General features: G+C 57.9%; 750 protein-coding genes, 19 tRNA genes, 3 rRNA genes, 1 other RNA gene, 7 pseudogenes and 1 riboswitch (2 of these 781 cut by a window edge). Of the genes and pseudogenes, 435 read left to right on the forward strand and 345 right to left on the reverse strand.

Annotation, left to right across the window (positions count from 1 at the left end; genetic code table 11):
• The 4 genes from G7Y41_RS03065 to G7Y41_RS03080 form a co-directional block, all read left to right on the forward strand.
• Nucleotides 1–950, forward strand: partial view of an acetolactate synthase large subunit gene (locus G7Y41_RS03065; protein WP_165218449.1) — the 3' portion only. 856 nt of this gene lie to the left of the window's left edge; only the last 950 of its 1,806 coding nucleotides appear in the window; its start codon lies beyond the left edge, outside the window; the stop codon is at nucleotides 948–950.
• Between the two features lie 3 nt (nucleotides 951–953).
• Complete coding sequence (ilvN, locus tag G7Y41_RS03070) at nucleotides 954–1,466, forward strand: acetolactate synthase small subunit (protein ID WP_165315240.1); 513 nt, start codon at nucleotides 954–956, stop codon at nucleotides 1,464–1,466.
• A 2-nt stretch (nucleotides 1,467–1,468) separates the two neighbouring features.
• Nucleotides 1,469–2,494, forward strand: a complete 1,026-nt coding sequence (gene ilvC / locus G7Y41_RS03075) for a ketol-acid reductoisomerase (protein WP_165218444.1) — start codon at nucleotides 1,469–1,471, stop codon at nucleotides 2,492–2,494.
• Nucleotides 2,495–2,721: 227 nt separating this feature from the next.
• A complete protein-coding gene (locus tag G7Y41_RS03080; RefSeq protein WP_165315239.1) occupies nucleotides 2,722–3,777 on the forward strand; it encodes a 3-isopropylmalate dehydrogenase in 1,056 nt (351 codons plus the stop codon).
• A 33-nt stretch (nucleotides 3,778–3,810) separates the two neighbouring features.
• Here G7Y41_RS03080 and G7Y41_RS03085 read toward each other — a convergent pair whose 3' ends face one another.
• Nucleotides 3,811–4,926, reverse strand: a complete 1,116-nt coding sequence (locus tag G7Y41_RS03085; RefSeq protein WP_165315238.1) for a hypothetical protein — start codon at nucleotides 4,924–4,926, stop codon at nucleotides 3,811–3,813.
• Between the two features lie 314 nt (nucleotides 4,927–5,240).
• Here G7Y41_RS03085 and rimP point away from each other — a divergent pair, with 314 nt between their 5' ends.
• The 24 genes from rimP (at nucleotide 5,241) to miaB (ending at nucleotide 33,114) form a co-directional block, all read left to right on the forward strand.
• On the forward strand, nucleotides 5,241–5,711 hold the full coding sequence (gene rimP, locus G7Y41_RS03090; RefSeq protein WP_165218435.1) for a ribosome maturation factor RimP: 471 nt from the start codon (nucleotides 5,241–5,243) through the stop codon (nucleotides 5,709–5,711).
• Nucleotides 5,712–5,718: 7 nt separating this feature from the next.
• Nucleotides 5,719–6,747: a transcription termination factor NusA gene (gene nusA, locus G7Y41_RS03095; protein ID WP_165315237.1), complete on the forward strand. Its 1,029-nt coding sequence runs from the start codon at nucleotides 5,719–5,721 to the stop codon at nucleotides 6,745–6,747.
• A gap of 98 nt (nucleotides 6,748–6,845) precedes the next feature.
• Entirely contained in the window at nucleotides 6,846–7,157 is a 312-nt protein-coding gene (locus G7Y41_RS10200; RefSeq protein ID WP_165218431.1) for a YlxR family protein, read from the forward strand.
• 84 nt (nucleotides 7,158–7,241) lie between these two features.
• Entirely contained in the window at nucleotides 7,242–10,124 is a 2,883-nt protein-coding gene (gene infB, locus G7Y41_RS03105) for a translation initiation factor IF-2 (protein ID WP_196819562.1), read from the forward strand.
• Nucleotides 10,125–10,225: 101 nt separating this feature from the next.
• The gene (rbfA, locus tag G7Y41_RS03110; RefSeq protein ID WP_165315234.1) at nucleotides 10,226–10,693 is read left to right on the forward strand and encodes a 30S ribosome-binding factor RbfA; all 468 of its coding nucleotides are present in this window, start codon (nucleotides 10,226–10,228) and stop codon (nucleotides 10,691–10,693) included.
• 127 nt (nucleotides 10,694–10,820) lie between these two features.
• On the forward strand, nucleotides 10,821–11,996 hold the full coding sequence (locus G7Y41_RS03115; RefSeq protein WP_165315233.1) for a tRNA pseudouridine synthase B: 1,176 nt from the start codon (nucleotides 10,821–10,823) through the stop codon (nucleotides 11,994–11,996).
• A gap of 23 nt (nucleotides 11,997–12,019) precedes the next feature.
• Entirely contained in the window at nucleotides 12,020–13,009 is a 990-nt protein-coding gene (locus G7Y41_RS03120; RefSeq protein WP_165315232.1) for a bifunctional riboflavin kinase/FAD synthetase, read from the forward strand.
• 162 nt (nucleotides 13,010–13,171) lie between these two features.
• On the forward strand, nucleotides 13,172–13,441 hold the full coding sequence (gene rpsO, locus G7Y41_RS03125; RefSeq protein ID WP_165218419.1) for a 30S ribosomal protein S15: 270 nt from the start codon (nucleotides 13,172–13,174) through the stop codon (nucleotides 13,439–13,441).
• Nucleotides 13,442–13,883: 442 nt separating this feature from the next.
• Nucleotides 13,884–16,286, forward strand: coding sequence for a polyribonucleotide nucleotidyltransferase (locus G7Y41_RS03130; protein WP_165315231.1), 2,403 nt, complete (start codon nucleotides 13,884–13,886; stop codon nucleotides 16,284–16,286).
• Nucleotides 16,287–16,651: 365 nt separating this feature from the next.
• A complete protein-coding gene (locus G7Y41_RS03135; protein WP_165315230.1) occupies nucleotides 16,652–17,323 on the forward strand; it encodes a hypothetical protein in 672 nt (223 codons plus the stop codon).
• A 96-nt stretch (nucleotides 17,324–17,419) separates the two neighbouring features.
• On the forward strand, nucleotides 17,420–18,733 hold the full coding sequence (locus G7Y41_RS03140) for a M16 family metallopeptidase (RefSeq protein ID WP_165315229.1): 1,314 nt from the start codon (nucleotides 17,420–17,422) through the stop codon (nucleotides 18,731–18,733).
• A gap of 136 nt (nucleotides 18,734–18,869) precedes the next feature.
• Complete coding sequence (gene dapB, locus G7Y41_RS03145; protein ID WP_165315228.1) at nucleotides 18,870–19,610, forward strand: 4-hydroxy-tetrahydrodipicolinate reductase; 741 nt, start codon at nucleotides 18,870–18,872, stop codon at nucleotides 19,608–19,610.
• Entirely contained in the window at nucleotides 19,607–20,326 is a 720-nt protein-coding gene (locus G7Y41_RS03150) for a GNAT family N-acetyltransferase (protein WP_165315227.1), read from the forward strand. The genes dapB and G7Y41_RS03150 overlap by 4 nt, the downstream gene beginning before the upstream one ends.
• A 61-nt stretch (nucleotides 20,327–20,387) precedes the next feature.
• Entirely contained in the window at nucleotides 20,388–21,284 is an 897-nt protein-coding gene (gene dapA, locus G7Y41_RS03155) for a 4-hydroxy-tetrahydrodipicolinate synthase (RefSeq protein WP_165315226.1), read from the forward strand.
• A 75-nt stretch (nucleotides 21,285–21,359) separates the two neighbouring features.
• Nucleotides 21,360–23,051, forward strand: a complete 1,692-nt coding sequence (locus tag G7Y41_RS03160; RefSeq protein WP_165218403.1) for a ribonuclease J — start codon at nucleotides 21,360–21,362, stop codon at nucleotides 23,049–23,051.
• Between the two features lie 28 nt (nucleotides 23,052–23,079).
• On the forward strand, nucleotides 23,080–24,024 hold the full coding sequence (locus G7Y41_RS03165; protein WP_196819540.1) for a PfkB family carbohydrate kinase: 945 nt from the start codon (nucleotides 23,080–23,082) through the stop codon (nucleotides 24,022–24,024).
• Between the two features lie 69 nt (nucleotides 24,025–24,093).
• Entirely contained in the window at nucleotides 24,094–27,069 is a 2,976-nt protein-coding gene (locus G7Y41_RS03170) for a DNA translocase FtsK (RefSeq protein ID WP_165315225.1), read from the forward strand.
• Nucleotides 27,070–27,081: 12 nt separating this feature from the next.
• Nucleotides 27,082–28,047, forward strand: a complete 966-nt coding sequence (gene pgsA, locus G7Y41_RS03175) for a CDP-diacylglycerol--glycerol-3-phosphate 3-phosphatidyltransferase (RefSeq protein ID WP_165315224.1) — start codon at nucleotides 27,082–27,084, stop codon at nucleotides 28,045–28,047.
• Nucleotides 28,048–28,267: 220 nt separating this feature from the next.
• Complete coding sequence (locus G7Y41_RS03180; protein ID WP_165218397.1) at nucleotides 28,268–28,582, forward strand: helix-turn-helix domain-containing protein; 315 nt, start codon at nucleotides 28,268–28,270, stop codon at nucleotides 28,580–28,582.
• A 2-nt stretch (nucleotides 28,583–28,584) separates the two neighbouring features.
• Entirely contained in the window at nucleotides 28,585–28,818 is a 234-nt protein-coding gene (locus G7Y41_RS03185; protein ID WP_165315223.1) for a DUF3046 domain-containing protein, read from the forward strand.
• Between the two features lie 297 nt (nucleotides 28,819–29,115).
• Nucleotides 29,116–30,237, forward strand: a complete 1,122-nt coding sequence (gene recA / locus G7Y41_RS03190) for a recombinase RecA (protein ID WP_165315222.1) — start codon at nucleotides 29,116–29,118, stop codon at nucleotides 30,235–30,237.
• Nucleotides 30,238–30,243: 6 nt separating this feature from the next.
• Nucleotides 30,244–30,882: a regulatory protein RecX gene (locus tag G7Y41_RS03195; protein ID WP_165315221.1), complete on the forward strand. Its 639-nt coding sequence runs from the start codon at nucleotides 30,244–30,246 to the stop codon at nucleotides 30,880–30,882.
• A gap of 4 nt (nucleotides 30,883–30,886) precedes the next feature.
• Nucleotides 30,887–31,369 (forward strand): CinA family protein, encoded by a 483-nt coding sequence (locus tag G7Y41_RS03200; protein WP_165315220.1) that lies wholly within the window; start codon nucleotides 30,887–30,889, stop codon nucleotides 31,367–31,369.
• A gap of 167 nt (nucleotides 31,370–31,536) precedes the next feature.
• Nucleotides 31,537–33,114 (forward strand): tRNA (N6-isopentenyl adenosine(37)-C2)-methylthiotransferase MiaB, encoded by a 1,578-nt coding sequence (miaB, locus tag G7Y41_RS03205; protein WP_165315219.1) that lies wholly within the window; start codon nucleotides 31,537–31,539, stop codon nucleotides 33,112–33,114.
• A gap of 8 nt (nucleotides 33,115–33,122) precedes the next feature.
• On the opposite strand, the gene G7Y41_RS03210 is transcribed toward miaB, so the two are convergent.
• Together G7Y41_RS03210 and G7Y41_RS03215 are read right to left on the reverse strand one after the other, a co-directional pair.
• Entirely contained in the window at nucleotides 33,123–33,722 is a 600-nt protein-coding gene (locus G7Y41_RS03210; protein ID WP_165315218.1) for a YbjN domain-containing protein, read from the reverse strand.
• Nucleotides 33,715–34,161 (reverse strand): YbjN domain-containing protein, encoded by a 447-nt coding sequence (locus G7Y41_RS03215; RefSeq protein WP_165218383.1) that lies wholly within the window; start codon nucleotides 34,159–34,161, stop codon nucleotides 33,715–33,717. Before G7Y41_RS03215 ends, G7Y41_RS03210 begins: the two co-directional genes overlap by 8 nt.
• 178 nt (nucleotides 34,162–34,339) lie before the next feature.
• Between G7Y41_RS03215 and miaA the strand changes: the two genes are divergently transcribed.
• Nucleotides 34,340–35,332 carry a tRNA (adenosine(37)-N6)-dimethylallyltransferase MiaA gene (gene miaA, locus G7Y41_RS03220; protein ID WP_442984254.1) on the forward strand — a complete coding sequence of 331 codons (993 nt, stop codon included), beginning with the start codon at nucleotides 34,340–34,342 and terminating at the stop codon, nucleotides 35,330–35,332.
• Between the two features lie 36 nt (nucleotides 35,333–35,368).
• Here miaA and G7Y41_RS03225 read toward each other — a convergent pair whose 3' ends face one another.
• On the reverse strand, nucleotides 35,369–35,992 hold the full coding sequence (locus G7Y41_RS03225) for a class I SAM-dependent methyltransferase (RefSeq protein ID WP_165315216.1): 624 nt from the start codon (nucleotides 35,990–35,992) through the stop codon (nucleotides 35,369–35,371).
• A gap of 153 nt (nucleotides 35,993–36,145) precedes the next feature.
• Here G7Y41_RS03225 and hflX point away from each other — a divergent pair, with 153 nt between their 5' ends.
• The 3 genes from hflX to G7Y41_RS03240 all read left to right on the forward strand — a co-directional run bounded on the left by hflX (nucleotide 36,146) and on the right by G7Y41_RS03240 (nucleotide 40,850).
• Nucleotides 36,146–37,708 carry a GTPase HflX gene (gene hflX / locus G7Y41_RS03230; protein ID WP_165315215.1) on the forward strand — a complete coding sequence of 521 codons (1,563 nt, stop codon included), beginning with the start codon at nucleotides 36,146–36,148 and terminating at the stop codon, nucleotides 37,706–37,708.
• A 94-nt stretch (nucleotides 37,709–37,802) separates the two neighbouring features.
• Nucleotides 37,803–39,710 (forward strand): ATP-dependent DNA helicase, encoded by a 1,908-nt coding sequence (locus tag G7Y41_RS03235; protein ID WP_231367396.1) that lies wholly within the window; start codon nucleotides 37,803–37,805, stop codon nucleotides 39,708–39,710.
• Between the two features lie 150 nt (nucleotides 39,711–39,860).
• Entirely contained in the window at nucleotides 39,861–40,850 is a 990-nt protein-coding gene (locus tag G7Y41_RS03240) for an L-lactate dehydrogenase (RefSeq protein WP_165218375.1), read from the forward strand.
• A gap of 146 nt (nucleotides 40,851–40,996) precedes the next feature.
• Here G7Y41_RS03240 and lexA read toward each other — a convergent pair whose 3' ends face one another.
• The gene (lexA, locus tag G7Y41_RS03245; RefSeq protein WP_165315269.1) at nucleotides 40,997–41,737 is read right to left on the reverse strand and encodes a transcriptional repressor LexA; all 741 of its coding nucleotides are present in this window, start codon (nucleotides 41,735–41,737) and stop codon (nucleotides 40,997–40,999) included.
• Between the two features lie 252 nt (nucleotides 41,738–41,989).
• Here lexA and G7Y41_RS03250 point away from each other — a divergent pair, with 252 nt between their 5' ends.
• Together G7Y41_RS03250 and nrdR are read left to right on the forward strand one after the other, a co-directional pair.
• Nucleotides 41,990–42,493 (forward strand): LysM peptidoglycan-binding domain-containing protein, encoded by a 504-nt coding sequence (locus G7Y41_RS03250; protein ID WP_442984255.1) that lies wholly within the window; start codon nucleotides 41,990–41,992, stop codon nucleotides 42,491–42,493.
• 57 nt (nucleotides 42,494–42,550) lie between these two features.
• Nucleotides 42,551–43,087 (forward strand): transcriptional regulator NrdR, encoded by a 537-nt coding sequence (gene nrdR, locus G7Y41_RS03255; RefSeq protein ID WP_165218373.1) that lies wholly within the window; start codon nucleotides 42,551–42,553, stop codon nucleotides 43,085–43,087.
• 7 nt (nucleotides 43,088–43,094) lie between these two features.
• On the opposite strand, the gene G7Y41_RS03260 is transcribed toward nrdR, so the two are convergent.
• From G7Y41_RS03260 to G7Y41_RS03270, 3 genes are all read right to left on the reverse strand, one after another.
• On the reverse strand, nucleotides 43,095–44,819 hold the full coding sequence (locus G7Y41_RS03260; RefSeq protein ID WP_165315213.1) for an AMP-binding protein: 1,725 nt from the start codon (nucleotides 44,817–44,819) through the stop codon (nucleotides 43,095–43,097).
• 254 nt (nucleotides 44,820–45,073) lie between these two features.
• Nucleotides 45,074–46,279: a phosphoglycerate dehydrogenase gene (gene serA, locus G7Y41_RS03265; RefSeq protein ID WP_165218369.1), complete on the reverse strand. Its 1,206-nt coding sequence runs from the start codon at nucleotides 46,277–46,279 to the stop codon at nucleotides 45,074–45,076.
• 112 nt (nucleotides 46,280–46,391) lie between these two features.
• The gene (locus tag G7Y41_RS03270; protein ID WP_165315212.1) at nucleotides 46,392–48,824 is read right to left on the reverse strand and encodes a HelD family protein; all 2,433 of its coding nucleotides are present in this window, start codon (nucleotides 48,822–48,824) and stop codon (nucleotides 46,392–46,394) included.
• Nucleotides 48,825–49,201: 377 nt separating this feature from the next.
• Here G7Y41_RS03270 and G7Y41_RS03275 point away from each other — a divergent pair, with 377 nt between their 5' ends.
• Nucleotides 49,202–50,368, forward strand: a complete 1,167-nt coding sequence (locus G7Y41_RS03275; RefSeq protein ID WP_165315267.1) for a proteasome assembly chaperone family protein — start codon at nucleotides 49,202–49,204, stop codon at nucleotides 50,366–50,368.
• An 82-nt stretch (nucleotides 50,369–50,450) separates the two neighbouring features.
• Here G7Y41_RS03275 and G7Y41_RS03280 read toward each other — a convergent pair whose 3' ends face one another.
• Nucleotides 50,451–51,314: a spermidine synthase gene (locus G7Y41_RS03280; protein WP_165315211.1), complete on the reverse strand. Its 864-nt coding sequence runs from the start codon at nucleotides 51,312–51,314 to the stop codon at nucleotides 50,451–50,453.
• Nucleotides 51,315–51,371: 57 nt separating this feature from the next.
• Here G7Y41_RS03280 and dinB point away from each other — a divergent pair, with 57 nt between their 5' ends.
• The 22 genes from dinB (at nucleotide 51,372) to dnaE (ending at nucleotide 76,549) form a co-directional block, all read left to right on the forward strand.
• Nucleotides 51,372–52,613, forward strand: a complete 1,242-nt coding sequence (gene dinB / locus G7Y41_RS03285; RefSeq protein ID WP_165315210.1) for a DNA polymerase IV — start codon at nucleotides 51,372–51,374, stop codon at nucleotides 52,611–52,613.
• 49 nt (nucleotides 52,614–52,662) lie between these two features.
• On the forward strand, nucleotides 52,663–53,133 hold the full coding sequence (locus G7Y41_RS03290) for a DUF3040 domain-containing protein (protein WP_165315209.1): 471 nt from the start codon (nucleotides 52,663–52,665) through the stop codon (nucleotides 53,131–53,133).
• 434 nt (nucleotides 53,134–53,567) lie between these two features.
• Nucleotides 53,568–53,999, forward strand: a complete 432-nt coding sequence (mraZ, locus tag G7Y41_RS03295) for a division/cell wall cluster transcriptional repressor MraZ (RefSeq protein ID WP_165218361.1) — start codon at nucleotides 53,568–53,570, stop codon at nucleotides 53,997–53,999.
• 147 nt (nucleotides 54,000–54,146) lie between these two features.
• On the forward strand, nucleotides 54,147–55,181 hold the full coding sequence (gene rsmH, locus G7Y41_RS03300) for a 16S rRNA (cytosine(1402)-N(4))-methyltransferase RsmH (RefSeq protein WP_165315208.1): 1,035 nt from the start codon (nucleotides 54,147–54,149) through the stop codon (nucleotides 55,179–55,181).
• Nucleotides 55,178–55,570 (forward strand): cell division protein FtsL, encoded by a 393-nt coding sequence (ftsL, locus tag G7Y41_RS03305; protein WP_165218357.1) that lies wholly within the window; start codon nucleotides 55,178–55,180, stop codon nucleotides 55,568–55,570. The genes rsmH and ftsL overlap by 4 nt, the downstream gene beginning before the upstream one ends.
• Before the next feature lie 64 nt (nucleotides 55,571–55,634).
• Nucleotides 55,635–57,317 (forward strand): peptidoglycan D,D-transpeptidase FtsI family protein, encoded by a 1,683-nt coding sequence (locus tag G7Y41_RS03310; RefSeq protein WP_165315266.1) that lies wholly within the window; start codon nucleotides 55,635–55,637, stop codon nucleotides 57,315–57,317.
• Nucleotides 57,318–57,403: 86 nt separating this feature from the next.
• A complete protein-coding gene (locus tag G7Y41_RS03315; protein ID WP_165315207.1) occupies nucleotides 57,404–58,882 on the forward strand; it encodes a UDP-N-acetylmuramoyl-tripeptide--D-alanyl-D-alanine ligase in 1,479 nt (492 codons plus the stop codon).
• Complete coding sequence (gene mraY, locus G7Y41_RS03320; RefSeq protein ID WP_165218353.1) at nucleotides 58,879–59,964, forward strand: phospho-N-acetylmuramoyl-pentapeptide-transferase; 1,086 nt, start codon at nucleotides 58,879–58,881, stop codon at nucleotides 59,962–59,964. The genes G7Y41_RS03315 and mraY overlap by 4 nt, the downstream gene beginning before the upstream one ends.
• Complete coding sequence (gene murD, locus G7Y41_RS03325; RefSeq protein ID WP_165315206.1) at nucleotides 59,961–61,409, forward strand: UDP-N-acetylmuramoyl-L-alanine--D-glutamate ligase; 1,449 nt, start codon at nucleotides 59,961–59,963, stop codon at nucleotides 61,407–61,409. The genes mraY and murD overlap by 4 nt, the downstream gene beginning before the upstream one ends.
• The gene (locus G7Y41_RS03330) at nucleotides 61,393–62,673 is read left to right on the forward strand and encodes an FtsW/RodA/SpoVE family cell cycle protein (protein WP_165218349.1); all 1,281 of its coding nucleotides are present in this window, start codon (nucleotides 61,393–61,395) and stop codon (nucleotides 62,671–62,673) included. The genes murD and G7Y41_RS03330 overlap by 17 nt, the downstream gene beginning before the upstream one ends.
• A gap of 84 nt (nucleotides 62,674–62,757) precedes the next feature.
• Nucleotides 62,758–63,885: an undecaprenyldiphospho-muramoylpentapeptide beta-N-acetylglucosaminyltransferase gene (murG, locus tag G7Y41_RS03335; RefSeq protein WP_165315205.1), complete on the forward strand. Its 1,128-nt coding sequence runs from the start codon at nucleotides 62,758–62,760 to the stop codon at nucleotides 63,883–63,885.
• Nucleotides 63,885–65,318 carry a UDP-N-acetylmuramate--L-alanine ligase gene (murC, locus tag G7Y41_RS03340; RefSeq protein ID WP_165315204.1) on the forward strand — a complete coding sequence of 478 codons (1,434 nt, stop codon included), beginning with the start codon at nucleotides 63,885–63,887 and terminating at the stop codon, nucleotides 65,316–65,318. The genes murG and murC overlap by 1 nt, the downstream gene beginning before the upstream one ends.
• Complete coding sequence (locus G7Y41_RS03345; RefSeq protein ID WP_165315203.1) at nucleotides 65,315–66,418, forward strand: cell division protein FtsQ/DivIB; 1,104 nt, start codon at nucleotides 65,315–65,317, stop codon at nucleotides 66,416–66,418. Before murC ends, G7Y41_RS03345 begins: the two co-directional genes overlap by 4 nt.
• A gap of 224 nt (nucleotides 66,419–66,642) precedes the next feature.
• Nucleotides 66,643–67,923 (forward strand): cell division protein FtsZ, encoded by a 1,281-nt coding sequence (ftsZ, locus tag G7Y41_RS03350; protein ID WP_165218341.1) that lies wholly within the window; start codon nucleotides 66,643–66,645, stop codon nucleotides 67,921–67,923.
• A 91-nt stretch (nucleotides 67,924–68,014) separates the two neighbouring features.
• Nucleotides 68,015–68,917, forward strand: coding sequence for a purine nucleoside phosphorylase YfiH/LACC1 family protein (locus tag G7Y41_RS03355; protein WP_165315202.1), 903 nt, complete (start codon nucleotides 68,015–68,017; stop codon nucleotides 68,915–68,917).
• A gap of 129 nt (nucleotides 68,918–69,046) precedes the next feature.
• The gene (locus G7Y41_RS03360; RefSeq protein WP_165315201.1) at nucleotides 69,047–69,511 is read left to right on the forward strand and encodes a cell division protein SepF; all 465 of its coding nucleotides are present in this window, start codon (nucleotides 69,047–69,049) and stop codon (nucleotides 69,509–69,511) included.
• A 4-nt stretch (nucleotides 69,512–69,515) separates the two neighbouring features.
• Nucleotides 69,516–69,833, forward strand: a complete 318-nt coding sequence (locus G7Y41_RS03365; RefSeq protein WP_331272611.1) for a YggT family protein — start codon at nucleotides 69,516–69,518, stop codon at nucleotides 69,831–69,833.
• Nucleotides 69,834–70,088: 255 nt separating this feature from the next.
• Complete coding sequence (locus G7Y41_RS03370) at nucleotides 70,089–70,709, forward strand: DivIVA domain-containing protein (protein WP_165315200.1); 621 nt, start codon at nucleotides 70,089–70,091, stop codon at nucleotides 70,707–70,709.
• Between the two features lie 80 nt (nucleotides 70,710–70,789).
• A complete protein-coding gene (gene lspA / locus G7Y41_RS03375) occupies nucleotides 70,790–71,416 on the forward strand; it encodes a signal peptidase II (RefSeq protein WP_165315199.1) in 627 nt (208 codons plus the stop codon).
• Complete coding sequence (locus G7Y41_RS03380) at nucleotides 71,413–72,351, forward strand: RluA family pseudouridine synthase (RefSeq protein WP_165218331.1); 939 nt, start codon at nucleotides 71,413–71,415, stop codon at nucleotides 72,349–72,351. The genes lspA and G7Y41_RS03380 overlap by 4 nt, the downstream gene beginning before the upstream one ends.
• The gene (locus G7Y41_RS03385; RefSeq protein WP_165315198.1) at nucleotides 72,351–72,992 is read left to right on the forward strand and encodes a GNAT family N-acetyltransferase; all 642 of its coding nucleotides are present in this window, start codon (nucleotides 72,351–72,353) and stop codon (nucleotides 72,990–72,992) included. The genes G7Y41_RS03380 and G7Y41_RS03385 overlap by 1 nt, the downstream gene beginning before the upstream one ends.
• 5 nt (nucleotides 72,993–72,997) lie before the next feature.
• Nucleotides 72,998–76,549: a DNA polymerase III subunit alpha gene (dnaE, locus tag G7Y41_RS03390; RefSeq protein WP_165218327.1), complete on the forward strand. Its 3,552-nt coding sequence runs from the start codon at nucleotides 72,998–73,000 to the stop codon at nucleotides 76,547–76,549.
• Nucleotides 76,550–76,577: 28 nt separating this feature from the next.
• Here dnaE and G7Y41_RS03395 read toward each other — a convergent pair whose 3' ends face one another.
• Entirely contained in the window at nucleotides 76,578–76,835 is a 258-nt protein-coding gene (locus G7Y41_RS03395) for an RNA-binding S4 domain-containing protein (RefSeq protein WP_165315197.1), read from the reverse strand.
• A 197-nt stretch (nucleotides 76,836–77,032) separates the two neighbouring features.
• On the opposite strand from G7Y41_RS03395, the gene hisD reads away from it, so the two are divergent.
• The 23 genes from hisD to G7Y41_RS03510 all read left to right on the forward strand — a co-directional run bounded on the left by hisD (nucleotide 77,033) and on the right by G7Y41_RS03510 (nucleotide 99,561).
• Nucleotides 77,033–78,445 (forward strand): histidinol dehydrogenase, encoded by a 1,413-nt coding sequence (gene hisD / locus G7Y41_RS03400; RefSeq protein ID WP_165315196.1) that lies wholly within the window; start codon nucleotides 77,033–77,035, stop codon nucleotides 78,443–78,445.
• Nucleotides 78,438–79,562, forward strand: a complete 1,125-nt coding sequence (locus tag G7Y41_RS03405) for a histidinol-phosphate transaminase (RefSeq protein ID WP_165315195.1) — start codon at nucleotides 78,438–78,440, stop codon at nucleotides 79,560–79,562. Before hisD ends, G7Y41_RS03405 begins: the two co-directional genes overlap by 8 nt.
• The gene (gene hisB / locus G7Y41_RS03410) at nucleotides 79,559–80,170 is read left to right on the forward strand and encodes an imidazoleglycerol-phosphate dehydratase HisB (protein WP_165218319.1); all 612 of its coding nucleotides are present in this window, start codon (nucleotides 79,559–79,561) and stop codon (nucleotides 80,168–80,170) included. The genes G7Y41_RS03405 and hisB overlap by 4 nt, the downstream gene beginning before the upstream one ends.
• Before the next feature lie 145 nt (nucleotides 80,171–80,315).
• Nucleotides 80,316–80,930 carry a hypothetical protein gene (locus tag G7Y41_RS03415; protein WP_442984260.1) on the forward strand — a complete coding sequence of 205 codons (615 nt, stop codon included), beginning with the start codon at nucleotides 80,316–80,318 and terminating at the stop codon, nucleotides 80,928–80,930.
• Nucleotides 80,931–80,952: 22 nt separating this feature from the next.
• Nucleotides 80,953–81,591: an imidazole glycerol phosphate synthase subunit HisH gene (gene hisH, locus G7Y41_RS03420; protein ID WP_165315193.1), complete on the forward strand. Its 639-nt coding sequence runs from the start codon at nucleotides 80,953–80,955 to the stop codon at nucleotides 81,589–81,591.
• Between the two features lie 106 nt (nucleotides 81,592–81,697).
• Nucleotides 81,698–82,459, forward strand: coding sequence for a bifunctional 1-(5-phosphoribosyl)-5-((5-phosphoribosylamino)methylideneamino)imidazole-4-carboxamide isomerase/phosphoribosylanthranilate isomerase PriA (priA, locus tag G7Y41_RS03425; protein WP_165218313.1), 762 nt, complete (start codon nucleotides 81,698–81,700; stop codon nucleotides 82,457–82,459).
• Nucleotides 82,456–83,352 (forward strand): SseB family protein, encoded by an 897-nt coding sequence (locus G7Y41_RS03430; protein WP_231367358.1) that lies wholly within the window; start codon nucleotides 82,456–82,458, stop codon nucleotides 83,350–83,352. The genes priA and G7Y41_RS03430 overlap by 4 nt, the downstream gene beginning before the upstream one ends.
• Before the next feature lie 320 nt (nucleotides 83,353–83,672).
• Nucleotides 83,673–84,359, forward strand: coding sequence for a translation initiation factor IF-3 (gene infC, locus G7Y41_RS03435; RefSeq protein ID WP_196819541.1), 687 nt, complete (start codon nucleotides 83,673–83,675; stop codon nucleotides 84,357–84,359).
• Between the two features lie 63 nt (nucleotides 84,360–84,422).
• The gene (rpmI, locus tag G7Y41_RS03440) at nucleotides 84,423–84,617 is read left to right on the forward strand and encodes a 50S ribosomal protein L35 (RefSeq protein WP_165218309.1); all 195 of its coding nucleotides are present in this window, start codon (nucleotides 84,423–84,425) and stop codon (nucleotides 84,615–84,617) included.
• 26 nt (nucleotides 84,618–84,643) lie between these two features.
• Nucleotides 84,644–85,024: a 50S ribosomal protein L20 gene (gene rplT, locus G7Y41_RS03445; RefSeq protein ID WP_165218307.1), complete on the forward strand. Its 381-nt coding sequence runs from the start codon at nucleotides 84,644–84,646 to the stop codon at nucleotides 85,022–85,024.
• Nucleotides 85,025–85,048: 24 nt separating this feature from the next.
• The gene (locus G7Y41_RS03450; RefSeq protein WP_165315192.1) at nucleotides 85,049–85,936 is read left to right on the forward strand and encodes a TrmH family RNA methyltransferase; all 888 of its coding nucleotides are present in this window, start codon (nucleotides 85,049–85,051) and stop codon (nucleotides 85,934–85,936) included.
• 4 nt (nucleotides 85,937–85,940) lie between these two features.
• The gene (gene thiL, locus G7Y41_RS03455; protein WP_165315191.1) at nucleotides 85,941–86,930 is read left to right on the forward strand and encodes a thiamine-phosphate kinase; all 990 of its coding nucleotides are present in this window, start codon (nucleotides 85,941–85,943) and stop codon (nucleotides 86,928–86,930) included.
• Between the two features lie 131 nt (nucleotides 86,931–87,061).
• Nucleotides 87,062–88,774 carry a hypothetical protein gene (locus G7Y41_RS03460; protein ID WP_165315190.1) on the forward strand — a complete coding sequence of 571 codons (1,713 nt, stop codon included), beginning with the start codon at nucleotides 87,062–87,064 and terminating at the stop codon, nucleotides 88,772–88,774.
• Between the two features lie 186 nt (nucleotides 88,775–88,960).
• Nucleotides 88,961–90,994 carry an ABC transporter permease gene (locus tag G7Y41_RS03465; RefSeq protein ID WP_196819542.1) on the forward strand — a complete coding sequence of 678 codons (2,034 nt, stop codon included), beginning with the start codon at nucleotides 88,961–88,963 and terminating at the stop codon, nucleotides 90,992–90,994.
• A 184-nt stretch (nucleotides 90,995–91,178) separates the two neighbouring features.
• The gene (rpmB, locus tag G7Y41_RS03470; RefSeq protein ID WP_165218301.1) at nucleotides 91,179–91,370 is read left to right on the forward strand and encodes a 50S ribosomal protein L28; all 192 of its coding nucleotides are present in this window, start codon (nucleotides 91,179–91,181) and stop codon (nucleotides 91,368–91,370) included.
• A 124-nt stretch (nucleotides 91,371–91,494) separates the two neighbouring features.
• Complete coding sequence (locus tag G7Y41_RS03475; RefSeq protein WP_165315189.1) at nucleotides 91,495–93,108, forward strand: DAK2 domain-containing protein; 1,614 nt, start codon at nucleotides 91,495–91,497, stop codon at nucleotides 93,106–93,108.
• A gap of 83 nt (nucleotides 93,109–93,191) precedes the next feature.
• Nucleotides 93,192–95,462, forward strand: coding sequence for an ATP-dependent DNA helicase RecG (locus tag G7Y41_RS03480; protein ID WP_165315263.1), 2,271 nt, complete (start codon nucleotides 93,192–93,194; stop codon nucleotides 95,460–95,462).
• A 181-nt stretch (nucleotides 95,463–95,643) separates the two neighbouring features.
• The gene (gene rsmD / locus G7Y41_RS03485; RefSeq protein WP_165315188.1) at nucleotides 95,644–96,216 is read left to right on the forward strand and encodes a 16S rRNA (guanine(966)-N(2))-methyltransferase RsmD; all 573 of its coding nucleotides are present in this window, start codon (nucleotides 95,644–95,646) and stop codon (nucleotides 96,214–96,216) included.
• A 9-nt stretch (nucleotides 96,217–96,225) separates the two neighbouring features.
• A complete protein-coding gene (gene coaD, locus G7Y41_RS03490; protein WP_165315187.1) occupies nucleotides 96,226–96,714 on the forward strand; it encodes a pantetheine-phosphate adenylyltransferase in 489 nt (162 codons plus the stop codon).
• Between the two features lie 13 nt (nucleotides 96,715–96,727).
• Nucleotides 96,728–97,453, forward strand: coding sequence for a hypothetical protein (locus G7Y41_RS03495; RefSeq protein WP_165315186.1), 726 nt, complete (start codon nucleotides 96,728–96,730; stop codon nucleotides 97,451–97,453).
• Nucleotides 97,446–98,084 (forward strand): YceD family protein, encoded by a 639-nt coding sequence (locus G7Y41_RS03500; protein WP_165315185.1) that lies wholly within the window; start codon nucleotides 97,446–97,448, stop codon nucleotides 98,082–98,084. Before G7Y41_RS03495 ends, G7Y41_RS03500 begins: the two co-directional genes overlap by 8 nt.
• Nucleotides 98,085–98,086: 2 nt before the next feature.
• Nucleotides 98,087–98,815, forward strand: a complete 729-nt coding sequence (gene rnc, locus G7Y41_RS03505; protein ID WP_165315184.1) for a ribonuclease III — start codon at nucleotides 98,087–98,089, stop codon at nucleotides 98,813–98,815.
• Nucleotides 98,816–98,946: 131 nt separating this feature from the next.
• Nucleotides 98,947–99,561, forward strand: coding sequence for a response regulator (locus G7Y41_RS03510; RefSeq protein WP_165218541.1), 615 nt, complete (start codon nucleotides 98,947–98,949; stop codon nucleotides 99,559–99,561).
• A gap of 27 nt (nucleotides 99,562–99,588) precedes the next feature.
• Here the strand turns inward: G7Y41_RS03510 and G7Y41_RS03515 are convergent, their stop codons facing one another.
• From G7Y41_RS03515 to G7Y41_RS03535, 5 genes are all read right to left on the reverse strand, one after another.
• Nucleotides 99,589–101,259, reverse strand: coding sequence for a sensor histidine kinase (locus G7Y41_RS03515; protein WP_165315183.1), 1,671 nt, complete (start codon nucleotides 101,257–101,259; stop codon nucleotides 99,589–99,591).
• A gap of 15 nt (nucleotides 101,260–101,274) precedes the next feature.
• Nucleotides 101,275–103,137, reverse strand: a complete 1,863-nt coding sequence (gene cydC, locus G7Y41_RS03520; RefSeq protein ID WP_165315182.1) for a thiol reductant ABC exporter subunit CydC — start codon at nucleotides 103,135–103,137, stop codon at nucleotides 101,275–101,277.
• Nucleotides 103,134–104,984 carry a thiol reductant ABC exporter subunit CydD gene (gene cydD / locus G7Y41_RS03525; protein ID WP_165315181.1) on the reverse strand — a complete coding sequence of 617 codons (1,851 nt, stop codon included), beginning with the start codon at nucleotides 104,982–104,984 and terminating at the stop codon, nucleotides 103,134–103,136. Before cydD ends, cydC begins: the two co-directional genes overlap by 4 nt.
• A gap of 267 nt (nucleotides 104,985–105,251) precedes the next feature.
• On the reverse strand, nucleotides 105,252–106,328 hold the full coding sequence (cydB, locus tag G7Y41_RS03530; RefSeq protein ID WP_165218281.1) for a cytochrome d ubiquinol oxidase subunit II: 1,077 nt from the start codon (nucleotides 106,326–106,328) through the stop codon (nucleotides 105,252–105,254).
• Between the two features lie 16 nt (nucleotides 106,329–106,344).
• Nucleotides 106,345–107,910 carry a cytochrome ubiquinol oxidase subunit I gene (locus tag G7Y41_RS03535; protein ID WP_165218279.1) on the reverse strand — a complete coding sequence of 522 codons (1,566 nt, stop codon included), beginning with the start codon at nucleotides 107,908–107,910 and terminating at the stop codon, nucleotides 106,345–106,347.
• 592 nt (nucleotides 107,911–108,502) lie between these two features.
• Here G7Y41_RS03535 and G7Y41_RS03540 point away from each other — a divergent pair.
• From G7Y41_RS03540 to G7Y41_RS03590, 11 genes are all read left to right on the forward strand, one after another.
• Complete coding sequence (locus tag G7Y41_RS03540) at nucleotides 108,503–111,358, forward strand: Rne/Rng family ribonuclease (protein ID WP_442984261.1); 2,856 nt, start codon at nucleotides 108,503–108,505, stop codon at nucleotides 111,356–111,358.
• Between the two features lie 212 nt (nucleotides 111,359–111,570).
• Entirely contained in the window at nucleotides 111,571–111,891 is a 321-nt protein-coding gene (gene rplU, locus G7Y41_RS03545) for a 50S ribosomal protein L21 (protein ID WP_165218540.1), read from the forward strand.
• Nucleotides 111,892–111,923: 32 nt separating this feature from the next.
• Entirely contained in the window at nucleotides 111,924–112,184 is a 261-nt protein-coding gene (gene rpmA, locus G7Y41_RS03550) for a 50S ribosomal protein L27 (protein WP_165218275.1), read from the forward strand.
• Between the two features lie 92 nt (nucleotides 112,185–112,276).
• On the forward strand, nucleotides 112,277–113,812 hold the full coding sequence (obgE, locus tag G7Y41_RS03555) for a GTPase ObgE (protein ID WP_165315179.1): 1,536 nt from the start codon (nucleotides 112,277–112,279) through the stop codon (nucleotides 113,810–113,812).
• Nucleotides 113,812–114,963: a glutamate 5-kinase gene (gene proB, locus G7Y41_RS03560; protein WP_231367398.1), complete on the forward strand. Its 1,152-nt coding sequence runs from the start codon at nucleotides 113,812–113,814 to the stop codon at nucleotides 114,961–114,963. Before obgE ends, proB begins: the two co-directional genes overlap by 1 nt.
• 60 nt (nucleotides 114,964–115,023) lie before the next feature.
• On the forward strand, nucleotides 115,024–116,307 hold the full coding sequence (locus G7Y41_RS03565) for a glutamate-5-semialdehyde dehydrogenase (RefSeq protein ID WP_165315178.1): 1,284 nt from the start codon (nucleotides 115,024–115,026) through the stop codon (nucleotides 116,305–116,307).
• 65 nt (nucleotides 116,308–116,372) lie between these two features.
• A complete protein-coding gene (gene nadD / locus G7Y41_RS03570) occupies nucleotides 116,373–117,002 on the forward strand; it encodes a nicotinate-nucleotide adenylyltransferase (protein ID WP_231367399.1) in 630 nt (209 codons plus the stop codon).
• A 164-nt stretch (nucleotides 117,003–117,166) separates the two neighbouring features.
• Nucleotides 117,167–117,649, forward strand: coding sequence for a ribosome silencing factor (gene rsfS / locus G7Y41_RS03575; RefSeq protein WP_231367359.1), 483 nt, complete (start codon nucleotides 117,167–117,169; stop codon nucleotides 117,647–117,649).
• Nucleotides 117,646–118,407 (forward strand): histidine phosphatase family protein, encoded by a 762-nt coding sequence (locus tag G7Y41_RS03580; RefSeq protein ID WP_231367360.1) that lies wholly within the window; start codon nucleotides 117,646–117,648, stop codon nucleotides 118,405–118,407. Before rsfS ends, G7Y41_RS03580 begins: the two co-directional genes overlap by 4 nt.
• 94 nt (nucleotides 118,408–118,501) lie before the next feature.
• Nucleotides 118,502–118,574 (forward strand) — tRNA-Ala (locus G7Y41_RS03585).
• Between the two features lie 513 nt (nucleotides 118,575–119,087).
• On the forward strand, nucleotides 119,088–123,683 hold the full coding sequence (locus G7Y41_RS03590) for a CLIPPER-2 domain-containing protein (RefSeq protein ID WP_165315176.1): 4,596 nt from the start codon (nucleotides 119,088–119,090) through the stop codon (nucleotides 123,681–123,683).
• 206 nt (nucleotides 123,684–123,889) lie between these two features.
• Here G7Y41_RS03590 and G7Y41_RS03595 read toward each other — a convergent pair whose 3' ends face one another.
• A complete protein-coding gene (locus G7Y41_RS03595; RefSeq protein ID WP_165315175.1) occupies nucleotides 123,890–124,831 on the reverse strand; it encodes an Abi family protein in 942 nt (313 codons plus the stop codon).
• 1,038 nt (nucleotides 124,832–125,869) lie between these two features.
• Nucleotides 125,870–126,130, reverse strand: a complete 261-nt coding sequence (locus G7Y41_RS03600) for a metal-sensitive transcriptional regulator (RefSeq protein ID WP_165315174.1) — start codon at nucleotides 126,128–126,130, stop codon at nucleotides 125,870–125,872.
• Nucleotides 126,131–126,255: 125 nt separating this feature from the next.
• On the opposite strand from G7Y41_RS03600, the gene G7Y41_RS03605 reads away from it, so the two are divergent.
• From G7Y41_RS03605 to G7Y41_RS03635, 8 genes and pseudogenes are all read left to right on the forward strand, one after another.
• Complete coding sequence (locus G7Y41_RS03605; RefSeq protein ID WP_165315173.1) at nucleotides 126,256–127,920, forward strand: FAD-dependent oxidoreductase; 1,665 nt, start codon at nucleotides 126,256–126,258, stop codon at nucleotides 127,918–127,920.
• A 21-nt stretch (nucleotides 127,921–127,941) separates the two neighbouring features.
• Entirely contained in the window at nucleotides 127,942–128,100 is a 159-nt protein-coding gene (locus G7Y41_RS10315; protein WP_503632091.1) for a DUF8730 family Cys-rich protein, read from the forward strand.
• A 784-nt stretch (nucleotides 128,101–128,884) separates the two neighbouring features.
• Nucleotides 128,885–129,025, forward strand: coding sequence for a lasso peptide biosynthesis protein (locus tag G7Y41_RS10205; protein WP_442984262.1), 141 nt, complete (start codon nucleotides 128,885–128,887; stop codon nucleotides 129,023–129,025).
• Nucleotides 129,022–129,726 carry an ATP-binding cassette domain-containing protein gene (locus tag G7Y41_RS03615; RefSeq protein WP_165315172.1) on the forward strand — a complete coding sequence of 235 codons (705 nt, stop codon included), beginning with the start codon at nucleotides 129,022–129,024 and terminating at the stop codon, nucleotides 129,724–129,726. The genes G7Y41_RS10205 and G7Y41_RS03615 overlap by 4 nt, the downstream gene beginning before the upstream one ends.
• A gap of 43 nt (nucleotides 129,727–129,769) precedes the next feature.
• A complete protein-coding gene (locus G7Y41_RS03620) occupies nucleotides 129,770–130,510 on the forward strand; it encodes a hypothetical protein (protein WP_165315171.1) in 741 nt (246 codons plus the stop codon).
• Nucleotides 130,511–130,512: 2 nt separating this feature from the next.
• The gene (locus tag G7Y41_RS03625) at nucleotides 130,513–131,214 is read left to right on the forward strand and encodes a hypothetical protein (protein WP_196819544.1); all 702 of its coding nucleotides are present in this window, start codon (nucleotides 130,513–130,515) and stop codon (nucleotides 131,212–131,214) included.
• A gap of 88 nt (nucleotides 131,215–131,302) precedes the next feature.
• A pseudogene (locus tag G7Y41_RS10030) lies at nucleotides 131,303–132,076 on the forward strand (ABC transporter transmembrane domain-containing protein); the annotation flags it as partial.
• 18 nt (nucleotides 132,077–132,094) lie between these two features.
• Complete coding sequence (locus tag G7Y41_RS03635) at nucleotides 132,095–132,973, forward strand: ATP-binding cassette domain-containing protein (RefSeq protein WP_231367400.1); 879 nt, start codon at nucleotides 132,095–132,097, stop codon at nucleotides 132,971–132,973.
• Between the two features lie 638 nt (nucleotides 132,974–133,611).
• Here the strand turns inward: G7Y41_RS03635 and G7Y41_RS03640 are convergent.
• Both G7Y41_RS03640 and G7Y41_RS03645 read right to left on the reverse strand, forming a co-directional pair.
• Nucleotides 133,612–135,099, reverse strand: a complete 1,488-nt coding sequence (locus G7Y41_RS03640; protein ID WP_165315167.1) for an ATP-binding cassette domain-containing protein — start codon at nucleotides 135,097–135,099, stop codon at nucleotides 133,612–133,614.
• Nucleotides 135,096–136,406, reverse strand: coding sequence for an ABC transporter permease (locus G7Y41_RS03645; protein ID WP_165315166.1), 1,311 nt, complete (start codon nucleotides 136,404–136,406; stop codon nucleotides 135,096–135,098). The genes G7Y41_RS03640 and G7Y41_RS03645 overlap by 4 nt, the downstream gene beginning before the upstream one ends.
• A 94-nt stretch (nucleotides 136,407–136,500) precedes the next feature.
• On the opposite strand from G7Y41_RS03645, the gene G7Y41_RS03650 reads away from it, so the two are divergent.
• From G7Y41_RS03650 to G7Y41_RS03670, 5 genes are all read left to right on the forward strand, one after another.
• Nucleotides 136,501–137,121 (forward strand): TetR/AcrR family transcriptional regulator, encoded by a 621-nt coding sequence (locus tag G7Y41_RS03650; protein WP_165315165.1) that lies wholly within the window; start codon nucleotides 136,501–136,503, stop codon nucleotides 137,119–137,121.
• Nucleotides 137,122–137,948: 827 nt separating this feature from the next.
• The gene (locus G7Y41_RS03655; RefSeq protein WP_165315164.1) at nucleotides 137,949–138,407 is read left to right on the forward strand and encodes a hypothetical protein; all 459 of its coding nucleotides are present in this window, start codon (nucleotides 137,949–137,951) and stop codon (nucleotides 138,405–138,407) included.
• A 428-nt stretch (nucleotides 138,408–138,835) separates the two neighbouring features.
• Nucleotides 138,836–139,633: a DsbA family protein gene (locus tag G7Y41_RS03660; RefSeq protein ID WP_165315163.1), complete on the forward strand. Its 798-nt coding sequence runs from the start codon at nucleotides 138,836–138,838 to the stop codon at nucleotides 139,631–139,633.
• Nucleotides 139,634–140,392: 759 nt separating this feature from the next.
• Nucleotides 140,393–140,569 (forward strand): hypothetical protein, encoded by a 177-nt coding sequence (locus G7Y41_RS03665; RefSeq protein ID WP_165315162.1) that lies wholly within the window; start codon nucleotides 140,393–140,395, stop codon nucleotides 140,567–140,569.
• A gap of 24 nt (nucleotides 140,570–140,593) precedes the next feature.
• Complete coding sequence (locus G7Y41_RS03670) at nucleotides 140,594–140,851, forward strand: hypothetical protein (RefSeq protein WP_165315161.1); 258 nt, start codon at nucleotides 140,594–140,596, stop codon at nucleotides 140,849–140,851.
• 318 nt (nucleotides 140,852–141,169) lie between these two features.
• Here the strand turns inward: G7Y41_RS03670 and G7Y41_RS03675 are convergent, their stop codons facing one another.
• The 3 genes from G7Y41_RS03675 to G7Y41_RS03685 all read right to left on the reverse strand — a co-directional run bounded on the left by G7Y41_RS03675 (nucleotide 141,170) and on the right by G7Y41_RS03685 (nucleotide 144,785).
• Nucleotides 141,170–142,204, reverse strand: coding sequence for an aldo/keto reductase (locus tag G7Y41_RS03675; protein WP_231367362.1), 1,035 nt, complete (start codon nucleotides 142,202–142,204; stop codon nucleotides 141,170–141,172).
• 229 nt (nucleotides 142,205–142,433) lie between these two features.
• Nucleotides 142,434–144,143: an MDR family MFS transporter gene (locus G7Y41_RS03680; RefSeq protein WP_165315160.1), complete on the reverse strand. Its 1,710-nt coding sequence runs from the start codon at nucleotides 144,141–144,143 to the stop codon at nucleotides 142,434–142,436.
• A 54-nt stretch (nucleotides 144,144–144,197) separates the two neighbouring features.
• Complete coding sequence (locus G7Y41_RS03685) at nucleotides 144,198–144,785, reverse strand: TetR/AcrR family transcriptional regulator (RefSeq protein ID WP_165315159.1); 588 nt, start codon at nucleotides 144,783–144,785, stop codon at nucleotides 144,198–144,200.
• Between the two features lie 189 nt (nucleotides 144,786–144,974).
• Between G7Y41_RS03685 and G7Y41_RS03690 the strand changes: the two genes are divergently transcribed.
• From G7Y41_RS03690 to G7Y41_RS03735, 10 genes are all read left to right on the forward strand, one after another.
• On the forward strand, nucleotides 144,975–146,387 hold the full coding sequence (locus G7Y41_RS03690; RefSeq protein WP_165315158.1) for an MFS transporter: 1,413 nt from the start codon (nucleotides 144,975–144,977) through the stop codon (nucleotides 146,385–146,387).
• A 7-nt stretch (nucleotides 146,388–146,394) separates the two neighbouring features.
• On the forward strand, nucleotides 146,395–147,216 hold the full coding sequence (locus G7Y41_RS03695) for an SIR2 family NAD-dependent protein deacylase (RefSeq protein ID WP_165315157.1): 822 nt from the start codon (nucleotides 146,395–146,397) through the stop codon (nucleotides 147,214–147,216).
• A gap of 56 nt (nucleotides 147,217–147,272) precedes the next feature.
• A complete protein-coding gene (locus tag G7Y41_RS03700; RefSeq protein ID WP_165315156.1) occupies nucleotides 147,273–148,040 on the forward strand; it encodes a TetR/AcrR family transcriptional regulator in 768 nt (255 codons plus the stop codon).
• A 127-nt stretch (nucleotides 148,041–148,167) separates the two neighbouring features.
• Complete coding sequence (locus G7Y41_RS03705; RefSeq protein WP_165315155.1) at nucleotides 148,168–149,001, forward strand: biotin--[acetyl-CoA-carboxylase] ligase; 834 nt, start codon at nucleotides 148,168–148,170, stop codon at nucleotides 148,999–149,001.
• Entirely contained in the window at nucleotides 148,982–150,844 is a 1,863-nt protein-coding gene (locus G7Y41_RS03710) for an ATP-binding protein (RefSeq protein WP_165315154.1), read from the forward strand. Before G7Y41_RS03705 ends, G7Y41_RS03710 begins: the two co-directional genes overlap by 20 nt.
• A gap of 56 nt (nucleotides 150,845–150,900) precedes the next feature.
• Entirely contained in the window at nucleotides 150,901–152,463 is a 1,563-nt protein-coding gene (locus G7Y41_RS03715; protein WP_442984263.1) for an acyl-CoA carboxylase subunit beta, read from the forward strand.
• Nucleotides 152,464–152,593: 130 nt separating this feature from the next.
• Nucleotides 152,594–161,830, forward strand: coding sequence for a type I polyketide synthase (locus G7Y41_RS03720; RefSeq protein WP_165315152.1), 9,237 nt, complete (start codon nucleotides 152,594–152,596; stop codon nucleotides 161,828–161,830).
• Entirely contained in the window at nucleotides 161,793–162,302 is a 510-nt protein-coding gene (locus G7Y41_RS03725) for a 4'-phosphopantetheinyl transferase superfamily protein (protein WP_231367363.1), read from the forward strand. Before G7Y41_RS03720 ends, G7Y41_RS03725 begins: the two co-directional genes overlap by 38 nt.
• Before the next feature lie 122 nt (nucleotides 162,303–162,424).
• Complete coding sequence (locus G7Y41_RS03730; RefSeq protein ID WP_231367364.1) at nucleotides 162,425–163,087, forward strand: biotin transporter BioY; 663 nt, start codon at nucleotides 162,425–162,427, stop codon at nucleotides 163,085–163,087.
• Between the two features lie 273 nt (nucleotides 163,088–163,360).
• Complete coding sequence (locus tag G7Y41_RS03735) at nucleotides 163,361–163,627, forward strand: hypothetical protein (protein ID WP_165315151.1); 267 nt, start codon at nucleotides 163,361–163,363, stop codon at nucleotides 163,625–163,627.
• A gap of 192 nt (nucleotides 163,628–163,819) precedes the next feature.
• Here the strand turns inward: G7Y41_RS03735 and pepN (G7Y41_RS03740) are convergent, their stop codons facing one another.
• Both pepN (G7Y41_RS03740) and G7Y41_RS03745 read right to left on the reverse strand, forming a co-directional pair.
• Nucleotides 163,820–166,393 carry an aminopeptidase N gene (gene pepN, locus G7Y41_RS03740; protein WP_165315140.1) on the reverse strand — a complete coding sequence of 858 codons (2,574 nt, stop codon included), beginning with the start codon at nucleotides 166,391–166,393 and terminating at the stop codon, nucleotides 163,820–163,822.
• An 89-nt stretch (nucleotides 166,394–166,482) separates the two neighbouring features.
• On the reverse strand, nucleotides 166,483–168,525 hold the full coding sequence (locus G7Y41_RS03745; protein ID WP_165315139.1) for a M13 family metallopeptidase: 2,043 nt from the start codon (nucleotides 168,523–168,525) through the stop codon (nucleotides 166,483–166,485).
• Nucleotides 168,526–168,861: 336 nt separating this feature from the next.
• Here G7Y41_RS03745 and glpA point away from each other — a divergent pair, with 336 nt between their 5' ends.
• The 4 genes from glpA to G7Y41_RS03765 all read left to right on the forward strand — a co-directional run bounded on the left by glpA (nucleotide 168,862) and on the right by G7Y41_RS03765 (nucleotide 173,799).
• The gene (gene glpA, locus G7Y41_RS03750) at nucleotides 168,862–170,445 is read left to right on the forward strand and encodes an anaerobic glycerol-3-phosphate dehydrogenase subunit GlpA (protein WP_165218111.1); all 1,584 of its coding nucleotides are present in this window, start codon (nucleotides 168,862–168,864) and stop codon (nucleotides 170,443–170,445) included.
• A complete protein-coding gene (gene glpB / locus G7Y41_RS03755) occupies nucleotides 170,445–171,680 on the forward strand; it encodes a glycerol-3-phosphate dehydrogenase subunit GlpB (RefSeq protein ID WP_165315138.1) in 1,236 nt (411 codons plus the stop codon). The genes glpA and glpB overlap by 1 nt, the downstream gene beginning before the upstream one ends.
• Nucleotides 171,677–172,927, forward strand: a complete 1,251-nt coding sequence (locus G7Y41_RS03760; RefSeq protein WP_165218107.1) for an anaerobic glycerol-3-phosphate dehydrogenase subunit C — start codon at nucleotides 171,677–171,679, stop codon at nucleotides 172,925–172,927. The genes glpB and G7Y41_RS03760 overlap by 4 nt, the downstream gene beginning before the upstream one ends.
• A gap of 125 nt (nucleotides 172,928–173,052) precedes the next feature.
• Nucleotides 173,053–173,799 (forward strand): SDR family oxidoreductase, encoded by a 747-nt coding sequence (locus G7Y41_RS03765; protein ID WP_165315137.1) that lies wholly within the window; start codon nucleotides 173,053–173,055, stop codon nucleotides 173,797–173,799.
• Between the two features lie 142 nt (nucleotides 173,800–173,941).
• Here the strand turns inward: G7Y41_RS03765 and G7Y41_RS03770 are convergent, their stop codons facing one another.
• Nucleotides 173,942–174,769, reverse strand: coding sequence for an aldo/keto reductase (locus G7Y41_RS03770; RefSeq protein ID WP_165315136.1), 828 nt, complete (start codon nucleotides 174,767–174,769; stop codon nucleotides 173,942–173,944).
• A 518-nt stretch (nucleotides 174,770–175,287) separates the two neighbouring features.
• On the opposite strand from G7Y41_RS03770, the gene ileS reads away from it, so the two are divergent.
• The 7 genes from ileS to G7Y41_RS03805 all read left to right on the forward strand — a co-directional run bounded on the left by ileS (nucleotide 175,288) and on the right by G7Y41_RS03805 (nucleotide 187,524).
• A complete protein-coding gene (gene ileS / locus G7Y41_RS03775) occupies nucleotides 175,288–178,593 on the forward strand; it encodes an isoleucine--tRNA ligase (protein WP_165315150.1) in 3,306 nt (1,101 codons plus the stop codon).
• A 305-nt stretch (nucleotides 178,594–178,898) separates the two neighbouring features.
• The gene (locus G7Y41_RS03780; protein WP_165315135.1) at nucleotides 178,899–180,224 is read left to right on the forward strand and encodes an MFS transporter; all 1,326 of its coding nucleotides are present in this window, start codon (nucleotides 178,899–178,901) and stop codon (nucleotides 180,222–180,224) included.
• A 54-nt stretch (nucleotides 180,225–180,278) separates the two neighbouring features.
• The gene (locus G7Y41_RS03785; protein WP_165315134.1) at nucleotides 180,279–180,770 is read left to right on the forward strand and encodes a hypothetical protein; all 492 of its coding nucleotides are present in this window, start codon (nucleotides 180,279–180,281) and stop codon (nucleotides 180,768–180,770) included.
• Nucleotides 180,771–180,772: 2 nt separating this feature from the next.
• Nucleotides 180,773–183,358, forward strand: a complete 2,586-nt coding sequence (locus tag G7Y41_RS03790; RefSeq protein ID WP_165315133.1) for a GDSL-type esterase/lipase family protein — start codon at nucleotides 180,773–180,775, stop codon at nucleotides 183,356–183,358.
• Nucleotides 183,359–183,833: 475 nt separating this feature from the next.
• Nucleotides 183,834–185,159, forward strand: a complete 1,326-nt coding sequence (locus tag G7Y41_RS03795) for a transaldolase family protein (protein WP_196819545.1) — start codon at nucleotides 183,834–183,836, stop codon at nucleotides 185,157–185,159.
• A gap of 139 nt (nucleotides 185,160–185,298) precedes the next feature.
• Nucleotides 185,299–185,991 carry a deoxyribose-phosphate aldolase gene (gene deoC / locus G7Y41_RS03800; protein ID WP_165315132.1) on the forward strand — a complete coding sequence of 231 codons (693 nt, stop codon included), beginning with the start codon at nucleotides 185,299–185,301 and terminating at the stop codon, nucleotides 185,989–185,991.
• Between the two features lie 15 nt (nucleotides 185,992–186,006).
• Nucleotides 186,007–187,524, forward strand: coding sequence for a xylulokinase (locus G7Y41_RS03805; RefSeq protein WP_165218090.1), 1,518 nt, complete (start codon nucleotides 186,007–186,009; stop codon nucleotides 187,522–187,524).
• A 68-nt stretch (nucleotides 187,525–187,592) separates the two neighbouring features.
• Here the strand turns inward: G7Y41_RS03805 and G7Y41_RS03810 are convergent, their stop codons facing one another.
• Both G7Y41_RS03810 and G7Y41_RS03815 read right to left on the reverse strand, forming a co-directional pair.
• Nucleotides 187,593–188,336: a GntR family transcriptional regulator gene (locus G7Y41_RS03810; protein ID WP_165218088.1), complete on the reverse strand. Its 744-nt coding sequence runs from the start codon at nucleotides 188,334–188,336 to the stop codon at nucleotides 187,593–187,595.
• 153 nt (nucleotides 188,337–188,489) lie between these two features.
• Nucleotides 188,490–189,503 (reverse strand): LacI family DNA-binding transcriptional regulator, encoded by a 1,014-nt coding sequence (locus G7Y41_RS03815; protein WP_165315131.1) that lies wholly within the window; start codon nucleotides 189,501–189,503, stop codon nucleotides 188,490–188,492.
• 140 nt (nucleotides 189,504–189,643) lie between these two features.
• Here G7Y41_RS03815 and G7Y41_RS03820 point away from each other — a divergent pair, with 140 nt between their 5' ends.
• The 5 genes from G7Y41_RS03820 (at nucleotide 189,644) to G7Y41_RS03840 (ending at nucleotide 195,819) form a co-directional block, all read left to right on the forward strand.
• Nucleotides 189,644–191,629: a glycoside hydrolase family 31 protein gene (locus G7Y41_RS03820; RefSeq protein ID WP_165315130.1), complete on the forward strand. Its 1,986-nt coding sequence runs from the start codon at nucleotides 189,644–189,646 to the stop codon at nucleotides 191,627–191,629.
• 57 nt (nucleotides 191,630–191,686) lie between these two features.
• The gene (locus tag G7Y41_RS03825; RefSeq protein WP_165315129.1) at nucleotides 191,687–192,946 is read left to right on the forward strand and encodes an ABC transporter substrate-binding protein; all 1,260 of its coding nucleotides are present in this window, start codon (nucleotides 191,687–191,689) and stop codon (nucleotides 192,944–192,946) included.
• A complete protein-coding gene (locus G7Y41_RS03830) occupies nucleotides 192,943–193,860 on the forward strand; it encodes a carbohydrate ABC transporter permease (RefSeq protein WP_165218080.1) in 918 nt (305 codons plus the stop codon). Before G7Y41_RS03825 ends, G7Y41_RS03830 begins: the two co-directional genes overlap by 4 nt.
• Nucleotides 193,857–194,738: a carbohydrate ABC transporter permease gene (locus G7Y41_RS03835; RefSeq protein ID WP_165315128.1), complete on the forward strand. Its 882-nt coding sequence runs from the start codon at nucleotides 193,857–193,859 to the stop codon at nucleotides 194,736–194,738. The genes G7Y41_RS03830 and G7Y41_RS03835 overlap by 4 nt, the downstream gene beginning before the upstream one ends.
• A 247-nt stretch (nucleotides 194,739–194,985) precedes the next feature.
• Nucleotides 194,986–195,819, forward strand: coding sequence for a hypothetical protein (locus G7Y41_RS03840; RefSeq protein ID WP_165315127.1), 834 nt, complete (start codon nucleotides 194,986–194,988; stop codon nucleotides 195,817–195,819).
• Here the strand turns inward: G7Y41_RS03840 and G7Y41_RS03845 are convergent.
• Together G7Y41_RS03845 and G7Y41_RS03850 are read right to left on the reverse strand one after the other, a co-directional pair.
• Nucleotides 195,799–195,972 carry a hypothetical protein gene (locus G7Y41_RS03845; protein WP_165315126.1) on the reverse strand — a complete coding sequence of 58 codons (174 nt, stop codon included), beginning with the start codon at nucleotides 195,970–195,972 and terminating at the stop codon, nucleotides 195,799–195,801. The genes G7Y41_RS03840 and G7Y41_RS03845 overlap by 21 nt on opposite strands.
• 29 nt (nucleotides 195,973–196,001) lie before the next feature.
• On the reverse strand, nucleotides 196,002–196,676 hold the full coding sequence (locus tag G7Y41_RS03850; RefSeq protein WP_165315125.1) for a GntR family transcriptional regulator: 675 nt from the start codon (nucleotides 196,674–196,676) through the stop codon (nucleotides 196,002–196,004).
• 99 nt (nucleotides 196,677–196,775) lie between these two features.
• Between G7Y41_RS03850 and G7Y41_RS03855 the strand changes: the two genes are divergently transcribed.
• The 7 genes from G7Y41_RS03855 to G7Y41_RS10210 all read left to right on the forward strand — a co-directional run bounded on the left by G7Y41_RS03855 (nucleotide 196,776) and on the right by G7Y41_RS10210 (nucleotide 203,866).
• Nucleotides 196,776–197,636, forward strand: a complete 861-nt coding sequence (locus G7Y41_RS03855) for a dihydrodipicolinate synthase family protein (RefSeq protein ID WP_165315124.1) — start codon at nucleotides 196,776–196,778, stop codon at nucleotides 197,634–197,636.
• A gap of 8 nt (nucleotides 197,637–197,644) precedes the next feature.
• Nucleotides 197,645–198,622: a Bug family tripartite tricarboxylate transporter substrate binding protein gene (locus G7Y41_RS03860; protein ID WP_165315123.1), complete on the forward strand. Its 978-nt coding sequence runs from the start codon at nucleotides 197,645–197,647 to the stop codon at nucleotides 198,620–198,622.
• Nucleotides 198,623–198,689: 67 nt separating this feature from the next.
• Nucleotides 198,690–199,199, forward strand: a complete 510-nt coding sequence (locus tag G7Y41_RS03865) for a tripartite tricarboxylate transporter TctB family protein (RefSeq protein ID WP_165315122.1) — start codon at nucleotides 198,690–198,692, stop codon at nucleotides 199,197–199,199.
• The gene (locus G7Y41_RS03870) at nucleotides 199,196–200,677 is read left to right on the forward strand and encodes a tripartite tricarboxylate transporter permease (protein WP_165315121.1); all 1,482 of its coding nucleotides are present in this window, start codon (nucleotides 199,196–199,198) and stop codon (nucleotides 200,675–200,677) included. The genes G7Y41_RS03865 and G7Y41_RS03870 overlap by 4 nt, the downstream gene beginning before the upstream one ends.
• The gene (locus tag G7Y41_RS03875; protein ID WP_165315120.1) at nucleotides 200,674–201,708 is read left to right on the forward strand and encodes an exo-alpha-sialidase; all 1,035 of its coding nucleotides are present in this window, start codon (nucleotides 200,674–200,676) and stop codon (nucleotides 201,706–201,708) included. The genes G7Y41_RS03870 and G7Y41_RS03875 overlap by 4 nt, the downstream gene beginning before the upstream one ends.
• 130 nt (nucleotides 201,709–201,838) lie before the next feature.
• Nucleotides 201,839–203,170, forward strand: a complete 1,332-nt coding sequence (locus tag G7Y41_RS03880) for an AAA family ATPase (RefSeq protein ID WP_165315119.1) — start codon at nucleotides 201,839–201,841, stop codon at nucleotides 203,168–203,170.
• Between the two features lie 9 nt (nucleotides 203,171–203,179).
• A complete protein-coding gene (locus tag G7Y41_RS10210; RefSeq protein WP_165315118.1) occupies nucleotides 203,180–203,866 on the forward strand; it encodes an RloB family protein in 687 nt (228 codons plus the stop codon).
• 417 nt (nucleotides 203,867–204,283) lie between these two features.
• Here the strand turns inward: G7Y41_RS10210 and G7Y41_RS10035 are convergent, their stop codons facing one another.
• The gene (locus tag G7Y41_RS10035) at nucleotides 204,284–204,772 is read right to left on the reverse strand and encodes a DUF4352 domain-containing protein (RefSeq protein WP_231367365.1); all 489 of its coding nucleotides are present in this window, start codon (nucleotides 204,770–204,772) and stop codon (nucleotides 204,284–204,286) included.
• Nucleotides 204,773–204,835: 63 nt separating this feature from the next.
• Here G7Y41_RS10035 and G7Y41_RS10040 point away from each other — a divergent pair, with 63 nt between their 5' ends.
• The 7 genes from G7Y41_RS10040 to smc all read left to right on the forward strand — a co-directional run bounded on the left by G7Y41_RS10040 (nucleotide 204,836) and on the right by smc (nucleotide 214,042).
• Nucleotides 204,836–205,090, forward strand: a complete 255-nt coding sequence (locus G7Y41_RS10040) for a hypothetical protein (protein ID WP_231367366.1) — start codon at nucleotides 204,836–204,838, stop codon at nucleotides 205,088–205,090.
• A gap of 402 nt (nucleotides 205,091–205,492) precedes the next feature.
• Nucleotides 205,493–207,376 (forward strand): bifunctional folylpolyglutamate synthase/dihydrofolate synthase, encoded by a 1,884-nt coding sequence (locus G7Y41_RS03895; RefSeq protein WP_165315117.1) that lies wholly within the window; start codon nucleotides 205,493–205,495, stop codon nucleotides 207,374–207,376.
• Between the two features lie 100 nt (nucleotides 207,377–207,476).
• Nucleotides 207,477–208,469: a dihydroxyacetone kinase subunit DhaK gene (gene dhaK, locus G7Y41_RS03900; protein ID WP_165218054.1), complete on the forward strand. Its 993-nt coding sequence runs from the start codon at nucleotides 207,477–207,479 to the stop codon at nucleotides 208,467–208,469.
• A gap of 7 nt (nucleotides 208,470–208,476) precedes the next feature.
• Nucleotides 208,477–209,109, forward strand: a complete 633-nt coding sequence (gene dhaL / locus G7Y41_RS03905) for a dihydroxyacetone kinase subunit DhaL (RefSeq protein ID WP_165315116.1) — start codon at nucleotides 208,477–208,479, stop codon at nucleotides 209,107–209,109.
• Nucleotides 209,106–209,843: a dihydroxyacetone kinase phosphoryl donor subunit DhaM gene (dhaM, locus tag G7Y41_RS03910; RefSeq protein ID WP_165218506.1), complete on the forward strand. Its 738-nt coding sequence runs from the start codon at nucleotides 209,106–209,108 to the stop codon at nucleotides 209,841–209,843. Before dhaL ends, dhaM begins: the two co-directional genes overlap by 4 nt.
• A 158-nt stretch (nucleotides 209,844–210,001) precedes the next feature.
• A complete protein-coding gene (ndk, locus tag G7Y41_RS03915) occupies nucleotides 210,002–210,448 on the forward strand; it encodes a nucleoside-diphosphate kinase (protein WP_165218050.1) in 447 nt (148 codons plus the stop codon).
• 30 nt (nucleotides 210,449–210,478) lie between these two features.
• On the forward strand, nucleotides 210,479–214,042 hold the full coding sequence (gene smc, locus G7Y41_RS03920; protein ID WP_165315115.1) for a chromosome segregation protein SMC: 3,564 nt from the start codon (nucleotides 210,479–210,481) through the stop codon (nucleotides 214,040–214,042).
• Nucleotides 214,043–214,132: 90 nt separating this feature from the next.
• Here the strand turns inward: smc and G7Y41_RS03925 are convergent, their stop codons facing one another.
• Nucleotides 214,133–214,363 carry a DUF7455 domain-containing protein gene (locus tag G7Y41_RS03925; protein ID WP_165218046.1) on the reverse strand — a complete coding sequence of 77 codons (231 nt, stop codon included), beginning with the start codon at nucleotides 214,361–214,363 and terminating at the stop codon, nucleotides 214,133–214,135.
• A gap of 137 nt (nucleotides 214,364–214,500) precedes the next feature.
• On the opposite strand from G7Y41_RS03925, the gene G7Y41_RS03930 reads away from it, so the two are divergent.
• The 3 genes from G7Y41_RS03930 (at nucleotide 214,501) to G7Y41_RS03940 (ending at nucleotide 218,771) form a co-directional block, all read left to right on the forward strand.
• Nucleotides 214,501–216,609, forward strand: coding sequence for a DNA gyrase/topoisomerase IV subunit B (locus tag G7Y41_RS03930; RefSeq protein WP_165315114.1), 2,109 nt, complete (start codon nucleotides 214,501–214,503; stop codon nucleotides 216,607–216,609).
• 101 nt (nucleotides 216,610–216,710) lie between these two features.
• The gene (locus G7Y41_RS03935; RefSeq protein ID WP_165218042.1) at nucleotides 216,711–217,754 is read left to right on the forward strand and encodes a GNAT family N-acetyltransferase; all 1,044 of its coding nucleotides are present in this window, start codon (nucleotides 216,711–216,713) and stop codon (nucleotides 217,752–217,754) included.
• A 12-nt stretch (nucleotides 217,755–217,766) separates the two neighbouring features.
• On the forward strand, nucleotides 217,767–218,771 hold the full coding sequence (locus G7Y41_RS03940; RefSeq protein ID WP_165218040.1) for an N-acetyltransferase: 1,005 nt from the start codon (nucleotides 217,767–217,769) through the stop codon (nucleotides 218,769–218,771).
• A gap of 1 nt (nucleotide 218,772) precedes the next feature.
• Here the strand turns inward: G7Y41_RS03940 and G7Y41_RS03945 are convergent, their stop codons facing one another.
• From G7Y41_RS03945 to G7Y41_RS03950, 3 genes are all read right to left on the reverse strand, one after another.
• Nucleotides 218,773–219,441, reverse strand: coding sequence for a hypothetical protein (locus tag G7Y41_RS03945; RefSeq protein WP_165315113.1), 669 nt, complete (start codon nucleotides 219,439–219,441; stop codon nucleotides 218,773–218,775).
• A 78-nt stretch (nucleotides 219,442–219,519) separates the two neighbouring features.
• On the reverse strand, nucleotides 219,520–219,645 hold the full coding sequence (locus G7Y41_RS10155; RefSeq protein ID WP_269207961.1) for a hypothetical protein: 126 nt from the start codon (nucleotides 219,643–219,645) through the stop codon (nucleotides 219,520–219,522).
• Between the two features lie 181 nt (nucleotides 219,646–219,826).
• Nucleotides 219,827–222,301 carry a DNA gyrase/topoisomerase IV subunit A gene (locus tag G7Y41_RS03950; RefSeq protein ID WP_165315112.1) on the reverse strand — a complete coding sequence of 825 codons (2,475 nt, stop codon included), beginning with the start codon at nucleotides 222,299–222,301 and terminating at the stop codon, nucleotides 219,827–219,829.
• 68 nt (nucleotides 222,302–222,369) lie between these two features.
• Here G7Y41_RS03950 and G7Y41_RS03955 point away from each other — a divergent pair, with 68 nt between their 5' ends.
• Complete coding sequence (locus G7Y41_RS03955) at nucleotides 222,370–222,918, forward strand: DUF5998 family protein (protein WP_165315111.1); 549 nt, start codon at nucleotides 222,370–222,372, stop codon at nucleotides 222,916–222,918.
• On the forward strand, nucleotides 222,908–224,086 hold the full coding sequence (locus G7Y41_RS03960) for an alkaline phosphatase family protein (protein ID WP_165315110.1): 1,179 nt from the start codon (nucleotides 222,908–222,910) through the stop codon (nucleotides 224,084–224,086). The genes G7Y41_RS03955 and G7Y41_RS03960 overlap by 11 nt, the downstream gene beginning before the upstream one ends.
• A 125-nt stretch (nucleotides 224,087–224,211) precedes the next feature.
• Here G7Y41_RS03960 and sepH read toward each other — a convergent pair whose 3' ends face one another.
• On the reverse strand, nucleotides 224,212–225,390 hold the full coding sequence (sepH, locus tag G7Y41_RS03965; RefSeq protein ID WP_165218030.1) for a septation protein SepH: 1,179 nt from the start codon (nucleotides 225,388–225,390) through the stop codon (nucleotides 224,212–224,214).
• Nucleotides 225,391–225,589: 199 nt separating this feature from the next.
• Between sepH and G7Y41_RS03970 the strand changes: the two genes are divergently transcribed.
• Genes G7Y41_RS03970 through G7Y41_RS03985 form a run of 4 tightly spaced genes read left to right on the forward strand, consistent with a single transcriptional unit; the run spans nucleotide 225,590 to nucleotide 227,740 of the window.
• On the forward strand, nucleotides 225,590–225,892 hold the full coding sequence (locus G7Y41_RS03970; RefSeq protein WP_165218028.1) for a DUF4193 domain-containing protein: 303 nt from the start codon (nucleotides 225,590–225,592) through the stop codon (nucleotides 225,890–225,892).
• Between the two features lie 9 nt (nucleotides 225,893–225,901).
• Nucleotides 225,902–226,549 (forward strand): DUF3710 domain-containing protein, encoded by a 648-nt coding sequence (locus G7Y41_RS03975; protein ID WP_165218026.1) that lies wholly within the window; start codon nucleotides 225,902–225,904, stop codon nucleotides 226,547–226,549.
• Nucleotides 226,550–226,606: 57 nt separating this feature from the next.
• On the forward strand, nucleotides 226,607–226,960 hold the full coding sequence (locus G7Y41_RS03980) for a DNA-binding protein (RefSeq protein WP_165218503.1): 354 nt from the start codon (nucleotides 226,607–226,609) through the stop codon (nucleotides 226,958–226,960).
• Nucleotides 226,961–226,996: 36 nt separating this feature from the next.
• The gene (locus G7Y41_RS03985; RefSeq protein WP_165315109.1) at nucleotides 226,997–227,740 is read left to right on the forward strand and encodes a DUF3159 domain-containing protein; all 744 of its coding nucleotides are present in this window, start codon (nucleotides 226,997–226,999) and stop codon (nucleotides 227,738–227,740) included.
• 17 nt (nucleotides 227,741–227,757) lie between these two features.
• Here the strand turns inward: G7Y41_RS03985 and G7Y41_RS03990 are convergent, their stop codons facing one another.
• Together G7Y41_RS03990 and G7Y41_RS03995 are read right to left on the reverse strand one after the other, a co-directional pair.
• Nucleotides 227,758–228,477, reverse strand: a complete 720-nt coding sequence (locus G7Y41_RS03990; RefSeq protein WP_165315108.1) for a potassium channel family protein — start codon at nucleotides 228,475–228,477, stop codon at nucleotides 227,758–227,760.
• Between the two features lies 1 nt (nucleotide 228,478).
• A complete protein-coding gene (locus G7Y41_RS03995; RefSeq protein ID WP_165218501.1) occupies nucleotides 228,479–229,129 on the reverse strand; it encodes a potassium channel family protein in 651 nt (216 codons plus the stop codon).
• A gap of 143 nt (nucleotides 229,130–229,272) precedes the next feature.
• On the opposite strand from G7Y41_RS03995, the gene G7Y41_RS04000 reads away from it, so the two are divergent.
• The 3 genes from G7Y41_RS04000 to acnA all read left to right on the forward strand — a co-directional run bounded on the left by G7Y41_RS04000 (nucleotide 229,273) and on the right by acnA (nucleotide 235,510).
• Nucleotides 229,273–231,276: an APC family permease gene (locus G7Y41_RS04000; protein ID WP_165315147.1), complete on the forward strand. Its 2,004-nt coding sequence runs from the start codon at nucleotides 229,273–229,275 to the stop codon at nucleotides 231,274–231,276.
• A complete protein-coding gene (locus tag G7Y41_RS04005) occupies nucleotides 231,276–232,583 on the forward strand; it encodes a class I SAM-dependent RNA methyltransferase (protein WP_231367369.1) in 1,308 nt (435 codons plus the stop codon). The genes G7Y41_RS04000 and G7Y41_RS04005 overlap by 1 nt, the downstream gene beginning before the upstream one ends.
• Before the next feature lie 227 nt (nucleotides 232,584–232,810).
• Nucleotides 232,811–235,510, forward strand: coding sequence for an aconitate hydratase AcnA (gene acnA, locus G7Y41_RS04010; RefSeq protein ID WP_165315145.1), 2,700 nt, complete (start codon nucleotides 232,811–232,813; stop codon nucleotides 235,508–235,510).
• 240 nt (nucleotides 235,511–235,750) lie between these two features.
• On the opposite strand, the gene pknB is transcribed toward acnA, so the two are convergent.
• Entirely contained in the window at nucleotides 235,751–237,640 is a 1,890-nt protein-coding gene (pknB, locus tag G7Y41_RS04015; protein ID WP_231367401.1) for a Stk1 family PASTA domain-containing Ser/Thr kinase, read from the reverse strand.
• Between the two features lie 371 nt (nucleotides 237,641–238,011).
• Here pknB and G7Y41_RS04020 point away from each other — a divergent pair, with 371 nt between their 5' ends.
• Nucleotides 238,012–238,362 (forward strand): Rv2175c family DNA-binding protein, encoded by a 351-nt coding sequence (locus tag G7Y41_RS04020; protein WP_165315107.1) that lies wholly within the window; start codon nucleotides 238,012–238,014, stop codon nucleotides 238,360–238,362.
• A 52-nt stretch (nucleotides 238,363–238,414) separates the two neighbouring features.
• Here G7Y41_RS04020 and G7Y41_RS04025 read toward each other — a convergent pair whose 3' ends face one another.
• Nucleotides 238,415–239,515: a polyprenyl synthetase family protein gene (locus G7Y41_RS04025; protein WP_165315106.1), complete on the reverse strand. Its 1,101-nt coding sequence runs from the start codon at nucleotides 239,513–239,515 to the stop codon at nucleotides 238,415–238,417.
• A 300-nt stretch (nucleotides 239,516–239,815) separates the two neighbouring features.
• On the opposite strand from G7Y41_RS04025, the gene G7Y41_RS04030 reads away from it, so the two are divergent.
• The 5 genes from G7Y41_RS04030 (at nucleotide 239,816) to G7Y41_RS04050 (ending at nucleotide 246,340) form a co-directional block, all read left to right on the forward strand.
• On the forward strand, nucleotides 239,816–241,654 hold the full coding sequence (locus tag G7Y41_RS04030) for an RNA polymerase sigma factor (RefSeq protein ID WP_165315105.1): 1,839 nt from the start codon (nucleotides 239,816–239,818) through the stop codon (nucleotides 241,652–241,654).
• A gap of 163 nt (nucleotides 241,655–241,817) precedes the next feature.
• Nucleotides 241,818–242,204 (forward strand): hypothetical protein, encoded by a 387-nt coding sequence (locus tag G7Y41_RS04035; RefSeq protein ID WP_165218011.1) that lies wholly within the window; start codon nucleotides 241,818–241,820, stop codon nucleotides 242,202–242,204.
• Between the two features lie 117 nt (nucleotides 242,205–242,321).
• Nucleotides 242,322–243,524: a signal recognition particle-docking protein FtsY gene (gene ftsY, locus G7Y41_RS04040; RefSeq protein ID WP_165315104.1), complete on the forward strand. Its 1,203-nt coding sequence runs from the start codon at nucleotides 242,322–242,324 to the stop codon at nucleotides 243,522–243,524.
• Between the two features lie 105 nt (nucleotides 243,525–243,629).
• Nucleotides 243,630–245,231 (forward strand): signal recognition particle protein, encoded by a 1,602-nt coding sequence (gene ffh / locus G7Y41_RS04045; protein ID WP_165315103.1) that lies wholly within the window; start codon nucleotides 243,630–243,632, stop codon nucleotides 245,229–245,231.
• Nucleotides 245,228–246,340: an amidohydrolase family protein gene (locus G7Y41_RS04050; protein WP_165315102.1), complete on the forward strand. Its 1,113-nt coding sequence runs from the start codon at nucleotides 245,228–245,230 to the stop codon at nucleotides 246,338–246,340. The genes ffh and G7Y41_RS04050 overlap by 4 nt, the downstream gene beginning before the upstream one ends.
• A 34-nt stretch (nucleotides 246,341–246,374) precedes the next feature.
• Here the strand turns inward: G7Y41_RS04050 and G7Y41_RS04055 are convergent, their stop codons facing one another.
• Complete coding sequence (locus G7Y41_RS04055; RefSeq protein WP_165315101.1) at nucleotides 246,375–247,400, reverse strand: inositol monophosphatase family protein; 1,026 nt, start codon at nucleotides 247,398–247,400, stop codon at nucleotides 246,375–246,377.
• 235 nt (nucleotides 247,401–247,635) lie between these two features.
• Here G7Y41_RS04055 and rpsP point away from each other — a divergent pair, with 235 nt between their 5' ends.
• The 12 genes from rpsP (at nucleotide 247,636) to G7Y41_RS04115 (ending at nucleotide 257,205) form a co-directional block, all read left to right on the forward strand.
• Nucleotides 247,636–248,127 (forward strand): 30S ribosomal protein S16, encoded by a 492-nt coding sequence (gene rpsP / locus G7Y41_RS04060; RefSeq protein ID WP_165218000.1) that lies wholly within the window; start codon nucleotides 247,636–247,638, stop codon nucleotides 248,125–248,127.
• A gap of 2 nt (nucleotides 248,128–248,129) precedes the next feature.
• On the forward strand, nucleotides 248,130–248,369 hold the full coding sequence (locus G7Y41_RS04065; protein WP_165217998.1) for an RNA-binding protein: 240 nt from the start codon (nucleotides 248,130–248,132) through the stop codon (nucleotides 248,367–248,369).
• A 92-nt stretch (nucleotides 248,370–248,461) separates the two neighbouring features.
• Nucleotides 248,462–249,073 carry a ribosome maturation factor RimM gene (gene rimM, locus G7Y41_RS04070; RefSeq protein WP_165315100.1) on the forward strand — a complete coding sequence of 204 codons (612 nt, stop codon included), beginning with the start codon at nucleotides 248,462–248,464 and terminating at the stop codon, nucleotides 249,071–249,073.
• The gene (gene trmD, locus G7Y41_RS04075; protein ID WP_165315099.1) at nucleotides 249,073–250,500 is read left to right on the forward strand and encodes a tRNA (guanosine(37)-N1)-methyltransferase TrmD; all 1,428 of its coding nucleotides are present in this window, start codon (nucleotides 249,073–249,075) and stop codon (nucleotides 250,498–250,500) included. Before rimM ends, trmD begins: the two co-directional genes overlap by 1 nt.
• A 176-nt stretch (nucleotides 250,501–250,676) precedes the next feature.
• A complete protein-coding gene (gene rplS / locus G7Y41_RS04080) occupies nucleotides 250,677–251,024 on the forward strand; it encodes a 50S ribosomal protein L19 (protein WP_165217992.1) in 348 nt (115 codons plus the stop codon).
• 107 nt (nucleotides 251,025–251,131) lie between these two features.
• Nucleotides 251,132–251,914 carry a signal peptidase I gene (gene lepB, locus G7Y41_RS04085; RefSeq protein ID WP_165217990.1) on the forward strand — a complete coding sequence of 261 codons (783 nt, stop codon included), beginning with the start codon at nucleotides 251,132–251,134 and terminating at the stop codon, nucleotides 251,912–251,914.
• The gene (gene rnhB / locus G7Y41_RS04090) at nucleotides 251,911–252,600 is read left to right on the forward strand and encodes a ribonuclease HII (RefSeq protein ID WP_165315098.1); all 690 of its coding nucleotides are present in this window, start codon (nucleotides 251,911–251,913) and stop codon (nucleotides 252,598–252,600) included. Before lepB ends, rnhB begins: the two co-directional genes overlap by 4 nt.
• Before the next feature lie 53 nt (nucleotides 252,601–252,653).
• On the forward strand, nucleotides 252,654–252,953 hold the full coding sequence (locus G7Y41_RS04095; protein WP_165217986.1) for a DUF2469 domain-containing protein: 300 nt from the start codon (nucleotides 252,654–252,656) through the stop codon (nucleotides 252,951–252,953).
• A 170-nt stretch (nucleotides 252,954–253,123) separates the two neighbouring features.
• Nucleotides 253,124–253,540, forward strand: a complete 417-nt coding sequence (locus G7Y41_RS04100; protein ID WP_165217984.1) for a YraN family protein — start codon at nucleotides 253,124–253,126, stop codon at nucleotides 253,538–253,540.
• 115 nt (nucleotides 253,541–253,655) lie between these two features.
• Nucleotides 253,656–255,107 carry a YifB family Mg chelatase-like AAA ATPase gene (locus G7Y41_RS04105; RefSeq protein WP_331272612.1) on the forward strand — a complete coding sequence of 484 codons (1,452 nt, stop codon included), beginning with the start codon at nucleotides 253,656–253,658 and terminating at the stop codon, nucleotides 255,105–255,107.
• Nucleotides 255,091–256,278 carry a DNA-processing protein DprA gene (gene dprA, locus G7Y41_RS04110; protein WP_165315097.1) on the forward strand — a complete coding sequence of 396 codons (1,188 nt, stop codon included), beginning with the start codon at nucleotides 255,091–255,093 and terminating at the stop codon, nucleotides 256,276–256,278. Before G7Y41_RS04105 ends, dprA begins: the two co-directional genes overlap by 17 nt.
• 15 nt (nucleotides 256,279–256,293) lie before the next feature.
• Complete coding sequence (locus G7Y41_RS04115) at nucleotides 256,294–257,205, forward strand: tyrosine recombinase XerC (RefSeq protein WP_165315096.1); 912 nt, start codon at nucleotides 256,294–256,296, stop codon at nucleotides 257,203–257,205.
• 289 nt (nucleotides 257,206–257,494) lie between these two features.
• Here the strand turns inward: G7Y41_RS04115 and G7Y41_RS04120 are convergent, their stop codons facing one another.
• Together G7Y41_RS04120 and G7Y41_RS10045 are read right to left on the reverse strand one after the other, a co-directional pair.
• A complete protein-coding gene (locus G7Y41_RS04120) occupies nucleotides 257,495–258,079 on the reverse strand; it encodes a hypothetical protein (RefSeq protein WP_165315095.1) in 585 nt (194 codons plus the stop codon).
• Nucleotides 258,076–258,717: a M23 family metallopeptidase gene (locus G7Y41_RS10045; RefSeq protein ID WP_231367370.1), complete on the reverse strand. Its 642-nt coding sequence runs from the start codon at nucleotides 258,715–258,717 to the stop codon at nucleotides 258,076–258,078. Before G7Y41_RS10045 ends, G7Y41_RS04120 begins: the two co-directional genes overlap by 4 nt.
• Before the next feature lie 399 nt (nucleotides 258,718–259,116).
• On the opposite strand from G7Y41_RS10045, the gene rpsB reads away from it, so the two are divergent.
• The 17 genes from rpsB to aspA all read left to right on the forward strand — a co-directional run bounded on the left by rpsB (nucleotide 259,117) and on the right by aspA (nucleotide 275,114).
• The gene (gene rpsB, locus G7Y41_RS04130; protein ID WP_165217970.1) at nucleotides 259,117–260,016 is read left to right on the forward strand and encodes a 30S ribosomal protein S2; all 900 of its coding nucleotides are present in this window, start codon (nucleotides 259,117–259,119) and stop codon (nucleotides 260,014–260,016) included.
• A 29-nt stretch (nucleotides 260,017–260,045) separates the two neighbouring features.
• Nucleotides 260,046–260,873, forward strand: a complete 828-nt coding sequence (gene tsf / locus G7Y41_RS04135) for a translation elongation factor Ts (protein ID WP_165217968.1) — start codon at nucleotides 260,046–260,048, stop codon at nucleotides 260,871–260,873.
• A 102-nt stretch (nucleotides 260,874–260,975) separates the two neighbouring features.
• Complete coding sequence (gene pyrH, locus G7Y41_RS04140) at nucleotides 260,976–261,689, forward strand: UMP kinase (protein WP_165217966.1); 714 nt, start codon at nucleotides 260,976–260,978, stop codon at nucleotides 261,687–261,689.
• 17 nt (nucleotides 261,690–261,706) lie between these two features.
• Nucleotides 261,707–262,264 (forward strand): ribosome recycling factor, encoded by a 558-nt coding sequence (gene frr / locus G7Y41_RS04145; protein WP_165315094.1) that lies wholly within the window; start codon nucleotides 261,707–261,709, stop codon nucleotides 262,262–262,264.
• Nucleotides 262,264–263,160, forward strand: coding sequence for a phosphatidate cytidylyltransferase (locus G7Y41_RS04150; protein WP_165315093.1), 897 nt, complete (start codon nucleotides 262,264–262,266; stop codon nucleotides 263,158–263,160). Before frr ends, G7Y41_RS04150 begins: the two co-directional genes overlap by 1 nt.
• Complete coding sequence (gene rlmN / locus G7Y41_RS04155) at nucleotides 263,157–264,407, forward strand: dual-specificity RNA methyltransferase RlmN (protein WP_165315092.1); 1,251 nt, start codon at nucleotides 263,157–263,159, stop codon at nucleotides 264,405–264,407. The genes G7Y41_RS04150 and rlmN overlap by 4 nt, the downstream gene beginning before the upstream one ends.
• Nucleotides 264,404–264,955, forward strand: a complete 552-nt coding sequence (locus G7Y41_RS04160) for a DivIVA domain-containing protein (RefSeq protein WP_165315091.1) — start codon at nucleotides 264,404–264,406, stop codon at nucleotides 264,953–264,955. The genes rlmN and G7Y41_RS04160 overlap by 4 nt, the downstream gene beginning before the upstream one ends.
• A 16-nt stretch (nucleotides 264,956–264,971) precedes the next feature.
• Nucleotides 264,972–266,189, forward strand: coding sequence for a 1-deoxy-D-xylulose-5-phosphate reductoisomerase (dxr, locus tag G7Y41_RS04165; RefSeq protein WP_165315090.1), 1,218 nt, complete (start codon nucleotides 264,972–264,974; stop codon nucleotides 266,187–266,189).
• A gap of 3 nt (nucleotides 266,190–266,192) precedes the next feature.
• On the forward strand, nucleotides 266,193–267,428 hold the full coding sequence (locus G7Y41_RS04170) for a M50 family metallopeptidase (protein WP_165315089.1): 1,236 nt from the start codon (nucleotides 266,193–266,195) through the stop codon (nucleotides 267,426–267,428).
• Between the two features lie 200 nt (nucleotides 267,429–267,628).
• A complete protein-coding gene (gene ispG, locus G7Y41_RS04175) occupies nucleotides 267,629–268,762 on the forward strand; it encodes a flavodoxin-dependent (E)-4-hydroxy-3-methylbut-2-enyl-diphosphate synthase (protein ID WP_165315142.1) in 1,134 nt (377 codons plus the stop codon).
• Nucleotides 268,763–268,777: 15 nt separating this feature from the next.
• Nucleotides 268,778–269,269 carry a hypothetical protein gene (locus G7Y41_RS04180; RefSeq protein WP_165217952.1) on the forward strand — a complete coding sequence of 164 codons (492 nt, stop codon included), beginning with the start codon at nucleotides 268,778–268,780 and terminating at the stop codon, nucleotides 269,267–269,269.
• 137 nt (nucleotides 269,270–269,406) lie between these two features.
• Entirely contained in the window at nucleotides 269,407–269,874 is a 468-nt protein-coding gene (locus G7Y41_RS04185) for a hypothetical protein (protein ID WP_196819547.1), read from the forward strand.
• 96 nt (nucleotides 269,875–269,970) lie between these two features.
• Nucleotides 269,971–271,782: a proline--tRNA ligase gene (locus tag G7Y41_RS04190; RefSeq protein WP_165315088.1), complete on the forward strand. Its 1,812-nt coding sequence runs from the start codon at nucleotides 269,971–269,973 to the stop codon at nucleotides 271,780–271,782.
• Between the two features lie 5 nt (nucleotides 271,783–271,787).
• Nucleotides 271,788–272,279, forward strand: coding sequence for a peptide deformylase (gene def / locus G7Y41_RS04195; protein WP_165217946.1), 492 nt, complete (start codon nucleotides 271,788–271,790; stop codon nucleotides 272,277–272,279).
• Nucleotides 272,280–272,521: 242 nt separating this feature from the next.
• Nucleotides 272,522–273,025: a DUF3145 domain-containing protein gene (locus G7Y41_RS04200; RefSeq protein ID WP_165218483.1), complete on the forward strand. Its 504-nt coding sequence runs from the start codon at nucleotides 272,522–272,524 to the stop codon at nucleotides 273,023–273,025.
• 19 nt (nucleotides 273,026–273,044) lie between these two features.
• A complete protein-coding gene (locus tag G7Y41_RS04205) occupies nucleotides 273,045–273,398 on the forward strand; it encodes a phosphopantetheine-binding protein (RefSeq protein ID WP_165315087.1) in 354 nt (117 codons plus the stop codon).
• 240 nt (nucleotides 273,399–273,638) lie between these two features.
• Nucleotides 273,639–275,114, forward strand: coding sequence for an aspartate ammonia-lyase (gene aspA, locus G7Y41_RS04210; RefSeq protein WP_165315086.1), 1,476 nt, complete (start codon nucleotides 273,639–273,641; stop codon nucleotides 275,112–275,114).
• Between the two features lie 395 nt (nucleotides 275,115–275,509).
• Here aspA and aceE read toward each other — a convergent pair whose 3' ends face one another.
• Together aceE and G7Y41_RS04220 are read right to left on the reverse strand one after the other, a co-directional pair.
• Nucleotides 275,510–278,263 carry a pyruvate dehydrogenase (acetyl-transferring), homodimeric type gene (gene aceE / locus G7Y41_RS04215; RefSeq protein ID WP_196819548.1) on the reverse strand — a complete coding sequence of 918 codons (2,754 nt, stop codon included), beginning with the start codon at nucleotides 278,261–278,263 and terminating at the stop codon, nucleotides 275,510–275,512.
• Between the two features lie 340 nt (nucleotides 278,264–278,603).
• Nucleotides 278,604–285,470, reverse strand: a complete 6,867-nt coding sequence (locus tag G7Y41_RS04220) for a Cna B-type domain-containing protein (protein WP_165315085.1) — start codon at nucleotides 285,468–285,470, stop codon at nucleotides 278,604–278,606.
• 272 nt (nucleotides 285,471–285,742) lie between these two features.
• Here G7Y41_RS04220 and G7Y41_RS04225 point away from each other — a divergent pair, with 272 nt between their 5' ends.
• The gene (locus G7Y41_RS04225) at nucleotides 285,743–286,141 is read left to right on the forward strand and encodes a DUF3052 domain-containing protein (RefSeq protein ID WP_165217936.1); all 399 of its coding nucleotides are present in this window, start codon (nucleotides 285,743–285,745) and stop codon (nucleotides 286,139–286,141) included.
• A 165-nt stretch (nucleotides 286,142–286,306) separates the two neighbouring features.
• Nucleotides 286,307–286,380: transfer RNA gene (locus G7Y41_RS04230), tRNA-Val, on the forward strand.
• Nucleotides 286,381–286,413: 33 nt separating this feature from the next.
• Here G7Y41_RS04230 and G7Y41_RS04235 read toward each other — a convergent pair.
• Genes G7Y41_RS04235 through lipB form a run of 3 tightly spaced genes read right to left on the reverse strand, consistent with a single transcriptional unit; the run spans nucleotide 286,414 to nucleotide 289,705 of the window.
• Entirely contained in the window at nucleotides 286,414–287,961 is a 1,548-nt protein-coding gene (locus G7Y41_RS04235) for a class I adenylate-forming enzyme family protein (RefSeq protein WP_231367371.1), read from the reverse strand.
• The gene (lipA, locus tag G7Y41_RS04240) at nucleotides 287,958–289,037 is read right to left on the reverse strand and encodes a lipoyl synthase (protein WP_165315084.1); all 1,080 of its coding nucleotides are present in this window, start codon (nucleotides 289,035–289,037) and stop codon (nucleotides 287,958–287,960) included. The genes G7Y41_RS04235 and lipA overlap by 4 nt, the downstream gene beginning before the upstream one ends.
• Complete coding sequence (gene lipB, locus G7Y41_RS04245; protein ID WP_165315083.1) at nucleotides 289,034–289,705, reverse strand: lipoyl(octanoyl) transferase LipB; 672 nt, start codon at nucleotides 289,703–289,705, stop codon at nucleotides 289,034–289,036. The genes lipA and lipB overlap by 4 nt, the downstream gene beginning before the upstream one ends.
• Before the next feature lie 137 nt (nucleotides 289,706–289,842).
• On the opposite strand from lipB, the gene G7Y41_RS04250 reads away from it, so the two are divergent.
• From G7Y41_RS04250 to rnpB, 3 genes are all read left to right on the forward strand, one after another.
• Nucleotides 289,843–290,724, forward strand: coding sequence for a Nif3-like dinuclear metal center hexameric protein (locus G7Y41_RS04250; protein WP_165217932.1), 882 nt, complete (start codon nucleotides 289,843–289,845; stop codon nucleotides 290,722–290,724).
• On the forward strand, nucleotides 290,721–291,464 hold the full coding sequence (locus tag G7Y41_RS04255) for a zinc ribbon domain-containing protein (protein ID WP_165217931.1): 744 nt from the start codon (nucleotides 290,721–290,723) through the stop codon (nucleotides 291,462–291,464). The genes G7Y41_RS04250 and G7Y41_RS04255 overlap by 4 nt, the downstream gene beginning before the upstream one ends.
• Nucleotides 291,465–291,570: 106 nt before the next feature.
• Nucleotides 291,571–291,932: RNase P RNA component class A (gene rnpB, locus G7Y41_RS04260), an RNA gene on the forward strand.
• Between the two features lie 582 nt (nucleotides 291,933–292,514).
• On the opposite strand, the gene G7Y41_RS04265 is transcribed toward rnpB, so the two are convergent.
• From G7Y41_RS04265 to panB, 4 genes are all read right to left on the reverse strand, one after another.
• A complete protein-coding gene (locus tag G7Y41_RS04265) occupies nucleotides 292,515–295,337 on the reverse strand; it encodes a CAP domain-containing protein (RefSeq protein ID WP_196819549.1) in 2,823 nt (940 codons plus the stop codon).
• Between the two features lie 496 nt (nucleotides 295,338–295,833).
• Nucleotides 295,834–296,598, reverse strand: a complete 765-nt coding sequence (ppgK, locus tag G7Y41_RS04270) for a polyphosphate--glucose phosphotransferase (protein ID WP_165316415.1) — start codon at nucleotides 296,596–296,598, stop codon at nucleotides 295,834–295,836.
• 88 nt (nucleotides 296,599–296,686) lie between these two features.
• Entirely contained in the window at nucleotides 296,687–297,574 is an 888-nt protein-coding gene (gene map, locus G7Y41_RS04275) for a type I methionyl aminopeptidase (RefSeq protein ID WP_165316416.1), read from the reverse strand.
• 135 nt (nucleotides 297,575–297,709) lie between these two features.
• Nucleotides 297,710–298,534: a 3-methyl-2-oxobutanoate hydroxymethyltransferase gene (gene panB / locus G7Y41_RS04280; protein WP_165316424.1), complete on the reverse strand. Its 825-nt coding sequence runs from the start codon at nucleotides 298,532–298,534 to the stop codon at nucleotides 297,710–297,712.
• A 357-nt stretch (nucleotides 298,535–298,891) separates the two neighbouring features.
• On the opposite strand from panB, the gene pheS reads away from it, so the two are divergent.
• From pheS to rrf, 14 genes are all read left to right on the forward strand, one after another.
• Nucleotides 298,892–299,977 (forward strand): phenylalanine--tRNA ligase subunit alpha, encoded by a 1,086-nt coding sequence (pheS, locus tag G7Y41_RS04285; RefSeq protein WP_165316417.1) that lies wholly within the window; start codon nucleotides 298,892–298,894, stop codon nucleotides 299,975–299,977.
• Between the two features lies 1 nt (nucleotide 299,978).
• Nucleotides 299,979–302,633, forward strand: coding sequence for a phenylalanine--tRNA ligase subunit beta (pheT, locus tag G7Y41_RS04290; protein WP_165316418.1), 2,655 nt, complete (start codon nucleotides 299,979–299,981; stop codon nucleotides 302,631–302,633).
• 83 nt (nucleotides 302,634–302,716) lie between these two features.
• Nucleotides 302,717–303,220 (forward strand): flavodoxin domain-containing protein, encoded by a 504-nt coding sequence (locus G7Y41_RS04295; protein ID WP_165217921.1) that lies wholly within the window; start codon nucleotides 302,717–302,719, stop codon nucleotides 303,218–303,220.
• 166 nt (nucleotides 303,221–303,386) lie between these two features.
• Nucleotides 303,387–304,448 carry an N-acetyl-gamma-glutamyl-phosphate reductase gene (gene argC / locus G7Y41_RS04300; protein WP_165316419.1) on the forward strand — a complete coding sequence of 354 codons (1,062 nt, stop codon included), beginning with the start codon at nucleotides 303,387–303,389 and terminating at the stop codon, nucleotides 304,446–304,448.
• Nucleotides 304,445–305,626: a bifunctional glutamate N-acetyltransferase/amino-acid acetyltransferase ArgJ gene (gene argJ, locus G7Y41_RS04305; RefSeq protein WP_231367372.1), complete on the forward strand. Its 1,182-nt coding sequence runs from the start codon at nucleotides 304,445–304,447 to the stop codon at nucleotides 305,624–305,626. Before argC ends, argJ begins: the two co-directional genes overlap by 4 nt.
• Complete coding sequence (locus G7Y41_RS04310) at nucleotides 305,623–306,936, forward strand: acetylornithine transaminase (protein ID WP_231367373.1); 1,314 nt, start codon at nucleotides 305,623–305,625, stop codon at nucleotides 306,934–306,936. The genes argJ and G7Y41_RS04310 overlap by 4 nt, the downstream gene beginning before the upstream one ends.
• Entirely contained in the window at nucleotides 306,933–307,454 is a 522-nt protein-coding gene (gene argR, locus G7Y41_RS04315) for an arginine repressor (RefSeq protein ID WP_165217915.1), read from the forward strand. The genes G7Y41_RS04310 and argR overlap by 4 nt, the downstream gene beginning before the upstream one ends.
• An 80-nt stretch (nucleotides 307,455–307,534) precedes the next feature.
• On the forward strand, nucleotides 307,535–308,758 hold the full coding sequence (locus G7Y41_RS04320; RefSeq protein WP_165217913.1) for an argininosuccinate synthase: 1,224 nt from the start codon (nucleotides 307,535–307,537) through the stop codon (nucleotides 308,756–308,758).
• A 104-nt stretch (nucleotides 308,759–308,862) separates the two neighbouring features.
• Nucleotides 308,863–310,281 (forward strand): O-antigen ligase family protein, encoded by a 1,419-nt coding sequence (locus G7Y41_RS04325; RefSeq protein ID WP_165316421.1) that lies wholly within the window; start codon nucleotides 308,863–308,865, stop codon nucleotides 310,279–310,281.
• A gap of 6 nt (nucleotides 310,282–310,287) precedes the next feature.
• Nucleotides 310,288–311,730 (forward strand): argininosuccinate lyase, encoded by a 1,443-nt coding sequence (gene argH / locus G7Y41_RS04330; protein ID WP_165316422.1) that lies wholly within the window; start codon nucleotides 310,288–310,290, stop codon nucleotides 311,728–311,730.
• A gap of 162 nt (nucleotides 311,731–311,892) precedes the next feature.
• Nucleotides 311,893–313,155, forward strand: a complete 1,263-nt coding sequence (gene tyrS, locus G7Y41_RS04335; protein WP_165316423.1) for a tyrosine--tRNA ligase — start codon at nucleotides 311,893–311,895, stop codon at nucleotides 313,153–313,155.
• 553 nt (nucleotides 313,156–313,708) lie between these two features.
• Nucleotides 313,709–315,246 (forward strand): 16S ribosomal RNA (locus tag G7Y41_RS04340).
• 284 nt (nucleotides 315,247–315,530) lie between these two features.
• Nucleotides 315,531–318,659, forward strand: a 23S ribosomal RNA gene (locus tag G7Y41_RS04345).
• Between the two features lie 135 nt (nucleotides 318,660–318,794).
• Nucleotides 318,795–318,914 (forward strand): 5S ribosomal RNA (gene rrf / locus G7Y41_RS04350).
• Together the 16S, 23S and 5S rRNA genes form the textbook arrangement of a ribosomal RNA operon.
• A gap of 277 nt (nucleotides 318,915–319,191) precedes the next feature.
• Here the strand turns inward: rrf and G7Y41_RS04355 are convergent.
• Together G7Y41_RS04355 and G7Y41_RS04360 are read right to left on the reverse strand one after the other, a co-directional pair.
• Complete coding sequence (locus G7Y41_RS04355) at nucleotides 319,192–319,668, reverse strand: SHOCT domain-containing protein (RefSeq protein WP_165315273.1); 477 nt, start codon at nucleotides 319,666–319,668, stop codon at nucleotides 319,192–319,194.
• 41 nt (nucleotides 319,669–319,709) lie between these two features.
• Nucleotides 319,710–319,856: a hypothetical protein gene (locus G7Y41_RS04360; RefSeq protein ID WP_196819550.1), complete on the reverse strand. Its 147-nt coding sequence runs from the start codon at nucleotides 319,854–319,856 to the stop codon at nucleotides 319,710–319,712.
• Nucleotides 319,857–320,298: 442 nt separating this feature from the next.
• Here G7Y41_RS04360 and G7Y41_RS04365 point away from each other — a divergent pair, with 442 nt between their 5' ends.
• The 17 genes from G7Y41_RS04365 to G7Y41_RS04445 all read left to right on the forward strand — a co-directional run bounded on the left by G7Y41_RS04365 (nucleotide 320,299) and on the right by G7Y41_RS04445 (nucleotide 338,853).
• On the forward strand, nucleotides 320,299–323,142 hold the full coding sequence (locus tag G7Y41_RS04365) for an HAD-IIA family hydrolase (RefSeq protein ID WP_231367374.1): 2,844 nt from the start codon (nucleotides 320,299–320,301) through the stop codon (nucleotides 323,140–323,142).
• 14 nt (nucleotides 323,143–323,156) lie between these two features.
• Nucleotides 323,157–323,357, forward strand: a complete 201-nt coding sequence (locus G7Y41_RS04370) for a hypothetical protein (RefSeq protein WP_165315274.1) — start codon at nucleotides 323,157–323,159, stop codon at nucleotides 323,355–323,357.
• Nucleotides 323,354–324,193 (forward strand): TlyA family RNA methyltransferase, encoded by an 840-nt coding sequence (locus G7Y41_RS04375; protein WP_165214429.1) that lies wholly within the window; start codon nucleotides 323,354–323,356, stop codon nucleotides 324,191–324,193. Before G7Y41_RS04370 ends, G7Y41_RS04375 begins: the two co-directional genes overlap by 4 nt.
• Nucleotides 324,190–325,032, forward strand: a complete 843-nt coding sequence (locus G7Y41_RS04380) for an NAD kinase (protein ID WP_269207962.1) — start codon at nucleotides 324,190–324,192, stop codon at nucleotides 325,030–325,032. Before G7Y41_RS04375 ends, G7Y41_RS04380 begins: the two co-directional genes overlap by 4 nt.
• Nucleotides 325,029–326,693 carry a DNA repair protein RecN gene (gene recN / locus G7Y41_RS04385; protein WP_165315275.1) on the forward strand — a complete coding sequence of 555 codons (1,665 nt, stop codon included), beginning with the start codon at nucleotides 325,029–325,031 and terminating at the stop codon, nucleotides 326,691–326,693. Before G7Y41_RS04380 ends, recN begins: the two co-directional genes overlap by 4 nt.
• A complete protein-coding gene (gene steA, locus G7Y41_RS04390; RefSeq protein ID WP_165315277.1) occupies nucleotides 326,693–327,874 on the forward strand; it encodes a putative cytokinetic ring protein SteA in 1,182 nt (393 codons plus the stop codon). Before recN ends, steA begins: the two co-directional genes overlap by 1 nt.
• A 10-nt stretch (nucleotides 327,875–327,884) precedes the next feature.
• On the forward strand, nucleotides 327,885–328,802 hold the full coding sequence (locus G7Y41_RS04395; RefSeq protein WP_165315278.1) for a copper transporter: 918 nt from the start codon (nucleotides 327,885–327,887) through the stop codon (nucleotides 328,800–328,802).
• Nucleotides 328,803–329,055: 253 nt separating this feature from the next.
• Complete coding sequence (locus G7Y41_RS04400) at nucleotides 329,056–329,778, forward strand: NUDIX domain-containing protein (protein WP_165315279.1); 723 nt, start codon at nucleotides 329,056–329,058, stop codon at nucleotides 329,776–329,778.
• Between the two features lie 105 nt (nucleotides 329,779–329,883).
• Nucleotides 329,884–330,579, forward strand: coding sequence for a helix-turn-helix transcriptional regulator (locus G7Y41_RS04405; protein WP_165217539.1), 696 nt, complete (start codon nucleotides 329,884–329,886; stop codon nucleotides 330,577–330,579).
• Between the two features lie 85 nt (nucleotides 330,580–330,664).
• A complete protein-coding gene (gene sufB / locus G7Y41_RS04410; RefSeq protein WP_442984256.1) occupies nucleotides 330,665–332,071 on the forward strand; it encodes a Fe-S cluster assembly protein SufB in 1,407 nt (468 codons plus the stop codon).
• A gap of 1 nt (nucleotide 332,072) precedes the next feature.
• The gene (gene sufD, locus G7Y41_RS04415) at nucleotides 332,073–333,248 is read left to right on the forward strand and encodes a Fe-S cluster assembly protein SufD (RefSeq protein ID WP_165315280.1); all 1,176 of its coding nucleotides are present in this window, start codon (nucleotides 332,073–332,075) and stop codon (nucleotides 333,246–333,248) included.
• 83 nt (nucleotides 333,249–333,331) lie between these two features.
• A complete protein-coding gene (sufC, locus tag G7Y41_RS04420) occupies nucleotides 333,332–334,084 on the forward strand; it encodes a Fe-S cluster assembly ATPase SufC (RefSeq protein ID WP_165315282.1) in 753 nt (250 codons plus the stop codon).
• A complete protein-coding gene (locus G7Y41_RS04425) occupies nucleotides 334,084–335,379 on the forward strand; it encodes a SufS family cysteine desulfurase (protein WP_442984264.1) in 1,296 nt (431 codons plus the stop codon). The genes sufC and G7Y41_RS04425 overlap by 1 nt, the downstream gene beginning before the upstream one ends.
• A complete protein-coding gene (gene sufU, locus G7Y41_RS04430; protein ID WP_165315284.1) occupies nucleotides 335,379–335,846 on the forward strand; it encodes a Fe-S cluster assembly sulfur transfer protein SufU in 468 nt (155 codons plus the stop codon). Before G7Y41_RS04425 ends, sufU begins: the two co-directional genes overlap by 1 nt.
• Nucleotides 335,843–336,286, forward strand: coding sequence for a metal-sulfur cluster assembly factor (locus G7Y41_RS04435; RefSeq protein ID WP_165214456.1), 444 nt, complete (start codon nucleotides 335,843–335,845; stop codon nucleotides 336,284–336,286). Before sufU ends, G7Y41_RS04435 begins: the two co-directional genes overlap by 4 nt.
• Nucleotides 336,287–336,385: 99 nt before the next feature.
• A complete protein-coding gene (locus G7Y41_RS04440; protein ID WP_165315286.1) occupies nucleotides 336,386–337,159 on the forward strand; it encodes an ABC transporter ATP-binding protein in 774 nt (257 codons plus the stop codon).
• Nucleotides 337,144–338,853: a hypothetical protein gene (locus G7Y41_RS04445; RefSeq protein WP_165315287.1), complete on the forward strand. Its 1,710-nt coding sequence runs from the start codon at nucleotides 337,144–337,146 to the stop codon at nucleotides 338,851–338,853. The genes G7Y41_RS04440 and G7Y41_RS04445 overlap by 16 nt, the downstream gene beginning before the upstream one ends.
• On the opposite strand, the gene tgt is transcribed toward G7Y41_RS04445, so the two are convergent.
• Both tgt and G7Y41_RS04455 read right to left on the reverse strand, forming a co-directional pair.
• Nucleotides 338,850–340,184: a tRNA guanosine(34) transglycosylase Tgt gene (gene tgt, locus G7Y41_RS04450; RefSeq protein ID WP_165315289.1), complete on the reverse strand. Its 1,335-nt coding sequence runs from the start codon at nucleotides 340,182–340,184 to the stop codon at nucleotides 338,850–338,852. The genes G7Y41_RS04445 and tgt overlap by 4 nt on opposite strands.
• Complete coding sequence (locus tag G7Y41_RS04455) at nucleotides 340,181–340,882, reverse strand: queuosine precursor transporter (protein ID WP_165315440.1); 702 nt, start codon at nucleotides 340,880–340,882, stop codon at nucleotides 340,181–340,183. The genes tgt and G7Y41_RS04455 overlap by 4 nt, the downstream gene beginning before the upstream one ends.
• 238 nt (nucleotides 340,883–341,120) lie before the next feature.
• On the opposite strand from G7Y41_RS04455, the gene G7Y41_RS04460 reads away from it, so the two are divergent.
• The gene (locus tag G7Y41_RS04460; RefSeq protein WP_165315290.1) at nucleotides 341,121–342,734 is read left to right on the forward strand and encodes an ABC-F family ATP-binding cassette domain-containing protein; all 1,614 of its coding nucleotides are present in this window, start codon (nucleotides 341,121–341,123) and stop codon (nucleotides 342,732–342,734) included.
• Between the two features lie 158 nt (nucleotides 342,735–342,892).
• Here G7Y41_RS04460 and G7Y41_RS04465 read toward each other — a convergent pair whose 3' ends face one another.
• The 4 genes from G7Y41_RS04465 to G7Y41_RS04480 form a co-directional block, all read right to left on the reverse strand.
• Nucleotides 342,893–343,684, reverse strand: a complete 792-nt coding sequence (locus G7Y41_RS04465; protein WP_269207963.1) for an amino acid ABC transporter ATP-binding protein — start codon at nucleotides 343,682–343,684, stop codon at nucleotides 342,893–342,895.
• Nucleotides 343,681–344,589 (reverse strand): amino acid ABC transporter permease, encoded by a 909-nt coding sequence (locus tag G7Y41_RS04470; protein WP_165214488.1) that lies wholly within the window; start codon nucleotides 344,587–344,589, stop codon nucleotides 343,681–343,683. Before G7Y41_RS04470 ends, G7Y41_RS04465 begins: the two co-directional genes overlap by 4 nt.
• 88 nt (nucleotides 344,590–344,677) lie before the next feature.
• On the reverse strand, nucleotides 344,678–345,649 hold the full coding sequence (locus G7Y41_RS04475) for an ABC transporter substrate-binding protein (RefSeq protein ID WP_165315291.1): 972 nt from the start codon (nucleotides 345,647–345,649) through the stop codon (nucleotides 344,678–344,680).
• 289 nt (nucleotides 345,650–345,938) lie between these two features.
• Entirely contained in the window at nucleotides 345,939–346,634 is a 696-nt protein-coding gene (locus G7Y41_RS04480) for a DUF4191 domain-containing protein (protein ID WP_165214499.1), read from the reverse strand.
• 112 nt (nucleotides 346,635–346,746) lie between these two features.
• On the opposite strand from G7Y41_RS04480, the gene G7Y41_RS04485 reads away from it, so the two are divergent.
• Nucleotides 346,747–348,186, forward strand: a complete 1,440-nt coding sequence (locus tag G7Y41_RS04485; protein ID WP_165315292.1) for a hypothetical protein — start codon at nucleotides 346,747–346,749, stop codon at nucleotides 348,184–348,186.
• Nucleotides 348,187–348,339: 153 nt separating this feature from the next.
• On the opposite strand, the gene sucB is transcribed toward G7Y41_RS04485, so the two are convergent.
• Together sucB and lpdA are read right to left on the reverse strand one after the other, a co-directional pair.
• Nucleotides 348,340–350,136, reverse strand: a complete 1,797-nt coding sequence (sucB, locus tag G7Y41_RS04490; protein ID WP_165315294.1) for a 2-oxoglutarate dehydrogenase, E2 component, dihydrolipoamide succinyltransferase — start codon at nucleotides 350,134–350,136, stop codon at nucleotides 348,340–348,342.
• 26 nt (nucleotides 350,137–350,162) lie between these two features.
• Nucleotides 350,163–351,536 (reverse strand): dihydrolipoyl dehydrogenase, encoded by a 1,374-nt coding sequence (lpdA, locus tag G7Y41_RS04495; RefSeq protein ID WP_165214529.1) that lies wholly within the window; start codon nucleotides 351,534–351,536, stop codon nucleotides 350,163–350,165.
• Nucleotides 351,537–351,785: 249 nt separating this feature from the next.
• On the opposite strand from lpdA, the gene G7Y41_RS04500 reads away from it, so the two are divergent.
• The gene (locus G7Y41_RS04500) at nucleotides 351,786–352,322 is read left to right on the forward strand and encodes a hypothetical protein (protein WP_231367375.1); all 537 of its coding nucleotides are present in this window, start codon (nucleotides 351,786–351,788) and stop codon (nucleotides 352,320–352,322) included.
• A 7-nt stretch (nucleotides 352,323–352,329) separates the two neighbouring features.
• Here G7Y41_RS04500 and G7Y41_RS04505 read toward each other — a convergent pair whose 3' ends face one another.
• Complete coding sequence (locus G7Y41_RS04505; RefSeq protein ID WP_165315295.1) at nucleotides 352,330–352,791, reverse strand: tRNA (cytidine(34)-2'-O)-methyltransferase; 462 nt, start codon at nucleotides 352,789–352,791, stop codon at nucleotides 352,330–352,332.
• 124 nt (nucleotides 352,792–352,915) lie between these two features.
• Entirely contained in the window at nucleotides 352,916–353,446 is a 531-nt protein-coding gene (locus G7Y41_RS04510; RefSeq protein WP_165315442.1) for a YbhB/YbcL family Raf kinase inhibitor-like protein, read from the reverse strand.
• A gap of 269 nt (nucleotides 353,447–353,715) precedes the next feature.
• Here G7Y41_RS04510 and imuA' point away from each other — a divergent pair, with 269 nt between their 5' ends.
• The 4 genes from imuA' (at nucleotide 353,716) to G7Y41_RS04530 (ending at nucleotide 362,620) form a co-directional block, all read left to right on the forward strand.
• Nucleotides 353,716–354,270 (forward strand): DnaE2-dependent mutagenesis accessory factor ImuA', encoded by a 555-nt coding sequence (imuA', locus tag G7Y41_RS04515; protein ID WP_165315297.1) that lies wholly within the window; start codon nucleotides 353,716–353,718, stop codon nucleotides 354,268–354,270.
• Nucleotides 354,270–355,967, forward strand: coding sequence for a DNA polymerase Y family protein (locus tag G7Y41_RS04520; protein ID WP_165315299.1), 1,698 nt, complete (start codon nucleotides 354,270–354,272; stop codon nucleotides 355,965–355,967). Before imuA' ends, G7Y41_RS04520 begins: the two co-directional genes overlap by 1 nt.
• 154 nt (nucleotides 355,968–356,121) lie before the next feature.
• Complete coding sequence (locus tag G7Y41_RS04525; RefSeq protein ID WP_165315301.1) at nucleotides 356,122–359,301, forward strand: DEAD/DEAH box helicase; 3,180 nt, start codon at nucleotides 356,122–356,124, stop codon at nucleotides 359,299–359,301.
• 106 nt (nucleotides 359,302–359,407) lie between these two features.
• Complete coding sequence (locus G7Y41_RS04530) at nucleotides 359,408–362,620, forward strand: error-prone DNA polymerase (protein ID WP_165315443.1); 3,213 nt, start codon at nucleotides 359,408–359,410, stop codon at nucleotides 362,618–362,620.
• Here the strand turns inward: G7Y41_RS04530 and G7Y41_RS04535 are convergent.
• Nucleotides 362,617–363,288 carry an HAD hydrolase-like protein gene (locus G7Y41_RS04535; RefSeq protein ID WP_196819551.1) on the reverse strand — a complete coding sequence of 224 codons (672 nt, stop codon included), beginning with the start codon at nucleotides 363,286–363,288 and terminating at the stop codon, nucleotides 362,617–362,619. The genes G7Y41_RS04530 and G7Y41_RS04535 overlap by 4 nt on opposite strands.
• A 60-nt stretch (nucleotides 363,289–363,348) precedes the next feature.
• On the opposite strand from G7Y41_RS04535, the gene G7Y41_RS04540 reads away from it, so the two are divergent.
• The 6 genes from G7Y41_RS04540 to G7Y41_RS04565 all read left to right on the forward strand — a co-directional run bounded on the left by G7Y41_RS04540 (nucleotide 363,349) and on the right by G7Y41_RS04565 (nucleotide 366,965).
• Entirely contained in the window at nucleotides 363,349–363,888 is a 540-nt protein-coding gene (locus G7Y41_RS04540; protein ID WP_231367376.1) for a MarR family winged helix-turn-helix transcriptional regulator, read from the forward strand.
• Between the two features lie 96 nt (nucleotides 363,889–363,984).
• Nucleotides 363,985–364,070 (forward strand) — tRNA-Leu (locus G7Y41_RS04545).
• Between the two features lie 87 nt (nucleotides 364,071–364,157).
• Entirely contained in the window at nucleotides 364,158–364,838 is a 681-nt protein-coding gene (locus G7Y41_RS04550) for a DsbA family oxidoreductase (RefSeq protein WP_165214545.1), read from the forward strand.
• The gene (locus G7Y41_RS04555; RefSeq protein ID WP_165214548.1) at nucleotides 364,838–365,317 is read left to right on the forward strand and encodes a pyrophosphohydrolase domain-containing protein; all 480 of its coding nucleotides are present in this window, start codon (nucleotides 364,838–364,840) and stop codon (nucleotides 365,315–365,317) included. Before G7Y41_RS04550 ends, G7Y41_RS04555 begins: the two co-directional genes overlap by 1 nt.
• A gap of 230 nt (nucleotides 365,318–365,547) precedes the next feature.
• Entirely contained in the window at nucleotides 365,548–366,645 is a 1,098-nt protein-coding gene (locus tag G7Y41_RS04560) for an FAD-dependent oxidoreductase (RefSeq protein WP_165214551.1), read from the forward strand.
• A 32-nt stretch (nucleotides 366,646–366,677) separates the two neighbouring features.
• Complete coding sequence (locus tag G7Y41_RS04565; RefSeq protein ID WP_165214554.1) at nucleotides 366,678–366,965, forward strand: DNA primase; 288 nt, start codon at nucleotides 366,678–366,680, stop codon at nucleotides 366,963–366,965.
• 59 nt (nucleotides 366,966–367,024) lie between these two features.
• Here the strand turns inward: G7Y41_RS04565 and G7Y41_RS04570 are convergent, their stop codons facing one another.
• A complete protein-coding gene (locus tag G7Y41_RS04570; RefSeq protein WP_165315305.1) occupies nucleotides 367,025–367,981 on the reverse strand; it encodes an aldo/keto reductase in 957 nt (318 codons plus the stop codon).
• A 96-nt stretch (nucleotides 367,982–368,077) separates the two neighbouring features.
• Between G7Y41_RS04570 and G7Y41_RS04575 the strand changes: the two genes are divergently transcribed.
• Nucleotides 368,078–368,932, forward strand: a complete 855-nt coding sequence (locus G7Y41_RS04575) for an undecaprenyl-diphosphate phosphatase (RefSeq protein ID WP_165315306.1) — start codon at nucleotides 368,078–368,080, stop codon at nucleotides 368,930–368,932.
• 71 nt (nucleotides 368,933–369,003) lie between these two features.
• Here G7Y41_RS04575 and G7Y41_RS04580 read toward each other — a convergent pair whose 3' ends face one another.
• Nucleotides 369,004–369,831, reverse strand: coding sequence for a RecB family exonuclease (locus tag G7Y41_RS04580; RefSeq protein ID WP_165315308.1), 828 nt, complete (start codon nucleotides 369,829–369,831; stop codon nucleotides 369,004–369,006).
• 79 nt (nucleotides 369,832–369,910) lie between these two features.
• On the opposite strand from G7Y41_RS04580, the gene G7Y41_RS04585 reads away from it, so the two are divergent.
• The 43 genes from G7Y41_RS04585 to lnt all read left to right on the forward strand — a co-directional run bounded on the left by G7Y41_RS04585 (nucleotide 369,911) and on the right by lnt (nucleotide 417,556).
• Nucleotides 369,911–370,996 carry a tRNA (adenine-N1)-methyltransferase gene (locus tag G7Y41_RS04585; protein ID WP_165315310.1) on the forward strand — a complete coding sequence of 362 codons (1,086 nt, stop codon included), beginning with the start codon at nucleotides 369,911–369,913 and terminating at the stop codon, nucleotides 370,994–370,996.
• A complete protein-coding gene (gene arc / locus G7Y41_RS04590; RefSeq protein WP_165315312.1) occupies nucleotides 370,993–372,549 on the forward strand; it encodes a proteasome ATPase in 1,557 nt (518 codons plus the stop codon). The genes G7Y41_RS04585 and arc overlap by 4 nt, the downstream gene beginning before the upstream one ends.
• Nucleotides 372,546–374,072, forward strand: coding sequence for a depupylase/deamidase Dop (gene dop / locus G7Y41_RS04595; protein WP_165315314.1), 1,527 nt, complete (start codon nucleotides 372,546–372,548; stop codon nucleotides 374,070–374,072). The genes arc and dop overlap by 4 nt, the downstream gene beginning before the upstream one ends.
• A 42-nt stretch (nucleotides 374,073–374,114) precedes the next feature.
• Complete coding sequence (locus G7Y41_RS04600; protein ID WP_165315316.1) at nucleotides 374,115–374,297, forward strand: ubiquitin-like protein Pup; 183 nt, start codon at nucleotides 374,115–374,117, stop codon at nucleotides 374,295–374,297.
• Between the two features lies 1 nt (nucleotide 374,298).
• The gene (pafA, locus tag G7Y41_RS04605; protein WP_165315318.1) at nucleotides 374,299–375,687 is read left to right on the forward strand and encodes a Pup--protein ligase; all 1,389 of its coding nucleotides are present in this window, start codon (nucleotides 374,299–374,301) and stop codon (nucleotides 375,685–375,687) included.
• Nucleotides 375,684–376,766, forward strand: coding sequence for an FKBP-type peptidyl-prolyl cis-trans isomerase (locus G7Y41_RS04610; RefSeq protein WP_165315320.1), 1,083 nt, complete (start codon nucleotides 375,684–375,686; stop codon nucleotides 376,764–376,766). Before pafA ends, G7Y41_RS04610 begins: the two co-directional genes overlap by 4 nt.
• 15 nt (nucleotides 376,767–376,781) lie before the next feature.
• Entirely contained in the window at nucleotides 376,782–377,564 is a 783-nt protein-coding gene (gene hisF / locus G7Y41_RS04615) for an imidazole glycerol phosphate synthase subunit HisF (RefSeq protein WP_165315321.1), read from the forward strand.
• 89 nt (nucleotides 377,565–377,653) lie between these two features.
• The gene (gene aroC, locus G7Y41_RS04620; protein WP_165214587.1) at nucleotides 377,654–378,868 is read left to right on the forward strand and encodes a chorismate synthase; all 1,215 of its coding nucleotides are present in this window, start codon (nucleotides 377,654–377,656) and stop codon (nucleotides 378,866–378,868) included.
• The gene (gene aroB / locus G7Y41_RS04625) at nucleotides 378,846–380,477 is read left to right on the forward strand and encodes a 3-dehydroquinate synthase (protein WP_196819552.1); all 1,632 of its coding nucleotides are present in this window, start codon (nucleotides 378,846–378,848) and stop codon (nucleotides 380,475–380,477) included. Before aroC ends, aroB begins: the two co-directional genes overlap by 23 nt.
• Complete coding sequence (locus G7Y41_RS04630; protein ID WP_165214590.1) at nucleotides 380,434–381,060, forward strand: shikimate kinase; 627 nt, start codon at nucleotides 380,434–380,436, stop codon at nucleotides 381,058–381,060. The genes aroB and G7Y41_RS04630 overlap by 44 nt, the downstream gene beginning before the upstream one ends.
• Nucleotides 381,044–381,607 (forward strand): elongation factor P, encoded by a 564-nt coding sequence (gene efp / locus G7Y41_RS04635; RefSeq protein ID WP_165214593.1) that lies wholly within the window; start codon nucleotides 381,044–381,046, stop codon nucleotides 381,605–381,607. Before G7Y41_RS04630 ends, efp begins: the two co-directional genes overlap by 17 nt.
• Complete coding sequence (gene nusB / locus G7Y41_RS04640) at nucleotides 381,607–382,524, forward strand: transcription antitermination factor NusB (protein ID WP_165315322.1); 918 nt, start codon at nucleotides 381,607–381,609, stop codon at nucleotides 382,522–382,524. Before efp ends, nusB begins: the two co-directional genes overlap by 1 nt.
• A gap of 211 nt (nucleotides 382,525–382,735) precedes the next feature.
• Nucleotides 382,736–383,377, forward strand: a complete 642-nt coding sequence (locus tag G7Y41_RS04645; protein WP_196819553.1) for a GntR family transcriptional regulator — start codon at nucleotides 382,736–382,738, stop codon at nucleotides 383,375–383,377.
• 521 nt (nucleotides 383,378–383,898) lie between these two features.
• On the forward strand, nucleotides 383,899–384,681 hold the full coding sequence (locus G7Y41_RS04650; RefSeq protein WP_231367377.1) for an SDR family NAD(P)-dependent oxidoreductase: 783 nt from the start codon (nucleotides 383,899–383,901) through the stop codon (nucleotides 384,679–384,681).
• 32 nt (nucleotides 384,682–384,713) lie between these two features.
• Nucleotides 384,714–385,751, forward strand: a complete 1,038-nt coding sequence (locus G7Y41_RS04655) for a TRAP transporter substrate-binding protein (protein WP_165214601.1) — start codon at nucleotides 384,714–384,716, stop codon at nucleotides 385,749–385,751.
• Nucleotides 385,748–386,383 carry a TRAP transporter small permease gene (locus tag G7Y41_RS04660; protein WP_165315324.1) on the forward strand — a complete coding sequence of 212 codons (636 nt, stop codon included), beginning with the start codon at nucleotides 385,748–385,750 and terminating at the stop codon, nucleotides 386,381–386,383. The genes G7Y41_RS04655 and G7Y41_RS04660 overlap by 4 nt, the downstream gene beginning before the upstream one ends.
• Nucleotides 386,380–387,657 carry a TRAP transporter large permease gene (locus tag G7Y41_RS04665; protein ID WP_165315325.1) on the forward strand — a complete coding sequence of 426 codons (1,278 nt, stop codon included), beginning with the start codon at nucleotides 386,380–386,382 and terminating at the stop codon, nucleotides 387,655–387,657. The genes G7Y41_RS04660 and G7Y41_RS04665 overlap by 4 nt, the downstream gene beginning before the upstream one ends.
• Nucleotides 387,658–387,738: 81 nt before the next feature.
• Nucleotides 387,739–388,578 carry a transketolase gene (locus tag G7Y41_RS04670; protein WP_165315326.1) on the forward strand — a complete coding sequence of 280 codons (840 nt, stop codon included), beginning with the start codon at nucleotides 387,739–387,741 and terminating at the stop codon, nucleotides 388,576–388,578.
• Nucleotides 388,575–389,522, forward strand: coding sequence for a transketolase family protein (locus G7Y41_RS04675; RefSeq protein ID WP_165315327.1), 948 nt, complete (start codon nucleotides 388,575–388,577; stop codon nucleotides 389,520–389,522). The genes G7Y41_RS04670 and G7Y41_RS04675 overlap by 4 nt, the downstream gene beginning before the upstream one ends.
• A 315-nt stretch (nucleotides 389,523–389,837) precedes the next feature.
• Nucleotides 389,838–390,404: a bifunctional pyr operon transcriptional regulator/uracil phosphoribosyltransferase PyrR gene (pyrR, locus tag G7Y41_RS04680; RefSeq protein WP_165315328.1), complete on the forward strand. Its 567-nt coding sequence runs from the start codon at nucleotides 389,838–389,840 to the stop codon at nucleotides 390,402–390,404.
• Nucleotide 390,405: 1 nt separating this feature from the next.
• Complete coding sequence (locus tag G7Y41_RS04685) at nucleotides 390,406–391,398, forward strand: aspartate carbamoyltransferase catalytic subunit (protein ID WP_165315329.1); 993 nt, start codon at nucleotides 390,406–390,408, stop codon at nucleotides 391,396–391,398.
• 4 nt (nucleotides 391,399–391,402) lie between these two features.
• Nucleotides 391,403–392,713, forward strand: a complete 1,311-nt coding sequence (locus G7Y41_RS04690) for a dihydroorotase (protein WP_165315445.1) — start codon at nucleotides 391,403–391,405, stop codon at nucleotides 392,711–392,713.
• Entirely contained in the window at nucleotides 392,710–393,918 is a 1,209-nt protein-coding gene (gene carA / locus G7Y41_RS04695) for a glutamine-hydrolyzing carbamoyl-phosphate synthase small subunit (protein WP_165214619.1), read from the forward strand. Before G7Y41_RS04690 ends, carA begins: the two co-directional genes overlap by 4 nt.
• Nucleotides 393,918–397,214 (forward strand): carbamoyl-phosphate synthase large subunit, encoded by a 3,297-nt coding sequence (gene carB / locus G7Y41_RS04700; RefSeq protein ID WP_165315330.1) that lies wholly within the window; start codon nucleotides 393,918–393,920, stop codon nucleotides 397,212–397,214. Before carA ends, carB begins: the two co-directional genes overlap by 1 nt.
• Before the next feature lies 1 nt (nucleotide 397,215).
• On the forward strand, nucleotides 397,216–398,073 hold the full coding sequence (gene pyrF / locus G7Y41_RS04705; protein ID WP_165315331.1) for an orotidine-5'-phosphate decarboxylase: 858 nt from the start codon (nucleotides 397,216–397,218) through the stop codon (nucleotides 398,071–398,073).
• A gap of 91 nt (nucleotides 398,074–398,164) precedes the next feature.
• Entirely contained in the window at nucleotides 398,165–398,479 is a 315-nt protein-coding gene (mihF, locus tag G7Y41_RS04710) for an integration host factor, actinobacterial type (protein ID WP_165214628.1), read from the forward strand.
• Nucleotides 398,480–398,505: 26 nt separating this feature from the next.
• Nucleotides 398,506–399,063 carry a guanylate kinase gene (gmk, locus tag G7Y41_RS04715; protein WP_165214631.1) on the forward strand — a complete coding sequence of 186 codons (558 nt, stop codon included), beginning with the start codon at nucleotides 398,506–398,508 and terminating at the stop codon, nucleotides 399,061–399,063.
• Nucleotides 399,064–399,108: 45 nt separating this feature from the next.
• Nucleotides 399,109–399,375: a DNA-directed RNA polymerase subunit omega gene (gene rpoZ / locus G7Y41_RS04720; RefSeq protein ID WP_165214634.1), complete on the forward strand. Its 267-nt coding sequence runs from the start codon at nucleotides 399,109–399,111 to the stop codon at nucleotides 399,373–399,375.
• A gap of 4 nt (nucleotides 399,376–399,379) precedes the next feature.
• Complete coding sequence (coaBC, locus tag G7Y41_RS04725) at nucleotides 399,380–400,645, forward strand: bifunctional phosphopantothenoylcysteine decarboxylase/phosphopantothenate--cysteine ligase CoaBC (protein WP_165315332.1); 1,266 nt, start codon at nucleotides 399,380–399,382, stop codon at nucleotides 400,643–400,645.
• The gene (gene metK, locus G7Y41_RS04730) at nucleotides 400,645–401,835 is read left to right on the forward strand and encodes a methionine adenosyltransferase (protein WP_165315446.1); all 1,191 of its coding nucleotides are present in this window, start codon (nucleotides 400,645–400,647) and stop codon (nucleotides 401,833–401,835) included. Before coaBC ends, metK begins: the two co-directional genes overlap by 1 nt.
• The gene (locus tag G7Y41_RS04735) at nucleotides 401,832–402,431 is read left to right on the forward strand and encodes a vitamin K epoxide reductase family protein (RefSeq protein ID WP_231367378.1); all 600 of its coding nucleotides are present in this window, start codon (nucleotides 401,832–401,834) and stop codon (nucleotides 402,429–402,431) included. The genes metK and G7Y41_RS04735 overlap by 4 nt, the downstream gene beginning before the upstream one ends.
• A gap of 77 nt (nucleotides 402,432–402,508) precedes the next feature.
• Complete coding sequence (locus G7Y41_RS04740) at nucleotides 402,509–404,524, forward strand: primosomal protein N' family DNA-binding protein (protein WP_165315333.1); 2,016 nt, start codon at nucleotides 402,509–402,511, stop codon at nucleotides 404,522–404,524.
• Nucleotides 404,525–404,699: 175 nt separating this feature from the next.
• Nucleotides 404,700–405,653, forward strand: a complete 954-nt coding sequence (fmt, locus tag G7Y41_RS04745; RefSeq protein WP_165315334.1) for a methionyl-tRNA formyltransferase — start codon at nucleotides 404,700–404,702, stop codon at nucleotides 405,651–405,653.
• Nucleotides 405,654–405,656: 3 nt separating this feature from the next.
• Complete coding sequence (locus tag G7Y41_RS04750) at nucleotides 405,657–407,129, forward strand: transcription antitermination factor NusB (RefSeq protein ID WP_165315335.1); 1,473 nt, start codon at nucleotides 405,657–405,659, stop codon at nucleotides 407,127–407,129.
• Between the two features lie 17 nt (nucleotides 407,130–407,146).
• A complete protein-coding gene (gene rpe / locus G7Y41_RS04755; RefSeq protein ID WP_165214649.1) occupies nucleotides 407,147–407,809 on the forward strand; it encodes a ribulose-phosphate 3-epimerase in 663 nt (220 codons plus the stop codon).
• A 40-nt stretch (nucleotides 407,810–407,849) separates the two neighbouring features.
• Nucleotides 407,850–407,972: riboswitch (FMN riboswitch) on the forward strand.
• Nucleotides 407,973–408,059: 87 nt separating this feature from the next.
• Complete coding sequence (locus G7Y41_RS04760; RefSeq protein WP_165315447.1) at nucleotides 408,060–408,803, forward strand: ABC transporter permease; 744 nt, start codon at nucleotides 408,060–408,062, stop codon at nucleotides 408,801–408,803.
• Between the two features lie 20 nt (nucleotides 408,804–408,823).
• Nucleotides 408,824–409,903, forward strand: a complete 1,080-nt coding sequence (locus G7Y41_RS04765) for an ABC transporter substrate-binding protein (RefSeq protein WP_165315336.1) — start codon at nucleotides 408,824–408,826, stop codon at nucleotides 409,901–409,903.
• A gap of 10 nt (nucleotides 409,904–409,913) precedes the next feature.
• On the forward strand, nucleotides 409,914–410,177 hold the full coding sequence (locus G7Y41_RS04770) for a phosphoribosyl-ATP diphosphatase (RefSeq protein WP_165214656.1): 264 nt from the start codon (nucleotides 409,914–409,916) through the stop codon (nucleotides 410,175–410,177).
• Between the two features lie 8 nt (nucleotides 410,178–410,185).
• Nucleotides 410,186–411,031, forward strand: coding sequence for an ATP phosphoribosyltransferase (gene hisG, locus G7Y41_RS04775; RefSeq protein ID WP_165315337.1), 846 nt, complete (start codon nucleotides 410,186–410,188; stop codon nucleotides 411,029–411,031).
• A 34-nt stretch (nucleotides 411,032–411,065) separates the two neighbouring features.
• Nucleotides 411,066–412,040: a helix-turn-helix transcriptional regulator gene (locus G7Y41_RS04780; RefSeq protein WP_165315338.1), complete on the forward strand. Its 975-nt coding sequence runs from the start codon at nucleotides 411,066–411,068 to the stop codon at nucleotides 412,038–412,040.
• Nucleotides 412,033–413,016 carry a helix-turn-helix transcriptional regulator gene (locus G7Y41_RS04785; protein ID WP_165315339.1) on the forward strand — a complete coding sequence of 328 codons (984 nt, stop codon included), beginning with the start codon at nucleotides 412,033–412,035 and terminating at the stop codon, nucleotides 413,014–413,016. Before G7Y41_RS04780 ends, G7Y41_RS04785 begins: the two co-directional genes overlap by 8 nt.
• Complete coding sequence (locus G7Y41_RS04790; protein ID WP_165315340.1) at nucleotides 413,013–415,874, forward strand: DEAD/DEAH box helicase; 2,862 nt, start codon at nucleotides 413,013–413,015, stop codon at nucleotides 415,872–415,874. The genes G7Y41_RS04785 and G7Y41_RS04790 overlap by 4 nt, the downstream gene beginning before the upstream one ends.
• On the forward strand, nucleotides 415,859–417,556 hold the full coding sequence (lnt, locus tag G7Y41_RS04795) for an apolipoprotein N-acyltransferase (protein WP_165315341.1): 1,698 nt from the start codon (nucleotides 415,859–415,861) through the stop codon (nucleotides 417,554–417,556). The genes G7Y41_RS04790 and lnt overlap by 16 nt, the downstream gene beginning before the upstream one ends.
• A 3-nt stretch (nucleotides 417,557–417,559) precedes the next feature.
• Here the strand turns inward: lnt and G7Y41_RS04800 are convergent, their stop codons facing one another.
• Nucleotides 417,560–417,925 (reverse strand): RNA polymerase-binding protein RbpA, encoded by a 366-nt coding sequence (locus G7Y41_RS04800; protein ID WP_165214669.1) that lies wholly within the window; start codon nucleotides 417,923–417,925, stop codon nucleotides 417,560–417,562.
• 374 nt (nucleotides 417,926–418,299) lie between these two features.
• Between G7Y41_RS04800 and G7Y41_RS04805 the strand changes: the two genes are divergently transcribed.
• The 6 genes from G7Y41_RS04805 to G7Y41_RS04830 all read left to right on the forward strand — a co-directional run bounded on the left by G7Y41_RS04805 (nucleotide 418,300) and on the right by G7Y41_RS04830 (nucleotide 427,087).
• Nucleotides 418,300–419,184, forward strand: a complete 885-nt coding sequence (locus G7Y41_RS04805; RefSeq protein ID WP_231367379.1) for a phosphatase PAP2 family protein — start codon at nucleotides 418,300–418,302, stop codon at nucleotides 419,182–419,184.
• A gap of 4 nt (nucleotides 419,185–419,188) precedes the next feature.
• Nucleotides 419,189–420,709 carry an Hsp70 family protein gene (locus G7Y41_RS04810; RefSeq protein ID WP_165315342.1) on the forward strand — a complete coding sequence of 507 codons (1,521 nt, stop codon included), beginning with the start codon at nucleotides 419,189–419,191 and terminating at the stop codon, nucleotides 420,707–420,709.
• Nucleotides 420,710–420,942: 233 nt separating this feature from the next.
• Nucleotides 420,943–424,857 (forward strand): alpha-L-fucosidase, encoded by a 3,915-nt coding sequence (locus G7Y41_RS04815; RefSeq protein ID WP_165315343.1) that lies wholly within the window; start codon nucleotides 420,943–420,945, stop codon nucleotides 424,855–424,857.
• A gap of 462 nt (nucleotides 424,858–425,319) precedes the next feature.
• Nucleotides 425,320–425,622 (forward strand): hypothetical protein, encoded by a 303-nt coding sequence (locus G7Y41_RS04820; protein WP_165315344.1) that lies wholly within the window; start codon nucleotides 425,320–425,322, stop codon nucleotides 425,620–425,622.
• A 79-nt stretch (nucleotides 425,623–425,701) separates the two neighbouring features.
• Nucleotides 425,702–426,370, forward strand: coding sequence for a hypothetical protein (locus G7Y41_RS04825; RefSeq protein ID WP_165315345.1), 669 nt, complete (start codon nucleotides 425,702–425,704; stop codon nucleotides 426,368–426,370).
• 45 nt (nucleotides 426,371–426,415) lie between these two features.
• Nucleotides 426,416–427,087, forward strand: a complete 672-nt coding sequence (locus G7Y41_RS04830) for a hypothetical protein (protein ID WP_165315346.1) — start codon at nucleotides 426,416–426,418, stop codon at nucleotides 427,085–427,087.
• Between the two features lie 286 nt (nucleotides 427,088–427,373).
• On the opposite strand, the gene G7Y41_RS04835 is transcribed toward G7Y41_RS04830, so the two are convergent.
• From G7Y41_RS04835 to pepN (G7Y41_RS04865), 7 genes are all read right to left on the reverse strand, one after another.
• Entirely contained in the window at nucleotides 427,374–427,928 is a 555-nt protein-coding gene (locus tag G7Y41_RS04835; RefSeq protein ID WP_269207937.1) for a MerR family transcriptional regulator, read from the reverse strand.
• Between the two features lie 113 nt (nucleotides 427,929–428,041).
• Nucleotides 428,042–428,800, reverse strand: coding sequence for a transcriptional regulator FtsR (ftsR, locus tag G7Y41_RS04840; RefSeq protein ID WP_165214700.1), 759 nt, complete (start codon nucleotides 428,798–428,800; stop codon nucleotides 428,042–428,044).
• Nucleotides 428,797–429,225, reverse strand: a complete 429-nt coding sequence (locus G7Y41_RS04845) for an FHA domain-containing protein (RefSeq protein ID WP_165214703.1) — start codon at nucleotides 429,223–429,225, stop codon at nucleotides 428,797–428,799. The genes ftsR and G7Y41_RS04845 overlap by 4 nt, the downstream gene beginning before the upstream one ends.
• Nucleotides 429,226–429,380: 155 nt before the next feature.
• The gene (locus tag G7Y41_RS04850) at nucleotides 429,381–430,223 is read right to left on the reverse strand and encodes a DUF881 domain-containing protein (protein ID WP_165315449.1); all 843 of its coding nucleotides are present in this window, start codon (nucleotides 430,221–430,223) and stop codon (nucleotides 429,381–429,383) included.
• Nucleotides 430,224–430,231: 8 nt separating this feature from the next.
• Complete coding sequence (locus G7Y41_RS04855) at nucleotides 430,232–430,564, reverse strand: small basic family protein (RefSeq protein WP_165214709.1); 333 nt, start codon at nucleotides 430,562–430,564, stop codon at nucleotides 430,232–430,234.
• 1 nt (nucleotide 430,565) lies between these two features.
• Complete coding sequence (locus G7Y41_RS04860; RefSeq protein ID WP_231367230.1) at nucleotides 430,566–431,456, reverse strand: DUF881 domain-containing protein; 891 nt, start codon at nucleotides 431,454–431,456, stop codon at nucleotides 430,566–430,568.
• Complete coding sequence (gene pepN, locus G7Y41_RS04865) at nucleotides 431,453–434,008, reverse strand: aminopeptidase N (RefSeq protein WP_165315347.1); 2,556 nt, start codon at nucleotides 434,006–434,008, stop codon at nucleotides 431,453–431,455. The genes G7Y41_RS04860 and pepN (G7Y41_RS04865) overlap by 4 nt, the downstream gene beginning before the upstream one ends.
• Nucleotides 434,009–434,087: 79 nt before the next feature.
• Between pepN (G7Y41_RS04865) and G7Y41_RS04870 the strand changes: the two genes are divergently transcribed.
• Nucleotides 434,088–435,671, forward strand: a complete 1,584-nt coding sequence (locus G7Y41_RS04870) for a UDP-N-acetylmuramoyl-L-alanyl-D-glutamate--2,6-diaminopimelate ligase (RefSeq protein WP_165315348.1) — start codon at nucleotides 434,088–434,090, stop codon at nucleotides 435,669–435,671.
• A gap of 107 nt (nucleotides 435,672–435,778) precedes the next feature.
• Nucleotides 435,779–437,266, forward strand: a complete 1,488-nt coding sequence (gene der, locus G7Y41_RS04875) for a ribosome biogenesis GTPase Der (RefSeq protein WP_269207966.1) — start codon at nucleotides 435,779–435,781, stop codon at nucleotides 437,264–437,266.
• A gap of 51 nt (nucleotides 437,267–437,317) precedes the next feature.
• On the opposite strand, the gene G7Y41_RS04880 is transcribed toward der, so the two are convergent.
• Together G7Y41_RS04880 and G7Y41_RS04885 are read right to left on the reverse strand one after the other, a co-directional pair.
• Entirely contained in the window at nucleotides 437,318–437,623 is a 306-nt protein-coding gene (locus G7Y41_RS04880) for a type II toxin-antitoxin system RelE/ParE family toxin (RefSeq protein WP_165315350.1), read from the reverse strand.
• A gap of 3 nt (nucleotides 437,624–437,626) precedes the next feature.
• Nucleotides 437,627–437,926: a type II toxin-antitoxin system RelB/DinJ family antitoxin gene (locus G7Y41_RS04885; protein ID WP_165315351.1), complete on the reverse strand. Its 300-nt coding sequence runs from the start codon at nucleotides 437,924–437,926 to the stop codon at nucleotides 437,627–437,629.
• A gap of 273 nt (nucleotides 437,927–438,199) precedes the next feature.
• Here G7Y41_RS04885 and G7Y41_RS04890 point away from each other — a divergent pair, with 273 nt between their 5' ends.
• Nucleotides 438,200–439,309 carry a WD40/YVTN/BNR-like repeat-containing protein gene (locus G7Y41_RS04890; RefSeq protein ID WP_165315352.1) on the forward strand — a complete coding sequence of 370 codons (1,110 nt, stop codon included), beginning with the start codon at nucleotides 438,200–438,202 and terminating at the stop codon, nucleotides 439,307–439,309.
• Between the two features lie 48 nt (nucleotides 439,310–439,357).
• On the opposite strand, the gene G7Y41_RS04895 is transcribed toward G7Y41_RS04890, so the two are convergent.
• From G7Y41_RS04895 to xerD, 12 genes are all read right to left on the reverse strand, one after another.
• Nucleotides 439,358–441,433 (reverse strand): glycoside hydrolase family 2 protein, encoded by a 2,076-nt coding sequence (locus G7Y41_RS04895; protein ID WP_165315353.1) that lies wholly within the window; start codon nucleotides 441,431–441,433, stop codon nucleotides 439,358–439,360.
• A gap of 88 nt (nucleotides 441,434–441,521) precedes the next feature.
• Nucleotides 441,522–442,376, reverse strand: a complete 855-nt coding sequence (gene hemQ, locus G7Y41_RS04900; protein ID WP_231367231.1) for a hydrogen peroxide-dependent heme synthase — start codon at nucleotides 442,374–442,376, stop codon at nucleotides 441,522–441,524.
• Nucleotides 442,377–442,393: 17 nt separating this feature from the next.
• Nucleotides 442,394–443,458: a ferrochelatase gene (locus G7Y41_RS04905; RefSeq protein WP_231367232.1), complete on the reverse strand. Its 1,065-nt coding sequence runs from the start codon at nucleotides 443,456–443,458 to the stop codon at nucleotides 442,394–442,396.
• Nucleotides 443,459–443,737: 279 nt separating this feature from the next.
• Nucleotides 443,738–447,346, reverse strand: coding sequence for a tetratricopeptide repeat protein (locus G7Y41_RS04910; RefSeq protein WP_196819455.1), 3,609 nt, complete (start codon nucleotides 447,344–447,346; stop codon nucleotides 443,738–443,740).
• A gap of 312 nt (nucleotides 447,347–447,658) precedes the next feature.
• Nucleotides 447,659–447,732, reverse strand: a tRNA-Pro gene (locus G7Y41_RS04915).
• 95 nt (nucleotides 447,733–447,827) lie between these two features.
• The gene (gene cmk / locus G7Y41_RS04920; protein ID WP_196819456.1) at nucleotides 447,828–448,595 is read right to left on the reverse strand and encodes a (d)CMP kinase; all 768 of its coding nucleotides are present in this window, start codon (nucleotides 448,593–448,595) and stop codon (nucleotides 447,828–447,830) included.
• A gap of 21 nt (nucleotides 448,596–448,616) precedes the next feature.
• A complete protein-coding gene (locus G7Y41_RS04925; RefSeq protein ID WP_165315453.1) occupies nucleotides 448,617–449,780 on the reverse strand; it encodes a prephenate dehydrogenase in 1,164 nt (387 codons plus the stop codon).
• Between the two features lie 97 nt (nucleotides 449,781–449,877).
• A complete protein-coding gene (locus tag G7Y41_RS04930) occupies nucleotides 449,878–450,627 on the reverse strand; it encodes a pseudouridine synthase (RefSeq protein WP_165214724.1) in 750 nt (249 codons plus the stop codon).
• Nucleotides 450,624–451,214, reverse strand: a complete 591-nt coding sequence (gene scpB, locus G7Y41_RS04935) for an SMC-Scp complex subunit ScpB (RefSeq protein ID WP_165214727.1) — start codon at nucleotides 451,212–451,214, stop codon at nucleotides 450,624–450,626. Before scpB ends, G7Y41_RS04930 begins: the two co-directional genes overlap by 4 nt.
• Nucleotides 451,207–452,079 carry a segregation and condensation protein A gene (locus G7Y41_RS04940; RefSeq protein ID WP_231367404.1) on the reverse strand — a complete coding sequence of 291 codons (873 nt, stop codon included), beginning with the start codon at nucleotides 452,077–452,079 and terminating at the stop codon, nucleotides 451,207–451,209. Before G7Y41_RS04940 ends, scpB begins: the two co-directional genes overlap by 8 nt.
• Before the next feature lie 124 nt (nucleotides 452,080–452,203).
• On the reverse strand, nucleotides 452,204–453,067 hold the full coding sequence (locus tag G7Y41_RS04945; protein WP_165214733.1) for a ParA family protein: 864 nt from the start codon (nucleotides 453,065–453,067) through the stop codon (nucleotides 452,204–452,206).
• 178 nt (nucleotides 453,068–453,245) lie between these two features.
• The gene (gene xerD / locus G7Y41_RS04950) at nucleotides 453,246–454,175 is read right to left on the reverse strand and encodes a site-specific tyrosine recombinase XerD (RefSeq protein WP_165315356.1); all 930 of its coding nucleotides are present in this window, start codon (nucleotides 454,173–454,175) and stop codon (nucleotides 453,246–453,248) included.
• 136 nt (nucleotides 454,176–454,311) lie between these two features.
• Here xerD and tkt point away from each other — a divergent pair, with 136 nt between their 5' ends.
• Nucleotides 454,312–456,396: a transketolase gene (tkt, locus tag G7Y41_RS04955; RefSeq protein ID WP_165315357.1), complete on the forward strand. Its 2,085-nt coding sequence runs from the start codon at nucleotides 454,312–454,314 to the stop codon at nucleotides 456,394–456,396.
• A gap of 158 nt (nucleotides 456,397–456,554) precedes the next feature.
• On the opposite strand, the gene G7Y41_RS04960 is transcribed toward tkt, so the two are convergent.
• From G7Y41_RS04960 to uvrC, 11 genes are all read right to left on the reverse strand, one after another.
• Complete coding sequence (locus tag G7Y41_RS04960) at nucleotides 456,555–458,984, reverse strand: GDSL-type esterase/lipase family protein (protein WP_165315358.1); 2,430 nt, start codon at nucleotides 458,982–458,984, stop codon at nucleotides 456,555–456,557.
• Between the two features lie 38 nt (nucleotides 458,985–459,022).
• The gene (locus G7Y41_RS04965) at nucleotides 459,023–460,453 is read right to left on the reverse strand and encodes a PASTA domain-containing protein (RefSeq protein ID WP_165315359.1); all 1,431 of its coding nucleotides are present in this window, start codon (nucleotides 460,451–460,453) and stop codon (nucleotides 459,023–459,025) included.
• Nucleotides 460,454–460,730: 277 nt separating this feature from the next.
• Nucleotides 460,731–460,979, reverse strand: coding sequence for a preprotein translocase subunit SecG (gene secG, locus G7Y41_RS04970; RefSeq protein ID WP_165214741.1), 249 nt, complete (start codon nucleotides 460,977–460,979; stop codon nucleotides 460,731–460,733).
• Nucleotides 460,980–461,102: 123 nt separating this feature from the next.
• Nucleotides 461,103–461,879 carry a triose-phosphate isomerase gene (tpiA, locus tag G7Y41_RS04975; RefSeq protein ID WP_165214744.1) on the reverse strand — a complete coding sequence of 259 codons (777 nt, stop codon included), beginning with the start codon at nucleotides 461,877–461,879 and terminating at the stop codon, nucleotides 461,103–461,105.
• A 3-nt stretch (nucleotides 461,880–461,882) separates the two neighbouring features.
• Complete coding sequence (locus tag G7Y41_RS04980; protein ID WP_165315360.1) at nucleotides 461,883–463,073, reverse strand: phosphoglycerate kinase; 1,191 nt, start codon at nucleotides 463,071–463,073, stop codon at nucleotides 461,883–461,885.
• A gap of 137 nt (nucleotides 463,074–463,210) precedes the next feature.
• Nucleotides 463,211–464,218, reverse strand: coding sequence for a type I glyceraldehyde-3-phosphate dehydrogenase (gene gap / locus G7Y41_RS04985; RefSeq protein ID WP_165315361.1), 1,008 nt, complete (start codon nucleotides 464,216–464,218; stop codon nucleotides 463,211–463,213).
• A 198-nt stretch (nucleotides 464,219–464,416) separates the two neighbouring features.
• Nucleotides 464,417–465,400, reverse strand: coding sequence for a DNA-binding protein WhiA (gene whiA / locus G7Y41_RS04990; RefSeq protein WP_165214753.1), 984 nt, complete (start codon nucleotides 465,398–465,400; stop codon nucleotides 464,417–464,419).
• Nucleotides 465,401–465,536: 136 nt separating this feature from the next.
• Nucleotides 465,537–466,541, reverse strand: coding sequence for a gluconeogenesis factor YvcK family protein (locus tag G7Y41_RS04995; RefSeq protein WP_165214756.1), 1,005 nt, complete (start codon nucleotides 466,539–466,541; stop codon nucleotides 465,537–465,539).
• The gene (gene rapZ, locus G7Y41_RS05000; protein WP_165214759.1) at nucleotides 466,541–467,491 is read right to left on the reverse strand and encodes an RNase adapter RapZ; all 951 of its coding nucleotides are present in this window, start codon (nucleotides 467,489–467,491) and stop codon (nucleotides 466,541–466,543) included. Before rapZ ends, G7Y41_RS04995 begins: the two co-directional genes overlap by 1 nt.
• Entirely contained in the window at nucleotides 467,484–468,734 is a 1,251-nt protein-coding gene (purT, locus tag G7Y41_RS05005; protein ID WP_165315362.1) for a formate-dependent phosphoribosylglycinamide formyltransferase, read from the reverse strand. The genes rapZ and purT overlap by 8 nt, the downstream gene beginning before the upstream one ends.
• 99 nt (nucleotides 468,735–468,833) lie before the next feature.
• Nucleotides 468,834–470,834 carry an excinuclease ABC subunit UvrC gene (gene uvrC, locus G7Y41_RS05010; RefSeq protein WP_165315363.1) on the reverse strand — a complete coding sequence of 667 codons (2,001 nt, stop codon included), beginning with the start codon at nucleotides 470,832–470,834 and terminating at the stop codon, nucleotides 468,834–468,836.
• A 398-nt stretch (nucleotides 470,835–471,232) separates the two neighbouring features.
• On the opposite strand from uvrC, the gene glnA reads away from it, so the two are divergent.
• The 3 genes from glnA (at nucleotide 471,233) to G7Y41_RS05025 (ending at nucleotide 476,798) form a co-directional block, all read left to right on the forward strand.
• Nucleotides 471,233–472,657 carry a type I glutamate--ammonia ligase gene (gene glnA / locus G7Y41_RS05015; protein WP_165214768.1) on the forward strand — a complete coding sequence of 475 codons (1,425 nt, stop codon included), beginning with the start codon at nucleotides 471,233–471,235 and terminating at the stop codon, nucleotides 472,655–472,657.
• Nucleotides 472,658–472,920: 263 nt separating this feature from the next.
• Complete coding sequence (locus G7Y41_RS05020; protein ID WP_165315364.1) at nucleotides 472,921–474,744, forward strand: AMP-dependent synthetase/ligase; 1,824 nt, start codon at nucleotides 472,921–472,923, stop codon at nucleotides 474,742–474,744.
• Between the two features lie 140 nt (nucleotides 474,745–474,884).
• Nucleotides 474,885–476,798, forward strand: coding sequence for an AMP-dependent synthetase/ligase (locus tag G7Y41_RS05025; RefSeq protein WP_165315365.1), 1,914 nt, complete (start codon nucleotides 474,885–474,887; stop codon nucleotides 476,796–476,798).
• 70 nt (nucleotides 476,799–476,868) lie between these two features.
• On the opposite strand, the gene uvrA is transcribed toward G7Y41_RS05025, so the two are convergent.
• Complete coding sequence (gene uvrA / locus G7Y41_RS05030) at nucleotides 476,869–479,766, reverse strand: excinuclease ABC subunit UvrA (protein WP_165315366.1); 2,898 nt, start codon at nucleotides 479,764–479,766, stop codon at nucleotides 476,869–476,871.
• 56 nt (nucleotides 479,767–479,822) lie between these two features.
• On the opposite strand from uvrA, the gene G7Y41_RS05035 reads away from it, so the two are divergent.
• Entirely contained in the window at nucleotides 479,823–480,104 is a 282-nt protein-coding gene (locus G7Y41_RS05035; RefSeq protein ID WP_165315367.1) for a YciI family protein, read from the forward strand.
• Between the two features lie 26 nt (nucleotides 480,105–480,130).
• Here G7Y41_RS05035 and G7Y41_RS05040 read toward each other — a convergent pair whose 3' ends face one another.
• From G7Y41_RS05040 to uvrB, 3 genes are all read right to left on the reverse strand, one after another.
• On the reverse strand, nucleotides 480,131–482,557 hold the full coding sequence (locus G7Y41_RS05040) for an HAD-IC family P-type ATPase (protein ID WP_165315368.1): 2,427 nt from the start codon (nucleotides 482,555–482,557) through the stop codon (nucleotides 480,131–480,133).
• Nucleotides 482,558–482,611: 54 nt separating this feature from the next.
• Nucleotides 482,612–483,667 (reverse strand): TerC family protein, encoded by a 1,056-nt coding sequence (locus G7Y41_RS05045; RefSeq protein WP_165214785.1) that lies wholly within the window; start codon nucleotides 483,665–483,667, stop codon nucleotides 482,612–482,614.
• A gap of 238 nt (nucleotides 483,668–483,905) precedes the next feature.
• Nucleotides 483,906–485,978 (reverse strand): excinuclease ABC subunit UvrB, encoded by a 2,073-nt coding sequence (uvrB, locus tag G7Y41_RS05050; RefSeq protein WP_442984265.1) that lies wholly within the window; start codon nucleotides 485,976–485,978, stop codon nucleotides 483,906–483,908.
• Nucleotides 485,979–486,087: 109 nt separating this feature from the next.
• Here uvrB and G7Y41_RS05055 point away from each other — a divergent pair, with 109 nt between their 5' ends.
• A complete protein-coding gene (locus G7Y41_RS05055; RefSeq protein WP_165315370.1) occupies nucleotides 486,088–487,770 on the forward strand; it encodes an alpha-glucosidase in 1,683 nt (560 codons plus the stop codon).
• Nucleotides 487,771–487,854: 84 nt separating this feature from the next.
• On the opposite strand, the gene coaE is transcribed toward G7Y41_RS05055, so the two are convergent.
• Nucleotides 487,855–488,562, reverse strand: a complete 708-nt coding sequence (gene coaE, locus G7Y41_RS05060; RefSeq protein WP_165315371.1) for a dephospho-CoA kinase — start codon at nucleotides 488,560–488,562, stop codon at nucleotides 487,855–487,857.
• A 212-nt stretch (nucleotides 488,563–488,774) separates the two neighbouring features.
• Between coaE and brnQ the strand changes: the two genes are divergently transcribed.
• Complete coding sequence (gene brnQ, locus G7Y41_RS05065; RefSeq protein WP_165315372.1) at nucleotides 488,775–490,070, forward strand: branched-chain amino acid transport system II carrier protein; 1,296 nt, start codon at nucleotides 488,775–488,777, stop codon at nucleotides 490,068–490,070.
• 251 nt (nucleotides 490,071–490,321) lie between these two features.
• Here brnQ and rpsA read toward each other — a convergent pair whose 3' ends face one another.
• Together rpsA and polA are read right to left on the reverse strand one after the other, a co-directional pair.
• Nucleotides 490,322–491,758 (reverse strand): 30S ribosomal protein S1, encoded by a 1,437-nt coding sequence (gene rpsA / locus G7Y41_RS05070; protein ID WP_165214800.1) that lies wholly within the window; start codon nucleotides 491,756–491,758, stop codon nucleotides 490,322–490,324.
• 312 nt (nucleotides 491,759–492,070) lie between these two features.
• Nucleotides 492,071–494,839, reverse strand: a complete 2,769-nt coding sequence (gene polA / locus G7Y41_RS05075; protein ID WP_196819457.1) for a DNA polymerase I — start codon at nucleotides 494,837–494,839, stop codon at nucleotides 492,071–492,073.
• On the opposite strand from polA, the gene G7Y41_RS10050 reads away from it, so the two are divergent.
• Nucleotides 494,838–495,428 carry a PaaI family thioesterase gene (locus G7Y41_RS10050; protein WP_231367233.1) on the forward strand — a complete coding sequence of 197 codons (591 nt, stop codon included), beginning with the start codon at nucleotides 494,838–494,840 and terminating at the stop codon, nucleotides 495,426–495,428. The genes polA and G7Y41_RS10050 overlap by 2 nt on opposite strands.
• 71 nt (nucleotides 495,429–495,499) lie before the next feature.
• Here the strand turns inward: G7Y41_RS10050 and G7Y41_RS05085 are convergent, their stop codons facing one another.
• A complete protein-coding gene (locus G7Y41_RS05085; protein ID WP_165315374.1) occupies nucleotides 495,500–496,093 on the reverse strand; it encodes an ANTAR domain-containing response regulator in 594 nt (197 codons plus the stop codon).
• A gap of 80 nt (nucleotides 496,094–496,173) precedes the next feature.
• Here G7Y41_RS05085 and G7Y41_RS05090 point away from each other — a divergent pair.
• Nucleotides 496,174–496,250, forward strand: a tRNA-Leu gene (locus G7Y41_RS05090).
• A gap of 278 nt (nucleotides 496,251–496,528) precedes the next feature.
• Here G7Y41_RS05090 and G7Y41_RS05095 read toward each other — a convergent pair.
• From G7Y41_RS05095 to aspS, 18 genes are all read right to left on the reverse strand, one after another.
• Nucleotides 496,529–496,744 carry a hypothetical protein gene (locus G7Y41_RS05095; RefSeq protein ID WP_165315375.1) on the reverse strand — a complete coding sequence of 72 codons (216 nt, stop codon included), beginning with the start codon at nucleotides 496,742–496,744 and terminating at the stop codon, nucleotides 496,529–496,531.
• A gap of 340 nt (nucleotides 496,745–497,084) precedes the next feature.
• Entirely contained in the window at nucleotides 497,085–498,536 is a 1,452-nt protein-coding gene (pyk, locus tag G7Y41_RS05100; protein WP_165214812.1) for a pyruvate kinase, read from the reverse strand.
• Nucleotides 498,537–498,818: 282 nt separating this feature from the next.
• Nucleotides 498,819–499,838: a prolipoprotein diacylglyceryl transferase gene (gene lgt / locus G7Y41_RS05105; protein ID WP_196819458.1), complete on the reverse strand. Its 1,020-nt coding sequence runs from the start codon at nucleotides 499,836–499,838 to the stop codon at nucleotides 498,819–498,821.
• The gene (gene trpA / locus G7Y41_RS05110) at nucleotides 499,835–500,656 is read right to left on the reverse strand and encodes a tryptophan synthase subunit alpha (protein ID WP_165315376.1); all 822 of its coding nucleotides are present in this window, start codon (nucleotides 500,654–500,656) and stop codon (nucleotides 499,835–499,837) included. Before trpA ends, lgt begins: the two co-directional genes overlap by 4 nt.
• Nucleotides 500,653–501,960 carry a tryptophan synthase subunit beta gene (gene trpB, locus G7Y41_RS05115; RefSeq protein ID WP_165315377.1) on the reverse strand — a complete coding sequence of 436 codons (1,308 nt, stop codon included), beginning with the start codon at nucleotides 501,958–501,960 and terminating at the stop codon, nucleotides 500,653–500,655. Before trpB ends, trpA begins: the two co-directional genes overlap by 4 nt.
• Nucleotides 501,961–502,809 carry an indole-3-glycerol phosphate synthase TrpC gene (trpC, locus tag G7Y41_RS05120; RefSeq protein WP_165214821.1) on the reverse strand — a complete coding sequence of 283 codons (849 nt, stop codon included), beginning with the start codon at nucleotides 502,807–502,809 and terminating at the stop codon, nucleotides 501,961–501,963.
• A 51-nt stretch (nucleotides 502,810–502,860) separates the two neighbouring features.
• Nucleotides 502,861–504,477, reverse strand: coding sequence for a chorismate-binding protein (locus G7Y41_RS05125; protein WP_165315455.1), 1,617 nt, complete (start codon nucleotides 504,475–504,477; stop codon nucleotides 502,861–502,863).
• A gap of 14 nt (nucleotides 504,478–504,491) precedes the next feature.
• Nucleotides 504,492–504,848, reverse strand: a complete 357-nt coding sequence (gene hisI / locus G7Y41_RS05130; protein WP_165315378.1) for a phosphoribosyl-AMP cyclohydrolase — start codon at nucleotides 504,846–504,848, stop codon at nucleotides 504,492–504,494.
• Between the two features lie 53 nt (nucleotides 504,849–504,901).
• Nucleotides 504,902–505,594, reverse strand: a complete 693-nt coding sequence (locus tag G7Y41_RS05135) for a prepilin peptidase (RefSeq protein WP_165315379.1) — start codon at nucleotides 505,592–505,594, stop codon at nucleotides 504,902–504,904.
• Nucleotides 505,591–506,445, reverse strand: coding sequence for a shikimate dehydrogenase (locus G7Y41_RS05140; RefSeq protein ID WP_165315380.1), 855 nt, complete (start codon nucleotides 506,443–506,445; stop codon nucleotides 505,591–505,593). The genes G7Y41_RS05135 and G7Y41_RS05140 overlap by 4 nt, the downstream gene beginning before the upstream one ends.
• A gap of 4 nt (nucleotides 506,446–506,449) precedes the next feature.
• Complete coding sequence (gene mltG / locus G7Y41_RS05145; protein ID WP_231367234.1) at nucleotides 506,450–507,727, reverse strand: endolytic transglycosylase MltG; 1,278 nt, start codon at nucleotides 507,725–507,727, stop codon at nucleotides 506,450–506,452.
• Complete coding sequence (gene ruvX / locus G7Y41_RS05150) at nucleotides 507,724–508,209, reverse strand: Holliday junction resolvase RuvX (RefSeq protein ID WP_165315381.1); 486 nt, start codon at nucleotides 508,207–508,209, stop codon at nucleotides 507,724–507,726. Before ruvX ends, mltG begins: the two co-directional genes overlap by 4 nt.
• On the reverse strand, nucleotides 508,206–510,905 hold the full coding sequence (gene alaS / locus G7Y41_RS05155) for an alanine--tRNA ligase (protein ID WP_165315382.1): 2,700 nt from the start codon (nucleotides 510,903–510,905) through the stop codon (nucleotides 508,206–508,208). Before alaS ends, ruvX begins: the two co-directional genes overlap by 4 nt.
• Nucleotides 510,906–511,045: 140 nt before the next feature.
• Entirely contained in the window at nucleotides 511,046–511,669 is a 624-nt protein-coding gene (gene rpsD, locus G7Y41_RS05160; protein ID WP_165315383.1) for a 30S ribosomal protein S4, read from the reverse strand.
• Nucleotides 511,670–511,821: 152 nt separating this feature from the next.
• Nucleotides 511,822–513,165 (reverse strand): replication-associated recombination protein A, encoded by a 1,344-nt coding sequence (locus G7Y41_RS05165; RefSeq protein ID WP_165315384.1) that lies wholly within the window; start codon nucleotides 513,163–513,165, stop codon nucleotides 511,822–511,824.
• A 43-nt stretch (nucleotides 513,166–513,208) separates the two neighbouring features.
• On the reverse strand, nucleotides 513,209–513,715 hold the full coding sequence (locus G7Y41_RS05170) for a hypothetical protein (RefSeq protein WP_165315385.1): 507 nt from the start codon (nucleotides 513,713–513,715) through the stop codon (nucleotides 513,209–513,211).
• Nucleotides 513,716–514,114: 399 nt separating this feature from the next.
• Nucleotides 514,115–514,732: an L-threonylcarbamoyladenylate synthase gene (locus G7Y41_RS05175; RefSeq protein WP_165214851.1), complete on the reverse strand. Its 618-nt coding sequence runs from the start codon at nucleotides 514,730–514,732 to the stop codon at nucleotides 514,115–514,117.
• A gap of 171 nt (nucleotides 514,733–514,903) precedes the next feature.
• Nucleotides 514,904–516,727 carry an aspartate--tRNA ligase gene (aspS, locus tag G7Y41_RS05180; protein WP_196819459.1) on the reverse strand — a complete coding sequence of 608 codons (1,824 nt, stop codon included), beginning with the start codon at nucleotides 516,725–516,727 and terminating at the stop codon, nucleotides 514,904–514,906.
• Nucleotides 516,728–516,831: 104 nt separating this feature from the next.
• Here aspS and G7Y41_RS05185 point away from each other — a divergent pair, with 104 nt between their 5' ends.
• Nucleotides 516,832–518,346, forward strand: a complete 1,515-nt coding sequence (locus G7Y41_RS05185; protein WP_231367235.1) for an MFS transporter — start codon at nucleotides 516,832–516,834, stop codon at nucleotides 518,344–518,346.
• 112 nt (nucleotides 518,347–518,458) lie between these two features.
• On the opposite strand, the gene G7Y41_RS05190 is transcribed toward G7Y41_RS05185, so the two are convergent.
• The 16 genes from G7Y41_RS05190 to G7Y41_RS05265 all read right to left on the reverse strand — a co-directional run bounded on the left by G7Y41_RS05190 (nucleotide 518,459) and on the right by G7Y41_RS05265 (nucleotide 537,122).
• Nucleotides 518,459–520,615 carry a DEAD/DEAH box helicase gene (locus tag G7Y41_RS05190; RefSeq protein WP_442984266.1) on the reverse strand — a complete coding sequence of 719 codons (2,157 nt, stop codon included), beginning with the start codon at nucleotides 520,613–520,615 and terminating at the stop codon, nucleotides 518,459–518,461.
• A 637-nt stretch (nucleotides 520,616–521,252) separates the two neighbouring features.
• Complete coding sequence (hisS, locus tag G7Y41_RS05195; protein ID WP_165214857.1) at nucleotides 521,253–522,599, reverse strand: histidine--tRNA ligase; 1,347 nt, start codon at nucleotides 522,597–522,599, stop codon at nucleotides 521,253–521,255.
• A 206-nt stretch (nucleotides 522,600–522,805) separates the two neighbouring features.
• The gene (locus G7Y41_RS05200) at nucleotides 522,806–523,579 is read right to left on the reverse strand and encodes an MBL fold metallo-hydrolase (protein WP_165315388.1); all 774 of its coding nucleotides are present in this window, start codon (nucleotides 523,577–523,579) and stop codon (nucleotides 522,806–522,808) included.
• 3 nt (nucleotides 523,580–523,582) lie between these two features.
• Entirely contained in the window at nucleotides 523,583–524,965 is a 1,383-nt protein-coding gene (locus G7Y41_RS05205) for a DUF349 domain-containing protein (protein WP_165315389.1), read from the reverse strand.
• Between the two features lie 147 nt (nucleotides 524,966–525,112).
• Nucleotides 525,113–527,449, reverse strand: a complete 2,337-nt coding sequence (locus G7Y41_RS05210; RefSeq protein ID WP_196819460.1) for a RelA/SpoT family protein — start codon at nucleotides 527,447–527,449, stop codon at nucleotides 525,113–525,115.
• Nucleotides 527,450–527,501: 52 nt separating this feature from the next.
• Nucleotides 527,502–528,041, reverse strand: coding sequence for an adenine phosphoribosyltransferase (locus tag G7Y41_RS05215; protein ID WP_165315390.1), 540 nt, complete (start codon nucleotides 528,039–528,041; stop codon nucleotides 527,502–527,504).
• On the reverse strand, nucleotides 528,038–529,126 hold the full coding sequence (gene secF / locus G7Y41_RS05220) for a protein translocase subunit SecF (RefSeq protein ID WP_165315391.1): 1,089 nt from the start codon (nucleotides 529,124–529,126) through the stop codon (nucleotides 528,038–528,040). The genes G7Y41_RS05215 and secF overlap by 4 nt, the downstream gene beginning before the upstream one ends.
• Nucleotides 529,123–531,120: a protein translocase subunit SecD gene (secD, locus tag G7Y41_RS05225; RefSeq protein WP_165315392.1), complete on the reverse strand. Its 1,998-nt coding sequence runs from the start codon at nucleotides 531,118–531,120 to the stop codon at nucleotides 529,123–529,125. The genes secF and secD overlap by 4 nt, the downstream gene beginning before the upstream one ends.
• A 33-nt stretch (nucleotides 531,121–531,153) precedes the next feature.
• Nucleotides 531,154–531,534 (reverse strand): preprotein translocase subunit YajC, encoded by a 381-nt coding sequence (locus G7Y41_RS05230; protein WP_165214876.1) that lies wholly within the window; start codon nucleotides 531,532–531,534, stop codon nucleotides 531,154–531,156.
• Nucleotides 531,535–531,845: 311 nt separating this feature from the next.
• Nucleotides 531,846–532,892, reverse strand: coding sequence for a Holliday junction branch migration DNA helicase RuvB (gene ruvB, locus G7Y41_RS05235; protein WP_165217592.1), 1,047 nt, complete (start codon nucleotides 532,890–532,892; stop codon nucleotides 531,846–531,848).
• Between the two features lies 1 nt (nucleotide 532,893).
• Complete coding sequence (gene ruvA, locus G7Y41_RS05240; RefSeq protein WP_165214879.1) at nucleotides 532,894–533,490, reverse strand: Holliday junction branch migration protein RuvA; 597 nt, start codon at nucleotides 533,488–533,490, stop codon at nucleotides 532,894–532,896.
• A 62-nt stretch (nucleotides 533,491–533,552) separates the two neighbouring features.
• A complete protein-coding gene (gene ruvC / locus G7Y41_RS05245) occupies nucleotides 533,553–534,179 on the reverse strand; it encodes a crossover junction endodeoxyribonuclease RuvC (RefSeq protein ID WP_165315393.1) in 627 nt (208 codons plus the stop codon).
• A 15-nt stretch (nucleotides 534,180–534,194) separates the two neighbouring features.
• Complete coding sequence (pdxT, locus tag G7Y41_RS05250; RefSeq protein WP_165315394.1) at nucleotides 534,195–534,845, reverse strand: pyridoxal 5'-phosphate synthase glutaminase subunit PdxT; 651 nt, start codon at nucleotides 534,843–534,845, stop codon at nucleotides 534,195–534,197.
• Nucleotides 534,839–535,741 (reverse strand): pyridoxal 5'-phosphate synthase lyase subunit PdxS, encoded by a 903-nt coding sequence (pdxS, locus tag G7Y41_RS05255; RefSeq protein WP_165214888.1) that lies wholly within the window; start codon nucleotides 535,739–535,741, stop codon nucleotides 534,839–534,841. Before pdxS ends, pdxT begins: the two co-directional genes overlap by 7 nt.
• A 2-nt stretch (nucleotides 535,742–535,743) precedes the next feature.
• Nucleotides 535,744–536,505 (reverse strand): YebC/PmpR family DNA-binding transcriptional regulator, encoded by a 762-nt coding sequence (locus G7Y41_RS05260; protein ID WP_165214891.1) that lies wholly within the window; start codon nucleotides 536,503–536,505, stop codon nucleotides 535,744–535,746.
• A 128-nt stretch (nucleotides 536,506–536,633) separates the two neighbouring features.
• Nucleotides 536,634–537,122, reverse strand: a complete 489-nt coding sequence (locus G7Y41_RS05265; RefSeq protein ID WP_165315395.1) for a SixA phosphatase family protein — start codon at nucleotides 537,120–537,122, stop codon at nucleotides 536,634–536,636.
• A gap of 37 nt (nucleotides 537,123–537,159) precedes the next feature.
• Here G7Y41_RS05265 and G7Y41_RS05270 point away from each other — a divergent pair, with 37 nt between their 5' ends.
• Together G7Y41_RS05270 and G7Y41_RS05275 are read left to right on the forward strand one after the other, a co-directional pair.
• Nucleotides 537,160–537,381: a hypothetical protein gene (locus G7Y41_RS05270; RefSeq protein WP_165214894.1), complete on the forward strand. Its 222-nt coding sequence runs from the start codon at nucleotides 537,160–537,162 to the stop codon at nucleotides 537,379–537,381.
• Between the two features lie 79 nt (nucleotides 537,382–537,460).
• On the forward strand, nucleotides 537,461–540,001 hold the full coding sequence (locus G7Y41_RS05275; RefSeq protein ID WP_165315396.1) for an FG-GAP repeat domain-containing protein: 2,541 nt from the start codon (nucleotides 537,461–537,463) through the stop codon (nucleotides 539,999–540,001).
• Nucleotides 540,002–540,296: 295 nt separating this feature from the next.
• Here the strand turns inward: G7Y41_RS05275 and G7Y41_RS05280 are convergent, their stop codons facing one another.
• From G7Y41_RS05280 to glgA, 7 genes are all read right to left on the reverse strand, one after another.
• Nucleotides 540,297–540,971 (reverse strand): histidine phosphatase family protein, encoded by a 675-nt coding sequence (locus tag G7Y41_RS05280; protein ID WP_331272599.1) that lies wholly within the window; start codon nucleotides 540,969–540,971, stop codon nucleotides 540,297–540,299.
• A gap of 76 nt (nucleotides 540,972–541,047) precedes the next feature.
• On the reverse strand, nucleotides 541,048–543,972 hold the full coding sequence (locus G7Y41_RS05285) for a bifunctional [glutamine synthetase] adenylyltransferase/[glutamine synthetase]-adenylyl-L-tyrosine phosphorylase (RefSeq protein WP_165315397.1): 2,925 nt from the start codon (nucleotides 543,970–543,972) through the stop codon (nucleotides 541,048–541,050).
• Nucleotides 543,972–545,306, reverse strand: a complete 1,335-nt coding sequence (locus tag G7Y41_RS05290; protein WP_165315398.1) for a glutamine synthetase family protein — start codon at nucleotides 545,304–545,306, stop codon at nucleotides 543,972–543,974. Before G7Y41_RS05290 ends, G7Y41_RS05285 begins: the two co-directional genes overlap by 1 nt.
• Nucleotides 545,307–545,378: 72 nt before the next feature.
• Entirely contained in the window at nucleotides 545,379–546,296 is a 918-nt protein-coding gene (locus G7Y41_RS05295) for an SPFH domain-containing protein (RefSeq protein ID WP_165315399.1), read from the reverse strand.
• A complete protein-coding gene (locus tag G7Y41_RS05300) occupies nucleotides 546,280–546,747 on the reverse strand; it encodes an NfeD family protein (RefSeq protein WP_165214971.1) in 468 nt (155 codons plus the stop codon). Before G7Y41_RS05300 ends, G7Y41_RS05295 begins: the two co-directional genes overlap by 17 nt.
• Nucleotides 546,748–546,777: 30 nt before the next feature.
• Nucleotides 546,778–547,578: an ABC transporter ATP-binding protein gene (locus G7Y41_RS05305; RefSeq protein ID WP_165315400.1), complete on the reverse strand. Its 801-nt coding sequence runs from the start codon at nucleotides 547,576–547,578 to the stop codon at nucleotides 546,778–546,780.
• A 102-nt stretch (nucleotides 547,579–547,680) separates the two neighbouring features.
• On the reverse strand, nucleotides 547,681–548,907 hold the full coding sequence (gene glgA / locus G7Y41_RS05310; RefSeq protein WP_165315401.1) for a glycogen synthase: 1,227 nt from the start codon (nucleotides 548,905–548,907) through the stop codon (nucleotides 547,681–547,683).
• Between the two features lie 153 nt (nucleotides 548,908–549,060).
• Between glgA and glgC the strand changes: the two genes are divergently transcribed.
• Nucleotides 549,061–550,299 carry a glucose-1-phosphate adenylyltransferase gene (glgC, locus tag G7Y41_RS05315; protein ID WP_165315402.1) on the forward strand — a complete coding sequence of 413 codons (1,239 nt, stop codon included), beginning with the start codon at nucleotides 549,061–549,063 and terminating at the stop codon, nucleotides 550,297–550,299.
• Nucleotides 550,296–550,970 carry a phosphoserine phosphatase SerB gene (gene serB, locus G7Y41_RS05320; RefSeq protein WP_165315403.1) on the forward strand — a complete coding sequence of 225 codons (675 nt, stop codon included), beginning with the start codon at nucleotides 550,296–550,298 and terminating at the stop codon, nucleotides 550,968–550,970. Before glgC ends, serB begins: the two co-directional genes overlap by 4 nt.
• A 122-nt stretch (nucleotides 550,971–551,092) precedes the next feature.
• Here the strand turns inward: serB and G7Y41_RS05325 are convergent, their stop codons facing one another.
• The 11 genes from G7Y41_RS05325 to G7Y41_RS05375 all read right to left on the reverse strand — a co-directional run bounded on the left by G7Y41_RS05325 (nucleotide 551,093) and on the right by G7Y41_RS05375 (nucleotide 565,168).
• Nucleotides 551,093–551,617 (reverse strand): NUDIX hydrolase, encoded by a 525-nt coding sequence (locus G7Y41_RS05325; protein WP_442984267.1) that lies wholly within the window; start codon nucleotides 551,615–551,617, stop codon nucleotides 551,093–551,095.
• A 62-nt stretch (nucleotides 551,618–551,679) separates the two neighbouring features.
• Nucleotides 551,680–552,309, reverse strand: coding sequence for a phosphatidylinositol phosphate synthase (gene pgsA / locus G7Y41_RS05330; RefSeq protein WP_165215044.1), 630 nt, complete (start codon nucleotides 552,307–552,309; stop codon nucleotides 551,680–551,682).
• A gap of 7 nt (nucleotides 552,310–552,316) precedes the next feature.
• On the reverse strand, nucleotides 552,317–552,895 hold the full coding sequence (locus G7Y41_RS05335) for an HIT family protein (protein ID WP_165215049.1): 579 nt from the start codon (nucleotides 552,893–552,895) through the stop codon (nucleotides 552,317–552,319).
• Between the two features lie 2 nt (nucleotides 552,896–552,897).
• Nucleotides 552,898–554,925 (reverse strand): threonine--tRNA ligase, encoded by a 2,028-nt coding sequence (thrS, locus tag G7Y41_RS05340; protein ID WP_165315405.1) that lies wholly within the window; start codon nucleotides 554,923–554,925, stop codon nucleotides 552,898–552,900.
• Between the two features lie 275 nt (nucleotides 554,926–555,200).
• On the reverse strand, nucleotides 555,201–561,695 hold the full coding sequence (locus G7Y41_RS05345; protein WP_165315406.1) for a GEVED domain-containing protein: 6,495 nt from the start codon (nucleotides 561,693–561,695) through the stop codon (nucleotides 555,201–555,203).
• A 274-nt stretch (nucleotides 561,696–561,969) separates the two neighbouring features.
• Nucleotides 561,970–564,435 (reverse strand): SHIRT domain-containing protein, encoded by a 2,466-nt coding sequence (locus G7Y41_RS05350; RefSeq protein ID WP_165315407.1) that lies wholly within the window; start codon nucleotides 564,433–564,435, stop codon nucleotides 561,970–561,972.
• A gap of 275 nt (nucleotides 564,436–564,710) precedes the next feature.
• A tRNA-Val gene (locus G7Y41_RS05355) sits at nucleotides 564,711–564,785 on the reverse strand.
• 1 nt (nucleotide 564,786) lies between these two features.
• Nucleotides 564,787–564,857, reverse strand: a tRNA-Cys gene (locus G7Y41_RS05360).
• Nucleotides 564,858–564,888: 31 nt separating this feature from the next.
• Nucleotides 564,889–564,961, reverse strand: a tRNA-Gly gene (locus tag G7Y41_RS05365).
• Between the two features lie 61 nt (nucleotides 564,962–565,022).
• Nucleotides 565,023–565,094, reverse strand: a tRNA-Val gene (locus G7Y41_RS05370).
• Nucleotide 565,095: 1 nt separating this feature from the next.
• Nucleotides 565,096–565,168 (reverse strand) — tRNA-Gly (locus G7Y41_RS05375).
• Nucleotides 565,169–565,334: 166 nt separating this feature from the next.
• Here G7Y41_RS05375 and glgX (G7Y41_RS05380) point away from each other — a divergent pair.
• The 5 genes from glgX (G7Y41_RS05380) to G7Y41_RS05400 are packed head-to-tail and all read left to right on the forward strand — an operon-like array spanning nucleotide 565,335 to nucleotide 573,865.
• Nucleotides 565,335–567,446: a glycogen debranching protein GlgX gene (gene glgX, locus G7Y41_RS05380; protein WP_165215069.1), complete on the forward strand. Its 2,112-nt coding sequence runs from the start codon at nucleotides 565,335–565,337 to the stop codon at nucleotides 567,444–567,446.
• A gap of 3 nt (nucleotides 567,447–567,449) precedes the next feature.
• Complete coding sequence (gene treY, locus G7Y41_RS05385) at nucleotides 567,450–570,008, forward strand: malto-oligosyltrehalose synthase (protein ID WP_165315408.1); 2,559 nt, start codon at nucleotides 567,450–567,452, stop codon at nucleotides 570,006–570,008.
• A 49-nt stretch (nucleotides 570,009–570,057) separates the two neighbouring features.
• A complete protein-coding gene (locus G7Y41_RS05390) occupies nucleotides 570,058–572,010 on the forward strand; it encodes an alpha-amylase family glycosyl hydrolase (protein WP_196819461.1) in 1,953 nt (650 codons plus the stop codon).
• A gap of 52 nt (nucleotides 572,011–572,062) precedes the next feature.
• Complete coding sequence (locus G7Y41_RS05395; protein WP_165215083.1) at nucleotides 572,063–572,614, forward strand: DUF3000 domain-containing protein; 552 nt, start codon at nucleotides 572,063–572,065, stop codon at nucleotides 572,612–572,614.
• A 3-nt stretch (nucleotides 572,615–572,617) separates the two neighbouring features.
• Complete coding sequence (locus tag G7Y41_RS05400; protein WP_165315409.1) at nucleotides 572,618–573,865, forward strand: HRDC domain-containing protein; 1,248 nt, start codon at nucleotides 572,618–572,620, stop codon at nucleotides 573,863–573,865.
• A gap of 143 nt (nucleotides 573,866–574,008) precedes the next feature.
• Here the strand turns inward: G7Y41_RS05400 and dxs are convergent, their stop codons facing one another.
• Complete coding sequence (dxs, locus tag G7Y41_RS05405; RefSeq protein WP_165315410.1) at nucleotides 574,009–575,955, reverse strand: 1-deoxy-D-xylulose-5-phosphate synthase; 1,947 nt, start codon at nucleotides 575,953–575,955, stop codon at nucleotides 574,009–574,011.
• A 284-nt stretch (nucleotides 575,956–576,239) separates the two neighbouring features.
• On the opposite strand from dxs, the gene G7Y41_RS05410 reads away from it, so the two are divergent.
• Nucleotides 576,240–578,240: an alpha/beta hydrolase family protein gene (locus G7Y41_RS05410; RefSeq protein WP_165315411.1), complete on the forward strand. Its 2,001-nt coding sequence runs from the start codon at nucleotides 576,240–576,242 to the stop codon at nucleotides 578,238–578,240.
• 122 nt (nucleotides 578,241–578,362) lie between these two features.
• Here the strand turns inward: G7Y41_RS05410 and G7Y41_RS05415 are convergent, their stop codons facing one another.
• The 3 genes from G7Y41_RS05415 to G7Y41_RS05425 form a co-directional block, all read right to left on the reverse strand.
• Nucleotides 578,363–579,778, reverse strand: coding sequence for a class II 3-deoxy-7-phosphoheptulonate synthase (locus G7Y41_RS05415; protein ID WP_165315412.1), 1,416 nt, complete (start codon nucleotides 579,776–579,778; stop codon nucleotides 578,363–578,365).
• Between the two features lie 8 nt (nucleotides 579,779–579,786).
• A complete protein-coding gene (locus G7Y41_RS05420; protein ID WP_165215107.1) occupies nucleotides 579,787–581,004 on the reverse strand; it encodes a pyrophosphate--fructose-6-phosphate 1-phosphotransferase in 1,218 nt (405 codons plus the stop codon).
• A 306-nt stretch (nucleotides 581,005–581,310) separates the two neighbouring features.
• Nucleotides 581,311–582,138: a lysophospholipid acyltransferase family protein gene (locus G7Y41_RS05425; protein ID WP_165315413.1), complete on the reverse strand. Its 828-nt coding sequence runs from the start codon at nucleotides 582,136–582,138 to the stop codon at nucleotides 581,311–581,313.
• Between the two features lie 48 nt (nucleotides 582,139–582,186).
• Between G7Y41_RS05425 and G7Y41_RS05430 the strand changes: the two genes are divergently transcribed.
• The gene (locus G7Y41_RS05430) at nucleotides 582,187–582,972 is read left to right on the forward strand and encodes an exonuclease domain-containing protein (protein WP_165315414.1); all 786 of its coding nucleotides are present in this window, start codon (nucleotides 582,187–582,189) and stop codon (nucleotides 582,970–582,972) included.
• Nucleotides 582,973–583,287: 315 nt separating this feature from the next.
• Here G7Y41_RS05430 and trpD read toward each other — a convergent pair whose 3' ends face one another.
• The 6 genes from trpD to G7Y41_RS05460 all read right to left on the reverse strand — a co-directional run bounded on the left by trpD (nucleotide 583,288) and on the right by G7Y41_RS05460 (nucleotide 588,776).
• A complete protein-coding gene (gene trpD / locus G7Y41_RS05435; RefSeq protein ID WP_165215120.1) occupies nucleotides 583,288–584,355 on the reverse strand; it encodes an anthranilate phosphoribosyltransferase in 1,068 nt (355 codons plus the stop codon).
• Nucleotides 584,355–584,747, reverse strand: a complete 393-nt coding sequence (locus tag G7Y41_RS05440; RefSeq protein ID WP_165315415.1) for a hypothetical protein — start codon at nucleotides 584,745–584,747, stop codon at nucleotides 584,355–584,357. The genes trpD and G7Y41_RS05440 overlap by 1 nt, the downstream gene beginning before the upstream one ends.
• Nucleotides 584,748–584,879: 132 nt before the next feature.
• A complete protein-coding gene (locus G7Y41_RS05445) occupies nucleotides 584,880–585,893 on the reverse strand; it encodes an FKBP-type peptidyl-prolyl cis-trans isomerase (protein ID WP_165315416.1) in 1,014 nt (337 codons plus the stop codon).
• Between the two features lie 4 nt (nucleotides 585,894–585,897).
• Nucleotides 585,898–586,245, reverse strand: a complete 348-nt coding sequence (gene erpA / locus G7Y41_RS05450; RefSeq protein WP_165215142.1) for an iron-sulfur cluster insertion protein ErpA — start codon at nucleotides 586,243–586,245, stop codon at nucleotides 585,898–585,900.
• Nucleotides 586,246–586,326: 81 nt separating this feature from the next.
• Nucleotides 586,327–587,400, reverse strand: a complete 1,074-nt coding sequence (locus G7Y41_RS05455) for a glycerate kinase (protein WP_165315417.1) — start codon at nucleotides 587,398–587,400, stop codon at nucleotides 586,327–586,329.
• A complete protein-coding gene (locus G7Y41_RS05460) occupies nucleotides 587,397–588,776 on the reverse strand; it encodes a dipeptidase (protein WP_165315418.1) in 1,380 nt (459 codons plus the stop codon). Before G7Y41_RS05460 ends, G7Y41_RS05455 begins: the two co-directional genes overlap by 4 nt.
• A gap of 75 nt (nucleotides 588,777–588,851) precedes the next feature.
• Here G7Y41_RS05460 and G7Y41_RS05465 point away from each other — a divergent pair, with 75 nt between their 5' ends.
• From G7Y41_RS05465 to G7Y41_RS05480, 4 genes are all read left to right on the forward strand, one after another.
• On the forward strand, nucleotides 588,852–589,484 hold the full coding sequence (locus G7Y41_RS05465) for a DUF3043 domain-containing protein (protein WP_165215156.1): 633 nt from the start codon (nucleotides 588,852–588,854) through the stop codon (nucleotides 589,482–589,484).
• A 288-nt stretch (nucleotides 589,485–589,772) separates the two neighbouring features.
• Nucleotides 589,773–590,303 (forward strand): hypothetical protein, encoded by a 531-nt coding sequence (locus G7Y41_RS05470; RefSeq protein WP_165315419.1) that lies wholly within the window; start codon nucleotides 589,773–589,775, stop codon nucleotides 590,301–590,303.
• Nucleotides 590,304–590,330: 27 nt separating this feature from the next.
• Entirely contained in the window at nucleotides 590,331–591,389 is a 1,059-nt protein-coding gene (locus G7Y41_RS05475; RefSeq protein WP_165315420.1) for a quinone-dependent dihydroorotate dehydrogenase, read from the forward strand.
• 20 nt (nucleotides 591,390–591,409) lie between these two features.
• Nucleotides 591,410–592,270 (forward strand): TrmH family RNA methyltransferase, encoded by an 861-nt coding sequence (locus G7Y41_RS05480; protein WP_196819462.1) that lies wholly within the window; start codon nucleotides 591,410–591,412, stop codon nucleotides 592,268–592,270.
• 675 nt (nucleotides 592,271–592,945) lie between these two features.
• Here G7Y41_RS05480 and G7Y41_RS05485 read toward each other — a convergent pair.
• The 4 genes from G7Y41_RS05485 to glf all read right to left on the reverse strand — a co-directional run bounded on the left by G7Y41_RS05485 (nucleotide 592,946) and on the right by glf (nucleotide 596,985).
• Complete coding sequence (locus G7Y41_RS05485; RefSeq protein ID WP_165215170.1) at nucleotides 592,946–593,107, reverse strand: methionine/alanine import family NSS transporter small subunit; 162 nt, start codon at nucleotides 593,105–593,107, stop codon at nucleotides 592,946–592,948.
• Nucleotides 593,104–594,738, reverse strand: coding sequence for a sodium-dependent transporter (locus G7Y41_RS05490; RefSeq protein ID WP_165315421.1), 1,635 nt, complete (start codon nucleotides 594,736–594,738; stop codon nucleotides 593,104–593,106). The genes G7Y41_RS05485 and G7Y41_RS05490 overlap by 4 nt, the downstream gene beginning before the upstream one ends.
• A gap of 125 nt (nucleotides 594,739–594,863) precedes the next feature.
• The gene (locus G7Y41_RS05495) at nucleotides 594,864–595,799 is read right to left on the reverse strand and encodes an AEC family transporter (protein WP_165315422.1); all 936 of its coding nucleotides are present in this window, start codon (nucleotides 595,797–595,799) and stop codon (nucleotides 594,864–594,866) included.
• A gap of 43 nt (nucleotides 595,800–595,842) precedes the next feature.
• A complete protein-coding gene (gene glf / locus G7Y41_RS05500) occupies nucleotides 595,843–596,985 on the reverse strand; it encodes a UDP-galactopyranose mutase (RefSeq protein ID WP_165315459.1) in 1,143 nt (380 codons plus the stop codon).
• Between the two features lie 413 nt (nucleotides 596,986–597,398).
• On the opposite strand from glf, the gene G7Y41_RS05505 reads away from it, so the two are divergent.
• Both G7Y41_RS05505 and G7Y41_RS05510 read left to right on the forward strand, forming a co-directional pair.
• Nucleotides 597,399–598,109, forward strand: coding sequence for a LytR/AlgR family response regulator transcription factor (locus tag G7Y41_RS05505; RefSeq protein ID WP_165315423.1), 711 nt, complete (start codon nucleotides 597,399–597,401; stop codon nucleotides 598,107–598,109).
• Complete coding sequence (locus tag G7Y41_RS05510) at nucleotides 598,109–599,455, forward strand: GHKL domain-containing protein (protein WP_165315424.1); 1,347 nt, start codon at nucleotides 598,109–598,111, stop codon at nucleotides 599,453–599,455. Before G7Y41_RS05505 ends, G7Y41_RS05510 begins: the two co-directional genes overlap by 1 nt.
• Before the next feature lie 87 nt (nucleotides 599,456–599,542).
• On the opposite strand, the gene G7Y41_RS05515 is transcribed toward G7Y41_RS05510, so the two are convergent.
• The 3 genes from G7Y41_RS05515 to G7Y41_RS05525 all read right to left on the reverse strand — a co-directional run bounded on the left by G7Y41_RS05515 (nucleotide 599,543) and on the right by G7Y41_RS05525 (nucleotide 604,076).
• Nucleotides 599,543–600,559 carry a glycosyltransferase family 2 protein gene (locus G7Y41_RS05515; RefSeq protein WP_165215193.1) on the reverse strand — a complete coding sequence of 339 codons (1,017 nt, stop codon included), beginning with the start codon at nucleotides 600,557–600,559 and terminating at the stop codon, nucleotides 599,543–599,545.
• A 380-nt stretch (nucleotides 600,560–600,939) separates the two neighbouring features.
• Nucleotides 600,940–601,578, reverse strand: a complete 639-nt coding sequence (locus tag G7Y41_RS05520; RefSeq protein ID WP_165315425.1) for a hypothetical protein — start codon at nucleotides 601,576–601,578, stop codon at nucleotides 600,940–600,942.
• Between the two features lie 62 nt (nucleotides 601,579–601,640).
• Complete coding sequence (locus tag G7Y41_RS05525; RefSeq protein WP_231367236.1) at nucleotides 601,641–604,076, reverse strand: glycoside hydrolase family 3 C-terminal domain-containing protein; 2,436 nt, start codon at nucleotides 604,074–604,076, stop codon at nucleotides 601,641–601,643.
• 275 nt (nucleotides 604,077–604,351) lie between these two features.
• Here G7Y41_RS05525 and G7Y41_RS05530 point away from each other — a divergent pair, with 275 nt between their 5' ends.
• From G7Y41_RS05530 to G7Y41_RS05540, 3 genes are all read left to right on the forward strand, one after another.
• Nucleotides 604,352–605,203, forward strand: a complete 852-nt coding sequence (locus G7Y41_RS05530) for an HAD hydrolase family protein (protein WP_165315427.1) — start codon at nucleotides 604,352–604,354, stop codon at nucleotides 605,201–605,203.
• Between the two features lie 132 nt (nucleotides 605,204–605,335).
• Nucleotides 605,336–605,566, forward strand: a complete 231-nt coding sequence (locus tag G7Y41_RS05535) for a PTS sugar transporter subunit IIB (RefSeq protein ID WP_165215211.1) — start codon at nucleotides 605,336–605,338, stop codon at nucleotides 605,564–605,566.
• Complete coding sequence (locus tag G7Y41_RS05540) at nucleotides 605,563–606,024, forward strand: PTS sugar transporter subunit IIA (protein WP_165315428.1); 462 nt, start codon at nucleotides 605,563–605,565, stop codon at nucleotides 606,022–606,024. Before G7Y41_RS05535 ends, G7Y41_RS05540 begins: the two co-directional genes overlap by 4 nt.
• Before the next feature lie 140 nt (nucleotides 606,025–606,164).
• On the opposite strand, the gene malQ is transcribed toward G7Y41_RS05540, so the two are convergent.
• Nucleotides 606,165–608,309, reverse strand: coding sequence for a 4-alpha-glucanotransferase (gene malQ / locus G7Y41_RS05545; protein ID WP_165315429.1), 2,145 nt, complete (start codon nucleotides 608,307–608,309; stop codon nucleotides 606,165–606,167).
• A gap of 141 nt (nucleotides 608,310–608,450) precedes the next feature.
• Nucleotides 608,451–608,699 (reverse strand): PTS sugar transporter subunit IIB, encoded by a 249-nt coding sequence (locus tag G7Y41_RS05550; RefSeq protein ID WP_165215223.1) that lies wholly within the window; start codon nucleotides 608,697–608,699, stop codon nucleotides 608,451–608,453.
• A gap of 339 nt (nucleotides 608,700–609,038) precedes the next feature.
• Here G7Y41_RS05550 and G7Y41_RS05555 point away from each other — a divergent pair, with 339 nt between their 5' ends.
• Nucleotides 609,039–610,007 (forward strand): acyl-CoA thioesterase, encoded by a 969-nt coding sequence (locus G7Y41_RS05555; RefSeq protein ID WP_165215227.1) that lies wholly within the window; start codon nucleotides 609,039–609,041, stop codon nucleotides 610,005–610,007.
• Nucleotides 610,008–610,130: 123 nt separating this feature from the next.
• Here G7Y41_RS05555 and ettA read toward each other — a convergent pair whose 3' ends face one another.
• From ettA to G7Y41_RS05575, 4 genes are all read right to left on the reverse strand, one after another.
• On the reverse strand, nucleotides 610,131–611,813 hold the full coding sequence (ettA, locus tag G7Y41_RS05560) for an energy-dependent translational throttle protein EttA (RefSeq protein ID WP_165315430.1): 1,683 nt from the start codon (nucleotides 611,811–611,813) through the stop codon (nucleotides 610,131–610,133).
• A gap of 203 nt (nucleotides 611,814–612,016) precedes the next feature.
• Complete coding sequence (locus G7Y41_RS05565) at nucleotides 612,017–612,679, reverse strand: single-stranded DNA-binding protein (RefSeq protein WP_165315431.1); 663 nt, start codon at nucleotides 612,677–612,679, stop codon at nucleotides 612,017–612,019.
• A 129-nt stretch (nucleotides 612,680–612,808) separates the two neighbouring features.
• Nucleotides 612,809–613,444 carry an oligoribonuclease gene (gene orn, locus G7Y41_RS05570; protein WP_269207938.1) on the reverse strand — a complete coding sequence of 212 codons (636 nt, stop codon included), beginning with the start codon at nucleotides 613,442–613,444 and terminating at the stop codon, nucleotides 612,809–612,811.
• Between the two features lie 9 nt (nucleotides 613,445–613,453).
• A complete protein-coding gene (locus G7Y41_RS05575; RefSeq protein ID WP_165315432.1) occupies nucleotides 613,454–613,609 on the reverse strand; it encodes a hypothetical protein in 156 nt (51 codons plus the stop codon).
• 201 nt (nucleotides 613,610–613,810) lie between these two features.
• On the opposite strand from G7Y41_RS05575, the gene ilvA reads away from it, so the two are divergent.
• Nucleotides 613,811–615,106: a threonine ammonia-lyase IlvA gene (ilvA, locus tag G7Y41_RS05580; RefSeq protein ID WP_165315460.1), complete on the forward strand. Its 1,296-nt coding sequence runs from the start codon at nucleotides 613,811–613,813 to the stop codon at nucleotides 615,104–615,106.
• 457 nt (nucleotides 615,107–615,563) lie between these two features.
• On the forward strand, nucleotides 615,564–615,998 hold the full coding sequence (locus G7Y41_RS05585; RefSeq protein ID WP_165215240.1) for a winged helix-turn-helix domain-containing protein: 435 nt from the start codon (nucleotides 615,564–615,566) through the stop codon (nucleotides 615,996–615,998).
• Nucleotides 615,999–616,182: 184 nt separating this feature from the next.
• Here the strand turns inward: G7Y41_RS05585 and G7Y41_RS05590 are convergent.
• Nucleotides 616,183–616,258, reverse strand: a tRNA-Arg gene (locus G7Y41_RS05590).
• A 1,112-nt stretch (nucleotides 616,259–617,370) separates the two neighbouring features.
• On the opposite strand from G7Y41_RS05590, the gene G7Y41_RS05595 reads away from it, so the two are divergent.
• Nucleotides 617,371–618,000 carry a hypothetical protein gene (locus tag G7Y41_RS05595; RefSeq protein ID WP_165315433.1) on the forward strand — a complete coding sequence of 210 codons (630 nt, stop codon included), beginning with the start codon at nucleotides 617,371–617,373 and terminating at the stop codon, nucleotides 617,998–618,000.
• A gap of 73 nt (nucleotides 618,001–618,073) precedes the next feature.
• Here the strand turns inward: G7Y41_RS05595 and G7Y41_RS05600 are convergent, their stop codons facing one another.
• Nucleotides 618,074–619,258 carry a cation:proton antiporter gene (locus G7Y41_RS05600; RefSeq protein ID WP_231367238.1) on the reverse strand — a complete coding sequence of 395 codons (1,185 nt, stop codon included), beginning with the start codon at nucleotides 619,256–619,258 and terminating at the stop codon, nucleotides 618,074–618,076.
• 218 nt (nucleotides 619,259–619,476) lie between these two features.
• Between G7Y41_RS05600 and G7Y41_RS05605 the strand changes: the two genes are divergently transcribed.
• The 5 genes from G7Y41_RS05605 to G7Y41_RS05625 all read left to right on the forward strand — a co-directional run bounded on the left by G7Y41_RS05605 (nucleotide 619,477) and on the right by G7Y41_RS05625 (nucleotide 622,654).
• On the forward strand, nucleotides 619,477–619,656 hold the full coding sequence (locus G7Y41_RS05605) for a hypothetical protein (RefSeq protein ID WP_231367239.1): 180 nt from the start codon (nucleotides 619,477–619,479) through the stop codon (nucleotides 619,654–619,656).
• A gap of 123 nt (nucleotides 619,657–619,779) precedes the next feature.
• Nucleotides 619,780–620,094 (forward strand): lactococcin 972 family bacteriocin, encoded by a 315-nt coding sequence (locus G7Y41_RS05610; RefSeq protein ID WP_165315434.1) that lies wholly within the window; start codon nucleotides 619,780–619,782, stop codon nucleotides 620,092–620,094.
• Between the two features lie 30 nt (nucleotides 620,095–620,124).
• Complete coding sequence (locus tag G7Y41_RS05615) at nucleotides 620,125–620,802, forward strand: bacteriocin-associated integral membrane family protein (RefSeq protein ID WP_165315435.1); 678 nt, start codon at nucleotides 620,125–620,127, stop codon at nucleotides 620,800–620,802.
• A 14-nt stretch (nucleotides 620,803–620,816) separates the two neighbouring features.
• A complete protein-coding gene (locus G7Y41_RS05620) occupies nucleotides 620,817–622,019 on the forward strand; it encodes a bacteriocin-associated integral membrane family protein (RefSeq protein ID WP_165315436.1) in 1,203 nt (400 codons plus the stop codon).
• A gap of 2 nt (nucleotides 622,020–622,021) precedes the next feature.
• Entirely contained in the window at nucleotides 622,022–622,654 is a 633-nt protein-coding gene (locus tag G7Y41_RS05625; protein WP_165315437.1) for an ATP-binding cassette domain-containing protein, read from the forward strand.
• 137 nt (nucleotides 622,655–622,791) lie between these two features.
• Here G7Y41_RS05625 and G7Y41_RS05630 read toward each other — a convergent pair whose 3' ends face one another.
• Together G7Y41_RS05630 and rpmF are read right to left on the reverse strand one after the other, a co-directional pair.
• A complete protein-coding gene (locus G7Y41_RS05630) occupies nucleotides 622,792–623,907 on the reverse strand; it encodes an IS1249 family transposase (protein ID WP_196819463.1) in 1,116 nt (371 codons plus the stop codon).
• A 261-nt stretch (nucleotides 623,908–624,168) separates the two neighbouring features.
• Nucleotides 624,169–624,339, reverse strand: a complete 171-nt coding sequence (gene rpmF, locus G7Y41_RS05635; RefSeq protein ID WP_165215380.1) for a 50S ribosomal protein L32 — start codon at nucleotides 624,337–624,339, stop codon at nucleotides 624,169–624,171.
• Nucleotides 624,340–624,619: 280 nt separating this feature from the next.
• Here rpmF and G7Y41_RS05640 point away from each other — a divergent pair, with 280 nt between their 5' ends.
• Both G7Y41_RS05640 and cysK read left to right on the forward strand, forming a co-directional pair.
• Nucleotides 624,620–625,279, forward strand: coding sequence for a YigZ family protein (locus G7Y41_RS05640; RefSeq protein WP_165316454.1), 660 nt, complete (start codon nucleotides 624,620–624,622; stop codon nucleotides 625,277–625,279).
• Between the two features lie 437 nt (nucleotides 625,280–625,716).
• Nucleotides 625,717–626,655 carry a cysteine synthase A gene (gene cysK / locus G7Y41_RS05645; protein WP_165215390.1) on the forward strand — a complete coding sequence of 313 codons (939 nt, stop codon included), beginning with the start codon at nucleotides 625,717–625,719 and terminating at the stop codon, nucleotides 626,653–626,655.
• A gap of 67 nt (nucleotides 626,656–626,722) precedes the next feature.
• On the opposite strand, the pseudogene G7Y41_RS05650 reads toward cysK, so the two are convergent.
• Nucleotides 626,723–628,019: pseudogene (locus G7Y41_RS05650) on the reverse strand (IS3 family transposase).
• Nucleotides 628,020–628,269: 250 nt separating this feature from the next.
• On the opposite strand from G7Y41_RS05650, the gene cysE reads away from it, so the two are divergent.
• A complete protein-coding gene (gene cysE / locus G7Y41_RS05655) occupies nucleotides 628,270–628,878 on the forward strand; it encodes a serine O-acetyltransferase (RefSeq protein ID WP_165215395.1) in 609 nt (202 codons plus the stop codon).
• A gap of 158 nt (nucleotides 628,879–629,036) precedes the next feature.
• A complete protein-coding gene (locus G7Y41_RS05660; protein ID WP_165215400.1) occupies nucleotides 629,037–629,528 on the forward strand; it encodes a GNAT family N-acetyltransferase in 492 nt (163 codons plus the stop codon).
• Between the two features lie 68 nt (nucleotides 629,529–629,596).
• Here the strand turns inward: G7Y41_RS05660 and G7Y41_RS05665 are convergent, their stop codons facing one another.
• A complete protein-coding gene (locus G7Y41_RS05665) occupies nucleotides 629,597–630,559 on the reverse strand; it encodes an Fpg/Nei family DNA glycosylase (RefSeq protein WP_165315973.1) in 963 nt (320 codons plus the stop codon).
• Nucleotides 630,560–630,711: 152 nt separating this feature from the next.
• Nucleotides 630,712–633,645: a leucine--tRNA ligase gene (locus tag G7Y41_RS05670; protein ID WP_165315972.1), complete on the reverse strand. Its 2,934-nt coding sequence runs from the start codon at nucleotides 633,643–633,645 to the stop codon at nucleotides 630,712–630,714.
• A gap of 116 nt (nucleotides 633,646–633,761) precedes the next feature.
• On the opposite strand from G7Y41_RS05670, the gene G7Y41_RS05675 reads away from it, so the two are divergent.
• The 5 genes from G7Y41_RS05675 (at nucleotide 633,762) to G7Y41_RS05695 (ending at nucleotide 641,072) form a co-directional block, all read left to right on the forward strand.
• On the forward strand, nucleotides 633,762–634,208 hold the full coding sequence (locus tag G7Y41_RS05675) for an HIT family protein (RefSeq protein WP_165315971.1): 447 nt from the start codon (nucleotides 633,762–633,764) through the stop codon (nucleotides 634,206–634,208).
• Between the two features lie 153 nt (nucleotides 634,209–634,361).
• Nucleotides 634,362–634,434, forward strand: a tRNA-Lys gene (locus tag G7Y41_RS05680).
• 36 nt (nucleotides 634,435–634,470) lie between these two features.
• A tRNA-Lys gene (locus G7Y41_RS05685) sits at nucleotides 634,471–634,546 on the forward strand.
• A gap of 326 nt (nucleotides 634,547–634,872) precedes the next feature.
• On the forward strand, nucleotides 634,873–639,969 hold the full coding sequence (locus tag G7Y41_RS05690) for a Cna B-type domain-containing protein (RefSeq protein WP_165315970.1): 5,097 nt from the start codon (nucleotides 634,873–634,875) through the stop codon (nucleotides 639,967–639,969).
• A gap of 239 nt (nucleotides 639,970–640,208) precedes the next feature.
• Nucleotides 640,209–641,072, forward strand: a complete 864-nt coding sequence (locus G7Y41_RS05695) for a hypothetical protein (RefSeq protein ID WP_165315916.1) — start codon at nucleotides 640,209–640,211, stop codon at nucleotides 641,070–641,072.
• A gap of 250 nt (nucleotides 641,073–641,322) precedes the next feature.
• On the opposite strand, the gene G7Y41_RS05700 is transcribed toward G7Y41_RS05695, so the two are convergent.
• Nucleotides 641,323–641,799 carry a peroxiredoxin gene (locus G7Y41_RS05700; protein WP_165215441.1) on the reverse strand — a complete coding sequence of 159 codons (477 nt, stop codon included), beginning with the start codon at nucleotides 641,797–641,799 and terminating at the stop codon, nucleotides 641,323–641,325.
• Between the two features lie 188 nt (nucleotides 641,800–641,987).
• On the opposite strand from G7Y41_RS05700, the gene G7Y41_RS05705 reads away from it, so the two are divergent.
• Nucleotides 641,988–643,562, forward strand: coding sequence for a Na+/H+ antiporter NhaC family protein (locus G7Y41_RS05705; protein WP_165315969.1), 1,575 nt, complete (start codon nucleotides 641,988–641,990; stop codon nucleotides 643,560–643,562).
• Between the two features lie 112 nt (nucleotides 643,563–643,674).
• Here the strand turns inward: G7Y41_RS05705 and G7Y41_RS05710 are convergent.
• The 5 genes from G7Y41_RS05710 to G7Y41_RS05730 all read right to left on the reverse strand — a co-directional run bounded on the left by G7Y41_RS05710 (nucleotide 643,675) and on the right by G7Y41_RS05730 (nucleotide 648,145).
• A tRNA-Leu gene (locus G7Y41_RS05710) sits at nucleotides 643,675–643,759 on the reverse strand.
• Nucleotides 643,760–643,932: 173 nt separating this feature from the next.
• On the reverse strand, nucleotides 643,933–645,045 hold the full coding sequence (gene mnmA, locus G7Y41_RS05715) for a tRNA 2-thiouridine(34) synthase MnmA (RefSeq protein WP_165215449.1): 1,113 nt from the start codon (nucleotides 645,043–645,045) through the stop codon (nucleotides 643,933–643,935).
• A gap of 102 nt (nucleotides 645,046–645,147) precedes the next feature.
• On the reverse strand, nucleotides 645,148–646,362 hold the full coding sequence (locus G7Y41_RS05720) for a cysteine desulfurase family protein (RefSeq protein WP_165315968.1): 1,215 nt from the start codon (nucleotides 646,360–646,362) through the stop codon (nucleotides 645,148–645,150).
• Nucleotides 646,359–647,351 (reverse strand): electron transfer flavoprotein subunit alpha/FixB family protein, encoded by a 993-nt coding sequence (locus G7Y41_RS05725; protein ID WP_165315967.1) that lies wholly within the window; start codon nucleotides 647,349–647,351, stop codon nucleotides 646,359–646,361. The genes G7Y41_RS05720 and G7Y41_RS05725 overlap by 4 nt, the downstream gene beginning before the upstream one ends.
• Before the next feature lie 2 nt (nucleotides 647,352–647,353).
• The gene (locus G7Y41_RS05730) at nucleotides 647,354–648,145 is read right to left on the reverse strand and encodes an electron transfer flavoprotein subunit beta/FixA family protein (protein ID WP_165315966.1); all 792 of its coding nucleotides are present in this window, start codon (nucleotides 648,143–648,145) and stop codon (nucleotides 647,354–647,356) included.
• A gap of 200 nt (nucleotides 648,146–648,345) precedes the next feature.
• On the opposite strand from G7Y41_RS05730, the gene glgX (G7Y41_RS05735) reads away from it, so the two are divergent.
• The 7 genes from glgX (G7Y41_RS05735) to glgB all read left to right on the forward strand — a co-directional run bounded on the left by glgX (G7Y41_RS05735) (nucleotide 648,346) and on the right by glgB (nucleotide 660,192).
• Nucleotides 648,346–650,634 (forward strand): glycogen debranching protein GlgX, encoded by a 2,289-nt coding sequence (gene glgX / locus G7Y41_RS05735; protein WP_165315965.1) that lies wholly within the window; start codon nucleotides 648,346–648,348, stop codon nucleotides 650,632–650,634.
• Between the two features lie 69 nt (nucleotides 650,635–650,703).
• A complete protein-coding gene (gene trpS / locus G7Y41_RS05740; RefSeq protein WP_165215473.1) occupies nucleotides 650,704–651,807 on the forward strand; it encodes a tryptophan--tRNA ligase in 1,104 nt (367 codons plus the stop codon).
• A 104-nt stretch (nucleotides 651,808–651,911) separates the two neighbouring features.
• Nucleotides 651,912–652,646, forward strand: a complete 735-nt coding sequence (locus G7Y41_RS05745) for a VIT1/CCC1 transporter family protein (protein ID WP_165315964.1) — start codon at nucleotides 651,912–651,914, stop codon at nucleotides 652,644–652,646.
• A gap of 60 nt (nucleotides 652,647–652,706) precedes the next feature.
• Nucleotides 652,707–654,767: an alpha-1,4-glucan--maltose-1-phosphate maltosyltransferase gene (locus G7Y41_RS05750; RefSeq protein WP_165215483.1), complete on the forward strand. Its 2,061-nt coding sequence runs from the start codon at nucleotides 652,707–652,709 to the stop codon at nucleotides 654,765–654,767.
• 8 nt (nucleotides 654,768–654,775) lie between these two features.
• A complete protein-coding gene (gene treS, locus G7Y41_RS05755; RefSeq protein ID WP_165315963.1) occupies nucleotides 654,776–656,494 on the forward strand; it encodes a maltose alpha-D-glucosyltransferase in 1,719 nt (572 codons plus the stop codon).
• Nucleotides 656,491–657,885: a maltokinase N-terminal cap-like domain-containing protein gene (locus G7Y41_RS05760; protein ID WP_165315962.1), complete on the forward strand. Its 1,395-nt coding sequence runs from the start codon at nucleotides 656,491–656,493 to the stop codon at nucleotides 657,883–657,885. The genes treS and G7Y41_RS05760 overlap by 4 nt, the downstream gene beginning before the upstream one ends.
• 114 nt (nucleotides 657,886–657,999) lie before the next feature.
• Nucleotides 658,000–660,192 (forward strand): 1,4-alpha-glucan branching protein GlgB, encoded by a 2,193-nt coding sequence (gene glgB, locus G7Y41_RS05765; protein ID WP_165215496.1) that lies wholly within the window; start codon nucleotides 658,000–658,002, stop codon nucleotides 660,190–660,192.
• 159 nt (nucleotides 660,193–660,351) lie between these two features.
• On the opposite strand, the gene G7Y41_RS05770 is transcribed toward glgB, so the two are convergent.
• The 25 genes from G7Y41_RS05770 to G7Y41_RS05890 form a co-directional block, all read right to left on the reverse strand.
• A complete protein-coding gene (locus G7Y41_RS05770) occupies nucleotides 660,352–661,290 on the reverse strand; it encodes a tetratricopeptide repeat protein (RefSeq protein WP_165215501.1) in 939 nt (312 codons plus the stop codon).
• A 30-nt stretch (nucleotides 661,291–661,320) separates the two neighbouring features.
• Nucleotides 661,321–662,322 (reverse strand): hypothetical protein, encoded by a 1,002-nt coding sequence (locus G7Y41_RS05775; protein WP_165315961.1) that lies wholly within the window; start codon nucleotides 662,320–662,322, stop codon nucleotides 661,321–661,323.
• Complete coding sequence (locus G7Y41_RS05780; RefSeq protein ID WP_165315960.1) at nucleotides 662,322–663,872, reverse strand: prolipoprotein diacylglyceryl transferase; 1,551 nt, start codon at nucleotides 663,870–663,872, stop codon at nucleotides 662,322–662,324. The genes G7Y41_RS05775 and G7Y41_RS05780 overlap by 1 nt, the downstream gene beginning before the upstream one ends.
• A gap of 109 nt (nucleotides 663,873–663,981) precedes the next feature.
• The gene (locus G7Y41_RS05785) at nucleotides 663,982–664,278 is read right to left on the reverse strand and encodes an Rv1322 family protein (RefSeq protein WP_165215516.1); all 297 of its coding nucleotides are present in this window, start codon (nucleotides 664,276–664,278) and stop codon (nucleotides 663,982–663,984) included.
• Between the two features lie 3 nt (nucleotides 664,279–664,281).
• The gene (locus G7Y41_RS05790; protein WP_165315959.1) at nucleotides 664,282–665,511 is read right to left on the reverse strand and encodes an N-acetylglucosamine-6-phosphate deacetylase; all 1,230 of its coding nucleotides are present in this window, start codon (nucleotides 665,509–665,511) and stop codon (nucleotides 664,282–664,284) included.
• A gap of 82 nt (nucleotides 665,512–665,593) precedes the next feature.
• Nucleotides 665,594–666,292 (reverse strand): endonuclease NucS, encoded by a 699-nt coding sequence (nucS, locus tag G7Y41_RS05795; RefSeq protein WP_165315980.1) that lies wholly within the window; start codon nucleotides 666,290–666,292, stop codon nucleotides 665,594–665,596.
• A gap of 222 nt (nucleotides 666,293–666,514) precedes the next feature.
• Entirely contained in the window at nucleotides 666,515–666,937 is a 423-nt protein-coding gene (locus G7Y41_RS05800; RefSeq protein ID WP_165215545.1) for a DUF2550 family protein, read from the reverse strand.
• Between the two features lie 71 nt (nucleotides 666,938–667,008).
• Nucleotides 667,009–667,275, reverse strand: coding sequence for a F0F1 ATP synthase subunit epsilon (locus tag G7Y41_RS05805; protein WP_165217613.1), 267 nt, complete (start codon nucleotides 667,273–667,275; stop codon nucleotides 667,009–667,011).
• On the reverse strand, nucleotides 667,272–668,720 hold the full coding sequence (atpD, locus tag G7Y41_RS05810; protein ID WP_165215549.1) for a F0F1 ATP synthase subunit beta: 1,449 nt from the start codon (nucleotides 668,718–668,720) through the stop codon (nucleotides 667,272–667,274). The genes G7Y41_RS05805 and atpD overlap by 4 nt, the downstream gene beginning before the upstream one ends.
• 27 nt (nucleotides 668,721–668,747) lie before the next feature.
• Nucleotides 668,748–669,677: a F0F1 ATP synthase subunit gamma gene (locus G7Y41_RS05815; RefSeq protein WP_165215554.1), complete on the reverse strand. Its 930-nt coding sequence runs from the start codon at nucleotides 669,675–669,677 to the stop codon at nucleotides 668,748–668,750.
• Between the two features lie 3 nt (nucleotides 669,678–669,680).
• The gene (gene atpA / locus G7Y41_RS05820) at nucleotides 669,681–671,318 is read right to left on the reverse strand and encodes a F0F1 ATP synthase subunit alpha (protein WP_165315958.1); all 1,638 of its coding nucleotides are present in this window, start codon (nucleotides 671,316–671,318) and stop codon (nucleotides 669,681–669,683) included.
• A 69-nt stretch (nucleotides 671,319–671,387) separates the two neighbouring features.
• On the reverse strand, nucleotides 671,388–672,206 hold the full coding sequence (locus G7Y41_RS05825) for a F0F1 ATP synthase subunit delta (protein WP_165315957.1): 819 nt from the start codon (nucleotides 672,204–672,206) through the stop codon (nucleotides 671,388–671,390).
• Nucleotides 672,203–672,769, reverse strand: a complete 567-nt coding sequence (locus G7Y41_RS05830; RefSeq protein ID WP_165215567.1) for a F0F1 ATP synthase subunit B — start codon at nucleotides 672,767–672,769, stop codon at nucleotides 672,203–672,205. Before G7Y41_RS05830 ends, G7Y41_RS05825 begins: the two co-directional genes overlap by 4 nt.
• Before the next feature lie 5 nt (nucleotides 672,770–672,774).
• Nucleotides 672,775–672,984 carry an ATP synthase F0 subunit C gene (atpE, locus tag G7Y41_RS05835; RefSeq protein ID WP_165215572.1) on the reverse strand — a complete coding sequence of 70 codons (210 nt, stop codon included), beginning with the start codon at nucleotides 672,982–672,984 and terminating at the stop codon, nucleotides 672,775–672,777.
• A gap of 54 nt (nucleotides 672,985–673,038) precedes the next feature.
• The gene (gene atpB / locus G7Y41_RS05840) at nucleotides 673,039–673,920 is read right to left on the reverse strand and encodes a F0F1 ATP synthase subunit A (RefSeq protein ID WP_165217615.1); all 882 of its coding nucleotides are present in this window, start codon (nucleotides 673,918–673,920) and stop codon (nucleotides 673,039–673,041) included.
• A gap of 203 nt (nucleotides 673,921–674,123) precedes the next feature.
• On the reverse strand, nucleotides 674,124–674,567 hold the full coding sequence (locus tag G7Y41_RS05845; protein ID WP_231367240.1) for a hypothetical protein: 444 nt from the start codon (nucleotides 674,565–674,567) through the stop codon (nucleotides 674,124–674,126).
• A gap of 5 nt (nucleotides 674,568–674,572) precedes the next feature.
• A complete protein-coding gene (locus G7Y41_RS05850) occupies nucleotides 674,573–675,709 on the reverse strand; it encodes a glycosyltransferase family 4 protein (RefSeq protein ID WP_165215577.1) in 1,137 nt (378 codons plus the stop codon).
• Between the two features lie 128 nt (nucleotides 675,710–675,837).
• On the reverse strand, nucleotides 675,838–676,494 hold the full coding sequence (locus G7Y41_RS05855; RefSeq protein WP_165315956.1) for an L-threonylcarbamoyladenylate synthase: 657 nt from the start codon (nucleotides 676,492–676,494) through the stop codon (nucleotides 675,838–675,840).
• Nucleotides 676,491–677,522, reverse strand: a complete 1,032-nt coding sequence (locus G7Y41_RS05860; RefSeq protein ID WP_165315955.1) for a N5-glutamine methyltransferase family protein — start codon at nucleotides 677,520–677,522, stop codon at nucleotides 676,491–676,493. Before G7Y41_RS05860 ends, G7Y41_RS05855 begins: the two co-directional genes overlap by 4 nt.
• On the reverse strand, nucleotides 677,515–678,621 hold the full coding sequence (gene prfA, locus G7Y41_RS05865; protein ID WP_165315954.1) for a peptide chain release factor 1: 1,107 nt from the start codon (nucleotides 678,619–678,621) through the stop codon (nucleotides 677,515–677,517). The genes G7Y41_RS05860 and prfA overlap by 8 nt, the downstream gene beginning before the upstream one ends.
• Before the next feature lie 108 nt (nucleotides 678,622–678,729).
• Nucleotides 678,730–679,851 (reverse strand): IS1249 family transposase, encoded by a 1,122-nt coding sequence (locus G7Y41_RS05870; RefSeq protein ID WP_165315953.1) that lies wholly within the window; start codon nucleotides 679,849–679,851, stop codon nucleotides 678,730–678,732.
• A gap of 253 nt (nucleotides 679,852–680,104) precedes the next feature.
• The gene (rpmE, locus tag G7Y41_RS05875; RefSeq protein ID WP_165215607.1) at nucleotides 680,105–680,326 is read right to left on the reverse strand and encodes a 50S ribosomal protein L31; all 222 of its coding nucleotides are present in this window, start codon (nucleotides 680,324–680,326) and stop codon (nucleotides 680,105–680,107) included.
• Between the two features lie 319 nt (nucleotides 680,327–680,645).
• On the reverse strand, nucleotides 680,646–682,499 hold the full coding sequence (gene rho, locus G7Y41_RS05880; RefSeq protein WP_165315952.1) for a transcription termination factor Rho: 1,854 nt from the start codon (nucleotides 682,497–682,499) through the stop codon (nucleotides 680,646–680,648).
• Between the two features lie 294 nt (nucleotides 682,500–682,793).
• Complete coding sequence (gene thrB / locus G7Y41_RS05885) at nucleotides 682,794–683,747, reverse strand: homoserine kinase (protein WP_165315951.1); 954 nt, start codon at nucleotides 683,745–683,747, stop codon at nucleotides 682,794–682,796.
• A 5-nt stretch (nucleotides 683,748–683,752) separates the two neighbouring features.
• The gene (locus G7Y41_RS05890; RefSeq protein ID WP_165215636.1) at nucleotides 683,753–685,060 is read right to left on the reverse strand and encodes a homoserine dehydrogenase; all 1,308 of its coding nucleotides are present in this window, start codon (nucleotides 685,058–685,060) and stop codon (nucleotides 683,753–683,755) included.
• A 368-nt stretch (nucleotides 685,061–685,428) separates the two neighbouring features.
• Here G7Y41_RS05890 and pflB point away from each other — a divergent pair, with 368 nt between their 5' ends.
• The 3 genes from pflB to pflA all read left to right on the forward strand — a co-directional run bounded on the left by pflB (nucleotide 685,429) and on the right by pflA (nucleotide 688,994).
• On the forward strand, nucleotides 685,429–687,555 hold the full coding sequence (gene pflB / locus G7Y41_RS05895) for a formate C-acetyltransferase (protein ID WP_165315950.1): 2,127 nt from the start codon (nucleotides 685,429–685,431) through the stop codon (nucleotides 687,553–687,555).
• Nucleotides 687,556–687,642: 87 nt separating this feature from the next.
• Nucleotides 687,643–687,894, forward strand: a complete 252-nt coding sequence (gene grcA2 / locus G7Y41_RS05900; RefSeq protein ID WP_165215641.1) for an autonomous glycyl radical cofactor GrcA2 — start codon at nucleotides 687,643–687,645, stop codon at nucleotides 687,892–687,894.
• Nucleotides 687,895–688,106: 212 nt separating this feature from the next.
• Nucleotides 688,107–688,994, forward strand: coding sequence for a pyruvate formate-lyase-activating protein (pflA, locus tag G7Y41_RS05905; protein WP_165315978.1), 888 nt, complete (start codon nucleotides 688,107–688,109; stop codon nucleotides 688,992–688,994).
• A gap of 116 nt (nucleotides 688,995–689,110) precedes the next feature.
• Here pflA and G7Y41_RS05910 read toward each other — a convergent pair whose 3' ends face one another.
• A complete protein-coding gene (locus G7Y41_RS05910; RefSeq protein ID WP_165315949.1) occupies nucleotides 689,111–689,887 on the reverse strand; it encodes a gamma-glutamyl-gamma-aminobutyrate hydrolase family protein in 777 nt (258 codons plus the stop codon).
• Between the two features lie 270 nt (nucleotides 689,888–690,157).
• On the opposite strand from G7Y41_RS05910, the gene G7Y41_RS05915 reads away from it, so the two are divergent.
• Entirely contained in the window at nucleotides 690,158–691,063 is a 906-nt protein-coding gene (locus G7Y41_RS05915; RefSeq protein ID WP_231367241.1) for an aldose-1-epimerase, read from the forward strand.
• Nucleotides 691,064–691,188: 125 nt separating this feature from the next.
• Here the strand turns inward: G7Y41_RS05915 and G7Y41_RS05920 are convergent, their stop codons facing one another.
• The 3 genes from G7Y41_RS05920 to hrcA form a co-directional block, all read right to left on the reverse strand.
• Complete coding sequence (locus tag G7Y41_RS05920) at nucleotides 691,189–692,019, reverse strand: 16S rRNA (uracil(1498)-N(3))-methyltransferase (RefSeq protein ID WP_165315948.1); 831 nt, start codon at nucleotides 692,017–692,019, stop codon at nucleotides 691,189–691,191.
• Nucleotides 692,016–693,152, reverse strand: coding sequence for a molecular chaperone DnaJ (gene dnaJ, locus G7Y41_RS05925; RefSeq protein ID WP_165315947.1), 1,137 nt, complete (start codon nucleotides 693,150–693,152; stop codon nucleotides 692,016–692,018). The genes G7Y41_RS05920 and dnaJ overlap by 4 nt, the downstream gene beginning before the upstream one ends.
• 94 nt (nucleotides 693,153–693,246) lie before the next feature.
• On the reverse strand, nucleotides 693,247–694,269 hold the full coding sequence (gene hrcA, locus G7Y41_RS05930; protein ID WP_165315946.1) for a heat-inducible transcriptional repressor HrcA: 1,023 nt from the start codon (nucleotides 694,267–694,269) through the stop codon (nucleotides 693,247–693,249).
• 264 nt (nucleotides 694,270–694,533) lie between these two features.
• Between hrcA and G7Y41_RS05935 the strand changes: the two genes are divergently transcribed.
• Entirely contained in the window at nucleotides 694,534–695,442 is a 909-nt protein-coding gene (locus G7Y41_RS05935; RefSeq protein WP_165315945.1) for a DUF3097 domain-containing protein, read from the forward strand.
• Nucleotides 695,443–695,458: 16 nt separating this feature from the next.
• On the opposite strand, the gene hemW is transcribed toward G7Y41_RS05935, so the two are convergent.
• The 5 genes from hemW to G7Y41_RS05960 all read right to left on the reverse strand — a co-directional run bounded on the left by hemW (nucleotide 695,459) and on the right by G7Y41_RS05960 (nucleotide 702,052).
• On the reverse strand, nucleotides 695,459–696,718 hold the full coding sequence (gene hemW / locus G7Y41_RS05940) for a radical SAM family heme chaperone HemW (RefSeq protein ID WP_165315944.1): 1,260 nt from the start codon (nucleotides 696,716–696,718) through the stop codon (nucleotides 695,459–695,461).
• Nucleotides 696,715–697,977, reverse strand: coding sequence for an MFS transporter (locus G7Y41_RS05945; protein ID WP_165315943.1), 1,263 nt, complete (start codon nucleotides 697,975–697,977; stop codon nucleotides 696,715–696,717). Before G7Y41_RS05945 ends, hemW begins: the two co-directional genes overlap by 4 nt.
• Nucleotides 697,974–698,762 carry a tRNA (guanosine(46)-N7)-methyltransferase TrmB gene (trmB, locus tag G7Y41_RS05950; protein ID WP_196819571.1) on the reverse strand — a complete coding sequence of 263 codons (789 nt, stop codon included), beginning with the start codon at nucleotides 698,760–698,762 and terminating at the stop codon, nucleotides 697,974–697,976. The genes G7Y41_RS05945 and trmB overlap by 4 nt, the downstream gene beginning before the upstream one ends.
• A 155-nt stretch (nucleotides 698,763–698,917) precedes the next feature.
• On the reverse strand, nucleotides 698,918–700,774 hold the full coding sequence (lepA, locus tag G7Y41_RS05955) for a translation elongation factor 4 (RefSeq protein WP_165315941.1): 1,857 nt from the start codon (nucleotides 700,772–700,774) through the stop codon (nucleotides 698,918–698,920).
• 225 nt (nucleotides 700,775–700,999) lie between these two features.
• The gene (locus G7Y41_RS05960; protein ID WP_165315940.1) at nucleotides 701,000–702,052 is read right to left on the reverse strand and encodes a tetratricopeptide repeat protein; all 1,053 of its coding nucleotides are present in this window, start codon (nucleotides 702,050–702,052) and stop codon (nucleotides 701,000–701,002) included.
• A 442-nt stretch (nucleotides 702,053–702,494) separates the two neighbouring features.
• Between G7Y41_RS05960 and rpsT the strand changes: the two genes are divergently transcribed.
• A complete protein-coding gene (rpsT, locus tag G7Y41_RS05965; RefSeq protein WP_165215691.1) occupies nucleotides 702,495–702,758 on the forward strand; it encodes a 30S ribosomal protein S20 in 264 nt (87 codons plus the stop codon).
• Nucleotides 702,759–702,897: 139 nt separating this feature from the next.
• Here rpsT and G7Y41_RS05970 read toward each other — a convergent pair whose 3' ends face one another.
• The 4 genes from G7Y41_RS05970 to G7Y41_RS05985 all read right to left on the reverse strand — a co-directional run bounded on the left by G7Y41_RS05970 (nucleotide 702,898) and on the right by G7Y41_RS05985 (nucleotide 706,924).
• Nucleotides 702,898–703,194, reverse strand: a complete 297-nt coding sequence (locus G7Y41_RS05970; protein WP_165315939.1) for a hypothetical protein — start codon at nucleotides 703,192–703,194, stop codon at nucleotides 702,898–702,900.
• Nucleotides 703,195–703,345: 151 nt separating this feature from the next.
• On the reverse strand, nucleotides 703,346–704,338 hold the full coding sequence (gene holA / locus G7Y41_RS05975) for a DNA polymerase III subunit delta (protein ID WP_165315938.1): 993 nt from the start codon (nucleotides 704,336–704,338) through the stop codon (nucleotides 703,346–703,348).
• Nucleotides 704,339–704,457: 119 nt separating this feature from the next.
• On the reverse strand, nucleotides 704,458–705,954 hold the full coding sequence (locus tag G7Y41_RS05980) for a ComEC/Rec2 family competence protein (protein WP_165315937.1): 1,497 nt from the start codon (nucleotides 705,952–705,954) through the stop codon (nucleotides 704,458–704,460).
• A 115-nt stretch (nucleotides 705,955–706,069) separates the two neighbouring features.
• Nucleotides 706,070–706,924, reverse strand: a complete 855-nt coding sequence (locus G7Y41_RS05985) for a ComEA family DNA-binding protein (protein WP_165315936.1) — start codon at nucleotides 706,922–706,924, stop codon at nucleotides 706,070–706,072.
• Between the two features lie 347 nt (nucleotides 706,925–707,271).
• Between G7Y41_RS05985 and proC the strand changes: the two genes are divergently transcribed.
• Nucleotides 707,272–708,096, forward strand: a complete 825-nt coding sequence (gene proC / locus G7Y41_RS05990) for a pyrroline-5-carboxylate reductase (RefSeq protein WP_165315935.1) — start codon at nucleotides 707,272–707,274, stop codon at nucleotides 708,094–708,096.
• Between the two features lie 23 nt (nucleotides 708,097–708,119).
• On the opposite strand, the gene G7Y41_RS10160 is transcribed toward proC, so the two are convergent.
• Nucleotides 708,120–708,248 carry a hypothetical protein gene (locus G7Y41_RS10160; protein WP_269207939.1) on the reverse strand — a complete coding sequence of 43 codons (129 nt, stop codon included), beginning with the start codon at nucleotides 708,246–708,248 and terminating at the stop codon, nucleotides 708,120–708,122.
• Between the two features lie 145 nt (nucleotides 708,249–708,393).
• Between G7Y41_RS10160 and G7Y41_RS05995 the strand changes: the two genes are divergently transcribed.
• On the forward strand, nucleotides 708,394–709,743 hold the full coding sequence (locus tag G7Y41_RS05995; RefSeq protein WP_165315934.1) for a Na+/H+ antiporter family protein: 1,350 nt from the start codon (nucleotides 708,394–708,396) through the stop codon (nucleotides 709,741–709,743).
• A 7-nt stretch (nucleotides 709,744–709,750) separates the two neighbouring features.
• Here the strand turns inward: G7Y41_RS05995 and G7Y41_RS06000 are convergent, their stop codons facing one another.
• From G7Y41_RS06000 to G7Y41_RS06030, 7 genes are all read right to left on the reverse strand, one after another.
• A complete protein-coding gene (locus tag G7Y41_RS06000; RefSeq protein WP_165315933.1) occupies nucleotides 709,751–711,064 on the reverse strand; it encodes a ClC family H(+)/Cl(-) exchange transporter in 1,314 nt (437 codons plus the stop codon).
• 141 nt (nucleotides 711,065–711,205) lie between these two features.
• Nucleotides 711,206–712,336, reverse strand: coding sequence for a peptidase C39 family protein (locus tag G7Y41_RS06005; RefSeq protein ID WP_165315932.1), 1,131 nt, complete (start codon nucleotides 712,334–712,336; stop codon nucleotides 711,206–711,208).
• Complete coding sequence (locus G7Y41_RS06010; RefSeq protein ID WP_165315931.1) at nucleotides 712,333–714,036, reverse strand: ATP-binding cassette domain-containing protein; 1,704 nt, start codon at nucleotides 714,034–714,036, stop codon at nucleotides 712,333–712,335. The genes G7Y41_RS06005 and G7Y41_RS06010 overlap by 4 nt, the downstream gene beginning before the upstream one ends.
• On the reverse strand, nucleotides 714,033–714,923 hold the full coding sequence (locus tag G7Y41_RS06015) for an ABC transporter permease (RefSeq protein ID WP_165315930.1): 891 nt from the start codon (nucleotides 714,921–714,923) through the stop codon (nucleotides 714,033–714,035). The genes G7Y41_RS06010 and G7Y41_RS06015 overlap by 4 nt, the downstream gene beginning before the upstream one ends.
• A complete protein-coding gene (locus G7Y41_RS06020; RefSeq protein ID WP_165315929.1) occupies nucleotides 714,920–715,882 on the reverse strand; it encodes an ABC transporter permease in 963 nt (320 codons plus the stop codon). The genes G7Y41_RS06015 and G7Y41_RS06020 overlap by 4 nt, the downstream gene beginning before the upstream one ends.
• 75 nt (nucleotides 715,883–715,957) lie before the next feature.
• Complete coding sequence (locus G7Y41_RS06025) at nucleotides 715,958–717,553, reverse strand: ABC transporter substrate-binding protein (RefSeq protein WP_231367242.1); 1,596 nt, start codon at nucleotides 717,551–717,553, stop codon at nucleotides 715,958–715,960.
• A 115-nt stretch (nucleotides 717,554–717,668) separates the two neighbouring features.
• Complete coding sequence (locus G7Y41_RS06030; RefSeq protein ID WP_196819464.1) at nucleotides 717,669–719,042, reverse strand: M20/M25/M40 family metallo-hydrolase; 1,374 nt, start codon at nucleotides 719,040–719,042, stop codon at nucleotides 717,669–717,671.
• A 276-nt stretch (nucleotides 719,043–719,318) separates the two neighbouring features.
• Here G7Y41_RS06030 and valS point away from each other — a divergent pair, with 276 nt between their 5' ends.
• From valS to G7Y41_RS06045, 3 genes are all read left to right on the forward strand, one after another.
• Entirely contained in the window at nucleotides 719,319–722,051 is a 2,733-nt protein-coding gene (valS, locus tag G7Y41_RS06035) for a valine--tRNA ligase (RefSeq protein WP_165315976.1), read from the forward strand.
• A gap of 291 nt (nucleotides 722,052–722,342) precedes the next feature.
• Nucleotides 722,343–724,385 (forward strand): AMP-dependent synthetase/ligase, encoded by a 2,043-nt coding sequence (locus tag G7Y41_RS06040; RefSeq protein ID WP_165315926.1) that lies wholly within the window; start codon nucleotides 722,343–722,345, stop codon nucleotides 724,383–724,385.
• Between the two features lie 69 nt (nucleotides 724,386–724,454).
• Complete coding sequence (locus G7Y41_RS06045; protein ID WP_165217628.1) at nucleotides 724,455–724,868, forward strand: chorismate mutase; 414 nt, start codon at nucleotides 724,455–724,457, stop codon at nucleotides 724,866–724,868.
• Nucleotides 724,869–724,985: 117 nt separating this feature from the next.
• On the opposite strand, the gene clpX is transcribed toward G7Y41_RS06045, so the two are convergent.
• From clpX to tig, 4 genes are all read right to left on the reverse strand, one after another.
• Nucleotides 724,986–726,242: an ATP-dependent Clp protease ATP-binding subunit ClpX gene (clpX, locus tag G7Y41_RS06050; protein WP_165215723.1), complete on the reverse strand. Its 1,257-nt coding sequence runs from the start codon at nucleotides 726,240–726,242 to the stop codon at nucleotides 724,986–724,988.
• Nucleotides 726,243–726,470: 228 nt separating this feature from the next.
• Entirely contained in the window at nucleotides 726,471–727,115 is a 645-nt protein-coding gene (locus G7Y41_RS06055) for an ATP-dependent Clp protease proteolytic subunit (protein WP_165215725.1), read from the reverse strand.
• The gene (locus G7Y41_RS06060) at nucleotides 727,115–727,738 is read right to left on the reverse strand and encodes an ATP-dependent Clp protease proteolytic subunit (RefSeq protein ID WP_442984197.1); all 624 of its coding nucleotides are present in this window, start codon (nucleotides 727,736–727,738) and stop codon (nucleotides 727,115–727,117) included. The genes G7Y41_RS06055 and G7Y41_RS06060 overlap by 1 nt, the downstream gene beginning before the upstream one ends.
• A 393-nt stretch (nucleotides 727,739–728,131) precedes the next feature.
• Nucleotides 728,132–729,466: a trigger factor gene (gene tig, locus G7Y41_RS06065; RefSeq protein WP_165315925.1), complete on the reverse strand. Its 1,335-nt coding sequence runs from the start codon at nucleotides 729,464–729,466 to the stop codon at nucleotides 728,132–728,134.
• Nucleotides 729,467–729,514: 48 nt separating this feature from the next.
• Between tig and G7Y41_RS06070 the strand changes: the two genes are divergently transcribed.
• The 3 genes from G7Y41_RS06070 (at nucleotide 729,515) to G7Y41_RS06080 (ending at nucleotide 732,290) form a co-directional block, all read left to right on the forward strand.
• Nucleotides 729,515–729,667, forward strand: a complete 153-nt coding sequence (locus G7Y41_RS06070; RefSeq protein ID WP_165315924.1) for a hypothetical protein — start codon at nucleotides 729,515–729,517, stop codon at nucleotides 729,665–729,667.
• A 90-nt stretch (nucleotides 729,668–729,757) separates the two neighbouring features.
• Nucleotides 729,758–730,354, forward strand: a complete 597-nt coding sequence (locus tag G7Y41_RS06075) for a DUF1349 domain-containing protein (protein ID WP_231367244.1) — start codon at nucleotides 729,758–729,760, stop codon at nucleotides 730,352–730,354.
• A gap of 361 nt (nucleotides 730,355–730,715) precedes the next feature.
• Nucleotides 730,716–732,290: an MFS transporter gene (locus G7Y41_RS06080; RefSeq protein ID WP_196819465.1), complete on the forward strand. Its 1,575-nt coding sequence runs from the start codon at nucleotides 730,716–730,718 to the stop codon at nucleotides 732,288–732,290.
• Nucleotides 732,291–732,574: 284 nt separating this feature from the next.
• Here G7Y41_RS06080 and G7Y41_RS06085 read toward each other — a convergent pair.
• Nucleotides 732,575–732,648 (reverse strand) — tRNA-Pro (locus tag G7Y41_RS06085).
• Between the two features lie 116 nt (nucleotides 732,649–732,764).
• On the opposite strand from G7Y41_RS06085, the gene G7Y41_RS06090 reads away from it, so the two are divergent.
• Nucleotides 732,765–732,838: transfer RNA gene (locus G7Y41_RS06090), tRNA-Gly, on the forward strand.
• Nucleotides 732,839–732,981: 143 nt separating this feature from the next.
• On the opposite strand, the gene G7Y41_RS10215 is transcribed toward G7Y41_RS06090, so the two are convergent.
• On the reverse strand, nucleotides 732,982–733,098 hold the full coding sequence (locus tag G7Y41_RS10215; protein ID WP_165315923.1) for an IS3 family transposase: 117 nt from the start codon (nucleotides 733,096–733,098) through the stop codon (nucleotides 732,982–732,984).
• A gap of 132 nt (nucleotides 733,099–733,230) precedes the next feature.
• Here G7Y41_RS10215 and G7Y41_RS06100 point away from each other — a divergent pair, with 132 nt between their 5' ends.
• From G7Y41_RS06100 to G7Y41_RS06125, 6 genes are all read left to right on the forward strand, one after another.
• Nucleotides 733,231–734,304 (forward strand): substrate-binding domain-containing protein, encoded by a 1,074-nt coding sequence (locus G7Y41_RS06100; RefSeq protein WP_165315922.1) that lies wholly within the window; start codon nucleotides 733,231–733,233, stop codon nucleotides 734,302–734,304.
• 75 nt (nucleotides 734,305–734,379) lie between these two features.
• Nucleotides 734,380–735,936 carry a sugar ABC transporter ATP-binding protein gene (locus tag G7Y41_RS06105; protein WP_165315921.1) on the forward strand — a complete coding sequence of 519 codons (1,557 nt, stop codon included), beginning with the start codon at nucleotides 734,380–734,382 and terminating at the stop codon, nucleotides 735,934–735,936.
• Nucleotides 735,929–736,924 carry an ABC transporter permease gene (locus tag G7Y41_RS06110; RefSeq protein WP_165315920.1) on the forward strand — a complete coding sequence of 332 codons (996 nt, stop codon included), beginning with the start codon at nucleotides 735,929–735,931 and terminating at the stop codon, nucleotides 736,922–736,924. Before G7Y41_RS06105 ends, G7Y41_RS06110 begins: the two co-directional genes overlap by 8 nt.
• Complete coding sequence (locus G7Y41_RS06115) at nucleotides 736,921–737,949, forward strand: ABC transporter permease (RefSeq protein WP_165315919.1); 1,029 nt, start codon at nucleotides 736,921–736,923, stop codon at nucleotides 737,947–737,949. Before G7Y41_RS06110 ends, G7Y41_RS06115 begins: the two co-directional genes overlap by 4 nt.
• A gap of 93 nt (nucleotides 737,950–738,042) precedes the next feature.
• Complete coding sequence (locus tag G7Y41_RS06120) at nucleotides 738,043–739,296, forward strand: Gfo/Idh/MocA family protein (RefSeq protein WP_165315918.1); 1,254 nt, start codon at nucleotides 738,043–738,045, stop codon at nucleotides 739,294–739,296.
• Between the two features lie 145 nt (nucleotides 739,297–739,441).
• Nucleotides 739,442–740,596, forward strand: a complete 1,155-nt coding sequence (locus G7Y41_RS06125; protein ID WP_165315917.1) for an ROK family transcriptional regulator — start codon at nucleotides 739,442–739,444, stop codon at nucleotides 740,594–740,596.
• 275 nt (nucleotides 740,597–740,871) lie between these two features.
• On the opposite strand, the gene G7Y41_RS10220 is transcribed toward G7Y41_RS06125, so the two are convergent.
• The 4 genes and pseudogenes from G7Y41_RS10220 to G7Y41_RS10235 form a co-directional block, all read right to left on the reverse strand.
• On the reverse strand, nucleotides 740,872–741,321 hold the full coding sequence (locus tag G7Y41_RS10220; RefSeq protein ID WP_165316474.1) for a transposase: 450 nt from the start codon (nucleotides 741,319–741,321) through the stop codon (nucleotides 740,872–740,874).
• Complete coding sequence (locus tag G7Y41_RS10225; protein ID WP_196819466.1) at nucleotides 741,243–741,467, reverse strand: transposase; 225 nt, start codon at nucleotides 741,465–741,467, stop codon at nucleotides 741,243–741,245. Before G7Y41_RS10225 ends, G7Y41_RS10220 begins: the two co-directional genes overlap by 79 nt.
• Nucleotides 741,379–741,619 (reverse strand): annotated as a pseudogene (locus G7Y41_RS10230) (transposase). Before G7Y41_RS10230 ends, G7Y41_RS10225 begins: the two are co-directional and overlap by 89 nt.
• Nucleotides 741,620–741,734: 115 nt before the next feature.
• On the reverse strand, nucleotides 741,735–741,938 hold the full coding sequence (locus G7Y41_RS10235; protein ID WP_165316471.1) for a transposase: 204 nt from the start codon (nucleotides 741,936–741,938) through the stop codon (nucleotides 741,735–741,737).
• 258 nt (nucleotides 741,939–742,196) lie between these two features.
• Here G7Y41_RS10235 and G7Y41_RS06150 point away from each other — a divergent pair.
• The 4 genes and pseudogenes from G7Y41_RS06150 to G7Y41_RS06165 form a co-directional block, all read left to right on the forward strand.
• A pseudogene (locus G7Y41_RS06150) lies at nucleotides 742,197–742,572 on the forward strand (integrase core domain-containing protein); the annotation flags it as partial.
• Nucleotides 742,573–742,589: 17 nt separating this feature from the next.
• Nucleotides 742,590–742,829 carry a DUF4268 domain-containing protein gene (locus G7Y41_RS06155; RefSeq protein ID WP_196819468.1) on the forward strand — a complete coding sequence of 80 codons (240 nt, stop codon included), beginning with the start codon at nucleotides 742,590–742,592 and terminating at the stop codon, nucleotides 742,827–742,829.
• Between the two features lie 29 nt (nucleotides 742,830–742,858).
• The gene (locus G7Y41_RS06160; RefSeq protein ID WP_165316319.1) at nucleotides 742,859–743,698 is read left to right on the forward strand and encodes a hypothetical protein; all 840 of its coding nucleotides are present in this window, start codon (nucleotides 742,859–742,861) and stop codon (nucleotides 743,696–743,698) included.
• Nucleotides 743,699–743,709: 11 nt separating this feature from the next.
• Nucleotides 743,710–744,387: a GNAT family N-acetyltransferase gene (locus G7Y41_RS06165; RefSeq protein ID WP_165316318.1), complete on the forward strand. Its 678-nt coding sequence runs from the start codon at nucleotides 743,710–743,712 to the stop codon at nucleotides 744,385–744,387.
• Nucleotides 744,388–744,861: 474 nt separating this feature from the next.
• Here the strand turns inward: G7Y41_RS06165 and G7Y41_RS06170 are convergent, their stop codons facing one another.
• The 5 genes from G7Y41_RS06170 to G7Y41_RS06190 are packed head-to-tail and all read right to left on the reverse strand — an operon-like array spanning nucleotide 744,862 to nucleotide 752,072.
• Nucleotides 744,862–747,993: a type I restriction endonuclease subunit R gene (locus tag G7Y41_RS06170; RefSeq protein WP_442984268.1), complete on the reverse strand. Its 3,132-nt coding sequence runs from the start codon at nucleotides 747,991–747,993 to the stop codon at nucleotides 744,862–744,864.
• Nucleotides 747,983–749,026, reverse strand: coding sequence for a virulence RhuM family protein (locus tag G7Y41_RS06175; protein WP_165316317.1), 1,044 nt, complete (start codon nucleotides 749,024–749,026; stop codon nucleotides 747,983–747,985). The genes G7Y41_RS06170 and G7Y41_RS06175 overlap by 11 nt, the downstream gene beginning before the upstream one ends.
• Nucleotides 749,019–750,236: a restriction endonuclease subunit S gene (locus G7Y41_RS06180; protein WP_165316316.1), complete on the reverse strand. Its 1,218-nt coding sequence runs from the start codon at nucleotides 750,234–750,236 to the stop codon at nucleotides 749,019–749,021. Before G7Y41_RS06180 ends, G7Y41_RS06175 begins: the two co-directional genes overlap by 8 nt.
• Nucleotides 750,233–751,804 carry a class I SAM-dependent DNA methyltransferase gene (locus G7Y41_RS06185; protein ID WP_165316315.1) on the reverse strand — a complete coding sequence of 524 codons (1,572 nt, stop codon included), beginning with the start codon at nucleotides 751,802–751,804 and terminating at the stop codon, nucleotides 750,233–750,235. Before G7Y41_RS06185 ends, G7Y41_RS06180 begins: the two co-directional genes overlap by 4 nt.
• A 19-nt stretch (nucleotides 751,805–751,823) precedes the next feature.
• Complete coding sequence (locus tag G7Y41_RS06190; protein ID WP_165316325.1) at nucleotides 751,824–752,072, reverse strand: helix-turn-helix domain-containing protein; 249 nt, start codon at nucleotides 752,070–752,072, stop codon at nucleotides 751,824–751,826.
• A 699-nt stretch (nucleotides 752,073–752,771) separates the two neighbouring features.
• On the opposite strand from G7Y41_RS06190, the gene G7Y41_RS06195 reads away from it, so the two are divergent.
• Entirely contained in the window at nucleotides 752,772–753,047 is a 276-nt protein-coding gene (locus tag G7Y41_RS06195; RefSeq protein ID WP_196819469.1) for a DNA polymerase family A protein, read from the forward strand.
• Here G7Y41_RS06195 and G7Y41_RS06200 read toward each other — a convergent pair.
• Complete coding sequence (locus G7Y41_RS06200; RefSeq protein WP_165316314.1) at nucleotides 753,032–754,021, reverse strand: Abi family protein; 990 nt, start codon at nucleotides 754,019–754,021, stop codon at nucleotides 753,032–753,034. The genes G7Y41_RS06195 and G7Y41_RS06200 overlap by 16 nt on opposite strands.
• A gap of 381 nt (nucleotides 754,022–754,402) precedes the next feature.
• The gene (locus tag G7Y41_RS10060) at nucleotides 754,403–754,579 is read right to left on the reverse strand and encodes a hypothetical protein (RefSeq protein ID WP_231367246.1); all 177 of its coding nucleotides are present in this window, start codon (nucleotides 754,577–754,579) and stop codon (nucleotides 754,403–754,405) included.
• Between G7Y41_RS10060 and G7Y41_RS10240 the strand changes: the two genes are divergently transcribed.
• On the forward strand, nucleotides 754,526–754,900 hold the full coding sequence (locus G7Y41_RS10240) for a hypothetical protein (protein WP_503632184.1): 375 nt from the start codon (nucleotides 754,526–754,528) through the stop codon (nucleotides 754,898–754,900). The genes G7Y41_RS10060 and G7Y41_RS10240 overlap by 54 nt on opposite strands.
• A gap of 895 nt (nucleotides 754,901–755,795) precedes the next feature.
• Entirely contained in the window at nucleotides 755,796–756,443 is a 648-nt protein-coding gene (locus tag G7Y41_RS06210; protein WP_165316312.1) for a hypothetical protein, read from the forward strand.
• Between the two features lie 229 nt (nucleotides 756,444–756,672).
• On the opposite strand, the gene G7Y41_RS06215 is transcribed toward G7Y41_RS06210, so the two are convergent.
• The 13 genes and pseudogenes from G7Y41_RS06215 to G7Y41_RS06270 form a co-directional block, all read right to left on the reverse strand.
• Nucleotides 756,673–757,179 carry an O-acetyl-ADP-ribose deacetylase gene (locus G7Y41_RS06215; RefSeq protein WP_165316311.1) on the reverse strand — a complete coding sequence of 169 codons (507 nt, stop codon included), beginning with the start codon at nucleotides 757,177–757,179 and terminating at the stop codon, nucleotides 756,673–756,675.
• A gap of 692 nt (nucleotides 757,180–757,871) precedes the next feature.
• Nucleotides 757,872–758,045: an IS3 family transposase gene (locus G7Y41_RS10065; RefSeq protein WP_231367409.1), complete on the reverse strand. Its 174-nt coding sequence runs from the start codon at nucleotides 758,043–758,045 to the stop codon at nucleotides 757,872–757,874.
• A pseudogene (locus G7Y41_RS10070) lies at nucleotides 758,025–758,273 on the reverse strand (hypothetical protein); the annotation flags it as partial. The gene G7Y41_RS10065 and the pseudogene G7Y41_RS10070, both read right to left, overlap by 21 nt.
• Before the next feature lie 568 nt (nucleotides 758,274–758,841).
• Nucleotides 758,842–759,912, reverse strand: a complete 1,071-nt coding sequence (locus tag G7Y41_RS06225) for a hypothetical protein (RefSeq protein ID WP_165316310.1) — start codon at nucleotides 759,910–759,912, stop codon at nucleotides 758,842–758,844.
• Nucleotides 759,913–760,069: 157 nt separating this feature from the next.
• The gene (locus tag G7Y41_RS06230) at nucleotides 760,070–761,869 is read right to left on the reverse strand and encodes an ABC transporter ATP-binding protein (RefSeq protein ID WP_165316309.1); all 1,800 of its coding nucleotides are present in this window, start codon (nucleotides 761,867–761,869) and stop codon (nucleotides 760,070–760,072) included.
• Nucleotides 761,869–763,473, reverse strand: coding sequence for an ABC transporter ATP-binding protein (locus G7Y41_RS06235; protein WP_165316308.1), 1,605 nt, complete (start codon nucleotides 763,471–763,473; stop codon nucleotides 761,869–761,871). The genes G7Y41_RS06230 and G7Y41_RS06235 overlap by 1 nt, the downstream gene beginning before the upstream one ends.
• Nucleotides 763,474–763,600: 127 nt before the next feature.
• A complete protein-coding gene (locus G7Y41_RS06240) occupies nucleotides 763,601–765,091 on the reverse strand; it encodes an ABC transporter ATP-binding protein (RefSeq protein ID WP_231367247.1) in 1,491 nt (496 codons plus the stop codon).
• A complete protein-coding gene (locus G7Y41_RS06245; RefSeq protein WP_165215823.1) occupies nucleotides 765,091–765,771 on the reverse strand; it encodes an energy-coupling factor transporter transmembrane component T family protein in 681 nt (226 codons plus the stop codon). The genes G7Y41_RS06240 and G7Y41_RS06245 overlap by 1 nt, the downstream gene beginning before the upstream one ends.
• 32 nt (nucleotides 765,772–765,803) lie before the next feature.
• Nucleotides 765,804–766,424: an MptD family putative ECF transporter S component gene (locus G7Y41_RS06250; protein WP_196819472.1), complete on the reverse strand. Its 621-nt coding sequence runs from the start codon at nucleotides 766,422–766,424 to the stop codon at nucleotides 765,804–765,806.
• A gap of 579 nt (nucleotides 766,425–767,003) precedes the next feature.
• Nucleotides 767,004–767,777, reverse strand: coding sequence for a DNA alkylation repair protein (locus G7Y41_RS06255; protein WP_165316307.1), 774 nt, complete (start codon nucleotides 767,775–767,777; stop codon nucleotides 767,004–767,006).
• Between the two features lie 59 nt (nucleotides 767,778–767,836).
• Nucleotides 767,837–768,124, reverse strand: coding sequence for a hypothetical protein (locus tag G7Y41_RS06260; RefSeq protein ID WP_231367248.1), 288 nt, complete (start codon nucleotides 768,122–768,124; stop codon nucleotides 767,837–767,839).
• 180 nt (nucleotides 768,125–768,304) lie between these two features.
• Nucleotides 768,305–768,730: a type II toxin-antitoxin system VapC family toxin gene (locus G7Y41_RS06265; protein WP_165215831.1), complete on the reverse strand. Its 426-nt coding sequence runs from the start codon at nucleotides 768,728–768,730 to the stop codon at nucleotides 768,305–768,307.
• Nucleotides 768,727–768,966 carry a FitA-like ribbon-helix-helix domain-containing protein gene (locus tag G7Y41_RS06270; protein WP_165215834.1) on the reverse strand — a complete coding sequence of 80 codons (240 nt, stop codon included), beginning with the start codon at nucleotides 768,964–768,966 and terminating at the stop codon, nucleotides 768,727–768,729. Before G7Y41_RS06270 ends, G7Y41_RS06265 begins: the two co-directional genes overlap by 4 nt.
• 561 nt (nucleotides 768,967–769,527) lie before the next feature.
• Between G7Y41_RS06270 and G7Y41_RS10075 the strand changes: the two genes are divergently transcribed.
• From G7Y41_RS10075 to G7Y41_RS06280, 3 genes are all read left to right on the forward strand, one after another.
• Nucleotides 769,528–769,791, forward strand: a complete 264-nt coding sequence (locus tag G7Y41_RS10075) for an exonuclease domain-containing protein (RefSeq protein WP_231367249.1) — start codon at nucleotides 769,528–769,530, stop codon at nucleotides 769,789–769,791.
• Nucleotides 769,792–769,949: 158 nt separating this feature from the next.
• Nucleotides 769,950–770,393 (forward strand): BRCT domain-containing protein, encoded by a 444-nt coding sequence (locus G7Y41_RS10080; RefSeq protein ID WP_231367250.1) that lies wholly within the window; start codon nucleotides 769,950–769,952, stop codon nucleotides 770,391–770,393.
• Between the two features lie 292 nt (nucleotides 770,394–770,685).
• On the forward strand, nucleotides 770,686–771,195 hold the full coding sequence (locus tag G7Y41_RS06280; RefSeq protein ID WP_165215839.1) for a ClbS/DfsB family four-helix bundle protein: 510 nt from the start codon (nucleotides 770,686–770,688) through the stop codon (nucleotides 771,193–771,195).
• Between the two features lie 136 nt (nucleotides 771,196–771,331).
• On the opposite strand, the gene G7Y41_RS06285 is transcribed toward G7Y41_RS06280, so the two are convergent.
• Complete coding sequence (locus tag G7Y41_RS06285; protein WP_165215841.1) at nucleotides 771,332–771,922, reverse strand: hypothetical protein; 591 nt, start codon at nucleotides 771,920–771,922, stop codon at nucleotides 771,332–771,334.
• 637 nt (nucleotides 771,923–772,559) lie between these two features.
• Between G7Y41_RS06285 and G7Y41_RS06290 the strand changes: the two genes are divergently transcribed.
• The 4 genes from G7Y41_RS06290 (at nucleotide 772,560) to G7Y41_RS06305 (ending at nucleotide 775,653) form a co-directional block, all read left to right on the forward strand.
• The gene (locus G7Y41_RS06290) at nucleotides 772,560–773,546 is read left to right on the forward strand and encodes a metal ABC transporter substrate-binding protein (protein WP_165316306.1); all 987 of its coding nucleotides are present in this window, start codon (nucleotides 772,560–772,562) and stop codon (nucleotides 773,544–773,546) included.
• Nucleotides 773,543–774,277, forward strand: coding sequence for a metal ABC transporter ATP-binding protein (locus tag G7Y41_RS06295; protein ID WP_165316305.1), 735 nt, complete (start codon nucleotides 773,543–773,545; stop codon nucleotides 774,275–774,277). Before G7Y41_RS06290 ends, G7Y41_RS06295 begins: the two co-directional genes overlap by 4 nt.
• The gene (locus G7Y41_RS06300; protein WP_231367251.1) at nucleotides 774,274–775,149 is read left to right on the forward strand and encodes a metal ABC transporter permease; all 876 of its coding nucleotides are present in this window, start codon (nucleotides 774,274–774,276) and stop codon (nucleotides 775,147–775,149) included. The genes G7Y41_RS06295 and G7Y41_RS06300 overlap by 4 nt, the downstream gene beginning before the upstream one ends.
• A gap of 126 nt (nucleotides 775,150–775,275) precedes the next feature.
• On the forward strand, nucleotides 775,276–775,653 hold the full coding sequence (locus G7Y41_RS06305) for an MmcQ/YjbR family DNA-binding protein (RefSeq protein ID WP_165316304.1): 378 nt from the start codon (nucleotides 775,276–775,278) through the stop codon (nucleotides 775,651–775,653).
• A gap of 2 nt (nucleotides 775,654–775,655) precedes the next feature.
• On the opposite strand, the gene G7Y41_RS06310 is transcribed toward G7Y41_RS06305, so the two are convergent.
• The 4 genes from G7Y41_RS06310 to G7Y41_RS06325 all read right to left on the reverse strand — a co-directional run bounded on the left by G7Y41_RS06310 (nucleotide 775,656) and on the right by G7Y41_RS06325 (nucleotide 782,454).
• Nucleotides 775,656–776,627: a class C sortase gene (locus G7Y41_RS06310; RefSeq protein WP_165316303.1), complete on the reverse strand. Its 972-nt coding sequence runs from the start codon at nucleotides 776,625–776,627 to the stop codon at nucleotides 775,656–775,658.
• Nucleotides 776,628–776,758: 131 nt separating this feature from the next.
• Nucleotides 776,759–778,378, reverse strand: coding sequence for a SpaH/EbpB family LPXTG-anchored major pilin (locus G7Y41_RS06315; RefSeq protein WP_165316302.1), 1,620 nt, complete (start codon nucleotides 778,376–778,378; stop codon nucleotides 776,759–776,761).
• Between the two features lie 74 nt (nucleotides 778,379–778,452).
• Nucleotides 778,453–781,452, reverse strand: coding sequence for an MSCRAMM family protein (locus G7Y41_RS06320; protein ID WP_165316301.1), 3,000 nt, complete (start codon nucleotides 781,450–781,452; stop codon nucleotides 778,453–778,455).
• A 534-nt stretch (nucleotides 781,453–781,986) separates the two neighbouring features.
• Nucleotides 781,987–782,454 carry a MerR family transcriptional regulator gene (locus tag G7Y41_RS06325; protein WP_165316300.1) on the reverse strand — a complete coding sequence of 156 codons (468 nt, stop codon included), beginning with the start codon at nucleotides 782,452–782,454 and terminating at the stop codon, nucleotides 781,987–781,989.
• Nucleotides 782,455–782,593: 139 nt separating this feature from the next.
• Between G7Y41_RS06325 and G7Y41_RS06330 the strand changes: the two genes are divergently transcribed.
• Nucleotides 782,594–783,643, forward strand: a complete 1,050-nt coding sequence (locus tag G7Y41_RS06330; RefSeq protein ID WP_231367252.1) for a zinc-binding dehydrogenase — start codon at nucleotides 782,594–782,596, stop codon at nucleotides 783,641–783,643.
• A 121-nt stretch (nucleotides 783,644–783,764) separates the two neighbouring features.
• A complete protein-coding gene (locus G7Y41_RS06335) occupies nucleotides 783,765–783,971 on the forward strand; it encodes a CsbD family protein (protein WP_165215856.1) in 207 nt (68 codons plus the stop codon).
• A gap of 305 nt (nucleotides 783,972–784,276) precedes the next feature.
• Here G7Y41_RS06335 and G7Y41_RS06340 read toward each other — a convergent pair whose 3' ends face one another.
• From G7Y41_RS06340 to G7Y41_RS06380, 9 genes are all read right to left on the reverse strand, one after another.
• Nucleotides 784,277–786,625, reverse strand: a complete 2,349-nt coding sequence (locus tag G7Y41_RS06340) for an ATP-binding cassette domain-containing protein (RefSeq protein ID WP_165316299.1) — start codon at nucleotides 786,623–786,625, stop codon at nucleotides 784,277–784,279.
• Between the two features lie 131 nt (nucleotides 786,626–786,756).
• On the reverse strand, nucleotides 786,757–787,638 hold the full coding sequence (locus G7Y41_RS06345) for a hypothetical protein (RefSeq protein WP_165316298.1): 882 nt from the start codon (nucleotides 787,636–787,638) through the stop codon (nucleotides 786,757–786,759).
• A 3-nt stretch (nucleotides 787,639–787,641) separates the two neighbouring features.
• Entirely contained in the window at nucleotides 787,642–788,841 is a 1,200-nt protein-coding gene (locus tag G7Y41_RS06350) for a site-specific DNA-methyltransferase (protein WP_165316297.1), read from the reverse strand.
• Nucleotides 788,842–788,930: 89 nt separating this feature from the next.
• Nucleotides 788,931–789,968 carry a lipid II:glycine glycyltransferase FemX gene (locus tag G7Y41_RS06355; protein ID WP_165316296.1) on the reverse strand — a complete coding sequence of 346 codons (1,038 nt, stop codon included), beginning with the start codon at nucleotides 789,966–789,968 and terminating at the stop codon, nucleotides 788,931–788,933.
• A 254-nt stretch (nucleotides 789,969–790,222) separates the two neighbouring features.
• Nucleotides 790,223–790,295: transfer RNA gene (locus G7Y41_RS06360), tRNA-His, on the reverse strand.
• 181 nt (nucleotides 790,296–790,476) lie between these two features.
• Complete coding sequence (locus G7Y41_RS06365) at nucleotides 790,477–790,830, reverse strand: metallopeptidase family protein (protein ID WP_231367253.1); 354 nt, start codon at nucleotides 790,828–790,830, stop codon at nucleotides 790,477–790,479.
• 85 nt (nucleotides 790,831–790,915) lie between these two features.
• Entirely contained in the window at nucleotides 790,916–791,833 is a 918-nt protein-coding gene (locus G7Y41_RS06370) for an ATP-grasp domain-containing protein (protein ID WP_165215869.1), read from the reverse strand.
• 106 nt (nucleotides 791,834–791,939) lie between these two features.
• Nucleotides 791,940–793,094 carry a D-alanine--D-alanine ligase family protein gene (locus tag G7Y41_RS06375; RefSeq protein WP_165316295.1) on the reverse strand — a complete coding sequence of 385 codons (1,155 nt, stop codon included), beginning with the start codon at nucleotides 793,092–793,094 and terminating at the stop codon, nucleotides 791,940–791,942.
• Between the two features lie 10 nt (nucleotides 793,095–793,104).
• The gene (locus G7Y41_RS06380; RefSeq protein WP_165316294.1) at nucleotides 793,105–794,136 is read right to left on the reverse strand and encodes an NAD(P)H-dependent glycerol-3-phosphate dehydrogenase; all 1,032 of its coding nucleotides are present in this window, start codon (nucleotides 794,134–794,136) and stop codon (nucleotides 793,105–793,107) included.
• A gap of 207 nt (nucleotides 794,137–794,343) precedes the next feature.
• Between G7Y41_RS06380 and G7Y41_RS06385 the strand changes: the two genes are divergently transcribed.
• The gene (locus G7Y41_RS06385; protein ID WP_165316293.1) at nucleotides 794,344–794,880 is read left to right on the forward strand and encodes an AMIN-like domain-containing (lipo)protein; all 537 of its coding nucleotides are present in this window, start codon (nucleotides 794,344–794,346) and stop codon (nucleotides 794,878–794,880) included.
• Nucleotides 794,881–794,971: 91 nt separating this feature from the next.
• Here the strand turns inward: G7Y41_RS06385 and G7Y41_RS06390 are convergent, their stop codons facing one another.
• The 5 genes from G7Y41_RS06390 to leuC form a co-directional block, all read right to left on the reverse strand.
• Nucleotides 794,972–795,757, reverse strand: coding sequence for a lysophospholipid acyltransferase family protein (locus tag G7Y41_RS06390; RefSeq protein WP_165316292.1), 786 nt, complete (start codon nucleotides 795,755–795,757; stop codon nucleotides 794,972–794,974).
• Nucleotides 795,758–795,913: 156 nt separating this feature from the next.
• Nucleotides 795,914–796,876: a diacylglycerol/lipid kinase family protein gene (locus tag G7Y41_RS06395; protein ID WP_231367254.1), complete on the reverse strand. Its 963-nt coding sequence runs from the start codon at nucleotides 796,874–796,876 to the stop codon at nucleotides 795,914–795,916.
• Nucleotides 796,873–798,198: a UDP-N-acetylglucosamine 1-carboxyvinyltransferase gene (murA, locus tag G7Y41_RS06400; protein ID WP_165215884.1), complete on the reverse strand. Its 1,326-nt coding sequence runs from the start codon at nucleotides 798,196–798,198 to the stop codon at nucleotides 796,873–796,875. The genes G7Y41_RS06395 and murA overlap by 4 nt, the downstream gene beginning before the upstream one ends.
• Nucleotides 798,199–798,324: 126 nt before the next feature.
• On the reverse strand, nucleotides 798,325–798,963 hold the full coding sequence (leuD, locus tag G7Y41_RS06405) for a 3-isopropylmalate dehydratase small subunit (RefSeq protein ID WP_165215887.1): 639 nt from the start codon (nucleotides 798,961–798,963) through the stop codon (nucleotides 798,325–798,327).
• Between the two features lie 132 nt (nucleotides 798,964–799,095).
• Entirely contained in the window at nucleotides 799,096–800,496 is a 1,401-nt protein-coding gene (leuC, locus tag G7Y41_RS06410) for a 3-isopropylmalate dehydratase large subunit (RefSeq protein ID WP_165215890.1), read from the reverse strand.
• A gap of 317 nt (nucleotides 800,497–800,813) precedes the next feature.
• On the opposite strand from leuC, the gene G7Y41_RS06415 reads away from it, so the two are divergent.
• Entirely contained in the window at nucleotides 800,814–801,548 is a 735-nt protein-coding gene (locus tag G7Y41_RS06415) for an IclR family transcriptional regulator (RefSeq protein ID WP_165215893.1), read from the forward strand.
• Nucleotides 801,549–801,601: 53 nt separating this feature from the next.
• Nucleotides 801,602–802,972, forward strand: a complete 1,371-nt coding sequence (locus G7Y41_RS06420) for a DUF418 domain-containing protein (RefSeq protein ID WP_165316291.1) — start codon at nucleotides 801,602–801,604, stop codon at nucleotides 802,970–802,972.
• A 207-nt stretch (nucleotides 802,973–803,179) separates the two neighbouring features.
• Here the strand turns inward: G7Y41_RS06420 and leuA are convergent, their stop codons facing one another.
• From leuA to G7Y41_RS06445, 5 genes are all read right to left on the reverse strand, one after another.
• Nucleotides 803,180–804,934, reverse strand: coding sequence for a 2-isopropylmalate synthase (gene leuA / locus G7Y41_RS06425; RefSeq protein ID WP_165215901.1), 1,755 nt, complete (start codon nucleotides 804,932–804,934; stop codon nucleotides 803,180–803,182).
• A 247-nt stretch (nucleotides 804,935–805,181) separates the two neighbouring features.
• Nucleotides 805,182–806,309, reverse strand: coding sequence for a GTPase Era (gene era / locus G7Y41_RS06430; protein ID WP_165316290.1), 1,128 nt, complete (start codon nucleotides 806,307–806,309; stop codon nucleotides 805,182–805,184).
• Between the two features lie 5 nt (nucleotides 806,310–806,314).
• Complete coding sequence (locus tag G7Y41_RS06435; protein WP_165316289.1) at nucleotides 806,315–807,652, reverse strand: hemolysin family protein; 1,338 nt, start codon at nucleotides 807,650–807,652, stop codon at nucleotides 806,315–806,317.
• Nucleotides 807,649–808,098, reverse strand: a complete 450-nt coding sequence (gene ybeY, locus G7Y41_RS06440) for an rRNA maturation RNase YbeY (RefSeq protein WP_165215909.1) — start codon at nucleotides 808,096–808,098, stop codon at nucleotides 807,649–807,651. Before ybeY ends, G7Y41_RS06435 begins: the two co-directional genes overlap by 4 nt.
• Entirely contained in the window at nucleotides 808,095–809,153 is a 1,059-nt protein-coding gene (locus tag G7Y41_RS06445) for a PhoH family protein (protein ID WP_165215911.1), read from the reverse strand. Before G7Y41_RS06445 ends, ybeY begins: the two co-directional genes overlap by 4 nt.
• Nucleotides 809,154–809,353: 200 nt before the next feature.
• On the opposite strand from G7Y41_RS06445, the gene G7Y41_RS06450 reads away from it, so the two are divergent.
• Entirely contained in the window at nucleotides 809,354–812,182 is a 2,829-nt protein-coding gene (locus G7Y41_RS06450; protein ID WP_165316288.1) for an ATP-dependent RNA helicase, read from the forward strand.
• Between the two features lie 37 nt (nucleotides 812,183–812,219).
• On the opposite strand, the pseudogene G7Y41_RS06455 reads toward G7Y41_RS06450, so the two are convergent.
• The 4 genes and pseudogenes from G7Y41_RS06455 to argS form a co-directional block, all read right to left on the reverse strand.
• Nucleotides 812,220–813,516 (reverse strand): annotated as a pseudogene (locus tag G7Y41_RS06455) (IS3 family transposase).
• Between the two features lie 171 nt (nucleotides 813,517–813,687).
• Nucleotides 813,688–816,180, reverse strand: coding sequence for a S8 family peptidase (locus G7Y41_RS06460; RefSeq protein ID WP_165316040.1), 2,493 nt, complete (start codon nucleotides 816,178–816,180; stop codon nucleotides 813,688–813,690).
• A gap of 119 nt (nucleotides 816,181–816,299) precedes the next feature.
• Nucleotides 816,300–817,826: a diaminopimelate decarboxylase gene (gene lysA, locus G7Y41_RS06465; RefSeq protein ID WP_231367255.1), complete on the reverse strand. Its 1,527-nt coding sequence runs from the start codon at nucleotides 817,824–817,826 to the stop codon at nucleotides 816,300–816,302.
• A 4-nt stretch (nucleotides 817,827–817,830) separates the two neighbouring features.
• The gene (gene argS, locus G7Y41_RS06470) at nucleotides 817,831–819,510 is read right to left on the reverse strand and encodes an arginine--tRNA ligase (protein WP_165316049.1); all 1,680 of its coding nucleotides are present in this window, start codon (nucleotides 819,508–819,510) and stop codon (nucleotides 817,831–817,833) included.
• A gap of 323 nt (nucleotides 819,511–819,833) precedes the next feature.
• Here argS and G7Y41_RS06475 point away from each other — a divergent pair, with 323 nt between their 5' ends.
• From G7Y41_RS06475 to G7Y41_RS06500, 6 genes are all read left to right on the forward strand, one after another.
• Nucleotides 819,834–821,075 (forward strand): Nramp family divalent metal transporter, encoded by a 1,242-nt coding sequence (locus G7Y41_RS06475; protein ID WP_165316039.1) that lies wholly within the window; start codon nucleotides 819,834–819,836, stop codon nucleotides 821,073–821,075.
• A 402-nt stretch (nucleotides 821,076–821,477) separates the two neighbouring features.
• Nucleotides 821,478–822,809: an ABC transporter substrate-binding protein gene (locus G7Y41_RS06480; RefSeq protein ID WP_165215925.1), complete on the forward strand. Its 1,332-nt coding sequence runs from the start codon at nucleotides 821,478–821,480 to the stop codon at nucleotides 822,807–822,809.
• A 313-nt stretch (nucleotides 822,810–823,122) separates the two neighbouring features.
• Complete coding sequence (locus G7Y41_RS06485) at nucleotides 823,123–823,968, forward strand: carbohydrate ABC transporter permease (RefSeq protein ID WP_165215928.1); 846 nt, start codon at nucleotides 823,123–823,125, stop codon at nucleotides 823,966–823,968.
• On the forward strand, nucleotides 823,965–824,894 hold the full coding sequence (locus G7Y41_RS06490) for a carbohydrate ABC transporter permease (protein WP_231367256.1): 930 nt from the start codon (nucleotides 823,965–823,967) through the stop codon (nucleotides 824,892–824,894). Before G7Y41_RS06485 ends, G7Y41_RS06490 begins: the two co-directional genes overlap by 4 nt.
• Before the next feature lie 194 nt (nucleotides 824,895–825,088).
• Nucleotides 825,089–826,144, forward strand: a complete 1,056-nt coding sequence (locus tag G7Y41_RS06495) for a LacI family DNA-binding transcriptional regulator (protein ID WP_165316038.1) — start codon at nucleotides 825,089–825,091, stop codon at nucleotides 826,142–826,144.
• The gene (locus tag G7Y41_RS06500) at nucleotides 826,141–826,806 is read left to right on the forward strand and encodes a YesL family protein (RefSeq protein ID WP_165316037.1); all 666 of its coding nucleotides are present in this window, start codon (nucleotides 826,141–826,143) and stop codon (nucleotides 826,804–826,806) included. The genes G7Y41_RS06495 and G7Y41_RS06500 overlap by 4 nt, the downstream gene beginning before the upstream one ends.
• 106 nt (nucleotides 826,807–826,912) lie before the next feature.
• Here G7Y41_RS06500 and G7Y41_RS06505 read toward each other — a convergent pair whose 3' ends face one another.
• On the reverse strand, nucleotides 826,913–827,368 hold the full coding sequence (locus G7Y41_RS06505; protein WP_165215937.1) for a ribose-5-phosphate isomerase: 456 nt from the start codon (nucleotides 827,366–827,368) through the stop codon (nucleotides 826,913–826,915).
• Between the two features lie 302 nt (nucleotides 827,369–827,670).
• Between G7Y41_RS06505 and G7Y41_RS06510 the strand changes: the two genes are divergently transcribed.
• Nucleotides 827,671–827,743, forward strand: a tRNA-Arg gene (locus G7Y41_RS06510).
• Nucleotides 827,744–827,944: 201 nt separating this feature from the next.
• A complete protein-coding gene (locus tag G7Y41_RS06515) occupies nucleotides 827,945–829,258 on the forward strand; it encodes a peptidoglycan bridge formation glycyltransferase FemA/FemB family protein (RefSeq protein ID WP_165316036.1) in 1,314 nt (437 codons plus the stop codon).
• A 98-nt stretch (nucleotides 829,259–829,356) separates the two neighbouring features.
• Here G7Y41_RS06515 and G7Y41_RS06520 read toward each other — a convergent pair whose 3' ends face one another.
• The 4 genes from G7Y41_RS06520 to G7Y41_RS06535 all read right to left on the reverse strand — a co-directional run bounded on the left by G7Y41_RS06520 (nucleotide 829,357) and on the right by G7Y41_RS06535 (nucleotide 833,587).
• The gene (locus G7Y41_RS06520) at nucleotides 829,357–830,169 is read right to left on the reverse strand and encodes a glycerophosphodiester phosphodiesterase family protein (protein WP_165215940.1); all 813 of its coding nucleotides are present in this window, start codon (nucleotides 830,167–830,169) and stop codon (nucleotides 829,357–829,359) included.
• Nucleotides 830,166–831,107: a M23 family metallopeptidase gene (locus G7Y41_RS06525; RefSeq protein WP_231367257.1), complete on the reverse strand. Its 942-nt coding sequence runs from the start codon at nucleotides 831,105–831,107 to the stop codon at nucleotides 830,166–830,168. Before G7Y41_RS06525 ends, G7Y41_RS06520 begins: the two co-directional genes overlap by 4 nt.
• A gap of 108 nt (nucleotides 831,108–831,215) precedes the next feature.
• Entirely contained in the window at nucleotides 831,216–832,259 is a 1,044-nt protein-coding gene (locus G7Y41_RS06530) for a hemolysin family protein (RefSeq protein ID WP_165316035.1), read from the reverse strand.
• Nucleotides 832,256–833,587 carry a hemolysin family protein gene (locus G7Y41_RS06535; protein ID WP_165316048.1) on the reverse strand — a complete coding sequence of 444 codons (1,332 nt, stop codon included), beginning with the start codon at nucleotides 833,585–833,587 and terminating at the stop codon, nucleotides 832,256–832,258. Before G7Y41_RS06535 ends, G7Y41_RS06530 begins: the two co-directional genes overlap by 4 nt.
• A 510-nt stretch (nucleotides 833,588–834,097) precedes the next feature.
• Here G7Y41_RS06535 and G7Y41_RS06540 point away from each other — a divergent pair.
• Together G7Y41_RS06540 and G7Y41_RS06545 are read left to right on the forward strand one after the other, a co-directional pair.
• The gene (locus G7Y41_RS06540) at nucleotides 834,098–838,033 is read left to right on the forward strand and encodes a multifunctional oxoglutarate decarboxylase/oxoglutarate dehydrogenase thiamine pyrophosphate-binding subunit/dihydrolipoyllysine-residue succinyltransferase subunit (protein ID WP_231367258.1); all 3,936 of its coding nucleotides are present in this window, start codon (nucleotides 834,098–834,100) and stop codon (nucleotides 838,031–838,033) included.
• 228 nt (nucleotides 838,034–838,261) lie between these two features.
• Entirely contained in the window at nucleotides 838,262–838,861 is a 600-nt protein-coding gene (locus G7Y41_RS06545) for a GDSL-type esterase/lipase family protein (protein WP_165316034.1), read from the forward strand.
• Between the two features lie 186 nt (nucleotides 838,862–839,047).
• On the opposite strand, the gene G7Y41_RS10245 is transcribed toward G7Y41_RS06545, so the two are convergent.
• The 3 genes from G7Y41_RS10245 to G7Y41_RS06555 all read right to left on the reverse strand — a co-directional run bounded on the left by G7Y41_RS10245 (nucleotide 839,048) and on the right by G7Y41_RS06555 (nucleotide 840,268).
• Nucleotides 839,048–839,122 carry a 50S ribosomal protein bL37 gene (locus tag G7Y41_RS10245; protein ID WP_370465157.1) on the reverse strand — a complete coding sequence of 25 codons (75 nt, stop codon included), beginning with the start codon at nucleotides 839,120–839,122 and terminating at the stop codon, nucleotides 839,048–839,050.
• A 176-nt stretch (nucleotides 839,123–839,298) separates the two neighbouring features.
• Nucleotides 839,299–839,601 carry an anti-sigma factor gene (locus G7Y41_RS06550; protein ID WP_231367259.1) on the reverse strand — a complete coding sequence of 101 codons (303 nt, stop codon included), beginning with the start codon at nucleotides 839,599–839,601 and terminating at the stop codon, nucleotides 839,299–839,301.
• Nucleotides 839,591–840,268 (reverse strand): sigma-70 family RNA polymerase sigma factor, encoded by a 678-nt coding sequence (locus G7Y41_RS06555; RefSeq protein ID WP_442984200.1) that lies wholly within the window; start codon nucleotides 840,266–840,268, stop codon nucleotides 839,591–839,593. Before G7Y41_RS06555 ends, G7Y41_RS06550 begins: the two co-directional genes overlap by 11 nt.
• A 349-nt stretch (nucleotides 840,269–840,617) precedes the next feature.
• Here G7Y41_RS06555 and G7Y41_RS06560 point away from each other — a divergent pair, with 349 nt between their 5' ends.
• From G7Y41_RS06560 to rsgA, 3 genes are read left to right on the forward strand one after another with little or no spacing between them, the layout of a single operon-like run.
• Nucleotides 840,618–841,133, forward strand: coding sequence for a DoxX family membrane protein (locus G7Y41_RS06560; RefSeq protein WP_165316033.1), 516 nt, complete (start codon nucleotides 840,618–840,620; stop codon nucleotides 841,131–841,133).
• The gene (aroA, locus tag G7Y41_RS06565; protein WP_231367260.1) at nucleotides 841,130–842,491 is read left to right on the forward strand and encodes a 3-phosphoshikimate 1-carboxyvinyltransferase; all 1,362 of its coding nucleotides are present in this window, start codon (nucleotides 841,130–841,132) and stop codon (nucleotides 842,489–842,491) included. Before G7Y41_RS06560 ends, aroA begins: the two co-directional genes overlap by 4 nt.
• On the forward strand, nucleotides 842,488–843,672 hold the full coding sequence (rsgA, locus tag G7Y41_RS06570; protein ID WP_165316032.1) for a ribosome small subunit-dependent GTPase A: 1,185 nt from the start codon (nucleotides 842,488–842,490) through the stop codon (nucleotides 843,670–843,672). The genes aroA and rsgA overlap by 4 nt, the downstream gene beginning before the upstream one ends.
• 136 nt (nucleotides 843,673–843,808) lie before the next feature.
• Here rsgA and G7Y41_RS06575 read toward each other — a convergent pair whose 3' ends face one another.
• On the reverse strand, nucleotides 843,809–845,632 hold the full coding sequence (locus G7Y41_RS06575) for a glycosyltransferase (RefSeq protein WP_165316031.1): 1,824 nt from the start codon (nucleotides 845,630–845,632) through the stop codon (nucleotides 843,809–843,811).
• Nucleotides 845,633–845,806: 174 nt separating this feature from the next.
• Here G7Y41_RS06575 and G7Y41_RS06580 point away from each other — a divergent pair, with 174 nt between their 5' ends.
• The 7 genes from G7Y41_RS06580 to G7Y41_RS06610 are packed head-to-tail and all read left to right on the forward strand — an operon-like array spanning nucleotide 845,807 to nucleotide 853,950.
• The gene (locus G7Y41_RS06580; RefSeq protein ID WP_165316030.1) at nucleotides 845,807–847,621 is read left to right on the forward strand and encodes a CDP-glycerol glycerophosphotransferase family protein; all 1,815 of its coding nucleotides are present in this window, start codon (nucleotides 845,807–845,809) and stop codon (nucleotides 847,619–847,621) included.
• 21 nt (nucleotides 847,622–847,642) lie between these two features.
• Nucleotides 847,643–848,374: an IspD/TarI family cytidylyltransferase gene (locus tag G7Y41_RS06585; RefSeq protein ID WP_165316029.1), complete on the forward strand. Its 732-nt coding sequence runs from the start codon at nucleotides 847,643–847,645 to the stop codon at nucleotides 848,372–848,374.
• Between the two features lie 9 nt (nucleotides 848,375–848,383).
• The gene (locus G7Y41_RS06590) at nucleotides 848,384–849,451 is read left to right on the forward strand and encodes an NAD-dependent epimerase/dehydratase family protein (protein ID WP_165316028.1); all 1,068 of its coding nucleotides are present in this window, start codon (nucleotides 848,384–848,386) and stop codon (nucleotides 849,449–849,451) included.
• On the forward strand, nucleotides 849,448–851,268 hold the full coding sequence (locus tag G7Y41_RS06595; RefSeq protein WP_165316027.1) for a glycosyltransferase: 1,821 nt from the start codon (nucleotides 849,448–849,450) through the stop codon (nucleotides 851,266–851,268). The genes G7Y41_RS06590 and G7Y41_RS06595 overlap by 4 nt, the downstream gene beginning before the upstream one ends.
• Complete coding sequence (locus tag G7Y41_RS06600; protein ID WP_165215964.1) at nucleotides 851,265–852,098, forward strand: ABC transporter permease; 834 nt, start codon at nucleotides 851,265–851,267, stop codon at nucleotides 852,096–852,098. The genes G7Y41_RS06595 and G7Y41_RS06600 overlap by 4 nt, the downstream gene beginning before the upstream one ends.
• Nucleotides 852,099–852,112: 14 nt before the next feature.
• Nucleotides 852,113–852,865 carry an ABC transporter ATP-binding protein gene (locus G7Y41_RS06605; RefSeq protein ID WP_196819475.1) on the forward strand — a complete coding sequence of 251 codons (753 nt, stop codon included), beginning with the start codon at nucleotides 852,113–852,115 and terminating at the stop codon, nucleotides 852,863–852,865.
• Nucleotides 852,866–852,870: 5 nt separating this feature from the next.
• Nucleotides 852,871–853,950: an acyltransferase family protein gene (locus G7Y41_RS06610; RefSeq protein WP_165316025.1), complete on the forward strand. Its 1,080-nt coding sequence runs from the start codon at nucleotides 852,871–852,873 to the stop codon at nucleotides 853,948–853,950.
• On the opposite strand, the gene G7Y41_RS06615 is transcribed toward G7Y41_RS06610, so the two are convergent.
• Nucleotides 853,919–854,653, reverse strand: a complete 735-nt coding sequence (locus G7Y41_RS06615; RefSeq protein ID WP_165316024.1) for a glutamine amidotransferase-related protein — start codon at nucleotides 854,651–854,653, stop codon at nucleotides 853,919–853,921. The two genes, G7Y41_RS06610 and G7Y41_RS06615, sit on opposite strands and share 32 nt — an antisense overlap.
• 40 nt (nucleotides 854,654–854,693) lie before the next feature.
• Between G7Y41_RS06615 and hisN the strand changes: the two genes are divergently transcribed.
• The 3 genes from hisN to G7Y41_RS06630 all read left to right on the forward strand — a co-directional run bounded on the left by hisN (nucleotide 854,694) and on the right by G7Y41_RS06630 (nucleotide 860,285).
• The gene (gene hisN, locus G7Y41_RS06620) at nucleotides 854,694–855,494 is read left to right on the forward strand and encodes a histidinol-phosphatase (protein WP_165316023.1); all 801 of its coding nucleotides are present in this window, start codon (nucleotides 854,694–854,696) and stop codon (nucleotides 855,492–855,494) included.
• Between the two features lie 79 nt (nucleotides 855,495–855,573).
• Complete coding sequence (locus G7Y41_RS06625; RefSeq protein ID WP_165316022.1) at nucleotides 855,574–857,037, forward strand: exonuclease SbcCD subunit D; 1,464 nt, start codon at nucleotides 855,574–855,576, stop codon at nucleotides 857,035–857,037.
• The gene (locus tag G7Y41_RS06630; RefSeq protein ID WP_165316021.1) at nucleotides 857,034–860,285 is read left to right on the forward strand and encodes an AAA family ATPase; all 3,252 of its coding nucleotides are present in this window, start codon (nucleotides 857,034–857,036) and stop codon (nucleotides 860,283–860,285) included. The genes G7Y41_RS06625 and G7Y41_RS06630 overlap by 4 nt, the downstream gene beginning before the upstream one ends.
• On the opposite strand, the gene G7Y41_RS06635 is transcribed toward G7Y41_RS06630, so the two are convergent.
• Genes G7Y41_RS06635 through G7Y41_RS06645 form a run of 3 tightly spaced genes read right to left on the reverse strand, consistent with a single transcriptional unit; the run spans nucleotide 860,233 to nucleotide 862,775 of the window.
• Nucleotides 860,233–860,730, reverse strand: a complete 498-nt coding sequence (locus tag G7Y41_RS06635; protein ID WP_165316020.1) for a DUF6912 family protein — start codon at nucleotides 860,728–860,730, stop codon at nucleotides 860,233–860,235. The two genes, G7Y41_RS06630 and G7Y41_RS06635, sit on opposite strands and share 53 nt — an antisense overlap.
• Nucleotides 860,731–860,742: 12 nt before the next feature.
• A complete protein-coding gene (locus tag G7Y41_RS06640) occupies nucleotides 860,743–862,137 on the reverse strand; it encodes a CpaE/TadZ family protein (RefSeq protein ID WP_165316019.1) in 1,395 nt (464 codons plus the stop codon).
• Nucleotides 862,134–862,775 (reverse strand): SAF domain-containing protein, encoded by a 642-nt coding sequence (locus G7Y41_RS06645; protein ID WP_165316018.1) that lies wholly within the window; start codon nucleotides 862,773–862,775, stop codon nucleotides 862,134–862,136. Before G7Y41_RS06645 ends, G7Y41_RS06640 begins: the two co-directional genes overlap by 4 nt.
• A 198-nt stretch (nucleotides 862,776–862,973) precedes the next feature.
• Between G7Y41_RS06645 and G7Y41_RS06650 the strand changes: the two genes are divergently transcribed.
• Complete coding sequence (locus tag G7Y41_RS06650) at nucleotides 862,974–863,174, forward strand: helix-turn-helix domain-containing protein (RefSeq protein WP_165215983.1); 201 nt, start codon at nucleotides 862,974–862,976, stop codon at nucleotides 863,172–863,174.
• An 83-nt stretch (nucleotides 863,175–863,257) separates the two neighbouring features.
• On the opposite strand, the gene G7Y41_RS06655 is transcribed toward G7Y41_RS06650, so the two are convergent.
• Together G7Y41_RS06655 and G7Y41_RS06660 are read right to left on the reverse strand one after the other, a co-directional pair.
• On the reverse strand, nucleotides 863,258–863,845 hold the full coding sequence (locus G7Y41_RS06655; RefSeq protein ID WP_165316017.1) for a hypothetical protein: 588 nt from the start codon (nucleotides 863,843–863,845) through the stop codon (nucleotides 863,258–863,260).
• A 41-nt stretch (nucleotides 863,846–863,886) separates the two neighbouring features.
• Nucleotides 863,887–864,195, reverse strand: a complete 309-nt coding sequence (locus tag G7Y41_RS06660; protein WP_165316016.1) for a hypothetical protein — start codon at nucleotides 864,193–864,195, stop codon at nucleotides 863,887–863,889.
• Between the two features lie 76 nt (nucleotides 864,196–864,271).
• Between G7Y41_RS06660 and G7Y41_RS10085 the strand changes: the two genes are divergently transcribed.
• Nucleotides 864,272–865,126 carry a LysM peptidoglycan-binding domain-containing protein gene (locus tag G7Y41_RS10085; RefSeq protein WP_442984202.1) on the forward strand — a complete coding sequence of 285 codons (855 nt, stop codon included), beginning with the start codon at nucleotides 864,272–864,274 and terminating at the stop codon, nucleotides 865,124–865,126.
• A 47-nt stretch (nucleotides 865,127–865,173) separates the two neighbouring features.
• A complete protein-coding gene (locus G7Y41_RS06670; RefSeq protein WP_165316015.1) occupies nucleotides 865,174–865,866 on the forward strand; it encodes an Rv3235 family protein in 693 nt (230 codons plus the stop codon).
• A gap of 333 nt (nucleotides 865,867–866,199) precedes the next feature.
• On the opposite strand, the gene G7Y41_RS06675 is transcribed toward G7Y41_RS06670, so the two are convergent.
• From G7Y41_RS06675 to G7Y41_RS06710, 8 genes are all read right to left on the reverse strand, one after another.
• Nucleotides 866,200–866,718: a hypothetical protein gene (locus G7Y41_RS06675; RefSeq protein ID WP_165316014.1), complete on the reverse strand. Its 519-nt coding sequence runs from the start codon at nucleotides 866,716–866,718 to the stop codon at nucleotides 866,200–866,202.
• 792 nt (nucleotides 866,719–867,510) lie between these two features.
• Nucleotides 867,511–868,440 (reverse strand): class C sortase, encoded by a 930-nt coding sequence (locus G7Y41_RS06680; RefSeq protein ID WP_165316013.1) that lies wholly within the window; start codon nucleotides 868,438–868,440, stop codon nucleotides 867,511–867,513.
• 73 nt (nucleotides 868,441–868,513) lie between these two features.
• A complete protein-coding gene (locus G7Y41_RS06685) occupies nucleotides 868,514–869,944 on the reverse strand; it encodes a SpaH/EbpB family LPXTG-anchored major pilin (protein ID WP_165316012.1) in 1,431 nt (476 codons plus the stop codon).
• Between the two features lie 42 nt (nucleotides 869,945–869,986).
• Entirely contained in the window at nucleotides 869,987–872,773 is a 2,787-nt protein-coding gene (locus tag G7Y41_RS06690) for an MSCRAMM family protein (RefSeq protein ID WP_165316011.1), read from the reverse strand.
• A gap of 1,160 nt (nucleotides 872,774–873,933) precedes the next feature.
• Nucleotides 873,934–874,029 (reverse strand): type II toxin-antitoxin system RelE family toxin, encoded by a 96-nt coding sequence (locus tag G7Y41_RS06695; protein WP_231367261.1) that lies wholly within the window; start codon nucleotides 874,027–874,029, stop codon nucleotides 873,934–873,936.
• Entirely contained in the window at nucleotides 874,026–874,286 is a 261-nt protein-coding gene (locus G7Y41_RS06700) for a type II toxin-antitoxin system Phd/YefM family antitoxin (RefSeq protein WP_231367262.1), read from the reverse strand. The genes G7Y41_RS06695 and G7Y41_RS06700 overlap by 4 nt, the downstream gene beginning before the upstream one ends.
• A 168-nt stretch (nucleotides 874,287–874,454) precedes the next feature.
• Nucleotides 874,455–874,528 (reverse strand) — tRNA-Met (locus G7Y41_RS06705).
• A 251-nt stretch (nucleotides 874,529–874,779) separates the two neighbouring features.
• Entirely contained in the window at nucleotides 874,780–877,845 is a 3,066-nt protein-coding gene (locus tag G7Y41_RS06710; RefSeq protein ID WP_165316045.1) for a UPF0182 family membrane protein, read from the reverse strand.
• A 178-nt stretch (nucleotides 877,846–878,023) separates the two neighbouring features.
• On the opposite strand from G7Y41_RS06710, the gene G7Y41_RS06715 reads away from it, so the two are divergent.
• Nucleotides 878,024–878,584 (forward strand): PPA1309 family protein, encoded by a 561-nt coding sequence (locus G7Y41_RS06715; RefSeq protein WP_165217680.1) that lies wholly within the window; start codon nucleotides 878,024–878,026, stop codon nucleotides 878,582–878,584.
• A 63-nt stretch (nucleotides 878,585–878,647) separates the two neighbouring features.
• Here G7Y41_RS06715 and G7Y41_RS06720 read toward each other — a convergent pair whose 3' ends face one another.
• Nucleotides 878,648–879,880 carry a YlbL family protein gene (locus G7Y41_RS06720; protein WP_231367263.1) on the reverse strand — a complete coding sequence of 411 codons (1,233 nt, stop codon included), beginning with the start codon at nucleotides 879,878–879,880 and terminating at the stop codon, nucleotides 878,648–878,650.
• A gap of 132 nt (nucleotides 879,881–880,012) precedes the next feature.
• On the opposite strand from G7Y41_RS06720, the gene G7Y41_RS06725 reads away from it, so the two are divergent.
• Together G7Y41_RS06725 and G7Y41_RS06730 are read left to right on the forward strand one after the other, a co-directional pair.
• Complete coding sequence (locus G7Y41_RS06725; RefSeq protein WP_165316009.1) at nucleotides 880,013–881,602, forward strand: zinc-dependent metalloprotease; 1,590 nt, start codon at nucleotides 880,013–880,015, stop codon at nucleotides 881,600–881,602.
• Nucleotides 881,603–881,706: 104 nt separating this feature from the next.
• Nucleotides 881,707–882,648 (forward strand): hypothetical protein, encoded by a 942-nt coding sequence (locus G7Y41_RS06730; RefSeq protein WP_165316008.1) that lies wholly within the window; start codon nucleotides 881,707–881,709, stop codon nucleotides 882,646–882,648.
• Nucleotides 882,649–882,743: 95 nt separating this feature from the next.
• Here G7Y41_RS06730 and G7Y41_RS06735 read toward each other — a convergent pair whose 3' ends face one another.
• Both G7Y41_RS06735 and nudC read right to left on the reverse strand, forming a co-directional pair.
• Nucleotides 882,744–884,885 (reverse strand): ATP-dependent DNA helicase UvrD2, encoded by a 2,142-nt coding sequence (locus G7Y41_RS06735; RefSeq protein WP_165316007.1) that lies wholly within the window; start codon nucleotides 884,883–884,885, stop codon nucleotides 882,744–882,746.
• A 114-nt stretch (nucleotides 884,886–884,999) separates the two neighbouring features.
• Complete coding sequence (gene nudC / locus G7Y41_RS06740; protein WP_231367264.1) at nucleotides 885,000–886,103, reverse strand: NAD(+) diphosphatase; 1,104 nt, start codon at nucleotides 886,101–886,103, stop codon at nucleotides 885,000–885,002.
• A gap of 34 nt (nucleotides 886,104–886,137) precedes the next feature.
• Here nudC and rph point away from each other — a divergent pair, with 34 nt between their 5' ends.
• Nucleotides 886,138–886,929: a ribonuclease PH gene (gene rph, locus G7Y41_RS06745; protein WP_165316006.1), complete on the forward strand. Its 792-nt coding sequence runs from the start codon at nucleotides 886,138–886,140 to the stop codon at nucleotides 886,927–886,929.
• Nucleotides 886,929–887,594 carry an RdgB/HAM1 family non-canonical purine NTP pyrophosphatase gene (gene rdgB, locus G7Y41_RS06750; protein ID WP_165316005.1) on the forward strand — a complete coding sequence of 222 codons (666 nt, stop codon included), beginning with the start codon at nucleotides 886,929–886,931 and terminating at the stop codon, nucleotides 887,592–887,594. The genes rph and rdgB overlap by 1 nt, the downstream gene beginning before the upstream one ends.
• On the opposite strand, the gene G7Y41_RS06755 is transcribed toward rdgB, so the two are convergent.
• Genes G7Y41_RS06755 through clpS form a run of 4 tightly spaced genes read right to left on the reverse strand, consistent with a single transcriptional unit; the run spans nucleotide 887,577 to nucleotide 890,209 of the window.
• The gene (locus G7Y41_RS06755; protein ID WP_165316004.1) at nucleotides 887,577–888,461 is read right to left on the reverse strand and encodes an MBL fold metallo-hydrolase; all 885 of its coding nucleotides are present in this window, start codon (nucleotides 888,459–888,461) and stop codon (nucleotides 887,577–887,579) included. The two genes, rdgB and G7Y41_RS06755, sit on opposite strands and share 18 nt — an antisense overlap.
• Nucleotides 888,458–889,294, reverse strand: a complete 837-nt coding sequence (gene murI, locus G7Y41_RS06760; RefSeq protein ID WP_165216032.1) for a glutamate racemase — start codon at nucleotides 889,292–889,294, stop codon at nucleotides 888,458–888,460. The genes G7Y41_RS06755 and murI overlap by 4 nt, the downstream gene beginning before the upstream one ends.
• A gap of 10 nt (nucleotides 889,295–889,304) precedes the next feature.
• Nucleotides 889,305–889,898, reverse strand: a complete 594-nt coding sequence (locus G7Y41_RS06765; protein ID WP_165216035.1) for a DUF2017 family protein — start codon at nucleotides 889,896–889,898, stop codon at nucleotides 889,305–889,307.
• A complete protein-coding gene (gene clpS / locus G7Y41_RS06770; RefSeq protein ID WP_165216038.1) occupies nucleotides 889,895–890,209 on the reverse strand; it encodes an ATP-dependent Clp protease adapter ClpS in 315 nt (104 codons plus the stop codon). The genes G7Y41_RS06765 and clpS overlap by 4 nt, the downstream gene beginning before the upstream one ends.
• A gap of 121 nt (nucleotides 890,210–890,330) precedes the next feature.
• Here clpS and G7Y41_RS06775 point away from each other — a divergent pair, with 121 nt between their 5' ends.
• From G7Y41_RS06775 to G7Y41_RS06790, 4 genes are all read left to right on the forward strand, one after another.
• Nucleotides 890,331–891,680, forward strand: coding sequence for a nicotinate phosphoribosyltransferase (locus G7Y41_RS06775; RefSeq protein WP_165216042.1), 1,350 nt, complete (start codon nucleotides 890,331–890,333; stop codon nucleotides 891,678–891,680).
• 58 nt (nucleotides 891,681–891,738) lie between these two features.
• On the forward strand, nucleotides 891,739–892,116 hold the full coding sequence (locus tag G7Y41_RS06780) for a DUF3039 domain-containing protein (RefSeq protein ID WP_165216044.1): 378 nt from the start codon (nucleotides 891,739–891,741) through the stop codon (nucleotides 892,114–892,116).
• The gene (locus G7Y41_RS06785; RefSeq protein WP_165316003.1) at nucleotides 892,113–893,924 is read left to right on the forward strand and encodes a DEAD/DEAH box helicase; all 1,812 of its coding nucleotides are present in this window, start codon (nucleotides 892,113–892,115) and stop codon (nucleotides 893,922–893,924) included. Before G7Y41_RS06780 ends, G7Y41_RS06785 begins: the two co-directional genes overlap by 4 nt.
• Nucleotides 893,925–894,115: 191 nt before the next feature.
• The gene (locus tag G7Y41_RS06790; RefSeq protein WP_165216046.1) at nucleotides 894,116–894,439 is read left to right on the forward strand and encodes a DMT family transporter; all 324 of its coding nucleotides are present in this window, start codon (nucleotides 894,116–894,118) and stop codon (nucleotides 894,437–894,439) included.
• A 60-nt stretch (nucleotides 894,440–894,499) separates the two neighbouring features.
• On the opposite strand, the gene nagB is transcribed toward G7Y41_RS06790, so the two are convergent.
• The 10 genes from nagB to G7Y41_RS06840 all read right to left on the reverse strand — a co-directional run bounded on the left by nagB (nucleotide 894,500) and on the right by G7Y41_RS06840 (nucleotide 908,773).
• Nucleotides 894,500–895,273 carry a glucosamine-6-phosphate deaminase gene (gene nagB / locus G7Y41_RS06795; protein ID WP_165316002.1) on the reverse strand — a complete coding sequence of 258 codons (774 nt, stop codon included), beginning with the start codon at nucleotides 895,271–895,273 and terminating at the stop codon, nucleotides 894,500–894,502.
• 298 nt (nucleotides 895,274–895,571) lie between these two features.
• Nucleotides 895,572–895,853, reverse strand: coding sequence for an HU family DNA-binding protein (locus G7Y41_RS06800; RefSeq protein WP_165216055.1), 282 nt, complete (start codon nucleotides 895,851–895,853; stop codon nucleotides 895,572–895,574).
• Between the two features lie 176 nt (nucleotides 895,854–896,029).
• A complete protein-coding gene (locus G7Y41_RS06805) occupies nucleotides 896,030–897,097 on the reverse strand; it encodes an ABC transporter permease (protein ID WP_165216058.1) in 1,068 nt (355 codons plus the stop codon).
• Nucleotides 897,094–898,182, reverse strand: coding sequence for an ABC transporter permease (locus G7Y41_RS06810; protein ID WP_165316001.1), 1,089 nt, complete (start codon nucleotides 898,180–898,182; stop codon nucleotides 897,094–897,096). Before G7Y41_RS06810 ends, G7Y41_RS06805 begins: the two co-directional genes overlap by 4 nt.
• On the reverse strand, nucleotides 898,179–899,720 hold the full coding sequence (locus tag G7Y41_RS06815; protein ID WP_196819476.1) for a sugar ABC transporter ATP-binding protein: 1,542 nt from the start codon (nucleotides 899,718–899,720) through the stop codon (nucleotides 898,179–898,181). Before G7Y41_RS06815 ends, G7Y41_RS06810 begins: the two co-directional genes overlap by 4 nt.
• A 199-nt stretch (nucleotides 899,721–899,919) precedes the next feature.
• Nucleotides 899,920–900,936 (reverse strand): ABC transporter substrate-binding protein, encoded by a 1,017-nt coding sequence (locus G7Y41_RS06820; RefSeq protein WP_196819477.1) that lies wholly within the window; start codon nucleotides 900,934–900,936, stop codon nucleotides 899,920–899,922.
• 183 nt (nucleotides 900,937–901,119) lie between these two features.
• Nucleotides 901,120–902,625, reverse strand: coding sequence for an L-arabinose isomerase (gene araA / locus G7Y41_RS06825; RefSeq protein WP_165316000.1), 1,506 nt, complete (start codon nucleotides 902,623–902,625; stop codon nucleotides 901,120–901,122).
• Nucleotides 902,625–903,371, reverse strand: a complete 747-nt coding sequence (locus tag G7Y41_RS06830; RefSeq protein ID WP_165315999.1) for an L-ribulose-5-phosphate 4-epimerase — start codon at nucleotides 903,369–903,371, stop codon at nucleotides 902,625–902,627. The genes araA and G7Y41_RS06830 overlap by 1 nt, the downstream gene beginning before the upstream one ends.
• Before the next feature lie 184 nt (nucleotides 903,372–903,555).
• A complete protein-coding gene (locus G7Y41_RS06835) occupies nucleotides 903,556–904,578 on the reverse strand; it encodes a LacI family DNA-binding transcriptional regulator (protein ID WP_231367265.1) in 1,023 nt (340 codons plus the stop codon).
• A 295-nt stretch (nucleotides 904,579–904,873) separates the two neighbouring features.
• Nucleotides 904,874–908,773, reverse strand: coding sequence for a ZmpA/ZmpB/ZmpC family metallo-endopeptidase (locus tag G7Y41_RS06840; protein ID WP_165315998.1), 3,900 nt, complete (start codon nucleotides 908,771–908,773; stop codon nucleotides 904,874–904,876).
• A 300-nt stretch (nucleotides 908,774–909,073) separates the two neighbouring features.
• Here G7Y41_RS06840 and G7Y41_RS10250 point away from each other — a divergent pair.
• The 3 genes and pseudogenes from G7Y41_RS10250 to G7Y41_RS06850 all read left to right on the forward strand — a co-directional run.
• A pseudogene (locus tag G7Y41_RS10250) lies at nucleotides 909,074–909,286 on the forward strand (IS3 family transposase); the annotation flags it as partial.
• Entirely contained in the window at nucleotides 909,211–909,498 is a 288-nt protein-coding gene (locus G7Y41_RS10255; protein ID WP_442984204.1) for a DDE-type integrase/transposase/recombinase, read from the forward strand. The pseudogene G7Y41_RS10250 and the gene G7Y41_RS10255, both read left to right, overlap by 76 nt.
• A 4-nt stretch (nucleotides 909,499–909,502) precedes the next feature.
• Entirely contained in the window at nucleotides 909,503–909,955 is a 453-nt protein-coding gene (locus G7Y41_RS06850) for a DDE-type integrase/transposase/recombinase (RefSeq protein WP_165315996.1), read from the forward strand.
• On the opposite strand, the gene G7Y41_RS06855 is transcribed toward G7Y41_RS06850, so the two are convergent.
• The 5 genes from G7Y41_RS06855 to G7Y41_RS06875 form a co-directional block, all read right to left on the reverse strand.
• Nucleotides 909,939–910,202: a CopG family transcriptional regulator gene (locus tag G7Y41_RS06855; protein ID WP_165315995.1), complete on the reverse strand. Its 264-nt coding sequence runs from the start codon at nucleotides 910,200–910,202 to the stop codon at nucleotides 909,939–909,941. The genes G7Y41_RS06850 and G7Y41_RS06855 overlap by 17 nt on opposite strands.
• Before the next feature lie 318 nt (nucleotides 910,203–910,520).
• Nucleotides 910,521–910,733: a hypothetical protein gene (locus G7Y41_RS06860; protein ID WP_165315994.1), complete on the reverse strand. Its 213-nt coding sequence runs from the start codon at nucleotides 910,731–910,733 to the stop codon at nucleotides 910,521–910,523.
• Nucleotides 910,734–911,141: 408 nt separating this feature from the next.
• A complete protein-coding gene (locus G7Y41_RS06865; protein WP_165315993.1) occupies nucleotides 911,142–911,522 on the reverse strand; it encodes an antitoxin HicB in 381 nt (126 codons plus the stop codon).
• Entirely contained in the window at nucleotides 911,519–911,719 is a 201-nt protein-coding gene (locus tag G7Y41_RS06870; protein ID WP_165315992.1) for a type II toxin-antitoxin system HicA family toxin, read from the reverse strand. Before G7Y41_RS06870 ends, G7Y41_RS06865 begins: the two co-directional genes overlap by 4 nt.
• A 527-nt stretch (nucleotides 911,720–912,246) precedes the next feature.
• Nucleotides 912,247–913,500, reverse strand: a complete 1,254-nt coding sequence (locus tag G7Y41_RS06875) for a hypothetical protein (RefSeq protein ID WP_165315991.1) — start codon at nucleotides 913,498–913,500, stop codon at nucleotides 912,247–912,249.
• A gap of 995 nt (nucleotides 913,501–914,495) precedes the next feature.
• Here G7Y41_RS06875 and G7Y41_RS06880 point away from each other — a divergent pair.
• The 7 genes from G7Y41_RS06880 to G7Y41_RS06910 all read left to right on the forward strand — a co-directional run bounded on the left by G7Y41_RS06880 (nucleotide 914,496) and on the right by G7Y41_RS06910 (nucleotide 922,402).
• The gene (locus G7Y41_RS06880) at nucleotides 914,496–914,789 is read left to right on the forward strand and encodes a helix-turn-helix domain-containing protein (protein WP_165315990.1); all 294 of its coding nucleotides are present in this window, start codon (nucleotides 914,496–914,498) and stop codon (nucleotides 914,787–914,789) included.
• A 254-nt stretch (nucleotides 914,790–915,043) separates the two neighbouring features.
• A complete protein-coding gene (locus tag G7Y41_RS06885) occupies nucleotides 915,044–917,923 on the forward strand; it encodes a hypothetical protein (protein ID WP_196819478.1) in 2,880 nt (959 codons plus the stop codon).
• A 29-nt stretch (nucleotides 917,924–917,952) separates the two neighbouring features.
• Nucleotides 917,953–918,240, forward strand: a complete 288-nt coding sequence (locus G7Y41_RS06890) for a hypothetical protein (RefSeq protein WP_165315989.1) — start codon at nucleotides 917,953–917,955, stop codon at nucleotides 918,238–918,240.
• Nucleotides 918,241–918,434: 194 nt separating this feature from the next.
• Nucleotides 918,435–918,905 carry a plasmid mobilization protein gene (locus G7Y41_RS06895; protein WP_442984205.1) on the forward strand — a complete coding sequence of 157 codons (471 nt, stop codon included), beginning with the start codon at nucleotides 918,435–918,437 and terminating at the stop codon, nucleotides 918,903–918,905.
• On the forward strand, nucleotides 918,902–920,125 hold the full coding sequence (locus tag G7Y41_RS06900) for a relaxase/mobilization nuclease domain-containing protein (protein WP_165315988.1): 1,224 nt from the start codon (nucleotides 918,902–918,904) through the stop codon (nucleotides 920,123–920,125). Before G7Y41_RS06895 ends, G7Y41_RS06900 begins: the two co-directional genes overlap by 4 nt.
• Nucleotides 920,073–920,678 carry a hypothetical protein gene (locus G7Y41_RS06905; protein ID WP_196819480.1) on the forward strand — a complete coding sequence of 202 codons (606 nt, stop codon included), beginning with the start codon at nucleotides 920,073–920,075 and terminating at the stop codon, nucleotides 920,676–920,678. Before G7Y41_RS06900 ends, G7Y41_RS06905 begins: the two co-directional genes overlap by 53 nt.
• Nucleotides 920,679–920,782: 104 nt before the next feature.
• Nucleotides 920,783–922,402, forward strand: a complete 1,620-nt coding sequence (locus G7Y41_RS06910; protein ID WP_165315986.1) for a recombinase family protein — start codon at nucleotides 920,783–920,785, stop codon at nucleotides 922,400–922,402.
• 75 nt (nucleotides 922,403–922,477) lie between these two features.
• Here G7Y41_RS06910 and G7Y41_RS06915 read toward each other — a convergent pair whose 3' ends face one another.
• Nucleotides 922,478–922,746, reverse strand: partial view of an ImmA/IrrE family metallo-endopeptidase gene (locus G7Y41_RS06915; RefSeq protein ID WP_165315985.1) — the 3' portion only. 148 nt of this gene lie beyond the right edge of the window; the window shows 269 of its 417 coding nt (coding positions 149–417); the start codon falls outside the window, past its right edge; its stop codon occupies nucleotides 922,478–922,480.

Below are 922,746 nucleotides of genomic sequence, written 5' to 3' on the forward strand. Positions count from 1 at the left end.
TCCAACGTGCAGACCTCATCGTCGCCCTCGGCTCCCGATTCGACGACCGAGTCACCGGAAAACTTGACTCTTTTGCCCCGCGTGCCCGCGTTGTCCACATCGACATTGACGCCGCGGAAATCTCGAAGAATCGCTTCGCAGATATCCCGATCGTCGGTGACCTCAAAACAGCGCTCGGCGCACTCAACGAGGAAGTGGCTGTGCTCAAAGCTCAGCAGGGAGCTGCCGATCTGTCAGGATGGTGGCGCTACCTTGACCGACTGCGCGAACGCTACCCAATGGGGTGGGCCCCTGCCGAGGACGGAAAACTTGTTCCCCAGGAAGTGCTCGCTCACCTCTCCAACAAAGTTGGCTCCGATGCCATTTACGTCACAGGAGTTGGCCAGCATCAAATGTGGGCCGCGCAGTTCATTGAACATAACAACCCGCGCCACTTCATCTCCTCATCGGGACTGGGCACGATGGGCTACTGCGTGCCCGCAGCAATGGGAGCCCAGGTGGGCCAGCCCAACAAGGTTGTCTGGGCGATTGATGGCGACGGCTCATTCCAGATGACAAACCAGGAACTGGCGACCTGCACGGTCAACAACATCCCGATCAAGGTTGCGCTCATTAACAACGGCGTCCTGGGGATGGTGCGTCAATGGCAGTCCCTGTTCTACGGACAGCGCTACTCGAACACAACACTCAACACCTCAGACGGTGATGATCAGATCCCGAACTTCGTCAAACTTGCCGAAGCCTACGGGATGGCCGCCCGCACGGTGCGTACCCTCGACGAGGTTGACGAAGCGATCGACTGGGCGATGAGCATCAACGACCGTCCGGTACTCATCGACTTCCGCGTGTCGAAAGACGCGATGGTGTGGCCGATGGTTGCCGCCGGAGTCTCAAACGACGAAATCCGCTATGCGCAGGGCATGGCGCCGAACTGGGAAGTGGAGGACTGAGCAATGGCTGCAACCCACACATTAGCGGTGCTCGTGGAAAACAAGCCCGGCGTCCTCACCCGCGTCGCGGCACTCTTCGCCCGCCGCGCATTCAACATCAAATCTCTTGCGGTTGGTGAAACTGAACATCCGGAAGTTTCGCGAATGACGATCATCGTCGAGGCTGACGAGCAGCCCTTCGAGCAGGTGACGAAGCAGCTGAACAAGCTGATCAACGTGCTCAAAGTGGTTGAACACCACCCTGAGGACTCAGTGGAACGCCGCATGATTTTGTTCAAGGTGCGTGCCGACGATCAGACACGAACCAACGTTCTCCAGATCGTTGACCTCTTCCGCGCGCACATCGTTGACGTTCACACCGAATCGGTCGTCATCGAATCCATCGGCTCACTGTCGAAATTGGAAGCACTGCTGAGGGCGCTTGAACCCTACGGTATTACAGAAATCGTCCAGTCGGGCGCCGTGGCGATCGGCCGCGGATCACGTTCGATCACGGATCAATTGAAGGAGAAATAACAATGGCAGAGATCATCTACGACGACGGTGCAGACCTGTCGATCATCCAGTCCAAGAAGGTCGCCATTATTGGATACGGCTCGCAGGGGCACGCCCATGCGCTCAACCTCAAGGATTCCGGAGTGGACGTGGTTGTTGGCCTCCGTCCCGGATCCTCCTCGTGGGAAAAGGCAGAGGCCGCTGGCCTGGAAGTGAAAGACGTTCCCGAGGCAGTTGCCGAGGGCGACGTTGTTTCCATCCTCCTGCCCGATCAGGTGCAGCGCTTCGTCTACGCCGAACAGATCGCTCCGAACCTCAAAGACGGGGCTGCCCTGCTTTTTGCGCACGGCTTCAACATTCGCTTCGGCTACATCGAGGTCCCCGAGGGCCACGACGTCATCATGGCTGCCCCCAAGGGCCCGGGCCACAAGGTCCGTGAATCCTTCGTCCAGGGTAAGGGCACGCCGGACGTCGTTGCCGTAGAGGTAGATGCATCCGGTAACGCATGGCCGCTGACCCTGTCCTACGCAAAAGGAATCGGCGGGACCCGCGCCGGTGTCATCAAGACGACCTTCACCGAGGAAACCGAAACTGACCTCTTCGGCGAGCAGGCCGTCCTCTGCGGCGGCGTTTCCCACCTGATCCAGGCGGGATTCGAGACCCTCGTCGAGGCCGGCTACCAGCCTGAGATCGCCTACTTCGAGGTCTGCCATGAGATGAAGCAAATCGTTGACCTCATCAACGAGGGTGGCATCACGAAGCAGCGCTGGTCGTGCTCCGACACCGCCGAGTACGGCGACTACGTGTCCGGCCCACGTGTCATCGGCCCCGAAGCTAAGCAGGCAATGAAAGACGTCCTCTCCGACATTCAGGACGGCACCTTCGCTCGTCGCTTCATTACCGATCAGGACAACGGTGCGCTGGAGTTCAAGGCTCTGCGCTCGGAAGAAGAATCCCACCCGATCGAGAAGACCGGCCAGAAGCTGCGTCAGGCCTTCGGTTGGACCCAGGCCGATGAGGACTACACCGAGGGTTCAGCTGCTCGCTGATCACGCTCGTGATCCTGAGTGCAGGGTGTTCAGATCCGCAACTCCTGTCGGCGCGCCGCCACGAGACCACAAGTCTTCAGTGGCGGCGCGCGTGCGTTGAGACAAGGGACGCGGCTCGTCCTCGTCAATGATTCTGGGAACGAGGACGAGCTGGCAGCCTCCGTTACAATCGTGACCACAGAGCGGACGAAACCGCCCGCACTGTGGAAGCGGGGAAGAATGGACGCATGACGACAATGAAGCTTGCAGTAATTCCCGGTGACGGAATCGGACAAGAAGTAGTTCCCGAAGGTCTCAAAGTCCTCAGCGCGGCGCTCCCGGATGTCACCGTGTCCACAACGCATTTCGACCTGGGTGCCCAGCGGTGGCATCGCACAGGTGAAACACTGACCGACGCAGACCTGGAAGCTATTAAGACGCACGACGCGATCCTCCTGGGAGCAGTTGGTGACCCGTCCGTCCCATCGGGGGTGCTTGAACGTGGACTTCTCCTGAAACTGCGATTCTCACTCGATCACTACGTCAACCTCAGACCCTCGACGTACTACGAAGGTGTGCCCAGCCCACTGGCTAACCCCAGCGGCGTTGATTTCGTTGTTGTTCGCGAAGGAACCGAAGGGCTGTACTGCGGAAATGGCGGTGCCGTCCGCGTGGGCACCCCGCATGAAATCGCCACTGAAGTCTCCGTCAACACCGCATTCGGCGTTGAACGCGTCGTACGCTACGCCTTTGACAAAGCCAATTCTCGGCCCGCCCGACATCTGACGCTCGTCCACAAACACAACGTCCTCGTCAACGCCGGACACCTCTGGCGTCGAACCGTTGAAGCCGTCGGTGCTCAATACCCGGATGTCACCGTTGACTACTGCCACGTTGACGCGGCAACCATCTACCTCGTCACCGACCCGCAACGCTTCGACGTGATTGTTACCGATAATCTCTTCGGTGACATCCTCACTGACGAGGCAGGGGCGATCACCGGCGGTATCGGACTGTCAGCGTCTGGGAACATCAACCCAACGGGAACGTACCCCTCAATGTTTGAGCCCGTGCACGGGTCCGCGCCTGATATTGCCGGACAGGGGAAGGCCGATCCGACGGCAACGATCGCCTCGGTTGCGCTCATGCTTGATCACCTGGGATACGCTGAGGCGGCTCGAGCAGTTGAAAACGCGATCGAAGCTGATATGGCTGAGCGTGCCCGAGCTGCGGCGTCTGGGGACGCTCTTGTGCGTTCGACCTCGCAGATCGGAGATGACATCGCGGCGCGTCTGACGCGTTAGAGCCGGTGGCGCTGGTCGATGCCTCGGTCAGCCTCATGTGAGCGCGAGCGCGCGGGAAACCCCGTCGGCACCAAACGCGGACCACAGGTCCATGTCTTCTAAAGCGCAGCGGATACCGATCAAACGGATATCGGCCACATCCGATGACAGGAGAGACAGGTCGGCGTCGAGGGCCTTGCGTGCGAGCGTTGCGCGCACAGCGGATTCTGATTCGTCGTGAGAGTCGGCGGCAGTGCTTTCCCCATCGGTGAGCAAAGAACCGGCTGAGCAGCGAAGGGTCCGCGAATCGGCTGCCCCGGCTTCAAGGTAGGAGGCTGAACGGGTCAAGAGGTGATCCATCAGGGCGTTCGCCTGGCTGGCCGTTGACGACACCGCAGGATCGGATGCCCCGCCCTCGGCCTCGCTCAGTGAAGTTCGCAGTGATTGCGGCGTTGTCTGTGCAACGCAATCCCACACGCTGATCGCTTGAGAAAGCTCCGTGGAATCGGCGAGGGATTGAGCGGATTTGGCAAGATCAACTGGTGGGAGAACAGACTGTTTCTTCACGTCATCGGCGTTGAGGAGCCAGGTGAATGTTGTGGGGATTCCCTGGGAAATCAGGTCCATGCGCGAGGCGATCGCACTGACCTCGGGGATTCCCGCATCGGTGTCCAGCGTGTAAGCGGCGGCGAGTTCTTTGGCTGCTCGATGACGGTCAAGAGCGATTCGCGTGAGCGCAAGGGCCTGCTCTGCGTTCGCAATTGACGGGTCTGCGGCGTGACTGAGGTCGCGCTGTGCGGTCGCGATCATCCACGAGACGATTCCGGAGATCTTTTCGGGGGCGTCGGCAAGGGGGACAGCGTTGTTGGCCGCGGCCTCACCAGCGCCTCCCAGAGCCTGGAGTCTGTCATGGGCCCCATCGGAAACGGTGCTCAGGGCGTCTGCGCAGGTTGCGCAGCGTTTGGCGTCAACGAGCGAGGACAGTTCCGTGACTCGCTCGCTCAGTGCGATCTCCGTGCGGGCAGCTGCGTCACGGGCCGCACCAAACCCCGACGACGGGTTGGACGAGGACGAGGACGAACCTAAGGGACCGGAGCAGGCTGCAATCATCAGGGCTGAGGCAGCTGCGAGGCCGGCAAGTCGAGACGCGGAATTGACGTGGATGTGCACGGAGAAATCATGTCATGTTTCTCTTAGGCGACGTGTGGAGAGAACCCGCCGTGTCGCCCACAGCTGGCGGCGCTCGTCCTCGGCAATAGAGAAAACGTCTCGATCGCTGATCGCTTGGGTCTTGTCGTGGGGTGCGTGGGCCGACTACCGTGGACTGTGGATCGGCAGGTGCGCTCACGCAGTGCCTTCTGATCGACGGCTCGACGACCGTGAGTGATCAACAGACGTGTCCGACGCATTGGTTTGGCGATCGGTGTGCCTGTAGTCTGACGTGAATTGAATGATGCTCAACGCGAGCGACTTGAGGAGGATTGATGGCCCAGCCCACGCACTCACCTGAAATTTTTGCCCTCCTAGAACCGGTCGTCACTGGGCTGGGAGTGGAACTGGATTCTGTGATCCTCGCCAATCAGTCGGGGACCACAGTTGTCCGCGTGTTCGTTGACTCGCCGGTTGGGCAAGACGGAGTTGATGCGGATCGCTTAGCGGATGTTTCGCGCGCGGTTTCGGCTCAAATGGATCGGGCAGATCCGATTGACTCGGAGTATCTCCTCGAGGTGTCCACGCCGGGTGCTGAGAGGGAACTGACTCAGCCTCGGCATTGGCTCAAGCAGGTGGGGCGGCTCGCTCAGGTTAAACTTCGTGATGGGCAATCCGTGACGGGACGCGTCATTGATGTCGGCGAGGATTCGGTCACGCTGAACATTGATGACACGACGACTACGATTCTCTATGCACAGATGAAGAAGGCGCGAGCACGCGTCGAATTCGGTTCCAAGGAGTGAGGCGAACATGGAAATCGACATGACGGCGCTGCGGATGGTTGAAACGGAAAAAGGCGTGTCCCTCGACACCCTCGTCGATGCCATCGAGGAAGCCCTTCTCAAGGCCTACCACAATATCCCCGGGGCGATTTCCCAGGCTCGCATTGAGATCGATCAGAAGACGGGTCGCGTCACGGTCATGGCGATGGACGAGGACGAGGACGGAAATCCGATCGGGGAGTTCGATGACACTCCGAAGAACTTCGGACGCATCGCTCAGGCAACGGCGCGTTCAGTCATTATGCAGCGTCTTCGTGACGCGGATGACCAGCGAGTTCTTGGTGATTTTGCCGACCGGACGGGTCAGATCATCACGGGAACGGTTCAGCAGTCACGCGATGGCCGCATCACCGTGGTTCAGGTCAGTGATGATTTTGAGGCGATTCTTCCGGATTCGGAGAAGGTTCCCGGTGAGGAATATCGCCACGGTGATCGGATCCGTGCGTATGTCGTCAGCGTTGAACGCACAGAAAAGGGTCCACGCATCACGCTGTCTCGGACGCACCCGGGGTTGGTTGCCGGACTTTTTGAGCGCGAAGTTCCTGAGATTCAGCAGGGCTTGGTGAAAATTCGTGCGATCGCCCGCGAGGCGGGGCATCGAACGAAAATTGCTGTTGCGGCTACTCGCGAAGGAATCAACGCCAAGGGTGCATGCATTGGGCCGATGGGGTCGCGTGTGCGCGCAGTGATGACTGAGCTGGGCGGCGAGAAGATCGACATTGTTGACTGGTCTGAGGATCCGGGGCGTTTCGTTGCCAATTCCCTGTCTCCGGCTCGCGTGACCCGCGTTGTTGTTCATTCGGTGGAAAACCGCACGGCAACGGCAATTGTTCCGGATTTCCAGCTGTCCCTGGCCATCGGTAAGGAAGGGCAGAATGCCCGCCTTGCAGCGCGCCTGACGAACTATCACATTGACATTCATTCGGATACGGAAACAGGAGACGACGGTGCCCCATCGCGGTCATCAATGCCTGATGACGTGACCAGTCGCTCATAGGATCATTCTGGTTCATCCGATCGCCTCGACTAGACTGGGGGACCGTGCCACATTCTCAGCGCAGTGAGCTGCCTGCCCCGAGTCGGGATGAAACGCAGATGCGCACATGCGTGGGGTGTGGAACGCGCGCACGACGAGACTCGCTCATTCGACTGGTCCTGGTACCTCCGGGAGTCCTTCAGGTCGATCCCGACCGCCAACGTCCGGGGCGAGGAACGTGGGTGCATGCCGATGCGGTGTGTATTTCACGTGCACGTCAACGCCGAGGTTTTCAGCGAAGCCTACGCATGGCCCCAATCATTGAGGACAGCGTGTGGGATCAGCTTGGGGATCTCGCACAAGAAGCGACGCACGATGCGTCGACGAATCGAGTAATGGAAGCGGGTTGGAAGCCGATGGGCACCCGATGAGTACCCAGCGATGAGCTGCCAGCAGTATTAGTTGCGTCTCCTGTCCGGGGGGCGCGTCCGAACAGGAGAAATGTGGCCAAGAAGTTGCGTGTCCACGAGCTTGCTAAAGAGCTCGGAATCACCAGCAAGGAGCTTTTGACGTACCTCAATGACAACGGGGAATTCGTCAAAGCCTCATCTTCAGCGCTTGAACCGCCAGTTGTTCGTTCCGTGAGGGAACATTATGCGGCTCAGGCACCTAAGGCTGAGGAACCCCAGAAAGCCGCCGCGAAGCCCCAGTCTGCTAAGCCTGGAGCGCCGGCGAAGAAGAAAGCCTCAACCCAGAAGGCGTCGCCCGTAGATGCTCCCGCTTCGAGCGCGGATACACCGGCACCTCCAGCGCCTGAGGCTGGGGCGCCTAAGCCCGCACCGAAGTCTTCGCGTGCAGCTAAGCCCAGCACCGACTCGGCGCGAGGTGGACAGTCCGCCCCCAAGCCGGGTGCTCGCCCGGCGCCGAAGCCGGGTGGTCAGGGATCGTCCTCGTCCCCAACTCCGGGTCCGCGTCCAGCGTCCCGATCTGAGCGTTCCTCGCGCGGCGACCAGGCACCCCGTCCCGGTGGTAGCGGTGGCCCACGTCCGGGTCCGCGCCCGGCAGGTCCGCGCCCGGGGAATAACCCTTATGCCTCCAGCCAGGGGATGCCGCGTCCCGGTGGTAGCGGTGGCCCACGTCCGGGTCCGCGCCCCGGTGGACGTCCCGGTCAGCGTCAGCAGTCGGATCGTGAACGTCCCGCACGTTCAGGTGGCTCGTCGAACGCTCCGCGTCCCGGTGGTGGCCGCGGGCATTCAGGCGGCGGCAATCGTCCGAACCCGGGAATGATGCCGGGTCATGCAAACTTTGCTCGCCCAGGTGCTTCCGCGCCGGGCGGTAATGATCGTCCAAGCCGCGGCGGTGGTCGCGGACGCGGTGGTCGCGGCCAAGCCGGTCCCGGTGCAGGTGGCGGCGCTCCCGCCGGTGGCGGTTTCGCTCCGCCGCGCAGTGGCGGTCGCGGTGGTCGGGGAGCAACCCCGGGTGCTTTCGGTCGTGGCGGCGGTAAGTCGCAGCGCGGACGTAAGTCGAAACGAGCGAAACGTCAAGAATTCGAGCAGCAGAATGCTCCCGTCATCGGCGGCGTGCAGATTCCTCGCGGAAATGGCCAGGAAGTCCGCATCCGTCAGGGAGCATCTCTTGCCGACCTCGCCGAAAAGATCAATGTCAATCCCGCGGCGCTGGTGACCGTTCTATTCCACCTGGGTGAGATGGCAACGGCTACGCAGTCCCTTGATCAGGACACCTTCGAGGCGCTGGGTGCGGAACTGGGCTACGACGTCAAGGTCGTTTCCCCCGAGGACGAAGATCGTGAACTCCTTGAGTCCTTCGACATTGACCTTGAGGCCGAAGAACTCGATGACATGGAGAACCTTCAGGCCCGTCCTCCGGTTGTCACCGTCATGGGTCACGTTGACCACGGTAAGACGAAACTGCTCGACGCGATCCGCCACACGGATGTCGTTGACTCTGAGCACGGTGGCATCACGCAGCACATTGGTGCCTACCAGGTGACCGTGACTCAGGAAGATGTCAAGCGTCCGATCACGTTCATTGATACCCCTGGTCACGAGGCCTTCACGGCAATGCGTGCTCGCGGTGCGCAGGTCACCGACATTGCGATTCTTGTGGTTGCTGCCGATGACGGTGTTATGCCGCAGACAGTTGAAGCCATCAACCATGCGCAGGCCGCGAGCGTTCCGATCGTTGTTGCGGTGAACAAGATCGATAAGGAAGACGCGAACCCGGCGAAGATTCGCCAGCAGCTGACCGAGTACGGCCTCGTCGCTGAAGAATACGGCGGCGACGTCATGTTCGTTGATATTTCAGCGAAACAGCGCAAGGGTATTCATGAGTTGCTCGAAGCGGTCCTCCTAACAGCCGATGCGGCACTGACACTTGAGGCGAATCCGCACACGGATGCCCGCGGTGTTGCCATCGAAGCGAACCTCGATAAGGGTCGCGGCGCGGTCGCAACGATGCTCGTTCAGCGCGGCACGCTCCACGTGGGCGACGCCCTCGTTGTTGGCTCGTCACACGGTCGTGTACGTGCAATGTTCGACGAGTTCGGACACGACGTGGAAGCTGCTGGTCCCTCGCGACCGGTCGCTGTTCTCGGCCTGACCTCGGTTCCGCGTGCGGGTGACTCATTCCTCGTTGCCCCAGATGACCGTACGGCACGTCAGATCGCCGACAAGCGTGAGGCTGCGGAACGTCAAGCCCTGCTCGCCAAGCGCCGTAAGCGTGTGTCCCTTGAAGACTTCGATAAGGTCCTCAAGGAAGGTGAGGTCGACACCCTCAACCTCGTTATCAAGGGTGACGTATCCGGTGCGGTCGAGGCCCTGGAGGATTCGCTGCTGCGTATCGATGTGGGCGAAGAAGTTGCTCTGCGCATCATCCACCGCGGTGTTGGTGCGATCACGCAGAACGATGTCAACCTGGCCACCGTCGACAACGCGGTCATCATTGGTTTCAACGTCCGCCCGGCCGAGCGCGTCCAAGAGATGGCCGACGCCGAGGGCGTGGAGATCAAGTACTACAACGTCATCTACTCGGCGATCGACGACGTCGAAGCAGCGCTCAAGGGCATGCTCAAGCCGATCTACGAAGAGGTCTCCCTGGGCAGCGCCGAGATCCGTCAGGTGTTCCGTTCTGGCAAGTTCGGCAACATCGCGGGCTCGATCGTTCGCTCCGGCACGATTCGCCGCGGCACGAAGGCGCGCCTGGTTCGCGACGGTGTGGTTGTCGCTGACGACCTTGAGATCCAGTCGCTGCGTCGGGAGAAAGACGACGTGACCGAGGTCCGCGAGGGCTACGAATGCGGTATCACCTTGGGCTTCAAGGACATTGCCGAGGGCGACGTCATTGAAACCTGGGAGATGCGCGAAAAGGCCCGCGACTGAGCGGATTTTCATTGCCTCCAGTGGGGTCCTATCCGGTCCTGTGGCCGGTGGGACCCCACTGTGGGCACAGACACCGATCGACGTGATGAGGAGAAGGATTCATGGCTGACGCAGCTCGCCAACGCAAAGTTGAGGATCGGATTCACCAGACCGTCGCCAGCCTACTGGGGCGGCGCGTCAAGGATCCGCGCCTTGAGTTCGTGACGATCACGGATGTTCGCGTGACGGGGGATCTTCAGCATGCCTCTGTTTTCTACACCGTGTATGGGGACGAGGACGCGCGCGCCCGCGCAGCGCGGGCCTTCACCTCCGCAAATGGCATCATTCGTTCCGAAGTGGGGAAAGCTTTGGGGATTCGACTGACCCCGACGCTTGAGTTCATCCTCGATGCTCTTCCGGAAAGCGCTGCTGCGCTTGAGGACGCGTTGGCTGCCGCGAAAGCGCGTGACGAAGAAATCGCGCGTGCTGCGGTCGGAGCAACGTACGCCGGAGATGAGAACCCCTATCGTGAAAACGAGAATGACGAGGACGAGTTCGACGACGCTGCGGACCTGTCCGAGGAAGACTGAGTCTGTCGCGGCGACGAGCCTTGCGAGGGGTCAGACCGCTGGAGCTATTGGGACATCGGGGATTGCCCAGTAGTGGGCGGCGTGTTCCATCGACTGATCCGGTGAGTGAATTGAGGATTTGACGCACATGGCGAAACGCCCAGATCACCCATTCCCCGGCTTCCTTGTGATCGACAAGCCAGCCGGAATAACCAGCCATGACGTTGTATCGCGTATCCGAAGGATCGCCGGTACGCGCAAGGTCGGTCACGGGGGCACTCTTGACCCAATGGCAACGGGTGTGGTGATTCTCGGTATCGGCAAGGCAACGAAGCTGTTGACCTGGGTCAGTGGCGACTCAAAATCTTACGACGCAACGATTCGGCTGGGAATCGCCACATCAACTGATGATGCCGAGGGTGAAGTGACGGCGTCGCTGGGCTGTTCGTCACTGTATGCGCCAGCAGCCCCTCTGGAGGGGAATCAACGGACGCTTCCACGGTCGGCGGATGGGACTCACACGTCGGTTTCAGCAGGTAAATCCCACGTTGGTGCCCCTGATGGTGACCGTGAGCGTGAAAAGTCGGGCGTCGTCCTCGTTAATGGGCCAGACGGAGACACCGCAGAACTGACGGCAGTGATCGACGCGGCTCTTGAGCGGTTCCGCGGGGAGATTGAGCAGGTCCCGTCGTCTGTTTCAGCGATCAAGGTCAATGGGAAAAGAGCGTATGCGCGAGTGCGCTCCGGTGAGAACGTGGTGCTCGCAGCTCGTCCCGTGACGATTGACCGTTTCGATCTGACAGCGCCTCCCCGGGTGCTGACCGTGGACGGCGTGGACGTCATTGATCTTGATGTCACCGTTGATTGTTCAAGTGGAACGTATATTCGTGCGCTTGCTCGGGACTTGGGGGAGGCCTTGGGGGTTGGTGGACATCTGACGATGCTTCGTCGGACACGGATCGCTTCGATCACCCTTGATGATGCTCACACTCTCGACTCTCTTGAGGCAAGGTCGCAAAAAGCCCGTGAGTCTCAATCTGCGGGTGAAAAAACCGAGGGACAACACGCAGGAAACGGCACGTGGACGGGCTGCGCCGAGGCTCTCCCGATGATTCCTCTGGGTGAGGCTGCGCTCATAATGTTTCCCGAGCTGCGTATCACCGCTGACGAGGCACGGCGCTTTGCTCACGGCCAAGCCCCGACGGATCGCAGCGATGCGGGGGACACGGACAGCGGTATTCTTGCCGTTGTTTCACCTGAGAGCCAGGTGCTCGGGCTCGTCGAACGTCGTCGCGGAAAACTCCGGACACTGCTCGTGTTCTAGTGCCGGATACAAAGGAGACCACTGTGAAAATTTGGCGTTCGCTCAGCGAGGTTCCCGGCGACCAGAAAGCGGTTGTCACCATCGGGAACTTCGACGGGATGCATAACGGTCATAAGAAAGTCGTTGCAACCTGTGTGGATCGCGGACGTCGGCTCGGTGTTGACGCTGTTGCGGTCACCTTCGATCCGCATCCAATTCAGGTGCACTATCCCGAAGCGAATCTCCAGCTGATCTCTCCGTTGCAGGACCGGCTCGACGCGATGGCTGCGTGTGGCTTGGACGCCACCCTCGTTGCTCATTACGACGCCAGTGTCTACACGCTCAGCCCTGAGGAATTCGTTGTTGAGTTCCTTGTTGAGCGCCTCGGAGCCGTTGAGGTTGTTGTTGGTGAGGACTTCCATTTCGGTCAGGGAAACTCTGGAACCGTTGATACTCTGCGGGAGCTGGGACGCCTCTACCAGTTCGACGTCGTTATGGTCACAGACATTGAGTCACCGGAAGGGAGACGGTGGTCGTCGTCGTGGGTGCGCGAATTGCTTGCGGCCTCTGATGTCGGGGGAGCGGCTCGCGTCCTCGGTCGTCTTCACCGTATCCGCGGGACAGTTGAACATGGTTATAAACGAGGACGACAACTCGGCTTCCCCACGGCGAACCTTCAGTCAGATATTGAGGGAGTTGTCCCCGGCGACGGCGTGTATGCCGGCTGGTTGGTGCGAAGCGTCACGGGCACCCAGTCCGCGGAATTTCTTCCCGCGGCTATTTCAGTGGGAACTAATCCGCAGTTTGACGGCAAAGTACGCACGGTTGAGGCGCATGTCTTGGGACGAGCGGATCTGAATCTCTACGGTGAAAAAGTTGCCGTGATGTTCGTGTCGTTGATCCGCGAGATGCAAGCCTTTGATTCGCTTGACGATCTGCTTGCGCAGATGGATGAGGACCTGCGACGCACGGCTTTCGTTCTGGGTGTTGGCGTTTCGGGACGTGTCGACCCGGATTCGGTGACGGCGTCCTAATTCGTGCCCCATTCCACAAGGATGTGCACGTGAGAAGGGCCTCCTTGGTGAAGGCGTGAGCCCTTGGCGTGTTAGCCTAGAAAAGCCGTGAACCGGCCGCGGATCGGATGCTGAGGGGAACCGCCCTTTGGCCCCGCGCTACGAGACAACAAGGAGAAGCCTGTGCCGCTGAGCAAGGACGTCAAGGACAAGATCATCGCCGAATACGCCACCCATGAGGGCGACACCGGCTCCCCCGAGGTTCAGATCGCGCTGCTGACCCAGCGCATCAAGGATCTCACCGAGCACTTCAAGACCCACACGCACGATCACCACTCACGTCGTGGTCTGCTGCTGCTGGTCGGACGACGTCGTCGTCTCCTCGGCTACCTGGCCGACGTTGATATTGAGCGTTACCGTTCGCTCATTGAACGTCTGGGCCTGCGCCGCTGACCCTTCACCGGCCCGATCCCCACATCTGGGGGCGGGCCGGTTTCACTACGTTCGGGGACTTCACTGGCGCAACGCCACCGGTCCTCGACAATCAGTTCGGAAACTTTCCGAACGTCACAGCCGGGAATACACCCCGGAAAACACCGTGTGAAATCATCCGAGAGAATTCTTGGAGCAGCCATTTCACAGCACACCTCCGGCTTGCCCGGAGGACAAGAGAAAAACGCGTGCGAAAGCCAACGGTTTTCGACAGTGGTTCACGGACCGGACGCCGGTCATCCTCGTGGTGACCGAGATCTGCCGGGGGAGTGACGCATCAGCGCCCGCCCTCCGACACGCAGCGCTCGTTCGATGCCGTGGACTTCGATCGAAGGCCGAAGCGGAGCACGCATCCACTCGAGCCACACGGCTTGAGGAACATGATTCAAGGAGAGATGCCCCCATGATGGAAGGCTCTGACATCGTCGCAGCTGAGGCGATCATCGACAATGGTCGATTCGGCCAACGTACCGTCCGTTTTGAGACTGGACGCCTGGCCAAGCAAGCCGCGGGTTCCGCCCTGGCCTACCTGGACGACGAGACCACCGTTTTGTCGGCGACCACCGTTGGCAAGAACCCCAAAGACCAATTCGATTTCTTCCCGCTGACCGTTGACGTTGAAGAACGCGCATACGCTGCGGGACGTATCCCCGGATCTTTCTTCCGCCGCGAAGGCCGCGCCGGAACCGAAGCGATCCTCGCCGCGCGCCTCATCGACCGCCCGCTGCGCCCCGGCTTCGTCAAGGGCCTGCGCAATGAGGTTCAGGTCGTTGAAACTGTCCTGTCAATCCACCCCGACGACGCCTACGACGTCCTCGCAATCAATGCGGCGTCAATGTCCACGCAGATCGCTGGCCTGCCATTCTCCGGCCCGATCGGCGGCACCCGCCTCGCCCTCATTGATGGCCAGTGGGTTGCATTCCCGCGGTGGTCCGAGATGGAACGTTCCGTCTTCAACATCGTCGTTGCCGGACGTATTGTCACAGCCGAAGACGGCACCGAAGACGTCGCGATCATGATGGTCGAGGCCGGTGGTGGCCAGAACCAGTGGGATCTCATTCAAGCCGGTGCGACCGCTCCGACCGAGGATGTTGTTGCCGACGGTCTTGAAGCTGCTAAGCCATTCATTAAGGCCCTGTGCGAGGCCCAGATCAAGGTGGCTGAGAAAGCGTCGAAGGAAACCGCTGAGTTCCCGCTCTACCTGGACTACACGGATGAGCAGTACGCCGCCGTTGAAGAATACGTGGGTGACAAGCTGGCAAAGGCCCTGCTCACCGAAGGTAAGCTCGCTCGCGACGAAGCCTGTGACGCCGTGAAGAACGAGATGCTTGGTGCGCTCAGTGACCGGTTCCCCGAGGCCGAGAAAGAACTCAAAGCGGCTTTCCGTTCGCTGGAGAAGCAGACGATCCGTCAGCGCACCCTGCGCGAGGAAATCCGTATGGACGGACGCACTCCACGTCAGATTCGTTCACTCTTCGCCGAGGTTGAGGTCCTGCCTCGCGTCCACGGTTCCGCCCTGTTCCAGCGCGGCGAAACCCAGATCCTAGGCGTGACGACCTTGGCGATGCTGCGCATGGAGCAGCAGATCGACAACCTGTCACCGGTGAACTCAAAGCGCTACATGCATCAGTACAACTTTGCGCCTTTCTCAACGGGTGAGGTCGGTCGCGTGGGCTCCCCGAAGCGCCGCGAAATCGGTCACGGTGACTTGGCTGAACGCGCCCTGGTTCCCGTCCTGCCCTCACGCGAGGAGTTCCCCTACGCGATCCGTCAGGTCTCTGAAACTATGGGGTCCAACGGTTCATCGTCGATGGGGTCCGTGTGTGCATCCACGCTGTCGCTGCTTCAGGCGGGTGTGCCGCTGCGCGCCCCCGTCGCTGGCATCGCGATGGGTCTGATGACCGGCGAGGTCGACGGAGTGGAGAAGGCCGTGACCCTCACCGACATTCTTGGGGCCGAGGACGGCTTCGGCGATATGGACTTCAAGGTCGCCGGCACAACTGACTTCATCACCGCTCTTCAGCTGGATACAAAGCTTGACGGCATTGACTCTCAGGTTCTGCGCGGCGCGCTCGCTCAGGCCCGCGATGCTCGCCTGGCGATTCTTGATCTGATCAACAAAGCCATTGATGGTCCAGATGAGATGAGCCCGAATGCTCCTCGCATCATTACCGTCAAGGTCCCCGTTGACAAGATCGGCGAGGTCATCGGCCCGAAAGGCAAGATGATTAACCAGATCCAGGAAGACACGGGTGCTGAGGTCACTATCGAGGACGACGGCACCGTGTACATTGCGTCCTCCAACGGCGATGCCGCTGAAGCAGCACGCGCAATGGTTAACCAGATCGCGAACCCGCAGATGCCTGAGGTTGGGGAGCGCTTCGTTGGAACGGTTGTTAAGACCACCTCCTTCGGTGCGTTCATTTCGCTGACCCCCGGCAAGGATGGTCTGCTGCATATTTCGCAGGTTCGTCGCCTTGTCGGTGGCAAGCGCATTGAGTCAGTGGATGATGTCCTCCAGGTTGGCCAGCAGGTCGAGGTTGAGATTGCTGAGATCGGTGACCGCGGCAAACTCTCGCTGCACGCCGTGTTGGACGATGAGGCTTTGGCTGCTGAGGCTCAGGCCCAGGGTGAGCGTTCCGGTGACGAGGACGGTGAGCGTTCAGAGCGCGGTCCGCGCCGCGAGCGTCGCGATCGTTCGGAACGCCGCGAACGTCGTCCGCGTACACGTACCCGTCGCAGGCACACCGACGATGAATCAACTGACTCCGAGACCTCGAACTCGGTTGATTCCTCCCAGGAGTGAATGAACCCGACACTGATCCCACTGCGGGATGAGTGAAACTTGACGGGGGGTGCCCGGTGGCAAGAGCCACCGGGCACCCCCGTTTTTGGATGGTTTCCGTCACACCATATTTGTTGTCATATGATGTGCACTACTATGCGGGAGCATAGCTTCGGCACCGTTCGTGACTCGGAGGTTCTGATGAGCATGTCGGATATTCTCATCCTCAACTTTTGTTCACGATTGGATTCACGATGTGGTGGATATTTTCACTCATTCCTCGGATCGATGAGCGGCAATGGGACTCAATAGCCCTGAGTGTTGGGAACTGTTGATGATTCAGAGCCACATCGATCGTGGTCGAAGCGCTCATCAGGGATTTTTCTATGAGAAGACAGATTGAGAGACTCTTGATCGAGGGAGTAGATATGAGCAATACGTTCATGTTAGGTCGCGTCACTTCACTGTGCGCTTTGGCTGCGATGCTCCTGACAGCCTGCGGTATGTCATCTCCGAGCAATGGTTCACATCCCACGAATAGTGCAGAAACTGCACGATCGGATACGTCACCATATGCAGATGAATTTGATGAAGCGATGAAGAGTACAGACAATTCGTTCATTCGTTCCGCGCTGAGTGACTATGCGATCACTGACGCTGAATATGCTGAAGCAGTCGAGAATGAGGCTCGTTGTTTGCAGGATCATGGATTTGAGGTGCAGAAGGACCCCAACGGCAGGAACGGTATTCGGAGTCGATCAGACATATCTAACGATGAACAGATGAAACTCACTCAAGAATGTTCGGAACAGTCAGGTCTTGCGGAAATTGAACCGTTATATTGGGAAGTAAAAGCCAATCCACATCGTGTTGACTGGCGAGCCGCTGAGAGAGACTGTCTCGTGGAATTCGGTGTCCTCGAAAAAGGGACGACCGTTGAGGAAATGGATCGTTGGCTGAACTCTGGTGAAATTGAGCAGGTAAAAGATATTGCGTACGTGTGCTCCCAAGATCCACTGGGATATCTCGGCCTCAAAGAGAAACATCACAAGAAATAAGTGCAAGAGTGAACGCACTGAGAGAGATAGCGGGATATACCTGTCTTGCCTCATCGAGCTCGGCTCGGGCCGGGTGTTCACAGTAAGCTAGCGTGCATGACTCCTCCCATTGAACTGCCCCTGAATTCTGCTGATCAGTCCTTCGATGACGGTGAAACCCGAGTGGAGCGGACAATAACGTCGGCAGGAACACGGATTATCACGCAGACGGTCCCTGCCACAGCCTCGGTGGGGGTGAGCCTCTGGGTTCCGGTGGGGTCTCGGGATGAAACTCCGGTGAGGGCTGGGTCCACACATTTCCTTGAGCACCTCCTCTTCAAGGGCACACCGAAACGATCCGCCTTGGATATCGCGATTGCTTTCGACAGCGTTGGTGGTGAGTCGAACGCGGAAACTGCACGTGAACACACGGCCTACTGGGCGCGTGTCCTGGGTGAAGATCAGGACATGGCGATTCGTGTGCTCACCGACATGGTGGCAGATTCGCTTCTGCGGCCGGTGGACTTCAACATGGAACGCGGAGTGATCCTCGATGAACTTGCAATGTCTGAGGACTCACCGACAGGAGTGGTTCATGATGCCTTCCAACGGGCGGTCCACGGTGACACCCCCATCGGTTTGCCGGTCGGGGGAACCCCTGAGGCGATCCGTGAAGTTGACCGTGACGAGGTGTGGAACCATTACCGTGAGAACTACGGCCCAGATGCCCTCATCGTTGCGGTCACGGGCAAGGTCGAGCACGAACAGGTTGTTGAAATCGTTGACCAGGCGCTGAGGGAATCCTCGTGGAAGGAACTCCTTGGACGCCCACAGGCTCCCCGGGAGCGCCGCTCAACGACGCCGATGCCGATCCCCGCCCACGACAGAGAAATTGTCCGCGAGCGCGACGTTGAGCAAGCCCATCTCATCGTTGGCTGCGAAGGCCTCAAAGCCCTTGACGATGACGGCCCCGTCATGTCGGTGCTGCTGTCGGTTCTGGGTGGGTCGATGTCGTCACGTCTTTTCCAGGAGGTCCGCGAAAAGCGGGGCCTGGCGTACACGACGTACGCGTTTGAGACGTCGTATTCGGATGCGGGAACATTCGGCATGTACGCGGGGACTTCCCCGGATCGCCTCGACGAGGTTGAACGTATTATGCTCGCTCAGCTTGAGGACCTCGCGTCCACCGGTCCCAGTGAGGATGAGCTTGCGCGCGTGCGTGGTCAGGTGCGTGGGGGAGTGGCCCTTGGTCTTGAAGACAACTGGTCTCGGATGATGCGGCTTGGCCGCGCGGAAATTAACGGCCGCTATCGCACGGTTGAGGAAACCCTGGAAGCCATCAACGCGGTGACGACTCAGCAGGTGCGGGACTTGGCGTCCGTCCTCGTTAATAAGCCACGTTCGCGTGCGGTGGTTCTGCCGAAGAAATAGGGACGAGGACGAGGTGGCGCGCGGTGCCCACGTGAGGCCAACGTTCCACATCGGGGACGCTTGGCCGACGGGACCTGCACGTGGGAGACACTGGGAGAAGAACACGAGCGCGAAACAGGCGCGGAAAGTAGGCAGCATGATTTCGGTGGCAGTGACCGGCGCGAAGGGACGTATGGGATCGACAGTTGTCGGTGCCGTGGAAGCAGCGGATGACATGCGTGTCGTCGCTCAGCTGGATGCGGGGGACACGATCTGCCCGGAGTCTTTGGGGGGAGCGGACGTGGCCGTGGATTTTTCGACGCCCGCAGTCACCGAAGCAAATGTTCACGCGTTGCTTGACGCCGGTGTCCACGTGGTTGTTGGGACAACCGGGTGGACTGCTCAATCGTATGAGCGGGTACGTGAGCATGCTGAGCGCGCTGGGCGCAGCGTCCTCATTGCGCCGAACTTCGCGATGTCAGCGGTCTTGGCAATGAAGTTCGCGCAGCTGGCGGCCCCCTATTTTGAGTCCGCTGAAATCATCGAGATGCATCACCCGAACAAAGTGGACGCTCCCTCTGGCACCGCGATCGCCACAGCCAAAGGGATCGCGGCTGCGCGGCACAACGCGGGCTCAGGAGCTGTCCCCGATGCCACCGAAACAGACCCTGAGGGTGCTCGCGGGGCTCGGATCGACGGTATTCCCGTGCACGCCGTGCGGTTGCGTGGGTTGACGGCGTCGGAAGAAATTCTCCTGGGAAACGAGGGCGAGCAGCTGGTGATTCGCACGGATTCCTTCGATCGTGTGTCTTTCATGCCCGGGGTGCTTCTGGGGATCCGGCGTGTTGGCGAACGTCCCGGCTTGACCGTCGGCCTCGACAAGGTCATGGAACTATGACGGACCGGGAACAGTCACGCGGAGACGACAGTCATTCCCGCGGCCACGAGGGTCAGCCGAAACCGGGAGCTGACCGGAGTGTACGCCCGGCGGTTAAAGGTGACGCGCACGCCATTGCGCGTATCCAATTCGCTGAACTTGCCGAGGTCTTCCGCGTAACCCGAGGGAGGGCACCCGGTGATGCGCAGCGCAACGCGCTCATTGACGCATGGGGAGCAGCTCTTGAGGTGCCCACACCCCCGGGGGTTCGACTGCTCGTTGCATTGCACGGACAGGGGATCGCGGGCTTTGCCTTTGCGGTCCCTGCGCCCCCGGTTGAGGTGGATGGGGAACGCCTGGATGCGGGAACTGAGATCGCTGAACTCAGTGTTGACGCGGATTTCCGGCGCTCGGGTCACGGGTCACGTCTGCTCCACGCCCTCGCTGACACGTCTCACACCCCGAACCTGCGGGTATGGATCGGCGTAGACGATGAAGCTCGGCAACGGTTCTATCGTTCCTCGGGGTTCGCCCCGGCCGGTCTTCGACGTGTTCTCGAACTTGCTGACGAAGACCCAGCGGGTCATGCCAGCGATTCGGCTGAAACAACGGGCAACGCTGATGCTCAGGCGCAACGCAAAGACAATGAATCGGCGAATCCGCCTGAGTCAAAGACCCTGACACAGCATCTGTGGTGGGCACAGAATCCGAAGTTTTCGGCCAATCCCTCTGTGTAGAGGGCGCTCACCGAGTGAACGATTCTTCCGCTTGCGTCAGGGAGACTCTATGCTGTGGTCCATGAGTCACATTCCTGCACGCGCATTCGGTTCACTCGCCACGGCGATGGTCACGCCATTCACAGCGGATACATCAATCGACCTCGATTCCGCTGAACGTCTGGCCCGAAAACTCGTTGATGACGGCTCTGACACTATTCTCCTGTCGGGAACAACGGGAGAATCACCAACCACTCATCAGCCAGAAAAAAACGACCTCACGCGGGTCGTGAAAGAAGCTGTTGGGGATCGAGCATTCATCCTGTGCGGCGCATGCTCAAATGACACCGCCCATGCGGTCCGTATTGCCCAGGGCGCTCAGGAATGCGGGGCTGACGGACTGCTCGTTGTCTCGCCGTACTACAACCGGCCATCACAGCGCGGTTTGCTCGCTCATGTTCGCGCTATCGCCGATGCTACTGATTTACCGATCATGCTCTACGACATTCCTGGTCGCACGGGCCTGGCCTTTTCGGATGAGACTCTCGACACATTGGCTGAGCATCCGCGGATCAGTGCGGTCAAAGACGCAACCGGAAACGTCGAACAAGGGGTTGAGCGAATGCACCGGACCGGCCTCGAATACTATTCGGGCGACGACGGGCTGAACTTCGCGTGGATGACCGGGGGAGCTTCCGGTTTCGTTTCCGTGGTCTCCCACGTTGCCTCCGCCCACTATCGGAAAATCATTAACCTTCTCGACGACGATCATGTGTGGGAAGCCCGCGAACTGGCGTACTCACTGCGTCCCCTTGTTGCGGCAATCATGGGGACAGGTCAAGGGGCTGTTCTTGCAAAATATGCGCTCTACCTGCAAGGCGTAATCGACACGCCAACGGTACGTTTGCCCCTCGTTGGCCCCAGCGAGGAAGAAATCACGCGCCTGACCGAGGTGATGACGCGCTTCGATCTCATCTGAGAGATTCGTGGGAAGAGAATTCCCCGGTAATCTCGCTGGCGACGAGTCGAGCACAGAACATGGCACACTTAAGCCATGAAGCCTCTGTACGAGAACCTCTCCGAACCCGCACCACTTGACGACGGTGCAATCCGAATCATCCCCCTTGGCGGTCTGGGCGAAGTTGGCCGCAACATGAACGTCCTGGAATACTCCGGGAAACTCCTCATCATCGACTGTGGTGTCCTCTTCCCCGAGGAAACCCAACCCGGCGTTGACCTGATCCTCCCAGACTTTTCATGGATCGAAGATCGCATGGACGACGTGGTGGGTATGGTCCTCACCCACGGGCACGAGGACCACATCGGTGCTGTGCCGTACCTACTTAAACTTCGCAGCGACATTCCGATCTACGGATCGGACCTGACTCTGGCGTTCGTTGAACCAAAGGTTAAAGAACATCGCCTCCCCGCCGCCGACCTCAACGTTGTCAGTGAAGGTGATCGGCTCAACGTTGGTCCCTTTGATCTCGAATTCGTTGCTGTCACGCACTCGATTCCCGATGCGCTCGCGGTTTTCGTTCGCACCACAGCGGGAAAGATCCTCGTCACCGGTGATTTCAAGATGGATCAGCTTCCCCTGGATCACCGGTTGACTGACCTGCGTTCCTTCGCGAGATTCGGTGAGGAAGGAGTCGACCTCTTCATGGTTGACTCCACAAACGCTGAAGTCCCCGGTTTTATTGCGCCAGAACGGGAGATCGGGCCCGTCCTCGATCAGGTTTTCGCTGAAGCCACAGGCCAAATCGTTGTTGCATCCTTTGCCTCCCACGTCCACCGTGTCCAACAGGTCATCGCCGCGGCTGCACGTCGGAACCGCAAGATCGCCCTCGTTGGACGGTCAATGGAACGCAACATGAGGATCGCCGAAGAAAAGGGGTACCTGACGATTCCCGAGGGTGTCATTGTTGACCAACGCGAGATCGACCAGATCCCTCGTGAGCAGCGCGTCTACATGGCAACCGGATCACAGGGTGAGCCAATGGCTGCGCTGTCACGCATGTCCGTGGGGTCCCACCGCTTAGTGACCATTGAACCGGGAGACACGGTTGTCTTCGCGTCCTCGCTCATTCCGGGGAACGAAAATTCGGTCTACCGCGTGATCAACGATCTGATGCGTCTGGGGGCTCGCGTTGTTCACCAGGCGAATGCGAAGGTCCACGTGTCAGGTCACGCGTCGGCGGGCGAACTAATCTACTGCTACAACATCATTCAACCGACCAACGTCATGCCCATCCACGGCGAGGTCCGTCACCTCATCGCCAACGGACAGCTGGCTGTCAAGACGGGGATTGCTCCGCAAAACGTCGTCCTCGCCGAGGACGGGGTCTGTGTTGACCTCAAAGACGGGGTCGCCCGAGTTTCCGGTGCGGTGCCGTGTGAATACGTGTACGTTGACGGCCGCTCAATTGGAGAGATTTCCGAGGACGAACTTCAAGCTCGTCGCACCCTCGGATCGGAAGGGTTCATCAGCGTTTTCGCTGTTGTTGAGCGTGACACGGGCATGGTTCTTGCGGGCCCAACGATTAAGTCCATCGGAATGGCCGAGGACGAGTCGGTTTTCGACGAAATCCTTCCCGACGTTGAGGCAGCTCTCAAGGACGCAGCAGCTCCTGGCAAACAGGACCCGTACCTTCTTCAGCAGGCGATGCGCCGCACTCTTGGTCGCTGGGTTGCTCGGCGTCTGCGTCGCCGCCCGATGATTGTCCCGGTTGTCACCGAGCAGTGAACCCATACGAACGAGGGGAGTGAACCCGATGACGGGTCGTTTCATTTCGACGCATTCGGTAGCGTTGGTCCTGCCGATGCGCATCTCCAGGATTCCCGCGCGAGGGAATTCGGTTCACGCTGACGCGTCCAGCTCGCGTCCCGGTGGGGGTTTTACAACGCTATCGGTGGCTGCATCCCTGGGTGTGCCCACGGCGCTGGCATCTCCGCTGGGAACGGGTCCGAACGCGTACACGGTGCGTCAGCAACTCCTTGACGCAGGGGTTGAAGTTCTCACGCAGGAGCTCGTTGGTGATATCGGTGTGGTGATTCAGCTCATCGAAGAGGACGGCATTATGACGTCCGTTGTCACCGCCGGTGTTGAATCGGAACCGTCACGAGTTGTTCTTGACAGTCTCGTTCTTCGGCCCGGTGATCTCATCCACATTGCTGCATCTGACCTGACCAGCCCACATTCCGCGAAGGTACTTGCCGGGTGGGGAGCCGCTCTGCCTCCCTCAGTGACCCTGGTGGTGTCCGTGTCTCCGGCGGTTGAGCAGGTGCCCGTTGAAGCATGGAAGCTGCTGTTGGGGCGCGCTGACATCGTGACGATGAATGTTCGTCAATCCGCGGCCCTGTCGGCGATCCTCGCTCAGAACGAGGCGGGGGTGGGAGTCCGTCACCTCATGCGTCCCGAAGCCGCACTCGTTCGGAGAATGGGAGCGCACGGTTGTGAACTGCAACGACATGTCGACGACCCCATGCGCGAGATTCCTGCCTACGACGCCGACATTGCCGACACCGCCGGAGTGGGTGACACACACATCGCGGTGATGTGTGCTGGCCTACTCAAGGGAATGGAGTTGGCCGATGCGTGCCAGATGGCGAATGCCGCATCAGCGATTGCGATTTCTCATGAGTCGGCGCTGCCTGTCCCGACGCAGGAGGAGATTGAACGTGTCATGGAAACGGGAACTTCACGCGGCCTGCGGTGAAGCTCTCGGGGGAGTAAACGGCGAGTCTGTTCGGTGATGGCCTCACCGGCGGGTAGCGTCTGAATCATCATGGCATCACAGTCTCAAGGCACGTCTCGCGCATCATCACCGAAACGACGCTCCGGTGGAGGGGCATCGCGGACCACCGCGTCTGCGACCCCGGAAGACCAGGAGAAAAAGCAGGGGATGCTCGCCCGGATATTCTCCGGTATCGGGCGGGCTTTCGTGTCGATGGCGCACTCATGGAGAGACGCGGATCCGCAGCTCAAACGCGATGCCGTCGCTTTCATCATCATCGCCGCCGCGATCCTCATCGCCCTGCGCGAATGGTTCCAGATTTCCGGGCAAGCCGGCAGCCTGATCCACCATATGTCTGCCGGCGTTGTCGGAATTTTCTCCGTGGTTCTGCCGCTGGCACTCATCGGACTAGCCGTTGAACTCATCTGCGCACGATCGGGAAGCCATGCGCTCCCGCATCATATTGCCGGTGGACTTGGATGCATTGTGGCGCTCACAGGACTTGTTCACGTCAGTCAAGGCAACCCCGCGATCACTCCCTTCGTCAATATCGAGGCCGCCGGTGGGGTGATCGGGTGGTTCGTTGCCCGGCCCCTGACAAACCTCCTGTCAGCGTGGGGCTCGGTGTCCATCCTCGTCCTCCTTCTCCTGTACTCAGTTCTTCTGGCCACGCAAACACGTGTCGCAGATATTCCTTCTCGGGTGAAGGCACTGATCCGCCGACTCACCCGCTCAGAAAACGACGGGGAACATGTTGAGGAAGACCCGCAGCGGGCGGCCCGTCAGCGTGCCCGCCGCGACCTTGCTGCCGGTGACGATCCTTTCCTTGATGAATACGACGGAGATGAGTCGTTCCGCACCGCGCATGAGACAACACCCGCTCCTGAAGCAACGACGGTCCTCGATACTCACGCTGATGAGGAATCCCCAGGGAAGAACGCCGCCTCGTCCTCGTCCCCCCAACAGGCCAGCCAGAGTGCCACCGGAGCCACCCCAGCGGTGTCGACCGACGCGCCAACTGAGGCGCTGACGCAGGTGCCTACGCCGGCTGGACATGCCCTCCCGGGTGACCAGTCATCTCCCGGAGCACCTCCCGTGTCGGATCCGCCGGCGGGGGACTCGTTCCAACCTCAACTTGATGAGGCAATCTCCTACTCTCTTCCCCAAGCCGATCTTCTCATCGCTGGCCCTCCGCACAAGACCCGGTCGGCCGTTAACGACCAGGTTGTTCGTGCGTTGGCACAGGTCTTTGCGGACTTCAATGTCGACGCACAGGTCACAGGATTCTCACGCGGCCCAACGGTGACACGCTACGAAGTGATCCTCGGTGCCGGCGTGAAAGTGGACAAACTGACGAACCTCTCGAAGAACATCGCCTACGCCGTGGCATCAGCGGACGTGCGGATCCTCGCCCCGATTCCCGGAAAATCAGCGATCGGCATCGAAATCCCCAACGCTGACCGTGAGAACGTTGCCCTCGGCGACGTCCTACGTTCCGGCGCGGCCAAACGCAATGAACATCCCCTCGTAGTTGGCGTCGGTAAAGACGTTGAAGGCGGCTACGTTGTGACGAACCTGGCGAAGACCCCGCACCTGTTAGTTGCGGGTCAAACCGGTTCGGGTAAATCCTCGTTCATTAACTCGATGATTACGTCGATCATGATGCGGGCAACACCGCAGCAGGTCCGGATGATCCTCGTTGACCCCAAGCGCGTTGAATTGACGATCTACGAAGGGATCCCGCACCTGATCTCGCCGATCATCACGGACCCGAAGAAGGCCGCCGAAGCTCTCGAATGGGTGGTCAAGGAGATGGACGCCCGGTATAACGACCTGTCGGACTACGGCTTTAAGCATATTGACGATTTCAACAAAGCTGTGTCCTCGGGGCAGGTCCAAGCAAAACCCGGGCTGAAAAGAACCCTGCACCCCTACCCGTACCTGCTCGTTGTTGTCGACGAATTAGCTGACATGATGATGGTGGCGCCCCGAGACGTTGAAGCGTCAATTCAGCGCATCACCCAGCTCGCGCGTGCTGCCGGTATCCACTTGGTGCTGGCAACGCAGCGCCCCTCCGTGGACGTCGTGACCGGCCTCATCAAAGCGAATATTCCGTCGCGTCTGGCCTTTGCCACGTCCTCGCTCACGGACTCACGGACCATCCTTGACCAGCCCGGTGCGGAGAAACTCATCGGCCAGGGTGACGCTCTCTACCTGCCTGCCGGCGCGTCCAAGCCGATGCGAGTTCAGGGAGCTTGGGTGAGTGAATCGGAAATCCATCAGGTTGTGTCGCACGTCAAGTCGCAGATGCAAGCTCATTATCGCGACGACGTTGTGCCTGAAACGAAGACCGTCAAAGTTGCCGAGGATATCGGCGATGACCTCGACGATCTTCTCCAAGCTGCGGAACTTGTTGTCTCCACGCAGCTGGGATCCACATCCATGCTTCAGCGTAAGCTGCGCGTCGGGTTCGCCCGAGCAGGACGCCTCATGGATCTCCTTGAATCCCGTGAGATCGTTGGCCCGTCGGAGGGATCGAAGGCCCGTCAGGTTCTTGTTCCGCCCGAGCGCCTGCCCGAGGTCCTCGCCCTCCTGCGAGGAGAAGCAACCTCTCTTGACGGCGCCGCCGAACAAGCTGGGAACGAGGCTTCATCCGATGGTGCGTACGAGGCGCAGGCCCACGTGATTTCCGCTGGCTCCACAGGGGACGAGGACGAGGCCGCACCTTCTCTTCAGGGCGCTCAGATGGACGTGCAGAACGATTCGGTTTCCCCTATGAATGTTCAAGGAACTACTGTGGGAGACCAACAGGTCCGAGACGATGACGGCAACGGAACCGGGGTTGATGTGCAAGTCGGCGGAGCTGCGGCTTTGGAGACTACCGCGTCCATGCGTGAGCGTGTGCAAGCGGAGGGAGACCCCTACGCCGGTCACGACTTCGGAGGGAATGCCCCCCAATGGGTCGATGACGAACCCGAAGAAGACGAGGACGCCTGGCAGTTAACCGGCAGATCAGCACACGAGTAGGAAGACCAATTGATGGATAACAATGTTTCACGAGTGGGCGAGTCGACGCAGCCGTCCGCGTTGAATGTTCCCAATGCGTTGACTGTGATCCGTCTGATCCTTGTGCCGGTGTTCCTGTGGCTGTGTTGGCGCGGCTACTTTGCCGACGATGCCACGTGGGCTGCTACGTGGTGGGCCTTCGGCGTGTTTGCCTTCGCGGCGGTCACTGACAAAGTTGACGGTTATATTGCGCGGTCACGCAACCTTGTGACCAACTTCGGGAAAATCGCCGATCCGATTGCTGACAAGGCGCTGACGCTCTCGGCATTCGTTGTCCTCTCGTTGATTGAAATACTGCCGTGGTGGTTCACTCTCCTCATTGCGATACGGGAGCTGGGAATTACCGTGTTGCGCTCCATTTTGCTCCGCCGTGGAATCGTGGTTGCGGCGTCGACGGGCGGCAAGCTCAAGACGGTGCTTCAGATGGGTGCGCTTGGCCTGCTGTTTATTCCGTGGTACCACCTGGCGTTGCTCTACCCCGGTGGTCTGACGTTCTTTACGGTGATGACCTACGCGGGCTTGGTTATCGCTGGCGTTGCTCTGGCAATCACTCTGTGGTCAGGTGCTGAATACCTGATCGCGGGAATCCGACTGTGGAAAGAAGCGGGGGAGTCGGGCGAGGCGGTTGACTCAGACGAGTCGGCTGAAGTAGAGGAAGTGGCTGGCGCTGAGGAGTTGGGCGACGTTGAGGAATTGGCTCCTACTGAGGCGTTGGATGATGCACAGGAATTGGCTCCTGCTGAGGAATTGTCTGGCGGAAGCGATCCGGCTGATCCAGAGGAGTCGCTTGAGTCTGTTGCGGATGAGGGGCCTTTCGTAGGCGCTGACACAGAAAGTGACGGAGAAGCTCAGGAAGCCGCCGAAGAGCCAGATGCTGCGGATGAAAATGAGCTTCCGTTCCTCACCCGGATGGAACGTCGCCGCAGGGAAGGCAGGTAGTCGTCCTCGTTCATTGATGACATCTATTGCAGGCACCCCTAAAAGTTGAGTCCGATACGCTCAAGTTTTTGGGGGTGTTTGCTATGTCATGGAATAGTGCGCGCAACCGCGTCGTTCCAACAGTATGACGACTCAAACCTTTCATCGTGGACCCGTTTCCACCATTTCATCACGTGAGTTCGGTGTGCGTAACAGCGTGCGTCCAAGCTACTCTCAGACTATGACAACAACACGCACACCGGTACCGCTCCTGCGCAATGAACTGGGAGATGTCTTGCGCAGGTTGCGTCAAAAGCAAGGTCGGACATTGCGTGAAGTGTCTTCGGAAGCTCAGGTGTCCCTTGGGTACCTGTCGGAAGTTGAACGTGGGCAGAAAGAAGCGTCTTCGGAACTCCTTGAGGCGATCGCGACGGCGCTCAACGTCCCGCTGTGGTTCGTGTTGCGTGAGGTCTCTGATCGCATGGCAATGATTGACGGCGTCGTTGTTCCCGACACTGTGCCTGATGATCTCGTTCCGGTTGCTCTGATCTCGTAATCGTGAAGATGTCAGAATTTTGGGAGGCTGTCGCCGACGTGTACGGCGACAGCCTCGGTCGTTCCTACGTGGCTGATCTCTATCTTCCACAGTTGCGTTCGACTGCATCCGAGGCCCTTGGGCGCGGAGAAAAACCACAAGTTGTCTGGGAAGCGCTTGTGAGTGAAACCGGACACGGTGACGACGCGCGGTGGATTCATCGAATTGATCCTAAAGAACGCGCGCGTCGAAGGTGACAACGTTCTGGGAATGAACGTATCTCGCAGATGACACTCGATCGTCGCTGAGTGTGGTGTTTCGTTCATTCGGTGGTTCTGGTCGGCGCGTCGCTCGCATCGAACACCTGTTCCATTTACTCTAGGTGGTGGCGACGCCGGGCAAGCGATCCTTAGAGAATTATCCACAGGGGATAGCGGAGCGTTCGGAAATGCCAATGGTCGGGCATATCGTCGTTGTGTGACCTCGGAGAGGGGTTGGCACGAAGACCAGAACGGTAATGAGTCGGAGAGGCTCCGGAACAGGAAGGGTGGGCAATGGCCGCTGCACGCAAGAAAAACACCTCAACATCGGGTGTAGGAAATGATCGCAATAAGGCTCTCGAACTTGCGCTCTCGCAGATCGATAAGCAGTTCGGCAAAGGCTCGGTTATGCGCCTTGGTGATGATTCACGTCCTCCTGTTCAGGTGATTCCCACAGGATCCCTGGCTCTAGATGTTGCCCTGGGGGTCGGGGGGCTTCCGCGAGGTCGCGTCATCGAGATTTACGGTCCGGAATCTTCGGGTAAAACCACCGTTGCTCTTCATGCCGTTGCCAGCGCTCAAAAGGCCGGCGGTAATGCGGCATTCATCGATGCTGAACACGCCCTCGATCCCGTGTACGCTCGCGCACTGGGAGTTGATACGGATGCTCTGCTGGTGTCGCAGCCCGACACGGGTGAGCAAGCGCTTGAAATCGCCGACATGCTGATCCGTTCTGGCGGCATCGACATTATCGTCATTGACTCGGTTGCCGCCCTCGTCCCGAAGGCAGAAATTGAAGGAGAGATGGGGGATTCTCACGTTGGTCTCCAGGCCCGTCTCATGAGTCAGGCACTGCGAAAGATCACGGGTGCCCTGTCCGCCACCGGAACAACGGCAATTTTTATTAACCAGCTGCGCGAAAAGATCGGCGTATTCTTCGGATCTCCTGAAACAACAACCGGTGGTAAGGCCCTGAAGTTCTACGCCTCCGTTCGCATTGACGTCCGGCGTATCGAAACCCTCAAAGAGGGGCAGAACCCCGTGGGTAACCGGACTCGGGCGAAGATCGTCAAGAACAAGATGGCCCCTCCTTTCAAGCAGGCAGAGTTCGACATCGTCTACGGCAAGGGGATTTCACGCGAAGGGTCGATCATCGATATGGGTGTCGACTCGGGGATCATTCGCAAATCGGGTTCATGGTTCACCTACGGCGATGACCAGCTTGGACAAGGCAAAGAGAATGTCCGGCAGTTCTTGAGCGATAACCCTGAGCTGGCCAATGAAATCGAAGGAAAAATTCTTGCTGCCCTGGGCATTGGGGATCATGCTGACGCCGTGGGAGAAGAGAACCAGGACACAGAAGCTCTGATGGCATCGCCCTCGGATATCGATCCGTTGGAAGACGCGGGATTCTAAAGACTCATGGTCAGCTACCGTGATCCGGAGGAATATCCGGAACTGGGAGTAAAAGCCCATCACGACCGGCGGTCAACGATCGAACGACTACGGGCGATGCGGGAGAAGAATTCTCGGCTCAGCGGTGTCGAGGCTATTGAGTCGGCGCGAGAAGTGGCGTTGCGCAAACTCGATGCGCGTGCGCACTCGCGTAGTGAGCTCCTGACTGCAATCACGTCACGGGGCTTTACAGACACCGTTGCCCGCGAGGTTGTTGACCGGCTTGAAAAAGCTGGTCTGGTCGATGACCAACAGTTCGCAAACATGCTTGTCAGAGAGCGTTTTTCTCAGTCAGGAAAAAGCGGGAGAGCCCTCGTTGAAGATCTTCGACGCAAAGGCTTTACCTCGCAGATCATCGACGAAGCGATGCGTCAGATCACCACCGAAGACGAGGCAGATCGGGCTCGACAGCTGGTTGACAAGAAGATGCGGTCGATGCGGGGCGTCACCCGAGACCAAGCCTATCGGCGGCTCGCAGGAATGCTGGGGCGAAAGGGATACCCCCCAGGGGTGGCAACCGCGATCATCCGAGACGCTCTCGCACAGCATCATTGGGGAAACCCCGACAGTGACACCTGGGATGGGAGTGACTCAGCGATACCGTAGGGCCATGAACGACGAACACATCGCCGATATTCTGCGCCTATTGGGTGAGCGTCATGAGACGATTGCGACCGCCGAATCATTGACCGGGGGAGCTGTCTGCGCTCGGCTTGTCGACATCCCCGGGGCCTCTGCCGTTGTCCGTGGAGGAATCTGCACCTACGCGACGGATGTGAAAACTCAAGTTCTCGGAGTTGACGCTGAGAATCTTCAACGAACCGGCCCCGTCGATGCCGAGGTTGCCCTCGATATGGCCCGAGGGGTGCAGCGGCTCCTTAGAGCATCTATCGGTATCGCAACAACCGGTGTTGCCGGACCGGGGCCACACGATGGTCACCCCGCCGGAACCGTCTATATTGCATGCGTCATGAAGGAAGGAGCATGGCATCGCAAATACCATTTCACCGGTGAGCGAAGCGCTGTTCGTCGGCAGGCCGTTGACGCTGCTCTTGAACTTCTTGAGCACTGTCTCACCACGTATTCCCAATAGACTCTGAGCACCACCATTCAGGCCGCCACGAACCAGCGCCCCGCTGGGGGAGCCTGCCAGTTCAATCGCCGCGATACGCGAATCACCACCGATGAGATCTTGAAGGTCACTCATTGCACACTTACCACAATCGAAGAGTGCCAGTGACCCGACTACACTCAGGGACGATGAACACCCAGGACACACCTACGCTCCGTGAAACGCCGGCTCATCCTCGTACCTATGCCGTGCGCACACTCGGATGCCAGATGAACGAACACGACTCCGAACGCATGGCGGGCCTGCTGGAACAAGCGGGACTCGTTCCCGTTGAGAAGGTTCCTGAAGCTGCGCTCCGCGCAACCGATGCCGGAGACATGGGAGCCGACGTCGTCGTCATCAACACGTGCTCTGTGCGTGAAAACGCTGCGACCAGGCTATTTGGAAATCTTGGTCAGCTTGCGGCTGTCAAACGTGAACGTCCGGGAATGCAGATTGCCGTGGGTGGGTGCCTCGCCCAGCAGATGCGTGACGGCATCATCGAAAAAGCCCCGTGGGTAGATGCCGTATTCGGCACGCACAACATTGACGTGCTTCCCGTGCTCCTCAAACGAGCCGAACACAATCGTCGTGCCGCCGTTGAAATCGAAGAATCCCTCAAGGTATTCCCATCGACACTCCCAACTCACCGCGAATCCGTCTACGCAGCCTGGGTGTCGATCTCCGTTGGATGCAACAACACGTGCACCTTCTGCATCGTTCCTCATCTTCGAGGCAAGGAACGCGACCGGCGCCCCGGCGAAATCCTCTCCGAAGTTCAAGCCGTCGTGGACCAAGGAGCAATTGAAGTGACACTCCTGGGACAGAACGTCAATTCCTACGGCGTGGGATTTGGAGACCGCGGAGCATTCGCAAAACTCCTCAGGACAGTGGGCTCGGTGGACGGGCTTGAACGCGTACGATTCACATCACCGCATCCGGCGGCCTTCACCGATGACGTCATCGAAGCGATGGCCGAAACCCCGACGGTGATGCCTAGTCTCCACATGCCGCTTCAATCCGGATCAGATGAGGTGCTGCGGCACATGCGCCGGTCCTATCGACGCAAGAAATTCATGGGCATCCTTGACCGGGTGCGCGCCGCGATTCCTCAAGCGGCGATCACCACTGACATCATCGTCGGATTCCCAGGTGAAACCGAAGACGATTTTCAGGCCACGCTTGATGTTGTTGAAGAAGCCCGGTTCTCCTCCGCATACACCTTCCTTTATTCACCCAGGCCGGGCACACCCGCGGCTGACCGCGATGACCAGGTACCTGCCGACGTTGCGCTTGAACGCTACCAGCGTCTCATTGCGCTCCAGGAACGCATCAGCACCGAAGACAACACAGCTCTCGTCGGAACAGAGGTTGAGGTCCTGGTGTCCCAAGGGGATGGACGCAAAGACGAAAAAACTCAGCGGATTTCCGGTCGGGCACGAGACAACCGCCTCGTCCATGTGGCGTTGCCCTCGGGATTGCCTCAGGATCAGGTGCCTCGTCCCGGAGATATGATTCGCGCAACCGTGACCTACGGGGCACCGCACCACCTCATCGCCGACTCCGGTGTGGAAAACGGCGGACTCTTTCAGATCCGTCGGACCCGTGCGGGAGATGCGTGGGCACAGCGCCAGATCGCCCCAGAACCCGATCACGCACCCGTGTCGCTGGGAATCCCAGCGATTCGCCCACGCTCGGAGGCGAAGGTGGATCGGCCTACTTCTTGAGTATCGGCCTACTTCTTGAGTTGCGTGACGATCTTCGGCAGTTCAAGCACCGCCTGAACGGTGACCGTCACCCCTCGGCGAATCATCGCGTGGATCTGGCGATCGGACATGCCAGCACCAACGAAGAACGGCGTTGTCAGGGTGAAACCATACAGTGAATCCATGTGAACTGGCGTGGCCTTCGGTTGAAGATGCTCAGTATTCCACGTGTTCGCAGCTTGGATGAGTTCCTCCATCCCCAATTCGGGGAAACTGTCAGATGACAGCACAGGACGCGCCTCGCACTGGAACCAGGGGGAGTCCGCTGGTTCCTGATGGAGACGAATCTGTAGGTTATTCACCACCGTGACGATGGCGAATTCGTGGCGGGTATGAGGGAAGCCATCGCCCTCGAGAACTGCTTCGATGCGATCAAGGGTCAGTGGTTCAACGTCGGTTCCCCACTTCGCAGCGATCTCATCGGCTGAGAGCGAGTGTGAGGAGTCATCTTCTGAGGACAGCGCGGGTGACGATGGGTGTTCAGACGAATCCGAACCCGATGAATCGGGGTCTGGAATCCGTGATGCTTTGCCCTCGTCATCGAAGGTAAATGACGTCCATTCAGGCATTGGGGGTCTCCTTGGTCCACGGATCCGGGAATTGTTCATCGAAGAAATTCATCGTGGCGATCGTTGCGATGATGAAGTGTCGTACTTCGCTTTCAAGTTGTTCGTCACTTGCTCCAACGACCCAGTTGAAGACATGATGCATCCGGATGTTGATGAATCCTTGATCATTGATCGAGGTCGTGATCTTGGGGATGTACGTTGTTGCATTCCGTTGGACCACCGCTTCGGTCACCGCTGCTCGGTGAGCCATGTTGAATGAACGTGGCCATTCAGCAATTCCCTGAGCTGGATGCCCAGGGGGCATGATGATGCGGATTGTCCGGTTAGTGAAGATCGCAGCGACCTGGTCGTTTCCTGCAATGAATGGCGTCAGCCCGATTGAACGCAGCGCCGTGCTCACGCGGTCAAGGGTGACTGCGGGAGTCTGTGATTCAGTCATGAGTCATAGCCTAGTGTGAGAACGAGGTCAGTGGCGGATTCAATGATTGGCGAGGACGAGCGCTCACCCTCCTACACTAGAGCCTACGGCCAGGTGAGGGTTGGCCTTAAGGCTATGGTGAGTGTGGCGAAGGAAAGACTCTCTCATCTGCTGGAACAGACGAAAGGTGGGAATGCGAGTGACGAACGACGAAGCGTACCGGCTCATTGTTGCGGTTGTCGGTCCGACTGCGTCTGGAAAGTCCGATGCCGCCTTGGATTTGGCTGAGAAACTGCCGGGGTGGCTGGGAGCAAATGCGGGTGAACTCGTCAGTGCGGATGCCCTTCAGCTGTACCGCGGGATGGATATTGGGACGGCAAAAACTCCTGTTGACGAGCGGCGCGGAATTCCTCATCATCAAATCGACGTTCTCGACGTCACAGACGAAGCCTCCGTTGCTGTGTACCAGCAGCGAGCCCGAGCTGATGTTGACGCGATCCACTCTCGTGGGAATGTCGCTGTTGTGGCAGGTGGGTCCGGTCTCTATCAGCGTGCGCTTCTTGACGTCATGGAATTCCCCGACCATGATGCTGCGATCCGCGAACGCCTCGAAGGTGAAGCTGAGGGACCTGCGGGCGCGCGGGGACTTCATGAGCGATTGGCGGACCTCGATCCCGTGTCAGCTCAGCGAATTGACCCTCACAATGCGCGCCGTATCATCCGCGCCCTTGAGGTCATTGAAATCACAGGGAAACCGTATTCGTCCTCGATGCCGCAGCGAACCTTTGTGCGTCCGGCTCTGATGGTGGCGATCCGCCGTGACCTGAGTGAACTTGACGACCGGATCAATCGCCGGACGCGGCGCATGTTTGCTGATGGGCTGATCGAAGAGACACGCGCCCTCATTGACGTTGGCCTACGCCGGGCGCGTACCGCCTCGAAAGCCACGGGTTACTCACAGGCGTTGGCGGTCATTGACGGGGTGATGAGCGAGGACGAGGCCATCGAGTCCGTTGCCTTGGCAACCCGTCAGCTGGCACGTCGTCAGCTCAAATGGCTTCGCCCTGACCCGCGGGTCCACTGGCTTGAGGCCCCCGAATCTTCGAGTGCGTCGCCTGGGAGCGGGGGAGGTGCAGCCTCACAGTCAGCGTGGCTTGACGAGGTCCGCAGGCTCATTGACGCTCGCGGGTGAAACACGCGGGCTGGGTGAGCCCAGCAGTCGGCGCCGTTATTCGTCGTGCGTGAGGCGGACTTCGATGATGCGATAGCCCTTCTTTGAGGCAATTTTCTTCGCGGCATATCCGTTGGTATTCAGCCACGATATGAGGGAATCGGCACCGAGGTTGCGTTGGACAACCAGATAGGCTGCGCCGTCGGGAGTGAGAAGATCGATCCACGAGGTCAACATCTCATGCATGGATTCTTTGCCCACACGCACGGGAGGATTCGACCAGATGACATCGAAACGCACGTCCTGCGTCCGCGCCATCGCGAGGGCGGTTTCGGCGAGCATTGACCGAACATTTGGGCAGTCGTTGGTCTGTGCATTGCGCTGGGTGAGATCAACGGCACGGGAGTTGACGTCAACGGCCCAGACCTGTGCACCGGGGGATTCGGCGGCCATCGTGACGGCCAGCGGTCCCCATCCGCATCCAAGATCAAGGAATCGACCGGACGCGGGTAATTGCGGAGCTTGGGCAAGAAGCTGTCGTGTTCCCAGGTCGAGGCGATGCGAAGAAAATACTTTCGACGACACCTGCATCTGGAGGTCGTGGCCGCGTGATTCAATGAAAAGCAGACGAAGGTCGGACTCGTCGGCGGGGGATTGGTCGGCAAAATACTGGTCTTCCACGCGCTTAGAGTACCTGTCTTTTCTCTTGAACGTGCGACACTAGACGTCAATACCCCACGTGAGTGATACCCGAATCGCGCGACTGGAGCGTGCGATGAGGATTGAGCCACTTAAGCCACCGATGAACAAACGAGCAGTAATGAAAGGGGCCGCATGGCCACATCTCGCAGCGCCCATGATCCGCAGCTGATTGTCGAGGACGATGCCGCGACACCGCACAGCGAGCTGACTCAGGAGCAGGAGGCGCGTGCCCATGATGTTGTCGCGCGGATCCTTGCCCGCCAGGCAAGTGCGCTGGTATCAACGCAGGGACAGGACCATTCCCTCGATGCCGGTGAGTGGGAAAAGGATGCTCGTGCGGGAACGCGACGTGTTCGCGGATTCACTCAGGACCGATCGGAAATTTCCGAGGTCGAATACCGGCAGGTGCGTCTCGAACGCGTCGTCCTCGTGGGCTTACGGACCTCGGGAACCCAGGAGGAGGCGGAAAACTCCCTTCGTGAGCTTGCCGCCCTTGCTCAAACCGCAGGATCTGAGGTCTGTGATGCCGTGATCCAGAGGCGAACCCATCCTGATCCGAAAACCTATCTGGGCAAGGGCAAGGCCACGGAGCTTGCCGAGATCGTGCGCGCACATGACGCAGACACAGTGATCGTTGACGAGGAATTGGCGCCGTCGCAACGTCGCGGACTTGAGGATGTTGTCGACGCGAAAGTGGTTGACCGGACCGCACTGATTCTTGATATTTTCGCCCAGCACGCCAAATCACGTGAAGGCAAAGCACAGGTTGAGTTGGCTCAGCTTGAGTACCTTCTTCCGCGTCTACGCGGGTGGGGTGAGTCGATGTCGCGGCAGGCCGGAGGTCGTGTTGCTGCGGGTGCAGGTATCGGTTCGCGAGGGCCCGGTGAAACAAAAATTGAGCTTGACCGCCGACGGATCCGCACTCGCATGGCGAAGCTCAGAGAAGAGATTCGCAAGATGGAACCGGCACGGCGAACCCAACGCCTGTCGCGCCGAAAGGGGAGCGTGCCGTCGGTAGCGATCGCGGGTTACACGAACGCCGGGAAGTCGACGCTACTTAATCGCCTCACGGGCGCGGGAATCCTCGTCGAGGACGCGCTTTTTGCAACGCTTGACCCGACGGTTCGTCAGACGCGCAGCGCCGATGGACGCGTCTACACACTCACCGACACAGTGGGTTTCGTTCGCCGTCTTCCAACGCAGCTCGTTGAGGCTTTTCGGTCGACGCTGGAGGAAATTGGCGAGGCCGACGTCATTGTCCACGTCGTTGATGCCGCCCACCCAGATCCCCAGGGACAGATTGACGCCGTCCGCGAGGTCTTGTCGACGATTGATGGAGTTGATGACATCACCCAGCTCCTCGTATTCAACAAAGCGGACCTCGCAGCGCCCGAACACATCGCCTGGCTACGCACCGCATATCCCGACGCCGTCATCATGTCCGCCTACACGGGAGATGGAGTCGATGAGGCTCTTGGCAGGATTGAGGCCCTCTTGCCCAGACCTCACAGGGCCATCGACTGCGTGATTCCCTATTCGCGCGGTGAACTCATCAATCTCATTCACGAGGACGGAGAGATCGACCTCGAGGAATATGACCCTCAGGGAACCCACGTGGTTGGTCGAGTTCCCGAGCATATCTTCGCGCTGCTGTCAGATGTCGTGGGGACTGGCGCCGGGAGTCAAGGACGCTGATGTGAGTTCCGATCATGTGATTAACGAGGACGAGGACGCCAGCGCTGAGGCTGTTGACGTCACGGCACGTGTCCTTGATGCTGTTGTTGCACATATGGGTGGTGCTGCGCGTTCTGGGCAGCAGGATATGGCCAGGGTCGTCAGCCGCGCCATGAGTGCTCGCGAACACGTCATCGTTCAGGCTGGCACAGGGACCGGTAAGTCACTGGGATACCTTGTGCCACTCCTCGTTGATTGTGCACGTCGGGGGAATCGAGGTCTTGTCTCCACGGCAACCTTGGCGCTCCAACGTCAAATCCTCGTCAAGGATGCTCCAGCGGTTATTGACGCTGTGGCCGAGCACACCGGGGTGCGGCTGCGCGTCGCCGTGCTCAAAGGCTGGTCGAACTACCTGTGCCTCAACCGCATATCCGGCGGGTATCCCGATGAGGATGCCCTGTTTTCCCTCGAGGGGTCCGACACTGAGAAGTCGGATGCCGCAGACCGATATGCAACGGACAGTGGGCGCGAGATCATTCGCCTACGCGAATGGGCGAAGACAACCGATACGGGAGACCGGGATGATCTGACCCCCGGCGTCCCCGACCTTGTGTGGCGGCGCGCCAGCGTGTCGAAACGCGAATGTCTGGGTAAAACCTGTCCTTTCATCAATGAATGTTTCGCCCAACGCGCCCGAGAAACAGCCAACGACGCAGACGTCGTCGTGACGAACCACTCTCTTTTTGGGATCAACGCCACCGGCGACACAGACCTCTTTCCCGGTATCAACGCCGTTGTTATTGACGAGGCACACGAGCTTGCCGGACGAGTAAGAGATCAAGCCCGCGTGGATCTGTCACAATCCCTCGTCACCCGCGTTGCCAGAACGCTGCGCACCCACGCGAAAATCAGCGTCTCCGCCCTCGAAAAAGGGGCAATAGCTTTGGGGAGTGCGCTTGAGCCTCTGGACGAGGGGCTACTCGTTGAACGTCCCGAAGCCCTGCGCGACGCGCTCATCGACGTCAACGATGCGCTTGGACAGGCAGGAAGGGAACTGAAGAACTCATCTGTCGATGCTGCATCGAAAACACTTGCCAGAGCCGCGATTGACGAGCTCGCCGAAGCGATCGCAGCGTGGTCGGCGGACCCCGAGCGGATGATCACATGGGTGACGCGTCCCGACGTCGGCAGTGAACATCTCAACCTCGCTCCGCTCGACGTTGCCCCCGCGCTCGGGAGCCGCGGTTTCGGTGACCGACCCGCGATCCTCACATCCGCCACACTTAAGCTCGGTGGCTCCTTTACGTCGATCGCCCACGACTGTGGTTTATCGATCTCGGGTCAACCGTGGAATGGGATCGACGTAGGCACGCCCTTCGTTCCGCAAAGCCAGGGAATCCTCTACACGGCCGCGCATATTCCGCCTCCTGGACACTCTGGTCCATCGCCGCAGGTTCTCGATGAACTCGTTGACCTTGTTCGCGCCGCCGGAGGTGGAACCCTCGCTCTCTTTTCCTCATGGAAAGCCGCGCAAGCAGGAGCCCAAGCCCTACGCAAAGACACCGAGTTTCCCATCCTCATGCAAGGGGAAGACACCGTGTCTGCCCTCGTCACCCGATTCCGTGAGGACACCGACTCCTGCCTCGTGGGAACCCTCTCCCTCTGGCAGGGCGTCGATGTTGTTGGACACTCATGTCGCCTCGTCGTCATTGATCGGATCCCCTTCCCACATCCGGAGGACCCGGTCGCCCAGGCGCGCTCGCGGGATGCCGAGCGTCGGGGGCTCAACGGATTCCGCACAGTGTCGCTGACACATGCGTCGCTGCTCATGGCTCAGGGTGCGGGGCGACTGTTGCGATCCGTTTCGGATCGGGGAGTAGTTGCCGTTCTCGACTCCCGGTTATCAACGAAATCCTACGGGGCGTTCATCCGAGCATCGATGCCGCCTTTGTGGCCAACAGAGGATCCGGACGTGGTGCGCAGTGCGCTTCAACGGCTACGTGATTCCTCAGGTGATGCGTGACAGCCTCAGCGGACGGGACAATCAGCCCAGATGAGACGAGGCCTGCTCTCCTATACTTTCAGGTGACGACAGGCCTCGTTGTTCTCGCCTGACACGCCACATTGTCCGGTACGTCAGAGACCACAGCCCGCGAGTGAAACGGAGAGTTCGATGGAATCGCAAGCACAGACCCTCTACCCGGCTAAGTCAGCAGGTCGTCCCTCGAAAATTGCCATTATCGGTGCCGGAGCCGTGGGAACGGCCGTTGCCTACGCGTGCGCGATGCGTGGAGATGCGCGCTCTATCGTTCTTCACGACATCAACAAAGCAAAGGTTGAGGCTGAAGCCCTTGACATTGCGCACGGGATCCAATTCACTCCATCGGGATCGATTGAAGGTTCCGATGACGTTGAGATCGTCCGGGGTTCTGACCTGGTGATCGTCACCGCAGGAGCCAAGCAGAAGCCCGGACAGTCGCGCCTCGACTTGGCGGAGTCAACGGTGAACCTCATGCGAACGATTGTTCCGAACCTGCAAAACGTTGCACCCGATGCTGTTTTTATGTTCATCACCAACCCCGTTGACGTTGTCACCTATGCGGCAATGAAAATTACCGGACTTGAGCGCAACCGGGTTTTCGGTTCGGGAACCGTGCTGGATACGTCGCGTCTGCGCTACCTGGTGTCACGCGAAACGGGTGTGGCCACGCAGAATATCCACGCCTATGTTGCCGGTGAACACGGTGACTCCGAGGTTGCTCTGTGGTCGTCCGCTGAAATTGGCAACGTGCCGCTCACTCAGTGGGGGCCAACGCTGTCGGGTCGGACTTTCGATGCGGAACTGCGTTCATCGATCGCCCAAGAGGTTGTTGACTCCGCGTACAAAATCATCGAAGGAAAAGGCGCAACGAACTACGCGATCGGTCTGGCCGGCGCCAACATTGCGGGTGCTGTTCTGCGCGATGAGAACCGCGTGCTGACCGTATCAACGTATCTTGACGACTGGGCGGGAATCTCGGATGTGTGTATGGCCGCTCCGACGATTGTTGGTCGCTCTGGTGCGGGTCGGGTCCTCAATCCACCGCTGACCGAGCGCGAGCGTGACGGACTGCGTCAGTCCGCGGATCGTCTGCGCGAGGTCGCGCGTTCCCTCGGTTTCTGATCTGCCAGAATATCGGGATTTTCACCTGTGCCCAGGGTGACCGCGTTCCGTTGTCGTGCCCTTTGATCATGCCAGCTCTGTGTGCGCGGGGCCGCCGTGTGGGAAGGCGCGTTCGTCCTCGTCAATGACCTGATGAGGCGGCGTGTTCAGAGGGCGCGAATAACTGTGACGACCTTGCCGAGGATCGTTGCTTCATCCCCAAGAATCGGTGCATAGTCGGTGTTGCGCGGCAGGAGCCAGATGTGTCCCTCGGCCCGTGAGAGGACTTTGACGGTGGCTTCCCCGTCAATCATTGCGGCAACGATCTCACCCTCATGCGCATCGGGTTGCGACCGGACGACAACGTAGTCGCCGTCGAGGATACCGGCATCAATCATCGATTCGCCCGAGACCTCAAGCATGAAGAGATCTCCGCGCCCCGTCATCCGTGTTGGCAGTTGGAAAACATCTTCGATGTGCTGCTGCGCGGTAATCGGTGCGCCCGCAGCGATCCTCCCAACAAGCGGGATTGGTGCGCCGTCGTCGTCAACTGCGCCGGCGGGAATATCGAGGGTAACAACACGGGCTTTGGGTGTGATGTGCTCAGCCGCGTGCTCGGGCGCAACGTCACCTGCCTGCGATCCTCCTGACACCGCGTTCGTTTCATTGACGAGGACGGCCTTGGCCAGTGCTGAGAGCTCGATTGCGCGGGGGAGTCCCGCGATGCGTTGGATATAGCCCTGACGTTCAAGGATGTCGAGATGATGCTTGACCGTTGACGGAGAGGACAGGCCAACCCGTTCGGCAATTTCACGCACTGATGGGGGGAAGGCACGTTTTTCAAGGGCCTCGTGGATGACCGCGAGAATCTCGCGCTGACGTTTGCTCAGTGGAGTCTGTGGTGCCATCTCAGCGTCCTTTCGTTGTGTGCCTGCGGTCATGGCGCATCCTTTTCCTGTGAGCTTCCTCATAGGACAGTCGAGGGGGTGCCGCAAATGCCTATGGGTGCTGATGCACTTGTGTGTGTCAGGTTAAGCGAGTTTCGATCGAAAGTGAAACATCTGTTCGAGCGGGTCTCGACTTCACCGTGACACCATGATATCGTACATGTGTTCGACGAACAGATGTTCGATCAGTTCTGAGTGAAAGAGGAGATGATCGTGATGAACACACGGGTCGTTGGTGGAATGGAGTATGGGGCTACGCGTCGTCCTCATCTTGAGGTCGTTCCTGATCGTCCTGAGGCTCAGGTCCGCGATATTTTCTCAGCACCATCGGCAGTTCGGCGCCGCCAAGTGCTTCGCCAGGAAGATCCTGCAATGCATCGTCGCCCTGTATGCGCTTCAGCTCGGCATCGTCAAGCTCCGGTGACGGTGAGCCTCGCCCCTGTTCGCGCAGACGTTCTCAAACGGGTCGTGATGGGCGTTGTTGTGGCGCTCGTGCTGGCGCTTGTGGGGATCGGAGCGGGGATTCTGGCTCAACCGGCAGCCTATGCGGGAGAAACGCGGGTTCATTCGGTTGCCGCAGGGGAATCACTGTGGAGTCTCGCCGCAGGTGTTACCAGTGATCGTCCGCTCGAAGACATCGTTGTTGATATCGAGTCCTTGAATAATCTTGATGGGGCACTCACGGTCGGCCAAAAGGTTGTCCTTCCCGTTCGCTAGCGAGGTTTTCGCTCAGGGAAGACGACAACAGCGGGGGAAAGCGTGTAGCGTTAGAACGTGCATTGTCCCTTCTGTCAGAATCCCGATTCCCGGGTCGTCGACACCCGAATTGCCGACGATGGTGCATCAATTCGCAGGCGCAGGGAATGTACCACCTGTAAAAAGCGTTTCACCACCCTTGAAACGTCCTCCTTCCAAGTCGTGAAGCGCTCGGGTGTCGTTGAACCCTTTTCCCGCATGAAGGTTGTTTCCGGGGTGAAGCAGGCCTGCCAGGGGCGTCCCGTTAACGAGGACGATCTGGCGATTCTCGCGCAAAAGGTTGAGGAACAGCTGAGATCAACCGGAGTATCGAACGTCTCGTCAGACGAAGTGGGCAAAGCGATTCTCCCGTTCCTCAGAGAACTTGATGAGATCGCCTACCTGCGTTTTGCCTCCGTGTACCGGTCGTTTAATTCCCTCGAAGACTTTGAGGAAGCTATAGCGACACTGCGTGGACGAGCCTCTGGTGACAAAGCCCCCGGTCGTGGGAGAGGCAGGCGTAAAGCCTCGTCGACACGGGTTTCAGAGAGCGCGCCAACGCTTCTGGATCAGTAACGGCGGGTCAGTCCTTTGGTTCCTTCTTCGAGGTGAGGCGGCGCAGAGTCTCTTTCGTCAGATCTGCCGCGTTCATTACCTGCTCACGGACCTTCTTACGTGTGACCTTCCCCAACTGCGTGCGCGGCAATTCACTCATGACAACGATCTGCCGTGGCAGAGCGTAATGAGCCAGAGACTTCGACGCCCACTCACGCAAATCGGCAAGCGTCACGGAAGCACCTGCCTCAAGGACAACAGCGGCAACAACGTCTTCACCTGACGTTCCCGCGGGCAGGCCGACAACAGCGACGTCACGTACTCCCGGCATCGTGCGAACCGCGTCCTCAACCTGGCTGGGATACACGTTGAATCCGGAAAAGTTGATCATTTCCTTCCGGCGATCAGCCATGACAATGAAACCGTCGGAGAGCTGAACAAGATCACCCGTGCGCAGCCAATCGTCTAAGAAAACCTCAGCGGATTCCTCAGGTCGGTTCCAGTATCCGGAGAATACTTGGGGGCCGCGGGCAATGAGTTCGCCGATTTCGCCCTCGTCCACGTCACGACTGGGATCCTCAGGATCAACAATCCGGATCTCTGTAGACGGATAGGGAATCCCCAAAGCGCCAGGACGCCGTGCGTTCGACAGAGGTGACCCAAGGATGATGGGAGATGCTTCGGTCATCCCGTACCCCTCGATCATCAGGCCCCCGGTTGCCTCTTCCCACTGTTGAGCAAGCTCTTGAGACAGAGGCATCGCACCTGAGAGGGAGAATCGCATGGAATGCAGATCGACATCCATGTCCTCAGCGGAGGCGAGCAGACGCTGATACATCGGTGGTACACCCAGGAAGAACGTACAGGGCAGACGGCGTTGCGCAGTGAGAATCAGGGTCGTATCAAACTTGGGGAATAGAGCAATAGTGGCACCAAGCCGCAGCCCGGCGAGGAATCCGATGGTGAAACCAAAGGCGTGGAACAGGGGGAGAACGCAGTAGAAAACCTCGGCGCCCTCGTGGAGTACGGGCACCCACGTTGCGGACTGTTCAACATTCGACAAAAGATTCTCGTGGCTGAGCGCCGCAGCCTTCGGTACGCCAGTGGTTCCACCCGTGTGAATCAGCAGAGCAATGTCGCGTGGAGTGGAGGGGCATTCGCCCTTCCACGGGGCAACCCGGTTGACCATGTCGTCCCACGAGATCGCCCACGACGGCATCGATGCCGTCAACTCGTTCTTGCGAACACGAGCCGACTTGACCGGCAGATGGAGGAGGAACTGGGATGCGCGCGGCAACCCCTTGGTCAGGTCCATCGAAAACACGCGAACAGTGGGTTCGAGGAACGAGAGTTTTTCAAGCGATTTCGACCATGCAACAACAACGCGTGCCCCGTGGTTATCGAACTCGTGCTCAAGTTCCTGGGCGGGGGCCAAGGGATTGTGCTCAACAACGATTCCGCCGATGAGCATCGTTGCCAGCACAGCAACAGCATGCTGGGGACAGTTCGGCATGATGAGTGCGACTCGATCACCGGGACTCACGCCCGCTCGTTTGAGAACAGTTGCCCCCTTGCGGGCCTGCTCAACAAGTTCACCGTATGTTGTTTGCCGTGAAAAGAAGTCAAGTGCTGGACGATCAGGGTAGCGACGAGCGACGTCCTCGAGCATCTGCGGGATCGTCATACGGGGAATGTCGATGGTTGTTGCAACTCCCGGGGCGTAACCCGCGTGCAACGAGGTGGTTAACGACATGTTCTATCCCATCCTGTGTGCCGTGACTTCAGATGAACAACCAAATCCTACGCTAGCGTAGGTTAGGTCGTGATTTCACGAGATACTGAGAATTCAGCGAGCAGCGCACGCCACGCGGCGCTCAGTCCCAGCGAGCCCGTGCATTCTTCTCGGCATTTTTACGCCCTCGTGAATGCCCGGTCTCAGCGCGCCCAGTCCCAGCGTGGCCAGGGTAAGCCCAGCTACGCGGGCACCGCGACAAACCCCAGCTGAGATCACAGTGGGGTGACGGTAAGACGAATCGTGTCTTTCATCTGGCGGATCTTGTCAATTGCCTCGGTGGGCAGCTCGGAGGAAATGTCGGTGAGCACGTATCCGGTGGGACCGGAGGTGGAGAGAATCTGGCCGCCGATATTTGCCCCCGCATCGGCGAAGGTGTGGTTGATCGTCGCCAAAACACCCGGCGTGTTCTTGTGGATCAAGCGAATGCGGTAGCGCGAATCAGCGGAGATCGGCAGTTGAAGATTCGGCATGTTGACGCTCATGTCAGTGGAGCCAGAGTGGTTGAAATCAGCGAGCTTTGCTGACACGAAACGGCCAATGTCGTACTGTGCTTCTTCCGTGGAACCACCAATGTGAGGAGTGAGAATGACGTTGTCGAGCTTGACCAGCGGAGACTCGAAGGGGTCTCCGTTCTTCTTTGGTTCCTCGGGGAAGACATCAATTGCTGCGCCGCCGAGGTGCCCGGATACCAGAGCCTTGTGGAGGGCATCAACGTCGACAACGAAACCGCGGGAGAGGTTAATGAAGAGAGCTCCCGGTTTCATCATGTGGAATTCACGTTCGCCAATGATGTTCAAGTTTGTGGGTTGGCCGTCAACGTGGATTGAAATGATGTCGGCTTCACGTAACACGGATTCCATCGTTGGCATCTGGGTTGCATTGCCGAGGGCGAGGCGTTCAGCAGCGTCGTAAAAAATGACGTTGAGCCCCATTGCTTCGGCGAGAACTGACAGCTGTGTGCCGATGTTCCCGTAGCCGATGATACCGAGGGTGTGTCCGCGAACCTCGTGGGAGCCTTCCGCTGACTTGTCCCAGATTCCTCGGTGCATACGGGAGTTCTTGACTGTGACGCGGCGGGTGAGGTCAATGATTTCGCCGATGGCGAGTTCAACAACGGATCGCGTATTTGAATACGGGGCATTAAAGACGGTGATGCCGTGGGCTTGCGTGGCCGCCAGGTCGATCTGATTTGTCCCAATGCAGAACGCACCGATTGCTTGGAGGTGGGGTCGTGCTTTCAGGACGCGTGCAGTGACGTTGGTTTTCGATCGAATCCCAAGGAAATCCACTCCGTCGAGGGCGTCAATGAGTTCGTTTTCATCCAAAGCGCCTTTGACGCGGATGACGTCGATTCCACTGTCTGTGAGGATGGAGTCGGCGATCGCATGGGGATTTTCAAGGAGAAGTGCACGTGTCATAGTCTCATGGTGCCAGAGTAACCGGGAGAGAGACGAATTATGACCGGATCCTGGCCGAAAAATGCACGTGTGGTTCGCCACCGTTTGAGCGTCGTCCCCGGGCAACGACGTGCTAGGAATCATCTCCCCACTCGTCCATTCCCGCGGGGAGATCACCGGAATGAACGACTGTGAGATCGTGAGTTGCACGGGTCAGTGCGACAAAAAGATCACCCGCACCGCCGGTGAGTACCTCGTGGGGTTCGACGATGACAACGGAGTCGAATTCCAGTCCTTTCGCTGCCGCAGCGCTCAACACGGTCACGCGTTCGCTGAGAGTCCGCTCCCCGGTGAGGTCACCACCCCATGCGCGAGCCCTCTCGTCAGACACGATGACCGCAACTCGGCCCGAATGGAGCCCCGAGACGTCATCCAACCGTGACGTTGCGCGAGCAACCGCGTCCCAAGCCGCGCGCCAAAGAGGGTCCTCCTCGCGTGACACAGGTGAGTCTGCGCAAAGCCCCAGCTCGCACGCGGGTGCCTGGTTTTCCTCGGGTGACGAGGGTGCGGCCTCGTCCTCGTCAATAGAAGAGGAGACGCAGGCGAGGGGAACATGAACGGTCGAATACGCCCCATCAACGTCACGCACCGCAGTCATCGGGTAAGTGACGGGCTCGCCCAGCCGCGCCATGACGGCCTGAGCAATGCGCGTAAGCGTGCGGGGAGTGCGGTAGGACACGGTGAGTGCGAACTCAGCTTCCAGTGCGCGTGCCGCCGGACCCAGAGCCTCAGCCCATGAACGAGGACGATGCTGGCCACGTCGCTGATCAAGATCACCGACGACGGTGAAACTGCGCGAAGGACATCGACGCAGCAGAGCACGCCACGCCATCGGGGACAGATCCTGAGCCTCATCAACAACAACATGCCCGTACGTCCACGATCGATCCGCAGCGGCACGCTCAGACAGGGGAACCCAGCGGGGCTCATCGCGTGTCGCATCGGCAAGCATCTGGGCGGTGACGATACCGTCGCCAAGTCCCTGCCCCTCGATAGCGCGCTGTGCTCGCTCAATGTCACCGCGAGAATCCCCAGAGCGAGGGGACTGAGCAGACCCTGGAAGTGGGCCGAGCAGCTCTTCAAGCTCGTCGAGGAGGGGAATATCTGAGAATGTCCACTCCGCTGAGCGCGGACGTTCAACGGCGGCACAATCGCGCGTTGACAGGGGAGAACCGGCACGTTCATTCGCCTGAGCGAGCAACGCAGGAGAGGACAACAACCGACGGAGAAAATCGGGAGCCGATGTCGGCATCCATGCCAAGTTAATTGCCCGGCGCGCATCAAGAGAATCGCGAATCTCCGCCAGCCACGCCTTCTTCTCATCGGGCAGGGGAACACCGGAAGAATCCACGTCCCCGCTCGCCCGAGCCAACGTCGTTGCGAGGACATCCATCAGCTCAAGGGCAAACCCCTCTCGGGCACGGTTGTGCGCACGACCCGAACGCCTGGCCTTTGTGCGGGCAGCTTTCACGTCCTCTCGGCGTAACACCACGTCGCGGTTCCACACTCGAAGCCTCACATCCTCTGCTGGAACCCGTGGAATCAACCGAACGGCTTCCTTGAGGACGCGCGCCCACGCGGTGCGGCCCTTGATCTGTGCGACGGACTCCGAATCGGACACCTGAGGGCGAATACCTGGAACCAAGTCCCCAAGAGTCATCGAGACAACTCCCGTTTCCCCCAGTGAGGGAAGAACCTGTTCGATATAGCGCAGGAAGATCCTTGACGGGCCGATGAGCAGAACCCCCGACCGTTCCAAGCGTTCGCGCTCCGCATAGAGCAGATAGGCAATTCGGTGAAGAGCCACCGCAGTCTTGCCTGTGCCCGGGCCGCCCTGGACAACGATGAGTTGACGCTCGCGGGCTCGGATAATTGAATCCTGTTCGGCCTGAATCGTTGACACGATGTCACCCATGTGTCCGTCGCGTGCCGATTCAAGGGCAGACATGAGCGCGCCTTCGCCGTGAAGATCGAGGTCGGACACGCGGGGCGAGTCTGTGGTCAGAAGCTCATCTTCAAGGGCTGTGACCCGCCGTCCCTGTGTGGTGATGTGGCGGCGACGGACAATGCCCTGCGGGTCGACCGCAGTTGCCTGGTAGAAGGGTTGCGCCGCGGGGGCACGCCAGTCGATGAGGAGGACAGAACCGTCGGTCTGAGACAGCGAGGTGCGCCCAATGTGGCGAACAGTTGAATCTTCACAGTCGAGTCGACCAAAAACGAGGCGTTCCTCAACGCCTTCGAGTCTGGCCGCCATGTCGCCCAGGTGAGAGGAGAGGGCCTCACGTTCCGTCCATGCCTGAGCGTTGCCAACCCCGTGGACGGCGTGGGTGCGCTGCTGAGACGTGCGGTAGGACTCACGGAGCTCGTCGAGACGACGATATGCGCGGGTGACGAAATCCTGCTCCGGAAGTGAGGCGGTGCTCCCACGACCCTCGCGCTCAGATCGCCCGTCGTCTGTGAGATCGGGTGATGAGTCACCACTGTGCGTGGGTGCGCCCTCGGGCATGCTGCCTCCCCATCAATGGAATCGGCCGGGTAGGAAGAATCGGCCATCTATTCTGCCTGATTTTCGCTGGCTGTGGGGTGAGTTTTATCCCTCAGATTCCCCGAATCCGCGCGTATTCGCCCACGGCTCAATTTTGCCGTCGCGCAAGACGAAAGGGCTCAAGACAGGTAGCGTGGATATCCCATAGACCCACAGTGGTGGACATCGGCGGTGGCGTGTCCATTGCCGTCGGATCATCTCCAGCAGCGGAGAGTCTTGGCGGTGTTGGGACGTGCTGCGCGAAGGGTGACTCTCCATTTTGGGTGGCGAGGTGGGGCGCTGGAATGAAGAATCGGGAGGCATGAGTGAATACCCGCTGGGACAGCGAGTTCTTTACGATGGGGCCCGCGCAGGGCGCGCGGTCCCGGATCCTCCTTGTGCAATTTGATGGCGCTATGGACGCCGGACTTGCCGGACGGATCGCCGTGTCACAGCTTCTGCGTTCCCTCCCGGTCGAACGCGTTGCCACCTTCGATTCGGACTTCTTTATTGACTATCGCTCACACCGGCCAATCATTACCCTCGAAGACTGGGTGACTGCTGACATGGAGACTCGCCAGATCGTCCTCGACGTGGTGCGTGACGATCTTGGGCAGCCAATTCTCTTGCTCCACGGACCCGAACCGGATGCAAAATGGGAAACTTTTGCCCGGATCGTGGCCTCCCTTGCCCACGACGCCGGCGTTGAAATTGTGTTCTCGATCCACGGTATTCCCTCGGGTGTTCCGCATACGCGTCCGGTGCCCGTCCATGTTCAAGCCACGGATCGGTCGCTGATCCCTGAGCAGCCACACATGGCCAACATCATGCAGTTCCCCGCGCCGGCAACATCATTCCTTCAGACCCGACTTGCCGAGCAGGGAATGAACGGGGTGACATTACTGGGAGCGGTTCCGTACTACATGACGGAAACCCCCTATCCGGCAGCCGCATCCGCTTTGCTTGGCTCCATATCTGACATGACGGACCTGTCTTTGCCCGTTGGTGACCTCGAACAGGGGGCGGCGAAAGACCAGACGGCGATCCGTGAGCTTGTTGAGGAGCACCCCGAAATTTCTCAGACCGTTTCCGCCCTTGAAGAGCATTACGACGCCTGGGCCGGAGACGACGGAACAGCAATCCCGCTCAACGCCCTCGATCAGAATGCGCCGCTGGGTGTTGCCTCGAAACAGTCGAAAGATATCGGCGATGTCATCGAGGCCTACCTGGCCAATGTGTCGCGGCTCAACGTTGACGAGGACTCTTCCGATTCTTCCGCTCACCAGCCTGAAACTCCGGAGGCCGTTGAAGCACCTTCCAATACCCTCGAAGCCGCTCTGCGGCGTGTTCGTCAACGTCAGGAATCCCCCGAGACCTACGTGCGTCCCTCGTCGGCCCGCCACCGGGCGCCCGAGTCAGCGGACGTGGAAGATGCGGGGATCCCAGAGTCTGAGGGTTTCACCGGGGGTGAGCAGCCCGATGAACGAGGACGAGCGGCAGATTCCGACGTCTCCGCTGAGGAATGACCCCGGATTGTCCGGCGCGTATCTGAGGTGATGACCGGAGGGTCGCACCGAAGAAATCGACGGTGCATGGGATGGTTGGCCCTTAAGAAGTCAACGACGGCGAGGCCGCTGACTGCGGCCATCCCACCAGCGCATCACTGAGAGGCTTGTGCCCAGCGATCCACTTGTTTAACGAGTCTGAGTCCGTGATGCGTGCGGGGAGTGGGAGACGACGAAGCCTGCGATCCACATCATCACAGTGAAGAACAGGTTCGTCCTCGTCCCCATCTAAGTGGTCTTTGACGGCGATGGCGACGATGTTGCCGCGCCTGCCTGAACGACCAACTTTCGGATCTTGGATCGAGACCACCTCATCGAAAACATCGCGCAACGCCGCGATATCGATGCGCGCATTTTCCTGACCACCGTGGGCGCAATTGACCAGGTAAAGGCCGCCGGGTCGCAGAACCTCGTAGGCTTCGCGAGCGCATTCGAGGGTTCTGAGTGCCGGTGGTACGGCGCCGTGAAAAAATGCGTCCCGAACGATGACGTCGGCGCTGGATGGGCGCAACGTTCCGAGAACTTCCCGCGCATCTCCCACACGAATCCGCAGATCAGGGGATGGGGGCAGAGGAAAACGTTGACGGACCTCCCGAGCTAAAGCACCGTCGATCTCAATGGCAGTCTGGCGTGAACCGGGCCGTGAATGTGCCCATGCCGTTGCAAGTGCGCACGCCGCACCGCCGAGGTGAATCGCGCGGATCGCGTGATCGGGAAACACCGAGTCGACGACGCACGTCATATGCTGCATGTATTCGAACTCAAGATACGTCGGATCATCCACATCGATACTTGACGATTCGATGCCGTCGAGGAAAAGAGTCGCGCGAGACCCATCCCATCGAATAGATGCCGTTGCGTTGTCGACGAGAAATTCCTCGCTTCCACGTGTTCTCTTGCGCGTCATGGAGGACACTGTAAGCCGACGTCCGCATCTTCACACCTCGTGGAGGAAGGAGGAACCGTGTCAAATGCACCCAGAGACCGTCGCACCCGGACGCACTGGGGCGATGATGATTCGCTAACCCCGATCCTCCATGTCGACATGGATTCCTTCTTCGCACAGGTTGAACTCCTCGAACACCCGGAGCTCCAGGGAAAGCCCCTGATTGTTGGGGGACGTGGAAACCGCGGCGTCGTCACCTCTGCGACCTACGAGGCGCGTGCCCTGGGGGTTCGCGCCGGAATGCCGATGGCGCAGGCTCGGGCTCTGTGCCCCAACGCGCAGATTGTTGCGGGAAGTCACCACATCTACGGACGTTATTCGCGGCGAGTGATTGATGTTTTGTCGCAGGTGACGCCCGTCCTTGAACAAGTCAGTATCGACGAGGCCTTTCTCGACGTGTCGGGGGCGCGTAAACGACTGGGAACTCCCGTTGAAATCGGACGGCTCGTGAGGAAACGTATCAGGGACGAGGTCGGACTTCCGGCGTCCGTGGGAATTGCAGCAACGAAGTCCGTTGCCAAGATCGCCTCGGCGAATGCGAAGCCCGATGGGCTGTTACTGATCCCCGAACAGAGGACGACGGACTTTCTTCACGGCCTACCTGTGGGGGCGCTGTGGGGTGTTGGAGGGAAAACTGCGTCAATCCTTGACCGGGAAGGAGTTGAGACGATCGGTGATCTTGCGCGACTGCCGATGACGCGTCTTAACAAGCTCCTCGGCGCTGCATCGGCGTACCAGCTCCACCAACTCGCGTGGGGGATTGACCCGCGTCCGGTGAGTGGGAATCGGCAGGAAAAATCCGTGGGAACGGAAACAACCTTTCCTCGCGATATTACACGTCGGGAAGAGATTGAGAGGTTCATTCTCGATGCGGCGCATCAGTGCGCTCAACGGTTGAGGGCCCACGGATATGTTGCGTGGACGGTCGCTATCAAAGTACGCGACGCATCATTTCATACGGTGACGAGGTCTGTGACGCTGTCAGCTCCCACTGACGTGGGACGCGATATTGCGGATGCCGCGCGGATGCTTTTTGATCGTTACACGATTCCGAGCGGAGGGATCCGGTTGTGTGGAGTTCGCGCTGAGGGGTTGCAGCTACGCTCCCGCGGGGTTGCGGTGCCGCTGGATACGAACGAGAAAATTCTTGAGAGTGAACGGGCGATGGATCGGGTTGTTGAAAGATTCGGCAAGTATTCGATTGTTCCGGCCTCGCTCCTTGTGGACGGTCGGACCAAAGACGGAAGCTCTGAGCGATAATGACATGTAGAATATGTGATGCCGTTAACGAGAGGTGAGGAGGTGCGCGATGGCTCTTTCGGAGTATGAAAAACACGTACTCGAACAGATGGAAGCCGAGCTTCGGCGCGGGGACCCCGAGCTTGTCACGAATATGCGTATCCCTTACACAGCAGCTGAATCCCCTGAACGTCCGCAAGGTGATCGTGAGGAAGTGGCCGCGGGAGGTCTCTCGCCTCGCAAGTTGGCGATCGGCATGCTCCTTGTGGTTGTTGGCTTGTGTGTCCTCATTGGTGCCGTCTCATTGGGATATTCGGTGGTGTCGATCGTCATGGGAGTTGCAGGGTTCGCTGTGATGTTCGGCGGAGTTCTTTACGCGCTTGCCCCCACGCGACGTCGTTCTCGTCAAGCCGCGGGGGAAGACCTGCGCGAAGCATCGTCTGGGAAGAAGCGTGCGAAGAAGGTGCGCGAACAATCCGCGTGGGAGAAATTCCTCGCTGATCAAGAACGTCGCTGGGACGAGAGGCATTCAGACGACTGATCGCCTCCATGCGTGGTGGACGTTGATGTTCGGCCACGCGTGTGCGTGAAGATGATGCTCCACCGTCTATGCGGTGACAGTTTTTGTGCGTGACAGCGCGCTGTCCGTTTTTTAGTGCGGCATGAGTTCTCACTCCACGTCACTCCACGTCGCTTCACCACGTCGCTCCACGAGAGCTCCCCACCATCCACCAATCGCACCCGCGCGTCGCATTGTTGCGGCCTGAGCGCGGAGTCCACAACCCCCTGAGGCGAACGTTTGCGAAGAAAAATCGCCGATGTCTGAAAAACTTCCCCACTTTTCCCCACCGGAATTTTCCTAGGCATTTCAAGAGCTTAGGCCCACATTTCGATGAAAATCCTGAGTGTTTTGGTGTCAAATGACCATTGTGTGGGGTAAAGTGGGGAACAATGTGGAGCAGGGGAGGGGGAGACATGTTCCTGGGAACGTACGAGCCGAAGCTCGACGACAAAGGGCGAGTGTTCCTCCCTGCCAAATTCCGTGAAGAAATGGAAGGGGGAATTGTCCTCACCCGCGGCCAGGAGCACTGCATCTACGCGTTTCCGGCAGCGGAGTTCGAAGAGATGACGAAAGAGCTTCGTCGTGCGCCGCTGTCATCCAAACAGGCACGCGACTGGATTCGCGTCATGCTCTCGGGGGCTTACAAGGAAGTTCCTGACAAACAAGGACGAATCTCAGTTCCCGCCGACCTGCGTTCTTACGCCGGCCTCGACCGAGAACTCACCGTGATCGGAGCGGGATCACGGGCTGAAATATGGAATTCCGAATCCTGGCGCGAATACCTCGCCGTTCAGGAAGAGGTCTTCTCCAATACCGCAGACGAAGTCATCCCAGGCATGTTCTAGTCCCGCACACCGAGGTCTCTGCCCGATGTTGCGACATCACTTCCCCGATGGCGCAACACGGTTAGGGACCTGGGCGTACGGAAAGACCACGCCACCTCAAAACATCGACAACTTTCCTCACGCGAAACAACAGAAAGGGGGGACAGCATGGAGGATCAGCGATCCGACGCTCGCCGCGACATCGATGGGCAAGCGTCCACCGATCGACCGACCGCGCAACGTCACATTCCTGTGTTGCTTGATCAGTGCCTCACACTGCTGGCCCCCGCATTGAAGTCGAGCCCCCGAGAAGGCGGCCCCGTCCTCGTTGATGGAACCTTGGGAATGGGAGGCCACAGCGAAGCGGCCCTCGCCCGCTTTCCCTCGCTACGCGTTATTGGAATCGACCGGGACCCTCAGGCCATTGAACTCGCCACTGAGAGGCTGGGGCCATTCGGCCCCCGTTTCACCCCGGTGCTGACGACCTACGACACCATCCCCGACACGATTGCGTCGCTGGGAATTGATGATGTGGACGGCATACTCCTTGACTTGGGTGTCTCTTCCCTTCAGCTTGACGAGGCCGAGCGCGGCTTTTCCTACGCCCACGATGCGCCGCTGGACATGCGGATGAACCCGCAGGTCGGGCGCTCAGCCGCTCAGCTTCTCGCCGAAGAAGACGAGCGTGAAATTGCTCGAATCCTTCGGGTCTACGGCGAAGAAAAATTTGCGAGCAAAATTGCCCGTGAGATCGTTTCGCGACGCCAGAAAGCGCCATTGACGAGGACGAGCGAACTGTCGCAACTCGTGAAGGACTCGATTCCTGCGCCTGCGCGACGAAGTGGAGGGAATCCGTCGAAGCGGACATTTCAGGCTCTGCGCATTGGAGTCAACGATGAGTTGACGATCCTTGAACGGGCAATTCCCTGCGCCTTGGAGAGCCTACGAATCGGGGGGCGCATCGTCGTTGAGGCGTACCAGTCACTCGAAGATCGCATAGTGAAGAACATCTTTCGTCAGGGAGCCCAAGACAACGCTCCCTCGGGACTCCCCGTGGTCCCCGAGGGGATGGGGCCTCGTCTGAGCCTCCTGACCCGTAAAGCCGTCAGAGCTGACGAAGCTGAACTGCACGCAAATCCACGTTCAGCGCCGGTACGACTGCGCGGCGCCGAACTGATCCGCCCGTGGAAGGACAACACATGAGCGCCGCGCAAGCTGCAACACGTCCGGCATCACGTCCTCAACGACTTCATGCTGAGGAACGCGAATTACGGATCATCGAAGGACAACGATCCGGCAGGTCCTATCTTGTTGTTGCCGCAATCACCATTGTGGTCATCGTTGTCGCGGTCGTGTCATCGATGGTGTTGAACACACGAATGGCTCAAACGTCTTTCGCGATCCGTGAGCAACAGCTCCTGCTCAACGAACTCGACGCCCAGGCATGGTCCCTGCAAGCGCGGTTGGAAAGCGCTGCATCACCGGCTGCTCTTGAGAAGGCAGCGAAGGAACACGGAATGGTTCCGTCGGGTTCGACGGGCTTCATCACGTTGAAGACGGGTACTGTCGAGGGTGGCGCTCCGGCGAACTAGATAAGGAGGGGCGGCGGTGTCACAAGCCAAGCGATCACGCTGGATCCTTTTCGTCCTCATCATCATGCTCTCACTGTGCGGGGTACGCCTCGTGAGCCTACAGATTGTTGAGGGGCCGACGCTTGCCGCGGAAGGTCAGGCCGTGCGGACGCAGCGTTCAGACGTTGCCGCTCGGCGGGGAAAAATCATGGATGCCACAGGCGTGGTTTTAGCTGATTCAATCCTCACGTACGACATTGCTGTTAACCAGGTGAACATTCGGTCCTATGTTCACTACGACAAAGAGGGCAATGTCGTTGGTCGCGGACCGGCTGAAGCGGCCCGCCAGCTCGCCGGCCTCCTCGATATGGATGCGGCGGAGCTGGGAGGTCTGCTCATCGGTGACTCCACCTACTCCTACATCAAACGCAATGTCGACGCGGTGACTTTTCGTCAGATCCGCGCATTAAATATTTTCGGAATCGAATGGGAAACCGTGTATCAGCGGATCTACCCCAACGGGAATACGGCAGCTTCGGTCATCGGGACGATCGACGCTCAAGGGGTGGGTTCGTCAGGAATCGAATCTCAGTACGATACCTTGCTTCAAGGAACACCGGGTGCTGAGGCTTTTGAGATCGCTCCTAATGGGGCGGTCATGCCCGGTGGGAAGAAAACGATCGTCGAACCAACTGACGGGGGATCGGTCACGCTGACGCTGCATGCGGATCTCCAGCACGTCGTTCAGAAATTGCTTGACGAGCGGGTGAACCAACACAACGCCGACTGGGGTGCCGTCGTCATTCAAGACGTGTCAACCGGTCAGGTCCTCGTCATGGCGGACTCGAACCTCACTGAGCCGAATCGCTCGAAAGTGCAGCCCGTCTCAGCGGTTCAGTACGCTTTTGAGCCGGGGTCGGTCGGCAAAGTTCTGACCTTTGCCACCGCGTTGGACGCGGGCGTGATTTCACCGACCTCTGTGTTCACCGTGCCATATTCGATTGAGCCGCCTGATGCTGGGGGGCCGATTGTTGACTTCCACGATCACCCGACGGAGCCGTTGACTGCAACGGGGATCCTCGCCGCATCCTTCAACACGGGAACCGTGTTTGTTGGGGAAAAGCTGTCAAGCCAGCAGCGCTACGACATGATGAGGAAGTTTGGTCTGGGTGAAAAAACAGGAATCGAGCTTCCCGGTGAGAGCTCCGGGCTCTTGCCGCCGGCAAGTCAATGGGTTGGGCGAGACCGCTACGTCAACATGTTCGGCCAGGCGTACATGATCAGTGCTCTTCAACAGTCCTCGATCATGGCCACCCTCGGCAACGGCGGTGTGCGGACTCCACCGCGGATCGTGAAATCGTGGACGAATGCGGATGGCACGGTGGAAACTCCCGAGGCTCCCGAACCCGTTCAGGTGCTCAGCAAGGACACGGCAGCGACCGTGGTCAAAATGATGGAGTCCGTTGTTGTTGGCGACATCGGAACGGCGAGCACTGCGCGTGTCGATGGGTACCGCATCGCAATGAAAACCGGTACAGCGGAAATCGTCGTCCAAGGCGATTCTGGGCTTGTGTCGACATCCGCTGGGGTTGTTCCAGCGGATGCGCCGAGACTGGCGATTTCTGTTGTCTTGTACAAGCCGAAGTCCGGCGGAGTTTCCTCGTGGTCTGCTGTCCCGTTCTTTGGTGATATCACCAGGCAGGCGGTGCGTATCCTGGGAATCCCCGCCTCCGAACCGGCAACGGATCTCTACCCGACAAGGCCGTGATGAAAAGCTGGGTGGTACGCGCGCCATTTTGGTCTCGGAAGCAAAACAGCTGAGAATAAGACGACGAAATAATCTGAGGGAGGAACATGATCCGGTCAACACAGTGGATCGCCCACGCTGTCAACGGCACGGTTGTGGGTCGTGAAGCATCAGTGACAGGACCGGTCATTACCGATTCGCGACTTGCCGAGGACGGCTCCCTCTACATCGCACGGCGTGGAGAAAATTCCGACGGGCACGCCTATGTTGCTTCAGCCCGAAAAGCCGGTAGCGTTGCCGCCATCGTTGAGCGTGCTGATGAACTGGCCGACGATCCCGATTTTCCTCAAATTGTTGTTGATGATTCAACTCTGGCTCTGGGGCGACTGGCACATGCCCACCTTGAGGACCTGCGGACCCGCGGTCCCCTTGACGTGATTGCCGTCACGGGATCAGCTGGGAAAACAACGACGAAAGATCTTCTCCGGCAAATCCTTGGACGTCACGCTCCAACAGTTGGACCCAAACTCTCATTCAATAACGAGGTCGGACTGCCGCTGACGGTGCTCCAAGCCGACGAGACGACACGTCACCTGGTTCTCGAAATGGGAGCGAGCGGCCTGGGACATATCGACTACCTCACCTCTATCGCATCACCGGACGTTGCCATCGTTCTCATGGTTGGACACGCCCACCTGGGGGGCTTTGGATCCGTTGAGGGAATTGCTCAAGCGAAGGCCGAGATCATCCGGGGAAGCAGAGAAGGCGCAACCGCGATCCTCAACGTGCACGACCCGTACGTTGCCGCAATGGCATCACAGGCCAGGGGACCGGTTGTCACCTTTAGTACCGACCCGAAGATCGACGCAGATGTACGCGCCGAGTCGATTCGATGCGACGAATCAGGACGACCGACGTTCGTCCTCGTCACCCCTGAAGGACGGGGAGAAGTCACCCTCGCCCTCGTAGGTGAGCACAACGTACATAACGCTCTTGCGGCAGCCGCAGGTGCGCGTGCAGTGGGACTTGACTTTGACACGATCGTCACGGGCCTTGGGCAGGGGCAGGCACTGTCACCCCACCGGCTTACTATTTCCGACATCACGGTTGACGGTCATCCCGTGACCCTTGTGGATGATGCCTACAATGCCAACGTGGATTCGATGCGAGCTGGTTTCCAGGCACTGGAACATGTCGGTCGGGGACGCCGAAAAATCGCGGTTCTTTCGCAGATGCTTGAACTGGGAGAGGCGAGTGCGTCAACGCATCGTGATGTCGGACGTATGGCCCAAGACGCGGGGGTGGACACCCTCATCGCCCTGGGAGACGAGGACGCGCGAGGATATCTCGACGGTGCCGGAACCCGCGTATCGGGGACTCACGTGTCAACGGTCGATGAAGCGGTGGATGCCGTGCTGTCAACGCTGACTGATTCAGCTGTCGTCTTCGTCAAGGGATCCTACGGATCACACTCGTGGATGGTTGCGGACGCACTCTGTGAACGCGATCAGTCGACGGCGGTCACCGCATCCCCATCCGCATACAGCGATGATGCGCAGTCTTATCCCGCAGGAGGCGTCGAATGATTGGGCTCATTCTGGCATTCGCAATTGCGATGGTCCTGTCAATTTCATTGACGCCACTGCTCATTCGATTCCTCATCACTCATCAATACGGACAGTTCATCCGCCAAGATGGGCCCACGCAGCACCTGACAAAGCGTGGGACTCCAACAATGGGCGGTCTCGTCATGATCTTTGCAACGGTGGTTGCCTGGCTCATCGGATCCTCAATTTCAGGGGCGGGACCATCATGGTCAGGGGTCTGCTTACTCATCCTCTTCGTTGGTCTCGGGATCATCGGACTACTTGACGATGGAATCAAAATTATGAGGCAGCGCTCGTTGGGACTTCATCCCGGCGGGAAGATCTTCGGACAGGTGGCCGTTGCCTCACTCTTTGCCTGGGCGTCCCTGTCCGTACCGAACCGACGCGGCGTGACTCCCGGTTCCTTGGCGATTTCCTTTACCCGTCCTTCGGCACTGACCTTTGCCGTCGCGGGCGCCGTTATCGGAGTGATTCTGTACCTGATCTGGACGAATTTCATCGTCGCCGCATGGTCAAACGCGGTCAACCTCACGGACGGGCTCGACGGCCTCGCCGCCGGATGCTCGATTTTTGTCTTCGGTTCCTACACTTTCATCTCCTACTTCCAAGTCGTCCAGTCATGCTCACACGTCGCCGACAACGTCGGTGCCTGCTATCAGACGCGCGACCCGCTTGACCTCGCGGTCTTCTGCGCGGCCCTCGTTGGTTCCCTCGCTGGGTTCCTGTGGTGGAACGCCTCACCGGCTCAGATTTTCATGGGAGATACCGGGGCACTCGCACTCGGCGGTGCGGTTGCTGGTCTGTCGATCCTCACGCACACGGAATTCCTCGCGATCATCATCGGCGGTCTCTTTGTCATCATCACGCTCTCCGATGTCATCCAGATCGGGGTCTTTAAGGCAACCGGAAAACGTGTTTTCAGAATGGCTCCGCTTCATCACCACTTCGAGCTCAAAGGCTGGAAAGAAATCACCATCGTCATCCGCTTCTGGCTCGTCGCTGCGCTCTTGGCGATCACCGGAGCGGGAGTGTTCTACGCCGAGTGGGTGTCGTACCTATGAGCGACGTCATTGCCGTCATCGGCTGGGGTGTCTCGGGGCGCGGTGCGGTTCGCGCCCTCGTCACAAGGGGATACTCCGTCCTCGTTTATGATGCACACCCCGGTACCCCGGTGACCGACCCCGATCTTGTAGACGTGACCGTGCACGTGGTGCCCGATGCCGCTGATCTCGCAGATGCTGTGATCGCCCAGCACCCTCGTACCGTTGTTGTGTCTCCGGGAATCCCAGCCCATCACCCTATTTTTTCACGATGTGAAGATGCGGGAATTGACGTGTGGGGCGAGGTCGAACTCGCCTGGCGACTCCAGGAAGAAGGCTCCCACGCCGGACGCCCCTGGCTCACCGTCACCGGGACAAATGGGAAAACAACGACCGTGGGAATGCTCGGTGAGATTCTTCGAGCCAACGGAGAGAAAGTTCTTGAAGTAGGCAATATCGGCACACCGATCACCCTCGCCATTGACTCCGACGCAGATGTTTTCGCCGTGGAACTCTCCAGCTTCCAACTGCATTCGACACTGACGATGTCGCCGCAAGCCTCACTATGTCTCAACGTCGACGCAGATCACCTGGACTGGCATGAGACGCGCGAAGCCTACGCCGCCGACAAAGCGCGAATCTACGAACGCACCCAGCTTGCCTGCGTCTATCCCTCCATCGACCGGGAAGTTGAAACAATGGTCGAGAATGCGGATGTCGTTGACGGAGCACGGGCCATCGGAATCACCCTCGGAGCACCATCGCCGTCACAGATTGGCATTGTTGACGGACTCATCGTTGACCGCGCATTCCTTGAGGATCGTCAGCGCAACGCGCTTTTCCTCGCACATATCGATGACCTGACCCACGCCTACGGTCCGCATCCGTCCGCGTCCGTTGTCTCTGACGCTCTTGCCGCCGCCGCCCTCGCCCGCGCTCACGGGGTCAAACCTCAGGCCGTGGAGAAGGGACTGCGGGCATTCCAGCCCGCAGGTCACCGCAGGACAGTTCTCGGTCAGGCCGCCGACCTGACGTGGATTGACGACTCAAAGGCAACGAACGCCCACGCGGCCGCGGCCTCGCTCACGGGGATCCCCGAGCACACCGCAATTTGGATTTTCGGCGGAGATGCCAAAGGTCAGGATTTCACCGACCTTGTTCGCCGCGTGGCATCGCGCCTGCGCGGAGTCATTGTCATCGGTGAGGACCGCAGCCTTGCGCTGACCGCCCTGGCCCGCGAAGCACCCGACATCCCCGTCGTTGAAGTTGATGGTCACGAGGACTGGATGTTTTCTGTCGTCAACGAGGCTGTTGCTCTGTCGCGTCCCGGTGACACGGTCGTCCTCGCACCCGCGTGTGCATCCTGGGATCAATTCGATAACTACGGGCAACGCGGTGACGCGTTCGCTCAGGCGGTCTCGCGTTTAGCTCAGCAGTGGGGAAATGGCGATGGCTCGACAACGTGACCGAGTTCGCCTGCCGAAGGTCAACCTTTCGCGCGTGCGAATCCCGAAAATTCGTTTCGCTGGGACCGAGGAATCCTCGCAACGCTCACCCGTAGCGACGTACTACCTCATTGTTGTCCCCGCGCTCGTACTCACCGGATTCGGGCTGCTCATGGGGTTCTCCGCTCAGGCAGTGACATCGATTGCCAATGGAGCAAACCCGTACACGGCCTACATGCGTCCCGTCGTCATCATCATCGGCTCCCTGATCGCAGCGGCTTTAGCCCAGATGGTGCCTGAAAAGAAGTGGCGTCAAGTCGCGATTCCTGTCTTCATTTTTGCGGTGATCTTTCAGAGCCTCGTGCTGTCCCCTTTGGGCTATTCCGAGGGCGGTAACGCCAACTGGGTGCGGATCCCCGGAACCGATATTCTCATGCAGCCTTCGGAGCTCCTCAAACTGGCGTTGATCCTCATGCTGGCTCGAACGCTTGCACGCCCCGGCTCACGTAATTCCGACCTTAAACAGATGGCGGTCACCGCGGGAGGACCGATCATTCTTGCCCTCATCGCAGTGATGCTCGGACACGATCTAGGAACCGCGATGGTCGTTGCGGTTGCTGCGTTTGGGGCCCTGTGGGTGGCACGTTTGCCAGGCAAGTGGTTCCTCACGCTCATTCTCGTGATGATCCCGGTCCTGACATTCCTCGTATTTTCCAATAAGACGAGGCTGCGGCGTGTTGCGGCGATCCTTCCGTGGAACCAAGCCGAGCGTGACCTGTCAGCGCCGGAGCAAATTGACCATTCGCTGTGGGCACTGGGTTCTGGGGGGCTCACAGGGCTGGGGCCGGGGGCGTCGCGCGAAAAATGGAACTATCTCCAGGCGGCGCACACGGACTTCATCTTCGCCATCATCGGTGAGGAGTTCGGTCTGATGGGCACGCTGACGGTTCTGGTGTCCATCGGTCTTTTGGTGTGGGGAATGGTCCGGGTATGTCAGGACTCTCCCTCGCAATTTGCGTCCATCGTCACCGGAGGCATTGCCGCGTGGATTGGATTCCAAGCGATCATTAACGTCATGTCGGTCACGGGGATGGGACCGGTCATCGGTGTTCCGCTGCCCTTGGTGTCCTACGGTGGGTCTTCGTTCCTCTTCACAGCGACGGCGATCGGCGTTGTCGCGTCATTTGCTCGCTCCCATGCGGGAATGCGGATGATTGGTGCTCCCGACGAGGCATCTGCGGGACGTGATCCTCGAATTACTCCCCGGCGTCGTCCTGTTCGCTAACCTGTCTCACGTGACTTTTCGCGTACGGTGGATGACACCGTGACGACGCTCCGACTGAACGGGAGCACTCAAGGAGGTAACCTCATGGCGTTGCGCATTGTTCTTGCAGGTGGGGGAACTGCCGGACACGTCAATCCGCTGCTTGCCACAGCGACATGCCTGGCTCAGCGCGACCACGAGTGCACCGTCATTGGAACCCGTGAGGGGCTCGAAGCCGACCTCGTTCCTGCCGCAGGGTTCAACTTGCGTTTCATCCCGCGCGTCCCGCTTCCTAGGCGGCCCTCTCTTCAGTTCTTCTCTTTGCCGGGACGCTGGTCTAAAGCGGTTGACGAGTGCGTCGACATCCTCACTGGGGCAGACGTCCTCGTTGGTTTCGGTGGCTACGTGTCAACCCCTGCGTATCGCGCCGCCCAAAAGCTCGGAATCCCCGTGGTGATCCACGAACAGAATGCCAGGCCGGGGCTGGCAAATCGCCTGGGAGCGAGATTTGCTCGTATCGTCGCGTTGACTTTCACGTCGACTCCACTATCGGCGCTCCAGGGAACAACACATGTCACGGGCCTTCCGTTGCGCCCCGCGATTGAGAAGCTAGCAAAGGAACGCCACACGGAGGATGGGCGACGAGCGGCACGCCAGCTCGCTGCATCTGAACTTGGGATAGTCCCAGATGCGCCAACAATCCTCATCACCGGCGGGTCTTTGGGAGCGCTCCATATCAACGAGGTCATGGCAGGTCTTGCGCGAGAGCTTCCCCCCGGCGTTCAGGTTCTTCACCTCACCGGTCACGGGAAAGACGAACCGGTTCGCCGCGCCGTCGACGAAGCAGGCGTTGGAGATCGCTGGCACGTCTTTGATTACGTCACCGACATGGAAAAGGTCCTTGCCGTCGCTGATCTTGTGGTATGTCGTTCGGGTGCGGGGACAGTTGCGGAGATGACAGCTCTTGGCTTGCCGTGCATCTACGTTCCCCTTCCCATCGGTAACGGCGAGCAGCGCCTGAACGCTGGAGACCACGTGGCTGCCGGCGGTGCCGTACTCATCGAAAATCCCGACTTCACCGCCGATACTGCCCGCACGAGCGTCTATGATCTCATCGGATCTGCAAAGCTTGAGCAGATGGCCGAGGTGTCACTGTCTCTGGGACGGGTCAACGCCGCAGAAGACCTGGCGAAACTCATCGAATTGACGGCGAAAACTCAGGAGGAGGACTGATGTTCGAGCACCACGACACTTCCCTCGCCACACGTCGTTTTCATCTCATCGGTGTTGGGGGAGCGGGGATGTCTGTCGTCGCGGAACTTCTCGCCGATCGAGGTGCGCAGGTGTCGGGTTCTGACCGTGAGGCATCGCGGGTCACGGAGCATCTGGCTGACCTGGGGGTGAAAGTGTCTATTGGACACGATGCAGCCCATGTTCCCTCTGACGCAACGGTTGTTGTTTCAACGGCGATTCGACCGTCGAATCCGGAGCTTGCTATTGCGCGCACACGCGGCCAGGAGGTGATCCATCGCTCCGAGGCATTGGCGCTTGCGGCCACGGGATTGTCTTTCGTGGCGGTTGCCGGCGCACACGGGAAAACAACAACGTCGGGAATGCTTGCGGTCGCTCTTGGTCAAGCGGGGCGGGATCCGTCGGTTGCCGTTGGGGGAGTGTTGCCCGAGTACGGTTCGGGAGCGCACCTGGGTTCGGGTGATGTTTTCGTTGCCGAGGCTGACGAATCTGACGGGTCCTTCGTTAACTATCAGCCGTCGGTGGCGATCGTGACGAACGTTGAGCCGGATCATCTTGATCGCTATGGCACGCGCGACGCCTTTGAGGCCGTGTTTGTTGATTTTGCTCGCCGCATTGTTCCCGGGGGGCAGCTCATTGTCTGCGCGGAGGATGCGGGGGCAGTTCGTCTCGCTCAGTCTGCACGTGACCTGGGGATCCGTGTTGTGTCCTACGGGCGAGGCCCCCAGTCGCTTGAGGAACCGTCGGTCCTCGTGTCAGATGTTGAACTGTCACGTGAGGGATCGCGTTTCACCCTCTCCTTGGCTTGCGCCGATCCTGACGTGTCAGGGATTCCCCCAACGGATGTTGAGCTCAGCGTTCCCGGGGAACACAATGTGCTCAACGCCGCGGCGGTGTGGGCCGCAGGGGTAGCCCTTGGAGTTTCCCCTGAACAGATGGCTCGGGGGTTGAGCGCTTTTACGGGAACGGTACGTCGCTTTGAGTTCCGCGGTGAGGTTGCGGGTCGCCGCTTATTCGACGACTACGCCCATCATCCCACAGAGGTCGCCGCTGCGATCCGTCAGGCGCGTTTAGTTGCCGGTTCCGGGACGGTCACAGTTGTTTTTCAACCGCACCTCTACTCGCGGACCCGTATTTTTGCCGATGATTTTGCTCGGTCACTTGCTCTTGCCGACACAGTCATCGTCACGGACATCTATGCCGCGCGTGAAGATCCCGAACCCGGACTCGATTCTTCGGTGATTTCCCGCAAAATTCCAGGAGCTGTCTTCATTCCCGACATGCATGAGGCCGCCCGCGTCGCAGCGTCCACAGTTCCCCGCGACGGCATCCTCGTTACGATGGGAGCCGGGTCGGTGACGACCTGCGGTGAAGACGTTCTTCGTGCGTGGTCTCAGGAGTTGGAGGAGGCATGAAACCACCAGCTCCCAGGCGTCCACGTGGGCGCGCGTCAGGAGATGACCGCGGTGATTCGGCGCGCTCGTCCTCGTCCCCTCGATCCTCAGCTCGCAAACGCAACACGGGATCTGCTGCGAGCCCACAGGAAAAGCCTCGGCGCCGCCCGCCACTTTCGGGGGACGAGGACGATGCTGCTCCCCACGGATCGCCTTCTATCCGCAAAGGTCAGCGCAAGCAGAAGCGAACAGAGAGCGCAGGTGAAGTCACCAGGCGTGAGCCTTCGCTTCATCCGAGCTCGTGGATCGGACCGATCACCCGACTGACTCGACCCGTCGGACAATCCGAGGCCGCCACAATCCTCGGAGGAGGCGAGGACGCAGAACACACTGAACCGGCAAGCATCCAGGAGCGACGCCGGGAACGCTGGAAAGCCCGGTGGCGACTGAGAATCACCCACGTGCTCGTCATTGTCTCGGTGGTTGCTCTCCTCATCGGCGGGGGATGGGTGGTGTTCTTCTCTCCTCTTTTTGCGTTGGATTCTTCCCATATTGCCGTTTCGGGAGAAGATGGGAAGTCGCTGACGGATGACATGGTTGCTTCCTTGCTCACGCCCTACGTGGGGACGCCGATTACACGGCTATCAATGACAGACGTGGAAAAAACAGTGACTGGCAATGTGTTGGTGCGCCAGGCCAAGGCATCGCGCAAGTGGCCGACGGGCCTGTCAATTGCCGTCACGCAGCGCAAGGCAGCGATGTACACTCCCGTCGAGTCAGGGGTGACACTCATTGACGAGGACGGGGTGGATTTTTCAACGGCGGATGCCGCGCCAACGGGGATTCCCGCAGTGTCGTTGGCTCAGGGAGAAGACCGTCCATATGCGGCAAAGAATGTCATCATCGTGTGGGGATCATGCGATGAGTCGCTGAAGTCCCTGGTGTCGTTGATCGAATCCGATGGATCTCAGCTGACGCTCACTCTGACTTCGGGAGCGAAGGTCGCGTGGGGGACGGTGGAAGATTCCCCGCTCAAAGCGCAGGTCTTGTCGGTGCTTGTCAATCAGCGCGATGCCTCGGTTTATGACGTGTCCTCGCCGGCGCACCCGGTGACGAGCTGATCGGGCGTTGACGTGCGGTGATGCGCGCTCTCGGGTCACTTGGTGCAGCGGGGATGCCTGACATTGGGTGGCATCGCGTGACGAGTATGAGTTGAAAGGTTCGACACGCCCAGGTGCATCCTTGATGTCACCTGGGGGTGCGTCTACCTTCTTCCCGAACAAAGGCAGCAACAACACCAACCTTCGACTAGAAGTTGAAGGATTGTGTGCAGGGGGGAAACCGAATGACGGCAACACAGAACCATCTCGCAGTGATCAAAGTCGTCGGCGTCGGTGGTGGCGGTGTCAACGCCGTCAACCGAATGATCGAAGTCAATCTCAAGGGCGTGGAGTTCATCGCAGTGAACACCGACGCCCAGGCTCTGTTGATGTCGGAAGCCGAAACCAAGCTCGACATTGGCCGCGAGCTCACCCACGGCCTGGGTGCAGGAGCCGATCCCGCAGTTGGACGCAAAGCCGCTGAAGACCACGCTGACGAAATCAGCGAATCTCTCGAAGGCGCCGACATGGTGTTCGTCACCGCAGGTGAAGGTGGCGGCACGGGAACCGGCGCGGCCCCCGTTGTTGCCAAGATCGCCCGCCAAGCTGGAGCGCTGACCGTTGGTGTTGTCACCCGCCCATTCTCTTTCGAGGGTAATCGTCGCGCCGCACAGGCCGATGCCGGCGTGGAAGCCCTGCGCGCCGAGGTCGATACCCTCATCGTCATCCCAAATGACCGTCTGCTCGAAATCTCGGATGTGAACATCTCTGTTCTTGAAGCATTCCGGGCAGCTGATCAGGTCCTCCTCTCCGGTGTTCAAGGCATCACCGAGCTGATCACCACACCGGGCCTGATCAACGTTGACTTTAACGACGTCAAGTCCGTCATGAGCGGAGCGGGATCCGCACTGATGGGCATCGGCGCGGCAACGGGTGAAGACCGTGCTCTTCGTGCCGTTGAAACAGCGATCTCCTCGCCGCTGCTTGAGGCGTCGATCGATGGCGCCCACGGGGTCCTCATGTTCTTCCAGGGTGGATCGGATCTTGGCCTCCAGGAGCTGTACCACTCCTCGCAGCTGGTTCGCGAAGCCGTCCATCCCGAAGCCAACATTATCTTCGGCAACGTGATCGACGATGTTCTCGGAGACGAGGTCCGCGTGACGATCATCGCTGCAGGTTTTGATGACACGAAGGATTCGGCTGCGCCTACCGAGTCGCACCAGCCGGCAGTGTCTCCCGCCGCGCAGAGCCGCGTGCCTCAGGCCTCTGCTCCGGCCCCCGCAGCGCCGTCAGCTCCGGCTGCCGCACCCACACGAAGCCTCGGTGAGGTCCCGGTTGCAGCGCCCGCCCATCGTGTCACTCCCGATGTTCCCACCCGCACGGGTGCGATTCCGGTGGGGACGCGTCGCTCACGTCAGGACGTCCCCGAGCGTCATGAGGACCAGTCACTGGAAGTTCCCCGAATCTTTGACGAGGAAGACTCCCCGTCTGATGATCTCGACATCCCGGATTTCCTTCGATCCTGAGTGGGACCTCACGTGAAGCCCGACAGATGGCCGGCCGTGACATCCCGGATTGTCGTCGATGCGGAACCGGCCACCGGCACCATCTGATTCAATGCTGACACGCGGTAGCCTTCAGGGAGCTGAATTCGCCCTCACCCAGGCGGGAGAGGGAGAGGAGCCTTTGCGTGGCAACTACGGTCTGCATGTTGGTGACGATCCCGCCGCGGTTCATGTACGACGGGATCGTCTGGCCGTTGAGGTTGGGGCGCCGATCGTGTGGATGAATCAGACGCATTCTGCACGTATCGGAGTGATCTCCGCTCCCGATCGTGTCGTCTTCGACGGCCCCGTGCATCACCAGGAGAGCACCACCAAGGTTGGGGACCGTGTGACATGTCCTTCGGATCACGCCACACAGACCGCGCCTACGTCCCTGGTTTTACCGTTAGCGGGCATCAGAGAGTGGGGACCACTTGACTGTGATGGCGTCATTGTCGACGGACGAGGCTTTGCCCACCCACCGGCCGTTGCGGTGATGACCGCAGACTGCGTTCCCGTCCTCCTTAGCGCCTGTGGGGGTCGCGTGGTCGGTGCCGTTCATGCTGGACGGCCAGGGCTGGAATTGGGAATCCTCGACCGAGCACTCACCCTCCTCCATGCGATGAACGAGGACGAGGACGGCGTCAACGGTGAGGAAGCGTCAACCGCTGATCGACGCACAACCACTGATCGACGCATCCACGCCCACATCGGTGTGTGCATCTGTGGCCGGTGCTACGAGGTCCCCGAGTCCATGCGAGACTCCTTCTCCCAGCATTCTCCCTGCGCCGCATCAACAACCGCGTGGGGAACCCCGGCTCTCGACCTCGTTGCTGCTGCGCTCAACCGGCTTGAGTCCTTCGGATGCGTCGTCACCCTCGACGGACGGTGTACTCGCGAGGATCTGACGCTGCATTCATACCGCCGCAATCACCGGTGTGGAAGGGAAGCATCGGTGATCCGTCCTGGGCAATAATGCCCGATCAAGCCGGCATGTGACGTGATTTTTCTCTGTCGTCGCAACATGCTCGGCGCGCCTGCGCGATCTTGATGTTTTCTGGCATTACTTTGTGCTCAGTTGGTTCGAGCTGAGGAGTGAAACGGCATGTCAAATTCTTTCGGGGCACGCGCACGTAAGTTCATGGGATGGTACTCGCCCGAGGACGAGGTCGAAGAATTCGACTCCTACGACGAGGTTGAAACCGTCGAACAGGTCGGAGAGGTCAGGCCCATCGAGCGCCCCTTCCTGCGCCCGATCGACACTCCTGAAGCTGAGGCTTCACGCAAGACCGACCTGTCGCGGATCGTCACCGTGCACCCGCGGACCTATCCTGACGCGGTGACCATCGGTGAGGCGTTCCGTGAGGGAACTCCCGTCATCATCAACCTGTCGGACATGGACGAGGCCGAGGCGCGCCGTCTCGTTGATTTCGCTGCTGGGCTGACCTTTGCTCTCCACGGCGTGATTGAGCGCGTGACGAACCGCGTCTTCCTTCTGTCGCCGCGCAGCGTTGAGGTGTCCGGGGACGTGTCAAACTCGCGTCGCGGATCACTGTTTAACCAGGGGTGAGCTCTTGATCCTTCGTCTTGCTGGATCAATCATCTACTGGGTGGCCAGCCTTTACCTCCTCGTCCTCATCTTCCGGATGATCCTTGACTGGGCTCACTTCTTCGCTCCTCAGTGGCGGCCCAAGGGATTCGTCGTTGTTGTGGCTAATGTCATCTACCGGCTGACAGATCCGCCGATTCGAGCATTACGGCACAGGATTCCTCCTTTGCGTCTGGGAGGGGGGATTGCCCTGGATGTTGGTTTCATGGTGGTGTTCTTTGGCGTGGTCCTTGTTCAGTGGGTCGGAAGTTTCCTCATTCGATTAAGCGTCGGCTTGGGTTAAGACCTCGGGTGATCTGCGATGGGGGAGCTGATGCACCCCGAAATAGGAATTTTTTCCCCATTTTGGCCAGGACGTGTGGAATGACACGAAAATTCGTGAGAATTTCCGGTTGAACTGTGGCAATTGGGGTTGCTGTGACACACGAGTCGGCTATGATCAGTCGGTGATGTGTATTGCGATCCACGTGGGTCGCAAGGGTGTCAAGCGGTAGTAACGTCGCTGGGCGCTCCACCCGAAAGACCGAGAGGCGAGGAAATGGCCCTGCTGACCACAGAGGACGTACTCAACAAGAAGTTCCAGTACGTGAAGTTCCGCGAGGGATACGACCAGGTTGAGGTCGATGAGTTCCTCGATGAAGTTGTCTCAACGATTTACTCCCTCCAGATGGAGAATCAAGACCTTAAGGAAAAGCTTGAGGCTGCTGAGCGACGCATCGCTGAACTGTCGAACGGTGGCGTAGTTGAGGAAGCCCCCGTTGCTCCCCAGCCCGTCGAAGAAGTTCCCGCAGAACCTGAACCGGTGGTGGCTCCGGCTCCCGTTGCCCCCGCCACCTGGCCGGCTGAGGTTCCCGCGCAGCCCGAGTCTGCCGAGTCGGCAACCTCGATGCTCGCCCTCGCCCAGCGCGTCCACGACGAATACGTTCGTGACGGCAAGGAAGAATCTGATCGCATCATCTCCGAAGCCCGTGCGAAGGGTAACGAGATCGTCGCTGACGCCCAGAAGCAGCACGAAACGATTCTTGCCCAGCTCGATCAGGAGCGTGGACTCCTCGAATCGAAGATCAATGAGCTGCGGACCTTCGAGTCCGAGTACCGTTCCAACCTGCGCGGTCACCTGGAGAAGCTGCTGTCCGAAGTCTCGGTCAACAACGACTGAGAATCGATCATTTGCTCGCAATGGCGGTGACGCGCAGCGTCACCGCCATTGTCATGCCTTAGACAACATCCAGGAGATTCATGGACAACGACGCAGCACACAACCGCGTAAGCCGAGTCAACGGTCACCGAGCCAGCGATCCCGGTGCGCTCAATACGGACGAACGGACGAGGCGCGCACGCACGCGCTCGAGACACGGAGTTTTTGGTGCTGCGGCGGGAGTATGCCTCCTCGCGATCATCACGGATCAACTGACAAAAGTGTGGGCCCTCGACGCGCTCAGCAACGGACACGCACGGCCTCTGATTTCTGATCTCCTCACGCTCCAACTGACTTTTAACTCCGGCGCTGCATTCTCGCTCGGCGGCGACGTTACATGGCTTTTCACCGTGCTCTCCGTCGTCGTCCTCGTTGCCCTGGGTGTCTTGGTGACCCGCGCACAGCGAACAGCAACGATCCTGTCAATAGCTTTGCTTGCCGGCGGCGCGGCAGGCAACCTCATTGACCGTGCCATACGCCCCCCGGGATTCGGCGTCGGACACGTCGTTGATTTCATCAACTACAACGGATGGTTTGTTGGCAACGTCGCAGATATCTGGATCGTCCTGGGAGCCATTCTCGTGGCCTGGTTCTTCGCAACGGAACACGAGACACGCGAGCCGGAACCTGACGACGCTCTCTCCGGACCTCTGAGTAACGACCAATGAGCGAAACGAAGCTCTTCCCAGTTCCCGATGCCCTTGTGGGTGAACGCGTGGACGTTGCTCTGGCGCGGATGCTCGGGTTCTCGCGATCACGATGCGCTCAGCTCGTGGCCGAAGGAAACGTGGCGATCAACGGGGTGACGGTCGCAAAATCGGTGAAACTTACCGCAACGGATCTCATTGACGTGACGATCCCGAGTCCTGAGCACACACCGCCACCGGTGACGGGGATGACCATCCTCTACGACGACGACGACATTGTTGTTGTTGATAAGCCCGTTGGCGTTGCCGCGCACACAGGTCCCGGATGGGAAGGCCCCACGGTGCTGGGTAATCTTGAAGCTGCGGGATACCGGATCACGACATACGGTCCTCCCGAACGCCAGGGAATTGTTCATCGCCTCGACGTCGGGACGTCAGGAGCCATGATCGTTGCCAAGTCGGAACTGGCATATTCGGTGATGAAGAGGGCATTTAAGGAACGAACGGTGACGAAGATCTACCACGCCGTCGTTGCCGGACACCTCGATCCTCATTCCGGAACGATCGACGCACCGATCGGTCGCCACCCGTCCAAAGAATGGCGCATGGCGGTGCTCGACGGAGGTAAACATGCGATCACCCATTACGACACCCTCGAACTTGTTTCCGGCGCATCCCTCCTCGAAATACATTTAGAAACAGGACGCACACACCAGATCCGCGTCCACATGGCCGCTGTTGGTCATCCCTGCGTCGGTGATGTCTTCTACGGAGCAGATCCAACAAAGGCTGATCAGCTGGGGTTGACTCGCCAGTGGCTTCACGCCGTTCGCCTGGAGTTTGCTCACCCGCGAACCGGAATGCCGATGACCGTTTCGTCACCCTACCCCGATGACCTTGACCAGGCTCTCGATGTGCTGCGTCACCCTGAACACACTCACCAGGTGGTGAGCTGATGACGACGCTAACAGATTCTCATCGCCTCGCCCCGCAGACTGACACCCCCTGGACGGGAATAACCAATTCTGGGGGATATCGCGTCGTTGAAGCAATAACTGAGGAACATCGTCTCGGAGAGCTCGCGGTTCGCTGGGACGTTTTCGTTGTCGAACAACACTGCCCAATCGTTTGTGAAATCGATGCCCGCGACTACGATCCAGCGGTCATTCACTTCGTGTGCCTCGCACCCCAAAGAACAGTCAGTGACCCGCCGAGCGACTCCGTCCTCGTCCCCGACACAACTGATGAACAGGTGGGGGATGTGGACGGTGAGTACGTCGTTGGATGCGTGCGGCTTATTCCCGACGAGCCGGGACACTTCCACCTGGGCAGGTTGGCTGTGCGGAAGGAATACCGCAGCGAAAAGATCGGGGCTGCCTTGGTGCGCGGTCTTCACGAGTATCTTGCAGCGCACACCCCGCGTGGAAGCGACGTGGATGTTGTTCTCAACGCGCAGGTCCAGGCAGCAGGGTTCTACGCGAAACAGGGATATGTGGTGACCTCGAAGGAGACCTTCTGGGAGGCCGGCATTGAGCACGTCGAAATGGCCAGAAGAATCTCAGGGACTGCCGACTGTGGCGACAGGCGACTAGACTAGCGTTCATGGCGTCAGACTCTTTCGTTCACCTCCACAACCACTCCGAGTACTCGATGCTGGACGGAGCGGCAAAAACGAAAGACATGGCTGCCGAAGCAGCCAGGCTTGGGCAGCCGGCGATTGGTTTGACCGATCACGGGTACCTTTTCGGTGCCTATGATTTTTACTCCGCGTGCAAGTCCGCAGGGATCAAACCGATCATCGGCCTTGAAGCCTATGTGACACCGGGGACCTCGCGATTTGACCGACAGAAAGTCACGTGGGGAGAGCCGTGGCAACGCAGCGACGACGTGTCGGCAGGCGGTTCCTACAATCACCTGACCCTCATCGCCTACAACACGCAGGGGATGCATAACCTCTTCAGGCTTGGTTCCTACGCGTCGACGGACGGTCAGTTCGGTAAGTGGCCGCGCGCAGATAAAGAACTCCTCAGCCAATTCCACGAAGGGCTGATTGTTTTCACGGGGTGTCCATCCGGTGCCGTGCAGACCCGTATTCGTCTGGGGCAGTGGGACGAGGCCGTGCGCGAAGCAGCGGAACTGCGCGACATTTTCGGCCCGGAGAATTTCTACGTGGAAATCATGGACCACGGTATCGAGTTTGAGCGGCGCACCCAGAAACAGCTCCTTGAACTTGCCAAGCTCATGGACGCTCCGCTTGTGGCAACGAATGACGCCCACTACGTCAAGAAAGAGGATCGGAAGATCCAGGATGCGCTGCTGTGCATTAACTCCGGGTCACGAATCTCCGATCCCGACCGCTTCAAGTTTGACGGAGACGGCTACTACATTCGCCCAAGCGAAGAGATGCGCGACCTGTGGAAGGAACTTCCGCAGGCGTGTGATGCGACCCTTGAGATCGCTGAACGCTGCGACGTTCACTTCACAACGACGGCTGAGGGCGCCAACTACATGCCCGACTTCCCGGTTCCTCAAGGTGAAGACAAGACCTCGTGGTTCCTCAAGGAAGTTGAACGCGGACTCAATGACCGATTCCCCCAGGGAATCCCCGATGACGTGCGCAAACAGGCGCAGTACGAGGAAGACGTCATCATTAAAATGGGTTTCCCCGGGTACTTCCTCACCGTTGCCGATTACATCAACTGGGCAAAAGACCAGGGGATCCGCGTGGGACCGGGACGTGGTTCGGGTGCCGGGTCGATGGTTGCCTACGCGATGAAAATTACCGAACTCAATCCGCTTGAACACGGACTGATTTTCGAGCGATTCCTCAACCCGGAACGCATCTCAATGCCCGACTTCGATGTTGACTTCGACGAGCGCAGGCGAGATGAGGTCATCGCCTACGTCAAACGCAAGTACGGGGAAGACCGCATCAGCCAGGTCGTCACCTACGGAACGATTAAAACAAAGCAGGCCCTGAAGGATTCCGCTCGAATCCTCGGGAAGGACTTCAAGGTTGGAGAGCAGCTGACGAAAGCTCTCCCGCCCTCGGTCATGGGCAAAGACATTAGCGTCCACGGCATCTTCGACTCGAAGGATAAGCGCTACGGGGAGGCCGCGGAATTTAGGAAATTCTACGACGAGAACCCTGACACGCATGAGGTTGTTGAATACGCCCTCGGCCTTGAGGGACTGACCCGCCAGTGGGGTGTCCACGCGTGCGCGGTCATCATGAGTTCTCACACGATCACCGACATTATTCCCGTGATGAAGCGTCCACAGGACGGCGCGATTATCACCCAATTCGACTATCCGACGTGCGAGACCCTCGGCTTGTTGAAAATGGACTTCCTGGGTTTGCGTAACCTCACGGTTGTTTCGGATGCGCTGGAAAATATCGCGCTCAACGGCAAGACTGAACCCGACCTCGAACACTTGGAGTTCACTGACCCGAAAACCTATGATCTCCTGTCACGTGGCGACACCCTCGGTGTTTTCCAGCTTGATGGCGGCGGAATGCGTGATCTGCTCAAATTGATGCGCCCCGATAACTTCGAGGATATTTCCGCTGTGGGCGCGCTCTACCGCCCCGGCCCGATGGGGGCAAACTCGCACACGAACTACGCGCTGCGCAAAAACGGACGCCAAGAGATCACCCCGATTCACCCCGAACTTGCTGAACCTCTTGAGGAAATTCTCGGGACCACCTACGGCCTCATTGTCTACCAGGAACAGGTCATGCAGATCGCGCAGAAACTTGCGGGATACACGCTTGGTCAGGCAGATATTCTGCGTAAGGCAATGGGGAAGAAAAAGAAAGAAGTCCTTGATCAGCAGTTCGTTGGTTTCCGTCAGGGAATGCTGGACAACGGCTACTCCGAGGAATCCATTAAGGCCCTGTGGGACGTTGTTGTTCCCTTCTCTGCGTACGCTTTCAACAAAGCACATTCGGCGGCCTACGGTCTCGTGTCGTATTGGACGGCGTTCCTTAAGGCGAACTATCCGACGGAATACATGGCGGCCCTGCTGACCTCCACGAAAGACAATAAAGACCGACGCGCTCTCTACCTGGCCGAATGTCGCCACATGAACATCACAGTCTTGCAGCCCGACGTCAACGCCTCGATGGGGAACTTCGCACCAGATGGTGAGTCGATTCGTTTCGGAATGAACGCCATTCAGAATGTCGGGGCAAATGTTGTTGAGGCCATCGTCTCGGCACGCGCGGAAAAGGGAAAGTTCGCGAGCTTCCAGGATTTCCTTGACAAAGTCCCCCAGGTTGTGTGTAACAAGCGAACAATCCAGTCCCTGATCCGCGCGGGCGCTTTTGATTCGATGGGACACACACGCCGGGCGCTGCTGGCGCGCTGTGACGAGGCAGTGGACGCAATTATCGACGTCAAACGCAACGAGGCAATCGGCCAATTCGACCTTTTTGCCGCGCTCGGCGCAGACGAGTCCGACGGTGGCGGTCACTCACTTGCCATTGACATCCCGGAGATCCCTGAGTTTGAGCGCCGCGACAAACTTGCCCAAGAACGGGAAATGCTTGGCCTGTATGTGTCGGACCATCCGTTGCGAGGTGTTGAGGGGGCGCTTGCGCGCTTCCAGGATTACGAGATTGCCCAGGTTGTTGGCTCGGAAGACTCAATGGCGGACCGGGTCGTCAAGATCGCCGGCCTCATTTCTGGTGTTCAGACGAAGGTCACGAAGCAAGGAAACGCATGGGCAATCGCAACGATTGAGGACCTGTCGGGTTCCGTGGAGGTTCTCTTCTTCCCCCGTTCCTACGACACCATCCAGTCCTATCTGCAACAGGACATCATCGTTCAGATTGAAGGCAAAGTGAACGTCCGCGAGGACGGCATGGCGATCTACGGTCAGTCGATGACTCTCCTCGACCTTAGTGACGGTGCCGATCAGCCGCTGGATCTCCAGATCGCGTCCTCGCGGTGCACACCGGAGCTTCTGACGGAGCTTCGCGGTGTCCTCGAAGCGTTCCCCGGTGGTTCACCGGTCCGCCTTCATTTGCGTGAGCCAGGCCGTACAACCATTGTTGAGTTGGATCCCAAGCTCCGCGTGTCCCAAGAATCCGCGTTCTTCTCGCATATCAAGGCCGTCGTTGGTCTCGATGGGGTTCTCTCACCCAACTAGTTTCCGTCCTCGTCCTCGTTCATGGGGATCAGGATTGACGAGGACGAGGTGGCTCTTGAGACGGCCCAACCCGCGCTGCCTGAGGGCCGTGAGGAGAGAACACCTCGACGAGATCACCGGGGGAGAGGGTGTGTCCGCGTCGCGTGTCGACTTGGCCATTGATCGTCACATCCCCATCCTGAATGAGTTCGCGCGCCATCACGCCGTCTTCGGCGAGGCCGGCGAGCTTGAGGAACTGGCCGAGCTTAATGTCGCCGCGTACGGGGATCACGGGGGCGTCAGTCATGGAATCCTCCTGGAGATTGACCGATCGGGTGCGAGGCCGGTCGTAGTGAACACACGTCCCCCAAAGTATGGCATGGCGTGGTCTGACATTCCGTGGGGACCGCAATTGTGTAAGGCCATCGGCCTCGCGGCTGTCGTTGCGGTCCGTCACATGATCCTTTCAGGGGAGGAGACGAGTTTTCCCCTAGGATCGTAGGTATGAAACGCATGGATCTTCGAGGCTGCACACTGTCCGTCGCTCAGCTGCGTGAGGATCTTCCCCGCGCCGCCCTCGACACGGCGAAAGCCGCTGAGGTCGTTGCGCCGCTGGTTGATCGCGTGAAAACTCAGGGCGCTCCCGTGCTGTATGAACTTGCTGAGCGCTTCGACCACGTGCGTCCCCAGCATCTGCGTGTTCCACATGAGGCCATCGAGGATGCGCTTGCCCATCTTGACCCCAAAGTACGCCACGCCCTTGAAGTGTCGATTCATCACAATCGGCAAGGGCACACCCAGCAGCTACCTGAACCGGCCCAGGTTGATATTGTCCCCGGGGGAACGGTCACTCAGCGGTGGCTGCCCGTTGGGCGAGTTGGCCTCTACGTTCCAGGGGGACTGGCGGTTTACCCGTCGTCTGTTGTCATGAACGTCGTGTGTGCGCAGGTTGCCGGTGTTGAGTCAATTGCTCTTGCTTCCCCTCCGCAGAAAGAATTCGGTGGTCTTCCCCACCCAACGATCCTCGCGGCATGTGCCTTGCTCGGTGTTGATGAGGTGTGGGCAATCGGGGGAGCCCAAGCGATCGCAGCCTTTGCCTTTGGGGTCGAGGACGGCTCAGACATTCTTGAACCCGTTGACGTTGTCACGGGCCCAGGAAATATCTACGTGGCCGCTGCGAAACGCCTCGTCCAAGGCACCGTGGGTATTGACGCGGAAGCCGGGACAACGGAAATCGCGATTCTCGCCGATGCCAGCGCCACCCCCGCTTTCGTTGCCGCCGACCTGATTTCCCAGGCCGAACACGATCCAGCCGCCGCGTCCGTCCTCGTCACCGACTGCGTTGATCTTGCCGACGCTGTCGAGGCACTCATTCCCAGCCAAGCTGAGGCCACGATGCACACGGAGCGGATTCTTCGCGCACTGTCGGGTCCGCAGTCAGGAATTGTCCTGGTCGATGATATTGACCAGGGGATCACCGTTGTCAATGCCTATGCCGCTGAACACCTGGAAATCCATACGCGCGACGCACGGGCGGTCAGTGACAGGGTGCGCAACGCTGGGGCAATTTTCGTTGGGTCGTACACGCCAGTTCCACTGGGTGACTACCTTGCTGGGTCCAATCATGTTCTCCCCACCGGGGGAACCGCACGTTTTGCCTCGGGGTTGAATGTCACGCAGTATCTGCGTTCCCAGCAGGTTGTTGAATATTCCGAATCTGCGCTTGCGGGACTTGCGGGGGACCTCAATACCTTGGCCACCGCTGAAGACTTACCAGCTCACGGTGCGGCTGCCCTCCTTCGCCAGGGCTTAGGTAGCGCCGCCGGTGGTGGGCGAACTGAGGCGGTGACCGGCACAGATACCGACGCCCTCAACGGTGTCGGCGGCGCAGAGCAGGGGAGAGCCACCCATGAGTGAGGACATCATCTACCCGGTCCGAGAGGACCTCGCGGGGCTGCAACCCTACGGCGCACCCCAACTTGAGGTACCTATTCGCCTCAACGTCAACGAAAACCCTTACGCGCCCTCGCAGGCGATTATTGACGATATCGCCAGCTCTGTTGCCCAGGCGGCTGCAACGCTCAACCGCTATCCGGATCGTGACTTCCCTCAGCTGCGTGCCAGCCTCGCCGACTACCTGGCAACAGAGTCACACGTGCGTGTGTCTCCGGAGAACATCTGGGCGGCCAACGGATCCAATGAGGTGATGACTCAGATCCTCCAAGCATTTGGTGGACCCGGGCGTACCGTTGTGTCATTCGCCCCCACGTATTCGATGTATCACGAATATGCGCGCGATACGAACACGCGGTGGGTTCAAGGGCAGCGCGACCCCGACTTTCACCTGGATATCGCTGCCGTTGAAGAGACGCTCAGGCGTGAACGCCCCTCAGTTCTCCTCCTGGCCAGCCCAAATAACCCGACGGGTACGGCCTTGCCGGTTGACGATCAGAAACGGATCCTCGACATTGCGGCAACAACCGGTCCGCAGATCAATGGTCGCGCAACCTCAACGATCGTCGTCATTGACGAGGCATACGGGGAGTTCCGTCGCGCCGGAGTGCCCTCCGCTCTTGAGCTGTTAGACACTCACCCCCATCTGGTTGTGTCCCGCACAATGTCGAAAGCCTTCGCTATGGCCGGTCTTCGGTTGGGGTATATGGCGGCGGCGCGCGCAATCATTGACGCCATCATGCTGGTTCGCCTTCCCTACCACCTGTCGGATGTCACGCAGGCAACAGCGCTGGCAGCCCTCAGGCACAGCGCGGAGCTCCTGGGATACGTTGATTCACTGCGTGAAGAACGCGACTGCCTCGTGTCCTGGCTGCGTGAGAATGGATTCGACGCCATCGATTCGGATTCTAACTTTGTGCTCTTCGGGCAATTTGCAGATCGGGACGCGATCTTCCATGCTTTGCTTACACACGGAGTCCTCATCCGCGTTGTCGGCCCTAACGGGTGGCTTCGCGTGAGTGTGGGGACACCCCAGGAAACCGACGCCTTCAAGCAGGCACTCAAGGAGGTCACCGCATGAGCATCGAGACTCCGCGGATCGCGGTCGTTGATCGGACAACATCTGAGTCGTCGATTCACGTGGAAATGAACCTTGACGGAACGGGACGCACGGACATTTCAACAACCGTCCCGTTTTACGACCACATGCTCACAGCCCTGGGGAAGCATTCGCTGATGGACCTGACGGTTCGAGCGACCGGGGATACGCATATCGACGTTCACCACACGGTTGAAGACACCGCGATTTGCTTGGGACTTGCCCTCAAAGACGCGCTGGGAACCAAAGCGGGAATCCGCCGTTTCGCCGATGCGACCGTTCCTCTTGACGAAGCCCTCGCCCGCGCAGTCGTTGACCTTGCTGGACGCCCCTACATTGTTCACGAGGGCGAACCTGCTGGCCAGGAATACCACCTCATCGGAGGGCATTTCACGGGGTCAATGACCCGGCATATTCTCGAATCCTTCACGTTGAATTCCGGAATCTGCCTGCACATGACTCTCCTGGCTGGTCGCGACCCTCACCACATTGTCGAAGCCCAGTTCAAGGCCCTTGCCCGCGCCCTACGCTTCGCAGTTGAGCCGGATCCACGGGTGGAGGGGATCCCCTCCACCAAGGGAGCACTGTGACACATCGGCCTTTGGGGGCAGATGAGAAAGCACAATGGACACCATGAGCAATGAGCATTCGCACGACGACATTGACGCGCAATTCGCTGACCTCGTTGCCGGAATTGACGGCCTGTCGATGGACACCGACATCAACGAACACGCGATGCCGGTCAGCGATGTCGATGCCAGCGGAGCCAACGCAGACGCACAGGATGCGGACCCGAGGGACGCGCAGGACATTCCCGTTGATGAGTCGCTGCATCTTGACGGTGGTCGGCTGTCGGTCGCGCTCGTCCTCGCTCCCATTACACGGCCCGAGGCACTGCATTCGCTGTGCGCGCTCGCGGGAATTCGCTGCAATGTTGTCCGGCTTAAGCCGTGGTCAGCGGTGTGGATGCGTGTGGAAACACCCCCGACGGACGAGGACGAGCTCGATGAGATCCTCACGGGCGTCAAGCCGATGCCTCCTGAGGTTGATGCCGTTGCGCGGATGATTTCGCGACTGTCGAAATATGGGGCCGTTGCGGTGATGTCGTGGCTGGTTGAAGGTGACGGCGTGGAACCTGGAGTCTCTGGGCGTATCACGGCGCAACGGTACGTTGGAGGGGAACCTGAGGAAGCTATTCCGGCGGGACTTCTCCTCGGGTCGATGCCGCAGGCAGCGGAAGATCTGCTACTTGGACGTATGGAGCCATCTGACTACGCGGATTCCGTTCTTGCTGACGGATCGTCTAGGCGCAGACCCGGACCGTTCGGGTGGATGCGGAAGAAACAGTGAAAGACAAGCAAAGGTAGTAGACGTGGTTTCTCCCCGAGTTGTTGTTCTCGATTACGGTTCCGGGAATGTCCGGTCGGCATGTCGTGCACTTGAAAAAGTGGGAGCGGACGTTGAGTTGACAGCCGAGCAAGACGCTGTTCTGAACGCCGACGGCTTGCTTGTCCCCGGGGTTGGGGCTTTTGGTGCCGTGATGGAGCAGCTCACCGCGATGCGGGCCCCTTTTCTCATTGATCAACGCCTCGCGGGAGGGCGCGCGGTGATGGGGGTGTGCGTGGGTCTTCAGGTGATGTTTGAGCGGTCTGCGGAAAAAGGGGAACACGAGGGGCTTGGTCAGTGGCCGGGCACCGTCGATCGCCTCGATGCACCTGTGATTCCACACATGGGGTGGAGTCCGGTTGACGCGGCCCCAGGATCTGAGCTATTCGACGGAGTCGAGGACGAGCGCTTCTACTTCGTTCACTCCTATGCGGCGCTTACTGATCCGGGGGAGGGATGGGATGCGGGCCCTCTTCCTGCGCCGAAGGCTTCGTGGGCCACCCACGGAAACAGTCGTTTCATTGCTGCGGTGGAAAACGGGGCGCTGCGGGGCACTCAATTCCACCCGGAGAAATCAGGTGATGCGGGCCTTCACCTGCTGGAAAATTGGTTGCAGACTCTGTGAAGCTGCGGCCCCACGGAAATTCATGTGTTTGTGTGCTCGTCCTCGTCAATGAATACGCACATCGGACATGCGGGTACACTCTCGGTCACGACGAAAGGAAGAGACGATGACTCAGTCACTGACGTTGCTGCCGGCAGTTGATGTCGTTGACGGCAAGGCGGTACGCCTGAGGCAGGGTGCAGCCGGTACGGAAACCGACTACGGTCATCCGATGGATGCCGCTCGATCATTTGTTGATGCGGGTGCAACCTGGCTTCACCTCGTCGACCTTGACGCCGCTTTTGGACGCGGATCAAATGCTCCACTCTTAGCAGATATCACGCGGGAACTACCGATTCACGTTGAGCTCTCTGGCGGTATCCGCGATGACGAATCTCTTGCCAGGGCCCTCGATGCGGGTGCTCGCCGCGTCAACCTGGGAACCGCCGCGCTGGAAGATCCTCAGTGGACAGAACGTGTCATCGGCGAGTTCGGGGACCGTATCGCCGTTGGCTTGGATGTACGCGGGGAAACCCTCTCTGCTCGCGGATGGACGCGAGAGGGCGGCAACCTGTGGGAAGCGATTGACCGTCTCAATCACGCCGGCTGTGTTCGCTACGTCGTCACCGATGTGGCGCGAGATGGCATGCTCTCAGGTCCAAACGTTGAGCTTCTGCGTCGAGTATGCGCAGCGACCGACGCGGCTGTCGTTGCATCCGGAGGAGTGTCCTCACTGGCGGATATTGCGGTACTGCGGGAACTCGTTGACATCGGTGTTGAAGGCGCGATCGTGGGCAAAGCCCTCTACTCCGGGCAATTCACCCTTGAGGAAGCGCTCGCCGTTGCACGTGGCACGTCTGAGGGGCCGCGCTTGGGAGGCAACCAGTGAGCGAGGTCTGCTCCTCGAATGGGGGACAGGGTAACACTGCGGAACCTCTCGGTGGTGGCGCGCGGGACAACCACGGTGCTCACAGCGGGAACGTCGCAGGCAACGCCCGCAGTGCTCCGATGCTGAGCGAGGACCAGCGGGCACGCCTGGCCGGACGCCTCGCGATGTCTCCACGAGACCGAGGTGATGCGGGGCAGCTTCTTCCCCGCACCCGCGAGGCGCTGACCATTCCCGTTGAAGCTGATTGCGGTGCATCCCGTGTGGAAGCACTCGTGCATGCTCTTGAATCGGAGCGCCTGATCATTCCGATTCTCGTGGAAGAGGACCCGCGGATCACCGGTGTGCACGCTGGTGACCCTAGGGAAAGTGCGCCAGGAGATTTTGTGCGCGTCGAAACCGACGGCGGCCCGGCCCTGGCGGCCTATTCCTCGGCTCGGACGCTCGCGGCGGATCGGCCCGGTGCTCGTCCCACGTCGTGCAGTGCCCGCACGCTCGCACTCACCGCTCTCGTGGAAACCCGCGGACGCTTCCTCGTTGATCCCGGTGGCGCGTCCGTCCTCGTTCCTCGGCCTGCAACCGCTGCGCTTGCCCAGGGGGACCGGTGGCTTCCGGCATGGAAAGATCCCGAGCTCCTGAGTGAATTGCGTGAGCGCGTGGGAATCGGCGACGAGGCTGAGTCGGCGACGAGGCCGATCGGAGTTGTTGATGTGAAGCTGGCGTACGCAGGTGAAGGGAAAGTACGTGTTCTCATTGCCTGTGATCCACATGTGCGTCTAACGCGCACAATGGGCGAGGTACGCGATGGCGTGTCTGAGGCGATTGAGGCGATCGGTCGGTCACCGCGTCTCGTGGCGGCAACTGATCATGTTGAGTACGTGCCGACGTGGGCGTGAAAAACCTGCGGGGATGTCCGCGACTCGTATGGCAGGTGGCGTGCTCAGGGGTGTCCCGCGCAGCGCATCGTGGCAGATGTGAGAGATCGCATCCTCAGTGGGGCTGCTGGGATGTTCGAGCTCCTGGGTATTCCTGGTAGTCTTAAAGCAATCGTCCGGGCGTCAGCCTGGAATGCAAGCGGAGTTTCTCCCACCTAGGTGCCCGCCCGCCAGCGTTGAGTTGGTGTGGAAGGCCAGCTTCACGGCTGAGCGAGGGAACCGGGTTTGATCGGCGCACACGCGTGTGTCCGATGAATGGTGAACCTCCGTGCGCATGTGGCGTGACGGAGGTTTTTCGTTGCGTCCCAACGCATCCGTGGAAGGAGCCACCCATCAGCGAGACTCGTATTAACGAGCGGATCCGCGTCCCCGAGGTCCGCCTCGTCGGACCCGGAGGGGAACAGGTCGGCGTTGTCCGTGTCGAGGACGCGCTTCGTCTTGCCGAGGAGGCAGGACTCGACCTCGTTGAGGTTGCGCCCGACGCTAAGCCGCCGGTTGCCAAACTCATGGACTATGGAAAATACAAATACGAAGCCGCTCAGAAGGCTCGCGATGCTCGACGTAACCAGGCGAACACGCAGCTCAAAGAGATTCGTTTCCGCTTGAAGATCGACGATCACGACTTCGGGGTCAAGAAAGGCCACGTCGAGCGTTTCCTCTCGCAGGGAGACAAAGTCAAGGTCATGATCATGTTCCGTGGCCGTGAGCAGTCGCGTCCCGAGGCAGGTGTTCGTCTGCTTCAGCGCCTGGCCGAAGAAGTTGGGGACCTGGCAACAGTTGAATCCATGCCCCGCCAAGATGGTCGCAATATGACGATGGTTCTGGCACCGACGAAGCGTAAAGCTGACGCGGTGAACGAGCAGCGTAAGCGCCGCGAAGCTGAACGGGCTGAACGACGCGATAAGCGTGCGGAACGTGCGTCGAAAGACCAGGCACGCGCCGCGCAGAACAACTCAGCTGCTGGCTGACCTCACGGATTGAGACTGAGGGCTTTGACTAACGTCAAAGTCAGAGAAGAAGGAAGCAAGAAGATGCCGAAGAACAAGACTCACTCGGGTGCCAAGAAGCGTTTCCGCGTGACCGGATCCGGGAAGATCATGCGCGAGCAGGCAGGTGCGCGTCACCTCCTCGAGCACAAGTCCAGCCGCAAGACCCGTCGCCTCGCCAGCGATCAGGTTCTGGAGAAGGCTGACGTTAAGCGCGTCAAGCGACTCCTGGGCAAGTGAGTGGTTGGAAGTAGGGAGAAACTGAAATGGCACGTGTTAAGCGTTCAATTAACGCCAAGAAGAAGCGTCGTACCGTTCTCGAGCAGGCCTCCGGTTACCGCGGCCAGCGCTCACGCATGTACCGCAAGGCCAAGGAGCAGGTCACTCACTCCTTCGTCTACTCCTACCGCGACCGCAAGGCTCGCAAGGGAGATTTCCGTCGCCTGTGGATCCAGCGCATCAACGCAGCGTCCCGCGCCCAGGGCATGACCTACAACCGCTTCATCCAGGGCCTGAACCTTGCTGGAGTTGAGGTTGACCGTCGCATGCTCGCTGAGCTTGCCGTCTCGGACATCAACGCCTTCAACGCGCTTGTCCAGGTTGCCAAGGACGCCCTCCCAGCGGACGTCAACGCTCCTCGCGCCTGATTTTCGCGCAGAGACTTCAGCCTCATGGCGTCGAAGTTTTCACCTGAACGCCCAGCGGTCCTCGACAATCCGCATTCAGATCGAGTGCGGAAAGTCGCGGGACTTGCTGGGCGTTCTGCGCGTTCACGGACTCGCCTCATGCTCGTTGAGGGGCCTCAGGCTGTCCGCGAAGTCGTGTCCTTCCGCGGCTCGCATCTGCGCGACGTGTACGTGACGAGGACGGCCTCGGCCATGCACCCCGATATCGTTGAGGCGGCGTATCAGGCCACGCGATGGGTCCACGAAGTCACAGATGACGTTGCTCAGGCAATGAGTCCGGATGCTCAGGGGATTCTTGCGGTTGCCGAGCTTTCAGCGATCGATACGGACAATGGCGTGACGATACCTGAGGGCGCGACCATCGCGGTTTTCGCCCAGGGACGCGACCCGGGAAACGTTGGGACAATCATTCGTACCGCCGATGCGATGGGAGCCTCAGCGGTCATCACGGTCAGCGGAACCGTTGACGTTCGCAACCCCAAAGTTGTCCGATCCTCCGCCGGGTCAGTGTTCCACCTGCCGATTGTTTCCGTTTCATCTTTCGATGAGGCTGTTGTCCAGTGCCGCGCGTGGGGGGCGACGCTCCTGGGAACAACCGGGGGAAGTGGCACCATCGCCCTCGATACCCTTATTTCTGATCCCCGCTCCGTCCTCCGCGCAACTCACGCATGGGTCTTTGGCAACGAAGCGAAAGGCCTTCAACCCGAGCAGCTTCAGGCCTGCGACGTCCTCGTCAATATCCCGATGACCGGACCCACGGAATCACTGAACGTCGCGTCGGCAGCTGCGATGTGTCTCTACGCCTCACAGTTGCGCCGGTCAACCCGCTCAGCCCGCGGGCGCTCCGATAACACGGGCGCTCCGATAAGCTGAAGTCATGACGCTGATCAGTGAACTTGACGAGGGCGAACTCATTCGCCGTTTTCAGGAAATCCTCCCCGAAGGGCAACGCACGATCATCGGTATCGGTGATGATTGCGCGCAGATTGCAGCACCTGAGGGGTCTTTCATTGTGACAACGGACGTCATCGTTGAGGACCAGCACTTCCTGCGCGCGTGGTCGCGCCCAGAGGAAATCGGCGCACGCGTTGCCGCCCAGAACCTTGCGGATATTGCGGGGATGGGAGGGTACTGTTCCGGACTGGTTGTGTCTCTTGCCCTCACTGCGCAGACCGAGGTTGACTGGCTGATGGATGTCGTTGGTGGCATGGCGTCGCGCGCCCAAGCTGCGGGAGCCGGGATTATCGGCGGAGACCTGAGTGCCGGTGAAAAAATGGTGCTCTCTGTGACGGCTTTTGGGTGGTGTCCCAACGGTCCGGTCACGCGTACGGGCGGCCAGCCAGGCGATGTTCTCGCGGTGTGCGGCGAGGTCGGATGGTCGCACGCCGGCCTGGACTTGCTGCTCGGTGGGCACGTCGACCCGTCGACCCGGGATGTGGGAGTCCTGGGGGAAGCCGGAGCCCATGCGCTCGCAACGTATCGGGCCCCGAATCCGCCTCTGGAAGCTGGACCACGTGCCGCCCGAGCTGGCGCTCACGCAATGATGGATCTCTCCGATGGGATCGCAAAAGACGGGGGCCGCATGGCTCGGGCCAGTGGTGTTGTCATTGACCTTGATCGTCAAGCCCTGGAGGACTACGCCCGTCAGCTCGAACCCGTGGCTCACATGTGCGGCGGCAACCCCATGACGTGGGTGCTCAGCGGGGGAGAGGATCACGGGATGCTCGCGGCTTTCCCGTCGGATCGTCCTCTTCCAGAAGGTTTCCATCCGATTGGTCACCTGCGTCAACCTCGGACCGGTGAGGAGCCGTGTCAGCTCCTTGAGGGGCGCGAAGTAATCGGTGGTTGGGACCACTTCGCGCAGTAGCGATTCTCGGGAGTCCTCGTCAATTGACGAGGACGATTCCGCGTTCTCATCTCATCGTGATCAGTTAGCACGTGAGTAGTGTTGGTTGTGCCATAATGGTTCGCAATGAACTATCAAGCGAGGGGGTGCGCGTGACTGAAAGCTCCGAATGGCCGGCAGAGGTGCCAGATCAAAACACTGACGTTCAGGGAGAAACACCCTCCCGGGGAGATGAGTCCTCGCCTGACGCTACACATGTTCTTCCTTCTGCCGAAGCCGCGGGCCACGTGACCGGCGGTTTGATAGGTTCCGATGGGCGTGCCGCTCACGGTTATCCGACTCAGGGTGCTCCGATGGGATTTCCTTCGGGCGGTCCGATGTCGGCCTATGGTCCGGCAGGTGCGCCGGGCATGGGTGGTCAGGTTCCGGGGTACCAGGTGCCGGGTCCGAACGGTCATATTCCGGGGTACTACGTCCCAGGTGCGAGAGGTCAGGGTCCGGCTCCAGTTCCCGGTGGTCAGGCTCCGGGTGTTCCTGGACCGGGGTACGGTCAGGCGAATATGGCGGGTTCGGTGAGGTACCCGCAGGGGTATTACGCTCCACCTGCCCCCACATCTGGACCTGCGGGTATTCCAGGAGGTGTCCCCACTGCCGGTGGACCCGCAGCGCCCGGATTTGGTATGCCGGCGGCGCACCCGCAAACTCGTGGGGGACAGATGCCGCTCCCTCCGGGGGGATTTACTCCGGTGATGGCTTCGGCTACGCCGCCGAAGAAGTCGTCAGTGCCGCGCATCCTGGGAATGATCTTCGGTGTGCTCGTCGTGGTGATCATTGGAGGACTCGTGGCGGTTTCAGTGACGAACTGGATGCACCGCCCCGAGGTGGTGGTAACGAATTTCCTTGATTCTTTGGAGAAAGGTGAGGCTGCTGAGGCTGCCCAAGCCCTTGACCTGACGGGGGTGGCGGGTGATGACTCCTTCCTGAAGAACAGTAAGCTCCTGCAATCCGTGAGCAAAAGCGTCAAATTCTCAAAAGCGCATGTTCGTGAAGAGAAATCATTTGGGGACACTCAAGTCATTGCCGTCGACATTGTCGTCGCAGACCATCCCAGCCCCTATGAATTTATCGTCAAACGCACTGGGAAGCGTTTTGGCCTTTTCGATGAATGGTCAATAACCAATCCCAGCGTTGTCGCCGTAACGCTTGAACCCGGTGAGGTCGAGAGTTTCGACGTTGAGGGTATCCCCGGAAAACTCAATGGAAGTTCGACGTTCCTCCTGTATCCCGGACAGTATCAGATGACCCTTCGGGGACCCGGCGGGGTGAAAGCACAGCGCACTGTTGAGGCAATTCCGAATTCGGAGACCGTCGTCATTGACGGTGATGAGGAACTCCGGTCTGCCGGATACACAGGTCCGAGCGGTGCATCTAACGGCGTGAGTCCCGAACATCAGCCCGATTCTGGCCATGCACGAGACGCGCGCGGCTCCTCAAGCTCGTCAATGAGCATGGAGGAGCTTGAGGAACTGCTCAGAGCACACAGTGACGAGGCACTCGCCGCGGCCGTGGAATTTGCTGAAAAATGCGGGTCCGTTGTCGATGCAGCGAACCTTGATCCGGGATGCCCAAAAGAGGTACAAAACACGCGACTCGGGGTGTTGCAGACCGAGGAAGTCCCCACAGAGATCGTGCGTATCTGGGGCAATGAATTCGCAACAGACGCAGCACGCATCGACCTGAGAGCTCTTCCCACGGAAGAAGAGCCCAACCCCGAGATGATCCACCTATATTTCCGGATCCTGGGGAAGATGAGAGTGGATCGTACAGGGAAAATTGCTTTCGATGTGACCTACAGCTATAACTAAGTCTCGGCACCTCTCACGGGTCATGCTCGACCCTGAAGAGACAGGACATGCGGACTGAGGTCCGCCCTCGTCAATGAGAAAACGTGATGAGGGTGCATCCGCGGGAACCGGGAAAGCGGACGCCCCCATGTCCTCAGAGGAATTCCAGACCAACCCGACACACGATGTGTACCTGAGGAGAATGACATGAGTACTCCGAATCCTCATGCTGGCTTTGGCGCAGTGCCACAGCCGGACAACGGGCCCCAGCAGTTCCCTCCATCTCCGGTCGGGCAGTCTGCCCCTGGGATGCCAGTGACCCGCGGACCGCTCAGTGGACCTGGGATGCCGCCACCGATGCCTCAAGGACCGGTACCGTTCCAGGGACAAATACCGTTCCACGGACAGGTACCCCCGGCGGGACCGACCTACCAGCAGCCAAAGCCGCAGACCCCGCTCAGCAGGCAGATGAAAGCACTCGTCAGCCCGGCTGGTCTGCTGACACTCGCGTTCGAGATCCTGGCCACCCTTGGGGTGGGGCTCGTGTCGGCGCTCCTCATTGTTACAGGATCCTTCATTCTCAATACAGGGGTCCTGGGGTTCCTGGGATTCCCAGGACAAGTCATTAACTCGGAATTCTCCGCACCCGAGGCCACGATCATGCTCATCGGCGGCGTGCTCGGCGGAGGATTCACCTCCGAGACACAGACATTCACGATCTTTTTATTCGGCACATTCATCGGGGTGATTGTCACTCTTCGCGCGGTGCTGCGCCGACGGGTGTGGGTTGACGGAACGATCATTGAGACAATGCCAACCGCCGTTCGTGCGCTGATTGAGGGAGTGATTGTCGCACTGGTCATCACACTCCTGACGGCATTCTTCTCCGCTGACGACGGGGCCATCACATCTTTGACTCAACTGCAAACCGGGGCGTGGCATGGCGGGGAAACTCGACCTCTTGCCGTCCTGACCTTCATCGTCATCACAGTTCTTGTTGCCTGCGTAAGTTTTGTTGAACGGCGAAAGGCCGTGCAAGCCCGTCTACTGCCGCCGTTCCTCACGCAAGCGCTGCGTGAACTTAGGCGGGCTCACGCGATCCTCTTCGGTGTTTTCGGCCTCGTTACCTTAGCAGTCTTTGTGTTCATGTCGATCGTCAGCTTCAAGAACCCGGGAGTTCTCCTCCTTGCGCCGCTGTTCCTGCCAAACATGGCGGTATTGATGATCGGTTTGGCATACTTCGGCGAAGTCACTCCAAATGGAATCGGCATCGGATACTTCCAGGCACTCACCGTCCCCCTCGAAGGATTCACGATTCCCTCGCACCCCACGAGGGCGTGGTACTTCAACGACGGATGGGGATTCCTGCTGATGATTATTGGCCTCGTGCTCATTCTTGTCATGTCCGCGTCTATCGGTGTCCAACGCGAACGTACGTCGGTCCCGGTGTGGACTCGGGTATGGCAGACACCGCTGTGTGCGTTGATTCTCTGGATCGTCCTCGGCCTCGGAGTAACGAATTCCCATAACTTAACGAAAGACACGGGCACGTTCCTGCATGTCGGGATGTCCTGGTGGACACCGTTTACCGTCGCACTCGCATTCCTTGCCGCGTCGGTCCTTGCAGAAGTCACGCCCAGATACCTCGCTGCCAATGCTCCCGGGCTGCTGACCCTGTGTGCGGGTCGTCGGGCCACCCAGGCGTGGCTTGCGAGCCCTGTGCGTTTCGTTGCGCCGAAGACTCCTGCGATGAATCAGCCTCGTGCTCCTCACGGGATGCCGCAACAACCGATGGTTCCGATGGGACAGAGGGGACCGGTGGCAGCACCTCCCGCTCCCGGAAACCCAATGCCGGGTCCGGGTCAAGCGGCACCGGGGCAGCCCGCAGTCGGTCAACCAATGCCCGGTCAACCGGTGCCGGGGCAGCCGATGATCGTCCAGCCTCGTCCCGGTCAGCCCATACCCGGACCGCAGTGGGGAAGTGGCCCCACCGGTGGACAACCGGGGATGATGCCAATGCAGGGGCAGTCAGGGATACCAAAGCCGCAGAACCAGTCGGGGATGATGCCGACTCCGCAGACACCGACCGGGCAGGCCAGCACTGTCCAGGCATCAACGCAACCTGTTCAGGCGCAGGTCCCTCAACCCGATCCTCAACCCGAGCACACGCAAGCACCACACCCCATGCAACCACCAGCTCAGCGCGACGGTCTGACTCCACCGCCTCCGGCGGCTCAGTGAGCTCCATTCGCCGGCTCAGTGAAGTCCTATTGTGGGAAACTCGACACTTATTGTCAGGGCTTCGGGCTTGGAAGCAGAGGGCTTCATCGGCTACTCTGTCATGGTTGCCTGTGACGAATAATTCGTTGTGGGGCCGTCTCACCTCCGGTGGGAATGGCTGAATTGGAAACCGAGGAGAACAAAAGTGGCTGCCGTTTGTGACGTGTGCGGTAAGGGACCCGGCTTCGGCAAGAGCGTGTCGCACTCTCACGTGCGCACCAACCGCCGTTGGAATCCAAATATCCAGCGCGTTCGTGCCCTGGTCAACGGGACGCCGAAGCGCCTGAATGTGTGCACCAAGTGCCTGAAGTCCGACCGGGTCGTTCGCGCGATCTGAGGTTGATTGCTTCCGCGTGAAGCTCATTGACGCGATGGGGTCTGCCATGATGGTAGGCCCCATTGATCATGATGGTCAGGCTTTAGGATAGAAGCATCGTCGCTTCAAGGAACTGAGGTCTCCATTGCCACTGACAGCTGCCACCCTTCAAGATGCTCTGGGCGCTGCCGCCGATGAGGCATCCCGCCTTGCTCCGTTCCTCAACGATCTCGACGGATGGGACGGGTGTGACTGTGACACGGGGTCAAATGCTGCACATACTCTTGCGGCCCTCGCACAAGCCGCACGATCCCTTGACTCTGCGGCCTCCTTCGCGGGCGCATTAGAGGTTATTGCCGAAACCGGGGTGACCAAGAGCGTCGGCCACATCGGGGTGATCCTCACGGGGATCTTCGCCGGTTGGGCACACTCGGTTGCTCACGTCAATGGACCGATGACTCCGGTTGCACTGCGGCGGATGTTCCGGGAATCAATCCCCGCCGACACGGCCTCGGCCTCGTATTCGTCGGCGATTGACGACATGCTCGCAGGGGCTCGTCGTGAGCTTGACGAACTCGGGGAAACACTTCCCGATGATCTTGACGTCATCTCCCGTTTCTCAATGCAAGCACAGATTGGCCTCGTTGAAGCCACGGATGACGCAACGGGGCGAATTGACGCCGGAGGCGCAGTGCTCGCCCTCGTTCTGACCTGTCTAGACTCTGCGGCACGCAAGGACCCAACGATGCTGGAGTCCTTCGCCCAGATGCTCGCTGACCTTGCCTCCCGCTCGGGCGCGGCACCTTCTCCCCAGGCTCCGCCCCCGGGCCGTGATTTCACAGTTGACATCGTGTGGCAAGGGAGCGTCGAGGAATTCCATCAACTGACCCAACGCCTTCAAGCGCTTGGTGCCCGAATGTCGATTGTCGGCGGGGTGGATCTTTTTGGCTTGGGAACGTGGAGAATCCACGGTGATACCTCCGCCCCAATCGCCGCCGTTCCCCGCTGCGGTCGAACGATTCGCTTCCAAGTTTCGGACGCGCGCCCCGACGCTGACATCGGAGTCGATGATCTTCAGGACGAGGGACTCAGCCACCGAGGGGTTCGTCTCCTCGAACGACGCCCCGTACGTCGCGTCGAACGAGCAAGCGTGATCGCGTGCACCCGAGCCCCGGGTCTCGTTGAGGACCTCGCTCGGGCCGGGGCCGTTGTCTTCCTCAACCCTCATCCTGAAGACGCTGTTGGACTGTGGCAAGCCGCGGTTCAATCATCAACGGGGGTGGCGCTGATCCTTCCGTGTGACGACGCGAGCAGGCGTCTTGCCGTGTCGGTTGCTTCTCTGATCCCCCCTGTTGAGGATGGGGTTCCCGGCCTCGTCGTGGCGGAAAGTCACGATGATCTTGCGGTTTTGGCAATCAGTGAAAAGTGCGCGCCCCTATTCGTTCCACAGCCGGGGGGACGCGAGGTTGCCCGTCAAATGCTCGCAATGCTTCACGAACGAGCAGGCCAGGCAACAGCACATTCGCTGACGGTCGCAGTGCCTCCGGAAGTGGACCTCCACGAAGCGATGGCACAAGCCATCGACCAGGTGCGAGCATTCTCGCCGAATCGTTGGCGTCTTTTACTCAATCACGACGATAACGGCCCGATGGTTGCAGCAACGATCCGCCAGATGCTCGCTTTCGATGTGACAACAGATGTGGAGATCCACGACGGAGGCCAACCCGGTCCCACGCTCATCCAGGGGCTGAGGCAATGAGCCCAACTCGCAGCCGAGCAACGGGTGAGCCCGAGGAACCAGAACCCCGTAAGGCGCAGACGCGCGGCCGGATGAACTCCTCGATGAACGGCCTGGACATCCCCCTTGATCTGCGTCTTCCCGCACGAACGGCACGGACTTTTGCAAAGGCCGGGATTGAGACGGTCCGCGATCTTCTCCGCATCGCCCCGAGGCGCTACTACCACTGGGGTGCGTTGACTCCTTTGTCGACGCTTCGCGAAGGTGACGACGTGACGATCCTTGCCGAGGTGGTGTCCACTTCCATCGTTGCGAATCGCTCCCGACCGGGCGTGCGCTGCGAAGTCCAATTAACCGATGGGGTTGCCACAATCGGGGCGACGTTTTTTGCCAAGAACGAATACACACTCATCCCGCATCGCAAGATCCTCACTCCCGGGGCATCGATGCTGTTCTCGGGCAAGGTCGGATCCTATCGGGGGCGGCTTCAGCTCACCCACCCGAACTTTGAGGGAGCCGAAGGCGACGAAGAACAGATTCGCCGCCACGTTGATCGTCCAATCCCAATCTATCCAACGACAGCGGGGATCACGTCCTGGGTGATCTCGCGGGCGATCGGCGTCGTCCTCGATACGCTCACCGAGGACACCATTCCCGACGCTCTGGGAGCGCAGCTGCGTGCGACTTATGCGCTGGCCTCTCCGCTCCAGGCCTATCGATTCCTCCATCAACCTGAAGATGATGAGCAGTGTGCCCTGGCGAAGAAAACTTTCGCATGGGAGGAAGCATTGATTCTTCAAGGGGCGCTTCTGGCTGCTCGCCGGGGTGCTCGTGCATTGGAGGCTCCTGCGTGCCAGGTCCAGCCGAACTCTCTCGTGACGACGTTCATGGAGTCCTTGCCTTATGAACTGACGCAGGCCCAGGACGAGGCTTTAGGTCAGATCTCGGCGGACCTGTCTCTGACTCAGCCGATGCTTCGCCTGCTTCAGGGGGACGTGGGTTCAGGGAAAACAGTTGTCGCCTTGGCGGCGCTCATCCAGGTTGTGGGGGCCGGCTATCAGGGGGCGCTCCTTGCACCAACGGAAGTTCTTGCTCTCCAGCATGTTGAGTCGATCCGCGCTCTCTTGACCCGGGCGGGAATCCTCGGGGGTGGTCTCATCGGCAACGAGGAGGGGAACGAGGACGAGGCTCCACCACGCACCGGGAGCGCCCGCGCTGCTGAGGATTCGACGGAGACGAGTGGTGCGAACCCACAGGCCAGGGGAGTGGAGGTTCGTTTACTCACGGGCTCAACGCCCCTTCGGGCACGACGTGAGATCCACGCGCTCATGGAATCTGGAGTCCCCATGATCGTCGTGGGAACGCACGCGCTGCTGAGCGAAGGCGTGTCTTTTGGCAACCTCGCTCTGGCCGTTGTTGACGAACAGCACCGTTTCGGTGTGGCTCAGCGTGACAAGCTCCGCGTCATGGGTCCGAACGGACGCGGTGTTCATCAGCTGGTCATGACGGCAACCCCGATTCCTCGGACAATCGCGATGACAGTTTTTGGTGATCTTGACGAGACGCGGATGACGGGTCTCCCTCCGGGGCGAACTCCTGTCCAGACTTTCCTCGTTGATTCAACGAACGCTTCGTGGATGGAGAGGCTGTGGCAGCGTGCCCGCGAAGAAGTCGACGGGGGTGGTCGCGTTTATGTTGTGTGTCCCCGAATCGATCAGGATGACGACGTTCCCGATGGAGACGAGGCCGAGGCGCGCCGCCCACCGCTGGCATCGGTGAATGCGGTTGCGCACACACTGCGCGGCCTGCCCGTCATGACGGGAGTGTCGATTGCTGAGCTGACTGGGCGCACGTCGAACGAGGACAAAGACGCAGTGATGGCGGCGTTCAGTGCGGGAACCGTTCCGGTCATCGTGGCGACAACGGTCATCGAAGTGGGAATTGACGTTCCCGAAGCAACGATGATGGTCATTCTTGACGCCCAGCAATTCGGTCTCTCGCAGCTCCATCAGCTTCGTGGCCGCGTTGGACGTTCCGATCGTCCATCGGTGTGTATGGCGGTGCATCGCCACGAGATGACAGATGTGGGACGACTGAAACTTCAGGCTTTCGCTTCGACGACGAATGGTTTTGATCTGGCTGAAGAAGACATGAAAATTCGCCAGGAGGGTGATGTTCTTGGCGCGCAGCAGTCGGGTCGGCGTTCTCACCTTGAGTTCCTTTCCGTTCGACGCGACGCAGGAATCATCGAGAAGGCCCGCAGTGAGGCGGAGAGAATTATCGAGGACGACCCGGATCTTTCCTCTCATCGCCAGCTGGAGTGGGAAATCATTGAACGTTCCGGGGAGACTCTTGCCTGGCTCGAACGATCGTGAGGCGGTTGGGTCCATCACCCGCGCGGTGATGAGGACGGATTGCGTGCACGGCGTCTGTTCCTTAGGGGATCACCCTCCGGCTATGCCATTGACGCTTTGGCATGTGGATGCAGCTTCGTCCTCGTCCACAGGATCTACTCCGACTGTGCGAGGATGTCGCTTTGTCGCCTAAAGTGTGCCCATGACTCGCATTGTTTCCGGAAGCGCCAAGGGGCGTGTGCTTCGTGTGCCCCCTCAGGGGACGCGTCCCACCTCAGAACGCGTTCGCGAAGCTCTGTTTTCGCGTTTGGAGCACTGGGGGATGATCGAGGGCACGCGCGTTCTCGATCTCTATGCGGGCACTGGCGCTCTGGGGCTTGAGGCTGTGTCTCGTGGGGCAAGCGACGCCGTCCTCGTGGAAAAATCACCGAAGGCGGCGCGAATCCTTCGAGAGAATGTTGCGTTGACGGAGCTGGATGCTGGAGTGCGTTCAGCTGATGTCCATGCTTTTCTTGGTGGCCGGACGGGTGAGCCATTGACAGGCGAATTCGGCCTCGTTTTCATTGATCCGCCCTATGACATTGACGAGGATCGTCTGGGGAAGACTCTTGAACTCCTTGGTCCGTGGCTGAGCGCAGATGCTCTTGTCATCGTCGAACGATCGGTGCGTAGCCCCCAGCCGCGATGGCCCGTATTCCTGCGGGTTGAGGATCGCAGGACCTGGGGGGATACGGTTGCTTGGATGGTGGGTCCACCAACGCCGAAGGACTCGTAGGATACTTTCATGACGACCGCAGTATTTCCAGGTTCTTTCGACCCCCTGACTTTGGGGCATCTCGATGTCATTGAACGCGCGCACGCCCTCTTTGACCGGGTCATTGTTGCCATCGGTGTCAATCGGGACAAACGTTACCGGTTCACGGTGGATCAGCGCCTGGAGATGATCAGATTGGCTGTCGGAGACCGTGAAAGAGTTGACGTCATGGAAATGAGCGGTGCGCTTGTGTCCTTCGTCAAAGAACAGCACGCCGATGTTGTGATTAAAGGAATACGCGGTGGCGCGGACGTTGAATGGGAAAGCCCGCAGGCCGCGGTTAACCGTGAGGTTGGGGGAGTAGAAACGCTGTGGCTACCGACCCGGCCGGAACTCGCCCACGTGTCATCGTCGATGGTTCGGGAACTTCTTGACGTGCAAATCCGGGTTGATCGGTATGTTCCTTCGGCAATCCTGCCACTGATATCAGACAATAAGGGTGTCCAGCGTGCACACTAAGACGGAGGAAACAATGTCGAATCTCGACGACCACAGCACCGCGCAGAGCGAAGCTCCTGAAACCTGGGAAGACCAGGCCGTCTACGGACCCTCAACAGTCATCGCGGCGCTCGATCAGATCGAAGCCCTCGTTGAACGTGCACGCAACGTTCCGCTGTCGGCAACAATCATCGTCAATAAAGCAGAAATCCTTGACCTGCTTGATCAGGCACGTGAGGCTCTGCCGGAGGATCTTGTTGCCGCCGATGCCGTTGTCGCGGATGCAGATGCGGTGCTCGGGCGAGCAGATTCAGCGGCGGAAACAACGATTGCCGAGGCAAACTCGCGTGCAACGGCCACACTTGATAGCGCGAATGAACAGGCCGAACACATTGTTGCCAACGCCAAGGAAGAAGCTGAACGCACAGTCACTCGGGCACAGGAGGAAGCCGAAGCAACTCTCGCTCAGGCACGTTCTGATGCTGAATCGGCGCTCGTTGATGCACACACCCAGGCGGAAAAACTTGTGTCCACGGAGAACATCACGCGGATGGCTGAGGATCGTGCCCGTGAGATCGTTGCCGACGCTCGGGAAAAGGAACAGTCCCTCAAGGAAGGCGCAGACGACTACGTTGCGAAGTCCCTGAGTGAGTTGGCTGGGCTCCTGACAGATCTTCAGCGGCGCACCGAAGCTGGCCGCCGCACGATCGCTGAACGCCACGGCGTTGACGTCACGGATGTGAAACTTGACGATGAGTGAGCGCCCGCTCGAAATTGCTCTCCACGCGCTTCCCCGGTCAATCGGATCAACTCTTCATGCGCAGACACAGTGGATTGTGCCTGATGATCTGGGAACGCCCGCGATGGCAGTTGATCCAGGGACCGTTCTGCCAATTGACGTAGACCTGACTTCTGTGGACGGAGGCGTCCTCGTTGATGTGCGGACGCATGCCACGTTGCGCGGAGAATGTGTGCGATGCCTTGACCCGGTGATTAAAGACTGCGACATTCACTCCGTTGACGTCTATGTTGAGCAGGCAGCATCCGTAACGCGGGTGGCGGGTTCGCAGGGGAAAGAATCACATCGCGGGTCGCAGCGAGGCGTTGACGCCGAAGGAGACGGTGAGTTCCTTGACGACGAATACCTCATCGGTCCGCATGACACTGTCGATATCGAGACCCAGCTCAGGGATGCGATCATCACCCTCGTTGACGACCGCCCGCTGTGCCGACCCGACTGCATGGGCCTGTGCGATGTCTGCGGAGAAAAATGGGAGGAACTGCCAGAGGATCACCGCCACGAGGTCATTGATCCGCGCCTGGCATCTCTCGCGCATTTCTTTGACGAGGCCGACGCTCGCCAATCAGCTGAGAACGGTGGTGAACACTAGGAATGCCGCGTGCGAAGAAGCTTCCTATTCCCCCGTCCACTGATCGGACTGAACTGATGAAACGGTGGGGAATTACCGTTGACGATGACCTCCTTGAGCTCGCGCTGATGCATCGGTCCTACGCGAACGAGGCCGGAGGAATCCCCAATAACGAGCGCTTAGAGTTCCTTGGGGATTCTGTTTTGTCGATCGTCATTGCGGATCGACTATTCCACGATCACCCGCAGGTCACTGAATCTGACCTGTCGAGAATGCGAGCAGCAACTGTGTCCCAGGAGCCACTGGCAATTGCGGCGCGCCGCATCGACCTCGGCCAGTACATTTACCTGGGCAAAGGTGAATCCCTGTACGGAGGCCGAGACAAAGACTCAATCCTCTCCGACACCTATGAAGCGATGATCGGGGCAACGTATCTCACTCACGGCCTTGAACCAACCCGCCAAGTTATTCTGACGAACCTTGAGTTCCTTCTGAAAAACGCTGTTGTCCGCGGGGAACATCAGGACTTTAAGACGCAGCTTGTTGAATATGCACAGGCCGCTGGACTTGGAGAGGTTCGTTACGAGGTCACGGGAACCGGTCCCGATCATCATCGCGTCTTCACTGCCCGCGCCTTCGTTGCCGAATACCCCGAAGCGGTTGGCAGTGGCACGGCCTCGTCGAAGAAACATGCGGAGAACGCGGCCGCTCAGGACGCGATGACACGTTTTGATTCGGCATCCTCGGTGTGAACATGTGTGCTGCGGGATCAGGATCGGAATGCATCACGGGCATACGGGCACGTCACACCTTCGACACCCGCGAGAAAGGCTAAGATGGGCGAGTGACTGAGAACACCCTTGATTCTAAACTCATTCGCGTGATGATCGTTGACGATCATGAAATCGTCAGACGAGGGATCGCTGAGATTATTGACCGCGCGGACGAGCTGGAAGTCGTCGCCGAGGCCGGTACGGTTGCGGATGCGGTGCGGCGCGCTGGACTTGTCCGCCCCGATGTGATCCTCGTGGATCTCCAGCTTCCCGATGGCACGGGAATTGACATCATGGAGAAACTGCGGGAAACACATCCGGAGATCCTCCCGATCGTTCTCACCTCATTTGATGATGACGAGGCGTTAGCGGAGTCTTTGGATAAGGGTGCTCGCGCCTATATTCTCAAGACGGTTCGTGGTGCGGAGATCACGGATGTTGTCAAAGCTGTTGCCGCTGGCCGCGTTCTCCTTGACGAACGTACTCTGACGCGTCGGCGCGCAGATCATGATGATCCAACGGCCGATCTGACCCCCTCGGAACGTAAAGTCCTTGAACTCATCGGTGATGGCCTGTCGAATAGGGAAATCGGTGAGAAGCTGGGGGTTGCCGAAAAAACCGTGAAGAACCACATCACGTCGCTGCTGTCGAAAATGGGGTTGCAACGCCGCACCCAGGTCGCAGCGTGGGTTGCGGGGCAGCGCGCAGCTGCGTGGCGTCACTAGGACAAGTGACCTGGGGCTTCGCCCTCGTTAATGCGTCGACTCTCGAGCGTGGCTTGCCAGGGGAATCTCCCAGGTCAATTGGGTGCCGAGCCCACCGATCCCCGGCGTCAGCGTGAAGGTGCCACCGTGTCGGCGGGCCCGCTCACGCAGATTACTCAGCCCAGAGGATCGTGTCCTATCCGGGTCGATACCTCGTCCGTCGTCGGCAATGCTCACGCGGACCATGCCTAAGTGTTCCCGTCCGGAAAGCTCAACGCGGACGCTCGCGGCGGTTGCATGCGCGTGGCGGGCAATGTTGGACAATCCCTCGCGAACAACGGCAACGATATCGTCGCTTCGATCCGGGTCGATGCGCCCGTCAAATTCCATGATGCGTCGAGGTTCAAGATCTTCTTCGGCGTTAATTTCCACCCCATCAAGGGTGATGAGCAGGGAAGGGGCATAGCCGAGGACGGAACGCGTCAGCGATGTTTCACGGCGCACCCGCTCAACCGTTCCGACGTTCTGATCGGGTTCGCGGATCTTGTGGATGATCGCGCGGATTTGCCGGACGGACTCGTCAATGGATGCAAGAGAATCATCGAGGATCTGTGACAGCTTGGCGGAGGAGACCGCTTCGCCGGAGTCGATGAGTTGCTTCGCGGAATCTAACTGCATGCCCGTGGCAAAAAGTTGTTGAATGGCGAAGTCATGGAGGTCCCGGCCGATCCGGTCGCGTTCGTCGAAGAGGGCGGCAACGTCCTGGGCGTGGCGTGCGGAGGCAATCTCAAGGGCCAGGGCAGCTTGGGAGGCCAGGGATTCGGCAAGTGAAAGTTCTGAGGAATCGAATTCGGGTGAGCCGATTTTCCTCAGAAGAATGAGCACACCCGCGGAAGCCTTTCCTGAACGTAGGGGAGCGTAGAGAGCTGGACCGAAGGATGCAAGCGCGGGAAGCCGCATGGTCTGGGCGCGCGCCATCGAATCAACGATCATTCCGGTTCCCTCGTTAAGAACAGACATCGCCCGACCTTCGTGGGGGAAGACAACGCCGAGAAGGGAATCGGCCTGGAAGCCGTCGGTGATTTCGGCGGCCCACGTGTCGCCGATTGAGGGAAGCACAATGATTGCCGTGTCCGCGCGCGACACCTCGCGAACAGTACGGGCAATCAACTCAAGTGCTTCCTCCTCTTCAGCGCCCTCAAGCATCGTTGTTGTCAGGTTCTGCGAGGCAGAAATCCACCGTTCGGTCCGGCGGGCATCGGCGTAGAGGTGAGCATTTTCCACGGCAATTCCCGCCGCTGGTGCCAGGGCGTTGAGAACAGCAACATCGGAAGGATCGTAGCCCCCGGGCTTACCCGTGAGGTAGATCCGGCCATAGACCTGTTCTTCGATGAGGACGGACACTCCGAGGAAGGGGGGAGTTGCGGGTGGGAGAGCGACCTCGTCAATTTCCTGAGGATCGTTGACAACAAGGGCTTCACCTGTGGGGATAAGAGAAATCAACACCCCTGGGACCGTGGGCAGCTCAGGGGAGTCGTGATGCTCAATGAGCATGGTTGTGGCTCCCCACGTGTCTAAGACAGATAGGGCGCCGTGCGGTGAACCGGTGAGCGCACACGCGCGGTCAACGAAGTTCTGGAGGGCGGCGCGCAGATCAAGTGTTCCCGTTAAGTCAAGGGCTGCGCGAAGTAACGCCAGCGACGATCGGTCCGAGGTCATGCGGGTTCCTTTCGGTCAATCGCGATGGATGTCAGGCAGCGACAATGCCGCATGTTCCTGCTCGTATGACCACCGATAATTCGTGTTCGTCTCCATGAGATGTGCATGCGTTCCCCGAGCAATGATCCGCGCGGGACCATCCGCGGCGTCATGGTCCCTCTCCGCGTCGATGAGGAGTACTTCGTCGGCGGCATCGAGTGCGGAGAGCCGATGGGAGACCACGAGAACTCCGCGCGAATGATCAACATCAACGAGTGTACGAACAAGAGCGTCGGCGGTGGGGCCGTCAAGATGCTCACCGGCTTCATCCACGAGCATCAGAGGTGCCGGTACGGCAAGAGCGCGTGCCATGAGGAGACGTCGGCGTTCTCCGCCGGAGACAGTCCGTGCCTGCGATCCGATGGTTGTGGTAAGCCCTTGAGGAAGAGATGTGAGCCAGCTGCCCAGACCGACACGTTCAAGGAGTTGCGTTGCTTCGTCCTCGTCAAGATTCGGACGAGCGACCCGGATATTTTCGAGGACGGATGTGGCAAAGACGTGGGCGTCTTCGGCGGTGACCGTGACGAACTGCGTGATGTCGGCGCGGGAGGCTTCCCACGCGTTGACACCGTTGATTGTTACAGATCCAGCGCGCGGTGGAATAAGACCCGCGAGCGTCATGAGGAGAGTGGTTTTCCCAATACCGGATGGGCCAACGATTGCTAGCGTGGTCCCGGGTGTGAGAGTGAGATCAATACCTGAAGCGATGATGGGACCGCCCGGCCATCCGATCGCGAGGTTGTGTGCACGAAGAATACATGTGAGGGCACCCGTTGTGGGGTCTGTCTGCGCGGGGATCGTGGGTGTGGACAACGTGGGAGTCGATTCCCCAGCGTGCGATGCGGGTGCGGGTGACGCCTCGTCCTCGAAAAGCATTGCGGCGATACGTTCGGCAGCTCCGGCCGAACGCACAAGTTGAGCACACGCGGGAGCCACTTCGGCTGTCCCCTCGAAAGAAGATAGGGGAGTGAGGACAAGGACGGCGAGAAGAACCTCGGCGAGAACTCCGGATGTTGTCTCGGGGATCCCGATCAGGAGAGAAGCAACAACCGCAAGCCCCATCGCAAGACGATCAACACCTGCGGCTATGCCAGCAACCCGGGCGGATCGCGCCGTGGCCGACGTTAAGGCGTCCTCGATGGAGGACAGTCGCGAATGCATGCGGGGAAGTGTTCCGTTGACCTGAAGTTCGGTTGTTCCCTCAAGGAGAGTCAATGTTGTTGTTGACAAGTCTGTGCGGGCCTGACGTGACGCATATTCGGCCAGGCGGGCAGCTCTCATCGATAGGAGCGGTGCAACGATGCCGGAGACGCACAGACATAGGGCAAGAATAAGAGCAGCCGGAAGAGAAATGAATGCAAATCCCGTCACCGTTGCAATCCCGACAATGAAGGCAACTGCGGTGGGCATGAGAGACTTGACGATGATGTCGCCAACGTCGTCAACGTCGGCGCCTGTGCGGGCAAGGAGGTCCCCACGTCGCAGCATCATGATCCTGTCCGTTCCCTGACGAGACACGATGTCGTAGACATTTTGTCGGAGGGCATCCATTCCGGTCAGAGCGACCTTGTGGGAAGCAAGACGCTGACAGTACCGCAGCACGGATCGTGAGACACCGAAAAGGCGAACAGCCGTCGCAGCAACGAGGAGATAGAGGACAGGCGGATGCTGGGATGCGCGGGCAATGAGCCATGCAGCGGTGGAACCCAAAGCAATTGCCGACCCCAGGCCCAGCGTGCCCAGCAGGATGGACAGGGCAAGTGCTCGACGGGAGATTCCCAGAAGAGGGATGATCCGTCGAAGCGCTTTCTTCTCGGACTTTGTTAGAAACAGCGTCATCGTTGACCTCCGTCGACGTGACCGGATGCGCCGACCATGTGATCGGTGGTGTCGCTGTGGTGGTCGTTGAGGAATCCGGGAAGGGTCACCGAGAGATCCTCCTCTTCCCTGTGGGCAACGAGGATCGGGTATTCGGCAATCTCTTCTGGGGTGGCCAGGCGCGTTGTCACATCAATGACCGAGTCAGCGCGGGCAACCACGGCATTGCGGTGAGCAATGACGATCACGGTACGTCCCTGACGGTGCATGTGTTCGATCGCCTTGATGACGGTTTCTTCGCTGACGGCGTCAAGATGGGCGGTGGGTTCGTCAAGGACAACGATGGGTGAATCGTCAAGCATGGCGCGTGTTAGGGCCAGACGCTGTCGCTGTCCGACGGATAGTCCAACACCTCCGTGGCCAACGCGGGTGGCCCATCCGTGGGCAAGGGCATCAACAACCTCTGAGAATCCCGTGGACTCTGCGGCCTCGCGCAGACGCTCACTGTTGACCCCGTCGCCCTCGTGATTGTCGAGGACGGCCCCGTCTGTGACATTGTCCAGGAGCGTTCCCGGAAGAATCGTTGGAGCCTGGGGAACCCACGTGATCTGATCCCACCACGTTTCCTCGTCCACTTCCGCCAGGTCGCAGGAGTTCGCTGCCTCGTCCTCGTCCCCATGAGAGCGCAGGAGAACCTGGCCACGCGTCGTTGGTTCAACGCCGAGAATTGTCATGACGGTTGTTGTTTTTCCGGCTCCCGACGCGCCAACAAGAGCGGTGAGGCTTCCCGGGGTGATCGTTGCGCTGAGTTCGGCGGGTGCCCACGCTCCCCGGGCTGCGACACAGACATTGTCGAGGACGATGTCGGTCGTGCGCATCTCTGGAGCTTTTTGCCTCTTCTCCTTGTTCTGAGGAAGGGGCTCTTCGATGATTGCGAACGCTGCCTCAGCGGCTGCTACCCCGTTCGCGGAGGCGTGGAATTGGGCGCCGACCTGTCGTAGGGGTTCGAAAACTTCCGGGGCGAGCATGATCACGGCAAGACCGGAGAACAGGTCAATAGAGCCACTGACAAGACGCATCCCGACTTCGACGGCGACGAGGGCAACGGACAAAGTTGCGAGGAATTCAAGGACCGCTCCGGAGAGGAAAGCAACTCTCAGGGTTGCCATCGTCAGGCGCGTATTTTGTTTCCCCAGGGCTTCAAGATGTTTTCGTGGACCCCGTTCACTTCCCAGGCCTCGAAGCGTCGGTAGCCCGGCGATGAGGTCAAGGAGTTGAGAACCGAGTCGCTCCATTGCCGTGAGTTTTGCCTTCGATGATTCCTGAGTGAAGCGTCCGATGAGAATCATGAAGACCGGGATGAGTGGAACAACGAGTGCGGCGATCAACGCCGACCAGAAATCCAACGTGAGAATCGTGGCCAAGGCCAGTGGAGTAACCGTACATGTGAGGAATAACTGGGGAAGAAACTTCACGAAGTAGGCGGAGAGGTCATCGAGTCCTCGGGTGAGCAGCGTTGTCGTGTCCGATGCGTGGAGGGCGCGCCAGCGAGGACCGAGTTTCTCAGCATGGGTGATCACTGCGCTGCGTAGCTCACGGATTGCCCTGTCGGCGGCCCGATGGGCCGTTGCGTCACGCACTGCGTGGGCGAGTGCGCGGGCAATGACAACGCAGATGAGAGCGATAATCAGGGGGAGAACCTCACCGAGTGGCGCCCGGTCAGTAATGACGGGGGAGGCGGCACCCGAAATGAGGAGTGCTTGGACAATGACCAGCGCCGCAGTGACGATGCCAAGGCCCGCGGTCAAAAGGATATGTCTGCGTGCCGAGCGAGCATATTTGAGTAAACGAGGATCGAGTGGACGCACGGATCTATTGTGCCATTTTCCCGGCGGATCGATGTGTGAGGACCGTAGCTCAGACGGCGTGGATTGGTGACTGTTGAACACTCCGACGGGGGTGTCCACCTGGTCGACATGATGGTGAGGACCGATCAGATGTTTCTCACTCGCTGCCGTGATTGTCATCCCTGCATATCTGTGTCATCGATGAACGGTGGATCAGTCCCGGCTGTTGAACGCAACCGCCCCGGCACGAGAACACGTGCCGGGGCGGAAAGCAATCAGGACGAAGAATCAGCCGACGAGGAAGTTCTTGTCCAGGCGGATCTTGCCGGGCAGCAGGCCCGCATTTTCGTCAATGTCATTGACGGAAACGCGCTTGCGGAATACCCAGTAGGACCAGATCGTGTAGGCCAGGACGACGGGAACGAAGCACAGGGCAACGATCGTCATCACCTGGAGTGTGCTCTGCGTTGACGAAGCCTGAGCGATCGTCAGCGAGGCAGCCGGGTCGAGCGAGGACTTCATCACCGCGGGAGCCATTGCGCTGAAGATCCACGCAACGGTTGCCGCAATCGCCACGGAGGAGAAGACGAAAGCCTTACCTTCCGAGCGCAGCGCCGGCTGTGAGAATGCAGCCGAAGCGATGATCGCCAGGGCAGCGATGACCAGCGGAATCCACGCCAGGACGTTTGACGTGTAGACGAACTGGCCCCACACGAGGAGGACTGCTGCGAGAACCGTCGCCACAATCGAGGCGGGTCCGGAGATCGCGTTCGCACGCTCACGCACCGCACCTTCGGTCTTGAGGGAAAGGAACTGTGCTCCGTGTGCAAAGCACACAGCCAGCACAACAACCCCGCCCAGAAGCGTGTAGAGGTTCAGGAGTGAGAAGAATCCACCGGTCAGCTGGTGAACGCCGTCAACGACCTCGATGGCCATGCCGTGAACGAGGTTGGCGAAGGCCACGCCGAGGAGAAGCGGAACGAGGTAGGCACACACGGTGTGGATGCCGTCCCAGATGCCGCGCCACTTCGCGGTTGCGAGCTTGGAACGCCACTCCAGTGCGGAGATGCGCAGAATCAGCGCAACAAGCACGAGGAAGAGGGCGAGGTACATGCCCGAGAACATCGTTGCGTACCACTCGGGGAACGCAGCGAAGGTTGCACCACCGGCGGTGAGCAGCCACACCTCGTTGCCGTCCCAGTGGGGACCAATGGTCCGTGTTGCTTGGGTCCGCTCTGCGTCGTTCTTCGCAACGAAGGGCAGAAGCATGCCGACACCGAAGTCAAAGCCTTCAAGAACCAAGAAGACTGTCCAGAGAACGGCAATGAGGATGAACCACAGAATTTGGAAGAATGTCCAATCCATTTCAGTCTCCTAATCCTCAGTATCCGAAGGAGAGGGCGCCGGCAGTGCCGTCAGCCTCAGCCGTGAGAGTGGAGTCCTTCGATGAGGACCGGGAAATGCCTTCCTGCGCGTAACGCTTCATGAGGATGAACCAAATGATCGCGAGGACGAGGTACAGGAGGGTGAAGAGGATCAGCGTGGCCAGAACCTGCCATGCAGGAACGGTTGTCGAGATACCGGCATCCGTCATCATGAGAACGGAGCCCAGGCCGTCGCCGCCCTGACGCAGTGCGGAAAGGTTCGGGACAACGACCCACGGTTGACGGCCAATCTCGGTGAAGATCCAGCCGAAGGTTGCTGCGAGGAACGGCAGCGGGAGGTTGATCAGTGCGAAAACGCCCAGAGACTTCGATCCGGAGACCTTACCTTGGCGCGTGGCGATCAAGCCCCAGATCGCCAGAATGAAGGCGACCATACCTAGGCCGATCATCAGGCGGAAGGACCAGAATGTTGCCATCTGCGGAGGACGGAAATCCATGTTGTCGGCGCTGCCGTACTTCCCAACGAAGTTCGGGTTGTTGTTGAGCAGTTCGCGAAGTTCGTCGTTTGCCTGCTGGACGCCGGTGACCTTTGCGTTGAAGTCGTTGTGCGACATGAACGCGGTGACACCGGGAACTTCGATGAACTTCGTCGGCTGTTCGCCCGTGCCATCAAGGGGGCAGTCGCCGAACTGAGCGATGGTGAATGCCGCGCCTTCGGTGTCAACGCAGACACCCTCGGCAACAGCCATCTTCATCGGCTGGGCTTCAACCATTTCCTGGCCCTGGTAGTGACCGGTGATGACCGTTCCCAGTCCGCCAAGAAGGACGACAACCATGCCGAAGCGGGCAATTGGACGCCAGATTTCGCGGGATTCCTTGACGCCTTCCTCAGAACCGTCACGGTTGGCACGAACCATCCACCAGATGGCCAGGCCCGCGACGAATGTTCCGGAAACAAGGAATGCCGAGGTGACAACGTGCGCGTACTCAAGGAGGTAGGCCTTCGATGAGATGACCTCAAGGAAGCCTCCCATGCCGTCAAGCTCCGCGCGTCCCGTCTCGGGGTTGTACCGGGCTCCCACCGGGTACTGCATCCAGGCGTTGGCGCCGAGGATCCATGCCGCGGAGATCAGGGTGCCCAGGGAGAACAACCACACGGTAGCCAGGTGGACGCCCTTGGAGAGGCGGCCCCAGCCGAAAATCCACAGGCCGAGGAAGGTTGACTCCAGGAAGAATGCGAGGAGTGCCTCAACCGCGAGGGGGGCGCCGAAGATGTCGCCAACGAAACGGGAGTATTCAGACCAGTTCATGCCGAACTGGAACTCCTGAACGATACCGGTTGCGACACCGAGAGCGAAGTTAATGAGGAGGAGTTTGCCAAAGAAACGTGTTGCTTGCAGCCAGGTCTCTTTGCCGGTCTTGTGCCACAGTGTTTGCATGGTGGCGACCAGCAAGGACAGGCCGATGGTCAACGGTACGAGGAGGAAGTGGTACACGGTTGTGATACCGAACTGCCACCGCCCGACCGTGACCTGATCAAGCACTGCTTGAGCAAGAGTCATGATGCTCGCCTTCCCGAATTGAGAGAAGTAAGTGATGGGTGGGCTTGAACGTCAGGAGCCGAGGCGCGTTGGAAAACATGAGATCCATACCGAATCTCAAGAATGTTCCATCGCGCAGCGAATCCGAAGCGATCACCTACTAAAGATAACGCGTTTTTCTGACGTTGTGGTCAAAAACATGACCTTTTGGTTGTTTTCGTGACACAAATGTCGCTTTCTTTGCGTGTCGTTTCGTTCCGAACATGTGGCGATGACGCGGGAATACATCCCATGACCGTAACGAAAATAATCGATGTGGTCTCTTGCTCATCGTCCTCACGAGGGCAAACAGTAAGAGGTGTGCGACAATGGGGAGCGAACATGATGTCGCGGACGCACCTCCGCGATGGGTGCTGTGGAGTCATGACGCGACTCGCGTTGCGCGTCTCCTGGTGAGTACCCCCGCACGGATGATGCGGTTCGAACAGGATTTCCGCCCCTCGCGGGCGAGTAATACGGGTGCCGCCGGTGCGGGGTGAGCAGCCGAAACAATTGGAGAATTGTGACCACGGATAACACCGACGCGTCTGCACCCGAGACGCCCGCAGCTTCGCTGCTCTTCCACGCACCCGTTTTTCAGGCCCCGGTTTTTGACCCGCCACCGCGCTCAGCTTCGAGCCGCGACACCTCAGACGACGCAGATGATCGATCGGCGAGCGAAGCACCCTCCCGCAACCGCTCAGAAAACACAGAGTCACCGCGCAGGCGCCGCAAATCCCAGCGCTCTGGTTCATCTGAATCACCATCGGCTCACACCGATGCTTCCGACATCCACGACTTTCCGGTAGATGCCGAAGAATCCGATGAACAGCCGCGTTCGCGCCGCCGCCGCAAGGGCAGTCAGTCCGCTGAGGAAATGGCGGACTCGTCCTCGTCAACGAAGAAACGAGGCGGAGGTAAACGCGGCAAATCCGCGCAAGACAAGCGCGGGGACGAGGCCGAGGCCACCTCACAGGACCAGCGATCAGACGCTCAGTCATCAGATGATGACTCGCGCTTAGGCGACTCAGAACTAGGAGAAGACCAGGGTCACGACAGCGGGGATGACTCCGCGGAGGACACCGGCTCAACTCGTCGTCGCCGTCGCCGCCGGACACGTAGCACATCGAGCGATGACGATCTGATCGACGAGACCACCACAGATGACCAGGTTAAGGCCCTCAAAGGGTCAACGCGCCTCGAAGCGAAGAAACAGCGTCGCCGTGAGGGACGTAAAGAAGGGCGCCGACGCCACCGAATCACCGAATCGGAGTTCCTTGCGCGCCGCGAATCCGTCAACCGCACGATGGTCATGAGGGACGAGGACGGACTCGACCAGATCGCAATCCTTGAAGATGACCTCCTCGTTGAACACTACGTCGCACGACGCACACAGAAATCAATGGTGGGAAGCATTTACCTCGGCCGCGTGCAGAACGTCTTGCCGTCGATGGAAGCGGCTTTCGTTGACATTGGTCGCGGGCGAAATGCGGTGCTTTACGCGGGTGAAGTTAACTGGGATGCGGTTGGGCTCGATGGGAAGCCTCGGCGCATCGAATCCGCCCTTAAATCTGGCGACCCCGTCCTCGTTCAGGTAACAAAAGATCCAATCGGTCACAAAGGTGCCCGCCTGACCAGCCAAATCACGCTGGCAGGACGCTACCTCGTCCTCATTCCGAACGGATCAATGATGGGGATCTCACGCAAGCTCCCCGATCGTGAACGCACCCGACTGAAGAAAATTCTCAAGCAGGTTGTCCCCGCGGGGTCAGGTGTCATCGTTCGCACGGCTGCTGAGGGAGCATCCGAGGAACAGATCCGCGATGATGTTGCACGGCTGACGAAGCAGTGGGAAGACATCGAGAAAAAGCAGAAACAAACGAAGTCCGCTCCCGTTCTTCTTCGTGGCGAACCCGAGCTTGCTGTGCGTGTTGTCCGCGACATCTTCAACGAGGATTTCTCGAAGCTGATCATCCAGGGCAAAGACACCTACACCACAATTAAAGAGTATGTCGACGAGCTGTCGCCGGAGCTAGCTGACCGTATTGAACAGTGGGTCGGGACAGACGATATATTCCACGCTCACCGGATTGATGAGCAACTGGCTAAAGGCATGGATCGCAAGGTCTGGCTCCCATCAGGCGGCACGCTGATCATTGACCGCACGGAAGCTATGACCGTCATCGACGTCAACACCGGCAAGTACATCGGTGCAGGTGGGACTCTTGAAGAGACGGTGACGCGTAATAACCTCGAAGCCGCTGAGGAAATTGTTCGTCAGCTGCGCTTGCGAGACATCGGCGGCATCATCATTGTTGACTTCGTGGACATGGTCCTCGAACAGAACAGAGATCTTGTTCTGCGCCGTCTTGTGGAATGCCTCAGCCGTGACCGGACGCGTCACCAAGTCACTGAAATTACCTCGCTTGGCCTCGTGCAGATGACACGTAAACGCGTGGGCGAGGGCCTCGTTGAGGCGTTCTCCACTCAGTGTGAGGCGTGTGAGGGGCGCGGTTTCATCGTTCATCAGCATCCGGTTGAACTTTCAGGCGGACACGAGTCGTCGACGCCACCTCAGAAGTCTTCCAAGAAATCACAGAAGTCCGCGGCGGAACCTCGCCGGATTGACGACGCTGATCATGAGCGTGCCAAAGAGGCCCTGTCGGCGATTGCGGCAGCCACACGTAAGAGTGATGATGCCGCATCGGAACAGACCGAGGAGACACCGACCCAGCCGACTGCTTCGGCGAAGACGAGCGACTCCAAGAAGAAACGTCGGGCACAAACGGCTGGTGCGCGCAATGTCAAACATGCGGATGAGAGCGCTGATGACCGGGAAAAGGATGCGGTCTCTTCCGCGCAGACGCCACCAGATGCGGACGATCACGAGTCGGCGGGGGAGGAAAAACCTCGACGAGCCAAGCGGACATCACGTCGAGCCGCGGTGTCAACCGGCATTGTTGATCCTGGGGCCACGCCACAGTCGAATGACACAGGTGCCAAGACCAGGCGCACAACTGCGAAGAAAACGCAGACTGATGCGACATCTTCGAGCGATACTGCCGAGAATTCCTCGGTGTCACAGACAAACGGTTCTTCCTCAGTTGCCGATGAGCCCATCGTCGTTGGCACAGCCTCTGTTGCCAAGGAACCGGCTGGCACCACAAAGAAGGCATCCGGGAAGTCAGCGGGAACTACCAAGCGTCCGCGCCGGCGCCGCGCGGCGGCCTCGACAGCTGAGCCTGAGGAACGCAGCAGCCTCCCAGTCATTGAGCTTCCGCAGCCGGTGACGCGGACCCGCGTATCCGAGGAGGCTGTCGTCATCCACACGCCCGATGAGATCACGCTTCCCGAGGTGCGTGACAGCGCCCCGAGACGTCCTCGGACCCGCCGACGAGCCGTTTCGATGGACACCACCGAGACGAGCTGACGGCGTCTATCGGGGTAACCTGCCCCCGGTAGCAGCGACGAAAAATCCTAAGGTGTGGAATCGCACAGCGGATTGTTGCTGTTTCGGGGTCTTGCGGGTTGCTCAGGGCTTCCCCCATCCGCTAAATTTGATCGTCGGCGCACCGAGCGCCAGCGGTCACGTGTTCACGGTGAATAAGCATGATGAACACGATCCGTTCCGTACGAGAAGAGATGAGCTCCACTGTGGTCTACGCGATCGTCAAGGCAGGCGGCCGGCAGGAAAAGGTGTCCGTCGGTGACGTCGTCGTCGTCGACAAACTGGCAGAAGAAATCGGCTCAAGCGTTGAGCTTCAGCCGCTGATGCTGGTTGATGGCGATGCCATCACTGTTGACGCAGCCAAGCTGAGCAAGGTTTCCGTCAAGGCTGAGATCGTCGATTCTGCCAAGGGGCCGAAGATCTCGATCATCAAGTACAAGAACAAAACAGGCTACCGCAAGCGCCAGGGACACCGTCAGAAACTGTCGGTTGTCAAGATCACAGAGATCGCCTGACCTGAGAATATTCGAGCAGAAAGCAGTTTCTGATGGCACATAAGAAGGGCCTTGGCTCATCCCGTAACGGCCGCGACTCGAACGCTCAGCGCCTTGGCGTGAAGCGTTACGGCGGTCAGCTGGTGAACGCTGGAGAAATCCTCGTTCGTCAGCGTGGTACTCACTTCCACCCTGGTGACGGCGTTGGCCGTGGCAAGGATGACACGCTTTTCGCTTTACGTGCAGGCGCCGTTGAGTTTGGTACCAAGCGCGATCGCAAGGTTGTCAACGTCGTCGAGCCGGTCTCTGCCTGAGATCGATCGACCAGCGAAGAGGCGTCCGGCCCTGAGCCGGGCGCCTTTATGCATATCACGAACGTTTGCATGGGTAAGGACAGGGGAAAGACGTGGCTGAGTTTATTGACCGCGTAACGATCTACGCCGCCGGCGGTAACGGCGGCAACGGAGTTGCGTCAATTAAGCGGGAGAAATTTAAGCCGCTCGCCGGTCCTGACGGTGGAGACGGCGGTAACGGCGGTTCTGTGATCCTCGCAGTTGATTCGCAGGTCACAACGCTTTTGTCGTATCACCGATCGCCGCATCAGCGCGCTGAGAACGGCACCCCCGGCATGGGAGATTTCCGTCAGGGGAAGAACGGCGCAGACATCATCTTGCCAATTCCTGACGGAACCGTGGTCAAGTCCTCCTCGGGTGAACTTCTTGCAGACATGACGGGTCACGGGGAGCAATTCATCATTGCCGAGGGCGGACGCGGAGGTTTAGGCAACGCGGCTCTGGCCTCGAAAGCTCGTAAGGCACCCGGCTTTGCCCTCCTGGGGGAACCGGGGGAGGAGCGAACGGTCGTCCTCGAACTCAAATCCGTTGCGGATGTTGCGCTCGTTGGTTACCCGTCCGCTGGGAAATCGTCAATCATTGCCGCGATGTCTCAGGCGCGTCCAAAGATCGCGGACTACCCCTTTACAACGCTCATCCCAAATCTTGGAGTCGTCCAAGCAGGCGACGTTCGCTACACGATCGCGGATGTTCCCGGGCTGATTCCAGGTGCTTCGCAAGGGAAGGGCCTTGGCCTGGAGTTCCTGCGTCACATTGAACGCTCCGGTGTGATCGTCCACGTCCTCGACACCGCCGCGTACGAGGCCGACCGCGATCCGGTAGCCGACCTGAAAACAATCGAGGCCGAGCTTGCGGCCTATCAGGGAGATCTGGGTGAAGTCGAAGGCTACGTGCCGATCATGGAACGTCCTCGCATCATCGCGCTGAATAAGATTGATATCCCAGATGGGCGTGATCTCGCTGAGATTACGCGCGGGGACTTGGAACAGTTCGGCTGGCCAATCCATGAGGTTTCGGCAGTGTCGCACGAGGGACTCAAGGACTTGTCGTTCACTCTTGCCCGGCTTGTTGAGCACCAGCGTGAGAAACTGCCGAAGGAACCAATACGGCAGGTGATTCGCCCGAAGGCCGTGGGATCGCGGGATGCGGTCACCGTGCGTCGTACTCGTAAGGACGGCGAAGAGGTCTTCCAGATTCGTGGCGACAAGCCTGAGCGTTGGGTGCGTCAAACTGATTTCGCCAATGATGAGGCCGTGGGGTATCTCGCGGATCGCCTCGCCGCTGCAGGTATTGAAGATGAGCTGGTCAAGGCGGGTGCCGTCGCAGGGGATGCGGTGGTCATCGGTGAACTTGACGGTGGAGTGGTCTTCGATTGGGAGCCAACGTTAACAACCGGCCCTGAGCTTTTGGGGCGACGTGGAACGGACTTGCGTCTTGACCAGTCCAGTCGTCCCTCCCGCAAGGAGAAACGCGATATTTATCATCAGGCGATGGACGCGAAAGCTGCGGCCCGTGAGGAGCTGTGGATGGAGCGTCAGTCGGGTCAGTGGACGGATCCTCAAGAGTCCGGTTCGGAGAGTACGAAATGATGGGGGCCGAGGACGAGGCAGACGTCGATCACATCTCGCGTCGAATGGTGCTGAGGAACGCCCGACGTATCGTTGTGAAAATTGGGTCGTCGTCGCTGACCCGCCACGACGGCGGACTCAACTTAAACCGGCTTGACCGTGTTGCCCGGCTGACAGCTGCGTGGAGTCGACGTGACGGCATTGACCGGGACGTCATGATCGTGTCATCGGGTGCGGTTGCTGCGGGGCTTGATCCTCTCAACCTCTCGGGACGTCCACGAGATCTGGCATCGGTCCAGGCTGCGGCGGCTATGGGTCAGGGTCTTCTTGTTGCTCATTGGACCTCGGCTTTTCGTGCGCATCATCGCGACGCGGCGCAGCTCCTGCTGACGACCGGGGATGTCATGAGGCGTGAGCATTACACGAATGTGTCTGCGGCCTTGGATAAGCTTCTGGGTTTCGGTGTTATCCCCATCATTAACGAAAACGATGCGGTGACAACCCGCGAGGTCCGTTTCGGTGACAACGACCGCTTAGCTGCCTACATTGCGCAAATGGTCGCCGCCGACGTCCTCATCCTCCTGACCGACGTTGACGGGCTGTACACGGCGCCACCGAGCCAGCCGGGCTCTGAGCTGGTCCGCACGGTCACAGCCACCGATGACCTGATGTCCGTGTTGGTCACCGGTGCCGGATCGAAGGTGGGTTCTGGGGGCATGGTGACGAAAGTTCAGGCATCAACGATGGCGGCGTCCTCGGGAATCGGAGTGGTCCTCACGAGTGCACGCAATCTTGAGGCCGTTCTCCACGGGGAGGACGTGGGAACGTGGTTTGAGCCCTCGCATAAACGTCCTGCTTCGCGTCGCCTGTGGATTGCCCATGCGGCACCATCGCGCGGCGAACTGGCTGTGGATGAGGGTGCGGTTCGCGCGATTGTCGAAGGGAAGAAGTCGCTGCTTGCCGCCGGCGTTCGCCGTGTGATGGGGAATTTTGCTGCCGGAGACGTTGTCGACATCGTTGGTCCACAGTATCTCGTTGCCCGCGGCATTGTTTCTTACGATTCTGATACGGCGGCGTCAATGGCGGGACATTCTGCCTCTGAGCTGCGTGAAGCCGGCTGGGATCGTCCTCGTCCCCTGGTTCACCGCGACGATCTTGCGTTGCTTGAGTAGAAGGTGACCGCATGGGAACCTGGAAGGCACGGCGTGGCCGATGTGTGTCATGATTTTGCTATGGATCAACTGACCGTCGATATTACTCCGCTGACTCAGGCTGCTCGTGACGGGGCGCGTATGCTTCGTCAGGCAACAAGCGCTCGGAAGAACGCCGCTCTTGAGGCCATAGCCCAAGCGCTGATGGACCGCAGTGAGGAAATCCTTGCGGCCAACGCCGCAGACTATCAGCGCGGCGAGGAACGAGGAATTGCTCCCGGCCTGCTGGACCGGCTCAAACTCACCGACGAACGCATTGAGGCAATAGCCGCGGCCATCCGACACGTCATCGGGCTGCCAGATCCCGTTGGTGAAGTCATCATGGGGGCAACGACCGAGCTGGGGTTGCGTGTGCGTCAGATGCGGGTCCCAATGGGAGTTGTCGGCATGATCTACGAGGCTCGCCCGAACGTCACCGTCGATGCGGCGACACTTGCACTCAAGGCCGGAAACGCGGTGATCCTGCGCGGAGGTTCGGCAGCTGAAGCATCGAACGAAGCGCTGATTCGAGTGATGCGCGAAGCCCTGGAATCCGTGGAATTTCCCCCTGATCTTATTCAGACTGTTGATCCGTGGGGGCGCGAGGGCGCGCGAGCTCTGATGCGGGCACGCGGCGGAATTGACGTCCTCATTCCGCGTGGGGGAGCGGCACTCATCCAGACCGTCGTTGAGGAATCCCGTGTTCCCGTGATCGAGACAGGAACGGGAAACTGTCACGTGTATGTTGATGACGGCGCGGATCTTCAAGCCGCTGAGCGGATCATTCTCAACGCAAAGACCCAGCGCGTCGGTGTGTGCAATGCCGCTGAAACACTGCTTGTACACTCGGCGGTTGCCGAGGAGTTCCTCCCGTCTGCACTCGCGGCTTTGACACGTGTTGGCGTGACGATCCACGCCGATGAACGAGCCGGGGATATTGCCCGTCGGAGCAACGACATCGACCACGCCCTGATCGTCGATGCAACTGAGGATGACTGGGCCACAGAGTATCTGTCAATGGATCTGGCTGTCCGAATTGTCGATTCGATTGACGAAGCCATCGACCATATCCGGACCTACTCCACGGGACACACCGAAGCGATCTGCACGCGATCCCTTGCCTCTGCCAGGCGTTTCGAGAGCGGAGTTGACTGTGCAGCGATCGCGGTGAATGCGTCGACACGTTTCACTGATGGGGGTCAGCTGGGCCTCGGGGCAGAAATCGGTATTTCCACTCAAAAGCTCCATGCACGTGGACCGATGGGGCTGACAGAACTGACGACGACAACGTGGATTATCGAAGGAGAGGGAACAGTTCGTCCATGAGTGCCCAAGCCGGACCCGGAGCATCGGCGACTTCCCTGGCGCTAGGTGCGGCCTCGTCCTCGTCAATGAACACTCACCTGACCCCTATGCGGGCCAGGCAATCCATCGGCATTATGGGCGGTACTTTCGATCCGATCCACCACGGTCACCTCGTTGCGGCTTCGGAAGTCATGGAGGTGTTTCATCTTGATCAGGTGGTGTTTGTGCCCGCGGCGATGCAACCGTTTAAGGCGGGCAGGAGGGTCACTCCCGCGGAACATCGCTACCTGATGACGGTTGTGGCAACCGCGTCGAATCCTCGGTTTACCGTGTCGCGCGTCGATATTGACCGCGGGGGAACAACCTACACGATTGACACGTTGACTGATCTTCAGAAGGAATATCCAAACGCCGACTTTTACTTCATCACGGGAGCCGACGCGCTTGCACAAATCGCTCGGTGGAAGGACTCTGACAAGCTGTTTGACATCGCGCACTTCATCGGGGTGACGAGGCCGGGCCACGTTCTTGACGATACGGGTATTCCGCGCGCGTCTGTGTCTCTGCTTGAGGTTCCCGCGTTGGCGATCTCGTCCACAGATTGCCGGCGCAGGGTCGCTGAGGGGATGCCCGTGTGGTATCTCGTTCCCGATGGAGTTGTTCAATACATCAACAAGTACGACCTCTACCGGGAGCTTCGTCACGAGGAAGGGTGATTCGTCGATTGACGAGGACGAACCCGGCTGATGTGCTGTGGAGTTGTCTGACGTGTTTGCGACTGGACACACCTCACGTCGGATGGGTGCGCAGATGCGGGTGCGATACGGAACAATGGAGGAGATGGCGCCCGCATCCACGTGGGCCGCAGATGGGAGACACGGTGGCATTTTCTCAGCAGACCTACGATGTGGCTCTGGCGGCAGCGCGAGCTGCGGCCGATAAAATCGCGGAAAATCCGGTGCTCGTTGACGTGTCGGAGCGACTCGTTCTGGCCGAGGCATTCCTCATTGTCTCTGCATCGTCCGCACGCCAGGTCAATGCGGTCGGTGAGGAAATCATGGACCAGCTGGCTCGGAATCTCAGCATGAAGCCCACGGTCATTGAGGGGCGTTCGGAAGGCCGCTGGATGCTTATTGACTACGGTGACCTCGTCGTTCACGTCTTCGCCAAGGAAGATCGTGAGTACTACGCACTTGAGAAGCTGTGGGCAGATGGGGAACGTCGTGAACTTCAGGCAATCCTCGATGAGGAAAATCGCGAGGCGTCGCCCGTTGTGCGCCTCGCACATGCTTCAGGCGATGCGCCAGCGCAAGGGCAATCTCAGGGCACCGGAGCCGTGTCAGCTGTGGACGATGGGCAATGAGACCCACAGTGATGGGAGACCAGCTCGGATCTGGGAACACTGCCTCGCGGATTGTTTTCATTCGTCACGGACAAACAGACTTTAACGTTGAGCGTCGCTTCCAGGGGATCATTAATCATCCCCTCAACGACTATGGGCGTCAGCAGGCGCATCATGCCGGCTCCGTACTCGGTGCGCGTCTCGTTGCTCCCTCACGCCAGGTTGGTGTCTCAGCGCGTCCAGGCCAGGGGGCGAGTGTGCGGATGGTGTGCTCGCCGCTTGACCGTGCACGTGAAACAGCGGAAATCCTGCGAACAGAATGTGCATCCCGCGGCGTGGAATGCGCCGAAATATCGATTGATCAGCGCCTCATTGAGCGCTCCTACGGAGTGTTCGAAGGACGCACACTTGATGAGGTGGAATCCACTCACCCTCAGGAACTTGCTCAGTGGCGTCGCACGGGGGAGTCCGCAGAAGCGGGGATTGAACCGTCGGACGCTGTTGGTCACCGTGTGAAAGCCGGAGTTCTCGACGCAGTTGCACACGCTCAGGCCCATCAGACAGTCATCGTGGTGTCTCACGGCAGCGCAATTACCCGAGGGATTGTCACTTTCCTGGGGTTAGATCCCCTGACCTTCGATGGGCTGCGTGGGTTGGATAACTGTCACTGGTCGGAACTCATCCACACCGGCGGGGGTGGATCAGGGGCTTCCGGTGAGGCCAGCTGGCGCCTGACGGCACACAACATTGGCTATCGCGAGGACGTCCTCGGCGCCTGAATGTGGTTGTCTACACACCTATTCAATTTGGTTTCCAGCCCCGGGTGTCGGTATTGTTATCAGGTCGCCACGAGAGGCGGCGCTATGTGAATACGGGGCTATGGCGCAGTTGGTAGCGCGCTTCCATGGCATGGAAGAGGTCGGGGGTTCGAATCCCCCTAGCTCCACCGTTTGGACGCTCATTTTGATACAAAGATTTGAGTGCTTCGTGAACCCCTTGGGTTGCGTGTTTTACCTGGTGTGACGCGGGATTCGAGGGGGTTTCTGTTTCTTGGTGGCCGGTGGTGTTGGTGCTGGTGGCAGTGTTTGGAGGGTGGATTTTGGCGTTCGGTCCGTTTCGGGCGGATGGAGCGGGGGAGGCGTCAAAAGGTAGGGGTTATCGTCAAATGGTGTGGGGCGAGCGTTAAAAGGTGTTGAGATGCTCAGGGTTGTATGGGTTGAAGCCGGTCACGGCTCTGAGTGAAGTGTTGTGTCGCATCGTCACTGTGAGTGGCAAGTATCAAGGTTGAGTTCGAGAAGGGTACTTAGTCAGGCGGGTAGGAGCGTTTCGGGCAGTTATTCCCGGCTTGTTCACGCATGGGTTTACCTTGTATAGTCGCGGTGGTACACATTTGTGCACTGACATGCTTTTGTATCTGGAGGTTTTCTCTTGAGAGTTCGTAGATTTGTTGCGGGGGGGGGTGACCGTACTCCTTGCCGGGGGTGTCGGGTTATTCTCACCTGTTGCTTGGGCTGATGATCCTGTTGCCACTACTGAGGTGGAGTTGGCGTGGCAGGATGCTAAGTACAATGTTGATCCTCCAGCTAGTGCTGGTAATGGGACTTTGTTGAATGCTGAGGCTCATCTGAGTCGTAACTTTGATCATGCTACTGATGTGCCGCAAAGTGGCGGTAAGCGTGCTTTTACGTTTGTGGTTGAGAATGGTTATGTGACAGATATTCCGAAGTACTGTGTGGAGTCGGAGAAGACGTCTCTTAGTGGTGATCGGAAGAGTTTGTCGTGTGAGTATGAGGCGGATGCTACTCATGGGGTTGCCTCTCGTTTTCTGATTCCTGTCACTGTTGATGGTCCTGCGGATTCGCTTGTGCGAGCGAAGATCACGGATGAGGCGGGCGCGGGGAAGTCGGCTGTTGTAAAGGCTGTGAAGATTATTGGTGGTGAGGGTCTTAATCCGCTGGTCACAGCACAGGACAATACTGATCCTATTTACGCCGGTCGGGGTATGCGGTTTGTTACCCAGGTCTTGTCTGCTCCGAACTCTCGAAAGCCTGCGGGGCCAGTCACTTTTGATATGAAGATCGATTGGGCTGGATCGGGCACACTTTCAAACGTACTGGACACATCTGCTATCTCGTTTAAAGAGAGTGCTTTCCCGTCACGAACCTCGAAGAATAAAGGTATTGATACCAGTGATGATCTAAACGGTGCCACGTGGAAGGCGAAGGTTGATCCGGCTGATCCGTGGCTTTTCCATGTGAGCGTTGATGGTTTTAATGCGCCGGACCCGCGCTATAGGAATTACACGAACGGACAGAGTGCTGGTGGGTGGCTCAATCTTTCCTCTGCTCAGGTCAGTCTGCCCTTTAAGGATTCCGCTACTGCTGAGCAGAAGCTCAATGCGGGAAACGGTTCTGCAACAATAACTCTGAGCAATGTCTCCTATACCACCGCTGATGGTAAATTAACCACAGATGCTGCGGTCGCCGACCAGAATACTGAAGACAATCAAACCGTGTTCGCATACAGTTCGGGCCGCGGACGCTCATATGCGATAGGGTACTTATCCCATTACGGAAACTATGCGCCAAATGGCGCTCCTGTAGCCTTTGAAACTATGTCCGTACTTCCCGCCTCATTACGTGATGGGCAGGGGGTAACGGTTCCTGGGGGTGTCGCTTTTGGTGCAAGCAATATCTTCAGGCCTAGTGGTCCGATTAGTTTCTGTAATATCCTTCCGAAGGGGCAGGGCGCGCACTTCACGGGTGAATGGTTCATGTACCACAACATCGGGGATGATGACTACGTGGGCGATCCACGTAAAGTGGGGCACGTTTTATTCACGCAGTGGGAAGGCCTAGAAAATGGTTTAGCTAAGGATACATCGAAGGAATCAGCGAAATCGAAGGCGCTTCAGTCGATTCCGCAGGGTGTGAAGAACGGTACCTTGGAGTATTACGTGGGTGATACCAGCCTTGATTTTAATGCGGACTGTAATGGCAGTGATGGGTGGACGCGGAATAAGCCGGCGGATATGACAACGGTTTCTGGTATGCGTATCACGGGCACGGATCAGTCCGATGTGAAGCAGGGAACCACTATTGCAAGCACCCATTTCATCACGGTTTATAAGGTCAATAAAGACACGCCTGCAAAAACAGCGATTTGGTCGTCCTCTTCTTCGACACTCGATGCTGCTCAACCGATGACACCGATTTCGGCGCGTCCAACTAGCACTGTGAATGCTCCTTATGCTGATGCCCCGGCGGGGTATCCGGGGACGAATGGTGGTATTGATCGTTTTAGTGTGATTGGTGCTGCGGCGCGACATTCTATTGAGATTGCGTCTGCGAACCAGAATCCTGAACCGAAGGCAAACGTTCCTGTAAGCATTCAGTGGGGTGCTTATGGTGCTGCGTCGAAGGATTATCCGGGTAAGTTGACGGTGACCTTGCCTGCGGGGACTACGTATGTTGCTGGGTCTGCGTCTGCTGAGCTTGGTGAGCCTAGTGTTAAGGGGCAGACTTTGACGTGGGAGAAGGTGACCAAGGGCAATGTTTATCAAAAGGGAACTTTCATGGTTGTTGCTGGCGGTCCGGCAGGGGCGAAGACTCTCTCTTCTTCTTATGTGATTGACCCTGTTGCTGGTAATGCTGGTGATGATGCCGGTCTGATTAAGGCGTTAACGGTTCGTTCCTCGACGCGGTATGTTCTTAACTCGTCTGCGGATACGATTGTCACTGTTAGTGCTCCTAAAGAGTTCGCGGTTAATGATTACACGGGTAAGGTCAGCTTTGACATCATGACCCAAAATGATGATTCGGTGACCCAGGACTATGTTTCTACCTTGTCTGTTTTGCCTTATGCAGGTGATGGTCGCGGGACGGATCTGAAGTCTGCGGGTGCGACATTTGTCTGTCAGAAGGTCACCCCTGCTGCGGGCGCGGAGGTCTACTATTCGAGCGCTGAGGCGAAGGGGATTGATCGTTCTCCTGTGGCTGGGTCTAATGGTGGTGTTGCTGCTCCTGGTGCGGGTTGGAAGAAGCTTACTGGCAGTGATATTCCGGCAGGGACAACGGCACTGTGGTTCATTAACAAGAAGGTGGCTGCTGGTATTGAACTAAACCATTCGGTGGAGTGTACTTACACGGGTGATAAGACCGTGAATCCTCGTGGTGCTAAGTTTGGTTTCTCAGCGGTTTCTGCTGCGGCTTCAACCAAACTTAAGACTATTGAGGCCTCGACTTCTACTGTTGTTGCTCCTGGTTCTCCTCTTAAGGTTGATAAGGCCTGGGAAGCTAACCCGGTTGGTGATGACGGTCTGGTTCATTTCAACGGCACGGTCAAGGTTGCCCAGGGTAATAATGGGGCAACTAACCTGACCATTACTGATGATGGTGGTCAGGGGCTGACCGATGTTAAGCTCACCGCGGTTAAGGCCGTGAGTGGTAACTACAACATTGAGAAGGTTGCCGAGAATCAGTGGAAGGTTGTTGGCCATGTGAGCCCGGTTGCCGAGTTCACCTACGAAGGTACAGCAAAGCTTGAACGTGGTCTTGAAGGCCCTGTTGATATTACGAACGCTATTCGTGTTTCTTCTGATGAGAATCCCAAGGATTCATCCTTGGTGTGTACTCCAAATACCGATGTCGATAGTGACACCGATCAGTGTGACCTGGTTCAAACCCGGATCTCTCCGACTTTTGCGGTGAAGAAGTCTGGTGGGAAGACGGTGCAGGTTGGTCCTGATATGAAGGAGTTTGTGCAGTCGTATGTGGTGAGTGTGTCGAATACGGGTCTTGTTGGAGGCACGTCTGCGGGTGTTGTTGATCGTCCTGGTGTGGTTGATGGCTTGCGGGTTTCTTCCCTGAGTGTTGATGGCACCAAGGTAAGTGCTGGTCCTGATGGTTCCTTTGCGGTTTCTCCTGGTGTCAAGCTAGGAGTAGGCGAGTCAAAGGAGTTCAAGGTTGAGGTCACGTATGGGGTTGATCTTGCTGGGATGAGCGCGGCTTCGTGGAAGAGGGTGTCGACCTGTGAGACCACTTCGGGCACTGCTGGTGGTGGGGCTCGTTCTGGTTTGGTCAACACGGTCCACATGGATGGTGATGACGTGGGCGATAAGGATGGTGCATCGAATAACACTGCGTGCTCGACTGTGACGGGTAGTGCGGGTATTAGCGTGGTCAAGAAAATTAATGGCCAGGACGCTAATGACGCTCCGGGTGTGGTTGTTGCTCCGGGTTCTATGATGGATGTTTCCTTCGTGGTCACTAACACAGGGAGCATGCCGTTGAGTGAGCTGACGGTTGTTGATTCGGTGATCACTGATCCCAAGGCGATTACCTGCCCGGCCAGCGAGTTGGCTGCGGGTGAGTCAATGACGTGTACGGCTAAGCTTGCTGCTCCTGCTCCTGGCGTGCAGCACACCAACACTGCTAGAGCTGAGGGTAAGGATCCTTTCGGTGTTGTTGTCAGTGACGAAGACCCCGCAAACGCTACCACCCCCGCATTCACGGTTACCAAGGTAGCTAAGAGCGCTCCTGTGAAAACCAGTGGTGAGGCTGGCACACGCCTGGCTGCAACCTTCGAGGTTAGTGTGGCAAATACCGGACTGGTTGAGGCCGTGTCCTCCGACGTGATTGACACCCCCGCTACTCCAGCAGGCCTCAAGATCGTTGACGTTCGTGTTAACGGCACCAGCGTCGATACGGACAAACCATTCGTGGTGATCCCGGCATCGAAGATCGCTGCGGGGCAGACCCGCACCGCTAGCGTGGTTGTTACCTACGAAGTGGTTGCCAACCTGACCCAGAGCCAGTGGAAATCCTTGAGCGTGTGCTCCACCGAGAAAGCAGGGGATCCCAGCAAGGGCCTGTTCAACTCGGTCACATCGGATCAGGACGTCACCGGCGCGAATGATAACGACGCGTGTGTCCCCGTTGCCGACCGAAGCAAGTTGGCACACACCGGTGCTGATCTAGCAAGCCTGCCCCTGCTCGCAGGAGTACTCCTGGCCGCCGGCGGACTGAGCATCATGGCGACACGTCGCCGCGCGTGATGCTACCAACACGTTAATGAACACTAACGCTCATTAACACAACGGTGCGGGTGTGGATCTCAAAAAAAGAGACCCACACCCGCACCGTAACTGTTGATGAGATTTGCGCGCTCACATCCACCACGCCCGAGTGGGCAACGGTTTTGCCGCTGGATGCCGACGGGTACGACTGTGCTTATTATCGCAAGGACTAGAGGAACAGGTTTCTAGTTGCAGGTGAGGAGCAGTTTTGTTGGCATGTGCCCATAGCGTGCTGGAGTGGCGATGCCAGCAGCGAGAAGATCATTGGTGGCGAGGATGGGATCAACGCGAGTTGTGAGCCAGTCTTCCTGGATCCCAGTCTTGCTGGCAATCTGATCGAGCGCTACGAAGATCTTGTAGACGGAGTGGTCGCTGAACTGGCGATGGTCCTTCTTGGCGCGCCGGGCGATGTTGGGGAGTAGACCTGGCTTGTCGAGTACCGAGTGGTTCCACAGCTTCGCGCAGTGGGCGATGCGGTTACGCAAGTAGACGAATGCCCGTACCTGGCCCGGCAGGGTGGTGGGAGAGACATTCATGGAGTCTGCCATGTCATGAAGGACTCCGGACTCGCCGGAGGCCTCGATGAGCCTTGAGAGGCTTCCGAATGAGAATGCTTCGACAGCTACCCAGATGGGCATTCGTGCGTACGCTTCGACGCTGTAAGCACTTCCCGTTTTGATGTTGTCACGGTAGTGAGATACGAAGGTCTCTTTACTTTGATCGAGATTCGACAGTGCGTGTTCCTGCACGCGCTCGTCATTTGGGTCGGGCGGTTGAGTGAATCCTTCGCCGCGAGCAAAGGCTCCTTTTGTGCCGACGCGCTGCGCGTAGTAGTGAGCGAATCTTGTCCTAAGCAGCACTTCGATGGGGTGAGGAACCTCGTCGCACACGGCGACCAGGTCCTGTTCGGTCTCGTAGAGACGTTGTACTGCCTCAAAGGAGGAACCGTCGAGGAAGCGGTTGTCTCCTGCCTTTGGGTCAAACTGCCAGTAACGGAAGTATCCGGAGAGACGGTAGTAGTTCACTCGGGAGAGGAACTCGGCTGCTGACGTGGGGTCTGTCACTGACATGCCACGGTCTTGGAGCAGATTAACTTGTGCTTCGTAGCCGAGCCACAGCTTGTCCATGAACTTCCTAGAGAATGAAAGGCCCCGGTCATTTGTGCATTGTCCCTTACGGGACTAGAGGCCTGACCGGGGATCTATCGCGTCCTACGGTATGCCGCGGTGACCATCTCGTCAATGCCAAATGCCGAAACGAAGCGTTTCCAGGCAGAGATCCAGCTCATTCCTAACCGAAGCCGAGGCAGGCTGAACGATTGTCGCATCCTAGCTCACGAGGGCCGTCGCCCTTGCCTCAAGCTCAACGGCACGGGGGAGGATAGATCGCCCCTGCTGGGAGCCCTCTGGGTAGAGGGCTCCCGCTTTCGCGCGTCCGGCGCGGGGTGAGTTGTCGATATCGGGCCTTCTGGAAATGGAGGCACTGATGGCCCCCATCGACTATGCAGATATTAACTTCACGCCACGCAACAAGGAGGGATTGCGAATCCGACCGCGCATTAGGCGTTGAAGAAGGCCCAGCGAGCCGAGTCCGGTGACCGGCCACTTGTCAACATCTGCTCCCCATACTCAGGAGATAGTGAAGCGAACGTTGCATTGGCGCGTGAGCTGTGTGCGCATGCGGAGAGCGTTCATCGAAGCCGGTTTCACACTCTCGGGCTGCTGTATCTGGATCAAAGACTCCCTCATTCCGGGATGCTCGTCGTATCAGTGGCAGCACGAACCGGTGCTCTACGGGTGGAAGCAGGGTCCAAGCACAAGTGGTTTGCTGACCGGAAACAGACCACGATCTGGAACTTCGCCAAGCCACGAAAGAACTCCGACCACCCGACCTCCAAGCCGCTGGACCTGTTGGCGTATGGAGGCGGTGGCGGGGCCATTTTGTGTTTCCCGCAATGGGTACGCGGGTGGTGAAAATCGTTGTGGCTCAAAGCCTTGTCAGTACAGACCTTGATCCACTGACAGGAGGGGTACGTCGTAAATATCGGCGGACCACTCGGGAGTCTTGACGAGGCCGTCGGCTCCCTGTCCTCCTAGGCGCTAGGACGAGTTTGCGGACGCAAGCACTGTTGAGTGTGCATGTTGTGTAACGGCAAACCCGCGGTGCTAGGCCAGGGCCGAAAACGCCTTCTCCAGCTCCTCTGGTGTGGTGGAGGGGTTGTCGGAGAGGACGCAATTCTTCATCGCGGTGGCAATGATGATGTAGCCGGCCTTGTTTAGGGCGGAGGTGACCGCCGCGAGTTGGTGGATAACATCGACGCAGTTGCCGCCGTTTTCGACGCTCTCGATCACGGCGTTGAGCTGGCCGCGTGCACGTTTAAGCCGGTTAAGTGCCTTGCGGTGTTCGGCCGCCATCGATGTTTCCATGAGATCACTTTCCTCACGTGTGTTGTGAACCATATCGATTGAGTGTACGCAACTAGTTGCGCGGCGCGCGCTCAGACCACTAGCCTATACCCCAGGGGGTATCTCGAGTAATGGAGGATGAGCTAATGAAGATCGTTGTTGTTGGAGGGGTCGCCGGCGGAATGTCCGCGGCTGCGCGCCTGCGCAGGCTACAAGAAAACGCCGAGATCGTCGTCCTCGAGGCGGGCCCCGAAGTCTCTTTCGCGAACTGTGGCCTGCCCTACTACGTCTCCGGGGAGATCACCGATCGCGGCGCGCTCCTCGTCCAAACCCCCGAATCACTCAAGGCCTCCCTCAACCTTGACATCCGCGTGAACTCCACCGTCACCGCACTTGACCCAGACGCCAAGACCGTCCAGGTTGCCGGTCCTGAGGGCAACTACGAGCTTTCCTACGACGAACTCGTCCTATCGCCCGGCGCGGATGCATTCCGTCCCGCCATCCCCGGCATCGACTCCGCGCGCGTGACCACGCTACGCACCGTCTCCGACGCCCACACGCTCGACGAGATGGCGAAAGCTGCAAAGACCGCCGTCGTCATCGGCGCAGGCTTCATCGGGCTCGAGGCCGCAGAAGCGCTCAACATGCGCGGAATCAAGACAACCGTGGTCGAATTCGCCGACCACGTCCTACCCCCGCTTGACCAGGAGAGTGCCTACTACGTCACCGCCGAACTCGACCGTCTCGGGATTGACGTGCGCACCTCCACCTCCGTCACGGCCATCGAAGAAGGCGAGGGGACCGGGATTACGATCCTTTCGGACGGCTCGCGCATCGCGGCAGATGCCGTTGTGCTCTCCGCCGGCGTCCGCCCCCGTACCGCCACCTGGGAAGCCGCCGGGGTTGAATGCGTGGACGGGGCCATCATTATCGACGAGCACGGACGCACCAGCGTTAACCACATCTGGGCTGTCGGCGATGCCGTCACCTCCACCGACCTGGTCACCGGCACCAAACGCCCAGTCCCGCTCGCAGGACCGGCCAACCGTGCAGGTCGCCTCGTGGCAGATGCCATCTCCGGCGACCTCTCCCACCCCATCCCCGCCACGATCGGAACCGCGGTGGTCCGCGTCGGTAAACTGACCGCCGCCATGACTGGCGCCAACGAGCGCGCCCTCGCCGTGGCAGGCATCAAGCACCACACCATCTCTCTCCACCCCGCCAACCACGCCGGATACTTCCCTGGCGCCACCCAACTCCACATGCGGATGCACTTCGGCGTCGATGGCAAGGTCCTCGGTGCGCAAGTGGTGGGCGAAGACGGCGCAGACAAGCGCATTGACGTGCTCGCCACCGCCATCAAGGCAGGCATGAATGTGGCTGACCTCATCGACCTCGACCTGGCCTACGCCCCGCCCTACGGCTCTGCCAAGGACCCGGTCAATATGGCCGGCATGATGGCCGCCAACGTCCTCGATCACACAATGGACATATGGCATTCCAAGGATCTTGAGAAACTCCGGGAGGACCACCTCATCCTCGACGTGCGTAGCCGCGGTGAGTACACAAGAGAGGGCCACATCAAAGGCGCACTCAACATCCCGCACCTCGAAATTCGCGAGCGAATGAACGAGATCCGCGAGGCCGCTGCCGGGCGTCCGATCGCGGTTCACTGCAGGTCGGGAATGCGCTCCTACCTTGCACACCGTCAACTCGTGCAGGCTGGCTTTGAGTGCGCAAACCACTCGGGCGGCATGATCACCATGCTGGCAGAACTAGGCGAAGGCGCCGCCGGCGTCATCGTTAAATAAACACAGAGAAGGACAAACACAATGTGTCATCGCGTTACATGCAAAAAATGCGGCAAGGCAACCTGGGCCGGCTGCGGCAACCATATTGAGCAGGCTCTCGCAGGCGTTCCCCAGTCGGAGCGCTGCCAGGGCCACACCAACGAGGGTTGGGCATCCTTCCTGTCCAAGATTTTCGGCTAAAAAGTAGCTCTCGCAGGAGGCCCTACGCCAAGGTGGCTGGGAGTGAAGATCCCAACCACCTTGGCGGTATTTCCATTCGGGGGATGTGCCCGCGGGGCCCTAGCTTTTTGTCAAAGCTAGGTGGCTACTTTAGTGGGTTGGGTTTCGTAGAAGGTGCAACTAAGCGGGCAACGCACGTGTCCCATTGCACACGTTTGGCAGTAACTGTTATCGTGGAACCGTGGTTTCGACAAGGAGGCTCCAATGAGAAATGTTGTCAGCCTTCGGCTGCATCTGGACCGCACTGATGCCAATGAGTTCAGTATCAGTTGCAGTGCGCTAGCGAAGGCGAGTCGACTTTGAGCGTCAGGAAAGAAAGACAAAAGCAGTGGCTTTTCCTAAGCGTATTGGCCATTGCCCTCGCTTTACTAGCATGCGTTGCATGGTTTTTTGCTATCGAAAACATGGCAGACGAATTCCAAGATCGGAGTTCTAAGAGTGAGTGGGTTTACCAAGATATTAGCACTGGAGATGTCGTTCCAGCCAAATATCTAACCCAAGACACGCTCTATCTTTTCAGCACTAACGACGCAATTAGGAAGTCTTATAACTTCGAGAAGTGCCAACTTGGCTCAATCATGTTAAACCAGGTGGATACGCGCTTTAATCTTCCCTCAAAAGATGGTCGGGCTGTGTTCTTGGTTGGGAAATTTGAGGGGCTTTTGAGCGGTGAAAAAAACAAGGAGTTATCTGTAAATTGTGAAGACCTGCCCGACAAAAGCCAGTTGGCAATTGGATACAAAGAATTCCCCTCACATGGAAGAGCGGATTCGCGCTTAATCCGTTCGTTGCACATGCCTGGGTGGAACTCGAAGGCCAACCCGTCGGTGAAAGTATAGATCTCGCAAACTTTTTAGTCAGTCTGAGCGTAGGAGAATACTCATGATTTCTTTCGATGCTGTCTCGAAGACTTTCGGATCTACCGAGGTACTCCATGAGGTGTCCTTTGAAGTGCCTGCAGGATCGATTGTGAGTCTTGTGGGGCCCAATGGGTCGGGCAAGTCGACGTTGCTGCGGATTCTGCTGGAATTGGAGACGGCCACTTCTGGTCAGGCGCTCTTCGACGGTCAGTCCTATAGCGGTTTCTCAGCGAGTGCTTCCGTTGGTATTGCGTTGGATACGATGGTGCCGCACCCCTCGAGACGGGCCGTAGATCAGTTGTGGTGGATCGCTGCGGCCAAGGGACTGCCCAAAGAGGTCTGCTTGGAGAAGCTCTCTGAAGTTGGGTTGGGCAACGTGTCCAAGAGGAGGATTAAGGGGTTCTCGCTTGGGATGAAACAACGGTTGCGTATTGCGACTGCTCTTCTGACTGACCCGAGCGTATTGATCCTGGATGAACCGGTCAACGGTCTCGATCCTGAGGGCATTTTGTGGTTGCGAGTCCTCCTCCAAGACTTTGCTGCTTCCGGTGGCACTGTTCTCATTACGAGCCATCTGATGAATGAGCTTGAGCAGTTGGCCAGTTCCTTTGTCTTCCTGCGAAAGGGAATTGTCGTTGAGCAGTTGGAGCGTCAGGAGCTACGTGGTAAATATGCGTCTCTCGAAGAAGCCTATTTTCGGATTAATCCTGCACGGAACGAGAGGTGACGCAATGCGCGATGTTCGATCCGAGTTCATTAGATTTTGGTCAATGCGTGAGGTTTGGTGGGCCGCGCTGCCTGTGGTGGTGTTGTGCCTTGTTTTCTCGGTGATTAATGGCGAGATCATGCAGGCGATCAGCTCAGGTGATTTTGAGGGGCACGGATTAGATCCCTCATTAGCGTCGAAGCCCCTTTCGGAGCTGCTGATGGAGGGCTACCTAGGACCCGTCTATCAGGCCTCTGTGATCTTCATACCGCTCGCAGTGGCCTACTTGGCTCATATGGAGTATTCCAACGGTGAACATGAGTCTGTGCTACTCAATTCGCAGGTGTTGTTCCGTCGGCGTATCGGTACCATTCTCGTCGTTGTCTCTTGGTCGGTGATGATCACTGCGATGGCTGCCGTTGTGAACTACGGCGTGTGTTTCATACTTGCGGATGAAACTATCCGTGGATTACTGTCAGTATATGCAGCTTCGGCTGTCTGGTCTCGTGTGGTCGTCTTTGCGGTGCTCTTCTCCGTGTTGGCGTTGCTTGTCTCGGCTCTTTCCCACAGGTTGTTCCTTTCGGTACTGTTTTTCCTCACGCTCCTCCTTTTTTCGTTATCGGGCATACTTCAGGCCGTCCCCGCCCTGCATAATCTCTTGCCTTTGATCGGAGGACGGTCCTTTGCCTTCTGGAATAGCGCAGTAGGCTTGATCTCGATTGGTGAATCATTGCTGATCCTTGTTGCTTGGATCGTCGTTGGTACTGTTGGGTATCTGTTCGTGTCCGTTGGAAAGCGTCGCTAACTATGCATTCGATCAGGAGTTACACGATTGCCGCTATCACTCTTCCAGTAAATCTGTTGGCGATAATACTGCCATTTCTGGTGGTGCCTCTCCATGTGGCTTTGGCGGCCGTGGGTGCCGAAGTGAATGGAGCACGAGTCACTGCCAACGCTGGCTCAACGCTACCTCTCGTGTCATATCTGGTGCTGCTTTCCGCCTCATGGGTTTCGGCTACCAATCGCAACAAATTTGACAAAGAGATCATGATCCTCTCATATCGAAACAGAACCCATTATGTGCTGCTCTTGCCTTCCCTGTGGGCCTTCTGTTTTGGACTCTTCTGTTGGGGAGTATCTTCCCTGGAGCAGCTTGCGCTCAGTGGCTCGGGTGTTCCGTGGGGCCTTGAGAGCGACGTGTTGATGGCGCTCGAATGCGCGACTATGGCACTTTTGGGTAGCGCCATTGGAGGATTGGCGAATAATGGTGCGGTGGCAGTCGCAACAGTGGTTTTGTATTCGATCCTGGTTGCACCCGTGACTGAGCGGCTAGCGCCGTTTGTCACAGCACGTGGCATTGTCAATCGGGTTCAGGATGCACTTGGTGGCAGTTTGTCATGGACATCTCAGCTGCTCGATATTGGTTTCTTTTTTGTAGTGTCGTTCCTTGTCTTCATCCTAGTAACTATCATCGAAAAGAGAAAACTAAAGTATGTCAAATCGCGATGAATTTGTATCGTGTAAAAAGGACACAAATACCAGTTCATCGATGTTTTCTGAACTGAGGCCACACACAGTCGGACTGGTAGTGGCACTTGTGCTTGGGATTGGCGTGTCTGGCCTATCTCTACTACAACCGCAGCTGGTTGGATTCCTTGTCAATGGGATTTCAGTGGGTCTCGACCTAAAGTTGGTTGCGTTTAGTACTGCCTGTCTCTTCTTGACGGCATTGTTAGGTGCATTTGAGCAGTATCTGTTAGAGCACGTCAGTGAAAGAATGGTGTTCCGAATTCGCAATGATGTCGCTACCAAAGTAATCGGTGCAAATCTTGAAAGAATTGAATCGGTCCAAACTGGAGAGCTGACTTCCGCGCTTGGGGCTGACACTGCACAGTTGTGGGGAATTCTGAGCCAAGGAATTGTCGAAATCATCGTGCAATCCTTAACTCTGCTGGGCGCTCTCGTCATGATGTTTGTTCTGGACTGGGTACTCGCTGTCGTTGTCATCTTGGCGGTCTAGCTCTTGATTGCTTTGGGTGTTCTACTCGGATCCCGTACCCGTCCCGCCGCCGAAGCAGTACAAGATGCGGTGGGAGAAATGTCAGCAAATTTTGGACGCGTATTGGGTGGTATTCGCACGGTCAGGGCGTTCGCCGGTGAACAATTCTTCCTCAGTTCCGTTCAGGTTGCGGCAGATTCAGCGCGCCGCAGTGGCTTGCGAGTAGCGAAATTGAAGGCAGTAGTCTCAGGCTTCACACAGTCAGCCATCCAAATTCTTCTCTTTGCGGTCATCGGTCTCGGCGCACTGAGAGTAGCTTCAGGATCACTCACCATAGGAGAGCTCGCATCCTTTGTCATGTACGTTATGCTCGTCTTTGCGCCCGCGGCAATGCTCGGTGGAGTTGTCGCCTCAATCTCTGAAGCTGTTGGTGCATATGCGAGAATCGCACGAATTAGAACATGGTCACAGGAACTATCGGCCAACTCACCATCCCGGGGGCTCCCGACTTCGGGGCAAGCGCTTGATGTTTCACTCAGCCACGTCGATCTCACGTACCCGTCAAGTTATGAAGATCGAGCTAGCCAACAGAAGCGTGTCTTAACTGATGTGTCTATCTCCGTGTCTGCGGGATCTTTTGTTGCCCTTGTGGGGCGTTCGGGCGCCGGAAAGTCAAGCATATTTAATGTACTCGAGGGATTCTACATTCCTGACGCTGGCGATGTTTTCATTGGTGATATTTCACTTCGAAAGGCTCCGGTCACTGAATGGAGGAAACACTTTGCTCTGGTCGATCAAGACGCACCAGTCTTCGCAGGTTCAGTCAGAGAGAACCTCTTGTTCGTTAACCAAGATGCTTCTGATGATGAGTTGTACGCCGCCCTCCGTCATGCACGAGTGTATGTAGGTGGTGAGGTAGCTGGGTTAGATATGATGCTGGGTGAGGGAGGTACAGGAATAAGCGGTGGCGAGAGGCAGAGGCTTGCCCTCGCCCGAGCCTTTTTGTCAGAAGCACCCGTGATTCTTCTTGATGAGGCCACTTCCAACCTCGATTCGATTACTGAACAAGAGGTACAAGATGCGCTGTTCGCGCTTAGGCGGAACCGGACGGTAATTGCAATTGCACATCGTCTGTCGACAATTTCTGCAGCAGATAAAATCTTCGTTATCGACGAAGGGCGAGTGCTTGCCGAAGGAAGGCATCTAGAACTCATGAATAGCTGTGACCTCTACCGAGAACTCGTCGAGAGTCAGGCAATCGCAGAATGACTGCGGTGTGGTAGAGGAGCTTTTTTGATGCAGACTTGACGAGCGCGGTCCCTAGTCCAGCACGCACCCTTTTGTGAGGTTTCAGCATCTCGACCAGCATCTCCACCAGGGTTTGCACCACGCTGCGCGCCCAGGGCCTGAGCGGCCGTGATGTCGCCGCACAGTTGAAGTGCCCTATCTCTATCTCAGGGGGAACAGGATCGCGGTGCCGTCTCTGAAAGAGCATGCGACGGCCATGACCACTGATTCCGTTTTCCCGCTTGGTAGCCATGCCCGCCACTGAGACAAGTTAAGGCGAGGGACCCGAGGCCTGCCCCAGGATTTCTCCCTTGATGGTGGGCTGGCTGGCTTCCCTCGCCTAACGTTGAGTCTACCTGGTAAGTGGCTTCTTCTCAATGGTCGCTGTCGTCGTGCTGAGATTCAATGGCTTGGCTGTCATTACGGGGATATGAGCTGCTACACCTCACAGTTGCGAGGGAGCCCCGAGCAAGGCTTGAAATAACAGCCCGCAAGTCTTAATTAACTAGCCTGACTCCCCGGAATCGAGGCCTCGCACTTTTAATGTCGAACCATTGAGCAATCCTGATCTTTAGACACCCCTCTTTAGACACCCCCCATGATCATTACCCCATCTATCACTACGCAACGACTTCACCGTGTTCGAGGTGGATGAGTCGGTCGCATTGGCGGGCTTCGTCTTGGTAGTGAGTGGTGATGAGGATACCGATTCCAGCCTGGGCTGCTCGGCGGAGTGTTTTCCACAGTCGCGCTCTCGAGAGTGCGTCCATGCCGCTGGTGGGTTCGTCCAAGATGAGCAGTTGAGGCTGGTGTGCGAGTGCGCAGGTGACAGCCAGATTACGCTGCGCTCCCAGTGGGAGGGTGCCCGTTGCTCGATGTTCTTCTAGTTGAAGATCGGGGGCATCAGCACCGTAAATGCTCGTGGTGAACTGGTAGTTGGCTTGTGGGCTGAGGATGGGATAGAGACCGAGGGATTGTGGGACGTAGCCAAGTTTGGCTCGGGTCCTGCGGTTGGGGGTCTGCCCAAACACGGAGATGTTTCCGTTGCCCGGTTGATCTAGCCCGAGGATCAGTCGGATGAGGGTGGATTTACCGGCCCCGTTTCCTCCAATGAGCCCAAGGATTTCTCCGCTTTTTACTTCTAGATCAACATGGTTGAGGGCGGTGAATTGTCCAAAGGCTTTACTCACGCCCTGAACGTGAATGAGATTGTGTCCTCTTGGGTAGGTAACGGAAATGCGCGGCAGAACGGTTGGTGCCGTTCGTCCCTGCTCCAAAAGCAGTGCGATGGTTGAGAGCTCAAGATCTAGTTGGTCTGCTGTCAGAGAATCTTCTGGGGTCTTCGCAATGTCGGCTTGCCAGGTGTAGCTGGTATTTCCTCGCTGCCACACACGATCGTCATCTTCTTCCGTGTTGACGAGATGATTGTTTGCATCTGTGGCGGTAATGATTCCGGGTGTTCGGGCGATGACCTCGTGTGGGCTACCTTGAGCGAGGATTTCACCGTGGGAGAGGACGAAAACCTGATCGGCTTTAGCTGCCTCGTCAAGATAGGTCGTTGACACAACTACTATGGCTCCGTCATCGGCTGCTGCGCGAATCAGATTCCACAAGGTTGCGCGAGATTCCGGGTCTACTCCGGTTGTTGGTTCGTCGAGCAGAAGCAGTCGTGGAGCAGGCAAGATCGCCATAATCGCGCCGAGTTTTTGCCTCATCCCACCCGAAAGACGCGCACCGATTCGATGTCGTGCCTCGGTGAGGTCAGCTTGCGTGAGTAAGGATTCAATCCGCTCCCGTGTGTGATCGCGGTTCAGGCGATAGGAGCGGGCAATGAACTCAAGATTTTCCATCACGGACATCCCCAGCCATACCCCACTGTGGGCACTTTGGTAGGTCACCTGGTGATTAGCCAGATTGGTGATGCCGATCTGGTGGCGGCTAGCAGGGTTCGCCAACGCGGCAAGCAGACTGGTTTTTCCAGCTCCGTCTCCACCGACAAGAGCGGTGATTGTGCCAGGAGCGAAGGTTGCGTCTATGTGATCGAGTGAGCTGTGTCCGTCGTGATAGATGGTGGCCTCACGCAACACGATGGGATCATGATGTGTCATTTGGTGGCGCCTCCGTGACGCAGCAGTCGCCCCATTCGCACGCTCGCGAGCGTGAAGATGAGGACCGCCTGTAAGACCAGGATTCCCACAGGCAGAGAAAGCTCGCTCAAGGTGGCTGCTTTGAGCATGATTCCATTTGCTGCTTGGTTGAACCATGTCAACGGCAGCAGGTAGCCGATCCAGCGGACTCCGGCAGACATGGACTCCAGTGGGAAGACCAATCCAGAAAGTAACACTTGGGGCATGACCATCATGATTGCCATCTGGACGGCTTGCCCCGTGTTCTGACTCACCACACTGATAAGCACCCCCATCCCCAGTACGACAAAGACGAATACTAATGCCAGGAAGGAAAAGCGCCAGATAGCCCCGGTGAAGGGGACATCGAAAAGCCATACCGCTGCTGTGGTGATGATGCCTGCATCGATGAGGGAGAGCAGGAAATAGGGTGCGATCTTGCCTGCAATGATTGCCGAGGGGCGAAGCGGCATTACAGCCAACTGTTCCAAAGTTCCAGTTTCTCGTTCACGAACGAGGCCGATGCTGGTCACCACAGTGCCGACAAATGTCAGGATGAGTCCGATGAGGCCTGGCACCATCACCCACGATGTTTTCAGATCCGGGTTGAATACCACCGTGACGACCTGATCTTGGTTGAGAGCGTCGAGATCTAGGCCAGAAGTATCTGGTAGTTCAGGAATAGAGGGGACGTCGGGTAGGGCATCAAGGTCGGGCAGCTCAACACGAGCGCTCGGATTGGTGCGCAACTGTGTCAACGCCTGGCGTAAGTCGGTGACTTTCGTGCGAATATCGTCGATGTTCTCTCGCGCCTGGGTCGCATCAGCCCGAGCCGCATCCATATCCTGGCGGATCTGGGAAACATGAGAGCGCACATCGCTCGCGAGAACTTTCATCCACTGTCCTTGGGCAGACTGAGCGGCAAATAAACGCGAGCCATCAACCCATAAATGTGTATCAGAGGCCAGCACTGCATCGTCTGTGGAGTGGGAGGTTGTGATGACTGCGTCGGCTTCCCCGCGGCGCAATACCTCTTCTACCTGCGCGGAGGTGAGTTTTGGATCGGTGCGCACAATCTCGAGGTGTTCGCGAGCTTCCTCGTTGTTGGCTAATGTCTGCTCCACTCTGGCCGCATCCTCACCGGCGATAATCACACGGGTTTGATCTACCGCGAAGTTGGCTGCGTAGCCAAACACAACCAGTAGCAGCAGCGGAATCACCAGGAGTAAAGCAACTGTACGTCGATCGCGCACCAGTTCACGGAACTCTTTGACCACCATAGCTTTCATGACGAACCCCTATAGTTTCACGATGTGGTGAAACTAGAGTAGCAAGAAATTCCCGAACTGATGAAATAGTGGTTAGTGGTTTACAGTAGACAGGGTGAGTCGCCCTGCCAAGCGAGGCCCAAAAGCAGATCGAGGCCTTCTCAAAGACAGCATCCTTGATGCCGCAGCTCACGTGTTTGCGGCCTCTGGATTTGTTGCTGCCACTATGCAAAACATCGCTGACGAGGCCGGTGTGGACAAGAAACTGATCCACTATTACTTCGGCACCAAAGAAGACCTGTTCATCGCTATGGTGCAGCGAGTTTTCACCCGTATTCAGGGAGCAAGTCTCCTTGCGGAAGCGTTTAATGATCCTGCTGGCGACGCGCTCGAGAAGTACGTCGTCAGTGTCATGGAAGCTTTCGAAGACCCTGAAACCGGGCCGGCTCTCATATCTGTGCTGCGCTCACTGAGTACCTACCAGTCAGCCGCTGAAGCGTTCATGCGGTTCATTCATCACGACGTCATTCCCATCGGCGAGCAAACGTCAATGCCGGACGCGCAGACGCGCCTGACCTTAGTGGGAACTCAGCTCGCAGGACTCCTTACCGCCCGCTACATCCTGCGCGCCCCTGCCATTGTTGATCTGTCCATTAACGAGGCAGTCCGTGCAATCGTCCCGGCACTACGAGTGAGTCTTACCCACCACTCATCACCGCAACAGGTTCCTAACTGACGACTTCAACTAGCTGGAGATTTTAGGGTTGAGTTGTTGAGTCGAGTGAGAGCGCTTTGTACAAGGCGATCAGTTGAAAGTCGTGGGCATGGGGACATGCACAGTTCCGTGCATCGGACGATGACGGACTAAATGCCCTTGCTCAAAATTATGAGCCACGCCTTTACCTGTGGTGCCACTGCTTCGCGTTAGAAGCGCTGACGAGACTGAGGCGACTGGAACGTTGGAATGAAAGCTGTCAGACCCTACACGTCATTTAATAGGTGGGTCTGCCAACGAAGTCAAGTTGAAAAATTGACATTATGGTTCACATGCTGAGAAAGATCAAGGATCCTATTGATTATGCAATAGTTGTCACATAACCTGTGTGTGACAATGTGAGTCGCATTTTGATCCCAACAAAGGAGTTGTGATAAAGAGTCGAATTGTTACGCCTTTTGTGGCATGCGCGCTTGCTGCCAGCGGTATGCTTATTGCGCCGGTGGTTGGCGATATGTCCGGTACGTCAGCTCACGCTTTCACCTGTGTAATTTTCAAGAATTACAGTGGTGGTTACTCTCAAGCAGACGGATGTCGTGCTTCGCAATATGGCGAGAGTGTGAACGGGAAAATGATTTGGGCACAAAAGAAGGCGCGCGGTTATAGGTTGCGTTTTTGGTTGTGTAGACTTGGGTATCAGTACAGTGATAACATTCAATTTATCTAGAACTCGGATTCTTGCTTTAGTATGTGTCTTTATTCTTTCGGGGTGCTCCACTTCGGAAGGAGTAGCAAGCACCGTTTCTGCTGAGAGTGTGCCGAAGTTTGCAGGTCCTTACGCTGACAAAATGCTCGAAGATTATCGAAAATCTGAATCTTCTTTCTTTAGAGAAGCAATTTCAGACGAAATGATAAGTGAAGCAGAGTATCATGAAGCAAACGAGAGAGAAGCGCAATGTCTACGTGATAATGGATTTACTGGAGTCATATATCATTCTGACGGGACCAGTGAATATGATGCGCGCTCAGATATTTCCCATGAAAAGGAAATGTCCCTTGTGAAAGAATGTAGTGTCAAGACAGGTGGTCTTGATGTTTCGATTTGGTACAACATTCTGAATGCGAATCCGGATAATGTCGATTGGCCTTCTGCTCAGCGCGATTGTTTGGTCAAGGCGGGGGTGCTTGAACCTGGTACAACCGTTGAAGAAATGAACCGGTGGTACGACGAGAAAGGCAAAGGTTCTGATAGTCGCGCAGCGTACGTCTGTAGCGAGGATGCCTTAGGGAAGCTAGGGCTTGAGTGACGTCCGTCATCTGGAAGCGCACTGAAGTGCTGTGGGTTTTGTTTCTCGGTGTCTACCCTGTTTTCTGCCCGATGTAAGTGTCTGGCCAGAACAGTTCTCGACCTCTATCAGGTGGTGCACCCCGGCGTTGCCTGGGGGACTGCATGGATGCCCTTCAGCCAGGATGTGGTCTTCAATAAAACGAATCGCACCACTCTTCGCATCCTGATCGCACTTCCCGAGCATGTCTCCAATTTCCCGTCCGTCCAAACAGAATGAAATCAGGGACATGTCAGCGACCCCTTCTCTGTGGATCACATGTGAGGTTTGGTGCTAGTTAACAGCTCCATCGGGTTATAGTTGTTTCGCAATTGCTTACCGGTGGATAGTTCGTGCATGCTCCCTTGTCAGATAGGGAAGTGCGGGACTTGTGGTGTAAAGGAGTGGCCGTGCAGCAAAGACAGTGCTCTGCTCGTCAGCAGTGGGGGAAGAGTATTCGAGTTGTTTCTCTTGCCTGCCTCGTGATACTTGGCTTAGGTGCTTGCTCATCTGGTGGTCAACAAGCTGCTGAAGGCGGCGGGAACGCTGGGGTGAATTCAACGGATACTCAAGGTAGTGTTCATCAAGACGAAAACTCTGGATACCACGTTGAGCGCGATGGTGATGCTCTGGTCTTCAGCATTGATCAAGAGCACCCATCGCAGCATCTTGTGCGAGTATATTTCGATTATGGCGATGAATCGGCAGCTCAGGCTCATCATTTTACCTTTGATGAACTGATGAAGCGTTCGGATGAAGGACGGGCATATACTCTGGAGTTTCAGCCGATTCCAAGTCTTCAGAATCATTGGACATTTGTTGCCACGCAAGCGGTGATAACGGCCCAGAAACTTGAGCCGGGTAAAGTTATTGATCTACACAAGGCTCTTCTGGAGTACTGGTATAAGTACAGTCTTGAATCAGATCACAACCCTAATACGAAGGAAGCACGCGAAACTATTACAGATATCGCGAAAGAGGTTGGATTAAGTAAGAAAACCGTTGAGTCTTTATTTGTTGACGATAGTCCGTACTATGATGAAAGCTATCTGAAGAGCTCCAGGCAGTCGTATAGGGAATATTTCAAGCCGAAATATAAATGGACACCTAAGGTGGTTATCGATGGACAAGATACCCAAATTCCCTATGATTGGTCAGAGCCGCTAGATGAGTTTTTTGATTCCCTGCCGAAAACAGCGGGGAAATAGTGCGCGTTGACCTGAGATAGAGATGCGCTAGAGATATGTGTTGCCTGCGTTGAGCAAGAGCCTGGGGCTGCGAGGCCTGTCTGTTCTGGAAAGCCTGATGACACTCACGAAAGGACTGAGACAATGAAGCTGAAAAGGTGTACTTCAAGGACTTTTCTTGCCGCAGTCACTGCGGGTGCCTTGGGCATGATGACGACTGGAAGGGCTTATAGCGGCGGCGGAGTCAGTCCGATCGGGAGAGTTTGTGGGTATCGGGGTTGCTCCAGGGTGGGCAGCTTGGAGTGGTCGAGGTAAGTTATGAGCAAGCAAAAGCCTGAGATAAGCGCTGGTCGAGCGGTGCTCAGCTATGTGACAGTCTTTGCTTGTACGTTGCTGATCGCGAGGTTTATCGTCGACTTGGCGCAATACGGGATTCTTATTCGGAAGGAATCTTGGCTCACTGCAAGTGCCTGGATTGGGCCGGTTGGTTTCGCGCTGATTGGATGCTTCGCCTACTGGTATAGAACGCGACGCTGAAGTTCCTGATCCACCTAATCGTCAGCCTGACGATTATTTAGTCATGTCTTCATTCTCGCAAAGGAATCGTGATCGTGAAACGAATTCTTGCACTTGCTGGAAATGTATCTGATGAATAGTCGGCAGTTCCTCCTAGTTTCCGTTGCTTTCTGTGTTTCATCGTGTACACCTCTAGCGGGAGTGCAAGAAGAGGGGGATGTTGGCGGAAATGTTCCGGAGTTTTCTGGACCTCACGCTAGTCAGATGGCAGAAGACTATCGGACATCAGATTCTCCATTCTTTCGACAGGTGATTGCTGACGGTCAGGTTACTGAGGCGGAGTACTGGGAAGCAAGAGATCGTGAAAAGAAATGCTTGATTGAACAAGGCTTCACAGGGGTGGAATTCTTAGCTGATGGGACTTCCTCCGTTGATGTTTGATCAGATATTTCGGATGACGAGCAGATGGAAATCATCGACACTTGCTCAAAAGAAATCGGAAGCGATCTGATCTCTATTTGGTATCACCTCTTGACGACCAATCCAGATAATGTCAACTGGCCCTCTGCTCAGCGCGATTGTTTGGTCAAGGCGGGGGTGCTTGAACCTGGTACAACCGTTGAAGAAATGAACCGGTGGTACGACGAGAAAGGCAAAGGTTCCGATAGTCGCGCAGCGTACGTCTGTAGTGAGGATGCTCTAGGGAAGCTTGGCTTAAAGTAAGAGCGCAGCGCTTTTCACCTCGGCTTATCGACGCCTATCCACGCCGCACCGGGGAGAGTGTCAGAGTGCTTGTGTTGGTCAGCTGTGGATGAGAGTAGACACGTCGATTGAGTGGGAACTGAAAAAGTCAACTTAGGCGAAAGAACACGGAAAACGTGACAAACATGTACACACAAGCTCCGCGTTCAATTGATCGCGTGAGTTTTCCGGTTGGTTCAACAAAAAGAAGACTCGCGACATGGGCGGGCCCATGTCGCGAGACGTCGCAGCAAGACAGCCGGCAGCATGAGAACTCTCGTGCTTGCCGGCCGTTGACGATCACCACCGGTTGTGAACGTGTTCCCGGATGTTCTCGTTGTAGAGGGCTTCGAGGGCGCTAAGAAACTCGGGTGATAACGGCTCGAGTGTTGCCGCAGCGGCGTTTCCTCGGGCTTGCTCGCTATTGCGGGCACCGGGAATAACCGTGGTAACGCCAGGCTGGTCAAGGATCCATCGCAGAGCGACCTGGGCCGGTGTGGCATCCGCTGGGGCAAATGTGCGGCAAAGTTCAACGAAGGTCTGTGATGCCTGAACCCCGATGTCGAAGGGAACCCCTGAGAAGGTTTCGCCAACATCGAAAGCAGAGCCGTCACGGTTGTATGTGCGATGGTCCGTTGGAGCAAAGGTTGTCTTCTCGGTGTAACGACCGGACAGAAGACCCGATGCGAGGGGAACACGTGCGATGATCGCCGTCTGTGTCTCCTGAGCCCGCGACAGGACGCGTTCGAGAGGTTTGCGACGCATGATATTGAGAATGATCTGCACGGATGCACATCCGGGTCGCGTCATTGCTGAGAGCGCCTGATCGCAGGTCTCAACGCTGACGCCATAGGCGCGGATCCGCCCCTCATCAACCATTGCGTCAAGCCAATCCCATGTTTCGTTGGCATCAATGACATCGCTGGGTGGGCAGTGCAGCTGGACCAGATCGAGAGTGTCAACTCCAAGGTTTGTACGTGAACGGTCATTCCACGCGAGGAAGTTGTCACGAGTGTAGTTTTCGGCCTGCTGGGGGACTCGGCGTCCCATCTTGGTGGCGACGGTAAGTTCCGCGCCTGGATGAGAGGCAAGGAACTGGCCGACGAATTGTTCGGAGTGCCCATCCCCGTAGACATCGGCAGTGTCAATGAATGTCACGCCCGATTCAATGGCAGCCTCAAGTGTCTGAGCGGCGTCAGTCGGGTCGACCTCACCCCAATCGGCCCCAAGTTGCCAGGTTCCGATGCCGATGCCGGAGACTTCACGTTCAAGGGCTGCAAACAGTCGCGACTCCATGTATTTCTCCTCGTTGAGTGCGGTTGTGAACGCTCTCATTATCTCATGGGTGACCTGCTGGGGCCTTCCGTGTGCCTCGGCGATAGTGTCTCCTAGGAACGGACAGCATGCCAGCCTCGGAGGTGTTTTTAGGGTGAGTGCGCCCAAAGACGCCCCCAGGACAAGAACAGCATGCCGCCTCGTCCTTGTTCATGAAGCGGGCTTCGCGAGGAACCTGAACGTGCGATTTCAGTGGAGGGAGTTCTTCAAAGAACCCAAAGGCATGAGCCTAAGCGGAAGTGTCAGTGGCCGACGAAACCTCCGTAGAGGACGAAGGATCGCCTGATTCTCCGGCTTCCTGTTCGGCAATCTGCTCCATTCCAGACTTGGTGGAGAGCTCAGAATGAGCAAAGAGCAGGCCGACAACTGCGGTGGCAATGAAGAGAGGAACCATCAACGTAAACAGAGGAAGAAGTGCTTCGTTATATGCCAGGCCAATGGCATTTCCGATGACCTCCGGGAGGTCGCGAACCGCTGCGGGGGTCAGATTGGACGCACCGGAACCAAGTGTAGATTCCATCGACTGTAGGGCAGACAGCGTTGCCGGGTCGTCAGATGCTGCGAGCTTCTTGACGTTCTCGGCGAGGTGAGTCTGAAGTCCAGAGGCGAAGGCCGTGCCAATGAGGGATGCACCCAGCGAAACGGAGATTTCACGGAAGAAATTATTCCCCGAGGTGGCCGTTCCCATATGTTTGTGGGGAACGTCGTTCTGAACCAGTGTGACAAGTAGCTGGAAGTACAAGCCGATACCTGATCCCATGACAAGGACCAGCAGAGAAATCACCCAGATGGGAGTGGTGATGGTCAGCTGAGAGAAGCCGAATGCTGAGGTGGCAGCAATGATCGGGCCAAGAACCGGGTAGATGCGGTAGTGCCCTGACCGGCTCATGAGTAGACCAGACAGCAAACCTCCGCTGATCATCCCGATGGTCATCGGGACCATGAGGAGACCGGAATTCGTTGCGGAAAGGCCGTAAGCCATTTGCAGGTAGGTCGGCAGATATAAAGTCACACCCATCATCGCCCCCATCGTCAGCATTCCCGACAGCGTGGAAACAATAAAGGTCCGATTTGCGAGGACGGAGAAGGGCAGGATCGGCTCTGAGGCGCGCGTCTCCCAGAAACCGAAGACCAACCATGAGATGACGCCACCGGATATGAGTCCAATGATGAGGGGACTGTTCCACTCGTACTCGCCGCCGCCCCAGGTTGCCGCCAGGACGATCGCCACGGCACCGAGGTTGAGCAATATGAGACCCAGCCAGTCGATCTTTGCGGTGAGTTTGTGCTTGGGGAGTTTGAGTGTGGCCCAAACTGCGGCCAGGGCGATCAGTCCCAGAGGAATGTTGATCCAGAATGTCCAGCGCCATGACACAGAGTCGGTGAGCCATCCTCCGATGATGGGGCCGAGGACGGACGCTACGCCAAACATTGCGCCAATTGGTGCGGTGTAGGCGCCACGTACGCGTGGAGGAATGAGGTCTCCCATGATTGCCTGCGAGGAGATCATGAGGCCACCGCCGCCGAGCCCCTGAATAGCCCGGAATCCGATGAGCTGAAACATTGATGTGGAGAATCCAGCAAGCGTTGATCCCAGAAGGAAAAGGATGATGGCAACGATGAAGAGGTTCTTTCGTCCGATGAGGTCACCGAATTTGCCGTAGACCGGCATGGCAATGGTGATTGCCAACGTGTATGCGGTGACGATCCATGCCATGTGCGCAGCCCCGCCGAGTTCTCCCACCATTGTTGGCAGTGCGGTTCCCACGATCGTCTGGTCCATTGCTGAGAGGAACATGACGAGGAGGAGAGAGGCGTAGATGGCCCAGAAGGTTCGGTCGGGATGGAATGGGTGCGTGGATTCGTCACCGCGCGTGGATTCGTTACCGCGTGTGGCCGGGGAGTCTGCTGAAGGGGAGTGAGTGTTCGTCATTGTCATCGCGTGAGTCTTTTCTTGACATCTGGATATGAAGCGTGAGGCAGGGGAGCGGGATCATGACTCCCGGTTGGGTGGGTCAGTGAAATCCCAACGAAAGGCATCGAGGACGCTGTGAAGAGAGTCAACGAAACATCTCTTTTCGTCAGGTCCATCGGGGATGTTCATCCAGTGTGCGAGCGTGCATTTTTCAATCGCCTGGGTGACCTGCGCGGCGATAAGAACGCTCGGGTGGTGTGGATCCAACGCGTAGCGTGTGGAGTATGCGGTATGGAGCTGTCCGAGGTTGTCATGCACAGCGCGGCTGAGGAGTTCACGGACCTCGGGATTGTCGCGCATGAGTTTCTTAAAGTTGCGGAATGCTTCTGATTTCTTCGTGAACTCTGTTGATCGTCGCTCAAAGAATTCGCCAATGCTCTCGATGAGCGGCTGCGTGTTGTCTGTGAGGATCGACAGGTCTTCTGGGGAGTAGGGAGTGGGAAGGAACCCGAGCATATCCGCCTTGGAAGGAAAGTAGTTGAAAATTGTTCGCCGGGAGACCTGTGCGCGTTCAGCGATGTCATCGATAGTGACAGCGGAGTATCCGCGTTCGATGAAAAGTTCGGTTGCCGACTGTTGGATCGCCTCTTGTCGGCGTTCTTTCATGGGGCGACGCGCCCCGTGTGGTGTTCTTTCCTGATCCTGCACGAAGAAAGAGGCTACACCGGGTGCAAAAATGCATCCAGTGCATACGTGGTGGGATCCCTCACGGGGCGTGATCGCCGCATCCTCGTAGACGATGGAGCTTGAGTGAACTGATTCGATAAAACGTCTGTGTAGTGGCATGGTGTTTGAGTGACTGAGAAACACGAGGATGACAACACCGAGCCCGCGAGAGCACGCGAGATCCCACCCGAAGGAATGAGATCGCACACGCCCCACCCACTCCGCGAGGCAGTACGCCCTCACCTTGCCCCCGTCTTTTCAACTGTCACTGCCCTCATCGCGGTGATCACCGTGTCACCTTCGATGCGTGCGGGCGCAACGACAATTGGTCCACTTCTCAACATTATTCGTCAACATTTCGGGCAGGGAGCCATTGCCACGGGAATCCTCACGTCACTTCCGTGCGTCGTTTTCGCCGCCCTCGGTCTAAGCGCCGTGCCATTGGCTCGTCGGTGGGGACTAACAGGAGTTGTCGCCGTCGGGATGACCGTCTCGACTATCGGGCTCGCATTGCGTCCCTTTGCTCCAAACTTCCTGACTTTCGTCCTTCTTTCGGTCCTTGCGCTGGCAGGACCGGCTATCGGAAATGTCACCCTCCCGGCGTGGATCAAGTTCCATGAACCCGGGCGCGCCGTCATGCTGATCACCATCTTCGGTAGCGCCATGCCGCTGGGAGGTGCCATCGGCTCCGCCGTTGCGCTCCCCCTGGCAGGAGCTGACGGTGAACACTGGCAATTCTCCCTCGCTGTCTGGGCGATTGTTGCTGCTGTTGGGGCGTTGCTGTGGTTGGGGCTTCGCAGGCGTTCAGGTGTTGATTTCCCGCTGGCGGATTCCGTCGCCCCAGGCTCCCGGGGCGCCAACCAGTCAACCGCTTCGACAAGGAGAGCACCCGAGAGACAAAGCCTTCCACTTAAAGGTGAGGGGAAAGCGGCCTCGTCCTCGTCCCCGAATCTGTCTATTCGCCAACTCATCGCATCCCCGACCGCGCTGACCCTGATGGTGATGTTCGGTTTACAATCGATGAATGCCTACATTCAGTTCGGCCAGATGCCAACGATGCTGACGATCCTGGGGATCCCCGGAGTCGAGGCCGGAGCGATGATCGCATCGATTAATGTGTGGGCAATCGTTGGCGGACTCGTCATGCCGATCATCATTGAAAAAACACGTCATCTCCAACTCATCGCCGTTGGATTCGGTGTCATTGTTGCGCTGGGGTACCTCGGTCTCATCGTCCACCCGCAGGCCGCGTGGATATGGATTTCCATGATGGGATTCGGTGGCTTCACCTTCCCGCTGGGCATCGCACTCATCCCCGCGCGATCGCGGGAACCGCACGTGACAACGCAACTGTCAGGAATGGTCCAGGGCGGCGCATACATTATCGCCGCGATCGGACCGATCCTCGTGGGAATCCTTCTCGAATCTGGGGTTTCGACGGTTTCTGTTCTGTGGGTCCTCGTTGTGTCTGCCCTCCTCATGGGAGCATTCGGATGGCGAGCATCCGCATCCACCTACGTCGACGACGAAATCAGCCGATAATGACCTCATGGACGCAACACTTGATTCCCTCGCCGAACGCATCGGAAATGGACGCATCATTGCGGTGACGGGCGCCGGAATGTCCACCGCCTCGGGGCTGCCCGACTATCGAGGCACCGGGTCAACACAGATCCCACCCGTTGACTATGACATGATCGTTTCCGATCCGGTGTGGCAGAAATGGCTGTGGTACTGCTCGGAACTCACCTGGAAGGCCATGCTCAACATCCGGCCCAACGCGGCGCACCTGGCGCTGGCGCATCTCGAAGCCTCCGGGATACTCATTGGAGTTGCGACCCAAAACATTGACGGACTGGACCGCCTTGCGGGAATCAAGAACCTGTGGGAGCTGCACGGGAACTACCGCTTCGTGGACTGCCTTGGCTGCCAGGAGAGATACTCGCGTGAGGATGTTTCTCAGCGGCTCACGGAACTCAATCCACAGCTTGAACCGGACTTGAATCCAGACAACATCGCCATCGTCCCCGTATCGGATCGCGAAGCTGCCGAATCGTGCGACTTCCGTCAGGCAATGTGCCCCCGATGCGGTGGGATCCTCAAGCCTGCGATCGTCATGTTCGGCGAATCGCTGCCCTATGAGGAACTCAGTGGGGCCTGTCAAGCTGCCCAGACGGCAGATGTCATCCTCATCGCAGGGACATCACTTGCTGTCAACACCCCGATGTCGGTGGTCTCCCAGGCGCTGGCCAACGACGCCCTTGTTGTTGTTATTAATCAGGGGCCGACGGCTATTGACAGGTACGCCGACGTACGTCTCGACGCGAGAGTTGAGGAGGCTCTTCCTCTCTTAGCACACAAACTGACATAGCGTGCGTGCCTGAGCTGGTCCGTTACAGTAGAACGCACGAACGAAAGGGACGCGCAATGGGAAATCGTTTTGATACGCAGGACAAACTCATTGCCGCAACCCGACGCATCATCATCAACGAGGGACTCGAAGCGACATCTCTTGAACACATCTGCAAGGTCGCGGGTTTTACACGAGGCGCGTTCTACTCGAATTTTTCCTCCAAAGACTCCCTCCTCGCCGCCCTCGCCGAGGATGAATACTCCGATCTCATCGACAGACTGCACAGCACCGTTGATCGCTGGGCACAACGCCCAGCCCTGGGAGATGGTGAAACTCCGGTACTTGACAGTCTCCTCATTGAAGCGCTGGACGCTATCGGTATTGACGAGGCCCTGTACATCCTCAACTCCGAGCTGATTATGCGGTCAATTCGCGACCCTGAATGGGGGGTGCGGCTTTTCGACATTAACTCACAATTCGTTGATGAACTCGGCCGACTCCTTGAGTGGATCCTCACGGCCTCGGGCCGTGAACTGACGCGCCCTTTGCGTCCAATGACCCACGCGATCATTGGGATCGCCATGCGCGCAGCGGGGGTTGCGTCGTGGCGGCTGAGCGTGCCACCGATACGTGACCTCAGTTCCCCCACTCTCACAGGCACGCAAGAAATCCACCCCGGGGAACTGTCTGGTGGCAGGGTTGTCATGAACGAGGACGAGGCAGGCGTGGACTCATGCGACAAGGCGGCCCGCCCTCGACCTTCCGTGCGTGACTCGGCGGGCGCAGAAATCATTGATGTCATTCTCGTGGTGATGTACGCATCGTCGCGTCCTAGAGAATAGCTGCCACCAATTCTCCTCGTTCTCGATGAAAATAACACGGATGTTATTCCGATATTTTGGCGGAATATAGCCGAATATACAGCGCTGTATTTTCCTGATGCGTCGACTTCAGCAACAGTGGGCATCAATGAAAAGCACGCTCATTCACCGATTCGACTGCGTTGATTCAACGCTCCGGGTGCTCGCTGACACTTACGTGGATGCCGAGCACCTGACAACAGTCATCGCCGACCATCAAACTGAGGGTCGGGGACGGACCGGTCGCGCGTGGAACGAACTCCCAGGCAACTCCCTGCTGACCGCCACGCTCCTGAGAGTCGATGACACCACCGTCACGTGGGTGACGGTGCTAGCGGGTCTTGCGATGTGTCACGCGTTGCGAAACCTCGGCTTCGTCACCTCACTGAAATGGCCCAATGACGTGATATATCGCCATCGCAAGGTCGCGGGCATCCTCAGTGAACACCTCGGCATCGACCGGTCACTTCGACACGTCATCGCAGTTGGAGCAGGTGTCAACCTCGGTGTTGTTCCTCAAGAGGCGGGGCCCCACGCAATCGGCTTAGGGATCACCGAGGATCAGCGCCCAGCGATGCGCGAGGCCCTGCTCGACGGTTTTCTTGGCCGCCTCGATGAACTCCTTGAATATCACAGCCCTCACCGGTGGCGTGAACTCTACATGGACGCACTCGGTCATCTGGGGATGACATCGACCGTGCACCTTGCCGACGGCTCGCAGATCACCGTGACGGCCCGCGGAGTTGATGATTCCGCTGCCCTTATCGGCATGACGCCCCAGGGCCGGCGAATCCGCGTGAGCGTTGGCGACGTTGACCTCCCCGATAGCGGGCCACGAAACCTTCGGGGTGAGCACGCCGCCTCGTCCTCGTCAATAGAACACCCACACCGTCACTTGCATGAGACGAGCAGGAGAATAACGGATGAACACACGACGCGATGACCTGCCCACACACCACACCCAGGGCCGCCCTATCCGGACGATCCTCGTGGCGAACCGCGGTGAGGTTGCTGTCCGAGTGATCCGCACCGCTCACGACATGGGCATCCGGGCCGTTGTGGCCTATTCAGACCAGGACATTGATTCGCTGGCCTGCGAACTTGCCGATGAAGCTCTGGCGTTGGGAGGCCGCAGCCTGGCCGAGACGTACCTCAACACCGACGCACTCATTGACGTCGCACGCCGCGCGGGAGCTGACGCGATCCACCCCGGCTACGGGTTCCTCTCAGAAAACGCCGACTTCGCTCAGGCGGTTGAGGACGCGGGAATCACGTGGCTGGGACCCTCAGCTGAGGTTATTCGGGCCCTCGGGGACAAAATTTCCGCACGCGATATTGCGGTGCGCACCGGGGTGCCAATTATTCCTGGAACGCGGATTGATGGCACCGTCAACGTGGCAGAAAGAATCGACTCGTTCCCGGTCCTCATCAAGAGAGCGGATTCAGGAGGGGGTCGGGGAATCACGCGCATTGACTCCGCCGAAGACCTCAACCGATTCCTCGCCGAACATGCGGATCCTTCAGAGCTTGACGGATGTTTCATCGAAAAGCTCGTGACGAATGCACGTCATGTTGAAACACAGTGCCTGCGGGATGCTCACGGGAATTTCCACGTTGTCTCCACGCGGGACTGTTCCGTGCAGCGACGCAACCAGAAAATCATCGAGGAAGCGCCGGCGCCCTTCCTTTGTGCGGATGTCGAGGAACGACTGCGTGAGTATTCGCGGGCGCTCTTCGAGGCCACCGACTATCGGGGCGTGGGGACCTGCGAATTCCTTGTCGACAATAACGACGTGTACTTCTTGGAAGTCAATCCTCGTCTTCAAGTTGAACACACCGTGTCGGAAGAAATCACGGGCATCGACCTGGTGGGCGAACAGATCCGCATCGCCTGTGGCGACGTGGTCGGGGAAATTCCCTCCACCAGGGGACACAGCATCGAAGTGCGCGTGACATCTGAAAACCCGGCGGATAATCTCATGCCGTCCACCGGGACGATCACGTCGATTTCGTGGCCAGGTGGCCCCGGTGTTCGTATCGACGGGTTCATTCGGCCTGGAGATGCAATCGGCACGGACTATGACTCACTCATTGCCAAGCTCATCGTCACCGCGCCAACCCGTGAGCAGGCACTTGCCCGGCTGCGCCGCGCACTGAGCGAATTTCACGTCTCTGGTGTTGCAACGTGCCGTGCACTCATCGACACGATCCTCGCTGACCCTGCCTTCGCAGGTGACGAGGACGATTTCGCGGTCCACACGGCATGGTGTGAAACATCCGGACTGCTTGACCGCATGAAACCCCAGCACATCCAAGCAGCAGACGCTGAGCCAATGCTGGACGCTGAGCTGACGTCCGTCCCCGTTGAAATTGACGGACGACGCGTGTCCCTGAGGTTGCCGCTTCGAGCCCTGTCTGCGATTGCCGAGGTTGGGCGCTCTTCAACGCCGAGCGTGGCGGGCTCAGGTGACACTCCCGTGCGCGCCCGCCCGCAGGTTCTGCGCGGACGAGGCCGCGCCGGGTTCACCGGATCCGCAAGCACTCTCGGAGCTGCCCCCCACGGCCCCAATGTCCATGCGCCCATCCAGGGAACTGTCGTCAAAGTCGTTGCCTCACAAGGAGACATCGTCACCGAAGGGGACCTCATTGTCGTGTTGGAATCAATGAAGATGGAGAAACCCGTCCACGCAACCGTTTCGGGACGTGTGGGAACACTGCGGGTCTCTCCCGGTGATTCGGTCAAGGCCGGTGACGAACTGGCCGTCATCATCGAGGAGGAACAATGAGAGTGGATGCGACAACGCGTGCCGTGCGCCAAAACTCCCTCGACGCGGACGCCGCCGTGGAAACCCCACACGAGGGAATCTCACGGGAAAACTTCGCCACCATCAACCGTCACATGGTTGAGGCAGCCGAAGCGAAGGCACGGGCCCACCAGCACGCTCGTGGACGCCTGACGGCTCGTGAACGACTGATTGAACTTCTTGACGAAGCAACATTTGTTGAACTCAACCGCTTCGCCGGAGGAGACATCGAGCACGGCGCAATGGGTTCGGCGGTCATTACGGGGATCGGTCAGATCAACGGACGCCGCGTCGCCGTGTACGCCCAGGATTTTTCCATCCAGGGCGGCACACTTGGCCAAGTTGAAGGAGACAAAATTCTTCAGCTTATGGACCGTGCGCTTCAACTTCGCATTCCCATTGTTGCGCTCCTCGATTCGGGAGGGGCACGCATCCAAGAAGGAGTGACCGCACTCGCCCAATACGGTCGAATCTTCAAGAAAACAACGGAATGTTCCGGGGTTGTTCCCCAAATTTCCGTAATTCTCGGGCCGTGCGCCGGGGGAGCGGTTTACGGCCCCGCCCTGACAGATTTCATCATCATGACCAGGCACTCCTCGTACATGTTCGTCACAGGGCCATCCGTTGTCCAGGCCGCAACAGGAGAGAACATTTCCTCCGAAGAACTCGGCGGCGGCGATGTTCACAACACAATCTCAGGGGTTGCGCATTTCCTTGCCGAGGACGAGGCCGAAGCCTTGGACTACGCGCGGACGTTACTGTCATACCTGCCCTCGCACTGCGGGGAACACCCTCCGGTATTCGCCTACGACCCCCTGACATCCGAACCCGCGAATGCGCACCGGGTTTCTGACTTGGTTCCCGAATCCCCTAAGCAGGCCTACGACATGCGAACTGTCATTGAGGCGCTCGCGGATCATGAAGAATTCCTTGAAGTGCAGCCGCTCTTTGCCCCGTCAATCCTCATTGGATTCGCTTCCTTTGAGGGCAGGCCTGCCGGGGTCGTTGCCTCGCAACCTCTTGAGGACGCGGGAACCCTCGACGTTGACGCCTCGGAGAAAGCGGCACGTTTCGTGCAATTTTGTGATGCCTTCGGTATCCCTATCGTCACTCTCGTTGACGTTCCCGGATACCGACCGGGTTCTGAGCAGGAACGTGCAGGAATTATCCGACGCGGCGCGAAACTCATCACCGCGTATGCGACCGCAACCGTGCCGATGGTGACGATCATCCTTCGCAAAGCCTTCGGCGGGGCCTACATCGTCATGGGCTCGAAATCCTTGGGAGCTGACGTGAATTTCTCCTGGCCGTCCGCGCAGATCGCCGTCATGGGGTCCGAGGGCGCGGTCGATATTGTCTTCCGTAAGCAATTGGCCGCCGCCGGTGAGCAAGGCAGAGATGTTGCCCAGCAGAGAGCCCACTATCAAAAGATGTACGACCGGCAGGCAGTTAACCCGAATCTTTCCCTGCGCAACGGCCAACTCGATGGACTGATTGAACCGTCACGTACACGCGAAGCAATTTGCCGTTCCCTGGTGACTCTTGAATCGAAAGATCGAACAGTGACGTCTCCTCGCGTCCACGACAACGCGCCCATGTGAGGGCGCCGGTGTCGCACGTGTGAACGCGGCGCCTTGCATGTTGACGAGCTTGCTCGTCACTGACGATCAACTTCCCCCACTGCTTCGATGCCCCCAACGCCGGGGCCCTCAACTGAAATGGACCACAGCAATGACCTACATTGACACTATTCGCCACAGCTACGCCCTCGTTTTTGCTGGACAGGGCAGCCGCTGGCGTCCCGCACTTGAGGAAAACCTCTCCCTGGCCTCGATCGGTGAACGTGTGCGAGAAGCCTACGGGGCGGCCCGCGACATCGTCGCCCCCGTCGCACGAGACATGATGCTGACATCTGCGGATGCAACGCACCGCCTTGAGGAAATCCTCGGCGGAGACGCTGAAGATTCCGTGCTCGACACTCACCCGGCTGTTTCCGGCCCGGGAATCCTCCTGACCCAATACGCCGCGCTCCTCGACCTCGTTGACGCAGGATTCGATCTGACGCGCCACCAGCCCACCGCGCTGCTCGGGCATTCCCAAGGGATCCTCGGGGCACGCATCGCATCGGCGTTCGCTCGCGCAGACCACGAAGAAATCCACAGGACAGTCGCCTTAGCAATGCTCATCGGCTGCGCAGCCACGCACCACACTCACCGTCAATCCGCTCGGCCCAATGCGGCAATGACCCCCATGCTTTCCGTCTCAGGAGTTCCGGCGACGCTCATCACGCAAACGGGTGCGACAATCGCCGTGAACAACGGTCCCGATGGGGTGGTCATCTCAGGTCGTCCTCGTCAATTGGAAGACGTCCGGCAGGCGATCGAAAAGGCAGTTGCCGAACACAACCAACGAATCGACGCACGCGAGGTGGGCGGCAGTATCTACGAACCGGTATTCACGCCACTGAAAGTGGAAGCCCCCTTCCATTCCTCCCTCCTTGATGAGGCGGTGGACGAGGTCGACGCGTGGGTTGAAACTCTGAACTCTCACGGACGAGGCTTCGATGCAGCTACAGCGCACACCATCGCCGCATCAATCCTCAGGGACAGCAACGACTGGCCCCAGGAGATCGCCACCGCACGCGCACAGGGCGTGACGTGGTTCGTTGACCTGGGCCCCACATCTGTTGCTGGAAACCTCACGGCCCCTCTCATTGAGGGAACCGGATGCGGGGTTGTTGACGCATCAACTCGGGCGGCCCGCACGCGGCTTGACCTGCCCGGATTGGAACTACCAACACCCGTTGACTGGCGATCCTACGCACCGACGCTCACTCGCCTCCCCAGCGGTCGGGTTGTCGTTGAGACGGCATTTACTCGACTGACCGGAAAATCCCCCATCATTCTGCCCGGAATGACACCGACCACGGTGTGGCCTGAGATCGTTGCCGCCGCTGCCAACGGTGGTCACTGGGCGGAAATGGCCGGGGGAGGGCAGTACTCCGAGGACGTGTTTAACGACAACCGTCAGAGCCTTCAGCGCCTCCTCACCCCGGGGCACACCGCCGGATTCAACACGATGTTCTTCGACCGATTCATGTGGAACCTACAGTTCGGCGTGAGCAAGATCGTACCGAAAGCCCGCAAAGCCGGCGCCCCCATTACCTCGGTGACGATTGCCGCCGGAATCCCTGAAATTGACGAGGCCGGTGATCTCCTGAGGGAGCTTCGCACTGACGGATTCACTCACGTGTGCTTTAAGCCCGGGACCGTTGACCAGATCAGGCAGGTTCTGGCGATCGCTCAGGCGAACCCTGAGTATTCCCTCATCCTTCAGGTTGAGGACGGACATTCGGGGGGACACCATTCCTGGGAGGACCTCGATGACCTCCTTGTGGCAACGTACGCTGAGATCCGCAGGACACCGAATGTTGTTCTTGCCGTTGGCGGTGGAATTGGGACACCCGAGGTTGCGGCCAGCTACGTGACAGGCCGCTGGGCCTTGGCTTACGGTGATGTGCTCATGCCAGTTGATGCGGTCCTCGTCGGAACGGCCTCAATGGCGACCCTCGAGGCCCGAACATCACCGCAGGTGAAGCAACTTCTTGTGGACACGCCGGGAGTCGGGGGAGACGGCTGGGTGGGCCGTGGAACCAGTGCGGGGGGAATGACCTCCGGACTATCTCACCTGAGTGCCGACATGCATGAGATCGACAATTCCTCCGCCCGCGCCTCACGCCTCATCCATTCCATGAAAGGGGATGCACAGCGCATCGCCGATCACCGAGACGACATCATTGACGCTCTCAACGCAACTGCGAAACCCTACTTCGGTGACCTCGACACGATGACCTATGCACAGTGGGCAACGAGGCTCGTTGATCTGACGTATCCGTGGGCTGACTGGACGTGGAAGGACCGCGTCCTCGACGTATTCCACCGTATTGAGGGGCGTCTAAATCCCACGGATCACGGGACAATTGACACGCTATTTGCCGACATGGATGCCATTGATGATGCCCCACGGGCTCTGAAGAAACTCCTGGCCGCATACCCTCAGGCCGCCGACACACTCGTTGCTCCTTCAGATGCCGCGTGGTTTCCCGGTCTGTGCCGAAAACACCACAAACCCATGCCTTTCGTTCCCGTCCTCGATTCCGAACTGGCGAAATGGTGGGGAACAGACACTCTCTGGCAGTCTCACGATGAGCGCTTTGACGCCGATCAAGTACGGATCATTCCCGGTCCTCGGTCCGTGGGTGGGATAGACCGTATCGACGAGCCGATTGATCACCTTTTCAGGCGTTTCGAGGACGAGGTTGTCCGCTGCCTTGACGAACAGGGCGAGGAAGCAACCCCGGTCTTCGCCCGGCTTGCAGGTGCTCGAAGCGCCGCTGACTACCTCCATGCTGTGCCCTCAATTGAATGGGCTGGAAATATCGTGGATAACCCCGCTCATGTCATGCCTGAGTCAGTGTCCATCGAGGAGAATCCCGATGGGTGGGCGCTGCGGATCCATTGCGCAACAGCGTGGGACCGCAATGATCTCGCTGAGGGTGATTCACAGCGCCCCCACGCGGTCCGTGACATCGTCATCCCCATCGTCCTTGATGCCGCAGAAACCGGTGGCGTCCCCGTCGTTGACATGACGCGCCTGTCATCGTCGGCTTACGACCTGCTTGCCGGAGCCGCAGGTGTGGGCACAACAACGGTCAATGGCGACACCATTTCCCGCATGCCCCAGATCATTCCCGACGATGGATTTGGAACGGTTGTTTCGCACTTCACGCTGTCACCTGAACTGGGGTCAGCTCACGCCCAGGTCACGGGCGCGGTACTTAATGCAACGCTCGCTCCCGCTGTTCCCGACGCCCTCGTTGGCCCGTGCTGGCCCGCGATTTACGCGGCGCTTGGCAGCGCAATCAAAGATGACGTCCCCGTCATTGAAGGACTCGTGAACGCCGTCCACCTTGACCACACCGTCATCGTCTCCCCGGCCTTTGAGCGCCGCTGGCCTATCGGCCACACAGTGCAGGTTGAGGCACGTTGCGCACGCTTGGAAGAATCATCTGCCGGACGCGTTGTCCGTGTTGAGATCACCCTTGGTGTTGATGGGCAGCGTTTCGCTGACCTCGTTGAACGCTTCGCCATTCGAGGCCGCGTGACCTCCACGCAGCCACCCTCACCGGCTCCGACCCTGGAACTCCACACTGACACTCGCCCGGATTCACCGACGATCGAGGACACACCGCGTTCATTCATCCGCTCAGTCACCGTTCACGCGCCGCGTGACATGACAGCTTTTGCCCATGTGTCAGGTGACTTCAACCCCATCCACACCTCAGCTGCCGCTGCGCGCCTGTCTGGACTTCACGCCCCGCTGGTTCATGGGATGTGGCTGTCAGCCGTTGTCCAACACGTCATCGAAGCCGAAGACACCTCCACACTCACGGGCCCATCCCGACCAGCGGTTATTCGCTCAATCACCACACCGCCCATGCACATCGCCCGATGGTCATACCGCATGCACGGCATGGTGAATCTCGGCGACGACGTCGACATCGACATTTCCCGCGTCGGCCACCTCGGCGACACGCCGGTCATCGAAGCAACATGCCGCGTGAACGGGGATGTCGTGTCAATCGGCAGGGCCGTCCTCGTTAAGCCCCGATACGCCTACGTCTACCCCGGACAGGGAATCCAACACGCCGGAATGGGAATGAACACTCCCAGCGCAACGGTTCGTGAGGTCTGGAAACGCGCTGACGCTCACACACGGCGCGCACTCGGATTCTCCATTGAAACGGTCGTGCGTGACAACCCGAAAGAACTGACGATCGGGGAGGAAACATTCCGCCACCCCGATGGAGTCCTCAACCTCACGCAATTCACCCAAGTGGCTCTGGCAACGGTTGCGTACGCACAAACACAAGAGCTTCGTGCCCGCGGAGTTTTTGCCGAAGACGCGGTGTACGCCGGGCATTCTCTGGGTGAGTACAACGCGCTCGCGGCCTGTGCCCAGATTTTCCCCTTCGAGAAGGTCCTTGAAATTGTGTTCCAACGCGGAACGGCAATGCATCACCTCGTGGAGCGTGACGCTCAGGGCCGGTCAAACTATGGGCTCGGAGCCTTGCGTCCCGATCAATTGGGCCTGGGCGAGGACGACGTTGAATCCTACGTCAGCGGCATCGCAGAACGCTCCGGTGAATTCCTTCAGATCGTCAACTACAACCTCGCGGGACGCCAATATGCGATCGCGGGCACGATCGCGGGACTTGAGGAGCTAGCCGAGGATGCTCTCAGGCGTTCACGCGAGCGCGGCGGTAAACGTCCATTCATTCTCATCCCCGGAATCGACGTGCCCTTCCATTCGTCGAAGCTGCGAGGCGGGGTTGCACAATTCAGGGAGAAGCTGGAAGAACTGATCGACCCCGATGTTGATGTGACACCGCTCGTGGGTCGCTACATTCCTAACCTCGTCGCCCGACCTTTCGAGGTGAGCGAAGACTTCGCGCGTGCAATCACCTCGGTTGTTCCCTCAGAGGCCATCGCGTCAATTCTTGCTGACGGATGGACGAATTCGCGTGCGAACGGTCGTGTTCTCCTCATTGAACTTCTCGCATGGCAGTTCGCATCGCCGGTTCGCTGGATCGAGACACAGGATCTTCTCTTCACCCCGGAATCCCACGGTGGGTTGGGTGTTGAGCGCCTCGTTGAGGTTGGGTTGGCGTCCTCGCCAACATTGGCGAACCTTGCCTCACGGACGCTGATGCTTCCTCGCCACAGCGGCCTCGTTGTTGACATCCTCAACGTTGAACGAGACGAGCCCAGGGTTCTTTTCGCGGATCGGGTTGACGCTCCACAAGTTGCCGATGATTCTCCCGCCGGAGAGGCAATGAACGAGGACGAGCACGCACCTTCCACACAAGCTCTCCCGCCTGCCACTAGCGCACCGGATCCTCGGGCCGGTGGTCAGGGAACGTCAGCGGATGCGTCCCAGGCAGGGGGAGAAGCTCTACTCCCTTCCGTTTCATCTGCCAGTGGCAGGTCCGTGGAAGACATTCGCCTCAGTGCCTCCGAAGCGATCATCGCGCTCATTGCGTATTCAACTAAGGTGACCCGAGAACAGATCAGTGAAGATGACACCATTGAGTCGCTGACGAACGGAGTGTCATCGAAACGCAATCAGCTGCTCATGGACATGGCTGCCGAACTTGGTGTGCCCACGATCGAGGGCGCAGCGGACGCAGCGATCGCTCAGCTGCTCCCAGCTGTTGACACGCAGTGCGGGTCCTACGAGGCCTACGGCCCGGTCCTGACGGAAGCTGTGAACTCTCGGGTGAGGAAGCTCCTGGGCTCCGTTGGGGTGACGCTCACGGATATTCGCCATCATGTCACTGAGACTTGGGCACTGGGGCAGGGATGGGCAGATGCGGTTGGTCTGGAAATCCTCCTGGGATCCCGCGACGCGGATTCGGTTCGCGGGGGGACTCTGGCTTCCCTTCCCGTTGATGTTGCGTCTCGTGCTGCGGCTTTTGACCTTGTTGATGCGGCGATTCGCGCCGTTGGTGCGCGCCTAGGCATTGACGTTGCACCTGCAAATGCAGATGGAGCGGCATCCGGCGGTGTCGTGGACTCTGCGGCACTCAATGCCCTCACTCAGCGAGTCCTTGGCGAGGACGGTGTTCTCGCCTCTCAGGCCCGCTCCCTCTTGGACGCACTGGGAGTGGAGTATCGCCCAGCGACGGCCACGCCCTCAAATGATCACTCCGCTTTGGCGGCTGCGGTTGATGCCGAACTGGGGGACAACTGGGTGAAATCCGTGGAGCCGGTGTTTTCCGCTGAAAAAGCTGTGCTCCTTGACGACAAGTGGGCGTTGGTGCGAGAAGACCTTGCCCGCGTTGCCTCAGGTCAGCTGTCACCATCAGATATCGAGGTCACCCTCGTGAGGTCGGGGTACAGCGGTGAATCACTGCGTGACCTCGCACAGTGGTACGCAACGAAACACCCTCAGTTGCGCGACTTCTTCGATTCGGTTGCGCGCGAGGCCATGATGGAGCCGATCGATGAGTTCGCAGGAGACGTCGCCCTCGTCACGGGTGCTGCTCCGCGGTCGATCGCCGCTGCGGTTGTTGCCCGGCTCCTTGAAGGCGGGGCACAGGTCATCGTCACCGCCTCATCGGTCAGCAATTCGCGACTGGCATTCATCAAAGACCTCTATCGTCGCCACGCATCCACGAATGCGTCACTGTGGCTTGTGCCAGCGAACATGGCCAGCCTGCGTGACATTGACGCCCTCGTGACGTGGATTGCGTCGGAGCAGTCGGTGACGACCGGGGCAACGACACGAGTAGTCAAAGAAGCTCAGCGTCCAACGCTGTTCTTCCCCTTTGCTGCACCCCCGGTCATCGGACGAATGGGTGAAGACCCGCACTCGGCAATGCGTCAGGAACGCCTCCTCCTGTGGAGCGTTGAACACACGATTCATCGCCTGGCCGAACTCGACACCTCATCGGATATTGCTCATCGGCTTCACGTTGTTCTCCCCGGGTCACCCAACCGCGGGATCTTCGGTGGTGATGGTGCCTACGCGGAAGCAAAAGCATCATTCGACACGATCGTGACGAAATGGGGTGTGGAGAGCGGCTGGCCCAGCGCTGTCACTCTCGCACATCCTCGTATCGGATGGGTCAAGGGGACATCCCTCATGGGTGGCAACGACGTCCTCGTCCCAGCGGCCCAGCGAGCCGGAATCCACGTGTACACAACGGAGGAAATCGCAGACGAACTCGTTGGCCTCGCCTCACGTAGCTCCCGGGAGGAGGCACAACGTCACCCGCTTGACGTTGACCTCACGGGCGGACTCGGCGCAGGCACGATCGATCTTGCGCGCCTGGCCGCGGATGCGCGTTCACAGGGAATGGGGACCGAGGACGAGGCCGATGATCACCTGCCCCAGCGCGCCCAGATTCGAGCACTCCCATCGCTGATCAACCCGCACCTGCCTAAACCATTGAACTGGGGGACTGTGTCAACACCCCTGGAAGATCAGGTTGTCATCGTCGGTGCCGGCGAAGTGTCGGCATGGGGATCTGGGCGTACTCGCCACGAAGCGGAATACTTCGATGACCAGGACAGGGACGCATCTACCGCAGATGTTGAACTCACCGCAGCCGGGGTCTGTGAACTGGCATGGATGATGGGACTTATTCATTGGTCCGACACACCATCTCCGAGCTGGTATGACTCCGAGGACCACGAAGTTGCCGAAGAGGAGATTTTCTCCAGGTTCCACGATCAAGTGGTGGCCCGATCAGGAATCCGCCGACTCAGCGACGACGGGTCACTTGTTGACGGCGGCTCCATTGACGTCGCGGCAGTGTACCTTCCCTCAGATCAGGAATTTGTTGTTGACTCCCATGAAGAGGCAACTGCTTACCTCGAGGCAGACCCCACGCATACACGCGTGTGGCAGGATCCAACCACCGGCCAGTGGACAGTCCGCAAGGCAGCGGGATCAATCGTGCATGTTCCCCGCAAAGCAACGCTCAGTCGCAGCGTCGGCGGCCAAATTCCCGATGATTTTGACCCCGCCCACTGGGGAATTCCCGCATCGATGACTGACGCACTTGATCGAATCGCCGTGTGGAATCTGGTCACCGCCGTCGACGCGTTCATTTCCTCCGGTTTCACGCCCACCGAGCTCCTTCAGGCGGTTCACCCATCACAGGTGTCGTCGACACAGGGAACAGGCATCGGCGGCATGGAGTCGTTGCGCAAAGTGTTCCTTGATCGTTTCCTCGGAGAAGATCGTCCCCAGGACATTCTTCAGGAAGCACTGCCCAACGTTGTTGCCGCGCACACGATGCAGGCATACATCGGCGGCTACGGTCAGATGATTCACCCGGTAGGGGCGTGCGCAACCGCCGCAGTGTCCATTGAAGAAGGGGTTGACAAGATCCTCCTGGGGAAATCAGATTTCGTTGTGGCCGGCGGTATTGACGACATCACCGTGGAATCGCTCACGGGATTCGGCGACATGAACGCCACCGCCGAGTCAGCCACACTGGAAGAACGGGGAATTAGTCCACGCCACTTCTCCCGCGCCGGTGATCGACGCCGAGCAGGATTCCTTGAAGCCGAGGGCGGAGGAACAATCCTCCTGACACGCGGGTCAATTGCCGCTGACCTCGGACTACCGGTCCTCGGAGTCGTTGCCTACGCGCGTTCCTTTGCCGACGGTGCGCACACGTCGATTCCCGCTCCGGGTCTGGGGGCGCTCGCGGCTGGCCGAGGCGGGGTTTCGTCTCAGCTGTCACGTGCCCTTGAAGGACTTGGCTTGGGTGCGGACGATATTGCGGTCGTCTCAAAGCATGACACTTCAACATTGGCGAATGACCCGAACGAGGCCGAACTCCATGTCCGTCTCTCTCATGCGTTGGGACGATCAGAGGGGAATCCGCTTCACGTCATCAGCCAGAAGACCGTGACCGGTCATGCCAAGGGCGGGGCCGCGGTATTCCAGTGCGCCGGGTTGCTTGAGGTATTCCGCGACCAACGTATCCCGGGGAATAGGAGCCTGGATTGCTTGGATCCGGTGATGCGGTCATGGGATCGTCTCCTGTGGTTGCGTCGACCTCTTGATACGTCCACGGATCCTGTGCGCGCCGGAATCCTCACGTCGCTCGGTTTCGGGCATGTGTCAGCCGTTGTTGTGCTCGCTCATCCGGGGGCATTTGAGCAGGCCCTCCGCCAGGAACGTTCTGAGCAGGCCTGGCATTCGTGGAGAAAAGACGCTGAACGCAGGCTTCGCGCTGGGCGTGCACGACTGGAGAAAGCAATGATCGGTCATGCCTCGCTCTTTGAGCCGATTGACGGACGCCGACTTCCCGCTGAGGGAACTCATGAGATCGAAGTAGAGATGCTCCTCAATGACTCAGCGAGACTGGGCGACAATGGGTCGTACTGATCAGCTATCCGGTGGAGGGCGCGTGCCCTCCACCTGCCCAGTGATCCACGGTGTTGGCGTTGACCTCGTGTATATCCCTCAGTTTGCTGGGCAGCTCACTGAGTCTGGATCGGTGTTTTCCCATGTCTTTACGGGACGCGAATGGGAGTACGCAATGGGCCTGACCAACGATCAGCACCGAAGAATGGCCTCGCTTGCTGCACGGTGGGCAGCAAAGGAAGCCGCGATCAAGGCGTGGTCTGCGCTGCTCATTGGTCAGGACCCCATGATCGAGCCAGATCAACTGAACTGGTCGCATATCGAGGTGATCCACGACCGGTGGAAGCGTCCCGTGTATCGCTTCCACGGGAGTGTTGCGTCCGCTCTGCGAATGCTTGAAGAGGACGTAGGAGGCGCACTCCATTGGTCACTGTCACTCTCGCACGACGGTGACTATGCGATCGCTTCAACTCAGGTCCTCATCTACTCGTGAGCAGACGAGGGCGTACCAGCCACTGTGGAGGGACCGGCTCGCGCGGCGAAGCAGCATCATCGCTGGAATGCGGTCCATCCCCATCAACGTGTTCTTCATACATCACAACGAAAGGTGTTCTCATGTCCATGTCCTCTCCTTCATCTACCGGAAGCACAATTCATGCCTTGCCTGCCCATTCGGCTGGCACCGCAGTTCTTGCCGATGCGATCTTTGGTGTTCGATCAACGCTGAAAGACATCGCGCTTGTTATTGGTGGCGCGGCATTCGTTGGGCTTCTCGCTCAGGTCAGTATTCCGATGTGGCCGGTGTCCATCACAGGTCAGACGCTTGGGGTCATGGTTGCCGGGGCGGTGCTGGGGTCGCGTCGGGCAGTGTTCGCGATGCTCACTTACGCGGTCGGTGGTCTCTTAGGAATCCCGTGGTTTGCCGACATGGGTGGAGGCCTGGCATACGCTCTTAAACCGTCGTTCGGTTTCATTATTGGGTTCATTGCTGCGGCGTGGGTTGTTGGTTGGCTTAGTGAGCGACGCTGGGATCGTCGCCCGTTGGCTGCATTGGGGGCCTTCGCTGTGGCGTCACTGATTCCCTTTATCGTCGGGATCCCGTGGATGTGGGTCACCCTTCACGCCTTCTTCGGGCAGACTCTGGGCTTCTGGGCAACCTTGAATGCAGGACTCATCCCGTTCATCCCAGGTGGAATCATCAAATGGATTCTTTCCGCGGCGATTGTCGGTGGGACGTGGAAACTGATCGGGCGTCCTGCCGGACCTCAAGAAAATTAGGGGTGTCGGACTCTTGACTTTTGTTTCAGTGAGTGATTACTGTGGATCCATAGCGTTGAGCATAGCTCCGCAGCGTCTTCTACACCTTCGTTGATGCGAAGGTCTCGTGTTTCCACAATCTCTCTGAAAAACGACGATGGTGAGGAGTTCTCCCATGAGCATCAGTATGTTGAGGTATCAGCAATGAACTGGCTCCGTGTGTGCGCTGCTCTCGTGGCATTTCACCTGGTCGCGGCATTGATTTCCCGGCTGAAGCCGTATAGGACAATTCGATTGAGCGAGAATCATTACTTTGTTGTGCTCAGTCCCTCTTTGCCGGAGGTATTTCTGTTTGCGCTGCCGTTTCTTGTGTGCTCGGTGATTGCACTTGGTGTCTTTTATCGGACGAAATCGGTTCCCGTCCTGGTATTGAGCTACCTGCTGGCTATTCCTGGAATCGGATGCACCAGTTATCTGGGGCTTTTTCTTCTCCTCGTCAGCGGCATGATCATGCTCATCGGAGTATGCAGAATCGTCCTCGCGAAAAAGACAACGGCCTAGCGGCCTGAATTTCAGGCTACCGGTCGTCAGCTGTGCCTGTTGTGTCTGCTGACCGCGGGCTTTGATGTGGACGGCGAATACACAGTGGTCCGTGGCGGTGACTTCACCGCCACGGACCACTGGTGTTCAATGAGCTCCTGCGTGAGGGATGACGTCGGGAGATACACCGGCGTCATCAGCCTCTTCGCTGTCTCAGATATCCGCTTTCTGCACCATCAGCTGACGCTCACACACCGCGATGCGTTCACGAATGATTCGGATCGTTCCGGTGGAGGCATGGGTGTGCGACGCCAACCAATCACGGCCAGCCTGAGCCACTGACAGGTCGGCAACGTAGCCATCCAATGCCGAGGGGAAGAGAAGGATCGTCAGATCCTCAGCGGTGTGGAAGGTGTGCTCTGACCAGATCGAATCAATGGCATCGAAGTACCTGGAAACGTACTCAACGTATGCTTCCGGCGTCGTGTGGGCCTGAGCCCAGAACCCGGAAATCATTGACCACCGCGTGTCATTGGGAATCGACTGATCGTGAAGCACGGCCTCGAAAACTGATGCCTTGACCTGTGGATCGGCAACGGCTGCACGCGCCGCAGCAGCATATTGCCGGCCGGTCATCGTATCGTCGTCAGCGAGCATCGCGACGATGTCGTCTTCACCCGCATAGCCACCGCGCACAAGTGCGATGAGCAGATTCCACTTGATGTCAACATTGAGGTCAAGGCCATCGAGGGGTTCATCACCTGAGTACAGCTTACGCAACCACTCGAAGTCCTCGGCCGTTGTCGCATTGCGAGCGGCGGCGCGAACAAGCATTGTCTGCACGTCGGAACCTGACGACGCTGTGCGCGCCAGCAGCCCCAAGCGGCGTCCAACGAACTCCCGGGTTTTCCCCCGGGCCTGAGGTGCGATGAACGTGCGGACAGTCTCGTCGATATGGTTGAGGGTCAGTTGAAGGAGCTGAGCATTATCCTCAACGGGAATCGACGCCAGAGCAAGATTCAGGTAGGAACGTGCGGGCATCTCACCGTCACGCGTCATATCCCAGGCGGAGGCCATGATGACACCGCGAAGCACCGAATCGCTGATCGCCGCAATATGTTCGGTGGCAAAGTCCACGGACGCAGGATCCAAACGGATCTTCGCATAGGCCAAGTCGCCGTCATTAATGACAATGAGATCGGGGCGTGCGAGGCCAGCGGCCGCGGGGACATCCGTGGATGCGCCATCAACGTCAAGTTCTTCGCGGAAGTCCTGGACCAGCGCTCCGTCCTCGTTCACTGAATAGCCGGCGACGGCAAGACGATGCGGACGCAGGGACGCTCCCTCGGTGAACACTTCCTGGATCACACTCAAACGGGAAAGAGTTCCGTCCTCGTTCACGTCAATTTCCGGACGAAGAAGGGTGACGCCGGCTTCCTCGAGCCACACTTTCGACCAGTGTGACAGGTTGCGACCCGAAGCGGCTTCAAGCTCGCCGAGCAGGTCAGCGAGGGTTGCGTTCGCGTATGAATGCGTCGTCAGGTATTCGTGCAACCCGGTGAAGAATGCGTCACGGCCAACGTAGGTGACGAGCTGACGCAGAACCGAGGCTCCCTTGGCATAGGTGATGCCATCAAAGTTCACCTCAACATCGGCAAGGTCGCGGATCTCAGCTTTAATTGGGTGCGTTGTTGGGAGCTGATCCTGTTTGAGGCCCCAGTCCTTGCGGAGCATGAAGCCCGTCCACCCCTGGGTGTAGCGAGTGGCTTCAGCCAGGGCGAGGTGGCTCATGAACTCAGCGAATGACTCGTTGAGCCACAGATCATTCCACCACTTCATTGTCACGAGGTCACCGAACCACATGTGAGCCAGTTCGTGGAGGATCGTATTCGCCCGGTTTTCCAACTGATTCTCAGTGGGACGCGTGCGGAACACGTACTGATCGCGGAAAGTCACAAGACCGGCGTTTTCCATAGCACCGGCGTTGTATTCGGGGACGAAGACCTGATCGTACTTCGTGAACGGGTAGGCGATCCCGTACTGCCCCTCGAAGAACTCAAAGCCCTGGCGGGTGATCTCAAGGATGTGATCGGAGTCGAGGTGTTCAACCAGGGAAGCGCGGCAGTACACGCCCAGCGGAATCTCGCGACCATCGCAGGACGTCAGCGATGACGTCACTCCTTCGTAGGGTCCCGCAACAAAGGCCGTAATGTACGTTGACATGCGTTCGGTGCGGTCAAAGCGATAGATCCAGCGTTCAACCCCGTCCTCGCCAATAACAATTTCCGGCGTGGGAGTGGGGGCGTTGGAGAAGACCTTCCATCCGGCCGGAGCGGTGACAGTCACCTGGAAATCGGCTTTGAGGTCAGGCTGCTCGAAAGTTGTGTAGACGCGGCGTGCGTCAGGCACCTCGAACTGTGAGTAGCAGTAGTCCTTGCCGTCCGCCGGGTCCGTGAAACGATGAAGTCCCTCACCGGTGTGCATGTACTGGCAGTCCGCGTCGACCTCGAGGACGTTGTGCGACTGTAGTCCTTCAAGGGGGATGCGGTGGTCCTGGTGGATCACCGGAGAAAGGTCCGTGCCGTTGAGCCGGATGCTGTGGACGTTCTGTGATACGAGGTCGGCAAAGGTTGCCTCTCCCTCAACCGCGTCGAATTCGATGCGGGTCCGTGAATTGAAGTCCGTGTTTCCGCGAGTCAGATCCAGCTCGATTGTGTAATGACTGACGGAGGTGATGGCTTCAGCACGCGCGACTGCTTCGTCACGGGTGAGATTCAGGCCTGGCATGAGACCCCTTTCGCTGTGATGAGATGTGTTGTGATTTTCGCACGTTGTCCCTCGTGGTGCACACATTACCCGGCGGTGCGTGCGGCGTGTTACCAGATGGAGACGCGTTTGAGGGGGTCCAACCACATTCCATCGCCCTCGTGCACGTCGAAGGTTCTCACGAATGCGTCGAGGTTACGCAGCACCTGATTGCACCTGAATTCCGCGGGGGAGTGGGGGTCAATAGCGAGCATCTGACGCGCGAATTGGGGGCGTGATGCTGTTTTCCACGCGCGAGCCCATGCGTAGAAGAACCGCTCAGCCCCTGAGAGTCCGTCAATAATAGGAGCTGTCTCCACAGTGAGTCCCTGCTCAGCGAGGGTTGCCTCCCATGCTTTCCATGCGATCGAGAGGCCACCGAGGTCACCGATGTTCTCTCCGATCGTCAAAGCTCCGTTGACGTGGGGGAGCTCGTCCTCGTCCCCTGAATTGTCCTGTTGTGAGGTCTGGGACTGTTGTGCAAGGTCAGCGGGGACCAGTGCGTCATATTGCTTGACGAGGACGGACGTGCGGCTTTCGAAGCGAGCGCGATCTTCGGGTGTCCACCAGTTCTCCAGGTTTCCTTGCGCATCGAAGCGTGATCCCTGGTCGTCGAAGCCGTGCCCGATTTCATGACCGATAACCGCGCCGATCGCTCCGAAGTTCACGGCGTCGTCGGCCTGAGCATCAAAGAACGGGGGTTGAAGAATGGCCGCGGGGAAGACGATCTCATTCATCGGTGGGTTGTAGTAGGCGTTGACCGTCTGGGGAGTCATGAACCATTCGTCGCGGTCCACGGGGCGGTCAAGTTTCGCCCACTCGTATTCGGTGTCGAAAGCGATGGCGTGTCGGATGTTGTCAACCAGCGTGTGATCGGCGGACAGATTGAGGCCGGACATGTCACGCCATTTGACGGGGTAACCGATCTTTGGGTTAAAGGTTGAGAGCTTGTCGAGCGCACGTTCCTTCGTTTCATCGCTCATCCAGTCAAGCGAACGGATCGACTGTTCGTATGCTGCCAGCAGTGCAGCAACCAGCTGGTCCATGCGTTCTTTTGACGAGGGCGGAAAATGTTTGGCAACCCACGCGCGGCCCAGGGACTCACCGAGGAATCCTTCGACCAATCCGAGGGCGCGCTTCCATCGGGGGCGAAGTTCCTGGGTTCCCGAGAGGATGCGACCGTGGAAGTTGAAACGCGTATCAACAAAGTCATTCGATAGGAGCGAGGCTCGTGCGTCAATGAGTGAGCAGGCGAGCCACAATTTGAGGTCTTCGAGGTCAGCGTCTTCCCAGGCTGCACTTGCTTTCTCAACGAATTCGGGCTGGTCGATGTTGAGGAGAAGATCGGGGTCACTTGGCAATCCCAACTGGGGTGCCCATTCATCCCAGGCGAATCCGGGGTAGGTTTCGGCAAGTTTTCCACGCAGGATCGGGTTGTCGGACAGAAGCGGGTCGCGGTTGGTCACGGAGTCGCGATGGAAAGACGCGAAGGTTGTTTCCACGGCCATGACCCGCTGCGCAGCATCTTTCGCTGTGTCGGGCTCGACGTATTGAGCGAGTTCCAGAAGTGTCGCGCAGTAGTCGACGTAGGCGTCGCGGATGTCGGCGTACTGATCTTCACGGTAATAGGACTCATCGGGAAGACCGATGCCGCTTTGGACGATTGATGTCATGTAGGCGGTGGAGTCGTGGGCATTGGTGCCAACATAGACGCCGAAGAGTGAGCCAATTCCCTCGCGGGCGAGACGCCCAGCCAGTCGTGCGAGCTCCGTTTTATTTGTCACGGATGTGATTGCGTCAAGGTCGGCGTGAATGGGAGTGGCTCCGGCCTCGTTAATTGCCTCCTCATCCATGAACTGTGAGTAGAGGATCGCAATTTTTTCGGCATCCGGGTCGTCAAGTGTGCCCGCGAGCGCTGCTTCGGCCAGTTCTCGTCCTCGTTCCTCCGAGAGGTCACGCAGCGCGTGGAAGGCTCCGTCAACGGGGCGATCTGCGGGAATTTCGTGCGTAGCCAGCCATCGTCCGTTGACGAAGCGGTAGAAGTCATCCTGGGGGCGGATCGAGTCGTCAACGTTTGCGGTGTCGAGGACGCGGGCGCGAAGAGTATCAGTCATGTGTGCCAGCCTAGGGTGTTGGACGTGGCATGGGGACGAGGACGTGCCGGCTTCAACGCTTGGTGAGCATTGGCACCTGTGATGGGCGTCGATCTCTGAGATGTTTGCTGATCGGCACGAGGCACGGGAATTAGACAAAACGAACGGGTGCTAATTCGCTCATCAATGGTGATTTCGCGGCGCTATTCTGCGAATTTTACGTCAGAAGCATCGATGTGTGCACATATGTGCAGATGGCGTGGTGCATTCGGTCATCAGGGGTCTTCCGGGGCACTATAAGTGCAGGCAATGGGGCCATGAAAGGCCGATCAACGTGGATACGGAGGCGATGCGACGGTGAGAACCATACAAACAGACGTCGTGGTCATTGGAGGTGGATCAACCGGCGCGGGTGTTGTACGCGATGTTGCGATGCGCGGATTCAAGACGGTCCTCGTTGATCGCGCAGACATTGCGCAGGGAACGTCGGGCCGGTTCCACGGACTGCTTCACTCCGGTGGTCGCTACATTGCATCCGACCCGGAGTCAGCAACCGAATGCGCTGAAGAAAACACCATCGTTAAAAAAATTAACGCCAACGCCGTTGAAGATACCGGCGGGCTTTTCGTGGTCACTGCTCAAGACGACGAAGAATACGCCGACCAGTTCCTTGCGCGCGCGGCCGCCGCGAAAGTTCCTGCTCAGGAAATCTCCATCGCCGAAGCCCTCAAGCGTGAACCGCGCCTCGATCCTCGTATCAAGCGCGCCTTCGAGGTGCTCGATGGCTCCGTTGACGGTTGGCAGATGACCTGGGGGGCAATTCGCTCCGCCGAAGCATACGGAGCGCAGGTCTTGACCTACCATCGTGTCACCCAGATTGAGCACAGTGACAACCAGGTAACAGCGGTCATCGTCCACGATCTGCGCGGCGGCGAAGATCTGCGCATCGAATGTCAGTTTGTCCTCAATTGCGGCGGTCCCTGGGCCGGTCAAATCGCTGCGATGGCCGGATGCCACGGCGTTGACGTTGTCCCGGGCGCTGGAATCATGATTGCAATGAACTACCGCCTGTCGCACACGGTGCTCAACCGCTGCATCTGGCCGGCTGACGGCGACATCCTCGTTCCCGACCACCCCGTGTGCATCATCGGTACGACCGACCTCAAAGCGGAGGATCCCGACAAGCTCTCCATCCCCGCCGATCAGGTACAGCAGATGCTTGACGCCGGTGAAGCAATGGTTCCCGGGTTCCGCAAGGCTCGCGCCCTCCACGCATGGGCCGGGGCGCGTCCTCTCATTAAAGATTCCCGCGTTGATGCCGCTGATACGCGCCACATGGCCCGCGGGATGACGGTGGTTGATCACCATTCCCGTGACGGAGTCAAGGGCTTGCTGTCCATCGCGGGCGGCAAATTGACAACGTACCGTCTGATGGCTGAACGCATCGTGGACATCATGTGCGATGAAATGGGAGACAAACGCGAGTGCCGTACCGCGCAGGAAGCTGTTCCTGCTGCTGAAGACCGCAAGCTCTACACGATTGGTCACCGCCTCGATGACCTTGAGAAACACAACGAATCTCCCAGTCATGACCAGGTGATCTGCGAGTGTGAACTAGTCACCCGCACGATGCTTGAAAAAACAATGGACGCGCTGCCCAATAGTCAGCTCGACGACGTCCGCCGCCAGGTTCGCCTGGGCATGGGCCCGTGTCAGGGAGGTTTCTGCTCCCAACGCGCCACCGGCATTGCACACGAACGCGGCTCCATCGATTCGGAAAAGGCTAACGGCCTGCTCAAACTGTTCCTCAAGAACCGGTGGATCGGACTGTGGCCGATCCTCTACGGGAAGCAAGCGCGCCAAGCCGCCCTCGACAACTGGGTCCACGAAGGCACACTCGACGTTGAACACCTTCCCGTTCCAGAAAAGGAGATCCTCTGATGAGAGACGCAGTAGTCATTGGAGCGGGTCTTGCAGGCCTTGCTGCGGGCCTGCGCCTCGCGCGCGGCGGTGCACGAGTGACGATCGTGACGAAAGGTATCGGTGGCCTGCAACTGGGGCAGGGGACCGTCGACGTCCTCGGCTATTCCTCCGACCGGCGTATCGACGCGCCCCTGGACGCACTGAAGGAACACGTTGCCTCACGTCCCACACACCCGTACGCACATTTTGACGCCGAGGATGTGGCATCCAGCGTCGAATGGCTTAAAGACGTCGTTGGCACCGACCTTCTCGTTGGTGACGCCCACGCGAACGTCACGCTCCCCACCGCTGTGGGTGCGCTGCGTCCAACAAGTCTGTACCAACCCTCAATGTCAGCTGGGATTCCTGACGCCTCGAAGAAATACGTGATCATCGGTCTTGACCGACTCAAAGATTTCTACCCGGCACTCGTCGCTGAGAATCTCACGCGTCAGGGAATGACCGCACGTTCAGCGAGCCTCGACTTTGAGATCCGCGCCGGTGAAGTGGACACCAGTCCAACAAATCACGCGCGCGCCCTCGACAATGAGCAGACCCGCGGGCGACTCGCCGAGGCACTCAAGCCCCTCATTGGCGAGGACGAGGTCGTTGGACTCCCAGGCGTGCTTGGTCTCAATGACCTCACCGCATGGAAAGACCTCCAGGAAAGGATCGGGCACCCGATCTTCGAGATCCCACTGCAACCGCCATCGATCCCCGGGATGCGCCTCAACCAGGTGCTCACCGAACTGGCCAAGCATGAGACACGGTTCATCATTGGCTCACCGGTGATCGGCTGGGTGAAAGACGGGGACCGCGTGGTTTCCGTGACGATCTCCACCGCGGGCCATGCAACAACAATTGACACGACGAACGTCATCCTTGCCGCCGGCGGTTTTGAGTCGGGGGCACTGGAGATCGACTCCTACATGAAGGTCCATGAAACGATCTTCAACCTGCCTGTTCTGCACGCCAACGGGCAGCTGCTTCACGGGGATTTCTGGGGAGAGGATCAGCCTCTCTTCCTGTCGGGTCTCGCCGTTGACCACTCGATGCGTCCCGTCGGAGATGATCAGAAGCCCGTTTACTCGAACCTGTACGTCGCGGGAGGAAACCTCGCTGGAGCGACACGTTGGCGCGAAAAGTCCGGCGAAGGCATCGCCCTGGCCTCGGCTCTGCGCGCAGCTGACCACATTTTGGAGGGAATCGCATGACCATCGAAGAAATGTCTGTCCTCAATTTGGCGGATGAGGACTTTGGGCTGCGGTCCTCGCTGGATGCCTGCGTCAAGTGCACGATCTGTGAAACCCAGTGCCCCGTCATGCGGGTTACCGACCTGTTCCCCGGGCCGAAGTACTCCGGTCCCCAGTCCGAGCGTTATCGCAAGGACGGAGTGGTCGTTGATAAGTCCATTGATTACTGCTCCTCGTGCGGCACCTGCACCCTCGTGTGTCCTCAGGGTGTCAAGGTCACCGAAATGATCCACCATGCCCGCACCGATATGAAGAAGAAAAAGGGCATTCCGTTCCGCGATCAGCTCATTGGTCGCACCGGTTTTATTGGCACTGTCATGACCCCCGTCGCACCCATTGCGAACTGGGCGCTCGACGTTAAGCCAATCCGAACGATCATGGAGAAAGTCATCGGTGTGCACCGCAGCGCCCCGATGCCCAGGGCCGCTGGACGAACCTTCGAGGGATGGTTCAAGAAACACACGCCGCTGCCGCAGTCTGGCACGAAAGGGCAGGTCATTTTCTTCCACGGATGCGCCGGCCAGTACTTCGAGGTTGAAACATCGATTCACTCCGTGCAGGTCCTGGAATACCTGGGATACGAAGTCCTCGTTCCCAAGCACGGCTGCTGTGGTCTGGCGCTGCAATCCAATGGCCTCTACGACGAATCCCGCAAATACGTCTCGAAACTGACGAACGACCTGCGCAAAGCGAACCGTAACGCTCCGATTATCTCGGCGTCCGGTTCCTGCGCCGGCATGCTTCGCCACGAAGCGAAGGAAATCCTTGAGATGGACACCCCTGAGCTTGAAGATGTCGGCTCACGGATGTGGGATATCTGTGAATTCCTTATGCATCTGCATGATCGAGGCGAATTGGATCTCAACTTCCAGCGTCTCGATGTGACAATCCCGTATCACGCTCCCTGCCAGCTCAAATCCCAGGGCCTGGGTCTTCCCGCTGTGGAACTCATGGAGCTGATTCCCGGTGTCACCGTCAAGGAATCAAACCAGCCGTGCTGCGGTATCGCCGGTACCTACGGCATGAAGAAAGAGAAATACGACATTGCTCAGGCCGTGGGCAAGCCGGTATTCGACTTCATCAAGCAGGTCAACGTGGAACTTGCCGCCTGTGACACAGAAACATGTCGTTGGCAGCTACGCACCGCGACCGGCGCGAATGTTGTCCACCCGATCTGGCTGATCCACCGGGCCTATGGTCTGCACTGATCAGCCGCTACCGTCGATCTGAACATCGGCGGCACTCGAAGCCCGCGTTTTCCGTGTCGAGGGGACGCGGGCTTCGGTGTCTCACGATCAGGGCGCAAAGGAGAGGAGCAGATACCATAAATGCCATGACGAACACACGCCGCGCAGTTGTTACCGGAGCTTCAACAGGAATCGGAGAGGCCACAGTGCGCCGTCTGCGAGCCCAGGGATGGGATGTTGTTGCGCTCGCCAGGCGCGAGGAGCGCCTGGTCGTCCTCGCCAATGAAACAGGGTGCACGTACATTGCTGCCGACCTCAGTGATGAGGCTCAGGTAACGCGCGCAGCGGAGCGCATCTTGGCTGACGGTCCCGTCGATGCGCTGGTCAACAATGCGGGAGGCGCACTCGGGGTGGATTCCGTTGCCGAGGCAGACCCCCAGCGGTGGCGCGGAATGTATGAACGCAACGTCATGACGGCGCTGCTGTGCTCGCGTGCGTTCCTCCCGGGGATGCGTGAACGCGGGGGAGACCTCGTGTTCCTCACATCAACCGCCGCACACGATACCTACCCCGGTGGAGGCGGATATGTTGCGGCGAAGCATGCCGAACGCATCATCGCTAACACTCTGCGACAAGAACTCGTTGGCGAGCCCGTGCGCATCATCGAGATTGCACCCGGCATGGTCAAGACGCCGGAGTTTTCACTCAATCGGCTGGGTTCCCAGGAAGCGGCCGACAAGGTGTACGAGGGCGTGGCTGAACCTCTCGTCGCCGAAGATATTGCCGACGCCATCGTCTGGACGCTCACTCGGCCTTCCCATGTCAACATTGATTCGATGATCATGCGACCCGTTGCCCAGGCAACGAACACCGTGGTAGCGCGGAGGAAGTAGGACGTCGCGGACGCACAATTGTATGCGAAAGAGGCCACGTAGAGGTGAGATTCGTGGTCTCAATTGGGGCCGCAGGTGATTGATGCCCGGAAGCGGCCAGGTCGGAGATGAACCCTCTGACACTGGCCGCCTTGAAATGCCCCTACTTTCCCTCGAAAGTCTCCGGATCTGCGCCTCCACGTACGCCGGTGTCCAGAGCATTGATCGCGGTCATGTGGTCGTCGGTGAGCTCAAAGTCGAAGACGGTGAAATTCTCCTCCATGCGCTTCGGATTCACGGTCTTGGGAATAACGATGCGGCCCTGCTGCATGTGCCAACGGATGACGACCTGCGCGACACTTCGCCCCACCTGCGCAGCAATGTCTGCGAGATAGGGATTTGTGAAAATTGCCCCCTGGCCCAACGGCCCCCACGCCTCGGTGAAGATGCCGCTGGCGGTGTTCGCTTCTTCAACGGCAGTATTCGCAAAGGTGGGGTGTAGTTCCACCTGGTTCACTGCGGGAACAAGGTCAGAGTCTGATGCCAAGCGAGCGAGGTGTTCGGGCTGGAAGTTCGACACTCCGACGGCGCGGACGCGTCCCTCGGCGTACAGGTGCTCAAGTGCGCGCCAGGCTTCGGGGTATTTGCCTTGCGTCGGAACCGGCCAATGAATGAGGTAGAGATCCAGGTAATCGGTGCCGAGTTTTGCTAGTGAATCGTCGAATGCCCGCAGAGCATCGTCGTAGTCAAAGGAATCAACCCACAGTTTTGACGTGATGAACAGGTCTTCTCGATTCAGGTCGGATTCGGCGACCGCGCGGCCAACGCCTTCTTCGTTGCCGTAGATTGCGGCGGTGTCAATCCCGCGGTAACCGGTCTCTAGGGCGGCCTTCACCGCCTGGGTGGTGTCCTCGTTTGGGATCTGGAAGACGCCGTATCCCAGCTGAGGCATGGTGACGCCGTTGTTCAAGGTGACGTTGGGGACGGTCATGGGATCTCCTTTGTGTCGCCGTCATGCGCGTCGTGCGCATCCCCTCTAGTGTCCCCTTGCCGCGCCTCTTGTGCAGTGTGTACGCCTGCACGATCAGCGAATATAGGGGAGCGCACTCACAGGTGGTGCCCGGGTGAGGCCAAAAGCACGGACCTATTTTGTGTTCACCTCGGGCCCGACCTGGCGAAGGTGCGTTACACTCGTTGCGGCTGTGATCCGGCTCGTCAACACCCACGAGGTCGCCACGAGGTATCACCGGGGAGCTTCCGGAAGAACAGGAATATCGCTGGCGTATTGCGGCTCGTCGCAAGCGTGGGAGAGTGCCTTACTAGACCCGGACGGGGAGCCCGTCATAGCCAAAACGAAGCGGCCCCAGCTGCGTTCGTTGAACCGCCGAGACACGCACCCTAAGCAGCGTGAGTCAGCGGGGAATGAATGTCATTGGGGCAAGCGGGGTGGTACCGCGGGTCCCGGCGTCGCCGGTCCTCGTCCCTGTGACACGTCGAGACGAGGACACCATGACGAAGCACGGTTTCTACCCCCGCCACCGCGACACTGAGGTGGATCCCAGCCCGTCCTTCCCGCAGATGGAGGGCGAGACACTGGCCTTTTGGGCCGCTAATGACACCTTCCGTCAATCCATTGCGAATCGCCCTCAAGGACCCGACGGTCAAGACGAATTCGTCTTCTACGATGGCCCTCCTTTCGCTAATGGTCTCCCGCACTACGGTCACCTGCTCACCGGCTACGTCAAGGACATTGTTGGCCGATACAAGACGATGCAGGGGTTCCATGTTGAGCGTCGCTTCGGGTGGGATACGCACGGCCTACCTGCTGAGCTTGAAGCCCAGCGTGAACTCGGCATTGACGATGTCACGGAGATCACCCGCGAGGGCGGCCTCGGTATTGCAGCATTCAACGAAGCGTGCCGTACCTCCGTTCTGCGCTACACGAAAGAGTGGGAAGAGTACGTCACTCGTCAGGCCCGCTGGGTGGATTTCGACAACGACTATAAGACCCTCAACCTCGACTATATGGAGTCGGTGATCTGGGCATTTAAGACCCTGTGGGACAAGGGCCTGGCGTATCAGGGCTACCGCGTCCTGCCCTACTGCTGGCACGACCGCACACCGCTGTCGAACCACGAATTGAAGATGGATGACGACGTCTACCAGGACCGTCAAGACAACACGGTGACCGTTGGTATGCGCTTGGAGGAGCCGCTGCTTCCGGGAGCTGACACCTGTGAGCTGGTGCTCATCTGGACGACAACTCCGTGGACGCTGCCCTCAAACGAGGCCGTTGCCGCTGGTCCCGACATTGACTACGTCGTTGTTCACGTGGACGAGGATGTCGACTCACCTTTGGCAGGGGAGAACGTCGTCCTCGGCGAGGCCCGGGTATCGGCGTATCTCAAGGAACTCGGTGGTGACGAGGACGGAAACGTCAACGTTGTTGGACGTTTCAAGGGCACGGAACTTGTAGGCCGCCGCTACCATCCGATCTTTGGCTACTTCGATGACGCCGAGCATCGCGCCGAAGGTGCTGCACCCGGCCCGAACGGCTGGACGATCATCTCTGGCGACTACGTGACAACCGAGGACGGCACAGGCCTTGTCCATATCGCGCCGGCCTTTGGTGAGGACGACATGTTTGTCTGTCAGGAAGCGGGCATCAACCCGGTTCTGCCCGTTGACGACGGCGGCTGCTTCACCTCCGAAGTTCCCGACTACGAGGGCCTCCAAGTGTTCGATGCGAACAAGCCGATCATTGTCGACCTGCGTGACGGCACCGGTCCGATGGGTCGCCGCGCGGACAATGTCCGCGCCGTTCTCGTCCAGCAGAAGTCCTACGTCCACTCCTACCCGCACTGCTGGCGCTGCCGCAAACCCCTGATCTACAAGGCTGTGTCCTCGTGGTTCGTTAAGGTCACAGCGATCCGTGACCGCATGGTTGAGCTGAACCAGGAGATCACCTGGGTGCCTGAGCACACGAAGGAAGGGATTTTCGGCAAGTGGCTTGAAGGTGCGCGCGACTGGTCGATTTCCCGTAACCGCTTCTGGGGTGCGCCGATTCCCGTGTGGGTCAGTGATGACCCGAACTATCCGCGCACTGATGTCTACGGGTCCATCGCTGACCTGGAGAAAGACTTCGGTGTTGAGGTCAAGGACCTGCATCGCCCGTTCATTGACACGCTTGTGCGTCCAAACCCGGACGACCCCACGGGCAAGTCGATGATGCGTCGTATTTCCGACGTCCTCGACTGTTGGTTCGAGTCCGGGTCCATGCCCTATGCGCAGGTGCATTATCCCTTCGAGAATCAGGAATGGTTCGAGTCCCACTATCCGGGTGACTTCATCGTCGAGTACATCGGGCAGACCCGCGGATGGTTCTACACGCTGCACGTCTTGGCCACCGCGCTCTTCGATCGACCGGCGTTCCGCAGTGTTGTCTCCCACGGCATCGTCCTGGGGGACGATGGGCGCAAGATGAGTAAATCACTGCGCAACTACCCAGATGTCAACGCGGTGTTTGACTCCTACGGGTCGGATGCGATGCGGTGGTTCCTCATGTCTTCGCCGGTTGTGCGTGGAGGTAACCTCATTGTCACCGACGCCGGCATTCGCGACACGGTTCGCCAGGTGCTGCTGCCGATCTGGAACACGTACTACTTCTTCACGCTCTACGCAGGTGCGGCGAACCAAGGAGCGGGGTACGAGGCGAAGTTTGTGAACTGTGAGGATGCTGCGGTCGTGTCGGCTTTGCCGGAGATGGATCGCTACTTGCTCGCTCACACGCGCCAGCTGGGAGAGGACCTGACGCGTCTGCTCGATGTGTACGACATTGCGGGTGCGTGCGAGAAGGTTCGCGACTATCTCGACATGCTGACGAACTGGTACGTGCGTACCCAGCGTCAGCGTTTCTGGGACGAGGACGACGCCGCTTTTGACACGCTCTACACCGTTCTGGTGCGTTTCTCGGAGTGTGTGGCACCTCTGCTTCCGCTGCTCAGTGAGGAAATCTGGAAGGGCCTGACAGGTGGCGAGTCCGTTCACCTTGCTGACTACCCGGCGCTTCCTGACACCCTGGCCGATGATGCGCTGGTGTCTGCAATGGACGAGGTGCGTGACGTTGTGTCATCGGCCCACGCTCTGCGCAAGCAACACCAGCTGCGTGTGCGTCAGCCGTTGGCCTCGATGACGGTTGTGTCCTCGCGGTGTGCAGCGCTGGTTCCCTTTGCGGATCTCATCGCGTCCGAAGTCAATGTGAAGAACGTGTCCCTTGTGACGCCGGAGGATTCGGGGTTGACGGTGACAACCGAACTGTCCCTGAACCCGCGCGCCTTTGATCCGACGATCCGGAAGATGACGTCACAGCTGTTCAAGGCGCAGAAGTCAGGGGAGTGGGAGGTTGGCGAGGACGGCTCATGCGTGTTCGCGACCGTGGTTGTTGATGGTTCACCCGTCGTTCTTACGGGAGAGCAATTTTCCGTGGCGACCTCGGTGAACGCTCCCGAGGGCCAGGTGGCCGACGTTCTACCATCTGGCGCCTACGTTGTTCTCGATACGGAGCTGACTCCCGAGCTTGAGGCTGAGGGTTATGTTCGTGATCTGATCCGCGCCGTCCAAGACGAACGTAAGAACGCTGGCCTGCACATCGCGGATCGGATTGTGTTGACGGTTGCTGTGCCGGCTGATCGACGTCAAGCCGTCGAGGTTAATCGCGAGATGCTGACGCGTGAGACTCTGACTGTGGAGCTCGATGTTCAAGCGCTGGACGCTGATGCGGGAGAGACTCCTGTCATTACCGTTGCGAAGAAATAGGGTCGTCGTCACGATGACATCGTGAGTGATAGGCGAGGTACGCGGGGTGTGCGCTCAGGTATTCACTGGGCGCACACCCCGGTTCCTTCCGCCGGATACTGCATTAATTTCTCAGTATGTGTTCAAGCTCTGCAAATCCGTCCATTTTTCACGGGTAAAGGGGAGAGTTCCTCGCTCTGATCACAGCATTTGCTAGTATCTCGACATCCTTCAGAGATGAGGGAATCTCTCGGTCTCCAGCGCTGATTCGCTTCATCGTGGTCAGCTCCGGACCTCTATGTCGTGATGATGCGAACGGAGTAGCGTTGAACTTCTTACAGCGCAATGGTTTTGAGTCGAAGCAGCAGATCGCTGCGTTCTTCAGCGTGGTTTTCTCGGGGCAGCTGATCTATTCGGCATTTGAGTCCTTCAAGATGCCCTTCTACGAGCGCCTCGTTCAATACTACGGGCTGACTGATACGCAATTCGGCCTTCTCTTCACCGCTCTTGGCGTCGCCGTACTCTTCTATGTTCCCGCCGGATGGGTGAACAATCGATTCAACACTCGAACCGTTTTAATCGGCGGACTGATCTATCGCTGCATCACAAGTCTGATCCTCATCCTCTGTGTTCCTCCGTTCCCCGTCATGTTCGCCATTGCGTTGACATGGGGTGTCCTCGACGCGATCTTCTGGCCGGCGGTTGTCAAAGGTGTCGTCCTCTTCTCTGGGCGTCAGAATAAAGGAATGGGTCTTGGCCTACTCACCGCGCTGCGTGCCGGCGGTGAAGCCATGCTCAACGGAGTCCTCATCGGCGTCATGGCGGTGCTCGGCGGAACAATGCTCGTTTTCAGAACCGGCATGATCGTCTACGCCTGTCTGGCGCTCCCGATGGCCTACCTTGTTCATCGCTTCGTTCCTGCGGATCCGCAGAATGAAGGAGACGTGACAAGTGGGAGTGAAGAAGTCGGAGGTAAAGAAGCATTCCGTGGATTGATTGCGACCCTCAAGATTCCGGCGGTATGGCTCGCCGGCCTCACCGGGATGTGTGTCTATTGGGTCTATATGACCGCGATCTACATCACGCCGTACCTTACCCGAGTCCACTCCGTCGAACAGAACACGGCGTCGCTGTACACGACTGTCAGCGCATTCGTTGTTGGTCTCAGCGGCGCCCTCGTCGGAGGAATCATCGCAGATAAGGTCTTCCACTCTTCGGCGAAGACGCTTGCTCTCTCCCTTGGACTAGCAGCAACCGTCCTCGTTGTGCTTGCACTGGTGTCCGATTCGATTGGATGGGTCACAGCCGCCATCGGGATGTCCCTCTTCGCGTTCTCCATCGCAATGGGCAAAGCGATTCAGCAGGCCCCAGTCGCCGAATTGCATCTGCCGACATCGCTTCTTGGGTCTGCAATGTCGGTGAATTCCTTCATTGGATTCGCATGTATTCTCTGGGCCATGCCAATCAACGGTGCGATCCTGGACTCGATGCCGGAGAATCCGACAGGAGCATTCCGCATCATCTTCTTGTGCATGGCAGCAGTCGGAGTTGTCGGAGCAGTCTGTGCTCTTCTCCTGGTCCCCGTGGTCAAGCGTATGCAGACGCCTCCTCAGGAGTCGTCGGTCACCGAAACTGCTGCGGAACAGGGATAGTAGGCGGGCATGGAGAGACGAGGGAGACGAGCGACCTCGTGGGGACGTATCACTGTGATCGTTACAGTGATTGTTCTTCTTGCCTCATCGTGGGGGATATGGGAATGGGGACGCCGGAAAGACTTCTGGGGGACTTCCGATACGATGTCCTACCTGTCGGAGCAGATGATTGTTTCTGATGATGCAGACTTTGTTAGTCGAATCGTTGATCGCTCTGAGCATCAGTCGCTCTTTGGAAAACTCCACCCTCAGTGGGTTGAAGCGCAGATTTCCGCAGTTCCCGGCTCTGGGGGTACCTCAAGTGTTGACGATCTCTCGCAACGGTTGCACCGTCAAGCATTGAGCGAAGGATGGGCGATCGATGACGAATGTTCCCCTGATTTCCTGTGGTGCGCGCGCCGCATGGATGACAGCGGACAAACTTTGTTCATGACAGTGACAGCGGGGCAAAACACCGAGCTGAAGACTACAGAAAGGATGAGCGGCGAGTCTGAGCGCTCCGATGATTCTTCGGTTGCTCTTCGAGTCCGCATGCAATATCTCTAACAATGAAAGCTAAGTTCAGAAAACTTTTGAGTGGCATCGTCGCCGCTTTTCTTGTCACGGCAGCTCTTATTCCGGCTGCGCATGCCGATGACTCAGGGAAATATCTCACGATGTCTCTTATCGGGGATTCGTACACAGCTGGTAATGGAGCTGGCTCCTATTACGGTCCCAAAGATTCACTGAGGTCGACTCGAAATTGGGGACACACCTACGCAAATTGGTTGAATCGTCAAGGCGTTCACACGACGATTCGTAACTACGCTCACTCAGGCGCTGTGATCCAGAACGTTCGTGATACACAGCTTCCGGCCCTCGATCCGGATTCCGATGTCGTCATGTTGACGATTGGTGGCAATGACATCCAATTCGAGGACATCGTGCGAGCATGTTTCGCCCCCGTCGTGTCCAGTATCGACTCGTGTAAAAAAGCGATAAAGCATGCAAATGATGAGTTTCCGCGGGTCGTCGAACAAATGAAAGACCTGCTGGGGAAAGTTGCAGATAAAATCAGGCCAGGTGCTCAGATCGTCCTCGTTGGCTACCCTCTGCTCAGCATTGAGAATACCCAATGGACGTTGAAACCCTGGTTCTGGGGTGACCCCTATCCGGCTGCCCAGGAGATCCGCAAGTTCGGACAGAATGCGACCGTGGGGCAGCAACATCTCGCGGATGAATGGGATCGTACTCAGCACAACAATGTTGGTCTGACATATATTCCCGTTGAGGTACTCTTCGCGGGACATGAACCTGATCCGGATCCGTATAAGAACAATCCGATCCGTTGGATCAATGAATTTCTTGAGACTGAAGGAAAGATAGGTCCGGACGGGAAAACGGTATCTCAGGGAACGGCTCTGAAAGAAACGTCCTACTGGTACCATCCCAACATCACCGGTCATGAGCAGATTGGTCAGCTCCTTCAGGAGAAGGTGGGAATTCCAGATTCTGTTCGTACCATTCGATCGTTCTCAAGGGATGTCGATGTTGTTTTCGCCCTCGAGGACTCCGAGGCGACAAAAGAATCCCTCGACGATCTGAAGAAACAAATCCGCCGCATCAGTACCGAAGTTGCACAAAAAGCCGCTGAAGGTGGAAAGAACGCAAGGTTCGGTTTACTCACATTCCGTAACTCCGGTGATTCCGGTGAAACAGTGACGAATAACGGCGTCTTTTTCTCCAGTGTCGACGAATTGTTCAATGCCCTGGAAGCGGTCACAACGAGAAGCGAAGCTGGTGGTGGTCTGTCGACATACAACGCTCTTGAAACGGCTGTTGCGAGTCCGTGGAATGCCGCTGCCCGGAAGGTCGTCATGCTGCTCGGTGACGCGGAACTTGACCACGATTCGACACCCGACTGGGATCAGCTGCTTCGTCACGCATTTTCTGCCGATGTCGTTGAGTTCTTCGTCATTGACCCCGATGAGAACGTTGATGAGTCAGTGAAGAATCTCGCTCTGAACACAGGCGGGCACGTCACGACGGCGCAGACACTCAAACCCCTCATTGTCGAGGAACCGACGGCTAAGGTTTCAACTATTCCTCCAGCGAAGATCGGCGAGGATGTTGAGTTTGACGCTTCCGGTTCATTCGCCGCTGAGGGCCCCATTGTCTCCTACGAATGGGATCTCGACGGTGATGGCACCTTTGAGGTCACGAGCACATCGGACGGCGGAGTCGCCGCCAACCCGATTCACGCCGCTCGTTTCGACGCGCCCACCAACGCGACGATCACTCTGCGCGTGACCGATAGTTACGGGAAGACTGCGACAGCTACCGCACCGCTCGTTGTGACGCGCGATGGTGATCTCATCGATGACGCCGTCGATAACTGTCCTGCGGATCGTAATGAGGATCAGATGGACTCCGATGGTGATGGGATCGGTGATGTATGCGATGACTTCCCTTACGGTGACCCCGACCCGGCGCCACTGCCTGACACCAGCGTGACTGTCTCGACGCTCAAAGCCGAAGTCGGATCGACGATCTCTTTCACCGCACTCGGCTTCGCAAGCGGGCAGGATGTGACCTTCACTGTTTACTCCGAGCCGATCGTTGCCGGAACTGCTCACGTCGGTGCTAACGGAAAGGCAACGTTGGAATGGACTGTTCCGAAGGACTTCCCGACAGGACGGCATCGAGTTGTCGCTTCGATTGAGAATGGGCATCATGCTGAGATGACATTTGAGGTCCTCGCGCAGCCGGATACCACCGAGCCTGGACCCGATGTGGAGACTCCGGACGTAACCGAGCCCAAGCCCGATGTGGAGGCTCCGGATACAACTGAGTCTAAGCCCGATGCAGAGAGTCCGGATGCAACTGAGCCCAAGCCTGATGCGGAGGCTCCGGATGCAACCGAGCCTGGGCCTGGGAAGAAGGCCCCGGATGCTCCCGATCCTCGGTCTGATGCGAAGACTCCAAACGCACCCAGCTCCACTAAATCGACGGCTGTGACGCCGAAGGTGCGGAAAACCACAGCACAGAGCCTTGCCGTCACCGGTATGGAACCCGTGTTGATCTGGGGCACCGCACTTCCCACTTTCCTCTTAGGCGTTGCGCTTTGTGCGAAGAGGAAGCGGCAGAGCGCGTAGGCGTTGTGTTGTCTGATATCGCAGTGCGGGGCATGAAGAGAGACCTTCATGCCCCGCACTGTATTGAGCGCAATGATACAGACTCATCAGATTGACGAGGACGATGCCTACTTCGTGACCTGCATGCATCCTGGTTGAATGACACGTGCTGTTGTTCGAGCATTGATCTGCCGATCTGTGGATTCGCCGATGTGCCGATGCGTGATCTACCGATCTGCCGATGCGCCGATGTGCGCCGAAAGTTAGCCTTTCACGTCGTCCTGCCAGCTCAGCATTCGTACTCATACTGGCTGATGCGGGAGTTTGACTACGTCAGTGCCGATAGTTGTCAGCGCGTCATGTGGTGCATGCGCGGCAGCGAGAAACTCCGAAAAACACCAAAATATCTAAAACGCTAGACTGGTATAGACGGGTCTAGTAGTGTGGGTGGATCGACTCAGCAAAGAGGCTGGGCGATGTGGTGGAAGGTGTACGAATGATTGCAGAATCTCAAGTTGCTGACGTGATGTTCACTCTCCGTGACTGTGGTTTGCCAGTTGCGACTGGTCAGGATGCTCATGTTGAGCGTGTGCTCGATACTCCGATCAGTGAACAGGTGTTCAGGCATATTCAGGAGCGAGCCAAGGGGATTGGGGTGTCTCAAGAATTCAAGAAAATTCTCGAGGCTTTCCCAACTCGGTCCGGACATACTCCAGCTGGTTTTCGGCGGATGTTGAAATTTGAGGGGAATGAACTCACCGTCGACCTCGTCAGAGACATTAGCTGTGACGTTGACTCCTTGAAACGGCCGACAAAGGTTCTGTACTCGGCGGATTCGGCAAATCCGTATGAGGTGGCTCCTATTGCACCTTTCTTGTCGAACCTCACGTGTAACCCCGGAATTATCTATGATCTCTTTCTTAATGACCCCTCGGCGAATGTCGGTGGAAAATTTAAGAATCGTGACGAGGTGATTCAGGAACTCGGAGATATTCTTGGCCCAGGTTGCGATATTTCAGTTGAACTGAATAACCCATTTGAAATGGATTATTCGCGCATTATTGAGGAGGTTGAGAGGTTCAAGGAAATTTTGACACCTTGGCGACTCGTCGTGAAAGTTCCTCATACTGGTCCAGTTAATGCAACGAATGTTGAGCAGCTTCTCATGGGAGACAAGCGACTCAGCACGCCGTACGGTGAAGGAACAACTGAGGACCGGTTGCGTGGGCACAATCTTGCATTACGACTTGCGCAGGACGGCTACAAGGTGAACTTCACGTTGATGTTTGAGCCGTATCAGACTCAGATGGCTCTGCAAGCACGCCCATATTTTATCAATTCGTTTATCCGACACAGAAAAATGCAAACGGAGCGGATTTATGGTCTCATGAGGGCCTTTGAGGCTACGGGAGATCGTGCCTTCCTCAAGGATCTTCGGTCGTACATGATGGAAGTGGACCTGCTTCCTGACGGTGCACATTCGTGTGATCTGATGTCTGTGCTTGACCAGGCCACAGCTCTTCTTCATGTCAGAGGCGTGAATGACTCCGGTGCGGTGGGAGACGGACTCGATGCGGTGCGTCATTCGTTGCGAGCTCTAAGAAACTCTCATCTGCCTGACACGCGTCTGATCATCTGTTCGATGGAAGGCGACTACAACTACCCCGATATTGATCGCTTGGTGATGGAGCCAGAGTTCGCCGATATGGCGCATCGAATCATTATTACCGCCGAGCCGCAGTACCTTGCTCGTTTTACGTCAGCGAACCAGGTTGTGAGCTATCAACGTCGATTTATGAACGCGGCGGCAGGACAAAAATAAGCATCAGCGATTCGGGCTGAGGAAACACAATTCTTCCGGATTTAGGGAGCTTTGACACCGTTGTTAAAAATTCTACCTATCCGGAATGTAGTACCCACAGTATTCAGTACTCAACGGCAATGGAGCCAGGAGAAAAACCATGAATCTGACAGTCGAAGAATATGCGCAGCACTTTGATATGGCGCTGCACCTACAGAGTTCAACCGAGGAGGACATCCGAGGTCATGCTCGCGCTGCTCGCGAAGCCGGTGTCGCCGCGTGCTACACCAACTCGATGTGGACACCAGTTGTCGCGCAGGAACTTCACGGATCACAGGTGCGTGTGGGGACGGCGATCTCGTTCCCTTACGGTTGCACATCGACTGCGATGAAATTCGCGGAGATTGATGAGGGACTCGAATGCGGTGCAACCGCAGTCGATATGGTGGTCAATATCGGTCGGCTTAAAGAAGGAGATGATGCCTATATCGCCAAAGAAATCGAAGGACTCGTGGAGAGAACTCACGGTGTTGCGATTTCCAAAGTCATCTATGAGGTGTGTTTCTTGACCGATGATGAGATTCAGCGTCTCACACGCATCTGTTGTGATGCCGGCGTGGACTATGTCAAGACTGCTACGGGATCTGAAGGCTTCCCCACAGAAGCTCAAGTGAAAATCATGAGAGATTCGATCACCAATGAGTCAACGAAACTCAAAGTTTCTGGTGTGCCGCGGACGTTCACCATGCCGGCAACCCTGTGGATGATCGACAAACTTGGTGTCTCCCTCATCGGCACTCGCTCCGCAGCAAAACTCGTCCGTCAGTACGCCGACTACTGTGCCGAGAACTAGGAGAGGGTGAGACCAATGGCTGATTATTTGATTGGTATCGATGCGGGAACAACGGGCTGCAAAACCATCGTTTTTGACCTTGATGGACATATCCTCGGTCAGGACTACCGTGAATATCCCTGTGTCTACCCTGGACCTGGACTAGTCGAACAGACCTACGACGACATCATCCCTCCGCTGATCGACTCATGTCGCGCTGCGGTTGAAGCATCTGGGGTTCCGGCTGAAGAAATCCGTGCGCTTTCTTTCTCATCCCAAGCACCACTTCTGGCAATGGTGGACCACAACGGGGAATTAGTTCGGCCCTTTGTCTCCTGGCAAGATCTCAGGGGTGCCCCGTATATTCCACGGCTGCGTGAAAGTTACGGAGCTGAGAAGTTCTATCGCGAAAGCGGCGATCCGCTCGGGACAAATTCCGCAGCTCCGAAATGGGTATGGCTCAAAGAACATGAGCCGCAGAACTGGGCGAGGACTGCGTGGTTCCTCTCAGAACAAGAGTTCCTCATGAAGGAATGGGGAGCGCGAGAGTACTGGACGGACTTGTCATCTGCATCCCGCGAAGGGATGCTGGATGTTGACACGATGCAGTGGTCAGAAGCGATCCATGACCTCGTCGGTATTCCCATTTCACGGCGCGCTCAGGTTGTGGCGCAACCTGGAACTCCGATTGGCACGATCAGCGCGGACATTGCTCGTAAGACCGGACTGAGTGAGAAGACACTCCTGTGTTTGGGAGCGCATGACCAAAACTGTTCGACCTTTGGTGGAGGCGCCGTCCGCGGTGGTGACTGCGTGATGGTCATGGGAACGTTTGGTTCATGCTACGTCGTGATGGATGAACCGCTGCGGGATCCTCAACGCAAACTCGTGGTCAAGCCGAATCACGGTATGGGGAATTGGACAATTGAGGCATTCTCGAATACCTCGGCCTCGTCATTTAGGTGGTACCGCGATACCTTCTGCGAGGCAGAGCAAATTGCCGGACGCGTGGCAGACCTCGATCCCTATGACATCATCACCACCCAAGCGCAGAAGGCTCCTATCGGGGCACATGGGGTGACGTTCCTGCCGTATCTTGGTGGAGCTTCCGGTGCTCGCCAAAATCCAGATGCGAGGGCGAATTTCTCAGGGATGACGCTCGCGACGAAAAAGACGGATATCGCACGTGCGGTTCTTGAAGGAGTGTCATTTGAGATGCGTGACATCCTCAATGCTCAGGCGGCCGCGGGGATTGAGATCGGAACAATTCGTCTTGTTGGAGGCGCAGCAAAATCAGCTTTCTGGTCACAGATGCTGGCAGATATTTTCCAACGCCCCATTGAGATCCTTCGGACCTCAGAGGCTGGATGCCTGGGAGCGGCGATGTATGCGGGTGTAGGTGCAGGACTCTATGAGTCGTGCCAAGCAGCCGCTGATCGTGCGGTTGCGGTTGTTGGTCGCTTCGAGCCGAACCCTGACAACGCGCAAGCATACGACGAAGCATTCGAGCGCTTCGTCAATACCTACGAGGGACTAGCAAGCACGGTGTTCTAGGAGGACAACAATCGAGTAGTGATGCGGGAGCGCCGCTTGCGGCGCTCCCGCATACTGGTTGGGGATCGTCACTTCGTGTGACCGTAGTCAAAATGAAGTTTCATTCGGTCTCCGCGGAAGAGAATTTTTGAGTACTCGAAGGCTTGATTGTGGTCGGTGTAGATCTGGTCCTCAAGTAAGAGAAGTGGAGACGCAGTCTTGAGACCAAGAAACTTTGCTTCTTCGGGTGTTGCACCAACGGCCTCAAGTTGTTCGTGTGTCTTCGCTGCTCGCAGCCCGTATTCGCGTTCGAGGATGACGCACAACTGGTCATTGAGTAGATCGAATGTGTTGAGCTCTGGTGCGAGGTGCACAGGAATGAACGAGCGATGGATACTCACCGGAGCTTCATCAATGAAGCGCCGCCGGACGATTTCGTGAACGGGAACAGAATGGGTGATTCCAAGTCCATCGCGGACCGTCCTTGACGGAAGTGTTGTGTCCATACGGACAAGTTCGGTCCGAATTTTATATCCCATGTGCTCAAGCTGTTCTCTGATTCCCTGATACGCGGGTGAGAGGGCAGCAATTTTCGTCTCTGCGACGTACGTTCCCTTTCCTGGGACTCGATAAAAGAAACCGTCATCAACGAGGCTGTTGAGCACTCCTCGAAGAGTCATTCGGGAAACACCGAACATTTCTGTGAGCGCATTTTCTGAGGGTAAACGATCTCCTGAAGAAAGCTCTCCCGACTGAATCAACTGACGGAACGTATCTTCAATCTGTGCGTAAAGCGGAATTGAAGAGTCTCGGTCCAGTGGTCCAAATTTCATGAGAACTCCCAGTACTTCAGAAAGCTGTTGTACAGAGTCTATCGGAAACGGATCTCCTGTGGTTTCGCTGTCTATTGTGGCGCTGCGCGCTGAGAGCAGGGCGAACAACTTGGGGCCGAATTGGTGCGATCGATGTGCGCTTACACAAAACCTTTAGTGTTGATTCATCAGGGTTTCTCCCTCGTGGAAGTCCGGTTTAACGAGGGTGTGGTCGGGCTGGATCGGAGCTTCTGTGTGGATGCGTTGCAGGAGCAAAGTAACCGTTTGATGCGTCAGTTCCCCCATCCGCATGTCGAAGTAGGAGGGGTGCATCAGAGTATGCGATCGCATGGGATCCCATGAGCTAGCTAAGAGGCTGACATGACTACCCGGTGTCAGCCCGATAGAGTCCAACGCATTGCACCAGTCATCGGTGGGAACACCTGGCGCTAACAGCAGAGCGTCCCCTCTGCGGGTGTTTAACCCGGCCAGATGGTCGAGGGTGTGTTCATACGAGGTGTACACCCGATGCTCATCAACATGGATTCGCTGCTCGTTGGCCTCCGAGAAAACTCCTTGACGGAATCTCTCGATGAAGTTCAGATCGCGCAGGGTTTCATCACCGGGAACGAGGAAAGTGATCGAGCGGTGACCGCGCTTGCTCAATGTTCTTACCGCCTGTTGACCAGCCCATACGTAATCGGCGTCAATGGCGATGACTGGAGTATGAGCATCGGGAATTCCAACGAACACGGCAGGGGTCTGAGCGTCGGCAACCATCTGGGCGCGTGGGTCGTTGCTGAGGACTTCCATGATGAGTAGACCGTCGCACAGGGCGGTGTCAATGGTGCGGCGCAGTCCTTCGGTGCCTTCGTCATCGGTCACGAGGAGGAGGTCGTAGTTGTGCCGCCGTGCTTCGGATGTGAGGGCAACAAGGAACTGGTTCTGGGAAGCAGGGTCGGCACCTGAGTGGTGCGGAATCACGACGCCGATCACGTTGGATCGATTGGACTTCAAGGCCCTGGCTCCGAAGTTAGGCTGGTATCCCAGTTGCTCCATCGCTTTGAGGACGCGTTCCTCGGTCTGAGGGGCAACCGCACGCCGGCCGCTCATCACGTAGGACACGGTTGTCTGAGAAACACCGGCACGGCGTGCAACATCACGACTTGTCGGCTTTTTGTCTTTCATCGCTCTCCGCTCTTGACAACGTGTTCTGTGTCATTTTACTTTAGCTCCATCACCATGCGACTCGGGGAATGCAGACCGACCCCGGGTATGCTTGTGCAAGACGCATACGTATGCGCACCGATCAGAAAGGCTAGGGAAGAATGAACATCGACGTTCACTCCACCGGATTCGAGGTACGCCACGAACATCAGCTCATGCGAGTGGAAACCTGGGGGCCCGATGCGCTGCGTGTGAGGATTTCCCGCCACAGCCTCGACAAGGCTCACCACGGCGCACTTATTGATACCCCTGATCCCATACCGGCAACAGTGACCCACACCTCCGACACGATCCACATGGTTGCCGGCGACATTGCTGTTGATGTCCGTGTGGACGCCGGTGCCGGTAACCCGCGGCTTCTCACTCGCTTTCTGCGTCACGACTCAGTCGTCCTCGAGGAAGCTCCCGAACACTTTTGGTGGCCGGGTGCCCACGGTATCTACCCTGGGTTCGGGGGGACCGAAGTGCATCAGGTCTTCGCCTCGCCCCCGGATGAACAGCTATTTGGCCTAGGGCAGCACTCCCACGGACATCTTGACCACAAGGGTCTTGTCCTCGATCTCATCCAACGCAACGGTGAAGTCTCCATCCCCTTCACTTTGTCCAACAAGGGATATGGGCTTCTGTGGAATAACCCGGCCGTCGGGCGTGTTGAATTCGCCAAAGATTTCACTCGGTGGGTTGGGCACGGCACCGACCTCATCGACTACTGGGTGTGCTTTGGGGACTCTCCGGCACAGATTCTCTCCCGATACGCAGATGCTGTTGGACACGCGCCAGTTCTGCCTCACTGGGCAACGGGCTTCTGGCAGTCACGCCTGCGCTACATGTCCCAGGACGAGATCCTTGAAGTTGCACGAAAATACCACGAGCTCGACCTTCCACTGTCCGTTATCGTTTCAGACTTTATTCACTGGCCAGCAATGGGTGATTTCCGTTTTGACGAGGTCGAATACCCTGACCCGGTCGCCATGATCCGGGAACTTGACTCGATGGGCACACGCCTCATGGTGTCCGTGTGGCCCACCGTGTCAACACTTTCTGAAAACTACGATGAATTCCAACGCAACGGCTACCTTGTCGGATGCGAAAACGGCGTTGAATTCCATCAGAAATTCAAGGATAAAGGAATGACCACGGCCATGCCGATGGCTTTCTATGACGCCACGAACCCGCATGCACGTGCCTATCTGTGGGACCTCATTCAGCGTAACTATCACGACCTGGGTGTTCGTGTGTTCTGGCTGGATGCCTGCGAACCCGAACTCAATCCCGGCCACCCCAATAACCTCTCCTATTACGCCGGTTCTGGCCTGGCAGTGAACAACACCTATCCGCGCGACAATGCCAAAGGTTTCTACGAAGGAATGCAGAAATCTGGCACTCCAGAAACTGTTCTTCTGTGCCGCTCCGCATGGGCCGGACAAGCGCGTTACGGTGCCGCCGTGTGGTCAGGTGACATCGCTCCCACATGGGAAGCATTGCGCACACAGGTCACAGCAGGTCAATCCATCGCGATCTCAGGGATTCCGTGGTGGACTTCCGACATTGGAGGATTCCACGGAGGTGACCCCACGGATCCTGACTACCAGGAACTCTTCATCCGCTGGTTCGAGTTCGGAACGTTCTGCCCTCTCTTCCGCCTCCACGGACACCGGGAACCTCGTGAAGCCGAAGGATCAGTCAGCCCCGGCGGTCCCAATGAAATCTGGTCTTATGGCGAGCAAGCCTTCGAGATTGCAGCGGACCATATTCGACTGCGCGAAAAACTGCGCCCCTATATCGATGACCTCATGCGTGAGGCCTCTGAGCAGGGCATCCCTCCGATGCGCCCGCTTTTCCTGAACTACCCGGGTGATCCTCAGGCGTGGAATACGCCGATGGAATTCCTCCTGGGTTCTGACCTGCTGGTGTGTCCCGTTCTTGAAGCAGGCACAACATTGCTCGAGGCCTACTTCCCGTCCGGTGACTCCTGGCGGGACCTCGCCACAGGTCTCATTTACGAGGGGGGAGATCGCGCGACAGTGGATGCCCCACTGGAACGTATTCCCACCTTTGTTCGCGAAGGAGCAACTATCGGCCTGTGAGCCGACGCCTTCACTGACACACAAGAACACAACCCGTTCTACAAAGGAGTAAGAACAATGAACACCTCGAAACGACATCTGGGAGTCGCAGCCGCCTGCGCGGCGATCCTTGCTTTAGGGCTGAGTGGGTGTGGCGGATCGGGCTCTTCCGGCTCGGCCACAAGCCCCGACGGAGCCTCGTCCGGTGACGTCACCACCATTGAAATGTGGGACTACCTGGGCCAAGGCGTATCCAACACCGGGATGAATGCCGCAGTTGCAGCTTTCGAGAAGGCTCACCCCGAGTACAAAATCCAACGGACATCTTTCGCCTACGGTGACCTGGCGAAATCCATCGTCCAAGGTTCAGTCGGTGGGGAAGTGCCCGACCTGGCAATTGTGGATGTCGTTGACAACCAAAACTTCGCAGCCTTGGGGATCGCAAAGGATCTCACCGAGACTGCTGGATCCAAGTCCAGTGAGTTCTACGAGGGACCGTGGACCTCAACGCAGATGGACGGCAAGACGTACGGTTTGCCGTTGAACTCCAACAACCTGGGCCTCTACTACAACAAAGCTCTTTTCGATGCCGCCGGCGTTGCCGTTCCAACAACATGGGATGAGCTCAAAGACGCGGCGAAGAAACTGTCATCTGGCGACGTGTCGGGTCTGGCGATTTCCGCTGTGAAGAATGAACAAGGCACATTCCAGTTCCTGCCCTTTGTCTGGCAGGCCGGCGGTGATTTGCAGGATTATGCGACAGCAGGTTCTGAGGCGTTGGCATTCCTGAAGTCGATGATTGACGACGGCTCCATGTCGTCCTCGGTAACGAATTACTCCCAAGAGGATGCGCGTACACAGTTCACCGCTGGCAAAGCTGCAATGATGATGAACGGTCCGTGGGAACTGCAAAACCTCGCTGATGTGGACTTCGAGTGGGGTGTTGCCCCACTGCCGAAGGGTAAGGAAGCTGCCACCGGCCTCGGCGGCGAAAACGTTATGGTGATGAATGGCGCGAAGCAAGCCGAAGGGGCAGCTCTCTTCGCTGAATTCCTCACCTCAGCCGAAGGTGCGAAGATCTACTGTTCGGAAACGGGACAGCTGTCAGCGCGTCCTGACCTGGCTGGCAAGTTGAAGCTCTCGGAAGATGCCAACCTCAAAGTCTTTGAGGATCAGCTCTCTATTGCTCACGCCCGCGCCTATGGGAAGGAATATGCAAAGGTCTCTGAAGCCGTGCAAAACTCCCTCCAGGAGGCACTAACGGGCGTGTCGTCGCCTGAAGATGCTGCGAAGAAGGCAGCACAGGCGATCACTCCTCTTCTGGGAGCTGAGAAGTGAGACGTCAGACGCGTCATGTTCAGGCTTCGGGTGCTCGCAAGGGCACCCGAAGCCTGGGCTTCATTCTCCTGGTCCCGGCGTTGATCTACATCGTCGTTTTCCTGCTGGGGCCGCTGTGTTACAACCTGTGGATTTCGGTGAGTAACGCCAACGGTGCAAACCTCATCACCGGAGATTTCGCTCCCACAGGATTTCAGAACTACGCTGCCGTTATTGCCGACGACCAGTTCTGGAACGGCGTGTGGCTATCCGCTGTTTTCACCGTGTCCTGCCTGGTTCTTCAATTTATCCTCGGATATGCGTTGGCCCTGTTCTTCCGTCAATCATTCCCCGGAAACGGCGTGATCCGGGCGTTGCTTTTGGTTGGCTGGATTCTGCCGCCGGTAGTCACCGGCACGATTTTTAAGTGGATCTTCGATTCAGATTACGGGGTTCTCAATTTCTTTCTCAGCCAGCTCGGCCTCATCGATTCGCCGATCAAGTGGCTCACGGAACCCACCACTGCGATGGTTGCAATCGTCACTGCGAACCTGTGGGTCGGTATTCCTTTCAATATGCTGCTCCTGCTGTCCGGTCTACACACCATCGACGAAAGTTTGTATGAAGCAGCTTCGGTTGACGGTGCGGGTCGTTGGCGGCAATTCTGGTCTATTACGTCACCGCTGATGCGCCCGGTGATCATTTCCGTTCTGCTCCTGGGTGTGATCAACACGTATAAAGTTTTCGACTTGATCTACACAATGACTAAAGGCGGACCGGTTAATGCCACAACCACGTTGCCGATCTATACCTACCTTGAAACTTTCAAGATTTTCGAGTTCGGACACGGTGCCGCGGCCTCGACTCTGACGCTGGTGCTCCCGTTGGTTCTGTCGTGGTTCTACGTGCGCTCCCTACGTGAGGAGGACCAATGATGACTGCGTCGCGCTCCCGAACGGTAATCCCTGAATCCGCCGGTGAAAAACGTCGGCGACGCCTCGCCTGGGGTAAGTCCGCCCTCGCGTGGCTCATCGCGGTGATTTACCTGTTTCCTGTTTATTGGATGGTTACCACCTCGGTCAAGAACAAGGCGGAAACTTTCGCGCAGCCTCCCCATCTGATTCCTCAGGCTCTGCACTGGGATTCGTATCGAGCTGCTTTCTCTGACGAATACGGCGTATGGCTTGCGCTGGGGAATTCCTTCATCATTGCCACGGGGACATTGGTGTTGACGCTGCTGATCGCGGTTCCAGCCTCGTATGCAGTGGCGCGGTATCGCACCGGAATTTCGACGTCAATGATGGTGTTGTTGACCGTTGTGCAGCTTCTTCCCGCAATCGCTGTGTCAATCCCGATGTTCGTGATGTTCCGTCAGATGGGGTTGATTAATACGTATGCCTCGATCATCATCGCTGATGTATCTGTGACTCTTCCCTTTGCGGTGATTTTGCTTCGCCCCTACTTTAAGCAATTCCCTTATGAGGTCGAGGAAGCGGCGAAACTTGACGGTTTAGGTGTCCTTCAGACGATTGTTCGCATCATCATCCCGACGATTCGTCCGGGTGTTGTGATGATCGGGTCGTTTTCCTTCCTCATGGCGTGGGGTGAATTCACCTTCGCGTTAACTCTGTCGACTCAGCAGCATGTTCAGCCATTGACGGTTGCGTTGAATCGCTTAATTGGGCAATACGGAACGAACTGGAACGACTTGATGGCGGTTGCCACACTGATTGCTCTCCCAGTTCTGATTATTTTCATTGCTCTTCAGCGTTACATCGTTGCCGGATTAGCTGGGGGTGCGACGAAAGGGTAGGGGAGTTTCCCTTCGTGTGATGAGAGTGGGGTACATGAATTGCTCCTGAAGATCCCGGGGTGCGAATTGAACCGCTCCCCGGGTTCTTTGGGTGAGAGGCAGCGGGTTTCGTGGGACGAGGACGAGGCGCATTTGCGCACCTCTTGACGCGGAGTAGACGTGCAGATCGTCGACCGCTGCGCAGACTTATCCACAGCTTGCCGTTGAAACGTCATGTCCTTGTCGAGAATCTGACAGACTGTGGTTCATGACTGGTACTGGCCTCTCGGCGCTCGGCTTCCACGATGACTGGGAAGAGACGACGCGTGTTATCGAAGAATCGGAACACAAAGAAATACTTCCCTTCGGCCCCTACAGGCACGTCTCCGTTTGCGAGGACGAATCGGGGGCATGCATCGGTTTCATCGAAACGACAGACGGAATGTCCACTGGAGTTTTCACGGTCCACGGCCAGGGAGGCTTGAACGTCAAAGCGTGGCAGATCTGGCCGGGTATAGCCGAACTCAGCATTTGTGACGAGGACGGAGCTCTCGTCACCAAAGTTGCGGCATTTGTTGACGACCCGTTTCTCTACCCCCAATATGATCCAAAAGCAGTAGGGGAGCTTGCCATATTCACTGATTATCAACTGGGAGCAATCGGTCTTGACGTCAAGATTTTTGATTGCGAGAACGACTGGGTTCGCTCCCAGGAAGCATCCGGTGAAACTGACGTACTTCTCGGACCATCATTTGTTGCGAGTCCGTGGCTCTTTGCCCTCGCTGACGGCACAGCATCCCCGCAAGACGTCTCTCCTCTGGCGATGTTCTGTGCTATCTGCGAAAACGTTGAGGTTGTGACGAACTCACTCACGGGGAAACAGTGGTACAAAATCTCCGCAAACTGCGCTGTGCCGTGTACCCTCGCTCTCCCCATCGACAGCCAACCAGCTCCCCGCCCTGGCAGCATCGTCAGCGGAAAGGCATTCATCACCGGGAGTTCAGGAATTTGGCGTGAATATGAGTATTCGTACGGAACTCCCGCCTCGTCCTCGTCAACGGACACGGAGTCTGAGGAAAAGTCAGAGGAGCAGGAGAACTGAAAGCACGTGAATTCGGCGAGAAGAAACTGATGGTTGCGTCGCGGTAGTCACCATCGAGGTCGCACCGCAGTCAACGGGCAATTCCCAGTTACCCGCGTTCTCAACCTCTGTGGAGCGAACGGCTGACGAGGATTGCATGATGCTGGCTTCCACTGCGTATCCAACCTCTGCGGAGTGAAGGTCTAGGCCTCGAACAAGCGTGCTTCTTGGTGCGCAACGACGGCACTGAGTCGCTGATGAGAACCGTGAAGATGGGAGGAAAGTTCGGCAAAGAACTCCTTCGATCGCCGATCGCGAGCATATTCGTAGAGATTGACGTGAGCAGTGTATGAGGGATGGAGGTCGTGATCCTGGGCGTTCGTAATGCTCAGTAACGTGGCGAATGTTGGTTTGTACTGGAGCCATAGGCTAGCGAGACGAGAATTTCCTGACATCTCGTAAAACGCGGTATGGAACGCAAGATCGCTTCGGGCGAAGGCATCGGAGTCGTGTGCTTGAGCGGCAACACGCATTTTCTCCAGATACTCAAGGACTTCAGACCAATCTGGGTCAGGACTGTTCAACACAAGTTGGCCCGCGAGAGTCTCGGCTGCTTGACGAATTTCGTAGAGCTCGTCAACGTCTTTCTGACTAAAGGATCGGACATAGTAGCCGCGCTGTCTGCTCTCAAGGAGTCCCTCAAACGTCAGCGTTTTGAGAGCGTCGCGAACGGGACCGCGGCTGACGCCGTATTCAGCGGCCAGAGTGTCTTCAACGAGGCGTGTTTCTTCAGCGAATTCCAACTGAACGATTCGCAGCCGTAGGTCATCTGTGAGTTGCTGCCCGAGGGCAACTGCTTTCAGAGCGGTGACAGGCATGCTTGATCCTTTTCGTCGCGTGTCCTTTACATCCGACCTATTCTACGGTTACCCTTTCTGTTAACGGTTAACGGTAATCGACACAAGGATGTGCTCTCGATGACAAAACCCGAAATTCTCAGTGCCCTCACGACTCCGTTTCACCCTGATGGATCGCTAGATATTGCCGGATTTCGACGAAATATCAACGTCCTCGCGCCGCTGCTTGATGGCGTGTTCGTTGCGGGAACGACCGGTGAATTCCATGCGCTGACCGTGAGTGAGCACGCTTCGCTCGTGGAATGCTGTCTGACCGTCTTTGGCGCAGAACGGACAGTCGTTCATGTTGGAGCGCCAAGCACCCTGCAATCTCTTGAACTGACACGGCAGTCAGTGAGCCTGGGGGCACAGCGCTTTGCGGCGATTACCCCGTACTATCTTCCAGCATCCATTGATGGGATCGTCAGACACTGGGGTGCAATCCGAGAAGCGTGTGAAGGCGAGCTGTACGGATATATATTCCCCGATGTTGCCGTCACCGACATTCTCCCGCGTGACCTCCCTCAGGTTCTTGAATCTGGTATTTCAGGAATCAAGGTTTCTGCGAGAGCGTCAGCTCGCGTTTTAGAGTATCTCAACAATGCGCCTGCGGGCTTCAAGCTCTGGTCGGGAAATGACGCGGATATTCCAGCAACTATTGCAGCAGGAGGGACCGGATCAGTTTCGGGCGTGAGCGGTGCTTGTCCGCATTTATGGGCCGAGCTGTCGTCAGCAATGGAATCCGGTGATCAGCCTGCAATTGCGGCCGTGCAAGAACGCATTGAACAAACCGTTGCAGTACTTGGACCCAGCATCGCCAACATCAAATGGGCTCTCGACTTACAGGGGAGAGCTGGTGGGACATGCCGTATGAGCATCGACCCGCCGGATGCTGCCACCCGCGATCTTATTTCTTCCGTCATCACTCTCACCCACAGTTAGGAACCACGATGAAACCACCGCAAATCCTTAGCCTCGCCCTTGCCGCGGGGTGTGCACTCAGCGTCGCGGCATGTTCGTCCGCAGGAATCAATACGAAAACACCTGCCGCTTCTTCCTCTGAAAGTGATTATCCCTCAAAGGACATCACTCTCATCGTGCAAGCTGCTGCTGGAGGCGGATCCGATCTTTCGTCACGTGCCCTCGCTTCGGCAATGGAGCCGATTCTTGGGAAGTCAATTATTGTTGAAAATCGACCTGGAGCATCCGGATCAACGGCAATGTTGCACGTGAAGGACCAGCCTGCCGACGGCTACACCATCGGCTTTGCTCCCGTAGAGATCTCCATGCTCGGCAGCTTGAACTACGATATTGCTCCAAGCGACTACGACATGCTTGGCCAAATTATGCTTGGCCCGGGAGTCATTTCGGTGCCCGCTGATAGCCCGTATAACACGCTCAAAGAATTTGTTGAGGCGGCAAAGACAACGGAGCTTACGGCGGCGAATTCCGGATCAGGGTCGATTTGGGAAATGGCCGGACTTTCGCTTGCTGATGCGACTGGGGCGAAAATTAAATCCGTGCCTTTTGACGGAGGAGCACCGGCAGTCGCAGCCGTCCTTGGCAAGCAAGTCGATGCGGCTTTCTCCGGGGTGAACGAAGTCAAACAGAACCTTGAAGACGGGAAGCTCAAGGTTCTCGCAATTTTCCACTCGGAGCGCCATCCAGAGCTGCCGGATGTGCCGACCGCCACAGAGCAGGGCGTCAATATAGAGATTGGGGGCTGGGGAGGAATCTATGCTCCTAAGGGACTCCCTGCCGAGGTGAAAAAGACTCTTGAGAAGGCAATCAAAGAGGCCACAGAACAAGATTCCTACAAGAATGTCATCACATCCAGTGGGAATCTTGTTGTTTACCGCAACTCGAAGGAATTCTCAACATTTGCCAATGACGAGGCCGAGCGCTTTGCGCAACTCCTTGGAAAGTAACTGAGCAGATGAACCGGGTGTGCGCTCCCCACCTCGGGGAGCGCACACCCAAGAGAAAGAAGACATCATGCCGACATCAATGGAGATGCCCGCTCAGGTCGACGCTACATCAGCAGGAGTATCGAATGCTCCTGAGTCAGTTCGCTTAGAAGTACTTTCAGCTCTCGTTATCGCGGCTTTCGGTGTGTTCACCGTGGTCGGTGCTCGAAGCATTGAGCTGCGAAACGAGACAGGCGGTATTGATCCTCGCTGGTGGCCAACAATCATTGGGGCTGGAATCATATTCTGCGGACTGTGGATGCTGTTCAATGCTCTGACGCGGCGCGCGATCGAGCGAAACGTCCAACCCGCAAACCGCATGGGATGGCTCTGGCTCCTCGCAACGATCGCAGCGCTGATAGGCGCCGTAGGAATCTGGATCATCGGACTCCATTTTCTTGTGATCACGCCACTCTTTCTTGCACTCACCAATTGGCTCTATGGGGAACGTCGATGGCAGACGTTGGCTCTCTTCCCAACGATCGTCACCCTCATCCTCTTCGTGATCTTCCGGCTTCTCCTCAAGGTGCCACTATGAATGCCATCATTGACGGTCTTTCAGCGTTGTTTGAGCCCATCGCGCTCCTCTGTTTTGTCATCGGGCTTGGTCTGGGTCTTCTCGTGGGAATTTTCCCGGGAATCACCATTTCAATGGCTGTCGCCCTCGCTACGAGCTTCACGCTGACACTCGAGCCTGCGCAAGGGCTAGCCATGCTTCTCGCGATCTACGTGTCAGCACAATACGGTGACCGTATTCCATCAATTCTTCTGAACACTCCGGGAACCCCCGCTGCCGTCGCTACGACACTCGATGGGTATCCGATGGCGAAAAAAGGGCAGGCAGGTCTTGCCCTATCAATTTCGGCGATAGCGACGACGGTCGGCATTCTCATGTCAATGATCGTTCTCATGTTCTTTGCCCAGCCAATCGCTCAGTTCGCACTGAATTTCGGTCCCTTTGAGATGTTCGCCCTCGTGTCTTTTGGCCTCACAGTGATCATCTCAATCTCCACTCAATCTCTCGCTAAAGGAATTTTTGCTGGGCTCCTTGGGATCACCTTCGGTATGGTTGGTTTGGACCCAATCACCGGGGATCCGCGGTTTGTCTTTGGAACGAATGAACTGACAAGTGGTCTGCACTTCATTGCCATCATCATTGGACTTTTCGGCATCACAGAGGTTCTCGATCAGATTCTCACGTACCGTCGCGATAAGACCCACGTTATTACGAGTCTTGGACGGTGGTGGCCAACGAAGTCTGAGATGCGACAGGTGGCAAAACCAATGGCTTTGTCTGGTGCCCTGGGTGCACTCATCGGGGTGATTCCAGCTGCGGGTGGTGACATCGCGGGACTGATCGGATGGAACCGTGCAAAAGCGATATCGAAGAAACCTGAAGAATTTGGAAAAGGGTCGATAGAGGGACTCGTCGGATCGGACACGGCGTCTGCGTCAACACTCGGAGGTGCGTTGACAACGACGCTCTCACTGGGGATTCCTGGAGATTCGGTGATGGCGGTCATGATCGGTTCCATGATCATTTGGGGAATTCAACCCGGTCCGTCTCTGTTTGAGCGCCGCCCGGATATCGTTGTCATCATCATCGCTGTCATGCTTCTTGCGACGCTCGCCTCAACGATCATCAGTCTTGTGCGGACACGAGCGATGACGCGTCTCCTGGATCTTCCGCCGCAGCTGATCTGGGGAATCATCATCGTGTTCTGCATTGTTGGGACGTACTCAACGACGAACAATATCTTGACGGTGATCCAGATGTTGGTCTTCGGTCTTCTTGGATTGCTGCTGCGACGCATAGGGGTCCCCGCGGGACCAGTCGTCCTCGGTTTTCTTCTAGGACCGCTCGCTGAGTCGAATCTCAGGCGAGCAATGCTCATCGGTCCGCCCACTGAATTCATTACCCGTCCTATTTCTCTGATTCTTTTGATCTGTACCGTTGCGGGGCTTGTGTGGCCGACGATTGCTCGTCAACTGAAGCAGCACAAGGCTGCACTATGAAGAAGAATCTCGTACTGACACACAAGTTCCTCCTCACCGAGCCCCAACCCGGCCTACAGGTCCATGCGTCGACGGTCACGACAACGTGTGAAGGGGATCCTCTTGTCGGGTGGTTTGTTGGTCCACATGAAGGACATCCATCGACAACAATTGCCGTCAAACGGGGGAAGAATCCGCCGACATTTCCCTGTCTAAACCACACTGAAGCTCAGTGGAATCCTGTGCTCATGCGCGTAGAAGACCAATCATTGTGGCTGTTTTACAAGCAGGGGAACAGCATCGAGCGGTGGAAGACGTGGGTTGTTGTTTCTCACGATGATGGACGAACATGGAGTGAACCTCGGGAACTGGTCCCCGCAGATGAATCCGGAGGGCGCGGTCCAATTCGGCAGTCACCGATAATCAAGGACCGTCGGTGGATCGCAGCAGGCTCGGTGGAAAACTGGACAGCTGCACGATGGGATTGCTTTGTCGATATCAGCGATGATCGCGGGCACACTTGGCAACAACACATGATTCCCCTTGATCACTCAGTGCTTGACGGGGCTGGGTGTATCCAGCCCACGATTACACCTGGACGTGAACATGCCTTCGTCATGCTTGCTCGGAGTACACAGGGGCATGTCTTTCGTTCGACAAGCGACGATGGGTGTCATTGGTCGCCGTTGATTCCAACGAGCTTGCCGAATAACAACTCAGGAATTGCGGCGCTCGCTGATTCACAGGGAACACTTTGGTGTGCACACAACCTATCGACCTCAAACTGGGGCGCTCGTTCCACTCTTGCGATGTCATCCTCTGACGATGATGGAGAGACATGGACAACGGAATTGATCATCGAGAAACATGCGAGTGGTTCAACAGGGCGTCCACGGTCAGTGTCCGAACACGGTGTCATTACTGATGGGGTAGGTGAGTATTCGTATCCTGCGATGCTGTGTGTGGGCAATGAACTATGGGTGACATACTCCTGGCAGCGCCAGGCTATCGCGCTTGCGAGGTTGAGCATGGAGACGTCTCCGGAGGCTTAGTGCTGCCGACGCTGAGCGACGGATGTGGCGGTTTGGAGGAGCGAATCCATAAACCTGTTGTCTTCATTCGGTGATTCATGTACAATTGACGCAAGAAAACTACGACAAATGTATTTACTGGGAGGGTTCGATGCTTCTGTCGTTCTCGATAACGAATTGGAAGTCCTACGCGGAGACTGCTGAATTCTCCATGATCGCCACCCGTGAACAGCGGTATGGCGACCGACTGACGCGAGTTGGACGACAACGCGTGCTACCTGTGACGGCAATATATGGGGCAAATGCGGCTGGAAAATCAACGTTTGTCAGGGCTCTTGCAGCGCTGCGCGACATTGTCGTGGGTGCGCGTCGTCCGGGAGCTACGCTTCCTGCCTTCCCGCACCTGCCGGATGGAAAGACTCAGCCATCGCGATTTGAGATCGATTTTCTCGTCGACATTGAAACGAAGACATCGCGTCGGAGGGAAGTTACCCTCGTGTACGAAGTTGAATTTGATCGCCGTCAGATCCGCTATGAGGCGCTACTCATTCGGCGTCAGAAGACCGAAGACTACCTCTTTGAGCGAACAGGGAAGCACGTGGTGCTTGATTCTGAGTTCCAGAACAATCAAAGGGTCGTTGCGCATACCGAAGTTATTTCGGATAACGAAACCGTTTTGGGTGCCGTCGGATCGGATGAAGATGTGGAACCCTCGTTTTTCACGGCAGCATACTCGTGGTTTGCTCAGCAGCTTACGGTGATTTTCCCTTCGTCAGAATTTGTGCATCTCCCCGCTCTCTTCGATGCTGACGAACTGTTCGCTCAGGCGATGAATGCAGGCCTCTCCCGTGCGGATACGGGAATTTCCGAACTTGTTCTTGAAGAAATGAAGGTCAGCATGCTCCCGCTTGAGGCTGAGCAGGTTGACGAGTTGATCAACAAACTCGAAGAAGACGGCGGTGCATTTATCGTTGGTGGAGAGACTAGAGACTACGCGGTTCTCGACATTGCTGATGAGCGTCCGCGTGCTCGTCGGCTGGTTGCTCGGCATGACATCTCAACTGGTCCACACGAGGAGTCGGAAGGTTTTAATCTCCACCTTCGGGAAGAGTCTGATGGTACGCAACGATTCATGAATCTCCTCCCCGTACTCTTTCAGCTACGGCAAGAAGATTTACGAGGAGTTTTCGTCATCGACGAACTGGAAAACTCGATGCACCCGAAACTTACCGAAGAATTTATTCGGATTTTCCTCGATGAACTCGGCGAGGCTCAGCGCCGCCAGCTAATTTTTACGACACACGAGATTCAGCTCATGCGCTCGGATATTCTTCGTCGCGATGAAATCTGGCTCGCCGAGAAGGAACGTGGCCAGACGCAGCTCACCCGGGTTTCAGACTTTTCACGAGATGGCGTACGCAAGGACGCGGATCTCCTCTCTTCATACATGTCGGGCAGGCTCGGCGGCGTGCCGCGCGTGTGAGGGGGGATCGTGAATTCCAGGAAACGAAGACCGCTGTCGGATCGGAGTCGAGGGCGTCGGAATCAATCGCGGACTCCTCGTGAGATCGTCTATATCTGCGCTGAAGGAAAGACGGAAGAACAATATATTCGTGCACTATGTGAATACCGATATCCGCGACTCTTTGCTCCTCATTTTCTCACCCGTCGGGGCAGTCAAAGTGCGAGAAAAACTTCGCTTCTCAATCATCTTCAGGAGGCGAAACGTATCGAACGACAATGGACGCGCTATGATCGGGGACAATCGATCTGGATCATCTGTGATGTGGATCAGAATGAAGTGCATTGCGAGGATCTTATTCAGTGGGTCAAGAGTGATCCTGAGCATCACCGGGTAGCGATTCAGAGCTGCTCAATCGAAGCATGGTTTGTTCAACACTTTGACTCGACCTGCCGGCCGGGATCGAATGAGGAGGCTTTCGATGCTCTTCAGAAACGGTGGCCAAAATACACTAAAGGCTGCGAAATCCCTGCCTGGTTGATTGAACAAACCGATTTTGCGGTGACTAACGAAAATCACTATCTCGCGACTCGGAGGGGAGAACGTCAAGGAGTATGGCCTGTTGAACGGTCGTCGCAAATGCCAGAGTTCATTTCCTATCTCGATTCTCGCGCGAAAATACTTCACCCTCGATGGGATCCATCATCTAGAGCCTGATTCACGTGATCTGGTGAAATGCCTGAAGTACCGCGTTCGTTCTCATGTTCCGTGAGCTTCCGCAGGGGTATCCCAGTGAACGTCGGATTCTTAGGTCCCTTGGGCGCGCGGTTCCTGTTTCCCGCGGAGTGTCCGAGCGAACGAAGGCTTCTCATACATGAGAGGTCGTGATCTCAAACTCGGAAACGAAAAAGCCTCAAACTCGGAAACGAAAAAGTCTCAAACTCGGAAACGGAGGTCTCTGACCTGCGGATTTGTTGGGACGAGCGTGTGGCGAGCAGCCGTGTCATTTGTCTTCAGCTGACACGTTTCATAGGCGGAAGCCAGCGGCTTGAGGGGTGCATTCATGCGCCCCTCAAGCCGCTGTGCGATGCCGGCTACGGCATCGCGGTGCATCGGGCCTTGACCTGGGGGATGTCACTTCACAGCGACGAAAACCTTGTCGGACAGCAGCGCAGCGCGAACGGCAAGGACACCCTGGTTGACATCGGTTCCTGAAACGGCAATCGCGATGTTTCCAGTTGTTGATCCGCCCTTGTAGAGCGTGCTCAGGGAATCGAATGCCTCGGGAGCAACAAGCAGCTTAGACGTGGAATCGAAGCTCTTACCCTCAGCCGATACGAAGTCGATTGAGGCCAGCGGAATCGATCCGTCAGCGTCATCACCCTTGAATGTGGCCGTGACATTGACGAGGATGTACGTTTCCCCTTCAGCCGGTTCCTGGTTGATCATGTCCGCGGCAACAATCTCCGCAGCCGCGTCAAGGTTCACGGAGTTGATGGTGAGATCCCAGTCGTCGGTGGACACCGTCGATCCCAGCGGAAGAGGATTCTCTCGGGTCTTCCCAGCATCCTTATCACCGGCGGAGTCACCGGAGTCCGCGGCCTCTTTCTCATCGGAGGTCATGGTCTCACTGGATGACGTGGATGTGGACGTGGCTGTGGCCTCGTCAAGGGCAGTGGAGAACGCGTGGCCAACGATGAAGATGAAAGCAATGACCGCAACGATTGTTCCGACGATGGAGATGATGATCGCGGCGATGGACTGGCCGTGAGCTTTGTCTTTCTGGCAGACACCAACAATGCCGAGAATGAAGGAAATAGGCAGGAGAATCCAGCCGACAATGACGAGGCCGGGGATGCAGGCGAGAATCGTGCCGAGGACCGCAAGGACCAGGGCGACAAGGCCAATGGTGTTGCGCGGTGGTTTCTCAGGATGATTTAGGGCTGGGGGGGGGTTACTCCAGTTGCCTGTGGCAATGAAGTTTCAGGAGGGATGCTCATTGTTGACTCCTGTCGTGATGAAATGGATACGGAAAGGAACCGAAGGTTTTCACGTGATCAACACGCAGACGAAATCCTGAACAGTTCATAAAAAAGCATAGTTGGTGACCCGTGTGTACCAAGTATTCACGCAGCGTGGCGCGACATCAGAACGAGCTATAGCGCCTCATGGGGCATCGCACGGGTCTGTTGAGGTTGAGCGACATCATCTCGCGTCTCACTGGCGCACCCCTAGTGCTGCCTCCGATTGACCGACGACTCACAGGCACGCTCGTCATCTCAGCCTCAACCAAACGAACCGAGTACCCTTAGACCCGAACTTTGTGGCGATCGTGGAGGAAATATGGCGAACGAACATCCCGCTTTCTTTGGGAGCGACCCCGACGAATCCCAGGGAGCCGATGCGTCGCGTGGAATTCCTGCCGATCTCATCCCGTACCTCGAAGCTGCTGACGCACCTGACCTAGACGATGGGGATATTGACGAGGACGACGCCGCGCCTTCCCCTGAGAGCTCACCCCTAGGCATCTCACCCCTGCGCGGAAGTTTCGCTTCTCACACAGACGGATCGCCATCCTCCCAGGCCTCGCCTGATTTAGCGGCGACAACATCAGCGAATCCACGAGCCGAGGGATTGCATGACGACTCCGAACGTCAAGCGGCGCTGCGTGCCCTCGTTGAACATTCCCTGCTTCTTGGTCCCGACCCTTCGATCCTGGCCGAAATTGAGTCCGATGGTGACGATGACGAATGGTTCGATGGTGATGATGAGGCAGGCTCGTCCTCGTCAATGAATGGCGGCGCAGAAAATGGCGACGGACGCGGGGACCACGCCACGGGGAGAATGTCTCACGACGATGCGCTGGATGAGGCAGCACGTGACCTCGAGCGCGACGCCCAAGTGAAGAGGATTTACCACAGCATCGTCGAACGCGCCCCCGAGCACAGTGTGCAGCCCTCGCTCGAACGAGTCCGGGCGGTTCTTGACATTCTTGGGGACCCACAGAATTCCTATCCGACGATCCATATCACCGGAACGAATGGGAAAACATCGACTGCCCGGATCACTGACTCACTGCTGACGGCGTTCGGCATGAGAACTGGCCGATTCACCTCTCCCCATCTCGTTGACGTGCGCGAACGCATTTGCCTTGAAGGTCAACCCATCAGCCGCGACGGCTTCATTCGTGCCTGGGAGGATGTTGAGCCCTATATCGGCATGGTTGATGAACGCTCGAAAGCTAACGGTGGTCCTCGGCTGTCGTTCTTTGAGGTTTTCACGGTTATGGCGCTCGCCGCCTTCGCTGATTACCCGGTGGATGCCGGTGTGATCGAAGTGGGGATGGGTGGTCGATGGGATGCAACGAACACCATCGACTCAGGAGTGGCTGTGATCACCCCGATCTCGAAGGACCACACCAAGTGGCTGGGATCGACGATTCGTGAGATTGCGACGGAAAAAGCCGGGATCATCAAGCCCGGGCAGATCGTTGTTGTGGCACAGCAGCCCGACGAAGCCCTTGAGATTATTTGTGAAAAGGCCCGGGATGTCGACGCGATCGTTCGCCTGGAGGGGCGTGACTTCGACGTCCTCGACCGGCAGATGGGGGTCGGTGGACAGTTGGTGACTATTCGGACCCCGTCAGCGGTTTACGAGGACGTGTTTGTTCCACTTTTTGGTGAGTATCAGGCATCGAATGCGGCGCTGGCGTTGGTTGCTGTTGAGGCGTTCATGGGTGGGCGGCAATTGGATGGCAGGATTGTTGAACAGGGAATGATGAATGCGACGTCGCCGGGACGGCTTCAGGTGGTTCGTACATCGCCGACCATCCTCGTTGACTCCGCGCATAATCCGGCGGGTGCTGCAACCCTGGGCGATGCAGTTGAGGAGTCTTTCGGATTCACCCACACAGTGGGTGTGTATTCCGCAATGGCTGACAAGGACATTGAAACGGTGCTCGCGCAGGTTGAACCGTATTTTGACGCGATCGTTGTCACGCAGATGCCGGGGGAGAGGGCGGCGTCTGTTGACGAGTTGCGCGCGATTGCCGCCGATGTTTTCGGTCCTGATCGGGTTGATGTGCGGGAGGATCTCGCAGATGCGGTTGACCGTGCGGCTGAACTTGCTGAGGCGAGTACGGACCCGGCAGATCGCTCGGGTGTCGTTGTTTTCGGCTCTGTCATGCTCGCTGGTGAAATGCTCACTCTTGCAGGACATCGGCCCTAGGTTCTGAACCTTTCCTCAGTTTTCCCTCAGCAGATGAACTTCGGGAGACAAGGTGGCACGATAAGTGGTGTAGGCCACGACAATGCTGCAAGGAGGCACCATGAAAAAGCTGGTCAATGATGTTCACAATGTTGTTAAGGAAACGCTTGAAGGATTCGCGTTGGCGCACGCCGACGTGGTGAGCGTCCACCTGGACCCCGATTATGTTGTGCGTAAAGAGCCCAAAGCAGACGGGAAAGTTGCGCTGGTGTCCGGTGGTGGATCAGGCCACGAACCACTGCACGCGGGATTCGTTGGAGAAGGGATGCTTGACGCGGCTGTCCCTGGCGCTGTTTTCACGTCGCCAACTCCAGATCCCATTCTTGAAGCCACGAAAGCCGTGGACCGGGGTGCAGGCGTCCTTCATATCGTCAAGAACTACACGGGCGATGTCCTCAACTTTGAGACCGCGGCAGAAATGGCGGACATGGACGACATTGAGGTCCGCTCCGTCATCGTCAATGACGACGTTGCCGTTGAGGATTCCCTCTACACGGCAGGGCGTCGCGGTGTTGCTGGAACGGTTCTCGTTGAGAAGATCGCCGGTGCCTGCGCGGAAACCGGCGCCGACCTCGACACCGTTGAACGGATTGCCAACACGGTCAATTCTCAGATGCGATCAATGGGCCTGGCGCTTGGTCCATGCACCGTTCCCCACGCTGGGAAGCCGTCATTCGACCTCGGTGAAGATGAGATTGAACTCGGCATCGGAATCCACGGGGAACCCGGCTACCGCCGCGGCGCTATGGAACCCGCGGATGTTCTCATCGAAGAGCTGTACACGAAGGTCCGTGACGATCTGGGAGTGACGAAGGGTGAGCGTGTCATCACGCTGGTCAACGGCATGGGCGGCACTCCGGAATCAGAGCTGTACATCTGCCACCGTAAACTCGCGCAACTCCTCGAAGCCGATGGTATCGAGATTTCACGTTGTCTTGTGGGAAACTATGTGACGTCCCTGGAAATGCCGGGTGTTTCCATCACGCTGCTGCGTGTTGACGACGAATTGATCGAACTATTTGACGCGCCGGTTCACACGCCGGCCTGGAAGTGAGGGCACGATGACACTGGACGCGGCTTGGGCTATTCGCTGGATGAAAGCCTGCCAGGAAGAGGTCTCATCGAAACGCGAATACCTCATCGACTTGGACCGTAAAATCGGCGATGGTGACCACGGAGAGAACCTGGATCGAGGATTCTCTCAGGTTGTTTTCGCCCTCGACGTGGCGGAACCACAGTCGGTTCAGGAAGTCCTGAAGATCGTTGCGAAGACCCTCATGTCAACGGTCGGTGGTGCCGCTGGACCGCTTTTTGGTACCGCGTTCATGCGGGCAGCCAAGACCGCGCCCGTGGACCCTCTGGAATCCCAGGATGTTGCCGCGGTCATCGCGGCTGCACTCGAAGGAATCCAGGCCCGCGGTAAAGCAGAACGCGGTGAAAAGACAATGGTCGACGCATGGGGCGCTGCCGCCGACGCAGCGAAGGCTGCTGCTGAAGCAGGAGCGGTTCCCGCGGCGGTGCTTGAAGCGGCGGCAGCTGGCGCTCGAGAAGGTGCCGCTGCAACCGAGCCGATGAAAGCCACGAAAGGTCGCGCATCGTACCTCGGTGACCGTTCCATCGGTCATCTTGACCCGGGCGCGACCTCGTCGGCGATCATCCTCCAGCAGGCATACCTCACGGCCCGGGAGGTCTGATGGCACGCGTCGCTTTAGTCATTGCTTCGCACTCGAAGCTTCTCGCACAGGGGCTGGTTGAACTCTCACAGCAGATGGCTCCGGATGTCACGATCAACGCTGCCGGCGGAACAGAGGATGGGGGAATCGGCACGTCCTATGACCTCATTGAGGCGGCCGTCAACTCTGCTCTTGCCTCTGTTGAGGCCTCCGGTCATTCAGACGAGGACTCCGGCGTCGTGATCCTCACTGATCTGGGGTCGGCGACGATGACTGTCGAATCGGTTCTGGAATTTGCTGACGACCCTCAGCGCCTCCAGTTCGTCGATGCCCCACTTGTTGAGGGTGCGGTTGCCGCTGCTGTTCGCGCGCAGCTGGATGACCCGATCGGTTCTGTTGCGGCCGCAGCACGGGGCGCATACCGCCGAGGAGCTGAGATCGAGGGGGAAGATCCTTTAGCTGGCGCAGATGCGGGGTCTGTGGATCAGACAACCCAACCGGAAGCGTCCGGTGCCATCACCGCGGATGCTGTTGTTGCCGATCCCGTAGGGCTTCATGCTCGACCCGCGGCACTCCTCGCGCGTCAAGCTGCGGGATTCGACGCGGAGATCACGGTGAACGGTGCGGATGCAGCCTCAGTTCTTGAGGTGATGGCGTTGGGTGTCAAGCAAGGAGAAACGGTTCATCTTGTTGCAACGGGGCCAGACGCTGCCGAAGCGATCGTGGCTCTCGTTGAACTGCTGGAGACGGCATAGAAGCATCGCAGTTCAGCGTGGTGAAAGACCTGCGAATTGGGTCGGACGTGTGGGATGAGACCGCACGTCCGACCCGCCGTCGTTTCACTGCTTCCGAAAGTGTGGGGTTTGGCCCTATGCTGTCCTTCTATCAAAAAATGGACTGAAAGGTGGGACCAATGACCCAGCACCTTCTTGATCGGAACCTGGAGCATACGCTGATTCTCGTCAAGCCTGACGGGTACCGTCGCGGACTCACGGGTGAAATCCTTCGCAGGATCGAGGCGAAGGGCTACACCATTAAGGGCTTGAAACTTGAAGTTGCCTCGCGCGAACTCCTTGAAGAACACTATGCGGAGCATCAGGGACGCCCCTTCTTCGAGGGACTCGTGGCCTTTATGTCCTCCGGCCCTCTCGTGGCGATCATCGTTGAAGGCGTGCGCGTGTGCGAGGGGATGCGTTCACTCATGGGAGCCACCGACCCGACGGTGGCGGCACCGGGAACAATCCGCGGTGATCTTGGTCGTGCATGGAACTCTCCTGCGATGGAGAACCTGATCCACGGATCGGACTCTCCGGAGTCCGCGGCGCGTGAAATCAAGCTGTGGTTCCCTGAAATCGACTGATTTTGCGTTGATACCCCCTATTCTGGGTGGGTGCATCTGAAAACCCTGACGCTGCGGGGATTTAAGTCTTTCGCCAGCGCAACGACTCTTCGCCTGGAACCGGGGATCACCTGCGTGGTTGGTCCCAACGGTTCGGGCAAGTCAAATGTCGTTGATGCCCTTGCGTGGGTGATGGGGGAGCAGGGAGCAAAAACTCTGCGCGGTGGCCAAATGGCCGACGTGATCTTTGCGGGAACCTCGGGGCGCCCGGCTCTGGGTCGGGCGCAGGTTGATCTGACTATCGACAACACTGACGGTGTTCTTGATGTTGACTATTCAGAGGTCACGATTTCTCGAACCCTTTTCCGCGGTGGAGGTTCGGAGTATCAGATCAACGGTACTCCCGCCAGGCTGCTTGACGTTCAGGAGCTTCTCTCCGACACCGGCATGGGACGGCAGATGCATGTCATCGTTGGTCAGGGGCAGCTCGATGCCATCCTTTCGTCAACACCGGAGGACAGGCGCGGCTTCATTGAGGAAGCCGCGGGCGTTCTCAAACACCGGCGCCGCAAGGAACGTGCCCTGCGCAAGCTCGCTGACATGGATCAGAATCTTGTCCGTGTTCTTGACTTGACGAATGAGATTCATCGTCAATTAGGTCCCCTGGCTCGTCAGGCGAAGGTTGCCCGTCGCGCAACCCTCATTCAGGCGCGGGTCAGGGATGCCAGTGCCCGAATCCTCGCCGATGACCTCGTGGCCGCTAGGGATCGCCTTGCGGCCCAGACGGAATCGGATCGGGCTCTGCTTCACCGTCAGGACGCACTCCAGCGGCGTATTGCCGACGCGCGGGCGCGGCTTGCGCAACTGGAAGCACATGAGCTTGAGTCAACGCCGCGGGTTGAGCAGGCGATGAAGCTGTGGCAGGAACTGACGACTCTGCATGAACGGCTCCGCGGCACGCAGATGGCGGCCCAGGAACGCGTGATGATTCATTCAACGCTTCCTCTTCCTCCCACGGGAGACGACCCCGAGGTCCTCGAAGAACGAGCGCGTGCGGCAAGCGACGAGGACGCGCTTCTCGTTGCCCGCGTGGAAGACGCCCGGACAGTGCTGGCCAATCACACCCACGAACGCCACGAATGCGAGGATCGTGACCAGCAGGCAGCCCGCGAACTTGCCCGTGTCAACCGGGTTCTCGCTGATCACCGCGAACGTGTTGCGCGACTTTCCGGTGACGTCTCCTCAGCGTCTTCTCGCGTCGAGGCCGCAAAGAACGAATCGGAACGCGCGCAGACGGCTTACGACGAGGCGCGTGAACGTTTGGCCCTCGCGGAGAATACGCTGGCGAAGCACATCTCAGATGTGGATGACGAGGTGGCGCCGGAATCGAATGCATCAGCGGCCCATTCCCGCGCCGTCGCTGAACGGGAAGACGCCCGTGCTCGCGTCAGTGAACTTCTTGATGCCGAACGCGATGCGCGATCTGATCGTGCGACGTGGCTCGCTCGAAGGGACACCCTTGAACAATCCCTGATCCCCGAAGATACGACGCGCGAATTGCTTGGGCGCCACGGAGTTCTTGGTGAGCTTTCCTCCCGCGTGAGTGTTTCCTCCGGGTACGAGGACGCAGCCGCAGCCGTGCTCGCTCCCTTTACCGGGGCTGTGGTTGTGGCATCGCTTAACGATGCGCTGAAGGAACTTCAGCGGGTGAAATCTTTAGGAAACGGCCTGGTTCGTATGGTGATCGCCGCCGATGCATCGGTCGAGTCCGATGCGAAGGCACAGCGCGGGGATCCCGGCCCCGTCCTCGTCCCCCTTCCGCCCGGTGCGACGTGGATGCGGGACGTTGTCACCATCGCTCCCGACGTTGATTTCGCTGACCTCATTGAGGCAACAGTTGTTGTTGAAGACGCTGAGCTGATCTCTCCTGTCATGGCGATTCCCGGGGTTGAGGCCGTCGTTACTCTCCGAGGAGACGTTTATCGATCGGGACGGCTGTCTGGAACGGGAGCTGAGTCGCGTTCGATCCTTGCGTTGCGCGCCCAATATGAGGAAGCAGGAGTACGGGCCAACGAAGCTCAGGGGCGATTCGATGCGATTCAGCGGGAGCTTGCAGCGGCGAACGAACATCTTGATAGGTGTGTGAAAGCTGCGAATGATGCGCTCACTGCGTTACGGGCCGAGGATGCGCTTCGCGCACAGGAAGCTCAGGAGAGGGCTCGCGCCCAGTCTGCGGTTGCGGCTGCTCGTGCCGAGGCCGAGCGTGCTCAGGCGAATCTCCAACGTAGCCGCGATCAGGTGGAATGGGCACAGCAGCAGGAAGTTGAAGCGAAGAATCGGATGAACGATTCAACGCAGAGTGCCCCGGAGGAAGATCTTGACGCTGCGCAGAAACACGCTGATGAGGCATCTGCGGCTGCCCGGGAGGCTCGGGAAACGGAGACACGGCTGAGGCTGGAACTGCGGGCCATTGAGGAAGAATCACGGCAGGTTCAGGCGCGGGCCCGGTCCCTTCGTCAGGCGGCGGCGAAGGAAAGGGAGGCTCGCACCCGATTTGCGCGTCAGGAAGCTGTCCGTGTGAGGGAACTGCGCAAAGCACAGGGTGTGGCTGAGGCCGCCGCTATGGCTGTCGATGTTGCGGCGCGGGCGCTTGCTGAGGCCGATGCCGAGCGGGAGGAAGCGCAAAAGGAACGCTCGGAGGTCTCACAGTCGGTGACGCAGGCGAGGAAAGAGATCGACGCGATGAACTCCGAGCTCGGTCAGCTACTTAGCGCATCCCATCGCGATGAGATTGCACGCGAACAGACGCGAATGCGTGTTGAGCAGTTGGAAATGAAAGCGATGGAGGAACTCTCGCTGGAGGCTGAGCAGCTCGTTGAGGAGTTCGGGCCGCACAATTTGGTTCCTGTTTTCCCTCGGGATGTCGAGTCACCGGATGAGGAGGTCGAGGCCACCGAGTTTTGCCCCTTTGTTCGTCAGGAGCAGGAACGGGCCCTGGAGAAAGCGTCGAGGGACCTTGAACGTCTGGGGAGGGTGAATCCTCTGGCCCTTGAGGAGCATGAGGCTGCGAAGCAACGCCATGATTTCCTTGTGTCGCAGGTGCAGGATCTGAAGAAGTCGAAGGCGGATCTGCTGAGGATCATTGAGGATGTTGATCGCCTGGTTGAAGAGGCTTTTGAGTCGGCATTCGCTGACACTCGCAGGGAATTTGCGCATACTTTCGAGGTGTTGTTCCCCGGCGGTCAAGGGGATTTGGTGTTGACAGATCCGGAAAATATGTTGACGACGGGTATTGAGATTGAGGCTCGGCCCGCGGGGAAGAAAGTCAAGCGGTTGTCGCTGCTTTCGGGTGGGGAGCGGTCTCTTGCGGCGATTGCTTTTCTTGTGGCGATCTTTAAGGCGAGGCCGTCGCCGTTCTATGTGATGGACGAGGTCGAGGCCGCTCTCGATGATATGAACCTGTCAAGGCTCCTTGAAATCTTCAAGGAACTGCGCGAAGAGTCGCAGCTCATTGTTATTACGCACCAAAAGCGAACGATGGAGATCGCCGACGCGCTTTACGGGGTGACGATGCGAGATGGAGTGACAACTGTTGTCTCGCAAAAACTTGCGTGAGCGTTGTCAAGGACGGTGTTCGGATCAACGCCAGGGCGCACACATCGCGTAAAACCGTGCGTCAGAGGCGTGGTGAGAGGACGGGTGTGGTTAGAGTCCGGCCTCGTCCTCGATCAGGAGATGACGTTCGTCGAGGACATCCGCAGCGGTGGCAACAAGAGCTTCGAGATGACGGTTCGCGTGATGCGCACAGAAGAACAACTGACCACCCGAGGCGAGAGTGACGCGCACCCACGCGCGGGCACCGCACTGATCACAGCGATCGGCGGCGGTCAACGTCGGCTCGAACGAGGTGGTGCGTTCCAAGGTCGTAGCGTTCATGCCTCTATCTCACACCACACCACCGGCATTTGCGGCATTGAAGGACCGTTGTTCACCGCAGGCGCAATTTTCGTCACTTATCCACATATGGGCGGGCCGAAGCGGTTGTATCGCGAGGAAATCCTTAGGATGACGACGTGAGTTCTTCCAATCCCGCTGATTACAACGCCCATCACCTCTCGGTCCTTGAAGGGCTTGAGGCTGTGCGTAAGCGTCCCGGTATGTATATCGGTTCCACGGATCATCGTGGTCTCATGCACTGCCTGTGGGAAATCATCGACAACGCCGTGGATGAGGCGCTTGAGGGCTTCTGCGACACCATTGACGTGCGCCTGCACCCCGATCATTCGGCTTCGGTGACCGATAACGGACGCGGTATCCCGGTGGACGAGGTTCCTGGCACAGGCCTGTCGGGCGTTGAGGTCGTGTTCACGAAGTTGCATGCGGGAGGTAAGTTCGGCGGCGGATCGTACGCGGCATCCGGTGGTCTCCACGGGGTTGGCGCGTCCGTTGTCAACGCACTGTCGGCGCGCATGGACGTCCAGGTGGATCGTGGCGGCAAGACGTGGGAGATGTGCTTTAGACGTGGAGAACCGGGTGAGTTTGATGACTCCGCGCAGCGCACACCGAACTCGCCGTTCACCGCTTTCACCTCGCAGTCTGATCTCAAGACCGTGGGGAAGGTGAAGAAAGCCCAAACGGGGACGCGGGTGCAGTTCTGGGCTGATTTCCAGATCTTTCCGTCAACCGAAGGATTTTCTTGGGAAGACCTCCTTGCCCGTGCCCGGCAGACGGCGTTCCTTGTTCCCGGTTTGACGATCAACTGCTGGGATGAACGCGGTGAAGAGGACGTGCATGAGTCTTTTCGCTTCGACGGGGGCGTAGTCGACTTCGCCAATTGGTTAGCGTCGGATGGCCCTGTGACGGATACGTGGCACATCACCGGTGAGGGGACGTACACCGAGACAGTTCAGGTGTTGAACTCGCAGACCGGACACCTTGAAGCAACGGAGGTTGACCGGGTCTGCCAGGTTGACTGTGCGCTTCGGTGGGGCATTGGATATGAGACTCAGGTGCAGAGTTTCGTCAACATTATTGCAACCCCCAAGGGTGGTACTCACGTCCAGGGATTCGAGCAGGCGATCGTCAAGATCCTGCGTGCGCAGATCGAGAAGAATGCCCGAAAGCTGAAGGTTTCAGCAAAGGATGGGCGAGCGGAAAAGGATGACGTTCAGGCGGGGATGACCGCGGTGATTACCGTTCGTTTCCCCGAACCACAGTTCGAGGGGCAGACGAAGGAAGTACTGGGCACTCCGCAGATCCGAACCGTTGTTTCCCGAGTCATTACCGACTGGATGAAGACGAAGTTTGCCTCCTCTAAGCGCGACGACAAGCAGCAGATGGCGCTTTTGCTTGAGAAGGTTGTCGGTGAGATGAAGGCGCGTGTGTCGGCACGCATCCACAAGGAAATCTCACGCCGTAAGAATGCTTTGGAGACCTCCTCGCTTCCCGCCAAGCTCGCGGATTGCCGACTTGAGGATGTGAGTCAGACAGAACTTTTCATTGTCGAGGGCGATTCGGCTCTGGGAACAGCGAAAGCTGCGCGAAACTCCGCGTATCAGGCGCTATTTCCGATCCGAGGAAAGATCCTCAACGTGCAGAAGGCGTCAACCTCGGACATGCTGGCCAATGCGGAATGCGCAAATATCATTCAGGTCATCGGAGCGGGGTCGGGGAGAACTTTTGATATCGAGCAGGCCCGCTACGGGAAGGTCATTCTCATGACCGACGCGGATGTTGACGGCGCTCATATCCGCACCCTTTTGCTCACGCTGTTCTTCCGCTACATGCGGCCCCTCGTTGAGGCTGGTCGAGTGTATGCGGCGGTTCCGCCCCTGCATCGGATCGAGGTTTCGGGCAAGGGGAAGCGTCCAAAGGAACTGCTGTACACCTATTCCGAGAATGAACTTCACGACAAGCTCCGAGAGCTTAAACGTTCGGGGCGCACGTGGAAAGAACCGATTCAGCGGTATAAGGGTCTGGGCGAGATGGATGCGGATCAGTTGGCTGAGACAACGATGGATCGTGCGCACCGGTCGCTTCGTCGGATCACTTTGGGGGATGAGCAGGAGCTCCGCGAGGCTGAGGATGTCTTTGAGCTGCTCATGGGCTCGGTTGTTGGCCCCCGACGTGATTTCATTGTCGAGGGGTCGGCTGCGTTGGATCGAGAAAGAATCGACGCATAGACCGCGTGGTCGCAGGCCTTTGTTTCGCTTTTTTCGGTGTCATTTCGCCCGACGAAGGTCTACACATGACCTTAGACCCGCTTTCCTCTACGATGGACGGCATGACTGGACTTGCTGAGCGTCTTTCGCCCCCCGGGTCCGTACCCTATCCCGGAGAGCATCTCGGCTTGAGGTTTCGACCAATGCGGGCGTCGGATGCGCCTGCGGTGTATTCGTTGATCCGTGAAACTGAGACGATGGATGACACCGCTCACCGCGTGTCGACGCGGGAAATTGCAGACATGATCGAGGGACGCCACGGGGTCGACTGGGTGGAGACGATCGTCGGTCTGGACCGTGAACGTCGGATTTGTGCGGTCGCGTCTGTGCGCGTCATTCGTTCCCAGATGCTCAGTTCCGTTGGTGAGGATAGCCAGCGCGCCCATGCGACGATCCGCGCCTATACGCATCCTCATTGGCGAGGACGAGGCATCGGCCGGGCCCTGTTGTATTGGCAAGATGGTCGGGCACGCCAGATGCTTGTGGACACGTACGGTTCAGATAGTGAGCGTCCGTCGTCGATCTCGAATTTCGTTGACGCCCATATGACTGATCGGCGACGGATGTATATCGCGGCGGGTTTCTACGCAAAGCATATGTTCCAGCAGATGTACCGGGAGATCGTTGGCGGGGAGACGCGGCCGACTCCAAAGAACGGGTATTCGGTGGTTGCGTGGGACTCGGTTGCACCAGGTGATCTTGATGCTCTTCATGCCGAGGTTTCGTCTCGTGACATCAATGCTCGCTGTTTTGGACGGTCGTGGGATGCTCTGACTCATTCGCTGGAAATGCGGTGGTCCTTTGTTGCCTGTGATTCGTCGGGTGCTCCGATCGGATATATTGGAGTGTCTCGTCCCACGGATCGATGGGCTGCAACAGGGGTCAGCGAGGCAAATATCGATATCCTGGGGATTCATCCCGATCATCGGGGGCGTTCCTTGACTAGCGCTCTTGTTCGTTCTGCGATCGCTGCGGTCAGCGCTTCGGGTGTTGCGAAGATCGGTGTTCAGATTGATCGTCAGCATGACGCGCAGACTCATAGCATGTATGAGCACCTGGGTTTTGTTGATGCTCAAGCGGAAGTGTTCTATACGATCAACCAATGAGGGGAGTAAGAGATGACAGCCGTTGGTGACGACGCCTTTCTCCTGCCTCCCAGCAGCAACGGGATTCGCTGGGAGCCGCTGAGCGAATCTCATATTGACGACTTAGCTGCGCTGTTTGCGCGAATGGAAGCTCAAGATAATCCACCCTATCGAACGTCTCGTGGGGAAGTTGCGGAGATGCTGGGTTCAGCTTCAACCTGGGTGGGGCTTGCAGGTTACGCCACGCGCGGCTTGGGACGAGGACGAATGGTCGCTTTTGGGCATGTTCTCGTGCGATACCCCGGATACGTTGAATGTGTGTGCACTGGTGGAGTAGATCCGTTTTTCCGGCGAATTGGCTTAGGGGGAGTTCTTGTTGATTGGCAGGAACATACGGCGCGGCTGCTCCTTGATGACGTGGATGATCGTCAGCGACGACTGATTGTCAGCCATGTTGAAGCGGGTGAAGACGATCTGGAGGAAGCGCTCAAGGTCAGGGGTTTCCAGTGGACGCGCACATACTACGAATTGCGTGCTCGTCTAACTGCTATTCCTCAGGATCCAGTTCTTCCCAGCTACCTGTCGATTGAGCCGTGGGGTGAAGAATGGGAGGAACCGGCTCGTCGTGCGGCGAATCGCCTGTCAGAGAAGGAATGGGGGCGCCCGCCTTTGACGCAGGAGCAGTGGCGTCAGGGTCGTACGTCTTTTGTTCCTGAGTGGTCTTTCCTCGCTGTTGATCGGATGAGTGATCGCGCTCGGGTTGCTGGCTTCCTCTTAGCTTCCCAGTACACGCAGGACTGGGCGGTCTTCGGGTGGAAAGAAGGCTATATCGACCAGATGGGTGTACTTGAGGAGTGGCGTAATACGCGAGTCGTTGATGCCTTGATTATTGCGTCGATGCGTGCTCAGGCCAGGGCGGGCATGGAGCGGATCGGTGCGGGCCTGGGGTCGGCGAATCATTCAGGGGCGTTAGCTGTCTATGATTATCTGGGTTTCACAACCATTGGTCAGACGCGCCTCTACGCGATCGAGGTCTAAGTTATTTGTTGCTTGAGAGATCGAGGATTTTCTGGGGCTCAACAATGCAGCGGTGTGCGGCGTCGGCTCCGGTTTCTGGGTCAACCGTGTATGAAAGAGACAATTTGGGATCGCCGTCGACGTTACCCTCAGAGTTTTCGTGGGTATTCATATAGTGTTCCATTTCGTCAATAAATTGTTTTCCCGTGTATGTTGGCTCTACAACCTTCAGTTCACGTAAACATATTGCGATGAGTTCGTTTTGGTCCACATTCTGGGGATTTGTGGCCATATTACCGTATAGTGACCATAAAGACTCGGTGCCGAGCATCTTGTCGCACTGCTTGTGGATATTCTCTGCTGCATCCGCGTCACCGTTTTCCAGGTATCCGATCACCAGGTCATTATCATGGAATTGGAAGCCTTTGACTCCCTGGTCTTCAACGCACCTGAGGTGGCGTGCGCGTATTTCGGAGAGCTCCTCGTCACTGACTTTTTCATCTTCCAGGATTTGAGTGTAAATATCTTCGTATGGTGTGCCGCGAGATTCAGCTCTTAATTGCTCGATGTCAGCATGCCAGCCCTTGCCCACAAGATCGTCTAGACCAACCGGTTTTTCACCACCGGCACACGAACACAACAGCAATGGGGTAACGAGGAGAAAAGATCCGAGGATGTGGGTGTGTTTCATTTAAGTATTCCTCAGATGTCGGTAAGACCCTACACCAGTGGAAGGTCTTACCGACACCGTGCCTTTCGTGGAGGATGATCAGTACAGGTTCTGCCAGTGTGAGGTGAGATGACCACCGTAGTAGTAGCCGCTCTCAGCGTAAATACCCACCGGCGTCTTCCTCGTGTACGCCTTCGTTGTATATCCGGAATTGATGTACATCATTCCAAACCCCTGGTGCAGGGTATACGGAGCACTGTGAGCGTGAATAGATCGAGTTGTAACGCAACGTTACGTACAAACTATATCGATGGAATAGGCGTCATCACAAGAGAATTTAGGAAATTACTCCGCAAATGTTCCGACGCCACCCGGTCCACCATCCACACTCTCAGGCAGCATGCTCCTAACCGATCGAGGCGATCGGTGTTGTCACGGGCACCCCCGAGCCATCACGACGCTCGTCCTCGGCAGGAAGATCAATTGGTGTGCCTTCGGCAGATGCCGCACGCGCGGGCCGCGGCCCCACCCATGCCCCCTCAAGGCGGTCCTCGCCGCGCAGGAAACGCTGCGCACGCACACCCTGACCGCCGCGTCCCTTCGACGGGAACACTGCAAAAGGAGAAACCTTCACCGTTGTCTGCCCAGTTCCCGGCAGCGCTCCCTCAGCGGCAGCAATCGTCACCACGACGGCCTCGTCAGGCGAATCAACGACCCAGAAACCCAGCGCACGCGCATCGGATGCCAGCTTCATACCGGCAACACCGCCGGCGGTGCGACCCTGTGGCCGCACTTTCGCCGCAGGTGTGCGCAGGAGTTGCGCATCGGAGGAGATAAACACGAGGTCTGCGTCATCGGGGCAGGGAGCAAAACCCACAAGGGAATCGCCGTCAGCCAGCGCAATGACCTCCCACTCATCACGTTGAAGCACGTCGGCACGCAGACGCTTGACAACACCCTGAGCTGTCCCCATCGCAACGACCGAATCACTTGCGGGATCCAGAAGCCCCACGGCCGGCGCCTCCGTGTGCAGCAGGGTCGACGCATTCATTGCTGCGGAGAAAGAAAGGCCCGTCTCGAAACGAGGAAGAGCCGGAAGATCAACGACCTCTATCCGGTGGGCAATACCATCAGCGGTGACAACGGCAATCTGGGAGCGAACGGTTGTTGACAGCTGTGCGCGCCAACCGTCATTAGCGGCGCGTGGACCCGGCTCAAGGGGATCTGCTCCCTCGACACGGGCCAACCCACCCGTTGACGACAGAACAACGACGCAGGGGTCATCCGGGATTTGTAAATCCATCCCTTTGCCTGATCGTGACACCGACGGAAGTGCGGCAGCCAAAGCCGCACCCTGGGAAGCCGATGCTGCGTCCTCGGCCCCGGGAGCTTGAAGGAGAAGGGTGCGTCTGGGAGTGCCGAGTCGCTGGGAGACATCGCGCAGTTCAGAGATCACCAGCGCACGCAGGAGTGCTTCGTCTGCGAGGATTTCACGCAGCTGGGCAATTTTCGCCCGAAGTTCGTCGCGTTCACTTTCCAGTTCGATGCGGGAGAACTTTGTCAGGCGGCGAAGCCTGAGTTCGAGAATGTAGTTCGCTTGAACGTCCGTGAGGTCGAAAGCCGTCATCAGACGCGTGCGAGCAACATCGGCATCATCGGACGAACGGATAATCGCGATGACATCGTCAATGTCGAGGATCGCGACAAGGAGACCTTCAACCAGGTGGAGCCGATCCTCGAACTTCGTCAGACGGAACTGAGAACGTCGGGTTGTCACGTCCAAGCGGTGATCAACGAACACTTGAAGCATCTGCTTCAGGCCCAGAGTTTGGGGCTGTCCGCCAACAAGGGCAACGGCATTGATTGAGAATGAATCTTCCAGCGGAGTGCGCTGATAGAGCTGCTGAAGAACTGCCTCGGGATTGAACCCGTTCTTCACTTCGATGACAAGACGCAGGCCGTGCACCCGGTCCGTGAGATTCTGCACGGCTGAGATACCTTTGAGACGCCCCGAGCTGACATTTTCTTTGATTTTTTCAATGACCTTCTCAGGTCCGACCATGTAGGGCAGCTCCGTGACAACGAGACCCATCTTCCGGGCCGTCACACGTTCGATCGACACCTTCGCCCGCGTCTTAAAGGTTCCACGACCAGTTTCGTAGGCTTCACGGATTCCGTCGAGACCAACGATGACACCGCCCTCGGGAAGATCTGGGCCGGGAACATAACGCATGAGATCAGCCGTTGAAGCCTCGGGGTGCTCAATGAGATAAATCGAAGCAGCGATTGTCTCGGCAACATTATGCGGAGCAATGTTCGTTGCCATGCCGACCGCGATCCCGGAGGCTCCGTTGACCAGGAGTTGAGGAAAAGCCGCAGGCAGGACTTCTGGCTGCATGAACTGATTGTCATAGTTGGGAACAAAGTCCACGGTGTCTTCGTCTAGCCCGGTGACGAGGTCGAGGGCCGCCTGATCCATACGTGCCTCGGTGTAGCGCGCGGCAGCGGGCCCATCGTCAAGGGAACCAAAGTTTCCATGACCGTCAACGAGGGGGAGGCGTAGGTTGAAAGGTTGGGCAAGACGAACGAGGGCGTCGTAGATCGCCGAGTCTCCGTGCGGATGGAGCTTACCCATGACCTCACCGACGACGCGCTGAGACTTCACGTGCCCGCGGTCAGGGCGAAGACCCATCTGGTCCATCTGGAAGAGGATGCGACGCTGAACGGGCTTGAGACCGTCACGTGCATCTGGGAGCGCACGGGCGTAAATCACGGAAACCGCGTACTCCAAAAAGGACCCGCGCATCTCGGTGGAGACGTCGATCTCTGAAATATGTTCGTCCACGTTGGGGAGGTCAAGCGTTGGATCCTTCTTCGGCATAATGTGGATTATCCCGCGCGAAAAGCTGAGCATTTCACGTTACACGCCGGAGGCGGCACAATAGGGGAATGGACACATGGACACGGATCGAGCACGCCGGTTTTTATCCGAAACTTGCCGCCCGGGCACTACGTCGCGCCCTCGGTGGCGAGGAACCGCTGGCAACGGTTTGCCAGTTGGACGCGGCCTTCGATCGCGGATCAATGTTTCGTCACCTGACGATTGCCTCGCTGACGCGTTCGGTTCTTGTTCACCTGCACATTGATGAGCTTGAGGATGGGCGCGCAGGTGTGGCAACGGGAATCTACTCCATCGATCAGATCCGTGCGATGTCAACCTTTGAGGCAGTGGAATCACCTGAAGTCTTAGGCACGGATGAGAAAGTCACCGAACTTTCGGTGTCTATCGATATGGGAGGAATTCGTCGGACAGATATCGAACCTCTCCAATGCGATGACCCGCAGTGCCTTGGAGACCACGGGTATTCGGCTCAAACTGTTCCCGATGACCTGAGCCTACGGATTTCAGCCGCAGCCGACGGTGAGGATGTTCTCGCCGAGGCTCAGCATTTCGTCAACGAACTCACCGCCCTCGTGGGCACACATCATGGGCACTGAGGGTGATCTCGTTGGGGGCAGCGCCGCGCTCGCCCTCGTCCCCGGGGCAGATGTGCCCGACGCAGGCGGCATGCAGCTCACCGATGTTTTCGCCGCTAGCCTGGCAACAATTGACTCCCAGGGACGAGCCTTTCGGCGGGCAGACCACCGCGCGAGAATGTCCCTTGGGTTAGACGCAGGAGCACGTCAGCTCCTCGTCATCCTTGTTGACGGCCTCGGTGCGATCCCGCTGAGCGAACACTTCGGACACGCCCCAACCCTGCGGAGTTTCCGTGATTCGATGCGGTCAATCCATACGGTTGTCCCGTCAACAACGGCTGCGGCCATCACTGCGTTTGGAACGGGAGCACACCCCGGTGCCACACGAATGGTTGGGTATTCCATCCTCTACAACATGCGCGTGATGAACCTCCTGGCATTCGACGATGGTCCAGCTCCTGAGCAGTGGCAATCACAGGAAACACACTTCGAGACCCTTCGCGACGAGGGAGCTACCTGTGCGGTCATCTCCCCGCCGTCTTTCGCCGGCTCAGGGCTCACCAGGGCGGCCCTACGCGGAGCGCATCACGTTGGTGCTCTTTCGTGGAATGACAGAATTGATGCGGCTCTTGCCCAATTGCGCCAAGGCGTGGATGTTGTCTACCTCTACTGGTCCGACATTGATCATGCCGGACACTCACGAGGCGTGGGATCACTCGAATGGGTGAGCGCACTCGAAGAGTTCGATGCGGGGCTGAGCTCTCTTCTGCGGCGTCTTCCTCGCGGCGTCCGCACAATCCTCACCGCCGATCACGGGATGGTCAACATCGCACAAAACACCATCATTGACGTTGCCTCCACTCCCGAGCTTGCCCAGGATGTTGTCGCCATCGCGGGGGAGACCAGAGCCGTTCATGTTCACGCGCGCAGAGGAAGCCAAGAGGCTGTGCGTCAGCGCTGGCGTGAATTTCTTGGGGAACGTGCCTGGGTCATTGACCCGGCAGTTTCTCAGCCGCTCATTGGGGCCGGTGATGGCGGGGAAGTCATCGGAGCTGCCCTCGTGCTCATGCGCGAGCGATTCGGTGTTGTTGATTCACGCACGCAGAGCCCCCAGGCGATCGCCATGCCGGGAGTTCACGGATCGCTGACGTCCGAAGAAATGCGAATCCCCGTCATTGAACTGAGCTAGCCGTGCCGCTGGCAGGCAGCGCCTCGGCCAGGAACTAACGGCCAGTGACAGCAAGCACAAAAATCTCGACAAGCACGTCAAGAACACGCGAGGAAACGGAGCTTCCGGTTGAGTTCCTCAAGCCACTAGTTCTTCGATCCGAAGACGATCTCGTCCCAACTGGGAACCGAACGCCGACGCGTGTGCGTCTTCTTCGTTGCAGGCTGTTCTGCGTGAAGATCCTCAAGTCCTGGCAACGTGGCATCACTGACCGAGGTCACCGCGGGTTTTTCCGCCGCCTGGTTCTTTTCGGGCTTCACCGCCGGGCTCGACGCACGTTCCTTGTCAGGAACCGATTCCCTCTCCTGCGGACGTGCGTCCACCGCAGGAATGGTTCGCCCAGTGCTGGCCCGTTCCGCAGTCTTGGGGGACGAGGACGAGGCATCGGCTCCCGAAGGAGCATCAGCGGAATTTGATTCGGTCACGGAATCGGAATCAACTCGCGTCCGGGCCTGTGCAAGAGAATAGATTCTCGCCGAAATTGACCCACGCTGCGGCTCGTGAGTGGCAGGAGCGTCCGACGGCTCCTCATCGAGGAAAGAGGCGTCCTCGTCCTCGTCAATGTCGTACTCGATGTCCTGACGTTTCCCACGGGCAGCGTTGAGCTGATCAACAATTGCCTCACGCGCACGCAATTCGTCATCGCTTTCGTGCTGCGGATCCGACTGGGGCAGCGGTGTAAAAATTGACGAGGTCGGAGCCTGAGCAACGGTTTCCGTGAGCCACTGGGCTTCCTGATCAACGGCATCGAGGCCGCCGGAGGGATGCAGGCTCCACTGGGCCGCATGTTCGGCTGCTCCCTGAACGAAAGTTAAACAGATCTGCCAGGGGCCCGACGACCCACGACGAGCCGTCCACGTGAGGGACTGCGGATCGACACCGCGAGCGGCGAGCCGGTCAACAACGAGATCACCCATGAGGGGACCGTCAGGCTCTGATCCGATGACAATGGAGCGGGCGCGTTGAAGAGCGTACTGTTTTTCGGCTTCAACGGGGGCTTCGTAGCGGCGAATCGACTGGACATCCATGCCGTGGGCGGAGGCGAGTTCTTCAGGGCTGGCGCCGGCGCGTAGGAGAGACTGAATGTCGCGGGGACGTAGGGACTGAGCGGTTGGTTCGGGGGCAACCTCGATACGCGGACGATCACGACGTGTCGCGGCGCGTAGCTCATCGGTGATGGGGACTTGATAGCGTTCCCCCTGGGTGTCGGTAAACACCAGGGACTCCCCGTCGCCTCCAACGCCGAGCAATTCAAGCTCGATCATCTCCACCTCCTGCGCAGCATGATCCACGTCGAATCGTCTCAAATTGTGTACGACGATACCGCATGCCTCGCCGAGTGTCTCCAACATTGTTCTCCACAAAAGATGAGCGGATATAGCAATTGGCGCCCACAAGTGTTATCCTCCCTGCGCTAAGGCACCTCACGGTGCCGTATATCCCCGCTAGTGGAAAGGGACGACAGTGGCGACCGATTACGACGCTCCGCGTAAGAACGAAGACGACGTTGCTGAGGACTCCATTGAGGAACTCAAGTCGCGTCGAAACGATGCCGGCTCCGCGGAAATCGAAGAAGATGAAAATGAGGCGGCGGAGAATTTTGAGCTACCCGGCGCCGACCTGTCCAAGGAGGAACTGACTGTTCACGTCGTGCCGCGTCAGGACGACGAGTTCACCTGTTCGATGTGTTTCCTTGTTCATCATGCGTCCCAGCTTGACCACGTCGATGACAATGGTCTTCCGGTGTGCACCGAGTGTGCAGGCTGAGTGCCCGTCATGTTTGGACGCAAGAAGAAACACGAAGCCGTCGACGCCGTTGAGGAAAAAGAGGAGAGCCGTCTTCCCCGAATGGGCGATGACGACCCGATCTGGGGGACTCCTGGACCTCGATCCGCACATGAGGTTGACCTGTCGGAAGGCTACATTGACCTAGGGTCGATCCTCATTCCCACAGTGAAGGGAATGCAGCTGCGCACCCAGGTCGCCGATGACAAGAAAACAGTTCTGAGGATCCTCATTGTCTTAGGGGTCTCGGGAATCCAGATGAGCGTCGCTGCGGCGCCGCGCTCTGGGGGCGTGTGGGACGAGGTGCGTGAGGAAATCCGATCGCAGCTGACAACCGATGGGGCAAAGGTCGAAGACCTCACCACACGCTATGGTGCGGAACTGCTTGCTGACGTGCCCGTGGAGATGCCTGATGGTCGGGCTGCGACCTCGCGGATGCGCATTATCGGCCGGGAAGGGCCGCGCTGGTTTGCTCGGATTGACATCATCGGGCCCGCTGCCGATGATGACGAGGCCGGAGCTGAGATTGAAAAAGTCATTGATCGCATCGTTGTGCGGCGAGATGATCAACCCAGAGCACGCCTTGACCTCCTTCCCCTCCACCTGCCCGCCGGCGCCACGCAGACGCCGGATCTCTAAGCTGGGGAGGCCGTGGTGGCAACGCAACACGGATTCTTCACCCGCCTACGCGACTCTCTGGTCCGAAGGTGGAATGAAGATCCCCGAATCATTGACGAGGCCGAAGACGAGGACCGGACGCGTTCGAGTCGTGGAACCACGGCGATCAGACAGGTCCGTGATCGTCAGCACGCCACCCTCTTCGGATCCGTCCTCTCAATGACCTACCCCCCGGCAGGGTCAACGCTCTCCCTCGCGGCGACACTGTACGATGGCACCGGCTCCATTGAACTGCGCTGGCCGGGGAGACGAGATATCCCGGGGCTTTCCGTTGGCGCTCATCTCGAAGTCGAAGGCACCGCGGGATTCCAAGGAGATCACCTGGTGATCATCAATCCCGCGTATCGCATCATCGCAATGGAAAGTGAGTGACCGTCGTTGACGAACCCAGCCCATGACACGCCGAACGTGTCGCAGCCCTCGGCAACCCCCGATGCTGCCCTAAGCGACCCAAGCGACGCTGCCAACACGGGGCAGAAACATTCGGCGTTCGTTGATCAGTGGGCTGATCGACTTGACGCTGACGAATTCTCGTGGAAGTCGACGATCGGAGGCTGGCGAGGACTCATCGAATCCACTCTTCCTCCGCTGATCTTCGTCATCGTCTACATCATCTCACGGGACGTCCCATTCACGCTCTTGGCAGCGGCCGCCACCGCACTCGTTGCCTGCGCAATCCGCATCATCGAACGCCAACCCATCACTCAGGCACTGTCCGGTCTGATCGGCGTGGGCATCGGCGTGATCTGGGCTCTGCTTTCTGGGCGCGGTGAAGACTACTTCATCTGGGGATTCATCACATCGGGCGCATTCGCAATCGCGATCCTCTTGTCGATCCTCATCCGCCGGAATATCGTCTCGGTTGTGGCCAGCCGCGTGTTAGAACTCGGACCCGACTGGCGTTCCAACCCCGCCTACCGGGACCTCAAACGCCGAGGTCTTGCCCTGTCATGGATCTGGGTCGGTGTCTTTGCACTGCGCCTAGCTGTGCAGGTGCCACTGTGGGCAGCGGGACTCGTTGCACCCCTGGGGATAGCGAAACTCGTCCTCGGCCTCCCTCTCTTTGCTCTTGCATGCTGGGTGACGTGGCTGGGTATGAAACCGTTCCACGGACTCAAGCAACGCCTCGTGGGTGAAACGTCGGCTAAGTGAGGCCTAAGAATCACGAATCACACTGCGTCGGCAGCCGATGAACCGTCCGCTGCGTCGCCTCCGTCGCCGGTGTCAATCTGAACAAGATCGGTGAGAGCTTTCAAGGCGGAACCATCAGAGTTCGGCACCAGCAGAAGCAACTGATCACCGGCCTCGAAGGCGTCATCCACCGTTGGCGTGAGGGGACGGTCATCTCGTAGGACCGACGTCAAAACCGTTCGCGCGGGCAAGGTGATCGCCGGAATGCGCTGACCAACCAGTGGGGACTCCGACGGAAGAACAATCGAATACATCGACACCTCAGCCGATGAGAAGGAAAACAGGCGCACCGGCATTGCCGTGGACACCGCCTCTTCAACGAGAGCAGTCATGATGCGCGGAGTTGACACAGACACGTCAACCCCCCAGCTTTCGTTGAACAGCCACTCATTCTTCGGGTGATTCATACGCGCAACAACCCGCGGAACAGCGAATTCTGTTTTCGCTAGCAACGACACCACAAGATTTGCCTTATCGTCCCCGGTGGCGGCAATCATGACATCAGCGTCGGCGACACCTGCGTCGCGCAGAGCATCGGGAGAACATGCGTCAGCTAACACCCAGTCGGCGTCGGCAACGGAGGCGACCTTGAGCTTTTCAGGATTGTGATCGATGAGAGTGAGGTCGTGGCCGTGGTCAAGTAGCTCCAAAGCCACGGAACGCCCCAGAGTCCCAGCTCCTGCAATGACGATTTTCATGTTAGGCCTCCAATTTGGGCGGCTCGGTGAGAATCGCGCGCAACTCGGTTGCGTCCGTGCCTGGGATTGCGAAGTACAGCTGGTCGTACTCCTGAACAACGAAGTCATTCGAGGCCGGAAGAACAGCTCCCATACGCGAGGTGAAGACGATGCGTCGCCCGGTGAGTTCTTCCACCGTCGGATAGGGAACCCCGTACCACTGGGCAACCGGGGTTGCGTTGACGAGGGAGACCGCGCCGGTGGGATGTGACCACACGAGGGAGGCGTTGGGAGGAAGGAGCCGGCGCAGTACCGACTCGGTTGTTCGCTGAACCGAGGCAACCGTGGGGATTCCGAGCCGTTCGTAGACGGAAGCGCGGGTCGGATCGTAGATGCGGGCAACGACACGCTCAACGTTGAAGGTTTCACGAGCGACTCGTGCCGCGATGATGTTGGAATTATCTCCGCTGGAGACAGCAGCGAAAGCGTAGGCATCCTTGATCCCTGCCTGACGAAGCGTGTCGCGGTCCATGCCCAGGCCCGTGACGCGACGCCCCGAAAAATCGGGGGAAAGACGAGAGAACGCCTTGGGGTCAATGTCGATGATCGAGACAGAATGTCCGTCAGCATCCAGGTGAGTTGCAAGGCTCGACCCCACGCGCCCGCATCCCATAATCACAAAGTGCACGCTCCAAAACTACTCGTTTCCTCACAAAGGTCCAATGCGACGTTTCGCTTTGCCTCGCGGGGCTATAGTCTTGCTCCGTGTTGCACAACATCTTTCACCGTGCGAAACGCCTCGTCATCGGTCGTCCGATGCGGTCGGATTCGATGGGTCGCCAGCTGCTTCCCAAGCGTATTGCCCTGCCGATTTTTGCCTCCGACGCGCTCTCATCCGTTGCCTACGCACCCGACGAAATCCTTCTGACCTTGGCATTGGCAGGATCCCTCGCCGCCTTGAACTCCGTGTGGGTCGGGGTCGCAGTTGCAGCGGTTCTCGCGGTGGTGGTGATCTCCTACAGGCAGACGGTCCACGCCTACCCCTCCGGTGGCGGCGACTACGAGGTGGTGTCAACAAATCTTGGGAAAACGTGGGGGCTTGTTGTGGCCTCCGCGCTGCTCGTTGATTACATCCTCACGGTAGCGGTGTCAGTGTCATCCGGTGCCGCATACATCACCACAGCACTTCCTTCACTTGCAGGCCACGAAGCCATCATCGCGGTGACCCTCATCGTTATTCTTGCAACACTCAATCTTCGGGGGACCCGCGAAGCCGGGGGAGCGTTCGCCATTCCGACCTACCTCTACATGGGGGCAATCGCGCTCATGGTTGTTGTTGGAGTCATCGAATGGGTCACCGGGAACCTCGGCGCAGCCCCAACAGCCCACTACGACCTCGTCGCTACCGGAGGGCACGAGGAAGGACTCGTTGGCCTGGCCGGCGCTTTCCTCCTCATGCGCGCTTTCTCATCAGGCTGCGCGGCTTTGACCGGTGTTGAAGCCATCTCCAATGGTGTACCGATGCTGCGTCGCCCCAAGTCCCGCAACGCCGCGACAACCCTTGCGCTCCTGGGAACTATCGCGGCCACAATGATGCTTTCCGTTCTCGTCCTCGCCCGCCAAACCGGGGTGAAGATCGTTGAAAACCCAGCCTCGCAGCTGACTCTCAACGGACAACCAGCCCCAGCTGACCTCCAGATTGCCCCGGCGATCAGTCAGATCGCCTCGGCAGTATTTGGAGCAGGCTCCGTCTTCTTCTTCATCATCACCGCTGTGACCGGACTGATCCTCGTCCTCGCCGCAAACACCGCGTTCAACGGATTCCCCACTCTCGCGTCCGTGCTGTCGCGCGACGCTTTTCTTCCGCGCCAAATGTACCGACGCGGTGACCGACTCTCGTATTCCAACGGCATCATTGTTTTATCAGCCGCCGCCATCGTCCTCGTTCTTGGCTTTAACGCGCAGGTATCGCGGCTGATTCAGCTCTACGTCGTCGGAGTATTCATTTCCTTTACGCTCTCGCAACTGGGGATGATTCGCCACTGGAATCGGATCCTGCGGACCCGTCAAAGCGGAGAGCAACGAGGACGAGTTCTGCGCTCACGTGCCGTGAACGTCATCGGATTCATGATGACCGGCCTCGTTCTCATCATCGTGTTCATCACGAAATTTGCTCACGGCGCCTGGATCACTCTCGTGATGATCCTCGTGGTGTTCCTCATCCAGCAAGGAATTCACCGCCACTACGAAACAATCCGCTCCCAGCTGCGCGTTGACGACTGGACAGCCAAGAGAACACTGCCAACCCGTGTGCGCGCACTCATCCTCGTGTCAAACTTCTCTCGACCATCGATGCGCGCGGTCGCGGTGGCCCGCGCATCCCAACCCTCCGCCATCGAATTAGTGTCCGTTGTTGCCGACGAAACCGAGGAACGCCGAATCAGATCCGAATGGGAAGAATCGGGTATTCCCATCCGCCTGACTCTGCTGTCAAGCCCATACCGCAACGTCATTCAGGTGATCCTTCAGTATGTTCGCACGCGACGCAAGCGCTCGCCCTCGGAAATGCTGGTCATCTACATGCCCCAATTCCTTGTTCGACACTGGTGGGAAAACGCGCTGCATAATCAGATGGCCCTGCGCCTGCGGCGGGCCCTGCTGGGAGTCCCCGGCGTGGTCATCACCGTGGTTCCCTGGAAACTTGGTGAGGACGCGGAAGTTGAGGGACATCAGCTGGTCAACGACCCATTTAAGCGTCCCACGACGATCCCATCGCCCAGCAGCGATACTCTCGTTGGCCCCGAAACTGTGGAGGAATAGTGAGCCGTACCGAAAAGAACACCGCACGTGGCCTCGATGAGGTTCTTGAACTCACCGTGGACGATCCCGCACACGGTGGCGCCTGCGTGGCACGAGACCCATCCTCGCGCGTCGTCTTCGTCCGCCACGCCCTCCCCGGTGAACGAGTGCGAGCGCGGATCACCTCAGCGCAGAAACGCCTTGCATGGGCCGATGCCATTGAGATCCTTGACGCCAGTGAAGACCGCGTGGAGTCGGTGTGGCCACAGGCCGGTCCAGGCGGAGTCGGCGGGGGAGAACTCGCTCATGTGGCACCTGCGGCCCAACGTACGTGGAAAGCCCACGTCGTTGCCTCACAGCTGCGCCGAATCGCAGGGGAGAGCCTCTCTCAGGAAGTCGCCAACCTCGGTGGTGTCCAGGTCCAAGCAGCACCCGGAGACGAGGACCCATCGGATCCGTTAACCCATCGTCGCTCCCGCATTGAACTCGTCATCGACGCAAACGGTCACGCGGGGATGCACCGATTCCGTAGCAGCGAGGTCGTGGCTCTTGATGCAATGCCGCTCGCCGTTGAATCAATCAGCGCTCTCGGCCTCTTTGATGCTCACTCACCCCTGGCCAGGCTCTGGCACCCGGGAGATCGTCTCAGAGTGGTTGCACCCAACGGGCAAGACCCCGTGCTGGTGACGCCGCGCGGAGTGTTTTGCGCTGACGGACAGCCCCTGGCAGCAGAGGTTCTCCACTGGGATGTGGGGACGAGGACGAGGGGGACGTTCCGCTACGGTGTTTCTCCCTCCGGTTTTTGGCAGACACACATCCGTGGAGCTGAGGCCCTCCTTGATTCCGTTGATCGGGCGTCACACGTCGAAAACGGAGCCTCAGTTGTTGAACTGTATTCGGGTGCGGGGCTTTTCACGCGTCTCTTCGCTGAGCGTGTGGGTGACAGCGGAGAGGTCGTCAGCCTTGAAGGTGCTGAGGAAGCGGTCCGAAACGCGGGGGACACTCTCGCCCGCTTCCCGGCTGTGTCGGCGTTCCACGGTCAGGTTGATCGTTTAGGAGTTGCGGAGTTGGGGGCTCAGCTGAGGTCGACGCGGCCCGACGTTGTTGTTATGGATCCGCCGCGCTCAGGTGCGGGACGCGGCGTCTGTGAGGCAGTTGCTCAGCTTGGAGCCGAGCGCATTGTTCTTGTGTCGTGTGATCCGGCTGCGGGTGCGCGCGATCTGCGCACTCTGGTTGAGGCTGGATATCGCGTCGCATCCCTTGAGGCATGGGATCTCTTCCCGCACACGCATCACGTGGAAACGGTGGCGGAACTTCTGCGGGGCTGACGCATATTCGAACCGTCGCTTTTGCGTAAAAGGTGCGCGCTCGTCCTCGTCCCCAGAATGTCTGTGGAATCGACGGCGTGTGGGTGAAGGGGAGAATCCGCGAAATAACGCGGAAAAAACTGCGGGGGATGGCCGACGAATTTTGCTGGTCGGATGTGGTTGCGGGCGTGGGGACTCGTAGTTATCTTGATATCGAGATAATTTTCGATCGTGCCAAGGGAGGCCTCATGACGAGTCTCAACAGTTTCGGAGCGCGCAGTGAACTCACCGTCGACGCCAAGAAGTACACGTATTTCAGGCTCGACGCGGTTGAGGGGCTCAATACGCTGCCCTACTCACTCAAAGTTCTCGCAGAAAACCTCCTGCGTACAGAAGACGGCGCCAATGTCACCGCCGAGCAGATCACCGCATTGGCGAACTGGGACCCCCCCGCCCAACCAAACACAGAAATCCAATTCACCCCCGCACGCGTCGTCATGCAAGACTTCACGGGCGTGCCCTGCATCGTTGATCTCGCGACCATGCGTGAGGCCGTTGCCGACCTCGGCGGCGACCCTACGCGGATTAACCCGCTCGCCCCGGCAGAAATGGTCATCGACCACTCCGTGCAGATCGACTCCTTTGGACTCACCCAGTCCTTGGAAGTCAATAAAGAACGCGAATACGAACGTAACGCCGAGCGCTACCAATTCCTGCGCTGGGGACAAGGAGCTTTCGAGAACTTCCGGGTTGTTCCCCCGGGCACCGGAATCGTTCACCAGGTCAACATCGAATACCTGGCTCGCACGGTCTTCACCGAAACGACTGAAGACGGAACCGTCCTGGCATACCCCGACACCTGCGTGGGTACCGACTCACACACAACAATGGTCAACGGCCTTGGCGTGCTCGGATGGGGAGTCGGAGGAATCGAGGCCGAAGCCGCAATGCTTGGCCAACCTGTTTCCATGCTGATTCCCCGGGTCGTCGGCTTCAAGCTCACCGGATCAATCCCCGCGGGCGCAACCGCAACAGACGTTGTCCTGACAATCACTCAGATGCTTCGCCAGCACGGAGTTGTTGGAAAGTTCGTTGAATTCTACGGTGAGAGCGTTGGCGAAGTGCCCCTGGCAAACCGCGCAACAATCGGCAACATGAGCCCCGAATTCGGCTCCACCGCGGCAATTTTCCCCATCGACAATGTCACGTTGGACTACCTGCGCCTCACCGGTCGTTCCGAAGAATCGATCCGCGTTGTCGAGGAGTACGCCAAGGCGCAAGGGCTCTGGCATGATCCGTCGCGCGAAGCCCAGTACTCGGAGTACCTCGAACTTGACCTGTCAACGGTTGTGCCGTCAATTGCCGGCCCCAAGCGCCCCCAGGACCGTATCGAACTCACGCGCGCGAAAGAATCCTTCCGTGAGGCCCTCCCAACGTATGCGCCGGGAGAATCAGGCGATGGTCGTGCACACAAAGTCACCCCTGTGACCCTTGCAGATGGAACCCAGACGACGCTTGACCACGGAGCCGTCGCCATTGCCTCAATTACCTCGTGTACGAACACATCGAATCCCTCGGTCATGGTTGCCGCCGGAATCCTCGCGCGCAACGCCGTTGCTCGCGGACTGACAACGAAACCGTGGGTGAAAACATCAACGGCACCCGGCTCTCAGGTCGTCACCGAATACTACGAGAAAGCCGGGCTGTGGCCGGCGCTGAACGCACTGGGCTTTAACGTCGTCGGATATGGGTGCACAACGTGCATCGGCAACTCCGGCCCTCTGCCCGCCGAAGTGTCCCAAGTGGTCAACGACGCTGATCTGGCAGTTGTCTCCGTCCTTTCTGGCAACAGAAACTTCGAGGGCCGGATCAATCCCGACGTCAAAATGAACTACCTTGCCTCGCCGCCCCTGGTCATTGCCTATGCCCTGGCCGGCACGATGGATTTCGATTTTGACACCGAACCCCTGGGACAAGACCCCGAAGGCAACGATGTTTTCCTTGCCGATATCTGGCCCGACGCTGACGAAGTTCAAGCAACGATCGATCAGACGATTGACCGGGAGATGTACACAACGGGATACGCCAATGTCTTCGCCGGTGATGAACGCTGGCAGGGCCTCGACACCCCCGACGGTGACATCTTTGCGTGGGATGACGCCTCAACCTACGTCCGCAAACCCCCATACTTCGACGGAATGGGCCTCGACCCCGAACCCGTCAGCGACATTCACGGGGCGCGTGTGCTGCTCAAGCTCGGTGACTCGGTGACCACAGACCACATTTCCCCTGCGGGAGCGTTCAAGGAAGACACACCTGCTGGACGTTACCTCCGTGAGCACGGCGTGGTTCGCAAGGACTTCAACTCCTACGGGTCCCGACGCGGAAACCACGAGGTGATGATCCGCGGAACATTCGCAAATATCCGTATCCGCAACGAAATGGTTCCCGGAGTTGAGGGCGGATTCACGAAAGACTTCACGCAGGAAGGTGCTCCAACTGTTGCGGTCTACGACGCGGCACAGGCATCCCTGAAAGCCGGGGTTCCGTTGGTTGTCCTCGGTGGGAAAGAATACGGTTCGGGGTCCTCGCGTGACTGGGCAGCAAAGGGCACGTCGCTTCTGGGTGTCCGCGCTGTTATCACCGAGTCCTTTGAGCGTATTCACCGATCAAATCTCATCGGAATGGGAGTTCTTCCTCTGCAATTCCCCGAGGGAGAAACCCGCGATACTCTCGGCCTGACGGGAGATGAGGTTTTCGACATCACCGGTATTGAGGAACTCAACGAGGGACGCACCCCGCGCACCGTTCATGTGACGGCGACGCGTCAAGGCGCAGAGCCCATCGAATTTGACGCTGTCGTGCGGATCGATACCCCCGGTGAGGCTGACTACTACCGCAACGGAGGGATCCTCCAGTACGTGTTGCGTAACCTCGCGCGCAAGTAAGGAGATGTCGGGTTCCCCAGGCGCCTCGGCGTCCTGGGGTGGGATCCGATGATCAACGAGGACGAGGCGGCGACCATCATCTGGTCGCCGCCTCGCGCATATCGTCAAGACTCATCGGTGATGAGAAACGAGAGTGCGAGGACGCGGTTGCGGGGACAAAAGGTGCGAGGCAGCTCGTCCTCGTCCCCCCAAAACGCCGCGACGGAGTCAAGGTGAGTCGACGTGAGATCCCAGAAGAACTTAGACGACGTACAGAGCGATCGTTGAGCCTTTCCTCACCGAGGTCCCCGCATCTGGATCCGTGTAACGAGAGGTGCCGAAAACCCCTCCGAGAACGTTGTGAACTTCAACTTTGAGTCCGGCGGCTTCGAGAATTGAGATTGCCTCGTCGCGCTGTTTACCGACAACGTTGGGAACAGTGACCAGTTCGGGGCCCTTGGAGACAACGTAGGACACGGTGTCTCCCCGGTGGAGCGTTGTTGCGGCCTCAGGTTCCTGACTGATGATCGTTCCCTCGGGGACCGTGTCGGAAAAAGCCTCCGAGGAGGAAGCCACGAGCCCCAGATCCTCAAGGGTCTTCTTCGCAGCGGAGGCTTCGGTTCCAACGATCTTGGGAACCCCGATTGGCTCACGGCCCTTCGAGAGGACGATATCGATCGACGTGTCATGGGGGACAGAGGACTTCGCCTTCACCTTCTGGGAAATGACGTGTCCAGATTTCACGTCCTCTGAGTATTCCTCAGCGACGTTGCCGAGGACTAATCCCGCATCGGTGAGCGCGGTTGTTGCCTGCTGGCGGGTCTGACCGACAACATCGGGAACCACTTTCATGTCGACGCCTTTGGATGACACAAGCCGGACGTCGGCCCGCTTATGAACGGGTGCTCCTCCCTCAGGGTCAGAGGTGATGATCTTTCCTTTGGGAACGTCATCGGAGAACTCCTCTTCGATGACAACTCCGAGCCCCATAGCTTGAAGATCTGACTGCACGGCAGTGGTTGAACGCCCCGTTGTTTCGGGCATCGTCAAGTAGGAACCGGGTCCGTATTCGGACCACCACCACCAGCCCCCGAGGCTGGCAACGATGATGAGGATGATCAGGGCTGCGATGATCTTCGGTGCCCGCCGGCGGCGTCCCTTGCCCTCAGTGGCAACGGCGGACGTGGCCCCCGAAGCATGAACAACGGCTTGCGAGGTCGTCTGGATCTGAGCCGGCAAGTTTGCCGTGAGGGTGTCGACAACAATCGCTGTGGTTTTCGTGCCGGTCGATGGCATCGTGGACTCGGGTCGGTCGGCCCGGCGCTGGGCGATGTCATCAGGAATCGCTGCGATGACACGCTGCGTTGCGTCGATAGCATCTTGAGCACTGCCCAGGCGCTCGTTGGGATCACGGGCTGTGAGGGCGGCAACGAGGTCGTCGATTTCCCGTGGCAGCCAATCCACTTCAGCTGACGGTAGGGGAACGTCGTCGCTGACATGATGATGTGCGATCTGGAGAGGACTTTCACCAGCCCACGGAATACGTCCCGTGATCATTTCGACGAGCATGATCCCCGCGGCATACAGGTCGGTACGGGCATCCGCGGTGTTTGAGGAAGCAACTTCTGGGGCGACGTAGGCAACGGTTCCCAGCATTGACCCGGTCGTTGACATCGACACCTCGGATGCGGCGCGAGCAAGCCCGAAGTCTGTGACCTTGACGGTCCCTTCCGTGGGGACGAGAACATTTTCGGGCTTGATATCCCGGTGAATAACCCCAACGCGATGAGCAGCTCGGAGCGCTTCGAGGACATCACAGGTGTATCTCAGGGCCTGTTCAACGGTGAAAGTGCCTTGTGCAGTTAACAGCGAGCGCAGCGTTGTCCCATCAACAAGCTCCATGACAAGATACCCCTGCCCGTGAATGACTCCTTGGTCATAAACGGAGACAACTCCCGGGTGAAGGATTCGTGCGGCTGCCCGCGCCTCCCGCCGGAAACGCTGAACGAAATCAACGGATTCCGCAAGGTAGGGATGCATGACTTTGAGAGCGACGGGACGATCGAGGCGTTGATCGTGAGCGAGGTAAACCGTTGCCATTCCGCCACGTGCAATACGTGCGTCGATCGTATATCGGTTGTCAATGACCATTCCGATGAGAGGGTCAAGGACTTGAGAGTCGTTGGTCGTGGCGTTTGTGGGTGCCTCCGTATTGAGATCACCCAGCTGCTGAGCCTGGTCAGCCTCGTGCATGCGAGTCGGGTCGGCACCGCCTGGTGCGGAGGGAGGCAATGAAGTCACTCTCGGATTCTATGGGAGGAATACCCACTCAAGCCTGTGGAATCTCGGCGTGCCTGGATGCCTGCGCTGGCTGAGCGCCTATTCACGTGTGTGTTCGAGGTGACCCTGTGGGTGAAAATCTTCCGGGTTCCCCCGTGGATCCCCGTCTACCCGCAAGGTCAAGGGTGGGCGTCTGTGAGGCTCGCATCCAGGCATATCCGTGAGTGGTTTAGGCTTGAGTCATGTGTGAATCGTCTTCGTTCCTGTCCTATGAAGAAGTTGCCCGCAAACTGGGGATCGAACCCAGACGCATCAAGCAGCTGATTCGTGATCGTCAGCTTTTCTCCGTCATTAACGAGGACGGAGACCGCGTGATCCCAGCGGAAATCATCGTCAAGGGGGAGAATGGCTGGGAACCCCTTTTCGATCTCCCCGGCACTCTCACTCTGCTGTCCGACGATGGTTTCACCCAAGAAGAGGCCGTTGCCTGGCTGTACTCAGTGCAGGACGAACTCGGTGAACGTCCCATCGATGCGCTTGTTGCGGGGCGTCATCATCGGGTGAATGCCATCGCCTCAACGCTTGCCTTCTAAGACGCTGACTTCTCCGCTCGCTGTCATTGACACCGGCGGGGAAGCTGAGCGCCTACTTGACTCGGTCGGTGAGGATCTGTGCCAGGTCATGCAGATCCTCAGTGATTGATTCACAGAGGTCCGCGGCGTCGAGGAGCCTGTCTCCCTCATCAACGAGTGCAGCGATTTCACGCTCATGGTCGGCTTGCCCATAGGTCGCCACAACTTCTTGCGCTAAGGAGATGTCGGTGGCGTTCGCCTGGGCATTTCCTAGGACATTGACGAGGACGCCTCTGGCCCTCACCGGGGCTTTGGCCCAGGTGAGGGCCAAGAGCACCGTGCGTTTTCCTTCGCGCAGATCATCGCCGGAGGGTTTTCCGGTGACGGAGGGATCCCCAAAGACTCCGAGCACATCGTCACGTAGTTGGAAGGCAATCCCCCAGGGAGTGAGGATGGAATCCATGAGGGAGACCGCCGAGTCGGAAGCTCCCGCGGCAAGCGCACCCAGAGCAGCTGGATGCACGATCGAGTAGCGCGCAGACTTATGAACAATGACTCGACGGGCTTCCTGCGCTGATATTGCGAAGGAATCTTCGGGGTTGAGGGGGAGCTGCTCGGAGCGCAGATCAAGGAACTGCCCGGCAGCAACTTCCGCATGCATCGTGGTGAAGCGATCCATGAGACGCTGTGCATGTGTTGGTCGAAGACTGCGACACTGTGCGTGCAGTGCGCGCTCAGCGGCGGAAAAGAGGAAATCGCCCACGAGGATTGCCCCGGACTGTCCGAATTCCTCGGCTGAACCAACCCATCCGTTGTTTCGGTGCGTGCCCGCGAGCCGTTGGTGAGTTGTTGCGGCGCCTCGTCGTGTGAACGCGTGATCGATGATGTCGTCGTGAACTAATGCGGAAGCCTGATACAGCTCAAGTGCCGCTGCGAGATTATTCACCTCTACCAAGCGAGCGTCGTCGTCCTCGTCCTCGGCAAGAGATGCTCCGAGAAAGGCCAGGAGCCCGCGGAACTTCTTTCCTCCGCTGATTGCCGCGCGCACCGAGTCAGCGAAATCGGCATCGACAACTCCCGTGGGGAGCGAACGAATGGTCTGATCAAGGGCACAGTGAGTTGCTGAATCGATGAGCGTGGCTTGGGTGGCGAAGCGTTCGCGAAGGGCAGTCATGGGGGAGAGCCTAGTGCGTCTGGGAGTGAATGTGCGAACCATCACGGAATAACTTGTCGTGAGAGTCGTTGTATGGAGTGTGCCTGGGAGTGGCTGTGTGAACCATCACGAAGAGGATTGACGGCGCAGAGAGTCAAAACTGGGCAGGCAAAAGGAATGAGTCCGATTATAATAGAACGCAGTTTGCCGTAACCGCTGGTTCGGCAGTAGGCCAGTCCCCCCACGAAAGGCACAGGTGTGAGTGCATCTCGCGCTGTAGGCACGACTCTTCGTAAAAGTACCACTGAAAATGCTGATCAAGTGACAAAAGAAACCGCGAAAAAGACTCAAGCGAAGGCAGGCGCGAAAGCCCCTGCGTCCGCCCGGAAGACCACGCCATCTCGTGCACGCAAAACAGCGCAGAGTGACGCGGACACAGCGGCGGTGAAGAGTTCTGCCACGAAGAAGTCCTCCACGGCAACGAAGACCTCTGCGAAGTCTTCTGCACGCACCTCGCAGAAGAAAGCCGATGAGGTGAAGACGTCGACCGCGTCGAAGGGCCGCACAGCACAGAGCCGGACCTTGACGAAGGCAACGAAGTCAGCAGACGCTGCACCGACGACAGATCAGGCCGCGAGCAGCTCCGACTCGGCGCAGTCATCGCCCACGAAGAAGACGGCTACTCGTCAGACGGCAACGAAGAAGAAGGCAGCTCCGGCGAAGAAGACCGCTGCAGCAAAGAAGACTGCGTCAGCAAAGAAAGCGGCTTCACCAAAGAAGTCATCGACGGCGAAGACGGCGGCGGAGCCCGAGGCGAAGGCTGCGAAGACGAAGGAAAGCTCGTCAGCAACAAAGACGGCGTCATCAAAGAAATCGTCGACGGCGAAGAAGACTGCCTCAGCTTCAGCGAAGAAACCCCGGACCTCGCGTGCGCGGGCAGCAGAAAAGGCTGCGCCAACAGAGGAAACGGAACGTCCGATCCTCGAGGCAGATGAGGATATCGAACAGGAAGACCTCGACCTCGTCGAAGAAGATCTTGACGATACGGATGTCGATGTGGCCGACGAGAACGACCCGTCCGACGAGGGAGACGATGACGCAGAAGACGGCGACGATGACCCGTCTAAGGCTGAAGAAGGTGCCGCGCTGCGTGAACGGACGTCCTCGGGAATCCAGGTAAAAGGCAGCTTCGTTGTTTCCGATTCCGATGAAACCGACGAACCTGTTCAGCAGGTGACGGTTGCAGGAGCCACCACGGACCCTGTGAAGGATTACCTCAAGCAGATCGGCAAGGTGTCCCTGCTCAATGCGGAACAAGAGGTCGATCTTGCCCGTCGCATCGAGGCGGGTCTTTACGCTGAGTACAAGCTGAAGAACGAGGCCGACCAGATGACCTCGAAGGAGCGACGGGAACTCCATTTCCTCGCTCAAGACGGCCAACAGGCGAAGAATCACCTGCTTGAAGCGAACCTGCGTCTTGTTGTGTCGCTTGCTAAGCGCTACACGGGACGAGGGATGCAGTTCCTTGACCTCATTCAGGAAGGGAACCTCGGGCTCATTCGTGCGGTCGAAAAATTTGACTACACGAAGGGATATAAGTTCTCAACGTACGCAACCTGGTGGATCCGTCAGGCAATTACCCGCGCTATGGCAGACCAGGCGCGCACGATCCGCATCCCGGTTCACATGGTCGAAGTCATTAACAAGCTCGCGCGCGTTCAACGTCAGATGCTTCAAGATCTGGGACGCGAACCCACGCCCGAGGAGCTTGCAAAGGAACTCGACATGACAGCCGAGAAGGTTGTCGAGGTTCAGAAGTACGGCAGAGAACCGATTTCCCTGCACACTCCTCTGGGAGAAGACGGCGATTCGGAATTCGGTGACCTCATCGAAGATTCCGAAGCAATCGTCCCCGCGGATGCCGTGTCCTTCACTTTGCTTCAAGAGCAGCTCCACCATGTTCTTGACACGCTGTCTGAACGTGAAGCGGGTGTTGTGTCGATGCGCTTTGGTCTGGGTGATGGTCAACCCAAGACCCTCGATGAAATCGGCAAAGTGTACGGCGTAACCCGCGAGAGGATTCGTCAGATCGAGTCGAAGACGATGTCGAAACTTCGCCACCCGTCACGTTCGCAGGTACTGCGCGACTATCTCGACTGAAAGTGTCGATCGACGTCCGCCTCGGCTCATGCTCCGGGGCGGACGTTCGTCTTTTCTTCCTGAGGATCCTGCGATCAACGACGTGAGAGACCTCATGATCACGAAGAGATATAGGCGCGTGTGCCACACAGATATTTCAGGAGCTAAGACGGAAAATCACACTATGGTCGAAGGTCTTGCGGTGATGATTGTGACAATGGTGGTTGTCCTGGGAATTGGCGTGGCTGTTGTTGTCGGTCTTGCGCTGATCAGGCGACCTGCCCAGTCATGGCAAGAACATCTCCGTGAGGAAAATGCGCGCTTGCGCGCGGAAAACCGTCACGAATCCACCACAAGCACCGAGGTTTCCCCGACACTGGCCAATTTCTTCGATGTCTTTGAGCAGTCATCCACTACGGGATCGGCGTATTTTGATGCCGACACCCTCCCGGGCATTGAACGAATTGACAGCATCACAGATAAATTCGAGCAGAGAAAAGAACAGCGCCGGAATCGGGCGACCGCCTCGGACTCGCACACGGAATTGAATCCGGGTGGTTCCAACGACTAGGGGATTGTGCTTACCCCGGTCGAAGCTGTGCTCGTTGAGAGCGATGGTGTTTCCCGGACGTAACGGAATCTGGTCACCCCTTTGCTTGCTGCGTCGACAATAGGCGATGATGGACTCATGGACTCTCTTATTCGTTTCTTCCAGGAACCGCTGGGAATCGGGCTTCTTTTCCTCGCAGCAGTTGTCGTTGTTGGCCTCGTGATCGCTCTGATCGCCACGAAGCGTTCATCGAAGCCCGAACCGCACATTGAACAGGCAGAGGAACAGATCCCACCGGCTGTCCAAACAGACGATGGAGCATCCGCGGATGAGGAATCCCCGGTGGAACCGCGCGCCGGACCAACACCGCAGGAGGCGGCGCCTGACAGCGAACGTGAGATTCCTGAATCCGTCCCGTCGAGGCTTCAGCGACTGCGTGCACGTCTTGCCGGCTCCGGGGTTGTTGGCCGTGCAATTCTCGACATTTTTGCGCGCGGAGATCTGCGTGCAACCGACTGGGAAGAAATCGAAGACTCCCTGCTCATGGCTGATCTGGGGCTCGAAGCCACGGACTCGCTCATGGAGGCACTCAAACGACGCGTAGCCGTCGAAGGAACAACGGATCGTGACGCAGTTCGTCAGATTCTTTCCCAAGAGCTTCTTCGTCTCATCGATCCGTCGATGGATCGATCACTCAACCTTCACCCATCACAGGTCGATGGGAAGACCATTCCCTCCACCGTGCTCATGGTTGGTGTCAACGGCACCGGAAAAACAACGACGGTAGGCAAACTCGCGCGCGTCCTCGTTGCCGAGGACCGAAAGGTTCTTCTGGGAGCAGCAGACACATTCCGCGCCGCCGCTGCTGATCAGCTCGAAACCTGGGGCACTCGCGTTGGTGTTGACGTTGTGCGTTCAGACCGTGAAGGAGCAGACCCGGCGTCCGTTGCTTTCGAGGCGGTCCGTCGCGGAATCGACGAGGGCGTTGATGTTGTTCTCGTTGACACTGCGGGTCGTCTTCAGACGAAGTCGACGCTCATGGACGAGCTAGGCAAGGTCAAGCGCGTCATGGAGAAGCAGGCTCCCGTCTCCGAAGTGCTCCTCGTGCTCGATGCGACAACGGGGCAAAACGGGATGAAACAGGCGGAGGTTTTCGCTCAGGCTGTGGGAGTGACGGGAATTGTTCTGACGAAGCTCGACGGCTCCGCAAAGGGCGGAATCGTTGTGTCCGTTCAGAAAGAACTCGGGGTTCCCGTGAAGTTCGTTGGCCTGGGTGAGGGGGCAGACGACTTCGCTCCCTTTGATCCCCAGGGCTTCGTCGATGCCCTTCTCGACAGCTGAAATCTGCTCTTTGGGGGACGAGGACGAGGCGGAGACGTCTCCTGCGATAGGCTTACACCCAGTTCGCTAGCAATGATGTACTGACCGTGTGTGATGGGAGTGTCGATGTTCGGGAGCCTTTCCGATCGTTTGACTGAGTCTTTCCGACAACTGCGTTCGCGCGGTGTCCTGTCGGAATCAGATGTTGACCGTTCAATTTCAGAGATTCGTCGCGCCCTCATCGACGCCGATGTTGCGCTGCCTGTTGTCCGGCAGTTCACGACCGCGGTGCGGGAAAAAGCCTACGGTGCAGCTCGGTCTCAGGCGCTCAATCCCGGCCAGCAGGTTGTGAGGATCGTCCACGATGAGCTGGTTGAAATCCTCGGTGGACAGACCCGGGAACTCAACTTCGCTGACCGTGGCCCCACGGTCTTCATGCTCGCAGGTCTTCAAGGTGCGGGTAAGACCACGCTGGCTGGAAAACTGGGAAAGTGGCTGCGCGAGGAAGGTAAATCCGTTCTCCTCGTAGCCTCTGACCTTCAACGACCCAACGCCGTTGGACAGCTGGAAATCGTCGGTGAACGCGCTGGAGTTGAGGTCTGGGCTCCCGAACCTGGTAACGGCATCGGCGATCCGGTTGCGGTTGCCCGTTCCGGTCTTGACCACGCGATCCGTCACGGCATCAATGTGGTCATCGTCGACACCGCAGGTCGTCTCGGCGTTGACGCGGAAATGATGGAGCAGGCGATCGCAATTCGCGACGCAGTCCACCCGCACGAAATCATGTTCGTCCTCGACGCAATGGTTGGTCAGGACGCCGTCCAAACATCAACGGCATTTCGTGATGGAGTAGGGTTCACCGGCGTTGTCCTGTCAAAACTTGACGGCGACGCACGCGGCGGTGCTGCCCTGTCGGTTAGAGGGGTCACCGGCGCTCCGATCCTCTTTGCGTCCACGGGTGAGGGGCTCGACGACTTTGAGCGTTTCCATGCCGACCGCATGGCAGGCCGAATCCTTGACATGGGAGACGTCCTGACGCTCATTGAGCAGGCCGAGAAGAAAATGGACGCCGAAGAGGCCGAGAAGGTCGCGCAAAAGGCGATGTCCGGTCAGCTCACGCTCACTGATTTCCTCTCCCAGCTCCAACAAATTCGCAAGCTGGGATCGATGAAGAAGATGCTGTCCATGATCCCCGGGGCTGCGCAGATTCGCGATCAGATTGAGAACTTCGATGAACGCGAAGTCAATCGTGTTGAAGCAATCGTCAGGTCGATGACGCCGGCAGAACGCAACGACGTGTCAATCCTTAACGGTTCACGTCGTGCGCGTATCGCCCGCGGTTCAGGCACCACCGTTGCCGACGTCAATTCCCTCGTCAAGCGCTTCGAGGCAGCGCGCGACATGATGGGCCAGATGGGTCAGGGAATGGGGATGCCGGGACTTGGCCAGATGCCCGGCCGCGGCGGAAAAGCCAAACAAAAGGCGAATGCCCGCAAGGCGAAAGCGGAGCGCGCACGTATTAAGAAGAAAGCACGGTCCGGTAATCCCGCGAAACGTCGCCAACAAGAACTTGAGGCCATGCTGCCGCGCGACCAACGCGGAGGCAATGCAGCAGCCTCGCAGGGATCATCTTTCGGTGTGTCAACGCCCACGCAAACCCCCGCGGCTCGGCCAACGATGGATGACCTTCCCGACGATGTCAAGAGAATGCTCAAGGGACTGTCGTGAAGTTTGACGGGTGGATGCTGTGGGCTGATTCGCCCGATAGTGACGCAACCTGGACGCGGGGAACGTGGCTGATTGAGAACGGACGTATCGTTGCGGATGCCGGTGGCTTGGCCCCGACGTTTCGCGGCTACGCTGTCCCCGGCCTCATTGACATTCACTGTCACATTGGAATTGGCGCCAAGGGACCGATTGATCGCGCTGATCAGCTCCGCCAGGTGCGCCAGACCGTCAATTCTGGTGTTCTTGCGATTCGGGACTGTGGAACCCCACGGGATAACTCATGGATTCAGGACGAACCGCTAGCTCCGATCCTTATTCGATGCGGACAGCACCTGGCGCGCCCCAAACGGTACATTCGAGGACTCCCCGTTGATGTTGACGATCCGAAAGACCTTCCCAGCCACGTTGCCGCGCAAGCGAGTCGTTCAGATGGCTGGGTGAAGATCGTTGGTGACTGGATTGACCGGTCCCAAGGGGCCGATGCTGACCTTGCACCGCTGTGGCCGAGGTCCGTCCTCGTTGATGCTGTCCAGGCCGCTCATGACGCCGGAGCGAGAGTGGCAGTACACGCCTTTTCCCACGTCGTCATTGATGACCTCCTCGAAGCTGGCGTTGACGACATCGAGCACGGAACCGGACTTGATGCGGATCAGGCACAAGAAGTTGCGGCGCGCGGCATCCTCGTGACACCGACGCTGCGACAGGTTGAACTTTTCAACGATTTTGCCGCGCAAGCCGGGGAAAAATATCCCCGCTACGGCCAGACGATGAACGCGATGTATCGAAACCGTCGAGAACATTTCGCCATGCTCGCCGATTCCGGCGTCACGTTAACAATGGGAACGGATTCTGGTGGTTATCAGGACCACGGGACCATCGCCAAGGAACTTGAACTTTGGGTGGAGTACGGGGCATCGCCCTCGTCAGTGATTGACGCTGCCACGTGGAGAACGCGCGCCAGAATGTATCTGCCCAGTCTTTTCGACGGGGCCTGCGCCGACCTTGTTGTCTACGACGAAGACCCGCGCTCAGACATTCGGCGGATGCGCCGCCCTGGAGTCGTTGTGAGGAACGGTGTCATCGTCGCCGAAAACACACCGTCTTGCTAGGAGTCTCGCGCATCCTCGCGCGTGAGCCGCATCCTCATTCGTTGGCGAGTGCGCGGCTGTGAGCTTCGAGCAATACCTCGATCGCTGTCGTTGGTGTTAAACCGCGACACGCTGCAACAACACCGGCACGCAAACCATCGGGGAGTTGCTGCCCGAAATCAAGGTTGAGGACGAATCCTCCCGAAACTTTCACCAGGTGAAGGCCTGCGGCCACATCCCACGGACCGAATGCAGTGCCAATCATCGCTCCGCAGCGTCCCGCGGCGATATAGGCCAGATCGAGGGCGCACGCTCCGAGACGCCGGATCGACTGATAGGCGTCAGCGAGTCGCACCTCGTATGCGGCAGCGGCCACCGGGTCGTCTCTCAGGAAAGCAAAGCGGGGATAGTAGTCAATGAGGACCGCTTCTATTTCCGAGGACGGCCCTGCCCCGGTGAGTTCCTGACGACCGGAGGGGCCTTCGCACCATGCCTGAGTATCATCGGCGACAAATAGTTCACCCAGGAGGGGAGCACATATCGCTCCGGCAACAATTGTCCCGTCAAGTTCGGCGGCGATCGACGTGTTGAACCAGGGTAGCCCCGCCGCGAAATTTGAGGTTCCATCGATCGGGTCGACGATCCAGCGCACCCGACTGCCAAGCCCTGACACGAGCCGCGTTGCCTCAGCCAGGTGAGGTTCGTAAAACTCACAGGTGAAGCCCTGAGGGAAGGGAGAGTGTTCCTGCGGGGTCTGGCTTTGCGTGGCGTTCTGAATGGGGACGAGGACGGACTCCCCGTGCTCTTCTCCGAGGATCCGGCACCCCGGGATGATGGAGCCGCACAGATGACGCAATGCCGATTCGAGTTGACGATCGTAAATGGTCACAGGATCGTGGAGGTTCGCCTTTGTTGCGACGTCAGTGACGCACGATGACGCAGGGATCAGGAAGGATCCGCACGACTGTGCCATTTTCCCTGCGATGAGGGCAAGTGCTTGAGGAATCGACGAGGGAAGTGCAGAGGGGGAAGGAGTGGAAACACTCAGGGGCTGTGAATTCGGTGCGTCGGTCGGCTTCATGGCTCCATTGTTGCAATGTTCTGAAGGATTTCGTGAGGGATTGCACGCGAATTCTTGGCCTCGTCAAGGGAGAGTGGATTGGGGATCGGGGGATTTCATGGCAGAATTGTTCGAGTACCCGGTTGTTCGAGGGCCCTCTCACCTTGTTCGCCGTGTCCCGGAGAAAGCGTTGGTTCGTGTTTCCCACCGTTCTCGCGCCGCCTCCACACCGATTGATACAGGAGTGACCACTCAAGTGGCAGTTCGAATTCGCCTCAAGCGCATGGGCAAGATCCATGCGCCCCAATACCGCGTTGTCGTTGTCGATTCCCGCAAGAAGCGTGACGGCCGCGTCATCGAAGAGATTGGTATCTACGATGCCATGCCGAATCCCTCGGTGATTCGCATCGATTCTGATCGCGCACAGTACTGGCTCGGTGTTGGCGCACAGCCGTCCGACCAGGTTCGTCGCTTGCTCGTCCTGACGGGCGATATCGCGAAGTTCAATGGAAAGAAGGATGCTGTTTCACGCGTCCTCATTTCCGAGAAAGATAAGGCAGCTCTCGCAGCTGAAGCGGTGAAGGCCGCCGAAGCTGAAGCCGAGAAGAGCAAGGCCGCGGCCTCCGCCAAGAAGGCTGAAGAGGAAGCTCAGGCTGCTGCTGAGGCAGCGGCAAAGGCTGAAGCCGAAAAGGCTGAAGAATCAGACGAAGCTGCTTCAGAAGAAGCCGCTTCCGGTGAGGACGCCTGAGCATGCTTGCGGATGCGCTAGAACACTTGGTCAGCGGAATCGTCGATCATCCTGACGACGTTCACGTGTCTTCGCGCTCCATGCGTCGCGGACAGCTGCTCGAGGTTCGCGTCAACCCCGACGATCTCGGTCGAGTGATCGGCCGCGGCGGGCGCACCGCACGCGCTTTGCGTACGGTGATCGGAGCTCTGTCGACTCACGGCACCGTTCGCGTCGACGTTGTTGACACCGATCGCGAGTAAACACCATCACTTTTGCGGGGAGGGATCCGAAAAGCTCGGATCCCTCCCCGTTGTCTATGACTCATCGACACCGTACCTTTTTGGGAGGACACGTGAAACTGACCGCCGCCGTGATTGGGCCAGCACACGGACTCAAAGGCGAGGCGCTCATTGACGTGCGCACCGACGCCCCTGAGATCTTCACCGTCGGCGCAGTTTTTGACGTGTCGCCTCCTCGTACGACAAAGCCAAAGAACGCCGGCGTAATCTCAAATTCCCCGGCCCACGAGAACGACACAACACCCGCCGAGACCAGCGAGGCACAGCTGCCTGAGTCTGTGACCATCGCGTCGGTGCGGGTTCACAAAGATCGCGTCCTCGTCCGCTTCGACGAAGCATCATCACGAGAATCCGTTGAGAAATTACGCGGAGCTCACTTGCTTGTTGATGAACACGAAGAAGAGGACGCGTGGTACGTTCACGACCTCAAAGGCCTCGACGTACGTGATCTTGACGACCGTCATCGTGGCGTCGTTGCCGGAGTTCAATCGGGTGCGGCTCAGGATCTGCTCCTTGTTCGCGTCGACGGACGCAACGTCATGGTGCCTTTCGTCGAGGAGCTTGTTCCCGAAGTCAACATCGAAGGCGGCTACGTGCGTGTCGATGCAATTCCCGGACTTTTTGACGACAACGCGGTGAGCGCCGACGCACAGGGGAGGCAGTGATGCGTTTTGACTTGGTGACGATTTTCCCGGAGTATTTCGAGCCGCTGAACCTTTCCCTCATGGGGAAAGCCTCAGATGCGGGAGTTGTGGACATCGCGATTCATCACTTGCGAGATGTGACCACCGACCGTCATCGGACAGTTGATGACACGCCCTTTGGTGGGGGAGCAGGCATGGTCATGCGCCCCGACATCTGGGGGCGTTGCCTCGATAATCTCCTTGACGACGAAATCCCGACAGATACATCGGACAAGGATGGCACGGTTGGTCACCTGAGTGATGATGGAACCGAAGATCAGGGGCAGAAGCCACCGCAGGTGGACCCGTCTACGCAGCGCCGCGTACTGGCGATTCCTAGCGCCGCAGGCGTGCCCCTGACTCAGGCGATCGTTGAAGACCTCGCATCGGCCTCGCACATCATCGTTGCCTGTGGTCGCTACGAGGGTATCGATCAACGAGTGGCTGACCACTACCGGCAACGAGACGTTGAGGTCCTTGAATTCTCAATTGGAGACTATGTTCTCAACGGCGGAGAGGTGGCCGCCCTCGTCCTCGTCGAAGCCGTTGCTCGACTCCTAGACGGATTCATGGGGAATCCTCACTCCCTCGAGGAAGAATCCTACGAAGGAGGTCTCCTTGAATATCCCGTGTACACGAAGCCGCGAGAGTGGAATTCCCTCCCAGTTCCCGATGTTTTGCTCAGTGGCAACCATGAACGGATCCGTCAGTGGCGCCTCATGCGTGCCATCGAACGAACCGTGGAGCGCCGCCCCGATCTGTTGACAAAAATTGACCCCGCGTCCCTTGGCTCAGCGGGTCGTGAACGCCTTGCTTCGTTGGGTTATGCCCTGGGGGCACCCGGTCAGGTGAGTCGCCTGACTCTTCGAGAAGCTCACATTGACGAGGGCGACGCGCTGGCTGACCTTGCCGCGCGAACCTTTCCGCTGGCGTGCCCTGAATCCCTGCCACGCGAAGCGATCGACGCATTCATCGCCGAGGAACTGTCACCGCAAGCATTCGCGTCGATGCTTGCAAGCCCGCACTCTCATCGGATTCTTGTCGCGCAGATTGACGGACAGCTGGTGGGCTACACCCTTACTCTTCTGGGAGAACCCGAGTCCGTTCCCGCGGGTATTGCGAAAATGCGTGGAGTGGGAACCGGGGGGGCCTACTTGTCGAAGTGTTATGTGGATGCTCAGTGGCAGGGGAGCGGCATTGCTGGGGCCCTCATTGAAAGGGCTGCTGAGGACGCCGCCTCGCTGGGTGCGCGATTCCTTGTTCTGGGAACGAACGAAGCCAACGCGAGGGCTCAAAAGTTCTATAAGCGTCACGGCTTTAGGAAGGTTGGGCGCCGGACCTTTGATGTTGGGGGTGTGGTGAACCGCGATGTTGTACTCGTGCGCAATCTCACGCCTGATGAGGAGTGAGGACAGGAAAAATCCTCGCTGAGTGTTGAGCAGATATGGGAAACTAGAGAGTCGATCCGATCGGATGAAACCTGCCGCAGGGGGACATCACGCGGTTGGATCGCATGATCGCTGCGGGCACGTTCCCGCCGAATAACGACGTAGCTGACCTGCGGCGGATGCGTCAAGGAGCACACATGCAGAAGCTGGACATCGTTGATGCCCCTTCACTGCGCGATGACATTCCGTCATTCCGCGCGGGTGACACCCTCAAGGTTCACGTGAAGGTCATCGAGGGTAACCGTTCCCGTATTCAGGTCTTCCAGGGCGTCGTTATCGCTAGGCGCGGTCACGGCGTGTCAGAGACCTTCACGATCCGTAAGATTTCTTTCGGTGTCGGCGTGGAACGTACTTTCCCGCTGCACGCCCCGACGATCGATAAGATCGAGATCGTCACCAAGGGTGCCGTGCGTCGCGCCAAGCTCTACTACCTGCGTGATCGTCGCGGCAAGGCCGCGAAGATCAAGGAGCACCGTTCGAACTAATCGGCGGTGAGTCTCCCGGTTCAGGGGTTGTGGCCCGGTACCCTCGTTGTAGGGTGCCGGGCCACAGTACGTGCAGAGCCCGAATAATGCAGATGTCAGGAGACCATATGAGTGGGGAAACCCTCGCATACGACGCGAAACGTGCGGGTATTGACCCGGGTCCATCCCATTTGCCGTCGATTCGACAGATGGAGATGGAAGAGGAGCGCCGTCGGAAAAGTCCTCTGAATTGGCTCAAAGAGTTTCTGACGATCGTTGTTGTCGCGCTTGTCATATCGACTCTTTTGCGTGCCTTCATTGTTCAGGTTTTCTGGATCCCATCCCCTTCGATGCGGAACACTCTCATTGAAAAAGACAGAATCGCCGTGTCACGCATTGATGCGTTGACGAAGAATATTCGGCGAGGCGATGTCGTTGTCTTTCGTGATGATATGGGGTGGCTTGGCAAACCCGAGGAAGCCTCAACGAACGTTGGTCGCATGTTCACTCAGTTCGGCGAATTCACCGGCTTCGTTCCTGCCGGTGGTGAGCAGACCCTCGTTAAACGCGTCATCGGTGTGGGAGGAGACCACGTGACGTGCTGCACGGCAACTGGGCAGCTCGCGGTCAATGGGAAGCCTGTGGATGAGCCCTACATTGCGGACGGTCAAGCGCCCTCGAACATTCCATTCGATGTTGTTGTTCCCAAAGACAGCCTGTGGGTCATGGGTGACAATCGTGGGAATTCTGCGGATTCTCGCTATCACATGGGACAGGGCGAATACCCTTATATTCCCGTTTCCTCCGTTGTTGGCACGGTACAGGCAGTGATTTTCCCCTTCAATCGTTGGACAACGAACATTGGTCATCGTGAAGTCTTCTCCGACACTCCGGATGCTTCGCAGCGATGAAGCAGCTGGCAACAAGCGACGTTGAACAGGATTTTGCCCGTCGTTATGGCGTAGTCGCCGGAATTGACGAGGTCGGGCGCGGCTCTTTGGCAGGTCCGGTTGCAGTCGGCGTCGCCCTCGTCGATACACACACCGGCCCAGCTCCCACGGGACTGACGGATTCTAAGCTGCTGACGGCGAAACGCCGGGAAGCATTGGAACCGGAAGTTGCCCAATGGGTGATCGATAGTGAAGTCGGGTGGGCGTCTCCGGCGGAAATCGATGCTGTGGGAATCATTGGTGCCCTCCGATTGGCGGGTTTACGGGCGTTAGGGCAGTTGCAGATGCGTGGCCACACCCCCGGGGTGATCCTCCTCGATGGCTCTCACAATTGGCTGGCCGCCGGAAATGATCTATTCTCCTGCGCCGCGCTTGTCCAGCAGGGCAGAGATGACAACGTCACGGTGTTTGAGGGAGCGCTTCCCAAGGTGGTGACGCACGTCAAAGCGGACGCAGCATTCACCGTGGTGTCAGCTGCGTCGGTCTTGGCGAAGGTTTCCCGTGATCGCCTGATGGCGAGCGTTGATGATCCTGGGTACGACTGGGCGAAGAACAAAGGATACGCGTCGCGCACCCACGTCGCGGGTCTGAAACTTTTGGGGGCCAGCGATTTTCATCGCAGATCGTGGAACCTCCCACTGGGTTAAGGCGCGCCGGTGAGAATGAGCGGCTACAGGTCAAGGAAAGGCATGATAGTCGCGTGAGTGACGAAATTGAAGGTTACGAGAATTCGCTGGAACTGGAGCTTTTCCGGGAATACCGGGATGTTATCGGCCTGTTTAAGTACGTTGTTGAAACGGAACGACGCTTCTACCTCTGTAACCACGTTGATGTGCAGGCCCGGCAGGTCGGGGGTGACGTGTACTTCGAGCTGACCTTGAATGACGCGTGGGTCTGGGATATTTACCGTTCCTCGCGCTTCGTGCGTTCGGTGCGCGTGGTCACCTATAAAGACGTCAACGTTGAGGAATTGTCGAAGCCTGAGCTGGATATCCCGTAGTTCCTGGAATTTTTCACCGCTCAACGCGGCTCGGCTCCGATGAGCTGGAGTGGACCAGGCCGTCGGTTATCCACAGGTTGATCTTTCCCCCGCATCTATCCACAGGATGCGGGGGAATTCTTGTTGGGCCAGACGAAAAGCGCGATTGTGAGAGCCGGAGGTGACAACCGATGGCAGAGGATCATCGTCAAAGACTGGGTGACGCCGGTGAACGCACGGCTGAGCATCTATTGTGCGAGTCTGGGTTGGAGATCATTCACCGGAAGTGGAGGGATGGACGGTGCGGAGAACTTGATCTCATTGCACGAGATTCCCACACGCGTACTGTCGTGGCTGTTGAGGTGCGCACGCGAATAGGAGTCAGATGCGGAACCCCTCTTGAGTCCGTGGACCGTCGCAAGATCCGGATTCTTCGGCGGCTTGCGGGCGCGTGGGCGGCGCGCAATGACCGGTCGCTTCCGATGCGGATCGACATTGTCGCGATCACTCTTCCTTGCTCGGCCCGCCAGCGGATTTCCAGGGGAGACATCCCGGATGACTTGCGGGAACTTGGTGCTACATGCGAGTGGATACGGCAGGTCGCATAATGTCGGACACCCATCTTGCCGTTGCCCGGTCAGTTGCGATGGTCGGATTGGACGGCCACATCGTTGATGTTGAAACACATGTAGGACGAGGACTCGTCGCCTTCACACTGTCGGTTTGCCGGATGCTTCTTTACGCGAAGCAAAAGACCGTGTGCGTTCGGCATTGCAGTCGTGCGGCATTGAGGTCATCAACAGACGCATCACCGTCAACCTCTCTCCGGCAGGTCTGCCGAAGTCAGGATCAGGTTTCGATGCTGCGATTGCAGCATCAGTTCTGATGGCTGCTGGAAAACTGCCGCAACGTGCCCTCGATCGCACGGTCATCATTGGTGAACTGGGCCTCGATGGATCAATGCGGGCTGTTCCAGGGGTCTTGCCTGCACTCGTTACTGCCCGTTCTCAGGGGATCACACGAGCGATCGTTCCTGCCGAATCTGCCGCCGAAGCACGCCTTGTGTCAGGAATAGATGTGGACGCCTTTGAGCATTGCGCAGACATGGTCAACGCGCTCGGTGGCCGTGCGGTTCGTCCGGTTGCCTATGGTGGCGGCTCACTTAGTGGGGGAGAGACATCAAGCCAACGGAAACCGGTTTTGGGCGCGGCGATTGATCTGTCGGATGTGCGCGGTCAGGACTTTGCGGTGAACGCGCTGACAATCGCCGCTGCGGGTGGTCACCATGTGTTCCTCGTGGGGCAACCCGGCTCAGGGAAAACAATGCTTGCGGCGCGCTTGCCAACGATTCTTCCCCAATTGGATGACGAAGCGGCGTTGACCGTGACATCCCTTCATTCCATCGCCGGGGTTTTCCGCGATCGGCAGGAATTGATCCGTACTCCTCCTTTGCAGGCTCCACATCACAGCGCAACGATGGCAGCGATGATCGGCGGTGGATCGGTGCGGATCATCCCGGGAGCGGTTTCTCTTGCCCACGCCGGAGTTCTCTTTCTCGATGAGGCAGCAGAATTTCCTTCGGCGGTTCTTAACGCTCTGCGTCAACCTCTAGAGGAGGGCATCGTGACGATCCACCGGGTCCGTGGCTCAGCCCAGTTTCCCGCTCGTGTTCAGTTGATCCTCGCTGCGAACCCCTGTCCCTGCGGCGGGGGAAGGGGACGAGGACGAGCATGCACCTGTTCATCAATCGTTCGCCGGCGCTATCTTGCACGGCTTTCAGGCCCTCTGCTTGACCGGATCGATATCACGATCGGTATGAGGGTCCCAACGCGAGCGGATCTTGCCCGCACGGCAGCACCGTCCTCGTCCCTGGTTCGCGATCGCGTGGCCGAGGCCCGTCAGAGGGCCATCCACAGATTGAAAGACACTCCGTGGCGCTTGAACGCTGAAGTACCGGGCCGTTGGGTCAGAGAACACTCCGGAATCGATACGGCACTCGTCACTCGGCTTGATCGTGCGATTGATCAGGGCAGTGTGTCAATGCGCGGGGCTGATCGGGTTCTGCGTCTCATGTGGACCTTGGCAGACATGGATGAACGCCGGAAACCGCATTTTGATGATCTCGCGCACGCGCTGACCTTGCGAACAGGAGGTCCTGATGGGGCAGATTTTTGACGACGCGCACATCCACGCGGCCTGGTGGACAGGAGTTATCGAACCCGGTGATCTCTACGCGTCGGCCCTTCGCGCAGCGCTTGGAGATGAGGAGGCTCGCCTATGGGCGCAGGCAAAACACCCGGGGCCGCTGCCCACGCGCTTGCTCGGGCCGAATCGTGACTGGGAGGGAGCGTGGAAGAAATGGCACTCACGAATCGACGGTCTCGATGCTGTGGCGTTACTTGAGCAGGCCAACACCCTGGGGCACCAACTGGTCATTCCGTCAGATCAGGACTGGCCGCGTGTCCTAAGCGACCTTGGACCGACTGAACCGGTTGGACTGTGGATCAGCGGAACATTACCTGCATCCGATCGCTGTATTTCCATCGTTGGGGCGCGTGCTGCAACACAGCGAGGTGAAATGCTCGCAGCCGACATTGCCTGTTCACTGGCTGAGCGAGGTTGGGCCGTTATTTCCGGGGGAGCGTTCGGAATCGACATCGCAGCTCATCGCGGATGTCGTGCCGGGGAAGGGCAAACAGTCGTTGTTCTCGCAGGGGGTATCAGTCATGTGTATCCCGTAGCGCATGCCGATGATTTTCGTTGTATTCAAGAAGGCGGAGGAGCCCTTGTTTCGGAAGTTCCTGCGCATTGGCGTCCGGCAAAATGGCGTTTCCTTGGGCGCAATCGGCTGATCGCTGCGTGGGGGAGAGGAACAGTTGTCGTTGAAGCGGGGATGCGTTCCGGTGCTCTTGCCACTGCCCGGCGGGCAATGGAACTTGGTCGCCCGGTGGGAGCTGTTCCCGGCCCGGTTGAATCTGCGCTGTACACCGGATGCCACGAGCTGATTCGTCATGGGGCAACGCTCATACGTGATGCCGACGACTGTAGTGAATTGATCGAACCAATGGAGATCAGAATGCAACAGCCACTCTTTGGTGATCCTGTCACCGCTGATCACGGAACCGATGGGCTTGCCCCTACGCTCAGGAGAATTTGGGAGGCCTTGCCGATGCGACAAGGAACCTCAATTTCACGTGTTGCCAGAGTCGCGGGCCTCTCCCAAGACGAAGTGCTTCGCGGTCTCGCCGAGCTTGAGCTTCTCGGGTACGTGCGTTCCGGATCGGGTGGATATCGTCGAAACCCGCGTTACACCTCCAAGGCTGCAACATCTGGGAGCACCCCGTGAGCTTAGAATGACGACATGACCGAAAGTCTTGTGAACCAGTGGGTGGATTACTTGGAGCATTCACGCGGCTTTTCCCGTCATACGCTCCGCGCCTACCGACGTGACCTCACACAATTTCTTGTCAGCATTGGCCGCGACGAATCAGTGACCGCTCAACAGCTTCAAGATGAGATGACCACGAGACGTCTGAGGGCATGGCTTTCTCAGATGTCTGCTGAGGGAGCTTCACGATCAACAACGGCGCAACGAGTTGCCGCAATACGTAACTTCACGGCCTGGGCAAACGATCATCATGTGATGACAACGGATCCTGCAGCAGTTCTTGTCACTGCACGGGCTGATCAGAAACTCCCCTACGTCATCGACGCTGAGGATGCTGCCACCCTCATGAATCACGCCAGGGACCACGTCAATGAGGATGAGCCGCAGACTGTACGTGACTGGGCGATTCTCGAATTGGTCTACGCGACAGGAATACGTGTCGCCGAATTATGTGCCCTCGATACAACCTCGCTTAACGAGGCCGAGTCCAGTCTCAGAGTCATCGGTAAAGGAAATAAGGAACGCGTTGTTCCCTACGGAGAGCCAGCTGCACGTGCCCTGAATGAATGGATGACCCGCGGTCGACCAAATCTCGTGGCGGATCCGTCGAATCGAGCGCTTTTCGTTGGTGTCAAAGGGGGACGCATTGATCAGCGTGTTGTCCGGGGAATGCTCCACAGGATGAGTGCGCGAGCCGGAGTGCATGACCTGGCTCCGCATGCTCTGAGGCACACCGCGGCAACACATATGCTCCAAGGCGGTGCCGACCTTCGAGCCGTCCAGGAGCTGTTGGGACACTCCTCGCTCCAGACGACGCAGCGGTACACGCACGTTGACACTCAACGCCTTTCGCAGATTTATCGACAGGCGCATCCGCGCGCGTAGGGGCGAAGACCACGCCTCGCACACCTTGGTATGCCGATGTCTATTGTTTGGTCTGGGCGTTGGCAGCTGCCGCCGGCTCTCAGTGGTGGTGTTTAACGTGGTTTTCCTCTGTGATAACCGGTGGGGTTGGGGATAGCTCTGGTTCTTTCGGGGGGGGGCAAACTATTGATTTGGTAGGGGAAAACGCGTTACACTTTTATCCGCAGGGTCGCCACCCTGGGTCAGGCTTGAAATAACAGTCGGATGAACTTCGGTTTTGACACAGCGCCCGGGCTAAGCGTCCCGCATTTTAGTTCAGCTGGATTCCCATAAAAATGTCTCCGTCCTCAGCCATTAAGAATAAACGTCGTATCTGTCGCTCCGAGAAGTTTTGACGAGAAGAGTCGTATTTCTTCACCTGTGATAAAAGTTTCGGGAAAGTAGACGATTCTCCAATATCGATGACGAAAATATCTTTAACGACCCCATGTTTCAGTGCTTTTACTACGGCAGTAGATATATCTTTAACGATTGTGCTACCTTGAACGATTGTACACTTTAATTCTGTTTTCTGACTGTCGTTCGTCAGCCATATAAAGTCGTTCGTTGGTGACGCTCCCACACCCGGTACATATTCAGCTCGTGAAATCCATCTCACTCGCTCTCCGCGTTTCTCGAAGCGTTCCAGGAAGTCAAGCTCGTGTGCTTCGAGAAGCTGGTCCGTCTCGTGAACTTTGGTTCGGGCTTCATATGGTGTTCGTGCGTATCTCCAGACTTGAACCTTGGCGTGGCCAACACGAAGCTGTTTTGTGAAAACAACGGCGAGGGACGAGGACGAGGCAGAGCTGTGCTCCGGCATGACGCAGACACGTTGCGATATTGCGACGGTGATCATCCATCCCAGGGTTTGAGCACGATGTCTCCAATAAGTAGACGCAACGGATCCACATAAGTTTTCTTCCCCGTTTTTGCACCCCAGTGCAGTCCTCCGGGAATATGTCCTGCCTCGAGGCGAGCAAGAACATCGCCGCGTACAACGTGCTGTCCCTGATGGACAAGAGGCGTGACCGGCTCAAAAGTTGACGTGATTGCGCCGTGGCGCACCGAGACAACCCCACGGTTAACAACGGTCCCTGAGAAGGAGACAACACCATCGGCAGGTGCCCGAATTATTGCTCCTTGTGTGACATCAAGATCTACACCGCGGTGTCCCGGAAGCCAATCGTGGGCGGGTGGGGCGAAGGAACGGATCACCGAAACGGGATGCCCTGTGGGCCATGACCACGGACGAGAGGATGATTCGTTGGAGTGAGTCATGGGCGAGGCCGTTGCCCCTGGAACGGTGAAGGCGAACGTCATGACAGCAATGAGTCCAACGATCCTTCGAGACCGTGAGTAGGGACGAAGATGTGCACGATGAAAGCGCCTGTGACGTCGGGTGTTTACCGCACGTACAGCAGGAAGCGGTGGACGTGTGGGTACCGGATTCACGGATGAGATACGGGCGGTGATGCGCGAGAGAATGTGATGCATGGACAGTACTTTCGGGCACCGCTGACAAACGCGCACACGCTTTGCGTGGACCTGTGGATAAATATGCCTCGCACATAGATACGCGGCGGCTTAAGGTGCGTGTCCGTCCTCGTCCCTTGGAAGGTGTGACGCGACAAGCATCACACGGGCCGGATTGGGGACCGGTGAAAAGACCCACTACCATGAGAGGACGTCCGTCTAATGCGGATGAATTCGCGTGCCATTTCCGCGCACTCCGTCATTTAATGACGGCACGGGCGCGGGCTGACATGGGCAGGTCCCTTCGGGGTCCCATCCGGTATGGCACCAGGGTCCATTCAGGACTTCTGAATAGGACAACAACCGAAACCGAGGCGCAACGCGCCCACAAGCCCACATACGTGGGGAAAGGACGATTCAATGGCAGTCGTCACCATGCGTCAGCTGCTGGAGTCGGGTGTCCACTTCGGACACCAGACCCGTCGTTGGAACCCGAAGATGAAGAGGTTCATCCTCACCGAACGCAACGGTATCTACATCATCGACCTGCAGCAGACGATCGCCGACATCGACATTGCGTACGACTTCGTCAAGCAGACGGTCGCGCACGGAGGAACGATCCTCTTTGTCGGCACGAAGAAGCAGGCTCAGGAAGCCGTCGCCGAGCAGGCACTCCGCGTCGGAATGCCCTATGTCAACCACCGTTGGCTCGGCGGTATGCTCACCAACTTCAACACCGTTGCCAAGCGACTTCAGCGCCTGAAGGAACTTGAGCAGATCGACTTTGATGATGTCGCAGCCTCGGGGCACACGAAGAAGGAACTGCTGATGATGCGTCGCGAGAAAGACAAGCTCGCCCGCACCCTCGGTGGTATTCGTGACATGGCTAAGGTCCCCTCAGCTGTGTGGATCGTTGACCCGAAGAAGGAACACCTCGCGGTGTCCGAGGCTCGTAAGCTCAACATCCCGATCGTTGCCATCCTCGACACGAACGCCGATCCGGACGAGGTCGACTACCGGATCCCCGGCAACGACGACGCCATTCGCGCCGTTGCCCTCCTCACCCGCGTTGTTGCCGATGCTGTTGCCGACGGTCTGCTTGCTCGTTCCGAGGCTCGCAAGCCCAACTCGCAGGAAACCGCAGAACCGCTGGCTGAGTGGGAACGCGAACTCCTTGAGGGCGATGCGAAGACCGAGGCACCCGCTAAGGACACGGCTGCCCCCGCAGCTGAGGCCACCGAAGAAAAAGCCGAGGCAGCTGAAGCCACCGAAGAAAAGGCCGAGGCTCCCGCCGAAGCCGCCACACCCGAGCAGAACTGAAAATCTCAACCACGGAAGGACGACACTCAATGGCGAATTTCACCGCTGCTGATGTCAAGGCGCTGCGTGAGCAGACCGGCGCCGGAATGATGGACGTGAAGAAAGCTCTGACCGAGGCTGATGGCGACGCCGAAAAGGCGCTGGAAATCATCCGCCTCAAGGGTCTGAAGTCGCTGTCCAAGCGCGAAGGCCGTCAGGCCTCCGCCGGCCTCCTCGTTGCCCATAGCGCCGATGGTGTCGGTGTCATGGTCGAGGTCAACTCCGAGACCGACTTCGTTGCGAAGAACCAAAAGTTCATTGATTTCGCAAACGAGGTTCTCCAGGCCGCTGTTGCGTCCAAGGCCAGTGATGTTGAGTCGCTGCTTGCGGCTGAGATGAAGGACTCAACGGTTCAGGATCAGCTCAACTCGATGGCCGCAGTTATCGGGGAGAAGCTCCAGGTCGGACGCGTTGTTCGTGTCGAAGGTGAGAACGTTGATCTCTACCTCCACCAGACCAGCCCGGATCTTCCTCCGCAGGTCGGCGTCTTCGTTGTGACCGATGCTGCTGGCGCCTCCGTCGCACACGACATCGCCATGCACGTTGCCGCTTACATGCCCGCCTACCTCGACCGTGACCACGTCCCGGCCGACGTTCTTGACAAGGAACGCGCGACGCTTGAAAAGATCACCCTCGAAGAGGGCAAGCCCGAGCATATTGTCCCGAAGATTGTTCAGGGACGCCTCGAAGCCTTCTTCAAGGACAACTGCCTGGTTGATCAGGCCTACGCACGCGATCCTTCCAAGTCCGTTGCTCAGGTCCTCAAGGAGGCCGGTGCAACCGTGACGCAGTTCGTCCGCGTTCACGTCGGCGCCTGATGACACGTTGATGGCCCCGCCGAATGGCGGGGCCATCACGGTATTCACCTCAAACTTATTCAATCAACGTCCGATTGTTCCCAGCCTTTAAGGAGAATGGCCATGTCTGCTCGACGCGTATTACTCAAACTTTCCGGCGAGGCTTTCGGCGGTGGAAACGTCGGTCTTGATCCCTTAGTCGTTCGCGATATCGCACAACAGGTTGCAACGGCTGTGCGCCAGGGAATTCAGGTTGCCGTTGTCGTCGGAGGTGGCAACTTCTTCCGCGGCGCGGAACTTGCGAAGTCGGGCCTCGACCGGTCTCGCGCCGATTACATGGGCATGCTCGGTACGGTGATGAACGCCCTCGCACTGCAAGACTTCATTGAGCAGTCCGGAGTCCCGGCACGCGTTCAGTCTGCAATCACGATGACACAGGTAGCTGAGCCCTACATTCCTCTTCGTGCGATACGCCATCTTGAAAAGGGACGCGTCGTGATCTTCGGTGCGGGTGCCGGGATGCCGTTCTTCTCGACGGACACCGTGTCGGCGCAGCGCGCACTCGAAACCCACTGCGATGAGCTCCTTGTTGCGAAGAACGGCGTTGACGCCGTGTACGATTCGGATCCGAAGACGAACCCGGATGCGCACCGTTTCGACTCCTTGACCTACTCTGAGGCACTTGCAAGAGACCTCAAGGTCATTGATGCCGCAGCTCTTGCTCTTTCGCGAGATAATGGCCTGACAACACGGATCTTCGGAATGTCCGAGCCGGGTAACGTTACTTCAGCATTAATGGGTGAGAGAATCGGTACTCTAGTGACGGCTGAAGCCTGATTGCAATAGGAGCAACAATGATTGATGAGATCCTCCTCGAAGCTGAGGACAAGATGGATAAGGCCGTCGTTGCGGCCACAAATGAGTTTGCAAACATTCGTACAGGCCGAGCCAGTTCCGGCATGTTTGAGCAGATTCTCGTTGACTACTACGGTGCGCCAACGCCCATGCAGCAGCTGGCGTCGTTCCAAATCCCTGAGGCGCGAACCGTTCTGATCTCACCATTTGACCGCACTGCCACACAGGAGATCCTCAAGGCACTGCGTGAGTCCGATTTGGGAGTGAACCCGACCGATGATGGCAATGTCGTCCGAGTGATTCTTCCGGCATTGACTGAGGAACGTCGCAAGGAATACGTCAAGCAGGCAAAGACGAAGGCCGAGGACGCACGCGTGTCCGTGCGCTCCGTTCGCCGCAAAGCCAAGGAAGCCCTTGACCGCCTGAAGAAGGACGGCGAGGCAGGCGAGGACGAGGTCGAGCGCGCTGAAAAGTCACTGGAATCAGTGACGAAGTCTCACACGGAAAAAATTGATTCGCTGCTCGAAGCGAAAGAAAAAGAGCTTCTCACCATCTGATGTCAGCCGAATCCCTCTCAAACGTTGTGGGTCGGATTCTTCATCCCGGTCCAACACGGGAGGGAGAGCCGCTCGCAGAAACCGGTCGTGCCGGGAGAAATCTCCCGGCGGCGATCACCACTGGGGTCATCCTGGTCACGGCACTCACGCTGTCGCTTGTGTTTGCGCATGACCTGTTTTCAGTGGTGATTGCCGTGCTCTGTATGGGAGCGATCTGGGAACTTGGTGGTGCATTCGCCCGGCTTGGGATCACCATTGCAGCGGCTCCGCTGTATGTGGGAGCCGTTGGTATTCTCACGTGCGCATGGCTTCTGGGTGCGGAGGCATTGCTTTTCGCGCTGTACATCACGGTATTTGCTGTGATTACGTGGAGGATTCTTGAACAGCGGTCGGCCTCGCGTATCTACGATGTTGTCGCGTCGATCTTTGTTGCCGTCTATGTTCCCTTCGCCGCCTCGTTCTTCCTCTTGCTCCTGCGCGATACAGGGAATCCGTGGGCAGTCGGTGCCGTTGTCGCGATGGTTGTTGCCAGCGACACCGGGGGCTGGGCTGTGGGAGTTCTCATCGGTCGCCACCCCATGATTCCGCGGATCTCCCCGAAGAAATCGTGGGAAGGCTTCGCGGGGTCTGTGGTCGCCGCAATCGGCGTGGGAGTCACCTTTTTTGCTCTGTCACAGGCCCACTGGGCCTGGGGCATTGCCGCGGGAGTAGCGGCGGCTTTTATCGGAACAATCGGTGACCTGACGGAATCACTGATTAAGAGAGAAGCCGGACTCAAAGATATGTCACGGCTGCTTCCAGGACACGGTGGCGTTCTTGACCGGGTGGATTCACTCCTGATGTCCGCACCGGTTCTTTACGTCATCATTTCGGCAGCGTTTGGAACAGGTCAATGAGTAGCCCCACAATTCGTTCTCGCCGCGAGGTCCGTCCAACGGATCAGGCTCCGGAAGGAGCACGCTCACCGGATGCGAAACCGGTACTGTCGTTCACCGCGAAGCGCCGTGGTAAACCACCCGTTCATCTGGCAGACGTTGATCTCGCAGCACGTAAGACGATACTCAAGGATGCAGGATTCCCCGCTTTTAGGGCGGATCAGTTGTCTCGCCACTATTTCGAGCATTTCACCGGTGATCCGGCATTGATGAGCGATGTTCCCTCGGCAATGCATGAGGCGATTTCTCATACATTCTTCCCTCCGCTGGTCTCTGAGGTCATCACTCGGCAGGCCGATGATGGGTTGACTCTCAAACATCTGTGGCAGCTCTTTGACGGGGCCCGCGTTGAGTCGGTGCTCATGCGGTACTCAGAACGCACGACGCTGTGCGTGTCTTCGCAGGCGGGGTGTGGCATGGCCTGTCCGTTCTGCGCCACAGGGCAGATGGGGTTGACACGGAATCTCTCGACGGCGGAAATCATCGATCAGGTGCGCGCTGCTCAGGCGGCGTGTCGTGACGGCGCCCTCGCCGGAGGCCCAACCCGACTGTCGAATGTCGTGTTCATGGGGATGGGGGAGCCACTGGCGAACTATAAAACAGTGATTCAAGCACTTCACCGTCTCATTGACCCGGCACCCGAAGGATTCGGCATGTCGGCACGCAATGTCACCGTGTCAACCGTTGGCCTCGTCCCGGCAATCCATAAACTTGCCGCTGAGGCGATGCCGGTGACGCTGGCTGTGTCCCTTCACGCTCCCGATGACGATCTGCGTGACGACCTCATCCCGATTAATTCCCGCTGGAAAGTTGGGGAGTTGTTGGACGCTGCTCGATCCTACTTTGTGGCAACGGGACGACGCGTATCGATCGAATATGCCTTGATTCGGGATATGAATGATCAGCAGTGGCGTGCTCAGCTGCTTGCCGATGAACTCAATCGGCGTGGCCACGGCTGGGCACACGTCAATCCAATTCCCCTCAATCCCACTCCCGGATCGATTTGGACTGCCTCGACTCGGCGTGCTCAAGACACGTTCGTGCGGACTTTGCGTGACAATGGGATCCGAACAACGATTCGCGATACGCGCGGATCCGATATTGACGGTGCGTGCGGACAGTTGGCAACCGCAGTGAAGGAAGGGCGGGTTGTCACAAACGGTCCGACGCCATTAGGCATGCCCGACATGAAGAAGGAGACACGATGAGCGACGCATTCCCCACTGTGAGCGTCTTCAGACGAGGATACGATCCCGAATCGGTCGAGGCTTTTTTTGAGGACGCCCGCCGCGCGTACGAAGGTGGGGTCCCCGCAGAAGAATTCAGCGCAGTTCAGGTTCGTCAGGCGACGTTCACTCTCAAGCGCCGCGGCTACCAGATCGAGGCCGTGGATGCAGCAATGAATCGCCTCGAAGCGGCGTTCGTCCAGCGTGACCGCGCCGATCACATCGCTGTCAACGGCGAATCCGCGTGGTATGACCGCATCGCCGATCGTGCAACAACGCTGTATCCACGTCTGCAACGTCCCCGAGGTGAGCGTTTCTCGCATCCAGAGTCTGGCCGGGGATACGATAAGTCAGCGGTTGATGATCTCCTTGATCGTCTTGCTGGATACTTCGATGATCGCAACGACATTTCAGTGCAGGACATTCGTCGGGCGGTTTTCCCGCCAGCTCGTGGAAAGAAGGCCTACGCGGAAGGCCCGGTCGATGCCTACCTCGGGCGTGCGATCGAGATCCTCCTCGCCGTTGACTGACGGACCCAGGTTTCACATGTCGTCATGTAGACAGGTCGTTGTTCTTGGCTCAACAGGGTCGATTGGTACGCAAGCTCTTGATGTTGTGTCCCAGCATTCAGATCGGCTCAGGGGTGTGGCGCTCGCTGCGGGCGGTGGAAACATCGAGCTCCTTGCGCGTCAGGCCATTGATCACGAGGTCGAGGTGGTCGCAGTTGCCTCACGCAGAGGCTCTGAGCTGCGCGACGCAATCAGTGCTCTTGCTCCGGGCGGGAAGATTCCGCAGATCATTGAGGGGCACGATGCTGCAACTCAGATCGCGGGTTCGTTCCCCGACGCTGTGGTTCTCAACGGAATCACCGGGGGAGTCGGGCTGGCTCCCACTCTTGCAGCGCTGAACGCCGGGTCGGTTCTTGCCCTGGCAAATAAGGAATCACTTGTCGTTGGCGGGCCGCTCGTACGCGAGGCTCTTCGTTTTCCTGGCCAGGTGGTGCCGGTGGACTCAGAGCATTCGGCAATTGCTCAGGCACTTGCCTCGGGAATCCACGAGAAGGGACTGACTTCCCGGGTCGTTACAGGGCGAACGGAAGTCGCTGATCTTGTCTTGACCGCATCGGGGGGACCGTTTAGGGGCCAGTCGCGTGCTCAGCTTGCCGATGTGACTCCCGCTCAAGCACTGGCTCATCCGACATGGAATATGGGTCCGGTTGTCACCATCAATTCCTCAACTTTGGTCAATAAGGGTCTGGAACTGATCGAAGCGTATCTTCTTTTCGACGTTGATCCTGACCATATTGTCACAACGGTGCATCCTCAATCGATCGTGCATTCAATGGTCACGTGGAAAGACGGAGCGACAACTCTCCAAGCGTCCCCTCCCGATATGCGTCTTCCGATCGCTTTGGGACTGACGTGGCCTGAACGGCTCGACACAATCGAAAAGCCTCTGACGTGGTCTACTTTCCACAAGTGGACCTTCGAGCCGATTGACGTTGTGACCTTCCCAGCGGTCAAGCTTGCACGCATGGCGGTGTCGGAATCGCAGACGCATCCAGCGGTCTACAACGCGGCGAACGAAGCTCTTGTTGACGCGTTCCTCGCCGGTCGTATTCGGTGGCTCGATATCGTCGACATCCTCGCAGATGTGCTTGAGGCCCATGACGGCACGGATCATCCCTCTCTCGAGACGATTCGTCACGTGCAGGAATGGGCGAGGACGACTGCCGAAGCACGCATCCACGCAAAGGAAAGGTAACTCGTGTCCTGGATTTGGGGAGTGCTCGTTGTTGCGGTTGGCCTGGTAATTTCTGTGGCGCTCCACGAGTTGGGGCATATGATCCCGGCGAAGCGTTTCGGTGCTCTTGTTCCCGATTATTCCATTGGTTTCGGTCGGGTTCTCTTCTCGAAGCAGTGGGGCGAAACGCGAGTGAATGTTCGCGCGATTCCGTTGGGTGGTTTCGTTCGGATCCTCGGAATGTATGCGCCGGCAAAGCAGGGGACCCGGACAGTAAATTCTCGAGGACGCACGACTCTTGCCGAGGAAGCGCGCCAGGCAAGCCGGGATGAATTGGGGGAACATTCAGCGCGAGCCTTCTATTTACTGCGCCCCTGGCAAAAGATTATTGTCATGGTTTCGGGGCCGTTGATGAACCTCATCATCAGCATCGCCCTGATGTTCGTTGTCATGGTGGGGATTGGTTCCCCAACGGCAACGCTTCGTCTTGACGAGGCCGCGCCTACGGTGTCCACGGCATCGGGAACGAGGACGGGGCCGGCTTACGAAGCGGGATTACGAGCCGGTGACACGATTCGCGGCGTTGACGGAGCGCCGATAGGTACGTGGCGGGAGTTCCAGGAGAAGATTTCTTCCGGCACTTCTCAGTCAGTGGCGGTGACCTTTGAGCGTGATGGCGTCACGCAAACGGTCGATGTTGTTCCGGTGATTTCTTCGGCGGGTGGACGTGTTGTCGGGGTGCGTTCGGCGGTGGATTACGTTCCTGCCAGTGTGTCGTCTGTCGCTGAGGCCACGTGGGTGACGATGTCTCAGACCGCTGCGGTGGTGGTTCGTCTTCCTCTTGCACTCTGGGATGTGGGTGTGTCGCTGTTTACTGATGAGCCGCGTGACGCGTCCGGAGTGATGTCGATCGTTGGTGTTGGTCGGGTTGCCGGTGAGGTAACGGCAAGTCCCGATACCACAGGAACGGGGGATTGGCGTCCGAAAGTCGCTGTTCTCCTGTCATTACTTGCCTCTGTAAATATGGCGCTTTTCGTTTTTAATCTCATTCCCTTGCCGCCTCTTGATGGTGGACACATTCTCGGTGCGGTGTACGAGGGCGGGGCGCGCCTGGTTGCGCGTCTGCGGGGACGTCCCGATCCGGGACCGGCGGATACAGCGAAACTTGTTCCGTTGACCTGGGTTATGGCCTCGCTGTTGGTTGCCATGACGATTCTTCTTGTTGTTGCAGATATTGTTGATCCGATCCGGATGTTCTAGACGCATAGGAGACGCACCGGTTGTGCGTCAAGCCAGAGCAATTCGGCGGGCGGTGACGTGAGCAATTCAGCGGGCGGTGCGTGTGAGAGTATTAAGGTCCGCGGCGATGTGAGCAATTCGGTGCGCCGAGGCTCCCGCGTCGGTGCGACTTCATGGGGGCACTGGGCAATAATGGTCGGGTGACTGAAATTTCTTTGGGTATGCCTCAGGTATTCGGATCGCCTTTTCCTCGCAAGAAGACGCGGCGTATCGACGTGGGTTCCGTTCCCGTTGGTGGGGGGGCACCGGTGTCGGTTCAGTCGATGACGACAACGAAGACTCACGATATTGGGGCTACGCTTCAACAGATCGCCGAGCTGACGGCCGCGGGATGTGACATTGTTCGTGTTGCCTGTCCAACGGACAAAGACGCGGAGGCACTGCCGATCATTGTGCGCCAGTCCCGCATCCCTGTGATCGCGGATATTCATTTCAACCCGAAGTATGTTTTTGCGGCAATCGAGGCTGGCTGCGGTGCGGTGCGCGTCAACCCCGGCAATATCCGTAAGTTCGATGACCAGGTCAAGGAGATCTGTCGGGCAGCGTCGGACGCAGGTGTTTCGCTGCGCATCGGAGTGAACGCGGGTTCCTTGGATCCCAGGCTGCTGAAGAAGTACGGGCGGGCTTCGGCGGAGGCTTTGGTGGAGTCCGCGGTGTGGGAGGCAGGTCTTTTCGAGGAAAACGATTTCCACGATTTCAAGATTTCCGTCAAGCACCACGATGTGCTGACGATGATTGAGGCGTATCGGCTGCTGTCTGAAAAAGGTGATTGGCCGCTTCACTTGGGCGTGACGGAGGCAGGACCGGCATTCCAAGGAACAATTAAGTCCGCGGCGGCTTTCGGTGTGCTGCTGGCCGACGGCATCGGCGACACGATCCGCGTGTCCCTGTCTGCTCCTCCCGTTGAAGAAATCAAGGTGGGAACGAAACTCCTGGAATTCCTTGGTCTGCGTCAACGCACCCTGGAGATTGTGTCATGTCCGTCGTGCGGACGCGCTCAAGTGGATGTGTGGACTCTCGCAGATGAAGTAACGGAGGGCTTGAAAGACCTGACGGTTCCGCTTCGCGTTGCCGTCATGGGCTGCGTCGTCAACGGTCCCGGTGAGGCACGCGAAGCTGACCTGGGAGTCGCATCTGGTAACGGAAAGGGCCAGATCTTCATCCGGGGGAAGGTTGTTGAAACGGTTCCCGAAGACCAGATCGTTGAGACTCTGATCCGGCACGCGAACGCTTTGGCCGAAGAGATGGGCTTGGAAGAGGGCAGCGGGTCCGTTGAGGTTTCCCCGGCCGTGTAAGAAAGGAGCGCGTCAATGCGTGTTCGTTCAGTAGTTCTGTGTGGTGTGACTGCGGGTCTTGGTGCGGTCTTGGCGTCGGGTTTCCCTCTGCGTGCGGGGCTCACTCGGTCCCAGGCTGCTGTGTCTTTGCCGGGTGATCTCATTGTGCCGATGGCAACTGTTGTCGCTGATCGGGGAATCGAGGTGCGCGCCGATGTCCACACTGTGTGGAGTGTTCTTGATGCCGCTTTCGAGCTCGACGACGAGTCTGCCCTGATTGATCGCGTTGAGGATTCGCACATTCTCTTGCGTGTTGCCACGCCGGGAAGTGGGGACGAGGACGAACGGGCTGGCACATGCGTTATCGCTCTTGAACCGATCACCTCGGACCGTACCCTCATTCACCTGCGGGAACGCCATGTGACTCACACGCGAGCACAGCGGGCACAACTCATCGCTTCCTTCGCGTTGGAAGCTCCAAGCGCGTTGGCAATGCTTCGGGATTTGAGGAACGCAGCGCAACGATAATCGCGGATTGCTCACGGCAGCATCCTTTGTCAGCGATGAGGAATCGGCCATCCGCATGCACCCGCGGTCGCGTAGACTGTCCGTAGACTTTTTGGTTCGATGCGGTGAGGGATCGAGGCGCAAGGGAGGCACATGTTATGACGCAATGGGGCGGAGTCATCATGCTTGCTGGTACCGGACTCGGGATTCTTGCTGCATGGTTGTGGCTGTGGGCGGGTCTCGACCGTCGGGCGCGTGCTCTGTCAATCGAACGTATCTCCCCGGTGTCATCGCGCGTTGCATTCCCGGCAATTCAACGGATCATTTGGCCACTTGTGCCGCTGGTGGGGCTTGCGTGGATTGCGACGGCTCAGGTCTTTGCCCAGTCGATCCTTGGGCGTAGTTCCGATGCGGCAATGCTCGTGGTTGCTTTCCTTTTCCTCGTCATTATCGGCGTTGGACTGCTGGCTGCGTTTCGCGGGCCTCTTCCTGCGTACATGTATCCGGGGTGGCGTGCTGAGCGTTTCTACTGCGCTCATCCGGGGCGTGTCTATGAGGAGCTGTCGGAGCCGGAGGCGCGTCGTTTCTGCCGCAAACATCAAATCTCGGTTGCCTTAACCACGTGAGAGTCGCGGCGGGAGAGCCGGGGGAGAGAGCCGGTGTGAGGCAGTCGAATGAGCTGAGGTCGCCGGAGACTGTGATGGTGAACTAATCTGGGAGCCGTGCTAAAAACTCTCTCTTCATATTTCCTTCGGACGCTGCGAGAGGACCCAGCGGATGCTGAAGTCAACTCGCATAAGCTCCTCGTGCGGGCGGGGTATATTCGCCGCGCTGCGCCGGGAATCTACACGTGGCTGCCGCTGGGCCTTCGCCTCCTGCGCAACGTCGAGCAAGTGGTCCGCGAAGAAATGGACGCAATGGGTGCCCATGAGGTGCATTTCCCTGGGCTTTTACCGGCGGAACCGTACAAGGCAACGCAACGCTGGGACGATTACGGTCCCACACTTTTCACATTGCAAGACCGTAAGGGGGGTGACTACCTCCTGGCTCCAACACACGAGGAAATGTTCACGCTCCTCGTCAAAGACATGTACTCCTCGTACAAGGACCTGCCCCTGAGCCTCTACCAGATTCAGACGAAGTACCGCGACGAGGCTCGCCCGCGCGCCGGCCTCATCCGTGGGCGCGAGTTCGTGATGAAGGATTCGTATTCCTTTGATGTCACCGACGAAGGCCTCGACCAGTCCTACCTTGCCCATCGCAAGACCTATCAGCGAATCTTCGAGCGTCTCGGGCTTGAATACGTCATCGTTTCGGCAATGTCAGGAGCGATGGGAGGGTCGCGTTCAGAGGAATTCCTCTATCCCTCACCGATCGGCGAAGACACCTTCGTTCGTTCTCCCGGTGGCTATGCGGCGAATGCGGAGGCTGTGACAACTCCTCCCCCCAGTCCTCACGATGCTTCGGGCGTTCCCGCCACTGAGGTTTTTGATACCCCCGAGTCATCGACAATCACCGCTCTTGTTGAGCTGCTCAACGCTGAGTATCCGCGTGATGACGGACGAGAATGGACTGCTGCTGACACGTTGAAGAACGTTGTCGTTGCGTTGACGCATCCAGATGGTCGGCGTGAGCTTCTCATCGTTGGTGTCCCCGGTGACCGCGAGGTTGATATGAAACGCCTCGAAGCATCGGTTGCCCCCGCTGAAGTTGAAATGGCCACTGACGAGGACTTCGAGAAACACCCCGAACTGGTCCCCGGCTATATCGGGCCTCTGGTCATTGGCCCGAACTCTCCGGCACGCACCATTGACGAGGATGGGGTCCCGCGCGGCTCCGTGCGTTACCTCGTTGACCCGCGCATCGTTGAGGGAACTGTGTGGGTGACCGGTGCGAACGAGGACCGTCGCCACATGATGAACTTGGTGATGGGGCGTGACTTTGACGTTGATGGAACGATCGAGGCCGCAGAGGTGCGCGAAGGTGATCCCGCTCCTGACGGCTCTGGTCCGCTTCATCTCGAACGCGGTATCGAGATCGGACATATCTTCGCTCTGGGACGTAAATACGCTAAGGCCCTCAACCTGACGGTGCTTGATGAGAATGGCAAGTCCCAGGTTGTGACGATGGGATCGTATGGAGTCGGCGTGTCACGCGTCCTCGCTGCGCTTGCTGAATCCAGCTGTGATGATCGTGGCCTTGCCTGGCCTGCGGGTATCGCCCCCTTTGACGTTCACGTCCTCGCCACGGGCAAGGGGGAAGAGGTGTTCGACGCTGCTCGCACGATAAGTCAGCAGCTTGACGCTTCCGGCCTCGATGTTCTTTTCGATGATCGTCGTAAAGTCAGCGCCGGAGTGAAGTTCGCCGATTCTGAGCTGATCGGTATTCCCCTGAGCATCGTCGTTGGTCGCGGACTTGCTGAGGGCAAAGTCGAGGTCCGTGTTCGTCGTGGCGATCGCAAAGAAATGCCCGTCGACGAGGTCGTTGACTACGTGCGATGCCTCCACGAGGAACTCATCAGGGAAGGCAGGTAAGCAACATGGCGATTCGTGACATTCGGATCATTGGTGATCCGGTTCTGCGTACTCCGTGCGACACGATTACTACGATTGACGACTCCGTGAAGTCCCTCGTTGAAGATCTTCTTGAGACCGTTGATATGGATGGCCGAGCAGGACTGGCGGCCAATCAAATCGGTGTTGGTCTGCGCGCGTTCTCGTACAACATTGACAAGGAGATTGGGTACGTTCTCAATCCCCGCATCGTTGAGATGAGCGAGGACGAGTACCAGGACGGCGATGAGGGATGCCTGTCGGTACCGGAGCTGTGGTACCCAACGAAACGCGCATGGTATGCGCGTGTTGAAGGCATTGACCTTGACGGCAAGCCGGTGATCCTTGAAGGTGAAGAGCTGATGGCTCGGTGCCTCCAGCATGAATGCGATCACCTCGATGGAATGATCTACATCGACAGGCTCGACCGGGCTACTCGCAAGAAGGCTCTGCGCGATATCCGCAACTCGGATTTCTAAGGAGTGAAGCCTCGGCTGTTCGTGGGAGACTGCTGTATTTTGACGCACACACACGGATCATTGAGTGTCGACGTCTTCCCATCGTGGCATTGCCGGCATGGTGATGAACGCGGCACGCCCGCTATCGACTTGGGATAGCGGGCGCGAACGCGTATCCTAGGTGAAGACACCGTGAATCATTGGTTTCTCAGGTTGATGAGGGCGTAGGGGAAGACGATCCTCAACAGCAACCGGAGGTCACAATGAAAGGGACATATACCCGCGGTGTACTTTTCGTGCATTCAACACCGCCCGCACTATGTCCACACATTGAGTGGGCAGTCGGCACCGCGCTCGGTCAGGAGATTCATCTCCAGTGGACCGATCAGGATGCTGCCCCCGGAATGGTGCGCTGCGAATTCTCCTGGGTCGGACAAACGGACTCAGGAGCGCGGATCGCCTCAGCATTACGCGGCTGGGAACACCTGCGCTACGAAGTCACGGAGGAACCAACCGCCCTAAGTGACGGAGGCCGGTGGTGCCACACGCCGTCGCTGGGGATCTTCCATTCCCAAATGGACACGGTCGGTAATGTCGTTGTTCCCGAAGATCGTGTTCGCGCAGCAATTGAACGCGCCCATTCCTACGAGGAACTGCGTGAAGCGCTTGACCTTGCCCTAGGGCAAGCATGGGATGACGAACTTGAACCCTTCCGTCATGCGGGAGCTGGTGCTCCCGTGCGCTGGCTCAACAACCGCGTCGGCTAGTCACGCGGAGGACACGACTATGGGAACCATCGCTGAACTTCTCGGGTACTCTCTCGAACCTGACCCCGATGCCACGGGCGCTGATTCGGGGGAAAATGCGGGCTCGTCCTCGGTCATTGACGCGGGAGCGAATGAGAAAGCTGATGAGCAGCGGGAAGTCGCGATGGCGATTGTTCTCGATGAATGCGACCTTGCTCCCGCGCAGGCGCGTGCAGATCTTACTCTCCGTGAAGACCTTGAGATGGATGATCTTGTGCTCTATGCGATTGTGTCGCGGATGGAACATGAGATGAAAACATCGTTGAGTGACGACGAGGTGCGCAGTTGGGTCACTCTCGGTGATCTCCTTGACGCGGCAGCTGCCGTTGGGTAAATCTCTGCCAGAGCTTTCTCGCCGACGTGCTGATGCGTTGTCACGGATGGTGCTGCGCCTCCCCTCACGGCGAACTTTCCTGAAAATATGCCAATTTTTTAAGGTTCGCGGTGCTCAATTGTGCGATGCCTGACAGTATCAGATGATGAGAAAAACGCGATGAATCGCCCTTTTGTGGAGGCGAGAGTCCTATATAGTTAGGACGAAAGTACTAGCTTCCAACGAAGGAAGAGCAACAGCATGACGATGGCGTCTCGTACAGAAAAGGATCTCCTCGGAACGCGGGAGGTTCCTCTTGAAGCATACTGGGGAATTCACACCCTCAGGGCAACAGAGAATTACCAGTTCTCCGGGCAAGTGATTGGTGACGAACCTGCATTTGTCCGCGGAATGGTTCAGGTCAAGAAGGCCTCGGCCCTTGCGAATCATGAACATGGAATTCTCTCTGATGAAATCACCGATGCGATCGTCTGGGCGTGCGATCAAGTCCTCGATGACGGACGATGCATGGATCAATTCCCCATCGACGTTTTCCAGGGTGGCGCTGGAACCAGCGTCAATATGAATACGAACGAGGTGATCGCCAACCTCGCCCTTGAACATCTGGGATACGCACGAGGGCGCTACGATGTGATCCACCCGAATGACCACGTCAACAAGTCACAATCAACGAATGACGCGTATCCCACGGGCTTTAGGCTCGGCGTGTACGCCAGAGTTGACGATCTCCAGGCTGAACTTGCTCGACTCATCGACGCGCTACGCTCCAAAGGGCATCAGTTCAGCGACATCATCAAAATGGGGCGCACGCAGCTCCAAGATGCCGTTCCTATGAGCCTGGGGAACGAATTCACTGCCTTCGCTGTGCTCCTCGAAGAAGAGATCGCTCGTCTGCGAAATAACTCGGCGCTCCTGCTTGAAGTGAACCTCGGAGCCACGGCCATTGGAACGGGACTGAATACTCCCACCGGCTACCAGGAAACCGTGGTGGGAATTCTTCGTAACGTGACCGGCCTACCAATCCAAGGGGCACACAACCTCATCGAAGCAACATCGGACACGGGTGCGTATGTGTCGGTGCATGCTGCGCTCAAACGCCTCGCAGTGAAACTGTCGAAGATCTGTAATGACCTGCGGCTCCTGTCATCGGGTCCGCGTGCGGGGCTGGGGGAGATTCGCCTTCCCGAACGCGCCGCCGGTTCCTCGATCATGCCCGCGAAAGTCAACCCCATCATTCCCGAGGTTGTCAACCAGGTGTGCTTCAAGGTCATCGGTAATGACATGACGGTGACTTTTGCTGCCGAGGCCGGGCAGCTTCAGCTCAACGTCATGGAGCCCGTTATCGGTCAGTCGATCTTCGAGTCCCTTCACCTGTTGATTCGTGCCACGCGGACGCTTCGTGAGCTGTGCATTACTGACATCGAGGCGAACGAGGAAGTCTGTCGTCACAATGTCCTCAATTCCATTGGCATTGTTACCTACCTCAACGAGGTCATCGGTCATGCTAATGGTGATCTTGTTGGTCGTGAATGTGCGCGCTCTGGACGTAATGTTCGTGAGGTTGTCCTTGAGATGGGTCTTCTTGATGAGCGGGCTCTCGATGAACTTCTTTCCGTGGAGAATCTCCTGCGGCCACAATACCGCGATGCGCGTTACTACTCCGGTGCGGATCCGTCGGTCAGTGTTGTGGAGGAGTCCGACCTCGAAGATAAATGACGGGAGGATCGCCAGGAATCGGCGGTGGTGTGATCACCAATCAGCTCTGAAGTTGGCGGTGAAATGAACACACGTATTTGTGTGTTGGGCCACAAATGCTGCGGAATGTGTCATACTGAGAGTGCACGTCGGGATCACACCCCAAAGCACCAAATGAAGAGCATACGAGAGCCAAAGATGCCGCTCTAATCAGCGTGGGACGTCATCCCTGACGTGCAACAACTTCATCGCACACAATAACGGCAGGTCCGCCCATACGGGCGAACCTGCCGTTACTGTGTGATCTCAAAACCCACGACGCGGATTCACGTGATCTTTCGCGAAGCCATCATCGATCGCTGATCGCTGATCGCTGATAGTCCGTGTTTGGCGTGAGGCACCGTGATTGCGGATCCTCAGTCGTGGTGGTCATGGTCATGGTCGTGAGCATCTTGCACTCCGATCGCGTAGTTGAAAATCTCGTAGCGATCAATGGCCTGCTGAACCACGCTGCGGTCAATTTCTCCACGATCAGCCAACGCAGCCAAGGTGCGTACCACCATCGTTTCAGCATCGATGTGGAAGAACCTCCGGGCGGCGCGGCGCGTGTCCGCAATGCCGAAACCGTCGGCACCGAGCACCCGATAGTCACCGGGAACCCACGGGCGAATCATGTCTTGCGTCAGCGAATCAAAGTCCGAAGTCGCAATGAACGGACCTTCGGCACCTGAGAGCTTCTGCGTGAGGTACGCGGCGCGGGGTTCCTCATTCGGATGCAGATAGTTGTGTTCATCAGCTTCAAGACCATCACGTCGCAATTCAGACCACGACGTAACAGACCATACCGCCGCGTCAACACCCCAGTCATCCTGTAGGAGAGTCTTCGCTTGACGCGCCCACGGCACTCCCACACCCGAGGCGAGGAGCTGAACCTTTGGCCCCCCGGCAAAGGAATGGTCGTCGACTTTGTAAATGCCTTTGAGGAGGCCCTCAACGTCAAGGTTTTCCGGCTCAGCAGGCTGGTGAATTGGCTCGTTGTACACCGTGAGGTAGTACATGACGTTGGGATCACGCTCATCGCCCTCGCCGTACATTCGCTTGAGACCGTCTTCCATGATGTAGCGGATCTCGTAGGCGTAGGCGGGATCGTAGTTGACGAAGGCGTGGTTTGTTGATGCCAACACATGCGAGTTGCCGTCCATGTGTTGGAGTCCCTCGCCGGCAAGGGTTGTACGACCTGCCGTTGCGCCGATAACAAAACCACGGGCTAGCTGGTCACCGGCAGCCCAGAACTGGTCGCCTGTACGCTGGAAACCGAACATCGAATAGAAGATGTACACGGGAACGATCGGCAGATTATGCGTTGTATACGCCGTTCCGGCTACCTGGAATGCCGCAGCCGAGCCGGCCTCGGTAATGCCCGTGTGAAGGACCTGACCCTGCTCGGATTCCTTGTAGGAGAGCATCATGTCGGCATCAACGGCGGTGTAGTTCTGACCGTGCGTGTTGAAAATCTTCGCGGAGGGGAAGATCGCATCCAGGCCGAAGGTTCGTGCTTCGTCAGGAATGATCGGAACGAAGTATTTGCCAACTTCCTTGTCCTTGAAGAGGTCCTTAAGGAGGCGAACGAGCGCCATCGTTGTGGCAACTTCAAGCGGTCCGGAACCCTTGGATAGGCCTGCAAAGGGCTTCGTTGGCAGTGCGGGCAGCTTCGGGTCACGGTCATCACGACGCTCCGGCAGCCATCCGCCGAGCTTTTCGCGACGTTCCTTCATGTACAGCAGAGCCGGGTGGTCCTGCGGCGGCAAGTAGTAGGGCGGCATGTACGGATCGCGTTCAAGTTCCTCATCGGTGATGGGGATCTGTAGGCGATCGCGAAGGTTTTTCGCATCCTCAAGCGTGAGCTTCTTCATCTGGTGCGTTGAGTTACGACCGGCGAAGTGTGAGCCCAGAGCGTAGCCCTTGATCGTGTGGGCGAGGATGACGGTTGGCTGGCCGGTGTGCTCCATCGCGGCCTTGTAAGCGGCATATACCTTGCGATAGTCATGGCCGCCGCGCTGGAGTGCCCAAATTTGCTCGTCGGTCCAATTTTCAACCATTGCTTTCGTGCGCGGGTCACGACCGAAGAAGTGTTCGCGGACGTAGGCACCGTCGTTGGCCTTGAAGGTCTGGTAGTCACCGTCAAGGGTTTCATTCATGACGTTGATCAGGGCATTGTCCTTGTCGGTGGCCAGAAGCTGATCCCAGCCTCGACCCCAGATCACCTTGATCACGTTCCACCCGGCACCCTTGAAGAATGCTTCGAGTTCCTGAATGATCTTGCCGTTTCCACGCACCGGACCGTCGAGGCGCTGGAGGTTACAGTTGATGACGAAGGTCAGGTTATCAAGACCTTGCTGTGCGGCCAGTTGGAGCATTCCACGCGATTCGGGTTCGTCCATTTCACCGTCGCCGATGAAGGCCCACGTGTGCTGCTGGGACGTGTCTTTGATTCCGCGCAGATGCAGGTAGCGGTCAAACCACGCCTGGTAGATCGCTTCAGCGGGGCCGAGGCCGAGCGAAACGGTTGGATACTCCCAGAAGTCCTCCATCTGGCGGGGGTGGGGGTATGAGGGAATGCCGTGCTCGTTCGATGCCTGCTGACGGAAGCCATCCATCTGTTCTTCGGTGATGCGGCCTTCAACGAATGCGCGTGCGTAGGGGCCAGGGGAGGCATGGCCCTGGAAGAACACATGGTCACCGCCGCCGGGATGGTCTTTGCCGCGGAAGAAGTGGTTGAGACCGACCTCGTACAAAGTGGCAACGGATGCGTAGGAGGAAATGTGCCCGCCGACTTTAACTCCGGGGCGCTGCGCGCGCGTAACCATCACGGCGGCGTTCCATCGAATCCATCGACGGTATTGGCGTTCTGTTGCTTCGTCTCCGGGGAAGTAGGGTTCCTGGTCAACGGGAATCGTGTTGACGTAGGGGGTGGTGTATTCCTGCGGGAGCTGGACGCCTTCTCGTCGTGCTTTATCGAGCATATGGAGGAGGATGTATCGGGCGCGCGGTCCGCCCTTCTCTTCAATGAGTCCCGACAGAGATTCAACCCATTCAGCGGTTTCCTGAGGATCGTTATCCGGGACTTGTCTGAGAAGTCCGTTGACGACGGGAGGATGTTTCTCGCTCAATTGACTCGCGCCTTCCTTTTCCTTGTGGAGTTGCGTGGCAGACACGCCCTCGTGCGTTACTCACATATTGTCCCTCTGACGGGCCTGAAATGCGAGCGAATGTGGGACTTCTGACCCAACATGAGGGGTATCGGACAGCGCGCGGCGCCTGAGATGAGTTTCAGGGGCGAGGGCGAAGGGCTTTTTCTTTATGGGGGTTCTTGTTGGTAGTTGGGTTTTTGGTGGGGGGTGTGGGGTGGCTCCGGCAGGTGTTGTTTCTGCCGGGGCCACTTTGTTGTGTCACTGCTCAGCGTGAGGGGGGTTGGTGTGATGGTGATTCCTTCACGCTGTGTGTGGTGTGTTAGTCCTCCAAGCGTCGGCGTCGGTGTCGTTGGATAAGGAGTGTTCCGAGGATGAGGAGGCTTGCTCCGAGTGTTCCTGTGATTAGGGTGTTGGTGCCGGTGTGTGCCAGGGTGGGGATTTTCTTGTTGACCACTGTGCCCAGGTCCACTGTTTCACCGTGTGTGGTGATTTGCGCGGACAACCTGTGGGTGGTGTTGCGGTATCCCTTGGGGGCGTGTGTTTCCACAACCGTGTATTTGCCGTAGGCAACCCTGGTGAACACAAGCGTGCCATCTTTACTGGTGGTTTGGGTGTCTGCGACGTGTCCGTCGTGGCGACGTAACTCAAACACAGCACCTGCTAGGGGTGTGCCGGTGTCACTGACCTTGGTCAGGGTGATGTTGCCGTGGATGAGGGTGTTGGTCACGGTGTACCCATCACCAGCACTCCCAGTGACAGCCGTGTCGTATCCCTTGACTGGGTCCTCAACAACCGTGTACTGGATTTCCTTACCCGCGGTGTTGGTGTCAAGACCAGTGAAGACTCCAGTCCACGTGTCCTTGGCGGTCAGAGTCAGGGTCTTGCCCGTCTCCACACCATCAGCAACCAGCTTGACAGTCACCTCGGTGGGGCGCACACCATCCTGATCGTCCGCGTCATCCCACACCTTCGACACCACAATGTCACGCTTGGCGGCCTTGTGGGTGTTGGTGACGGTCAGACCCGCTGTCATCGACCCCGAATAGGACGGGGTGTATTCCTTGACCGGATCTTCGGCCACGGTGTATTGGATTTCTTTACCGGCCTTGTTTGTGTCAAGACCAGTGAAGACTCCAGTCCACGCGTCCTTAGCATTCAGGGTGAGGGTTTTGCCTGTGTCCACACCGTTTGCGAGCAGCTTGATGGTCACTGAGTCTGGGCGAATAGCGTCTTGGTTATCCGCATCCTCCCACACCTTGGTGACCTTAATGTCACGCTTGGTGACCTTGTGGGTGTTGGTCACGGTGAGGCCATCTTTCATTGTCCCGCCGTACTCAGCCGTGTAGTTAGCGACCTTGTCCTCAGCTACGGTGTACTGGATTTCTTTGCCGGCCTTGTTTGTCTCAAGGCCGGTGAAGGTCCCAGACCACTTGCCGTCAGCGGTCAGAGTCAGTGTCTTGCCCGTGTCTTTACCATCGGCGCGCAATTTCACTGTGACTGAGTCTGGGCGAATACCATCCTGGTTATCCGCGTCATCCCACACCTTGGTCACCACAATGTCACGTGTAGCGACCTCGTGGGTGTTGGTGACAGTCAGACCATCTTTCATCGAACCCGAATAGGACGCCGTGTACCCCTCAACCGCATCCTCGGCCACGGTGTAGTGGATTTCTTTACCGGCCTTGTTGGTGTCAAGACCAGTAAAGGTTCCAGCCCACTTACCCTCAGCATCCAGGGTGAGTGTCTTGCCCGTGTCCACACCATCAGCAACCAGCTTGACAGTCACCTCGGTGGGGCGAATAGCGTCTTGGTTACCCGCATCATCCCACACCTTGCTGACATTAATAGCACGTGTGCCGTGCTGGTGAGTGTTCGTCACCGTAAACCCATCAGCAAGCTTTCCATTAACCGTTGAGGTGTAACCGGTCATGTCCTCTTCGCTTACGGTGTAGGTGATGGGGTTGCCGTGATTGTCGTAGGTGGGCAGGTCGGTGAAGGAGAATGTTCCATCCCCGTTGGCATCTACTGGAATCATGGCGCCGGTGGGGGTGCCGTTACTGATCAGACGCACCGTCGCTGTTGCGGGACGCACACCATCTTGGTTGTTGTTGTCCACCCACACAACGGTGCCACTGACCGTGATCGTGGGGTTCACCAGCGTGTTTGTCACGGTAAACGCGTGACCTTGACTAGTCACCGCGACAGTGTAGTCATGACCCCCAGCAGTTAACGTCCCCGTCGTGGTGACCAGCCCATTGTCGGTGACCTCACCGACCGTATAGACGATCTCACGACCACCATCGTATTGGGGCAGACCCGTAAAGGTGTGCTGCCAGTTATTCCCAGCATTAACATCCTGCTGTTGGGTAACCTGACCGTCGGCCAGTAGTGCGAGACGCACCTGGGGAGCATGATCGGGGAGAATCCCAGACCATGCTTTTGTTGCCGACACCGACACCTGACCGGTGATCGTGTTGGTCACGGTGAACCCAGTGGCTGCTGTGCCTGAGGTTACTGACTCATAATGGTCAACCGCGTCTTCAACCACCTCATATGTGATGGGTTGACCGGGAGCCTTGAACTTCGCCAGTCCCGTAAACGAAGCTGTCCACTGGTTCCCAGCATTGAGCGTCAGTGACTTGCCAGCCACCGCGGTGCCATCAGCTTTAAGGCTGACCGTCACCGATGCTGGACGCAGGTTCTTCGCATTACCATTATCAACCCACACCTTCGACACCGGCACATCAACAACCGCAGGAACATGCGTATTACGCAGCGTCAGGCCGTTGGTCATTGTTCCGCCGGGTGTTGTTGTGTAGTCGGTGATCGCGTTCTGCCTGACGGTGTAGGTGATGGGGGTGCCGTTGTTGTTGACCTCGAGGTTGTTGAAGGTTGCGGACCAGTTGTTGTCTGCATTCAAGGTTGCGGTCTTGTCCGTTTCCACACCATCGGCAAGCAATGTGACGGTTACAGAGGTTGGACGAATACCGTCCTGATTCTCATTGTCGGAGAAGGTTGCCGACACGCTGACAGAACGCCGAGCAACCTGGTGCGTGTTCGTCACGGTGTATCCGTTAGCGGCTGTTCCGCTGACTTGCGAGGTGTACCCATCGGGTACTGTGGTTTCTTCAACTGTGTAGGCAATCTGTGTGCCTTGGGGGGTGTAGGCACGCAAGCCCTCGAATGTGGCTGTCCAGTGGTTGCCAGCATTGAGCTTGACCGATTTACCAGCCGATGTGCCGTCAGCTTTGAGAGTGATTGTCACTTCGCTTGGGCGGATGCCGTCTTGGTTGTTGGCGTCGTTCCATACTTTCGTGACCTGTACTGAGGTGCGGTCCAGAGCGTTTTCCACGGCAAGAGTGGCGTTGACCGCGTCGCGGGTGAGCGTGACATCGTGCTTGGTTGCAGACCGGGCGTAGCCTGTGGGGGCGGTGATTTCAACGACCTTGTAGGCTCCCAGGGGAACATTGGTGAATGTTGCTTTTCCTTGGGTGTTCGTGGTGACGTCTTGGATCACTTCGCCGTTGGTTCCCGTGACCTGCTTGTCTGCCGTATCTGTGAGACGGAATACCGCGCCGGCCAAAGGAGAAGCCGCAGTCCCGTCTTCAGCTTTAGAGGTTTTCGTGATGGTGACCGTGCCAGGAATCAACCTGATAGCAACATTGCGCACCTGAGTCGCATTGTGCGCAACGAGGTTAACGCTCGTTGTTGTCACTTCGTTTCCAGAAACAGTGGTTGCGTCAATGTTATTACCGCTAACGCCGGTACCTGGGGTGGTGACGAAGTCCTCTGTCTGGGCTTTCAAGGCTTTGAGGCGGTAGGTTCCTGTGGCGTAGATGGTGGCGTCATAGGTGCCGTCAGCACTGGTGACGACAGCTGGGAGAATCTTGCCGCTGGGATCCTTCGCGGGGGTGCCGTCGTCGTTCACGATGTGGAGTTCGCGTCCGGCAAGCGGCTTGTCTGTGCCTGCCGTGTAGGACGAATCCCCATTAATGTCAACGAAATACCTGCCTTTAATGTGGTACTTCTGAATCTGTACCGTCGTGCTCGTTGCTTCGGTGAACACCGAGCCATTGGTGGAGAACGCAGCCGTATTCACGGCCTTATCGGCATCAGTGACGGAAATGTCCTTCAAGGATGTGTCTGTGGGCATACGTGAAGGAATGACGATGGTCACAGCCGTATCCGAGGGAATTTTCTGGCCTTCTTTGAGAACGGCACGTACAGATTTCACGTGAGAGAAGTCGGTGACGTGGTCTGCCGGCACCCACTCTCCATCACGCACAGATGCGAGGTCAGCACCTTGCGGGGTCAGCTGGTAGGAGAACGCAAACTTTGCATTCACCTCCGGGGTATTCGCATCCTCTAAACTGCCAGTTAAACCGGTAGTGAAAGTCGACCCACGCTCCGGATAACCTGAGGCGGTTTCAACGATCGCATGGTCACCCTGATATGGCAGAACATCAATGATCGTCAGACTATTCATTGGACTGCGTGATCCGTTATACGCCACCAGTCGGTGGGACAGGTCCGATCCAAGATCACCAGCAACCTTGCTCGACGTTGCACCGTGAATACTGGACTGCTTTGTGAGTACGAACTCTTTGGGAGGAGTGAATGTCAGCGTCGAAGTTCTGACCTGGAAGGTTTCGGTTGTGTCGCCGTCTTCGTCCAGGTCAAGCGCATCCGTGTAAGGGTTCGTCGCTGGCGAAGCGACATCATTACCATCCCACATCATGTAGGTCGGAATCTCATGTGGGCCGCCCGTCGTTGCCGCTGTCGCCAGCAGCGTCAACTTCGTACGGGAATACGTAGCGACTGGCACAGTTCCGTAGTCAACAATCACCGCTGTCTTACCGGTACCGTGATAGTTCGCGACGGTCGTGACTGTCGTTGAGCTCATGTCTGGTAGAGACGCCACGTACTCAACACCTTCGGGCAGGAGAGTAACGGTCCGTATATTTCGGATTTCCGTCAGAGGGCCATAGGTTGTTTCCGCTGTTGTGTGGAGGCCGTTAGGCAATGTGGGACCAACCGTCAGTCGGAAACGAGAAGTGGGCTGACCTTTCTTATCTATTTGGTAAGTTACCGCCGAATCTTCGGGTTTGTTTTGATCAACGGTTGGCCGCAGAGGAGAGATATTGATAGTTCCGTTAAACTTAAACGGAGTGGACGTCTCGCCTTCGAGTGCGACGGCGATGTTCTCCCGTAGCGTGAATGTATCGAAAGTTGGCGACGCTTTGAGGCGTTCCTGCTCTGCCGTCGTCAACTTGGAGAACGTTCTCACTATCAGGCGAGTGTTGTCGAAGAGGACGGGATTCTCAAAGGCAAGAACAAGCTGAGTGAACTCACCTTCTGTTTGCTCAGTAATCGCAATATCGTCACCGAGCTGCACATGTTCCTTAATCAGCTCGCGAGTCCCATCCGCACGAACACCATAGAGCTTCGTATTACCTTTATTGACTCCCTCTTCAACGATCTTCTCATTCGCTTCGATGATGTCGCGGTTATCGTCGTTGACTATTATTTTTGGGGTAATTTCTGGTTCTGGTGCGAGACGAAAAGATGAGAATCGGGTTCGCGAGTCGGTGTTCTCTGTAATAACCTCAGTGATTGAAGTGGTCTTTCCACCTTGGAACCGATCGCGTCCGGTAGGTCCGGACCCATTGTTTTCGTTACCAAAAAAAGCATAGTATCCAAGACCTGGATCGGTGAAATCTTTGGTACCGGCGTAAATATGCTCATTATGCCAATAGTATTCCTCTTTGTTATAAGCCGATTCAAGGGGAACGTTATGCGCCTGAAAGATGGTGCCGCTTTTATAGAGGAGCCTGGATCCTGTTTTCGTGAAGACGTTTTTCGGGAAGTGATAAAATTCAGTGCGAGAACCGACCTTGGTGCCACCCGTGCCGTCGCTCTCGGCATTGACGTAGTAGTCAATGGTCACCGGAAGGTCCGTATCAAGAGGGACTCCGGTAAACAGAATTTTTAAGTGTCTCTTGGGGGAATTTGAGTTTTCTTTTGCGCGCGAAAACTCCCCGAATGTCGCATACTTTCCGTTCGAATGAGTGGTAAAATTCCGATCAAACGATGGATCAGATTTGATGAAGGTGACCTCCTGGCGCCCCTCGGAAAGATCTTTGACGGTAACATCTGGACCGGGGAACTGGATTCGCGCACCTGCAGGAAGAGTGACCACCATCTTGACGTTCTTGGGAACAACAAGTCCTTCGTTGGTTCTATTTCCGTTATCCGGGGCGATCGACAGATAAAGATTCGATGTCACTGATGTTCCCTCGGGAATCGTTGTGACACTCGAATCCTTCACTGTGACTTTGCTGCCACGGTTGTTGTGACCATTCGGTGTATCCCTGATGCTGTAGTTGTAATTCGCCCCCGCACGTTTTTCTGCTAACGAATATGCGGTGTAACCGACACCGCGAGCCGTGTATGTCTTGGAATCGTGAGCAATTTCTACCCCATCTGCTGTGTAAAGAGTTGCGTCGACAGTAAAGGTATCTCCCGGTTGAGCGTATTTTCCGTCAATAGCAAAAGTGTATGGGTAGGTGTACTGTGTGCCTCCAGCCAATGATGAGAACCGGGATGTCACGTATTCATACTGCTCATCACTGCTTCGTTCGGTTGTTCCGGCCTGGGAAGGAACAACTTTGACGCCGGTGAGCTTATTTGTCTTTGGGATGCGAATCCGAAGATAGGGATTTTCCAGCGAATAGTCTTCAGCCGAGATATCCAGATCGACGACATCGGAGATGGGCTTATGCATCAGGTAAGTAGTCTCACCTTTAATCACTTTATTCTCGGCAGTCAGGGTGCCAACCGTGAGTGTCACGCGCGATGTGTCATCAGCTCCGGCAGCCGGGTCTCCATCAGCTCGGGAACGCAAAACCGGTGTGGGCGCAGCTTCGGTTGCCGTTGGCGCACCGCCTAAAGATCGGGAAGCGCTAGCTCCGCTGCCGTTGGACTCGTCGCCAGCTGGCTCTGCGGTTGCTGACTGAGGTGTCTCCGAATTCGCTGAGGATTCAGCTACTGCTGAAGATTCCGCCGTCGTTGAAGGGGGAGGAGAAGGAATGACATCGGTATCTGGTGTGACAGCCGTTGCTGGCAGCCCAGTGAAAGCGATGGTTATGGCAAGCAATCCAGGCAAGAGCCTGCGTTTGACACTCATCTTCGCGTCCGTCCTGATAGGAGGTTCACATATAAGGGTTTCAATGTAATTCTATGGGGGGGGGGTGGTTGTTGACCACACTTTGTGACAATTTCTTCCGTCGATAGTCGTTTGTGTCGGTTGGAAGTGGACCTAGGTCCCGATGCTCGGTGGTGGAACAATTCGCAGATTTGCGCGTGGACTTTTCCTCGTCGCGGTGATCTGCTTTACAATGGAGACGTGATGTGTCATTCAGCGCAGCGAGCGCTCTCGCCGAAAGGTGGTTGTTCATCGTGGCGATGAGCCTCGGATTCCAGCCGGGACAGATTGTTCAAGAGTTCTACGTTGACGACGATGCCGACGAGAATCTTCGTCGTTCCATCGAAGAAGAAACGGGCGAACAGATCGCGGACGTTGACTACGGCGATGTTGTCGACGGAGCCATCGTGTGGTGGCGAGCAGACGATGCCGAAGAGGAAGATCTCGCAGACGTCCTCGTTGATGCGATGTCGAACTTAGATGACGGCGGCCTCATTTGGGTTCTCATCCCCAAACCAAACCGCCCCGGAGCGCTGCCAGTCGCCGACGTTGAAGATGCTGCTGACGTTGCCGGACTTCATTCGACCTCGGCTGCTTCAGTGGGAGATGACTGGGCGGGAATTCGCCTGACCGCTCGTCCTCGGTCGAAGTAGAAAACCACGGACCACGCGCACCTAAGTTTCACCCGTTGATGTCGAAACCAACGGATTCTCAGTGTTCGCCAGCGGTTTTGTGGATCACCGGAACACCCACTAAACTTTCCCGTGCTGTACACGTCGGTACCACAGACAGAGTAGAGGCCGCGTGACAGTGCGAAAGGGCCTGTAGCTCAGTTGGTCAGAGCGCTGCGTTTACACCGCAGATGTCGTCGGTTCGAATCCGGCCGGGCCCACAAACGTCCCACGCGCATTCTCGCGCAAGCGGACTAGCTTGCGAAGAACTCCTTGATGCGCGCGATATCCGCTTTGCCGTTCGGATTCACGGGAATAGTGTCCACCCAGTGCACCCGCCGAATCTGCTCCCACGGTGCCAACTTGTGTGCCAACGCCCGCTGGATCTTCGCAACACTGGGAGGGGCGCCGCTCCCATTCCATTGGGCGAGAGCCGCAACAATCTGCCCCCACGTGTCATCCGCCACGCCGACCACAACAGCCTGAGCGATGCCGGGGATTTCTGAGAGCGCCTCCTCAATGGGTGAGGGCGCAACCATTTCCCCTCCCGTGTTGATCAACCGCGAGGCACGGCCAACCATGTGAATCCACCCGTGATCATCGCGGTATCCCAGGTCACCCGTGCGCAACCACTCGTCCTCGCCAACAACATTCGGACCTGACACCAGGATTTCCCTGGCCTCATGCTCCCCGGCTGCGCGTTGACCCGTAGCGATTATCGAGGCAGAATCTGTTTCCTCGCCAGCTAGACGCATGGTGACATAGGGGAAGGGCTGGCCGATCGCCCCATCCGCGTTGGTGATATCCGCGCTGAGTAACGCCCCTGCACCTCCGGTTTCTGTCATCCCCCAGACATGGATGGGACTTAGGCCAAGTGAACGAAGCTGCAAGGCCAGAGCCGGTGAGAGAGCGTCGCCACCGATTAAGGGTTTAACCAGCGATGACAGGTCCGCGTGACACCGTTCTTGCGCGGCAAGTAGACCGTGACACATCACGGGTACAAGAAACATCATATTGATGCGGTACCTTTCGATGGCCCGCAGAACCTTCTCAGGGTCAAAACGGCGAATCACCACGAGGGTGCCACCGTGACTTAACGTATCGAGGGTTGTCCCATTGAAACCGCCGACATGTGTCAGCGGTGCGCAGACCCCGACCACGTGATGACCGGGGGAGTACTCGAAACCGTCACGAAAATTCTGCGAGGCCCACCACAGGTGCGCATGGCTCAATTCAATGCGACGCGGCTCCCCGGTGGACCCCGAGGTCAAAATAATCGCTGCGACCTCGCTGTGACACGCCGGTGGGTCACCTGCGATGGGGTTGGTCGCCTCAACCTCCTGAGCGAAATGAGTCAGGCTGATTGCGTGGGGAAGGCCAGCGTCGTCCTCGTCAGTGATTGTCAGAGCGGGAGATAGTTGGTCGCAGAGTCTGTGGAGCCGCTGGGGTGGAAGCCGAGGAGAAATCGGTACGGTCACTGCGTGAAGCCACGATGCGCCAAGATGAAGAAGGAAATGCCAGGGCGAATTTTCGGCGGCAATGACCAGACGATCTGCGGCAGTGACTCCTCGGGAAGACAGGAACGCGGCGGTGCGCCGAACCAGTTGTGCCACCTGAGACACAGTCCACGAAATGCCAGTTTCCGCGTCAATCAGACTGAGGCGTTGCGGATGCTGCGCGGCTGCTCGCATGAGAGCACGCGCCGGCGAAAGGTCCGGCAAGGGCGCTGGCGCACGTGACGGGCGGCGGCTAGGCGACGGCCCCTCCGACGCCGTGGGTGCGTGCCGCTCGGCAGTGCTCACGGAGCCACCTGTTGAGATTGACGAGGACGCACCTGCGCATCCTCGCGGCGATGAGCCTCGCGTTCTTTGAGACGTGCAAGAACAGACCCGGCTTCTTGAAGAGTGGAGCCGGAATCCTCAATGTGGGCAAGCTCAGAGGGAATCTCGAACCCTCGGGCACGCATCCCCTTGGCCCACAGGAGGCCCGCGCGGTACGACGAACGCACAAGGGGACCGGCCATGACTCCGGCGAAACCGATCTGCTTAGCTTCGGCAGCCAACTCAAGGAATTCCTCGGGATGAACCCATCGGTCGATGGGGTGATGCAGGGCAGAGGGACGCAGGTACTGTGTGAGAGTGAGCAGATCACAACCCGACGAGTGAAGATCACGCATCGCCTCGGAAATTTCCTCGCGGGTCTCACCCATTCCCAAAATGAGATTCGACTTCGTTACCATGCCCTGAGCGTGGGCGCGGTCAATCATTGCCAGGGAGCGTTCGTAGCGGAACGCCGGTCGAATCTTCTTGAAAATTCGGGGAACAGTTTCGAGGTTATGAGCAAACACCTGAGGCTTGGCAGCAACCACACTGTCGATCGCTTCAGGCTGACCACGGAAGTCATCAACGAGCAGTTCAACACCGGTACCGGGGGAATACTCATGGATCAGACGACATGTTTGCGCATACAGCCAGGCAGCACCGTCAGGAAGGTCATCGCGTGTTACCCCGGTGATCGTCACATACCGTAAACCCAGTTCTTTCACGGACTCCGCGATGCGACGTGGCTCATCCCTGTCATATTCAGTGGGGCGTCCCGTGGCGATATCGCAGAAATCGCAGCGGCGCGTGCACAGGGCTCCGCCCAGGAGGAACGTTGCCTCACGGTCCTGCCAACATTCGTAGATGTTCGGACACCCTGCCTCGGCGCACACGGTGTGCAAGCCTCGGCTCTTGGAAAGGTGACGCATGTCCTGGTAATTGTCACCGGCATGCGCTGTCGTGCGAATCCACGGAGGTTTGACCTCGATCGGAGTCTGCGCGTTACGAACTTCAACGCGCAGAAGCTTGCGGCCTTCCGGGTCTGGCAGTGTGCTCATGCCGTCGTCCTCGTTTCAAGTTCCTGGTCGGGGGTGGCTAGCTGGGGGCGGATGGAATGGAAAAGACGGGGAATCAGTGCGTCTGCGGCGGCGCTGACGGTCGACGTGATGCCCTCCCAGTTCAAGGACGCCACCTGAGCGTCTGCGAGCCCGCACGGGATGATGCCTCCGAAAGCGTGGGCGCGGTCGATTGACACATTGAGGGCGATTCCGTGAAGGGTTGAGCCTTGAGCGACTTTGAGTCCGATTGCGCAGATCTTCCGGTCGGGGCATCCCTCCTCGGTCAGCCACACGCCGGCGCGTCCCTCAATGCGGCGCGCAGGTAGTCCCCATTCCTCGCGGACCGTTTCAATGACACCGTATTCAACGGAACGAATCCACGCGATCAGGTCAACGGGCTGCTTGAGGCGGACAACGGGGTAGATCACGACCTGGCCGGGGCCATGCCAGGTGACTGAGCCAGCGCGATCAACGGCGATCACGGGCAGCGACTGATCGCGGATATCCTCGGGTTTCGTGTGACGGCCAGCGGTCCATGTCGGCGAAAACTGGGCGACGATGAGGGAATCGGGGCCACCGTTGAGAGTGTCGGCGTGAAGGCGGCGCTGCATTGCGTCGACCTCACGGTAGTCGGTGAAGCCCGAGTGAAGAAGATTGACGACCTGCACGGCTGAAAGCCTAGTCCTCTTTCGTTAAACTTCCGAATTACAATCGAATGACTATTAAACGAAAATTTGGCGGTAAGTCATGGGCTGGCCAGAGGGTTCGCCCTCGTCCTCGTGCGGCTTCACGATATTCTTAACCAATGACACACGACTTAGCCTCCGCTGCGACGAACTGGACCGTCGGAGACATCTGCGCCCTCATGGACCGGTGGTTTCCCCCGGCCAACGCCCAAGACTGGGACAAAGTTGGGCTGATTCTGGGGGATCGTGACCGGATTGTCCGCCGGGTCCTCCTGGCCGTTGATCCCGTGGCAAGCGTTGGCAGACAAGCGACCACAATGGGAGACGGCGAGGGCGCCGACCTCATCATCACGCATCACCCGCTTTTCCTGCGCGGGGTGTCCTTCCTCCCCGAGGACCAGCCCAAAGGCGCCCTCGTTACCCAACTGATCCGCAGCGGCATCGCCCTCTTAAATGCACACACGAACGCCGACATCGCTCACGATGGGGTAGCGGACGCCCTCGCCCGCCTCATTGGGTTAAGCGACCCCGAGCCTTTAGAGTTCATTGGCGAGGACGAGGACGGTCACCTCATCGGCATGGGCCGAATCGGACGGGTAACCCCAACAACGCTCGGAGAATTCGCTGCCCACGTAGCTTCAGTGCTTCCGGCGGGACCGACGGGACTTTTCGTTGGCGGTGACACAGATTCTCCTGTCGAACGCATCGCCGTGGCCCCGGGAGCAGGAGATTCCTTCCTTGATCTCGCCAGGAAACGCGGAGCCGACGTGTTCCTCACCGCTGACCTGCGGCATCATCCGGCATCTGAACATATGGAAGCCGGACGCCCGTTCCTTTTGTGCGGGAGTCACTGGGCAACCGAATGGCCGTGGCTGCGCCTACTGGAGAAGAAACTCACTCAGGCAGCGGCGCGTGAGGGTGTGGACCTGAGCGTCGAAGTCTCTACGATTGTTACCGAACCTTGGACCCAGCACTTGGAGACCTCAGGAGAACTCGCATGAATGTCTCGCACGCCGACCAGCTGAACCTGCTTGAACTGCAAGAACTGGATATGAAAGAGTCGGCCCTGCGACACCGCCGCAACGCTCATCCCGCGCACGAGAAAGTCCGTGAATTGGCCGGACGTGCAGAGGATCTTCAGCGCGCTTCCGTTGCTCAGTCGGCGGTAATTTCCGATTTGGGTCGCGAACTCACCCGCATCGAAGACGAAATCACGAAAGTTCAGGACAGACGAGAACGCCAGCGTGGACGCATTGAACGCAACGAGGTTCCCCTGCGTGATATTTCCTCTATGGAACACGAGATCGCGCAGATGGATGCGCGGCTGACCTCTTTGGAAAACAATCAGCTGGGCGTGGAAGAACGCATCGAAGAGGCAAAGAAAGCCAAGGACGCGATGACCACCGAGGCTCAGGCCATTCGCGATGATGTTGAGGCAACGAAGAAGAGCTTCGCGGAAGATACCGCGGAGCTTGATGATGAACTCCGGGGTGTGATTGCTACGCGTCGGGAGCTTGCAGCAGCCCTGGGTGAAGCGATCCTCGGGGAATACGAACATGCCCGCAGTCGCAACGGTGTTCTTGCGGTGCTTGAGGTGCGCGACGGCGTGGGCATTGGAATGGCCGCGGACCTCTCGCCGCTTGAGCTTGACGAGTTGCGACGCACTCCCGACGATGAGCTGTACTGGACGAGTGATACGTCGCAGATCGTTGTGCGAACCACAGCGAGCGAGCGGAACTAGAACTTAGTTGGGGAGCGAGTACCCGTACCGTTAACGCTTGCCACTGCGGGCAGAGCTGAAGCTCGTGCACCTCGCTAACTTCGATGGGGTAAAATTTCAGGGCGGATGAGCCGGTCGGGCGGCCGCGGGCGCGAGAGCACCTGAGGAACGTCCGGGCACCACAGGGCAGGATGATGGCTAACGGCCACCCGGGGTGACCCGCGGGCTAGTGCCACAGAAAAGAAACCGCCGCCTTCGGGCGGTAAGGGTGAAAAGGTGGGGTAAGAGCCCACCAGCAACGCAGGTGACTGCGTTGGCTCGGTAAACCCCATTCGGTGCAAGACCAAGCAGCAAGCAGGGCGGCCCGTTCAATGCTTGCGGGTAGGTTGCGTGAGGTCTGCGGTAACGCAGATCCAAGATAGATGGTCGCCACCGCAGACGCGGTAACGCACTGCGAGACAGAACCCGGCGTACAGACCGACTCATCCGCATTTTCTCACGCATCTTTGGGCATTCGGTGGATGCCGTTGCGTGAGGGGAGTTCCTTCAACTGGCCTGTGTGAGCCCTTCCTTGAGCGCCAAATGGTGAGACGTATTACACAGGACCCTTGTCGTTAGTTGTTAGGTAATGCACAATAATGACATGTTTGTCACTGCTGCATGTGTGATTCTTGGATTCTTCAGTGGGTGGAGAGCTCACGGAAAGCATTGGGAGGGCTTCGCTCTCTTCATTCTGATGATGATAGGTTTTATCGTAAATAATCACGTGGAAGTGATCTCGGTGAGTACGTACGCGTCCACGCTCACGTTGTGCGCGTATCTTGCGGGATTCTTTATCCGATATTTCCTTCGTCGATCCGAATCGAGAAGTCAAGAAAAGGAGTCTCAATCATAGCTCCGCGCATCACCGACAGCTGAACGTCGGCTGATCTGGTGTGAGTATGAGTGTGGCGCGCACCCTGAGTGTGTGGGGTGCGCGCCACGGTGTTGTCAGTGAGTGAATTCGTGTTGCTGTCCCCTCTTGTTCACGGTCTGGCGATCAGCGAGACCGTGAACAAGAGGGGCTTTTGGTTAGCGGCGGCGGATTCTCATGACGGCTCCGGATGCGAGGAGCGCGATGGCAGCAGCGCCGGCGATGATGAGATCCGATGAGTCAACTCCCGTAGCAGCAAGACCCGTGGAGCTCTTTCCTACCAGCGTCTTCCCTGCACCGCGAGCCACCTTGCTCTTGCCTTTGCCTTTGTCCTTGTGCTCAGCTGCACCCATATTGGCACCGTTATTCTCGGCTTTGCCAGGCTTACCAGCATCACCAGGTGTGGGCATGCCAGCATCACCAGGCTTAGGCATGCCAGTGTCACCGGGTGTGGTGTTGCCTGGTGTGGGCGTTTCGGTGTCACCGGGCTTAGGCATGCCCGTGTCACCAGGCTTAGGCATGCCCGTGTCACCGGGTGTGGTGTTGCCTGGTGTGGGTGTTTCGGTGTTGCCGGGCTTGGGTGTTGGTGTTTCGGGGTGTGTGGCGGTGTACGCGGCAAGAACAGCCATGTAGTAGGTGGTGGCTTCTTCTGCTGCTGCTTTGGCTTTGACCCACACCTGGCGTGCAGCTTCGGCTTGCTTGCTGTGTTGGCCGTGCAGGCGACTTGCTTCCTCAAGATCAGCCTGAGCGCGCGCAACAACTTCACGTGTGTTGGCGTAGTCTTCTCGACTGGCCAACAACCGACGATACGCCTCCTTGGCCACAGCCACCTTGTCTGCGAGGACGCCAACACGGGCTGTCGCCTCATCATAAGCCCGCTGAGCAACACTACGTTGGGCAGCGGTCTGCTCAGCAGCAGCCCTGGCCGTATCGAGACCTGCCTGGGCGTCGGTGAGTGTGCGTTGGGCTTCATCGCGAGCCACCTGAGCGGTGGTTTTCTCGGCTTGCGCGGCTTGAAGATCACTGCGAGCCTGATCCACACCTTCAGTTGCCGCAACAGCTTCGTCATAGGCCTGCTTGGCCACCTGGGCTTTCTGGCTGGCCGTGGCAAATGCTGTGTTCTTCTCATCAGCTTCACGCTGGGCTGCTTCCAGGCGGGTTGTGGCCTCGGTGAGCTTCTCGTTGGCCTGGGTGGCAGCTGCGGTGGCATCCCTTAACGCCTCATCAGCATTCGCCTTAACAACCCTGGCATCCTCAAGCTTCTCAGTAGCAGCATCAACAGCCTGCTCCTTCGCAACAACATCAGCACTGGCATCCTCAAGCCTCTTCTGCGCCGCCGCAAGAGCCGCACCAGGACCATCTTGGAGTGCTTCAAGGTCTGCTTTCGCCCGATTGAGTGCTGTTCGTGCGTCGTTGACCTTGTCATCACTCATCCGTGTTTTGATGTCGTTGTAATAGGTCATGAATGCTTCGTAATACACATCAACGTCATATGCCTCTTCACCGTCAAAACCGCTGGAGAGAGCGAAGGTCTGACCGTGAGTGAAAGGCTTCATGTCGGAAGAGATGTCCTCATGTGAGACGGCGAAACCAGTGAACGCGTATTCGGGCTTGATAATGTTTGTGTAGTGTCCAATCTGAGCATCCGGGTAGTCCTTCAGATAGTCGTCCCAGGTTTTACCAGCAGGAACATACTCATTATTGAACCGATCAAAGTGCTCTTTTTCCCAGGTGTACCAGCCCTCGAACGGATCATCCCATCCCCATGCGAGGTTTTCGCCTCCCTTGTAGGCCTCTGAATGTTTGATAGTCGTATCAGACCAGTTGGTTTGCACCTGAGCAATAGCCATCAGACGGTCGGTGACTTTCAACGGTTGCAGCCCCAGAGGAGTGCGGTACTTCTCGTTGAAGGTCTTGATCCACTCGATCGCCTTCTTCATCTGTTCCAGATTGGTTGCATCCTTCTCATCACCAATGTGGGTGTAAGGGAGAATCTCCCGTGCGCGATCCGAAGTTTCAACGGTTCCGTCAAGGATTCCGGCAGCGTACGTTGCTCCCTTATGGGTGAAGAATCCTGAGGAACCCGTGGCGTATTCCTCCGTTGCCTTCGCGACATCTTTGACAGCTTTGTCGTAAGCCTGTTGCGCATTCGTCACAGCTTGTTCTGCTGCTCTGAGTGTGTCTTCGTCTGGTACTGGTAGTGGTGGTGTTTCATCGCTGACGTTGTTGAGTTCGTCGTAGGCTTGTTGAGCCTCGGCTAGGGCTTGGTCTGCGGCGGTTTTTGCTGTGTTTGCGGCCTCGAGGTTTGCTGTTGCGGTGGCCAGGGTTGCAGCCGCGTCCTGGGCGTTGGATTCGGCTGTGTTCTTCGCCTCTCGCACCTCGTTGGCTGCCTGTTGGGCAGCATCCTTCGCTGTGTTTGCTGCCTCAAGAGCAACATCAGCGGCTTCCTTCGCCACACGCGCCCTGTCGGCCTCAGAAGACGCAGACCCAGCAGCGGTTTTCAGGTCGTCGACCTTGCCTTCAACCTCCTTCGCCTTATCAATCACCGCGGTTGCGGCAGCAATCCTCTCCTCCACACCCGCAAGGGCCTCAGCAGCAGCATCAGCATTCTTCTGCGCTTGATCAACACCAGCTTGAGCAGCGTCCCTTGCCACCACAGCAGCATCATCACTCTTAGCTGCCTCATCCAGCACGCCCTTAGCCTTGTTTTGAGCGCCTGTGGGCGGTGCAAGATCAGCCTGGGCAGCACCTACAGCATCAGAGGCTTTTGTGATGTCTTCATCACTGGGATTTGTAGCCTCACTGGCAGCAGCAGACGCCTTGTCATAAGCATCCTGAGCCCGAGCCTTCCCAGCCTCAGCCTCCTTCAGGTCCGCTTGTGCTTTGTTATAGGCATCCTCAGCACTAGCAGCCGTAGCAGACGCTGAGTCTGAGGCGGATTTTGCATCGTCAACCTCCCCTCGCGTAGGGACTGAGGGCACCGGCTGACCAGCCCGATCACCAACAGCAGCAGAACCCCCTTCGTCCCGGCAGGGGGAATAGCTTCTACAGCGTGCGCAATAGGCGCCCAGCAAGAGAAACAACACAGTCGCAGCAACCGCCACAGACACATTTTCTTCGGAGTCTTCACTCGTCCAATTCTTCCACAAGGCCAAACAGGACGACCCCCCCCCGCAGCGCCTACCCAGCACCACATGCGAACACACCACACACAGAAACCACAACGTCACGCTGCGCACAGAGGACCACCACCAGATTACCAAGTACCCGATTACATGGGAATCTTCTGAGTATCAGAATTTGGAAACATCTGGACACCAGCGGTCCTCACATTGGCTGAGAATCTGTGGAACGTGGAGGCGCAACTCGTCCTCGTCAATGAAACACAGGGAAACAGTCGCGGCGCACACCCTGAGAAAGGATGCGCGCCGCGACACATTCACGATGCACTCACCTCAATGTGAGGTGACAAAGGCACTACTCTCGTGCTTTTGCTGTCTGCTGCGCCGCGTACCACGCAGCGCCCGCAATGCCTGCGGTATTGAACAACTGAGCGGGAACCATCGGAGTTTTCAGGTCAAGCAACGGCATAAACTTCTCGTGGTTCTTCGACACACCACCACCGACAACGAAAAGGTCGGGGGAGAAGAGCATCTCAACGTGGGAGTAGTAGCGCTGGAGACGCTTCGCCCACTTCTTCCACGACAAGTCCTGCTTTGTTTTCTGACCCGAGGATGCGCGGGTCTCCGCGTCGTAACCGTCAAGCTCAAGATGCCCCAACTCAGTGTTGGGTAGGAGCACCCCGTCGTTGACAATCGCCGAGCCAATGCCGGTGCCCAGAGTTGTGACGATGACGATGCCACCGACACCCTTCGCGGCGCCGTAAGCAATCTCCGCCAAGCCCGCGGCATCGGCATCGTTGAGAGGAACCATCGTGCGGCCCGTGTGCTCTTTCATCACATCAATAATGTTCGTTCCCGCCCACGACGGATCAAGGTTTGCAATGAACGGGATGACGCCGTGAAGAACGGGACTGGGGAATGCGACACCCACCGGGATATCTTCGCCAACGCCCAGCTGCTCAAGAAGTTGAGCACACACATCGGCGACAGCCGCTGGGGTTGCGGGTTGAGGGGTTGGGATGCGTACGCGTTCACCCACAAACTCACCGGTACTGAGGTCGACCACGGCCGCCTTGATACCCGATCCACCAATGTCAATGCCGCATGCGACCTCAGTCATGTTCCCTCCAGGGCCCTAAGAAACGTCGTGAAACATATGGTAAACGAGGAAGAGTGACAATGGCAGCGCCATCCGAATCTCCTCCCGCTCAGGGAAGCGTCAGAATGTCTGCCCCGTCCTCGGTGACCACAACCGTGTGTTCGAATTGGGCAGTACGCGATCGATCCGCAGTGACAACGGTCCACCCGTCATCCCACTGCTCCCATTCGACGGCACCCAGGGTCAGCATCGGCTCAACGGTGAAAACCATTCCCGGTTCCATCACCAGGTCGTAAGCCGGAGCAGCATCATAATGAGGAACAATCAGGCCCGAGTGAAAAGCCTCGCCGACACCGTGACCCGTGTAATCGCGGACAACCCCGTAATCAAAGCGCGCCGCATACTTTTCAATAACACGACCAATGACGTTGATCTCGCGTCCCGGACGGATCGCCTTAATCCCGCGCATCATCGCCTCGCGAGTGCGTTCAATGAGGAGACGAGATTCGTCATCAACGGTTCCGACCTCGAACATTGCGCACGTGTCCCCGTGAACACCGTCAATGTAGGCGGTGATATCGACGTTAATGATGTCGCCGTCCTCGAGGGGGCGGTCGTCGGGGATGCCGTGGCAGATGACCTCGTTAATTGACGTGCAGATCGCCTTGGGGAAACCCATGTAGCCCAAACATGACGGATAGGCACCGTGAGAAATCAGGTATTCATGGGCAATACGGTCCAACTCATCCGTTGTAACCCCGGGGGCAATAGCCTGACCGACAGCCTCGATAGCTCCAGCGGCGATCCGACCGGCACGGCGAATCCTCTCCACGGTCTGAGAATTCTTCACATCGCTGGCACTCACCCGCTCAGGGCCCGAATGGAACATGTATTCGGGGCGATCAATATGTTCGGGAACTGCGCGTAGTGCAGACACGCGTCCGGGGGTGAGGGTGCCCAAAGGAGCTCGTTTGGCCAGTGCGGATGCTTCAATCATGGGATCAGCCTAAACCCGACGCGGGCTAAGAGGGGATCAGACCATGCGCACACCCAAGGTGAGATTCATCTGCCACGGCGGAGCACGTGGGAAGGTGCGGCGTCGTCCTCGTCAATGGGATTCGTCCACCGACACCTACTCCGCAGCGAATTGGCCCTTTGCGGGGAACTCGCGCGAACGCACCGCAGCAATGTAGTCGCGCGTGGCCCCTTGAAGCTCTACACCAAGCTCACGGAAACGACGAACGAAGGAGGGCGTCCACTCACTCATCCCCGCCATGTCAGACCACACAAGCACCTGCCCGTCCGTGTGAGGACCGGCGCCAATGCCAATCGTTGCCATCGACGTCTGCGCAGTCAGACGCGTTGCAATTGAATCGGGAACCATCTCAAAGACAATGGCAAAAGCCCCTGCTTCTTCAAGGGCGCAAACGTCAGCGCTCAAACGATCTGCGGCATCTCCTCGTCCCTGCATCCGCGGACCTCCCAGCGTGTTTTCCGACTGCGGGGTGTAGCCGATGTGGGCAACGACGGGGATCCCGTTGGTCGTGAGGTGACGGATCAGATCGGCGCGGTGCGCACCTCCTTCAAGTTTCACCGCGTGAGCCCCGGCTTTCATTAACCTGGACGAGGCGTTGAAAGCCGCCGTCACATCAGACTCGTAGGAACCGAAAGGCAGATCCGCCACGATCATCGGTCGGGATGTTGACCGTGCAACAGCTGCCGTGGCTCTCTCAATATCTTCTAACGTCACCGGAAGGGTCGTTGAATACCCCAGCATGACGTTGCCAATTGAATCCCCGATGAGCAGCATGTCAATGCCCGCGGCCTCAAATAGGGGAGCGGTGAGGGCATCGTAGGCGGTGAGCATCGTGATCGGAGTGCCCTCGCGTTTCGCCTGCGCAATGTGGTGAATCCGCACGCGCTTTGCGGTTCCCACGGCGGGGGATTCAGGTGTCATTGACGAGGACGACGCCGCGCTCTGTTCTGCTGAGTCGCCCGTAGGCGCGCAGCTGCCCGTAGGTGAAACGTGAGTAACCGGGGTCAGCTCAGGTGCATCGAGAGCGTCAGATGACAGATGGGACACAGTTCCTCCCAGAGGGCCGGCAATTGAAGAGATTCTCGCACCTAGAGTAGTGCGCTGAGGAACTTTCGTCCTCATTGGGGGCGGATCGCAAAGGACGAGGGAGACGTTCATCAGTGTCACCGGGGATGTTCACAAACATGGGCCAATATGAGCAGATTGGGCAAGCGCATTATGATTGCCCCGAAGCGAGATATTTCCGCATCACTGTCGACATCTCAAAGGAAGCAGGACATGGCCTCCACTGCCCCCGAGCTTGATCCGCTTGACGAACACGCGGTATCAACACTCGTTACCCAGGCTCTCGCAGACATTGAGGGAGCACACAACGTGGCCGAGCTCAAGGAGGTGCGTTTATCCATCCTCGGAGACTCTGCGCCTCTCGTTCGCGCCAACCGCACCATCGGGCAGCTTGACCCGACAATGCGTGGGGTTGCGGGCCGTAACCTCGGGCAGGCCCGTGGAGCCCTGACCGAGGCGCTGAGTGAACGTCAGCGAGTTCTTGAAGCCGAACATGAGGCACAGGTTCTTGTTGACGAGCAGGTGGATGTCACGATTCCCACCCAGCGCATTCACGCCGGAGCGCGGCACCCGCTGGAAACCCTCATGGAAGAGGTCGCAGATTTCTTCGTCGGCATGGGATGGGAAATTGCCGAGGGGCCCGAAATTGAACACGAATGGTTCAACTTTGACTCCTTGAATTTTGACATCGACCACCCGGCACGTCAGATGCAAGACACTCTCTACATCGACGGCACCAGCGCGGGAGGTCAGGGGGAAGCTGACGGACACCTCGTGATGCGCACGCACACGTCACCCGTCCAGTCGCGAGCCATGCTCACTCGCGGTGTTCCTCTCTACGTTGCGTGCCCAGGAAAGGTCTTCCGTTCCGACGCGTTGGATGCAACGCACACCCCGGTCTTCCACCAGGTTGAGGGACTCGCTGTGGACAAAGGCCTGACAATGGCCCATCTCAAAGGCGTCCTCGATCATTTCGCTCGGGCGATGTTCGGCCCCGAGGCGAAGACACGACTGCGCCCCTCCTTCTTCCCCTTCACCGAGCCGAGCGCCGAAATGGATCTGTGGTTCCCCCAAAAGAAAGGTGGACCCGGTTGGATCGAATGGGGTGGGTGCGGCATGGTCAACCCGAATGTCCTCATTGCTAACGGAATTGACCCAGCCGTTTACTCCGGTTTCGCTTTCGGTATGGGAATTGAACGCACGCTCATGCTTCGGCATGGCATCGCCGACATGCATGACATTGTCGAGGGCGACATCCGCTTCTCCACACAGTTCGGCCTCACAGGAAGGGGACACTGATATGCCAATGGTTCCACTGTCGTGGCTGTCTGACCACGTTGAGATTGATCCCGGCGTTGACGCTTCCAGCCTCGCGGCTGCCCTTGTTCGGATTGGCCTTGAAGAAGAGGAAATCCACCCCGCGCGTGTGACCGGGCCGCTCGTTGTTGGCCGCGTTCTGTCTCGCGTTGAAGAGACCGCATCGAACGGTAAAGTTGTCAACTACTGCCGTGTTGACTGCGGTGAATTCAATGACGCACCGGGAACAGGGAAAGAACCTTCCGAGCTGCCTAGTCGTGGGATTATCTGCGGTGCCCACAATTTCGACGTTGACGACCTCGTTGTTGTTGCTCTGCCGGGGGCTGTGCTTCCCGGAGATTTCGCGATTGCGGCGCGCAAGACTTACGGACATATCTCCGACGGCATGATCTGTTCGGCACGGGAACTGGGCCTAGGAGAGGACCACTCCGGCATCATCGTGCTCCCCACGATGTTCCCCGACCGTGAAATCCCTGCGCCCGGCACCGACATTGTGACCTGGCTGGGCCTTGGTGAAGAAGTCCTTGAAATTAACGTCACCCCCGATCGCGGGTACTGCTTCTCGATGCGCGGCGTGGCCCGTGAATACTCCCATTCAACGGGTGCCCCTTTCACGGATCCCGGTCTCCCCGGAGCCCTCGGGGGGTGCCCACCGGCTGCTTCCGCCGACGGTTTCCCCGTTCGCATTACCGATGACGCGCCGATCCGTGGTCATCGTGGCGCTGATCGCTTCGTTGCGCGCGTGGTCCGCGGCGTCAACCCGAATGCGCCAACACCTCGGTGGATGGTTGAGCGCCTGGAGATGGCGGGGATGCGGTCCGTGTCCCTCGCTGTTGACATCACGAACTACGTCATGCTTGACCTTGGGCAGCCGATGCACGCCTATGACCTCGATGCCCTCGAAGGTCCGATCGTTGTTCGGCGTGCACGCCCTCAGGAAACACTGACAACCCTGGATGGGCAGACGCTCGACCTCGATCCTGAGGACCTGCTCATCACGGATTCCCCCGAGGGTGAAGGATCCCGGATCATTGGTTTAGCCGGTGTCATGGGTGGGCAATACTCAGAGGTTGAGTCGGACACAACGAATGTTCTCCTTGAGGCCGCCCACTTTGATTCCGTCTCCGTTGCCCGATCCGCCAGACGTCACAAGCTCCATTCGGACGCGTCGAAGCGTTTTGAGCGCGGAACCGATCCGCAGCTCCCCGCTGTTGCGGCGCAGCGGGCCGTTGAATTGCTTGTCGAATACGGCGGGGGAGTTGCCGACGACGCAGCAACCGATGTTGATGAGCGCGAAGAATCTCCAACGATTTCCCTTCCCTACGGCGAAGCGCAGCGACTGACGGGCGTGTCCTTGAGCGTCGATCGAATCCGGGAGGTCCTTGAACTCATCGGCGCAACCATTGAGTCAGCGGATGATGAGGCGCGTGTCCTCACCGTTATTCCTCCGTCGTGGCGCCCTGACCTGAAGGCTGGAGCCGACCTCGTTGAGGAAATTGCCCGTCTTGACGGCTACGACAACATTCCCTCGGTTCTCCCGCCAGCCCCCGCCGGTCGCGGCCTGACTCAGGCTCAGAAGGCACGCCGTATCGCTGCGGACGTTCTGGCTCAGTCTGGTCTCGTCGAGGTTGAGTCCTATCCTTTCGTGTCGGATTCCTTTGACCGTCAGGGGCTTGCGCAGGATGATCCGCGCCGTCATGCTCTGCGGATGCGCAACCCGATGGCTGACGATGCGCCGCTGCTGCGCACGTCGATCCTCGACACGCTTTTAGATGTCGCGGGACGCAATGTGTCACGAGGCAACGAGAACACTGCGGTGTTTGAGATGGGAATGGTTGCCCGTCCTGAGGGCACGGTGCCTTGTGAACTCCCGACCGCCGAGCATCGTCCCGATGACCAGACGCTTGCCGCGCTCTTTGCTGGTACTCCGGCGCAGCCGTGGCACGTGGGAGCGATCCTCACAGGAAATGCGCACATGCCGAGTGTTCTTGGAGCCTCGCGGCCCGTTGATTGGGCGGATGCGCTTGAATGTGTCCGATCCGTTGCTCGCGCCCTTGGGGTGCGTGTTGAAGTAACTCGTGCGTGGATGCCTCAGGTGGAGAAACGCCGTGGTGCTCCAATGCCGGAGCCTGCAACGAATCCCGCTGATGTTGCTCCGTGGCATCCTGGGCGAGTGGCCCGCGTGTTCGTTCGCGCGGGACGTGAGTTGCGTTCGATTGCCCTTGCCGGCGAGCTTTCACCGTCGGCATGCCGCGCTTTCGGTTTGCCCTCGCGTTCGGTGGCCTTCGAGCTCGACCTCGATGCTCTGATCGCGTCGATGGCTGACGAGCCGATCCAGGTTAAAGCGGTATCGACGTATCCGCTGGCCAAAGAGGATATTGCTCTGGTTGTTCCTGCGGATGTCCCGGTGTCGCGCGTCGAGCAGGTGATCCGCAAAGCCGGTGGTGCGCTTCTTGAGCGAGTGACCCTCTTCGATATTTACGAGGGCGATCAGGTTGCGGCTGGTTCACGATCATTGGCTTTCAGTTTGAGACTGAGGGCCGCTGACCACACGCTGACGGCGGAGGAATCCGCTGGTGTGCGTGACGGAATCGTTGCGATGGCGAAGAAACAGTTGGGAGCCCAACTGCGGGCGTAGGATTTTCGTCCTTTCGTGTGGTAACCAACGCAAAAGAGGATCCCGGCTCAGTTTTCGAGCCGGGATTCTGTCACACTAGGGACATGCACATTTTGGTTACCGCTGCATCCAAGCATGGTTCAACAAATGACGTTGCAGACGCGATTGCGCAGCGCCTACGCGACAAGGGCCACGACGTTGATCGCATGGCCCCTGCGGATGTGACGTCGATCGACACCTATGACGCGGTGATTGTTGGTTCGGCTGTGTACATCCTTCAGTGGATGGAGGCCGCTCACGACTTCATGGAGCGTTTCGCTGATCAGTTGAAAACCACGCGGGTGTGGGCGTTCTCCGTGGGGATGAACGGTGTTCCCAAACATGCCCCTCAGGATCCGACGCGTATCGGACCTCTTCTCACGCGCGTTGAAGCGATTGACCTTCATTCCTTCGCCGGTCGTTACAACCCTGCTGTGCTGTCGCTTCGTGAACGCTCGGTTGCGCGTCTTGCGGGTGTCATTGAGGGAGATTTCCGCGATTGGGACGCAGTGAATGAGTGGGCGGATTCGATTGACGCTGCTTTGAGGAAGAACGAGATTCAGGCGTAGTTTGTGCCGCCGTTTGTCGGTGTGTGCGGCTGAGGGGGCAGTGTCCAAAGGCTGGCTTCCCGTGTCTGAGAGGGTCATGGGGCTCGCGAGCTGAGCGCTCGGGCTCGATGTATGTCACATGAAACGCTGATTTCATTTTCATGCGTTGAAGCGTATAATCATACACATGATGTTTTCGGTAGCAGTTGCCGGAGCCTCCGGATACGCCGGGGGAGAAATTCTTCGGCTCCTTGGGCAGCATCCCCACATGAAAGTGACAACGGTCACCGGCTCATCAACAGCGGGCGACCGTCTGATTGACCATCAGCCACACCTGACGGCACTGGCAGATTTGCGTATCCGTGAAACAACGGTTGACGTGCTCGCCGGTCATGACGTTGTCTTCCTTGCCCTTCCTCACGGACATTCGGGGAAAATCGGTGAGGAACTGGCGCAAAAGAGCCCGAAAACACTCGTCGTTGACTGCGCGGCCGACCATCGCCTCACCAGCGCCACCGAATGGGAACGCTACTACGCAAGCACATTCAGCCCTGCCTGGACCTACGGCATGCCCGAACTCATCCACGCAGGAGAACACACCGCGACTGCGCAGCGCGCCGCCCTGGCCAAGACCCAACGAATCGCCGTTCCCGGATGCAATGTCACTGCGGTGACCCTGGCAATTCAACCAGCCGTCCATGCGGGAATCGTTGATGCCAGCGCGCTGAACGCAACCCTCGCCGTCGGCTACTCCGGAGCGGGGAAGAAAGCGGCCACTCGGCTTCTGGCATCCGAAGCTCTGGGCAATCTCGTCCCATACGGCGTCGGCGGTACCCATCGTCATATCCCCGAGATCATCCAGAACCTTCACGTTGCCGGTGGCCAAGACGTTCGCGTTGCATTCACGCCCGTCCTCGTCCCCGTATCCCGAGGAATCCTTGCCACGGTCACAGCCCCGCTTCGCCCCAACGTCACCCCGGACCAATGCCGCGCCGCCCTAGAAATTTACCGCGAGGAAACGGCGATCGACGTCCTCGGCAATGGAGAAATCCCGACAACGAAACCCGTCATCGGCACAGGCCGCGCACAGGTCAACGTCTTCGTTGATGACAGAGCAGGGGTCCTCGTTGCACTTGCAGCAATTGACAACCTCGGCAAGGGAACAGGAACCGCAGCTATTCAGAGTGCCAATCTCGCCCTCGGGCTCGATGAATGGACTGGAATCCCCATGATTGGAGTAACGCCGTGACAGATACATGCTCAGTGACCGCTCCCCAAGGATTCCGGGCGCAGGGTGTCGCCGCTGGAATCAAGTCCACGGGAAATAGAGACCTCGCCCTCGTTGTCAATGAGGGACCACACCCGGTGTCCGCCGGAGTTTTCACATCGAACCGCGTTGTTGCCGCACCGGTGACCCTCACTCGCGCTCACCTGAGCCGCGCGACACTGCGCGCGATTGTGCTCAACTCCGGCGGTGCGAACGCATGTACGGGGCAGCCAGGTGCCGAAGATGCCCATACAACGGCAAGCTACGTCGGACAGGTACTCGGCCTCGACCCCACGGAAGTTGGCGTGTGTTCAACGGGGATGATTGGGACACGTCTGCCGATGGAGGCGCTGATCGCCGGTATCGACACCGCTGCCGCCACCCTTGAGTCCTCAGCTGAGGCCGGATTCAACGCCGCGGACGCCATCCGCACCACCGATACCGTGGCCAAAACCTACGAATACTTAGACCCGGCCGGATGGTCGATTGGGGGAATGGCAAAGGGAGCGGGAATGCTCGCCCCCGGGCTGGCCACAATGCTGTGCGTCCTGACAACCGACGCGATCCTTCCCGCCGAATCGGCGACGGAGATCCTTGCGGAAGCCGTACGGACAACCTTTAATCGCACCGACTCGGACGGATGTATGTCAACGAACGACTCCGTGATCCTCCTGGCATCGGGAGCCTCCGGGGTGAGGGTCGATGCCGGAGTCTTTACCGAATCTCTGCGCGATGCGTGCGGGGCGTTAGCCAAGCAGCTGATTGCCGATGCCGAGGGCGCCTCACACGACATCGAAATCGTGGTGACGAATGCGTCTGATGAGAAAGCCGGTGAAGCCGTTGCCCGAGCCGTCGCCCGATCAAATCTTTTCAAGACCGCAGTATTTGGTAATGACCCGAACTGGGGGAGAATCCTTTCCGAAGTCGGCACCGTGCCGGTAGACGTTGCCCCCTACGACCCGGACCACGTGAATGTTTCAATTAACGGCGTCATGGTGTGTCGCGGTGGCGGACTGGGAGAGCCCCGTGAGTTGGTTGACATGACCGGCCGGGACGTTCGGATTGTCATCGACCTCGGCGCAGGAAACACCGAGGTCACACTGTGGACCAACGACCTGACACACGACTACGTTCACGAAAACAGCGCCTACTCATCATGAATACTCCGACAAATCCGATGACACCCGCCACCCCAGTCGCCGACGCGACGACGGGGCAGGCCCCCGAACACGCGAAACACGCCGCTGAGACATGGGCTGCGCGCTATGCCGGAGCTGTGATGAACACCTTCGGAACCCCGCAGCTCACCCTCACCGGTGGACACGGATGCACCCTCGTTGACGACGAAGGAAAGGAATACCTTGATCTCCTGGGGGGAATTGCCGTCAACGTCCTCGGTCAGGCTCACCCTGCCGTTGTCGCGGCGGTCACCGAGCAGATCCACACCCTCGGTCACGTCTCAAACTATTTCGCAACACCTCCGCATATCCAATTGGCAGAACGCCTGCTATCCATCATCTCCACCGATGAGACACCCGAGGAATCACGTGTCTTCTTAGCCAATTCAGGGGCGGAAGCAAATGAGTGCGCATTGAAGATCGTCAAGGCCTACGGCGTATCGACAGGGCGCACACGGATCCTCGTCCTCGATCATGCATTCCACGGCCGGACCCTCGGGGCACTGTCGCTGACATGGAAAGAGGCATACCGGCAGCCCTTCGCGCCGCTCATTCCGGGAATCGAATTTATCCCGGCAAACGATAGTGATGCCCTACGCACAGCAATGAACGAGGACGTCGCCGGTTTCTTCGTTGAACCCATCCAAGGCGAAGCAGGAGTGCACGTTCTGGACGACGACTATCTGCGCCTCGCGCGAGAACTGACGCGCGAACACGGGGCGCTGCTAGTTGTTGATGAAGTTCAATGCGGTATTGGGCGAACCGGCGCATGGATGGGACATCATCACAGCGCGATCACTCCCGATGTTGTCACCTTGGCTAAGGGACTGGGCGGCGGACTGCCCATCGGAGCGTGTGTTGCCTTCGGGGAGACGGCCTCAATCCTTGGACCGGGAATGCACGGGACAACTTTCGGAGGAAATCCCGTGTGCGCGGCAGCGGCCGTGGCCGTCCTCGACACCATTGAGTCCGAGGGCCTCATTGAACACGCCCGCGACCTCGGCCATTGGCTACGCTGCGCCCTGCGAGAGGCCGCTCCCCACATGATTTCAGAGGTACGAGGACGAGGCCTCCTCATCGGCATCGAATTGACGCACGACATCGCGCCACAGATTGTTGCGTGTGCTCGCGACGCCGGATTCATTGTCAACGCAACATCTGCGAAAGTTCTGCGGCTGGCACCGCCACTGATCCTCAGCCAAGACGAAGCAGCGAGCTTCGTTGACGCATTCCCGTCGATGATCAGCCAAGCGCAGACAATGGTTTCGGCCGAGCGAAAGGACTCGAAATGACTCCCGCTATTCCGTCGACTCGCGCTGGACGGCAAGCAGCGATCCGAGAGATCCTGGCATCGACACATATCGCATCGCAAGAACAGCTGCGATCACAGCTTGTGGATCTGGGTGTCGACGTCACTCAGGCAACGCTTTCACGTGACCTCATGGATATGCGGGCAACAAAAATTCGGACCGCCGATGGGGTGCTGCAGTATTCGGTGCCCGATATTGATGGCGTCCCAACCCATGACGGTGAAGCCACTCAGGAACGTCTTGTTCGGTGGTGCCAATCGCTTCTCGTCACCGCGATCCGTATCGAACACCAGCTGGTGATCCGCACGCTCGTCGGCGGAGCAAACCTCCTTGGATCCGCGCTCGATTCCGCACGTTTTGATGAAATTGTTGGAACGATCGCAGGAGATGACACAATCCTCGTGATCTGCCGAACACCGGCAGAAGCACAGATCGTTGAGCACCGACTGATGAAGCTCGCTGATCCGTCCTCGTCCCCGACTCCGGCGGTCGCGGACTAGGCGGGGAGCTGAGGCTCGCCAGCCGGAAGACAACACAACACACGTCAGGAAATAACACCTTCCACGAAAAGGACACACATATGTCGCAAAGTAAAGATCGCGTCGTCCTGGCCTACTCCGGTGGTCTGGACACATCCGTTGCCATCGGATGGATCGGAGAGCAGACAGGCCGCGAGGTCGTTGCAGTTGCCGTTGACGTTGGCCAGGGAGGTGAAGACCTCGAAGTGATTCGCCAGCGCGCCCTCGACTGTGGAGCCGTCGAAGCCTACGTTGCCGACGCGCGCAACGAGTTCGCCGAGGACTACTGCATGCCGGCGCTCAAAGCAAATGCCCTCTACGAAGGACAATATCCGCTGGTATCGGCGCTTTCACGTCCCGTCATCGTCAAACACCTCGTCAAAGCTGCGCGAGAATTCGGTGCCTCCACTGTTGCTCACGGATGCACCGGCAAGGGCAACGACCAGGTGCGTTTCGAGGTGTCCATTACCTCGATGGCTCCTGACATGGACTGCATTTCTCCTGTCCGTGACCTCGCCCTGACTCGGGACGTGGCGATTGACTACGCGCAGAAGCATCACCTGCCGATTGAAACCACGAAGCACAACCCTTTCTCCATTGACCAGAACGTCTGGGGACGTGCCATCGAGACCGGTTACCTCGAAGACCTGTGGAATGCGCCGACGAAAGATGTCTACGTGTACACGGATGATCCGACCTATCCGCCGTTGCCCGACGAGGTCGTCATTACCTTCGACAAGGGAATTCCCGTGGCCATTGATGGGCGCTCTGTGACGCCGCTTGAAGCCATTCAAGAAATGAACCGCCGCGCCGGTGCCCAGGGGATCGGCAGGATCGACATGGTCGAGGACCGCCTCGTTGGCATCAAGTCGCGAGAAATTTACGAGGCTCCTGGCGCTGTTGCCCTCATTGCCGCGCATCAGGCCCTTGAATCGGTGACCCTTGAGCGGCTGCAACGTCGGTACAAGCGCCAAATGGAGCAGACGTGGGGTGAACTCGTCTATGAAGCTCAGTGGTACTCGCCGCTCAAGCGCTCAATGGATGCCTTCATTGAAGACACTCAGACCTACGTGTCCGGCGATATCCGCATGGTTTTGCACGCGGGACGCGCAACGGTCAACGGCCGCCGCTCCGATGCCTCCCTCTACGACTTCAACTTGGCCACATACGACACGGGCGATACCTTCGACCAGTCGTCGTCTCGCGGATTCATTGACATTTACGGATTGCAGTCGAAACTCGCGGCTGCGCGTGATGTCCGGATGGGTGTGAATCGCGGATACTAAGATGCTGTCAGTGCGAGATCATGCGCACTGATCATCAGCATCGATTGTTGAGCGGCGGTGAGAATGACGTGTCTCTACACTCTGTGAGCGTGAGTGTCAGCGGAGTGACTCAATCACTTCGTGACGGGTTGGTTCCCGTCCACGGATTTTTCACCGCCGCTTTTTCTCCCCATCAAGGCGCGGTGGCCTTTGAGCAGCCACGGAGTTATTCACCTATCGAGAGCCAGCGAGAACGCGTGGCGTCGAACATCCTGGTGTGGAGCATCGTCGCGATGTTCTTCATCGGCTTTGCCGGTCAAGGCATCCGCAACATCGTCGGCATGTATCAGTCCAGCATCGTCATGGCCGGTGTTTTCGCGCTTTTCATTGCGGCGCTGTATATGTCGGGCCGAACAATTCGCTGGGGCAACACGCCGCCGCTCATCGCCGCATTCGTTCTGCTGTGCGCACTGAGCGTCATCTGGTCACAGTACCCAGGACACACCGCGGCTTTCGCTGTTGTTCAGGTGTTCGCCACGGTCACCGCCGTCGCAATTGCTTCCTGCCTGACGCTACGAGGGATCATCCAGTCGGTCGTCGTCTCCTTCCAGGCGATCCTCATTGCCTCCTACGCCCTCGAGCTTTTCGTTGCCGTGATTTTGCGACACAAGCTTGCACCGATTCCCATGTGGGGGATGGACACAGTTCCAGAACTCCACTACTGGGTGAACAACGCCCTCTTCAAGGGCGGGGCAATCCAAGGCTTCATGGGCAATCGCAACCCCTTCTCCTTCGTTGCCCTTCTCCTCCTCATTTGCCTGTGGGCGCAGTGGCGCGACCAGCAGCGGTCGTTGGCGTCGAGCCTGACGTGGGCAGCGATCTGTTTCCTCACCCTCGCCCTGACTCGTTCGGCAACGACGACGCTGTGCGTCCTCGCCTGTTTCCTTGTCATGGCGTGTTTTTCCATCGTTAGGCGTCAGCCACAATCCCGGCGCCGCAGCGTCGGAACACTGCTGCTTATCGGACTCGGCGTGTTGGCGGCCCTCTTAGTGATCTTCTATCCCGCCGTCGCCAAGCTGCTGAACAAGTCCACCGACTTCACTGGGCGCGGAAAAATCTGGCGCATACTGCTCCCCATGTGGCAGGAGCATCCGATCCTCGGATGGGGATGGACCATCGGATGGCCCGCCTCGGATCCGCGCTTCGCCACACTCATTCCCCGCGCAGACAAAACTCCGACGACGCAGGCCCACAACGCCTTCATCGAGGCACTATTCCAACTGGGAATCGTCGGGGCTTTCCTCCTCGTCGCGATCCTCGCCGTAATGATCTATCAGTCGATGCGGATTGCGCTCGCTGGGCTAGACGTTGATCGTTCCTCTCAGTGGCCGGTGACGATCCTTGTGACACTCATCGGTCAATCCCTTTCGGAATCGCGTCTTCTTTTCGAGGGGAATTGGCTTCTCCTCGTCGTCATCGCCACGTGGCTTGGCGCACGCAGCCGCGAACTTTCCACAGATCCTCATGTACATGAAAGGTCCTAGAAATCTATGACGCCCGCAGACTCGTCGTCCTCGTCCTCGTCCATTAGCCTTTGGGGAGGCCGCTTCGCGGGAGGACCATCGCAAGCCCTTGCCGCGCTATCGGTGTCAACGCACTTCGACTTCCGTCTGGCCCACGTCGACATCGCCGGGTCGCACGCTCACGCCGATGGACTCCACACGGCGGGACTCCTCACAGATGACGAATGCGCGGCAATGCACGAAGCCCTCACCGAACTTGATCGGCGCGTGACCACGGGGGAATTTATTCCTTCACCCGAGGACGAGGACGTCCACACGGCTCTCGAACGGGGACTCATTGAGATCGCGGGACCGGGGCTGGGAGGAAAACTCAGAGCCGGCAGATCCCGAAACGACCAGATCGCCACACTCATCCGGATGTATCTGCGAGACGAAGCACGTCACCTTGCCTCGCGTGTCCTCGACGTTGTTCGCGCACTCATCGGGCAGGCCGAAGCCGCGGGAGATGCAATCATGCCTGGGCGCACGCACATGCAGCATGCGCAACCCGTCCTCGTTGCCCATCATCTCCTTGCGCACGCGTGGCCTCTTATTCGTGACGTTGAGCGCCTGACGGACTGGGATTCACGGGCGGCGCTGTCGCCCTACGGATCGGGGGCCCTCGCCGGGAACACTCTGGGAATGGACCCTCAGGCAATCGCGCATGACCTGGGATTTGTTGACTCCGTGGCGAACTCGATTGACGGCACCGCTTCGCGTGACATTGTTGCTGAATTCTCATTCATCATGGCGATGATCGGCGTAGATATCTCCCGACTCAGCGAAGAAATCATTATCTGGAACACGAAGGAATTCGGCTACGTCACGCTTGACGACTCATATTCCACGGGATCGTCAATTATGCCGCAGAAAAAGAACCCGGATGTCGCTGAACTTGCTCGCGGCAAGGCTGGCCGCATGATCGGTGACCTGACGGCTCTGCTCACCGTTCTCAAAGGCATCCCTTTGGCCTACGACCGGGATCTGCAAGAAGACAAAGAACCTGTCTTCGATCAAATTGACACGCTCGACGTGCTCCTGCCTGCTGTGTCGGGAATGGTTGACACGATGACTCTCCATCTCGACCGCATGGAGGAACTTGCCCCACAGGGATTCTCGCTGGCCACAGACATTGCCGAATGGTTGGTTAAGAGAGGTATTCCTTTCCGGGATGCCCATGAGATCGCCGGCCGGTGCGTGCAGATCGCGGAAACACGCGGGGTTGAATTGGCTGATCTCACAGACGATGAGTTCGCGCAGGCATCGGAATACGTGACTCCTCAGGTGCGCAACGTTTTGACCATTGAAGGCTCCGTGTCGCAGCGAAACGCGCGTGGGGGAACTGCACCTGAGCAGGTTCGCAGTCAGCTCGCGGAGATTCGCGTGGCCGTGGACCAAGCAGAGTCGTGGGCAAGTCGGGATATTCGTTAGACTCATCCCCGGGGTCGTGCGCGATGCTTGTCATGTGCCGCCGATGAGTGCCTGTCCCGGTTCGCGAACCGGCTCTCATGCAGAGTAACGGACACTCTCGCGGGCTGACGGGCACTGAAAAGGGACCCCTATCGTTTGGACTTTATGAAAGAGGGGCTTGTCGTGACCGACATTCTCGACGAACTGCAATGGCGAGGACTGATCGCTCAGCACACTGATTTTGAGGCTCTTCGAGCCCAGCTTGCTGCGGGACCGGTGACTTTCTATTGCGGTTATGATCCGACTGCCGCGTCACTGCATCACGGTCACCTCGTTCAGCTGATTCTTATGCGTCACCTTCAGCTTGCCGGGCATCGTCCGCTGGCGCTTGTTGGTGGTGCAACAGGACAGATTGGTGATCCGCGTCAGTCCGGGGAACGCCAACTCAACTCCACAGACGTGGTTGCTCAGTGGGCTGAACGCCTCAAGAGCCAGATCTCACGTTTCCTTGATTTTGACGGTCCGAACGCAGCCATCATGGTCAACAACCTTGACTGGACAGCGGATATGTCAGCGATCGACCTGTTAAGGGGAATCGGTAAGTACTTCCGCATGGGGACGATGCTCGGCAAAGATATTGTTGCGCGCCGCCTCGAGTCCGAGGAAGGTATTTCCTACACGGAGTTCTCCTACCAGGTGCTTCAGGCGAATGACTATCTCGAACTGTTCCGTCGCTACGGCTGCACCCTTGAGACCGGTGGAAACGACCAGTGGGGCAACATGGTCGGTGGGGTCGACCTCATTCGTAAAGTCGAGGGAGCCGACACCCACGTCCTGACCACGCCGATCATTACGAAGTCTGATGGGACGAAGTTCGGCAAGTCCGAGGGCGGTGCCATCTGGCTAGATCCCGACATGATGTCCCCGTACGCCTTCTACCAGTTCTGGTTGCAGGTTGCAGATGCCGACGTTATTCGCCTGGCGAAAATCTTCACTTTCATGTCTCGTGAGGAAATTGAGGCTCTTGAAGCCGAGGTCGCTGAGCGTCCCCATCTGCGCGCCGCCCAAAAGGCACTTGCCGCGTCTGTGACTGAGCTGGTCCACGGGCGTGAGGAACTGGATCGTGTGCTGCGAGCAACGGAAGCCCTGTGGGGTAAGGGTGACTTGCGTGATATCGATGAGGTGACCCTCACGGCGGCAACTGCCGACCTACCGAGGGCATCGCTGACACTTGGCGAAGCAACAATCGTTGACGCTCTGGTGGAGTCCGGACTTGAAAAGGGACGAGGCGCGGCGCGTCGAACCGTTGCTTCCGGTGGTGCATCGATCAACAACGTCAAGGTGGAGGATGAGGACAAGCCGATCAATTCTGATGATCTGCTTGCGGGAAACCTCGTTCTTATCCGCAAGGGACGACGAAATCTCGCCGTTGTCGAGATGCGATGATCGTTCGCTGAGCGCGGTGCGCTGCATTGGTGCTGACTGTGACACCGATGCGCTGAGTGCGTGAACGTCCGCTGCTGAGCGTGGCGCGCTCGCGCTGGCTTTCCCGCCCGCGCTGCGCTCGGCGGCGAACACTATGAACCGATGCCGAACAAGGCGCGTTCATCCTGAGGTTCCTCCCCGCTGTGCTCGTGCCGTCCTGCCCAGATGCTCATGTCTTCCCCTCGTCCCCCAGCGAACTTACGCGGAATTTAACGGAACTTCCAGAGTGTGAGGCGGATCGCTCCAGCTGAAGTTGACGTGTGCTGTGTGGGTGGGTAGTGTTTTTTCTTGTCGCTTGGCTGGCTTTGTGGTTGGTTGGGTGGTGGTTGGTCCTTTCTGGCTTTGGCTCTGTTTGTGGGGTTGGGGTTGGTTTGTGATTGGTGTTGTTTGTGAACTCGATAGTGTGTTTGTTTGTTTTTATGCCTGTTTTTTGTTTTTGAGTTGTTTTTGGTTGGGATTGCCTGGGCTGGCTTGGCTGTTGTGGTTGGGTTGGTTTGGGTTTTTTCGAGTTTTTTGTTCGGAGAGTTTGATCCTGGCTCAGGACGAACGCTGGCGGCGTGCTTAACACATGCAAGTCGAACGATGATGCGGTGCTTTTTGTGCTGTTGATTAGTGGCGAACGGGTGAGTAACACGTGAGTAACCTGCCCTCTTCTTTGGGATAACGGTCGGAAACGGCTGCTAATACTGGGTATTCACTTTCCTTCGCATGGGGGTTGGTGGAAAGCTTTTGTGGTGGGGGATGGGCTCGCGGCCTATCAGCTTGTTGGTGGGGTGATGGCTTACCAAGGCTTTGACGGGTAGCCGGCCTGAGAGGGTGACCGGTCACATTGGGACTGAGATACGGCCCAGACTCCTACGGGAGGCAGCAGTGGGGAATATTGCACAATGGGCGAAAGCCTGATGCAGCGACGCCGCGTGAGGGATGTAGGCCTTCGGGTTGTGAACCTCTTTCGCTCATGGTCAAGTCTGGGTTTTGGGCCTGGGTGAGGGTAGTGGGTAAAGAAGCGCCGGCTAACTACGTGCCAGCAGCCGCGGTAATACGTAGGGCGCGAGCGTTGTCCGGAATTATTGGGCGTAAAGGGCTTGTAGGCGGTTGGTTGCGTCTGTCGTGAAATTTCCTGGCTTAACTGGGGGAGTGCGGTGGGTACGGGCTGGCTTGAGTGCGGTAGGGGAGACTGGAATTCCTGGTGTAGCGGTGGAATGCGCAGATATCAGGAGGAACACCGGTGGCGAAGGCGGGTCTCTGGGCCGTTACTGACGCTGAGGAGCGAAAGCGTGGGGAGCGAACAGGATTAGATACCCTGGTAGTCCATGCTGTAAACGTTGGGCACTAGGTGTGGGGGCCACCCGTGGTTTCTGCGCCGTAGCTAACGCTTTAAGTGCCCCGCCTGGGGAGTACGGCCGCAAGGCTAAAACTCAAAGGAATTGACGGGGGCCCGCACAAGCGGCGGAGCATGCGGATTAATTCGATGCAACGCGAAGAACCTTACCAAGGCTTGACATGCGCCCTGAGCCACTAGAGATGGTGGTGCATTTGGTTGGGGGTGTGCAGGTGGTGCATGGTTGTCGTCAGCTCGTGTCGTGAGATGTTGGGTTAAGTCCCGCAACGAGCGCAACCCTTGCCCTATGTTGCCAGCACGTTGTGGTGGGGACTCGTGGGGGACTGCCGGGGTTAACTCGGAGGAAGGTGGGGATGACGTCAAATCATCATGCCCCTTATGTCTTGGGCTTCACGCATGCTACAATGGCTGGTACAGAGGGTTGCGATGCCGTAAGGTGGAGCGAATCCCTTAAAGCTGGTCTCAGTTCGGATTGGGGTCTGCAACTCGACCCCATGAAGGTGGAGTCGCTAGTAATCGCAGATCAGCAACGCTGCGGTGAATACGTTCTCGGGCCTTGTACACACCGCCCGTCACGTCACGAAAGTTGGTAACACCCGAAGCTCATGGCCTAACCGTTTTGGGGGGAGTGGTCGAAGGTGGGATTGGCGATTGGGACGAAGTCGTAACAAGGTAGCCGTACCGGAAGGTGCGGCTGGATCACCTCCTTTCTAGGGAGCCTCGTTTTGGGGAATGCTGTGCGCGCGTGTTTGTGTGTGTGGTGTTTTCTTGTGTTCATGCTTGTTGATCATGCGTTGTGTGTGGTGGGTGTGGGCGCGTTTTGGGGTTGCAGGCGTAGGTAATGGATGAGCATGCTGTCGGGTTCAGGTTCAACATTGTGTGGCCTGTGGCTTGCATCTGGACTGCTATTACTGTGGTTGTTTGGGTGTGTGGTGGGTTGTTGGTGATTTGTATAGTGGTTGCGAGCATCTTTATTTTTTGTGTTTTGTGTTTGTGTTTAGTTTTGTTGGGCATTCGGTGGATGCCTTGGCATCAAGAGCTGATGAAGGACGTTGCGGCCTGCGATATGCCTCGGGGAGTTGGCGAGCGAGCTTGGATCCGAGGGTGTCCGAATGGGGGAACCTAGCCCTGGTTGTGTGGGGTTACTGTCATCTGAACGTGTATAGGGTGATGGGGGGAACGCGGGGAAGTGAAACATCTTAGTACCCGTAGGAAAAGATATTCCGTGTGTAGTGGCGAGCGAAAGCGGATGATGGCTAAACCGTGTGCGTGTGATTAGTCGGCGGGCGTTGCGTGTGCGGTGTTGTGGGGCTCGATCGTTCCATCTCTGCCGGGGTGGGGTTTTGTTGTGTTGTGGGAGTTGAACATTCTGGGATGGGTGACCGTAGTGCGTGATAGTCGTGTAGGCGGACCGTGACATGATGGGACGGGTTGGGTGCCCGAGTAGTGCGGGGCTCGTGGAATCTCGTGTGAATCTGCCAAGACCACTTGGTAAGCCTGAATACTTCTTGGTGACCGATAGTGCATAGTACCGTGAGGGAATGGTGAAAAGTACCCCGGGAGGGGAGTGAAATAGTGCCTGAAACCGGGTGCCTGTAAGCCGTCAGAGCCTTGTGGGGTGATGGCGTGCCTTTTGAAGAATGAGCCTGCGAGTCAGTGATGCGTGGCGTGCTTAACCCGTGTGGGGGATGCGTAGCGAAAGCGAGTCTGAAATATTGTTGGGCGTGTGTCGCGTGTTCTGGACCCGAAGCGGGGTGATCTACCCATGGTCAGGTTGAAGCAAGGGTAAGACTTTGTGGAGGACCGAACCCACCTCAGTTGAAAATGGGGGGGATGAATTGTGGGTAGGGGTGAAAGGCCAATCAAACTCCGTGATAGCTGGTTCTCCCCGAAATGCATTTAGGTGCAGCGTTGTGTGTTGCCTGGTGGAGGTAGAGCTACTGGATGGCTGATGGGCCTTTTGGGTTACTGACGTCAGCTAAACTCCGAATGCCATTAGGTTGAGCATGGCAGTGAGACTGCGGGGGATAAGCTTCGTAGTCGAGAGGGAAACAGCCCAGATCATCAGCTAAGGCCCCTAAGTGTGCGCTAAGTGGGAAAGGATGTGAGATCGCGGTGACAACCAGGAGGTTGGCTTAGAAGCAGCCATCCTTGAAAGAGTGCGTAATAGCTCACTGGTCAAGTGGTTTCGCGCCGACAATGTAGCGGGGCTTAAGTGTACCGCCGAAGCTGTGACATTCACACGTATAAGACCTGAGGGGCAAAGCCTTTTGGGTTGTGTGGGTGGGTAGGGGAGCGTCCTGCTCGCGGTGAAGCCTGCTGGTGATGGTTGGTGGAGCGTGTGGGAGTGAGAATGCAGGCATGAGTAACGTTTGGCGGGTGAGAATCCCGTCCGCTGATTGACTAAGGGTTCCAGGGGCAGGTTTTTCCGCCCTGGGTTAGTCGGGTCCTAAGGCGAGGCCGACAGGCGTAGTCGATGGGTGACCAGTTGATATTCTGGTACCGCGTAATAACCGACAAGTGCTGAAGCTGGTGTGCTAACCATTTGCCGCTGCTCGCCTTTCCCTTTTGGGGTTGGGTGTTGTGGTGGTTGTGGGGTCCTGCTGGTGTGTAGGTAAGCGTGTTAACAGGGGTGACGCAGGAAGGTAGCTGGCGCACACTGGTGGTTTGTGTGTTTAAGGTTGTGGCCTGTTGCTCAGGTAAATCCGGGTGACATTGTGGGTGAGGACTGATGAGGCTGGCCGTTGTGGTTGGCTGCTGGTGATCCTATGCTGCCAAGAAAAGCCTCGACGTGAGGGGGTTACGCGCCCGTACCCTAAACCGACTCTGGTGGTCAGGTAGAGTATACCGAGGCGTTCGAGTGAATCATGGTTAAGGAACTCGGCAAAATTCCTCCGTAACTTCGGGATAAGGAGGACCTCCGGCGGTCTCACGCCCATGCGGTGTGGTGGTGGTTGGGGGTCGCAGAGAATAGGGAGAAGCGACTGTTTATCAAAAACACAGGTGCGTGCGAAGTCGTAAGACGATGTATACGCACTGACGCCTGCCCGGTGCTGGAAGGTTAAGAGGAAGACTCAACCATACTTGTGTGGTGAAGGTTTGAATTTAAGCCCCAGTAAACGGCGGTGGTAACTATAACCATCCTAAGGTAGCGAAATTCCTTGTCGGGTAAGTTCCGACCTGCACGAATGGCGTAACGACTTCTCCGCTGTCTCGACCGTGAACTCGGTGAAATTGCAGTACGAGTAAAGATGCTCGTTTCGCGCAGAAGGACGGAAAGACCCCGGGACCTTTACTATAGCTTGGTATTGGTGTTCGCTTTCGCTTGTGTAGGATAGGTGGGAGACTGTGAAGCTGTCGCGCTAGCGGTGGTGGAGTCGTCGTTGAAATACCATTCTGGTGGGAGCGGTCATCTAACCTTGGCCCGTGATCCGGGTTGGGGACAGTGCCTGGTGGGTAGTTTAACTGGGGCGGTTGCCTCCTAAAATGTAACGGAGGCGCTCAAAGGTTCCCTCAGCCTGGTTGGTCATCAGGTGTTGAGTGTAAGTGTACAAGGGAGCTTGACTGTGAGACCGACGGGTCGAGCAGGTGCGAAAGCAGGAACTAGTGATCCGGCCATGGCACGTGGGTGCGTGGTCGCTCAACGGATAAAAGGTACCCCGGGGATAACAGGCTGATCTTGCCCAAGAGTCCATATCGACGGCATGGTTTGGCACCTCGATGTCGGCTCGTCGCATCCTGGGGCTGGAGTTGGTCCCAAGGGTTGGGCTGTTCGCCCATTAAAGCGGTACGCGAGCTGGGTTCAGAACGTCGTGAGACAGTTCGGTCCCTATCCTCTGTGCGCGTAGGAAACTTGTGAAGGGCCGTCCCTAGTACGAGAGGACCGGGATGGACGAACCTCTGGTGTGCCAGTTGTACCGCCAGGTGCATGGCTGGTTGGCTACGTTCGGGAGGGATAACCGCTGAAAGCATCTAAGCGGGAAGCTTGCTTCGAGATGAGGTTTCCGCACCACCCTTTGGTGGTGGAAGGCCCCCAGGAGACTACTGGGTTGATAGGCCAGAAGTGCAAGCCTTGTAAGAGGTGTGTGAGCTGACTGGTACTAATGGGCCAACACTAAACAACAACACACACACAATTATTGTGTGTGGCACAATGAGTGTTGTGTTTGCAACCACTATACGAATCACCCACAACCCACACAACAAGAGCCAAACCCCAACACACGGGGTTAGGGCAGTGTGTGTGGACCAATAGTCTTGTGGTGGTCATAGCGTGAGGGAAACGCCCAGCCCTTCCTTTTCGAACCTGGAAGCTAAGCCTCACAGCGCCGATGGTACTGCACTTGGGAGAGTGTGGGAGAGTAGGACACCGCCACAACAAAACAACCGTGTGAGCCGACACCCCCCAAGGGGTGCCGGCTCACACACACATAACCACGCGTAAACCACGAACGCCTCCACAAAACGGGACACCACAACACACACGGGACAAGAGGGGCGCCGACACACACGGCACCACCCAGCCGTGACCGCGCAATACGACTGGGAAACACAGACGGACAAGCCAACCACACGCGGGACAAGGCACACCAACCCCGTAACGATGGATGATGATTGACTCTGTCGGCGCGCAGCGATCAGTGTGGAGAAACTTTTTATATATTCTCGATGATCCTTGCTTTCGCTGCCCGATATTCCTCGTCGTCGAGGATGCCTTGGTCATGGAGGAGTGAAATGTCTCGGAGTTTGCCTAGTGCGGATTCTTTATCCGCTGACAGGTCGGATTGAACTTGCGGTTGAATAGGCGTCTCTTCTTCTGATTCCTTGATGCGGCCGAGTACTTCCAGGCCAACCTTTTCGAGTGCTTTACCAACACCAACTTGGCTGCGATCAACGATTTTAAGTAGATCATCTTTTGCGTTGTTTAAGGCATACACTCTATTTTCTGTAGTGATTGTGAGAATCGATTTACCTGAAGTTGCCTTGATAAAATGTTCAACCCCAGCAAGCGCAAGACCCACAGGGTTTGCCTTCAATCCCATGCTGACCAGCGATGCAACCTGAGAGAAAGCATTTGTTCCATTTGGGTTTGCCGTCTGTTCAGTTCCGTCAACGAAGTTGATGTCAAGCAATTTTTCGAACGGAGAGTCAGCGTAAGCGCTGACAGCCTTTTTTAGTCGGTCAACCCACGGATTGTTGCAGAGTTTCGGCGGGCGAGATCAGAAGTTTCCTCACCCTCTTTGATACGTACGTATCCATTTTTATAAATGGTGATTGTTGTGCCTCCAAATACGCCCTGCGTCATTGCTGGGCCGGCCATGCGCGCTATTTCAGCATCCTTTTGGAGCTGTTCTTCGTGTTCCCGTTCGCGGTCACTGAACTTCTTCTTGGTTGAATCGGCTATCGATCGAAAGAATCCTCGATCGCGTCCGGAGCTTGGGCTGTTTGTCGGTTCAATTTCTGGGGGGGTGTAAGCATTGCTAGGTCCTTCTCTTCTTGTCGTAGCTGTTCTAGCACCGTTTGAGTAGAACAATTCACACTATATTACGGGTAACGATTACCGACAGATCAGCGTCCGGGCAGTGGGACTTTGATGGTCTCTGTGATGCCCAAGAGCCGAGTTAGCTCACACACAGGTTCTCACACTCAGTCTGCGTGACCTCAACGCCAGCGGGTATGATCAATGTGGTTAAACAGCGCACGAATTGGAATGCGCGACTGAGATGACATGTGCGCGTTGCGCGAGAATAGAGGTTTTCACTATGGCAGATGAACAGCGACGATCAGAATCAGGCCGTGGTGGATTCCAGCGCCGCGAAAATAGATGGCGTGATTCCGGTGACCGTTCCTGGCGTGGCAAAGAACGCGGTAACGGTCGCTCTGGCGGCTACTCGGACGATCGCCGCGGGGGTTATCGTGATCGCCGTTCGGAGGGTGAAGGTACCTACGGTGGTGATCGTCGTGGCGGATATGGTGACCGTGACTACCAGCGCGACACCCGCGATAGTCGTGACGGTCGTGGGTTCGGCGGCGATCACGAGCGTTCGGGTCGCTTCGGTAACGGACGTCAAGGAAACGAGCGTCGCGACGGTAACCGATACGGAGACGACCGTCGTCAAGGCTACGGCTCGAGGGACGATCGGGGTTTTGGACGCGGCCAGGACTTCGGAGAGAACTCGCCAACTCGTCCTCGTTCCCGATACGGCGAGGGCAATGGTGAGCGCGGGGGCGGTTATTCCGACCAGCGACGCTTCGACCGAGGAGACCGGAACGGCTACCGAGGCAACGGTGAAAGGCGTGACCGTTTTGACCGAGGACGTCGCGAGGAACGCGGAGATGATCGGTACGGCAACGATCGCCGTGCAAACTACGGTTCGCGAGATTCTCGTTCAGACCGTGGTGAAGGACAGTCGTTACGCGACAATCGCGGCAACCGGACAGAGCGTGATGACCGTTTCACCAGGGGCCCGCGGACAGAACGCACTAACGATCGCGGTGGTCGTTTCGAACGCGGAGGAAACCGGCAGGGCGGCAGGGGAAACCAGGGTCGAGGAAATCAGCCTCGCGGCGGCCAGAACCGGGACGATCGCACGAACCGTCCCTACTCATCGACAGAGGAATACGTCTCACCTCACGGCAATGAACCGACGATTCCCGCCGGTGTTTCAGCTGAAGAACTCGACGCGAATGCTCTGCGTGCGCTCTCAACTCTTTCGGGCCCCAACAAGGACATTGTTGCTCGTCACCTCGTGATGGCGGGCCAGCTCATTGATCTTGAACCGGAGGAAGCCTATCGGCACGCAGTGGCTGCTACGGGACGCGCCGGGCGTGTCGACGTGGTACGTGAAGCGGCGGCGCTCACAGCCTACGCATCTGGGCGCTACGAGGAAGCACTTCGCGAGGTGCGCGCGGTGCGACGTATGCGCGGCGATGTCTCGTTGCGGGCTGTGGAAGCCGACTGCGAACGAGGGCTTGGGCATCCGGAAAAAGCCGTTGAGATCATCGACCAGACAGACACACAGGGCATGGATCTTGCCGAGCAAGTCGAACTTATCCTCGTCTCCTCGGGAGCGCGTGCAGATCTTGGACAAAGCGAGGTCGGCCTCGTCCTCGTTGATGATGCACTTGCGGCGCTACCGACTGATGCGGATACGGAACTCGTTCGGCGCCTGATGAGCGTCAAAGTTGATCGCCTGCGTGAGCTTGACCGTCAAGAAGAAGCCGATGACGTTGAAGCATCAATTCCGCAGGAAATTGACGATCCCGACATCGTTGATCTGTCTCTATTCGCCGATGCTGATGTTGACCACCAGCGCTCCCCGTTGCGCGGAGGGAACCAGGTGCTGGCGGAGGAATACGACGTCATGCTGCTTGATCTTGACGGAACAGTATGGGCCGGATCGCAGCCGATTGACGGTGCGCATGAGGCGATTGAAAAGGCTCGTGACCTGGGAATGGGCACCGGCTTCATCACGAACAATGCGATGCGTACCCCGCAGATGGTCGCTGACAAGCTGGCGTCAATGGGATTTGAGGCTGAGGCCGACACCATCATGACCTCCGCAATGGACGTCATCGCTATCATGGAGGAACATCTTGAACCGGGTGCGAAGATCCTGGTTATCGGCGGTCAGGGGGTTCGTGACGCATTGACCGAGGCGGGCTATGTACTCGTGGCCTCGGCTGATGACGAACCCGCCGCTGTTGTTCAGGGCCTCGACCGGGATGTCACATGGGGCATGCTCACCGAGGGTGCGCTCGCTATTGAACGCGGCGCGCAGTTCTTCGCCACGAACCTCGATGCAACCCTTCCCACGGAGCGGGGCCAGGCCTTGGGTAACGGCTCGTTGGTTCGAGCGGTGCAGCACGCAACCCGTAAGCGGCCGATCGCTGCTGGAAAACCAGAGCCCGGGATCTATCTGCGTGGCGCAGCACTCGTTCATGCGGAGAAACCGCTGGCAGTTGGCGACCGTCTGGAAACCGACATCATGGGTGCCGTTGCGGCGGGTATTCCGGCGATGCATGTGCTCACCGGTGTGCATCAGGCCCGTGATATCATCGTGGCTCCGCGTGGTCAACGTCCGGCGTACCTTGCACTCAATATGCTTGGAGTCCTTCAGGAGCATCCGCGTCCCAAACACCACGTTGACGGCACCTGGACGTGCGGCGTTTCTCAGTCGGCGAAGGTGTCGCGCGACGGCGTCCTCAGTCTTGATGGAGTGGAACTCACTGAGGAAACAACGATTTCCTTGGATTCCTATCGAGCCCTTGCCGTGGCGTCGTGGGATGCCGCGGATAACGGTGTCGACGTTCGCTGCCCGGTCCTGCGTGTCGTTGACAATGACGATCCCGAGGGCATCGTTGAGGAACCTCTTGTTGAGGAACCAACCGATGACGCGCCAGTATCCGATGGATTTGACGACGCGGATTCCTCGCTGGGATCTCAAGCGGATGCGCTGGACGAACCTTCAGAAGAGACCGTGACGTTCCTTCCCGGTGAGGAGGAACTTGAGGAACTCCTCGAAATGACCGCAGACCTTGACGATGACGCCTTGGATGAGGGCAACGATTCCGATGCGGAAGAGCCCTCCCAGGACGAGGAGTAAGCGCAGTCAGGCCTATGAGCTCCACTCAGGTACCGAATCCGAGCAACCTCGCCTCGTCCCCGGGGAATTTAGGGGACGAGGACGAGCGTGCACTTTCACGGCTTGCGGTCAGGATACGTGCATGTGAAGACATGTCGATTCAGCAACGCATTGAGGTTCTTCGTGACGTTGATGAGTCGCTGCGGCACATGCTGTCGGCATCGAGGCCATCGTGAAACTGCGACGTATCGATTCGGAACTTGTGCGACGCCAACTGGTGCGTTCGCGCACCCACGCACAGGAACTCATTGAATCCGGAAGGGTTCTCCTTGATGGACAGGTCGTCCTCAAACCCGCTCGGCAGATGGACCCGGCCCAGGCGATTGTCATCACCGAAACAGACGAGGACGACTACGTCTCACGGGGAGCACATAAGCTGGCCGGCGCGCTTGAGGCTCTGGGGGAGGATGCCCCACGTATTGACGGAGCGATCTGTCTTGATGCGGGTGCCTCGACGGGCGGTTTCACGGATGTTCTTCTTCGCCGAGGCGCTGGCCTCGTGATGGCAGTTGACGTTGGCTATGGTCAACTCGCCTGGCGACTACAGCAGGATCCCCGCGTTGAGGTCCACGACCGGACGAATGTGCGCACACTCACCGTTGACCAACTTGGTCGGCGCGCAGAGCTCATCGTCGGTGACCTGTCCTTTATTTCGCTCACACTGGTTTTGCCGGCGCTCGTGGGCGTGGCAACGGAGGACGCGAACTTCCTTCTCATGGTGAAACCTCAATTTGAGATCGGGAAAGAACGCCTCGGTCATGGAGGCGTTGTCCGTAATCCACAACATCACGTGGAGACGGTTGAAAAGGTTGCTCAGAGTGCGTTGAAATTGGGAGTGTCGATCAATGCGGTGGAGGCTTCACCTCTTCCAGGGCCGGCGGGGAACGTCGAATACTTCCTTCTGATGAATCGTCAAGCTGGCGGGGGTATCGGTGAGGATGAGCTTCACCATCGCATTGTCGATGCTGTTTCGCGCGGTCCGGCAAGGCTAAAGAAGGGTGGGTACCAATGATTCATCAGGTCATGCTTGTCAAGCACACTCATCGGTCAAATGCCATTGAAGCCGCTGAAAAGGTTGAGCAGGAACTGGTGCGTCAGGGAATACGCATCATTAACGAGGGCGAAGACGAAGCCGTTGATCTTGTTCTCGCAATGGGGGGCGATGGGACGATCCTCTCGGCGGCAACTCATGCCCGAGAACACGATGTTCCTCTGCTCGGCGTCAACATGGGACATATGGGGTTCCTTGCTGAGCTATCCGAGCAGGGAGTGGACGAGCTAGCCAAGCGGATTGCCGACGGCGACTTCATCGTGGAGGAGCGTTTAACTCTCGATATCACGGTGAAACTGCCCGCCGGTAAGGAACTTCATGATTGGGCACTTAACGAGGCTGTCGTGATTCACACGGATGCCGCTCATCCGGTGCATGTTGCGCTTGTTGTTGATGGCCAGGATGTCTCCACCTATGGTGCGGACGGCATCGTCATTGCCACCCCGACGGGGTCAACAGCCTATTCGTTCTCAGCCGGAGGGCCGGTGGTCTGGCCCGATACTCAGGCGATGGTGATTGCGCCTCTGGCTGCCCACGGCCTCTTTGCTCGCCCCCTCGTGGTGAGTCCGCAGTCAAATATCGAAATCGTCATCTTGGAGAACATCTGGTCTGCACCTGAAATGTGGTGCGATGGTCTTCGTCAGGCAACGCTTCCGGCGGCAACAAGTGTGATCGCTCGGGCGGGTGAGAAACCCATCCGTCTTGCTCGTTTGGATTCAACGCCCTTTTCGACGCGTCTTGTTGAAAAGTTCCATCTGCCGATCCGCGGGTGGAAGTCCCCTCGGAGCGGACTGGCATGATTTCTTCTCTTGATATTTCTGCCGTCGGAGTGATCGAACATGCGCACCTGGAGTTTGGCTCAGGGCTCACCGTTGTGACGGGGGAAACAGGTGCGGGGAAAACGATGGTGCTGACCTCCGTTCAGCTTCTTCTCGGGGGGAGGGCCGATGCCGCCCTCGTTCGTCGCGGAGCGCAGCAGGCAAGTGTCGATGGGATTTTCACGGTCCCTCAGTCAACACAGACTGAGGTCGAAGATTTCGGTGGGATTGTCGAGGATGGGGAACTGATTGTCGGCCGTACGGTTCCAGCGAGCGGACGTTCACGAGCACACGTGGGGTCCAGGCCTGTTCCAGCTGCGACTCTGGGACAGGTGTTGCGTCCGTTGGTGACCATTCACGGGCAGTCCGATCAGGTTCGTTTGTCCACTCCCCAGGCTCAGCGAACGGCTCTGGATGAATTTGGGGGATCGCAGCACGCTCAGATCCTCGCTGACTATGCAGAGGCGTGGTCGGCGGCGGTCACGCTCAAACGGCAGCTCGACGCGGCCACTGTGGATCATGATCGCCGTGTGGAGGACATCACCTCACTGACCGAAGCACTTGATGAGATTGATCGCGCGGACCCCTACGAGGGCGAAGACGATGAGCTTGCTGATCTTGCTCGTCGGCTGACAAACGCTCAGGACCTGCGTGTTCTCATCGGTACAGCGATTGGCCTCATTGATTCAGATGATGGACACGGAGCCCTTGGTGCTCTGCGCGACGCGGGTGGGCAGGTGCGCTCGGCTCAGCGTTTCGACGGTTCCCTCGAAGAATACGGAAACCGGCTTGAGTCGTATCTGCTTGATGTAGAAGGTCTGCGTGATGATCTGTCGTCATATCTCAGCGGCTTGGATTCCGATCCTGCGCGGCTCAACGAGGTCCAGGACCGGCGTGCAACATTGCGGCGTCTCATGGAAGGACGCGCTTCAGATATCGCCGAACTCCTTCAATGGCGCGAGCAAGCGCGCGCACGTTTGGCGGAACTGACGCGTCCGGGATCTGATCCCGAATCGATTCGCCGGGAACTCACGGCTGCTCAGCAACGAGTCCTTGACGTTGGAAAAAGACTCTCTGCCTCCCGCGCGGCACTTGCTGATCGTTTGTCAACGGCCGTGGACGCTGAACTGCATGCTTTGGCTATGCCTGATGCTCACGTGCGGATTGACCTTCCTTCGGCGAAACCCTCATCGCACGGCCTCGAAGACGTTGTTTTTCTTCTTCAATCTCATCCGTCAGCCCCCGAACGTCCCCTGGGACAGGGAGCCAGCGGCGGTGAGCTTTCTCGTGTGATGCTGGCTCTCGAAGTGATTCTCGGGCGCGACGCAACGGCCGAAACCTTTATTTTTGACGAGGTCGATGCGGGAATCGGTGGCCAGACAGCAACGGAAGTCGGGGCTCGTCTAGCGCGCCTGGCCGAGGAACGTCAGGTCATTGTTGTCACCCACCTCGCCCAGGTTGCGGCCTTTGCGTCGCGCCACCTCGTTGTCTCAAAGGCTGATGGTTTAACCACTGTTACAGAGGTCACCGGCGAGCAACGCCACGCCGAACTCACCCGAATGATGGGTGGTGATCCGCACTCAAAGGCGGCGCGCCGGCACGCTATCGAGGTGCTGGGGTCAACCGTGCCACAATCTCAGTGATGATGAGTACTACCGAACGTGACGATTCCGCTCGCTCACCACGCCTCGAAGGGCGGGTGCGCGTGGACGAACAGACGCGGCGACTAGCAAGTCGACTTGAACCCGGAGATATCGCGGTCATCGACCACCCCGATATTGACCGCTCAACAGCGCAGGCCCTCATCGCGGCCCAACCGGTTGCGGTTCTCAACGCTGCCCCCTCACAGACGGGGCGTCATAAGGTTCTCGGACCGGACATGCTTGTGGACGCCGGCATCCTCCTCTTCGATGACCTCGGCGAAGATGTGATGACGCTGCGCGAAGGCGACATCATTGAGATCATCGATGGCACGATCCGGCGCGGAGATGACGTTATCGCTGATGCGCGTCTTTTCGCCGCTGAACTGCGCAGTGAATCTGTTGAAGCTGAAAGCGTACGCACTCAGGTTGTTTCCTTCGCCGCCGCCATCGAGGAATTCCTCAAAACTGAGGGAGATGTTCTTGTTCGAGGGCGAGGTATTCCCCAGGTAACACCGTCGATCGAAGACAAGATCGTCCTGCTCGTCATGGATTCCGAGGACTCTGCTGCCCAGCTCAAACGCCTCAAACGATGGATTCGTGACACCCATCCGGTGGTCATCGGCGTCGATTCAGGGGCGGATGTGGCCCGAGCTGCACATCTGAAGCCAGAGATCATTGTGGGCAACATGGATGTCGTCTCTGAAAAGTCGCTGCGTTCGGGCGCTCAGCTGGTTGTCCCTCAGAAACGTGACGGAACAGCACCGGGTAAAGAACGCCTTGACCGCATGGGTATCGACTATTCGACGATCGAGATGTCCGGCAACGGCGAAGATGTTGCCACGGTAATTGCTGCTCATTCCCGAGTGAGTTCGATCGTCACCGTTGGAGCACACCACACCCTTGACGACTTCGTTGACCAGGGACGCGGTGCGATGGCTCCCTCATTCTTCGCTCGTCTGCTCGGGGCAGATCTGTTGATCAGTGCCGAATCGGTTGCTGCGACGCATCGGCCGCGAATTTCTTCGGGACTCGTCGTCCTCCTCGCATGCGTCGTGCTTGCGACCTGTGGTGTTGCTTTCTGGTCGACTCCCTTAGGACACGACGCGTTTACTGTTTTCACCTCGTTTTTTGCCGATCTCTTGAATCTCTCCTCGTCCTCGTCGGGCGGGGCGGCGGGCTGAGGAGGCTCCGTTGATTAACTTCCGTTACCACCTGATTTCCCTCATCGCTGTTTTCGCTGCCCTGGCGGTCGGTGTTGTTCTGGGGGCGGGGCCGCTCCAGATGCGTCTCAATACGGCGCTCGAGTCCTCGAAAGACAGCGACGGCGGCGCAACTGCTTCGCAGCTTGCGGCGGCCAAAGCAATGGCGTCGACTGAGGCCAAGGGACTTGAACAGATTGAATCGCAGTTCCTTCCGGGGACTCTCACTGATGTTGCAGTAGCTACGGTTGCTCTTCCCGGTGCGGATGAGTCGGATGTTCAGCGTGTGCGTGCTGCGCTTGAGAAAGCTGGAGCAAAACTTGTCGGCGCGGTTGCGCTGACAGATCAGTGGGATTCGACCTCCATGTCGACCTATCGTCAGACCTTGGCGACCCCGCTGGAATCGCATACGAACGCGGATATCCCTGCCGACACAACGGCGGATGGTGTTGTGGGGTATGCGATTGCTCAGGTACTGACAACAACTGGTTCTGAAACAGATCTTGTTCGTGACATCATCACCGATGATTCAACACCGATTCTTGAAATTTCCGAGGACCCCAAGGGTGGCGCACAGGCTCTCGTCCTCGTTGGTGCTCGTTCGGTGCAAACTGCACAGGCTGATTCCCATGCCAAGGACACGAGCGCGCGTGCGCTTGATGCATGGGTGGGAACGGCGAAAGCTATTGCCGCTGTGGCACCGCGTTCGGTACTTGTGGGCGATGCTTCGCAGGATTCCTCAATGGTTGCGCAGCTGCGCGCACTCGATACACCGATATCAACGGTGGATTCTCCCGCGTCGACGCTTGCGGCGCTCAACGCTGCCCTGGCTGTCGCTCAGGCCGGAGATTCCCCGCTGGCACTTGGCGTTGGGGTCGGAGCTGCCAACGCTTTGCCGTCACTCAAGTAGGCGATCATCGCCTCACCGTCGCGTGGATGCGGTGCCCGATGAATCTGTGATTCGGAGTGCACTGACGCGACTGCGCCTGCTGATCGGATGCGGGATCTCTTCGGGACAAGATACGGCCTCGTCCTCGTGTCATTGATCCGAATGCAGTGATATCGCCTGGGCGCTTCCGCTCCTATGGGCGCGACGACGGCGCGTTTTTGCGAGGCGGTTTTGTGTGCCCCGACGACTCATCATGTTCAGAGAGGAAGTGCCGATGAACGCGCACAACAATGGCAACGTCCCAGAGACCACGTGTGACACAGGGGAGCGGGAGCACACGAACATCCGTGGTGCCGATGCAGGATTAGTCGCGGTGCCGGGTGAGCTGAGTGACTGTCACGTTGATCGCGAAGTGCTTGGCTCCGCAGAGATCTGGCGTGGTCGAGTGATGGGCCTTGCCGAGGACGAGGTCCGGGTTGTTGATGGTCAGGATCCCGTGACCCGACAGTACGTTGTTCATCCCGGTGCTGTGGCGATTGTTGCTCTTCGCGGGGACGAGGGCGAGGAGCAAATTCTCCTCGAAAAACAGTATCGCCATCCTGTGCGCAGCGAACTCTTGGAGATTCCCGCAGGGCTTCTTGATATCGCCGGTGAGGACCCTCTGGTTGCAGCGCAGCGGGAATTAGCTGAAGAAGTTGATCTCCAGGCTCAGCGGTGGGATGTCCTTGTGGATTACTTCACCTCGCCGGGCGGATCGAATGAGTCAATCCGGATTTTCTTGGCACGAGATCTGATACCTACGGGTGTGACTTTCGAGCGCGAAGACGAGGAAGCGGGGATGACAGCTACGTGGGTGTCGCTTGATGAGGCGGTGAATCTGGTCTTTTCTGGGCGGATTCATAACCCAAACTCCGTGTCGGGGATCCTCGCGGCCTTCGCCTGTCGTGCGCAGGGGTGGCGGACGTTACGGACAACGGATGCGCCCTGGTTTCGTTAGGTGTTACCCGTGTCATGCGACACCAGGCAACATTATGAAACGATGATGTCACGAAAATGCAGTAGACTGAGTGACCGAGCCGATGTCGGGACGATCGGAGGAACGGTGGTGGAACTACAGGACGCAAATACGCGTGACCGTGTCCTTGACTTAATTGTCGAAAAAGGGCCGGTGACCGCGTCGACGATCGCGAAAATTCTTGGTTTGACCACCGCTGCTGTTCGTCGTCACATCACGATCCTCATTGATTCCAAAGAAATTGCCGAGCATGAGCCCGGGCATTCAGGGAAACGAGGACGAGGACGGCCGGCACGTCACTATGTGGCGACCGAGCGAGCCCATATGCGATTGCAAGATGGATACTCCGATCTTGCGGTCAAGGCGTTGGGTTATCTTGGGCAGGTTGGAGGCGGCGAAGCGATTGAGCGTTTCGCGGCTGCGCGGTCGCGTGAGATCGAGCGCCGCTACGCGCCGATCATTCGCGATGCGGGAACGGATCCGAAGGTCAGAGCCCAAGCCCTTGCCGACGCGCTCACCCAAGACGGATATGCGGCGACTGTCAGAGAAATCGGGGACGGTGATTTCGCTGTCCAGCTGTGTCAGGGACACTGTCCGATTCAGAACGTCGCCGATGATTTCCCGCAGCTGTGTGATGCCGAGACGCATGCCTTTGGACGGCTACTCAACGTCCATGTCCAACGGCTGGCAACTTTGGCAGGGGGCGAACACGTGTGCACAACGCACATCCCTGTGGGAATGCCGGTGATTCGTCCCGCAGCTCGTGCTGCGCTTCGCAAGTAATCGCGAGAGCGCATAACGTCAGTAATGAGAGGTTGACACAACTATGACGCAGTCACCGCCGGTCCCGGACTCACAGGACCGTCCAATGACCGATGACGAGATCATCGACTCTATTGGGGCCTATGAGTTCGGATGGCGAGATAACGACGACTACTCCAAAGATGTTCCCTACGGCATTAACGAGGACGTCGTTCGTTCGATCTCTGCGCACAAGAACGAACCCGAGTGGATGCTTGAACGCAGGCTCAAAGCCCTTGAAATGTTCGAGCGTAAACCGATGCCCACATGGGGACCTGACCTGTCGGATATTGACTTTGACGCTTTCAAGTACTACGTCAATCCCACGGACCGGCAGGTCAAGGACTGGCAGGACCTTCCCGAAGATATTCGCGAGACCTACGACCGGCTAGGGATTCCCGAGGCCGAGAAGAACCGCCTCGTTGCCGGAGTTGCCGCGCAGTACGAGTCTGAGGTTGTCTACCAGCAGATTCAGGAAGACTTGGAACGCCAAGGCGTTGTCTTCATGGACACCGACACGGGCTTGCGTGAGTATCCGGAGCTTTTCAAGGAATACTTTGGACGTTCCGTGCCTTCGGGTGATAACAAATTCGCTGCCCTCAACACTGCCGCATGGTCGGGGGGCTCGTTCGTCTACGTTCCCAAGGGCGTGCACGTCGAGATTCCTCTTCAGGCGTACTTCCGCATCAACACCGAAGCGATGGGGCAATTCGAGCGTACGCTGATCATCGCCGATGAAGGGTCCTACGTTCACTACGTCGAGGGATGCACGGCGCCGATCTACGACACGAACTCATTGCACGCTGCGGTTGTTGAAATTTTTGTTCGTAAGGATGCGCGCGTGCGTTACACGACGATCCAGAACTGGTCGACGAATGTCCTCAACCTCGTCACCCAGCGGGCCATCGTTGAAGAGGGTGCCACGATGGAATGGATCGACGGGAACATGGGGTCGGCGATCACGATGAAGTATCCGGCGTGCTACCTCATGGGGGACAACGCTCGTGGTGAAACACTCTCGATTGGGTTTGCGGGGCCGGGGCAGCATCAGGATACCGGCGCAAAAATGGTCCATATGGCGCCGCATACGTCCTCGTCCATTGTGTCGAAATCGGTGTCACGAGGAGGAGGGCGCACCTCTTACCGCGGCCTCGTTCAGGTGAACTCCCGAGCCCGCCACTCCAAGTCGAATGTTCTGTGTGACGCCTTGCTCGTGGATCAGGTGTCGCGGACCGACACGTACCCCTATGTTGACGTGCGCACCGACGACGTCGAAATGGGACACGAGGCAACTGTCTCGAAGGTCTCCGCCGATCAGCTGTTCTACCTCATGAGCCGTGGAATGGCAGAAAACGAAGCAATGGCAATGATTGTTCGCGGATTCGTTGAACCCATTGCGAAGGAACTCCCGATGGAGTACGCGCTCGAACTCAACCGTCTCATCGAACTGCAGATGGAAGGATCCGTCGGCTGATATGACCACAGGACACGCAATGGCACAGGGACACTCTCACGGAGCAGTGGACAAAGGTGAGCACGCGTCGCGCGGCGACCGTCCCACGTCGTTCCGACTGGAGGATATTCCCACTCCGAGAGGACGCGAAGAGGACTGGCGTTTCACGCCGATGCGTCGTATTGAACGACTCTTCGAACCGGAGAACTACGACGAGGCAGACGCGCCGGTGACGGTGGAAGCCCCCGATGTCGTCCTCGTTGAACAGGTCAATCGAGGGGATGAGCGTCTGGGAACGGTGCTTGCACCCGGCGACCGAACCGCCGTTGTCGCGTGGAACGGATTCGCCGAATCCACCCTCGTGACGATTCCTCGCGACTGCCAGGTGGATACCCCGATCGTCATCACGATTGATGCGGTGGAGGGAACTCGGACGCAGCACCTCATGGTTCGCGCCGAAGAACTCTCCAAGGCCACTGTGATTATCTCGCACACGGGATCAGCCGAGGCCGCGCTCAACCAGACAATTGAAATCGATGCTGCGCAAGCCTCGGAGCTGACCGTCGTCTCCGTTCAGGAATGGGATAGGTCCGTTCTCCACGCATCGAATCATCGGATCGCGGTTGGTCAAGACACGAAACTCACCCACATCGTTGTCACTTTCGGTGGTGACCTCGTGCGTATCAGCGCCGACACGGACTTCCGTGGCACCGGTGCGGAGCTGACGATGCTCGGCCTGTACTTCGTTGACGAGGGACAGCATCTTGAACATCGGGTCTTTGTGGATCACTCGCAGCCGAACTGCTACTCGCGCGTGACCTACAAGGGAGCGTTGCAGGGGGCGAATGCCCATTCCGTGTGGATCGGTGACTGCCTCATTGAGAACACCGCCGATGACACGGACACCTACGAACTCAACCGCAACCTCGTCCTCACCGAGGGCGCGAAGGCCGACTCAGTTCCCAACTTGGAAATTGAAAACGGTGAGATCAAAGGCGCGGGGCACGCCTCGGCGACAGGGCGATTTGACGACGAGCAGCTGTTCTATCTGATGAGCCGCGGGGTGCCGGAAATGGAAGCTCGTCGCCTCGTGGTGCGTGGTTTCTTCGCGGAACTTATTCACCAGATCGGAGTGCCCCAGCTACAAGATCACCTGATGGCACTGATCGAGGCAGAACTGGCCCGAGCACGTAGCTAGTCACGCGCGGTGCTGTGGCGCCGGCCCCCATCCCAGACCTGAATGATTCGGCACTGACAAGAGCCGTCGAGGAGAACACAACAATGTCGACACTGACAATCAAGGACCTCCACGTCACCGTGGAAACAACCGAAGGCCCCAAGGAAATCCTCAAGGGCGTGAACCTGACAATTAATTCCGGTGAGATCCACGCGATCATGGGTCCCAACGGCTCGGGGAAGTCAACGATGGCTTACGCCCTGGCTGGACACCCCGACTATGAGATCACGCAGGGCGAAGCGTGGCTCGACGATCAGCTCATCACCGAGATGAGCGTTGATGAACGTGCGAAGGCGGGGCTTTTCCTCGCCATGCAGTACCCGGTGGAAGTTGCCGGTGTTTCAGTCTCGAACTTCCTACGCACAGCGAAAACGGCGATCGACGGCGAAGCGCCGCAGATCCGTTCGTGGGTTAAAGACGTGCGTTCATCAATGGAAAACCTGAGGATGGATCCGACTTTCGCTGAGCGTGACGTCAACGTCGGCTTCTCCGGCGGTGAGAAGAAACGCCTGGAAATCCTCCAGATGGAGCTGCTTCAACCGTCGTTCGCCGTCCTTGACGAGACCGACTCAGGGCTGGATGTTGACGCGCTGCGCATTGTTTCCGAGGGCGTTAACCGGGTTCATGGGGCCACGGGATGTGGCATCATGCTCATTACCCACTACACGCGTATCCTGCGCTACATCAAGCCCAGCCACGTGCATGTCTTCGTTGACGGTCACGTTGCCGCGCAGGGTGGGCCTGAGCTTGCAGATCAGCTCGAAGAAGAGGGCTACGACAAGTACCTGTCGGCGTGATGATCATGGGAAACGGCGCGAAGGATTTCAGCGACGAGGAATTGGCTGCTCTGCGTGCCGATTTCCCGATTCTTCAGCGGATCGGCAGAGGAGGACAGCCGATCGCGTACTTTGACGCCTCGGCAACCTCCCAAAAACCGAATGTCGTCATTGACGCCGAAGCCGACTTCTATCGACTCCGCAACGGAGCTGTTCACCGGGGAACTCACCTCCTCGGGGATGAGTCAACGTCGGTGTACGAGGACGGGCGCGCTTCGCTGGCGGCGTTCATCAACGGTCGATCCGACGAGGTCGTGTGGACGAAGAACGCAACGGAGGCGATCAACCTTGTTGCTCTGTCGATCGGGCACGCGAGCTGTGGACGCGGGGGAGAGGCAGCAACCTCGCTGGCGATCGGTCCGGGTGATCGAATCGTCGTCACTCAAGCCGAACATCACGCCAACCTTGTTCCGTGGCAGGAATTGTGTGCGAGAACGGGCGCGGAGCTTACGTGGCTGAACCTTTTGCCCGATGGGACGATTGACGGGGACTGCCTCGATGTCATCACCCCGAATACGCGGCTTGTTGCCTTCACGCATGTTTCCAACGTTACGGGTGCGATTTCGCCGGTGGATCTCATTGTGTCCAAGGCCCGCAGCGTCGGTGCCCTCGTCCTCTTAGATACCTGCCAGTCCTCCGCTCACATGCCGGTGGATGTTGCCTCACTGGGCGTGGACTTCGCTGTTTTTTCCTCTCATAAGATGCTCGGTCCCACGGGAGTTGGTGCACTGTGGGGACGCCGCGAATTGCTCAACGCAATGCCGCCGGTGCTCACCGGTGGCTCAATGATCGCCCACGTGACGATGGATCACGCGGAGTACATGCCTCCGCCTGAGCGTTTTGAGGCTGGCTCGCAGCCCATCGCGCAGATTGCTGGATGGTCAGCCGCCCTCGACTATTTGAGAACCGTCGGCATGGATCGGGTTGTGGCCCATGAGGAAGCGATCACCCGCAGGCTCCTGGAGGGAATTTCCTCAGTTGACGGTGTGCGCATCCTTGGCCCCCTCAGCCAGACCAACCGCATCGGAGTTGTCGCCTTCGCAGTCGAGGGGGTGCATCCCCACGATGTCGGTCAGGTCATGGACGGCGAGGATGTTGCGGTGCGCGTTGGGCATCACTGCGCGATTCCGCTCCACACGCATTTCGGTGTGCGCTCCTCAGCCCGGGCTTCGGCCTCGCTCGTATCAACCGGCGACGAAGTTGACAGGCTTGTCGAGTCCCTATCTCGTGTTCGTTCCTACTTTGGAGGGGTGTGATGTCAAGTCTTGAACAGCTCTACCAGCAGGTCATCCTCGACCATTCGCGCATGCGTCACGGCAGCGGCCCAGTTGAGGGCGTTCAGTCGTCCTCGCATCAGGTTAATCCGACATGCGGTGACGAGGTGACTCTCGGTGTGTCATTGGCCGAGGATGGGCACATCGACCATCTCGTGTGGGACGGGGATGGATGCTCGATTTCGCAGGCATCCCTGTCGATCCTCTCCGACTTGACGGAAGGGAAATCGGCCACGGAGGTTTCCCGTCTGTACGCGGCGATGGAAACGATGATGCATTCGCGCAATCAGGGCGTTGATGATGAGGTTCTTGATCTTCTTGGTGACGGAGCGGCCCTTGAGGGAACCTCACAATTTGCCAATCGCGTCAAATGCGCGCTACTGGGCTGGTACGCCCTACGGGATGCATTGGCAAAACTTGGAACCGATATTGCAGGAGAAGGACAATGACAAACCCGATGGCTCAGTCCGAACCAGTGGAACAGCGCTTCCAGGTACCGGGCACACAGGCGGATCAGTCCGCTACCGCAGCTGAGGTCCCAGTGCAGTCAATCAACGGCACGGACATTCAGGAGTTCGGTTCGCTTGCTGCCATTGACGTGTTGGAGGCACTCAAAGACGTCATCGACCCGGAGCTGGGAATCAACATCGTTGACCTGGGCCTGGTGTACGGCATCGTCATTAACGCTGAAGACGAGGTGCGTCTCGATATGACGCTGACCTCGGCAGCCTGCCCTCTCACCGATGTCATTGAACGTCAGGCTCAGGTGATTCTTTCGTCGCTGACTCCCCATGTCCGTATCAATTGGGTGTGGATGCCGCCGTGGGGGCCAGATCGGATTACCGAGGACGGGCGCGAACAGCTTCGCGCCATTGGCTTCAACGTCTGAGAAAACGCCGCCCCGGGATTGTTTCCCGTGGGCGGCGTATTTCCATCGTCATGCGGGTGGAACCAGATTACGCAGACAACATCAACTACTCTATAAAATATGAACGATCTTCAGCCCCTCGATCAGCCGGCGCTTGCTCTGCGTCATCTTGTCAAGGTTTACGGTAACCTGGTCGCCGTCGCCGACCTGTCGCTCGACATTCCTTCGGGTGCCTTTTACGGATTCGTTGGCCCCAACGGTGCCGGCAAAACGACGACGCTGACGATGGCCACGGGGCTGCTTCGGCCCGACCAGGGAACCGCGCATGTTCACGGTGTCGATGTGTGGAACGATCCGCTCAAAGCCCGAAGCATGCTCGGTGTCATGCCCGATGGTATGCGCCTCCTCGATAAGCTCACAGGTGCGGACCTGCTGACACATGTTGCCATGCTCCGCGGTATTGATCGGCAGACAGCGCGTGAACGCAGCGCTGAACTGCTTGAGGTCCTTGACTTGACGCAGGCAGGACGCAAGCTCGTGGGTGACTACTCTGCGGGCATGATGAAGAAGGTTGCGCTGGGAACCGCACTCATTCACGGCCCCTCAGTTGTTGTTCTTGACGAGCCTTTCGAGGCGGTTGATCCGGTGTCGGCAGCAAATATCAAAACGATCCTCAAGGGTTTTGTTTTCAACGGTGGCACGGTGATTATTTCGAGTCACGTGATGGAGACCGTTCAGAGTCTGTGCACCCATGTTGCCGTGATTAACCACGGTCGTGTTGTTGCCTCGGGAACAACGGCTGAGGTTGCTGCCGGTTCCACACTTGAGGAACGCTTCGCGCAGCTCGTCGGTGGACGTCGAACAGATGAGGGGCTCTCGTGGTTCGGCAACTGATGTCCCTCAAAGCACGCATCGTCTGGAACACCATACGGCGTCAGACGTGGGTGCTCGTCATGACGATTCTCGGTCTGCTCTACGGGCTGAGCATGTTAGCTGGCATCACCGTTGGCGTGGTCTTCTCCATTCTCGACGGACACGTCGAGGTCACGCAGTCAATGCTCACCCTCGTCGGCGGCATCCTCGTTCTTGGCTGGTGGATCATTCCCATGACATTCTCTGGGATGGATAATTCCTTGGATCCCCAGCGTTTTGCTCCCTATGTTGGCCCGTCAAAGCGACTGGCATTGGCTATGGCGGTGGCCACAGGTGTTGGTGTTGGCGGAATTGTCACGGCGCTCGTCATGCTTCTGCCCGTTCTTGGCTGGGCGTTGAACGGGCAGTGGCTCGCGGCAATCGTCTCCTTCATTCTCATTCCGCTCGCGCTGCTGACGGCGTTTACGTGGGCGCGAGCTCTGACAACGTGGATGGGTATCCGTCTTCAGGCAACGTCAACGCGCCGAGACCTCTCAGCTGCCGTTTCGAGCCTGATATTCATCGTCGTTGTTGCACCCACAGGCCTGTGGCTCAACTGGCTGACGCGTCACTTTGATCCGTCGTTCGTCTCATTGACTCAGACTGTGGTCAGCTGGACCCCCTTTGGAGCAGTATTCGGAGTTTCCGCTGCCCTCGCACACGGCAATATCCTTGTCGCCCTTGCCAGGCTGGCAATCGCCGTTGTCACTGTCGTTGCCGGTATGTGGCTGTGGAGGCGTGCCCTGTCCTCGGTGATGGGCGGTGTGGCACAGCCGGTATCTGACGAGGCCAAGGAAGCCATCGCGCAGGGACGCTACCTCATTGATCCCTCAGCAGACACCGCGCCGGAGCCCAGGGGACGAGGGCGAGCGGCGTCCTCGTTAATTCCCGCGTCCCTTCCACGGGTTGAGCGGTGGCAGAGTGTGGGCCTGAGCGCACCAACGGCCTCGTTGGCCGCACGGACGGCGCGCTACTGGCTACGCGACGCCCGACTTCTTGTCAACGCAGGAACCATTGTGTTCTTCTTCGCCTTCGCACTCATGTGGAGCCATCTGATGCCCGCCGATGCGGGACCGGACATGGGCTGGTTCTTCATCTTCTTGATGACGATCCTTGTGGGAACGTCTGTCGGATCGCTTGCACAATACGACTCAACGGCACTGTGGATTCTCGTGTCATCACCGATCACAGGTCGGCAGGAGAGACGCGGTCGATTTGTTGGCTCCCTGCCGCTGATGCTTGGGTTGCTCATCCTCGGCACGGTGGTGTTCTCAGTTTTCAAGGGTCTGTCTGTTTCAGAAAGCGCGATGCTCCTGACGCTGATGTGCGGCATATTCGTTTCGTCGTCGATCGTCACCTTCATTGTGTGTGCGCGCTGGGTGTACCCGGTGCAGCCTCCGGGGACATCACCGATGTCGGCGCGAGGCACCGGCTCCATGATGTCAACGATGGTGATCCAGTTGGGGACAATGCTTGCAGCTGGTGTTGTCTGCCTGCCCGTCATCGTCTCCTATGTCCTGGGAACCGTGGGGATCATTCCGGCGTGGGCCGTTGTCCTTATTGGGCTCGTGTGGACGGTGCTCGTTGCTCACTTTGGGCTACTGTGGGCCGGTAAAGTCTGGGATCGTCACAGCGCCGATGTGCTGACAACAATCCGTTCATGGCCAGGACATTAGCCTCGCTGGTAGCGTCCGAGCATATCGTCACGGAAAGCCTCGTAGTCTCCTGACTGGATTGTTTGGCGGATCGTGTCAACCAGACGCACAGTGAACCATTCGTTGTGGATTGTGGCCAATGTTGATGCGAGGATTTCTTTCGCCTTGAAGAGGTGATGAACGTACGCAGCTGAATAGTGTGTGCACGTGTAACAGCCGCACCCGTCAACAAGGGGACCGAAGTCGCGCTTGAAACGCCTATTCGTCACGTTGAAACGGCCGCTGGGAGCGTAAATTGCGGCGTTGCGTGCCACGCGTGACGGGTTCACACAGTCGAAGGTGTCCGCACCGGCCTCGACAGCAACGAAGAAGTCTTCCGGCTCTGAGATCCCCAGGAGATGACGGGGGCGGTCTTCACCGAGTTCTTCGCTGACCCACCCAACGATTGTCCCAAGGTTTTCCTTTTCTAAGGCTCCGCCGATACCGAAACCGTCGAAGCGGATTCCGTCCTCGTCCATTGCGGACATGGTGCGAGCGGCGTGGCGGCGAAGATCCTCATATTGGGCACCCTGAATCACGCCCCACAGCTGCTGGTAAGGCTTACCCACGCGGACCTCGGTCAGTCGAGCATGTTCTCTCAGGCAGCGCCGCGCCCACTCGTGGGTGCGCTCAAGGGAGGATTCCTGGTAGGAACGAGGATGGAGTAACGACGTCAGCTCATCAAAAGCGAACATGATGTCAGACCCCAGCTCATGCTGAATTCTCATTGAGACTTCAGGGGTGAAACGATGCTTCGTGCCATCAATGTGTGAACGGAAAACGACGCCGTCATCGTCAACGACGGCGTTTGATGCTTTCACGGCCTGCATCCGAATGCGTGGATCGTCTGTGGCCCCTCCGGAAAACTCTTGGGAGAGAACCTTCTTGAATCCAGCGCCCAACGACAGAACCTGAAAGCCACCCGAATCCGTGTAGGTCGGTCCCGGCCAGTTCATGAAAGACCCAACGCCTCCGGCCTCGTCAATTAGGTCGGATCCTGGTTGAAGGAAGAGGTGGTAGGCGTTCGCGAGGACGGCCTGAGCACCCAAAGCCTCAACCATTTCAGGGACCAATGCTTTGATGTTGGCCTTTGTTCCCACGGGAATAAATGCAGGGGTATGGATTGTGCCATGAGCCGTGTGGATCGTTCCGACTCGACCTAATCCCAGACCGGTGTCGAGGCGGGTGACGCAATCGAAACCGCGATCACGACCTGAGAAAGTGCCCAGTGGTTGCGCATCCGCAAGGGCGCGAGGAGGTGGCGCAGCGAGCCAGGAATTGGCGAGGACGGAGCCTGCGTGAGGGGAACTCATGCGGCAAGCACCTCATCTTTTGCTAACCCTTCGCGGCGGCGGACCCATGAGATTACACGGTATGTGATGGGCAACAAAACGATTTCAACGCCGACTTTGTAGACGTAGCCGGTGACGATGTAGTTCAGGAATTCCATTCCGGGAATCACACCGAAGAAAGCGATCGTGCAAAAGAGCAGAGTGTCAACGAATTCGCCCACGAGGGTTGACCCGACGAGCCGAGCCCAGAGATGGTTCTTGCCCCACTTTTCGCGGATTTTCACTAAGACGAAAGCGTTGACTAGTTGACCGATGAGATATCCGGTGATGGATGCCAGGACGATGCGGGGAACGAAACCGAGAACAGCCTCGAAGGCTGCCTGATTCTCATATCCGGGACCGACAGGGGAAATCTGAACGATCCAGAAGGTTAGGGAGGCGATGATGGATGCCGCAAATCCCATGAAGATCACGCGGCGTGCTCGCTTGAAGCCGTACACCTCGGAGAGGACGTCGCCGAGGATGTAGGTCAGAGGAAAGAGGATCGCTCCGCCGTCAAACACCAGGTGAATCGGTCCCCAATCCAGCGCCGTGACTTTTGTTCCTGCGATGTTGGAAATGAGAAGGAACGCCACGAACATCACGGCAATGATGTCGAGGATACGGGGTGTTTGTGTCTGCGTGGATACGGGAGTTTCGGTGTCGATTGTCGCGTTCATCGAAAGCCTTTGCTCTGTCGTCAGGTATATGAGTATTTTGCCTTGGATCTCCTCAGTTGCTCGGGAGGTGGTGGGGTGGAGCCGACCACACACCTCGTCCTCGTTCATCAGGAGCGACGCGGTGGTCACGCGGGGTGAGAGAGAGGAGGGCGCTTCGTCCTCGTCCATGAGGAAACGCACGCCCGTGCAGGCGAGGTGCATCCTCGCGTACAACTTGTTGGCCACTAAGATGGCGTGAGTGATTAACGTCCAGAACTTTTCCCTGCGAATCGGCGCTCGCGAACTTGTGCGTGATGTCTCCTTCCGTGTTGACAAGGGGATGCGAATCGGTCTTGTCGGACGAAACGGTGCGGGGAAAACAACGACGATGCGGCTGCTTGCGGGGGAAGCCGACCGCGGGGGAGCAGCGGAATACTCGGGGACTGTGACCTCGAACTCGACCGTGGGATACCTCGCGCAAGACACCCACGTTGGGGACCAATCGATCACTGCTCGCAACCGGATCATCTCGGTACGAGGAATTGACTCAATTATCACGAGGATCCGCAAAGCCGAGCGCGAAATGGCAACCTCTGAAGGGGCACGGCAGATCAAAGCGATGGAACGCTACGTGCGCCTCGATCAAGAATTTACGAACCAGGGAGGATGGGCTGCGAACGCGCAGGCAGCTCAGATCGCTCATTCGCTGGGACTACCGGACCGCGTGCTGGAACAGCCCCTCGATACTCTCTCAGGTGGGCAGCGTCGCCGCGTCGAACTGGCCCGCGTCCTCTTCTCCGACGCTGATGTTCTTCTGCTTGACGAGCCAACGAACCACCTTGACCACGACTCGATCATCTGGCTGCGCGACTGGATCAAAACATTCCCCGGTGGCGTCATGATGATCTCCCACGACGTGAAATTGCTGGGGGAAACGGTCAACCAGGTGTTCTATCTGGATGCGAACCGTGCGCACATCGATATCTACCACCTCGGCTGGTCCGCATATCTCAAGCAGCGTGAAGAGGACGAGCGTAGGCGTCGAAAGGAGCGTGCTCAGGCGCTGAAGAAGGCTGAGCAGCTACGTGCACAGGGCGAGAAAATGCGGGCGAAGGCAACAAAGGCCGTTGCCGCTCAGCAGATGCTCCGTCGAGCTGAGGAACTTGTTGCTCAGGCGGGTGAAGATATTCAAGAGGAAAAGGTGGCGCGCCTGCGTTTCCCTGAACCTCAGCCGTGTGGCCGCGTCCCCTTGACCGCGGAGGGGCTGTCGAAGTCCTACGGGTCGCTTGAGGTGTTTACGGGTGTTGACCTGGCTATTGATCGGGGAGCGAAAGTTGTTGTCCTGGGGCTCAACGGTGCCGGTAAGACAACGCTGTTGCGTCTACTCTCCGGGATTGAACAGCCCGATTCTGGTCGGGTGACCCCGGGGCACGGCCTCAAACTTGGGTACTACGCCCAGGAACATGAGACTCTCGACCTTGACGCGACTGTCCGTGACAACATGGCGCACGCCGCTGCGGACCTTGACGACACGCACCTGCGTAACGTCCTGGGTCAATTCCTTTTCATCGGAGACGATGTCAATAAGTCCACGCGCGTTTTGTCAGGAGGGGAAAAGACTCGTCTTGCTCTGGCCACCCTCGTTGTTTCAGGAGCGAACGTCCTTCTTCTTGACGAGCCGACAAATAACCTCGACCCCGCATCCCGCGAGGAAATCCTGTCCGCGCTGCGCACCTATGAGGGGGCTGTCGTTCTCGTTACCCACGATCCGGGTGCCGTTACCGCTCTGGGGCCCGATCGGGTACTGATCTTGCCTGACGCGGATGAAGACCTCTGGGATGATTCCTACCTTGACCTTGTTACCCTCACTTAATACGGGCTTAATGCTCGGAAGTGATGGGGTGTGATCAGGATGTTAGAAATTCTTGCGCTTCCATAGGGTGGAAGGGGAGAGTCATGTCACCTCGTCCTCGTTAATCACGACGAACACTTCACTGAACGATTCGGGTGAATCTTCGTGAGGGAAAACCTTTAGAGAACCTTGGAGAAGAACTCGCGGGTTCGCGGGTTCCGGGGATGGTTGATGACGTCGTCGGGAGTCCCTGATTCAAGGATCACGCCCTCGTCCATGAAGACCACGTGATCGGCGACTTCGCGGGCAAAACCGATCTCATGGGTGACGACGGCCATTGTCATGCCTGACTTTGCCAGATCCTGCATGACACTGAGAACCTCGCCAACGAGCTCGGGATCGAGGGCGGAGGTCGGCTCATCGAAAAGCATGATCTCGGGATTCATAGCCAACGCGCGGGCGATCGCGACGCGTTGCTGTTGTCCGCCAGACAGCTCACCAGGGTAGTGATCTGCACGGTCACGCAGGCCGACGCGGTCCAGTAACTCAAGGGCCTGTGAGGTTGCCTCAGCTTTCGACTTCTTCGCAACGTGGATCGGGGCCTCGATGACGTTTTCTAAGGCAGTCTTATGTGGAAAGAGATTGAAGCGTTGGAAAACCATGCCGATGCGGGACCGTTGAGCGGCAATCTCCTTATCGGGAAGGTCGTGGAGCTTCCCCTCTTTGTCGACTCGATGTCCCAGGAGAACACCGTCGACATACACACTTCCCGCGCTGATTTCTTCGAGCTGGTTGAGGCAGCGCAGCAGCGTTGATTTTCCAGAGCCTGACGGACCGAGAATGACGCAGACCTCGCCACGGCCGATTTGGAGGTCGATACCTCTGAGTACGTGGAGATCGCCGAAAAACTTGTGGACGCCTTGCACATCGACCATGTGGGAGGACTGGGGAGTGGAGTGAGAAACAGTCATGGGGTCACGTCCAGGAAAGCAGTGTTTGATGAAGAGTTGGCGCTGTCGCGCGTGTCGAAGCCCTTGCCGTAGTGCTTCTCAATGTGGGACTGAATCCACATGAGGAGCGAGGTGATGACGAGGTACCACAGGGCAGCGGCAATGAGGAGAGGAACGGGGGCAAAGAGCTCCTGGCCCTTGGTGCGTGCGACGAAGGTCAGCTCGAGGGTGTAGGGAATTGCTGCAACAAGGGATGTTGTTTTGAGCATCGAGATGGTTTCGTTACCGATCGGCGGCACGATCACTCGCATTGCCTGGGGAAGAATGATCCGGCGGAAAATAACAGAGCGCGGCATCCCCAACGCTGTTGCCGCCTCCCACTGTCCTTTGTCAACGGAGAGCAGGCCCGCGCGCATGATTTCTGCAAGATAGGCGCCTTCGTTGAGGCCGAGGCCGATGAAAGCCATTGAAAACGTGCTGAAGAACGCTGCGGTTTCCAGCTGAGCGAACGTTGGTCCGAAGGGGATACCAATCGTGATGGTCGGATACAGCGTGGGAATGAGTGACCAGAAAATCAACTGCGTGTAAATCGGAGTTCCGCGGAAGAACCAAATGTAGGCTGTTGCAACCCACCTGAGGATCGGGTTGATGCTCTGACGCATCACGGCCATCGTGATCGCCAAAGCTGTGCCAATGACCATCGCGAGGACCGTCAAAATCAGCGTGTAGATCACACCGGTGACGATGGTTCGGGAAAAGAGCCACTGCCAGACAACATTCCACTGGTAGTTCGGATTTGTTGCCAGCGAGTGAAGCATCATGAGCGCGATCAACGCGACGATCACGGCTGACACCCATCGGCCGGGTCGGGGAACCGGTGTGGAGTCTAAAAGAGTGACACCGTTTTTAACTTTGGCTGAAGCCACGGGAATCCTTTAATTCGCTGAGGGCATGGCCACCTCGCAGAGGAGGCCATGCCGGCTTGAACATTGCGTCAGCAACTAGAATTGAAGCTCAGACTGCGGGGTTCATTTCCGCGGTGTCAAGAGCGGCATTCTCTGCGCCGTACGGAGCGAGGAGCTTCGTCAGGTACCCCTCATCCATGAGGTACTGCATTGCCTTCTGAACGGCTTGAGCGAGCTGGGCGTCATCCTTGTTCAGCGCGATGCCCTGGGGGGCTGACTCAATGACGTCGCCGACCTGCTCCAGCTGTCCTTTCGCCAGCTCAATGGTGTAGCCGATGACCGTGGAATCAGCGAAAGTTGCGTCATACTGTCCACCGATGACCTTTGTTGTGATGTCGGTCTGAACATCATGCGGCATAACGGCGATCGCTTTGTTGCCGTCGGCCACGCAGCTCTCCGAGATCTTCTGGACGTATTCCTGCTGGAATGTGCCGTTCTGAACACCGATCGTTGTTCCGCAGATATTCGTCGGATCGAAGTTCTTCGGATTGCCCTTGGCCACAGCGAATGCTGATCCAACCTCGACGTAGGAAATCATCGTTGTCTGTTTCTCACGCTCGGCGGTGATGGTGAACGACGACATGCCGATATCAAACTTCGTTCCCAGTGCGGGGATAATCGTTGGGAACTCTGCGTGTTTGGTGGTTCCTTCTTTCAGGCCCATGACCTTTGCCAGTGCCATCGTGATATCAACGTCATAACCAACGGGGGTCTGGCCGTCTGATGCGCGATATTCGGCAGGGGCGTAATCGGTGGACGCACCATTACGTAGAACTCCGCGTTCTTTCACTGCATCGGGGACGAGGGCGGCGATCTCGTCAACTGTGGGAATCTCGGACATGTCGTAGGGCATGATGTCGCGAGTGCCCATCTGGGACATGTCAGACTGTGAGGTGTCTGAGCTGTCCGAGGAAGGGCCAGACTTTGAGGCACCGTCAGGATCGGAGCATCCCGCAAGGGTGAGCGCAGCGAGGGCGCATGTTGCGGTCAATGCCGGGAGAATTTTGGGAAGAGAGGACATGATCTGCCTTCCATGTTCTTCGGAATAGGAACGGGTATGTCAATGCATATAGTTTATGCATAGGAGTGCATAATATGCATCTTTGGTGGCGAATTATCCATGAAATGTGACCGGGTCCTCGTCAATGAAGATCTCAGCCACGTGCCTAGCGAGCGGTCCCATAGCCTAGATAAGTCAAGATCAGAGGGCCTTCAGACAGGTGCCCGCCTATGCACAAGCTCCCGCGTGTGGGCTACGCGGGAGCTTGTGTGTATCAGGAAAAGAACGAGGGACGCCAGTTAAATCAGGGTCACTGACCCCGCATCGCTCGACGATTCGGACGTGCCTTCATCGGATCAACGCCCTTGGGAATCGGCAACGCCGTGGACTGCACCGCAGCTAAACGGGCGGCAACCTGGGGAACCTCTTCCTTCGTCAAAACCTTCTTCAAGGAGCGCAAACGCCCCTGAATTTTTGGAAGAGGAACCTGTCCTTCGCCCTTACCTGCCTGAATGATATGAATCGGTACGTTCTTGACAACGCGGGACGCACGACGACGCTCCTGGTTGAGCAAATCCTTCACGCGCGACGAGGGGCCTTCGGAGATGTAGACGATGCCGGGGCGACCAATGATACGCCACACGACATCTTGCTCACGGGTGACCTGAATTGGCTGCTCAGGAATGATCCACCCGGTGCGAATCTGCGAAAGCACTGCGTACACCGAGCCAACGGTTCCGTCGATCTGGGCATACATCGCGCGACGCACTAAGAAAGACAACAGTGCCATCGCACTGGTTGCACCGAGGAACACGCCCAGAATGGACCAGAGAATCCAGTTGCCGTGGGTGAGTGCGCACACAATGAGGGCAAGGCAGATCGCCCCGATCCAGATTCCTGCCAGAGCCCACGCAACCCACGGGTACGTGCGCTTGGAGATACGGTATGCGTCGGCGACGTTGTGATACCAACGCCGTTTCTTCTCAGGTGCATTCTTTTCGCTCATAACTCGCCGATTGTACCTGTTTTTTCACCCGAATTTCGACACGAACTGCCCGCATCCACAGGTTGACGCAGAGGTCTTGCCCGATCCATCACAGGTCACTCAAGGTGGACGCATGGAAATCCACGGACACCGGATGGGTGAAATCGTTCACATGACGGCGAGCGGTCCGCTCTGGGCCACAGAGTTTAACGGCCAAGCTGCACTCATGATGATTCGTCCTCCATCGGACGCCTCCGTGCTCAAGAAACGATGGGACGCACTGATGAACATCAATGTCCCACAGGTCGCGCGTCTGCTTTCGGTCGAACAGAGCGACGACGGCCGCTGGGTCCTCATTGAGGAACACGTCAAAGGCCGTCCCCTCGATACACTGATCGGCACGCCCGACTTGCGTCCCCAACAGATTCGTGACCGTATCGTTGCGGACATATCCGCAGCCGTTGATGCACTTGCCCGCGTCGGCATTGATTCCGTTGACATCAGTCCTGCGAACATCGTTGTCACCGAGGAAGGCAGAGCCGTCCTCGTTGATCTCCTCGATGAAATTGCTCCTGGGGAAGGAACGCTGGGCTGGTCCTTACGCGAAGACGGTCTAAGGGAATCTCCTCGGGGGATCTTGGATAAACTCAGCGCTCTCCTTGCCCAACAGCCGGCGCAGACGATGGACGTTTTGCGAACAGTGGCCGGACGTCAGGAAACAGTGCGGCTGAGCAAAGATATGAGACATCGGCAACGGGCCCGTCATCGCGGGAAGAGACGAGGACGAGCTGATCGGCGAGGAGCGAAGCGGGCTGGGCGTCAGGAAACCGCACGGCAGGGCAGGGTGCAGCAGAAGAGAACGCACCGACACAAGACTCGACGACGCATCGGCGCGCGGGCTGGGGATACTCATCGTGGGGTGGTGAGATCGTGGGTCATCGTTACCGCGGCCCTCATATGCGGAATTGTCGTCATCTGTATGAGCGTGTGGCTGGGGAGCGTAGCCATAGCGAAAATGGGGGAAGAACACAGCGATCAGTGGGGAAATAGCAGCGGCATCGTCGCTGAGAGTACGCGTAAGGACGTGCCCAATAGCGACGCGATGGGAGGCAGCCGGACCGGTCGGGATACAGGTGAGAAACGGGTTACCGAGGACGTGGATGCTCAACAATCGACCGCTGATTCGCATCGTCACTGCTTGGGCGAAGGGCAAGCTCTCCTTCGACTCCGCGACATCGCCACCCAACGGGACGAGGCCGTGATAGCTGGGAAAAGCGAGCTGCTCGACGGGATGATGAGTGGCCGTGCGCGCAGCGAGGACGAGCAGCGGATCCAGGCTCTTGAGATGAACGGGATCAAGGTGCGGCAGCTGACAACTGTGATCGCGAACCCCGAAGTTCTTACCTGCACGGTTGATGAGATGACGATCAGAGCGTTGATCTACCAGAAAACGGCACAGTTGTGCAGAGGGGATCAGTGTGCAACGGTTGCGCCGAAAGAAGGGAAATGGATGCGGATCGAATTGGCAGGGGAGCCGCTGATGGTGATCCGTATTGAAGCAGAAAATAAGTGAGTCAAACGTGAAAACGGATCGACTGTGCCGCGGGGGCTGTGCCCACAATGGACACAGCCCCCGGAAAGCCTCTCACGAGGTCGCGAACGCGAGAACGATCCGCGCGTTCATGGCCGATGGTTCGGTATTAGGTACCGAACACGAGACGGTGGATCAGAGTGCCAGGTCGGCCTCGAACGCACCCTCCTCGATTCGCTTCTTCACGTCCATGAGATAACGCGAAGCGTCGGCGCCGTCGACCAGTCGGTGATCGTAGGACAGCGACAGGTAAGCCATCGAGCGAATCGCCACGACATCGGAACCGTCGGCCCCCTGAAGAACCACGGGACGCTTGACGATCGCGCCAAGGCCAAGAATCGCCGTCTCAGGCATGTTGAGAACCGGAGTATCGAAGAGTGCGCCACCGGAACCTGTATTCGTGATCGTGAAGGTCGAACCGGACAGCTCATCGGCCGCGATCTTGGAATCACGGGTCCGGGCAGCCAAATCGTTGATCGAATGCGCCAACTCAGGAATCGACAGCGGCCCGGCATTCTTCACCACGGGAACGAAGAGTCCCTTCGGGGTGTCAACGGCGATACCGATGTTCTCGTGATCGAAGTATGTGACCTCTGTTCCGTTAATCGTCGCATTGATCTTCGGGTGATAGAGCAGCGCCTCAGTTGCGGCCTTGACGAAGAACGGGAGGAACGTCAGCTTCGTTCCGTGCTTCTCAACGAAAGCATTCTTGGAACGGGCACGCAGCTGCGCAACCTTCGTGACGTCAACCTCGATAACTGTGGTCAGCTGAGCTGCGGTCTGAAGTGATTCCACCATGCGACGAGCGATCGTCTTGCGCAGGCCGGACATCTTTTCAGTGGTTCCACGCAGCGGCGAAGGTTCGCGGGATTCAGCGGCGGCAGGCGCTTGAGGAGCTGACGCAGCCGAAGGAGCGGGAGTGGCAGCTTGGGCAGCAGCTTCGATGTCCTCACGGCGAATGCGTCCACCGACACCGGTTCCCTTGACGGCGGCCAGGTCAATGCCCTTTTCGCGAGCAAGCTTACGTACGATCGGCGTGACGTAGCCGCCAGGAACTCCCTGAGTAGATGAGGGAGCTGGACGTGCAAGCGACCCCTGAGAAGCCGCCGGGCTCAGATCCTGTGCCGTGGGGAACGACTTTTCCTGTTGCGGCGCTGCAGGGGACGAGGGTGCCGCCGGTGCAGCGGGAGCCTGCACCTGCGCGGGAGCGGGGGAGGCAGGCGCAGCCGGTGCTACAGGAGCAGCGGGCTGAGCGGGTTCAGCGGGGGCAGCGGGCGTGGCCGGTGCCTCGTCCTGAGCGGGTTCCTGAGCTGATGAAGGCTCGCCTGAGGAAATGATCGCGACGACGGTTCCAACCTCGACAGTCTCATCTTCCTGAACGCGAATCTCAGCGAGGAAACCGGACGCGGGGGAGGGAACTTCCGAGTCCACTTTGTCTGTGGATACCTCCAGAAGAGCCTCATCAGCCTCGACGGGATCGCCGACATTCTTCAGCCAGGTGGTGACAGTTCCCTCTGTTACGGACTCACCCAGCGCGGGCATCGTCACCTCAACGCCATCGGCCGCGGAATTCGACGAGGAAGCAGCGGAGGAAGGCGCAGGGGCCGGAGTTTCGGGGGCGTTGTTGACGGGTGCAGCTTCGGAAGCTGCCGGCGTGGAGCTTTCCGCCGGAGCTTGAGATTGCGATGCTTCTGACGGGTCGCCGATGCGAGCGATCTCGGTGCCGACCTCGACGGTCTCGTCCTCGGGAACAAGAATCTCCACGAGCACACCGGCCACGGGGGAGGGCACCTCCGAGTCGACCTTGTCGGTGGACACCTCAACGATTGGTTCGTCGGCCTCGACGGTATCGCCAACATTCTTCAGCCAGGTGGTGACGGTACCCTCCGTCACGGATTCACCCAAGGCGGGCATTGTTACTGCGGTTGCCATTGTGTATCTCCCAGATATTAGAGGGGTCAGTTGTGGACGTGAAGGGGTTTGCCGGCCAGCGCCATTGCGGCCTCACCGATGGATTCGTTCTGCGATGGGTGAGCGTGGATGAGGGATGCAAGGTCATCTGCGTAGGCTTCCCAGTTGACCATCAGCTCCCCCTCACCGATCTGCTCGCCGATCCTCGAACCGATTCCATGAAATCCGACAATCGGTCCATTTTCCACTGAGACCAGCTTAATGATTCCAGCGGTGCCCAGGATGGTGGACTTACCGTTACCGGCAAGGTTGTATTCCACGGCCTTGACGGCATCACCGTATTTCTCACGCGCTTGTTTTTCCGTCAGACCGACGGATGCGATCTCAGGCTCACAGAAGGTGACGCGCGGGATATTGGTTTCTTCCATCTTCGTTGGGTTGAGCCCGGCAATTTCCTCAGCGACAAAAATGCCTTGAAGGAAGCCGCGATGTGCCAACTGCAATCCGGGAACGATGTCACCGACGGCGTAGATCGACCCGACTCCCGTGTGGAGACGTTCATCAGTCATCACGAAGCCACGATCCAGAGTAATTCCGACCTGCTCATACCCGAGTCCCTCGGTCACGGGGCCGCGTCCAACGGCGACAAGGAGGACATCCGCGGTGAAAGCCTTTCCATCTTCGGTTGTCACGTGGACTCCGGAATCGTCCTGTGACGCAGAGGAGAAACGCGTGTTCGTATGGAAGGCGATGCCGCGCTTACGGTAGGCACGCTCAAGTTGCTTGGCGATCGCCTCGTCCTCGTTATTTGCCAGATGCGGCAGGGCCTCGATGATCGTGACCTCTGCGCCGAAGCTGCGCCACACGGAAGCGAACTCAAGGCCGATGACCCCGCCACCAAGAATGACAGCCGACGACGGAACCCAGTCCATCGCAAGAGCTTGATCGGAGGTGATGACCCGCCCAGCAATATCAAGACCGGGGATCGTACGTGAATACGATCCTGTGGCGAGGACGATGTTCTTTCCTTGAAGAACCTGACCGTTCACCTCGACGGTGTTCTCCGAGGTGAGTCGTCCCCATCCCTGAATGATCTCCACCTTGCGTGATGAGAGCAAGCCCTGAAGACCCTTGTACATCTTATTGATCACGGAATCGCGATAGGAGCCGACAGCTCCCATGTCGACCCCCTCGAACGTTGAACGGATTCCAAAGGCTGCGGATTCTCGAACAGCGTCGGCGGTTTCAGCGGCGTGAAGATATGCCTTCGTTGGAATGCAGCCGCGGTGCAAACATGTGCCACCAACCTTGTCACCTTCGACAAGAACAACTTTCAGCCCGAGCTGTGCGGCTCGAAGTGCGGTAGCGTAACCCCCGGATCCCGCTCCGAGAATGACAATGTCGTAGACGGACTCGCTCACGTAATCCACTCCTTGGTGTCGTGTTGTTTAATCAGCGTGGTGCGCTCATCTAGGCCCATTGTCCCACTCGATGAGAGATTTGCACGTCAACTTGGGGAAATTCACGCGTGGCACATTTCGCTTTCCTCAACAGTACATTTTGCTTTTCCCAATAATAGATGTCGCTTTTCTTAGCAATAGGCAAGGATGTCGAAAAACTCAGCGTGCGTCTGTCCATCCCTTGACGCAGTACACACTAGGATCAGTGACGTGGATCGAGACAATCGTATGGCGAATGATCGGGAGCCTGACCTCCCGTCAACAGCCCAGGGAGTAGAGGACACGCGGCCTCCGGCGCTGGGCCTTGGGCGCATCGTCATCGCCATGTACTGGCTCTTCGGCCTGTGGGTGACCGTCGTGGCAGTGCTTGATCTTCTGCGTCCTCATAGCTCAGTGGCCGCTACTTCTCCCCTGGGAATTCGCGTTGTCTCTCTGCTGGCGGGAATCGTCTATCTCCTTGCCGCAGCGGCGATCACACACAATGGCCGACGCATGCGGATCCTTGGGTGGATTAGCTGTGGGATTGCACTTGTTGGATCGTTCATCGTCTCACTTGCATCCCTGGGGGTCCCTGAACTATCTGCCGTACGTTCGGCATGGACCACTTTTGGATCGGACTTCGCCTACCTACCGATCGTCATCTCAGTAATCGGACTTGTGTGGATGTGGTACTCAAACCCACGGCGCATCGTTGAAATCGCCGAGCAGGTTGATTCGGTCAACACACACCGCGTGAAGAGGCGCTGACCGATCGTTAGACAGCCCCGGAGAACCCCAGCTGACGCCAGGCCTCATACAGCGCAATTGACGCAGAATTTGCGAGGTTGAGCGAACGAATCCCGGGCATCATATGGATGCGAACACACGACTTAACGCGCGGATGGCGCATCGCGTCTTCCGAAAGGCCAACGGACTCACGTCCAAAGAGAAGACCGTCTCCGTCCTCGTAGCGAATGTCTGAATACATCGTTGATGCGTGACCGGTGAAAGCCCAGATTCGCCCGGGAATCTCCGCGAAGGCGTCGTCAAGATTCGGATGAACCTTCACGTGTGCGAGGTCGTGATAATCCAGACCTGCGCGACGCAGCTTCGTGTCATCCATGTCGAAACCGAGGGGTTCGACGAGGTGAAGCATTGAGCCGGTGCACGCCGATAGTCGGATTGCCGCCCCGGAGTTCCCAGGGATTTCTGGTTCGCAAAAGATCACGTGAAGCACGGGCCTATTGTGCCACCCACATCGCGACAAAGTCGGAGTGGGTGGTCAGTAGGCGATGTTTCGATGCAGTGGCGCCCGTATGTGAGACGGGCAGTGAGGGCGATTGCAACGAATAACGGTCGGATCAGTTGCTGAATGTCACCGTGAGAGAGGCTCGTGCAAGGGTGTGAGTGAGGATGGTGAGTGCGCATGCCGCGGGTGTTGCCTCGTCATCCAGTCCGGTGGAATCCACATCCAGCGCGTGAACAGTAAAGATGTAGCGGTGAGGACGGTCGCCCGCGGGAGGGGCTGCTCCGAAATAGCTTGGTTCACCGTGATCGCCGCGTAGATGGAAAGCCGCTCCGTCAAGTTCGAGGTCTGATGCGCCGGCGCCTTGGGGAAGTTCCGTCTGGTCTGCGGGGATGTCAACGATTGTCCAGTGCCACCAGCCCGATGGCGTCGGAGCGTCGGGATCGAAGCAGGTGACAACAAAGCTCTCGGTTCCTTGAGGGAAATCGCTCCATGTCAGATGCGGGGAAAGGGACCCGCCGGAAGCCGTGTGGATGGCAGGCATCGTTGTGCCGTCAACGAGGTCATTTGACGTCAGTGTGAAAGTGTCGTGCGGAGGGAGACCATCGTAGGGGTTTGCTGCGAGAGGGCGCGTGGAAATGTCCATAGGGAGTTCCTTCATCCGGTGGTGTGTTTGGCCATTGAGATTGACGAGAGCGAGTGGGTGTGCGAGGACGTGGCGTGCACGCCCATCGTGAGTTTCGGTCATGAAGCTGCGTGTATGAAGAGGATACGCAGGATGGGCGTGGTGCGCATGGATGATGAGGGGCATGTGGACGCAGATGCCGATGCGAGGATCTACCATATCGAACAGATGTTCGACTGGTAGGAGGAATCACAATGCTGATAGACGGGCGGTGTCGGGGAGTGGACACCGTGAAGACAGGGGAAGCTGAGGAAAAACTGCGCGTTGCGCGGTTGGCTCTTGAGCGTGCGGAACGTCAACTAGGGGTGCGTTCACCGGCGCAATCGTCGATATTGCCTGAACGGTCGGGAACTGTGTATGCGCCAGTCATCCACGTTCCTCCGGTGGGGTTATGCATCATTCGGTGCCTCATCGACATTGTGCCACCTGCGGGGTGGGTGGGATTTGTTGGCATTCCCAATTTTGGATGGGAGGCTGCCTATAGACGAGGGGTTGATCTTTCTCGAGTGCTTGTCGTTCGTCATCCGGGGACGTGGGGTGCGCAGATCTGCGCTCTCATGCTTGACGCCCTTGATGTTGTGTGCGTTGGCGAGGTGGACATTCGTCTCCCTCAGCGACGCCGCTTGGCGGCGCGGGCCCGTCGCGATGGACGCACAGTGATGACAACGTGCGCGTGGCCAGGAATCTCGCGGCCCTGGTCCGGTGAATTACCCGCATGGCCGGTCGAAGCGATGCGATCTAGGGCTGAGACGGTTGACACCCAAGGATCGAGGAGGGCGGTCTGATGCGATATCTCGTATTGTGGGTGCCCGACTGGCCAACACATTCCCTGAGCCTCGACTGCGTGCCGGGAAGCCCGGTCATTGTGACCCGGCACGGGCGAGTCCTGATGATGAATCATGCCGCACGAGGACGAGGTATCCGAAGGGATATGCGGGTGTCAACGGCTCAACTCCTGTGCCCCGAAGTTATTGACCTTCCTCGTGATCCCGACAGAGAAGCCGTGGCCTTCGATCGAGTGTTTGATGCATTCACTCAGGTTGCCGCACGTGCCGCAATCATTCGTCCGGGCTTGGCGTGGGCGCCTGCCATCGGTCCGGCTCGTTGGGCAGGGGGAGAATATGAAGCCTGTGAAAAGGTCATCGAAACAGTCACAGATGCCACGGGAATCGAATGTTTCGTCGGTGTTGCCTCAGGACCTTTAGCAGCAATTGAGGCGGCGCGCCGCGGTGAGATTGTTACTGAAGAAGAAACTCAGACTTTTCTTACGCAGATCCCACTCAATCGGACGCTTGGACTGGTTCCTTCTGATCTTCAGGATGAGTGCGCGCAAACGCTTCGCACCTTGGAGACGCTGGGCGTGCGCACATGCGCCCAGCTCGTCAACGTGGGGAAACGTGCCCTCGTCACGCGCTTTGGTGCAGCGGGGCAGGTGCTCTTCACGCTGTGTTCCGGTGGAGAAATTTTTCTCCCGCAGGCACCCTCGCCCCTCCACGACATCACTATTGAGGTACTCATTGAGCAGGGCAGCAACACGATTGATTCGCTCGCCCTCCCTCTGCGCCGGGGAGCCGCCGACCTCGTCAACGCCTTAGATGCACAGTCCCTGTTCTCAGACACTCTCGTCGTGACAGTCATCAGTGAAAACGGTGATACTCGCACACGCACCTGGCAGTCTCCGGATCTCATGAACGTCGACACGATCACAGATCGGGTGCGATGGCAGCTCAAAGGGTGGGCGGAAAACCTGAGAGAATCCCCCACAGCGCAGGTATCACGTGTCATTCTCACAGCCTCAGGCCCACGCCTCGCGGTGAATATGGCAACGCTGTGGGGAAGGGAAGACTCGCATGAGAAGATCCTGCGAACTGGAGAACGTATTCAATCTCTTCTGGGCGTTGACGGATTGACGGTCCCACATCTTCACGGAGGAATGGACCCGCGAGCGCGGATCACCCAGATTCCGTGGGGAACCCGCGCGCCCGTCCTCGGTCATCGAGAGGGCGAGTGGGAGGGGAGCGTGACAGAAGCTCCCGACACGCTGTGTGATCGGCCCATCCCCGTTGAGGTCTTTCCTCGGTCGATGCGACCGGCGGTTCGTGTGGACCGACGAGGCATGCTGACGGGAGAACCTGAGCGAATGGTCCTTCGTGCCAGGTCGGGCGCACAGAATTCTGAGGAAACTCAGAGGGAAGACGCCGCTTGGGCTGAGCGCGTATTGCATGACGAGATTTTTGCGGGGCGCTCGACCACCCCGATCACCATGACGGACGGGCCGTGGGTAATTCACGGACGATGGTGGGAAGACGCAAACACCACAGAAGAGAAAGATGACGTGGAAGGAAAGAGGGCATACATCCGTGTGCTCACAGCCCAAGGAGTGGATATTCTCCTTGTTTTCCGGAAAGGGGGATGGGCTATCGAAGGAATCTGTACCAATGAAACCTCGGCACACCGGCTTGAGAACGTGAAGAGTGAATGAAGTGCGAGCCACCCCGCTGGTGGCTCGCACGCCGGTTTGAGAGCACGAGGATGAGAGGAACTGAGAGGAGATAAGCGAGGGGATGAGAGGGGATGGGGGAGTTGAGAACACACGGGTTATTCCAGAACGCGATGTCGTGTTCTAAACTGGCAAGATGGTCAAATCGCTGAATTTCACAGAGCGGATACGCACCCTGTCCGATGCTGATCTCATGGCGCAGGTGGGGCCGGCAACGTGGGCGAAAGGCCTCAAGACGTGGCGTTCGGGAGCCGTTGTTGATCCGCAATTCGACGAGTCCGGGAGCCTGATCGGGCGTATTCGCGAGTCCGGCCTCTCGTATAAAGCAACGATCATTGATGTGCAGGGGCGCATGGATATGACGTGTGCGTGCAGGATCGGTCGGGACTGTCATCACTGCGTGGCGCTGGTTTTGGCGATGCGAGACCTGTATGAACAGGAGGAAGACCAGGAACTCACCTGGAAAACAGTCCTCAACGAGATCCTCGGTGATTCACCTACGGAAGGTGAATCGCTCGCAGTTCTTGTCGACGCTCACGATCCGAACCAACCGATCTGGCTTACTCCTCTACGACCAGGGATGCGCGTGGCGTGGTCACCTAAACGTGCCAGTTGGCCAGATCTGACGTCGACGCAGTGGGAATCTGTGACCGAGGGAATTAACCCGACTCATCTTGCGCTCATCCGCGAAGGATACCGTCTGTCACGAGAGTCGAACACCTGGCAATCACGCGGAGAAGTGAGTCTCGAATCCCTTGGTCGTCATGGGCTTGCGTGGCTTCGTCGTCTCCATCGAGCGGGAGTTCACCTCCTTGCCGATACCGACCCGCTGACGTACCTGACTCTTGACCCAACAACATGGGATCTTGACCTTGATGCGGCGGTGTCCGATGACGGACTCCACCTCAATCCGATCGCACGTAACGGGGAAACGCATCTGACGACCCCTCGCATCGTCACGCAATGCTCGATGCTCGTCCTTGACGGAGGGACCCGTCTCGCGGAAATCAATGGGGCATCGACACTTGAACATTTCCCAGACGGGGGCCGCCTGACAATTCCCGCCGAAGACCTCGCGGAATTCCGCGCCAGCTGGCTGCCACGATTGCGTCGGATCTACTCGGTGACCTCACGAGATGGCTCTTTTGACCACCTTTCAGATACCCTCCCGCACGTCGTCGCAACCGTTCGATGTGACGGTCCGCAAACCATTGCCGTGCGATGGTGGGTGGAGTATTCCCTGGGAAAAGTCACCTCCCGAGTTCCCGCGCACAAGGTTCGCGAGGATGCGCACGTCGCAGAGATCTTCCAGCGAATCGATGCGCGAGGACAAACACTTAGTGATCCCCTGTGGCACAGGCCTCCCGGAGTGATCCGTTTTCCTGCGTGGCACACCCCGAAATTCCTTCACGATGTCATCGAATATATTGACGACCCGGACCTCGTGTGGGACATCGCAGACGAAGTCAAGGTCATTGATGTCGATGACCACGCAACGACGATTTCTTTGGATATTACCTCCGCTGATTCAGACTGGTTCGACCTGCGGGTACAGGTGGAACTTGCCGGCCAGCCCATCCCGATGACGCAGCTGCTCACAGCACTTGCCCAGGGAGAGGAATACCTGGAAATCCAGGGACGATGGATCCGACTTGAGGGAGAAAGAATCGCCGCACTCAAGTCCCTTCTTGACGAGGTCCTTGCACTGACCGGGGACGAGGACGAGGGGCCCATCCGACTCTCTGCGCTTCATGTGGGAATCGTTGATGAACTCGAAGACATCGCCGACACAACGAACGCCGTGCAGCAATGGCGCGAACGGATCGAATCGTTGACGCGTACAGACCACAGTTCCGACATTGATGTGCCGCAGTGTCGAGCCACCCTGCGTCCCTATCAGATCGATGGTCACACCTGGCTTGCCGAACGAGCCCGCCTTGGGCTCGGAGGGATCCTTGCTGATGACATGGGTCTGGGGAAAACACTTCAAGTCCTCGCGCTCATTGCGTCGATGAAAGAAGCCGGTGAAAAAGACTCGGCCTCGTCGAGAGCCTCCGAATCGGCCTCGGTAAGCAGTGCGAGGCCCGTCCTCGTTGTTGCTCCCACGTCGGTGGTGTCGACGTGGCGCAAGGAAGCGGAACGATTCTTCCCTGATCTGCGTGTTGAAACGGTAAGGGAAACGCGAGCCCGAAGAACTGAGAATCTTGCCGAGATCTGCGCTCGAGCGGATGTTGTGGTCACGACGTACACCATTGCCCGTCTGGATGCCCAGGAATGGGCGCAGATGGCGTTCGCTGGGCTCATCATTGACGAAGCTCAGATGGTGAAGAACCCGAAGACCGCAATTCATCAGGCCCTGAATAATCTCACGTACCGATGGTGTATTGCCGTCACGGGGACACCGGTAGAAAACTCCTTGAGTGACTTGTGGTCCATTCTTGCTTTGGCAACGCCGGGGCTGCTTCCTACGTGGACAACCTTCGTTGAGCGTTTCCGACGACCGATTGAAAATGACGGATTAGAGGAACCTCTTGAGAGGCTCCAGCGTCTGATTGCACCGTTCATGTTGCGACGGACAAAAGAAGATGTTGCCCCAGACCTCCCCGACAAGGTCGAATCGATTATCGACATCGACCTGGGAGAAGAACACCGTCGACTATACGACCAGTACCTCACGAAACAGCGGGCAAAAATTCTTTCGCTGATGTCTGACTTCAGTAAGAATCGCATGAATGTTCTCGCGGCGATCACGCGACTGCGTCAGCTGGCTCTTGATCCTGCGCTCGTGTCGGAAGAGATGAGCCACGTGGGATCAGCGAAAGTTGAATACCTTGCCGACCAGCTGGCCCAAATTGTTCCTCGGGGGCACCGGGCCTTGATTTTTAGCCAGTTCACATCATTCCTTGACCGGATCCGTCAGACTCTTGAACGCAGGAATATGCGGGTCGTTCAACTCGACGGAACAACCCGTAACCGGGATGCGGTGATTGATCAGTTCCGCAGCGGCGAGGCCCCGGTGTTCCTCATTTCCCTCAAGGCCGGGGGGACAGGTTTGACGTTGACCGAGGCCGACTACGTGTACGTCATGGACCCGTGGTGGAATCCCGCAGCTGAGGCTCAGGCCGTTGATCGTGCCCATCGGATCGGGCAGCGCAAGAAAGTGAATGTCTATCGACTTGTTGCCTCCGGCACGATTGAACAGAAGGTCGTTGACCTGCAGGAACGTAAACGTGCCTTGGTTTCCTCCGTTATTGACGGCCAGGAAACAAGCCTGAGGATCAATGTCCAGGATCTACGTGATCTGCTTGACGACTAGAGCGTGCGCGCAGCGTTCATTCTCACCCTGAGTGCCTTGTGGATAACACGACTATCGAACAGATGTTCGATAGTCTGGTTGGGTGAACTTTCTCGATGCCCCTGACATGCGTTACGCAGAACTCCACGCGCACTCGGCCTACACATTCCTTGACGGCACGTTACAGCCAACAGATCTCGTGAGATGTGCCGTGGAACTTGGGCTCGAAGGACTGGCAGTTCTTGACGTCGATGGCATGTACTCGGCGATCGAGACGATGACAGCGGCGCGTGAACAGGAACTTGCCATCGTCCACGGCAGTGAACTCACCGTTGCCATGCCCCCGCTCGCCCTCGTCCCCTCAATTGGCGAGGACGGATGGGGACTTCCGGTGGGAGCAGAAGACCCGGGAACTCGCCTGCCGATCCTGGCAACCTCACCTTTGGGATACAAGGCGCTGTGCCGGATGATGAGCGAGCATATTCTTGCGAATCCGGGGGAGAGAACCATCCTTCATGATCTGCGCGAACTGGCCAAAGCTCACGAAGACTGGATCGTTCTTACGGGGACAAGCCGCGGGCCACTCAGGCGCGCACTACATGCCGGAGGACTAGAGGCAGCGCGTGTGGTGCGTGATCTTCTCATCGAATGTTTTGGACGCGAACACGTCGTCATCGAATCAACATTGATGCCAAGTAGTCCGCGTGAACTCGGTGATTCTCTTGCTCAGCTGGCCGCAGAGCGTCATCTTGCGCTGGCGGCAACAACGGGCGCACGCGGGGCCTCGCCCTCGTCACAAGCACTCGGTGACGTTCTTACGGCCACGCGGCTCAATATGACGCTCACCGAGGCACAGCCCCATCTTCCGGCTTTGCGAGCGTTCCTGCGATCAGGCAAAGAAATGGCGTGGATTCACCGCGAACATCCCGGCGCAGTGGAAACAGCCGCAGATATTGCCGAGGATGTGGCCTTCGACCTACGACTGGTTGCTCCCGACCTTCCCCTCACTCACGTTCCCGACGGTCACACTCCGGTCTCGTGGCTTCGTGAACTGACCTACCGAGGTGCGCACGAAAGATACGGGAGCCGGGAAGAACATCCGCAGGCCTGGCGGACCATTGACCATGAACTTGAGGTCATCGAAGCACTGGGATTCCCCGGATATTTCCTCATTGTCAAAGACATCATCGACTTTTGTGCTGGTCGAGGAATCCTCGCTCAGGGACGTGGCTCAGCGGCGAACTCTGCGGTCTGCTACTCATTGGGAATTACAGCTGTTGACGCTGTGCGCCACAGGCTTCTCTTTGAGCGATTTCTCTCGACTGGACGCTCGGGACCTCCCGATATTGACATTGACATCGAAGCCCGTCGCCGAGAGGAAGTCATCCAGTATGTCTATGAAAAATACGGACGCGAATGCGCGGCCCAAGTGGCTAATGTCATGTCCTATCGCTCGCGTTCAGCGATCCGAGATGCCGCCCGAGCACTCGGATACTCTCCGGAAGTGGCTGCCGTGTGGGCACAAAAGACCGGGGGACCCCACGGGGCAACATCCCGCGATAACATCCCCCCGCTCGTCAGGGATATCGCACAGGCGCTCCACTCATTGCCCCGTCACATGGGGATCCATTCGGGTGGAATGGTCCTCACTCGAGAACCTGTGTCGTGGATCTGTCCGGTGACGTGGGCAGCAACCCCGGGGCGTACGGTCCTCCAATGGGATAAAGACAGCTGCGCGGATGCGGGACTGGTGAAATTCGACCTGCTCGGACTGGGAATGCTCACAGCACTGCGTCTGGCGTTCTCGGCGCTGACAGACGCGGGGGTGCGCGGACATGGGGGAGCCCCTTTGGGGCTGCATTCGCTGCCGCCCGAAGACCCTCGGGTCTATGACCTCCTGTGCGCGGCCGACACCGTCGGAGTTTTCCAAGTGGAGTCCCGCGCTCAAATGAACACGCTTCCGCGGTTGGCTCCCCGGTGTTTCTACGACATCGTCATTGAAGTCGCACTCATCCGTCCGGGCCCCATTCAGGGGCACGCAGTCAACCCCTACCTTCGACGCAGGCAGGGCCGCGAAGACGTGACGTATTTCCACCCCCTTGCGCGTCCCGCGTTGGAAAAAACTCTCGGAGTTCCTCTTTTCCAGGAACAGCTCATGCAGATCGCTATTGATGTTGCTGGATTTACTCCGGCTCAGGCTGATCAGCTGCGGCGAGCAATGGGGGCAAAACGCTCCCGCGAACGCATGGAGGCTCTGCGTCCTGCACTCATGAAAGGAATGGCGGCGCGCGGAGTGGATGGTGAGATGCGCGAACGCATCTACGAGCAACTTCACGGGTTCGCAGACTTCGGATTTCCCGAATCACACGCTTTTTCTTTCGCGCACATCGTCTATGCGTCCGCGTGGCTTAAAGTGCATTACCCGGAGCATTTCTACGCGGCAATCCTCGGGGCACAGCCGATGGGGTTTTATTCGCCGGCGTCCCTCATTCACGATGCCCGTCTCCACGGAATCCGCGTCGAAGGGCCCGACGTCAACCACTCCCTGATCGCCCCGAGCGTCCATCCGTATCACGGAACCCAGCCTCAACCTGTGGGCGAGCGCGCCCATCGGGTTGATGCTCATCCCACCGAAGTTCTTCGTCTCGGATTGCTGAGCATCCGAGGACTCAGCGCCGCAACGGCGAAGAGAATCGTTGACGCACGAAACACAGACGGCCCTTTTACATCCCTTGCTCAGCTGGCTCGGCGAGCTCAGCTTTCAGCCCGTGACATTGAAAAGCTGGCCTCGGTGGGGGCCGTTGATTGCCTGGGGGAGACGCGACGCAGTGCCCTGTGGGCAGCAGGAGCGCTAGGACAGGCACACTGGTATCAGCCGATGATCCCCGGAACGCAGGTGGGAGCTGACAGCCCCGTCCTCGCCGATATGACACCGACGGACCGACTCCTTGCCGACATGAACACGATGGGGCTTACGCCCGCAGATCATCCACTGTCCCTCATTCGCCCAACCCTGCGTGCACGCGCGGTCTGGCGTGTATGCGATGTCCGTCAGCCAGCACGCGGACACATCGTGTCTGTAGCCGGGATCGTTACGCACCGACAACGACCCGCGACCGGAGGGGGAATCACGTTCCTTTCCCTCGAAGACGAAAGCGGATGGATCAACGTGTCATGCATGCCTCAGGTATGGAAGGCTTTTGATCGAGTGGCCGTCGACTCACACGCTCTCATTGTCACCGGGCGTGTTGAATGGGCAGACGGAGCCGTCAGTATCCAGGCTGAAAGCCTCGAAACCTTACCCATGCCTTTTGCGCCCCGATCAAGGGATTTCCGTTAGCGTGGGTCGAGGAGATCGCGCAATTCCTCCGGGGTTGATACCCGCATGTCTGCATCGGCAAGTCCGTCCTCGTCCCCATATCCCCACTCAACGGCAATAACGGGGACGCCCGCCTCGTGGCCACCGGTCACATCCCAGATGGAATCTCCAACAAGAACGGGACGTGCCACATCCACTCCCTGATCCGCCAACTGAGAAAGTGCGCTTGCGATCACCGTGGCTTTAGTGGAATCCGGACTCGGTGTTGCCCCCGCAATGACGCGGAAATACGGGGCGAGGCCGAGGTGCTCCATTTGGCGCAGGGCCATGAACTCCTGTTTCGACGTCGCGGTTGCCAGGGGAAGACCCGTATCTGCGAGCTGCCTGATCAGCGACGTCACTCCGGGGAAAGGCTGAGGATCAAGGAAAGTTTTCGTATAGATCGCACGATATTTTGTGATCAGGTGAGCGCAGGTGTCATGGTCGTATCCCAGGTCAGAGAAAGACCACCATAGCGGTGGGCCAACGTAACGCGACAGATGGGCACGATCTGGCACGGGAAGTCCCGCGCCAGACAAGGCTGCGACGAAGGAATCAATGACCATCGGGGCAGAATCGACGAGTGTTCCATCAACATCAAAGAGCACACACGTCCAACGGTCGTCACCTTTTGCGAACGTATTACTCACATTTTCTCCTCTGCCGATTTGTGTTCATACGTGTCCTATGATCTTGACAACTGTCGTTGAATGACACCACATGAAGGGGTCAAGATCTGGATGGAGCACACTCAATCGAATCGTGATGATGCCATGCTGGTCAAACGCGGCCAAGCGTGGAACGTATTCCTCGAGGCGACGGGGCATCTCGTTGGCGTTGTCGAAGAGGAACTCAAACAGGAACTCGGTCTGTCGATTTCCGATTACAACCTGCTCCTGGCTCTGTGGGAGAGGCCGAATCACGGTGAACGCATGGGGGAGTTAGCCAAGAGGCTGCGCTATTCGCCCTCACGCGTCACCTACCTTGTGTCACATCTCACCGATGCAGGGTATGTTTCCCGAGTTCCTTCGGCCTCAGATCGACGCAGCTTTGACGCACATCTGACCGATGAGGGAAGAAAAGTTGTCACTGCTGGAATACAGCTCCATCGCAAAGTCATCAATGAGGCCCTTCTCACCCATCTTTCCGAAGAGGAACTCGACCAGGTGATTTCTTTGCTGATCAGGCTTGACCCGCACAGAGGCCACGAAGATCGCACAATGGCAACGGAAAACGCCAATGCGATCTAAGCCTCACCTTGCGAATTGGCCATTGGCGGTTTCGGCGTGCTAATCTCTTTTTCGCTTCGCTTGAAGGGCTCATGAGTTCCAGAGGGCGTGTCACCTGCGCGGGTGGCGGAATAGGCAGACGCGCTAGCTTGAGGTGCTAGTCCTCGTATTAGAGGGTGGGGGTTCAAGTCCCCCTCCGCGCACGATTGGAAGTCCCGGGGCGGTTTCGCTCCGGGATTTCGTCTATATCGGCCACCGCATTGAGATCACCTGACGTTCTGGAGGAACCCATGCACATTGACGTTTGGGCCGACATTGCCTGCCCGTGGTCCTACCTGGGGATCAGGCATTTGCGTCAGGCTCTCCGGGAGTTTCCTCAAAGGGACGAGGTCGAGGTCCTTCTTCACGCGTATTTTCTCGATCCGGAACTGAGTGAACCGCTCGACATTTCGCGTGCTGACTATCTCTTGCAAACCGAGGGAATGACGGCACAGAAGGTGATCGACCATGAGGAGCGCCTGAGGTCTCTTGGACGATCTGAAGGGGTGGACTTCGACTTTGCGCGCGTTGTTGTTGCTCCCACTGCCAATGCCCACCGCACTGTTTCGCTCGCCCACGAGATCGATCTCGAGGCCGACACGGTGATGGGGCCAGAGACGACGCAACTGCGGATGTTTGAGACGCTTGGACGCGCATACTTCGAGATGGGGTTGAATGTCGCTGACCCCGAGGTCCTTATCGGGTGCGGGCAAGATATCGGCATGGATCCCCGGCGGATCCTTGAGGCTCTGAGTTCACGTGAGTGGGCCTCTCAGGTGTTCTCCGATTATCAGATCGGTGTCCAGATGGGTATCGACCTGATCCCGACCTATCTTTTTGACCGGGCCTTTGTTGTCCAAGATCATCAACCTGTCACCGCAATGCGCAATATCCTCGCCACGGCGTGGGAACAATCATCGAAGGAACACTGATGCAGCAACTGGATCCCTCACAACCGCAAAAACTCGTCGAGCAATTCCACGAGACCTATTCGATGCCGATTCGCCTGGGAACGGGGGAAGCTCCAACTCTCGACTATGAGCGCCTCGATATGCGGATGTCACTGATTCGCGAGGAGTTCGCCGAACTCATGGGGGCCGTGTACGGCCAGCAGGCGCGTGCGATAGTGGAGGAAGCGAGCGCCCGTGCGGTGTTAGAGGACGATGGGTCCCGTGACCTCGTTGAAACTGCCGACGCGCTGGCGGACCTTGTCTATGTCATCTACGGGATGGCCATTGAATCAGGGATTGATCTCGATCGTGTTCTTGGTGAAGTGCAGGCATCGAACCTGTCGAAACTCATGCCCGACGGTTCCGTCAAGCTTCGCGAGGACGGGAAAGTTCTCAAGGGACCGAACTTCTTCTCCCCGCGAATTGCCCGGGCGCTCGGGCTTGAAGACGACGATCAGTAGGAACTGCTCCCTAAGTCCCGGGGTTTCTTTTCGCTGGGCGTCGATCTCAGGCTCACGAGGACCGGTTGGAGAGAGCCTGCCCCTTGTGTACCGTAGTCAGGAGATTTTGACGCGCAAGGAGCGTAGTGTTGACATTGCCCGCGGATCAGTGACGCCCCGGCCGTTCGTCCCGTGCGCAGCATCACCATCAATGAGAAAATAACCTTCAGGTGTAATCGAAGGAGGACAACGTGACACGAGTAGTCGTGGTCGGCGGAGGATACGGTGGTATCACCGTCGCTAAGGGGCTGGACCCCATTGCGGATGTTGTTCTCATTGAGCAGAAAGATCAATTTGTTCACCATGCGGCCGCCTTACGGGCCGCGGTTGACAACGTCTGGGAGCATACGATCTTCATGCCCTACACCAACCTCCTCAGGCGCGGCACCTTTATCCAGGGCACCGTTTCACGCGTCGAAGGAACAACGGTTCATGTTTTCGGGCGTGACCCGATTGAAGCGGATTTCGTTGTTTTTGCTTCCGGTTCAACCTATCCATTCCCAGCTAAGCACTCATCTTCGCGGTCACAGGTGGCCAAGGTGCGCCTCGATCAACTCCACGAAAGCCTGGCGGGTGCGCACTCGGCGATGATCGTTGGTGGGGGGACCGTCGGGATCGAACTCACGGGAGAGCTGGCCAACGCTTTCCCCGATATTGAAATCACCATCGTTGAAAAAGCTGATGAGATCCTGTCAACTCCGGGATACACGGATGAACTTCGTCGAGAAATCCTCGTCCAACTTGAGGAACTCGGCGTTCGCGTGATCACGGGATCAGAGCTTGCTTTCCTTCCGCCTCACAACGTCGGTGAACTCGGCCACTTCCATGTTCAGACGAAGAACGGGGACGAGGTCGAAGGCGACATTTGGTTCCAATGCTATGGCGCTCAGGCAAACTCCGGGTACCTCTACGGAACCGAGTATGAGGCTGTTCTGCGTCCCAACGGGGCAATTCAGGTTGAAGAGAATCTGCAGGTGGTCGGCCACGATCACGTCTACGCCGTGGGTGACGTGACGGATGTACGCGAATCGAAGCGCGCTGATGCTGCTCGCCAGCAGGCACGAGTGGTGATCGCCAATATCTCGGCCCAGCTTGAAGGTGAGGAACCCGACGTCGCGTACCATTCGACGAAGGAATGGGTCATTCTTCCTCTTGGGCCGAATATGGGGGCGTCGCAGCTCATTGACGCTGATGGCAAAGCACGGATCATCGGCGCAGACCAGACAGCGGAGATTAAGGGAACTGACCTCATGGTGTCTGTTATCCGCTCGCAACTCAACTTGCCGTGACCTGTACCACCTTTCAGGGTAGGATGTCAGACATGGCTATGGATCCGCGCACCGCTCTTGATCGTCTTATTTCCGCATTTGAGGGGCATCTTGCGATTGCCTCTCAGGGTGAGAACGCTGATCCAGAAGAACTCGCCCGCGTCGAAGATATTCTCTCCGACGCCTTCTTCATGTACGACGATGTTCTCTTCACCCGCTTCGATGCGGAGCTTCCCTTCGACATCGTGGACGAGGACGAGGACGCAGAGGTCGATTTCGTTGACCTCGATGACGAAGACCTTGACGATGAGGACGTTGAGTTCATCGACGTTGATGACTGATCTGCGCTGAGGACAGCAAACGGGTGACAGGTGGAGAACAGGCGACGGTCATCCACTAACTAGTGCTTCTGTGTACCTGTAAGGCCGGCAACTTCGTTGAGAACTTGACGAATCGGATCGGGAAGCGAAACTTCTGATTCAAGGAGAGGATCGAGCTGACGCAGCGTGCGTGGCCCGATAATTGTTGATGTAATCCCCGCAGCGTGACGCACCCATGCGAGGGCGACGTCAGTGGGTGTTCGTTCAAGACCTTCTCCGGCGCGCACAACTGCCTCGACAATTCCACGGAATTCAGGCTGAAGATACGGCTCAACGAGGTGACGGAGGTGGGGCGAAGCGGCCCGTGAATCCGGTGGCGTGGAATGCCTGTACTTTCCGGTGAGCACTCCCATTGCCAGTGGAGAGTGAGCGAAAACGCCAATCCCCATGCCTGTGGCCCGATCAATGAGCGGCCGGGTGCGCTGGGCATTGAGAAGATTGACCTCGTCCTCGACAACTGTGATCGCAGGACCCGCATTCAGGGCTGCGCGCGTGACCGAACACGCGAAGTCCCACTGCGAGGGATGGGAAAGTCCAACATAGTGAGCCCGACCAGATCTGCGCGCAGCTTCAAGTGTTTCAAGAGTTTCCTCAATGGGGATCGCAGGATCGAATTCCCCGATCCACAGATCAACGTAGTCGGTGCCTAAGCGTGACAAGGTGTCGTCAAGAGAACGCAGCATGTCGCCGCGACCAGCGGAAGGAACCCACGTATGAGCCGAGGTTGGGCGTGAGGCTCCGCGCCACGCAAGAATAATGCGGTGGCGCCCCACCGCTGTCATTGCCTGACTTAGGGCGTCAACTGCCATGCCGTCGCCGTGTGTTGGTGCACATTCAACGAGCGTTCCACCCGCATCGACGAAGTGGGTGAGCATGTCAGTTGCTTCAAGTGGGTCTGTGTCACGTCCCCACGTATAGGTTCCAAGTCCAAGATCGGAAACCCGAAGCCCTGTGTGTCCGCACTGGCGTTCATCCATGAGGACATCCTACGTCGCGCCGTCGTGGGCTGTCCCACAGGGAGTGTTCGTGCGCGGATTCCTGGATGGGGCTTAGGGAGGTCTTAGGGTTGACCCATGAATTGGTTTGACGCAATTGTCCTCGGTATTGTCCAGGGCCTCACCGAGTTTCTTCCCATCTCCTCATCCGCTCACCTGCGGATCGTCGGTGAACTCATTGGATCGGAGGATCCGGGCGCGGCTTTCACGGCGATCACCCAGTTAGGAACAGAAGCAGCCGTTCTCGTGGTGTTCTGGAAAGACATTGTGCGAATCATTTCTCGCTGGGCGCGTGCACTGCCTGTGCGTCCTCCCTCCCAGCGCTTATCTTCTGCCGACCCGGATGCCCGCATGGGGTGGATGATCATCATCGGTTCGCTTCCCATCGGAATCCTTGGACTTCTCTTAGAAAACTGGATCGACACGTCATTTCGGAACCTGTGGATCACGGTTGTCATGCTTGCGGTCTTTGGGCTTCTCCTGGGGTGGGCTGATGCGGCGTGTGTTCAGCGGAAGAAATTAACTGACCTGACGTGGCCGAATGCGATCGCTTTTGGTTTCGCTCAGGCACTGGCACTCATCCCAGGTGTGTCCCGATCCGGTGGCACCATCACGATGGGTCGTTTCCTTGGATATACCCGAGAAGCGGCGGCCCGCTATTCATTCCTCCTGGCGATGCCCGCCGTTTTTGCTTCCGGCCTCTACAAGGTTGTCAAAGTATTTACTGGGGATAACCAGGTGGTGTGGGGGCCAACGATCGTCGCAACGATCCTTGCTTTCGTTGTTGGCTGGGCCTGCATCGTGTGGTTCCTCAAACTTGTGTCCACGAAGAGTTACAAACCGTTTGTTTGGTATCGAATCGTCCTGGCAATCGTCGTTGCGGTGCTCCTGGGCACCGGGGTCCTCACCGCGATGGGAACAGTCGCGGCTTAAGGCAGAGCAAGAGCGCATTGATAAGGGCTACACAGCGGTCAACGTAGGGCATCTGTGTGTCTGAACCCGGCTTACGTGTGGACGCGAGTCTGAAGAAGCCATTCGATGCGTTCCTCGGGGATCGGGGGAGTGGTTCCGCCAAATAACGGACACATGCTCTGCACTCCGCACCAATTGCACAGCGGGTTTCGGCGAGGGTCGAAGTGAGCGCGTTGGGCGTCGCGTTCGATACGTGTCCACAGGTCAAAAAGCTGGAGCCGAAAAGATGCGATGGCCTCAGGTGTGGGGTCGAGGGTGAGGATCTGCCCGGCCTTGAGATACACCAGTTGAAGACGTTTGGGCAGGCGGCGGGTGAGTTGGAGAAGAAGGGCGTAGAAGCGCATCTGGAACAGCGCTTCCTCTTGGAAACGCGGGGACGGGGCCTTACCTGTTTTGTAGTCGACGACGCGTAAAGCCCCGTCGGGGGCACAGTCAATGCGGTCAATGAAGCCACGGATACGGACTCCTTCGTCGGTGACGGCATCGATGAGCTGTTCGCGCGCGGCGGGTTGGAGCCATTGCGGATCTTCAATGGAAAAATAGTTCTTCAAGATCTTTCTCACCTGATCCATCCATGATTCTTGATCCTGCGGAGAATCAAAGAGAGTGAGAAGAGAGGGGTCTTTCTCGCGCATCTGCTCCCAGGTTGTTGTGGCCAGAGAATCGGCATGCTCGGGCGTGCGTTCGGCCGGAGCAACATCGAAAAGATGCTCAAGGACAGAGTGAATGAGAGTCCCCATTGTTGTTGCACGAGTTGGTGGCTCTGGGATTCGGTCAACAACGTGGAGCCGATACTGCAAGGGACAGCGCTCGTACTCTTTCGCACGCGACGCAGATAACGCGGGTTTCCATTCGCTCATGGGATAACGCTAGCTTGTGGCATCTGCATGTGCGGACCTCACACAGGAACTGTGGACAGATCGCGATAGGATTCAACGGATGAATAGCGAAGCGACACAGCAAAACCACGTGCCCGCACTCGGGCAGGAAACGCGGCGCGGGGTGCTGCGCGAAGGGGACCGTGTTCAAGTCCGTGACCCGAAGGGGCGGATGCATCAGGTGATCCTCGTATCCGGCGGACGTTTCCAATCGACTCGCGGTGGATTTAACCACGACGACATCATCGGATGTCCTGACGGGCAGGTTGTGACAACCGACGAGGGACGCGAATTCCAGATCCTTCGGCCCCTTCAAGTTGACTACGTCATGGCGATGCCGCGCGGAGCGGCCGTTGTCTATCCAAAAGATGCCGGAACGATCATTCATATGGGGGATATCTTCCCCGGAGCGCGAGTCGTTGAGGCAGGAGCAGGATCGGGTGCCTTGTCAATGGCTTTGCTTAACGCCGTTGGCACGGGTGGACACCTCATTTCCGTTGAACGCAGGCCAGATTTTGCGCAGATTGCCCAAGCAAATGTTGACCTGTGGTTTGGTGGACACCACCCCGCGTGGGATCTGCGTGTCGGTGACCTTGAGGATGTTTTGCTGTCGATGGATGAGGGAAGTGTCGATCGCATCGTCCTCGACATGCTGGCCCCCTGGGAGAATCTCGACGCCGTTATTCATGCCCTGGCACCGGGAGGAGTGTTCCTGTGCTACGTCGCAACCGTTACCCAGATGTCTCGTTTAGTTGAGGACTTGAGGAAGACGAAGAAGTTCACAGAGCCGACTGCTTGGGAGGATATGCGTCGTCAATGGCATGTTGATGGTCTTGCAGTTCGCCCTGAGCATCGAATGGTCGCACACACCGGCTTCCTCATGATTGCCCGCCGTCTTGCTCCCGGAGTTCAACCACTGACGCGCACAACGCGCCCGGCGAAGGCAGCGCAGGGGCTTGGGGGGCAATGGGATGCGGAAGACTCCTGGAGTATCGACACCGTTGGTGTTCGCCAATCAACGGAACGAAAAATCCGTAAGGTCCGCCGTGATGTTGTTGCACAGGCAGATACCTGGGTTGCAGATCGCGCCCAAAACCGCGACATCAACGACGCAGAGAACACGCATCAAGGAGACGAGAACTCATGAGTGAGAACTTCCATGAGACGCAGATCGACGAGATGCAACGAATCATCGCCGGTCTTGAGCAGAAGAATGAACGACTCTCGCAGGCACTGACACAGGTGCGTGGACAGCTTGTCAAAATGCAGGCGCAGCTCCAAGAAGTCAATCGCCCGCCGCTGAGCCTGGCAACCTTTGTGCGAGCCGACCTGTCGGCCCGTCAGGTTGAGGCTATTGTCAACGGCCGGCGGATGCGGCTGGCGATGGCTCCCAACCTCAACGTTGATGCCTTGTCAGTTGGCCAGCTCATCCGCGTTGACGACAAAATGGTTGCCGTCGCTCCCGATGGATTTGAGCGCACGGGTTCGCTTGCCTCGATCCGTGAAGTCCTCGGAGACGACCGCGTCCTCGTCACTGCCGAGGGCGGAGCCGAACGCGTGGTTGAGCTTGCCGGCCCTCTGCGCCACGGCAACCTGCGTCCCGGCGATTCACTCGTTATTGATATCCGAGCGGGCCTCGCCCTTGAACGTATCGTTCGATCAGACGTTGAACAACTTTTGACGCCCGAGATCCCCCAGACAACCTATGAGGACATCGGGGGTCTGGACCGTCAGATTCAGCAGGTCCGCGACGCCGTTGAGCTGCCGCTGCGACATCCCGAGATGTACCGAGCCTACGGGCTTCGCCCGCCTAAAGGAATCCTTCTTTACGGGCCTCCCGGGTCTGGGAAAACTCTTATCGCCAAGGCCGTGGCGAATTCTCTGTCGCGCCGCGGTGGAGGTTCCCACTCGTATTTCCTCTCGATCAAAGGTCCTGAACTTCTCAACAAGTTTGTCGGCGAAACGGAGCGTCAGATTCGCGCGATCTTCGCTCGGGCGCGGTCCCTTGCCGCGGGAGACGTTCCTGTTGTCATCTTCTTTGACGAAATGGAAGCTCTCTTCCGCACCCGAGGAACGGGCGTGTCCTCCGATGTTGAGACCATGATCGTCCCTCAGCTGCTGGCCGAAATGGACGGGGTTGAGTCCTTGGACAATGTGGTGATCATTGGTGCGTCCAACCGAGCTGACATGATTGATCCGGCGGTTCTGCGTCCCGGTCGCCTCGACGTGAGAATCCGGGTTGAACGGCCTGATCGCGTCGGCGCGCGCGATATTTTCTCAAAATACCTCACGACTGACATTCCTATTGCCGAGGACGAGGTTCGTCAGGCCGGATCGGTGGAACAAGCGATCGACCGCATGAAGGATCGGGCGGTTGATGTTCTTTATCGCGAGGACGCGTCGACGGCTCTCTTCGATGTCACTGTCCGATCGGGTGGAATCACCCGGGTGTATGTGCACGACATCATTTCCGGAGCCATGATCGCCGGAACCGTTGAACGTGCAAAGAAACATGCCATCAAGGCCGCTCTTGACGGAACTCGACGCGGACTGTCCATGAGTGACCTGCTGACAGGAGTGGAAGAAGAAATGCGTGAGTCCATCGACATGGCTGCGACGACCAGCGCAGATGAATGGGCCCGAACTATCGGACTGAGCGAGGACGTCACAGCAATTCGGATGCTGCGAGGAGACGAATGAGCATCGACACTACTGGAACACAGCGCATCATCGGCACGGAAACCGAGTACGGAATCTATCGGCCCACAGATGCCTGGGCGAATCCTATCGCGCTTTCTGCCCTGGCTGTTCGCGCCTATGCGCAGCAATCCCGGTGCATGCTCGGCACAGATGTTCCTCCGGTCAGATGGGACTACACGGCAGAGGATCCGCTCAACGACCTTCGGGGAATGCGGATGTCACGTGCGGCCGCCGACCCCTCGTTACTCACCGACGATCCCTATCACCTGGCCCCCTCGGGTGGGCAGGAACGGGTGGCGCGCCCAACGCCGGAGGAGCTTGCTCTACCAAGTGCAACAACGGCTGTTCTCACCAATGGGGCGCGCCTGTATGTTGACCACGCCCATCCGGAGTATTCGTCACCGGAAACACTTGGGCCGCGCGACGCTGTTCTCTGGGACCGTGCGGGCGATGTTATCGCGCGCCGCATGATGACGGCCGTGACGACGATGGGCGAGCCGGAGCTCGTCCTCGTAAAGAACAATACGGACGGCAAAGGGGCGGCCTACGGGACGCACGAAAACTACCAGATGCGCCGCGACGTTGACCTAGAAGACGTCATCCGAGGGATGACTCCCTTCATGGTCACCCGACCGGTCCTGTGCGGCGCGGGGCGCGTTGGAATTGGCCAGAAGTCGCAGCGTCCGGGTTTCCAGATTTCCCAGCGCGCTGATTTTGTTGAAAACACCGTTGGTCTTGAGACAACTTTCAACCGTCCCATCATCAACACGCGAGACGAACCGCACGCCGATCCTGCGAAATTCCGCCGATTCCACGTGATCGGTGGCGACGGAAATCTCTTCGATACCTCGCTCTACCTGAAGTTTGCCACGACATCGCTTGTCCTATGGGCGATCGAACAGGGCATTGGCATGGAATGGGACGGACTGACTCTCGACGATCCCGTTGAGGAAACCTGGAACGTCTCCCACGCCCCGAACCTGGACTACGCCATGTCAACGGCATCGGGCCGTTCCCTGACAGCCCTCGACATTCAACAGCTCTACCTCGACCTCGTCTGGCGGACCTACGACCGCCTGGGGATTGTTCCCAGCGCCGAGGACGAGCACGCCCTGACAACCTGGCAGTCCGTCCTCGACCGAATGCGCACCGACATTTTTTCCGTGGCCACCGAAATCGAATGGGTCGCGAAATACCAGCTCCTTCGCCGTTTTAAGGAACGCGCGGGAGTGGGATGGGACGATGCTCGCCTGGCGGCAATGGATCTTCAGTGGGCAGACCTGCGGCCCGAACGTTCCCTCGTGAACAAACTTGATCAGGCGGGGCTCGTGACCCGCATGTTCACCATTGACGAGGTCGAGCGCGCAGCCGACGAGGCTCCGCTAAATACGCGCGCTCGGGTGCGCGGAGAAGCTGTGGCTTCGCGACGCGATTTAGTTAAAGCGTCGTGGACCTCGCTGGTTTTTGACCCCGGCGAAGGCGACCTCATTCGCATCCCCATCCCAGACACGCGAATTGACTGAAAGCCACGTAGGCGACACGATGAATGTACAGAAAGGACACAGATGACGAACTCGCAGGTATTTGCCTCCGGCCCCACGGGAAACGACCCCGAAGACACCGAGGGTGCCGGTCAGGTCCACGCCCAGACATCGTCAATTGATTCTCTCCTCGATGAGATCGATTCGGTGCTTGAGACGAACGCTCAGGCATTCGTTCAGGGATTCGTGCAGAAAGGTGGCCAATAAGGTGAGGCGACGAGTTGTCGGAATCGAGACCGAGTACGGGCTCATGGCGGCGCCGGTTCGCGGCGACGTGACCTCGATGGATGCCGATCATGCGGCCCGGCAACTCTTTGAGCCTCTCGTCAGCACGGGACGGTCGTCAAATCTTTTTCTCCGTAACGGAGGACGTCTCTACCTCGATGTTGGTTCTCATCCTGAGTATGCGACGGCGGAATGTGATCGTCTTGAGGATCTTCTCGAACAGGACCGCGCAGGAGCGCACATGCTGCGTGACCTCGCTCAGGTGGCTGACTCGGCATTTGAGGAACAGGGCGCAGGCGTGCGGGTTCACCTATTCCGCAACAACCTTGACTCTCAGGGCAATGCCTTTGGCTGCCATGAGAACTATCTTCTCCATCGGCGCCGTGACTTTCGCCAGGTCGCGGATGCCCTGGTGTCATTTTTCATTACCCGCCAGATCCTCGTTGGCAACGGGTGGATCAAACACGGGCCCGACGGCGCGTCGCTGTGTTTCTCACAGCGCGGTGACCAAATGTGGGATGCCGTGTCCTCAGCAACAACCCGCACTCGTCCGATCATCAACACTCGCGACGAGCCCTTGGCGGATTCCACCTCGTATCGACGCATGCACGTCATTGTTGGCGACACGAATGTCGCCGAACCCACGACGGCGCTGAAAATCGGGATGACGCAGCTTCTGCTCCAGGCAATTGAAGACGGTCTGAAAGTTGAAGATCTTGCCCTCGCCCAGCCGATGCAGGCAATCCGTGAGATCAACGCTGATCTTTCAGGACGTGTGGGGGTTGCTCTTGACAACGGACGCACGTGGACCCCCGTGCAGATTCAGCGTGAAATCCGCGAGCGAGTCCTGAGCAACATCGATTTCGCGGCGCTTGATCCGATGCATTCCTATGTTGCCGACTTGTGGAGGCGGGGGCTGGATGCGATCGAAAGCGGAGATTGGGCTCCGGTGTCGCATGAACTTGACATTGCCATTAAACGAGGGCTCTTTGAGTCGTATATCGCCAAGTCCGGGGCTACGCTGGCGGATCCGCGTGTTGCTCGGCTTGATCTGTCCTACCACGACATCACGAAAGACGGACTGCTCGACCGTTTAGAAGCCGCAGGTCATGTGCGGCGCCTGACCACTAAGTCACGGGTCGAACACGCCCGTACCGTTGCTCCGGCAACAACGAGGGCTCATTTACGAGGACGGATCATCGCGGCTGGAGAGGATGCCCGTGTTGATGTGAGTGTTGACTGGGTCCACGCCCGCATCGATGATCATTCGACGATCCCGTTGACTTTGGGTGATCCTCTGGCCTCTGAGGATCCGCGGGTCGATGAGTTTGTTTCCCTCATCGAAGAGAAGACAGCGAGGCTTCCCCGATGACCGATCAATCAGAACAACCTACGGCAGGTGGCGCCCATGTGCCGCGGCGCGCACAGGTCAAGTCGACTCGGCATATGCCCCGGTGGGTTCTTGCGCTCATCATTTGCGTTGTTGTTGCGGTGATTGGTGTCGGTGTGTACACCGGTTCAATTCTGATCACCGGCAAAACGAAGCCTTCGGCGAATGAGTCCGGTGACGTCACGGATGGGCGATCAGCGGGGGCAACCCAGCACATTGTGTCGGCCATCGACTCAGTGTCGGTCTCAGGACGAGTTGGAGCCACTCCCGTCGTTGATCTCCTCCATCAGGTATCTGTGTCATCCCTCAAGAGCCGTGTTCTCTTCGCAGGGGAGGGACGCGAAATCACTAAGGGTTCTCCGATGCTGCTTGCGGTGACAACCTTTGACGCCCAGACCGGAGAGAATCTTTCGGCCCAGGGACGTCCGCAGCTTCAGGTTGCAACGGCAGGAGATCACACCGTTGACGAGGCTCTCGAATCACTGATCATCGGGAAAACTGAAGGATCGCGTATCTTGGCGATCCACCCCGTGTCTGAGGACACATCCTCGGACGTGTCTTCGACTCAGCCGGTCAGAAGAACAGAAATCAATGTCATTGATGTCCTTCCATCCATTGCGACCGGTAGTCCCGTCGAAGCCGTTGCCAATCCTGTGCTCACGGTGTCGATGACTCCCGATGGACCAGCCATCACGCATGGTCAGACGCCTCCGAGCAGCCTCAAAGTAGAGACTCTTCTCCAAGGCGATGGAGCCCAGATTCGTCAAAACGACCGTGTGATTGCGCAGTACACCGTGGTTGGGTGGTCGGATTCGATTGCCCGTTCCTCAACGTGGGATACGGGGATGCCGAGAATCCTCCAACTCTCTCACGTGATGAAGGGACTGTCTGAGGCACTGGTTGACCAGCGTGTCGGTTCACGATTGGCGCTGACAATTCCTGCTGATCTCGCCTCGGGTGACGACGTTCTGTGTGTTGTCATCGATATTCTCGGAGCGGAGCCACAATCGACATCTGATTCTCAGAAGTCAAGCACCGATTCGAGTCAGTCGAGTCGCTAACCTACACTCGTTGATATGTCTGTTGCGTGCCGAATCATTCCGTGCCTTGACGTTGACGCGGGTCGCGTTGTCAAAGGTGTGAACTTTGAGAACCTCACTGACGCGGGAGATCCGGTGGAACTTGCGCGTCGGTACGGGAATGAGGGCGCCGACGAGCTGACATTCCTTGACGTTTCAGCTTCGGCTCAGGGGCGTGCGACAACTCTTGATGTTGTCGCACGAACAGCCGAACAGGTATTCGTTCCCCTGATGGTCGGTGGCGGCGTGCGCAGCGTAGATGACGTTGCCCAACTCCTGGCTCACGGCGCCGATAAAGTGGGGGTGAACACGGCGGCAATTGCGGATCCTTCGCTCATTTCCCGGATAGCTGATCGCTTTGGCAATCAGGTCCTCGTGCTCTCAATTGATGCCCGCCGCTGCCCTAAGGGAGTGTCAACGCCTTCGGGATTCGAGGTCACAACGCACGGTGGTCGTCGGTCAACGGGAATCGATGCTCTCGAGTGGGCGATTCAGGCTCAGGAACTGGGCGTCGGGGAAATCCTTCTCAATTCAATGGATGCGGACGGCGTGCGTGAGGGATTCGACCGGGACATGCTCTCCCGCGTTCGCGCAGCCGTGTCGATTCCCCTGATTGCGTCGGGCGGAGCGGGAACTGCACAGCACTTTGTTGAAGCCGCAGCAACGGGAGCGGACGCGATTCTTGCGGCCTCGGTTTTCCACTTCGGAACCCTGTCCATCAGGGAAGTCAAAGAGGCCGTTGCAGCAGCCGGATATCCCATTCGAAGAGTGTCCCACTAACCTTTTCTCTGGCAGACCTGGCGAGGAAACCCGTCACGGTCAGTGGATGAGGAAATGAAATTTTCATCAGCACGGGGAGGCGTGAACGTATGCTCAGATGGATCACAGCTGGAGAATCGCACGGACCTGCACTGGTTGCGACAATCGACGGGTTCCCTTCGGGAATTCAGGTGACCACCCAGACGCTTCGTCAGGCGCTTGCCCGTCGGCGACTGGGGTATGGTCGCGGAGCCAGACAGAAGTTCGAGCAGGACGACGTCACTGTGCTGGCAGGTATTCGACATGGGCTGACAACCGGCGCTCCGATTGCTCTTGAGATTAAGAACTCGGAATGGCCCAAGTGGGTCACTGTCATGAGCGCCGATCCCGTGGCACCACAGGACCTCCTCATTGATGCAGGAACCGGGGATGCTCGTGAGATTGCACGTAACAAGCCGCTGACACGTCCTCGTCCCGGACATGCTGATCTTCCCGGAATGCTGTCCTACGACCACGCTGATGCCCGTCCGATTCTTGAGCGCGCCTCCGCACGAGAAACAGCGGCTCGCGTTGCCCTCGGTGCCGTGGCTGCGCAACTCCTGTCACAGGTTGCCAACATCTCCCTGGTATCCCACGTCATCAGCGTTGGGGATGTGTCAGCTGGCGATGACCGTCAGCTGCCGACCCCCGGGGACGAGGACGCGCTCAACAACGCCGAAATGCGCACCCTGGATCCTCAGCTCAACGCCCGTTTTATTGATGCCGTTGATCGGGCGAAGAAGGACGGTGACACCATTGGTGGTGTCGTCGAGGTTGTGGCCTACGGCGTGCCCATTGGCCTGGGGTCTCATGTGCAGGCGGACCGACGGCTCGATACGCGTCTGGCAGCGGCGCTCATGTCGATTCAGTCAGTCAAAGGCGTTGAAATCGGTGATGGTTTCCGACAGGCAGCGCTTCGCGGATCCGCCGCGCACGATGAGATTATTCGAGACGCGAACGGGAATGTCACACGGGCGAGCAACCATGCGGGCGGTATTGAGGGCGGCACATCCAACGGTCAGCCGATTATTGCACGCGCGGCCTTGAAACCCATTTCAACGGTTCCCCATGCGTTACGAACCATCGACATTGCGACGGGGGAGGAAGCCGTTGGCCTACACCAGCGTTCCGACACATGCCAGGTTGTTCCCGGCGCCATCATTGCCGAGGCCGAGTGCGCGCTTGTTCTCGCGGATGCCCTATTCGACCACGCGGGCGGTAACTCTGTAACCGAGATGCGTCGTAATCTCCAGTCCTACCTCGATGCCATCGGTGAACGGATCTGAGATGCTGAGCCTTCCCATTGTATTAACGGGGCTCCCGGGAGCCGGTAAGAGCCGTGTGGGTGAGCGTCTTGCCGCCCGTCTTGGAGTACCACACGTTGACACGGACATCCTTGTCGAGTGCATGGCAGGGGTGGATATTCCGACGATTTTCAGGCAGCAGGGGGAATCTGAGTTCCGTCGCCTCGAATGCGACGCCGTTGCCGATGCGTTGACAATGAACGCCGTTGTGTCTTTGGGTGGGGGAGCGATCTCCTCCCAAGCGGTCCGTCAGATGCTTCGCGGGGCGAGCGTTGTCTATATCGATGTTGACCATGAGGAGCTGCTTCGCCGTACAGCAGATCACACGCATCGTCCGCTGTTACGCGATGATCCCGATGGTGCCCTTCGGCGTCTGAGGACGCAACGGGAACCCTGGTATGTGGAGGTTGCGCGGGTGACGGTTCATTCAGATTCACGTCCGGTTGAGCATGTTGTGGAGCAGATCATGGCCATGATTGATTCACCGTCGAGCGATAGGCGTATCACGGTGTCGGGACCTCGACCCTATGACGTTGTCATCGGGTCGAGCGTTGATATTGCGGCGATCACCAGTTCGCTGTCCGAGGACGCGTCGAAAGTTCTCCTCATTCATGCTGGCCCTGTCACAGATCAGGCACAGGCAATTGCGCAGGGTCTTCGGCAGCGCGGTTTTGATACTCGTTGCGTTGTCGTTCCTGACGCAGAGGACGCAAAGACTTATGACGTTGCGATCCGTCTGTGGGGCGAGGCCGGTGACTTCCGTCTGGGTCGGGCTGACGCAATCGTTGCTCTCGGAGGGGGAGCAACAACCGATGTCGCTGGATTCATTGCGGCAACGTGGCTGAGGGGAATCGACGTCGTTCAGATTCCTACAACGCTGTTGGCAATGGTTGACGCAGCCATCGGAGGGAAAACGGGGATCAACACTCCGGTGGGGAAGAATCTCGTTGGGGCGTTCCACACGCCTGCCCGTGTGATCTGTGCCAGTGACAGCCTGGCAACGCTACCTTCGGCAGATCTGCGCGCGGGGTTTGGTGAAGTCATCAAATGTGGATTCATTGCCGACGAGGAGATTCTCACGCGTATTGAGGAAACCCCCGTGGAGGAAGTTCTCATCCCCTCGTCGCAGGTCCAAGAGGAACTCATCGCCCGTTCCGTTGCCGTCAAAGCCCGCGTCGTTGGTGAGGACCTCACGGAATCGGGACTTCGTGAAATCCTCAACTACGGTCACACTCTGGGCCATGCAATCGAAAAGCATGAGCAGTTCCGGTGGCGTCATGGAGAGGCCGTCGCTGTTGGATGTGTTTTCGCTGCCCATCTGGCCCACTCCCTTGGCCTTATCGACATGACTCTTGTTCTCCGTCACGAACGGCTGTTTTCTCTCCTCGGTTTGCCAATCCGCTACACCAACGCCTCACTTGGACAGCTCATGACGGTCATGCTTTCGGATAAGAAGGTGCGTCGTGGGGATCTCCGCTTCGTTCTTCTCGACGGGCTGTGCCGACCGTTCTCTCGTGTTGTCACGCCGCAGGAGCTGATTGGCGCTGGTGAAGCAATGGGAATGGATGTCACCGATGTGCCCGCTATGTGACGGCGAGGCCGCAAGTGGGGACCCCATCCTCGTCATTCTTGGTCCTCCCGGAAGCGGAAAAACCACCGTTGGCTCGCTGATATCCCAGCGAATCGGCAGGCCCCTCGTTGAAGCCGATGATCTTGTTGAAACGATCGCCGGGGAATCCTTTGAGCACATGGTCATTCACGGACGCGTAGATGCCGATGACCTGCGTGAACGTGCGTCGCTTGAGGCGTTGGGAACGGCCGGTTCCGTGGTGACTCTCGGTCCGTCCTCGCCAATGAACCCGCGAGTTTTTACGCGCCTTGAGGATCTTCGCGATGCCGGCAGAGCGATTATTCACCTGACAGCGGGAATTGCCGAGGTTGCCAGGCGCACCGGCCTGAATGCGCCGCGTTCTGTGGGCCTGGGGGCTCCGCGTGCAGTCCTGACGCAGATGATGCGCCAGGCTGAGGCCGTGTATGGCAGGGTGTCGATTCTCTCAGTTGATACACGGGGTATTTCACCTGAAGAGGTGGCCGAAGGAATTGTCTCAGCATGTAAACTAGCCGAAGTCTGTCAAAGCCCGCGAAACGAGGAAGAATATGGCAACAACAAATGATCTCAAGAACGGCCTCGTCATGGTGATTGATGGCCAGCTGTGGCAGGTCGTCGAGTTCCAGCACGTCAAGCCCGGCAAGGGTCCGGCCTTTGTTCGTACAAAGATCAAGAACGTCCTGTCGGGCAAGACCGTTGACAAGACGTTCAACGCCGGCCTGAAAATTGAAACTGCGACCGTTGACCGTCGCGACATGACGTACCTGTACCAGGATGGCGACGACTACGTCTTCATGGATCAGTCAACCTACGATCAGATCAACGTTCCTGCATCCGTTGTCGGCGATGCCCGCAACTTCATGGTCGAGAACCAGGACGTCATTGTTTCCCAGCATGACGGAACAGTCCTGTTTGTTGAGCTTCCGGCAACTGTTGTCCTTGAGATTACGCACACGGAGCCGGGTCTCCAGGGTGACCGCTCATCTGCGGGCACCAAGCCGGCCACACTTGAAACGGGCTACGAAATCCAGGTTCCGCTCTTCATGGAAGAAGGCACCCGCGTCAAGGTCGATACTCGCGATGGCTCCTACTCGGGACGCGTCACTGACTGATGTCCAAACAATTCCGCTTTACCTCTCGAACGAAGGCGCGTAAGCGTGCGGCCGACGTTGTTTTCGAGGCGGATCAGCGCGGCATGGGACACAATCCCGAAGTTCTGCGCGATCTGCTTCGTCAGCGGCGTGTCATTACGGCCGCTCTGACGCCGCTGCCTGCCTATTCGATCGAGATTATCGAAGGCGTCGCCAACCACCTGCGTGACATTGATTCCTTGCTGCGCGCACACGCTCGCGTGTCGGGGCTGGATCGAATTGCCGCGGTCGACTTAGCAGTCATGCGTGTTGCAGTGTGGGAGATGCTGGAGAATTCCACGGATGTTCCGCCGATCATCGCGATTGATGAGGCAATCTCGATCGTCAAGTCGATTTCGACGGATACGTCACCGAATTTCGTCAATGCGGTCCTCGATGCCGTGCGCCGCGATATTGAGTCTCCGGCGTGGTCTCGGCGCGCAGCTTCACCAGCGTCTCAGTCCCCCAAGGAGGTTTCAGGGGACGAGGACGAGCAGGGCTTTGCGAGCGTCGCCGATGCGGACACTGACGATGCGTGGGAACTATCCGACGGTGAGGCAGGAGAATCCTCGGATCTAAGTGAGTCTTTGGTCGATGAAAAAGGTGCCGACTCGATGAGTGAGACGGCTCTTCAGGATGGGGCCGGGGATCCCATTGATGATGGGGCTCTTGCTCAGACTGAGACCGTCGATGAAGCTGCGGCTGAGCAATTGGATGACTTGGCAGCAACACCTGCGGCTGATGATGCACGGGTTGTTGACGAATTTGCCGACGCTCACAACATCGATCCCGCTGCTCATCGCACGGACGGATTGGATGATGAGGGGTCGTACCTGACTCTTGAACAGCTCACAGCTGCCGATCTTGAGGAACTTGATGAGCTGCTCGACGAATACTAAATACCCGCGTCTTTCATGACGCGTGCGTTCACCCGCCACGGGTGAACGAACGACCGCTGGCAAGGTTGATGATGTCTTCACCTTGCCAGCGGCAATTTCTTCGTGAAATTCTGAGGTAATTTTCGCAGTATATTAACCGCCGGATAGGTGCCCTAGGGTAACCTGAACCAGAGTTGTGGTTGACAAAACTGAAAGCGAGTGAGTAGACGAGATGTCTTTGGAAGGCGTGAATCGCTCAACTTTGCGTGAGCAGGTATATATGACGCTGCGTTCTGAGATTCTCGATGGCCGTTTGACCGCGGGAACCAGGCTCGCCGAGGTTGATCTTGCCAGTCAGTTAGGTGTCAGCCGGGGGACTGTACGCGAAGCTCTTCGACGTTTGCAACAGAGCGGACTTGTCGAAGGAGAGGATCGCGCCGGTTTGCGTGTCACCGAGTTTTCACATCGGCAAATCGTTGAACTTTACGATGTTCGGGGAGCATTGGAAGCACTGGCTGCGGCGTCAATTGTTCGTGAAGGACGAGGGCGTGAAGTGGCCGATCAGTTGGAACAACATTTACCTGAGCTGCCCGCGGGGACATCCGTTGAAGAACGCCTCGATGTTGACCTCGCGTTCCATGAGCGACTGTGCGAAGCATCCGGTAACGTCATGCTGCTGACGATGTGGCGCGACCTTCAAGACCTCATGCGTGTTGCTGTTCTCTCGCATGCGGCGGGAACGAAAACCGGTTTGATGGCTCCGAGCTTTCATATGCCGATCGTTGAGGGGCTGCGAAGTGGTGATCCTGAGGTTGTTCAACAGATCCTCATCGGCCACATGACGCACGCGGCTCGCGTGTGGGCGAATCGCTAGGTCGTCATCGCTGCCGCGGCGCCCTCGTCGTCAAGCCCTACCCTGGTAGGGGATGAGGTAAATTCCCGCTCTTTTTGAGCACGGCACCTTGGCACCAACCCCATTTTCCTAGCGGAATGTCTTGACAACCGGTCATCCGACATCGGTCATGACAGGGGACATACCCCTGTGGAGACACGAGCGCGGGCGATGGTAAGGATCGGCGCGCACGGACGTCCCTCGTACGCCGGCATATATCCCTGGGCAGATGTTCATTGGTACCTGCATCTGTGAATTGCAGTCGGCTATTTCACTGGAGTAGGAACCTCACCCCCGGTTTCCCGTATCTGCTCGCGCGCCTATGTCCGCTTTTCACCCGGGATTTCCTTCTTCTGCCGTGGACGCCCTGGCATTCCTTAGCGCACTGCGTGCTCGCGTCCATTTTCTCTGCATTTTCCCCAGACATGATTGACAGTTGAGAACTAACTGTCTACTGTTAACATCAGCAAGCAACGGTGCTTGACGTCACACTGATGTGGAGAATGAACATGAGCTATGGAACCGGAGTAGGCATTCGCACGGCTGTTGTTACAGGTGCATCCTCACTCAAAGGCATTGGATATCATACGGCGCTTCGTTTCGCCCAAGAGGGCTGGGCAGTTGCTCTGTTGGATATTGACGAGCAGGGAGCACAGCATGCCGCCGAGCAGATCCGCCAAGCGGTGTCCGGCGCACAGGTCGAGGCCTTCGGAGTTGATGTTTCCCAGCAGGAGTCGGTCAAGAGCACCGTTGACAGGATCGTCAATTCTGATCTTCCGCAGGTTGGTGCCCTGGCAAATATCGCCGGCATCCCCTCGCCGGTGGATTTCCTCGACCTCACTCTTGACCACTGGAATCGGATTCTTTCCGTTAACCTCACCGGTTCTTTCCTTCTTGCCCAGGCACTGACCCCTTACATGATCGAGGGCGGATACGGGCGGATCGTCCACACGTCCTCGGTCACCGCGCAGCACGGTGGAGGTGTCTTCTCCAAGACCGCCTACGCCGCAGCAAAGGCCGGTGTACTTGGACTCACGCGCGGTATGGCTCGCGAACTCGCTCAGTACGGCATCACGGTCAATGCCGTGGCCCCGGGAGTGGTCAACACCGAAATTCGCGGTGACTCCGACGACGAAACAGAAAACGCACTCGCTCAAGCGGTTCCGCTCAAGAGGCAGGCAGAGGCGTGGGAGATTGCAGCTCTCATCTGCTGGCTCTCAAGCGAGGACTCCGCATACATCACGGGAAGTACTCATTCCATTAACGGCGGTTCATACATCTGCTGATCACCGACGAGATTGACTCAGGAGTCTTACGCATGAAGACGCGACGATTGATGTGCGCCATGACAGCGGGGGTTGCTGCACTGGCGCTTCTCGCCGGGTGTGCAGGGGGATCAGGACCGCGCCCCACGAGTTCTATTCGGCTCATTCTCGGTCACGGAGCCGCTCCGGGAAATCCCCGTTCAGATGCGGCACTGAAGTTCGAGGAACTTGTTGAAAAGAAATCGAATAACACGATTGACGTTCAGATTCTTGGACAGGAAACCGTTGGATCCGACTCGGAGATGATGGTTTCTGTAGCCGCTGGCACGTTGGATATGACGATCAACTCACAGGGATCCTTTGCTGCATACGTGCCGGAAACCTCACTGATCGGCCTTCCCTTCCTTTTTGAGAATACTCAGATTGCCTACGCCACCGTTGATGATCCCGAAGTCGAGAACTACCTTGCGGATGCCGCAGAAAAAAGCGGTTTCCACGTTCTGGGATTCTGGGATAACGGGATGCGGGATCTGTCGAATTCCAAGCGAGAAATCAATTCTCCCGAGGACCTGAAAGGATTGAAAATTCGCACCCCTGATGACGTGATGACGATCGCGATCTTCAAGCAGCTTCAAGCGAATCCGACTCCTCTGGCATTTGGCGAGCTCTATCTTGCACTCAAAACCGGTGCGGTTGACGGTCAGGAAAACCCGGTCGTCAACATCAAGAGTTCCAAACTCAACGAAGTTCAACCCCACCTGGCTGTTACCGGACACAAATACGAAACCAACCCGTTCTTGGTTTCAACAAGCCGGTGGGCGCGACTAACCCCGGAGCAACGCACAATCATCGAAGAAGCGGCCGATGAGGCACGCGAATATCAGCGTGAGCTCATGACGACTCAAACCTCGGAAATCTATGAAGAGTTTGAGAAGTCCTTAACCGTCACCCACCCCGACAAGGAAGCATTCCGCGCAGCGACTGAACCCGTCTACGCGCAGTGGGAGGCTCAGTATCCGGAGTTCTACGCCTTGATTATGAAGAAGGCGGAAGAATCCCGTCTGCAATATATGAAGGGAAGCGATCAATGACGACCGCTCATCCACCAGAAACGTCAACGCAACCAGCGGTTATTACCGAGGACGATCTGGCGAAACTCGATACGCAAAATGTTCTTGACGAACCTCTCACCGCGACCGATCCCGTCAACGCTGTTTTCTTGAAGGTCGCATCGTGGTGTGCCGGTGCGTTGACCATCATCATGCTCGTCCTTGTGACAACTTCCGTGGTCATGCGTTACGTCTTTAACTCATCCCTTGATCTGGCATCCGAGGGGCCAAGCTATTTCCTCCCTTGGCTGATTGCTTCGGGAGCCGTCATTGCCCAGGCACAAATGGCGCACGTTGGAGTGAACTTCTTCCTCGAAAAACTCAAAGGAAAGGCCTTTCAGAGGGCATCCGTTGCCATCTGGGTCTTCGTCGCAATCCTCATGTTCTACCTGACGTATCTGGGCATTTACATGATTGGACCGATGGGGCAGCAGGTGACTCCGATTATGGGATGGCCACAGCTGGGAAGCTTCAGCTCATTCATCGTCATGACCGCGTGCTTGGGAATCCAAGCTGCCGCCCGCGCATGGTTCTTCCACCGCGACGGTGCGCTACACACGATTGAAATCAGTGAAGAAGAACGTGAACAGTCCGATAAGGAGGACGACCGATGATTGAGGTACTCCTTGCCATTGTTGTCTTTATCGGACTTCTCCTTCTGGGAGTTCCCGTTGCGTTCTCAGTGATCGCCGGAAGTGTTGTTGGACTCTTTGCCATTGGGTCGCTGCCGATGGAAGCTCTCTCGCAGCAATCATTCGCAGGAGCAACCGAATACTCAATGCTCGCGATTCCTTTCTTCATCCTCACAGCAGACCTGCTCTTTTCGGGCAGACTCGGGGCGCAGGTCATCGGGCTTGCCACACGCCTTGTCGGACGTTTCCGCGGTGGCGTCGGTATGACCTCGGTCTTGACGAACGCGGTCTTCGCTGGTGTTTCTGGATCTGCTGTCGCCGATGCCACGGGTCTTGGAAAAGTGATGATCCCGTGGACGAAGAAGCTCGGGTATCCGGCACAGTACGGAGCCGCGGTCAACGCCTCAAGCTCGGTGCTCGGAATCATTATTCCGCCCTCGATCCCGATGATCCTTTTCTCTGCCGCTTCCGGAGCATCCGTTGCCGCCGTCTTCAATGCAGGCCTGATCCCCGGCATCATCATGGGTATCGCACTGATGTTTGCCTGCTGGTTCGTGGCATGGAAACACAACTATCCGCGCGTGCGCGCCAAGCTCACGCTCAAGAAACTCCTCATTGATCTCCTGATCGCAACCCCGGCGATCCTTATTCCCGTGATCCTCATTCGCGTGTTCCTCTTCACGGGAACAGCAACGGTGACCGAGGTGTCTGTCCTCGCGGCGGTCTACGCACTCCTCATTCGAGTGACGATGTATCGCGACCTGACGTGGAAGTCCTTTATGCGCTCGATTGCCGAGTCTGCGGCGTCAACGGCAGTTGTCATGATCCTCATCATGTTCTCTTCGGCGCTGTCGTGGCTGCTCACGATTCAGGAAGCTCCGCAGAAGCTCGCGACATCGCTGTTGAGCACAACGGACAACTACTACCTCATTGTGCTGTTCATCGTGCTGATCCTCATTATCACGGGCATGTTCTTGGATATGTCACCTGCGATTCTCCTGCTCACACCGGTTTTGCTTCCGCTGGCTCACGCCATCGGGATGGGGACAATCCACCTCGGCATCCTCATGGTGTGCACGCTCGCGATGGGGTTGTACACACCTCCGGTTGGGACGACGCTCTACATTTCGGCAGGCCTTGGGCGTGTTGGGATCAATAAGGTCACGCGCGAACTGCTTCTGTTCTACGTCCTGATTATCCTCTTCGTCCTCGTTGTTGCATTTGCCCCCGGCCTCATGTTGATCCCAACGACCTAACGAAGCCGTCCACAGTGACGAATTCACTATCGAAGCTGCCCGCAGACGAAACACCTCTTGTCAGAAGGAAGAAAAGAGACCATGACTCAATCAATCACCGTTGATGAGCTCAAAGAACATGCAAAAGAACTGCGAAAAACCGCCGTTCATATGATCTATAAGGCGCAGTCAGGGCATCCGGGAGGGTCCCTTTCCGCCGCTGATGTCGTGACGAATCTCTATTACCGGGAGATGCGTCATGACCCGCTCAATCCCCAGTGGCCCGACCGTGACCGCTTCGTCCTCTCCAAGGGGCATGTTGCGCCGATCCTGTATTCGGCTCTGGCCTTCACCGGATACGTGCCTATGGAGACAATCGAAACACTGAGGAAGAAGGGCTCGCCTTTCCAAGGACACCCGGATTCTAAGAAGTGCCCCGGTATTGAAATCTCAACGGGCTCTCTGGGGCAGGGTATTTCAGCGGCTGTTGGAATGGCGTTGGGACTCAAGAGGGATGGACGCGATTCACGCGTTTACACCCTTTTGGGGGATGGGGAAACACAGGAAGGTCAGGTGTGGGAAGCCATCCAAAGCGCCCACTCGTACCACCTCGATAACTTCACCGTCATCATTGATGAAAATAACCTCCAGATTGACGGTCACTGCGATGAAATTGCACCCAATCTTGATTTCGTGAAGAAGCTTGGGGCCTTTGGCTACGACGTCGAATACATCGATGGTCATGACATGCAGGCAATCAGTGATGCGTTTGACCGGCTCCGCCCATTAGCTAATGGGAAGCCGAAGGCACTGATCCTGAAGACCATCAAAGGCCGCGGTGTTTCGTTCATGGAAGATGTCGCCGGATGGCACGGGGCTGCACCGAATACTGAGCAATACGAACAGGCAATGAAGGAACTCGACGAGGGATTGACGGCATGAAATACTCAGCGAACTACGAGGAACAGCTGCCCACACGTGCGGCCTTCGGCGAGGAGATTCTCGCGATCGGTAAGGAACGCCCCGAGGTCTATGTTGTTGACTGTGACATCGCCAAGTCCTGCCAGACCACGGCTTTCTCGCAAGAACTGCCCCTCCAGCACGTTAACGTTGGAATTGCTGAACAAAACGGCGCGGGACTTGCGGCGGGACTGGCAACGACAGGCAAAATTCCCTACGTCGTGACCTATGCGGTCTTTGGGTCTTTGCGTATGGCAGAGCAGATTCGTCAGTCGATCTGCTATCCCAAACTCAACGTGAAGATCGCCTGCTCTCACGGAGGTCTGACACCGGGCAACGACGGCGGATCACACCAAGCCATCGAGGATATGGGAACGCTGCGCGGCTTCCCCGGAATGACGGTTGTCATGCCGGCTGATGCCAATGCCACTCGCAAGCTCGTCCGCGAATCTGTGGACTGGGACGGCCCCATGTTCCTGCGTTTCACACGCGACGCGGTCCCAGCGATCTACGGTCCCGATGAGGAATTTGAGATCGGGAAAGCGAAAGTCCTTGAAGAAGGCACAGACGTTGCCATCATCGCTAACGGTGACACGGTGCGACTTGCGCTTGAAGCGGCAGCGATCCTTCAAGAACGTGGGATCTCCCCTCGCGTTGTGGACATGCACACGATCAAGCCTCTTGACGAGGACGAGGTGCGCCGCTGCATCGGACTCGGTGCGATCGTCACGGTTGAGGACCACACGATCGTTCACGGGCTTGGGGCTGCGGTATCGCAGGTTGTTGCCCGTGAAGGCGGAGCGATTGTCCGACAGATCGGTATTCAGGATCAGTTCGGTCAGTCGGCGACGTACAGCGAGCTGCTTGAGATGAACGGCATCACGGTGGACAACATTGTCACAACCGCCGAAGATCTTGTGAAGTAGGGTTTCGTTTACGCAAGATCTTTTGGTCAGCGGGGGCGTGGAGTCGTCAGGCTCTGCGTCCCCGCTTCGTTTATGAGACGTGGGAGGAGGATCATCGTCCCCGCAGCCAAGCTGTTTCTGAGCGGGAAATGCTGGCTTCGCTGTGGGATGTCGGCCTCGTCCTCGTCCCCATCATGCGCGACACGCCGAAAAGCTGCGATCACTTCGTGAGATAACGGACTGAGAAGAAGTTCCTCAGCGTCGGTGTAGGTGTGTAGGCTTGACCTGAAACGATTCCTTTAATGACCGTCCAGAGAGGCGGGGAAGGAGAGTGAGATGGGCACCTCTGTCCACAATATGCGAGGAGCCGGGGGCAAAGAAGTCCTCCGTGCGGAAGATATTTCCCGTTCTCTGACGCGCATTGCTTTTGAGATCATCGAAAAGAACGAGGGCGGAGCTGGCCTCGTCATCGCGGGAATTCCCACACGTGGCGCCACTCTCGCGCGGCGTCTCGTCCGCAGAATTGGAGAGGTCGGAGGGCCCACCCTCGACCTGGCGATCATCGACACAACGATGTTTCGTGACGACCTCGCATCTCAGCCGCTACGTGCTCCCCATGAAACACACATCCCGCACGAGGGGATTGATGGGCGCACAGTTGTCCTCGTTGACGATGTGCTTTTCACGGGGCGGACAATTAAAGCCGCGCTTGATGCACTATCAGGTATTGGACGGCCCGCAGCTGTACAGCTCGCCGTCCTCGTTGATCGGGGACACCGGGAGCTTCCGATCCGTCCCGACTATGTTGGCAAGAATCTTCCGACGTCGCGCCAGGAAACAGTGACAATCCTGCTGGATGAAACGGATGGCCGCGACAGTGTCGTCCTGGGAAAGAAGGCCTGAGATGAGTCTGACGCACCTGATTTCTATTCGGGATCTTGACTACCGCGAAGCCATTACGCTTCTTGATACGGCCGAACAGATGGCGGCAACCCAGTCGCGTCGAGTCAAGAAACTCCCGACGCTTCATGGACGCACCGTCGTCAACCTTTTCTTTGAGGATTCAACCCGTACTCGTTTGTCATTTGAAGCGGCTGCGAAACGACTCAGCGCTGACGTGATTAATTTCTCCGCCAAGGGGTCGTCTGTGTCCAAGGGAGAATCTCTCAAAGACACCGCGTTAACTCTTCAAGCAATGGGAGCAGATGCCGTTGTCGTTCGCCACTCTTCCTCGGGGGCTGCGCACCGTCTCGCACATGCTGGATGGATGAACCTGCCGGTGCTCAATGCTGGTGATGGAACGCATCAGCATCCCACGCAAGCCCTCCTCGACGCGATGACCCTGCGGCGGCATTTCCGTCGCGATGCATCGGATCCCAACACAGACCCGGTTGCTCCGGGAACCGATCTCAAGGGTGCCCGAGTTGTTATTGTCGGCGATGTTCTTCACTCACGGGTTGCCCGATCCAACGTTGACCTGCTGACTCTTCTGGGTGCACATGTCACCCTCGTTGCCCCTCCAACACTTCTGCCCGTCGGCGTAGACCAGTGGGCCTGCGAGATCGACTACGACCTCGATCATGCGATCAGCACTGAGCCCGATGCCATCATGATGCTGCGTGTTCAGCGTGAACGCATGAGCGCAGCCGGGGGAGGGTTCTTCCCGTCTCCGAGCGAATACCACGCGGCCTATGGGCTGGATCGTCAACGTTTCGATCGTCTCCCAGAACATGCCGTTGTTATGCACCCAGGCCCGATGAACCGCGGGCTTGAAATCTGTGCGGAGGCCGCTGACTCTGCGCGCTCCGTCGTCGTTGAGCAAGTATCCAACGGCGTATGCGTGCGCATGGCCGCCCTCTATCTCCTGCTCGCACCGGAAGGAACCTCCCGTGACTGATTCAATGATCCGTGACATTCTCCTCACAGGGGCCGATATTCTCGGCGAAGGTCGCAGCGATATTCTCCTGTCCGGTGGAACAATTCGCGCCCTCGGAGCAGATGCTTCCCGCGAAGCCAAGGATCCCCTTCGGATTGATGCTGATGGGCTGATCGCTCTTCCCGGACTCGTTGATATGCACACTCATCTGCGTCAACCGGGTCAAGAAGATGCCGAAACCGTTGAAACGGGGACGCGGGCTGCGGCGGTCGGTGGATACACGGCCGTTCATGCGATGGCCAATACAAACCCCGTTGCCGATACCGCCTCCGTTGTTGACCAGGTGTGGGAGCTCGGCGAAGAAGCCGGGTGGGTTGAAGTCCGTCCCGTTGGTGCTGTAACTGAGGGACTGGCAGGTCAGCACCTTGCAGCGATGGGAGCGATGGCGAGTTCGCGAGCGCAGGTCAGGGTTTTTTCTGACGACGGCAAATGCGTTGCCGACCCGGTCCTCATGCGTCGTGCACTTGAATATGTCAAGACCTTCGGTGGGGTAGTTGCCCAGCATTCCCAGGATCCCCAGCTCACCGATGGCGCCCAGATGAATGAGTCTCCTCTGTCGGGGGAGCTTGGACTGGCCGGCTGGCCAGCGGTCGCTGAGGAAGCGATCATCGCCCGAGATATTCTTCTCGCCAAGCACGTCGGTTCACGTCTTCACGTGTGCCACCTGTCAACTGCGGGTTCTGTCGACCTCATCCGTTGGGGTAAACGCATGGGGGTCAATGTCACCGCGGAAGTGACTCCTCATCACCTACTCCTGACCGAAGAGCTCGCTGAGACTTACGATCCGCTGTATAAGGTGAATCCGCCTCTTCGCACCGCAGAGGATGTCGAAGCTGTGCGCGAAGGGCTTGCAGACGGAACGATTGACGTTATCGGAACGGATCACGCGCCCCATCCGCTGGAGTCGAAGGATTGCGAATGGCAGGCCGGGTCCTTTGGAATGACGGGACTTGAAACGGCACTGCCGATCCTTATTGAAACGATGGTTTCAACGGGCCGTTTGACGTGGGCCGATGTCGCTCGCGTCATGTCGACAACTCCCGCCCGCATTGGGCGCGTGGCCAGCCAGGGTCAGGGAATTGTCGAGGGCGCACCCGCTCACCTGACGCTCGTTGATCCCTCAGTGCGCCGAAGGGTTGTTCCTGAGCAGCAGTGGACGCGATCAACAAATTCACCGTACCGGGGAATGGAATTGCCCGGACAGGTGCTCTACACATTCCATCGCGGTCAGGCGACCGTGGAAGCGGGAACACCAATCGCCAAGGAGGACCGATGACCAGCGAAATTGCCCTGCTTGTCCTTGAGGACGGCACCGTTTTCCAGGGCCGAGCCTGGGGCGGACGCGGACGTTCTCTGGGTGAGATTGTGTTCTCCACGGGGATGACCGGATATCAGGAGACACTGACCGATCCGTCCTATCACCGCCAGATTGTTGTCATGACGGCGCCCCATATCGGTAACACGGGCGTCAACGATGAGGACCCGGAGTCGGGACGCATCTGGGTTGCCGGTTTTGTTGTTCGTGATCCTGCGCGTCGCGCATCGAATTGGCGGGCGCGCCGCGAACTTGAGGATGAACTTGTTGACCAGGGGATTGTGGGGATTGCCGAGGTCGATACTCGTGCGATCACCCGCCACATTCGTTCTTTCGGGGCTATGCGTGCGGGTATTTTCTCCGGTGATGCTCTTCCCGCGGGAGCTGAGTATTTGACGGATCAAGTTCGTGACGCTCTTGTTCGGATCGTTGTTGATCAGCCGCAGATGAGTGGGGCCGCCCTCGCGTCGGAGGTATCAACCGTTGATTCCTACGTTGTTTCCCCGACGGGTGAGTTCCAGGGGCGTGCTCCTCTTGCGCGGATCGTTGCCGTTGACTTAGGGATCAAATCACGTACCCCTGAGCATCTGGCCGCACGAGGCATCGAAGTGCACGTGGTTCCCAACTCTGTATCTTTCGCTGATATTCAGGCCTTGAACCCTGACGGGGTGTTCTTCTCCAACGGCCCTGGTGATCCCTCAACCGCTGAGCATGAAATCGAATTGCTACGCGCGGTATTAGATGCGGGCCTGCCCTACTTCGGGATTTGCTTTGGCCACCAGCTTTTTGGGCGAGCCTTGGGATACGGAACCTACAAGCTGGATTTTGGTCACCGCGGCATCAATCAGCCGGTCAAAGACATCGACAGTGGTCGCGTGCAAATTACCGCTCACAACCACGGATTCGCCGTTGATGCACCCGTTGGCGAGCCCTCTCTGTCACCCTTTGATTCGGGTCGCTACGGACGCGTCACGGTCAGTCATGTTGGCCTCAATGACGGAGTTGTCGAGGGATTGCAAGCCCTTGATATTCCCGCGTTCTCTGTTCAATACCATCCCGAAGCGGCAGCCGGCCCCCACGACGGGGAAACACTCTTCGACCGCTTCGTCGACCTACTCATTGCGCATAAGAAGGCCACTGAAACGGCCCCTGAGGAGACCCACTGATGCCACGGAGAACAGATCTTCACTCAGTCCTCGTGATCGGCTCGGGACCGATCGTTATCGGCCAGGCGTGCGAGTTCGATTATTCGGGAACACAGGCATGCCGCGTCCTGAAAGAGGAGGGCCTCCGCGTCGTCCTCGTCAATTCCAATCCCGCGACGATCATGACGGATCCCGAAATCGCCGACGCAACCTACGTTGAGCCGATCACGCCGGAGGTTGTCACTGAGATTATCCGCAAGGAACGTCCCGATGCTCTGCTGCCGACTCTTGGCGGACAGACCGCACTCAACACTGCGGTGGCTCTGGCTGAACGCGGAGTTCTTGACACGTACAACGTTGAACTCATCGGTGCCTCAATCGAGGCAATCCGCGCAGGTGAAGACCGCGAGGAATTTAAGGAAATCGTTGAGAAATCAGGGGCCGAGGTTGCCCGGTCGTTTATTGCTCACACTCTTGAGGAATGTCACGCTGCCGCCGAGGAACTCGGATATCCGCTCGTCGTCCGCCCCTCTTTCACGATGGGTGGTTTAGGTTCAGGTTTCGCCTACACACCTGAAGATCTTGATCGGATTGCCGGTCAAGGTCTTGAGGATTCGCTGACCACCGAGGTGCTCCTTGAAGAGTCAATTCTCGGGTGGAAGGAATACGAGCTCGAACTCATGCGCGATAAGGCCGACAACGTTGTTGTGGTCTGTTCCATTGAGAATATCGACCCGGTGGGTGTTCACACGGGGGACTCAATCACCGTTGCCCCTGCGTTGACACTGACGGACCGGGAGATGCAAAAGCTCCGTGACATCGGTATCGCTGTGATTCGTGCGGTCGGTGTGGACACGGGCGGGTGTAACATCCAATTCGCCGTTGACCCTCATACGGGGCGCATCATCGTCATTGAGATGAACCCTCGGGTTTCTCGGTCGTCGGCTTTGGCCTCGAAGGCAACGGGATTCCCCATTGCGAAAATTGCGGCGCGTCTGGCAACGGGATATACCCTCGACGAGATTCCCAACGACATTACGGGCTCAACGCCGGCTTCCTTTGAGCCGACCCTTGACTACGTTGTTGTCAAGGTTCCCCGCTTCACTTTTGAGAAGTTCCCCGAGGCTGATCCGACGCTCACGACGTCAATGAAGGCTGTGGGCGAAGCAATGGCTATCGGTCGCAACTTCACGGAGGCCCTACAAAAGGCGCTTCGTTCAATTGATAAGAAAGGCGTTCAGTTCCACTGGGATAGCCCAGTTCCAACCCGCGACGAGGTCGAGCGGCTCATCGAGCAGGCACAAACTCCCACGGAGTCCCGGCTTGTTCAGGTGCAGCAGGCACTCCGGGGTGGTGCATCCATTGACGAACTCTTCAACGCAACGAAGATCGACCCGTGGTTCCTTGATCAGATTGTTCTTCTCAACGAGATCGCCACCACCATCATTGACGCGTCGTCGGTGAGTCGTGAGCTTCTTCTTGACGCGAAGCGTCATGGGTTCTCTGATGCGCAGATTGCAGCGATGAGAGGGCTGACGGAGCAGACGATCCGAGAAATCCGTCTGGCCTTCGGGGTGCATCCCGTCTACAAGACGGTGGATACGTGCTCTGCTGAGTTCGCGGCGAAAACTCCCTATCACTATTCCTGTTACGACCTTGAAACTGAGGTGAGCCCGCGCGAACGTGAAGCCGTGATCATTCTCGGTGCCGGTCCCAACAGGATTGGTCAGGGAATTGAGTTTGACTACTCCTGCGTTCACGCGACGATGGCTTTGTCGCAGATGTTCGACACGATCATGGTCAATTGCAATCCAGAGACAGTGTCAACGGACTACGACATTTCCGACCGTCTCTATTTTGAGCCTTTGACTCTTGAAGATGTGCTCGAAATCTATCGGGCTGAATCCCTTGCTGGCCCTGTCAAGGGAATGATCGTTCAGCTCGGTGGTCAGACTCCGCTGTCTCTTGCAGCTGATCTCCAGGCTGCGGGGGTGCCGATTCTGGGGACGACTCCAGAATCCATTGAGCTGGCCGAGGACCGTGAGGAATTTGGTCAGGTTCTCGCCCAGGCGGGATGCCCAGCACCGGCTCATGACGTTGCCCACACGCCGCAGACAGTCAAGGAGGTTGCTGCGAAGGTCGGATATCCCGTCCTCGTTCGTCCGTCCTTTGTTCTTGGCGGTCGCGGAATGGAGATCGTCAACGACGAATCAGCTCTGGAACGCTACCTCGATCGGCCAGATCTTGACGTCCTCTTTGAGCGAGGTCCTCTGCTCATCGATCGCTTCCTTGACGCTGCGATTGAAATCGACGTTGACGCTCTCTATGACGGCACAGACCTGTTCATGGGCGCAATCATGGAGCACATCGAGGAAGCGGGGATTCACTCGGGTGATTCAGCGTGTGTTCTTCCCCCCATGACTCTGTCAGGTCGTGAGCTTCAACGCATCACCGCTTCCACTGAGCTTATTGCCCGCGGAGTCGGTGTCCGGGGTCTGATCAACATTCAGTTCGCTCTCTTGTCTGACACTCTCTATGTCATCGAAGCGAATCCTCGTGCCTCGCGAACCGTTCCTTTTGCGTCAAAGGCAACGGGGGTGCAGCTTGCGAAGGCTGCGGCGATGATTCAGGTGGGTGAGTCGATCGCCTCTTTGCGGGTGAGGGGAGTGCTGCCCGCGGTGGACGCGCGTGTGATCCCAGATCACGCATCCATTGCGGTCAAAGAAGCGGTATTGCCGTTTAGACGGTTCCCGCGTACCGATGGAACCGTGGTCGACACAATCCTCGGCCCGGAAATGCGTTCGACAGGTGAAGTCATGGGAATTGACTACGATTTCCCCACGGCTTTCGCAAAGTCTCAGTCGGGCGCCTTTGGTGAACTTCCAACCGAGGGAACGGTCTTCATTTCCATTGCGGATTCCGATAAGCGAGCGATTGTGTTCCCGGCGGCCCGCATGGCGGAGCTGGGTTTCCACATCTACGCAACTGCGGGAACCGCCTCGGTGCTCAGGCGTAATGGAATCCCCGCTCAGGTTGTCCGTAAGACCTCTCAGGGACGTGGTCCGAATGGGGAACCGACGATCATCGATTTGATCCACGATGACCTCATTGACCTTGTTGTCAACACGCCACAAAAGTCTGAGGACCGTCACGACGGGTATCAGATTCGTACCGCAGCGACGTCTCGTGATCGGACGATCATTACAACGCTCCAGGCCTTCAACGCGGCTGTCCAGGCCATCGAGGTGCGTCTGCGTGGTCGATACCGCGTGCGGTCCTTGCAGGAATGGGATGTGTACCGTCGGGAGGAGAACTGAGATGACCTCGTCAATGCCATTTGGGGATCGCCTCTATCAGTCGATGCGCGAGCATGGAAGCGTGTGCGTTGGAATCGATCCGCATGCATCTCTGCTTGCCCAGTGGGGACTCGATGACACGGTTGAGGGCCTACGTCAGTTCGGCCTGAGAGTTGTTGATGCCTTGGGAGGGCAGGTCGGTGCTTTCAAGCCGCAATCTGCCTTTTTTGAGCGTTTTGGTTCGCGCGGCGTTGCGGTTCTTGAGGAAGTGATCGCTGCCTGCCGCGAGGCCGGGTCACTGTGCATTGTTGATGCGAAGCGCGGTGATATTGGCTCCACGATGGAGGGTTACGCGCAGGCTTTCCTCGATGACAGTTCTCCTCTTGCCGGTGACGCTGTGACCCTTTCGCCCTATCTGGGTGTCGGTTCCTTGAAGCCCGCTTTCGATCGTGCAGCTCAAACGGGGCGTGGGATTTTTGTTCTTGCGTTGACATCGAATCCGGAGGGTGCCTCGGTACAGCATGCACGGGGCGAGGACGGGACCGCTGTCGCGGTCTCGGTTGTTGACACGGTCACCTCATTCAATGCCAACTATGAGCAACATCACATGGGCTCCTTTGGTGTTGTTATCGGGGCAACGGTCGGTTCCGCAATTACTGATTTAGGTGTCGATGTGCAGGCTCTGAACGGCCCGATTCTGGCTCCCGGTGTCGGCGCTCAGGGTGCGCAAGCGGCGCAGGTCAGAGATATTTTCACCGGTGCCACAGATCGCGTGGTTGCCTCGTCCTCGCGCGCAATTCTTCGGTGCGGACCATCTGTTGAAGGTTTGAGAAACGCATATCGCGAAGCTGTCGAATCGCTCAGGAAAGCCGGAATCTAGGGGAAGACACACGTTTCTTCGCTCCACACTTTTCGGAGAAAGGTGACATTCTGTTCTCCATCCGACGAGTCACAGCGAGGAGTCTTCAGAAATGGTGCTACCCGAACTCACACCCCAACAACGTGCACAGGCGTTAGAGAAGGCAACGCAAGCGCGTAAGCGACGGGCCGAAGTCAAGGCTGCGCTGAAGAATCGGCAGATGACTGTCTCCGAAGTCTTCCAACTCGCCGAACACGACGAAGCCATCGCAAAGATGAAAGCCGTCACGATGCTGGAGTCTCTTCCGCGTGTCGGCGCGACAACCGCAGCGAAACTCCTCGACGAATTCAACATTGTTGCGTCGAGGCGTATCCGCGGCCTCGGACCCATCCAGCGGCAGAAGATCATCGAACGATTCGAGAGATGAGATCGACGAGTGGCAGTATGGTGCGCATGAGTGATGCGCACATTACTGTCCTCGTTGGTCCGACCGCAGTAGGGAAGGGGACCGTCGTCGCGAAGCTTCGCGAACGTTATCCCCAACTGTGGGTTTCGGTGTCCGCGACGACTCGAAATCCACGCCCAGGAGAAGTTGACGGAGTCAACTATCTTTTTGTGTCTCGCGATGAGTTCCAACAGCTCATCGACTCCGGGAACATGCTCGAATGGGCTGAGGTCCACGGAAGCAACTTCTACGGGACGCCTCGTCCACCCATCGATGAGGCGATCTCCCAAGGGAAGTCTGTGCTCCTTGAAATCGACCTTGCAGGCGCTCGACAGGTGCGCGAAACACTGCCAGATGCCCTCTTCGTCTTCCTCGCCCCTCCCTCATGGGAAGAGCTTGTTGCCCGTCTCAAGGGACGAGGAACAGAAAGCGAAGAGCAAATGGCTCGCAGACTCGAAACTGCGCGTATTGAACTCGACGCTCAGAAAGAATTCGACGAGATTGTGATCAATGACGACCTCGACACCACCGTTTCCACTCTGGCCCGGATCATCGGCCTGGAGTAGACTCGAAAGCCGTGGCCGCATGGTCGAATTATGAGGAGGAAGCGAATGTCCGGAATCGTCGCACAGCCTGAAGGCATCACCTACCCGCCGATCGACGATTTGCTTGAGCACGTTGACTCAAAATATGCGCTGGTGATTTTTGCTGCACGTCGCGCCCGGCAGATCAATTCCTACAATCTCCAGCTCGAACAGAACATGATTCAGTTCGTTGGCCCCGTCGTCGAAACCGAACCCGACGAGAAGCCCCTGGCGATTGCCCTGCGTGAAATCAACGAAGGCATGCTGTCTCTCGAAGCTGAACCGGAGGCGTGAGCCGATGGCCCGTACTGTCATCGTTGGCATCGGTGCGGGCATCGCCGCCTATAAGAGCGCACTCCTTGTGCGCTCACTCCAACGTTCGGGCCTCAACGTCCGCGTCATTCCCACTCCGGCATCTCTTCATTTCGTTGGCGCCTCCACCTGGGAGGGCCTCACCGACGCCCCTGTCCGCACGGATGTCTTTGGAGCCGGCGGCGCAGACCACGTTGAATTGGCACGCATCGCTGATCTCATTGTTGTTGCCCCCGCGACCGCCGATCTCATCGCCAGGATCCGCATCGGAGCGGCCGACGACCTGCTGACAACAACGATTCTTGCCGCTGACTGTCCTGTACTGCTTGCCCCCGCAATGCACACGAATATGTGGGAGAGTCGCGCAACACGGGACAACATTGATGTTCTTCGCGGCCGCGGCTTAACGATTCTTCCGCCAGACTCCGGCGCTCTTGGATCCGGAGACGTTGGAATTGGACGCATGGTTGACCCCGAGGTGATCGCCGAGGCCGTCCTCGTCAATCTCCATCACGATGATCCCAACGAGGAAGATCGGCTCCCAACCGCGGATGACGCTGCCTCGCTTAAGGGCAAACGCGTTGCTATTAGCGCGGGAGGAACACGCGAAGCCATCGATCCTGTCAGGTTCATCGGAAATTCCTCCTCCGGTAGGCAGGGGATTGCCTTGGCCCGTGAGGCGGCCCGGCGTGGAGCAGACGTTGATCTTGTTGCCGCGAACATTGACGACGGATTGCTTGAGACTCTCCCGGACACCGTGAAAGTGATCCGCGTGACGAGTTCTGACGAACTTCACAAGGAAATGTTGGCGCTGGTGCGCGGGGGCGTCGACGTTGTCATCATGGCCGCGGCTGTTGCCGACTTTAGACCCGTCACGGTTGCCACAGAGAAGATCAAGAAGAATCCCGCCAACGAGTCAGCCCCAACGATCATTCTTCAACGAACAACCGATATCCTTGCCTCGCTCGCACGCATCCCCGAACGCCCCCAGGTTCTCGTTGGCTTTGCAGCGGAAACAGGGACAGAGGACGAGGTCCTGAGCAAAGGCATGGAGAAGGCTCGCCGAAAGGGAGCGGACCTGCTGGCAATCAATCCTGTAGGCCAGGGACGCGGTTTCGGTGACGTTCCTAATTCCGTGACGCTGGTGTCTGGAGAAGGACAGGTCATTTCCACGGTCAGCGGAACGAAATCCGTTGTTGCCGAGTGCCTCATGTCCGCAATTGCACAGCGTCTAGGTACGATATCTGAGTGATGAGACATCTTCAGTTACTAACATCCGAATCTGTTACCGAGGGACATCCCGATAAGGTCAGCGACCGAATTTCTGATTCGATCCTTGATGCCCTCCTTGAGGTTGATCCGCATTCGCGCGTCGCCGTGGAAACTTTGGTCACAACGGGCCTGGTTCATATTGCCGGCGAGGTCACGACCAGCGGGTATGTGGAAATCCCCCAGATCGTGCGTGAGCAAATCATGGCAATCGGCTACACGTCGTCCGCCGTGGGCTTCGATGGAGGGTCCTGCGGTGTGTCGGTGTCGATCGGGCAGCAAAGCCCCGATATTGCCGGCGGAGTCGACACGGCCCTTGAGGTGCGCTCTGACGGAGCAACGGATCCTCGGGATGCTCAGGGAGCAGGCGACCAGGGCCTGATGTTCGGTTACGCCTGCTCGGACACTCCCGACCTCATGCCCGCACCGATTTGGCTCGCGCACAGGCTCGCCCGTCGCCTCGCGGAGGTTCGTCACAGTGGTGAGGTGGAGGGCCTGCGTCCCGACGGTAAGACTCAGGTCACTTTCGGGTACGAGGACGGACGCCCGGTGTCCATCGAGACGATCGTGCTGTCCACGCAGCATGACCCTGAGCTTTCCCAGGCGGCTCTTGACAGTGCGATCCGCCAGTACGTTGTTGCTCCGGTTCTTGACAGCGCTGATCTTCCGGTTGCCACGGACGATATGACGCTCCTGGTCAACCCCTCGGGTCGTTTCGTTCTCGGCGGACCGGCCGCGGACGCTGGGCTCACGGGACGCAAAATCATCGTTGACACCTACGGCGGCATGGCACGTCACGGTGGCGGTGCTTTTTCTGGAAAGGATCCGTCGAAGGTCGACCGCTCGGCCGCCTACGCGGCGCGCTGGGCAGCAAAGAATGTTGTTGCAGCCGGACTTGCACAGCGTTGCGAATTGCAGGTGGCTTACGCGATCGGACGGGCGCGTCCTGTGGGACTCTACGTCGATACTTTTGGCACGGGAGTTGCCAGCGACGAGGCCATCGCTGCCGCAGTTGAGGAGGTTTTTGACTTCCGTCCTCGCGCCATGATCGAAGACCTCGATCTCCTTCGCCCGATCTACACGGACACAGCGGCATACGGGCATTTTGGACGTCAGCAGTTCCCCTGGGAGCAGTTGACCCGCGTTGACGACCTACGAAAGGCGCTGCAATGAGCACGCTCACCGCTGCGGAGTTGGCATGGCGGCGGCGCACCGCGGCTGAAATGGCGATCTCTGGGATCATTGGGCTCGTTGCTTCATTCGTGCTGTCGATTGAGGCCTGGCAGCTGGCAAAGGACTCATCCACCACCTTTTCCTGCGACGTGTCGCAGGTCTTGTCGTGTTCTGCGGTTGCGCTGACCCCTCAAGCTCAGGTTCTGGGCTTCCCCAATGCTTTCCTCGGTATTCTCTTCGAGTCCGTTGTTCTTGCGGTGTCAGTTGCTCTCTTCGCCGGAGTCAGATTCCCTCGCTGGTACCTCATCTGTGTCAACCTCTTGTACACGGTTGCACTTGGCTTTGCGTACTGGCTTTTCCTTCAGTCGTATTTTGTCATCCGGGTGCTGTGTCCGTGGTGCCTCCTCATCACGATCACAACGACGCTGGTCTTCGGGGGTCTTACTCGACTCAACGTCAAAGAGGGTGTGATCCGCGTGCCCGAACAGGTCCGTCACTTCGTCGAAAAGGGCTTTGACTGGGCAATCTGGGGGCTTGGCGTTTTTATCATCCTCGCGATGGTTGTTGCGCGTTACGGCGTTGAACTTCTCGGATAGCTACTGAACACCGGAGCGTCTGCCCAGTTTTTCTTCGAGATGCTGCAATTGCCAGTGGTGTCTGATTCACTGGAGTTATGGAAGTCATTCAGGACGCGCTTGAGGGTTTGGGGCCTGCCCGAACCGTCATCCAGTGCGCCCACGTTCTCGTTGATACGGATCTTCCTCACCTCGACAAGCCGTTGAACTACGAGATTCCTGCGGCGCTTGACACCGAAGCTCAGCCGGGACGACTCGTGCGGATCCATCTGGCAGGAAGGCGCCACACCGGGTGGATCCTATCGCGTTCGTCAATGGAAACAGATATTGCGCTGCGCCGCGTGGATTCGGTTGTTTCCCGAACACCCGTCATCACTGAAAAGCTTGTTGACCTTGCCCGCCGCATCGGAGATCGGAACGTTGCAACGATCTCTCAGGTTTTCTCCCTCGCCATTCCGCATCGCGTTGCGGGAGTTGAAAAAGAGCTACTGTCACAGGGGCTCAGTCACGACGGTGGGGCCGGTTCGGTGGGGAAGCCCACTCAGGTCACCGAGACGCGCAGCGCAACAGGCGCTGATGACCTCCCATCTGGCTGGTCGTACTACCCGGCAGGGGAAGCCCTCATTCATCATCTCGCTCAGGGGGAATCACCGCGGGCCGTGTGGACGGCGCTGCCACCGACGCGCGATTCCATGCTTGTCGACCTTGTGCGTTCGTGTCTAACCTCTGGGCGTGACGCCATCGTTGTTGTCCCCACGGCGGACCTGTCACTCCACCTCCACGGCGTTCTGTCCGACGCGTTGGACGTTGCCGTGGAGCTCACGGGATCGGCGGTAACTGACGCGGAGCGCTATCGGGTGTATCTCAATGGCATTCGGGGAGTCTCCCGCGTCATCGTGGGCACGCGTTCTGCGGTCTGGACCCCGATGCGAAATCTTGGCCTCATTGTTGTGTGGGATGACGGAGATGATCGCCTGATGGAGCAGCGCGCACCGCGATGCGACGCTCTCGACGTGGCGATTCAACGCTCCATTCTTGAGGACGCCGCACTTGTCACAGCAGCGTGGTCACGGTCGGTGAAAGCTCACGCCCTGGCTGAGTCAGGGTGGGCGGTATCGCTGACTCCGCAACTAGGATTCCAACGTTCCGTTGTCCCTCGAATCAACGTCTTCACACAAGATGATGCTGCACAGGAAGGACCCGGCGGTTACGGACGCCTTCCCTCAGCGGCATTGCGGCTCGTTCGTCGGGGACTCGATGACGGTCCGGTACTCATTCAGGTCGCTTCCGCTGGCTACCTCCCCGTTGTGTCGTGCCAGACTTGTCGAACAATTGCCCGGTGTTCCACATGCTCGGGACCGTTATCACTGACGCCGGATTCACGGATGACATGCGGATGGTGCGCTCGTGAAGCCATTAACTGGACATGCCCTCGCTGCGGGGGACACCATTTGCGTTCCGTGAGAGTCGGATCCGAACGCACTGCGCAAGAAATCGCACGAGCCCTCAACGGAACCAGTGTCCTGTCATCAACAGCCGATCACCGGATCACACACCCCGTTGACAATCGTCCCGTCGTTGTGGTGGCCACAGCCGGTGCCGAACCGCCGGCCAGTGGAGGTTATGCTGCCGGCCTAATCCTCGATGCGCAGGCAATCGCCGGCAGACCCGAATTGTGGGCTCCAGAGGAAGCGGCACGTCGGTGGTTTAACGCCTGCGCTCTGCTTCGTCCCCACGCTCCGGGGCTCATCGTTGGTCGTATCGATCAGGCGCTCGGTCAGGCTTTCGTGCGATGGGATCCCGTCGACATTGCGCATCGACTCCTTGACGAACGACGCGAACTCGGGTTCTTCCCGGCGGCAACGATCGTTGCATTGGACGGTCCAGCAGGGGATGTTCATTCGATCGCAGATTCGGTGACAGCTGAGATTCTTGGAACGGTCGAGCAGAAGTCTCGGCGAGACGCATCGGTTGTCACGGTCAGGACGCTGCTTCGCGTGGCAAATCCGCAAGCTCCCCAGCTATTGACTCAGCTTGCTCAAATCCAACGTCAACGTGCAGCCACACGCAGTCCGCTGGTAAAAATCACCGTCAATCCACCCGAACTCTTCTAGTTGACTGGGTCGTCCTCGTCAACCCCCGCGCGACGACCACAGCACCCCTCCCGAAACCGTATTCGGGGATTTTCTTGATCATCGGATCCGTCGATCGTGGTGACGCCCAAGAGTGAGCAGGTGAAGGAGAAATTCTCAAGATCTTGGTGCCCTGGCTCTCCCGTAGAATGGTACTGTGCGTATCATTTTTGCTGGAACACCTGAACCTGCGGTCCCCACGCTCCGTGCGTTGATCGCCTCCCATCACGACGTCGTTGCGGTGGTGACCAGGCCGCCCGCTCGCTCAGGACGTGGACGCACCCTCAAACCATCTCCCGTGGCTCTGGTTGCCACTGAGGCTCAGATTCCTCTCATTGAAACCTCAACTCTCAAAGATCCGGAGATTCACCAACGCATCGCAGCTGCGGGCCCCGACCTCGGAGTCGTTGTGGCCTACGGCGCCCTCGTTCCCGCAGATGTTCTTGATATGCCACAGCACGGATGGATTAACCTGCATTTCTCCGATTTGCCGAAATACCGAGGAGCAGCCCCTGTTCAGCGAGCTATCCTCAACGGTGAGGTCGCCACGGCGTCAAGTGTTTTCCAGCTCGAAACCGGACTTGATACGGGCCCCGTCTTCTCACGACTTCCGGTGGATATCGGACATATGACATCGGGTGAACTCCTTGACGCGATGGCAGTGACGGGAGCCCAGCAGATCATTGAAGTCGTCGATGCCCTCGAAGAGGGAACGGCATGTGCTCATGCTCAGGTGATACCCGAAGACACCGTGGTTCCGCTTGCTCCGCGCCTGAGCAGCGCTGATGGTGTCATTTCATTTGACGAGGACGCAGCTGCCGTTGACCAACGGATTCGTGCTGTAACACCGAATCCGGGAGCCTACACGACGATGCCCAACGGCAAGCGCCTCAAACTTGAATCCGGAGAAGTTGTTGAGCACCCAGATGTCACCGGGGCCCCGGGGACTCTTCACATATCAAAGCGGGAGGTCCTCGTTTCCTGCGGGGAGGGAGCGTTTCGGCTTGGACGCGTGGCTCCCGAAGGAAAAGGATGGATGGATGCGGCGGCATGGGCCAGGGGAGCGCGGCTTGATGAGGACGCTCGGCTCGGACATTGGCAGGGGGAATAACCGGTGGCGACACGTAGTTATCGCGACGGATATCGCAAACTCCAGACCACGGACGCGCCGCGCCGCGTTGCCTTTGACGTGCTCACGCAGGTGTCGCGCGACGGAGCCTACGCCAACCTCGCATTGACGAAGGCACTGCGCCAGATACGCCGTGAGGAACACTTTGATGCCCGTGACGCGGCTTTTACGTCCGAGCTGGTTCATGGGACGCTTCGAGCTCAGGGACGTCTTGACTGGGTGATCCAGCGTTTTCTCACACGTGACATCACACAGACCGATCCGATGGTTATCGATCTCCTACGGATGGGGACCTATCAGCTTCTTGACATGCGGGTGCCCGATCATGCGGCCGTGTCAACCACCGTTGACCTTGCACGACAACACCTGACGGAAGGGCCGACTCGCATGGTCAACGCCGTGCTTCGGTCAATCACCCGTGAAGACCGCGACGACCTCGACAGTCAGATCAACGCTATCGAGGATCCTGACGAACGCCTCGGCGTGCAGACCTCTCATCCGACGTGGATCGTGCGGGCCATCGAGGACGCACTCGTTGCTCACGGCTACGACGCGCAGGAAGTGGGAGCTGTGCTCTTAGGTAACAACGACGCGCCCTTGGTGACTCTCGTTGCACGCCCCGGTCTCATTGATCCCGCTGATGTGGCCGATGAAGCCGAGGACATTCTTCAGACACGTGTGGCACCGGGCGCAGTGAGTGAATACGCGGTGATTCTTGAACACGGTGATCCTGCGCTTCTTCCGTCCGTGCGCTCGGGGCTTGCTGGAGCCCAAGACGAAGGCTCCCAGCTTGCGGCGATCATCGCCGCCCAGGCTCCCATCGAAGGGAATGACCGCTTGTGGCTTGATCTGTGCGCGGGACCTGGGGGCAAAGCCAGCCTTCTGGGTGCTCTTGGTGCCTCTCGTGGCGCCGAGCTCATTGCCAACGAGATGCACACGCATCGGGCGCGCCTCGTCGAGCGAGCAACCCGTCAACTGAGCAACGTCCACGTTGTTGCCGGCGATGGACGTTCCTTCGGTGGGCAGACAAGCCAATGGGCACCGGGGGACTTCGACCGGGTCATCGTTGATGCCCCGTGTACGGGAATGGGGTCGCTGCGTCGGCGACCAGAGTCGCGGTGGCGCAGGCAACTGGAAGACCTCAATGACCTTGTGACTCTTCAGCGTGAATTACTCACGCGAGCGATCGAATTGGTGCGACCCGGTGGAACGGTCACGTACATCACCTGCTCACCGCACCGCGCCGAGACTCGCGATCAGGTTGAGCATGTGCTCAACACTCTGCCCGTTGAACTCGTCGACACCGTCGCCCTCGCACAGCGACTTTCCGCTGAACCTCTTGATATTCCAGATTCTGCTGGGTATGTTTCAGGCTCACATTCGGGCCGTACTCTTCAGCTGTGGAATCATCGGATGGGCACCGACGACATGTTCGTTGCCGTGCTGGTCAAGTTGTGACGTGTAGCATGAGGGCTATGAAAACAACAATTTCTCCGTCAATCCTTAACTGTAATATCGCTCATCTTCGTGAGGAATTAGAAAAAATCGCCGATGCCGATGTCGCTCACGTTGACGTCATGGATAATCATTTCGTTCCCAACTTGTCGTGGGGCCTCCCAGTTGCCGAGGCCGTTGTCAAACAGGGGATTCTTCCCGTTGACGCTCATTTGATGATCGAAGATCCTGATCGTTGGGCACCGGGATACGCAGAAATTGGGTGTCACTCGGTCACTTTCCACGCCGAAGCCGCTGCCGCTCCTTTGCGTTTGGCACGTGAGCTGCACCGTTTAGGAGCCAAAGCAGGCCTTGCCTTGCGCCCAGCCACAGATATTGCCCCATTTGTCGATATTCTCAGTGAATTCGACATGATTCTGGTGATGACAGTTGAGCCCGGTTTCGGTGGTCAGGAGTTCATCGAATCAATGATGGGGAAGGTGCGTCGCACCCGGGAAGCCATCAACGCGGCCGGCCTTGAAGTCTCTGTTCAAGTTGACGGCGGAGTCTCCCGAAAAACCATTGAAATGGCAGCTGAAGCGGGGGCAGATAACTTTGTCGCTGGTTCGGCAATTTTCCGCGCCGAAAACGCTTATGAGGAAATCGCGGCACTTCGCCAGCTTGCTCAGCAACACGTTCACTGAGAGTGTTACCCAGTCGGCAGACATTCGTGGCACAATAGTCCACGTGCTCCGGGGTCGGTGAAAGTCCGAGCCGGCGGTGAAAGTCCGCGACCCGCCACCTGTGGCGGCTGAACTGGTGAGATTCCAGTACCGACGGTGAAAGTCCGGATGGGAGGAGCATCGTCTGAGCGCTCATGCGCTTAGGCTTTGCCGTGCGTACCCGGATGCCGGAAAGGGCGTTGTGGCGCATCGAAAGACACGGCCAAGCCGGATGCTTGCCGTTGTTGCACCGATTGTTTTCCTGTCGATCTGCCTGATCGGCTGGTGGCTCACAACCTCTTTCAGCGGCATCGAATCGTGGCGTCTTCCGTCGCCACATTCCACGTGGGAACGCGCCGTCACGATGTTCTCACAGCCTCTTATGTGGTGGCGCATCGGCGTCACCGCACTTGAGGCGGTGTTGGGTTCTATCCTTGGCGCAGTCATTGCCCTTCCTCTCGCGTACCTCGTCTATCGATCTCGACTGATCCAGGCTGCGGTTGAACCCTTCCTTGGAGCCACTCAGGCACTTCCCGCGATCGCTCTCGCACCACTGCTCGTTCTGTGGATTGGCTACGGTTTATGGTCGATCGTTGCCCTGTGTGCCCTCATGGTTTTCTTCCCGATTCTTGTCTCCACCGTCGTTGGCTTGCGTCATCTTGACTCAGAGGTCCTTGAAGCCGCTGAGCTTGACGGCGCATCCGGTTGGACGATGATGTGGTCGATCGAATTTCCGCTCGCGCTTCCTTCGGTTCTTGCAGGAATTCGTAACGGTTTCACACTGTCGGTGACCGGTGCTGTGGTCGGGGAGATGGTCATGGGTGGACAGGGGCTTGGGCAGGTGCTCACTCAATCCCGAACAAGCGTTGATACCGCGGGGATGTTTGTGACGATCGGCGTGCTCTGCGTCATGGCGACGCTGCTGTATGTCGTCATTTATCGGCTCGAACGTTCCCGCAAACTCGACCTTGCTTGACACGACAAGGAATCACCTCAATGAGATCATCCATTTCTTTCATTCAATCAATTCGAGGGGCGCTCCTGGCAGGTGCAGCCGCCTGCGTCCTCGTCCTCGCCTCCGCATGCACCCCGGGAGGTGCTGGGGCGTTAGGGCCAGGTGACGAGGGGGAGCAATCTGGGCGGTCGGGCAGAGACAGCGGGGCGTCATCAGTGACTATCGGTCTGACCTATATCCCCAACGTCCAATTTGCTCCCGTCTACGTTGCTGATGCCAAGGGCATGTACGCCAATGCTGGACTTGATGCGTCCATTCGCCATCACGGCTCCGATGAGGGCCTGTTCACGGCGCTGATCTCCGGCACGGAAGACGTTGTTGTTGCTTCGGCCGACGAAGCTCTTATCGCCCGAGATCAGGGCCTCGATGTGGTGTCAGTTGGTGCCTACTACCACGGGTATCCGGCAACGATCATTGTTCCTGAGGATTCTTCGGTGAAATCCCTCAGTGACCTTAGGGGCAAGACCATCGGAATCCCCGGGGAATTCGGCTCAAACTGGTATGCAACTCTGGCGGCACTTGAACAGGCTCACCTCACGCGCGAGGACGTAACGATCATGTCGATTGGTTACACGCAGCAGGCTGCCCTTGCCCAGGGACAGGTCGACGCGGTCGTTGGATTTACCAATAACGACCTCGTTCAGATGGAGAGAGCAGGAATGAAGGTCCGGTCGATTCCGCTGGATGCTGACAAGACCCCGCTCATTGCAGCGGCGCTGATTACACGGGCATCTTTTGCCAAGGATCATCCCGATACCGTATCCGCTATCGTCAAAGCGACCGTCCAGGGGACCCAGGCGATCCTCGACAATCCGACGACGGCGATCGACGCTACACGTACATGGGATGAAAACCTCGCTGATCCGCAGCAGGAAGAGACTGCGCGCGCCGTCCTCGACGCCACGATCCCTCTGTGGAAGGACGCTGAGGGCAAAGCATCGGCGATGCAAGATCTTCAGCGGTGGGCATCGATGGGATCATTCCTCGCGTCCATCCCCGATCTGCTCACGGGGACACCAGATAGTGAGGCCGCTGCGACGAATACCTTTGCGACCCGCTAATGTTGTCCACGTGACTACTTTTGACGAACTTTTCACCCAGCTGTCCGAACGCGCACAGACCCGTCCCGAGGGTTCCGGAACCGTTGCCGAACTCGACAAGGGTGTTCATTTCATCGGAAAAAAGGTGGTCGAGGAAGCGTCCGAAGTGTGGATGGCAGCTGAATACGAGAGCTTAGATGACTTAGCTCTGGAGATTTCTCAGCTGCTTTACCACACTCAGGTCATGATGCTCAAGAAAGGCCTCACCCTCGACGACGTGTACAAGCAGCTCTAAGGATTCCCATGCTTCGACTTGCAGTTCCGAATAAAGGTTCCCTCAGCGAACCGGCGATCAAGCTCCTACAGGAAGCCGGCTACCGTACGCGACGGAGGGGACGTGAACTCGTCCTCACCGACACTGAAAATGATGTCGAATTGTTCTTCCTGAGGCCGCGCGACATTGCTGTGTACGTCGGGCGTGGTTCGATCCATGCGGGCATCACGGGGCGCGATCTTCTTCTGGATTCGGGAACCGCAGCCGTTGAGTTTCGTCCCCTCGGCTTCGCACGTTCGACCTTCCGTTTCGCAGCTCCTGCGGGGCAGATGTCGGATATTTCCCAGATCAAGGGCAAACGTGTTGCGGCGTCCTACGACCTTCTCGTCCGCCAGTTCCTGCGTGACCGTGGCATCGACGCTGAGGTTGTTCACCTCGACGGTGCCGTGGAGTCGTCCGTGCGCTTGGGGGTGGCCGACCTCATCGCCGACGTCGTGGAGACAGGGTCAACACTTAAAGCTGCGGGCCTTGAGGTTTTTGGTGAGCCTCTTCTTCAATCCGAGGCGGTCCTCATCACCCGTGAGGAACTCGTTGAGGACGGGCGGCTTGCCACTCTTGATCGGCGTCTTCAGGGGGTGCAGGTCGCGCGCTCCTACGTCCTTATTGACTACAACGTCCGTGAGGTTGACCTCGCCCAGACGATCGAAATTACTCCCGGTTTCGATTCACCAACGATCAGCCCTCTCATGAACACCGATTTCTTGGCGGTGCGTGCGATGGTTCCCTCCGAAGGTGTCAATCGTGTCATGGATCGACTCCACGAGGCTGGAGCCCGAGGCATTATTGTCACCCAGCTTGCGGCGTCACGCCTCTAAAACGCAACGCTGCTTGGATCTTTTCGGTTGCACAGTGGCACGATCAATTCCCTCGAACGTCCGCGTCCTTGAGCTTCTTTTCGAGCTCTTGGGCGCGGACCTTCCTCGAACCAAACAGGAGCTGCGCCGACTCCCCGGCTACGAAGGACTCTCAGAATCCGCTTTCGAAGCTCAGTTTCATCGCGATAAGCAGACTCTACGTGACAGCGGCATCACCGTCGTCACCTGCGTCAATCATGAAAACGATGAGGCGTACGCCATTTCCTCTGATGAGCTCAGTGCTGCGAAGGTGGAGCTAGATCCTGATGACGTGGCGCTCATCCGCATGGCGGCGGATGCGTGGAGCAGCGGCGATCAGACATCACCTGTTCTCGATGTCAAAATCGCCGGAGCTGCTCACAACAGTGTTTTTTCACTTCCTCAGGTGTTCGGCATTGATCTGACAGGTTCTCACCTTGTTGCCGATCTTTCACGTGCTATTCGCCAGCGGTGCGTCATCAGTTTTCACTACAGTTCAACGTCGTCTGGTCTCGTGGAACGCTCGATTGAGCCGTGGCGCATCATTGTGCGCGGTCAAGCAATGTACGTCGTTGGGTGGGATCTTGATCGCCGTGCTCCCAGGGTTTTCCGTTTGACGCGTTTTCGCTCGGACATCACTGTGCTGGGGGAACCCGGTGACGCGTCGGCCGCACCGCAGGATCTCGTCGATCCGTTTGCATCCCTCATGGTCCGCCCGATTCTCGCAATCAGACCCGGGGACGAGGACGAGTGGGCGCCTTTCCTTGAAAGCGATCCTTGTGTTGGGGAACGGCCAGGTGAGGTGTGCCCCGACATTCCTCTTCCATCGGGGTGGACACTGGTTCAAGGACGGGAATTACCCACGGGAGAGTGGGTGTCGCGGATTTTGCGGCACGGACGTCGCGCCATCGTTGTTGCTCCCGCTCAGTTGCGCGCTGATGTTCTTGGGCGCGTGACAGCCGCATCGGTGTGGGAGGAGCATCATGCCTGAGCATATTCCTCACGCGATCGTTCGTTTACTCTCCCTTGTCTCGTGGATTTCTCAACATCCTGGGACCCCGACGGTGCAGCTCGCACGCCATTTCGGACGGTCAACACGGCAAATCAGGCGCGATATCGAATTCCTCGGACAGGTGGGGGATTCCCTTCCCGGGTATTCCTTTGAGATTGATTGGGATGCCTACGAGGAAGAAGATACGGTGCGGATCTTCTCAACAATGGGGGCGGATATCCCACCGCGTCTGACGTCGGATGAGGCAACGGCGCTCCTGGTTGGTCTTGAGTCTATTGCGGAGGGACTTGACGAGTCCTTACGTCACCGCCTCCCGATGACCGCCCTTAAGGTGCGTGCTCTTGCACGTGAGGACCAGTGCGCTGACATTGTTCTCCATTCAACTTCCCGTCCCGCAAGCCCTCAGATGAGTATCTGTGCCCAGGCGATTCGCCAGGGGCATCAACTTGAATTCGACTATGTCTCCCGTTCAGGCGTGAGCACGCATCGCACAATTGACCCGTGGCGTCTCGTCCGCAGCGCGTCAGGGTGGCTCCTCATTGGCTGGTGTCATCGCGCTGATTCTGTCCGCAGTTTCAGTATCTACCGAATCGACAATCCACGGGTTCTCCCTATCGCGCACTCAACGCGTCCACGCGCAATCGACACTGACGACGGCATGAATATGATCCGGCTCGTGATTCGTCCAAGCGCGAGGTGGATCATTGATGACCTTTCCGCTATCCCGATTCAGACCCGCGACAACGGGGACCTCGTTGTTGACATCCCGGTGTGGAATCGTCAGTGGTTTGTGTCTCTGCTTGTTGATATCGCTGAGTCGATTGTTGATGCTCCACCTGAATTTCTTCACGACATGCGTGCCGAGGCGCAAGAAATCCTTTCAGTCTGGGAAGGTAGGTCGAACGAGGACGAGGCCGGAAAAGAATCGGCACTCAGAAGCGAGGACGACCAATGAGCCCAGCCCGTAGGCGCCACCGGCGCCGGAGCCAGTCGACGCAACCGGGAGAAAGCGCCGACTCGTCCTCGTTCATTGGGGCGGGTTCACCCCACGACTTGTCACCAGCGCAACGCTACGCCGCGTTTCTCAATGAGCAGCGGGCAGCGCAATCAGTGCGCTATCAGTGGACGCAGACCCTGTCGTTTACCCCCGACGCGTTCCAGATTCACGCAATGGATGCCGTGGAGAGGGGCGAATGCGTGCTGGTTGCCGCTCCAACGGGAGCGGGAAAGACCGTCATCGGGGAATTCGCTACCCATCTTGCGCTTGCGCACGGGAAACGCTGTTTCTACACGACACCAATTAAGGCGCTGTCGAATCAGAAATATCTCGATTTTTCTCGCCGTTTCGGCTCAGACAATGTTGGCCTGCTGACGGGGGATACCTCAATTAACGCGGGCGCGCCGATCATCGTCATGACCACCGAGGTCCTTCGTAACATGATCTACGCGGGAGCTGACCTGAGGGAACTCGAATCCGTGGTCCTTGATGAAGTGCATTATCTTGCCGATCGTTTTCGCGGTCCCGTGTGGGAAGAAGTGATTATTCATCTTCCTCGACGAATCAGTATCGTTGCGCTATCGGCCACGGTATCCAATGCGGAGGAATTTGGAGCGTGGATCCGCGAGGTGCGGGGCACATGTGACATCGTTGTTTCAGAGACTCGACCTGTTCCTCTCTACCAGCACATGATGGTCGGGGATGAGATTTTCGACGTGTACGCGCCTTCACAGCGTTCATCTTCCGTGCGCGCATCGCATGGAAGTTCTGTGGCCTTAGCGAAGCTCAATCCCGAGCTCATCGCGGCAACGTCTCAGCCTCGGTCTCGCGTTGGACGGGGCAGCCGTAACTGGTCGCAGGAGCAACACGTGGCTCGCCCACGGGAGTCGCGCCCCTCGACCCTCATCACCCTTGATCGCGCGCATCTGCTCCCCGCAATCACCTTTGTGTTTTCCCGCGCAGGTTGCGAGGATGCCGTGCGTCAGATCCTTGCCGCCCGCATCGTTTTGACAACGCGGGAGGAAGCAGATCAGATTCGTCGGTACGCCGAAGAAGCAACTCTTGCGGTGTCGGCTGAGGATCATGCCGTTCTTGGTCTTGACCGGTGGATTCGGGGATTGGAACGCGGTGTTGCCGCTCATCACGCTGGACTTCTGCCGATCATGAAAGAAACCGTTGAACAGCTTTTTGCGCGTGGTCTGGTCAAAATGGTGTACGCAACGGAAACTCTTGCGCTGGGTATCAACATGCCGGCGCGCACCGTTGTCATTGAGTCGCTGCGCAAGTGGAACGGAGCGGAACACGTTCAACTCACGCCGGGGGAGTACACCCAGCTGTCAGGGCGCGCAGGCCGACGAGGAATCGACACCGAGGGCCACAGCGTGGTGCTCCACCAGGGACGGGTTGCTCCCCAAGAGGTTGCGGCTCTTGCGTCGAAACGAACATATCCCTTGGTGTCGGCTTTCCACCCGACATATAACATGGTCGTCAACCTTCTTGAACATTTAACACGAGCTCAAACTCGCGACCTCCTCGAAACATCCTTTGCTCAATATCAGGCCGACGGTACCGTTGTTCGTCTCGCTCAGCACGCCCGTGCGCTCGAAGAACGCGAACGGGAACTCGCTGCGAAGATCCACTGCGATCACGGTGATGCACGCGAATACTTCGAGCTGCGTGATCGCCTCTCACGTGTGCAGAAGGAATCTGCGAAAACCCGGATCGCCGACGCACGCGAAGAGGCGCGCTCCGTCCTCGTCAATGCGCGTCCCGGCGACATTCTTGCTTACGGCCGCGGGCGAAAAATCACCTACGCTGTTTTTGCCTACATGACTGAAACTGCCTCCGGACGACGCATCCCACAGGTCATCGGGACAGACGGAAAATGGCATGCTCTTGACTCACGCGACGCTCCCGGGGGCATGCAGGTTGTCGGTCATATGACGATTGCCGGTGGGTCAGCACTTCGGCGACATAAGGAACGCATTCGCATCGGCGATGAGCTACACCACAGGGTGCGATCAGGAACCCTCGACACACCTCGGCGACGTTCAGATGGCCAGCTCAACGACAGGGGGAGCGGGGGAGAAGACGAAGAAGCGACGCTGCAAACCGCAATCCGTCATCATGGAGTTCACCGCTGCCCAGAAAGAGAAAGCCACGCTCGCGCCGGACACCAGTGGGCACGGGTCCACCGCGAACGTGAGAAAGTCCTTGAACAGGTCAACAACTACACGCATACGATCGCTCAGGAATTCGACCGTGTGTGTCAGGTGCTTGAAGAGCTCGAATTTCTCAGCGGTGAGACCGTGACCGATAAGGGACAACAGCTCCGTCGTGTCTTCGGCGAGCGCGATCTCATCACGATGGAAGCTGTGACATCCGGGGCATGGGACACGCTTTCACCAGCTGAACTGGCCGCCGTTATCTCCGGATGCGTCTACGAATCCCGCGCCGATGAAACAATGCCGTTGACCCTGCCCGCCGGTGTTGGACCTGCAATTGATGATGCTTGGGAACGCACTCTCGAAGCGATGGAACGCGTCCACGCAGCCGAAGAGCGTGTTGGGAGTGACCTGACCCCCAGCGTAGATGCGGGCCTTGTTGGAGCAACACTCGCCTGGGCACACGGCTCAAGTCTGTCGACGGCGCTTGCCTCATCCGATATTCAAGGGGGCGACTTCGTCCGGTGGATCCGTCAGGTCATGGATGCTCTTGATCAGCTGCGACACATTGACCGTCCCGCGCTCACTGATACTGCGCGTCAAGCTCGTCAGCTTCTCATTCACGGAGTGGTCTCGTGGTCGCATCTGTAAAGAAATCCTCCTCTGAGCGCTTAGCCGCAGCGAAATCGGGGGCAAAGCCGCGAAACGAGGACGAGGCTGCACGCGGATACCTCCTCGTTGATCTGCTCTGTGGAATCTTAGGTGGGGTGGCGCTGTGGACAACTTTCCCTGACCTGTCGTGGTGGTGGATGTCTGTTCCGGCGATGGCGCTGCTCGCTGTTCGGGTATCGGCTGCATCAACGGGGCGTGCGATGCTCATCGCCGGTGTTTTTGCCCTGGCGTTCTGGCTTCCCCTGATCTCATGGATCCAGCTTCCTGTTGACTCAGTGGGCCCGTGGTTGGTGCTCTCAGTGTTCGAGGCTCTGTTTATCATCGCGTGGGCGTGGATCGTCAAAGTTTCAGCCACTGTGTGGCAGTGGGCCCGCACTCCACTTGGTGAGGCCCTGATCTATACGCTCGTCTGGGTTGGCACGGAGCAGTTGCGCTCACGTTTCCCCTGGACAGGTTTTCCCTGGGGAAACATTGCCATGCCTCAGGTTGATTCTCCGCTGGGGAACCTTGCACCATACGGAGGAGAATCCCTTGTGTCCGGTGCAATCATGTTCGTTGCCGTCATGCTGGCCCGGGCGTTTTCCCTGCATCGTTGTCACGACGTCACCTCATGGTGGGGTCGTCCTGCCATGCTCGCCACAGCTGCGGCAGTGTTTATTCTCCCCTTGGCTATCCCGCTTCCGGCCGATCAGGAGGCCGGTTCTCTCAGGCTCGCGGCAATTCAAGGGGGAGTGGATTACCCCGGCATCACATCATTCGGCGTCGAGGGGCAGGTCAGTGAGAACCATCTGAGGGAGACGACACAGCTTGCCAAGTCCCCTGCACCTCAGGGCGCGCCGGGACAGTCTCAGTCTCCACGTTCGTCCTCATCTGCCTCCGATTTCTCAGCTGATCTCATCCTGTGGGGAGAGACCGCGGCCGATCGTGATCCTCGGGTGTCGGCCATCGTCCGACAAAACGTTGACGAGGCCTCGCATTCCGTTGGAGTGCCGATTCTCCTGGGATTCCAGAACTTCGTTAACGAGGGGCGTTTCAATTGGCTCGGCGTATGGTATCCAGACAGCGGATTGGATGAGGCTTCACTTTATGCCAAGCAAAAGCCGGTGCCTTTCGGCGAGTTCATTCCTTTCCGCTCCTTCGTGTCACGCTTGGCTTCGCAGGCCGCGCAGGTCGAGGTTGACATGCTGCCAGGGAAGTCACCCGGCTACCTCGTTGCCAAGCTGAACGACGGTCGCGAGGTTCCTCTTGCCGTCGGCATTTGCTTTGAGTCGGCCTATGAATCAGCCATTGGCGAGGGCGTGGCGCTGGGAGGTCAACTGATTGTTGTCCCGTCAAATAATGTTGATTTTCGTTCAACAGCGCAGACGGCTCAGCAGGCCCAGCAGGTGAGGTTCCGAGCGATTGAATTTGGTCGCTCCGCCGTGCAGATCTCAACGACCGGGCGTTCGCTCATTGCTCGCCCCAACGGATCGGTGATTACTGCATCTGAACCGGAATCCTCTGCGACGCTCTTGGCACAGGTTGCCTTGAGGTCAACAAAAACTCCGGCGACAACGCTGGCTCCGATTCTTGCGACGGGCACCATTGTGGCAACTGGGGTCCTTGCCCTGGTATCGCTCGGGGGTCTCATCGCTGCGAGATGGACTTCCCGCCGGCGGTAGTTTTTAGCCTTTGCGGTAGTGTCCTTCGGGGCGCAGTCGGCCTTCACGATACATTGTCAGCTGTTCTTGAAGAACGATATCAAGTTCTTCAAGAGATCGACGTTCGCGCAGCATGTCCCAGTGGGTGCGCACAGGCTTGATGGGCTTCTGGTCTTCGTCCTCTTCGGTTTCTCCGATGAGTTCGGCGGCTCCACCGCAACGGCATTCCCAGGTGGCCGGGACTGTTGCCTCTGTGGACAGCGTGACAACGAATTCGTGACCGTTCGAGCACAGGTAACGCACTGTGAATCGATCAGCGAAGACGACGCCTTCCTCGGATTCCATCGACTTAGCACCGATCTGCATTCCGCGAAGCGCGCGATCCGCCATAGTTGCCTCCTGAGGCTAAGAAAGTGAACGCGACATATTGTACCGAAGTTTACGAAGCCTATCCGAGTGACGTCACGCCTATCTGAGCGACTCTACCCCTCACCCCGGATCCGATAATGTACATTATGTCAGATTAGAGAGATTCACCAGATACCCACCATTAGCCCCTCCCACTCACGTCACTCACGCGAATAACTCGTGCCCGTCTTCGCCCTCGTCCCTTCGTAGATGTATCCGGAATCACCCGGATAATCCCCCGAATGAGGCAACAGTCGCACTCACGTTGCGCCTCGACACCGTACGATTCACTACGGATACATACTTCGGATCTACTCATTCACCGACGCAACACGACATGTGAGGAGCTGCTCATCGTGCGCATTTCCGCCTCCGACGATGACACCACTGCATCCCACATGCAGGATTCATTGCAGCGCCCCCCGATGACGCCATCACTCAGGTCACCTCGTCTACGTCTTGCCTCGATCCTGCGTCGCCATCGCTCATTCTTCCTCGAACTTGCCTTTGTCTGCTCCTGCGTTGCAATTTATTCAGTAATCTGCGGATTGGCTCCAGTCAATCCGCACGTTGCCTTTGCCAATGGACAAGACATCCTCACACTCGAACGAATCCTGAGAATTTCCTGGGAACCTGCGCTCAATGAGTGGCTGACGAAGCAACCGCTGCTCACGGACATTTTCTCGACGTACTACGCGGTGTCCTTCTTCCTCGTCACAGCGGCAACTCTCATCATCGTGTGGGTTCGGCGCCCAGACCGCTACATCTACGTCAGGAATTCCCTCCTCGTGATGACGGCGGGAGCTGCCGTTACCTATTGGCTTTACCCCGTTGCTCCCCCTCGCCTGCTTGATGGAGCAAATTTCGTTGACTCGGTTGCCGAATCATCCGGATTTGGATCGACCTATTCACAGATGTTCTCCGTATTCGCCAATCCGTACGGCGCTATGCCGTCAATGCACACGGGATGGGCCCTCTGGGCTGTCTTCGCCCTCGGAACATTCGTCTACCGACGCTGGTGGCAGCGTCTTCTCCTTGCACTTCACCCCGTGGCAACGGTCATGATCATTCTCATGACGGGCAATCATTATCTTCTCGACGCCGTCGCAGCGGTCGGCTATTTTGCCGCCGGAGCCGTCCTGGCCACAGCTCTTGCCTCGTCACGTATTCCCGTCCTATCGAACAAACCCCAATCACTGGGCACGGTTCACCCTCAGAAAGCCTCAACAGCGATACGCTGAAGGCATGAGACTGGGAGTTGACTTCGGAACCACAACGACAACCGTTGCCGTAGCTGATCGCGGGAACTACCCCGCAGTGTCATTCATCGACCACAACGGCGATGCACAAGATGACATTCCCTCCGTTATTGGGTGGAGCAACGGCGCGCTTGTTTTCGGTTTCGATGCGCTGCGGGCAATGGACGAGGACGAGGCTCCTCTCATTCGGTCAATTAAGCGCTTACTCTCAGATTCCTCGATGACCCCTCGGTCAACCTTCCGCTTGGCGCAGCGGGATATTTCCATCATGGATGCGCTCGTCGGTTTCCTTGGATATGTTGCGTTCAAGGTTCGCACGGATTCCTCCCTTGCGCAGATTCCTCAGTCCGAACCGCTCGAAGCTGCCATCGGTATTCCCGCACACGCCTCCTCTGCGCAGCGATTCCTCACTCTTGAAACGTTCAGAGCTGCCGGCTGGTCCGTGATCTCGATGGTGAGCGAACCTTCAGCGGCAGGATTCGAATATACGCATCGCCATCGCGGAACTCTCAACTCGAAGCGAACGTCGATCCTCGTTTATGACCTTGGCGGGGGCACCTTCGACGCCTCAACCGTTACCGCGGTTGACACCGATCACCAGGTGCTCGCAAGCCGTGGCCACACCATGCTCGGTGGTGACGACTTCGACCTCGTCCTCGCACAGTGTTTTGCCAAAGCTGGCGACATCCCACTGAATTCTTTTGCCGAATCGGAATGGCAGGATCTTGTCGAACAGTCACGCACCGTCAAGGAAAGCCTGACCGCGCATACTCGCGTTGTTTCCGCTGTCGTTCATGATCGCCCGGTGTCACTCCCCGTCTCCACTTTTTATGAGGCTGCAACGCCACTCGTTGAGAAAACTCTCCAGGTCCTCTCCCCTCTCCTTCAGCGCAACGAGGACGGAGCGCTGGCTCTTCCACCAGAGTGCGCCGGAATCTATGTCACCGGCGGCGCATCGTCACTGCCTCTCGTCTCCCGAATACTGCGGGAGCGCTTTGGCCGACGAGTTCATCGTTCACCGCATGCAGCGGCATCAACCGCAATTGGTCTGGCCATTGCCGCCGATCCAGACGCCGGATTCACATTGCACGACCGGTTGGCCCGACACGTCGGAGTTTTTCGCGAGGCCGAATCAGGTTCCCTGGTGTCTTTCGACACCCTCCTCTCCCCCGACCTGCAGATTGAGTCCAACAAGGAAACAACGATCACTCGCCAGTACCGGGCCGCACACAACATCGGTTTCTATCGCTTCGTTGAGTTCACGCAGACAGATCACGTCGGAACACCTCTGGGTGATGTGACACCGCTTGGCGAAATTCTTTTCCCTTTTGCCCCCGCACTTCAGGAACCGGACATCTCCCTGGCAAACATGCATATCGCACGCACCGGAAACGGTCCACTGATCGAAGAGCGCTACCACGTTGATCGCCACGGTATTGTCACTGTGGAGATCTATGATCTCGACACAGGCTATTCGCTGACTTCCGCACTCACATCGGGTACATAAGCACCGCAACATCACAAATGTCCTCAGCTAGGACTAAGGTCTGACGCAACGTGGGTCACTCTATGCATTGCCTCTCTATGTGAACGTTCAACTAAAGATGATTACTTTTTAAGTATTTTCATATCCAGTATGCGCTTTCACCTGGTCGATTATCGTGATCCAAGGTCTCAAAGATGAGACCTGCGAACGAACGATGAGGTTCGTTCTCCTTCCTCGACACGAAAGAACGTCACATGAAACACATGCGCGCGCTCGGAGTGCTCGGTGGCCTCTCGCTTGTGTTTACTGGACTACTCAGTCCAGTCAGCCATGCCGCGACACCAACCGACAACGACGGGCCAATTCAGGGTGTTTCCGCCGTAGTTCCCTACTCCACCGATACTCGGATAGCGAACTGGCAGAAACTTCAATTCGGACTTTTCATGCACTGGGGTGTCTACTCCACATTTGCCGGTAGTTACAAAGGGGCCACCCAAACCATCGGCTATCCAGAGCAAATTAAAGCGTGGATGAAGATCCCGCGGGAGGAGTATCTTGCTGAAGCTGCCAAGATGAAGGCAGACAAGTGGGATGCTGCCCAGGTGTGCAAGACCGCGAAAGATGCCGGCATGAAATACGTCATGCTGACAACGAAGCATCATGACGGCTTTGCCATGTGGGATACCAAGACCACCGACTACAACGTTGTCAAACAAACCGCATTCGGTAAAGATCCCATTCGTCAGCTTTCAGATGAGTGTTCCAAAATTGACATGAAGCTCGCTTTCTACTTTTCCATCATTGACTGGGAAAAGCATGAAGCTGAACCATACGGAAATGTCAATCCGATTACTGATGACCATTTGCAATACAATCTTCAGCAAATTGAAGAACTCATGACAAACTATGGGCCCATCTCAGAGTTCTGGTTCGACATGGGCGGGCCGACCGCCGCACAATCAGAAAAGATGGCTCAAAAGGTCCGTGAACTTCAACCCAACACAACGGTTGTCAATTCGCGTGTGTGGAACGATAAGGGAGACTTCGAGGTTGGCGGAGACAATTCTGTTCCCCCTGATTTCAGAATGGGTCCCTGGGAATCGATTCTCTCGATTTTCCCTTCCTGCTGGAGCTACTGCAACACGTATAAGGCAAACCGTGATGAATCTCGTGTGATTCCAGTATCACGTTCAGCAATCAAGGGTCTCATCACGGTGATCTCGGGAGGCGGCCAGTACGCCTACAATATCGGCCCCAGAGGAGACGGTTCATTTGACCCCTTCGATCAAAAGGTGCTCGATAACTTTGCTACATGGCGTAACCGGCACCCGCAAGCTATTGAAGGTGCCCATGCCACATGGTTCGATATTCCCTCATGGGGACGTGTGACGGCCAATGGTCATTCGCTCTATCTTTTCCCCAGCTCATGGTCCAATGGCGGAGAATTGGCTCTTCCGGGTCTGGCGAATTCCGTGAAAAAGGTGACGATCGATGGAACGTCTACCGAACTGTCGTACACACACGAAAACAACACGCTGAAAGTACGGATGACGGGAGAATCTCCTGATGAGCTCTACCCGGTGATCAAAGTTGAACTTGATGGCGAACCGATGATGATTCCTCCTCAAACAGCTAAAATCACCGAAGGGGAATCCCGAATCAGCAGGGCAAATATCGTCGGAAGAAACTCAGCTAAGGGTGGAAGCCGCAGCGTTATTGACACCTATCTCCTCAACACCACAGGAAAGCTCCTCAAACGCGTTGAATTGACATTCGACATGACGGGGAATCAGGGGTTGAGCGCAGCGAATCAATATCTCTTAACGTTTGGCGATCACAGTCGCGTGGTCACCGGAGCTGAACTTGCTGCCGGAAAACTCGGCGAGATTTTCACGCTCAAACCACACGAAGTGACACGGCTGCGACTGGAGAACTACAAGCCCACATATTATGCAAATCGGCTTCCGATATATCCATCGTCAATCACCGTTACTGCCGCCGCTGAAGAACCTGTTGCGACCGCGCCGACTTTCTTAGTACATCCTGAGAATCAACAGGTACGCGTTGGGCAAACAGCAGCATTCTCGGCTCAGGCAACGGGATGGCCAACACCGACGTATCAGTGGTATGAGATCACGCCGGAGGGTCAGATTCTCCCAATTGAAGGTGCCACGTCAGCAACTTACTCGTTAGATCCACTCATTGAGGATGACGGCGCACAGTTTAGGGTTGTTGCAAAGAACTCGGCGGGCGAAGCAACGTCTCATACTGCAACGCTCACGGTGCTCCCTGAGAAGCAGAACCTCGCACTCAAAAAACCAACACGTCAAAGTTCGACCGCTTGGAGCGGTATTTCCAGTCGGGCGAATGATGGAGATACCGACGGCGTATGGGATAACGGATCGGTGTCTCATACCAGCGAATCAGATGAGAATCCTTGGTGGGAAACCGACCTTGGAGACACCTATCGGGTGAGCACGGTCGATGTGTGGAATCGTGCCGCTGAGATGACGTGCAAGTCCGCCACCGTGCCGTGCTCTGATCGCTTGAAGAACTTCTATGTGATTGCTTCGAAGTCCCCCGTGGCCAGTTTGGTAACGTCACTCGAGGAGATGATCAACGCCGAAGACGCCAAGGCGATCAAAGTTGAAGGCGTGGCGAAGTATCCCTCGTCCGTTGACTTCGGAGATTTCCCGGCACGGTACATTACCGTTGTTCTTCCAGGGAAAGGAACCCCTCTCTCCCTCGCCGAGGTCGAGGTCTTTGGTAAACCGGACGTCGATGCACCCACCTTTGATCCTCTTGAGGCAAGCGGTAATCCCGCGGAGCATTTCACATCGAATGGAGACGGCAACAGCCGAACGATTACCGCACCCGTAGGAACCACAGTCACCTTGAAACTTCCCGCTCAAGGAAAGCCAACGCCGACTGTCACCTGGCAGAAGCTCACTGCTTCGGCAGATGAGTGGGAAGACATTGCAGGCGTTGACGGATCGCAATACGCGTTCACGCTGAGCGCACAGGACGATGGTGTGAAAGTTCGCGCTCGCGCAGTAAACACTGCCGGCACCGTCTATTCGCAGCTCATCGAACTCAAGACCCTTGTTCCGCCAGAGGTTTCCGCGGTGACTCTCACAGATTCCGAGGGAACCGGGCTCAAGATCGACGAGGCCGATGGATGGCAGTCAGCAACTGTCGCACCGGACTCGAAGATCACTGCATCGGTCACGGCGACTGGTAAGCCAGAACCAACGGTGAAATGGCAGCGTGGCACCCTGCCAGCTGGAGCCGGTGCGGACCAGATCGCGTGGACTGATATTCCTCAGGCACAGGGGCTGAAGCTACCGTTGACGATTGATGCGGCGATGGATGGAACTTTCATCCGAGCAGTCGTAACGAATGATCTGAGTTCTGTAGCGTCCACTCCCCTGCGGTTCGTCAAGGCGTCACAGCCTGATCCGGATCAGCCCGATGAGCCGGGGACTCCGGAAGATCCCGACACCCCGGGGACTCCGGAAGATCCCGACACCCCAGGGACTCCGGAAGATCCCGACACCCCGGGGACTCCGGAAGATCCCGACACCCCAGGGACTCCGGAAGATCCCGACACCCCGGGGACTCCGGAGGAACCCGACACCCCAGGGACTCCGGAAGATCCCGACACCCCGGGAACACCGGAGGAACCCGAAGCCCCCAGCACTCCGTCCGCTACCCTTGAGGGCGTCACTGGTGGCGTCGTGTCTCAGGGACAGTCGCTCGTGTTTGCTGTCAAAGGTTTCGCACCCTCAGAGAAGCTGACCTTCGCCGTCCATTCGCAGCCCATGACGATCGGCACCGTACGTGCCGATAAGACCGGAGCAGCGAAATTGTCGTGGACAGTCCCCGCCGACTTTGAGGTGGGCGCCCACGAGGTCATTGTCACTGGTGAAAATGGCAAGCAGGCACGTGCAGCATTCACCGTCGTCGCCAAGGACACGATCCCCGGAGGTACATCAGGAAAGATGAAGCCCAATTCCGGTAAACACCACTCAGGGAAGATGATGGGACAGCGCCCCCTTGCTACTACGGGAGCAGGACTGGAAACCACCGGCATGCTCACGCTCCTGACAGTCATGGGTGCGGCAACCACAATCCTTGGTCGTCGTAGATGGGAGAAGAACCGCAACTGATTGCGCCGTTCGTTCGGCACTGATCAGCACACGCGGAGTGGGTGGTGTGGCTGCCATCGGCTGTGCCACCCGCTCCCACTGATCACATATCCAAAGAGACCCACGTGAGGCTCGTCACCTATCGTCACAGTTGAGGTGTTCTCAGACGCGGAGGCCTCCGGCATAAGCCGGAGGCCTCCAACACGATATACAACAGGTCGCACAATGACCATCACGTCGTGGCTTAGACGATTATTTTCAGGTGTAGAACAGTCGTGTTGGTTCGGGGTGCCCGTAACAACGCCGATCGTGTCAATCGGCGAGGAACGTGCTGCCCGAGAGTGTGGATGGTGAGCCGGGTGGCATCGGAACACTTGCGGAGTAATTTCCCAAATTCTCTTGTGATTACGCCTATTCCATCGATATAGTTTGTACGTAACGTTGTGTTACAACTCGATCTATTCACGCTCAAAGGAGAGTGCGATGAAGAAAATTCTCGTCCCCCTGTCTGCGCTAGCGCTAGCCGCTGCCACCACACTCATTGCCTACCCAACGTTCGCTCGTTCGCACGGTTGTCGCAGCTATTCGGCTCAAGATGGACACGCTGTGGGCTCCTTCTGCCCGTACAGCGCTCCGTATACCAAGCATCAGGGGTTTGGAACGATGTACATCAATTCCGGATACACAACGAAGGCACAAACGCAGCAGATGACAATGGGGCTTCACGTTCAAAGCGACTACTACTACGGTGGTCACCTCACCTCACACTGGCAGAAACTCTACTGATCATCCTCCACGAAAGGCACGGTTGTCGGTAAGACCCTCCACTGCCGTAGGGTCTTGCCGGCATGTGAGGAATACTTAGATGAAACACACCTCCATCCTCGGATGTCTTCTCCTTGTTGCCCCATTGCTGTTGTGTTCGTGTGCCGGTGGTGAAAAACCGGTTGCTCTAGACGACCTTGTGGGCAAGGGCTGGCACGCTAACATCGAGCAATTAAGAGCTGAATCTCGCGGCACACCATACGAAGATATTTACACTCAAATCCTGGAAGATGAAAAAGTCAGTGACGAGGAGCTCTCCGAAATACGCGCACGCCACCTGACATGCGTCGAAGACCAAGGAGTCAAAGGCTTCCAATTTCTTAATAGTGGTGCGGTGCTGGGATACCTGGAAAACGGTGACGCGGATGCGGCAGAGAATATCCACAAGCAGTGCGACAAGATGCTCGGCACCGAATCTTTGACAGCACTTTACCACAGCATGGTTACGAATCCGCGGAATGTGGACCAAAACGAACTCATCGCAATATGTTTACGTGAACTAAACGTCGTGGAGCCAACATACACGGGAAAACAATTTTATGACGAAATGGAACACTATATGAATACCCACGAAAACTCTGAGGGCAACGTCGACGGCGATCCCACGTTGTCGCTTTCATACACGGTTGATCCAAAAACCGGAGCCGACGCCGTACACCGTTGCATTGTTGAGCCCCAGAAAATCCTCGATCTCTCAAGCAAACAATGACCTTCCACTGCCGTAGGGTCTTGCCGGCATGTGAGGAATACTTAGATGAAACACACTTCCATCCTCGGATGTTTTCTCCTTGTTGCCCCATTGCTGTTGTGTTCGTGTGCCGGTGGTGAAAAACCGGTTGCTCTAGACGATCTTGTGGGCAAGGGCTGGCATGCTGACATCGAGCAATTAAGAGCTGAATCTCGCGGCAGGCCGTACGAGCACGTCTATACTCAAATTCTTGACGATGAGAAAATCAGCGACGAGGAGCTCTCCGAAATACGCGCACGCCACCTGACATGCGTCGAAGACCAAGGAGTCAAAGGCTTCCAATTTCTTGATAGCGGGGGCGCGGTGACGGGATACCTGGAAAACGGTGACTCGGACGCAGTATTAAAAATCGATGAACAGTGCAATGACATGCTCGGCACCAGTTTTCTGACGGGACTTTATCACAGCATGGTTACGAATCCGCGGAATGTGGACCAAAACGAACTCATCGCAATATGTTTACGTGAACTAAACGTCGTGGAGCCAACATACACGGGAAAACAGTTTATTGACGAAATGGAACACTATATGAGTACCCACGCAAACTCTGAGGGTAACGTCGACGGCGATCCCATGTTGTCTCTTTCATACACGGTTGAACCAAAAACCGGAGCCGACGCCACATACCGTTGCATTGTTGAACCCCAGAAAATCCTCGATCTCTCAAGCGATAAATAACCCTCCACTGATCACACCGCATCGCCATACATATCGAAACCACCACTCACCCTCAATCGTGCCAGGACGTCTTACTGGCAACAACGGATCCGTACACGTATTGAGACCATCCACGCCCCCGAAACCGCACCACAGCACAGGGAAACACAGACACCCCTCCCCGCGTCATTCATTCGGTCATTGCGACAGGCGCTTATAGCGGCTTTTCAGATTAAGAATGTAGGGGGTGAGAATCGCTCACATTCTCAATTGTGACAGCCTGTTTTTGTTGCGTGAAATCTGAGCATTACGATGCTGAAAGTTTACGGCGACGTCTTTCAGCAAGCTCGTCAACGAATCCATCTGCACGTTCGATCGGCAAATCAGCAAGAGATCCTTCAACTTCTCGCCACACCCGTCCAACGGCGATACCAAAGACACCTTGGCCGCCTTGAAGGAGGTCGATAACCTCATCAGTTGACGTGCATTCGTACACTGAAGCTCCATCACTCATCAAGGTGATTGAAGCCAGATCGTCAACCCCGCGCGTCTGTAGTTGTGCGACGGCAACGCGTACTTGTTGGAGCGAAACACCCGCATCGAGAAGTTTCTTCACGATCTTGAGAACAAGAATGTCCTTGAACGAGTAAAGCCTCTGGGAACCGGATCCACGAGCCGCACGAATCGACGGTTGAAGCAACCCTGTACGTGCCCAATAGTCCAACTGACGATAGGTGATCCCGGCGGCGGAGCAGGCAACGGGACCACGATATCCCAGTTCCTCCGTATCAATTCCTTCAAGAGGATCACCGAAGAGCATAGGCTGGCGCTGCTCTGCGGCGTCAAGGGGTTGTGCACTCACTGTGGCTGCTCCTCTGATGGATGCGTTGATGATGATTTTACGCTAGGGCGCTTTCGCCTCGAGGTCAACGACACTCTCGGCGCGCCTCACCTTCAAGTTGAACTTGAGACTTATCACGTTCCCTCATTCAACCGGCCCACAGAGATACGCAACAGCTCCAGGTGTAATTTCGCCATCAATTCCCCCAGCTCAACTGACCGTGCATGAGCCCTCTCGCGATCACCCGAACGCTTACGCGAACGCTGAGACGACACTGTTTGATCGATGATATCGGCGCTTCGTTCCGCGCCGGTTCGCACCGAACGCAGCAACCTCGCATCAAGTCCCATTGATTCAAGCTCTGCAAGAAGCCGGATCACCTCGATGCTCCGAGCCGGAAAATATCCCGCAATATCAGGAGTGATGATCCCCAGACTGACGTACCGTTCAACAATGGAAATATCGACACCCGTCAGATCGCAGAGGTCACGAGCGGGCAAGGCACGTCGGTTCCCCGAGGAAACAACCTTCCCCTCAGAGGCAACGACACGCGGCGAACGAGAGAAGTCGACCTCGTGTCCAGCATCGAGGCCACGGAGTTCCTCTCCGATGACCTTCAACGGAGCGAAGGAATCGCGCTGCCGCGTGAGGATCAGGCGAAGTCTTTCGATATCCGCAAGCGAGTACTTACGATAACCGGAACCCGTCCTCGCGGGAGAAACAAGCCCTTGGTCCTCGAGGAAGCGAATTTTCGAGGACGTCACCGCGGGGAATTCCAGGCGCAAGCGCGAAACAACCTCGCCGATGGAGATCGCCGGCTCACGAGATACTCCTCGCGGCCACGCTCCCCCCTCGTCTCGTTCCTCGGTGTCAATATGGACAGCGTTGCTCATGAGCGCTGCGGGGACGGTTGATAGGTCAAGCGATACTTGCCGATTTGCACCTCATCGCCGGCGTTCAGGCGGGCCTGTTCAACACGTTCTCGGTTCACGTAGGTGCCGTTGAGCGATCCGGAGTCGCGGACGATATGGCCACCGTCCTCGGCAATGAACTGACAGTGCTTACGCGAGACGGTGACGTCGTCGAGGAAAATATCTGACTTGGGTGAGCGTCCCGCGTAGGTGACGTTCGGATCCAGGAGGAAACGGGCACCGGTATTTGGCCCCCGTTGAACGATGAGGAGAGCCGAGCCAGCGGGAAGAGCATCAACGGCATCTCGATCGCGCGCAGACAAGGCAACGGGAACGTCCTGAGGTTCGTCCGTGTTAGAAAAACCAAAGATCGACGTTGCCGTCGGATCAAATTCCTGCTGATCCATTGATCCCTCTCCATCGTCGTGTCACGTACAAAAATCTAACATCGAGTCTAGCGGTCATTGGGAGAAAAATTTTACGGTTGACCGCGCAGCCACCTGAGGATTTTCACGATCCTCCCAATCCCGCGGTTTCGCTGCACTCTAACACCCGTGTCCTCTCACTTCACCTCGTGCGCATACTTCGGAGTCAGCGGCGTTGCGAGGGAATTGATCACCACTTCCTCGGCTTCTGTGATGGACACATTCGCACCCTTTGCTCGCATTTGAGCGGCCGATCCCGCCTGGATTTCAAGCGCCGTCGCTATGGTGTGAGACGATCCGATGACTTTCCAGACGTAGGGAGAGCGGATGACCGTTGCGTCAACTGAGATTGTCGACCCGTGAGAAACAAAGGACGAACGCGCTGACAGACGCACGCCATTGAGCTCGATGGCTTCGGCTCCAGCGTTTCGTAGCTCCCCCAGTGTCATGACGAACTGTGTGGCAGTCAACCCGGCAGCAGGATCAACCACAGACATGATCACTCCCTCACCTTTGACGGCGACGGTCCCGGCGTTGATCGCTGCCTGTTGCTGTGCCTGCTTGGCTGCGTCCTCGGCTGCCTGGAGCTGGGACTCTGCATCCCGAAGCTCACTGAGCTGCGATTGAAGCTCCGAGCGCTGACTACGCAGGTTGTCCTCCTGGGTGTTGAGTTCGTTTAAGAGCACAACGAGATCTTCCTCGCTCAAAGATTCAACAAGGTCATCTCTTTGAGCCCGAACCTGAGTGACGAGGGCGAAACCGAGGACGAAACAGATGATCAACAGAAGAACGTGAAGGCCACGAGGGAAGGCAAATAGTGCGGCTTTCACTTGGGAGAAAAACGCTGTTTTCCTCGATCTCCGATGGGGATGGACGTTGGTGGCTTCGACTTTCACAGGGCTCGCCGATGAATCAGGCAAGGAAACGGTGGAGGTGTCGCGCTCAGCGTTGTGCGATGGAGTTGACTCATGATCTGCCATTGTCACGCTCACGCCTTAAAAATCAGCCGTCGAATAGAAGCAGTATTTGAGAAGATGCGGATACCCAAGACCACGACAACCGCTGTCGTCATCGCTGAGCCCACACCCAGCTGGGTTCCGAGGAAAACCAAGAGACAGGCAACGACGACGTTCCAGAAGAATGACATGACGAAGACTCGGTCCTGGAAGGTCCCTTCGAGCCAGGCTCTGCCCGCTCCGAGCAGAGCATCAAGTCCGGCAACAACGGCAACCGGGAGGAAAGGTTGGAGCCACGTCGGAACGGTTGGATCAACGAATACACCAATGAGGATTCCCAGTGCCAATCCGATGATTGCGAGCATGTCAGTTCCCTTCAACAATCGTTGCGTAGCGTGTTTTTCGAGCGTCCAAAGCGGGAAGCGAAAGAGATGGAGCTCCGGCCGTCGACAGGCTGATCCCGTTGAGTGACTGGGCGCTCGACAGATAGTCCCCCGTTGCTCCCTTAACCAGAGCAACAGACATGACATTCGCATCGCCGATCGCCTCGATGGTATATGGCGACTGCACCGGGGTGACATTGATGAGAATGACAGAACCCGCTGTCCGGATGAAAGTTCCTGGACCCAGGCGGATTCCGTTGATCGCAACTGCCTCAGCCCCCGAAGACCACAGCGCATTGACAATGACGTTAAGATCCTGGTCGCGTACAGTTCCAGCCATTGTCCCGTTCGTGCGTGTGGCATCAGCCGATGCCGAGTCCTTTAGCGTGATTTTCAACCCCGGCCCCTCAACCGGAGTCAGAGCGTTTATTAACTCAGCTGAGGGGTCTGTGGAGTCACTGATGTCAGTGGGTATGGAGGACGCATGAACCTGCGACGTCAATGATTGAACGTCAGAATTCAAGGACGAGACCACATCCTGACGCGCTTCCACCTGCTTAACGAGGTCAGCTCGGGTGCCGTCATCTCGGGCGTGATGACGAAGCGCACGAACAGCGACAACAGAAGCAACCCCGAGAGCACACGCGAGAACAACGACAATGACTTTCTGCCACCAGGCAGAGCGGCTTGAGCTGCCGGATTTGGGATAGTATCCGTAGCCTGCGTCCAAAGGGTTGGCAAGGAGCCCCGTCAAAAGCGACATCGACATCGCGGGGTCGCGCTCAGTGGTCACCGGCTGATCACCACCGCGCTGTGATGTGTCTGCGGGCCTATCGGTGGTCGCCGGAGTCCCCTTCCGTTCGTTCCGCTTCATGAGAATTTCTCCTGAACCCGAGCAGCCCGCGTCAAAGCGTCATACTTTTCGAGGACGAGGCGCCGCAACTGCGCTGGTGCATCGTGGCAGGAGTCCAACCAGTGTTCCAACCCACCGATAATAAGCGCAACGCTATCGTTGTCTTGAACGTCAACGGACACGTTCAGAGCGCCGCGAACATAACGAATCCCCAGGCCAATGGAATGGGAGTTCCAATAATCTTCAAGATGATCAATGACGCGGCGCGTATCTTCAGGCGTGTATGCCACGGAAGCATTGAGACCATCAAGCGTGGCGGAGAGCTCCTCGTTCGACAATTCCTCCCCCAGGAGTCGCTCCCACGCGCGCTCTCGGGACTCAACGGATGGTAATGCCGCGCTCGCCCTCGTTAATTCACGATGAGCATGACCCGAAGAATCACTGGCACCGAACGCGGCAAGTTCCTCAGGAGTCATGAGGCCGCGAGCGGCGAGGGCGCACCGGGCTTTCCATGCGATGTCAAGATCAGTGTCCTCGGCCAGTGAACGCATTGCCGCGACACCGAGATCACCCGTTGCTCCGGTAAACATTGACACTGCGAAACGACGCCACGCTGTTAACTCGTCGAGCTCCATGTTGCGGACCATTGTTTCCAACGACAGGGTGAGTGCATGGGCCCGAAGTTGCGATCGGTCCTCACCCGAGCAGAACTGGCAGATCGTCTCATGGGCCATCGCGAGCAGTCGGTCACGAATCGCCGGCACAGGTTCTGACACCGCTGAGGTGATGCACGAAGAAGCCAGGCGCCTGGGGTCAAGAAGACCGTCGCGCATCGAAGCGAAGAGGCTTGCCCATACGACGGCTCGCGTCACCGCATCCGGGCAGGTCGACAGATATTCCAGCGCTGTGTCTGTACTTAAAGCGTTGAGCCGTGAAATCGCGTACGTGAGATTCCCATCATTGATGACAATCAGCGCAACATCATCCACAGCACCCGCATAGCTGAGAACCCCATCGGGGTCAATGAGCGCAGATTCGGCGGTCAGTCGCACATGGAAGCAGGCGGATCGCTCAAGCACGCCACCTTTGAGTGCCCACGTCGACACGTCAAGCTGATGTGGACGGATCGTCCGCGCCTCGTCGGTGGGAACCTGCCTCAGAGTGAAGTTATTGATCGCGCCGTTTGCTCCCACCGAATAGGTGGCACTGAGAACTGAGGGACCGCTGGTCTCAAGCCACGCTCTTTTCCATTCTTCAAGGCTCTCCCCCGTTGCTTGTTCAAGAGCCGCAAGAAGATCCGTGAGCGTGGCGCTCCCATAGGCGTGCGCACGGAAATATTCACGAGCGCCCCGATCAAAGGCGTCCTCGCCAACCCAGGCAACGAGCTGTTTGAGGACCGCCGCACCTTTGGCATAGGTGATGCCGTCAAAGTGTGTTTTCGCTGCGGCCACGTCAGGAATGGTTGCAGCAATCGGATGAGTCGTAGGCAGCTGGTCTTGCTCATAGGCCCAGGCCTGGCGTCCCACGGCGAAGTTTGCCCACTCATCAGGATAGGGGCCCGCAGCAATGGCAGAAGTCCCTTGATTTTCAGCGAAAGACTCCTTGAGCCACAGGTCATCCCACCACCTGGGGGTCACGAGGTCCCCGAACCACATGTGACACATTTCGTGAAGAATGGTGTTTGCACGTTTCTGCTTCTGTGAAACTGTCAGCGTGCCACGCGAGAGATAGTTTTCGTTGAATGTGATGAGCCCCGGGTTTTCCATTGCCCCGAGGTTGTATTCGGGGACGAACACCTGATCGTATTTCCCCCACGGGTAGGCGAAGCGGTAGTGCTCGTGGAAGAAAGTGAATCCGTGGCGCGTCACGGCCTCAATATCATCGGCGTCAAGCGCACCGGCAAGGGATCGACGGCACATGATCCGCAGGGGGATGCTGACATCCGCAAAGTCATCGCAACCTGTCCATGTGCCCGCGTCAACGACTGCCCATTCACCCGCAATGATCGCGCTGATATAGGCCGACAGCGGTCGCGTGCGAGCGAAGATGTGTTCCATTCCCCCATCGATTTCGCGCAGCGATTCTCTTTCCCCATTATTTGCGACGACCCATCCTTGAGGGGCGAGCACAGTGAACTGCCAACGGGCTTTGACGTCGGGTTGATCAATGCACGGCCATGCACGGTGAGCGTCGTTGGGCTCGAACTGGGTGTACAGGTAGGTGCGTCCGTCCTCAGGATCCCTGTAGCGGTGGAGACCCTCGCCCGTCCTCGAATATCGACATTCAGCTTCGACGCTGACGCTGAGCTCACCAGGTTCGAGGTGATCAAGGACAACCCGGTCGTCTTCGACCTCAAAATGGTGGGGATGGTCATTGACGAGGACGACGCTCACCTTCCCAACGACGTCAATGAAGAGCGTTGTTGAGTTGAGATGTCCCCGAATCACGGAGGTCACGGGGTAGGTGCCGCGCGTGAGATCCTCAGCTTGACGGACGTCGACAGTGACATCAATCGTGTCCACGATGAATGCCTGAGACCGTGTACGAGCTTGCTCACGTGTGAGGATCTGCATGGTGTGATTCTACGGGCAGACGGGGGCTTGGGCTGGGGCATGACGCACGTTGACGTCGACACGCACTACAGTGAGAGCCATGACTTCGGTGACAGATATCCGACCTACCGCGCAGCCTCTTGCCCTTGATGAACTGCTCAAAGGGGTTTCCGTTGAGTGCATTCATGTGCCTCGGGTGGGGCGTATCGAAGATGTCACTGACGCTGCGGTGAAGTCCGTCCTCGTTTCCGGCGTTACCGTGGCAACCGATGACTGCGAGCCAGGGTGGGGCTTTGTCGCAATTGCGGGGCTGAAACATCACGGAGCTGAGTTCTCACAAAAGGCCGTTGATGTGGGAGCGGTGGTCATCATCACCGATTCGGATGGTGTTGACGCTGCCTGCGCAACGAGTCCACGGGTCCCCGTTGTCGTTGTCGACGACCCGCGTCGAAGCGCGGCCGTCCTCGCTGCGAACATGTATCGCAAGCCCGCCCGCGATCTCGTGACGATGGCGATTACGGGAACAAATGGGAAAACAACAACCTCGTACCTCATGCGTGCGGCCATCGCTTCGCGCTATCCCAAGGCCTCACTGTGTGGGACGATTGAAACTTCAGTGGGTTCCGTTCGTTTTCTCTCCAGTCGGACAACCGCCGAAAGCCCCGTGATCGAACGTTTCCTTGCGTTGACTCGCGAGGAAAACTGCGGGGCAGCAATTATTGAGACCTCCTCCCATGCGATGTCACTCAACCGCGTTGACGGAATTGTTTTCGATGTCGCGGGATTCACCAATCTTCAACACGATCATTTGGATTACTACGGGGACTTTGAGAACTACTTCCTGGCCAAGAAACAGCTGTTCACGCCGGAACATTCACGCCAGGGCGTTGTCTGCGTTGACGATCAGTGGGGGCAGCGTCTGGCCCGCGAAGCTTCGGTGCCGGTGACAACAGTTTCCGCATTGACGGACCACCCAGCCGACTGGACGGTCAAAGACATCCACGCTGACACTCGGATCGGGCGTCTCGTTTTTACTCTTGTTGATCCTGACGGGACTCCCCACCTTGTTCGGATGCCGATCCTGGGTGAAGTGAATGTCCAGAACTCCGCCGTTGCGATCATCGCCGCAGTGCAGTTGGGATTCCCTTTGGCTGAGGTCATTGACTCCTACGAGAATGCGCCGCAGATTCCCGGTCGGATGCAGAAGATCAATGAACGCAACGACGCTGAACCACTGGTGCTCGTTGACTACGCTCACACTCCCGAAGCTCTCGAATGGACTCTTCGCTCCGCCAGACAGCTGACATCTGGGACGCTTCATATTGTTTTTGGCACTGACGGTGACCGCGACCCATCCAAGCGTGAGAAACTTGCCGCCGTTGCCGCCGCCGAAACTGACATCCTGTGGGTGACCGATGAGAATCCACGATTCGAGGATCCCCAATCAATTCGGGATCAGCTGCTTCGCGGCGTTCGGTCGGTGCGCCCCGCCCTCGACAATGTTCATGAAGTCCTTACTTGCCGTCGCGACGCCGTGCGCAGGGCTATTTTCGCCGCTCAACCCGGGGACACGGTGATGGTCACAGGTAAAGGTCCTGAGTGGTATCAAGACATTGAGGGCGTCAAACATGTCTACTCCGACATTGACGTCTCCCGTGAAGTCCTCCACTATTACGGGAAATAGTTCACCTCACTTCGTGGACATTTCCCCATTCAACGTAGACTGACGGGGTGAATGACGACTTTTCCCCCGAAGAATTCGACGAACCCACCTCCAGCGATGCTCCGGGCATCGCAGGCAGCACCCGTGGCGGCTCCGAGGACCCCCAACCCAACGGGGTAGACGACGAGGCACGCGCCCGTGCCATGCGGGCCAGCCTCGAACAGTTCGAGCTTGACGACGAGGACATAGCGATTCTCTCCGGAGAGGGCGAATTCGTTGACGCTGAGGAATCATCCGCGGGGCTTCCCGTTCTCGCCGTTGTTGGTCGGCCCAACGTTGGGAAATCAACGCTGGTCAATCGCATTCTTGGTCGCCGCGAAGCCGTTGTTCAAGACACCCCCGGTGTGACCCGTGACCGCGTGTCCTATCCAGCGGAATGGGCTGGACGTGACTTTACCCTCGTCGACACCGGCGGATGGGAAGTTGATGTCAAGGGACTTGATCGTTCCGTCGCCGAACAGGCCGAGATCGCTGTTGATCTGGCTGATGCGGTCGTCCTCGTCCTCGATGCCACCGTTGGGGTTACCGCCTCGGATGAGCGCATCGTCAGTATGCTTCGCCAGAAGAAACGCCCCGTTGTCTTGGCCGCAAATAAGGTTGACTCTCAGATGCAAGAGGCGGACGCAGCGATGCTGTGGTCGCTCGGTATGGGTGAGCCTCACCCAATTTCCGCGCTTCACGGACGAGGGACCGGTGACCTTCTTGATGCCGTCCTCGATGTGTTGCCAGAAGAATCGGCGCACGCTCAGGCTTTGTCTCTTGACGGGCCACGCCGCGTCGCCCTCGTCGGACGCCCAAATGTTGGCAAATCGTCGCTACTCAATTCACTCGCCGGCAAAGAACGTGTGGTCGTCAATGAGCTGGCAGGAACAACTCGCGATCCCGTTGACGAGATGATCACTCTTGATGACCGTCCGTGGTGGTTCATCGACACAGCGGGAATCCGCCGCAAAATGCACCGAACAACCGGTGCCGACTACTACGCGTCGATCCGCACGCAGGCAGCCATTGAAAAGGCCGAGGTCGCGTTGGTTCTTTTCGACGGGTCCACTCCCCTGACCGAGCAGGATGTGCGTGTGGTTCAGCAGGTCGTTGACGCCGGACGTGCCCTGGTGATCGTCAATAACAAGTGGGATCTTGTTGATGAGGAACGTCAGCAGGCGTTGAAGGCTGAGTTAGAGCGGGAGCTGGTTCAGGTCGCTTGGGCCCCGCGCATTAACCTGTCGGCAAAAACGTCGTGGCATACCAACCGGATTACCCGCGCCCTCGATACCGCGCTTGACGGCTGGCAGACTCGTATTCCAACGGGACGCTTCAATGCGTTCCTCGGTCAGCTTGTTGCCGCAAACCCCCATCCGCTGCGCGGCGGGAAGCAACCTCGGATCCTCTTCGGCACTCAGGTGTCGTCGATGCCCCCGCGTTTTGTTCTTTTCACGACCGGGTTCCTTGACCCAGGCTACCGGCGATTCATCGAACGGCGACTCCGTGAAGAATTCGGATTCGTTGGTTCCCCGATCCAGATTTCGGTTCGCGTGCGCGAACGTAAGAGACGATAGGTCGTAGCCAATCGCAAGGAGTGCTCTGCCCAACCGTACACGCAGTCCGTTTTAGAGTTCTGGGCCGTTAAAAAGATCTTGGTGTGAGCCGATACGAATGAAACGGATGATCTGCTTACCGACGTGCTGAGAGTAGATCACAAGAACATCGAAACGCCCTTCTTGCAGATGCAATTCCCAGTACCCAGTGTACGTCGCACGCGGATTCGTCAGCGGGTGAGGATTATAGCCAGGAGGGATTCCACCAAGGTCTTCAATCGCATAGATCAGCTCATCTATTTCTTCGTGAAGGTGAGGGTGTGTGCGAATCAATCGCTTAAGGTCTGTGCGAAACTGCGGGTCGAAAAGAACATCCATGACTCAGTCTTCCACAAGCGCAGCAACACCTCGCTTGTGGTCATAGGGAATCCCATCGTCCACTATCTCACCAGCACGTATGGCTTCAGTGTGAGCGATAGCGCGCAGTGTGGTCTCATTCGGCGTGCGATATAAGGCAGGATGAATCGGCAAAGCTTGTTCTCGAATGGCCTGCTTGAGAAACATGTTTAACGCCGTGGAAATATCCAATCCTAAAGACCTGAACAGTTCCTCAGCTTGGCGTTTGGTCGTCGCATCAGTACGGAAGTTAATCCTCGCTGGGTCCACGACAGGAGCACTCATTTCACCCTCACAGTTTATCCATTGCATGTACAGTGTACGCTAATTATACCACTCGCCTTCCGTCGATGAAAGGAGAGCCACCACATCAAGCACGACCGCCAGACACTTGCAAGCCGGGCAAAGAACCACAACACACACTGCGTATCCTCTGTCGAAAGGTCACCAACGGGGACTCTCTCAATCTCCTGCGCGTTCGCTTCTGAGCTTTCCGCAAGCCTCCCGTGGTTTCTCGACTAGTCTGAATCAGTAGGTCCATGCGTGAGAGGAAACCCGATGAGCAGCTCCAACAACGCGCCCTCTGTGAGACCCTCATCTCGTGTTATTTCCGCCGATACCCCAAAACCTGGGGTTGTCGAATGGTCATTACTCATCGTGGTTATCACCGGAATGCCCTTAGTCGTCTTCGGCGCTCCCGGGATCTATCGCTTCCTCTCATTTCCACCATTTACGTGGAGATTTGCTCCATTGATTGAGTTGATCCTCATCCCGGTCACCACAATTTCACTGATCATTCTCATCTATGCATCCATAGTGCGGATCCTCCAGCGAGGACCGATGACGAGGAAAGTCAGCCGCCTTCTCTTCGCTACCGTGACCGTACTGGTTCTTGTTCCGATCACAGTGCTTATCGCATTCGGAGGGGTCCTCATTACCGCGTTCGGCCCGCTGTCGGCAAAGTCCTTCCTTCCCATTGACGGATACTACGTCTTCGATGAAGGTTTCTCGGACCCAGTAATCACCAGATATCGCGCTCATGGCATTGTGTTTATGGATCACTCACGTGATGTTGATTTCGGCCCTTCAGGTGATGGAGCCCGCTCGCCCTCGTCCCCGAAAAGCTCCACGGGCACTCCGGGCAGCACACAGGAAAACCCCTCCACGCCGAAGGTTTCCGAACAGACGAATGCGTGTATGCCCGACGAATCCGTGAGCAGCTCAGATGTGCGCGACACGACCACCGTTGATCCCGACAATACCCTCATCGGAATTGTTGAAGGCCCCCGCGCGGGGTCTTACGCCCCTCAGTGTCTGGCCACCAGCACCGACCAGGGTGAACACTGGAAACTCACAACAATTCCGTCGGTCACCGGGACTTTCTATCGTTTCGTCGTCGCCGATGCGAACACGTGGGTCCTTGGGCTTGGAACTGCATCTGAGGCCGCTCCCCCGATTCACATCACCACGGATCGAGGGGCAACATGGCATGAGATTACCCTCCCCATTCCTGTCACTGATATCACCGAAGGTTTCCTTGAATCCGCAAGCACCTCTGGTCACGCCATTACCGTCACAACCAGCACTCCGGACTGGCTAGCAACTCAGCCCACAGACTCCATCGGATTCACATTCACGTCCCTCGACAACGGTCTGACGTGGAAATAAACACCAGCTCAGGTCACTGAACGCCGAGCAAATATCGGGGAACAATGCTCATAATTCCTCGCACTTGGTCGAAGAAGGCTCACTACCCCCACGGTGGCGAGCAAATGCCTCAGCCAGTTGTGTATTGAGCTCACGCATCGTGGCAACATCAACTTTGAGTACGCGCCGGTCCGCCGTCATCAGACCGTTCGTTTCCGCTTCAACATCACTGACCTGCGTATATGTGCACGCGGCTAGCCCCGCGGAAATCAGAGGAACCAGTTGTGAACAGTACAGCTCGGTGAGTGCCTCAACGTACTCGTCAGCAGAGGCGAAGAACCTGTACCCATATTCCGGTGTCGCCTCCCACGTGTGCCCGGGGACCGCATAGTTCAACCCCGCGAACTCCGAAAGATAGAACGGACGAGGGTCACGCGCAGGCGGTGCAACAAGACGCAACACGTAGCGGTGGCGCGAGCGAAAATCCCCGCATGAACAGCCCTGATCAAACCACCCCGATGTTGCATCAACGAGGCGCGTCGGATCCGTTCGACGTGTCAACTTGTCAACGCGCCGGGCATCAAACTGGCCCCATCCCTCATTGAACGGCACCCACACGATAATCGACGGATGAACCTCAAGATGGTGAATCGTCGCGATCCAGTCATTGAGGAACTCTGCGCGGCTCGCCGCGTCATAGCGTCCGGTTCTCCTGAGGAACAGGGGCCCGCGGTCCGGCATCGTCAATCCCGTTGCCTGCACCACTCCAGATGCTCGAATCCCAAGGGGTGCTCGGCCACCCGACACGCCGTCTTGAACGACGACCATTCCCAGTTGATCGGCCAGGGCGTAGAAGCGCCGCGACTCCACCTTGATGTGCGTCCGCACACCATTGAACCCCATCTTTTTCAGCGTCTGAAGGTCATGCGCTAACGCGTCCTCGCTCGGCGCCGTCATTCCCGACTCTGGCCAGTAGCCTTGGTTCAGAGGAGCGTTGAGGAGAAAAGGACGTCCATTCAGCTCAATGTGGGCTAAGGCTCCCCCGGCGTCTGTCCCTTGTTCCTTTCGCTTTCTTTGTTCCCTGTGCTCTCTTTCTTCTCTGCGCTGTCTGTGCTGCCCCGCAGCGGAATCTGTTCTTTTCCCTGCGGTCTCAGCGCTGAGTGTTTCACCGTGTCCTGCGCAAGCCAGCTCGTCCTCGTCCCCGGAACTTCCGCCAGCCACGTTGAGTGGTGCGCCCTGAGCAACCGCGACCGTACGCAGACCACACAACGACCGAACGGAATCGGTATCCGTCACCACCGTCAGTGAATACAGGTGAGGGTCGTGCGGACTCCACGGGTGAGGATTCTCAACGCGGATATCACATGGACGGTTCGTTTCACCGTGGACCACAACTTCGGAAAAGTTGCGGTCTCGCAGAACGATCTTCACGGGTTGACTCGCAGCATTCGTTGACACGAGAACACTCAGCGTCTGCATATCCGAGCCAGTGCGAGTTGCAACCCGGGTGATCGCCTGCTCTGGAAGAGGTTCCATCCATACGCTCTGCCAAATTCCCGACGTCGACGTGTACCAAATTCCCCCGGGCTTGAGTGATTGTTTGCCACGCTGCTGCATTCCGTGATCCGTGGGGTCGCGCACAACAACCCGCAGGCGAAATTCATGACCCACGCAGCTGGGCACCTGAGCGGAAAAGGGCAGGTATCCGCCCCTGTGAATCGTCACGAGGGAATCGTCGATCCACACGGCAGCCTCGTAGTCAACGGCCTCAAAATTGATGACGACGCGTCTGCCTCGCCAGCTTTCAGGGATCGTCACATTGCGCTGGTAGACCAGTGTCTGGGTCGGCTCAAAGGGCAAACCCACGCCGCTGAGTTCAGTTTCAATTGCGAAGGGCACTCGGATTTGTCCCGAATGCAGGGGTTGAGACTTCCCCAGCGCGCCTGTAGTCCCCGCGTTTCCCTCGTTTCCCCATTGACGAGGACGAGGCTGCGGCTCACCAAACACCGCGTAGTCCCACCAGCCGTTGAGGCACTCCCACTCATCTCGAACGAGCATCGGACGAGGATAATGAGCAAGCGGAACGCGCTGCGGATCGGATGCAAGTTCCTCACCCCAGGGCGTGCGGATCGTGGATGCCACCATGTATGGAATCGTAGTTCGCACCCGATCATTTCTCTGACCGATACCACAGCTCACGGCAAAGACAAGCAGCCCTGCCCCGTTTTAACCGTTACAGAGCTTTCTCCCCGTTACAGCACTCTTGACCGCATTCACAACCCGAGTCGGCGTAGCTAGCCTGGCGCTGAGCCCATTCGTGTAGTTCTACACGCGGACCAGTGAAGAATGGGGTGTCTTCACGCACGAATAGACGCGCCTCTGATTCACGTTGCTTACGTAAGACGCTCATGATGCGCTCGATTGAGTCCGCTTCCAACGCGATTGTCCACTCATAGTCACCGAGGGCAAAAGCTGAAAGGGTTGAAACTTTCACATCCATGTGGCCTGCCCCGTTCATGCCGTGTTCGCGCAGCATCGCTGAACGACGACTTTGCGGCAGGTAGTACCAATCCCATGAGCGAATGAAAGGATAGACGGCCACGTAGGGACGAGGAGCGACCCCGCCAAAACACGCTGGCAAGTGACGCGCATTGAATTCCGCCGGGGTGTGAGTTGCCATTGCCGACCACACTGGTTCAAGGTGTGCTCCTAGCTGAGAGCGCACGATCTCATGATAAGCGGCCTGGAGCTTTTCGGGTGAGTCTGCAAGCGCCCAGAACAGCAGATCAGCATCAGCGCGAAAACCTGCCACATCGTACCAACCACGAATCGTTACTCCCGTGGATTGGAGGGCCTCCAGGAGATTTTCAACCAGCGCACCGCGGCCTTCAGATGGAAGAGGAAGGCCGCTGCGGAAAACCGACTGGAGGGAAAAGTGACGCTGCGCATTGACAATGTCCGGATCAATACCGGTTTCGTCACGGGGATCAGGGACGTACGCGGGGCGCTGACCGTGACCATCGTGACCCACGTGTCCGTTCCCGTCCTGGGCTGCTCCTGGGTGCTGATGTGAGTGTGGTGCGTTCATTGCAATACTCCTGTGGATCATTCTTCGCGTTGATGAAAAAGTGTGGGTAGTACCTGGTATTCGCGGTGCGGCAGACAGCATTTATTTCCGCAAAGTCCGAGACTCCATGCGCTATTTGCGGGGGCTGCACCTTCTGCGCTGGCGATATTTGCCTGTTCAATCAGTTCAACGAGTGACGCGATAAATTGAGGATGGACACCAGCTGTTGCTGCGCGTACATAGCGCAGTCCGAGGTTGCGAGCCGTCGCTTTGGCTTCGGTGTCAAGATCGTAAACGACTTCCATATGGTCGTGAATAAAGCCGATCGGTAATACGACTACTGACTCTACGCCCGCATTTTTCAGTTCAGCGAGCCGATCATTAATATCCGGTTCAAGCCACGGTTGATGTGGCGGACCAGAGCGTGAGCAAAATGCCAAGTCAACCGGTATTTCTCGACCAAGACGGGCCGACAGCTCAGTACATAGCTGCATCCCGAAATCTAGATGCTGGCGTTTATAGTCTGAAATGGTGACACCGTTACCCGAGTTTTCATTCATTGCCGTGGGAATGGAATGGGTAACGAGCACTAAGTGCGCCTGTGGGTCAGCTGCCAATGGCGCTAAAGCAGCATCTACATTCGCAGCGAAGAAACCTGAAGTATGAAAATAGGCTGGAATCCGCGAAAGGGTGAAGCGGTTTGCAATCTCAGGTCCTAGCTCGGTCAATGCCTCAGCCAGATTCTCCCGGTACTGACGGCAACCCGAATAACTCGCATAGGCAGCTGTGAAAATACATAGCACGCGATGTAAGCCTTGAGCATCAAGTTCGCGCAGCGTATCGGTGAAGTAGGGGGTCCAATTCCTGTTGCCGATTACCACCGGCACTGGCACGTGCGAAGCGATCGCTGTGCGTAGTTCTTCATTGCGTTCGTTGATTGGGCTGGATCCGCCAAAAAGTTTGTAGTGCTCACTCACCATGAGTAGACGTTCATCGGGGATGCCTCGCCCACGGGTCGCATTGCGCATGAAAGGGAGGACATCGTCCATCTGACGTGGCCCACCGTAGGAGCAGAGCATGATTGCATCGAAGTTCATCACCATGCATTTCCCTTTCATGAGTATGAACCCGTTTTCCCCTCGTGAAATGACGTCCAGAGAACGCGGGAGCACCCTTGAGCGGAGCCACGTTGATATTACCTTGAGGCAGGAATTCTTCGAGGGAAAACAGAATACTGTTTCAGGCCCTATCAATCCCAACACGTCGGAGGCTCCGAAAGGGTGAGAATACACGTACGTGCAGCTCGTGCATGGTTATAACACCATTAATCGTCTACTCGAACGCAACGTGCTTTTCACTTTCCTTGACTCCGCGTTCCACGCTCACAGATAGTTGAGGACGACGCCGAGCCCGACCACGAAGTCGATAACAGAAAGAACTATGCACAGCGCTTTGGGGGTGAGGAAGGCTCCGTCGATGGGCTTGATTGTTAGCAACATCGAGGAAATCATGAGCAGCGCAGCTACCGACAGCGTGCGGGCGACTGGCACATTCGTCAGTACGGCGCACACGACCAACACCACAGCCACGGCGTAGACGGCGACGAAGCCGATTGTGCGCAGGCGGGGATGACGCCCCTCGGGGTCGTTGAGCATCGGAAGTGGAGTCATCACCATGCCGGTCGGGGCAAGAATTGCGGCCACAAGTGTGAAGGGCCACCAGGTGAAGTGCCGTCCACGTACAACAGTTGTTGCGGCAGGCGGAGTGGTCGGCGCAACGACGAAGCTCTCCGGCGCGGTGACGGCGGTGCGGAGTCCTCGTCCCGGTGAAACCAACTGGCGTGCCAAAACGGGTACGAATGCCAGGAAAGCGACGAGTCCGATCGCAAGGAACAGAATCGTGAAGTTAGCGGGGCCTCCTCCCCACGAGAAATGCACCACGAGCAGCGAGGTCACAGCGACGGCAAAGACGGGGGAAAAGAGCACGTGCCATCCTGCTGAACTACGACTCGTCATGCGCTGGCGCAGCCAAGTCGAGACCCTATTGCCTACCAGGAAAGAAGCGATCCAGGGAGCAAGCCGGGAATTACGCAGCGCGACACCAAGGCCGGTGAGTACGGACAGGATCATGGCAGCGATGCCAGGTGCAGGTGAACGCGGCTTGCTGTGGGCAGCGAAAGCCCAGGTAGTGGGAACAGCCTTGGAGACGTCAAGGCCTGTGTCGTAGACCTCGCGGTCGGGACGCAGCCCTTCAGTGGTTCCACGAAGCGAGGGGTCAAGACTGACTGCCTTTGCCCAGGCGCCCTGTGACTGGAGTGCCGCTTTGAAGCCCTCGCGTTCGGCCAGCATGACCGAAAGGTTTGCCCAGCCAAGCGCATAGTCGTGATTTGCTGTCACGGCCTGACGTAGAAGCGTCAGAGCCTCGTCTTTCTCACCGTTTTCGTAGCGCAAAAGCGCGGTGTTGTTGAGCGCGGCGAAAGTGGTGGCGTCTTTCTTGGTCACTTCCTCATATTCGGGCAGCGCTTCCTCGGTCTTCCCATTCTCTTGCAAAGCCCAGGCGTAGTTTTCCTGGTAGACCGGGGATGTGGGATCTGCTTCGTGAGCAGCCTGAGCGTAGACCAGCGCCTGGGCGGGATCGGTGCCCTGTTTAAGCATGATGGCCGCGAGATTGTTCGAGGCCGCGGCGCGCAAGGCTGAAAGTTCCGCAGATAAACGACCGTTGAACGAATTGAGATCGAGAAGGTGGGCATCGATAGCGGACAGAACCTCGGTGAAGGAGGAAGCAGCCTGGTTGAGATCCTCCAAATCAAGGTAAATCTCCCCCTTACGCTGCCAAATGAGGGCGGGGATCTCTACCTTATGAGAGGGGCTAAGGTGAGATGAGGCCTCCGGATCATTGCAACGTTCTAGGGCGGAATCGAGCACCTTGAGAGCTTCCCGAGCCGAACCTGCGGCATCAAGGGCAATACCGAATCTTGCTTGGGACAGACAAACTTTGATTCGCCCATCAAATACCATGCCTGAAACTCGGTCGTAGACGTCAACAAGCTCCTCCAGAGCGCTGGCTGAGGTGGCAAAGTCCCCCTGGAGGTAGGCAAGGTCGGCCGTATCGTCAAGGAGTCGGGTATAGGTATCGTAATCGTCACTACCTCTGGCGTTTAGGTCGTTCAATTCCTGTTTCACCAAGGCACGTGCCCGCTCAAACTGCCCATACTCCTTCAGAAGAGCAACTGCGTTGAACCCTTCATCATCGGTATGAGGAACGTCGGTATTATCACCTTGGAGTATCTGGATCTTGAGCTTGCTCGCCTTGCCGAGAGCAAAATCCTCAGTGATGACCCGAGACGCGATGTAGTCCGTGTCGTCAGGAAACAGGGAGTTGAAGCTTACTGTGCCTCCCCCCATGCCGCCTGCCCCGACATCGCCCGAGCGCGGTCGCTGGAGAATCTGCGCCATCGCGTTTGCTGTGTAAGGGATACCAAAATACGCGTAGCCCTTGAAGTCTTTGTATGACTGCTCGGGAATGGTGACAGCAAGGCGCTGAGAGCTCTCGTGAGGCTGAGCAATGATGGAAGCAGCCTGATCGTAGTCACCAAGCGCTGCATGCACCCCGGCCAGACTGCCCCAGAGAGGAGATTCTGGCTTGATCTCGTGGCTAATCTGCGCCGCGGCATCCTTGGCAGCCTCCTCCTGCTGGAGAAGAATCAGAGCACGGGTTGCCGTGAGTCCAGCTTCGGGAATCGAGGCAAGTGAACGAGCTTTGTTGGCGTTACTGAGCGCCTGCTCATACAGCCTCGTCTTGTTGAACCCGAAGGAGAAGAGGTAAGCTTGAGTAATCTGAGCCCACGCGAGCGCGGCATATCCGGTGGCTGAATCTGGGTGCCGATCAACGAACTCCTCCCACGGGGCAACCAGGTTATCCGGCTCCTTGGATACCATGATCTTGTAGTTCACTGTAGCTTCAAAGTAGTCGATGGAGCGTGTATCTGCACAGCTGGCAGCAACGCGCTCGCGGAAGCTTTCCTTCTCCTGCTCCCACTGCTCATTCTGAGTGGCCCAATCGGAGGCTGCAATCTTCGTCAGGGCAAAAAGGTTGGATGATGCCTCACATGAAACAGATGTGTCCAGAAGCTGTGTCCACAGGCTGTAGGCAGCCGAGACCAGGTAAGAATTTGGATTACCCGCAATGATGTTGGAACCTGGTTCACCGAGAGGAGGTGAGCCGACCGACTGGAGGAACAGACCAGCGGCAAGATTGTTGAGGTTTTTCTGCTCTTTCTTCGTTAGTTGATCCATGTGTGGCCAGATCGAGGCGATCTGGGAATCGACCTCATCATCGCGGAATCCCCGAAAACCCTCACCCTCATAGGCGCGAAGGTCGAAATCTTCATACGAGCCAGACGAGAATTTCTCAGGAGGAGCTAGGTGCTGGTACCAGCCGATGATCGTGTCTGCCAGCCCGTCAACGCCGAGTGGTTCAGAGACAGCCTCAAAGTAGCTGCGCCACTGCTCGATTGTGACTCCCTCTTCTTTGGAAAGTTCAAACGGAAACTTGGTGGCGGACGGGCTGTCATGGTCGAAGATCGGGAAAGTGTCGACGTCATAGTCCGTCCCAGATCCAGCCGGTGCCAAGGCGTAGACGTCTGGTGATTCGCCTGTGGCATTGGGATCCTGACCATTCAGGTAGAGCGAGTCGACGCTCGCCCGAGCAGCCAGAGGGAAGCCAAGCGACACCACGATGCCGAGAACAAGGACCGTCAGAGCGATCACCTGAGCGGCGCCCCAGCGCGAGCGTAGACTTCGACGTTGCTTTGCAGGTCGTGCCGGTGACACGGGGACGAAGGGCTCCGGATTGGGCGCAGTGAACTGCTCCCCGGAAGTTGGCATACCAAAGGTCGACTCGGTCGCGGGCAAACCCACAGGTCGGCCATCGCGATTTAAGCCGGCAGTGTTCAGGGAATCATTCTGGTCGGGGGGGGGGGGAGAGATCATCGGAAGCAACCTCGATTCCAAGACGGGAACGAGGAAATTTTAGCAGTAACTATGGGAGGCCCGCAGGAAAATTGAACACATCTCCGTCATTGCTAGCTGCATCAGCTTCCTCACCCAAAAGGACGCTGACGAACAGGCTGACTTTCAGCAGCCCTCTCGGAGCCGCGTGCGGCTCTCGTGAGCTCACGCGAGGTGAGAGATGTCAGTGGGATGAGGGTTTCGGGTTATTGGCCAATAGGCCAGATTTGAGAGTAGATCGCCCTGTCAACGATGAAGCCCGGAACCTCAATCGTTGAGATTCCGGGCAAAACGTCGGGCTGGCGGGATTTGAACCCACGACCCCTTGACCCCCAGTCAAGTGCGCTACCAAACTGCGCCACAGCCCGTATCCAGTTGTTGCGCTGCCGAAGCAACCACATGATGATAGCCCGCCAGAGGCCCCTCGTGCCAATTGGTCTACGAGACTCTGATCACGTCGCAATCAGTTCTGGGCAAGGCGCCCGCGCAAGTTCTCATCAACGAGGGCGAGCACCGCGGCAACAACCCCTTCAATACCTAAGCCCGTTGAATCGACGACATCCACGCCCTCGGCAGGTTTCATGAATTCAGCGACCGTCAGATCTGCCTGATCGCGATCATGGACTTGGGCACGAACAATCTCCAGGTGTTCAGGGGAAACATCTCCGTAGAGTTCGAGGGTGCGCCTCTTGAGCCGTGCTTCTTCATCGGCAAGGAGAAGAACCCGCACGTCGGCATCGGGACAGACAACCGTGGTGATGTCACGTCCCTCGGCGATCATGCCCGATCCCAATGCTCGAGCTTCCATCATCCGGCATCGCTGCTCAGTGGCCATCCAGGAACGAACCTTGAGGTTTGTTGAAATGTGGCGAATCTGGAGAGCGATACGGGGCTGACGAATCGCGTCCGTCACTTCCACATCTCCTACCCACAAGTGAGGATTCTCGGGATGGGAGTCCATTCGCAAGTCCATATGTGCCGCCGCCTGAGCAACCGCATCCGTATCGGAGGGATCGAGGCCTTCCTCAAGGACATACCACGTCAGGGCGCGATACATCGCTCCCGTGTCGAGGTAGCCGATTCCCAGACGTGAGGCGAGAATCTTCGAGACGGTGGACTTTCCCGAGCCTGCTGGCCCATCGATGGCGATGGTGATGCCAACTCGTTCAATCGCTGAGTGACGCTGCGCGGTGTCCACGGGGTCTCCGTTCGATAGGGCTGTGATGCTCATCAGACAATGGTGACTATTCGACTAATTGATGGGCGAATGCGCAATCACTCGCCACCCTCGCTCATCAAGAGCCCGTTCGGTTCCGCTGAGTTGAGCCGGATCGATGCTCACGCGTGCAAGACCAACGCGCTGACCTGACGAATGCTCCAGGGCAAGATCTTCAATGTTGACGTTGATCTCCCCGAAATCACCGAAGAGTCTGGCGAGTTCGCCTGGAGCATCGGGAACAAGCACTTCAACTTCCGCATAGCGGCGCGGCGCTCCCCCATGCTTGCCGGGAATCCGGGAGACTCCCTGGTTTCCAGCGGAAATCACACGGTTAACTGCGCCAACGCTCCCCCCGCGTAATGGCCCACGTTCGGCAGCGGCCTCAAGGTGAACAATGAGGTCGTCGAGGTCACTGCGGATCCGCGTGAGAATCTCGCACACAGGTCCGGCATTGCCCGCAAGGATTGCTGTCCACAGTCGAGGATCCGAGGCCGCGATCCGCGTTGTATCCCGAAGCCCTCCACCCGCAAGATCAAGCGCATGAGCCGGTGCTTCCGTCAGACGTGCCGCAAGCATTGAGGCAACGAGTTGCGGGACGTGGGAAACCAGGGCAACAGAACGATCATGCGCCGTCGCATCCATTTCGATCGGCACGGCCCCAACGTCGCCGGCGAGTGCGCGCACCGCCAAAATAGCATGCGGCGAGGACGATTCGTGCGCAACAATCACCCACGGGCTTCCGTAGAAGAGATCGGTATCTGCCGCTCCCGCGCCGGAACGTTCCCGACCGGCCATCGGATGTGATCCGACGTAACGACTGGCAATCGTTGGGTCACCAAGGCGCTGGGATTCAGCGAGTACATCGGCAACAACAGCAACCTTGACTGAGGCGACATCGGTGACAATCGCCTCCGGGTAGGTTCTCAGAGCCTCGATGACACACACGTCAGCGACGTCTGGGGGAACGGCAACAACCACGAGGGCGGGAACGACATCAGGAGCATCTGCCCGAGGTGTTCCAGCTCCGATATCTTGAGCGAGCCGAAGTGACGTTGGAGATGTGTCATCAAGGATGACGTCGATTCCTCCCGCTCTCAGACACAGGCCCAGCGAAGCGCCCAGAAGCCCGGACCCGATGATGAGGACGGGACCGCGAGTGGCAACAGCCCGCTGCGGTGACGAATGCGTATTTCCCATGTTCGTTGACGATGCGTCCATATCTGCAACAGACGTGTCCCCCGGAGTCGTGGCTTCCTTACCGAGGGATCGCCTACGTTCGGTAGATCCGCTCATCTCAGAGTCCAACGGCACCGTACAGAGCCGTCAGGGCATTGCCTTTGACGCGCCGCGTTGTTCCAGGTTGGAGACGATCGAGGTGGATCGGCCCGAATCCTGTACGCACAAGCTCACGGACAGGGAAACCGACGGCATCCATCATGCGTCGAACAAGTCGGTTACGTCCCTCGTGGACAACGATTTCCACCGTCGTGATGTCACCGTAGGTGTCGACAACGCGGAAAGAATCAACGGCAATGGGTCCGTCTTCAAGTTCGATGCCTTCAAGGAGTCGCCGCTTCACACCGGCTTTGACCTCACCGTGGAGACGAGCAACGTAGGTTTTGCTGATCTCGTAGGACGGGTGCGTCAGCCGGTTTGCCAGTTCTCCGTCGTTCGTGAGCAACAAAAGCCCTGAGGTATCAATGTCGAGGCGCCCAACGTGGTAGAGGCGCTCAGGGTAGTCAGCGATCATGTCGGCAATGGATGGACGACCTTCCGGGTCCGACATCGTCGAGACAACGCCGACGGGCTTATTGATTGCCAGAACAATGTGTTTGGTTTCGTCAAAAATCAGGCGTTCACCATCAACGTGAATCACTTGACGAGTGGGGTCGACGCGCACCCCCTGCGAGCGGACAACCTGTCCGTCCACCATGACACGTCCATCGGCGATCATGTATTCGGCGGCTCGACGCGACGCGACGCCCGCTTGGGAAAGAACCTTTTGTAGGCGGATCCCGCCTTCGACATACGGATCATTCTTCACAGCTGTTCCTCCAGTTCATCCAGCTCAGCGCTGTCGGGCAAATACGGGGCAAGCGGCACCAATTCGTCAAGGGAATTAAAGCCCATTTTCTCCAGGAACATCGGGGTCGTTGCGTAAAGGTGCGCTCCCGATTCCTGCTGGCCGACATCTTCGACCAGTCCCCTTGCCACTAGCGTACGCACCACCGCGTCAACATTCACCCCGCGGATATGCGAGATGCGCGACCGTGAGATCGGTTGGCGATAAGCAATGACAGCAAGTGTCTCTAATGCTGCCTGTGAAAGTTTCGACTGAGCGGTGCCCACAACGAAGCGCCCAACGATATGCGCCCAGGTCGGATTGGAGTAGATACGCCACCCTCCTGCGGTGGCACGTAGCTCAAAGCCCCGAGCCCTCGTTCCCTCGCGTTCTCCCCGGTATTCTGCGGAAAGCTCCTCCAAAGCCTCATTGACGAGGACGGAGTCGACTCCCAGAGCCTCGGCAAGATCTTCCACGTACACGGGCTCGGAAGCAACCATGAGCACGGCCTCAAGTGCCGGAAGAATATCCTCGACGTATTCGTTCACAGTCCCCTCGTCTTCACTCATTCGTATCGCCGTTCATGTACGCAACATCACCATCGGGTGATTGTTCCTCGACATTGTCGCCATTGGGAGAAGTTGTGTCCGATCCCGTCACCGAATCGGACTGAGCCGGCCCGTAGTCGTCAAAGTCCCCGACGTCCTCGTCCTCGCCCCCAACCCAGGAGATGTCGAGATTCCCCAGGGCTTCCTCCTGGTGGAACTCAACTTTGTGGAGACGGAAAAGTTCAAGCAAAGCAAGGAAACGGGAGACGACGACCGCAGTTGAAGCGGCGTCGGCAACGAGCTGATGAAATGTGGCTCGACCGGCGGCGCGAAGTTTGGCGGCGATGATCTGCGCCTGCTGGCGAACTGGAACAACCGGATCATGGAGGTGAGTGACGCTGACCGTTGGTGGCTGCTGCGTCAGCAGATCCGCCAAAATTCGGGCGAGGTCCTCCCCTGTGGCAACCCAGCGAAGTTCAGGAAGGAGCTGGGCGAAATGAGGTTCAAGGGGAACCGACCGAGGAAAATACGCAGCATTCGTTTCGAGGTTCTGGCTGATTGTTGCCGCAGCGGACTTGAATGCGCGGTATTGGAGGAGACGTGAAAAAAGCAGATCGCGTGCTTCGAGGTCCTCGGCGGAGACATTGTGGTCTTCGCCGTCATCGGGCAGTAACTGTGCGGCCTTCATATCGAGGAGCGTGGCTGCAACTACGAGGAACTCGGTTGTGCGCGACAGGTTGGGAAATGCCTGCATGTAGGCGATGAACTCATCCGTCACCTGGGCGAGAGCGATTTGCGTCAGGTCAAGTCGTTTGCGTGCGATGAGCTGGAGGAGAAGATCGAACGGCCCCTCGAAATTCGACAGGTTGACGTGGAACTGATCGATCGTTCCCTGGTGTTCCCGTTCGGATTGGCGAGAAGAATCCCCCGCTTCACTTTCTCCGCGGCCCCCTAAGATCGGCGAAGGAGCGGCGTCAACTCCGTGACCTGACGTCGGTGTTGCGACGGCGTTATGCGGCGTCACCGCGCGCGATGAGTTCACGAGCAAGCCTCCGATAGGCGTGGGCCCCCGGGTGAGATGGCGCATACGTGGTGATCGGCTCCGTAGCGACCGAAGCATCGGGGAACTTAATTGTTCGACCAATGCGCGTGGTGAACAGTAGATCTCCGAAGGCCTCGTCAAGGCGCTGAAGCACCTCGCGAGAATGCAGGGTGCGTTGATCGACCATTGTTGCGACGATGCCGTCGATCGTCAGGCGCGGATTGATGCGGTCGCGAACGGTTTCAATCGTCTCAACAAGTAGCGCAACACCACGCAGGGCAAAAAACTCCGCTTCAACGGGAACAATGACGCCGTGAGCCGCCGTGAGGGCATTGACCGCAAGCAGACCGAGGGACGGCTGACAGTCGATGAGGATGACGTCATAGTCGTCGTCGATCTGACGCAGAACCCGTGCGAGAGCTGACTCTCGTGCGACCTCGGTAACCAGCTGCACTTCGGCTGCTGACAGGTCGATATTCGCGGGAATAATGTCAAGTCCTTCGACATTCGTGTGACAGATCGCATCCCGAGCTTGGGCTTTCGGATTCATCAGCAGCGTGTAAATCGTTTGGTCAAGCTCAAGGGCATTAACTCCCAGCCCAACCGAAGCAGCGCCCTGAGGGTCAAAGTCAACAATGAGAACGCGACGCCCATATTCGGCAAGAGACGCACCCAGGTTGATCGTTGTGGTGGTCTTTCCGACACCGCCCTTTTGATTACACATCGCGATGATCCGGGCGGGCCCGTGCCCAGTCAGCGGAGCGGGTACGGGAAAATCGTCGGCACCGCCGGGGAAGTCGTCGGTCAAGGTGGGCTGCGCATCATGTGTCACAAAGGCAATTCTAGGTCATGAGGACTCCCCTGCCAGACTTTTGGACTGTCACCCCGCATCTGCCACCTATTCGTGCGGCTTCCAACTAAATCTCGCCAGCGCATAGGGCATGAGCGGACACGCCGCTAACGCGTCGCAATAGTGACAGTCCTCCCCCTCCCAAACATAGAGGGAACGCTCAGGCTCGTGCCCGAGGATGGGATGACCGATACATTTCACGCAGCGTCGTCGCCGTGACCTTCGTATAAATCTGTGTTGTCTGCACCGAGGCGTGACCAAGAAGCTCCTGGACATCACGCACAGATGCCCCTCCCTCAAGCAAATGAGTGGCAAAGGAATGCCGAAGCGTATGCGGAGAAATATCACGATCAATCCCAGCGGCAGCGGCATAGCGCTGAATAATTTCCCACGCACTTTGTCGGGAGAGCGCTCGTCCTCGTAAATTCAGGAAAAGAACACCACTGGAATGACCTTTCGCCGCAAGAATTGGCCGAGAACGCACGAGGTACGCCCCAAGTGCCTCCCGCGCATAGTGCCCCATCGGGACGAGACGTTCCTTGCGGCCCTTCCCGAAGAGGCGAACAACCGACAGCTCGTCGTCGAGGTCAATGTCATCGACCGCCAGGCTCACGACCTCCGAAACACGCGCCCCCGTTGCGTAGAGCAACTCAAGGAGAGCGGCATCGCGTAGCGACCGGGCATCATCCCCGCGATGGGCCGCATCCAAGAGGGCAGCAACCTGATCCACGCTCAGGGCTTTGGGAAGATGCTCCCCCTGTTTCGGTGGACGAACCCTGGCCGCAGGATCTAACTGAGCAACCTTCTCTCGAAGAAGAAAACGATGAAAACCGCGAATTGCCGCCGCCGCACGAGCCACGGACGAGGACGCCGCTGGCTTTCCGGTAAGTTTCCCCGACGACAAAGCAGCGAGGTGTTCCTCGACGACTGCCGGAGTCACCGCATCCGCGAGTGTGATGTTACGAGAGTCAAGATCGTCAACGTAGCGAGTGATGTCGCGGCGATAGTTCGACAGCGTGTGCGGTGAAGCACCACGTTCAACACGTAGGTGATCCAACCAATCATTCGAGAGGTCACGCAAGCTTTCCACGGGTCACACCCTAGGTCGAATGTGTGTGAGCAGGTGCGCAAGAGTGCAGCGCGTGTCGGATCCGTAGGTAAAGTCTTAGAATAGTTGAGGAAACCCTACGCCCCGATGTTGGGGCCCGAAACGGCTGGAGGCCGATGTGACACTCAAATGGGACCAGATCGATGATCGCGCAGTCGCGACCGCCAAGGTTCTTGCAGCAGACGCAGTAGAAAAAGTAGGAAACGGACACCCCGGAACAGCAATCTCCATTGCTCCGGCCGCGTACCTGCTGTACCAGCGTCATATGAATATTGATCCGAAGGACGACCGCTGGATTGGCCGTGACCGCTTCATCCTCTCTGCGGGACATTCTTCCCTCACCCAGTACATTCAGCTCTACCTCGCCGGAATGGGCCTCGAACTTGACGACCTCAAATCCCTGCGCACCGCAGGTTCCCTGACGCCCGGGCACCCCGAATACCGCCACACCAAAGGCGTTGAAATCACCACCGGTCCACTCGGAACAGGTATCGCCTCCGCCGTTGGCTTCGCCATGAATGCTCGTCGCGTCCACGGCATCCTCGACCCTGAAACCCCCCTCGGTGAGTCCGTGTTCGACCACCAGGTGTACGTCCTTTCCGGCGACGGCTGCCTCGAAGAAGGTGTCTCCGGTGAAGCCTGCTCCCTTGCGGGTACGCAGAAGCTGGGCAACCTCACTCTGATCTGGGATGACAACCACATCTCCATTGAAGACGACACGAAGATCGCTTTCACCGAAGATGTTCTCAAACGCTACGAGGCGTACGGCTGGCACGTCCAGCGCGTCGATTGGCTTTCCGAAGACGGTTCCTACACCGAGGACGTCGCCGCTCTCTCCGAAGCCCTCGACGCGGCAAAGGCGGTCACCGATAAGCCCTCGCTCATTGCGGTTCGCACGATCATTGGCTGGCCAACCCCCGGCAAGCAGAACACCGGAGGGATCCACGGCTCGAAGCTCGGAGCTGAAGCTCTCGCAGGGTTGAAGACCACGCTCGGCCTCGACCCCGAAAAGTCCTTCGACGTTGACCAGGAGGCAGTGGACGCGGCTCGCGCGAACGTTGCTCAGCGCTGCGCCGACTACCGCAAGGACTGGGACGCTCGCTTTGAGGCATGGAAGGCAGCCAACCCCGAGCGCGCCGCCCTGCTTGAGCGCCTGCAATCAGGGAAGCTTCCCGAAGGCTGGGAGAAAGCTCTGCCAACTTTCGAGGCCGGGAAAGCCGTTGCAACTCGCGCAGCATCCGGTCAGGTCCTCAACGCCATCGCCGATGTGCTGCCCGAGCTTTGGGGTGGGTCTGCTGACCTCGCTGGCTCGAACAACACCTTCATCAAGGGACACCCGTCATTCCTCCCCGAGGGCCGTTCCTCTGAGGCATTCTCCGGCAACGAGTTCGGCCGTAACCTGCACTTCGGTGTGCGTGAATTCGGCATGGGTGCCGTGATGAACGGTATTGCCGCTGACGGCCCAACCCGCGTGTACGGTGGCACGTTCTTCGTGTTCTCCGACTTCATGCGCGGTGCTGTCCGTCTTGCCGCACTCATGGACCTGCCCGTCACCTACGTGTGGACGCACGACTCCATTGGTGTGGGCGAGGACGGCCCAACACACCAGCCCATTGAGCATCTCGCGTCCTACCGTGCGATCCCGAACCTGGCGATCGTGCGTCCCGCGGATGCAACCGAAACCGCCCAGGCGTGGAAAGCCGTGCTTGAGCAGTCGCACCCTGCGGCCCTCGTACTGTCGCGTCAGAACCTGCCGAACCCGGCGCGTGATGAATCCACCGGTTTTGCGTCCGCCGAGAACCTCGTCAAGGGCGCGTACGTTCTGGCTGACACCGAGGGAACCCCCGATGTCATCCTCCTGGCGTCCGGCTCCGAGGTATCCATCGCTCTTGAGGCTCGCGAAACACTGGCAGCTGAGGGCGTTGCCGCTCGCGTCGTCTCCGTGCCCTGCATGGAGTGGTTCGAGCAACAGAGCGCAGAGTACCGCGAAGAAGTTCTTCCCTCCGCCGTCAAGGCACGCGTCTCCGTTGAGGCAGGTATCGCCCTTCCGTGGTACCGCTGGATTGGCGAGGCCGGCCGCGCAGTTTCCCTGGAGCACTTCGGTGCCTCCGCTGCCGGTGATCTCCTGTTCTCAGAGTTTGGAATCGATGCCGAACACGTGGTTTCCGCTGCAAAGGAATCCATTGACGCTGCCCGCGCCTGAGCGTCTCTTTTATTGGTGAGCTGACAAGCTCACCAAGCCGGAGTGGCCGTGAGAGTAGTAGCGAACTGCTCTCACGGCCCCACTTATTCAGCCACTCGGATCCTAAAGACGTGTGGTCAACATCCAGCACGGTCTTTCAGGGAGTGTTCCTGGCCGCATCATTCGTCAAGTTGCAGCTTCTTGAGGATCCGCTTCCGACGGACGACGAAGAATACTCCACCGGCAGCAGCTGCCAGCATGAACCCGGCAACGATCACCACAAAGAGCGGGAGTCCTGCGCTTACCGTGATGGGGATTCGCGTACCAACGAAGCGATAGTCTTCGTTCCACCCAACAACAACGAGTTCATGCTGACCGTTGGTCACTCTGGGGAGCGTCAGCTTCCCAGACACCATCCCCTTGTCGTCCACAGGAAGGCTTCCAACAGTTTGAGGTGTGGAACGCACTTGAATGAGAACGCGTGTTTTTGGAGCCATTCCTTCCAGGTGAACATCAACAGCATCTCCTTGCGCGACAGCACGTTTCTCAGTGGACTGAGTAAGTTCCGCTGCATCAACCGATGCCTGTAAATCCTTTCGATCGACATCGATACGCACAACACCGGGTGCGACATTCGACGTCAGAGCCTGGATGATACGGTCACCCGCCGTGATCCGCACGCGCGGCGCTTGCTGGCGGAGCTGAAGGTCTTCGCTCTTGGACCAGGCAATTAATGTTTGCGCCCACCGATGATGCCCTTCCCTATTGGGGTGGAAGAGTTCCGGGAAGGTTGCGTCATAGTCTTTATCCCATTGAGATTTTTCCAATGACAGTCTTGTCTTGAAGTCATCAGCACTGCGTCTGACGGCATCGCTGAGCGTCAGACGGACGAAGTAGGAGTCCTCGACACAGATTGAATGTCCTGCGGCCATCGTGATCACTGGCTCAGAGAAATAGACAGGGTACCCCTGTGCCTGCGCCTCCTTGACCTCAGTTCGGATGCGTTCATTGAGCGTGGCAAGCAAACGCTTTGACATGGCAATTTCTGAGGAGGTGAACCCGTTTAGACCGAAGTGATTACACTTGCCTCGACTCGGACTCCAGAACGGATCAGGGTACGGTGAAACGATCAGTGGAGCAAGTTTTCCTCCGCGTTTCGCAATGAGTTCCTTGCTGTTAATGACCTCAGAAAGCTCCATATAGCTGCCGCTCATATGCGCGAGGTGTGAGACAAAATCTCGGTATTTGCGTTCGTTACTTTGACAGTCGTGAAGGAAGCATTCTTTGACGATATCGCTAAACCCAATGTCATTTCCACCCATCGTCAGCACAACAACATCGGGGTTCTCGATCTTTCTTAGCAGGTCGATTTGCGAGACTTGTTTCTCGGAGGCCCCTCCAAGGACATCTCGTGTGGTCGCCCCGGAACAGGCGATGATTTTCGTATTTTTTCCCCCAATGAGTTGACCGTAGACGTTCGGGGATCGGTGACATGAGGGGGGATGCGTGTTCGCATAGTCGCCCGCCCCTTCACCCGAGGAATATGAGTCACCCAAAACGACGACAGTTCCCCCATGAGAAGCCAATAGCTCTCCACCATCGTGACGTGTGAGGTCGTGATCGGTGATCTCCATATTTCCGGTCTTGACAACAGCTCCCTTACCGTGAACGCCGGCATACACCTTCCATTGGTAGCGGGGGTTCGTGTCGCCACTGATGAGGAAACGCCATGTCCGTCGTATCGTCCCATGTGCCTCAATTGTCGACAGTGGATACCTCACCGGCGAGTAGTGCTTGACGCCGCTGGGTGAGACAGGAGCAGTCGTCGCGTTCGAATCATTCGTGGACCCGACAACGGGGAGGACGTCAATTGCCAGTGCCGCACCTGTTACCGGCTCATCTTTGGGATTCGTGATCGTTGCGGTCACCGAAGTCATATCGCCACGGCGAACCGATTCCAGCGCAGTGACATCTAACTGGAGATCCTGGTCCTTGTATTCCTCGATCTCCTTGAGAAGATCCTCAGAGTTTTCCGTCGACGTAAACGATCCGCCCGTGACCTTGGCCAAACACTCAAGATCTTGCGTTGACTCGCTACCCATATTGAATGCAACCGCGGCGACCTCAATCTCGAAGCCTTCATTGATAATTCCCCGAGCCGCCTCGCATGCCGGGATTCCGCAGTTCGCCAAACCATCGGTCACCAGAACGATATGTGCGGCGTGATACCCCTGAGCTTTGAGCTCCGCGACAACTTTCTGCAAGGCTGGCCCAGTGGGAGTATCGCCGTTTGCGGTGAGCAGTCGAATCTGTGCATCAACGTTAGTGGGATCGGGTTTTTTCAAGGGCTCCATATCCGGCACCCAACTTCCCGCCGCACAGCCCTCGACCGACGCTCCACCGGGGTACGTCCACAACCCTAAGTCCACGTTGTCTCCGCGCTCGCGGACAAGGTCCGACATCAGTGTCTGTGCAGCGAGCAACTTATTCTGCCCATTGTTGTCGTTATCAGCCATTGAGCTCGACGTGTCGAAGACGATGACCAGGGGTTTCTCAGACTGCGCATGTGCAGAGGGAACCGAGACTAGGGCAACAAGGCTTAACACCACAGCGAGGATCGTACATAGCATCCGATGCAACCGCGACATCATTGTTCTCCCTGAAGCGTCGCGATCTCATCCGTTGATCCCTTGACCCGCACATCCGCAAGCACAGCGCTTCCGTCCTCGCCAATGACGTGCACCTCAAGACGTAACACACCGGTCACATCCACTCCCAGGGGAACCGGTGTGGCATATGCTGCCGTCACCGAAGCGAGCTGCTTGCCATCACCAACGACGGTGACCGTTACGCGCGAGTCAGTATCGTCCGTGTCGCTGACACCGACGATTCCTTCGAGATACATCGCTTTTCTGTTGAGCAACCAGCCATAGGTGTATCCCTCCTCCGACCGGCCTGGGGAACAGCGGAGAGAGTTCGCATATTCGGTGCCATTGACGCTCTCCGCTCCTCGCGAACACGAACTATCAACTGTGTTGAGCTGCGAAAGGAAGATCGAACTTCCCGCCTGAGCGAGGGTCAGCTCGACGCTTGCCGGTAGAGGATCCCCTTCTTTGACGCTTGCCTGAATCACCGTTCCGGTTGGACTTCCCATCGCATACTTCTCGACGACTGTGGGCTCCACACCGAACGCCCGAAGCGTCTCAAGGGCTTCCTTCTTGGCCGAACCGATGACACGCGGCATCTTCGCCTGCTCCGAAACCGTCAGAGTGATCTTGCTTCGACGAGCCTCACCCATAACAGGATCCTGCGCAATCACTAACCCGGGTTGTCCTCCCCACTGCTTTGATTCGACGGTGACATCCGCCAAGGAAATATCCATATCTGCAAGGATTTGTTTCGCGTCATTGAGCGGCAGTCCCCGCACATCGGGCATCTGATTGTCGAGGACGGCCCCGCCCGACTGTGCTGATTCGTCGGGGCGTGAAGCAGCCGCTGAATCAACGGGCCCCTGCGCGTGTGTCTGAATGAGGCTCTGAACAAACCATCCGCCAATGAAAGCCGCTGCCAATGCAGCAAAGGAGAAAAGAGCTATTGCAACGACGCCTGTCTTTCGCAGCGAGCGCCGCAGTGTTGCTTTCGGATCGTCATCGGGTGCCGCCGCAGGCTTCTGAAGAGCTTTTCTGTGGCGACGCAAGAGCGTTGGTGTCTGTTTGGGACCGTCATTCGGGGTCCCTTGCGAAGGATCCGGCGCTGGGGTCTGCCCATCGGGTGGGGTCAGTGCGTGGTTCCCCGGCTCCGCCGCGAGCACGTCCGAGGTCTGCGCATCGGGTGGAGGTGGCGCTGGTGTCGAATTGGGTGGAAAGCCGGTGAGTGGGGTGCCGACATCATGCGGAATCGGATCAGTTGGGCCCGGAGCTACCTTTTCTCCCGGATGCGGAGCTCCGAACTGTCCTGGGCCATAGTGTTGGGGTGGCTGAACGGGACTGGCGGGGATCTGACCGAAGGACAGTCCACACACCGGGCATCGGTCAACATTCGGTCGGTGCAGGGAACCACACTGGGGACAGGTCGGCATTGACTTCTCCAAGATTAGTCGGCAACTATGGTTTCTCTCACTATACGTGATGGAGCCGTCAGCGTTGGCCTAACCAGAGAGATCACCCACACCGCGTTCACATGATGGTCAGCTCTTCCGCGGCTCCGTCCTCGTCCCCCCCTAAAAACTCCAACGGCAACCAGGGCCGAGGGACGCGACACGCAAGCGGAAAAGGAAACGCGGTTGTCCTCGTCGTTGAGAACAACCGCGTCACGTCTGGCACGCAGCGTAGAACGCTCGCGGCAGAGAGTGAAAGTCAGAAACCTACCCAGCGCTGAAGCACGCCGTAGGCAACGATGGTGACCACCCAGATGACGAGAACACCGAGGGTAATGCGATTAAGGTTGCGCTCGGCAACACCGGAGGAGCCGGCGTTCGATGTAATCCCGCCACCGAACATATCGGACAGGCCACCACCGCGCCCCTTGTGCATGAGCACGGTGAGGGTCAGCAGGAGGCTCGCAATGATGATGAGCACGATGAGAGTAATGTGAAGAATTGCCACGTGAATTCCGATTTCTCAACTGATAGGGACCGTCGACAGTCTAATAGGCAAAACGCTCGGGGGCCAACCTGCACGGGCGAAATGTCCGCCACGTGAGGAGGCCCCCGGCGTCGAACTCAGCGATCAGGCGTAGAAACGCGCCATCTCAGCAAAAGAATCAGCCTTGAGTGAGGCACCACCAATGAGGGCACCATCAATGTCGGCCTGAGCCATGAGTTCCTTGATGTTTCCGGGCTTGGCGGAACCACCGTAGAGAACACGCGTGGCCTCGGCAGTAGCTTCACCGAAGTCCTCACGCAGAGCCCCGCGGATTGCACCGCACACTTCCTGGGCATCATCAGAGGTCGCGGTCTCGCCGGTGCCGATTGCCCAGATGGGTTCGTACGCAATGACGATCTTCGCGACGTCCTCAGCGGACCATCCCTTAAGAGCAGCCCGAATCTGACCGAGGACGAACTCGACATGCGTGCCGGCCTTGCGGACCTCAAGGGCCTCGCCACAGCACAGGATCGGGGTCATTCCCGCGTCAAGAACCTTGCGAGCCTTCTGGCCAACGAGCTCATCGGACTCATTGTGGTATTCGCGACGCTCCGAGTGTCCCATGACCACGTAGGTGCATCCCAGCTTCGTCAGCATCTCGGTGGAGATCTCACCGGTGTACGCACCGTTATCGTGGATCGACACGTCCTGTGCACCGTACTTGATGCCAAGCTCATCGGCATCAACGATCGTCTGGACGGTCCGAATGTCGGTGAACGGAGGGATCACGAGGACCTCGCACTTGTCGAAGTCGTGGTTGTGATCCTTGAGTTCCATCGCAAGGCCCTGGACGAGATGGTTCGCCTCAAGGTGATCCATATTCATCTTCCAGTTGCCTGCCATCAGCGCAGTGCGTGCCATTTTTCAGTCCTCCAGAACTGCAATACCGGGCAGAACCTTGCCCTCGAGGAGCTCGAGGGAAGCGCCGCCACCAGTGGAAATGTGAGAGAAGGTGGATTCATCGAATCCGAGAGTACGGACGGCTGCGGCCGAATCACCGCCGCCAATCACCGAGAACATGCTGCCATCGGACAGAGCCTTAGCAACAGCCGCTGTACCAGCTGCGAATGCCTCGAACTCAAAGACACCCATCGGACCGTTCCACGCAACGGTCTTGGCCGTGGCCAGCTTGTCGGCGAACAGTTTCTGCGACTCAGGGCCAATGTCGAGACCCATCTGATCGGCGGGAATCGCGTCAACAGACACAACCGTCGAGGGAGCATTCGCGGCGAACTCGGGGGCAACAACAACATCGGTGGGCAGAACGAGGTCCACGCCTCGTTCTTTCGCCTCGTCAATGTAGGCCTTCACAGTGTCGATCTGATCCTCTTCGAGGAGCGACTTGCCCACAGAATGCCCTTGAGCAGCGAGGAAAGTGAAAACCATTCCGCCGCCGATGAAGAGCATGTCAGCTTTCTTCAGGAGGTTCGCGATGACGCCGAGCTTGTCAGAGACCTTCGAGCCACCAAGAACAACCGCGTAGGGACGCTCCGGCTCCTCAGTTGCCTTACGCAGCGACTCGATCTCGTTGACTACAAGGAGACCAGCCGCGGAAGGAACAAGCTTCGCAATGTCATAAACAGATGCCTGCTTGCGGTGCACAACACCGAAACCATCCGAAACGAAAGCGTCACCAAGCTCCGCGTACGCGCGAGCAAGCTCTTCACGCTCCTCATCAACCTTCGAGGTTTCGCGCGCATCGAAACGAACGTTTTCGAGGAGGGCAATCTGGCCTTCTTCAAGGGCAGCAACCGTTTCCTTTGCGGAATCTCCAACGGTGTCACCTGCAAGTGTCACGGGAGCATCAATGAGCTCGCCGAGACGCTGCGCAACGGGAGCCAAAGAGAACGCCGGATCAACCGTGCCCTTTGGGCGGCCAAGGTGAGCCATGACGACAACTTTCGCGCCGGCCTGAACAAGTTTTTCAAGCGTCGGCAGGGCCGCACGGATTCGCCCGTCATCGGTGATGACGCCATCTTTAAGCGGAACGTTAAAGTCTGAACGGACGAGGACGCGCTTGCCGCGCAGGTCGCCGAGAGTATCAATTGACCTCATTGAATGAACCTTTCTCACGAAGTCTGAACGCGGAATAATCCGCCGAAACGAAGATGAATGTCTGAGCAACAAACGCCCGCACACACTGGGGTGTGCGGGCGTCCGTTGTTAGCCAATCACGCGATAGCGCGATGATCTCAGGCGAGCTTCGAGCCAACCAGAGCGGTCAGCTGCACGAGGCGGTTGGAGTAGCCCCACTCGTTGTCGTACCAGGACAGGACCTTCACGAGGTTGCCAATGACCTTGGTCTCGTTGGCATCGAAGATCGAGGAGTGCGGGTCACCAACGATGTCGGTGGAGACGATCGGATCTTCGGTGTAGGCCAGAACGCCCTTGAGTTCACCCTCAGCAGCAGCCTTGACAGCAGCCTTGATCGACTCAACGGAAACTTCCTTCTCCGCCTCGAAGGTGAGGTCGGTGAGGGAGCCGGTCGGGGTGGGAACGCGGACGGCAAGGCCGTCGAACTTGCCCTTGAGTTCAGGCAGAACGAGAGCGACAGCCTGAGCAGCACCGGTCTTCGTCGGGATCATGTTCAGGGCAGCGGCGCGGGCGCGACGAAGGTCGCCGTGGGGCGCGTCGAGGACGCGCTGGTCGCCGGTGTAGGAGTGGATCGTCGTCATGATGCCGCGGACGATGCCGAAGTTCTCGTGAAGAACCTTGGCCAGCGGAGCGAGGCAGTTAGTTGTGCACGAAGCGTTGGAAATGATGTTGTGCTTCGCGTTGTCGTACTCGCCCTCGTTCACGCCGATGACGAAGGTGCCGTCAACGTTCTTTGCCGGAGCGGAAATAACGACCTTCTTGGCGCCGGCGTCGATGTGAGCCTTTGCCTTCTCACCGTCGGTGAAGAAACCGGTGGATTCGACGACAACCTCAACGCCGAGATCGCCCCAGGGCAGGTCGGCAGGGTTGCGCTGGGCAAGAACCTTGATGGACTTGCCATTGACAACGATGGACTCGTCATCGTAGGAAACCTCACCGTTGAAACGGCCGAGGATCGAATCGTACTTAAGAAGGTGAGCGAGAGTCTTGGTGTCGGTGAGGTCATTCATTGCGACAATCTCGATATCCGCACCCTGCTCAAGGGCTGCGCGGAAGAAGTTACGGCCGATACGGCCAAAGCCGTTGATGCCAACGCGGGTGGTCACTATTGTCCTCCTGCTCGTGCCCACGGCGGGCACTGATGATCGATGCAACCGAGGTCGCACTGTGCGATCCCGGCCCGCAGATCTCTGCGGTTCCAGCACTATCCAATCTACACCCACAAGCGACATCCGGCACAGCAGCTTGACCCTCAACTGGGCGTGGGGAGAATCTCCATTGCCGATCGGGACTTCAGTCCCTTTTCACTCGTCGTCAAGCATGTCGAGGGTCAGCGCTGTCTCCGTGTCCGGAATCCCGCGTTCGTGCGCAACCTTGTCTGCCATCGCGAGAAGACGCCGAATTCGCCCGGCCACCGCATCTTTCGTCAACGGCGGATCCGTGTGTTTCCCAAGCTCTTCAAGAGAGGCTTGCTTATATTCAAGCCGAAGCCGCCCAGCTTCAAGCAGATGGTCGGGGATGTCATCGCCAAGAATCTCAAAGGCTCGTTCAACACGTGCCCCGGCGGCAACCGCCGCGCGAGCAGATCGACGCAGGTTCGCATCATCGAAATTTGCTAGACGATTGGCACTACCCCGCGCCTCGCGCCTCTGTCGGCGTTCCTGCCACGAATCGAAGGTATTGGGTGCCCCCAAGGCTTTAATGAGCAAGGCAATCGCTTCGGCGTCGCGCACGGCAACACGATCCGTTCCCCGAACTTCTTTCGATCGTGCAAGCGCTCCAAGTTTTCGTGCACATCCGACCATCGCCAGGGCAACCTCGGGACCCGGACAGGTAATTTCCAGCGACGAGGAGCGTCCCGGCTCCATCAACGACCCGCGGGCAAGAAATGCACCTCTCCAGATGGCAGCGGCTTCGGCCTTCCCCGATGCCACGAGGGAAGCTGGGAGCCCACGAACAGGTCGGCGCAGAGAGTCAACAAGTCCCGTCATGCGTGCAAGTTCATCAGCACGATGAATCACGCGGACAACGTAGCGTTTCCCACGGGCCAGGGACCCGCCAGAAACAACAACGACGGATGATTCCGTGTCATAGAGGGCATGAAGGAAAGCACGCAGTCTGCGGGCCGCGACCGGGGAGTCCAGCTCCGCCTCGATGAGGATCCTGCCGGACACAAGATGCAAGCCGCCGGCGAAACGCAACGTTGTTGCCACCTCAGCGGCAACCTCCGATTGCGTCGTCACGGCTGTACGCGCAAGCTCGTCCTTCATATCTGATGTCAGTGACACGTGTGTTCCTTCTATTTCGCATCCGCGCGGATACGCATTCCGTTGTCTTCAATTATTTCGCAGTCGGTAACGGGTGCTCCACCCGCCCGAGGGTGATCAACACTTCACCAGTGCAGTGACCGATACGTCCGAACACCTACGGAAGCCAGCTCTCTGTTCTGCCGACCTCGCCGAGAAACCCGTCGAAGGCATCTCGCAATGCGGCCGCTAAACGCAGCGGATCATGGTGAGCTGCCCCGTCTCCCGTGCGGACTTGGCGCAGCACCACGCGAGCTCCGAGTTCCTCACTGGCCTGAATGAGGTCATCAATATCGTCGGTTGCCGTTGGATCTGCAATAACAACGTCCAGCTTGAGATCCGGTGCGTATTGACGCAGAACCCTCACATGGTCACCGGTCGTCATCTTGTCGGTTTCACCGCGTTGACGCGAGAGATTGAGAATGAGTGCTCGGTGGGCATCCGTCGTGACGAGCGCCCGATGAATATCGGGGACCAACATATGAGGAATCACCGACGTGTACCAGGATCCCGGTCCCAGAACCACCCAGTCTGCTTGGGCGATCGCCTCGGTGACCACGCCGGCTACCTCCGGCTCTGCCGGTTCGATACGCACCTGCCGAACCATTCCCGGAGCAACAGCAACTTTCGATTGCCCAGAGACCGTATATAAACGACCGTTGTCATCTAGGTCGGCCTCGATATTGATCGGATCGTTGGCCATCGGTAGGACTCGGCCATTTGCTCCCAAAAGACGGGCAACCCATTCAAGCCCTTCGACCGGATCGTCAAGAAGTTGCCAGAGCCCGGCGATGAGCAGATTACCGAGGGCGTGCCCGTCAAGAGGCCCCGCAGTTTTCAAGCGCAGCTGCATGACATCACGCCACGTCAGCCCCCATTCGGTGTCTTCACACAGGCTGGCAAGGGCCATGCGTAGATCACCCGGAGGCAGAATGTCCATCTCCGTGCGCAGCCGTCCCGAGGAGCCTCCGTCATCTGCGACGGTCACGATCGCGGTCAGCGACCGGGTGATGTGTCTCAGCGCTCGAAGGGTGGCTGACAGGCCATGCCCCCCGCCAAGCGCGACGACCGTTTGTCCCGATTCTCCCCGCTGTGTCCAGCCCGCGGCGTCGAGGTAGGTCACTATTCCCTCCCAAGGTCTCGATGGACGGTTCGCGTGGAGTACCCGTGGTCCCTGAGGCGCTCAGCAAGAAACTCCGCACACGCGACCGATCGATGCTGCCCACCGGTACATCCGACGGCAATCGTCGCGAAGGGCTTGAGTTCTTCCACATAGCCCTTGAGCATGGGCGCAAGTAGGTCAGCGTAGTCACTCACAAACTGCCGTGCACCGGGCTGGTTGAGGACGTATTCGGACACGGCCTCGTCACGCCCCGTCAAGTGGCGCAACTCATCAACCCAGTAGGGATTCTTCAAGAAACGCACGTCAAGGACATGATCGGCATCGAGGGGAAGACCGCGCTTAAATCCAAAGGACTCCACCGTCAGATGAAGTGGACGTTCCCCCTCTCCGGCAACAACGTCTCGGATATGCCGCGCAAGATCATGAACACTCATGTGCGACGTGTCAATGATCTCGTCTGCAAGTCGGCGAAGCGGGGCAAGCAGCTGTTCTTCAGTGCTGATTCCGTCGAGAAGCGTCCCGTGACCTTGAAGTGGGTGCGGGCGACGGTTCGACTCATATCGACGCACCAGAGTCTCTTGGTCTGTGTCAAGGAAGATGACACGATAGGCAACGCCCATCGACGTCATGACATCGAGCGTGTGGTAGAGGTCTTGGAAGAAGGTTCGCGACCTGACGTCCACAACCGCGGCGAGACGGTGAACTCCCCCACCGTCGGGCGACATCATGCCCACAAGCGCGGGAAGCATCGTCGGCGGTAAGTTATCGACGACGTACCAGTCGAGGTCCTCGAGCGCCCTGGCAGCCTGGGTACGACCCGCCCCCGATCGTCCGGTAATAATGAGGACCTCGTTAGCTTTCGGGTCATCGTGAACCGGAGCGTTCTCGTCAAGCATGGCGATTCCCTCGGGTACCGTTGGTGGATTCTCTGGGTCGTACCGTTCACTCATGATCCAAGGATGCCACATGCTCGCGTTCGCGGATGCCGATGAGAGCTGCCGCTGAGGACGCCACCGAGCGCGCCTCCTGCACAGTGGTCTCATTGGCGAGGACGACTCCGACTCGCCGACCTGCACGTGAGACCGGTTTATTGAAGATCCTGACATCTGCGGTCCGCATTGCCTGGGCCACTCCGGTGTATTCAGGATCATTAACCGGTCCGTGTGATTTGATGACGGCTGAGGCACCCGGCCGACGCAGCTGCGTGTGCAGCGGTAAGCCAAGGATGGCACGCGCATGAAGATCAAACTCTGACAGATCCTGGGTTGCCATTGTCACCATCCCCGTGTCGTGAGGACGAGGTGACAGCTCTGAAAACCACGCGTCATCTCCTTTGATGAAGAATTCAACACCGAAGAGTCCGAGTGTGCTCGCTGGATCCTGACCGTCGGCCTCGGCAAGGGCCTGGGTGACTTGAGCAGCCATGATCTGACATTTGTCCAAAGCGGCCGGTGAGATTGCGGCCGGTTGCCATGACTCAACGTAGTCACCGTCTTCTTGTCGATGACCAATCGGGTCGCAGAAATCGGTGCGCACACATCCGCTGTGCTCATCCCACCAGCGAACGGTCAGCAGGGTGATCTCCGAATCGAAGTCGATGCTCTCTTCAACGATGACGCGTCCGGTGTTGTGCCGAGCCCCTTCACTGGCACGGGCGAACGCCTCGTCGACTTGCCCGACATCGGTGATCCTGCTTTGCCCGTGGCCCGACGATGACATTGTCGGTTTAATAAACGCGGGAAGACCGGTGTGGTCAAGCGCTTGTCGAATCTCATCGGCAGAGGACGCGAAGCGATACTTTGATGTTGCAACACCGTCAAGAGAAGCCGCGAGACTGCGGATCCGCTGGCGATCCATCGTTGCCTGAACCGCGAAGGCATTCGGAACAACCCGCACGCTCCCCTCGTTTTGGCTCCGTGCCAGCTCCTGGGTTGCAATCGCCTCAATCTCAGGCACCACCAGGTCGACACTGACTTCATCCAGAAGCGAACGAAGCTCGTCCTCGTCACTCATCGCAAGGACGCGGCACTCATCGGCAACCTGCATCGCGGGCGCATTCGGATAGGAATCAACGGCGATGACGTGGCAGCCGAGTCGCTGAAGCGAAATCGTCAGTTCCTTACCTAACTCACCTGAGCCGAGAAGGAGGATTCGCGCGGGAAGGCGAAGGGGAACAGATTGAGGCTGACTCATCGGGGTCCTTTCGGTCAGGCGGACTCACGGTGTGTACTCTATCGAACCTCGCGCATCCTTCGGCACTTTCCACTCACGCAATTCCACCGAGACGTTGACCTAGCGCGAAAGATGCTCGTGAATCTGCGCGGCGAGGCGCGGGCCGATTCCACGGACGGAGGCAATTTCGTCAACAGAGGCCGCACGCAGCTTCTTCACCGACCCAAATGTTTTGAGGAGGGCACTGTGACGGCTGGGACCAAGACCGGGGATCTCGTCAAGCACGGAACGAGTTGCCGCTTTGCCCCGACGCGCCCGGTGTTTGGTGATCGCGAAGCGGTGCGACTCATCCCGAAGGTATTGCAGCAGATACAGCGCTGAGGAGGAGCGCGGCAGGATCAGAGGAAACTCCTCACCGGGAATCCACACTTCTTCAAGACGCTTGGCGAGTCCAACGATCGGAATATCCACTCCCATGTTGTCAAGTGCCGCCCGAGCCGCATTGACCTGAGCAGGTCCGCCGTCAACGACCACGAGATCCGGCCGGTAGGAGAAACGTCGCGGCCGCCCCGTCCGCGCGTCAACGGGACCGGACTCAAGGGGAACCCCGTCCTCGTCCTCGCCCCTGATGCCAGCTTCTTCTGAGAGCAGACGTGAAAAACGCCTGCGGAGTACCTCGTCCATTGCGGAGGTGTCGTCGGGGGTTCCGTTTCCATCGGCCCCACGAATGTTGAAGGTTCGGTACGCGTCCTTGCGGGGCCCGCCATCTTCGAAAACAACCATCGATGCTACTTGGTGGGTGCCCTGAGTGTGCGAAACGTCGTAGCACTCAATTCTCAACGGAGCCTGTGCAAGATCGAGTTCTTCGGCGAGCTGTTCGAGGGCGCGCGATCGCTGTGTCAGATCACCGACGCGCTTGGTCTGGTGAAGAGTCAGGGCTTCACGTCCGTTCTTTTCAACGGTCTCCATGAGGTGAGCTTTGGGTCCGCGCTGTGGAACATGAAGCGTGACCTTTGCTCCGCGGAGATCACTGAGCCATGCGGCGATCGTTTCGGCGTCTTCGGGTTCCACGGAGACGAGAATTTCTCGGGGAATTGCCGAGGTCGGCGTGTGGGCGACATCGTCAACGGACACTGCTTGTGCGCGCTCGTGGGAGCGACCGCGGATCGGCCGCTGGGCGGGCGTGACCTGGGAGTAGACCTGTTCGAGTAGACGAGCCATGAGTTCGGGGGCCTGCGCGTCGTCACAGCGGTCAATGACCCACCCGCGGGTTCCTCGGATACGTCCGCCCCTGACGTGGAAAACGTGCACCGCCGCGTCAAGCTGATCCATGACGAGGGCGAAGACATCAGCATCCGTGCCGTCATCGAGGACGACGACATTGCGTTCGAGGACGGTGCGTAGAGCGTGGATGTCGTCGCGATATCGCGCGGCCTGCTCGAAATCGAGTTCAGCTGAGGCGGCCTTCATTTTATTTTCGAGGTCGCGAATGACGGGTCCAGCACGCCCTTCCATGAAGGAGCACAGTTCGGTGGCGAGTTGGCGATGGTCTTGCGGGGAGATTCGTCCGACGCAAGGGGCTGAGCATTTGTCGATGTATCCCATCAGGCACGGCCTGCCTTGGGCTTGAGCTCGCCGAAAAACTCCGGCCGAGCACGTGCGCATGGGGAAGACCCTCAGCAGCAGGTCAATGGTTTCGCGAATCGCCCAGACCTGCGTGTAGGGACCGAAGTAGCGGGAACCAGGGGTCTTGGCTTTGCGGGTGACAACGACGCGCGGGATCTCCTCTCCCATTGTCACCATGAGATAGGGGTAGGACTTGTCGTCCTTGAACATCACGTTGAATCTGGGATTGAACTCTTTGATCCACGTGAATTCCAGTGTGAGCGCTTCAACTTCGGTGTTGACGACCGTCCACTGTACGCGCGCCGCGGTGGTCACCATCTGCTGTGTTCGCGGGTGGAGGTTGGCGAGATCCTGGAAGTAGTTCGTCAGCCGGTTACGCAGGTTTTTTGCTTTGCCGACGTAAATGACCCGTCCCTGGTCGTCCGAGAATCGATAGACACCGGGTGACGTAGGAATGTCACCGGTGCGCGGTCGATAGGTTTGGGGGTCTGCCACGGAGGGAATTTTACGTCGCTGAGCCCTCCTGAGCACGGGGTCGCGTTGTCCGCCGCCTTATCGAGTCGGCTGTAGTCCCGTAGGCCTCGTCCACGATCGCTCCTTTCCCGGTACGCAGGTTAGCGGGTGTCATTTCCGGTTTGCGTTCTATTGACGAGGACGAGCGCTCCCTTTCACTCACCATTTCATGATTCCGACCACATGTCAGGGGAATTCTTTTGAGTGGCAAGGTGAGGCGCTTCTGAGTATCTATGATGAATAACGACCGAAGTGCGGACACTCCCGTCCGAGGATTAACCAAATAGCTACGATCCATTGAGTTGCTCTTGGTTATTTCTTGACCCCGAGTGACGGGATCTGTCGACGAACACTGAACCCTTAGGGGAGGAACACCACTTATGTTCAGCAATCCGTCCGAGGTCGCCGAGTTTATCGAGGCGAACTCCATTGAATACGTCGACGTTCGTTTCTGCGACGTACCCGGAGTTCAACAGCACTTCACGATCCCAGCAAAGGAATTCCTCGCCGAAGCCCTCGAAGATGGGCTGATGTTCGACGGTTCCTCAGTCCGCGGGTTCACGGCGATTCACGAATCCGACATGAAGCTCATCCCCGACATCTCCTCCGCCTTCGTTGACCCCTTCCGCAAGGCAAAGACTCTCGTGGTGATTTTCTCCATCGTCGACCCATTCACCGACGAACCCTTCTCGCGCGACCCGCGCCAGGTTGCAGCAAAGGCAGAGGCCTACCTACGCTCCACAGGCATTGCCGACGAATGTTCAATCGGCGCCGAAGCCGAGTTCTACCTCTTCAACGATGTTCGCTTCCAGGTCCAACCCCACTCAACATTCTTCGCCGTGGACTCCCCCGAGGCGTACTGGAACACCGGCCGCACCGAAGAGGGCGGCAACATGGGGTACAAAGTACCGATCAAGGGCGGATACTTCCCCGTTTCTCCCTCTGACCAATACGCTGATATTCGCGACGAGATGGTCTCCAAGTGCGTGGAAGTTGGGCTCACGATCGAACGTGCGCACCACGAGGTCGGTGCAGGCGGACAGCAGGAAATCAACTATCGTTTCGCCACCTTGCAAAAGGCTGCGGACGACATGATGAAGTTTAAGTACGTCATTAAGAACACCGCCCTTGAGTTCGGACACTCCGCAACATTCATGCCTAAGCCACTTTTCGGTGACAACGGCTCGGGAATGCACACGCACATGTCGCTGTGGAAGAACGGTGAGCCACTCTTCTACGACGAGCGCGGCTACGGTTCTCTCTCCGATATGGCACGCTGGTTCATCGGCGGAATCCTTGAACACGCCCCCGCGCTGCTTGCTTTTACTAACCCGTCAGTCAATTCATTCCGACGCCTCGTCCCCGGGTTTGAGGCTCCCATCAATCTCGTGTACTCAGCACGTAACCGGTCGGCATGTATTCGGATTCCCGTCTCGGGAACTTCACCGAAGGCCAAGCGCATCGAATATCGCGTTCCCGATCCCTCGGCGAACCCCTATCTCGCATTCTCCGCATGCCTCATGGCGGGAATCGACGGCATTAAGCGACGCATCGAACCGGCAGCTCCCATTGACAAGGATCTCTACGAGCTTCCACCGGCCGAATACCACGACATCGCCAAGCTTCCCGCCTCTCTCGAAGAAGCGCTCGACGCTCTGCGCAAGGATCACGACTTCCTGACCGAGGGCGATGTCTTTACCCAGGACCTCATCGACACGTGGCTTGATTACAAGGACACCCATGAGGTCGCTCCGATGCGGATGTACCCGCACCCCTACGAGTACCAGCTGTACTACGACCTGTGACAATGACACGCATAAACGATGCGACGTGAGTGGCCCCAAGGCTCCCACCTTGGGGCCACAGTCACATTCCGCCACGTCGCTTTGGTGACACGGCAGAATTCCTGCGAATGTGTGAAGATACTGCACGACAGTGTTTCAGAAATTGAAATATATTGAATCCGGCCGATCCGTCGGCACCCATCGGTATGACGCGTGAGACACCGAGGCATGACAAGCCGATGCCAGTCCCGTGACGACCGACAAAACCTCACATTGGAGGACAGATGAAGAAGCTTCGCGACGGTTCTTTCACCGAGAAGATGAAGTTCCGCGTCGAACACGACGACGTGATCCCCTCGCTGCTGGAGAAGAGAGCCCGGAAGAACCCCGGTCAGGTTGCGGTGGAAAAACGCAACAACGTGGGTCAGATGGTGCCGGTGACCGCCAAGGAAGTTCTCACTGACGTGGAGAATCTTGCGCGAGGTCTCATCGGCCTGGGGATTGATGCCGGTGACGCCGTCGCAATTCTTGCGCCGACGTCCTACGAATGGATGGTTCTCGACCTGGCGATCCTCTCCGTGGGGGCCATCACCGTGCCGATTTACGAGTCCGACTCAGCGGCGCAGATTCGTCATATCCTCACCGACGCCAATGTTGTTCTCGCTTTTGCTTCCAACTCTCAGCAGGCCGAACTCATCTCGTCACAGCGAACACCCCAGCTCGCCGACGTCCTCGTCTTCCATTCCTCCGCCACACGTGCCCTGGCTGAGGCCGCTCATCGCGTGACCTCACGAGACTTGGCGAAACGTCGACGGGCCGTTGACGCCGACGACATTGCGACGATCATCTACACCTCGGGAACCACCGGGAAACCCAAAGGCGTCACCCTCACGCACCGCAACATTGTTGCCACCGCTCTGAGCGCCAAACAGGTTCTCGGAGAGGTCATTGACTCTTCACATACCCGTATCCTTCTCTTCCTTCCCGTCGCGCACGTCCTCGCCCGGCTCGTCATGCACCTGGCTCTGGCATGTCGCAGTGTCATTGGTTTCTCCCCGAACATCTCCAACCTCCTGCCTGACATTCAAGAGTTCCAACCCTCTGCGCTCCTCGTGGTTCCGCGAGTCCTTGAAAAGGTCTATAACTCAGCGGCAGCCAAGGCTGGCGGCGGCATCAAGGGGAAGATCTTCTCATGGTCTGCCAAGCAATCCCGACGAAGCGCAACACGCTCGGGTCTGGCGCCTCTGCGCACGATGCGCCATCGTCTCGCCGACACCCTTGTGCTGAAGAAAATTCGTCAGGTTCTCGGCCCCAACCTCACATACATCGTCTCCGGTGGAGCGCCGCTGGCCACAGATCTTGCTGAGTTCTTCACCGGCATGGGATTGACGGTGCTCCAGGGGTATGGGTTGTCTGAAACAACTGGACCCGTCACCGTTCAGCGTCTCGGTTCCCATCCCTTCGGCAGCGTCGGTCAAGTGATCCCCGGAAACTACGTGAAAATTGCCGAGGACGGCGAAGTTCTTACCCGCGGGGTCTCACTCATGGAGGGCTACTACAACCTTCCCGAACAGACCCGCGAAGCCATCCCAGACGGATGGTTTCACACCGGCGATCTGGGGACCCTTGATCGTCACGGCCACCTGAAAATCACCGGTCGCAAGAAAGAACTCATCGTCACGGCTGGCGGCAAGAACGTCTCCCCTGAGGTCCTTCAGGAGTCCCTTGCAACGCATCCGCTCATCGGCTCCGTCATCGTGGTTGGAGATGCTCGCCCGTACATCGGAGCACTCATCACGCTTGACACCGACATGCTTCCCGGATGGCTCAAACGTCACAATCTTCCCGTTGTACCGGCAACGGAAGCCGCGCAGCTTCCCGAAGTGCGTGCCTCCCTGGACCGGGCGATTGCCCGAGCAAATAAACAGGTGTCACGTGCGGAATCCATTCGCCGTTTCCGCATCATTGACGCAACATTCACCGTTGACAATGGATACATGACTCCGTCTCTCAAGCTCCGTCGTTCCCAGGTGCTCACCGACTACGCGCACGAGGTTGAAGCTCTCTACCGCGAAGGCGAAAAGGAACGGCGATCAAAGAAAAGGTAACCGTGTTCGTCCTCGTTTATCACGAGGACAACGCTGCGTGACACACTCCGCGTTCCCAATTCCACAGCGCGAGCCGCCGGCGCACTAGGCTACGAAGAGCACCGCTTCCCCGGAAGTGGCATCCCAACGAAAGGTTGATCATGCCGGTACGTAGGCTCAGCGATGGCTCGTGGGAAACTCCAGCCACCCGTGAAGTGTCCGAAGAGCTCAACATTCCCAAGATGCTTCACCAGCGGGCACGGAACTTCCCGAACCAAGTTGCCATCGAACGACGCAACAATGTGGGCACCTGGCGCCCTGTCACCATCAACCGTTTCCTTGACGAGGTTGATTCCACGGCAAGAGGCCTCATCGGCATGGGGCTGGAAGCTGGTGACCACCTCGCGATTCTCGCGCCCACTTCCTACGAATGGGCCCTCATTGACATGGCGGCTCTGTCATGCGGCGCAATTACCGTGCCGATCTATGAGACAGATTCAGCAGCTCAAATTGCCCATATCCTCACCGACGCTGACGTCCACATCGTTGTCACCGCAACCTCGCAGCAGGCGGAATTAGTCAACTCGGTGCGCACTGAGGGTGTGCGTCAGATCCTCTCCCTTGACCGAGGAGCTGAACGTCAAATCGCCGCTGCCGCTCGGGGGATCACCATCGACCAGGTGCGCGAGCGCACCGACAGTGTCCGACTTCATGACGAAGCGACGATCATCTATACCTCCGGCACCACCGGGGTCCCCAAGGGAGTTGTGCTCACTCACGCGAACTTCATCGAAACCTACGTTCAGGCTTACGACTTCCTTCCCGTCCTCATCAACGATCCAAAGTCGCGTTCTCTTCTCTTTCTTCCCGTTGCGCACGTCCTGGCTCGCTTCGTCATGTACGCGCTGCTGGCGGGTCAAGGAGTTGTTGCTTTCGCACCGAATACTCGCAATCTTGTCGACGATATTGCAACGTTCAGACCGACGATGTTGCTCGTTGTTCCCCGTGTGCTTGAAAAGGTCTATAATGCGGCGTCAGCCAAGGCCGGCGGTGGCATTAAAGGACGAATGTTCTCCTGGGCCGCGCGACAGGCTCGTCAGATGTCGAAAGCCACGGCCTACGTTGAGTCTCAGGCTCCCGAGGGACTGACCACTCCCCTTCCTGACACAACCGCCGTTCCCGATCAGTCGGCTCAGGCCTCGCCTGGCCCCTCACTGGGTCTGAGGGTGCGTAAGCAAGTCGCCGACACCCTCGTTTTGGCGAAAGTCAAGCAGGTGCTCGGACCGAATCTTCACACGATTATTTCCGGCGGCGCTCCCCTTGCCGCCGACCTCGCGAATTTCTATCGCGGACTCGACCTCACGCTGCTTCAGGGATATGGCCTCTCGGAGACAACCGGTCCGATTGCCGTGGAAATTCCTACGGATTTTCCGCCGGATTCGGTAGGTTTTCCCTGGCCGGGTAACCGCGTCAAGGTGGATGTTGATGGCGAGCTTCTCGTTCGGGGAATCTGCGTGACCAAGGGCTATCACAATCTTCCTGAGCAGACTGCCCAGGCCTTTACCGACGGGTGGTTCCGCACCGGTGACCTTGCGAGCATTGACGATACGGGGCATATTCGGATTACCGGCCGGAAAAAGGAACTCATTATCACTGCCGGTGGAAAGAACGTGTCACCCGAAGGGCTTGAAGATTCCCTGTCAACGCATCCGCTGATTGGCAATGTCATCGTCGTCGGTGATGCGCGCCCCTACATTGGCGCGCTCATCTCCCTTGACACCGAGATGCTCCCCGACTGGCTACGGTCCCATAATTTGCCGATCGTCGACGCGGCAGCAGCTGCCGAGCTTCCCGAGGTGCGGGCATCGCTGGATCGGGCCATCGCTCGGGCGAATCGCCAGGTGTCCCGCGCTGAATCAATCCGGCGTTTCCGAATTGTCAACGTGGCGTTCACCGTGGAGAACGGCTACATGACGCCCTCGCTGAAGCTCAAGCGCCACGCGGTGCTGCGAGATTTTGCTGACGAGGTAGAGGCTCTCTACGCCGAGGGCGAGGCCCATAAGCCAACCCCGTAGATTGAGGGTGGTTCGCGCGCATCTGACCGGGCGAGGGCGTCCCCGCCTCTCACCCTCGCCCTGAGGGTCGTCAACTCACCTTTTGGGTTGTCTCAGTTCCCTCAGACTCCCGGGAAGCCGCTAAGCGTCGATCCCGTTCGAGGGTTTCCACAAGGTAGTGTCCGGTGAAGGATTCTTCAACGGCAGCCACGTCCTCGGGAGTTCCTTCGGCAACAACAATGCCGCCGCCTGAGCCACCTTCGGGACCCATGTCGATGATCCAGTCAGCTGATTTGATGACATCAAGGTTGTGCTCGATAACGATCACCGAGTTGCCCTTGTCCACCAAGGTTTGCAACACGAGGAGAAGCTTACGAATATCTTCGGAGTGCAGACCGGTGGTTGGTTCGTCAAGCACGTAGATTGTGCGCCCAGTGGAACGCCTCTGAAGTTCCGATGCGAGCTTCACGCGCTGAGCTTCACCACCTGAGAGCGTTGTCGCCGACTGTCCGAGCCGCACATAGCCGAGGCCAACTTCAACCAGTGTGTTCAGGTGGCGCGCAATTCGCCCAATCGGTGCGAAAAACTCCGCGGCCTCGGCGATCGGCATGTTGAGAATGTCCGCAACGGTCTTGCCTTTGTAGTGGATTTCCAAGGTTTCACGGTTATAGCGTGCCCCGTGGCACACCTCGCAGGGAACGTAAACATCCGGAAGGAAGTTCATCTCAATTTTCAACGTTCCGTCACCCTTGCAGGATTCACAGCGCCCACCTTTGACGTTGAATGAGAAGCGCCCCGGCCCGTAGCCGCGAACCTTCGCTTCCTGCGTATCGGCAAAGAGTTGACGAATGTAATCCCACACGCCCGTGTAGGTTGCGGGGTTCGAGCGGGGGGTCCGGCCAATAGGAGACTGATCAACGTGGACAACTTTGTCGAGGTTCTCCACCCCGGTGACTGTCCGATGACGTCCGGGCACAAGTCGCGCTCCGTTGAGACGGGACGCCAGTGAACGATAGAGGATCTGATTAACCAGGGTGGATTTTCCTGACCCGGAAACACCTGTGACCGCAACGAAACACCCCAAGGGGAAGGACACGGTGACGTCGCGGAGATTATGCTCGCGCGCCCCTTTGACGGTGAGCATGCGGTCGCGGTCCACGGGCCGGCGGCTCGCGGGAGCAACGATTGCTCTGCGACCTGAGAGGTACTGGCCAGTGAGGGAATTCTTATTTTTCTTCAGTTCCGCAAGAGGCCCCGAGTGAACAACCCAGCCGCCAGTTTCTCCTGCACCTGGACCGATATCAACGATCCAATCGGCGGCCTCCATCGTTTCTTCGTCGTGTTCAACAACGATCAGGGTGTTGCCGAGATCTCGAAGGCGTTTGAGAGTTGCGATGAGTTTCTTATTATCACGTTGGTGAAGACCAATTGATGGTTCATCAAGAACGTAGAGCACACCAACAAGGCCCGAACCGATTTGCGTGGCCAATCGGATTCGCTGAGCTTCACCGCCTGAGAGAGTTCCAGCTCCCCGCGACAAAGTAAGGTAAGTCAGGCCCACGTCAACGAGGAAGTCCAGCCGCGCACGAATTTCTGTGAGAATCGGAGCGGCAATCGATGCGGACCGCACATCGAGATCAAGGTCCTCAAGGTGGGCACGGGCCTGCGCAATCGACAGGTCGGAAAGCTCGGCGATGGACAAGCCACCAACTGTCACAGCAAGAACTTCGGGCTTGAGACGGGCCCCCTTGCAGGTCGGACAGGGAATCTCACGCATGTATGAGTCCATGCGTGAAATAACATTTTCGGATTCAGTCTCCGATTTCTTTCTCTCGATGTAGTTGACAGCTCCCTCAAACCCCGTTGTGTAGGAGCGTTCGCGTCCCCAGCGGTTGCGGAACTTCACCTGAACCTCGTAGTCCCGGCCAAAAAGGATTGCGTCTTTGACGTCATCCGCGAGGTCTTTCCACGGGGTTGTCATTGAGAACCCCAGTTCCTTCGCAAGAGAGGTCAGCAGGCGCTTGTGATACGTGAAATTCGAGTTCCACGGGATCACGGCACCGTCATTCAATGACATTTCTTCATCCGGCACCACGAGTTCTGGATCGACTTCGAGGCGCGACCCCAGCCCAGTGCAGTCGGGGCAAGCACCGTAGGGGGCGTTGAATGAGAATGTCCGCGGTTCGATTTCTTCAAGCGTCAGCGGGTGATCGTTCGGACAAGCACGCTTCTCCGAGTAGCGGCGCCGCCGATCCGGATCGTCCTCGTCACGGTCCACGCAGTCGATGATGACGAGCCCATCAGACAGTCCCAGCGCGGTTTCCACCGAGTCAGTCAGGCGCTGACGCATACCATCGCGCACAACAAGACGGTCGATGACAACCTCGATCGTGTGGCGGAGCTTCTTTTCCAGCTTCGGCGCATTGTCGAGGTGTACGGCCTCGCCGTCGATGATTGCGCGAATGTATCCGGAGCTGCGCAGCTCCTCAATGAGATCCTGGTATTCGCCTTTACGCCCGCGGACAACGGGAGCAAGCACCTGGAAACGCGTCCCCTCGTCCATCGCGCGGACACGATCAACAATTTGCTGCGCAGTCTGCGCCTGGATTTGAGCGCCACACACGGGACAGTGGGCGGTGCCGGCACGCGCGTACAGCAGACGAAGATAGTCGTGGATTTCAGTGATTGTCCCAACCGTTGAGCGGGGATTACGCGAGGTCGATTTCTGGTCGATCGACACCGCCGGTGAGAGCCCTTCGATAAAGTCGACGTCCGGTTTGTCCATCTGTCCCAGGAACTGCCGGGCGTAGGACGACAGCGATTCAACGTAGCGCCGCTGTCCTTCGGCAAAGATCGTGTCGAAGGCGAGCGACGATTTGCCCGAACCCGACAGTCCTGTAAAGACAATCATCGAATCGCGAGGTAGCTCAAGATCCACATCTTTGAGGTTGTGTTCGCGGGCGCCGTGAATGATCAACTGTTCGTGCACTGTTCGATTCTACCTATCCGCATCGAACACGGCCTATCGAGGAGTACGGTAGGACCATGACATTCTTCGCAGTTGAGTATGTGTACGATTCCACTCGCCCCGATGAGCTTGATCGGATTCGCCCCGAGCATCGCGCTTTCCTCGGGTCCCTCAAGGATCAGGGCGTGAACATTGCCTCGGGTCCTCTTGCGGGTGATCGTCCTCGTGCCCTCCTCATTCTCATTGGCGAGGACGAGGCACACATTGCCGCAACCTTGGATGAGGATCCTTTCTTCACGTCCGGGCTCATTGTCGAACGCCAGATCCACCGCTGGGATCCCGTCATCCGAGCGTTCTGAACCGGCCATTCTTCACCGCTGGTCGCTTAGAGAGTGTCGGCTCGTCCTCGTTCCTCTGCTTGCCTCAACGCACGATGATGATAGAGGCGGTGCGAGCACTCGATGAGGAAGCAGGCCAGTGCCCCGCATGTGGCGATGATGAACCACTGGGATGTCGTGGGCCATTCAAGCGCAAAAAATGCGCGCACCGGCGGGATGAAGATTCCCAGGACCGCCCCGCAAGCCATGAGAGCGAGCAGGGCAATTCTCCAGGTAACGAAGGGGCGGGCGGTGATGGACAGCAGCCACAGCGCCCCGAAAAGCAGCGTGAGTGTTGCCGCGCTCTGTCCCGCAACCGTCCCGATACCAACGAAACCGTAGGCTGTGAGCGCTGTGGCCGACAAAATGATTCCCGATGGAATCGCCAAAGACAGGGTGCGTCTGAGGAATCCTGGAACATATCGACGAAGGTTGGGACCGAGCGCGATGAAGAACGAGGGAACCCCGATGGTTAAGGCACCGATGTAGGTGTAGTGGCGCGGAAGGAACGGGAAAGGCCACGCAGCCAGGGCACACACGAGGACAAGTACAGCCGCGTAACAGGTCTTCGAGAGGAAGAGAGCCGACACGCGTTCCATGTTGGCGATGATTCGTCTGCCCTGAGCAAGGACCCCCGGCAGCTGTGAGAATTCAGAATTGACGAGGACGATCTGGGCGACTGCTTTCGTTGCTCGCGCTCCGTTACCCATCGCAATTCCCAGGTCTGCGTCCTTGAGGGCGAGGGCATCGTTAACTCCATCTCCCGTCATTGCCACGCAATGCCCGGCCGCTTGAAGAACTTGAACCATTGCGCGCTTCTGTTCGGGAGTGACTCGGCCAAAGACGTCGTGAGTGAGGACCTCGTGCATAAATTCGTCCGACATCAGGTCCGTTGGCAGTGTGCGGGCATCGATCGCCCGCGGTTCCTGGCCGTTAGGGCCTCGAAGTCCCGCCTGGGTTGCCAGTGCTGACACGGTCTGAGGGTTATCGCCGGAGATCATCCTCACGTGAACTCCCTGGCCCCTGAAATAGTCCAGGGTTTGTGCGGCATCGGACCTCAGGTCTTCTTCAAGCAAGACGAGGGCGACGATGTCTCGACCATTGGGCAGTTCCTCTTCGCGGGGAGATTCTCCGCAGTGGGCGAGGGCCACAACACGCACACCTGATTGCGCATATGCATTCGCCTGATCAAGTACGTCAGATGAGGACTGAGAGGAATCGGTGGCGCCAAGTATTTCGGGGGCACCAAGCATCCAGAAATGCCCGTCACTAAAAACTCCCGACCATTTGCGAGCCGAGGAAAAGGGAATCACCGTGGACAAGCTATCGGCTGAGATCTTCTTCTCCCCGACTCCCAGCGCGCTGACATAGGAATCAATTGCGCAGGCTGTCGCATTCGTCCGGTCGGCGGACAGGAGGGCAAGCGCCTCGTGGAGAGCCTGAAGATCAGGCGCATCGTCTTGCGCGCAAGTGATCGGAATGATCTCTTTGACGCGAATTTTGCCCGTGGTCAACGTTCCCGTTTTATCCAGGCACAGTGAATCGACCCGAGCGAGCACTTCAACGGCGGCTAGTTCCTGGACGAGGACGGATTTGCGCGCAAGTTTCGCCGAACCAATCGCGAAATTCAGCGATGTCAAGAGCACAAGTCCTTGCGGAATCATTCCCACGACACTGGCCACGGCAAGGACGATGGCATGACGCCAATCGCTCCCGACCTCGCCGGCAATGCGGGTCTGTGACCAGAGAGTCAAGGCAACAATCGGCAGAAGGAGCGCCGAGATTACTCTGAGTACCTTGTTGATGGACTCCTGAATTTCTGATCGCGTCCGCACAAATACTCGTGCTGCTCGCGACAGTCCCTGGGCGTAGGTGTGTTCGCCGACGGTTGTTGCCCTCATGATTCCGGCTCCCGCAACAACCGAGGTTCCCGCGAGGATCGTATCTCCGACGGCTTTCTTCACGGGCCGTGATTCTCCCGTGAGCATGGATTCATCAATTTCAAGGCCACTGACCGATTCGACGGTTCCGTCGACGCTCACCTGGTCCCCGAGGCTAAGTTCGATGACGTCGTCAACAACGAGCTCGTTGACCGGAATCTCATGAAGGGTCCCTGCGCGACGCACCGTGGCCGTCGGTGCGTCAACAATTGCCAGGGCGTCGAGCGTGCGTTTTGCTCGCCATTCGGAGAACACGCCGATCACGGAGTTGACGATCATCACGCCGGCAAAGACCGTGTCGCGGATATCCCCGAAAATAAGGATGAGAATGACCGCTGCGGTGAGGATACCGTTGAACAGAGTGAAGACGTTCTGACGAACGATCGACCATATGGACCTGGAGGTCCGGTCGTGGACGATATTGACGTCTCCGGCATTGATGCGCTGCGTCACCTCTGATTCGCTGAGTCCCCGGCGAAGATCAGGTGTTGTCATCAGTGCTCCGTTTCCAAGGCCACCTCCGTGGCGTGATCCGCTGGCTGCTTCATACTATGCCAGGCGTGAATCCCGAGCCTCGGATGCCTGACCATTGGCGGTGTCGTCGGGATTCTCGCTCGCTTTCTTCTGTCGTTTCGATGCCAGAATCGACGCAATAACGGTGATGAGAATGACGACGACGATGAAGCCGAGCGAGAACCCAATTGACGGTTCCGGAATGACTTCCCACGGGTGACCGCCGTTAATGAACGGCAGTTCGTTCGTGTGAAGCGCATGATTGACCAGCTTGAATCCGATGAATCCGAGGATCGCGGCTAGACCGTAGTGCAGGTAGATCAGGCGATCAAGGAGGCCGTCAATGAGGAAGTACAGCTGTCGAAGACCAAGCAAGGAAAAAGCGTTCGCTGCGAACACCAGGTAGGGTTCCTTCGTCAACGAGTAGATCGCGGGAATTGAATCAACGGCGAACATGACATCGGCGGTGCCGATCGCAATGATGCACAGCAGCATGGGCGTGATATACGTTTTGCCTCCGTGACGGTGGAGAACTTTGCCGCCGATGAAGCCGTCGGTCATAGGAATGACACGGGCAATGAGGCGAACGAAGCCACTGGGTGTGTATTCCTCGTTGTGATGCTCATCGGGATCCTCAACCCCTTCCATCGCCTGAGAGATCGCTGTCCACAGCAACCATGCTCCGAAGAGATAGAACACCCAGGAGAAGTTCTCAATGAGAGCAGCGCCGGCGAGAATGAAGATCAGACGCAGGACGAGGGCGATGACAATTCCCGCGAGCAGTACTTCCTGCTGATATTTCCGAGGGACCCTAAACGATGACATCATGATGACGAAGACAAAGAGGTTGTCGATCGACAGTGCCTTCTCCGTGATGTAACCGGCGAAGTATTCCTGACCGTAGGTGCCACCCCAGATCGCCCACACAATACCGCCGAAGACAACGGCCATCGCGATGTAGCCGACCGACCACCACGCCGCTTCCTTCATTGTCGGTTCATGCGGGGTTTTCACATGCCCCACAATGTCGACGGTGATCATCGTCAAGATGATCGCTGCAAGGCCAATCCATCCAAGCGCATGGACATCCATTGAATTATTTACCTCCGGTACGGAACGAGTACCGGAGGTCTCCTTCCGCCACACACCCGAGGTGTCTCGGTGTTGGCCGCGATGCCGGAACGGTTCCTCGCACATAACGATCACCGGTCGTGATGACGACATCGCCGTTGGTGGAAGTACTCCCCTCCGACTAGACGTACGTAAGACTACCTGTCCGAGCTGCTCACGTGCCTGAGGGAACTCAGATGTTGGCTGTGGAATACGTCGCCTAGTTCGCGCGTCGCATCTGACGCAGCTCCTTCTTCAAGTCGTCAATCTCGTCGCGAAGGCGGGCCGCAATCTCGAATTGGAGCTGTTGGGCTGCCGTCATCATCTGGGCCGACAGTTCTTCAATGAGAGCTTCGAGATCCTCCTGAGCCTGAGCGGCCGAGCCCGCTACGCGATGAGAGGGAGCCCCTCCCTTTGACCGTTCCTGGGCGCTGCGTTCGCGTCGATATCCTCCCGCAAGCAGCTCTTCCGTGTCGATCTGTTCGCGGGCGAGCATGTCGGTGACATCGGAAATTTTCTTGCGCAGAGGCTGCGGATCGATTCCATGTTCCGTGTTGTACGCAATCTGAAGCTCACGGCGACGCTGCGTCTCGTCAATCGCCACCCGCATCGAATCGGTGATGTTATCGGCGTACATGTGGACTTCACCTGAGACGTTACGCGCAGCTCGACCAATCGTCTGGATGAGCGACCGGGTTGATCTCAAGAATCCTTCCTTGTCGGCGTCGAGGATCGCAACCAGTGATACCTCGGGAAGGTCAAGTCCCTCACGCAAAAGGTTGATGCCAACGAGGACGTCAAAGGCACCCTGGCGTAGCTCACGCAGCAATTCAACGCGACGGAGCGTGTCAACATCAGAGTGGAGGTACTCAACACGCACTCCCCGCTCAGCCATGTAGACCGTGAGGTCCTCAGCCATTTTCTTCGTCAACGTCGTCACGAGGACGCGCTCATCCTTTTCAACGCGGATGCGGATCTGCTCAAAAAGATCATCAATCTGCCCTTCGGTGGGTTTCACGATGACCTTGGGATCAACGAGGCCGGTTGGTCGAATGATCTGTTCAACAACCCCATCGCAACGGTTCAACTCGTAATCGCCGGGCGTTGCTGAAAGATAAACTGTTTGACCGATCCGTTGAACAAACTCATCCCATTTGAGGGGGCGGTTATCCATCGCAGAGGGCAGACGGAATCCGTGATCAACGAGGGTGCGTTTACGCGACATATCGCCCTCGAACATCGCTCCAATCTGAGGCACTGTCTGGTGCGATTCATCGAGGATGAGGAGGAAATCCTCAGCAAAATAGTCAAGTAGCGTATGCGGCGGAGTCCCCGCGTCTCGCCCATCAATGTGACGCGAATAGTTCTCAATTCCTGAACATGACCCGATCTCTTTGAGCATTTCAAGATCGTAGGTTGTCCGCATGCGCAGACGTTGAGCTTCGAGGAGCTTGCCCTGGGACTCAAACCATTCGAGGCGTTCGTCAAGTTCCTTTTCAATGGAAGCAATTGCACGCTTCATACGTTCCTCACCGGCAACGTAGTGACTGGCGGGGAAAAGATACGTGTGGTCGACCTCGGAAATCACATCGCCTGTCAGCGGGTGAAGAACCGCAAGGGAATCGATCTCATCCCCAAACATCTCAATGCGGATCGCAAGTTCCTCGTACACGGGAATAATCTCAATGGTGTCTCCACGTACCCGGAAGGTTCCACGGGTGAAGGCAATATCGTTGCGGACGTATTGCATGTTGACAAAGGCACGCAGGAGCTCGTCACGGTCAACCTGCATTCCTCGCTCAAGTTCAATCATCCGCGCCACGTATTCTTCCGGCGTGCCAAGACCGTAGATACACGACACGGAGGACACAACAACCGTGTCTTGGCGGGTCAGGAGGTTGTTTGTTGCGCTGTGACGAAGACGCTCGACCTCGTCATTAATCGACGAATCTTTCTCAATGAAGGTATCTGTCTGAGGAATGTAGGCCTCAGGCTGGTAGTAGTCGTAGTACGACACGAAGTATTCAACGGCGTTGTTGGGCAGCAGCTGACGAAACTCCGCAGCAAGCTGTGCCGCCAATGTTTTATTCGGTTCGATCACCAAGGCCGGACGTTGGAGCTCCTCGATGAGCCACGCGGTCGTTGCCGACTTTCCCGTTCCCGTTGCCCCCAAAAGAACAACATCATGCTCTCCGTCGCGCAGGCGCGCCGCGAGCTCACGAATAGCTTTGGGCTGGTCACCCGAAGGTGTGTACTCCGAGATCACCTCGAAGGGATTTTCCTGGCGCAGGATATGTCGATCACTCACAGTCCCAACCGTAGATCACGACGCTTTGCTTCGCCTGTTCCCACCCCTAGAATTGACCGCAGTTACCCATAAGCGAAATCGTTGAGGAATCACGATGTCACAGTTGGAATGGTGGAAACACTCAACCGTTTACCAGGTCTACCCCCGGTCCTTCCAGGACTCAAACGGCGACGGTATCGGCGATATTCCCGGTGTCACGCAACGCGTCCCCTACTTGCATTCCCTCGGAGTCGATATTGTCTGGCTGTCACCGGTTTACCGATCTCCGATGGTGGACAATGGCTACGACATCAGCGATTACGACGATATCGACCCGCTGTTCGGTTGTCTCGCAGATCTCGATGAGTTGATCACAACGCTGCATGATCACGGGATGAAACTTGTCATGGACCTCGTGGTCAACCACACCTCAGACCAGCATCCGTGGTTTCGTGAGTCTCGCGATCCTCACAGTCCCAAGCACGACTGGTATTTCTGGCGCGATCCTCGTCCCGGAGTTGTTGCAGATGAGAACGCGGATCCTCTCCTACCCCGAGGAGACGAACCCAGTGAGTGGTCAGCTGTTTTCTCCGGTCCGGCCTGGACGTGGGACCGCGAAGTCGGGCAGTATTACCTTCATTTCTTCACGCGTGAACAACCGGACCTCAACTGGGATAACCCCGAGGTTCGCGAGGCGATCTACCAGATGATGCGCCGTTGGCTTGACCGGGGTGTCGACGGCTTCCGCATGGATGTCATCTCGATGATCTCCAAGCCCGAGGACCTCTACACCGACGATCCACACGGCATTTCCGCGTCAACTTTTGGACCGCATTTTCACGACTACCTCCAGGAAATGCGTCGTGAAGTTTTCGATAGATATCCCGATCGGCAGTTCTTTACCGTTGGTGAAACAGCCGGAGCAACCCCTGAAATCGCCAGCCTGATCTCAGATCCTCAGCGTCGCGAACTCGACATGATCTTTCAGTTCGAGCACATGCTTTTGGATGCAACAAACGGCGATAAGTTTCATCCTCGCCCGCTCGCCCTCGTCGACATGAAAGCAAACCTTGCGCGCTGGTCGGCGGGACTTCACGGACGCGGCTGGAACTCCCTCTACCTCTCCAACCACGATCAACCTCGCCCTGCGAGCCGCTACGGCGACCCCGTCCGCTATCGTCACCGCAGCGCAACAGCGTGGTCGGGGATGCTCCACGCCCACCCGGGAACTCCCTTCGTTTATCAAGGTGAAGAACTGGGCATGGGGAACTATCCGTGGACCAGTCTCGATGAGTTCAACGACGTCGAAGTTTTCAACACGTGGCGAAGCCGAGTCATTGATCGGGGTGAAGATCCCGATGTCGTTTTCGACGCTCTTCGGTATATCACCCGTGATAACGCGCGCACACCAATGCAGTGGGATGCCACCGCTAACGCAGGTTTTACTCAAGGGACGCCGTGGCTTGCCGTCAACCCGGATCATGTGGACGTCAACGCTTACGCCCAGGTCGGAGTTGAGGGATCGACCTTTGAGTTCTTCCGTCAGATGATTTCTCTGCGCCACCGCCTTGACGTACTGGTCACGGGTTCTTTCGAGCTTCTTGAACCGGATGATCCTACGCTGTGGTGGATTCGCCGGACGTCGCCAGCGTCAACCCTTGAAGCACTGGCCAATATGTCGGGAACCGAGCGATCCGTTGAGATTCCCAACGGCACCGTTGTCCTATCGAATGTGCCCGAAAGGGAACGTGCGCCCCACGTCCTCGCCCCCTGGGAGATCCGCTGGATCATCCGTTAATCGAATGAAGAAGCAGATATCCTCACGTCGATTGAGGAAGGCCGGTGAATTGGGCCACGCCATTGCAGTGAGCTCGTGGCACCGTCACGTCGCTTGGGTGCGTGGGCGAACTGGCGTTAAGAGCCACTGTTCGTCAATCGCGTCGATCAGTGCGTGAGCGTCGTCGATTGTGCCCGCGTTGTCGATCCAGATTGATGCAACTGCGCGGCGCTGGGACGCTGTTGCCTGCTGTGCCATTCGTTGACGCGCATCCTCGTGATTGATGCCGCGGTCGGCGAGGCGTTGGAGACGCAGTGAAACCGGGGCATCGACAACGATGACGGCGTCAAAAAGGTCAGCAGCATTCGTTTCCACGAGAAGCGGCAAGTCATAGACCGCAAGAACTCCGTCGGGTGTTGCCCGCAGCTGTGTCCAGGCTCGCTGGGCAATCAGGGGATGCATCAGTGCATTGATGTCTTCAAGAGCCTGAGGGTCTGAAAAGACTCGTGCCGCTAGACCTTTGCGGTCGAGAGCGCCGTCCTCGTTAATGATGTCGGAACCGAAGCGCGAGGCGAGCCGTTCAAGGGCCTCTCCTCCCGGTGCGGTCAGTTCACGGGAAATGGCGTCTGCATCGACGACCCGGGCACCGCGTTGGCGAAGTCGGGATGCCACGAGGGATTTGCCTGAACCTATCCCACCTGTCAGCCCCACCACCATCGAAGGGCCGCGGTGCACCGCGGGAGGAAGGGGGCGCAATAGCTCTGCTGTGGCAGCCCCCCGCGAAAGGATGCTCCCGATCTCCTGTGTCGCCATGCCTCCAGCTTAGATGAGGGACGAGGACGACTCCGCATGCTTAAGTTTTCAATCAGGCGTCTCGGTGAGACAATGAGGGACACGTATATCCATTAACTCAAGCGAAGAACACCGTGAACTTAGATCATTCCCGCACCTCACAAGCCGCTAGCACACGCACCGCCGCTTCATCTACCACAGGCAGATCCGCCGCGAGAAAACCCCATTCGACCATGCTCCTCATCGCAACGTCGCTCATGCTTTTCTCCATGTTCTTCGGCGCGGGGAACCTGATCTTCCCACCGATGGTCGGCGCTTTAGCAGGAACACACTTCATCCCCGCAATGACCGGCATGCTCGTCGGTTCCGTGGTCTTGCCCGTCATCGCAATCATCGCCGTGGCATCCAGTGGCACAGACGTCCGCGATCTTGCCAGCAGAGGGGGACGAATCTTCGGAGTGGTCTTCTCCGTCCTCGTGTACTTGGCAATCGGCGCGTTCTACGCCCTCCCCCGAACGGGAGCCGTGAGTTTCGCAACGGCAATTGTGCCCGTCACCGGATGGAATTCACCCCTTGCTTCGGCAATCTTCAACGCCATTTTCTTCGGCGTCGCATTATTCCTCTCATGGAATCCCCGACAGATCGTCACGAGCCTCGGGAAGTTCCTCACTCCTGCTCTCCTGACGCTTCTCGTTGTTCTCGTCACCCTCGTCCTCATCAAGCTCCCGTACTCCCCTGGCGCGCCGATGGGCGACTACATTTCAACACCGCTGACCGCAGGCCTGAAAACCGGCTACATGACGATGGATGCGATTGCCGCTCTCGCTTTCGGCATCATCGTTGTCACCTCATTGAACAAGACCGGCGGTGCCATCGGAGCTAAAACATTGCACCGCACAGCCTTGGCTGCCCTGATCTCAGGCGTCCTCCTCGCCATCGTGTACGTCGGGCTCGGGATCATCGGGAACATCATGCCCAACGCTTCCTCCGACCCCGACGGAGCACACCTGCTGTCACAGGCAGCCCATATGACAATGGGGCCCATCGGCCAGATCGTTTTCGGACTGATTGTTCTCACCGCCTGCTTAACCACAGCAGTTGGCTTGCTCGCCTCAACGAGCGAATTCTTTGAGCGCCTGGTTCCTCGGACAACCTACAAATTCTGGCTTCTGCTCTTCACCGCGTTTTCCTTTGCCTTGGCCTCCGCTGGCCTTGACTCAGTGCTCCGCATCGCCGAGCCGATCATTACGTTCCTCTATTCCATTGCCATCACCATCATCATCGTCACGCTGGTGACCTACCCTCTGCGGCTGATTTCTCCACTGACGTGGACCTTCCGCCTGAGCGCGTGGGTAGCTGCCGGGTGGTCGGCATTAACGACCGCCGCCGCCCTCGGTTTCGGTACCGACATCATCAACGCGGCAATCGGATGGATGCCCGGACAGACTCAAGATTTCGGCTGGGCCATTCCCACGGGAATTGCTTTCCTCATTGGGCTCGGCGCGGACATGTCGCTGCGCAAACGCTGACACACGAACGCATTTTCTTCGGATAGGGCCCGCAGCTCTTAGGCGTGGACGGCCGTGTGGCGGCGTTCTTCCTCGCCTCGCGGCGGTTAGCTCGTCAACCGCGAACTACCACCAGGCGTCACACACTCTCCCCCTTCGGCACAGAACGCACCTGACCTCATCGATACGTGCCAAAAAGGGGATCCCCGAGACTTTTACAGTCTCGGGGATCCCCTCACGTGATGTCAGTTAATCCTCATCGGATCTCTGATTCAGTTGTTCGTCAGCTTCTCACGAAGTGCGGCAAGTGCCTCATCGGAGGCAAGAGTGCCTTCGTTTTCAACCGGGGATGAGTACGATGCCTGCTCCTCGATTGAAGGAGCTTCCTCGACATCCTCTTCCTGGGCCTTGATGACCTGGGCCTTGTGGGCCTCCCAGCGCTGCTGAGCTTCGGCGTACTGTGCTTCCCAAGCCTCGCGCTGAGCCTCGTAGCCTTCCATCCATTCCTGGGTTTCCGGATCAAAGCCTTCGGGGTACTTGTAGTTGCCGTCCTCGTCGTACTCAGCGGCCATGCCGTAGAGCGAAGGATCGAATTCATCGGATGTCGGATCGACGCCCTCGTTCGCCTGCTTGAGCGACAGGGAGATGCGACGACGCTCAAGGTCGATGTCGATGACCTTGACGAAAGCGTCATCGCCAACTTTGACGACCTGCTCAGGCAGCTCGACGTGGCGCTGAGCCAGCTCGGAGATGTGAACAAGACCCTCGATGCCGTCTTCGACGCGCACGAACGCACCGAAAGGAACAAGCTTCGTGACCTTGCCGGGCACAACCTGACCGATGGCGTGAGTACGCGCGAAGGTCTGCCACGGATCTTCCTGGGTTGCCTTGAGCGACAGGGAGACGCGCTCGCGATCCATGTCGACGTCGAGAACCTCGACGGTGACTTCCTGGCCAACCTCGACAACCTCTGAGGGGTGATCGATGTGCTTCCAAGACAACTCGGACACGTGGACGAGGCCGTCAACACCACCGAGGTCAACGAACGCACCGAAGTTAACGATCGACGAGACGTTACCTGTGCGGACCTGGCCCTTCTGGAGGGTGTGGAGGAAGTTCGTGCGAACCTCAGACTGAGTCTGCTCAAGCCACGCGCGACGGGACAGAACAACGTTATTGCGGTTCTTGTCCAGTTCAATGATCTTCGCTTCGAGTTCACGGCCGATGTAGGGCTGGAGGTCACGAACGCGACGCATCTCCACGAGGGACGCGGGGAGGAAGCCACGCAGACCGATGTCGAGGATCAGGCCGCCCTTGACGACCTCGATAACCGTACCGGTAACAACGCCTTCTTCGTCCTTGACCTTCTCGATCTGGCCCCAAGCACGCTCGTACTGTGCGCGTTTCTTGGACAGGAGCAGGCGACCTTCCTTGTCTTCTTTCTGAAGGACAAGCGCTTCGATCTTGTCGCCCACGGCGACGACGTCATCAGGGTTGACGTCATGCTTGATGGAAAGCTCGCGAGAGAGGATGACACCCTCAGTCTTGTAGCCAATGTCGAGGAGGACCTCATCGTGGTCAACCTTGACGACAGTGCCCTCGACGATGTCGCCATCGTTGAAGTACTTAATGGTCTCGTCGATGGCGGCGAGCAGGTCTTCTTCGGTACCGATGTCGTTGACCGCGACCTGCGGCGTGTTGCTGGTCATGTAGTTGTGTTCTCCGAAACGGACTGGATAGTAGATGGACAATTGAATGGCGCCCCGAGTCTGCGTATCCCTCCGACAATCGCCGGCGCATCCGAAAACCACGCGACACCGCCCAGTAGTCTATCAGCAATAACGGGCACCAGTTTCACATTGTCCCCGTTAAAACGTGGGATGCGTCGCGTGCCAGTCATGCTCGCCCAGCTCGTCCTCGTTCATTTGTCCTTTCCAGGGGACGAGGACGAGGCCGCGAACTCACCCCCCCCCGGTGGACCGGAATCTCGCGCTGCGCACAGTCTTACCTGAAAGAACGCGTCAGTGCGCGGCTTCCTGCCAGCTACGTCCAACCCCGACTGCGACATCAAGTGAGACCGCCATCGAAACAGCGGACGCCATTTCTTCCCGCACGATGCGTTCAACACGCTCACGCTCAGCCGCCACCAACTCGATGAGGAGTTCGTCATGAATCTGCACGAGGACGCGCGAGCGAAGACCCGCTTCGTGCAAGGCGTCAACAACTCTAATCATCGCGATTTTAATAATGTCGGCGGCGCTGCCCTGAATCGGAGCATTCAAGGCGGCACGCTCAGCCATTTCACGGCGCTGACGATTCGATGACCGCAGATCAGGCAGGTAACGACGCCGACCAAACATTGTTTCTGTATAGCCGGTGCGCTTGGCCTGAGCAACCAAAGAATCAAGGTAGTCACGCACGCCAGCGAAACGCTCGAAGTAACGATCTTTCAAGGCCGAGGCTTCCGCAACAGGAATTCTCAGCTGCTGGGAGAGGCCGTAGGAAGATAAGCCGTACGCCAAACCGTACGACGTTGCTTTAATGCGGGAACGCTGCTCCCCGGTCACCTGGTCAACAGGAGTATCGAACACCATCGAGGCCATCGTCCGATGGAGGTCCTCACCGGAGTTGAAAGCGTCAATGAGTCCACGGTCCTCGGAGAGGTCGGCCATGATTCGCATTTCAATCTGTGAATAATCAGCACTCATCAGGGCATCGAATCCGGGACCCGCAACGAATCCGCCACGAATACGCATGCCATCGGCCGTGCGAGCGGGGATGTTCTGAAGGTTGGGTTCCGATGACGCCAGGCGCCCTGTCGCCGCTGCAACCTGTGAGAACGTTGTGTGAATACGACCATCTGGCTGGATTGTTGCGATGAGACCATCCACCATTTGCTTGAGTTTGATCCGGTCACGGTGCGTCAGCAGGTGTTCAAGGAACTCATGCCCCGGTCCGCCGGTATCTACGGTCTTCACCCACAGACTCTGGAGCGCCTCGGCGTTCGTTGTGTAGCCGCGTTTATTTTTCTTCGTCGGCGGCAGTCCTAATTCATCGAAAAGAACCTCTTGAAGCTGCTTGGGGCTCGACAGATTGACCTCGTGTCCGAGGACATCCCAAGCGGCGTGGCGCGCCTCATCCACCGCCCGGCCAAGTTCTTCAGCCATAGACTCCAAGTGCGCAGAATCCACCGCGATTCCGATGTCTTCCATATCCCCAAGCACCTGGGACAGTGGCATCTCAATGTCGGTGAGCAATCCGGTTTCTTCGGATTTTTCAAGCGTCTGAGACAGCTTCTCCCACAGGTACATGAGGATCACACCCTTGCGGGCCGCACCCTCCTGATGCTTTGTTGGGCCCACCGGGATATCTAAATCGTCGGCCTCAAACAGGGCATCGGATTGTTCGGCCTCGTCCCCGAATTCAACGTTCAATAGTCGTCGGGCGAGATCAGAGACGTCGTACGAACGCTGCTCCGGATGGGCAAGGTAGGCTGCGAGCTGAACATCGAAGGTCGCATCGCCCAGCCTCCACCCGCGCGACCGCAGCGCATGTGACGTGCCTTTCCACTGATGAACGATGAACGCCGGGGAGCCCCCCGCCAACGCCGCCACAGGATCAGCAAGAATCTGCGCAAGTTCCTCATCTTGCGCAGGAGTCACGTCCGCGGGATCAATGATGAGCGTTTCCTCACGCGTTGCGAACACGAGATCTGACACGTGTCCAAGGGCTGCCTGTTTCCTTCCCTCGACCCATAAGGCAACCTCGTGTTTGTCCCCCAGCCAGCTCCGAAGCGACGTTGCTTCGTCAGCAACACTCACCGTCACCTCAGCGAAGAAGTCCTCGTTGTCCTCTTCCTCCGCTTGGAGAGTCTGCGCACTGTCGGTCACTCCAATGGACGAGGCCGAACGCACACGAGAACGCAACGATGAAAATTCAAGAGTGTCGAAGAGCGTTTCGATGCGAGTCATATCCGTGGCTTGACGGCGAAGATCCGTCACCTCCACGTCAAGATCAACGTCGGTGAGAAGCCGGTTAAGCCGGCGATTCCGCAGGACATCCTCGGTATGTTCTCTCAGCGCCTCACCGCGTTTACCGCCGATCGCATGCGCATTGGCGAGGACGTTGTCGAGGCCGTCATAGGTGTTGATCCACTGCGCCGCCGTTTTCGGTCCCACGCCGGGAACACCGGGAAGATTGTCACTCGTCTCCCCCACGAGAGCCGCGATCTCAGGATAGCGACGCGGTGGAACCCCGTACTTTTCTTCAACGGCTTCAGGAGTCATTTCTTTAAGGTCTCCTGCGCGCTGGCCCGGGTAAAGCACCGTCACCGTATCCGTCACCGTCTGGAAGGAATCGCGGTCACCCGATACGACGAACACCCGATGTCCGTCACGTGCCCCCCGGTGAGCGAGCGTTGCCAGAATGTCGTCGGCCTCGTAGCCCTCTTTCGTTAAAGACACGATGCCCATTGCGTCAAGGACCTGTTCGATCAGCTCAACCTGTCCGATGAATTCCTCAGGTGTTGCGTCGCGTGTCCCCTTGTACTCCGGATACTCCTCATTGCGGAACGACCCGCCGGGAAGATCGAATGCTACAGCAACCATGTCCGGCTGTTTGGCTTCAAGCAACCGAAGGAGCATCGTCGTAAATCCGTACACCGCGTTCGTATGCTGGCCCGTGTGCGTGACGAAGGTGTCCGCAGGAAGAGCATAGAACGCCCGAAACGCCATCGAATGGCCATCGATAATCAGCAAAGTTTCGCTCACACATGACACCCTAGAGGGCATGAGCACAACTCACCGAATGAACGAGCCGTCACCAAGCGAATCATCCGACGTCCCACCCGCGCACTCCCTTGCGCTAGCGAAGAGCACTCGGGAAGAGGAAAACCCGGCGTCGTCCTCTTCAATACCTGAAGTTTCAACCCGCGCCTCGGGCGAAAGACCCGACCCCATGAGCCCCACCGGATTCGTTGGTGCCCACTGGCCCGGTTCCCTCATGGAGCACATGGGGATGGAGGTGCATGAACACGGAGCATCCCGGACCGTCATCACCATGCCCGTTGACGGCAACCGACAATCCGCTGGAATTCTCCACGGCGGGGCAAGCGCCGCCCTCATTGAAAGCGCCGCCTCATTTTCAGCGCAGATTCACGCGCGCACAGTTTTCGGTCGCGACGACGGTTTCGCCGTTGGCATCGAAATTTCTGTCTCTCACGTGCGCTCGGCAACACAGGGGCAAGTGACCGCGATTTCTGAGGCCGTTCACCTGGGAGGTTCTCAGACTGTTCATCTTGTCAACGTCACAGATGATCAGGGTCGTCTGATCGCCACGGGACGCGTCACGAACAGAATCCTCAGGCGCCGCAGCTCATAAGCACCCACGACACAAAAACGTCCCTGGATGAATATCCAGGGACGTTTTTCTCAACACAACCGAAAGGTCAATCAGTCGTCAACTTGGTCAATGACAGCGTCAGCGACCTCGCGCATCGACAGACGCCGGTCCATCGAAGTCTTCTGAATCCAGCGGAATGCCTCGGGTTCAGTCATCCCCATGTTCTTCATCAGGAGTCCCTTGGCCCGGTCGACGCGCTTACGCGTCTCAAAACGATCGGTCAGATCAGCGATCTCCTCTTCCAGGGACTCGATCTCCTGGTGACGCGACAAAGCGATCTCAACGGCGGGGATGAGATCTGCGGGGCTAAAGGGTTTGACCACGTACGCCATCGCTCCCGCATCGCGTGCGCGCTCCACCAACTCTGTCTGGCTGAATGCCGTCAACATGACGACCGCGCAGGAGAGCTCATGGAGAATTTTCTCAGCAGCGGTGATGCCGTCCATCTTCGGCATCTTGACATCCATCACACATAGATCGGGTTCAAGGTCGAGCGCCAATTGGACGGCTTCTTCTCCGTCGGCGGCCTCGGCAATGACCTCAAAGCCTGCTGAAGTAAGCGTTTCGACGATATCAAGACGAATAAGGCCTTCATCCTCGGCAACGAGCACGCGGCGTGGCTCGACTTTTTCTTCAGCAGTCATTCTTTATGTCCTCAGTTTGGTAGGTCGTGCTGGTCTATTCTAAAGTGGTTGTGCGCGATTTGCTGACGCGAACGCGCAATGCCCCGATAGCCCAACTGGCAGAGGCGGTCGGCTCAAACCCGGCTTGTTGTGGGTTCGAATCCCACTCGGGGTACCATCGCGAAATTAAACTTAGCGAATAATCACCGCTGATACAGCCTAGTTCCCTCGGCGTTTTCACCTTTACTCCCGGGCGTGTGTGCGCGTCCCGACTCCTCAGCGTCTCTACCTGAGCGTGGACCTTGACGCGCGTATTCCCGCGCGTGTGCGTCGATATGTCGACGCCAATGCAAATCTGGAGTCCCCGCTGTCTGATCACCTGCGAATGTCATGGCCTCAACGGACACCAAAGGCCCGCGAAGGACTTTCCTTCGCGGGCCTGACGTTGGCTGTCGATCAGGCTACTGGAATGACTTTCAGGCCCAAATACCGAGCTGCTCTGTTGCGCAGCTCCGGAACCTTGAGTTCTTCGATTGCCTTTGCAATCGCCGAGTCGCTCATGTCGGAGAACCACGGCTTCACCGCCGCAGAGAGCTGCTCAACGTCAAGGTTGTTTGCCTGACGCCCAAAAAGGGTGTCATGGACCGACACGGTCCGGGTGTTCGTATTCATTTTCTACTCCATCATTCTCTTCATCATCACGTCTGGGGTATGCGCACGGTTTGCGCAGGCAGCCCTCAGACGAACGTCTGAATCGTCGTTGGAACGGCTCGTCCTCGTTCATCGAGGTCGATGAGTACCGATATTCTCAACGTCGATAGACCCATTCTATTCCCTTAACCAGCTCAATTGCCAGATTGTGGAACGAAGTGTCCCACACTAGCAGCAAAGGGAGGACGACGCAACATTCACGGAAGATGCGAGAAGACGTGGAGTGACCGACCATAGGAGCCCAGTTTTAGACGAACACAAACGCCGGCACCCCAAGGGGAGCCGGCGCGTGTTCACATTCTCAGTGAACGTCCGATCGTCCGCCGATCTGATAGTCGACCTCGTCACCGACCTCGTGAATGCGAAGCATATTCGACGACCCCGCGGTCCCCGGCGGCATCCCCGCAACGATAACCAGCTGTTCACCAAGTTCAGCCAAATGCGAGGACTGCATCACCTGATCAACCTGCCACACCATGTCATCCGTGTGACGAACCTCGGGGACACGATAGGTCTGAATCCCCCACGAAAGCGCGAGACGGCGACGCGTTGACTCCAGCGGCGTAAACGCCAGCATCGGGATCGCCGTGCGTTGACGTGACATCAATCGAGCGGAAGCACCAGACTGAGTGAAAGTCACCAGGTATTTCACGTCCAGATGCTCGGCCAACTGCGCGGCCGCCACACACAGAACACCAGCCCGGGAGCTAGCGAAGTAGCTCGGCAGAGCAGCGATGCGCTCACCGCCGTTTTCTTCCGTGGATTCAATGATCCGAGCCATCGTTCGCACGGCCTCAATCGGATAGGTCCCCACCGACGTCTCACCCGAGAGCATCACAGCATCTGCTCCGTCAAGGATTGCGTTTGCACAGTCCGAGGCCTCGGCGCGTGTGGGACGCGGGTTCTTAATCATCGATTCGAGCACCTGCGTGGCAACGATGACGGGCTTGGCAGAGCGACGCGCCAGCTCAATCGCCCTCTTTTGGACAAGTGGCACCGATTCGAGCGGCATTTCAACACCCAGGTCACCTCGGGCAACCATGATCCCGTCGAAGGCCTGAACAATTTCATCAAGGGCCTCAACAGCCTGAGGCTTCTCGATCTTTGCGATCACGGGGATCCGAGTCCCCTCCTCGTCCATGATCGCGTGGACGTCTTCGATGTCGCGAGCATTGCGCACGAAAGAGAGTGCGATGAAGTCCGCGTTTTGGCGAATCGCCCAGCGCAGATCTTCCTGATCTTTCTCCGACAGAGCAGGAACAGAAACGGCAACACCGGGGAGGTTGAGGCCCTTGTGATCCGACACCATTCCGGGAACCTCGACACGTGTGACAACATCCGTGTCCGTGACCTCAATAACCCTGACGGCAACGTTTCCGTCGTCGATGAGCAGGCGATCACCCGGCGCACAGTCCCCGGGCAGGCCCTTGAAGGTTGTGCCCACGCACTCCTTGGTTCCTTCGACATCGCGGGTGGTGATGGTGAAGGTGTCCCCCATTTCGAGCAGCTGCGGCCCGTCCTTGAAAGTTTCAAGTCGGATCTTTGGACCCTGGAGATCAACGAGGATCGCTACAGCCCGACCCGATGTTTGCGAGGCCTTACGGACTTTCTCAATCACTGCTTCATGTTCTTTGGCAACACCGTGAGAGCGGTTGATTCGCGCAACGTCCATGCCCGCGTCAACCAGGGCTTGGACTTGTTCAGGTGAATCGGTCGCCGGACCGATGGTGCACACAATTTTCGCTCGACGCATGCCTTCACTCTACCGTGAGTGCACGCAATACTCTTGTTCCAGGCACGTGAGCCCCGCGTGATGCTGCCCATGAGGGGGGATGAAAGTCCCTTCTCACGCGAAAAACCCGGTGTCGAGGTCGGTTACATCCCCTTGGGTTGGCGCCGTCGTGCGTCACCGATCCTTCGGCGAATTACGCACACCTCTAAGGCGAAAAAGTCTCAACCCTCTATTCGTCATCGAATGGTGGACGGTTGTGGGGGCAGTGAATGTGTCGACGACTGGTGAAAGAAATCCACGCGGCTATTCATCACGCAGGTGCGAAGAGCGCGATGGCGTTTCCTTCTCGGGGATGCTCGCGCGCTCGACCTCGTCACCATGTTCGACCTCGTCACCATGTCTTTCCTCGTCCTCATGAGCGGGAACGAGGGCGAGGCCGGAGTCGTCCTGAGCTAACTCAGGGGAATCCGTTGATGTCTCGGATGCACGCAAGGCCGGACGCTCATCCTCAGAAAGTGTGGTTGACCTACTCAAACGACCCGCAACAATGAAGCACATGACGCCGAATGCCAGAGCAACCACAGAGGTCCACACATTGAGGCGCAATCCGAGGAAAACTTGAGCCTCGTCAATGCGTAGCATCTCCACCCACGAACGCCCCAGCGGGTATGCCACAAGGTAGAGGGAGAAAACCTGACCGGATTTCAGGCGGAAACGTCGATCAACGAGGACGATGAGCCCCGCCATCGCCAGGTTCCACAGCGATTCGTAAAGGAATGTCGGATGGAAAAGAGTTCCCGAGGCAAAACCGGCAGGGAGATGCGCGTCGTCAATTTCTAGGCCCCACGGAAGAGTGGTTGGCCCACCGAAAAGTTCCTGGTTGAAATAGTTTCCCCAGCGTCCGATGGCCTGGGCGACCAGGAGCGCCGGAGCGAGGGAATCCGCGATCGGTCCGATCCTTTGGCCGGCTCGACGCACAGCGATCCACGCTCCGATCGCTCCGAAAGCCACGCCACCCCAAATACCCAAGCCGCCGTGCCAGATCATCAGCACTTCCCACGGGTTGTGTCCAGCCGCGAAATAGTCGTAGGGCGTTGTGATCACGTGGTACAGACGAGCACCAACAATGCCCAGGGGAATCGACCACAGGGCAACGTCGTACATGAGTTCGGGATCCCCTCCGCGACGCCGGTATCGCTTCGCCGTCCACCACGTTGCAACACACATGCCGATGACAATGATGATGCCGTAGGCACGCAGCGGGATCGGCCCGAGATACCACACTCCTTGCGGTGGAGACGGGATCGATAGATGATGAATCATTCCTGAGGTCTCCTCGCGTTGTGTGCCCCGTGAACAAGTTCCGTTGCCAAGGCTTCCAGATTGTGTAGCGCGCGATCGAAGGGCTCAGCAAAAAGTGTTTTGACCAGGGCGGATCCCACGATCACCCCGTCGGCGTATGTCCCGATTTCTCCGGCTTGTTCACCCGTGGACACGCCGAGGCCAACGCAAACGCGTTCGGCTCCCGCGCTGCGCGTACGTTCAACCAGGTCACGAACGTGGGAGTCAACACGTGCTCGTGCTCCCGTTACGCCCATCGACGATGCGGCGTACACCCAGCCACGAGAATGAGCGCTGATGAGCTCAAGACGATGGAGGGGCGAGGACGGAGCAACAAGATAGATGCATTCAAGATCGTTCGCTTTTGCCGCGGTTTCCCATTGAGCGCCTTCCTCGGGTGGAAGGTCAGGGGTAATGAGACCCGAGCCTCCAACAGCCGCAAAGTCACGGGCAAATCTGTCGACACCCCACCACTCAACGGGATTCCAATACGTCATTGAGCACGTGGGAATCCCATATGCGGTGAGTTCATCAACGGCGTGAAACAGGTCCTCAAGATGGGTTCCGTTGTTGAGTGCTTCAACTGTGGCTTTCTGGATTGTTGGCCCGTCCATTCCCGGATCCGAATAGGGGAAACCCAATTCCAGAACATCCACTCCGCAGTCAGCAAGAACTTGACCGGCTCGGATTGACTGCTCAACAGTTGGGAAACCCACCGGAAGATACGCAATGAGAGCCGCACCTGCCTTCAAGCAGGCCGCGTCAATTGCCTGTGCGCTATGTCCAGCTCGCTGAGTCATTGCTGTCCTCCCTTAGGCAGCTGAGTCTCAGGGACAGGCGCCACCGCCGATTCGCCTGCGCTCGGATCAATCACCTGACGTGTCGCGGCGCCGAAACCAAACCAGCGTGACGCTGTGTCAACGTCCTTATCGCCACGACCTGAGACGGTGACAATACAAATCGGTTCCTCCCCCGGCGCAAACGGTCCCTTCTGGGCACAGATCCGCTTCGCCCACTGGCGCGCACCGGCAAGAGCGTGCGCAGACTCAATCGCCGGGATGATTCCTTCCGTGCGCGACAGATGAAGAAAAGCGTCCATCGCATCTGCGTCTGTGATCGGCACGTAGGTGACACGTCCTTGACGGGCAAGCCACGCATGCTCCGGGCCAACACCCGGATAGTCAAGGCCCGCAGAAATCGAATGAGACGCCTTTGTTTGACCATCGCGTTCTTGAAGTACGAACGTTCGAGCCCCGTGGAGCACCCCGACTTCATTCGCGGTGATCGATGCGGCGTGTTTGCCGGTATCCACACCGTCACCTGCGGCCTCGCAACCGATGAGTTCAACATCGGGGTCGTCGAGGAATCCGGTGAACGTGCCGATGGCGTTGGATCCACCACCGATGCATGCGCACACCATGTCCGGCAGGCGCCCTTCGCGTTCGAGGAGCTGAGCGCGCGCCTCGTCACCGATCACGCGTTGGAGATCGCGAACAATTCCGGGGAAGGGATGCGGACCGGCCGCCGTGCCGAAAATGTAGTTTGTTGTGTCAACGTTTGTTACCCAGTCACGGAATGCCTCGTTAATTGCGTCCTTGAGTGTGCGTGAGCCAGCGGTCACCGCCACGACTTGAGCACCGAGCATTTGCATTCGCGCAACGTTGAGGGCCTGACGCTGCGTGTCTTCCTCACCCATGTAGATCGTGCATTCCAAACCCAGCAGAGCCGCGGCCGTTGCCGTGGCAACTCCGTGTTGTCCCGCTCCTGTTTCGGCGATCACTCGGGTTTTGCCTAGCTCCTGTGTCAGCAGTGCTTGGCCCAGAACGTTATTGATCTTGTGGGAGCCCGTGTGATTGAGGTCCTCTCTCTTGAGGAACACCCTGACACCGCCAAGGTCCTCAGCAAAGCGTGGAGCCTCAGTCAGAAGGGAAGGACGACCCGCATACTGGCGGAAAAGAGTGCGAAGTTTGAGTTGAAACTCTAGGTCTTTCCACAGACGCTGCCACGCTGCGTCAAGTTCCTCAATGGGACCCATGAGTGATTCAGCGACGAAACGACCGCCAAAATCCCCGTAATACGGACCTTGAGCATCCGCGAATGCCATCTAGGACTCCTCTCGAATTGCCGCGCGAACCCGTGCTTTCCGGTCGGTTTCTAACGCGGGATGCTGACCGGCGCTGACCATGTCTCGAAGCGCCTCAGAAGGGTGGCCCGAGGTCACCAGGGCTTCTCCAACGAGAACGGCATCTGCTCCCCATCGTGCGTACTCGAAGACATCATGAGGTCCCGTGACCCCTGACTCGGCGACTGCAACGACGTCGGCTGGGATGACGTCAACGACCTGTTCAACGACTCCGCGATCAACTGTCAGGGTCTTGAGATTACGAGCGTTGACCCCGATGATCCGTGCCCCCGCTTCAAGCGCACGCAGGGCCTCGAGACGTGAATGTGATTCAACGAGAGCCTCCATTCCCAAGGAATGCACGCGTTCAAGAAGAGACACAAGCACATTCTGTTCAAGAGCTGCAACGATGAGCAGAACAATGTCAGCTCCGTGAGCGCGGGCCTCGTGAATCTGATAGGGACTCACGATGAAGTCCTTGCGTAAAACAGGGATGTCCACGGCTGCGCGTACCGCGTCGAAATCATCAAGTGAGCCACCGAAACGACGCTGTTCCGTGAGCACAGAAATCGCTGTTGCTCCAGATGCTTCGTATATTGAGGCCAGAGCCGCAGGATCGGGGATCGATGCCAGCGCCCCCTTTGACGGGGATTTGCGTTTGACCTCTGAAATGATTGATACAGCGCCCGGTTGTGAACGGAAAGCCGCGAGGGCGTCCTTCGGATCGTCTGCACGCTGAGCGTGCTTCTTGATCTCCTCAAGCGGAATGCGTGCTTCACGCTCCGCGAGATCCTCAAGTACACCCGCGATAATGTCGTCCAGAACACTCATTGGTGACGTCCTCCTCGTGTCATCGGACTCTTCGATGCTATATCGCACACCTCAGCGATCCCTCAACGGCTCATCATCCGAGCGTGAGGAGTCATCTGAGGCAGTAGACGACGCATCTGCCAGGGTCGATGCGATGACAACGGATTGTAGAGCCGCTGCCGCTTTGTTTCGTGTTTCCTCGTATTCCGTTGCGGCAACAGAATCGGCAACGATACCTGCGCCCGCCTGAACTGATGCCACCCCATCAACCACACTGGCGGTGCGGATTGCAATCGCCCAATCGGCATCACCTGAGAAATCGAAGTAGCCAACCACTCCCCCGTAGACTCCGCGTGCAGCCGGTTCGTAGGAGTCGATGAGTTCGATCGCCCGAGGCTTGGGCGCACCTGATAGCGTTCCCGCGGGGAAAGTTGCGACCAGGCAATCCACCGAGTCAACATCTTCCCTGAGTACGCCCGTCACCGTTGAAGAAATGTGTTGAATATGTGAGAAACGCTTGATCTCCATCAGTGTGGACACTTCAACTGTTTCGGGGACGCACACCTTTGACAAGTCGTTGCGAGCCAAGTCAACCAGCATGACGTGTTCGGATAGTTCCTTCGGGTCGCGCAGCAGTCCTTGAGCAAGCTCACGGTCCTGCGCGGCATCGCGTCCTCGTGGACGTGAGCCTGCGATCGGATAGGTCCACACGCGGTCTTTCTCCCGACGAACCAGGGTCTCGGGTGAAGAACCGATGACTTCGAAGAGCTCACCGGTACCTGAGGGAAGCGCCATGTAGAACATGTACGGCGAGGGGTTGACCGTGCGCAGCACCCGGTACACGTCCAGGCCCTGGGCGCGAGAATCCACGTCAAGTCGCTGCGAGAGGACAATCTGAAATGCATCCCCATCCCGGATTGATTTCTTCGCAGCCTCAACCGAAGCCTCGAAATCCTCGCGTTTCGTCCGATGCCTCACCGTGGGCTCCGGCTCATCTGAACGCACGCCGAGAACCGCTGGGGAAATCGGAGATGCCAAACGAGCGGACATCGCTGAGAGTGAGGCAAGCGAATTCTCGTATGCCTCATCAACACGTTTATCTGAGCCGTCAAAATTCAGAGCCGTTGAAATCAACCATACCGACCCGTCGGAATGATCAATTGCCGCAATTTGCGTGGCCAGACACAGCGAAGCATCGGGAACATCCACTTCGCGGTCGGCGTGAGCACGAAGTGTGGGTTCCCATTCGGGCAAAAGCCCCCATCCGAGGGACCCAACAAGCGCACCCGTCAGCGGTGGCAGACCGGGAATCGGCTCTCCTTTAAGGGTATGCAGTGCCGATTGAACAACGTCAAGAAAAGTGCCGTCGTGGAGGGCACCAGCCGGGCATTCCCCCTGCCAGCTCGTCACCAAGTCTCGCGTCACGATCGCCCCGGGCCCCGACGCTCCGACAAAAGACCAGCGGCCCCAGGAACCATCGTGCTCGGCGGACTCAAGAATGAAGCTGCCGTGTGGACCGTGTGCGAGCTGACGATACACCCCCAAGGCGGAGAGCTCATCGGCGAGAACACGTTTGACAACGGGGATCACGCGGCGGGTCTTCGCGAGCTCGCGAAAACGCTGCCGGCTTGGCCACGTCTGCCCCCAGGCGAGGTCCTCCGCAGTGTCCGCCAGCGAAATATCGTGCATTTTTTCCGTCGCGTTCAACGATTCCCCACTTTCGCTTCCAAAGGCCCACCCGCGTCGAAACACGAACGGGCTCCCGTGTGACAGGCCGCTCCAACCTGATCAACCTCAATGAGCAACGCATCTGCGTCGCAGTCAAGACGCACCGATTTCACGTACTGCACATGACCTGAGGTATCTCCCTTGCGCCAAAACTCTGAACGTGACCGCGACCAGAAAGTCACTCGTCCTTCCGTCAGTGTCCGACGAAGGGCCTCGTCGTTCATCCATCCGAGCATGAGGACTTCACGGGTGTCGTACTGCTGAATGATCGCGGCAACGAGGCCGTTCGCGTCATGTTTGAGGCGAGCAACGAGGGCGGGGATGTCAGTCACCTGTCTATTGTCTCACTGTGGCGGCGACCGGCGAAAACGCGTCCACGGTCACCCTACATCCAGTCGGGAACAATTCCCCAGCAGATATCGGCAACGAGAGCGCCTCCGATGAGCCACGGTCCCATCGGCATGCGCGAATCTGTGCCTCCGGCACCCACGATCAGTCGCCACATTGCAGCGATACCCGCAGCAACAAAGGCGAGGAGAAATCCACCGACTGCACAGTCTAAGCCAACGGACCCAAGCATGAACCCGAGAACGGGAGCGAGCTTGACGTCCCCATAGCCCAGACCTCCCTCAAAGCGGTTAAGGATCCAGGCGGGGATCGCCCACAGCAGCCCGCCACCGCAGGCGGTGAGAATCAGGGTGACGGGATGCGAGGACGTCACTGAAGCGCAGCCCACCCCGAAAATCACGGCGATCGCCATTGCCAGTGAGTATCCGTTGGGTAGGCGATGGGTTGCGCCATCAACGATTCCTGAGAGAATCCCGATCATGGCTACCCCAACGATTGCTGGGGCCGCTGGGCGTTGATGAGCGGCGACGAGAATAATTGCCCCGACGATGGCGCTTGTCCAGACAACACCGTTGCGTCGAAAAGGAGTGAGTGCCGCTTCAATGAAATAGCGCCGTTGAATCCGCCACCCCCCTTTCCACAGCCAGACAACAATGACGATCCACGTGGCAACGGCGGTAACCAGGGAGATGTTGTGCGCCTGGCTCGTCGCCACTGAGAATGCATTCACGATGTTTCTCCACGGTTGTCCAATTCCCTAGCGAGGGCGAGGCGCATTGGGCCTGCGTCAGGGTCTTGCCCCGTCATCAGTCTGACCTGGAGCATCGCCTGTTGGAGAAGCATCTCTGTGCCCTCGGCAACGCAGGCTCCTGCACGTTCATAAGCTGAGCGCAGCGCAGTGTTCCTGGGAGAATAGACGACGTCGAGAAGGGTCTGATCCACCCGGACTTTCAGGTCTGCTGCAAGGTCGTCCGCTACTCCCCGCGGCACTGTTGACACAAGAATATCTGCCTGAGACAGTGCGGTAAGGACGCGCTCTCGATCAGCCCACATGATCTGTTCCACGGGAATCCCCAGGCGCATTGAAGCTCCCAGAACCGATCCGGAACCAGAGAAACGTCGCGCAACGACGATCACGTGTCGAAATCCCAGCGTCCCCAAGGCTGCGAGTGCCGATGAGGCCGTTGCTCGACCTCCGAGAATGACGGCCACCTCCGTGGAGGTCAGGCCGCGAGAAGAACGTGCCTGCTCGAGTGCCCGAACGATGCCATGAACGTCCGTGTTAAACCCCGTGAGAATCCCCGCAGAAGGAATCACCGTGTTGAGTGCTCCAACGGCTTGAGCCAGTGGGTCAACGGCATCCATCGCACCAAGAAGCACCTGTTTACAGGGCATCGTCACTGACAGTCCACGGCACTGAGAGTCAATTCCCCACACGAAGTCGGCCGCGTCCTCGCTGCGGACATCTATCCGCTGGTAGACCCAGTCATCCCCAAGTCCCAGGCTGTCCCACGCAGCCCGGTGGAGAACCGGCGATAACGAGTGGTCAATGGGAGAGCCGATAACCGCTGCCCACGGCATTGACTCAGCACTTCCCGGGATTGCTCGAGCAGTATTTCTTGAACTTTTCGACGTTCTCGAGCTGCTCATCCTGAGTTTTCGCGAAGAGAGTTTCGCCGCTGTCAAGGTTCACCGTCACGTAGTACAGCCAGTCCCCATCGGCGGGCTTCAGCACCGCCTCAATAGCGGCTCGAGATGGCGACGCAATGGGCGCGGGAGGTAACCCCGGATACTTGTACGTGTTGTACGGATTATCGTCTCGCAGCTCGGCCTCGGTGGGGATTCCACCAAATTTACCTACTCCGTACAGAACTGTTGAGTCCATCTGGAGGAGCCCGCGAGTTTCTCCCTCGGTGTTGCTGAGACGATTTTCAATGACCCGAGCAACCATCGGAAGATACGTTTCGATGTTCACTTCGCGTTCAAGAATCGATGCCTTCACGAGCAGCTTTTGTCGATCTTGTGATGCGACGCGCAGGGAATCAAGTTCCTTGACCGTTTCGGCGATCATCTGCGCAAAGAGCGTTGTTGGGGTGTCCGACTGTGAGATTTCATAGGATCCGGGGGCCAGCCACCCTTCAACGTTGCCTCCGGCTTCGGCAGGCAATCCCAGCGCCTGCGGATCTTTAAGGGCTGCATTGATCTCATCGGTACTGAAATCGGTGATGTCGGCGATTTTCTCAACGACCTGTGCAACCGCTTGGCCAGGATTGACCGTCACTGTGTTTTCAGTGCGGTTCGCTTCGTCAAGCAGCGCAGCAATGGCGTCCGAAGCACTCATCTGTTTCTTGAGAGTGTATGTTCCCGGTCGAATCGATGCGGCAGCTTTATTGGCTTCAAATGCGCGGACGAAAGCCTCGACGGACTTGACGACGTCGGCGTTAACGAGGTGCTGTCCGATCTCTGCTCCGGTCTCGCCAACCTCGATGGTAATGACCGCCGTGCCTGAACCCGGCCCCCGGTAGTCGTCAGCTTCCACGCTTTGATTCGCTCCACGAATTTGCGTCCACGCAAAGTAGCCGGCTCCTCCAACCAGAGCGAGCACGAGAAGCAAGATGAGGGCGGAACGGAAGCGGCGCCAGAACCGGCGTTGACGGGCCTTGCGTCGTTCCTGTACGAAACGCCGCGACCGCATTCCCGTTGTTTCGAAGAACTCTTCCGTACTCATTGACGAGGACGAGGCCGACGCATTTGATACTCCAAGCTGCGTGGACGCGGCATGGTGATCTCCGTGGTGTCGGCTTGAACGTTTGGGGAGTTCATCGGAGACAGGTCGACGCGAAGAATCATCGAAGTCGCTCACATGTCATCCTTTCCTTCGGGGCGGGAAATTTCAATTCCGGGGGCATCGCCACGCATTCTCTCCTCATCGAGAGCACTCTCCAAGATGATCTGAGCGGCAACCTGGTCAACAACGTCGCGGTGACGTCGCTCGTCAACACCGGATTCTCGCAGGCGCTGATGCGCTTGGTTAGAGCTTAGTCGCTCGTCAACTAGTGCGACGCGAATCCCCGGACGTAAATCTTTGATTCTTCGGGCATAGCGCCTGGCACCTTTGGCTGAGACTCCTTCACCTCCCTTGAGGTGGCGAGGGAGCCCAACGATCACTTCGATTGCGGCGTACTCGTCAATGATTGCTGCTAGGCGATCAAGCTCGGACCCATCGGGGGCGCGAAGCAAGGTCTCCACCGGAGAGGTGAGGATGCCGTGCGGGTCGCAGCGAGCAACGCCGACACGTACTGTGCCGACATCCACTCCGATGCGAACGCCTGTCCGAATGCTCATAGGTTCTCTAGTTCGTGACGGAGTGCGCTCAACGCGTCGGCGATGCCGTCAAGACGTGTGCCACCGCCTTGAGCGATGTCGTCGCGTCCGCCACCGCCACCGCCGAGGAATTTCCCGACGGAACGAATGAGTGCGCCTGCCTTTGCGCCGACTTCGCGGCCTTTGCCATTCGTTGCAATAACGAGCGACGGCTTCCCACCGACGTTACCGGCGAGGGCCACAACCGCATGGGCGTTGCCCAGTCGGTCACGGACATCAACGGCGAGGGTACGCAGTGCATCCGCGGAGGGAATCTCTCCAACAAACTCTGCAACAACGTGCATGCGTCCGAGCGTCTTGGCTTGCGCAGCGTAGTTCTCTGCGCGAGCAAGGGTCTGCTCAAGTCGAATTTTCTCAAGCTCTTTCTCGGAATCACGTAGACGAGTCATGAGAGTTTCGATGCGTGCAGCAAGCTCGTCGGGTCGTCCACCGACGATGCCGGTGATCTGCGAAACAAGCGCGTGTTCTTTGGCTTGGAAGGTGTACGCGCCATCGCCAACGAGGGCGTCGATACGGCGCACACCCGAGCCAATCGATCCTTCACCGAGAACCGTAATGCGCCCCAGGTGCCCGGTCGATGGAACGTGGGTGCCACCGCAGAGTTCCTTATCAAATCCATCACCGATGGTGACGACTCGAACTTCCTGTCCGTATTTCTCACCAAAGAGTGCGATCGCGCCTGAGTTGCGGGCCTCGTCAAGTGACATCACGTCGGTTGTCACCGGGAGGTTTTCTGCAAGCTTCTCATTGACCAGAGACTCAATGTCGTTGATCTGTGAGGTGGCGAGGGCTCCGGAGTGTTGGAAGTCAAAGCGTAGGCGCGAGGGCGAGTTCTCTGAGCCTGCCTGATTGGCATCCGGGGAAACAACGCGACGTAGACCTGCGTACACCATGTGTGTTGCCGTGTGTGCGCGGGCAATTGCCAGGCGACGCTGCGTATCAATTTTCGCGTACGCTTGCGCTCCCACGGTGACGGTCCCTTCGACGAGGGTTCCACGGTGAACTGACAGGCCAGCAATCGGTGCCTGAACATCATGAACGTTGATCAGCCCGCCGTCGGCAGTCTGAATTGTTCCGTGATCGGCAAGCTGGCCACCCATTTCGGCATAGAATGGCGTGCGATCGAGGACGACTTCGACTTCCGCCGGAGCCGTAGCTGCGGGCACCGCAACCGAATCCACGAGCAGTCCGGTCACCCGAGCTTCGCTCTCATTCTCGGTATATCCGACGAATGTCGAGCCAGACCCCATCTGTTTTTCAATGTCGTGGAAGACCCGGACGTCCGTGTGGCCGGCTTTCTTTGCTCGCGCATCGGCGCGGGCACGTTCGCGCTGAGCGTTCATGAGCGAACGGAACTCGTCCTCGTCAACCGTGACCCCCTGCTCCGCAGCCATCTCAAGGGTGAGGTCAATGGGGAAACCGTACGTGTCATGCAGCGAGAATGCTGAGTCACCTGACAGAACGTTCGAGCCGTCTTTCTTTGCTCGTTCAACGGCTGTGTCGAGGATTGTTGTGCCGGCGCTTAACGTGCGGCGGAAAGCATCTTCTTCGGCATATGCGACGTCGCTAATCGTTGACCAGTTGTCCTCAAGGTTCGGGTACGACGGCTTCATCGCGTCCTTCGACACGGTCAGCAGTGTCGGCAAAGTTGCGTCCTCGACTCCGAGAAGTCGCATGGAACGCACAGCGCGCCGGATGAGGCGGCGCAAAACATAGCCGCGTCCGTCATTTCCGGGCCGGACTCCATCCCCAATGAGCATGAGCGATGAACGAATGTGGTCTGCAACAACGCGCATCCGAACGTCATCGTCATACGCGCTACCCGCGCGAGGACCCGCGGCTCCCAGTCCATAGGTTTTCCCTGACAGTTCTTCGGCTGCGGCGATGACGGGATAGACCTCATCGATCTCGTACATGTTCGGCTTGTCTTGCATGATGAATGCCAGACGCTCCAGGCCAGCTCCGGTATCAATCGCCGTCTGGTCCAGTTTTCCAACGAGCTCGAAGTCATGCCCTTCGCCCTCGCCCCGGACGAACTCATCGAAGACGAGGTTCCAGATTTCAAGGAAACGATCACCCTGAACGTCGACAATGGGACCGCCGTCAGGTCCGTATGCGGCACCTCGGTCATAGTGGATTTCACAGCAGGAACCCGCCGGTCCCGGCTGACCGGTTGACCATGAAATCTCCTCAAATGGCAGGAGCTGAACATGCTCTTTCGGCATTCCAATGACTCGGGTGAGGTGATCGAGGGAGACCTGGTCTTTCTCCCAAATCGTCATCCACAGGCGATCGCCATCAAGCCCGTAGCCTCCCCGATCGGTTGGTGACGTCAGGAGTTCCCATGCGAAGTCAATCGCACCTTCCTTGAAGTAGTCACCAAAAGAGAAGTTGCCGTTCATCTGGAAGAACGTTCCGTGACGCGTTGTCTTTCCGACGTTATCAATGTCGTTCGTTCGGATGCACTTCTGAACAGAAGCGGCGCGCGGCCAGGGGGCGGGCTCGGTTCCGAGGATGTACGGAATGAACGGAACCATGCCGGCAACGGTAAAGAGGATGGATGGTTCCGGCGAGATCAAGGACACCGACGGTTGGATCTCGTGGTCTTTCGACGCAAAGTAGTCGAGCCAGCGGCTGCGAATTTCAGAGGTGCGCATGAGTCCTCATGGTAGACGGTGAACAGGCGAAAGAACACATCTCCCCCATCTCGTGGGCATCGATAGCCTGGGGATATGTGGGCTGTGTATGAGTTGAGCCCCGGGGGGCGTGTGCTCCGCGGGGCCCAACACAGTAAAAATCAGCGAGAGTAGTGCTCGACGACCATCTGCACGTCACAGGTCACGGGGACCTCGGCGCGCTTGGGACGACGAACGAGCGTTGCTTTGAGGCGCTCAAGGTCAACATCGAGGTACTCGGGCACCACGGGAAGAACATCGCGGTGAATACCCTGAGCTGCGATCTCGAAGGGAACGCGAGTCTGCGAACTCGGCTTGACCTGAATGGTCTGGCCGGGCTTGACGCGGAATGAGGGACGGTCAACGATTGCGCCGTCAACCATGATGTGGCGGTGCACAACGATCTGGCGTGCCTGCTGGATCGTGCGGGCAAAGCCGGAACGCAGAACGAGGGCATCGATGCGCATTTCGAGCAGCTCAACAAGGTTCTCACCGGTCAGGCCGGAGGTGCGACGTGCTTCCTCGAAGGCGCGGCGCAACTGAGCCTCACGAATACCGTACTGAGCGCGCAGACGCTGCTTTTCCTTCAGACGCACGGCGTAGTCGGAATCCTGGCGGCGACGGCTACGGCCGTGCTCACCGGGGCCGTATGGGCGCTTCTCGAAGTAGCGGACGGCCTTGGGGGTCAGGGCAATGCCCAGGGCGCGCGATTCGCGCACCTGCTTGCGGGAACGGTTCTGTGCCATGTTCCTTTATATCTCCTGTTTCGTATGTCATGTCGATGCTGACGCATCGTCATGGGGTCAACTCCCAGGCAGCTGCACCCGCCACGTGACGTGACATGAACGCTCTGCCTTTCGGCTAAGACCCCAGGTGTGCCAATTGGCACCCCGATAGCCTAACGCATCTTCAGTAGTTCTCTGAGCGCTTCAAGGCGCTTCGTGATCATTGCCTCATGACCATTCATCGTGGGTTCGTAATAGTGACGTCCGACAAGGTCATCAGGCAGGTACTGCTGCGCAGCAACATGATGTGGCGCATCGTGGGCATAGATGTACCCTTCACCATGCCCGAGAGCCTGTGCCCCCGAATAGTGCGCATCGCGTAGATGCAGTGGAACCGGGCCTCCTTTACCCGCACGTAGATCTGCCAGTGCAGCGTCAATCCCCATGTAAGCGGCGTTTGATTTCGGAGCGGTAGCCACGGCAACCACGGCTTCAGCCAGAATGATTCGTGCTTCGGGCATTCCGATGAGGGCAACGGCTTGGGCAGCTGACACGGTAATTCCCAGAATTTCTGGAGCAGCCATGCCGACGTCTTCAGAGGCACAAATCATGATGCGCCGAGCAATGTAGCGCGGGTCCTCCCCAGCTTCGATCATGCGCGCGAGGTAATGAAGCGCCGCATCAACATCGCTCCCGCGCATCGACTTGATGAAAGCAGAGGTCACGTCATAGTGCTGGTCTTGATCCCAACGAACGAGGGCCTGGTTAGCCGCCACTTCCACGTGATGGGCACTGATAACTGTTTCCTCGGCTTCTCCGGCAGCTCCTGCGGCTGCTTCGAGTAAGGTGAGGGATTTTCGTGCGTCAGCACCGGCGAGTCTGACGAGGGCGAGCTCTGCCTGCTGGTCCAGCGTGAAGGCACCGCCGAGTCCTCGTTCATCTGTGAGTGCTCGGTGAAGGAGGCAGCGTATGTCCTCGGGTGAGAGCGGACGGAGCGTTTGGAGGAGGGAGCGTGACAGCAGCGGCGAGATCACGGAGAATGACGGGTTTTCGGTTGTTGCGGCGATGAGGGTGACCCATCGGTTTTCCACGGCGGGAAGCAAGGCATCTTGTTGAGATTTCGAGAAACGATGGACTTCATCGATGAAGAGAACCGTTTCTTCACCTGTGGCCGCCATCCGTCGCTTCGCGGATGCCACAACTTCGCGAACTTCTTTGACTCCTTGAGACACGGCCGACAGTTCATCGAAGTGGCGACCCGACGCCTGTGCGACAAGGTAGGCAAGTGTTGTTTTCCCCGTTCCCGGAGGCCCCCACAGAATCACCGATGACAGGGGGTGGGATTGCTGAGTTGGCGCATCAACAAGCCGCCTAAGTGGAGCACCCTCCCCGAGAAGGTGGTCTTGGCCAACAACTTCATCAAGAGACGTCGGACGCATACGCACTGCGAGCGGGGCCGTGGGCGAAAACGCAGGGACCCCCTGAGTGTCGACGCTCTGCGACTCGAATAGGTCCATACCTCTACCCTACCGAGCACCACCGGCATCTGCGTCAATCACATCATCGAGGGCGTGATGACCGCAGAATGTGGAACACCACAAGCCCACCGATTCCCACGACCCCGGCACACACACCGGCGGTCACAGGGCCGACCGTCGCCACGATGTCTTTTTCCGTGCTTCCTGATTGAGCAGTCTGGTGAGCGTTGCGGATCCGCACCTCGGCATCTCCGCTGCCATTGCCCTGATCGTCCTCTACGGGCCAGGACTGGTCACGGGGAACGTCAGTCCACTCCACAGCCTGCACTGTGTGTTCGCGCCGGAGCTCGGAGCCGGGATGGTCGGTGGTTACCGAGTGTGCGCTGAGGATGTAGTCATCCTGTCCATCAGTGTCTTCAGTGGCCTGACGCTGAGGAACATCCACGACATATTGGGTGTCGATGGGCGCGAAGGACGTCACTTTCAGAATGACGGCACACACGAGCGTCAGCGACAGGATCACGAGGCCCACAACGCGTTGGGCGCTGCCCTGAGCATGACTCTTTCTTCCCCCGCGCGTCATCCTCACCAGTACTCCTTATGTGTGGAGTGAATCGACTGCATTTCTTAAATGAAATTTTAAGAAATGTCGATCGCTTCATACTGTACAGCTCACTTCCTCACTAAACATCCGAAACGACTCACTGGGTGCCCGTTACCCCCTCCGCCCAGAGCGCCACACCACGTGAAATATCAAGTTTTCACCCACAGGAGCCCCTCGCCACATGCTCACTGATTCAATATGTGACTTTCAACACTATGAGCGATCTGGTGTCAATCACTGGCGACATCATCCCTTGCCCGAATGTCGCACATCCCTCGACCCACAGACACACCGCCTGTTGCAGCATGCCAACAGCACAGAGCGGCCCAGCGTGGACCCCTCGAAAAGGGCATCACACTGGGCCGCTGAGCAAGATCGCAGACGTCACTCAAAAAGCGATGTGTCCCCCGCTCCCTTTCGCGCAATTTCAGGCGATCCGGAGGTGAAGTCCACAACCGTGGTTGCTTCATCCCCTCCAACCGGACCAACGATGACGAGATCAACGAGTTTCCCAATTTTCTCATCAACAACGAGGCCGTCGATCAGGGGCTCTGATTCTCCGGGAAGAATAAGCGTTGAACACAGCAGGGGCTCCCCGAGCGCCTCGACAATTGCCTGCGTGATGACATGATCAGGAAGACGCACACCCACCGTGTGTTTCTTCTTGTTCAACGTCATCCGCGGCACTTCCTTCGTGCCAGGAAGAATGAATGTGTACGGGCCCGGTGTCAGCGCCTTAATTGTGCGGAACTCCGAATTCCCCACGATGACGATCTCACCGAGCTGAGCGAAGGAATGGCACAGTAACGAAAAGTTGTGTTTATCGTCGAGCTTACGGATCTCCCGAATAAGATCCATGCCTTCTTTGTTTCCCAGCTTGCATGCAATCGCATATCCAGAATCAGTGGGAAGAGCAATCGTGCCGCCGTTATTGAGAATGTCAACGGCCTTAGTCACGAATCGAACCTGCGGATTTACCGGATGCATCTCTACGTATGACATAGCCACATTGTGCCCCATCTCACGTCCGCCCGCAGGGTTTCGACATACGTCAATGCGCTCCGCGCCAACCCACCGCCGACATCAGGCCCATGAACGAGGACGAGGCGGCACCCCATACGGGGTGCCGCCCAACGCCTCTACATGCGCTGCTATCCGCGCGACTCTATCCACTCAGTCGAGAGCTGCCACGCTCTCCGCAGCGTCGTCTCCTGCTTCTTCACCGCGCTTCTTTGGCGTGGCGTCAACGCCTGCTTCCTTGCGCTGCTCGGGAGTAATTGGAGCGGGAGCATCCGTCAGCGGGTCGTAACCGCCACCGGACTTCGGGAAAGCGATGACATCACGAATCGATTCGGCTTTGGTCAGCAACGCAACGATTCGATCCCAACCGAAGGCGATACCGCCATGCGGGGGCGCACCGAACTTAAAGGCATCAAGGAGGAAGCCAAACTGTTCTTGTGCTTCTTCATCGGAGATCCCCATGACGTTGAACACCCGGTTTTGCACATCACGGCGGTGGATACGAATCGACCCGCCGCCAATTTCGTTCCCGTTACACACGATGTCATAGGCGTAGGCCAGGGCGTTACCTGGATCTTTGTCAAAGGAATCAAGCCACTCGGGTTTCGGTGAGGTAAACGCGTGATGCACTGCGGTCCACGCGCTATGCCCAAGAGCAACATCTCCTTCGGCTTGCGCCTCACCGGTTGGCTTGAACAGCGGCGCATCCACAACCCACGTAAATGCCCACGCATCGGGATCAATGAGATCACAGCGTTTGCCGATCTCCAGCCGGGCCGCACCCAGCAGTTCCCGAGATGGCGTTGGCTGACCGGCGGCAAAGAAGATGCAGTCACCGGGCTTGGCGCCGGTGGCATCAGCAAGCCCCTCCCTCTCCGCATCGGTGATGTTCTTCGCAACGGGACCACCAAGTGCTCCATCCTCTTGGACCGTGACATAGGCAAGACCCTTAGCCCCACGAGCCTTGGCCCATTCCTGCCACTTGTCGAAGGTTCTGCGCGGCTGTGACGCTCCTCCCGGCATGACAACTGCACCCACGTAGGGGGCTTGGAATACACGGAAAGTCGTGTTCGCGAAGTATTCGGTCAGCTCAACCAATTCGAGGCCGAAACGCAAATCGGGCTTATCCGACCCGTACTTCTCCATTGCATCCTTGTAGGTCATCCGCGGCAGCGGTGTGGGCAGATCCTCACCGATCAGTGCCCACACGTTCTTCATGACGTCCTCGGCAACGGCGATGACGTCTTCTTGATCAACAAAGGACATCTCGATATCGAGCTGGGTGAATTCCGGTTGTCGATCCGCACGGAAATCCTCGTCACGGTAGCAACGCGCAATCTGGAAGTAGCGTTCCATCCCCGCGACCATGAGCATCTGCTTGAACAACTGCGGGGACTGTGGAAGCGCGTACCACGAGCCGGGCGACAAACGTGCCGGAACAATGAAATCACGGGCACCTTCGGGTGTTGATCGCGTGAGCGTCGGAGTTTCAATCTCAACGAAATCATGCGCGTACAAGGTATCTCTGGCGGCACGTGAGACCTTGGACCGCAGACGCAATGCGTATTGTTCGGGTTCGCGACGCAAATCGAGGTAGCGGTACTTCAGACGCGTTTCCTCGCCAACATTTCCTGAGTCCTCAGCATGGGACGACACCTGGAAGGGAAGAGGAGCCGAGGTATTGAGAATCTCAATATCATCCCCCATGACTTCGATGGCACCGGTCGCAAGATTCGGGTTTTCGTTTCCCTCGGGACGGGCACACACCTCGCCCGTCACTCGAAGAACATATTCTGATCGCAGCTCGTGAGCGACGGACTCGTCGCGCACGACCACCTGAGCGATCCCGGAGGCGTCACGCAAGTCAACGAAGGCAACGCCCCCGTGATCTCGACGACGATCAACCCAACCGGTCAATGTAACGGTCTGTCCAACAAGGTCGCGTCCAAGCGTTCCGATGTTGTGTGTGCGCAGCACGTGCATTCCTTTCGTCAGTACCATCCGCGAGACAGGCGGCGGCACGTGTGAGTTTACGCCTGGGACGTTGCCTGAGGGCAATCGAACGTGGGAACATGCATGTTATGCCTGACTCCCGCGACAACGAAGCATTCGGTCCAACGGCCGATTCTCCCTGGTCCCCCAGTGAGTCATCCACACATGATGATTCCCGACACGACGGAGAAAACATGCCGGTTGATCATTCGACAGATGCCTCTGCGACGCAGATCTCAACGCCCACCGACACGCAGTCATGGACGCCCGCCGAGATTTCCTTGATGGTGTCGTCGATCCTCCTCATTACCCTCGCAGCATTCGAAGGCCTGGCAACAACAACCATCATGCCGAACGTTGTCAAAGACTTTCACGCTGAATCGTGGTTTTCTGTGGCATCGGGCGCGGCACTTGCCGCTCAGCTCAGCGCAACCGTCGTTGCGGGCGCGCTCGCGGACTGGCGAGGTCCCCGTACGGTGCTGTTCTACGGAATCGGACTCTTCGCCGTCGGACTCTTCATCTCCGCATTCTCACCGGCGATCCTTATTTTCGTCATCGGGCGAATCATCCAGGGCCTGGGCGTTGGCTTCGTCATCGTCCCCTTCTATGTTCTTGTCGGATCCGTTGCCTCCGATCAGCACCGCCCGGCGTATTTCGCAGCGTTCTCGCTTGCGTGGGTCTTCCCTTCCCTGATAGGACCAGCGATCGCGGGAACCGTGGCAACCCACATCGGCTGGCGACCCGTATTCTGGGCCGTCCCCGTCCTCGCGCTCATCGCACTTTTGCCGATGCTCTCTGTGCTGCGTCAACTCACATCTGTTTCCCGTCCTGCCCCAACATCGTTGCGGACATTGACCGTGATGGGGCTTTTCGGTGGTCTGGGCGTTGTTCTTCTCCAACTCTCGGGTGCACTTTCAGGCTGGCGTTTATTCGCCATCTTCCTCGTTGGCGTCGTGATGACCGGCTGGGCGATTCCCCGTCTACTCCCCCACGGAACAATCCGCGCCGCACACGGTGTCCCCGCGGCAATCAGCACTCGTTTCCTCGCGATGGGTGTTCAAGCGGGAGTGGGAGCTTTCCTTCCCCTCGTACTCCAGCGTGTCCACGGCTGGGAAGCTGATCTGGCGTCCCTGCCGGTCACTCTCGGCTCTGTTTCGTGGTCAATTGGCGCAGTCATTCAGGCTCGAGTCAAGGACCCGGACCTCAGGGGACGTCTCCCTCGTATAGGGACGGCACTCATGGCGATCGGCGTGCTGACAACCATCACGCTGCTGTGGCCAACGATCCCTGTGTGGGTCGCGTTCGGCGGATGGGTGGTTGCTTCCGCGGGCGTTGGTCTCATGCATTCGACGCTGTCAGTTCTTGCCCTGGGACAGGCTCCACAAGAAGAGCACGGAAAGGTGTCAAGCTGGCTTCAAGTTGCCGATTCCGCGGGTTCGGCAATTGTGCTGGCCCTGGTGTCAATTCTCATGGCTGCGTGGATGGCAACGGGGGTCACCGGAGGCCTCGCCTACCTGCCAGCATCTCTCGTGGCAATCGTCGTTGCTGTTCTCTCTTTCGCAGCGTCCTTACGAATCTCGAAAACTTCGACATCGCGGGCCTAAGAATCAGCCGTGCAGCGGCCGCGTCCGCCAAAGCCCGATACACGAAACGAGTCCGGCCACCCCAACCTGGCGTTGGAAGGTGAGCCGAACTCGTCCTCGTTAATCAGGAAAATCAGCGACCGAAAGACCGGCGCGAACCGAAGGAACGCCCACCTGAAGGGCGCTCACCACGTCCTCGGTCACCACTGTGGCGTCCGCGCGACCGATCGAAACGCAACGACTCACCCTTGCCCCCACGAGAGTGCGCCGACCCCTGGTATTCCTCACGTCGCTTCTGAGTTTCCCGAGCCCAGCGTTCGCTTCGTACGGAACGACGACGCCCCTGGTCTTCCTCCTGATACTCACGCTCACGCGACCTGCGGTCAGACCACCGATCCTCACGCCCCCTGCGATCATCCGAACGCTTAAACTCTGTGGACCGATCGAAGCGCTGCTCACGTTCGGCGCGGCGCCCTCCCGGGCCCTCATCTGGGCGGATACGGAGTGCGCGACCCTGAACTTGTCCCTTTCCGATACGACGCATCTGGTCGTCGGTGAGATCTCCGGTGATTTCCACCAGCGAGAACGTCGGGAAAATCTCGATATTGCCGATATCTTTCCCATCAACGCCCCCTTCACCGGCAATAGCACCAACAATTGCCCCGGGTTTCACGCGGTCCTTTCGACCAACCTCAACGCGGTAACGCGTCCCATTGCCCGCCACATGACGGCCACCTCCGCGTCGTCGGGAACCTTCGCGACCTCCCTTGATCGGGCGGTCCTTGTCACGACCCCCTTCGAATGACGCTCCAATGAACTCACCGGAGTCATCGAGTTCTTCCTCGCGCCGGATCCGTCCCTTACTTCGCCGGTCCTTTTCAACACGTGGCTCGGGTCCTTCATCCCCAACGGCCTGTGCCATGAGTGCCGCCGCAATATCCATGAGTTCGCTCAGGCGCTGCCCCTGAGTGACTTCCGCTGATGCCTGAGATATTTCGAGCATTGCGTCACCGGCATCGCGTTCGTCGCTATCAACGAGGACGAGCGCCTCCTCCTGCCCCGATTCATCGCCCAAAGGCGCAGTAACCAGACGCTGGGAAATAAAGTCGTCGAGGAGTTGACGATACATGCCCAGCCGCCCACGCTCAATCCGCGCGGGCAGAGCCTCAAGGGCACGTTTCGCACGGAACTCCGAAACAGCAGCAGGCGAAGGAATCGCCACTTCTTCCATCGGCGTGCCCGTGAGTTTTTCGATGCGGCGCAGCCTGGAATGTTCACGCGGCGTAAAGAACGACAGGGAACGACCCGTGCGTCCAGCACGCCCGGTGCGTCCAATACGGTGAACATACGCCGCTGGCTCACGCGGAACGTCAAAGTTCACCACCAAAGAAATACGTTCAACATCGAGGCCACGCGCGGCGACGTCGGTGGCCACAAGGACATCGAGTGAACCCGACTTCAGGCGTTCAACCATGCGTTCACGTTCCGTTTGCGCAACGTCACCTGAAATACCGGCTGCGCGGAAGCCACGTGCCGCCAGTTCCAAGGAAATCTCTTCAACATCGGCTCGAGTGCGCACGAAAACGATCGCTGCATCCGCGTCGTCCTCGCCCTCAGCAATGTGCTGAGCGCGGGTGGCTAGCACGCGTGACAGTGCTCCGATCTTGTGTTTGTACGGAACAACCGCGTAGGTCTGATGGATTGTGTCGACGGTTGAGGATTCTTCTGAGACTGCGATCTTCACGGGATCGGTCAGGTGAGTTGCGGCAACTCTTTCAATAGCCGCAGGCATCGTTGCGGAGAACAAAGCCGTTAGACGGTCCTTAGGCACCGACGACGCAATCGTCTCAACATCTTCAGCGAAACCCATTCGGAGCATCTCGTCGGCCTCGTCAAGCACAAGCATCCGAACGGCCGACAGGTCAAGCGCGCCCTTTTCGATGAGATCAATGACGCGACCGGGGGTTCCAACAACAATCTGCGCCCCCTTCTTCAGCGCCCCGATCTGCGGTCCGTAAGCAGAACCGCCGTAAACGGGAACGACATCTAGCCCGCGTGACCGCGCAGCGAAATCCTCAATTGCCTGCGCTGACTGCATGGCAAGTTCACGGGTTGGGGCGAGGACGAGCGCCTGAACGTCCTTTTCATCCGCATCGGCGATGGCAAGCAGTGGAAGCCCAAAGGCCGCAGTTTTACCCGTTCCAGTCTGAGCGATACCAACGACGTCGTGCAGCTCAAGGAGAGCGGGAATCGCCTCGGCCTGAATCGGCGTGGGCGTGACGAATCCCATGTCGGTGACCGCGTCGAGTAAATCCTTAGGAAGCCCAAGATCAGCAAAGGTCACCGAGTCGTCAGAATCCTCGTCATCGTCAGCATCATCGTCGACATCGTCATCATCAGCGACATCGTCGTCGAGGTCGTCGTCATCTCCCTGCTGGCCGTCGGAGACGTCGGCCTCGTCCTCCTGAGTTTCCGGGTCTTCACCTGGAAGCTGCTCGAAAAGTTCCTCCTGGGGAGAGGACGCAGCAAATTCGTCATTCATAGACACAGTTGATCCTTGAGAATCGTTGGGTATCGAAGCCCGCTGGTCGGGCCGGGTCACTTGGGGACCTTCGGCGCGGCCTCGCACATCCACAACAACACTCACCGGACTCAAATCCGGGCACCATCACAGGGGGCTGCGCCTCATCGCACTACCAACCCTAACGGTTCTCCACTTCCAGGCGCTCATCTGCTCCGGTGACATCTCTCACCGGACCCGTGCTCATGAGCCCTCGTGCTCGCTGCCCCACGCGCGCAGATCGTGGCTTGTGGCCGTTGACGCGGGGGAGACGTGACGGAGGGTGATCGGTGAGTGAGGGCGGTCGTTGACGCGGGGGAATCTTGTCAAAAGTCCACCGCCTGAGCGAGTCCGACAGGTCGTCCGTTTACGCAGGAGAGATCTGCGGAGTCAGGTCATCGGCCGGAGGCTCCCACGTATGGGCATCTGCCTCCACCTGTTCGCCGGAGCGAATGTCTTTGACCGTGTCCGACTGCGCATCAACACCCGGGAACCACACGAAAGGAATACCGCGTTGATCAGCGAACTTAATCTGTTTACCGAATTTCGCAGCCTTCGGTGCCACCTCAGTGGGGATGCCCCGACGACGCAGGGCCGCGGCAATCTCGTTGGAACGTGCGCGCCCGTCCTCGTCAATGACGGCAACGACGACCGCCGTGGGAACTTTCCTTGACGCCGTCACCATCGGCGCGGAAATCATCCGCGAAACGAGGCGCGACACACCGATTGACAAACCGACACCCGGGTAGGTGCGTTTGCCGTCCTTTGCCAGTGAATCGTAACGTCCACCCGAGCAGATCGACCCCAGTTCCTCATGTCCCTCAACGAGGGATTCATAAACCGAACCCGTGTAATAATCCAGGCCACGAGCAATTTTGAGGTCTGCAAGAATAGCCCCTGGCATCTGAGCATTTGCCTGCTCAAGGAGAGCACACAACTCCCCCAGCCCCTCGTCAAGTAGATCCCCCGTCACGCCGAGGTCACTCACGCGCGAACGCACCTGATGGGGATCGCCCGAACGGATCTGCGCCATCGTGAGCAAAGTATCGGCCTGCTCACCGGAAATCCCCGACTGCGCAAGTTCCTGCCTGACCCCTTCCGGACCAATTTTGTCGAGCTTATCTAGCCCGCGAAGTGCCGCTTCGACATCCGTGACTCCAATGCTCTCGCAGACACCCTGAACGACCTTGCGATTGTTGACGAAGACGTGAACCGGTGGAATAGGAAGGGAGTTGAGGGCCTCAGCCATCACGAGAGGAAGCTCAACCTCGAAGTGGAAAGGCAGTTCGCCGTTGCCCACAACGTCGATGTCTGCCTGAGTGAATTCGCGGAACCGCCCCTCTTGGGGACGCTCCCCCCTCCACACCTTCTGAATCTGGTAACGCTTGAACGGGAAATTCAAGTCGTTGGCGTTCTCAATGACATAGCGAGCAAAGGGCACGGTGAGGTCAAAGTGGAGCCCCATCTTCCGTTCCTTCGATGAGTGACGCCCCTCCTGTGCTTCTTTGAGGGCCTGAAGCCTGTCAAGGACGTACACCTCCTTGGACGTCTCACCCTTTGCTTCAAGCTGCTCGAGCGTTTCAACGGCGCGCGTCTCGATCCCGCAGAACCCGTGGAGCTCAAATACTCGACGCAGGTGGTCGAGGACGGCCTGTTCGATGATCCGACCTTCGGGGAGCCATTCGGGAAATCCAGAAAGAGAAGTACGTGCCATGCGCCTATTCTTTCACGCTCGGGCGAGCAATAGGGAATTTGACGAGGACGAGGCCGGGACTTGGGATGTTGAGTCCCCATGCCCCGAGCCCATCGTTCTGAGTCGAGGTCTATCCCTGGGTGTTGAGTCCTTCACACCGACAGCAGGCTGCTGCGAGCCGAGGTTTCGTGCTGTTCCCTATGAGAGCCAAGGCCTCGCGTTGTTTCTTAGCCGATTGACCGCGCCCGAATGAGGTAGGGATTCGAGGAAATCTCACGTTCCAGTGAGGTCATCGGACCGTGCCCCGGAAGAAGCACCGTGAGAGGGTCCAAGGCATTCGACACGGTGCGCAGTGAATGTCGCATCTGGGTTTCGTCACCGCCGGCCAAGTCAGTGCGCCCAACGGATCCCGCGAAAATCACATCGCCAGACAACGCCCACGGCACCGGAGTATCCGAATGGAATGCCACCTGTCCGTCAATAAACACGGTGATATCGCAGTGTCCAATGAACAGAGCTGACCCTTCCGTATGCCCCGGAGCAGGAACCATCTTCAGCCAGAGACCCGGCAATATATCGACCGATCCGCCGGGGAATGGCCGCACATCCGTGGGCCGACACCACGGCGTGAGCTCAATGGGTGGCAAGCCCTGGGTGTGGGCTACGGGGTTGTCCATCCGATACATATCCGGTGCCGGAATGTAGACGGGGGCCTCAGTCCGGTGATCACCGCTGGTTTCGTTGCTCGTCAGCTCGGCCTCGACCCCTCCTTCGGGATACGTCCACCAGGAGGCAACTTCCGCGCAATCCCAGACGTGGTCGGGATGCCCGTGGGTAGCGAGGACGGCCCCGACACTGACTTTTTCAGCGTCAAGAGCACGCGCAATCAGGTGCTGAACACCCGCCGATGGGTCAACAACGAGAGCGCGAGACTCACCTTCGGGCACAATGACCGCAGCATTCGCCGCGTAGAACGGCGAAGAAAACACGTGGATGCGCACGCGTTACTCCATCGACGAACGGATCTGGTTCAGCCACGCCATCTTCGTTGACAGGGCTTCAGAAATGCTCGAGGCTTTCGCACTGTCGCCTTCTTCTTGAGCCCGAGCGAGGTCGGCTTCAAGTGAGGCAACCTGATCTTCAAGCTGTCCCAGCATTCCTTCTGCTCGCGCACGAGTCTCAGGGTTGGTACGACGCCATTCCTTTTCCTCGGCCTCACGTACCGCAGATTCCACAGCCCGCAGGCGCGCGTCAATCCGGTGGAGGTCCGCAGAGGGGACGCGGCCGATCTCGTCCCAACGATCCTGAATGGAGCGCAGCGCCTTCTTTGCCTGGTCAAGGTTGTTGATCGGAAGAATCTTTTCTGCTTCGTCAAGCAGGGCTTCCTTCGCAACAAGATTCTCGCGGTATTCGGTATCGGTTGCCTCATCCTTTGCGCGGCGGGCATCGAAGAACACCTGCTGAGCGCTACGGAAACGTGCCCACAGCGCATCGTCTTCTTTTCGAGAGGCTCGCGGCGCAGTCTTCCACTTGGCCATGAGATCACGGTAAGCAGTTGAGGTTCCTGCCCAGTCGGTGGACGTCTGGAGTGCCTCGGCCTGAGCGATGAGGTCTTCCTTGATGCGCTTGGCCTCCGCTTGCGACTGGTCAAGGGCGGAGAAGAACTGGCGGCGACGGCGATCAAATTGAGTGCGAGCCCCCGAGAAACGCTTCCACAGTTCATCCTCTGTGGCCTTGTCCAAGCGTGGACCCTTGCGTTGCAAGCCCTTCCATTCGTCAAGGAGGTCGCGAAGATTTTGACCCGACTGCTTCCAATGCGTCTTCTCAGGATCTTGCGCAACGATCGCTTCTGCGCGTTCAACGACGTCGGTACGAGCCCGCAGTGCGGCCTCGCGCGCCTCTTGCCGTTCAACACGAGCCTGTTCTTTGCGTTCTTGCGCACGCTCAGCAACGGCATCAACGCGCGCGCGAAGCGCCGCAAGATCACCGATTGCATTCGGTTCCTTCACCTGTTCACGCAGGCTCTTGAGAGTGGAATCAATGTCCTTGGGGCCCAGCTGCGCGAGGCGATCCTCGAAGAGCTTGATCGAGGCTTCAAGATCAGCGAAACGTCGCTCATACAGTGCGTAGGGGTCGGCGGGGATTCCCTCGGGGTAGCCGCCGATGACTCGCTCACTGTCCCCATCGGTCACGTACACCGTTCCGTCCTCGCCAATGCGCCCAAAGGGATGCGAGGGGACGTCAGCGAAGGAAATCGTTGCCGGAGTTTCTAGAGACTGAGGAGCCGGAACGGACTGCGAGGCAGAGGCCTGCGCCTGTTCCGTCGCGTTCGTGCCGGAAGTTTCAGTCTGAGAGCCGGTGGGCTGGGGAATCGGAGTCGTTGTCACGATGTTCCTTCAGTGGACGAGGGGCCTGGGCCCGGGCGCGGTGAAGCTGAGCGCCGAATGGCGCCGGCGTGCGGTCTTGTGGCACACCTCTCCTATACTACGGCTTTCCGAGCGTTCCCGAAACACCGTCTGAGACATTGAGAACGCCTATCGGACGTCGTGCGCGCCATGAGCAAGTTCTTTGCGTGACTCCCCCGTGATTCTCAGAGCTTCGAAGACACCGTCAACGCGACGCAACGCTGCGAGAACAGCATCGAGGTGAGCGATGTCAGCCAGCTCGAAAGTGAAACGACCGATGGCAACTTGGTCGGATGTTGCCTGAGTCGAGGCCGCATGGATGTTCACCCGGTAATCTGAAAGAACCCGCGTGAGATCGGACAAAAGTCCTGACCGGTCGAGGGCGCGGATTTCGATCTGCACACGGAAGGGCACTCCCCTGCGGTCCGAGCTCCACATGACATCAACGAAGCGTTCGGGTTGAAGCTGGGAGAGTCGGATGCCGTTTTGACAGGTTTTCCGGTGAATCGACACCCCCTGTCCACGAGTGATAAATCCCACAATGTCGTCACCGGGCACCGGGGTGCAGCACCTGGCGAGCTTCACCCAAATGTCGTGGTCATTCATTCCCGAAACCGTCACGCCGACATCACCAACGTGCGGGGAACGAGGACGGCTGGCCCCCGGCATCACTGCCTCAGAGAGCGTCTCTTCGGTTCCATCTCCCCCACCGAGGATGTCAACGAGCTTCGTCACCACATTCTGCGGCGAAATCTGCGACTCACCGACGGCAGCGTACAGGCCGGTGACATCCAGATACCCCAGTGAGTTCGCAACAGAAAGAACAGACTCATGACTCATCAGGCGTTGCAGCGGGAGGTTCTGCTTGCGCATCACCCGAGCAATCTGTTCCTTACCAGCTTCAACGGCCTCTTCACGCCGTTCCCTGGAGAACCACGCTTTAATTTTCGTTCGCGCACGCGGGGATGCAACAAAAGACAACCAATCACGCGAGGGCCCAGCCTTATCAGACTTCGAGGTCACAACCTCAACAGTCTCCCCCGATTCCAGGCGCGTATCCAAGGACACAAGGCGCCCGTTGACCTTGGCACCAACGGTGCGGTGACCGACCTCTGTGTGGACTGCGTAGGCGAAATCCACCGGCGTTGCGCGCGCAGGCAGCACGACAATTTCACCGCGAGGCGTGAAGACATAGACCTCATCACCGGCAATCTCAAAACGCAGCGAATCGAGGAACTCCTCGGGATCTCCTGTCTCACGTTCCATCTCAACGAGGGTGCGCAGCCAGTTCGCCTGCTCGTCCTTCGTCATCTCGTCGCCGTCAGCGGAGGTTGCGTTCGGGTTTTGCTTGTATTTCCAGTGAGCCGCGACCCCGTGCTCTGCACGCTCATGCATCTCAAAGGTCCGGATCTGAATCTCAACGGGCTTTCCACCGGGGCCAACCACCGTTGTATGAAGCGACTGATAGAGATTGAACTTCGGCATCGCGATGTAGTCCTTGAAACGCCCGGGGATGGGGTTCCATCGACCATGAAGGGCGCCGAGGACGGCGTAGCAATCCTTGACGCTATCAACGAGGACGCGCACGGCGACGAGGTCGAAAATCTCATCAAAGGCTTTTCCACGCACGATCATTTTCTGATAGATCGAGTAGTGGTTCTTGGGTCGACCGGTGACTGTTCCTTTGGTTCCCGAGTGGCGTAGATCCTGTTCGATCTGCGAAATAACCTGGTGGAGGTATTCCTCGCGCTGGGGTGCTCTCTCAGCAACGAGGTGATCGATCTCGGTGTAGATCTCGGGGTAGAGAGTCTTGAAAGACAGCTCCTCAAGTTCCCACTTGATCATGTTCATCCCGAGGCGATGAGCCAGAGGAGAATAGATTTCAAGGGTTTCTTGCGCTTTCTTGCGCGCTGATTCGGCGGGAACAAAACGCCAGGTCCGTGCGTTGTGCAGACGATCAGCAAGTTTGATGAGGAGCACGCGGATGTCTCGACTCATTGCAACAAGCATTTTCCGCAGAGTCTCCGACTGCGCACTGGCCCCATAGCGGACTTTGTCGAGTTTGGTGACACCGTCAACGAGGGCCGCAATTGACTCTCCATACTCAGCCGTCAGTTTTTCGACCGTGTAGTCAGTGTCCTCGACCGTATCGTGGAGGAGCGCCGCCACGAGGGTCGGCGTTGTCATTCCCATTTCCGCCAGGATCGTCGCCACGGCAACCGGGTGAGTGATGTAGGGTTCCCCGGACTTTCGCTGCTGTCCACGGTGGTAAAGCTCCGCCGTGCGATAAGCGCGTTCAATCACCGTGATATCGGCACGCGGATGATTGGCCCGAAGGGCGCGGATCAGGGGTTCGATCTCGGGGATCGATTGACGCGACTTCGCGCCAAACCATAAAAGCCCCGAGCGCACGAACGAACCTGCGGCTGGGGGCCGATTCGTAGCGGCTGCGTTCTGGTCAGTCATTCTCACATGATAACTGTCACGCAGCCGCTACGTTAACGAAGATCACGTCTGGTCACACAAGCAACGCCGATTCGACACGAATGCCGGGCAGCTGCAAGCGACCATTGAACTCCTCAAGTTCCAACAGAACGGTCAGACCAGCGACCTCTGCCCCGCAGTGGCGCAGAAGCTCAACGGCGGCCGAGGCTGTACCTCCCGTTGCGAGAACATCGTCGAGAATGAGGACGCGCTGTCCCTTGGCCACGAGCGAGGGCTGGATCTCAATACGAGCTGTGCCATATTCCAGCGCGTAATCGACTCCGTAGACTTCGCCGGGAAGTTTCCCTGCCTTGCGGACCGTGATCATCCCAACGCCGAGTTCCGCGGCAACGGGAGCGCCGAGGATGAACCCCCGGGATTCAAGACCGGCGACCGCATCAACCTGTCCTTCGTAGCGCTCAGCAAGAAGCCCCACGAGCTTTGCGAAAACCGGCCCGTTCGCCACCAGGGGCGAAATATCCCGAAAGAGCACACCGGGTTCAGGGAAATCCGGAGTGAGACCAATATGTTTATCGAGGAGATCCGCAATCTCCTGACCCAATTCACCGCTCATTGGCTCTTCTTTTTCCTACTCGGCTGGTGAGCATTCGACAGTCTCTTCCCTGGGCGAACCGGTGCGACCCGTACAGGTGTTGATTCCGCCTCGGCCTCGTCTCCCTTGCTCTGGACACCGCGAGAGGAGGCAACAATCACGTTGTGTTCCTTCACGCGTTTCTTCCGTGCCTCAAACATCACGAGGAGCGGAGAGGCAATGAAGATCGACGAGTACGTGCCCGCAACCATGCCGACGAAGAGAGCGAGCGAAATATCCGTCAACGTCCCTGTTCCCAGCAGGAGCCAGGCGATGACAAGAATCGCCGCGACGGGAAGAATTGCCACCACAGAGGTGTTAATCGAACGCACCATCGTCTGATTGACCGCAAGGTTGACGTACTCGGCGAAGGTGTAGCGTTTCTGCTCGGTCAGATCGCTCGTGAGTTCACGCACCTTGTCGAAGACAACAACGGTGTCATAGAGCGAATATCCAAGAATCGTCAGGAACCCGATGATCGTCGCGGGTGAAACCTCGACCTGGGTGATGACGAAGACAGCCAAGGTCACCGCCATGTCGTGAACCAACGCAAGCAGAGCCGAAGCCGCCATCGTCCACGAACGGAAATACACCGTCATCAGCAAGGCAACAAGCGCAAGGAAGATCACCAGCGACTGCACGGCCTTCTGCGTGACGCTCGACCCCCACGACGGGCCAATTGACGATGACTGAACATCGGTGTCGTCAACGGAGTATGCCTCCGCCAAGGCCTGACGCACGGTCGCCGTGTCCTTTGAGTTCAGCGACGCGGTCTGGACGCGAATGCCATCTGAACCGACCTTCGTCACCTTGACATCGGAAGCAAGTCCGGTTGAAGCCACAGCCGTCGAGGCAACACTTTCGGTCTGCTCAGCAACATGAGCGACATCAAACTGGGAACCACCCGTGAATTCGATAGACCGATTCAGCCCGAAAACCGCGAGCAACACGAGCGAGACAGCAACAAGCGCTGCCGCAACGCCGACGAAGAGTTTTCGTCGGGGCACGATCTTGTAGGACTTATCCCCTGCGTAGAGGGCGTTACCCCACTGAGCAAAGCTCATCATTGTTCGTCACCCTCCTTTTCGGTGCGCGCGGTGTCCACATCTGCATCACCCTCACCAGAATCGGCGGTGTCCGATGCCTTCTGTCGCTCGGCCTCAAGTCGTTCAAGACGACGCTTCTCAGCAATTGACAGCGTCTGGCCGGCCTCGTCCTCGTTGCCTGAATCCGCAGCAGAACGCGTAGAAGAACCCGTGGAACCGCGACGAACAACTCGGCCTCGACCCGCGTACACCAGCGCCGACTTAGCTCCCAGGTGCTCAGGATCAAGCCCGGAGAATCGATGCCCCTGGCCGAAGAACTTCGTGCGAACAAGAAGCTCCATCATCGGGTGCGTGAAGAGGAAGATCACCGCGAGGTCAACAATCGTCGTCACGCCGAGCGTGAAAGCGAAGCCCTGAACGCCACCCACGGCGAGGAGGTAGAGAACAACCGCTGCAACAAGGTTGACACCGTCGGACACCGTGATCGTTCTCTTGGCACGATCCCAGCCTTCCTCAACGGCCGCAGCCAGTGGTCGACCATCGCGCACCTCGTCACGAATACGCTCGAAGTAGACGATGAACGAGTCCGTTGTCACGCCAATCGCAACGATCAAACCGGCAACACCTGCCAAGGACAAGCGATACCCCATCGTCCACGAAAGGATCGCAATCGTCAGATAGGTCATCACCGTGGCAACAACCAGAGAACCAGCAGCGACAATCGACAGCCCGCGATACTGCCACACCAAGTAGAGCACAACGAGGAGGAGGCCAACGAGCCCCGACCACAGACCCTTTTGGAGATGGTCGGAGCCAAGAGTCGCTGAAATCCGCTGCTCGGACTCAACCTCGAAGTTCAGTGGGAGCGAACCAAAGTTCAGCTGATTCGCCAGCGCAGTTGCACTCTTCGCCGTGAAGTTACCGCTGATCTGCGCCTGACCCGTCGAAATAATCGCATTCATGCGCGGCGCAGTGATGATCTTCCCATCAAGAACCACGGCAAATTGGTTCCGATCAGGATATCCGAAGAATGAACGCCCCTCTTTGTCTTCTTTCTGGAACGAATAGAGAATTTTCGACGACTCAGCGAATGCCTTGGTTCCCGCCTCGTTGAACTGGAGATCCACACCCCACTCACCGGTTGTCTGGCCTGTGGAGTTATGGACCTGACCGGCATTAGCCGAGGACAGATCCGACCCGGGCACAGTGACAGGGCCGAGGATGTACTTGAGGGTGCCCGAATCGTTGCACGCAGCGAAAGGCTTATCCGCCGGCCCCTCAGGGTGGGCTTTCTTCGACTGCTCCTGGCAGTTGAGCGTGTAGAAGTCATAGAGCACCTGCTCGGTGATCCACGCAAGAGACGAGGCGTTTTCCGGCTTCGTCATCGGCTCATCGGAGAGCTTTCCATCACGGTTTTGATCGGCCAGTTCTTTCGCTTTGTCAGCGTCAAGAGCTGTGGACACCGGCTGTGAAGGCTTCGCCTCTTCCTTCGCACCCGACTGCGCCCCTGACTGGGCGTCCCGCGCGGACTGTGCCTGATCTCCACGAGCCGTTGCACCCGACTGAGCTGCCTGTCCCGACTGCGGCCCTTCCTCGGACTTCGGTGCCTGCGACAACGCGGCAGGAGCCACCTGAAGAACGGGACGGAAATTCATCTGGGAGGAGGAGCGAATAAGGTCGAGAGTTTCCTGCGTGGGAGTTCCCGGGATCGACACGACGATATTCGAGCTCCCCATCGCCGCGATCTCCGATTCGGAAACGCCGGAGGCATCGATTCGTTGGCGAATGATATTGATCGCCTCGTTGATGTCGTCCTCGGTGATGGCGCGGGTATCGTTATCGGTCGCCGTCGGGGTCAGAATGAGCTGAGTTCCGCCTTGAAGGTCCAAAGCGAGTGAGGGGACCAGCGACGCACCCTTCGCGATGTGCCCGATGACCAAAGCGGCGCTCGCCGCGAGAATCGTGATCACCAGGACAACCAAAGAGCGCACGGGTCGGCGCTTTTTCGTAGCCACGTTGAGTCTTCCTATTGTCCGGCTATTACCGGATCACTTCGTTTCTTCGTCAGTTGAAGCTGTGTCGGTCTCCGAGGCATCCGAGTCTAAGCCGAGCACGGGAGCGTCCTCTTCAACTTCTTCTTCCGTTTCGTCGATCGTCAGTTGATCAGCGAAAGGAGGCTGTTCTCCTACTTCGCGGATCATGCGGCGATCCCACAGGGTTTCGGTGCCATCGGTGGTCGCCAGGACCATGATGTCGCCATCCATGTCGACGAACTGACCCCAGAATCCGACAGCCGTGTGAACCCATACACCGGGTGCAAGGTTGGCAGCCATTTCCTTCTCGCGCTCTTCCTGCTGTTGGAGAGCCTTCTTCCGGGAACGGTTCATGAACCACATCATGCCGGCGAGGACGACGATCATGATGATCATGAATGCATTATTGCCAAGTGCAGCGGGCACGGGAGCCTCTTTCGTTGACCGACTGGTACAGCGCGCACAATGCACGCCCGCCACATTCTAGTGCCCAAACGATCGTTGAGTCGACGACCATCCATAGACGCGCCCCACATTTTCGCCCTCACCCGCACCCGGTTTCTCCCTTCAGCGCGAAATTGACGAGGACGAGCCCGCACCTTCCCACACCGGCGCAGTCATCGGCGCCTCGACATCTCTGCGTGACTAGGGGCAGAGACATCCCCTCAGCGCAGCAGTTATTTGGGAGTACCCGTGGAAGACATTCCTCAGGAAAAGAGCGTTGCCTCAGCCGGTGGATTCAGACCCAGATGTTCCCAGGCCTTCGACGTGGCGGCACGCCCCCGGTTGGTCCTGACAAGAAAACCCTGGCGAACAAGATACGGTTCGGCAACCGTTTCCACAGTTTCCGCTTCCTCGCCAACCGTCACCGCAAGCGTTGTCAGACCCACCGGTCCCCCGCCGAATCGTCGACAGATCGCATCGAGCACTGCCCTGTCAAGACGGTCAAGGCCAGACTGATCCACCTCAAAGAGCGTCAGAGCCCCCTGAGCAGCCTCAAGCGTGAGGTCCCCGGTTCCACGGACCTGCGCGTAATCAACAACACGCCGCAGAAGCCGATTGGCGATTCGCGGCGTTCCGCGGGACCGAGAGGCAATTTCATGCGCTGCGCGCCCATCGAGAGGAGCCCCGAGGAGATTCGCCGAACGCGTGACAACGGACTCAAGCTCATCGACCTCGTAAAACTCCAGGTGCGCGGTGAAGCCGAAACGATCCCGCAGCGGCGCGGGAAGTAAACCTGAACGCGTCGTGGCACCAACCACCGTGAACGGAGGAAGCGTCAGGGGAATCGACGTGGCACCGGGGCCCTTCCCCACAACAACATCGACACGGAAATCCTCCATCGCCAGATACAGCATTTCCTCGGCTGTGCGTGCGAGACGATGGATTTCGTCGATAAAGAGGATGTCACCTTCTTGCAAGCCAGAGAGGATTGCCGCCAGATCACCCGCATGTTGGATCGCAGGTCCCGAAGTTAATCTCAGCGACGTCCCCATCTCCGCCGCAATGATCATTGCGAGCGTGGTTTTCCCCAGTCCAGGAGGCCCCGCAAGGAGAACATGATCCGGTGGGACTCCCCGTCCTCGGGCAGCGTCGAGGACGAGCTGAAGCTGATCACGCACGACGTGCTGGCCAACAAATTCGCTGAGTCTCTTCGGACGCAGCGCCGCCTCAGCGGCACGTTCCAACTCGCCGGCGTCAGGGGCAACGATCCGCAGTGACTCCACCTGGTCGGTGTCCTGGGCATCATGGATGTTAGCCACGGTGGCCTCCTAGGGCGACGAGCGCCGCTTTGAGAAGGTCCGCAGCCCCTAGTCCCTGGCCGCTGAGCGGTTCGAGCGCCCGGGCCGCAACAGCCTCACTCCATCCCAAGCCAACCAGCGCAGCCTTGACTTCTTGATCAATGGCACTGCTGGGAGACTGCTGACTCGGTATTCCTGGAAGCGCCGCGGGGGTTCCCAGTTTGTCACCGATTTCAAGAGCCATCCGCTGGGCGGATTTCTTGCCGACTCCCGGGATTTTTTGCAGCGCCGCGAGATCCTGGTCGCGCACCGCTCGACGCAGGTCGTCGGGGCTGAGCACAGCAAGGGCTGCAAGCGCAATTTTCGGGCCAATTCCCGACACTGTCAGCAGAGTATCGAAGACGCGGCGCTCGTCGGCGCTACGGAATCCATACAGAGTCAAAGAGTCCTCGCGGACAACGAGCACCGTGTGGATCGTTGTTTCTTCCCCGCGGGGAAGTTCCTGAGCGAATGCCGGCGTGACGTTGACCGTAAATCCGAGGCCGCCAGCCATGATGACGACCTCGCCGAGTCCGATGTCGGCAACGGTTCCGCGAAGCAGTGAGATCAACGATCCTCCTGTGGATTCCCGTGGTGTTCGGCGCTGGGGCCGATACGAACATACGTACGATCTTAGCGCCGATAGCGAGGATCGACCGCACCTGTGCGTCGTTGCGCGGCGGCGGCTTCAGCCCACGCTCTTTGCGCCGGCGTGAGTTGACCACGCGAGGTCAGACGCCCAGACAGCGACACGGAGACTGATGAGTCGTCGGTGTCCCCCAGAAGCCCCGTACCACGCCACGCGTGACAAATCGCGATCGCCAGAGAATCGGCAGCGTCGGCGGGTTTTGGTGCTTTCGCAAGTCCGAGAATCCGCGCGACCATTGCCTGCACCTGTGCTTTGTCGGCGTTGCCGTTACCAGACACCGCCGATTTCACCTCCGATGGGGTGTGCACCGCCATCGGGAGCCCCGCTCGACCCACACAGGTCATCGCCGCTCCCATGACCTGCATCGTGGTCGTTACGGATTGGAGGTTGTCTTGGGCGAAAACTCGCTCAATGGCAACAACTTCCGGACGGTAGCGTGCGATCACCGCGTCGATGGCGTCTGCGATCGTTGTCAGTCGAAAATGCGTCGCCAGGTCTTTATCTGAGCGTGCAACGCCGACGTAGACGAGGGATGCCTTGCGCGACTCGTCAACATCAACAACCCCTAGCCCGCAGCGCGTAATTCCAGGGTCGATCCCCATCACCCGCATCAGGACTGAGCCACCTCAATCCCCCATCGCGTCAGATGACGATTCTGAACGAGGGAGCGCGTTGTGGTCTGGTGTCTGCGATGCTCGAACCATCTCAACAAAGAGTTCATGCATTCGCGTGTCAGAACCAATTTCCGGGTGGAAGGAACAGGCCATCGCCTGCCCGGAACGAACCGCGACGATCGGCCCATCAGCGGCGTTACCGACCCGAGCGAGGACCTCGACGCTTTGGCCCGTTGACTCCACCCAGGGAGCTCGGATGAACACCGCATGGTAGGGGTCCTTGATCCCCGTGATTTCCAGATCTTCCTCGTAGGAGTCAACCTGGCGACCAAAAGCATTGCGTCGAACAACCATGTCGATGGCACCAAAAGAGCGCTGGTCGTCACGGCCATCAAGAACCGAGGAGGCAAGCATGATCATCCCCGCACAGGTGCCCCACACGGGCATACCTGCGTCGATGCGTGAACGCACCGGCTCGAAAAGATCGAAAGCGAGAAGAAGTTTCGACATGGTTGTTGATTCCCCTCCGGGAATCACCAAACCATCAACCGCCTCAAGTTCGCTCCTGCGGCGCACGGGAACGGCGCGGGCGCCGGAAACCTCCAGCGCCCGCACGTGCTCTGCAACATCACCCTGAAGGGCGAGGATGCCGATCGTCACCATCCGCGTTCCGCCAAACGGTGATCAACCGGAATGTCGTCAACATTGATCCCGACCATTGCCTCTCCGAGGCCACGCGAGACCTCTGCGATGACGGAGGGATCGTCGTAGAAGGTTGTTGCCTTGACGATGGCTGCTGCTCTCTTCGCCGGATCACCCGACTTGAAAATTCCAGAGCCAACAAACACGCCCTCGGCACCCAGCTGCATCATCATCGCAGCGTCGGCCGGCGTTGCGATTCCACCTGCGGTGAAGAGAACAACGGGGAGGCGTCCTTCGCGAGCAACTTCCGCAACGAGTTCGTAGGGAGCCTGGAGTTCCTTTGCAGCAACGTAGAGTTCGTCTTCGGGCAGCGAGGTGAGGTGGCGAATTTCGTCACGAATTTTACGCATGTGCGTGGTCGCGTTCGACACGTCACCCGTGCCTGCCTCACCCTTGGAGCGGATCATCGCCGCGCCCTCGTTAATGCGACGCAGCGCCTCACCGAGGTTCGTTGCCCCGCACACGAAAGGAACGGTGAACTGCCACTTGTCGATGTGGTGCTCGTAGTCCGCTGGCGTGAGAACCTCGGACTCGTCAATGTAGTCGACCCCCAGGGACTGCAAGACCTGGGCTTCAACAAAATGCCCGATCCGAGCTTTCGCCATTACGGGGATTGATACGGCGTTGATGATGCCGTCGATGAGATCGGGGTCGGACATGCGTGCGACACCGCCCTGAGCGCGGATATCCGCCGGAACGCGCTCAAGCGCCATGACCGCGACAGCTCCCGCGTCTTCAGCAATTTTCGCCTGCTCCGGCGTGACGACATCCATGATGACGCCGCCCTTGAGCATCTGCGCCATGCCGCGCTTAACCTGCGGGGTTCCAACCTCGCGAGTGGACGTTGAGTCCGTCATGGTCACTCCTCTTCCTCAAGCTGGGCACGAACCTCGTCACCAAGCGACATGTTCGTGTAGATATTTTGCACGTCGTCTGATTCCTCAAGGGCATCGATGAGTTTGCGCACCTTCAGTGCACCCTCAAGGTCAAGCTCAACTTCGGTCGAGGCAACGAATTGGACCTCGGCGGAGTCGTAGTCGATACCGGCTTCCTGCAAAGCGGTGCGCACAGCAACAACATCTGCGGGTTCAGACTCAATGACGAATCCCTCACCCGTGTCTGTCACTTCCTCAGCTCCGGCATCGAGGACGGCCTCCATGATCGAGTCTTCGTCTACACCGTCGGCTGCTGAGACTTCGATGACACCGCGACGCGAGAAAAGGTAGGACACCGATCCCGGGTCAGCCAGTGAGCCTCCGGAACGGGTAAAGCCCAAGCGAACGTCAGAGGCTGCGCGATTGCGGTTATCTGTCAAACATTCAACGAGGAAGGCAACGCCGTTGGGGCCGTAGCCTTCGTACATGATCGTCTCATAGGACGCTCCACCTGCTTCAGCACCGGAGCCTCGCTTGACCGCACGATCGATGTTGTCCGCAGGAACCGAGTTCTTCTTTGCCTTCTGGATCGCGTCGTACAGGGTCGGGTTACCAGCGGGGTCTCCACCGCCGGTACGCGCCGCAACCTCAATGTTCTTGATGAGGCGCGCAAAGAGTTTGCCGCGTTTGGCGTCGATAGCAGCTTTCTTGTGCTTCGTGGTCGCCCACTTAGAGTGTCCCGACATCAGTTCTCCCTTAGGGGGTTGATTGCATTCCACGCCAGTTTAGCGCCGACAGACCAAATCCCCGATGTTACGGATGCCCAGTGGGACACAGTGACAGAAAATGTGTGCGTTGCCACGTGTTGCGACATTTACGGGTCAACGTGGAAGACTTCGAGGTCGCAGGGCCGATCTCCCAGGTCAGCCCACTCTCCCTCGAAAGTCAGGCACAGCGCCGTCGCCGTTGCCACACCCCAGGTGAGGTGGGAACGCTGGGCCGGGGCAACCAGTCCAACTCCGGCAAGTCCGATCGTTGGTTCATGCCCCACGATCATTGTGCTCTGGCCCGAGAACTCCCGAGCGCACGTGAGAACATAGGGAACATCCGCTAAGTACAAACCGCTATCGGATCGCGAATGACCAACGGTGAGGTGAGACGCCATCTCATCGAATGTCTCTTGGGCACGCCGAGCAGATGAATAAACTGCCTCGTCAATACGCGGAAAAACTTTCCCAAGCTCAGCTCCCAGGCGATTGGCCTGAACCCGACCCCGAGAACTTAAGGGACGCTCACGGTCAACAGCACCGTGAGCGGCCTGAGCGTGTCGGACGAGGATGAGGCGGCGCATCGTCGTAGTCATAGTGCGAGGGTACAGTGTCACCGGAAAGAAGGTCGAGATGTCTTTAGCTCACGGGCCCGACGAGGGCGTCTGTGCCTCTCGCGGATGCGAGAATCCAGCAACGATCGTCATCGCGTGGCACAACCCCGCAAATCCGCGCAAAAGAACGAAGGAATGGTTTTCGTGCGACGACCACGAAGAGTCCTTCATGAATTACCTGACCTATCGGGCTTTCCCCTACGAGATTCGGCCCTATACGACACCGAAACCCTTGAGTTAGACTCTGGGTAACCCTTCTATTGATCACGACTGACCAAGGTTGTTCTATGCACCATTGTGACCACACAGGCAGTACCCGTTTGAGATCCGCCATACGCTGCGTCAGCGCAGCGGTTTTCGCGGCCATCATTGCCTGCACGGGTGCATATATTCCGGCCTCCGCCTCCCCGGCACACACATCCGGCACTGATCTCGCAGCCGCAAGCTCGTCCTCGTTCATTTCCGCGACACCCAGGGCAACTGCACAGGGACTGACCGTGTCACCGGCGACGCAGATCGGCCAGGGATGGAAACCCCAGACTACGTTCTCTCTGGGTGATTTCAACGGGGATGGCCGCCCCGACCTGGGTCTCATCGTGCCCAACGGACAGCTGCGGATGTACGCCCGAACATCAACAACGCGATTCGCGACGCCGCGGACAATCGGCCAGGGATGGTCACCGTACACGGTCCTGGGCACCTCCGATTGGAACTCCGACTCAGCTCCCGACATCATCGCCTTCGACTCCGCTGGCCGGCTCTTTGCCTACCTGGGCAACGGACGCGGAGCTTTTCAAGGACGCGTCCAGATCGGCCAGGGATGGAAAGGGTTCTCCTCTGTCACCCTTGTATCAGCCAGCGTCGGACAGCGCACACGCATCCTCGCGACCACGTCAGCAGGGGTGACGCGGCAGTATGTCTCCAACGGTAAGGGAAGCTGGCTGGATCCAGTCACTGTGAAACCACCCGTGTCGACGGCCAATGCGATCTCCTGGCCGGGGAATGCGAAAGGCTCCACGCTGTCTGTCCTGGCTGCCACGGGAAGCAAGCTCTCAGCCCTGATGGTCAATGACCGGCAGTGGAGCGTGGACTCCACAGCGACACTTCCGCTGAGCAACGCCCGGCTCGTTGATGTTCAAGGCACCTCCGCTGGGGCAACCCTCACCGTGGTGACCTCGGCGGGTACCCTCCACGCTGTCACCGTGTCTCTTCGCGCAGAAAAGCCAGCTCCAACGCCTCCTCCAGTTCCCGAGGCACCGGCTGGCCCCCGCACGGCCACCCCCGTTGCTTCGACCGTTGCCTCCGTTTCTTCGGCGCAGCGCGGAGTTGGATGGCCCGCCTCCGGTGCCGTTCACATGGGTGACTTCAACCGCGATGGCTTCGACGACCTCGGACTCATCATGTCCAACGGAGAGTTCTACGCCTACTACGGCACTGCCACTGGTGGATTCAGCGGAAGAACACTCATCGGGGTTGGATGGTCCGGACTGTCATTCGTTCAAGGCGGAGTTGACGTTACCGGCGATGGAACACCGGATGTTATTGCCTGTACCCCCAACGGGGAACTCGTGGTGTACACGGGCAGGGGTGATGGACGTTTCGGCGCTCGCATCCAGATCGGACACGGATGGACACAGGCTCAGTCCATTCTGCTCCTGCGTAACGGCCCCAATGGAAAACCCGCCGTGCTCTTCACACGAACCAATGGAAGAACTTTCCTCTACCAGATGAACGGACGCAGTGGGTTCACTGGCACAGTGGAACTCTCATCCTCAGATTCTCGGATCGGTACTGCACTGCGCAGCGACGACTGGAATAAAGATGGCCGATCCGACCTGCTGCTGCGCGGATCAGACGGCAGCCTAAACGTCTTATTCCAATCTCCGTCCGGTGAGTTCGACACCCTGGCACGCATTGGGCAGGGATGGAACGGAATGCGCTCCATCATCTCAGCAGATGTCACCGCAACGTCGAACAGAATCTACGCAATCGATGGCAGCGGACGTTTGTACGCCTACGATTTCCGATCCAACGCAACTCCTCGCGGTTTCGTGCCAACACCTCCTGCTCTTGCGGCACCGAACCAGCCAAGCACACCAACGAATCCGGCAGCTCCAAGCACTCCGTCAACTCCGAATGCTCCCTCAACCCAGTACAAGGGACATACATTCGCGGCCGGAAATATCATTTCCGACGCGGAGTTCTTCACGCCGGGAACAATGAGCGTCCAGGAGATCCGCGATTTCCTCGCATCGAAGAATCCGAATTGTCGGCCGGGTGCGGATGGGGCCGCATGCCTCAAGGACTACCGGACCACAACGACGCAGATGGACACCGCCTATTGCGCTCCCTACACCCCGGGAACGAACGAGGACGCAGCGACGATCATTTCTAAGTCAGCAACCGCGTGCTCGATCAATCCGAAGGTTCTCATCGTTCTTCTGCAAAAGGAACAGGGACTGGTCACCGCGTCGGGCCCCTCGCTCAACATGACGCGCTACACGAAGGCCACGGGATTCCGTTGCCCAGACGGCGCCCCCTGCGATCCGACGTACGCGGGGCTTGCCTCCCAGGTGTACTACGCGGCATCACGCTACGTTGAGTACGGTGCCCGTCCCGAGGCATTCCGTTTCAGGGCCGGGGGAACGTATTCGATTGCGTACACAACGAATGCCGCGTGCGGCACAACGCAGGTGACCATCGCGAATCGTGCGACCGCTGCCCTGTACAACTACACTCCCTACGTTCCCAACGCCGCAGCCCTTGCGAACATCACAGGAACAGGAAACTCGTGTTCGTCATACGGGAACCGTAACTTCTGGCGCAACTACATCGACTGGTTCGGGTCGACGGGAGTCTGACACAACGGGTGACCCGGGGTTCCTTCCCCGGGTCATCTCCTATTGCACCACTGAAACGAAAGATGATGTAGTGAAAAGAACCGCGCGGATCATCACGGTTCGTTGATCACCGGATCTAACAAGTTCGCTGGCCGTGGCAAAAGTCGCAATCCTCGCAGGCACATACACGTTGACGATGCGGTGTCCTGCTGCCACGGCAGGAGAGTCTCGCCTCAACCGATGTCACTCATCGATGAGTTCTTTCTCCTACAGGTCGAGGTGCACTGCCCTGCGTTGGGGGGTGAGCTACGAAGCGTCAGTCCCACGCCTCAACGGGCGCGTCATTCCACGTGAGTGCCGTCAGAGAGCCAAGAAGGTCATCGGGATGCGAAAATACCCGGTCAACCGGCCACTGGAGAACAACGGTTTTCGTGTTCTCCATGAAATGACGGATCACCACTTCAGCGCTGATGTTGTGGGCAAGCGAACTCGCAAGCAGACGAAGCAGCGCACCGTGAGCAACAACAACGCCTACGCCTTCACGAGGATCGACCCGGCGGGCGTGCTCCATGACCTCAAGGATCACCGGGTATGCGCGGGCAAGAACTTCGCGTCCTGTCTCTCCCCCTGGCATCCGCACGTCAAGTTCCCCGCGACACCAGCGGGCGATCGGTTCAACGTAGTGTTCTCCCGAGACGATGCCCCTGTTCATTTCGATGTCACCCGAGCGGATTTCACGCACTCCCGGCCGGATCAGCGGAGTCAAGCCGTAGCGTTGCGCGAGAGGAGCAGCGGTCATTTTGGTGCGTGTCAGGCCCGAAAGTGCTATTGCCGAGGGCGGGGCTGCAATCTCACGTTCCCAGCGGTTCGCCAACGCTCGCGCCTGTTCCTGGCCCTTGGGGGTCAGTGGGAGCCCGGGGCGTATGGTGTCGAGGGCGCCTAAACGATTGGCAGGGGTCTGTCCGTGTCGTACAAGAACAAGTGTCATCATCAGGGGTGTTTACTCCGATACATTCTGCGTGGCAGTCCACGCGTTACGCCGTGCCTGGTTCGCTGTGGTTCCAGTTTTACTCCCAAAACACGCGGTCCATGACGGCGCGGGCACGGCGGGCCGCGCGCAGCCATTCGTCTTCGAGATCATTTTCGCGTCCCTGCGAATACCCCATGAGGCGTGCCAGGGGAATGAAGTCTTTTGTTTCGCGCGGAAGCATGTCAATGCGCGGCCCCGACATCCGTCCGGACGCCAAGACATTTCCCGCGCGGATGCGCGAAGCGAGTTCCCACGCGTTCAACAGGTCATTCCCGTCGTCCGTGCTCAACGTCCCGGCATCCACGAGAGCAGAAATGGCATCGACAGTCGACGGCGTCCGCAGCGCCTCATTGTCACCGGCTTCACGCAGTTGAAGTAACTGCACCACCCATTCAACATCTGTCAGGCCACCGGGTCCGAGCTTGACGTGACGGGCGGGTTCGGCGCCTCGTGGGAGACGTTCTGTTTCCATCCGTGCTTTGAGTAGACGGATGTCGGTGAGTTCCTTGTGGGTCAGTGGCTGACCGTAGCGCACAGCATCGACGCATTCGATGAATTCGTTGATCAGGTCATGGGGACCGGCAACGGGCCGCGAGCGCAGGAGGGCCTGGCGTTCCCATGTGGCCGCCCACTTCGCGTAGTAGTCGCCGTAGGATTCCACGGTTCGGGTCATCGGTCCGGATTTGCCTTCGGGCCGTAAATTGAGGTCAAGTTCAATGCTCATGTCATTTGTTGTGGCACCCAGGAGAGATTTCATCGTGTTGATGACGTGGGTGGCCACGGCCGCTGCCTGTGATTGGTCAACCCCGTTGTGTGCCCGATGAACCGCGATGATATCCGCATCGGACGCATATGACGGTTCGCGGCCACCGTATCTGCCCATCGCAACGATGCCGACATCAACAACGCCGATGGCCTCGCATTCACGCATGGCGATTTCAAGGGCGCCTGTCAGCGCAGCATCGGCTCCGTCGCAGATCTGAGGTCGGCGAGCGTGGATCCCATTGATTGAATCGTCGAGGCCGTTGCGCAGCAGTTCTCTCGTGCGTACGGCGCGAACACGGGCCGCTGCGTCGTGTGGGTCCGGATGTCTCGAAATGAGCGACGCCACTTCGCTGTGAAGGCGTTGAACTGGAGGGGATTCGAGGAGGGCGTTGTCATCAAGCCACGCGATCGCCTCGGGTCGGCGTGAGAGTGCCTCGGCCACCCACCGGGAATTGGGGAGAACCTGGCACAGACGTTGGGCGGCAACACCTGAGTCGCGTAGCAATGCGAGGTACCAGTGTGAATCCCCGATTTGTTCGGACACTGCGCGGAAATTCAACAGTCCCAGATCCGGGTCGGCTCCGTGAGCGAGCCATGAAATAAACACGGGGAGCAGGTGGCGTTGAATCATTGCGCGCCGAGATGTTCCCGTGGTCAGGGCTCGGATGTGGGTCAGGGCTCCGGCTGGATCAACGTATCCGATGACTTTGAGGCGATCCTGCGCGGCATCCTGGTCCAGTGATGCTTCATCTGCGCTCAGTTGTGATGTCGCCATGACGATTGGACGGTAGAACATATCTTCGTGCAGGCTACGCACCCGTGTGCGCACGCGGTCTAATTCCGCGTGGAGTGCATCAGCGTCGAAGAATTTCTCTGGGTCGATTGCTCGGCCCATGACGTGCAGGTCGTGGGGGTTTGTGGGGATGAGGTGTGTGCGGCGCATACGCGGCAGTTGAGCGCGATGTTCAGCGAGCCTAAGGAAGCGATAGCAGTGAGCAAGTTCTGCCGCGTCATGCCGGGCGATATAGCCGCCGTTGGCGAGGGCTCCGATTGCTTCCAGTGTTGAGCGTACGCGTAGGGATTCATCCGTTCGTCCGTGGACGAGTTGGAGGAGCTGCACGGTGAATTCGACGTCGCGTAGTCCGCCTCTGCCGAGTTTGATCTCTCTGTCGATGTCTTGACGGGGAATATGATCTTCCACGCGCCGACGCATGAGGCGCGCGGATTCAACGAAACCGTCGTGCGAGGCCGCGTCCCAGATGAAGGGTGAGGCTGCTGCCTCGAAACGCTGTCCCAGTGTCGGATCTCCCGCGCAGGCGCGTGCCTTGAGAAGTGCTTGGAATTCCCAGGTTTGCGCCCATTGACGCCAATACGCCTCGTAGGATTCAACGGTGCGGACAAGCACTCCGTGTCGCCCTTCCGGGCGGAGATTGGCGTCCAATGTCCACAGCGGTGGTTCCGCTCCGGGCCCCGAACATGCCCCCGCCAAATGGGCGGCGAGGCGGGTGCCGAGTTCCACCGATTCACGGTCGTCGGACTCAATGACGTAGACGACGTCAACATCTGAGACGTAGTTCAGCTCCTGAGCACCAGTTTTGCCCATCGCGATGACAGCAAAGGGGATCTGGCCGTGAGGATCTACGGATCGCCGGGCAAGCGCCAGGGCAGCCTCAAGTGCAGCATCGGCAAGTTCTGCCATGCGCCGTCCAACCTCGGGCATGTGCTCCAACGGGTCGGTGCTTGTCACGTCATCGGCCACGATGTCCAGGAGAATCTGCCTGTATGCTCGGCGCAGATCATCGGCGTTTGCTTGCGCTGAGGCAACAGGAACCGCTGCCAGGGGGTCAGCTCCAACAGCGTGAAGCAGAAGAGTCCGCGAGGGTCCCGGTTCGACCCAGAGGGCGCGTGCTCTCTGGGAGGGATGCGCAATGAGATAGTCACCCAGGTTCGCCGAGGCTCCGAGGACGCCGAGGAGTCGTTCAAGTTTGCGATGATCGGCGCGTCCAAAAGACCCGAGAATTTCCGGGTGAGCTTCGTGCAAGCGTGATGCCTGGAGGATCGCCAGATCTGGATCAGCGCAGGTCCGAAGAATTGCCAGCCACTCGTCCTCGTCTCCTGGGATTTCCTCAAGGAATTCGGCTCCACGCTGGGAATCACCCACTCCGATGGACCGCAGCGCGTGTGCTTGAGTGCGCATTAGTTGACCTTGAGGAATTGGCGGAGTTCCTGGGGGGTGATCTGGTGACGGTATTCGCGCCATTCCTTCTCTTTGTTGCGAATGACGTAGTCGAAGACCTCTTCGCCGAGCGCATCGGCAACCAAATCCGACCCGCGCATCTGTGCCACAGCCGACGACAGGGATGCCGGCAGAGACCGGATCCCCAGGACCTGGCGTTCACGGTCCGACAGTTCCCACACGTTGTCCTCGGCTTCGGGCATGAGTTCACGTTCGTTGTCAATCCCATCAAGCCCTGCCGCGATGAGCACCGCTAACCCCAGGTAGGGGTTGACTGCGGGGTCCAACGCCCGATATTCGATGCGCGCAGCACGCCGCTTATCTGGCTTGTAGCGGGGAACGCGCACGAGTGCGGAGCTGTTGTTGTGTCCCCAGCAGACGAACGACGGGGCCTCTCCCCCACCCCACAGGCGCTTATATGAGTTGACGTGCTGGTTCGTTACGGCGCAGATGTCGCACGCGTGCTCAAGCAGACCCGCGATGAAGCGTCGGCCCGTCATTGAGAGTTGGTATTCACCAGAGGGAGCGTAGAAGGCGTTCTCGTCGCCCTCGAAGAGGGAAATATGGGTGTGCATTCCCGAGCCGGGGTGATCTGCAAAAGGCTTGGGCATGAACGTGGCGAAAAGGCCCTCCTGTAGGGCAACTTCCTCGATGACGATCCGCGCCGTCATGATGTTATCCGCGGCTGTCACCGCATCGACGGCACGCAGGTCGATTTCATTTTGACCGGGACCGCCTTCGTGGTGGGAGAACTCAACGGAAATCCCCATGTCTTCCAGCATCCGCACGGCACGTCGGCGGAAGTCGTTGGAGTGTCCGCGTGCCACGTGGTCGAAGTACCCCGCGTTGTCAACGGGCACGATGTTGTCGATACTTACGGGCTGACGGAAGAGGTAGAACTCAATTTCTGGGTGCACCATCACGGTGAATCCCATGTCGCGGGCCTTGTCAACCACGCGTTCGAGCGCGCCGCGTGGGTCGGAGCGTGCGTGCTGCCCATCGGGGGTGAGGACGTCGCAGAACATTCGACCAACGGGGTCTGATTCGTCGCGCCACGGCAAGAGTTGGAAAGTTGACGCATCCGGTTTGAGAAGCATGTCGGACTCGTGAACCCGGGTGAGTCCCTCAATTGACGACCCATCGAAACCGATCCCCTCGGTGAATGCGTCCTCAAGTTCTCCCGGATCAATGACAACGGATTTGAGGACTCCTGCGACGTCCGTAAACCACAGGCGAACGAATCGAATGTTCTTCTGGGCGATCACCGAGAGAACTTTTTCTTGCTGAGAATTCATCGGGGTTCTTCCTCAACCTTTGTGTCAGGATTACGGTGTGCTCGGAGGGACGACGGGGCTGCGCACGTTCAGCTATTGACCTGCCGCCCCGTTCCCAGGTGACGGCGGATTCTTCCCAAAGCCCGAAGCAATTGCGTTAAGTGCGGCGGTGAGTTCGGTGGGCACCACCCATACTTTCGAGGCGTTCCCCTGAGCAATCTGCGGGAGCATCTGAAGGTACTGGTAGCTCAGCAATTCGGGCGTCGGATTTCCCGAGTGGATCGCGCCGAAAACGGTTTCGATGGCTTGGGCGTCACCGGATGCGCGGGTCACTGCGGCCTGGGCCTGTCCTTCGGCGCGAAGAATCGCCGACTGTTTCTCACCTTCTGCTTGAAGAATCTGGGACTGGCGGACACCTTCGGCGGTGAGGATCGCTGCGCGTTTGTCGCGTTCTGCCCGCAGTTGCTGTTCCATCGCCTGTTGGATCGACGGCGGCGGGTCAATTGCTTTGAGTTCAACGCGGTTAACGCGGATTCCCCAGCGTCCGGTTGCTTCATCAAGGACGCCACGTAGTTGAGTATTAATCGAATCTCGGCTGGTCAGCGTTGCTTCAAGGTCGAGGGAGCCGATGACATTACGCAGAGTCGTCACCGTGAGCTGTTCGATTGCTTGGATGAAGTTCGCAATTTCGTAGGTCGCATGCATGGGGTCGGTGACCTGGTAGTAGATCACCGAGTCGATCGACACGACGACGTTATCCGCGGTGATCACCGGCTGAGGGGGGAAGGACGTCACCTGTTCACGCAGATCAACGCGGGCAGCAATACGGTCAATGAAGGGGATGACGATGTGGAAGCCGCCGTACATCACCGAATGGAATTTTCCGAGTCGTTCGATGACGAGGGCGCGAGGCTGAGGAACGATTTGGATCGTGCGCACAAGCGCGAGGACAACAAGGACAAGCAGCAGGATGAAGGCGATCGTTCCCGTGAGTTCAGGCATTGCTTTCATTTCCTTTGTCTAGGGGATCGGCGTTGGGGGTGACCACTGCGGTCGCTCCGTCAATGGATTGAACACGCACGGATGTCCCCGTGGGGATCGTCAGTGGCGAACCGGCGGGGCTACGTGCCGTCCAGACTTCACCGTCGAGCTTGACTTGCCCTCCGGTAGGAGACACGGGATCGAGGACGAGGGCGTCTTTGCCAACAAGTCGCGCCGCGTTTGTTCGGATATTCGGTGTTGATCGGTGAAGATGGGCTTTGATCCACGGCCGTACGACAATGACCAGCACTGCGGAGACTGCGGCGAAGACAAGAACTTGGGGAATCCATCCTCCACCCAGGAGCGACACGAGAGCCCCGCTCAGCGCTCCAACGGCGATCATGAGGAAGACAAGATCAACGGAGACAATCTCGACAATTGCGAAAACAGCTGCCGCGATCAGCCACACTCCCCATGTCATGAGCGCTGCTCCTTCCTCTCAAGTCCCGTTCTAGTTCCCTTCGCTGGCACCAACGCCGCGGGCCCACCATCGGCCCTCGCGCTGTCCCGCAAGCAAGGGCAGATCGAAAGCTGCGGACAGGTTGACTCCGGTGAGAGTGCGGTCAATTGGTCCGGCGTTGAGCACTGAACCATTCGCCATGAGGAGCGCGTGAGTGATGCCCGAGGGAATTTCTTCGATCTGGTGGGTGACGAGAATGACCTGCGGTCCGCGTGGATCCGCGATGATTTCGTCGAGCGCTGAGACGAGCATTTCACGTGCACCCAGGTCAAGGCCTGCCGCTGGTTCGTCGAGAATGAGAACTTCGGGGTCCGTCATCAGTGCTCGAGCAAGCAGGGCGCGCTGGGCCTCACCCTGTGACACCGTTGACCAACGCCGATCAGCCAGGTCGGCGATTCCAAAAAGTGCCATGAGGTTGTCGGCTCGCTCATCGTCAATCGTTTCGTATTCTTCGCCAAAAGACACGTGCACGCCCCAGGCTGCCGACCGGACGACGTCGCGAACGGTTGATGTGGGGCGCAGCTTATTCGCCAGGGAATTCGACATGAAACCCACACGCGTTGCGTTCTCTAATGGATCCGTTCGTGAGATGTCCGTTCCGTCGAGACGCACTGTTCCCGCATCGAGGTCGCATCTACCGCAGATTGCTCGAACGAGCGTGGTTTTGCCTGCGCCGTTGGGGCCGAGCACCACCCAGTGCTCACCTTGGGACGACGCCCACGTCACGGAATCAAGGATCGTTGTGCCCTGGCGGGTCACTGTCGCTTGATCAAGTTCAATCACCGAAGTCATGGTCACAGCCTATACGTCTTCACGGACGAGGGAGGGCCCGTGGTCACAAGTGTGTGGGTTGGGGAACCCGGCCTCGTCCTCGTCCATTGATCCTGATAATTCCTAGCGGATCAGCTGTGCGTACAGCGCCGCCGTCTTCTCACCGATGGCATCCCACGAGAAGTGGTCGCGTGCCCGCGCAAGACCCGCCTGTCCCATCTCTCGTGCTCTGTCTGGATGATCGAGGACGAGCATGAGCCTCTGGGCCATCGCTTCCTCGAAAGCCCGCGGATCAAGGGGGGTTCCTGTTCCATCTGTTGCCTGGTCAATCGGGACAAGGTACCCGGTTTCCCCGTCGACGATGACGTCGGGAATACCCCCCGTTGCCGTTCCCACAACAGGAAGCCCCAGAGCCATTGCTTCAAGGTTGACGATTCCTAGAGGTTCGTACACCGACGGAGTGATGAAGACATCGGCGGCGTGGAGGATCGCTGCAAGCTGAGGCTGTGGGAGCATCTGTGGGATGAGGACAACTCCGGTGCGTTCGCTTTGCAGCTGAGTCACCAGGCCATCAACTTCCGCCGCGATTTCCGGGGTGTCAGGGGCGCCCGCACACAGAACGATCTGCACATCATCGGGAAGCATCCGGGCGGCGCGAAGGAAATAGGGCAGACCTTTTTGCCGGGTGATTCGCCCAACGAAGACCACCGTTGGGCGCGTTGGATCGATTCCCTGCTCGGCGAGGACACGGCTTTGGAGAGCTTCGCCCTCGTCCCCTTGGGGTGCGTGCCACTTGTCGAGGTCGATGCCGTTGTGGATCACATGAACGCGATCGGGATCAACCGCGGGGTAGGCGCGAAGAATGTCGTCGCGCATCCCGTTGGACACTGCGATGATTCCTGCGGCAGCTTCGTAGGCGGTCTTCTCAACGAATGATGAGATTCGATATCCTCCGCCGAGCTGCTCTGCTTTCCAGGGGCGTAACGGTTCGAGCGAATGTGCGGAGATCACGTGCGGAATATCGCCCAGGAGAGCTGAGAGGTGGCCGGCGAAGTTGGCGTACCACGTGTGGGAATGAACAAGATCAGCTCCGCTGGTTGCGGCAGTGATCTGGAGATCAACGCCCAGGGTTTTCAGCGCTCCGTTTGCGTCTGCAAGTTCGGCAAGGTCGCGGTAGCCGTAGACTCCCGGCTCTCCTCCCTCGCTTCCTGGTTCGCGCGGGCCGTCAAAAGCGTGAACCCTCAGGTCGTCGATGCGGGGACGCAGCACTTTTGCTAGCTCCGTGACATGAACTCCCGCTCCGCCGTAGACATGGGGCGGATATTCTCGGGTCAGAAGATCAACTCGCATCTGGGTCCTCCCGGCTCGTTTTCGTCATGAATCAAGACTAGCGTGTTCACCACACAGATGGTGTCGGCCACCACATTCCACCCGATACGACGCGCTGTGTCCACATGATGTCATAACGTGCGCTGCACCACATTTTTATCGTAAACTCACCCTATGGCGAAAGATCACGTACTTGCAATCGTCCTTGCCGGTGGCGAGGGTAAGCGGCTGATGCCCCTGACCGAAGACCGAGCTAAACCCGCTGTCCCCTTCGGGGGCCACTATCGGCTGATTGATTTCGCTCTGTCGAACATCGTCAACTCGGGATACTTGAAGATTGTTGTTCTCACACAGTACAAGTCGCATTCTCTCGACCGCCACGTCACGAAGACGTGGTACACGTCGCCCCTACTTGGCAACTTCATCGCACCCGTACCCGCCCAGCAGCGACGCGGTCCTCACTGGTATCTCGGCTCAGCCGACGCCATCTATCAGTCGCTCAACATTGTCGAGGACGAAAAGCCTGACTACATCGTCATCATCGGCGCAGACAACATCTACCGGATGGACTTCTCGCAGATGGTTGCTCATCACAAGGCATCCGGGCTCCCCGCAACGGTCGCCGGCATTCGCCAGCCGATTGAGTTAGCACCGGCGCTGGGCGTTATTGACGCACAAGACGGTGTTGTTAAGAACTTCCTCGAAAAACCCCAGCAGTGCGATGGCCTCCCAGATGATCCCACGCGCGTCCTGGCGTCAATGGGGAACTACGTGTTCACAACTGAGGCACTCATTCAGTGCCTGAGGGAAGACTCGCAGAACCCGGACTCAAAGCACGACATGGGGGGAAATGTCATCCCCTGGTTCGTTGAGCGAGGCGAATGCGGTGTCTATGACTTCAAGGACAATGATGTTCCCGGATCAACTGACCGCGATCGTGACTACTGGCGCGATGTTGGAACTCTTGATGCCTACTACGAAGCAAATATGGACCTCATCAGCGTGCATCCGATTTTCAACCTGTACAACAGGAAATGGCCAACGATGACGCTGCTCAACGGGGCCCTGCCGCCGGCGAAATTCGTCTACGGGGACGAGCATTCCCGCATGGGTCATGCCGTTGATTCCTTCGTGTCACCCGGCGTCATCGTATCGGGTGGGGAAATTTATCATTCGATTGTTTCCCCGGACACCTATGTTCACTCGTGGGCGCAGGTCACTGACTCCGTGGTCATGCACGGATGTAAGATCGGGCGCCACGCCGTCGTCTCAAAGGCAATCCTCGACAAGAATGTCATTGTCGAACAGAGCGCCGTTATCGGGGTCGACCTTGAACATGATCGTGAACGCGGACTCACGGTCACCGAATCGGGAATCACCGTTGTTCCCAAGGGAATGGTTGTGCCCCGTTGACGTCCTACACCTCCCCGGTGGGGCTGACCCTGTCAACCCCACCGGGCCTCATCGTTACCGACGTTGACTCCACTCTCATCGCAGAAGAGGTCATCGAAGAACTCGCCGACTACGCGGGAACACGCGACGAGGTTGCGGCAATCACCTCACGCGCGATGAACGGGGAACTCGATTTTGCCCAATCGCTTCACCACAGGGTGGCAACACTCGCAGGCGTTCCCAATTCTGTATTCGCTCAGGTTCTTGAGTCGATTCACCCAACGCCCGGCGCCGATGCCCTCATCGAAGCTGTGCACCGCTCCGGTGGGTATTTTGGTGTGGTCTCCGGGGGATTCGAGGAAGTCGTGGCACCACTATGTGCGCGCCTGAACATTGATCACTACGTGGCCAACCGCCTTGAAGTGGTTGACGGAGTCCTCACCGGCCGCGTCCTCGGGCAGATCGTCACCTCCGAAGTCAAAGTCACCAAACTCCGCGAATGGGCCTTAGCCCACGATGTGCCCATCGAACAGACCGTCGCCATCGGTGACGGCGCGAACGATGTTCCAATGCTCCAGACCGCGGGCATTGGGATTGCTTTCTGCGCAAAACCAGCGGTGAAGGAACAGATCCCCTATCAGCTCGACACGCGGCGTCTCGACGTCCTCATCGAGCCGCTCGGCCTGTCATAGGACACACGATTACTCCGCTCCTCCCTAGCGATTGCTCGGGGGACGAGGACGAGCGGTGCCTGGGAGACTGCGACCTGATTCGCGGTGAAATAACCAGCGGAACTAGGCCACACGCTCCCCCTCTAGGATCCATGTTCCGTCAGAGTGACAAGGCTCCCATCCCACCCAAACAACCAGCTGCGAGCATGTTCTGCCAGGCGCCGGGGATAGACCTCGCGCGTGCGGGCTTCCACTTCAAGATCGTCAAGTGTCCACCATCTCTGAGTGTCAATGACATCGCGCTCGAGGTCCGTCCACCCGGAATCAGTTAGCTCCTGAGTGTGCGTGTGCGCAACGAAGAACCACTCATCTTGACGCCCCGTCACCGAAAGGAAATCGAACTCTGCCTGACGATAGAGAACGGGGCCGATCAGTTGCTCCGGGGAAATCCGGATACCCGTTTCCTCGTAAAGTTCGCGGACGGCGCCGTCGCGCGGATTCTCGTTGGGCATGAGTCCTCCCCCGATGGTGAACCACCATTGCCGCGACGGGTTATCACGGTCATGGCCCTGAGCCAGAAGAAGCTGACCACACTCATTGAAGAGGACGATCCTCGCGGCCTCTCGGTGAGGGACACCATCAGCGTCGAGGGGCCATTCGGGTCCCAAGGCAGAAAAGCCGTGGTCTTGGCGTTCCTCGGCACTGCCGTGCCGTTGCGTCGACGTCGAACTCACGGCGACTCCGGGGCGTTGAGTGCACGTGACGTGAACCAGATCCGTTGAATCACTGTGATCAACGAACCGAGGGCCACCCAAGCGAGACCCGCAACGAAGAACCACGGACTGAGCCCCAGGTCCATGAGGAAAGCCCCAACGAGAGCCACGATGAGACGATCGGTGCGTTCGGCGATGCCGAGCTTCGCTTCAACCCCCACGGATTCCGCGCGGGCACGCGCATAGGGCACCGTCGCTGAGAGAACCACACCAGCGAGGCCGAGGATAATCGCAAGAGTCCGCACGAGCGATGGTTCCATCTGAAAGACCGCATAGGCGGTCAGTGATGCAAAAACCGCGCCATCGCTGATCCGGTCGAGTGTGGAGTCGAGGAAGGCTCCAAAAGGCGTACCACCCGTTGTCATGCGAGCGAGAGTGCCGTCCACGGAGTCGCAGAATAAGACGATTCCCAGGACGATCGCGCCTTGCCAGAGCAAGCCGAAAGGCAGCATCGACACCGCGACCACCACGGAGATCACCGTGCCCGCGACCGTCACCATGTTCGGGGTGACCCCGAGCTGAGCGAGGAGTCGTGCAAAGGGCGTGAAGATCGTCCGAGTTATTGACCGACCGTGATTGCCTAACACCGCTTCCTCATTTCTCCATTCCTTCAGCGGGCCACGCCGCTGCAAGCCGGGCACGAGCGTCCTCAAGAAGCTCGGGAATTGCCTTCGTCTGCGCGATGATCGGGAGGAAATTCGCGTCTCCTCCCCACCGGGGAACAACGTGTTGATGCAGGTGCGCAGCGATCCCCGCCCCAGCGATGGCCCCCTGATTCATCCCCAAGTTGAAACCATCCGGATGCGCAGTTTCACGTTCGACCCGCATGGCAGTAGCCGTCAGCTCCCCGAGTTCCACCCGTTCCTCGCAGGTGAGCTCCGTATAGTCGGATACATGACGATACGGGCACACCAGCAGATGTCCGGAGTTATACGGGAAGAGATTCATCAAGACAAAGCATGTACGACCTCGATGAACAATGAGTCCGTCCTCGTCCCCCTTGCCGGGAGCCGCGCAGAACGGACACTGCGCATCGGAGGCATCCCGAGGTTTACCCTCGCCGTGAATGTACGCCATGCGGTAGGGCGTCCAGAAACGGCCAAACCCGTCGGGTACACCCGCGATGGAGCGCGCGTCCTCAACGGGAAGTGCCCGGGCATCCTCGCCAGACATCGCTACGCCTCGACGTCGAAGTAATCAGCATTATTGCGGGTCGCAATGTGACGCGTGAGCAACTCAACTGCCCGCTCTAACGGCACCTGGTTGTCCTGACGCCCATCACGGTAGCGGAACGACACCGCCGCGGCCTCAACGTCATCCCCACCTGCGATGAGGGTGAAGGGAACCTTTTCCTTCGATGCGTTACGGATTTTCTTGCCGAAACGATCATCGGAGTGGTCAACCTCGACGCGGACCCCTTCATTGCGCAGGCGTTCGGCCACGGAGTCAACGTAGTCATCGAAAGCCTCGGCAACGGGGATGAGCTTGACCTGAACCGGAGCGAGCCACGCGGGGAACGCTCCCGCGTAGTGCTCGGTGAGAACACCGATGAAGCGTTCAACGGACCCGAGCTTGGCCGAGTGAATCATCACCGGACGCTGGCGTGTGCCATCTGACGCCGTGTATTCCAGGTCGAAACGTTCGGGCTGGTTAAAGTCGTACTGGATCGTCGACATTTGCCAAGTCCGCCCGATCGCATCCTTGACCTGCACGGAGACTTTCGGACCGTAGAAAGCTGCGCCGCCTGGATCAGGAACAAGGTCCAATCCCGTTGCCGCACAGGCGTCTTCGAGGGCCTTTGTTGCTGCCGCCCAGTCCTCGTCCGAACCGATGAACTTGTCTTTCTTCGCGCCGTCCTCGTCACGGGTTGACAGCTCAAGGTAGAAGTCATTGAGACCGAAGGCTTCGAGGATGGAGAGGAAGAATGTAATCTGGTGCTCGATTTCCCTGCTTGCCTGTTCGGGCGTGCAGTAGGTGTGCGAGTCATCCTGAGTGAATCCCCGCATACGGGTCAGTCCGTGAACAACGCCGGATTTCTCATAGCGGTAGTCGTGCCCCATCTCGAAGAACCGCAGCGGCAGCTCACGATAGGAACGTCCGCGCGAGCGGAAAATCAGGTTATGCATCGGGCAGTTCATGGCCTTGAGGTAGTACTCCTGTCCGGCCTTCGTGATGTTTCCGTCCTCGTCACGTTCTTCGTCGACCTGCATGGGCGGGAACATGGTATCCGCGTAGTAGGGCAAGTGACCCGACGTGTGGAAAAGGCCGCCCTTGGAAATCTCGGGCGTGTGGACGAAATCGAATCCGGCTTTCAGGTGCCGCTCCACAACATAGGATTCGATCTCGTGACGAAGCATTGCCCCCTTGGGATGGAAAACCACCAGGCCGGGGCCGATCTCATCGGGGAATGAGAAGAGATCAAGTTCTGCTCCCAGACGCCGGTGATCACGGCGCTCTGCTTCCTTGATGCGTTCCTGGTAGGCAACGAGGTCATCCTTGGAGGCCCATGCTGTGCCGTAGATCCGCTGTAACTGGTCGTTTGCCTGATCGCCCTTCCAATAGGCAGCGGAGGATTTCGTCAGAGCAAAACCATTGCCGATGAGCTTCGTTGACGGCAAGTGCGGGCCGCGGCACAGGTCTTTCCATGCGACATGTCCATCGCGACGGACATTGTCGTACATTGTCAGCTGTCCTGCGCCGACCTCAACGCTCGCGCCTTCAGCGCCATTTCCTTTCGTCGTCACGAGTTCCAACTTGTAGGGCTGGTCTGCGAGTTCATGACGCGCCTCGTCCTCGCTAATCTCGCGTCGCCTAAAAGTCTGGCCTTCTTTGACGATCCGTTTCATCCGCTTTTCGAGGTCTTTGAGCAGTTCCGGGGTCACCGCATCGATGTTGCCGAAGTCGTAGTAGAAACCGTCGGTGATGAAAGGGCCGATGCCGAGGTTGACGTCGGGAAAAATCTCCTGAACCGCCTGCGCGAGCACGTGTGTGGCCGAATGGCGCAGAATGTCGAGCCCGTCGGGAGAGTCAAGAGTGATGGCGTCAACCTGCGTGCCCGCCTCGAAAGGACGATCAAGGTCACGAGGTTGCCCGTCGACCTTGACTGCAACGACGTCACGACGTTCGCGGTACCACGTTGTTCCCGTGGTGCCCGCCTCGATAGTGCATTCGTGTCCGTCAATCACGAGGTCAATGCTCTCCACTGGTAGCTCCTCTTCACAGGGTCTCAAACATCTTTATGCTACCCGGCTTTTCCACGGAGTTTCACCCGGTGTCAGTCAGTGGCGTTCAGGGGACGAGGACGAGGTGGCTCACCATCAACACGTGTGCGGATAAACGAAGTGGCCACCGCCCAGTTGAGGGCGGTGGCCACTTTCTCAGCCGACTGTAGACTCCTGAAGTCAAGCTGCGGAGGACTCGTGTCTTCGGCGCTTCCTCTTCATCAACGATGTGAGGGATTGCGCCGAGGCTCCGTCAGTCATGAGTTGTCACGACGACGTCGGTAGACGAGGACACTCACCGCTCCTCCGATGAGTAGAGCGAAGGCGAGAGCTACCGGAGCGGACGCACCCGTGGAAGCAAGTAGGCCTTTCTTAGTGGATGTGGAGTGAGTACCCCGGTCAACACGGCCCTGTCCCTTCTGACCCGCAGATGAAGTTGAGCCATCAACATACGGCTTGTACGCCGCAATCACAGAGGTGCCATTGACATCCACGCGTTTGACCAGAACACCGGAGGCTTGGCCCACGAAGTTCGGTTCCGGTGTGAATGTCACCGTGCCATCAGGCGATACCGTGTAGGTTCCCTCGCCAGGAACCTTCTTCGTGGTTGAGCCGTCGTCAAAGGTTGCCGGTACGGTCTCGTCAATCAGAACATCCGGATCACCGGGGGTAAATGTCGGCTTGCCCGACTGCGCCTGACCCTGTTGACCGGAGGATTCTGCAGGAGAAGTCGCAGGAATCACTGGTTCAACGGTGGCTGTGTACAGCCCAAGAACCTCAGTGCCATTGGTATCTACCCTCTTGACCGCAACCGACGGAGTTTTTCCACTAAAGGACTTTACCGGCGTAAAGGTCACCGTGCCATCGGGAGCCACCGTAAAGGTACCGACACCGTCTACTGTCTTCGTGGTTGTACCGTCGTCAAAGGTCGCGGGTACGGCCTCGTCAATCGGGGCAGAATCCGCACCGGGCGTAAAGGTCGGCTGACCCGACTGCTTCTGACCCTGCTTACCGGAGGTCTCAACAGGAGTAGCTGCAGGAATCACTGGTTCAACGGTGGCTGTGTACAGCCCAAGAACCTCCGTGCCATTGGTATCTACCCTCTTGACCGCAACCGACGGAGCTTTCCCTCTAAAGGACTTTACCGGCGTAAAGGTCACCGTGCCATCGGGAGCCACCGTAAAGGTACCGACACCATCCACTGTCTTCGTGGTTGTACCGTCGTCAAAGGTCGCGGGTACAGCCTCGTCAATCGGGGCAGAATCCGCACCGGGCGTAAAGGTCGGCTGACCCGACTGCTTCTGACCCTGCTTACCGGAGGTCTCAACAGGAGTAGCCGCGGGGGTCACAGCCGTCACGGTAGGCGTGTACGTGGCGGTCACAGCGGTGCCATTCTGATCCACGCGCTTAACAGTGACCCCAGTTGCCGTGCCTGTAAAGGACTTCTCTGGAGTAAAGGTCACCGTGCCATCGGCAGCCACCGTGTATGTTCCCTCACCAGGAACTATCTTCGTGGTCGAGCCATCCTCAAAGGTTGCTGGAACCGTGTCATCCATCGGAACACTCGGATCACCGGGAGTGAACGTTGGCTGACCTGACTGTTCCTGGCCTTGTTCACCTGACGTCGACGCGGCTTCACCCTTCGGCGCCACAGCCGTCACAGTCGGTGTGTACATGGCGGTCACCGCAGTGCCGTTCTTATCAACACGTTTAACAGTCACACCGGTCGCGGTACCGGTGAAAGACTTCACCGGAGTAAAGGTCACTGTTCCGTCAGTAGCCACTGTAAAGGTACCAACACCGTCCACTGTCTTCGTGGTTGTACCGTCGTCAAAGGTCGCGGGTACGGCCTCGTCAATCGGAACACTCGGATCACCGGGGGTAAAGGTCGGCTTGCCCGACTGCGCCTGACCCTGGACACCCGTGGTAGATACAGCTTCACCCCTCGGCGTCACCGGCTCCACAGTAGGCTTATACGTCGCGGTGACGGCAGTGCCATTCTGATCCACGCGTTTGACGGTGACACCTGTCTTTGCTCCGCCGACGAAGTTTGGCTCCGGAGTAAAGGTCACCGTGCCGTCGGCAGCCACCGTGTACGTTCCCTCACCAGGAACTTTCTTCGTGGTCGAGCCATCCTCGAAGGTTGCTGGGACCGTGTCATCCATCGGCACACTCGGATCGCCCGGAGTAAAGCGCGGAGTCCCACTTTGGGTAAGCCCCTGCTTCCCAACGCTCGTCTGATCCTCTGCCGTGGGGGTCACCGGTTGGACGGTGGGTGTGTACGTGCCGGTCACGGCAGTGCCGTTCTTGTCTACGCGCTTAACAGTGACCCCAGTCGCGGTACCGGTGAAAGACTTCACCGGCGTGAACGTCACTGTGCCATCGGCAGCAACCGTGTAGGTACCAACACCGTCCACTGTCTTCTCGGTGGTGCCATCCTCGAAGGTCGCTGGCACAGTGTCATCCATCGGAACATCCGGATCGCCGGGAGTGAACGTCGGTTTACCTGACTGTTCCTGACCTTGCTTACCAGAACTCTCAGCAGGAGAACCCTCAGGGATCACAGCCGTCACAGTCGGTGTGTACGTCGCGGTGATGGCAGTGCCGTTCTTATCTACGCGCTTGACAGTCACACCGGTTGCAGTACCGGTGAAAGACTTCACCGGAGTAAAGGTCACTGTGCCGTCCGCAGCAACCGTGTAGGTCCCCTCATCAGGAACTTTCTTCGTGGTCTTTCCATCCTCAAAGGTGGCGGGTACGGCCTCGTTGATCGGAACACTCGGATCACCGGGAGTGAACGTCGGCTGACCTGACTGTGCCTTCCCCTGGATACCCGTGGTAGATACAGCTTCACCCCTCGGGGTCACAGCTGTGACAGTGGGCGTGTAGAGAGCCTGCGCCGATGTTCCATTGACATCCACCCGTTGAACCGTCACCGGAACTGGCGTCCCCACAAAACCCTTGTGAGGCGTAAAGGTCACGACACCGCTAGCACCATCAATCGTATAGGTCCCAACAGTCTTCCCTTGAGCATCCTTGGCATCAATGGACGAATCATCAACAACATGCCCGTCAACAACAAACTTCGCAGGCACATTCTCGTCAATCGGAACGCTCGGATCACCAGGCGTAAATGTCGGCGTACCCGACTGCGCCTTCCCCTGAAGACCTGACGTCGACGCGGCCTCACCCCTCGGGGTCACAGCCGTCACGGTCGGTGTGTACGTGGCAGTGACGGCAGTGCCGTTCTGATCCACGCGCTTGACAGTCACACCGGTTGCGGTACCGGTGAAAGACTTCACCGGCGTGAACGTCACTGTGCCATCAGCAGCAACCGTGTATGTTCCCTCATCAGGAACTTTCTTCGTGGTCTTTCCATCCTCAAAGGTGGGTGCCACGGCCTCGTCAATCGGAACACTCGGATCGCCGGGAGTGAACGTCGGCTGACCTGACTGTGCCTTCCCCTGCACACCTGTGGTGGTCACCGAGGTGGAGGTGGGGACAACCGCTTCAACGGTCGCTGTGTAAAGCCCAAGGACCCCAGTGCCGTTCGTATCCACACGCTTGACTGCAACCGACGGAGCTTTCCCACTAAAGGACTTCACCGGAGTGAACGTCACGGTGCCATCAGCCGCGACCGTAAAGGTACCGACACCTTCTACTGTCTTCGTGGTTGTGCCATCCTCAAAGGTCGCCGGCACAGTGTCATCCATTGGAGCAGAATCCGCGCCGGGCGTAAACGTCGGTGTACCCGACTGTGCCTGACCCTGCTTACCAGAACTCTCAGCAGGAGAAGCCGTAGGAGTCACAGCAGTGACGGTAGGTGTATAGAGAGCCCGTGCCGACGTTCCATTGACATCTACGCGTTGAACCGTCACCGGAACAGGCGTCCCAACAAAACTCTTGTGAGGCGTAAAAGTCACAACACCGCTAGCACCATCAATCGCATAAGTACCGACAGTCTTCCCCTGAGCATCCTTGGCATCAATGGACGAATCATCAACAACATGCCCATCAACAACAAACTTCGCAGGAACGCTCTGATCAATCGGAACAGAATCCACTCCGGGGGTAAATGTCGGCGTACCCGACTGCGCCTTCCCCTGCACACCAGTGGTAGATACAGCTCCACCCCTCGGCGTCACAGCCGTCACGGTCGGCGTGTACGCGGCAGTGACGGCAGTGCCATTCTGATCCACGCGCTTGACAGTGACACCAGTTGCGGTACCGGTGAAAGACTTCAGCGGAGTAAAGGTCACCGTGCCATCAGCAGCTACCGTGTAGGTACCAACACCGTCCACTGTCTTCTCGGTAGTGCCGTCGTCAAAAGTTGCCGCCACGGCCTCGTCAATCGGAACACTCGGATCACCAGGAGTGAACGTCGGCGTACCCGACTGCGCCTTCCCCTGCACACCCGTGGTGGTCACCGAAATGGAGGTGGGGACAACCGCTTCAACCGTAGCCGTGTACAGCCCGAAATACCCAGTGCCGTTCGTATCCACACGCTTGATCACAACCGACGGAGCTTTCCCAATAAAGGACTTCACCGGCGTAAAGGTCACCGTGCCGTCAGCGGCCACCGTAAAGGTACCGACATCGTCCACTGTCTTCGTGGTTGTGCCATCCTCAAAGGTTGCCGGCACATTCTCGTCAATCGGAACATCCGGATCAGCGGCTGTAAACGTCGGCTGACCCGACTGTGCCTGACCCTGCTTACCAGAACTCTCGGCAGGAGCCGCAGTCGTCACAGTAGGCGTGTAGTTTCCAACGGCAGGAATGTCGTTAGCGTCACGAAGCACCACAGTCACCGGATCAGGAGTACCGATAAAGTCTGCGTTGGGAGTGAAGGTCACTTTCCCTGACAAAGGATCAAGAGTGTAGGTACCAACTTTCTTGCCGTTCTTCATGGCGTCGATCGTTGTATCAGAAAGATCAGACACCGTAACAGTTCCATCGTCTGCCGTGGTCACTGTGGCAAAAGTGGCCTGATGTTCCGGCGAGGGAGTGAATGCAGTCTTTCGTCCGTCCTCGTCATACCCATAGAAGGGAACCATTGCGCTCTGGGGTATTCCCCTGGACCCTTGTGACTTCTGAGGGATGGATCCGGGAACCGAGATGCGGAAATCTTCAACCTCACCGGAGAATGCTGTACCAGTGGGTTTGATGACGCCGACCTCGTCAGCCGCAATGCGCACACGGGCACCCAGGTGCTGAGGAGTAAAACTCGGAGCCGGAGCATTCGGGAAGGTGATTGTTGCCAGGCCGGCAGAATTCACGCTCACGATGTTCGATGCTTCAGCTTCGTCGAACTGTCCGTTCTCGTTGAAGTCAATCCACGCGCGCGCCTTCGCTGTGCTTCCCTCAGCTGGGGAAAGCAGCACCTTCATGCTCTGCGTCACTGGATCGTATTGGAGCGGAGCACCACCATCGGGGACGAGTTGACCAACGCCTTCATCAGCTGTGGGTTCACCAATGTTTCCTTCACCATTCGTATCGGCGAGGCTATCGAGATCGTCCGTCTTCCAATCCACGGACGTGACACCACGAGATTCACGTTCAAGATCTACGTCGGCCTTGACCCGGCCAATCTGGGGTTGCGTCGGATTGTTGTTGATCAGATGACGCGCTTCCCCGTAGGAGTCAGGAGCATCCCCGTAATCCGCAGCGAGGATACCGATCATGGCAGCCTGGTTCCAGTGGGTGCGCACATAGACACCCAGGTTGGAAGCATCACGGGTCAGGACGAGGGGTGAGGAGCGGTGTTCTTTCTTCGCATCCTGAGTGGGACCATACAGCTTGGTGCCGATACCGTCGATGTACCAGCCTTCGCGTCCGTTGATGTCCACACCAGGCTTTTTGCGGATTGCCCGCGAAGCTACCTCAGGATCAGTGGTGAAGTTGGAAAAGAGCATCGACTCGGCATCGCCGACCGAATCCCCCCTGGGGGTACTAATAGCTCTCGGAGCCTTCTTGTAGTCTTCCCACGAGAGAACTTCGTAACTTGAGGTCGTTTGATTCGCTCCCGACTTCGAGGAAATTTCGGTAAGAAGCTCAAAAGGGGAACCATCAGTGCTGGCGAGGATGTACTCTAAGTTCGCTTCTTCCGAATCAGCGACTACGGCATCCACCGGGAAAGTTCGATCACCGTATATACCGGTCAACTTCAGCTGAACACCCCAGTTTGCGCGGCGACGCCCACCAGGACCGTTGTAGTTCACCGCGAGGGAAACCTTGCCTGATGGGTTGAAACCGAGGGAGACGAGATTGGAATCTCGGGCGGGCATCAGCGAGGCAATGATTCCCACGGGACTGATCGCTTCGGCATTCGCCGTGTTTACCGCGGTGTCATCATAGGACGCAGATTCCGGGAGCTGATCGGCGAGCCCATATTCATCGATACGTTCTTTGTAGGTGTCTGTGGCGCGGAAGGGTTGAAGACCAACCACTTCCACCTTCACCTTGTAGCCTGGGGTGATCTCCTGTTCCAGGTAGCTCCCAACCCTGAGGGTTTGATCCGTGTTGAGATCCTTAAACTTCCCAAAGTCGAGCCAATTAATAGAATCACGAACCGTGACATTGTTCTGATCAGCGTAACGCTCATAGTGCTGCGGATCATCCGGAGTTACTGCTGAGGAGCTACCTTCCCCAGCCAGCGCAATAGTTGCATAACCCCCCCCCGCCAGGGTCAGCGGGAGAACAATAGAGGTTACAACCAGCGTCTTGAAGCGCGAGGAGTGTTTCGTGTTCCTCATCTTTCCTCTCCTCTGAAAAACAGAGTAAATACACAGTCGCTGATCGGTCAATGAAGAATAAAGTTCTGAGCGAGGCTAATGCCACAGCTCATCGAGCATTTACTCTAGTGACCATACGGCGAAACGGTTACCGAAAAAGATAACACGAGTGATCGCCGATTCTCAACAACACGTGGAGAGAAAACTATTCCTTCACACACGTATCTGCGGGAAAAATGAGGCACCCTGGACTGGAGAGAAATGATGCATCTACTCCAGCCCAGGCACCACAGAACTACCCTCGCCGACGCGTGATCAGAGCACACATCCCAAGACCCAGCAGTGCCAGTGCAGGGATCGCCAGATCGTTGACACCTGTCACCGCCAGTTTCTTAGCCGATACCGGTGTCTTCCCCTTGGCTTTCTTCACACTGCTTGGAGTCTGGGACGTTCCCCCTGGTGTCTGCGGAGACGATGCACCCGGCCCCTGTGGTGTGGTGCCATTCGGATTCTCCGGCACGGTTTCCTCCGGAGCCTCAGGTGGTGTGATTTCTTCCGGTTTCTCAGGTGTGATTTCTTCCGGTTTCTCAGGTGTGATTTCTTCCGGTTTCTCAGGTGTGATTTCTTCCGGTTTCTCAGGTGTGATTTCTTCCGGTTCCTCAGGAGTGGTCTCTTCCGGCTTCTCAGGAGTGGTCTCTTCCGGTTCCTCAGGCGTGGTCTCTTCCGGCTTCTCAGGAGTGGTCTCTTCCGGTTCCTCAGGCGTGGTCTCTTCCGGCTTCTCAACGAAGTTCCACACACCCACCAGGCGATGGTCGGCGCCGACAGTGACTTCTGTGACCGCTTGAGATTCCGGGGTGTACGCGTCGGCGTACCATCCAACAAACTCCCATGTCCCTTCGGGTGTAACGACGGACGCAGGCTTCGTTAGCGTGATGACATCACCCTTCTCCTTGCCGCTTTGCGCGGAAGGAAGCAAGGCCATGACTTCCTTAGGAAGAGTCTGGGCACCATCACGTGCAGCGAATTCATATGTCACCGTGTAGAGACGGTGGTAGTCCAGCGCAACGATATTTGCTCGGAAAGGACCAATCGCCAGAGCGTTCTTCGTCGGCAGTGAGAAAATTCCCGAACCAATCGGTCCAACATCGGCGACAGCCAGGCCAGACACCGTGCCAGTAGCTTTAAGCGGAGCGATCTCATCGTTGACAAGCTGAAGTGCCGTTGCATCGTTGATCCGCAGAACCTGATTCTTCGCGTCTGCTCCAAGATCATGCGTTCCCAGCGAACGCAGCGTCATCTTCTGAAGAATTGTTTCGGCGATCGAGGAACCGGGGGTGGCAACGACGGAACTCTCGGAGATCTTTTCCTCCGGTCCGTGCCGCAGAATCACCCGGACCGTGAGGTGACCTGTTCCGTGAGTTTTCACGCCGAATCGTACGTTCGGGTTGTTATTGCTGATCAGTGAGGCGAAGCTCGTCTTCGTTGCCCCCAGATCCTCACCCGTTGTCGGATTGACAATGGGGAGCGGTTTTCGCTTCTCATCGAGGACGTAGAGCGGGCGCCACGAGTATCCCGAAAACTCAAGGTTGAGAACCTCAGGAACAACGATCCCCTTGTCCAGCAACACATCGAGGTCGACGTAGGTGTATCCAGCTGCCTTACCACTAGCTGTGCTGAGCTCAGCACCACCGGAAAGGAGCTTTGAGTAGTCACGACTGAGCACTGGAAGATACGCGTTCGATGCCGGAGGATTTCGGTAGACAAGCATGGCGATCTCGTTGTTCATGGTGAATTCGGACCGCAGAGCGACCTCGTGAATTGTTGACGTGTCGTCCTTGTGTTCGTAGAGATCAGTGATCGTCGTTGTTGTGATCTTGTCCGTTACCGTTTTTTCGACGCTATAACGCTGGGTATTCGGAAGTGTCTGGTCGGCAACGCGTTCAGCTTCTTCTGTGTTATCAGAACGAAGCCCCGGATTAATTTCCACCGAGCTAGATCCAAAAGCTGTGGTAATTTTGTTCATTCCGCTTAAGAGCGCAAGTCCGAGGCTGAGGTTATCTCGGGGAAGAGGGGCATCTAAAGGCGTCGTCAGAGAAAAGTACACGCCATAGAGACGGGCATCACTTCCGATCCCCGTGGGGAATGCAGTGGAAATGGTGTCTTCAGCCGAGAAAAGACGAGCCCCGGGAGCTAGAGCTCCAGTCTTCGAGTCAGGTGCCTGATCACTCCAGCCGAGGAAGATCTTTCCCAGATGCCGAAAAGAGCCTTGATTCGGTACGGGACCGCCAATTTTATCCGTTGCTGCCACGTATTCTTTTTGAGTATCCACACGCCGAGTGGACTCATCCGTCCACTGACCAACGAGGGACACGGTCCCAGCGTAGCTCGGTGCATCATTGTCCGTGCGAGCAGCCGATTCAGAGTTCTCCGCAGGGGCTGACTGCGGCGCATCTGTGGACTCGGTGGCTCCGTCAGAACCGGAAGCTGAGCCCGAGGGGGCCTCCGGTGTTTCATCGGCTCCCGCGGTGTTGCCATTGCTGCCGTCAGTGCTCACATCAGCGGGAGTATTCTCGCCACTTCTGTCGACGCCAGATTCAACAAGGGACTCAGTCCCCGGCGCAGTTGCCGCTGCGGCTTCTCGATCGAGAGCATATGTAGGGGAAACGAAGGATAAAAGGACCGTGGATGCGAGTGCAGTGGTTGCAGCCAATCCAACGTAGCGTCTCAAAGGACGTCGTGAAAGTGAGGGCGTATGCTCCATAAGGATCTCCAACTGAATCGAAGTTTCCTGTACATGGTAACCGATTAATGTTGATTTCTTTACAAGTAACGCTGAGTCTTGGATCACGCTTACACCTGCGGGTTCGCAGACGCTGCCACTATCAGCCGCACATCGGTTCTGGGCTATAGGGGCTCTTCGGGGTTCGACCTCGTCCAGACGTCGCTGACGCAGATCCCGTTGAGAAGCCCCGATTGAGGTTTGCCGGGGATGAGGGAGGGAGTGCAGTACAAAGGCACACTCACTATGCATAAGAGTGGTGGGCGATACTGGGATCGAACCAGTGACCTCTTCCGTGTGAAGGAAGCGCGCTACCCCTGCGCCAATCGCCCGAGGTGGGTACGGGATTCGAACCCGTGTATACGGCTTTGCAGGCCGCTGCCTCGCCTCTCGGCCAACCCACCAGGTCTAAGTGGCCACGCGGCCAACGAGACGAGCGGATGACGGGACTCGAACCCGCGACCCTCACCTTGGCAAGGTGATGCTCTACCAACTGAGCCACATCCGCGACTGACCGCCAATGCGGCCGGGAAACTGCCCCGCCGATTCGGCAATAACCGAAACGACCGTGGGCGATACTGGGATCGAACCAGTGACCTCTTCCGTGTCAGGGAAGCGCGCTCCCGCTGCGCCAATCGCCCGAGCGGATGACGGGACTCGAACCCGCGACCCTCACCTTGGCAAGGTGATGCTCTACCAACTGAGCCACATCCGCGTCTCAATCAAACCCCTTAGGGGCTCGCTTGAACGGGTTAGAGCTTAACAGGTTTTCCCTCCGGAATAAAAATTTAAGCGGAAGAGACACCAATCACACACAGGCTTAGCCGCGGAAATTTGCCACTTACCAAGCTCGCAGGGTCATTTCATGGCACGCTAGGAACATGCACATACGACCTGGTAACCCCTACCCGCTCGGCGCAACCTTTGACGGGTCGGGAACAAACTTTGCGGTTTTCTCCTCGGGTGCCTCCGGCGTCGACCTTTGCCTCATTGACGAGGACGGACAGGAAACTCGCGTCCCACTGACCGAGGTTGATGCGTGGGTCTGGCATGCATATCTTCCCGACGTTGTTCCCGGCCAACGTTACGGCTACCGCGTCAACGGACCGTGGGATCCAGAAAACGGACAGCGCTACGACTACTCGAAACTCCTCCTCGACCCGTATGCGAAGGCAATTGACGGCCACATCGCGAACTCACCGTCGATTTTCTCCTACCAGTTCGACGACCCCAGTCAACGCAACACGGATGACTCCGCGGATTCGACGATGCACTCAATCGTCATCAACCCCTATTTTGACTGGACGGGTGATCATCAACCCCGTCACGACTACTCCGAGACAATCATCTACGAAGCCCACGTCAAAGGGATGACACAGCTCCACCCGGAGATCCCCGAGGATCTGAGAGGAACCTACGCAGGCCTTGCACACCCGGCGATGATCGCGCATTTCAAGGATCTTGGGGTGACGGCGATCGAACTCATGCCCATTCATCAATTTGTCAACGATCCTGGTCTCCAGGACAAGGGCCTGTCGAATTACTGGGGATACAACACCATTGGATTCTTCGCTCCCCACAACGCCTATTCGTCGAAAACAACGAAAGGCGACCAGGTTAACGAATTCAAGGCAATGGTCAAGGCCTTCCATGCGGCAAACATCGAGGTCATCCTCGATGTTGTGTACAACCACACGGCCGAAGGCAACCATCTGGGGCCAACCCTGTCCTTCAAGGGCTTGGACAACTCCGCCTACTACCGGCTCGTTGACGGGGACCGTCAGCACTACTTCGACACCACGGGGACAGGTAATTCGCTCCTCATGTCCTCTCCCCAAGTCCTCCAACTCATCATGGATTCGCTCCGCTACTGGGTGACGGAGATGCACGTTGACGGGTTCCGTTTTGATCTTGCCTCAACTCTCGCCCGACAATTCGCCGAGGTCGACCGACTTTCTGCTTTCTTCCACCTGATCCATCAAGATCCGATCGTTTCCCAGGTCAAGCTCATTGCCGAGCCGTGGGATGTTGGTCAGAACGGATATCAGGTTGGCGGCTTCCCTCCCCTATGGACCGAATGGAACGGTGAATACCGCGATACTGTCCGTGACTTTTGGCGAGGCGAATTCTCTTCACTGCCGGGATTCGCGTCACGTCTCGTTGGATCAGCCGACCTGTACGAAGCTACCGGGCGACGCCCCGTGGCCTCAATCAACTTCGTGACGGCACACGACGGCTTCACCCTGCGCGACCTCGTGAGCTACAACAACAAACACAACGAAGCTAACGGTGAAGGTGGAGCTGATGGCGCCAACGACAACCGTTCGTGGAACTGCGGGGTCGAAGGCCCAACCGATGACGCGGAAGTTGTCGCTCTCAGGCGCCGACAAATCCGCAACTTCCTGACAACCGTTATTTTCTCTCAGGGCGTGCCCATGATCTGTCACGGCGACGAAATGGGACGCACCCAGCAGGGAAATAACAATACCTACTGTCAGGACAACGAACTCTCATGGGTTCATTGGGATCTTGACGACGACCAGCAAGCGCTCTTGCATTTTTCTCAGCGCCTATTCCACCTCCGGCTTGATCATCCGGTTCTTCGGCGCCGGCGTTTCCTCAAAGGGCCTGCCGAGCGCGGAGGAGAATCCGAGCTTGGCGAGGTCGAGTGGTTCACCCCCACGGGAACCCACATGACCGAAGATCAGTGGAACCAGCCCTGGGCTCGCGCAACGATGGTGTTCTACAACGGTGAAGCCATCGTCGAACCGGACCAGCTGGGCAACACAATCTACGACGACGACTTCCTTCTCTTGCTCAACGCCTCACCCGACCGCATCGAGTTCACCATTCCAACCCCGCAATACGGCCGCAAATGGCTCACCGAGATCAACACGGCAGATGACGATGATCGACGCGAGTACCACAGCGGCGACATTGTCGAGGTCGGGGCGCGCACGGCAATTATCCTGATGAACCCGCGGGGCGAGTAAGTGATGCTCGGTACTGATCATCCGCATCTTCCCCGCGGCGGGCAGCGCCTTCCGATAACGACGTACCGCCTTCAGCTGACACCCGACTTTGGTTTCGCTCAGGCGCAGGCTGTGCTCCCTTACATCTCAAAACTGGGAGTCACCGACGTCTATGTTTCACCGATCCTCACTCCCGTTCCGGGTTCTCAGCATGGCTACGACGTTGTGGATCATTCGCGGATCAATCCGGAGCTCGGAGGCCGAGAGGCTTTCGAGGAATTCTCGCGCGAAGCGCACCGGCTGGGGCTTTTCGTTGTTGTGGATATCGTGCCCAACCACATGGCGGTTCCAACTCCCGTGTGGCTCAACCGACCGCTGTGGTCGGTGCTCAAACACGGGAAACAGTCGTCATTCGCACGCTGGTTCGACGTTGCCACAGACGAGAAAATCCTCATGCCGATCCTGGGTTCGCGCATCGGGCAGGTGCTGAGTTCAGGTGAACTTCAACTTGAGCACATGGTGATCCCAACTGAGCCTCAGCACGGAAAACAGTGGGTTCTGCGCTACTACGACCATGTTTTCCCCGTTGCTGAGGGCACCGAGTCTCTCCCCTTGGCTGTCCTCGTTGATCGGCAACCCTATCGCCTCGCACACTGGAAAGTCGGAAACGAAGAACTCAACTACCGCAGGTTCTTCGACGTGGGAACGCTCGCGGGAATTCGCGTTGAACGCCCCGAGGTATTCGAAGCAACGCACGCGTTACTCCTTGAACTTTTCAACGCGGGATTCATCAACGCCTTCCGCGTGGATCACCCCGACGGCCTCGCTGACCCTCAAGGCTACCTCGCTCACTTGAGCGAGCGCACGGGAGGTGCGTGGATCGCTGCGGAAAAGATCCTCGAAGGATCCGAGCAGCTCCCCGCGGACTGGCCCGTCGCCGGAACAACGGGCTATGACATGTCGTGGCGGATCCATGCGCTCCAAATTCCCCCGCGGGCGGCGATGCCCCTCGGGGCCCTCATGCAGCAGATCACCGGAGATTCTCCGTCTTCCTGGCATGAGATTGAGCGCAGCTGCAAGCTCCAGATCCTTGAGACATCTCTTGCGGCGGAGGTGCGTCGAGTCGGAACGCTGATCCGTGACATCTGCCGTGAGGATATTCGACTGCGCGACCACACCCTGAGAGGAATTGTTGAATGTTTGGGTGCCCTCGTCATCGAGATGCCCCAATACCGAACCTACATTGTCCCCGGTCATCCCGTTCCTAAGCTCTCGCGCGAATGCCTCGACCAGACACGCCAGCGGGCGATGGAGACCCTCGACCCCGATCTTGAAGACACGATGGATGTCATCTGTAGTCTCATCCTCGGTGAGGAAGTTGGGTCCGCTCCCCTATCTGACACAGATTCACGCTACGCCGAGGTCGCGGTGCGTTTCCAGCAGCTCTGCGGAGCCGTCATGGCAAAAGGCGTCGAAGACACGGCGTTTTACCGGTGGACACATCTGGTTTCCCAGACGGAAGTCGGTGGAGATCCCTCCCGCTTCGCCCTCGAACCCGATGACTTCCACGCATATGCCCACCAGATTCAAGAAACCTGGCCAGCAACAATGAGCGCGGGAACAACGCACGATTCCAAGAAGGGCGAAGATGTGCGCGCCCGCTTAGCGGCGTTGGCGTGGCATGCCGAGACCTGGGTGGCCGTGGTGTCGCGTCTACGGTCGATGACTCAGACCTCTCGTCCTCCCACGCTTGATGGTCGCATGGAGAATCTCCTGTGGCAGATCCTCGCGGGCACCCGCTCGAAGTCTGATCCGATGACCCCTGAGCGTCTGCGCGCCTACTTAACAAAGGCGGCGCGCGAAGAAAAGACGTGGACAACGTGGACGAGTCCCGATGAGGTTCGCGAGCGTGAGCTGCTTGATTTCGCCTCGGCCGTTCTTGCAGACCCAGCCGTTAACGACGTATTTGACGAATGGGACGGGATTATTGCCTCGTCGGTGCGGTGCACGGTTCTGACGTCGAAGGCTCTGGGACTGACGGTTCCGGGGGTGGCGGATATCTATCAGGGTTCAGAAGTCACGCGGTCGTCGCTAGTTGATCCGGACAACCGTCGCCCGGTTGACTTTGCGGAATTGGAGCGGATGCTCAGGGATGTTCGTTCGGGCACAGCTCAAGGGCTTGATGCCGAGAAGTTCCTGGTAACGCAGCGGATCGCTCAGTTAAGGGCCGCGGAGTCCCAGGCTTTTGTGTCAGCTGAGTCCACGTACGAGGCCCTACCGTCAACATCAAGCTTCGCGGTGGCCTTTGCCCGCGGGGACTCTCGTGGCCCACGTGTGGTGACGGTCGCTCAGCGTCTGCCCACGGCAGGATCCTCCCTTGACGGTTGGGGGGATCATTCGGTTGTTCTCCCCGAAGGGCAATGGCTAGACGTTCTGTCGGGACGGTCGTGGCCGGGCGGATCAGCTCCTCTGGGGCAGCTCCTTGCGTCCTTCCCGGTGGCGGTGCTGCGTCACGTGGATGCGGCCTCAATGTCAGGGGACGAGGACGAGGCGGCAGCTCCCACGCCCTCGCCGGGCGCATGAACGATCACTAGTCTTCAACGTAAGTCGGCGGTTTGATGAACATTGGAGTATGGCTGTGACGGGCGAGATGGTTCCGATTCGCGTGTGGGCTCCCGACGCCCATTCGATGGCTGTGGTGACCGGGCAGCACACGTCGCGGTGTTGCCAGGCAATGATTCGCGGTGAAGACGGCTGGTGGGAAGGCCCCGAGCTCCCCGTGGGAACGGATTATTTTCTCAGTCCTAACGGGCGTGGTTTTTTCCCAGATCCGCGTTCCCTCTGCCAGCCCTTCGGAGTTCACGGGCCAACACGCGTATGGCGTCCACCGGCATCCCAATGGGTTCCTTCGCCCCTGGACACCTCCTCCGTGCCCGAGGAACACCGTGGAGACGGCCCCTCAGCCTCGGATTCCCCAGTGGATCGCCAAGACGTCCTCGGTCATGTGATCTATGAACTGCACGTTGGGACTTTCACCGCTGAAGGAACCCTCGATGCCGCCTCCAAACACCTCAGTGACCTTGCGAAACTGGGGGTTCGCACGGTTGAACTCATGCCCATCGCCGCTTTCTCTGGTGACTTCGGATGGGGCTACGACGGGGTGGATCTCATGGCCGTCCACGCCCCCTACGGCGGCCCTGACGCGCTTGTTCGCTTCATCAACCGTGCACACGAGCTGGGGCTAGCTGTGTGCATTGATACAGTCCTCAACCATGTGGGAACCTGGGGGAACTACCTGGAACAATTCGGCCCCTACTTCACCGACGCTCATTCAACTCCGTGGGGTCCAGCAATCAACCTTGACGGCCCCGCCAGCCACGAAGTCCGCCGCTTCCTCACAGACGTCGTTCACCATTGGCTCGTTGACATGCATGCCGATGCGGTACGCCTGGACGCCGTTCATGCGCTCATTGATACCTCTCAACGGCATTTCCTCCAAGAACTCTCCGATTCAGTTGCCCAATGGGAACGTCAGACCGGACGATCATTGACTCTCATTGCCGAATCCGACCTCAACGATCCTCGGATGGTCACTGCGACAGCTAACGGAGGTATGGGGATGGATGCCCAGTGGGCCGACGACATCCACCACGGGATTCTCACGCGCTTCACCGGTGACTCCCACGGATATTTCGCTGACTTTGCTCACCCTCATCCCCAGTCATCCCCAAGCCCGGACTCCCCACTAACCCCTGCCGTTGACCTGTCTGCCTCTGCTTGCGTTGACGAGGACGACAGCTCTTGTGCCCTCGTCAATGCTCAACATCCCACGCGCTCGGCCCTCGCATATGTCCTTGAACATGTGTTCTTCCACGACGGCACGTGGTCATCGTTCAGGGAAGCAACCTGGGGCGCTCCCGTTCCCGATGACATGGACCGTCGCCGTTTCATCGCCTATTCCCAAAACCATGACCAGGTGGGGAATCGAGCACGCGGGGATCGTCCGTCAACGCGTGTGAGCGACGGGGCGCTCGCGGCAATGGCTGCCCTCGTATTACTCGGCGGGGCAACCCCTATGCTCTTCCAAGGCGAAGAATGGGGAACACGCACCCCATTTCAGTTCTTCGCAGATCAGGACAGCCCAGAAAATGCTCGGCTTGTCCGGGAAGGTCGCCAACGCGAATTTTCCCGCCACGGATGGTCTGGGACGATTCCCGATCCCGCGTCTAAGTTCACCCGCGACGCCTCTGTTCTGGATTGGGCGCAGCGTGATGAGCCGCGGGGCCAGCGTTTCCTCAGCTGGTATCGGCGTCTCATTGAGATTCGCAACGATTGTCCCTCGGTGCGTTCCGGCTCCCCCGTTCACGTTGAGGACCTGGGGGACGTCCTCATCCTGAGGAATGGGACGATCAGCGTTCATGTCAGTCTCACGTCCTCTCCCCTCGTCATTGACGAGGACGATCACGGTCGGATCATCGCACGCTTCGATGACGTCGGCGGGCCAGCCGTCATTGTTGTTGCCACAGATGCCGCCTCGTCCTCGTTCCCTTCCATGTCCTCACCCACGTGCGAGGCAAGACAATGACCAGTCGGCGCGCCTGACACCGTGACTTAGAGGAGCGACCTACCCTAAACGGGTGGAACAGGAAGCACTGCCCCCGGCATTCATTCAGGCCTTGCTTTCCCTACGTGATGCGCCGAAGAACTCCCACCTTCGCCTTGAGGAGGTTCCCCCGCCGAAGAGACTTGCACCTTTTACGGCGGCCCTGGCGATCCAATCCATTGATGAAAACCACGGCCAGGCGCTGACAACCGGACGCCTTGTTGTCCTCCACGATCCGAACTCTCAACCCGGATGGAACGGAACTTTCCGGATCGTCGCCCAGTTGCGCTCTCATATCGACCCGGAAATGAGCACGGACCCCCTGCTGTCGGAAGCACTCTGGGGATGGGCGGCGGAATGCCTCGATATCGCCGGTGCGGGACTGCATGATCTCACGGGAACGGTGACCCGGGAAATGTCCGAATCTTTCGGAGGGCTTGAACTACATGGGTCCTCGATGAATGTCGAAGTGCGGGCATCGTGGACACCGAACACCGCTGAACTGGGAGAACACCTGGTCGGATGGACGGACTTCATGTGCCGGACCGCGGGTATCACCACCGAACGTTTCCTTGAAGGAGTCTGACACATGCGCATCGACAACCGCGACGGCCTCCCGGCGGGAGACACCGACGATCCGGTGCTCATCGCGGCGCCGCGCGGCGGGATCCCCCGTGTCATCGACACACCTGAGGCTCTTGCCGATGCTGGAGAACAGCTCAGGGGCGGCCGCACTCCCGTTGCCCTTGATGTCGAACGGGCCCAGGGGTTCCGCTACGGAGCCGACCCATATCTTGTGCAGATCCGCCGCGAAGATGTTGGAACATTCCTTGTGGACACCCACGCCTTGCCCGACCTCACTGCCCTGCAAGACGGACTCAACGACGTGTGGTTGCTTCACGATGCCGAACAGGATCTGCCGAATCTGCGTTCGACAGGTTTGACCCTGCCAAGCCTCTTTGACACGGAAATGGCCGCCAGGCTCACGGGTCTGCGGAGATTCGGACTTGTCGCCGTGTGCGAACAGGTCCTGGGACTCACGCTGCTCAAAGACCATCAGGCCTCCGACTGGTCGGTTCGTCCCCTCCCTACAGATTGGCTACGCTACGCGGCCCTTGACGTTGAACTCCTCACCGAACTCTACCGTCGTCTTTCCGTGACTCTCCACGATCGTGGTCGATGGGAATGGGCGCTCGAAGAGTTCGCCTACATTGCTTCGCGGCCCGTACCAGCACCAAAGAAAGACCGGTGGAGAACACTGCCTGGAGCGAAAAAAATTCGTTCGCGCAGGCTTCTGGAAGTTCTGCGGCAGCTGTGGGAAACCCGCGAGAGCATTGCCCGTGACCTCAATATTTCCCCCGGTCTCCTCGTGCGCAACGCTGCTCTCGTTCAGGCTGCCTCCCAGCCTCCCCGGAATCGGCGTTCCCTGCTAAAAATTGGCGAATTCCGCTCCCCCGTGGCTCGCCAGTACTCAGAGGCGTGGTTGCGTGCCATTAACCGCGGCGTTAACGCTGATGAGGATCAGCTTCCCCCTTTGCGCGCCCCTGAGATTCCCGGCGCGATTCCCGATGCTCGCCACTGGCCTCGAATTGACGAGGACGCGGCTGCTCGTCTCACCGCTGTGCGCGCGGCGGTGGCCGAGGTCGGTGACACCCTTGACCTGGATCCCGAAGTCGTATGTGAACCCCGTGTGCAGCGCATGATTGCCTGGGCACCTGTCGAGCCGTCGCGCGACTGCGAAGATGTCATTGATGAGCGAATGACGATCAGCGGCGCTCGCGCGTGGCAAATCGACCTCGTGCGCACACCGATTGCGGCTGCGCTTTCCTCAGTCTGACTCACCGCACCAGCCTCTGACTCACACGACCTTTACCCTGCATGGATCTGCGTATTCGGTGACCGTGTTCAGACACCGGACCTCGGCGTCCACTCGGAGCACCCACGACCGTGACATGAGCAGCCCTCACGCCTGCTCAGATCTCACCGCCCACGCGGAGCACTCTTGGAGGCAAGCGCCGCCCTGATCTGATCGGCGATTCCCGTGGCACTGAGACCGCAGTCCTCTAAAATTTCCGCACGTTCGGCGTGGGCGAGGAATCCGGGGGTGATGCCTAAGCACACAACGGGAGTTGCTGAACCTGATCGAGCGAAAAGATCACGCACCGCCCAGCCAAAACCACCGTTGACGATCCCGTCCTCGACCGTGACAACCACGCACGCATCATCGGCAAGGGACAGCAGTTCCTCCGGGACCGGCAACAACCACCGGGGGTCAACAACTCGGACACTCACTCCTTCTCGGCCGAGAATGCTTGCGGCTTCGATGCTTTGGGGAGCGAACGCGCCCGTGGCAACGATGAGGACCGAGGCAACTGACGCAGATGAAGACGCGGCCTCGTCCTCGGCCCCCTCATAAATCACGTCAATTCCGCCGACACTGCGCAGAGCCGGCATCGGTTCTGGTAGGGAGCCTTTGCGGTATCGCACAAGTGTTGGCCCGTCAGAAATGTCGATGGCCTCACGTAGTTCACGCCGAAGTGTTTCCTCGTCACGAGGGGCAGCGACCCGCATCCCCGGAATAATCTGGCTGAGTGCGAGGTCCCACACTCCATTGTGGGACGCTCCATCCGGTCCGGTAATCCCGGCGCGATCGAGAACAACCGTCACCGCGAGCCGGTGGAGTGCCACGTCCATGAGTAGCTGATCGAATGCGCGATTGAGGAACGTTGAGTAGAGGGCAACAACCGGGTGCGCACCCATATGTGCCATCCCCGCCGCAGAAGCCAAGGCCTCCTGTTCGGCGATGCCAACATCCACAACACGATCAGGCATTTCTCGCTTGAGCGGAGCCAGCCCCACGGGAGCCATCATTGCCGCTGTAATCGCAATGACATCTTCTCGTTGACGTGCAATGTTAACGATTTCCTCGGCAAACACCGCAGTCCATCCAAAGCGTTGGGGAGCAACCGGTAAGCCGGTTTCCGGATGAATTGGTCCTACGGCGTGGAAGCGATCGGCGATATCTTCCTCCGCTGGAACGTATCCACGGCCCTTCTGGGTGATGACATGGACAAGGACGGGCTCGTTGAGCATCTTCGCCCGAGACAGTGCCGTTTCGATTGCGACGATATTGTGGCCGTCCACGGGACCCAGGTACTTCAGGCCGAGGTCTTCGAACATTGCTTGCGGAATCAGCGCGTCTTTGATTCCTGATTTAATGCCGTGGAGGGCGTCATATGCTGCGCGGCCCGGTTGCCCGAGCTTCATGAGCTTGTGCTTGCCCCAGCTCAAGGCGCGTTCGTATTCTTCCGAGGTCCGCAGGACATCCAGATGGTGTGCGAGACCGCCAATCGTTGGAGCGTACGAGCGGCCGTTATCATTGACCACAATCATCACTCGGCGGTTCTTCGAGGCCGCAATCGTGTTCAGAGCCTCCCACGCCATTCCCCCCGTGAGTGCGCCATCGCCAATGATGGCAACCGTCCACGACGGGTCGTGTGCGCGACGTTTTTCTCGGGAAATTCCATCGGCCCACGCCAGAGATGACGAGGCGTGCGAGTTTTCGATGACATCGTGAACCGATTCGTCTCGCGACGGGTAGCCAGACAATCCCCCGCGTTCACGCAGGTGCGAGAAATCGTGCCGCCCTGTGAGTAGTTTGTGCACGTAGGCCTGGTGGCCGGTGTCGAAAAGGAGGGTGTCGACGGGTGAAGAAAACTGGCGATGCAACGCGATCGTCAACTCAACGACCCCGAGATTCGGGCCTAAATGCCCGCCGGTTTTCGCAACTTCTGAGATGAGAAAACGGCGGATCTCTGCGGAAAGATCGACAAGTTCAAGAGGAGTTGCTCCCTTGAGGTCCGCCGGGGTGCCCAGGCGGGTCAGCAGCGGGTAGTCGATGTTTTCTTTGACCGTGTTGTCAGGCATGGGGCAATTCTAGGTCGCTGACACAGCAAAGGGCGCACGGGGACGCTGCGATGGGTTTTGTGTCTGCGGTGACGCTTCCTCAATGGTGGTGCGACGGTGCCGTCGAAGTCGTGTAGCGGCCGGAGCCTTCCGCCGGTACCAGCGCGTATTCCCGGATTGTTTGACACAGACTTCCCCGGAAGACTCAGCACATGCACTGCACTCACCACGTCGCAAAGAGGATGAACAGACTAGGATGAGAACCGTGCGCCCGTTTGGGTTCAACATTTCGACAGGAGGCCCTGATGTCCGTGACAACCACCCCCTATGGTGAATGGAGCTCCCCGATCACTGGCGATTCCTTTACCGCACGTTTTGTCACGCTCTCGCAGGTTCGCGTTGACGGTTCGGACACGTACTGGGTGGAGGGCCACCCGAAGGAAGATGGGCGCGGCACACTCTTGCGGAGACGAGGAACCGGGGAAACCTTAGAAATTCTTCCCCTCATCGACTCCGTTCGCCTTCCCGACGTGCGCACCCGCGTCCACGAATACGGTGGCAAAGCCTACGCCGTTGCCGATGGCACGATTGTTTTCTCCGACGGATTCGACAACCGGGTTTACCGTTTCGACGTCAACGACACGGTCCGTGGAATCGTCCCCTTGACGACGCTGTCGAAAGTTCGCTTCGGAGACTTCCACATTGATGAAGTTCGCGGTCTGGTCTACGCCGTCGCCGAAGATCACACCGATCCGTCAGACATCCGTAATTCACTGGTCGCTATCCCCCTTGATGGGTCTGCGGGACGAAACGACTCCGCCCTCGTCACTGTTTTTGATTCCTCTGATTTCGTGTCTTCCCCCGCAATCTCCCCCGACGGCACTCGCCTGGCATGGCTGTCATGGAATCACCCCAACATGCCCTGGACCCAGTCCACATTGCACGTTGCTTCCCTTGATTTTGAGGGACATATCAACCATTCGTGCACAATCGTTGATTCCCCCGAAGTCTGCGTTTACGAGCCACGGTGGACTCTCGACGGCGACCTCATCCACGTTGACGACTCCACCGGGTGGGCGAATCTTTTCCGCACAGAAGGATTCGAATGGCGCGAGGGCGAAGACGAGGACGCCTGGATTTCCCGTCTGCGCACCCGAGCCCTCCACCCTGGAACTCAGGCATTTTCGCACCCCCACTGGCGCCTGGGACTGCACTCATTCGACAACTTCGATCACGACCACCTGATCTGTTCATGGGCGGAGCAACTCACCTGGCACATCGGCACGGTCCGCTTGGACAACGGCATGGCCGAAGAATGGGCAACCGGCTGGTGGCCCATCGGAAATGTCGCCTCCTGTGAGGACCGCGTTGTCTTCCTCGGGGACTCTGCGATGCATTCCCCAAGTATCGTCGAGGTGAAGAACGGGAAAACTTCAATTATTCGTCCATCAACCGAGGCAGAGGTTCCCGCCGAACTCATTTCAACCGCCGAGGTCATGTCATGGAAGACGCGCGACGGTGAGAAATCCTACGGCTTCTACTACGCTCCACGGAATCCCGATTTCGTTGCCCCAACAGGTGACCTGCCTCCGCTGATCGTCAATGTGCACTCCGGCCCGACATTCTCATCACGACCCGGACTCAAGGTGCCGTTCCAGTACTGGACCAGCCGCGGCTTCGCCGTTCTCGACGTCAACTTCCGTGGGTCCACCGGGTTTGGTCGTGCCTACCGTGAGCGTCTCAACGGTCACTGGGGTCAGATGGATGTTCAGGACTGCATCGACGGTGCCCAATACCTCATCGACCGCGGTCTGGTTGATCCACAGCGTATTGCGATCCGAGGTGCATCAGCCGGTGGTTTCACCGCGCTCAACGCTCTGGCATCATCCGATGTCTTTTCTGCAGGAACAGTGTTCTACGCGATGACGGATCTGCGTCGTCAAGCCGCCGACACCCACAAGTTTGAGCGGCACTACTATTCGCGTCTCTTGGGATCCGACAACGTTGATGACGCAGTGTGGGCGGATCGTTCGCCAATCAACCACATCGATTCGATCAAAGCTCCGCTGTTCATCATGCACGGCACCAATGATCACGTTGTCCCCGTGTCTCAGGCTCAGGCAATGCATGACGCCCTCGTTAAGCGAGGAAACGCCGTCGCTCTGAAGATTTACGAGGGCGAAGGCCATTCCTTCCACAAGGCTGACAACATTCGTGACGCATGGCAATCTGAGCTGGCGTTCTACCGGCAGGTCTGGGGAATGAACACGGATAATCCCACGCGTTTCGAGATCGTCAACCTGTAGATCAACACTTCAGGGGCCGTCACCCGGTAGCGGGTGACGGCCCCTCAGACAAGCCGCTGCCTACCCGTGTGACCGGCTGGGCATCTAAGCCTGAGAGTGTTTCCTCGCGTGCAAGCCGCTGCCTACCCGTGTGATCGGCTGAGATACTGCGCGACTTGGAACGCCATTTCCAGGGACTGCTGGTGATTGAGACGCGGATCGACAAGGGTCTCATAGCGATGCCGAAGGCCGTCCTCGTCAAGCTTCTCCGACCCACCAATCACCTCGGTGACATCGTCACCTGTGAGCTCCACGTGGATGCCACCGGGAACCGTTCCCACATCGTCATGCGCCTCGAAGAATCCCTTGACCTCGTCCATGATCGTCTCGAAACGACGGGTCTTGTATCCATTCGACGACGTGATCGTGTTTCCGTGCATTGGATCAGTCATCCACGTCACCGGCCGCCCATCAGCCTTTGCAGCAGCAAGCAACGGGGGCAAAGCGTCGCCGATCTTGTCCGCTCCCATGCGAGTAATGAACGTCAAACGCCCTTCCTCGCCGTCGGGATTGAGACGCTCCATCAGAGCAAGCATCTGCTCAACCGATGTTGTTGGCCCGAGCTTGACACCAATCGGATTGCGAACGCGGGCAAGGAGCTCAATGTGAGCGCCATCAATGTCACGTGTACGCTCCCCCACCCAGAGGAAATGCCCGGAGGTGTCATAGGGCAGACCCGTACGCGAGTCGATGCGGGTCATCGCGGATTCATACTCAAGCAGCAGAGCCTCATGGGATGAATACAGATCGACTTCACGCAGCGAATCGAAGTCAGCTCCGGCTGCCTCCATGAACTTCACGGCACGGTGGATTTCCTCCGCAAGGGACTCGTAGCGCGCATACGCCGGATTCGATGTAAAGCCACGGTTCCAGTGGTGAACCAGACGCAGGTCAGCGTAGCCGCCCTTCGTGAACGCGCGGATAAGATTCAGCGTGGATGCCGCATGGTGATATGTCTCCATGAGGCGCTCCGGTTTCGGTGCGCGGGCCTGCGGTGTGAACTCAAAGGAGTTCACCGCATCCCCCCGATATGACGGCAGAGTGACACCGTCGCGCGTCTCCATGTCAGAAGACCGGGGCTTGGCGTACTGACCGGCGATACGTCCGATTTTGACAACGGGAAGCGATGCTCCGTACGTCAAGACAACGGACATCTGAAGCAGCGTCTGAATCTTCAACCGCAGGTGATCGGCCGTCGACTCAGCGAAAGTCTCCGCACAGTCGCCACCGGTCAGCACGAAGGCATCACCGCGTGAGGCTGCGCCCAGCCACTGGCGCAGATCATCGACCTCGCCAGCGAACACTAGAGGCGGTTGACCTCTGAGCTGGGACGTCACGCGTCCCAGTGCATCCACATCGGGATAGGTCGGCTGCTGAAGAGCCTCATGACGACGCCACGTATCCCACGGAGCGGTCCCCGCTGTGGGTGAAACAAGCTGTTCTGGGCCGTGACGCAAAGGACCGGCATGGCCGCCATTTGCGTCACGGCCTGAACTCATTGGAGGAATCACTTCGCCGCAGGCTTCACGTCCTGGCCGATCTCGGCCATCATGTCGGTGAACCACTTCTGTGTGATGTCGAAGGGTTTACCGCCGGCAATGCGCGGGAACGCGATAGCGCACAGACGATCGCCGTTCTCCTCATCGTGACCGATAACGCCGGACTCGCCCTTAAGGGCGCACTCAACGGCAAGGTCAGTCATCGACTTGATCAGGCGAAGATCGTCGGCGTTCGCACGCGAAGACCGCGAGAAGTACCCGGACTTCTGGACCATCACCTTTTCCGCCTCGATCTTCGAAGCGAATTGCTTGGCGAACCACTGTCCGGGGTTGATCGTGTCGAGCTTGACGTGGCCGAAGGGGTCGCGCTGAACCTCAACACCGGCAGCTTCCATCTCCGCGATGATCTCGGGAACTCCCGCACCTTCGGACAGGAAGATGTTGACGTTGCCCTGCTCATCCATGATCTTCTTCAAGCGAGCGGCCTCGGCGTCAATATCCAAAGCCATTTCGGGCAGGAACACGGCGTGGATGTCCCAGCGTTCCTTCGACAGACCGATGGAGGGCACCCATTCCTGGGTCTTGAGCCACTCGTGGTATTCCTTGGATCCGGCAGCGGTCAACCATCCGCAGTGACGTCCCATGATCTCGTGGATGATCAGCATGCGGGGGTTCGAACGGTGCTCACCGATGACGTTCTGTGAGTACTCGGACACCTCTTCCGCAGCGGTCCATGCGCCCAGGGACTGACGGATCGGCACAACGTCGTTGTCAATGGTCTTGGGCAGGCCAACGACGGTCAGGTGGTAGTCATGTTCCTCAAGGTAGGCGGCCAAGTCGGCAGCCGTGGTGTTCGTGTCGTCGCCACCGATGGTGTGGAGAACGTCAACGCCATCTTTGCGCAGCTGTTCAGCAGCCTTCTCCAGAGGGTTCTCGCCCTCGGCCACCAGTCCACGCTCAACGAGGTTCTTGACATTCGTCAACTTGACGCGGGAGTTACCAATTGGGGAGCCACCGAAGCGGTGGAGGATCGCGGCGTTTGCGCGAGCCTCGTCGTCAACGACGACGAAGTTGCCGGTGAGCAGGCCGTGGTAGCCATTCTGGTAGGCAATGATCTCAACTTCGGGGGCAATTTCGTTATAGCGTTCGATCAGCCCTCCAACGGCGGAGGACAGACACGGAGCAAATCCCCCAGCGGTGAGCAGGGCGACGCGGCGTACCGACATGGAACACACCTTTCAAGCATTCTGAAGTATCGCAGGCCAAGCGACCCACGCGTGCACATTGATTTTAGCGAAGTTTTCTCCGTCCCTGTCGGGACAGTTCTCTCGTGAACACGAATGGCACTTTTGTGCGGGCTGGCACTCACGAACTCTCGTATCGTCGTCCTCGCACAGTTCTCACGCACGTTGGACGCTGCGCACCCTCGGAACTGCGAGAACAGTGTGCCGCTTGTATTCCTGGGGTCCTTCGAGCGGCCTTATTCCTGGGGTCCTTCGAGCGGCCTTATTCCTGGGGTCCTTCGAGCGGCCTTATTCCTGGGGTCCTTCGAGCGGCTCGGAATCTTCACCTTCGGATTCTTCGGGTTCTTCCGGACGCGTGGGCACCTCAACTTCCGGGGCAACACGACCACCGGGAGCAGGACGCCCATTCGTTGGCACAGGTCCCGAAAACTCCCCTTTTTCTGCCAGCGCCGCTTTGACATCGGCGGCGTACAGGTCCACGTATTCTTGACCCGAGAGCAACATCAGGTTGTACATGATTTCATCGGTGATCGCCCGCAGAATGAAACGGTCCTTATGCAGGCCCTTGTACCGTGAAAAATCAAGGGGTTCACCAATGACCATACCGATATTCGTTCGCGAGGGAATCTTCTGGCCAATGGGTTGAGCGGCGTGAGTCCCAATCATCGCGACGGGAATCACCGGAGCCCCCGAGAGCAAGGCCAGACGTGCCACACCTGTTTTTCCTCGGTAAAGCCGACCGTCGGGACTACGAGTTCCTTCGGGGTAGATGCCGAAGAGTTCCCCCTGGGCGAGCCGATCCAGTCCAGCTTTAAGTGCTGCTTCGGAGGCGCGTCCACCGCTTCGGTCAACGGGGATCGTGCCAACAGCTCGCATGAATTCCTTCGTCACCCACCCTTTAACTCCGGTTCCGGTGAAGTAGTCTGCCTTCCCCATGAAAACGACCTCGCGATCAAGCATCATCGGGAGGAACACGGAATCCCACACGGCGTTATGATTCGACGCCAGGATCGCAGGGCCGGTAGCGGGGATATTGTCTTTCCCTCTGATCCACGGGTGGTAGGTCGCCTTCAGAACTGGCCCGCCGGTTGCTTTCAATGCCTGGTAGAACGCCACGGTCACTCCTCATTCGAGGCTTGGTTTCTCAAAGATAGAATCAACTCTATGACGTTTCACGCCTCCGCGGTGCCTTCACGTGCCGATTCGGCCTGTTCACCGGACACTCGTGCGTCCGGTGCTGCACGGGTGCCCACGTTCCCAAAACCTGTTTTCCCCGAGGGTTTCCAGCCCGGATTCCCCGGCATAGGCACGAATAGTCAGGCTGGTCAGTGGGTTATTCTCGACATTGAAACCACCGGTTTGGGCATCGATTGCGCGATCACGGAAATTGGGGCTGTCCACGTTGTGGGCGCTCAGGAACAGGATTCCTTTCATTCCCTGGTCAATCCGGGAGTTGCGATTCCCGCCGTTATCACTCGCCTGACGGGAATCACCGACGCTACCGTGGCATCTGCACCCCCGATCGAGGATGTCCTTCCGGCCTTTGTCACCTGGCTCAGTTCTCTCATTGACGAGGATGAGCCCGCCAGCGCTTCACCGTTGACTCTTGTTGCCCACAATGCCCCTTTCGATATGGGTTTCCTGACGCGAGCAGCCAGGCAGCTTGGCGTGACGTGGCCAGCTCTCCCGGTCGTTGACACTCTGGCCTTGGCCCGTACATTCCTTCCCAGACCCACCGTGACCAACCATCGGCTCGTCACTCTCGCTGCCTTTTTCTCAACGACGGCGGACCCAGAGCACCGAGCTCTTGGCGACGCACGCGTGACCGCTCAGATTCTTGATGCCCTGGTGGATATCGCCGGGGAAGCAGGAGTGACGGCGATGGAGGATCTTGCTTTGCTCTCCACACTCTCAACGGCTGAGCAGCGGCGGATGAGGGCGCAGCGGTAGATCCGAGGGCGTACTGACGCTCGTGAGCCAAAAACGTCACACTGAAAAAATTCACTGTGACACAAATGACCGAAAACCGGCCAAAAACAGGCGGATCGAACCAAAAACGTCACACTGAAAAATTTCACTGTGACACAAATGACCGCAGACGATTGGGACCCCGGACTTTTTCTCTCAATCCCGCTCATTGACATGATGAAAACCTGATGGTGGTGCACCCACAGTCGGGTGCACCACCATCAACATGTCTGAAGCCCGCGGGTGGATGTCACCACCCACCGCAGCCCACGGCAATACCCTCGTCCTCGTTTCAGATCACTCTTCGTGAGAAGCCTGTGCCCATTTCTCCAGGAGTTCGTACGCACCACCGGAATCAAGGATCTCTCGGGCGCGGTTGATTCCCGCTGAGAATCGTTGGGTCAGCTCATCACCCACGAGTTCTGCATCCTCTCCGAATCCGTTGTAGGCGATGATGCCGGCAGCGACATTGAGTGTGACGGCATCGCGGACGGCGCGGTTGCCTCCGCCGGAAAGAATTTCACGAGCGACAACAGCGTTCTCATGCGGATCTCCCCCACGCAGATCACCGATCGCTGCGGGAGCCATATCGAAGAGTTTCTCCGTGTCGAGTTCTGTTTCCTCAACGCGTCCGCGGGACACAACCCAGACCTGATTGATGTCCGTTGTGGACAATTCGTCGAGGGCAGATTCCTTGCCGCGGAAAACCAAGGCCGACAGTCCTCGCTCGGCGTAAACACCAGCCATAAGCCTGGCGTTGTCTTCATTTGACGCGCCGATCGCACAGGACTTCACCCGGGCGGGATTAGTTAACGGACCCAGGACGTTGAAGGCGGTGGGGAATCCGAGGGCACGCCTCACGGGAGCAGCAAAGCGCATCGATGGATGGACCTTGTTGGCGAAAAGGAACGCGATTCCCAGGTCGTTGAAGATCTGTTGCTGAAGCTGCGCGGATGCGTCAAGGTTGACTCCCAGCGCCTCGATCACATCGGAAGATCCAGATTGTGACGTTGACGCGCGATTACCGTGCTTAATCAGCGGGATCCCAGCGGCAGCAAGCACCAGGGCCGACATCGTTGAAATGTTGACAGTTTTATAGCCGTCACCGCCGGTACCAACAATGTCGAGAGCATCGGAGGGAAGCCCCGGATCAACGGCATGATCAAGCATCGCAGCGGCAAGGCCGTGAACCTCAGTGACCGTTGGCCGTTTAATCGACATTGACGTCAGGAACGCAGCCAACCGGGACTCACCGAGTTCGCCGCTCATCACCTGGTCCATCACCCAGTACGACTGGTCGTAGTTCAGATCAACGCCGTCGTTGAGCCTCCGGATGATAGGAGCCCACTCTAATGTTTCAGTCATCACCGTTGACCAGCAAGGACCGAGGCAACAGTTTCTTGCAGGGTCAGGGGGTCAAGCGGATCAGTAATCCACGCGACCGCTCCGGACCAATTTGCTAACCATTCGTCCTGCTGACGGGCGATCAGGAGAATCGCAGGCGGGAGCTGATCGATGGTATTACGCAGGTCCTGAAGAACAGACATACCTCCCTGCTTCTGTGTTTCACCGTCGAGGATCAGCGCCGCAAATTCGTTGTTTTCAACAAGTTCACGCACTCCGAACGGGGTCGCAGCTTCGCTCCACTCGATTTTTGGTGAGTCTTTCGAGGCCCGCAGCCCCACTCCATTGATCACGGCTTGGCGCTTGTCAGCGTCGTCGCTGAAGACGAGGACGCGAACGGTCTGATCGCTCACTATCTGAACTCCTTCATCTAGAGGCCGAAAGGCCCGATGTGTCACGAACCATTCTACGTGCAGATGGGCGGTTCCACTGACGCGGAACCACCCATCGACAAACTCACCTCATCCACCGAATGTTATTCGAGCTCACTCGGCTGAGGAATCAACTGACATGTCTGTTGCTCCAACGATGTCAACAATCCACACAAGAGCTGAGGGCTCTGGTGCTGGACCTTCCTTCTGGATGGGGACCCGTCGAGGCTGAATGACAGCAAGACGTGTTCCAACGGTCTTGCCCACGAGCTGGAGATCAGCCGCGCCAACAGTCATCGGTGGTTTAGACCATGACGACTCAAAAGAATCGGCGTTACCAAAGGGGCCAACAACAGCGCGGTAAGCAACGGCGTCATTCGCAGTGATCTCACGTCCTGCCCCCTTGTACAGGGTGACCATTGATCCTTCGGTCGGCACTTTCGCTCCGTCAGCGAAAGCTACTGTGGGCTCTTCGCCCGGCTTTCCTGTGACCTCAACTCCCTCAGGAAGTTTCTCGTCGGTCTTTGTGGCCTTCGTCGAATCGGACTCGTTGATCGTGATATCCGAAGCTGACTTGAGGATGTCGATCACAAAAACAAGCGTTGACCCTGCGGGAATAGGTCCGGAAGCCTGATCCCCGTAGCCCCATTTCGGCGGGACAACAAGCTCGACACGATCACCGACGTGCTGGGTCGCCAGACCATATTTCCACCCGGGGATCACGGCGTCGAGACTAAACGACGCGGGCTTGCCGGTATCGAAAGAAGATTCAATCTCGGTACCGTCCCACAGAGCCAGCTTGTAATTGACGAGGAGGTAGTCGCTCACACCGACCTCAGGGCCTTTCCCCTGTGTCAGCGTCTTGACGGAGATTTTCTCCATCGGATCGCCGCTACCCGCTGCGATCGTGGGTTTTTCTCCAAATTTTCCGGTGACTTTGGGGAATTCACCTTTACCGGAACGGTCAACCTCAGGGGCGGCCGGATCCGGAGCCTCATGGGATGAGGACGAACCCGACTGCGAACTCTGGTTGGCATCTTCGGTTGGCGAGCATGCCGCTACTGTGACAACCAGGGACAGGGCAACAATCGCCGACGATACGCGGCGTGCAAGTGTCATATTCTTCATCGGCTCAGTGGAAAGACTCTCCACACGCGCACGTGTTCTGGGCGTTCGGGTTATCAATGGAGAAGCCCTGACGCTCGATCGAATCTTGGAAATCGATGGTTGCTCCCGCAAGGTAAGGCGCAGACATGCGGTCAACAACGAGTTCGGCACCATCGAAGTCGCGAACGAGATCCCCATCGAGCAAGCGGTCATCGAAGTAGAGCTGGTACATCAGACCGGAACATCCGCCGGGCTGAACCGCGACGCGTAGGCGCAGGTCGTCTCGGCCTTCCATGTCGAGCAGGCTCTTCACCTTTGTCACCGCTGCGTCTGTCAGCGTGACCTCGTGTGTTTGTGTGGAGATTTCGGACATGATGCTCCTTTAACGATGTCCAGGTGTACGAGTATCCACCCTACGGCTTCATCGGATGCGATGCTAGATGTGACACTCTCCTTAGCCCTGAGTGAAATCTGACGGCGCCCACGTTCGGGCCACACGTATGCCAACGGAGTGGAAATCCATCTCGGAGGTTTTCTCGATCACTCCGTGCAGCCCCCATTCGGCGCGTTCGTAGTTTGACAGTGAGTGCTCCTGAGTCACTCCGACGGTTGGTAGGGCCCACTGTGCTGCACGTCGGGTAATCGTGTCGAGGCTTGCTTCAGCAAGTACCGGCGAATGCATTCGAGGTTCGACAACGACAACAAGGTCCGCCTGGGACATCAGTTCGTCAAGGTGCGTGACCTGTGCGAGCACATCCCCCGTGGGATGCAGGCGTCCACCGATTGCGGCAACCATAGCGCCAACGCCCCCTCCGGCTCCCGACCCGGCGATCCGTCCGGGGTTATCGGCCTGCCCATCCCCCGTTCTCATAGACGAGGACGAGGACGAAATGGCCAGTTCCCCAGGTCGGGTCCGGTATCTATCAAGCACCTCGGTGAGCGTCGCCGTGAGGTCCCGGTCCTGAGAGTCACGCGGGAGGAGGTCAACGCCGACTGCCAGGACGGAGTTAAGTCCAAGTAGCGGGCGCGCCGTTGACGCTGCAACGATGATGTCCGATGTGCGCAACAGCTCACGTCCCGCATCTAAGGCGCATGGAAGTGTGGCGCTCAGTTGATGCCTGTCGGATAGGTCAATTCCTGTGAGGGCGCCAAGGAAACCGAGGCCTGCATCGGAATCAATGGTGTGCCCTCCCTCGATCACTGGGATTCCGCCACCGTCGAGGACATCCCGTGCTTGGCGTCCAATTTCTGCCGTGTTTTCTGCCCACAGAGGCACGGTCAGGGGAACCCACCGCGATGTAGCGTCTGAGGACAGTCCGTGATCCCCGTGACGATCGGCTTCAACGGACACACGTCCATCACATGCAGCGCGGAAGGTTTCGGCCGGGCCGAAGGGAATAGCGTGTGCCGCCCATCCGGGTGCCGCATCGCTTATCCCCTGGGCAATAGCGCTCAGCGGTAGGAGCGGGTCCTGGAAATGAGTGGCGGCCCCGCCCTCCCAATGTCCAACGACGAGTGCGTGTTTCACAGCTGGTCGCGAAGCCGAGTCAGAAGGATTGCTTCGGCGAGGATCGCGTTCTTCAGGTCGGGAATCGACTGGGATTCGTCCTCGGAATGCGCATTCGTTGTGGGATCTTCCACGCCTGTCACAACAACCTGGGCGTTGGGGAAGAGGCGCTGGAAGTCGGAGATGAAGGGAATCGATCCGCCAACGCCGATATTCACGGACGGATGGTTCCATGCCTCTTCAAGGGATTCGTGGAGCAGTCGAGTCACCGGGGAATCAATATCGGCTTGATATCCGGGGCCGTATTCATTTGGAGTGACCTCCACGCGAGTACCGAAGGGTGCGTTCGATTCCAGGTGAGTAACGAGGGCGTCCATCGCGTCGTGCGGATCCATTCCGGGGACGGTTCTCATAGACACCTTGAAACGCGTGTGCGGTGAGATGGTGTTGGATGCCTCCACAACGGGGCGCGCGTCAAATCCAATGACGGTGACCGACGGTTTTGTCCACGCGCGCGCGGCCACAGATCCTGTGCCCAGAAGCTGTGCCCCCTCAACCATTCCCGCGGCGGCGATAAATTCGTCCTCGGGCCATTCAACATCTGAGGTTTCCGTGCCCCCCAAGCCTGCAACACGCAAGTTCCCGACCTCGTCATAGAGGGAGGAGATGAGCATTGCCGATGCGGTGACCGAATCAAGCATTGGACCGCCGAACATCCCGGAATGCACGGCATGATCGGACACGGTGACATCAACGGTGGCCACGCAGTTGCCCCGAAGCGAGGTTGTCACCGCGGGTTCTCCGACTTTCCAGTTATCTGAATCGGCAACAATGATGACATCGGCGTTGAGACGTTCTTGATACGTGTTGAGGAAGGTAACGAAACTAGGTGACCCCAGTTCTTCTTCTCCTTCGATAAAGACCACAACATTCACCGGCAGCTGATCGGCCAAAAGCCGTGCCGTTCCCAGGTGAACAATGACTCCGGCACCGTCGTCGGAAGCTCCTCGGCCATAGATCCTGTCCCCGCGGACCTCAGCTGTGAACGGATCTGAGCTCCATCGCGACACATCTCCTGCGGGCTGAACGTCGTGGTGAGCGTACAGAAGAACAGTGGGAGCACCCTCAATACGGGGGCTCTGAGCGATGACTGCGGGTTTGCCTTCAATACCCTCAGGCGTTGTCACCGAGTGAATTTCCGCGTCGAATCCGATCCTCGCAAATCGGTCGCGAATATGCTCGGCGCTGCGGTGGAGGTCATCGTGATGCTCGGGATCAGACGACACCGACGGGATTGCAACAAGCTGGGCGAGTTCGTCAAGCAGGTCGGGGAACATCTCGTCTAGGCGTTGACGAAGCTGGGACGTGGACGGAGATTTAGTGGCTAAGTTCGACATGTCTCAACACTAGTTCACACCATAGGCATCTGCGTCGATGCATTCTTTTTCACCTTGATCCGCTAACCTGATGGCGTGTTTAAACGTGAGAAGAAGGAAACCGCCGCCTCGTCTACGCAGCCTGTGGCTCACACCGGCGCCGGCACGAAGAAGGGGCGCCCCACGCCAACACGTAAGGAGGCGCAGAGGCGCAACGACCGCCCTCTGGTCCCCGCCGACCGCAAGGAAGCCAAGCGTCAAGCTAAGGAACGCCGCAACGCGCAGTTCCAGCGTGAACAGATGGCACTTGAAACCGGTGATGAACGCTTCCTTCCGCTGCGTGACAAGGGACGAGTACGTCGCTTCGTTCGCGACTGGGTCGACGCTCGCTGGTCCTTCTCCGAGTTCCTCATGCCGATCATGTTGCTCTTCCTGGTTGCCATGATGACGCTGTCGCTCTGGCGCACCCTCGACCAGGTGATTGCCTCGTACGTGATGATTTCTGTCACGTCGGCGATGTACACGCTGTTCGCAATCTCCATCATCGAGGGCATCGTTGTGTGGCAGCGTCTCAAGCGTAAGATCCGCGATCGTTACCCTAACGACGAGATCCCCAAAGGCACGTGGTACTACTGTTTCTCGCGAATGATCATGGCCAGGCGGTGGCGTTCACCCAAACCGCAGAAAGCCCGCGGAGAGTTCCCAACGGTCAAGGCAAAGAAGAGCTAACGCTCGTGACTACTCTGCCTCGTCTTCGGTGAAAACGCTGATCGGGCGGTGAAGAGGAAGAAGAACTCACACTCCTGATTTCTTCGTCACTGATCCATTCCACGTCACACACCGGGATGTGGCGTCCATCCACAGGCTGCCTCACCCCGGTTTATTCATCCACAGGCGGCTACGTTGCCCTCGATTTCACCTCCCGTCGTCATCCATTCTGTGTTGTGCGGGGACCACGCCTTTGCAGGCTCGTCCTCGTTCCCCGCAAGACGAAACAATGAAACCCGGGAGACACCGATGACACGACTGACGGAACTTTCGACACCCAACGCCCCCAATGCACCCAATGCACGGGGAATCTACGGCCCTTCCGGCTGGCTCTCCTCCTCAGGCATCGATCTTTTTCTTGCCCCTTTTGCCAGCGGACCGTCGTGGTCAGGTGACTATTCACGCTTCGACGGGGTGAGCCAAGACGAGGCTGTCACACTCCTCGATGCTCTTCCCTCAGACAATCTCCCCGACCGACAAAACAGCGGTCCCTCAGTCGAAGAGGCTCTGGAATTCGCCAGAACTCACCCGGGAACGCGACTGGGAGGCTACGTCATTCGTGCTCCTCGTCACGATGAACGACTGAGTATCGACACACTCGCCATTCCCCGTGAATATCTCCCGTCGCACTGCGACCTCGCTTCCCACTGCACCAGCGACCAGTGGCCAACGCTGCGAGATACCCTTGAACTCGCGCCAACGGTTGGCGCTCCCGACGAAGCCTATGAACTTCCAAGTACCCCTAACGGGTGCACTGCGTGGACGTTTTGGTGGGACTAAAGAGAAGAAAACCCCTACCCTTAAGACATGATCCGACGAACCTACACCTGGCTCTTCGACCGTTTCATCACCCATACCGATCCGGAGATGGCTCACCACATCGGAATTTCTGCGATCGCATGGGCGGGGCGTGTTGCTCCCCTTCGTGGTCTCATGCGCGCAACGATTGGTTACCTGCCTGAACGCGCGCGCAATGGGGCAAGCTCGAGGCCTGCTCCCGTCAAGATCGGCACGCGTGAGATCCGCGGTCGTCTGGGCTTGGCAGCAGGCATGGATAAGGACGCCAAAGCCGTTCTTGGGCTGGACGCGATGGGTTTTGCTTTCGTTGAAGTTGGAACGATCACCCCGCGCCCACAACCCGGCAATGACCAGCCCCGACTGTGGCGTCTCCACGAATCCCACGGGCTGCGCAATCGCATGGGATTCAACAACGAAGGTGCGGACGCCGCAGCCGAGAAACTCAAGGAACTTCGCACGACCCCCGCGGGTCGTCGAGCAGTCGTCGGGGCAAACATCGGAAAAAACAAGGTCACGCCTGAGGATGAGGCCCATCGTGACTACGAATACTGCGCGCGGACGCTTGCCCGCTGGGTTGACTTCATCGTAGTCAATGTGTCATCCCCGAATACTCCGGGGCTGCGCGATTTGCAGTCTGTTGACCACCTCCGCCCGATCCTTCAGGCGGCCCGTGACGGTGCCCGAATCGGAGCGCCCGACCGCGAGATTCCCCTATTCGTGAAAATTGCTCCGGACCTGGACAAAGACGACATCATTGCCGTCACGCGCTTGGCCAGCGAGATGGGTCTAGCGGGGATCGTCGCCACGAATACCACGATCAGCCACGACCTCGGTGACGGCGGCGTCTCGGGAGCACCGCTGTACGATCGAGCGCTTGAGGTCGTTCGGCTCATCGGTGATCACATTGACGACAACCAGATCCTCATTGCCACGGGTGGGATTTTCTCCGAGGCCGATGCAGTTCGGATGCTCAACGCGGGAGCTGACCTGGTCGAAGCATTCTCTGCATTCATTTACGAAGGGCCCTCGTGGCCCGGAGAAATGAATCGTGCGCTCACGTCCTTCTGACACAACCAACGGTAACCCGAGTGTTCATTCATCTGTCCTCCCCTGATCTTTCCGCTGATCCGCGCCTCGACGACTATACGAAGCTCAAGGATGTGCGTCTGCGTTCACTTCTTGAGCCAGAACGCGGCCTCTACATGGCCGAATCATCAAATGTCATCAAACGCGCGATTGAAGCCGGGCATCGTCCTCGTTCATTCCTCATGGCTCAGCGGTGGCTCCCGGACCTCACGGCCGAAATTGTCAGCTCCACCGGTGCCGAGGACGGCGGTGATGTCCCGATTTTCTTGGCGGATGAGGAAGTGCTTGAACAGCTCACGGGCTTCCATCTTCACCGCGGAGCTCTGGCTGCAATGCACCGCCCTGAGCTTCCCAGCGTGTCTGACCTGCTTGCCCATGCCCGCGGCGGGTCACCCGCTCGACGCATCGTGATCCTTGAGGATCTTGTCGATCACACGAATGTTGGCGCAGCATTTCGCTCAGCTGCGGCTCTTGGCCTCGACGCCGTCCTCGTCACTCCCTCATGCGCTGATCCACTGTATCGGCGCTCCGTGCGAGTCTCTATGGGGACAGTGTTCCAGGTGCCGTGGACGAGGCTGGACAGGTGGCCCGATGTCGATGCCCTGCACGCTGAGGGTTTCACGGTGGCTGCCTTGGCTTTGTCCGATGACTCGGTGAGCCTCGACGATTTCGTTTACTCTCCCGCGGTGACCGCGCCAGATTCGCGCTTAGCCATGATCATGGGGACCGAGGGCGATGGGCTTTCGCGTCGAACGATCTCTCAGGCTGACGTTGTCGTCAAAATCCCCATGTCAGGCGGTGTGGATTCACTCAATGTCGCCGCAGCATCAGCGGTCGTCTTCTGGGCGACCCGCATCCCGTGACCGCGAGGAACCGCCAAGAGACTGACGATGTATCTGGCGTACATAGCACGCTCCAGCGAAGCTCATTCCAGAAATGACGACCGAGATCCAGTGGAGCACCTGAATGACCGATTGGAGAAGCAATACCCATAGAGGAAATCCAACATCTGCGGAATTCACTCCAGAATATACGTAGGAAATAATCGGCAAGGTAAGTCCCGAAAGCACAGCAAAAGCTGCTGAATATAATGCGACTCTCAACATATATGACAGCTGCATGCATATCACTCCCCGGCCCCATTCACATAGAGCCCAATACTCGTCACCTTGATCTTTTTTACTACCGCAACATTACCCCACGGCAGACTTGCCCCTACCGAATCTGTACCCGTTGGAACCGTGCATCACAAAACTTATATAGACTCGGGCGCTATCATCCATTCCAAAGACATCCGCTCCTATATACGTATTCCAAACTCCAGGAAATTCAGTAAAGGGATATCTCGCTTAGTTACCTCCTCAAAACACGAGAGTTTTTCAGTAATGACAGTATGCAACTCATCACTGTCACTATCAACGGTGCGTCATACTGTATTTCTGCTCGAGGTGCGGTAGCTACGCCAGCAGGTCATCTGCATATGGGTGTGGCCGCTGACAGTGACTGCCAGCGGCCACACCTGGTGAGAATGCGACAGGCTACGAACGATCAGCAGCTTGAGAACTCAACTCAGCCTGAGCCCGTTCCGTCTCTTCATCTGAGGGCACGGGAAGTACCTGGAGGAGAACAACGGAGGCAACGAGACCTCCCCAGACGAGAAGAATCGTCAGGACCATAATGAACACAGCAATTGCACTCATCGAACTTCTCCTTCTTCAGTAGCGGAAACGGCGCGTGAGCTTTCAGCGGCAACCTCACCCACCGGTTCGTCATCATCGGAGTGAGATTCCAAGATTGAAGAGACAGTTTCAGCACTGATTGCGCGGGGTTTCCACGGAATGAATGTCAAGACCGCAGAGGCGATGACAACGAAGGCCAAGCAGCCCCAGCCAAATGCAAGAACGTACGTCGGCTTGTAGGAATCGTATCCATTAGATACCAGTCCAACAAGGCTGGAGAAGAGCATGAATGCCAGCACAAGCGGAATGATAATGCCGACGAGGAATTCCCAGAGGCGCGCAACTTTCACTGAAGACACGGAATTGAGGTGTTGGCGTAGTCCACGCAGTCGAGGCGCCGCCACAGCGGCGAGGACCGCAAGGAAAATTGCCGAGCTCACGACGCCAATTTCATTGATGAATTTATCAACGATGTCGAGGTTATTCAGACCCGACTTCGTTCCAAATAGCACAAGAGAAATGATGGTCGCAGGAACACCGCAGACAAGTGCGGCAGTCGTCGGTTTCAAGCCAAACTTGTCTTGGAGGCTTCCAGACACCGGCTGAAGCAGCGACAGGAGTGAGGTCATCCCCGCAAGCGTCAGGGAGGCAAAGAAGAGGACCCCGAAGAGCGAACCGCCCGGCATCGCCGAAATAATCTGCGGGAAGGTGACAAATGAGAGGATCGGGCCTGTGAGACCATCGAGTTCGGAAACAGAGACTCCCTGGTTCATCGCCATGAAACCGATCGCAGAGAACACGCCAATACCTGCGAGGATCTCGAAGGACGAGTTCGCGAAGCCCGCGACGAGGGCCGTACCGGTGAGGTTTGACTTCGGTTTGAGGTAGGAGGCGTACGTCAGCATGATGCCGAAGCCAACGGATAACGAGTAGAAAATCTGAGCGAAGGCCGCCAGCCACACGTTCGGGTTCCCCAGGGAATCCCACTGCGGGGTGAAGAAAGCATTGAGCCCCTCAGCCGCTCCCGGAAGGAACAGCGCGCGCACAACCATGATGAGGAAGAGAACAACGAGCAGCGGGAGGAAGATCTTGTTTGCAGTTTCGACTCCTTTACTCAGACCACGGCTGAGCACGAGGAGAAGGAAAATCCACATGAGGGCAAGCGGGATTGCCACCGCTGCTACCGGCTCCCATGACAATTCTTTCGAGCCGTCAACGCTCTGCAAGAAAGATCCAACGAAGAAACCGGCGGGGTCGTCTCCCCATGCCTGACTGACGGAGTAGACCGTGTACTGCATCGCCCAGGCAATGACGGCACCGTAGTACACGAGGATGACGAAGCAGACGAAGACCTGGAACCAGCCGACGAATTCGCCGATGGCTTTGAGTCTGCGCAGGGCCCACGGCGGCGAGCCACGGAACTTATGCCCGACTGCATAGTCCAGCCACAGCATGGGAATACCCACTGCGACGAGGGCAACGAGGTAGGGGACGAGGAACGCTCCGCCGCCGTTGGTGTAGGCGACACCGGGGAAGCGCCAGATGTTGCCCAAGCCGATCGCCGATCCAATGGCCGCCAGGAGGAATCCTGTTTGACCGGTCCATGATTCACGGATTTTCGGTTCTTGGGCATGCGAATTCTGTGTTGACATTGTCGATGCTCCTTAAGAATCTGACGCCCAGGCTAAAGCACACCACTTCCGTTCATGGCAAGCGTCCGATGTGAGGACACTTTACGGAAAACTGCGTCACAGATCACTCATTGGGATGATGTTTCTCACACTTTGAGAAAAGCATGAAAAATCCAGGCGATGACGATCGTCAGAGGCAGCGAAAACACCGTCGTCGCCAGAACCACTCCCTGAGTGATCTCCTCACCCGTTCGGGCGCGTGTGGCCGCGATGAAAGCGTTCTGTGCAGTGGGTAGTCCTGCCATCATGGTGACGGCCATGAGTGCTGGCCCGTGCAGTCCAAGGAGCATCCCCACGCCGAAAGCAATGCACGGCTGGATGATGAGCTTACATACCGTTGCCACTGCGATTGCACCGCCGAGCGAGGAACGAAGGGCGAAACGCCTGCCGACCAGCGATGCTCCAAAAGCCAGAAGAATCATCGGAGGAGCCGCATTGCCGAGGATCGTTGTTGACACATCAACGATTCGTGGGAGAGGCACGCGAAAACTCGCACAGATCACCCCGGCTCCGGCCGCAAGGACCATCGGATTCGTCACAACGGTAGAAACAACGTGACGAACACTCGGCGCACGATCAGAGCCTGCGAGGTCTGCGAGAACGAAGAACATCGGGGTGAAGAACCCCAGTTGGAACACCATGATCGGCACGACAGCTGACGCCTCACCCAGGACATACACCGCGATGGGAATCCCGATGTAGGCCGCATTGTTCAGCGATGCCGACATCGCTCCCAGTGTGAGGTTGCCTCCGCGCAGCCTCAGACCGAGGATGCCAACGAGGACGAACACCACAGCCGTTCCCACTCCAGAAGCTGCGGCAACCCACAGCGGCGGGCCAAGGACCGCGCCGATATCGGAGGTCGCGACCGCACGAAAAAGCATTGCCGGTGACGCAACCCAATAGCTTAAGGAGGAGAGAGCACGGGCTCCGTCCTCGTCAATCACTGTGAGGCGACGAACCGCCCAGCCCACGACAATGACCAGGCCGATCGCGCAGATGCTCGAAACGATGTCGGCCATGAGACCAGCTTATTGCTGGAACACCGGTGAGCCCCAGCCTCCGTCACCATGTGGAAACAACCTCATCGAAGCGCGTGAGCGCCGAGGCAATCGCCATGTGCATGTCGAGGTATTGGTAGGACCCCAAACGTCCCCCAAAGAGCACGCGGTCTTCCCCGTCAATGAGCTCACGGTAGCGAACCAGCATGTCACGGTCGCTCGGGCTATTGACCGGGTAGTACGGCTCGTCCTCGCCCTCGGCGAAACGCGAAAACTCCTTCATGATCACGGTGTTCGTTGCTCCGGTCCGCGAGCGCTCCGGATGGAGGTGTTGGAACTCGTGGATCCGGGTGTAGGGAACGGATTGATCGGAGTAGTTCATCACTGAGCAGCCCTGATAGTCGCCGGTCTGCTCAACCGTGGTCTCAAAATCGAGGGTGCGCCACGACAGGTGCCCTTGCGCGTAGTCGAAGTACCGGTCAACCGGTCCGGTATAGACAACGGGGACGGAACCGACGGTGTGGGATTTGGAGAGGGGGTGATCTGCGTCGAAGAAGTCGATGTCTGTGGCGATGGTGATCCGCGGGTGGTCAACGAGGCGCTCGAACCACGCGCCATAGCCGTCAAGGGGCAGTCCCTCATAGGTGTCACGGAAGTAGCGGTTGTCGTAGGTGAAGCGCACAGGCAGACGGGAGATGATTGACGGGTCAAGCACTGTTGGATCCGTTTGCCACTGTTTCGCCGTGTATCCCTTGATGAATGCCTCGTACAGGGGACGTCCGATGAGGCTAATCGCCTTCTCCTCAAGATTTTCAGGGATGCGTCCGCCGAGTTCTTGCGCCTGCTCCTCGACCAGGGCGCGAGCGGCATCTGGCCCCAGGGCGGAGCGGAAGAACTGATTGATTGTTCCTAAGTTGATGGGCAACGGGTAGATCTCGCCGTGACGGTTTGCGTACACGCGATGCTGGTAGGAGTTGAATGAGGTGAAGCGGTTGACGTATTCCCAGACCCGCTCGTTCGACGTGTGGAACAGGTGCGTTCCGTAGCGGTGCACCTCGATGCCGGTTTCTTCGTCGACTGATGACCAGGCGTTTCCCCCGATGTGGGAGCGGCGCTCGATGACAGTGACGTTCATTCCGCGTTCTTCGGCAGCCTGACGAGCGATCGTCAATCCGAAGAATCCGGAGCCAACGACGAGCAGATCCACGGTAGAGTCCTTTCTCACATGTCCTTGTGCCGTGTCTTCTTCGGCTGTTTCAGGCTGATACATCGCGGCGGGCTGCGCGTCCCACCGGCGTAGCCACCTCGTGAGCCCCAACTTTGAGGCACGTGACCAAAATCCACGGTGCCGGTCTTAGGCGTCGATCGTAGCGGCTTGACGAGGACGAGGCACGCTCCTTGACCCCCGAGCCTCACCTTTGCCCTTAGCAGGTTCCCCCATTCGGGCCCTCATTACCTGAAACAGGAAAACTCACCCATTGAGTGACGCATTGTTAGGGGCTTGCGCGAGGCCGGATCACGCGGATCCACGCGGTGACGGGTATGTCATATTGCTTGTCTCAAGGGCCGCCTGATGTTTTAGACTCGGTGATACGTCGAACGTAGACGGGAGGATTCCGCATGGTTCGGATTGCCATTGTTGAAGACGATGCTGTTAGTCGAAAACTCCTGCTGGACTATATTGCGCGCTATCAACGCGAGCACGATGTGGAGTTTGATGTCACCGTGTTCGAGGACGGCGTCCAGATTGTTCGGGGCTATAAGCCGCGTTTCGACATTATTCTCCTCGACATCCAGATGGAACATCTTGATGGGATGTCGGCGGCGCAGAGAATTCGCCGGGTTGACGACCAGGTTGTTCTCCTCTTCATTACGTCCTCCCCGCAGTACGCCATCAAGGGGTACGAGGTCGACGCGTCCTCTTACTTGCTCAAGCCTTTGCCCTGGTTTGCTTTCCAAGAGGAACTCACACGCTGCCTGACTCTGGTGGAACGTAACCGCGGTTCGTCACTTCTCCTCCAGTCCGGAACCGAGGTTATACGACTCAACATCGCCGATATTGTTTACATTGAGTCGATCAAGCACCGGCTGACGTTCCATACACTCTCGGGAACATATTCGATCGTCGGGACTCTCAAGGATATGGATGCCCAGCTTGAAGGGCATGATTTCTTCCGGTCTAACTCCTGTTATCTGGTGAATTTTGCTCACGTCAGAGGGGTGCGCGACCAGGCCTGCGTGATGACTGGCAACGTTGAGCTGCGGATCTCTCGTCCCCGGAAGAAACAGTTCATGACGGCCCTCACCGAGTATTTTGGTGCTGTGTCCTGATGGTCGATGTTCTTCCTGATATTCCCCGTATCCTCACGGCGATTGCCGAATGGTCGGCGTGCGTGGTCTATCTTTCCCTTTATGCGCGCACGGTGAAGCTCTGGCGCCTGCTGACCTCAGTTTTCGGTGGTCTTGCTCTGTTGACCGCCGTTCAGATCATCGCAGGAATGCTCCCTGTGTCCCTGTGGATTCCGGGAATGATCAGTGCCGTTGCCGCGATCGCTTTAACTCTCTGGGTCGGTACGGGCTGCTCCCCCACTCAGGTTGCACACCTGATGCTCCGCGCTTTTATTCTCGCGGAGTTCATCGCCTCCCTCGCATGGCAACTTGTTGTCTATTTCTTCTATTCTCCGATTCCCAACGACCCGGGAAATCCCGAGTCCTTGCTCCGCCCGGTCCCTTTCACCATGCAGCTCGTCATCTACGCCATCATCCTCGTGATCGTGCGTCAGTTGGAGACCCGCAACTTCTCCGGTGATACGCCGTTCGTCCTGGAACTGCGTGACCTGTGGACACCGTTCTTCATCACGATCATCACCTTCACCTTCTCAAACCTCTCGTTCTTGACAACGGCAACGCCTTTTTCTGGGCGGCTCGGACCGGAGATCTTCTACATCCGCACGCTCGTTGATCTCGTTGGCTTCGCCGCTCTCTATGCTCACCACGAACGTGTTTCCCAGATTCGCACTGCCCTTGAGCTGAGATCAATCCAATCAAGCCTCAACGCCCAGCACTCCCAGTACCTTCAGTCCAAAGCTGATATCGAAGAAATCAGTCGCGCCCACCACGATCTCAAGCACCAAATCGCGGTGATCCGCGCCGAACTCGATCCTGATTCCCTGGCCTCCCATTTCGAGCAGCTTGAAGCCTCAATCAACGACATCGGCCAGCACTACCATTCAGGCAACGCCGTCCTCGACGTGATCCTCACAGCCAAAGGCAGGACATGCACTGCGCGGGGCATCAATTTCACGGTTGTTGCCGACGGAGCACTGCTGACTGGGATGTCGTCAATGGATATCGCGACGCTTTTTGGAAACGCCCTGGACAACGCAATTGAAGCCTCCGCCTTCGTCACGGACCCGGCTCAGCGGATGATTCAGGTGCTTCTGCGGCGCCAAGGGGAAATGGTTCTCATCCGCGTGGCGAATAACTTCTCCGGGGAGATTTCCCGCAACGAGGACGGCTCTCTGGCCACCCGTAAAGCCGATCGTGTACACCACGGATTCGGTGTGAAGTCCATCCGATACACCGCCCGTAAGTACGACGGCGAGGTCACAACGCGTTTCGACGGCAACCGTTTCATCCTGACGGTGCTTCTCCCAGGCACGCAGCTCAGCGCATAAACACGCCGGCAAACTCCCCCGGTATTCTCCACTCCCACGCGCGCCGCTAGGACCGAAACATCGTCAAGACGCGCCCGCTCGTCCTCGTTAATTGAAACCGAGGACGAACCTGGCTGCCGTGTACACCGCACGAACAAACCGAGGGGACGCCTTGCGCACAAGCACCGCAAGCAGGTCTTTTTCCAGGTCCTTCGCAACCTCAGGAGAACGGGTCTCGATGTTCTCCCACAGCTGCGCCGACAGGCGGGCATGTTCCTGAGTGCCTGACAGCTGCGCCATCACTGAGCACACCGTGAAGTTGATCCGCAAGTAGTGAACCATGTAGCGGTAGAGTTCGTCAGGGACGGTCCCTTTTGCAGGCGTTGCCTCGACCATTGCACGGTTGACTCGGGCCAACTGATCAAGACGCATGATCATCACTTTCTCATTGACCGACTGATCGTCGCGCCCAATGAAGTACCGGTAGAGATCAACGTCAAGGTAGCGCATTGTCCGCACCAGCGGGAGCGGCACATACGAGTAGAGGTAGTCAACGTAGAACGTGTGCTCGGGCAAGTGGAGGCCGGACTTGCGAACAATCTCAGTGCGCATCGTCAGTGCATGCATCAGGATGTACTGGTCGTAACGGCAACCCCGGAATTCGTCCCACCCAATCGTGGGGCCGACAGGAAGAACGTTACGGTAACGAACAACAGCCTTATGAGTTTTCCCGACCTTCTCATAAACATAATTCGTGATGACGAGGTCGACGAGGCTACCGGACTGACATTCCGACCGAAGTACCCTGAGCAACGCCCGCAGTGCCGAACGGTCCAACCAGTCATCGGAGTCAACGACGCGCACGTACGTTCCCCGAGCCTGAGCGACCCCCGCATTGACGGCTCCTCCGTGTCCCTTATTTTCCTGGTGAATCACACGAACCATGTCGTAGCGTGCCGCCCACAGGTCAGCCAGCTGCGCCGTATTGTCCTTGGAGCCGTCATCAACGATGATCACTTCGACATCGTCGCCGTAATCCACCAGCGTTGTCATCGCACGGTCTAGATAATCCTGGGAATTGTACGCGGGAACCACAACGGTCAGGAGCGGCTGCAACTCGGTCATTCTGAGGTCCTTCAACTCTTGCGCACATCGGATGTCGTATCGGAATGCTTCCACGTGCACCTGCCGTCGAACGCAGGCACAACACTCACGCTATTTTGTCCTATTGTTCCCTCTTTGACAGGCATTTGACGACAACCGAGGCGAACTTGGGGAGAACTCGGTGTCATGCTGACCATTGTCACCCGGCGGTGAATCCACCCTGGGATCGGTCAGCTGTGTTCGTGTCCATTCAGGGCGCAGCTGGTGACGAACTCAAATCGCTTGGCTGTGACCCTCGCTTCTCAATTCGCGCGGGGCATAGGGCTCTCGGCCTGTGCTCGAGAACCCGGCTGTGCCCCTCACCCTCGTGCACGCGGGGAGCAAGCGCGCGCGGCGCGGCGTTACTTCTGGGCGCCAACCGTGTCCTGAGCTGCCTCCTGCTCAGGCGTTTCCTCATCCTCTGGGACCTGCTTGAAAATCACCTTAAAGATCGGGAAGAACACCCAGAAGGAAATCGCGGCGTTAATAATCATCGTGATGACATCAGCGACTGTTTCACCGCTGGCACCCATTGACCCCTTGAAGAAGGAATAAATCGGATCCTTGTACACCACCTGCAACGCGGCAGCAAGGATCGTAATAACCACATAGGCAACGGCGTACCAGAACGCAGCTTTCCACACGGAAGAATTCGACTTAAACGTCACATTGCGCTGCGCGAAGAAGTTAATGACCTGTGCGATGAGCAACGTGATTTCAACGGCAAGGAAGTAGGCCAAACCACCACCGCTGCCGTCAGCCTGAATAGCGCCTCCCGCATAGTCGAAAAGATAGACGGGGTTTCCGCCCGACACCCCAACCTGGAGGAACTGGAACGGTTGATTCACCAAGTTCGTCATACCGAAAATCCACTTGAATACCGGCATGAGGATGAGCTGAAGAACGGTGATGCCGTTGGAGAGAATAAAAAACACGATGAACTGCGCAAGAGTTTCGTGCTCAGTTGCAAACTTCTTCCACCAGTTTTTCAATGCATTCACGTCTGATATCTCCGTCTATAGTCGACGTCTGTGTGCGACAGTTGGATGTTGGTTCAGTGACTTCACTCCGTGGGCACGTGGTTCTTCAGGCTTTGTTCCACTTGACGATTAGCTCGTCGGTTCCTGAAGAAACCACCCACCGTTTGCTTCAAGCCAGTCCAGGTGTGTCCGTTAACGAGTTCGACGATTCCATCAACCATTTCGGCAGACACATTCCCCATCGACATCTTCTCCAACGCCCTGAACGGCATGTTGGTCACAAAGAGGATCCCCAGGTCAGGCTTGCCAGTGGCATCGGCTTTGGCTTTCTTCTTAGCGAGGACGGATGCCACTGCTCGCGCAAGCCGTGACTTCGCGCGGCTCATCTCGCTCAGCGGATCACCGGTCGTCAGCACACCACCGCGTGGCTCCTGAGGGAGCGGGAGACCAAGGAGGGCTTCGAACTCCACATCGGTGATGTCTTCAACACGGCCATCAATGTAACGAGCATAAGCCGAGGAAGTAAAGGAGGTCACGCCCTCTCTCGTCATCGACTGAGTGAGAACAATATCGTTGACGTTGTGACCGATTCCGATCTGCCATTCACCCCCTTCTTCAGCCCACTCCTCTTTATCGATCGAGAAATGACGGAAAGTATAAGAATCAAAGGGAATGGTTACTTCAACGCTCTGGCCAGCTGGAACATGAACCTTGCTAAAGCCTTTAAGTTCAACGGCTGGACCCCACAGTGTCTTCGGGGAACGCACGTAAAGCTGGGGAACATCACTGCCGTCGACGGTCGATGTATTCGTCACGGTGAAGCGCGCCCCGTCCTCGTCCACAGTGAGCTGAGAGTATTGGAACGTCGAATAGGACAGGCCGAAACCAAAGGGGAAAGCCACAGGGGTGTGAGTCGACGTGAAATAGCGGTAACCAACGTAGAGGCCCTCTCGGTACAGAGAGTGACGCTGCGTTGCCGGATACCAGCGTGATGTCGGGTTGTCCTCGTAGCGCACAGGGTAGGTTTCGCTCAGACGGCCCGACGGGTTGACCGCACCCGTGAGGATGCGCAAGGCTGCGCTGGCTCCGGCTTGTCCCGACAGTGATGTATGAAGGATCGCCTGAGTCTTCGACGCCCACGTGGTCTCGAATGACGACCCAGCAGACACCACCGCAACAATGCGCGGATTAACCGCATGCACGGCCTCAAGCATGTCGATCTGGGCCTGTGGGAGCCTCATATGCTCACGGTCCAACCCCTCGGATTCAGAGAGTTCATCCAAACCGATGTACGCAATGACAACATCGGCGCGTTTCGCCAGTGCCACTGCCTCCGAGATCAGGGAAGCGTTGAGCGCTCCCTGACGGTCGTAGCCTTGGGCGTAGCCAACAACATCAAGATCGAAATCCTTGGCCACATCGAGAGTGGTTTCAAGCCGAGTGGGGTTGACCTGAGAAGATCCAGACCCCTGGTATCTCGGGGTCTTTGCCATGTCACCGATAAATGCAACGGTCGTTCCAGCGGCCAGAGGCAAAATCTGGTCTTCGTTCCTCATCAACACACTTGACTCTTCGCTCACGCGACGGGCCAGAGCGTGATGCGGGTCTGCATCAAGGGCCGGACGTTCACCGTGTGATTGTGCTCCCAGGGCAATCCGGATCACTTCGGCGGCGCGGTCATAGACCTTCTCTTTGGGGAGAGAACCGTCTTTGACGGCCCTACATACTGCCCGCACCCCGTCGAGCCCGGGAACCGGCATTTCCAGGGACCCCCCATTACGGGCCGCTTCGACTAAGCGATTGGAGCCACCCCAGTCCGACACCACCATGCCGTCGAATCCCCACTCCTGACGGAGAATGTCAAGAAGGAGATGGGCGTTCTCATGGGCGTAGGTGCCATTGACCAGGTTGTATGACGACATCAATGTCTGCGGATGGGCCTCGCGGACAACAATCTCAAAGGCCGTGAGGTAGATTTCCCGCATCGTCCGTTCATCAACAACAGAGTCGGAAGCCATGCGGCGCAGTTCCTGCGAATTCACCGCGAAGTGCTTGGGACATGCCGAGACTCCCTGGGATTGGATGCCCCGCACAAACCCCGCCGCCATCCGACCGGCCTGGAGGGGATCCTCCGAGTAATACTCAAAATTACGACCACACAGCGGAGAACGCTTGATGTTGATTCCCGGACCAAGGAGCACATCAACCCCAAGAGCGCGCGCTTCCTGTCCGATCGCCGCACCCATGTCCTGCGCAAGCTGCGGATCCCATGAGTTTGCAACCGTCGCCGCAGTAGGAAAGCAGGTGGCTTTTTCAGATTCACCGAGGCCAAGATGGTCACCCGAGCCCGTCTGACGTCGCACCCCGTGTGGTCCATCAGACATGATGAACGATGGGATTCCACGTTCCGGCAGGGCGCGGGACTCCCATTCGTTTCGTCCCGCAAGAAGTGAAGCGGCTTCAAGCACGCTCAATGACTGAGCAATTTCGCGCGCATTGTCTGTGCGTTGTGACGTCACGTGTCCGTTCCCTTCGTTGTGCATCTTTGCAGCCGCCGTGCTTTCTCGTCGACATCTCTGGCGCAGATCAGCAAGTGATCGCAGCGCTCCTCACACCGACAGCACGCACCGTCAAGCGTTTGTTCGCGCAGCTCCTTGTATGTATCAAATGCCGAGGAACACAACTTCGCGAGGATCGGCGCATGATCTGTCATTCCCAATGTATGTTTTGTCGGCGTCACCCATACCTATGGTAACTGCGCTGATACAGCGGTGTTTTCGCTACGATGACACCTATGATTCCTGCGCATGCGTCAACCGGGCGCCTCGTTTTCATCGATCTTGACGGAACCCTTTTTGACCGGACGCAACGGCTCTTGCCCTCTGCCCGATCCGCCTGCGAAGACCTCCGCCGTGCTGGCCACACAATGATCATCTGTACGGGCCGCTCCCTGCCTGAAATCTACCCGTGGATCTGGGATCTCGGATTCTCCGGCGTCATCGCAGGAGCAGGTGGTTTCGTGCAGATCGGATCACAGATCCTCAAAGATCAGCGGATTCCTCACGAAGATATCGTTGCGATCACGAAGCTCTGGCAGTCCTTTGATGCCATGTGGATCTGGCAAGGCCCCGATGCGATGTACCCCTCCGACGGCTACCTCGATGCCTTCCTCCCAGCCGCCGGCATTGATCCCGACGACTGGCGCGACTATGCCACATCAATTGCTCCGTACCAGCACTCAGGGATTCCTCACTCCTCCGCAAAATGTACGGCCTACCTTCCCTTGGATGCTCCCGATATTCCCGAGATCACCACTCTCCTTCCCCCGGGATACACCGTTCATGGTGGCTCCGTGGGCGCGGGAGCAACGAAAGCAGTTGAGGTACTCCCCCATGATGTCTCGAAAGGCGATGGCATTCGCATCGTCGTTGACTTCCTCGGCGCAAGTCTCTTAGACACTGTGGCGATCGGTGACTCAGAAAATGACATCGAAGCTCTCAAGACAGCCGCGGTCAGTATCGCAATGGGCGGAGCTCGCCCCGAGGTGGCACGCGCAGCGACGCATATTGCCCCGATGCTCAGCGAGGACGGATTTGCCCAGGGCTTGCGCACGGCCGGTCTTTTCGATGCTCTCCCTCGGCGCTAACCTGGGACACTGACAAGAAATCCGCATTCGACATGCGATTTTTCCGCATCCGTCCCGCGCACGGCTTATCCTAAGATAGTCTGTGAGACCATTCACAGAGGGCGTGTGGGCCTGAAACTCAAGGAGGAGACGATGAATCAAGCGGAGTCGATTCTGGCAGCTGTCGGCGGTTGGGACAATATCAGCACGATCGAAGCATGCATCACCCGTATTCGCCTGGAGGTTCGTGACGACGAAAAGGTTGACGACAATGCTTTACGCGAAGCCGGAGCATTCGACGTCATCACCGTCGGCGACCACGTTCAGGTTGTCATGGGACCCCAAACTGAAGACCTCGTCGAAGAAATTGAGAAACTTCGATGAGCATCGAGATCGCCTGCCCCGTTTCCGGTGAAGTCACGGACTTATCCTCCGTTTCTGACCCGGTGTTCGCCCAGGGAATCGTCGGTCCAGGAACCGCTATTTATCCTGCGCGTGGAGGGACCGTTGTCAGAGCGTTAGCTCCGTTGGGCGGACGAGTTGTCACGATGCACCCGCATGCTTTTGTTGTCGAGTCACCCGACGGAGTTCGCGTCCTCGTCCACCTGGGGATCGACACCGTGAAGCTCCGCGGAGAAGGATTCACTCCCCTCGTGTCGGTAGGTGACGAGGTGCGTGTCGGCGACATTCTCATCCGCTGGGATATCACTGCCGCCCGAGACGCAGAACTTGATCTCGTGGTCCCCGTCATCGTTCTTGACATCGGGGATCGCGAAGTCACGCCGCTGGTGTGGCCGGGAACGCCCGCTCTCGAGGGCGGTCCCCTCTTGCGCCTGTCGTAATCCTCAAGAGCAGACGCTCGTCCTCGTTCCCATACTTACAGGGACGAGGACGAGCGCCGCCTATTCCCCAGGATGCCGCCTCGTGTGCGGTTAGCCAGACCCACGTCGCTGATCACGAGCGCACGTCCACCAACGCGGACTCAGTGCACGCGATCGTTGAGCACAGTGAACAGCGCTCCCAGGCGTTCATTCGTTGCCAGGTCGTCAACGGAAATTTCCACCCCATCGGGACCACACAGGGGTACGCACCAATTGGGATATTCCAAATGAGTTCCCGGCATGTTCTGAGGTCGAGTGTCCCCCACTGCGTCAACGAGAGAGGCAACAACGAGACGCGCCGGAGACTGCGCGACATAGGCATAAAGAGCTTCAAGAACATCTCGGTCCGTGGGATTTTCACCAATCAGGCCGTAGTCGCGTAGGCGCTGGACCGTCAGTTCCATCTCACGGCGATCCGCAGCTCGCACAGATTCCACATCGTCAACAAGCAGCCCCAACTCATCACGGAGCGTCGTCTGAATACCATTGATATACCCTGCGGTTGGCGGTAGATCGTGAATACTCACTGCCGCGAGACACTGCTGACGGTAATGATGCGGTTCCTTCGGCATCCCGGATTCGTCTTTCTCAAACCACACGACCGAGGTGGCTAACACACCGCGGTCCTTCAGGTAGTCACGCACCCACGGTTCCACGACCCCCAGGTCTTCGCCGACAACAAGAGCACCTGCGCGCTGGGCTTCAAGAAGAACGACTCCGACCATCGCCTCATGGTCGTAATAGACGTAGGTCCCTTCCTTTGCCGACTTCCCAGCGGGAATCCACCAGAGGCGGAAAAGACCAAGAATGTGGTCGATACGCACGGCCCCCGCACTCGACAAAGCTGTTCGCACCATGTCTCGAATGGGTGCGTATCCCGCCTGTGCCAGCGATGTTGGCGACCACGGAGGTTGCGACCAATTCTGCCCCTGCTGGGAATACATGTCGGGCGGAGCCCCAACGGTCATTGACGAGGCAAAATACTCTGGATGCGCCCACAGCTCCGATCCGTAACCGTGGACACCAACAGCCAGGTCAGTCATCACACCGATGTCCATGCCAACACTGGATGCAACGCGTTGAGCTTCGGCAAGCTGAGCCGAAACGATCCACTGGCACCACTGCCAGAAGGTCACGCGCTCGGCAAGCGCTTGTTCCAGTTCACGCACGCGCGGCGAATCAACGCGCGCAAGATCTGGTGGAAGCTCAAGAGAACCCGAGTGTTCGACAAGAGCTGACCACAGCGCGAAACGAGCAAGATCCTCGCCTCCAACCTCGACAAAGTAACGGAACTCTGCTTCGCGGTGATACGAACGCGGCTGAGCAAAAATCTCTTCAAGAACGGGAAGCTTCGCTGCCCATGACCGGTCACGATCAATGAGGGTGAACTCCTGAGAGCTCGGCTGAGTTCCCTCGTGCAGCAAGCGAGCGCGCTCACGTGCTGCGTCGCTGAGTCCAGCGAACTCTGGAATCGTTTCGGGTCTGATGTAGAGCGGATTCACCCAGCGACGCGACACCGGAAGATACGGAGAATTTTCCAGCGGTGGAATCGGAGTCGATGCGTGCACAGGATTGATCAGAAGGAAATCCGCCCCGCGATCTGCGCTCAGTGCCACGAGGTTAGCCAGGTCCTCGCTGTCGCCAACACCCCACGAACCGGACGACCGCGTTGAATACAGCTGGGCATTGACACCCCAGACTCGTCGATCACCGTTGAGTAAGCGATGCGTCAGGGCATAGGGAACAACAATGAGGGTTGCCGTTGCATTTTGTCCCCCCTCAATTGTTGCCTCAAGGTGATGCCATCCGAGAGGAAGATCGGAGGGAACTTGGAATGTTGCGCGCCCAACCAATTCGCCCTCAATCCATTGGGGCTCAACCCAGCGATCCAGTTGCGGGCACTGGCCCGACCGGCCATCTTCTGTGATCCAGCGCAGCGTCACCCACTGTCCATGAGGAACGTGAATTGGCACTTCCTGGTGAAGCCCCTGACGTATGACAACGGTCGGAGGGATCACTGTTCTCCACGGACGCTCCTGAGCCAACTTCAGGGCCTGCTGCACATCGGCAACCGTTGATTCAGGCGAAATCGGCTCACCCAATGCCTGAAGGACACTGATCAGTGAGTCGGCGGCGACCTCGACATAGTTGCCGTACCAGTCCCAATAGCCGGTGGCCACTCGATTGATGTCCGCAAGTTGACGCAGCTGATCAACGGCGTCACGTGCGGGGGCGCTCATTTCCACGGCCACTCTCCCATTCGTCTTTGAGGGGGCTAAGGCTCCTCATTCTATTGCGCGAAGCCCAATCCTTAGGGAGGCTCACGCGAGGAATGAGACAGGGCAACACGGTTTTCACCGCGTCAACGCGTGAAGGGGCATTCGCGTTCAGACAGCGACGCGATTCTTCAGGCGGAGGATCAATCCCTCAGCCAATGAGTCAGAGTGAGTTCCCGCAATAATTTGGACGACGCTGCCTGAGCGAACAACCGCAAGGACCTCAGGAATCCTCAGCCTCGTTTCGTCAACGAGCCGCTGGTCAATGACTTCAACCCGCACGCGCATGGCGCAAGGTTCAACGTCTTTGATGTTTCGGGGACCGCCCAGAGCGATCATGAGAGACTCACAGATGTCCACACTCGCTCCTTCCGCGGTTCGTTCTGGTTGTCACATGGGTTCATTACGTGTCGATGCCGCCCGGAATGCCTTCGGACTTTCCGGTTAGCGCTATATCGCGGTTGTACCGCTGTACCGCGCCGTCACCTCGATCGCAGATTGTTTCGCACAAACCAACGCGTGAGGGCTAGCGCACGGGCACGTCACAACCACCGCAGCGGTTTGCGACGCGGCTCACATGGTATATCTCTCATCCAATGTTTGCAAAAGAAGCCTCAGTAACATGGACATTAAAGGCAGCACCGACGTGATCGGGCCGCTTGAACATGATCAGATAAGAAAACATGAAAGTATATATTCATGACCCGACCGATCCCCGTTCCTGTCATTTCCGATGAGCCCTTCGCCTCGGTGTTACGGATCCTCAGTCTGACTCCTGATTCGTCATACGACGATGTTTTCACCGCACATTCTCTGCCCCAGGTTCGCCGAGTCTACGGCGGCCAAGTGATTGCCCAGGCCCTTCTTGCCGCCGGAGCAACGATCGAAGACCCGCAACGACTCCCCCATTCTCTTCACGCGTACTTTATGCGCGGAGGCAACCCGAATGCGACCTTCGAGCTCCAGGTCGAGCGCCTGCGCGACGGTCGTTCGTTTTCATCCCGGCGGGTATCGTGCCGCCAAGACAATGGGGAGTTACTTTCACTCATGGCGTCATACCAGGGGAAAGAAACAGCTCTTGAGTACGAGGGAGTTGCCCTTGAGGTCCCTGCCCCCGAGGAATTGACGTCCGCACTGGCGATATTCCGGGCGATGGATCATCCCGTAGGAAAGTTCCTTGGAAAGACCACGGCTTTCGATGTCCGTCATGTTCAAGATGATCTGTACACTCAGCCAGATCCCACTCGATCCAACAGGCAGCAACTGTGGATGTGTCCGCGAGCAGAAGTACCACGCGGAACGAGCCAGCATGTTCACCGTGCTTTGCTTGCATACGTCGTTGACCAGGTGATGTTTGAGCCCGCGATGCGGGTATTGGGGTTGTCGTGGATGACACCCGGAATGTCAGCGGCTTCTTTGGATCATGCGATGTGGTTTCACCGTGACGTCGACATCAACGAATGGTTGCTCTACGACGGTGAATGCTCAAACGTCAACAATGGTCGCACGCTGTGCCGAGTCCGTATCTTCACGCGTTCAGGCATTCTTGTTGCCGAGGCCGAGCAGCAGGGCATGCTTCGTGTTCCCCACGGAACTCAGCACGGCAGCGGCCGCTGGGGATTCGGCGTTGACGAAAAGACCGGAGAAGTGCAGATCGGAGCGGCGTAAGCAGATTGACCGATTCGACACGCCCGTACCAGATACGCCATGCCCCGCAGGCTCGCTGCCTGCGGGGCATGGGTGTTCCACAGATCGCTGATCGAAAACATTCTTCGATCAGAACAGAGTGTCTTAGTCGCGAGTGAGCTTCCGGTGGGTCACGCGATGCGGAGTTGCAGCATCGACACCCAGACGCTCCACCTTGTTCTTCTCATACGACTCGAAGTTCCCTTCGAACCAGTACCACTTCGACGGCTCGTCCTCGGTCCCCTCCCACGCGAGGATGTGCGTAGCGATGCGGTCAAGGAACCAACGATCGTGAGTGACAACGACAGCGCAGCCAGGGAACTGCAGAAGCGCATTTTCCAAAGACCCCAACGTTTCAACATCAAGGTCGTTTGTTGGCTCGTCCAGGAGCAGCAAGTTGCCGCCCTGCTTGAGGGTGAGCGCCAGATTGAGTCGGTTGCGTTCACCACCCGACAGCACACCCGCTGGCTTTTGCTGATCCGGCCCCTTGAAACCAAAGGCTGAGACGTAGGCACGCGACGGCATTTCCACCTGCCCAACCTGAATGTAATCGAGGCCGTCGGAGACAACTTCCCACAGCGTTTTATCGGGGTCAATACCCGCGCGAGACTGGTCGACGTAGCTGATCTTCACGGTCTCACCGATCTTGAGATCACCACCATCGAGCGGTTCCAATCCGACGATCGTCTTGAACAGCGTTGTCTTGCCCACACCATTCGGACCGATGACACCGACGATGCCGTTGCGTGGCAAAGAGAACGACAGTCCATCAATGAGGACGCGGTCTCCAAAGCCCTTCTTGAGGTCAGCGGCTTCGATCACCACGGATCCCAGGCGCGGCCCCGGCGGGATCTGAATTTCCTCGAAATCCAGCTTGCGTGTGCGCTCAGCCTCGGCTGCCATTTCCTCGTAGCGTTCCAGACGCGCTTTGGACTTTGCCTGACGTCCCTTCGGATTCGACCGCACCCACTCAAGTTCGTCTTTGAGGCGCTTGGCGAGCTTCGCGTCTTTTTGCCCCTGGATTTGGAGGCGCTTCTGCTTGGTCTCCAAGTAGGTCGAGTAGTTGCCTTCATATGGGTAGAGGTGCCCACGGTCAACTTCAGCGATCCATCCGGCAACATGGTCAAGGAAGTAACGGTCGTGGGTCACGGCGATCACCGCACCGGGATATGACGCCAGGTGTTTTTCCAACCACAGCACGGATTCAGCATCCAGGTGGTTGGTCGGTTCGTCGAGGAGCAGCAAGTCGGGTGCTTCGATGAGGAGCTTGCACAAAGCGACGCGACGTCGTTCACCACCGGAAAGGACAGACACGGGGGTGTCCGCCGGCGGGCAGCGCAGAGCGTCCATCGCCTGCTCAAGCTGAGAGTCGATATCCCATGCGTTCAGCGTGTCGATCTCGGTCTGAAGTTTGCCCATTTCCTCCATGAGAGCATCGAAGTCTGCATCCGGATTCGCCATTTCCTCAGAGATTTCATTGAATCGTTGAAGTTTGGCGAAGGTATCTGCGGCACCGAACCGCACGTTCTCAATAACGGTCTTCGTGTCATCGAGGACGGGTTCCTGCATGAGGATTCCGACCGTGTATCCGGGGGTCAGGCGTGCTTCCCCGTTGCTCGGCTCGTCAAGACCAGCCATGATTTTGAGGATCGAGGACTTTCCAGCACCGTTAGGACCGACCATGCCGATCTTCGCATCCGGGTAGAAAGACATCGAAACATCGTCGAGGATGACTTTGTCGCCAATGGCCTTGCGGGCCTTGATCATTTGGTAAATAAACTCCGCCACTGTTCTCCGTTCGGGGTTGTTTGCGGGTAGCTCACTGCGCACGCGCGCATGTCCTCTCCATGCTAGGACACGAGGACGCGCCTCGTCGCCTCGATGTTACAGAAACCGCGTCAGGTTCGACATCTTCACCCTCCCTGAGTTCCCCAAAGTCGCAGCAGCGGGTGCATACCACCATTGCCGATAAACCCAAGGGGATTCATGCCCTACGCGTCATAGACAAATTCGGATGATTCCTCGCCGGACCCCCGGATCTCCTCCGAGGGTGCGGGCACGTCACAACCCTCGTCATTGCCAGACACAAGCACGCTCACTGAATCCACCACGTTCGGATCTCGAGGAACGCCAGGTTCTGACTCATCGAAATGCAGTGCTCCGGACTCGATCAGAGCATCATCCCCCTCGTCACAGGAGCTCACGCCCCCCGGCAAGGACGCGACCTCCACAGCGGTGTTCACCGAATGATCCGAGGACGTGTTCGCATCGTCGGATTCGGCATGCTTGCGTGTTGAGAGATTCGCTGTGAACCGCGTTTTCCCCTTCGTCAGGTCGTGGCCTACCGTTTGGGCGTTAATTGTTAGCTCCGCCCTGGCGTTACCTTCCCGATCGGTCCACCCGGAAGCAACGGGACGACCAACGACGACAACGGGATCGCCTTTGACCAGTGATGGAACAAGGTTTTCTGCGAGCCTGTCCCACGCCGATACCGAGTACCATCGCGTCCGTTCCTCGACGAATTCCCCGGAATCCGTGATTCGCCAACGCGGAACCGCAAGACGAAAACGGGCGATGAGCTGGCCCGACTGTGTCCGATAGATTTTCAGCTGTGTCCCTACTCGGCCACGCAGCGTCATTGTTGTGTCGTTCATTGGTGACTCCTTCAGTCGATCAGATTGTTCCGATGAACCAACAATGAACGGGCCAGCAAGAAAAAGCGAGGGCCGCCGCTGTGCCTGTGGATAGCGAGCGGCGACCCAGATCACGCGGAGTGTCGCGATCTAAACCTCGGCTTTGCCGACCTGCGTAATACCCAGGGCAACGACCTCGCTGGCAATGCGCGCGGCGTCGTTGAGTGCGACGGGCTCGGAGGGGAACAGCACGCGCCGGTAGTATTCGAGCTCCTGGATGGATTCACGGATGTCGGCGAGCGCTCGATGCCCCCCGTGCTTTTCTGGCGATGCATTAAATGCTGCCGGATACCACCGTTTAGCCAGCTCTTTCACAGATGAAACATCAATGAGACGGTAATGCAGATGGTCAATCACCGAAGGCATGTTGGCCTCAAGGAACACTTTGTCCGTTCCCACGGAATTTCCCGCCAGCAGCGCTTTCCCCTTGGCGGGAACAAAACCTTTGATGTAGTCCAGGACCTGTGTTGTTGCCTCATCCATTGTCAGACCATCGGCAAGATCATCCAACAGCCCAGACGTCGTGTGCATATTGCGCACGAAGTCGTTCATATGGGCGAGGCCGGCCTCGGTGGGTTTGATGAGTACGTCAATCCCCGGATCAAGAATGTTTAAGTTACCGTCAGTAACAACTACCGCTACCTCAATGAGGTCATCCTTTTCAACATCAAGGCCGGTCATTTCACAGTCGATCCACACCAGGGGATCTTTCACTTTCGTAGTCACGCGCCCATTCTAGTCACCTCCACCTTTGGGCCGGCATCCCTCGATAGTGACGAGGACGAGGCCGTCACTCACCGACATACCGGCACCTGCGGGCGTGGTGATGCGGGTTGCGCCAGAAACTCTCAGGCAGGCTGCATTCACCGGCACCTGAACGTAGTGACGCAAGTCTTATACACCCCTCATCTGCGAATAGACCGTCAGCTCACGGGATCCTTGTCGTCGCGTGCATCCGTGGTCACGGTACGAAATCTTCTTCCTGAGCACGCGTTCGTCCTCGTACAATTTTGTCAATCGCCTACAAGGGAAGTTTCACTCATGTCGCTCACGCCGCACTCATCGCAGGAAAGCACGGACTCGTCCTCGTTAATGACACCGCAGAATAACGGTGAGCACAGGACTCAACCAGAGGACATTGCCCGGGCAGCGGATGTTCTTGACGGCGTGGTTCGCAGAACATCGCTTGACCGATCCGAACGGCTGACCGACGAATTGGGCACACCGATTCTTCTTAAACGCGAAGACCAGCAAAAGTGTCGGTCCTTCAAGGTCAGGGGCGCGTACGCTCGAATGGCGCAGCTGAGCCCATCAGAGAAACAGCGCGGCGTGATCTGCGCATCTGCGGGAAACCATGCGCAGGGTGTGGCGTACGCGTGCGCGCACCTGGAAGTTCACGGGACAATCTATCTTCCGTCAAATACTCCGCGACAAAAACGCAACCGCATTGCAACGATCGGCGGAAACTGGGTGGAGCAGGTCATCGTCGACGGAACATTTGATAAAGCAAACGCCCTCGCACAGGAAGCGGCACGAGTATCTGGCCGCACCTACATTCACCCGTACGACGATCCGATGACCATCGCAGGGCAGGGAACAATCGCGGTTGAACTCCTTGAACAGATGCCACCAGACACCGCCGCTGTACTTGTTCCCGTGGGCGGCGGCGGACTGATCGCAGGGATCTCCACGTGGATTCACGCGCAGCGACCCGATGTCAAGGTCATCGGTGTTGAGCCTCAAGGCGCCCCATCAATGCGGGCCGCAATCGATGCCGGAATGCCCGTCACACTCGACACGATTGATCCCTTCGTTGACGGCACCGCCGTTGGAACCGCCGGGACCCTTCCCTTCGATGCAGCCATGCATTACGTCGATGACATCCTCGTTGTGCCAGAAGGCGCAGTGTGCACTGAGATGCTTGAGCTGTACCAGTCCGACGGGGTCATCGCTGAACCTGCTGGCGCCCTGACGTCGACGGCTGCTCGCATGTTCTTTGCTACCCCAAAGGAACGTCGCAGACGTCTGGGACTGGAAACCGGCGCAATCATCTGCCTGGTGTCGGGAGGGAACAACGACCTCACGCGCTATGCGGAAGTCATGGAGCGTTCTCTTCGTCACGAGGGTCTGCGGCATTACTTCCTCGTCACTTTCCCTCAGCGTCCCGGTGCTCTGCGCCTGTTCCTTGAGGAAGTCCTTGGTCCGAACGACGACATCGTTCACTTCGAATACACGAAGAAGAACAACCGTGAGTCCGGGCCCGCCCTCGTTGGCATTGATATTGCAACAAAAGAGGACATCGACGGGCTTCGTCGGCGTATGGATGATTCTCCCCTGCACGTGGAGGAACTTGAGGCAGATTCAGAGATTTTCCGCCTTCTTGTCTAGGACGACGTCCAGTTACAGAATCTCAGAATCCGAACAACCGTTTGACACCGGAGAGTTCGGGACGGAAAACTACTACCCATGACTGCTTTCGTGAACGACATGTGCCGCCCCATGTGCGGCGATATGCGTGCACGAATGTGTATGTGATTGACGCCCTCAGCCCTGTCAATCACGGCCGCTGATTAGAACGCCTCATCAAGGCTCGCGGCCCCGAAAATCCGGATACTCTCTCATGTCGCTTGAAATCTTTTCCTTCCAGGTTCGCAACCTCCTCGCTCACACAGTTTCCGTGGACGCCCAGTGCCGTCCTGTGTGCGGCGATGAGCGTGCGCGAATGTGTATGTGATTGACAATCCCCGCCCCGTCAATCCTTAGCCGCAACACGTCCCCGTGTAGGGCGTCCTCGTTAATGAACTCACCCGAGGGCCGCGGCACATACACGAACTGGAAAACTCTCATGACACTCATCAACACCTCCTCCTCGTCCTTAGCCGCCACCATCGACGACACCCCCACGTCCTTCGACGATTTCCTCAAAGTCCTCTCTGGTCTGTCGTTGACGTCAAATGTCATCGAAATCGACGTTGATCGCCAAAGGGTGACGATTGATGGAAAATCCGCGGGACTGTGCGCAAAGGAAATTGAGCTGCTGACGTATCTGGCTGCTCGGGCCGATCACGCGGTCTCACGCGCCGAACTGTTCGCCACGGTGTGGAGTGGTTCGGAGCTGGGTGATGATTCACGCACCGTCGACGCGCATATCCGTCGCCTCCGCAAGAAGCTGAGCATTGCTCCTGACTTGATCTCCACTGTTCGCGGCCAGGGATACCGCCTGAACTCGGCGCCGAGCATTCACGTGCTGGCAACGCCTGTTCACGCGCTGGCTGCGTAGTGCGTCGTTCCCCGGAAGGATTGATCGACGCACGCTGCAGGTGGTTGCGTCGCGCACGGAAACTTGGGGACGCCAAGACTGATGACGGTCCCAGTTTTGGATTCTGAACACGTGTCCAGTCACGTGTCCATTTTCGGTAAAAAGCCCGGAATATCAGCGACTTTTCGTTGACATTCCGGGCTTTTGGTACCCCCGACAGGACTCGAACCTGCAACCTCGGGATTAGAAGGCCCTTGCTCTATCCATTGAGCTACGGAGGCATCGCGCTGCCGCATCACAACTAAGCCTACTGACTCCTGCGCTCTCTGCCCAAAAATTTAGGGGAAAGTCACCCCACATTCGAGATCTCTTCAAGGTTTTCACTACGAAAGGGGCATGCCGAGACTACTTGCCACACGGCGATCAATCTCCGGGGGCGTGCGCGTACACGACGGTGCCGCGGATCAGCAAGACGGGGGAAAGATGTCGATGTGGTGGACATGCTCGACTGAGCATCCCGCTGAGTGAGTTGCTTCTATTGACCCGCAGGTTGCAACCTGGTTGACCAGTGTGAGCACAGTGAGTGCAGTGCTTCAAACAGCCCCGGTACGTGAAGCAGCAAGACCGCGGAAAAGAGAGAGAAGAGCCTGTAGGCTCTTTGTCCTACAGACCCACCTCGGCTCATGATGGGAGACCTTGTCCCCACCTTCCAGCACGTCGATACTATCGCCAACGACGTGCTTTCACCAGAGAGAAACGCCTCTGCCCTTTCGGAGAGAAGCCACCGATACATCATCCTCGTCCAACGGTAGGCCTAGCGATACCCATACATTGCCGCAGCTCTCTGCAAAAAACTTCAGGGAAAGTTACGCACCGATCAGACTGCCGTCAACGTGGCGCGATCAGGAGACTTTCCTTCGATCTCTTTCATTAGAAATGAAAAAATAAAGAAAATATGATACCTGAGGCTGTTCACATTCAGAGATGGGTTAGAAATATCTCTTGTCAGGATATGCACTCTGAGATTAGTCTCACATGTGTGAGAGGTGTTCTCATATTCATCGATGGAATGACTTCAAGGGCGAAGAATGATAGGCAGGAGAATAGCTGCGTTCGCAATGATCGTGGCACTGAGTGCAACAAGTTTCCTCGCAGAAACTCGTGCGTTTGCGGCACCCGTGACGTGTGAAGCTCATAAGGTCAGTCAAAATGTGATGAAGTCCTTGTGCTTGTATTCAACCCCGGGGAACAGTCACTATGCAGAGGCTCGCCTCCAGTTTGATGGATACGCGGCATATCGCCATTCAGATACTGCACCTATGGGCATCGAGAGTATCTCCAGAGTGTTTCATGGTGGATATATTTCGCAGGGGCCTTGGCCGGTGGTTGTCCGGTGATGAAACAACGCATAGTTTGGGCACTATGGCTTCCATTGATGCTGATTCTTTCGGCGTGTGGTGGGGCAGATGCCCCTTCCCCACCACACGGGGAAGGGTGGGAATCTAAACTTCAAGCGCTTAAGCAACAGGATATTTCTGAATTTGCTCAAAGAGTTTTCGAAGACAATGTCATCACAGAACAAGAGGCTGCCGAAGCGCGTGCCATCTATGTGGAGTGTGTGAATGCTTCTGGAAAATTAGTAGCAAGAAGTATAGCTGATGGAGGATATGAATTTACAGGTCCTGCAATAGATGATACGGATGAGTATCGGCGCATTGTTGATGAGTGTTATCAAGAGACCTCAAGCGGGTTAGTGACCATGTATTTTAATTCGATGCGTCAGAATCCTGATAATATCGATAATTACGAGTTGACTGCGTATTGCCTGGTCAAGCATCGTGTTGTCGAGCCCTCATATTCCGGTTCTGACTACGAAAACGATCTTGAGCGTTATTTCCGTGAAGGAAAAAAGGTAGAGGGCGGAATTGTAGCTGCTCTCACTTTCGTTGACAAAGAACGAGGTCCTGAGGTATACGAGCGATGCACGTCAATGACTGCTCCAGAAATTCTCGCACTTCCATAGATCCCCAATAGAAGAGGGCGAATCTCATCCTCGCTTCGCTGAGCTCCCACTTCAACGATCACCGCATGGCGGCCTAGGCTTTCGGCCTCGTGGCACGCTGACCAAGAAGGTGCGCAAGCAGTGGGAACAGCAGGACGGACGCGCCGCCGGCTGCCACAAGGAGCGAACCGATGTCGGACGGCATGATCTTGCCCGCAACGGCAACTTCTGTCACCGCAACAATGATCGGCAGACCCGATGCGGCATAAAGCCCCAGTCGGGCAGAATCACTCCATCCCATGCGCTGAACCGAACCGATGGTGCGCTCGGCGATCATCACCGGGACCCCGCGAGCCACAAGAATCGCTGCGACAAAGAAAAGGAGCATCCACGGTTGTTTGATGACCGCGTCCAGCGAGATCGTCATTCCAGATGTCACGAAGAAGATCGGAATGAGGAACGAGAAACCCAGAGTTCTCAGTTCCTTTTCCACGAGCGTGAAGTTCACGGGGGCGAGGGCGCGCACAATAATGCCCGCAGTGAATGCCCCGAGCACAATGTCAAGATCAAGGACTGACGACAACGCCATGAGGCCGGTCAGGATGAAGATGACGACACGCATGAGTGTTTTCGAGGGCGTTTGCGATCCCATGAGAATCACTCGTCCCATAGCTGGATGGCGCAGGATGAACCGTGTGGGAACGACGATCGCTACGGCCGTGGTGATGACGAAAATCAACAAAATAACTGTGGATAATCCCGGATCACGCGACGATAGGAGAATCGACATTGCGAGAACGGGAGCCAACTCACCAATTGCTCCGTGAATGAGGACAGCGTTGCCCATCGGTTGACCGATGAGTTTCTCCTCGATGAGGATCGGCAGCAACGTCCCCAACGCCGTTGATGTCAAAGCGATCCCCAGGGCAATTGACGAGGCAAACTTCGTTGGTGGCACAACCGCGTAGGCAACACCTGTCGCAACGGCACAGCAGACCAGCCAGACGCCAATCGCTACACGACCCGGTTTCGCACGAACCTGTGACACGTTGATTTCGGTTCCCGCAATGAGGAAAAGCATTCCCATGCCGACTTCGCGGAATAGGTCGATCGAATGGGAGACTTCGGCAATACCGCAACCGGAGGGCCCGATGACCACGCCGAGGATCAGGAGCCACACGACGTCGGGAATGCGTTTATGCGTCGCTGCGGCGAGCAGTGGCGCAAGGACAGCCGCGGAGGCGATGAAGAACAGAGAGAGCATGTCGGACTTCGGCACTCCCTCATTAAAACGCCTTTCGCACCTTGCGGCGAGTAATCTTGGGCATTAGCCCGTATTTTGAGCGCAGCTCAGGCTTCTCATTCGGCTTGAGGCTTAGTGGTTAAAACGTGTTCGGACACAAGAGAAGACCTTCACCTCCACCGAATGCCCAGGCGAAATTGCAGGGCAGCCAACACTCTGCTGACATGGCACGCGCTCAGTATTGATTTGACCATATGAACTGCCAAGCTACGCCAGCGCCTGCTCCCAACCCAGAGCCTGCGGCTAAGAGCATCGATGGCCTCTCCTACGAAGTTATTAAGGGCAAGTGGGGTAACGGAGATGAACGCCGACGGCGCCTGGGCAACCTCTACGGCCAAGTCCACGCACGCGTCAACGCCAAACTCGACTACTGATTCGCTGTTCACCAAAAACTTGCACAGATTTGACATTTTCTATTGTATGCCCATTGGTTGTTCGGTATACTAAAAATGTGTGATGTATCGGGGCTTTACACATTGGAATCTCAGGAGATCATCATGAAGATTCTAAAGAAGGCAATCGGAGTTGTCGTGTCAGCAGCAACGTTAGTGGGAATGAGCGTCGGGGCCGCATTCGCTGAAGATCTGTTCGGTGGCGAGTGGTACCACGGCACAAATTACACAACCGGTAACGCGAGCTCATCCTTCTACCACGGATCACAGTGGCACTGGACATCCATTGGGACGAGTTCTGGAAAATATGAGCGCTCCGCCGCTTTGACAGGTAAGACTGCCTCAACGTGGCTGTGGCACGTTCCTGGCTCTTCCGTGACTTTTAAAGCTGGAACTTCATCTCAGACGGCTACTCGTTAGGTGAGTGTTGGGGGGGGAGGAAGTAAAGCGATGATGCGGCGTTTGGTGGTTTTCTGCGGTGTAGTATTGGGCGTCTTGGCTACTTGTCTTGGTTTTTTGCAAGCTATCCAGGAAGAAAGCGTACTACCCCTGAATACTTCCGACGTGGGTTTCATTAACTTCCAGCTTTCTGATATTCCACCTACTGCCGTAGATGAACAGCTCCAAGAGATCTCATCACGGCAGCAGGTGGAAATCTTTCAACTATCTGGCACCACAAGCGTGAAAACTGTACAAGTTATCGCCAGAGGAATCCCACAACCAACTGAGGCAAGCCCTATTATGTGGGTGAACCCCAGTAAAACTGGTCACCTGTTACCCGCTGATCAAGCGAAGGATATTCCACCTTCAGGCGTGTATGCGCTTAAAGGAAGTGAGGAAAATATTGCGGGGTTTAAACACTGGTTAACTGATCGTGGAGCTGTGCATACTTGGGAGCAGTACACGAGTTTAGAATTACTGTTACTTCCTTTTGCCTACCAGGGAGTGATAGCAGTAGTGCTGGTCACTGCGTTACTTACCTTAATCATTATTATTGGATGGTTTATTTCTAAACGACGATCGCAAACTGTACGAATGCTTAACGGTTATAGCAACCTCCAGATTGTTACGCGCGATTTGCGGGATCTTATCTTTCCACTTTTCAGTGCCTGCGTATTGACACTATGAGCACTGCGATAGTAATGAAGTTCTTTAGCACTCGTATTTCACCGGTGATTATCACAGCAGGTAAGATTCTCATTGTCATAACTGTACTGGTTGCGCTTTTCAGTTTTATTGTTGCCGAGTTGTCTAGAGTGAGAATTAGTGAGTTCGCGCGGCGTAAGCCACTACCAGTTTCTTTTAGTATTATGAGCTTCCTCCTTCGTATGGTTGTTTTGTTGCTCATGTTCGCAACCATTCCGCTTACTTTTTATGCGTCTCAAGTTGCCCACTCAAACTATGTCGCCGCCCAAAAAGCAAGTGAGTATCCTCACTTATATACTGCCAACTTCGGAGGCATCGTAGACGAAGCTCGAGATTGGAATCCTTACGTAGAGGAGTTTTCTAAACTCATCACCCGGTTAGAAAGCGAACACAAAATTTACTATGCGAAACTACATCCGCAAATAACTGCCTTTGTTAATGAAGTTAAAGTAGATTCAGTGGTAGTTTATAATGAAGATGCCTTCAACCTCTTCCTTGCAGGTCAAACAACTGATTCGCGTGAAGTACCTGCGCAGGCTCTTTCTGAAGAAAGAATAGATTCCCTTGAATTAGATACAGGGGATGTTCGCGTTTTCCTCCCAGAAGAATCGCAAGCAGTTATCGGGGTTCGAGGTACCGGGCTGTTCCAGGTTGCAGAAAACCCTGTTATCATCGTAGCCCCACAGATAAGTAGGGTATATAACGGCGAGCTGTTAATGAGTGACGCCACCATCGGCGCCGTAATATTTACTGATTCGGATCAACTTTTGACGTCTACTTCGCAGATTGGGCTAAACCTAACCTTTGATAGAATTCGCGACAAGAACGCTATCTTTGCTTCCGATCAACGCTTAGCCTACCAGGTTTCAGTCTTTACGCTAGCCACTTTGCTTGTTTCATTCTTAGTGTCAACATTAATTTACGCCCTCATATATGCGAACAGACGCAAACGCGCCCTGTTTCCCCGCTATCTTAACGGAATCAGCTGGGTAACGCTTTGCCGCGTGCCACTGCTCACTGATTTTTTCGGTTTAGCAATCGCACTCACGTTGTCGTTAGTAATTGCACACCTCCTGAGCGTTAACCAACCTACGCTTCTTATAGCGGCTGCGTTACTTTTTGCGCTTATATCCGTTTTAATTTATCGACAGACTTTACGTAAAGCCATGCTCGCTTTAGTTACGAGGAAGGGTGATTAATAATGGGGCTAGAAGCAAACGACTTGTCAATGAAAATTGGGGCACGCACACTGTTTCAGAGTGTTTCCCTGCAATGTACTAAAGGAAGTAGCCTGGCAATAGTCGGTGAATCAGGCGCGGGGAAAACCACCTTACTTAATATGCTCGCTCTCATCCTACCAACGAGTACAGGCACCATCTTATTTGACGGCGTACAAGCGCAATCTTGGAATGAGAGGAGAATCAGAAATTTCTGGAAGACCAAAGTATCATTCATACTCCAAGACGCTGGTTTAGACGACAGCGAAACCGTCGCCTACAACATTACGCTTAAACATGGTTTACGCCGGTCACACAAGGATGAGGAAGCGCACGCTGCCGCTCAGCAAGTAGGGCTGGTAGAGCGCTTAAAGTCACAAATCGTGGAACTAAGCGGAGGGGAACAACGCCGGGTAGCTATCGCCCGCGCAATCTACAAACAAGCAGACTACCTATTCGCTGATGAACCCACCGCCTCACTTGACGACAGCAACCGGCAACTCGTGCAAGACCTACTCGTAGAACAAGCCGCAAAAGGAGCCACAGTTATCATCGCTACGCACGACTTAGCATTAGCAGCCGCCTGCGACCAGACTTTTACACTGAGAAAAATATAAATACTTCTGCCAATTGCCTGTACTGGTCTATATTCCTTGCGCCTTATATATAAGATTTGGACTTATTAGCTAATAAGTCTTGGGGTTAGCGGACAAAATGTGTTGGTAGTTTAGGTTTCAATTGTTGTGTTGGGGCTTTAGTCCCATCGATTTGTGTATGGGGTGGTGTGGTGGATTTCTGCCCAGACGATTGCGTCGCCCCATTGGGGGATTGATGTGGCGGTTTGGTGGTGTTGTCTGGCGTGGTGGTAGGTGTTTTCGATGTCGCTGTCAGTGGGGAAGGTTTTGAGGAGTTGTGCTGGTGGTAGCGGGTTTGGGCTGTGCATGTAGCACCACCAGAAGATCGCTTTGATGCGTCGGGTTAGGCTCATGCCTCTGTGATCGCGCAGCATTTGGCGTAGGGGTGCGTTGATGGCTCCTTCGATGCGGTTATTGGTTGATGGCATGGTGATGTCCCATTCGTCGTCAAGGAAGGTGAATAAGCGTTTGTCTGCGAGGATTTTGTTGGTGGAGTTTCGGGCTTTAACCAGGCGCGCATGGGTGTATTCGAGGGTTCCATTGGGGGTTGCGGTGCGTTGGGCAAGGAACGCCTCCCAGCGGCGAAGCCAGTCCATGTAGTCGCGGATCCATTGGCGTGCCGATTGGGGTGTTTTAGCTTTCAACAGCGCTAGGGCGAGCTGGCGAAGCTCTTGAGAGGCTGGTAGGCGTGGATGGCGTGTGGTGGCTGTGGTCAGGTTCATGAATACATGAAAGACACATCGTTGGACACTAGTGTCGGGCCAATGTTGGCGGCGAGCTTTCTCAAAACCACCACTGCCGTCAGTGACAACCACATCGGGTGGGGCGATGCGGCTCATAAGCGCACCCCACGCCCTGGAGTTCTCACTACGAGCCACATACCAGCCCAGCACGTGTTCGTTGGTGCAGGCAATCAACACGACCGCTTGACGGCCCAAATGCAGGCCATCAACGAAGACGACTGGGTGGACTTCGTCAACGACGGGACAAAAAGGCCATAACTGCCACAAGCGTTCGTTCTTACGCCTAAACGTTCGTCCCGCCCCTGGCATGTTCTTTTGAAGTTCACCCGATGTCAGCCACTTCAAAAACCGCTCAAGAAGCTTCGCGGTGTTATCAATGCGCCCCACCCGTGACACGCCGCACGCGCGACACCTCCACCGTTGAGTTCCACGAGACGTGTACCCATACCGCGTCATCACAAGACCACAAACTTCACATCGAGGAATATTCATTCCTCAACGATCAGAAAAAACAACTTCAACGCCAACTATTCACTGCAACCACAACCAAAACACACCCACCGACCAACACAAAATGTCCGCGACGCAAGTTGGAAACCACCAACTTCAACACCGACTTTCCCCCGCCATACCAACGAAAAACAACCCAAAAACCAACACGAAAAGTCCGCTAACCCAAGTCTTGAGCGTTGACCGGATACACGAAAAGACCCGGCCCCAGAAGGGGAACCGGGTCTTCCAACTGGATCGAGATCAGTCCTCGACGTCCAGGAGGCCGTTCTTGTATGCCTTCGCCAGACGGCGGGGCACGCGGATCTCACGGCCGGCAACCTTAACGGTGTTCAGCTCGGTGAGATCAGCCTTCCATGCAGACCGGCGAGTGCGGGTGTTGGCTCGCGACATCTTGCGCTTGGGAACTGCCATGTCCTCGCTCCTCTTCTCAATCGGACGTATTAACTTCGCCGATGACACGCAGACGCATCCTCAATCGGCAACCCGAAAACTCTAACATGAGCGTCACCCCGCCACGAAGTCCGGACGCTGTTTTTCAGTGCGATCCTCATTACATGCCCCGCAGCACGCGCATTCAGGAACGAAACGGGCACGCATCGCTACACTGAAATCTCCACGGGGAGGCGCCAACTCGTCCTCGTCCCCCGAATCACTGATCCGCGAACGAAACACCCCAAGGAGTACGGCTCCCATGAGCGCCCCGACAAACACGATCGCCGCCGGGACGCATATTGTCCACGAAATTGAGATCAAACGCTCCCGGTTCATCACGACACTGGCGCGCACAGACTCACCCGAGGACGCTCGCGCCCTCATCGACCGCGTCAAAGCGAAGCATCCGCAGGCGCGACACAACTGCTCCGCATTTCTCATCGAGCAGGAAGGACGAAACGCCGTTCAACATTTCTCCGATGACGGCGAGCCATCCGGAACCGCTGGACAACCCATGATCGAGGCGCTGCGCCTTGCGGATGTTTGGAACGTCACCGCGGTTGTCACCCGCTACTTCGGGGGAATCCTCCTGGGCGGAGGCGGCCTCATCCGCGCCTACTCGTCGTCCGTGTCCGAGGCACTCGCCCGGGCTCCCCGCGCTCATCTTCGTGACTTATCAGTCATTGAGGCGCAGGTGCCGGTCGCTCAGGCGGGTCGGATCGAAGCCGAATTTCGCGCACGCAACGCACATGTCCTCGGTGTCGAATGGGCAGATCAGGCAACTCTTCGATTGGGGGTCGACCCCAACGACATCGACGACTACTCGTCACTCCTTCAGGAACTGACGTCGGGTGTTACATCGTTTCGCTTAGCGGAAAATCGCCGCATCGAGGTGGACGGTCCCGCCCCGAGGATCTAAGCTCAACGATCGTGACTACCAATCAGACGTTCGCGATCAACGGCATGTGGATGCGCTCCATGCCCGCGGGCGAGGTATGTCTGTGCACCTGCATCTGTCAACCGGGCGAATGACCTTCCGGGTGCCCAGTGCACCGTCGTTCGCCCGTAATTCCCCTCGTATCCATTGCAGCGCCAACCGATGGCAGGTCGACCGGAGAGCTCAGCTGTGACCGCAGTGCTTCACGCACCGGTGGTCATTGCCGAGGACGACGACCGCATCACGAAATGTGAGACCACAGCGTCGACATCCGTGACGTTGCCCCAGCCGTGATGGATGCCGGGAGCTCAGACACCGGCCAGTCCCCTACCAAACTCAGATCGCACAGAGACCCCGTTGAGGGACCTGACACTCACTTCTCGTTTGACCAAAAATCACCAGACATTTGTGGAGATATCATGACTCGCATCGCAGAAAACGTTTCACAGCTCATCGGCTCAACGCCCCTCGTCCGTATCAATAAGGTTGCAGGCACTGACGTTGACGTCGTCGCAAAGGTTGAAGCCTTCAACCCAGCGTCATCGGTCAAGGATCGAATCGCTGCGGCCATCATTGACGCAGCAGAAGCCTCGGGCGACCTTCAGCCGGGAGGCACAATCATCGAAGCAACATCCGGCAACACCGGCATCGCCCTGGCGATGGTTGGTGCGGCTCGCGGCTACAAAGTCGTCATCGTCATGCCGGCCTCGATGAGCAAGGAACGCCGGACGATCGTCCGCGCTTTCGGTGCTGAGCTTGTTCTCACCGACCCGAAGGGCGGTGTTTCCGCTGCGGTTGCTCAAGCTCAGCGCATCCGTGACGAACGCCCCGGTTCCATCATTGCCTCCCAGTTCACGAACCCCGCGAACCCGCAGATTCACCAAAAGACAACCGCGGAGGAAATCTGGGCCGACACCGACGGCCAGATTGATGTCTTTGTGGCCGGTGTTGGTACAGGCGGCACAATCTCCGGAGTTGCTCGAATCCTCAAGGAACGCAATCCTCAGATCCGAATCATCGCCGTTCAGCCGTCGGAGTCCCCGCTGCTCACCGGCGGCCAGGCAGCCCCGCACGGAATCCAGGGCCTCATGCCAAACTTCATTCCCGACACATATAACGCCTCTGTCATTGACGAGGTCGTCTCTGTCACCTCTTCTACCGCACTTGAGTTTGCTCGGCGCGCAGCCGCCGAAGAGGGGCTGCTCGTTGGAATCTCTTCCGGGGCAGCTCTTGCAGGAACCGCAGAGGTTGCCGCACGCGAAGAGTTTGCCGGAAAGAAAATCGTCACACTCCTTCCCGACACAGGTGAGCGGTACCTGTCAACGAAGCTCTTCGAGGATCTCCAGGTCGACGACTGAGAACGCTTGTGCTGCGTAGGCCCCGAATTCTGTTGAACTAGCCCCCGAAAGTTGGACTGGTTTTATTCTAGGGGGTTGGGGCTTTAAGGGTCTGATTCCGGTATTGCATCGGGGTCAGACCCTTAAATCGTTGTTGGAGTCGGTCGTTGTTGTACCACAAGATGTAGTCATCAACGGCCTGGCAAAATTCGTCGACACTGGCGAAGTGCTCGCCGTGATACATCTCGGTCTTCAGATGCCCGAAGAAATTTTCTATGGTCGCATTGTCATAACAATTGCCCTTGCGCGACATCGACTGTGTGCCATCGATAGAGTGAATCAGTTGACGCCAGCTTGAATGCTGGTACTGGAAGCCCTGATCGGTATGTACCATCAATCCTTCACCAGGTTGGTGCCAAGCAATCGCATTCTTCAACGATGTTGAGGTGAACTTAGTGGACGGCGAGGTAGACAACTCGTGCGCCAGGATACTGCGGTCGTATAAGTCCATGACCGGTGAGAGATAGACCTTGGTGCCACAGACACGAAACTCGGTGACATCGCTGGCCCAGACAGTGTTGGGTTTATCGGGCATGAAGTTACGGTTCAAGAGATTCTCGGCGATGTGGCTGGTCTGGCCTTTGAAGGAGTTGTACTTCTTGCGTGGGCGAACCTTGGATTTCAGTCCCATCTGATCCATGAGTTTGTAGACCAGCTTGTGATTGACCTTCCACCCTTGGTTACGCAGTTCGCTCAGCACCCGACGGTAGCCATAACGGCGCTTCATCTTCTCAAAGATCAACATAATGGTCTTCTTAAGCTTGGCATGTGGATCGGGCCGGTCAAGTCGTGCCTGATGGTAAAAGTACGTCGACCGGGCAAGGCCCGCAGCTTGTAGAAGATCGTTGAGCGAGTGGTCTGACTTGAGGATGGCAACAACTTGCGTCTTCAGCCGCGCCTTTGGTTCCTCAAGTCCCGCAATTTTTTTAGATACGCATTTTCAGCCCGTAGCCGTTCCACTTCACGGTGAAGCTTGTCTTCTGTAGTGACTACCTTCGGCCTGGCAGATCCTTTCGGACGGCCTTTCGGCTTGGGGCGAAGCGCATCGTCACCACCTTCACGCCAGGCGCGAACCCACCTCTGGATGATTTGAGCAGATGACAGTCCGAACTCACGCGCGAGATTCATTTTCGTCTCACCAGCTAGAAAACGCTCAACAACTTCCTTCTTCACCTCGAAGGAATACTGTTGCCTGGTTGGTTTCTCCACAAGACATAGCCTGCCATGAAGCTTAAACCTACGCTCAAGCTTCCTAACCGGATACAAACCAACTCCCAACCAATGAGCTGCTGCGGTGTAACCCACACCCTGCTCAAACAACTCAACAAGCTGTTCACGCTGCAACCGACCCAGAGAACTTCGTGCTCTCAAAAAACTACCCCCCACTAGCCAAAACTGATTTCTCAGTCCAACCAATGGGGAGCAGTTCATGTCACGGTTTTCGGGGCCTACGTGCTCAAGGAAACTGCCGTGCGCGTGTGGTGTTGAACATCCCTGCTTTTCTCAGCGGGCTTGTCCAACGTCAACGCGCTAAAGTCGAAGCCGCCTCACGATCCGCAATGAGGAAGGACCTCCATGCCGCTTGTTCCCCGACGCGCTTTTCGCCTGTTCACCGAAGATGTGACAAACGCTCGCCGGCGTGACCCTGCGGCGACGAACTCGCTGGAGGTTGCCCTGACTTATCCGGGTGTCCACGCGATCTGGTCGTATCGGGTCGCCCACGCCCTGTGGAAATCCGGAGCAAAGACCCCCGCACGTGTGCTGTCGTCTCTTGCACGGTCAATCACCGGTGTCGATATTCATCCGGGTGCGAGAATTGGTCGGCGGGTCTTTATTGACCACGCAACAGGTGTTGTGATCGGTGAGACCGCCTCGATTGGCAACGATGTTGTTATTTTCCACGGCGTCACCCTGGGTGGGGTTGCCATGACTCCAGGTAAACGTCACCCCACGGTGGGCAATCACGTGATGATTGGCGCCGGGGCCAAGGTTCTCGGGCCGATTCGTCTGGGCAACGGAGTCAAAGTTGGCGCAAACGCCGTGGTCACCAAGGACGTTCCTTGTGGCAGCGTTGCTATTGGCGTTCCAGCGCGGAATCTTCCCAAGCACTCGAAGGATCATCGCGATCGTGATCTCATCGTTGATCCATCGTATTTCTTCGAGGAACCCGCCCTCTACATCTGATGTGCTTGGCCATCCGCAACCACGGTTCATTGGAGCTGTGGCGAGGCTGCCTTGCCAGGTGACGGGGAGGAACCGGTGAGGCGTGACAAAGTGCGACACGTCCTCGGCAATGACCGAAATCCCGAGACATAGTGACGCTGGTCACCTATGCTTGGGCTATGGAACAACGAACTCTACAAACCCAGTTGGATGTGTTGGCACGCGCCGCCCGCCCTGCGAGCGTAGAGATCGCCACACTCACCACCTACGACATCCCTCAGCTTGCCGCACTCACCAATGAGGCATACGGCGTTGCCAACACTCCAGAAGCCCTCCTGGAAACCTCTGAAGAACTTCGCATGACCTTCGAGGGAGCCTTCGGGAGAACAACAGAGGACTCATTTGTTGGCGCATGGGACGGCGGAACCCTCGTCGGAGCGATCCTCGTCATCCGACAGTCCCCGTGGGATGACATCGAAGACGGACCATTCGTCGTCGACCTCGTTGTGGCACCGGAATACCGCCGACAGGGAATCGCAACAGCCCTGATTTCCGAAATCTCCGAACGCTGCATCGACTGGGGATACACCTCACTTTCCCTGCGCATCGACAATCGACACCACGGGGCTGCTGAGCTGTATCACGTCCTCGGATTCGAGCAAGTCAGCTAGTCATCCCCAGCACCGGTAGCGCCGGCTCCCCCACCCTCGGCCCTGATCAACCACTTGGGTCGGTGTCTCTACCGCTGGCAGCTCGGGCACCAGAACAGGCGACGATTCTGCATGAGCGCCTCGCGAATCGGCGTGCCACAGCGCAGACACGGCCTGCCGGTACGGTGATAGACGTACCACCGAGAGGCCTCTTCATCACCTTCGATCGGAGGGTTCGGCGCCTCATCCGGATCCATCGTCTCTAACCGCCCCGCCGCAAGACCCCGGTTCATCAGGTCACAAATGAGAACCCACAGATCACGGAGGCGCTGCTGAGAAATGTTCACGCCCTTGCGGTGCGGAGATATTCCCGCAAGAAAGAGCGCATCAGCGCGATAGATGTTCCCCACTCCTGCGATGATCGACTGATCCATAACGATTTCACCGATCGATCGTCTCTTCGTGTGGGCAACCGAAGCAAAACGCTCCATTGCTTGACGATCCTCGCGTGCCCCAGGGTCAAGAGGATCCGGACCGAGCTTGGCCTCAGCGATGACGCGTTCCTCATCTGAAATCAACTCGCATCGATTTGGTCCCACGAGGTCGGCAACCGCATGGGAGTTCAACATCCTCAAACGGACCTGGCCAACCGGTTCAGGCGGCTCCCACGTGCCAGTTTTCGCTTCGCCGTATCCTTCACCCCAGCGGGTTTCCGAATGACCATCCCATTGCCCCTTTGGAACCGGGGCAATCCGATGGGCAACACCGTAGCCCTCATCAACGACCGTTTCATCACCGTTGAAACGCCACCACCCGTAGAGACCCAGGTGAATGTGGATCCACTGAGACGGCCATGTTCCTGCGGCATCGGCGGGGACAAAGCCAAGGAACATGTGCTTGCCATGAACTCGCACTTTTTCAAGGAGCGCGCCGTCGAGCTGAGCGGCGGACAGCGCGAATCGTCCCTGCGGTGACGACGTTTCAACAACGCCACCAACAAAAAGTTCATTCAGCGTCCCCGCGAGGCGACGAATGGCATCCCCCTCAGGCATTGTGCTCCTTCACGTCGTCTATCGTTTCCCGCAACCAGCAGCGGTCAGGAAGCGACCTATGAAAAGAACGGCCGCATGAAAAGAATGCGGGGCCGGCGATCCACCCTCCGGTGAGCGCATCAAAAGGCCGATCCCCGCATCCCTTCACGATCTCAGGCCTTCGGTACGACAACATTCACGAGGGACGGTGCACGAACAATGACCTTCAGTGGATCATGACCACCCAAGGCCTTGTCGATCGGTCCCTGTGCGAGCGCAAGCTCGCGCAGGTCGTCCTCGTTAATTGACGGCGGCACCTCAAGACGAGCACGCACCTTGCCGTTCACCTGGACAATCGCGGTGACGGTTTCCTCAACGAGGAGCGACTGATCGGAAACCGTGGGGAAAGGCTCACGCGCAAGCGACTGCGGGTGTCCTAGACGCATCCACAGTTCCTCACAGATATGCGGAGCAACCGGCGACAGCATGAGGATCAACGGCTCCACAGCCGCACGTGGCACCGACTCAAGCGACGTCAGGTGATTATTCAGCACAATGAGCTTCGAGATCGCCGTGTTGATACGGAGATTCTCGTACTCCTCCGTCACCTCAACAATTGTTCGCGCCACGAGGCGCTGAGTTTCAAGATCCGCTTCATCATCGGTCACCGTGGGCTCGCCGGTTTCCTCGTCAACGGTGTTGCGCCACAGGCGTTGAAGGAATCGCTGTGATCCAACAACTGCGCGTGTTTCCCACGGACGTGAGACATCAAGCGGCCCCATGCTCATCTCGTAGACACGGAACACGTCAGCACCGTACGCGTCATACATCTCATCAGGGGTCACGATGTTCTTCAGGGACTTGCCCATTTTCCCGTATTCGCGGGTCACCGACTCACCGTTCCACGTGAATCCGGTGTGCTCGTCGCCCTCGACCTCGTCAGCGGGAACGTATTGCCCGCGCGCATCCTTGAAGGCATACGCCTGAACATATCCCTGGTTGAACAGCGTATGATACGGCTCCGAATCAGGGACTTTCCCCAGATCAAAGAGGACTTTCTGCCAGAAACGTGAATACAGGAGGTGGAGGACAGCGTGCTCGACACCACCGATGTACATGTCGGTTCCCCCCGACACCTTGCTCGGTGTGGGCCCCATCCAATATTCAAGGTTTGCTTGTGACGCCAGCGCATCGGAGTTATTCGGATCCGTGTAGCGCATTTCGTACCAGCAGGAGCCCGCCCACTGGGGCATCGTGTTAGTTTCACGACGGTAGGTTTTGAGTCCATCCCCCAGGTCGAGTTCAACATTCACCCACTCTTCGGCCCGACCCAGCGGTGCCTCCGGGGAGGAATCCGCATCATCCGGATCAAAGGTCCGCGGAGAATAGTCCGTGATCTCCGGGAGGTTGATTGGCAGCATCTCTTCAGGGACTGCGTGAGCGCACCCGTCCTCGTCCCAGACAATGGGGAAAGGTTCACCCCAGTAGCGCTGGCGCGAGAAGAGCCAGTCGCGCAGACGATAGGTCACCGTGCGATGTCCCAATCCCTTGTCTGCGAGCCACTGCGTCATCGCCGCTTTGGCTTCGTCCTTCGCGAGGCCGTTAAGTGAGATTTCATCATTTGCGGAGTCAACAGCAACGCCGTCACCGGTGTAGGCGGACTGATCAAGATCGTATCCTTCGGGGTCGTCGGCGGGGCCGATCGTGCGGATGATCTCCAGCTCGTACTTCTTGGCAAACGTCCAGTCACGGTCATCGTGGGCGGGAACAGCCATGATCGCGCCGGTCCCGTATCCCCACAGGACGTAGTCAGCAACGAACACGGGAACGTTGCGGCCATTCACCGGGTTAATTCCGAAGAGACCCGTAAAGACACCCGTCTTCGTCCGCTCCTCATCGGCACGTTCCGTTTCGGATTTTGCAGCGGCCTGGGCACGATAGGTGGCCACGGCTTCGCGGGGGTGAGAGGCTCCCCCGGTCCATGCGTGACGAGTTCCCTCGGGCCATTCATCCGGAACCGTCAGGGCCGCGCCGTCAGAAGACTCCCCACCCTGGGTTCCCCCAAGGATCGGGTGCTCCGGGGCGACAACCATGAAGGTTGCACCAAATAGCGTGTCAGGGCGCGTTGTGTACACCTCAAGAGAATCTTCTACGGCCCGAGCATCCTTGGCCGCGGGCACCTCGAAGCGAACGGTGGCTCCCTCGGAACGTCCGATCCAGTTGCGCTGCATTGTGCGGACCTTTTCGGGCCAGTCGATCGTGTCAAGATCGTCAGCCAGACGCTTGCCGTAAGCGGTGATCCGCATCATCCACTGACGAAGATTCCGCTTAAATACGGGGTAGTTTCCGCGTTCTGAGCGCCCTTCGGCGGTGACTTCTTCATTGGCGAGGACGGTGCCCAGTCCAGGGCACCAGTTGACCGGAGCCTCAGAGACGTAGGCCAATCGGAAGGAATCCACAACCTTTGCCCGCTCGACCTCGTCAAGGTCTGCCCACACGCGACCATCGGGAACGCCGACCTCGCCAGAAGTAAGCTTTTCCCGCAGTTCACTGATGGGACGAGCCGCCCCTGCCGAACCATCCGGCGCTGTGGCGTGCGGATCGAACCACGAGTTGAAGATCTGAAGAAAAATCCATTGCGTCCACCGCACGTAGTCGGTGTCTGTTGTTGCCAGCGTCCGACGCGAATCGTGGGACAGGCCGAGGCGACGCAGCTGGCGACGCATATTCGCAATGTTTTGCTCGGTCGTGATGCGCGGATGCTGACCTGTCTGCACGGCGAATTGCTCGGCGGGCAGGCCGAAAGCGTCGTACCCCATTGTGTAGAGGACATTGTCGCCTTTCATGCGGCGGAATCGCGCGAGAGTATCGGTCGCAATGTATCCGAGCGGATGGCCGACGTGCAGCCCCTTACCCGAGGGGTAGGGGAACATGTCAAGGAGGAAAAACGGGGTGGATGTCGCAAGCGGACCCGCAAGATCACCTTCGGGGTTGTCAGCGTAGAAGGTGCCGCGTTCTTCCCAGCGGTCCTGCCACTCGATTTCGATCTGCCCCGCAAGTTCGGCGGTGTAGCGCTGTGCCGGCTGCGTTCCGGGGGTCTGAGTCATCGGGTTCTCCCCTTTTTCCTCTGTGTTTTCTCGACTCATCAAGGGTAGACCATTGGCAGAACGAAACGCGGGGCCCAACCCTGGCGGATCGTCAGTGAATACGTGAGAATGGCCGCATGACGACTGTTTTCCACAAGATCATCACCGGTGAGTTTCCGGGCCGCTTTGTCTGGGCAGACGACATCTGCGTTGCGTTCGCAACAATCGAACCGACATCACCCGGTCACGTCCTCGTTGTTCCCCGTGAGCCTTTTGCTCAGTGGACCCACGGCCCCTCAACAACGGCAACCCACCTTTTTGACGTTGCTCGAATCATCGGCCAAGCTCAGGAGCAGGCCTTCGGCGTGGCTCGGGCGGGACTGGCAATCGCCGGTTTCGAGGTTCCGCATACGCACCTCCACGTCATCCCACTGCGGGATGAAAAAGACATTCTTCTCTCTCGCGCCCGCGCTGCATCTGACGAGGAGCTCGATCAGGCAATGACTGCGCTACGTGCCGCACTCATCAGCATGGGCCACGAGTCTCACGTCCCTGCGTCAATGGGCTCGCCTGCACTGTCCTAGGGCTCTGCACGCGCCGGCGCACGACGCCACACCATCCCGGATGCGGAAATCCTGAGGTGATGATCCACCAAGAGTGTGGCGATTACCTCTCTGAGCTATTTTGCCAGATGCCTTTACGGACGGGTAAAGTATTTTCTCGGTCGCAAGGCCGTTGCGTCATTAGCTCAGTTGGTAGAGCAGCTGACTCTTAATCAGCGGGTCGAGGGTTCGAGTCCCCCATGACGCACAGCTCACTCGTGGTGATCCCACGTGGGAGCCTTTCGCGTCATTAGCTCAGTTGGTAGAGCAGCTGACTCTTAATCAGCGGGTCGAGGGTTCGAGTCCCCCATGACGCACCAGAGTCTCGCAGTACCAGGTTTCGGCGACTGCAAGATTTTTTTATCACTCACTTTCGGTCGCATCCCCTATGACGATCTCACCCAGAGTTGTTTAACAATCAACCAATTGGTAAGACAGGGACGCGTATTCACTTTCCTTGCCTCACAATGGAATCAGCTCGTGCCAGTAATGAACAACCATGTCGACGGTGGAGTCAATGCTCTGCCACGGCACCCCTATAACAACGCCCGGTCAAGATCCCACGATCTTGGTTGAAAATTCGTCTACCAACACATGAGCCGCATGACCCACATCTTGAAAAGTCACCCTTGAGGAAGGCCGCGAAATGAGTACGAGACGCAGACTTTTTCCCGGTTTACTGGCTGTAGCAATTTGCCTTGCCGGGCTTCCAGCACTTGCCGTTGCGCCAGATTCCGAGGCATCCCCTTCAACTCCCCCTTCCGCGGCACCAGAGTCTTTAGCAGTAGCTGAATCTTCAGCAGATTCGGGGACACGTGATCCTGCCACCGACGAACCAACAGGCAGCGAGCCCGATCGTGCTGAAGCTAGCGATCCTTCATCTTCTCCCGGCGCATTGACGACGATGACACCTGCACCTCCCCCGGCACCGGCTGTGCGTTCCCGAGCTGATGGTGACCCTGGGGGCAGGGATGATGACACGTCACGTGTGACGATGACGGTTGGTACCCTCACTGACTCTGGAATCCTCAAGGGAAAGAGCGAATACCGGACGAATGAGCCTGTCGCAGATGTCGTCAACATCAATATCTCGGGCAAGGACTATTCGCTGAAGAATCCGTATCTTCAGATTCGCTTCCCGAAGACGTCTAAGCTCGCCGACATCACAGTTGTTGATTCCCAAGCCGGAACAACCGAACGAACCGATGATGAGCAGTATCACTATGTGACCTATCGTTTTCCCTCATTGTCAGGAGGGGTGGATTTCACCTACTCTTACAGCTTCTCCATCGACGGACGCAGCGCCAAACCTGGGGACACGTTCACCGTCGACGCAACCCTCTACTCAGCCGACGGAAAGGAAGTTGTCAGCGATTCCAAGACGTACACAGCTCTCGGCGTCGGCTACGCCGCTTATTCGCAGTCGAACTTGACGTCGTCGAAGATCGAAAATGGACACCTTAATACCGCGCGCGTCTTGGTGACGGATCCAAACGCGACGGCAATACCCGACGACGCACCGGTGACATCGAAGCTTTATCTGTCGATCTCCCCGGATAACGGAAATACAACCAACGAAGGACTTGTTGTTCCCACGAACGTCAAGATGGTTGTCACTCTTCCCGCAACCGCGCGAATCCAGCTCCCTGGTCCAGGTGTCACCGTCAAAGATCTGCCCGACGGCCGTCAAGAGGCCACCTTCGTGAAATCTCATCCAGAGTTTAAGAAGCCTCCCATTCACGGTGGTCAGCCCGTCACGCCCTATTACACGCAGGACAAGTACGTCACAATGGGAGAGTTCTCGCGTTTTTCCGAAACAGCAAAGTCTCCCGCTCCCTATATTTCGCTTCTGTTCACCGGCTCTCCTTTTGACACAAATCTTCCAGTCGACATTGACTACTACGTCAATGCACACGAGGACGGGTCGGGAGGTACCCCGGTTGATTCTCGTCGGGAGATTTATCGTTTCCAGGGACTGTACTTCTATCCAACAGGCAACCTAGTTGTCGAAAAGTCTGGCGTCGTCAGTCAAGGGCACGGCCTCTCCCCCGATTCTGATGGCTGGGTATCTGCTTACACCGGGTCAAACTACTACTGGTACGACGGGCATCTCTATGTCGGCGTGAAAGATTTTACTGATCCAGGTCTTGGCTACTATGCCCGTTTCGGTAACGAAAACAACGGGTCTGGACCTACAGGACGCGATCGATATCAAGGCGGAAAGACCAGTTCAATCACTGAGGTTGTTACAGAAAACACCAACTCGCGAACCCGATTCTCGTCTTTTCACCTAACCCCAGAAGTCAGCACAGAATTAACAGTCAACGCCGATAACCGCGACATCATCGAAGCGAACAAGAAGATCGTTGAAGAAGGAATCAACAAGGGCAACACAAAGCTCTATGGCGTCCGCGCGGATGGGACTCGTCAGCTGATCAAAGAGAATGTTCAGCTCGGTGACAACATCCCTGTGGGTGAACAAACCGAAGGAGAGTTCACAAAACTTGTCCTCACCTTTGACAACCCCGTCATCTTCGATAACACACTCGTAGAATTCAGGACATTCTCCGCGCTGACTTCAGCAGAAAACGACCGTCTCACAGCATCACCAGCCTTCGATCCATACACGATACGCGAAAGCGTCACAGTCAACGGGGTCAGGCAATCAGCGACTGTGGACATCAATCCGCTGCGGCCAACCGTTGATCAAAACCAGCCCAAAGACGTGGCGAAGATTTACCAGATGCGGAATGATTTCACGCTGACAGTTGGCCCGGACTTGAGGCAGCTTCAGACCCAGGGACCGTTCACGGTCATTCGGAACATGAGGACCGTGACGCTATTACCCGTCGGTGTTGGATATGACGGCTCTTCGAGAGACTTTTCACCCAACCTGAACATCCGGACGGTTGCGAACTATCACGGTACTGGTCAGACAGCGGTCATCGTCGACTACGGAAATATACGGGCTGATGAAACGTCTTTTGTGGACCTCAAGCTCCATGCAACTGCCGCTACGGCTAGTGGACCGAACGCGATTCCCACATATTTAGTATGGGATAGTAACGACAAAGTAAAGCCAGCTTACAGCCCGTACACTGATGCTCTTGATCTGGACGAGGACGGCGACACAACCGAAGTTTTCCAGGTCAAGACCGCGACGCTGACGTTTACACCACCCCAAGAACTCTCATTGGTGAAGCAAGCGACCGTCAGTGGCATCACTTCAGGTGAGGTGACCGGTGATCTTGGATCAGACCTGTCATATCAACTGCTGGTGTACAACGGAACACAGACCCCAGTCAAGGCGCTAACGCTTGTTGATGTCTTGCCATATGAGGGTGACCACACCATCGTCCCAAGCGCTGCGGGGACATATCCGCAACGTGGCTCAACCTTCGCCACCGGTTTAACTGGCAGTTTAGAGGATGCGAATACCCCGGAGGTGAATGAGAAGTTTGCGTTCTCCTACCAGCTCGCCCCGCAAGGTGCTGACCTCCCATCTGTGCGTGATGGAGAGTGGGTGCCGGCAGACCACGTCACCGATTTTTCTCACGTGAAGTCCGTGCGTGTCATCCTCAAAGACGGCCAGCAGATTCCGGCTAATACGAATCTCGCCATCATCATCCCCTCACGGACGCCCACAGACACATCACTCAAGGACTCCACCGAACAAGATCCTCAGACATCCGAGTGGTTAAATCCCGATAAGAGTGTAAATACGGCCGCGTTCTCCACCGATGGTCAGGACTTCACCGAAGCAACCAGTGTGACGGTGATGATTCAGAAATACCGCATCACAGGAATCTACTTCGCTGACATTGATAGGAACTCGGTTTTTACGAACGGTACAGATAGACCGATTGGCGGACGCCAGCTCCAGATCGTTGATGCCAATGGCAACCCCGCAAAGGATCCCAGCGGCCAGGCCTTGCCACCCGTGGTGACTAACGCCGACGGATACTACAGTGCACCCGTCTATGCCAGGGGAACGTATCGTGTTGTTGCCTCGAAGGAGAGTACAGAGGACTTCGTAACCACCCCAGGCACCTCTTACACAGGTAACAACAACATTGATGGGGAGACGATCGTAGGGAATACGGCGAAAACAACGAGCGTTAAACTCACTCCGTTATCCCCAACTCGGGAGCTCAATGTTGCTGTCAGGTTGATTCCTGGCACGGTGACGATCGCGAAGACATCAAAAGCTGAGGACGGGGCTGCGGCTGCTCCTTTGGCTGGTGCGGTGTTCCGCATCACGGATGCAGACGATCAGCAGATCCGGGGAACCGACGGCAAGATCATCGAGGACGTGACCACAAATGCCCAAGGGAAGGCGACGTTGAACAACGTCCCTCTGGGTTCCTACAGGGTTGTTGAGGTCAAAGCTCCTCAGGGCTACGTCCTCTCCACTGTCAAGCACGATGTCACGCTGACGCGCGATAACACAGACGTCACCATTGCCGTGGAAAACAGCCGCGATCACGCATCAGTGAAGGTGTCGAAGGTGTGGGAGGATGCGGGTAATCAGGATGGTATTCGCCCAGACTCGGTCACTGTCAGGCTGCTAGCTAACGGTGAGGAGACGGGCAAAACCCTCACCTTGACCGCCAAGGACACGTGGACTGGGACCTTCACCGGTCTTGACACCAACACGGCGGGTAAAGAAATCCAGTACACGATTGCTGAAGAAGCGGTCGCTGGGTATGACTCGGCGATCACTGGGAGTGCTGGTGATGGATACACCGTGACCAACACCCACAAGGTCGCCAAGCGTGACATTGTCGTGTCGAAGGTGTGGGATGATGCGGATAACCAAGACGCTATTCGCCCAGATTCAGTGACCATCAAGCTACTCGCAAACGGTGAGGACACAGGCAAAACCCTCACCCTGAATGCTAAGGACAAGTGGACTGGAGTCTTCACTGGTCTTGACACCAACAAGGCCGGTAAAGAAATCCAATACACAATCACCGAGGATCCGGTCAAGGGATACACCCCGTCCTATTCAGGGTCGATGAAGGCGGGTCTGACCGTCACCAACACCCACAAGGCCGCCAAGCGTGACATTGTGGTGTCGAAGGTGTGGGAGGATGCGGACAACAAGGATGGTGTGCGTCCTGAAACTGTGACGATGCGCTTGTACGCCAACAACAAGCCAACCACCACCAGCATCACCTTGACCAAGGACACCAACTGGAAGGGCGCGTTCACGAATGTGGACGTCAACACCGCCGGTAAGGAAATCCACTACACGGTTGTTGAAGACCCAGTCAAGGGATACGACACGGCTGTTACTGGGAGTGCTGGTGATGGATACACCGTGACCAACACCCTCATCCACGGCAACATCACCCTCACCAAGGTCAGTGACACCGGCACACCCCTAGCAGGTGCTGTGTTTGAGTTACGTCGCAACGACGGACACGTCGCAGACACCCAAACCACCAGCCGGGATGGGACGCTTGTGTTCACCAGGGTTGCCTACGGCAAATACACGGTTGTGGAAACACACGCCCCCAAGGGATACCGCAACACCACCCACAGGTTGTCCGCGCAGATCACCACACACGGTGAAACAGTGGACCTGGGCACAGTGGTCAACAAGAAAATCCCCACCCTGGCACACACCGGCACCAACACCCTAATCACAGGAACACTCGGAGCAAGCCTCCTCATCCTCGGAACACTCCTCACCCAACGACACCGACGCCGACGCCGAATGGACGCCGAACTCTTCTAGCTGCATGGGAGACGAAAGTTGGGGCCGGTACCTCTCGGTACCGGCCCCGACATCTTTTTTCGCCGTCATTAAATAGTGGTCAATAGATTTGCTCGTCCCGTTAGACCCGTGAGGATCTGAGTCGCAAATGAAGAACCGCACGAATGTGCGATCACCCCTGATAATTTGCACTTTCGATAGTCATGTCACATTTCGTCGGACGCTCGTGAACACCATAGTTTCCTGTTATCCTTCATCGCATGGATATTCTCAACACGTACTATGACCACTCCGCAACCGCAGACGGCATTTTCGGTCTGCTGTTATTCTTTGGGAGCTTCTTAATGGTCGCCGTGATCGCCGTCCCGGTGATCTACATCATTCGTTCGATCTTCCAGATGCGTCTGCTTCAGGCTGTCGGACACCAGAACCCCGTTTCCGCGTGGATCCCGCTCTGGCGTGACATCACTCTTCTTGAAGCCGGCGGTATTCGCCAGCCTGTGATCTGGGTTCTCATTCTCTGGTGTGGCACAGTCGTGCTGGGCTGGATTCCTGTGATCGGTCAGCTGCTCGTTTTCGCTATTGGGGTCGCAGGCCTGATGCTCGGATTCTGGCGTGCGCGCGCAATCCAGGAAGGTTTCGGCATCAACTCAACCGGTGGCGCGATCTTCGGTGCAATCCTCCCCTTCTTCTGGGTGATCTGGATTTCCTCCGTTGCACAGCGCGCACAGTTCAACCGCGATCACGCAATCCAGGTTGGCGGCACGTTCCCCCTGAATTTCTTCGGCGAAGGAAACCCCTACGCTCCCTTCGGATTCACCAGCTCCCCCAACTACGCTCAGCCTCAGGCCGACTACGGATATCAGGATCAGGCTCAGCAGGGTTACGGCAATCCTGGGGCTCCGCAGCCCGGTTACGGGACCCCCTACACTCAGCCTGATGCGCCCCAGCAGCCGGGATACAGCTCCCCGATGTCTGCGCAGCCGCCTTATGGAACCCCCGCGGCACCCCAGCAGCCCTACGCCCAGCCTGATCCCAATGCTCCACAGGTTCCCCAGCAGCCGCTGAGCTACCCCCAGTCCCCGGAGCCACCGCAGACGGATGATCCCAGCACCCAGCAGTAGGTCATCCGATGTGTCAGTGACCCGCGAGGGTGGCAATCCTATTCGGAGAACACCGTTGGGCACACTCGTTGACGCGGCATAGTCATCGACTCTATGCACTGTGGGGAGGGACACCGTCCCTCCCCACAGTCATCTCCGGACCGTCAACACATTCGCGGATTCACAACGCTCATCACAACTACGCCGCTCGTCCTCGTCCCCTGACAAAGTCTCCTCATGGGGTCCCTTCAGGAGCAGCCCGACGCTTCACTCACGCATCCACACCCAGGTCACGCCGCAACCTGGCCACATGACCCGTTGCCTTGACGTTGTACTGTGCGTGAATCACGGTCCCATCCTTGGCCACAACAACGGTTGACCGAATAATCCCCATGTACGTGCGCCCGTAGTTCTTCTTCTCACCCCAGGCTCCCCACGGCTGAAGAATCGCGTGCTCCGGGTCAGACACGAGAGGAAAGTTCAGGGACTGCTTCGAGGCAAACTTTTCCAGACTTTCCATCGAGTCGGCGCTGACACCGACCACTGAATACCCTGCACCCGCGAAAGAATTCAAGGAATCACGAAAGTCACACGCTTCCTTTGTGCACCCCGGGGTCGAAGCCTTCGGATAGAAATAAACAACGACACCGCGATCGCTCTGGTCAAGCAGCTGCGAGAGTGACACCGTTCCCTGGGTTGATTCCGCCGTAAAATCCGGGGCCTGCTGCCCCTGAGTCAAAAGAGTCATAACGGCATCGTAATCAGCACCTCGCCAACGCGCAGTTCAGCTCATCGCAGGATGACACACGATCGACCGATGAGAGGGGCAAGCAACCCGCGCATCGAATCCATTACTCTAAGGCACTGCACATGCCCCAACCGGTCAGGCGCGTCGCCAACGAGCCACTGAGCCGGACATGCCGAAGGTGAAACACAATGTCACAGACCTATCCGATCCTCACGATCCTCCCGCCTCTCCTTGCGATCGTTCTGGTCATTTGGACGAAGAAGGTCATTCCTTCGTTGCTTTCTGGAATTGTGTTGGCCGCCCTGCTGTTGGCCGACGCGGGCATCGCAGGAACGTTCATCAACGTATGGAATGCGTTCTCCCACCTTTTCTGGGCTGACGGTGCCGTGGAGTGGTATTACGTCCAGATCATCATCTTCCTCATGACCCTCGGCATCATCACGTCGTTCGTCCTCATGTCCGGAGGAACATCGGCATTCACCGAGTGGGCAATGACAAAGATCCGCTCACGTCGAGGAGCCCAGGTTCTGGCTGCTGCACTGGGAACGGTGATCTTCATTGATGACTATTTCAACGCCCTGGCCGTCGGCCAGGTTGCCCGCCCCGTGTCCGATCGTTACAGGGTCTCTCGTGCGAAACTCGCCTATCTCATCGATTCGTCGTCAGCGCCGGTGGCAGTTCTCGCTCCCTTCTCATCCTGGGGTGCATCAATCATCGGAATCCTCGCCCCAATCATCGCTCTCGTTGGACTGAACACAACGGAAGTTGAGGCGTTTATCGGAGCCGCGGTCATGAACTACTACGCGATTGGCGCCGTCGTTCTCCTCTGGCTCACCGTGATTTTCGAGGTCAACTTCGGTCCGATGCTTACAGAGGAACGCCGCGCTGTTGACAAAGGGCAGCTTCACGACCCGGATGAAACGATTCCCGGTCAGCTCACCGATTCCCTTCCGCGCCACGAACCCGGCGCGATGCGGGCGCTCATTGTTCCTTTCGTCTTCCTTGTTGTCGGAGTCATCGGCGGGATCTTCGCTACCGGCTGGAGTGCCTCCGGCTCCTCAAACCCCATCGACATGCTCGCCTCCACGGACGTCGCCGCATCCCTTAACTATGGCGGGCTCCTTGGCCTGGCATCGTCGATCTATTACTACCTGCGCTACACCCATGCCGACAGCCGCTTTTCCCGCCGTACCTTCGCCAAGGGCGCCTGGGAGGGGGCACGTTCCATGTTCCCTGCGATCGCGATTCTTCTGTGTGCGTGGATGCTCGGTTCGCTCATTTCAGACCTCGGCACGGGCGCGTACCTGGGATCGCTGGTCCAAGCCGCACATGTGTCTGCCAATTGGATCGTTCCGTTGCTCTTCATTGTTGCGGGGGCAATTGCCTTCGCGACGGGGACGTCGTGGGGGTCCTTTGGCTTGTTGCTTCCCATTGCCGGTGACATTATGCACGCTGTGCCTAACGGCGCTGCTCTGCTTGTTCCCGCGTTTGGTGCGGTCCTGGCTGGAGCCGTGTGGGGCGACCACTGCTCCCCTATTTCAGATACAACGATCCTGTCGTCCACAGGAGCGGGGTGTCATCACATCACTCACGTCAATACGCAGCTTCCCTACGCTCTCTCGGGTGCGGGCGCCTCGTTACTTGGCTACGTGCTGTTCTCTGCGACCGGGTCAGGCATCCTCGGGTTGGCAGCCGTCATCGGTGTGCTTGTCGCTGTGGCTTTGATTTTCCGCCAGAAGACGCCTCAGCCGGTCGCCTCCTAGGGGCGTTGCAGTCACTTTATTAACGAGGACGAGGCTGCCTCGATGAATACTGAGCGCGCAAAAATACGCGCTGGAAGCGAAGTCACGGGCACTGCGTGCAAAAGAACGTGAATGGTGCGCGAGATGGGACTCGAACCCACACGTCAAAAGACACTGGAACCTAAATCCAGCGCGTCTGCCAATTCCGCCACTCGCGCGTCCGAATCAGTGTACTAGAGCTGGTCGCACGGCCTCAATTTGCCCATCCGCAACGGCCTCGAATCTCACGAGGACCTCACAACAACCTCACGACGCCGCCGATGGCCCATAGGACCGTCACAGCACACGTCAAGCGATACATCTACCGGGCCACGCCCGGCAAAAACAGGGGTCAGTCGCGCCGCGCGGACTCGATTGTTGCCTCAGCGAGCACGCGACTGCCACGGTAGATGACGAGCGACTGTCCCGCGGCGACCCCGCGAATTGTTTCGGCAAGATGCACCGATACTGAGCCGGAAGAATCCTCGCGATGAGACTCACCGCGCCGCTCAACACGCGCCACAGGAACAGGGGCCCCATGCGCCCGAACCTGAACGAACAGGTCCCTCCCATCAGCTGCGTCATCATCGCGAGCAAGCCACACAAGATGGGAGGCATCGATCCGGTTGACCGACAAAAGCTCTGAAGCCCCAACGACAACCTGGTTCGTTGACGGCCGCGTTTCCAGGACGTAACGGGGACGCCCGTCGGGCGCGGGACGGTCAATGTGCAGGCCGCGTCGCTGTCCGATCGTGAAATTCCAATACCCGGAGTGTGTACCGAGAACTTCGCCCTCGGGAGTGACGATGTCACCGGATGCCGAGCCCAGGTGTTGGCGGAGGAATCCTTGCGTATCTCCGTCAGGGATGAAGCAAATGTCGTAGGAGTCCGGTTTGTTGGACACACCGAGTCCGAGCCTTTCAGCTTCGGCGCGGACCCAGGCTTTCGAGGGCGCGTGACCCAGCGGCAGCACAACTCGCGTGAGTTCTTCGGGTCCCATGACGGCCAGAACGTATGACTGGTCTTTGAGCGTGTCGTTCCCTCGATGCAGCTCGGGACCGTGGGGGCCGTCAACGATTTTCGCGTAGTGTCCGGTGCACACGGCATCGAAACCGAGGGCTTTGCCGCGTTCAGCGAGCTCACGGAATTTAACGAATTCATTGCATCGTACACACGGATTGGGGGTGTGGCCCTTGCGATACTGGTCAACGAAGTCAGAGATCACCGTACGCTCAAATTCTTCAGCAAGATCCCACACGTAGAAAGGAATGCCGATAATTTCAGCGGCTCGTGCGGCATCCCCCGCATCCTCAATGGAACAGCATCCACGCGATCCGATGCGGCATTCTTGGGGTTGGCTCGACAGCGCCATATGCACGCCAACGACGTCGTGTCCGGCTTCGACAGCTTGTGCAGCCGCAACCGCCGAGTCAACGCCTCCCGATAATGCAGCGAGCACGCGCATCCGTTCGTGTCCTTTCCGTTGGTTCCGCGAGCCTCGTCCTCGTTCATGGATGTCATTGACGAGGACGATGCCGTCTCATCTTCCGTCAGACGGAAGGTTTTGTCATGGTGAACCCGGTGTTTGGTGAGGCATTGCGCGTCCCTGAACGTGCGTGATGGTGTCGAGGCAGCGGGCTGAGTCAAGGGCGTGGGGAAGAGCCGCGAGGAAAGCATCGATGTCATCGGTGGTTGTCTCCCAGCCCAGTGAGATGCGCAGGACACCTAGGGCTTGTTCCTCGGTGCGTCCCATTCTCATGACGATGTCGGAGGGACGGGTCACCCCTGCGTGGCATGCAGATCCGGCAGACACCATGACTCCGGCCATGTCCATGTGCATCAGCACTGCTTCGGGTCTGGCCGTGGGGATTGACAGATGAATAATTGAGGGCACAGCAGCATCGAGCCGCACACTGGGAACAACCTCGTCCGGTAGTCCGCGGATCAGGTGGTCACGCAGCTCCTGGGCTCGGTGTTGCCAGGTATGACGCCTGGCGACTGTGGCGTCAAGAGCGGCGGCGAATGCGCAGGCCCCAGCAACATCTGGGGTTCCTGAACGGATGCCGCGTTCGTGCCCACCCCCGGGGCGGTCGGAGTGGAATGGGATGCCGCGTCGGATCACGAGAGCTCCTGTGCCCACGGGCGCTCCGATTTTGTGTCCGCCAACCGTCATGAGGTCAACGCCTAAAGCGTCGAAGCGGGTGTCGATGATGGGGATGGCTTGGGCTGCGTCGGTGTGCACGTAGCCGCCCGCGTGCGATGCTGCGGTGGTGCAGACCAGCTCTGTGACCGGCTGAATCGTCCCGATCTCGGAGGAAACGAGGGACATTGACGTCACAGCGATCCTCGCTCGATGATCCTCAAACCACCGGTGGTCAACGACGCTAACACCGTCACCGTCAACGTCGAGGACGTGGACGAGGAATCCTTCGCGAGTCAGAGAATCAGCCTGTTTCGCAACGGCGTCGTGTTCAATTCCGGAAAGAACAACGAGATCGCGTTCGGGGTGAGCTGAGCGCATTCCGCGCGCAGTTCCCGAAACAGCCAGGACATCCGATTCTGTTGCACCCGAGGTGAAAACCACTTCGTGAGGATCGGCGCCCAGGGCATGTCCAACTCTCGCACGCGCGTCCTCGAGCATGCGGCGTGCCCGCCGTCCTCCCGCGTGGAGTGCGGATGGATTCCCCGGGAATTTGGCGAGATCACGCTGGGCGCGCGTCCACGCTTCGAGCGCTTCGGGGATCAGCGGAGAAGTCGCCGCATGGTCAAGGTAATGCATCACTGCGCCTGGTGCGCCTTTGAGAGAGCCTCAATCGCCTGAGGAACGACCTCGTTGAGGTCTCCGACTACGCCGAAGTCCGCGATCTCAAAAATTGGTGCATCCGGGTCGTCACAGACGGCAACGATGTGGGCGCTCGACTGCATACCGACCGTGTGATGGATCGCCCCCGACACCCCGAGCCCGATGTAGAGGTTCGGCGAAATGGCCACACCCGTCTGTCCGATCTGCGCTGTGCGGGGAGCCCAGCCTTCGTCAGTTGCCACGCGGGTGGCTCCCACGGCCCCACCGAGGACGTCAGCGAGCTGTTCAACGAGGCCGAAGTCCCCGTCAACTCCACGCCCGCCAACAACAACGGTTGAGGCTTCCGTAAGAGAAACGCGTCCGTCCTCGTCGTGTCTGCCCGATGAGATGACCTCAACTCGCGCGGCTTCCGGCGACAGGGAAAGCTCAATCTCCACGTGTTCAACCTGAGTGGGCATTTGAGCATCCTGAGCGTCATACACCGAGGGGCGCAGCGCAATGATGGGTGTCCCACTGACAATGCTCACGCGAGTGGACCATGAGCCCGCGAGCGCCGACTGATCAACAACGAATGTCTCATCGACGTATTCGACGGCTGTGGCGTCAACGACGGCTCCCCAGTCGTGAAGAGCGGCGATACGTGAGGCAACTTCACGGCCGCGATATGTGGATGCAAGGAGGAGTGCGCCGTAGGAATCGCGTGAGAGAGCGCAGTCAACCCCGTCGGCTACGACGGCGGATACGCGGGTGCGGTCGGCGGGGATCTGGGGTTGCAGTGCGCGTCGAACGCCTAAGCGTCCGAGGGTCTGTGTGTCGAGTTCCCCAAAGGCAACGACGTCCACTCCCCCTGTGGTGAGGGAACGGGCTGCTGTGATCACCTGAGCGGATGAGGTGGTCAGGTTGACGCCCTGCGGCGTGGATTCGTGGTCGACGAGCACGAGGATGGGCTGCGTGATCTTCTGGGTCATCGTTACTTCACCACTTGACGAATATATGCGGCCAGCTGTGCGCCGGCGTCACCGGAATCGGGGATGATTGTTCCGTTGCCGTCTCTGACGACTTCGGCGGTGTCAACGACGCTGGTCGTTGGTGTTCGCTCGGCGAGTCCGGCTCCGTTGCGCGTATCGGCGAGGTCGTCGATGTTCCACTGGTCTCGTGGTTTTGATCGTGCGGCTTTCATTGCGGCGAAAGCCGGGTAGCGTGGCTCGTTGACCTGGTCGGTAACGGAGACGACTGCGGGAAGCGCGGTCCGTAGCTGGTCGGTAAATCCATCGGCCTCGCGAGTGATTGTCACCGTTGATTCTTGCGTGTCGACAAGCAGCGTGTGGGCGAGCCCAAGCAGAGGCAGTTTGAGGCGTGTTGCGAGGGCGGCTGGCAGCATGGACGTCATGGAGTCCAGTGAGGCCATTCCGGTCAGGACGAGGTCGATAGGTGATTCCTGTGCGATTTTTTCAATGGCAGCGCCAAGCGTTGAAGCAGTGGTGGCGACGTCCGCTCCTTGGAGGGCATCATCGGTGACGAGGACGCCTCTGTCTGCTCCCATCTGGAGTGCACGCATCAGGGCGTCTTCAGCGTCCTCGGGACCCATTGTCAGAGCAATAACTTCACCGCCGTTGTCTTCAACGAGGCTGACGGCTGCTTCGATGGCATTTTCATCAAGTTCGTTGAGCACATCGTCCTCGCCGCGCACCAGGCGTCCTTCTTCGAAACGCCGCTCCGACTGAACGTCGGGGACGTGTTTCACACACACGACAATTCTCATGTCTTAAGCGTGCCACAGGTTGCGTCCTCAGCCACGCGGAGATTGCTCATCATTATTCTTCCCACAGTGATTGAGGTCTGATTCGGCGCGCATGAGAGATGGACACACGTACTCGTCTTCGGTGTTTCATGACGTCGACTATGCTGGTGCTCTACTGTGAATGAAGTCTTGGTAGGACCCAGAAATTCAGGAGTCGCCTCATGCCCGGCGTGACAGCCTCACCATCATCTTTCCCCTTCTACCAAGCATCCCCTGCTCCTCGCCCCACCATGCCGCTTGGCATCCATGTAAACAACGGAGGACTTGACGTTGCGGTTGTGTCCACGAACGCGACAGCCGTCTACTTCTGCATCCTTGACGACGAGGGGCTGAGTGAACGTCGCTATGCGCTCAACGGTCCTGTGCTGGGCGTCTGGTCAGGACGTGTCGAGGGTTTCGGCCCGGGAACCCGTTACGGTTTCCGTGTTGACGGACCGTGGGATCCTGACGGTGGAAAGTTCTTCAATCCGAACAAGTTCCTCATTGATCCCTACGCCCGAGGGATCGACGGAATCGTTGAAACCGTTCCCCACGTTTTTGCTCACCGCGTTGATGAGGAGCTGTACCCGACCTCGTACCCCTTGGAACGTTCTAACCTTGATTCGCTGGGACATGTGCCCGCTTCGGTGGTGACCGTCAATTCATTCCCCGTCTCACCCAAACCGGAAATCCCGTGGGATCAAACGGTGATCTACGAACTCCACGTCAAGGGGTTCACTCAGAATATGCCGGACGTTCCCTGTGAGCTGCGAGGAACCTATGCGGGGCTCGCACACCCGGCCAGCGTGTCCTACCTGAAGAACCTGGGGATCACGGCGGTTGAGCTTCTTCCCGTCCATGCCAAATGCGATGAAATGTTCCTCTCGGAACGCGGACTGACGAACTATTGGGGGTACTCAACTCTCGGTTTCTTCGCCCCGGAACCTTCCTACGCCACCAGGGCAGCGAGGATGCGAGGGGCCCAGGCCGTTGTCGATGAGTTCCGCGGAATGGTGTCGATCCTTCACGAGGCCGGAATCGAAGTCATCCTCGACGTCGTGTACAACCACACCTGTGAAAGTGGCGACGCGGGCCCTTCTCTGTCGTGGCGAGGCATGGACTCTGACCTGTATTACCGTCACACCCCGTCACGCCCCACGCAGATGATTGACGTCACCGGTACGGGAAACACGGTCAATGTTGATCAGCCCTACACCATCGCGATGATCCTCGATTCCTTGCGCTATTGGATTAGCGACATGGGGATCGACGGGTTCCGTTTCGATCTTGCAGCAACACTTGGGCGCTTTGCTTCGGGTTACACTCCGCTCCACCCCCTTCTTGTGTCCATGACAACCGACCCGGTGATTTCCGGAGCGAAACTCATTGCCGAACCGTGGGACATCGGCCCCGGCGGATGGCAAACCGGTAATTTCCCCGCTCCTTTCTCCGAATGGAACGACCACTATCGAGGAGCGCTTCGCAACTTCTGGCTCACTGAGTTTCGTTCACTCACAGAATCGGGCTACGCCCCCGGACCTCGGGAATTAGCAACACGTCTCGCGGGTTCTCGTGACGTTTTTGGAAACGGCGCGAGAATCCTGCGCGGACCCCGCGCATCCATCAACTTCATTACCGCGCACGACGGGTTCACGCTCGCTGATCTAACGACCTACAACGTCAAGCACAACCGTGCCAACCTCGAAGGTAACCGCGACGGATCCGACGACAACCGGTCCTGGAATCACGGGGTCGAGGGGTTGCTTGCGATGTCCCCCGACAACACGTGGAACACCGACACAGCTGTCCTCTCCCACGCTTCGGCTCTGGAACTCACGCGAATCCGCAGACGCACCCAACGTAACCTGCTGGCCTCGATGCTGATCTCCGCTGGCACCCCAATGATCACCGCGGGCGACGAGTTTTCCCGCACCCAATATGGAAACAACAACGCCTACTGCCAAGACAGTCCGATCTCGTGGCTCGACTGGAACCTCACAGAAGATCAGGAAGACCAGATCAGCCTGATCCGCTGGCTCATTTCTTTGCGCACTCACCACCCGGTCCTCCACCCCTGGCGATTCGCCACCGGCCATCCCGCAGGCGAGGACACCATTGTCGATCTCGCGTGGTTTTCTCGTTCGGGTGAGCCGCTGTGCCCCGAAAACTGGGCAAATCCCGAATCACGTGTTTTCCAGATGCTGCGCTCCGGACATCCTTTCGACGACCAAGATCTCCTTGTCGTTTTCAATGCGACTCTTGAACCAACGAAGGTGTCCCTGGCACAGGGCCACGGACATCCGTGGCGCCTCGTTTTCCATTCCGCATGGTCCTCGCCCTTAGAAGGCAACATCGGATTGCCGGGCCATGACCCACGAACACTTGCCGACTGCGGAGTTCTCTACGAACCAGGGGCCACCCCACTCGTTGATCTCCAGTCGGTCCTCATCTTCTTCTCCGACCCGGCGTAACGACCACCACCGAGGTCAACCGAAGATACGCGCCTGGCCTATTGCCGTGAGCGCGCTAAGATCAACCCCATGACTAGCAGCAGTGAAGAGGCCCTTGCACACTCGACATCTGAGGCATCCTTGGCGCGTTCTAAGGAACGCTCCGCCCAGATTGACATCGCAATCACCGAAGATCCCAGCCGTTTTCGCATCCTCACGGGTGACCGCCCCACGGGGCATCTCCATTTGGGACACTACTTCGGCACCCTGCGTAATCGCGTTCTCCTCCAGAACCGCGGAGTCGACACCTGGGTCCTCGTTGCTGACTATCAGGTGATCACTGACCGCGACGGCGTTGGACCGATCCGCGAGCGCGTCATCAACCTCGTTGCCGACTATATTGCTGCGGGCATCGACCCTGAACGTTCAACGATTTTCAATCACTCAGCGATCCCGGCTCTCAACCAGCTCCTGCTTCCTTTCCTCTCCCTCGTCACCGAATCTGAGCTGCACCGCAACCCCACGGTCAAGTCCGAGCTGGAAGCAACGAATGGCCGCGCGATGAGCGGTCTCATGCTGACCTACCCCGTACACCAGGCCGCAGATATTCTCTTTTGTAAAGCGAACCTCGTTCCCGTTGGGCAAGATCAGCTCCCCCACCTCGAACAGGCCCGCCTCATTGCTCAACGTTTTGACAAGCGCTACGGCCGTGCAGACGCATCACGCCCCGTGTTCCCACGTCCCGAAGCTCTGCTCTCCGAAGTTCCCCTCCTGCTGGGCACGGACGGCACGAAGATGTCGAAGTCGCGTGGCAACACCATCGAACTGGGCATGAGTGCTGACGAAACCGCGAAGATCCTCAAGAAAGCCAAGACCGATGCGGAACGTCATATTTCTTACGATCCGCTCAATCGTCCCGAGGTGTCCAACCTCCTCATGCTCGCTTCCCTGGCATCCGGTGAGGATCCTCATGTCATTGCCGAGCAGATCGGTGACAAAGGCGCCGGCGCACTGAAGATGTACGTCACAGATGCCCTCAACGCCATGCTCGCGCCGATGCGTGAGCGCCGCGCGGAACTCATTGCACACGAGGATTACCTGCTGTCCGTCCTACGTGCTGGCAACGATCGGGCGAACGAGCAGGCGAACGCCACACTCGCCGAAGTTCGCCAGGCGATGCAGATGAACTACTAGGAGACCAGGGCATCCAAAGATCTGTTGTCTAAGGGTATCCACAGCGATATCAGCAGCGCTTATCCTTCGTGGAAACGGCGCGATTTCAACGATAAAGTGCCCTTATGACATGTGTGATCACCGAAGCGGTTCCCTCCGTTGACGAGGCTCGTCCTCGTTCATCCTCGATCAGTGGGAAACTCAACTGGCTGCGCGCCGGTGTCCTTGGAGCAAACGACGGTATTGTCTCCATTTCGGGTCTCCTCGTTGGTGTGGCCGCCGTCAACCCCGAGAACACGGGAGCCATTGCGATCGCGGGAATCGCCGGAATTGTTTCCGCTTCGCTGTCAATGGCTGTCGGTGAATACGTCTCCGTGTCCACTCAACGCGATTCAGAGGAACAGCTCATCCGCCTCCAGCGTCGTGCCATTGAGGCTGATCCCGCGGGTCAAGAACGGCGCCTCGCACGCATGTGGACATCGAAAGGGCTCAGCCCTAAGGTCGCTGCCCAGGTTGCCCGCGAATTGACGGAAAAGGACGCGGTCGGAGCTCACCTGACAGCGGAGCACAACATTGACCCCGAAGACCTCACAAGCCCGTGGGCAGCGGCTTTCTCCTCGCTCATCGCTTTTATTTGCGGAGCTCTCCTCCCCCTTCTCACGATGTTACTTTTCCCGCCGTCGCTGCGGATCGTTGCAACGTTCGTGTCCGTCCTCGTTGCTCTTGCCCTCACCGGGTACGTCTCGGCGTGGCTGGGAGATTCTCCGCGAGGCCGAGCCGTCCTGCGACTCCTCACCGGTGGAAGCGCAGCGATGGCCCTGACCTTCCTTGTTGGTCACATCTTCGGGGTGAATGCGTAATTGTCCGCATTGGGTGCCAACTCCCCAGCAACTGCGACGTTTGCCGGGTAGGGTAAATATGTGACTGAGAGCCTGATTCCCCGTATTCCCGCCATCGAACTTTTCCCCGTCATCGAGGACGCAACCCTGGCCGCGAAAGCGACGGAGAACGAACCTTTCCCGATTCGTGCGACCGTTTTCCGCGAAGGGCATGACTCCTGCTGCGCCGAGGCCGTCCTCATTGATCCGGAAGGTCGTGAGTATTCACGCACGCTCATGAGTGACATTGCTCCGGGCCTTGACCGCTACGAGGCATGGGTTGTTGCCAACCGGCCCGGCGCGTGGAGCTTTTGCGTGGAAACCTGGTCAAACCCCTACGCCACGTGGCAGCACGATGCAACGGTGAAGATCGACGCCGGAATCGACGTTGAACTCATGCTTGAAGAGGGGGCACGGCTCCTTGAACGCGCAATCGCCGGGCACGCCCTGAACAACCCGACTCAGAAGCCAGCCGACGCGCAAGATGCAGCGGTTCTTCGTGACGCAGCCGCAGCGATGCGCAACACTCAGCGTTCAGCCCAGCAGCGCCTCTCCGCTGGAGTGTCCTCTGAAGTTCGCGCGATTTTCCGCGATCACCCCCTGCGCGATCTCCTCGGACACACTCGCCGCTACCCGCTTGACGTAAGCCGTGAGCGCGCTCTTACAGGATCGTGGTACGAACTCTTCCCTCGTTCTGCCGGTGCTTTCCAAAAGCCGGATGGAACGTGGGTATCGGGCACGCTGCGTCACGCCGCCGACGACCTCGACCGTATTGCAGACATGGGATTCAACGTCGTCTATCTCACCCCTATTCATCCCATCGGAACAACGCATCGTAAAGGCCGAAACAACACCCTTGAAGCCCAGCCCGGAGACCCCGGTTCTCCCTACGGCATTGGTTCCGACCTCGGCGGTCACGACGCGATCCACCCCGACCTGGGAGATTTCGACGATTTCGACGCGTTCGTTGCCCGCGCCCGCGAACTCGACATGGAAGTCGCCCTCGACATCGCTCTTCAATGTTCCCCCGACCACCCGTGGGTCACAGAACATCCCGAATGGTTCACGATGCGAGCCGACGGTTCGATTGCCTACGCAGAAAACCCCCCGAAGAAGTATCAGGACATCTACCCCCTGAATTTCGACAATGACCCCAAGGGAATTTACCGGGCGATCCGCGACGTCTTCCTCACGTGGATCCGTCACGGCGTGACGATTTTCCGCGTCGACAACCCGCATACGAAGCCCGTGCCTTTCTGGCAGGAAATCATCGCTGATATTAAACGCATCCACCCCGAGGTCATTTTCCTCGCCGAAGCCTTCACTCGGCCCGCGATGATGCGCACCCTGGGTTCCGTTGGTTTCGACCAGTCGTACACATACTTCGCATGGCGCACTGGCAAAGAGGAGATCTGCGACTACCTGACGGAGGTGTCCACGCAGACCGCGCACATGATGCGCCCAACATTCTGGCCAACAACGCACGACATTCTCACCCCTCAGATGACAACGGGGGGAACCGCGATCTTCGCGATCCGCGCAATGCTCGCGGCTCTTGGCTGCCCGAACTGGGGAATTTACTCCGGCTACGAGTTCGTTGAAAATGTTCAACGCCCCGGGTTCGAGGAACACAACGACAACGAAAAATATGAGTTCCGACCCAGGCGCTGGGAGGATGCTGAGCCACTGGGAATCTCCCAGCTGCTGACGCTGCTCAATCGCGCCCGAGCGAAACATCCCGCACTGCGTCAGCTGCACCAGATTCGCATCCACCCAACAAGTCACCCCGAACTCGTGTGCTTCTCCCGGCAGATTCCCGGTCGTTTTACCGCCACGGGACAGCCGGACACAGTGATCTGCGTGATTTCCCTCAATCCGCATCACGGGGTTGACGGTTCCATCCACCTTGACCTGTCCGACCTGGGCATCGAGAACCGCTCAGGCCGTTTCACCGTGGTTGATGAATTGGATGGCTCCACATACACCTGGTCCCATGACAACTACGTCTCACTGTCCCCCGTGACCAGATTGGGACACGTCATGGCCGTGCAAACACCTGAAAACTCCTGGGCTCTTTCACGTCCTCGTCAGCGTCAGGCGTAGGGATGCCGATGAGCCACCCCTACCCACCGGACCATCGTCAGCCCGTCCTCGGCGCCTCATCACTGCCGCCACTGACTGAGGATACGCACTGGTATCGGCGCGCTGTCTTCTACGAGGTTATGGTCCAGTCTTTCAAGGACTCCAACGGCGACGGTATCGGAGATTTCCCCGGTCTGATGTCAACCCTTGACTACCTGTCGTGGTTGGGGGTCGACTGCCTCTGGGTTCCACCGTTCTACCCCTCACCGGGAAAAGACGACGGCTACGACGTCGCAGACTACATGAGCGTTAACCCAGCGTATGGAACTCTTGAGGATTTCACTCGCTTTGTCCGCGAGGCGCACGTGCGAGGCATCCGCGTCCTCGTGGATATGGTGCTCAACCACACCTCCGACCAGCACCCGTGGTTCCAGTCATCACGCGAGGACCCCGCGGGCCCATTCGGTGACTTCTACGTCTGGCGCGACACACCCACCGGATACCCCGATGTCCGTGTGATCTTCACCGACACCGAGGAATCGAACTGGGCGTGGGATCCTGTGCGCAGGCAGTTCTACTGGCATCGTTTCTTCTCTCATCAACCAGATCTCAACTATGAGAACCCCGCGGTACGCCGCGCAGTCATTGATGTTGTCCGCTTCTGGTGTTCCACCGGTGTTGACGGTTTCCGACTCGATGCCATCCCGTATCTTTTTGAGGAAGAAGGAACGAACGGCGAAAGCCTCCCGGCAACGCACCACTTCATCGCGACCCTGCGCGAGGTGATCGACACGGAATTCCCCGGAACGGTGATGCTCGCTGAAGCTAATCAGCCGCCACGCGACGTCGTTGCCTATTTTGGGTCCGATGACCAACCCGAATGCCATATGTGTTTCCATTTCCCTGTGATGCCGCGGATTTTCCAGGCGCTGCGCGAGGAATCCTCCCAGGGATTGCGCACGATCCTTGCTGAAACGCCGCCGCTGCCTCAGGGTGGTCAGTGGGCAATGTTCCTACGCAACCACGATGAACTCACCCTGGAGATGGTCTCGGATGAGGAACGGGACAACATGTACCGGTGGTATGCGCCGGACCCGCAGATGCGCGCCAACGTCGGCATTGGTCGTCGGCTGGCTCCTTTGCTTCATGGGTCCCAGCGTGAAGTTGAAATCGCCCACGCGCTGCTGTTGTCGCTCCCGGGTTCGCCGTTCCTGTACTACGGCGATGAAATTGGCATGGGTGACAACTACACCCTTCCTGACCGTTACGGGGTGCGCACGCCAATGCAGTGGGATGCCGGTCCCGGCGGCGGCTTTTCTGATGCGGATCCGACGGATTTTGTGCTCCCGATGGTGTCGTCCCCGGGGTGGGACCATCGCGCCATCAATGTTTCTCAATCACGCCAGCGCGAACATTCCCTGCTCAATTGGCTCAGGAAAATGCTCGCTGTGCGGCGCGAGCATCCGGCATTCGGTATAGGGTCGATGTCTTTGCTGTCCACGGATGACGACGCAGTGCTTGCGTTCCTGCGCCGCGACGAATCTGAAACGATTCTTTGCGTCACGAACCTGTCGTCCTCGTCACGTGCAGTGAGGATTCAGCTTCCCGGGATGGGTGGCTGGGGACTGACGGACCTGGCAACAGGCCATCCCTTCCCCACGGTCAACGAACACGAATACGTTGACATCACCCTTCCACGTCATTCGTTCTACTGGTTAAGTGTTTCGATGCCGAAGGAGCAGGCATGACTTTCCCTTTCCCCACGTCAGCTCTCTTTCCGTCACTGTGTCACTGGGTGCGTCAGCGTCGGTGGTTTCCCGGCGAGGACGACACACCGATTTCTCTGGTCGATGTGTCCCAATGGCCTCTTCCTGACGAGGACGAGCACGCACCTTCCCCACGCACACGCGTCTTTTCGGTTGTCCTGGGTGCGGGTGAAGCGCTGCTTTTCGTTCCCCTCGTTGTTACTGGGCAGCGTCCAGACAGCGAAACCGCGGTGATTGCTCACATTGAGGACCAGTGGGTTGTTGATGGGCCTCAGCATCCTGCGACGATCCGCGCGTGGGCGATGCGGGCTCGCTCCCAGGCAACGATGCCCAACGAGGTGTACTCCAGTCTGTGTGTGGCGGCTGCGAATGCACGGATGCTCACGGGGGAACAATCGAATTCTTCAGTGCTTGTGCCCACGGATTCAGGTCCCCGGCTCATCAAGTTCTACCGAGTGCTCCAGCCGGGAATCCACCCGGAACTTGAAGTAACGCTTGCTCTGGGGCGTGCTGGTTGGTCGCATGTGTCAGCGCCGCAGGCCTATTCTTTGGCAACGATTCCCGGACATGCCGATTCTGCTCTCGAAGTCATCCTCTCTCCTTTCGTCACCGATGTTGACGACGGATTTGAGTTCTTCACGTCGCTTGCGGCCGCTGATGCTGACCCACGGGAACCGGCGTATTCGCTCGGCGAAGTCATCGCCTCCATGCACCGGGCGTTGGCGGAGGAATTCGGGGCACACCCCTCTGCTTCGGGAGCTGAGATCGCTCGTCGCGTGAAGATCGGGATCGCAGCTGCGGCGGCGGAGGTTGCAGAGATTACGCCGGACATCGTCGCAGGACTCAATGCCCGTTTGGACAAGCTCGCGAGCTTTGATGAGCTTCCCCAGTTGATTCGTATCCACGGAGATCTTCATTTAGGTCAGACCCTGCATGGAGACAGCTGGCATGTTTTGGACTTCGAGGGTGAGCCGATGCGTCCTCTCGATGAGCGTCGACGCCCCGATTTCGCTGCGCGCGACGTTGCCGGAATGCTTCGTTCTTTCTCCTACGCCGCAGCTCAGGTGGGCGTTGACGAGCATGCGAATCTCCATGATCCTCACGACACCGCGGAAATTCCCGTTGTTTCTGCGGTGGGTGTGCAGTCTCGGCTTGTCCACGAGCGTTCCGTTGAGTGGGAGCGCGCCGCGAGGGAGGCGTTTATCGAGGGGTATGTTGCTGGCGGGCACTTGTCTGAGGGTGAGCGTCTGCTCATTGAGGCGCTCATGGTTGAAAAAGCCGCATATGAAACGGTGTATGAGCATCGGTTCCGACCGGGATGGTTGCGGATTCCGCTGGGGGCGTTGCGGGAGTTCGCAGGTCTTGAGCGCTAGCATCTATGCGCGATAAGTCAAAGATTCTCAATCTAGTCTCTGAGTTTTCTTCCAAAGCGATCATTTTGTGAGCCACGGCTCACAAAGTGTCCGTGTTCATGAGAACATTAGTACATGGAACGTGACTTCTCCCCTATTCATGTTGATCTCGATATTCTCGCTTCGGTCGCTGCGGGCACCTACTACATGCCCCATGCGGTGCTTGGTGCACACCACGGTGACAGCGGCGTAACGATCCGGACCGTTCACCACCTGGCGGACGCCGTCGAGGTCGTCACGTCGTCGCACGCCTATCCCGCAGTCCACGAGCACAATGGCATCTGGGTTGCTGTTTTGCCTGTCGACGAGATCCCGGATTACCGCGTGCGCGTGACCTACGGGGATCAGATCACCACCCTCGATGACCCGTATCGTTTCCTCCCGACCCTGGGGGAAATGGATACCTATCTCATTTCCGAGGGGCGCCACGAAGCCCTGTGGAAGGTGCTGGGAGCCCATGTCAAGCACTATGACGGGGAAATGGGCGAGGTCTGCGGTGTGGCATTCGCTGTGTGGGCGCCCAATGCCCGGGCTGTCCGCGTCATCGGCGACTTTAACTACTGGGACGGGACGGGCACCGCGATGCGGTCACTGGGGTCATCCGGTGTCTGGGAGATTTTCGTTCCCGGGGTCCAGGTTGGTGCTCGCTACAAGTTCGAGATTCAGGGACCGGGAGGAAACTGGTTCCAAAAGGCCGATCCGCTGGCCCGTGCCACCGAGATTCCTCCGGCCACTGCCTCTGTTGTGACCGACTACTTCCACGAGTGGACCGACGACGAGTGGATGCGCACGCGGGCAACGGTGAATCCCCACACGAAACCCATGTCAATTTACGAAGTCCACGTCGGCTCGTGGAAACAGGGGTTGGGCTATCGTGGCCTCGCTGATGAGCTGGTCCCCTACGTCAAGGAAATGGGCTTCACGCACGTGGAGTTCATGCCGGTTGCGGAACATCCTTTTGGCGGGTCGTGGGGCTACCAGGTGACATCGTATTACGCGCCGACCGCACGTTTTGGCACTCCTGACGATTTCCGTTACCTCATCGACGCGTTCCACAACGCCGGTATCGGCGTTATTCTCGACTGGGTTCCCGCGCACTTCCCGAAGGATGAATGGGCCCTCGCCCGTTTCGATGGCACCCCCCTGTATGAAGATCCCGACCCCTTGCGTGGTGAGCATCCCGACTGGGGCACGTATGTGTTTAACTTTGGGCGACGCGAAGTCAAGAACTTCCTTGTTGCCAACGCGCTGTATTGGCTTGAAGATTTCCACATTGACGGTCTGCGCGTCGATGCGGTTGCCTCCATGCTGTACCTGGACTATTCGCGTCAAGAAGGACAGTGGCGTCCAAACCAATACGGTGGACGTGAAAACCTTGAAGCCATTGATTTCCTTCAAGAAGCCAACGCCACAGCCTATCGTCAACACCCCGGAATCGTCATGATCGCCGAAGAATCAACGGCGTGGCCGGGTGTCACCGCACCAACCAGCGGCGGCGGTCTTGGATTCGGTATGAAATGGAATATGGGGTGGATGAATGACACCCTTCGATATCTCCAAGAAGATCCCGTTAATCGCCGGTGGCACCACGGCGAACTGACTTTCTCATTGGTGTACGCATTCTCGGAGAACTACATTCTTCCGCTCTCACACGATGAAGTCGTTCACGGCAAAGGCACTCTGGCTGCGAAGATGCCCGGTGATGACTGGCAGAAACTCGCCGGTGTTCGCTCACTCTTTGCCTACCAGTGGTCACATCCGGGCAAGCAGCTCGTCTTCATGGGACAGGAGCTGGCAACGTGGCAGGAATGGAATGAGTCATATTCCCTGGACTGGTGGCTCGCCGACGACAATCTGCACGCCGGTGTTCAGCGCCTTGTTGCAGAACTCAACCGTATCTATGCCTCAAGCCCGGCATTCTGGGACGACGACTACACGGGTTTCGAGTGGATTGATGCCTCCGATGGCGACCATAACCTCATCTCTTACCTCCGCAAGGGCGTGAATGACAACGGAGAACAACAGGTCGTCGTCTGCGTATCAAACTTCGCGGGAACCCCGCACGAGGGCTACCGCGTGGGTCTTCCCTTCGGGGGCGAGTGGGTGGAAATCCTCAATACGGATGCAGAGACCTTCGGCGGATCCGGAGTGGTCAACGTCGGTTCGGTCATTGCCGAGGAAGTCCCGTGGAATGGCCGACCAGCATCAGCTCAGCTGCGTATTCCTCCATTGGGTGCCATCTGGCTGACGCCAAAGTCAATGGCCTAGGGTTTTCCTTTGACGGGAGGCTCTCAAGCCTTGCGCACCTTCCGGCGAAACTCTGCGAACTCATCGCACGCAGAGCGTGGGGCTCCCACCTTCAGGTGGGAGCCCCACGCGTCATGCGATCCGCAGTTCTGAGCCCACATGAGCAGTCACTACACGCACTTAGATCATGAGAAGCGACGCTAGACGCATCCGCGCTTTCTTCACCTCCGGGGTGTTACCGGCAACTCTCAACAGGTCAAGCAGACGCACACGCGCTGATTCCTTAGCTTGCGCATCATCCGCAGTTGCCATGACGTTGAGGAGAATATCGAAAGCACGCTCCACTTCGCCTGCTCCGAAGAGCTGATCAGCCTGAGCTGCCGGGTCAGAAAGATCAGCGTGCTCAGATCGCACACGCAGCCGCACACGCGACAGGTGAGCCTTTGCGTCCTCGTCCCTCGGATTAAGCTCAATCACTTTCTCCCATGCCGTCACCGCGTCTTCAAGACGGCCCTCGTCCTCGGCGCTGAGGGCGTCGAGATGTTCGGGCGGGATCGGAGCGAGCGTGTCCTGCTCGTCAACGCGAATAACTCCCGTGACCCCCATCTGTTGAGCAGCTTGAAGGAGTTGATCAATGATGGAACGAACCTGATCTTTGACGGCATTGCCCTGGAAGAGAGGAACCGGGCGTCCACCAACGAGGGCGACCGTCGTCGGCACGGCCTGAATCTGGAAGGCCTGCGCAACTTGAGGGGCCTGCTCAATGTCGATCTTCACCAACTGGAATGCGCCCCGCAGATCGCGAGCCACCTCTTCCAACGTGTCGATGGCCGGTTTTGACTCAAGAGAGCGTCCCGACCACATGACGATCACCACGGGAACTGTCTGCGACGTCGCCATAACGTCCTGGAACGTTGCCTCGGTCGCCTCCGTGATCAGCGGAAGATCAATGGTGATCCGGGCCTGCCCTCCATCGGCTTCCGTCCTGCTCGCCGCATCGTCGGACACACTGCGAGCAGACGCTGCCAGATCAACCGCTCCTCGTGAATCCGCCGGCTCGTTCACGTGTTCGTTGTCGTGTTCCACAGGTCCTTCTTTCGCCACGTCACGTCTTTTCATCGTCAGTCTTGAGTCTTCACTCAGACTCAATCATGCATCCGGATTGGACGAATCGTCGCGATCAACCTTCTCGATCGTCCTCTCCCCACCGATCACTTGAATTTGTCCGCCTGCCTTTGCGCTGGGGATCCTCAAAATCACGGTTCCCAGGTAGTGCGCTGTCGCTGTGCCAACGACCTTGTCTCCTTCTCCGTCGTAAAGCACCGCAGTCTGTCCACCAAGGCGCATCGTTGACTTCGCAATTGTTCGCGCATAGGTCAAGGTATAGGTGAATTGCGCGGCGACCAGCGCCGACCCGTCCTGCATGACGACGCCAGAGATCGGCATATCAGAGGCGCTGACCTGCGCGGTAACGGTGCCAGCGACCGCAAGATTCGTTGACAGCTGCGTGAGTGTATCGAAATACTTCGTTGTGTATTCGTCGCTCGTGAATTTTTCCGTGTTAACTTCGCGGGCATTGAGCATCGCGACGTAGCTGTTCAGTGCTTCCTTCGGCGTCAACACGAAGCCCGTCGCGTCGTCGGACACAAATCCTGATCCCGAGGAAATCGCTGGCAACGTCAGTGACGTTCCCGCCAGGAGCCGGCTCCACGAGGTCAGTGCATACGGAGAACGCGGGTCCTGTTGGACAAGAACTTCAACAACCGGCAGCGCTGCCGATTCCCTCCCCGTGATGTTGATGATCGCTCGTGGCCATGTTGAGGAATTCGTAATCGCGAGATTCTGCGGTTTCATGTCGAGTTCGGGCAGCTCACCACCGCTAGCCGCGGCCAGTGTGTACTGAGCAGAACGCATCCGCGCGGCCCCATCGATGAGTCGCCCCTTAAAGAGCGTGCTGTCTTTGGCCTTGTCCGCAGCCGCGAGAGCCTCAGAAACATTCGTCAACGCCGAGTCAATCCGCTCAGTGTCAAGGTTGGGCATCGATGATGATTGCGCCGACTCTGCCGTTGGGGGGGCGACGGTTTCTCCCGCGCATCCGGCGAGCGCAATGGTTGCGGCAAAGGTTGCCACAAGAATGGGGGCGCGTTTCATCACTGGTCTCCCTCATCGACCGCTTGGTTCTTCCCGCCGAAGATTCTGCCGAAAACTCCGCGTTTCGCCGTCTGTTCTGAGTCGGGTGTTTCTGGGGACGAGGACGAGGCCGGCTTTTCGGCGTCGATGACGAGAATAAGCCCGGTGGTAAACTCGCGTCCCTCGATGATGATCTTGTCTTGTCCCTTTTCGCGTGCCTCGCGGATCGCGCGACGCGAGGGGAACACCATTCCCGGTCTGATTGCTGAAACGTCAATAATTCCTGTGTCCGTGGGCACGGTCTCCGGTGGATCTTCATCACGCGGGCCGTCAATCTTGCCGTGGCGTCCCTGAGGCTGCTCAGCATCGGCTTCGCTGTCTTCCACGGTCGTCGGCGCCTCGTCCTGCAGCGCAGTAGCATCATCCATCGACACCTGATCATCTGCAGGTGCGTCGTCTTCTTCGGCCTCAAAGGGGCGGTCGCTTTCCGTTGCATGATCCTGCTCAGCCTCGACAACATCTCGAGTCTGGTCAGTATCGTCACTACGGTGCTCGTCATCCTGGTCGTCGCCAGCATCATCCGACGATTCATTTTCGACTGACGAGTCATCCAGCTGCGACATCGTCGACGCAGAGCTGGGTTCGTCCTCGTCCTCGGCCCCGTTCGTGGAGGGTTCGTCGCTTTCATGCGTGCCAGCAACCATCGAGGCAACCTGCGCCGTATCAATCGACTGTGTCTCGGTGATATCTGCCCCGGCCTGAGAGGCGAGCTTTTCAGCGCGTTCTTCACGGCTGCGCAGAGTGCGGGCCCGTCCAATCGCGAGGATCACAGCGATGACCGCGAGAACTCCCGCAAGGAGGAACGAAATAATCGCCACAACATTTGCCTGTCGTGTCTGCCATGTCAGCGTCAGGGTGAGATCCTCAGCTCCACCGGCCGAAATCGCAAGAATTGACCGACCATCGGGAATGTCATCAATAGTCAGCGATGCCCGAGAGGCGTGCGTCGCGCTCTGAAGCCACATGTCAGATTCCGAGGCAAGTGCAACCAACTCAGCAGCCGCTGGGTTTCCAGAAGAAGAGGAAGCGCCCGACTGGGCGTTCTCACCGCTTCCAGCGTCACCGGATCGGGCCGTAGTCCGTGCCGATTCCCTCATTTTTTCTAAGGTGTCATTCGACTTGGCCACCATGCCCGACTGCGCACCCGACTGGGCGTTTCGATCATCTGGAGCGCCGCGGTGCTCTTCAATTTTCAGTTGGGAACGATCCGAAGAGATTCCCACGACCTCTGTGTAAGCATCGGACCCGATCCACCCCGTGACATCGCTGACGGTTCCCAAAGCAAGAACAACGTCCTGACCCGATGCCGAGGCCGCAGTGACGGTCACCTTCGAGTCGATGAGCGGAAGAACTCCGTTTCTCGTCATCGTGATCGCGGTTGGAGAGACCGTCGACGAACTCAGCTCATGAGCAGGCTTGAGAACAGTCACACTGAGAATTCCGATGATCAGACAGATCATCGCCGCAACGGCAACAGCGAGGGCCGACGTGTACTGTTTGAGTCGTTCCACAGCTAAAATCTCCTCGGTTCAGGCACAGATCGAGTGAATCTCTTCAACTTTACGTGTTTCCGGCATGATGATGCGCGTATGTTGCTCAGTCCGTGACTAATCACATGAGTCACAGGGGTCTCAGTCGCCGTTTCCAACACCAGGGGTGCCAGTGACGCCGCCCCTCGACTCCCTGCTGCATCCCGAACGGGGCTTCCTGCGGCCAAGCAACAACATGGGCCGCACCCACCGTCACTGCCTGAAGGCATGCGGGGCAGACGTACTCTTTGCGGGCGTGAGGAAGATACTGTACCTGGTAGAGCACACCATCGGGTCCCGTTTCCGAACGAGCAACCGAGCCGAGACGATCGACGTTCAGGCGACGATGCTCACTGCCCCACGGGCGTTTATTCGACCGACGTCCCATCGGCTACGCAACCGCCTTTCCGTTCTTCCACACGCCTTCAACACTCCAATCATGTGCCACACACACGATGTCGGCTGCCCGACCGGCCTCCAGCGCACCAATCGACGCAGATCCCAGGATCCGCGCCCCCTGCATTGATGCCATGAACACCGCATCAACGAGCGGGATTCCGGCTTTCTCGACGGCCGTACGCACACATTCGAGGAGATGCGACGTTCCCCCGGCCATCGTTCCTCCCCGGGTGAGCCTGGCAACCCCATTCTCCACTGTGACACTGACTGTGCCGAGTACGTAACTCCCGTCCGGCATTCCGGCAGCAGCTGTTGCATCGGTAATGAACACACAGTGATCCCGACCGACGATCTCATACACATCTCGTACCAGTGAAGGCTTGACGTGGATGCCATCGCAGATCATCTCACACATCACCCCACCGCGCGCTGCGTCAGAAAGAAACTCCGCAATCGGCCCGGGGTCACGTTGATGCAAAGGACGCATCCCATTAAATAGATGCGTCACCGTTGACGCGACCCCGCGCCCACCTCCCCGAGAATCCGCACACTGCTCACGCATCTGCTGTGCAAAATCCATCGCAGCGCGGGCATGGTGGTCGCTTGCATCCGTGTGTCCCCACGAAGGGACAACTCCCGAACGCACAAGTTCCTCAACGACGGAACCTCCGCCATAAGCTCCGGGGACCTCGGGGGCAAGAGTCATTGACACCGCATGCCCCCGCGCAGCCGCGAGCAGCTGTCGGGTCTGCTCAACATCGGGGGCACACACGTAGGCGGGATCTTGGGCGCCACACCGATGCGGAGAAATGAACGGTCCCTCAAAATGAATCCCCGCGATCGTTCCCTCGTCGGCCAGCTCGGCCAGGGTTTTCGCCCTCGACACCAGATCATCGATCGGCGCAGTGACCAGCGACGCAACGAGCGTCGTTGTCCCGTGCGCCATATGCTCAGCCGTCACTCTCCGCGCCTCGTCAAGCGTTGAAAAGTTCGCGAATGAGGCTCCGCCACCTCCGTGGCAGTGAACATCAACGAGCCCCGGGAGAAAGGTTCCAGCGGATCGTGGAAGCTCGCGCAACTGCTCGCGTTCCTGATCACTGAGTTCATGCGAATCCACGTCAACGATCGACGCAATCACGCCGTGATCGACGCGGATCACCCCGTCGTCAATGACGGAATCCGCAGTGACAATACGCCCACGAAGTGCAAACTGATGATTCATGGATCAATTCTGCCCCACTCGCCCACACCGGTCGGGGAGATTTCGGAGAAACCTGCCGGGTTCGTCCTCGTTAATCCCTCTATTAGAAGAGGCGAGATTCCGGGTCATCGAACCCCCGCATCGCATCGTAATCGAGGATCAGGCAGTCAATTCCTCGATCCTGGGCAAGAGTGCGCGCCTGACGCGAAATCTCCTGGCCGGCAAAAATACCGCGCAGACCTGCGAGCATTGGATCTCGCGCAAGAAGCGAAACATAGCGGGTGAGCTGCTCAACCCCGTCAATGCCTCCTCGACGCTTAACTTCGATCGCAACGGGGAGTCCTTCGGGATCACGAACAAGCAGATCAACAGGGCCAACGGGAGTGGGATACTCGCGTCGCACAAGTTCCCATCCTTTGCCGAGGATCTGAGGGACCTGCTCGGCAAGAAGCTCCTGTAGGTGAGTCTCCACGCCGTCCTTGACGAGGCCCGGATCAATTCCGAGGTCCTGCGCGATATCCTCGACAATGTCGTGAATGCGAATGACCAGCTGATCGTCCGTCTTCGCTGCTTTGACCGTCCACACTTGGGTCACGCCGTCGGATTCTTCGATATCTTCGGGTTCCTCGACGGTCACCGTACACGGGGCATTCATCCAGTTCAGGGGTTTATACGATCCCCCGTCAGAATGAATGAGAACAGACCCGTCGGCTTTGAGCATGATCACCCGTTTCGCGGGGTCAAGATGGGCACTGAGTCGACCCGAATAGTCGACGGTACACGTAGCAATAAGGACTCGCACGGCCCATAGCTTAGCCACGAGGACGAGCGCGGGCTTGCCCACACTCCGGTTCTTGGCGCGGGGCGGCCGAAGTCACGTGATGGGGACTGACCCGCAACCGGCTCGATCACAGGTTTCGCAGCCGTGTTCAATAGCCCGCTCAGTGGCGAGGCAGGGGGATTTGACGGGGATTAGAAACGCCGACGGCCTGAAGATAGCACGCTCAGTTGCGCGCGGAAGAAGTCAGGATTGTGCTCGAGGCGGCCCAGATTCAATCCAGGAGACAATACCGTTGTAATCCTCCCGGGTCACCGCGAGCTCGTAGCGTTTCTCTCCGGCCTTGATGCGCACCTCAACGATCTGACCATCGATCGAATGTTCAAGAGGACCCGACAGCGTCAAGCCGCCGCGGGGAAGAACATAGACCGGACGATTTGACAGCGCGACAAGGCGATACCACGAGAGTGTGTCAACGCCGTATTGGGCAAGGCCCGGAACCCACCCTGAGTGCGTATCTTGGCGCGACCACGCACGAAACATCCCAATGTGATGACTCAACCTGCGAGCTCGGATATTGAGGTAGACGATGACAATGATCGCCACACCGATCAGCACAAGGAATACCCACAGAAGTGCCCACAAAATGGCGCTAGATAAGGACAGCATCAGTGACTCCTCCCTGGACTTGTCAATAAATGATGAACCCCCGTCCGGCACGCCGGACGGGGGCCTCATTCTTAGGCAACTGTACCGTGATCTGCAACGACCGTCACAAAGTCGGAATCAACAGAGATGAATCCGCCATCAACTGCAACCGATTCGCGTCCCTGAGCCGTCGTAATGATGACGTCACCCTTCGCTAATTGCGCAAGCAGCGGCTGACGCCCCGGGAGAATCCCCAAACCACCATCGACAACGGGAACCTGAACCTGCGAGCCTCTGCCGCTAAACAGGCTCCCCTCACGAGAGACAATCTCGACCTGAAGCTCACGACCGGACATCAGGCATCCTTCGTCAGCTTGTGGATATTGCGCTCAACGTCGTCGATGCCACCACAGTTGTAGAACGCCTGCTCGGGAGCGTGATCGTAGTATCCTTCGGCGATCCTCTTGAAGGCTTCGATTGTTTCCGACAGCGGAACCGTTGAACCCGGAACGCCCGTGAACTTCTCCGCCATGTACATGTTCTGCGAAAGGAACTGTTCAATGCGGCGTGCACGTGCAACCGTGACCTTGTCTTCCTCAGAGAGTTCGTCAACACCAAGAATCGCGATGATGTCTTGGAGTTCCTTGTTCTTCTGCAAGATCGCCTTGACGTGCGTCGCCGTGTCGTAGTGCTCACGGCCAACAATCGCAGGATCAAGGATTCGCGAGGTCGACGCCAGCGGATCCACAGCCGGGTAAATACCCTTTGCCGTAATCTCACGCGACAGCTCTGTTGTTGCATCGAGGTGAGCGAAGGTTGTCGCAGGCGCTGGGTCGGTGTAGTCATCCGCGGGAACGTAGATCGCCTGGAGCGAAGTAATTGAATGGCCCCCAGCTGAGGTGATGCGTTCCTGGAGCTGACCCATTTCGTCAGCAAGGTTTGGCTGGTAGCCAACCGCGGACGGCATACGACCCAGAAGTGTCGACACCTCCGAACCTGCCTGAGTGAAACGGAAGATATTGTCAATGAAGAGCAGAACGTCCTGGTTCTGAACATCACGGAAGTATTCCGCCATCGTCAGACCGGTCAGGGCGATCCGCAGACGCGTCCCCGGCGGTTCGTCCATCTGGCCAAAGACGAGCGCTGTCTTATCGAAGACACCCGCTTCTTCCATCTCACGAATGAGGTCATTACCCTCTCGGGTACGCTCACCGACACCCGCGAACACGGACACACCTGCGTGGTCCTGAGCGACTCGCTGAATCATCTCTTGGATGAGGACGGTCTTACCAACACCCGCACCACCGAAGAGGCCGATCTTGCCACCCTGGACGTAGGGGGTGAGCAGGTCGATCACCTTCAGGCCGGTCTCAAACATCTTCGTCCGCGGCTCAAGCTGGTCGAAAGCGGGAGGCTGGCGGTGAATCGGCCAACGTTCCGTGACCTCAAGAGTCTCACCTTCGGCGAGGTTGAGGACATCGCCTGTCACATTGAAGACGTGGCCCTTGGTAATGTCACCAACGGGAACGGTGATGGGGGCTCCCGTGTCGGTGACCGGGGCTCCGCGAACCAAACCGTCGGTCGGCTTCAGGGCGATCGCACGCACAAGGTTGTCACCGAGGTGCTGAGCGACCTCAAGGGTCATCGTGTACGACCCTTCCCCCTCGCCCTGACTCGATAAGTCAACGGTCACGTGCAGCGCGTTGTAAAGCGGCGGAATGCGGTCGGGTGGAAATTCCACGTCAACAACTGGGCCGACGACTCGAGCAATGCGGCCCTCTGCGACTCGTTCTTCCTGGGTCATTATGATCTCTTCTCCATGTCCTGGGGGTCAGCCCGCGACCAAGGCGTCGGCCCCGCCCACGATCTCGGTGATCTCCTGGGTGATCTCCGCCTGGCGGGCCGAATTGGCCAGACGTGTGTACTTCGTAATGAGTTCCTCAGCGTTGTCCGTTGCCGTGTGCATCGCCCGCTGACGCGACGCCAGTTCGGAAGCCGCCGACTGAAGAATGACGTTGTGAATACGGCTTCCCACATACTGCGGAAGAAGCGCCTCCAACACAGCCTCCGGAGACGGAATGAACTGATATTCAGGCAATGCTGCAGAAGGATCGTCGCTATAGCCGCGCTCTCCCACACGATTTTCATCGGCTTGCGGGGCATCAACGATGGTCAACGGAAGCATCTGGCGGACCTGAGGAACCTGGCTCATGAGGTTCTTGAACCGCGTGTACACCAGGTGTACCTCGGACACGCCCCGAGTCGGATCAACGTCAACGAAGCGCCCGAGCAGTTCTTGAGCAATCTCGTGGCTTGTTGCCGACGTCGGATGATCCGATTCTCCTTCCCAGCTCCGCTCAATGGCCACGCCACGGAAGCGGAAATACGCCGCCGCGCGCCGACCGAAGGTGTAGAGAACAGGGGTCTTCCCGGATTGGGTCAACCGCTCGATGAGTTTCTCAGATTCACGCAGAATCGTCGCTGAATAGGCACCAGCCATTCCGCGATCCGAGGCGATAACGAGGACGGCAACGCGCCCGGTATCGGTGCGCTCACGCGTCAACGGATGGTCGAGGTCCGTGTGAACCGCAACGGCCGCCACCGCCTGGGTGAGTGCCTTTTCATACGGGCCGATCTCCGTTGCCGCACGACGGGCGGCCCCGATTCGTGACGCCGCAATCATCTCCATCGCGCGGAAGACCTTCGCAAGCGTGCGCGTCGACGCAATTCGCTGCTTATAGATCCTCTGCTGTCCACCCATTGATCAGGCCTTCCCGCCCTGACGACCGCGGGTGATTTCCTCGTGAGCGATCTCTGCCTCAGTTTCGCCGCCGTCCTCGTCAATGACACCGTGACCACCCGACACCCACTGATCGTGGCACTGCGTCACCTGTTGGCGCAGCGTCTCCTCAGTGTCGTCGTCGAGAACACCTGTCTCTTGGATTGTTTCGAGGATCGATGTGTTGTGACGCAGATGGTTGATCAGCGTGCGCTCAAAGTCGAGGACGTCCTCGACTTCCAGATCATCAAGGAAGCCGTGCGTTCCCGCCCAAATCGAGGCGACCTGCTCGCTGACAGAATACGGCGAGGACTGCGGTTGCTTGAGCAACTCCATGAGGCGCTGACCGCGGGTCAACTGCTGGCGAGTTGCTGCATCAAGGTCGGAGGCGAACATCGCAAAGGCTGCCATTGACCGGTACTGAGCGAGCGTGAGCTTGAGCGTACCCGCGACTTTCTTCATGGCCTTGATCTGCGCGTCACCACCGACTCGGGACACCGAGATTCCGACATCCACGGCGGGTCGCTGGTTGGAGTTGAACAGATCGGACTGAAGGAAGATCTGACCGTCGGTGATCGAAATGACGTTCGTCGGAATGTAGGCCGACACGTCGTTTGCCTTGGTTTCGATAATCGGAAGGCCCGTCATCGAACCGCCACCCAATTCATCGGAGAGCTTCGCGCAGCGCTCAAGGAGGCGTGAGTGCAGGTAGAAGACATCACCGGGGTAGGCTTCACGCCCCGGCGGGCGGCGCAGAAGGAGCGACACCGCACGGTAGGCCTCCGCCTGCTTGGAGAGGTCATCAAACACGATGAGGACGTGCTTGCCCTGATACATCCAGTGCTGCCCAATCGCTGAACCGGTGTAGGGAGCCATGTACTTGTAGCCCGCGGGATCGGATGCCGGGGATGCCACAATCGTTGTGTATTCAAGGGCTCCGGCATCTTCAAGCGTCGAACGCACCGACGCAATTGTTGACCCCTTCTGACCGATGGCAACGTAGATGCAGCGCACCTGCTTCTTCGGGTCACCCGAAAGCCAGTTGTCACGCTGGTTGAGAATCGTATCCAGCGCGATCGCTGTCTTTCCGGTCTTACGGTCACCGATGATCAGCTGACGCTGTCCACGACCAATCGGGATCATCGAGTCAATGGCCTTCAGACCGGTTTCCAGCGGCTCATGCACGGACTTACGCATCATGACGCCCGGGGCCTGAAGCTCCAACGCGCGACGCCCATCAATGTCCGTGATCTCTCCGCGGCCATCGATCGGACGTCCCAGCGGATCGACTGTACGGCCGAGGTATCCGTCACCAACCGGAACTGACAGCACCTCCCCGGTGCGGCGGACAACCTGTCCTTCTTCGATCCCACCGAAATCGCCGAGGACGACGGCACCGATCTCACGCTGATCAAGGTTCATCGCCAGGCCAAGTGTGCCGTCCTCGAAAGTCAGCAGCTCATTGGCCATAGTGCCGGGCAGGCCCTCGACGTGGGCGATACCGTCGGCCGTTTCAGTAACACGCCCGATTTCCTCGGTTGCCACCTTCGAGGGGCGGTACGAGTCCATGAAGGAGTCCAACGCGCTGCGGATCTCCTCCGGACTGATTGACAGGTCAGCCATGAGCATTCCTTCTGTGTGCGGTATGAGAGTTACGAGTAGTGGGCGGATGAGCCACGAGCCGGCTCAGTTCTAACGTGCCAGGCGGCGTTGCAGATCAGCTAGCCGGGTAGCCAGCGACGCATCGACCGACGTTGCACCCGAAACGATGCGGAATCCTCCAACAACATCCGGGTTGACCGATAGCGCCAGAGAAAGTTCCTTGCCGAAACGCTTCGTGAGAATTTCTCTCAGACGATCGACTTGTGCGGCAGATAGCTGTGTCGCTGTTTCCACGGTGACGAGGAGGCGATCGCGTAGCGTTGCTGCCCACCGGGCGAAACGACGGAGATTATGCAGAAGACGACCGTGACGAGAACGTCCAACGCCGCGGCGCAGCAGCCTCATCGTCCAGGGTGACACATGAGATGAGAAAACCGTTGAGGCCAGGTCGGCACGCTCGCGAGACGAGTATTCTTTCATGTCCGACAGTCGTTGACGCAGCTCCCGGTGATCTGTCAAAACCTCGATGAGGTTCATCAGTTCGTGCTCCACGGTGACGATCATGTCTGCGCGTTGCGCATCCGTCAGCACCGCAAGGATCCCCAAAACTTCAAGTGAGTTCTTCAGGTCGCTTGGATTTGACCAGTGATCGGCCACCATGACATCGAGGACGCTCAGCGTCGCGGGAGCCAGGTGAGAGGAAAACGCACCGGCGACAAGGGCCTGCTTATCGGCGCTATCACGCCCCGGGTCTGTCAACGCACGGCGCAGCTGAGAGTTCGTTGCAACGACATCAGCCAACCCGAAGAAGTCCTCCGCAACGCGCATGACATCCGTACCCGCCGGGGCAAGCGCCTGGTCGAGTTCCTTCACGTACGCAACGGATTCGATTCTTCCTTCGCCGTTCATCGCGTTTCCACCTGCTGTGCGGCCGCAGAGTCGGCTTCGAGATCGTCAAGGAAACGATCAATGACACGAGAGGTCAGTTCCTGATCTTTCAGGTGCTCACCGATGATCTTCTCCGCCAATTCGCTGGCCAAGAGTCCAACATCGGAACGCAAGGAGATTTCTGCGGCCTGACGTTCGGCAAGAATCTGACGCTCCGCGGTATCGATGATCCGCGCGGATTCGTCCTGAGCTTCCGATCTGGCGGCCTGGATGATCCTCTTGGCATCTTCGTGAGCAGCGTCGCGAATTCCCTGGGCATCCACCTGGGCTTGACGAATGAGTTCGTCACGTTCCCGAGCGGCAGCAGCCCGGTCTTCTTTCGCCTTTTCCGCAGCTCCCAGCCCCTCGGCGATCTTCTCTTGGCGTTCATCGAGCGTCTGGTAGAGACGCGGCAGTGCGAACTTGCCAACGATGATCAGGAGGACGAGGAGAACAACCGCCGACCAGAAGATCTCATACAGCGGTGGGAAGACAACGTCGAGACCCCCGACTTCCTCCCCCGACGCAGCGATAATCTGGTTCATCAGAATCAACGAACGATCAGCGGAAGAACGAAGCCAATGAGGCCCAGAGCCTCAACCATACCGGCACCAATAATCATGTTGGTGAACAGTCGGCCAGCAACCTCAGGCTGACGCGCGGTCGACTCCTGGGTCTTCCCGACGAGGATGCCAATACCAATTCCCGGGCCAAGAGTAGCCAGGCCGTAGCCGAGATAGGCAAGTGCAGCGTTGGTCATGGTGATTATTCCTTCTGGTTGAACGCCCGGGGGCGTTGGGTTTCATCGATCGACCTAGTGGCTTTCGATGGACAACTTGATGTAAACAGCGGAGAGGATCGTGAAAATGTACGCCTGGATGAAGGCAACAAAAATCTCGAACCCCGTCATGATGAACATCGCCGCTCCGGTCAGCACACCCGTCGCTGAGAGAGCGGAGAGCTGCTGAAGGAGGAACGCTGTTCCAAAGTAGGTCATGCCAAGAAGCAAGTGCCCGGCGATCATGTTGCACAGGAGACGCAAGGTCAGCGTCACCGGACGGACAATGAAGTTCGACAGGAATTCAATCGGCGTGATGAGGAGGTAGATCGGCTTGGGTAAGCCCGCGGGCACAAGCTGAGACTTCAAGAATCCACCAACCCCGTGCGCACGGATCCCCGCACCGATGAAAATCACGTAGGAGATGAGTGCGAAGACCAGCGGAACCGCGACCACCGACGAGGCAGCAATGTTGATTCCAGGGATCACACCGGCAAGATTCATGAAAAGCACCGAGAAAAAGGCAAACCCGGTGAAACCTGCGAAGCGACGCCCCTGCTTGTTCCCCAGCATCTCCAGCGCAACGTTCGTACGAATGTACTCCGCGATCACCTCGATAACGGCTTGGCCGCGGCCCGGAATGAGCTTGGGACGACGGGCAACACCAAGCATCACCAGAATCAGGAGGAGGGCCATAATGACACGTGCAAGCGTGAGGCGATTAGCCTCAAAGAACGTGCCGTCACCGAAGATTGCCGAGGGGAAGAAGTCTGCAAGTCCCGGCTGATGAGGAGCCTTCGTGAACGCGGGAACCGCCGTGACCGCAATGACGACAACGAGGAGGCCACACAGCACCCAGTACCACAGCGGCAACGGCTTCTTCGCGGCCTTCTGCGAAGTTACGCTTTGAGTAGTCAGGGGGACCTCCTGAGCGTCTCGAACATCGTTGGCGGACAAGTTTTCTTCCTCGTCAAGGAACCTCGTATATGGTACCAGCACCCGGCGTTGTTACCAGTCCCCGTCACCCGCATTCCCCCGATGAGTGTCCATGTTCACGCCTGATTTTGGCGCGCGCACGTCAACCCGCACTGAACGTCCCTGAGGGTGCGCGCTCGTCCTCGTCAATGAGAAGAGGAATCTCCGCTAAGAAACGACTGGTCGACAGTCATCTGACGCATCGACGACAGAACGAAAACCTGCGAGAACGATGCGACAAGAATCGCGAGGATCGCCGCGATTGCGGGGAAACGAATATCGACACCAAGGGCACGCGGAACGTAGAGACTGAGAATGAGAATCCCCACCTTCACCGCGTAGGACCCAAGCACCCAGGCAACGACGCGCGAGGAGTCACGGCTGGCACGCGCAAGGAAAAACCACTCTGCCACGAGGACGAGGAGGGTCGTTGCCACCGCAAGGCACGCGGATAAGGCAGGCATGTGCAGGACGAGGGCGACGATGCCCTCACCGAGAACGAGGACAACCCCGGCGACGCTCAGGAGATGAACCAAACGGCGAATCGCCTGATCAAGGGGGCTCATCGGCGACAAAGACGAAGATGGCACGAAGGTCACTCCTTGGAAGTGGGAGGCAGCACCCGTCGTCGGTTCGCGGAACGAGACAGGTGACGCGCATTGGGGAATTCAGACAAGGTCAAGGCAACCGCAACCAAGAAAGCCGGAATCGTAAAGACAAGGACCCGGGTCCACTCAGTGACGAGTAACCCAACGGCGGGGAGGCAGACAATTGCCGTCCACATCCACAGGATCGCCACGACCGATCGGTGCGAGTGTCCACGCAGAAGAAGCCGGTCATGGAAATGCGAACGATCTGCCTTGAAGGGGCTGTGACCGCGAAGCATTCGGCGGATCGACGTCACAACAAGATCCGCTACCGGCATGAAAATCACCGACAGAGGCAGCAGAAGCGGCAGCACACCAACGAAGATCTGCTGACCCCCCAACTGCGACGGGTCGATCTGGCCGGTGACAATAATGCCCGCTCCGGCAAGAACGAGACCAAGAGTTTCCGCTCCCCCACCCATCATGATCGAGGACGGGTGGAAATTGAACCACAGGAAACCCAGGCACACGCCCATGAGGGCAATGACTGCCAGCGACGCGGTTGTCGCATAGGACGCTGCGCCCATGATCCGGGTGAGGATGTAGGAATAGATAAAGAACGCTCCCGCTCCGATCGCGACCATTCCGGCAGCGAGCCCATCAAGTCCGTCAATGAAGTTCACCGCGTTGACGATGCCGACGACAAGGAAAACCGTGACGATGAGCGACAGCCGCGATGAGCCGATCGTCACACCGAAAATCGGGAAGGTCACCAGCTGAACACCGTAGAAGGCCATGACTCCGGCGATGAGGATCTGACCGGCAAGTTTCGCCATCCAGTCGAGCTCAAAGATGTCGTCAATGACCCCCAAGACACACATGGCGGCCGCGGCTCCCATGAGCGCCCAAGGAACGTGTGTTGTAAAGAGCGGAACCATGTACGGGATCCGCGATGCCACAAGCATCGTCACAAGCAATCCGATGGTCATCGCGACCCCGCCGAGGCGTGGAATAGGCTGGGCCTGAAGGTCTCGGCTCCTGAGCTCAGGAACAATCCCCCACGTGACGCATGCCCACCGTACGAGGGGAGTCATCAACACGGTGACCCCCATCGCGACGAGCATGAGGAGGAGATAAACCTTCATCCGTTGCGGGTTTTCCTTTGTTCTCGAAAGTCGTGTCAGTCTCTGGCGTGGCATCGAGGCCGAGAGCGGTTGTTCAGATTCCTTCCCAAGCGAAGCTGCGGACACAGCCTACGACGAGCAACGCTGACTTAAACGGACCGAACGTCACACCCGATCACCTCAGACAGCTGCGACAAGGATAAAGCGCCGACGCGGATTGCGGCGACCCCGCCATGCGCAAGGTCAAGAATCGTTGAGGGGGTTGAGGACTGTGTCGGTCCGGCATCAACGTACCCTGCGATTGAGTCACCGAATGCCTCTTGCGCTTGGGCAACAGTGGTTGCTGGTGGCTGCCCCGTCTTATTCGCACTGGTCACAGCCATCGGCCCGGTTTTTTCCAGCAGGGTGAGCATCGCCGGATGATTCGGCATACGCAAGGCAACCGTCCCACCGGTTTCCCCCAGATCCCATCCCAGGTTCGGCCTCGCCGGAAGGATCACGGTCAGCGCACCCGGCCAGAAAGTCCCCGTCAAAGCTCCCACCGCCTCAGCGGCTGACCTCGGGATGATACAGATTTTCTCAATGTCATCTGGGTGATGGACGAGGACGGGCGGCGGCATATGCCTGCCCCGGCCTTTGGCTGCGAGCACATTGAGCACGGCCTCGGGATCATCGGCTCGCGCACCAATTCCATACACCGTATCCGTGGGAACAACGAGGACGCCGCCTGCACTAACCAGGTCGCTCGCCAATGTCAAGTCGTCACAGTTCCACGAGGGAATCACTGAAAATACGTGTGCCGTCACGGAAGAATTCTCTCACTTCTCACTGCGTGACCCGAAGATACAGCGGCGGTTTCATCCGAAAGTACGACTGCGCAATCACCTGAGCGAGGTGCTCGTGCCCGAAGAAAACGCTCGGTTCCGCCAAGATCGCGTTGTGTCGTGATGTCAACGAAGCCGAGTTTTTGCGCAGCGTGGCGCATGAGGGACGATTGGCTCGGTGAATGTTCAACAACAACCAGTCCACCGGGGGCAAGAAAGTCTCGGGCGCGGCGAAGAATCGCCGTCGGAACGTCCATCCCGTCCTCGCCTCCACCGTAGAGAGCGAGCGCAGGATCAGCCGCAGCCTCAGGTTGTGTCGGCGCTTCACATGGGGGAACGTAAGGGGGATTTGACACAACAACATCAACTAATCCGTTGAGTTCTGACAAAACCTGAGCGTCGGTGGCATCCCCGGGGACAACGCGAACCCCGCCGGGAGCAAGCCGGTCAACGTTTACCCGAGCAAGACCCACGGCATCGGGATCGAGTTCGACAGCGTACACGCGGGACCCGGGAACTTCCGTTGCCACCGCCAGTGCAATCGCCCCCGAACCTGTGCACAGGTCAACAACGATCGGAGATTGTTGCGCGTCCTCGTTCACTGGTGTGCGCGGCGTCGTGGCATTGATCGTGCGAAGGTGATCGATAGCCGCTCCCGCAACACTTTCTGTCTCTGGACGAACAACGAACACGCCGGGCGCCGAGCGCAATGTCAGGGAACGGAAGTACATTCGTCCCGTGATGTGCTGCAAAGGCACGCGCGCACACCGTCGATGAACACCATCAATGAATCGGTGGATCACATCGGCATCGACCGGTTGAGGAATACTCCACGTTGAGCTCGTCTGCGCAGCCCATTCGAGGAGCTCTCGTGCCTCAATATGACCATTGACCTCGCCGATCGCACTCAGCTGCATCCTTGCCCAGCGCAGCAGTGAGGCAACCGTTGTTCCGGGATTGTCGTCCTCGTCTGGCTGACCGTCACCGACGAAGGTCCGCCGCTCAGCCATTCGCCGCGGATGCCAGGCGCTCGGCCTCGTCAACTTCCTGAAGCGAGGCAATGACATCGGTGAGCGCCCCAGCAAGTACCTGGTCGAGATTGTGGGCTTTGTATCCCGTTCGGTGATCAGTGATCCGATTCTCAGGGAAGTTATACGTCCGAATACGTTCCGAACGGTCGACCGTGCGCACCTGCGACCTGCGCTGAGCGGATGCTTCCTCTTCTTTGCGTGTCCGAGCCTCTGCCGCCAGACGTGACGCGAGGACGCGCAGTGCCGCCTCTTTGTTCTGCAATTGCGACTTCTCGTTCTGCATCGACACGACAATTCCTGAGGGCAGGTGCGTGATACGAACCGCAGAATCCGTTGTGTTCACGGACTGTCCGCCGGGGCCCGAGGACCGATACACGTCAATGCGCAGGTCATTGGGGTCAATGACGATTTCGCCCTCGTCCTCGATCTCAGGCATGACAAAAACTCCGGCGGCGCTGGTGTGGATGCGTCCTTGAGATTCCGTCACAGGAACGCGCTGCACGCGGTGAACCCCACCCTCAAATTTCAGATGTGCCCACACGCCCTGGTCAGGTGCAGGAGTCCCTTTTGCTCGAATCGCTAGGGTGATGTCTTTATAGCCGCCGAGTTCCGTGTGGGTCGCCGACAGCTCCGTGACGCTCCACCCCTGTGTCTCGGCGTATCGCGCATACATTCGGGCCAGATCCGACGCGAAAAGCGCCGACTCTTCTCCCCCCTCGCCCGCTTTGATTTCGAGAATAGTGTCGAGGGCGTCCTCGGGATCACGGGGAGCAAGGATCGTCATTAACGCATCGTGGGCGTTGTCGAGTTCATTTTCGAGGGCGGGGATCTCTTCAGCGAAACTGGAATCCTCATCGGCGAGTTCCCGGGCCGCTCCCAGGTCATCACGGGCCGCAGTGAAACGATCAGCCGCAGCCTTGATACGTCCCAGCTCGGCGTAACGACGCCCGACCTTACGCATGAGCGAAGGATCAGCCAGGGTCTGCGGGGCAGACATCTGCGCCTCAACCTCACGGTATTCGTTGAGAATGGGGCCGAGAGCCGAAAGCTCGTCGTCCGCAGGATTTTCAGAAGTCATCGGGTTGTCTCCAACTCACAGGGTCGTCACCGGCACACACAGGTCTGTCGGTCGAAAGAAAGCCTAGCGAAGATGTGGGGTTATTGGCCAAAACGTGTTGGTTTTGTGTTAGTAGGTTTCGTGCCAGGTGCCGTTGTGGTGGAAGTCGGTCCAGTTAACGCCAGTGCCCCAGTGTTCGATTTGGGTTTGTGCGTTTGCTCGGTGTCTGGTGGTTTCGAACAGGTTGATGATCTGTTGGTCGGTGATCGTGTGCTTAAGGATGTGGGCTGGTGTGCCGGGATATTCGGTGTGCAGGTAGCACCACCACAAGGCGGTTTTGACTTGGTGATCAAGGCTCATCCCCCGATGAACACGCAGCAAGGCCCTCAGTTGGGCGTTAATCCCTCCCTCGATCAGATTCGAAGTCCTAGGAATGGGATCAGCATCGACATGGAGTCTGGGGTCAAGATAGGTAAACAGAGTGCCTTTCTTGACCAGCGTGTTCAGCGAGTTCTTCGCCTGGATCAACCGGGCGTGGGTGGGAACCCACCGGCCGTTAGGTAGGCGCGTCTGCTGGGCGAGGAACGTCTTATACGCGTTGTTCCAGTGGGCAAGATGGCTCATCCATTGAGTTGCCTGATCGAGTGTGTCAATCCTTAAGAGGGCTTTAGCCAGGGCATACAGGTCAACACCTGCCTGGGTGCGAGGCCGGGTCGTGGTCTTACGCTTGACCGCGCTAAAAGCATGAAACGTGCAGCGTTGAATCCGGGTTCCAGGCCAAGTAGCGGCGACAGCACTGGCGATTCCCTGCCCACCATCACAGACCATAACATCTGGGGGTGCAATACGAGACATCAAAGACTGCCAGGCGCGGGTGGTTTCACCCTTGGCCACATACCAGCCAAGAACATGAGTTTTCGTGCAAGCAATGAGGATCACGAGCTTGTGGGACAGATAGATCCCGTCAACAAACACCACATGACAAACCTCATCAACGAGGGGACTAACCGGCCACAAACACCAAAACGGCTCGTTACGCCGCCGCAGTGTACGAGCCTGTCCACCGTGATCAGCCAGAGTGTACTTACCCGTAACAAAGTCCAAAAACGCTGCGAAATCACGGGCCCGAACGTCACTACTCCGCGACTGGCTTGCCCTGCACATCCGACACCGAAATCGTGGCCTACCAGCTTGCGTTGAACCCCATTTTTGCGTTACGCCACCACAGATCTTGCATCGAGGATTTCCCATCCCCCAATCCAAGCCGACTCCAACACCGAATTTGCCCCGTAATATCAATAAAAAACCAGGATAAAACCAACACGAAATGGCCAACCAAAAACTCGAGCCGAAACGAGTCCAACACCCACTTTCCCCCGCCATACCAACGAAAAACAACCCAAAAACCAACACGCTTTGGCCAATAGGCCAAGATGTGCAATGGCGCCGGTGACTGGCATCACCGGCGCCATCAACGAAACCTCATTCACGCAGTGAACTCAGCTCACTTCGACGGGCGAACACGCTTGCCGTAGCGAGCCTCGAACTTCGCAACACGACCACCGGTATCGAGGATCTTCTGCTTGCCCGTGTAGAACGGGTGGCAGGCCGAGCACACGTCAACGCGCATCTCGCCGGTGGTGATTGTCGAACGTGTCTGGAACGAGTTGCCGCAGGTACAGGTCACAACCGTGTCCACGTATTCAGGGTGAATACCCTTCTTCATTTTGACTCCTGGTTCGTTGAGTGCCCCGGGTCCGGATTCGTCAATCGCTCCATATCCGATGATGCGTATTGTTCCGTCAGGGGCGCACCCCTCGGCGACGAACCGGTGAACCGGAAACCGACCGGGATATTATGCCAATTTTCTCAGCGAATAGAAACCCGAACTGAGGATATCGGCGGGTGACATGGCAGACACCCGCAGGGCCAGCTATCCCTTAAGACCCCTGCGAGCCAAAACTACCCTGCCATTTCCGCAATCGAAAACCCCGGTGGAGAGGCTAAGAATGAACCGCTCCACCGGGGAATTCTGAATATCACTGTCAGTCAGTTCCGGGTGTCGTCTTCTGAACGAGCATGAGGAACTCAGCATTCGACTGGGTTTCTTTGAGTTTTTCAAGAACCAGTTCGAGGCCGGACTGCTGATCCAGCGTTCCCAGAACGCGGCGCAGCTTCCACATGATCCGCAGTTCTTCCGGCTTGAACAGCATCTCTTCGCGGCGAGTACCCGATGCGTTGACATCGATGGCCGGGAAGATGCGACGATCTGCCAGTTGACGCGACAGTCGCAGCTCCATGTTGCCGGTGCCCTTGAATTCCTCGAAGATCACTTCGTCCATCTTCGATCCCGTTTCAACGAGGGCGGATGCGATAATTGTCAGCGATCCACCTTCCTTGAGGTTACGGGCACCACCGAAGAACTTCTTCGGCGGGTAGAGCGCTGAGGCATCAACACCACCGGAAAGAATTCGACCCGACGCCGGAGCAGCAAGGTTGTATGCACGGGACAGACGCGTGAGGGAATCAAGAAGAACAACAACATCCTGTCCCAGCTCAACAAGACGCTTCGCGCGCTCAATAGCAAGCTCCGCGACAATCGTATGGTCGGATGCTGGACGGTCGAAGGTTGAGGCAATGACCTCACCATTGACAATCGAGCGCATATCCGTGACTTCTTCGGGACGCTCGTCAACGAGGACAACCATGAGGTGTACCTCGGGATTATTGACTTCGATCGCCTTGGCAATCTGCTGAATGACCATCGTCTTGCCGGCCTTCGGAGGCGAGACAATGAGCCCGCGCTGTCCCTTACCAATCGGGGCAACAAGGTCAATGACGCGAGGAGTGTACGCCTTCGCCGAGGTTTCCAAACGCAGCTGCTCCGTTGGGTACAGCGGCGTCAACTTGCCGAATTCACGTCGCGCCTGCGCATCCTCAACGGTCATGCCGTTAACGGAGTCAACGCGAACAAGCGCGTTGTACTTTTGACGCTGACGTTCTCCCTCGCGAGGGAGGCGAACTGCTCCGGCAACTGCATCTCCCGCGCGCAGTCCCCACCGACGCACATTCCCCAGGGTGACATAGACGTCATTAGGGCCGGGCAGGTAGCCTGACGTGCGCACAAAGGCGTGGTTGTCTTGCACATCGAGGATGCCGGCGATGGGCGCGAGCTGCTGCTCATCGAGGGGCTGCTCGTCGCGACCATTGTGGCGTTCACGCCGGTCGCGGTTATTCCCCCGATCGCCCCGGTCTCCACGATCGTTACGCTCGCCGCGATCATTGCGGTCGTTCCTGTTACGGTCACGACGCCGGTTGCGGTCACGACGATTGCGTCCGCGGCTATCGAAATCGTCACCTTCAGGCAGTTCAATCGAATCGAGGCCACGACTTGAACGAGGTTGACGCGCAGCCTCGTCACCGGCATTGTCTGAGGTTTCGCTTGGCGTGGCCGAGCGAATGGGTTCCGGAAGTTCGATGGTCACCTGCGAGGGTTCACTTGGTTCGGAAACGGCAGCACGACGGCGAGTCCGACGTTTCGGAGCCGCACTGGGTTCGGCCTGCTGCGTGGAGGATTCTGCTGTTTCAACGGCCGCATCGACGGGGAGCTGATCAGTTGGTGTTTCCTCGGAAGTCTGTGCGACGCGCCGGGCGGGGCGTCCGCGACGAGCAGCGGATCGTTCCCGCTGCTGCGATTCGTTCGTGGTCTTCTGGGATGCCGAGGCCGCTGGGCGGGAAGCCGGGGGTTGCACCGATGCGCTCAATGCTTCCACGAGCTCGGATTTACGCATCTTTGATTTGCCTTTGATCCCGACCCGCGAAGCGAGAGCTTGAAGTTCGGCGAGCTTCATTGTCGAAAGCGACTCTCGTGTCACTTCAGCATCTTGTTGGTTGCTCACTCATTTTCCTTACTGGAAATGCCCACAATGGGCGGAATTGGATTCCCGTAAATTCGGGGTGATACGCGGCGGACTTGATGCCGTCACACGTTGATCAGGATGCCGCGCGAGACGGCTGGTCACGTGGACCGTTGTGTTGATAGTAGCAACTCTTCGCCTCGCATCCACTCCGATAGCGAAGAATTTTCCCTCCGTGCGCCTTAAATCACACGACCGGGGTGGAGTGCACAGATCTTTCCCCTCCTCTTCATTGACGAGGACGAGCGCGCGTCTTCCCCTGTGAACGAGGGTCAGCTAGTCCGCAGTTCCCGTTGGTCCCGCCAAACGACCACGGGTAATTCGCACGCCGGCCCCAGACACCTTCAGGGGAACAACACGCCATCCGGCTCCCTCAGCCTGGCGAATGATCGTCGCTGACACGGGTTCCAGAGACAGCACTGTTGGTCCTGCTCCGGAGATCACGGCAGCAAGGCCCGCACTGCGAAGCCAATCAACGAGTGCCGCAGAGGACTCCATCGATGAACGACGATATTCCTGGTGAAGTCGATCCTTAGTGGCATCCATGAGGAGATCATGGAATGACGACCCCTCGGGGATTTCGGCGGCCCCCGACAGGAGCCCAGAAAGCAGCGCCGAGCGAGCAACGTTAAATCGCGCATCACTGTGACTGACGGATTGAGGAAGAGCGGCACGCGCCGACGTTGTTGATAACTCAAATCCGGGGATGAACACCACCGGTTGAATACCGGCCGGAGGAGTCATCTGGATCGCACCGACGCGTTCATTGTCTGCCCACGCAATCGTGACCCCGCCGAAGACGGCCGGAGCAACGTTATCGGGGTGTCCCTCGATGTGCGTTCCGATTTCCAACTGATCCTGAGCGCACAGAACCTCGTCCTCGCCAATCAGGGCGCGCGCCAGCGCCACTCCCGCAACAATCGCTGAAGCTGATGACCCGAGACCACGCGAATGCGGGATGCGGTTACGGCAACGCATCCGGATCCCGACCTGCGGAGCCCCCACGTGATCTAAGGCGAGACGCAGCGATGAGACAACGAGGTTCGTGTCGTCGACTGCAACTGTGCCCGCACCTTCCCCTTCAACGACAACGGATGTTGGTCCGGCGGTTGCATGAACCGCGATCTCATCCCACAGGTCCAACGCCATGCCCATGCAGTCGAAGCCCGGCCCGAGATTGGCCGTGGTTGCGGGCACCTTCACCGCAACGAAGTCATCACGCAGACGCACAGTGACTACTCCCCTTCTACGCGTATCGCCGAGGTGACTTCTCGGACCGCATCGGATTGTCCGAGTGCGTTGACGACGGCGCGAAGATCGGCTTCGCGGGCGAGGTGCGTTGTTGCGATGATGACGCATGCTCCGGGTTCTTTGTCGTCACGCTGGTGAACGGATTGGATCGACACTCCGTGGCGCGCAAAAATTCCCGCGACGTCGGAGAGGACGCCGAGTCTGTCTTCGACTTGCATCCGAATCTGGTAGCGGGTTTTCGCTGTGCCGGGGTCAAGGATGGGGAGGTGGGCGTAGACGGATTCACGCGGGGCGTGACCGCCGTATGCCCGGTGATGAGCAGCGGCAACGAGGTCGGAAAGAACGGCGGATGCTGTGGGAGCTCCCCCGGCTCCCTGGCCGTAGAACATCAGGCGGCCAGCGGCTTCACCTTCGACGAGGATCGCGTTGAATGCCTCGTCAACGGCAGCCAGTGGATGATCCAGTGGAACGAGGGTGGGGTGGACGCGCATGGACACGCCTTCGCGCCCGTCCTCGCCGATTCGACGTTCCGCGATGGCCAGGAGCTTAATCGTCCGATGGAAGTAGGCGGCCTCGCTCATGTCCTCGGCGGTAATTGAGGTGATTCCTTCAACGGCAACGTCTTCGATTCCCACGCGCGTGTGGAATGCGAGCGAGGCAAGGATCGAACACTTTGCCGCCGCATCGAGTCCGTCAACATCTGCGCTGGGATCGGCTTCGGCAAATCCGAGGTCCTGCGCCTTCTTTAAGGCGTCCTCGTAGGTCATGCCCTGGCTGTTCATCGCGCCGAGGATAAAGTTCGTTGTCCCGTTGACGATTCCCATGACCTTCGTGATGCGGTCTCCCGCAAGCGACTCACGCAGGCCATACACCACCGGAACAGCACCTGCCACGGCTGCTTCGTAGTACAGGTCGGCTCCCGATTCGGCTGCCGCGGCGTAAAGCTCTGGTCCGTGAGCGGCGAGCAGCGCCTTGTTACCTGTGACCACGGAGATTCCGTCGTTGAGCGCGCGAAGAACTAGGGTGCGTGCTGGCTCAATTCCGCCGATGAGTTCAACAACGATATCCATGCCCGTGATTGCCTCATCCGGGGAGGTTGTGAGCAATGCGGGGTCAATGGGGGCATCTCGCCTCGCGTCAACATTCCTCACGAGGACGCGCGCAACTTCCATGCGTGCTCCCGAACGCGCAGCGAAGTCGTCGGATTGCTCGGTGAGCATCCGGATGACCTGCGATCCGACGGTTCCGGCTCCGAGGACACCAACCTTGAGGGAGGGGTAGCGTGAATCCACTGTTGTTCTCCGTTGTCGTGGGACGTGATGACGCGAGGATGCGTCTGCGCCATTTTATGGGGCACTGCGCTGCTCCTCGACATGAGTCCGGCCCGTGGCCACATCGACGCAGCATCATCGTGTCGTGCCGTTGAAGACTCAATCGTTTCCACAGTGGCCAATACCACGTTCACGGGGTGATATAAACCGCGAAATGTTGAGCGTTCACATCCATTGAGAGAAAATACATACAGCATCTTTGAGCACGTCGATGGTCGTTTAGTCCTATCCGCGTGACAATGGACGCGATGCCTATCCGGCACAACAACGGAGTTGCTCCGTACTACCGAAGCCCCCATCGGGGAACGGATCATTCGAGAAGAGGAAAGATGACGACTGAGCAGACCGTTTCTGACGCCCACACAACGGACGCCTGGGACGGATTCAACACAGGAAATTGGGACCGTGAGATCGATGTCCGCGATTTCATTCAACGGAACTACACCCCCTACGAAGGTGATGCGTCATTCCTCTCAGGCCCAACCGATAAAACTCTGCGTGTCTGGGACACCCTGGAGAAGACCTACCTCTCCGAAGAGCGCAAGGTCCGCATCCTCGATGTCGACACTCACACTCCCGCCGACATCGATGCGTTTAAGCCCGGCTACATTAGCGAGGACGACGACGTCATTGTCGGTCTCCAAACGGATGCTCCACTCAAGCGCGCGATGATGCCCAACGGTGGCTGGCGCATGGTTGAGACCGCGATCAAGGAGGCCGGCAAAGAGGTCGACCCCGAAGTGAAGAAGATCTTCACCAAGTACCGCAAAACTCACAACGACGCAGTCTTCGACATCTACACTCCCCGTATTCGCGCGGCTCGCTCCTCCCACATCATCACCGGTCTTCCGGATGCTTATGGGCGCGGCCGAATCATTGGTGACTACCGACGCGTTGCCCTCTACGGCGTTGACCGCCTGATTGAAGACAAGCAGGCAGCGAAGGACCGGTACGCAGATCAGCCGTTCTCTGAGCACTGGGCGCGCTACCGCGAGGAACACTCCGAGCAGATCAAGGCCCTCAAGAAACTCAAGACGATGGCCGCAGACTACGGCTTCGACATCTCCGGTCCCGCGCGTAACGCGAAGGAAGCCGTCCAGTGGACGTACTTCGGCTACCTCGCATCCGTGAAGTCTCAGGATGGCGCGGCCATGTCGATCGGTCGTCTTTCGGGTTTCCTCGACATCTACTTTGAGCGCGATCTCGCCAAGGGCCTCATCACCGAGGAAGACGCTCAGGAGATCATCGATGCGCTGGTTATCAAGCTGCGCATCACGCGATTCCTGCGCACCATCGACTACGATCAGATTTTCTCCGGTGACCCCTACTGGGCCACGTGGTCCGACGCCGGGTTTGGTGACGATGGACGCACGCTCGTCACCAAGACGTCTTTCCGTTTGCTTCAGACCCTGCGCAATCTTGGTCCCGCACCCGAGCCGAACATCACGATCTTCTGGGATGAGGCTTTGCCGAAGGGATACAAGGATTTCTGTGCCGCCATTTCTATCGAAACCTCGTCCATTCAGTACGAGTCCGACGGCCAGATCCGCGAGCACTGGGGCGACGACGCTGCGATTGCCTGCTGTGTTTCCCCGATGCGTGTGGGCAAGCAAATGCAGTTCTTCGGCGCGCGCGTCAACGCTGCAAAGTCCCTGCTCTACGCGATCAACGGTGGCCGCGACGAAATGTCGGGCAAGCAGATCGTCACCGGCCTGTCCGGGATCGAGGGCGACGGCCCGCTTGACTTCGACGAGGTGTGGGCAAAGTACGAGGACATGCTCGATTGGGTTGTCGGCACCTATGTTGAAGCCTTGAACATCATCCACTACTGCCACGACCGTTATGCGTACGAGTCCGTTGAGATGGCTCTGCATGACTCCGAGATCATTCGGACGATGGGCTGCGGTATCGCCGGTCTGTCGATCGTTGCCGACTCACTCTCGGCGATCAAGTACGCCAAGGTCACGCCCGTTCGTGATGAGACCGGCCTCGTTGTCGATTACATTACCGAGGGCAACTTCCCGACCTACGGCAATGACGATGACCGCGCCGACGATATCGCCGCAACAATCGTTCACACGATTATGGACAAGATCCGCGCGATCCCGATGTACCGCGATGCCATTCCCACGCAGTCGGTCCTGACGATCACGTCGAATGTTGTGTACGGAAAGGCCACGGGTTCTTTCCCCTCGGGTCACAAGGCCGGAACGCCTTTCGCTCCGGGTGCTAACCCTGAGAACGGCATCGACACGCACGGCATGGTTGCCTCGATGTTGTCGGTCGGCAAGCTCGATTACAACGATGCTCTCGACGGCATTTCTCTGACCAACACGATCACCCCGTCCGGTCTGGGACGCACGAAGGATGAGCAGATCGAGAACCTCGTGGGCATCCTCGACGCCGGATTCGTTCCGGATGATTCTTGCGACGTCCCCGTCACAGTTGGCAACTAAGACACAGCAAATATCCCCACAGCGTGTGGTCGCAAGGGACCTCACATCCCGTTGACCACGCAGTGACCACCATTTAAGGAGAAGAACATGGCTACGAAAACCTACGAAGAACGTCTCGCCTCGATGAAAGCTGCTCGCGCGGAACGCGGCCAGTCCGATGCTCTCTACCATGCGAACATCAACGTCCTTGACCGCGCCACCCTCGAGGACGCGATCGATCACCCGGAGAAGTACCCGAACCTCACCGTTCGCGTCTCCGGCTACGCGGTGAACTTCGTTAAGCTCACCCGTGAGCAGCAGCTGGACGTTCTGTCCCGGACCTTCCACCACTCGGCCTGATTAACGACAACTCTCGGGTGTGTGGGACTGCGAGGTCTCACGCCCCGAGGCGGCGTTTAACGCCGTTGTCTGCGTCAGGGCGGGCAGTTCGGGGGCGCAGAGCCGTCAGGGGTTCTGCGCCCCAAAAATATCCGATGACAGGACCTTTTCGACGACATATGACCAGTTCTTTGAGCGTTGCTCCCGTGGGTGACGGCACCTCGCTGATCCACATGGGCCCACGCAGTAGCTCCGACTCCGACGCTGAGACGCGCGATTCAGATTTCGATGCGCCCGCGGTTCGGACCATCGGTCAGGGGGTTGCGGGTCTGACGGAACTCACCGATCTCGAACGTTCCGAACGTCTTGCGATGATGCGCGAGGGAACCCTCGGATCGGTCCACTCGTGGGAACTTGTGACGGCGGTTGACGGTCCCGGAACGCGCTTGACGGTGTTCCTCAACGGGTGCCCGTTGCGTTGCCTGTACTGTCACAACCCCGACACCTTCCTCATGAAGAATGGTGCCCCGGTCACCGACACGGAGTTACTGGCGAAAATTCGCCGTTATCGACGGGTTTTCCGTGCCAGCGGCGGCGGAATCACCCTGTCGGGCGGCGAGGTCCTCATGCAGCCCGCGTTTGTCCGCCGGATCCTGCGCGGTGCAAAAGAACTCGGGGTTCATACGTGCATTGACACCTCGGGTTTCCTCGGTGCCAACTGTGATGATGACATGCTTGACGATATTGACCTGGTGCTGCTGGATGTGAAGTCCGGCGATCCGGAGACGTACACGAAGGTCACGGGGCGTCAGTTGCAGCCGACAATCGATTTCGGGGATCGAATTGCTGCTCGCGGTGGATCCACGCGTATCTGGATTCGTTTCGTTTTGGTTCCCGGGCTCACGGATGATGGAGAGAACATCGCCCGCGTTGGTGAGATTATTTCTCGGTGGCGATCAGTTATCGACCGAGTCGAGGTTTTGCCTTTCCATCAGCTGGGCCGTGACAAGTGGGCAGCGCTGGGCATTGACTACGCATTAGAGGAGACAAAACCCCCGTCGGTTGAAGCCACTGAGAAGGTCCGAGAGTACTTCAGATCCCTCGGGTTCCAGACCCACTGACGCCTTGCCTCACCCCACACGAAAGAGGCCTGCGGATCACCGATTGCGGATGCGTAGACATCACCGCACTAACGGCTACACACTCAGGATAGCCTCTGCCACGTCACGCTCATCAGCTATGCGGCAATCTGCCTCTGAGCTGCATCGAGAGTCGCGGGTTCCTGATGGAGCCTGGACATCCGAAGATATTCGAGGATCGCTTCCAGGTCCCCTATCGGGGCCGCGGGGTCTTCGGGATGCCATTGCACTCCGAGGATCGGCAGGCGTGTGTGCTCAATTGCCTCGACGATGCCGTCCTCAGCGCGAGCACTCACCGCAAGATCTGTTCCCAGTTCCTCGACACATTGGTGATGGGCGGAGGAAACGTCGAGTCGTTCATGGCCGGGATAGATGGACGCAAGCTGTGTATTCTGCGCAATCGTCACCGGATGGCGAACGAATATGCGATCCTCAAGGATCAACGGGTTGTTGTGCTCACCTGATTCAATATGTTGGGTGAGGGTCCCACCGAAAGCAACGTTGAGAATCTGCATTCCGCGACAGATCCCCACAAGCGGCGTGTTCGTGGCTGCGGCGTAGCGCGCGAGAGCCAGTTGAGCGTGGTCTGCGCGAAGCCAGTGGCGTCCTTCGTCTTCGTATCCCTGGCTTTTGCCGTAGCAGGACGGGTGCACGTCCTCGCCACCCATGACGATGATTGCGTCAGCCTCATGGGCTCGTAGGGGGATTCCCTCAGGGCCGTCGAGTTGGGCGTATTCCCGGATGATGTTCCACGAGGACGAGGCGGCGGTGATGATACGTTCCCACAGGCACATGATGAGTGCGTCATACATCGGATCTCCTGGTCGGCTTGGCAGGACATTCGAGATGAGCAACGTCGGCTTGTGGGCTGTCATAATCGCCATCATGACAGCCCGATTTATGCGAAGATCGCAGCGTTCGCAACGTGGACAACTGTGACGCCCCTACGGAACATTCTGTTGTTTGTTCTCCCCTCTGCCCCATCTTCTCCGGCGCGGCATCCACGCCACATGACCACAGACCATCCGTGACGGATAGTGAACGTCAACATCCGCTGTCGTGAATACGTCGATTCGAGCCGGCGAGAACTAGACTTGGTGCAGCTGCCAACCGCAGGAACTCGACGACGACGAAGAGGACACGCTGTGAAGCATTCGAAGATGTCAGGAACTGAAATCACCCTTCAATCCGGGGACTACACCGCGCGGATTGTCACCGTTGGAGCCGGACTCGCCGGCCTCACTCTCCAGGGACACGACCTGATTATCGGCCATTCAGTTGATGAGCTTCCTCCCTCATACCTGGGCAAGACACTCATGCCGTGGCCAAATCGTATCAGCCGTGGAACCTACACGTGGGAAGGGCAAACCTATGAGGTTCCCGTCAATGAATTCTCAACGGGAGCGGCTCTTCACGGCTTCATGTGCTGGGAAGACTGGAGAGTCGTCCACGCCGATCATGATTCTGCAACGCTGGGCGCACTCATCTCGCCGCGCTACGGGTATCCGTGGGCGTTGGAAGCGTGGGTCACCTACGCTGTGCACTCAACGCGCGGACTCACGGTGACACTTTCGGCGAAGAATGTTGGCTCCGAACCCGCACCCTACGGCGTGTCCTCCCACCCCTACCTCAGTGTTGACGGCAAGACGGTTGATCAATGCGAGCTCACCGTTCCCGCTGATCTCGTTCTCGAGGTCGATGAGAACCTCGCTCCCGTTGCAACCCGCTCTGTCACCGATCTCGACGTGGATTTCCGTTCGTCGCACACGATTGACGCACGCCGGATCGATCATGCGTTCACCGGCCTTCCCGACACCGAATGGACCGTCAGTCTGCGCGATCCAGACACGGGCCTGACGTCCTCGCTGTCAGCAAACGTCCCGTGGGTTCAGGTGTTCTCCGGTGATCATCCAGCACTTGCGCGTAGCGGCGCTGCTGTCGAACCGATGACCTGCCCACCCGATGCCTTTAATTCAGGTGAGGACGTCATTGTGTTGGCCCCCGGCGAGTCACATACGCTGACCTTCACAATTTCTGGATCACTGGCCTAGGCGCCACATCGCTGGTCTAAATCCACGCAGCTTGGCGCTCCTGGGCCACAACACGCGTCGCGATGAACGCAAACAATGTCTGCGTTCATCGCAGCATGCGTCGAAAAAACGAGCACGATCTGCGATCAGTCGAAACGGCCGGCGTGCGCTCCAATGAGTGTCATTGCGACCGCGCCGGCCGTTGACGCTCGAAGAACATTGGTGCCCAGAAGAACCTTGATGGCTCCCGCCGCTTCAAGGTCCGCGCTTTCCTGCGGATCGATTCCGCCCTCGGGCCCAACAATCACCGCGATTCCCCCGCGGAAAACACCTGAATCCCCGGTGTCTGCGTCACGCACAGCGATGTCGGCGACAACCTGTGTCAGAGGGAGCGTCGCCTCCTCATGGCACATGACGACAGCCCCGCCCTCGTCAATGAAGCTGCGCACCCACCGGGTCAGTTCCGCCGAGTCACACACCTGACCAACCCGAGGAATACGCGCGCGACGCGCCTGCTTTGCTGCGCTGCGGACAACGGATCTCCACTTGTCGTGTCCCTTGTCACGCTTTGGGCCCGACCAGCGAACGATCGCGCGATTCGACTGCCACGGGATCACCTGATCAACGCCGATTTCCGTGCACACCTCAACGGCAAGCTCGTCACGGCCACCTTTGGACAGCGCCTGGACAAGGGTCAATGGGACGAGCGGGGGCTGCTCGGCGATGGTCTCATTCACACGGAGATCAAGGCCGTTCTTATCGGAAGAAATAACCTGGCAGACCAGGCGAAACCCATCCCCATCAACGAGGTCGACGCTCTCGCTCTCGCCAAGCCGTTTGACGGTGCCTGCGTGACGTCCCTCTGCTCCGCGGAGACGCACATGCGTCCCAACACTCACGCGAGCAAGGACCGTGCGGTCCGAGAGCGCTCCCGCGTCGCTGAGAGCGTCTTCAGCGAAGAAAACCGGCCTCGTCATTGCCCTGCGAAAGTTTCACGGAGTTTCCCGAAGAACCCCGAGTCCTTGCGGTGAGGTTCGAGGCGCGACTCTTTGCGAATCGACGCCAATTCCTCAAGGAGCGCGCGAGAACGATCGTCAAGTTTCTTGGGCACTTCAACGTCGATATGAACGTGCATGTCACCGCGACCGGGGCGCTGGAGGCGACCGACACCCAGTCCTCGCAGTGTGATATCCGCGTTCGGCTGAGTTCCCGGTTCAATGGTCACGGTCTTTTTACCGTCAAGAGTGTCGAGCTCAAAGTCAGTGCCCAACGCCGCCGTCGTCATGGGGATCGTGATCCACGTATGGATGTCGTCGCCACGTCGATCAAAAACCGCGTGCTTCTTTTCGCGGATGACCACGTACAGATCCCCTTGAGGGCCGCCACCGGTTCCGACTTCAGCTTCACCGGAAATACGAATCTGCGTCCCCTCGTCCGCACCCGCGGGAATGGTGATGCTCAGAGAACGACGCGTATGAACACGCCCCTGTCCAGCACAGTCGGGGCACGGTTCAGCGATGGTCGTTCCGTATCCTTGGCACGTCGAACACGTTGTCTGGGTACGCATCGCACCGAAGAGCGGGTGATTGACCTGGCGAATCGTTGAGCCCGTGCCGTGACACGCCGAGCAGGTTTCGGGCTTCGTCCCGGGCTTCGTCATCTGACCACCGCACGTTTCGCAGCGGATATACGTCCCAAATTTCACGGTCTTTGACGCACCGAAGGTGGCCTCTTCGAGAGTGATGTCCACGCCGATGCGCTGGTCACGACCACGCTGGCGTCTGGATGCTGGACCCGAGGAACCACCGGAGAATCCCGTGGAGAAACCCCCGCCGAACATCGCGTCAAAAATATCGGAGAATCCACCGGCTCCACCTGCGAAGGGTGTGCCTCCTGATTGGACTGCTTCGGGACCGCCAACGTCATAAAGCTGGCGTTTTTGCGGATCTGAAAGAGTTTCGTAGGCAACCGACAGGTCCTTGAATGCGTCCTCCGACTCAGGTCCGGCATAGTCGGGGTGGAGCTTGCGCGCCATCTTCCGATAAGCCTTCTTGATGTCCTCTTGACTCGCGTCGCGGGAAACACCCAAGATCTCGTAGTAGTCGTTCACTCGCTGCTATCCCCTAGTGTGTTGTTGCGGTTGTCGTGTTCATGCGCAGATTCTGGCGTGGCGCGTCTATTTCCTGTGTCAGCGTCGACGGTTCTCACTGGCTGAGGAACCTCGACAGGTATGCGGCGACAGCCCTGACGTAGGACATTGTTTTGGCGTAGTCCATGCGTGTTGGGCCGACAACCCCCAGGTGTGCGCGCGCCGCGAATGGTGAATCCGTGGTCCGGTAGGTCCCGGTGACAACGGATGTTTGAGTAAGCGCGTCGTGCGGGTTTTCCTCACCGATCGTCACATGCACATCGTCATCTTGGTTGAGTTCGGAGAACAGTCGCATGAGGACGACCTGTTCCTCAAGGGCGTCAAGCACGGGTGCAATGTCACCGAAGTCAACGGCTCCGCGGGCAAGGTTCGAGATCCCCGCAAGAACGATTCGTGATTCCGCGGTGGATTCCAGGAGATCACTCACGGCCTCGGTCATCATCATCACCCCGTCTCGCAGGTGCGCGGGGGCCTCGTCAGCAAGGGTGTCAAAGGCTTCGTGCACCTCGGTGACGTCGCGGCCTTCAGCTACCGCGTTCACTCGGCTTCGCACCCAGTTGAGGTCCTCAGCGGAGAAAGGATGAACGAGGACGAGCGTGCGCTGTTCAACGCGCCCAGACTCAGTGACAACGATGACAAGGATATTCGTGGGCGCAAGGTCAACGAACTCAACTCTGCGGAGTTTTTCGCGTACCAACGCAGGGTATTCAACGACGGCGACTTGGCGAGTCACCTGGGACAGCAGACGCACCGTCCGTGTGACAACGTCGTCGAGGTTGTCACTTTGAGAAAGGAAGGATTCAACGGCCTTGCGTTCGGGCAGGCTCATCGGTTTGAGGGTGCGAAGTTGATCAACGAAAACGCGGTATCCCTTGTCTGTGGGGACGCGACCGGCGCTCGTGTGCGGCTGGTAGATCAGCTCAGCTTCTTCAAGGACAGCCATGTCGTTGCGGATCGTTGCCGAGGACACCCCGAGGTCGTGGGACTGCGCAATGACTTTTGAGCCAACGGGTTCACGAGTGTGGACGTACTCGGTGACAATGGCGCGCAGCACGTCAAGTCTGCGGTCATTACTCATCGCACGCCTCCTTCGCTGTGACCGTTGCGATCGCCCCGTGAATTCACCCAGACGCGACGCGTTCTTCGGATGAATCAGGCTCTCGCCATGTCGGGACTCTCACTGAGAGTGTCCGGTAGCTGGCACTCATCTCTTCTGAGTGCCAATGGTACTCCCCTCTCCCTTCGCTTTCCCGTCCGCATTCTGTGTCTTTTCGTTCATTGAGCGCCACATTCACTCTCGGCGTATTTTCTTTCATCACGGTGCTCACCTAAAGTTACGGCCGTGACTGTGACACCAATTGATCCCTACGGGACGAATATCTTCGCCCACGACCCGCATCGCGAGGGGCCCAATGCGCGTCGTCCTCGTTCCCGTGACGTCGCCGTTGAATACGGGATGGTTCTCGAGGACGTGACCACAGGTTGGGTGGGCGCGGTCACCCGGGTTGAAAAGTCCGCAGGCGTGTACCTCATCGAACTTGAGGACCGTCACGGACGCACCCGTTCTTTCCCTCTTGGCCCAGGCTTTTGGCTTGACGGAGAACCCATTAACGCCTGCCCTCCACGCCCCCGGTCAGCACCACCGGATCATTTAGCTGCGACAACCCCGATGGGCCGTCGCGTAACCAATTCCGGGTCGATCGCTGTTCCTCACGCCCCAGCCCGCATCGCCAAGGCCTCGCGTATCTGGGTGGAGGGACGACACGACGCTGAACTTGTTGAACACATGTGGGGCGAGGACCTCGGCCTCGAAGGAATCGTCGTTGAACTCCTTGAAGGAGTGGACAATCTCGAAGAAATTCTTGAAGAATTCACCCCGACCACCAGCGCCCGAGCCGGCATCCTCATCGACCATGCCGTTGCCGGATCAAAAGAGTCGCGCATCGCCGACGCCGTCATGCGTCGCTGGGGCGAGAGCGTCCTCGTGGTCGGCCATCCCTTCGTTGACATTTGGCAGGCCGTTAAACCCGAACGCCTGGGCCTGACGAAATGGCCTGATATTCCCCGCGGAACGGACATCAAAGTTGGGACCCTCACTCACCTTGGCTGGCCCCACGACACCCAGGCCGACATCGCCCGCGGATGGAAAAGAATTCTCGCGACCGTGCGCACATACCGCGACCTTGAGCCTGCTCTCCTTGGACGCGTCGAAGAACTCATCGACTTCGTCACCGCGCCCGGTATTCAGTGACACTGGCAGATCGTTTTTAGCCGTCGTATCCCATGAGAGTGCGCGTGACGAGGTCGGCGAGCAAACGGCCTCTGAGCGTGAGAACGATCTGACCTCGAAGCGCTGACACAGGATCTACCAGCCCATCGGCGATGAGTCTGGCAACGCGGTCCGGGCGTTGATGCTCAGACAGCGTGGCACCGTCGGCCGTGCGCACCGACAGCATCACCCGTTCAAGTTCACGCTCGGTGCTTCCCAGGATTTCACCTGCTGCCCCAGGCGACATTCCCCCCGCTAATCGCCCCGCGTAAGCGCGCGGATGTTTGACGTTCCACCAGCGCAGACGCCCGATGTGGGAGTGCGCCCCCGGGCCGAAACCCCACCAGTCCCAGTCGCGCCAATAGGCTAAATTATGGCAGGATGCGTGACGAAGACTCGTGGAAGCACACTCGTCCTCGTCCCCTTCAACGCGCGCAAAATTGGAGATCTCATACCAGCGGTATCCCGCTGCGCCTAAGAGTTCGTCGGCAAGTTCGTACTTCGTCGCTTCATCGTCTGGGTCGGGAAGAGGCAGATCTCCGCGCGCAACCTGAGCGGCCATCTTGGTGCCTTCCTCAATGACCAAGGCATAGGCACTGATATGGTCGGGACGCATCCCAATTGCCGCTTCCACACTCAAGCGCCACTGGTCAACAGTTTCACCGGGAGTGCCATAGATCAGGTCAAGTGAGGTATCAAGCCCGACCTCACGTGCCGCTGCAACAACAACGGGCACACGCTCGGGGGTGTGCGTGCGGTCAAGGGTGCGAAGAACACTGGGGACTGCCGACTGCATGCCAAAGGATACGCGCGTCACTCCCGTGTCTTTGAGAGCCTTCAACCGCTGGGCATCCACAGTTTCCGGGTTTGCCTCGACGGTGATCTCACAGTCGTCGGCTAAACCGATATGCGAACGAATACCGTGAAGGATTGCCGCGATACTCCGGGTGTCCAGCAGCGTTGGCGTCCCTCCGCCGAAGAACACGGTTCGCGCTGGTCTGCGCGCAAAGCCAGCATCGTTGAGGATCGAGGCGGCCATCCGTACTTCACTGACAACGGACTCATGGTAGGACGTGAGGTCGGCTCCCTGGCCGAACTGTGCGGTGTACGTGTTGAAGTCGCAGTAGCCGCACCTCACCCGGCAAAACGGAACATGAACGTAGACGCTCAGCGGGCGTGATTGCTCCACCTCGGCGCAGGCCGGATCGATCCTGCCGTCCGTTGGCCAGGTGATCCCATCGGGTTGGTGTGGGCTCATCGTAAGTCCCAGTCTCGGTCAACGGTGTCGAGTACCTCCAGCCCCAGGGGGCGGCGCGACACAATGAATGCTGACACAGTCATGAGCGTGAGCGAAGCGGTGAGAATGACGAAGGGAATCCGCCACGATCCACTCCACGTGTGCACCCACCCAATGGAGATGGGGCCGATTGCGGCAACGATGTAGCCGATGCTTTGCACGAAAGACACGACACGTCGGTTGATGTCGAGCGACGGAGATTGCTCGATGACCGTTGTGAAGAGCACCGTGAAAAATCCGCCGTGTCCGATGCCGCACAGAGTGCACCACAGCGCCCAGATCGCGGGGGCACACAGAAGTCCCAGCGGCATTGACAGCCAGCATGCGCAGACGAGGGCAAGTGTTGCGCGCTGACTCCATTTGAGCACCCCGAAGGTCAATGACGGCAGCAGTGATCCGAGGATTCCGCAGACGTGGAACAGTGATGTTGCTGTTCCCGCCTGGGATGCGCTCATGTCGAGGATGTCTTCAAGCATCGTCGGAAGCCACGAGGCGAGGGAAAAGAACGCGTAGGTGTGTGCGCCGAACGCCACCGCGAGAAGCACCACTGAAGGCACAGACCTCAGGGAACGAGGACGAGCCTGCGTTTTCCTGTGGATTTCTCCTGGGAGCGCAGGTGAGTGCGCGCCTCGTCCTCGTCCCCTGATCTGTGGAGGAAACACGAACTGCCATGCGGTAAGGATGATGATGCCGGGAATTGCGACCCATAGGAATGTTGACCATCGCCACCCCACGTGGGAGGCCGTGGGAACAGCGGCGATCGTGACAGCCGCAACCCCCAGGTTCGTTGACACCGTGTACAGACCCGTCATGAGGGAAGCACGGAAGGGGAAGTCTCGACCGATGAGCAGGGGAATAACGACATTGCCGAGGGTCATGCCAAAACCAATGATGACCGTGCCCACGAAAAGGAACGCAGCTGGACCGACGGAGCGGATCGCAGCCCCGATCACAATGAGGACGAGGCACACCATGCCTCCCGCGTTCGGTCCTAGTCGACGAAGCAGACTCGAACCTGCGGGGGTCAGCAGACCGAAACACACAATGGGAACGGAAGTGAGCGCGCCAAGGGCAACGGCATCAAGGGCCTGGCTCTCGCCGATGTCTCGCAGTAGCGGGGGGATCACGGAAATCGGGGACCGCAGGAGCAGCGCGAGGCTCAGGAGAACGAGCGCGCTGATCAGGGTTGCGTGTGCGCTCTGACGAGCTTGTGTACTCACCGAGAGTCACCACAAGGGACGTTTTCCGAGGGCCCGTCTACTGTGGGACGTGGAAGCCGAACTCCGACGATGTCGTGAGCCCTGCGCCCCGCATCGATCCCTCGGGTCTCGAAATGTGTGATGATGCGTCCCTGAAAACGCGGGGCAAAGCCGCCGCGCTCAGGTTCGGGGTCCTCAGGATCGGGTCGCTCACCTTCGTAGGGGTTGGCGAGAAGATCGCAGGATTCAACGACGTCACGCATCTGCCACGCATAGTCATCCCAGTCCGTAGCCAAACGCCACAGCCCACCGTCTTGGAGGATCCGTGCGATCTCGCGGGCAAAGGAATCGGATACGAGGCGGCGTTTGCGGTGACGGGCCTTGCGCCACGGGTCAGGGAAGAACGTCCACACTTCTGCAACCGATGCATCCTTCAGGAGGATGGGCAGAGCTTGGGCGGCGTCAGCTTCAAGAACGCGGATATTCGATACGTCTGCGGCTGCGGCCTTCGAGATGAGTTTCGCAATCCCAGGGACCCACACTTCAAGCGCCAAGTAGTCGCGGTCTGGGTGCGAGGCGGCCGCTGCAACGATCTGTTCCCCGGTTCCTGAGCCGATCTCAACCGTCACTGGGGCGCTGCGGCCAAACTCTTGGGCAATATCGAGGTGGAAATCCTCAGCGATCGTGGTGAATCCGATGCCGCGTCGAGGCTCAATGACGTAGCGGTCACCGTGGGTCGCCCATGTGCGTTGAAGACCGATGGGAAGATCACGGGATCGACGAGTGAACGACTTTGTGCGCGCCATGTACACGTCAGGGGAACCGGGCGTTCCGGGGGCTTTCTTGCCCCCGGGTTGAGCATCATTCGTATGCAATGGGGCCGAGGACGAGGACGAAGACGAAGACGAAGACGAAGTATTCTGCCCCGCCGCGTCGTGACCGTGGGAAGCGTCGGCGTTGCTCATTTCTTCCCCGTGGGAACATCCGATGTCAACGCCGCAATGAAAGCCTCCTGCGGCACGTCAACGCGGCCGATGGACTTCATCCGCTTCTTGCCCTCTTTCTGCTTCTCCAGCAGCTTACGTTTACGCGAAATATCGCCTCCGTAGCACTTCGCCAGCATGTCTTTGCGCAAAGCCTTGATTGTCTCTCGCGCGATCACACGCGCACCCACGGCCGCTTGAACGGGAATCTCAAATTGCTGCCGAGGAATGAGTTCTTTCAAGCGCTTGGTCATGCGCTGACCGTAGGAGTAGGCCGCATCCTTGTGAACAATCGCGCTGAACGCATCAACCCGGTCACCGTTGAGAAGGATGTCAACCTTGACGAGGTCGGCAACCTGCTGCCCGGCTTCCTGATAGTCAAGCGAGGCATAGCCCCGGGTTCGTGACTTCAACTGGTCGAAGAAGTCGAAGACAATTTCCGCCATCGGCAACGCGTAGTGGAGTTCGACGCGTTCCTCACTGAGATAGTCCATGCCTTTCATAGTTCCGCGGCGCTCCTGGCACAGCTCCATAATTGTGCCGGTGAATTCCGTGGGCGTCAGGATCGTCGCGTTGACCAGCGGCTCACGGACCTCGCGAATTTTGCCTTCGGGATATTCCGACGGATTATCAACGCGCACGCTGGTTCCGTCCTCGGTAATGACCTGGTAGACAACGTTCGGTGCCGTGGCGATGAGATCGAGGTTGAACTCGCGTTCGAGGCGCTCGCGAATGATCTCCAAGTGAAGGAGACCGAGGAAGCCGCAGCGGAACCCAAATCCCAGGGCGGCAGACGACTCCGGCTCAAATGTCAAGGCCGCATCGTTGAGTTGGAGGCGTTCCAACGCATCACGCAGATCTGGGAAGTCTGTGCCGTCAACCGGGTAGATTCCAGAAAACACCATCGGTTGCGGATCCTGGTAACCATCAAGCGGTTGCTCAGCTCCTTTGGTTGCTGAGGTCACCGTGTCGCCAACTCGTGACTGACGCACGTCTTTCACGCCGGTAATGAGATAGCCGACCTCACCTGCTCCGATTCCTGCAGATGGCACGGCCTCGGGTGAGATCACACCAAGTTCAAGCAGCTCATGCGCTGTTCCAGTGGACATCATGCGAATACGTTCACGCGTGTTCAACGTGCCATCAACCACGCGGACGTAGGTCACAACGCCCCTGTATGTGTCGTACACGGAATCGAAAATCATCGCGCGCGTCGCGCCGTCAGGATCTCCTTCAGGTGCGGGAACGGTGCGGACAATGGTGTCAAGAAGATCTGCGACGCCTTCACCTGTTTTCCCCGACACCTTGAGAACGTCGGATTCGTCAACTCCGATGAGTTGAGCGACCTCGTGCGCATATTTTTCTGGCTGCGCACCCGGCAGGTCGATCTTGTTGAGAACTGGGATAATTGCCAGGTCGTTTTCCAAAGCAAGGTAAAGGTTCGCAAGGGTCTGCGCTTCGATGCCCTGAGCAGCGTCAATAAGCAGCACCGCGCCCTCACAGGCGGCGAGCGAACGCGACACCTCGTAGGTGAAGTCAACGTGTCCGGGGGTGTCAATCATGTTAAGCGCGTACGGCTGACCATCAACGGCCCACGGCATGCGGACCGCCTGAGATTTAATCGTGATTCCACGTTCGCGCTCGATGTCCATGCGGTCGAGGTATTGCGCACGCATATCGCGTTGTTCAACGACTCCGGTGAGCTGAAGCATTCGGTCAGCAAGAGTCGATTTGCCGTGGTCGATGTGGGCAATGATGCAGAAATTCCGAATCCGCGACTGGCTGGTCTTCGCCGGCTGAATCAGCGCACTTTGCTCTGACGTGGGGATGGGCACAGGTTCCTCCAACAGGTTCTAACTCCCCTATCGTCCCATTATCGGGCCCTTCATGGCGAACCAGGACGTGCCGTTTCCCCCACATCTGGACGTCATCGATCCTTGACATCGGCATACGCACGCGCCGGGTGTTTTTCCATCGTCCATCTCTGAAGCATTCCTATCGGAGCTAATGCCCCAAAAGCCCATCCCCTTGCTTGCCCGCTCTCCATTGTCGATGCGCTCCTAGGCGCTCAGACGCCTCTGACTGATTTTTTGTTCAATATCTGCCATGACATCGTGAAATAGCGCGCGCTCGTCCTCGTCCCACTCCTGCGGAGCCACCGCGAGAATCTTCTGACACCACAGCGCCGCCTGATCCCACTCCTGGTGATCCATAGCAAAGGTCATCTGGATGACCATCTGAGTGACGGTACGCGGGTCACTGGGACCAAATGTCTCCTCGAATCGGTCTGCGAGATCATTCCATAGGTTTTCTGCTCCCCACGAGTCCCCACTGAGGTAGGTCATCCGAGCCAAGCAATGACGGACCCTCAAAGTCCGATGATCATCGGCACCGAAACAGTCGGTGAGAATAGTGAGCAACGCGGAATACTCTTCGATGGCTTCGTCAAAACGTTCAGCCTCACCCAGTGCTTCAGCGAAATTATCCCGCACCGCCAGGTACAGGACGTCCGACTTCTCGCAGCGCACAGACATGTCCTCTCGCAAGTTCCGATAGATCTCGATTGCACGCTCCCAGTCCCCCGATAGTTTCGACGGCATCGCGGAATTATTCTCCACCGCCCACACCAAGGGATCGTTGTCACCACATACTCTGCGAACATCCTGACGAAGCTCGTTGAATTGGCTGTCCAGGTTGCTGTAACCGCACATGCAGGCCCAATACAGAGTGGCATTGCGCATCGTCAGAGTTTCGTGACTATCTGCTCCCTTGACGAGCGTGGAATGAATACTGCCGATCGTTGCCCATGCAAGCGCGACATTCGGCCGATCCATTTGTCCGTTCCACGTGATCAGCAGTCGAAGAATCGCCAGTGTGTCCTGCGAATTTGTTGCCGGGTGGATCACGGCTCTTTCAGCTTGAGACACCGCCTTCTCATAATCTCCTTGGGTTGCGGTTTCAATTGCTTCCTCGATCAGTTCGGCTGGAGTGCATAGTTCCTCCTCCGACTGACCTCCGTCTCCCCCTCGCGAAGGCACCGCCACCAAAGGCAGGTCCATCACTGTCAACAGGCTCGTCGTGCGGGGTTTCACCGTTGTGCAGGGTTTCATCATTGGCTCCTTAAATCATCGCGCTTTCGGAGTCGTCTCCTTGCGCGGGTCGTCGTTTCTGTTTTCCGCTCACGTATATGGCGGCGGGCAGCACCTACGCCCCTTGCTCACGCGGGGGCTTGGGTGAGTGAGTGCGCTCATCATGTCAGTTGGTATTGAGAAAACACAGGGACGAGGACGAGCCTGTGGATAACCGCGTCCAGCTGTCGAAACACACCTATTTTCACGAGTATTCCGCTTAATCGTGAGGGTCTTCACGTTGTTTTCTGCTGGACGAGATGGCACATAAAAGGGCCATACTGGTAAAGTCGGTGGTCGGACTCCCAGCCTGGTCGGGCAGGGGGTCTGGTTGAAGTCGCTCGCGGATGTCCCCATGTCCCAGTCCCGGCTTTGACACAGCCCTCACCGACCCTGAACGTTTCCAAAAACAAGGAGTTACCCGACTGTGGCGAACATTAAGTCTCAGATCAAGCGGATCCGCACAAACGAAAAGCGCCGCCTGCGCAATCAGGCAGTGAAGTCTGAACTCAAGACCCTGGTTCGTAAGGCTCGCGAGGCCGTTGAAGCTGGCGACAAGGAAGCGGCAACCGAGGCACTGCGCGTTGCTTCACGTAAGCTCGACAAGGCCGTGTCGAAGGGCGTCATTCACAAGAATCAGGCCGCGAACCGCAAGTCCAAGCTGGCCAAGCGCGTTGCTTCACTCGACTGATTTTTCAGACCTGACGTGGGGGCCGTCCCGATTCGGGACGGCCCCCACTTTTCTCGTGGTCAGCTAAGAGCCCCAATAAGTCCCCGACGACCACCCGCACAGGGGTAGCCGCAGGGCCACACGGAGCGTCTAAAACCGGTTAGACGTTGAGGAGTTTCTTGGACGCTTCGTAGACAACTTGGCGTCCAATGTCGTCGATCTGTTCTGGTGTCATGTCCCGCCAGTCAGAAAGCGTGATCTCGACCAGAGTCTCCTCGTCGTCCAGCGCCTCCACGTACCTGCACGCTCTGACGAATAACAGGTCTTTGTCGCCGCCGCTTCGTTGAAGCTCAGTAGAAACAGGGTTTGTCGGGTCGATCAGGTGTCCGAGCTTCCTCAGCAGAACTCCTGCGGTGGAATTGATTGTGCTGAACTTCTTCAGGTCTACACTTGGCATTGTTGGTGTCCCCCTTCATGGAAACATGGGTGAATTGGTTGTTTGTCTCACCTAGTCGTCTTAACTTGGCACTCAATGGTCGATGGGTGATTCTGCGCATTCTCACAAATCGGTGAACGCTATCGGACACTCCGGTTTATACGACGCTCCGTTATCGCCGGTAACGACGCAGTCGGCATATCTGAATAACTGCTTTTTCAACGGCGCGTTCAGGATCGCGAGATAGACCTTTCGTTTCCTCGTCAGCCACTGCGAGAGCCGAAATAGCTGCGGCGAGCGATGCATCCGACCATCCACGCAGCTGGCGTCTGACGGTGTCAAGCTGTCGCGGACTCAGCGCGATCCGGGGCATATTGGCGTTACCCATAACCTGAACCTTTGCCAAGTTACGCACCTTATAGGCGAGTGCCCCAACGAGCGCAATCGGGGATGCCCCCGTTGCTAAAGCATGGCGCAGGAGCATGAGTGCGCGCACCGAATCTCCGTCGATCGCTGCATCGGCTACCTCAAAGCCGGTGGCTTCCACACGCCCCGATTGGCTTCGCCGCACATCTTCAACGGTGATTCGCCCGTGAATGTCAAAGAACAGCTGATTGAGCGCCGCACACATGGATCGCACGTCGTTTCCCAAGGCATCGACGAGGGCTTGAAGTGCCTCGGGATCAACGTGGCGCCGTGCGCGACGTGCGTCGTCGCGTAAGAGCGTGAGTTTGTCCGAGTCGTATTGCAGGGGCTGCGCGGGAATCACGGGGTACTTTGCCTTGACGATCGCATCAAGGACTTTCTTGCCGCGCGCATTCCCCCCGGGATGAACAAGGATGATCCACGTGTCAGGTGATGGCTGGGGAAGATATTCCAGAAGATCCTGAGCGAAACCATCCGTCATTGTTTCCAGGTCGCGGACAATAATGAGCCGCGATTCTCCAAAAAGCGACGGCGATGTTAATGCCGCCATCTCCCCTGGGGAGTACGTGGCAACATTCAGTTCTGTGAGTTCAACCGCCGGATCGGCTGCACGAGCCTGATCTTTGAGTTGTCCGAGAGCGCGATCAACCAGAAGACCCTCTGAGCCTTTAATGAGGACAACGGGGGCAAGCGTGGCCTCAACAGGGGTGAAGCGTTGGTAGCTTCCACGTGCCGTCATGAAATGTGTCCTCTCGATGAGATGCGTGAGCCAGCCGCGGGTTCCTTGCCCCGGGATCGGTGTCTTCAGTATCCCATGCCCCACTGACAATATGGTCCAGCTTCTGCCTCGTCCCCGGTCTACGACACAGCAATCATTCCGCGAGATCGTACATGCACCCACAGCGTCCCCATCACAACAACTGCATAGACAGCAAGAACCGTGAGACTTCCCCCGGGGATTGCCCAGTGCGCACCGGGCAGGTCATTCATCCATCGAGCAACCCCAGCAATCCAGCCGGTGAAGATCTGTGCAGCCTGGGCGAGAAGGTGCGCTAATTGAGGGAATTCAGGGGCAATCAGCGCGGTTGCCATTGACAGTACCGTCGCCGGTGCCACGGAAGGAGCAACGGCAACATTTGCCATAACCGACCAGATCGACACGGTGTCGCTCAACAGCAAGAGGATCGGAAGAACCATGATCTGACATGTCAGTGGGATCGCTACCACCGCGAGGATGCGGCGCATGATCTTCCCCGTCACCGTGTCGTCCCGCACCCGTGTTTTCATCCACCGAAGAAGGGCCGTCGATGGACCAAGTACTCCGAGTGTTGCCGCAACGGACAGAGCAAACCCCAACGATTGTGCAGCCCAGGGGTCAACAAGGATGACAACGGTAACGATAGTGCACAGCGCTGAGATCCCCTGCCCGGTCCGCCCCAACACCAAGCCGGCAACGCCGACGCTAGCTGTGGACACGGAACGAAGAACCGACGGCTCCGGTCCAACGAGCGCAAGAATGATCAGAAGAACCGCAGTTGTCACTCCTGCTCGCAGGCGACGCGTCCCAGGCGTCACCGAGACGACAACTGCCAAAAGAATGGCAATATGCGATCCGGACACTGCCGTGAGGTGAGTCAGGGAGCTCGAGCGCATTGCTTGCTTAAGATCGCGACTCATCGCCCGATCATCACCAACGGACATTCCCGGAACCAGAGCCTTCCCCTGATCACTCAGTCCCATCGTCGCATGACTGAGAGCTCGGCGAGTCACCCGGGCCCATGCCAGCCAGCCACCGGGACGTTCAATGACCCGAGGATCATTCGCGCGCAGCGTGCCAACAAAGGGAGGATCGCCACGAAAGGTGCTGTTGATTCGTCCACTGACCTGCACAACGTCCCCGCGGCTGAGATCTGACCACCCCTTTCCGGTGATGTACAGCATGATGGACGAGGACGACTCCCCGTCGGGGCCACGGAATTTTTCGACTCGGGCGTTGACTCCGTAGCGCCCGGACGAGGCTCCTGGATGCATCGGTTGAGGATCATTCACAAGACGAACAACAGCACTGATCTGCGTTTCCTTTGAGTTCATCACGACCCGGGTCAGTGGATCGCAGTTGTAGACGATGCGCGCTGCGTTCGATGTCAGGAGCGCCGCGGCGGCGGCAATCGTTATCGCGCAGAGTGCGAGCCGGAGGGAGCCAACGGGTGTGAGGGCGTGGACCGGGTCACTGCGTCTGGGATGCTGAGAACGAACCCACCACAAGAACAGTCCAACTCCGAGGGTGAGAAGGATGACGGCTACACAGACGGTGACAGCTGCGGGCACATCCGCTCGGCTGATCAGTAGTGACACGCACCAAACGGTCGTGGCCACAGGAAGGAGACGAAGGTCAACCATACGAGGAGCGATGCGCGATACCTCCACCTCGTCCTCCTGAGCCTCGAGACTGCCTCACGCAACGCGCGGATCAGATACAGGCATCCGGGCGAATTTTGTCAAGGACTGCCGGCCCGATACCTGAGACTTCATCAAGCTGATCCACAGACGTGAACCTGCCGTTACTCTTGCGAAAATTAACGATTCGCTGGGCAAGAGCAGGCCCCACACCGTCAAGTTCCTGGAGCTGCTCAACCGATGCAGCATTGATATTGACGCAACCTCCGCGTTGTGTTCCGGGACCATCCGATGCCCCCGGACTTGCTCGGATCGGCGTGTCTGTGGCCACCCCTCCTGTCTGACTGCCCGCGAGCGCGTGAGCTTCCTGGGCATTGGGAACGTAGATCTGTTCTCCATCTTCAACACGTCGCGCAAGATTGATCGCTGTTAGCGCTGCCTCTGGCCGAGCACCACCCGCCGATTCGATCGCATCGGCGACGCGCGCCGTTTCTGGCAGTTCATAGACCCCTGGTGCTGCCACTTCACCGGCAACATGAACCACAAGTTTCTGCCCGTTATTCGGCGGTGTTGTTCCTCCAGAAGCACCAGATGCGCGTCGATCGGAATCGTGGCCTTGACCACGACCTGCCCGTCCCGATTGGTCACCATATCCCGTTGAGCTGCGTTCTTGCCCGTTGTGACCTCCCGCGGGCGTGCTCGCGTGAGCAGAGGCGTTATCAAACTCCGGGTGCACGACGGGACGTGCAGACATGCGCCACAGGGAGATGCCTGCAACAAGAACAAGAAGGACAACCAAGGCAATCACCATTCGACTCGAAGGAAGCGCACGGATCAGTCCCGTGCGCGCAACATCATCCCCTTCATCTTCGTCGGTGAACACCTCACGTGTCATCCGCTTGAGCGTTGCGCGTTGCCAAGAATCCATAGTTGCGAGGCTAGAGATGATCTTCTTCCTCGGCACTCACCCGCAGGGGACCTGTGGAAAACTCAGCTCCTCAAGCCAACCTGTGGATCCGTGAGAACTCATACGCAGCATGGAAAATATGGCCCTGTTTTTCGTCACATATAGGGTGTCACCTGCGCCTGAACACGCAGGATGTGGTGAGTGCAGCTTCGTCCTCGTCCCCATGTATCCCATACCAATCCACAGGAAACGTGCCCCGGGGCTGACGACGCCGACTCTGGCGGCTAAATTAAGACCCAAACGCTCGGTGCTCGCAGCGATACCCCCGCGCGCTCGCGCCAACGCTGCTCAACGCTTTGGAGGAATGAATGACCATCGGTTTCATTGGCACAGGATCTATGGTGTCGGCAATCGCCCTCGGCGCAGCAGCACACGGAGTGGACACCAGCGGGTGGATTCTCTCCAACCGAACCCCCGCAAAAGCCGAGGAGCTGGCGAAGAAGCTGAACGCACGTTCGGGCTCCAACCTCGACGTCGCGGCGCACGCTGACGTCATTGTCCTCGGAGTCAAACCCCAAATGCACAGCGGAGTGATCCATCAGATCACTCCGACGCTGAATTCTCGGCGCAACGTCGTCATTGTCTCCCTTGCTGCGGGACGATCAACCGCGACGATCCGCAGTGATTTTGAGGATGCTGGACTGACGTGGGCGTCCTCTCTCCCGATTATTCGCGTGATGCCCAATGTCAATGCCCACATCGGTCAGTCAGTGACGGGAATTTGCGCCGATGGAGCCAGCGATGACGACATTGCAGCGGTGGTTCATCTCATGGACTCTGTCGGGATGACGGTGACATTGGAAGAAAAGAACTTCCCCGTCTTTTCTGCTCTGGCAGGATGTTCACCCGCATGGATGTACGAGATCATTGAATCACTCGCACGTGCGGGCGTGAAACATGGACTCACGAAGGATGTTGCCGTGTCCGTTGTGGCTCAGGCGATGAAAGGATCGGCCGCCCTCGTTCTTGATCGATCCTCTTGCGGGATCGTTCCAGCACAGCTCGTTGACCAGGTCACGAGCCCCGGTGGAACAACGATTGCGGGCCTGCTCGCAGCCCAACGTGAGGGACTCCCAGCGGCACTTGTCGCTGCTGTGGATGCCGCCGTCGAGCGAGATCAGGCGCTGAGCTAACTGAGAATCCTCACCTGAACCTGTCAGCGTGTCACCGACAGCTGCGCTCTTGCCTCTGCTCCCAATTCCTCCCAATTCCCTGGGTTCTCACTGCCACGCTGCCATCCCTTGACGGGACCGTCATTCCCGTTGCATCCGATGCGGATTCTCATTGACATTCTCATCTACCGCACACATGTGCGCGCAATAGTTCAGATCGCCTAGAGTATTCGCGTCTCTCAACGCTCACCGGCACAGTCAGACCCACTGACCAGCTGCCGATGGTCGCCCCCATCAGGCAATCGATTCCGAGGTCTTATGAACGCGGTCGTTATCTCCGTCCTCATCATGCTCATTCTGTCAATCGCGCGAGTGCATGTTGTTCTCTCCCTTTTCATCGCAGCCCTCGTTGCCGGTCTCACCGCCGGCATGGGTCTCCAAGACACGATGGTGACTTTCCAGGAAGGGCTCTCGGGCGGAGCACGGATCGCGCTGTCCTACGCACTCCTTGGCGCTTTCGCAATGGCTGTGGCAAATTCTGGGCTTCCTCAGTTGCTCGCGGATATCCTTGTCAAGCGCATGAACTCCGCTGACCCGGAAAAGTCTCAGCGCGTTGCCCTGTGGACAAAATGGGGAATGATCTCCATGATCGTCGCAATGGGAGTCATGAGCCAAAACCTCATCCCCATTCACATTGCGTTCATCCCGCTGATCGTTCCCCCGCTGATTTCCGTGATGAATCGGCTCAACCTGGATCGTCGCGCCGTTGCCTGTGCAATCACATTCGGCATCGTCACAACGTACATGTTCCTCCCCATCGGCTTTGGACGGATCTACCTTCACGACATCCTGTTCAGCAACATCGAGAAAGCGGGGATGGATCTGACCGGAATTAGTCCGACCGTCGCGATGGCGATCCCAGCGGCCTCAATGTTCATCGGCTTACTGACGGCGCTGTTCTTTTCCTACCGCAAGCCCCGCGAGTATGCCCAGGCTGAATCGTCCTACGTGTCCCACGTTGAATCCATCAACATGTTGAAAGTGTGGGGCGCGATCGCGGCAATTATTGTGTGCTTCGTTATCCAGACGTGGCTGACGATCATTGATTCCCAAGCTGACCCACTTCTCATCGGTGCCCTCGTGGGCCTGTCCATGCTCCTGATGATGCGTGTTGTCCCGTGGGGGCAGGCAGATGATGTCTTCTCAGGTGGGATGAAGATGATGTCCCTCATCGGGCTCATCATGATCACGGCACAGGGCTACGCTTCGGTTCTCAACGCCTCCGGTTCGATCGAGCCTCTCGTTGAACACACCGCCGCTCTTTTCGCTGGTTCCAAAGCCCTCGCGTCACTGGCGATGCTCGTTGTTGGCCTCCTCATCACGATGGGCATTGGCTCGTCCTTCTCGACGATCCCGATCCTCGCGGCGATCTACGTGCCGTTGTGCTCCACCCTCGGTTTTTCACCGCTGGCGACGGTGGCGTTGATCGGCACCGCGGGTGCCCTGGGCGATGCTGGCTCCCCTGCGTCGGATTCAACCCTTGGCCCGACAACCGGGTTGAATGTCGACGGCCAGCACGATCACGTCCGTGACACCGTGATCCCGACGTTCCTCCACTACAACATTCCGCTGACCATCGGGGGCTGGATCGCCGCGATGGTGCTCTAAAATCGCCTCAATTCACCTCGGGTGACGCTTCGCCCTGTTGTTTCTTTAACAATCGCGCAAGGAGCGCGTCATAGATCGGCGGCGTACGCAACGCATCAGCCGTGAAAATCGCCAGAATGACGACGGTGGCAACGGGCAGAAGATACGTCAAGGTCCCGCTCATTTCGGCGGTCAAAAGAATCGAGGTCAGCGGGGTTCGCACCGAGGCGGCAAGCACCCCAGCCATCCCGCAAATAGCCAACAGGGCGTGGGCATGAGCAGACGCACCCGCGAGCTGCAATGTGAGGGCGTAGGCCGCTCCTGTCAGCGCCCCGATTGCCAGGATCGGCATGAAAATTCCGCCCGGGGTTCCAGATCCGAAGCTCACTGCTGTCAGGGCGATTTTGGCCGCAAGGACGAGAACGACGAGTCCCAGTCCTGCCTCAGCATGCTCGGCCCACGATACGAGATGTTCTCCCCCACCCAAGAGCGCCGGATAGATCAAACCGAAGACTGTGGCCAGCATGAGCGCGGTGATGATTCCGAGGGGACCGGGAAGACTCCCCAGACGTTGGGATGCCAGGAGAAGATGATTGACCAAGGCACCGACGATTCCGGCGAGCACTCCCAGCGGGAGAATCATCCACATTGATGACATTGCCAGGGGACCCACCGGGGCGAAAGCGAGGATCGGTCGGCTTCCAAAAAGGAGCGTCGAAATCGCACTCGCCGATAGAGCACCAGCTGCTGCTGATGCGATGGCGAGCGGAGAGAACGTCTTGTGAAGACCTTCAAGACCGAAGAGAATCCCCGATACGGGGGCGTTGAACGCGGCGGCAAGACCCGCCGAGGCACCGCTGGTAACGAGCTGGCGCTGTTCCTCCGGTGTGGCCTTGAGGGGAGTTGCAAGTAGCTGCGCTCCCGACGCACCCAGGTGAATGGACGGGCCTTCACGCCCAAGGGACAGTCCGCAGAACGCTCCGAGTGTTCCCCCTGCGATCCGCACGGCGATCACAGGTAAGGGCCTGATCGACATTTTCCCAGCGATCACTCCCTTGACCTGCGGAATACCTGAGCCTGATGCCTGGGGTTCCCATTTCAGGGCCAGCCAAATCAGAGTTCCAATCAGGGGGACGAGGACGAGCCACCCAATAATCGCCACCGGATGCTCCGCAATAAATGCGTAGGCATCAACGGCGAATTCCGTTCCTCGTTCAATGCTCAGGCGATAGACCAGCGCGAGGGATCCGCCGACGATTCCCGCGATCAGCCCATTTCGGGTGACACGCCACCGGCGCGAGCCAGCCAGCTGTTGGACGCGCTGAATGAGTCTTGACCACACGGCGTGTTTTCTCTCCCGATGTTGAGCGAAGCTGGAGTTTCACGGTGTCAACCGCTAAGCCCAATGGTAGCCGGTCGATTGCTTCATCCTCCGACCGTGGTGACCGCGTCGGGAATCACCATTCGCATAGGCCCTGGGTGCTCAGCCAACCAGGAGCGCTGCGCGGTGTGGCTCTCGCTCGTCCTCGGACCACTGCGCCACATTCCACAGCACCTGCGGCTCAACGGCAACGGTATGCGTCTCAACCCATGATTCGCCCCACGCCTCATCGCTCCACGGATCGTGAACGAGGTAGGCCCCCTCAGTTCGTCCCCAGACAAGGATCCAGTGGGGAACCTCCTCGCCGGTAATGTCGTGAAGATCAACGAGGAGGACAACGACCTGCCCGTCATCTAACGCCCGATCAATGTCAACGAGTGAGAACTCCCCGATCCGCTCGGTCACTCCGGCGTTGAGTGCCCGTTTGTGGTGATCGTTGAAAATGTACTGTCGCTGCGACCCGGGGATCAAAGCGCACGACCCTGACATTCCAATGAGAGGGCCGGCAACATCTGCGAGAACGTCAACTCGTGCGCCTCGGTCAGCCAGTGACAGGGCGAGGCCGAAGTGGTCCGAACCCCCGAAGTACGTGGCCTCACGCCAGATACTCAACTCCGCGTCGATTCCGTCCGTGGGCTGATGACCCTGAGCATCAAGCGCCATGATTCCCGCAGCGGGACCGCATGTGAACTCCGTTTTTTGTCGTTCGTAGCGAGGTGATGTTGTCACGTCCAGTTCGCCACCGTCCGCGCGGCGCACCCATCCGGAAATCTCATGAAAATTGAATTGCTCCGGCGCATCGAAGGAAACTCCTCCGCTCGGAGTGTCGAGCTTGCCAAAGCCGCGCGATATCAGGGTGTCCTCAAGGGCGTCGTCATCCCCCCGGGTTTGTGCCTTGACGAGGACGGACCCGGCCTGACGTGCCTGCGCGATCACTGCGTCAACCAACGCATCGAGGATGATCCTCAGCTGCGCGGGATCGATGTGCGCTCCCCCATCTGCGATCGTCCAATCAGCGATGCGTCGCTGACTTGCTGCTCGACGGTGAACCTCCCACATGAGGACACATACCCGAGAATCAGCCTCGTCGCGTGCCACGTAGAGAGAGCATTCTTCAAGCCCTGCAACGCATGACCACAGTTCAGCCGATGATTGCGGCACTCCTACCCCGAGAAGTTCCGAGCACAGGGAATCCCCAGAGGGTGGCGTGAGTGTCGTGATCGTCACTGTCATCGGTGGTCTCCTGAACTGCTGAGCGGAGAAGTATCAACGCCGGGCACGGCCGCTAAAAGCCTCTGCGTGTATTCAACGCGAGGAGATGAGAGAAGCTGCGCCGTCTTTCCTTCCTCAACGATGTACCCGTCTTTCATGACGATCAGCCGGTCGCTCATCTGGCGGGCAACGGCAAGATCGTGGGTGATGAATAGTAAAGCGAAGCCTTCAATCTGCTGGAGGCGGCATAGGAGCCTGAGGATCTGCGCTTGAACCGACACGTCGAGGGCGGAGACGGCCTCGTCACAAATGAGCAGCTCCGGTTGGGTAGCGATCGCCCGAGCAATCGCAATGCGTTGGCGTTCTCCCCCCGATAGTTCCGAGGGGAAGCGTTTGAGATAGTCAACCGGCAAGTCAACCTGCTCAAGGAGGTCACCGGCACGTGCTCCATCTCGTCCTGCGGCCCCTAAAGCCTCGGTCAGTGACTGTTCAATGCGCAGCGCCGGGTTGAGCGCAGAGTAAGGATTCTGGAACACAATGCCCACTGGACCGGCGGTGCGTCGCCGCCCACGTCCACTCGCCTTCGACGAGGAATCTGAGAGCAACGACCGCGAGGGCTGGATTCTCAGGCTTCCGCCGTCAGGGGTTTCCAAACCAATGAGGCATCGTGCCAAGGTTGTTTTCCCTGATCCGGATTCGCCGACGATACCAACGGACTCCCCCGCCTGAATGTCGAGGGAGACGCCATCAAGAGCGACGTGGGCGTCGCGACTGCGTGCCGATCTGAAGATTTTGACGAGGTTTTCAACAACCGCGATCGGGGGCCTGGGAGGATTCGCGGTGGTGACGCCGCCCTCGTCCTCGTGAATATCGGAACTTTTCTCGGTGTCAGGTAGGGGGGATTCACGCACGTCACCGCAGGAGTGAGCACGTGGGTCGGGTCCGTCGATGCGCGGCTCAGCCTGAGCGAGAGCCTTCGTGTATTCGGCACGAGGATGAACGAGGACGAGGCCGACATGACCTGATTCAACGACTTCCCCGGCCCGCATCACCACAATGTCATCGCCAAATTCACGAGCAAGCGCGAGATCGTGCGTGATGAGAACAAGCGCCATGTGTCGCTTCGAGCGAAGATCGGTCAGGAGCGTGAGGATGTCGCGTTGCGTTGTCACATCCAAAGCGGTTGTTGGCTCATCCGCAATGAGGACGGATGGCTCAGCGTCAAGAGCTGCACCAATGGCAACTCGCTGACGCATACCGCCAGACAGCTCATGCGGGAACGCTCGACGCACCCGCTCATCAAGACCCACCTCGGTTAAACGTTCCCGAATCCGTTTTTCTTTGTCCACGCGCCGGCGGATTCTGTGCGCCAGCATCTGATCGCCAGCCCGCTGCGTTGGTGACAGTGACGTGAAGGGATCCTGCGGGAGCCACACGATCCCTGAACCCCGAAGGGAGCGCAGTTTCTCAACCGGATCGGCAAGGTCAATGGTTTCGCCGTGGATGGTGACGATCCCTGAGTGTTCGAGGCCAACGGGAGTTAACCCGCAGATCGTGCGGGCAAGCATCGACTTCCCCGCGCCGGATTCTCCAACGATGACAAGGGTGCGACCGGCATATGCGGTGATGTCCACATCGGACACGAGGGCACGCTCAGCGCCGGGAACACGAACGGTAACATGCGAGGCCGCTAGAGCAGGGACCGAGGACGATGAGTTCATTGCGCGATCCTTTCTGCTGATCGTGATGACCACCAGTCACCCGCAATGTTGATGGCTGTTGCAGCACCGATGATGAAAAGACCGGGAACCACGCACGCCGCCGGATTCTGGAAAATGAAGGCACGGCCATCGGCAAGCTGGCGACCCCAGTCAGCCGCCTGAGCGGACACTCCGAAACCGAGGTAAGAGAGCCCGGAGATGGACACGAGGGCGAAGGCAACGTTGACGAAGAGGTTCGCCCAGACAATCGGGAGGACGTTCGGGAGAAGGTGGACACGAAGAATCCGCGGGGTTGACAGGCCTAGGACACGCGCGGACTCCAAGTAGGGTTTGGGCATCTGCTGGAGAGCTGCGGCGCGAATCATCCGAATATCCGAGGGAGCAAAGAGCACAACGAGCACAGCAACTGTCACCCAGTAGGAGCCCCCGAGGATTCCGGCAACAACGATGGCCAGGAGAGTCACCGGTACGGAGAGAAGAATCTCACTGGTTCGCGAAACGATGGCGTCCCACCAACCGCCAAACCACGCTGCTGTCAAGCCGAAGACGATGCCGAGGATCATTGAGCCCAGGGCAATGACCAGCGGACCAACCAGTGCCGAACGTGTGCCCGCAATCGTCAGGGCAAGGACGTCACGTCCGAGGGTGTCGGTCCCCAGGAAATGTCCGGGGGTGCCCGCCGGAGTCACACCGATCCCCAGGTCCTGTGATAGCGCGTTGGGAACAAGAAGTTCGGGAATCGCTGCCCACACGGCAAGGACCGTGAGGATGATGAGCGAGAGTGTCACTGAGAATGGGATGGTCCGCAGGAGGCGACCAAGCCTGAGCCAACGCGAGCGGATCGGCCCATGAGGAATTGGCTCATCACGAACGGGAGGGATGCTCATACGATCCTCCTCGAATGGTTCGCCCCGAGGTTTTGAGTGGGGTCGAGGACGGCGGCGAGCAGGTCCACGACGAATGTCACCGTGATGATGACGAGGGCGATGAGCAGTGCGAGTGCTTGAACAACTGGGACATCCTTAAAGGTGATGGAATCAGCGAGCAATTGCCCAAGACCGGGCAGGGAAAACGCCTCCTCCACGAGAATTGTCGCGCCGAAAAGCGATCCGAGAATCAACCCGGCGGACGTGATGATGGGAATTGCCGCGTTCTTCATGTACATTCCCGTGATGCGTCTGCGGCTCAGGCCACGCGACTGAGCGAAGGTCACGTAGTCCTGGGTGAGTTCACGGGCAACAGATGCCCGGGTAATACGGATGATCGTTGCCGCCGTTCCCGTTGCTAACGCAATCGCCGGCAGCGTCAGATGCCACAGGGTGTCAAGGAATGATCCCCCGGTTCCATACGTTGGGAACCATCCGAGCATCACGGCGAAAACATAGAGCAGAACCATTCCCAGGGCGAATCCGGGGGCGCTGATTCCAACAACAGCCCAGCCAACGATTGCGCGATCAACGCGGCTATCGATTTTACGTGCGGCAAGAAGCCCCAGAGGGATACCAACCCCAAGTGCAATGACGAACGCTAAGAAAGTCAGTTCGAGCGTCAGTGGGAGTCGCTGTCCGATGACCTGTGTCACCGGTGTTCCCGAACGGATCGACGTGCCGAAATCCGCGTGCAGCGCCCGACCGAGCCAGTCAACGTATTGCACGATGAACGGGTCATCAAGATGATACTGGGCGGTGATTGCCTGGCGAACTTCAGGGGTTACCTGGCGGTTTCCCACGAGAATTTTCACCAGGTCGCCGGGCACCAGGTAAAGCAAAGAGAAGATGAGAAACGAGAGAACAAGGAGGACTCCGATGAATTGGAGGAGCCGTGAGAGCACGTATCGTGCACGCATCCCCGTTCCTTTCTCCGCGTGTTCTTTTCCGATGTGCCGGGGACGGTATCGTCCCCGGCACATCCCACGAACTGATTATTCAGCGATGTCGAGGCTCACGGCCCACGGGGTCATGAAGTAGAAGGACGTGTAGTCCTTCGGTGACACCGTCGAAGCGAAAGCCGTTGATGCCTTACCCCACCACACAGGTGAGTAGATGACATTTTCCTGGGCAATTTTATTCGCCTCGATGATCTGTTCAGCTCGCTTGTGTGGATCAGTTTCCGCATTGGACGCGGCAATGAGGTCCTGGACTTCGGTGTTCTCATAGCGAGCAGGGTTCTGCGGTCCAAGCAACCATCCGGGGATTTCAGCGGCATCACCCGTGGTCGGCGTGTACGACATCCAGTTAAGGCCGTACTGACCGGTCCCCAAGGTGGTGATCCACTCTTCAACCGGCTTGGAGGTGACGGTGAGGTTGATTCCCAGTTCCTTGAGGTTGTCGGCAATCGCCAGGGCAGCTGTTCCCAGCTGTGGGACCGAGGACGGGTAGAGAAGCTCCGCATCGAAACCCTCGGGAACGGATGATTGCTTGAGTTCCTTCACTGCGGCTTCCATATCGAACGTGTAGTTCGGCAGGTCGCTCAGGAGTTTTCCAGCCGCTTCAACGCCGATCTGAGTGCCCAACTGATCAGCCGGTTCCAACCCGGTTGCAACCGTTCCTGATCCTGAGAGAACGGAGGAAACGATCGATTCACGATCAACGGCGTGGGCAATGGCTTTGCGCACGTGGATGTCATTGAACGGTTCAACACCGGCGTCAAATGTCAGCCCAACATAGGAACGATCGGATTCCGTTTTGATCGTGGTTCCAGCAACAGCCTCGTACTGATCAAGGTGGTTCGTTGGAACTTGCAGAGCGATATCAAGAGCACCCGATTGCAGAGCAAAGAGTCGCGTGTTTTCATCGGCAAAGAAATCGAATTGAATTGTCTCGGCCTCGAGTTTACCACCCCACCACGTGTCAACTTTCTTGAGTGTCACATGCGAGTCTGGCTGAAATTCAGTGACCTGGTAAGGGCCGGTTCCCATGATGAGGTCCTGCGAAGAACCGTAGGTTGAGGCTGCCTCGTAGAACGACTTCTCAGTGATCCACAGTCCACCGTTGGCGGTGACCGTCCACCCGAAGTTCTGTGCGGCGGCGGGAAGAGTGATCGTCACTTCCCAATCGCCGGTTTGTTCAACTGTGGCATCGCTGGGCCAATACACGGCCGACGACGGGGACTTTTCCGGGTCTTTGCCGAGGTTGATCGAGAAGAGCACGTCTTCCATCGTCACGGGGTTTCCATCGTGGAACTTCGCATCTTGACGGATCTGGAACGTCCAGGTCACGCCGTCGTCGGTGTTCCATGACTGTGCGATCGCGGGGATCAGTTCACCCTGGGCGTTGACGGCGAGAAGCCCCTCGGATGTCACCTGGGCAATGTAGTAGTTGAGGATTCCGGTCTCGTGGGAAATATCGAGCGTCGAGACGGAACCAGAGAGGCCGACGTTGACGACCCCGTCGAAAGCACCTTCTGTTCCTGAGGATTGGGATGCTTGCTGGGGTGCACACGCCGCCAATCCGACCAGCGCAGCAGTGCTGAGCACGGCGATCGCCGTGTTCTTCACATATCGTCGGTTCATCAGCATGAAGCCTCCATTTCGCCAAAGTGAACGTTCTCTAGAACGCAGAACTCACCCTAAATACGGCTCAGCTAATTTTCAGGATGTAGCTACCTGGTGAGCGACTGTGACATTGGAGCTCTTAGAGCCTGAGAAAATCCCGGACGACATCCCCCAGGGCGCGGACGGTGAGTGCGACATCTTCAAGTGCCATGTGCTCGTCATGGGCGTGAAGCTGCGAATAAACGGCCCCGAGGGTGCGCTCTGAGGCGTGCGATCCGAATCCGTAACCCACTCCCCCACGCTGTCGCGCAGCCCTGAGATCTGTGCCCCCGGGGAACAACACAGGCACGATCCGTGAATCGGAATGTTGCGTTTTTAACACCCGAGAAATGCTCTCAAAGAGCCGCGTTGTGGCGGGGCTCTCAGAGGCTGGATCACTCAGGAGCCTCTCGATCGACACACAGTGCGCGAGGTCGCCGAGCGCACGGCGAATCTCAGCGTCCACGTCGTCGTCGGTGACTCCTGGAAGAGTTCGGATATCCATCTCCAGGTACGCCGATGACGGGATCACGTTGATCGGCCCGCCGGCCCGCATGACGGTCTGCGCGAAAGTGACATGGGAGATCGCGTGGGCGTAGGCCGCTAGTTCACCGAACTCAGAAAAGTCTCCGTCGTAGGTCCCCTCAACGAGATCGTGACGCACGTCAGCATCGAAACCGAAAGCATCAACAAAGCTCTCCCACAGAGGCGACGGAACAATTGCCCTCCCCGCGTCACGCAATCGACGCGACACTTCGACGATCGCCTCAAGAGCCGAATGTTTCCCGAAAGGGACCGACCCGTGGCCGGGATCACCGTGGACATGGATTCGGCGCTGAGCCGCACCCTTTTCTCCGACGATGACGACGACGCTATCTTTTCCGTCCGCTGCGTGGATGTGCGCACCTCCCATTTCAGACAGGCAGTTCTGCCACGGGATGGCGTCAGGATGTTCACGCGCAATCCACGGAATCCCCAGTCCCCCACGAGCTTCCTCATCGGCCGCGGCAACGAAGGTCAAAGTTCCCGCAGGCTTGGGGCCGGTTGCAATCCGTCGGGTTGTCGCGGCCATCGCAGAGGTCAGGGTGAGCATGTCAACGGTCCCTCGCCCCCAGATCGCACCCTGGGCAATCTCAGCTGCAAACGGGTCACGGCTCCATCGGTCCTCATCAACCGGCACGACGTCAAGGTGTCCCATGAGTGTCAGGCTTGGCGCCCCAGGGTCATATCCAGCGACGGTGACAACGAGCGTTGTGCGTCCGGGGTGAGCTTCGATACGGCGTAGGGTGACGGGAGTGTCACGAAAGTACTCTTCGAGAGTTTCCACGGAGCGTGCTTCACTGCCCGAATCGGGAGTGAGGTCGTTGACGCAGGCGTTGCGCACGAGCTGGGTCAGCAGGTCAAGAGTTTCTCTTTCGAGGCTGCCCGCAGCGAAGTCATCTCTTGTCCACTCGTGATCCTTGGTGTTCGTCACGCGCACCTCCTTGGGGTGTGGGGTGACCTCGTAGGCACCCTCCGTTGTCTAAGTTCTGTCATCCACGCTACGCCACATTAACGAGGACGACGCCGCTTCGTCACCGGCCTGTGGATAACGAGCCGTGGTGACGAATGCTGTGGATATCTCCACGACCCACACCCGCCTGTGTATTGCAGGCCTCATATTTCGACATGCGGGTGTATTGGTGTCACAGGCTGCTGGCTCGTAGGCTTAGGTGCGTATATGTCCACGACTCGGATGGAGAACATGCACATGGGCGAGCGTCCCGACCTGACCCCTACGACCGTTCCAGCACCCGTGGTCCCTGACCGCGTCGGCGCCGAAGGCCTCGAAGCCAAGTGGGGTGAGCAGTGGGAAACCCAGGGAACCTACGATTTTGATCGCACGGCGACGCGCGAGGATGTCTACTCGATTGATACTCCTCCGCCTACGGTATCCGGTTCTCTCCACGTCGGTCACGTCTTCTCCTACACGCACACCGACGTTATCGCTCGCTATCAGCGCATGCTCGGCAAGTCCGTGTTCTACCCGATGGGCTGGGATGACAACGGCCTGCCAACGGAACGCCGCGTCCAGAACTACTACGGTGTTCGCGTTGATCCCACGCTTGCGTACGAGGAAAATTTTGTTCCCCCGCACGAGGGCGGCGAAGGAAAATCCATTAAAGCCCGCGACCAGAAACCGATCTCACGGAAGAACTTTGTTGAACTGTGTGAGCGTCTGACCGTTGAGGATGAGGCCCAGTTTGAGTCCCTGTGGCGTTACCTTGGCCTGTCCGTTGACTGGAAACAGCACTATCAGACGATCGGTACGCGTGCCCGCAAGGTTGCACAGGCCGCGTTCTTGCGCAACCTCGCTCGAGGTGAGGCCTACCAGAGCGAAGCACCTGGACTGTGGGACATCACCTTCCAGACGGCCGTTGCGCAAGCGGAACTCGAATCGCGTGAATACCCGGGCTTTTACCATCGCATTGCTTTCCATGTGACGGATGCGGATGCTGCCGCTCAGGCACGGGCCGCAGGTGCCCCCATTGAAGGCGACGTTGATGTCTGCATCGAGACCACGCGTCCTGAGCTTCTGGCGGCCTGCGTCGCCCTCGTTGCCCATCCCGATGATGAGCGCTACAAGCCGCTCTTTGGGACAACCGTGGCTTCACCCGTGTACGGGGTTGAGGTTCCCGTCCTCGCTCATCCCGAAGCTGAAATGGACAAGGGTGCTGGCATCGCCATGTGCTGTACCTTCGGTGACACAACCGACATTGACTGGTGGCGTGACCTGGATCTGCCGCTGCGTGCGATCCTGCGCAAAGACGGACGTATTCTCACCGATACCCCCGAGTGGATCACCACACCGGAGGGCATTGCCGCATACGAGGCAATCGCCGGTAAAACCACGTTCTCTGCCCGTGAGTTGGTTGTTGCCGCTCTTAGGGAATCCGGTGAGCTTAAAGGCGAACCAACGAAGACCCTGCGTCAGACAAACTTCTTTGAGAAAGGCGACAAGCCGCTTGAGATCGTCACCTCACGCCAGTGGTATATCCGCAACGGCGGGAAGACGTGGGATCACCCGGTCTCGGGAGTAAACCTTAACGACGAACTCATTGAGCGGGGGCGCGAACTGAAGTTCCACCCTGAATTCATGCGCGTGCGCTATGAAAACTGGGTCAAGGGACTCAACAACGACTGGCTGATTTCGCGTCAGCGTTTCTTCGGTGTCCCCTTCCCGCTGTGGTACAAGATTCGTCAGGACGGCGAGGTTGATTACTCCGCGGTCATTACCCCCAGTGAGGATGCTCTTCCGGTTGATCCGTCAACCGATGTTCCCGCGGGCTATACCGAGGCACAGCGCGGAGTTCCCGGCGGATTCGCAGCCGAACTCGACATTATGGACACCTGGGCAACCTCGTCTCTCTCCCCTGAAATTGCCACGGGATGGCTTGACGACGAGGACCTGTTCTCCCGGACTTTCCCAATGGATTTGCGTCCGCAGGGTCAGGACATTATTCGCACGTGGCTGTTCTCCACCGTTGTGCGCTCTCACCTTGAGTTCCGTTCTCTCCCGTGGAAGCACGCGGGAATTTCCGGATGGATCCTTGACCCCGACCATAAGAAGATGTCGAAGTCGAAGGGCAACGTCGTTACCCCGATGGATTTGCTCGTCAAGTACGGGTCTGACGCGGTGCGTTACTGGGCGACATCCGCACGTCTTGGCTTGGATGCCACTTTCGATGAGCAGCAGATGAAGATCGGGCGTCGCCTGGCAATCAAGGTTCTCAACGCCTCAAAGTTCGCCCTGACGATGGGCGGTGAAGATGCCAGCCTCGACCTTGATCCCTCGCACGTCACCTGTGACTTAGACCGTTCCGTTATCGCACAGCTGCGGGAGGTCATTGAAACCGCAACCAGCGCCCTGGCAACCTACGATCATTCACGCGCCCTTGAGGTCACGGAAACCTTCTTCTGGACTTTCTGTGATGACTACCTTGAGCTGGTCAAGGAACGTGCCTACAACCGTGAGGGCACATGGAACGAGGACGAGGCCGCGTCCGCACGCGCTGCCCTTGCCATCGTTATTGATCACGTCGTTCGGCTTTTGGCACCCTACCTGCCGTATGTCACCGAAGAAGTGTGGTCCTGGTATCGCACCGGCTCGATCCACGTTGCGCCGTGGCCAACAACAAGCGCTCTTGAGGGAGTTGGCGGTGACCGGGAGGTCCTCGCTCAAGCATCGGGTGCCCTCATTGCGCTGCGCCGGGTGAAGTCCGAAGCGAAGGTGTCACCGCGCACCCCCTACCTTGCTGTGACGCTTGAGGCTCCCAAGGCGGCACTTGCTCACCTTGAGTCCGTTCGCCCTGACCTCTCTGCCGCATCAAAGGTCGAGGGCGAGCTTGTGCTCAAGGCAGCTCCCACCTCTCAAGACGGTGAAGCTGCCGTGCGGGTTGCGAGCTTCGAGCTGGGCGAGGCACCCGCCCGCAAGAAGAACTAACAAGCACACACATTCGGGCCGGCCCACCTCAGGGCCGGCCCGATCTCCAGTAGTCAGACAGCGATTGCCGATCAGGCACACAATAGTTGAATCGTTGCCTTGTTCCTTACGTCGAGGGTCATCTCTCCTCTAATCTAAGGTCACCCGCCTCGTGGCGTTTCGGCGCCGCTGGGAGGATGGGAGATTCATCCCCCACCTACGGGAGTCACATCGTCGCCTATCCTGGCGAAGAGTTGAACATCCCGAAGGATTAGACTGATAGTTCATTCCACGCAACATAAGGTCGTTCACATGACTTCTCCACGCGAAGACACCCCGAAGGAAACATCCGATAAGGAAATATCTGACTCGGTGCAGGCCGACCTCGTCCTCGTCAATGAGAACGACAAGGACGCAACCCAGGCCACTGGCTCCTCCCCCGCCCAGGATGGGCAAGCGACACCGGAAACTGACATCGCTGCCGACAGCGCCACCGCTGACGCCCTCGACGAACTCGGGGAAAACGGTGCGACCACGGCGTTGGAATGGCATGCTCCCGTGTTGGTCCGCACTGATGAGCACACAACAATTCCGGAACTCCTTAAACGCCGCGTCCAACGCTCGCCGCGGCACTCACTGATTTTACGCAAGCAAACGATCTCTGATTCGTGGATTCCCGTGACCGCACGCGACTTCTACGCCGAAGTCCAAGCTGTGGCTGCCGGACTCATTGCCTTGGGCCTTCACGCCGGTGAACGTATCGCCATCATGTCGCACACCCGCTACGAGTGGACGCTCCTTGACTTTGCCTCGTGGACCGCCGGGTTGGTTCCCGTGCCGATCTACGAAACTTCCTCGATTGACCAGTGCAGCTACGTTCTGCGTGATGCGCAAGCACGCGTGGTGTTCACGGAAACAATCACGATGGCCGAAGTGGCTAAAGCCGCTGCTGAAAGAGCCGGGCTGGATGATGTTCGCGTTCATTCCTTTGACTCCGAAGCTATTGAAACCCTCATTGATCAGGGGGCAACGACGCCGCGCTCCGAAGTCTCTGCCCGAACCAACGGCCTGACCACGGATGACATTGCGACCATTGTTTACACGTCCGGCACCACAGGCGAACCCAAAGGGACCGTCATCACGCACGGAAACTTCACCGAACTCTGCGTCAACGCCCACGCGTGGATGCCGGAGATCGCGATGTTCCCCGAATCACGGCTGCTGCTTTTCCTCCCCCTCGCGCACGTCTTTGCTCGGTTCCTTGAAGTTTTCCAGATCGCCTCCGAGGGCGTTCTCGGCCTCTCCCCTGACACGAAGAATCTCCTGCCCGACCTGGCAACCTTCAAGCCAACGTACCTGCTTGTTGTGCCGCGCGTACTGGAGAAAATCTATAACTCAGCCGATGCCAAAGCCTCTGCCGGGGGCACGCGCAAGATCTTCCGCTGGGCCGCTGACGTCGCGATCCGCTATTCCAAAGCCCTCGACACTGAGGAAGGACCGTCCCGGTCCCTCAAAGCACAGCGAGCCGTGGCCGACAAACTCGTCTACCAGAAAATTCTCAAACTCGTTGGCGGGAATGTTGGCTATATCGTCTCCGGTGGCGCTCCCCTGTCCACGTACCTTGGGCACTTCTACCGAGGCCTGGGAATCCCCGTGCTCGAAGGATATGGCCTCACCGAAACCGTTGGTCCCGTTTCCGTTGGCACGCCGCGTCTGTCGAAAATCGGTACCGTGGGATGCCCGCTCCCCCCGATGTCCGTTCGTATTTCTGACGAGGGCGAGGTTCTCCTCAAAGGTCCGTCCGTATTCGCCGGATATAACAATAAGCCCGAAGCAACCGCTGCCGCTTTCACCGAGGACGGGTGGTTTAAGACCGGCGATCTTGGCTCACTTGACCGTGACGGTTATCTGACGATCTCCGGGAGAGCGAAAGAAATCATCGTTACCGCCGGTGGGAAGAACGTTGCCCCCACCGCTTTGGAGGATCCGCTGCGCGCGCACCCCCTTATTTCTCAGGTCATCGTTGTGGGAGAAAAGCGCCCCTTCATTTCTGCTCTCATCACTCTTGACGCTGAGATGCTTCCCCTGTGGCTCAAGGCCCACAGCATGGGGACGATGTCGGTTGCCGAGGCAGCGAACAATATCGAAGTTCTTGCGTCTTTGGAACGAGCCGTTGCATCTGCCAACGAGCATGTCTCACGTGCCGAATCGATCCGCAAAATCAAAGTTCTCACCACCGATTTTACCGAGGCTAACGGCCTGCTCACCCCGTCCTTGAAAGTGAAACGGAACGTTGCGCTCAAGCGTTTTGCTTCGGTCATTGACGAGATCTACGGTGGTCCCGTTGAGGACTAAGAACAGGTGCGAGGCAGTGTCTCGCACGCGCAGCAACACTGGGAATATGAAATGACAGCGAAGGACAACATGGTGAGGGCAGGTTTAGAGGATCGTGCGGGGGCTGAGACTTCTCACGTACTCACGGGGGCAGCCGGTCCCGCTGATCCACCCGAACTCGCGATCCCTGCGGAGCTTGCCGCCGCCCGCGCAACTATCGACAACATCGATGCCGCGCTCATTCACATCCTCGCTGAGCGTTTTCGGTGTACGCAGAGAGTTGGCCACATCAAGGCCGTTCATCATCTCCCCCCGGCCGACCCTGAACGTGAAGGTCGTCAGATTTCTCGCCTCCGTGCTCTTGCGGAGCAGTCGGGCTTAGACCCTGACTTTGCTGAGAAGTTCCTGTCTTTCATGGTCACCGAGGTGATCCGCCATCATGAGGATATTCGGGCCGAATACCACGCGGGCACGCCCGACGCCGATGAGTCAGGTGTCTCATAGAGCAAGCGCGCGGCTTTCTCCTGTAGAGCAAAGGTCCAACCTTCAGGAACTGTCAGGTTAGCGCGCCCGGAGCGCCGAAAAACGCTCAGCGCCAAACGCACCTGCCAGAACGCACCCTTAGGCAGTCTGGGCGGTCTCGTTGGTGGACGGATAAAGTTCAGCCTCGCCGGTGCCTTCGACGTGGTCGCGCGTAACGACGACGCGGGCAACATCATCTCGGCTTGGCAGCTCAAACATCAGGTCGGACAAAGTTTCTTCCATGATCGACGAGAGCCCACGAGCACCGGTTTTACGTGCATTTGCTTTCGCGGCGATTGCCAGTAGTGCCTCGCGGGTGAACTCCAGGTCAATTCCATCGAGGTCGAAGAGGTGCTGATATTGATGAACCAAAGAATTCTGCGGCTCGGTGAGGACCCGCACCAGGTCTTCTTCAGTGAGTTCTTTCGTTGATGTCAGGATCGGCAGTCGTCCAATGAATTCGGGGATCATGCCGAACTTGTGCAGGTCCTCAGCGGTGACGGACTCGTAAAGATCACCCATTTCGGCGGTGGAACGCAACTCGGAACCAAATCCCGTTGAGCGCCGCCCCATTCGTGCCTTGACGATCTCTTCGATTCCAGCGAAAGCTCCGGCTGCGATGAAGAGGATGCCGGAGGTGTCGATCTCTAGGAACTGCTGGTGAGGGTGTTTGCGTCCGCCCTGTGGTGGCACGGACGCAACCGTTCCTTCGATGATCTTCAAGAGCGCCTGCTGTACGCCTTCACCGGAAACGTCACGCGTGATGGAGGCGTTCTCTCCCTTACGTCCGATCTTGTCGATTTCGTCAACGTAGATGATGCCGCGTTCAGCTTTCTTGATGTCGCCGTCGGCCTCTTGGATCAAGCGCAAGAGGATGTTCTCCACGTCCTCGCCAACGTAGCCAGCTTCGGTCAGGGCGGTGGCGTCAACAATTGCGAAAGGAACTTTCAGCAGTCGGGCCAGGGAACGCGCGAGATGTGTTTTCCCGGTTCCAGTTGGACCCAGGAGAAGAATGTTGGATTTGGTGCCGAGCATGTCTTCGTCGTTGCCGGCTTCGCGTGAGCGCACACGCTTGTAGTGGTTGTACACGGCCACAGAGAGGGCGCGTTTAGCGCGATCCTGCCCGATGACCCAGGAGTCGAGGAATTCGTTGACTTCTTTAGGTTTAGGCAGCGGTGTCGACGTCTGCTCGGGTTCTTGTTTACCGAGCTCTTCCTCGATGATTTCGTTGCACAGGTCGATGCATTCGTCGCAGATGTACACACCGGATCCACCGATGAGTTTGCGCACCTGCTTCTGGCTCTTCCCACAAAAAGAGCATTTGAGCAGTTCTGCACCATCTGTCAGCCGTGCCACCGCGTGTCCTTTCTTAACCTGCGCGGTTTTCCGCGCATAAACCTGTAAGTAACCCTATGTGAGGGAATGACGCGATGCCACTGGGCACGCTGATGGGAATAATGTCGCACCGACGCCTGCCCCGGGTGCATCCAGGCGCGCCTTCCCCGCATGATTTCAGTGAGGATACGCCGGCGCCCGGCCCTCATTGTCGAGGAACCGGGCGGATATCGCAGCCGACGCAGTCGCTTACTGGGCTTTGCGTGAGGCGAGCACCTGGTCAACCAGACCGTAGTCTGCTGCCTGCTGAGCGGTGAGGATCTTGTCGCGTTCAATATCGCGCCGAATCTGCTCGGCAGGGGTTCCCGTGTGATGTGCGAGAGTGTCTTCAAGCCACACGCGCATGCGGTCAATTTCATCGGCGACAATCTGAATATCCGATGCCTGGCCTTGCATCCCCTCCATTGCCGGCTGATGAATGAGGATACGGGCGTTTGGCAGGGCAAGGCGTTTGCCGGGAGAACCCGCTGCCAGAAGCACAGCGGCAGCCGAAGCCGCTTGACCAAGGCACACAGTCTGAATCTGGGGCTTGATGTACTGCATCGTGTCGTAGATCGCTGTGAGCGCTGTGAAGGAGCCGCCGGGCGAGTTGATGTACATGGTGATCAGCGAGTCTGGGTCCTGGGATTCCAAGACGAGCAGCTGAGCCATGACGTCATCAGCGGACGCGTCATCAACCTGAACGCCCAGGAACACAATTCGGTCCTCGAAAAGTTTGGCGTAGGGATCCTGACGCTTAAAACCGTAGGCGGTGCGTTCCTCGAAGTTGGGCAGGACGTAGCGGGCCTGCGGCATTTGACGGGCAATTGCCTCGAAGTAGGGCTGTGTTGTCATCACTCTTCTCCGTCCTGGGCGCGCTGGCCAACTTCTTCGGGGGATTCAATGACGCGGTCAACGAAGCCGTATTCCAAGGCTTCGTAGGCGCTGAACCACTTGTCACGATCAGAGTCGACCTCGATCTGCTCGACAGATTTTCCGGTGCGTTCGGCGGTGATCTCTGCCAGTTCTTTCTTCATCTTGAGGATGAGGTCGGCGTTGATCCGAATATCCGTGGCAGAACCGCCTGCACCACCGGAAGGCTGATGCATGAGCACCCGCGTGTGCGGCGTAATGTAGCGCTTGCCCGGGGCTCCGGCAGTCAGCAGGAACTGGCCCATTGAAGCGGCGAGCCCCATAGCAACGGTGACGACATCGGGCTTGATGTATTGCATCGTGTCGTAGATCGCCATGCCGGCGGTGACGGATCCACCGGGGCTGTTGATGTAGAGATAGATGTCGCGGTCAGGGTCTTCGGCGGCAAGGAGGAGCAGCTGCGCGCAGATCGCATTGGCGTTCTCGTCTTGCACGGGGCCGCTTAACCAGATGATGCGTTCTTTCAGCAGCCGCTGGTAGACGGAATCACCGAGTCCCAGCGGAGCCTGCTGTCCGCCTGATCCTTGAATATGCACGTCGCTCACGTGCGCCTCCTTGTTCGAATGGGTTCGCCTCCCGAACCCTGCTGGCCACTAAACTATCGGGTTTCTGTGCGGCGAGGCATGTTTAATGGTGTCTTTTCGCTGTGGGCGCATCCGAATACCTCGCAGTCGGGGGTGCTGTTGCCCGAAGGCTATTTTGTGCCTCGACGCCGTGGCCCTCAGGGAAGGGACCACGCTGGCCCTCCCAGTAGGGCACACGCTCCCAGGCACCACGAAATGGCCGATACGCCCAGTTCTACACCGAGACCCTGAGGGCAGGGGCTCCCGGTGTTTTCTCTTACAGAAAATACCAGCGAGGGCCGGCGCTTTCGCGCCGACCCCCGCTCAGGTCATCTCCCCCAGTTCATCCGCTTATCGGAGCGAGGGATGAGTCACTCACTGCGCAGATGCGGCCTCGTCGCTTTCCTCGCCGGCGTGACCTTCTGGGGCTTCGTCAGCCTCAGCCGCGGCCTCACCGAGGAATGCGGACAGATCAACGTCGTTACCGTCGGCATCCTGAACCTTAACCACGCGCAGCGCCTCAATGAGGGCCTTCGCACGTCCCAGGTCGGCCACAACGGATGCCATCTGCTGAGAGGAAGAGAACAGCTGGTTGATGTCCATGCCGAAGTTCTGGGACATCTGGATCGCGTAGTCGATGAGTTCCTGCTGAGACACCTGAACATCAAGCTTCTTCGCGATGGCCTCGGACAGCAGCTCAGAACGGTAGTCGCGCTCGATCTGGGCGCGAGCTTCCTTCTTTTCCTTCGGCTTGGCATCCTCGGACACGCGGTGGGACAGCTCGTGCTCAATAACGGACTCAGGCAGGAGGATCTCGGTCTTCTCCAGCAGGTGCTCAACCAGGTTGTCACGAGCCTGTAGCGCCTGCTGCGAGGTCTTCGAGGTAGCGGCCTGCTTGCGCAGATCTTCCATGAGTTCGTCCATCGTGTCGAACTCGGAAACCATCTGAGCAAAATCATCGTCAGCTTCGGGCAGCTCACGCATCTTCATCGCTTTGACGGTGATCTTGATGTCAGCTTCTTCGCCCTCGTGGTCTCCGCCCTTGAGCTTCGCGGTGAACTCGACCTCTTCACCGGCCTTGGTGCCGCGCAGAGCCTTGTCCTGTCCGTCAAGCATGTTGCCCGAGCCGATCTCGTAGGAGACATCGGAAACGGAATCAACCTCTTCACCGTCAATCGTTGCCACCATGTCGATGGTGGCGAAATCACCGGTCTTGGCCTTGCGAGTGATTGTCTTGAGGGTGGCGAAGCGTCCGCGCAGCTCATCAAGTTCCTTCTGCACGTCCTCGTCAGTGACCTCAGCGGTGTCAACGGTGATGACGGTGTTTTCGTCGAACTCGGGCAGCTCGAAGTCGGGAACAACAGGCACCTCGGCAGTGAAGACCAGCTGTCCGCCGGGCTCTCCGGTGGTGTTCGGGATTTCGGTGACCTCAACTTCGGGCTGAGACATCGGACGGAGCTCGTTCTGTGCGACAGCGTCTGAGTAATGTCCGGGCAGGACCTCGTTGACAACCTGCTCGATAACGGCTGCGCGGCCGAAACGGCGATCAATGACGCGCGGCGGCACGTGGCCCTTGCGGAATCCGGGAATGGAGACCTGACCGGCGATGTCCTTGTACGCCTTGGTCATCTCGGATTCGAGTTCCTCGTAAGGAACCTCAACTGTCAGGCGAACCTTGGTGGGCTCTAGGGTCTCAACGGTGCTTTTCACGTGCGTGCACTCCAACGAATTTGGTATATGGGACGCCCATGCGGGCGCATGACAACTCGGCCAGTCTACGACAGGCAAGCAAAAGAGGGACAGTCACAAACGTCAACGTGGGGAAAATGCAGTGAATTCCACTCAGCCTCGTCCTCGTTCTCCTTCTTCATTAACGAGGACGACCCTGGCTTACCCACGCTCCTGCGCTAGGCTGGGGGCGTCGGGGGCTCGGGCGCTGACTGTTTCATCCCGCTCCCCGACTTTTCGCTCGTCGGCCGCGCTACGACACTTGGAGGCCCCGTGACTTCATCGCTGCCCACCGAGATCCCCTGGAACGACGGAACATGGACGAATGAGCCCGTAGAAACCCGAGTCGAGGGCGGGGACCTGGTTGTTACCGCACGGGAAACCAGCGACGCGTGGCGCCTAACGTCCTACGGGTTTATTCACGACACCGAACACGGTCTGCTTGTTCCCTTCCGCCCGGGAACAGCCGTCGAAGTGGAGTTCACCGCAGATTTTTCCGAACAATTCGACCAGGCCGGAATTTTTATTCGCCGCGACGATGACCGCTGGGTGAAAGCCGCAACCGAATTCTCCGACGGACAGCTCAACGCAGGAGCTGTCGTCACGAACGGCTACTCAGATTGGTCGCTTGCACGGGTCTCGCAGTGGCTCGGCAAGCGTGTCCTCATCCGCGCAAGCTGGGCGGATCACGCGTTAACGATTCGCGGGGGAATTGTGGGAGAGCCTCTTCGACTGCTGCGTGTTGCGCCTTTCGAGGAGTCCGACGACGTTATGGCCGGTCCCCTGATCTGCGCACCCACGCGATCGGGGCTGACGATTCGTTTCCATTCATGGCGGATCACCAAGGCCGATCAGGCGCTGCATCCGTAGACACCGGGCTGTGGACAACGAGATATTTCCAACACCGAAACGCGGTGATTTCGGCTTACGAAGACCGAAAGAAAATTGCTAGCGTGCCACACGGCGTCAGCGTCCTCGTGCGCGAGAACACCGACAATGCCTGCACTGAACAGTCGCTTCGGGCCACCTCAACGCCGACACACGTTGGCAACCACGCCCACATGCGCGACAGAGCCGAGCAGCCAATTCGCACCACGTGCAACAAGCGACACCTCGTGTCACTGCGCTCACCACGGCTCAAGACCAGCAGGTCGCACAGACGTTCCATTCCGGAGGTACACACCGATGCGGAGTGGATGGGGCGCCACATGAAACGATGAAAGAGGCACACGTGTCCACCTCGACAGCCACGCGACAGGAAAAGACTGTCCCCACTGTCCCCGAAAACCCCGCACACGCTCAATCCGGCGCTCATTCCCCCACGTCGGGACACCCACACGTTCACCGCCCGCACCTGGTCATGTCCGGGCTCTACGTTGGCGCATTCCTGGGAATGCTCTCCGAAACTTCCATGAACATTGCGCTGCCCAGCCTCATGGACCACTTCAACATCAGCGCAGGAATCGCCCAGTGGATGGTCGTGGGCTACATGCTCGCCATCGGCATCATCCTGCCGTTCGTCGGAATCCTCCTCAAATGGGTGAACGCGAAAACTCTCGCTCAGTGTGCAGCCGCGATGTTCTTCGTCGGCGCACTCATGTCAACACTCGCGCCGAACTTCGCGATCCTCCTCACAGGGCGCATGCTTCAAGGAATCGGCACAGGCATTGTGCTGCCCATCCTGTTCTCCGCGATCGTTCACGTGTTCCCACCTCACCTCATCGGCGCGGCAACCGGCATCGCCGGACTTGTCATCATGTTCGCGCCCGTCATCGGCCCGACTGCCGCAGGAATCCTCGTATCCGCGATTTCGTGGCGAGCTATTTTCGCACTCTTCGCGATCGTTGCCTGCGTATCTTTCGCGCTGCTCAGCGCATTCTTCACGAACCCCTTCCAGCAGACCCGCCAGCCCGTTGACGCGATCTCCGTTGTCACCTCAATCGTCGGCTTCGGCGGCCTCGTGTGCGGCGTGTCCTTGCTGTCCGAGCAGGGTTTCTCGCCCGTGGTCATCGCCCTCATCGGCGTCGGAGTGATCGTCATCGGCATCTACGCGCAGCGTCAGCTGACAATTGCGCACCCCGTCCTCGACCTCGCGATCCTTGGACGTCGCGACTTCCGTGCATCGGCGCTCATCGTCACCCTGTCATTCACCTGCACGCTCACCTGCATGTACATCGTTCCTCTCGAGCTTCAGCGCGGCCTCAGCCTCGACTCCTCTGTCGTCGGCATGCTCATGCTTCCCGCGGGAATCATCAACGCCGTGTGCTCGATGCTCGCTGGTCGCCTGTTCGACAGATTTGGGGCCGCTCCCCTCGTTCGTTTCGGAGCGCTGCTCACGCTCATCGGCATCGTTCTTTTCACGATGATCGGGACCACAACGAACGTGTTCTTCTTTATCGGAGCGCACGTGATCCTCATGGTCGGTATCCCGTTCATTCAGCAGCCCGCCCAGTCGGCGGCACTCTCCAGTCTGCCGCGTCAGGAGGCCTCTGACGGTTCAACGATCCTCAACACTCTTCAGCAGGTTGCCGGGGCCATCGGCACCGCGATTGCCACGTGCCTTATCGGCCTGGGGTCTGCGTCGAACACTGTCGATGCTGCTGGGGGATTTATCACGGGTTCGCGTTTTGCCTACGTGTTTGCTGCCGTCCTCGTTCTTGGAGCACTCGCAATTTCGCTGACGCACCGCTCGCGTTCAGCCGGTGATGATCGGGGCGAGGATCGTTCTCAGGCTCGTGCGAAGAACCGGGACTTAGCGGCTGATATCCAGGATGATCTTCACGCAAAGGCCGGAGTTGAAGCCTGAGCAGAAGCTGAATTCCCAGCGGTGACGCTCAGTAGAACCGTCTGAATATCCACACACATCCCGCGCCTCTGCCCCCACGCAGAGGCGCGGGTTTGTTATGGAATGGACATGAGATGACGCGCCGACAACGCCTTACCGGTGCGGTGCTGGGTTATTGGCCAATAGGCCGCGGTGCTTCCCGAAAATCGTGGATGCCCGGGAGGTCGGTGTTGGCCGTCGATTCACTTGGCACACACACAAATACCCCAGGAAAAAACGGAACTATCGCCTGGGACATCACAAGGTCGGGGTGACAGGATTTGAACCTGCGACATCCTGCTCCCAAAGCAGGCGCGCTACCAAGCTGCGCTACACCCCGGTGCACCAACGGCGAAGATTCGCCGTTGCCACCATGACATCATAGTGGCAAGGAGCCTCGATTTCACAATCCGACAACTTTGCCGCTAGTATGTTCTTCGTTCCGAAAGGGACCTTGCGGATGTAGCTCAATGGTAGAGCCTCTGCCTTCCAAGCAGATTACGCGGGTTCGATTCCCGTCATCCGCTCCACTAGAACGTCACTTTGGATACAAGGATTTCCGGCCACGCCGGGAAGTAGCCGGGGTGGCGTTTTCGCTGTTCTGGGGCGGTTTTCGGGGTGTTGGCTCTGGCCTATAGGTCAATTCGTGTTGGTTTGGACTGAACCCTGTTTGTTAGACAGCGAGTTCGTATTGTTGTCGGCGTTTTAGTGGGCTGGCGTGTAGTCTGCTGACGATTCGTTGGGTGTTCCACCAGTAGATGTATTCGGTGATGATTCGTAGGCAGGGCATATCGTCACTGCGTCACGTTTTGATAACAAGATGTCGGATTGTTGCAATCTTCTTGGTCACGGGAGTAAATTGTCGCCATCAGGTTTTTTTCAATCTGAAAATAAAGCATCGCAGATCAAAGGAGATTCACCGATGGCTCGCAAGTTCCTCGGCGTCGCCGCAACCCTGGCCGCCTCAGCTTTGATGATCGCCGCATGTTCCACCCCAACCCCCAGCGGAAGCGACCAAAGCGCATCCGCATCAGGCAAAGCCCCCTGGACTATCGGGGTATCAAACGGCTTCGTCGGCAGTGAATACCGCACCCAAATGATCGAGGACATCCAATCCGTCTTCGACGAATACAAGGAACAGGGACTAGTTGATGACCTGATCCTTGAAAATGCCGATGTCGACGCAAACGGTCAGATTCAGCAAATCCGCAACCTGATCAACAAAGGCGTTGACGTCATCATCGTCGACCCAAACTCAGCAACTGCATTGAACGCAGTCTTCGAAGAAGCAGTCAGCCAAGGCATCAAGGTCTATGCCATTGACCAGGCCGTCGAATCTGAGAAAGTCACCAATATCGGAATCGACCAGCAAGAACTTGGCCATGCAAGCGCCGAATGGTTCGCCGAACAAGTAGGGAACAACGCAAAGATCGCTGTCGTCGCAGGCACCGCAGGAAACCCCGCGACCGAAGCCCGTTGGGCCGGTGCAAAAGAAGTTTTCGACGCCGCAGGCATCGAAGTTGTCGCAACAGCTGACGGCGGTTGGGACCAAGCAACCGGCCAAACAGTTGCCGCCGACCTGCTGGCAGCATACCCAGATATCAAGGGCATCTGGACATATGACGGCATGGCGCAGGGCGTCTTGCGCGCAGTCGAAGCAGCAGGAAAAACCGACTCTTTGGTCGTTGCCGGAGAGGCTCGCGTCGGATTCATGCGCATGTGGGCCGACAAGATCGACTCCGGCTTCAAATCCGTCGGCATCGTGAACCAGCCAGGAACAGGCGGAACAGCGCTGCACTTTGCAATCAAAGAACTCCAGGGCAAGACCATCGACCCTTCGAAGATCACCGACGGTCACACCGTCATTCTTCCCCTCGAACCAGCCCTAACCAACGATAACTTCGTCACAGAATGGGACAAAGTCAAAGACAAGGAAGACACCTACGTCCTTGATTCTGTCCTTACGTCGACCGAAGTTGACGCGTTCTTCAAGTAAACCCTCCCGGTGGGGTTGGCCCGCCACCTCACGTGCCAACCCCACCCCACACCAGCCTTTGCGAACGGACCACCCATGTCATTCCTCGAAATGACGGGCGTGGACAAACACTTCGGTGGTGTACACGCCCTCGCACACGCCTCACTTCATGTTGAAACGGGAGAAATTCACGGACTCCTAGGCCCCAACGGATCAGGAAAATCAACCCTGAACAAAATCCTTGCCGGAACAGTTCAGCCCGACGACGCTGCGATCCGCATCAACGGCAACACCGTCACCATCAAATCGCCAAGAGACGCGCATAAAGCAGGAATCGCCGCGGTGTACCAACAGCTGTCCGCAGTACCCGACCTGACGATCGCACAGAACATCATGCTCGGCAGAGAACATTCGACAGCCGGTTTCCTCACCCCAAAAGCGGACAGGTGCGAAACTCAAGCGGTTTTTGACATCATCAAACCCGGCCTTACCCCCGGAACGACGCTATCAACACCCCTCGCCAAACTGACACCCGGCGACCAACAGCTTGTCGAGTTCGCAAAGGCAATCGCACGCAAACCACGACTACTCATCCTCGACGAAGCCACCGCCTCGCTACGTTCCGATCAAGTCAAACTGGTATTCACTACCACGCGACAACTCGCGGACAGCGGACTGGCAGTCATCTTCGTTTCGCACCGGATGGAAGAAATTCGTGAAATCTGCCAACGCGCAACCATCCTGCGATCCGGACGCACAATCACGTCGATTGATGTCCCATCGACAACAAACAATGAAATCGTCACGCTGATGGTCGGCCGAGAAACCAACGGCACAATCCGTCAAGCTATCCCCACAGAAACACGTAACGAACCGGCACTCGAGGTCGAACATCTCAGCGCCCCCTCATTCAGCGACATCTCATTCACGGCAGCACCCGGCGAGGTCATCGGCCTGGGAGGCCTCCAAGGCCAAGGCCAATCGGAACTCCTGCACGCCCTCTTCGGATCACAGACCGCAACCAGCGGACGTATCACGCTCAATGGAACAAGCGGACTTCCTCGCCGCCCCCACGACGGAATGAAACGCTCAATAGCCCTGGTCCCGGGTGATCGAGACAAACAAGGCCTCATGGGCAAACGCTCAATCCTTGAAAACCTATCAATCGTCTCGCTTCGACACCGACTACGGTTCCGCCAATTCATTTCGATGAAACGCGAACGCGCCAATGCCAACCAGCAAATTCAAGCAATGTCCATCAAAGTCGGATCCGCCACCGATCCAGTGACCAGCCTCTCGGGCGGAAATCAGCAAAAAGTTGTCCTCGGAAAATGGCTGGTCACTGACCCCCAACTCATCCTTCTCGATGACCCAACCAAAGGTGTTGACATCGGTGCAAAAGAAGAGATCTACTCAATGATCAACCAAATGACATCCCGCGGCGCGGTTGTCATCCTCAATTCCAGCGATGACGAAGAACTTGTCGCGCTTTCCCACCGAGTCCTGGTCATGTTCGAAGGTCGAATCACCCGCGAACTCGAAGGCGACAACATCACCGCGACAAACCTCATCGAGGCTGCACTCGCGGGGCGAAATCCAGCGCACACGCAAACCTCCACACGTCCCACAGTTGCAGGAGGCAATAATGACTAGTCTCCAACAGCGCAGCGCACATCACCCCGCACGCGCTCTCCCTCGAATCTTCGGTGACCTACGAGGAACGTCAACCCTGGTCACATGGGGCCTGCTCATTGTCGCGGTTGTCCTTGCAGCGATCCTCCAACCCAAGTTCTTCACGCTCTACTCCATCACCTCAAATTTCGCGACCTTCACTCCCCTGGTTTTCGCAGCGGTCGCACAAGCCGTCGTCATCCTGTCGGGTGGACTAGACCTGTCAGTCGGAGCAGTGATCGCCCTGAGCTCCGTCACCGCGCTCACCGTCATGAACGGTGACGACACAAAAATCGCACTGGGTTTCATCGTCGCGATCCTCACCGGAATCGGATGCGGAATCGTCAATGGAATCATCATTGGCGTGGTTCGTCTTCAACCGCTCATCGCAACCTTCGGCACACTGTCAATCTTCTCTGGGATCACATTGCTGGTACTCCCCCAACCCGGCGGAGCAGTCCCGCCAGCGCTCACCAGTGTCTACCGAATGGCCATTGGCCGACTTCCCATCTCGCTGCTGCTGGTCCTCAGCTGCGCCCTTCTGTGGTGGATCCTCTCGAAAACAGTGTTCGCCCGCCATGTCTATGCAGTCGGATCGAACGCCGAAAGCGCCTACGCGTCGCTTGTGCCCGTGACGGGGGTGAAGATCGGTGCTTACGCCACATGCGGTTTCTTTGCCGGACTTGCTGCGCTAGCAATTCTGTCGAATACCGGTTCCGGAGACCCCTTCATTGGAGAATCTATGGCAATGGACTCCATTGCTGCATGTGTTTTGGGTGGCATCGCTCTTTCGGGTGGTCGAGGCAGTGGTTACGGCGCCATAGCGGGTGCACTGATCCTCTCACTCACCTCGAACATCCTGTTCTTCATCGGGGTTCCTACAACATACCGCCAACTTGCTTCCGGCCTGGTCATCATCGCCGCCCTCGCATTGTCGGTCCTCTCACCTAAAGGAGGGAAAACACAATGAGCCAGACACCGTCACCTGCACCCACGGCCACGTCCCTCCCAACTCACGGAGAAGGTCGTTCATCGGCCTCGTCGCGACTGCTTGGCTTCGTCAAGAACCCGATAGCCGTGTCAGCTTTCCTCACCGTAGCCCTGCTCGTGGTAGGCAACATCATCGCACCAGGCTTCGCGGCGCCGTCACAGATCACGTCGATGCTGCGCGTCGCTTCGTTCCTCGGATTCATGGCGATCGGACAAACCATCGTCGTCCTCTCCGGTGGCGATGGAATCGATCTTTCAATCGGAAAAGTTGCGACTTTCAGCGCGATCATCGCAGCCCGGATCATGAACGGATCAGATTCCAATGTCGTCCTCGGGCTGGTACTCGCACTGCTCGCGGGAACACTGATCGGCCTAGCCAACGGCATGGGCATCGTATTTTTACAAATCCCCCCGTTCGTCATGACCCTCGGCATGATGGGAGTTGTTCAAGGGCTCGCACTGGCTTACACCGGTGGCGTGGCCGCCGGTCGAGCAGCACCAATGCTCACCGCACTGGTTGGGAAGGGATCATTCCTGGGGATCCCCGGAGTCCTGTGGGTGTGGCTCATCATCAGCATCCTGGTCATCGCGATCCTTCGACGCACCCGATTCGGCTGGGAACTCTACGCCGTCGGCGCGAACCGTGAAGCAGCGCGCCTGTCCGGCATCAACGTCAAAAGCAGGGTTCTCCAGGCATACGCAGCCTCCGGTTTCTTCGCGGCGCTCGGTGGAATCATGCTGGTTGGCTATACCGAATCCGTGTTCCTCAACTTAGCTGACGCCTATACCCTGTCCTCCGTTGCTGCGGTCATCATTGGCGGAACTCTCGCATCTGGCGGCATCGGAGGCTATGCGGGAACCGCGATCGGAGCCATCGTTTTGACCGTCCTGAATTCTTTCCTCACGACGCGCGATATTCCCGAGGCCGTCCGCACAATCATCAACGGCGTCGTCCTCGTAGCTTTGCTTGCTGCTTACGGCAGGCAAAAACGACTGAGAAATTAGCGCGGATGCTCATCGGTCACCCACGTAACCGGTGATCGCCACCGTATCCGCCCTCAAACATCACAAAATTCACCACACCCTACAGGAGTAACTATGGAAAACAACAACCGACTCGGCGTCGGAATCATTGGTGCCGGATTCATCGCAAAGTTCCACGCACGCTCGTGGGGCGGCGTACGCGACGGCGATATCGTCGCAGTGACCTCGCGGACACAGGCGTCCGCAGAAAACCTTGCGCGCGAAGTTGAAGACCTTGGCGTTGGCACAAATGTTACTGTCCATGCGAATATCGCCTCACTGGTTCAAGATCCCCGAGTCGACGCGGTCTGGGTACTCACACCAAACTTTGCACGAATCGAAACCATCGAAGCGATCGTTGACGAAGTGAAAACCGGTCGCGCTTCACTTCGAGGAATCGCAATCGAAAAGCCGCTCGGACGCACCGTCGCCGAAGCGCGGCGAGTGCTCGAACTGGTGGAAAGCGCAGGACTGCTGCACGGCTACCTCGAAAATCAGGTTTTCGCTCCCGGAATCACCCGCCCCCACGAACTGCTGTGGACGCGTGCCGCAGGAATCGCCGGTTCTCCATATCTTGCGCGCGCCGCCGAAGAGCACTCCGGCCCCCACAACACGTGGTTCTGGAATGGAGTTGAAGAAGGTGGTGGTGTCCTGAACGACATGATGTGCCACTCCGTCGAGGCTGGCCGCTATATGCTCACTCCCCCAGGTGTTGATCCAGCCGAATGGCTAACCCCCGTGTCGGTGAGCGCCTCGATCAACTCACTCAAATGGGGACGGACACGTTACGCGAGTGAACTCGAAGAGAAATATCCGGGTATCGTTGACTACACGAAGACACCATCCGAGGACTACGCCCATGCAGTCTTCGAGTTCCGTAACGGTGATGGTGAACCCGTGATCGTCGAGGCAACGACATCGTGGAGTTATGTTGGTGCCGGCCTTCGTTTGTCCTTCGAGCTGCTTGGCCCCGAATATTCGATGGATTCATCCACGCTGGCAACTGAGTCACGAGTATTCCTTTCGCGTAACCTTCAGCAAGAAGAGGGCGAAGACCTGATCGAAAAGCAAAACGCCGAGCAGGGCCTGATGCCGATAGTCTCCGACGAAGCGATGACCTACGGATACACGGGCGAAAACCAGGCATTCACGACTGATTTCCTTGCCGGTCGGCAGCCTCGTGAATCCCTCCACAATGGTCTGCAAGTGATGGAGCTGCTGATGGCTGCCTATCACTCGGCGGAAACAGGGCGAACGGTGACATGGCCAGTGAACTTGGAAGATTTCGTTCCCGCGGTTGCGCGCGGAGAGTGGAACCCCCGCGGCTAAGTGACCGAATCTGCAAACATCACACAAATGCCCGGTCACCAGAGCAATCAGTGGAGATCACAGCAACCAGCGTTTGTGTGAGAATACGGCCGGGGAATGTTTGAAACTACTTTCCCCGGCCATTTTCTGTCAGAATTGAGGCACTATGGGTGTTTCGGAACTATCTCGGCATAACAGTCTGCGGATTCTACGTTTTCTTTTTGCACAGGGGCCAGCAAGCCGTATTTCTTTAGGGAAGGAGCTCAAGCTTGCCCCCGCGACAGTGAATCGCTTATGCGCGCGTTTGCTTCAAGAGGGACTTCTTGTGGATCGCGGAATCAATGAAAATACGGGCGGTCGCCCGTCGATGGTTGTTGATTTCAACGCAGCACGAGGCTGCCTGCTGGTTGCCGACATCGCCGATCACCGCACCGTGATCCGCCTGATCGATCTACGAGGTGCGATGCTGCGTGAGTGGATCCACCCAACAGAGGGGGATGCGTCCGTTCGGTATCATCAGTTCTTTGAGCATATTGAACACGCATGGAACGAGGCTGCGGACCATCAGGTGATCGCCATCGGAGTGTCGGTGCCCGGACCTGTAAACGATGACGGGATCGTGCTTTTCGCACCGGCGTTCAATTGGAAAATGGTGCCTTTGAAGGCTGATCTGGAGAGTCGCTTCACGGTACCAATCGCTGTTGAGAACGATGCGAATCTCATCGCGATCGCGCAGGCGAGAGACAGTCATTGGGATTCGTATCGCTCGCTATTCGTTCTTGCAGTTTTTGATGGCATTGGCTCAGGAATCATTGAAAATAGGAGCATTTGGCGGGGTGCTGTAGGCGCTGCTGGTCAAGTTGGTCGTCTTTTGATGGGAAGTTCATCCCTGGTCAACGACTACTCCGGGTACGGCGATCTGGAATCTCATCTTGGCGCGTCTTCGATGGTGCGGCGTGCACTCGATGCCGGTCTGAATGTCGCAGAGGTTCCAGACGCGGATGCCATTTTCCGTCTTGCACAAAACGTCGATAGCCGCGCGGTTGAGCTGGTTGATGGATTCCTTGATGACTTTGCCCTGGCACTGGTTAACGTGTGCGCGCTGTTGGCACCGGAGGTCATTCTTTTTGCGGGGCTTTTCGATCGGTGGTCGGAGTATGTTCTCCCCCGGTTGCAGTCCCGGCTCGAAGATCACGTTGTTCATGTGCCACTGCTTGCCCCAGTTCACGGTGGCGATACCGCTGCTCTACTGGGAGCACGATGGATTGCCTTTGATGCGGCGGGTGGGATCGAAGCGCTGCTGCACCATCATGATGTGTGACGTTGATGAACTTTGATGCCACCACCCCGCTCATATCGTCGCGAGGAGTTTCGTGGGCTTTTACGTCAGCCAATAAACCCTAGATTTTGGGGCTTATCCCCTTTTGCCAATGGGATTGTTGACTTTTATGTGCTTTGCGGTAAAGGCTTTGTTGGTGTGCTTACGGCGTGCCAAAGGAGCCTGTCAAGTTTTTTGTGTGAGTGGTGGGTTTATGTGGTGGGGAATCGGTTGGGGTAGTGGAGGGCAAGTTCGCCGAGGACGGTTTGCCGGGTGCTTTACGTGGACTGCCTTTGGGAAGGCCTGCTTCCTTGGCTCGTTCGCGTGGGCGTTTGTCTTCGATGTTCGTGAATTGCTAGCCATAAGAGTTTGACTGCGGCCGTGTCAGAGGGGAAATGGCCCCGGTTCTTCGTGATCTTACGAAGTTGATAGTTCAGTGACTCGATTGAGTTCGTGGTGTAGATAGCTTTTCGGGTGGCTGGCCAACGCCAAGAACGGAATAAACCGGCTCCCCTGGCGTTCTTCCAGGTGGCAACCGCAGCTGGATACTTCGCTGCCCAGGCAGAGGTTTCAAACGCGTCCAGTGCCTTAGAGGGCGGTGTCTTCGTTGACCGCGGTATAGATCGGTCGCAGAGCCGCGGCGAGGGGTTTACGATCCGTAGGCGACGAACCTCATCGAGGCCCGGATCAAGTGCACCACACAGGTCTGGACCACTGCCCTGGACCAGGTCGCATTGATCGCTTCAGGAAACCCACTCAGCCCGTCACAGACGATGATAAGGACGTCACCCACGCCGCGGTTGGCAAGCTCGGCACAGACTCCGGCCCAGAATTTTCGCTCCTTCGCTGGCCTGGACCCAGATCCCGAGCACATGTTTGACACCGTCGAGATCCACCCCGATCGCGATGTGAGCAGCTTTGGAAGCGACCCTGTTGTGGTCCTTGATCTTGACGAATCGCGTCCATGAACATGACCGGATAAAACTCTTCCAGTGGTCGTGCCTGCCAGGCGATGATCTCCTCCAAGACAGCATCAGTGATATTCGAGATCGTCTCGTGGGAGATCTCGGTACCGACCGTGGCCTCTCAGTGGTGTTGGATCTCCCGGATCGTCATTCCCCCATATAAGGAGATAATCATGTCATCCAGGCCCCCGAGGCGGCGCTGGCCGGGCGCAACAAGGTAGGAAGAACGTGCCAGCCCGGTCCCGGGGCTGATCAATCCTGACCGGTCCGACCTCGGTCTTGATCGTTTTCGGTGTTGTCCCGTTACGAGAGTCCCCACTGCCACGACCTGTCGCCTCGTGCTTGTCATAACCCAGGTGCTCGGTCAGCTCGGCCTTCACCCCTCCTCTCGAGGACAGCTTTAACCAACTCGGGAAAAACCTCCCTCACCCGTCAGCCAGAGCCCACGATCAGACGTCGATCTCACAAGCTGGTCAAGAAAACCATCACCAATCAGCTCACGACAAAGCCAACGAGCCTCCGACTCATTCCCCGCAACACCAGCCACATACATAGCCAATCCTCATTTCTTCCCGATTGACCACTTACACAAACAATCCGACACGCTCGCGATCACCAGCGCGAAGGAAACGACCGGGTTGATTCACCACAGCGATCACGGGAGCCAGTATGTATCGATTGTGTATAACGAACGGCTCACCGATGCTGGTATCACTCCATCAACAAGAACAGTTGGGGATTCTTACGATAACGCGCTGGCCGAGAACGTCAACGGCTCGTATAAGAACGAGTTGATCCATACCCGGACCTGGCGTGATGCGCTCGAGGTCGACAACGCTACCCTTCGAGTGGGTGACCTGGTGGAACCATGCCCGTCACCACCAGGCCCTCGACTACCACACGCCAGTCGAGGTCGACAACAACTACCGGAACATCACAAACACATCAGAGAAAACGAAAACCAGGACAAATGCCCAGGAAACAAACCCAGAACACTTCGGTCAAAAGGTATAGGATAGGCGTCAAAAGGTATGGGGGTAGACGATGCTTTTGAGACGTTCATTGGTCCTTCGTTGAAAGGAAGCCAGGGCCAGTTCTTCACTCCTCGATACGTTACCAATCTGGTTCGCTCTCTAGTCAGGCCAAAGATCGGTGACATGGTCCTCGAAAAGAGCGTGACCTTCGGCGATAAGAACCAATGGGAAGCACAATTCGATTGGATTATTGATGTCATGCTCGAAATGAAGAAGGCGTTCAAGAAACACTTATAATTTATCTTGTTTGAGGGAGAAGCTACAGAATGGGTGAAAAAGTATACAAGCCGATTGTAAAAGATGGAGATCACCTCATTCGTTCCAAGGATAATCCAGATCGCGTGAGAGGATTGACGCGGGACGAGAATAATCAGAATCCGGACATCATCGAGTGGGAAGAGTACGATGTTGACGATTTACGGAGCGATGATTATGATCCATACCCTTATGAAGAACGGCGCGTTCAATTAACACCGGAGCAGGAAGAGTTTGCACAGCAAGTCGGAGAAGCTCTGGGGGCAGCCATCGTAGCCGGAGGTATCTTACTGTTTCGAGAGGTTATATCTCCTTGGTGGAAAAATGCGGCATGGCCTTGGGTCAAGGAAAAGGGTTGCGGTATAAAAGATGCTATTAGTGGGAAGAATGAGCAAAAAACCACTACGTCAGCAAAAACAGTGGTTAAAAAGCAAGCCGAGCCAGACAGACGGTTTGCAGATGTTTCTTCGCAGATTGATAGGGTACTTGAACAGATTTACTTTGAGGTGGATGAAGAGGAAGCCAAAGCCCATATGGTGAGACTGGTCTATCATATGCTTGGGGTGATAAATGAAATCCGAATAATTAGTAACGCTCGAATCAGGAAAGACTGCGAATCGGAAGAATTATGTATTGAACGGCAGAAGGAAGCTGAGAAGTTTCTTTCGGAGAAGGTGGCTGCCGGTCTGGATCAGTTACTTTCAAATGAAAATCTACGACTGAACCTGAACACGTCAAGGGAATTGTTCTCATTGACTGGCGGCGGAGTTCGGTTCAATGGTACATATGTTCCTGTGCAGGCGATTAAAATTGATGAGGCATTAAAGGTGATACCAATGCCGGAGCCATAAAGGATGTATATATGAAGCAACTGAAAGAAAAAGAATATGAGGAATTTCAGCAGCACCTCTACAACAAGACGCATGGGTACATTTGGACGCCGGACACGCTGGAACTTATATGCAGCAGTAACAACAACGATCCGGAGCGTATCGGCAGACAGATGCTTAAGATGATGGGAAAGCTGCGCAACGAGCATATCTCCTACATGACGAGCGACAAGCACAAAAAATATGTGATTCATAGCCTTCGTAAGGGTGAAACCGAATTGCTGAAGGACTTCTTATATGAAGCAATCTTCATACCGAAAGGCGCAGAGCCGCCGGAGTGGGATATCATTGAGAAGCCGGAACTTCGTGTGTACACGGATGACTTTGGTACCCGCAAAGGTGATAATTGCCTGATGGCTGACTTTGACGGCAAGGTGGTCGGGGCGGTCTGGACAAGGATCATGGACGATTATGGTCATGTGGATGATGAGACACCATCCTTTGCCATTTCGCTTTACAAAGCGTATCGCGGTCAGGGCATCGGCGCACAGCTTATGGTGAAGATGCTTGAACTACTGAAATGGCAGGGATATGAACGAGCGTCCCAGGCGGTACAGAAAGCAAACTACGCCGTAAAGATGTATAAGAATGTTGGATTCGAGACGGTCGATGAAAACACTGAAGAATATATCATGGTGTGCGAGTTGTAAATCGGGATTTGTGGAGGAAAAGAAAATCATGAACGAAGTAAACAAAACACTTTATATCCCTCACATCACCTGCACGCGCGCCATATGCCCGCACCCAGTCGAACAGAACTTGCACCCACCCAAGCCGAACATGCACCCACTTCGACCTAATGTGCACCCACCCGGCCCCATGTATCCAATAGGGTCAGGTTTGGTCCAAGAGAACGTCACTTTAGATACAAGGATTTCCGGGTCTCCCGGGAAGTGTCCGGGGTGGCGTTTTTGGTGTTCTGGCGGAGTTTTGAGGTGTGAGGCTCGGTCGTGCGGAGCTGTCGAGGGGCTCCTGCTGGTGGCTGATTGGGGTCTCGGAGTAGCCTCTCGGGTCCCCACTCGCGCCTCTCAGACAGGAAACGTCAAAAAGTATGGTCCGCGTCAAAAGGTGTGACGGTGAATGTGCCCCTTCCGCTGAAAATGCGGAAGGGGCACGGCTCACACTTAGTCCTGCTCGCCAGTAGCTAAGTGTTCGGCTTGTTCAATGACGAGCTGCACGGCTTGTTCACGCTTGTCTGGTGGGTACTTGTACTTGGCAAGCAGCCGTTTGATGCGTGAGCGCATGCGGGCTCGTACGGATTCTTTGACTGTCCAGTCCAAGGTGGCAGAGGAGCGGATCGTGGCCACCAGTTCCCGAGCGATCGTCTTCAGGGTTTCGTCGCCCATTTCGAGAATGGCCGAGTCATTTTGGATGATGGCGTCGTAGAGGGCGATCTCTGCTTCGCTCAGTCCCAGCTGCTGGGCGCGTTCGTGGTCTGCACGCATTTCCTTGGCCAGATTGACCAACTCAGCGATGATCTCTGCCGTGGTAAGCGACCGGTTGGTATAGCGTGCTAACGCATCACTCAGCATCTCGGAAAACTTACGCCCCTTAACCAGGTTCTTCCGGCTGACGGTGCGGATCTGGTCCCCCAACAGTCGCCGCAACAACCCCATCTGGAGGTTGGGAGTGGTGGAGTGTGCAACAGAGTCCAAGAACTCATCGGAAAGCAGGGAAAGTTCAGGGGACTCCATGCCAGCGAACTGGAAGACGTCGATCACCTGGTCTGCGGTGACTGTGTCGTTGAGCATCTGCCCGAGCACCGTGTCCAGGTTGCTGCCTCCGCGCCGTGATTCACCCGAGTCAGGGTTGAGGATCTTCAATACCGCGGCACGCACATCAGTGAACAGGCGTACATCGTTGCGAATCGCCTCAGCTTCGGGCCGTGAGGCAACAAGCGCGAAAGCCTTCGCCAGGGCAAGCACTTGATCGTTGTACCGGGCAGTGAGATCCGGGTCAGACAGCACGTGATCAAGGACTGCGGCGTACTGAGCCAGACGTTCCTTCGCAGGCAGATCCGGGGAAGAATCAAAGGTAACGCCGTGGAGCATCCCGCGCACCACGTCATGCTTTTCCAGCATGACGTCAACGAGCTCTTGGATGGGCACACCCGCCTGCTCACGGTCTGAGGGCGAATACACGCTCAGGGCCTGCTGGAGGGAAGCGAAGAGGCCGATGTAGTCGACGATCAGCCCACCGGGCTTGTCCTTAAATCTCCGGTTGACGCGAGCGATTGCCTGCATGAGCCCAGCACCTTGCATGGGCTTGTCCACATACATCGTGTGCATGGACGGAGCATCGAAGCCGGTGAGCCACATATCGCGGACAATGACAATTTCCAACTCATCATCGGGGTTCTTCGCGCGGAGCTTAAGGTCACGCCGTTCATCTTTGGAGTGGATATGTGGCTGGAACTCGACGGGATCAGCAGCAGAGCCCGTCATCACGACCTTGATGCAGCCCTTGTCGATATCATCGGAATGCCATTCGGGGCGCAGGGTTGTGATCTTGTTGTACAGGGCGACGGCGATACGCCGACTCATCGTCACGATCATTGCCTTGCCGGCCATTGTGGAACGGCGCTTTTCCCAGTGAGCCACGATGTCCGCGGCAATCGCATCCAGCCGGGCCTCCGCACCGACGAGAGCCTCCAGCCGAGACCACTTGCTCTTGGCTTGTTCGGACTCTGTCGCGCTCGCCTCACTGGTCTCATCCACCAGTGCGTCAAGGCTCTTGAGCTGCTCATCATCGAGGGCGACTTTCACCAGGCGGGACTCGTAGAAGATCTTGACGGTGGCCCCATCCTCCACGGCGCGGGTGAGGTCGTAGATGTCGACGTAGTCACCGAAGACTGCGCGTGTGGAACGGTCATTGGTTTCAATTGGGGTGCCGGTAAAGCCGAGGAAGGTGGCACCCGGCAGTGCGTCACGCAGGTGCTTGGCCAGTCCGGCTTTCAGTCTGCCCTGGCTGTCGAGGCTTTCCTCAAAGCCATATTGGGAGCGGTGCGCTTCATCGGCGACAACGACCACGTTGCGCCGGTCGGTGAGGACCGGGTTGGTGTCACCATCTTGGCCCGGTGCGAACTTCTGCAGCGTGGTAAAGATGATCCCGCCCGAGGCTCGGCTCAAGAGGCGGCGAAGATCATCCCGGCCATTTGCCTGTACTGGAGCTTCAGGCAGGATCTGGGCTGGCGCGAACACCTCACCGTAGAGCTGGTCATCGAGGTCGTTACGGTCGGTGATGAACACAAGAGTAGGGTTAGCCATCCGCGGGTCACGCATGAGTTTGGCAGCGTAGAAGACCATCTCGAAGCTCTTGCCTGAGCCTTGAGTGTGCCACACCACGCCACCTCGCTTATTCCCTCCGGGACCTGCGGCACGGACCGTTGACTCCACAGCGGCGTTGACGGCCCAATACTGGTGGTACTTCGTGATGCGTTTGATGATGGTGCGACGTCGTTGCCCGGTTGCCTGATCGGTGACCGGCTCGTCGGAGTAGACCACGAAGTTTCGCAGGATATCGAGGAAACGCTCGGGCGCGAACACGCCCTTGAGCAGCACCTCGAGGGCAGGCCGATTCGTGATGACGTCTCGCCCATCGATGGTCTTCCAGGGCGCGTAGTGCTCGAATCCGCCGGTAAAGGAACTCATCGCGGCACTGGTCCCATCAGAGATGACAGTGACGACATTGGGAATGAACACGCTGGGGATTTCACGCCGATAGGTCTGAATCTGGTTCCAGGCGTTGCGCAGAGTTGCATTCTCATCGGCTGGGTTCTTCAACTCCAGCAGACCAACAGGCAGACCGTTAAGGAAAATAAGCACGTCAGGGCGGCGATTATGGCCAGCTTCAATGATGGAGAACTGGTTGAGTGCCCGCCAGTCATTATTCGCAGGCGTATCAAAGTCCACGAGCCGCAGGCGCACCGTGGAAGGCCTGCCGTCATCCCCGGTTATCTCAACCGGCACCCCACGCACCATCAACTCGTGGAGCCGCTGGTTCTCACTCATCACATCCTGCGACTCCGCACGCTGAATTCGCACCACGGCAGAACGAACAAGATCAGGATCCGCGCCAGGATTGAGTCGGGCGAGTGCATCGGCCACGTGGGTCCACAGGATGCAGTCACCAAGGGAATCCCTGACGTCGTCCACCGTGGCATCCACGGGTGCGTACCCGGTGTAGTAACCAATCTCGGCGAGCCATTCTTTCGCGGCATGCTCCACAGTTGATTCGTTGAATTTGTCAGTGAGCATCATCATTACCTGTATCGGTGGCTTTGTGCGCCTCAGCGGCGAAGCGGTCAAAGTCTGAGACATAGCGGGCGTCTTGTACCTTGCGGAACTCTCCAAACTCCTTCAAAGCGTGTGCGTCGGCCACCCTTCTACTGACGGTGCCCGCATTGTCGAGAATCTCGCGTGCATCCAGCGTGAGAACCTGGTCTAGGAATTCCACCCAGTTGTCCATAGTGGTGGCGATCTGACGACGAGCCCGTGACTCTGCGAGGTTGAGATAGGCCTCCACTAAGGACCCCAGATCCTTGAGCTCGGCGTCGGAGAGGTAGTTCTTACCAACGGTGACATCGCTACGAAGAATCTTGCCGTCGGGGCTGTTCTTCCACGAGGTGAGCCCCATATGCGGTTGGGAGGCGTCGGCTCGTTGCTTGATGAGTTCCGCAGCTGTGTGACCGTGGACCGCGTAGTGCATCTTGTTCTGCACGGTGGCAAAGAACCTCTTAGCAAGCGGGGAGGAGGAATCGTAATCGACAGCAGTGGCGAAGATGTCCGTCACTTTCTGGTAGAAGCGGCGCTCGGAGAGGCGGATCTCTCGGATCTCTTCGAGCAGTTGCTCGAAGTAGTCCACGCCGAGGATCTCACCCTGTTCCATACGCGCGCGATCGATGACGTAGCCGCGCAGTGTGAAGTCCCTCAGTACCTTGGTGGCCCACCGGCGGAACTGCGTTGCCCGTACTGAGTTCACCCGGTAGCCCACTGAAATGATTGCGTCGAGGTTATAGTGGTCGATATTGCGCGTTACTTGCCGGGAGCCTTCGGATCGAACTATCCGGAAATTCCGGACAGTTGCCTCTACCTCGAGTTCTGCGCTGTTGTAGATGTTGCGTAGGTGTTCACTGATGGTGCGCACGTCCACACCGAACAGCTCAGCCATGAGTTTCTGCGTCAGCCAAATCGTGCCATCCTCGTAACGCACCTCGATACTGCCATTCGCTTCGCTAGTGAAGACGAGAAACTGAGAAGAGGAGACCTCCACGTGCTTATTCTCAGACATCCACGACCTCCTCATCAAGAGCTTTGTTCACGAGCTGTCCAGCCTCATCCACCCGCATACGCCCATTCATAAGCTCCGGCAGCAGAGCATCGCGCAACTCTGCGAGCCTAAGATTCTGGAACGACAAGGCCTCTAAGAACGCCATGAGTTGGTTCGCAGGCTGGAGGAGAACGATGAGAGTCTCGTCAGCGATTCGGGGAACAGGCCATGCACCTATGTCTTTCCAAGATGCGCGTGGCATTCGCGTGCCAGTAGCTGAGGCGGAGATCGAATCAATCAACGCATCAGAAGAAGCAACAACAGTGATCAATGGGAGAAACTCACGAAGGCGTGGACGGACCACGAGGATGTCCGTCGAGCACACTCCCGAAACTGGAGCGACACCCACTTTCTTAAAGTAGGGGCGCAATTTGCCAAATAGAAGATCGCCTTGCCTGAACCGGGTTTTATTACTGGCAATACCAGCATGCTCAACATTTTCCCATGAATTCAAGAATACTGATCCTCGAGGCATATGCTCTAGGGCAATATACTTGTCACCGCTCACTACGTTTTCAGGCCGCACAGACTCTTTGGAATGAGTGCAATATGCATCAAACGTCGTGAAGTCCGCTTCAGAAAACTGGGAGAAAATACGCTCAATCAACGCGCGGAGCAGTCGCTCGCCAATGTACTGCTGTTTCCGGTTGGATTCGATTTTGTCGTCCAGCACTCCCAGCACCCCAGCAATCCGCCGCTGTTCTGTGATTGGCGGGCACGGAATTTGTACCTTCCTAAGTTCAACCTGTGATATCCCGAAGACTGTCGTACCAGTTGCCCGTGAGTCCAGGTCATTCCTAACAAGTGGCGACTGGAGTGCATAGAAAAGAAAGCGGCCAACAGCTAGCGACGGTTCAGTCCGAAGCGCATACAAACGCTGTCCGAGAACCCAATCGACGTCGCGTTTCAGATATGCAACTTCACCAAGTGGTGCTTCTGAGGTTAAGATAGTATCCCCCGCAGCTAACGGAATTTTCATCCACTTTGCGTATGTTTCGGAATTCACATAGTGATGGTCGTTTTCGTTGATACGTGAGCCCTTGATGTTTAAAGCAGAAATTACTCGGTGGCCAGAAGCAGTCCAATCTGATCCAAGTTTTTTCGGAGTTTTCCCGCGATGATCAATGATCAGTGAGGTCGCTTGGTCGATCATAATCAGAGGAAAAGTCATCGCTTTCCTCCAAACATTGCTCGGATCTGGGTTTCGAGTTCGCGACCGCGGTCGAGTTCGGCGAGGAGTTCGGCGGTCAGGCGCTTTATCTTCTGCTCGGTGGGCTCGGCGTCGGGATCCTCTGTCTGATCGAGCCCGACGTAGCGACCCGGGGTGAGGATAAAGTCGTTGTCCCGGATATCCTCGAGAGTAGCTGCCTTGCTAAATCCGGCGACGTCCTCGTAACTCTCGTGCGCGTCACGCGAGCGCCACGTGTTGTAGGTGCCGGCAATGCGGTCGATGTCCACCTCGGTGAGCTGCCGCTGTGCACGGGTAATCATCTCACCCATGTTGCGAGCGTCAATGAAGAGCACTTCTCCGTGGCGGTCACGATGCCCGTTGCCGTGCCGGTTCTTTGAGAGGAACCACAGGCACGCAGGAATCCCCGTGTTGAAGAAGAGCTTATCGGGTAGCGCCACAATGCAGTCCACGAGGTCTGCGTCGACCAGCGCCTGGCGGATCGTGCCGTCCGTCTTTGTTTTGGAAGACAGCGCACCGTTGGCCATGACGAAGCCCGCGGCACCTGAGGGCGCGAGGTGGTAGAGGAAGTGCTGGATCCATGCGTAGTTCGCGTTGGAGTCATTCGGTGTGCCATAGGTCCAGCGTGGGTCATCCTCCAAGACTGCTGACCAGTATCCCTTCAGGTTGAAGGGAGGATTGGCGATGATGAAATCCGCACGAAGGTCCGGATGTTGATCTTCGGTGAAGGTTTCCGCGTCGCGCGGGCCAAGGTCTGCCTCGATGCCACGCAGCGCCAGATTCATCTTGGCCAGGCGCCAGGTGGAGGCGGCCTTCTCCTGACCGTAGATAGACAGTGCATCCCGGCTGCCACCGTGGGCTTCTACGAAGCGGGCCGACTGCACGAACATGCCACCGCTACCGCAGCACGGGTCATAGACGCGGCCACTAAACGGTTGGAGCATTTCAACGAGCAGATTGACCACGCTGCGCGGCGTATAGAACTCGCCGCCGTCCTTTCCCTTCTCCGAGCCAGCGAACATACCAAGGAAGTACTCATAGACACGACCGAGGATGTCGTCAGCCCCGTGATCGGCGTCCGCACCGAAACCGATGGAGCCAATGAGGTCGATGAGCTCGCCGAGCATCTCGTCCTTGAGATCCTCGCGGCCGTAGTTGCGTGGTAGGACACCTGTCAGCGTGGGGTTCTCACGCTCGATCAGTCGCATCGCCTCATCAATGGCCTGGCCAATACCTGGCAGCTTGGCCTTGGCTTGCAGCTGCTCCCACCGGGCGCCGTCGGGGATCCAGAAGACGTTATGCCCAGAATACTCGTCGCGGTCCTCGAGGAAGGAGTAGAGCTGCTCTCCATCGATGCCGTCCTCGATCAGCTCGCGTTGCAACTCGCTGCGTCGCTCCGAGAACTTATCAGACACATATTTAAGGAACACAAGCCCGAGTACCACATGCTTGTACTCGGATGCCTCCTGGTTACCTTTGGCGCGCATCGACTCAGCGGTCTCCCACAGAGTCCGCTCGAGCGTCATTTCACTGTTCTTAGCTTTAGCCATAATGCGTCATCCAAACCTTTTAGTCTTCTTGTCGCGACGATTGAGTACATGGAACCAGTCCGACGATGTCCAGCCGCTGGCAGTGCAATGCTTCACACATACGCACAAGCACCGCGGTTGCGACATTCTCATCGCGGCCAAGCCTTGCGATTGTCGAGGCAGAGATTCTCGCTTGCTCTCGGAGATCCTGTTTCCTCATACCTTTGTCGAGACGCGTTTTCCACAAAGGTTTGTAACTGATCTTGAGCGTGCTGAAACGACTACTCATTGGGCTTTCACCTGGTTCGTAGCCCCCTTCAAGGTAGTCATAGTGGCCCTTGAGTGGGTCCTGTAACAGCAGCCCGAGGGCGTACCGGAAAGCAACAGGGCTAGCCACTTCGCCTCCTTCGCCCCGGTGTGTTCGGGAAACTTCTCTGCCGTTGAAATCTAACTCATCCACTGGTGTAGACACACCAGTCACTGTGACTCACATTGCCAGCCAGTATAGGCGGAACAGCTGAAAGGAATTCGCCGAGAAGGACGAATTGAGCCGGTAGAGGCAAGGTAAACCGAGTTGGTAAGTTCTCGTCACACTAAAGCCAAGGGTGTGAGTGCTGCATCTGACGTCATATGTGGTGACAAGTACTCCAAGGCTGCCAAGACCACGACGGCCTCGGCCTCGAAGGTCCCGAAACCCAAGGTGAGACGAAGTAACGACGGCACGTCCCCACTCAGCCATATATACCTCTCGCCCAGATGCCACCTACCTGGGGCTTCATCGTTTTCGCAAATAACCTGCACCCACGTGGCCGAACCCTGCACCCACTGGCCTCCATAGATGCATCCCCTCTGTCCAGCGATGCACCCACCTTGCGTTTGGGATCCACCGTGACCACCATTGGTCTATAGATAGAACATCAATACACACGCCCTCCCTGGACCTCAAAACATTTTCACCCACGCAGCTCGCCGCCTCACCGCGAGCAGGATGTTCGGTGTCCCGATCGAAACCTACGGCGGCAAGCTCACCGAGAATCTCATCCAAGCAACCGCCAGGGATCTGCTCACGAATGCCATGCACCAAGTCGATGCAGCCGGGCACCGGATCGTCATGCACATGCACGACGAGATCGTCGTCGACGAACCCGTAATCGGCTCCCCCGTGAAGGAGATCGTGGCGCTCATGACCCAGCCGGCCACCTGGGCAGACGGCCTAGCACTTGATGCAGACGGCTACGAGTGCGACTTCTACATGAAGGAATAGGAGCGATGAGGGGTATCTAGGCTGACTTCCCAATTGTCAGGGAACCCCATTTCAGTGATACTGCGTAGGCTGAGATTCTCGAAATCCTTTTGAATCAAGCCTGTGAGCTTTGACGGCCATGTTGTGCCCGGCGATATAGTGCGGAGCATGAATGCCATAACCAGTAGAGCCCCATAAAGTTTGTCGCTCTGCCCATCCGGTAGCGACGAGAGAGCAGTAATGGTGCGGAAAGCGTTCGTTGATGCTGGCGTGAGATGCCTGTTGAACAGGCGGGCATGATGGGCGCAAACGTTGCGCACAACAGTCAACTGCTCGCACCAACGCACAAGGGGATCCCTATCGTAATAGCTTTTCTTCTGCTTCGAGTTGAGCTGATCAGCATTTACATCGAATCCGAGGCTAGCAGAAATACGGTGTTGGGCATCAGCAGGTAATCCATCAAATAAAAGGGATACATCTGAAAAATCCAGCACCTCAGCCACTACCCAGAACGGGTACTGCCCGTACTTGTTCACATAGTGACGAATTGCTGCATTGCTTGACTTTGCTCGCACAACTCGACCATAAACTCTTGCAAGCCAAGCAACGTGATCGAATCCTTCACGGAACAACGATGGTTCACGATAAGCCAACGCACCATATTGCGTAATCCACTCGCCAACTCGAGTGCGCAGAGCAACTTCGATGCGCTCGATCCCATCATGCACCAGAGCACGCAGTTTGCGGTCAAACTCGTATAGGGCAGCGACCTCGCAAAATGATGTGTCTTCAACGAAGTCATCTAATCGAACTGGATCCTTTGGATCAGCGCTTTCTGGTAGGACGCGGTAGGGGTACCAATAGCCAGACAGCCTGTAGTACGAAACGTTTGACAGCCACTGCCGGGCAAGGGGCTCATCAAGAGCCATGCCGCGTTTGGATAGAAGCTCGAGCTGCTCCTCAAGCGTGGTTGGTTGCTTGACCTGAGGTCCCATGCATCGTCCTCCAGATAGAAATCCAGCCCGTCTACTCCAAGGGAGTAGCGGGCTGAACGGTTAACTCTATGGTAGCTCTGGTCCCTCAGTCTCGACAACTCCGCTCCGCTCGGTCCCGCAAACCCATACCAGCCGTCAACTCGGCACGCGTGGATCCACCATCCCGTCCGCTTGTGGCACGCATCGAATACGTATCGGTGAACGCCAAGCACAAGGGGCTCACTTGACGACACCGGGTCGTTACCCCATGAGAGCCGCTCAGGACGGCACTTTCGCAATGAGCGCACCGGGTATCACACTGAGAGGTTATCAACCGCTGTCTCTCACCGCCTAGGGCCTGAGAGGACGAGTGCGCTGCACGGTGCATCGCCGGGACGCCTCTCAGGAAGGCGGCTTAACATGAGCGGCAGTCTGAACCTGTGCACCCACCCGGACTTCGACAACCTGCGCACCATCATTGACGGCGAGACCATCTACATCTACGCAAAGGACGCCGCCACCGCGCTGGGATACACCAACACGAATAAGGCGATCAAAGATCACTGCGACAGGAATCATCACACACTCTGCACATATAAGCAGGTCAAAGCTCCTTTTTCCACTGAGAGTTTTCCGATTACTCCTGAGCCTCGTCCTCGTCTACTCCACCGGCCACACCACGCTACTTCTGTGCGCGTGATCTGGTCGCCCGCGTGCCACAGGGGCAACCGCCCGTGGGGGCGGGGAACTGAGACGCGTGATCTAGTCGCCCGTGGGTCACAGTGTCGTTGCTCAGGAGAATACACCCACCGAAAGATCCGCTTGCATCCCAGGTCAAGTTCACGCCAATTGCCAGGTACTCCTGTGCGCTGGAAGGAAACACGACGGTTGGGCGAATAGCTTTCCAGAACGCAAGCGAGATCAGGAGCGCCGTTACCTATATCCAAGGCAGCATTCAGGTACCAGATGAGGCTCATGTGCCCGAATACACGATGCGAGACGTGTTCAACTGACAGCATCCGGGAATCATCGGTGATCTTCGGCTTTATGTCGAACACTCGCGTAAACAGGCGGGCATGATGCGTTGAATAATTGCGAAGAATATTGAGCGCTTTGGACCAAGGCTCTAACTGTGCCCCACAATCAAGAACGCCACATGCGACCACTGATGGTTTAGCCACGTGAGGCCCCTGATGATGCAATCAACATCCTCGTTACTTCGCTGGGTGAAGCAACAAAGGATGTTGATTGCACCGAAATCGGATTCATTCCAGAAGAGCGTGCGTAGCTATCTATTGTCACCTACTTTTTGCCAGTTCCCGTAATTCTGCTCGCTTTGCTTTGGCCCAACACAAGTTCTCAGCGGAGGTCCGGAGTGACTCGATAATCTTGCGCACGGCCAGACGGTGCGATTCCAACTGCAAATGGCCGTTCTCTTCCACAAACGGCCGCGTCTCCTGCTCAAACTTGTCGAAGGCAGTCGCGAAATACCAACCCACGGCCATATCATGAACAAAGAGCAGGAGCGACAGGTCAGCGGCTTGTTCGGGCTCAAAAGGATGGAATGGGGATGAGCAAGTAGGGTAAGCGGTCGATCCTGCGCTTTATCTGCCGGGAACCTGTGGATCGAACTATCTGGAAATTCCGGATAGTTGCCCCTGCCATGAGTTCACCGCTGTCGAATATGTTGCGAGGGTGTTTACCCTCTTGGCCAGTTTTGAGTCCAAAACTCAAGTCAGGCAAAACTACACCTCCTTGACGAAAAAATGTCGGTGGATATCCGTAGAATTGAAATATGTCAACAACCATCTACGTGTATCCGGCAATGAGCCTCTTTCCACTTGTTGAGCAGACACGTGTCCGCACACAGGAGCTATTCCAAGAGCTTCTCGATCGGCACGACGTCGGCTCAACCATCGAGGTCAAAGCGTTTTACCCGCGTGAGGGTTTGCAAAAAGAATTCCATTACGTCGATAAGGACCTCACATGGGCACCGGATATGGAGTTGGGTTTTGCCTACTGGATCAACGGTGTGTGGGACTCCAACTCATGGCCTAGCTGTCTGCCTGTCGAGGACGAAGATCGGATCTCTGAAGAAGACCTCGTCTACCCGTTCAACTCGAATCCAGAACATCTTGGCCAATGGGGTATCGTCGAAGAGTTTGAGAATCTTCTTTCCCCGGAACGGCTGGCAAAAGTGCTTTCCCAAACCCATTACTGGTACGAGTACCGCAACGCCTTCGGCCCGGCAGTTGCCTCAACTGGTTATGGACTCGTCGCTGCTGCTCTAGCCGAAGCCACCGACGGAATTGTCGCTTCGTTTGACTGCGCATTCGATATCGAGCACAACGGCGAAACTGCCGAGGAGTTCCTCGCCTGGTGGGGTGACAGTCAGATTGCCGCCTACGGAATCGAATCATTCACGCGAAGTCGCAACGCCTAAATTCCTACCGGGGCGATGTCGTAGATGGAGTAATGCCGGGCGGGTTGAGCTCGGCCTGTGTCGATCAGCTAGCAATCGACCAGGTCGAGCAGGTCGAGCACGCACCCGAAGGTCATCAGCTCGATGTTGTTCATAGTCAAATTAATCCAGACGGGCTGGTCCCAGGGCAGATGCGTAGACCCTCATATCCGCGCTCGTAGAGAACACCGCCATCGAGGAGTAGGAGCAGCTATGCGTAACGCGTAAGGAGTTCCTGCACGGTCGACTGGATGTGTGCGTCCAAGGTGACAATTCTGATCTGCGAGACCTGAGTGGGTGTGTTGGAGAGAGTATCTACCGCAATCTTCACCGCATCTTCTTTCGGCCATCCATACACCCCGGCGCTGATCAATGGGAAAGCAATGGAGTCGACGCCGAGCTCATCAGCCACTGCCAAACAATTCCGATAGCTGGATTCCAACAAACGTTGATCCGTTTGCCCGGCCCGATAATTTGGACCTGGAGTATGAATCACGAATCGAGCAGGCAGATTGAAACCATGCGTCCATCCAGCTTTACCTGTTTCGAGTCCGTTGGGAAAACGAGCAATGCACTCTTCGAGAAGGCTGGGGCCCGCCGCCCGATGAATCGCGCCGTCAACACCGCCACCACCGCGCATCCGAGTGTTCGCGGCATTGACGATGGCATCGACATTCTGGGTTGTAATATCGCCAACAGTTGCATTCAGGACAGTCATACCGTTGATTTTCCCACACATGTCCGTCACATCAACAGAGGCAATCCCCTGTGTGAATTCAAGATTTTCGGGTGACCAATCGTTTCGTTGGTAAAGTATCTCCTCGCACAGGACCTAGACAAACCAGAGGTCTCACAACCGGTCCAGCACGCCAGTTTTCTGGGCTTTCATGCCATTACGGTAAGCAACCCTGAACCGTTCGTCATCTCAACACGTGCCATACATGAAACCACTGCCGTGTTCATACCAGGGAATATCACGCACTCAAAACCTACGAGACACCACTCCCCCAACACGCTCATTTCCACCACGGCAAGCCGGCCCTTGCCTCGGACATATCGAATCAGATACAATGTAACCATCGCGGCTGCTTCCGCCCTTCGGGGTCCAGGACCGGTCCTCATTTTCTTAGCACCGGAGGTGAGCACCGATCACGGTTGAGCGTTTACCCACTGTATTCAAGTCCTATGACGAGCACCTCGCTCTGCTGCGATCGCAAGGCGTACGCATCGACGATGGGGCATTCGCGCGAACCGTTCTGGAGCACGTCACCTACTACCGTTTCTCAGGCTACTGGTACTCGCTATTATGCATGTCCGAGAAGTCGCCTCACAAAACCGACGATTGTGACCTATAGGCCTAAAGTGGGGATTATAGGACAGAATGTGTTGGTCTGGACTGAACCCTGTTTGTTAGACAGCGAGTTCGTATTGTTGTCGGCGTTTTAGTGGGCTGGTGTGTAGTCGGCTGACGATTCGTTGGGTGTTCCACCAGTGGATGTATTCGGTGATGATTCGTCGCAGACTTGCTTGTCCGGCGCGTGCGCCTGTGGAGAGTCCAAGCTCGATTTGCTTGTCGGTGGGCATGACTTGAAGGATCTTGGCTGGGGGAATCGGGTTGTCGGTGTGCATGTAGCACCACCAAAAGATCGCTTTGATTCTCCGGGTCAGGGACATACCTCGATGGTCGCGAAGCATCTGGCGTAGTGGCGCGTTGGTTCCTCTTTCGATCTGGTTGTTCATTGCGGGCATCGGGGTCTGCCATTAGGAGTCAAGGAAGGTAAAGAGCTGGCCTTTGCTGATGAGCCGGTTCAACGCGTGACGAACCCGCGAGGGTTCTGTCTGAACGCCCGAGATCAGGGCCTCGCTTTAATCTTATTTCAGGCAAAGTATTCGCTTGACTTCTGGGAGCATGTCAACTGTTCGTCGGAGTGCGTATTCGAACATGCCGTTGACAAGTTCTTCGTCTGGGTAGTTGCTGATCGTTCGGATGACTCTGAGTTCTAGCGCTGCGTAGTGTTCTTGGTCGCGGTATGGTTCACGCTCTACTTCGTGGTAGAGCTCAGTGACGAAACCCCAGAGCCTTTCCACACGTTGGGACCTCGGGTCGTCTGGAGTCTCATATGCGCCCTAATGCCGTGAGCAATACGGTAACGGTTAAGACCGTCGTTGAGTCTTCCTAGTGCGCATGACAGGTTGGGGGCGATCATTTGAGGTTCCTTACTCGTCAGTCGGTCACAGGCTACTTGGTTGAGTAACCGCCTGATGGATTGTTCAGCGTTTTCCACCTCGTCACGGTCTATGAGCTGGCCGAGTTTACGGTCAAGGCCCAAGCATCAGTCTGGGGCTCGCATGGTTCTGAGTGCGGCTTCTACATGAAGGACTAGTCGATCGGTGGTTTGATGACACCGTGTCGGTCAATGAAGCGTGCCGGTGGCAAGCGCATCCCAACGAGCGAATCGAAGTATTGATCAAACGCAGTCGCGACACCACGACGCTGGGCAGGTTTGAACTCAAGCACGGTGCCTAGTGGTTGCACGGTTTCGCCGTAGTCAGCGAGAGCTTCAGCCATTCTGACGAACGGGTTTGGTCGACGACCTTCTTCAAAGGCCTTCGAAAACCACTCCCGGCACTCGGCTACATCGCCCTCCCATATCCGGTATTCCTCGCCGGTCAGTTCCTCATGCCACCGATAGTCATCACCGTGCGCATCGAAAGCCCAACCGGGCCAGAGCGGTTCGAACTCCTCGGGGTAAATGTTTTCATCTGACAGCGACCACCACGAAAACGTCGACGACAAGAAATCGACGAACACACCTGACGTAGGCAGGTCATCCTCCATCGTCTCGGCCCAGGCAGCGGATTCGACCGGCATCCGCGAGGAAACCTCGACAGCAAGTTTCCGAACGCCTTCAGGGCCGAGATGGACGAGGTCGTCCATGAATCCGTAGGCACGCCAAGTCACGAGTTCACCATCCTGAAGCTTCACCGTGATGGGGTCGGTTCCATGCCACTCTTCCCACGGGTATAGGTCAGGGGTCCTCTCGTAGACCCTCAGATTAAAATTCAGGTCGCGGTAGATCGGTGTGGGGTCAGCGCCTGCCGCACGGAGAGTTCCTCGGGTAGCTTCAGCCGACCACACTGCTGTCCATCCCGGCCAAGTCTGCTCGACAAGCCAGTTGATCAGTCGCGGCAGGTAGAGATATTCGCTCTCCTCGGCCCAGACCACGATCTTCTTCGTCGTGTCGATGAGCAAAGTGCCTTCGATCCAGGTAGCTCCTTCCCACTCCTGGGGTGTGTTGACTTCCATCGGCATCATGCTGCGCACACGCTCGAGAGTTGCCTCTACGCCATCGATCGCGATATCGAGGCCAATGCTTTGAGCTGCCCAGTGGTCGTAGTACGTCTCCCAACCATCCTCGCTCTTCACAAGCACACCTAATCGGGATCCCATGACGCACCTCCCTTGGCCGTCAAGCTCTGGAGCTATCAACGCCATCAATCGTATCGGTGCGGGTCCCTGTCCAGAAATCCTGCAAGGAATCCTCGCTCCGAGGCTGCGGAATCTTGGCCGAGTTGCGTGTACGGTTTTGCGTGTCGCCAGGGACGGGTCACCTGTCGGAACTCTCCCCCAGTGTCCACCCGAGCGCGGCCTTACGACGAGCGAGGAAGCGGCGATATATTCCGGACTGGTTGCGAAGCTCTTCGTGCGTTCCCACCTGGCTTACCCGCCCGTCGGCGCTGAGCACCACAATTTGATCAGCGGTGCGAATAGTGTCGAGTTTGTGGGCGATGACGATCAGGGTGGATTGTTCGCGTAATGCCTCCATAGCGGCCAACACGTTGGCTTCGTTTTCAGTATCGAGTGCGGAAGTCGCTTCATCACAAAGCACGATCGGCGCCTTCTTGAGGATGGCACGAGCCACAGATATTCGCTGACGTTCACCACCGGAAAGAAGGCGCCCTCCTTCCCCAACAGGAGTATCCCACCCGAGTCGTTCAGCAATAGAGGTCACACCTGCAAGTTCAGCGGCGCGATAGACGCTGGCGTCAGTTGCCTCAGGCCTGCCTACGCGGATGTTAGCGATGAGTGAGTCATCAAATAAGTACACGTCTTGGAACACCATCGACAATCTGGACATCAGACGTTCAGTGCCAAGCGTGCGAATATCGACGCCGTCGACAAGTACCTCACCCGAATCGACATCCCAAAAACGCGCAATGAGCCGTGTGAGGGTGGTTTTCCCCGCGCCGGAGGGACCAACGATGGCGGTGACGGTTCCTGGACGTGCGACGAAGCTGACATCGTTGACGACGGGCTTGTCATCGTAGCCAAAGGTCACGTGTCGAAGCTCAACGCTACCGGAACCGTCTCCGGTACGCGGGTGTGCAGGCTCAGGCAGTGAGGGAGCGTCCGTGATAGTCGTTGATTCCGCGATGACGAGACGGGCAACATCGAGGCCAACGAAGGAGGCACCGATCTGTTCGAGCGAACGGGTGAAGCGCAACCCGATGCCGATGACAGCGATGGTTTGTAGTGGTAAGAGGAGATCGTCCGCGGCAAGACTAGCCGTGATGACGATGAATGCGACGAGGAAGAACTGAACAACCACCCCGTTAAGCAACAACGCGAACGTCGATTGCCATAGCTCACGCACGCGTGCTTGATGATCCACCTCCAACGCACTGTGCAGTGGCTCAAAATGCTCACAGCGGCCAGCTGCGCGAAGGGCCGGCTGGGCGTGTGCGAATTCAACGATGCGGCTCGAGAGTTCTTTGCTTGCGGGCAACGCGCGTTCTGCTGCTTTCTCCCGGATCCACCCGGACAATTCCATGACGCCGAATGCAAGAGGCGCGATGACCATGAATGTTAAACCCAGCCGGGGACTCCAAAACCACGCCCCCACCAACACAGTGATCAGCGCTGCGCCGTCACGAAACACAGTGCCCTGAATGTGGGCAACTACCTCGCCCGCGGCCATGAAGCGATCGGAGACGAGGCGGGATAGTCCGCCGATTCGGTCCGATCTGAACCATCCAAGAGGGAGCGAAGCTAGCTTGTCTCCGACGATCATGTGCGCGGTACGGATGAAGTCTAACGCGGTGTGGTAGGAAGACATGGTGGCAAAAAATCGCATCACGAAGGCTGCCACTGCGATGACAAGTAACGTCCATAGCCACGGAACAATGGACGTGCCACTAGCGAGGGCGTTCGTCAGCGGAACAAGTGTGAGGGTTGCCAGACCGTCGAGAATCCCCACTGCCAGAGCCAGTGTCAGATGGCGCCTTCCGAGTCGACGCCCGACGGGAGTTTGCAATGTGGCGAGGCCGCGAAAGAGAAAGGGGTCGCGCAGGCGCGAGTAGCGCCGATTCTCACCCTGGGGAATGTCGGGCGAATTCTGTTCAGACATTAGCGATCCTTGATGATATCGAGCTCAATAATTTGGTCTGCGCCTCTGATTGATTCAGGTTTATGCGCGATAACAAGCACTGTCTTACCGACAACCAGTTCATTGAGAGCTGCTTGGATGTCCGCTTCGCAGTCGGGGTCGGTTGAGGTGGTGGCTTCGTCCAGAATGAGAATGGGGGCGTCGGTCAAGATGGCTCGTGCGATCGAAACACGTTGGCGCTGACCGCCCGATAGCGCGGTATCGACGCCGACGACCGTTTCCAAGCCACGTGGTAATGCGCGGATCTCATCGGCGACATGTGCAGCCTCAGCCGCCTTCCAGACCTCCTCATCGGAAGCGTCCGGCCGCGCAAGGCAGATATTGTCTCGAATGCTCATGCGTAGGAGATAGGGATCTTGGAGCACGAAAGCAACGGTGGAGTAAAGGCTGGAGAAAGTGAGGTCGCGGATATCGACCTCGTTGATTGTGATGGTGCCAGTGTCGGGATCTTGGAACCGCGAGAGCATGGTTGCCGCAGTCGACTTGCCCGATCCGGATGGGCCGATAAGCGCAGTGACGGTGCCGGGCGCGAGCCTCGCACTAAAATCGCGTAAGACCGGCGTACCGGGCCCGTAAGAGAAACTCACGTTGTGGTACTCGACGCTCACCTCGCGCACGGTGGGGTCAAGTTCGATGTTTCCTTCGACGACAGGCGGAATCGTCATGACTTCACTCAGGCGTAAGGCCGCGTTACCGGCCAGCTGATAGGACCACAGCATCATGCCGATCGTCTGAACTGTGCCGGGGAGTACGAGGGCGATGAGCGTCGCCGCAACGACTTCTTCCACGGCGACCTCGCCCGCAGCAATCAATAGCGAACCGCCGCCGATATTTATCAACAGCAGGACAGGGATTGCGATTGATGATTCAGATACCGCGCTGACCCGCAGTAGCGGTCGGACCCATTCATAGTAAAAATCGGCAAAGCGGGCAGCCGCCTCGCGATAGCGCTCATGAGCCTTGCCGACTGTTCCAAATGCTTTCACCACAGAAATTCCATCCGCGAATTCGACTGCGGTGGCGGAAACTTGACCTAGGTAGTCGTCCATCTGGGCGGTTTTCGTCCCCATATTCCGCATGGAATATGCCTGAATAGAGAGATAGATGGGGATGGTGGCGATCGAAAGAAGCCCGAGACGCCAATCAAGAATGAAAGCGTAGATGAGCATCGTGAGCGGAGTAACGACGGCGGCGACTCTTTCCACTGGTGCGTGAGCGATCAGAGTGTGGAGCGTGAGTGTATCGTCCTCAATAGCTTTGCGCACTTTCCCGGAATTCGTTTGGTTAAACCACGATAGCGGGGCACGCGAGATCGAGGCGACAATCTGGCGGCGGTTGATACCGACCAGTTTTGCGTCTGCAAAGTGAGTGATGAGGAGAGCCACAAAGTAGAGCGTCAGCTGGGACAGGAATGCCATGATGAGCCACTGGATGATCGTTGTCGCTCGTCCGATGTCGTGGTTAAAAAGTGCATGGCCGAGGGCGACAAGCGCAACATAGGGTGCCACGGCGAGGACGGAAGAGATCAGTGCCAGGAACTGCCCGACGTAAATGATGGGCTGCACGGGCGCGAGGAGTTTGTGTAATGCGTTCCGTCCGGCTCGATGTTTTTTGCGAAAGTCCTCATCCGTTCCTACGGTTCCGCTTTGTACGCTGCCCGAGTGTTGGGTCGCTTCAGTTGGCGCTTTACCCTCATTCAATGGTCTCTCGATTCTTATCACTACCGTTGATGTTGTCCAAGGCAATGATGCAGTCGGCGAATTCCATCACTTCTTCGTCATGTGTGATGACGATGACCACCGCCCCGGCATGAGCCAGCGCTTGAAGGGAGGCGGAGATGGATTGGAGGTGGCGCCAGCTGACACCAGAGGTGGGCTCGTCGAACACGTAGACCTGCCCCTCATCTGCCTCCGCTGCGGCAATAGCAAGACGCTGGCGCTGCCCACCCGAGAGGGACTGCGGATGACGCGTGGCCAGGTGATCTAGCTCCATCTGACGCAAAAGCGCAGGCACGTCGATACGCTCGCGTTTCGCCTTGGAAAGCCCGAGCGTGACCTCTTCTTCCACTGTTGCGGCGAAGAGTTGGCGACCAACATCCTGCATCACCAGCTGGGAGACTTGTCGGCGCGCGGCGCTCTTCATCTCTACCCCGTTGAGTCGGACGCTGCCACCTCGACGCGGAGAGCATAGGCCGCAGATGATGCGAGCCAGCGTGGTTTTGCCTTCCCCGTTGGGGCCGGTGAGTGCGGTGATGGTGCCGGCAGGGAAAGAAACGTGATCGATATTGATGATTTCTTTCTTGCCATAGGAAAAACACACGTCGTGCAGGTCCAGTCCTCGACGAGTTGCGTCGAGCCTGAGTTGAGGTCGAGGGCGCGCCGCTGGGCGACGCAGAGTACGCAGACCCAGCTCCTTCCGTTCGTCTTCACTCAGGTTGAAGAAGTCATCGGCATTGAATGTGCGCGCGATTTTCCCGTCTTTCATGTAGAGGACCTGGTCGGCCAGATCACGTAGGAAAAATAGGCGGTGCTCGGCGATAACGAGCGTTTTACCGAGGTCTTTCAGACGCGTCAGAGCCGTGGAAAGGATGGTGATGCTGGCGTTGGAAAGGTTCGAGCTCGGCTCGTCAAGCAGGATGAGTCCACCTGGGCTAACCAGGGCACACGCACATGCAACAGCCTGCATCTGTCCACCGGAGAGTTCCCCGAGGCGTCGTCCTCGTAAATGTTCGATCCCAAGCGAGGAGACGGCGGCTTGGATTCTGTGCTCGATCTGGTCGGGGTTCATCCCCAGGTTCTCTAGACCGAATGCAAGTTCGGCGTCGACGCTTTCGGTGAAGAACTGTGTACGCGGATTCTGAAAGACGGAAGCGCTGACGTTAATCGCGCGTGAGAGAGGCTCTTGTGACGGCACAAAGTCGACCCCTGCGTCGTTCAGCCTGAGGCTGCCGGATAACTCACCGGGATGGAAATGGGGGATGAGGCCATTGAGGAGTTTAATCAGGGTCGACTTACCTGAGCCGGAATCGCCCGTGATTAGCAGACACTGTCCGGGGTTGATAGTGAAAGACAGATCTTGGACGCCGTAGTCTCCACGTTTGGCTCCCATCGCGTAGGTGAACGTCAAGTTTTCTGCTGTCACATGCGTGCGGGTTTCAATACCTGTCATGTCGTGGACGAGCATCACATCACCCGCCCAACGACGACCGAGGCAACTGCGAGTGTGAGGGCGAAGAGCGCCACGGCATCGACGGCCTTGAAGGAAAGCGCAACCGTTGTCGATGGGTAGGCCTGTCCACCCAGTCCTCGCACGAGGGCCGAGGAGGCGAGCTCATCACCAACACGGACCACAGCGCCCAGGAGAGGAATAATCAGCATGGCGGAGGACTGAGCTGGGCGCGTGATCCAGCTTATGAGACCCGGTTGGAGGCCGCGTAGCGTGAGGGCGTCATTAATCGCACGAGCCTCGGTGGCGATAATCGGCAGCACGCGAAGGAAGACGGCCGGTGGAATCGTTGCCCAGGCAGGCAGGTGCATACGGCGCAGGGCAGAGGTGAGGGTTGAGGGGGTGAGCACCAACAAGGCGAAAGCGCCAATTGACATGCTGATGGTGAAGCGGCTAAACCACATGAAAACCGCCGCGCTAAAGGCGAAGAGTTTCGATGGAGGCAACTGCAATAGACCCCAGTACCCCAGGGAGAAGAATAAAAAGATGAGCAACGAGATCAGGGCGTAGCGGGGTTTGACCGTCGCTAGGGCAGCGACGCAGAAAGTGATGCAGATCAGAAGCGTAAGCCGTGAACCGTAGCTGAGAGCAAGGGCGTTGATCAGCAGGACGGAGAGTAAGACGGTCCTGGGATCCATGTGGGCAACCCTTTTCGGATCCACGTCTACACTCACAGAAGCCCGGCGCTTTCAAAGTGCTTGCGGCTCACGCGCACGCCCACGACTCCCGAGATAAATCCGACAACGAGCGCGCCGATTGCTAGGACGCCGATTGTCCAAGGTTGGAAGATCTGAGCCATCGCGTCCGCGTACTGCTGGCCCATCTGCGCTGCGATGTCACCGTAGTAGGAAGCGGTGTCAATAATGAGAGGCATGAATGGCATGGTGATCCACGTGCACAACAGTGCGTACGCAATTGGGAAAGCCCAATTGACGGGCAACGTGGTCTTATTGATGATCAGGTCGGCGATGAAACCTAACACAAGGCAACCCAGTAAGGTCCAAAAATAGTGTCCGGTCAGCATGAAAGCCAGGCCGTTGACGCCACCAAGGAGTGTGAGTGCACCGATTTTGGGTGTACGCGCGACGTAGAGTGCCAGCACAATTCCATTGGCGAGGGCGCCAACGAACCATCCCACGAACATGAACTGCGGACCCGCAAAGCCGATCATGCCGGTTGCGAAAGTGATGACGAAGTAGAGCGCGGAGAAGATTCCTCCATTGATGAGATCTCGCGTCGTGAGCCTGGAGTCAGATGCGGGAGCGGCTGACTCGGTTAGTTGCTGGGGCATGGAACCTCCAAAAATCACACTATTAGTCTTAGGTAAGCCTAACCTTAACATGGTCTCTAGGGGGTCTCAAGGTTCGCTAGCTCGCAGCTAAGAGGCTATGGAGAGTGCACAGAGGCCAGCGAAATAGTGCCCGGAGAGTGTTTGGGGTTGAGTTCTCGGATGGTTCAGTCAAACGATTTGGCGCTTAAGGAATAGGCATTGCCCCGGTTGGACACTAACGCTGAATCTGGCCGAGGGCGGGTCGTGCGTGCAGCGGAAAGCATTCACCGAGGTTGCGCCACAGTTGGGGATATCGGTGGAGTGGATACGCCGTTGGTTTGAGCAGTCCTTGATCGCCGCAGGCCAGCGTCCTGGACTCACGCGTGTCGATGGTCGCCGCTCTCATGGCGATCAATTCGCTCTCAATATCAGGGCTAGCGCACGGTTGACGTGTGCGAAGTGGCTAAGGGCATGGGAGCGCGTGGGGGAGCCTGTAAGACTTTCTGTGTCAAGCATGATTCTGAAAGTGTGTTTTTGTATGCCTGATGTTGATTGACCCAAAGGCGGATTCATTCCAGGAACGCGTGCAGCTATATATTGTCACCTACTTTTTGCCAGTTCCCGCAATTCTGCCCGCTTTGCTTTGGCCCAACACAAGTTCTCAGCGGACGTCCGGCGTGACTCAATAATCTTGCGCACAGCCAGACGGTGCGATTCCAACTGCAAGTGGCCGTTCTCTTCCACAAACGGCCGCGTCTCCTGCTCAAACTTGTCGAATGCAGTCGCGAAATACCAGCCCACGACCATCTTCACGTAGTAATCCGGGTGCCGCACAGATGCCACCCACTCCAGCTGCTCAGACGCAAAATGCCCATGTAGTAACGCCTGCAACAGCACAAGCACCCCAGCGCGGACCCTGTAAGTATCCCCGCACAGACCATCGTCCTCGGCAATCGCACCGACCAGCCAATCTCGCCCAACAGCAATCACCTTCGCAGCACTGTCAGTACCAAGGGCCCGTTTTCCGCGTAACACTACCGGATCAAAGGCGTCAGTCACCATCCAGTTGTCGATATACGGCAGGAATTCCTCGCAGGCTCCACGCCACCGGTCAACGTCCCGCAAAGCATTGAGCGTGTGAACGTGGATCATATCCAGCTCAACATAGGGGTGCGGCACAGCAGCACGGAATTCGGCGGCATCCACCGACAACTCCCCTGCCAGCAGAGCTTTCGCGGCCTTTTTCATAGAGGCACTTTTCACCCCGAGGAAACGTCCCGGATCAACAGTCGGCACCAGTTTTGCACTGAATGCCGCGGTTTTCGCACTCGCGTCACCCCGCAACACCTCAACTACAATCTCGTTGGCATCCATAATCGTCTCCTCGCAGATTTCGTTGATTATTTTGGATGAGCCCCCCCGGAACAGCACACCTAGGGATTCAGTTCCACTTCTTCGACTGGTAAAGGATGAACTTTCAGATCTTGCGCTACAGATTCGGTGGTAACGGTGAGATTTTTAATCAGCCCTACTGCCGTACATGTTTCAGGTGCATCCGGCAGGACACCCTCAACTATTGCTGCCTGAAGAGAACGACCAGTTTCCTTAACTACGGTTCGTGTTCCATAACATTGAGGATCACCCGTATTCACCGTGAAATTCAGTTCGCGCTCCCCTGATACTTCATACTCCGTCCAGGGGATGATCCTCTCTGAACGCATAGCGGTTCCACTGTTCGAACAGCCGCACAACACAGCACCAACGCTTAGAAGGACTATTAGTCTCCTTGTTCGCTTTCCCATTGTGGTCATTCCTCCTTCAAGCGGAGTTATACAGACTCATCATCGCATCATTGAAACATATACCACCGAAGTGCGAGGTTACCCTCAGGAACACTACAACTAGCTTATTACTCGCCAAGGGTTGATGAGCTCGATTCCGGTCGTGGAAAAGTCCGCGGTGTTGCAAGTGGCCAAGGCATACCTACGTGAGCTCGCGATGGCAGCAATGAGCGAATCCATCGCCGGCAAGGGCCGGCCTTGAGAATGTGCGTTGGCCTGGAGCCGCGCCCAGGCTCGCGAAGCTGGGTTATCAAACGGCAGGATACGATCAGCAAAGAACGGAATGAGTTCGTCCTCAACCCGCTTCCGGAGAAGATCACGCCGATGCCCTTCAGGTAGGGCCTCCACGCCAGCACGCAGCTCCGCCACGGTTAGAGTCGTCACGTATAGGGTCAGCGGATGCTGAGCGTCAAGCCAACGGGCAACAGCAGGATCTGAATCACGTCGCAGCGGCTCAGACAACACGTTGGTGTCGAGCACAATCATGACAGGTCTACCGGCTCATAGATGGAAGAGTCCCTCGTTACATCCACATCGAATCCGCCTGCCTCCTGACGAATCGAAGTCAGGAGCGCACCGAGGCCGCGGTGAGGTTCTCGAGCAACAGTCTCATTGAGGATGGTGCGGATCTCAGCTTCCATCGAACGGCCATGCTCGTGCGCGCGAGCCTTGAGAGCTCGGTGCGTGCTTTCGGACAAATTCCGCACGATGACGCTAGCCATCACCTACCTACTGCTATCAGATCACCTTAGTGATAGCAGGACGGCTTCCTGGGTAAAAGACTCTGCCTGCCGAGGAGGACATGGGCAAGGTGGCCGAGGACGACGACGCGGTTATTTAACGAAATCTCACCATTGGAATTGCCTCAGTTAAGAGTTCTTTGCGCAAGAAAGAGCATGCAGATCGGTTGGTGCAGGATCTTCTAGCAGCGCATTCCGAAGCAAGGTAGTGTCAGCAGTCTCTGGGAACGACACTCGGAACACTCCGCTGGGGCATTGGAGGAGCACCACCCGTCAGCACGGCCAGCTCAGCTTACGTCCTCTACAGGAGGCAGAATAGAGTAGCTTGCGACTAGCGCCGCCCTGGCGCTAGCAACCCACTAACGAAACAAGCCCCTAGGCAAATCAGTCTTCAGACATGAGCACATCCTCCGTCTATCGATTAAAGTGAGCGGTGTTTTGAGTGTTTGTTCTTAACCGGAGCGCGTGACAATGAACCCCTTTGCTTCTCTAGATTTCGAAACAGCGAACGAGCGTCGAGGCTCTGCATGTTCGGTAGCTTTAGTGAAGTTTGATGAACATGGCGAGGAAATCGACCGCTTTTCCACACTGCTTCGCCCTCACGAATCCCTTGATTACTTCAGCCCAATTAACACGTGGATTCATGGCATCACTCAAGACGACGTAGTGAATGCACCTTCTTGGGATCAGATCCATTCCCGGATCGTTGATTTCATTGGTGACCTACCCCTAGTGGCTCATAACATGGCCTTTGATGGCTACGTCCTCACAGACCTTGACAGTCTCTACGGAAAAATCCTCTACTGAACCGGCGATACTGCACCCTCAGGCTTTCCAGAAAACTCTTCCCCGACCTGAACTCTTGGGGACTTGAAGACATTTTTGGGCACTATTTTCCAGATGAAGTCTTCAACCATCACGAAGCAAGTTCTGACGCCTGGGCATGCGGGAAAATCTTTATCCGAATGCAAGAGGAACTCGGCATCGAACGTCTTGACGAGTTATGTCCTCCAACAGGACCGGCGGTTTCCCGTCAGAAGCATTTCCGAAATGGACGCGAATGGGTCTACACGCAGTCATCCAAGGTTGAGCTAGATGAATTGCTTGATAGATTCCAAGGCACCAACTCGCTTCACGGCCACCGCGTCACTTTCACCGGAACTATGGAGACCGCACAACGATCGATCATGCAAGAGCTTGTCACGCGACTGGGCGGTGTATGCGAAAAATCAACGACAAAAAAGACCACTATTTTAGTCATGGGCATTCCTAATCCGGCCTCGTGGAAGGAAGGCGCTACCGGTTCGCGTAAGCTACAGAAAGCCACAAAGCTACGTGAAGCTGGCTCGCCTATTACAGTAATGAGCGAAAAAGACTTTTTGAATTTTCTTCACGATGGTCAGAACTAGGTACGAAGCGGAATCACGCCGTCGATAAGCACTTCCCACGCGGGCTTGGCAGTACCGGAAAGGTAGTTATGGCGTGGCTGAGGGTCGGTACACTTCCCGCGCGGCCTTGGCGGTACCGCTGACCTGACCTGCCGGCGATACTTCGCGTTTACACGTATTACACTCCCCGTTGTCGAGCACGGCTTCGAACGAGGGTGCATCGGGCCCTCCACGCGATGTTGTCGAGCGCGGTTTCGAGGGCGAACACGCTAGCCTGGAGTGAATTCAGGCCGCTTCGCGGGAGGGAGTTGCAATGAGGTCGTACGAGTCCGGCACCGAATTAGCTGTGGAAATCGCTAAACGCGGCGGTCTTTTCATCGGTGAATTCGCGCATGTGCCTGATGATGGCTGGGATCGCCTGGTTGAAGGGGTGGATCGCACGCCCCGTCAGATGATCGCTTACCAGCTTGGATGGATGGGGCTGCTGCTTGACTGGGAGCGCAAGGAACAGGCCGGCTCTGAAGTAGTGACTCCCGCCCCTGGAATTAAGTGGAATCAGTTGGGCACTTTGTACGAGTCGTTTTATCAGCGCTGGGAGACAACCCCTGCTCAAGAGTTGATCGATCAGTTCGGAGTCCTACTTGGCGAGGTCGTCCAGCTGGTCAACGGCTTGACCGAGGCGGAGTTGTTTGAGTCGGGACAACGCGCGTGGGCCTCTTCTACGCCGTCGGCTTGGCCGGTGTGGAAGTGGGTGCATATCAACACGGTTGCTCCGTTTACCACATTTCGCACCAAGATCAGGAAGTGGAAGAAAGACGCGTAACGATAAAGCCGTAATTTACGTATAAAAAGTTGGTGGCCCCTCCCGAATCTCAGGAGGAGCCACCAGCCGGCGTTTGGGCCGGCATCAACTTAACGGGAAATGAGAGTCAGCATCTCAATGTACCGATCAGCGATTCTCAGATGAAGCGACGGCGAAGAACCAGAGCGCCCACGCCAGCAGCAACGAGTCCAGCAGTTGATCCGCCAATCACCAGAGCGGTTGTACCGGTCTGTGCCAGAGCCATGCCACCCTTCTTTCCTTCAGCCTTTCCGTTAACACCAGCCTTTGAGTTGGCGGCTGCAGGAGCGGCCGGAGCCGGGGTAGCAGTATCCGAGGGAGCAGCTGGCTCTGTTTCAGCGGGACCAGGAATCTCAACGCCACCTTCAACGATCGGGGCGAGAACTTCGGGGTTGATCAGACGGCCACCAGGGGTGGGGTCGGCAGGAGTAGGGGTAGAAGTGTGGATCACTCCGCAGTCATCAGTGGTGGTGTCGTCACCGCAGAAGGTGCCGGTGTTCGGGCCAACGCCGGGAACCGGTGCGCCTTCAGGCGTCGCATTGGGAGCGACAACTGCACCGTCGGTGCTCGGTGTGTCGGCAACCAGGCTATTGTCATTGGGGGTAGTGCTGAGATCGTCACCATCGGCAGCGAAGGCTGCTGGGAGAGTGAAAGCGCCCATGAGGGCGACAGCTGCGGTGACAGCGGCAACTCGGGTACGAGCAGACATGTGTATCTCCTGTGTTTCATCCGGATATTGCTGGCAGGGTGTTCACCCCGACCAGATGGGTCCACAGTAAAATGCACCCCCCCCCCGCAACTTTTGTGAAGTATTTCACATTTTCTTTTTAAGAGTAAGAAAATGCGAAGAAACATCAAAACGCGGTTATGGCCAATAATTCCTGCTTTTTGACACGGAGCCACGCCTTTACCTGACTGATCACATTAACTAATGCGTCCCGCTTTAATTTCGAATGCAGTGGTGATTGTGGTGACCCTTTACAGGTGATTGACCAGACGATTTGCGCGGGGCCAGTACGGACAAACCTCTCACCACCGGGCCAGCACCACATCTCGACACTCACCCAGACCTCACCATCCCCCAAGGTCACCGCCACTCAAGGTCACAGCCACCCAAAGTCACCGCCACCCAAGATCGCACCCACTCCCACCAAGGACGAACATCCTATTGAATATCGTCGTGCCGAAGACTAAAGTTCGTCTTGCCGAACAATTGCTGTGCCCATAGTTGTCGCTACCTGTAGCCACCAACTACCCCATAGCTACCCACGGCACTCTTCATCACGACCGCTACAGCCGCACTCAAGGAAAACCCACGTGCGCCACTTCGTCTCATAAGGAATCAGATGACACATCAACTCGCCTCTCATCGCCGTCGCCTCGTCCATCACCGTCTGTGGGCGATTGTCGCTTTCCTGCTTGCAGGCGTCGTGGCATTAAGCGCGTGCAGCCCCACGCAGACAAAAGGTCAAGGAACAGACAAAGCGGGCCAAGGAACAAGCTCTGAGCGCCCCGTCGTCCTCACAACTTTCACCGTGTTGGCCGATATTGCGCGCAATGTTGCCGGAGATCATTTGCAGGTTGAATCCATCACCAAGCCCGGCGCAGAGATCCACGAATACGAACCGACTCCTGGCGATATCCGCAAGGCTTCGTCGGCGGCTCTGATCTTGGATAACGGACTCAATCTCGAATCGTGGTTCGAGAAATTTGTCGAGGACGCGCACGCCAAACATGTCGTTGTATCGGAGGGAGTTTCACCGCTTCCTATCACGGAAGATGCCTATGCTGGCAAGCCCAATCCGCATGCGTGGATGAGTCCTCTGAACGTGCAGACCTATGCCAAGAACATGGCGAAGGCTTTTGCGCAGCTCGATCCCGCACACGCCCAGGATTTCCACAAAAACGCTGAAGAATATGCGGCCAAACTCCAGAAGGTGCACGATACCCTCACCACTTCCCTGGACAAACTTCCCAAGCAGCAGAGGGTCCTGGTGACGTGCGAAGGGGCTTTCTCCTACCTCACTCGTGACGCTGGCCTCCAGGAGAAATACATCTGGCCAGTCAATGCAGAGCAACAGGCAACTCCCCAGCAAATTGCCTCCGCAATCACGTTCGTGCGAGAGAATAAGATACCCGCGGTATTCTGCGAATCCACGGTGTCGGACGCGCCCATGCAGCAGGTCGTTGAGGCCACCGGAGCAAAATTCGGTGGCACGCTCTACGTGGATTCACTCTCACAATCAGACGGCCCAGTTCCCACTTACCTTGACCTCATTACTCATGATGTGGATGTGATTCGCCAAGCTCTGACCGCTGAGAACACCCAATGAATCCTGCGATTGAACTCAATGACATCACCGTTCGATACGGCGATGTCGTGGCTCTCGACCGCGTGAGCCTGAGCTTGAACTCAGGTTGCGTGTGCGGACTCGTTGGAGTCAACGGTTCAGGGAAATCGACGCTCCTCAACACCATCGTGGGGCGTGTTCGTCCACAGACGGGAACCATCAGGCTCGGCGGTATCGACCCTTCCACCGCGCGACGCCAGGGAATGGTTGGGTACATGCCCCAAAGCGAGCAAGTTGATTGGCACTTCCCCCTCGCCGTGCGCGATGTCGTCATGACCGGACGGTACGGGCATCTGGGGCCAATGCGACGAGCACGCCAGGTTGACCACCGTGTGGTTGCCGATGCTCTGGAACGAGTGGAACTCAGTGAGTACGCCTCCCGTCAGATCGGGCAATTGTCGGGCGGGCAACGCAAGCGCGTTTTTTTAGCTCGCTGCATCGCCCAGCAGGCCTCAATCCTGCTTCTCGACGAACCTTTCGCGGGAGTTGATAAACGCTCTGAAGCGATGATCACCCGGCTCCTTCGCGAGCTTGCACGCGAAGGAGCCTGCGTCACAGTTTCAACTCACGATTTACAGGGATTACCCGAATTAGCTGACGAGGCCGTTCTCTTGAAGAATCGCGTACTCAAACATGCGCATGTGGAAGAAATTATTTCTCCTGAAAGCCTCTCAGCTGCCTTTGGTCTTGATGTTCTCGGAGGAAAGGAATGATGGTGCCATTTGCCGCTTCCGGGCTAGTGGATCTGCTGCTCGATCCTCTCAGATACGACTTCATGGTGCGGGCAATCACAACGGCGCTCTTGACCGCCTTCGTCTGTGCGTTGCTTTCGTGTTGGCTCGTCCTCGTCGGCTGGTCACTCATGGGAGACGCTGTGTCTCACGCCGTTCTCCCCGGCGTCGTCCTCGCTTATATTGTGGGCGCCCCTTACGCGGTGGGTGCAGCTATTTTTGGTTTCCTCGCCGTCGGTCTCATCGGTGCCCTGCGTTCCACATCCCACATTAAAGAGGACGCTGCCATCGGCATTGTCTTCACAACACTATTCGCCGGCGGTCTTGTGTTAATTTCGGTCACGCCCTCGCACACCGACCTCAATCACATTATTTTCGGGAACATTCTGGGGGTGAGCCAATCTGACATGATCCAGATTGCCGTACTTACCCTTGTTCTCGTTGGGGTGATTGCAGTAAAGAAACGTGATCTGACGCTTTATGCTTTTGATCCGCTTCATGCTCACGCCATCGGCCTGCGCCCGCAGCTCCTCGGGGCTCTGCTCCTGGCCATGTTGGCGTTGACGTGCGTTATCGCTCTCCAGACTGTCGGTGTCATTCTCGTTGTGGCGATGCTCATCACACCGGGGGCCACCGCTTTGTTGCTAACACAGCGGATGAGCCGAATGCTCGTGCTCGCTCCGCTCATGTCGTGCATATGCACCGTCGTCGGCCTCTACCTGAGCTACTACTTAGATACCGCTTCGGGTGCCATGATCGTGCTCACCCAAGGTGGAGTTTTCGGCGTGATCTACCTGCTCACTATGGGGCCAGCGTGGATTCGTCGTGCCAACTCAGGTCGTCAGCTCAGGTGAAGCGGGAACGAGGACGAGGCGCGGGGACGAGGGCGAGGCCGCCAGTTTCCTCGAACGCCGGTGCAGTAGATCCCGTGTGTTGGGATCAGTCCCACCGATATTTCTGGGAAATCTAGAATCGTATGCATGGACGATGCACAGCTATACGAGGTCGCGTTCACTCACGCACTGGAGTTACCCGGCGCTGAAGAACGTCCATTCGCTCCCGGATGGACCGCCGTGCGAGTGGCCGAGAAATGGTTCATGGTTGCCACTGAGCGCCAGGGGCAACAGCTGATCAACGTCAAAGCCACCCCAGACGACATCACCGCACTGCGTCAGGCATACACGTCGATTCAGCCGGGCTATCACATGAACAAAACTCACTGGATTTCCATTACCGCTGGGGACGACATGAGCGCCCAATTCGTTAGGGAACTGATCACTGATTCCTACGCGCTGATCGTTGCCGCGCTTCCCAGGGCAAAACGTCCGTATCTTTCAGCGCCCTACCTCGCCAACTAACATCACGAATCTTCACTCGTGTTCTCAGTGGTCTTCGCTTTCATCGCCGCCACGTATTTTCGGCATTTGTGCGTGTGGCGCGCCAGAATGACCACTGCCGCAACAACAACCGCCACGTAAGCGATTGCCCACCAAGGGAAGCGAGGAAGATCCGATGCTTTACCCGCGTTGGCGAGGTCTTTGGCGGGTGTCGGGATGATGCGTTCGCCGGTGACGAGGATGCGGTGAGAGTTGATTCCCAGCGGAGTACAGGTCACAAGGGTCACGAGATCGCGTCCTTCCTCGGCGCGGATCGCTTGTGAGTCTTCCGGTTCCACGACTTCGGTGGAAATGACCTTATAGGTGAGCACCTGGTCGAAGGTTTCAATTGTGAAAGTGTCGCCGACGACGATCTTGTCGAGGTCGGTGAACATCGTCGCATTGGCCAGCCCCCGGTGTGCGGTGATCACCGCCCGAGTGGAGGTGCCACCAACGGGGAAGGAAGTTCCTTTGAGGTGTCCGGCGCCTTTGAGAAGAGTTTCTTCAGTTGTCCCGTGATAGATCGGGAGATCGACATCAATTTTGTCGATTCTGATGCGAGCCATTGTGTTTTCTTTGCCCGCGCTGAGAATGTCTTCGTATCGCCAGGTCCGTCCGTCCGCCGTGGTGATCTCGTCGAGGTTACCTGTTGCCTGAGGAAGGCGTTCGTTACGCGCAACGAGGGCACCGGAGGACAGGGCAGCGTTGTACGTGCGCGCTGCCTCTAGCTGTTCTTCCCCGTCGGGGATCGCATTGCGCACTGAGTTCTCGTAGGTCTTCGTGATTGATGTCTGGTTGTACTGGGACAACCAGGAAGCAGCAGTTGGATACGTCAGCAGGCTCAGTCCCACGATGAGCAGGAGAACAGTGAGGTAGGGGAAGAAGAGCAGGCTAGCCAGCGACACAGGCGCTTTTCCCTGTGTCTTCTGAGGTTGTTTCTGACGGACCTTACGCATGTGTTGTCCTTGAAGTCTTCGTCGTCATGGGGTGCGAAGGGGAAAGACTCACCTGAGCGTGCCTGGAGGGGCGCTACCCGCGGTAGCGCCCCTCCGATAGATGCCTCAAACGGCTATCTCATGACGCGAGGTCAGATTTCACTGCGCATGCGTCGGCGGCTGACCATGTAGGTTCCGCTAGCGAGAGCAATGAGTGCGGCACCTGTGAGAGTCAGGAGCACCTTGCCTGCGGCACCGGTCAGTGGCAGCTGCGGCAGGTCAGACTTTTCGTTCACAACTTCGGGGCCGAACTTAGCAGCATCTGTTGCGACGTTGATGGCCCCCTGTTTGACAGTGATGGTGATCGGTTGAGTCAGGAGCTTGTAGCCGGCAGGAGCGGTCTTTTCAACCAGTGTGAACTCCTTCTCGACGAGCTCATTGCCTGCGCGCTTACCAAGGAAGAGACCTGTGAAGTGAACGTAACCGTTCTTGTCAGAGGTTGCCTGAGCAACGACCTTATTCCCGTCTTTGACCTCGAAGACAGCGCCTTCGAGCGCGTTCTTAGCAGTGGTGTCGTCGACCTTCTTGAACGCGTAGTCACCGAATCGCGGAGTCTCCACGGTGGGGATTCCCGGTGGCGGGGTCTCGCCCCCAGGGTTGTCCGGGTTTCCGGGGTTGCCCGGTGCGTTGAATGGGTCGTATTCGTTGATGATCTTGTACGCGGTGTTAGGAACCTCGCCGTTAGCCGGCATGGTCTTGACGATCGTTCGGATGGAGATCTTGACAACGGGAGTACCCGCCAGCAGTCCCTGCAGGTAAGGATCCGAGATCTTTCCGTCGTCACCCTTCACCAGCTCAACACGGATGGCGTGACGACCATCAGCCACCGGAACGGGGGTCACAGTGAAAAGATCCGAATCAATCGTTTCGCTTCCGATCATCACGGAGACGGCTTCCTTCAGGGCCTCCTCAGAAGAACCATCAAAGGGGATCTCGCTCTTGTCTGCCTTTGCAAGCGCAAGATTTGTGTCGAGCGGATCGACTGCGCCGATTGCGGTGTAGCCATCCTCAGAGCCCGGAAGCGTCTGCGTGATGTCCCAGGTGATGATGTCGCCAACCTTTGCGGTGTCTGTCGTGTCCGCAATCTTCTCACCGGACGTGTTGACCGTGTTCTTGGGGTAGACGTGCGGGTTGTAGTTCCAGTTGCCTTGCTGAGCGGCGTAAGGAATCGTGATGAAGAAGGGAGCGGCCTTCTTGGTAATCGGATTGTTGCCGATGCCGGACTCAACAACATAGTAGAGGCCGAGGTCCAGGTTGGTGAATGCGGCGATGCCTCGTTCGTTGGTAGTCACCGTGCGCGTACTATCGCGGTCGATCTGGTACGTCTTGCCGTTAACAGTCACATTTTCGGGCTGCTGGGGGTTCTCACCGGCGGCTACTTTGGCCTCCTTCACGCCCGTCCAAGACTCCGCCTTGGTCAGGTCAAGACCTCTGACCTTGTAGATCGTGAACGAAACATCCTTCAGCACCTTGGCATCAGCCGGGGCGCTGAGTTCGGTACCGTTGTTCTTCTGGTCAGGATTGAGCCATTTGACCTCGTCCGTGTACTTGTGAACAGTGATGGAGCCCTTCTCGCCGTCTGGCAGACCAATGTTGCCGTTGGGGGTGTCAGCGGCCACAGCAGCTGGGCCGGCGAGCATGCCGGCTCCGAACGCCGCGGCTACAACGGTGACAAGAGCCTTCGTGGCCTTGCCGATCACCGTGTGTCGCATAGTGATAAACCTTTCGTATTCTGTGTGTTGAAAGTCAGGTGGTTCTTGGTTGGGGTGGCCGGTGGCCGCCCGCGTCACGATTGAGTGCTTGACGAACGGACCACCTTTCGTCGTCGTAGGCACAGAGCCGACAGAGCAGTGAGGCCAAAGACCCCCAGAGCACTCAGTCGGAAGATATCGGCACTCATCCCGCCGGTGAACGGCAAGATGGGCAGCTTCGCCTTGGCGTTCGTAATTTGCCCAAGATCTAGGACCCCGTGATGATCGCCGATGACCAGTTCCCTGTTGATCTCGACTGGATACGTCTCATTACTCAGTGCGTAACCCGCAGGAGCCTTTGATTCCTTGAGCGTGTACCTGCCCCAGGGAAGTTTCGTCAGCTTGAACGAGCCCTTCTTCGGATCAGTGTCCGCGAAGGACCCTGCCCCAGGAGCTTGACAGGTCGTCCCAGTGCCGGTAGCACAGTCTGTGATTCTGACACTCCGACCATCCGGACCCCTGAGCGTCCATTCGGAACCACCCAGCGCTTGACCTGTGTCAGCAGCGTCAACCTTCGTCCAGGTAACCGTGCCGGGAATGCGTTCGTTGAGAACTACCCCGGTCATCGTTCCGGAAGCATTGAGTGCGTCAGCGCTGAGTACAACCTTGTAGACGCCTTCTACGGCTTTTCCGTTAGCGTCAACGGCCTGAGGATACTCGGTCGGAAGCGACTTGGCCGTCTTCGTTATGGTGTAGCCCTCAGGAGCCTTTTTCTCAACAAGGAAGTACGTACCAAAGGCCTTTTCCTTCCACTCCGCAAGACCATCACCGTTGGTCACGCGATCCTCACCGTTGCCATCTGCGGCGCAATCATCCTCGCTGTACGCGCCGTTGTCGTCTTTGTCGGCGCACAGAGTAAAAGCCGCGCCTGCCAGAGGCTTGTGACCATCTGCGTCCTGCTTCGACACCGCGATGGAGACGAGCTTCGACCCCGGGTCCGGGTCGTTGACGAAAGTGCAGGTGAGTGCTGACGCAGCACCACCGGCCGCCGGAATTGTGACGTCAGCATATGCCTCGCTGTCGTTCGCTGTAAGCCCGTCAACTACTGTTCCTGAGACATCATGACCTTCGCCGTCAACGCACAGGAGCCTCGGGTGATAGTCGTTGAGACTGCTCGATCGGCGAAAGAAACTGCTCGATCCTTGAGTAATTTCCTCCTTGAGCCTGACCGTTTGGCCCGCAGGAATCGGAAGCGGACCAACCTTCTCGTTCTGGACACCCGTGGTGCTACCCGTCGTCGTAAATTTTCCCAAGGAGTTCCCACCGGTCGACGCAGAAATAATGAACTGATCATTCGCGTTCTTGCGGGAGACAATGTCCACCTTCGCAGTGATCGATGCAAAAGGCTCTGAGAAACCGTCCATGTCGACCATTTTTAAGTTCCGCAGATCGTAGACGTAGCGCGTCCCCCCAGCTGTCCTCCACGGGCCATTGTGCTGTTCACGTCCACTCACCGGATATTTCCACAGCTCCGCCGTTTCCGGCTTAAGGACATGCCAAGTCTCAGAGGGATCATTTTTCCACGCTATTACCTCAACAGGAGGATGGGCAGGCATTTCCTGAATTTTCGTAGGTGGGTGCCCTGCTGTTGTCGTGACACCGGGAGTGATTTCGTAGACGGCACCTACAGATTCCCACTGGTAACCATCGCCCAACATATTTGCCGAAATCAGCAGGGAACCACCTGGTGAAACACTAAAACCAGTTGCAGCAAAGAGCGGAGGGAAATGACAACCAGACCCACCGATATTCGGGTATTTACAACCAATGACCTCAGAGAAATAACGATAAGCAAAGGGTTCAAGATCGAAGGACATACGGCCTGACACCGTCATCTCCGTCTCCAGAGAGTTCCCCAGACGCAGCTGCGACGACGGCACAGAAATAACATCCAACTTGTTAAATGTCTTCTGCTTTTTGTGCCCAAATCCGATCAGCAGGTCACCCGTCGTGGTAAAGAGCAGGTCGCCATCTTTAGGGGCATCCAGGTTCAGAGTCACGTCGCTCGGCGACGCACCCTGGTCAATAAGAGGGGCCCAGCCGCGAGGAGTGATGACACCACTGCTCGCATCGGCTTCGAAAAGATAGTAAACGTTCCGCAGATTCGTCGGGGCATCTCCACGTTTCGGATTAATTCTCCGGACCCCTGTGCCGCCGAAGAAATAGTTCCCCGAAACAGGATCAACGGCACCGCCCTGAATCTCCAGCTTTCGGTGTGGCTGATTATTCGCGAACTGCTCGGTCGTCACAAAGCGAGAACCGAGACCCGTCCATTCTCTCGCACCTGGGGCAAGCTTCCAGACCTGGACCACAACCCGGTTGGACGCGTCCTTATCGGAGCCGAGGACCGTCCTGCCGTTCGCATCCTTCCATTTACCCACTGCGCGCTCGATGACGTACATCGTTCCATCGGGTGCGGTACCCAGGGCGTTGAAATTCTGGCCACCAGATCCCTTCTTTAAGAATGGCAACGGTTCCATTTGGTCCGCAATATTGCAATTCTCGGTCCCTGGCTTAATGTTATACAACTCACCAGTTGAGGTCATGACGACGATCCCACGCGCACCCGGCGTCGCAGCAGCAGTCTCGTCAAGAAGGCACGTGCCAAGGCGATCCTTGGTCTTCTTCCTAGGGCCACCAGGTGTGTTCACGTATGTAATGCGTGTATCCACGGGCTCATCGAACGCTTCCGGGTCCAAGTTACGTTTCGTACCTGTCAACCAGCTTGATCCAGCCGGTGCCACTTCCGCACCAGTCGCCGATCGATCCGATCCAACCGGTGCTTCTGCCGCACCAGCCGCCGATCGGTCCGAGCCGAAGCGCGGTGTGTCCTCAGCAGGGGCGTTAACTACGTCCCCGCTTTCTGGGGCCTCAGTCTCAGACACAGCAGCTGCACCTTCCTCGGCCACAGCAGTCGTTCCTTCATCCCACGTCTCCCCCTGATCGGTTTGTGCGATAGCCGGGGCGAGATGCACCAGACTCAAGGCACACGTGGCTGCAAAGACGGCAGCCATCTTGACCTTGGATTCACGCATACGCGCGCACTTCCTTCTCTTGAGGAGACACAAAACGGACGGCCCTACCGGGGCAGACGTGGACTAAGGAATCCGGTAAGAAATTCCCTGAACACACGCCCAGCGGCACGGAGCTGATTCCCCTGTCAACCCATGAGAAAAGTTCTTTTCTGACCGACTGGGAGAATCAAACGACCGAAGAGAAGGCTAGGACCTTAGTCGGTAACTTGTCCAATCAATTAGCTGGTACCCATCCATTCTCCCACAGTGCAAACACGCCACTTTGCGCAGAATTACAAGGAAAATGTCCCTCTATACAAGAAACACAAAGTCGACACATGCTGTATCACATCATGGACATACCCCCCCCCCCCCCCGTCACTTTTCTTCCAGGGCGTAGGGTTAGCTCCTTCATTGACCTATTGGTCACATATTGTTAAAGTTCCTCTATAACACCGGGGGGCTATTCACAGTGGTCAGCGCCGCATCCAGGCAGTCGCGTGAATCCCACTCGGTTCACCTCAAGACACGCTTGAGGCGCTAACGCTGGCGAGGTCAGAGGGTTCCCGTGTCGTCGCGGCGACCGTGAAGGTATTCCAGTGCGTCTCGATGCTCAGGCGGAACTTCCTCAGGCAGACCAGAACGCACGGATTCTTCGCTCCCCCGCTCAACAGCTCGCCGGTAATACCAGGCCTTATAGTTGAGGATCGCCAGAGCCTTGCACATCTGTTCGATCTCGCTCATCAGGGCTTCTCGACGCTGCTCAAAGAGTTCCAGGCGCCCCTGAAGGGAAGCATCCCCCTGGTCAACCATGTCCATGAATGCCTTAATGTCTTTGATTGACAGACCGGAGTTCTTCAGACATTCGATGATCCGGCAGGCTTCAAGATCAGCGTCAGAGTAGGAGCGACGCCCTCCAGAGGATCGAGAAATCTCCCGCAGGAGCCCCTCGGATTCGTAGTAGCGCAGTGTTGATGGTGTCAGGTCAAGTAATGCGGCCACTTCACCCACTGAATACGACATCACAACCCCCGTCACTCCTCTTGAATTAAAGTTCACTTTAACTTGTATAGTGAATGATCTCAAGACACGTCCCCGTGTTGGCACGCGCCAACCATCCGCTGACACCTCCGAAGAGAAACGACCACACGAAAGAGACATCATGACCACAACACCTGAAATTCCCACAACAATGAAGGCCGTCATTATGCGGGCACCCCGCGACGTCGTTGTCGAGGACGTTGAGGTTCCTCGCGTCGTCAAACCCACAGACGCCGTTATCAAACTCGCCGCCGCCTGCATCTGCGGCTCTGACCTCTGGCCCTACCGCGGTCTCCAACCCGTTGACCACCAGCACATGGGCCACGAATATGTTGGAACCGTCGTTGAGATTGGCTCGGACGTCACATCTGTATCAATCGGTGACTTCGTGATCGGCTCCTTCATGGTCTCAGACAACACGTGTGAAATCTGCCAGGCAGGTTTCCCTTCACGTTGCGTAAACGCCGGTGAATACACGGGCAGTCAAGCCGAATACATGCGCATCGAAGAAGCCGACGGCACACTCGTTGCTGTTCCCGGCGGAAAGCCCAACGATCCTCATCTCATCGCCGACTACCTTGCAGCCTCCGATGTCCTGGGCACCGGATGGTTCGCAGCCGTTGCCGCCGAAGCTGGCCCCGGTAAAACCATCGCCGTTGTTGGAGACGGAGCAGTTGGACTGTGCGCCGTCCTCGCCGCCAAGGCACTGGGCGCTGAGAAAGTGATCGCATTCTCACGTCACGAGGATCGCGCAGCCCTCGCCCGTGAATTTGGTGCGGACATCATCATCGCTGAACGCGGTGACGAAGGAGCAGCACAGGTGAAGGAATTAACGAACGGCCTCGGGGCACATGGTGTCTGCGAAGCCGTTGGCACACAAGAATCAATGGATCAGGCACTGGCCTCATGCCGTCCCGGCGGTCATGTTGGTTTCGTTGGAGTTTCGCACGATCAGAAGATTGACGGCCTCGACCTGTTCTTCCGCCAGGTTCATATGCTCGGTGGACCTGCGCCTGTGCGCCGTTTCCTCCCCGACCTCATCGCCCGCATCCAGCGGGGTGAGATCCACCCCGGGAAGGTCTTCACTCAACGCATCCCCCTGGTTGATGCCGCCGAAGGCTACAAGGCAATGGATGAGCGCCGCGAGATCAAGGTCCTCCTCGAAGTGTGATCCCGGCCTTTCTCAAAAGCGCTGCGACCTCGGCTTTCCTGTTGCCGTGACCACAAGGTCATGCAATAGTTAAATAGTTCGTCGCGAAAGCGAGTCCTGAATGAACAAGAGGAGGCACCACATGGCCGACGATAACGGCGTTTTCGACAAGGTTGCCGGCAAGGTGAAAGAAACTGCTGGCAAGATCACCGGCGATTCCACAACCGAAGCTGACGGCAAGCTGCAACAGGCCGAAGGCAAGGCCAAGGAAATCCTCGACGATGTCAAGGGTGGAATTGAAGCCCTGGGCGATCGTGTCAAGGACGCCCTCGACAAGGACGACAAGTAATCACCTATCCGGTCAACGAGACCCGACGCGCAGAATCTTCCCTGATGCTCGGGTCAAACGGTGACAGTCGATCATTCGAGTCACCCGCATAACACCGGAACGTGACAACGTTGCACAAGGACCCGTATCCCCAAAGCCACAGGGATACGGGTCCTTTCCTGTGTCAGCCAACTACGCTGCACCATTGAGGGTAATGCTCATGAGGCGCGTCGATTAGCGGCGTGTCGTCGGTAAATTCTGAGGTCAATCCACGGGCGCCACGCAAGTGCACGCAAGTGTCTGAGCAAACGCAGACAGTCACTATGTCAGCGCAACGCGCGCGCCAAAGCCCGCCCTGTCACAGTGTCCGCCGCAGCCAAATCAACCGGTCGCCCCTCGAAAATCACGCGTCCGCCCTCGTCCCCAGCACCCGGCCCTAAGTCAATCACCCAATCGCACCGCGCAACAACAGACATATCATGCTCAATAACGATGACGGACCGCCCAGAATCAACAATTCGATCAACAAGAGACACCAGGACATCGACATCGGCGGCATGAAGTCCGGTTGTCGGCTCATCAAGGACAAGCACTCCTTCTCCTCCACGCAGATGCTGGGCGAGCTTCAACCGTTGACGTTCACCACCGGACAACGTGGACAATGACTGTCCGATGCCCACATACCCCAGACCAACAGACACAAGATCAGCGGCAATCGTCGCCGCCTTCACAACAGCAACATCCGGGCCAGACAGAAAGTCCACAGCCTCCATAGCCGTCATTTCCAACACATCGGCGATGGACTTGCCACCCAGGGTGTATTCGAGCACCTCATCGTTGAAACGTCGTCCCCCACATAGGTCACATTCAGTGGACACCGTCTCCATGAACCCCAGTTCAGTGACGATGACGCCAAGTCCCCTACACGCAGGACACGCTCCCTCGGAGTTGGCAGAAAATAACGCCGGTTTCACCCCGTGGGCCTTCGCAAAAGCCTGCCTGATCGGGTCAAGCATCCCCGTCCACGTTGCAACATGAGACCGGGACGACCCCTTAATCACTGACTGATCAACAACCTCAACTCCGCCGGCAACATCCGATGGCAAACAACCGGGAATCAACGACGACTTCCCCGATCCCGCCACACCCGTCACGGCAACAAGCATCCCGAGGGGAATGTCAACATCCACGTTGCGCAGGTTATGAGCGCACGCGCCGCGGATCTCCACATACCCGTGCGCGCACCTGAGTTGATCCTCAGATTTCACTACAGCCCCGCGTGTCATTTCCCTCCCCGTGGGTGAATCCACTCCGATGAGACCGCCGGGTTCGCCCTCGTAAATGACCTCACCGCCGTTGGGACCGGCACCCGGGCCCATATCAATCACACGGTCAGCAATGGCAATGGTCGCCGGATCGTGCTCAATGACGAGGACAGTGTTCCCGGCGTCCACAAGGTCACGCAGCAGCGTATTCATGCGGTGAACATCGTGGGGATGAAGACCGGTAGTCGGCTCGTCAAACACATAGGTCATGTCCGAGAGCGCAGAACCCAAATGACGCACCAAGCGGACTCTTTGGGATTCCCCACCGGACAGAGTGCCGGTTGACCGGTTGAGCGACAAATACCCCAAGCCAATCCGCACCATCGCACCGAGGGCGGCCCGAAGCCGAGCAATGAGCGGAGCGATCTCAGGAACGTCCAGCTCATTGACCCATTCGGCGAGGTGGCGCACTTCCATCGCGGAGGCATCAGCAATGGAGACCCCATTAATCAAGGAAGCGCGAGCCCCCTCGGTCAGGCGGGTGCCCTGACAGTCAGGACACGTGCGGAAAGTAGCGAGTTTCTCAACGAACACCCGCATATGCGGTTGCAGAGAATCCGTGTCCTTCGACAGGATCGACGCCCGGACTTTCGACACGAGCCCCTGGTAGGTGATATTGACATCCGCGATAACGACCTTGCGTGGCTCGGCATAGAGGAAAAGGTCGAGCTGTTTGGCGGTGAAATCTTTGATCGGAACATCTGCGGGGATCAGCCCCGATTCAGAGAACTGCCGGACCGCCCAGCCCCCAGCCTTGTATCCGGGAACGAGGATCGCTCCCTCGTTCAAAGACAGGTTCTCGTTGTAAAGGGCAGCGAGGTTGATATCGGAAACCTGACCGCGTCCCTCACAGGTCGGACACATCCCTCCGGTCACGTGGAAGGACTTGCGTGTTTTCACCTGGCGTCCGCCTTTGGTTTCAACGATCGCTCCCGCTCCTAAGACCGTGGGAACGTTGAAAGAGTAGGCTTTCGGGCCACCAATGTTCGGGGTGGCGCGGCGTGAGAACAGCACGCGAAGCATCGCGTCAATGTCGGTGGCTGTGCCCACCGTTGATCGAGGATTCGCCCCCATCGGTTCCTGGTCGACGGTGATCGTCGCGGTAATCCCTTCGAGGACGTCAACGTCTGGGCTGGGCGGGGTCTGAAGCAGCCCTTGAACAAAGGCGGAATGTGTTGCGTTGAATTGCCGCGTCGCTTCGGCGGCAATCGTGTCATGGATGAGCGAGGACTTCCCCGAGCCGGACAGTCCCGTCACCACGGTGAGCGCATGCTTGGGAATGTCAACGTTGACACCGCGGAGATTGTTTTCCCGTGCGCCGCGTACAGAAATCGTTCCGGCTACCGCCACGTCTGTTCCCTTCGATACCTTTTCAGAGGACGAGGACGAGCCCCCTCCGTCGCCTCCACCGTCACCGTTCTTTTCGATGGTGCGTTATTCAACGTTATTCGCTGTTGATCTATAGACCCGAGGCTAGATCCTCAACGTGTTGCGTAGTTCTTTTCAAGCCACATCATTGCATCTGCCAAGTTCGTGAACGAAGCGTCAATCTGATCCGTGTTGGAATAGCAGACCTGTATCTCGATCCGAACGAATTCCATTTCATCGGGCTTCGTCTCCTGCATTTCCATCGCAGAAAGTAAGGCCAGCGCCTCCGGAACACTCGATACCGTCTGGCCTTTTCCATGCAACGACAAAATGAACACACTCTGCACCTTGCGAGAAAGATGGGCGCGAATTTTGTCGAGGTATTCTTCTAACTGGGCGGATGCCTTCTCGCGGAGGGCCGCGACGACCCGCTGTTGGCCTTCTTCCCCAAGGGAGTTCCACCGAGCGATCTGGCGACGCATATGCTCGGTGTCGGTATCCTCCTCGAAGTACACGTCGACCCCTTCCGTTCCAAAGGCGTCGACGATCGTTGATAGAGGCAGATGCAGGACGTTGATTGCTTGAGACTCCATATGGGTGATGCCACCCTGAGTCCATTCCCCAGCGACGAGGGCGCCGAGAAATGGACGATTATCGACGTATGTTCGACGCAGCGGCACAAGCGCGTTCGCGATCTCACCAGCTTTATTTACAGAATGTTTGGTATAGCGACGCCACGCACTCTCGATGAACGCTACCGGGGTCCCAATCGTTTCCTGTGACCCACCTCGTTCAAGGACGAAGTCAAGGTTGTGCTTGTTGTCGTGGTCATCAACCCAGGTGACGAACTTTCCCTTGCGAGCAGGTTGTCGCAGACCCTGTCGGTCGATATACACACCGAATTCATGCGCGAGAGGGAGGAGCATGTCGTAGAAGGCCTCCTCCATCGCGTAACCGATGATCTGGCCAAGTTTGTGAGACGGTGAATCAGCCATCGTTTAGCCCTCGATCCATAGATAGCCCTCGTGCAGCGGGTGGGTGTGCTTCCTGTTCTTCCATTTGGTGTTCCGGTCACGAACTTTTGAGAACGCCCACGACGAGAAGCCCGCTGCGACAGCAAGTTCACCCAGCCAGCGCTCAACTGGGGCATGCACGCCATATGGCGCCGAGTCTCCTACCACGTAGCACACCTTGGCTCCGGGAACCGTCTTCCGTCGCAGTGCGTGGAATACCTTGGCGTTGTCGAAGAAGTAGCCAGCCAGCATGGTGTGGTAGGCCTTGTGACCTCCCCTGGTCTTGCGCACCTCGGCGAGTTCGTCATAGACAGGCATGAACTCCTCGATAATCGGGTCCATGAGCGGGGACTCCAAGGCTTCGTCGGCATTCCAAGAACCGATGTTCTGGGTTGCCGATCTCAAGAGCACATCGCGCAAAGGTCGCAGATCAGACCATCCCTGGATTTCCCCCAGAACAACCTGTTCAAGCCGTAAAGCATCCGCGTAGTCGTAGTTGTTGGCATAGGGTGGTGAGGTGATTACCGCGTCAGCCCACGCATCGGGCACACCGTCAAGGGTCCGAGCGTCGGCGGTGAGCACGTGAGCATCAGAAGGAGCGTCACCCAGCAGGAAACGGCGTGTTTCCATGTCAGTAGCGAAAGTCTCGCCAGCAGCCGCAAAAGCTGACACCGGTTCAGCGACACGACTTTTTGTCTTGTTCGGCAACACGTACTGCCACTGCGCTGTACCAGCTGGGGAACATGCGCGAATGATCGAGACGAAAGCCAGCCACGCGAGTTCCGAGGAAGGTTCACCAAAGGGCAAGGCAGTGACTGCGTCGCGCACGCGCAGCAGGTTCTCCAGCGACTTAAGGTCAGGGAAGCATTTCGCCACCAGTGGCGAAGCTGGAACATCTACGGGATGTTTTTGTTCGACAACATTGAGCACTCTCCTAACCACAGCGCGCAAATCATCGGGGTTAGCACTCCACGCGAGCTTGGCACGAGCGATGCGGGCAACTGTCGGGTGCACCTCGGTTGCATAGGACGACATACCCGACTCCTGCGCGGCCAGACACGTGGTGCCGGACCCTCCGAATGGGTCAAGTACACGCGTCGTGCCCCAGTAACGCATGAGCTTGCCCGCCCATTCTGAAGAGTATCCGGCGCTGTATCGGTACCAGCGATGCACCGGCAATTTCATGTTGTCAGCGAACGTCGTTGTATTCCCAGACGTCCACGAAGGGCTGAGAAGATACGCGTGCGTGGCTAAGGCGAACGGCGGTGCAGCGTTCACTGTGTTCCGCCAGCTGCACGTTCCGTTCGTGACTCCACGACCTTGAGGGCTTGCCGGTAGAGCGCATACTTCACGCGTTTAATTGGAAGCTCCCACGTTCCGACTGTGCTCACGCGCTCCCCACCAAAGCCGAGCTTGAACCGGGTGAAGCCCTGCCAGGGGTGGTCCTCGGGGGCGTCCTCGGGAGCAGCACCGAAGAAGTCGAAAATCTCATGACCGCTGGTGCGCGCAGCTCTCAGGGCGTACATCGCCAGCCCGTTGGACGGCGAAATTTTCCGATATTCACTGAGATTCCCAGCGTGCGCGTAGGACATCACATGACCATCAGAGAAGAAAATGATCGACGCGATCGGCTTGCCGTCAAGCTCGGCAAGGAACATTCCTGCCGCGTGGCTGGGGAAAAGTGCGCGCGCCATGTCCCGGTAGTAGTCGTCATCGTGAGGGTGCATTCCCGTACGGTCCGACACGTCGTGGATCGTCTCAAGGAAATGTTCAACATCCTCAACCTCAAAAGACTGGCGGTATTCCACGCCGGCGCGCTCACATTTGCGCACCAAACGACGAACCATGCTTTTCGCGCCGGCCATGAGATCGTCGTTTCCATTGGAAGGAACCTGAGCCTCGTTATCTTCATTGACGAGGACGGGGCGCACGTCGTTCATCACCGTATACGGCGGTTGAATGTCTTTGTGTGAACGAACGAATCCCATGCTTTCAAGGAGCTGTGCGGAGACATCATGGCGTGGTTCAACGCGGATATAGTCCAGGTGATGCTCTTTGGCCTGCTTGGACGCATCATCAATGGCGGCGCGGAAAGCATCGACGCTGGAGTAGGTTGGGCCGTAAGGAAGGTAGAGCCGCTTATTCATGCGGGAACTTTCGATCAGACCAAGATAGCTCCAGCCGTCACCACTGGCGCGCAGGGTTTCCACGCCGCGTGCGCGTTGGAAATGTTCCCACTGCTCGGACTGGAGGAAATGCTGCCGCCCGAGGAAGTCATCTGTCACCTGGGCGCGGTCGTGATCCTGTGTCATTGTGACGTCCTTCGTTTGTCTCAGGGGAACTAGTGTCTGCGCTCCACGTGCCCCATCGGGCCACGGAATCTGATTACCGAATTAGCCTAGTCTGCTTTACCGGCTCCGACCACCGCGTGACACACGCTCGTGAGGGCGCGGTCCGGCTACCTCAATAACGTAGCCCGGCTACCTCAATAACAGGGATGCAGGCGAAGATCCCTCGTTGCATGAGAAATCCCCGGAGCACAAATCAGGCCCCGGGGATCCATCCGGGTGGCTGACGGGACTCGAACCCGCGACGTCCTGGACCACAACCAGGTGCTCTACCAACTGAACTACAGCCACCATCGTTGCCGGATGACAACGAAGAAGAGCCTACCATCTTCACGTCGTCAGGCGGAAATCGCACGACCCCTGACAGGCGTGGCATGAAACACGCTGCCGCGTGGAAATACGGGAAGAATCTTCCCCTCACGTGGAGCAGTTCTCACAGGTGAAAGCTCCCCCTCGTCAAGCACGGCCCGGATCATCCCCACCCCATCGCGTGAAGCCGAGCATCGTCAATGCCGAAATAATGGGCGATCTCATGAACAACGGTGATCGCCACTTCCTCGGCCACCTCCTCAGGGGTTTCACAGATCGCCAGCGTTGGATTCATGAAAATAAAGATCCGGTCGGGAAGCACCCCGGCATAGTCTGCGCGTTCAGTGACGGCAACGCCGTCGTAAAGTCCCAGCAGGTCCGGGCGCATTCCCTCCAGCGGCTCCTCTTCAACGAAGATCGCCACGTTGTCAAGCATGTCAAGCAATTCGTTGGGAATCTGATCGAGGGCGTGGTCAACGAGCTCCTCGAACTCGTCACGACTCATCTGAACAGACACAGTTTCAGCTCCTCAACGCGCTTTAGACGCTCAACGACCAGCGCACGAGACCTCGCACAACGCCCTCACTGAAGAGACAGCGAGATCACCAGTGGGCGCGCACCGAAATCGCGTCGGCAAAGTTCTCCAGCGCCCCTGGAACGGCACCGAGGTAAAGGTCGGCATCCACCAGTGAAATTTCCATGACCAGGAAAGATCCGTTGCCGTCGGGCACAACGTCAACTCGGTTAAAGAGCAGCTGCTCGTCACGCCCCAAACGCGAACGAATGTACCGGTGAAGAATCGGACGGATTTCCTCACCCCACTGCCAGGCAACGGTATCGGCTGACTGAGCCGTGATGACGGCGCTCTGAACCGTGGGATCTGTGACCGATGACGGGTCCAACGCGGCACGCTTCTCAACGGCGTGTGACACAACGCCGTTGAAGAACACCAGTGACGTTTCACCGTGCGTATCGACCTCTTCCACATAGCGCTGGATCATCACGGAACGTCCCGACGCGAGCAGGTCCTGCGTCTGTTTGAGCGCGGCCTGACGCTGCGGAGTTGACACGGTCGTGTACCGACCGATGTCACGCACACCCGAAGACACTGCGGGTTTAATAATGAACTCACCGGCAGCTGGGAAACGCGTGTGAATCTGATGCTTCGTCAGGTTCTGTGTGTGTTCCAACCAGCTCGTGCGAATCGTTGGCATCCCCAGATCCGCTAAGTCCTGCAGATAGTGCTTATCGGTGTTCCAATCCAGAACATCTTTGTGGTTGAGGATGCGCGGGACGCTGCGAGTCCACGCGAGGAAAGCCTCCCGATCCGCCGCATAGTCCACGACGGAGCGAACAACCACCATTCCCGCGTCATTCCAGTCCACATCCGGGTCATTCCACACCTTGATCGCCGGGTCGCACCCCCGTTCGGCGAGGGCGTCAAGGAGACCTTCTTCCCCTTGAAAAAGATTCGGCATGGACGAACAGGTCACCAGCGTGACTTTGGCTGTGGAACTCATAGAGTAACGATACCGCCATTGACGGATTCACGGGACCGGCACGTGTGGGTACCGATGCTGTCGAGAGGGACTTTTACGGCTATATCACCTTCACAGGACAGTGAACTTAACGCAGACCCTTCGGACGCGCGAGTGCTTCATCGAGGAGTTCACTCAGCAGCGTCGGATAGTCCACGCCTGCAACGGCCCACATCTGCGGATACATCGAGATCGGCGTGAATCCCGGCATCGTGTTGACCTCGTTGATGATGACGTCACCGGATTCGTCGTTGTAGAAGAAATCCACGCGCGCCAAACCTTCACATTCAAGAGCCTCGAAAGCCTCCAACGCCAGTCGGCGAATGCGTTCTTCCGCTTCGGCGGGCAAATTCGCTGGGCAGAGCAACCCCACAGCTTCGGCGTCGACGTATTTGAGTTCGTAGTCGTAGAACTCGCCCTCGGGAACGGTAATCTCCCCCAGCGGTGCCGTTGCTTCACGCCACGTTGGGCGTTCATTTCCTGGACGACCTGCAAGGACACCACATTCGATCTCACGGCCAACGATTCCGGCCTCGACAATGACACGGGGATCGTGATTCTGCGCTTCCTTGATCGCGGTGGGAAGTTCCTCAGCGGAATCGACCTTCGTGATGCCGATGGACGATCCGGCGCGACACGGCTTGACGAAAACAGGAAATCCTAGCGACTCAAGCCGTAAGAGCACACGATCCGCTTCGGTTTCCCACTGACGCCTCGTGACAAGCTCCCACCGGCCCACGTTGATTCCCGCGGAGGCAAGCACCGTCTTCGTCAGGTGCTTATCCATCGAGATTGCCGAGGACGTCACTCCGCACCCCACGTATGCAACGTTTGCCATCTCGAAGAGCCCCTGGATGGTTCCATCTTCTCCGTAGGGTCCGTGAAGCAGAGGAAGCACGACATCTACACGTCCAAGATCGTCGACGCTCACCACACGCGCCTGGGAATCGGCGGGATCCCGATCATAGGTCAACTCCACGAGGGAACCCGCCCCGGGGGTGAGCGCTACGCGAGTCGTTCCGGCATGGATGTGCTGGCCGTGACCGTCACGGAACTCAAAAAGCGTTGGATCGTCATCAACTCGCACCCACTCGCCGTCCTCGGTAATTCCCAGAGGAAGAACATCCCAGCGGGTTCTGTCGATTGCCCTGAGAATCCCTGCGGCCGTTGCACACGAAATCACGTGTTCACTGGAGCGTCCGCCGAAAACAATGAGGACGCGAGGTCGGATCGTGTCAGTCATGAGTATCAGACTAGACCAGTTCGATTTTCCATCCATCCATCTTCTGAGGTCGGGAGAGCAACATCTCCCCCATCTGCTCAATCGTTGCACCGTCATGCACAACCGACGCAACGCACTGTGAGATCGGCATGTCAACACCAAGGGACTCTGCAACCGTGAGAATAGGAACGGCCGTGCGCACCCCCTCGACAACACCCGCAGAGGCTTCGAGTGCTTCCTCCAGGCTCATTCCCGTGCCCAGTCGGTACCCCAGAGAGTAGTTGCGTGAGAGTCGTGACGAACACGTTGCCATGAGGTCACCGATCCCTGCCAGGCCCGCGAATGTCCCCGGGTCTGCGCCCAGTGCCGTCCCCAGCCGCGTCATCTCCGCAAGCCCTCGGGTAATGAGTGTTGCCCGCGTGTTCAGCCCCAACCCCAGACCTTCGGCAGCACCAATGGCCACGGCAATCACGTTTTTCGCTGCACCCGCGATTTCGGCGCCGATCACATCGGTGGTCACGTACGGCCTGAAGTATGAGTTATGGCAGGCGTGAGCAACCTCCACAGCAAGAGCCATATGTGACGAGGCCACAACGGTTGCCGTGGGTTGATGCTCAGCGATTTCACGCGACAGGTTCGGACCCGACAGCACGGCAATTCTCTCCGGCGGTAATTGCCCGGCCTCGGCAATGATCTCATCGACGCGCAAACCCGAATCGAGCTCTAAACCCTTCGCCAGTGACAAGATATTTGCCTCCGGTTCAATGAGATCACGCGCCTGGGTAAGTGTCTGGCGAACCGCGGCAACAGGAACCGCAACAACGACCAGCTGGCATCCGGCAACCGCCTGAGCCATGTCGGCTGTTGCTCGAATCGATGATGACAGTGGAATCCCCGGGAGGTGACGGGTATTTTCACCACGACAGATCTGGTCAACGATCTGCGCGTTTCGCCCCCACATCGACACATCTAAGCCTGCGTCGGCAAGGACCTGTGCGAACGTTGTCCCCCAAGCTCCTGTCCCCAGGACTGCGGCGGACTGGATCGTGTCAGCGTTGCTCATGGCTGGGAGCCTACTAGGATGGGAGAGTCCGTTACGTGATTGGAGTTCGATATGTCCGCCTCCCGCAATTTTTTCCAGAGCCGCTTGCACTTATCGTCAGCGCTTGCGTTCACTGCGCTCACCGCGTCTCTGGCGTTAGCAGGCTGCTCCTCCCCACACGCGCAGACTCCGTCAGCTTCACCAGCCCCTCAGTCGTCCTCCTCGGACATGACCGCACCCCAGTCGGATGCGGCAGACTCATCGCAGAGCGCCCACGAATCCCCGGAGACCAAAGAGGAATCATCGCTGGCTTCCCCCATCAACGGCAACGCCTGGGGTTCGTCATTTACTGCCACAGAACCCACGTACGTTGATGGCTCCCAGTTAGTGTTCCATGACATGCGTGTGGGTGAGCACACGTCGTTCTACCGCGTTGTCATCGAATTTTCCGGTGAAGGTACCCCCGGGGTCCGTCAGTCCTGGTCGCAGCAGCCCGTGGAACAGGGACGAGGACGAGCGCTGCCTGTCGCTGGCACTTCCTGGCTGGATCTGAACATTTCAGGGACTTCCATGCCGATCACCCCCGAGCTTGAAAAGCAGTACTACGCGGGCCCACGCAACGTCACCGTTGGACCGTTGGATGTGCGAGAAGATGGAACCTTCGAGGATCAAACGCACGTTGTCATCGGTATGGATTCTTCCCGCGATTTCCAGATCGGATTCCTCTCCAATCCGACGCGCGTCGTCATTGACGTGAAGAAGTAGGAGGCACCTGGGCGAAGAAAGTCCCGGTCCCTGCGGCACGGTGTAGGGCGGATCGCTGGCTCCTCAAGCTGCGCTCAAAAGCCCGAGTTTCTTAGGCGCGTTGGCCTTTCTTGGCTTTCTTTGCTTTCTTGGCTTTCTTTGCCCTCATTGCCTGCTCGTATGTCCACCACGGACCCGCCTGAGTCTGAGGCTCCCACATGTGTTCCGGGGCCTGCTCACCGCGCAGCTGGGCGACGCCGCGCATGACCGCCTCCTGCAACCTCCTCGTTGCCTCTGCGACGGCAGCGCGGTCACCGGAGCCCTCGGGGGAATACAGGTCACTGAGGTCGATCGGAGGAAGAAATAAAAAGCGCACTTTCCTTCCCCATCTCAGATCAAGTTTCATTTCGTATTGCGGCAGAATCTCCTGCGCACCCCACTGCGCGGCAACGACAACCGGTACGCGCGTGTCAAGGGCGAGGCGAGCCGCTCCCGTCTTAAATTCCATTGGCCACAGTCGAGGATCACGCGTCAGTGTTCCTTCGGGATAGATCCCCACAACCTCACCGCTGGTGAGCGCCTGACGAGTCGGTTCAAGGGCAGCCGCCGGAGCGACCTCCCGATCCACGGGAATTAAACCCATTCCCTTGAAAATCCACCCGAAGAACGGCACAGAAAACATTGACTTCTTCGCCATGAAACGCACCGCCGTATCACGCTTCATGAAATACCAGCACAGGCATAGCGGATCGACCTCCGAGAGGTGATTCGACACCAGGAGAAAGCCCCCATCGGTGGGGAGATTCTCTTCGCCTGTCGTCTCATAGGTGATCCACGGCGACATGATCGGCGTGAGGACCGCACGGGAGAAACGATAAAAACCTGTTACTGGGCTCATGGAAAATCATGCTAGTCGGATGTTTCCGTCAGCGGATCCCTCACTCCCCATGCGGACGCGACGGCTCGATTCTTCCGTTCTGGTTACAGCCCTCATGCCAGACGAGGACGTCGATGCACCAATCCCCCGGCTCCCACACCTGATTGTGTGGCCCGGTTAGACGAGGACGTCAACGACGTGCGGCGCGGCTTCTACAGTAAAAGGTGCGGTCGCTACTCTGTCACCGTCAGCCATTGCGACGATTCCGTGGGCTTCAAGGAATTCCACGTGAGAGACTCGCGTGACCGTGAGGATGGACTCGTCAACACCTGTCCGGACAGCAACGGCTTTCGCAAGATAGGGAATGGCCCTGCTCAGCGGCATATCTCCCACGTGACACAGCTCGATGTGACCATCATGCGGATCTGAGTCGGCCGTCAAACGCACTCCGCCGCCAAAACACCCCGAATTCGACACGGACGCGATCCACCCGGATAGATCACGTTGCACACCGTCAACGCGGGCACGAATCCGGGTTGGCTTGTAGGAGCGAAGCGCAGAAAAAGCCCCGTAGCCGTACGCCAGAGGACCGGCGTTAATCGAAGACTCATTCGCAATGAGGTTCGCCGTTGCGTCGAGGCCGAGGGAGACGATCCCCAGAACAAGCTGCGACTCTCCGTTTCCATCATCGACCCACATGCCATCGAGGGGTCGGATACGCGCATGGAAGTCGCCGGCCTCGTCCTCGTCAATGATGACGCCGAAGGGCGCGAGGGAGCGGGCACGAGCCAACGGATCAACCCCGATACCTAGCGAGCGGCACAGGTCGTTGCCCCGCCCACCGGGAATCGGAACGAACAGTTTCCCCGAATCGTGGCAGCCTCGCGCAACCGCAGCAAGGTAGCCGTCACCACCAATCGCAGCGACAACGTTTTCGCGGACATGCGCCGCAATGGACCGTGGATCCTCGCTGACGGTTGTCACCGTTGCGGCAACTTTCCACCCGCCCGTATTGAGAATCCGTGCGACCTGCGGAGCGACCTTGACTGAGCGCCCCGCCGCCGACATGGAGGAAACAAGAATGTGGAGCGAACGACGAGAAGGCATCGCGGGTACCTGAGCGCTAGATGGTGAAGTCACTGATCAACGTACTTTACTCGTGCATCCAATTGATGCAGTTTCCTGGTGAAGTGCTCGTATCCCCGAGAAATCACGTCAATCCCGGACACCTTCGACGTACCCGACGCAGCGAGCGCAGCAATGAGGTGAGAGAAACCGCCACGCAGATCGGGGACGGTGATGTCCGCGGCTTCAAGAGGAGTCGGACCCGAAATGACGGCCGAGTGGAAGAAGTTGCGTTGACCGAAACGGCACGGCGTCCCGCCGAGACACTCGCGATACACCTGGATGTTTGCACCCATTTGACGCAGCGCCTGAGTGAAACCAAAGCGATTCTCGTACACCGTTTCGTGAACGATCGACAGGCCCTGCGCCTGAGTCAACGCGATGACGAGGGGCTGCTGCCAGTCCGTCATAAATCCAGGGTGGACGGCGGTTTCCAAGGCGATTGATTTCAGTTGCCCGCCCGGGTGATAGAAGCGAATTCCCTCGGCATCAATGTCGAAGGCTCCGCCGACTTTGCGGTATGTGTTGAGGAAGGTCGTCATGTCGGGCTGGTGTGCGCCCAAGACGTAAATGTCTCCCCTGGTTGCCAGTGCCGCCGCACCCCAGGAGGCCGCTTCGATACGATCAGGAAGCGCCACATGATTGAAACCTGAAAGTTTTTCCACGCCTTCGATCCGGATTGTCCGGTCGGTGTCCACGGAAATGATCGCCCCCATTTTCTGGAGAACATTGATCAGATCCATAATTTCCGGTTCAATCGCAGCCCCGGACAAAATCGTGATTCCATCGGCACGAACAGCGGTGAGAAGAGTTTGCTCGGTTGCACCAACCGACGGGAACGGAAGCTCAATGACGGCACCGCGAAGACCCTCCGCCGGCTTCGTGATGTGAATACCGTCGGGTCTCTTATCAACAACGGCACCGAAGTTCCGCAGTGTTTCCAAGTGGAAATCAATCGGACGCCCGCCGATGTTGCAGCCGCCGAGTTCGGGAATAAACGCCTCACCTAGCTGATGAAGCAACGGTCCGCAGAAAAGAATCGGAATACGTGAGGCCCCGCCCAGGGAATCAATGTCAGAGCGTGAAGCAACCTTGACGTTACGCGGATCCAAGGTCATCGTTCCGCGGTTCTGGTCGAAGTCGATGACGACTCCGTGGAGGTCAAGCAGATCCGACACCACGTCGACATCGCGGATCAGCGGAACATTCCCCAACTTCGACGGGGAATCACCCAGCAGCGAAGCAACCATTGCTTTGGGAACAAAGTTCTTCGCACCACGCACGGTGATTGAACCATGAAGGGGATGTCCCCCCTCAACTTGTAGCACGGAATTCATTGTTGTCGGGCTCCCAGTTGCATCGCTACCACTGACCTAGATTGCCCACTCTAAAACAGGAATGACCTGCCGGGCGTATGAAGCTCCGTCTATTCCCCCACATCACGTGGGGGCGCCACGGCAAACCTAGGCGCGAGGACGCGCTGGCTCAATGTGTTCCTTCGGCAAAGTCTTCGCCGGCAAGGTTCGCGGCTTAAAGGACGGGCGATTTTCCTCATAGTCACTGATGGCATCGCTCTCGCGCAGCGTCAACGCAATGTCGTCAAGTCCCTCCATGAGGCACCAACGCACGTAGTCATCAATCTGGAAAGTGCACTGAACCGGTCCGGCTTTCACCGTGCGTTCCTCAAGCGAAACCGTGACTTCTGTGCCCGGTTCGGATTCAAGAACTTTCCACAGGGATTCGCAGTCTTCCTGCGAGATCACGCCGGCAACCAGTCCCTGTTTTCCGGCGTTTCCTCGGAAAATATCGGCGAACTTCGGCGCTAAGACAACCTTGAAGCCATAGTCTTTAAGAGCCCACACCGCGTGTTCACGCGACGAACCCGTACCGAAATCCGGGCCCGCCACCAGAACCGAACCCGAGGCATACGATGCCTGGTTGAGAACAAAGCTCGGGTCGCTCCGCCAGGCAGCAAAGAGGGCATCATCGAATCCCGTGCGGGTGATCCGCTTGAGATACACCGCAGGGATGATCTGATCAGTGTCAACGTTTGAGCGACGCAGTGGAACGCCAATTCCCGTGTGAGTCGTGAACTTCTCCATGACAAATAACTCTTTTCCGATTGTTTTGATGCGGCACGAATGATGCGTGAGAGCAGATTGCCGAGGACGACCCGGGCCCGCACACGTCAATAAGGAGGCGGCGTGGGCTCGTCCTCGTCCCCTGATATTTCCTTAGAGGTCAGCGGGACTCGACAGGGTTCCTCGAACGGCGGTTGCAGCGGCGACCAGCGGAGACACGAGGTGAGTGCGTCCCCCCTTGCCCTGACGCCCCTCAAAGTTCCGGTTCGAGGTCGAGGCCGAGCGCTCCCCCGGAGCCAATTTGTCCGGATTCATTGCCAGACACATCGAGCAGCCCGCGTTGCGCCACTCAGCACCGAAGTCCTTGAAAATTTGGTCGAGGCCCTCCGCCTCGGCCTGAAGACGGACACGGGCAGAACCTGGGACAACGAGCATCCGCACTCCCTCGGCCTTGTGACGACCCTGAACAACCGCAGCGGCAGCGCGCAGATCCTCAATGCGACCGTTCGTGCACGACCCCAGGAAAACGGTGTCAACCTTGATGTCACGCATCTTCGTGCCAGCTTCGAGCCCCATGTATTCGAGGGCTTTCTCCGCGGCTGCACGCTTCGTGTCATCTCCGAAATCTTCAGGATTCGGAACCGTCGCGGACAAAGGCACGCCCTGCCCGGGGTTGGTTCCCCAGGTGACGAAAGGTTCGATATCGGCAGCTTCGAGAATCACTTCGTTGTCGAACACAGCATCATCGTCGGAACGCAGCGTTTTCCAATACTCCACGGCACGGTCCCAGTCCTCGCCCTCGGGGGCATGCGGACGACCCTTGATGTAGTCAAATGTTGTTTCGTCAGGGGCAACCATCCCCGCGCGGGCACCCGCTTCGATCGACATGTTGCAGATCGTCATCCGCCCTTCCATCGACAGCTCACGGATAGCCTGCCCACGATATTCGAGGACGTATCCCTGTCCACCGCCCGTACCGATCTTCGCGATCACCGCAAGGATGATGTCCTTCGCCGTTGAACCCGCAGGCAGAGAACCGTTGACCGTGACCGCCATCGTCTTAAATGGCGCAAGAGGAAGAGTCTGGGTGGCCAGTACGTGTTCGACCTGGCTTGTGCCAATTCCGAACGCAAGAGCACCGAACGCGCCGTGAGTCGACGTATGGGAGTCACCGCACACGATCGTCATTCCCGGCTGAGTCAACCCCAACTGAGGGCCAACAACGTGAACGATTCCCTGGTCAGCGTCACCAAGCGAATGGATGCGCACGCCGAATTCTTCGGCGTTCTTGCGCAGCGTCTGAATTTGGAGTCGGCTGGTTTCGTCCGCGATCGGCAGATCAATGTCGAGGGTGGGCGTGTTGTGATCCTCGGTGGCCAGCGTCAAGTCCGGGCGACGTACCTTGCGTCCAGCCAGGCGGAGGCCCTCGAATGCCTGCGGGCTTGTGACTTCGTGGACGAGGTGGAGGTCAATGTAGAGGAGGTCCGGAGCGCCACCTTTCCCCTTTGTGACAATGTGGTCGCGCCACACCTTCTCGGCCAGCGTGCCGGTCATGGTTTCTCCTTAACTTTTCAGCCGCTCGTTATTCCTACTATTGGATGATGTGGTGTGCGTCATCTTCGCGGGCGAAGTTGCGGTCTTCGTCGAATACGGCCGCGGCAATGTGACGCAGTCGTTGATGATCTGCATCTTTCCCCAGGGATGTCACCACGCATCCATCAAATACGCAATTCAACGAAGGTTGAGCAACTTCCCCTGTGAGCGGCCAAGAAGATTGAGACGCACCGTCTCACCCATTGACTCATTCATATTCGACCTGTTTCACCATGCGAAGACTTGCTATCTCATAGGCTGAGATGCACAATATGTTCATGGATGAGTCGACATCAAGTGGAGTCGGAGTTCTCGACAAGGCCGCATTGGTGCTCAGCGCCCTCGAAGCCGGCCCAGCCACCCTCGCCCAGCTCGTGTCCTCAACTGGTCTTGCGCGCCCAACAGCCCACCGTCTTGCCGTTGCACTTGAATATCACCGCATGGTGACCCGTGATATGCAGGGCCGCTTCGTCCTCGGACCCCGCCTTCAAGAGCTGTCATCAGCCGCTGGCGAAGATCGGCTTCTGGCCGCATCCATGCCGGTCCTCCAAGCTCTGCGCGACCACACGAAAGAGTCCTCTCAGCTATTCCGCCGCCAAGGCGACTACCGAGTCTGCGTCTCCGCCTCGGAACGTGAAATGGGACTCAGAGACTCCATCCCCGTTGGGGCAGCGCTGTCAATGAGCGCGGGCTCAGCCGCCCAAGTTCTTCTGGCCTGGGAAGAGCCTGACCGTCTCCATCGCGGACTCTACGGTGCATCTTTCAACGCCACCACCCTGTCGCAGGTCCGTCGCCGCGGATGGGCTCAATCCGTTGGGGAACGCGAACCCGGTGTTGCCTCCGTATCTGCCCCCGTGCGCGGCCCCTCCGGACGTGTCCTTGCCGCCCTGTCAATTTCAGGTCCGATTGAGCGCATGGGGCGACAGCCTGGACGCCAACACGGGCCTTCCGTCGTCGCAGCGGCTAACCGGCTCTCCGACTTCCTCCGCAGCGTCGACGACGTTGAAAACTAAGGATCCGCGATTCGCCACTGTCGCATCACTCGCTGATCACCTAGGGTTGAATCATGGATTCATCAGCCAAAACGGTGCCCGATCACCAAGATATGACGCGCCAGTCTTCCACGTCTTTCACCGGGCGCGGCTCAACACGCTACCCAGCACCCGATGTGGCCCGCGGAGCTATGCTCATGCTCATCGCGGTGGCAAACGTTCCGTTCTGGTTGAAGCTGTTCCCCAACACTCCGGAATCAACCACTGTTGATCAGTGGTGGGTCTTTCTGCGAGCACTCCTCATTGACCATCGCATCTACCCGCTCTTCTCCCTCCTGTTCGGTTTCGGCCTGATGTTCATGCTCAGGCGACGCACTGACGCTCACGTGTCCAAGCGGACCGAAGAACTCGACCGCAACGCCCCGGGGATGACACCGGAAGCACGCGCCTCGTGGATCGCTGGTTTCACGAGCGAAGCTATGGATGATTCACGCAAACTCATTCGCCGGCGCGGCTGGTGGATGCTGCTTTTTGGCCTGGTTCACAGCCTCATTTTCTTCGGAGACATCATCGGCACCTACGGTCTGGTCGCCGCGATATTCGCCGGTACCATCGTTCAGCGCCGATGGCGCCTCATGACGGGAGTAAGCATCGGCATCGTCCTCGTCTCCTGTGCGCTCTTTATCAGCCAGGAATTTGCGGTCAGCGCTCTAGGGAAATCCGTCGACAACCTCAATACACTCACGTCGCTATCCTGGATGATCTCCCCCTGGTTCCCACTATTGAGCGTCGGCATGTGGGTGATCGGCACGCTTTCAACGCTCGCGTTTTCAATGGTGATCCCAGCGGTCTTCATTGGCGTCAAAGTCGGTGAAACAACGCTACTGACGCACCCGGAGAATCACCGGCGTTTCCTCTTCAGCGCAGCGGTCGGCGGATTGACCCTGGGAATGCTCGGCGGGCTCCCCCACGCACTCACAGAAGCCGGGTTCCTCTCAGCTGAGCCGTTCATTGGGGCAATGTTCCTTCACGAATTCTCCGGGATCGCCGGGGCGATCGGATGGCTTGCACTTTTCGCGTTACTGGCAGGTCCGGCCTCGCGCGCACTGTCTGGATGGCGCCAAGCGCTCAGCGCCGTGGGACGTCGCTCGATGACCGCATATGTTGGCCAAACAGTATGCTTCGCCGTGATTTTCGCGATCGCGGGAGCTGCGGGCGCACGCGGCATCAGTCAGGTAGTGGGCGCGGTCATCGGTGTGTCCGTGTGGGTCCTCATTCTTCTGGCGTGCGTCGTTATGGATGGACGAGGACGACGCCGCGGCCCACTTGAGGTTCTTCTTCGGTCGGCGGTGGCACGATCGGCCTCGGCCACTGTGTTACCACCGATTCCACGCACGGTGAGTTCCCAGGAATCGGAAGAGGGCAGCAGCATTCCTTCCCTGTAGTTGATGTCCTGTGCTGGCTCGGCTGAACATGTCGGGTCGAGGCGGCAACGAGCATCACAGGCCTCACAATCACATGCATGACGGAGCCCCGCATCTTCACCGATGCGGGGCTCCTGATGGCTTCCCCAAGACCGCGTGGCCTCACAACTCAACTGTCGCGACGAATGCCGTCACACGCTCCTCTTGAGTTCACGCACACCCAACCGATTACCGCAGCGCGCGATTAACCGCCGAGATCACAGCCTTGTAGGACGCAGATGTAATCGATGAGTCGATTCCCACGCCCCAGACGATCTTCCCTTCAATCGCAGCCTCAACATATGCTGCCGCCTTCGCCTCACGTCCCTGGCTCATCGCGTGCTCTGAGTAGTCCAGCACCCGCACGTCGATGTCGAACTCATGGAGAGCGACAACAAAGGCGTCAAGTGGGCCGGAGCCGTGAGAGTGGATACTCACGTCTTGGCCAGAGTCAGTGATCACGGCGTCAAGTTCCACTTCACCCGATGTCTGCGTTGACACCCGAGACGATCCCAGAGCAAAGCGTCCCCACGCCGGCAGATCCGCTACCAAATCGTTGGGCAGATACTCATCAGCGAAGATTTTCCACAGCAGATCCGCGTTGATTTCTCCGCCATAGGTGTCCGTGTGACGCTGAACGATCCGTGAAAATTCTACTTGGAGGCGGCGAGGCAACTCAAGGTTATGCGACGTTGACATCAGGTAGGCAACCCCGCCCTTGCCGGACTGAGAATTCACGCGGACCACAGCTTCGTAGGATCGGCCCACGTCGTGCGGATCAATTGGCAGGTAGGGCAATTCCCAGATGACCGCGTCCTCGTTCCCCCCTGCGGCGGCAACGCGTTTCTTGCGGGCAGAGAATCCCTTCTTAATGGCATCCTGATGGGAACCGGAGAACGACGTGTAGACGAGGTCACCAACGTAGGGTGCCCGAGGTGATGTCTCCATGTTCGTGCAGTATTCAACCGTCCGACGGATGTCGTCCACGTTGGAAAAGTCGATGCCCGGATCAATTCCCTGGCTAAAGAGGTTCAGCCCCAAGGTGACGAGGTCGACGTTGCCGGTCCTCTCCCCCTGGCCCAACAGACACCCCTCGACACGATCAGCACCCGCAAGGATCGCCAATTCAGCAGAGGCCACACCCGTGCCACGATCATTATGCGGGTGAACCGAAATGGCGATATGTTCCCTGCGCGAGAGGTTACGCGACATGAACTCAATCTGATCAGCGTAAACATTCGGAGTTGCGCGTTCAACGGTCGATGGCAGGTTCAGAATGATTTCACGGTCATCATCGGGCTGCCAGATGTCCATGACGGCCTCGCAGATTTCCAGCGCAAAATCCAATTCCGTATCAACAAAGATCTCCGGCGAATACTCAAAACCAAAGATCGTGTCCTCATTCAGACGTTTCTCTGCCTGAGCAATCACCTCACGTGTCCCCGCGACAGCCAGATCAACCGTTGCCGCGCGATCCGCACCGAACACAATGTCGCGGAATACCGGAGCAGTCGCGTTGTAGAGGTGAACGGTTGCTCGCGGGAACCCCACAAGGGCTTCGACTGTGCGTTCAATAATTTCAGGACGAGACTGCGTGAGAACAGAGATCGTCACGTCCTCGGGGACGGCGTTGTCTTCGACGAGAGAGCGAACAAAGTCGAAGTCCGTCTGTGATGCCGCGGGGAAACCAATTTCGATTTCCTTGTATCCCAGACCAACAAGGAGGTCGAACATTTTGCGTTTACGCACCGGGTCCATTGGCTCAATGAGCGCCTGGTTTCCATCGCGCAGATCCGTGGACATCCACCGAGGAGCATGGGTGATCCTCTTCGATGGCCACTGGCGATCGGGGAGGTCAACAGGGTTGGTGTCGAGGAATGCCCGGTATTTGGCGATCGGCATTCCAGAATCGTGCGCTTGGGGGACTTGCGAGGTGGTCTTCATGGTCAGTCGTCTTCTTTCCTTAGCCGCTGGGCGCGCGAGCGATCCTTAAAAATATTAGGAAGGATCATCACGAACGAGCCCCGAAGTTCAGCGGGCCGGATACGACTTCAGCCGCGACGAGGTTCCGGCCCTCAATCAGGCCTCGTCGCGGCGAAGAAGCAGAAGCTGCACGTTGCGCATGACCTTCACCCTAGGCAGACTCACCACGTCATGCTGAACGAATCACCATGTGGACAGGTCAAGGCCCCTAGAAGCCCAACCGGCCAAGCATCTTCGGATCCGACTGCCAGTCCTTCGCCGTGCGCACATGTAAATCAAGGAAAATCCGGCGACCAAGCAACCGTTCAATCTGCTCACGAGACTTCGTTCCAATGTCTTTGAGTCGTGCTCCGCGTTTGCCAATGATGATGGCTTTCTGAGAATCACGTTCCACATACACATTGACGTGAACGTCCAGCAAAGGCTCACGAGTGTCTCCATCGCGACGCGGACGTTCAATGATCTCCTCAACCTGAACGGCCAAGGAATGTGGGAGTTCATCACGCACCCCCTCAAGTGCGGCCTCGCGAATAAATTCCGCAATCAGAGTGTCCCGAGATTCATCGGTGACATCACCGTCCGGGTAGAGCGGCGGTGAGAGGGGAACATGATCAATGAGAACCTGAGTGAGAATGTCGATCCCCTCCCCCGCAAGGGCTGACACGGGAACAATGGCCGCAAAGTCACCGAGCTCATCAATGGACAGCAGATGCTTCATCAGGCGTTCACGGGACACTAAATCAGCCTTCGTGGCAACCGCAACAATCGGTCGGCGAATCTCACGCAGTTCACGCGCAATAAAGCGATCACCCGGACCGATCCGCTGGTCGGCGGGCAGACAGAACACGATGCAGTCGACCTCGGCAAGAGCCTCACGCACCATGTCGTTCAGGCGCTTGCCCAGCAGCGTTCGCGGACGGTGATATCCGGGAGTATCAACGAGGACGAGCTGGGATTTTTCACCGTGAACAATCCCGCGGATGTTATGCCGCGTAGTTTCTGGACGCCCCGAAGTGATCGCAATTTTCTGCCCGACCAGAGCGTTCGTCAGCGTTGACTTCCCTACGTTGGGGCGGCCAACGATCGAGACGAATCCCGCGCGGAAATCGTCGGGGAAGTCAGGCATCATCAGACCCTCGCCCGCGTTCGTTTCCTCGCGTAGGCCCTTGAGGTCCCCAAGCCGCTCAAAAGCTTCAAGGTCTGAGTCGTCTTCGTCTTCAAGTCCGTCGAACTCGTCGTCAATCTCGTTGACCTCGACGTCCTCGACCTCGTTGATTTCGTTGTCCTCTAATGCGTTTGGCCCCGCCATCAGCTCGTCATCCGAAGGAAAATGCATTCCACCTACTCCTCACCCTGCGGCTCAAGAGAAACCTGAGCCTCGTCCTCGTCAATTGAATCGGAAACCAACGAACACACGATGGTTCCAACCTGACGGCGACGCCCGCGCGCCTCCTCCGCCACCATGTGCACCCCTTCAGCCTCACCCTGGGCCCCCGGAAGAGGAACTCTCCCGAGAGCCTTGGCGAGCAATCCTCCCACGGAATCCACATCGTCATCCTCAAGTTCCATTCCCAGGAGATCTCCCAGTTCGGAGATCGGGAAACGCGCGGGAACACGCCACATTCCCGGCTCAATTTCCTCCGGTTCAACGACGTGACGATCATGTTCATCCGTCACCTCGCCAACGACTTCCTCGATGATGTCTTCCAAAGTCACGAGGCCGGCCACGCCTCCGTACTCGTCAATAACGATCGCCATGTGGAAACTGTCGTTTTGCATCTGGCGAAGCAGATCATCAGCTGGCTTCATTTCGACGGTGAACTCCGCGGGACGCATCATCTGCTCGGCTGTCTGATCCATGTCCGGACCGTAGGATTCCAAACGCCGGACAAGATCCTTGAAGTACAGGATCCCGCGGATGTCATCGACGTCGTCACCGACAACGGGAACCCGAGAAAACCCGGAACGCACAAAAAGACGCAAGGCTTTTCGGGCGGGAAGATCGGCATGCGCAGACACCATGTCTGTTCGCGGCACCATCACCTCACGGACAAGCGTGTGCCCGAGGTCGAGGACGGAACGAAGCATCTCGCGGTCCTCGTCCTCGAAACCCTCAGTTTCACCCACCTGATCCACCATTTCACGCAGGTCTTCCGTGATTTCCGCACGGGCCTCCGCCTCCGTCTGTGTGGATTGAGGGAGCCTGCCCCTGACCCGAAGAACCAGGGGGTCCAGGACGCGCGACAGCGAAACCAGGTGAGCTGTGGATCGCGCACCCGCCAAGGCCACACCGTCGGGATTACGTGAGCCGATGCGCGCTGCCAGCAAAGACACACAGAAGAACTGCATGATCGTCACTGCGATCAGGGCGATACATCCACTCACCCACCACGGCAACGGAATGCGGACAACAACCAGAGTCACTAACACTGTGAACACTGCCTGCCAGAAAGTACGGAACCCCCGAAGAACCAGGTAGGTGCGGCGTCGATCCTCGATCAGGCCGTGAAGGACATCCCCGTGGCGACGTCCCTCTTCAACGAGGTCGTCAACTGCGGCCAATGAGAGACGCTGACATGCCTGGTCAATTGCCTGGAGACCCGCCGACCACGCCAATGCAAACGCGGCAATGACCAGCAGTCCGATGACCTGCGCCGTTGACAGAGACGATGCCGTCATCGCGATGCCAGGAATGTCAACAGGAGCTGACGTTGCAGCGCGAACATCACGGCGCGTTCTTCCTCTTCCGCATGGTCATACCCCAGAAGGTGGAGGATCCCATGCGTTGTCAGGAGAAGCATTTCGTCAACAATTGAATGTCCGGCATCAATGGCCTGTTTCTGCGCAACCTGCGGGCAGATGCAGATGTCACCCAAGGTTCCTGATTCCGTGGGGTGATCAGGTGTTCCGGGACGCAGCTCGTCCATAGGGAAACTCATCACATCCGTTGGCCCCGGCAAGTCAAGCCAACGCACGTGGAGATCTTCCATCGGTTCGGGATCAATGAAGAGGATATTGAGTTCAACATCTGTTGCCACATGCATCGCGTTGAGGACGTATTCCGCGAGCGCCGCGAACTCTTCGCCGTCAATGTCAAAGTCTGTTTCGTTGATGACCTCGGTCATGAGCCCTCCTGGGAACGAGACACGTGTACACGAGATGACCGCACATCGCGGGGGCGCGGCGACCGGGAACGGAGTGTCCGCGTTGCCCGGCGTTGTGCGTTGCGGGCATCCCACCTGGAATAGGCGTCGATGATGTCACCAACGATCTGGTGACGAACAACGTCGGCGCTGGTGAGGTAGCAGAATTCCACGCCGTCCACGTCATCGAGGATATCGTGAACCACAGCGAGGCCTGACTGTTGGGCACCGGGGAGATCAACCTGCGAGATATCACCCGTGACAACGATCTGGGAGTTGAATCCCAGGCGGGTGAGGAACATTTTCATCTGATTGGTGGTCGTATTTTGTGCCTCATCGAGCACAATGAATGAATCGTTGAGAGTTCTCCCGCGCATGTACGCCAGGGGCGCTACTTCAATTGTTCCCGCGGCCATCAGTTTTGGCAGCGCCTCGGCATCCAACATGTCGCGCAGAGCATCGTAGAGGGGACGCAGATACGGGTCGATCTTGTCGGTGAGTGTTCCTGGGAGGAAGCCGAGGCTTTCGCCGGCCTCAACCGCCGGACGTGTCAGGACAATGCGTCGGACCTGGCCTGACAGTAGTCGCTGAACCGCAAGTGCCATCGCGAGGTAGGTTTTCCCTGTGCCAGCTGGTCCGATACCAAAGACAATCGTTGAACGATCAATCGCTTCCGCATAGGCCTTCTGTCCGGGTGTTTTTGGCCGAATGGATCGGCCGCGGACGCTGAGGATCTCTTCGCTGGGAGCCAGACCATCGTGAGTGGAGGTCAGCAGCGTAATCGCGTGCTCAACCGCAGGAGCGTCCAGTGCTTTTCCGTTCTTGGCTAAGGACACCAGTTCTCGCACGAGTTGCGCGGTGACATCCACGTCCGCGTGATCGCCTCTCAGGTGAATGTCTCGTCCAATCGCATGGACATCCACGCGGGGGAAGCCTTTGTCGATTGCGCGGAGAATCTGGTCCTGGGGGCCGAGAACCATGATCGGGTCGATATCTGCCGGAATCGACACGATAGTCGGAATTGTCGGGTCACTCATGCGTCGCGACTACACGCTCCTTCACTGAAAACAGCCGATGATCGTTGATGACGCAAGTCTAACCCTCGCCCCGTGGCCCTACCACTGTCCGGAGTGAAACCTGACGATCCCTCGCCCCCCTCGATTGAGTCTCTTCGTAGAATGGGGGGAGCGTCGTCCTCGTCAATGAACACCGGTAACAACAAAAGGAAACCTGCGCCATGCGCACTCTGGAGGAACTCCTCGCCTCACCCCCATCTCTGCCCGTTGTCGAAGCGCTTGACCGCGTGCGCGCCTGCGCGATTCCCGGGGATGCAACGGTCATTTCTGCTCCTGCGGGCACAGGGAAAACCACGCTGGTTCCCCCGCTCCTGGCCGCCACGTTGACAAGGGGGAGGGTCATTGTGACGCAGCCGCGACGCGTCGCCGTCCGTGCCGCCGCGAAACGCATCGCTGATCTCCTGGGGGAACCCGTTGGCGTCACTGTGGGGTACGCGATCCGCGGGGAGACGGTCACGAGCGCTCACACGCGCATTGAAATGGTCACCCCTGGGATTCTCCTGCGTCGCCTCCACGCCAACCCGGAGCTCCCCAATGTCAGTGCCATCATGCTTGATGAGTTCCACGAACGCAGCCTCGATACTGATCTTGCGCTTGCCTTCCTTCTGGACGTGCGCGACACCCTCCGTGAAGACCTCAGCCTCATCGTCACCTCCGCAACATTGGACGAGGAGAGCATCGTTGACCTTCTCCGGTCACGCATCGACACGAACGTCCACACCGTCAATATCTCAGCGCAGACATTTCCGCTCGACGTGTCGTATATGGCTCCACCTCGCGGAGCCGAACCCCTGGGGACCGTTGGCTCAGGTCGCATCGGAGTTCAACGGGAGTTCCTTGCCCACGTTGCCCGCGTCATTGAATCAGTTGCCTCCCCCGGTCGTGACACCGAAGAGGAAGTGGGAAATCCCCCAAGCGGCAACGAGACAATTCCCCGAGAGAGTGGCTCAGGCCATGCCGGTGACATTCTTGTGTTCTTGCCGGGGCTGCGCGAAATTGATGACGTCCACGGAATGTTAACGGCTCCCGGTGGCATTGGAACGCGAGGCGTTGACGTGGTGACCCTTCATGGCGCCTTGTCGGGCCCTCAGCAAGATGCCGTCCTCGTCCCCAGGTCAGCCAAGGAATCTGGCCGACGCCGCGTCGTTTTGGCCACGTCGATTACGGAAACATCACTGACGGTCCCGGGGGTGAGCACAGTCATTGATTCTGGCCTGTCCCGTCAGCCTCGATTCGACGCTGCACGCGGAGTTTCACGCCTCGTCACCGTGATGGCTTCGCAGGCAAGCTGTCATCAGCGCAGTGGCCGTGCAGCCCGACTCTGCCCTGGCAGAGCAATCCGTCTTTTCGACCAGGTGGAGTGGAGCCGCAGGCCCTCTCACACTCTCCCCGAAATCGCGGTGGTTGATCTGTCGGATGCGTGTCTACAGTCCGCGGTCTGGGGAGCACCCACTCTCAATGACCTGTCGATGCTTGATGCAGCTCCCCTTGGCCATCTGCGCGCCGCCACCGATCATCTCCTCAGCCTCGGTGCCCTTGAGTCCGAAGTCCCACCGTCACCGCCCACCGAGCCGGCAGTGCCAGCGGATGCACCAGCGTTGTCGTTGACGGACGGTGAATCTGTGATGCTTCGGACTCCGCGGGCCTCTGGCTTCACCGTGACGAGGCTGGGTCGCGCCCTCGCCTCCATTGCGCTTGACCCCTCGCTTGCTCGCGCACTCATCTGCGCCGCACCCATCATCGGTATCAAGGCCGCAGCAGCACACGTGTGCCTCATTGAGGAATCCCCACGCGTGGCCGATGCCGACCTCGCGACCTATGCGCGCCGCCTGTTTCGTTCCTCGCATCCTGGCGACCGATCGCTGAGGGAGCGCCTGAGGCAAAGCGAGCGTCGCCTGCGTCATCAATGGTCAGTGGCCATGTCCAGGGGATTCATTGACGAGGACGAGCGCGCTCACATCCCCTTGGCCAACGGTGACACGCGCGCAGACCACGGGAGGTGGAGTCGCGACGACGCCCTCGCATTCACCGTCGGACTGGCACATCCAGAATGGATTGCACGTCGACGCCCAGGGTCATCGTCTTATGTTCTGGCGAATGGGCTTGGTGCTCAGCTTCCAGAGCTCAGCCCACTTGAGGGGTCGGAATGGTTGGCGATTTGCGCTCTGGATCGCACGGGGAATTCCTCTCATGCACGGATTCGTTTGGCAGTTGCGATCGACCAGGCCGATGCATTAGCTGTGGCTCGTCCGCTCGAACGTGAGAGCACCGAAGTCGTCCTCGTCAATGGGCGTCTGAAAACGAAACGCACGCATGCGCTGGGAGCTATCGAGCTGACAACCCAAGAGACCGCCGGAGCCAGTGGAATTGACGAGGCCCAGGCGTTGGCTGTCATCGTTGATGCTTTAGCAGCCGATGGCCTCTCACGGTCGCTCACGTGGACTCAGGCGGCAACGTCGCTGCGTCACCGCATGGATGCGCTGCACCGGTTCGTTGGGGCTCCCTGGCCCGATGTCAGTGATGAGGCTCTGCTGGCCCGGGCCGCCGAATGGCTGGCCCCGTATATGCTCCATCTCCGCGAGGGCTCGGCGTTATCTGCCGTTGCCGCCGTCGATGTGCTTCGCAGCATGCTCCCCTGGCCGCAGGCGTCGCATCTTGACGAACTGGCACCCGAAAGCATTGTCATTCCCACCGGTCAGAGCCGAACAATTGACTGGACCGGTGACCATCCAATCGTCACTCTCCGAGTACAGCAGGCATTCGGATGGACACAAACTCCCACGGTTCTTGGGGGACGTCGTCCCCTGGTTCTTCATCTCACGGATCCCGCCGGCCGTCCCGTTGCCGTGACCAGCGACCTCGCGTCCTTTTGGGCCGGTCCCTACCATGACGTGCGCGCTCAGCTGCGTGGACGCTACCCGAAACATCCGTGGCCTGAAGATCCCCTGACTGCACAGCCAACGAACCGGGCACGCAAGTGCCCCCGGTGATTTTGAACTAGCCCCCGAAAGTTGGACTGGTTTTATTCTAGGGGGTTGGGGCTTTAAGGGTCTGATTCCGGTATTGCATCGGGGTCAGACCCTTAAATCGTTGTTGGAGTCGGTCGTTGTTGTACCACAAGATGTAGTCATCAACGGCCTGGCAAAATTCGTCGACACTGGCGAAGTGCTCGCCGTGATACATCTCGGTCTTCAGATGCCCGAAGAAATTTTCTATGGTCGCATTGTCATAACAATTGCCCTTGCGCGACATCGACTGTGTGCCATCGATAGAGTGAATCAGTTGACGCCAGCTTGAATGCTGGTACTGGAAGCCCTGATCGGTATGTACCATCAATCCTTCACCAGGTTGGTGCCAAGCAATCGCATTCTTCAACGATGTTGAGGTGAACTTAGTGGACGGCGAGGTAGACAACTCGTGCGCCAGGATACTGCGGTCGTATAAGTCCATGACCGGTGAGAGATAGACCTTGGTGCCACAGACACGAAACTCGGTGACATCGCTGGCCCAGACAGTGTTGGGTTTATCGGGCATGAAGTTACGGTTCAAGAGATTCTCGGCGATGTGGCTGGTCTGGCCTTTGAAGGAGTTGTACTTCTTGCGTGGGCGAACCTTGGATTTCAGTCCCATCTGATCCATGAGTTTGTAGACCAGCTTGTGATTGACCTTCCACCCTTGGTTACGCAGTTCGCTCAGCACCCGACGGTAGCCATAACGGCGCTTCATCTTCTCAAAGATCAACATAATGGTCTTCTTAAGCTTGGCATGTGGATCGGGCCGGTCAAGTCGTGCCTGATGGTAAAAGTACGTCGACCGGGCAAGGCCCGCAGCTTGTAGAAGATCGTTGAGCGAGTGGTCTGACTTGAGGATGGCAACAACTTGCGTCTTCAGCCGCGCCTTTGGTTCCTCAAGTCCCGCAATTTTTTTAGATACGCATTTTCAGCCCGTAGCCGTTCCACTTCACGGTGAAGCTTGTCTTCTGTAGTGACTACCTTCGGCCTGGCAGATCCTTTCGGACGGCCTTTCGGCTTGGGGCGAAGCGCATCGTCACCACCTTCACGCCAGGCGCGAACCCACCTCTGGATGATTTGAGCAGATGACAGTCCGAACTCACGCGCGAGATTCATTTTCGTCTCACCAGCTAGAAAACGCTCAACAACTTCCTTCTTCACCTCGAAGGAATACTGTTGCCTGGTTGGTTTCTCCACAAGACATAGCCTGCCATGAAGCTTAAACCTACGCTCAAGCTTCCTAACCGGATACAAACCAACTCCCAACCAATGAGCTGCTGCGGTGTAACCCACACCCTGCTCAAACAACTCAACAAGCTGTTCACGCTGCAACCGACCCAGAGAACTTCGTGCTCTCAAAAAACTACCCCCCACTAGCCAAAACTGATTTCTCAGTCCAACCAATGGGGAGCAGTTCATTTCTCACCGGGGGCACCCCTCAATCGGGACTCACTGTGGAGTCCGCTGATGCGTCGTCAACGCGATCACTCGGTGCGTGAGCGCGAGCGTGACCGCATGGCGGTGGCTCCTGCGCCGACAAGAGCGAGGGCGAAGGCCCCAAGCAGAGCATAGGTCGTATCGGCGCCGGTGCGAGCAAGGGATCCCTGGCCTGTTGACTTGCCAACAGCCTTGCCCTTCTTGCCCTTATGCATCGCCTTGTCTGCGGCCTTGGGCGTGGTCTTGTCTTTGGCTCCGGCTTTGCCCTGAGCCTGAGACTTGTCCTTGCCGTCAGCTGGGTCTTTGTCCTTGTCAGCGCTGTGTTCGGACTCGTTTGTCGACGGCTTTTCGTCAGCCACAATTGTCACGGTGGACTTGAGAACTGTGTCGCCAATCCGGGCGTACACGGTGTGCTCACCCAGTGGGAAGTTCGCAGGAATATTCCACGTGGTCCGAGCGAATCCCTCATCCGATGCCCGAACAGCGGGCAGAATCACGGGATCGGAATGAATCTCGAAGACAATCTTCGCTCCCGCGGGTGCTCCGGAAACGCTGAGCGTCATCTGGGTACCTGCGGTGAAAACATTCTGGCTTTTCAGCGTAGAATCCGAGGTCTTCAGCGTGGCTTCGGACGGGTCGGGAGATTCCGGCTGCGGCGCAACGACTGCAATCGTGGCGGACGCGTTCACATCGTCATCAGCCTTGGGGTCATTGTTGCGTCCCAGGGCAGTGATTGATGCGGTGACTGTTGCTTCCTGTGCATCCGAGGCCACGGCCTGTGAAAGGTCAATCGCCGAGGATGCAACGGTCACGGAACCATCGAAACTTCCGTCTCCTGTGGCCGTGAATGTTCCCAGGTCACCCAGGTCAAGAGTTGCCGAGGTCACGGGGCCTTTAACGGTGACGCGGAAGGATGCTGTTCCAGAGATCGACGCCCCGGCAACGGGCTTCCACGTGGTGGAGTCGGTTGAGTATTCAAGTTCTCCGATGGTGGGTTTGGGTTGATCTTTCAGAACAGCGGCGAGGGCGTTGACCAAACCAGCACCCCGATATTCCTTACCATCGGTTGGTTCCGCCAGACGATCATAGGTGTAGCCCGCCTGCTTAAACAGCAGCTCTTTGAGCTGAGCCGGCGTGAAATCTGGGTGAATTGACTTGAGCAATCCGGCAACACCGGCAACGTGCGGGGAAGCCATCGAGGTTCCCGACAGGTTCCCCCACGCCGATTTCATGCTGGTGGGCAGCGTCGAATAGATCTGCGATCCAGGAGCCGCAACCTGCACAGAATTCACACCGTAATTAGAAAAGTACGACCGAATCAGTTGAGCAGTCGCGGGATCCCCTCCGCTCGGAAGTGCCACTGCGGAGACCGAAACAACATTGGGAAGCATCGAGGGAATATCGATACCACCAGCAACGTTACGCCCGGCAATTGCGTTGCCTTCACCCAAATCATTGGGGGACTCATCATCGGTTGTCGGGTTGTCGTGATCATCATTGGAATTGCCCTCGGCAGCGATGTTAAGGACGCCGTGTTCTTCAGAATAGTTCACCGCACGAGTCACGACCTCAAGGCCCGCAGCCTGCGACGACTCATTAGGCAGCCAGAAAGCCCACGGATCGACGTAGTAGGAATTGTTCGTCACATCAATGTCATGTTCGGCAACCCACACGAAACCACAGGTGACGTATTCGGGATAGAACAGGCCATCAACATTCGAGGTTTTCACGGCCGCAAGAGTGACATCAGGGGCAACCCCGTCAACGCCGACTCCGTTGTGCGCCGCGGCAATTGTTCCCGCAACGTGAGTGCCGTGGTAGTGGTCATCAGCCCACGCCGATGGAGCAGTGTTGGCAATACCGTTGACTTGGCAGCCCACTGACTTTGAGACGTCAACCTGGTCACGAAGGTCCTCGTGGGTTGCATCGATCCCCGTATCGAGCACGGCAACCGTCACCGATTCTCGGGGGACGTCGACTTTCTGTGCCTCGATTGCGCCAATGGCTGTCAATCCCCAGGCAAGGGTATCGCGAGGATCGGGAGTGAAATCGTCGAGTTGAGAATCAATTGCTTGACTTGATCCCGTGGCTTCAGCTATCGCAGCTGCGGAGGCGTTAGGAACAACAATCTCGTCGCCGGTCACAGGGGCCTGACGGGTTGGACCAATGGACGTGGTGGGGATACCAACGCCGGCATAGTCGTTGTTCAGTTCACCGGCGAAACCGCCGTTTGCTGCCTGAACGAAGAAAGAACGTAGCTGCGGATATTCAGCCAGGATGACGCCACCCTTTGCTTGAGCGCGTGCCTTCGCATCGGCAAATTGCGCGTCGGAAGCACTGGGAGCAAGGTTAACGGCGTAGTTTCGGGGGACTCCGGCCTCCGGGGTCCCTTCATCTGTCACGAAGTCCGCAGAAACGATCGCTTGGTTCGCTGCGGGCGCGGCGTAGGTTTGAGGGGCGAGGACGACCACCGGCCCTGCGAGGCCGGTGGCGAGGGCAACCCCGGCGGCAAAGCGCGTCCTCAGTGTGCGGTTGCTCATATTGCTCCTTTTAATCACTGCGTCACGGCCACCAAGGGACTTTGAGTGACCTGGAACAATACTTAAGGATTCTTTAACCTTAGAGGGGCGCTGCTCACATATTGAGAGAAAATACGCAACTATTTTTCAGTAAGCCCTTGATCGTAGGCAATGAGATCGTCAATTGTCTGAGGACGAATCATCCAGTGAGCATCTCCTCCCGACACCGCGAGCACCCCGGGTTTCGTCAACATGTTGTAGTTCGAGGCCATCGAATAGCCGTACGCCCCCGTTGCAGGAACCGCAAGGAGATCCCCCGAACGCAGGTCAGCGGGCACACGCAGTTCATCAATGATGATGTCACCGCTTTCGCAGTGTTTCCCAACAATTCGTCCTCGGACCCAATCATCCGTGGGCCGTCGATTAGCAAGGGCCGCAACATAGCGTGCCCCGTAGAGAGCGGGACGAATGTTGTCAGACATTCCCCCGTCAACAGCCACATAGCGACGCACCCCGCCATCGGGCAAAGTCACATCTTTAATAACCCCAACGCGATACAGCGTGACCATTGCCGGGCCCGCGATCGAACGGCCAGGCTCAACGGACACATGCGGGATCGGGAGTCCCCACTGCTGACATTCCTGACGAATAACATGCGCAAGCGGACGCGCAAGATCAATCGGACGCAAAGGACGAGGATCTTCACCCGTGTAGGCAATCCCCACGCCGCCACCCAGATCAACAGCGCCGGTTGCAACACCCAGGTCATCGCGGATCGAAGCAACAAACTTCATGACAATACGCGCCGCTTCAAGGAAAGCTGCCGCACCATGAATCTGCGAACCAATATGCGAATGCACCCCCAGGAAATTCAGGTGTTCGCTGTCGCGGACTCGGCGAATCACGTCCATCGCCTGACCATCGGCAATGGAGACTCCGAACTTCTGATCCTCGTGGGCGGTGGCGATGTACTCATTCCCACCCGCGTGGATTCCACATTTGACGCGAACCATAACGGGGGCAATGCATCCGCATTCGGAGGCAATCCGTTCAACCTGCTCGACCTCGTCCATTGAATCAATGAACACGCGATGAATCTTCGCCTCAAGAGCCAGGCGAATCTCCTCGTCGGACTTGTTGTTTCCGTGCAGCCCAATGAGGGAAGGCTCCACGCCCGCCCGAAGCGCAAGAGTGAGTTCCCCGAGCGAGGCCGTGTCGATTCCCATTCCCTGAGCAACGACCTCGCGCGCAACTTCGGCGCTGAGGAACGCTTTGCCGGCGTAGTACGCATCTCCACCGGCCATTCCATAGCCGTCCCAGAATTCCTCGTTCATCACGGAGGCCCATACGCGTGCCCGACCAGCAAGGTCCTCAGTGTCGAGGACGAACACCGGAGTCCCATGCGTTAGCGCAATGTCCGTCAGCGCAACTCCCCCGATTTCAAGGGTGCCGTCGTCGCGACGCTTCGCACTCCACGGCCACACATCGGGACGCTCCGCAGGCTCCGGGCAGCGCGGAGGGTCGAAAAACGCGGTGGATTCTGCGGATTCGGCATGACCATCCACGGTCGCATTGTCGCGAGTATCGGTGCCCAACTGGGAGTCCTCACTCTCGGGCCGATTCATCTCTTCGGCGCCGTGTTCTTCCGGCGAAGTCGCGTGCGACACGCTCTCACATCCTTTCGGGTGCAGCCACTCCCAGGAGCCCGAGGCCAGTGGCAAGAACCTGCGTCACTGCATCGTTGAGCCAGAGGCGAGCCACATGGCCGGCGTCAACGGGATCATCGCCACGTGGCGTCACGCGGTTGACCCCGTACCACGCGTGGTAGGTGGCGGCGAGCGACTCAAGATAGCGTGCAACACGGTGGGGTTCGCGCAGCTGCGCGGCCTGAGCGATCTGCGCGGGGAACTGAGCGAGTGCCCCCAGAAGCTCAGCATCTGCTGAGGTGTTGAGCTGCGAAGGGTCAAAGCCGTCCTCGCGTCGCACACCGTGCTCAGCGGCATTCCGGGCGACGTTGCGGGTACGTGCATGCGCGTACTGGACGTAGTACACGGGATTTTCGTTCGTGTGCTGGGTCAGCAGATCCAGATCGATATCCACGTTGGAATCCATCGAGACGCGCACGAGGGAGTAACGCGCCGCGTCAACCCCAACAGCCTCAACGAGATCATCAAGGGTGACGATTGTGCCCGCTCGCTTGGACATGCGTACCGGCTGCCCGTTCTTCACCAGATTCACCATCTGTCCAATGAGAATCTGCATGTTGTCGCCCGGCGTGTCTCCAAAGGCCTCGCACATCGCCATCATGCGTCCGATGTACCCGTGGTGATCCGCTCCCAGCAGGTAGATTGCGACGTCAGCTCCGCGTTGGCGTTTGTCTAAGTAGTAGGCAACGTCTCCGGCGAAGTAGGCGGCCTGGCCGTCGGACTTGATGAGCACACGGTCTTTGTCATCCCCGTAGGTCGTGGTCCTCAGCCACACGGCCCCGTCCTCGTCAAAGACTTCGCCGCGCTCGCGCAGGCGCTCGATCGCTCGGGAAACCGCTCCGGATTCGTGGAGGGAGTCTTCGTGGAAGAAAACATCGAAATCGGAGCGGAAGTCATGCAGTCGCTCTTTAATTTGGGCGAACATCAGCTCCACGCCACGCGCCCGGAAAACCTCAACAGCGTCTTCTTCGGGCAGCGTCACCGGGTCGGCGTCACCTGCTTGGGCGGCATCGGCGCGCACCTGGTCGGCGATCTCGGCGATGTATTGGCCGCCGTAGCCGTCTTCGGGTGCTTCCTGGCCCATTGCACGGGCGTACAGGGACCGGGAGAAACGATCGATTTGTGAGCCGTGATCGTTGAAGTAGTACTCACGCGTCACTTGAGCGCCGGAGGCAACCATGAGACGCGCCAGAGAATCCCCTACGGCTGCCCATCGAGCTCCTCCCAGATGCACAGGTCCCGTCGGGTTCGCAGACACGTATTCGAGGTTGATGTGCGTGCCAGCCATCGTCTGATTCATCCCGTAGGACGCTCCCTCGTCAACGATGGTCTGCGCCAACTGTCCAGCAGATGCGGCTCCAAGACGGATGTTAATGAAGCCGGGGCCGGCAATGTCCACCGAGTCAATACCGTCGTGCTCTACAAGCATTCCCGCAAGAACTTGGGCAAAGTCTCGCGGCGCCATGCCAGCTTTCTTCGCCAGTTGCATCGCAACATTCGTTGCCCAGTCACCGTGGTCGCGGTTACGAGGACGCTCGACCTTCACGACCTGAGGAATATCTGCCTCGTTGAGCGAAATTGTCTGCTCCGACGCGGCACTGATGAGCGCGTGGCGAATGACATTGGCAAGTTCTTCTGGAGTCATTCCTTCAGAGTAGTTGCGCTCCCCCGTCATGGTCGAACTCACCGAGAGTGTCCTCCCACATCGTGGTCGACATCGCATCACTGATCTGCTTAACGAGGACGAGGCCGCATAAGGCATGCAGGCGGATCACGCCACCGACAAGATCACCCCTGACCTCAAACTACGCCTGACCGAATTTTCTTACTACGTCTCGGTGGTATTGTTGTTTGATCAGCGTCGTTACCACGGCACGCGATGACGTCAACAGACAGTCACGGCCCTCGCCGCGAGCAGATGCTGCACCGCCCCAGACCGCCCAGTTGATACCTTTTCCGACACGCACCATGACCCGAACGCCCCGCACACAGACCCGACGCCAGCTTCCTCGACCTCGACTCAAAGCATTCCTCGGGCCGGCCTTTATCGCCGCAATCGCTTACGTCGACCCCGGAAACGTCGCCGCAAATATCACCGCGGGTGCCCGTTACGGATACACGCTGGTGTGGGTTCTTATTGCGTCCAATATCTTTGCGATGGTCGTTCAGTACCTTTCGGCCAAACTGGGAATCGTCACCGGGCAGTCATTACCTGAAGTCCTAGGAAAACGCCTGAGTAAACCCACCCGAATCGCCTTTTGGGCGCAAGCTGAGATCGTTGCCGCAGCAACCGACCTCGCCGAGGTCATCGGAGGGGCACTAGCTCTCAACCTTCTGTTCAATATCCCCCTACTCTGGGGAGGGGTGATCATCGGAGTTGTTTCCCTGGGGTTGCTCATGGTCCAATCCGATGGACACCAACGCCGTTTCGAGGCGATCATCGTTGCTCTCCTCATCGTCATCACGTGTGGATTCCTCGCAGGACTTTTCGTTACTCCCCCGGACTGGGCGGCAACAGCATCCGGCCTCGTTCCCCGGTTTGCCGGTACCGACTCGGTTCTCGTTGCAGCTTCCATGCTCGGGGCAACCGTCATGCCACATGCCGTCTACCTACATTCCACGTTGGTCAATGACCATCCGACGCAGCAAACAGATACGGCCCACTACCTGCGTGCCACCCGAATCGATGTGCTGTGGGCCCTGAGCTTGGCCGGCATTGTCAATACGGGTCTCCTCTTGCTTGCCGCGGTTGCCCTTCAGGGTGCAAGCGGAACCGACACGATCGAGGGGGCTCACGCCGCAATCCTCTCCAGCTTCGGCCCTGCAATCGCAACGATTTTCGCTGTTGGGCTTCTTGCCTCGGGGCTTGCGTCGACATCGGTTGGTGCTTACGCGGGCTCTGAGATCATGAGCGGACTGCTGCATATCCGAGTTCCACTCCTTGTCCGCCGCCTCGTCACCCTTATTCCTGCGCTCGTTATCTTGGCGTTCGGCGTGGAACCAACCTGGGCACTAGTTATTTCGCAGGTCGTTCTTTCCTTCGGAATCCCCTTCGCGATCATCCCTCTCATGGCCTACACCCGAAACCCGGAAATCATGGGGAAGCACAGCAATGGTCGGGTACTACGGATCGTTGCGGGTGTCATTGCTGGCGTCATCGTTGCTCTGAACATCGCATTGATCTATTTGACAGCGACCGGAGCTGCGTAGAACCGCGGATACAACGACGCACGTGCGGGGACTCGCCATCTCCAAGAACTGACGTTCACTCTTGCTCAGAGACACCCCACGCGCGCAAAAAATCGCCTCTCTCAGTAACGGAAACGTTTTCGGAAAGCCGGTCACAAAAGCACTGAAAATGACCAGGAATCTCTCACGAAACCCCCTACACCCATCCCCTCCCCAACTTTTCGTCACCAAATTGTGACCTGAAACGCAGATATTCCCCTGAAATCCTCACCCAATCCGGTCTACATTAGGGGCACCGGAAACGTTACCGGTCAGTGATGACAACACATTCATCGCTTCTGGGAACGCCACCGATCGACATATTCCTTCAATGCTGACGCAAAGCCGCGTCAGCACAATAAAGTCCAAGGGAGGACCCACCCGATGTCGAAGCTAACCAAAGTTGCCGCAGGAGCTGTTGCCGCAACCCTCGCCCTGACAACTCTCGCCGCATGTTCGTCTGGAAACACGGCGAAAGATGACGGCAAAGGCTCCGTCTACTACCTGAGCTTCAAGCCCGAACAAGACAAGGTGTGGCAACAAGTTGCCAAGACCTACACTGAGGAAACCGGTGTTCCCGTCAAGGTGGTGACCGCCGCCTCAGGGACCTACGAGCAGACTCTCAAGTCAGAAATCGCCAAGTCAGATGCCCCAACACTGTTCCAGATCAACGGTCCAATCGGCCTGAAGAACTGGAAGAACTACACAGCCGACCTGACCGACACTGACCTGTACAAGAATCTCATCGACAAGTCGATGGCCGTGAGCGAGGACGGCAAAGCCTACGGTATCCCCTACGTCGTTGAAGGCTACGGCATCATCTACAACCAAGCGATCATGGACAAGTACTTCGCTCTGCCGGGAGCAAAGGTGTCCTCGATGGATGAAGTCAAGGATTTCATGACTCTGAAGTCCCTCGTTGAAGACATGCAGTCCAAGAAAGACGACCTGGGCATCAAGGGCGTTTTCGCTTCGACATCACTCAAGCCCGGTGAGGATTGGCGCTGGCAGACCCACCTGGCAGACCTGCCCGTTCATTACGAGTACCAGGACGACGGCGTTGACGACAAGGCTGACCTGAAGTTCGCCTACAACAAAGAATTCAAGAACATTTTCGACCTGTACCTCAACAACTCAACAATCGAACCGCAGCTTGCCTCCTCGAAGGCCGTCTCTGATTCGATGGCTGAGTTCGCCCTCGGCCAGGCCGCAATGGTTCAGAATGGTAACTGGGCCTACGGTCAGGTTGCTGACGTTGATGGCAACACGGTGAAAGCCGAAGATGTCCACATGCTGCCGATCTACACCGGACACAAGGGTGAAGAAAAGCAGGGCCTCAACATTGGCACGGAAAACTTCTTCTCCATTAACTCCAAAGCATCTGAAGCCAACCAAAAGGCCTCCATCGACTTCGTCAACTGGTTGATCTCCTCCGAAACCGGAAAGAAATTCATGGTTGAGGACCTCGGATTCATTCCGCCGTTCTCCACGTTCTCCGAGTCCGAGCAGCCAGCTGATCCGTTGGCCAAGGAGGTCATCAAGTCGCTGGCCGATACCGAGACCGAGGTTGTTCCGTGGGTCTTCACCACATTCCCGTCGCAGACTTTCAAGGACGATTTCGGCGCTTCACTGGCTCAGTACGCAGCCGGTCAGATGTCCTGGGATGACGTGGTCAAGGGATTTGTCTCCTCGTGGAAAGCTGAAAAGGGCGCCTAAGTGGGAGACTCCCCGCTCGTCCTCGGCAATGAATGATTCCCTCAATGGGAGAGTTCGCCGCGGACGCAGCGGGGCCCACGTGGTGGCAGCGCCTCAGTGCCTGACTGCACGGCGCTGCCACCCTGCGGGGGCTTGGATCATTGACGATCCTTTCCCCGTGCCCATCCTCATTGACGAGGACGAACACGCCTCTTCCCCCATTCCCCACCCTCCCCCCGGAGCTTCTGAAATTCACCGGGCACTGCCCACTCCCTGCTGTTTCCTCCGCCATTCATCGGCTCCGCAATTTACACACATCTTTGGAGCACCACTCATGCTGAAAAGTCTAAAAAGATGGGGCGCCCTCTTTATGGGGCCCACCCTCGTGTCCTTTGGGCTTGCGTTCCTTGCGCCGTTCTTCATCGGCCTCTATCTGTCACTGTGCGAATTCACCACGGTGACGGACGCATCGTTCGTCGGTCTCAAAAATTACTTCACGGCCTTCTCCGAAGGTCAGGGCTTCGTCCAAGCACTCCTGTTCACCGCTGCCGTCACCGTCATCGCCGTCATCACGGTGAACGTTTTTGCTTTCGCCATTGCCTACATCCTCACCCGCAAACTCTCGGGAACAAATTTCTTCCGCACCGTATTCTTCATGCCGAACCTCATCGGCGGAATCGTTCTGGGCTACACGTGGCAAACAATCTTCAACGCCATTCTCCTGCATTGGAATACCACGCTCGTCACGAACGCCACCTACGGTTTCGTCGGCATCATCATCCTGCTCAACTGGCAAATGGTTGGCTACATGATGATCATTTACATCGCGGGACTCCAATCGGTTCCCCCGGAGCTGACCGAAGCCGCAGAAATTGACGGTGCCGGTCGGTGGACAGTTCTGCGTCACGTGACAATCCCAATGGTCATGCCATCAATCACGATCTGCCTGTTCCTCACACTGAGCAACTCCTTCAAGCTCTATGACCAAAACCTCGCATTGACGAACGGCCAACCTCTCGACATGACAGAAATGGCTGCGCTCAACATCGTTAACACGGTGTACAACCGCATCGGATTCGAGGGAGTGGGTCAGGCAAAGGCCGTTGTCTTCTTCCTCATCGTGTCCGCAATCGCTTTCATCCAACTGCGTGCCACCCGAGGCAAGGAGGTCGAGGCATGAGCACCGCATCTCTTTCGACAACCAGCACCCATTCGACGATGCCGACCAGCTCAACGACGAGTCCAGTCGCATCAGCCGGCTCTAAGTCAGCGTCTGCGCGGGTCTCTCATGCGGTGCTCTACGCCATCCTCGTCGCATTGACCGCTGTCTTCATCGGTCCGCTACTCTTCATCCTCGTTAACTCATTCAAGGGGCGTTTCTTCATTGCCGACGCCCCCTTTGCTCTTCCCCTAGGGGAATACTGGGTCGGAATTCAGAACTACATCAACGGCCTTGAGGAAACGAATTTCTTCACGGCCGCCGGGTGGTCGTTCTTCATCACGATCCTGTCTGTCATCGTCATCGTGTTCTTCTGCGCAATGACGGCCTATTACATCACCCGAATTAAGACGTGGTGGACAAACGCTCTGTACCTCCTCTTCGTTTTCTCAATGGTTGTTCCCTTCCAGATGGTGATGTTCCCAACCGTGAAGATCGCCGATATCCTCAACCTGGATAATCCGCTGGGCATGGTCGTTCTCTACCTGGGCTTTGGGGCGGGATTGTCCGTGTTCATTTTCTCCGGGTTCGTCAAATCCATTCCGCTCTCCATCGAAGAGGCAGCGATGATTGACGGGTGCGGGCCGGTGAAGAACTACTTCCTCGTGGTCATGCCGATGCTCAAACCCGTGATGATCACCGTGGCCATTCTCAATGCCATGTGGGTGTGGAACGACTACCTTCTCCCCTACTTGGTCATCGGCCTGTCAACGCCGTATAAGACCATCCCCGTTGTTGTTCAGCAGCTCGTTGGTTCACGCGGTGCAAACGACATGGGGGCTCTCATGGCGATGCTCGTGTTGGCGATCATCCCGATCGTTGTGTTCTACCTGGCCAGCCAGAAGCACATTATCGAGGGCGTCGTCGCCGGTGCCGTCAAAGGCTAAGACTCTCTCCCGTTCGGCGAGCACAACCTCCTCGCCGAACGGGAGGGCAGTCAAAGCCCTCAGCGTTCGCTCCGGATCTTTTTGACATCCAAGCCGCCCCTGAGTCTCTCGACTGAGAGACATTGCGTATTCAACGAACAACACCCACTACACTTTCATATGAGTCGAAACGACCATATTTTCAAGGAACACCCGTGACACGTACACGCCCAACAATCAAAGACATCGCCCAGGCGGCGGGCGTTGGAGTCGTCACCGTTTCTCGCGCTCTCAACGATCGCCCCGACGTTTCGCAGGCCACCCGCGAACGCATCCTCAAAATCGCCGACTCGATGGGATACCGCCCCAACAGGCACGCCCGATTCCTCAAAATGGAACACAATCCCTCGATTGCGCTGATGATGAAAGGCATCGACAACCCATTTTTCCAGCCGATGCTCGACACGATGGAAGAGATCGTTCGCCAAAACAACTACCTTCTCACCGTCGTCAAGGTTCCGCACTGGGCCGACGAGGTCGAGGAAGCGATCAAGCTTGTTGACGAAGACCTCATGGCCGGCGTCATTTTCCTCGGCGGCGCTTTCTCCCACGAGGCCTCAGCCTTTGAGCGAGTCAACGTCCCCTTCGTTCTGTCAACCGTGTCAAAGGTCCACGGAGTTCCCGACGGGGTCTATTCCTCCGTCTCCGTTGATGACGAACTTGAAGCTGCACAGGCGGTCCGTCACCTCGTGGACTTGGGGCACCGTCATATCGCGGTGCTCGGCGTCCCCGAATCCGATGTGTCAGTGGGTGCTCGGCGCGTCCGCGGCTACGAGGCAGCGATGGAAGCGTCGGGAATAGCCGTCGATCCCCGATGGGTGCGCTCTCAGGAGATCCCGCAGTACAACCCCTATTCCTACGAGTACGGCTACCGCTTAACCGTTGATCTTTTACGAGAGAATCCCGAAGTCACCGCAATTTTCGCCATCGCAGACACCATCGCAATCGGAGCAATGCGTGCAATTCGCGAGGCCGGCCTCACCGTTCCCGATGACATCTCAATCATCGGGTTTGACGGTATTTCCATCGGTGAATACATTGAGCCGCCGCTGACAACCCTCGTTCAGCCGTCAACGACGATCGCTCAGCTCACCTGTGAAGTCCTCTTCCGTCAAATCGCCTCGGGTCCAGTCCAGCATGTTTTTGTCCCAGGTGACATCTACCCCGGCGGTTCCACCGCCCCACCGCGTCGCATCGGGTCGCCACGATGACCTCACCACTTGGACCTCAGTCGTCGATCTACCGCGCTCTGACATGGATCACCGTCCTCATGACTGCGAACGTTGTGTCGGTGATTCTCGGAGGTTTCATCATTACAGGCGGCCTGGTATGTGGGGCACTGACGCTTGTGTGCATCTCACTGATCCACAGTGAGTCAGCGTCGATCTTCCGTGGTTTAGCGACTGTGGCACGCCTGGGTGCTGCAAGCGTCACGATCGCGTGGATCAGCGAAGTTCTCCTCGCGATGCTCCTCGTATGGGAGTGGGTGATCACCGGCCACCTGATAAACGTTGTACTTGCGGTTGCTTTCCGCGCAGTCATTGTCTTCGTTGCGCTGATCCTTGCGTTCACGCACATATGGTTCTGGCCGCTCGCCGCATTTCGGATGCATCAGGGCCTGTCCCTTCCGCTGCGTGTTCTTCCACGGATCGTTAAGGCGTCGGTCCTTGGCGCAATTTCCTCTCTTCCTCGCACCCTCGCAACGGCGATCGTTGCGGTCGCTCCTGCTTTTCTCGCGATGATTTCCGTGCATTGGAGCGTCCGAGTCCTTGTCTGGTACGGACTCATCGGATGCGCCTTAGCGTCCTACCTGGGTGTCCTCACCGTGCGTCCAGCGCTTAAGGGCTCCGGGCTCGATGAGTTGTCTTCTTAACGAGGACGAGGCGGCCGTCGGCGGCGTTGACATTCCCCAGATTGCCTGTGGGCTCACCCGCTTTCACGCGGGTGAGCCCACACTCACAGTATTCACAGACCGAGGATTAGCGACGGTGCTCGTCCTCGTACGCGGCCATCAGGTCGATACGGCGTTGGTGACGCTCGTCCTCGCTAAACGGTGTCTCAAGGAAAGCGTCGATGAGTGCGAAACATTCCTCAATAGAGTGCTGCCGAGCCCCCACTGAGACAACATTCGCATTGTTGTGTTCACGGGCAAGGCGAGCTGTCGCGTCGTTCCAGACGAGGGCTGCGCGCACTCCCTTGACGCAGTTCGCAGCCATTTGTTCGCCATTGCCTGAGCCACCGATGACAACGCCAAGAGATCCAGGATCATCGACGACGGCCTGCGCGGCCTCGAAGCAGAACGGAGGATAGTCATCGAGAGCGTCGTACTCGTGGGCTCCGTGATCGACAACGTCGTATCCTTTGCCTTCGAGGTGGGCAACAACCTCGTTCTTCAGTTCTAATCCGGCATGGTCGGTTCCGATGTGAACTCGCATGTCTTTCTTCCTTCAGTTGCGGCATGATGAACGCCTCTTAGTATCGCACCTGCTGTGAGGATTCCTCACACACGTCGGTGATTCCAGGTGCGTGCCTTACTCGGGGAAACGGGTATTTTGCTGCGCATCCGGCGTGTACATGACTTACGGCCCCCCTCGGAGTTCTCGGTCTGTGAGGCGTTGCCACTGTCCAGATGCGGATGAGGGTGCATCTTGGCAGATAAAATGCCTGAGTCTGGGCGCGACCCTCGTCGCATTCTTTGCACTGGTTTCGGTGACGCTGGTAAACTGGCGCGTCGTTGGCCCCGATAGCTCAGTGGATAGAGCGTTCGCCTCCGGAGCGAAAGGTCGCAGGTTCGAATCCTGTTCGGGGCACCGATGGAAAATGGCGTAAGATCAACGAAAAGTTGGGGTACGTCGCCTGTCTGTGAGGACAGAGAGTGCACCAACACCACTGCAAGATCCTCTCTGCATACTCTCCGATTTCAGAGCTGTTTCACACGCGTGACAGTTACACACAAAGCGCACGAGAGTTATAAACTAACCGTGTCGATCAGCCACAGTTGGAGTGTTCTCATGCGTCATCTGTCAATGAAGGAAATTGCGCCCTCGGTATTCGATGCATTCAGCGCGACACACCCACTAGGAAATTTCCAGCAGACAACACGTATGGCAACAACCCGCATAGAGCGCGGTGACGAGGTCGAGTACCTCGGCGTTTTTTCGGAAGACACCCTGGTTGGGGCAACGCTGCTGGAGATCCATCCAAGCAGGTTCGCACCTACCGCTGAGATCCACGACGGCCCCCTCATCGACTTCGGTGACGACGAACTCGTCTCCTTTTTCTTCACCACTCTGCGTGAACGCCTCCGCTCTCGACGCGTCGACAGACTTGTCATGACGCCAGAGCTCCCCTACCGGCTGCTCGACGAAAACGGGACCCCCCCCCCCATTAACCCACACGATTCCTCTCAGTGGCCACGCTTTCTGCCGCGTCACGCAGCTGTCGGCCCCTTGGACCACGAGTTCAATCTGCTCCTCAAACAAGGCTTCACACATCGGGGCTTCGACACCGGTTTAGAGCTGATGGCCCGTTGGCGCTTCCTCAAGGACCTTTCGGACATTCACACCGAGGCCGACCTGCTGGCCACATATTCACGATTCACGAAACGCAAGGTCCGCATCGCCGCATCAAGCGGTCTGGTGATTGAGCGCGTCGGATCCGACAAACTCCCCGTGTTCCATGAGCTCTGTGAGCTCTCCGCTGAAAAACAGGGGTTCAAGAACCGCGAACTTCACCTGTATGAACTCCTCAGCGATGCTTTCGATGACCAGATCGACGTGGTGATCGCCTACGTCGATACGGCAGCATTGCTGGATTCATGGACCTCCAAACGCGAGGAATTCATTCGCACAATCAGCCGCAAGGAACGCAGAGCGTCCACTGCTCAAAACCCCGAGAAGGCGATTCGAGAACTTGACGACCTCCGCCGAAAGCTCTCGTCAGCGCAAAAGCACCTTGACGACACTCGACGCGCGATCGAGAAAGACGGAACCTACATTCCGGTTGCGTGTGGGCTTTTCATCTGGCACGAACGCGAATGCGCCTACCTCTATTCGGGAAGCAACCGCGCCTACGCCAGCCTCTGTGCCCCCACTCTCATCCAACATCACATGATGTTGGAGTGCATCAAACGCGGGATCACCCGTTACAACTTCTACGGCATCCACGGGGTCTTTGACGATCCACACCATCCTGGCCGTGGGCTCCTCGAATTCAAGCAAGGGTTCGGCGGATACGTGGAGGAACTCATGGGGATCTTCACCTTACCGCTCCGACCGGGCATGCTCGCATTCAAGAAGGCGCTGCGAACTCTCCTGCGTCGCTAGAGGAACTGCGCTCGCACCACGAGCACACATGTTCGTGCAGAAACAGAAAGCACTTTCCGATGGTCAACTTCCGAGGGGGCGCGGCCCCACCCGGCACGCTAGTCGCGCGGGTGTCGTGACGAGGACGGAGCCGGAGGCTCGAACCAGAGGCCTCGTTCGACAAGAAGATCACGCACCGCCCTCGGACGGTTCGTGATGATCCCGTCAACACCCAGCTCCATCAGGTCAACGACTTCATCGAGATCGTCGATTGTCCACACGTGAACGGCTAGGCCTGCTGTGTGAGCGGCCGCAACGAAACGTCGATCAACAACGCGGACGCAACTCGACGTTGTGGGCACCTGAACAGCAGCGACGCCGTGACGCAGTCCCGGGACTCCCCAGGACGAGGGCGACGTTCCAGTCTGAGCTGCCGCAACCAAACGGACAACACCCTGGGTCCCCAGAGAAGTCGCAATCCCCATCCGGGTTCGTTCACGAACCCGGCGCAATCGCCGCTCAGAAAAAGACGCAACGAGGACGCGGCCCGTAGCCCCGTGCTCTTCGATAACGTCAACCATTGGGCCTTCAACACCGGAAACCTTCGCGTCGATGTTGAAGTACATATCCGGGAATGCCTCTAAAGTCTCCCCGAGCAACGGCATCTGCTCCCCAGCCTCGTTCCGCAGTTGAGAAAGCTCATGCCACGTCATCTGCGAGATGAGACCGGAACCGTCATAGCAGCGATCCACTGTCGGATCATGGTTGAGAACGACAACGCCATCGGCGGTGAGATGCGCATCCGTTTCAATGTGACGCAACCCCAGGGAACGCGTATGACGAAAAGCGGTGATCGTGTTCTCAGGGGCTTCATCCCCTCCTCCACGATGCGCCAAAATGATGATGCTTCGCGGAGCGGTCACAGGGATCATTGGCACGCGTCCTCGCCAAGATGAATGGCACCCGCCTGCTTCATCCACGCCATCGGATCAGTGACCTTGTCGGCGGCATCATGGATCTCAAAATGCAAGTGTGGTCCCGTGGACCATCCGCTTGTTCCCACAGCACCGATAGGCTGTCCGGCTTTGACCGCGTCGCCCTCGTGAACGAGGATTTTCTCGGTGTACTGGTGAAGGTAGACGGAGTAGAAAACCGTGCCATCAGCCCGCTCGTGCTTGATCTTGACGAACGCGCCCGCAAAGTAGTTCTCTGCCACTTCGACGACCTTGCCATCTGCAACGGAATACAGCGGCGTATCCATTGGCGCGGCCAGGTCAACACCCTCGTGCATGTGGAGAGTGCCTGTGATCGGTGAGATCCTCATCCCAAAGGGTGAAGTCTCAACATACGTTCCTTTTTCCAAGGGCCAGTAAATCGTGTCGGAAACAACGTCGATCTGTCGGCTACCGTCTGCCACAGAGGACGTGCCCAGGCACGGTGTCACCGTGATGGGTGCGCGCACGCGAGCACGCGAAGCCGCCGTGATCGAACCAGAAAGTTCCTGTCCTACTTCGGAGTTTTCCACGTGGGGCCTCGTCCATGAGGACATCCCGGTGACCGTACCCAACGCGCGGCTCGGAAGAGTCACCGAGGAACCGGCGGTGACGAAACCCGACACGGGCACAATCACTGTCATCGCTGCGAGTGAGAGAAGAAGCCCCACGCGACCGAAGCGGGAGGAGAAGCTCGCTGCGCGGCTGTGCGTTGAGGACTGCGAAGACTGATCCTGCAAGGAGGCCGGTGAAGCCGCGGAATGAGACGTTGATTCCCCGGCGACGTCGGGAAAAACAGGTGTTGATTCACCCGCAGGCGCTGAATGATGCAGCTGCCGGCGTTTCGGCAGTGGACAGGTGAATTCCGCTTCAGCCAATCCGAAAACCCCCACACAATTCCGGTCCCCTGACCTTCAAGGCGACGCCTCTCAATCTACAACGGTTTGATAACGAATGGGATACTTTTGCACCGAATACGTTCCCCGTCACACTTCACGGACCCGCTGCAGTGAATCGCGAACCTCACCGACGAGTTCCTCAAGGATGTCTTCGAGGAACACAACCCCCAATACCTTCCCCGCGTCAACAACGAGGGCGCAATGCGTTCCGGTTCGCTGCATGTGTCTCAGAACGTCCTCGACCTCGTCCCCGGGGTTGACCGATTCCATGCGACGGATCCTCCACGAGGTCACCGGACGCATCCGGGATTCCTCGTCGGCATAGAGAACATCCTTAAGGTGAAGGTACCCGGTGATATTTCCGTCCTCGTCAATCAGCGGGAAACGGGAGTAGCCGGTCCGGGCGACTTCGTGCTCAAACTCATCGGGGGTCACGGATTCAGGTAGGACAATCAGGTCGTCACGCGACACCATCGCCGACTGAGCCGTCTCAGAGGAGAACTCCAGCGTGCCCGAAAGCAAGCCGAGGTCGTCTTTGATCATGCCTTCCGCCTGAGAAAGTTCAACAATTGAGGCAACCTCTTCAACGGTGAAGGTCGCGGAAATCTCTCCCTGCGGCTCAAACCCCGCCTGACGCACAAACCAGTTGGCAGCGCGATCCATTGCCTCGATGATCGGGCGAATGAAATGTCCGATCGACACGAGGATCGGTGCAAGAAAGAGGAGCATCCTCGTGGGTGAGGCAATCGATACGTTCTTAGGCACCATCTCACCAAAGACCACGTGGAGGAATAGGACGATGACCAACGCGCCAACGAAACCGACGACGTGAGAACTGGCCGGGGAAAGTCCCGCAGCCACGAGCGGACCCTCAACAAGATGGGCAATTGACGGCTCAGCCACAACACCCAGCGTTGTTGACGCAATCGTCACTCCCAGCTGACAAATTGCCAGCATCAAAGACACGTGTTCGAGGGCGTACATTGCTTGTTTCGCGCCGCGTTTGCCCTCCGCCGCCAGCGGTTCAACCTGGGAACGACGGGTCGAGGTTGTGGCGAATTCTCCGGCAACAAAGAACGCGTTAATGAACAGGAGAACAAGGGTAATAGTCAGGCCCCATGCGGTGGTCATATGAGCTCCTCATTCTCAAGAGCCTCAGCAGCATCAACGGTGACACCCAGCTGCATGACGCGGCGCCCCTGCGTCTGCGTGACCTCCAGACGCACTCTGCCCGAGGCGACGACGTCTCCGACCTGAGGCACCCGCCCAAGCTCCGTCATGACAAGGCCAGCGAGAGTGTCATAGGGGCCGTCATCGGGAACAACGATTCCGGTGCGCTGGTACAGCTCGTCGGGGCGTAGTCGTCCCGGGACCAGCAGCGATCCATCGGGACGAGGACGAATCCCCAAACGCCGCTGATCATGTTCGTCGGATACTTCACCCACGATCTCTTCAATGACGTCTTCGAGGGTAACGATTCCCGAGACCCCGCCGTATTCGTCCACGACAACCGCCATTTGCAGACCCTGGTCACGCAGCTTGACCATCAGCGGACCGATCGGTGCCGTTTCGGGAACCGACGGGGCGGGGGCAAGCAACGAGGACGAGACAACAGGAACTTCGCCGCGACGGTCGAAGGGGACCGCCACAGCACGGCGCAAGGAGACAAAACCGATGATGTCATCGAGGTCTTCACCCACGACTGGGAAACGCGAATGTCCGGTTTCGCGGGCGAGGGCAACAACATCCGCCGCCGTTTGATCCATGTCGAGAATGTGGAGTAGACCGCGGTCGGTCATGACATCGCCTGCGGAGAGTTCAGAGATGCGGATCGAGTTGGTCAGCAACGATGCCGTTGACGTGTCCAGCGTTCCTTCGTCTGCGCTGTGACGCACCAGAGCAGCTAATTCGGAGGCTGAGCGGGCGGATGAGATTTCCTCCTGCGGTTCGATTCCAAAGCGGGCGAGGACCCAGTTTGCGGAGCCGTTGAGAACGAGGATCACCGGCTTGAATAGGGCTGTGAAAATCATTTGGAACGGAACCACGAGGCGAGCCGTCCGAAGGGGATGAGCCAGTGCAAGGTTCTTGGGAACAAGTTCGCCGAAGAGCATCGAGAAGACGTTGATGGCGATTGCCGCAACAACTGCGGCGATTCCTGCGGCAACAACCTGGGCGAGACCTGCCCAGTCAAGAAGATCTGTCAGGAGCGCGGCGATGGTTGTCTGCGTTGTATATCCCAGGAGAATTGTTGTCAGGGTGATGCCCACCTGGGCGCCGGAAAGCTGGGTAGAGAGGGTCTTTGTTGCTTTGAGAACCTGCGCGGCGGATTTGTCGCCGGTTTCGGCGCGTTTTTCAACGACCGCCTGGTCGAGGGCAACGAGGGAGAATTCGGCGGACACGAAAATGAAGGTTCCCGCTGTGAGGACCACGCCGAGGAGCAGCATGAGGATGTCCACGATCATCGCGTCGAAAACACCCCGCTCGGGGTTCGCATTGCGGGGATGAAGGTGACGAGCGCAGCCGAAGAACGGCGCGCACAGTCGACACTTTCACGGGCTAAATACGCGGTGAGAATTGGCGTATGCCAACAACTGTCATCGTCCATTGTGCACATAGTCTATCGACGCTTACCCGCCGTCGCCCAGAGAAATTCACATGACCTCCCCCACCCTCGGTCTCGTGACACGATGGGACGCTCACTTCCGTGATTCGACGGCTACGCCACCCCTCAGCCTCGTCCCCTGCGTGCGGGCCCACGGAACCCACACTCCGGTGGTGCTATCACCGAACATCACTCGCCAATTTCTGCGTTCCTGGGTCGTCATTGCACACTATTGTGCGCAGAATTCTCCATATTGATCCAAGCAGGTCTACAAGGCGTGTCAATGGATATAAAAATCCTGAAAAATTCTTCGGAATTTTGGCGATCTTGGCAACTGAGATAGGACTTTCTGCCTAAACTCTGATCGATGATGTCCTTCCAGTCGAACGGAGAAACAGGGATGTCCGAGGCGAACAGCCCGAAACCCGGCAACCAGTGGTACGTCGAGCAGATGCGTCAGCAGTTCCTCACTGCCCCAGAAACGCTTGACGACTCATGGAGAAATTACTTTTTAAGCGAGGCGGCGCCCCCGCAGTTGCGCGCCCCTCAGCCCCCGATTCCGTCCTCGTCCCCAGGGGCGGCGACAGGTCACGGAAACGACGCACCCCCAGCGATGTCGCAGGCCGACGAAGCCCTCGCAGCGCTGGAGTCCACCGATGACGAACCATCCTCTCCCACGGCAGAGGAAAACGTCGAATCTGTGACGCGATCAGACCTTCCACCCGCGCCCCCGACGCGAATTGCCGAGGCCACGTCCCCGTATGCCAGGCAGCAGGGAGCAGCGCATACATCACCCGTGAATGGATCTGGCGAATCCTTAGACGAAGACCGCGTGAGCGCACTGAAGGGCGTTGCCCGCGCGACGGCGAAAAACATGGATGCATCGCTGACGATTCCTACGGCAACGACGCAGAGGAATATCCCCGCGAAGCTCCTCATCGAAAACCGCGTGCTCATCAATTCTCACCTGGCTCGCACGGTCGGCGGAAAAATCTCCTTTACTCACCTCATCGGGTACGCACTCGTCGAAGCCCTGGCAGAGATTCCTTCCCTCAACGTCCGCTACACGCTCGACGGAACGAAGCCCTCGATTGAACAGTTCGCGCACGTTGGACTTGGCATCGCAATCGATGTCAAGGGCAGTAATGGGGAGCGCTCGCTCATGGTCCCCGTGATTGCGCGAGCCGACACCCTGACCTTCATGGAGTTCGTTGATGCCTACCAGGACATCGTGACTCGTGCGCGAGATGGGAAACTCACGGCCGATGACTTCCGGGGGGCAACCGTCACTTTGACGAACCCGGGAACTCTGGGGACAACGACATCAGTTCCACGCCTGATGAACGGCCAGGGCTTGATCGTTGGCGTTGGAGCTACCGACTACCCGGCGGAATTCCGCGGAGTTTCCCCCTCACGATTGGCGCAGCTGGGAATCGGGAAGACGATGTTCATGTCGTCCACCTACGATCACCGAGTCATTCAGGGTGCCGCCTCAGGACAGTTCCTCGGGCTCATCGATGCGAAACTCTCCGGACGCGACGGCTTCTACGAACGCGTGTTCAGCTCACTGCGCGTCCCCCTTCATCCCTATGCGTGGGAGCCCGACCACGAATACGACCCGGCCCGTGAAAAGGGGAAGCCCGCACGCATCGGCGAAATCATTCATGCCTTCCGTTCCCGCGGACACCTGGCAGCTGATACCGACCCGCTGGCCTACCGCGTGCGGATGCATCCCGATCTTGATCTGGCAACCTACGGGTTGAGTGTGTGGGATCTCGATCGTCCTTTCCCCACCGGCGGCTTCGGTGGAACCAGCCAGATGGTGCTGCGTGACCTGCTGGCACGCCTGCGCGACACATACACGCGTTCCGTCGGAATTGAATACATGCATATTCAAGATCCCGAGCAACGCAAATGGGTTCAGCAGCAGATCGAGAAGCCCTACGAAGCTCCATCACCTGAGGAACAGCGTCGTATTCTTCACACCCTCATCAAAGCCGAAGCATTCGAGGAATTCCTTCAGACGAAGTACATGGGACAAAAGCGTTTCTCGCTTGAGGGCGGCGAATCACTGATCCCCCTGCTCGACGAAATCCTCAATGACTCAGCGCGCGCCGGCATTGTTGAAGTAGCAATCGGCATGGCTCACCGCGGACGACTCAATGTCCTGGCAAATATCGCCGGCAAGTCCTACGCTCAGATTTTTTCCGAATTCGAGGGCTACTTCGCTCCGGGCGCTCAGCAGGGTTCCGGCGACGTCAAATACCACCTGGGAACATGGGGTGTGTACTCCGCCGATGACGGCATGGCAACGAAAGTGTACATGGCCGCGAATCCCTCCCACCTCGAGGCCGCTGACGGCGTTCTCCAAGGCATCGTTCATGCCAAGCAGGAGGAACTGGGCGACCCCGATCTCCCCATCATTCCCGTGCTTATTCACGGCGATGCCGCGTTCATCGGTCAGGGAGTCGTTCAAGAAACGCTCAATATGAGCCAGCTCAACGGCTACAAGACCGGCGGAACCATCCACATCATCGTCAATAACCAGATCGGATTCACCACCGGCCCCACATCGGGTCGTTCAACGCGTTACCCCACGGACCTGGCGAAGGGACTCCAGGTTCCCATCCTCCACGTCAATGCCGACGATCCCGAAGCCGTTGTCCGCATGGCTCACCTTGCCTGGGAATACCGCAACCGCTTCCACAAGGACGTCATCATCGACATGGTGTGCTACCGCCGACGCGGTCACAACGAGGGCGACGATCCGTCGATGACACAGCCGGTGATGTACGCGCTCATTGATTCCATTCCCTCAACGCGCGCCGTGTACATCCGCAACCTCGTTGGCCGTGGACAACTGACCGAAGAGGAAGCACAAGCGTCGATCAGCGCCTACGAGGCCGAGCTTGGTCGCATCCTCGACGAAACCCGGGAAAAGGGTGAATGGAATCCTGGGAACCCCAGCGCCGACACCCCCCAATCCGCGGTGCCGACCACCCACCACCCACACGGAGCCTCCGGTCCTGAGGGTGGAACAGCTCAAGACATGGCTGAAGTCGGCACCGCCGGTGAAGCCCACGATGACCATGACTGGGTGATGCCCGAATCTCAGATGCCTGGGAAAGGCATGATGATCGGCTGGCAGTCATCAGTGACACCGCTGGAGCTTCATCGCATCGGTGACGCGCAGGTGACGTTCCCCGAAGGCTTCACTCCTCATCCGAAGATGGCGCAGCTGTGTGAACGTCGCCGTGAAATGGCGTATGGACAGCGTCCCATTGACTGGGGATTCGGTGAGCTTCTCGCTTTCGGCACCCTGCTCATGGAAGGCACCCCGATCCGTCTATCCGGTGAGGATTCCCGCCGCGCAACCTTCGTTCAACGGCACGCGGTTCTTCACGATCACTCCGATGGTCGCGAATTCACCCCCCTCCAGTTCCTCACCACCGATCAGGCATCGTTCACGGTTCTTGACTCTCCGCTGTCGGAATACGCGGTACTTGCTTTCGACTACGGCTACTCCGTCCAGCGACCTGAGGCGCTGACGCTGTGGGAAGCGCAGTTCGGTGACTTCGCCAACGGCGCGCAAACCGTCATTGATGAGTTTGTCTGCTCGGCTGAACAGAAATGGGGTCAGCGTTCCTCTCTGGTTATGCTTCTTCCCCACGGATACGAAGGCCAGGGGCCTGACCATTCTTCCGCGCGTATCGAGCGATACCTTCAGCTTGCCGCTGAAGACAACATGTGGATTGTTCAGCCTTCCACACCGGCGAACCATTTCCACATGCTCCGCATCCAGGCGTACAAACGCCCACGTAAGCCGCTGATTGCTTTCACTCCAAAACAGCTCCTACGTCTGTCAGCGGCCACGTCATCGGTTGATGAGTTCACCTCCGGGACGTTCCGCCCCGTCATTGGTGAAGTCAACGCTGATCTGGCATCGTCCTCGGTGTCGCGCGTTGTCCTGTGCTCGGGTCGCATCTACTACGACCTTGCCAAAGAACGCGCGAAACTCGGCAACACCTCGACTGCGCTCATCCGGGTTGAGCAGCTGTATCCGCTGCCCTTCGAGGAGATTCGCGCCGAGCTGTCACGCTATCAAGGCGCTGAGGTCGTGTGGGTGCAAGACGAGCCACGCAACCAGGGGGCATGGCCGCACATGGCTCTTAACCTCTTCCCCGAAATAGGGGTTGCTGCTCGCGTGATTTCTCGTCCCGAATCGGCAACAACCGCCGCGGGTCGCGCGTCCTTGCACAACGCCCAGCGAGATGAACTGATCCGCTCGGTATTCTCCGCGTAATACTGCTCGGTTCCGTTACCTTCCGGCTCGTCCTCGTCGATGACATGGAGACGAGGACGAGCCGGCAGTCACCATCATGACAAAGATTCATGACGAAACTCGATGCTCAAGACGCTCTCATAGGGACGCGGGAGACTACGATCGACGCTAGGGATCACGGCGTTGCTTTCACTCCCGATGCGCCGGTGTCCGTAGACAAAGGTATCCACAACACAGCAGGGGGAACACGTGCGCATCTGCATCATCGGCGACGAACTCGTCGCGGGAACAGGTGATCCCCGCGGACTCGGATGGGTGGGACGCGTGAGCGCACACTCCGAATTTGCTACTCCCCCAACGATCCTCACCCTCGCAATGCCGGGTGAAACCACTCGCGAGATGGCCTCGCGCTGGCAGCATGAGGTTTCACCGCGACTCCCTGCCGACGAACCGCGCGGGCTCGTCATTGCCGTAGGCCCAGCGGATGTCACTGGCGGGGTGTCATCATCTCGCTCACGGCTCAACATCGCAAACATCACCGACCAGGCCTCAAACTTAGGAATCCCCTGCTTCGTTGTTGGCCCACCACCGATCGCAGGTGTCGACCAGCAGTCCTTGAAAACTCTGTCTCAGTCATGCGCCCAAGTGTGCGAACGCCGATCGATCCCCTTCGTTGATACCTACGCTCCACTGATTTCCCACGACCAGTGGTTCGAAGACATGGCTGCCTCGCGGGCGCGTTCTGGAGACGGCTACACGCTCCCCGGGCAATCTGGGTACGCACTCTTGGCATGGCTTGTCCTGCATCAAGGGTGGTATGAGTGGACGGGTTCTCAGCCCAGCACGTAGAACACCGCGTGTACGTGCGGCTTTCTCAAACAGCTTTCTCCACTGGCAGTGGCTTGAACTGGTAGTGGCGATCGAGGGAGTCGCTGTGATGTCTTATCGGTCTCGACACTGATGCCCGGTGGCCACTGGCCACCGGGCATCACGATGAGACAATCACCGCACGGGAAAATCCGTGCGGGCCACGAATCAGGCGTTAGGACGCTTGCCGTGGTTCGCGCCGTTCTTACGACGATCGCGACGCTTACGACCCCTCTTCGACATGTCGGTCTCCTCAATTGATTGGATTCAACCTCTTTAGTGTGTCATACACAGCGTCGATCATCCAAGGCGGTCTCCCGTTGGCGACCAAATTCACCATCGTCCTCGCCAATCACTTTGATCCTTGGCGCCCCGACAGGCACAGCACAGGAACAGCCGCGCTCGTCCTCGTCAATGACCTACTCAACGATGACGCGGACACTCGTCACTGACTGAATAATGCGGGCACGTAAACCCGAGGGCGCGGTCTCTGATTCGTAGCAGCGGCGCACCAGGGAACGCAGATGACGCTCGGCAACCAGTCGGTCCGTGCACTCAGGACACGTCAGGCAATGCTCACGAAGTAATTCCCTCACCTGCTGCGCTGGTCCGTCAATAACGCCGCGATCAATGAGGAGAGTCCGCTCATCACACTCTTCGCAGTCAACCAGCATGTCAAGATAGCGGCGCACCTGCTCACACGCCATGTCTTCACGCTTCATTCGTGCTCCCAATCCCATATTCCGCAGCCAACTCCGCCAGTTTTCCACGCAACGTCTTCCTCGCTCGATGCAGACGCGACATCACGGTACCTATGGGGACTCCCAGCGCTTCCGAAACTTCCTTGTAGCTCAGCCCCTCGACATCGGCGAGAACAATGACCATCCTGTGGTCCTCCGACAGTGATTCGAGGGCGTCTCGCAACTGCTCGGAAGGAATCTGTTCGAGAGCTTCGACTTCCGCTGACACCAGGCCGCGTTCGTCGTGCGATGCAGCATCGGCAAGCTGCCAATCCTCGACCTGATCTGTTCCCGCGCGTTTGGGTGAACGCTGGGCTTTGCGATACTGCGTGATGTACGTGTTCGTCAGAATGCGATACAGCCATGCTTTGATATTTGTTCCCGCCGTGTACTGATCGAACTTCGTATAGGCCTTGAGGAAGGTTTCTTGCAGCAGGTCTTCCGCATCCGCTCTGTTGCGCGTCATACCTAGGGCCGCACCGAAGAGCTGGTCCAGCAGCGGCAATGCCTCCGACTCGAAGCGTTCGAGACGGTGAGCGTCCGATTCCCCAGATGTCTCTTGGGTGTTCTGAGGTATCTCTTGGGCGTCCCGAGACGTCTCCTGTGCGGCATCGGCTTGCGTGGTGCCGACTGGCGATTCGTCTGGCACGCGTGAGGTCCGGTCCTGATCCTCTCGCCGAGCACGCGCTGTCTGTCTGTCCGGCGGGGACGTGAGTGTATCGAGTGTCATCACGAGCAACCCTAACCCGTCCGGTTGTCATTGTGCTCATGGAAGATCCCTCCAGGGTGCTCGGCGTGCTCCCATGCTGCGACCTCCGGCATCAACCAACGTCCTCTGCATCATCTGCGTTTCTCTCTCCAACGACTCGCGCCGGCGGATTATTCCCCCGCAGGTACCTTCAACATCACCGGTTGTCTTGAGGATCACCTGGGCCAACGATCGATCAATTTCGCGTAGGAAAAGACAAAACCACCCGAAAAGACAGACAATAGGTGCTATGAGTATTCTTCGATTCATCGCTCGCCCGCTTTTGGCTGCTCCTTTCATTGCAGACGGCTTCTCTGCGATCCGTGAACCCGACGTTCACGTTGAGCGCGCTGAGGATATTCGCCCTCTGATGAACAAGGTTGTTCCCGGTCATGACCTCTCCGATCAGGAGTTGCGCACCCTCACCCGGATTCTCGGGACGGTCACAACAACTGCTGGCCTATGTTTTGCCTTGGGCAAGTTCCCACGTGCCACCGCAGGAGTTCTCACCGCCGTTGCAGTTCCGATGGCGCTGGTGAACCACCCCGTGCGCGGAACATCCCTCACTCGTGAAGAAATCAAAGAGAACCGTTCAGGACTCATGCGTAAGCTCGCCTTAGCTGCGGGCGTTGCGCTGGCAACCACTGACCGCCAAGGACGTCCCTCGGCCACGTGGAGGCTGTCGAACTGGCGCGATCAGCGTTTAGCGATCGCTCAGGCACGTGCTGCCGAGCGTGCTCGTGTTGAACGCAAGTTTGCCGAGTGAACCAGGCCTGGCCTGCGCCGGTAGCCTCGGGCCCCGTGAACGCCCAGGTGAGCGTCCCCGGCTCTAAGTCTCATACTGCCCGCGCGCTGTATCTCGCGGCCATCGCCACGCATCCCTCAAGGATCCGTGGCGCCCTCGATGCCCGCGACACCCGCCTGTTCATCAACGGACTTCAGGCACTGGGTGCCCGCATCTCCAGTGACGGTGACGCGCTGCTTGTTGAGCCGATCAGCAAACACGAGATACCACCGGCAGACTCACCTACCGGCAGCGCGCCGGGCAAAATTCGGACCATTGATGTTGGCCTCGCGGGAACGGTCATGCGTTTCCTCCCTCCCCTGGCGGCTTTAAGCTCCACACCCACTCGCTTCACCGGTGACGAGGCCGCACTCCACCGCCCCGTGGCCCCTCTCCTCGACGCCCTCACCTCAATGGGTGCATCCGTTGACTACGAGGGAGAAGCCGGGCATCTGCCCTTGACAATTCGTGGGCCGCTTCATGTCCCTGAGGACGGACGCGTCGACGTCCACGCCTCGTCCTCGTCCCAATTCCTCTCGGCAATGCTGCTGGTCGCACCGCTCCTGGGCTCTCCCATCACTGTGCGAGCACCCGGGAATGTTGTCTCACTTCCACACGTGGACATGACCGTCTCAGCGATGAGAGCACGAGGAATTCGATGCGTGCGCTCAGGTGATGCCGGGCAGCATCTGTCGTGGGTCATTGAACCGGGACGCCCCGAGGGTGGCACGTGGACCATCGAACCGGACCTGTCGAATGCCGGTCCGTTCCTGGCGGCAGCGATGGTCACCGGAGGGTCGGTGACCATTCCGAACTGGCCGTCGGTTACGGATCAGGCCGGTGACGCGTGGCGGTGGATCCTCAAAGAAATGGGCGGAGCCGTCCACTTTGCCCCAGGCGGCGCGACCGGCGGGAAAGCTGAGGCCGGTGACCTCACCGTGACGGGGCCGCCACGTGGGAATCTCCGCGGACTTTCGGCGGATTTTTCGGCGATCGGAGAACTTGTGCCCACGGTGGCTGCTCTCGCCGCCGTGGCGTCCTCACCATCCCTCATCACAGGAATCGCGCATCTACGCGGACACGAAACTGATCGCGTGTCCGCACTTGCTCGGGAAATCACCCGGCTCGGTGGTGACGTTAACGAGGGCGACGATTTCCTCCGCATCACGCCGCGTCCCCTGCACGCCGCCGAAATCCACACCTACGAGGATCACCGGATGGCAACCTTCGGTGCAATCATTGGGCTTAACGTTCCCGGAACGCACGTGGCGAATGTGGAGACAACATCGAAGACTCTTCCGGGGTTCACAACAATGTGGGAGGACATGCTCAGCCAATGAGACGTGACATCGGCACCGACGATCCACGGGTCCGCGTCCGAGCGGGCAAATCCTCACGTCCGCGGACAAAGAAACGCCCCGACTGGTCTCAACAGCCACGAGGCCGTGTCGTAGCGATTGATCGGGGACGTTATCGCGTCGTCCTTGACGACACAACCGATCACAAGGCAGCTGGCAGCCCACATAGCGCCAATTCCCAGGCTCTGTCACGTGGTTCCACGATGGGAACTCAGGTTCAGGCAGTGCGCGCAAAGGAGTTGGGCCGAGGATCCATCATCATGGGTGACTGGGTGCGCGTCACGGGAGATGTCTCTGGTCGCCACGACACCCTTGCGAGAATCGTTGCCGTTGATGAGCGGTCGAGTGTTCTGCGTCGTTCCCTTGAGGATGTTCCCGATCAGCGAGGCGAAAAAGCGATCGTTGCGAATGCTCAGGTCATGTGTATCGTCGTCGCCCTCGCCGATCCTCCGCCGCGCATGGGGATGATTGATCGGTGCCTCGTGGCCGCCTACGAAGCGGGTCTTGAGCCGATCCTGTGCCTGACGAAATCTGACTTGGCTTCCCCCGCTCCCCTAATCGATGCCTATTCACATTTCGATATTCCCATTGTTGTCACCCATTTAGGGAATGAGGACAATGCGGGGAACGAGGACGAGGCCACCTCCTCTGGCTTCCAGGCTGGCGATGGATCGGGGGACGTTGATCACCTCAGGCAGCAGCTGACTGGCCGTTTTTGTGTGCTCGTGGGACATTCAGGGGTGGGAAAGTCAACGCTGATTAACGCCCTCGTTCCGCAGGCAAACCGTGCGGTCGGAGCCGTGAACACCGTCACGGGTCGTGGCCGGCACACGTCAACGTCATCGGAAGCGTTCATGCTTGACGGCGGTGGGTGGATCGTCGACACCCCGGGAGTGCGATCCTTTGGCCTAGGCCATGTGACCGTTGATGACGTGCTTGGTGTCTATCCCGATGTTGCCCAAGCCGCGTCGTGGTGTTTACCGCTGTGCTCCCACGTGGAATCGGAGCCTTCGTGTGCCCTCGATGCGTGGCGCTTGGGAACAGATCCTTTCGAGGTCGATGACGCAGCCACTCTTAAGTACCGCTCACATCGAGTTCATGCGGTGCGCAGGCTCTTAGATGCAGTGGCGACAGCCGACGCAGCGTCGAAAGCCGCGCGTTAGAGCAGACACTCACTACGTCGCGTCGAACGCCGCGCGTTAGAGCAGACACTCACTACGTCGCGTCGAACGCTTCAGATGCCATGAGCGAGTCATTAGCGCCCGCGACAGCACGAAAACGCTGCTTAGCCCACCGTTCCTAACGGAACCACAGGAGACGTCCGACGGTTTGATACAGGGCTTTGCGTGCGCCCACGGGGATCAGGCGATAGCCTCCACGGACGAGCATATTCGTCACATACCGCGGCACAGTGATCATGCGGGATTCGCGCAGCAGACGCTGCATCCGAAGCTCCGATCGGAACATGTCCACTCCCCCGCGACGCTGGTAGGCGCCCGCACCGATCCGATACAGCACGAGAGGGTCTTGGACATTGACCGTGGGAATCCCCAAATGGATCATCCGTGCGAACAGCCAGTAATCCTCCATATGGTTGACGTGCTGATATCCGCCTGCGGCGGCAACCGCGGACTTGGTGTAGACGATTGTCGGATGGTTGAACGGGTCACGACGCGTAATTGTCTGTCGAATTTCGCGGGCACTCATCGGCATACGCCGGACAAGACCTGTTGAGGACTCGTCCTCGTCAAACTCCGCGATCGCACTTCCGACCATCTCAAAACCCGCCTCAATGAGGGGAATCTGCGTGGCGAATCGTTCGGGAAGCGAAATATCGTCAGCGTCGGCGCGCGCCACAATCTCACACTCACATTCGGGCAGACCAACATTGAGCGCGTGCGACAACCCAGAATTCTGAGCAAGACGAACAACCTTCACGGGAATGTCAGCCGTCAGATCTGCGCGTCTGCCATGAGCCACGTCGCGGAGGATCCGGTCAATTCCCGGGTTGATGGGGCCGTCGCATACGACCACGATCTGCGATGGGCGGCGAATCTGATCAACGCCGATGGACCTGAGGGAACGTTGGAAGTGCGTGACATTGTCGCCCCGCCACACCGGAAGGAGCACAGCGAAACGCGTGTTGCGATCACTGCGCTGATAAGGCTGTGCGGGATGTTCGGTAGTTCCCGAATCAAGAACCGCCGCCTCGCGTCCCACCTGAGTGTCCCAGAGGATTTCCGTGGTCGGACGAGGAGCGGAAATACCCGCGTACGTGCCCATGATGATGTCTGCGATACGCGCTTGCGGACGTGAGGAAATCGCGATCATCTTCGCCCAGCGGCGCAGGGTCGCTCCCGAATAGAGCAGACGATCCACGGGGGAAAAGGCACGCGACCGGGTCAGGGACCACACTTTGTTGCGTACTTCCCCAAAGAAACGATCTCCGGGGTCTTTGTCCGTTGCCCCGGCGAATTCCTTGGTTCGATGTTCAACGCGGGCAGCATCAACGTAAAGTCCGATGCGGCGTCGAAGAAGACGGCCCGTGTACTCAAAGTCATCGTTCCACAGGAAGTAGTCCGCCACGGGCAGCCCTTCCTCCCGAACTGCCCGGGCATCCAAAAGGATGGCAACAAAGGATGCGGTTCGGATCTGTTTTGCTCCTACCGCTTGGGCGTGTGCCCTGAGCTTTGGATCAATGAGGAATCGCTCACGTGGCGTGTTCATTGGATGTTCACGACCGTCGATCCAATTCGCCCGACATGCCAGGACCGCTGGGCTACCGGCATAGCGTTCGCGCGCGTCGAGGAGCCGTTCAAGGGCTTGGGGCTGGGCAACCGTGTCGTCGTCCATGATCCACACGAGGTCCGCTCCGCGGCTGATTGCCCGAGCAATACCGGCAGCAAAGCCGCCCGCTCCTCCTAAGTTCCGTTTCATTTCAACGGTATTTGTGACGACTGGGTGGTTGTGGGCGTATTCGAGTGAACGATCAGTTGACGCGTTGTCAACGACGATGACATCGTCGAGAGGCCGGGTCTGTGCTCCGAGAGCGTCGAGGGTGTCGCCGAGCATATGATCCCTGTTATATGCGACGACAACTGCGGCAACGGACACTGATTTCATGAGAGTCAGCGTAATGTGTCAACCTCAGCTCAACGACAAGCAGAAACCCTCCCCATTCGTTTTGCAATCAAATTGAAGCCTTTTACTCAGTCTCCATTCAGAAGGCCGATGGTTATACTGCCTAGGTCCCTGAGTCCTCGGTAAACCCTCAACACGAAAGATTTGTGCAGTTCCGTGCCGCTTTTACCTCCACACTCCGATAACGTCCACACGACTTTTGTCGCCACGTCGATCACCTGGGAACGTGTCAACCTCCACATCACCATCGAGGAACGCCCCATTGACGAGGACGACCGTCGGGCACCCGGTTCACGGCCTAGCGGAACTGATGACATCTTGATCATCGACCCACTCGAAGGGTTCATCCCACCGGAAGGCCTGCCCGTACATGTGGGGAATTGCGAAAAACCCACCGATGATCCTGCACCCAGCGATCACCAGACGTCCTTTGCTTTGTGGCGTCCCAACGAGAATGCGCATGCCCTGGAGTGGACGCAGCTCGATGATCACCGCTGGATGATCTCACTCAATGTCACGAACTTTGAGAACCGCAAGCAAGTGGTCAACGGAACATGGAGATTCGCTGTTCGCTGCTGCAGCGCATGGCAGAACGTCATCCTTGATCTCAGCCTCACCGATGACCTCGATGACAAGTCGCGAGTTTTCCTGCATGCGGGCAACAACCGGGCATACACCGTCGCATTCTCACTGGCTGAAACCACACCCGACCTCATCATGAGGACGTACTACTTCACCGGTGGTCGAAAGAAATCGGACAATCCTCTTGTGTGGGCCACGCGTGCGATTCGTCGGACCTGGAAGAAAACCAAGCGTTCAGCCCTCATCGCCGCATACGAGGCGTCGCTCGCCGCCCACCCCCACCGAAACAACACCATTCTTTTTGCTTCCGAGGCACGCCCCAGCCTCCAGGGGAACCTCCGGGCGATCCGTGACCGGATGCTTGAACGCGGACTCGATCATCGTTTCACTTTCCTCTATTCCTTCCGCACAGAGGCCATGTCGGATAAGAAGTCGGCGCTCAAACTCGCCTGGCTCATGGGGCAAGCGGGGACGATCATCATTGATGACTATTTCGTTCTCCTCGATTCTTTCCCCGTTGACGGCAACCACACAATTATCCAGGCGTGGCACGCCGGATCGGGATTCAAGGACGTGGGCTACTCTCGTTTCGGCAAGTCGGGATCACCGAACCTGCATAACGCCCACCGACACTATTCCTATGCGATATGCGGTGCCGAGGCCCTGCGCGACACCTACGCCGAGGTTTTCGGAATTGAACGCGCAGCGGTGATCCCCACGGGTCTGCCCCGGATCGATGCGTTCCTCAACCCGAAGCACAGTGCCAGGGCCCGCAAGGAATTTGCTTCGCAGTTCCCGCTGGCAGCCAACAAACGCGTAATTCTTTTTGCTCCGACCTTCCGCGGACGAGGGATGTCCGATGCCTACTATGACTGGAATTCCTTTGACTTCCAGGCACTCTATGACGTCCTCGGCACAGAAAGTGTCTTCCTCATTCGCCAGCATCATTTCGTCATAGACCCAGCTCCGATTCCCGAGGAGTTGAGCGACCGAATCATCGATGCGTCCTCATTTGCTGACACGAATGATCTGCTGCATTCCGTTGACGTGATGATCACCGATTATTCGTCGATCATGTATGAGTATTCACTGCTGCACCGGCCGATGATTTTCTTCGCTCCCGATCTCGACATGTATTCAGCGACCCGCGGAATGCATCGGGATTACCGGGGCACCGCCCCCGGCCAGGTCGTCACCGACTTCGACACCCTCCTTGAGGTTCTGTCACGCCCAACCTTAGATGTCGGCAAAACCGAGGAATTCATCACCCACAACTTCGACCACGCGGATACGCACAATTCCGACCGCTTTATCGACTGGCTTCTTCTGGGACGGCTTCCACTGACGATCAGTGCGGCTCCAGGCGAACAGACACCGATAGTCCGCTAAGGTCACACGAGGAGGTTTTCAATGAATGTCGCTTTGATTTTCGCCGGGGGAATCGGTGCGCGTATGCGAGCCGGAGCTGTTCCGAAACAGTTCTTAGAGATTTATGGACGCCCCGTCATCGTTCATACGCTCGAACAGTTCCAGCAGCACCCCGAGATTGACGCGATCCTCGTTGTCATCCTTGAAGAATATCGTCAAGAATTCCTGCGCCTCCTCGACCGATACGAACTCTCCAAGGTGAAGTGGGTGGTGTCGGGTGGTTCCACCGGTCAGGAATCACGGCATAACGGTCTCAAGGCTCTGCGTGAGGCCTGCCCTAAGGACTCTGTTGTTCTCATCCACGACGGGGTGCGTCCACTTGTGGATGAGGAACTCATTACGGCGAATATCCGTTCCGTTGAGGCTCATGGAACAGGCGTGACGTGCACAAAGACAAATGAAACCATCGTTGTTGCCAACGAACCTCAAGTCACCGATGTGATCCCGCGTGATCGCCTGTGGACAGCTCAGGCCCCTCAATCCTTCGTGCTGGGAGAAGTTGCCGACATCTACGACCGCGCTGTGTCGGAGGGCATCACCGATTCCATTGACACGTGTTCTCTGTACCGTCGTTACGGTATTCCCGTGCGGATGGTTCCCGGCCCGCACACGAACATCAAGATCACAACAAGTTCCGACTATTACATTGCTCGAACGTTCTTCACTCTTGTCGAGGACGCGAAAGCTTTCGGTGCCCGCGCGGAAATGGAGTAAGGAGCTTCGATGAGCACGCCCCTTCCCTTCGTTGATACGGACATCGTCCGTGAAGACATTGACGCGATTCTGGCGGCACAAGACCCTCAAAGGCAGCTTCCGTGGGCAGAGTTGACGGGCCGGAGCGTCCTCGTCACTGGTGCATCCGGGATGATTCCGGCATATACGGCGGCAGCTCTTTTTCGGGCGAACCAGCTGTGGAACCTCAATATCGACGTGACGTTGCTTGTGCGCGACGCCGACAAAGCCCGTCTCCGCTTCGGCGGCCTCCTTGATGCACCGCATGTTCACCTGTGCGTTGGGGATGTCACCGACGTTGACCTCGGTGATCAGCGTTTCGATGTGATCTTCCACGGGGCGTCCCCTGCCCGTCCTTCCCTGCACGCACACAACCCTGTGGGGACGTTGAAAACTAACGCTCTTGGGACGCTTCACATGCTCGATCACGTTGCTGACGGTGGTCGTTTTGTCCTCATGTCGTCCTCGGAAGTCTACGGCGCACATTCGGGAACTGAACTCATCGGCGAACACGATTTCGGTCCCCTCGATCCGTACTCGGTGCGCGGCTGCTATTTCGAGGGGAAGCGCATGAGCGAAACCGCCGTTGCCGTTTATGCGGAGCAATATGGGATTGTGCCGACGGTTGTTCGTTTTGGTCATATTTACGGTCCGGGAATGGCTGTGGATGATGGTCGTGTTCAGGCGGATTTCGCTGCGGATGTTGCCGCTGGCCGCGACATCGTTTTAACGGGTGATGGCACCGCCCAGCGGACCTACACCTATGTTGCTGATGCGGTGTCGGGGATGCTGCTGGCGATGTTTAAGGGAACTCAGGCGGTGTACAACATTGCCGATCCGCGAGGATCCGTGTCGATTCGTCAACTCGCCGATGCTTTCGTTGCCGCCCGACCGGAGCTTAAGCTCGCTGTGCGTTTCGCCAACGGGGAGCCACCCCGAGGGGTTTCTGCCCAGGCGCGCCTCGGTTTGGATTCCCAGGCACTCATTGACCTGGGGTGGGTGCCGTCCGTTGATCTGGCCTCGGGTGCCGCTCGCATGGTGGGGGCCCTGAGCCGATGAGTTCCGTAGTCCTTCAGCGGTGGATGAACGAGGACGACTGCGCGCGTTCCTGGTGGGATTCTCTTTTCCCTGCGGCCAGGTGGCGCGAAGTCTCCATTTCCCAGGTTGAGCTTCACGTCAAAGGAACTGGAACAGCCGTCCTCGTTTCTCGTTCCCGCGGGAACTGGGGGCCGCGCAGGCGCGTCGAGGCTGGCACGTCCGTCCTCGTTGATCTTCATCAGGACTGGTACTGGCTTGAGCCTGAGAACGGGGCCGACATTACCGGCATCACATGGACTGCCGCGCTTCATTCTCCTTCTGAGGATGCGGGCGATGAAATCCTCGACGTTCCCCCCGATTGTCCTCAGATCACTGCGATTGTGCCCACGATCGGTCGCATTGATGAGACGTTGACGCAAGTGCGCTCACTCCTCGTCTCCCCTCTGATTGGGGAACTCATCGTCATCGACCAGGCGGGAACACTGGCTGAATCCGCAGAATTTACTTCCGAATGTGACCGACAGGGGGCGCGTCTTCGTCTGATCACCCAGGGGAATTTCGGGGGTTCAGGTGGATACGCCCGAGGGATGATTGAATCTCTTGCGCATCCCGAACGCGCGGTCCTTCTCTCCGACGATGACGCGCATCTTCCCGTCGAGTCACTGCGTCGCATGGCCACATTCCAAACCCTCGCAGCCCGCAGCGGACATCGCGTCATCATGGGCACACCGGTTTTCGATGTCGACAATCCCAGTAGGCTCCAGATTTGCGCCGAATACGTTCGTTCCTCCGATTTCTTCTGGACAAAAGCAGACTCTCTCTTTCATCCACGCGACACTCGCCAAGCTCACTCCGACATCGTTGACGCCCTCGATTTGCGCACCGAACCGAACTACACGGGCTGGTGGGGGTGCCTTCTGCCCCCTCATACCGTCAGCGATGTTGGCCTACCCGCGCCCTTCTTCCTCAAATGGGACGACGCCGAATACGGTCTGCGCGCACACGCCCACGGGTATGCGATCCGCGTGTTGCCGGGAACGGGCGTGTGGCATCCACGGTGGGACACCACAACAACGCTGTGGTCGTGGTCTGGAGTGCTCTCCCACAGGAACCGTCTGGCAACGGCTGCGGCGCTGGGCTCTCATCGCGGGGTCCTCACCTCAAGCGCCGCCCACCAGATCAAACATGTTCTCTCCTTGCAGTACGACGTTGCTGATTCCTGGAGTGATGCGGGTGATCTCATTACCGAGGGCGCGCAGTGGCTTGGGCATGACCTTCTTCACGCACGATCAACCGCGCAGGATATCTGGGCGCGCGCCCACGCCCTCAGCGACAATGCCGCTCGACGCGCAAGTGGTTCGGTGGTGAATTGGGCTGCTCATCACGTGGCGCCCCGCAGCACCGATTGGCATCAACGCCGGGTATCTTCGGCTCTTCGTGCCGTCGCCTCACTGGTGATCCCCGAACAGAGGGTTAGTGATGTCCGCTCCGTCACCGCCGAAGACTACGCCTGGTGGGATTCTCTGGGCGCGGATCGGGTGACGATTGAGGGGAAAACCCCCGAGCTCGTCCTCGTCCGTGATCCACGGCGTGCACGACGTCAACTGCGTCGCATCCTGGGTCAACATCTCACACTTGCCCTAAAGTGGACGCGACTACACAACGAGTACGCTCAGGCATTGGCTCGTTCCTCCAGCGAGGAACACTGGCGCCACGTCCTGAGGCTCCCCCTCGAATCTGACAACGGGATCACAGGCCACGCAACGGGAGGGAGAGTCCGCGAGCGCACGCCACATACCGTCAAGCACCAGATACGTGACGAAGGGATCAGCCGATGAACGGTGGACATTCAACGGGACGCCACATCAGTCCCGCGGCGCGTCTGTCGGCTATCTGGCGTAATCGTCGGGTCCTCTGGCTCCTCATTAGGCGTGACCTCAAGGTCCGCTACGCGAATTCACTGCTCGGATACGTCTGGTCCGTCCTCGATCCCCTGGTCATGGGGCTGATCTATTGGTTTGTCTTCACGGTTATTTTTCATCGATCCGTGGGCGAGGAACCCTATATCGTTTTCCTTCTTTCCGCTCTCCTTCCGTGGCTGTGGTTTCAGATTGGGTTGACGGAAGGGGCGAAGTCGATTATTTCTCAGGAAAAACTTGTTCGCTCCACCGCTGTTCCACGCGAAATTTGGGTGCTGAGGTCGGTGTGTGCCAGGGGGATCGAATTCCTTTTCTCACTCCCGGTTCTCATTCTTTTCCTTGTTGTCTACCATCCACCGATCAACATCTTCATTCTGTTGTTTCCGCTGGGGATCCTCCTCCAATTCCTCCTGCTTGCGGGGGTTTCGATGTTCCTCGCTCCGCTGATGGTGATGCTCAAGGACATCGACCCGTTGGTCCGCCTGGCTCTGCGTGCTCTCTTTTATGCCTCCCCAACGATCTACGGAATCAACGACATCCTCGGCAATACCGCGGTACCGAAAATCATTCAGGATCTTTACCTGCTGAATCCGCTCGCTGGAATCATGTCGGCGTATCGCGCGGGGATTTTTGCTTCGGAGCTGTCGGTGCCCGCGATCCTCAGTTCCCTCATCATCACGCTGGCTACTTTCGTCTTGGGCTGTGTCTTCTTCGGTCGTTCCGAACGCACAGTCTTGAAGGAAATCTGAGGAGACCCATGTCTATGAGTTCCCCATCTTCGCCGCAGTCGATCATTTCCGTTCACGACGTCGGTCTGAATTTCCACAAGGGGCGTTCTTCGGAATCTCTGCGGGAAAAACTCCTCTTCCGTCCGAAAAAGGTGCCCGCTGCTCAGAGCTTCTGGGCGCTGCGTCACGTGTCCTTTGACGTCGCCCCCGGTGAGGCGATCGGTGTGGTTGGGCGCAACGGGTCTGGCAAGTCAACTCTGCTTAAGCTCGTTGCCGGTGTCATGCTTCCCGACGAAGGAACGATCGATGTTCGCGATGCCGTGGCCCCGCTCATCGAAATCACCGGAGGGTTCGTCCCTGAACTCACGGGGCGAGAAAACCTCGTTCTTTCTGCGGGACTCCACGGGATGACTCCGCGGGAGATTGACGAACATTTTGATGAGATCGTTGAGTTTTCAGGTGTCGGCGATTTTCTCGATACTCCTTTCCGCCACTATTCCTCAGGCATGAAGGTGCGTCTGGCATTCTCTGTGATTTCCGTCCTCGACGCACCGATCCTCATGGTTGATGAGGTCCTCGCCGTCGGAGATAAAGCATTCCGGGAAAAGTGCTACGCACGCATCCGGCAGCGGCTGGATTCAGGAACAACGCTGTTCCTGGTGTCGCACTCCGAAAACGACCTCAAGCGCTTTTGCACGCGAGCCCTCTACCTCAAGAACGGCGTCCTCGCTCAAGACGGCCCACTCAACGAGGTCATGCAGCGCTACGCCGCCGATTCGGAGTCCTGAGGCCTATGGCCAAAGACGCGCGCATTGACGTTTTCAAGGGGATTCTCATCCTCTTAGTCGTCGCCGGTCATTTTCTTCTCCAGTTCGTTTCCTACGATCGGGCATTTGAGCTGCTGTACTGGTGGATCTACCTGGTCCATATGCCGGCTTTTTCCCTGTGTTCAGGAATCGTCATTCGCTCTCCCGAGCGTTCGGCACGATCGGCCGCGCGATCTCTCATTCCCGTCTACGTGGGTTTTTCGCTCCTCCACGTGACAATCAGGACCGTGGAAGTTGCGGGCGTGACCTGGACTCTTGTGCCCCTCCTCTTCCCCGGGCTTCACTGGTACCTGCTGTCGTTAATGCTCTGGCGTCTGGCTCTTGTGTGGGTGGTGCGCCTGCCGAGGTGGGTGTCCCTTGCCGGCGCAGTCACCGCTTCACTTCTCATCGGTTTCGTCCCCCACGCCGGATCTTTCCTCTCCATTTCCCGCACCGTGGTATTTTTCCCGTTTTTCCTTGCCGGCTACTTCATCGGGATCGACGGCTTCGGGCGCCTCTGTCAACGCCTGAGCCCCGTCGTCGCCCTCGTCCCCTTCGTGGGCATCAGCGCACTCGCGGTGGTCTTCACCTTCACCGACGGATTCCGGATCTCCCAGCTCACCGGGAAAAAGCCCTACGTTGAGACGTCGGCCGACCTCTGGCAGGCACTCGTCGTCAGGCTCGCAGCGATGGTGTGTACGGCGCTCCTTGTCTGCGTCGTCTCCGCCGTCCTTGCGCGTGACTCCTCACATGTGAAGAATCAAGGGAGCTTCGCGTGGCTTGCCCGCATCGGCTCAGTTTCCATGAGCGTCTACCTCCTTCACCTCTACTTCGTGTATCCACTCTCCTGGGTGAATCTCAACACCTGGCCGGTGTGGGCGATGTGGCTCGTCATCCTTGGAGGAACAACAATTGCCGTCGCTGTCACGGCGTCACAGCCAGCCGTCGTCCTCGTGGCGCGACTCTCGAACATCTTCCTCAAGGTCTGGGATATTGGTGCCCGCCGGCTTCGTCCTCGGCCTCGGCCTCGCTCAATCAGCGGCGATGGAGCTCAACGAAATTCCTGAGGATCTGATGAACGTCACCGACCTCGTTGGCGTAGGCGCGCTCGCGAATAATGTCGGAATTCGCTTCCGAGCTGTAGATTCCCGCGTATTGCTCGATCCTCAGGTCCATTCCTTCGCGGTCAAGCTCCGGGTGGAACTGAGTGGCCCACGCGGCTTCTCCGACGCGAACCATCTGCACGGGAGCTGCCTCTCCGGTCGCTAGCACGGTGATGTCGTGGCCGATCTGAGAGACCGCTTCGTGGTGTCCGACGTACGCTCCAAAGATATCGGGCACCCCCGACAGGATGGGGTCTTTGCGTCCCTCCTGAGTCACGGTCACGAGGACGGAACTCATCTCTTCGCCGTGTTCTTCGGTGACCATGCCGCCGAGATGGAGATTGAGTGTGCCCAGTCCGTAGCAGATCCCAAAAATCGGGAACTGCGATGCGAGAGCCTGATCATAGAGGGAACTCAGCCAGGCCTCACCCCTGAGCTGTTCGGGGGACTTGTGAGCAGGATCGGCGGAGGAATCCCACGGTGATCCGCAGACGAAAACTCCCGACCAGTCCTCAAGCGTGATCTCGGGGAGCGTCGCGCTTTCGAGGCGAAGGTGGGCCCACTCGTCCTCGTGAAGTCCGGCGAGGCGAGGAAGCGCGTGAAGTTCGGAGTCGACAACTGGGCCGTTGGGCCGTGACGTGAGGACTAAGAAAGGCTTCGTGGGCATGGGAACTATGGTAATGCCCTCAGGGCGCTACAGTGATCTCATGGTTGACTCAACGCGTTACAACGATGATCTGCGTTTGGCTCATGTCCTTGCCGATCAAGCCGATGCGATATCCACAGCGCGTTTCGGCGCCCAGGATTTGCTTGTCGAATCCAAGCCAGATTTCACCCCGGTCACTGACGCAGATCGCGCGGTCGAAAAGTCGATTCGTTCTCAGCTGTCTCACATTCGCTCACGCGACTGCGTGTACGGGGAAGAATTCGGATCGGAAGGCTATTCGAATCGTCAGTGGGTCATTGACCCTATCGACGGGACCAAGAATTTCGTTCGAGGCGTCCCGGTGTGGGCAACGCTCATCGCACTTGTCGAGGACGGGGAAGTCGTTGTCGGCGTTGTCTCTGCTCCTTTGCTCAAGCGACGCTGGTGGGCGGCGCGCGGTCAGGGAGCGTGGACGGGAACCTCGCTCTTTCGGGGGCGACAAATTCACGTGTCACAGGTGTCGCATCTTGACGATGCCTCCCTGTCGTATTCATCCCTCGATGGATGGCTGGCCAAAGACCGAGGGGCGGAGTTCCTTCAGTTGCAGTCGCGTTGCTGGCGTTCGCGTGCCTACGGTGATTTCTGGAGTTACATGCTTGTTGCCGAGGGCGCCGTTGACATTGCCTGCGAGCCTGAACTTGAGCTTTACGACATGGCGGCACTTGTTCCAATCGTGACCGAGGCCGGTGGGCGTTTCACGTCGCTGACCGGCGCCGATGGCCCCTGGGGTGGTCATGCTGTGGCAACAAATGGTGTGCTTCATGATGAGATCATTGAGCTGCTGCACTGGCCCGAAGACTAAACATCCGGGTGGCTGAGTCCTCGTTCGGCGCGACGCGCGGGCGGACGCAAATGCATGCGGTGTCGTGCACACTCTATACATGATCATTCTTCACACCTCGGATTGGCATCTGGGCCGCACCCTCCACGGTGCGGACCTCGGTGAGGCTGCCGACGCATTCCTTGACTGGTTGTGTCATGTTGTTGATGAACGCCGTGTCGATGCAGTACTCATCAGCGGTGATATTTTTGATCGTGCTGTTCCCCCGATTTCCGCGATTCGCCGATTTTCTCGCGTCATTTCTCGCCTGAGCTCACAAACGAAAGTGATCATCACCTCGGGTAATCACGACGGTCCCATCCGACTGGGAATGACTGCTTCCATTCTCAACCCCTCGGTTGTTCTCGCAACAGATCCCCTGTCAGTGGGCACAGCAATCCCCGTTCAGCCGGTTTCGTTGCCCTCACCTGAGGAACCAGACATTAACGAGGGCGACGCAGGCGACACAGGCGTAGGCGTTCTCGTCTATCCGATCCCCTATCTTGAACCCGATCTCGTCCGCTATCAGCTTGCCGAGATGAACTCCTCAGATGCACATCTCGGAGCCGATGGTGAGGAATATCGGGATGATTCTTTCGTGGCGGATAATCAGCCGCGCCCACTTGCTCGCTCACACGAGGCCGTTGTCGCTGCTGCGTTGAGGCGAATCGGAGACGATCTTCGTCGCCATCGCTCCCGCGGGGATCATCGTCCAGCAATCGCAATGGTTCATGCGTTTATTTCCGGGGCTTTGCCGTCAGACTCTGAACGCGATATCACCGTCGGTGGTGTTCCTTCTGTTCCAGCACACATCTTCGCTTCCCTCGGTGAAAGTTCAACCGACGCGTCATCATCAGAATCCCCCTCGGATCGAGACCGGGCGGTTGAGCTCGACCTCGCCCCCATCAACGCATCATCGTCGTCTTGTGACACAGATGCCGGAGAGGAGCCGCTTGACTCCTCGCCGACGGGTCGTGAACGTTGCGCGGTTGGTCTGACATATGTTGCCGCTGGGCATTTGCATCGCCCGCAGCTTGTCACCTCATCCCCGGTCCCCATTCGGTATTCCGGCTCACCCATTGCCTATTCTTTTTCCGAGGCAGGGGCAGACAAATCCGTCACCCTCGTCCATATTGAAGGCGATGGGACCTGCGAATGGGAGGCACTCCCCATCCCCGTTCATCGACCAATTCGCGTGATCTGTGGAACTTTCAACGACCTCATCGCCGGTGCTCCACACGATGCCGCCGATGCGTACTATTCGGTCACTGTGACCGACCCGTATCGTCCCGAGCGTCTTGTTCCCCGGATCAGGGAGATCTACCCTCACGCCCTCGTCATCCACCATGATCCAGAGAAGACACCGGAACACGATCCACGCGTCCTCGCTCAGATTCCCCATCGTCACCCAGCGGATGTCACACGCGATTTCTTCACTGCCGTTGGGGGACGTCAACTCACCCACGAGGAGCGTTCTGTGATCGATGACGTGTGGACTCAGATACGAACGGAGCACTCAGCATGAGACTTCTTGACCTGAAATTACGCGGAATCGGGCCGTTCTCCGGCGAGGAACACATCGACTTCACTGCATTTGAGGAGTCCGGATTATTTCTTCTTGAAGGACCAACCGGTGCAGGAAAGTCCACGCTCATTGATGCCATCGTATTCGCGTTATACGGCGATGTTGCCCGCGCAAAGGATGCCTCAAAAGACCGTTTGCGCTCGAAGTATCTCTCCGATTCAGATCCGGCGGAAGTCATCGTTGTTTTCGAGGTTCCCTCCGGCATCTACCGGGTGAGTCGAACACCCTCCTACACGCCATCTGGACGCAAGAGTCCGCGGAATTCTCAAGCAACACTCGTGTCCGTTTGCGAGGATTCCAAAGATGCCTCAGGGTATCGAACGGTCGAGGCGATTGCTTCCGGCCCATCGAAAGTTGGCCCGGAAATTGAAACACTCATCGGACTGAAGAAAGACCAGTTCCTTCAGACCGTTGTTCTCCCCCAGGGGAAGTTTGCTGAGTTCCTCACCTCCTCCTCTGACCAGCGGGAACAGGTGCTACGCGATATTTTCAACACTCACGTTTTTGCAGACTTCCAAAAAGCCCTGGCAAAGCGTGCCGCCGAGTCACGCGGCAATGTTTCCTCGGCGCAAGCGCAGGTTGTCTCAGCTTTCGATGTGCTCCTGGCAATGTCACCTCCGACTCCCGTGACCCAAGGTCCAGCCAGTCCCCACAGCGCCTCATCAGACACCGATGCCCCCACTTCTGATGATTCACCCGTGGATTCTGGTGGCTCCGCCGACGAGCGCTCCCCCTCGGATCCGGCCTCAGACGCTGATGGACGTTCCTCCTCGGATCCGGCCTCACACGCCGATGAGCATTCCCTGGGCGATGGCGACGCAGTCAATCCTCTCGCCGCCGATCCCGAAGATGCCATCCTTTTCGCACGGGCCCGCGGCGACGAGGCTCGTCAAGCTCTCTCGGTGGCTCACACAGCGCTGGACCAAGCGAAAATCATCGCACGCGAAGACGAACAACGCCTAGCTCAGGGACGCGCCGACGCGGACGCTCTTGCCGAATACCATCGACTCACGTCCCAGCGTTGCGCTCTTCTTGAGCGTTCTGAGGATATTGATCGTCTTCGGCGCTCCGTCGCTGATGGGATCCGGGCTAGTGCCGTCCGACCGCTGATCCGAGGCGAACGCTCAGCCTCGTCTGCTCTGGATGTCGCGACACATGCGTTAGAACACGCGCGCCTCGCAGTCATCAACGCTGCCGATTCTCCTCAAGAGCATGTCAACGAGGGCGGTCCTCTGTCGTCACCATTAACGCAGGTCAGCGATGCACCAACTGTCCTCAGTTTCGCGCAGGCGCGTCGCGACGGCCTTCTTGCCCGTCGTTCCCAGATCGCAGCGCTCCTCGATATCGAACGCGAGCTGCCCGCGAAAATTGACGCCCTCAACGACCTGAAAGAAAGTGCGCGTACCGCCCAGGAACATGCCGATTCCCTCACGCAACAGCTTGAATCCCTTCCCCACACAATCGCCAGCTTGACCCAGCAGGTCGAGGCCCTGCGCAGCGAATGCGCTCCATTGGATGCATTGGTTCTTCAACGTGAAGATACAGAGTCGAAGCTGTCGCTCGCACGGCAGGCCGATAGCCTTGAGACCGCCATCGCCGATGCTACCGAACGCGCGAAACAGGCGGCAGCCGCATTGAGTAACGCCAACTCAGCTGCCCACGAAGCACATGATCTGTGGTTGAGACACACTGCGGGCTCACTCGTCTCCAGCCTCGAAGATGGTGTTCCCTGCCCGGTGTGTGGCTCACCTGAACATCCTCACCCGGCACCACTGTCCCAACAGGGCATGACGCGCGAGGACGTCGCAGCGCTTGACGCCAGCCGAGATCAGGCAGAACGCGATTTCGCCGATGCTCAGCTTCACCTGTCCGAAGTGTCACTGCGTCGTGCGTCCTTGAGGGAACAGGCCGGAGATCACGCTGACGCTTTGGTCACGCGCCTGAGCGAACTCAATGAACGCATCGACACCCTCACAGCGATTCGGGATTCCATCGATCCGCTCCGTCACACCATCGACAATCATCGCGGAACGCTAGAAGCGGGCACCGCTGAACTCACGCAGCTCACAGCTGACATTGCCGCAGCCACAGCCGGTATCTCCCGTGATGACAAAGCCATTGCAGGCGACATAGCAGCGTTGACCAAGGCTCGTGGAGATGCTCCGTCAATCACCGCTATCGACACCGATCTTGCGGAGCAATCCGACAGGTTGACGGCTGTGATCGACGCAATTGTGACCTGGCGAGAGGCCTGTGAACGCCATGAAGACGCAGCACTTCAGCGAAACAGTGTGCTCGCAGAACACGGATTTGACCCCAGCGACAACGGCGCCCAAGAAGCCACGGAGCTTTTCCTTGATTCAGATACGCTCACCGCGTATCAACACGACGTCGACAAGCACGACCGGGCGTTACACTCGCTGACACAAACACTTGCTTCCGAGACGATGCAGCGAGCCGCAACGCTGACTCCACCAGATTGTGACGCCCTGAGTGCTCGGGCGCAGCTTTCCGCACGCAGACGCGATGAGGCATTCCAGAGAGTCGGTGCTCTCGAACAATTCCTCGACGACTATCACCGTCAGTTCGAGCGTTTCACCCGTACCCTTGATTCGCTCGCGGCGGCGCGTTCCGCTGCCGGTCCCGTGCGTCGACTCTCAGAACTTGCGAACGCAAGCTCCCCGGAAAATCTCCAGAACACACCGCTGGGAGCGTGGGTGTTAATCTCGCGTCTCGACGATGTTCTTGCCGCAGCAAATCCCCGCCTGGCAACAATTTCTTCGGGTCGCTACGAGTTAGTGTCCGTTCCAGATGACGACACTCAATCCCGTCGGTCAGGACTTGGGCTGCGCATCATCGACCACAACACCGACGCCATCCGCTCAACTCGAACGCTCTCCGGTGGCGAAACTTTCTATACGTCCCTCGCTCTTGCCCTCGGCCTGGCCGATGTGGTCACCGCCGAAGCAGGGGGAATCGAGCTACGCACCATGTTCATTGATGAAGGATTCGGATCCTTGGACTCTCAGACCCTTGAACTTGTCATGGCGCAGCTGCATGACCTACGAGATTCTGGGCGAACCGTCGGAGTCATCAGCCATGTCGAAGACATGGCACAGCAAATCTCCGATCAGATCAACGTTCGTCCCCGAGCGGAAGGGGGGTCTCATCTGAGCGTGAGAATCTAGCAATCAACGCCGGTCGTTCTGTTGCGTCATGCCACAGCAGCGAACGCTCCCACAGCAGTGCAATCGCCTCATCAGCTTCCACCTGTGTCTGAGCACCGATGCATGCCTCGACGTTGGATGCAGCTTCGTCCTCGTCAACAAAGAATGCGACAACGTCTCTCCAGGTTAGGGGCCCGGGCTGGACGCAGCAGATCCCCGACGCGGATTCACCGATGGGAGTGGCCGTTGACGTGTCAACGGCGAGCACTAGGCGCACGGGGGCGTTCTCGGGGTGATCTCGCAGCAACAGCAAAGACCCTAACGCGGCCTCCGTCTGCGCATCATCTTCAAGAAGTTCGATGCCCTCGGCATCGGTTCCTGCGGGAGGATCTGCAACCCACCCTTTCTCAGAGGGAGGCTCAGGGGCCCTCAGCTGCGAAGACACAGCGGGAATATAGACACGCATGACAGTAGTGTTTCACATTCGTCCCCGTCCGCGGCGACGTTTTCGCCCAACCGACCGGACGGACCGCAGCTGCACCGCCCCAGCAAGATCGTGTATCGCTTGCGCACTCGGACTGAGGGGATGGGTATCAATCACCGTGGAGGCGTGAAGGAGACTGCGGGGAACTGACTCGTCTTCGGGGACAATGAAGATGCGTTTCTGCCCAAGGATTGGCGAAAGCGCCGCCCGTAAAGCATTCACCGGATGAGGTCCGGTTGACGCCGGTGACACCCGGTTGACGATCACGTGCAGCGGCGCATCCACGTCCAATTCCTCCCACCACCGCAAGGCCCCAGCAAGCCGATTGATTCCCACAGCATCACCTTTGGCCACGCAGAGCACGCGGTCTGCTTGACGTAGAACCGCCGCAGCTACGTCGTCACGTTGTCCTCGTGACTGTGTCTCCTCCCCCACGGGGTCTAAGGAAACTGCTGCCAGATCGACAACAACACTGGGGAATAGCACACGCAGTTCTTCCATGAGCCGTTGTGCAACGAACTCGTCAATCTCGCGCCAGCGAAGAGGCGAAGTCAGGCCGGTGAGGACCGTCAACTGCTGTCCATAGGGCACGCTCAGTTCAGGCAGAGCATGCGCTAAGTCCGATCCTCGTGCAATCTGACGAGCGCACGCAGAAAGACCCGAATAATCCACCGGAATTCCCAGCATGTGCGCAACCGAGGGATTGTGCACATCCGCATCAACAAGGATGGTTTCTCGCTCGTGTGCCGATTCCATTGCAGTGTTGATCGCTATGGTTGAGCGGCCGGGTGCGCCGCTGGTTCCCCAAACAGCTGTGATGCCGGGCGCTGGGACCAGGCGTTGATGAGCACCCGGAATGAGAGTATCTGCCGGACTGAGAGCATCTGTGGGAGCAGTGAGTGCAGATTTTAACGAGAGTCCAGGTGAGATATCGCAGGATGTCATCGACTCTTTGTCAGGGAGCGTTTCGTGGTCAGACGGGTCCCGGTGCGGGTGGGAGTGCGTTGTGAGTATCTTCGATGCGGATGCCACAGCTCGGCGCCGAAATGCACGAATCGATTCGATGACCTGTTCGGGGTGAGCCGCTAGGGGTGCGACATCCGCCCCGACATAGCGACGATTGTGTTCCCCCAGTTCCTCAACGAGAACAACCACATTCGCTCCCCACTGTTGGAGGGAATTGACCAGACGCGTGTCAACTTCCGGGTTGTTCGCTTCGAGGATGACGACATCGGCTGTTTTCGCTTGGACAACGGCGCATAGTTCCGCAAGATCGGCGCATCGGCGGACCACGGTGAATTCTTCTGGCATCGCTGCGAGTTCCCGAACGATTGTTGCTTCCGTATCGTTCGTCGCGCATACAGCGATGAGGCTGGGCGGCTGTTTCACGATCCCACCGGCACGGCCGCTAAGTTACCGTTCCCCGCCATCGCGCGCAGAACCTGTGAAATGTCGGCTTTGGCAACGGCAATGTCAATGCGAGTGCCAGCTTGGGATGGCATTCGTGATCCGTCCTCAACTCGACCAACGAGAGTGACGTGTGATGCCACTCGTTGTGGTTGTGCTTCCCCGTCGTCAGAGGGTGGACCATGATAGGTGGACCCTGGGATGGACCATAGTTCAAGTTGTTGTCCGGTGTTGACTGAGGCAGGCAGTCCATCAATGACGGTGATGACGATTCGTCTGTGGTCTTCGTTGTGCTGCGTTGTCACGGACGAGCGCGCGAGCAGTTCACCTTTGCCCAACGAATGTTTGGCTATTGCCCCTGTTTTGAGTGTTCCTTCGCGCACATATGCGTTGCTGCCGGGCCGCACTTCGACGATCGTCGTGTTCTCCTCGTTGAGAACCTCTCCTTGAGCGATCGGTCGTGTTGTCTGAAATATCAGTTCTCCTGCCCGTGCTCGGGCGAGCAGCAGGGTAAAAACCGTGATCGATAAGGTAATCAGGAGGATTCCGCCAACCAGTCGAGGGTCCCGCCAAGCCGGGGGTGGTCCGGGGATCCGGACGCTTGTGTGTCGCTGTTTCATTTCTCCATCATGCCGTGATTTTCCTCGGCCCCGGAGTTATCCACAGGCTTGACTCGGTGCGGGAGTTCATGAGCGGAGGATCCCGCAGCTCTCTTGGAGCATTGGGGACAGAGTTGTCCAACACCTGACATTCGTTACCATATGCACTTTTCTGATAGTGAATGCACCGAAGTGGAACGATCGTGCATAATTGCTCTCATGGCACCACGATTTCTTACGCTGGCGGATGTCGCCGAAACTCTAAACCTGACAACGTCGGCAGCTCGTTCTCTTGTGACTTCCGGTGAACTTCCGGCAATTCAGGTTGGCGGCAAGCACGCGTGGCGCATCGAGGCAACGGTCCTTGAAAAATATATCGAGGATCAGTATCGCCTCACGCGTGAACGCCTCGGCAAGTAGATCCTCACCTGCCACTTGGGGCTAGGCTCAGCCACCTCACCTCGTCAGTCAGTAGCCCTCACCCTGACTCCTGCCGCCTGGGGCTACGCCGAGTCACGTAGCACCAAACGTCTGATGTCGTCGATCATTGCAGTTGCGATGGTGAGTGCGGGTTTCACCCGCGTTCCTTTCTCTCGAACCTCGATTCCCTCTTCCCGTGTCCACTGAATCAGGTCAATGTGATCGCGAAACACCCCGCAGATGTGTCCTCGAATTCGCGTCAGCCCAGCGTGCACGGTGACGCGAGCGCCCTCTCTTTCCCACTTTCTGAGAATGTGGTGTGGTGAGGCGCGTATCGCCCACGATTCCTCCCGTTGACGAGGGGCCGCAACTCCCAGAGGCCATGTGGCAGAGAGCTTGATCGTGGGAACGAGGACGAGTTCGCTTCCCGCCGCAGTTGACGATTCCACGAGGATCCACCGCTTCCCAACGTCAACGAGGATGCCGGTGAATTGGCAGCCATCGGTAATGAATCCTGAGATTTCACGCCCAACGGCCTGCGCGAGTCGCGCGTCCAAGGTCACGCCTATCCGTTCAACCTCAGCTAGTTCTGCGGAGCTATCGACGAGGGAACGCCGACTCAGCTCATCGAATTGCGCTGAGATGTCATTGAGAAGGGAATCGAGGTCCATCGTGACACATTCTCAGTAGCCTGATTCCCTGTCGAGTGATGTCACTGATCCTGTGAATACAGAATTTTCACTAATTGTGTTTTTCTTTGATATTTATTGAGAGTCCGTTTCTCTGATTCACGCCAACGCTTCTGCGCGGGCCCGATGAGAAGCATCGTGTGCATCTCGGCGATGCGCACCTGAGCGTACTTGCGCGCTCGTCCTCGTTCATGGTTAGACCCCGAAGAATTCCTTGTCACCCTATGTACCTGCTCGGCACGGACATCGTCCTCGCCAATAATGAAAACCCGCTTGCCACCTCGCTTGTGGACAATAAAAGTCTCTCTGATCAGCGTGATCGTGCAGGTCAATTAACTCCTTGTGGATAACTCTGCAGCGCCTGGACGAGTTGTTACAGTCTCGTCAAGATCAACGAAGGAGTTTGTCGTGATGCGTCAATCTGGGTGCACTGATACTCAAAAAGAGACTGCTTTATGGCTGTTTGCCATTCTTTGCACAATTCTCTTTTCCCTGTGTTCTCGTTCTCTCATCCCACTTGTCAGCTGGTATCGCATGGACATCGTTGTCGCACTAAGCCTCATGGCCGCATCAACCGGTGTGGTCCTCTGGAACCTTGGGTGGGTTGTTCTTGCGCGCCTCACCCATGTTCGATGGTTTCCTCAGCATCTGCGCCATCGGCTCCGCGAGCGAGTTGAGCGTTCGGGAACACGCCTTGCTCGACGTGTTCTTTTGCGTGCTAGTTCAAGCATCCTTGTGGGAACAAGTGCACTGTCCGGCATCGGTGTGGGTGCTGCCTTCGCTGCTTCTCCCGATGTCAACGACATGAGCCAGAGCACCCACGCGCTCCATGTTGATCCACGTTTCGAGGATTTGTCGTGGTCTGGTTCCGCTGACACCCTCGCTCACGCGACCCGCCGCTCCCTTGAGCAGGCACCTGATAACGCGCTGTCGCGTGATGCCACGGAATTAGGCGTTGCAACTGTAGCGCCCTGCACACCGACATCAACTACGCAGGTTAGTGGGCTAACTTCTCCGCCAAACACGCAGAGCATGTCGCCCAGAGAAAATGTTTATCAGCAGAACTTTATACAAACATACACGGTGAAGCCAGGTGACACGCTATCGTTAATCGCTCTGGGGTTGTTGAACAACCATCCCGGCGATGTTGCCGTGACACATGCATGGCAACGCATCTACGAATCGAACATCCAGACAATCGGCACCAACCCGAATGTGATCTTTCCGGGCCAAGTGCTTGTTATTCCGGAGGACCTCTCATGAACAATCATGGACAGTCACACATCGACACCACACAACACACTGACCTCATGCCCCCTTTAGCCCCTCATAGTCAGGAAACCATCATCACCGCATCAGTTTCAGCGCCGGAAACTCCGGCGCACACGCCCAGTCAACACGTGCCCGAACAGACACCGACGCAGGAGCTGTCAGCAACCGCAGCCGTCCAGGGCAGCCCAGTATCCATGCCAAGCACACCTGAATTCATTCACGTCGTACCAACCAAGGTCATTCACCCCAGCCCGCGCATCCCTATGACGCGCCGTTCGCCTCGCCGCGACGTCGATTATCCACGAAGGTATTTTCGTTGGGACCCAGAAATTGACCTCAGCCCGGTTGATCGCGCCGAACTATTAGCATGGTTGACGAGCAGTTACGAGCACGACCTTTTTGGCCAGAATGATCATGCGAAAGCCGGAATCTGGGCAGCAAACTTTTCGCGCGCAGTCATTGAGGTTACTCTCCGAGCACGACCCATCACACAACTTCAACGATGGATGGTTCCACCGCTCTACCTGGCGTTCAGTCACATGCCGCTGCCAGCGAAAAAGCCGCAAGGCCCGCAAATTTGTCGCCCGATCAACTGGTTGACACAAGAAACTCGCCCTGGAATTTACGAGGCCAACGCAATTATTGCCTCACCTCGGGAGAATCACGCTGTCGCCATTCGGATGGAGGCTTTTCGTGGGCGTTGGATCACAACTGCACTTGAATTCTCCTGATCCTTCTTCCCCTCCTCACACTGAGGAGTGAGGACCACACGGGGCTACATCGCAAGCCTCGCGTATGAAGGGGAGCGGATCCTGATTTTCTGGAATCCGCTCCCCTTCATCACGTGTTGCATGTTCAGCGAACTCAGCTTCACGTCGACACTGACACACACCAGGTACCCGCACGCTGACAACAGGCACACTTTTGAGGACGGGGGAAATCTCACCGCTAGCCAACTCTAGATTCACTGCGTCGTGCGACGCTCCCTACCCATCACAACGACCACACCAGTCATCAGGTATGACTATCCGGCAAGCAAGCACCACACACCTGGGCTTGACGAGCTAGCAGGCAACCTCAAGACCGAGGGCGGTCAGACCAACGAAAATAGTCAGACCAGGCTCAGGAGTATCGGAAAAATTCTCAGTGGAAAAGGAGCTTTTCCCCTCCACTTGTCGACGCATCCGGGTAAATAAAGCGCCTGCCGCGAAGACAGCGGCGTTGGTGATCAGGAATAGAACAATCGCAATGTGACCCACATTTTGCGTCACGGAAAATACCACAGGAACGACGATTGCTGCTATTACCCCAAGCCAGCATGTCACTTCAAGAACCCTGGAGAGGGCCTTTATTCGCGGAACGCTCGTAGCAAAAGTGAGCGCAAACACTTCTGCGAAAATTACCGGCACAAATAGAGCGCAAATGACTGCGATAGCTCCCCACAAATTCGGATACTGTAATTCATCCGGAAATACCAGAATCAAGTCGTGTACAACTACGAAAGCATAGGCACTCCAGAACAGTAATCCCAAAATAGAGATCACCAAGGCAACGCGGAACCAAAAAACTAGTCTCTTGCTCATGATTTCACCCCGTAATGTGTGGAGCCACAGTGCAGCAAGACGCCCACACTGCCGGAGCTGGCACGATCGACAGTGTGACACCGGGCCCCGGAAGGCTAGGTAGCTTTAACATTGCACGATTCTTCCTTGGTTGTAGCTAGACCTACGCTTTAGACTATATCAATCAGAGGCTTATTCGACAAGTGTTATTGGTAGGGTTTTTCGTTGACAGCCTTGACTGTATTGGTTGACCATGTGAAGTCGGTCCAGGTGACGGCTTGACTCGGTGCTGGCGGTGAGTTTGGTCGGCTTCTACTTCGCCTCGTGCGGCTTGTTGGTAGAGCTCGCGGATCTGAGTGTCGGTAGACACGAGGGTGATGATCTCACTGTCTGGACGCAGGTCGATCGTGTATTGGCAACTCCACCACATGCACGATTTGATCTGACGTAGAAACGGTTCGCCACGATGGACTGCGCAGCATTGCTCTGAGTTGAGAGTTCAATCCTTCGATTCGATTGCTCCTGGCAGGGATCAGACCACCAGCAGCGATGAGATGAGCATGTCACCCTTTGATCACGATGTTGTCTCACCAGGAAGACAACGCTCTTCGGCCCATCTTGTCGGGCAAAGCAAAGACCCCTGACCAGTATTTCACCTGATCAGGGGTTCTTTATGAAAGGTAGGGACTAGTCCCCCTCCCTACGCCATGCTCGGGCCGCCTCGTACAGAGCCGTGCTGTCGGAGAGATCAGAGTCTGCCTGGGCGTTCACGCCGAGCGAGTGCCCAAGTGTCCGAGTACGAGGGACGAGCCGTTACTCGCCCGCGCGATTGTCCTCAAGTTCAACCCCGGCGTCTTCTACGCGTTCGCCGACGTTGGCGGTGCGTTTATCGCGCCGGTAGATCACCGTTTCGCGCCCAAGATAGACCACGATCCCGACAAGCACCGCAATAGAGATGGGGATCCACCACGGGAATCGCGGTAGCTCGGAGTTTTGACCTGCCTTGTTGAGATCAGCTTGCGGGGTGGGGATAATTCGCTCACCAGTGACGAGGATACGATGGCTGTTGACACCAAGCGGCGTGCAGGTAATGAGAGTCGCCAGGTCCCGTCCGCGTTCCACGAGCACCTCTTCGGAGTCTTCAGGCTGCACCACTTTCATGGAGAAAACGCGGTAGGTCAGCACCTCGCCGAACACTTCGAGGGTAAAGGTATCGCCCTTCTTGACCTTGTCGAGATTGTTGAAGAGCGTGGATTCAGGTAGGCCACGGTGAGCGGTGATCACGGTTCGGGTGGAATCTCCCCCCACAGGCAGAGACGTTCCCTCGAGGTGGCCAGCCCCTATCAGCAGCGTTTGTTCACTGGTTCCGTGATAGATCGGCAGGTCTACGTCGATGGACGGGATACGGATCCTACCCATGAGCCCCGTATCTCCGGCCTTGAGCTGCTGATCGTAGGGTAAAACGTCGGGGTTCGCGTCGGTATCCACAACACCGGATCCCTGCGGGACGTGCTCATTGGATCCCAGCACGGCTCCGGAAGCGAGAAGATCGTTATACTTGCGTGCCTCTCTGATTTGGTCGATTCGGTCGGGCTCAACATGATCAACAAGGTGAGCGTAAGCATCGACCACCTGGGACTGGTTCCACTGGCTCTTCCACGAAGCAATCGTGGGGTAGAGAATGAGCCCAGTTCCGCCGAGGACGAGTAGCGCGACAACAAAAGCGCGAACAAGACGAGACATGAAAATCAGATCAGATCGATCAGAAAATGACAAAGTTGTGGGGGTGCCATGCACCCCCACAACTTAGGTGGTGTTAGTTCCGCTGACGCGAACGAGAGGACGTCACGTAAAGCGCGGCACCAGCAACAAGGAGAGCCACACCAGCCAGGGTCATCACCATTGTGCCGGCCGCACCGGTCAGGGGCAGGTCCGGACCGTTCTGCGGGGTGTTGCGCACCTCGTCGAGCGTGGCGTTATCAGCCACGTGGCCGGCGGTGATCTCAACTTGCTTCACCGTTTCGGAGAGGATGTAGCCGGCAGGAGCCTCCGTTTCCTTCAGACACAGCGTCTTCTTGGCATCCGCTTGAGCGGTGCCCTTGGTGAATGTGCCGAGGTAGATTCCGTTGAATGCAACGACACCATCAGCGCCCGAGGTAGCGGTCACGATCGCGTCGCCCGTCACTGCATTGCCATCGCACTGGAAGAGACCAAAGGTGGCGCCTGCCAGCGCCTTGCCAGTATTGTTCGAGTCAACCTTCTTGAACTTGTAGTCGCCGAAGTAGGGATCCTTGGTCGGGATGATCGGAGGCGTGTCGCCACCCGGATTCTGGTTCTCGAAGGGGTTGTACTCGTTGTCAATCGGCCATGCGCCGTTCTTGACGATACCGTTCTCCGGCATCGTCGTCACCGTGGTCTGGAGAACGAACTTCACGGTAGCACCTGCCGTAATTTGCTGGCGGGCAGCATCATTGACCGTAATTTTGACGTGCTTGGCGGGGGTGGTACCCGGCGTGACGGTAATATCCGTCACCTCCTGGTCGTTGATGAACACCTTGGCGGAACCGTTAACGTAGTCGAGGTAGCTCTCAAGTTGATCGACGATGCCGTATGCGCTCGGGTTGGCCGTGGTTGCCGTCGTGGTCATCGTCCACTCGAGGACGTCACCGACCTTGTGAGTGTTGGTGTCGTTCGTGACTTCCTTCGTACCCGGTGTCTTCACGACGTTCTTCGGGTAGACGTGAACATTGGTGATCCACTTGTTCTGGAAGGGCAACGGGATGGTGACGAAGAACGGGGCCGCCTTCGAGGTGATGGCGTGCGTGCCCGTGCCTGTCTCCTCCACGAGGTAGACGCCGATATCGAGACTGCTCGTGGTCACAGTACCGTTATCCGCCGTGGTCACCTTCTGTGCGGCACCGCGGGTAATGGTTTTCGCGTTAAGGGTCGAAATTTTCGCCCAATCTGCGTTCTTGTTCAGATCGATGCCCTCGACCTTCGTCACGGTAAATTCCACGCCGCCAAGCGGATCAGCCGGCGCCTGGGATGTCCCATCGGGGTTGAGGGCAGTAGTGCTACCAATTTCCTTGTGTTTGTGGATGGTGATGGTGCCCTGCGTAGTGGGCATGTTGCCCGGGCCGGTCGGGGTGTCAGCATTCGCCACACCCGCACCCAGCGTGAGGGCTGAAGCTACGGCAACAGCCATCGCCGCAAGAGCGCCCTGTCTCATCTTCTTCAGAAGCTGCACTCGAGTTCCTTTCGTGTTGTGGGCCTAACTCAAGCCCTGTGTTCAGTTGCGCTTGCGACGCTGTGCAAGCTGCATGAGCAGCGCGATCCCAAGGACTCCCACGCCCAGGAAGACGAAGAAGTCACGTCCGATTCCACCGCTCAGCGGGATCGAAGGTCCGGCCTGTTTGGTGTTGTAGATCGACTGCTTACGCTCAAATTTCACATCGAGATGTCCGGAGTCGATCGTGAAGGGCTTAGGGGTTGTATCGAGTACGTACCCTGCGGGAGCCTTCACTTCCTTCAACTCGTAATTTCCCAGCGGAAGGCCCGTAACGCGGATTACTCCGGCTCGGGAGTCTGTATCGTGCGAGGTGCCTTGGCAGGCAGCGTCGTCCACGGCGACGCAATCTGTAACCCGCCGCTCCTCTGTATTTTTGTTGTTTGTCAGAATCCACTCTGATCCAGACAGCAGCGGCTCGGTGCCAACATGATTTCCCTGATCCGCACGCTTTTCTAAGAGCAACGTGCCGGTGAGTGGCACGTTCTGCACCGCGTTATGCCGACCAAACTGGCCCACGACGGGCTGGCGGCCATCGAAGAGATGAACCTTCTTGACCTCTTGGGCAGGGGACGTCGTTGTAAAGGTATAGGTCTTTCCCGACCTTTGATATCCCTCTGGCGCGGTCTCTTCTCTCAGGGTGTAGTCACCGGGCGCAAGACCCGTAAGGAGGAACTTGCCCGCATCCGTATCTTTGTCGAGACCGCCAGTTGCGGTCGCATCAGAAATAACGAAGCTCTTCTCAGCATTCTGAGATCCGTCAAATGTGAAGGGGGCGCCATCTCGACGCGCTATCCGCCATGAGGAACCGCCAAGCAACTGACCGGTCTCATTCTCCTTGGCCCACTCCACTTTCCCGTCAGCTTTCGGCGTGTTCGTAAACGTACACACCACGTCGCCAGGCGTGCCGGTCACGGTGATTGACGCAGTCGCGCGTGAGCCATCAACCGTCACCTGAGGGGTGGAACCGTCCGTGCAGCTGAGGCTGACGGAGTAATCGGCTAGTGTAGCCTCTGGTCGAGTAATGGTCTCGGAAACAGTGACAGTGGTGCCCGCAAGAACGGGGATACGCTCCGTGCTGACTTCCTTCTGCGCGCCGCTCGTGGTTGCCTCTCTGGTGATAGTTGCGGTCCCGCTCACCTTAAATTGATCGTTAGTATTCGCACGGCCTTCAACAACTTTGCGCACAGTGACCGAAGGGACGAAAGCCTCACCTGCCATGTCGGTGATCTCTCCTACCCACGGATGCACCGTGTAATGGGTATCGCCTCTGAAGTCTAGACGTTTATCCCATTTCGCTAGCGGATATTCCCACACGGGCAAAGCATCACGCGTCCTGTAGTCTCCGAGATTATTGGGCATAGTCCCGATCCGGCTCACCGAACCATTCCCGTAACCATTCCCGGATATCGACAGGAACCGCGTGATGCTGTCAATTACCGCAAAATTCGCCGTTACCAGATTTCCCCCAGGACCAATGGACACACCTGCTGCCGGGCCCACGCCCGCGAAGTCCTCAGGTTTATCCTCGCCGGCGCGGATTTTCGCGCTCCTGAGAGGGTAGGAGTCGAGGGTGGTGCCATGTGCCCTATCGAGGGTTTCCTTCGTCACCACCTCAAAATTCACCTGATTAAAGCCGGGGTTTCCACTTCCGGGGATATTGGCGCGATGGTTAGTAAACCCCATCACGAGGTCGCCTGCCTCTGTAAACAGCATGTCACCGTCGTTGTTACCGATGTCGTTGCTACCGATGTTCGGCGAAAGCTGCGAATCGTAGACATCGCCGACTTTTTGGGGTCGATCCTGCTCCTGCGACGTCATCTTATAGACGTGTGCGACTAGGCGCCGTGCATTGGCCGGACCTTCTAAGTCCGTAACCGAAAGATAATAGGTGCCATCAGGAGCGACTTGTCCTCCGTTAAAGGTCAGCTCATTTACTGGGTGACCACCAGGTCGTTGCCTATAGGGGAATTCAAACTCGGCACCGAATTCCTCCCATGCGTCGGCCCCCGGCGCAAGACGGTAGACCTGGAACAGCGGAGCTTGTGAGGAACCCGCTCGCTCCTCATAGGGCGTACCACTCTGACCAACCTTTAAAGTCGCGTACCGGGTGCCATCCGCTCCTATGCCAAGAGCGTTGTAGCTCACCCCACGGGAGATGTAACAAAACTTGTCATCTTGGCGATTCGGACGATTGTCCCTGCACGGAAGATCGTTCTTCCCAAAGCGGAGCTCGCGTTTGGAACCCGAAGTCAGCGGGCCTGTCTTATTCTCTACACTCGGGAGATATGGCGGCAGCGGGGTGATGCCCCCCGTTGCGGGGTTGAACAAATACAGCTCACCCTTACTCGACAGCACCACAACGCCCTTGTTTTCCGCGCGTGCGTTTCGGAACGCGACCAAAGACGTCAGGGGCGAAAGCTCAAGTTCATCAAGGTCTTCCGCCTCGACATCGACAGCGGCATCTGGCGATGCTAGCTCAGAAGCCCCCCCCCCCCCGGAGGTTTCATCAGATTCTGGAGAGACAGAAGATCCGGCCTGCTCGAGATCTTCAGATCCCGGCGTGGCGCTAACGTCAGGGTCTGGATTTTCCTGATCCGGCGACGTGGAAAGATCGGGGGTGGTTACGGAAGAATTCTCAGCTTCGACGGCTTCGGATGCACCCTTGTCGTCGAGGGAACCCGCGGCCATTGCGACAGGAAGACAAGCAGACCATGCAAGAGCAAGCGACAACACCAGGACGAGTGTGGCGAAAATGCGCGCCTTGCGATCCTGAATAGATCTGTGCATGTGTCCCTCCCTGTCCAGGTGTTCGAGATCCTCTGCTTACTGACAAACAAACCAACCGGTAGATTAACTAGCGGATTTTCCATCGTCAAATCACCTCTTCACCCTCAATGCGACAGTGATGTCACTGAGTGGACACTGATCTTTGCACCGGAGATTCGGCCAAAAGGCACAGAATTACTGAGATTCATCAGATATTTTCGCCGCATTGACCACCATGTGACGAATCCTAATTTTTTTCCAACATGTAAGCCATCTCATAATGACGCTTTCGACGCAACAGCTCCGGGGTCCCACTCCCCGTAACCGCCCGTAACCACATCGCAGACTCTTGCACATCCGGGCACAATGCCACACGCAACACACGTGGTCATGCGAGAAAAGGTGCGCCACATCAACGTCGCCGAAAGAGGAATCTACCAGCTAAGTCCCGCAGACCCAGGGTGTTTCTCGCGGGCGGAACCGTGGACTAAACCCCCACATAAGCCCAGTTCACCAACAGAACCTGTCATAGTAGCCCTTTTTCTGACCCTTTGGATATTTTGGGCACGGAAGCTATGGGGATACCAAGACGGATGAGGGATCCAGCTTTGGGTTCTGAACACGTGTCCAGTCAGGTGTCCATTTTTACTAAACAAAGCCCGGTATCTCAGCGACTTCGCACACGAGCAAATACCACTTGTCGTTCGCGGCGTCGAATGGCAGTGCTGGCGATGTCATTCCACAACCTGGATTCCAGCACTCATCCACGTTGATGGGGCCACCGATACCGTTATCCGAACAGTATCCGGACTACATCTTGCCTACCCCCAAGAGTGCCTTGCCCTCTCTGGATCATCTCTGGCGCAGACGATCAAGACTCGCCACTCCAAGAGGGCGGATCCTACCTAAACCACGGATGTCCGAGCTGTGACGCCATCGCGGGAGCGTTCTTCCTGGATGAGGCCGTCACGGAAACTCTTGTCGACAACAAAGTGGGTGACCTGCCGTTAATCGCGACATTCAGGAGGCCGAATATCGAGTACATACTTCTCGCCGCCGATCAAGATCACTCGCACTGGTACGACGACTGATTGTTTAATCGTCTTTAAGTGACTCCGCCCGTTCTGCCCGCGACTGCCTCTCCGAGCTCACGAGACCATCGATGCGAGCGAGCACCCACGTCACCTTCGACGGTAGACCTCGCGGCGGTGACCGACGGCGAGCACGAGGACGACGAGCATCCCGTCGTCGATCTCATAGACGATCCGGTAGGTCATGCGAGCCCGAACTCCGCCTTGACCTCATCCCAGGGAACAGTTCCATTCTCAGTGATCTCGGCGCGGGCGGCCTCCGCGGCCTCGATGTCTGCGAGGTCCTGTGCCCTCTCCATCAGAAGTTCAAGGTCCTCCGCATCGATGACCGCAGCAACTCGATGTCCCCTGCGCGTGAGGAAGACCGGGGTGTGTCGCACACGGGCGTCGTTGATGACATCGGCGAGCCGGCTGCGCGCATCAGTGACGCTCACATCGTTCATAACTTCCATTATGAACAGAAGACGCGAAGATGTACATCGAGTGGGTGAGATCGTGGGTTATTGGGGCTTATTGGGCAATAGTGCCCCTTTTCTGGCCCCTTGGGCCATTTTGGGCAAAACTAAGCCCGGAACATCAGCGAGTTTTCGTTGATATTCCGGGCTTTCTCGTAGCGGGGGCCAGATTTGAACTGACGACCTCCGGGTTATGAGCCCGGCGAGCTACCGAACTGCTCCACCCCGCGTCGGTAAGACCAACATTAGCGATCCCACCCACGCATCTCAAACCCTCAGACGGTGACTTTCCTCTCCACAACTCAACTTTCCGCAGAATTTCGCCAAAATCTCCCCTCCTTCCAGTGCAGCAGAGGATGCACCGAGACCTATTGACCACATGACCCGTAAGCCCCCACCGAGGAAAAGACGCGCCCCGTCCTCGTTAATTTCTCAATGAACGAGGACGGGGCCGCACCTATGACGCGAAGACGCCACAAAACTAGCTGTCACCACCGGATGAGGCTGAGTCATCTTTCTTCTTCGACGAACTCGAACCTGACTCCGGGGTTCCAGACTCTGGAGTGCCGGCGGGCACCTGACCGAGTTCTTCCTGGGCCTTGAGCGCATCGGCGATCGCTTGATCAAGTTTCTCCTGGGCCTTCCCGTAGGCCGCCCAGTCGCCGGACACACGTGCGTCATTGCCTTCTTTGAGTGCCGCTGACGCATCCTGCAAAGCGGACGTCAGACGCTGCTGGGCGCTCTTCATTGCGGGCGGAGCACCATCTCCGGCGTCGGAACCCTCATCTTGTTCTTCTTCACCTGCGACTGTCGCAGCCGCATCGCCACCGAAGGTCTGGTTGAGGGATTCCTCAAGTGTCGGAGCGAATCCCACCTGGCTACCAAACGCAGTGAGAACGGAACGCAGCACCGGATACGAGGCATTACCTGTGCCCTGAACATACACGGGCTGCACGTAGAGCAACCCGCCGCCGACCGGCAAGGTCAGGAGGTTCCCGCGGATGACCGTTGAATCTGCCAGGTTCAGCAGGTTGAGTTGCGATGCGATTTTCTCATTTGAGTCGTAGGCGTTTTGCACCTGACCTGGGCCGGGAACTGTTGTCGAGGACGGCAATGCCAGCAGGCGGAGCTTGCCGTACCCCTCGCGGACCTTTCCGGCCTCGTTCCCCGTCTCGGAGTCGACCGCGAGGAAGCCAGCCATCGCCTCGCGCTTAGACTCACCACCGGGAACAAACACGGATGTTAGTGAGAATTCCGCGGATTCTTGCGTCGGCATCTGCATTGTCAGATAGTACGGAGGCTGCGCAACGGCTTTACGCGTCGTCACAGGGTTACCTTCCGCGTCCGTTGTCTGCGTGGTCGGTGCGGACACTGCTGTTGAGGTTTCCTCGGCGAGGCGCCACCGGTCACCACCGGCGTAGAAATCCGACGCATTCTTCACGTGGTAGCTGGTGAGCAGTTCACGTTGAACCTTGAAGAGGTCTTCCGGGTAGCGCAGGTGGCTCATGAGGTCACCGGAGATATTCGCAATCGGCTCAACCATGTTCGGGTAGATCTTCGTCCACGTGTTGAGGATCGGGTCATCCTGATCCCATGCGAAAAGACGCACTGACCCGTCGTAGGCGTCAACAATAGCCTTCACGGAGTTACGCATGTAGTTAATCGTGTTGGCCTGAACGAACTCACCGACCGTTGACGTCTGGGAGTCAACCGTTGTTTCCTCCAGCGAGGTGTGCTGCGAGTACGGGTACTTATCCGTTGTTGTATACGCATCAACAACCCACACGAGACGCTTAGGCGTTGACGGGTCACCATCCATGTCCACGACCGCCGGGTAGGCATCCTGTTCAAGGGTCAAGTAGGGCGCAACCTTTGCCACGCGCAGCAAGGGATCACGGTCGTAGAGGATCTGCGATGCCTCGTTGGTTTGCGAGGAGAAGAAAATGTCTGTCGAACCGAATTTGATCGAATAGATCAGCTTGTTCCAGACGTTACCGATCGACGGCCCGCCATTTCCGGAGAACGTTGTTGACACCTGGCCACCGGCGGCATTGTCATCCGGGTAGTCCAACTCTTGAGGATCCGCACCCTCGGGTGCGCCGACGATCGAGTACCTGGGGGCCTTCGGAGAGAAGTACACGCGTTCCTCATAGTCGCCCATCTCACCGACCGAGGGCACGGACTGCTCCCAGTAGGCGGGCAGGCCACCTGATGTCACGGTGTTGCCGTACGCCGCGACAACACCGTAGCCGTGGGTGTACACGGTGTGCATGTTGACCCAGCTGCGCTGCTCGGATGACAGACCTGAGAGGTTGAGTTCACGCACCGCAATCACGGTGTCGCGCTGCTCATCCCCAACCGTGTAGCGGTCAACGGACATGCCGGACTCGAAACCGTAGTAGGGGCGCGACTGCTGGAGCTGCTGCACGGTCTTCGTGATGACTTGGGGGTCAAGCAGACGGATTTGCGAGGTCGATTCCGAATCCTCACGCAGCTGGCCAGCCTGCGCTGTTGTCTCAGCGTCGTAGTTGGTGTATTCCAAGTCATCGAGACCATAGGCTGCAAGGGTGGCATCGATGTTGCGTTGAATGTATTCGGACTCCAAGGCACGCTCGTTCGGGTTAACGCGGAACTGCTGGATCAGTGCCGGGTATGCCTGACCAATGACGAGGGCAGAGAGAACTGTGACAACAACACCCACCGTTGGTAGACGCCATGTCCCACGGAAAGCCGCGATGACGAAAAGAACGGCAACGAAGACGGAGATGACCGCAAGGATCGAGTGAGCGGGCAGCGTTGAGTGGATGTCGGTGTACAGGGCACCGTCAACGTTTCCGCCGCGCTTGTTTAAGAGTGCGTAGCGTCCCAGCCAGTAGTTCACCCCGATGAGCAGTGAACCAACAGCCGCGAGAATACCTGTTTGCAGACGAGCCGGCTTGGATGCGTGAGGCCGAGGAACCAGTCGAATTGTTCCGTAGAGGTAGTGCACCACGATCGAGGCGACGAGGCAAATGCCGACCGTCGTGAGGAAGAAAGAGACGAGGATTTGCAGCGCCGGAAGAGTGAAAACGAAGAATGCCAGATCGAAGCCGAAATATGGATCCGCCTGACCGAAGGGCGACTGGTTGATGAATTGAAGGAGTTCCTGCCAGTGCTCAGCCAGGTTGGACCCGTTGATAAAACCGAGGAATAGGGCAACGCCCCAGAAAGCAATGCGACGCACCGGCTCGAAGGCTTGCTGATACTCTCGCAAGTTCGCTGACGCTGTGCCGCGGGTGGATGAATCGCGACGCTTGTACGCCCAGTTCATTGAGACCAGGGTGGACAGGGAAACGATGAGGAACCCAACGACGAACATCCCGATGTGGGCGCCCCACCGGGTGAGAATCACTCGGGTCGCTGACATCTGCTGGAACCACAGGATCTCGGTCCAGACGATTGAGGCGGCGTAGATCAATCCAACAACCACTGCAAGTGCGATGACTGTCACGACCAGCGGATTAAGACCACGCTTGCCGAAGCCACCGCCTTTGCCCTTCTTGGGCATGCGAGGTGGCCGGCGTCCTCCGGTGGTCCCGTCGTTGCCCTGGGGCTCAGAGTTTTGTTGAAAAATCGGGAAAGTGCTCACTGCGTCGTCCTCTCTTTTGACGAATGAGGTCCTAGGATTCTATCGAATGAAGCTGGGAGTGCTCGCTGTCAACAGACTTCATGAGAACATGGACCACATGGAAAGCTCAGACATGCCCACCCCGGAGCAGATCGCATTGGCGAACGTTGTTGTCGACATCGAACGCACTGCCGCGCGCGTTGGGTGGGACCACGCCCCTTCTCTGTACGCCCTCGTTCCCACGAGCGAGCTGCTCAACCAGCCGGGGCTTCCTCCTGACATTGCCCAGCAGATCACCGCGTCATGGGACGGCTCGGCCACGCACCTCTCAGCCATCATTCAGGAGGATCTGGGCGAGGACGACCTCGAGGAAGTTCTTGGTCATCTTGCCTGGCCACAGCAAGTCGCCGGAGCTGCCCTCACCGTTGAACGCCTCGTTGTTCCCCCCGAGGTCGAAGACGCTGCACCCGAAGATCCCGAGGAAGCACTGAAGTTTATTTCGACGCATCCGTCGCGCACGGATGTACGTCTGGCAGTCGGGGTGCTTCGCACCGGTGAGTCCTGGTGTGCTCTGCGCACCCGTGCCTTCGATTCCGATGACAAGGTTGGTCAAGGGTCCGCCCTCGTCCCCAATCTTGTCCAGGCGCTGGCTCTGTCCCTCCAACCCGAGGAAAAGTAGCCTCCCAGGTTGCGGATTGCCCGGGTTGTAGGTTGCCCAGGTTGCGGATTGCCGCTTCAGCTATCAGCCTGCCTGACAGGTCGGAAGCGACTGCGTTTTCCCCTCTTTGATTGCGTTCACGGCGTTGAGCGCATCCTCAAGGGTTGAAACTTTGACAACGTTCAGCCCCTCGGGGATATGACCAACCACCTCGTCACAGTTTGAGGCGGGTGCAAGGAACCACGTGGCGCCGTCGTTGACGGCTCCCCACATTTTCTGACGAATCCCCCCGATCGCCCCGACCTCGCCGTCGTAACTCATCGTGCCGGTTCCGGCAACCACCGCTCCGCCGGTCAAAGGTCCGGGGGTCAGTCGATCAATGATTCCCAGGCTGAACATCAGGCCGGCAGAGGGGCCACCGACCTGTTCAAGATTAAAGGTGATATTCACCGGAAGTTTCATCTTCGGAACAAGGTAAATCCCCAGTTTCGACCCTCGTTCATCCTCACCGGCTTTTCCCGTCACAATGTCCAGACTCTTCGTCTCACCGCTGCGCTCAACAGTGAGTGTGACCGTTGAATTCACAGGGATCTCACGCATGATGGCAAAAGGATCAGAAATGGACTCAATACTGTGGACAACACCGTCAGCGGTGGTGATCGATCGAAGAATATCCCCTTCGACAACCTTGCCTTTCGCATCCGCTCCCGGCACAACTCCCGCAACTGTCACCACCGCAGGAATCGACCACCCCAGCTGTTCGAGCGCCGCAACCTCCGACGTTGACTGAGAGGACTCCATCGCAGCTTTCGCTCTTTCCTCCACCTGCTTTTGCGTTGTCGTCGGCGCATAAACCTCAGAGTATTTGCGGATCTCATTACGAGAATCGAGCTTCGCTCCAATAAGTTCTGCAAGAGTCAACCGATGCCCCGGACCCCCCGATTCCGAAACGGTAACCATTCGTAGTTCGCCGTCACCTTTTTCATCGGTGTGATCCAGTGACACGGCTTTGTGTGTTGTCGGATCCGTTCCCGTGATGTTAATGAACGGCGACCCGTCTAAGGAGCCGATGACATTAAATGTCGGTCCCGGCATGTGGACAACGTAGGGCATCGGCACAATGAAAAGAACTGCCCCGGCAATCACCCCGACAAGAGTTCCAATCACGATCTTCACTCTCAAGAGGTGCCGAAACCTTCCCCTGGCCCGAGAAGCTGAGTTTTCACCCTCGTCCTCGTTCCCCGAAGAGGGAACACGAGAAGAAGAGACACCGGTGTGTGTCCCGCTGGCTTGCTGGTTACTGTCCTTATCACGCACCCACACATTCTGACCCGTCCCGAGGAGAATGAGCGAACCGAGCACCCATTTTCAGGGTTTTCCTGTTTTGCTCTCAGCGCACTCTCACGTTTCTTCACGACGACACCGATCGTTCCTCGCTAGAGTCAAGGCATGGAAGCGAACGATCCGTTCTCAGAGTTTCTCCGCCGCATGCTCGGTGACGAAGCAGCCGAGGAAGCCGCGCACGCACTTCAGGCGCAGGGTTTCGACCCCTCAACCTTTCCCGCAGAGTTTTCCGACCCGCAGAAATTCACCCAGGCTGTCTCTCAGTTTGAGTTCCTCATGAATTCCTCCAGCGGGCCCGTGAACTGGCGCATCGTTGAAGATACGGCCCGTCAGCAGGCCTTCCAGTCCGGTGATCCCTCTCCCACGGCAGCGCAAGCTCAACGCGCACGCCAGGCAATGTCTGTTGCCGACCTGTGGCTTGATTCCGTGACCGAGTTCTCTCCCGGGGCCGTCGAACGCCACGTGTGGAGCCGCAACGAATGGATCGCCTCAACCCTGGACATGTGGAAACGCATCTGCGAACCCGTTGCCGCAAGCGTGTCGCGCGCCCTCGGGGCGGCCATGTCCAGTCAGCTCAGTGACCTCGGCATCGACACGTCTTCTTCGCCTCTGACGGGCAACGAGGACGAGGCCGGAATCCTTCACGAGGACGAGGGCCCACTATCAGACGGCCTGCGCAAGATGCTGAGCCAAACCCAATCAATGATTCCCCAGTTGTCAGCGGTGATGTTCGGTGCGCAGATCGGGAACGCTCTGGCGGCCCTGTCGAAAGATTCCCTGGGGTCTTTCGATGTTGGTCTGCCGCTGGTGGACAAGCCAGTCACTGCGCTCGTCGTTCATAACATCGAGGAATTCTCCGACGGTGTGGACATTCCCTTTGAGGAGATTCAACAATTCGTTGCCGTCCGTGAAGCCGCGCATCGGCGACTCTTCACTTCGGTTCCCTGGCTTGCCCGCGACCTCATCCATGCCGTTGAGCGCTATTCCGGTGAAATTGCCATCGACATGACGGCGATCACCGATGCCGCTCAGGGCATCGATCTGTCCGATCCTCAGTCCTTCGAGGGAGCGCTCGCGGGTGGGATTTTTGAGATGAACGTTTCGCCGACGCAGGCAGCGACCCTCGAGCGACTTGAAACGCTTCTTGCGCTGGTTGAAGGCTGGGTTGAAGTCGTCACCGCTGCGGCCGTTGCCCCGTATTTGCCGCACGCAGATCAACTGCGTGAACTTGTTCGACGCCGGCGTGCCACGGGTGCCCCAGCCGAGGACATTCTTGGCCAGCTCATCGGTCTGCGGATGCGTCCACGCCGCGCTCGCGGCGCCGCGTCGATCTTCTCCCTGGTTCAGGCTGACGGTGGCGCAGAAGCTCGCGAGGCTCTGTGGAGTCACCCCGATGTCATCCCCACGGCAACGGAGCTGGATACTCCCGACACCTTCCTGACCTTGCGTCGGGCCGCCAAGGATCAGGACGCCGACATTGATGCGGCTCTGAACTCTTTGCTTGACGGAACGATGGGCTGGGCTTCTGGATTGTCTCCCGAGGACGATCCGGAAAGGGAGACCCTCAAACGTGCGGGTTTCAGCGCCGGGGCCGGTACGTCGGGGGCCGAGGGCGAGGCCGCTGCCGGATCGGATTCGGAAAAATCTGAGACTGCCTGGGATGAATCCGGTGACAACGATGGCTCGGAAGAGTAGTCGCCGGGTCGGTATCTGAGTTATCCACAGGTTCACCGGACTCATTGAGAACTGATATCAACCGAACCATACTGTGATCATTCACGGAAAGGATGGAGATCACGATGGCGTCGGTACTTCGTTTACGCCCGGGAACTGCGGTGATTTTCCGCGACTCCCGGTCTGTTCAGGTTGGTTCAGATCTCAATCGTCATGTGGTTCTCACGGACCTGACTGACAACGAGATGTCGTTCCTCGAATCACTTGGACGCGCCGCGCAACCCTCTGAGTTCACGGGCACACCCTCACGGTCTTCCCGTCCCGGTGTTCAACTGCCTCAGCACCGTCGAGACGCGATCGAGACCGCACTTCGCAACGCGAATATGATCGCCGAAGATCAATGCACGGCGCATCTGAGTCTCCGAGCGGAGGGGGCTACCGCGGCAACCTTTGGAATGCTCTGCCTGCTTGGTGATAGCGCCACGCTGACCATTGACATCCGCTGTCGTGGAAGCGTCGACCCGGCAATCTCCCGGTTTATTGGCCAGCGCTACCTCGGCCAATCAGTAGCCGCCGCAATGAGGAGCTATGTGCATGACGTTGGTGCGTCGGCAACCTTCTCACCCGTTCCAGCGCCCGACCTCGTGGTTGTCAGCGCTCAACGCTTCCCAGATCCGGGGGTCCTCGCTGGACTTGCCTCCGCAGAGCAGCCGCATATTGTTCTCACACGCACCGAAAGCGGCTACATGATGTCACCGATCATCATCCCGGGGGTCACTCCGTGCTTCTTCTGCGCTTTCCACCCGTGTTTTCGCCAGGACCCGCAGCTGTTGCGACATATGTTTCAGGCGAGTCGGTGGCGTCTGGCTCCCATCCCACGCCGGATCGATCATTACGCTGCGTTGCTTCTGATGCAGCGCGTCGCCTCCGTCTACAAAGGTGAGGAATGCGCGCAGGCTCTGTCCCCAGACGGCCCCGAACTCTCTGATGTGGTGACGCTGACCGATGCGGGGACTGTGATCTCCCAAGCGGTCACGTGGGATCCCGATTGCGGCTGCCGGATGTAGGGATGGTAAGACTCAGCTTATTGCCCACCCAAACGGAAGGAGTGATCGACGAGGACGATGCGGGCTCTTACGTCTTGAGGGGATTGCCCACGAGCTCAGTAGTCGCGCCAGTTGTCACCCCGGACGATTGCCAGCACGTGTGCGCCGTGGCGTTCGAGTTTAATGTCTCCCACTCCCCCGATCACGCGTAATTGCCGCAGAGTCTTGGGCTGAACCGTTGCAATGTCACGCAGTGTCTGGTCGGTGAAAACTGAGAAAGGTGGCTTTGACATCTCCTTGGACACCTCCAAGCGCCATTCTTTGAGCCGGAGAAAAAGATCGCGGGTCTGCTCGGACGCGGATTCTTCCCATTCGGCCGCGCGCTGACGCGATGCCGCGCGAGAGGAGGTGCGCACGTGACGTGGCGTTGCCCGCTGCTGCGCGGGTTCCTCTGGCCAGATGCCGTCAAAAAGCCGCGAGCGCTTGCGTGCCCCTCGACCGCTTGTGGAACGAGCACGCGCCCACGACACCTCGAGGATGTCACGGGCACGGGTAATCGCAACATAGGCCAGCCGGCGTTCCTCTTCTCGCTCATCATCCGTTGTGGCATGCGAAATCGGCAGCTGCCCCTCGGAGGCTCCGATGAGGAATACGGCATCCCATTCAAGACCCTTCGCCGCGTGGATCGTTGTCAGCTCAACACCGTTCTTGTCTGGTTCAACCTGATACTGGGCTCGTTCTCGCAGTTCAGCAACGAAGTCACCGAGCGTTGTTGCCGCGGAGTCCTGAGCCCATTGGACGATGGCCTGAAGATTTGCCCAGCGTTCACGCAGCGCAGTACCGGCGGGGGCTTGAGGAGACCATCCAACGGGTCCGAGGATGTCTTTGACCAGGTCAACGAGCCCATCATGCGGACTTTCTGTTTCATTCGTGGTCGCCGCGATGTCACCTGCGCTCGCGGGTGCCTGACCACCAACACCGGTGCCCGGAGATTGACGAGCACTCCCCGCGTGTTCTTCCTGCATCGACTGTCCACGAGAGGCAACAACGAGCGCATTAATCCCTAACCTCACCGACTCTCGGTTAAAGAACGGCGTTGCGTGAGTCATTGCCACGGGAATTCCCCGTTGACCAAACACTTCTTCGATGATCTGAGACTGACTGTTCATCCGCATGAGCACAGCGATGCGATGAGCATCGGTCCCCTGTGCGATGAGTTGACCAACCCGATCGGCAATGCCTTCGGCTTCCGCCCGATCGTCGGCATAGGATCTGAAGGACACAGCCGGACCGCTGGGCCGCTGCGATTCCAGGCGTACCGTGCCAGCTGAGCGACCAGAGAGGGACATCAGCCGGTTGGCAACGGCCACAACCTGCGGGGTTGAACGATAGTCCCGAACAAGCTCCACCGTTCGCGCACCGGGGTGTTTTCGGGCAAAACCCAGGAGGTATTTGGGACTTGCACCGGTGAAAGAGTAGATGGTTTGCGCGACGTCACCAACGACGCACACGTCATGACGGTTCCCCAGCCACAAGTCAAGTAATTTCTGCTGGAGCGCGTTGACATCCTGGAATTCATCGACAACGAAATGTTGGTATTGCTTACGCACGATCGCGGCAACCTCAGGTCGTTCCTGGAGAATCCCACACATGTGAACCAGAACGTCCTCGAAGTCAATGCATCCGCGTTCCGCTTTCGCGTCCTCGTACACATCGAGGAGCTGCGCCATATCTGAGGCCGACAGGCCCGCTGGAACTTCATGACCATCACGCAGGACTCGTTGCCTGTAGTGGGCAGAGTCAATCATCGACACTTTTGCCCATTCAATCTCAGCAGCCAGATCGCGCACCAATGTTTTATCGCTTCCCAGTCCCATGCGCCGCGTTGATGCCGCAACCAGTGAGGCCTTGTGCGGAAGGATCTCAGGCAGTGGTCCACCAACAACGGTTGGCCAGAAGTGGATGAGCTGACGCAAAGCCGCAGAGTGGAACGTTCGTGCCTGGACCCGTGGGACTCCCAGCTGAGCGAGGCGGTGACGCATTTCGTAGGCCGCACGTTTCGTGAACGTCACGGCAAGGACCTGTGACGGGTCGTAAACGCCCGAGGCAACACCGTAGGCGATGCGATAGGTGATCGCCCGTGTTTTCCCTGTTCCTGCGCCCGCGAGCACAGCGAGCGGACCCGTCACCTGAGTTGCGACGGCCCGCTGGTCAGGGTCAAGAGCATCAAGGAGAGCTGAGGGGTCCGGTTGTTCCATAGAGGCATCTTCCCATGCCCAACTGACAACTGCGGCACCCGGTGAACGTCCTGTGGGAAGATCAACGCCTTAAGAACATCCCCCTCGGTTTTCACCGCACTCCCTCGCGGGGAATTATCGAGACGTCAGCGGCCCGTGAGGAAGCTCCCCGCCGTACCAGTCACGCAGCATCGCATACGCAATCGACGCACGCCCCGGAGCTTCAACCGTCCCATTGAGGATCGCCTCGGTGAGTTCCTCGCGCGAATAGAAACGTGCCCACTCAATCTCCGCTCCATCAGGCCGAGGCACAGGATCCTCAGCGTGAATTTTCGCGACGTATCCCAGCATCTGCGACCTGGGGAAGGGCCACGGCTGCGTTCCCACGTAGGTCATGTCATCAACCGATAGCCCCACTTCCTCCATGAGTTCACGTCCAACGCTCTGATCGGGTGATTCACCGGCTTCAACGAAACCGGCGATCGTGGAGACAAAACCCTCTCTCCACGCGGTGTTATGAGCAAGGAGCGTCCGTCCTCGTCCATCGTCAACCCGAACGATGATTGCCGGATCATGCCGGGGATACTCAACGTATCCACACCCCGTGCACTCGCTTGCCCAGCCGCCGAGAATCTGGCGCACGGGAGCAGCGCAGCGGGGACAGTAGCGGAATGAGTGATGCCACGCGGCCAACGCAATTGCCGAAAGTGCAAGTGCCGCCTCGTTCCCGCCAAGTAGGTGCCCCACTTTGCGCAGGGGACGCCACACAGCACCCGAGGGGGTCAGTTGTGCGCCGCGCAGCATCCGTTCGTTGCCTTCGCGCTGACCACCAACGATTGCCACGTGCGCAACCGTATCCATTGACGAGGACGACTCCGCACCTTCTCCCCACTCGTTCGGCTTCGTCGCCACTGAGTTTCGTGTCGTTGTCCTCTTTGTCGGCCAGGAGCGTGTCACCCCAATGAAGTATGACTCGTCACACTCGTTGAGCATCTCTTCCGACAGCGGAACGGGAAAAGATGCAAGCCGTGGAGGCACCTCTTCCTGTTCCTCACTGTGACCCACGAGCGCGATCTCTCCTTGGGCAGTGACAAGAAAAGCGCGGACTTGAGTGACTTCCACTCCCGCGCCCGCCAGCCCCCGGGTTCCTTCACGCAGGAGAACATGAGGGTCGCAGTGCTCACGGATCGGGATGCACGCATCAACGTCACCGCGCACCAGGGGCAGCTCAATGTTCATGCTCCAACGCTAACGCTCAGCTAATGTGAACGTCATGACGAACAGTGAAATTCGCGCCGACGGCCGCACCTATGACCAGCTTCGCCCCGTATCTTTCACCCGAGGATGGTCGGGAACCGGCGAAGGATCCGTCCTCGTTGAATGTGGCAACACCCGTGTCCTATGTGTTGCGTCCTTGACTCCCGGTGTTCCCCGATGGAAGAAAGACAGCGGCGAAGGCTGGGTGACCGCCGAATACTCAATGCTTCCGCGAGCAACCTCTGAACGATCAAGCCGCGAGTCAGTCAAAGGGAAAATCTCTGGACGCACCTCCGAGATCTCCCGACTCATTGGCCGCTCCCTGCGTGCGGTCATTGATTTCACCGCGCTGGGAGAAAACACGATTGTTCTTGACTGCGATGTTCTGCGCGCCGACGGCGGTACCCGCACCGCATCGATCACCGGAGCGTATATCGCGCTTGCCGACGCTGTTCGTTGGGGAACAGAACGCGGTCTCATCACGCCGCGAGCCTCGTCGCCGGTTTTGACGGACTCGGTGTCTGCGATCTCCGTCGGCATCATCGACTCCGTCCCCATGCTTGACTTGCCCTACGTCGAGGACGTGCGCGCCCAAACGGACATGAACGTCGTACAGACCGGCGATGGACACTTCGTTGAGGTTCAGGGAACCGCCGAGCACGCTCCTTTTAACCGCGAGGAGCTGGGCACCCTGCTTGACTTGGCCGCACACGGCAACTCTCTCCTCGCCCGCGCTCAGCGAGAATGCCTCGATGCTCCCGAAGGGGAACGCATTGAACTTGCACCCCAGGGCATCCAGGGGCAGTGATGACTCAGGTCCCCAACTCGCCCTCGACACCCTTGGGTACCGGTGTCACTCCGCGTCTCGTTTTTGCCACGGGGAACGCCCACAAAATCAGTGAACTCGAAGCGATCCTCGCCCCCGCGTGGCAAGGATACGCACCCGGCACGATCGCACGAATGTCGGATTTCGACGTTGACGAACCCGTTGAAGACGGCGCTACTTTCGCAGAAAACTCCCTCATTAAGGCACGTCACCTGGTCGTTGAAACCGGGATGGCAGCAATCGCAGACGACTCGGGCATCACCGTTGATATTCTCGGCGGAGCGCCCGGGATTTTCTCCGCACGCTGGTGTGGACATCACGGAGATGACGAGGCAAATCTCAACCTCCTTCTCGCGCAGCTCTCAGACGTCCCCGATCATTTGCGCTCCGCAGCGTTCGTCTCCGCTGCTGTCCTTGTGCTCCCCGACGGACGTGAATTCGTTGAGCACGGACAGGTGCGAGGAACGCTGACGCGTGAGCCTCGTGGCGATCACGGCTTCGGATACGATCCGATTTTCGTTCCCGACGGCTACTCAGTGACAACAGCGCAGATGAGCGCCGAAGAGAAGAACGCGATCAGTCACCGAGGGATCGCTTTTCGCGCTCTGACACCCGCAATCGTTGCGGCACTAGCCAACGATGAATGACCGGTCGGTATCGGCAAAGTCCACGGGACCTGACCATGTTGTGCGTAGTTCCTCAAGAACACGCTCGTGCGACACCCACGGTTGGATGTGTGTTGCCACCAGGTGACCCACGCCGGCTGCCGTAGCCAGCTCACCTGCACGCACCCCGTCCATGTGGATCCCGCGGGTCACGTCATCGGTTGTGAATCCCACTTCAGTTAGCAGCAGATCGACTCCTCGGGCACCCTCGACGATTGTGGGCACCAGATCCGTGTCGCCAGTGAAGAACATCGTTGCACCGTTTCCACCTGCCTGTAGGGACTTCGCATGCGCGTCGGTGCGCTCCCCCACAATGAGGCCGTGGGCACAGCTGGCATCACCGGCTCCGTCCTCGTCAATGAAACGTGGGCCTTCGATGCGCAAACCAAAGCTCTCGACCGTGTGCTGACCAATCACGGGAGTCACCGTCATCGGACCAACACGCACCGGTTCCCCGGCGACAAGAGTGTGAATATCGAACTCGTCCTCGTACATCTCCGGTTCCGTGGTGCCGTCAATCTGACGGATACGATCCCGCACCGCACGTGGACCATAGAGCGCTAATGCGGGGAGGCAACCTTCCGGACCCCACTTGCGGTACACGTGCATCGAAATGATGTCACCCATGTGATCAGCGTGACAGTGTGACAAGAACAGCGCGTCAACGTCCCGAGGCGGAAGATGCCGCCAGAGCGAACCAAAGGAGCCGGGACCCATTTCTAAGACAATCGACCATATGCGGTCGCGGCCGGTTTCCGGATCCTTCCCCGGAGCTTGCACCAGGTAGCACGAGGCAGCGGACCGCGGCCCAGACATTGATCCCGTGGCGCCAATAATCGTCAGTTTCACGCGATCGCCCCCGGTTCTGGAAGATGGACCTGATGAACGTTGCCGACCTCGGGCCCAAGGAAACGCTTGGCCAGACGCGGGAACATTGTTGATTCGCCCGTTGCAAGGAATTGGTGGCACGGCTCGTCACCGTCGGCCCGAGGCTCGTGGAGAAGACCGCGGTCCGTGAGTTCGTTGTAGGTGACGTTCGCCGTTGCTTCCGACGAGGTCACGAGGGATACGCCTTCCCCCATGACGCGCCCGATGACGCCGGTGAGCAGCGGGTAGTGGGTGCACCCGAGAATGAGCGTATCGACGCCCTGTTCTTTGAGGGGCTCAAGGTATTCGCGTGCCAGCTCCTCAATTTCTGGTCCCGTTGTTTGTCCTCGTTCAACGAACTCAACGAACCGCGGGCAGGCCTGTTGGAAGACCTTCACCCCTGGCACAGCGGCAAGCGCGTTGAGGTAAGCCTCAGACTGAATGGTCGCTTCGGTTCCGATGACGCCGATCCGCTGCCGACGAGTTGTGACCACAGCCTGTCGGGCAGCGGGGCTGATGACTTCGATGACGGGGATATGAGCGTCAATCCAGTAGCGTTCACGCGCATCAGAGAGTGCGGCGGCGGTTGCTGTGTTGCACGCGATGACCAGCATCTTGACTCCGCGAGATGCCAGTTCATCGAGGCATCCCAGAGTGAATGACCGCGCCTGGGCGATGGGTCGTGGCCCGTAAGGTGTGTGCGCCGTGTCTCCGAGGTAGAGGATTTCTTCGTCGGGGAGCTTGTCAATGACAGCGCGCGCAACCGTCAGCCCCCCAAGACCTGAATCAAAAATACCTATCGGCGCGTTATCCATATGCGAGACATTAGTGTTCTTCCTGCGCCGATATCAGTGCAGAAAGTAGTGAATCTTGCCACCAGGTGATGACCGTGTAGATCGCGGCGGCGCTTTGGTCGCGTCCTGACGGGGTTTGTGCGAAAGCCAGCTCCTCAACTCTGTGGGCATCCTCATTGTTGCGTATCCCCAGTTCGCCAGCTAATCCCAGACGCACATCATTCATTCCCGAAAGCCAGTCCCACGCCTCCTCTGCCGCTACTTCAACACGTGTTTTCCCCGCACCGATGAGCCGATCGAGGGCGCGAGCGATCCTGCGCAACCTGCTGGATTTCTCGGCGCGAAGATAGTCCTCAGTTAACGCTCTGAGACGGGCCGCGTCAGCTTCGTCCTCGCTCATTGGCGCAAGGAGATAATTCAGCGCGCGTTCCATCGGGGCTTCGCGCTGGGATTCCCCTCCGGTGGTTGCCTCAACCATGCGAGCCATCTCATTGTCCGCAGGGGAATCGAGGACGATGAGGATCTCCACTGCAAGTTGACGGATCAACCGCAGATATTCAGTGCTGACGTCCGCGACATAGGTGTCAACAGACCCCGACCGTACCAGGCGGAAGGGCCCAATCATGTTCTCTCACTCGATTCACTGCCGTCGTCTTCTTCGAGGGTCGCGTGGAGTCCGTAACCGTGCATGGCAGCAACGTCAGCTTCCATGCGTTCGCGAGTTCCCGTCGACACGATTGCTCGCCCCTGTTCATGAACTTGAAGCATCAGGGATTCACAGGTTGTCAGGGGATAGCCGAAGTGGCGACGAAACACGTAAGTCACATAATCCATGAGATTGATCGGATCATCCCACACGACGGTACGCCACTGCACGAAGCGAGAGGAACGCTCCGTGACCAGCGGATCCGGCAGTGTCGTCAGTGAACTGGGCATATTGCCAGCGTAGGCGCGTCACCGAGATTTAGCCGCGGATTCGGCAAGAATTATCACCCTAAACCCGCTCATCACATGGTGAGTTGTTCACTTTAGGACACTGAAAGGCTAGGTTATTCGTATGCCAGCTTCGGTTTCCACGTCACTTTTGACGGATATGTATGAATTGACCATGCTCGATGCCGCATTGAAGTCCGGGACGGCTCTGCGGCGCTCAACCTTCGAGGTCTTCGGTCGTCGTCTCCCCTCGACTCGGCGTTTCGGCGTCGTTGCCGGCACGGGACGTCTGCTTGAGGCTCTCGAACGCTTTGAGTTCGGACCCGAGCAGATTGACTGGCTGCACGAGCAGCACATCGTTTCCGACGAGACCTTGGATTACCTCAAGGATTTTCGTTTCACCGGTGACATTTACGGCTACGCCGAAGGGGAATGCTACTTCGCGGGTTCACCGCTGGTCACAGTTGAAGGAACATTCGCCGAATGCACCCTCCTGGAAACCCTCCTCCTGTCGATCCTCAACCACGACTGCGCTGTTGCGTCGGCGGCATCACGGATGACAATTGCGGCTCACGGCCGCCCCTGCATGGACATGGGTGCCCGTCGCACCCACGAGAGGTCCGCTGTGTCCGCCGCGCGCGCCGCCTACATCGGCGGATTCAAGGGAACCTCCGATCTGGAAGCCGCGAAACGCTACTCAATTAAGGCAATTGGCACGGCAGCGCACGCGTTCACCCTGCTTCATGATTCCGAACGCCAGGCCTTCGATGCGCAGATCAGTCTGCTCGGGCCTTCGACAACGTTGCTCGTGGACACCTACGACGTTGAGACGGGTGTGCGTAACGCCGTTGAGGCAGCTCGTGCCGCCGGTGGTGAGCTTGGCGCTGTCCGTCTGGATTCCGGTGACCTCGTTGCTCAGGCCTTCAAGGTTCGCGGGCAACTTGACGCTATGGGGGCAAAATCTACGAAGATCACCGTGACGAATGACTTGGATGAATACGCGATTGCCGCTCTGGGCGCCGCACCTATCGACTCCTACGGTGTGGGGACAAAACTCGTCACAGGTTCGGGTGTTCCCACAGCCGCCCTCGTGTACAAAATGGTGTCACGCGAGGACGACAACGGACATAACGTCCCCGTGGCCAAGAAGTCCGAATCGAAGTCCACTGTGGGCGGACGCAAGATCGCGGGCCGGCTCAGGGACGAGGACGGATACGCCTCCCAGGAACTCCTCGTCATTGGCTCCACCCGCGAGGAAGCACTTGCATACTTGGAATCCGTGGGGGCTCGCCCTCTTCAGGTCTCTCTCATCGAGCAGGGCACGATCCGGTCGGAACTGTGGCAACAGGAGGACACGCTTCAGCGTGCTCAGGATCACCACGTCCTCGCCCGTAATGAACTCCCCTATCAGGCATGGCGTCTATCCGAGGGGGAACCAGCGATTCCCACGCATTACGAACGACTCGGCGCATAATTCACACTTCGCTCCCTCGTGGCGGCAGGTGCCAACGGGCGGCTCTACAATGTCCCTTATGCGTAGTGCTCTGAACGAACCAACAGGACCGTCGGCTCCCAGTGGACCGGCAGGTCCGGCAACTCAGTCCTCCACGGGACTGCTGGAGCGTACCCAGGTTGAACAAGAGAAGAGCCCCGGTGACGGCGACCGTTTCGCACACTTTGTTCGCCGAGATAAAGCAGATAACGCCATGATCACCGGCCAACCCGTTGTTGCGCTGTGCGGCAAAGTATGGATTCCCACGCGCGACGCATCCCGCTACCCGGTGTGTCCAACGTGTAAAGAACTCCGAGACTCAATGGGACGCAATGACCGTCACTGGCCGTTCTCGAATGGATCGGGCGGTTCAGGTTCAGGCGACTCAGGTTCGGGATCTGGGGGCGCTGGCAAGTGACGAGCGCGCAGGATCGATCCTCCGGCCCTTCTCGCGCATCTCTTTCAGCAGCTCGGTCTCTCCCACCGGCTTTTCCCGCGCGGGCTCCTCGCGGTTCCGCCGACAGTCTGCGCGCATGGCAGGCGGCTGCCCTCACGCAGTATCTGGCTGACTCTCCCAAGGACTTCCTTGCCGTTGCCACTCCGGGTGCGGGGAAAACCACGTTTGCTCTTCGGATCGCAGTGGAACTCATCGGCCAGGGCATCGTTGAAAAAATCACCGTTGTGTGTCCGACGGAGCATCTCAAAGGACAGTGGGCAGACGCGGCGGCTCGGGTTGGGATCCACATCGACCCCGCTTTTTCTAACGCGCAGGGGCGCGCAGGCTCCCACTTCGACGGTGTGGCCGTCACCTACGCGCAGGTCGCCTCTCATCCGACGGTGCATTCTGCCCGAACACGGGCCTACCGGACCCTCGTCATCCTCGACGAAATCCACCACGCCGGAGATGCCCTGTCGTGGGGGGACGGTGTGCGCGAAGCCTTCGACGACGCCACGCGGCGGCTGGCTCTGACGGGAACCCCGTTCCGCTCTGACACCTCCCCGATTCCTTTTGTCCGCTACGTCGAGGACGCCTCCGGTATTCGGCGTTCACGCGCCGACTTCACCTACGGTTACGGCGATGCCCTACGCGATCACGTTGTCCGCCCCGTCCTCTTCATGTCCTATTCGGGGCAGATGGCGTGGCGCACAAAAGCCGGCGATACCGTCAGCGCCCGTCTAGGTGAGCCGCTGACGAAAGACATGATGAAGCAGGCGTGGCGCACCGCCCTCGACCCTCAAGGCGAATGGATTCCGGCGGTGCTGCGCGCCGCCGATCTGCGCCTCGACGAGGTCCGTCGTCAGATTCCCGATGCCGGAGGGCTCGTCATTGCATCCAATCAAGAGCAGGCGCGAGCATACGCGCGGCACCTGCGGATGATCACGGGAAAGCCGGCAACACTCGTCCTCTCCGACGACGCAGATGCCTCCGACCGTATCGACGAGTTTAGAGAAAACACTGACAAGTGGATGGTTGCGGTCCGAATGGTCTCAGAGGGCGTTGACGTTCCGCGTCTTTCCGTGGGCGTGTATGCAACCAACACCTCGACCTCGTTGTTTTTCGCACAGGCCGTGGGACGTTTCGTCCGTGCCCGCCGACGCGGTGAAACAGCAACGGTTTTCATTCCTTCCGTCGTCCCCCTCCTTGATCTTGCGGGACAAATGGAAGTCGAACGCGACCACGCCCTCGATCGGCCACAGTCCTTGGACGAGGATTCCCTGTGGAACCCCGAAGATGCTCTCATGCAGCAAGCCAACCGCGCAGACAAGGCATCGGATGACCTCACGGGACAGTTCGAGGTTCTCGGGGCGGATGCCGAATTCGACGGGGTTCTTTTTGACGGCGCCGCGTGGGGGACGGGGGCCGAGGTCGGATCCGAGGAAGAACAAGAATACCTGGGGATTCCCGGTCTTCTTGATGCTGAACAGGTGACGACGCTACTGCGTGCACGCCAAGCCGAACAGGTGGCGTCGCAGAAACGACGCACGAGCGCTCAGCGTCAACGCGAGGAGAACGCTGGCCTATCCCAGCATCGCCTCAGGGCTGCGAAGAGGAAAGAGCTTCAGCACCTGGTCTCCTCATGGGCTCGGCGCTCCGGTGATACTCACGCCGTGATCCACTCACAGCTGCGTCAGCGATGCGGAGGACCGGAAGTCGCTCAGGCAACAACCGAGCAGATTGACGCACGGATCGCTCTTTTGAGAGAGTGGTTTGTTGGACGGCGCTAAAGCGCCAGTTCACCGCTGAATCTTTCACTTCAGCATGCACCGGAGGTCGTTGTCATCGGGGTTTCTCCCGAATCGACTCGCGCGTCCTCTGTGAGCAAAAGAAAGTACATGGGCGCTGGGCGCCCCGCCGGCTGGACGACCTGCCGGTCGTATCGCATGGGGACGGCCCCACGGACAGAAAGGGGCCGACGATGTCGTGGCTCATCCTCATTATTTCCGGAATGTTCGAGACGGTGTGGGCAAGTGCCCTCTCCCGCCTCGCCGAGCAGTTCCGGTGGTTTGACGTCCTCCTCTTCATCGCCGGCTCCGTTGTGTCCCTGGGTGGCCTGATGATTGCGATGAAAGATATTCCTGTCGGTACCGCATATGCTGCATGGGCGGGAACCGGGGCCGTAGTCACTGTCGGCTGGTCGATTCTCTCGGGAGCTGAATCAGCATCGCTGATCAAGGTCATCCTGGTGACGATCCTCGTTGGCTGCATCGTTGGCCTTCACCTCATCGACACGGGCCACTAGGACCGCTGTTTCATTGACGAGGACGAGTCCGCTCGCTCCCCTTCGCGGGGCGTCCCCCGGTCAGGCGTGTTCCTTGTCCCAGACCTCACGATAGAAATCACCGAGCGCCAACTGTGACGCCGCCGCTTCATCGAGAAGAACCATGACATCGGGATGCATTTGGAGAATCGATGCGGGCCAGCGGCCAGATACTCCGCCCTCGATCATCTGGGCGACGGCCTCGGCCTTACCCTGACCTGTGGCGATGAAAACATGCGCCCGGGATTCCATGATCGTTCCCAAACCTTGCGTCACGCAGTGAGTCGGTACGGCATCGATGTCGCCGTTAAAGAAGCGCGCATTGTCACGACGAGTCTGCTCCGTGAGGACTCCGACGTGTGTCCTCGACACCAGCGACCCTCCCGGTTCGTTGAAACCGATGTGTCCGTCGGATCCGATGCCGAGCACCTGAATATCGATGCCACCGGCGTCGCGGATTGCCTGGTCGTAAGCTGCTGCCCCGGCGTTGAGATCATCTGCCCACCCATCGGGGCCGTGAGCTGCGCCTTCGGGCATATCCGTATGGTCAATGAGATTGCGGTGAATAAAGTTGGCGTAGCCTTCAACGTGGTCACGAGGCAGTCCAACATATTCGTCAAGGTTGAATGATTGCGCGTGTGCGAAAGAAATATCTCCGGCCTTGTGGCGGCGAATGAGTTCAGCGTACAGAGGCAGAGGCGAAGATCCCGTTGCTAAACCGAGAACAAAGTTCTCCTTGTTCCGATACACATCAACGATTCGCTGCGCACCGACGCGTGCGATTTCGTTGTCGTTGGAGAAGATTCCGATCTGCATGGGCGAGCCTCCTACTTGTCTGATCAGCGCCAATGCGATCATACGGGGCACGAGGGAGAACCTCGCCCCTCATCCACGCGTTTCGGTTTTCTTGAAAATTGTTTATCTTCGTTGGCGTATCACCGGTAAGAAAACCCCCGGCCGAGAACGCACCGGGAAAATCGCGCTCGTCCTCGTTCCCCCACACATGGTGACCACCCGGCCAACTCACCCACCGGGACAAAACACAAGAGCTGGGGAACCCGAAGATTCCCCAGCTCTTATATCAGAGCGGATTCATTACTGAATCACGGCATCGTCACTTAGCGACAGCCTTCTTCAGGTTCGAACCAGCCGACAGCTTGACGCCGTAGCCAGCCGGGATCTGAATCTCTTCGCCGGTGCGAGGATTACGACCGGTACGGGCGGCGCGCTCAACACGCTCCACGGACAGCAAACCGGTGACCTTCACGGCCTCACCCTTCGCGAGGGATTCAACCAGGACATCCTGGAATGCGCCCAGAGCAGCGTCAGCCTGCACCTTGGTCAGGTCGGTACGGTCAGCAATCTGAGCAACGAGCTCGGTGCGATTCACGGACATTGAGGAACCTCTTCCTATCGATCTCAGGGACCTATATAACGGTCACTAGAAAACATTACGGATAAATAGCGGATTTGTCAGATCAAGCGCGGTATTTCAACGAAAATATGAGATTATGCGACTTTTTTCGACACATTGTGCCCTCCATCGAGTGACGGAGGGCACAATCATGTCGATCAGGCCTTCTCCGGTTCCTGGGCTGACGCCTGGTGACCACCTTTGGCCCTTCGCATTTCAGCAAAGAAAATGATCAGACGCTGGATCACAACGAAGAGCAGCAGCATCAGACCGGTGATGATCGTCGTCGCAGCCGGAGGAATACGTCCATCACGCGTAATAATGAGCGCAGTCGTTGCAAAGACCAGAGTTCCAACAATCGAACCGAGGATATAGCCGGCACCGCCGGTGATGATCGTGCCACCAATGACGGCTGCGGCGATGGCGTTGAGTTCCCACCCTTGACCGAGGATATTCTGCCCCTTGCCCACCGCTGCGACGTAGACAACCGAGGCGATCCCCGAGAAAGTTCCTGAAATCAGGAAAATCGCCGTCAACGACCGACCCGCGGGCAGACCCATAAGACGTGCCGAGTCTTTACCGGGGGCACCCATCGCGTAGATTGTCCGGCCGGTGCGCGTGCGATGCATGATGAAGTAGGCAACGAGGACGACGACCACCGCGATGAGCAGACCGACCGACACCTCAAGGTCATTGCGTTTCGGCCCATCGATGAGCTTGAACGTTGAGCCCAACATCCGCAGATTGTTGTCCTTGTCCAAAACGATGGGCTTCGATGAGATCATGGCCGCAATACCCTGTCCCAAGTACATCGTCGCAAGAGTCGCAATGAACGGCTGCATATCAAAGTAGCGCACGAGGACACCCGAGATCGCTCCCATGACCGTGCCGATGAGGATCATGACAACAACAACGATGAACCACGGAACGCCGGCATTGGCGAGGGTGCAGCCCACGACCGAGCTCAGAGCGATGACCGCGCCAACAGAGAGGTCGATGCCGCCGATGAGAATCGGGACGGTCATGGCAACCGCAAGAATAATCAGATAGGCGTTGTCGTTAAACAGCGTGGAGATCGTGTTCAACCGGAAGAACTTCCCGTAGGCCAGCTGCCCGACAACGAAGAGAATGAGCAGAACAAGGATCGCGACGTAACTGGGCAGCTTGTTAAGGTCACGCGTAAGCCACGCGTTGAAGCCACCATTCTTTTGTGTTGCAGAACTCATGCTGACGCACCCTCCTTCGCAGGCGTAACAGTGGAGCCGGCTGACACGGTCGGCGTCTTCTTCTGTCTCTTCGTGGTGAGCTTGGCGAAAAGACTGGACTGAAGAACACACACGGCAATAACAATGACCGCCTTAAATGCGGGTGTCGCGGCGTTGGGGATGCCGAGCCAGACGATCGTCTTTTCGAGCATCGGAATGATCAGCGCACCCAGGTAGGTCCCCAGGAGAGAGAAACGTCCACCAAGCAGCGACGTTCCACCGATCACAACGGCGAGGATCGCGTCCATCTCGTAGCTCATACCGGTGTTGGCCGGTTCGACACGCATGACGTTACCGACCGAGAACGCGCCGGCCATCGCAGCAAGTGCCGCTGAGATGATGTAGACAACGAATTGGATTTTCTTCGGATCAATGCCGGCCATGCGCGATGCCACGGGGTTGAGTCCCACGGCTTCGATCTCGAGGCCAAGTGCAGTTTTCCTCATAAGAAGGGCAACGAGGACCACGATGACAGTTGCCACAATCCACGCCATCGGAAGTCCAAGCAGCGAGCCGGTGGCAAGGTTGTGAAAGGCTTCGTTTTCAGCCGCGAGGTTTTGCCCATCGGTGATGACCTTGGCAATCCCTCGACCGGCGAGCATCATGATCAGCGTCGTCACGAAGGGTTGAAGACCGATGTAGGCCACGAGAGCGCCGTTCCAGGCGCCGATGAGCGCGCAAACGGCAATCGCCGCGGCCAGAGCAAGGATCGCCGATCCAACGCTTCCATCGCCAGTGGACATCACCGTCATCACAACGGTTCCCGACACTGCCATGACCGCACCCACGGAGAGGTCGATGCCTGCCGTGGCGATAACGAATGTCATGCCCACGGCGATCATGAGGTAGGGAGCCGAGTTGCGCAAAACGTCAATGAGGGGGCCGTTGAGTCCGCCGTGAGAGAATCCAATCTTCAGGAAAGCCGGGTCCTTGATCGCACACACAGCAATCAATAAGACGATAGCGACAACGGTCCACAGGATCCGGGGATCAAGGCCCGAGAGGAAGGACTTTTTTGTCTTGGCGGTTATGCCTTTGGTGCTCACGCCTGAACGCCTCCTTCGGCGATGATGCCCACGATGTCTTTCTGAGTGAGCGTTCCGTCATTTTCGATGAATGCCGCCTGCTGGCGGTCACGCATCACGACGATGCGGTTGGAAATTCGCAGGACTTCATCCATTTCAGATGAAACGAAGATGATCGACATTCCGTCCTGGGCCAGCTCAAAAACGAGCTTCATAATCTCCGACTTTGCGGAAACGTCGATGCCTCGGGTCGGTTCATCAAGCATGAGAACCTTGGGGGCGGTGGCAAGCCAGCGCGCCAGCAGGACTTTCTGCTGGTTACCGCCCGATAGCGAACCCACAGGAGTCTCACCCGAGGGAGTCTTGATCCCGAGTTTTTCGATGTAGTGGTTGCAGATCTCTTCTTGCTCGGCCTGAGGGATTCGGCGTGCCCATCCACGCATCGCCTGAAGCGACACCATGATGTTTTCGCGCACGGAGAGCGCCGCGATAATGCCTTCGTCACGACGATTCTCCGTGGAGTAGGCAACACCGTTCTTCAGTGACCGCAGTGGGCCGCTGATTGAGAGGGGGTCACCTTTGAGGGTCACTTCACCAGAATCGGGGCGATCAGCCCCAAAGATCAGGCGGACAGATTCGGTGCGTCCCGAACCGAGCAGGCCTGCGAACCCAAGGACTTCTCCTTCGCGCACATCGAAGGAGCCAGCCTGAACAGACCCGATCTTCCCGACGTTGTTTGCAGCCAACTGAATCGCAGCGTCGGCAGGAATGTCCGGACGCTGTGATTGGATCGAATCGAGGTTCGACAGGTCCTGCCCGATCATCATGGACACCATGACGTTACGGGGGAGATTTTCAGTGAGGTCTTCTCCGATGAGCGTGCCATTTCGTAAAACGGTGATGCGATCGGAGATCTCATAGACCTGGTCAAGGAAGTGTGAAACGAAGAGGATCGCGACACCCTGGTCGCGTAGGCGGCGAATAATTGCGAAAAGTTGAGCGACCTCATTGACGTCCAGCGACGAGGTCGGTTCGTCAAGGATCAGGACTTTTGCGTGAACAACTGTGGCTCGGGCAATCGCCACGAGCTGCTGAACAGCAATGGAGACACTTGACAGAGGGGCGCGCGTGTCAAGATATTCGAGGCCGACTTGCTTGAGTGCCTCGGTTGCGCGTGCGTGCGTGTCTTTCCAGTTGATGCCGAAAATTCCTGTCGACTCATGCCCGAGCATGAGGTTTTCTCCGATCGACAGGTTGGTGCAGAGGTTGACTTCCTGGTAGACGGTGGCGATACCGGCGGCTTCAGCTTCAGCGGTTCCAGTGAAGCGTACTTTCTTGCCAGCAACGAAAATTTTGCCTCCGTCGATGCGATACACACCGGTCAACGCTTTGATGAGTGTTGACTTTCCAGCGCCGTTCTCACCCATGATTGCGTGGACTTCACCCGGGAACAGGCGGAAATCAACGTTGTCGAGGGCCTTAACGCCGGGAAACTCAATGGAGATGCCTTTCATCTCCACAATTGGGGTGCCACTCGTCCCCTGCGGTTCTTGATCCACTTCTCTCACGTCCTTGTTTGAGGATGGGCCCGCATCCTCGCGGGCACTGTGACGCACATGAACACCTCAGGGGTGGGAGGGGGATCCCCTCCCACCCCTGACGCTATTCGTCTGTCCCTCGTGGTAATGAGGGAGGCGCCATCATGTGGGGCCGACTCACCTGTCGGTCCGATGGTGCTACTTCAAGCGATCGTTGAGATCAGTACGAACGCGCGTCGATCACGTCCTGTGTGATCGTCGAATCGAAGGACTGGGACGGAACGACGATGTTCTTCTCAACCTTTTCACCGCTCGTCAGAGCCTTAACGGCGTCAACAGCCTGCTGACCGAAGATCGGGTTGTACTCGATGACGTAGGAGAGCTTGCCAGACAGGAGAGCTTCAAGAGCCGGACGTGTACCGTCGATGGTGATGATCTGAACGCCGTCAGCACCGGTGGTCAGGCCCTTAGCTTCAACAGCCTGAGCCGCCCCAAGGCCCATCTCATCGTTCTGCGCGAAGATCACCTTGATGTCGTTGTTGTACTTGTCAAGAAGGCCTTCGGTTACCGTCTTGCCTTCTTCGGTGGACCAGTTCGCGGACTGGTGCTCAAGCACCTCGATCTTAGAGCCCTTGATTGCGTCTTCCCAGCCCTCGTTACGCTCGTTGACAACGGAGAGGCCAGCCGGTCCTTCAAGAACGATAGCCTTCGCGCCATCCGGGTTGGACTTGATGGCCCATTCACCGGCAGCCTTGCCTGCCTCAACGTTCGACGGTCCGATGTGGGTTGAGTACAGCGACTCGTCGTTGGGCTCGATGCCACGGTCAAGCAGGATGACCGGAATCTCGGCTTCCTGAGCCTTCTTCAGGGACTCTTCCCAGCCGGTTGCCTCGGTGGCAGACAGCAGGATCGCGTCAACTTCTTCATTAACAAAGGAGTTGAAAGCTTCGAGCTGCTTTTGCTGGTCGTTGTTCTGGGTCGGCGAATACTTCAGAGTGATGCCAGCCTTCTTGAACGCATCCTGAATGTCATTCTCGTTCGCCGTGCGGAAACCACCCTCGGGGCCAACGGCAACGAAGCCAACGGTGATATCCGACGATCCCGTGGAATCAGATGCATCGGAATCGGTCGATGCATCTGTGTCACCGTTTCCTCCACCGCATGCGGCGAGGGAGAACATGGCGACTCCGGTGAAAGCGGCGATAGCCGCGCGACGGAAGTTCTTACGAATCGACATTCGTTCCTCCTTGAACTTGTCTGGCTTCTGCCAGGGTTGATGGGTCGTGCAACATTGGCGCCGCACTTCCTCGATTCCATGTTAACGCTAACACGTTGAAATGGGAATTTCTGATTGTCACGATTGAGCAACAATTGTGGGTGATGCTGGCGGGCACCACCTAGATGCCCGCCAGCGCGTCAATCACAAACCTTCAGCCAGACGGTGGTAGGCCTGATTCCATCGAGAGTTCGACGCGAAATCACGGCGTGTTGTCTGCTCGTCAATAACGAGCAGCTCCATCTTGGCGATCTGAGCAAACATCTCCCACACATCTGCACCAACCTGAGTCGACATGCACGTGTGGTGAGCAGCTCCCGCCGTCAACCATGCCTCAACCGAGGTGTAAAAGTCGGGCTCAGGCTGCCACATTGCACGAGCAACCGGGAGCTTGGGCATGTCATGCGGCGGTTCAATGACGTTGACAACATTCGCCGTCAGCCGGAAACGATCGCGCATATCTGACAGCGCAACAACAACACCCTTGCGCGCATCAGCATTAAAGACCATGCGGACCGGATCCTCGCGATCACCAATGCCCAGGGGATGAATTTCAATCTTCACCTTTGTGGCAGTCAGCGACGGACACACCTCAAGCATGTGGGCACCAAGAATCATCTCGTTGCCTTCGACGAGGTTGTAGGTGTAATCCTCCATGAGCGACGCTCCGCCCTCGAGCCCCTCCCCCATCACCTTTGCCGCACGAACGAGGACGGCTGTCTTCCAGTCGCCCTCGGCACCGAAACCATACCCGTCAGCCATGAGGCGCTGCACTGCAAGACCGGGAAGCTGCTTGAGCCCACCCAGGTCCTCAAAGTTCGTTGTGAATGCCTTCGCACCGCGTTCGTTCAGGAACTGACGCAGGGCAATTTCTTGGCGCGCTGCGTAACGCAGAGATTCATGCCGCTGACCCCCGGCCCGCAGCTCGGGAGCAACGTCGTACTCGTCCTCGTACACCGCACACAGCGCGTCAATCTCATCGTCGGCAACGGCGTCAACAACGGCGACGAGGTCGTTGACACCCCACGTGTTAACGGAGACTCCCAGGCGTCGTTCGGCCTCGGTCTTGTCGCCCTCGGTGACGGCAACATTACGCATGTTGTCACCGAAACGCACGACGCGCAGCTCATTTGTTGCGGCGAAGCCAGCTGCGGCACGCACCCAAGCGGCCACGCGATGACATGTCGAGGCATTCGAGGCATGTCCAACGACCGTGATGCGTGGAACTCCCAAGCGGGTAAGAATGTAGGCGTACTCGCGGTCTCCGTGTGCTGCCTGGTTGAGGTTCATGAAGTCCATGTCGATTGAGTCCCAGGGAATCTCGACATTTGCCTGGGTAGCCAGGTGGAGCATTGGCTTGGACAGCACCTCAAGTCCACGGATCCACATCTTCGCCGGCGAGAAAGTGTGCATCCACGAGATCACACCGAGAACTTTGTCGTCGGCCGATGCGTCAAGCATTGCGCGGCGGATTGCGTCAGAATCCTTGAGAACCGGCTTCCACACGATCGGCGCAGGCATGAGTCCGGATTCGTTGAGGAGACGAACAACTTCTTGTGACTGCTGGGCGACTTGACGCAGAGTGTCCTCGCCGTAGAGGTCCTGGCTGCCGGTGTAGAACCAGACTTCACGTCCTTCGTAGAACGACATTACTTGTCTCCTTCAGTGATTTGCTCGGACGAATCATGCTGGCCGTAGACAAACTGGTAGCGGTTGTACAGGGAGTCGACTTTGTCTTGCGGAATCGGAATCGGCTCACCGAGCTGGCGAGAGATATGAACTGTTCGGGCGACCTCTTCAACCATCGCAGCGGCCTTGACCGCAGCCTTGGCGTCTTTTCCAATGGTGAAGGGTCCGTGGTTTTGCATGAGGACGGCGGGGCTGCGCGATTCCTTGAGGGTGTCAACGATGCCACGGCCAATGGAGTCATCCCCAATGAGCGCAAATGGTCCGATGGGCACCGGGCCGCCGAATTCGTCGCCCATCATTGTCAGCACGCAGGGGATTTCTTCGCCGCGAGCCGCCCATGCCGTTGCATACGTTGAGTGCGTGTGGACAACGCCGCCGACCTCGGGCATGTGCTTGTAGACGTAGGCGTGGGCTGCGGTGTCGGATGATGGGGATCCTTCACCCTGGATCAGGTTTGCCTCGAGGTCGCAGACGACCATCGCTTCGGGTGTCAGGTCGTCATAACTGACGCCGGAAGGCTTAATAACAAGGAGGTCCTGCGATCCGTCCGCGGCAGGTCCCTTGACCCTCTGGGAGACATTTCCTGCGGTCCAGACGATGAGTCCCCATCGTGGAAGTTCAGCGTGAAGTGCGGAAACGATGTCGCGGGTGCGTTGGACGTTCTGCGCGAAGTCAGCATCCCAGGTACTCGGATCTCGATGATCCATTGATTCCTCCTATGTCAGGGTTGAGGAGTCAGTCGCGGATCAGTTGCGCAAGACGAGCTCTACCGCCGCCTCGTTGCGACTCATCCACAGCTGTCACTGCTGTGTGGACACGGTTAGGTTAACGCTAACACTATCGCTTTGTCTAGTCCTGATGAGATTTCCGCATCCGCTGGCGCTGGGGCAACTAGTGTCGCGGAGCTGCTGTTGAATCGCGGATAATCAACTCGGTCGGACGCACAATCGGTTCAGCATCACCGATGCCGTTGATGGCATCGCGAATAGCGAGGAGCGCATTTTGTGCAAGGTCGGTAAAGTCCTGGCGAACAGTAGTCAGCGACGGCTGGAAGTAGCGAGACGCCGGTTCATCATCGAATCCAACGATCGACACCTCATCGGGAACACTGACTCCAGCCTGCCAGAACGCCCGCATGAGTCCCAGCGCGATGAGGTCATTTGCAGCAAAAACTGCGGTGGGTAATCCCTCAGCGATGAGGCGTTTTCCGGCCTCGAACCCAGCACATGCTTCCCATGCCCCGTAGGGCGCTTCGCGAATCGGCAGACCGGCCGCGCGCAGTTCAATGAGCCAACCCTCGCGCCGAATTTGAGACTCAAACCACCCTTCGGGACCGGCGACATGAGCAATGTCCGTGTGCCCAAGTTCAATGAGGTGCCGGACCGCCATGCGGGCACCCTCAAGCTGATCCCCTCTGACGAAGCGCACGGAGTCGATGCTGACCGCATTGGCAGCGGAGACCGCAATAATCGGGACGGGAGCGCCAATAGATTCGACGATTTCTGCAATGTCGGTCATCGGTGCAATGACGACGATGGCCTCAACAGCGAGCCCCAGGAAATAATCAATTGCCTCTGTCAGCGACTCTCGGCTGAAGTCTTCAAGCGCAGTGACCCCGGTGAAGTATCCGGCTTCACGGGCGGCAACCTCGATCGCCACCAGGGTGGATGCCGGCCCATAGTGAACGGAGGTTGTCGTGATGATCCCCAGGATCCCGGATTTGCGAGTCACCAGAGCACGGGCCACGGAATTTCGCCGATATCCCAGCTCGCCGATTGCCGCCAACACCCGCTCACGGGTTTGCGGTGCGACCTTGCCAGTACCGTTGACCACTCGCGAAACAGTCTGGTGTGAGACCCCAGCCAGGGCAGCAACATCCATCATTGCTGGCGGTCGTTTTGGTGAGCGAGACACGACTGCTTCTTTCTCCATAGATGCGGAACGTTCATCGTTCCAGCTGTCAGCGGCTCGCATCGAGACGTTTCCGCTGTCTTCGTACTATGAGAACGTTAATACGATCTCAGGGAATTCCTCAAAAAAGCTCTCCCGACGTGGTCGTTTCGTCGATCAACAGGGTCATTAACGAGGACGAGCCCCACGTTCTTTCGGCCGTGTCCGTCCTCGTCAATGGACACTCTCTCCCACATGACGCAACAGCGCACGCAACACACAAGATCAGACGAGGGATCGCCTTGCGTCTCAGCGTGGCTTAGTGCTTCCCACGACCTTTCGTCCTGTAGACCATCACCGCGCCAACACCCATCAAGATGAGTGCGATCAGCAAGGCGACCGCCATGATGCTCCCCGAAGTCGGCAAACTGCCGGAAGTAGCCTGAACAGGGGCAGCACTCGGCTTTTGCGGCATTTTCTCCGTCGACTGGGGACGATCCGCATGGGAACCTTCGGGCACGGTTGGCGTTTCGTTCGCTGACGCATCACAGCCAAGCTCCGCACGCGCAGGCGCGCTCCACGTCCACCGCGTCCTCACGCCTTCACCAAAGGAATATCCCGGCTTTGGCTCAGCAGTCACAACAACTGTAGCGCCGTACTCGTAGGCGTGGTCGCCGACCTCGACAACGCGACCGTTGATCGTGTAAGCCACCCCCTCGACATCAGGAATCGTAACGAACGGAGCGACCGTGCACGACCTCGGATCCGATGCGTCAGGAACGATGCCCGAGGGCGCTACCGGAGTGACAGTCACCGTCGCCGGCCCAGGCTCGGCAGGCTTCTCGGGGGCTTCCGGCTGCGGTGGAATACCCGGCTTCGGCTCAGGAGCAACAGGGGTGCTGGTCTGAGTGCCAGCCTGCTGCGCGTGAATGAAATCAGCGTTCGCTCGGGCAACCATTTGACGCATCGTTTCAGCTTCGCCGCTCGTGAGCTTGCCGCCGTCAATTGCGGCCTGGACTCGATCAAGCAAGGCTGTGAAAGCGTCCACGTTGTCTTGCGTTGTCCACTTCTTATTCGCTGGCACATCGGAACCATCAACCGAGACAATCGCTTTTTCGCGGGCCTGGCGCGCGGCTGTGACCGCTGCCTGAATCTGAGTGAGATCCACTGGGTCAGGAGTGAATTCCCAGGTACCCGTCACGGTGACATCTTCGCCACCGAAAGTGCGCACAACTGGGTTCCACCCGGCAAAGTGCCATGTGCCGTTCGCCTGGGCGTCCTTATAGTCTTGCGGCAGGCTCGGCAACGTGACATTGCTGCCCTCGTAACCAGAGACGGGCTCTGGGGCTTTGAGAGCGGCAGGCAGAGTTGGGGACCCATCAGCTGCCTTGTACACAAATGTCACTGTGTGCTGATGCGCGGGCGTGAATACCCACATGCCCACAAGTTCCACATTTGCTTTATTAACTGTCACTCGGTCAACACTGCTGCCGTTGTGCATCCAGCCAGTAAAAGCCCACGTGCCGGGTACACCGTTGTTCATTGTGGCGCTCGTTGTGAGAGCCGGTTGAACGGTGACCGTGTCGCCTGTGGTGTAGGTAGCGTCATCGACGGGCACAGCGGGCGGATTCGTTGGCTGCATATCGCCATCGATGCGGTAGGTGACAGTGTAGGTGTGAGGGGTAAATGTCCACGATCCGACGAACTCAATGTCATGATCTGTCACCGATGCCTGCGTGACGACATCGCCACTACCAGCGACCTTCCAGCCGTTAAATACCCATGTGCCGTCCACACCGCGGTGTTCCAGACTGGTTGAGGTCACAAGCGAGGCCTGAACCGTCTGACCGCTGCGATACTTTTGCGTTGTCACAGGAGCGGTGACGTCCTGCGGTACGTCGCCATCGAAACGGTAGGTCACACCATATGTGACTGGGGCACTGTAGATCGAGGTCGAGAACTCATGCGTTTGCGCCTTGTAGGCAAGGTATATAGCAGACTTCAGCCGTTCGACATGGGTGTCCCTTGCTCGTATGCCTGTGCGAGTGTCTGCAAGGTCTTGATCCACAGCTGATTTCATCAACTCACGTAGCTTGGCAACGCTGTCAACCTTGATCGTCTGCCCACCGTAGGTGATTTCTACGGCAGACAGCTCATCGAGCTGAGCTTCACGCTGAGCAAACATTGCTTTGCGAAACTCAGCATCTGAGCTGTAGGGACTGATTTTCTTCAGCACTTCACTATCGGCAAAAAGAGCTCCTTCGGGGGTGCCTGCTGGTTTGTATTGATCAGACAGGTAGGGAACCCAGCCGTTGCTCAACCCGTACTCGCCAAGTAGCTCCCAGGCGATGCGTCGCATGTGAATGTCGCCCGTCGTCCCTTCGGATGATTGCGGAGCACCATAGAGTGGGCTGAATAATGGGATCGTTGGATAGCCGTTGTAAGGGGCAGTACCGGTATGTTGTAGGCCGACAGCTTCATAGCGAGAAACCACAGCATTCGCGCCAACGAGGTCATTAACGGATGTCCAGTTCGCAGCATCTTGGGCACGTGAGGCTATGAAAGTTTCGTCGTACTTGCCCGTATAGGGTTTCTTACTCGGGGTAAGAGTGACGATATTGAACCATTTCTGTTTCGTTGCCGTATCGCGGGTCAGGACTTCCTGAGCCTCGATGAGGTCAAGCGTGTTCGTGACGTCCAGCAGGTTCTTCATGTAGTTTTTCACGGAAGCTTCATCAGTAAATGAGGCGACCGTTGAATTTGCATACCCGTCGGCCGGCCAGTTCATGATCTGGTTCAACTGATAGATCGGGTCGTTGTATTCGTAAGTTTCGTACAGGCCACGTGGTAACAGCTCCGTCGACGTACCTGAGCGATGCCTATGGCCTTTGAGATACGCATGAGGAGGGTTTTGCGCAAGCTGATGAGTCAGTTCGTGACTGTAGGCCGAGCTACCGGAAGGAGCTAAGAGTCGCGCTATCCAGAACGTAATATCAGCACCTGATGCTTCAGCGCCAACAAACTTGTGATCAGACCAGAGCTTCATCGGACCGAAGAAATCCTTGACTGCCTGAGCCGCATCTGCGCCACCTCGAGGTGACCATGCTTCTTTACCCGTCCCACGGCCAGCCACAAAGTAGCCGTCAGTGACGACGCGATCAGTTTTCAGACTGTCCTTGAATTCAGGGGCCATGCGCGCCCAAAAATCAACATAGGCAGCCTGGTCTCGACCGTACTGGGCAACACGTTCTGTAAATGCTGCCATATCGGAGGTGTTGGTCTTATCGGCAACGTAGCCTTCGCGCATCCCCAAACTCACCGAGGACACATTCGACAGCACATACATGTCGCTGTTGGTTCGCGTTGCCAGAGGTAAAAGATAGGGCAAGAGTTTTGCCGAGGACACGAGTTTGGAATACAGGCGGTAGGTTCCATCGACAACGCTGGGGCTTGCGTTTTCTGCGACAGCATTGCCGTGTTTGGTGAGTTGATCCGCATACCAGTCATCAACCTCATCGGCCGGAACCACGCTCGTGATCAAAGCGCCAAGTGTTCGCTCATTGCTCACTGTGCCAGCAAGTACACGAGTAAAAGTCTCAACATTCTTCGGCATCGCATATTGATCGCCAGTTTGTGACCCCAAAGCGATGGCAACATCAAGAGGGTTGAAAGCTTTACCAAAGGAACCTGACGTGCGCAGCCCCTGGGCGAAATTTGTCTGGCCATAATCAAAGTCATACAAGCGCTGCTCATACGTCAAGCCAAGCAACACCTCAGCGGGCTTAGCCTGAATTGTTGAGGTGTAGTAGTCAGCACTACGCCCACTATTGCGAGAGTCTGAGGAAATCACCTGCGTCAGATACGTCTCAAGGTTTGCCTGCACATCAGCAAACGCCTGCGCATATCCAGAACCCGCCACATACTCCTTCTGAAGTTCCCGCTTCGCTTCATCATCCGTAACCTCTGTAAAGTTACGGCCCGTCGCCTTGGCAATCGCGATGCGTTTACGTGTCACATCAGGATAAGAAAATCGCGATGGTGCGATTTTTCCTGCCACCTGAGGCGAGTCATAGGTCAGTCCACTCAGAGTGGCTCGCACATTCGCAATCACCTGCGCCACCTGCGTCTGATCCAACCCACCATCTGCGTAGGCTGGTGCGGATAGGCCTGCCAAGCTCAGGCACAAGACAGACAGAAGAACAATCACGCTGCGTCGCATAGGATCTCTCAAGGTTAATGTTTCAACTGAATAACGGAGTTATTGTAATTGAGGTGACTACCGCTTGGCTAGGCACTTTATGGATCTCACTCGGACGCATGACAAAACCCAGAACGCTTCACGTCTACGCCCCCTCAACCGGCAAATCTTGATGGACTAGGTCCGGGTCTGCGGACAGTTTCGGTGCGTTCTGGCAGGCCGGACCGCTACGTGGGATTGCCACCTAATCCCTGTTTACGAGGATTTTCTTGTGTTCGGCGTCTCTTTAGGCCGTAACGAGACGCCGCCTCACCCAGCTGTGTGGGCGTTTTCTCGCGCGGGTATCGCAACGCTAAATATGGCACGCCCAGCGCCAGGAGCGTGCGTGACCGTGATCTTGTGGCCAAGGTTGGCCAGATCCATGCCGCGAACTATGGCGTGTATGGAGTGAGGAAAATGTGGCACGCACTTTCCCGCTGCGGCCTCCAGGTTGGCCACAAGCAGACTGCCAGGCTCATGCCCCTGGCAGGAGTATCAGGCAAGGCAAAGGGAGGGGCCCCATCACCACACGCAAAACTAGGCGGGAAGATACCAGGCCAGATTTGGTCCACCGCGAGTTTCGTGCAGCGGGTCCGAACCGGCTGTGGGTCGCCGATATCACGTATGTACGAACCGTCAAAGGGGTCGTGTATGCGGCGTTCGTGACCGACGTATTCTCACGCAAGATCGCGGGCTGGACGCTCTAATTCGATGCGCACCCAAGCACTGCCACTACAAGCATTGAATCAAGCGATCACCAGCGCGAAGGAAACGACCGGGTTGATTCACCACTCCGATCACGGGAGCCAGTATGTATCGATTGTGTATAACGAACGGCTCACCGATGCTGGTATCACTCCATCAACAAGAACAGTTGGGGATTCTTACGATAACGCGCTGGCCGAGAACGTCAACGGCTCGTATAAGAACGAGTTGATCCATACCCGCATCTGGCGTGATGCGCTCGAGGTCGACAACAACTACTGGAACATCACAAACACATCAGAGAAAACGAAAACCAGGACAAATGCCCAGGAAACAAACCCGGGACACTTCACAAAACCCAGGGCACTTCAGTTCCTGCTGGCAGCTCCTAGGTACCTTTCATACGTAGTTGTGGTGTCTCACAGGGTTCCGCCTCTGATCTTTAGAGGGAATCAATAAGGTCACGCATCAGCTGTGAGGGTGTGGTCTGGCGCTGATTGGCCACTTCGTTGAGTTTGGCTCGACGTGGCGCGTCAAGCCGAAGGGTGAACGGCTTAGCTTGCACACCTACACTAATGGGACGACCTGGGATTGAGGCACCCAGGTGCTTACCTGTGTATCCGGTTTCGGACTCTGCTTCGCTTGCCCACTGTTCGATATCGTCATCGGTGAAAGCAGTTCCGTTGACGTCTGTGTATGTTCCCATCTGTTTACCTCCTCAACCCAACTTCAATAAGGACCTTCGTTGTTACTGGCATGGAATGAAAGATCAGCCAACCATCAGGTTCATCTTCTACAGCGACGTACTCCAACAACCGCCCGTTTGAGTCGGTTCCTACACCAACCCACCGCACAGGGTGAGTATCGCGCGCACGCGAACGTAGCGTGTTCTCGAACGCCGTGCGCACATCTAGCTCGCTTACCTCCGGATGTCGCTCAACAATCCTCGGATATACCCTCACCCGCACACATCACTCCTCCCATCAGTTTCATACTACGTTAGTGTAGTACGAAATTTTCTTCATTACACCCCATCGGCTGACAGGATGGATGTCAGACTGGGATTCCGTCGAACAACTTGACGCTTGGCATCACAAGTTGCTTGCTGCTTGGCGGACTCGATGTGTTGACGAATTTCAGCTAGCCACTTACCCCACTGGCTAATCCCCATTCCAGCCTTTTGAGCCCGAACAACCCGCCCACCTGCCGCTCGCGCTCTTTGTTCATAATCAATCATGTGTTGACGCTCCAACCACCGCCCAAACAACGCTGGATACGAAGCTGAAGGCAACTTAAACTCGCGAGCTAAGTCCGACGCACTCTCACCATCAAGCCAACGTGATCCAACTCCTGTTTTCAATTTCTATGGGCCACGTACGAAACGACGGGACTTTTCGCGCGTGTTCGATACCATGCACATCAGCTTCTCGACAATAACGACGCGCAGTTTCATACTGCTATCCCAGCCAAACGCGCGCAATCACTAATAGAAACCCCTTTGGCATACAAACGCAGCACCTTCAAGCGCCGCTCCTTACTCCTCTGACTCATAACAGTCCCTTCACATCAGAACTGTCCAACCACAGGGGTTCACTCCAGTCTCACACTCGGCTTCACCGCAATCCCCGAGCGAAAGGGAAGAGGGTTAGCTATTCGCCAATTGAGAGACGCGAGCACGGGACACGTTCATCAACCACGCCGCATCGGTCGTCGTCACCCCCGACGCACGCAACGCACGCACAGCCTCACGCACGCGAGCAGCGGCTTCAACCTGGGCACGAGCAGCAGCTTCGGAGGCTTCTTGAGCGCGACGCACTTCATCAATACCGGGAATTTCAGGGACGATCGTGATCTCCCAACCGGAGTGATCAACGTTTTCTTCAACGGTGTCAAGATAATCGACAACCTGTTGACGAGCTTTAGCCAGACGCTTGACCTGGGTCCAGCAGTCATCACCGTTCCAGAGTTCCCAACCGCCACCAAGAGGGCTGTCCCATTTTTTGGCTGTGATTGTCAGGTTTGTCATGACGCTTTCTCACTTTCTTCAATAGCCTTGAGCGCTTTGCGCACGAGACCAGGGGAGATTTCGACTGTTCGCGTAATGGACACCGAGATCCCAGTTTCGTGCCGCCATACTTCGTGGTCACCTTTGCCCTGCCGTGAAGCAAACCCTGCTTTCTTCAGGAGTTTCGCCAGTTTTCGGTAGGGCATCGGCTTTGTCATTCCCTAATAGTAAATCCCGGATTACCTTGTTGTCAAGCCCGAATTAACAACTAGTTTGTTGGCTGAACGACACACGTCAAGGCCACACTCTACGAGGACGAGGCATCCATCGGGGCCTTCTACAAGAGATTCGCCCAGGCCAGGATCGACACACCCGAGACCCGCGACCAACTCTTTGAGTACTTCATCGACAAAATCTACATCGGACACAAGCAGATCATCATCGCGTCCTACTACCACGACAGCGCAGGGCCAATCGAATACGAAGACCTCGAAGAAGCGCTGACCAGCGGAAACAGAGCAGGGGAAGTACGAACCTACGCCCGAAAGCAAGAGTTCGACACTTCCCCCTGGAGTGGAGACCAAGGGGCATGTGTAGAACTTTTGATTATGAAAGATCACCTATTGTTTGTTGCCTAATCCGAGAGACTTCTATACAACCACACACTATCGCAACGGTGACGTTGCTGATAAAATCATGCGGCACCACAACAGTGTTGCAGTGCCGCATGATGTGGGGTGGAGTATTACTCCCAGTGGGCGGGAACGTCTACGATCCAGACGTCCTTTGTGCCGGTTTGACGAGACTCTTTACGGTATTTCGTGACAGTCTCATACTTCGCTGGGATTTCAACGTTGTCATACATTCTACGAGAGTTGTAGTTGCCAATATATCCTTCTTCCATCATTGCCACTGAATGTTTAGCAACTTTGTCAATAGCTTCAATACTACGTCGTTTATATTCAGGATCTTTGAATTCTAGTCCACGAGCATCGAAAATAATAACATAACCTGTTTCAGGGAAGTAATATTTTTCCCCAACATATGCATACTCAGTACGAGCTTCCTCAACGAGAACGTTTTCGGTGTAGGGAACATCGACTTCCTCGTACACTGGTTGCTTATCCCAGTGGCCTTTCTCGGCAACCCACTTCTTTGGTTTTGCTGCTGGAGCAGCAGGAGTTGCAGGCTTCGGTGTGGCGGGGGACGCGTTAGGAGCAGGCTGAGGGGTAGACGGTGTGGCACCCACATGAGGCTTATCCTCAGGAGCAGGAGTGACAGCACTTGTGGTTTCCTCCACCTTGCTCTTATCGTCCTCGCTCATGTTCGGATTCGCCTTACCGTTCTTTTCAACGGTGTCCAAAGCGTTCTTACCCGCATCCCCGGCAAGAGTAGCGTCACCGGTGGCAATAGCTTTGCCGGTTTCCTCTGCGATCTTATGGATCACATCAGATGGAACATCAGCGGGCTTGACGTTGGCAATTGGAATCTCAACGGTGGACAGCTCGTTGCGAGCAGACACGTTGATAGGAGTTGAAACAGCTTCAGCCTTGGCAGGATCAGAGGCTACTTCAATCGAACCATCAGCGTTAATTGGAGAGATCACAGAGACGTTATAACGTCCCACAGGCACCTCAACAGTGCTCACGTCCTGAGGATCGTTTGGACGCACAGCATGATGGAAGTCCGTGCTCTTATTAGATTCTTCAGCGCCTTGGATGCGAGTGATCGCAGGAGAAGACGAGTCTGTCCACGTCTTGTCTTTCGACTGAACATCGAGCTTGAGCTTGGCCTTAGGCTTGGGAGTGGATTTTGGAGACGTAGCTGGCGTGTCAGCGCTTTGAGCAGTGATGTGATCTGGCTGGGCGCCAAGCTGCGCGACAGCAACGCCACCTGCAACAAGAGCGAGAACCGTTGCGATGCCAGTTAAGGCAGAGAGCAGCTTGTGTTCTTTAATTGTCAGCATCAGGGTTGATGCAAAACGTCGTAGTGTTTTCATGAGTGTTCCTCCTGTGAAAGTGCGGGTGTGAATGATCAGACTCAAAATGAAAATAAAGCTTCAGGCTTAATAACAAAGGTGCCGTGCAACTTTAGATGAAAGTTCAACGTGGGGAAATCATTCACGATACCGGCAAAGACGAAGATGAGGATTAAAATACGCTGACAGCGACAGGGAAGCTTTCGCGTCACACATATTTGGTTTACCAGGAGCTAGCTGGAAGGAAATTGTATTCTCGGTTGACATTTGCAACCCTCCTGCTCTTAACATTCCCCTCACAGCCGAGAGTACCCCCCCCCCAACGAAAACTGTCAAGCATCTGATTTGACAAAACGTGAATGCGATGTCTCATCACACAGGATTCTTACAAACATTACCTAAAGTTTTAAGATAAATCTGTACTTCAATTACTCTTTTGAGAGTTCAACAAGTATCAGAAGAAGACGGTGCTGACGAGTACCTAGAGAGCCTCACCGATGCATAGAAAAGTGCAGATACGGTAGTTATGGAAGTTCATAAAGACACGCCCAACGCGTTAACGAGACCTCTTGCAGCTTCTACAGAGAAGAAGCATCTCAGCGAAGATGGATTCGAGTGAATGTCCCTGCCCTCTCAGGCCGAAACGGCGTAACACAACCGTTCTTCGACAAGCACAAAAAGAACCAGAAAACTTGCTCTGATTTGACAAGGTGTGATAGGATTGCATCAAGTTCTTGAATAGACGGTATGCAAGTCGTTCGAGAAGGGATCACCCTGGGAGGTGGACGCGAGTTGGCTCAGGCCGTAATCCTCGCGCCACGGTGTAGCGCACCGAAGGTTAGCACCCATAAATTTCCCCGAGATTTATAAGTTAAGAGGCTGGGCAGGGAGTTAGCGCTCCTGTAAGGCAATGGCGGGTAACCGCTAGTGAGTAGTGCACGGTAAGATCAGACCGCCCAGATATTCACCGGGAAAACACCCCTCTCCGGACAGGTTAATTATGTCTTGGAGACGTTATGACAAGTTATTCTCCGCCGTCCGAAAGGACACATTTTCTTACTTTACAGGAAGCCGTTGCCGAGGGGTATGGCGCCTATTCAACCCTCAGGCGTTGGATCACGCTGGGAAAGTTACCTGCATATAAAACAGGTAAGCGCATTAAGGTTCTAAGGGAAGACCTCAATACTTTAGTTCAACCTATTTATGCAGACACTCGGGAGTTGCATGTAGAGGCTCTCGTTAAGGATGCACCTCGTCTCACAGACGATCAAATCTTGCGTTTGCGTGATGCTCTTGGGGGTGTGCGATGAGTGCTCTTGTCACCTCTCAGACGGGTGTAAAAAACTGTCCCGAAAAGTGTGTTGAAAAAGGGGTCTCGCGTCCAAATAAGACCTTATCGGGACAGCGCGTTTTTATTAAACCATTGGTAGAGCAACAAAATCTATCAACGGCGGCAACACTATATGGGGTAACCCCATTGCCGCCGTTGCCGCCGTTGGGGTGGAGTGTGGGTTATTTTTTAGACACGGTGACGTCGAGAAAACACCCCGCTAAGTTTGCTGTGTTGAGTAGGTCGGTTGAACGCACCGCCACCCGCACGGCAGGCGGTTTCGGGTCATATGAGTCTGTGGTGGGGATGCGGTCTGGCAAAGGCTCGATCGTCATCGGATTTGACACTGAATTTGTTAGTGCAGATTTTTTCGATTCTGAGCGCGGGTGGGTTGGCGAGAGCGAGAAAGTCACGCGCCGCATCGTCTCCTACCAGTTCGCTGTTATCGACCCGACCGATCATGACCGGCTGCGGCTGGCTGTGATTTTGCCTGTTCCTTACGACGGTCCTCGTGGTTTTCGGGTTGCCCGCCTGTCTTTTGGCAAGGCGTTGGAGCTTGCGATAGTGTCGCTCGGTCTGCACGAACATCCGCTGGCTGAAGGGTGGACTAGCAAGGGTGTACCCGTTAGAGACGTCACGGATGAGAATGGCAAGTTCCATCGCCAGAGGTGGTTCCGCAAGAAGAGCAAGAACGCTCACGCGCTGCCCATCACGCTAGTGGCTCACTTTCAGAACGCTGACCTCACTACTTTTGTTGACCCGGTGAAGATGCTCAACACCTGGGATGCCTCCTATCCAGAGCGCAAGAACAAGAAGGCTCGCAGTAAGAACGCTGGCTACTCCGGGTACAGGAATCGTCGTCTCGACTACAGGGAACCAGACATCTTGCGTGCGGTGATTTCTGCCAGTGCTGGAATGGTTTCACCCAAGCCTGTTGAGTGGGTTCTCCCCGGTGAGAACAAGCGTTGGGCACGCCCGGTCTTGATCTCGATTCGCGACACGATGGCGCAGTCGGGCGCCTCGAAGCTATCTGAGCTGGGCGAGGCCGTTGGGGTACCTAAGTTGGATGTCCCAGACGGCTGGATCAGCAGGATGGACGAGTACCTTGCCAAGCATCCCGTCGAGTACCTTGACTACGCGTCCAACGACGCCGTGATCGCCCTCGAGTACGTCACTCAGATGTACGGCGAGGCCCAGGAAGTCGCTCTGACGCTGCCAACGGCTGCGGCGCGTGCGGTCAGGGGCATGATCACCACAGAACTTATTGAGAGAGGCGCAGAAAACGCGTCGAACAGCCTCTTCAATAGCGTGTTTGGTGGTTTGGAGAAAGTTACTAAGACAAGCGAGGCCACCACGAGCGTTGAGAACCAACTCGCCTATTACCGACAGCGTGAATTACAGCCCTTGGACGGTGCCGCTGCAACGTGGATCCACGCCTGCGCACTTGCCTTCCGGGGCGGCTACAACATGAGCGCTGAGCTGGGCCTATTTGAGCAGACGACCCATGACTTTGACCTTCAGTCTTGTTATCCGACGGCGAGCTCGACAATCTGGGATGTCGATTATCTGCACCCTGAGGGCGTCATCCTTAACACCGTCAACAACGTTGATCTTTCACTGGCTCACTTCGCCGAGGGTGGTCCGCTCACGCCGTTCGTCGGCTTCGTCAGTTTCGACTTTCCTGATTCTGTGGCCTTCCCCTGTCTTCCTGTCCCTGTTGAGGGTTCTATGGTGTACCCCCTGTCATCGGGTGGTGCTCGTGGGGTGTGGTCTATGGCCCCTGAGGTCTGGCTTGCCTTGAAGCTGGGTGCCCGCGTCAAGTGCCAGATAGGGCACTTCGGGCGTACGCTGCGACTTGAAGACGACACGCCATCTCGTTTGCTTCGTCGACCCTACAAGACATTGTTAGACGACAGGGGTCGCGCGAAGAAGGAGTTCGGCAAGAAGTCCTTTCAGCAGACCGTCCTCAAGCTGATGGCCAACTCTCCCTACGGCAAGCTCGCTCAGGGCGTCATGGGTCAGCGTGGGTGGGACGCGTGGGCGCAGGAGCGCGACGAGGTGGGTGGTTCGGCGATCACATCCCCGTGGCACGCCTCCATGACCACGTCCCTCCCTCGTGCGGTGCTGCTAGCGATTCTCAACCAGCTGCATGACCTCGGATACTCGACGCCGAGTTGCACGACAGATGGTTTCATCACAGACGCCCCTTTTGACGTTGTTGATGGTCTCGATTTGTTCGGGCTGTCAGACATGTGGCGTGAAAGCCGTGAGGCACTGACGGGTTTTCGGGGCATGTGGGAGGAGAAACACACTCAAACTGACCTGCTGAATGTCACCACCCGTGCCAACTTTTCCCGCCAGCCGACAGGTGTTTTGGCTCACGGTGGTTACAAGCTGCCTGAGAGCATTGAAGCGGACAGTCAGGCCGACCGTGACTATATGTACAACCTGATGGTTTCTCGTAACGGTGCTCTACCTGTGACGATGAAGGTCTTCCCTTCGATACAAGAACTAACCCGAGTTAACAATCGTCAGGACTTTTCGCCTGTCGTTGTTCACAAACAGCAGACCATCGAATTTGATCGGAAGCGCCGCCCGGTGCCAGACGGAATGACGGCCAACATGGTGATGGTTGGTGACGAGGTCTTCGAGGTTGCGCATGTGAAAACAGTCCCGTGGAACACACCTGAGGAGTGCGAGCTAGGTAGGTCTGTCGACCGGGGCTTGAAGATTTGGGACGACGAGTTAGGTGAGCCCGTGTGGCAACGCTCCCCTGTGAGGCGAACACGCGAGCAATGGAATGACTACTTCGATCGGCTTGAGGCCTTACTCAACGAAGACGATCAAGCTGACGAGGCAGAGCGTCTTGATCACATCAGCAAAGGTATCGTCATTGCGCACCGTCAGGGCGTGATCGACATCCCGTGGCTCGGGTGTGACCGCTCCTTGGCCGAACGTCTCGATGCCTTTGAGAGGTTTGGTTTGCCTCGTCCAAAGGAGAGGTTTTGGAACCACGCAAGGTCAAAGGCAGAGCGCCAAATTGATGTGGATCTTGACGCTATAAGTCCTTACGTCGAGAAGATGCTTCTCGACGACCCTTTCAATGAAAAGTAACGGTTGAAACATATATCAAGGAGAAAATTATGAAAGAAAAAAAGAACATCGACCTGCTCATCAGTGAGGCGAAGAAAAAGCACGCGGCGCAACTACGCCGACTGCGTGAGCAAGCCGCTAAAGAAGAGCAAGAGATCCTGATACGGGTCTCTCGTTTACTTGCAAAACACGAACCCGATCTCTTTGCCCAATACAGCGATCATGCCTTGAGGTTGATCGAACAAGAGCGAAACCAACGTGCTGAGCGTGCACGCTCAGCACGTGCACGGCGCAAGCAGAAAGTCGCCGACTCTGAGAGTGGTGGAGGTAGTCAGTAATGACGTATGTCATCAAGACGACCTCTGCTGGTGCGACTCACAAGGGGCAACACACAACACAGAGTGTTGCACCGCTCTTGGACACCACCTCTGTTGCTGTGAAACAGGTGGTGTCTTCTCCCTCGCCCGCAGGGAGCGTAGCGACCGAGGACGGGGGCCAGCACGCATATGGAGGACACGGGAGCTTGCTCCCGATGTCCGACAATGCGCCTGCTGGCACCACACCCTTCTACACCACACAGGACGTTAGCGCTGGGGGTAGAAGGGTGATTGAGGCTGCCCCACCGACGAAGACGGTAATACCGGGGGTAGGCGAGCGTGGAAGCCTCACTGCTCATCTTGACGTGAGGGTGACACGTAAGGAGCACGACGCCATCAAGCGTCGTGCGAGGGTGCTCGGTGTCAAGCCGAGCACATGGGCGAGAGCCGTCCTGCGAGACGCGCTGGACGAGCGACGCCATGAGGTCGAGGTACTGGCAGCGCAAGCGTCAGTACCCAGACCCTCACCCGAGCTTGCTCGGGCGGTTGAGCAGGTTCGCCGCGTCGGGGTGAACCTCAACCAAGTCGTGCGCACGGGTAGCGTGGTTGACGAGAAGATCCTTGTTGAGGTTCTCGCTGCCTTTGCTGAGGTGCGCACGCTGCTGAGAGACGAGGTGGCGTTGTGAGCACCGTCAACGTGCAGCCCACGACGAGTGCACGATCAGCCGTCACCTACGCGCTGCTCGGCACGGGCGAGCAACGCACGCAGCACGAGAAGGACGGCACCACACGTGCGGTGCTGCTCTCGTGCACGCTCGACTCCCCCGAGGACATCGTCCAACGAGCAGAGCAGGTCTCATCAACGTTCCATCGCAAGAACGAGATGTACACCTACACTCAGAACTTCTCCCCCGAGGAGTTCGACGTGAACAACCCCGAGCACGTAAAGCGTGTGCACGAGCTCGGTGTGAAGCTTGCCAGGCGGATGAACAGTGCAGACTTCCTTGTCGTCACACACACTGATAGCGCTGGTGGTCATCTCCACAACCACATCTACATGGTCAATTACGACAAGCTCACAGGCAAGGCACTGTCTCGGTGTAGGTCGTGGTCACGGGGGCTACGTCAGGTTAACGACGAGCTCATGAGTGATGAAGGTTGTCAAGTGCTCCCTGACCCGCAGCAACCCAAAGCAGATTGGGATCTGCGTCGAGGAGCTTTTAAGGACGGGGGCTTCGAGCAGATCCTCGGAGACAAGATCTACGAAGCGCTACTCGATGCGCGCTCGGTTGACCGTGAAGCGTTCGAACGGGTGCTCGCTGAGCACGAGGTACGGCTGCGTGTTACTGACCGCGACGGTTGGACCTACTCCATGAGACGACTCGATAACGGTAAATGGGGACGGCGTAAAGCATCGTCCCTGTGTGATGACTTCATGAGAGCCAAGGTTGAAGAAATCTTCGACTTTCACAAGAAAAACATTAAGGAGGAGCGACATGAGCGCTCTGGACAAACTCAAAGAACAAGAGACCTCGGAAATATTAATAGTCTTGACTTCACGCCTCGAAGCCGTCGAACAACAGACAAAGCAACTCACAACAGCCTTGAACAAAGTGAGCGGCTTCCTCAGGTCGATGGACGAGACACAAAGCGCCGAAATGAAGCGCTTGACCAAGTCGATCTCGCAGCTGCCCGAGCAGCACTCGCCAACGCAGCTCGACAACGAGACGAGGAACAGGCTCAGCGAGATCGAGAAGACGCTCGCAGAAATCGCCAAGCAGCTGAGCGCCAGCGGCGCAGTGAAGCTGCCCGACGGAAGCACCGTGAAGCGCTCCGATCTCGACTCGTACTCGATGATGAAGCAGCTCAGCAGCAAGCTAGAGACGACGACTTCGAGCTTGGATAGCCTAACGAAGACCGTAGGTGATGGCAGGACAATCAAATTCAACTACGACAAAGTCAATCAGCATGTCGGTGGACTACTCGACAAGAAACTATCCCAAGCCGTGCAAGCCCCCGTCCAGCGTGTTGAGCGCACATTGGAAGGCTTCGAGCAACGTGTCGCCGAAATCGGTACTCAGAAGGTCTCTGAGGCCTCTAAGAAGGTTGAAAAGGTCCTTGATGAAACCAAGGACCTCGTCTTTAGGATTGACCGCGCTGAACGCCACCTCAAAGACCTGGAAGGGCGTATGACATGGACCGTCGTAGGTAGGCTCTGCCTCGCACTGATACCACTAGCAGTGGTACTCCTGGTGGTTGGAGGTCTAACTATGGGTGTCTTCCACACCCTCGGCTTTGGACCACTTCTAGGTTGGGCGTGGGCAAGCTTCATGAATACGGACATCTGGTGGGCCAAGGCTCTCATAGCTGTAGCTACCCTCAGCGCAGTCGCAGTATTCACAAGTATCGTATGGTGGCTAGCAAAGAAGCTTCGTGAAGACTTCTTCAGACGTTGGTGACGTAGGAAGGGTATTAAAATCTAACACCGCCTCACACACACCAGTTCCTCACGGGTAAACTCGACAGTTATCGAACAGATACAAGCCGTAGAGGTGGTGATGGCATGAAGTTACCCCCTGAGTACAACGACAACCAGATAGTTGTTGCCTATTACAGGTACTCGTCCTCCTCACAGAACGAAGCGAGTATCGAACAGCAGCGTGAGATGGTGCAGCGTTGGGCCAAGGCTCAAGGCCTCGTCGTAGTGAACGAGTACGAGGACGCGGCTAAGACCGGTACGAACGCTGACAGGCCTGGATATCAGTTGATGCTCCGTGAGCTACCGAAGATCAAACCCGCATACGTTGCCGTGTGGAAGAACGACAGGCTGGCACGTGACCGCGCAGAACTGTTGCTCGCTAAACAAGCCATCAGAGCTGCTGGGGCTCGCATCCACTACATCGAGGGCATCTCCCCCACTGACTCCCCTGATTCTGTGCTCATGGAAGGCATCGCTGACGCGTTCGCTGAATACTACTCACTACAACTCTCGGCCAACATCCGCAGAGGCCAGCGCTACAACGCAGAGCGTGCCCTAAGCAACGGACACAAGATCTTCGGCTTCACCGTGGACACAGACAAACGCTACATCCACGACCCTGAGACGGCTCCCATCGTCACACAGATCTTCAACGATTACGCCTCAGGTGTGTCAATGCAGAAGATCGCCGACCGGCTCAACGCCCAGGGCATCCGCACCACGCGCGGGTACAGGTTTACGCCCAAGAACCTCAACAAGCTCCTCAAGAACCGCGCCTACATCGGTGAATACTCCTACGGCGGGCACGTTATCGATGGTGGGATGCCTCGTCTCGTTGAGGATGAGATCTTCAATGAAGTCCAGCGCAGATTCGCCATCAACAAACGTCGCGGCGCGAAAACCAAAGCCGAGCTCGCAGCCCTGGGCGACGACGCACCCGACTACTGGCTCACAGGAAGGACCTACTGCCTCACGTGTGGCAGCCCTATGGATGGCGTGAGCGGCACCTCGAAGACCGGCAGAACCTACCGCTACTACTCCTGCCTCAACCAAAGAAAGAAGAAGTGCTCGGCCAAACGCGTCCGCAAGGACGAAATCGAGCTGCGAATCGTTGAGATCATCGAATCCTTCCTCGCAGATACTGAAGAACTCGCCTCGCTCGCAGTAGACCTCGCCGACCACTACAAGAAAACCCACGGACGCGGAGACGAGATCCTCAAGGCACTCGAAGCTCGACGCACGGACGTGGAGGCAAAGCTCGCCAACTTCGTCAAAGCGATCTCCCAGGGCATTTTCAACGCCAGCACAGCTGAAGCAATGAACGCCCTGGAGGCACAGAAACAAGAGCTCGACGCCGCCATCCAGGCCGAGCACGTCAAGGCCACACTCTACGAGGACGAGGCATCCATCGGGACCTTCTACAAGAGATTCGCCCAGGCCAGGATCGACACACCCGAGACCCGCGACCAACTCTTTGAGTACTTCATCGACAAAATCTACATCGGACATGAGCAGATCATCATCGTGTCCTACTACCACGACAGCGCAGGGCCAATCGAATACGAAGACCTCGAAGAAGCCCTCATCAGCGGAAACAGAGCGGAGGAAGTGCGAACCTACGCTCGAAAGCGAGAGTTCGACACTTCCCCCTGGAGTGGAGATGGGGGGAATATCCCTAGATGGCGGTATGACGCGGAAAAATAAGTGCTGTTAGCATTTGGTACCGCTGTGGTACCGTTTTGCTCTTCTGGCTGTGATTAGCGCCGGTTATCACCACCCCTAGTCCCCCACGCCGTCCCGTGCAGCAAGCGCCTCATTCACGAGGATGCGCTCCCTCTCGGTCAGCGAATCAAGCCTCACTAGGAGTGTATCGACATCCACCCATAGTTCATCCGCTATCTCTTCTGGACTCCTCCCCCACACAACCGCGTCCACGAGAGAGTCAATCTCAATCAACCGCCGCGCCGCTTCCACGCACACCTGCCGTTCTACCGCCACCGGCTGACAGCCTTCATGCCCACGCTCCACATGCACAAGCTCATGGGTGA

The organism is Schaalia sp. ZJ405, from assembly GCF_011038885.2.
In the GTDB taxonomy this organism is placed as follows: domain Bacteria; phylum Actinomycetota; class Actinomycetes; order Actinomycetales; family Actinomycetaceae; genus Pauljensenia.

Bases quoted from the DNA above. Each gene is read 5' to 3' on its own strand.
- ilvN (WP_165315240.1), top strand. From the start codon at position 954: ATGGCTGCAACCCACACATTAGCGGTGCTCGTGGAAAACAAGCCCGGC.
- ilvC (WP_165218444.1), top strand. From the start codon at position 1,469: ATGGCAGAGATCATCTACGACGACGGTGCAGACCTGTCGATCATCCAG.
- G7Y41_RS03080 (WP_165315239.1), top strand. From the start codon at position 2,722: ATGACGACAATGAAGCTTGCAGTAATTCCCGGTGACGGAATCGGACAA.
- rimP (WP_165218435.1), top strand. From the start codon at position 5,241: ATGGCCCAGCCCACGCACTCACCTGAAATTTTTGCCCTCCTAGAACCG.
- nusA (WP_165315237.1), top strand. From the start codon at position 5,719: ATGGAAATCGACATGACGGCGCTGCGGATGGTTGAAACGGAAAAAGGC.
- G7Y41_RS10200 (WP_165218431.1), top strand. From the start codon at position 6,846: ATGCGCACATGCGTGGGGTGTGGAACGCGCGCACGACGAGACTCGCTC.
- rbfA (WP_165315234.1), top strand. From the start codon at position 10,226: ATGGCTGACGCAGCTCGCCAACGCAAAGTTGAGGATCGGATTCACCAG.
- G7Y41_RS03115 (WP_165315233.1), top strand. From the start codon at position 10,821: ATGGCGAAACGCCCAGATCACCCATTCCCCGGCTTCCTTGTGATCGAC.
- G7Y41_RS03130 (WP_165315231.1), top strand. From the start codon at position 13,884: ATGATGGAAGGCTCTGACATCGTCGCAGCTGAGGCGATCATCGACAAT.
- G7Y41_RS03135 (WP_165315230.1), top strand. From the start codon at position 16,652: ATGAGAAGACAGATTGAGAGACTCTTGATCGAGGGAGTAGATATGAGC.
- G7Y41_RS03140 (WP_165315229.1), top strand. From the start codon at position 17,420: ATGACTCCTCCCATTGAACTGCCCCTGAATTCTGCTGATCAGTCCTTC.
- dapB (WP_165315228.1), top strand. From the start codon at position 18,870: ATGATTTCGGTGGCAGTGACCGGCGCGAAGGGACGTATGGGATCGACA.
- G7Y41_RS03150 (WP_165315227.1), top strand. From the start codon at position 19,607: ATGACGGACCGGGAACAGTCACGCGGAGACGACAGTCATTCCCGCGGC.
- dapA (WP_165315226.1), top strand. From the start codon at position 20,388: ATGAGTCACATTCCTGCACGCGCATTCGGTTCACTCGCCACGGCGATG.
- G7Y41_RS03160 (WP_165218403.1), top strand. From the start codon at position 21,360: ATGAAGCCTCTGTACGAGAACCTCTCCGAACCCGCACCACTTGACGAC.
- G7Y41_RS03165 (WP_196819540.1), top strand. From the start codon at position 23,080: ATGACGGGTCGTTTCATTTCGACGCATTCGGTAGCGTTGGTCCTGCCG.
- G7Y41_RS03170 (WP_165315225.1), top strand. From the start codon at position 24,094: ATGGCATCACAGTCTCAAGGCACGTCTCGCGCATCATCACCGAAACGA.
- pgsA (WP_165315224.1), top strand. From the start codon at position 27,082: ATGGATAACAATGTTTCACGAGTGGGCGAGTCGACGCAGCCGTCCGCG.
- G7Y41_RS03180 (WP_165218397.1), top strand. From the start codon at position 28,268: ATGACAACAACACGCACACCGGTACCGCTCCTGCGCAATGAACTGGGA.
- recA (WP_165315222.1), top strand. From the start codon at position 29,116: ATGGCCGCTGCACGCAAGAAAAACACCTCAACATCGGGTGTAGGAAAT.
- G7Y41_RS03195 (WP_165315221.1), top strand. From the start codon at position 30,244: ATGGTCAGCTACCGTGATCCGGAGGAATATCCGGAACTGGGAGTAAAA.
- G7Y41_RS03200 (WP_165315220.1), top strand. From the start codon at position 30,887: ATGAACGACGAACACATCGCCGATATTCTGCGCCTATTGGGTGAGCGT.
- miaB (WP_165315219.1), top strand. From the start codon at position 31,537: ATGAACACCCAGGACACACCTACGCTCCGTGAAACGCCGGCTCATCCT.
- G7Y41_RS03210 (WP_165315218.1), bottom strand. From the start codon at position 33,722: ATGCCTGAATGGACGTCATTTACCTTCGATGACGAGGGCAAAGCATCA.
- G7Y41_RS03215 (WP_165218383.1), bottom strand. From the start codon at position 34,161: ATGACTGAATCACAGACTCCCGCAGTCACCCTTGACCGCGTGAGCACG.
- hflX (WP_165315215.1), top strand. From the start codon at position 36,146: ATGGCCACATCTCGCAGCGCCCATGATCCGCAGCTGATTGTCGAGGAC.
- G7Y41_RS03235 (WP_231367396.1), top strand. From the start codon at position 37,803: ATGGGTGGTGCTGCGCGTTCTGGGCAGCAGGATATGGCCAGGGTCGTC.
- G7Y41_RS03240 (WP_165218375.1), top strand. From the start codon at position 39,861: ATGGAATCGCAAGCACAGACCCTCTACCCGGCTAAGTCAGCAGGTCGT.
- lexA (WP_165315269.1), bottom strand. From the start codon at position 41,737: ATGGCACCACAGACTCCACTGAGCAAACGTCAGCGCGAGATTCTCGCG.
- G7Y41_RS03260 (WP_165315213.1), bottom strand. From the start codon at position 44,819: ATGTCGTTAACCACCTCGTTGCACGCGGGTTACGCCCCGGGAGTTGCA.
- serA (WP_165218369.1), bottom strand. From the start codon at position 46,279: ATGACACGTGCACTTCTCCTTGAAAATCCCCATGCGATCGCCGACTCC.
- G7Y41_RS03270 (WP_165315212.1), bottom strand. From the start codon at position 48,824: ATGCCCGAGGGCGCACCCACGCACAGTGGTGACTCATCACCCGATCTC.
- G7Y41_RS03275 (WP_165315267.1), top strand. From the start codon at position 49,202: ATGGGGCCCGCGCAGGGCGCGCGGTCCCGGATCCTCCTTGTGCAATTT.
- G7Y41_RS03280 (WP_165315211.1), bottom strand. From the start codon at position 51,314: ATGACGCGCAAGAGAACACGTGGAAGCGAGGAATTTCTCGTCGACAAC.
- G7Y41_RS03290 (WP_165315209.1), top strand. From the start codon at position 52,663: ATGGCTCTTTCGGAGTATGAAAAACACGTACTCGAACAGATGGAAGCC.
- mraZ (WP_165218361.1), top strand. From the start codon at position 53,568: ATGTTCCTGGGAACGTACGAGCCGAAGCTCGACGACAAAGGGCGAGTG.
- rsmH (WP_165315208.1), top strand. From the start codon at position 54,147: ATGGAGGATCAGCGATCCGACGCTCGCCGCGACATCGATGGGCAAGCG.
- ftsL (WP_165218357.1), top strand. From the start codon at position 55,178: ATGAGCGCCGCGCAAGCTGCAACACGTCCGGCATCACGTCCTCAACGA.
- G7Y41_RS03310 (WP_165315266.1), top strand. From the start codon at position 55,635: ATGCTCTCACTGTGCGGGGTACGCCTCGTGAGCCTACAGATTGTTGAG.
- G7Y41_RS03315 (WP_165315207.1), top strand. From the start codon at position 57,404: ATGATCCGGTCAACACAGTGGATCGCCCACGCTGTCAACGGCACGGTT.
- mraY (WP_165218353.1), top strand. From the start codon at position 58,879: ATGATTGGGCTCATTCTGGCATTCGCAATTGCGATGGTCCTGTCAATT.
- murD (WP_165315206.1), top strand. From the start codon at position 59,961: ATGAGCGACGTCATTGCCGTCATCGGCTGGGGTGTCTCGGGGCGCGGT.
- G7Y41_RS03330 (WP_165218349.1), top strand. From the start codon at position 61,393: ATGGCTCGACAACGTGACCGAGTTCGCCTGCCGAAGGTCAACCTTTCG.
- murG (WP_165315205.1), top strand. From the start codon at position 62,758: ATGGCGTTGCGCATTGTTCTTGCAGGTGGGGGAACTGCCGGACACGTC.
- murC (WP_165315204.1), top strand. From the start codon at position 63,885: ATGTTCGAGCACCACGACACTTCCCTCGCCACACGTCGTTTTCATCTC.
- G7Y41_RS03345 (WP_165315203.1), top strand. From the start codon at position 65,315: ATGAAACCACCAGCTCCCAGGCGTCCACGTGGGCGCGCGTCAGGAGAT.
- ftsZ (WP_165218341.1), top strand. From the start codon at position 66,643: ATGACGGCAACACAGAACCATCTCGCAGTGATCAAAGTCGTCGGCGTC.
- G7Y41_RS03355 (WP_165315202.1), top strand. From the start codon at position 68,015: ATGCTGACACGCGGTAGCCTTCAGGGAGCTGAATTCGCCCTCACCCAG.
- G7Y41_RS03360 (WP_165315201.1), top strand. From the start codon at position 69,047: ATGTCAAATTCTTTCGGGGCACGCGCACGTAAGTTCATGGGATGGTAC.
- G7Y41_RS03370 (WP_165315200.1), top strand. From the start codon at position 70,089: ATGGCCCTGCTGACCACAGAGGACGTACTCAACAAGAAGTTCCAGTAC.
- lspA (WP_165315199.1), top strand. From the start codon at position 70,790: ATGGACAACGACGCAGCACACAACCGCGTAAGCCGAGTCAACGGTCAC.
- G7Y41_RS03380 (WP_165218331.1), top strand. From the start codon at position 71,413: ATGAGCGAAACGAAGCTCTTCCCAGTTCCCGATGCCCTTGTGGGTGAA.
- G7Y41_RS03385 (WP_165315198.1), top strand. From the start codon at position 72,351: ATGACGACGCTAACAGATTCTCATCGCCTCGCCCCGCAGACTGACACC.
- dnaE (WP_165218327.1), top strand. From the start codon at position 72,998: ATGGCGTCAGACTCTTTCGTTCACCTCCACAACCACTCCGAGTACTCG.
- G7Y41_RS03395 (WP_165315197.1), bottom strand. From the start codon at position 76,835: ATGACTGACGCCCCCGTGATCCCCGTACGCGGCGACATTAAGCTCGGC.
- hisD (WP_165315196.1), top strand. From the start codon at position 77,033: ATGAAACGCATGGATCTTCGAGGCTGCACACTGTCCGTCGCTCAGCTG.
- G7Y41_RS03405 (WP_165315195.1), top strand. From the start codon at position 78,438: ATGAGTGAGGACATCATCTACCCGGTCCGAGAGGACCTCGCGGGGCTG.
- hisB (WP_165218319.1), top strand. From the start codon at position 79,559: ATGAGCATCGAGACTCCGCGGATCGCGGTCGTTGATCGGACAACATCT.
- G7Y41_RS03415 (WP_442984260.1), top strand. From the start codon at position 80,316: ATGCCGGTCAGCGATGTCGATGCCAGCGGAGCCAACGCAGACGCACAG.
- priA (WP_165218313.1), top strand. From the start codon at position 81,698: ATGACTCAGTCACTGACGTTGCTGCCGGCAGTTGATGTCGTTGACGGC.
- rpmI (WP_165218309.1), top strand. From the start codon at position 84,423: ATGCCGAAGAACAAGACTCACTCGGGTGCCAAGAAGCGTTTCCGCGTG.
- rplT (WP_165218307.1), top strand. From the start codon at position 84,644: ATGGCACGTGTTAAGCGTTCAATTAACGCCAAGAAGAAGCGTCGTACC.
- G7Y41_RS03450 (WP_165315192.1), top strand. From the start codon at position 85,049: ATGGCGTCGAAGTTTTCACCTGAACGCCCAGCGGTCCTCGACAATCCG.
- thiL (WP_165315191.1), top strand. From the start codon at position 85,941: ATGACGCTGATCAGTGAACTTGACGAGGGCGAACTCATTCGCCGTTTT.
- G7Y41_RS03465 (WP_196819542.1), top strand. From the start codon at position 88,961: ATGAGTACTCCGAATCCTCATGCTGGCTTTGGCGCAGTGCCACAGCCG.
- G7Y41_RS03480 (WP_165315263.1), top strand. From the start codon at position 93,192: ATGAACGGCCTGGACATCCCCCTTGATCTGCGTCTTCCCGCACGAACG.
- rsmD (WP_165315188.1), top strand. From the start codon at position 95,644: ATGACTCGCATTGTTTCCGGAAGCGCCAAGGGGCGTGTGCTTCGTGTG.
- coaD (WP_165315187.1), top strand. From the start codon at position 96,226: ATGACGACCGCAGTATTTCCAGGTTCTTTCGACCCCCTGACTTTGGGG.
- G7Y41_RS03495 (WP_165315186.1), top strand. From the start codon at position 96,728: ATGTCGAATCTCGACGACCACAGCACCGCGCAGAGCGAAGCTCCTGAA.
- G7Y41_RS03500 (WP_165315185.1), top strand. From the start codon at position 97,446: ATGAGTGAGCGCCCGCTCGAAATTGCTCTCCACGCGCTTCCCCGGTCA.
- rnc (WP_165315184.1), top strand. From the start codon at position 98,087: ATGCCGCGTGCGAAGAAGCTTCCTATTCCCCCGTCCACTGATCGGACT.
- G7Y41_RS03510 (WP_165218541.1), top strand. From the start codon at position 98,947: ATGATCGTTGACGATCATGAAATCGTCAGACGAGGGATCGCTGAGATT.
- G7Y41_RS03515 (WP_165315183.1), bottom strand. From the start codon at position 101,259: ATGACCTCGGACCGATCGTCGCTGGCGTTACTTCGCGCAGCCCTTGAC.
- cydC (WP_165315182.1), bottom strand. From the start codon at position 103,137: ATGACGCTGTTTCTAACAAAGTCCGAGAAGAAAGCGCTTCGACGGATC.
- cydB (WP_165218281.1), bottom strand. From the start codon at position 106,328: ATGGATTGGACATTCTTCCAAATTCTGTGGTTCATCCTCATTGCCGTT.
- G7Y41_RS03535 (WP_165218279.1), bottom strand. From the start codon at position 107,910: ATGACTCTTGCTCAAGCAGTGCTTGATCAGGTCACGGTCGGGCGGTGG.
- rplU (WP_165218540.1), top strand. From the start codon at position 111,571: ATGAGCTCCACTGTGGTCTACGCGATCGTCAAGGCAGGCGGCCGGCAG.
- rpmA (WP_165218275.1), top strand. From the start codon at position 111,924: ATGGCACATAAGAAGGGCCTTGGCTCATCCCGTAACGGCCGCGACTCG.
- proB (WP_231367398.1), top strand. From the start codon at position 113,812: ATGGGGGCCGAGGACGAGGCAGACGTCGATCACATCTCGCGTCGAATG.
- G7Y41_RS03565 (WP_165315178.1), top strand. From the start codon at position 115,024: ATGGATCAACTGACCGTCGATATTACTCCGCTGACTCAGGCTGCTCGT.
- nadD (WP_231367399.1), top strand. From the start codon at position 116,373: ATGAACACTCACCTGACCCCTATGCGGGCCAGGCAATCCATCGGCATT.
- G7Y41_RS03580 (WP_231367360.1), top strand. From the start codon at position 117,646: ATGAGACCCACAGTGATGGGAGACCAGCTCGGATCTGGGAACACTGCC.
- G7Y41_RS03595 (WP_165315175.1), bottom strand. From the start codon at position 124,831: ATGGACAAGCTGTGGCTCGGCTACGAAGCACAAGTTAATCTGCTCCAA.
- G7Y41_RS03600 (WP_165315174.1), bottom strand. From the start codon at position 126,130: ATGGAAACATCGATGGCGGCCGAACACCGCAAGGCACTTAACCGGCTT.
- G7Y41_RS03605 (WP_165315173.1), top strand. From the start codon at position 126,256: ATGAAGATCGTTGTTGTTGGAGGGGTCGCCGGCGGAATGTCCGCGGCT.
- G7Y41_RS10315 (WP_503632091.1), top strand. From the start codon at position 127,942: ATGTGTCATCGCGTTACATGCAAAAAATGCGGCAAGGCAACCTGGGCC.
- G7Y41_RS03615 (WP_165315172.1), top strand. From the start codon at position 129,022: ATGATTTCTTTCGATGCTGTCTCGAAGACTTTCGGATCTACCGAGGTA.
- G7Y41_RS03620 (WP_165315171.1), top strand. From the start codon at position 129,770: ATGCGTGAGGTTTGGTGGGCCGCGCTGCCTGTGGTGGTGTTGTGCCTT.
- G7Y41_RS03625 (WP_196819544.1), top strand. From the start codon at position 130,513: ATGCATTCGATCAGGAGTTACACGATTGCCGCTATCACTCTTCCAGTA.
- G7Y41_RS03635 (WP_231367400.1), top strand. From the start codon at position 132,095: ATGCTCGGTGGAGTTGTCGCCTCAATCTCTGAAGCTGTTGGTGCATAT.
- G7Y41_RS03640 (WP_165315167.1), bottom strand. From the start codon at position 135,099: ATGACACATCATGATCCCATCGTGTTGCGTGAGGCCACCATCTATCAC.
- G7Y41_RS03645 (WP_165315166.1), bottom strand. From the start codon at position 136,406: ATGAAAGCTATGGTGGTCAAAGAGTTCCGTGAACTGGTGCGCGATCGA.
- G7Y41_RS03655 (WP_165315164.1), top strand. From the start codon at position 137,949: ATGCTCGAAGATTATCGAAAATCTGAATCTTCTTTCTTTAGAGAAGCA.
- G7Y41_RS03665 (WP_165315162.1), top strand. From the start codon at position 140,393: ATGGCAGAAGACTATCGGACATCAGATTCTCCATTCTTTCGACAGGTG.
- G7Y41_RS03670 (WP_165315161.1), top strand. From the start codon at position 140,594: ATGGAAATCATCGACACTTGCTCAAAAGAAATCGGAAGCGATCTGATC.
- G7Y41_RS03675 (WP_231367362.1), bottom strand. From the start codon at position 142,204: ATGAGAGCGTTCACAACCGCACTCAACGAGGAGAAATACATGGAGTCG.
- G7Y41_RS03680 (WP_165315160.1), bottom strand. From the start codon at position 144,143: ATGACAATGACGAACACTCACTCCCCTTCAGCAGACTCCCCGGCCACA.
- G7Y41_RS03685 (WP_165315159.1), bottom strand. From the start codon at position 144,785: ATGAAAGAACGCCGACAAGAGGCGATCCAACAGTCGGCAACCGAACTT.
- G7Y41_RS03695 (WP_165315157.1), top strand. From the start codon at position 146,395: ATGGACGCAACACTTGATTCCCTCGCCGAACGCATCGGAAATGGACGC.
- G7Y41_RS03700 (WP_165315156.1), top strand. From the start codon at position 147,273: ATGGGAAATCGTTTTGATACGCAGGACAAACTCATTGCCGCAACCCGA.
- G7Y41_RS03705 (WP_165315155.1), top strand. From the start codon at position 148,168: ATGAAAAGCACGCTCATTCACCGATTCGACTGCGTTGATTCAACGCTC.
- G7Y41_RS03710 (WP_165315154.1), top strand. From the start codon at position 148,982: ATGAACACACGACGCGATGACCTGCCCACACACCACACCCAGGGCCGC.
- G7Y41_RS03720 (WP_165315152.1), top strand. From the start codon at position 152,594: ATGACCTACATTGACACTATTCGCCACAGCTACGCCCTCGTTTTTGCT.
- G7Y41_RS03725 (WP_231367363.1), top strand. From the start codon at position 161,793: ATGACTCAGCGAGACTGGGCGACAATGGGTCGTACTGATCAGCTATCC.
- G7Y41_RS03730 (WP_231367364.1), top strand. From the start codon at position 162,425: ATGTCCATGTCCTCTCCTTCATCTACCGGAAGCACAATTCATGCCTTG.
- pepN (WP_165315140.1), bottom strand. From the start codon at position 166,393: ATGCCAGGCCTGAATCTCACCCGTGACGAAGCAGTCGCGCGTGCTGAA.
- G7Y41_RS03745 (WP_165315139.1), bottom strand. From the start codon at position 168,525: ATGACTGATACTCTTCGCGCCCGCGTCCTCGACACCGCAAACGTTGAC.
- glpB (WP_165315138.1), top strand. From the start codon at position 170,445: ATGAGAGACGCAGTAGTCATTGGAGCGGGTCTTGCAGGCCTTGCTGCG.
- G7Y41_RS03760 (WP_165218107.1), top strand. From the start codon at position 171,677: ATGACCATCGAAGAAATGTCTGTCCTCAATTTGGCGGATGAGGACTTT.
- G7Y41_RS03765 (WP_165315137.1), top strand. From the start codon at position 173,053: ATGACGAACACACGCCGCGCAGTTGTTACCGGAGCTTCAACAGGAATC.
- G7Y41_RS03770 (WP_165315136.1), bottom strand. From the start codon at position 174,769: ATGACCGTCCCCAACGTCACCTTGAACAACGGCGTCACCATGCCTCAG.
- ileS (WP_165315150.1), top strand. From the start codon at position 175,288: ATGACGAAGCACGGTTTCTACCCCCGCCACCGCGACACTGAGGTGGAT.
- G7Y41_RS03790 (WP_165315133.1), top strand. From the start codon at position 180,773: ATGAAAGCTAAGTTCAGAAAACTTTTGAGTGGCATCGTCGCCGCTTTT.
- G7Y41_RS03795 (WP_196819545.1), top strand. From the start codon at position 183,834: ATGATTGCAGAATCTCAAGTTGCTGACGTGATGTTCACTCTCCGTGAC.
- deoC (WP_165315132.1), top strand. From the start codon at position 185,299: ATGAATCTGACAGTCGAAGAATATGCGCAGCACTTTGATATGGCGCTG.
- G7Y41_RS03805 (WP_165218090.1), top strand. From the start codon at position 186,007: ATGGCTGATTATTTGATTGGTATCGATGCGGGAACAACGGGCTGCAAA.
- G7Y41_RS03810 (WP_165218088.1), bottom strand. From the start codon at position 188,336: ATGAAATTTGGACCACTGGACCGAGACTCTTCAATTCCGCTTTACGCA.
- G7Y41_RS03815 (WP_165315131.1), bottom strand. From the start codon at position 189,503: ATGAAAGACAAAAAGCCGACAAGTCGTGATGTTGCACGCCGTGCCGGT.
- G7Y41_RS03820 (WP_165315130.1), top strand. From the start codon at position 189,644: ATGAACATCGACGTTCACTCCACCGGATTCGAGGTACGCCACGAACAT.
- G7Y41_RS03825 (WP_165315129.1), top strand. From the start codon at position 191,687: ATGAACACCTCGAAACGACATCTGGGAGTCGCAGCCGCCTGCGCGGCG.
- G7Y41_RS03835 (WP_165315128.1), top strand. From the start codon at position 193,857: ATGATGACTGCGTCGCGCTCCCGAACGGTAATCCCTGAATCCGCCGGT.
- G7Y41_RS03840 (WP_165315127.1), top strand. From the start codon at position 194,986: ATGACTGGTACTGGCCTCTCGGCGCTCGGCTTCCACGATGACTGGGAA.
- G7Y41_RS03850 (WP_165315125.1), bottom strand. From the start codon at position 196,676: ATGCCTGTCACCGCTCTGAAAGCAGTTGCCCTCGGGCAGCAACTCACA.
- G7Y41_RS03855 (WP_165315124.1), top strand. From the start codon at position 196,776: ATGACAAAACCCGAAATTCTCAGTGCCCTCACGACTCCGTTTCACCCT.
- G7Y41_RS03860 (WP_165315123.1), top strand. From the start codon at position 197,645: ATGAAACCACCGCAAATCCTTAGCCTCGCCCTTGCCGCGGGGTGTGCA.
- G7Y41_RS03865 (WP_165315122.1), top strand. From the start codon at position 198,690: ATGCCGACATCAATGGAGATGCCCGCTCAGGTCGACGCTACATCAGCA.
- G7Y41_RS03870 (WP_165315121.1), top strand. From the start codon at position 199,196: ATGAATGCCATCATTGACGGTCTTTCAGCGTTGTTTGAGCCCATCGCG.
- G7Y41_RS03875 (WP_165315120.1), top strand. From the start codon at position 200,674: ATGAAGAAGAATCTCGTACTGACACACAAGTTCCTCCTCACCGAGCCC.
- G7Y41_RS03880 (WP_165315119.1), top strand. From the start codon at position 201,839: ATGCTTCTGTCGTTCTCGATAACGAATTGGAAGTCCTACGCGGAGACT.
- G7Y41_RS10035 (WP_231367365.1), bottom strand. From the start codon at position 204,772: ATGACCTCCGATGAGAAAGAGGCCGCGGACTCCGGTGACTCCGCCGGT.
- G7Y41_RS03895 (WP_165315117.1), top strand. From the start codon at position 205,493: ATGGCGAACGAACATCCCGCTTTCTTTGGGAGCGACCCCGACGAATCC.
- dhaK (WP_165218054.1), top strand. From the start codon at position 207,477: ATGAAAAAGCTGGTCAATGATGTTCACAATGTTGTTAAGGAAACGCTT.
- dhaL (WP_165315116.1), top strand. From the start codon at position 208,477: ATGACACTGGACGCGGCTTGGGCTATTCGCTGGATGAAAGCCTGCCAG.
- ndk (WP_165218050.1), top strand. From the start codon at position 210,002: ATGACCCAGCACCTTCTTGATCGGAACCTGGAGCATACGCTGATTCTC.
- G7Y41_RS03925 (WP_165218046.1), bottom strand. From the start codon at position 214,363: ATGAACGCTACGACCTTGGAACGCACCACCTCGTTCGAGCCGACGTTG.
- G7Y41_RS03935 (WP_165218042.1), top strand. From the start codon at position 216,711: ATGACTGGACTTGCTGAGCGTCTTTCGCCCCCCGGGTCCGTACCCTAT.
- G7Y41_RS03940 (WP_165218040.1), top strand. From the start codon at position 217,767: ATGACAGCCGTTGGTGACGACGCCTTTCTCCTGCCTCCCAGCAGCAAC.
- G7Y41_RS03945 (WP_165315113.1), bottom strand. From the start codon at position 219,441: ATGAAACACACCCACATCCTCGGATCTTTTCTCCTCGTTACCCCATTG.
- G7Y41_RS10155 (WP_269207961.1), bottom strand. From the start codon at position 219,645: ATGATGTACATCAATTCCGGATATACAACGAAGGCGTACACGAGGAAG.
- G7Y41_RS03950 (WP_165315112.1), bottom strand. From the start codon at position 222,301: ATGCCGAAGAAGGATCCAACGCTTGACCTCCCCAACGTGGACGAACAT.
- G7Y41_RS03955 (WP_165315111.1), top strand. From the start codon at position 222,370: ATGGACACATGGACACGGATCGAGCACGCCGGTTTTTATCCGAAACTT.
- G7Y41_RS03960 (WP_165315110.1), top strand. From the start codon at position 222,908: ATGGGCACTGAGGGTGATCTCGTTGGGGGCAGCGCCGCGCTCGCCCTC.
- sepH (WP_165218030.1), bottom strand. From the start codon at position 225,390: ATGATCGAGCTTGAATTGCTCGGCGTTGGAGGCGACGGGGAGTCCCTG.
- G7Y41_RS03975 (WP_165218026.1), top strand. From the start codon at position 225,902: ATGTTTGGACGCAAGAAGAAACACGAAGCCGTCGACGCCGTTGAGGAA.
- G7Y41_RS03990 (WP_165315108.1), bottom strand. From the start codon at position 228,477: ATGAAAATCGTCATTGCAGGAGCTGGGACTCTGGGGCGTTCCGTGGCT.
- G7Y41_RS03995 (WP_165218501.1), bottom strand. From the start codon at position 229,129: ATGGGATGCGGGCGCGTGGGGTCGAGCCTTGCAACTCACCTGGATGCT.
- G7Y41_RS04000 (WP_165315147.1), top strand. From the start codon at position 229,273: ATGCGGTCGGATTCGATGGGTCGCCAGCTGCTTCCCAAGCGTATTGCC.
- acnA (WP_165315145.1), top strand. From the start codon at position 232,811: ATGACGAGTCTCAACAGTTTCGGAGCGCGCAGTGAACTCACCGTCGAC.
- pknB (WP_231367401.1), bottom strand. From the start codon at position 237,640: ATGGTCATTGACAACCGATATACGATCGACGCACGTATTGCACGTGGC.
- G7Y41_RS04020 (WP_165315107.1), top strand. From the start codon at position 238,012: ATGTGTGAATCGTCTTCGTTCCTGTCCTATGAAGAAGTTGCCCGCAAA.
- G7Y41_RS04025 (WP_165315106.1), bottom strand. From the start codon at position 239,515: ATGACTGCCCTTCGCGAACGCTTCGCCACCCAAGCCACGCTCATCGAT.
- G7Y41_RS04035 (WP_165218011.1), top strand. From the start codon at position 241,818: ATGGTCGAAGGTCTTGCGGTGATGATTGTGACAATGGTGGTTGTCCTG.
- ftsY (WP_165315104.1), top strand. From the start codon at position 242,322: ATGGACTCTCTTATTCGTTTCTTCCAGGAACCGCTGGGAATCGGGCTT.
- ffh (WP_165315103.1), top strand. From the start codon at position 243,630: ATGTTCGGGAGCCTTTCCGATCGTTTGACTGAGTCTTTCCGACAACTG.
- G7Y41_RS04055 (WP_165315101.1), bottom strand. From the start codon at position 247,400: ATGAAGCCGACCGACGCACCGAATTCACAGCCCCTGAGTGTTTCCACT.
- G7Y41_RS04065 (WP_165217998.1), top strand. From the start codon at position 248,130: ATGCTTGCGGATGCGCTAGAACACTTGGTCAGCGGAATCGTCGATCAT.
- trmD (WP_165315099.1), top strand. From the start codon at position 249,073: ATGCGTTTTGACTTGGTGACGATTTTCCCGGAGTATTTCGAGCCGCTG.
- rplS (WP_165217992.1), top strand. From the start codon at position 250,677: ATGCAGAAGCTGGACATCGTTGATGCCCCTTCACTGCGCGATGACATT.
- lepB (WP_165217990.1), top strand. From the start codon at position 251,132: ATGAGTGGGGAAACCCTCGCATACGACGCGAAACGTGCGGGTATTGAC.
- rnhB (WP_165315098.1), top strand. From the start codon at position 251,911: ATGAAGCAGCTGGCAACAAGCGACGTTGAACAGGATTTTGCCCGTCGT.
- G7Y41_RS04100 (WP_165217984.1), top strand. From the start codon at position 253,124: ATGGCAGAGGATCATCGTCAAAGACTGGGTGACGCCGGTGAACGCACG.
- dprA (WP_165315097.1), top strand. From the start codon at position 255,091: ATGGGGCAGATTTTTGACGACGCGCACATCCACGCGGCCTGGTGGACA.
- G7Y41_RS04115 (WP_165315096.1), top strand. From the start codon at position 256,294: ATGACCGAAAGTCTTGTGAACCAGTGGGTGGATTACTTGGAGCATTCA.
- G7Y41_RS04120 (WP_165315095.1), bottom strand. From the start codon at position 258,079: ATGATCACCGTCGCAATATCGCAACGTGTCTGCGTCATGCCGGAGCAC.
- G7Y41_RS10045 (WP_231367370.1), bottom strand. From the start codon at position 258,717: ATGCATCACATTCTCTCGCGCATCACCGCCCGTATCTCATCCGTGAAT.
- rpsB (WP_165217970.1), top strand. From the start codon at position 259,117: ATGGCAGTCGTCACCATGCGTCAGCTGCTGGAGTCGGGTGTCCACTTC.
- tsf (WP_165217968.1), top strand. From the start codon at position 260,046: ATGGCGAATTTCACCGCTGCTGATGTCAAGGCGCTGCGTGAGCAGACC.
- pyrH (WP_165217966.1), top strand. From the start codon at position 260,976: ATGTCTGCTCGACGCGTATTACTCAAACTTTCCGGCGAGGCTTTCGGC.
- frr (WP_165315094.1), top strand. From the start codon at position 261,707: ATGATTGATGAGATCCTCCTCGAAGCTGAGGACAAGATGGATAAGGCC.
- G7Y41_RS04150 (WP_165315093.1), top strand. From the start codon at position 262,264: ATGTCAGCCGAATCCCTCTCAAACGTTGTGGGTCGGATTCTTCATCCC.
- rlmN (WP_165315092.1), top strand. From the start codon at position 263,157: ATGAGTAGCCCCACAATTCGTTCTCGCCGCGAGGTCCGTCCAACGGAT.
- G7Y41_RS04160 (WP_165315091.1), top strand. From the start codon at position 264,404: ATGAGCGACGCATTCCCCACTGTGAGCGTCTTCAGACGAGGATACGAT.
- dxr (WP_165315090.1), top strand. From the start codon at position 264,972: ATGTCGTCATGTAGACAGGTCGTTGTTCTTGGCTCAACAGGGTCGATT.
- ispG (WP_165315142.1), top strand. From the start codon at position 267,629: ATGCCTCAGGTATTCGGATCGCCTTTTCCTCGCAAGAAGACGCGGCGT.
- G7Y41_RS04180 (WP_165217952.1), top strand. From the start codon at position 268,778: ATGCGTGTTCGTTCAGTAGTTCTGTGTGGTGTGACTGCGGGTCTTGGT.
- G7Y41_RS04185 (WP_196819547.1), top strand. From the start codon at position 269,407: ATGACGCAATGGGGCGGAGTCATCATGCTTGCTGGTACCGGACTCGGG.
- def (WP_165217946.1), top strand. From the start codon at position 271,788: ATGGCGATTCGTGACATTCGGATCATTGGTGATCCGGTTCTGCGTACT.
- G7Y41_RS04200 (WP_165218483.1), top strand. From the start codon at position 272,522: ATGAAAGGGACATATACCCGCGGTGTACTTTTCGTGCATTCAACACCG.
- G7Y41_RS04205 (WP_165315087.1), top strand. From the start codon at position 273,045: ATGGGAACCATCGCTGAACTTCTCGGGTACTCTCTCGAACCTGACCCC.
- aspA (WP_165315086.1), top strand. From the start codon at position 273,639: ATGACGATGGCGTCTCGTACAGAAAAGGATCTCCTCGGAACGCGGGAG.
- G7Y41_RS04220 (WP_165315085.1), bottom strand. From the start codon at position 285,470: ATGAGTGTCAAACGCAGGCTCTTGCCTGGATTGCTTGCCATAACCATC.
- lipA (WP_165315084.1), bottom strand. From the start codon at position 289,037: ATGAGCACACTGCCAGACCCGGAAGGCCGCAAGCTTCTGCGCGTTGAA.
- G7Y41_RS04250 (WP_165217932.1), top strand. From the start codon at position 289,843: ATGACACACGACTTAGCCTCCGCTGCGACGAACTGGACCGTCGGAGAC.
- G7Y41_RS04255 (WP_165217931.1), top strand. From the start codon at position 290,721: ATGAATGTCTCGCACGCCGACCAGCTGAACCTGCTTGAACTGCAAGAA.
- ppgK (WP_165316415.1), bottom strand. From the start codon at position 296,598: ATGACTGAGGTCGCATGCGGCATTGACATTGGTGGATCGGGTATCAAG.
- map (WP_165316416.1), bottom strand. From the start codon at position 297,574: ATGATTGAAGCATCCGCACTGGCCAAACGAGCTCCTTTGGGCACCCTC.
- panB (WP_165316424.1), bottom strand. From the start codon at position 298,534: ATGACACCTGAATCCCCCGCCGTGGGAACCGCAAAGCGCGTGCGGATT.
- pheS (WP_165316417.1), top strand. From the start codon at position 298,892: ATGGCCTCCACTGCCCCCGAGCTTGATCCGCTTGACGAACACGCGGTA.
- pheT (WP_165316418.1), top strand. From the start codon at position 299,979: ATGCCAATGGTTCCACTGTCGTGGCTGTCTGACCACGTTGAGATTGAT.
- G7Y41_RS04295 (WP_165217921.1), top strand. From the start codon at position 302,717: ATGCACATTTTGGTTACCGCTGCATCCAAGCATGGTTCAACAAATGAC.
- argC (WP_165316419.1), top strand. From the start codon at position 303,387: ATGATGTTTTCGGTAGCAGTTGCCGGAGCCTCCGGATACGCCGGGGGA.
- G7Y41_RS04310 (WP_231367373.1), top strand. From the start codon at position 305,623: ATGAATACTCCGACAAATCCGATGACACCCGCCACCCCAGTCGCCGAC.
- argR (WP_165217915.1), top strand. From the start codon at position 306,933: ATGACTCCCGCTATTCCGTCGACTCGCGCTGGACGGCAAGCAGCGATC.
- G7Y41_RS04320 (WP_165217913.1), top strand. From the start codon at position 307,535: ATGTCGCAAAGTAAAGATCGCGTCGTCCTGGCCTACTCCGGTGGTCTG.
- argH (WP_165316422.1), top strand. From the start codon at position 310,288: ATGACGCCCGCAGACTCGTCGTCCTCGTCCTCGTCCATTAGCCTTTGG.
- G7Y41_RS04360 (WP_196819550.1), bottom strand. From the start codon at position 319,856: ATGGCCGGCCCAGCAATGACGCAGGGCGTATTTGGAGGCACAACAATC.
- G7Y41_RS04365 (WP_231367374.1), top strand. From the start codon at position 320,299: ATGGCAGATGAACAGCGACGATCAGAATCAGGCCGTGGTGGATTCCAG.
- G7Y41_RS04370 (WP_165315274.1), top strand. From the start codon at position 323,157: ATGAGCTCCACTCAGGTACCGAATCCGAGCAACCTCGCCTCGTCCCCG.
- G7Y41_RS04380 (WP_269207962.1), top strand. From the start codon at position 324,190: ATGATTCATCAGGTCATGCTTGTCAAGCACACTCATCGGTCAAATGCC.
- recN (WP_165315275.1), top strand. From the start codon at position 325,029: ATGATTTCTTCTCTTGATATTTCTGCCGTCGGAGTGATCGAACATGCG.
- steA (WP_165315277.1), top strand. From the start codon at position 326,693: ATGATGAGTACTACCGAACGTGACGATTCCGCTCGCTCACCACGCCTC.
- G7Y41_RS04400 (WP_165315279.1), top strand. From the start codon at position 329,056: ATGAACGCGCACAACAATGGCAACGTCCCAGAGACCACGTGTGACACA.
- sufB (WP_442984256.1), top strand. From the start codon at position 330,665: ATGACCGATGACGAGATCATCGACTCTATTGGGGCCTATGAGTTCGGA.
- sufD (WP_165315280.1), top strand. From the start codon at position 332,073: ATGACCACAGGACACGCAATGGCACAGGGACACTCTCACGGAGCAGTG.
- sufC (WP_165315282.1), top strand. From the start codon at position 333,332: ATGTCGACACTGACAATCAAGGACCTCCACGTCACCGTGGAAACAACC.
- G7Y41_RS04425 (WP_442984264.1), top strand. From the start codon at position 334,084: ATGATCATGGGAAACGGCGCGAAGGATTTCAGCGACGAGGAATTGGCT.
- sufU (WP_165315284.1), top strand. From the start codon at position 335,379: ATGTCAAGTCTTGAACAGCTCTACCAGCAGGTCATCCTCGACCATTCG.
- G7Y41_RS04435 (WP_165214456.1), top strand. From the start codon at position 335,843: ATGACAAACCCGATGGCTCAGTCCGAACCAGTGGAACAGCGCTTCCAG.
- G7Y41_RS04440 (WP_165315286.1), top strand. From the start codon at position 336,386: ATGAACGATCTTCAGCCCCTCGATCAGCCGGCGCTTGCTCTGCGTCAT.
- tgt (WP_165315289.1), bottom strand. From the start codon at position 340,184: ATGAGTTCCCCTCACGCAGGCTCCGTCCTCGCCAATTCCTGGCTCGCT.
- G7Y41_RS04455 (WP_165315440.1), bottom strand. From the start codon at position 340,882: ATGAACGCGACAATCGACACCGAAACTCCCGTATCCACGCAGACACAA.
- G7Y41_RS04465 (WP_269207963.1), bottom strand. From the start codon at position 343,684: ATGACTGTTTCTCACTCCACTCCCCAGTCCTCCCACATGGTCGATGTG.
- G7Y41_RS04475 (WP_165315291.1), bottom strand. From the start codon at position 345,649: ATGTCCTCTCTTCCCAAAATTCTCCCGGCATTGACCGCAACATGCGCC.
- G7Y41_RS04480 (WP_165214499.1), bottom strand. From the start codon at position 346,634: ATGAGCGAAAAGAATGCACCTGAGAAGAAACGGCGTTGGTATCACAAC.
- G7Y41_RS04485 (WP_165315292.1), top strand. From the start codon at position 346,747: ATGGAAATCCACGGACACCGGATGGGTGAAATCGTTCACATGACGGCG.
- sucB (WP_165315294.1), bottom strand. From the start codon at position 350,136: ATGGCAACCGCAGTAACAATGCCCGCCTTGGGTGAATCCGTGACGGAG.
- G7Y41_RS04510 (WP_165315442.1), bottom strand. From the start codon at position 353,446: ATGGACATTTCCACGCGCCCTCTCGCAGCAAACCCCTACGATGGTCTC.
- G7Y41_RS04520 (WP_165315299.1), top strand. From the start codon at position 354,270: ATGCGATATCTCGTATTGTGGGTGCCCGACTGGCCAACACATTCCCTG.
- G7Y41_RS04525 (WP_165315301.1), top strand. From the start codon at position 356,122: ATGGTCAAATCGCTGAATTTCACAGAGCGGATACGCACCCTGTCCGAT.
- G7Y41_RS04530 (WP_165315443.1), top strand. From the start codon at position 359,408: ATGCGTTACGCAGAACTCCACGCGCACTCGGCCTACACATTCCTTGAC.
- G7Y41_RS04540 (WP_231367376.1), top strand. From the start codon at position 363,349: ATGACACCACATGAAGGGGTCAAGATCTGGATGGAGCACACTCAATCG.
- G7Y41_RS04550 (WP_165214545.1), top strand. From the start codon at position 364,158: ATGCACATTGACGTTTGGGCCGACATTGCCTGCCCGTGGTCCTACCTG.
- G7Y41_RS04555 (WP_165214548.1), top strand. From the start codon at position 364,838: ATGCAGCAACTGGATCCCTCACAACCGCAAAAACTCGTCGAGCAATTC.
- G7Y41_RS04565 (WP_165214554.1), top strand. From the start codon at position 366,678: ATGGCTATGGATCCGCGCACCGCTCTTGATCGTCTTATTTCCGCATTT.
- G7Y41_RS04570 (WP_165315305.1), bottom strand. From the start codon at position 367,981: ATGGATGAACGCCAGTGCGGACACACAGGGCTTCGGGTTTCCGATCTT.
- G7Y41_RS04575 (WP_165315306.1), top strand. From the start codon at position 368,078: ATGAATTGGTTTGACGCAATTGTCCTCGGTATTGTCCAGGGCCTCACC.
- G7Y41_RS04580 (WP_165315308.1), bottom strand. From the start codon at position 369,831: ATGAGCGAATGGAAACCCGCGTTATCTGCGTCGCGTGCGAAAGAGTAC.
- G7Y41_RS04585 (WP_165315310.1), top strand. From the start codon at position 369,911: ATGAATAGCGAAGCGACACAGCAAAACCACGTGCCCGCACTCGGGCAG.
- arc (WP_165315312.1), top strand. From the start codon at position 370,993: ATGAGTGAGAACTTCCATGAGACGCAGATCGACGAGATGCAACGAATC.
- dop (WP_165315314.1), top strand. From the start codon at position 372,546: ATGAGCATCGACACTACTGGAACACAGCGCATCATCGGCACGGAAACC.
- G7Y41_RS04600 (WP_165315316.1), top strand. From the start codon at position 374,115: ATGACGAACTCGCAGGTATTTGCCTCCGGCCCCACGGGAAACGACCCC.
- G7Y41_RS04610 (WP_165315320.1), top strand. From the start codon at position 375,684: ATGACCGATCAATCAGAACAACCTACGGCAGGTGGCGCCCATGTGCCG.
- hisF (WP_165315321.1), top strand. From the start codon at position 376,782: ATGTCTGTTGCGTGCCGAATCATTCCGTGCCTTGACGTTGACGCGGGT.
- aroC (WP_165214587.1), top strand. From the start codon at position 377,654: ATGCTCAGATGGATCACAGCTGGAGAATCGCACGGACCTGCACTGGTT.
- aroB (WP_196819552.1), top strand. From the start codon at position 378,846: ATGCCATCGGTGAACGGATCTGAGATGCTGAGCCTTCCCATTGTATTA.
- efp (WP_165214593.1), top strand. From the start codon at position 381,044: ATGGCAACAACAAATGATCTCAAGAACGGCCTCGTCATGGTGATTGAT.
- nusB (WP_165315322.1), top strand. From the start codon at position 381,607: ATGTCCAAACAATTCCGCTTTACCTCTCGAACGAAGGCGCGTAAGCGT.
- G7Y41_RS04645 (WP_196819553.1), top strand. From the start codon at position 382,736: ATGTCTTTGGAAGGCGTGAATCGCTCAACTTTGCGTGAGCAGGTATAT.
- G7Y41_RS04650 (WP_231367377.1), top strand. From the start codon at position 383,899: ATGAACATGAGCTATGGAACCGGAGTAGGCATTCGCACGGCTGTTGTT.
- G7Y41_RS04655 (WP_165214601.1), top strand. From the start codon at position 384,714: ATGAAGACGCGACGATTGATGTGCGCCATGACAGCGGGGGTTGCTGCA.
- G7Y41_RS04660 (WP_165315324.1), top strand. From the start codon at position 385,748: ATGACGACCGCTCATCCACCAGAAACGTCAACGCAACCAGCGGTTATT.
- G7Y41_RS04665 (WP_165315325.1), top strand. From the start codon at position 386,380: ATGATTGAGGTACTCCTTGCCATTGTTGTCTTTATCGGACTTCTCCTT.
- G7Y41_RS04670 (WP_165315326.1), top strand. From the start codon at position 387,739: ATGACTCAATCAATCACCGTTGATGAGCTCAAAGAACATGCAAAAGAA.
- G7Y41_RS04675 (WP_165315327.1), top strand. From the start codon at position 388,575: ATGAAATACTCAGCGAACTACGAGGAACAGCTGCCCACACGTGCGGCC.
- pyrR (WP_165315328.1), top strand. From the start codon at position 389,838: ATGGGCACCTCTGTCCACAATATGCGAGGAGCCGGGGGCAAAGAAGTC.
- G7Y41_RS04685 (WP_165315329.1), top strand. From the start codon at position 390,406: ATGAGTCTGACGCACCTGATTTCTATTCGGGATCTTGACTACCGCGAA.
- G7Y41_RS04690 (WP_165315445.1), top strand. From the start codon at position 391,403: ATGATCCGTGACATTCTCCTCACAGGGGCCGATATTCTCGGCGAAGGT.
- carA (WP_165214619.1), top strand. From the start codon at position 392,710: ATGACCAGCGAAATTGCCCTGCTTGTCCTTGAGGACGGCACCGTTTTC.
- carB (WP_165315330.1), top strand. From the start codon at position 393,918: ATGCCACGGAGAACAGATCTTCACTCAGTCCTCGTGATCGGCTCGGGA.
- pyrF (WP_165315331.1), top strand. From the start codon at position 397,216: ATGACCTCGTCAATGCCATTTGGGGATCGCCTCTATCAGTCGATGCGC.
- mihF (WP_165214628.1), top strand. From the start codon at position 398,165: ATGGTGCTACCCGAACTCACACCCCAACAACGTGCACAGGCGTTAGAG.
- gmk (WP_165214631.1), top strand. From the start codon at position 398,506: ATGAGTGATGCGCACATTACTGTCCTCGTTGGTCCGACCGCAGTAGGG.
- rpoZ (WP_165214634.1), top strand. From the start codon at position 399,109: ATGTCCGGAATCGTCGCACAGCCTGAAGGCATCACCTACCCGCCGATC.
- coaBC (WP_165315332.1), top strand. From the start codon at position 399,380: ATGGCCCGTACTGTCATCGTTGGCATCGGTGCGGGCATCGCCGCCTAT.
- metK (WP_165315446.1), top strand. From the start codon at position 400,645: ATGAGACATCTTCAGTTACTAACATCCGAATCTGTTACCGAGGGACAT.
- G7Y41_RS04735 (WP_231367378.1), top strand. From the start codon at position 401,832: ATGAGCACGCTCACCGCTGCGGAGTTGGCATGGCGGCGGCGCACCGCG.
- G7Y41_RS04740 (WP_165315333.1), top strand. From the start codon at position 402,509: ATGGAAGTCATTCAGGACGCGCTTGAGGGTTTGGGGCCTGCCCGAACC.
- rpe (WP_165214649.1), top strand. From the start codon at position 407,147: ATGAAAACAACAATTTCTCCGTCAATCCTTAACTGTAATATCGCTCAT.
- G7Y41_RS04760 (WP_165315447.1), top strand. From the start codon at position 408,060: ATGCTTGCCGTTGTTGCACCGATTGTTTTCCTGTCGATCTGCCTGATC.
- G7Y41_RS04765 (WP_165315336.1), top strand. From the start codon at position 408,824: ATGAGATCATCCATTTCTTTCATTCAATCAATTCGAGGGGCGCTCCTG.
- hisG (WP_165315337.1), top strand. From the start codon at position 410,186: ATGCTTCGACTTGCAGTTCCGAATAAAGGTTCCCTCAGCGAACCGGCG.
- G7Y41_RS04785 (WP_165315339.1), top strand. From the start codon at position 412,033: ATGCCTGAGCATATTCCTCACGCGATCGTTCGTTTACTCTCCCTTGTC.
- G7Y41_RS04790 (WP_165315340.1), top strand. From the start codon at position 413,013: ATGAGCCCAGCCCGTAGGCGCCACCGGCGCCGGAGCCAGTCGACGCAA.
- G7Y41_RS04800 (WP_165214669.1), bottom strand. From the start codon at position 417,925: ATGGCGGATCGCGCGCTTCGCGGAATGCAGATCGGTGCTAAGTCGATG.
- G7Y41_RS04810 (WP_165315342.1), top strand. From the start codon at position 419,189: ATGAGACTGGGAGTTGACTTCGGAACCACAACGACAACCGTTGCCGTA.
- G7Y41_RS04815 (WP_165315343.1), top strand. From the start codon at position 420,943: ATGAAACACATGCGCGCGCTCGGAGTGCTCGGTGGCCTCTCGCTTGTG.
- G7Y41_RS04820 (WP_165315344.1), top strand. From the start codon at position 425,320: ATGAAGAAAATTCTCGTCCCCCTGTCTGCGCTAGCGCTAGCCGCTGCC.
- G7Y41_RS04825 (WP_165315345.1), top strand. From the start codon at position 425,702: ATGAAACACACCTCCATCCTCGGATGTCTTCTCCTTGTTGCCCCATTG.
- G7Y41_RS04830 (WP_165315346.1), top strand. From the start codon at position 426,416: ATGAAACACACTTCCATCCTCGGATGTTTTCTCCTTGTTGCCCCATTG.
- ftsR (WP_165214700.1), bottom strand. From the start codon at position 428,800: ATGAGCAACGCTGTCCATATTGACACCGAGGAACGAGACGAGGGGGGA.
- G7Y41_RS04845 (WP_165214703.1), bottom strand. From the start codon at position 429,225: ATGGATCAGCAGGAATTTGATCCGACGGCAACGTCGATCTTTGGTTTT.
- G7Y41_RS04850 (WP_165315449.1), bottom strand. From the start codon at position 430,223: ATGGCAGATCATGAGTCAACTCCATCGCACAACGCTGAGCGCGACACC.
- G7Y41_RS04855 (WP_165214709.1), bottom strand. From the start codon at position 430,564: ATGCTCGCAATCATCGGATTGGCACTGGGAATCCTCATTGGTGTATTC.
- G7Y41_RS04860 (WP_231367230.1), bottom strand. From the start codon at position 431,456: ATGAAGCGGAACGAACGGAAGGGGACTCCGGCGACCACCGATAGGCCC.
- pepN (WP_165315347.1), bottom strand. From the start codon at position 434,008: ATGCAGATCCTCACACGTGAGCAAGCTCGTACACGGTCTCAGGCATTC.
- G7Y41_RS04870 (WP_165315348.1), top strand. From the start codon at position 434,088: ATGACTTCGGTGACAGATATCCGACCTACCGCGCAGCCTCTTGCCCTT.
- G7Y41_RS04880 (WP_165315350.1), bottom strand. From the start codon at position 437,623: ATGGATGTTCTTTTCGACCCGCAGTTTCGCACAGACCTTAAGCGATTG.
- G7Y41_RS04885 (WP_165315351.1), bottom strand. From the start codon at position 437,926: ATGAGTGCTCCTGTCGTGGACCCAGCGAGGATTAACTTCCGTACTGAT.
- G7Y41_RS04890 (WP_165315352.1), top strand. From the start codon at position 438,200: ATGAGCAGCTCCAACAACGCGCCCTCTGTGAGACCCTCATCTCGTGTT.
- G7Y41_RS04895 (WP_165315353.1), bottom strand. From the start codon at position 441,433: ATGGTGGCATCCACGATCCGCACGCCCTGGGGTGAGGAACTTGCATCC.
- hemQ (WP_231367231.1), bottom strand. From the start codon at position 442,376: ATGAACGCACCACACTCACATCAGCACCCAGGAGCAGCCCAGGACGGG.
- G7Y41_RS04905 (WP_231367232.1), bottom strand. From the start codon at position 443,458: ATGGTGATGAACTTCGATGCAATCATGCTCTGCTCCTACGGTGGGCCA.
- G7Y41_RS04910 (WP_196819455.1), bottom strand. From the start codon at position 447,346: ATGATCTCTCCCCCCCCCCCCGACCAGAATGATTCCCTGAACACTGCC.
- cmk (WP_196819456.1), bottom strand. From the start codon at position 448,595: ATGAGCATCACAGCCCTATCGAACGGAGACCCCGTGGACACCGCGCAG.
- G7Y41_RS04925 (WP_165315453.1), bottom strand. From the start codon at position 449,780: ATGGGAAATACGCATTCGTCACCGCAGCGGGCTGTTGCCACTCGCGGT.
- scpB (WP_165214727.1), bottom strand. From the start codon at position 451,214: ATGAGTGAAGACGAGGGGACTGTGAACGAATACGTCGAGGATATTCTT.
- G7Y41_RS04965 (WP_165315359.1), bottom strand. From the start codon at position 460,453: ATGCCGACCTGTCCCCAGTGTGGTTCCCTGCACCGACCGAATGTTGAC.
- tpiA (WP_165214744.1), bottom strand. From the start codon at position 461,879: ATGGCACGCACTGCGCTGATGGCAGGCAACTGGAAGATGAATATGGAT.
- G7Y41_RS04980 (WP_165315360.1), bottom strand. From the start codon at position 463,073: ATGAGGTCAATTGATACTCTCGGCGACCTGCGCGGCAAGCGCGTCCTC.
- rapZ (WP_165214759.1), bottom strand. From the start codon at position 467,491: ATGAGTGAACGGTACGACCCAGAGAATCCACCAACGGTACCCGAGGGA.
- purT (WP_165315362.1), bottom strand. From the start codon at position 468,734: ATGAGTCAGCCTCAATCTGTTCCCCTTCGCCTTCCCGCGCGAATCCTC.
- glnA (WP_165214768.1), top strand. From the start codon at position 471,233: ATGTTCAGCAATCCGTCCGAGGTCGCCGAGTTTATCGAGGCGAACTCC.
- G7Y41_RS05020 (WP_165315364.1), top strand. From the start codon at position 472,921: ATGAAGAAGCTTCGCGACGGTTCTTTCACCGAGAAGATGAAGTTCCGC.
- G7Y41_RS05025 (WP_165315365.1), top strand. From the start codon at position 474,885: ATGCCGGTACGTAGGCTCAGCGATGGCTCGTGGGAAACTCCAGCCACC.
- G7Y41_RS05035 (WP_165315367.1), top strand. From the start codon at position 479,823: ATGACATTCTTCGCAGTTGAGTATGTGTACGATTCCACTCGCCCCGAT.
- G7Y41_RS05040 (WP_165315368.1), bottom strand. From the start codon at position 482,557: ATGACAACACCTGATCTTCGCCGGGGACTCAGCGAATCAGAGGTGACG.
- G7Y41_RS05045 (WP_165214785.1), bottom strand. From the start codon at position 483,667: ATGGATGTCCATGCGCTTGGATGGATTGGCCTTGCAGCGATCATCTTG.
- G7Y41_RS05055 (WP_165315370.1), top strand. From the start codon at position 486,088: ATGTCACAGTTGGAATGGTGGAAACACTCAACCGTTTACCAGGTCTAC.
- coaE (WP_165315371.1), bottom strand. From the start codon at position 488,562: ATGGCGACACAGGAGATCGGGAGCATCCTTTCGCGGGGGGCTGCCACA.
- brnQ (WP_165315372.1), top strand. From the start codon at position 488,775: ATGCTCCTCATCGCAACGTCGCTCATGCTTTTCTCCATGTTCTTCGGC.
- rpsA (WP_165214800.1), bottom strand. From the start codon at position 491,758: ATGACCAGCAACACGCCGCAGGTCGCGGTCAACGACATCGGTACCGAA.
- G7Y41_RS10050 (WP_231367233.1), top strand. From the start codon at position 494,838: ATGAGCACAACTCACCGAATGAACGAGCCGTCACCAAGCGAATCATCC.
- polA (WP_196819457.1), bottom strand. From the start codon at position 494,839: ATGCCCTCTAGGGTGTCATGTGTGAGCGAAACTTTGCTGATTATCGAT.
- G7Y41_RS05085 (WP_165315374.1), bottom strand. From the start codon at position 496,093: ATGACTGCTGAAGAAAAAGTCGAGCCACGCCGCGTGCTCGTTGCCGAG.
- G7Y41_RS05095 (WP_165315375.1), bottom strand. From the start codon at position 496,744: ATGAATACGAACACCCGGACCGTGTCGGTCCATGACACCCTTTTTGGG.
- pyk (WP_165214812.1), bottom strand. From the start codon at position 498,536: ATGCGTCGAGCGAAAATTGTGTGCACCATCGGTCCGGCGACCGATTCA.
- lgt (WP_196819458.1), bottom strand. From the start codon at position 499,838: ATGATTCATCATCTATCGATCCCGTCTCCACCGCAAGGAGTGTGGTAT.
- trpA (WP_165315376.1), bottom strand. From the start codon at position 500,656: ATGACTCAGCGAGCTGGACATAGCGCACAGGCAATTGACGCGGCCTGC.
- trpB (WP_165315377.1), bottom strand. From the start codon at position 501,960: ATGGCATTCGCGGATGCTCAAGGTCCGTATTACGGGGATTTTGGCGGT.
- trpC (WP_165214821.1), bottom strand. From the start codon at position 502,809: ATGAGTGTTCTGGACGACATTATCGCGGGTGTACTTGAGGATCTCGCG.
- G7Y41_RS05125 (WP_165315455.1), bottom strand. From the start codon at position 504,477: ATGCACGATATTTCGCTGGCGGACACTGCGGAGGACCTCGCCTGGGGG.
- G7Y41_RS05140 (WP_165315380.1), bottom strand. From the start codon at position 506,445: ATGCCGTGGGCAGCGGTTATCGGCTCTCCCATTGACCACTCGTTATCG.
- ruvX (WP_165315381.1), bottom strand. From the start codon at position 508,209: ATGAGCATTCGGACAGGCGTTCGCATCGGAGTGGATGTCGGCACAGTA.
- alaS (WP_165315382.1), bottom strand. From the start codon at position 510,905: ATGCGCACCTCTGAAATTCGCAGCCGCTGGCTCGACTACTTTGCGTCG.
- rpsD (WP_165315383.1), bottom strand. From the start codon at position 511,669: ATGGCACAGAACCGTTCCCGCAAGCAGGTGCGCGAATCGCGCGCCCTG.
- G7Y41_RS05165 (WP_165315384.1), bottom strand. From the start codon at position 513,165: ATGGACCTATTCGAGTCGCAGAGCGTCGACACTCAGGGGGTCCCTGCG.
- G7Y41_RS05175 (WP_165214851.1), bottom strand. From the start codon at position 514,732: ATGTCATACGTAGAGATGCATCCGGTAAATCCGCAGGTTCGATTCGTG.
- G7Y41_RS05185 (WP_231367235.1), top strand. From the start codon at position 516,832: ATGCCTGACTCCCGCGACAACGAAGCATTCGGTCCAACGGCCGATTCT.
- G7Y41_RS05190 (WP_442984266.1), bottom strand. From the start codon at position 520,615: ATGGGATTCGTCACGCCCACGCCGATTCAGGCCGAGGCGATTCCCGCT.
- hisS (WP_165214857.1), bottom strand. From the start codon at position 522,599: ATGGCACGTACTTCTCTTTCTGGATTTCCCGAATGGCTCCCCGAAGGT.
- G7Y41_RS05210 (WP_196819460.1), bottom strand. From the start codon at position 527,449: ATGACTGACCAGAACGCAGCCGCTACGAATCGGCCCCCAGCCGCAGGT.
- G7Y41_RS05215 (WP_165315390.1), bottom strand. From the start codon at position 528,041: ATGAGCGGTGAATTGGGTCAGGAGATTGCGGATCTCCTCGATAAACAT.
- secF (WP_165315391.1), bottom strand. From the start codon at position 529,126: ATGATGAGCTTTGCTCAGTGGGGTAACGCCCTCTACGCAGGGGATAAG.
- G7Y41_RS05230 (WP_165214876.1), bottom strand. From the start codon at position 531,534: ATGATCATCATGATCGTCGTCCTCGCCGGCATGATGTGGTTCATGAAC.
- ruvC (WP_165315393.1), bottom strand. From the start codon at position 534,179: ATGCGGGTGATGGGGATCGACCCTGGAATTACGCGCTGCGGGCTAGGG.
- pdxT (WP_165315394.1), bottom strand. From the start codon at position 534,845: ATGGTGACGATCGGCATCCTCGCCCTTCAGGGTGATGTTGCAGAGCAC.
- pdxS (WP_165214888.1), bottom strand. From the start codon at position 535,741: ATGACGGACTCAACGTCCACTCGCGAGGTTGGAACCCCGCAGGTTAAG.
- G7Y41_RS05260 (WP_165214891.1), bottom strand. From the start codon at position 536,505: ATGTCGGGACACTCTAAGTGGGCGACCACGAAGCACAAGAAAGCTGCT.
- G7Y41_RS05265 (WP_165315395.1), bottom strand. From the start codon at position 537,122: ATGACTACGACGATGCGCCGCCTCATCCTCGTCCGACACGCTCAGGCC.
- G7Y41_RS05270 (WP_165214894.1), top strand. From the start codon at position 537,160: ATGTCTTTAGCTCACGGGCCCGACGAGGGCGTCTGTGCCTCTCGCGGA.
- G7Y41_RS05280 (WP_331272599.1), bottom strand. From the start codon at position 540,971: ATGATGACACTTGTTCTTGTACGACACGGACAGACCCCTGCCAATCGT.
- G7Y41_RS05285 (WP_165315397.1), bottom strand. From the start codon at position 543,972: ATGCGCACTCAAGCACACGCGCTGCGGTCCATCGGAGTGGGTGATTCC.
- G7Y41_RS05290 (WP_165315398.1), bottom strand. From the start codon at position 545,306: ATGAATTCTCAGCAAGAAAAAGTTCTCTCGGTGATCGCCCAGAAGAAC.
- G7Y41_RS05295 (WP_165315399.1), bottom strand. From the start codon at position 546,296: ATGAAAGCAATGCCTGAACTCACGGGAACGATCGCCTTCATCCTGCTG.
- G7Y41_RS05300 (WP_165214971.1), bottom strand. From the start codon at position 546,747: ATGACATGGGGAGTGTGGCTGATCGCGGCAGCTGTTTTCGCAATTGTC.
- G7Y41_RS05305 (WP_165315400.1), bottom strand. From the start codon at position 547,578: ATGACTTCGGTGATTGAACTTGATCAAGCGACAGTGACCCGCCAGGGC.
- glgA (WP_165315401.1), bottom strand. From the start codon at position 548,907: ATGCGAGTTGATCTTCTGACCCGAGAATATCCGCCCCATGTCTACGGC.
- glgC (WP_165315402.1), top strand. From the start codon at position 549,061: ATGGCGAAAGATCACGTACTTGCAATCGTCCTTGCCGGTGGCGAGGGT.
- G7Y41_RS05335 (WP_165215049.1), bottom strand. From the start codon at position 552,895: ATGTCTGGCGAGGATGCCCGGGCACTTCCCGTTGAGGACGCGCGCTCC.
- G7Y41_RS05345 (WP_165315406.1), bottom strand. From the start codon at position 561,695: ATGAGGAACACGAAACACTCCTCGCGCTTCAAGACGCTGGTTGTAACC.
- G7Y41_RS05350 (WP_165315407.1), bottom strand. From the start codon at position 564,435: ATGGAGCATACGCCCTCACTTTCACGACGTCCTTTGAGACGCTACGTT.
- glgX (WP_165215069.1), top strand. From the start codon at position 565,335: ATGCACATACGACCTGGTAACCCCTACCCGCTCGGCGCAACCTTTGAC.
- treY (WP_165315408.1), top strand. From the start codon at position 567,450: ATGCTCGGTACTGATCATCCGCATCTTCCCCGCGGCGGGCAGCGCCTT.
- G7Y41_RS05390 (WP_196819461.1), top strand. From the start codon at position 570,058: ATGGCTGTGACGGGCGAGATGGTTCCGATTCGCGTGTGGGCTCCCGAC.
- G7Y41_RS05400 (WP_165315409.1), top strand. From the start codon at position 572,618: ATGCGCATCGACAACCGCGACGGCCTCCCGGCGGGAGACACCGACGAT.
- dxs (WP_165315410.1), bottom strand. From the start codon at position 575,955: ATGCCTGACAACACGGTCAAAGAAAACATCGACTACCCGCTGCTGACC.
- G7Y41_RS05410 (WP_165315411.1), top strand. From the start codon at position 576,240: ATGTCCGTGACAACCACCCCCTATGGTGAATGGAGCTCCCCGATCACT.
- G7Y41_RS05415 (WP_165315412.1), bottom strand. From the start codon at position 579,778: ATGAGTTCAGGCCGTGACGCAAATGGCGGCCATGCCGGTCCTTTGCGT.
- G7Y41_RS05420 (WP_165215107.1), bottom strand. From the start codon at position 581,004: ATGTCGGTACGCCGCGTCGCCCTGCTCACCGCTGGGGGATTTGCTCCG.
- G7Y41_RS05430 (WP_165315414.1), top strand. From the start codon at position 582,187: ATGACGTTTCACGCCTCCGCGGTGCCTTCACGTGCCGATTCGGCCTGT.
- trpD (WP_165215120.1), bottom strand. From the start codon at position 584,355: ATGACTGAAACATTAGAGTGGGCTCCTATCATCCGGAGGCTCAACGAC.
- G7Y41_RS05445 (WP_165315416.1), bottom strand. From the start codon at position 585,893: ATGAAGAATATGACACTTGCACGCCGCGTATCGTCGGCGATTGTTGCC.
- erpA (WP_165215142.1), bottom strand. From the start codon at position 586,245: ATGTCCGAAATCTCCACACAAACACACGAGGTCACGCTGACAGACGCA.
- G7Y41_RS05460 (WP_165315418.1), bottom strand. From the start codon at position 588,776: ATGTCGAACTTAGCCACTAAATCTCCGTCCACGTCCCAGCTTCGTCAA.
- G7Y41_RS05470 (WP_165315419.1), top strand. From the start codon at position 589,773: ATGACACGACTGACGGAACTTTCGACACCCAACGCCCCCAATGCACCC.
- G7Y41_RS05475 (WP_165315420.1), top strand. From the start codon at position 590,331: ATGATCCGACGAACCTACACCTGGCTCTTCGACCGTTTCATCACCCAT.
- G7Y41_RS05485 (WP_165215170.1), bottom strand. From the start codon at position 593,107: ATGAGTGCAATTGCTGTGTTCATTATGGTCCTGACGATTCTTCTCGTC.
- G7Y41_RS05490 (WP_165315421.1), bottom strand. From the start codon at position 594,738: ATGTCAACACAGAATTCGCATGCCCAAGAACCGAAAATCCGTGAATCA.
- G7Y41_RS05495 (WP_165315422.1), bottom strand. From the start codon at position 595,799: ATGGCCGACATCGTTTCGAGCATCTGCGCGATCGGCCTGGTCATTGTC.
- G7Y41_RS05505 (WP_165315423.1), top strand. From the start codon at position 597,399: ATGGTTCGGATTGCCATTGTTGAAGACGATGCTGTTAGTCGAAAACTC.
- G7Y41_RS05510 (WP_165315424.1), top strand. From the start codon at position 598,109: ATGGTCGATGTTCTTCCTGATATTCCCCGTATCCTCACGGCGATTGCC.
- G7Y41_RS05515 (WP_165215193.1), bottom strand. From the start codon at position 600,559: ATGACCGAGTTGCAGCCGCTCCTGACCGTTGTGGTTCCCGCGTACAAT.
- G7Y41_RS05530 (WP_165315427.1), top strand. From the start codon at position 604,352: ATGATTCCTGCGCATGCGTCAACCGGGCGCCTCGTTTTCATCGATCTT.
- G7Y41_RS05535 (WP_165215211.1), top strand. From the start codon at position 605,336: ATGAATCAAGCGGAGTCGATTCTGGCAGCTGTCGGCGGTTGGGACAAT.
- G7Y41_RS05540 (WP_165315428.1), top strand. From the start codon at position 605,563: ATGAGCATCGAGATCGCCTGCCCCGTTTCCGGTGAAGTCACGGACTTA.
- G7Y41_RS05555 (WP_165215227.1), top strand. From the start codon at position 609,039: ATGACCCGACCGATCCCCGTTCCTGTCATTTCCGATGAGCCCTTCGCC.
- G7Y41_RS05565 (WP_165315431.1), bottom strand. From the start codon at position 612,679: ATGAACGACACAACAATGACGCTGCGTGGCCGAGTAGGGACACAGCTG.
- ilvA (WP_165315460.1), top strand. From the start codon at position 613,811: ATGACACCGCAGAATAACGGTGAGCACAGGACTCAACCAGAGGACATT.
- G7Y41_RS05585 (WP_165215240.1), top strand. From the start codon at position 615,564: ATGACACTCATCAACACCTCCTCCTCGTCCTTAGCCGCCACCATCGAC.
- G7Y41_RS05605 (WP_231367239.1), top strand. From the start codon at position 619,477: ATGAACTGCCAAGCTACGCCAGCGCCTGCTCCCAACCCAGAGCCTGCG.
- G7Y41_RS05610 (WP_165315434.1), top strand. From the start codon at position 619,780: ATGAAGATTCTAAAGAAGGCAATCGGAGTTGTCGTGTCAGCAGCAACG.
- G7Y41_RS05615 (WP_165315435.1), top strand. From the start codon at position 620,125: ATGATGCGGCGTTTGGTGGTTTTCTGCGGTGTAGTATTGGGCGTCTTG.
- G7Y41_RS05620 (WP_165315436.1), top strand. From the start codon at position 620,817: ATGAAGTTCTTTAGCACTCGTATTTCACCGGTGATTATCACAGCAGGT.
- G7Y41_RS05625 (WP_165315437.1), top strand. From the start codon at position 622,022: ATGGGGCTAGAAGCAAACGACTTGTCAATGAAAATTGGGGCACGCACA.
- G7Y41_RS05630 (WP_196819463.1), bottom strand. From the start codon at position 623,907: ATGAATATTCCTCGATGTGAAGTTTGTGGTCTTGTGATGACGCGGTAT.
- rpmF (WP_165215380.1), bottom strand. From the start codon at position 624,339: ATGGCAGTTCCCAAGCGCAAGATGTCGCGAGCCAACACCCGCACTCGC.
- G7Y41_RS05640 (WP_165316454.1), top strand. From the start codon at position 624,620: ATGAGCGCCCCGACAAACACGATCGCCGCCGGGACGCATATTGTCCAC.
- cysK (WP_165215390.1), top strand. From the start codon at position 625,717: ATGACTCGCATCGCAGAAAACGTTTCACAGCTCATCGGCTCAACGCCC.
- cysE (WP_165215395.1), top strand. From the start codon at position 628,270: ATGCCGCTTGTTCCCCGACGCGCTTTTCGCCTGTTCACCGAAGATGTG.
- G7Y41_RS05660 (WP_165215400.1), top strand. From the start codon at position 629,037: ATGGAACAACGAACTCTACAAACCCAGTTGGATGTGTTGGCACGCGCC.
- G7Y41_RS05665 (WP_165315973.1), bottom strand. From the start codon at position 630,559: ATGCCTGAGGGGGATGCCATTCGTCGCCTCGCGGGGACGCTGAATGAA.
- G7Y41_RS05670 (WP_165315972.1), bottom strand. From the start codon at position 633,645: ATGACTCAGACCCCCGGAACGCAGCCGGCACAGCGCTACACCGCCGAA.
- G7Y41_RS05675 (WP_165315971.1), top strand. From the start codon at position 633,762: ATGACGACTGTTTTCCACAAGATCATCACCGGTGAGTTTCCGGGCCGC.
- G7Y41_RS05690 (WP_165315970.1), top strand. From the start codon at position 634,873: ATGAGTACGAGACGCAGACTTTTTCCCGGTTTACTGGCTGTAGCAATT.
- G7Y41_RS05695 (WP_165315916.1), top strand. From the start codon at position 640,209: ATGGATATTCTCAACACGTACTATGACCACTCCGCAACCGCAGACGGC.
- G7Y41_RS05700 (WP_165215441.1), bottom strand. From the start codon at position 641,799: ATGACTCTTTTGACTCAGGGGCAGCAGGCCCCGGATTTTACGGCGGAA.
- G7Y41_RS05705 (WP_165315969.1), top strand. From the start codon at position 641,988: ATGTCACAGACCTATCCGATCCTCACGATCCTCCCGCCTCTCCTTGCG.
- mnmA (WP_165215449.1), bottom strand. From the start codon at position 645,045: ATGCGCGTGCTCGCTGCATTATCGGGAGGCGTTGACTCGGCGGTTGCG.
- G7Y41_RS05725 (WP_165315967.1), bottom strand. From the start codon at position 647,351: ATGACCCAGAAGATCACGCAGCCCATCCTCGTGCTCGTCGACCACGAA.
- G7Y41_RS05730 (WP_165315966.1), bottom strand. From the start codon at position 648,145: ATGAGAATTGTCGTGTGTGTGAAACACGTCCCCGACGTTCAGTCGGAG.
- glgX (WP_165315965.1), top strand. From the start codon at position 648,346: ATGCCCGGCGTGACAGCCTCACCATCATCTTTCCCCTTCTACCAAGCA.
- trpS (WP_165215473.1), top strand. From the start codon at position 650,704: ATGACTAGCAGCAGTGAAGAGGCCCTTGCACACTCGACATCTGAGGCA.
- G7Y41_RS05745 (WP_165315964.1), top strand. From the start codon at position 651,912: ATGACATGTGTGATCACCGAAGCGGTTCCCTCCGTTGACGAGGCTCGT.
- treS (WP_165315963.1), top strand. From the start codon at position 654,776: ATGAGCCACCCCTACCCACCGGACCATCGTCAGCCCGTCCTCGGCGCC.
- G7Y41_RS05760 (WP_165315962.1), top strand. From the start codon at position 656,491: ATGACTTTCCCTTTCCCCACGTCAGCTCTCTTTCCGTCACTGTGTCAC.
- glgB (WP_165215496.1), top strand. From the start codon at position 658,000: ATGGAACGTGACTTCTCCCCTATTCATGTTGATCTCGATATTCTCGCT.
- G7Y41_RS05770 (WP_165215501.1), bottom strand. From the start codon at position 661,290: ATGAAAAGACGTGACGTGGCGAAAGAAGGACCTGTGGAACACGACAAC.
- G7Y41_RS05775 (WP_165315961.1), bottom strand. From the start codon at position 662,322: ATGAAACGCGCCCCCATTCTTGTGGCAACCTTTGCCGCAACCATTGCG.
- G7Y41_RS05785 (WP_165215516.1), bottom strand. From the start codon at position 664,278: ATGGGACGTCGGTCGAATAAACGCCCGTGGGGCAGTGAGCATCGTCGC.
- G7Y41_RS05790 (WP_165315959.1), bottom strand. From the start codon at position 665,511: ATGAATCATCAGTTTGCACTTCGTGGGCGTATTGTCACTGCGGATTCC.
- G7Y41_RS05800 (WP_165215545.1), bottom strand. From the start codon at position 666,937: ATGCTGTCCTTATCTAGCGCCATTTTGTGGGCACTTCTGTGGGTATTC.
- atpD (WP_165215549.1), bottom strand. From the start codon at position 668,720: ATGACCCAGGAAGAACGAGTCGCAGAGGGCCGCATTGCTCGAGTCGTC.
- G7Y41_RS05815 (WP_165215554.1), bottom strand. From the start codon at position 669,677: ATGGGTGGACAGCAGAGGATCTATAAGCAGCGAATTGCGTCGACGCGC.
- atpA (WP_165315958.1), bottom strand. From the start codon at position 671,318: ATGGCTGACCTGTCAATCAGTCCGGAGGAGATCCGCAGCGCGTTGGAC.
- G7Y41_RS05825 (WP_165315957.1), bottom strand. From the start codon at position 672,206: ATGAACGGCGAAGGAAGAATCGAATCCGTTGCGTACGTGAAGGAACTC.
- G7Y41_RS05830 (WP_165215567.1), bottom strand. From the start codon at position 672,769: ATGAACCAGATTATCGCTGCGTCGGGGGAGGAAGTCGGGGGTCTCGAC.
- atpE (WP_165215572.1), bottom strand. From the start codon at position 672,984: ATGACCAACGCTGCACTTGCCTATCTCGGCTACGGCCTGGCTACTCTT.
- G7Y41_RS05850 (WP_165215577.1), bottom strand. From the start codon at position 675,709: ATGAAGGTTTATCTCCTCCTCATGCTCGTCGCGATGGGGGTCACCGTG.
- G7Y41_RS05860 (WP_165315955.1), bottom strand. From the start codon at position 677,522: ATGGCTGAGCGGCGGACCTTCGTCGGTGACGGTCAGCCAGACGAGGAC.
- prfA (WP_165315954.1), bottom strand. From the start codon at position 678,621: ATGACTTCTGAAAATCCTGCGGACGACGAGCTTTCGGCTCTCGGCCCC.
- G7Y41_RS05870 (WP_165315953.1), bottom strand. From the start codon at position 679,851: ATGGGAAATCCTCGATGCAAGATCTGTGGTGGCGTAACGCAAAAATGG.
- rpmE (WP_165215607.1), bottom strand. From the start codon at position 680,326: ATGAAGAAGGGTATTCACCCTGAATACGTGGACACGGTTGTGACCTGT.
- pflB (WP_165315950.1), top strand. From the start codon at position 685,429: ATGACGACTGAGCAGACCGTTTCTGACGCCCACACAACGGACGCCTGG.
- grcA2 (WP_165215641.1), top strand. From the start codon at position 687,643: ATGGCTACGAAAACCTACGAAGAACGTCTCGCCTCGATGAAAGCTGCT.
- pflA (WP_165315978.1), top strand. From the start codon at position 688,107: ATGGGCCCACGCAGTAGCTCCGACTCCGACGCTGAGACGCGCGATTCA.
- G7Y41_RS05910 (WP_165315949.1), bottom strand. From the start codon at position 689,887: ATGACAGCCCACAAGCCGACGTTGCTCATCTCGAATGTCCTGCCAAGC.
- G7Y41_RS05920 (WP_165315948.1), bottom strand. From the start codon at position 692,019: ATGACGAGGCCGGTTTTCTTCGCTGAAGACGCTCTCAGCGACGCGGGA.
- hrcA (WP_165315946.1), bottom strand. From the start codon at position 694,269: ATGAGTAATGACCGCAGACTTGACGTGCTGCGCGCCATTGTCACCGAG.
- hemW (WP_165315944.1), bottom strand. From the start codon at position 696,718: ATGAGCCCACACCAACCCGATGGGATCACCTGGCCAACGGACGGCAGG.
- trmB (WP_196819571.1), bottom strand. From the start codon at position 698,762: ATGGCGCGCACAAAGTCGTTCACTCGTCGATCCCGTGATCTTCCCATC.
- G7Y41_RS05960 (WP_165315940.1), bottom strand. From the start codon at position 702,052: ATGATGAAACCCTGCACAACGGTGAAACCCCGCACGACGAGCCTGTTG.
- G7Y41_RS05970 (WP_165315939.1), bottom strand. From the start codon at position 703,194: ATGCCAAGTGTAGACCTGAAGAAGTTCAGCACAATCAATTCCACCGCA.
- holA (WP_165315938.1), bottom strand. From the start codon at position 704,338: ATGACGGCACGTGGAAGCTACCAACGCTTCACCCCTGTTGAGGCCACG.
- G7Y41_RS05985 (WP_165315936.1), bottom strand. From the start codon at position 706,924: ATGGATTCTTGGCAACGCGCAACGCTCAAGCGGATGACACGTGAGGTG.
- proC (WP_165315935.1), top strand. From the start codon at position 707,272: ATGACCATCGGTTTCATTGGCACAGGATCTATGGTGTCGGCAATCGCC.
- G7Y41_RS10160 (WP_269207939.1), bottom strand. From the start codon at position 708,248: ATGAGAATCCGCATCGGATGCAACGGGAATGACGGTCCCGTCAAGGGA.
- G7Y41_RS05995 (WP_165315934.1), top strand. From the start codon at position 708,394: ATGAACGCGGTCGTTATCTCCGTCCTCATCATGCTCATTCTGTCAATC.
- G7Y41_RS06005 (WP_165315932.1), bottom strand. From the start codon at position 712,336: ATGACAGTGACGATCACGACACTCACGCCACCCTCTGGGGATTCCCTG.
- G7Y41_RS06010 (WP_165315931.1), bottom strand. From the start codon at position 714,036: ATGAACTCATCGTCCTCGGTCCCTGCTCTAGCGGCCTCGCATGTTACC.
- G7Y41_RS06015 (WP_165315930.1), bottom strand. From the start codon at position 714,923: ATGAGCATCCCTCCCGTTCGTGATGAGCCAATTCCTCATGGGCCGATC.
- G7Y41_RS06020 (WP_165315929.1), bottom strand. From the start codon at position 715,882: ATGCGTGCACGATACGTGCTCTCACGGCTCCTCCAATTCATCGGAGTC.
- G7Y41_RS06025 (WP_231367242.1), bottom strand. From the start codon at position 717,553: ATGCTGATGAACCGACGATATGTGAAGAACACGGCGATCGCCGTGCTC.
- valS (WP_165315976.1), top strand. From the start codon at position 719,319: ATGGGCGAGCGTCCCGACCTGACCCCTACGACCGTTCCAGCACCCGTG.
- G7Y41_RS06040 (WP_165315926.1), top strand. From the start codon at position 722,343: ATGACTTCTCCACGCGAAGACACCCCGAAGGAAACATCCGATAAGGAA.
- G7Y41_RS06045 (WP_165217628.1), top strand. From the start codon at position 724,455: ATGGTGAGGGCAGGTTTAGAGGATCGTGCGGGGGCTGAGACTTCTCAC.
- G7Y41_RS06055 (WP_165215725.1), bottom strand. From the start codon at position 727,115: ATGACAACACAGCCCTACTTCGAGGCAATTGCCCGTCAAATGCCGCAG.
- G7Y41_RS06070 (WP_165315924.1), top strand. From the start codon at position 729,515: ATGACAACTCGGCCAGTCTACGACAGGCAAGCAAAAGAGGGACAGTCA.
- G7Y41_RS10215 (WP_165315923.1), bottom strand. From the start codon at position 733,098: ATGCCCTGCCTACGAATCATCACCGAATACATCTACTGGTGGAACACC.
- G7Y41_RS06100 (WP_165315922.1), top strand. From the start codon at position 733,231: ATGGCTCGCAAGTTCCTCGGCGTCGCCGCAACCCTGGCCGCCTCAGCT.
- G7Y41_RS06105 (WP_165315921.1), top strand. From the start codon at position 734,380: ATGTCATTCCTCGAAATGACGGGCGTGGACAAACACTTCGGTGGTGTA.
- G7Y41_RS06110 (WP_165315920.1), top strand. From the start codon at position 735,929: ATGACTAGTCTCCAACAGCGCAGCGCACATCACCCCGCACGCGCTCTC.
- G7Y41_RS06115 (WP_165315919.1), top strand. From the start codon at position 736,921: ATGAGCCAGACACCGTCACCTGCACCCACGGCCACGTCCCTCCCAACT.
- G7Y41_RS06120 (WP_165315918.1), top strand. From the start codon at position 738,043: ATGGAAAACAACAACCGACTCGGCGTCGGAATCATTGGTGCCGGATTC.
- G7Y41_RS06125 (WP_165315917.1), top strand. From the start codon at position 739,442: ATGGGTGTTTCGGAACTATCTCGGCATAACAGTCTGCGGATTCTACGT.
- G7Y41_RS10225 (WP_196819466.1), bottom strand. From the start codon at position 741,467: ATGTGCTCGGGATCTGGGTCCAGGCCAGCGAAGGAGCGAAAATTCTGG.
- G7Y41_RS06155 (WP_196819468.1), top strand. From the start codon at position 742,590: ATGGGGGTAGACGATGCTTTTGAGACGTTCATTGGTCCTTCGTTGAAA.
- G7Y41_RS06160 (WP_165316319.1), top strand. From the start codon at position 742,859: ATGGGTGAAAAAGTATACAAGCCGATTGTAAAAGATGGAGATCACCTC.
- G7Y41_RS06165 (WP_165316318.1), top strand. From the start codon at position 743,710: ATGAAGCAACTGAAAGAAAAAGAATATGAGGAATTTCAGCAGCACCTC.
- G7Y41_RS06170 (WP_442984268.1), bottom strand. From the start codon at position 747,993: ATGCTCACTGACAAATTCAACGAATCAACTGTGGAGCATGCCGCGAAA.
- G7Y41_RS06175 (WP_165316317.1), bottom strand. From the start codon at position 749,026: ATGTCTGAGAATAAGCACGTGGAGGTCTCCTCTTCTCAGTTTCTCGTC.
- G7Y41_RS06180 (WP_165316316.1), bottom strand. From the start codon at position 750,236: ATGACTTTTCCTCTGATTATGATCGACCAAGCGACCTCACTGATCATT.
- G7Y41_RS06185 (WP_165316315.1), bottom strand. From the start codon at position 751,804: ATGGCTAAAGCTAAGAACAGTGAAATGACGCTCGAGCGGACTCTGTGG.
- G7Y41_RS06190 (WP_165316325.1), bottom strand. From the start codon at position 752,072: ATGAGTAGTCGTTTCAGCACGCTCAAGATCAGTTACAAACCTTTGTGG.
- G7Y41_RS06195 (WP_196819469.1), top strand. From the start codon at position 752,772: ATGTTCGGTGTCCCGATCGAAACCTACGGCGGCAAGCTCACCGAGAAT.
- G7Y41_RS06200 (WP_165316314.1), bottom strand. From the start codon at position 754,021: ATGGGACCTCAGGTCAAGCAACCAACCACGCTTGAGGAGCAGCTCGAG.
- G7Y41_RS10060 (WP_231367246.1), bottom strand. From the start codon at position 754,579: ATGATTCCTGTCGCAGTGATCTTTGATCGCCTTATTCGTGTTGGTGTA.
- G7Y41_RS06210 (WP_165316312.1), top strand. From the start codon at position 755,796: ATGTCAACAACCATCTACGTGTATCCGGCAATGAGCCTCTTTCCACTT.
- G7Y41_RS06215 (WP_165316311.1), bottom strand. From the start codon at position 757,179: ATGACTGTCCTGAATGCAACTGTTGGCGATATTACAACCCAGAATGTC.
- G7Y41_RS10065 (WP_231367409.1), bottom strand. From the start codon at position 758,045: ATGCCCACCGACAAGCAAATCGAGCTTGGACTCTCCACAGGCGCACGC.
- G7Y41_RS06225 (WP_165316310.1), bottom strand. From the start codon at position 759,912: ATGGGATCCCGATTAGGTGTGCTTGTGAAGAGCGAGGATGGTTGGGAG.
- G7Y41_RS06230 (WP_165316309.1), bottom strand. From the start codon at position 761,869: ATGTCTGAACAGAATTCGCCCGACATTCCCCAGGGTGAGAATCGGCGC.
- G7Y41_RS06240 (WP_231367247.1), bottom strand. From the start codon at position 765,091: ATGCTCGTCCACGACATGACAGGTATTGAAACCCGCACGCATGTGACA.
- G7Y41_RS06245 (WP_165215823.1), bottom strand. From the start codon at position 765,771: ATGGATCCCAGGACCGTCTTACTCTCCGTCCTGCTGATCAACGCCCTT.
- G7Y41_RS06250 (WP_196819472.1), bottom strand. From the start codon at position 766,424: ATGCCCCAGCAACTAACCGAGTCAGCCGCTCCCGCATCTGACTCCAGG.
- G7Y41_RS06255 (WP_165316307.1), bottom strand. From the start codon at position 767,777: ATGGATGCCAACGAGATTGTAGTTGAGGTGTTGCGGGGTGACGCGAGT.
- G7Y41_RS06260 (WP_231367248.1), bottom strand. From the start codon at position 768,124: ATGCGTTCAGAGAGGATCATCCCCTGGACGGAGTATGAAGTATCAGGG.
- G7Y41_RS06265 (WP_165215831.1), bottom strand. From the start codon at position 768,730: ATGATTGTGCTCGACACCAACGTGTTGTCTGAGCCGCTGCGACGTGAT.
- G7Y41_RS06270 (WP_165215834.1), bottom strand. From the start codon at position 768,966: ATGGCTAGCGTCATCGTGCGGAATTTGTCCGAAAGCACGCACCGAGCT.
- G7Y41_RS10080 (WP_231367250.1), top strand. From the start codon at position 769,950: ATGCAAGAGGAACTCGGCATCGAACGTCTTGACGAGTTATGTCCTCCA.
- G7Y41_RS06280 (WP_165215839.1), top strand. From the start codon at position 770,686: ATGAGGTCGTACGAGTCCGGCACCGAATTAGCTGTGGAAATCGCTAAA.
- G7Y41_RS06285 (WP_165215841.1), bottom strand. From the start codon at position 771,922: ATGTCTGCTCGTACCCGAGTTGCCGCTGTCACCGCAGCTGTCGCCCTC.
- G7Y41_RS06290 (WP_165316306.1), top strand. From the start codon at position 772,560: ATGACACATCAACTCGCCTCTCATCGCCGTCGCCTCGTCCATCACCGT.
- G7Y41_RS06295 (WP_165316305.1), top strand. From the start codon at position 773,543: ATGAATCCTGCGATTGAACTCAATGACATCACCGTTCGATACGGCGAT.
- G7Y41_RS06300 (WP_231367251.1), top strand. From the start codon at position 774,274: ATGATGGTGCCATTTGCCGCTTCCGGGCTAGTGGATCTGCTGCTCGAT.
- G7Y41_RS06305 (WP_165316304.1), top strand. From the start codon at position 775,276: ATGGACGATGCACAGCTATACGAGGTCGCGTTCACTCACGCACTGGAG.
- G7Y41_RS06310 (WP_165316303.1), bottom strand. From the start codon at position 776,627: ATGCGTAAGGTCCGTCAGAAACAACCTCAGAAGACACAGGGAAAAGCG.
- G7Y41_RS06315 (WP_165316302.1), bottom strand. From the start codon at position 778,378: ATGCGACACACGGTGATCGGCAAGGCCACGAAGGCTCTTGTCACCGTT.
- G7Y41_RS06320 (WP_165316301.1), bottom strand. From the start codon at position 781,452: ATGCGTGAATCCAAGGTCAAGATGGCTGCCGTCTTTGCAGCCACGTGT.
- G7Y41_RS06325 (WP_165316300.1), bottom strand. From the start codon at position 782,454: ATGTCGTATTCAGTGGGTGAAGTGGCCGCATTACTTGACCTGACACCA.
- G7Y41_RS06330 (WP_231367252.1), top strand. From the start codon at position 782,594: ATGACCACAACACCTGAAATTCCCACAACAATGAAGGCCGTCATTATG.
- G7Y41_RS06335 (WP_165215856.1), top strand. From the start codon at position 783,765: ATGGCCGACGATAACGGCGTTTTCGACAAGGTTGCCGGCAAGGTGAAA.
- G7Y41_RS06345 (WP_165316298.1), bottom strand. From the start codon at position 787,638: ATGGCTGATTCACCGTCTCACAAACTTGGCCAGATCATCGGTTACGCG.
- G7Y41_RS06350 (WP_165316297.1), bottom strand. From the start codon at position 788,841: ATGAAATTGCCGGTGCATCGCTGGTACCGATACAGCGCCGGATACTCT.
- G7Y41_RS06355 (WP_165316296.1), bottom strand. From the start codon at position 789,968: ATGACACAGGATCACGACCGCGCCCAGGTGACAGATGACTTCCTCGGG.
- G7Y41_RS06370 (WP_165215869.1), bottom strand. From the start codon at position 791,833: ATGAGTTCCACAGCCAAAGTCACGCTGGTGACCTGTTCGTCCATGCCG.
- G7Y41_RS06375 (WP_165316295.1), bottom strand. From the start codon at position 793,094: ATGACTGACACGATCCGACCTCGCGTCCTCATTGTTTTCGGCGGACGC.
- G7Y41_RS06380 (WP_165316294.1), bottom strand. From the start codon at position 794,136: ATGAGCAACGCTGACACGATCCAGTCCGCCGCAGTCCTGGGGACAGGA.
- G7Y41_RS06385 (WP_165316293.1), top strand. From the start codon at position 794,344: ATGACCGCACCCCAGTCGGATGCGGCAGACTCATCGCAGAGCGCCCAC.
- G7Y41_RS06390 (WP_165316292.1), bottom strand. From the start codon at position 795,757: ATGAGCCCAGTAACAGGTTTTTATCGTTTCTCCCGTGCGGTCCTCACG.
- murA (WP_165215884.1), bottom strand. From the start codon at position 798,198: ATGAATTCCGTGCTACAAGTTGAGGGGGGACATCCCCTTCATGGTTCA.
- leuD (WP_165215887.1), bottom strand. From the start codon at position 798,963: ATGGAGAAGTTCACGACTCACACGGGAATTGGCGTTCCACTGCGTCGC.
- leuC (WP_165215890.1), bottom strand. From the start codon at position 800,496: ATGACCGGCACGCTGGCCGAGAAGGTGTGGCGCGACCACATTGTCACA.
- G7Y41_RS06415 (WP_165215893.1), top strand. From the start codon at position 800,814: ATGGATGAGTCGACATCAAGTGGAGTCGGAGTTCTCGACAAGGCCGCA.
- G7Y41_RS06420 (WP_165316291.1), top strand. From the start codon at position 801,602: ATGGATTCATCAGCCAAAACGGTGCCCGATCACCAAGATATGACGCGC.
- leuA (WP_165215901.1), bottom strand. From the start codon at position 804,934: ATGAAGACCACCTCGCAAGTCCCCCAAGCGCACGATTCTGGAATGCCG.
- era (WP_165316290.1), bottom strand. From the start codon at position 806,309: ATGCATTTTCCTTCGGATGACGAGCTGATGGCGGGGCCAAACGCATTA.
- G7Y41_RS06435 (WP_165316289.1), bottom strand. From the start codon at position 807,652: ATGACGGCATCGTCTCTGTCAACGGCGCAGGTCATCGGACTGCTGGTC.
- ybeY (WP_165215909.1), bottom strand. From the start codon at position 808,098: ATGACCGAGGTCATCAACGAAACAGACTTTGACATTGACGGCGAAGAG.
- G7Y41_RS06445 (WP_165215911.1), bottom strand. From the start codon at position 809,153: ATGAGTGACCCGACAATTCCGACTATCGTGTCGATTCCGGCAGATATC.
- G7Y41_RS06450 (WP_165316288.1), top strand. From the start codon at position 809,354: ATGCGCACTCTGGAGGAACTCCTCGCCTCACCCCCATCTCTGCCCGTT.
- G7Y41_RS06460 (WP_165316040.1), bottom strand. From the start codon at position 816,180: ATGAGCAACCGCACACTGAGGACGCGCTTTGCCGCCGGGGTTGCCCTC.
- argS (WP_165316049.1), bottom strand. From the start codon at position 819,510: ATGACTCCAGAAGAACTTGCCAATGTCATTCGCCACGCGCTCATCAGT.
- G7Y41_RS06475 (WP_165316039.1), top strand. From the start codon at position 819,834: ATGACCCGAACGCCCCGCACACAGACCCGACGCCAGCTTCCTCGACCT.
- G7Y41_RS06480 (WP_165215925.1), top strand. From the start codon at position 821,478: ATGTCGAAGCTAACCAAAGTTGCCGCAGGAGCTGTTGCCGCAACCCTC.
- G7Y41_RS06485 (WP_165215928.1), top strand. From the start codon at position 823,123: ATGCTGAAAAGTCTAAAAAGATGGGGCGCCCTCTTTATGGGGCCCACC.
- G7Y41_RS06490 (WP_231367256.1), top strand. From the start codon at position 823,965: ATGAGCACCGCATCTCTTTCGACAACCAGCACCCATTCGACGATGCCG.
- G7Y41_RS06500 (WP_165316037.1), top strand. From the start codon at position 826,141: ATGACCTCACCACTTGGACCTCAGTCGTCGATCTACCGCGCTCTGACA.
- G7Y41_RS06505 (WP_165215937.1), bottom strand. From the start codon at position 827,368: ATGCGAGTTCACATCGGAACCGACCATGCCGGATTAGAACTGAAGAAC.
- G7Y41_RS06515 (WP_165316036.1), top strand. From the start codon at position 827,945: ATGCGTCATCTGTCAATGAAGGAAATTGCGCCCTCGGTATTCGATGCA.
- G7Y41_RS06520 (WP_165215940.1), bottom strand. From the start codon at position 830,169: ATGATCCCTGTGACCGCTCCGCGAAGCATCATCATTTTGGCGCATCGT.
- G7Y41_RS06530 (WP_165316035.1), bottom strand. From the start codon at position 832,259: ATGACCACCGCATGGGGCCTGACTATTACCCTTGTTCTCCTGTTCATT.
- G7Y41_RS06540 (WP_231367258.1), top strand. From the start codon at position 834,098: ATGATGTCCTTCCAGTCGAACGGAGAAACAGGGATGTCCGAGGCGAAC.
- G7Y41_RS06550 (WP_231367259.1), bottom strand. From the start codon at position 839,601: ATGAAGCGTGAAGACATGGCGTGTGAGCAGGTGCGCCGCTATCTTGAC.
- G7Y41_RS06560 (WP_165316033.1), top strand. From the start codon at position 840,618: ATGAGTATTCTTCGATTCATCGCTCGCCCGCTTTTGGCTGCTCCTTTC.
- rsgA (WP_165316032.1), top strand. From the start codon at position 842,488: ATGAGACGTGACATCGGCACCGACGATCCACGGGTCCGCGTCCGAGCG.
- G7Y41_RS06575 (WP_165316031.1), bottom strand. From the start codon at position 845,632: ATGAAATCAGTGTCCGTTGCCGCAGTTGTCGTCGCATATAACAGGGAT.
- G7Y41_RS06585 (WP_165316029.1), top strand. From the start codon at position 847,643: ATGAATGTCGCTTTGATTTTCGCCGGGGGAATCGGTGCGCGTATGCGA.
- G7Y41_RS06590 (WP_165316028.1), top strand. From the start codon at position 848,384: ATGAGCACGCCCCTTCCCTTCGTTGATACGGACATCGTCCGTGAAGAC.
- G7Y41_RS06595 (WP_165316027.1), top strand. From the start codon at position 849,448: ATGAGTTCCGTAGTCCTTCAGCGGTGGATGAACGAGGACGACTGCGCG.
- G7Y41_RS06600 (WP_165215964.1), top strand. From the start codon at position 851,265: ATGAACGGTGGACATTCAACGGGACGCCACATCAGTCCCGCGGCGCGT.
- G7Y41_RS06605 (WP_196819475.1), top strand. From the start codon at position 852,113: ATGAGTTCCCCATCTTCGCCGCAGTCGATCATTTCCGTTCACGACGTC.
- G7Y41_RS06610 (WP_165316025.1), top strand. From the start codon at position 852,871: ATGGCCAAAGACGCGCGCATTGACGTTTTCAAGGGGATTCTCATCCTC.
- G7Y41_RS06615 (WP_165316024.1), bottom strand. From the start codon at position 854,653: ATGCCCACGAAGCCTTTCTTAGTCCTCACGTCACGGCCCAACGGCCCA.
- hisN (WP_165316023.1), top strand. From the start codon at position 854,694: ATGGTTGACTCAACGCGTTACAACGATGATCTGCGTTTGGCTCATGTC.
- G7Y41_RS06625 (WP_165316022.1), top strand. From the start codon at position 855,574: ATGATCATTCTTCACACCTCGGATTGGCATCTGGGCCGCACCCTCCAC.
- G7Y41_RS06630 (WP_165316021.1), top strand. From the start codon at position 857,034: ATGAGACTTCTTGACCTGAAATTACGCGGAATCGGGCCGTTCTCCGGC.
- G7Y41_RS06635 (WP_165316020.1), bottom strand. From the start codon at position 860,730: ATGCGTGTCTATATTCCCGCTGTGTCTTCGCAGCTGAGGGCCCCTGAG.
- G7Y41_RS06645 (WP_165316018.1), bottom strand. From the start codon at position 862,775: ATGAAACAGCGACACACAAGCGTCCGGATCCCCGGACCACCCCCGGCT.
- G7Y41_RS06650 (WP_165215983.1), top strand. From the start codon at position 862,974: ATGGCACCACGATTTCTTACGCTGGCGGATGTCGCCGAAACTCTAAAC.
- G7Y41_RS06655 (WP_165316017.1), bottom strand. From the start codon at position 863,845: ATGGACCTCGATTCCCTTCTCAATGACATCTCAGCGCAATTCGATGAG.
- G7Y41_RS06670 (WP_165316015.1), top strand. From the start codon at position 865,174: ATGCCCCCTTTAGCCCCTCATAGTCAGGAAACCATCATCACCGCATCA.
- G7Y41_RS06675 (WP_165316014.1), bottom strand. From the start codon at position 866,718: ATGAGCAAGAGACTAGTTTTTTGGTTCCGCGTTGCCTTGGTGATCTCT.
- G7Y41_RS06680 (WP_165316013.1), bottom strand. From the start codon at position 868,440: ATGTCTCGTCTTGTTCGCGCTTTTGTTGTCGCGCTACTCGTCCTCGGC.
- G7Y41_RS06690 (WP_165316011.1), bottom strand. From the start codon at position 872,773: ATGCACAGATCTATTCAGGATCGCAAGGCGCGCATTTTCGCCACACTC.
- G7Y41_RS06695 (WP_231367261.1), bottom strand. From the start codon at position 874,029: ATGACCTACCGGATCGTCTATGAGATCGACGACGGGATGCTCGTCGTC.
- G7Y41_RS06700 (WP_231367262.1), bottom strand. From the start codon at position 874,286: ATGAACGATGTGAGCGTCACTGATGCGCGCAGCCGGCTCGCCGATGTC.
- G7Y41_RS06710 (WP_165316045.1), bottom strand. From the start codon at position 877,845: ATGCCCAAGAAGGGCAAAGGCGGTGGCTTCGGCAAGCGTGGTCTTAAT.
- G7Y41_RS06715 (WP_165217680.1), top strand. From the start codon at position 878,024: ATGGAAAGCTCAGACATGCCCACCCCGGAGCAGATCGCATTGGCGAAC.
- G7Y41_RS06725 (WP_165316009.1), top strand. From the start codon at position 880,013: ATGGAAGCGAACGATCCGTTCTCAGAGTTTCTCCGCCGCATGCTCGGT.
- G7Y41_RS06730 (WP_165316008.1), top strand. From the start codon at position 881,707: ATGGCGTCGGTACTTCGTTTACGCCCGGGAACTGCGGTGATTTTCCGC.
- G7Y41_RS06735 (WP_165316007.1), bottom strand. From the start codon at position 884,885: ATGGAACAACCGGACCCCTCAGCTCTCCTTGATGCTCTTGACCCTGAC.
- nudC (WP_231367264.1), bottom strand. From the start codon at position 886,103: ATGAACATTGAGCTGCCCCTGGTGCGCGGTGACGTTGATGCGTGCATC.
- rph (WP_165316006.1), top strand. From the start codon at position 886,138: ATGACGAACAGTGAAATTCGCGCCGACGGCCGCACCTATGACCAGCTT.
- rdgB (WP_165316005.1), top strand. From the start codon at position 886,929: ATGACTCAGGTCCCCAACTCGCCCTCGACACCCTTGGGTACCGGTGTC.
- murI (WP_165216032.1), bottom strand. From the start codon at position 889,294: ATGGATAACGCGCCGATAGGTATTTTTGATTCAGGTCTTGGGGGGCTG.
- G7Y41_RS06765 (WP_165216035.1), bottom strand. From the start codon at position 889,898: ATGATTGGGCCCTTCCGCCTGGTACGGTCGGGGTCTGTTGACACCTAT.
- clpS (WP_165216038.1), bottom strand. From the start codon at position 890,209: ATGCCCAGTTCACTGACGACACTGCCGGATCCGCTGGTCACGGAGCGT.
- G7Y41_RS06775 (WP_165216042.1), top strand. From the start codon at position 890,331: ATGCCAGCTTCGGTTTCCACGTCACTTTTGACGGATATGTATGAATTG.
- G7Y41_RS06780 (WP_165216044.1), top strand. From the start codon at position 891,739: ATGCGTAGTGCTCTGAACGAACCAACAGGACCGTCGGCTCCCAGTGGA.
- G7Y41_RS06790 (WP_165216046.1), top strand. From the start codon at position 894,116: ATGTCGTGGCTCATCCTCATTATTTCCGGAATGTTCGAGACGGTGTGG.
- nagB (WP_165316002.1), bottom strand. From the start codon at position 895,273: ATGCAGATCGGAATCTTCTCCAACGACAACGAAATCGCACGCGTCGGT.
- G7Y41_RS06800 (WP_165216055.1), bottom strand. From the start codon at position 895,853: ATGTCCGTGAATCGCACCGAGCTCGTTGCTCAGATTGCTGACCGTACC.
- G7Y41_RS06805 (WP_165216058.1), bottom strand. From the start codon at position 897,097: ATGAGTTCTGCAACACAAAAGAATGGTGGCTTCAACGCGTGGCTTACG.
- G7Y41_RS06820 (WP_196819477.1), bottom strand. From the start codon at position 900,936: ATGTCGATTCGTAAGAACTTCCGTCGCGCGGCTATCGCCGCTTTCACC.
- araA (WP_165316000.1), bottom strand. From the start codon at position 902,625: ATGTCGTTCTACGAAGGACGTGAAGTCTGGTTCTACACCGGCAGCCAG.
- G7Y41_RS06830 (WP_165315999.1), bottom strand. From the start codon at position 903,371: ATGGATCATCGAGATCCGAGTACCTGGGATGCTGACTTCGCGCAGAAC.
- G7Y41_RS06840 (WP_165315998.1), bottom strand. From the start codon at position 908,773: ATGCGACGCAGCGTGATTGTTCTTCTGTCTGTCTTGTGCCTGAGCTTG.
- G7Y41_RS06850 (WP_165315996.1), top strand. From the start codon at position 909,503: ATGCGCACCCAAGCACTGCCACTACAAGCATTGAATCAAGCGATCACC.
- G7Y41_RS06855 (WP_165315995.1), bottom strand. From the start codon at position 910,202: ATGGGAACATACACAGACGTCAACGGAACTGCTTTCACCGATGACGAT.
- G7Y41_RS06860 (WP_165315994.1), bottom strand. From the start codon at position 910,733: ATGATTGATTATGAACAAAGAGCGCGAGCGGCAGGTGGGCGGGTTGTT.
- G7Y41_RS06865 (WP_165315993.1), bottom strand. From the start codon at position 911,522: ATGACAAACCTGACAATCACAGCCAAAAAATGGGACAGCCCTCTTGGT.
- G7Y41_RS06870 (WP_165315992.1), bottom strand. From the start codon at position 911,719: ATGACAAAGCCGATGCCCTACCGAAAACTGGCGAAACTCCTGAAGAAA.
- G7Y41_RS06875 (WP_165315991.1), bottom strand. From the start codon at position 913,500: ATGAAAACACTACGACGTTTTGCATCAACCCTGATGCTGACAATTAAA.
- G7Y41_RS06880 (WP_165315990.1), top strand. From the start codon at position 914,496: ATGACAAGTTATTCTCCGCCGTCCGAAAGGACACATTTTCTTACTTTA.
- G7Y41_RS06890 (WP_165315989.1), top strand. From the start codon at position 917,953: ATGAAAGAAAAAAAGAACATCGACCTGCTCATCAGTGAGGCGAAGAAA.
- G7Y41_RS06895 (WP_442984205.1), top strand. From the start codon at position 918,435: ATGTCCGACAATGCGCCTGCTGGCACCACACCCTTCTACACCACACAG.
- G7Y41_RS06905 (WP_196819480.1), top strand. From the start codon at position 920,073: ATGATGAAGCAGCTCAGCAGCAAGCTAGAGACGACGACTTCGAGCTTG.
- G7Y41_RS06910 (WP_165315986.1), top strand. From the start codon at position 920,783: ATGAAGTTACCCCCTGAGTACAACGACAACCAGATAGTTGTTGCCTAT.